Source organism: Pseudarthrobacter cremeus (assembly GCF_051857465.1).
In the GTDB taxonomy this organism is placed as follows: Bacteria; Actinomycetota; Actinomycetes; order Actinomycetales; family Micrococcaceae; genus Arthrobacter.
Window position 1 is genome coordinate 57672 of sequence record NZ_JBPZHC010000001.1, and the last position, 766727, is coordinate 824398.

At 65.2% G+C, this 766727-nt stretch carries 685 protein-coding genes, 12 tRNA genes, 1 other RNA gene, 1 pseudogene and 3 riboswitches (1 of these 702 only partly in view); of the genes and pseudogenes, 283 read left to right on the forward strand and 416 right to left on the reverse strand.

Annotated elements, in window-relative coordinates; genetic code table 11:
• The 9 genes from ACS5PJ_RS00225 to ACS5PJ_RS00265 all read left to right on the forward strand — a co-directional run.
• Positions 1 to 1080: the end of an alpha-L-rhamnosidase gene (locus tag ACS5PJ_RS00225; RefSeq protein ID WP_439432938.1), read on the forward strand. 1608 nt of this gene lie to the left of the window's left edge; the window shows 1080 of its 2688 coding nt (coding positions 1609-2688); the start codon falls outside the window, past its left edge; it ends in the stop codon at positions 1078 to 1080.
• The gene (locus tag ACS5PJ_RS00230) at positions 1077 to 2066 is read left to right on the forward strand and encodes an alpha/beta hydrolase fold domain-containing protein (protein ID WP_439432939.1); all 990 of its coding nucleotides are present in this window, start codon (positions 1077 to 1079) and stop codon (positions 2064 to 2066) included. The genes ACS5PJ_RS00225 and ACS5PJ_RS00230 overlap by 4 nt, the downstream gene beginning before the upstream one ends.
• Before the next feature lie 83 nt (positions 2067 to 2149).
• Positions 2150 to 3943, forward strand: a complete 1794-nt coding sequence (locus ACS5PJ_RS00235; RefSeq protein WP_439432940.1) for a glycoside hydrolase family 3 protein — start codon at positions 2150 to 2152, stop codon at positions 3941 to 3943.
• On the forward strand, positions 3940 to 6606 hold the full coding sequence (locus tag ACS5PJ_RS00240) for a glycoside hydrolase family 78 protein (RefSeq protein WP_439432941.1): 2667 nt from the start codon (positions 3940 to 3942) through the stop codon (positions 6604 to 6606). The genes ACS5PJ_RS00235 and ACS5PJ_RS00240 overlap by 4 nt, the downstream gene beginning before the upstream one ends.
• A complete protein-coding gene (locus ACS5PJ_RS00245) occupies positions 6603 to 7580 on the forward strand; it encodes an alpha/beta hydrolase (protein WP_439432942.1) in 978 nt (325 codons plus the stop codon). Before ACS5PJ_RS00240 ends, ACS5PJ_RS00245 begins: the two co-directional genes overlap by 4 nt.
• A 103-nt stretch (positions 7581 to 7683) precedes the next feature.
• Entirely contained in the window at positions 7684 to 8523 is an 840-nt protein-coding gene (locus tag ACS5PJ_RS00250) for an alpha/beta hydrolase fold domain-containing protein (protein WP_439432943.1), read from the forward strand.
• 111 nt (positions 8524 to 8634) lie between these two features.
• A complete protein-coding gene (locus ACS5PJ_RS00255; RefSeq protein ID WP_439432944.1) occupies positions 8635 to 9492 on the forward strand; it encodes a fumarylacetoacetate hydrolase family protein in 858 nt (285 codons plus the stop codon).
• On the forward strand, positions 9492 to 11279 hold the full coding sequence (locus tag ACS5PJ_RS00260) for an FAD-dependent monooxygenase (RefSeq protein WP_439432945.1): 1788 nt from the start codon (positions 9492 to 9494) through the stop codon (positions 11277 to 11279). Before ACS5PJ_RS00255 ends, ACS5PJ_RS00260 begins: the two co-directional genes overlap by 1 nt.
• Positions 11257 to 12495 carry a DUF3500 domain-containing protein gene (locus ACS5PJ_RS00265; RefSeq protein WP_439432946.1) on the forward strand — a complete coding sequence of 413 codons (1239 nt, stop codon included), beginning with the start codon at positions 11257 to 11259 and terminating at the stop codon, positions 12493 to 12495. The genes ACS5PJ_RS00260 and ACS5PJ_RS00265 overlap by 23 nt, the downstream gene beginning before the upstream one ends.
• Positions 12496 to 12626: 131 nt before the next feature.
• Here the strand turns inward: ACS5PJ_RS00265 and ACS5PJ_RS00270 are convergent, their stop codons facing one another.
• Positions 12627 to 13697 (reverse strand): quercetin 2,3-dioxygenase, encoded by a 1071-nt coding sequence (locus ACS5PJ_RS00270; protein ID WP_439432947.1) that lies wholly within the window; start codon positions 13695 to 13697, stop codon positions 12627 to 12629.
• Positions 13698 to 13911: 214 nt separating this feature from the next.
• Between ACS5PJ_RS00270 and ACS5PJ_RS00275 the strand changes: the two genes are divergently transcribed.
• From ACS5PJ_RS00275 to ACS5PJ_RS00290, 4 genes are read left to right on the forward strand one after another with little or no spacing between them, the layout of a single operon-like run.
• Positions 13912 to 14853 carry an ABC transporter ATP-binding protein gene (locus ACS5PJ_RS00275; RefSeq protein ID WP_439432948.1) on the forward strand — a complete coding sequence of 314 codons (942 nt, stop codon included), beginning with the start codon at positions 13912 to 13914 and terminating at the stop codon, positions 14851 to 14853.
• Positions 14843 to 15643 carry a DUF2705 family protein gene (locus ACS5PJ_RS00280; protein ID WP_439432949.1) on the forward strand — a complete coding sequence of 267 codons (801 nt, stop codon included), beginning with the start codon at positions 14843 to 14845 and terminating at the stop codon, positions 15641 to 15643. The genes ACS5PJ_RS00275 and ACS5PJ_RS00280 overlap by 11 nt, the downstream gene beginning before the upstream one ends.
• Before the next feature lie 56 nt (positions 15644 to 15699).
• Positions 15700 to 16206, forward strand: a complete 507-nt coding sequence (locus ACS5PJ_RS00285; RefSeq protein WP_439432950.1) for a hemerythrin domain-containing protein — start codon at positions 15700 to 15702, stop codon at positions 16204 to 16206.
• Positions 16203 to 16667: a DUF3237 domain-containing protein gene (locus ACS5PJ_RS00290; RefSeq protein WP_439432951.1), complete on the forward strand. Its 465-nt coding sequence runs from the start codon at positions 16203 to 16205 to the stop codon at positions 16665 to 16667. The genes ACS5PJ_RS00285 and ACS5PJ_RS00290 overlap by 4 nt, the downstream gene beginning before the upstream one ends.
• Here the strand turns inward: ACS5PJ_RS00290 and ACS5PJ_RS00295 are convergent.
• The 7 genes from ACS5PJ_RS00295 to ACS5PJ_RS00325 form a co-directional block, all read right to left on the reverse strand.
• A complete protein-coding gene (locus ACS5PJ_RS00295; protein ID WP_439432952.1) occupies positions 16654 to 18330 on the reverse strand; it encodes a sulfatase family protein in 1677 nt (558 codons plus the stop codon). The genes ACS5PJ_RS00290 and ACS5PJ_RS00295 overlap by 14 nt on opposite strands.
• 24 nt (positions 18331 to 18354) lie before the next feature.
• Complete coding sequence (locus tag ACS5PJ_RS00300) at positions 18355 to 18984, reverse strand: TetR/AcrR family transcriptional regulator (protein ID WP_439432953.1); 630 nt, start codon at positions 18982 to 18984, stop codon at positions 18355 to 18357.
• A complete protein-coding gene (locus tag ACS5PJ_RS00305) occupies positions 18985 to 20844 on the reverse strand; it encodes a glycoside hydrolase family 3 protein (protein ID WP_439432954.1) in 1860 nt (619 codons plus the stop codon).
• A complete protein-coding gene (locus ACS5PJ_RS00310; RefSeq protein ID WP_439432955.1) occupies positions 20841 to 21689 on the reverse strand; it encodes an ATP-binding cassette domain-containing protein in 849 nt (282 codons plus the stop codon). The genes ACS5PJ_RS00305 and ACS5PJ_RS00310 overlap by 4 nt, the downstream gene beginning before the upstream one ends.
• 3 nt (positions 21690 to 21692) lie before the next feature.
• Positions 21693 to 23504, reverse strand: coding sequence for an ATP-binding cassette domain-containing protein (locus ACS5PJ_RS00315; RefSeq protein WP_439432956.1), 1812 nt, complete (start codon positions 23502 to 23504; stop codon positions 21693 to 21695).
• Positions 23501 to 24442 (reverse strand): ABC transporter permease, encoded by a 942-nt coding sequence (locus tag ACS5PJ_RS00320; RefSeq protein WP_439432957.1) that lies wholly within the window; start codon positions 24440 to 24442, stop codon positions 23501 to 23503. Before ACS5PJ_RS00320 ends, ACS5PJ_RS00315 begins: the two co-directional genes overlap by 4 nt.
• 64 nt (positions 24443 to 24506) lie before the next feature.
• Complete coding sequence (locus ACS5PJ_RS00325) at positions 24507 to 26057, reverse strand: ABC transporter substrate-binding protein (RefSeq protein ID WP_439432958.1); 1551 nt, start codon at positions 26055 to 26057, stop codon at positions 24507 to 24509.
• 217 nt (positions 26058 to 26274) lie between these two features.
• Between ACS5PJ_RS00325 and ACS5PJ_RS00330 the strand changes: the two genes are divergently transcribed.
• Positions 26275 to 27837, forward strand: coding sequence for a sulfatase family protein (locus tag ACS5PJ_RS00330; protein ID WP_439432959.1), 1563 nt, complete (start codon positions 26275 to 26277; stop codon positions 27835 to 27837).
• Positions 27838 to 27846: 9 nt separating this feature from the next.
• Here the strand turns inward: ACS5PJ_RS00330 and ACS5PJ_RS00335 are convergent, their stop codons facing one another.
• Both ACS5PJ_RS00335 and ACS5PJ_RS00340 read right to left on the reverse strand, forming a co-directional pair.
• Positions 27847 to 29622 (reverse strand): sulfatase, encoded by a 1776-nt coding sequence (locus ACS5PJ_RS00335; protein ID WP_439432960.1) that lies wholly within the window; start codon positions 29620 to 29622, stop codon positions 27847 to 27849.
• Positions 29622 to 30197, reverse strand: a complete 576-nt coding sequence (locus ACS5PJ_RS00340; protein ID WP_439432961.1) for a PadR family transcriptional regulator — start codon at positions 30195 to 30197, stop codon at positions 29622 to 29624. The genes ACS5PJ_RS00335 and ACS5PJ_RS00340 overlap by 1 nt, the downstream gene beginning before the upstream one ends.
• Before the next feature lie 85 nt (positions 30198 to 30282).
• On the opposite strand from ACS5PJ_RS00340, the gene ACS5PJ_RS00345 reads away from it, so the two are divergent.
• Positions 30283 to 31326 (forward strand): formylglycine-generating enzyme family protein, encoded by a 1044-nt coding sequence (locus ACS5PJ_RS00345; protein ID WP_500690888.1) that lies wholly within the window; start codon positions 30283 to 30285, stop codon positions 31324 to 31326.
• Here the strand turns inward: ACS5PJ_RS00345 and ACS5PJ_RS00350 are convergent.
• The 7 genes from ACS5PJ_RS00350 to ACS5PJ_RS00380 all read right to left on the reverse strand — a co-directional run bounded on the left by ACS5PJ_RS00350 (position 31323) and on the right by ACS5PJ_RS00380 (position 39356).
• A complete protein-coding gene (locus ACS5PJ_RS00350) occupies positions 31323 to 33074 on the reverse strand; it encodes a DUF5605 domain-containing protein (protein ID WP_439432963.1) in 1752 nt (583 codons plus the stop codon). The genes ACS5PJ_RS00345 and ACS5PJ_RS00350 overlap by 4 nt on opposite strands.
• 100 nt (positions 33075 to 33174) lie before the next feature.
• Positions 33175 to 34035 (reverse strand): phosphogluconate dehydrogenase C-terminal domain-containing protein, encoded by an 861-nt coding sequence (locus ACS5PJ_RS00355; protein WP_439432964.1) that lies wholly within the window; start codon positions 34033 to 34035, stop codon positions 33175 to 33177.
• A gap of 1 nt (position 34036) precedes the next feature.
• Positions 34037 to 34849: a sugar phosphate isomerase/epimerase family protein gene (locus ACS5PJ_RS00360; RefSeq protein ID WP_439432965.1), complete on the reverse strand. Its 813-nt coding sequence runs from the start codon at positions 34847 to 34849 to the stop codon at positions 34037 to 34039.
• Positions 34846 to 35709 carry a triose-phosphate isomerase family protein gene (locus ACS5PJ_RS00365; protein ID WP_439432966.1) on the reverse strand — a complete coding sequence of 288 codons (864 nt, stop codon included), beginning with the start codon at positions 35707 to 35709 and terminating at the stop codon, positions 34846 to 34848. The genes ACS5PJ_RS00360 and ACS5PJ_RS00365 overlap by 4 nt, the downstream gene beginning before the upstream one ends.
• Positions 35693 to 36163: a ribose-5-phosphate isomerase gene (locus tag ACS5PJ_RS00370; protein ID WP_439432967.1), complete on the reverse strand. Its 471-nt coding sequence runs from the start codon at positions 36161 to 36163 to the stop codon at positions 35693 to 35695. Before ACS5PJ_RS00370 ends, ACS5PJ_RS00365 begins: the two co-directional genes overlap by 17 nt.
• Positions 36160 to 37902 (reverse strand): dihydroxyacetone kinase family protein, encoded by a 1743-nt coding sequence (locus tag ACS5PJ_RS00375; RefSeq protein ID WP_439432968.1) that lies wholly within the window; start codon positions 37900 to 37902, stop codon positions 36160 to 36162. The genes ACS5PJ_RS00370 and ACS5PJ_RS00375 overlap by 4 nt, the downstream gene beginning before the upstream one ends.
• 89 nt (positions 37903 to 37991) lie before the next feature.
• On the reverse strand, positions 37992 to 39356 hold the full coding sequence (locus ACS5PJ_RS00380; RefSeq protein WP_439432969.1) for an MFS transporter: 1365 nt from the start codon (positions 39354 to 39356) through the stop codon (positions 37992 to 37994).
• 211 nt (positions 39357 to 39567) lie between these two features.
• Between ACS5PJ_RS00380 and ACS5PJ_RS00385 the strand changes: the two genes are divergently transcribed.
• The 3 genes from ACS5PJ_RS00385 to ACS5PJ_RS00395 all read left to right on the forward strand — a co-directional run bounded on the left by ACS5PJ_RS00385 (position 39568) and on the right by ACS5PJ_RS00395 (position 43298).
• Positions 39568 to 40311 (forward strand): FadR/GntR family transcriptional regulator, encoded by a 744-nt coding sequence (locus ACS5PJ_RS00385; RefSeq protein WP_439432970.1) that lies wholly within the window; start codon positions 39568 to 39570, stop codon positions 40309 to 40311.
• 227 nt (positions 40312 to 40538) lie between these two features.
• Positions 40539 to 42446 (forward strand): D-apionate lactonase family protein, encoded by a 1908-nt coding sequence (locus ACS5PJ_RS00390; RefSeq protein ID WP_439432971.1) that lies wholly within the window; start codon positions 40539 to 40541, stop codon positions 42444 to 42446.
• Positions 42447 to 42542: 96 nt separating this feature from the next.
• Positions 42543 to 43298, forward strand: a complete 756-nt coding sequence (locus tag ACS5PJ_RS00395) for an SDR family NAD(P)-dependent oxidoreductase (RefSeq protein WP_439432972.1) — start codon at positions 42543 to 42545, stop codon at positions 43296 to 43298.
• Positions 43299 to 43414: 116 nt separating this feature from the next.
• On the opposite strand, the gene ACS5PJ_RS00400 is transcribed toward ACS5PJ_RS00395, so the two are convergent.
• Complete coding sequence (locus ACS5PJ_RS00400) at positions 43415 to 44944, reverse strand: HNH endonuclease signature motif containing protein (protein WP_439432973.1); 1530 nt, start codon at positions 44942 to 44944, stop codon at positions 43415 to 43417.
• A gap of 139 nt (positions 44945 to 45083) precedes the next feature.
• Positions 45084 to 45722, reverse strand: a complete 639-nt coding sequence (locus ACS5PJ_RS00405; RefSeq protein WP_439432974.1) for a TetR/AcrR family transcriptional regulator — start codon at positions 45720 to 45722, stop codon at positions 45084 to 45086.
• Positions 45723 to 45926: 204 nt separating this feature from the next.
• Here ACS5PJ_RS00405 and ACS5PJ_RS00410 point away from each other — a divergent pair, with 204 nt between their 5' ends.
• From ACS5PJ_RS00410 to ACS5PJ_RS00445, 8 genes are all read left to right on the forward strand, one after another.
• On the forward strand, positions 45927 to 47429 hold the full coding sequence (locus ACS5PJ_RS00410; protein ID WP_439432975.1) for an ABC transporter substrate-binding protein: 1503 nt from the start codon (positions 45927 to 45929) through the stop codon (positions 47427 to 47429).
• 74 nt (positions 47430 to 47503) lie between these two features.
• Positions 47504 to 48445: an ABC transporter permease gene (locus ACS5PJ_RS00415; RefSeq protein WP_439432976.1), complete on the forward strand. Its 942-nt coding sequence runs from the start codon at positions 47504 to 47506 to the stop codon at positions 48443 to 48445.
• Positions 48442 to 50268: a dipeptide/oligopeptide/nickel ABC transporter permease/ATP-binding protein gene (locus ACS5PJ_RS00420; RefSeq protein ID WP_439432977.1), complete on the forward strand. Its 1827-nt coding sequence runs from the start codon at positions 48442 to 48444 to the stop codon at positions 50266 to 50268. The genes ACS5PJ_RS00415 and ACS5PJ_RS00420 overlap by 4 nt, the downstream gene beginning before the upstream one ends.
• A complete protein-coding gene (locus ACS5PJ_RS00425) occupies positions 50265 to 51125 on the forward strand; it encodes an ATP-binding cassette domain-containing protein (protein ID WP_439432978.1) in 861 nt (286 codons plus the stop codon). Before ACS5PJ_RS00420 ends, ACS5PJ_RS00425 begins: the two co-directional genes overlap by 4 nt.
• 55 nt (positions 51126 to 51180) lie before the next feature.
• Positions 51181 to 53688 (forward strand): beta-glucosidase family protein, encoded by a 2508-nt coding sequence (locus tag ACS5PJ_RS00430; RefSeq protein WP_439433536.1) that lies wholly within the window; start codon positions 51181 to 51183, stop codon positions 53686 to 53688.
• Positions 53685 to 55214 (forward strand): glycoside hydrolase family 43 protein, encoded by a 1530-nt coding sequence (locus ACS5PJ_RS00435; protein ID WP_439432979.1) that lies wholly within the window; start codon positions 53685 to 53687, stop codon positions 55212 to 55214. Before ACS5PJ_RS00430 ends, ACS5PJ_RS00435 begins: the two co-directional genes overlap by 4 nt.
• A 70-nt stretch (positions 55215 to 55284) precedes the next feature.
• Positions 55285 to 58179: an alpha-L-rhamnosidase gene (locus ACS5PJ_RS00440; RefSeq protein ID WP_439432980.1), complete on the forward strand. Its 2895-nt coding sequence runs from the start codon at positions 55285 to 55287 to the stop codon at positions 58177 to 58179.
• 15 nt (positions 58180 to 58194) lie between these two features.
• Entirely contained in the window at positions 58195 to 59967 is a 1773-nt protein-coding gene (locus tag ACS5PJ_RS00445; protein WP_439432981.1) for a DUF5605 domain-containing protein, read from the forward strand.
• Positions 59968 to 59970: 3 nt separating this feature from the next.
• On the opposite strand, the gene ACS5PJ_RS00450 is transcribed toward ACS5PJ_RS00445, so the two are convergent.
• Entirely contained in the window at positions 59971 to 60555 is a 585-nt protein-coding gene (locus tag ACS5PJ_RS00450) for a histidine phosphatase family protein (protein WP_439432982.1), read from the reverse strand.
• A gap of 133 nt (positions 60556 to 60688) precedes the next feature.
• On the opposite strand from ACS5PJ_RS00450, the gene ACS5PJ_RS00455 reads away from it, so the two are divergent.
• A complete protein-coding gene (locus ACS5PJ_RS00455) occupies positions 60689 to 62464 on the forward strand; it encodes a multicopper oxidase family protein (protein ID WP_439432983.1) in 1776 nt (591 codons plus the stop codon).
• Between the two features lie 188 nt (positions 62465 to 62652).
• Complete coding sequence (locus ACS5PJ_RS00460) at positions 62653 to 63243, forward strand: adenylate kinase (RefSeq protein ID WP_439433537.1); 591 nt, start codon at positions 62653 to 62655, stop codon at positions 63241 to 63243.
• A 30-nt stretch (positions 63244 to 63273) separates the two neighbouring features.
• Here ACS5PJ_RS00460 and ACS5PJ_RS00465 read toward each other — a convergent pair whose 3' ends face one another.
• The 9 genes and pseudogenes from ACS5PJ_RS00465 to ACS5PJ_RS00505 all read right to left on the reverse strand — a co-directional run bounded on the left by ACS5PJ_RS00465 (position 63274) and on the right by ACS5PJ_RS00505 (position 72699).
• Positions 63274 to 64170 carry an aldose 1-epimerase family protein gene (locus ACS5PJ_RS00465; protein WP_439432984.1) on the reverse strand — a complete coding sequence of 299 codons (897 nt, stop codon included), beginning with the start codon at positions 64168 to 64170 and terminating at the stop codon, positions 63274 to 63276.
• Positions 64167 to 65687: an L-arabinose isomerase gene (araA, locus tag ACS5PJ_RS00470; RefSeq protein WP_439432985.1), complete on the reverse strand. Its 1521-nt coding sequence runs from the start codon at positions 65685 to 65687 to the stop codon at positions 64167 to 64169. Before araA ends, ACS5PJ_RS00465 begins: the two co-directional genes overlap by 4 nt.
• An 82-nt stretch (positions 65688 to 65769) precedes the next feature.
• The gene (locus tag ACS5PJ_RS00475; RefSeq protein WP_439432986.1) at positions 65770 to 66471 is read right to left on the reverse strand and encodes an L-ribulose-5-phosphate 4-epimerase; all 702 of its coding nucleotides are present in this window, start codon (positions 66469 to 66471) and stop codon (positions 65770 to 65772) included.
• Entirely contained in the window at positions 66468 to 68216 is a 1749-nt protein-coding gene (gene araB / locus ACS5PJ_RS00480) for a ribulokinase (RefSeq protein WP_439432987.1), read from the reverse strand. The genes ACS5PJ_RS00475 and araB overlap by 4 nt, the downstream gene beginning before the upstream one ends.
• A 136-nt stretch (positions 68217 to 68352) precedes the next feature.
• The gene (locus ACS5PJ_RS00485; RefSeq protein ID WP_439432988.1) at positions 68353 to 69180 is read right to left on the reverse strand and encodes an anti-sigma factor; all 828 of its coding nucleotides are present in this window, start codon (positions 69178 to 69180) and stop codon (positions 68353 to 68355) included.
• Entirely contained in the window at positions 69167 to 69745 is a 579-nt protein-coding gene (locus ACS5PJ_RS00490; RefSeq protein WP_439432989.1) for an RNA polymerase sigma factor, read from the reverse strand. The genes ACS5PJ_RS00485 and ACS5PJ_RS00490 overlap by 14 nt, the downstream gene beginning before the upstream one ends.
• 50 nt (positions 69746 to 69795) lie before the next feature.
• Positions 69796 to 70542 (reverse strand): class F sortase, encoded by a 747-nt coding sequence (locus ACS5PJ_RS00495; RefSeq protein ID WP_439432990.1) that lies wholly within the window; start codon positions 70540 to 70542, stop codon positions 69796 to 69798.
• A gap of 133 nt (positions 70543 to 70675) precedes the next feature.
• Positions 70676 to 71542, reverse strand: a pseudogene (locus ACS5PJ_RS00500) (DUF4397 domain-containing protein).
• A gap of 134 nt (positions 71543 to 71676) precedes the next feature.
• Positions 71677 to 72699, reverse strand: coding sequence for a LacI family DNA-binding transcriptional regulator (locus ACS5PJ_RS00505; protein ID WP_439432991.1), 1023 nt, complete (start codon positions 72697 to 72699; stop codon positions 71677 to 71679).
• Positions 72700 to 72771: 72 nt separating this feature from the next.
• Here ACS5PJ_RS00505 and ACS5PJ_RS00510 point away from each other — a divergent pair, with 72 nt between their 5' ends.
• Both ACS5PJ_RS00510 and ACS5PJ_RS00515 read left to right on the forward strand, forming a co-directional pair.
• Complete coding sequence (locus ACS5PJ_RS00510; protein WP_439432992.1) at positions 72772 to 73008, forward strand: hypothetical protein; 237 nt, start codon at positions 72772 to 72774, stop codon at positions 73006 to 73008.
• A 57-nt stretch (positions 73009 to 73065) separates the two neighbouring features.
• Complete coding sequence (locus ACS5PJ_RS00515) at positions 73066 to 73281, forward strand: death domain-containing protein (protein WP_439432993.1); 216 nt, start codon at positions 73066 to 73068, stop codon at positions 73279 to 73281.
• Positions 73282 to 73284: 3 nt separating this feature from the next.
• On the opposite strand, the gene ACS5PJ_RS00520 is transcribed toward ACS5PJ_RS00515, so the two are convergent.
• From ACS5PJ_RS00520 to ACS5PJ_RS00535, 4 genes are all read right to left on the reverse strand, one after another.
• Entirely contained in the window at positions 73285 to 73680 is a 396-nt protein-coding gene (locus ACS5PJ_RS00520) for a VOC family protein (protein ID WP_439432994.1), read from the reverse strand.
• A 52-nt stretch (positions 73681 to 73732) separates the two neighbouring features.
• The gene (locus tag ACS5PJ_RS00525) at positions 73733 to 75421 is read right to left on the reverse strand and encodes a DUF5671 domain-containing protein (protein ID WP_439432995.1); all 1689 of its coding nucleotides are present in this window, start codon (positions 75419 to 75421) and stop codon (positions 73733 to 73735) included.
• Positions 75418 to 75885, reverse strand: coding sequence for an LpqB family beta-propeller domain-containing protein (locus ACS5PJ_RS00530; protein ID WP_439432996.1), 468 nt, complete (start codon positions 75883 to 75885; stop codon positions 75418 to 75420). The genes ACS5PJ_RS00525 and ACS5PJ_RS00530 overlap by 4 nt, the downstream gene beginning before the upstream one ends.
• A gap of 86 nt (positions 75886 to 75971) precedes the next feature.
• Positions 75972 to 76811, reverse strand: a complete 840-nt coding sequence (locus ACS5PJ_RS00535; protein ID WP_439432997.1) for a hypothetical protein — start codon at positions 76809 to 76811, stop codon at positions 75972 to 75974.
• 48 nt (positions 76812 to 76859) lie between these two features.
• On the opposite strand from ACS5PJ_RS00535, the gene ACS5PJ_RS00540 reads away from it, so the two are divergent.
• Positions 76860 to 77798 (forward strand): 5'-3' exonuclease, encoded by a 939-nt coding sequence (locus ACS5PJ_RS00540; protein WP_439432998.1) that lies wholly within the window; start codon positions 76860 to 76862, stop codon positions 77796 to 77798.
• A 44-nt stretch (positions 77799 to 77842) separates the two neighbouring features.
• Here the strand turns inward: ACS5PJ_RS00540 and ACS5PJ_RS00545 are convergent, their stop codons facing one another.
• The gene (locus tag ACS5PJ_RS00545) at positions 77843 to 78424 is read right to left on the reverse strand and encodes a hypothetical protein (RefSeq protein WP_439432999.1); all 582 of its coding nucleotides are present in this window, start codon (positions 78422 to 78424) and stop codon (positions 77843 to 77845) included.
• Between the two features lie 163 nt (positions 78425 to 78587).
• Between ACS5PJ_RS00545 and ACS5PJ_RS00550 the strand changes: the two genes are divergently transcribed.
• From ACS5PJ_RS00550 to ACS5PJ_RS00560, 3 genes are all read left to right on the forward strand, one after another.
• Positions 78588 to 80747: an elongation factor G-like protein EF-G2 gene (locus ACS5PJ_RS00550; RefSeq protein WP_439433000.1), complete on the forward strand. Its 2160-nt coding sequence runs from the start codon at positions 78588 to 78590 to the stop codon at positions 80745 to 80747.
• Complete coding sequence (locus ACS5PJ_RS00555) at positions 80744 to 82000, forward strand: MFS transporter (RefSeq protein ID WP_439433001.1); 1257 nt, start codon at positions 80744 to 80746, stop codon at positions 81998 to 82000. The genes ACS5PJ_RS00550 and ACS5PJ_RS00555 overlap by 4 nt, the downstream gene beginning before the upstream one ends.
• Before the next feature lie 134 nt (positions 82001 to 82134).
• Positions 82135 to 83967: a gamma-glutamyltransferase family protein gene (locus ACS5PJ_RS00560; RefSeq protein ID WP_439433002.1), complete on the forward strand. Its 1833-nt coding sequence runs from the start codon at positions 82135 to 82137 to the stop codon at positions 83965 to 83967.
• A gap of 41 nt (positions 83968 to 84008) precedes the next feature.
• Here the strand turns inward: ACS5PJ_RS00560 and ACS5PJ_RS00565 are convergent, their stop codons facing one another.
• On the reverse strand, positions 84009 to 84272 hold the full coding sequence (locus tag ACS5PJ_RS00565) for a hypothetical protein (RefSeq protein WP_439433003.1): 264 nt from the start codon (positions 84270 to 84272) through the stop codon (positions 84009 to 84011).
• Between the two features lie 45 nt (positions 84273 to 84317).
• Between ACS5PJ_RS00565 and ACS5PJ_RS00570 the strand changes: the two genes are divergently transcribed.
• Positions 84318 to 87128 (forward strand): ATP-dependent RNA helicase, encoded by a 2811-nt coding sequence (locus ACS5PJ_RS00570; RefSeq protein ID WP_439433004.1) that lies wholly within the window; start codon positions 84318 to 84320, stop codon positions 87126 to 87128.
• 163 nt (positions 87129 to 87291) lie between these two features.
• Positions 87292 to 87444 (forward strand): hypothetical protein, encoded by a 153-nt coding sequence (locus tag ACS5PJ_RS00575; protein WP_439433005.1) that lies wholly within the window; start codon positions 87292 to 87294, stop codon positions 87442 to 87444.
• A gap of 12 nt (positions 87445 to 87456) precedes the next feature.
• Here ACS5PJ_RS00575 and ACS5PJ_RS00580 read toward each other — a convergent pair whose 3' ends face one another.
• Positions 87457 to 87684: a hypothetical protein gene (locus ACS5PJ_RS00580; RefSeq protein ID WP_439433006.1), complete on the reverse strand. Its 228-nt coding sequence runs from the start codon at positions 87682 to 87684 to the stop codon at positions 87457 to 87459.
• Positions 87685 to 87830: 146 nt separating this feature from the next.
• Between ACS5PJ_RS00580 and ACS5PJ_RS00585 the strand changes: the two genes are divergently transcribed.
• On the forward strand, positions 87831 to 89924 hold the full coding sequence (locus ACS5PJ_RS00585) for an ATP-binding protein (protein ID WP_439433007.1): 2094 nt from the start codon (positions 87831 to 87833) through the stop codon (positions 89922 to 89924).
• A gap of 218 nt (positions 89925 to 90142) precedes the next feature.
• Positions 90143 to 90790: a helix-turn-helix transcriptional regulator gene (locus ACS5PJ_RS00590; RefSeq protein WP_439433538.1), complete on the forward strand. Its 648-nt coding sequence runs from the start codon at positions 90143 to 90145 to the stop codon at positions 90788 to 90790.
• Here ACS5PJ_RS00590 and ACS5PJ_RS00595 read toward each other — a convergent pair.
• Entirely contained in the window at positions 90746 to 91423 is a 678-nt protein-coding gene (locus tag ACS5PJ_RS00595) for an alpha/beta hydrolase family protein (RefSeq protein ID WP_439433008.1), read from the reverse strand. The genes ACS5PJ_RS00590 and ACS5PJ_RS00595 overlap by 45 nt on opposite strands.
• A gap of 79 nt (positions 91424 to 91502) precedes the next feature.
• On the opposite strand from ACS5PJ_RS00595, the gene ligD reads away from it, so the two are divergent.
• Positions 91503 to 92525 (forward strand): non-homologous end-joining DNA ligase, encoded by a 1023-nt coding sequence (gene ligD, locus ACS5PJ_RS00600; RefSeq protein WP_439433009.1) that lies wholly within the window; start codon positions 91503 to 91505, stop codon positions 92523 to 92525.
• Between the two features lie 6 nt (positions 92526 to 92531).
• Here ligD and ACS5PJ_RS00605 read toward each other — a convergent pair whose 3' ends face one another.
• A complete protein-coding gene (locus ACS5PJ_RS00605) occupies positions 92532 to 93152 on the reverse strand; it encodes an L-threonylcarbamoyladenylate synthase (RefSeq protein WP_354148542.1) in 621 nt (206 codons plus the stop codon).
• Between the two features lie 101 nt (positions 93153 to 93253).
• On the opposite strand from ACS5PJ_RS00605, the gene ACS5PJ_RS00610 reads away from it, so the two are divergent.
• Positions 93254 to 93688, forward strand: coding sequence for a VOC family protein (locus ACS5PJ_RS00610; protein WP_439433010.1), 435 nt, complete (start codon positions 93254 to 93256; stop codon positions 93686 to 93688).
• Between the two features lie 432 nt (positions 93689 to 94120).
• Here ACS5PJ_RS00610 and ACS5PJ_RS00615 read toward each other — a convergent pair whose 3' ends face one another.
• The 4 genes from ACS5PJ_RS00615 to ACS5PJ_RS00630 all read right to left on the reverse strand — a co-directional run bounded on the left by ACS5PJ_RS00615 (position 94121) and on the right by ACS5PJ_RS00630 (position 97739).
• Positions 94121 to 94876, reverse strand: coding sequence for a maleylpyruvate isomerase family mycothiol-dependent enzyme (locus tag ACS5PJ_RS00615; RefSeq protein ID WP_439433011.1), 756 nt, complete (start codon positions 94874 to 94876; stop codon positions 94121 to 94123).
• Complete coding sequence (locus ACS5PJ_RS00620; RefSeq protein ID WP_439433012.1) at positions 94876 to 95709, reverse strand: fumarylacetoacetate hydrolase family protein; 834 nt, start codon at positions 95707 to 95709, stop codon at positions 94876 to 94878. Before ACS5PJ_RS00620 ends, ACS5PJ_RS00615 begins: the two co-directional genes overlap by 1 nt.
• The gene (locus tag ACS5PJ_RS00625) at positions 95706 to 96839 is read right to left on the reverse strand and encodes a cupin domain-containing protein (protein WP_439433013.1); all 1134 of its coding nucleotides are present in this window, start codon (positions 96837 to 96839) and stop codon (positions 95706 to 95708) included. The genes ACS5PJ_RS00620 and ACS5PJ_RS00625 overlap by 4 nt, the downstream gene beginning before the upstream one ends.
• A 117-nt stretch (positions 96840 to 96956) precedes the next feature.
• Positions 96957 to 97739 (reverse strand): IclR family transcriptional regulator, encoded by a 783-nt coding sequence (locus tag ACS5PJ_RS00630; protein ID WP_439433539.1) that lies wholly within the window; start codon positions 97737 to 97739, stop codon positions 96957 to 96959.
• 123 nt (positions 97740 to 97862) lie between these two features.
• On the opposite strand from ACS5PJ_RS00630, the gene ACS5PJ_RS00635 reads away from it, so the two are divergent.
• From ACS5PJ_RS00635 to ACS5PJ_RS00660, 6 genes are all read left to right on the forward strand, one after another.
• Positions 97863 to 99251, forward strand: coding sequence for an MFS transporter (locus ACS5PJ_RS00635; protein ID WP_439433014.1), 1389 nt, complete (start codon positions 97863 to 97865; stop codon positions 99249 to 99251).
• The gene (locus tag ACS5PJ_RS00640) at positions 99244 to 100491 is read left to right on the forward strand and encodes an FAD-dependent oxidoreductase (protein ID WP_439433015.1); all 1248 of its coding nucleotides are present in this window, start codon (positions 99244 to 99246) and stop codon (positions 100489 to 100491) included. Before ACS5PJ_RS00635 ends, ACS5PJ_RS00640 begins: the two co-directional genes overlap by 8 nt.
• 118 nt (positions 100492 to 100609) lie before the next feature.
• Positions 100610 to 101119, forward strand: coding sequence for an HAD domain-containing protein (locus ACS5PJ_RS00645; RefSeq protein ID WP_439433016.1), 510 nt, complete (start codon positions 100610 to 100612; stop codon positions 101117 to 101119).
• 150 nt (positions 101120 to 101269) lie between these two features.
• A complete protein-coding gene (locus tag ACS5PJ_RS00650) occupies positions 101270 to 102487 on the forward strand; it encodes an inorganic phosphate transporter (protein WP_439433017.1) in 1218 nt (405 codons plus the stop codon).
• Entirely contained in the window at positions 102484 to 102705 is a 222-nt protein-coding gene (locus ACS5PJ_RS00655; RefSeq protein WP_439433018.1) for a hypothetical protein, read from the forward strand. The genes ACS5PJ_RS00650 and ACS5PJ_RS00655 overlap by 4 nt, the downstream gene beginning before the upstream one ends.
• Positions 102706 to 102728: 23 nt before the next feature.
• Positions 102729 to 103286 (forward strand): dihydrofolate reductase family protein, encoded by a 558-nt coding sequence (locus ACS5PJ_RS00660; RefSeq protein WP_439433019.1) that lies wholly within the window; start codon positions 102729 to 102731, stop codon positions 103284 to 103286.
• A gap of 6 nt (positions 103287 to 103292) precedes the next feature.
• Here the strand turns inward: ACS5PJ_RS00660 and ACS5PJ_RS00665 are convergent, their stop codons facing one another.
• Positions 103293 to 103772, reverse strand: a complete 480-nt coding sequence (locus ACS5PJ_RS00665) for a hotdog fold thioesterase (RefSeq protein ID WP_439433020.1) — start codon at positions 103770 to 103772, stop codon at positions 103293 to 103295.
• Between the two features lie 214 nt (positions 103773 to 103986).
• Between ACS5PJ_RS00665 and polA the strand changes: the two genes are divergently transcribed.
• The 5 genes from polA to rpsA all read left to right on the forward strand — a co-directional run bounded on the left by polA (position 103987) and on the right by rpsA (position 111299).
• Positions 103987 to 106629 carry a DNA polymerase I gene (gene polA / locus ACS5PJ_RS00670; RefSeq protein WP_439433540.1) on the forward strand — a complete coding sequence of 881 codons (2643 nt, stop codon included), beginning with the start codon at positions 103987 to 103989 and terminating at the stop codon, positions 106627 to 106629.
• A 46-nt stretch (positions 106630 to 106675) separates the two neighbouring features.
• On the forward strand, positions 106676 to 107287 hold the full coding sequence (locus ACS5PJ_RS00675; protein ID WP_439433021.1) for a GyrI-like domain-containing protein: 612 nt from the start codon (positions 106676 to 106678) through the stop codon (positions 107285 to 107287).
• Between the two features lie 88 nt (positions 107288 to 107375).
• Complete coding sequence (locus ACS5PJ_RS00680; protein WP_439433541.1) at positions 107376 to 108665, forward strand: GNAT family N-acetyltransferase; 1290 nt, start codon at positions 107376 to 107378, stop codon at positions 108663 to 108665.
• Between the two features lie 28 nt (positions 108666 to 108693).
• Positions 108694 to 109623, forward strand: coding sequence for a polysaccharide deacetylase family protein (locus ACS5PJ_RS00685; protein ID WP_439433022.1), 930 nt, complete (start codon positions 108694 to 108696; stop codon positions 109621 to 109623).
• Between the two features lie 197 nt (positions 109624 to 109820).
• Entirely contained in the window at positions 109821 to 111299 is a 1479-nt protein-coding gene (gene rpsA, locus ACS5PJ_RS00690; protein WP_439433023.1) for a 30S ribosomal protein S1, read from the forward strand.
• 80 nt (positions 111300 to 111379) lie between these two features.
• On the opposite strand, the gene ACS5PJ_RS00695 is transcribed toward rpsA, so the two are convergent.
• Together ACS5PJ_RS00695 and ACS5PJ_RS00700 are read right to left on the reverse strand one after the other, a co-directional pair.
• A complete protein-coding gene (locus tag ACS5PJ_RS00695; RefSeq protein WP_439433024.1) occupies positions 111380 to 111895 on the reverse strand; it encodes a GNAT family N-acetyltransferase in 516 nt (171 codons plus the stop codon).
• Entirely contained in the window at positions 111879 to 112568 is a 690-nt protein-coding gene (locus ACS5PJ_RS00700) for an IMPACT family protein (protein ID WP_439433025.1), read from the reverse strand. The genes ACS5PJ_RS00695 and ACS5PJ_RS00700 overlap by 17 nt, the downstream gene beginning before the upstream one ends.
• 74 nt (positions 112569 to 112642) lie before the next feature.
• Here ACS5PJ_RS00700 and coaE point away from each other — a divergent pair, with 74 nt between their 5' ends.
• The 4 genes from coaE to ACS5PJ_RS00720 all read left to right on the forward strand — a co-directional run bounded on the left by coaE (position 112643) and on the right by ACS5PJ_RS00720 (position 118739).
• The gene (gene coaE / locus ACS5PJ_RS00705) at positions 112643 to 113866 is read left to right on the forward strand and encodes a dephospho-CoA kinase (RefSeq protein ID WP_439433026.1); all 1224 of its coding nucleotides are present in this window, start codon (positions 112643 to 112645) and stop codon (positions 113864 to 113866) included.
• Positions 113867 to 113955: 89 nt separating this feature from the next.
• Complete coding sequence (uvrB, locus tag ACS5PJ_RS00710) at positions 113956 to 116055, forward strand: excinuclease ABC subunit UvrB (protein WP_439433027.1); 2100 nt, start codon at positions 113956 to 113958, stop codon at positions 116053 to 116055.
• 168 nt (positions 116056 to 116223) lie between these two features.
• On the forward strand, positions 116224 to 117252 hold the full coding sequence (locus ACS5PJ_RS00715) for a TerC family protein (protein WP_439433028.1): 1029 nt from the start codon (positions 116224 to 116226) through the stop codon (positions 117250 to 117252).
• Between the two features lie 128 nt (positions 117253 to 117380).
• Positions 117381 to 118739, forward strand: coding sequence for an MFS transporter (locus tag ACS5PJ_RS00720; protein WP_439433029.1), 1359 nt, complete (start codon positions 117381 to 117383; stop codon positions 118737 to 118739).
• Here the strand turns inward: ACS5PJ_RS00720 and ACS5PJ_RS00725 are convergent.
• The 4 genes from ACS5PJ_RS00725 to ACS5PJ_RS00740 form a co-directional block, all read right to left on the reverse strand.
• Positions 118725 to 120008, reverse strand: coding sequence for an alpha/beta fold hydrolase (locus ACS5PJ_RS00725; protein ID WP_439433542.1), 1284 nt, complete (start codon positions 120006 to 120008; stop codon positions 118725 to 118727). The two genes, ACS5PJ_RS00720 and ACS5PJ_RS00725, sit on opposite strands and share 15 nt — an antisense overlap.
• Before the next feature lie 73 nt (positions 120009 to 120081).
• Positions 120082 to 120582 carry a GNAT family N-acetyltransferase gene (locus tag ACS5PJ_RS00730; RefSeq protein ID WP_439433030.1) on the reverse strand — a complete coding sequence of 167 codons (501 nt, stop codon included), beginning with the start codon at positions 120580 to 120582 and terminating at the stop codon, positions 120082 to 120084.
• Positions 120583 to 120627: 45 nt separating this feature from the next.
• The gene (locus ACS5PJ_RS00735) at positions 120628 to 122013 is read right to left on the reverse strand and encodes a CoA transferase (RefSeq protein ID WP_439433031.1); all 1386 of its coding nucleotides are present in this window, start codon (positions 122011 to 122013) and stop codon (positions 120628 to 120630) included.
• 11 nt (positions 122014 to 122024) lie between these two features.
• Positions 122025 to 124571: a DEAD/DEAH box helicase gene (locus tag ACS5PJ_RS00740; protein ID WP_439433032.1), complete on the reverse strand. Its 2547-nt coding sequence runs from the start codon at positions 124569 to 124571 to the stop codon at positions 122025 to 122027.
• A gap of 97 nt (positions 124572 to 124668) precedes the next feature.
• Between ACS5PJ_RS00740 and ACS5PJ_RS00745 the strand changes: the two genes are divergently transcribed.
• From ACS5PJ_RS00745 to ACS5PJ_RS00815, 15 genes are all read left to right on the forward strand, one after another.
• Positions 124669 to 125451 carry a trans-aconitate 2-methyltransferase gene (locus ACS5PJ_RS00745; RefSeq protein WP_439433543.1) on the forward strand — a complete coding sequence of 261 codons (783 nt, stop codon included), beginning with the start codon at positions 124669 to 124671 and terminating at the stop codon, positions 125449 to 125451.
• Entirely contained in the window at positions 125448 to 125828 is a 381-nt protein-coding gene (locus ACS5PJ_RS00750; protein WP_439433033.1) for a GntR family transcriptional regulator, read from the forward strand. Before ACS5PJ_RS00745 ends, ACS5PJ_RS00750 begins: the two co-directional genes overlap by 4 nt.
• Before the next feature lie 58 nt (positions 125829 to 125886).
• Positions 125887 to 128814, forward strand: coding sequence for an excinuclease ABC subunit UvrA (gene uvrA, locus ACS5PJ_RS00755; protein ID WP_439433034.1), 2928 nt, complete (start codon positions 125887 to 125889; stop codon positions 128812 to 128814).
• Between the two features lie 114 nt (positions 128815 to 128928).
• Positions 128929 to 129642, forward strand: a complete 714-nt coding sequence (locus ACS5PJ_RS00760; protein ID WP_439433035.1) for an HAD hydrolase-like protein — start codon at positions 128929 to 128931, stop codon at positions 129640 to 129642.
• On the forward strand, positions 129629 to 130297 hold the full coding sequence (locus ACS5PJ_RS00765) for a lysophospholipid acyltransferase family protein (RefSeq protein WP_439433036.1): 669 nt from the start codon (positions 129629 to 129631) through the stop codon (positions 130295 to 130297). Before ACS5PJ_RS00760 ends, ACS5PJ_RS00765 begins: the two co-directional genes overlap by 14 nt.
• A 56-nt stretch (positions 130298 to 130353) precedes the next feature.
• Positions 130354 to 132360: an excinuclease ABC subunit UvrC gene (uvrC, locus tag ACS5PJ_RS00770; RefSeq protein ID WP_439433037.1), complete on the forward strand. Its 2007-nt coding sequence runs from the start codon at positions 130354 to 130356 to the stop codon at positions 132358 to 132360.
• Between the two features lie 72 nt (positions 132361 to 132432).
• Complete coding sequence (gene rapZ / locus ACS5PJ_RS00775) at positions 132433 to 133356, forward strand: RNase adapter RapZ (RefSeq protein WP_439433038.1); 924 nt, start codon at positions 132433 to 132435, stop codon at positions 133354 to 133356.
• The gene (locus tag ACS5PJ_RS00780; protein ID WP_439433039.1) at positions 133356 to 134375 is read left to right on the forward strand and encodes a gluconeogenesis factor YvcK family protein; all 1020 of its coding nucleotides are present in this window, start codon (positions 133356 to 133358) and stop codon (positions 134373 to 134375) included. Before rapZ ends, ACS5PJ_RS00780 begins: the two co-directional genes overlap by 1 nt.
• Before the next feature lie 9 nt (positions 134376 to 134384).
• Positions 134385 to 135365, forward strand: a complete 981-nt coding sequence (gene whiA / locus ACS5PJ_RS00785; RefSeq protein ID WP_354148507.1) for a DNA-binding protein WhiA — start codon at positions 134385 to 134387, stop codon at positions 135363 to 135365.
• Between the two features lie 111 nt (positions 135366 to 135476).
• Complete coding sequence (locus tag ACS5PJ_RS00790; RefSeq protein ID WP_439433040.1) at positions 135477 to 136103, forward strand: superoxide dismutase; 627 nt, start codon at positions 135477 to 135479, stop codon at positions 136101 to 136103.
• Positions 136104 to 136366: 263 nt separating this feature from the next.
• Positions 136367 to 137377, forward strand: coding sequence for a type I glyceraldehyde-3-phosphate dehydrogenase (gene gap, locus ACS5PJ_RS00795; RefSeq protein WP_439433041.1), 1011 nt, complete (start codon positions 136367 to 136369; stop codon positions 137375 to 137377).
• A 10-nt stretch (positions 137378 to 137387) separates the two neighbouring features.
• On the forward strand, positions 137388 to 138614 hold the full coding sequence (locus ACS5PJ_RS00800) for a phosphoglycerate kinase (protein WP_439433042.1): 1227 nt from the start codon (positions 137388 to 137390) through the stop codon (positions 138612 to 138614).
• A 118-nt stretch (positions 138615 to 138732) separates the two neighbouring features.
• Positions 138733 to 139548, forward strand: coding sequence for a triose-phosphate isomerase (gene tpiA, locus ACS5PJ_RS00805; RefSeq protein WP_439433043.1), 816 nt, complete (start codon positions 138733 to 138735; stop codon positions 139546 to 139548).
• Positions 139549 to 139599: 51 nt separating this feature from the next.
• Positions 139600 to 139857, forward strand: a complete 258-nt coding sequence (gene secG, locus ACS5PJ_RS00810) for a preprotein translocase subunit SecG (protein ID WP_354148502.1) — start codon at positions 139600 to 139602, stop codon at positions 139855 to 139857.
• Positions 139858 to 139997: 140 nt separating this feature from the next.
• On the forward strand, positions 139998 to 140393 hold the full coding sequence (locus ACS5PJ_RS00815) for an RNA polymerase-binding protein RbpA (protein ID WP_439433044.1): 396 nt from the start codon (positions 139998 to 140000) through the stop codon (positions 140391 to 140393).
• Here ACS5PJ_RS00815 and pgl read toward each other — a convergent pair.
• From pgl to tkt, 6 genes are read right to left on the reverse strand one after another with little or no spacing between them, the layout of a single operon-like run.
• Positions 140346 to 141164 (reverse strand): 6-phosphogluconolactonase, encoded by an 819-nt coding sequence (gene pgl, locus ACS5PJ_RS00820; RefSeq protein ID WP_439433045.1) that lies wholly within the window; start codon positions 141162 to 141164, stop codon positions 140346 to 140348. The genes ACS5PJ_RS00815 and pgl overlap by 48 nt on opposite strands.
• Entirely contained in the window at positions 141154 to 142095 is a 942-nt protein-coding gene (locus tag ACS5PJ_RS00825) for a glucose-6-phosphate dehydrogenase assembly protein OpcA (protein ID WP_439433046.1), read from the reverse strand. The genes pgl and ACS5PJ_RS00825 overlap by 11 nt, the downstream gene beginning before the upstream one ends.
• The gene (gene zwf, locus ACS5PJ_RS00830) at positions 142092 to 143657 is read right to left on the reverse strand and encodes a glucose-6-phosphate dehydrogenase (protein ID WP_439433047.1); all 1566 of its coding nucleotides are present in this window, start codon (positions 143655 to 143657) and stop codon (positions 142092 to 142094) included. The genes ACS5PJ_RS00825 and zwf overlap by 4 nt, the downstream gene beginning before the upstream one ends.
• Positions 143658 to 143672: 15 nt before the next feature.
• Entirely contained in the window at positions 143673 to 145307 is a 1635-nt protein-coding gene (locus ACS5PJ_RS00835) for a glucose-6-phosphate isomerase (protein WP_439433048.1), read from the reverse strand.
• 6 nt (positions 145308 to 145313) lie between these two features.
• Positions 145314 to 146429, reverse strand: coding sequence for a transaldolase (gene tal, locus ACS5PJ_RS00840; RefSeq protein WP_439433049.1), 1116 nt, complete (start codon positions 146427 to 146429; stop codon positions 145314 to 145316).
• 23 nt (positions 146430 to 146452) lie between these two features.
• Positions 146453 to 148570: a transketolase gene (gene tkt, locus ACS5PJ_RS00845; RefSeq protein WP_439433544.1), complete on the reverse strand. Its 2118-nt coding sequence runs from the start codon at positions 148568 to 148570 to the stop codon at positions 146453 to 146455.
• 517 nt (positions 148571 to 149087) lie between these two features.
• Between tkt and ACS5PJ_RS00850 the strand changes: the two genes are divergently transcribed.
• Positions 149088 to 150047 (forward strand): heme o synthase, encoded by a 960-nt coding sequence (locus tag ACS5PJ_RS00850; protein WP_439433050.1) that lies wholly within the window; start codon positions 149088 to 149090, stop codon positions 150045 to 150047.
• A gap of 431 nt (positions 150048 to 150478) precedes the next feature.
• Here the strand turns inward: ACS5PJ_RS00850 and ACS5PJ_RS00855 are convergent, their stop codons facing one another.
• The 3 genes from ACS5PJ_RS00855 to ACS5PJ_RS00865 are packed head-to-tail and all read right to left on the reverse strand — an operon-like array spanning position 150479 to position 153196.
• Complete coding sequence (locus ACS5PJ_RS00855) at positions 150479 to 151423, reverse strand: COX15/CtaA family protein (RefSeq protein ID WP_439433051.1); 945 nt, start codon at positions 151421 to 151423, stop codon at positions 150479 to 150481.
• A gap of 7 nt (positions 151424 to 151430) precedes the next feature.
• Positions 151431 to 152183: an ABC transporter permease gene (locus ACS5PJ_RS00860; RefSeq protein ID WP_439433545.1), complete on the reverse strand. Its 753-nt coding sequence runs from the start codon at positions 152181 to 152183 to the stop codon at positions 151431 to 151433.
• A gap of 44 nt (positions 152184 to 152227) precedes the next feature.
• The gene (locus ACS5PJ_RS00865) at positions 152228 to 153196 is read right to left on the reverse strand and encodes an ABC transporter ATP-binding protein (RefSeq protein WP_439433052.1); all 969 of its coding nucleotides are present in this window, start codon (positions 153194 to 153196) and stop codon (positions 152228 to 152230) included.
• Between the two features lie 104 nt (positions 153197 to 153300).
• On the opposite strand from ACS5PJ_RS00865, the gene ACS5PJ_RS00870 reads away from it, so the two are divergent.
• The 6 genes from ACS5PJ_RS00870 to ACS5PJ_RS00895 all read left to right on the forward strand — a co-directional run bounded on the left by ACS5PJ_RS00870 (position 153301) and on the right by ACS5PJ_RS00895 (position 158520).
• Positions 153301 to 154143 carry a helix-turn-helix transcriptional regulator gene (locus ACS5PJ_RS00870; protein ID WP_439433053.1) on the forward strand — a complete coding sequence of 281 codons (843 nt, stop codon included), beginning with the start codon at positions 153301 to 153303 and terminating at the stop codon, positions 154141 to 154143.
• Positions 154143 to 155606: a Fe-S cluster assembly protein SufB gene (gene sufB / locus ACS5PJ_RS00875; protein ID WP_108599660.1), complete on the forward strand. Its 1464-nt coding sequence runs from the start codon at positions 154143 to 154145 to the stop codon at positions 155604 to 155606. Before ACS5PJ_RS00870 ends, sufB begins: the two co-directional genes overlap by 1 nt.
• Positions 155607 to 155608: 2 nt before the next feature.
• The gene (gene sufD, locus ACS5PJ_RS00880) at positions 155609 to 156895 is read left to right on the forward strand and encodes a Fe-S cluster assembly protein SufD (RefSeq protein WP_439433054.1); all 1287 of its coding nucleotides are present in this window, start codon (positions 155609 to 155611) and stop codon (positions 156893 to 156895) included.
• A gap of 16 nt (positions 156896 to 156911) precedes the next feature.
• Complete coding sequence (locus ACS5PJ_RS00885; RefSeq protein ID WP_439433055.1) at positions 156912 to 157271, forward strand: non-heme iron oxygenase ferredoxin subunit; 360 nt, start codon at positions 156912 to 156914, stop codon at positions 157269 to 157271.
• 115 nt (positions 157272 to 157386) lie between these two features.
• Positions 157387 to 158175 (forward strand): Fe-S cluster assembly ATPase SufC, encoded by a 789-nt coding sequence (gene sufC, locus ACS5PJ_RS00890; protein ID WP_439433056.1) that lies wholly within the window; start codon positions 157387 to 157389, stop codon positions 158173 to 158175.
• Between the two features lie 12 nt (positions 158176 to 158187).
• Positions 158188 to 158520, forward strand: a complete 333-nt coding sequence (locus ACS5PJ_RS00895; RefSeq protein ID WP_439433057.1) for a metal-sulfur cluster assembly factor — start codon at positions 158188 to 158190, stop codon at positions 158518 to 158520.
• 95 nt (positions 158521 to 158615) lie between these two features.
• Here ACS5PJ_RS00895 and ypfJ read toward each other — a convergent pair whose 3' ends face one another.
• The gene (ypfJ, locus tag ACS5PJ_RS00900) at positions 158616 to 159500 is read right to left on the reverse strand and encodes a KPN_02809 family neutral zinc metallopeptidase (RefSeq protein WP_439433058.1); all 885 of its coding nucleotides are present in this window, start codon (positions 159498 to 159500) and stop codon (positions 158616 to 158618) included.
• 60 nt (positions 159501 to 159560) lie between these two features.
• On the opposite strand from ypfJ, the gene ACS5PJ_RS00905 reads away from it, so the two are divergent.
• Together ACS5PJ_RS00905 and ACS5PJ_RS00910 are read left to right on the forward strand one after the other, a co-directional pair.
• Positions 159561 to 160967, forward strand: a complete 1407-nt coding sequence (locus ACS5PJ_RS00905; protein ID WP_439433059.1) for a class I adenylate-forming enzyme family protein — start codon at positions 159561 to 159563, stop codon at positions 160965 to 160967.
• The gene (locus tag ACS5PJ_RS00910) at positions 160936 to 162156 is read left to right on the forward strand and encodes a thiolase family protein (RefSeq protein ID WP_439433060.1); all 1221 of its coding nucleotides are present in this window, start codon (positions 160936 to 160938) and stop codon (positions 162154 to 162156) included. The genes ACS5PJ_RS00905 and ACS5PJ_RS00910 overlap by 32 nt, the downstream gene beginning before the upstream one ends.
• A 44-nt stretch (positions 162157 to 162200) precedes the next feature.
• Here ACS5PJ_RS00910 and ACS5PJ_RS00915 read toward each other — a convergent pair whose 3' ends face one another.
• The 3 genes from ACS5PJ_RS00915 to ACS5PJ_RS00925 are packed head-to-tail and all read right to left on the reverse strand — an operon-like array spanning position 162201 to position 164173.
• A complete protein-coding gene (locus tag ACS5PJ_RS00915) occupies positions 162201 to 162824 on the reverse strand; it encodes an energy-coupling factor transporter transmembrane component T family protein (protein ID WP_439433061.1) in 624 nt (207 codons plus the stop codon).
• Complete coding sequence (locus ACS5PJ_RS00920; RefSeq protein ID WP_439433062.1) at positions 162821 to 163537, reverse strand: energy-coupling factor ABC transporter ATP-binding protein; 717 nt, start codon at positions 163535 to 163537, stop codon at positions 162821 to 162823. Before ACS5PJ_RS00920 ends, ACS5PJ_RS00915 begins: the two co-directional genes overlap by 4 nt.
• 6 nt (positions 163538 to 163543) lie before the next feature.
• On the reverse strand, positions 163544 to 164173 hold the full coding sequence (locus ACS5PJ_RS00925; RefSeq protein ID WP_439433063.1) for a biotin transporter BioY: 630 nt from the start codon (positions 164171 to 164173) through the stop codon (positions 163544 to 163546).
• 270 nt (positions 164174 to 164443) lie between these two features.
• On the opposite strand from ACS5PJ_RS00925, the gene ACS5PJ_RS00930 reads away from it, so the two are divergent.
• On the forward strand, positions 164444 to 166042 hold the full coding sequence (locus tag ACS5PJ_RS00930; RefSeq protein WP_439433064.1) for an ABC-F family ATP-binding cassette domain-containing protein: 1599 nt from the start codon (positions 164444 to 164446) through the stop codon (positions 166040 to 166042).
• Positions 166043 to 166076: 34 nt separating this feature from the next.
• Here ACS5PJ_RS00930 and ACS5PJ_RS00935 read toward each other — a convergent pair whose 3' ends face one another.
• The 4 genes from ACS5PJ_RS00935 to ACS5PJ_RS00950 are packed head-to-tail and all read right to left on the reverse strand — an operon-like array spanning position 166077 to position 168153.
• Complete coding sequence (locus tag ACS5PJ_RS00935) at positions 166077 to 166529, reverse strand: YbaK/EbsC family protein (protein WP_439433065.1); 453 nt, start codon at positions 166527 to 166529, stop codon at positions 166077 to 166079.
• A gap of 29 nt (positions 166530 to 166558) precedes the next feature.
• Complete coding sequence (locus tag ACS5PJ_RS00940) at positions 166559 to 167443, reverse strand: SURF1 family cytochrome oxidase biogenesis protein (RefSeq protein WP_439433066.1); 885 nt, start codon at positions 167441 to 167443, stop codon at positions 166559 to 166561.
• Entirely contained in the window at positions 167444 to 167719 is a 276-nt protein-coding gene (locus ACS5PJ_RS00945; RefSeq protein ID WP_439433067.1) for a hypothetical protein, read from the reverse strand.
• Complete coding sequence (locus tag ACS5PJ_RS00950; RefSeq protein ID WP_439433068.1) at positions 167716 to 168153, reverse strand: DUF3099 domain-containing protein; 438 nt, start codon at positions 168151 to 168153, stop codon at positions 167716 to 167718. The genes ACS5PJ_RS00945 and ACS5PJ_RS00950 overlap by 4 nt, the downstream gene beginning before the upstream one ends.
• A 143-nt stretch (positions 168154 to 168296) precedes the next feature.
• Here ACS5PJ_RS00950 and fabG point away from each other — a divergent pair, with 143 nt between their 5' ends.
• On the forward strand, positions 168297 to 169022 hold the full coding sequence (gene fabG / locus ACS5PJ_RS00955) for a 3-oxoacyl-ACP reductase FabG (RefSeq protein WP_439433069.1): 726 nt from the start codon (positions 168297 to 168299) through the stop codon (positions 169020 to 169022).
• Between the two features lie 11 nt (positions 169023 to 169033).
• On the opposite strand, the gene ACS5PJ_RS00960 is transcribed toward fabG, so the two are convergent.
• Positions 169034 to 169411, reverse strand: coding sequence for a DUF5655 domain-containing protein (locus ACS5PJ_RS00960; protein ID WP_439433070.1), 378 nt, complete (start codon positions 169409 to 169411; stop codon positions 169034 to 169036).
• A 167-nt stretch (positions 169412 to 169578) separates the two neighbouring features.
• On the opposite strand from ACS5PJ_RS00960, the gene ACS5PJ_RS00965 reads away from it, so the two are divergent.
• On the forward strand, positions 169579 to 170331 hold the full coding sequence (locus ACS5PJ_RS00965) for an SDR family oxidoreductase (protein WP_439433071.1): 753 nt from the start codon (positions 169579 to 169581) through the stop codon (positions 170329 to 170331).
• 76 nt (positions 170332 to 170407) lie between these two features.
• Here ACS5PJ_RS00965 and serB read toward each other — a convergent pair whose 3' ends face one another.
• Entirely contained in the window at positions 170408 to 171301 is an 894-nt protein-coding gene (gene serB / locus ACS5PJ_RS00970; RefSeq protein ID WP_439433072.1) for a phosphoserine phosphatase SerB, read from the reverse strand.
• A 132-nt stretch (positions 171302 to 171433) separates the two neighbouring features.
• Here serB and ACS5PJ_RS00975 point away from each other — a divergent pair, with 132 nt between their 5' ends.
• The 5 genes from ACS5PJ_RS00975 to lplAB all read left to right on the forward strand — a co-directional run bounded on the left by ACS5PJ_RS00975 (position 171434) and on the right by lplAB (position 175409).
• Positions 171434 to 172219, forward strand: a complete 786-nt coding sequence (locus ACS5PJ_RS00975; protein WP_354148474.1) for an ABC transporter ATP-binding protein — start codon at positions 171434 to 171436, stop codon at positions 172217 to 172219.
• 20 nt (positions 172220 to 172239) lie between these two features.
• The gene (locus tag ACS5PJ_RS00980; protein WP_439433073.1) at positions 172240 to 173025 is read left to right on the forward strand and encodes a sulfite exporter TauE/SafE family protein; all 786 of its coding nucleotides are present in this window, start codon (positions 172240 to 172242) and stop codon (positions 173023 to 173025) included.
• 7 nt (positions 173026 to 173032) lie between these two features.
• The gene (locus ACS5PJ_RS00985; RefSeq protein WP_439433074.1) at positions 173033 to 173842 is read left to right on the forward strand and encodes a TrmH family RNA methyltransferase; all 810 of its coding nucleotides are present in this window, start codon (positions 173033 to 173035) and stop codon (positions 173840 to 173842) included.
• Between the two features lie 117 nt (positions 173843 to 173959).
• Positions 173960 to 174217: a type B 50S ribosomal protein L31 gene (locus ACS5PJ_RS00990; RefSeq protein ID WP_024365679.1), complete on the forward strand. Its 258-nt coding sequence runs from the start codon at positions 173960 to 173962 to the stop codon at positions 174215 to 174217.
• Positions 174218 to 174314: 97 nt separating this feature from the next.
• Positions 174315 to 175409 carry a lipoate-protein ligase LplAB gene (gene lplAB / locus ACS5PJ_RS00995; RefSeq protein ID WP_439433075.1) on the forward strand — a complete coding sequence of 365 codons (1095 nt, stop codon included), beginning with the start codon at positions 174315 to 174317 and terminating at the stop codon, positions 175407 to 175409.
• 30 nt (positions 175410 to 175439) lie between these two features.
• Here the strand turns inward: lplAB and pepN (ACS5PJ_RS01000) are convergent, their stop codons facing one another.
• Both pepN (ACS5PJ_RS01000) and ACS5PJ_RS01005 read right to left on the reverse strand, forming a co-directional pair.
• Positions 175440 to 178052 carry an aminopeptidase N gene (pepN, locus tag ACS5PJ_RS01000; RefSeq protein WP_439433076.1) on the reverse strand — a complete coding sequence of 871 codons (2613 nt, stop codon included), beginning with the start codon at positions 178050 to 178052 and terminating at the stop codon, positions 175440 to 175442.
• 67 nt (positions 178053 to 178119) lie between these two features.
• Positions 178120 to 179109 (reverse strand): YeiH family protein, encoded by a 990-nt coding sequence (locus ACS5PJ_RS01005; protein WP_439433546.1) that lies wholly within the window; start codon positions 179107 to 179109, stop codon positions 178120 to 178122.
• Positions 179110 to 179247: 138 nt separating this feature from the next.
• On the opposite strand from ACS5PJ_RS01005, the gene ACS5PJ_RS01010 reads away from it, so the two are divergent.
• The 3 genes from ACS5PJ_RS01010 to ACS5PJ_RS01020 all read left to right on the forward strand — a co-directional run bounded on the left by ACS5PJ_RS01010 (position 179248) and on the right by ACS5PJ_RS01020 (position 182654).
• Complete coding sequence (locus tag ACS5PJ_RS01010; protein ID WP_439433077.1) at positions 179248 to 180804, forward strand: circularly permuted type 2 ATP-grasp protein; 1557 nt, start codon at positions 179248 to 179250, stop codon at positions 180802 to 180804.
• A gap of 75 nt (positions 180805 to 180879) precedes the next feature.
• Entirely contained in the window at positions 180880 to 181806 is a 927-nt protein-coding gene (locus ACS5PJ_RS01015) for an alpha-E domain-containing protein (protein WP_111909491.1), read from the forward strand.
• Positions 181803 to 182654 carry a transglutaminase family protein gene (locus tag ACS5PJ_RS01020; RefSeq protein ID WP_439433078.1) on the forward strand — a complete coding sequence of 284 codons (852 nt, stop codon included), beginning with the start codon at positions 181803 to 181805 and terminating at the stop codon, positions 182652 to 182654. Before ACS5PJ_RS01015 ends, ACS5PJ_RS01020 begins: the two co-directional genes overlap by 4 nt.
• 24 nt (positions 182655 to 182678) lie before the next feature.
• Here the strand turns inward: ACS5PJ_RS01020 and ACS5PJ_RS01025 are convergent, their stop codons facing one another.
• The 3 genes from ACS5PJ_RS01025 to glgC form a co-directional block, all read right to left on the reverse strand.
• A complete protein-coding gene (locus tag ACS5PJ_RS01025) occupies positions 182679 to 183143 on the reverse strand; it encodes a pyridoxamine 5'-phosphate oxidase family protein (protein ID WP_439433079.1) in 465 nt (154 codons plus the stop codon).
• A gap of 43 nt (positions 183144 to 183186) precedes the next feature.
• Positions 183187 to 184638: an SDR family NAD(P)-dependent oxidoreductase gene (locus tag ACS5PJ_RS01030; protein WP_439433080.1), complete on the reverse strand. Its 1452-nt coding sequence runs from the start codon at positions 184636 to 184638 to the stop codon at positions 183187 to 183189.
• Between the two features lie 72 nt (positions 184639 to 184710).
• On the reverse strand, positions 184711 to 186120 hold the full coding sequence (gene glgC / locus ACS5PJ_RS01035) for a glucose-1-phosphate adenylyltransferase (RefSeq protein WP_439433081.1): 1410 nt from the start codon (positions 186118 to 186120) through the stop codon (positions 184711 to 184713).
• A 101-nt stretch (positions 186121 to 186221) separates the two neighbouring features.
• Here glgC and glgA point away from each other — a divergent pair, with 101 nt between their 5' ends.
• Positions 186222 to 187415 carry a glycogen synthase gene (gene glgA / locus ACS5PJ_RS01040; RefSeq protein WP_439433082.1) on the forward strand — a complete coding sequence of 398 codons (1194 nt, stop codon included), beginning with the start codon at positions 186222 to 186224 and terminating at the stop codon, positions 187413 to 187415.
• A gap of 120 nt (positions 187416 to 187535) precedes the next feature.
• Here the strand turns inward: glgA and ACS5PJ_RS01045 are convergent, their stop codons facing one another.
• Positions 187536 to 189680, reverse strand: a complete 2145-nt coding sequence (locus tag ACS5PJ_RS01045; protein ID WP_439433083.1) for an acyl-CoA dehydrogenase family protein — start codon at positions 189678 to 189680, stop codon at positions 187536 to 187538.
• A gap of 1 nt (position 189681) precedes the next feature.
• Positions 189682 to 190389: a TetR family transcriptional regulator gene (locus ACS5PJ_RS01050; RefSeq protein WP_439433084.1), complete on the reverse strand. Its 708-nt coding sequence runs from the start codon at positions 190387 to 190389 to the stop codon at positions 189682 to 189684.
• A 61-nt stretch (positions 190390 to 190450) separates the two neighbouring features.
• Here ACS5PJ_RS01050 and ACS5PJ_RS01055 point away from each other — a divergent pair, with 61 nt between their 5' ends.
• From ACS5PJ_RS01055 to ACS5PJ_RS01065, 3 genes are read left to right on the forward strand one after another with little or no spacing between them, the layout of a single operon-like run.
• Entirely contained in the window at positions 190451 to 191818 is a 1368-nt protein-coding gene (locus tag ACS5PJ_RS01055) for an acetyl-CoA C-acetyltransferase (RefSeq protein ID WP_439433085.1), read from the forward strand.
• A gap of 9 nt (positions 191819 to 191827) precedes the next feature.
• Positions 191828 to 193168 carry a 3-oxoacyl-ACP reductase gene (locus tag ACS5PJ_RS01060; protein ID WP_439433086.1) on the forward strand — a complete coding sequence of 447 codons (1341 nt, stop codon included), beginning with the start codon at positions 191828 to 191830 and terminating at the stop codon, positions 193166 to 193168.
• Positions 193165 to 194076, forward strand: coding sequence for a MaoC family dehydratase (locus tag ACS5PJ_RS01065; RefSeq protein WP_439433087.1), 912 nt, complete (start codon positions 193165 to 193167; stop codon positions 194074 to 194076). The genes ACS5PJ_RS01060 and ACS5PJ_RS01065 overlap by 4 nt, the downstream gene beginning before the upstream one ends.
• A gap of 21 nt (positions 194077 to 194097) precedes the next feature.
• Here the strand turns inward: ACS5PJ_RS01065 and ACS5PJ_RS01070 are convergent, their stop codons facing one another.
• The 4 genes from ACS5PJ_RS01070 to ACS5PJ_RS01085 all read right to left on the reverse strand — a co-directional run bounded on the left by ACS5PJ_RS01070 (position 194098) and on the right by ACS5PJ_RS01085 (position 198246).
• A complete protein-coding gene (locus tag ACS5PJ_RS01070; protein ID WP_439433547.1) occupies positions 194098 to 195153 on the reverse strand; it encodes an FUSC family protein in 1056 nt (351 codons plus the stop codon).
• Between the two features lie 109 nt (positions 195154 to 195262).
• Positions 195263 to 196372 carry a serine hydrolase domain-containing protein gene (locus ACS5PJ_RS01075; RefSeq protein WP_439433088.1) on the reverse strand — a complete coding sequence of 370 codons (1110 nt, stop codon included), beginning with the start codon at positions 196370 to 196372 and terminating at the stop codon, positions 195263 to 195265.
• 17 nt (positions 196373 to 196389) lie between these two features.
• Positions 196390 to 197493 carry a glutathione S-transferase family protein gene (locus ACS5PJ_RS01080; RefSeq protein ID WP_439433089.1) on the reverse strand — a complete coding sequence of 368 codons (1104 nt, stop codon included), beginning with the start codon at positions 197491 to 197493 and terminating at the stop codon, positions 196390 to 196392.
• A gap of 9 nt (positions 197494 to 197502) precedes the next feature.
• Entirely contained in the window at positions 197503 to 198246 is a 744-nt protein-coding gene (locus ACS5PJ_RS01085) for a M50 family metallopeptidase (RefSeq protein WP_439433090.1), read from the reverse strand.
• Positions 198247 to 198351: 105 nt separating this feature from the next.
• Between ACS5PJ_RS01085 and ACS5PJ_RS01090 the strand changes: the two genes are divergently transcribed.
• Complete coding sequence (locus tag ACS5PJ_RS01090) at positions 198352 to 198816, forward strand: GatB/YqeY domain-containing protein (RefSeq protein ID WP_439433091.1); 465 nt, start codon at positions 198352 to 198354, stop codon at positions 198814 to 198816.
• Between the two features lie 123 nt (positions 198817 to 198939).
• Here ACS5PJ_RS01090 and ACS5PJ_RS01095 read toward each other — a convergent pair whose 3' ends face one another.
• Together ACS5PJ_RS01095 and ACS5PJ_RS01100 are read right to left on the reverse strand one after the other, a co-directional pair.
• The gene (locus tag ACS5PJ_RS01095) at positions 198940 to 199242 is read right to left on the reverse strand and encodes a DUF4193 domain-containing protein (RefSeq protein ID WP_108598821.1); all 303 of its coding nucleotides are present in this window, start codon (positions 199240 to 199242) and stop codon (positions 198940 to 198942) included.
• Between the two features lie 625 nt (positions 199243 to 199867).
• Positions 199868 to 199950, reverse strand: a tRNA-Leu gene (locus ACS5PJ_RS01100).
• 173 nt (positions 199951 to 200123) lie between these two features.
• On the opposite strand from ACS5PJ_RS01100, the gene ACS5PJ_RS01105 reads away from it, so the two are divergent.
• Positions 200124 to 201428, forward strand: a complete 1305-nt coding sequence (locus ACS5PJ_RS01105; RefSeq protein ID WP_439433092.1) for a M20/M25/M40 family metallo-hydrolase — start codon at positions 200124 to 200126, stop codon at positions 201426 to 201428.
• Between the two features lie 11 nt (positions 201429 to 201439).
• Positions 201440 to 202600, forward strand: coding sequence for an acyl-CoA dehydrogenase family protein (locus ACS5PJ_RS01110; protein ID WP_439433093.1), 1161 nt, complete (start codon positions 201440 to 201442; stop codon positions 202598 to 202600).
• On the opposite strand, the gene ACS5PJ_RS01115 is transcribed toward ACS5PJ_RS01110, so the two are convergent.
• Complete coding sequence (locus ACS5PJ_RS01115) at positions 202597 to 202830, reverse strand: DUF5703 family protein (protein WP_439433094.1); 234 nt, start codon at positions 202828 to 202830, stop codon at positions 202597 to 202599. The two genes, ACS5PJ_RS01110 and ACS5PJ_RS01115, sit on opposite strands and share 4 nt — an antisense overlap.
• Before the next feature lie 39 nt (positions 202831 to 202869).
• Here ACS5PJ_RS01115 and ACS5PJ_RS01120 point away from each other — a divergent pair, with 39 nt between their 5' ends.
• Positions 202870 to 203142, forward strand: a complete 273-nt coding sequence (locus ACS5PJ_RS01120; protein WP_354148449.1) for a hypothetical protein — start codon at positions 202870 to 202872, stop codon at positions 203140 to 203142.
• Positions 203143 to 203162: 20 nt separating this feature from the next.
• Here ACS5PJ_RS01120 and ACS5PJ_RS01125 read toward each other — a convergent pair whose 3' ends face one another.
• On the reverse strand, positions 203163 to 204098 hold the full coding sequence (locus ACS5PJ_RS01125) for an aldo/keto reductase (protein ID WP_439433095.1): 936 nt from the start codon (positions 204096 to 204098) through the stop codon (positions 203163 to 203165).
• Between the two features lie 51 nt (positions 204099 to 204149).
• On the opposite strand from ACS5PJ_RS01125, the gene ACS5PJ_RS01130 reads away from it, so the two are divergent.
• Positions 204150 to 204983 (forward strand): undecaprenyl-diphosphate phosphatase, encoded by an 834-nt coding sequence (locus tag ACS5PJ_RS01130; RefSeq protein WP_439433096.1) that lies wholly within the window; start codon positions 204150 to 204152, stop codon positions 204981 to 204983.
• Positions 204984 to 204998: 15 nt separating this feature from the next.
• Positions 204999 to 206276, forward strand: a complete 1278-nt coding sequence (gene mshC / locus ACS5PJ_RS01135; protein WP_439433097.1) for a cysteine--1-D-myo-inosityl 2-amino-2-deoxy-alpha-D-glucopyranoside ligase — start codon at positions 204999 to 205001, stop codon at positions 206274 to 206276.
• Positions 206277 to 206291: 15 nt separating this feature from the next.
• On the opposite strand, the gene ACS5PJ_RS01140 is transcribed toward mshC, so the two are convergent.
• A complete protein-coding gene (locus ACS5PJ_RS01140; protein WP_131681387.1) occupies positions 206292 to 207197 on the reverse strand; it encodes a PAC2 family protein in 906 nt (301 codons plus the stop codon).
• Positions 207198 to 207349: 152 nt separating this feature from the next.
• On the opposite strand from ACS5PJ_RS01140, the gene ACS5PJ_RS01145 reads away from it, so the two are divergent.
• The 18 genes from ACS5PJ_RS01145 to ACS5PJ_RS01230 all read left to right on the forward strand — a co-directional run bounded on the left by ACS5PJ_RS01145 (position 207350) and on the right by ACS5PJ_RS01230 (position 227814).
• Positions 207350 to 208084: an HAD family hydrolase gene (locus ACS5PJ_RS01145; protein ID WP_439433098.1), complete on the forward strand. Its 735-nt coding sequence runs from the start codon at positions 207350 to 207352 to the stop codon at positions 208082 to 208084.
• Positions 208081 to 209247, forward strand: a complete 1167-nt coding sequence (locus tag ACS5PJ_RS01150) for a site-2 protease family protein (protein ID WP_439433099.1) — start codon at positions 208081 to 208083, stop codon at positions 209245 to 209247. The genes ACS5PJ_RS01145 and ACS5PJ_RS01150 overlap by 4 nt, the downstream gene beginning before the upstream one ends.
• 113 nt (positions 209248 to 209360) lie before the next feature.
• A complete protein-coding gene (locus ACS5PJ_RS01155) occupies positions 209361 to 210428 on the forward strand; it encodes a tRNA (adenine-N1)-methyltransferase (protein ID WP_439433100.1) in 1068 nt (355 codons plus the stop codon).
• Positions 210429 to 210511: 83 nt separating this feature from the next.
• Positions 210512 to 212263: a proteasome ATPase gene (gene arc / locus ACS5PJ_RS01160; protein ID WP_439433101.1), complete on the forward strand. Its 1752-nt coding sequence runs from the start codon at positions 210512 to 210514 to the stop codon at positions 212261 to 212263.
• Between the two features lie 50 nt (positions 212264 to 212313).
• A complete protein-coding gene (gene dop / locus ACS5PJ_RS01165; protein WP_439433548.1) occupies positions 212314 to 213933 on the forward strand; it encodes a depupylase/deamidase Dop in 1620 nt (539 codons plus the stop codon).
• A gap of 85 nt (positions 213934 to 214018) precedes the next feature.
• A complete protein-coding gene (locus ACS5PJ_RS01170; RefSeq protein ID WP_439433102.1) occupies positions 214019 to 214222 on the forward strand; it encodes a ubiquitin-like protein Pup in 204 nt (67 codons plus the stop codon).
• Positions 214223 to 214303: 81 nt separating this feature from the next.
• A complete protein-coding gene (prcB, locus tag ACS5PJ_RS01175; RefSeq protein ID WP_439433103.1) occupies positions 214304 to 215125 on the forward strand; it encodes a proteasome subunit beta in 822 nt (273 codons plus the stop codon).
• Position 215126: 1 nt separating this feature from the next.
• Positions 215127 to 215846, forward strand: a complete 720-nt coding sequence (prcA, locus tag ACS5PJ_RS01180; protein ID WP_439433104.1) for a proteasome subunit alpha — start codon at positions 215127 to 215129, stop codon at positions 215844 to 215846.
• Between the two features lies 1 nt (position 215847).
• Complete coding sequence (gene pafA, locus ACS5PJ_RS01185; protein WP_439433105.1) at positions 215848 to 217212, forward strand: Pup--protein ligase; 1365 nt, start codon at positions 215848 to 215850, stop codon at positions 217210 to 217212.
• 112 nt (positions 217213 to 217324) lie between these two features.
• Positions 217325 to 218254 (forward strand): FKBP-type peptidyl-prolyl cis-trans isomerase, encoded by a 930-nt coding sequence (locus ACS5PJ_RS01190; RefSeq protein ID WP_439433106.1) that lies wholly within the window; start codon positions 217325 to 217327, stop codon positions 218252 to 218254.
• A gap of 50 nt (positions 218255 to 218304) precedes the next feature.
• Positions 218305 to 218700: an FKBP-type peptidyl-prolyl cis-trans isomerase gene (locus ACS5PJ_RS01195; RefSeq protein ID WP_354148436.1), complete on the forward strand. Its 396-nt coding sequence runs from the start codon at positions 218305 to 218307 to the stop codon at positions 218698 to 218700.
• Between the two features lie 113 nt (positions 218701 to 218813).
• Complete coding sequence (locus tag ACS5PJ_RS01200; protein WP_439433107.1) at positions 218814 to 220796, forward strand: helix-turn-helix transcriptional regulator; 1983 nt, start codon at positions 218814 to 218816, stop codon at positions 220794 to 220796.
• Positions 220797 to 220806: 10 nt separating this feature from the next.
• On the forward strand, positions 220807 to 221157 hold the full coding sequence (locus ACS5PJ_RS01205) for a hypothetical protein (protein ID WP_439433108.1): 351 nt from the start codon (positions 220807 to 220809) through the stop codon (positions 221155 to 221157).
• 32 nt (positions 221158 to 221189) lie between these two features.
• Positions 221190 to 221480, forward strand: coding sequence for a Sec-independent protein translocase subunit TatA (tatA, locus tag ACS5PJ_RS01210; protein ID WP_108599376.1), 291 nt, complete (start codon positions 221190 to 221192; stop codon positions 221478 to 221480).
• 48 nt (positions 221481 to 221528) lie between these two features.
• Entirely contained in the window at positions 221529 to 222323 is a 795-nt protein-coding gene (tatC, locus tag ACS5PJ_RS01215; protein WP_439433109.1) for a twin-arginine translocase subunit TatC, read from the forward strand.
• 24 nt (positions 222324 to 222347) lie between these two features.
• Positions 222348 to 225254: a DEAD/DEAH box helicase gene (locus ACS5PJ_RS01220; RefSeq protein WP_439433110.1), complete on the forward strand. Its 2907-nt coding sequence runs from the start codon at positions 222348 to 222350 to the stop codon at positions 225252 to 225254.
• Positions 225255 to 225299: 45 nt separating this feature from the next.
• The gene (locus tag ACS5PJ_RS01225) at positions 225300 to 226955 is read left to right on the forward strand and encodes an amidohydrolase (protein ID WP_439433111.1); all 1656 of its coding nucleotides are present in this window, start codon (positions 225300 to 225302) and stop codon (positions 226953 to 226955) included.
• 115 nt (positions 226956 to 227070) lie between these two features.
• On the forward strand, positions 227071 to 227814 hold the full coding sequence (locus ACS5PJ_RS01230; protein WP_439433112.1) for a polyprenol monophosphomannose synthase: 744 nt from the start codon (positions 227071 to 227073) through the stop codon (positions 227812 to 227814).
• Positions 227815 to 227957: 143 nt separating this feature from the next.
• On the opposite strand, the gene ACS5PJ_RS01235 is transcribed toward ACS5PJ_RS01230, so the two are convergent.
• The 4 genes from ACS5PJ_RS01235 to ACS5PJ_RS01250 form a co-directional block, all read right to left on the reverse strand.
• Positions 227958 to 228305, reverse strand: coding sequence for an RNA polymerase-binding protein RbpA (locus ACS5PJ_RS01235; RefSeq protein WP_003802221.1), 348 nt, complete (start codon positions 228303 to 228305; stop codon positions 227958 to 227960).
• A gap of 242 nt (positions 228306 to 228547) precedes the next feature.
• On the reverse strand, positions 228548 to 229495 hold the full coding sequence (locus tag ACS5PJ_RS01240) for an SPFH domain-containing protein (RefSeq protein ID WP_439433113.1): 948 nt from the start codon (positions 229493 to 229495) through the stop codon (positions 228548 to 228550).
• A gap of 35 nt (positions 229496 to 229530) precedes the next feature.
• Complete coding sequence (locus ACS5PJ_RS01245; RefSeq protein ID WP_439433114.1) at positions 229531 to 229995, reverse strand: NfeD family protein; 465 nt, start codon at positions 229993 to 229995, stop codon at positions 229531 to 229533.
• 112 nt (positions 229996 to 230107) lie between these two features.
• A complete protein-coding gene (locus ACS5PJ_RS01250) occupies positions 230108 to 230992 on the reverse strand; it encodes a methyltransferase domain-containing protein (protein ID WP_439433115.1) in 885 nt (294 codons plus the stop codon).
• A gap of 41 nt (positions 230993 to 231033) precedes the next feature.
• Here ACS5PJ_RS01250 and ACS5PJ_RS01255 point away from each other — a divergent pair, with 41 nt between their 5' ends.
• On the forward strand, positions 231034 to 233064 hold the full coding sequence (locus ACS5PJ_RS01255) for a S9 family peptidase (RefSeq protein ID WP_439433116.1): 2031 nt from the start codon (positions 231034 to 231036) through the stop codon (positions 233062 to 233064).
• Between the two features lie 13 nt (positions 233065 to 233077).
• Here the strand turns inward: ACS5PJ_RS01255 and ACS5PJ_RS01260 are convergent, their stop codons facing one another.
• Positions 233078 to 233734, reverse strand: a complete 657-nt coding sequence (locus ACS5PJ_RS01260; protein WP_439433117.1) for a peptide deformylase — start codon at positions 233732 to 233734, stop codon at positions 233078 to 233080.
• Between the two features lie 59 nt (positions 233735 to 233793).
• Here ACS5PJ_RS01260 and ACS5PJ_RS01265 point away from each other — a divergent pair, with 59 nt between their 5' ends.
• Positions 233794 to 234213 carry a nuclear transport factor 2 family protein gene (locus tag ACS5PJ_RS01265; RefSeq protein ID WP_439433118.1) on the forward strand — a complete coding sequence of 140 codons (420 nt, stop codon included), beginning with the start codon at positions 233794 to 233796 and terminating at the stop codon, positions 234211 to 234213.
• Positions 234214 to 234232: 19 nt separating this feature from the next.
• On the opposite strand, the gene ACS5PJ_RS01270 is transcribed toward ACS5PJ_RS01265, so the two are convergent.
• From ACS5PJ_RS01270 to ACS5PJ_RS01280, 3 genes are read right to left on the reverse strand one after another with little or no spacing between them, the layout of a single operon-like run.
• Positions 234233 to 235390 (reverse strand): FAD-dependent oxidoreductase, encoded by a 1158-nt coding sequence (locus tag ACS5PJ_RS01270; protein WP_439433119.1) that lies wholly within the window; start codon positions 235388 to 235390, stop codon positions 234233 to 234235.
• Positions 235383 to 236090, reverse strand: a complete 708-nt coding sequence (locus ACS5PJ_RS01275; protein ID WP_439433120.1) for a class I SAM-dependent methyltransferase — start codon at positions 236088 to 236090, stop codon at positions 235383 to 235385. The genes ACS5PJ_RS01270 and ACS5PJ_RS01275 overlap by 8 nt, the downstream gene beginning before the upstream one ends.
• Before the next feature lie 13 nt (positions 236091 to 236103).
• Positions 236104 to 237285 carry a type III polyketide synthase gene (locus ACS5PJ_RS01280; RefSeq protein WP_439433121.1) on the reverse strand — a complete coding sequence of 394 codons (1182 nt, stop codon included), beginning with the start codon at positions 237283 to 237285 and terminating at the stop codon, positions 236104 to 236106.
• A 408-nt stretch (positions 237286 to 237693) separates the two neighbouring features.
• On the opposite strand from ACS5PJ_RS01280, the gene ACS5PJ_RS01285 reads away from it, so the two are divergent.
• The 4 genes from ACS5PJ_RS01285 to ACS5PJ_RS01300 all read left to right on the forward strand — a co-directional run bounded on the left by ACS5PJ_RS01285 (position 237694) and on the right by ACS5PJ_RS01300 (position 242294).
• Complete coding sequence (locus ACS5PJ_RS01285) at positions 237694 to 239010, forward strand: hypothetical protein (protein WP_439433122.1); 1317 nt, start codon at positions 237694 to 237696, stop codon at positions 239008 to 239010.
• A gap of 338 nt (positions 239011 to 239348) precedes the next feature.
• On the forward strand, positions 239349 to 240455 hold the full coding sequence (locus ACS5PJ_RS01290) for a tyrosine-type recombinase/integrase (RefSeq protein WP_439433123.1): 1107 nt from the start codon (positions 239349 to 239351) through the stop codon (positions 240453 to 240455).
• Positions 240449 to 240787: a helix-turn-helix domain-containing protein gene (locus tag ACS5PJ_RS01295; RefSeq protein WP_439433124.1), complete on the forward strand. Its 339-nt coding sequence runs from the start codon at positions 240449 to 240451 to the stop codon at positions 240785 to 240787. The genes ACS5PJ_RS01290 and ACS5PJ_RS01295 overlap by 7 nt, the downstream gene beginning before the upstream one ends.
• Before the next feature lie 499 nt (positions 240788 to 241286).
• Positions 241287 to 242294 (forward strand): site-specific integrase, encoded by a 1008-nt coding sequence (locus ACS5PJ_RS01300; protein WP_439433125.1) that lies wholly within the window; start codon positions 241287 to 241289, stop codon positions 242292 to 242294.
• 22 nt (positions 242295 to 242316) lie between these two features.
• Here the strand turns inward: ACS5PJ_RS01300 and ACS5PJ_RS01305 are convergent, their stop codons facing one another.
• Positions 242317 to 242667, reverse strand: coding sequence for a hypothetical protein (locus ACS5PJ_RS01305; RefSeq protein ID WP_439433126.1), 351 nt, complete (start codon positions 242665 to 242667; stop codon positions 242317 to 242319).
• Between the two features lie 375 nt (positions 242668 to 243042).
• Entirely contained in the window at positions 243043 to 243900 is an 858-nt protein-coding gene (locus ACS5PJ_RS01310) for a S1 family peptidase (protein WP_439433127.1), read from the reverse strand.
• A gap of 263 nt (positions 243901 to 244163) precedes the next feature.
• Between ACS5PJ_RS01310 and ACS5PJ_RS01315 the strand changes: the two genes are divergently transcribed.
• The 4 genes from ACS5PJ_RS01315 (at position 244164) to ACS5PJ_RS01330 (ending at position 247503) form a co-directional block, all read left to right on the forward strand.
• A complete protein-coding gene (locus tag ACS5PJ_RS01315; RefSeq protein WP_439433128.1) occupies positions 244164 to 244634 on the forward strand; it encodes a GyrI-like domain-containing protein in 471 nt (156 codons plus the stop codon).
• Positions 244635 to 244651: 17 nt separating this feature from the next.
• Entirely contained in the window at positions 244652 to 246079 is a 1428-nt protein-coding gene (locus ACS5PJ_RS01320; protein WP_439433549.1) for a DUF5129 domain-containing protein, read from the forward strand.
• A gap of 71 nt (positions 246080 to 246150) precedes the next feature.
• Positions 246151 to 247017, forward strand: a complete 867-nt coding sequence (locus ACS5PJ_RS01325) for a universal stress protein (protein ID WP_439433129.1) — start codon at positions 246151 to 246153, stop codon at positions 247015 to 247017.
• Between the two features lie 12 nt (positions 247018 to 247029).
• A complete protein-coding gene (locus ACS5PJ_RS01330; RefSeq protein WP_439433130.1) occupies positions 247030 to 247503 on the forward strand; it encodes a pyridoxamine 5'-phosphate oxidase family protein in 474 nt (157 codons plus the stop codon).
• A gap of 17 nt (positions 247504 to 247520) precedes the next feature.
• On the opposite strand, the gene ACS5PJ_RS01335 is transcribed toward ACS5PJ_RS01330, so the two are convergent.
• On the reverse strand, positions 247521 to 249422 hold the full coding sequence (locus tag ACS5PJ_RS01335) for a heavy metal translocating P-type ATPase (protein ID WP_439433131.1): 1902 nt from the start codon (positions 249420 to 249422) through the stop codon (positions 247521 to 247523).
• A gap of 69 nt (positions 249423 to 249491) precedes the next feature.
• Between ACS5PJ_RS01335 and ACS5PJ_RS01340 the strand changes: the two genes are divergently transcribed.
• From ACS5PJ_RS01340 to ACS5PJ_RS01350, 3 genes are read left to right on the forward strand one after another with little or no spacing between them, the layout of a single operon-like run.
• Positions 249492 to 250430: an ABC transporter ATP-binding protein gene (locus ACS5PJ_RS01340; RefSeq protein WP_439433132.1), complete on the forward strand. Its 939-nt coding sequence runs from the start codon at positions 249492 to 249494 to the stop codon at positions 250428 to 250430.
• A gap of 1 nt (position 250431) precedes the next feature.
• Positions 250432 to 251604, forward strand: a complete 1173-nt coding sequence (locus ACS5PJ_RS01345) for an ABC transporter permease (RefSeq protein ID WP_439433133.1) — start codon at positions 250432 to 250434, stop codon at positions 251602 to 251604.
• A complete protein-coding gene (locus ACS5PJ_RS01350; RefSeq protein WP_439433134.1) occupies positions 251601 to 252767 on the forward strand; it encodes an ABC transporter permease in 1167 nt (388 codons plus the stop codon). The genes ACS5PJ_RS01345 and ACS5PJ_RS01350 overlap by 4 nt, the downstream gene beginning before the upstream one ends.
• Here the strand turns inward: ACS5PJ_RS01350 and ACS5PJ_RS01355 are convergent.
• Positions 252751 to 254385, reverse strand: a complete 1635-nt coding sequence (locus ACS5PJ_RS01355) for a DUF4389 domain-containing protein (protein WP_439433135.1) — start codon at positions 254383 to 254385, stop codon at positions 252751 to 252753. The genes ACS5PJ_RS01350 and ACS5PJ_RS01355 overlap by 17 nt on opposite strands.
• A gap of 215 nt (positions 254386 to 254600) precedes the next feature.
• Here ACS5PJ_RS01355 and ACS5PJ_RS01360 point away from each other — a divergent pair, with 215 nt between their 5' ends.
• A complete protein-coding gene (locus ACS5PJ_RS01360; RefSeq protein WP_439433136.1) occupies positions 254601 to 255284 on the forward strand; it encodes a response regulator in 684 nt (227 codons plus the stop codon).
• Between the two features lie 44 nt (positions 255285 to 255328).
• On the opposite strand, the gene ACS5PJ_RS01365 is transcribed toward ACS5PJ_RS01360, so the two are convergent.
• Positions 255329 to 257098, reverse strand: a complete 1770-nt coding sequence (locus tag ACS5PJ_RS01365; RefSeq protein ID WP_439433550.1) for a GAF domain-containing sensor histidine kinase — start codon at positions 257096 to 257098, stop codon at positions 255329 to 255331.
• A gap of 162 nt (positions 257099 to 257260) precedes the next feature.
• On the opposite strand from ACS5PJ_RS01365, the gene ACS5PJ_RS01370 reads away from it, so the two are divergent.
• The 8 genes from ACS5PJ_RS01370 to ACS5PJ_RS01405 all read left to right on the forward strand — a co-directional run bounded on the left by ACS5PJ_RS01370 (position 257261) and on the right by ACS5PJ_RS01405 (position 264877).
• Positions 257261 to 257728 (forward strand): pyridoxamine 5'-phosphate oxidase family protein, encoded by a 468-nt coding sequence (locus tag ACS5PJ_RS01370; RefSeq protein WP_439433137.1) that lies wholly within the window; start codon positions 257261 to 257263, stop codon positions 257726 to 257728.
• 7 nt (positions 257729 to 257735) lie between these two features.
• Positions 257736 to 258740, forward strand: coding sequence for a zinc-dependent alcohol dehydrogenase family protein (locus ACS5PJ_RS01375; RefSeq protein WP_439433138.1), 1005 nt, complete (start codon positions 257736 to 257738; stop codon positions 258738 to 258740).
• Positions 258741 to 258828: 88 nt separating this feature from the next.
• Entirely contained in the window at positions 258829 to 259401 is a 573-nt protein-coding gene (locus ACS5PJ_RS01380; protein WP_439433139.1) for a universal stress protein, read from the forward strand.
• Positions 259388 to 260251: a universal stress protein gene (locus ACS5PJ_RS01385; protein WP_439433140.1), complete on the forward strand. Its 864-nt coding sequence runs from the start codon at positions 259388 to 259390 to the stop codon at positions 260249 to 260251. The genes ACS5PJ_RS01380 and ACS5PJ_RS01385 overlap by 14 nt, the downstream gene beginning before the upstream one ends.
• A gap of 125 nt (positions 260252 to 260376) precedes the next feature.
• Positions 260377 to 261432: a zinc-dependent alcohol dehydrogenase family protein gene (locus ACS5PJ_RS01390; RefSeq protein ID WP_439433141.1), complete on the forward strand. Its 1056-nt coding sequence runs from the start codon at positions 260377 to 260379 to the stop codon at positions 261430 to 261432.
• The gene (locus tag ACS5PJ_RS01395) at positions 261429 to 261887 is read left to right on the forward strand and encodes a flavodoxin family protein (RefSeq protein ID WP_439433142.1); all 459 of its coding nucleotides are present in this window, start codon (positions 261429 to 261431) and stop codon (positions 261885 to 261887) included. The genes ACS5PJ_RS01390 and ACS5PJ_RS01395 overlap by 4 nt, the downstream gene beginning before the upstream one ends.
• A complete protein-coding gene (locus tag ACS5PJ_RS01400) occupies positions 261884 to 262417 on the forward strand; it encodes a flavodoxin family protein (protein ID WP_439433143.1) in 534 nt (177 codons plus the stop codon). Before ACS5PJ_RS01395 ends, ACS5PJ_RS01400 begins: the two co-directional genes overlap by 4 nt.
• A 9-nt stretch (positions 262418 to 262426) precedes the next feature.
• Positions 262427 to 264877, forward strand: coding sequence for an HAD-IC family P-type ATPase (locus tag ACS5PJ_RS01405; RefSeq protein ID WP_439433144.1), 2451 nt, complete (start codon positions 262427 to 262429; stop codon positions 264875 to 264877).
• A gap of 22 nt (positions 264878 to 264899) precedes the next feature.
• On the opposite strand, the gene ACS5PJ_RS01410 is transcribed toward ACS5PJ_RS01405, so the two are convergent.
• A complete protein-coding gene (locus ACS5PJ_RS01410) occupies positions 264900 to 265364 on the reverse strand; it encodes a pyridoxamine 5'-phosphate oxidase family protein (protein WP_439433145.1) in 465 nt (154 codons plus the stop codon).
• Positions 265365 to 265537: 173 nt separating this feature from the next.
• On the opposite strand from ACS5PJ_RS01410, the gene ACS5PJ_RS01415 reads away from it, so the two are divergent.
• Positions 265538 to 265960, forward strand: a complete 423-nt coding sequence (locus ACS5PJ_RS01415) for an Hsp20/alpha crystallin family protein (protein WP_439433146.1) — start codon at positions 265538 to 265540, stop codon at positions 265958 to 265960.
• Between the two features lie 50 nt (positions 265961 to 266010).
• Here ACS5PJ_RS01415 and ACS5PJ_RS01420 read toward each other — a convergent pair whose 3' ends face one another.
• The 3 genes from ACS5PJ_RS01420 to ACS5PJ_RS01430 are packed head-to-tail and all read right to left on the reverse strand — an operon-like array spanning position 266011 to position 272101.
• A complete protein-coding gene (locus ACS5PJ_RS01420) occupies positions 266011 to 267036 on the reverse strand; it encodes an ATP-dependent 6-phosphofructokinase (RefSeq protein WP_439433147.1) in 1026 nt (341 codons plus the stop codon).
• Positions 267033 to 269417, reverse strand: a complete 2385-nt coding sequence (gene ppsA, locus ACS5PJ_RS01425; RefSeq protein ID WP_439433148.1) for a phosphoenolpyruvate synthase — start codon at positions 269415 to 269417, stop codon at positions 267033 to 267035. Before ppsA ends, ACS5PJ_RS01420 begins: the two co-directional genes overlap by 4 nt.
• A gap of 59 nt (positions 269418 to 269476) precedes the next feature.
• The gene (locus ACS5PJ_RS01430; RefSeq protein ID WP_439433149.1) at positions 269477 to 272101 is read right to left on the reverse strand and encodes a cation-translocating P-type ATPase; all 2625 of its coding nucleotides are present in this window, start codon (positions 272099 to 272101) and stop codon (positions 269477 to 269479) included.
• A 200-nt stretch (positions 272102 to 272301) separates the two neighbouring features.
• On the opposite strand from ACS5PJ_RS01430, the gene ACS5PJ_RS01435 reads away from it, so the two are divergent.
• Genes ACS5PJ_RS01435 through ACS5PJ_RS01445 form a run of 3 tightly spaced genes read left to right on the forward strand, consistent with a single transcriptional unit; the run spans position 272302 to position 274306 of the window.
• Positions 272302 to 272619 (forward strand): PLD nuclease N-terminal domain-containing protein, encoded by a 318-nt coding sequence (locus ACS5PJ_RS01435; RefSeq protein WP_439433150.1) that lies wholly within the window; start codon positions 272302 to 272304, stop codon positions 272617 to 272619.
• Complete coding sequence (locus ACS5PJ_RS01440) at positions 272616 to 273545, forward strand: ABC transporter ATP-binding protein (protein ID WP_439433151.1); 930 nt, start codon at positions 272616 to 272618, stop codon at positions 273543 to 273545. The genes ACS5PJ_RS01435 and ACS5PJ_RS01440 overlap by 4 nt, the downstream gene beginning before the upstream one ends.
• Positions 273546 to 273556: 11 nt before the next feature.
• On the forward strand, positions 273557 to 274306 hold the full coding sequence (locus ACS5PJ_RS01445) for an ABC transporter permease (protein ID WP_439433152.1): 750 nt from the start codon (positions 273557 to 273559) through the stop codon (positions 274304 to 274306).
• Here ACS5PJ_RS01445 and ACS5PJ_RS01450 read toward each other — a convergent pair.
• Both ACS5PJ_RS01450 and ACS5PJ_RS01455 read right to left on the reverse strand, forming a co-directional pair.
• Positions 274301 to 277495 carry a beta-phosphoglucomutase family hydrolase gene (locus tag ACS5PJ_RS01450; RefSeq protein ID WP_439433153.1) on the reverse strand — a complete coding sequence of 1065 codons (3195 nt, stop codon included), beginning with the start codon at positions 277493 to 277495 and terminating at the stop codon, positions 274301 to 274303. The genes ACS5PJ_RS01445 and ACS5PJ_RS01450 overlap by 6 nt on opposite strands.
• A gap of 227 nt (positions 277496 to 277722) precedes the next feature.
• The gene (locus ACS5PJ_RS01455) at positions 277723 to 277872 is read right to left on the reverse strand and encodes a hypothetical protein (protein ID WP_439433154.1); all 150 of its coding nucleotides are present in this window, start codon (positions 277870 to 277872) and stop codon (positions 277723 to 277725) included.
• Between the two features lie 165 nt (positions 277873 to 278037).
• On the opposite strand from ACS5PJ_RS01455, the gene ACS5PJ_RS01460 reads away from it, so the two are divergent.
• Both ACS5PJ_RS01460 and ACS5PJ_RS01465 read left to right on the forward strand, forming a co-directional pair.
• Positions 278038 to 278463, forward strand: a complete 426-nt coding sequence (locus tag ACS5PJ_RS01460) for a DUF3054 domain-containing protein (protein ID WP_439433155.1) — start codon at positions 278038 to 278040, stop codon at positions 278461 to 278463.
• Between the two features lie 83 nt (positions 278464 to 278546).
• Entirely contained in the window at positions 278547 to 278828 is a 282-nt protein-coding gene (locus ACS5PJ_RS01465; RefSeq protein WP_439433156.1) for an Lrp/AsnC family transcriptional regulator, read from the forward strand.
• Between the two features lie 69 nt (positions 278829 to 278897).
• On the opposite strand, the gene trpD is transcribed toward ACS5PJ_RS01465, so the two are convergent.
• A complete protein-coding gene (gene trpD, locus ACS5PJ_RS01470; protein WP_439433157.1) occupies positions 278898 to 279956 on the reverse strand; it encodes an anthranilate phosphoribosyltransferase in 1059 nt (352 codons plus the stop codon).
• 147 nt (positions 279957 to 280103) lie between these two features.
• Between trpD and ctaE the strand changes: the two genes are divergently transcribed.
• From ctaE to qcrB, 4 genes are all read left to right on the forward strand, one after another.
• Positions 280104 to 280742 carry an aa3-type cytochrome oxidase subunit III gene (gene ctaE, locus ACS5PJ_RS01475; RefSeq protein WP_439433158.1) on the forward strand — a complete coding sequence of 213 codons (639 nt, stop codon included), beginning with the start codon at positions 280104 to 280106 and terminating at the stop codon, positions 280740 to 280742.
• 86 nt (positions 280743 to 280828) lie between these two features.
• Positions 280829 to 281617 (forward strand): cytochrome bc1 complex diheme cytochrome c subunit, encoded by a 789-nt coding sequence (gene qcrC, locus ACS5PJ_RS01480; RefSeq protein ID WP_439433159.1) that lies wholly within the window; start codon positions 280829 to 280831, stop codon positions 281615 to 281617.
• A 101-nt stretch (positions 281618 to 281718) separates the two neighbouring features.
• Positions 281719 to 282786, forward strand: a complete 1068-nt coding sequence (qcrA, locus tag ACS5PJ_RS01485; RefSeq protein WP_439433160.1) for a cytochrome bc1 complex Rieske iron-sulfur subunit — start codon at positions 281719 to 281721, stop codon at positions 282784 to 282786.
• Positions 282764 to 284437 (forward strand): cytochrome bc1 complex cytochrome b subunit, encoded by a 1674-nt coding sequence (gene qcrB / locus ACS5PJ_RS01490; RefSeq protein ID WP_439433161.1) that lies wholly within the window; start codon positions 282764 to 282766, stop codon positions 284435 to 284437. The genes qcrA and qcrB overlap by 23 nt, the downstream gene beginning before the upstream one ends.
• Positions 284438 to 284524: 87 nt before the next feature.
• On the opposite strand, the gene ACS5PJ_RS01495 is transcribed toward qcrB, so the two are convergent.
• Positions 284525 to 285316, reverse strand: coding sequence for a GntR family transcriptional regulator (locus ACS5PJ_RS01495; RefSeq protein WP_439433162.1), 792 nt, complete (start codon positions 285314 to 285316; stop codon positions 284525 to 284527).
• Between the two features lie 179 nt (positions 285317 to 285495).
• Between ACS5PJ_RS01495 and ACS5PJ_RS01500 the strand changes: the two genes are divergently transcribed.
• Positions 285496 to 285789: an HPr family phosphocarrier protein gene (locus tag ACS5PJ_RS01500; RefSeq protein ID WP_439433551.1), complete on the forward strand. Its 294-nt coding sequence runs from the start codon at positions 285496 to 285498 to the stop codon at positions 285787 to 285789.
• Between the two features lie 277 nt (positions 285790 to 286066).
• Here ACS5PJ_RS01500 and ACS5PJ_RS01505 read toward each other — a convergent pair whose 3' ends face one another.
• From ACS5PJ_RS01505 to ACS5PJ_RS01525, 5 genes are all read right to left on the reverse strand, one after another.
• Positions 286067 to 286468 carry a cytochrome c oxidase subunit 4 gene (locus tag ACS5PJ_RS01505; RefSeq protein ID WP_354148382.1) on the reverse strand — a complete coding sequence of 134 codons (402 nt, stop codon included), beginning with the start codon at positions 286466 to 286468 and terminating at the stop codon, positions 286067 to 286069.
• On the reverse strand, positions 286465 to 288195 hold the full coding sequence (gene ctaD / locus ACS5PJ_RS01510) for an aa3-type cytochrome oxidase subunit I (RefSeq protein WP_439433163.1): 1731 nt from the start codon (positions 288193 to 288195) through the stop codon (positions 286465 to 286467). Before ctaD ends, ACS5PJ_RS01505 begins: the two co-directional genes overlap by 4 nt.
• A gap of 10 nt (positions 288196 to 288205) precedes the next feature.
• Positions 288206 to 289078 carry an aa3-type cytochrome oxidase subunit II gene (ctaC, locus tag ACS5PJ_RS01515; protein WP_439433164.1) on the reverse strand — a complete coding sequence of 291 codons (873 nt, stop codon included), beginning with the start codon at positions 289076 to 289078 and terminating at the stop codon, positions 288206 to 288208.
• 186 nt (positions 289079 to 289264) lie between these two features.
• Complete coding sequence (locus ACS5PJ_RS01520) at positions 289265 to 289654, reverse strand: HesB/IscA family protein (RefSeq protein ID WP_439433165.1); 390 nt, start codon at positions 289652 to 289654, stop codon at positions 289265 to 289267.
• A 183-nt stretch (positions 289655 to 289837) separates the two neighbouring features.
• On the reverse strand, positions 289838 to 291295 hold the full coding sequence (locus ACS5PJ_RS01525; protein WP_439433166.1) for a dipeptidase: 1458 nt from the start codon (positions 291293 to 291295) through the stop codon (positions 289838 to 289840).
• A 54-nt stretch (positions 291296 to 291349) separates the two neighbouring features.
• On the opposite strand from ACS5PJ_RS01525, the gene ACS5PJ_RS01530 reads away from it, so the two are divergent.
• Positions 291350 to 291952 carry a DUF3043 domain-containing protein gene (locus ACS5PJ_RS01530; RefSeq protein WP_354148378.1) on the forward strand — a complete coding sequence of 201 codons (603 nt, stop codon included), beginning with the start codon at positions 291350 to 291352 and terminating at the stop codon, positions 291950 to 291952.
• Between the two features lie 141 nt (positions 291953 to 292093).
• On the opposite strand, the gene ACS5PJ_RS01535 is transcribed toward ACS5PJ_RS01530, so the two are convergent.
• Complete coding sequence (locus tag ACS5PJ_RS01535; protein ID WP_439433167.1) at positions 292094 to 293176, reverse strand: quinone-dependent dihydroorotate dehydrogenase; 1083 nt, start codon at positions 293174 to 293176, stop codon at positions 292094 to 292096.
• 73 nt (positions 293177 to 293249) lie between these two features.
• Here ACS5PJ_RS01535 and ACS5PJ_RS01540 point away from each other — a divergent pair, with 73 nt between their 5' ends.
• The gene (locus ACS5PJ_RS01540; protein WP_439433168.1) at positions 293250 to 294308 is read left to right on the forward strand and encodes an alpha/beta hydrolase; all 1059 of its coding nucleotides are present in this window, start codon (positions 293250 to 293252) and stop codon (positions 294306 to 294308) included.
• A 38-nt stretch (positions 294309 to 294346) separates the two neighbouring features.
• Complete coding sequence (locus ACS5PJ_RS01545) at positions 294347 to 295402, forward strand: alpha/beta hydrolase (RefSeq protein ID WP_439433552.1); 1056 nt, start codon at positions 294347 to 294349, stop codon at positions 295400 to 295402.
• Here the strand turns inward: ACS5PJ_RS01545 and ACS5PJ_RS01550 are convergent.
• From ACS5PJ_RS01550 to leuA, 3 genes are all read right to left on the reverse strand, one after another.
• Positions 295333 to 296187 (reverse strand): isoprenyl transferase, encoded by an 855-nt coding sequence (locus ACS5PJ_RS01550; protein WP_439433169.1) that lies wholly within the window; start codon positions 296185 to 296187, stop codon positions 295333 to 295335. The genes ACS5PJ_RS01545 and ACS5PJ_RS01550 overlap by 70 nt on opposite strands.
• A 2-nt stretch (positions 296188 to 296189) precedes the next feature.
• Positions 296190 to 296942 (reverse strand): DNA repair protein RecO, encoded by a 753-nt coding sequence (recO, locus tag ACS5PJ_RS01555; RefSeq protein WP_439433170.1) that lies wholly within the window; start codon positions 296940 to 296942, stop codon positions 296190 to 296192.
• Between the two features lie 84 nt (positions 296943 to 297026).
• On the reverse strand, positions 297027 to 298766 hold the full coding sequence (gene leuA / locus ACS5PJ_RS01560) for a 2-isopropylmalate synthase (protein ID WP_439433171.1): 1740 nt from the start codon (positions 298764 to 298766) through the stop codon (positions 297027 to 297029).
• A 251-nt stretch (positions 298767 to 299017) separates the two neighbouring features.
• Between leuA and ACS5PJ_RS01565 the strand changes: the two genes are divergently transcribed.
• Positions 299018 to 300970, forward strand: a complete 1953-nt coding sequence (locus ACS5PJ_RS01565) for a M13 family metallopeptidase (RefSeq protein ID WP_439433172.1) — start codon at positions 299018 to 299020, stop codon at positions 300968 to 300970.
• A gap of 99 nt (positions 300971 to 301069) precedes the next feature.
• Here ACS5PJ_RS01565 and ACS5PJ_RS01570 read toward each other — a convergent pair whose 3' ends face one another.
• From ACS5PJ_RS01570 to ACS5PJ_RS01590, 5 genes are all read right to left on the reverse strand, one after another.
• Positions 301070 to 302650, reverse strand: coding sequence for an LCP family protein (locus ACS5PJ_RS01570; protein WP_439433173.1), 1581 nt, complete (start codon positions 302648 to 302650; stop codon positions 301070 to 301072).
• A gap of 98 nt (positions 302651 to 302748) precedes the next feature.
• Positions 302749 to 303723, reverse strand: a complete 975-nt coding sequence (era, locus tag ACS5PJ_RS01575; protein ID WP_439433174.1) for a GTPase Era — start codon at positions 303721 to 303723, stop codon at positions 302749 to 302751.
• The gene (locus tag ACS5PJ_RS01580) at positions 303707 to 305038 is read right to left on the reverse strand and encodes a hemolysin family protein (RefSeq protein ID WP_439433175.1); all 1332 of its coding nucleotides are present in this window, start codon (positions 305036 to 305038) and stop codon (positions 303707 to 303709) included. Before ACS5PJ_RS01580 ends, era begins: the two co-directional genes overlap by 17 nt.
• On the reverse strand, positions 305035 to 305508 hold the full coding sequence (gene ybeY, locus ACS5PJ_RS01585) for an rRNA maturation RNase YbeY (RefSeq protein ID WP_439433176.1): 474 nt from the start codon (positions 305506 to 305508) through the stop codon (positions 305035 to 305037). The genes ACS5PJ_RS01580 and ybeY overlap by 4 nt, the downstream gene beginning before the upstream one ends.
• Positions 305505 to 306596: a PhoH family protein gene (locus tag ACS5PJ_RS01590; RefSeq protein WP_354148366.1), complete on the reverse strand. Its 1092-nt coding sequence runs from the start codon at positions 306594 to 306596 to the stop codon at positions 305505 to 305507. The genes ybeY and ACS5PJ_RS01590 overlap by 4 nt, the downstream gene beginning before the upstream one ends.
• A gap of 374 nt (positions 306597 to 306970) precedes the next feature.
• Here ACS5PJ_RS01590 and ACS5PJ_RS01595 point away from each other — a divergent pair, with 374 nt between their 5' ends.
• Complete coding sequence (locus tag ACS5PJ_RS01595; RefSeq protein ID WP_439433177.1) at positions 306971 to 307924, forward strand: GerMN domain-containing protein; 954 nt, start codon at positions 306971 to 306973, stop codon at positions 307922 to 307924.
• Here ACS5PJ_RS01595 and ACS5PJ_RS01600 read toward each other — a convergent pair.
• The 3 genes from ACS5PJ_RS01600 to hrcA all read right to left on the reverse strand — a co-directional run bounded on the left by ACS5PJ_RS01600 (position 307911) and on the right by hrcA (position 310919).
• A complete protein-coding gene (locus ACS5PJ_RS01600) occupies positions 307911 to 308699 on the reverse strand; it encodes a 16S rRNA (uracil(1498)-N(3))-methyltransferase (RefSeq protein WP_439433178.1) in 789 nt (262 codons plus the stop codon). The two genes, ACS5PJ_RS01595 and ACS5PJ_RS01600, sit on opposite strands and share 14 nt — an antisense overlap.
• A gap of 2 nt (positions 308700 to 308701) precedes the next feature.
• Positions 308702 to 309829, reverse strand: coding sequence for a molecular chaperone DnaJ (gene dnaJ / locus ACS5PJ_RS01605; protein WP_439433179.1), 1128 nt, complete (start codon positions 309827 to 309829; stop codon positions 308702 to 308704).
• 76 nt (positions 309830 to 309905) lie between these two features.
• The gene (hrcA, locus tag ACS5PJ_RS01610; protein WP_439433180.1) at positions 309906 to 310919 is read right to left on the reverse strand and encodes a heat-inducible transcriptional repressor HrcA; all 1014 of its coding nucleotides are present in this window, start codon (positions 310917 to 310919) and stop codon (positions 309906 to 309908) included.
• A gap of 213 nt (positions 310920 to 311132) precedes the next feature.
• On the opposite strand from hrcA, the gene ACS5PJ_RS01615 reads away from it, so the two are divergent.
• The gene (locus ACS5PJ_RS01615; protein ID WP_439433181.1) at positions 311133 to 311990 is read left to right on the forward strand and encodes a DUF3097 domain-containing protein; all 858 of its coding nucleotides are present in this window, start codon (positions 311133 to 311135) and stop codon (positions 311988 to 311990) included.
• Positions 311991 to 312116: 126 nt separating this feature from the next.
• Positions 312117 to 312536, forward strand: a complete 420-nt coding sequence (locus ACS5PJ_RS01620) for a DUF4870 domain-containing protein (RefSeq protein ID WP_439433182.1) — start codon at positions 312117 to 312119, stop codon at positions 312534 to 312536.
• A gap of 93 nt (positions 312537 to 312629) precedes the next feature.
• On the opposite strand, the gene hemW is transcribed toward ACS5PJ_RS01620, so the two are convergent.
• Entirely contained in the window at positions 312630 to 313859 is a 1230-nt protein-coding gene (gene hemW, locus ACS5PJ_RS01625) for a radical SAM family heme chaperone HemW (RefSeq protein WP_439433183.1), read from the reverse strand.
• Between the two features lie 36 nt (positions 313860 to 313895).
• On the reverse strand, positions 313896 to 315749 hold the full coding sequence (gene lepA, locus ACS5PJ_RS01630; RefSeq protein WP_439433184.1) for a translation elongation factor 4: 1854 nt from the start codon (positions 315747 to 315749) through the stop codon (positions 313896 to 313898).
• A gap of 177 nt (positions 315750 to 315926) precedes the next feature.
• Between lepA and ACS5PJ_RS01635 the strand changes: the two genes are divergently transcribed.
• Entirely contained in the window at positions 315927 to 316475 is a 549-nt protein-coding gene (locus tag ACS5PJ_RS01635; protein WP_439433185.1) for a type II toxin-antitoxin system PemK/MazF family toxin, read from the forward strand.
• 170 nt (positions 316476 to 316645) lie between these two features.
• Entirely contained in the window at positions 316646 to 316906 is a 261-nt protein-coding gene (gene rpsT / locus ACS5PJ_RS01640; protein ID WP_090581023.1) for a 30S ribosomal protein S20, read from the forward strand.
• A gap of 144 nt (positions 316907 to 317050) precedes the next feature.
• On the opposite strand, the gene holA is transcribed toward rpsT, so the two are convergent.
• The 6 genes from holA to leuS all read right to left on the reverse strand — a co-directional run bounded on the left by holA (position 317051) and on the right by leuS (position 327512).
• Positions 317051 to 318067, reverse strand: coding sequence for a DNA polymerase III subunit delta (gene holA / locus ACS5PJ_RS01645; protein WP_439433186.1), 1017 nt, complete (start codon positions 318065 to 318067; stop codon positions 317051 to 317053).
• Positions 318068 to 318268: 201 nt separating this feature from the next.
• Positions 318269 to 320584, reverse strand: coding sequence for a UvrD-helicase domain-containing protein (locus tag ACS5PJ_RS01650; RefSeq protein ID WP_439433187.1), 2316 nt, complete (start codon positions 320582 to 320584; stop codon positions 318269 to 318271).
• 514 nt (positions 320585 to 321098) lie between these two features.
• Positions 321099 to 322778 (reverse strand): ComEC/Rec2 family competence protein, encoded by a 1680-nt coding sequence (locus tag ACS5PJ_RS01655; RefSeq protein ID WP_439433188.1) that lies wholly within the window; start codon positions 322776 to 322778, stop codon positions 321099 to 321101.
• A gap of 172 nt (positions 322779 to 322950) precedes the next feature.
• Positions 322951 to 323835 carry a ComEA family DNA-binding protein gene (locus ACS5PJ_RS01660; RefSeq protein ID WP_439433189.1) on the reverse strand — a complete coding sequence of 295 codons (885 nt, stop codon included), beginning with the start codon at positions 323833 to 323835 and terminating at the stop codon, positions 322951 to 322953.
• A gap of 75 nt (positions 323836 to 323910) precedes the next feature.
• Positions 323911 to 324918 carry a DegV family protein gene (locus ACS5PJ_RS01665; protein ID WP_439433190.1) on the reverse strand — a complete coding sequence of 336 codons (1008 nt, stop codon included), beginning with the start codon at positions 324916 to 324918 and terminating at the stop codon, positions 323911 to 323913.
• A gap of 68 nt (positions 324919 to 324986) precedes the next feature.
• Positions 324987 to 327512, reverse strand: a complete 2526-nt coding sequence (gene leuS, locus ACS5PJ_RS01670; protein WP_439433553.1) for a leucine--tRNA ligase — start codon at positions 327510 to 327512, stop codon at positions 324987 to 324989.
• Between the two features lie 544 nt (positions 327513 to 328056).
• On the opposite strand from leuS, the gene ACS5PJ_RS01675 reads away from it, so the two are divergent.
• Genes ACS5PJ_RS01675 through ACS5PJ_RS01690 form a run of 4 tightly spaced genes read left to right on the forward strand, consistent with a single transcriptional unit; the run spans position 328057 to position 335733 of the window.
• Positions 328057 to 331206, forward strand: a complete 3150-nt coding sequence (locus ACS5PJ_RS01675; RefSeq protein WP_439433191.1) for an efflux RND transporter permease subunit — start codon at positions 328057 to 328059, stop codon at positions 331204 to 331206.
• Positions 331203 to 331658 carry a hypothetical protein gene (locus ACS5PJ_RS01680; protein ID WP_439433192.1) on the forward strand — a complete coding sequence of 152 codons (456 nt, stop codon included), beginning with the start codon at positions 331203 to 331205 and terminating at the stop codon, positions 331656 to 331658. The genes ACS5PJ_RS01675 and ACS5PJ_RS01680 overlap by 4 nt, the downstream gene beginning before the upstream one ends.
• A 1-nt stretch (position 331659) precedes the next feature.
• Positions 331660 to 334803 carry an efflux RND transporter permease subunit gene (locus ACS5PJ_RS01685; protein ID WP_439433193.1) on the forward strand — a complete coding sequence of 1048 codons (3144 nt, stop codon included), beginning with the start codon at positions 331660 to 331662 and terminating at the stop codon, positions 334801 to 334803.
• 33 nt (positions 334804 to 334836) lie between these two features.
• Complete coding sequence (locus tag ACS5PJ_RS01690) at positions 334837 to 335733, forward strand: hypothetical protein (RefSeq protein WP_439433194.1); 897 nt, start codon at positions 334837 to 334839, stop codon at positions 335731 to 335733.
• A 7-nt stretch (positions 335734 to 335740) separates the two neighbouring features.
• On the opposite strand, the gene glpK is transcribed toward ACS5PJ_RS01690, so the two are convergent.
• Positions 335741 to 337255 (reverse strand): glycerol kinase GlpK, encoded by a 1515-nt coding sequence (gene glpK / locus ACS5PJ_RS01695; RefSeq protein WP_439433195.1) that lies wholly within the window; start codon positions 337253 to 337255, stop codon positions 335741 to 335743.
• A gap of 123 nt (positions 337256 to 337378) precedes the next feature.
• On the opposite strand from glpK, the gene ACS5PJ_RS01700 reads away from it, so the two are divergent.
• The 3 genes from ACS5PJ_RS01700 to ACS5PJ_RS01710 are packed head-to-tail and all read left to right on the forward strand — an operon-like array spanning position 337379 to position 340263.
• Positions 337379 to 338248 carry an aldo/keto reductase gene (locus tag ACS5PJ_RS01700; protein ID WP_439433196.1) on the forward strand — a complete coding sequence of 290 codons (870 nt, stop codon included), beginning with the start codon at positions 337379 to 337381 and terminating at the stop codon, positions 338246 to 338248.
• Positions 338249 to 338260: 12 nt separating this feature from the next.
• The gene (locus tag ACS5PJ_RS01705; protein WP_439433197.1) at positions 338261 to 339190 is read left to right on the forward strand and encodes an alpha/beta fold hydrolase; all 930 of its coding nucleotides are present in this window, start codon (positions 338261 to 338263) and stop codon (positions 339188 to 339190) included.
• Entirely contained in the window at positions 339187 to 340263 is a 1077-nt protein-coding gene (locus tag ACS5PJ_RS01710) for a glycosyltransferase family 4 protein (RefSeq protein ID WP_439433198.1), read from the forward strand. The genes ACS5PJ_RS01705 and ACS5PJ_RS01710 overlap by 4 nt, the downstream gene beginning before the upstream one ends.
• A gap of 48 nt (positions 340264 to 340311) precedes the next feature.
• Here the strand turns inward: ACS5PJ_RS01710 and ACS5PJ_RS01715 are convergent, their stop codons facing one another.
• The 13 genes from ACS5PJ_RS01715 to pyrR all read right to left on the reverse strand — a co-directional run bounded on the left by ACS5PJ_RS01715 (position 340312) and on the right by pyrR (position 355541).
• Positions 340312 to 342456 carry a primosomal protein N' gene (locus tag ACS5PJ_RS01715; RefSeq protein WP_439433199.1) on the reverse strand — a complete coding sequence of 715 codons (2145 nt, stop codon included), beginning with the start codon at positions 342454 to 342456 and terminating at the stop codon, positions 340312 to 340314.
• 112 nt (positions 342457 to 342568) lie between these two features.
• Positions 342569 to 343804, reverse strand: a complete 1236-nt coding sequence (gene metK / locus ACS5PJ_RS01720) for a methionine adenosyltransferase (RefSeq protein ID WP_354148341.1) — start codon at positions 343802 to 343804, stop codon at positions 342569 to 342571.
• A 78-nt stretch (positions 343805 to 343882) separates the two neighbouring features.
• The gene (gene coaBC, locus ACS5PJ_RS01725; protein WP_439433200.1) at positions 343883 to 345133 is read right to left on the reverse strand and encodes a bifunctional phosphopantothenoylcysteine decarboxylase/phosphopantothenate--cysteine ligase CoaBC; all 1251 of its coding nucleotides are present in this window, start codon (positions 345131 to 345133) and stop codon (positions 343883 to 343885) included.
• 52 nt (positions 345134 to 345185) lie between these two features.
• Positions 345186 to 345446, reverse strand: coding sequence for a DNA-directed RNA polymerase subunit omega (gene rpoZ / locus ACS5PJ_RS01730; RefSeq protein ID WP_354148339.1), 261 nt, complete (start codon positions 345444 to 345446; stop codon positions 345186 to 345188).
• A 39-nt stretch (positions 345447 to 345485) separates the two neighbouring features.
• Positions 345486 to 346058 (reverse strand): guanylate kinase, encoded by a 573-nt coding sequence (gmk, locus tag ACS5PJ_RS01735; protein ID WP_439433201.1) that lies wholly within the window; start codon positions 346056 to 346058, stop codon positions 345486 to 345488.
• Positions 346059 to 346104: 46 nt separating this feature from the next.
• Positions 346105 to 346422: an integration host factor, actinobacterial type gene (gene mihF / locus ACS5PJ_RS01740; protein WP_354148337.1), complete on the reverse strand. Its 318-nt coding sequence runs from the start codon at positions 346420 to 346422 to the stop codon at positions 346105 to 346107.
• A 151-nt stretch (positions 346423 to 346573) separates the two neighbouring features.
• The gene (gene pyrF / locus ACS5PJ_RS01745) at positions 346574 to 347443 is read right to left on the reverse strand and encodes an orotidine-5'-phosphate decarboxylase (RefSeq protein WP_439433202.1); all 870 of its coding nucleotides are present in this window, start codon (positions 347441 to 347443) and stop codon (positions 346574 to 346576) included.
• On the reverse strand, positions 347436 to 350795 hold the full coding sequence (gene carB, locus ACS5PJ_RS01750; protein WP_439433203.1) for a carbamoyl-phosphate synthase large subunit: 3360 nt from the start codon (positions 350793 to 350795) through the stop codon (positions 347436 to 347438). The genes pyrF and carB overlap by 8 nt, the downstream gene beginning before the upstream one ends.
• Positions 350795 to 352054 (reverse strand): glutamine-hydrolyzing carbamoyl-phosphate synthase small subunit, encoded by a 1260-nt coding sequence (carA, locus tag ACS5PJ_RS01755; RefSeq protein ID WP_439433554.1) that lies wholly within the window; start codon positions 352052 to 352054, stop codon positions 350795 to 350797. Before carA ends, carB begins: the two co-directional genes overlap by 1 nt.
• Positions 352035 to 352565: a PH-like domain-containing protein gene (locus tag ACS5PJ_RS01760; protein WP_439433204.1), complete on the reverse strand. Its 531-nt coding sequence runs from the start codon at positions 352563 to 352565 to the stop codon at positions 352035 to 352037. The genes carA and ACS5PJ_RS01760 overlap by 20 nt, the downstream gene beginning before the upstream one ends.
• Positions 352565 to 353917, reverse strand: coding sequence for a dihydroorotase (locus ACS5PJ_RS01765; protein ID WP_439433205.1), 1353 nt, complete (start codon positions 353915 to 353917; stop codon positions 352565 to 352567). The genes ACS5PJ_RS01760 and ACS5PJ_RS01765 overlap by 1 nt, the downstream gene beginning before the upstream one ends.
• Positions 353917 to 354957: an aspartate carbamoyltransferase catalytic subunit gene (locus ACS5PJ_RS01770; protein ID WP_439433206.1), complete on the reverse strand. Its 1041-nt coding sequence runs from the start codon at positions 354955 to 354957 to the stop codon at positions 353917 to 353919. Before ACS5PJ_RS01770 ends, ACS5PJ_RS01765 begins: the two co-directional genes overlap by 1 nt.
• Entirely contained in the window at positions 354954 to 355541 is a 588-nt protein-coding gene (gene pyrR / locus ACS5PJ_RS01775) for a bifunctional pyr operon transcriptional regulator/uracil phosphoribosyltransferase PyrR (RefSeq protein ID WP_439433207.1), read from the reverse strand. The genes ACS5PJ_RS01770 and pyrR overlap by 4 nt, the downstream gene beginning before the upstream one ends.
• Before the next feature lie 100 nt (positions 355542 to 355641).
• On the opposite strand from pyrR, the gene ACS5PJ_RS01780 reads away from it, so the two are divergent.
• Positions 355642 to 356946 (forward strand): PrsW family intramembrane metalloprotease, encoded by a 1305-nt coding sequence (locus ACS5PJ_RS01780; protein WP_439433208.1) that lies wholly within the window; start codon positions 355642 to 355644, stop codon positions 356944 to 356946.
• A gap of 62 nt (positions 356947 to 357008) precedes the next feature.
• On the opposite strand, the gene nusB is transcribed toward ACS5PJ_RS01780, so the two are convergent.
• From nusB to ACS5PJ_RS01850, 14 genes are all read right to left on the reverse strand, one after another.
• Positions 357009 to 357419 (reverse strand): transcription antitermination factor NusB, encoded by a 411-nt coding sequence (nusB, locus tag ACS5PJ_RS01785; RefSeq protein ID WP_354145592.1) that lies wholly within the window; start codon positions 357417 to 357419, stop codon positions 357009 to 357011.
• Positions 357419 to 357982, reverse strand: coding sequence for an elongation factor P (gene efp / locus ACS5PJ_RS01790; RefSeq protein WP_108600500.1), 564 nt, complete (start codon positions 357980 to 357982; stop codon positions 357419 to 357421). The genes nusB and efp overlap by 1 nt, the downstream gene beginning before the upstream one ends.
• A 177-nt stretch (positions 357983 to 358159) precedes the next feature.
• The gene (locus tag ACS5PJ_RS01795; RefSeq protein WP_439433209.1) at positions 358160 to 358678 is read right to left on the reverse strand and encodes a tetratricopeptide repeat protein; all 519 of its coding nucleotides are present in this window, start codon (positions 358676 to 358678) and stop codon (positions 358160 to 358162) included.
• Entirely contained in the window at positions 358678 to 359769 is a 1092-nt protein-coding gene (gene aroB, locus ACS5PJ_RS01800; protein ID WP_439433210.1) for a 3-dehydroquinate synthase, read from the reverse strand. The genes ACS5PJ_RS01795 and aroB overlap by 1 nt, the downstream gene beginning before the upstream one ends.
• On the reverse strand, positions 359766 to 360335 hold the full coding sequence (locus tag ACS5PJ_RS01805; RefSeq protein ID WP_439433211.1) for a shikimate kinase: 570 nt from the start codon (positions 360333 to 360335) through the stop codon (positions 359766 to 359768). The genes aroB and ACS5PJ_RS01805 overlap by 4 nt, the downstream gene beginning before the upstream one ends.
• Positions 360335 to 361534 (reverse strand): chorismate synthase, encoded by a 1200-nt coding sequence (gene aroC / locus ACS5PJ_RS01810; protein WP_439433212.1) that lies wholly within the window; start codon positions 361532 to 361534, stop codon positions 360335 to 360337. Before aroC ends, ACS5PJ_RS01805 begins: the two co-directional genes overlap by 1 nt.
• A 26-nt stretch (positions 361535 to 361560) precedes the next feature.
• On the reverse strand, positions 361561 to 362421 hold the full coding sequence (locus tag ACS5PJ_RS01815) for a shikimate dehydrogenase (protein ID WP_439433213.1): 861 nt from the start codon (positions 362419 to 362421) through the stop codon (positions 361561 to 361563).
• Positions 362418 to 364142: an endolytic transglycosylase MltG gene (gene mltG / locus ACS5PJ_RS01820; protein ID WP_439433214.1), complete on the reverse strand. Its 1725-nt coding sequence runs from the start codon at positions 364140 to 364142 to the stop codon at positions 362418 to 362420. Before mltG ends, ACS5PJ_RS01815 begins: the two co-directional genes overlap by 4 nt.
• Positions 364126 to 364737, reverse strand: coding sequence for a Holliday junction resolvase RuvX (gene ruvX, locus ACS5PJ_RS01825; RefSeq protein WP_439433215.1), 612 nt, complete (start codon positions 364735 to 364737; stop codon positions 364126 to 364128). Before ruvX ends, mltG begins: the two co-directional genes overlap by 17 nt.
• Positions 364738 to 364744: 7 nt before the next feature.
• Positions 364745 to 367423: an alanine--tRNA ligase gene (gene alaS / locus ACS5PJ_RS01830; RefSeq protein ID WP_439433216.1), complete on the reverse strand. Its 2679-nt coding sequence runs from the start codon at positions 367421 to 367423 to the stop codon at positions 364745 to 364747.
• A 164-nt stretch (positions 367424 to 367587) separates the two neighbouring features.
• A complete protein-coding gene (locus ACS5PJ_RS01835) occupies positions 367588 to 367833 on the reverse strand; it encodes a DUF6167 family protein (RefSeq protein ID WP_439433217.1) in 246 nt (81 codons plus the stop codon).
• Positions 367834 to 367852: 19 nt separating this feature from the next.
• On the reverse strand, positions 367853 to 368230 hold the full coding sequence (locus ACS5PJ_RS01840; protein WP_108598960.1) for a DUF948 domain-containing protein: 378 nt from the start codon (positions 368228 to 368230) through the stop codon (positions 367853 to 367855).
• Between the two features lie 145 nt (positions 368231 to 368375).
• A complete protein-coding gene (rpsD, locus tag ACS5PJ_RS01845; RefSeq protein ID WP_056340296.1) occupies positions 368376 to 369002 on the reverse strand; it encodes a 30S ribosomal protein S4 in 627 nt (208 codons plus the stop codon).
• Between the two features lie 239 nt (positions 369003 to 369241).
• Entirely contained in the window at positions 369242 to 370663 is a 1422-nt protein-coding gene (locus ACS5PJ_RS01850) for a replication-associated recombination protein A (RefSeq protein WP_439433218.1), read from the reverse strand.
• Positions 370664 to 370745: 82 nt separating this feature from the next.
• Between ACS5PJ_RS01850 and ACS5PJ_RS01855 the strand changes: the two genes are divergently transcribed.
• Positions 370746 to 371414: an acVLRF1 family peptidyl-tRNA hydrolase gene (locus ACS5PJ_RS01855; RefSeq protein ID WP_439433219.1), complete on the forward strand. Its 669-nt coding sequence runs from the start codon at positions 370746 to 370748 to the stop codon at positions 371412 to 371414.
• 12 nt (positions 371415 to 371426) lie between these two features.
• On the opposite strand, the gene ACS5PJ_RS01860 is transcribed toward ACS5PJ_RS01855, so the two are convergent.
• From ACS5PJ_RS01860 to aspS, 4 genes are all read right to left on the reverse strand, one after another.
• Positions 371427 to 372224, reverse strand: a complete 798-nt coding sequence (locus ACS5PJ_RS01860; protein WP_439433220.1) for a dioxygenase family protein — start codon at positions 372222 to 372224, stop codon at positions 371427 to 371429.
• Between the two features lie 31 nt (positions 372225 to 372255).
• Positions 372256 to 372822, reverse strand: a complete 567-nt coding sequence (locus ACS5PJ_RS01865; RefSeq protein WP_439433221.1) for a hypothetical protein — start codon at positions 372820 to 372822, stop codon at positions 372256 to 372258.
• Positions 372823 to 372866: 44 nt separating this feature from the next.
• Complete coding sequence (locus ACS5PJ_RS01870) at positions 372867 to 373658, reverse strand: GNAT family N-acetyltransferase (protein WP_439433222.1); 792 nt, start codon at positions 373656 to 373658, stop codon at positions 372867 to 372869.
• 62 nt (positions 373659 to 373720) lie between these two features.
• Complete coding sequence (gene aspS, locus ACS5PJ_RS01875) at positions 373721 to 375496, reverse strand: aspartate--tRNA ligase (protein ID WP_439433223.1); 1776 nt, start codon at positions 375494 to 375496, stop codon at positions 373721 to 373723.
• Positions 375497 to 375606: 110 nt separating this feature from the next.
• On the opposite strand from aspS, the gene ACS5PJ_RS01880 reads away from it, so the two are divergent.
• Entirely contained in the window at positions 375607 to 376851 is a 1245-nt protein-coding gene (locus ACS5PJ_RS01880; RefSeq protein WP_439433224.1) for an APC family permease, read from the forward strand.
• Between the two features lie 22 nt (positions 376852 to 376873).
• Here the strand turns inward: ACS5PJ_RS01880 and hisS are convergent, their stop codons facing one another.
• Positions 376874 to 378259 (reverse strand): histidine--tRNA ligase, encoded by a 1386-nt coding sequence (hisS, locus tag ACS5PJ_RS01885; RefSeq protein WP_439433225.1) that lies wholly within the window; start codon positions 378257 to 378259, stop codon positions 376874 to 376876.
• A 234-nt stretch (positions 378260 to 378493) separates the two neighbouring features.
• On the opposite strand from hisS, the gene ACS5PJ_RS01890 reads away from it, so the two are divergent.
• The 3 genes from ACS5PJ_RS01890 (at position 378494) to ACS5PJ_RS01900 (ending at position 381828) form a co-directional block, all read left to right on the forward strand.
• Positions 378494 to 379306, forward strand: a complete 813-nt coding sequence (locus ACS5PJ_RS01890; protein ID WP_439433226.1) for a peptidylprolyl isomerase — start codon at positions 378494 to 378496, stop codon at positions 379304 to 379306.
• Positions 379307 to 379372: 66 nt separating this feature from the next.
• Positions 379373 to 381010, forward strand: a complete 1638-nt coding sequence (locus tag ACS5PJ_RS01895; RefSeq protein WP_439433227.1) for a DUF349 domain-containing protein — start codon at positions 379373 to 379375, stop codon at positions 381008 to 381010.
• Between the two features lie 131 nt (positions 381011 to 381141).
• On the forward strand, positions 381142 to 381828 hold the full coding sequence (locus ACS5PJ_RS01900) for a type IV toxin-antitoxin system AbiEi family antitoxin (RefSeq protein ID WP_439433228.1): 687 nt from the start codon (positions 381142 to 381144) through the stop codon (positions 381826 to 381828).
• Here ACS5PJ_RS01900 and ACS5PJ_RS01905 read toward each other — a convergent pair.
• The 9 genes from ACS5PJ_RS01905 to pdxT form a co-directional block, all read right to left on the reverse strand.
• On the reverse strand, positions 381709 to 384102 hold the full coding sequence (locus ACS5PJ_RS01905) for a RelA/SpoT family protein (protein WP_439433229.1): 2394 nt from the start codon (positions 384100 to 384102) through the stop codon (positions 381709 to 381711). The two genes, ACS5PJ_RS01900 and ACS5PJ_RS01905, sit on opposite strands and share 120 nt — an antisense overlap.
• Before the next feature lie 158 nt (positions 384103 to 384260).
• Positions 384261 to 385283 (reverse strand): protein translocase subunit SecF, encoded by a 1023-nt coding sequence (gene secF / locus ACS5PJ_RS01910; RefSeq protein ID WP_439433230.1) that lies wholly within the window; start codon positions 385281 to 385283, stop codon positions 384261 to 384263.
• The gene (secD, locus tag ACS5PJ_RS01915) at positions 385283 to 387040 is read right to left on the reverse strand and encodes a protein translocase subunit SecD (RefSeq protein WP_439433231.1); all 1758 of its coding nucleotides are present in this window, start codon (positions 387038 to 387040) and stop codon (positions 385283 to 385285) included. Before secD ends, secF begins: the two co-directional genes overlap by 1 nt.
• 110 nt (positions 387041 to 387150) lie before the next feature.
• Entirely contained in the window at positions 387151 to 387546 is a 396-nt protein-coding gene (gene yajC, locus ACS5PJ_RS01920; protein WP_439433232.1) for a preprotein translocase subunit YajC, read from the reverse strand.
• 184 nt (positions 387547 to 387730) lie between these two features.
• On the reverse strand, positions 387731 to 388819 hold the full coding sequence (gene ruvB / locus ACS5PJ_RS01925) for a Holliday junction branch migration DNA helicase RuvB (RefSeq protein ID WP_439433233.1): 1089 nt from the start codon (positions 388817 to 388819) through the stop codon (positions 387731 to 387733).
• Positions 388812 to 389456, reverse strand: coding sequence for a Holliday junction branch migration protein RuvA (gene ruvA / locus ACS5PJ_RS01930; RefSeq protein ID WP_439433234.1), 645 nt, complete (start codon positions 389454 to 389456; stop codon positions 388812 to 388814). Before ruvA ends, ruvB begins: the two co-directional genes overlap by 8 nt.
• A gap of 92 nt (positions 389457 to 389548) precedes the next feature.
• Positions 389549 to 390127 (reverse strand): crossover junction endodeoxyribonuclease RuvC, encoded by a 579-nt coding sequence (gene ruvC, locus ACS5PJ_RS01935; protein ID WP_439433235.1) that lies wholly within the window; start codon positions 390125 to 390127, stop codon positions 389549 to 389551.
• 35 nt (positions 390128 to 390162) lie between these two features.
• Positions 390163 to 390921 (reverse strand): YebC/PmpR family DNA-binding transcriptional regulator, encoded by a 759-nt coding sequence (locus tag ACS5PJ_RS01940; protein WP_131684036.1) that lies wholly within the window; start codon positions 390919 to 390921, stop codon positions 390163 to 390165.
• Between the two features lie 3 nt (positions 390922 to 390924).
• Positions 390925 to 391635 (reverse strand): pyridoxal 5'-phosphate synthase glutaminase subunit PdxT, encoded by a 711-nt coding sequence (pdxT, locus tag ACS5PJ_RS01945; RefSeq protein WP_439433236.1) that lies wholly within the window; start codon positions 391633 to 391635, stop codon positions 390925 to 390927.
• A 91-nt stretch (positions 391636 to 391726) separates the two neighbouring features.
• Here pdxT and ACS5PJ_RS01950 point away from each other — a divergent pair, with 91 nt between their 5' ends.
• Positions 391727 to 393019 (forward strand): Mur ligase family protein, encoded by a 1293-nt coding sequence (locus ACS5PJ_RS01950; RefSeq protein WP_439433237.1) that lies wholly within the window; start codon positions 391727 to 391729, stop codon positions 393017 to 393019.
• Positions 393016 to 393801 carry a type 1 glutamine amidotransferase gene (locus ACS5PJ_RS01955; RefSeq protein ID WP_439433238.1) on the forward strand — a complete coding sequence of 262 codons (786 nt, stop codon included), beginning with the start codon at positions 393016 to 393018 and terminating at the stop codon, positions 393799 to 393801. The genes ACS5PJ_RS01950 and ACS5PJ_RS01955 overlap by 4 nt, the downstream gene beginning before the upstream one ends.
• A gap of 14 nt (positions 393802 to 393815) precedes the next feature.
• Here ACS5PJ_RS01955 and ACS5PJ_RS01960 read toward each other — a convergent pair whose 3' ends face one another.
• Positions 393816 to 395186, reverse strand: coding sequence for a ferredoxin reductase family protein (locus tag ACS5PJ_RS01960; RefSeq protein WP_439433239.1), 1371 nt, complete (start codon positions 395184 to 395186; stop codon positions 393816 to 393818).
• 3 nt (positions 395187 to 395189) lie between these two features.
• Positions 395190 to 396464: a CapA family protein gene (locus tag ACS5PJ_RS01965; protein WP_439433240.1), complete on the reverse strand. Its 1275-nt coding sequence runs from the start codon at positions 396462 to 396464 to the stop codon at positions 395190 to 395192.
• Positions 396465 to 396548: 84 nt separating this feature from the next.
• Between ACS5PJ_RS01965 and ACS5PJ_RS01970 the strand changes: the two genes are divergently transcribed.
• Positions 396549 to 398561 (forward strand): M3 family metallopeptidase, encoded by a 2013-nt coding sequence (locus ACS5PJ_RS01970; protein WP_439433241.1) that lies wholly within the window; start codon positions 396549 to 396551, stop codon positions 398559 to 398561.
• An 82-nt stretch (positions 398562 to 398643) separates the two neighbouring features.
• Here ACS5PJ_RS01970 and pdxS read toward each other — a convergent pair whose 3' ends face one another.
• The 6 genes from pdxS to ACS5PJ_RS02000 all read right to left on the reverse strand — a co-directional run bounded on the left by pdxS (position 398644) and on the right by ACS5PJ_RS02000 (position 406894).
• Complete coding sequence (gene pdxS, locus ACS5PJ_RS01975) at positions 398644 to 399570, reverse strand: pyridoxal 5'-phosphate synthase lyase subunit PdxS (RefSeq protein WP_439433242.1); 927 nt, start codon at positions 399568 to 399570, stop codon at positions 398644 to 398646.
• 143 nt (positions 399571 to 399713) lie between these two features.
• A complete protein-coding gene (pgsA, locus tag ACS5PJ_RS01980; RefSeq protein ID WP_439433243.1) occupies positions 399714 to 400337 on the reverse strand; it encodes a phosphatidylinositol phosphate synthase in 624 nt (207 codons plus the stop codon).
• The gene (locus tag ACS5PJ_RS01985; protein WP_439433244.1) at positions 400327 to 400914 is read right to left on the reverse strand and encodes an HIT family protein; all 588 of its coding nucleotides are present in this window, start codon (positions 400912 to 400914) and stop codon (positions 400327 to 400329) included. Before ACS5PJ_RS01985 ends, pgsA begins: the two co-directional genes overlap by 11 nt.
• Positions 400915 to 400933: 19 nt before the next feature.
• Positions 400934 to 402943: a threonine--tRNA ligase gene (thrS, locus tag ACS5PJ_RS01990; protein WP_439433245.1), complete on the reverse strand. Its 2010-nt coding sequence runs from the start codon at positions 402941 to 402943 to the stop codon at positions 400934 to 400936.
• Positions 402944 to 403058: 115 nt separating this feature from the next.
• Complete coding sequence (locus ACS5PJ_RS01995; protein WP_439433246.1) at positions 403059 to 406547, reverse strand: DNA polymerase III subunit alpha; 3489 nt, start codon at positions 406545 to 406547, stop codon at positions 403059 to 403061.
• Positions 406544 to 406894, reverse strand: a complete 351-nt coding sequence (locus ACS5PJ_RS02000; protein ID WP_439433247.1) for a DUF6504 family protein — start codon at positions 406892 to 406894, stop codon at positions 406544 to 406546. Before ACS5PJ_RS02000 ends, ACS5PJ_RS01995 begins: the two co-directional genes overlap by 4 nt.
• Before the next feature lie 141 nt (positions 406895 to 407035).
• Between ACS5PJ_RS02000 and ACS5PJ_RS02005 the strand changes: the two genes are divergently transcribed.
• The gene (locus ACS5PJ_RS02005; RefSeq protein WP_439433248.1) at positions 407036 to 407425 is read left to right on the forward strand and encodes a hypothetical protein; all 390 of its coding nucleotides are present in this window, start codon (positions 407036 to 407038) and stop codon (positions 407423 to 407425) included.
• A 12-nt stretch (positions 407426 to 407437) separates the two neighbouring features.
• Here ACS5PJ_RS02005 and ACS5PJ_RS02010 read toward each other — a convergent pair whose 3' ends face one another.
• A complete protein-coding gene (locus ACS5PJ_RS02010; RefSeq protein WP_439433249.1) occupies positions 407438 to 407761 on the reverse strand; it encodes a chorismate mutase in 324 nt (107 codons plus the stop codon).
• 16 nt (positions 407762 to 407777) lie between these two features.
• Here ACS5PJ_RS02010 and ACS5PJ_RS02015 point away from each other — a divergent pair, with 16 nt between their 5' ends.
• Entirely contained in the window at positions 407778 to 408200 is a 423-nt protein-coding gene (locus ACS5PJ_RS02015) for a VOC family protein (RefSeq protein WP_439433250.1), read from the forward strand.
• Between the two features lie 12 nt (positions 408201 to 408212).
• Here the strand turns inward: ACS5PJ_RS02015 and ACS5PJ_RS02020 are convergent, their stop codons facing one another.
• Positions 408213 to 408962 (reverse strand): SOS response-associated peptidase, encoded by a 750-nt coding sequence (locus ACS5PJ_RS02020; RefSeq protein WP_439433251.1) that lies wholly within the window; start codon positions 408960 to 408962, stop codon positions 408213 to 408215.
• 119 nt (positions 408963 to 409081) lie between these two features.
• Between ACS5PJ_RS02020 and ACS5PJ_RS02025 the strand changes: the two genes are divergently transcribed.
• The 3 genes from ACS5PJ_RS02025 to ACS5PJ_RS02035 all read left to right on the forward strand — a co-directional run bounded on the left by ACS5PJ_RS02025 (position 409082) and on the right by ACS5PJ_RS02035 (position 411147).
• Entirely contained in the window at positions 409082 to 409339 is a 258-nt protein-coding gene (locus ACS5PJ_RS02025; protein ID WP_108599279.1) for a mycoredoxin, read from the forward strand.
• A gap of 84 nt (positions 409340 to 409423) precedes the next feature.
• Complete coding sequence (locus tag ACS5PJ_RS02030) at positions 409424 to 410509, forward strand: S-(hydroxymethyl)mycothiol dehydrogenase (protein WP_439433252.1); 1086 nt, start codon at positions 409424 to 409426, stop codon at positions 410507 to 410509.
• Entirely contained in the window at positions 410506 to 411147 is a 642-nt protein-coding gene (locus ACS5PJ_RS02035; RefSeq protein WP_439433253.1) for an MBL fold metallo-hydrolase, read from the forward strand. The genes ACS5PJ_RS02030 and ACS5PJ_RS02035 overlap by 4 nt, the downstream gene beginning before the upstream one ends.
• Positions 411148 to 411171: 24 nt before the next feature.
• Here ACS5PJ_RS02035 and ACS5PJ_RS02040 read toward each other — a convergent pair whose 3' ends face one another.
• A complete protein-coding gene (locus ACS5PJ_RS02040) occupies positions 411172 to 411939 on the reverse strand; it encodes a lipoate--protein ligase family protein (RefSeq protein ID WP_439433555.1) in 768 nt (255 codons plus the stop codon).
• Positions 411940 to 411955: 16 nt separating this feature from the next.
• Here ACS5PJ_RS02040 and ACS5PJ_RS02045 point away from each other — a divergent pair, with 16 nt between their 5' ends.
• The 3 genes from ACS5PJ_RS02045 (at position 411956) to ACS5PJ_RS02055 (ending at position 414862) form a co-directional block, all read left to right on the forward strand.
• Positions 411956 to 412345: a DUF2177 family protein gene (locus tag ACS5PJ_RS02045; protein WP_439433254.1), complete on the forward strand. Its 390-nt coding sequence runs from the start codon at positions 411956 to 411958 to the stop codon at positions 412343 to 412345.
• A gap of 93 nt (positions 412346 to 412438) precedes the next feature.
• The gene (locus tag ACS5PJ_RS02050) at positions 412439 to 413143 is read left to right on the forward strand and encodes an endonuclease/exonuclease/phosphatase family protein (RefSeq protein ID WP_439433556.1); all 705 of its coding nucleotides are present in this window, start codon (positions 412439 to 412441) and stop codon (positions 413141 to 413143) included.
• A 24-nt stretch (positions 413144 to 413167) separates the two neighbouring features.
• A complete protein-coding gene (locus tag ACS5PJ_RS02055; protein WP_439433255.1) occupies positions 413168 to 414862 on the forward strand; it encodes a SulP family inorganic anion transporter in 1695 nt (564 codons plus the stop codon).
• A 62-nt stretch (positions 414863 to 414924) separates the two neighbouring features.
• On the opposite strand, the gene ACS5PJ_RS02060 is transcribed toward ACS5PJ_RS02055, so the two are convergent.
• Complete coding sequence (locus tag ACS5PJ_RS02060; RefSeq protein WP_439433256.1) at positions 414925 to 415728, reverse strand: thioesterase family protein; 804 nt, start codon at positions 415726 to 415728, stop codon at positions 414925 to 414927.
• Between the two features lie 156 nt (positions 415729 to 415884).
• On the opposite strand from ACS5PJ_RS02060, the gene ACS5PJ_RS02065 reads away from it, so the two are divergent.
• Positions 415885 to 416562, forward strand: coding sequence for an endonuclease/exonuclease/phosphatase family protein (locus tag ACS5PJ_RS02065; RefSeq protein ID WP_439433257.1), 678 nt, complete (start codon positions 415885 to 415887; stop codon positions 416560 to 416562).
• On the opposite strand, the gene ACS5PJ_RS02070 is transcribed toward ACS5PJ_RS02065, so the two are convergent.
• The gene (locus ACS5PJ_RS02070; RefSeq protein ID WP_439433258.1) at positions 416556 to 417092 is read right to left on the reverse strand and encodes an NUDIX domain-containing protein; all 537 of its coding nucleotides are present in this window, start codon (positions 417090 to 417092) and stop codon (positions 416556 to 416558) included. The two genes, ACS5PJ_RS02065 and ACS5PJ_RS02070, sit on opposite strands and share 7 nt — an antisense overlap.
• A 57-nt stretch (positions 417093 to 417149) precedes the next feature.
• Positions 417150 to 417341 carry a DUF1918 domain-containing protein gene (locus ACS5PJ_RS02075; protein WP_439433259.1) on the reverse strand — a complete coding sequence of 64 codons (192 nt, stop codon included), beginning with the start codon at positions 417339 to 417341 and terminating at the stop codon, positions 417150 to 417152.
• 188 nt (positions 417342 to 417529) lie between these two features.
• On the opposite strand from ACS5PJ_RS02075, the gene ACS5PJ_RS02080 reads away from it, so the two are divergent.
• Positions 417530 to 418423, forward strand: a complete 894-nt coding sequence (locus ACS5PJ_RS02080; protein WP_439433260.1) for a glucose 1-dehydrogenase — start codon at positions 417530 to 417532, stop codon at positions 418421 to 418423.
• An 82-nt stretch (positions 418424 to 418505) separates the two neighbouring features.
• Here the strand turns inward: ACS5PJ_RS02080 and ACS5PJ_RS02085 are convergent, their stop codons facing one another.
• The 4 genes from ACS5PJ_RS02085 to ACS5PJ_RS02100 form a co-directional block, all read right to left on the reverse strand.
• Positions 418506 to 418946 (reverse strand): DUF1810 domain-containing protein, encoded by a 441-nt coding sequence (locus tag ACS5PJ_RS02085; protein ID WP_439433261.1) that lies wholly within the window; start codon positions 418944 to 418946, stop codon positions 418506 to 418508.
• A 55-nt stretch (positions 418947 to 419001) separates the two neighbouring features.
• Positions 419002 to 419529 (reverse strand): DNA alkylation repair protein, encoded by a 528-nt coding sequence (locus ACS5PJ_RS02090; RefSeq protein ID WP_439433262.1) that lies wholly within the window; start codon positions 419527 to 419529, stop codon positions 419002 to 419004.
• Positions 419530 to 419532: 3 nt separating this feature from the next.
• Entirely contained in the window at positions 419533 to 419895 is a 363-nt protein-coding gene (locus ACS5PJ_RS02095) for a TraR/DksA family transcriptional regulator (protein WP_439433263.1), read from the reverse strand.
• A 90-nt stretch (positions 419896 to 419985) separates the two neighbouring features.
• Positions 419986 to 421311, reverse strand: a complete 1326-nt coding sequence (locus ACS5PJ_RS02100; protein ID WP_439433264.1) for an aggregation-promoting factor C-terminal-like domain-containing protein — start codon at positions 421309 to 421311, stop codon at positions 419986 to 419988.
• A gap of 213 nt (positions 421312 to 421524) precedes the next feature.
• Positions 421525 to 421697, forward strand: a riboswitch (cyclic di-AMP (ydaO/yuaA leader).
• Positions 421698 to 421700: 3 nt separating this feature from the next.
• Here ACS5PJ_RS02100 and ACS5PJ_RS02105 point away from each other — a divergent pair.
• Entirely contained in the window at positions 421701 to 422543 is an 843-nt protein-coding gene (locus ACS5PJ_RS02105) for a LysM peptidoglycan-binding domain-containing protein (protein ID WP_439433265.1), read from the forward strand.
• A 68-nt stretch (positions 422544 to 422611) separates the two neighbouring features.
• Here ACS5PJ_RS02105 and ACS5PJ_RS02110 read toward each other — a convergent pair whose 3' ends face one another.
• The 3 genes from ACS5PJ_RS02110 to ribA all read right to left on the reverse strand — a co-directional run bounded on the left by ACS5PJ_RS02110 (position 422612) and on the right by ribA (position 427137).
• The gene (locus ACS5PJ_RS02110) at positions 422612 to 424075 is read right to left on the reverse strand and encodes a protein adenylyltransferase SelO (protein ID WP_439433266.1); all 1464 of its coding nucleotides are present in this window, start codon (positions 424073 to 424075) and stop codon (positions 422612 to 422614) included.
• Between the two features lie 97 nt (positions 424076 to 424172).
• On the reverse strand, positions 424173 to 425150 hold the full coding sequence (locus ACS5PJ_RS02115) for a dienelactone hydrolase family protein (RefSeq protein ID WP_439433267.1): 978 nt from the start codon (positions 425148 to 425150) through the stop codon (positions 424173 to 424175).
• A gap of 112 nt (positions 425151 to 425262) precedes the next feature.
• Positions 425263 to 427137, reverse strand: a complete 1875-nt coding sequence (gene ribA / locus ACS5PJ_RS02120; RefSeq protein WP_439433268.1) for a GTP cyclohydrolase II RibA — start codon at positions 427135 to 427137, stop codon at positions 425263 to 425265.
• 190 nt (positions 427138 to 427327) lie between these two features.
• Here ribA and ACS5PJ_RS02125 point away from each other — a divergent pair, with 190 nt between their 5' ends.
• Positions 427328 to 427858, forward strand: a complete 531-nt coding sequence (locus tag ACS5PJ_RS02125; RefSeq protein WP_439433269.1) for a MarR family winged helix-turn-helix transcriptional regulator — start codon at positions 427328 to 427330, stop codon at positions 427856 to 427858.
• Here ACS5PJ_RS02125 and ACS5PJ_RS02130 read toward each other — a convergent pair.
• Genes ACS5PJ_RS02130 through ACS5PJ_RS02140 form a run of 3 tightly spaced genes read right to left on the reverse strand, consistent with a single transcriptional unit; the run spans position 427770 to position 430814 of the window.
• Entirely contained in the window at positions 427770 to 429359 is a 1590-nt protein-coding gene (locus ACS5PJ_RS02130; protein ID WP_439433270.1) for a serine hydrolase domain-containing protein, read from the reverse strand. The genes ACS5PJ_RS02125 and ACS5PJ_RS02130 overlap by 89 nt on opposite strands.
• A 43-nt stretch (positions 429360 to 429402) precedes the next feature.
• Positions 429403 to 429675, reverse strand: coding sequence for an amidase family protein (locus ACS5PJ_RS02135; protein ID WP_439433557.1), 273 nt, complete (start codon positions 429673 to 429675; stop codon positions 429403 to 429405).
• Positions 429582 to 430814, reverse strand: a complete 1233-nt coding sequence (locus ACS5PJ_RS02140; protein ID WP_439433271.1) for an amidase family protein — start codon at positions 430812 to 430814, stop codon at positions 429582 to 429584. Before ACS5PJ_RS02140 ends, ACS5PJ_RS02135 begins: the two co-directional genes overlap by 94 nt.
• A gap of 198 nt (positions 430815 to 431012) precedes the next feature.
• On the opposite strand from ACS5PJ_RS02140, the gene ACS5PJ_RS02145 reads away from it, so the two are divergent.
• The 3 genes from ACS5PJ_RS02145 to ACS5PJ_RS02155 are packed head-to-tail and all read left to right on the forward strand — an operon-like array spanning position 431013 to position 433199.
• Positions 431013 to 432371: a wax ester/triacylglycerol synthase domain-containing protein gene (locus tag ACS5PJ_RS02145; protein WP_439433272.1), complete on the forward strand. Its 1359-nt coding sequence runs from the start codon at positions 431013 to 431015 to the stop codon at positions 432369 to 432371.
• Positions 432372 to 432390: 19 nt separating this feature from the next.
• Entirely contained in the window at positions 432391 to 433011 is a 621-nt protein-coding gene (locus ACS5PJ_RS02150) for a hypothetical protein (RefSeq protein ID WP_439433273.1), read from the forward strand.
• Positions 433008 to 433199: a hypothetical protein gene (locus tag ACS5PJ_RS02155; protein WP_439433274.1), complete on the forward strand. Its 192-nt coding sequence runs from the start codon at positions 433008 to 433010 to the stop codon at positions 433197 to 433199. The genes ACS5PJ_RS02150 and ACS5PJ_RS02155 overlap by 4 nt, the downstream gene beginning before the upstream one ends.
• A gap of 46 nt (positions 433200 to 433245) precedes the next feature.
• Here the strand turns inward: ACS5PJ_RS02155 and ACS5PJ_RS02160 are convergent, their stop codons facing one another.
• The 4 genes from ACS5PJ_RS02160 to ACS5PJ_RS02175 all read right to left on the reverse strand — a co-directional run bounded on the left by ACS5PJ_RS02160 (position 433246) and on the right by ACS5PJ_RS02175 (position 435421).
• Entirely contained in the window at positions 433246 to 433596 is a 351-nt protein-coding gene (locus ACS5PJ_RS02160) for a hypothetical protein (protein ID WP_439433275.1), read from the reverse strand.
• 19 nt (positions 433597 to 433615) lie between these two features.
• Positions 433616 to 433831, reverse strand: a complete 216-nt coding sequence (locus ACS5PJ_RS02165) for a hypothetical protein (RefSeq protein ID WP_439433276.1) — start codon at positions 433829 to 433831, stop codon at positions 433616 to 433618.
• An 18-nt stretch (positions 433832 to 433849) separates the two neighbouring features.
• A complete protein-coding gene (locus ACS5PJ_RS02170) occupies positions 433850 to 434599 on the reverse strand; it encodes an ANTAR domain-containing protein (protein ID WP_439433277.1) in 750 nt (249 codons plus the stop codon).
• A gap of 198 nt (positions 434600 to 434797) precedes the next feature.
• Positions 434798 to 435421 carry an MBL fold metallo-hydrolase gene (locus ACS5PJ_RS02175; protein ID WP_439433278.1) on the reverse strand — a complete coding sequence of 208 codons (624 nt, stop codon included), beginning with the start codon at positions 435419 to 435421 and terminating at the stop codon, positions 434798 to 434800.
• Positions 435422 to 435565: 144 nt separating this feature from the next.
• Between ACS5PJ_RS02175 and ACS5PJ_RS02180 the strand changes: the two genes are divergently transcribed.
• On the forward strand, positions 435566 to 436774 hold the full coding sequence (locus ACS5PJ_RS02180; RefSeq protein ID WP_439433279.1) for a globin domain-containing protein: 1209 nt from the start codon (positions 435566 to 435568) through the stop codon (positions 436772 to 436774).
• Positions 436775 to 436782: 8 nt separating this feature from the next.
• Here the strand turns inward: ACS5PJ_RS02180 and ACS5PJ_RS02185 are convergent, their stop codons facing one another.
• The 9 genes from ACS5PJ_RS02185 to ACS5PJ_RS02225 form a co-directional block, all read right to left on the reverse strand.
• Positions 436783 to 438570, reverse strand: a complete 1788-nt coding sequence (locus ACS5PJ_RS02185) for an FAD-dependent oxidoreductase (protein ID WP_439433280.1) — start codon at positions 438568 to 438570, stop codon at positions 436783 to 436785.
• A gap of 13 nt (positions 438571 to 438583) precedes the next feature.
• Positions 438584 to 439420 (reverse strand): aldo/keto reductase, encoded by an 837-nt coding sequence (locus tag ACS5PJ_RS02190; RefSeq protein ID WP_439433281.1) that lies wholly within the window; start codon positions 439418 to 439420, stop codon positions 438584 to 438586.
• A complete protein-coding gene (locus tag ACS5PJ_RS02195; RefSeq protein ID WP_439433282.1) occupies positions 439417 to 440283 on the reverse strand; it encodes a TIM barrel protein in 867 nt (288 codons plus the stop codon). The genes ACS5PJ_RS02190 and ACS5PJ_RS02195 overlap by 4 nt, the downstream gene beginning before the upstream one ends.
• Positions 440280 to 442349: an FAD-dependent oxidoreductase gene (locus ACS5PJ_RS02200; RefSeq protein WP_439433283.1), complete on the reverse strand. Its 2070-nt coding sequence runs from the start codon at positions 442347 to 442349 to the stop codon at positions 440280 to 440282. Before ACS5PJ_RS02200 ends, ACS5PJ_RS02195 begins: the two co-directional genes overlap by 4 nt.
• A 9-nt stretch (positions 442350 to 442358) precedes the next feature.
• The gene (locus ACS5PJ_RS02205; RefSeq protein WP_439433284.1) at positions 442359 to 443483 is read right to left on the reverse strand and encodes a Gfo/Idh/MocA family protein; all 1125 of its coding nucleotides are present in this window, start codon (positions 443481 to 443483) and stop codon (positions 442359 to 442361) included.
• A gap of 82 nt (positions 443484 to 443565) precedes the next feature.
• Positions 443566 to 444324, reverse strand: coding sequence for an SDR family NAD(P)-dependent oxidoreductase (locus ACS5PJ_RS02210; RefSeq protein ID WP_439433285.1), 759 nt, complete (start codon positions 444322 to 444324; stop codon positions 443566 to 443568).
• Positions 444321 to 445229 carry a shikimate dehydrogenase gene (locus ACS5PJ_RS02215; RefSeq protein WP_439433558.1) on the reverse strand — a complete coding sequence of 303 codons (909 nt, stop codon included), beginning with the start codon at positions 445227 to 445229 and terminating at the stop codon, positions 444321 to 444323. Before ACS5PJ_RS02215 ends, ACS5PJ_RS02210 begins: the two co-directional genes overlap by 4 nt.
• Positions 445230 to 445231: 2 nt before the next feature.
• Entirely contained in the window at positions 445232 to 446626 is a 1395-nt protein-coding gene (locus tag ACS5PJ_RS02220; RefSeq protein ID WP_439433286.1) for an MFS transporter, read from the reverse strand.
• A gap of 157 nt (positions 446627 to 446783) precedes the next feature.
• Complete coding sequence (locus ACS5PJ_RS02225) at positions 446784 to 447698, reverse strand: LysR family transcriptional regulator (RefSeq protein WP_439433287.1); 915 nt, start codon at positions 447696 to 447698, stop codon at positions 446784 to 446786.
• Positions 447699 to 447805: 107 nt separating this feature from the next.
• Between ACS5PJ_RS02225 and ACS5PJ_RS02230 the strand changes: the two genes are divergently transcribed.
• Complete coding sequence (locus ACS5PJ_RS02230; protein WP_439433288.1) at positions 447806 to 448678, forward strand: HNH endonuclease; 873 nt, start codon at positions 447806 to 447808, stop codon at positions 448676 to 448678.
• Positions 448679 to 448693: 15 nt separating this feature from the next.
• Here ACS5PJ_RS02230 and ACS5PJ_RS02235 read toward each other — a convergent pair whose 3' ends face one another.
• Positions 448694 to 448966 carry a hypothetical protein gene (locus tag ACS5PJ_RS02235; protein ID WP_439433289.1) on the reverse strand — a complete coding sequence of 91 codons (273 nt, stop codon included), beginning with the start codon at positions 448964 to 448966 and terminating at the stop codon, positions 448694 to 448696.
• Between the two features lie 229 nt (positions 448967 to 449195).
• Between ACS5PJ_RS02235 and ACS5PJ_RS02240 the strand changes: the two genes are divergently transcribed.
• The 4 genes from ACS5PJ_RS02240 (at position 449196) to ACS5PJ_RS02255 (ending at position 453983) form a co-directional block, all read left to right on the forward strand.
• On the forward strand, positions 449196 to 451841 hold the full coding sequence (locus ACS5PJ_RS02240; RefSeq protein ID WP_439433290.1) for an ATP-binding protein: 2646 nt from the start codon (positions 449196 to 449198) through the stop codon (positions 451839 to 451841).
• Between the two features lie 136 nt (positions 451842 to 451977).
• Entirely contained in the window at positions 451978 to 452412 is a 435-nt protein-coding gene (locus ACS5PJ_RS02245; RefSeq protein ID WP_439433291.1) for an ester cyclase, read from the forward strand.
• 25 nt (positions 452413 to 452437) lie between these two features.
• Positions 452438 to 453046, forward strand: coding sequence for a hypothetical protein (locus ACS5PJ_RS02250; RefSeq protein ID WP_439433292.1), 609 nt, complete (start codon positions 452438 to 452440; stop codon positions 453044 to 453046).
• A 94-nt stretch (positions 453047 to 453140) separates the two neighbouring features.
• On the forward strand, positions 453141 to 453983 hold the full coding sequence (locus ACS5PJ_RS02255) for an SDR family NAD(P)-dependent oxidoreductase (protein ID WP_439433293.1): 843 nt from the start codon (positions 453141 to 453143) through the stop codon (positions 453981 to 453983).
• A gap of 31 nt (positions 453984 to 454014) precedes the next feature.
• On the opposite strand, the gene ACS5PJ_RS02260 is transcribed toward ACS5PJ_RS02255, so the two are convergent.
• Positions 454015 to 454785 carry a CPBP family glutamic-type intramembrane protease gene (locus tag ACS5PJ_RS02260; protein WP_439433559.1) on the reverse strand — a complete coding sequence of 257 codons (771 nt, stop codon included), beginning with the start codon at positions 454783 to 454785 and terminating at the stop codon, positions 454015 to 454017.
• A gap of 212 nt (positions 454786 to 454997) precedes the next feature.
• Here ACS5PJ_RS02260 and ACS5PJ_RS02265 point away from each other — a divergent pair, with 212 nt between their 5' ends.
• On the forward strand, positions 454998 to 455759 hold the full coding sequence (locus ACS5PJ_RS02265) for a DUF4386 family protein (protein ID WP_439433294.1): 762 nt from the start codon (positions 454998 to 455000) through the stop codon (positions 455757 to 455759).
• A 44-nt stretch (positions 455760 to 455803) separates the two neighbouring features.
• Entirely contained in the window at positions 455804 to 456634 is an 831-nt protein-coding gene (locus ACS5PJ_RS02270) for a phosphatase PAP2 family protein (RefSeq protein ID WP_439433295.1), read from the forward strand.
• A gap of 49 nt (positions 456635 to 456683) precedes the next feature.
• Here ACS5PJ_RS02270 and ACS5PJ_RS02275 read toward each other — a convergent pair whose 3' ends face one another.
• The 3 genes from ACS5PJ_RS02275 to ACS5PJ_RS02285 all read right to left on the reverse strand — a co-directional run bounded on the left by ACS5PJ_RS02275 (position 456684) and on the right by ACS5PJ_RS02285 (position 459621).
• Positions 456684 to 457535: a phosphatidylinositol-specific phospholipase C/glycerophosphodiester phosphodiesterase family protein gene (locus tag ACS5PJ_RS02275; protein ID WP_439433296.1), complete on the reverse strand. Its 852-nt coding sequence runs from the start codon at positions 457533 to 457535 to the stop codon at positions 456684 to 456686.
• A 451-nt stretch (positions 457536 to 457986) separates the two neighbouring features.
• The gene (locus ACS5PJ_RS02280) at positions 457987 to 458958 is read right to left on the reverse strand and encodes a metallophosphoesterase (RefSeq protein WP_439433297.1); all 972 of its coding nucleotides are present in this window, start codon (positions 458956 to 458958) and stop codon (positions 457987 to 457989) included.
• Between the two features lie 357 nt (positions 458959 to 459315).
• On the reverse strand, positions 459316 to 459621 hold the full coding sequence (locus tag ACS5PJ_RS02285; RefSeq protein ID WP_439433298.1) for a hypothetical protein: 306 nt from the start codon (positions 459619 to 459621) through the stop codon (positions 459316 to 459318).
• A 172-nt stretch (positions 459622 to 459793) separates the two neighbouring features.
• Between ACS5PJ_RS02285 and ACS5PJ_RS02290 the strand changes: the two genes are divergently transcribed.
• Positions 459794 to 460243: a hypothetical protein gene (locus ACS5PJ_RS02290; RefSeq protein WP_439433299.1), complete on the forward strand. Its 450-nt coding sequence runs from the start codon at positions 459794 to 459796 to the stop codon at positions 460241 to 460243.
• 142 nt (positions 460244 to 460385) lie between these two features.
• Positions 460386 to 462764, forward strand: coding sequence for a PxKF domain-containing protein (locus ACS5PJ_RS02295; protein ID WP_439433300.1), 2379 nt, complete (start codon positions 460386 to 460388; stop codon positions 462762 to 462764).
• A gap of 592 nt (positions 462765 to 463356) precedes the next feature.
• Here the strand turns inward: ACS5PJ_RS02295 and istB are convergent.
• From istB to ACS5PJ_RS02315, 4 genes are all read right to left on the reverse strand, one after another.
• Positions 463357 to 464145: an IS21-like element helper ATPase IstB gene (gene istB / locus ACS5PJ_RS02300; RefSeq protein ID WP_439433301.1), complete on the reverse strand. Its 789-nt coding sequence runs from the start codon at positions 464143 to 464145 to the stop codon at positions 463357 to 463359.
• Positions 464142 to 465686: an IS21 family transposase gene (gene istA / locus ACS5PJ_RS02305; RefSeq protein WP_439433302.1), complete on the reverse strand. Its 1545-nt coding sequence runs from the start codon at positions 465684 to 465686 to the stop codon at positions 464142 to 464144. Before istA ends, istB begins: the two co-directional genes overlap by 4 nt.
• 190 nt (positions 465687 to 465876) lie before the next feature.
• Positions 465877 to 466167 (reverse strand): hypothetical protein, encoded by a 291-nt coding sequence (locus ACS5PJ_RS02310; protein ID WP_439433303.1) that lies wholly within the window; start codon positions 466165 to 466167, stop codon positions 465877 to 465879.
• Positions 466160 to 469753: a hypothetical protein gene (locus tag ACS5PJ_RS02315; protein WP_439433304.1), complete on the reverse strand. Its 3594-nt coding sequence runs from the start codon at positions 469751 to 469753 to the stop codon at positions 466160 to 466162. The genes ACS5PJ_RS02310 and ACS5PJ_RS02315 overlap by 8 nt, the downstream gene beginning before the upstream one ends.
• Before the next feature lie 60 nt (positions 469754 to 469813).
• Between ACS5PJ_RS02315 and ACS5PJ_RS02320 the strand changes: the two genes are divergently transcribed.
• Positions 469814 to 469954 (forward strand): hypothetical protein, encoded by a 141-nt coding sequence (locus ACS5PJ_RS02320; RefSeq protein WP_439433305.1) that lies wholly within the window; start codon positions 469814 to 469816, stop codon positions 469952 to 469954.
• A gap of 33 nt (positions 469955 to 469987) precedes the next feature.
• On the opposite strand, the gene ACS5PJ_RS02325 is transcribed toward ACS5PJ_RS02320, so the two are convergent.
• The 9 genes from ACS5PJ_RS02325 to ACS5PJ_RS02365 all read right to left on the reverse strand — a co-directional run bounded on the left by ACS5PJ_RS02325 (position 469988) and on the right by ACS5PJ_RS02365 (position 479756).
• The gene (locus ACS5PJ_RS02325; RefSeq protein WP_439433306.1) at positions 469988 to 470680 is read right to left on the reverse strand and encodes a sacsin N-terminal ATP-binding-like domain-containing protein; all 693 of its coding nucleotides are present in this window, start codon (positions 470678 to 470680) and stop codon (positions 469988 to 469990) included.
• A gap of 86 nt (positions 470681 to 470766) precedes the next feature.
• Entirely contained in the window at positions 470767 to 471081 is a 315-nt protein-coding gene (locus tag ACS5PJ_RS02330; protein ID WP_439433307.1) for a hypothetical protein, read from the reverse strand.
• Entirely contained in the window at positions 471078 to 472352 is a 1275-nt protein-coding gene (locus ACS5PJ_RS02335) for a hypothetical protein (protein WP_439433308.1), read from the reverse strand. Before ACS5PJ_RS02335 ends, ACS5PJ_RS02330 begins: the two co-directional genes overlap by 4 nt.
• 206 nt (positions 472353 to 472558) lie before the next feature.
• Entirely contained in the window at positions 472559 to 473902 is a 1344-nt protein-coding gene (locus tag ACS5PJ_RS02340) for a hypothetical protein (RefSeq protein ID WP_439433309.1), read from the reverse strand.
• A 1-nt stretch (position 473903) separates the two neighbouring features.
• On the reverse strand, positions 473904 to 475670 hold the full coding sequence (locus tag ACS5PJ_RS02345) for an Hsp70 family protein (RefSeq protein WP_439433310.1): 1767 nt from the start codon (positions 475668 to 475670) through the stop codon (positions 473904 to 473906).
• Complete coding sequence (locus ACS5PJ_RS02350) at positions 475667 to 476812, reverse strand: hypothetical protein (RefSeq protein ID WP_439433311.1); 1146 nt, start codon at positions 476810 to 476812, stop codon at positions 475667 to 475669. Before ACS5PJ_RS02350 ends, ACS5PJ_RS02345 begins: the two co-directional genes overlap by 4 nt.
• Positions 476809 to 477675, reverse strand: coding sequence for a hypothetical protein (locus ACS5PJ_RS02355; RefSeq protein WP_439433312.1), 867 nt, complete (start codon positions 477673 to 477675; stop codon positions 476809 to 476811). The genes ACS5PJ_RS02350 and ACS5PJ_RS02355 overlap by 4 nt, the downstream gene beginning before the upstream one ends.
• 717 nt (positions 477676 to 478392) lie before the next feature.
• Positions 478393 to 479055: a DUF4352 domain-containing protein gene (locus ACS5PJ_RS02360; protein WP_439433313.1), complete on the reverse strand. Its 663-nt coding sequence runs from the start codon at positions 479053 to 479055 to the stop codon at positions 478393 to 478395.
• A gap of 41 nt (positions 479056 to 479096) precedes the next feature.
• A complete protein-coding gene (locus ACS5PJ_RS02365; RefSeq protein WP_439433314.1) occupies positions 479097 to 479756 on the reverse strand; it encodes an Rv1352/Rv1906c domain-containing protein in 660 nt (219 codons plus the stop codon).
• 240 nt (positions 479757 to 479996) lie between these two features.
• Between ACS5PJ_RS02365 and ACS5PJ_RS02370 the strand changes: the two genes are divergently transcribed.
• The 6 genes from ACS5PJ_RS02370 to ACS5PJ_RS02395 all read left to right on the forward strand — a co-directional run bounded on the left by ACS5PJ_RS02370 (position 479997) and on the right by ACS5PJ_RS02395 (position 490717).
• Positions 479997 to 482060: a hypothetical protein gene (locus tag ACS5PJ_RS02370; protein ID WP_439433315.1), complete on the forward strand. Its 2064-nt coding sequence runs from the start codon at positions 479997 to 479999 to the stop codon at positions 482058 to 482060.
• Complete coding sequence (locus ACS5PJ_RS02375) at positions 482060 to 483688, forward strand: class I SAM-dependent DNA methyltransferase (RefSeq protein ID WP_439433316.1); 1629 nt, start codon at positions 482060 to 482062, stop codon at positions 483686 to 483688. The genes ACS5PJ_RS02370 and ACS5PJ_RS02375 overlap by 1 nt, the downstream gene beginning before the upstream one ends.
• Complete coding sequence (locus ACS5PJ_RS02380; RefSeq protein WP_439433317.1) at positions 483685 to 484860, forward strand: restriction endonuclease subunit S; 1176 nt, start codon at positions 483685 to 483687, stop codon at positions 484858 to 484860. Before ACS5PJ_RS02375 ends, ACS5PJ_RS02380 begins: the two co-directional genes overlap by 4 nt.
• Positions 484861 to 485064: 204 nt before the next feature.
• Complete coding sequence (locus ACS5PJ_RS02385; RefSeq protein WP_439433318.1) at positions 485065 to 486228, forward strand: PDDEXK nuclease domain-containing protein; 1164 nt, start codon at positions 485065 to 485067, stop codon at positions 486226 to 486228.
• Positions 486225 to 489413, forward strand: a complete 3189-nt coding sequence (locus ACS5PJ_RS02390) for a type I restriction endonuclease subunit R (protein ID WP_439433319.1) — start codon at positions 486225 to 486227, stop codon at positions 489411 to 489413. The genes ACS5PJ_RS02385 and ACS5PJ_RS02390 overlap by 4 nt, the downstream gene beginning before the upstream one ends.
• A 167-nt stretch (positions 489414 to 489580) precedes the next feature.
• Positions 489581 to 490717: a hypothetical protein gene (locus ACS5PJ_RS02395; RefSeq protein WP_439433320.1), complete on the forward strand. Its 1137-nt coding sequence runs from the start codon at positions 489581 to 489583 to the stop codon at positions 490715 to 490717.
• A 470-nt stretch (positions 490718 to 491187) separates the two neighbouring features.
• Here the strand turns inward: ACS5PJ_RS02395 and nrdF are convergent, their stop codons facing one another.
• The 8 genes from nrdF to ACS5PJ_RS02435 form a co-directional block, all read right to left on the reverse strand.
• On the reverse strand, positions 491188 to 492162 hold the full coding sequence (gene nrdF / locus ACS5PJ_RS02400) for a class 1b ribonucleoside-diphosphate reductase subunit beta (protein WP_108600538.1): 975 nt from the start codon (positions 492160 to 492162) through the stop codon (positions 491188 to 491190).
• Between the two features lie 403 nt (positions 492163 to 492565).
• Entirely contained in the window at positions 492566 to 494686 is a 2121-nt protein-coding gene (gene nrdE / locus ACS5PJ_RS02405; RefSeq protein WP_439433560.1) for a class 1b ribonucleoside-diphosphate reductase subunit alpha, read from the reverse strand.
• 65 nt (positions 494687 to 494751) lie between these two features.
• The gene (gene nrdI, locus ACS5PJ_RS02410) at positions 494752 to 495225 is read right to left on the reverse strand and encodes a class Ib ribonucleoside-diphosphate reductase assembly flavoprotein NrdI (RefSeq protein ID WP_439433321.1); all 474 of its coding nucleotides are present in this window, start codon (positions 495223 to 495225) and stop codon (positions 494752 to 494754) included.
• Between the two features lie 52 nt (positions 495226 to 495277).
• Positions 495278 to 495523: a glutaredoxin-like protein NrdH gene (nrdH, locus tag ACS5PJ_RS02415; RefSeq protein ID WP_131683980.1), complete on the reverse strand. Its 246-nt coding sequence runs from the start codon at positions 495521 to 495523 to the stop codon at positions 495278 to 495280.
• A 347-nt stretch (positions 495524 to 495870) separates the two neighbouring features.
• Positions 495871 to 497658 carry a long-chain-fatty-acid--CoA ligase gene (locus tag ACS5PJ_RS02420; protein ID WP_439433322.1) on the reverse strand — a complete coding sequence of 596 codons (1788 nt, stop codon included), beginning with the start codon at positions 497656 to 497658 and terminating at the stop codon, positions 495871 to 495873.
• An 80-nt stretch (positions 497659 to 497738) separates the two neighbouring features.
• Complete coding sequence (locus ACS5PJ_RS02425) at positions 497739 to 499112, reverse strand: class I SAM-dependent methyltransferase (RefSeq protein WP_439433323.1); 1374 nt, start codon at positions 499110 to 499112, stop codon at positions 497739 to 497741.
• A complete protein-coding gene (locus tag ACS5PJ_RS02430) occupies positions 499109 to 499840 on the reverse strand; it encodes a DUF1365 domain-containing protein (RefSeq protein ID WP_439433324.1) in 732 nt (243 codons plus the stop codon). The genes ACS5PJ_RS02425 and ACS5PJ_RS02430 overlap by 4 nt, the downstream gene beginning before the upstream one ends.
• Positions 499837 to 501213 carry an NAD(P)/FAD-dependent oxidoreductase gene (locus tag ACS5PJ_RS02435; RefSeq protein ID WP_439433325.1) on the reverse strand — a complete coding sequence of 459 codons (1377 nt, stop codon included), beginning with the start codon at positions 501211 to 501213 and terminating at the stop codon, positions 499837 to 499839. The genes ACS5PJ_RS02430 and ACS5PJ_RS02435 overlap by 4 nt, the downstream gene beginning before the upstream one ends.
• Before the next feature lie 125 nt (positions 501214 to 501338).
• On the opposite strand from ACS5PJ_RS02435, the gene ACS5PJ_RS02440 reads away from it, so the two are divergent.
• From ACS5PJ_RS02440 to ACS5PJ_RS02450, 3 genes are all read left to right on the forward strand, one after another.
• Positions 501339 to 502256, forward strand: a complete 918-nt coding sequence (locus ACS5PJ_RS02440) for a LysR family transcriptional regulator (protein WP_439433326.1) — start codon at positions 501339 to 501341, stop codon at positions 502254 to 502256.
• 45 nt (positions 502257 to 502301) lie between these two features.
• Positions 502302 to 502808 carry a DUF2004 domain-containing protein gene (locus tag ACS5PJ_RS02445; RefSeq protein ID WP_439433327.1) on the forward strand — a complete coding sequence of 169 codons (507 nt, stop codon included), beginning with the start codon at positions 502302 to 502304 and terminating at the stop codon, positions 502806 to 502808.
• A 90-nt stretch (positions 502809 to 502898) separates the two neighbouring features.
• Positions 502899 to 503669 carry a DUF4386 family protein gene (locus ACS5PJ_RS02450; RefSeq protein WP_439433328.1) on the forward strand — a complete coding sequence of 257 codons (771 nt, stop codon included), beginning with the start codon at positions 502899 to 502901 and terminating at the stop codon, positions 503667 to 503669.
• Positions 503670 to 503744: 75 nt separating this feature from the next.
• On the opposite strand, the gene metE is transcribed toward ACS5PJ_RS02450, so the two are convergent.
• The 8 genes from metE to ACS5PJ_RS02490 all read right to left on the reverse strand — a co-directional run bounded on the left by metE (position 503745) and on the right by ACS5PJ_RS02490 (position 512598).
• Positions 503745 to 506084 (reverse strand): 5-methyltetrahydropteroyltriglutamate--homocysteine S-methyltransferase, encoded by a 2340-nt coding sequence (metE, locus tag ACS5PJ_RS02455; protein ID WP_439433329.1) that lies wholly within the window; start codon positions 506082 to 506084, stop codon positions 503745 to 503747.
• Between the two features lie 56 nt (positions 506085 to 506140).
• Positions 506141 to 507109, reverse strand: coding sequence for a methylenetetrahydrofolate reductase (locus ACS5PJ_RS02460; RefSeq protein ID WP_439433330.1), 969 nt, complete (start codon positions 507107 to 507109; stop codon positions 506141 to 506143).
• 328 nt (positions 507110 to 507437) lie between these two features.
• The gene (locus ACS5PJ_RS02465) at positions 507438 to 508181 is read right to left on the reverse strand and encodes a hypothetical protein (RefSeq protein WP_439433331.1); all 744 of its coding nucleotides are present in this window, start codon (positions 508179 to 508181) and stop codon (positions 507438 to 507440) included.
• The gene (locus tag ACS5PJ_RS02470; protein ID WP_439433332.1) at positions 508178 to 509218 is read right to left on the reverse strand and encodes a VWA domain-containing protein; all 1041 of its coding nucleotides are present in this window, start codon (positions 509216 to 509218) and stop codon (positions 508178 to 508180) included. The genes ACS5PJ_RS02465 and ACS5PJ_RS02470 overlap by 4 nt, the downstream gene beginning before the upstream one ends.
• Positions 509215 to 510249 carry a vWA domain-containing protein gene (locus ACS5PJ_RS02475; protein WP_439433333.1) on the reverse strand — a complete coding sequence of 345 codons (1035 nt, stop codon included), beginning with the start codon at positions 510247 to 510249 and terminating at the stop codon, positions 509215 to 509217. Before ACS5PJ_RS02475 ends, ACS5PJ_RS02470 begins: the two co-directional genes overlap by 4 nt.
• Complete coding sequence (locus tag ACS5PJ_RS02480; protein ID WP_439433334.1) at positions 510240 to 510710, reverse strand: hypothetical protein; 471 nt, start codon at positions 510708 to 510710, stop codon at positions 510240 to 510242. Before ACS5PJ_RS02480 ends, ACS5PJ_RS02475 begins: the two co-directional genes overlap by 10 nt.
• Complete coding sequence (locus tag ACS5PJ_RS02485; protein WP_439433335.1) at positions 510700 to 511584, reverse strand: DUF58 domain-containing protein; 885 nt, start codon at positions 511582 to 511584, stop codon at positions 510700 to 510702. The genes ACS5PJ_RS02480 and ACS5PJ_RS02485 overlap by 11 nt, the downstream gene beginning before the upstream one ends.
• 6 nt (positions 511585 to 511590) lie before the next feature.
• Complete coding sequence (locus ACS5PJ_RS02490) at positions 511591 to 512598, reverse strand: AAA family ATPase (RefSeq protein WP_439433336.1); 1008 nt, start codon at positions 512596 to 512598, stop codon at positions 511591 to 511593.
• Between the two features lie 153 nt (positions 512599 to 512751).
• Here ACS5PJ_RS02490 and ACS5PJ_RS02495 point away from each other — a divergent pair, with 153 nt between their 5' ends.
• Complete coding sequence (locus ACS5PJ_RS02495; protein WP_354145709.1) at positions 512752 to 512955, forward strand: hypothetical protein; 204 nt, start codon at positions 512752 to 512754, stop codon at positions 512953 to 512955.
• A gap of 74 nt (positions 512956 to 513029) precedes the next feature.
• Here the strand turns inward: ACS5PJ_RS02495 and ACS5PJ_RS02500 are convergent, their stop codons facing one another.
• The 7 genes from ACS5PJ_RS02500 to ACS5PJ_RS02530 all read right to left on the reverse strand — a co-directional run bounded on the left by ACS5PJ_RS02500 (position 513030) and on the right by ACS5PJ_RS02530 (position 520259).
• The gene (locus tag ACS5PJ_RS02500) at positions 513030 to 513911 is read right to left on the reverse strand and encodes a carbohydrate ABC transporter permease (protein ID WP_439433337.1); all 882 of its coding nucleotides are present in this window, start codon (positions 513909 to 513911) and stop codon (positions 513030 to 513032) included.
• Positions 513908 to 514804 carry a carbohydrate ABC transporter permease gene (locus tag ACS5PJ_RS02505; RefSeq protein WP_439433338.1) on the reverse strand — a complete coding sequence of 299 codons (897 nt, stop codon included), beginning with the start codon at positions 514802 to 514804 and terminating at the stop codon, positions 513908 to 513910. The genes ACS5PJ_RS02500 and ACS5PJ_RS02505 overlap by 4 nt, the downstream gene beginning before the upstream one ends.
• A gap of 3 nt (positions 514805 to 514807) precedes the next feature.
• Entirely contained in the window at positions 514808 to 516160 is a 1353-nt protein-coding gene (locus ACS5PJ_RS02510) for an extracellular solute-binding protein (protein WP_439433339.1), read from the reverse strand.
• Positions 516161 to 516267: 107 nt separating this feature from the next.
• The gene (locus tag ACS5PJ_RS02515) at positions 516268 to 517470 is read right to left on the reverse strand and encodes an ROK family transcriptional regulator (RefSeq protein WP_439433561.1); all 1203 of its coding nucleotides are present in this window, start codon (positions 517468 to 517470) and stop codon (positions 516268 to 516270) included.
• A 166-nt stretch (positions 517471 to 517636) separates the two neighbouring features.
• On the reverse strand, positions 517637 to 518791 hold the full coding sequence (locus ACS5PJ_RS02520) for a class I SAM-dependent methyltransferase (RefSeq protein ID WP_439433340.1): 1155 nt from the start codon (positions 518789 to 518791) through the stop codon (positions 517637 to 517639).
• A 17-nt stretch (positions 518792 to 518808) separates the two neighbouring features.
• Complete coding sequence (locus ACS5PJ_RS02525; protein WP_439433341.1) at positions 518809 to 519891, reverse strand: FAD-dependent oxidoreductase; 1083 nt, start codon at positions 519889 to 519891, stop codon at positions 518809 to 518811.
• Between the two features lie 14 nt (positions 519892 to 519905).
• A complete protein-coding gene (locus ACS5PJ_RS02530; protein WP_439433342.1) occupies positions 519906 to 520259 on the reverse strand; it encodes a zinc ribbon domain-containing protein YjdM in 354 nt (117 codons plus the stop codon).
• Between the two features lie 102 nt (positions 520260 to 520361).
• Between ACS5PJ_RS02530 and ACS5PJ_RS02535 the strand changes: the two genes are divergently transcribed.
• A complete protein-coding gene (locus tag ACS5PJ_RS02535) occupies positions 520362 to 521693 on the forward strand; it encodes a class I SAM-dependent methyltransferase (protein WP_439433343.1) in 1332 nt (443 codons plus the stop codon).
• A 58-nt stretch (positions 521694 to 521751) separates the two neighbouring features.
• Here the strand turns inward: ACS5PJ_RS02535 and ACS5PJ_RS02540 are convergent.
• The 13 genes from ACS5PJ_RS02540 to ACS5PJ_RS02600 all read right to left on the reverse strand — a co-directional run bounded on the left by ACS5PJ_RS02540 (position 521752) and on the right by ACS5PJ_RS02600 (position 535238).
• Positions 521752 to 521824: transfer RNA gene (locus ACS5PJ_RS02540), tRNA-Ala, on the reverse strand.
• Between the two features lie 166 nt (positions 521825 to 521990).
• Positions 521991 to 522063: transfer RNA gene (locus ACS5PJ_RS02545), tRNA-Ala, on the reverse strand.
• A gap of 101 nt (positions 522064 to 522164) precedes the next feature.
• Positions 522165 to 522566, reverse strand: a complete 402-nt coding sequence (gene rsfS / locus ACS5PJ_RS02550; protein ID WP_439433344.1) for a ribosome silencing factor — start codon at positions 522564 to 522566, stop codon at positions 522165 to 522167.
• 57 nt (positions 522567 to 522623) lie between these two features.
• A complete protein-coding gene (locus ACS5PJ_RS02555; protein WP_439433345.1) occupies positions 522624 to 523835 on the reverse strand; it encodes a hypothetical protein in 1212 nt (403 codons plus the stop codon).
• 7 nt (positions 523836 to 523842) lie between these two features.
• Entirely contained in the window at positions 523843 to 524568 is a 726-nt protein-coding gene (gene nadD / locus ACS5PJ_RS02560) for a nicotinate-nucleotide adenylyltransferase (protein WP_439433346.1), read from the reverse strand.
• A complete protein-coding gene (locus ACS5PJ_RS02565; RefSeq protein WP_439433347.1) occupies positions 524513 to 524743 on the reverse strand; it encodes a hypothetical protein in 231 nt (76 codons plus the stop codon). The genes nadD and ACS5PJ_RS02565 overlap by 56 nt, the downstream gene beginning before the upstream one ends.
• A 76-nt stretch (positions 524744 to 524819) precedes the next feature.
• A complete protein-coding gene (locus tag ACS5PJ_RS02570; RefSeq protein ID WP_439433348.1) occupies positions 524820 to 526184 on the reverse strand; it encodes a glutamate-5-semialdehyde dehydrogenase in 1365 nt (454 codons plus the stop codon).
• Positions 526185 to 526210: 26 nt separating this feature from the next.
• Positions 526211 to 527362: a glutamate 5-kinase gene (gene proB, locus ACS5PJ_RS02575; protein ID WP_439433349.1), complete on the reverse strand. Its 1152-nt coding sequence runs from the start codon at positions 527360 to 527362 to the stop codon at positions 526211 to 526213.
• Positions 527352 to 528941, reverse strand: coding sequence for a GTPase ObgE (gene obgE, locus ACS5PJ_RS02580; protein WP_439433350.1), 1590 nt, complete (start codon positions 528939 to 528941; stop codon positions 527352 to 527354). Before obgE ends, proB begins: the two co-directional genes overlap by 11 nt.
• Before the next feature lie 116 nt (positions 528942 to 529057).
• Positions 529058 to 529321 carry a 50S ribosomal protein L27 gene (gene rpmA, locus ACS5PJ_RS02585; protein WP_009372867.1) on the reverse strand — a complete coding sequence of 88 codons (264 nt, stop codon included), beginning with the start codon at positions 529319 to 529321 and terminating at the stop codon, positions 529058 to 529060.
• A 59-nt stretch (positions 529322 to 529380) separates the two neighbouring features.
• Entirely contained in the window at positions 529381 to 529689 is a 309-nt protein-coding gene (rplU, locus tag ACS5PJ_RS02590) for a 50S ribosomal protein L21 (protein ID WP_108600109.1), read from the reverse strand.
• Positions 529690 to 529962: 273 nt separating this feature from the next.
• Positions 529963 to 531447, reverse strand: coding sequence for a bifunctional hydroxymethylpyrimidine kinase/phosphomethylpyrimidine kinase (gene thiD / locus ACS5PJ_RS02595; RefSeq protein WP_439433562.1), 1485 nt, complete (start codon positions 531445 to 531447; stop codon positions 529963 to 529965).
• A gap of 41 nt (positions 531448 to 531488) precedes the next feature.
• Positions 531489 to 531586, reverse strand: a riboswitch (TPP riboswitch).
• A 163-nt stretch (positions 531587 to 531749) separates the two neighbouring features.
• Positions 531750 to 535238, reverse strand: coding sequence for an Rne/Rng family ribonuclease (locus tag ACS5PJ_RS02600; RefSeq protein ID WP_439433351.1), 3489 nt, complete (start codon positions 535236 to 535238; stop codon positions 531750 to 531752).
• 452 nt (positions 535239 to 535690) lie between these two features.
• Between ACS5PJ_RS02600 and ACS5PJ_RS02605 the strand changes: the two genes are divergently transcribed.
• The gene (locus tag ACS5PJ_RS02605; RefSeq protein ID WP_439433352.1) at positions 535691 to 536368 is read left to right on the forward strand and encodes a vitamin K epoxide reductase family protein; all 678 of its coding nucleotides are present in this window, start codon (positions 535691 to 535693) and stop codon (positions 536366 to 536368) included.
• A gap of 136 nt (positions 536369 to 536504) precedes the next feature.
• Here ACS5PJ_RS02605 and ndk read toward each other — a convergent pair whose 3' ends face one another.
• The 4 genes from ndk to ileS are packed head-to-tail and all read right to left on the reverse strand — an operon-like array spanning position 536505 to position 542093.
• Entirely contained in the window at positions 536505 to 536924 is a 420-nt protein-coding gene (gene ndk, locus ACS5PJ_RS02610) for a nucleoside-diphosphate kinase (RefSeq protein ID WP_439433353.1), read from the reverse strand.
• Positions 536925 to 536961: 37 nt separating this feature from the next.
• Complete coding sequence (locus ACS5PJ_RS02615) at positions 536962 to 537408, reverse strand: DUF4233 domain-containing protein (protein WP_439433354.1); 447 nt, start codon at positions 537406 to 537408, stop codon at positions 536962 to 536964.
• A 2-nt stretch (positions 537409 to 537410) separates the two neighbouring features.
• A complete protein-coding gene (locus tag ACS5PJ_RS02620; protein WP_439433355.1) occupies positions 537411 to 538769 on the reverse strand; it encodes a bifunctional folylpolyglutamate synthase/dihydrofolate synthase in 1359 nt (452 codons plus the stop codon).
• A 3-nt stretch (positions 538770 to 538772) separates the two neighbouring features.
• Positions 538773 to 542093, reverse strand: a complete 3321-nt coding sequence (gene ileS / locus ACS5PJ_RS02625; protein ID WP_439433356.1) for an isoleucine--tRNA ligase — start codon at positions 542091 to 542093, stop codon at positions 538773 to 538775.
• Positions 542094 to 542490: 397 nt separating this feature from the next.
• Between ileS and ACS5PJ_RS02630 the strand changes: the two genes are divergently transcribed.
• Complete coding sequence (locus tag ACS5PJ_RS02630) at positions 542491 to 543528, forward strand: endonuclease/exonuclease/phosphatase family protein (protein ID WP_439433357.1); 1038 nt, start codon at positions 542491 to 542493, stop codon at positions 543526 to 543528.
• Between the two features lie 53 nt (positions 543529 to 543581).
• Here ACS5PJ_RS02630 and ACS5PJ_RS02635 read toward each other — a convergent pair whose 3' ends face one another.
• Positions 543582 to 544658 (reverse strand): glycerophosphodiester phosphodiesterase, encoded by a 1077-nt coding sequence (locus ACS5PJ_RS02635; RefSeq protein ID WP_439433358.1) that lies wholly within the window; start codon positions 544656 to 544658, stop codon positions 543582 to 543584.
• 117 nt (positions 544659 to 544775) lie between these two features.
• Positions 544776 to 545549, reverse strand: coding sequence for an SDR family oxidoreductase (locus ACS5PJ_RS02640; protein WP_439433359.1), 774 nt, complete (start codon positions 545547 to 545549; stop codon positions 544776 to 544778).
• A gap of 82 nt (positions 545550 to 545631) precedes the next feature.
• Between ACS5PJ_RS02640 and valS the strand changes: the two genes are divergently transcribed.
• Positions 545632 to 548250, forward strand: a complete 2619-nt coding sequence (valS, locus tag ACS5PJ_RS02645) for a valine--tRNA ligase (protein ID WP_439433360.1) — start codon at positions 545632 to 545634, stop codon at positions 548248 to 548250.
• Positions 548251 to 548589: 339 nt separating this feature from the next.
• Here the strand turns inward: valS and ACS5PJ_RS02650 are convergent, their stop codons facing one another.
• From ACS5PJ_RS02650 to ACS5PJ_RS02675, 6 genes are all read right to left on the reverse strand, one after another.
• The gene (locus ACS5PJ_RS02650; protein ID WP_439433361.1) at positions 548590 to 549204 is read right to left on the reverse strand and encodes a mycothiol-dependent nitroreductase Rv2466c family protein; all 615 of its coding nucleotides are present in this window, start codon (positions 549202 to 549204) and stop codon (positions 548590 to 548592) included.
• A gap of 52 nt (positions 549205 to 549256) precedes the next feature.
• On the reverse strand, positions 549257 to 550537 hold the full coding sequence (gene clpX / locus ACS5PJ_RS02655; RefSeq protein ID WP_439433362.1) for an ATP-dependent Clp protease ATP-binding subunit ClpX: 1281 nt from the start codon (positions 550535 to 550537) through the stop codon (positions 549257 to 549259).
• 179 nt (positions 550538 to 550716) lie between these two features.
• Positions 550717 to 551376 carry an ATP-dependent Clp protease proteolytic subunit gene (locus tag ACS5PJ_RS02660; protein WP_190988153.1) on the reverse strand — a complete coding sequence of 220 codons (660 nt, stop codon included), beginning with the start codon at positions 551374 to 551376 and terminating at the stop codon, positions 550717 to 550719.
• 38 nt (positions 551377 to 551414) lie between these two features.
• Positions 551415 to 552038, reverse strand: a complete 624-nt coding sequence (locus tag ACS5PJ_RS02665) for an ATP-dependent Clp protease proteolytic subunit (RefSeq protein WP_354146560.1) — start codon at positions 552036 to 552038, stop codon at positions 551415 to 551417.
• A 229-nt stretch (positions 552039 to 552267) separates the two neighbouring features.
• A complete protein-coding gene (gene tig / locus ACS5PJ_RS02670) occupies positions 552268 to 553653 on the reverse strand; it encodes a trigger factor (protein WP_439433363.1) in 1386 nt (461 codons plus the stop codon).
• An 80-nt stretch (positions 553654 to 553733) separates the two neighbouring features.
• Positions 553734 to 553808 (reverse strand) — tRNA-Pro (locus ACS5PJ_RS02675).
• Between the two features lie 146 nt (positions 553809 to 553954).
• On the opposite strand from ACS5PJ_RS02675, the gene ACS5PJ_RS02680 reads away from it, so the two are divergent.
• Positions 553955 to 554028, forward strand: a tRNA-Gly gene (locus tag ACS5PJ_RS02680).
• 61 nt (positions 554029 to 554089) lie between these two features.
• Here the strand turns inward: ACS5PJ_RS02680 and ACS5PJ_RS02685 are convergent.
• The 3 genes from ACS5PJ_RS02685 to ACS5PJ_RS02695 all read right to left on the reverse strand — a co-directional run bounded on the left by ACS5PJ_RS02685 (position 554090) and on the right by ACS5PJ_RS02695 (position 556582).
• Entirely contained in the window at positions 554090 to 555001 is a 912-nt protein-coding gene (locus ACS5PJ_RS02685; protein ID WP_439433364.1) for an Fpg/Nei family DNA glycosylase, read from the reverse strand.
• Positions 555001 to 555495, reverse strand: a complete 495-nt coding sequence (locus ACS5PJ_RS02690) for a ribose-5-phosphate isomerase (protein ID WP_439433365.1) — start codon at positions 555493 to 555495, stop codon at positions 555001 to 555003. The genes ACS5PJ_RS02685 and ACS5PJ_RS02690 overlap by 1 nt, the downstream gene beginning before the upstream one ends.
• A 67-nt stretch (positions 555496 to 555562) precedes the next feature.
• A complete protein-coding gene (locus tag ACS5PJ_RS02695; RefSeq protein WP_439433366.1) occupies positions 555563 to 556582 on the reverse strand; it encodes a hypothetical protein in 1020 nt (339 codons plus the stop codon).
• Positions 556583 to 556693: 111 nt separating this feature from the next.
• Here ACS5PJ_RS02695 and pepN (ACS5PJ_RS02700) point away from each other — a divergent pair, with 111 nt between their 5' ends.
• Both pepN (ACS5PJ_RS02700) and ACS5PJ_RS02705 read left to right on the forward strand, forming a co-directional pair.
• The gene (gene pepN / locus ACS5PJ_RS02700) at positions 556694 to 559246 is read left to right on the forward strand and encodes an aminopeptidase N (RefSeq protein WP_439433367.1); all 2553 of its coding nucleotides are present in this window, start codon (positions 556694 to 556696) and stop codon (positions 559244 to 559246) included.
• Positions 559247 to 559255: 9 nt separating this feature from the next.
• The gene (locus ACS5PJ_RS02705; protein WP_439433368.1) at positions 559256 to 559729 is read left to right on the forward strand and encodes an OsmC family protein; all 474 of its coding nucleotides are present in this window, start codon (positions 559256 to 559258) and stop codon (positions 559727 to 559729) included.
• Here the strand turns inward: ACS5PJ_RS02705 and ACS5PJ_RS02710 are convergent.
• Positions 559718 to 560719, reverse strand: coding sequence for an NAD-dependent epimerase/dehydratase family protein (locus ACS5PJ_RS02710; RefSeq protein ID WP_439433369.1), 1002 nt, complete (start codon positions 560717 to 560719; stop codon positions 559718 to 559720). The genes ACS5PJ_RS02705 and ACS5PJ_RS02710 overlap by 12 nt on opposite strands.
• A gap of 122 nt (positions 560720 to 560841) precedes the next feature.
• Between ACS5PJ_RS02710 and ACS5PJ_RS02715 the strand changes: the two genes are divergently transcribed.
• Together ACS5PJ_RS02715 and ACS5PJ_RS02720 are read left to right on the forward strand one after the other, a co-directional pair.
• A complete protein-coding gene (locus tag ACS5PJ_RS02715) occupies positions 560842 to 561531 on the forward strand; it encodes a mechanosensitive ion channel family protein (RefSeq protein ID WP_439433370.1) in 690 nt (229 codons plus the stop codon).
• Between the two features lie 4 nt (positions 561532 to 561535).
• Entirely contained in the window at positions 561536 to 561988 is a 453-nt protein-coding gene (locus tag ACS5PJ_RS02720; RefSeq protein WP_439433371.1) for a globin, read from the forward strand.
• 43 nt (positions 561989 to 562031) lie between these two features.
• Here ACS5PJ_RS02720 and ACS5PJ_RS02725 read toward each other — a convergent pair whose 3' ends face one another.
• On the reverse strand, positions 562032 to 562697 hold the full coding sequence (locus tag ACS5PJ_RS02725; RefSeq protein WP_439433372.1) for a DUF8185 domain-containing protein: 666 nt from the start codon (positions 562695 to 562697) through the stop codon (positions 562032 to 562034).
• A 63-nt stretch (positions 562698 to 562760) separates the two neighbouring features.
• Here ACS5PJ_RS02725 and ACS5PJ_RS02730 point away from each other — a divergent pair, with 63 nt between their 5' ends.
• Positions 562761 to 563741, forward strand: coding sequence for an acyl-CoA thioesterase (locus ACS5PJ_RS02730; RefSeq protein WP_439433373.1), 981 nt, complete (start codon positions 562761 to 562763; stop codon positions 563739 to 563741).
• A gap of 107 nt (positions 563742 to 563848) precedes the next feature.
• On the opposite strand, the gene ettA is transcribed toward ACS5PJ_RS02730, so the two are convergent.
• Genes ettA through ACS5PJ_RS02745 form a run of 3 tightly spaced genes read right to left on the reverse strand, consistent with a single transcriptional unit; the run spans position 563849 to position 566808 of the window.
• Positions 563849 to 565531 carry an energy-dependent translational throttle protein EttA gene (gene ettA, locus ACS5PJ_RS02735; protein WP_439433374.1) on the reverse strand — a complete coding sequence of 561 codons (1683 nt, stop codon included), beginning with the start codon at positions 565529 to 565531 and terminating at the stop codon, positions 563849 to 563851.
• A gap of 46 nt (positions 565532 to 565577) precedes the next feature.
• Positions 565578 to 566177 (reverse strand): DUF6993 domain-containing protein, encoded by a 600-nt coding sequence (locus ACS5PJ_RS02740; RefSeq protein ID WP_439433375.1) that lies wholly within the window; start codon positions 566175 to 566177, stop codon positions 565578 to 565580.
• A gap of 55 nt (positions 566178 to 566232) precedes the next feature.
• Complete coding sequence (locus ACS5PJ_RS02745; RefSeq protein ID WP_439433563.1) at positions 566233 to 566808, reverse strand: single-stranded DNA-binding protein; 576 nt, start codon at positions 566806 to 566808, stop codon at positions 566233 to 566235.
• 230 nt (positions 566809 to 567038) lie between these two features.
• On the opposite strand from ACS5PJ_RS02745, the gene ACS5PJ_RS02750 reads away from it, so the two are divergent.
• A tRNA-Arg gene (locus tag ACS5PJ_RS02750) sits at positions 567039 to 567111 on the forward strand.
• A gap of 348 nt (positions 567112 to 567459) precedes the next feature.
• On the opposite strand, the gene ACS5PJ_RS02755 is transcribed toward ACS5PJ_RS02750, so the two are convergent.
• Complete coding sequence (locus ACS5PJ_RS02755) at positions 567460 to 568716, reverse strand: ROK family protein (protein ID WP_439433376.1); 1257 nt, start codon at positions 568714 to 568716, stop codon at positions 567460 to 567462.
• Between the two features lie 128 nt (positions 568717 to 568844).
• Between ACS5PJ_RS02755 and xylA the strand changes: the two genes are divergently transcribed.
• Entirely contained in the window at positions 568845 to 570032 is a 1188-nt protein-coding gene (xylA, locus tag ACS5PJ_RS02760; protein WP_439433377.1) for a xylose isomerase, read from the forward strand.
• A gap of 2 nt (positions 570033 to 570034) precedes the next feature.
• Positions 570035 to 571456, forward strand: coding sequence for an FGGY family carbohydrate kinase (locus tag ACS5PJ_RS02765; protein WP_439433378.1), 1422 nt, complete (start codon positions 570035 to 570037; stop codon positions 571454 to 571456).
• Between the two features lie 109 nt (positions 571457 to 571565).
• On the opposite strand, the gene ACS5PJ_RS02770 is transcribed toward ACS5PJ_RS02765, so the two are convergent.
• From ACS5PJ_RS02770 to ACS5PJ_RS02780, 3 genes are read right to left on the reverse strand one after another with little or no spacing between them, the layout of a single operon-like run.
• A complete protein-coding gene (locus tag ACS5PJ_RS02770) occupies positions 571566 to 572405 on the reverse strand; it encodes a sugar phosphate isomerase/epimerase family protein (RefSeq protein WP_439433379.1) in 840 nt (279 codons plus the stop codon).
• On the reverse strand, positions 572402 to 573616 hold the full coding sequence (locus ACS5PJ_RS02775; protein WP_439433380.1) for a dihydrodipicolinate synthase family protein: 1215 nt from the start codon (positions 573614 to 573616) through the stop codon (positions 572402 to 572404). The genes ACS5PJ_RS02770 and ACS5PJ_RS02775 overlap by 4 nt, the downstream gene beginning before the upstream one ends.
• Complete coding sequence (locus tag ACS5PJ_RS02780) at positions 573616 to 574785, reverse strand: Gfo/Idh/MocA family protein (RefSeq protein ID WP_439433381.1); 1170 nt, start codon at positions 574783 to 574785, stop codon at positions 573616 to 573618. The genes ACS5PJ_RS02775 and ACS5PJ_RS02780 overlap by 1 nt, the downstream gene beginning before the upstream one ends.
• Positions 574786 to 574962: 177 nt before the next feature.
• Here ACS5PJ_RS02780 and ACS5PJ_RS02785 point away from each other — a divergent pair, with 177 nt between their 5' ends.
• From ACS5PJ_RS02785 to ACS5PJ_RS02795, 3 genes are read left to right on the forward strand one after another with little or no spacing between them, the layout of a single operon-like run.
• A complete protein-coding gene (locus ACS5PJ_RS02785; protein ID WP_439433382.1) occupies positions 574963 to 576093 on the forward strand; it encodes a LacI family DNA-binding transcriptional regulator in 1131 nt (376 codons plus the stop codon).
• Positions 576094 to 576095: 2 nt separating this feature from the next.
• Complete coding sequence (locus ACS5PJ_RS02790) at positions 576096 to 576860, forward strand: alpha/beta hydrolase (RefSeq protein WP_439433383.1); 765 nt, start codon at positions 576096 to 576098, stop codon at positions 576858 to 576860.
• A gap of 10 nt (positions 576861 to 576870) precedes the next feature.
• Positions 576871 to 577602 (forward strand): DNA alkylation repair protein, encoded by a 732-nt coding sequence (locus ACS5PJ_RS02795; RefSeq protein WP_439433384.1) that lies wholly within the window; start codon positions 576871 to 576873, stop codon positions 577600 to 577602.
• A 97-nt stretch (positions 577603 to 577699) separates the two neighbouring features.
• On the opposite strand, the gene mptB is transcribed toward ACS5PJ_RS02795, so the two are convergent.
• Entirely contained in the window at positions 577700 to 579256 is a 1557-nt protein-coding gene (gene mptB, locus ACS5PJ_RS02800) for a polyprenol phosphomannose-dependent alpha 1,6 mannosyltransferase MptB (RefSeq protein ID WP_439433564.1), read from the reverse strand.
• Between the two features lie 162 nt (positions 579257 to 579418).
• On the opposite strand from mptB, the gene orn reads away from it, so the two are divergent.
• From orn to def, 3 genes are all read left to right on the forward strand, one after another.
• Positions 579419 to 580042 (forward strand): oligoribonuclease, encoded by a 624-nt coding sequence (gene orn, locus ACS5PJ_RS02805; RefSeq protein ID WP_439433385.1) that lies wholly within the window; start codon positions 579419 to 579421, stop codon positions 580040 to 580042.
• A 129-nt stretch (positions 580043 to 580171) separates the two neighbouring features.
• Positions 580172 to 580244 (forward strand) — tRNA-His (locus ACS5PJ_RS02810).
• Positions 580245 to 580359: 115 nt separating this feature from the next.
• Complete coding sequence (gene def, locus ACS5PJ_RS02815) at positions 580360 to 580932, forward strand: peptide deformylase (RefSeq protein WP_439433386.1); 573 nt, start codon at positions 580360 to 580362, stop codon at positions 580930 to 580932.
• Here the strand turns inward: def and ACS5PJ_RS02820 are convergent.
• From ACS5PJ_RS02820 to rnpB, 4 genes are all read right to left on the reverse strand, one after another.
• The gene (locus tag ACS5PJ_RS02820) at positions 580929 to 581726 is read right to left on the reverse strand and encodes an HNH endonuclease family protein (RefSeq protein WP_439433387.1); all 798 of its coding nucleotides are present in this window, start codon (positions 581724 to 581726) and stop codon (positions 580929 to 580931) included. The two genes, def and ACS5PJ_RS02820, sit on opposite strands and share 4 nt — an antisense overlap.
• Positions 581727 to 581835: 109 nt before the next feature.
• On the reverse strand, positions 581836 to 582045 hold the full coding sequence (locus tag ACS5PJ_RS02825) for a hypothetical protein (RefSeq protein WP_439433388.1): 210 nt from the start codon (positions 582043 to 582045) through the stop codon (positions 581836 to 581838).
• A gap of 81 nt (positions 582046 to 582126) precedes the next feature.
• Complete coding sequence (locus ACS5PJ_RS02830; RefSeq protein ID WP_439433389.1) at positions 582127 to 583605, reverse strand: glyceraldehyde-3-phosphate dehydrogenase; 1479 nt, start codon at positions 583603 to 583605, stop codon at positions 582127 to 582129.
• A 265-nt stretch (positions 583606 to 583870) separates the two neighbouring features.
• Positions 583871 to 584262, reverse strand: an RNA gene (gene rnpB / locus ACS5PJ_RS02835) — RNase P RNA component class A.
• Between the two features lie 57 nt (positions 584263 to 584319).
• On the opposite strand from rnpB, the gene ACS5PJ_RS02840 reads away from it, so the two are divergent.
• Positions 584320 to 585084, forward strand: coding sequence for a YaaA family protein (locus ACS5PJ_RS02840; protein WP_439433390.1), 765 nt, complete (start codon positions 584320 to 584322; stop codon positions 585082 to 585084).
• 12 nt (positions 585085 to 585096) lie between these two features.
• On the opposite strand, the gene ACS5PJ_RS02845 is transcribed toward ACS5PJ_RS02840, so the two are convergent.
• The 3 genes from ACS5PJ_RS02845 to ACS5PJ_RS02855 form a co-directional block, all read right to left on the reverse strand.
• Positions 585097 to 585621, reverse strand: a complete 525-nt coding sequence (locus ACS5PJ_RS02845; protein ID WP_439433391.1) for a DinB family protein — start codon at positions 585619 to 585621, stop codon at positions 585097 to 585099.
• On the reverse strand, positions 585612 to 586349 hold the full coding sequence (locus ACS5PJ_RS02850; protein ID WP_439433392.1) for a zinc ribbon domain-containing protein: 738 nt from the start codon (positions 586347 to 586349) through the stop codon (positions 585612 to 585614). The genes ACS5PJ_RS02845 and ACS5PJ_RS02850 overlap by 10 nt, the downstream gene beginning before the upstream one ends.
• A gap of 123 nt (positions 586350 to 586472) precedes the next feature.
• Positions 586473 to 587396: a Nif3-like dinuclear metal center hexameric protein gene (locus ACS5PJ_RS02855; RefSeq protein ID WP_439433393.1), complete on the reverse strand. Its 924-nt coding sequence runs from the start codon at positions 587394 to 587396 to the stop codon at positions 586473 to 586475.
• 122 nt (positions 587397 to 587518) lie between these two features.
• Between ACS5PJ_RS02855 and msrA the strand changes: the two genes are divergently transcribed.
• From msrA to epsC, 3 genes are all read left to right on the forward strand, one after another.
• Positions 587519 to 588043 carry a peptide-methionine (S)-S-oxide reductase MsrA gene (msrA, locus tag ACS5PJ_RS02860; protein WP_439433394.1) on the forward strand — a complete coding sequence of 175 codons (525 nt, stop codon included), beginning with the start codon at positions 587519 to 587521 and terminating at the stop codon, positions 588041 to 588043.
• Between the two features lie 65 nt (positions 588044 to 588108).
• Complete coding sequence (gene cysK / locus ACS5PJ_RS02865; RefSeq protein ID WP_439433395.1) at positions 588109 to 589044, forward strand: cysteine synthase A; 936 nt, start codon at positions 588109 to 588111, stop codon at positions 589042 to 589044.
• Positions 589045 to 589083: 39 nt separating this feature from the next.
• A complete protein-coding gene (gene epsC / locus ACS5PJ_RS02870; protein WP_439433396.1) occupies positions 589084 to 589668 on the forward strand; it encodes a serine O-acetyltransferase EpsC in 585 nt (194 codons plus the stop codon).
• Positions 589669 to 589684: 16 nt separating this feature from the next.
• Here epsC and ACS5PJ_RS02875 read toward each other — a convergent pair whose 3' ends face one another.
• On the reverse strand, positions 589685 to 590518 hold the full coding sequence (locus tag ACS5PJ_RS02875) for an oxidoreductase (protein ID WP_439433397.1): 834 nt from the start codon (positions 590516 to 590518) through the stop codon (positions 589685 to 589687).
• A gap of 128 nt (positions 590519 to 590646) precedes the next feature.
• Positions 590647 to 592083, reverse strand: coding sequence for an NADP-dependent phosphogluconate dehydrogenase (gnd, locus tag ACS5PJ_RS02880; protein ID WP_439433398.1), 1437 nt, complete (start codon positions 592081 to 592083; stop codon positions 590647 to 590649).
• 175 nt (positions 592084 to 592258) lie between these two features.
• Here gnd and ACS5PJ_RS02885 point away from each other — a divergent pair, with 175 nt between their 5' ends.
• Positions 592259 to 592987, forward strand: coding sequence for a FadR/GntR family transcriptional regulator (locus ACS5PJ_RS02885; RefSeq protein ID WP_439433399.1), 729 nt, complete (start codon positions 592259 to 592261; stop codon positions 592985 to 592987).
• A 28-nt stretch (positions 592988 to 593015) separates the two neighbouring features.
• Here the strand turns inward: ACS5PJ_RS02885 and ACS5PJ_RS02890 are convergent, their stop codons facing one another.
• Genes ACS5PJ_RS02890 through ACS5PJ_RS02900 form a run of 3 tightly spaced genes read right to left on the reverse strand, consistent with a single transcriptional unit; the run spans position 593016 to position 595797 of the window.
• A complete protein-coding gene (locus ACS5PJ_RS02890) occupies positions 593016 to 594101 on the reverse strand; it encodes an L-idonate 5-dehydrogenase (protein ID WP_439433400.1) in 1086 nt (361 codons plus the stop codon).
• Positions 594101 to 594871, reverse strand: a complete 771-nt coding sequence (locus ACS5PJ_RS02895) for an SDR family oxidoreductase (RefSeq protein WP_439433401.1) — start codon at positions 594869 to 594871, stop codon at positions 594101 to 594103. The genes ACS5PJ_RS02890 and ACS5PJ_RS02895 overlap by 1 nt, the downstream gene beginning before the upstream one ends.
• Positions 594868 to 595797, reverse strand: a complete 930-nt coding sequence (locus tag ACS5PJ_RS02900) for an NAD(P)-dependent oxidoreductase (RefSeq protein WP_439433402.1) — start codon at positions 595795 to 595797, stop codon at positions 594868 to 594870. The genes ACS5PJ_RS02895 and ACS5PJ_RS02900 overlap by 4 nt, the downstream gene beginning before the upstream one ends.
• Positions 595798 to 595868: 71 nt before the next feature.
• On the opposite strand from ACS5PJ_RS02900, the gene ACS5PJ_RS02905 reads away from it, so the two are divergent.
• A complete protein-coding gene (locus tag ACS5PJ_RS02905) occupies positions 595869 to 596933 on the forward strand; it encodes a D-2-hydroxyacid dehydrogenase (protein ID WP_439433403.1) in 1065 nt (354 codons plus the stop codon).
• Positions 596934 to 596998: 65 nt separating this feature from the next.
• Here ACS5PJ_RS02905 and ACS5PJ_RS02910 read toward each other — a convergent pair whose 3' ends face one another.
• Together ACS5PJ_RS02910 and ACS5PJ_RS02915 are read right to left on the reverse strand one after the other, a co-directional pair.
• On the reverse strand, positions 596999 to 598348 hold the full coding sequence (locus tag ACS5PJ_RS02910; RefSeq protein WP_439433404.1) for an MFS transporter: 1350 nt from the start codon (positions 598346 to 598348) through the stop codon (positions 596999 to 597001).
• 199 nt (positions 598349 to 598547) lie between these two features.
• Positions 598548 to 599345 carry an IclR family transcriptional regulator gene (locus tag ACS5PJ_RS02915; RefSeq protein ID WP_439433405.1) on the reverse strand — a complete coding sequence of 266 codons (798 nt, stop codon included), beginning with the start codon at positions 599343 to 599345 and terminating at the stop codon, positions 598548 to 598550.
• Positions 599346 to 599595: 250 nt separating this feature from the next.
• On the opposite strand from ACS5PJ_RS02915, the gene ACS5PJ_RS02920 reads away from it, so the two are divergent.
• On the forward strand, positions 599596 to 600366 hold the full coding sequence (locus ACS5PJ_RS02920; RefSeq protein ID WP_439433406.1) for a MerR family transcriptional regulator: 771 nt from the start codon (positions 599596 to 599598) through the stop codon (positions 600364 to 600366).
• A gap of 209 nt (positions 600367 to 600575) precedes the next feature.
• Here the strand turns inward: ACS5PJ_RS02920 and ACS5PJ_RS02925 are convergent, their stop codons facing one another.
• From ACS5PJ_RS02925 to ACS5PJ_RS02945, 5 genes are all read right to left on the reverse strand, one after another.
• The gene (locus ACS5PJ_RS02925; RefSeq protein WP_439433407.1) at positions 600576 to 600866 is read right to left on the reverse strand and encodes a hypothetical protein; all 291 of its coding nucleotides are present in this window, start codon (positions 600864 to 600866) and stop codon (positions 600576 to 600578) included.
• A gap of 131 nt (positions 600867 to 600997) precedes the next feature.
• Positions 600998 to 601073: transfer RNA gene (locus tag ACS5PJ_RS02930), tRNA-Val, on the reverse strand.
• A gap of 100 nt (positions 601074 to 601173) precedes the next feature.
• Positions 601174 to 602094 (reverse strand): NAD-dependent protein deacetylase, encoded by a 921-nt coding sequence (locus ACS5PJ_RS02935; protein ID WP_439433408.1) that lies wholly within the window; start codon positions 602092 to 602094, stop codon positions 601174 to 601176.
• Between the two features lie 6 nt (positions 602095 to 602100).
• On the reverse strand, positions 602101 to 602595 hold the full coding sequence (locus ACS5PJ_RS02940) for a peroxiredoxin (protein ID WP_439433409.1): 495 nt from the start codon (positions 602593 to 602595) through the stop codon (positions 602101 to 602103).
• A complete protein-coding gene (locus ACS5PJ_RS02945; RefSeq protein ID WP_439433410.1) occupies positions 602592 to 603011 on the reverse strand; it encodes a DUF3052 domain-containing protein in 420 nt (139 codons plus the stop codon). The genes ACS5PJ_RS02940 and ACS5PJ_RS02945 overlap by 4 nt, the downstream gene beginning before the upstream one ends.
• A gap of 397 nt (positions 603012 to 603408) precedes the next feature.
• On the opposite strand from ACS5PJ_RS02945, the gene aceE reads away from it, so the two are divergent.
• From aceE to ACS5PJ_RS02975, 6 genes are all read left to right on the forward strand, one after another.
• Entirely contained in the window at positions 603409 to 606177 is a 2769-nt protein-coding gene (aceE, locus tag ACS5PJ_RS02950; RefSeq protein WP_439433411.1) for a pyruvate dehydrogenase (acetyl-transferring), homodimeric type, read from the forward strand.
• A gap of 218 nt (positions 606178 to 606395) precedes the next feature.
• On the forward strand, positions 606396 to 607640 hold the full coding sequence (locus tag ACS5PJ_RS02955) for a PucR family transcriptional regulator (protein WP_439433412.1): 1245 nt from the start codon (positions 606396 to 606398) through the stop codon (positions 607638 to 607640).
• Between the two features lie 88 nt (positions 607641 to 607728).
• Positions 607729 to 608658, forward strand: coding sequence for an ACP S-malonyltransferase (locus tag ACS5PJ_RS02960; protein WP_439433413.1), 930 nt, complete (start codon positions 607729 to 607731; stop codon positions 608656 to 608658).
• Positions 608655 to 609716, forward strand: coding sequence for a beta-ketoacyl-ACP synthase III (locus ACS5PJ_RS02965; RefSeq protein ID WP_439433414.1), 1062 nt, complete (start codon positions 608655 to 608657; stop codon positions 609714 to 609716). Before ACS5PJ_RS02960 ends, ACS5PJ_RS02965 begins: the two co-directional genes overlap by 4 nt.
• An 81-nt stretch (positions 609717 to 609797) precedes the next feature.
• Entirely contained in the window at positions 609798 to 610043 is a 246-nt protein-coding gene (locus ACS5PJ_RS02970; RefSeq protein ID WP_009359314.1) for an acyl carrier protein, read from the forward strand.
• 160 nt (positions 610044 to 610203) lie between these two features.
• Positions 610204 to 611439, forward strand: coding sequence for a beta-ketoacyl-[acyl-carrier-protein] synthase family protein (locus ACS5PJ_RS02975; protein WP_439433415.1), 1236 nt, complete (start codon positions 610204 to 610206; stop codon positions 611437 to 611439).
• A gap of 178 nt (positions 611440 to 611617) precedes the next feature.
• Here ACS5PJ_RS02975 and ACS5PJ_RS02980 read toward each other — a convergent pair whose 3' ends face one another.
• The 18 genes from ACS5PJ_RS02980 to ACS5PJ_RS03065 form a co-directional block, all read right to left on the reverse strand.
• On the reverse strand, positions 611618 to 612121 hold the full coding sequence (locus ACS5PJ_RS02980; RefSeq protein WP_056349065.1) for a DUF3145 domain-containing protein: 504 nt from the start codon (positions 612119 to 612121) through the stop codon (positions 611618 to 611620).
• 275 nt (positions 612122 to 612396) lie between these two features.
• Complete coding sequence (locus ACS5PJ_RS02985) at positions 612397 to 613323, reverse strand: tyrosine recombinase XerC (protein WP_439433416.1); 927 nt, start codon at positions 613321 to 613323, stop codon at positions 612397 to 612399.
• Positions 613324 to 613373: 50 nt separating this feature from the next.
• Positions 613374 to 614558: a DNA-processing protein DprA gene (gene dprA, locus ACS5PJ_RS02990; RefSeq protein WP_439433417.1), complete on the reverse strand. Its 1185-nt coding sequence runs from the start codon at positions 614556 to 614558 to the stop codon at positions 613374 to 613376.
• 12 nt (positions 614559 to 614570) lie between these two features.
• The gene (locus ACS5PJ_RS02995) at positions 614571 to 616115 is read right to left on the reverse strand and encodes a YifB family Mg chelatase-like AAA ATPase (protein ID WP_439433418.1); all 1545 of its coding nucleotides are present in this window, start codon (positions 616113 to 616115) and stop codon (positions 614571 to 614573) included.
• Positions 616116 to 616472, reverse strand: a complete 357-nt coding sequence (locus ACS5PJ_RS03000; RefSeq protein WP_439433419.1) for a YraN family protein — start codon at positions 616470 to 616472, stop codon at positions 616116 to 616118. It lies immediately after the preceding gene.
• A 123-nt stretch (positions 616473 to 616595) separates the two neighbouring features.
• Positions 616596 to 616922, reverse strand: coding sequence for a DUF2469 domain-containing protein (locus ACS5PJ_RS03005; protein ID WP_108599785.1), 327 nt, complete (start codon positions 616920 to 616922; stop codon positions 616596 to 616598).
• Between the two features lie 57 nt (positions 616923 to 616979).
• Positions 616980 to 617726 (reverse strand): ribonuclease HII, encoded by a 747-nt coding sequence (gene rnhB, locus ACS5PJ_RS03010; RefSeq protein WP_439433565.1) that lies wholly within the window; start codon positions 617724 to 617726, stop codon positions 616980 to 616982.
• An 11-nt stretch (positions 617727 to 617737) separates the two neighbouring features.
• Complete coding sequence (gene lepB / locus ACS5PJ_RS03015) at positions 617738 to 618556, reverse strand: signal peptidase I (RefSeq protein ID WP_439433420.1); 819 nt, start codon at positions 618554 to 618556, stop codon at positions 617738 to 617740.
• Complete coding sequence (gene lepB / locus ACS5PJ_RS03020; RefSeq protein ID WP_439433421.1) at positions 618557 to 619234, reverse strand: signal peptidase I; 678 nt, start codon at positions 619232 to 619234, stop codon at positions 618557 to 618559.
• Between the two features lie 76 nt (positions 619235 to 619310).
• Complete coding sequence (gene rplS, locus ACS5PJ_RS03025; RefSeq protein ID WP_439433422.1) at positions 619311 to 619670, reverse strand: 50S ribosomal protein L19; 360 nt, start codon at positions 619668 to 619670, stop codon at positions 619311 to 619313.
• Between the two features lie 258 nt (positions 619671 to 619928).
• Positions 619929 to 620759 carry a tRNA (guanosine(37)-N1)-methyltransferase TrmD gene (gene trmD, locus ACS5PJ_RS03030; RefSeq protein ID WP_439433423.1) on the reverse strand — a complete coding sequence of 277 codons (831 nt, stop codon included), beginning with the start codon at positions 620757 to 620759 and terminating at the stop codon, positions 619929 to 619931.
• On the reverse strand, positions 620760 to 621305 hold the full coding sequence (rimM, locus tag ACS5PJ_RS03035; protein ID WP_439433424.1) for a ribosome maturation factor RimM: 546 nt from the start codon (positions 621303 to 621305) through the stop codon (positions 620760 to 620762). It lies immediately after the preceding gene.
• A 113-nt stretch (positions 621306 to 621418) separates the two neighbouring features.
• Positions 621419 to 621661, reverse strand: coding sequence for an RNA-binding protein (locus ACS5PJ_RS03040; RefSeq protein ID WP_056349097.1), 243 nt, complete (start codon positions 621659 to 621661; stop codon positions 621419 to 621421).
• A 1-nt stretch (position 621662) separates the two neighbouring features.
• Positions 621663 to 622079, reverse strand: coding sequence for a 30S ribosomal protein S16 (gene rpsP / locus ACS5PJ_RS03045; protein WP_131682516.1), 417 nt, complete (start codon positions 622077 to 622079; stop codon positions 621663 to 621665).
• A 194-nt stretch (positions 622080 to 622273) separates the two neighbouring features.
• Positions 622274 to 622711 carry a hypothetical protein gene (locus ACS5PJ_RS03050; RefSeq protein ID WP_439433566.1) on the reverse strand — a complete coding sequence of 146 codons (438 nt, stop codon included), beginning with the start codon at positions 622709 to 622711 and terminating at the stop codon, positions 622274 to 622276.
• Between the two features lie 168 nt (positions 622712 to 622879).
• The gene (locus ACS5PJ_RS03055) at positions 622880 to 623755 is read right to left on the reverse strand and encodes a VOC family protein (RefSeq protein WP_439433425.1); all 876 of its coding nucleotides are present in this window, start codon (positions 623753 to 623755) and stop codon (positions 622880 to 622882) included.
• Between the two features lie 76 nt (positions 623756 to 623831).
• Positions 623832 to 624533: a response regulator transcription factor gene (locus ACS5PJ_RS03060; protein ID WP_439433426.1), complete on the reverse strand. Its 702-nt coding sequence runs from the start codon at positions 624531 to 624533 to the stop codon at positions 623832 to 623834.
• A complete protein-coding gene (locus ACS5PJ_RS03065; protein ID WP_439433427.1) occupies positions 624524 to 626509 on the reverse strand; it encodes a sensor histidine kinase in 1986 nt (661 codons plus the stop codon). The genes ACS5PJ_RS03060 and ACS5PJ_RS03065 overlap by 10 nt, the downstream gene beginning before the upstream one ends.
• Positions 626510 to 626665: 156 nt before the next feature.
• Between ACS5PJ_RS03065 and ACS5PJ_RS03070 the strand changes: the two genes are divergently transcribed.
• Complete coding sequence (locus tag ACS5PJ_RS03070; protein WP_439433428.1) at positions 626666 to 627394, forward strand: hypothetical protein; 729 nt, start codon at positions 626666 to 626668, stop codon at positions 627392 to 627394.
• A gap of 19 nt (positions 627395 to 627413) precedes the next feature.
• Positions 627414 to 627520, forward strand: a riboswitch (TPP riboswitch).
• Entirely contained in the window at positions 627515 to 629341 is a 1827-nt protein-coding gene (gene thiC, locus ACS5PJ_RS03075) for a phosphomethylpyrimidine synthase ThiC (protein ID WP_439433429.1), read from the forward strand. It overlaps the preceding riboswitch by 6 nt.
• Here thiC and ACS5PJ_RS03080 read toward each other — a convergent pair.
• Both ACS5PJ_RS03080 and ffh read right to left on the reverse strand, forming a co-directional pair.
• The gene (locus tag ACS5PJ_RS03080; RefSeq protein WP_439433430.1) at positions 629324 to 630058 is read right to left on the reverse strand and encodes an alpha/beta fold hydrolase; all 735 of its coding nucleotides are present in this window, start codon (positions 630056 to 630058) and stop codon (positions 629324 to 629326) included. The genes thiC and ACS5PJ_RS03080 overlap by 18 nt on opposite strands.
• A gap of 103 nt (positions 630059 to 630161) precedes the next feature.
• A complete protein-coding gene (ffh, locus tag ACS5PJ_RS03085) occupies positions 630162 to 631742 on the reverse strand; it encodes a signal recognition particle protein (RefSeq protein ID WP_439433431.1) in 1581 nt (526 codons plus the stop codon).
• Positions 631743 to 631831: 89 nt separating this feature from the next.
• On the opposite strand from ffh, the gene ACS5PJ_RS03090 reads away from it, so the two are divergent.
• The gene (locus ACS5PJ_RS03090; RefSeq protein ID WP_439433432.1) at positions 631832 to 633280 is read left to right on the forward strand and encodes a glucose-6-phosphate dehydrogenase; all 1449 of its coding nucleotides are present in this window, start codon (positions 631832 to 631834) and stop codon (positions 633278 to 633280) included.
• A gap of 98 nt (positions 633281 to 633378) precedes the next feature.
• Here the strand turns inward: ACS5PJ_RS03090 and ACS5PJ_RS03095 are convergent, their stop codons facing one another.
• Both ACS5PJ_RS03095 and ACS5PJ_RS03100 read right to left on the reverse strand, forming a co-directional pair.
• On the reverse strand, positions 633379 to 633717 hold the full coding sequence (locus tag ACS5PJ_RS03095; protein WP_439433433.1) for a P-II family nitrogen regulator: 339 nt from the start codon (positions 633715 to 633717) through the stop codon (positions 633379 to 633381).
• On the reverse strand, positions 633714 to 635048 hold the full coding sequence (locus ACS5PJ_RS03100; RefSeq protein WP_439433434.1) for an ammonium transporter: 1335 nt from the start codon (positions 635046 to 635048) through the stop codon (positions 633714 to 633716). The genes ACS5PJ_RS03095 and ACS5PJ_RS03100 overlap by 4 nt, the downstream gene beginning before the upstream one ends.
• Before the next feature lie 224 nt (positions 635049 to 635272).
• On the opposite strand from ACS5PJ_RS03100, the gene ACS5PJ_RS03105 reads away from it, so the two are divergent.
• A complete protein-coding gene (locus tag ACS5PJ_RS03105; RefSeq protein ID WP_439433435.1) occupies positions 635273 to 636514 on the forward strand; it encodes an MFS transporter in 1242 nt (413 codons plus the stop codon).
• Positions 636515 to 636580: 66 nt separating this feature from the next.
• Here ACS5PJ_RS03105 and ftsY read toward each other — a convergent pair whose 3' ends face one another.
• From ftsY to coaD, 7 genes are all read right to left on the reverse strand, one after another.
• Positions 636581 to 637789 carry a signal recognition particle-docking protein FtsY gene (ftsY, locus tag ACS5PJ_RS03110; RefSeq protein ID WP_439433436.1) on the reverse strand — a complete coding sequence of 403 codons (1209 nt, stop codon included), beginning with the start codon at positions 637787 to 637789 and terminating at the stop codon, positions 636581 to 636583.
• Positions 637790 to 637844: 55 nt separating this feature from the next.
• Positions 637845 to 641453, reverse strand: a complete 3609-nt coding sequence (smc, locus tag ACS5PJ_RS03115; RefSeq protein ID WP_439433437.1) for a chromosome segregation protein SMC — start codon at positions 641451 to 641453, stop codon at positions 637845 to 637847.
• 140 nt (positions 641454 to 641593) lie between these two features.
• Positions 641594 to 642580, reverse strand: a complete 987-nt coding sequence (gene mutM / locus ACS5PJ_RS03120; protein ID WP_439433438.1) for a bifunctional DNA-formamidopyrimidine glycosylase/DNA-(apurinic or apyrimidinic site) lyase — start codon at positions 642578 to 642580, stop codon at positions 641594 to 641596.
• 8 nt (positions 642581 to 642588) lie between these two features.
• A complete protein-coding gene (gene rnc, locus ACS5PJ_RS03125; protein ID WP_439433439.1) occupies positions 642589 to 643308 on the reverse strand; it encodes a ribonuclease III in 720 nt (239 codons plus the stop codon).
• A 21-nt stretch (positions 643309 to 643329) separates the two neighbouring features.
• On the reverse strand, positions 643330 to 643533 hold the full coding sequence (gene rpmF, locus ACS5PJ_RS03130) for a 50S ribosomal protein L32 (protein WP_009356569.1): 204 nt from the start codon (positions 643531 to 643533) through the stop codon (positions 643330 to 643332).
• Between the two features lie 36 nt (positions 643534 to 643569).
• Entirely contained in the window at positions 643570 to 644094 is a 525-nt protein-coding gene (locus ACS5PJ_RS03135; RefSeq protein WP_439433440.1) for a YceD family protein, read from the reverse strand.
• 127 nt (positions 644095 to 644221) lie between these two features.
• Entirely contained in the window at positions 644222 to 644722 is a 501-nt protein-coding gene (gene coaD, locus ACS5PJ_RS03140; RefSeq protein WP_439433441.1) for a pantetheine-phosphate adenylyltransferase, read from the reverse strand.
• Positions 644723 to 644765: 43 nt separating this feature from the next.
• On the opposite strand from coaD, the gene ACS5PJ_RS03145 reads away from it, so the two are divergent.
• Both ACS5PJ_RS03145 and ACS5PJ_RS03150 read left to right on the forward strand, forming a co-directional pair.
• Positions 644766 to 645995 carry an aminotransferase class I/II-fold pyridoxal phosphate-dependent enzyme gene (locus ACS5PJ_RS03145; protein ID WP_439433442.1) on the forward strand — a complete coding sequence of 410 codons (1230 nt, stop codon included), beginning with the start codon at positions 644766 to 644768 and terminating at the stop codon, positions 645993 to 645995.
• Complete coding sequence (locus tag ACS5PJ_RS03150; RefSeq protein WP_439433443.1) at positions 645995 to 646783, forward strand: spermidine synthase; 789 nt, start codon at positions 645995 to 645997, stop codon at positions 646781 to 646783. The genes ACS5PJ_RS03145 and ACS5PJ_RS03150 overlap by 1 nt, the downstream gene beginning before the upstream one ends.
• 5 nt (positions 646784 to 646788) lie before the next feature.
• Here the strand turns inward: ACS5PJ_RS03150 and rsmD are convergent, their stop codons facing one another.
• From rsmD to thiL, 4 genes are read right to left on the reverse strand one after another with little or no spacing between them, the layout of a single operon-like run.
• Complete coding sequence (gene rsmD, locus ACS5PJ_RS03155) at positions 646789 to 647412, reverse strand: 16S rRNA (guanine(966)-N(2))-methyltransferase RsmD (RefSeq protein WP_439433444.1); 624 nt, start codon at positions 647410 to 647412, stop codon at positions 646789 to 646791.
• 9 nt (positions 647413 to 647421) lie between these two features.
• Positions 647422 to 649704, reverse strand: coding sequence for an ATP-dependent DNA helicase RecG (locus ACS5PJ_RS03160; protein WP_439433445.1), 2283 nt, complete (start codon positions 649702 to 649704; stop codon positions 647422 to 647424).
• The gene (locus ACS5PJ_RS03165; protein ID WP_439433446.1) at positions 649694 to 650689 is read right to left on the reverse strand and encodes a DAK2 domain-containing protein; all 996 of its coding nucleotides are present in this window, start codon (positions 650687 to 650689) and stop codon (positions 649694 to 649696) included. The genes ACS5PJ_RS03160 and ACS5PJ_RS03165 overlap by 11 nt, the downstream gene beginning before the upstream one ends.
• Positions 650690 to 650711: 22 nt before the next feature.
• Positions 650712 to 651662 carry a thiamine-phosphate kinase gene (thiL, locus tag ACS5PJ_RS03170; RefSeq protein WP_439433567.1) on the reverse strand — a complete coding sequence of 317 codons (951 nt, stop codon included), beginning with the start codon at positions 651660 to 651662 and terminating at the stop codon, positions 650712 to 650714.
• A gap of 190 nt (positions 651663 to 651852) precedes the next feature.
• On the opposite strand from thiL, the gene ACS5PJ_RS03175 reads away from it, so the two are divergent.
• A complete protein-coding gene (locus ACS5PJ_RS03175; protein WP_439433447.1) occupies positions 651853 to 652362 on the forward strand; it encodes a DUF3515 family protein in 510 nt (169 codons plus the stop codon).
• A gap of 36 nt (positions 652363 to 652398) precedes the next feature.
• On the opposite strand, the gene ACS5PJ_RS03180 is transcribed toward ACS5PJ_RS03175, so the two are convergent.
• The 6 genes from ACS5PJ_RS03180 to leuC form a co-directional block, all read right to left on the reverse strand.
• A complete protein-coding gene (locus tag ACS5PJ_RS03180) occupies positions 652399 to 653547 on the reverse strand; it encodes a D-alanine--D-alanine ligase family protein (RefSeq protein WP_439433448.1) in 1149 nt (382 codons plus the stop codon).
• A 2-nt stretch (positions 653548 to 653549) separates the two neighbouring features.
• On the reverse strand, positions 653550 to 654602 hold the full coding sequence (locus tag ACS5PJ_RS03185; protein WP_439433449.1) for an NAD(P)H-dependent glycerol-3-phosphate dehydrogenase: 1053 nt from the start codon (positions 654600 to 654602) through the stop codon (positions 653550 to 653552).
• Positions 654599 to 655366, reverse strand: coding sequence for a lysophospholipid acyltransferase family protein (locus ACS5PJ_RS03190; protein ID WP_439433450.1), 768 nt, complete (start codon positions 655364 to 655366; stop codon positions 654599 to 654601). The genes ACS5PJ_RS03185 and ACS5PJ_RS03190 overlap by 4 nt, the downstream gene beginning before the upstream one ends.
• 10 nt (positions 655367 to 655376) lie before the next feature.
• A complete protein-coding gene (murA, locus tag ACS5PJ_RS03195; protein WP_439433451.1) occupies positions 655377 to 656702 on the reverse strand; it encodes a UDP-N-acetylglucosamine 1-carboxyvinyltransferase in 1326 nt (441 codons plus the stop codon).
• A gap of 213 nt (positions 656703 to 656915) precedes the next feature.
• On the reverse strand, positions 656916 to 657518 hold the full coding sequence (gene leuD / locus ACS5PJ_RS03200) for a 3-isopropylmalate dehydratase small subunit (RefSeq protein WP_439433452.1): 603 nt from the start codon (positions 657516 to 657518) through the stop codon (positions 656916 to 656918).
• Positions 657519 to 657527: 9 nt separating this feature from the next.
• Positions 657528 to 658982, reverse strand: coding sequence for a 3-isopropylmalate dehydratase large subunit (gene leuC, locus ACS5PJ_RS03205; protein WP_439433453.1), 1455 nt, complete (start codon positions 658980 to 658982; stop codon positions 657528 to 657530).
• A gap of 113 nt (positions 658983 to 659095) precedes the next feature.
• Between leuC and ACS5PJ_RS03210 the strand changes: the two genes are divergently transcribed.
• Complete coding sequence (locus ACS5PJ_RS03210) at positions 659096 to 659815, forward strand: IclR family transcriptional regulator (RefSeq protein ID WP_108600545.1); 720 nt, start codon at positions 659096 to 659098, stop codon at positions 659813 to 659815.
• A gap of 48 nt (positions 659816 to 659863) precedes the next feature.
• Entirely contained in the window at positions 659864 to 660400 is a 537-nt protein-coding gene (locus ACS5PJ_RS03215) for a DUF1697 domain-containing protein (protein ID WP_439433454.1), read from the forward strand.
• A 13-nt stretch (positions 660401 to 660413) separates the two neighbouring features.
• Here the strand turns inward: ACS5PJ_RS03215 and ACS5PJ_RS03220 are convergent, their stop codons facing one another.
• The 4 genes from ACS5PJ_RS03220 to ACS5PJ_RS03235 form a co-directional block, all read right to left on the reverse strand.
• Positions 660414 to 662030, reverse strand: a complete 1617-nt coding sequence (locus tag ACS5PJ_RS03220; RefSeq protein WP_439433455.1) for a GTPase — start codon at positions 662028 to 662030, stop codon at positions 660414 to 660416.
• Positions 662027 to 663844, reverse strand: coding sequence for a dynamin family protein (locus ACS5PJ_RS03225; RefSeq protein WP_439433456.1), 1818 nt, complete (start codon positions 663842 to 663844; stop codon positions 662027 to 662029). Before ACS5PJ_RS03225 ends, ACS5PJ_RS03220 begins: the two co-directional genes overlap by 4 nt.
• Positions 663845 to 663945: 101 nt before the next feature.
• A tRNA-Glu gene (locus ACS5PJ_RS03230) sits at positions 663946 to 664021 on the reverse strand.
• 127 nt (positions 664022 to 664148) lie between these two features.
• Positions 664149 to 664220: transfer RNA gene (locus tag ACS5PJ_RS03235), tRNA-Gln, on the reverse strand.
• Between the two features lie 334 nt (positions 664221 to 664554).
• Between ACS5PJ_RS03235 and ACS5PJ_RS03240 the strand changes: the two genes are divergently transcribed.
• Positions 664555 to 666027 carry a hypothetical protein gene (locus ACS5PJ_RS03240; RefSeq protein WP_439433457.1) on the forward strand — a complete coding sequence of 491 codons (1473 nt, stop codon included), beginning with the start codon at positions 664555 to 664557 and terminating at the stop codon, positions 666025 to 666027.
• 78 nt (positions 666028 to 666105) lie between these two features.
• On the opposite strand, the gene ACS5PJ_RS03245 is transcribed toward ACS5PJ_RS03240, so the two are convergent.
• The 4 genes from ACS5PJ_RS03245 to ACS5PJ_RS03260 are packed head-to-tail and all read right to left on the reverse strand — an operon-like array spanning position 666106 to position 669987.
• Positions 666106 to 666843, reverse strand: coding sequence for an HAD family hydrolase (locus tag ACS5PJ_RS03245; protein WP_439433458.1), 738 nt, complete (start codon positions 666841 to 666843; stop codon positions 666106 to 666108).
• On the reverse strand, positions 666843 to 668354 hold the full coding sequence (gltX, locus tag ACS5PJ_RS03250) for a glutamate--tRNA ligase (protein WP_439433459.1): 1512 nt from the start codon (positions 668352 to 668354) through the stop codon (positions 666843 to 666845). The genes ACS5PJ_RS03245 and gltX overlap by 1 nt, the downstream gene beginning before the upstream one ends.
• A 48-nt stretch (positions 668355 to 668402) precedes the next feature.
• A complete protein-coding gene (locus tag ACS5PJ_RS03255; protein ID WP_439433460.1) occupies positions 668403 to 669179 on the reverse strand; it encodes a fumarylacetoacetate hydrolase family protein in 777 nt (258 codons plus the stop codon).
• Positions 669180 to 669189: 10 nt separating this feature from the next.
• Complete coding sequence (locus tag ACS5PJ_RS03260; RefSeq protein ID WP_439433461.1) at positions 669190 to 669987, reverse strand: MBL fold metallo-hydrolase; 798 nt, start codon at positions 669985 to 669987, stop codon at positions 669190 to 669192.
• 94 nt (positions 669988 to 670081) lie between these two features.
• Here ACS5PJ_RS03260 and ACS5PJ_RS03265 point away from each other — a divergent pair, with 94 nt between their 5' ends.
• Positions 670082 to 670684: a hypothetical protein gene (locus ACS5PJ_RS03265; RefSeq protein ID WP_439433462.1), complete on the forward strand. Its 603-nt coding sequence runs from the start codon at positions 670082 to 670084 to the stop codon at positions 670682 to 670684.
• Positions 670685 to 670827: 143 nt separating this feature from the next.
• Here the strand turns inward: ACS5PJ_RS03265 and ACS5PJ_RS03270 are convergent, their stop codons facing one another.
• From ACS5PJ_RS03270 to ilvD, 10 genes are all read right to left on the reverse strand, one after another.
• Positions 670828 to 671940, reverse strand: coding sequence for a branched-chain amino acid aminotransferase (locus tag ACS5PJ_RS03270; RefSeq protein WP_439433463.1), 1113 nt, complete (start codon positions 671938 to 671940; stop codon positions 670828 to 670830).
• A gap of 109 nt (positions 671941 to 672049) precedes the next feature.
• Positions 672050 to 673102 carry a 3-isopropylmalate dehydrogenase gene (locus tag ACS5PJ_RS03275; RefSeq protein WP_439433464.1) on the reverse strand — a complete coding sequence of 351 codons (1053 nt, stop codon included), beginning with the start codon at positions 673100 to 673102 and terminating at the stop codon, positions 672050 to 672052.
• A gap of 177 nt (positions 673103 to 673279) precedes the next feature.
• On the reverse strand, positions 673280 to 674839 hold the full coding sequence (gene metG, locus ACS5PJ_RS03280) for a methionine--tRNA ligase (RefSeq protein ID WP_439433465.1): 1560 nt from the start codon (positions 674837 to 674839) through the stop codon (positions 673280 to 673282).
• Positions 674840 to 674873: 34 nt separating this feature from the next.
• A complete protein-coding gene (locus ACS5PJ_RS03285) occupies positions 674874 to 675629 on the reverse strand; it encodes an ABC transporter ATP-binding protein (RefSeq protein WP_108600103.1) in 756 nt (251 codons plus the stop codon).
• Positions 675626 to 678421, reverse strand: coding sequence for an ABC transporter permease (locus ACS5PJ_RS03290; RefSeq protein ID WP_439433466.1), 2796 nt, complete (start codon positions 678419 to 678421; stop codon positions 675626 to 675628). Before ACS5PJ_RS03290 ends, ACS5PJ_RS03285 begins: the two co-directional genes overlap by 4 nt.
• Positions 678422 to 678626: 205 nt before the next feature.
• A complete protein-coding gene (serA, locus tag ACS5PJ_RS03295; RefSeq protein WP_439433467.1) occupies positions 678627 to 680216 on the reverse strand; it encodes a phosphoglycerate dehydrogenase in 1590 nt (529 codons plus the stop codon).
• 139 nt (positions 680217 to 680355) lie between these two features.
• Positions 680356 to 681381 carry a ketol-acid reductoisomerase gene (ilvC, locus tag ACS5PJ_RS03300; RefSeq protein WP_354145843.1) on the reverse strand — a complete coding sequence of 342 codons (1026 nt, stop codon included), beginning with the start codon at positions 681379 to 681381 and terminating at the stop codon, positions 680356 to 680358.
• Positions 681382 to 681461: 80 nt separating this feature from the next.
• Positions 681462 to 681974, reverse strand: coding sequence for an acetolactate synthase small subunit (gene ilvN / locus ACS5PJ_RS03305; protein WP_439433468.1), 513 nt, complete (start codon positions 681972 to 681974; stop codon positions 681462 to 681464).
• A 2-nt stretch (positions 681975 to 681976) separates the two neighbouring features.
• A complete protein-coding gene (locus ACS5PJ_RS03310) occupies positions 681977 to 683875 on the reverse strand; it encodes an acetolactate synthase large subunit (RefSeq protein WP_439433469.1) in 1899 nt (632 codons plus the stop codon).
• 308 nt (positions 683876 to 684183) lie between these two features.
• Positions 684184 to 685905, reverse strand: coding sequence for a dihydroxy-acid dehydratase (gene ilvD / locus ACS5PJ_RS03315; RefSeq protein WP_439433470.1), 1722 nt, complete (start codon positions 685903 to 685905; stop codon positions 684184 to 684186).
• Between the two features lie 273 nt (positions 685906 to 686178).
• Between ilvD and ACS5PJ_RS03320 the strand changes: the two genes are divergently transcribed.
• The 3 genes from ACS5PJ_RS03320 to ACS5PJ_RS03330 all read left to right on the forward strand — a co-directional run bounded on the left by ACS5PJ_RS03320 (position 686179) and on the right by ACS5PJ_RS03330 (position 688626).
• Positions 686179 to 687306 (forward strand): sunset domain-containing protein, encoded by a 1128-nt coding sequence (locus tag ACS5PJ_RS03320; RefSeq protein ID WP_439433471.1) that lies wholly within the window; start codon positions 686179 to 686181, stop codon positions 687304 to 687306.
• Positions 687307 to 687391: 85 nt separating this feature from the next.
• Positions 687392 to 688435: a PQQ-dependent sugar dehydrogenase gene (locus tag ACS5PJ_RS03325; protein ID WP_439433472.1), complete on the forward strand. Its 1044-nt coding sequence runs from the start codon at positions 687392 to 687394 to the stop codon at positions 688433 to 688435.
• Positions 688436 to 688550: 115 nt separating this feature from the next.
• Positions 688551 to 688626, forward strand: a tRNA-Lys gene (locus ACS5PJ_RS03330).
• A gap of 169 nt (positions 688627 to 688795) precedes the next feature.
• On the opposite strand, the gene ACS5PJ_RS03335 is transcribed toward ACS5PJ_RS03330, so the two are convergent.
• Positions 688796 to 689290, reverse strand: a complete 495-nt coding sequence (locus ACS5PJ_RS03335; RefSeq protein ID WP_439433473.1) for a hypothetical protein — start codon at positions 689288 to 689290, stop codon at positions 688796 to 688798.
• 92 nt (positions 689291 to 689382) lie between these two features.
• Here ACS5PJ_RS03335 and ACS5PJ_RS03340 point away from each other — a divergent pair, with 92 nt between their 5' ends.
• Entirely contained in the window at positions 689383 to 690051 is a 669-nt protein-coding gene (locus ACS5PJ_RS03340; protein WP_439433474.1) for an ArsR/SmtB family transcription factor, read from the forward strand.
• A gap of 80 nt (positions 690052 to 690131) precedes the next feature.
• On the opposite strand, the gene ACS5PJ_RS03345 is transcribed toward ACS5PJ_RS03340, so the two are convergent.
• Positions 690132 to 690587, reverse strand: coding sequence for a MarR family winged helix-turn-helix transcriptional regulator (locus ACS5PJ_RS03345; protein ID WP_439433568.1), 456 nt, complete (start codon positions 690585 to 690587; stop codon positions 690132 to 690134).
• 95 nt (positions 690588 to 690682) lie between these two features.
• Between ACS5PJ_RS03345 and bcp the strand changes: the two genes are divergently transcribed.
• The 8 genes from bcp (at position 690683) to ACS5PJ_RS03385 (ending at position 700756) form a co-directional block, all read left to right on the forward strand.
• On the forward strand, positions 690683 to 691156 hold the full coding sequence (gene bcp, locus ACS5PJ_RS03350) for a thioredoxin-dependent thiol peroxidase (RefSeq protein WP_439433475.1): 474 nt from the start codon (positions 690683 to 690685) through the stop codon (positions 691154 to 691156).
• A 139-nt stretch (positions 691157 to 691295) separates the two neighbouring features.
• Positions 691296 to 691377: transfer RNA gene (locus tag ACS5PJ_RS03355), tRNA-Leu, on the forward strand.
• Between the two features lie 212 nt (positions 691378 to 691589).
• Positions 691590 to 692264, forward strand: a complete 675-nt coding sequence (locus tag ACS5PJ_RS03360) for a fasciclin domain-containing protein (protein ID WP_439433476.1) — start codon at positions 691590 to 691592, stop codon at positions 692262 to 692264.
• Between the two features lie 177 nt (positions 692265 to 692441).
• Complete coding sequence (locus tag ACS5PJ_RS03365; protein WP_439433477.1) at positions 692442 to 694115, forward strand: ABC transporter substrate-binding protein; 1674 nt, start codon at positions 692442 to 692444, stop codon at positions 694113 to 694115.
• 79 nt (positions 694116 to 694194) lie between these two features.
• The gene (locus ACS5PJ_RS03370; RefSeq protein ID WP_439433478.1) at positions 694195 to 695697 is read left to right on the forward strand and encodes a malate:quinone oxidoreductase; all 1503 of its coding nucleotides are present in this window, start codon (positions 694195 to 694197) and stop codon (positions 695695 to 695697) included.
• Positions 695698 to 695766: 69 nt separating this feature from the next.
• On the forward strand, positions 695767 to 698988 hold the full coding sequence (locus tag ACS5PJ_RS03375) for an efflux RND transporter permease subunit (protein ID WP_439433479.1): 3222 nt from the start codon (positions 695767 to 695769) through the stop codon (positions 698986 to 698988).
• Between the two features lie 158 nt (positions 698989 to 699146).
• Complete coding sequence (locus ACS5PJ_RS03380) at positions 699147 to 700256, forward strand: LLM class flavin-dependent oxidoreductase (RefSeq protein WP_439433569.1); 1110 nt, start codon at positions 699147 to 699149, stop codon at positions 700254 to 700256.
• Complete coding sequence (locus ACS5PJ_RS03385; protein WP_439433480.1) at positions 700256 to 700756, forward strand: MarR family winged helix-turn-helix transcriptional regulator; 501 nt, start codon at positions 700256 to 700258, stop codon at positions 700754 to 700756. Before ACS5PJ_RS03380 ends, ACS5PJ_RS03385 begins: the two co-directional genes overlap by 1 nt.
• Here the strand turns inward: ACS5PJ_RS03385 and ACS5PJ_RS03390 are convergent.
• A complete protein-coding gene (locus tag ACS5PJ_RS03390; protein WP_439433481.1) occupies positions 700749 to 701555 on the reverse strand; it encodes a transglutaminase-like domain-containing protein in 807 nt (268 codons plus the stop codon). The two genes, ACS5PJ_RS03385 and ACS5PJ_RS03390, sit on opposite strands and share 8 nt — an antisense overlap.
• Positions 701556 to 701626: 71 nt before the next feature.
• Entirely contained in the window at positions 701627 to 702103 is a 477-nt protein-coding gene (locus ACS5PJ_RS03395) for a hypothetical protein (RefSeq protein ID WP_439433482.1), read from the reverse strand.
• Between ACS5PJ_RS03395 and ACS5PJ_RS03400 the strand changes: the two genes are divergently transcribed.
• The 4 genes from ACS5PJ_RS03400 to ACS5PJ_RS03415 all read left to right on the forward strand — a co-directional run bounded on the left by ACS5PJ_RS03400 (position 702102) and on the right by ACS5PJ_RS03415 (position 704598).
• Positions 702102 to 702449, forward strand: coding sequence for a hypothetical protein (locus tag ACS5PJ_RS03400; RefSeq protein WP_439433483.1), 348 nt, complete (start codon positions 702102 to 702104; stop codon positions 702447 to 702449). The genes ACS5PJ_RS03395 and ACS5PJ_RS03400 overlap by 2 nt on opposite strands.
• A gap of 88 nt (positions 702450 to 702537) precedes the next feature.
• Positions 702538 to 703200, forward strand: a complete 663-nt coding sequence (locus ACS5PJ_RS03405; protein ID WP_439433484.1) for a DUF1684 domain-containing protein — start codon at positions 702538 to 702540, stop codon at positions 703198 to 703200.
• 25 nt (positions 703201 to 703225) lie between these two features.
• On the forward strand, positions 703226 to 704089 hold the full coding sequence (locus ACS5PJ_RS03410; protein WP_439433485.1) for a fumarylacetoacetate hydrolase family protein: 864 nt from the start codon (positions 703226 to 703228) through the stop codon (positions 704087 to 704089).
• A gap of 17 nt (positions 704090 to 704106) precedes the next feature.
• Entirely contained in the window at positions 704107 to 704598 is a 492-nt protein-coding gene (locus ACS5PJ_RS03415) for a GtrA family protein (RefSeq protein ID WP_439433486.1), read from the forward strand.
• Between the two features lie 23 nt (positions 704599 to 704621).
• On the opposite strand, the gene ACS5PJ_RS03420 is transcribed toward ACS5PJ_RS03415, so the two are convergent.
• From ACS5PJ_RS03420 to ACS5PJ_RS03440, 5 genes are read right to left on the reverse strand one after another with little or no spacing between them, the layout of a single operon-like run.
• The gene (locus tag ACS5PJ_RS03420) at positions 704622 to 705779 is read right to left on the reverse strand and encodes a cysteine desulfurase family protein (protein ID WP_439433487.1); all 1158 of its coding nucleotides are present in this window, start codon (positions 705777 to 705779) and stop codon (positions 704622 to 704624) included.
• Between the two features lie 7 nt (positions 705780 to 705786).
• Complete coding sequence (gene nadC, locus ACS5PJ_RS03425) at positions 705787 to 706674, reverse strand: carboxylating nicotinate-nucleotide diphosphorylase (protein WP_439433488.1); 888 nt, start codon at positions 706672 to 706674, stop codon at positions 705787 to 705789.
• Positions 706652 to 708415, reverse strand: a complete 1764-nt coding sequence (nadB, locus tag ACS5PJ_RS03430) for an L-aspartate oxidase (protein WP_439433489.1) — start codon at positions 708413 to 708415, stop codon at positions 706652 to 706654. Before nadB ends, nadC begins: the two co-directional genes overlap by 23 nt.
• Positions 708415 to 709731 (reverse strand): quinolinate synthase NadA, encoded by a 1317-nt coding sequence (gene nadA, locus ACS5PJ_RS03435; protein WP_439433490.1) that lies wholly within the window; start codon positions 709729 to 709731, stop codon positions 708415 to 708417. Before nadA ends, nadB begins: the two co-directional genes overlap by 1 nt.
• On the reverse strand, positions 709728 to 710438 hold the full coding sequence (locus ACS5PJ_RS03440) for an NUDIX hydrolase (protein WP_439433570.1): 711 nt from the start codon (positions 710436 to 710438) through the stop codon (positions 709728 to 709730). The genes nadA and ACS5PJ_RS03440 overlap by 4 nt, the downstream gene beginning before the upstream one ends.
• Positions 710439 to 710732: 294 nt before the next feature.
• On the opposite strand from ACS5PJ_RS03440, the gene ACS5PJ_RS03445 reads away from it, so the two are divergent.
• The 3 genes from ACS5PJ_RS03445 (at position 710733) to ACS5PJ_RS03455 (ending at position 713231) form a co-directional block, all read left to right on the forward strand.
• Complete coding sequence (locus ACS5PJ_RS03445; RefSeq protein WP_439433491.1) at positions 710733 to 712124, forward strand: amino acid permease; 1392 nt, start codon at positions 710733 to 710735, stop codon at positions 712122 to 712124.
• A 113-nt stretch (positions 712125 to 712237) separates the two neighbouring features.
• Positions 712238 to 712399, forward strand: coding sequence for a hypothetical protein (locus tag ACS5PJ_RS03450; protein WP_439433492.1), 162 nt, complete (start codon positions 712238 to 712240; stop codon positions 712397 to 712399).
• A 4-nt stretch (positions 712400 to 712403) separates the two neighbouring features.
• Positions 712404 to 713231 (forward strand): alpha/beta fold hydrolase, encoded by an 828-nt coding sequence (locus ACS5PJ_RS03455; protein ID WP_439433493.1) that lies wholly within the window; start codon positions 712404 to 712406, stop codon positions 713229 to 713231.
• A 17-nt stretch (positions 713232 to 713248) separates the two neighbouring features.
• Here the strand turns inward: ACS5PJ_RS03455 and ACS5PJ_RS03460 are convergent, their stop codons facing one another.
• Positions 713249 to 714262, reverse strand: coding sequence for a pirin family protein (locus tag ACS5PJ_RS03460; protein WP_439433494.1), 1014 nt, complete (start codon positions 714260 to 714262; stop codon positions 713249 to 713251).
• A 105-nt stretch (positions 714263 to 714367) separates the two neighbouring features.
• On the opposite strand from ACS5PJ_RS03460, the gene ACS5PJ_RS03465 reads away from it, so the two are divergent.
• Positions 714368 to 715015 carry a phosphoribosyltransferase gene (locus ACS5PJ_RS03465; protein ID WP_439433495.1) on the forward strand — a complete coding sequence of 216 codons (648 nt, stop codon included), beginning with the start codon at positions 714368 to 714370 and terminating at the stop codon, positions 715013 to 715015.
• A gap of 100 nt (positions 715016 to 715115) precedes the next feature.
• On the opposite strand, the gene ACS5PJ_RS03470 is transcribed toward ACS5PJ_RS03465, so the two are convergent.
• Complete coding sequence (locus tag ACS5PJ_RS03470) at positions 715116 to 716450, reverse strand: MFS transporter (protein WP_439433496.1); 1335 nt, start codon at positions 716448 to 716450, stop codon at positions 715116 to 715118.
• Between the two features lie 247 nt (positions 716451 to 716697).
• Between ACS5PJ_RS03470 and ACS5PJ_RS03475 the strand changes: the two genes are divergently transcribed.
• Positions 716698 to 717426 carry an IclR family transcriptional regulator gene (locus ACS5PJ_RS03475; RefSeq protein WP_439433497.1) on the forward strand — a complete coding sequence of 243 codons (729 nt, stop codon included), beginning with the start codon at positions 716698 to 716700 and terminating at the stop codon, positions 717424 to 717426.
• Positions 717427 to 717513: 87 nt separating this feature from the next.
• Here ACS5PJ_RS03475 and ACS5PJ_RS03480 read toward each other — a convergent pair whose 3' ends face one another.
• From ACS5PJ_RS03480 to ACS5PJ_RS03490, 3 genes are read right to left on the reverse strand one after another with little or no spacing between them, the layout of a single operon-like run.
• Positions 717514 to 720618, reverse strand: a complete 3105-nt coding sequence (locus ACS5PJ_RS03480; RefSeq protein ID WP_439433498.1) for an AAA family ATPase — start codon at positions 720616 to 720618, stop codon at positions 717514 to 717516.
• Positions 720615 to 721799, reverse strand: a complete 1185-nt coding sequence (locus ACS5PJ_RS03485) for an exonuclease SbcCD subunit D (RefSeq protein WP_439433499.1) — start codon at positions 721797 to 721799, stop codon at positions 720615 to 720617. The genes ACS5PJ_RS03480 and ACS5PJ_RS03485 overlap by 4 nt, the downstream gene beginning before the upstream one ends.
• A gap of 56 nt (positions 721800 to 721855) precedes the next feature.
• The gene (locus tag ACS5PJ_RS03490) at positions 721856 to 722791 is read right to left on the reverse strand and encodes an aquaporin (RefSeq protein WP_439433500.1); all 936 of its coding nucleotides are present in this window, start codon (positions 722789 to 722791) and stop codon (positions 721856 to 721858) included.
• Between the two features lie 170 nt (positions 722792 to 722961).
• On the opposite strand from ACS5PJ_RS03490, the gene ACS5PJ_RS03495 reads away from it, so the two are divergent.
• Positions 722962 to 724044, forward strand: coding sequence for an ADP-ribosylglycohydrolase family protein (locus ACS5PJ_RS03495; protein ID WP_439433501.1), 1083 nt, complete (start codon positions 722962 to 722964; stop codon positions 724042 to 724044).
• Here ACS5PJ_RS03495 and ACS5PJ_RS03500 read toward each other — a convergent pair.
• Both ACS5PJ_RS03500 and ACS5PJ_RS03505 read right to left on the reverse strand, forming a co-directional pair.
• Entirely contained in the window at positions 724031 to 724549 is a 519-nt protein-coding gene (locus tag ACS5PJ_RS03500; protein WP_439433502.1) for a DUF4395 domain-containing protein, read from the reverse strand. The two genes, ACS5PJ_RS03495 and ACS5PJ_RS03500, sit on opposite strands and share 14 nt — an antisense overlap.
• A 93-nt stretch (positions 724550 to 724642) precedes the next feature.
• Positions 724643 to 725653, reverse strand: a complete 1011-nt coding sequence (locus ACS5PJ_RS03505; protein ID WP_439433503.1) for a 3'-5' exonuclease — start codon at positions 725651 to 725653, stop codon at positions 724643 to 724645.
• A gap of 68 nt (positions 725654 to 725721) precedes the next feature.
• On the opposite strand from ACS5PJ_RS03505, the gene ACS5PJ_RS03510 reads away from it, so the two are divergent.
• Positions 725722 to 726495, forward strand: a complete 774-nt coding sequence (locus tag ACS5PJ_RS03510; protein WP_439433571.1) for a VTT domain-containing protein — start codon at positions 725722 to 725724, stop codon at positions 726493 to 726495.
• Positions 726496 to 726557: 62 nt separating this feature from the next.
• Here ACS5PJ_RS03510 and rdgB read toward each other — a convergent pair whose 3' ends face one another.
• From rdgB to clpS, 6 genes are all read right to left on the reverse strand, one after another.
• Positions 726558 to 727220, reverse strand: coding sequence for an RdgB/HAM1 family non-canonical purine NTP pyrophosphatase (gene rdgB, locus ACS5PJ_RS03515; RefSeq protein ID WP_439433504.1), 663 nt, complete (start codon positions 727218 to 727220; stop codon positions 726558 to 726560).
• Positions 727217 to 727975: a ribonuclease PH gene (rph, locus tag ACS5PJ_RS03520; RefSeq protein WP_439433505.1), complete on the reverse strand. Its 759-nt coding sequence runs from the start codon at positions 727973 to 727975 to the stop codon at positions 727217 to 727219. The genes rdgB and rph overlap by 4 nt, the downstream gene beginning before the upstream one ends.
• A 29-nt stretch (positions 727976 to 728004) precedes the next feature.
• Entirely contained in the window at positions 728005 to 728802 is a 798-nt protein-coding gene (locus ACS5PJ_RS03525) for an MBL fold metallo-hydrolase (RefSeq protein ID WP_439433506.1), read from the reverse strand.
• Positions 728799 to 729803, reverse strand: a complete 1005-nt coding sequence (murI, locus tag ACS5PJ_RS03530; protein WP_439433572.1) for a glutamate racemase — start codon at positions 729801 to 729803, stop codon at positions 728799 to 728801. The genes ACS5PJ_RS03525 and murI overlap by 4 nt, the downstream gene beginning before the upstream one ends.
• 125 nt (positions 729804 to 729928) lie before the next feature.
• Entirely contained in the window at positions 729929 to 730495 is a 567-nt protein-coding gene (locus tag ACS5PJ_RS03535) for a DUF2017 domain-containing protein (protein ID WP_439433507.1), read from the reverse strand.
• Positions 730488 to 730871 (reverse strand): ATP-dependent Clp protease adapter ClpS, encoded by a 384-nt coding sequence (gene clpS / locus ACS5PJ_RS03540; protein ID WP_439433508.1) that lies wholly within the window; start codon positions 730869 to 730871, stop codon positions 730488 to 730490. Before clpS ends, ACS5PJ_RS03535 begins: the two co-directional genes overlap by 8 nt.
• A 182-nt stretch (positions 730872 to 731053) precedes the next feature.
• On the opposite strand from clpS, the gene ACS5PJ_RS03545 reads away from it, so the two are divergent.
• Complete coding sequence (locus ACS5PJ_RS03545; RefSeq protein WP_439433509.1) at positions 731054 to 732382, forward strand: nicotinate phosphoribosyltransferase; 1329 nt, start codon at positions 731054 to 731056, stop codon at positions 732380 to 732382.
• Positions 732382 to 733020 carry an isochorismatase family protein gene (locus ACS5PJ_RS03550; RefSeq protein ID WP_439433510.1) on the forward strand — a complete coding sequence of 213 codons (639 nt, stop codon included), beginning with the start codon at positions 732382 to 732384 and terminating at the stop codon, positions 733018 to 733020. The genes ACS5PJ_RS03545 and ACS5PJ_RS03550 overlap by 1 nt, the downstream gene beginning before the upstream one ends.
• Positions 733021 to 733048: 28 nt before the next feature.
• Here the strand turns inward: ACS5PJ_RS03550 and ACS5PJ_RS03555 are convergent, their stop codons facing one another.
• The 8 genes from ACS5PJ_RS03555 to ACS5PJ_RS03590 all read right to left on the reverse strand — a co-directional run bounded on the left by ACS5PJ_RS03555 (position 733049) and on the right by ACS5PJ_RS03590 (position 742326).
• Complete coding sequence (locus tag ACS5PJ_RS03555; RefSeq protein ID WP_439433511.1) at positions 733049 to 734830, reverse strand: DEAD/DEAH box helicase; 1782 nt, start codon at positions 734828 to 734830, stop codon at positions 733049 to 733051.
• Positions 734830 to 735171, reverse strand: a complete 342-nt coding sequence (locus ACS5PJ_RS03560) for a DUF3039 domain-containing protein (protein ID WP_439433512.1) — start codon at positions 735169 to 735171, stop codon at positions 734830 to 734832. Before ACS5PJ_RS03560 ends, ACS5PJ_RS03555 begins: the two co-directional genes overlap by 1 nt.
• A gap of 51 nt (positions 735172 to 735222) precedes the next feature.
• Positions 735223 to 736005, reverse strand: a complete 783-nt coding sequence (gene nagB / locus ACS5PJ_RS03565) for a glucosamine-6-phosphate deaminase (protein ID WP_439433513.1) — start codon at positions 736003 to 736005, stop codon at positions 735223 to 735225.
• A 28-nt stretch (positions 736006 to 736033) separates the two neighbouring features.
• Positions 736034 to 737605, reverse strand: coding sequence for a transporter (locus ACS5PJ_RS03570; protein WP_439433514.1), 1572 nt, complete (start codon positions 737603 to 737605; stop codon positions 736034 to 736036).
• A complete protein-coding gene (locus ACS5PJ_RS03575; RefSeq protein WP_439433515.1) occupies positions 737587 to 738381 on the reverse strand; it encodes an ABC transporter ATP-binding protein in 795 nt (264 codons plus the stop codon). The genes ACS5PJ_RS03570 and ACS5PJ_RS03575 overlap by 19 nt, the downstream gene beginning before the upstream one ends.
• A gap of 61 nt (positions 738382 to 738442) precedes the next feature.
• The gene (locus ACS5PJ_RS03580; protein ID WP_439433516.1) at positions 738443 to 739540 is read right to left on the reverse strand and encodes an NADH:flavin oxidoreductase/NADH oxidase; all 1098 of its coding nucleotides are present in this window, start codon (positions 739538 to 739540) and stop codon (positions 738443 to 738445) included.
• Positions 739540 to 740541, reverse strand: coding sequence for a tetratricopeptide repeat protein (locus ACS5PJ_RS03585; protein ID WP_439433517.1), 1002 nt, complete (start codon positions 740539 to 740541; stop codon positions 739540 to 739542). Before ACS5PJ_RS03585 ends, ACS5PJ_RS03580 begins: the two co-directional genes overlap by 1 nt.
• Positions 740542 to 740607: 66 nt before the next feature.
• Positions 740608 to 742326 (reverse strand): DUF8094 domain-containing protein, encoded by a 1719-nt coding sequence (locus ACS5PJ_RS03590; protein ID WP_439433518.1) that lies wholly within the window; start codon positions 742324 to 742326, stop codon positions 740608 to 740610.
• A 201-nt stretch (positions 742327 to 742527) separates the two neighbouring features.
• Between ACS5PJ_RS03590 and ACS5PJ_RS03595 the strand changes: the two genes are divergently transcribed.
• Positions 742528 to 743892, forward strand: a complete 1365-nt coding sequence (locus ACS5PJ_RS03595) for an AI-2E family transporter (RefSeq protein WP_439433519.1) — start codon at positions 742528 to 742530, stop codon at positions 743890 to 743892.
• Here ACS5PJ_RS03595 and ACS5PJ_RS03600 read toward each other — a convergent pair.
• Both ACS5PJ_RS03600 and ACS5PJ_RS03605 read right to left on the reverse strand, forming a co-directional pair.
• Positions 743889 to 744689: an alpha/beta hydrolase gene (locus ACS5PJ_RS03600; protein WP_439433520.1), complete on the reverse strand. Its 801-nt coding sequence runs from the start codon at positions 744687 to 744689 to the stop codon at positions 743889 to 743891. The genes ACS5PJ_RS03595 and ACS5PJ_RS03600 overlap by 4 nt on opposite strands.
• A 74-nt stretch (positions 744690 to 744763) precedes the next feature.
• The gene (locus ACS5PJ_RS03605) at positions 744764 to 745120 is read right to left on the reverse strand and encodes an Rv1322 family protein (RefSeq protein WP_354145894.1); all 357 of its coding nucleotides are present in this window, start codon (positions 745118 to 745120) and stop codon (positions 744764 to 744766) included.
• 37 nt (positions 745121 to 745157) lie between these two features.
• On the opposite strand from ACS5PJ_RS03605, the gene nucS reads away from it, so the two are divergent.
• Positions 745158 to 745853 carry an endonuclease NucS gene (gene nucS, locus ACS5PJ_RS03610; RefSeq protein WP_354145895.1) on the forward strand — a complete coding sequence of 232 codons (696 nt, stop codon included), beginning with the start codon at positions 745158 to 745160 and terminating at the stop codon, positions 745851 to 745853.
• Positions 745854 to 746130: 277 nt separating this feature from the next.
• A complete protein-coding gene (locus ACS5PJ_RS03615) occupies positions 746131 to 746334 on the forward strand; it encodes a cold-shock protein (protein WP_011692441.1) in 204 nt (67 codons plus the stop codon).
• A gap of 145 nt (positions 746335 to 746479) precedes the next feature.
• On the opposite strand, the gene ACS5PJ_RS03620 is transcribed toward ACS5PJ_RS03615, so the two are convergent.
• The 20 genes from ACS5PJ_RS03620 to prfA form a co-directional block, all read right to left on the reverse strand.
• Positions 746480 to 748969, reverse strand: a complete 2490-nt coding sequence (locus ACS5PJ_RS03620) for a bifunctional lysylphosphatidylglycerol flippase/synthetase MprF (RefSeq protein ID WP_439433521.1) — start codon at positions 748967 to 748969, stop codon at positions 746480 to 746482.
• A gap of 50 nt (positions 748970 to 749019) precedes the next feature.
• Positions 749020 to 750327: an alpha/beta hydrolase gene (locus ACS5PJ_RS03625; protein WP_439433522.1), complete on the reverse strand. Its 1308-nt coding sequence runs from the start codon at positions 750325 to 750327 to the stop codon at positions 749020 to 749022.
• 4 nt (positions 750328 to 750331) lie between these two features.
• Positions 750332 to 750763 carry a DUF2550 domain-containing protein gene (locus tag ACS5PJ_RS03630; protein WP_439433523.1) on the reverse strand — a complete coding sequence of 144 codons (432 nt, stop codon included), beginning with the start codon at positions 750761 to 750763 and terminating at the stop codon, positions 750332 to 750334.
• A 10-nt stretch (positions 750764 to 750773) separates the two neighbouring features.
• Complete coding sequence (locus ACS5PJ_RS03635; RefSeq protein ID WP_439433524.1) at positions 750774 to 751058, reverse strand: F0F1 ATP synthase subunit epsilon; 285 nt, start codon at positions 751056 to 751058, stop codon at positions 750774 to 750776.
• 1 nt (position 751059) lies between these two features.
• On the reverse strand, positions 751060 to 752514 hold the full coding sequence (atpD, locus tag ACS5PJ_RS03640; RefSeq protein WP_131682607.1) for a F0F1 ATP synthase subunit beta: 1455 nt from the start codon (positions 752512 to 752514) through the stop codon (positions 751060 to 751062).
• An 80-nt stretch (positions 752515 to 752594) separates the two neighbouring features.
• Positions 752595 to 753488, reverse strand: coding sequence for a F0F1 ATP synthase subunit gamma (locus ACS5PJ_RS03645; protein ID WP_354145899.1), 894 nt, complete (start codon positions 753486 to 753488; stop codon positions 752595 to 752597).
• Positions 753489 to 753565: 77 nt separating this feature from the next.
• Positions 753566 to 755203 carry a F0F1 ATP synthase subunit alpha gene (atpA, locus tag ACS5PJ_RS03650; protein ID WP_439433573.1) on the reverse strand — a complete coding sequence of 546 codons (1638 nt, stop codon included), beginning with the start codon at positions 755201 to 755203 and terminating at the stop codon, positions 753566 to 753568.
• A gap of 83 nt (positions 755204 to 755286) precedes the next feature.
• Positions 755287 to 756114: a F0F1 ATP synthase subunit delta gene (locus ACS5PJ_RS03655; protein ID WP_439433525.1), complete on the reverse strand. Its 828-nt coding sequence runs from the start codon at positions 756112 to 756114 to the stop codon at positions 755287 to 755289.
• The gene (locus ACS5PJ_RS03660; protein ID WP_354145901.1) at positions 756114 to 756659 is read right to left on the reverse strand and encodes a F0F1 ATP synthase subunit B; all 546 of its coding nucleotides are present in this window, start codon (positions 756657 to 756659) and stop codon (positions 756114 to 756116) included. Before ACS5PJ_RS03660 ends, ACS5PJ_RS03655 begins: the two co-directional genes overlap by 1 nt.
• Positions 756660 to 756716: 57 nt before the next feature.
• On the reverse strand, positions 756717 to 756920 hold the full coding sequence (gene atpE / locus ACS5PJ_RS03665; RefSeq protein WP_009356484.1) for an ATP synthase F0 subunit C: 204 nt from the start codon (positions 756918 to 756920) through the stop codon (positions 756717 to 756719).
• Between the two features lie 78 nt (positions 756921 to 756998).
• The gene (gene atpB, locus ACS5PJ_RS03670; RefSeq protein ID WP_354145902.1) at positions 756999 to 757799 is read right to left on the reverse strand and encodes a F0F1 ATP synthase subunit A; all 801 of its coding nucleotides are present in this window, start codon (positions 757797 to 757799) and stop codon (positions 756999 to 757001) included.
• An 81-nt stretch (positions 757800 to 757880) separates the two neighbouring features.
• Positions 757881 to 758219, reverse strand: a complete 339-nt coding sequence (locus ACS5PJ_RS03675; RefSeq protein WP_439433526.1) for an AtpZ/AtpI family protein — start codon at positions 758217 to 758219, stop codon at positions 757881 to 757883.
• Positions 758212 to 758694 (reverse strand): hypothetical protein, encoded by a 483-nt coding sequence (locus ACS5PJ_RS03680; protein ID WP_439433527.1) that lies wholly within the window; start codon positions 758692 to 758694, stop codon positions 758212 to 758214. Before ACS5PJ_RS03680 ends, ACS5PJ_RS03675 begins: the two co-directional genes overlap by 8 nt.
• A gap of 118 nt (positions 758695 to 758812) precedes the next feature.
• On the reverse strand, positions 758813 to 759838 hold the full coding sequence (locus ACS5PJ_RS03685; RefSeq protein WP_439433528.1) for an MraY family glycosyltransferase: 1026 nt from the start codon (positions 759836 to 759838) through the stop codon (positions 758813 to 758815).
• Positions 759835 to 761709, reverse strand: coding sequence for a polysaccharide biosynthesis protein (locus ACS5PJ_RS03690; protein WP_439433529.1), 1875 nt, complete (start codon positions 761707 to 761709; stop codon positions 759835 to 759837). Before ACS5PJ_RS03690 ends, ACS5PJ_RS03685 begins: the two co-directional genes overlap by 4 nt.
• A 172-nt stretch (positions 761710 to 761881) precedes the next feature.
• On the reverse strand, positions 761882 to 762838 hold the full coding sequence (locus ACS5PJ_RS03695) for a glycosyltransferase (RefSeq protein WP_439433530.1): 957 nt from the start codon (positions 762836 to 762838) through the stop codon (positions 761882 to 761884).
• Between the two features lie 6 nt (positions 762839 to 762844).
• Positions 762845 to 763753 carry a glycosyltransferase gene (locus ACS5PJ_RS03700; RefSeq protein WP_439433531.1) on the reverse strand — a complete coding sequence of 303 codons (909 nt, stop codon included), beginning with the start codon at positions 763751 to 763753 and terminating at the stop codon, positions 762845 to 762847.
• 1 nt (position 763754) lies between these two features.
• Positions 763755 to 764531: an L-threonylcarbamoyladenylate synthase gene (locus ACS5PJ_RS03705; protein ID WP_439433532.1), complete on the reverse strand. Its 777-nt coding sequence runs from the start codon at positions 764529 to 764531 to the stop codon at positions 763755 to 763757.
• Between the two features lie 15 nt (positions 764532 to 764546).
• A complete protein-coding gene (prmC, locus tag ACS5PJ_RS03710; RefSeq protein ID WP_439433533.1) occupies positions 764547 to 765431 on the reverse strand; it encodes a peptide chain release factor N(5)-glutamine methyltransferase in 885 nt (294 codons plus the stop codon).
• A 26-nt stretch (positions 765432 to 765457) separates the two neighbouring features.
• The gene (gene prfA / locus ACS5PJ_RS03715) at positions 765458 to 766531 is read right to left on the reverse strand and encodes a peptide chain release factor 1 (RefSeq protein WP_439433534.1); all 1074 of its coding nucleotides are present in this window, start codon (positions 766529 to 766531) and stop codon (positions 765458 to 765460) included.
• Positions 766532 to 766727: the final 196 nt, after the last annotated feature.

Genomic DNA, 766727 nt, shown 5'->3' on the forward strand with positions numbered 1-766727 from the left:
ATGGTGCCCTGGGAGATCCACCTTGCCACCGGGGACCCCGGCATCCTGGAAGAGAACTGGGAAGCGATGAACCGGTGGCTCGGGTTCGTCCGGGGCACTGCGGAGGGGAACCGGCACCCGGCCAGGGCTGCCGCGCGCGCAACGCCTGCCCCGCATGAGCAATACCTCTGGGACACCGGCTTCCACTTCGGGGAATGGATGGAGCCGGGCGGACCTGCGCCGGACCTCTTCGCTTCAAAATCAGCAGATAACGGGATCGTGGCCACCGCGTATTACCGGCACTCCGCCGCCATCCTCGCCAAGATTGCCGACATCCTGGGCAAGGATGCAGCAGCTCTTGAGCTGGCGGAGCTCTCGGAGAACGTCCGCCATGCGTGGGAGCAGGAATACCTGATGGCAGACGGAACGGTCGAATGCGGCACACAGGCCAACTTCGTCCGCGCCCTGGCCTTCGACCTCCTGCCGGACACCGCAAAGGCCGCGGTCACCCGCCAACTGGTCGAGCTGATCAGGGACGCGGGTACCCACCTCGGCACCGGCTTCCTCTCCACGCCGTACCTTCTGCCTGTTCTGGCTGACAACGGTTATGTGGACCTCGCCTACGAACTGCTGATGCAGGACTCCGAACCGTCCTGGCTGGTGATGGTGGACCGCGGTGCCACCACCATGTGGGAAGCCTGGGACGGCATTGCCGCCGATGGATCTGCGCGCCAATCGCTCAACCATTACAGCAAGGGCGCCGTTGTCTCCTTCCTGCACCGGTACACCGCCGGACTGCGCCAGGCCGCCGGCAGTGCAGGCTGGGGGGACGTCATCATCGAACCCCGCCCCGGTGCCGGTCTGACGTCCGCCAGCACCTCTCACCGGGGTCCGCAGGGCCTCCTCGAGGTGGACTGGATAACCGACGACGGCGTGCTGACGCTCACCGCCACCGTACCGTCCGGCACCACCGCGGAAGTCAGGTTGCCCGGCGAGCGGGCCACCGCCGTCGGGCCCGGCACCCACACCTTCATCGCCCCCGCCCCCGCCCCGGCAACGGGCGCACTGACATTTACTGACCTCGCAAGGAGTGCACTATGACGCCGGAGACCACTGCCACCACGGAGAGCCCACGAAGGAGGCCGGCGCCGCCGCCGTTTCCCGCTTTCGGACCGCTGGGCGATCCCGAGGAAGTGTCCGGGCACTCCCTGGTGCACCGCGAAGTCAGCTACGCGATCGCCGTCGGCTTCCGCCGGCTGGCCATGGACATCTGGCTTCCGCGGGAGGCAAACGGGCCGGTTCCCTTGGTGGTGTGGATCCACGGCGGGGCATTCCAGCTGGGTGACCGCCGCGAACTTCCACCCACCTTCGCCCCGGACTCCGTGTTCCGGCTCCTGAACGAGGCCGGCATAGCCTGCGCCACCGTGGACTACCGGCATGCCCTGGAAGCGCCCTTCCCTGCCCAGCTGCACGACATCAAAGCCGCCGTCCGCTACCTTCGCGGCCACGCAGGCGCCCTGGGCATCGACCCGGGACGGATCGGCGCCTGGGGCGAATCGGCCGGCGGGCATCTGGCAGCCTTGCTCGGACTCACCGGCGACCGCGCTGACCTCGAGGGCGGCCTCGGTGTACAGGGGCAGTCCAGCGCCGTCAGTGCCGTTGTCGACTTTTACGGAGTGTCCTCGCTGCCGGACATGCCGCCCATGAACACGCCGCCCGGGCTGATGTCCGGCCCCCTGATGGCCGCCGTTCCGCCGGGCATGTCCACCGAACCGGGACCCATGCTGGTGGGCGGCATCGCCGATCCGGCCTTGCTCGCCGCCGCCAGCCCGCTGGGCTACATCACGGCCGGGGCACCGCCGTACCTGCTGATCCACGGGGACAGCGATGGTCTGGTCCCGTTGTCACAGAGCGAACTCCTGTCCGACGCACTCACAAACGCCGGCGTGCGAAACGACCTCATCACAGTCGAAGGTGGAGACCACTGCTTCTTCTTCGCAGAGGACCAGCTGGACGGGATCCTCCGCACCGCCGTCGACTATTTCACCCGCGAACTCTCGCCGCGGACACACACTTCCAGCCAATGAAAGTCCGCTAGCTGCCCCTTCGCCATCCCCGGCACGCTGGGGTAAGCCCCGAATCTTCTCCTTCTTGACGAATTGAGCCGACGTTGACTCCCAACACCCCTCGTTTCCCGTTCCAGGACGCGGCCCTGCCGGTAGCCCGGCGTGTGGCGGACCTGCTGTCCCGGTTGTCCCTGGAAGACAAGGCAGGCCTGATGTTCCATGACATCCTGCCCTACGCTGCCGGCACCGGTCCTGCCCACGAGCTGATTGGAAAGCGCCGCCTCAACCACTTCAACATTCTCGGCGCAGCCCTCAACGCCCGGGACCTGGCGGAATGGCACAACAGCCTCCAGGAGATCGCGTTGGCCACCGGGCCCGGCATTCCCGTAACGCTGTCCACCGATCCACGCCACGCCTACACGGACAATCCCGGCGCAGCGGCGTTTGCCGGCCCGTTTTCGCAATGGCCCGAAGCCCTGGGTTTCGCAGCTGTCGGCGATCCTGGCGCCGTCGAGGAGTTCGCGGACATCGCCCGGCAGGAGTACCTCGCCGTCGGAATCCGCTCCGCGCTGCACCCGCAGGTGGATGTCTTCACCGAACCGCGCTGGTCCCGCGGCGGCATGACCTTTGGCGAGTCCGCCGAGATGGCGGCCACACTGGTGGGCGCATACGTCCGCGGCTTCCAAACGGAAGCGTTCGGGCCGGCTTCGGTCTCCACCATGACCAAGCACTTCCCGGGTGGCGGACCCCAGCTCAACGGCGAGGACCCGCACTTCAGCTACGGCCGGGAACAGGTCTACCCGGGCGGCAACTTTGACTACCACCTGCTGCCCTTCCGTGCCGCCATCGCCGCGGGCAGCCGCCAGATGATGCCCTACTACGGTATGCCTGTGGGCACCGCGCACGAGGAAGTCGGCTTCGCCTTCAACAAGGGCATCCTCACCGACCTGCTCCGAACGGAGCTCGGCTTCCAGGGCGTGGTCTGCACCGACTGGGGGATACTTACGGATGGTGAAATCCTTGGCCGCGTCTTCCCCGCCCGGGCCTGGGGCGTGGAGCACCTCACCCCCGAGCAGAGGATGCTCAAGGCACTCGATGCCGGCGTGGACCAGTTCGGCGGCGAGCACTGCGTGGAGGTCATGGTCGCAGCTGTCCGGGCAGGACGGCTCAGCGAAGAACGCCTGGATACCTCCGTCCGCAAGATCCTGGCCGAAAAGTTCCTCCTGGGCCTCTTCGAGAACCCGTTTGTGGACGCCGCTGCGGCAGACTCCGCGGTGGGCACACCCGAGTTCAAGGCCGCAGGCAGGGCAATGCAGCGCCGCTCCTACACGCTGCTGACGAACCAGGAGTTCGACGGCGTTCCGATCCTGCCGCTGAGCACTGCGGAGCCAATCAATGTGTACGCGGAAGGGATCTCAGCTGAGGACCTCGGCCCGGCGTTCTGCGTGGTGGCTACGGCCGAACAGGCGGACCTCGCGATTCTTCGGCTCCAAACCCCCTTCGAAATCCGCGGAACAGGATTTTTGGAGTCCTTCTTCCACTGCGGCAATCTTGCGTTCGCCCCGCAGGAAGTGGAACGGCTCACCGCCATCTGCCGCACCGTCCCCACCATCATCGACATCAACCTGGAACGGCCGGCTGTCATCCCCGAACTGGCGGAGCATGCCGCCGCGCTGCTGGCCAACTTCGGCTCTGACGCAGATGCCCTCATGGATGTCCTCACGGGCCAGGCAATGCCGGAAGGCAAACTGCCGTTCGATCTGCCCCGCTCCATGGCCGCCGTCGAGGCATCCCGGGAAGATGTTCCGTTCGACACCGAAAACCCTGTCTTCCGCTACGGTCATGGCCTGTCGCTGACCACCGCCGCCCCCACCGCAACTTCTGGAGCCACCCGATGACCACCACACCCTCAGCCGTCCGCTTTGAACACCACGAGGAGCCCTTCGGCATCGGCGAGGACCGGCCGCGGTTGTCCTGGCAGGTCAGCACAGACACTTCCGGGTGGGTCCAGACTGCCTACGAGCTCGAACTCGGCGCTGACGAAGGCACTCTGGTCAGCTACGGCCGGACAGCCTCCGCCGAGCAGTTCCTGCAGGAGTGGCCGGCGCCGCCACTGACCAGCCGGCAGCGCGTCGCCGCCCGCGTGCGGGTCTGGGGAACGGACGACGACGGGCCCTCCGCCTGGAGCCCTGTCGCCTACGTCGAGGCCGGACTCCTGAACCCCGAGGACTGGCAGGCTGCCATGATCCGGCCGGCCTGGGACGAGGCCAGCGAATCGATCGAACCGGCGGCACGCCTGAGCCGGACGTTCGAGGTAAGCGGCCCCGTGGCCTCGGCCCGCCTCTACGCCAGCGCCCATGGCGTTTATGTCGCCTCGATCAACGGCCGGCGTGTGGGCCGAGACATCCTGGCCCCGGGCTGGACCAGCTACCACCACCGCCTGCGATACCAGACCTACGACGTCACCGATTACCTGCAGCCAGGCACAAACGTCATCGGCCTGGAAGTCGCTGACGGCTGGTGGCGCGGCTATCTGGGCTTTCAGGGCAAGCGCAATACGTACCACGACCGCACCGCCGTGCTCGCACAGCTTGAAATGACCGACGGCGGCGGCAATGTCACCGTCCTCGGAACGGACAGCGACTGGTTGGCCGGCCGCAGCCCGATTGTGGCCGCAGACCTCTATGTCGGCGAGACCTACGATGCACGGCTTGAGGACGGCGGCTGGGCCGGTGCCGGCACGGACGGTTCTGCCGGGTTGCATCCTGTTGAAACCGAGGCTTTCGACGCCGCCGTCCTGGTGGCCCCCGACGGTCCACCCGTCCGCGCCACAGAGGAACGGGCCGTCGCTGCGGTGCTGGCCTCGCCGTCCGGCAAGACCATCCTGGACTTCGGCCAGAACCTGGTGGGCAGGGTCCGGATCACGGTCAAGGGACCCGCCGGCACGGAGGTCACGCTTCGGCACGCCGAGGTCCTCGAACACGGGGAACTGGGCGTCCGGCCGCTCCGCGAAGCCAAGCAGACGGACGTCTACGTCCTCAACGGCGCCGCGGATGGCGAGACCTGGGAGCCCGAGTTCACCATCCACGGTTTCCGTTATGTCGAGGTGAGCGGCTGGCCCGGCGACGTTGACCCGGAAGCCTTCACCGCCGTCGTGATTCACTCAGACCTGGTCCGCACCGGCACGTTCGAATGCTCGGATCCCATGCTGAACCAGCTGCACTCCAACGTGGTCTGGGGCATGCGCGGGAACTTTGTGGACGTGCCCACCGACTGCCCGCAGCGCAACGAACGCCTCGGCTGGACCGGGGACTTTCAGATTTTCGCGGCCACAGCCTCCTTCCTGTACCGGATTCCGGGGTTCACCACGTCATGGCTCAAGGACATGGCCGCGGAACAGGGTACCGACGGTCCGCCGCCGCTGGTGGTCCCGGAAGTGACGTTCGACAAGCCGCCGTTCCCCGTCCGCCCGGTCATGGCCGCGTGGGGCGACGCCGCCGTCCTGGTGCCGTGGGTGATGTACCAGCGCAGCGGTGACCTGGAGTTCCTGCGCCGCCAGTTGCCGGGAATGACCGCTTGGCTGGAGGCGGCCGCAGGTGCGGCCGGGCCGGAGCTCCGCTTTGAACATGGCTTCCAGTTCGGTGACTGGCTCGACCCGGCGGCGCCGCCGGACAAGCCGGGTGATGCGCTGACGCCGTGGCAGCTGGTCGCGCAGGCGTACCTTGCCTACTCGGCCCGCATTGCCGCCGAGTCCGCGGAGCTGCTGGGCGAGGATTCCGCCGGCCTGCGCGAGCTCTCGCAGCGGGCCTCCGCGGTGTTCCGCGAGCGCTACATTGGCGACGGCGGCCGGCTCAACCCGCCCACCCAGACGGCCTACGCCGTGGCTCTGACTTTCGGCCTGCTGGAGCGCGGGGAGGAAGCATTGGCTGCGGCCGGGCTGGCCGCGGCTGTCGAGGCCGACGGCTACCGGATCGCCACCGGCTTCGTGGGAACCCCCCTGGTGTGCGACGCGCTCACCGACCACGGCTATGTGACCGCGGCCTACCGCCTGCTGCTCCAGACAGAATGCCCGTCCTGGCTCTACCCGGTGACCATGGGGGCCACCACCATCTGGGAACGCTGGGACTCCATGCTTCCGGACGGCAGCATCAACGAGGGCGAAATGACGTCCTTCAACCACTACGCCCTGGGAGCCGTTGCCGACTGGATGCACCGCAGCCTCGCCGGCCTGGCACCGGCTGAACCGGGATACCGGAAACTGCTGGTCAGGCCGCGGCCAGGCGGCGGACTGGACTGGGCCGAAGCCCGGCACGAGACCCCGTACGGTGCGGCCTCCGTGCGCTGGGAGCTGAACGGCCAGGACTTCACCCTGGACGTGGCTGTGCCGGCCGGCTGCACGGCGTCGATCTTTCTGCCGGACGGTTCCGGTGCTGTGTCGGTTGGATCCGGAACGCATTCCTTCGCCTGTGCCTTCCGTCCAGCTGAGGACGGCGGCGCCCCCGGTGCTGACGGCCACGTGGGCGCTGTCCGCGGGGACCCTGAGCCGGTGCTGCAGCCATGAGCCTGGATCCGGAGCTGGCCGCGGTCATGGAGCATGTGGCGGGAGCGGGGTCGTTCGCAGAACTGGTGGCTGATCCGTCCGGGCCGGCACGGCTTGAAGCTTTCAGCGGTGGCGGGCTGCCGTATTCGCGGCCTGACGTGCCCGTCCTCACGGCGAACGCCTCCGGACCCAACGGACCCGTGCCGGTAAGGGTTTACGGCTCCGGCACCCCGGTGCAGCCGGGGGCGATCGACGGCGGCGTTCCCGGTTTAGTGTGGCTGCACGGCGGCGGCTTTGCCGGCGGCGACCTGGACATGCGCGAGGCCGACCAGCTGGCACGCGAACTGGCTGAGCGGACCGGCGGCGTCGTATTTTCCGTGGACTACCGGCTGGCGCGGGACGGGGTGCACTTTCCGGTGCCGCATGAAGATGTCCTCGCTGTCTGGCTCTGGGCGGCAGCGAACGCCCGGGATTTTGGTGTCCTGCCGGCGAAGCTGTGCATCGGCGGGGCGAGCGCCGGCGCGAACCTGGCGGTCGGAGCGGTCATGTACCTCAACGACGTCGGCAAACCGCTGCCGGCGAAGATGCTACTGGCCTACCCGCTCCTGCACGCAGTACTGCCTCCTCTGGAGGACCCGTCCGGGGTTCTCTCGGATCTTCCCCGGCTCCTGCGTTTCACGGCCGATGACTGCCGCGCCATGCTGGAAAACTACATCGGAGGTCCGGTGGCCATGGCGTCCTCCTACGCGGTGCCCGGCAACGCCGACCCGTCAGGGCTGCCGCCCGCTGCCATCCTGGCCGCGGAGTACGACGATCTGCGCCCCTCCGCAGAGCTCTACGCGGACAGCCTGCGTCAGGCCGGCATCCCCGTGGAATACCGGTTTGAGAGCGGAGCCACCCACGGCTACCTCAATCATTCCGCGGCCATGGCCGTGGTCCGGTGTGGCCTGTCCTTCCTGGCGGCGGAGCTGGCAGCGGCGAAGCCATTTCAATGATTGGAATAGGCTGTTCAGGTCCGGCCGCGGATCCGCCAGTCTTGAGGAACAAACCGGGACATCGAGGATCCGGCAGCGCAATGAGGAACCAAGGGAGTCAACGATGACGGAAGGTCACGTGCTGAAGGGCGTGGAGTTCGCCCGGGTGGGGGACCGCTCCGGCCGCCCGCTCCTGCTGGACCTGTACCTGCCGGCAGCACAGAAGACGCTGCGGCCCGCCGTCGTCCATTTTCATGGCGGTGGCTGGCGGATGGGGGAGCGGTCCTCCCTGGGGCCGGTGTGTGACGGCTTTGGACTGAACCCTTTTGAAGCCCTGGCGGAGGCTGGCTTTGTGGTTGTTTCCGCGGACTACCGGCTGAGTTCGGAAGCGCATTTCCCCGCCCAGCTGAACGACGCGCTTGCCGCTGTGGAATGGCTGCGGATCCATGCTGCCGAGTACCGGGTCGATCCGGCGCGGATCTACGCGTGGGGCGACTCCGCGGGCGGACACCTGGCCAGCCTGGTGGGTCTCACCGGCAAGCACCACAGCAGCGTCGCCGGAGTCGCCGCCTGGTACCCGCCCACCGACCTGGCCTCCATGGCGGAGCAGGCGCTGCCCACCGCCGTCTCGAGGCCCAGCGATCCCGGCTCCCGCGAGGAGCTTCTGATCGGTGCGGTCCTGGCTGAGGAACCCGGGAAGGCCGCCGCAGCCAGCCCCAGCAACTACGTCCTTCCCGGCGCACCCCCCTTCCTCCTGGTTCACGGCACGGCCGACCGCTTCGTCCCGGCGGCCCAGTCAGAGACCCTTGCGGCCAAGCTGAAGGACTCAGGCGCCGACGTCGAACTCCTCCTGATCGAGGACGCGGACCACATGTGGACCCTCCCGGACGGGAGCGCAGCCGCAGCCGAAAAGGCATTCGCTGCCACGGTCTCGTTCTTCCGGCGGCAGTCCGGCATCCCCTAGATTTTTCCGCACCACCCCGTCACGGCACAGCCCGCTTCGCACCACGTTCCGGGCTCCCCTTGCCGTGCCCTCCTACCCACAACCGCCCGCGGGCGAACCTGAAAGGCCCCCATGCAGTACATAGGCATTAACCACGACGGCGACACCTGGGCCGCGGCCCTGGACGGCACGCGGGTCTTCCCGCTGGCGTCCGTGACGGATTTCTGGTCCGACGCCGACGGCTGGCAGGAGAAAGCCCTGTCCATCAGGGCGGACACTGCCGGAGGCCGGGAGCGGGCGGACGTCACCGAAGTGCCGCTGGTACCGGCGTCCGCCCGCGTGATCTGCGTTGGCCTCAACTACAAGGCACATGCGGCCGAGGGCAGCTACAAGGACCAGGACCTTCCGCCCTATCCCACCCTGTTCGGCCGCTGGACGGCGTCGCTCTCCGTCGGCCGGGTTCCGGTCCCCGTTCCGGGCGGCGAAGCCGGCCTGGACTGGGAAGGCGAAGTTGCCGCCTACATCGGCAGGCGCGTGGAGTCCGCAGACGAAGCCACCGCGGCCGACGCCGTCTTCGGCTACTCCACCTTCAACGACCTGACGGCCCGGCGGGCCCAGAAGCTGACATCCCAGTGGACGCTGGGCAAGAACGGCGACTTCACCGGGCCGCTCGGCCCCCTGGTCAGCCGCGACGAGGCAGGCGATCTCCGCGATGGCCTCCAGGTGCGGACACGCGTCAACGGCACCGAGGTCCAGAACGGCAACACCCGGGACATGATCTTCTCCGTGCCGGCCATCATTTCCCTCATCAGCGAAACCTTCACGCTCCACCCGGGCGACGTCATCGCCACCGGCACTCCCGAGGGCGTGGGCTATGCCCGCACCCCGCAGTGGCTTCTGCAGGCAGGGGACACAGTTGAGGTCGAGATTGAGCGGCTGGGCACGCTGGTGACCCCCATCGGTGAACCTTCCCTCCGGGCGAGGGCCTGATGACTGCCCTCCATGATGCCCGTTTGACGGACCTGCCGGCGGAGATCCCGGTCCTCATCTCCGGGGGCGGGCCCAGCGGACTGTTCCTGGCCCTGGACCTCGCCCACCGCGGGATCCGCAGCATCGTCATCGAGCCCCGCACCGCCATCGATCCGGACCGGCCCCGTGCCAAGACCACCAATGCCCGCACGATGACGCACCTGCGCCGCCTGGGCCTGGCAACAGCGCTGCGTGACGCGGCCCCGCTGCCGGTGGGGTTCGCGCAGGACATCATTTTCTGCACGTCCCTGACCGGCCATGAAGTGCGCCGTTTCGAGAACGCCTTCCAGCTCGAAACCGGCAGGTATGAACCACAGCCCGAATGCGGGCAGCAGGTGCCGCAGCCCGTGCTGGAGGCCGTGCTTCGCGACGCCGTCGCGGCGTCTGGGCACGCCACGATGCTGACGGGTCTGCGCGTGGAGGGCTACGTCGCTGCTGGTCCCGGGGCCGCTCCTGGCGCCGGCCATCACGTAACCGTGGCCGATGCCGCGGGTGCCCGCCGCACCGTGGACTGCACGTTCCTGGCAGGGGCTGACGGCATCTCGTCCACCGTCCGGCGCGGCCTGGGGCTGCGGCTTGAGGGCGGCTCCGCGGCACTGTCCAACATCAGCATTCTCTTCCGGTCGCGCGATCTCGCCGGCACCATCAGCCTGGACCCGGCCGTCCAGTACTGGGTCCTCGGACCGGGTGCTGCGGGCATGGTCGGCTGTATGGACCTGGACCAGACGTGGTGGGCCATCATCCAGGGCGTCGATGCCCAAAGCGCTGGTACGCAGGACGTTGATGCCCTGGGCGACGGCGGCGCCCCGGACCACGATCCGGTGGCCCTTGTCCGCACCTTGGTGGGGGCCGACGTCGAGGTTGACGTCATTGCCACCGACCCGTGGACAGCGCGGATGCTGCTCGCCCCCTCCTACGGGCACGACGGCGTGTTCCTGGTGGGCGACGCGGCCCACCAGAATCCTCCGTGGGGCGGCCACGGCTTCAACACCTGCATCGGTGACGCCGCCAACCTCGCCTGGAAAATCGCAGCAGCCATTGACGGGTGGGCCGGCCCGGAGCTGCTTGACAGCTACGAAGCCGAACGCCGCCCCGTGGCCGAGCGGACCATCAACGACGCCGCCACCAACGGCAAGGCGCTGGCCTATCACTTCGCCGATCCGGCCCTGGAGCTGGAAGGTGCAGACGGGGTTGCCGCCCGCGAGCGCGCCTACGAGGCGCTTGCGGTGAAACGGAGCGAGTTCGATTCCCTCGGGCTGGTCCTTGGCTACAGCTACGCGGCGTCGCCGGTGGTGGTCCCGGACGGTTCGCCCGTTCCGGCCGAGGACCCCATCCGCTACACGCCCTCCGCCAGCCCGGGTGCCGTGCTGCCGCACGCGTGGCTGGACGATTCGACGTCCGTCTACGACGTTCTGGGCGACGGCTTCACACTGCTGGTGGACGCCGGCGCCCAGGCGGCTGCCGCCGTCGACCCGTATGCCCAGGTTCGGGCAGCGGCGGATGACCGGCAGATTCCACTGACGGTCGCGGTGGTGGGGCCTGACCGTCATGGCACCCCGATGTCCGAGTGGTGGGCCGCCGAAGCCGTGCTGGTCCGCCCGGACCAGCACGTGGCGTGGCGGGGGAGCGCCGCCGATGCAGCGGCCCGTGCCCTGCTCGTTGCAGCCGGCCTCGTCCCCGCTGTCCGGACCGGTACCGAAGCATTCGAGATACAGGAGAACGTCCATGTCAACGCCGTCATTTCGTGATTACCTCTACCCGCCGGACCATCCGCGCGTAGCGTCGGTCCGCGGACTGGACGTGCGCTCCTACGCCGAGGCTGCCAAGGACGACCCCTTCGCCGGACCCATGATCGAAGGCTGGAAAAAGCTCTATCCCCGGCCTTTCACCGGGGTGACCAGCGACGGCGTCGTCCGCGAAGGCCTGTTCCCGCTTTCTGAAGCCCGCCCCGGCGAGGAGGCCCCGACATCGGAAATGGTCACCGCGGCCGAAAAGCTGCTGGCTCTGGCTTCGCCGGAGCAAGTCAGCCGGCTGAGCTACGCGGTGACCGCACAAGAGTGGCAAAGCTGGGCCAATCCGGAATTCATGCAGCACGATACCGGGCTGCGCCTGGACGAACTGGATCCCTCTCTCCGCGACACCGCACTGGCCGTGGTGGAAGCGAGCCTGAGCCCAGACGGTTACGCGCTGGCCCGGAACCTGATGCGGATCAACGGCTTCCTGGGTGACCTGGTGGACTTGCCGCTGCTCATGAACGAGTACAGCTACAACTTCGCCCTCTACGGCGAACCCTCCGAAACTGAGCCCTGGGGCTGGCAGCTCTTTGGCCACCATGTTGCCCTCAATTGCCTCGTGGCCGGAACCCAACTGGTCCTCACACCGGTGTTTTTGGGCGCCGAGCCGGATATGATCGACGCCGGACCCCACCAGGGTGTGAAGGTGTTCAAGGAGCGCATCCAGTGGGCGCGGGGGCTGATGGCGGCGCTGCCGGACTCATTGCGCCGGGAGGCTGTGGTGCTCGAAGACATGCAGGACCCGGCCATGCCCGAGGGGCGGATGCATCCAGGGGACGAGCGGCACCTCGCCGGCTGCTTCCAGGACAACCGCGTCATTCCCTACGAAGGCATCCGCGTCAGTTCGATGCCTGCAGATGCAGTGGCGTTCCTGGACAAGGTGGTGGAGGACTCCGTCGCCTACCTGCCCGCCGGTCCACGCGCAGCGCGCCGGCGCGAAATCCAGGAGCACCACGCCGAGACCTGGTTCTCGTGGATCGGCGGCTGGCAGGGTGAGGAACCCTTCTACTTCCGCATCCAGAGTCCCGTGGTCATCCTGGAACTCGACCACCACACCGGCGTCTTCCTCGACAACGACACCCCGGCGCCGTTCCACATGCACACCGTGGTCCGGACGCCCAACGGCAACGACTACGGCCGCGCCCTGGTCCAGCAATTCCAATCCCCTTAAAGCAACGCGGGGTCACTCCCGGCCCAATAAATCGACTTTATCGGGCAGGGAGTGACCCCGCGTTGGGACTCACAGCGAAAGGCCCGGACTTCCTTTTCGGAAGTCCGGGCCAATCTGTTTCCTGGGGAACGCTAGGAGATTTCCAGCGCTGTCCGCCGCTGCGGGGGAGGGCCGACGACGGTGAGGTCCATCTCCGCCTGTGCCCGGCCGAAGCCTTCCATGTCCATGAACGGCGTGCCGCCTTCGGTGTACATGTAGTCCTCGGTGGGCTTGTTGAAGTACTCAAAGAACCCGTTGAAGACCGACGGCGTCAGGAAGCCCACCATCTGGGTGTTGTGCGAGTCCAGGGCGAACGAGTGGATGGTGCCGGCCGGGGCGTGGACAAAGTCGCCCTTGGTCAGTAGCATCTCCCGGCCGTTCGCGTACAGCCACATCCGGCCCTCGGTGCAGAGGAAGTTTTCGGTGTGCTCGGAGTGGAAGTGCAGCGGGATGTACGGCGATTTGGCGCCCTTGGTGTGCACCGCGAAATAGTTCGATCCCGTGTTCGCCGGCCTTGAGAGGTACGTAAACATGGTCTGGTAGCTGGCCAGGCGTTCGCCTTCACCGGCGCTGAGGAAGTACGGGCTCTGCGTCGCGGGCAGTCCGGCGTTCTGCTGCAGGGTTGGCTGGACGCGCTCGACATCCGGGAACGTGATCCCGAACTCGGCGCCGACTTCCGCCTGCTGCTGGAAACTGGCTTTGTGGCCAGCGCGGACGGGCGGGACATGGGAGTCAATGGGGGTGCCCACGCGTTCGTAGTAAGCCTCAGCGCCGCCCGGGGTCATCCAGTTCAGGAAACGTGTGTAATGGCTGGCCATCCGGTAGGCGTGGGGCGTTCCCGGCGGAATGACCACCGAATCCCCTGGCGTGAGGATGCGGCTCTCGCCCGGCAGCCAGACGTGGAGGATGCCGTCGAAGACATAAAGGGTCTTGTGCTCGATTTTGTGGGTGACGAACGGTGACTCTGCGCCCATGCCGCCGGATATGTAGGCGGCACTGAAGATCCCGCCGGTGTCGGCTGCCCGGGCAATGACGGTTACCAGCTGGCCGTTGACCTCGTAGCGGGCGCCCTCCCCTGAAGCCATGTAGTAGGGGACGGCCTCGCCCGGCAGGGTGTTGGCCACGGGGAGTTGCCCGTTCATTTCCTCAACGCTGAGGGTCATTGCTTCCTTCTTTCCTGTGCTTCGCCCGGATCGGGTCCTGGGAAGAGCATGGCTTATCCGTCGGCCGAAAGTGAGCCGTTATTCCATTGGTTGAAAGCCTTCATCCGGCACCGGCCGTCTCGGCGGCAGCATGTGGGTGGCCGATGCTGCCGGTCCCAGCGCAGCGGGTCGAAAGCCTCTGCACGCTGCCCCCGCCGGACACGATACTGAACTTATGTGCGCGGACGCCATGGTGCGGCTTACCGACCTGAGGAAACGCTTCGGGAAAACCACCGCGCTCGACGGCGTCAGCCTCACCATCGTCCCGGGGGAGGTCTTCGGCTACCTCGGGCCCAACGGGGCCGGCAAGACCACAACGATCCGCCTCCTGATGGGAATGCTGCGGCCCACCTCCGGCAAGTCTGAAGTCCTGGGCCTGGACTGTTGGCACCGGCCGGTTGAGGTTCACAGGGTGGTGGGCTATGTCCCCGGCGAGCCAGCACTCTATGACCGCCTTACCGGGCACCAGCATGTGACTTTCTGTTCCTCACTCCGCCGACGCAAGGACGGGAAGAGCAAGGAAAAACACCGGGCCGAAGAACTGGCCGATCGGCTCGACCTGGACCTTGACCATCCGGCCAGGACGCTGTCGCGGGGAAACAGGCAGAAGCTTGCTGTGGTTCTGGCAATGATGTCAGGCCCCCCTCTCCTGGTACTCGACGAACCCACGGCAGGCATGGATCCCCTCGTGCAGCAGACGTTCCATTCCCTCCTGCGGGAACACACTGCCGGAGGCGGAGCCGTCCTGCTCTCATCCCACGTACTGGGCGAGGTGGAACGTGTAGCGGACAGGATCGGGGTGGTACGTGGGGGCCGCCTGGTGGCGGTGGAGCGGCTGCAGGAGCTTGCCGCCAGGTCGCTGCACCGGGTGCGCGCCACTTTCGCCGAGGACATCTCCGCCGCCGATTATGCGGGCCTCACCGGACTCCGGGACCTGGCCGTGACCGCCCGGTCCCTCTCGTGCAGCGCCCCTCAGTCGTCACTGGATGCGCTGCTGAAAACCGTCAGCAGGCATCAGGTGGTGGACTTCGAGTGCGCGGAAGCTCCGCTGGAAGAGACTTTCCTGGGCTACTACGGCTCCGACTACGACAGGAAGAACGACGCCGATGCTCACTAGTGTCCTGTCCAAGACACTGCGCGACCAGACACGAAGCCTGATCGGGTGGTGCGTGTCCCTGGCGTTGCTTGTCGCCATGTACGTCGCGTTCTGGCCCACTGTTCGGGATCAGCCTTCCATGGGCGATTTCCTTGACCAGCTGCCTGAGGCATTCCGCTCGCTGTTCGCCTCCTCGGGTGCGGACATGTCCACTCCCACCGGCTACGTCCAGGTGGAGCTGCTCTCCTTCATGGGACCCATCGCCGTCCTGCTGTATGCGGTTGGCACAGGCGCCGGGGCTATCGGCGGGGAGGAGGACAAGCACACACTGGACCTGTTGCTTTCGAACCCGGTCAGCAGGACAAGGGTGGTCCTGGACAAATTTGTGGCGATGGCTGCCGGAACCTTCCTGCTGGCGGCTGTCACCGGCCTGGCACTGGTCTTCGAGGGGAGATTCGCTGACCTTGAGCTTGATGTGGGCATGGTGGCCGCCACCATGTTGCACCTTGCGCTGCTCGGCGTAGTGTTCGGCGCCCTGGCGCTGGCCTTATCCGCCTCCACGGGACGGACCGGGACCAGCCGCGGGTTACCTGCCGTGTTGGCCGTTGTCGCCTACGTGGTCAATGGCCTCGCGCCCCTGGTTGACTGGCTTGAAGGCATCCAGAAGTTTTCCCCCTTTTACCAGTACATCGGCCATGATCCCTTGCGTCACGGAGTCGATGGCGTGAGCCTTGCCGTTTCCGTCGGAACTGCCCTGGTTCTGCTGGTCCTGGCGGTGATGGGATTCCGCCGCCGGGACGTTGAGGCCTGACCGGCGGCAGTCATTCAGAAACAATCCACTGAGGATCAAGAGACAGGAGAGAAGCCATGCATCAGATACGGAAGAAGGACCCGGGAGCCGAGAAAAGTGCCCTCGAAGCGGTGGAGCATCATCATGCCCGCATGTTGGCCGAGCTCCGGCAACTCGTGGCCTCGCTGGTCCAGGCTGTGGAGGACCGCTCCGGCGACGAAGACTCTTCCCGGACCGCGCTGGTCACGTGGTGCGAACGCGAGCTTGTTCCCCATGCCCTCGCAGAAGAGGGCCCGCTCTACACGGGCCCCGGGAAGACTGAACAAGGCCGCCTTCTGGTTGCCGGCATGCTGGCCGAGCATCAGGTGATCGTGGGGCTTGTTGAACGTCTCCGTCACTCGGAGGGGGTGAAAGCTGCAGTGGCGGGTGGGGCCATTGAGGAGCTTTTCGCCGTGCACCTGGATAAGGAAAACCGGCTCCTGATGCCCTTCGTTGCCGAATCGCCGGAGCTTTCCCTGGCCGACGCCGTAGAAGGCCTTCACCAACTGGTGGGAGAAGCCCACCCGGACCTGAGGACACGATGACCCATCCGGCTCCGCCTTCCTGCACTTTTCTCACCTCGATCAGGGTGCGGGTGGGTCCGGCCATCGAGGTGGGGGAGACCTCGGAGGGTGTCCGCCGGGTCATTCCTATAGTCTGGGGAGAATTTTCCGGCCCGGAGCTGACGGGCACAGTGCTTCCGGCCGGAGCTGATTTCCAGCTCCTACGGACGCCCAGCACCACTGAGCTGGAAGCCAAGTACGTCCTGGCGACGGACCAGGGTGACCGGATCTACGTGAGCAACGTCGGCATCCGCACCGGGTCACCCGAGGACATAGCCGCGCTGGTTGCAGGTGTTCATGTGGATCCGGAACGGATCTATTTCCGCTCCACGCCCCGGTTCTCCGCCGGCGGGCAGTGGTCCTGGCTGGGCACGCGCATCTTCATTGCCTCGGGGATCCGGCTCCCCGACGAAGTGCGGCTCGACGTCTTCATGGTCGAGTGAAGATGGTGCCGGCCTCGGGGCTCGGTTCGAATCCCAGCCGCCAGGCACGGACCCAGACCTCGGTTCCTTCCGGCGCGTGAAACGGCCCGGTATACAGGTTCCAGCGGCGTCCGTCGTTCTCCGGAGCGCCCGTCATTTCGTCCAACGGGCTTCGCCTTGGCACGTCGCTGCTGGGGGGATCGAGGGTCCAGCCGATGGATGCGCCGTCGGTGGTGCAGCGGGCCACCAGCCATCCCTCTGCGTTCAATGAAACCTCGGGTTCTTCCGTCAGGCGACCCCTGCCGCCTGGCCTCCACTGTTCGATCAGGTCAGCTTCGGGTTGCAGTCCCAGGTCACCGTATTCTTCCTGCCAGTCCCGGAGCGCCAGGCGCAGCCGCTGTAGATCGGACTCGTGCTCCGGGCGGCCGGCCAGGTTAACCGTCTCGTGTGGATCGGCCGCGACGTCGTACAGTTCTTCCGCCGGCCGCCGGGCAGCCACAACCGAGCGCTGCAGATCGGTGAGCAGGTCCGGTTCCAGTCCGAGCTCCAGCTGGCCTGCCTCACGGCACGCCAGGTCCCGGAACTCGATCCACGTAGGGAGCGGGTCTGTGTACCGCAGGTGCTCCATTCCGGAACGGTCCGGGTGGTAATGCCGGATGTAGCGGTACCGGGAGTCCCGAACGGTCCGGGAAGTGTCCTCGGATTCGTCCATGCGGTCCCGTCCGGCGAAGACGAACCGGTTGGGTTCTTCGCCGAACTGCCCGTCGCCGTCGAAAAGCGCGTTGCCGTGCATGTGTTCCGGGACAGGCAGTCCGCTGGCTGTCAGCATGGTGGGGGCCAGATCCATGGTGTGGACGAGCTCCGTCCGGACTGTCCCGGGCCGGATCACCCCGGGCCAGCGGACGATCAGCGGTTCGCGGAGCCCCGCCTCATTCGGCCAGCGCTTGGCCCGCGGCATGCCGCGGCCGTGGTCGCTCCAGAACACCACCATGGTGGATTCGCTCAGCCCGTCCTCCTCCAGCTGATCCAGGAGTCCGCCAACCCAGTGGTCCATCTCGGTGATGAGATCGCTGTACCGCGCCCATGCCCGTCGGAAGACGGGAGTGTCCGGATAATACGGCGGAAGGGGTGCATCATCCGGATGGTGCCTGGCTTCCGGCGGGACGTTCCGGGTGGCTTCCGCGAAGGCGTCGTCGGCATGGTAGATGCGCGACTCGTGGGTGGTCATGCCGTGGAACGCGGCGAAGAAAGGAGTCTCGCGGTCAGGTCGGTTGCGCCAGTGCGCGGTGCTGCTGCACTCATCAAATACGGTGGGCGGGGTGGCCACCTGGAAATCCGTGAACCAGTTGTTGGTGCAGTAGTAGCCTGCCTGCCTGAAGTATTCGGGCAGAAGCCGGATGTACGGCGGCGGCACCGCCTTGGTCCGCATGTGCATCGTTCCGATCGCCGTGGGAAAACAACCGGTCATGATCGCTGAGCGGGCCGGGGCGCACACCGGCGCGGAGGCGAACGCGTTGTCATAACGGGCACCCTCGGCGGCAAGCCGGTCCAGGTTCGGCGTCACCGCGTACTCGGCGCCCGGCCAAACGCCCTGGTAGCAGCCAAGATCGGGGTTGATATCGTGCGTCGAGATCCACACGATGTTCGGCGGTTTCGACGGCAAATTGCTGACTGCGCGGTCCACGGTTCACTCCAAAATATGGAAGCCTCAGGCTTCGGCAACAGGCGGTGCAGCCGGTCCGGTGCGGGCGTAGCTGTTCCAGAAAGCATCCAGAGCACCTGCCAGATCGAGCTCCGGGTTGATGAGCCATTCGGCCTGCAGTCCATCGGAGAGCGCCAACAGCCACCGGGCAACGAGCCGCGGGTCGGCGTCCGGATCAAAAGTGCCCGCCTTTTGGCGCCGCTCTATGTCCCGGGTGATCCGTCCATGGACCACGACGTCGCGGTCGCGGAAGTAGTCGTGGCAGGGGTGCTCGGGGCTGACGGCCGCGGCCTGGAGGCTCACGTACAACTGGACCAGGCCCGGGACCTCCATGTTGTGGTGGGCCAACTGGATAATGAGCGGCAGCTCGTTGACGTCGGCCGGGCTGAAGTGCTGCCGGTCCACTTCATCACGTTTTCGGAGCACCTCCGCCAGCAGGTTCTCCTTGGTGTCGAAGTGGTGGAGGAGGCCGGCCTGGGTCATGCCCGCCTCATCGGCGATGTCCCGAAGTGACGTGGCCGTGTACCCCTTCCGCCCGATCACCTCCAAGGCGGTTTGGAGAATGAGCTCCCGTGCAGCCCTGCCCTTGGCATAGGTTCCCCGCCGCCGGGCCGGTACTTCCGCTCCTGCCACCATTTAGAGCTCCAATCCATGCCCGCACTCGTAGAGCGCGTCCTTTGTGTCACCTGGGACGTCCGGACGGGACGCTACCACAGCTGCTTCGGACCGGGGGAGCTGGAACGGCAGGCGCCCCTCGGGAGGCACGGTTCCGGTGAGGGCCTGGAGGACTGCCGTATCGGAGGCGCCGTAGACGGCCGCAATGGCAGCACAGTGCGGCTCAAGCGGCGTCAGCACCGCCGGGCGGTCCAGATGCGGAACCAGGACAACGGGAACCAGGGCGGCGAGCTGCCGGACCTTTTCGACAGTTTCGGCATCGAATTCGAGGCTGCCGGCGTGGAAGCTGGACTCCAGCATGTAGTGGTCGCGGAACTCAAACGGCGCCGCGATCCGGACAATTGCCACGTCAGCTTCTGCGGGCTCGGTGACCTGGAGGAGGCCGGCGTCGGCCAGAGCCTCCGGGCTTACCTCGTCCGAATACACGCGGACACCTGCGGCCAGGGGCAGCACCGCTGCACCGCTTCCGGAGATGTTCTTGAGAACCGTTACAGAGCGTGCCTGGGCGAGCTGGCCCGCCGCCACATATTCAGGGAGCCCCGTCCGTTCCTCCGCCGCGTCCTCATCGACATAGGGGTTGTCGAACAGGCCCAGTTCGAATTTCACCTTGAGCAGCCGGCGGACAGAAACGTCGATCCGCTCTTCAGTCAGCTGTCCCTCCCGGACGAGCTCGACCACCAGCTCGGGGCACTCCTCGCCGCCGAACTGGTCGCAGCCCGCTTCGATGACCTTCAACACCCGCTCCTTTTCCGTGAGGTGTTCCACGCCCCAGGCGCGCGGCGGCAGCTGGCGGCCGTGCAGGCGGGATTCGGTGACGAGGCTCCAGTCAGTGCATACGACGCCGTCGTACCCCAGTTTTTCGCGCAGGAGCCCCGTGATGATCTGGCGGTTGAAGCCGAACCCGACCTCTTCCACCGGCTCGCCGTCCAGTTCCAGGCCGACAGGCATGCCGTAGTACGGCATGATGGCCGTGACCCCGGCGGCGATGACCCGCTTAAAGGGCTCCAGGTGATGTTCGAACATGTCGCCCGGGTAGACCTGCTCGCGGCCGTAAGGGAAGTGCGGATCTTCACCGTCCTGCTGAGGTCCGCCACCGGGGAAGTGCTTGGCCATGCAGGCGACGCTGTCAGCTCCCAGCGGCTGGTCCTTGAACCCGTCGAGGTAGGCAAGGGCCAGGCGGGCCACAAGGTCATTGTCCTGGCCGAACGTGCTGTACTGGCGTGCCCAGCGCGGCTCGGTGGCCAGGTCAATGGTGGGGTGCAGCGCTGCGCGGATGCCGATCGCGGTGTATTCCGCCCTTGCGATCGCTGCAAACTCACGGACCAGTTGTTCGTCGCGGACGGCTGCGAGGCCCAGCGGTTCGGGCCAGGCGGAGAAGTAGTCCGCAGTGAATGAAGCGCCCCAGTTCTCGATGAAGGAGTGCCGCGGATCGGTGGACAGGGTAACGGGGATCCCGTGCGGGCTCGAGCTCATGGCCAGCCGCTGGAGTTCGTTAACCCACCGGGCGGCGAGTTTCGGCTCCGGGACGAAGTGGAAGTTGAGGTGGTTTACGAACTTGTCCGCCACGACCTGCTGAAGGCCTGCCCGGCCGGCGCGCGGTGTCTCGTCGCCGAGCTTTCCGCTCTCGGCCGCGCTGATCATGGTGTGGAACATGAGGCCGGCCTTTTCCTCGAGGGAGAGCCTCCCCAGGAGGTCCTCAACCCGCTCCGAAACAGGAAGTGCCGGGTTCTCGTAGGGGTCCATGATGCCGTTGCCGTTAAGGTCGCGGAAAACGGTTCCGTCCGGTGTGCGCTGGAATTCGGGCGCGAGTTCGACGCTCATGCTGCCTGCTCGGTGGTTGCTGTGGCCAGCTGGCGGCGTGCTTCACGCCGTTCTCGCTGCTGGGCGGGATTGGGCACGGGAGCGGACATGAAAAGCCTTTGGGTATAGGGGTGGACTGGCTCGGAGGTGACCTGGGCGGCGCGGCCCTGTTCGACGATGTGTCCCTTGTACAGCACGATGACGTTGTGGCTGATGTGGCGGATCACGCTGAGGTCGTGGGAGACGAAGAGGTAGGCGACTTTGGTGGCCTCCTGGATTTCGACCAGGAGGTCCAGGACCGTCGCCTGGGTGGTGAGGTCCAGTGCGGAGACCGGTTCATCGCAGACGATGAGGCGGGGTTTGACGGCGATGGCGCGGGCGATGGCAATGCGTTGCCGCTGTCCGCCCGAAAACTCGCGGGGGAGCCGGCCGCCCGAGTTGGCCGGAAGATGGACCCGCTCCAAAAGCCCGCGGACCCGGGCTACGGCGTCAGTCCTGCTCGAACCCTGGATGGTGAGTGGTTCGGAAAGAATGTCTTCCACCGTCATGGAGGGGTTAAGGGAGGTGTAGGGGTCCTGGAAAACCACCTGGATATCACGGCTGAGGGCCCGCCGGTCACGGCGGCCGGCGTGGGTGATGTCCTTGCCGTCAAAGTGGATCCGGCCGGCCGAGGGTTTGGCCAGCCCGAGGATGGCCCTGCCGATGGTGGTCTTGCCGGAGCCGGATTCACCCACGAGTCCCAGGGTTTCCCCCTGGCGGATGGAGAAGGAAATGTCTTCCAACGCGCGGAAAGCCCGCTTCCGGCCGTGGCCGGGGTATTCCACGGCGAGGTTCTCGACTTCGAGGAGCCGGTTGGGGTTCGTCATGGTTTACTCCTTGGCTTTCAGAGGAGACGGAAGTTCGTCGTCATCGAACGGATAGGGACGGACCGGGCCGTCTTCAAGCATGGAGTCGAGCAGTTTCCGGGTGTAGGCCTGGGACGGTGAGGTAAGGATCTTCTCCACCGTGTCCACTTCGACGAGGCGCCCGGACTGCATCACGGCCACGCGGTCGCAGATGTCCGCCACCACCCCGAAGTTGTGCGTCACCATGACCACTGCCATGCCTGTTTCACGCTGCAGGTCCCGGAGCAGGTCAAGCACCTCCGCCTGTACGGTGACGTCCAGGGCGGTGGTGGGTTCGTCGGCGATGAGCAGGCGCGGGTTGCAGGAGACGGCTCCGGCGATCAGGACGCGCTGGGCCATGCCGCCGGAGACTTCGTGGGGGTAGGACTTGAAGGTCTTCTCCGGATCGGCAATCCCTACCTTGGCCAGCAGTGCCAGGGCACGGCTGGTGGCCTCCTGCTTGGACAACCCGAGTTTTGTCCGCATGGGGACGGTAAGCTGCTGCCCGATCCGGAATGACGGGTCCAGGTTGCTCATCGGCTCCTGCGGGATGTAGGCGATGTCGGTTCCGCGCAACGCTGTCCGGTCCTTGTTGCCCAATGCAGTGAGTTCTTTGCCGTCGAACATGATGGACCCGGCAGCGATGCGTCCGCCCTCGGGCAGGAGGCCCAGAATGGAGAATGCGGTCTGGGTCTTGCCCGAGCCGGATTCGCCAACCAGGCCCAGGACTTCGCCGGGCTCCACGTGCAGGGTCACGCCATGGACCACTTCCTTCTGGCCACCGCCGGCGCCGTAGGCGACCTTCAGGTTCTGAACGGACAGGAGCGCATTTTCCGGGTGGACGGATGCCGGCGCGGCAGCGGTTGCTGTTCCGACGGCGGGCGCTGCGGCAGCCTTCGCAGTAAGACGGACCGCCCGGGTGGTGCTTGGGCCGCTTTCTTCCAAGGCGTCACGGAGGGCGTTGCCGAAGAGGATAAGGGCCATGCAGACCACACCGATCGCAAGGCTGGGCCAGAGGATGAGAGAGGGGTTGAGGGCTATTTTGCGGAATCCCTCGTTGAGCATGTTGCCCCAGGAGGGGACGGTGGCGTCCGTCACGCCGAGGAATTCGAGTCCGGCCTGGATGGCAATGGCGATGCTTGCCACCCGGGCAGCCTGGATAATGACCGGTGCGCGGACAACTGTCAGGATGTGACGGGAAATAATCCGTGCGTCGCTGAGGCCGGAGACGCGGGCAGCGTCAACATAGAGTTCGTTCCGCACCGCCTGCACTGCTCCACGGACCACCCGGAAAAAGGCCGGGGTCAGGAGGACGCCGAACACAGCCATGGCCACGTAGACGGACGGTCCCACGACGGCGCGGACGGCAAGAAGGACGACGATGCCCGGCAGCGCCATATTGAGGTTGTTTACCCAGGACGCGGCGCTGTCGAACCACCCGCCGTAGTAGCCCGCCACCAGCCCGGCGACCACACCGGTAACCAGGGCAACCGCAAGGGCAATACCTGCGCCGATCAGGCTGACCTGGCTGCCCCACATAAGCCGGCTGAAAATGTCACGGCCCGAACTGTCGGTGCCCAGCAGGTGCGCCGGACCAGGCGGGCGCAGGGCCTCTCGCAGGTTGACGCCATTGGGGTCCGGCATTCCCAGGAAGGGCGCCGCGATGGCTATCACGACGACGGCGAGGAGGACCAGGGTGGAGATCAGCCCCAGTGGATTGCGGAGGAAACGCCGGACCATGCCGGAGCGGGGTACTACCGGTTCGACGTCGGTGGGTACTTCGGTCGCAAGTGTCATGACAGTCGGACTTTCGGGTTGAGCCAGGCGACGAGGAGGTCGACGACAAGGTTGACGATGACGACTATGAGTACAACGGCCAGGATCACGCCAACGATGAGGGGCAGGTCCGTCCGGCTTGTTGCCTCGACGGCCAGTGAACCCAGCCCGGGGAGGGCGAACACAAACTCGATGACTACGGCGCCGCCGAGGATACCCACTACCTGAACGGCGAGGCTGGTCAGGCCGTTCGTGGACGCGTTGCGCAGCACGGACGTCAGGATGATCCGCCGCTCGGACAGTCCGCGGCTCCGGACGGTCCGGATGTAGTCATTGCGGAGGACTCCGATAGTGGCGGAGCGCACCTGCTGGGCTACGCCCGAGACTCCGTGGATGGTCAGCGCGATGACAGGCAAAGTGATGGTCCTGGCCCAGCCGGCAGGTGATTCCGTCAAGGGGATGAATCCGGTCGCCGGGAACATCTTCAACTGGATGGCGAAGTACGTCACCAGGAAGAGCGCCACGACGAAGGAGGGAAGCGCGTCCCCCAGAGTGGCAACGATCTGAAGGGTACGGTCCACCCAACCCCTTCGCACCGCGGCGTAGATGCCCGCCGCGAAGGCAAGGATGCCGGTCAAGAGGGTCACGACGATGACCAGGCTCAGGGTTACCGGGAGACGGATCAGCAGAGTGTTCCATACTGACTGGCTGCTGAAATAGGAAACCCCGAGGTTTCCTGAAACTGCCTTGGCGAACCAGGCGAAATACTGGACCATCAGCGGCTGATCCAGGCCAAGCTCCTTGTTTTTCAGTGCGACCTGGGCCTCGGTGGCATTCTCGCCGAGGATGTTCCGGGCGATGTCGCCTGCGCTGGGATAGAGCAGCACGTAGGCCAGGAAGGACACGGCCACGAGCAGGACTACGGCCGAAAGTAAACGCCGCAGCAGAAAATTAGTCACTTGGGACTCCTATGTCCGGTAGTCACGCGGTGCCGGGACCCTGGCCCCGGCACCGCGAAGACTGCTACTTACCGGTCGGCTTGTAGTTATAGATGGACGGCACGGCCTGCTCCGTCTGCGGCTCTACTTCGACCTTGTCGCTGAAGTAGAAGTGGTTTTCCAGACGGTAGAGCGGGCTGAACCAGTAGTTGTCGACGATGTAGTTGTTGATCGCCTTGTCAGCGTCCTTCTGCTCAGTTTCGGTTCCGCTCTGGGCCTTCGTGATCAGGGCGTTAAGCTCCGGGGTCTGGGCCTTGAAGGGGTTCCACGGGGCGGTGGGTGCGATCTGGAAGAGAATGTGGCGCCAGTCGTCACGTTGGCTCAGGGCCATGTAGGAAATGGGGTATTCGCCGCGCTGCATCGACGGAATCGCCTGGCCGGGTCCCCACTGGAAGCGGTTCACGGTCACCCCGATGTCCTTCCAGTTCTGGAGAATGGAATCGTAGATTGCAGGATCAAACACCGTGGTGATCGGGAAGGTGAAGGTGAGGTTTTCCGCCCCTGCCTCTTTCAGGAGCTGGCGGGCCCGGTCGGGATCGTACGTGTACTTGCCGTCCAGGGCCTCGTCGTAGCCTGCGGTGCCGGGCCGGAAGGTCTGGCTGGTCAGCGTTCCCTTGCCAAGGTGCACGGCCTGCAAGAGCGCCTCGCGGTCGATGGCCAGCGTCAGGGCCTCCCGGACCCGCACATCCTTAAGCTGGGGAAGCTTGGTGCCGTCACGGTCGAAGAAGAAAATGCCTTCCCAGTTCACCTCGAAGGGCTTGTGCAGCAGTCCCGCTCCCTCAGCCTCGGCAGCGGTGGCAGCGCGGTTGAGGACAGCCGCGTCGATCTGGCCGGACTTGAGAGCGTTAAGGCGAGCCGTTTCATCAGTCAGGACCTGGAACTCGACCTTGTCGTAGGGGAGCTTGTCACCCCAGTAGCTGGCATTGCGGACGTATGTGATTTTGGAGCCAGCCACGGTATTGGCGGCATCAAGGGTGTACGGGCCGGATCCAACAGGCATGGTTTTGATGGAGTCAGTGCCCAAAGCCTTCGGGCTGGCCATGTAGCCGGCCGCGTTGGCGAGGGAGTAGGGCAGCCCCGGATCGGGTTCCGAGAGACGGATCACGGCAGTGGCGGCGTCAGGGGTTTCCACCGTCTGTACGCTCCGCGCGGTGCCGGCCAGGGGGCCGTTGGCCTTCGTGAAGTGTTCCAGGTTGGCCTTCACTGAAGCGGAGTCAAAGGCCGTACCGTCGGTGAATTTAACGTCGGAGCGCAGCTTCAGGGTGTAGGTCTTGTTGCCGTCGCTGGCTTCCCAGGATGTGGCCAGCATGGGGCTGAGGCCGCCGTCGGGGTCCCGCTTGATAAGAGTGTCGTACACGGCCTGGTATACGGGGGCAAGGTGCCCTTCATTGGACTGAGCGGGGTCGTAGCTGACCGGTTCCTGAAGTGAACCGACTCGCAGCAGGGGCGCCGTCGCCGGCCCCTGCTGCGTGGTGGTTGAAGCCTGAGGTGTGCTGCCACTGCAGGCGGTAAACGCCAGGGATGCGACGACGGCGGTCACCACCGTTGAGAGAACTCGCCTTTTGGTGCTCATCATGTCTGTTCCTAAAACTCCGTTGTGGTTAGGTACGCGCTGAGAGGGCTTGTGCGCTGTGTCACATACTAAACGCTATTAAGTTTTCAGCGCAATGATTTCTTTCGGACTTGCCTAAAGCCTCTAAATCACGGGGTTTGTGCTGTCTTTAAACACCAAACAAGTTGTGGTTTCGACGTCACTGGTGTTAGATCGAGCCAAAAGCAACAGGAAGCGGTCAATGAAGATCATCTACGTGGACGTCGATTCGCTCAGGCCGGACCACACAGGTCCCTACGGCTACGAGCGGTCCATTACGCCGAACCTTGACGAAATGGCCCGCAGCAGCGTGACGTTTGACCGGTACTACTGCTCGGATTCCCCTTGCCTTCCCTCGCGTACCGCCCTGACCAGCGGGCAGCACGGAATCACCAACGGAGTGATCGGCCATTTCGGGGACGATGCCCGTTTCCGCCTGGATGCCGGCCACGGCCCGCAGCCCGGCCGCCCCCTGCTGGGGCAGGCCCTCAACGCGGCCGGGTACACGTGCGCAGCTGTCTCATCCTTCGCCGAACGGCACCGCGCTTACTACTTCATGGGCAACTTCCGGGAAAACGTCCAGGTGACACCGGATATCGGTGATGAGCCGGCGGACATGATCACTGACGCCGCGCTGGACTGGATTGAACGCCACCGCAACGAGGAGAACTGGTATCTGCACGTCACATACTGGGACCCGCATACGGACTACCTGCAGGATGAATCCTGGACCGCCAAAGCCGCCGCCGCAGGACCCGCACCTGCATGGCCGGATCAGGCGGCAATTGACGGGCACGCCGAGGTGTACGGTGCCCGCAGCGCCCTTGACCTTCACTATTCCGGCGGCCCACGGAAGTCCGGCGTTCCGCACAACATGCCCGATGAGATCCGGACCAGGGCTGATTTTGAACACCTCATCAACGGATATGACGGCGCGATCCACTTTTGGGACTCTGAATTCGGACGGTTGCGGCGGTCCCTTGAGGCCATGGGACTGGCGGACGAAGTGGCCATTGTGGTCTCGTCCGATCACGGCGAATCCTTCGGCGAAATGGGACTGTACGCCGAGCATGGCCTGGCCTCGGAGCCGGTGCACCGGCTCCCGATGATCGTTCACTGGCCCGGCATCACGGACCGTGATGGCGTGGCCGCCACCCGGTGTGAGGCTTTGCTCTACAACATCGACTACGCGCCGACCATCCTGGACCTGCTGGGCGTTGAGCGGCCGGAAAAGTGGCAGGGCACCTCTTATGCGGATGCAGTGCGAGGCCGGTCCATCGAAAGCCGGCCCTATCTGGTGTGGGGCCATGGGGCCCACACGTATCAGCGGGCGGTCCGGACAAAAGACCACCTCTACATCCGCACCTACCATCCAGGATGCTTCCGCGCGGAGTGGGAGTCGCTGTTCAACGTTTCCGAAGATCCTTACCTGACCCACAACCTCATCACCGACCACCCGGAACTCGCGGTTAAGATGCGGTCCAACCTTCTCGAGTGGCTCGGCTTCTATGCTGGAACTCCCGGCGCCTTACCGGACCCCATGCAGGGTTCGCTCCAGGCTGGCCCGACCCTGTATAACCAGCCAGCCGTGTACATGGAACACCTTCGGAACACGGGGCGCGGACACCTGGCGGACGACCTCGCAGGCCGGCTTCAGCCAGCGAATGGCGCTACCCAGGTTTCGTGGCATGCCCAGGTCCCCGTATCCGATCAGGACCGGGCGGCCATGCGCCGCCGTCGGGAGGCCGCCCTGAACCGGAAGTGACCGTACCAATCAGTTCGGCGGCAGGAGCGCCGTAAGGTCCTCCGCCAGGAGCGCGAGAACAGAACCGGCGATTGGAGTCACCCTGGCCATCTGGTGCAGGGTGAGCTGGGCACGGATGTTGATCAGCTCGGTGGAGACCAGCTGCGGCAGGTGTTTGATGAGGATGGCCTCGCAACGGGGATCCTGCCGGAGCTTCAGGATAGGGATATCCAGGCCCGTGCCGCCCGCCGGGAAGTCCGACAACGGCGCGAGCGGCTCCAGTGCTTCTGCCGCGCGGGCCGACTGTTTGCGGACAAGCAAATGCTCCGTGTCCGGAATGGAGTCACGGGGAATGCCCAGCCGCATGAACTGGCTGGCGGGGGCATCGGATTCATGCAGCAAAACGGCAAGCAAACGAAGCATCCGCAGTTCCACCCCGTCGTCGCACAGCGGCATGTTCTGGCCCGGGTCCGATTCGAGGTCGAACAGCAGCGTTCCGTGGGTCCAGGGGTTCATGAGGGACTTTGCCTGGACTGCCATGGACCTCAGACCCTTGGTGAAGGAGAAGGGTTCCGCGGGCTGCCAGTCAGCGAGTTCGCTAACGGAAAAGCGGGAGCGCATGTGGGTGGGCATCAGGGTGAAGTCCTCCAGCGGCTCATTGGAAGATTCGGGGGAGGCGCGCATGTAGACGTACCGCCCGTCCGTGACGTTGACGTGGCCGCCATGGATGCCAAACAGTGCGCCGGAGTGGACGCTGTGTTCTCCGTTTCCGTCCTGCAGTACGGGGGCGAAGTCCCTGCCCTGCATGTCCGGCGTCGGTTCGAGCCCAAAGAACCCCAGCAGGCTGGGGGCGATATCGATGGTCTGGGCCAAGGCACCGCACCGGCTGTTCCTGCCTTCCGTACGGGGGTCCCACACGAACATCGGCAAATGTACCAGTTCGTTGAACCAGGGCATGACTGACTTGGCCCACCATCCGTGCTCGCCCAGCAGGAAGCCATGGTCTGTATTGACCACCAGCATGGTGTCTTTCCACAGGTCGTGCCGGTCCATGGCATCCAGCACCCGTCCCAGGGACTTGTCACACATGGACACCAGCGCCGCGTACTCATAGCGGGCGTGGTCCACCTGCTCCTGGGGTTCAGCGACCTTCTGGTAGCTCGGCCAGTCGAACTCCGGCCCCGCATACTGGTGCGGATACTTCGCCTTGTAACCGTCATGGGTGAAAAAGGGCTCGTGCGGATCGAAAAGCTCGAGCTGGAGCATCCACCGGTCCGCGTCCCGGTTCGTCTCGATGAATTCGATGCCGGCGTCCACCGTCCTGGTCTGGGGGTGCTCCGCCTCGGTGGGCATGTACCCGCGGTTGATCCCATCCTGGCGTCGCATCCGGGTCATCACGTTTCCCACGCTGCCCGCAGGAGTGACAACGCCCTTCCAGGGGTCTCCTTCCTGGCCGCGGAAGAACTCCCACGTTGTGTAGCGCGTGTGGTAGGTCGCGCCGCCGTCCTCCCAGTAATGCGGGTGGTCTGAGACCAGGTGGGTGTGTATGCCGGCCTGGCCCAGCATCTCGGGCATGGAGTCATCGAACGGTTCCAGCGGACCCCAACTGCGGTGCAGAAAGTTGTAGCGGCCCGTATGCATCTCCCGTCTGGCAGGCATGCAGGGCATCGAACCGGCGTAAAAGTTGTCGAACGTTACGGACTTTTCGGCCAGGCGGGCGAAATTTGGGGCATCCACGAAGGTGTCGGCGTAGGGCGGGAGCATGTGCCGGTTAAGGCTGTCGAACATCATTACTATGGCCTTCATCAGCGTCCTTTCGTGGAAAGCGGGGCGTTCTCGAGTTCTGCGCGGAGTCCGGTCAGGGCAGCCACATGCGTGTCCATGGCTGCAGACCCCTGCTGGTGGAGCCACTCTCTGACCGATTCGGCCAAGTCCTGGTCAAAGGGGAGGGCCGGATCCCAGTCCTCCCGTCGGTCGCGATTCCGGTAGCGCTCAATTTCCTTGACCCGGGTCTGGATTTCGACGTCGAGCAATTCGGCGAGCTCCTCGCGTGCCATGAATCCCGCAAAGCTGAGGCGCACGTTGAGTTCGGGATCCTGGAAGCGGGTGGGTGGTGTGTAAGGGCCGGTCAGCCAGCCAAGGAACGAGGCCGCACCATTCTCGGTGACGCGGTACGTCTTGGCGTCCTGCGCCCCGGGGCGGCGGTCCACAGTGTGCGTCACCAGCCCCTCGGACTCCATCAGGCCCAATGACCGGTACACCTGGCTCATCTGGGTATTGGACCGCATGAACCGCCCATGGTTGTCCAGGAACTTCTTCAGGTCATAGCCTGTGCTCGGGTGTTCCAGCAGTACGCCAAGCAGGATGTGCTCCAGCTTCATCGCCCAGACTCCTTTGACGGCGGGGAGCAGTGGCCGGTGCCGCTGCGAACTCCTCGACCATGCCACAAGAGGAATCCTCAGGTCAATGGCACAAGTGGAATGGTTTCTTGATAGAGTCGGCGGCACAGTCCTACGCCCGGGAGACCTTGTGGATCAGTCTGATCAGCCCCAGCAGCACAGCTGCTGCACGCCGTCGCGGGCAGTCACGGTAGCAGAACAGCCCCAGGTGACTGCCGCCGTCGTCACTTCCCCGGAAGCCGAAACCCTGCACGACGACGTACGCCTGAGCGGGGGCGCGTTCCAGATGGGCGATGCGTTCGGCGAGGGATATCCGTCCGACGGCGAAGCTCCGGTACATGAGGTCCGGTTGCCGCCGTTCCGCATCGACAGAACATCGGTGACGAACAGAATGTTCGCAGCCTTTGCAGCCGCAACCGGATACCGGACAGAGGCGGAGCAGTATGGAACGTCGGCCGTGTTCCACCTCCTGTTGCAGGCCCCGAGGTCGGACGTGCTGGGCGCCGCCGAGCGGGCTCCCTGGTGGCTGAACGTGCGGGGAGCGGACTGGGCGCATCCAGGAGGCCTGGACTCCCACTGGACCGACGTGGCGGACCACCCTGTGGTCCAGGTCTCCCACAACGATGCACTGGCATATTGTTCGTGGGCCGGCCGCAGGCTGCCAACCGAGGCGGAATGGGAGTCTGCCGCCCGGGGTGGCCTGTCCGGGAAACGCTACGCTTGGGGCGACGAGCTGACGCCCGGCGGCGAGCATCGGGCCAACATCTGGCAGGGCACGTTCCCAGGCACAAACACCCTGGCAGACGGCTTCCTCGGGACGGCTGCCGTGAAGTCGTTCGCGCCCAACGGTTACGGCCTCTATGAGACGGCCGGGAATGTCTGGGAGTGGTGCAGTGACTGGTTCCTCCCCAAGTACTACCGCAACTCGCCGGTGGAGAACCCGCAGGGTCCCACCATTGGAGCCGGCAGGGTCATGCGGGGCGGCTCTTACCTTTGCCACGATTCCTATTGCAACAGGTACCGGGTGGCCGCGCGCACCTCGAACACCCCGGAGTCATCCAGTGGGAACTGCGGGTTCCGCACGGTCAGCCTTGTCGCCGCGGGTGACTAAAGCATGTTCAGCCGGATGGCCATGAACTGCCGGGCCGGAAGTGCAACGCGGAAGATTCCGCTGCGCTGCCCGTCCAGTGTCTCGATGGTCATGTTCCAGGTGTCGATGACGTCAACCGTGCAGGCCGTGTCGGGTGGCAGCATGATGGTCCGGTAGCTGGGGCGGTTGAACCCGAAGTAGATCAGTTCGAGGACGCCTGGAACTCCGCCGCGGGGAGCGTCCCAGTCACCCGGCAGCGGGTCCAGCACGCCGTCAGGGGCCTGCGCGAGGATTTCGGCCAAGAACCCGATCCGTGCCGGACTGCTGCCCACCAGGTTTCCGCCCTTGGACCACCACAGCTCCTCGGATTCATTCAGGTACGTCTCACCGTGGCCCACGTAGCCGCCGCGGACCGCCCCTTCCCAGAACCGGCGCACCATTTCTTCGCCGGTGATGTTGCCCCAGCCCTGGTCGATGTCGCCCTCGTAGGCGCACTCATCGATCACCACGGGTTTGCCCCAGTCTTCGCGCCACTGGTCAGTGTTCTCGGCGGTGCGGTAGACGTCGATCCGCTGGGTGCTGGCGTGGGTTATCCAGGATTTCGTGTAGTCATAAAAGCCGAAGCAGTTGTGGATGGAGAGCAGGTGCCCGGCCGGATCGTTGGTGGTGACGACCTCGGCCATCCGCTCCCAGTCCTCCGTGGTCTTGGTGCGGAGCAGGTCGTATTCATTGGCGAGGGACCACCACACGTTGCGGTAGGCGGCCAGCCGGCGGACCACATACCGGACGAAGAGATCGTCGGCGTGGGCGCCCATGTCCGAGAAACCCCAGCGGTCATAGGCGTGGAACAGGATGAGGTCCGCTTCGATGCCCAGCCCGGCCAGTTGTTGGATTTGGCCTTCGAGGTGCCGGAAGAACCCGGGGTTGAACCGGGTGAAATCCCAGCCGTCCGCAGCTCGTTCATAGGGAAACAGGTCAGGTTCGTTGGTGTTGAACAGGTATGACTTGGGGAATACACACATTCTGATCTTGTTGAAAGGGGACCCCGCCAGCGTCTGGAGTGTGCGTTCCTGGACCTCGGCCGGCTGGTGCGTCCAGGCGTAGGCGGTGGTCCCGATAGGGCTGTAGCGGAGACCGTCAGCGTGGGCGAAATGGAACTGGTCAGCCACCCTGACCGGGCCGTGGTTGCCCGGTGCGGGCGCGGAGCATTTAAAGCTGCCTTCAAGCCCGTCCAGGGAACGGGCGTTTGAGCTGGTCCGGAAGCTCCAGGTCCCGGGTTTGCCGGGCATGAACCGGACTTTGTAGGTTCCCTCACCGTCATAAAACCCGCCAACCCGCTGCTCACCGGAATCCGGGTGGGCAAAGACGGCAGTGAGCTCCACCTCCGTGAAGGGGTTGCCGTGTCCCGGGCCGTCGATGACCACCTCGAACACGTCCCAGCAGGCGGCCTGTCCGGCGTGGTGGAACGATGCGGACCCGCGGGCCACGGACCCGGGTTCATAGTCTGCCGCCGGCTCTGCCGCGCCGCTGGGCTGAGCCTGCCCCGGAGTTTCTTCCGGTACCGCGGCCATCCGCTCCCAGAGCTTCTCCAGCTCACCTGCCCGGCTGCTGAGTTCGGCATTCATGCCGATGACCTGCCGCACCGGAAGACCCTTCAGCTGATGCAGCATGGGGGAGTTGACGATGCCGGGCAGGTAGTTCTGGATCATTGCCCGTGCGGCCCGGTTTGCGAGGACATCGCTGAGGGGACTCTCAGGAGATAGCTTCATTGGTAGTTCCTCATAGCGGTAGGACCGGGTTGGAAGTCAGACTACAAGCCCCGATAGCCCGGGGCGCGGCCCTTGCCGCGCACCGGGCCATACCGGGGATTCAGCGCTTGACGGCGTCGAGCTTGAGCATCTTGGCGATGACGCTGTCGAGTTCGGAGTCGTCGAAGATCTTCTTCCAGTCGTCCTTGATGATGGTGTCCTTGCCGTACTGGATGGCGATTTCGCAGGCTTCGGAGAACGGGTTGGAGCCGCGGAGGGCGTTGGTGAGGGCGATCTGGACGTGGCCGAACAGCATGGCCTTGGCCGCTTCCTCCGGGACGCCGGCGGTGTGGACAGTCTCGTGCAGGGCTTCGTTGAGCAGGGTGCCGATCATGCAGGCAACGGTTTCCACGAGGGTGGGTTCGAGGATGGCGAGCTGCTTGACGGTGACCCAGTGGACGTCGATGACGGGCGCGTAGATGATGCGGATGGTGGCCTCGGCTGCTGCCTTGGTCTCTTCCGGGGCGTCCTCGTCGATCGCGGCCACCACGTTCTGCGGGGCGCCTTCGCCGCCGAAGGTGTCGGCCCATTCTTCTTTGGTGGTGCGCTCCAGGAACACGGACGGGTGGCACGGGTGGGCAACTGCCTGGACGACGTCGTCGCGCTTGGCCAGCAGCCCGGCGTAGGCGGCGGCGGGGTCCAGGGTGAGCAGGATCGCACCGGCCTTCATCTGGGGGACAACGCCTTCGGAGACAACGCCCAGGACGGTGTCGGGGACGGCGAGGATGACCACGTCGGCACCCTTGACGGCGTCTTCAGTGGAGGTGATCCCGCGGCCCTCGGCCTGGATGCGCTCCTGGCCGGCGGGGGAGTTCTCGCTGTAGAACACGGTGTGGGCGCTCTTTTGCAGGTTGCGGGAAACGCGCATTCCCATTTTGCCACCGGCTCCGATAACGGCGACGGTCAAATTTTCTGCTGACATTTCACTTGCTCCTTAGGAATTCGATGCTTTGTTGGGTCCACTGGTTTTCGAGGCGGATGGTTTCCGCCTCGGAGTCCTGCCACGGCAGCCAGTGTTCGACGATCTGGTTGATGTTTCTTTGGTGGGGCTGGAATTTGCTGACCATGTAGTCGTAGTCGAGGAGGCCTTCGCCCAGCGGTGCGCCGGAATACGTGAATCCGACCCACCCGTCCTTGCGGCTGAAGGCGAAGTCCTTGACGTGCATGTTCAGGACGTAAGGCGCGACGGCGTCAATCACCCCGCGGGGCATCTCCAGCGCCGCGACGGTGTTGGCGGGGTCGCTGCAAATACCTAGGTACGGGCTGTCCACTCCCCGGATCACGTCAAGGATCCGCGAGGTGGGCACCTGCTCGTAGGTTTCCACTGCGATCTTCACCCCGGCTGCCTCGAACTCCGGCAGCACGTCCTTGAAGATCGCCACGGCTTCCTCCGCCGTCGGGGTGTGGCCCGGGACGTTGAACATGGTCCGCAGCAGGGGTGAGCCCAGGATGCCCGCGACGTGCACGAACTTGCGCAGGTGAAAGGGACGGATGCCCTTGGTGCCGAGCTCCAGGGAGATGCCCAGCCGGTCCGCGGTGGCCCGGACGGCTTCCAGTTCGTAGTCCGTCATGGCTTCGAGCGGGGCGTAATCGCAGATCTGGAACAGGTCCACGCCCAGTTCCGCGGTCCGCTCCAGGGCCTGGTGGATGCTGAGGGGTTGGGAGACCTTGTCCGAAAGCTGCCAGAAGAACGCGTAGCTGCTCAGGCCGATCCGTGAGCCGTTGGTGGCGCTCATGCTCCGGCCCCCGCTCCCGCTCCCGCGAGCAGGCCGATCCGCGCTGCGGCTTCGTCCAGGATGGTCTTCAGCGCCTTCGGATCGTGCGCGAAGCGGCCGAGGAACAGGCCGGCGACGGCGGAATCCAGTTTGGTGATCAGGCCGGGTCCGGCGCTGCCGCCGTAGATCACCCGGCTGTCGGCCTGGCCGGGCAGGGTGCGCAGGTGCGCGTCGAGTCCGGTGATGACGGAGCTGATGTATTCCGGGGTTGCCGGTTCCGGTGCGCCGATGGCCCACTGCGGCTCATACGCCACGATGGTCCGGCCCGCCGGGGCAAGGGACTGTGCGCGGTTCAGGGCGGCGTCGATCTCCGCGGTGCACCGGGCGATGGCCTCTTCAACTGAGCCCTGCTGCAGCTCGCCGACGCACAGGACCGGGGTGAGGCCGTTGCGGTAGGCCGCGGCAGTCTTCAGCCCGATGATCCTGTCATCCTCGCCGAAGGTCCGGCGGCGCTCGGCATGCCCAACCTCGGCGTAGCGGCCGCCAAGCTCGGCCACGGTCCTGCCGCCCACCTCACCGGTGAACGCGCCTTCGTCTTCCCAGAAGATGTCCTGCGCTCCGGCCGATGCTCCTGCGGCGCCCAGGATGCGGGCGGCTTCGGGAAGTACCGGGAGGGTGGGCAGGACGAACAGTTCGATGTCGCCGCTCTGGACCGCCGGGTGCGCAAGGGCAATGGCGGCGACGTCGCGGCAGTAATCCACCGAGCGCTGGTAGCCGAAGTACATCTTCAGGCTGACACCGATGATCGCCTTCGGGGCCGCGGCTCCAGTGGTGGTTCCCGTCGCGCGGTTGGAGCCCGGGTTGTTAGCAGGACGTGACACCCTCATAGTCCTTAATCAGGGTGACTTTCTCGGCCGAGGCTGAGGTTTCGTCAAAGGTGTAGGTGAGCCATTCCTTGGCGAGGCGGCGGGCCAGTTCGAGGCCGACGACGCGCTGGCCGAAGGTCAGGACCTGGACGTTGTTGGACAGGATGGAGCGTTCCACCGAGTAGCTGTCGTGAGCGGTGACGGCGCGGATGCCGGGGACCTTGTTCGCGGCGATGGCCACCCCCAGGCCGGTGCCGCAGACCAGCAGGGCGCGGTCGGCTTTGCCGGCGGCGATGAGTTCAGCGGCGGCGATGGCAATGGACGGGTACGGGGTGTGGCTGGTGGCGTCCACCCCGACATCGGTCACGGATTCGACCAGGTCGGAGGCCTCCAGGTCAGCCTTGAGGGCTTCCTTGTAGTCGAATCCGGCGTCGTCGCAACCGACGACCAGGCGCAGTTTGGCGCTCATGCTTTCTCCTTGATGGTTGTCCGCTCGATGAGCGTGTTGTGGATGGCCCGGATGATCAGTGCCATGGATACCGCGCCCGCGTCCGGGGTGCCGAGGCTCTTCTGGGCATGCACGCGGGCGCGGCCCATGAGGGGCATCAGCTGGGCGGTGTTTTCGGCGGCCTGCTCGGCGGTCAGGGCGGCGGCACCCCATGCCTCGGTCAGGGATTTCCCGGCCCCGACGTCGGTGGCCAGGGCATCGCGGAACGGGACCAGGACGTCCACCAGGGTCTTGTCGCCCGGTTTGGCCTTCCCGAAGTCCATGATCGCGGCCGCGGCCCCGGCCACCCCGGCGGCAACAGCACCGGCGTCGGGCGCGTTGGCGTTATCCACGGCGTCACCTACGGCCCGCAGGGCCATGCCCCACAGGGCGCCGGAGGTGCCGCCGGCCTTATCCGCCCACGCATCAGCGGCAAAGTACAGGGTGGTTGCGGCACCTGCACCGCGGGCGACGGCGTCCGTTGCGGCGTCGACGGCGGCGCGGACACCGCGTTCCATGCCGATGCCATGGTCGCCGTCGCCGGCGATCGCATCGATCCGGCCCAGTTCCTCGGCGTTGGCATCCACTACAGCTTTGGCCGCAACGAGCGCGGCGAGGATGCGGACGGCACCGGCGCGGGACTCCGCCGTTGCTTCGGGGATGGAAACTACGGCTTCGGTGAGGTCGGCAACACCTGCTTCGAGGGCCTCGGCCGTGACGGCGCCGCGGCGGAAAGCCGGAGCGTCAGCCGGGGCGTTCCACAGGGTCTCGAGTTCCGCGTCGAGCCAGAACAGGGTCAGGGAAGTGCCGGCCATGTCGAAGCTGGTCACAAGTTCGCCCACCTGCGGATCCACCGCCTCGAGTCCCGCCTCGGCCAGGAGCTGGGCGACGCGTCGGTAGAGAACAAAGAGTTCTTCGTATTTGACGCTGCCCAGCCCGTTGAGGATGGGAACCACCCGGGCGCCGGCCGCTGTGAGGCCGTCGGGAACCTCGGTGAGAAGCTTGGCCACCAGCAGCTCCGCGAGCTCATCCGCCGTCGGGATGTCCGTCTCATCAATGCCGGGTTCGCCGTGGATGCCCATCCCCACGGCCATCCGGCCCTCGGGGACGGAGAACAGCGGGTGGTCCGCGCCCGGCAGGGTACAGCCACTGAACGCGACACCGAAAGAGCGGGTGCGGTCGTTGGCGCGTTCGGCGATTTCCACGACTGCGTCCAGGGAGCAGCCGGCTTCGGCGGCGGCGGCAGCGACCTTGAAGACGGTCAGGTCCCCGGCGATCCCGCGGCGCTTGGCGCGTTCGGCGAGCGGGGCGGAGGAGACGTCGTCGGTGACGGCGATGCTGCGGCAGTCGATGCCTTCCGCCCGGAGACGGTCCTGGGCCTGGGTGAAGTGCAGGACGTCACCGGCGTAGTTGCCGTAGCCCAGCAGCACGCCTCCGCCGTTGTTTGCCGCCTTGGCCACGTTGTAAATCTGCTGGGCCGACGGCGACGCGAACAGGTTGCCCATCGCGGCGCCATGGGCCAGGCCCTGGCCTACGAGACCGGCGAAGGCCGGGTAGTGGCCGGAACCACCCCCGATGACCAGTGCCACCGAGTCCGGTGTGCTCCTGGTGTTGCGGACCACGCCGCCGGAAACACGCTTGATCCAGCGTCCGTGGGAGGCGACAAAGCCTTCGATCATCTCGTCAGCAAAAGCTGCGGGCTCATTGAACAGGCGGGTCATGGGAAAGCTCCTGGGCCTAACTAAGGAAAGTCGTCATCGGGGAGGTGGTGCGGAGGCGTCCCCGGGTGAGGGGGACGCCTCCGGGTCTGTTACGGCTCGGCGTGGTGCCCGGCGCCGGCCGGGTCCAGCGCTTCAGCGGGCACACCGTCGGTGACCTTGCCGGAGCGGCTCAGGACCACCATGAGGATGGCGGACATCAGCATGAAGCCGCCGACGACGAACATCGGAACGGTGTAGCTGCCGGTCCAATCCTTGAGCCAGCCGGTGACGTAGCCCGCGCTGAAGCCGGCCAGGTTGCCGACCGTGTTGATCAGGGCGATGCCTGCTGCTGCGGCTGCACCGGTGAGGAACTGCGTGGGCACCGTCCAGAAGTTGGGCAGCGCCGCGAAGATCGACATGGCCGTGATGGTGATGACGGCGATGGTTGCTGCCGGCGAACCGGCGAACAGTGCCAGCGGGATGCTGAGGGCGCCGGTGAGCGCCGGGAGGGCGATGTGCCAGGTTTTCACGCCGCGCTTGGTGGCGTCCTTGGACCAGAAGTACAGGGCAAACGCTGCCGGCAGGTACGGGATGGCCGTGATCAGGCCCTTCTGGAACACGTCGAACTTCGTGCCGTAGATGCCTTCAAAGCCCGCGATGATGGTGGGCAGGAAGAATCCGAGGGCGTATAGGCCGTAGATGAACCCGAAATAGATCGCCGAGAGCATCCAGACGCGGCCGTTACCGAAGACGGTGCGGACGCTGACGTGCTTGTTGCTGGCAGCGGTTTCCTTCTTTTCCTTCTCCAGTGCGCCGGTCAGCCAGGTCCTCTCTTCCTGCGTCAGCCACTTGGCCTTGGCGGGGGAGTCGGCGAGGTAGAACCAGGCGATGACGCCGATAATGATGGCGGGGATTGCGACGCCGAAGAACATGACGCGCCAGCCGGCGAGGCCGAAGAGGCCGTGCTGCTGGATGAGGAGGCCGGCCAGCGGGGCACCGATCACGGTGGTCAGCGGCTGGGCCAGGTAGAAGAGGGCGAGGATCTTGCTGCGGTGCCGGGACGGGACCCAGAGGCTCAGGAAGAGGATGGCACCGGGGAAGAATCCTGCTTCGGCCACGCCAAGAATGAAGCGCAGGACGTAGAGCTGCTCCACGTTGCCCACCCAGGTGAACAGCAGGGACACGATGCCCCAGCTGACCATGATGCGGGCGAGCCAGCGGCGGGCACCGAACTTGTGCAGGGCCAGGTTGCTGGGGACCTCAAGCAGGATGTACCCGATGAAGAAGACGCCTGACGCAAAGCCGAACTGGGCGGCGGACAGGGCAAGGTCTGTGTTCATGCCGTTCGGACCGGCAAAGGAGATAGCCGTGCGGTCCAGGTAGTTGATGAAGAACATCAGGGCGACGAACGGCACAAGCCGGATCGCCACTTTCCTGATGGCAGATTTTTCGACCACCGATTGTGTGGTGTCCACGTTGACTCCTAGAAATTGATCTTCCCCGCGCTTCAGTCACTGGAGCTGGGGGTCTGTGGGTGCCGGAATGAGGGTCCGTGGACCAACCGGCGGCTGAAGCATGTGAGTTCCACCATACGAGTCAAACTCAAATTGGTCAACCGGTTGACGTGTGACTTATTCACATTGCGTCTTGCAGGGCGGGAAAGGAGCCGGTTGCTACGCTTGGGCTGTGTCAACAAACTCCGCCGCGTCGACGGCCAAGATCAGCGCAGCCCTGGGTTCAGTGGGCCAGGGATCGGTTGTGTCGGAGGTCGCCGAGCGCCTGCTGGCCTACTTCACCAGCGGGGACATCGCCGTCGGTACAAGGCTGCCGGCCGAGCGCCAGCTCGCTGCGTCGCTGGGCGTGGGACGGTCCGCCGTGCGTGAGGCGCTGGCAGCACTGGAGATCCTGGGCATCGTGATAGTCCGTCCCGGATCCGGTACCTACCTCCGCGACGGCATCTCTGAGCTCCTGCCCCGCACGCTCAGCTGGGGTTTGATGCTTGGCGCGCCGCGCACCCGGGAGCTGGTGGAGCTGCGAAGCGGCCTGGAGGTCCAGGCGGCGCAGCTTGCTGCCGACCGGATCACCGACGAGGCCCTGGAGCGGATGAAGGGCAACCTCACTACCATGGCAGAGTCCCTTGATGACCTCGCCGCCTTCGTGGAGGCGGATGCTTTGTTTCACCGTGAAATCGCGGAAAGCTCGGGAAACCAGGTCCTGCGGGAGCTGCTGCAAAGCATCCGGTCACTGCTGCGGATCTGGGTGGACCGCGCCCTGACCGACGAGGGGCATGCCGCCGCGGCCCTCAAGGAACACCGGGAGATCTTTGCCGCCCTGGAGGCGCGCGACCCGGAGGCCGTCACCCGGACCATGCACTCCCACATGGAGACCGCCTCACGCCGGCTGCTCGCAGGGTTCGACGCCTCACAGTAGAGCTGCTGGCCCTGGCGGTCAGGCGCCTCGACCGGCATGTCCGCTTATTGGTCAACCGGTTGACTTGTGGAAACCCATGATTCAATAATCGGGTACGGGCTCACACCGCCCTTTACCCGCGCCACCCTCCACACTGCCGCCCCTACTTCCCACCAGCCACTAGTTCCCACCAGCCACGCCGGGCACCCGGGCCACAGCAGCCCCGGGCAAGGCAGAGAGCAGTCCACGTGTCTTTCCAGCCCCCCACCGACCAGCCGGAACATTCCTCTTTCCTGCAGGCGCGTTTGGCACCCCCAGTCCGGGCACTTTCCGCGGGACCCTGGTCAGCCCAACTGGTGGGCGACGAACTGGCCCACCTGAGCTATGCCGGCAGGCCCGTGCTGCGGGCCATAAAAGCCGTGGTCCGGGACCAGGACTGGCAGACGCCCCAGCCGTCCGTCTCCCAGTGTGAAATTACCCAGGGCAACGACGGGCTGCACGCGCGCTGGACCGTCACGTATGCCGGTTACGGCGTGGACTACGACGGCGTGCTCACGGCCCGCTTTACTCCGGCAGCGGTTGAGATTGCCTTCGAAGGCACCGCCGCCCACGCCTTCCGCAGCAACCGGATCGGCCTGGTGGTGCTCCACCTGCCGGCAGACGCGGGGCGGGAGGTCACTGTGGAGCACTCCGACGGAAGCATCACGGCATCGCAGTTCCCCCGCGAGATCAGCCCGCACCAGCCCTTCATGGACATTGCGGCTTTGGAATGGGCCGACGCCGGCACCGCCTTCCGGATGGAGTTCACAGGAGACGTCTTCGAGACCGAGGATCAGCGGAACTGGACGGACGCGTCCTTCAAGACCTACAGCACGCCGCTCGAGCGGCCGTTTCCAGTCGACGTGGCGGCCGGGGACACCGTCCGGCAGTCCGTGTTCCTCGAGGCCGCCACGCTGGAACCGCAGGAGGCGGTGGAAGCGGCCGCTGCAATGCTTGCCATTGGCGAATCCGGCACATCGAAGCGCCGTGCGAGCCTGGGCGGTAGAACCGGACACGTTCCCGCCCTTGCCGTCGGAGCAGGCCAGCACCCGGAAGCCTTGCCTGGAATCCCGGGGCTGGACGCACTGCTGGTCGAACTGGTCGAAGCGCAAGGCGAGGCTTCCCGGTCCGCCTGGGCCGCCCAACTGCGGGCAGCCGGGGCCGCGGCCGCCGTCCATGGATCCGGTCTGGACATTCGTGTAACCACTAATGACCCGCTAAGCACTGTTGCGGATCTGGGTCCGTACTTGCCCCAGGCCAAGCGGCTGGCGGTATTCAACCCCGTCAGCAATGTGACCGAGCCGGACACCTGGCTCGAATTCAAGGCAGCCGTGCGGGCCGTAGGGTTCCCGGGACAGCTCCTGGCCGGTGCCCGGTCCCACTTTACGGAACTGAACCGTAACAGCGGCCGCACGCCGTCGGACTCTGACGCCCTGACCTTCAGCATCACGCCACAGATGCACAGCACCGAGATCGCACACGTCGTTGACAACGTGCCGATGCAGCGCGTTGTAGCCGAAAATGCGTTGCGGCTGGGCGGTGGACGGCCGGTGCACGTGGGCCCGGTGACCCTGCTGCCCAGGTTCAACGCCGTGGCGACGTCGGACGGGGACGCGGAACTGGAAGCGGACGAACTCCAGGCGTGGCCGTTCACTGCGGCGTGGCTGCTGGCAAGCATAAGTTCGCTGACGGTTGACGGGGTGGCATCGGTCACTTACTTCGAGGCGTCGGGCCCTAGGGGGATCTCCGATTCGAAGGGAGTGTTGAATCCTGCCGGCGAACTCCTGAAGGAACTCGCTGCCCTGCGGGGCAACGCCGTCTTGTCAGTCGACCCGGATGCTGCCTGGCCAGGGCGAAATTCCCCTGTAACGCTGTATCCCGTGGAATCATCGGCCGGTCTCATCGTTTTCGCGGCCAACCTGTCGGGGGCTTCCGCTGAGGTTGACCTGCGGCTGCCGGAAGGTGCCAGCGCGGCCGGAGGCCACCCCACCGCCTTCGGGCCAGGTTCGGGTTCCCTGGTTGACTTTGTAGCTGCCGACGGCGAGCACCCCTCGCACGGGCGGCTGACGCTCGGAGCCTGGTCCGCCGGCGTCGTACGTTTTCCGGCATCCCGCTGATCCACCTACTGGGTTGGTAGCCACACATTCTGCAGTACCCACACATTCTTGCTGCCGGCATCGCACGGTGGCGTCATCCCAGTGAAAGGAGACCCCATGGGTCTGCGTCTTGAAGGAAAAACTGCCCTGGTCACAGGGGCGGGTTCGGGGATCGGCCTCGCCGTTGCGCAACGGTTCGTCGCCGAAGGGGCCACTGTCTACTTTGCTGACATCAACGTAGAGGCTGCCGAAAAAGCCGCTGCCGCTACTGGTGCCGCCGGAGCCCACGCCCTCCGGATGGACATCTCGGACGAAGAGAGCGTGGCTGCCGCATACGGCGCAGTGGCCGATGCCGGGAAGCTCGATGTGGTGGTGGCCAACGCCGGTGTGCAACTATTCGGCCAGGACGCAAAGGTTGGCGACCTCGACCTGGCGGTGTGGGAGAAGACCGTCAGCATCAACCAACGCGGTGCCTTCCTCACCCTCAAGCATGCTGTCCGGGCCATGGAAGACGGCGGAGGCTCGATCATTTGCACCGGCAGCCCTACCGCCGTAGTGGCCTGTGGCCAGACGTTCACGGCGTACACGAGCTCCAAGGCCGGGGTGCATGGCCTGGCCCGCGTCGTCGCGGCCGACTACGCGCATGCCGGAATCCGCGTCAACATTGTGGTGCCGGGCTACACCGAGACCCCCTTGGTCCAGACGATCGCGAACGACCCTGTGAGCCGCGCCGGCCTGGTGGACTCCACCATGCTGGGGCGTCCCGGAACGGCTGCCGATGTGGAGGGAATCATGGTGTTCCTGGCCAGCGACGACTCTGCTTACGCCACCGGCGGGATCTTCACTGTGGACGGCGGCCTGACGGCACTGTAGCAACAAGCAACCCAATGCTTATTTCCAACACTTACCGCTGGGCTGACCGGGTAGGCCCACGCTAACAGCGCGATGAATGGAGGCGCAGCGGTGTGCCATAACCAGGACAGCCATAACTAGGACAACTGCCAAACGTCCCACTCCAGCCATGGCTCTTCGAGCGGTGCAATTGGCCAGTCTGCGTCTGCAGGCAAGGCTGCATCCGGCAGGTGACCTGGTGGTATTTGATCTGTTGAGAGTCGTGACCATTCTTCCGGCAGTTGTGGTGGTTCCCAGTCGGGGTATTCACTGGCGTAATGTCTGCCGGTTGGTGAGATCCAGCCCGGCGGATGGTCTTTGGTGGCCGGGCCGGGTTCCCAGCCGCCGGTATGCCGCAGTTTGTGGTGTTTGGGGCAGGGCTGGGCCAGGTTGCTGATGCCGGTGGTGCCGCCCTTTGCCCAGGCGAGGAGGTGGTCCGCTTCGTTGTCCAGGGACTGGTTGTGGCAGCCGGGGAACGGGCACTTCCCGTCCCGCAGCCGCAGCCATTGGCGTTGGGCTTTGGTGACCGGGTAGCTGGTCCGGCCGATCTCCAGCGGTGCACCGTCCCGGGGATCTATCAGGACCCGGTGGAAGGACGTGGCGCCGTCCGCGATGAGCCTGCGTGCCATGGTGACCGGGATCGGACCGTACCCGTCCAGCATCGCCGGCTCATCGGTGGCACCAAGCAACGCCATGATGGGCGCGGTGAGCAGGACCTGCGCCCGCGGCGAGGGAGGGACACCTTCGGTGAGGTTGTCAGCGTCGCCGCCGAGGAGCAGGTTGGCGGCGATGTCGGCCCGCATCTGGGTCATGGTCCGGTCCTCGTCCGGGCCCTGCAGCGCCCGGGCGGCGGCGGTGGTCCGGTTCCAGATCCCTGCCGCCTGGTCAGCGGGCAGGTACGCCGAAAGCCAGGCCATCCCGTCCCGGTCCGGCCGGTATTCCAGCCGCCGGTCCGCCACGGATCTGGCGTGGCGTTTTTCGATGCTGACCGGGTGGTGCCGTTCCCGCCAGATCCGGGCCTTATACCGGAACCTGGAGACGACCAGTTCCCCGGCAGGGCAGCCCCGGTGGGGGTTCTCCACCGTGGGGTCCAGAAAGTGCGCCTCCAGAGCCTTCGCGGCGCCGGGTTCCAGGTTCGTGGTCTCATCCACCATCACCCGGGCATGCTGCCACGACAACGACCCGGCCGTCAGCGCGGACAGGGTCAACGGCAAACCAGTGGTCAGCGCCTGGGACTCGGACAGCAGGGTGGAGGCGGTCCGTTCGCCGACCGTCAAGGCACACGCGACCTCCGCGACCAACGCCATCTCCTGCGCGGTGGCCTCCTGCGGCGACTGCGCCGGTGCGGCCAACGCCGAGGACACCTCGACTAATTCCGCGATAACGCAGACCTTCTCCGCCGCGGTCCGCGCCTCGCCCCGTGCAATCTCCGCCAGCCGGTCCAGGCACTGATCCTTCCGCCGGCGCAAAGGATCCGACGGGAAAAGCGCCTCGTCCTGAAACTCGTCGCCGCCCTCGAGACTCCCAAAACGTGGGGCCGGGGCAACGGCACGGCCAGCGGCTACGACGGGGGCAACGGCGGACGCCATGATGCGCTCCAACACCTCATCCGCCGTCGTGCTTTCCATACCCCCATCATCCTGCGAGGCACCGACATTTAAACCGCCTAGGATGCTTCCCTCCATTCCCGGGAAAAACTTCGGGAAAAGTTCCGCCCCAAACCAGCACGGCCGTAGCTAATCCAACAGCGAGCGCCCGTGTAAGAGCCTAGAACTTCTCGGTCGTGACAGCCTCGAGGAACGCACCCACTTCGGCGGGCATGTCCACAGAGTCGGTGTCCAGAAGCCATTGAACCTGCAGGCCATCCATCAGTGCGATCAACTGGCGTGTGGCTGCGGCGGGGACCACGCCGGGACGCAGCCGTCCCTCCCTGCCCACTTCCGTGAATGCTTCGGTAATGATGCCCCGGACCCAGTCATAACGGCGCAGGAAATACCCGTGGGCCGGGTGTTCGGGGTCGGTTGCCTCTGCCGAGAGGACACAGTAGAGCGACACCAGCCCCGGGATGGTGGTGTTGTACCGCGTGAGCTCCACCAAGGCGTGCAGCAGTTCCGATCCCTTGGCCTCCAAGGCGCCGAGGCGCTCCACGGACTCCTCGTCGCGAAGGGTCAGCAGCGACTCCAGCAGGGCCTCCTTGCTGGGGAAGTGGTGGAGCAGCCCGGCCTGGGTGAAGCCCACCTTGTCGGCTATGTCCTTCAAGGATCCGGCCCGGTAGCCGGACGTTGAAAACACCTCAAAGGCGGCGCTCAGGATCTCCTTGCGGCGCGCCTCGGTCTTCGCGTAGGCACCCCGCGTCCGACCCCTTCGAGGGGCTTCAGCTACTGTGCCGGCCGCCGTGTCTGTCATTTCATCACCCTAACAAGGTAGATCCCACGCGGCCGACGCCGATTGGTCAACCGCTGTGCGCAGCGTCACATTTGAGAACGTTTCAAGATCCGCAAACAAAAACCTAGCACCCGCTAGGTTTTCATGTTACGGTCTTTCCCAATGGCAGTCCATGGTGGACGCCACTGACCGCGAAAGGGACCAAAGATGTTCCGATCCAAGCGAATGGCCGCAGTTGTTGCCGCCGTTGCCCTGGGCCTCACCGGCTGCTCTGCCGGCGGAGACTCCTCCGGAGGACAGACCTCCGAAACCCTCACCCTTGGCGCACTTCTGGCGCCGAAAACCTTTGCAGCCGATCAGTCCGAATTCGCCAACCTGTCGCCTTTCTACCAGGCCGTGTATGACACCCTGATCCGGATGCAGCCTGATGGCACGTTGGTCCCGATGCTCGCCACGGAGTGGAAGTACAACGACGCGAAGACCGTCCTGACCCTGAAGCTGCGGGACGATGTGAAGTTCACTGACGGCACCGCCTTCAACGCCGATGCCGCCAAAGCAAACCTCGAGCGGTTCAAAGCCGGCACCTCCCCGGACGCGCAGTTCCTGGCCGCCCTGCAGAGCGCCAAGGCAGTTGATGCCACCACACTGGAACTCACCCTGTCAGCGCCGGATCCGGCGTTCCTGGGCTACCTGTCCAAGGACGCGTCCTTCATGCAGAGCCCGAAGTCGTTCGCTAACCCGGACATCGCCACCAACCCCGTCGGCTCCGGACCGTACGTCCTGGACACCGCCGCGACGGTGACCGGCACCTCATACACGTACAAGAGCAACCCCGACTACTGGGCAAAGGACCTCCGTCACTACGACAACCTGGTCCTGAACGTCTACGGCGACCCCACCTCGCTGCTCAATGCGATCAAGTCCGGCACGCTGAATGCCGCGAACACGATTGACAACAACACCCTGACGGAAATTGAAGCCGCCGGGTACAAGGTCAACCCGCTCCAGCTGAACTGGTCCGGCCTGCTGATCTTTGACCGCGCCGGCACCACCAACCCGGCCCTGAAGGACGTCCGCGTCCGCCAGGCACTGAACTATGCCTTCGACAGCAAGGCGATGCTCGAATCCATCGGCCAGGGCTACGGTGAGCTGACCACCCAGGTGTTCCCGCCGTCGTCGGACGCCTATGACAAGTCCCTGGACTCCCGGTACACCTACGATCCCGCCAAGGCGAAGGCCCTCCTGGCCGAGGCCGGCTACGCCAGCGGGCTGACCCTGGTCCTGCCCTCCGCCACACTCCTGGGCCCCACCATCCCTGCGCTGATCACCCAGCAGCTCAAGGATGTGGGCATCACAGCGCAGTTCACCGACGTCGGCAACAACTTCATTGCCGATCTGCTGGCTCCCAAGTTCGGCGTGAGCTACATGATCCTGGAACAGCAGTCTGACTGGCAGCTGATCAACATGAAGATCGCCCCCAAGGCTCCGTGGAACCCGTATAAGTACGAGGACCCCAAGGTCGATGAACTGATCAACAAGATCCACCTTGGTACTGAGGCCGAGCAGAAGACCGCGGCGAAGGAACTGAACAAGTACATCGTGGAGCAGGCCTGGTTTGCCCCGTGGTACCGCCCGCAGTCCAGCTTCGTGACCGACGCCAAGACCAACGTCGAGGTCCAGACGGGTAACGCCTACCCGTTCCTCTGGTCCTTCACCCCCGCCTCCTAGCGGACAGCTGCCTGGCCGGGCCGCGCCAGCGGTCCGGCCAGGCAGCCTCAGGAACCCTCCCAAAGGATTTTCGAATGTACCGATTCGTGCTGCGGCGCCTGTTGTCCGGTGTCCTCTTGCTGTTCGTCATCACCACGGTCGCCTACCTGATGCTGTATGCAGGCGGCGGCGACATCGCCCGCCGCATCGTGGGGCCCACCGCCAGTGATGCCCAGGTTGCCCTGAAGGCCCATCAGCTTGGCCTGGACCGCCCGCTCGTGGTCCAGTACTGGGACTGGCTGACCCATGCCCTGACCGGTGATCTTGGCCGGTCGTGGTTCAACGGCCAGCTGGTCAGCGCCGGCGTCAGCAGCCGGCTTTCCGTCACTCTGTCCCTGGTCCTGGGCGCCACCATCATCGCTGCGGTGATCTCGATCGTGGTAGCCGTGTGGGCTGCGGTCCGCCGCGGCTGGGTTGACCGTGTGGTCCAGTTCGTGGGCGTCCTTGGCTTCGCCATCCCGGGCTTCCTGATCGCCCTGGGCCTGGTATCCCTGTTCGCGCTGAACCTCAAATGGTTCAAGGCCACCGGGTATGTCCCGATTACGACGTCGTTCGGCGGCTGGGCCGCGACCGTCACCTTGCCGGTCATCGCCCTGTCCATCGGCTGCATCGCAGCGGTGGTCCAGCAGGTGCGCGGCTCGCTGATTGACGCGCTCCGCCAGGACTACGTCCGGACCCTGCGGGCCCGGGGACTGTCCTTCAACCGGGTGGTGTACAAGCACGTGCTGAGGAACGCCGGCGGACCGGCACTGGCTGTCCTGGCTGTGCAGTTCATCGGCCTGCTCGGCGGCGCCGTCATTGTCGAGCAGATCTTCGCCCTGCCCGGGCTCGGGCAGATCACCGTGGCCGCCACCGGCCAGGGTGACATCCCGGTGGTGATGGGAGTGGTTGTCGCAACGGCCGCCATCGTCGTCGCCGTCAACCTCATCATCGACCTTGCCCAGGGCTGGCTCAATCCGAAAGTTCGGTTGTCATGACCACTACACCCCCCGCACTGCCCGTCACGGCAGCCAAGGTTTCCCTCTTCCGCAGGCTCCTGACCCACCCCACCGGTGCGGCATCCCTGCTGGTCCTGTTCCTCGTGGCGCTGGCCTCGATCCTCGCCCCGCTGCTGGCCACCCATGACCCCAGCGCCGCCAACCTCAAGGACGTGCTCGCCAAGGCAGGCTCCCAGCACCTTCTGGGCGCCGACAGCGCCGGCCGGGACGTGTTCAGCCGGCTGCTCTTCGCCGGCCAGTTCAGCCTCGCCGGGGCACTGGTGGCACTGGCCGTCGCACTGGTCCTGGGCGTCACCGCCGGGCTGATCGCCGGTTATTACGGCGGCTGGTTCGACTCCGTATCCTCCTGGCTGACCGGGCTGATGATGGCACTTCCGGGCATGGTGGTGCTCCTCGCAGCCCGTGCCGTGGTGGGCCCGTCCATGTGGCTGTCCATGATGATTTTCGGCATCCTGCTCTCGCCCGCGTTCTTCCGGCTGGTCTATGCCTCCGTGACCGCGGTCCGCAATGAACTGTATGTGGACGCCGCGCGGGTCTCCGGACTCAGCGACGTCCGCATCATCGGCCGGCACATCCTCACGGTGGTCCGCGCCCCTGTCATCATCCAGTCCGCCATGGTCCTGGGGATCGCGATCGCCATCCAGGCCGGCCTGGAGTTCCTGGGCCTGGGCGATCTGAACATCCCCACCTGGGGCAGCATGCTCAACGACGGATTCAGCAACCTCTACAAGTCACCGACCCTGGTCCTGTGGCCTGCCCTCATCATTGGCCTGGTCTGCATCGCCCTGACCCTGCTCGCAAACGCCATGCGCGATGAACTCGAACGCAGCCGCGGCCCGGTGAAGAAGAGCCGCAAAGCCGCGGCAGCCGCCGACGCCGAAGGTGCCGCGGAGAAGCGCGGTGCCGCCGCCGTCGTCCATCCCGAAGAACCGAATGAAAATGCCGGCGAGCTGCTGCTGGAAGTCACCGACCTCGGTGTCGGCTACGACCAGCAGGACGGTTCCACCACCCACGTGGTCAACCACGTGAACCTGACTGTCCGCCGCGGTGAAGTCCACGGCCTGGTGGGGGAGTCCGGGTCCGGGAAGACCCAGACCGCGTTCTCCATCCTCCGGCTCCTGCCCCAGGGCGGCCGTATCACCGGCGGGTCCATCGTCTTCGAAGGCAAGGACCTGGCCAACCTCTCCGAAAAGGAAATGACCAAGGTCCGCGGAAAACGCATCGCCTACATTCCGCAGGAGCCTATGTCCAACCTCGACGGCGCGTTCACCATCGGCAGCCAGCTGATGGAACCGATGCAGGTCTGCCTGGGCATTTCCAGGGCCGAGGCCCGCAAACGGGCCCTGGCGCTGCTGGCCAAGGTGGGCATTCCCAACCCGGAGCGCACCTTCAATGCCTACCCGCACCAGATCTCCGGCGGCATGGCCCAGCGCGTCCTCATTGCTGGCGCAGTGTCCTGCGAACCTGACCTGCTGATCGCCGACGAACCCACCACGGCGCTGGATGTCACGGTGCAGGCCGAAGTCCTCAACCTGCTCCGCGAGCTGCAGGGCGAACTGAACATGGGTGTCATCCTGGTGACCCACAACTTCGGTGTGGTGGCCGACCTCTGCGACCGCGTCTCCGTCATGCAGACCGGCCGCGTGGTGGAAACCGGCCCCGTCCGGGCCATCTTCAACAACGCCCGGCACCCCTACACCCGCCAGCTGCTGGACGCGATCCTCGAAGACACCGCCCCGCGGGGGCAGTACACCGCCGGGAACGCTGCTGAGCCCCAAGAACTGAAAGGAGTGACGTCATGACCGAGACGCTGCTCGACGTCAAGGATGTCGTCGTCGAATACCCGCTCAAGGGCTTCCGCCGCGAACCGTTCAAGGCCCTCAAGGGCGTCTCCCTGGACATCCGCCCGGGCGAGACGGTGGGTCTCGTGGGTGAATCCGGCTCCGGCAAGACCACCCTGGGCCGCGCCGTCCTGGGCCTGGCACCGGTGACCGGCGGCAGCATCAGGTACCGTGGCCAGGAAATCTCCAAAGCCAGCCGCGCCCAGCGCAAGGAACTCAGCCACGAGATCCAGGTGGTCTTCCAGGACCCCTACACGTCGTTGAACCCTTCCATGACCATTGAGCAGATCCTCACCGAACCGCTCACCGTCCGCAAAGTCGAACGCGAGGCGGCCAACAAGAGGGTGGCCGACCTCCTGGACCAGGTCCGGCTGCCCCAAGGCGCCGCGCACCGGCTGCCGCGCGAATTCTCCGGCGGTCAGCGCCAGCGCGTCGCCATCGCACGTGCCCTGGCCCTGGACCCGAAGCTGATTGTCTGCGACGAGCCGGTCTCAGCCCTGGACCTCTCCACCCAGGCCCGCGTGATGGAACTCTTCATCGAGATCCAGGAACGCACCGGCGTCGCCTACCTCTTCGTCTCCCACGACCTCGCCGTGGTCCGGCACCTCAGCCACCGTGTGGCCGTGATGTACCACGGCGAAATCGTCGAATGGGGCGACGGCGAACAGGTCACCGGAGCACCCGAACACCCTTACACCCAGCGGCTTTTCATGGCCGCGCCCATCCCGGACCCCGACCGGCAGGCCAAGCACCGCGCCGACAGGCTACGTCTCCTGGAACTCCAGAACCAGCAGGACCTCCAGGCCGGCGTCGCGTGACGGGCACAGCATGAGCATCGAAACTTCCTCCGCAGGACCAGCCCAGAGAGACATCATGGAAACCCTCACCACAGAAATACGCTCCACTGACGAGCGCGCCACCGACGCACGGCTGCAGACACTCCTGGCTGAACTGACGCTGGAAGAGAAAGTCCGGCTCCTGACCGGCCGCGATTTCTGGACCACCTGGCCGCTGGAGAAGATCGGCCTGCGCCGCATGCTCTTCTCGGACGGCCCCACCGGTGTCCGCGGCGAGGTCTGGGACGAACGCCAGCCCTCCATGAACTTCCCGTCCGCCGCAGCCATCAGCTCTTCATGGGACCCGGCCATTGCTGACCGGCTCGGCGCCGCCTCCGCCGTCGAGGCCCGCCGCAAGGGCGTCGACGTCGTCCTCGGCCCCACCATCAACCTGCACCGCTCGCCTCTCGGCGGCCGGCACTTCGAAGCGTTCAGCGAGGACCCGGTCCTCACCGCCGGGCTCGCCGCCGCCTACGTCTCCGGCGTGCAGCGCAACGGCGTGGGCGCCACCCCCAAGCACTACATCGCCAACGACTCCGAAACGGACCGCTTCACCGTGGACGTGAAGGTGGGCGACCGGCCCCTGCGCGAGCTCTACCTCCTCGCCTTCGAGAAGGCCATCGTCGAATCCAAAGCCTGGCTCGTGATGAGCGCCTACAACTCCATCAACGGCGCCACCGCCACCGAAAACGACCTGCTCGAAACGCCGCTGAACAGCGAATGGGGCTTCGACGGCGTCGTCATCAGCGACTGGACCGCCGTCCGCAGCATCAACTCCGCAAACTCGTCCCAGGACCTTGCCATGCCGGGCCCGGACGGCCCGTGGGGTGAGTCGCTGGTGGTGGCCGTGAAGTCCGGCCAGGTCGCCGAGGCCGCCATTGACCGCAAAGTGCTCCGTATTCTGCAGCTCGCCGCCCGCGTCGGTGCGCTGGAGGGCTTCGACGCTGTACAGGCCGAGCCTGCCGACCGGGAAGACCCCATCGCGTTCGCCCGTGAAGCGTCGGCGGCGGGCACTGTGCTGGTGAAGAACGACGGCGTGCTGCCGCTGACGGCAGGAGCCGTCTCGAGCATCGCCGTGATCGGCCACAACGCCCGTTACGCCCGGACCCAGGGCGGTGGTTCCGCCACCGTGGTGCCGGAAAAGATCGTCACCCCCCTTGACGGAATCCGCGCTGCTTTCGGCGCGGACAACGTGACCTACAGCGTGGGCGCGGTGGTGCAGGAAGGCATCGCCGAGTTGCCCCTTGAACAGATCACCAACCCGGTTACCGGGACCCCCGGTGTGCGGGTCAGATTCCTGGACTCCAACGGAAAAGAACTCTTCGCCGAGGACCGCCGCTCCACCGCACTGGTCTGGTTCGGCGGGGACGCCCCCATCTCAGCGTCCTCCATGGTCCAGTTCCACACCATCTACACCCCTGAAGAGACCGGCCCTGTCCTGCTGGGCTTCTCCACGGTGGGCCACGGCCGGATCTTTGTTGACGGCGTCCTGGCCCGCGAAGCCACCATCGAGGCCACCGGAACCGACCTGGGCGCCGCGTTCCTGGCACCGCCGTCAGCTTCCGTCGCGGTCCAGGCCACCGCAGGTGTCCCTTTGGAAGTCCGGATCGAACTGGACACCGGTGACCGAACCGGTGCACTGTCCAACGCCCTGGCCGTCACCATCGGCGTGGAATCCGACGACGCCGACCCCGACAAACTGATCCGCGACGCCGTCGAGGCTGCCCGCGCGGCCGAGGTCGCCGTCGTCGTGGTGGGCACCAACTCCCGCGTCGAATCCGAAGGCTACGACCGGACCTCCCTGGACCTGCCCGGCCTGCAGGACCGCCTGGTCCACGCCGTCGCCGCAGCCAACCCCCGCACCATCGTGATCGTGAACTCCGGTTCCCCGGTCCTGCTGCCGTGGCGCAACGAGGTCGCGGCCACCCTGATCGGTTACTTCGGCGGGCAGGAGTTCGGCCATGCCCTCACCGACATCCTGACCGGCGCCACCGAACCCGGCGGCAGGCTGCCCACCACGTGGCCCGCCACCCAGGAGGACGTCCCTGTCATCAACGTCACCCCCGACGCGGACGGGACCCTGACCTACGACGAAGGCATCCACATCGGCTACCGGGCCTGGCTCCAGGCCGGCACCGCACCGGCCTACGAATTCGGCTACGGCCTCGGTTACACCGACTGGACGCTGGACACCGTGGACGCCCCCGCGACCGCAGCCCCCGGCACCGCCGTCCCCCTGACCGTGACCCTCACCAACACCGGCACCCGCGCCGGCAAGAACGTGGTCCAGGTCTACGCCGAAAAGCGTGGCTCCGCCGTAGACCGCCCCGTCCGCTGGCTCGTCGCATCGACGCCCGTGTGGGCCGAACCCGGCGGAACGGTCACCGCCGTCCTGGACGTCCCCACCCGGTTGTTGGCCTACTGGGACAACGGCTGGACCTACGAACCCGGTGACTACACGCTTCGTATCGGTACCTCCGTCACCGACCTGCCGCTCGAAACCACGCTGACGCTGTCCGCAGCAGACCAGGAAGGCGCCGCATGAGCCAGCACAACACCGGCAACCTGCCCAACCCGCTGATCCCCGGCTTCAACCCGGACCCCAGCATCGTCAAGGTGGGAAGCGACTACTACCTCGCCACCTCAACGTTCGAATACCTGCCGGGGATCCCCGTCTACCACAGCACCGACCTGGTCTCCTGGACCCGGATCGGCCACGTGGTGGACCGGGAAGGGCAGCTGGACTCGCGGGACGTTCCCACCCTCGGCGGCGCCTGGGCACCCACCATCCGCTTCCACGATGGCCTGTTCTACGTGGCGGTCACGGACGCCATGGCACGCGGAACCCTGGTGTTCACGGCCAAGGACCCTGCAGGCCCGTGGAGTGATGGGCTCTCGATCGAGGGCGCCATCGGCATCGACCAGGACCTCGCCTGGGACGAGGACGGCACCGCCTACATGACCTACTCCGGCCTGGACACCGTCACCGGCAACATCCAAGAGCACGCCGGCATCCTGCAGGTCCGCGTGGACCTCGAGGCCGGCAAGGCCCTGGAGGAACCGCGCAGCATCTGGTCGGGCACCGGCCTGATGTTCCCGGAAGCGCCGCACCTCTACAAGCGCGGCGACTACTGGTACCTCATGATTGCCGAGGGCGGGACCGAGCGCGGCCACAGCGTCAGCATCGCCCGCGGAACCTCCCCGGCCGGACCGTTCGAGAGCAACCCCGCGAACCCCATCCTGAGCGCCCGCAGCACTGACCGTCCCATCCAGAACACCGGCCACGGCGACCTGGTGGAGACCCCGGACGGCGGCTGGGCCATGGTGCTCCTGGGCATGCGCCCCAAGGGCATGACCCGTGCGTTCTCGGCCCTGGGCCGGGAAACCTTCATCACTCCGGTGACCTGGGAGGATGGCTGGCCCGTCGCGGAACCCGTCATCCTGAACCCCCGGGAGGGCGGGGCCTTTGAGGATGACTTCTCACAGGCGGAGCTCGACGGCGGCTGGATCGCCGTCCGGCGCTTCCCGGGCGCGTTTGCCTCCACTGAGAAGGTCCCGGGGCACCTCACCCTCACCAGCGACGGCACCGGCCTCGATGACCCGCGGCCGGCGTTCCTTGGCCGCCGCCAGCAATACCAGGTGGAGACCATCGCGGCGCGTGTGGATGCAGGCGGCAGCAGCACAGGAGAGAACGGCGCAGGCGGCCTGGCCGTCCGCTACGACGAGGCCCACCACTACTCCATTGAAACAGACGGCACCACCATCACGGCGCGGGCCAGGATCTCCTCAATCGAGCAGACGTGGACGCAACCCGCGCCCGGTGGCCCGGTGGAACTGCGGATCGAGACCCGCGAATCGAACCCTGAGAACGCCATCGGCAGCCTGAGCTCTGACACCATCGCGTTGCAGGCAGTTATCGGCGGCGATCGGGTCACCCTGGCCGAACTCGACGGCCGGTACCTCTCGGCCGAGACCGCCGCCTCCTTCACCGGACGGGTTGCCGGCGTCTTCGCCAGCAGCGGTACCGTCACCTTCGACTGGTTCCGCAGCGAGGGCCGCGAACCCCGCTGACACCCGCGGCCACCCGTTTCCAACCAAAAGCCACCCCGAGCCACCCAACGCCACCTTCGAAAGGTCTTCCGTGACATCCACGTCCCTGACACCGCAGTCAGCCATCCGCCAGCAGACGGCAGTCAGCCGCTTCAGCGCGGAGTACCGGACCGACACCCCGTTCGTGGCCGAGCCGCGTCCCCGGCTCAGCTGGGTTGCTGCAGCGGAGAGCACCGACTGGCTGCAGACCGGGGCTGAGCTTCGGCTGACACGGGGCCGGACGGTGGAGTCTGCGGGGCACGCGGGCCCGGAGTCGGCGCTTGTCGAGTGGCCCTTCGAGGCCATCGCGGCAGGCGAGCAGGTGGCAGTGGAGGTTCGGGTTTCCGGGAACGACGGCGGCACCACGGACTGGAGCGCGCCCCTGACTTTGGTGGGCGGTTTCGTCGACGGGCCCTGGCAGGCCGAGGCCATCGGCCTGCCAGCCCGGGCCGGGGAGGAGACACCGCTTGGCCAGCCAGGCCAGCTGCGGCACGAATTCACGGTAGGGGAGGGGCTGGCCAAAGCCACCCTGTTCGCCACAGCCCACGGCGTCTACCAGGCCGAAATCAACGGCACGGAGGTGGACGACCAGATCCTGAAGCCGGGCTGGACGGCTTACGGGGACCGGCTGAACCATGAGACCACGGACGTCACGGCGCTCCTTGCTCCGGGCGCCAACGCCATCGGCATCTGGCTCGCCGGCGGCTGGTTCACCGAGAAGTACGGCTTCCACGGCTTTGCCAAGCCGTTCTACGGCGAACAGCCGGCGCTCAAGGCGGAGCTGCATCTGGAATACTCCGACGGCACGCGGGAAACCGTGGCCAGCGGCCCGGCGTGGAGGGCTTCCACCGGCGGCCCGCTGGTCTCGAGCGGCATCTACGCCGGCGAAGCCTTCGACGCCCGCAGGGCCGAGGCCGGCTGGTCCGAACCCGCTTTCGACGACGCCCATTGGCTCCCTGCCGCCGTCGAGGTCAAGGACACCTGGGCTGAGGCCACGCCGGCCATCGCCCCGCCCGTGCGCCGCATCGAGGAGGTGCCCGTCAAGGAAGTCCTGACCACTCCAGCCGGAGCCACGGTGCTGGACTTCGGCCAGAACCTGGTGGGCAGGCTGCGGATCCGGGTTACCGGGGAGGCAGGCCACACGGTCACGCTCCGCCATGCCGAGGTCCTCGAGGACGGCGAACTGTCCATCCGCCCGCTGCGCCAGGCCGCCGCCACGGACAGCTACACCCTCGCAGGAAACGCCGCCGGTACCGGCGGGGAGGAGTGGGAGCCCCGTTTCACCTTCCACGGCTTCCGCTACGCCCAGGTGGACAACTGGCCCGGCGCGCTGGACCCGGCGGCGATCACCGCCGTCGTGATCCATAACGACATGCGCCGCACGGGCTGGTTCGAGTGCTCTGACCCGCTGCTGAACCGCCTGCACGAGAACGCCCTCTGGGGGATGCGCGGCAACTTCCTGGCGCTGCCGACCGACTGCCCGCAGCGCGATGAACGGCTGGGCTGGACCGGCGACATCCAGGTCTTCAGCCCCACCGCCAGCTACCTCTACGACTCGCTGGGCTTCCTTGGCTCCTGGCTGCGGGACCTCGCCCTCGAACAAGGCCGCCGCGACGGCGTGGTGCCCATCATTGTGCCGTCCGTCCTGGGCATGCTCACTTCCCCGGTGGCCGCCTGGGGCGACGCCGCCACGGTGGTCCCGTGGGTCCTGTTTGAGCGCTTCGGCGACACCGGCCTGCTCCGCCGCCAATACAGCAGCATGCGGGACTGGGCAGATGCGCTCCTGAAGGTCCGGGACAGTTCAGGGCTGTGGCAGGGCCAGATGCAGCTGGGCGACTGGCTTGACCCGGCGGCACCGCCGGACAAGCCCGGCGCCGCCCGCACCCACGGCGACATCGTGGCCAGCGCCTACCTGTTCAAGTCCCTGGACCTGGTGGCTCAGGCGGCCGCGGTGCTGGGCCACGGCGCCGACCAGGGAAAGTACGCGGCGCTGGCCGAGGAGACCCGGCTCGCCTTCCTGGCCGAGTACGTCACCCCCGCCGGCCGCATGGTCTCCGACGCCCAGACCGCCTATTCGCTCGCCCTGATGTTCGGCATCAGCACCGACCCGTCGCAGCGCCAGGCCCTGGGGGACCGGCTGGCCGAGCTCGCCCGGCTGGGCGGCTACCGGATCGCCACCGGCTTTGTGGGCACACCCCTGATCGCCGATGCCCTGACGGCTACCGGCCACCTTGATGCGGCCGAGCGGCTGCTCACCCAGACCGAATGCCCGTCCTGGCTGTACCCGGTCACGCAGGGCGCCACCACCATCTGGGAACGCTGGGATTCGATCCTGGAGGACGGCAGCGTCAACCCCGGCGAAATGACCTCCTTCAACCACTACGCGCTCGGTGCCATTGCCGACTGGATGCACCGCACAGTTGCCGGGCTGGCTCCGGCCGCCCCCGGCTACCGGAAACTCAGCATCGCGCCGCGCCCGCTGGCCAGCCTGGAATACGCCGCCACTTCGCACGAAACGCCGTACGGCCTGGCCCGCGTTGCCTGGAAACGTGTGGGAGACAGGATCCTGGTGGACGCCACCGTGCCGCCGGGCACCACCGCTGTGGTCTCCCTCCCGGACGGCGCACCGGCGTTTGACGTGGGGTCCGGCCAGCACGGCTGGGACGTTCCTGCCGCGGCGCCCGCCGCCGGCCGCGGAACCCCATCCCTGGACACCCCGCTCGCGGACATCATGGATGATCCCGACGCCTATGCCGCTGCCTGGCAGGCCATTGACGCCCAGGACCCCGCCGCCGCGGCAGCTTTCCGAAAAGACACCGTGTGGTACCGGCAAACCACCCTGGATGAGAGCCTGCTCTTCACGCCGCCCGCGGTCAAGGAGGACATTGCCTCCGCCCTGGCTGCCCTGGGGGACCGCCGCTCCGCATCAACTCCTGAAAATTCCTGAACCGAGAAGGCTTCGATGACAACTTTCACCGCCGAGAGCCCGCTCTACTTTGTGATGGGCCATGCCGAAGGCAACCGCATCCTCAATGAGCGGGTCCCCACCCTGACCAACAATCCCCTCCTGCACACGCTGTACTTCCACGAGGTGGGCATGATCCTTGGGACCGAGGACGCCCTCAAGGACAAGCCCGCGGAGGTCGCCGAAATCCTGCGCCTGATCGGCGGGCTCGAACCCGAGGACACCGTGGCGCAGCGGGCCGCCGCGGCCGCCGTCGACGTCCCCGCCCCGTCCGCCGGCTACGAGCCGGAGACGATGGAGCGCGGCAGCGCCGCACTTTCGCTGCCGGCGACGGCGGCAGTGCACGAACGCTTCGAAGCCACCATCGCCGGGCCCTCGCACGGCAACCCGTTCACCGACGTCGACCTTCAGGCCGTATTCACCGCCCCCTCGGGCAAAACACTCACCGTCCCCGGTTTCTACGACGGCGACGGCTCCTACAAGGTCAGGCTCCTGGTCCCCGAAGAGGGAGACTGGACCTTCACCACCGCCAGCAACGCCCGCTCCCTGGACGGGATCACCGGCACTTTCACGGCCGGCGGGGCCGCACCGGGTGCCAAGGGCCTGGTACGGGTGGCAAACACCTTCCACTTCGCGTACGACGGCGGAACCCCCTACCTGCCCATCGGCACCACTGCCTACGCCTGGACGCACCAGGGTGACGCCCTGGAGAAACAGACCCTGGACACGCTGGCGGCCGGACCGTTCAACAAGATGCGCATGTGTGTTTTTCCCAAGTCGTACCTGTTCAATGAAAACGAACCGGACCTGTACCCGTTCGAGGGCTCGCTGGCCGGCGGCTTCGACTACGAACGTCCCAACCCGGCCTTCTACCGCCACCTCGAACTGCGCATCGGCCAGCTGGACGAACTCGGCATCGAGGCTGACCTGATCCTGTTCCACGCCTACGACCGCTGGGGCTTCTCCACCATGTCCCCGGGCCAGGACAGCCGCTACCTGAAGTACGTGGTGGCCCGGCTGGCGTCACACCGGAACATCTGGTGGTCGCTGGCCAACGAGTACGACCTGCTGTTCCGCAAGACCACCGAGGACTGGGAACGCTTCGCCGGCATCGTCCAGGCCAACGACCCCAGCGGACACCTGCTGTCCATCCACAACTGCCAGGCCTTCTATGACTACAGCCGCCCGTGGATCACGCACAGCAGCATCCAGCGCCAGGATGTCCACAAAACCGCCGAGTTCACGGGGGAGTGGCGGGACCGCTGGCAGAAACCGGTGGTCATCGACGAGTGCGCCTACGAGGGCAACATCGACCAGGGCTGGGGCAACATCACCGGCGAGGAAATGACCCGGCGGTTCTGGGAAGGCGCCGTGCGAGGCGGCTATGTTGGCCACGGCGAAACGTACATGCACGCCGAGGACATCCTGTGGTGGTCCAAGGGCGGCGGCTTCCACGGCAGCAGCCCTGAACGCATCGGTTTCCTGCGCCGCATCCAGGAGGAGACCCCCGGCGGCTACCTCGATCCGCTGCCCAGCGCCTGGGACATTCCCACAGCCGGCGTCCGGTACGAGTACGAATTGAGCTACTTCGGCTTCAACCAGCCCACGTACCGGAACTTCGTGATGCCGGCGGGGCGGCAGTACCAGGTGGACATCATCGACACCTGGAACATGACCGTGGACACCCTGCCCGGCACGGTGGAGGGACGCTTCCGGGTGGAGCTTCCGGGCCGGCAGTATATTGCCGTCAGGATCCGCGCCGTTCCCTAAGGGTCAGCCCTGCGCCGCGATGGCCACCCGCTCGCCGTTGAAGTATTCGAGCTGCCAGCCTTCGTCGGCATGGTGGTGGGCCAGGTTGAGTGCGGCGTTGTCGACACTCTGCAGGGTGCGGCCGATCGCGCGGCTGAGGCTGACACGCAGGAGCGTGCCATGGGCGACCACCAGGACCCTGCCGCCACGGAACTCATCGGCGAGCCCTTCCAACGCGGCGAGTCCGCGGCTTGCGGCCTCGTCCTCGCTTTCGGCATCCCGGAACCCACCGGGAACGCGCAGTGCCTCCAGCTCAGGGCCGGCCTGCATGCCCTCCGCGGGGCCGAAACTCCGCTCGGTCAGTTCAGGGATGTGCCGGGCGACGCGCATGCCCAGTCCGTGGGCAATGAGGCCGGCGGTCTCCGCGGCACGGCTCAGCGGCGAGGACACGATTGCGTCCCACCCGTAACCGGACAGGGCAGCCACCGCCTCCCGCGCCTGGCCACGTCCGACGTCGTTCAGCGGGATGTCAGTGGAACCCTGCAACCGGCGCTGCGCGTTCCAGTCTGTCTGTCCATGGCGGACCAGGGCGAAGGTCGTGAGGGTCATGCTTCCATTGTGCCCTGCGCGGCGCCAGGTACCGGAATCTGCTGTTCCGTAGGTCCAATGGCCCTGCCGGCTGTGGCAGAAGGCTCCTAGCCTGAGCAGGGGGTCATCCAGCTTCGCGGGAAAAGAGAGTGAGATGCCCTTAACACGACGTCAGCTGTTGCAGGCCGGTGCCGTTGCCGGTGCGGGCCTGCTGGTCCAGCCGCAGCCGGCTTCCGCGGCCAGGACGGTCCCGGGACCGGCTGCGGCACTAATGTTCTCCGAGCCGCTGCCAACGTTGTCAGAGCTCGGAGTTCTGGACATGAGGGCAGGTGGCGCGGCTGAACTCTGGATGCGCAATGCCCGCCACAGCTTCCACTCCCGGATGGAACTGACGGACACCTTCGCCTACCAGGATGCCAGCGCATCGCAGACGTACCTTGGGCCTGTCATCCTTGCCCGGAGGGGAACGCCTTTCACCCTCACCGTGCACAACGACCTGCGTTGGCACCCGCTGGCCTCTGCCATCGATCCCGGACTTGTCCCGCCCGGCAGCAACGACGCCGAGTACCCGCGGACCTCCACACACCTGCACGGCGGGAACACCCGTCCGGGCTCCGATGGCCACCCGGAACTGGTCTTCTACCCTGGCCGCTCGTTCACCTACAGCTACGACAACAACCAGGATGCGGCCGGGCTCTGGTATCACGACCACGCTCTGGGCATCACGCGCCTGAACGTCTACGCAGGGCTGGCCGGCGGCTACGTTCTGCGGGACACCCTTGGCAGTGGGATAGATACCGGTGACGGAACATACCTCCCCTCGCCGCCCTATGAGGTGCCGCTGGTTGTCCAGGACCGGATGTTCAATCCCGACGGTACCTTTGCCTATCCGCCGAATGCGGAACTGACGCTCAGCGACGGCACTCCCCGGCCCTGGGCACCGGAATTCTTCGGGGATGTTGCCACAGTCAACGGAAAATGCTGGCCGAACCTGGACGTCGCGCGGGGCAAGTACCGCTTCCGTGTCTACAACGGATCGGACGCCAGGTTCTACAATTTCAAGTTTGTGGTGGCGGGAAATGCGCTCGAATTCGCGCAGATAGGGACCGACGGCGGGCTGCTCGATGCCCCCGTCCGGCTCAACAAGCTCGTCCTGGGGCCCGGCGAGCGGGCGGATATAGTGGTTGACTTCGCTGGACTCCCGGCCGGCTCCCGCGTGGCGCTGACAAACAACGCGCGCACGCCCTTCCCGGACGGCCCGGTCGCCGTTCAGCAGGACGGCATGCCACTTCCGGAGATTATGCAGTTCACTGTGCAAAGCCATTCCGGGTACACCGCGCCGTTGCCGGCCCGGCTCCGGGCGGAGCCGCTCACGCGCCTTGCCGCCCTGCCCACTGCGGCCACCCGGCCGATGACCATGGTGGAAGTCCTCAACCCGGCCGGCGTCCCGGTCATGGCGCTCCTGAACAACCGCAGTTACTCCAGCCCGGAGGTCACCGTGGTGCAGGGGGACACCCTCGAACAGTGGGAGCTCATCAACACCACGGAGGACGCCCACCCGATCCACCTGCATTTCACCCAGTTCCAGGTCCTTAACCGCCAGCGTTTCCGGGTTGAGGACTACCTCGAGGAAACCGGCTACATTGATCCTGCCAGCGGGTTAGTGACGCCTGGCCGGGGGGCCGCTGTGCCGGTGGCACCGTTCCTGATGGGCCGCCCGACACCGCCTCCGGCCCACGAGCGGGGCTGGAAGGACACCGTTGTTGCCATGCCCGGTGAGGTGACCAGGATCCGCGTCCCGTTCGGGGCGGGCGCCGCCGGTGGTGCGCCAGTGGCCATTGGATCCTCTTTCAAGGGCGAATACGTGTGGCACTGCCACATCCTCGAACATGAGGACAACGACATGATGCAGCGTTATGTCATCGCGTAGCATCTGCCGTTTACTGCACCGGAACTACCGGTAACAGCACAAAACGAAAGAGTACGACGGCGGGGCCCTCCCGCCGTCGTACTCTGCTGTCTGGCGCCGATGCAGCGCACCCGCAACCTTTGGGTGCGTAGCATCGGCGCCAGGACGAAGACGTCTTCTCAGCCAGCAAAGGGATACTAATGACGAGAATGCTGATTATTGGCCCGCCCGGTTCGGGCAAAGGAACACAGGCGGAGCGGATCTCCGAACGCCTCGGCGTGGTGGCGATTTCCACCGGGGATATCTTCCGCGCCAATGTGAAGGGCGGCACGCCCCTTGGCGTCGAGGCCAGGAAGTATATGGATAACGGAGACTTCGTGCCGGACAGCGTCACGAACGAGATGGTGCGGAACCGGCTCAGCCAGGACGACGCCAGGAACGGCTTCCTCCTGGACGGCTACCCGCGCACCATCGCACAGGTGGATTACCTCGACGGGATCCTCGCCGCCGCGGACCAGGAACTCGGCGTGGTCCTCCAGCTGACGGCCGATGACGAGGAACTCGTGTCACGCCTGCTGGGCCGTGCCCGGGAAACCGGACGGAGTGACGACAACGAAAGCGTCATCCGCCACCGGCTCGACCTCTACCACCAGCAGACGGAGGCCGTGGTGGCCCGGTACGCCCGGCGGGGGATCCTTGCGCAGGTGGACGGCCTCGGCGGGATCGACGAGGTCACGGACAGGGTCCTGGGCAGCATCAGCGAACAGGCCGGCGTTTACCGGCCACCGGCCGGCTTATAGCAGGCCGCGTCGGCCCTTCACATCCGGCCCTTATAGGGCAAAAATGCGCCAGGATGCCTGATGCGTGGAGCCAGCTTCGAGCCTGACGAGGTCCTGGCCGCTGTTGAAGGCGTCGGGCGGGCAAGTCATGGGTTCAACGGCGAGTCCGAGCCTGCTGGGGTGGGGTGCGGGCTTGTCGGCCGTGTGGATCTGCAGCCAGGGACACGGCTGGCCCCATGACATGCCCACGCCTGTGCCGCCGGGATCCCTGACATGGAGTTTGGCGCGCCCGGCGGCGTCGAAGGCGAGGCCGGTGAACGCGTGGTCAATTTCGGTGGGTCCGATCCTGCGGGGTTCGCGGAAATCGAAGACATGATTGTCTACCGGGCGAAGCCCCACCGGCAGCAGCCTGTCCGGGGTCACGTCCAGGTAATGGCTGGCCGAAAAATCGAGGGTCCACTCGTCAAGCGGGGCCGGTCCTGCGATCAGGTAGGGATGGGGGCAGACACCGTACGGCGCAGCCTTCGTCCCGGTGTTGGTCGCCATGACCTTTGTGTGCAGCCCGTCACCATCGAGGTGGTATTCAGCGGAAAGCCGCAACGTGAAGGGGTACCCGGTTGCCGGCCCCAGCGAGCAGGCGAGGACCACGGATGACCGGTCATGCTCTTCGACAGACCAGTCCTCGGCAAAAGCGAGTCCATGGAGGGCGCAGCCGCGCTCGGGCTCGTTGACGGTGAGTTGGTGTTCCACACCGTCGAAGGAGTACTTACCGTCCTCTATGCGGTTGGGCCACGGCATTGCGAGGATGCCTCGGTAGTCGGGTATGGGGCCGCCTGCGGGGAACGGCACGATCAGGTCCCGGCCCCCGTGACGGAACTGCCGGAGGGCGGCTCCTCGTTCCGTCACAACGGCTGAGTACGGGCCTTCCCGGAGCGTGTACTCGTTCACAGCCCGCCAGCAAGTTTGTAGTAGGCGGCGTTCCAGTTCAGGTCCTTCTTGAACTGGCGGATGGTGGTGTCTTCGTCGATGGCAAGCAGCTCCGTCTTCGCGATCTCGGCGAAGTCCTCAAAGACGTCCATGCCGACGGCGGTGCTCAGCACGGTGTGGTGCGCAGCGCCGGCGGTGAGCCACGCGGCGGCCGAGGTCGCGAAGTCGGGTTTCGGCTGCCACAGCGCGCGGGCCACCGGGAGGTTGGGCAGCGGCTGGTCCAGCGGCACCACCTCCACCGCGTTGGCCACGAGCCGGAAGCGGTCCCGCATGTCCGACAGTGCCACCACCACGCCGGGGGAGGCGTCGGCGTCGAACACCAGGCGGACGGGATCTTCGCGGCCGCCGATGCCCAGCGGGTGGATTTCCAGGCTAGGCTTTCCGGCCGTCAGGGACGGGCAGACCTCCAGCATGTGCGCGCCCAGGATCTTTTCTGCACCCGGGGCAAGGTGGTAGGTGTAGTCCTCCATCAGGGACGCGCCACCGGGCAGGCCTGCGCCCATCACCTTGGCGGCCCGGACCAGGATGGCCGTTTTCCAGTCGCCCTCGGCGCCGAAGCCGTAACCGTCGGCCATGAGCCGCTGGACGGCGAGGCCGGGAAGCTGGCGGAGCGCGCCCAGGTCCTCGAAGGAGGTGGTGAAGGCGGCGGAGCCGTTGGCTTCCAGGAAGCTGCGCAGCCCGAGTTCGATGCGGGCACCGTAACGGAGGGAGTCGTGGCGTGCGGCGCCGGCGCGGAGCTCCGGAACCACATCGTAAAGTTCCTCGTACTCCGCAACCAGGGTGTCGACGTCGGCCTCTGCGGCGCCGTGCACGGCGTCGGCGAGCTCGTTGACGGACCAGGTGTTGACGGAGACGCCGAAGCGGAGCTCGGCCTCGGTCTTGTCACCTTCGGTGACGGCAACGTTGCGCATGTTGTCGCCGAAGCGGGTCAGCTTGAGGGTGCGGACGGCGGCCCAGCCGGCGGCGGCGCGCTGCCAGACGCCCACCTGGCGGGCCACCTCCGGGTTGGAGACGTGCCCCACCACGGTCTTGCGGGCGATGCCCAGGCGGGACTGGATGTAGCCGAACTCGCGGTCGCCGTGCGCGGCCTGGTTCAGGTTCATGAAGTCGAAGTCGATGTCTGCCCAGGGGAGCTCCACGTTGGCCTGGGTGTGCAGGTGCAGCAGCGGCTTGCGCAGCAGGTCCAGGCCCTGGATCCACATCTTGGCAGGGGAGAACGTGTGCATCCAGGCCGTGACGCCGATGACGGAATCGTCCGAGTTGGCTTCCAGTGCGGTGTGGCGGATGGCGTCCGAGTCGGTCAGGACGGGTTTCCAGACGATCCTGACCGGCACGGAGGAGGAGGCATTGAGCTGGTTGGCGATCTCCTGGGACTGCGCGGCCACCTGCTTGAGGACGTCCTCGCCGTAGAGGTGCTGGCTGCCGGTGAGGAACCAGACCTCGTAGCCGCCAAGGGAAGTGTTTGCTGCGATGCTCATGGGTTCTCCTGCGAAAGTAAGTTCGGGTGGGCTGCCGGCGCGGGGTGCCGGCGGGATGGCTGGCCGGATGGCTGGCCGGATGTTATTGGCCGTAGACGTTCTGGTAGCGGGCGTAGAGGGAATCGACGTGGCCCTGGTCGATGGCCACCGGCTCGCCCAGCTGGCGCGAGATATGGACGGTCCGGGCCACTTCCTCGCACATCACGGCGGCCTTCACCGCGGACCTGGCGTCCTTGCCGATGGTGAACGGGCCGTGGTTCTGCATCAGCACCGCGGGGGAGTTGGAGTTTTTCAGTGTCTCCACGATGCCTTGGCCGATCGAGTCGTCACCGATCAGCGCGAAGGGTCCCACCGGAATGGAGCCGCCGAACTCGTCGCCCATCATGGTCAGCACGCACGGGATGGACTCGCCCCGGGCAGCCCACGCGGTGGCGTAGGTGGAGTGCGTGTGCACCACGCCGCCGACGTCGGGCATGTTCCGGTACACGTAGGCGTGGGCGGCGGTGTCCGACGACGGCGACAACGGCGGGTTGCCCCACTCGCCGTCCTCATCGCCATCCACCGGGACCCCGTAGAGGTCCGTGACCACCATCTGTTCCGGGGTCAGGTCATCGTAGGAAACGCCCGAGGGCTTGATGACCAGAAGGTCGCGGCCGGGGACGCGGGCGGAGACGTTGCCGGCGGTCCACACCACCAGTCCGTAGCGTGTGAGCTCGGCGTGCAGCGAGCAGACTTCCTGCCGGATCCGGGCGATGGTTTCCATGGTCAGTGGTGCGGCGCTCATGCCGGGGCTCCAACGGTTGCGGGTGCGGCGGATTGGGGTGCAGTGGCGGCGGGGGAGGCTGCGGCGGTCCTGCGCTGGATGGCCTTGAGCCGGTGCATCACGTCGTTCGCGCCGCGGCCGAAGTAGTCATGCAGGGTGCGGTATTCCTGGAACAGTTCCTCATAAGCGGCAACGTTTTCCGCGATGGGCGTGTAGACGTCGCCGGGCTCGGAGCCCATGGCGGCCGCGGCCTCGCGGATGTCCGCGTACTTTCCCGCCGCGACGGCGGCGTGGATGGCGGAGCCCAGCGCGGGACCCTGGGTTGAGCCGATGGTGAAGAGCTGCAGCCCCGTGATGTCGGCGTAGATCTGCATCAGGAGCTTGTTCTTCAGGAGCCCGCCGGCCACGATGAATTCCTTCACGGGCACGCCGGAATCGCGGAAGGCGTCCACGATGGTGCGGGTGCCGAACGCGGTGGCCTCGAGCAGGGCGCGGTAGGTATCCTCAGGCCTCGTGGCGAGGGTCTGGCCTACCACTATGCCGGAGAGTTCGTGGTCCACCAGCACCGAGCGGTTCCCGGAGTGCCAGTCCAGGGCGATCAGGCCGTGCGCGCCGATCGCCTGCCCGGAGGCAAGTTCGGTGAGGTGCTCGTGGATGCCCAGGCCCTTTTCGGCGGCAGCCTGGTGGTATTCCGGGGGAACGCAGTTGTTGGTGAACCAGCCGAAGATGTCGCCCACACCGGACTGGCCAGCCTCGTAGCCCCACAGCCCGTCAACGATTCCGCCGTCAACCACCCCGCACATGCCGGGGACTTCGCGCAGTTCGGCGCCGTTCATGACGTGGCAGGTGGAGGTGCCCATGATGGCCACCAGCTGCCCGGGCTCGACGGCGCGGGCGGCAGGGGCGGTAACGTGCGCGTCCACGTTGCCGACGGCGACGGCGATGCCCGCAGGCAGGCCGGTCCAGCCCGCGGCCTCTGCCGTCAGGCGGCCGGCGGCGTCACCGAGCCGGCCGATGGTGTGCGCGACCTTGGTGCTGACGAAATCCTTGAACTCCGGGTTCAGCGCGGCCAGGAACTCCTCGGACGGGTACTGGCCGTCCTGGTAGATGCCCTTGTAGCCGGCGGTGCAGGCGTTGCGGACGTACTGCCCGCAGAGCTGCCAGATAATCCAGTCGGCGGCCTCCACCCAGTGGTCCATGGCGGCGTAGGCTTCCGGATCCTCTTCCAGCAGCTGCAGGCCCTTGGCGAATTCCCATTCGGAGGAGATAAGCCCGCCGTAGCGCGGCAGCCAGGACGCGCCGCGCTCCGCGGCCAGCCCGTTGATCCGGTCCGCCTGCGGCTGGGCAGCATGGTGGCGCCACAGCTTCACGTAGGCATGCGGACGGTTGGCGAAACCGGCCACCTCGTTCAGCGGCGTCCCGTCCGCTGTGGTGGGCACCATCGTGCAGGCCGTGAAATCGGTGGCGATGCCGACGACGGCGGCCGGGTCGATGCCGGCGTCGGCGATGGCGGCGGGGACGGCGTTGCGCAGGACGTCCCGGTAGTCGTTGGGAACCTGAAGCGCCCATTCGCCGGGGAGGGGGACGGCGCCGTCGTCCGTTACATCCGCCGGCAGGGAGCCGGTCACTACCGCATGCGGATAATCGAAAACCCCGCTGCCAAGTTCCTTGCCGTCCCGTACCCGTACCACCACGGCGCGGCCGGACAACGTGCCGTAGTCCACGCCGATGACGTACTGTTCGCTGCCGTCCACTGTGACGTCCATAACAAGCTTCCTCCAATTGGCTGCCGCCACTTCGCGGCCTGCTGCTAATTGTGAGCGCTAACAACAGAGATGTCAACGACAGGTACGCCAGGCGCACCGAATGCGCCTGTGTGTCCAGGGAAAATCCGGGCCCCCGTCAGGAACTCAGTGTGCCCCTGACAATGCTGACGCTTGAGTGCGCGGGATTACCGTCGACGGGCTCGTCGGAGACGTCCACAATGGGGAATTCCCTGAGCTCCAGGCCCGCAGGAACTTCAAAGGTTCCCGTGTCCGAATTCATGACGCCCAGGCTGACCAGCCGTGAAAGGTCCGGGGCGATCAGCCAGACTTCCTGGTATCCCCGGGCCTCGTCCTTGCTGAGCTTCACTTCCAGCGTCCGTGAGCCGTCGGCCGCCCTGACAACCTTGGCGGAGCCGGTGGCAGAGAACTGGGCCAGCGGGCTGAGCTCGGCGCGGGCTACGGCATCCGGGGTCCGGTTCAGCGACCAGACTGACCCCCCTGCGACCAGCAGTATTGCCGCTGCAGCAGCCAGCCAGGCGCCGGGGCGCTGCCACCAGGCGCCGGTCCGGAACGGATGCCGGCGGGCCTGGGGTTCTGCGGGACGAGGTGTTTCCTGCGTAGGCCGGCCCTCGCCCCGGGCCCGGCTCTGTTCGGGACGCGGCCCGGACTCGAGCGGCCGAGCCCGTGCCGGGGCGGCGCCAACGTCCCGGGAAGCAGCCAGGGGGTCTTCGCGCAGATCCGGAGACAAACCCAGCTCGCGGTGGATTCCCGCCCACACCTGCGGGCCCGGGGCCTCCAGGCTGCTGGCATCAGGGGCGGCCTTTACCGCGTGCACGGTCCGGCGCAGTGCGGCGTAGTCCGCCGCGCACTCACTGCAGGTGCGCAGGTGCTCCATGGTGGACTCGTCCTGCCAGTCGTCGTAGAGAGCGAGGAGGCTCAACTGTTCCGGATCAAGATGCGGCATGGTCTACCTCCAATCTGTTTCTCAGGTGGGACAGGCTGCGGCGGATGTGGCTCTTGACCGTACCAAGCGGAAGGTCAAGTTTCCGTGAGATCTGCTCATGGGTCAGGTCGTCGTAAAACGCGAGCTTCATGATGGAGCCCTGGGGTTCGCCGAGCCTGTCCAGCTCGCCGTCCAGCAGAAGCCTGTCGGCCAGGACCTCGGCCGCTTCCGGCTCCGGCGCTGCTTCGCCTGGCCCGCGGACGCCTGCGGCGGCGATGACCTTTTTCGTTTCCCGGGAGAGTGCGGCGAGGGTGTCATTAATGACGTTGCGGGTAATGCCCACGATCCAGGCCGGGAGCCTGGCAACCAGGGGGTTGAAAGTGTTCCGGGAGCGCCACACCCGGATGAAGACTTCCTGGGTGACGTCGTCGGCCGCCGAACGGTCAGGCAGCGAGCGCAGCGCCAACGTGTGCACCAGCGGCGCGAACTCGCGGTAAGCCGCTGCCAGGGCACGCTCGTCGCCGGCCACAAACGCTGAAGTCAGCCCGTCTTCCCACCCGGGAGCTGCCTGGTCAGGAGGTGCCAAACTGGGCTCCTTCCCGGCGTCGGTGACGAGATCCACGGCTGCACCACCGCTCACTCAAGGACCGCGGTGACAATGACATTGTCGCTGTAGTCCCGGGCTTCGTCCAGCCACCTGCCGCCGCAGGTGACCACTTTCAGCTCGTGCGGACCGGACCTTCGAAACAGCGAGTCCCCATCGAACCTGTCCTTGGCCATCAGTCCCACCGAGACCACCCGGTATACCAGGGGCGGGGCATCCAGGCGTCCCACCTGGATCGCGGTACCGGCGGTCAGCGTCTTGAGTTGAGAGAACGGTGCCTGCTCAGAGGTGGTGTCGATGTGCCCTGCAATCACCGCGGTGCCGGCGTCCGCTCCGGGCGCAGGGCCGAACCGGTACCACCCGGCCTGGTCGAACGGCTCGGGAATTTCCATTGCCCCGCCCGGGGACACTCCCACAGGCAGCACGGTCATGTTGATGGTGGTACCGGCCACTGTCAGTGAGGTGGGGGCGGGAAGCGCCGCTGCGGCCGCCGACGGCGCGGCGGGACGCAGCGGTATGTTGGCCGGGCTGGCGGCGGTTGTTGTGGCCGGCAAAGAAGTACCCGAGGAGGCAGGCCCCTCCGGCTGTGCACTTTCAGCCGCGGCCGCCGTCGGTGGTGCCGCCGTCGGTGATCCTGCCATCGGGGGTGCGGGCGGCAGGTCGGAGCCGGTGGCGGCACAGGCTGGAAGCAGGAGCGCAGCCACGGCCCACGCTGCAGTCTTCAGCTTGGGCGGAGGCCGGCGCCGGGCATTCGCCGCCGTCGTGATGTTGGTGTTCATGACCGCTCTTCCCCGTGGCAGGCACGGACCGGGCGTGCTGTGTTTTTTGGTAATGGGAGGTGGCCCGGCCGCCGGTCTCAACCGGTGGCCAGGCCTGTTCCTGCTGAGCCAGGCTTGCTTACTTTGGCCGCCGTTACTGCTGCACCCGCCGTGCGGAAATACCGCGGGCTACGTTCACACCGCCCAGGAGCAGTGCCAGGGCCAAAGCGCTGAAGCCGACCGTAGCCACGGCCGTACCTGCGGATACACCGCCGGACGAATCGCTGCCGGTTGTCATCGCGCCCGACGAGCCGTCACGGGCTCCCGGCACCGATGCCGGTCAGGAATGCAGGCCCCCAATGGTTTGGACGGCCAGCTGCAGGTTCTTGTCAGCGAGGCTGCCCCACGCGTAAACAACGGTGTGCGTACCTTCCGCGACCGTGACATCGGCCGGGCCGATCACGGGTGCGGTGGTGCCCGTTGCGGCCACTGCTGCCGGGATGGTTCCCGGATCCAGGCTAAGGGTCTGCCCGCCGGGGTTGGCAAGATTGGTGATGACCGCTGCGCCGCCGGCCAGGACATCAACAGCGGGGGCTGCTGCGGTGTGCCGGACGGTCAGCTTGCCCTTGCCTGCCGCGATTTGTGAAACATCGTTCGTGAAGAAGTTCGCTGTCGGCTTGCCGCCCGCATCGAGGTTTGCGACGGCAGTGTAGTTGCCGTTTGCGGCCAACGTCACCGTGACGGGGCCGATGACGGGAGCCGACGCGTCCGCGGCATTCGAGGCAGTGATGGCAAGTTCATAGGCGCCGGCGGGCAGGGCCAGCGGCCCGGCGAGCGTGCCGGGGGTGAAGTCGTCCAGGGTACGGTCACCGTTGACCCAGACATCCACGGTGAGCCCGGGGACGCCGTGCAGAACCGATAGCTGGGCGTCCCCCTCGGCAGCGTGGGCCGGGCCGGCGAGAGCGATTGCTGCGGCAATTGCTGCTGCGCCGGCGCCTGCTGTGAAAATGCTTGTGCGCATGTCCTTCTCCTTGATCGGCCCGCCAAGCGGGCATTTTTGCTTACACCCCTACTACCGGTGCAGCATCGGATCTGGATGCACTTGCATGGAATAATTCTGAAAAACCCTGGCCGGCCGGCTGGCTGGCGGGCCGGCTAACCCGAAGTGGCCGCAGGCGGAGCCGTGCTCGCCCGGCGCACCAGCTCAGGGGTAACCACCGTGGAGCTAACCCCGGCCCCGGCTTCAATCTCCTTCAGCATGATGTCCAGGCAGCGCCGGCCGAGTTCCTCGAAGTCCTGGCGCACTGTGGTGAGCGGCGGGGTGAAGTACCCCGATTCCGGCTGGTCGTCGAAGCCCACCACGGAGACGTCGTCGGGAACCCGGACTCCCGCCTCGTTAAAGGCGCGCAGGATGCCGAGCGCCATCTGGTCATTGCCCACGAACAGTGCGGTGGCCTTGCGTTCTACTGCCAGTTGGCGGCCGAGGCCGTAACCGCTGCCCGCGCTCCAGTCGCCTTCCAGCAACAGGTCGTGGGGGAGGCCGGCGTTACGGAGCGCACTGCGCCAGCCCTCGGCGCGGAGGGCCCCGTCAGTCCAGCCGGAGGGTCCGGCCACGTGGCCGATCCGCCGGTGGCCCTGGTCGATCAGATGTCCGACGGCGATCTCGGCGCCGCGCTTCTGGTCCACCATGGCGCCGCTGATGGCTGCGTTTCCCAGTGACCCGACGGCAATAACGGGGACTCCCGCGTTGTATTCCTCAAGGATCTTCAGGGTCTCGGAGTGCGGGACCAGGACCGCAATGCCGTCCACCGACTGGTCGGTGAAGTGCTGGAGGGCACCAAAGATGGCGTCCCGGCTGACGGAGCGGAGGGCGGCGATGCTGACAAAATAGCCGGCGTCCCGTGCCGCCTGTTCCACGCCCAGCAAAGTATTGGCCGGGCCATACTGGGACAGTTCGCTGGCCAGGACACCGATGGTCTGCGAGCGCCGGGTAACCAGGCTGCGCGCCGCCGTGTTCCGGCGGTACCCCAGCTCGGCGATGGCGGCTTCCACCTTTTCCCGGGTGGCTTTGCTGACGTTTGGATGGTTGTTGATGACGCGGGACACCGTTTGGTGGGAGACCCCCGCGTGCCCGGCAACATCTTCGAGCCGCGGCAGGCGGGCGTCACTCTTTTTCATGGGCCCATTGTGCTTGACCGGATGGGAGAATCGCGAATAGGCCGGGCCCGGGCCGAGTGGCAGACTGGGGCCATGAGTATCGAGCAATGGTGGCCGAAACTGAAGCCTGCTACACAGGAGTGGCTGATACAGAATAACGGTGACGCGGTTCCGGCCCGCATCGTTTCGGAGATCACGGATGCCGGCGGGGATGTTGACGGGGATGCGTGGTGGGTTGGCCAAAGTGACGAGTCTGGTTTTTACTTCTCCGACCAGGCGATCGACTGGATCGAAGCGGTGGCGAACAACGAATCGCCTGACGCCCCCTGATCTTCGGCGCGTCAACAAGTGTTGACGAAGCCTCCCTGCGTCAACTAATGTTGACGCATGGAGGTGGAACGTATGCAAACACTTGTAGCTTCGATGGACGGAAAAGGTCCCGCCGAAGCGCTGTATGCCGTCGCAGAGCTGCAGAAGGAAGTAGAACGGACCGAGGCATCGCTGGTCCGCCAGGCGCGGCAGGCCGGCCTGTCCTGGGAGGCCATTGCCCTGTGCCTGGGCGTCAGCAAACAAGCCGTGCACCGCAAATACGGGAAACGGTAAGGGTCATGTTGCGGCGGAAGTATTCGCGTTCTGCCACAGTCCCATCACGTTTCCTTCGGTGTCGCGGAAGGAGGCGTTCCAGCCCGACCCCGGAACTTCCATCCTGCCCCGCACCGTTTCGCCGCCCAGCCGCCCGATCTGCTCCAGCGCAGCGTCGATGTCCTCGACGTCGATGGTGAGCACAGGCGCCTTGAGGGCGTCCCCGCGGCGGAAGATCCCGCCGTTGATGGATCCAGGTTCCAGGGGAACACCCTGTTCGTTCATCGGCGTGGTCATGGCAAGGCTGTATTCCATCTCCGGCGGCAGGACCTGGAAGTCCCAGCCGAACACCCCTGAGTAGAAGTCCCTGGCCCGTCCTTCGTCGTCAGCGGGGACCTCGAAATGTACTACTTTACCCATGGCAATCTCCTGCGTTTAGAAGGGGTACAGCGCCGGGAACCGGCGCTATTGTTCAGCGTTTGGAGCCGGCAGCGAGGGGAATCACTTCAAACCGCGCTCCCTGGCCGATCACCAGCAGAACACTCGCGGCCGTGACGCCGTCCAGCGCAGAGACCACGTCCCGGACCAGTTCAGCGCTTCCTGCCTGGCTGCCGCCCGCCGGCTGGAGTCCGGGCCCGGCGTCGGTGCGTTTCCATACAGTGACTTTGGCGCCGGTGGCGTCGGTGATGGCCTTGGCCAGCGGTACGGCATCAGAGGAGGTCACCAGGGTCACGTGCCCGATGCTGCGTGCTTTGGGCAACGAGGATGCCAGGAGGACCCGCTCCCGACGCCACAGGGCAAAGTGGTAGGCAGCCACGAAGCCGGCCGCCACGAGCAGACCCAGCGGCGCGCGGACGCGGTCCAGGAGGCTGCCTGGGGTAACGTCACCGAGGAGGAACTCGAACAGCCGGTAGCCAATCACCAGCAGCGCAATGAGGGCCACCACCGCGCTGATGCCGAAGAAAACGATGAGGTAGATGCGCCTGCCAGGCGGAATGGCATCCGCTGTGCGCGGTTGCCGTGCCGGCTGCCATGCCCGCCACCACACCGGGCCTCCCACTACGAGGGAACTGATGCCACCGAGCAGAAGCGTGCGCGTACCGCCTCCCGCCAAGGGAGAGACGGCCATGGCAAGCGCAGCATTGATGACCACGCCGACGCCGGAGGCCGCTGCGGCGAGGGCAATCCCTGAGGTGACCAGCAGGCTCGCCCGCCGGGTGGCAACGGAACGCACGGACCCGTTGACGCGGTGATACCGCCAAACCAGGGTTCCGACGGCCAACGCGGCGATGGCTGGGCCAAGGGGAGCGAGCAGTTCGTTGACAGGCCCGGTCCCGTCGAACGCCATCCTCAGGAGCACAAAGAGCGCGACGCCGGCCCCGGCCAGCGCCGTGATGCCGGCAGCGAAGATCCCGGCCCCCACCAAAGCAATATCCACCAGGGCCGTCTGCAGGCTCCGGCCGCCGCCCTGGAACCAGTGCCACCACCAGACAATTCCGCCGCCGACAGCCCACACCAGAGCCCGGAGCAGCGGCTCCCACCACGAGGACGCCGCCGGAGTCAGAGCGTTGAAGCCCCTGATGGCGACATCGAGCAAACCGCCCAGGGCTATGATGGCGGCTATCGCGCCGACCAGCAGCCCGAAGACCCACCCGATGACGGCAGGGACGTCGTCGAGGTTGACCGGATGTTTGATGGGGTGCCACCACATCCAGCGGTGCCAGACCCAGATGGCAGCCCATACCAGCCCCGTGGATAAAAGGCCGGCCCACTGCGGTTCCTGCCGGCCAATGAAGTTCGCTGCCAGTCCGAGCAGTGACGTCGTGGAGACGATCAGGGAGACAGCATAAATGGCGGTGAGGTAAAGGCCCCACGCCGAGGAGGCGCGTTCCGCGATGTCGTCGAGCCGCTTCCAGACAAACCACCACAGGAGCGCGGCGAGCGGACCGCCTATCAGCGTAAAGGCAAGGGAGCGGGAGAGTCCGGCCACGTCAACAGATGCGAGCACCGCTCCGGTGCTGAACAGGCGCTCCAGGAGGCCGCTGAGTCCGATCGCTGCGATCACCACCAGGGCGAACAACAGGACATAGAGAATCAGGCGGCGGAGAGTCAGTTGCGCGGCGCCGGCCGGTGCAACCGTTGCCTCGAGCCGGGGGGTCATGGCTTCACCGTCGGCCCTTTGCAGGACAGGAGTTGGTACGGTGCCTGGTCCACCAACCACCTGCCATTGTCCTTAACCAGGGAGAACCGGTCCTCCATCTCGTACTCGGAGGGTCCAAAGGGACCACCGGAGCCTGAGCTGACAACAACGGAGACCCTCACGAGCGCTGAGTTGTCCCGCTCGGTGGTGGAGATCAGGACAATCCGGGCGGGCAGCGGTCCGCTTTCGGAATAACCACGGCAGGACGAGCGTGCCGACTCCGTGAGATAGGAATCGGCGGTTGATGTGTCGCCGTCGATGACCGCTGTGCTGTAGCGCTGGACCACCCCTGCGGGTGTCGATTCGTCCAGCTTCTGTGGCTCCCCCCGGGTGAAGACAACTGCTAATGCGACCACCACCAGACACGCAATGGCTGCAACGATCACGAGGAGGATCCGGTCAGGTTTTCGCGCCGCAGCGTTCATGCCGTAAGTATGGCGTGTTGGCGGTCCGTGCGGATGTGCCTTAGGACCCTGACTGATCTGACGTCTGCAAGTCAGGCGTCTGCAAGTCAGGCGCCTGCAAGCGGCAGGACCAGCAGGTAGCCGGCCGGCAGTTCGCTGCTCCAGCGCCGCGGCTCGCGGACCACGAACTGCGTCGCCAGCTGCTCCGGGCTGATCAGGCTGTTGGGCGCGGGCGAGGGACCCCATTGCCCGCTGCCGTGCGGGTAGAGCGGATCCAGGACGCGGATGCCGGTGACCCGGAACTCCGCGAACTGGTGAGGATCGCCAACCGACTCGAACCCGCTCATCACCCAGGCGTGGCGGCCGCTCCACATGACCAGACCGACCGGCCGTCCTGTGTCGGCGATGGCGCGGGCCGCGGTTTGCAGGGCATCCTCGTAGCCGGCGATGCTGACGACGGCGTACGGGCCCATCCCGGCCTCGGTCAGCACCTGCGCCCAACCGAGTGGATTGGCGCCGTTAAACGAGTTGGATGACCGAGCCCGGGCCTTCTCCCACAATTCGCCCTGTTGAGCGCTGTCAGCCCATGTGCGGCCTGCAGTGTCATCGATGAGGTTGTGTGCCATCTGGATGCTCGCGGCAACACACCAGTCGAAGGTGTACTGCGGTACGAAGTCCCCCTCCTGGTAGAGGTTGAGGGCGAACGCCTGCGGCACCGGGGCAGGAACCGGAGCCGGGGCAGGAACCGGAGCCCGACTGGAAACCTGCGTTGGTGTCGCTGACTGCCGGGGGTCAAGCGCGACGCCCGCCGCAGCGGGCAGGGCAGGGGAGGCCGGGACCGGTGACTGGGTGGGGGCCCCGTCGAGGCGGACCGCCGGTACGCACGCCGTGAGAAGGATCGCCAGGGCGGCGAGCCAGGCCAGAAGACGGGAGAGGGCGCCGGTCATGATCGACCCAGTCTAACGCCGCCCGGTGAATCCGTGTCAGGATCAGGTATGCCAGCCCGACTCATGCTGCTCGACACCGCATCCCTGTACTTCCGCGCCTTCTACGGCCTGCCCGACACCATCGTCCGTCCTGACGGCACTCCGGTGAACGCCGTCCGGGGCCTCCTGGACATGATTGCCAGGCTCACCACCGACTACGGCGCCACCCAGCTGATCGCATGCTGGGACGACGCCTGGCGTCCGCAATGGCGTGTGGACCTCCTGCCCACGTACAAGTCCCACCGGGTCGCGGCGGAGGTCGCAGGCGCCACCGACATCGAGGTTGTCCCGGACGCCCTCGAGGTGCAGATCCCGCTGATCAGGCACGTGCTTGACCTGGCCGGCGTCGCGGTGGTGGGAGCCGCCGAGCACGAGGCCGACGACGTCGTCGGTACCTACGCCAGCCATGCCGAGGTCCCGGTGGACGTTGTCACCGGTGACCGTGATCTTTTTCAGGTGGTTGACGATGCCCGCCAGGTGCGTGTCATCTACACAGCACGGGGGATGCGCAACCTTGAGGTCGTGACTGACGGGGTGGTCGTCGGCAAGTACAGGGTGCTGCCCGAACAGTATGCCGACTACGCCACCCTGCGCGGTGACGCTTCCGACGGGCTGCCGGGCGTCCCCGGAATCGGCGAGAAGACCGCCGCGTCCCTCCTGCTGCAGTATGGGACCCTCGAGAGCCTGCTCGCGGCAGCCACCGACGCAGCGAGCGGCCTGTCCCCATCGGTACGCTCGAAGCTCGCCGCCGCCTCGGACTACCTCTCGGTGGCGCCCGCTGTGGTGAAGATTGTTCGCGACCTTGACCTGCCCACCCCTGAGGAAGCGGGAGCGCAGCTGCGGCCCGTCGCAGGTGATCCGCGTGCCGAACTGGAGCGCCTGGGCCTCGAGTGGAACCTGGGCGGATCCGTCACGAGGTTGCTGGCAGCGCTGGACCGGCGCGGGTGACGACGGCGGCGTGGAAAGGCGGCGCCCGCGGGATGCGGCCGGATTCACGTGGCTGCCGGCAGGAACCTCCCGTTCCTGATCCGTGACGGCCCAAAGACAACGGGCAAGGGGGCAATCTCCGTCGGCTGGCCGTCCCGGGATTTCGGGCGGCCCACTGCCACATGGGGAACCCAATGGGGGTACCTGTAGCCCAAGGCCCGCGAGCCGAGGATGAAGTCGTCCACATTGTCCACGAGCAGCGAGTCCAGCAGTTCGTGCAGGCCCTGGACCAAAGAAACCTGGTAATCGTGCACCTGCCGGGGCACATCCACTTCGAGCCCGGCGACGCCCCCGCCTCCCAGCACAAGCAGCCGCGCCGCTGTGCCCACAAAGCCGTCCAGAACCGGCAGCGCCCGCAACCAGGCCGCCGTCTGGCGGATTGCCTCGTCCCCGCCGGTGATTCCCTTGGTCCAGTCCGCCACGTCCCGGCCAAAATCCTCAAGGATGCCGATATGGAGCAGTGTCAGGTGAAGCCCCTGCGGCCTGCGCAGCGCGTGCACGTAGTTGCCGAGGGCCTCGAAGTCGGACGGGCCGGCCCCAATCCCGAGAACGGGCACCTCCACCGTGATGCGCGGCAGCGCTTGCATGCGGATCTCCTCAAGCCGGACCTGACCGTGGCGCTCTGGCAGCCATTATCCTCGCGTGCGGGAGCCTCGTAAGCGGTAGTGCTCTTGCCGTTCGGCCCGCCAGGGTGTCGAATCGAAGGACACGGTTCGGCACGGTTCATGGCAAAGATGCCAGGAGGTTCCCATGTCAGTCAAAGGCACAAAGGACGCAACGCGGACGCCCGGGCGGGGTGGCCCCGACGTCCGCCGGGCTGATGCTCAGTCGGGCATCGCGGCGCAGGCCCCGGCCCAGGTAAGGAACGTGGCGCTCGTCGGGCACTCGGGTGCCGGGAAAACGATGCTCGTGGAGGCCCTCCTCGCTGCCCACGGCATGATTTCACGCAAGGGCTCCATCGCGGACGGGACAACTGTCAGCGACTCCGATCCTTCCGCGGTCCATCAACAGCGGTCGGTGACGCTGTCGGTGGTTCCGCTGCTGATCGACGGCACCAAGGTCAACCTCTTGGATACGCCGGGGTATCCGGACTTTATCGGCGAACTCCGGGCGGGGCTGCGGGCTGCGGACGCGGCCCTGTTTGTTGTCTCGGCAGTGGACGGCATCGATGCCACCACCACTGCCCTGTGGGGTGAATGCGAAAACGCGGGGACCCCGCGGGCCGTGGTGATCACCCGGCTTGACCACCCCCGCGCGGATTACGACGGCGTCCTGGCCGCCTGCCAGCGGGCATTCGGCGAGTCGGTGCTGCCGCTCTACGTCCCGGTCCGGACCGGCGGGGAGGCCACCGGGCTCCTCGGACTGCTTTCCGGGACCGTCTCTGACTATTCCTCCCCAGAGCCGTCCCCTTCAACCTCGAAGGGTGGCACGGAAGAAAACGCCGGATCTGAAGCCGCGCGTGGCCAGCTCATCGAGGGGATCATTGCCGAAAGCGAAGACGAAACCCTGATGGACCGTTACCTGGGCGGCGAGGACATCGACATTGATGTCCTGATAGCGGACCTGGAAACCGCCGTCGAACGCGGTTCCTTCTTCCCTGTCATTCCCACGTCAGCAACGACGGGACTGGGCACGGCGGAGCTGCTGGAGATCCTGACCAGGGCGTTCCCGTCGCCCCTGGAGCGCGGTCTCCCGGAAGCAACCGAGCTGGCCGGGGGCCGGACAGCGGCGTTGGCATGCGATCCTGCCGGCCCGCTGGCAGCGGAGGTGGTCCGCACCACTGTGGACCCCTTCCTGGGCCGGGTCTGCCTGGTCCGGGTCTTCTCGGGCACCCTGAGTGAGGACACCGCCGTGCACGTGGCAGGCCACGGACTGGCGGAGCGCGGCCACCAGGACCATGACGCCGACGAACGCCTGACCCACCTCTATTCTCCGCTGGGAGCAAACCTGCGGCCGGTGCAGTTCTGCGTGGCAGGGGACATCTGCGCCGTGGCGAAACTGGGGAGCGCCGAAACCGGGGACACCATCTCAGGCAAGGACCAGCCGCTGCTGCTGGCCACCTGGGAAATGCCTGAACCGCTGATGCCGGTGGCAATTGAGGCGGATTCCCGGAGTGACGAGGATGCGCTGGCCCGGAGCCTGGCAAAGGTGGCAGCCGGCGATCCCACGCTCCGGGTGGAACGGAATTCCGAGACCCACCAGCTGATCCTCTGGTGCATGGGGGAGGCGCACGCCGAGGTGGTGCTGGACAGGCTGCGCGACCAGGGCGTGAAGCTGCACACCCTGGAGGTGGTGACACCACTGCGTGAAACCTTCGCGGCACCGGCCTCCGGCCACGGCAGGCATGTCAAGCAGTCCGGTGGACACGGACAGTACGCCGTCTGCGACATCGACGTCGAACCGCTGGCAAGGGGAGCCGGCTTCGAATTCGTGGACAAGACAGTGGGCGGGGTGATCCCCGGAACGTTCATCTCGTCAGTGGAAAAGGGGGTCCGGGCTCAGATGCAGAAAGGACTGACGGCAGGCTTCCCCGTGGTTGACCTGCGCGTGACCCTGGTGGGAGGGAAGGCCCACAGCGTTGACTCATCTGATGCTGCCTTCCAGGCCGCGGGGGCACTGGCCCTGCGGGAGGCGGCCGCTGCCGGGCGCATCCAGCTCCTGGAACCTGTGTCTTCGGTCAGCATCACCGTCTCGGACGAGCATGTGGGTGCAGTCATGAGTGATCTGTCCTCCCGCCGCGGCCGGCTCACCGGCACCGACTCCTCCGGCGGGGAGCTGACTGAAATCAGTGCTGAGGTTCCCGACCAGGAACTTCTCAAGTATTCCGTTGAGCTTAGGGCGCTCACGGCCGGGACCGGGCGCTTCAGGCGCAGCTACCTCCGCCATGAGCCGGTGCCCGGCAACCCATGAATCCCGCAGCCCGGAAAATCCAACGCATCTACCTGACCCTCATGCTGGGCAATACGTTTGCAGCCTCCTTCATCTGGGGAATCAACACACTCTTTCTCTTGGACGCCGGTCTCAGCAACCTCGAAGCGTTCGCCGCCAACGCCTTCTTCACGGCCGGCATGGTCCTGTTCGAAATACCCACCGGGGTCGTCGCGGACGGATGGGGGCGCCGGACTTCCTACCTGCTGGGGACTGCGACCCTTGCCGGTACCACCTACCTCTACTACCTGTTGTGGCAGTGGAAGGCGCCGTTCTGGTCCTGGGCGGTGGTCTCTGTCCTGCTGGGTCTGGGCTTCACCTTCTTTTCCGGGGCGGTGGAGGCCTGGCTGGTGGATGCGTTGTTTGTCGCCGGATATCACACCGGCATGGAAGCGGTATTCGGGCGTGGTCAGATGGTTGCGGGCTTCGCCATGCTGGTGGGATCCACGGCCGGTGGGGCGATTGCCCAGGCGACCAGCCTGGGCGTGCCGTTCCTTGTGCGGGTGGGAGTCCTTGTTGCCATGTTTGCGGTGGCATTCCTGCTGATGCACGATGTCGGGTTCACACCGGACCGGTCCTCGCGTCCGCTTCAGGCCATCCGGGCTGTGTTGAGCGCGTCCATCGATGATGGCCTGAAGAACCCACCTGTGCGGTACATCATGCTTGCCGCGCCTTTCAGCGCCGGCGTGGGGTTTTATGTGTTCTACGCGCTGCAGCCGTACCTGCTTGAGCTGGTCGGTGATCCACACGCGTATTCAGTTGCCGGCCTCGCGGCGGCGTTTGTGGCCGGCTCTCAAATGGTGGGAGGCTGGGTGGCGCCATCCGTACGCCGGATGGTCCGCAAACGTACCAGTGTGCTCATCATAAGCAGTAGCCTGGGCGCACTGATCCTTGTGGGGCTTGGGTTTACGCGGGTTTTCTGGGTGGCCCTCAGTCTCCTGGCTCTCTGGGCCCTTGTGTCCGCAACAGGCACTCCGATTCGGCAGGCCTACTTGAACGACATGATCGCTTCGAAGCAAAGGGCAACGGTGCTCAGCTTCGATTCCCTGATGGGATCCAGCGGCGGCATTGTTGTGCAGCCACTGGCGGGCCGGGCAGCGGACATATATGGTTACGCCTTCTCCCTGGCATTCAGCGGTGTGATCGAACTGTTCGCCGTGCCTTTCCTGCTGGCCAGCCGGCGGCGGCGCTCGCAGGCCGATAGGGCGACTGCCACGACCGACACCCCCGTCTGAGATGCCCCCTTACCCAAGGCTGCACGTCCTCCAGAAGGGGTAGCCGCAGGGGGCATTTCAGCCTTGAGACTCCCCACTCGGGGGAGTATCGTGGCGCAAACCACCTTGCGCTGGACCCTGACTTGGGAGCGATCATGCCTAGTGTGCGACGTCAACTGGCTACTGCCACGGCTGTCCTGGCCTTGAGCATCACGGGCGGTGCGGTGAGCACTCCCGCGCTTGCCGATGCCCAGGAGATCCAGAAACAGCCGACGGCGACCGGGTACGGCGGGGCGGTCAGCACCGTGGACCCGGACGCGTCCGCCGCGGCGATCGGTGTCTTGAAAAAGGGCGGCAACGCCGTGGATGCCGCTGTCGCAGCTGCTGCGACCCTGGGTGTGACCGAGCCGTACAGCGCCGGGATAGGCGGCGGCGGGTATTTCGTCTACTACGACGCTAAATCGGGCAAAGTCCGGACAATCGACGGCCGCGAGACAGCGCCGGCCGGCATGCCGACCACCGCGTTTACCAATCCCGCGGACGGGAAGCTGTATACATTCAACGAACTGGTCTCCAGTGGCGTGTCGGTAGGCACCCCCGGTACGCCGGCCACGTGGGAACGCGCTTTGGAACGCTGGGGCACCCTGGACCTCGGCGAGGCCCTTGAGCCTGCAATAGATGTTGCCACCCGCGGCTTTGTTGTCGACGCAACATTCAGGCAGCAGACCCTCGACAACAAGGTCCGTTTCTCCGCTTTCCCCTCGACAAGGGATCTTTACCTTCCCGGCGGCGATGCACCGGCCGTTGGCAGCGTGTTCCGGAACCCTGATCTTGCCGACACCTACGGGCTTCTCTCGAAGAAGGGCGTGCGCGCGTTCTACCGCGGCCCGCTCGCGAAGGACATCGCCGAAACAGTGCAGGCCCCACCGAAGGATCCGGCGTGGGTGCCTCCGGTGACGGACCCCAAGACCAGCATCCCGGCACTTCCCGGCTATCTGACGACAAAGGATCTCGCCAACTACGAGACCCTGGACCAGGATCCCACCCATGTGGAATACCGGGACTATGACGTTTACGGCATGGCCCCCTCGAGCAGCGGCGGAACCACGGTGGGCGAGGCGTTGAACATCCTGGAGCCGTTCAACCTTCGCGGGATGACCAATGCGGACGCCTTGCACCACTACCTGGAGGCCAGCGCACTGGCCTTCGCCGACCGCGGAAAGTACGTTGGCGATCCCGCATTCGTTGATGTCCCCACCAAAGCCCTGACGGACCCGCTGTTCGGCAAGGAGCGGGCGTGCCAGATCAATCCAGAGAGCGCGGCAAAAAAGCCGGTCCCGGCCGGGGACGTGACCTTGTACGACGGCGTATGCCCGGTTCAGCCCGCTGCTGCAGCCGACGATCGGGACACCGAAAACATCTCGACCACCAACCTGACCGTGGCTGACAAGTGGGGCAATGTGGTGGAGTACACGCTCACCATAGAACAGACCGGCGGGTCAGGGATCGTGGTGCCGGGCCGCGGGTTCATCCTCAACAACGAGCTGACCGACTTCTCCTACGACTCGACCAACCCGGAGGACCCCAACCGTATCGAACCAGGCAAGCGCCCCCGCTCGTCAATGTCGCCCACCATCATCCTGCAGGATGAAAAGCCGTTCCTGGCACTGGGTTCACCCGGCGGCTCGATGATCATCACCACGGTCCTGCAGACGATCCTTAACCGCGTGGACCTTGGCCTGGCAATCCCGGAGGCGATCGCGGCACCCCGGGCCTCCCAACGGAACACGCTCAACGTGGCTGCCGAGCCTGCCTTCCGGACCGCCTACGAGGCGGAGCTGACTCCATACGGCCACACGTTCTCGACCACCGCGGAGATCGGCGCGGCCACGGCAATCGAGTTCCTTGGCGACGGCAGGATGGTGGCCGCCGCTGAGCCGACGCGGCGCGGAGGAGGGTCGGCGATGGTGGTCACACCATCTCCTTGAGCCCGGCCCGCAGCCGGGAGCCCGGGGGACCAGCGCGGCGGTTACTCCTGTGCCATGCCAGGAGTGACAGGAACGAACTCAATTCCGGCCTGCACCTTTTTCTGCGGGCCCCTGGAGAATCCCTTGGCGTCCAGGTGGTTCCGCGCCCGGTAGGCCGCCAGTGCGTCATCGTAGATGCCGTTGAGGCGGCGGCCGGAGAACTCAGCCCGCGAACCGTCGGTGAAGGTGATGGTCACGGCGGCGCTGGCTGGAAAGTGCCGCCTCATGCGGATGAAGCCTTCGGAGTCCTGCTGGAGGTTTATCACGGGAAGTCCTGCTTTCACGATGGTTGACCTCCAGTCTGACCCATCATGCAGGGCGGCCGCGCACTGCAGGACAGTGATTGCCGCGACAATGGACTGGTGACAACTCCAACCGACTCCGGCGCCGGTCATGCAGGAGCCAGCGCCCCGGGCATCTTCGATCTGGCTGCCATCGGCACCGGCCTCGCCTTCGCGGAATCGCTCGGGGACCTGTCAGCTGCCCTGCACGCGGGCGGCGCTGCGGGGACAGCGGTGGTGCAGGCACCTCCTGGCACCGGCAAAACCACGCTTGTTCCGCCCCTGCTCGCCAACCTGGCCTCGCCACGCCGGGGCCACGGCCGGGTCGTGGTCACCCAGCCCAGGCGGGTTGCCGCCCGCGCGGCGGCCCGGCGGCTGGCCGCACTGGACGGCAGCGAGGTGGGGGACCGCGTGGGGTACACCGTGCGCGGCGAACGCCAGGCAGGGCCCGCCACCCTGGTGGAGTTCGTGACGCCCGGAATCATGCTGCGGCGCCTGCTCGATGACCCCGGGCTGGAAACCACCGGTGCGGTCATCCTCGACGAGGTCCACGAGCGGGGCCTGGAAACCGACCTCCTGCTGGGAATGCTGGCCGAGGTACGGCAGCTCCGCGGGGACCTCATCCTGGTGGCGATGTCCGCCACGCTGGACGCGCCACGCTTCGCCGCCCTGATCGGGGACGCCGCAACGCCGGATGAAGCAGCGCCGCCGGACGCAGCAACGACGACGGACGCAACAACAGGGAACGACGGCGGCCGCCCGGCACCCGTCGTCGACTGCCCGTCGGCACTGTATCCCCTGGAGGTTCAGTGGGTGCCGGCCGCCGTCGCACGACTGGATGACCGTGGCGTAACACGCGCGTTCCTTGACCACGTGGCAGATGCAGCCGCGCGGGCCCACACCGCCGCCCTGTCGAACGACGCGCAGGCTGATGCCCTCGTGTTTGTGCCCGGCGCCTGGGAGGTGTCCTACGTCGCCTCCCGTATTCGCGGACGGGCGCCGGCCGGTACCGAGGTGCTGGAACTCCATGGCCAGGTCAGCCCCGCCGAACAGGACCTCGCCGTCTCCGGACGCCGTCCCGGCGGGCCCGCCCGTATCATCGTGTCCACCGACCTCGCCGAATCCTCCCTCACGGTGCCGGGAGTTCGGCTCGTGATTGACTCCGGGCTGACCCGCGAACCCCGACGGGACGCCAGCCGCGGCATGTCCGGCCTGGTCACGGTTTCCTGTTCGCGGGCGTCGGCGGAACAACGGGCCGGGCGCGCAGCACGGCAGGGGCCGGGGCAGGTGGTCCGCTGCTATGACCAGAAGACCTACGGTGCGGCTCCGGCCCACGTGACTCCGGAGATCGCCGTCGCGGACCTTACCGGCGCCGCTCTGCTCCTGGCCTGTTGGGGGTCACCCGGCGGCAAGGGGCTGGCTCTCCCGGACGCACCCCCTCCTGCCGCAATGGGCGAAGCTGTCGAGGTCCTCAGGGAACTCGGCGCTGTGGCTGAGGACGGGCACGCTACCGCCCTGGGCAGGACGCTGGCCCGGGTCCCGGCGGATCCCCGGCTGGCACGGGCGTTGCTCGACGGGGCAGCGGCCGTGGGCCAGCACCTGGCCGCTGCAGCTGTCGCCCTTGTATCGGGAGACCAACGGGCCCCGGGCGCGGACCTGACCCTCCTGCTGGCCGTCCTCCGCGGCGGCAAGGAGCCGGCCTCCCGCCGCTGGGCGGAGGACGTCCGCCGGCTGGAGACGATCGCGCGCAAGGAGGCGGGCGCCGTCGGCAGTTCCCTCTTCACCGGAAGCGTGCCCGCGGCAGAGACTGTGGGCGTCGTTGTGGCGCTGGCTTTCCCGGACCGGGTGGCGCGGCGCGTCCCGGGGGAGGGCGCTGCACAGTATCTGTTGTCGTCCGGCACCCGCGCAGGCCTGCCGTCAGGAAGCTCCCTGTCCGGGCATGACTGGCTGGCGGTGGCCGAGGTATCGCGCGCCGGTGGCCGGGATGCGGCCGGCACCGGGGCCGTGATCCGTTCCGCTGCGCCGGTATCGGCCGAAACCGCCGCTGCGGCAGCGCAGCAACTCCTGACAGACACCGTGGTGGCGAAGTTCAACCAGGGCCGGGTCACCGCCCGGCGCGAACGAAGGCTCGGGGCAATCGTCCTTTCCTCCACACCGGTCAAGCCCTCTGCCGCCGAAGGCCGTGCGGCGGTTGCCCGGGCCCTGGCAGCCGAGGGCCTGGACACCATCGGGTTCTCCACTGCGGCGGACGGATTGCGCCGCCGCCTTGCCCTGCTCCACCGCGAACTGGGGGAGCCCTGGCCTGACGTTTCCGGGCCCGCACTGCTTGCCCGGCTCGACCTGTGGCTGGGCCCCGAGCTTGAGGCCCTTGCCGGCGGAGCAGCCACCAACGGCATCGATCTCACTGACCCGCTGCGCCGGCTGCTGCCTTGGCCGGAGGCAGCCCGGCTGGCCGAGCTGGTGCCCGAAGCGCTTGAAGTGCCCAGCGGGTCCAGGGTGAAGATTGAATACCCTGCCCTGTCCGAATACCCAGCCGCGCCGTCCGCGGCGGCAGAGGACGCGCGCGCCAACGCCGCCGGCCGGCCGGTTGTCGCGGTCAAGCTGCAGGAGTGCTTTGGCTGGGCCGAGACGCCGCGGCTGGTTGAGGGGCGTGTGCCGGTACTGTTCCACCTCCTCTCGCCCGCCGGACGCCCGCTGGCCGTGACCGACGACCTGGCGTCCTTCTGGTCCGGGCCGTATGCGCAGGTGCGGGCAGAGATGCGGGGCCGCTACCCCAGGCACCCGTGGCCGGAGGACCCCTGGACCGCCAAGCCGACCTCACGGACCAAAGCCCGGATGTAAGACAAACGCGATGTCGGGTCGGGAGCGTCATCACGCGCCGTTGGGCTGGGTGAGATCTCCGATACCTGGCCGAAACGTTACGTCGACGCATTGAAACATGCCGCGGATAGGCTCATGACTACGTGGACGACGTGGTCCATACCCGACACGAAAGGACGCAACGATGTTGCTTTTGAGTAGCCTGAACCTCCTGCTGGACGCCCGCCGGAGCGATGACAGCCATGCGCACACCGGCGGGAACGGCAAGACCGGATTCCCCAACGGACAGCTGACCTCCACCGCTTGGGAAGGCTGGTGGCACGACGACGCCGCGTAGCCGGCCGGGTGCTTACTGCTCAGGAATCCAGTACGGCGCCGACACTCCTGCGCCGGTGAGGTTGTCGCAGCGGACCAGTTGCGTTTCGAGCCTGGTCAGCAGGCAGTCCTCGAAACGTGGACCCTCGTAGGGGATCAGGGTGTCAGTTCCGGCGCCCGCGCTGGCCGCGGGTGCGAGAGCGAGAACGAGAAGCGTCAGTACCAGTCCTGACTGGTGCGACGGATTGAATGGCCTGGACATGGCGGGTTCCTTAGGAAGTATTTTTTCTCTGGCAACTCCACTTTCGGTCCGCAGCACCTGCCGGCACATCCGGGGTCCCCCCTTAAGAACGTCCAGGCCACCCTCAGATCTGTACCTCGGCGACCCGGCGGTGGCAAGCTGGATTCGTGGCGAAACCGTGGGATGCCGCTGGACCTGAACTGGTCGGACGGGAAGCTGAGCTGGCTCAACTGAACGAGGCCATAAAGACCGTCTGCGCCGGCACCCCGCAGACGCTGATCATCTCCGGGGACGCCGGCGTCGGCAAAACAGCACTCGTCACCGCAGCCATTGCCGCTTCTCCGCCGGAGGCCCTCATCCTCAGCGGAAGGGCCCTGCCCTTGGCCACTGTGGACGTTCCGTTCCTCGCCCTGGGTTCCGCGTTCCGAGGTGTGGCGGCCGCCGGTTCGGCCCTGACCCTTCCGGTACCTCAACTTTCCGGTGACGCCCGGCCGGACGTGGTGGTGCGGATTGATGAATGGCTCACCGCGCAGTGCCGGCTCAGGCCAGTGATCCTGTTGATTGACGATCTGCACTGGGCGGACCAAAGCACGCTCGACGCACTGATGTACGTCGTGGCTGGTCCCGGCGAAAGGCCTCTGGGGATCATCGGGACCTCGCGCACGGACGAAGTCCGCCCTGGAGGTGCCCTGCACCAGTGGCTGGCTGACATCCGGCGGTTGCCCCGGGTGGCCCTGCACCGGCTGGGGCCGTTGGACAGGCCGGACACGGAAGCCCAGCTCCACGGGCTCCTGGGAGCTCCACCGCATCAGTCACTGGTCAACGAAGTCTTCACCCGCTCGGCCGGAAATCCTTACCTCAACCTGCTGCTGGTCGAGGGGCTGAGCGCAGGCGTCCGGCACCTGCCTGCAGGCTTCCCGCCCGACCTGAAGTCTGCCGTCCTGCGGTCCTGGCGCGGATTGTCGCCCGGAGCCCGACAGCTCACACAGATCATGGCACTGGGCGGGAGAGCGGCCACTGCCGGAGAACTGCGCGCCGTTGCCGGATCGGTCAACCGGGGTGGTTTCCTGAAGATGCTGAACTCAGCAATGGAAGCAGGCCTGGTGGACCTGGCTCCTGACGGAAAATACTGGTTTCACCACCCCCTCATCGCCGAGGCGTTGGCGCAGCACCTGGATGGAAGCGAAAGACGACGGTGGCATGCGGCTTTTGCGGCGGTTTACGAACGGAAGTTCGACGGCGGTGCCCGGCCGGGCGCCGCTGACGCCGTAGCCCTCGCCGATCACCACTATGAGGCGGACCATCCAGCCGTCGCGTACCGGTGGGCGCTCACAGCCGCAGAAATGGCCGCTGCGGAGGGCGCCCTTAGCGAGGTCCTGAGGCTCCTGCGCCGTGCCGTCCACCTACGGGGCGCACTTCCAGGCGTTCCGGAACGGCCGCGTGACCTGTGGGACAGGATCCGCGCGGCCGCCAGGGAGGCCGGGGCCCTGACTACCGAGCTGGACGCCATCGAGGCCTTGCTGGCGGCCACCGACGTGGCGGCGGAACCACTCGAAGTGTCTCATCTGATGGTTCGCCGCATGCACCTGCAGCTCTCCACCGGACGGGCCTTCTTTCCGATGGCGGACATCCGGGAGGCGGTCCGCCTGTCCTCAGCAGTGCCGGACAGCTGGCAGCACGCAATGGCCCTGGCCGAGCTGGCGCACGCGGGTATGTGGCACGGCGAAAGGGACGCTGAAGATGCAGCCCAGGAAGCACTAGCGCGGGCCCGGGAGTGCGGGGACCACCGGGCCCTGTCGTACGCACTGACCGCCGCGGCCATCACCGAACTTGAGGCCGGGCGCTCCCCGGCTGCACTGTCCCTGGCAGCGGAGGGCGCTGCGGAGGCAATGCGGGCACGTGATTTCTGGGGATACCTGCATGCCACGTACTGGACAGGCAACGCCCGCGACCCCTGGACCAGTGCAGGGTACGCGGACCTCCTGCGCCGTGGAAGGGAGGAAATGATGGCGAAGGGAGCACCCCACTCCTATATCTCGAAGGTGGCGGCGGACGAAGCTGCCAGCTATCTGGCCATCGGTGAACCACTGCGGTGCCGCGCTGCGCTGAGGATCGCACTAAGCTTTGATCCGGCCCGATGGGGGACGTCAGTGCCCGGCTCACGGCCGCCCGGCTGGCACAACTGCAGGGCCGGAACGATGAGGCCGCGGTCCACCTTGACCGGGCCGGCGAACTGTACCAGGAGAGCTCCGCCTACCTGAATCTGGATTTTGATGCCATCCGTGCCGAGGCTTACGTTGGCGCGGGGCGCCTTGAAGAAGCCCTTGACGCTGCGATGAGCGGGGCCACCAGCCCGGGGCCGCCGCCCACCATGTGTGAGTGGCTGCTGCCCCTGGCAGCCCGCGCCCTCGCAGACCAGGTGCAGCGCGCAAAAGACCGTGGCGATCCGAGTGCGGACCTGCTTGTCCGCGCAAAGGAAATGGAGCAGCGTTTCCCGGGAATTCTTCACGAATCCCATAACCAGTCGGAGCTCTACGATCGGCAGATCGCTGCCTTCGAATTGCTTTACGCCGCAGAGTTGGGGCGGGTCCGGAACGAGGCAGCCAATGCCGCCCAGTGGGTCAGGACAGCGGACGCCTTCCGGACGGCGCTGCTGCCGTGGGAGGAAGCCTACGCCTGCAGGCGGGCTGTGGAGGCGCTGCTTTTTCACGGCCACCACCCAGGTCCGGAGGCAGCTGAACTGCTCCGCCGCGGGCTTGCTCTCGCCGCGGAGCTGGATGCCGCTCCGCTACGGAACGCGCTCGAGCCACTGGCCCTCCAGGCAAGGATTCCGGTCTCTCCTGTGGCCGCAGCCGATGGTGGTCCGGGGCTCCAGCTGCCCGGCCTCACGCCTCGGGAGCTCGAAATTCTGGAGTACGTCATGGCTGGCAGGACATACGGTGAAATTGCCCGTCACCTCACCATCAGCGAGAAGACCGTCAGCTCCCATATTTCCAACCTGCTGCGGAAGACCGGCGCCGCCAACAGAACGGATCTGGCGCGATTGGCATCAGCGTCGCGTTCAGTTCCGGAGAGGCACCGGTCAGGCGTGGCTGCGGATGAACTCCACCACCGCTGGAGCCAGTGAAGCTCCGATCTCCGCGGCGGCGCGCTTGCTCCCCGCCACGGCAAAGGAGTGGTCACCGCCGTCGATCCACTCGAGGACACTGGTCGGGCCGATCCGGGCGACCACACCCTCGAGGAGTTCCCGGGTGGCGAAGGTGTCCCGCGTCCCCTGGAGGAACAGCATAGGCAGTTCCAGTCCGTACAGGTGCTCATCCCGGATCTTCTCGGGCTTTCCCGGCGGGTGCAGAGGGTAGCCGAGATAAATCAGGCCTGCAGCTTCCATCCCCTCCGCTACGGCCATGGACGCCATCCGGCCGCCGAACGACTTGCCTGCCGCCCACACCGGTCCGCCGTCGCCGTGCGCTGATTCCTGGCGCAAGGCCGTCTCCATGGCCGCACGCCACGTGGCGATCGCCAGGGGTGGACGGTCCGGAAACTTCCGTCCGGCTTCGCGGTAGGGGAAGTTGAAGCGCAAGGTGGCAACGCCGTCGTCGTTGAGCGCGCGGGTGAACCCGGCCATGAACGGGTGGTCCATGCCGGCGCCGGCACCGTGGGCCAGAACGAGCGTGGCAACGGGGCTCTCCGGGCGGGCGTATATGCCCGAGACCTCGAGATCGCCGACGGTGATGGTGACAGGCGTTTCAGCTACGGGCATACGTCCATGATGCCCGATCGGCGCCGGCCACTGCGGCATGCCTGCTGACTCGGCGTCCCCGGCGGGGTAGGTTGTCCCCATGGCGAGCGAACAGACAACCCTCACTGTCCCAGGACCCCACGGCGAACGTGAAATGCGCATCTCCAGCCCCAGCAGAGTCATGTGGCCGGATCTCGGCCTGACCAAACTGGACCTTGCCAGGTACATGGTGGATGTTGGTGCGGCATTTATCGCCGCGAACGGTGACAGGCCGGTTGCCCTCCAGCGGTACTCGGACACCATCGAGGGCGAGCAGTTCTTCTCCAAGAACCCGCCCAAGGGAACCCCGGAGTTCGTCCGCTCCGTGAAAGTGACCTTTCCGAGTGCGCGCTCGCACCCCATGCTGGTCCTCGACGAACCCGCAGCGGCCGTCTGGGCCGTGCAGATGAACACCGTGGTCTTCCATCCGTGGCCCTCCAGGGCCGGGAACACCGACAACCCGGACCAGCTCAGGATCGACCTGGACCCCCAGCCGGGCACCGACTTCGACGACGCCGTCCCGGCCGCGCTGGCCTTGAAGGAAGTGCTGGCCGAGGCAGGGCTGGAGTGCTTCATCAAGACCTCGGGCAACCGCGGGCTGCATGTGTATGCGCCCGTAGAGCCGGCCCGCGAGTTCCTGGATGTCCGCCACGCCGTGATCGCTGCCGCCCGCGAGCTGGAGCGGCGGATGCCGGACAAGGTCACCACCGCCTGGTGGAAGGAGGAACGGGGCGAGCGGGTGTTCCTGGACTTCAACCAGGCCAACCGCGACAGGACCATCGCCGGCGCCTACAGCCCGCGGGCGCTTGCCCATGCCCCTGTGTCCTGCCCCATCAGCTGGGACGAACTGGGCAGCGCGGACCCGAAAAACTTCACCATCCTGACGGTCCCGGAGCGGCTGAAAACCGTCGGCGACCCCTGGGCGGACATGGGTGCCCGCCCAGGAACCATTGACGTGCTTTTGGCCTGGTGGGAACGCGACCTCAAAGCCGGGCTGGGGGAGCTGCCCTTCCCGCCGGACTATCCCAAAATGCCCGGCGAGCCATCCCGGGTACAGCCCAGCCGGGCCCGGAAGCCGGACTGAGTCGGTCTATTCGAAGCGGGAGGGATCCCCGGTGCCGCGCCGGACCACCTCGGCAACTCCGGAAGAAAAGTCGATGACGGTGGTGGGCTCTGCCCCGCAGTCGCCCGAATCGATGACCGCGTCAACCTCGTGGTCCAGCCGTTCCTTGATTTCCCAGCCCTGGGTCAGCGGGTCTTCCTCGTCGGGGAGCAGCAGGGTGCTGGAGAGCAGGGGCTCGCCCAGCTCGGCCAACAGTGCCTGGACCACGCGGTTGTCCGGTATGCGAACGCCCACTGTCTTCTTTTTCGGGTGCAGCAGCCTGCGCGGAACTTCCTTGGTGGCCGGCAGGATGAACGTGTAGCTTCCCGGGGTGACGGCCTTGATGCTGCGGAAGACATCGTTGCCGATGTTTACGAACTGGCCCAGCTGGGCGAAATCCTTGCACACCAGCGTGAAGTGGTGTTTGTTGTCCAGCTTGCGGATGCTCCGGATCCGGTCCAGGGCGTCCTTGTTTCCCATCTGCGCCCCCAGCGCGTAACAGGAGTCTGTGGGGTAGGCGATCAGCCCGCCGTCGAGCACGATGCGCACTGCCTGCGAGATGGCGCGCGGCTGGGGATCCTCGGGATGAACGTCAAAGTATCTGGCCATTCCCTGAGCCTACGGCCAAACCCCTATCAACGGCGGCCGGTTTCGGGCAGGATGTTGACTGTTCCTTTACGATTCCATTCAGAACATCAAGGAGACAGGCCATGCCAACGACGCTCAACCCCTACCTTGGCTTCCGCGACAACGCCCGGGAGGCGCTGACTTTCTACCAGTCCGTATTCGGCGGCGACCTGGCGCTGAGCACGTTCGGAGAGTTCCAGGCCAGCGAAGACCCGGCCGAAGCGGACAAGATCATGCACGGCATGCTGACATCCCCCAACGGCCTGGTCCTGATGGGGGCGGACACACCCAATTCCATGGAAGCTTCGACCGGAAGTTCGATCTCCATCTCGCTGAGCGGTGACGACGAAGCAGAACTGCGCGGCTACTGGGACAAGCTCTCGGGCGACGGCGGCACGGTCACGGTACCGTTGGAGCCGGCGCCGTGGGGCGACATCTTCGGCATGTGCACCGACCGGTTCGGGACCGCCTGGCTGGTCAACATCAACGGCGCTGCCCAGGCGGCTCCTGCCACGTAGAATCCCCGGGCAGCCCCAGTGCCAATGCAGCGTACCCGGCCGGAACAGCCGCCTGATCACCCGGTGGCGCCGGCCGGCAATGGTGACGTCAGCCTGGCTGGCCGCCGTCGGAGGGCGCCACCATGCGCCCTCGGCCGGCCACCCGCCGTCGGGCAACATCTTTTTAACCCAGAGCGGGTCGATAGGCCGGCCCGTGGAATTGGACTTGAAAAGCCGGTGCTGCAGGAACAGTTCGGCTGACCGCCCTGCGGCGATCCGAGCCGGCTGCACACGTAGAGGGCGTTGCCTTCCTGCGACGCACCGCGGCATACAAACAAGGAAGACCACCTCGGCTGAGGTGGTCTTCCTTGTCAGTCTCCAGGCTTGTTCCCGTTCAGGCCATGGCCGGCCGTGTCCGGATCAGGCGCTGCAGACCAGGTCCATTGCTGCAGTTCAGATCCATTTCGGGGCTGCCGGGACGGTGTCCAGGGCTGCTCCGTTTTGGCTGGCAGTGACGCCGCCGGTGCCCCGTCCGGTCGCCCAGCGGGCCACGCCGGCAAGGGGGCCCGAAATCACCACCGGCGCTTCCGCGCCGGCGTCGCCGAATTCCTGCAGCTGCTGGCCCGTGACCCTGACCAGCAGCCCGGTGTCTGTTCCGCGGGTTGCCCAGGCGGACGTGATGTCCTGGAGCAGGCGGGACAGGACCGGGACCGGGATATCGGCGAACGAGGCTCCGTTGTCCAGGTCAACTGCGTGGGTCCAGACTTCCCGGGTGCGCATCCAGACGGTTTCCTCGGCCGGGACGGTGCGGCCCTGGGCGGTTTTGACTTTGTGGTGCCAGGCGTCGGCCGGCAGGTCGCGCCATTCGACGTTCAGGTGCACCGCGGAGTGGTCAAAAAGGTGCCGCAACGCAATCGGCGGCAGCGAGGCCCCGAAATTGATCTCGTGGTCCCTGATCTCCGTGGAGGCATACATGGGTGTTTCCACGCCGGTGGCCGCCCACTCGATGAGCCGCGCGATGGCCCGCGCGTTGTAGCCGATATGGGCGGTCACGTGGCGGCGGGTCCAGCCCGGCAGCAGCGAGGGCCCGTCCAGGGCCGCGTCGGAGAGCTCGTTGAGCTTGCGGGCGAAGAACGCGGTACCACGCCGGGCCTGCAGCAGCGATTCGAGCAGCTGCGGGTCCGTCGTCTGGTCCTGGCGTGCGACCATCAGGATTCCTTGACCACGCGGTTGTTCAGCTGGCCGAGGCCTTCGATGGTGGTGACCAGGATCTGGCCTTCCTGGAGGTAACGCTTGGGATCCTGGGCGTGGCCCACGCCGCCGGGCGTTCCGGTGGCAATCACATCGCCCGGGTTCAGCGTGATGATCGTGGAGATGTAGGACACCAGGAACTCCGGGGTGAAGACCACGTCGTTGGTGGGGGTGGACTGCTGGACCTCACCGTCGACGGCGGTGGTCATGAGGCCGCCGCTGAACTCGTCCTTGGTGACCAGGGCCGGGCCGAACGGGGTGGACTTTTCCCAGGTCTTGCCCTGCAGCCACTGGATGGTGCGGAACTGGTAGTCGCGCATGGACACGTCGTTCAGCACGGCGTACCCGGCGATGTGGTCCGCGGCGTCGGCTTCGGAAATCCGGCGGCCCTTCTTGCCGATGACGACGGCGAGTTCGGACTCCCAGTCCACGGTGTCGGATTCCTGGGGCAGGGCCAGGTCATCGTTGGGCCCGATCAGGGATTCTGCATACTTGGCGAACAGGGTGGGGTATTCGGGGACTTCCCGGCCCATTTCCTTGATGTGGTTGCGGTAGTTGTGGCCCACGCAGATGATCTTGCCCGGCGCCGGAACAACGGCGTCCAGGTCAGCGCCCTCGAGCGGGTGCGTGGTGCCGTTCGCGGCTGCTGCGATGGACTCCCAGGCGGAATCCTTCAGGAGGGCCCCGACGTCGGAGAACCCTTCGATTTCGGTGAGGGTGTCGCCGTCCTGGCGGACAGCCTTGGTTACAGTTTTGTCCCCCTGGGAGAGACGGAGTGTCAGGAGTTTCATGCGTTCTTGCGTCCTTCGGTGTAGGTGCGGTTAAAGTTCAGCCGTTCAAATATGGGGGCGTCGCTGAAGCGGAAGAGGTCAAAGCCGGTCTCAGCCTGCACGGACCATTCGGCCCAGGACGGGACCACAAACAGGTCGCCCTTTTCCAGGGTCCGGGTTTCACCGTTCAGCACCACACTGCCTCGGCCTTCGAAGACCTGCCAGACGCTGGAACCGACCTCGCGGAGCGGCTCGGTGGAGGCCCCGGCCCGTAAACGGTGGAACTCGGCACGGATGGTGGGCATCACGTCCCCACCGGTGGTGGGGTTGGTGAAGCGCACGGCTGCGTGGCCCTGGGACACGGTGGCCGGGTGACCCTCGTCCTCAAGGAGCAGCTGCTCGGTCAGGGCGCGGTCGGTGTATTCCCAGCGGTAGGCCGCGATGGGGGAGCTGGTGGTGTCATCCAGGCCCGACAGCGGACGCAGGCCGGGGTGGGCCCAGAGCCGCTCGGAGCGGGAGATGTCCGGGGTGGCTTCATCGGTGACGCGTTCGGTGCCGAACTCGAAGAACCCGGCGTCGGCGTAGTGCACGAACGGGATGTCCAGCCCGTCGATCCAGGCCATTGGCTCATCGGTGTCATTGTGGTGTCCGTGGAAGTTCCAGCCCGGGGTCAGAAGGAAATCACCGCGGGACATCCGGACGGGGTCACCGTTCACCACGGTCCAGACGCCTTCGCCCTCGACGACGAAGCGGAACGCGTTCTGGGAGTGGCGGTGCTCCGGGGCCGTTTCACGGGCACCGAGGTACTGGATCGCAGCCCACAGGGTGGGCGTGGCGTACGGGGTGTTCCCCAGGCCGGGGTTCGCCAGCGCAATGGCGCGGCGTTCCCCGCCACGGCCCACCGGCACCAGATCGCCTGCGCGCGCCGCGAGCGGGTACAGATCACTCCAGCGCCACACATGCGGCACCGCCTTCGGCGACGGCACCATCGGCATCAGGTCTGCGATTTCAGTCCACAAAGGGATCAGGTTCTCGCGGTCAAAGTCCTGGTACAGCTTTTTGAGCTGTGCAGCCTCTTCAGGCGTTGGCTCAGGAAGAGCCTGCCCCGCGGCCACGGATTCATGGGTCGTGTTCTCGGCGCTGATGGACACGTCGGCCTCCTTCTATAAGTGGAACAATTTTTGGCGTAGTGCGACTCTACGGACGCACCCCGTGTGACGCCCAACATATTCTGCTCAACAGAATTCCCCTCCGCGATCCAGCCCTGCTCAGTCGGGGTCGGCCGGATTTGCCGCGATATCGATCTCCAGCTGGCGGCAGGTTTCCCGCAGGGCGCCGACGAGGCCGGCGTCGAAGACCTTGCGGAAACGGGTAGCGGGAGTGGCCACGCTGAGGGCCCCCACGACGTGCCCGTGCCGGTTGTGCAGGGCAATCCCCAACGCGCTCACGCCATCCTCCGTACCCTCGAAATTCGCCGCGAAGCCGTTGTACCGGATCGTTTCCAGTTCACGCGGGAAAGCCTGGTAATCGGCGTCCGGAATAGTATCCCCGCCTATTTCGGCATTATTGCTGCGGAAGAGCTGCTCAATCATGTGGGCATCAAGTTCGGCAAGCATTGCCTTGCCCCCTGAGGTCTTGTTGGCCGGCATGACGGTCCCTTGCCGGTCGCCTACGCGCAGCACATTGTTTCCTTCCACGGTGGCCAGGAAGCGCACTTTCGTACCCACCCGGACCATGAGGTTGACTGTTTCGTTAAGTCTCGCGGAGAGGAGTTCCATGTGCGGCTGCGCCAGCGACCGGAGCAGCCTGGACCACGCCAGCCCTGCCGGTCCCACACCCATCGCGGGCCCGGGCACGTAGCGGCGGGTCTCGTCCTGCACGGCGAATCCCCGGTAGACCAGCATGGCCAGGAGGCGGTGAGCGGTTGACGGGGCCACCCCCAGCTCCTCGGCTGCGTCCTTGAGGCGAAGTGTCCCGCCGTCGCGCAGCAGCTGCAGGAGCTGCAGCGCGTTATCTACGGCCTCGATGGAATAGGTCGGCCGCTTCTGCAGGGGCTTTCGGACCGGTTTCGACGTAGGCCTGGAAGATCTGCCGGAGGCAGGCTGAGAGCCGGGATTGTTCTGCACATCAGAATTCTATTGTGGTTCATCTTCGAGGGCCATGACAGTAGTGGGATGAATCACACACTTCCCGCTGCAGTGCCGCAACGGTCCTCGCCGGGGGTCCACACCCCCATTGCCGCTGACGGGCCTGCGTCACGGTTCACCAAAGGTTCGGCTGCGGCCGTCCTTGTCTGCTGGCTCCTGGTGGTCTTCGATGGGTATGACCTCATCGTCTACGGCACGGTCCAGTCCTCCCTGATCTCCGAAACCGGTTGGGGCCTGACCAAGGCCACCGCCGGAACCATTGGTTCGATGGCCTTCGTCGGCATGATGATCGGAGCGATTTTCGCCGGCCGCATGGCTGATTCGTGGGGCCGCCGCCGCACGATCCTCGGCTGCGCGATCGTCTTCTCGGTTTTCACCGTGCTCTGTGCGTTCGCCCCCAACGCCGCCATCTTCGGCGTCCTGCGGCTCCTTGCCGGCGTCGGGCTTGGCGGCCTGGTGCCCTCCGCAAATGCCCTGGTTGCAGAACTGGTTCCCGCCAAATGGCGGTCCCTCATAGCCACCCTCATGATGTCCGGTGTTCCGATCGGCGGATCCATCGCCGCCCTTGTCGGCATCGGGCTGATCCCCGCCTTCGGCTGGGAGGCCATGTTCCTCGTGGCAGTGCTGGCCCTGGTGGTCGTGGTGCCGCTCGGGCTGAAGTACCTCCCCGAAACACTGGCCCCGGTAAGCCCCGCCGGCGAAGCAACGGACAGGGCAGCCGGCAAGGCAGCCCGCAGGGTGGCCAAGAAATCAGCCGCCAAGCCCACTGCAGGGACTGAACCGATCGGATTCTCCTCCTTGCTCCGGGCCCCTTACCTCGGCGTCAGCGTGCTGTTCGCGCTTGCCACGATCGCCACCCTCTTCGCCTGGTACGGATTGGGTACCTGGCTGCCAAACCTCATGCAACTTGCCGGCTACAACCTGGGCTCTGCCCTGACCTTCGCGCTGGCATTGAACCTCGGGGCGGTGGCCGGTTCGGTCATCACTGCCTGGGCCGGAACCCGTTTCGGACCGATGCCTACCGCAATTGCCGCAGCCGCCGTCGCGGCAGGCGCACTGGTGGTCCTCGTCACGGGGCCCTCCGTCACCGTCGTCTACCTGATGCTGGTCCTCGCCGGCGTCGGAACGCACGGCACGCAGTGCCTCATCATCGCCGCCGTCGCGAGCCACTATCCCGGACACCTCCGGGGGACCGCGCTTGGCTGGGCGCTCGGGACGGGCCGCATCGGCGCCGTCGCAGCACCCCAGGTAGGTGGCCTCCTGCTGGCCGCCGGACTGGGTGTCAATTCGAATTTCCTCGCCTTCGCCGGTGCAGCCGCCATTGCCGCGGTCCTGCTGGCCGCCGTGGGCCTCAAACTCAAGTCCAAATCGTCAACCACCCCCTCACCCTCAACATCAGGAGCAAGCAATGTCTGAGTACGCCACGTCCACCGACGTCCTCGTTATCGGAGGAGGAATGGCCGGACTGGCCGGAGCCCTCGCGCTGCGTGAAAACGGTGCCAATGTCACCCTCGTGGAGCGGGCCCCCGAATTCGGCGAGGTCGGCGCGGGCCTGCAGATGGCCCCCAACGCCTCCCGCGTGCTTCAACGCTGGGGCCTGCTGGAGAAGGCACTGGAAATCGGTGTGCAGCCCAAGCACCTGGTCTTCCGCGACGCCGTCACCGGCGAGGAACTGACGCGCCAAACGCTCGGCGGGGAATTCGAGGAGCGCTACGGCGCCCCCTACGTGGTGATCCACCGCAGCGACCTGCACCGGGTCCTGCTCGAGGGCTGTGAGGCGGCCGGCGTCACGCTCGTCAACGATGTCATGGTCCAAAGCGTGGAGACCATCAACGGCCGCGGTGTGGCCCACACGGCTGCCGGCGTGGACTACGAGGCGGACGTCGTGATCGGCGCCGACGGACTCAAGTCCACCCTCCGCCCGCTGGTGGCCAGCGACGAACCTGTCCCTTCCGCGTATGTTGCTTACCGCGGAACGGTACCCATCACCGAAAACACCCCCAAGGCTGACCTCGAGGACGTCATTGTCTACCTCGGCCCCGACTGCCACCTGGTGCAGTACCCGCTGCGGAAGGGCGAGCTGCTGAACACGGTGGCTGTCTTCAAGTCCGCTTCCTTCGAACGCGGCGAGGAGCAGTACGGCGGAGTCGACGAACTCGAGGCAGCGTATAAGGACTGCGTCCCGGCTGTTCAGGAAGCCCTCAAGAACCTGGCCACCGGAATCCGCTGGCCCATGTACGATCGCGATCCGATCGAAAACTGGGTCGCCGGCCGGATGGTGCTGATGGGCGACGCCGCGCACCCGATGCTGCAGTACCTGGCCCAGGGCGCCTGCCAGGCCCTCGAGGACGCGGCCGTCCTTCAGGACGTCAGCAACGGAACCGTCTTCACCGCCGAGGGCGTCAACCCGGAAGCGTGGGACGAAGCCATCGCGGAATTCAACAGCATCCGCGCCGGGCGTACCGCCCGTGTCCAGCGCACCGCCCGCGTCTGGGGCGAGTCATGGCACGTCTCTGGCCTGGCCCGCACACTGCGCAACCTGCTGTTCAAGAGCCGTAAGGACAACGACTTCCAGTACAACGACTGGATCTACGGCAAGGACCAGCCGGGAAGCCCGGCCCTTGCGGGCGCGGCTGCGTCGAAGGCCTCCGTCTAAGGGCTTCAGTCCTTGAGGAGTGGCTGCACGCAATGCAACGATTGATTGCGTGCAGCCACTCCTTTGTTTAACAGCCGGCTACTCCCGCCAGTACCTTCTGACCTGAGGTGAAGCGGCGATGCGGAACGTCACCCTCTATCTGGACGTGGACGGAGTGGTGTGCCCGTTCGGGGCAACCGGAAGGACGCCGTGGGGTTCCCCCTGGCGCCTCGGCAACGCCGGCCTGCTTGAAGTGGCGTATGCCAGGGAGCTTGTTGAGGGGCTGAACGAACTGGCCCGGCTTCCCGGCATCCGCTGCGTTTGGCTGACCAGCTGGGAGGACATGGCGCCTCAGTATCTGTGTCCCGCCATCGGCCTCAATGCCGGGACCTGGCCCTACCTGGCTGCTGAGGCCGGCGGTACCGGCGAAAGCTGGTGGAAACTGCGTGCCATCCAGGCGGACCTTGGCAGGTTCGGAACCGATGCCCTGGTGTGGATCGATGACCAGCTCAATTTTGAGCGGGAGGCGCAGGCATGGGCGCGGATCCTGGGCCGGCGCATCATGATGGTCTCGCCGGATCCCCGGCGTGGCATCTCCCCGGACGAACTGGCAGCAGTGAAATCGTTCCTGGAAGGGCCGGTGTTTTGACCTGCAGCGGCTGGCGCGTACGATCGTTGAGGTTTCGGGCCAATCCGGTAAACATCACCAGTCTCTTCGCGTGAACAACTGATGAACTATGCTGACCGGTGTGGCCGGGCAAGGAACTGCCGAACGTCGACTCTGCAGATTGGGCAACAGTTGGATATCACCTTTATGGTGGCGCTGGTCATTGCACTGGCCCTATTTTTCGACTTTACAAACGGCTTCCATGACACGGCCAACGCGATGGCCACGCCCATCGCCACCGGTGCCATCAAACCCAAGACGGCAGTCACCCTGGCGGCTGTCTTGAACCTGGTCGGCGCCTTCTTGTCCACCGAAGTGGCCAAGACGGTTTCCGGCGGCATCATCAGGGAAGGGTCGGACGGCGTCCAGATCACACCCGAGATCATCTTCGCGGGGTTGATGGGTGCCATCCTCTGGAACATGATCACCTGGCTCAAGGGCCTGCCCTCCAGTTCGTCCCACGCCCTTTTTGGCGGACTCATCGGCGCTGCGATTGCCGGTATCGGGTTCAGCTCGGTGAATCTGGAGACCCTGCTCCAGAAAGTCATCCTCCCCGCCATTTTCGCCCCGCTTATTGCCGGGATAGCCGCCTACATCTGCACCAGGCTCGCCTACGCGCTGACGGCCCGCCACGATCCGGAAACCGGCAGCAAGCTGACCCAGAAGCGAGGCGGGTTCCGGACCGGCCAGATCTTCACCTCCAGCCTCGTGGCACTCGCCCACGGCACCAACGACGCACAGAAGACCATGGGCATCATTACCCTGGTCCTGATTGCCGCCGGCACCCAGGCTCCGGGTTCCGGTCCGCAGCTCTGGGTCATCGCAGCGTGCGCCCTGGCCATTGCCGTCGGCACTTACTCGGGCGGCTGGCGCATCATCCGCACCATGGGATCCGGCCTCACCGAGGTCAAGCCCGCGCAGGGTTTTGCGGCTGAGACCAGCACCGCCTCGGCCATCCTGGCTTCGTCCCACCTCGGCTTCGCCCTCTCCACCACGCAGGTGGCTTCCGGTTCGGTCATCGGGTCAGGCATGGGCCGCAAAGGCACTACCGTTCGCTGGAACATGGTGGGCAGGATCGCCATCGGCTGGCTCTTTACGCTGCCGGCGGCCGGGATCGTCGGGGCACTGACCGCGTTGCTCGTCAAGACCGGCGTCGTCGGCGTGGCGATTGCCGCAGTCGCCGGTACAGCAGCTGTGCTGCTGATGTTCTTCTATTCCAGGAAGTCCCACGTTGGCCACCACAACGCCGTTGAGGTCGAAGAAGCCGGCCAGGCGATCCGTTTCGCCAGGAAGAAAGCACTCGCCCGGGCCCGCGCCAGGGCCGACCAGGAAAAGGATGCCCAGCGATGAAGTGGTTGGAACTCTTGACCGTAGGCGGCGCCACCCTGGTGGCTGCCGTGACTGTTGTGGTCCTGTACTCGCTCGGAGTCCGGCTGACCGCCATCGCCGGTGACGCCCGGCAGTCATCACCGGGGCTCAAGCGTTCGCTGGCATATGTCTGCTTCGGCTTCTGCGGACTAGCCGTACTGTTCGGGCTCTATTTGATCATCCCGTACTTCTCCAAGTAGCCGCCCATGGCTAGGCTGGGTCCATGTCCAGGTTCCAGTACTTTGTCGCCGCATCCCTGGACGGCTTTATTGCCACGTCCGGGGACGATCTTGGCTGGCTGCTGCAGTTCGACGGCTTCGAAGGCGGCAAGGAAAGCTATGACACGTTCATGGCCGACGTCGGCTGCATAGTGATGGGCGGGGAAACCTACGCGTGGCTCATGGAGCACGAGCCCGGCAACTGGCCCTATCCCGACACTCCCTGCTACGTGTTCACCCGGCATGAGCACACCGCTCCCGCCGGCTCGGATATTACCTTCGTGCGCGGAGACGTCCGTGAATTCATCCAGGACTTCAAGGAAAACGCCGCCGGCAGGAACATCTGGGTGGTGGGCGGCGGCAACCTGGCCGCCCAGTTCGCTGACGCCGGCCTCCTGGACGAACTCATCCTCTCCGTCATCCCCGTGGTGCTGGGAGACGGCAAGCGGCTGCTGCCATTGGAAGGTCCGACGCCGCCACTTGAGCTGACAGCGTCCCGCACCATGGGACGGGGCATAGTGGAACTGCGCTACCGACTCAGTGCGGGCGGCAACGCCGCCTGACGGCGCTCAGGCGCCGGCGTCCGGCTCCCGGTTGTCGCGGATCATGTTAGTGATCCGTGCCGTGGACAGCTTGCGGCCGGCCTCATCGGTCATCACCACTTCGTGGGTTGCCAGGGTGCGGCCCAGATGAATGGCGGTACAGGTTCCTGTCACGGTGCCCGAAGCGATTGACCGGTGATGCGTGGCATTGACCTCGATACCCACCGCGTGCCGTCCTTCCCCCGCGTGCATTCCGGCAGAGAACGAGCCCAGAGTCTCGGCCAGCACCACATGCGCTCCTCCATGCAGGATCCCCGCCACCTGGGTGTTGCCCTGGACCGGCATGGTGGCGACCGTGCGCTCAGGGCTCATCTCCAGGAAATGGATGCCCATTTTGACCACCAGGGCGCCAATACCCATCTGGCCCAGCCACTCGTGGAGGTGTTCCGGAATGCCGGCTGTGACCAACTCCTCAGCAAAGGGGCCGGGCGTGAAATTGTCCATCATGCCAACTAGGCTGGCACCTGTGAGTGAAACTACCAAACCGGCCCCTTTTCCGTCCGAATCCGCTGTGCTTGACCGCAGCGACGCCCCGCACGCCGATGCCGCCCTGCAGGACATCACCGTGCCCGCACATTCAGGACGGTCGGTTTCGGCAACGGAGGCTCCCGTCATTCCCTTGACCGACCAGCCCCGGCTGCTCGTGCTGGACGGGCACTCCATGGCGTTCCGCGCCTTCTTCGCCCTCCCGGCGGACAAGTTTTCCACGGCCAACGGTCAACACACCAACGCGATCCACGGCTTCACGTCGATGCTGATCAACCTCATCAAGGAACAGAAGCCCACCCATATCGCCGTCGCCTTCGACGTCTCGGATGAAACCACGCACCGAAAGACCGAGTACAGCGACTACAAGGGTGGCCGCAACGAAACTCCACGGGAGATGAGCGGCCAGATCGACCTGATCGACAAGGTCATGAATGCCTGGGGCATCAAGACCATCAAGATGCCCGGCTATGAGGCCGATGACGTCCTGGCCACCCTCGCCGCCATGGGGGAGAAGGCCGGTTTCGAGGTCCTGCTGGTCACCGGCGACCGCGATGCCTTCCAGCTCATCACGGACAACGTTTTTGTGCTCTACCCCCGGAAGGGTGTCAGCGACATTCCCCGGCTGGATGCTGCTGCCATCCAGGAGAAATACTTTGTCACGCCGGCGCAGTACTCGGACCTCGCAGCTCTCGTGGGGGAGACCTCCGACAACCTTCCAGGTGTCCCGGGCGTCGGCCCCAAGACCGCCGCGAAGTGGATCAACCTCTACGGCGGGCTCGAGGGAGTCCTGGAACACCTGGATAAGATCGGCGGCAAGGTGGGGGACGCCCTCCGCGAAAACGTCGAGGATGTCAAGCGCAACCGGCGGCTGAACCGGCTCCACACCGATCTTGATCTCCCGCTGACGCTGGAGGACCTGGCGGACCCGCGGCCGGACGAGGCCGCGCTGGAGCAGCTGTTCGACGAACTTGAGTTCAAGACCATCAGGGCGCGCCTCTTCGCTCTCTACGGCAGCGAGGACCTGGAACCCGCTGAGCGGGAGAGCGTGGATGTTCCTGACTACCTCACGCCCGCCGACGCCGCGGAGCTGGCTGCCTTTTTCGCAGCCGGCGGCGGGAAACGTTCGGCCGTGGCCGTTGACCTGGTGCCCGGCCGGATCGGCGAAGACGCTGCCGCCCTTGCCATCGTGCGCGGCGATGCAGCGGTGTACATCGACCTCGCAGCCCAGGACGCCGCAGCCGAAAACGTTCTGGCGGACTGGCTGCGGGACAAGGAGATCCCGAAGGTCATGCACGGCTACAAAGCAGCGCTGAAGGCCTTGTCGAGCCGTGGCCTGGGCCTGGAAGGCGTGGTCGATGACACGTCAATTTCCGGATACCTTATTCAGCCGGACCGGCGCACTTATGAACTGGCAGAGCTGGCCCAGCACCACCTGAACGTCAGCATTCCGTCCGAGACCGCCAAGGCGGGCCAGCTTGAGCTGTCGTTCGACGGCGACGACGCCGCCGCCGCCGGCGCGCTGGTCCAGGTGGCTGCCGTCGTGCAGGCCCTGAGCCGATACTTCGATTCCGAACTGGCCGAGCGCCAGGCCGCCGAGCTGCTGGCCACCCTTGAACTCCCTGTCAGCAGAGTCCTGGCTGACATGGAGCTCGCCGGCATCGCCATCGACATGGCCCGGATGGATGAACAGCTCGCCGATCTCGCCAAGGTCATCGACAATGCGCAGGAGCTCGCCTTCGCCGCCATCGGCCATGAGGTCAATCTCGGATCTCCCAAGCAGCTCCAGACCGTCCTCTTCGAGGAACTCCAGCTGCCGAAGACCAAGAAAATCAAGTCCGGCTACACCACCGACGCCGCGTCGCTGAAGAACCTGCTGGAAAAAACCGGCCACGAATTCCTGGTCCAGCTCATGGCCCACCGCGAATCCTCCAAGCTGCGCCAGATGCTCGAATCACTCAAGAAGTCAGTCACCGAAGACGGCCGGATCCACACCACCTATGCGCAGAACGTGGCGGCCACCGGCCGGATCTCCTCCAACAACCCCAACCTGCAGAACATCCCCATCCGCAGCGAGGAAGGACGGCGCGTCCGCGGCATCTTCGTGGTCAGCGAAGGCTATGAGTGCCTGCTGTCAGCGGACTACTCGCAGATCGAAATGCGCATCATGGCCCACCTCTCCGGGGACGCCGGGCTGATCCAGGCGTACAAGGACGGCGAGGACCTCCACCGTTTTGTGGGCTCCAACATCTTCCACGTCCCCACCGACCAGGTGACCAGTGCCATGCGTTCCAAGGTCAAGGCAATGTCCTACGGCCTGGCCTACGGACTGACCTCGTTCGGCCTCTCCAAGCAGCTGGAGATCTCCGTTGACGAGGCACGGACCCTGATGAAGGAATACTTCGACCGTTTCGGTGCCGTCCGCGACTACCTCCGCGGAGTGGTGGACCAAGCCCGGATCGACGGCTACACCGCCACCATCGAAGGGCGCCGCCGGTACCTTCCGGACCTGACCAGCACTGACAGGCAGTTGCGCGAGAACGCCGAGCGGATAGCACTGAACTCGCCCATCCAGGGATCGGCGGCCGACATCATCAAGCGCGCCATGCTCGGTGTGCACTCGGAACTCTCGGCCCAGGGCCTCAAATCGCGCATGCTCCTGCAGGTCCATGACGAACTGGTGCTCGAGGTGGCCGCAGGCGAGCGGGAAGCGGTGGAGACGCTCGTGACCGAGCAGATGGCCGGTGCCGCAGACCTGAGCGTCCCTCTGGAGGTCCAGATCGGTGTGGGCCCGAGCTGGTACGACGCCGGGCACTAGGAACGGGACGCCAGGACCAGGACACCAGGAACGGGGGCGGGGCGCGATGGACAAGTACGACGTCCGGAAACAGTTCAAAGAACTGTATGCGCCCCGTGCCCGCGATTTCGAGGTGGTCACGGTTCCTCCCATGAACTACCTGATGCTGGACGGAGAAGGCAACCCGGGGACGGCGCCTGCCTACGCCGCCGCCCTGGAGGCGCTGTACTCGGTGTCCTACGCAGTCAAGTTCGCCAGCAAGCACGCGGGACGGGACTACGTCGTCGGGCCTTTGGAGGGTCTGTGGACAGCGGACAACCCTGATGCCTTCACCCGCGGCGAGAAGGACAGCTGGAAATGGACCATGATGATCCCCCAGCCGGACTGGATCGGTCCGGCCGGGATCCGGGACGGAATCGCGAAGGCTGCGGCGAAGAACGCTCCGGGCCTGGACAGACTCCGTCTGGAGACCCTTGAGGAAGGCCTCGCGGTGCAGATCCTGCACATCGGCAGCTACGACGACGAGGGTCCCACGCTTCACCGCCTGCATCATGAATTCATGCCGGCCAGCGGATTCGGGTTCGCCGGCCCGCACCACGAGATCTACCTCAGCGACCCCCGCAGGGTGGTTCCGGAGAAGCTCAGAACAATCCTGCGCCAGCCCGTGCGGCCGCTCTGACCACCCCTGGCTCCATGCGTACGCTTCCGGGCGTGTTGTTGCTGGCCAGGCGCCGGATGGGTTAGCTAGGCTCGGCACTGTGGCTGAACTGAGCGGGACCTACGAAATCCGGCGCTTCGACGCGGTGTCCAAGGGCGATCCGGGGTTCGCTGAGGCGGAAAATTGGGTTAGGGCAGTGGCGTTCGGTTTCCACGAGTCCACCCGCACGCCGGAGCATGTGGCGAAGTCCCTGGACACTTACAAGGCTGATCGCCGCGTTCTGACCGGCGCCTACCAGGCCGGCGAGGTGGCCCCGGGATCCCTTCCGGCGGATGTCCCGGTGGCTACCTTCGGCACGCTCCGCAAAACCCTCAACATCGGGTTTGGCCGGACGTTGGACACGCAGCTCGTCACCGCTGTGACGGTGCGGACCTCCCACCGGCGCCGCGGCCTGCTGCGCCGGATGATGTCCGAGGACCTGGATATGGCCCGGCGGGACGGGATCCCGATGGCGGCCCTGACCGCATCCGAAGGATCCATTTACGGACGCTTCGGGTACGGCGTGGCCAGCTTCGAACGCACCGTGAAAGTGGATACCACCGCCCGCTTCGTGCTCAACCACCAGTCAACCGGCATTGTCGAGGTGGCCGACTCCAAGGTGCTGCTGGATGTCGCGCCGGTGGTTTTCGAGCGGGTACACCGCGTCACGCCGGGATCGATCGGCCGCCAGGAATGGTACCGCCAACTCGCTTCCGGATCACTTGGCCGCGACGGCAAGGAAGACCCCGCTGTCAAGGTGGCCCTGCACTACGGCGCCGGCAACACGGTGGACGGCTATGTGTCCTACAGGTTCCTGGGCTGGGACACCGAGCCCCACACCGTGCAGGTGGTGGACCTCGTGGCCGCCACCAGCGATGCGTATCTTGAACTGTGGCAGTTCCTCGCCGCCATCGACCTCGTGGAGCGGGTCACGTGGGAGGAAGCGCCACTGGATGATCCCCTGACGTGGGCGCTTTCCGATCCCCGCTGCATCGACTCATCGGACAGCAGGGACATGCTGTGGCTCCGGATCCTTGACGTGGTCAAGGCGCTGGAGGCGCGGCACTACCAGGTGGACGGCCGGCTGGTGTTGGCGGTCCTGGATCCGTTGGGGCTGAGCGCAGGAACCTTCGCGCTGACAGTCAGTGGCGGTGAGGCCGCCGTCGAGCGTGTTGACACGGGGGAGGAACCGGACCTGACCTTGGATGTCTCGGCGCTGTCATCGATTTACCTCGGCGCCGTCTGCCCCGTTACCCTTGAGGCGGCAGGGCGGATCCGCGAGCACAGGCAGGGCGCGGCGCTCCAGGCCCGTGGGTTGTTCGCCGTCGAGCGGGCCACCCACTGCCTGACCCATTTCTAGGGGCCCCTGCATCATCGAAGGATTGTCCATGGGGGATATCCCCGCGCCGGGAAGGCCCGGCCGCCGGACCTTGCTGCTCGCAATGGCCGGTGCGGCATCCGTGGCCCTCTCAGGGTGCATGGCCACCGCCGACGCGTCTCAACCGGAGGGGCGCCCGACGCCGGAGGCACTCATTCCGGTGGATCCGGCTTCTCCTGCTCCCTCACGTACGGCGTCGGCGGAAACCCCTTCGGATGAGCCCTACCGGCCGACGCCACCCACGAAGCAACAGATTATTGCCGAGTTCGGGTCGCGCAAACCCCACGAGTGGGGGTTGCAGGTCACAGGCATCGTGGCCACGTCCGCGGCCCGGGACATTGCGCTGACGCTGGATGCCTGCGGAGGTCCGGGCGGCACCGGATGCGACCAGCAACTGCTGACGACGTTGCGGAAACTCAAGGTGCCGGCCACCCTCTTCCTCAACGAACGGTGGATCCAGGCAAACCCGGCACTGACGGCTGAGTTGGCCCACGACCCCCTTTTTGAACTGGCAAACCATGGGTACCTGCACCGCCCGCTGTCCGTCAGCGGGAGGTCTGCCTATGGGATCGCCGGAACAAGGGACATCGGTGAGGTCTATGACGAGGTGATGGGGAACCAGGCCGTCCTCCAGGACATCATTGGCCATGTTCCGGCGTTCTTCCGGCCTGGAACCGCTTATTACGACGACGTCGCGGCCGCCATTACCCGCCGGCTGGGCCCCTTGCCGGTGAATTTCAGTATCAATGGTGACGGCGGTGCCACGTTTCCACCGTCCACCGTGGCGGCCGAGGTCGGCAAGGCGCGGAACGGGGATATTGTCATTGCCCACTTCAACAAGCCCGGCAGCGGTACCGCGGCCGGGCTTGCCCAGGCCCTGCCCCGGCTTTTGGGACAGGGCGCAACGTTTGCAAAACTGGGGGCAGTACTGCCCACCTGACCAGCCCCGACTTTGACCGGTGTTGGCCGCTGCGACTAGAATAAGTGGGCGCGCACTACGTGCACGTTTCTATAATCCACAAAATCAGGATGACCCGGCGGATCCTTGCGGTGAGCCGAGACCTGCGCCTGCGTTCCATAACGCGGGCGCGGCGGTTTTCCTGACCGACTAACTATCCACAACGGAGCCCCTACTACATGACCATCACCTCCACCGAGAAGCCCGGTACCCCCGTAGTCGCGATTAACGACATCGGTACCGCTGAGGACTTCCTCGCAGCAGTCGACGCCACCATCAAGTACTTCAACGACGGAGATCTCGTCGAAGGTACCGTTGTCAAGGTCGACCGCGATGAAGTTCTGCTCGACATCGGTTACAAGACCGAAGGTGTCATCCCCTCCCGCGAGCTGTCCATCAAGCACGACGTTGATCCCGGAGACGTTGTCTCCGTTGGCGATCTCGTCGAAGCCCTGGTGCTCACCAAGGAAGACAAAGAAGGCCGCCTGATCCTCTCCAAGAAGCGTGCTCAGTACGAGCGCGCCTGGGGCGACATCGAGAAGGTCAAGGAAGAAGACGGTGTTGTCACCGGTACCGTCATCGAGGTTGTCAAGGGTGGTCTTATCCTCGACATCGGTCTGCGCGGCTTCCTGCCCGCATCCCTCGTCGAGATGCGCCGTGTGCGCGACCTTGCTCCGTACATCGGTCAGAAGATCGAAGCCAAAATCATCGAGCTGGACAAGAACCGCAACAACGTTGTGCTTTCCCGCCGTGCATGGCTCGAGCAGACCCAGTCCGAGGTCCGCTCCACGTTCCTCAACAAGCTGGAAAAGGGCCAGGTCCGTCCCGGCGTCGTTTCCTCCATCGTCAACTTCGGTGCCTTCGTGGACCTGGGCGGCGTAGACGGCCTCGTTCACGTTTCCGAGCTGTCCTGGAAGCACATCGACCACCCGTCCGAGGTTGTCGAAGTTGGCCAGGAAGTCACTGTCGAGGTTCTCGAGGTCGACCTGGACCGCGAGCGCGTCTCCCTGTCGCTCAAGGCTACGCAGGAAGATCCGTGGCAGACCTTCGCCCGCACCCACGCCCTCGGGCAGGTTGTTCCGGGTAAGGTCACCAAGCTCGTTCCGTTCGGTGCGTTCGTTCGCGTCGAAGACGGCATCGAAGGCCTCGTTCACATCTCCGAGCTGGCCGTGCGCCACGTGGAGCTGGCTGAGCAGGTTGTCTCCGTTGGTGACGAGCTGTTCGTCAAGGTCATCGACATCGACCTCGAGCGCCGCCGCATCTCCCTCTCCCTCAAGCAGGCTAACGAGGGCGTTGACGCCGAGTCCACCGAGTTCGATCCGGCTCTCTACGGCATGGCCGCTGAGTACGACGAAGAGGGCAACTACAAGTACCCGGAGGGCTTCGACCCGGAGTCCAACGAGTGGCTTGAAGGCTACGAGAACCAGCGCGCCGCCTGGGAGCAGCAGTACGCTGACGCCCAGACCCGCTGGGAAGCCCACAAGAAGCAGGTTGCCCAGCACGCTGCCGATGACGCTGCAGCTGCAACGTCCGGTGAGAGCGATTCCGGCACCACCAGCTACTCCTCCGAGCCTGCTGCCGAGACCAACGTTGGAGCCGGTACCCTGGCTTCCGACGAGGCTCTTGCAGCTCTGCGTGAGAAGCTGACCGGCAACTAATTTGCCACCGGCCCGGTAAGACCCGGGCTGATGCAGCTGGCCCGTCAGCCCGGCAATCCGGGCCCGGGTGCCTGGTCTTGTCAGGGGGAAAGTACGACGACGGCACTCACCGAGCCGTCGTCGTCGCGGTTCAGGACGGCGCTGGCCGAGGTGAGGAGGCGCGGGGCGCCGATGTTCCCGGCCGTCGTATGGGCAACTACCTGCCGCAGTCCGGCGAGGCGTGCCTGCGCCAGGACCAGGTCCAGTGCCGCTCCTCCGACGCCACGGCCTCGGAAACCCCGTCCCAGCCAGATGCCCGTTTCTGCAGAGCCATCGCCGGTGCGCTTAAGCCGGATGCACCCCGCCGGGCTGCCGTCGGACAGCACGGCCCAGCTCTTTTCCTGTGCGGGCCCGTCGAGGCCGGCGGCTGCCGCCCGGTGGTAGCCGCGGAACCAGTCCACCCGTTCGGTGTTCCAGTTCGTGCCGCTGCCACGCGGCGGCGTCACGTCGTCCGGTGCGGCGTCGCTCAGGGCGAGCTCCAGGAGCCGCTCCAGCATGGTTTCGTCGACGTCGGCCAGGCGGACGTGGGCCGGCGCAGTCTCAGCAGAGCGGGACATCAATCCACTCCGTTCCGCCAGGTGCCAGCGCGACTTTTCCGCCGGTGAGGGACAACAGTCGTTCACTGGCGGCGGCAATGTCTGCCGGGGTATCAGGTATTGCCAGCCTAAGGACGGTCTCCTGGGCTCCGTAGCTGGTTTCTGCCATGGCAAAGCCGGCGGCCCGCAGGTCATTTTCCAACCGGCCGGCTGCCGCGTGCGGAACCGAAGCCCCGCAGATGCGCCAGCGGCGCCGTTGGACAAGCGGGGCGAGTTCCACTGCGGAGGAAACGGACTCTGAATAGGCGCGTACCAGTCCGCCGGCACCCAGCAGGATGCCGCCGAAGTATCGTACGACGACGGCGCTGACGTCGCTGAGGTCTGCCACGCCAGGCGCTGTCTCCCGTTTGAGGAGCGCTTCCAGCATGGGGATGCCCGCGGTGCCGGACGGTTCGCCGTCGTCATGTGACCGCTGGATGCTGCGGTCCGGGCCCAGGATGAATGCCGAGCAGTGATGGCGGGCATCATGGAACTCCCGCCGCAATCCGGCCACGAGATCCCTTGCGGATTCCTCGCTGTCCGAACGCCGCAGCACGGTGATGAACCTCGACCTCTTGATCTCCAGTTCATGCCGGACATCCGGTCCCGCGGCAAGGGTGGTGTAGGACGTGGCCTGGCTCTCTTGGTCGTGCACCGGCCAAGTCTAAGTCCACAGCGCCCCCGGCTGCGCTCCACAGGGGAGCCCGGCGGCGTGAGTAAGCTGGTGGGGTGCTGAAAATCGGATTGACGGGCGGCATCGCCTCAGGAAAGTCAGTTGTTGCTGCCCGTCTCGCGGAGCACGGAGCGCTCCTGGTGGACGCTGACGCGCTGGCGCGTGAGGTGGTTGCACCGGGAACGCCTGGACTGGCCCGCGTGGTGGACGCCTTCGGCACGGACATGCTCGCCGCCGACGGCTCGCTGGAGCGGGCCAAACTGGGCGCCCTGGTCTTCGGCAACGCGGCCCAGCTGGCCGTACTGAACGGCATTGTCCACCCAATGGTCCGGGAAGCGGCGGCCGGCATTATTGCCGCGGCCGATGAAGGCTCTGTCGTTGTCCAGGACATTCCCCTGCTGGTGGAGACCGGGCAGGCCAGCGCCTTCCATCTGGTGCTCGTGGTGGACGCGCCGGATGACGTCCGGATCGCCCGGATGGTGGAGCGCCGGGGCATGACGGCGGAAGAGGCGCTGTCCCGCATGGCTTCACAGGCCACTCGTGAAGAACGGCTTGCCGCCGCCGACGTCGTCCTGGACAACTCCGGCACCCTCGAGGACCTGGCTGCGCAGGTGGACAAGCTCTGGAGCGGGCGCCTGGTGCCGTATGCGCAGAACATCAAGAACAGCTCCAAGGCCCCCCGTCCTGGCGGTCCCGTTCTGCATGCCCCCCGTCCTGAGTGGACCCGGAACGCGGAGCGGGTGGTGGCGCGGCTCCGTATGGCGCTGCAGGAGGATTACGGCGATACTGTCCTGGCCATTGACCACATTGGTTCAACCTCGGTGCCCGGCCTCGCCGCCAAGGATGTCCTTGATCTCCAGCTGGCTGTTCCGGACCTGGCGGCAGCGGATACCCTGGCGCCGGCCTTGGCGGCTGCCGGATACCCGCGGGTACCAGGCATCAACTCAGACCAACCCAAGGCCTCCAGGCCCGATCCGGCCGATTGGGCCAAGCGGTTCCATGCCAATGCGGATCCCGGGCTGGCCGTAAACCTCCATGTCCGGACCGCCGGTTCACCCGCGTGGCGGTTCGCACTCTGTTTCCGGGACTGGCTCCGGACGGACGCCGGCGTTGCGGGGGAGTACCTTGCCTTGAAGCACCGGCTCGCGGAACTGCACGCCGGCGATCCCGGAACCGATGGTTACGCCGCAGCCAAGGACTCGTGGTTCGCTGCAGCAGAGCCCCGGATGGAAAGGTGGGCCGCGCGCACAGGGTGGACTTCGCCGTCGTACGGAAATTGAATCTTATGGGGCCCGCCGGCTGTGGTGGGCGCTGTTCGCCTGTAACTGATCCGGCTGTGAGTGTCGGCCCCCGGTTGTAGATTAGAGGCATGAGCCTTGCCCAGGAGATCAACCGTGTTGTAGCGCCGTTTGAAGTCATCAGCGAGTTCCAGCCCGCCGGTGACCAGCCCGCGGCCATCGCGGAACTGACGGAGCGCATCAGGAACGGCGAGAAGGACGTGGTCCTCCTGGGTGCCACCGGTACCGGCAAGAGCGCCACCACGGCCTGGCTCATCGAACAGATCCAACGGCCCACCCTGGTCATGGTGCAGAACAAGACCCTCGCCGCCCAGCTGGCCAACGAATTCCGGGAACTGCTGCCGAACAACGCGGTGGAGTACTTCGTCTCCTACTACGATTACTACCAGCCCGAGGCGTACGTGGCGCAGACGGACACCTTCATCGAGAAGGACTCCTCCATCAACGAGGAAGTGGAACGGCTCCGCCACTCCGCCACCAACGCCCTCCTGACCCGCCGCGATGTCATCGTGGTGGCCACAGTGTCCTGTATCTACGGCCTGGGTACCCCGGAGGAATACATCGCGGGTATGGTCACGCTCCGCAAGGGGGCGGAAATGAACCGGGACGATCTCCTCCGGAAGTTCGTCTCCATGCAGTACGCCCGGAACGACATGGACTTCCACCGCGGCACCTTCCGGGTCCGCGGCGACACCGTGGAAATCATCCCGATGTACGAGGAACTGGCCATCCGGATCGAGTTCTTCGGCGACGAAATCGAGAATATCCACACGCTGCATCCGCTGACCGGCGAGGTGATCCGGGACGAAGAGGAAATGTACGTCTTCCCGGCCTCGCACTACGTCGCCGGCCCCGAACGGATGGCCAGGGCCATCAAGCGGATCGAGGACGAACTCGCTGACCGGCTGCAGGTACTGGAAAGCCAGAACAAGCTTGTGGAAGCCCAGCGCCTGCGGATGCGGACCACCTATGACCTGGAGATGATGCAGCAGATGGGCTTCTGCAACGGCATCGAAAACTACTCCTCGCACATCGACGGCCGTGCCGCGGGAACCGCCCCGCACTGCCTCATCGACTACTTCCCGGACGACTTCCTGCTGGTCATCGACGAATCCCACGTCACGGTTCCACAGATCGGCGCCATGTACGAAGGCGACATGTCCCGCAAGCGGAACCTGGTGGACTTCGGCTTCCGCCTCCCCTCCGCCATGGACAACCGGCCGCTCAAATGGGACGAATTCCTCCAGCGCGTCGGCCAGACCGTCTACCTTTCCGCCACTCCCGGCAAATACGAACTGGGCAAAGCTGACGGCTTCGTCCAGCAGATTATCCGTCCCACCGGGCTGATCGACCCCGAAGTGGTGGTCAAGCCCACCAAGGGCCAGATCGATGACCTGCTGGGCGAGATCAAGACCCGTACAGCGAAGAATGAGCGCATCCTGGTCACCACGCTGACCAAGCGGATGGCGGAGGACCTCACCGACTACCTGCTGGGCCATGGCATCAGGGTGGAGTACCTGCACTCGGATGTGGACACCCTGCGCCGCGTTGAGCTGCTGCGCGAACTCCGGATGGGCAAGTTTGATGTCCTGGTGGGCATTAACCTGCTCCGGGAAGGCCTGGATCTTCCCGAGGTCTCGCTGGTGAGCATCCTGGACGCGGACAAGGAAGGTTTCCTTCGATCCTCCACGTCGCTGATCCAGACCATCGGCCGCGCAGCCCGTAACGTCTCGGGGCAGGTGCACATGTACGCGGACCGCATCACCGACTCCATGGCACACGCCATCGACGAGACAAACCGGCGCCGCGCCATCCAGGTGGCCTACAACACAGAGCACGGCGTGGACCCGCAGCCCCTCCGGAAGAAGATCGCGGACATCACCGACCAACTGGCCAAGGAAGACGCTGACACCCAGGAGCTGCTGAACAACAACCGCCTGGCCAAGGGTGCCAAGCGCGGGAAGTCCGCGGCGAAGGGCGCAGCCAAGGTGCGGGCTGATGGCCTGGCGGCAGCACCGGCCGAGGACCTCGTGGGGCTGATCGAACAACTCACCGAGCAGATGCACGGTGCTGCAGCGGAGCTCCAGTTCGAAGTTGCCGCCCGGATCCGCGACGAAGTCAGCGAGCTTAAGAAGGAGCTCCGCCAAATGCAGGCGGCCGGTCACGCCTAGCTGCTGTAGAGTTAACGTCACGTAGGGGAGTATCCCAAGCGCTACGATCGTCAACACGCCAGGCACAGCTGCCTGACCGGGCGTAGCGGGCCACCACATCAGCACCAAGTGCACAGGTTGGCCGGAGAGACTTACACCGCTTCTCTGTACCCTGCGAAAGGCTACCCTGTGCTCGATTTGCCTGTGTGGTTCGAGGTCGGCTCGCTAGTCGTCCTCGGCCTGATCCTCCTGATTGACCTGTTGCTTGTGGTCAAGCGTCCCCACGAACCTTCCATGAAGGAAGCCGGCCTCTGGGTCGCGTTTTACGTGTCGCTTGCCCTGGTGTTCGCCGGCGCCATGTTCGCTTTCACGAACGCGGAGTTCGGCGGCCAGTTCGTCGCCGGCTGGGTTACCGAATACAGCCTCAGCATCGACAACCTCTTTGTCTTCATCATCATCATGGCCCGCTTCTCCGTGCCCCGGAAATACCAGCAGGAAGTCCTGATGGTGGGCATCATCATCGCGCTGATCCTGCGCGGAATCTTCATCCTGCTTGGCGCCATCGTCATCGAGCAGTTCAGCTGGGTCTTCTACATCTTCGGCGCTTTCCTCCTCTGGACCGCCTGGAAGCAGGCCCAGGACGAAGGCGAGGACGAAGAGGACAAGGAAAACCCGCTCATCGCCCGGATCCGCAAGGTCATCCCCATGTCGGAGAAGTTCGATGAAGGCAAGCTCCGCACCACGGTGGACGGCAAGAAGGTCTTCACCCCCATGCTGATCGTGTTCATCACCATCGGTTTGACCGACCTCCTCTTCGCCGTTGATTCGATTCCCGCCATCTTCGGCCTTACCCAGAGCCCGTTCATTGTCTTCACCGCCAACCTGTTCGCCCTGATGGGTCTGCGCCAGCTGTACTTCCTGCTCGGTGGCCTGATGAACCGCCTGATCTACCTCAAGCACGCCCTGTCGTTCATCCTGGCGTTCATCGGCGTCAAGCTTGTGCTGCACGCCATGCATGTGAACGAACTGCCGTTCATCAACGGCGGCAAGCACATTGAATGGGCGCCGGAGATCCCCACGTTCGTCTCCCTGGCCGTCATCGTCGGCACCATCATCGTCGCCGTGATCGCCAGCCTGATCAGCTCCAAGGCCCAGTCAGCCCATCTGGATCCCCGCCTCGAGGAAGACTCCAAGAAGAGCCTCACCGACGCCGAATAGGCGTACGCAGCTCACCGCCTGACCGGCAGTCCCGGCCGCACCTGCGGCCGGGACTGCCGTTGAAGCCCGCCCTGCAGGCATGAGAACCGCCTCTGTGGGACCGGCCTGCCGAGGACTATGCTCGGATCATGGTCCGCACCCTGATGTCGGAAAGTGGAGTGCGCCAGGTGCAGCGCCGCACCGTGGTGCTGTTGAGCGTTGCGCAGGTTTTTGCCGGACTCGGCACCGGGGCCACCGTATCCATCGGTTCCATACTGGCCGTTGAGCTGTCCGGTTCCGCGGCCTGGGCTGGTGCAGTGGCCACGGTGATGACTCTGGGCGCCGCGTTGGCAGCCTTACCCCTTGCCTCGCTGGCAGACCGCCGGGGACGCCGCATCGGTCAGGTCCTGGGGCTCGCGGCCGCCCTCCTGGGGGCAGTCCTGATCATGCTGTCAGTGGTGACGGGCCAGTTCGTCCTTCTGGTCCTGGGGGCGGCAGGGATCGGCGTAGGCACCGCCGCCAGCCTGCAGGCCCGTTTTGCCGCCGTGGACCTCGCCGATCCGGAACACCGCGGCAGGTCCTTGTCCGCCGTGGTGTGGGCGGTGACGGTCGGGGCTGTGGCCGGACCGAACCTGATCCAGCCGGGGGCGGCAGTGGGCCTTGCCTTGGGTCTGCCGCCCATTGCGGGCCCGTTCGTGATCTCCGCGGCCGGGCTCGTGCTGGCTACGGCCCTCCTTTTTGTCGGTCTCAGGCCTGACCCCCTCCTGCTGGCAAGGGAACTCGCCGCCCGGCACAACGGTGTCCAGCCCGAAGCAACCCCCGTCACGCAGACCCCGGCCGGGCCAGCCCCGACGAGGCCGCGCGGTTCACTGTTCCGCGGCGTGCGGGCCATCCGCGGGTCCGGAGCCGCGGTGCTGGCGTTGGCAGCCATCGTCGGAGCCCACGCGATCATGGTGGGCGTGATGTCCATGACACCGCTGCACCTGCAGGAGCTCGTGGCAGGGCCGGTTGCATCCCATGCCGGTCACGCGGCGTCAGGGGACGTGCTGGTGATCATCGGGTTTACCATCTCCCTGCATATTGCGGGCATGTTTGCGCTGTCCCCCGTCATGGGCTGGCTGACCGACAAGGTGGGCAGGATGGAAACCATCATGATCGGCTTCGTCACGCTCATCACTGCTGTCTTCGTCGCAGGGCTGGGCCAGACTTCCACCGTGGCCGTTGCCGTGGGGCTGGTCCTGCTCGGAATGGGCTGGTCGGCAGCCACGATATCCGGCTCCACGCTCCTGGCCGAGAGCGTGGGCCAGGAATCCCGTGTTGTGGTCCAGGGCGTCTCGGACATGTTCATGGGCGTTGCCGGTGCCGTGGGCGGGGCTACTTCCGGACTGGTCCTCAGCTGGGCGGGCTACCTGGGGCTGAACATGCTTGGCGGCGTGGTGGGGATTGCGGTCCTTGTTGCCGCGTTCCTGACCCGCATGGCGCGGCGGCGCAAGTCAGTCGCGGGCTGAGCGCACCATCCCCAGCAGCCGGCCGAAGATGGCCTCGCCGTCGTCGGAGATGCCGTCATGGTGGAACTCGCCGGTTTCCCAGACCTGGAGCCCCCGGACCGCAGCCGCCGTCTCCAAGGACAGGGTGCGGTCGACATAGATGTCGTCCCGGTAGACCGCAGCGGCTGCCGGCACCCTGTTCGCGGCCAGCTGAGGCTGGTCATACAAGGGCTTCCAGTCTTCTTTGGCGGCCACCAGTTCGGCCACCTGCTGCAGCGGCCGCAGCGCCGCGTCCTGCTCGAAGTACCAGGGGTAGACCATCTCGCCGGTCAGCAGCAGAGGCTCGGCATCGGGGCGGAATTCGGGGTGCTCCTCCAGAATCCGCCACGCTGACCAACCGCTTGCCTGCCCTTGTCCGTAGATCGACTCGTGCATCAGGGCATAGAGGGGGTTGGCCAGGCGCGACACTATTCCCTGCACCTGCTCGAGGAAGCCATCGGAGAGCCGGGCGCCACGGGCCGTCTCGATGAACGCATCCTCCAAAAGGTAATGCAGCCCGTCCACCCGGGTATTGCCGCCCAGGAATGACCCCACCATCTGGAACCGTTCCACGGTCAGGCGGCCGCCGTCGGGCAGGAACTCCGCGGTCTGCCGAAGATGGGCCGCGATGCGCTCCACTGTCAGGCGGTCTTCGGGATACCAGCTGAAGTATTCGGCGTTCCGGGCCGCGACGCGCTGGAAGGTGGCCCGGTAGACGTCGTCTGCGGGACCGGCGAGCGGCGCGAGACCGCCGGTGATCAGGGCTTCGCGCAGACCCTCCGGGGCGAAGGACAGATAGCTGAGGGCGCAGAACCCGCCGTAGCTCTGACCGTAGATGCTCCACGGGCCGGAGCCGAGTGCAGTGCGGATGAGCTCGGCGTCGGCAACGATCGAATCCGCACGGAAGTGCTCCAGATACGCAGCCTGCGCCTCAGCTGTCCCGCGCTGCGGCAGGGTGTTCCGGTCGATGGGCGATGACAGTCCGGTTCCGCGCTGGTCCAGCATCAGGATGCGGAAATCCCGGGCTGCGGCCTTGCTCCAGCCGTTGAGGGAAGCGAGCCTGTTGCCCCGCCCGCCCGGGCCGCCTTGAAGGAACAACAGCCAGGGAAGCTTTTCGGCCTCCGCCTCGGTGTGCGCTGTCGAAACATACTCGCGCGCAAAAACGGTGATGGTCTCCGGAGCTGCCGGGCGGCTTTCGGTGGAGGCGAAGTGGTCCAGCGGCACAGTGAAACAGTGCTCCGCGGTACGCATGCCACGGAATTCATGGCGTGCCCTGACCGTGTGGGGGACCGTTTCGGCTTGCGGGGCAGCGGCGGCGGGCTGCTCAGGCACGGGCTGCCGTCGTCGCGCTGCTGCCGAACTCTGCCAGCGCCCTGCCGGTCAGCCGGAAGGTCGACCAGCCGTCCAGAGGGCCTGCGCCGAGGCTGCGGTAGAACTGAATGGACGGTTCATTCCAGTCCAGGACGCTCCATTCGACCCGGGCGTAGCCGTTTTCGACGGCGGTGGCGGCCAGATGCCGCAGGAGCGCCTTGCCGAGGCCTTCGCCCCGGGCATGGGGACTGACGTAGAGGTCTTCGAGGTAGATGCCGTGGACGCCCTCCCAGGTGGAGTAATTCAGGAACCAGAGCGCGAAACCCTGGACCTCGCCTGCGGCGTTCTCTGCCATGGTGGCAAAGACGCGGGGGTTCTCGCCGAACAGCACCTCGGTGAGTTTTTCCGGAGTGTTGCGGACGGCGTCCGGTTCCTTTTCGTAGATGGCCAGTTCGTGGATCATCTGCAGGATTGCGGGGACGTCGTGCCGGGTTGCGGGTCGGATTACACTCATGCGTCGAGTTTACTAGGGGCTGCCGTGAACAACCGGCCGGGCCTCCTAGTGCCAGCGAAGCGGAGAGGTTCCGTAGCGGACCGGTGCCGTGGTGTATTCAAGGGGCACGCCGTCCGCCACGATGGGCGGCCCGACATACCGCAGTAGGCCATAGGGGCTTTCCGCAACACGGAAGTCCGGTTCCGGCAGGGGACCGCCGCGGGTGGTGACGGCCGGGAGCCTTAGCAGTTCTTCAGCGGTGCGGGCCAGGGAAAGCCGGGCCGTTCCGCCTGTGCCGGTGCTGAGCCGTTCGGCCAGCAACGCGATCACTGCCGCAGCCATACCATAGCCTGTGGCATGATCCAGTGCCTGGACGGGCAGCGCCCCGGGTTTCCACCCGCCGTCGGTGGTGCCGCCATACTGTTGGGCAATGCCGCACGCGGCCTGCACGAGGCTGTCGAACCCGCGCCGTCCGTTCCACGGACCGGCGCTGCCCCAGGCGCTGAGCGTGACCACCACCAGGCCTGGCCGGGCCAGCGACAACCCGGCAGGTCCCAGCCCGAAACGGTCAAGGCTCCCTTCGCGGTAGCCCGTGACCACGACGTCGGCCGAATCAACCAGGCCCCTGACCGCCTCCAACGCAGCGGCATTCCCGAAGTCCGCCTCCGCGCTGCGCTTGCCAAACCCCGAGTCAACGAATGCATCAACCAGCTCCGGAAGCTGCGGCGGGTCGATGCGCAGCACATCCGCCCCCAGGGCGCCGAGCAGACGCGTGGCCGTCGGGCCGGCAATGACGCGGGTCAGGTCCAGCACCTTGAGCCCGGCCAGCGGGCGGAGCGGCTCAGCGGAGGGAACCCACGACGCCGGCCGCACGCTTCCGTGGGACGCCGCCGGCGGGCCCGGGAAGGTGATCCACTGCCCGGCACCGGCGACGGCATGCATCGGCGTCAGTACCCACTCGTCCCTGCTTCGGACAGCTGCGGCGGCGCCGTTGTTGCCGGTGATGGCATCTTCGGCTTCCAGGGCCGTCATCCGCAGCAGGGTGTGTTCCACGGCCTGCGGGGTGCCGGCGGAGAGCGCCTCCATCAGCCGGGCGGCGTGGTGCGGGTAGTTGGCATGCAGGCGTATCCAGCCGTCCGACGTCGGCCGGAAGCCGGACAGCGGAGCAAAGTCGGCCGGCTTGCGGCCCGCGATCCGCAGGTGTCCCAGCGAATCGAAGGCTGCCGCCGTCGGGCCCGCGGCGCACGAATACCTCCCTGGAGCGGCAACCAGGACGTTGAGCGCCGTGGCCGCCGCCTGGACCGCCCCCAGGGCGAGCCCCTCAACATCCAGCGGGCCATCCCACCACCGCCTCGGACCGGAGGTGGGTGCCGCCGGCTGGGACTTCATGGCTTCCAGCACCCGCAGGCTGCCGGTCAGGTCGGGGACTGATTCCGCGGTGTCATCTTCCACTGTGTCATCGCCTAGAGCCTGTTGACGTCGGTGACGCTGACCACCGCTGTGCCGCTCTCATCGGAGGCTGCCAGGTCCACCACTGCGGAGATTCCCCAGTCGTGGTTGCCTGCAGGATCGTCGAAGATCTGCCGTACCTTCCAGAGTCCCGGCTCTTCGGTGATGATCAGGAGGCCGGGTCCGCGGGCGTCGGGACCTGTCCCGATGTCGTTGTGCTCGTCGAAATAGTCGTCCAGGACGTCCTCCCAGCGGTCCGCGCCCCAGCCGGCAGCGGCGTCGAGCTCGCCGAGCGCCGCCGCGTCCTCGTCCGCGAACAGTTCCACCCGGCGGAACATCTCGTTGCGGACCATGACACGGAATGCCCTGATGTTGGACGTCAGCGACGGCGGCGGGGGAGGAGGCGCGTCGTGGGGAGTCGGTGCCGCTCCGGAGGTCAGTTCCTCCCACTCGTCCAGCAGGCTGGAATCGACCTGCCGCACCAGTTCTCCGAGCCAGGCGATGAGGTCCTCAAGGTCCTCCCGCAGAAGGTCCTGCGGCACCGTTTGGCGCAGGGCCTTGAAGCAGTCCGCGAGGTATCGCAGCACGATTCCCTCGGAGCGGGCCAGCCCGTAGAACTGGACGAATTCACCGAAGTTCATGGCGCGCTCGTACATGTCCCGGACCACGGATTTTGGTGCCAGCTCGAAGTCGCCCACCCACGGCGCGGCTTTGCGGTAGACCTCGAAGGCTTCACCCAGCAGTTCGGCCAGCGGCTGGGGGTAGGTCACGTCTTCCAGCATCGCCATGCGCTGGTCGTACTCGATGCCGTCCGCCTTCATGGCTGCGATGGCTTCGCCGCGTGCCTTTTTCTGTTGGGCGGAGAGGATCTGCCGCGGCTTTTCGAGGGTCGCCTCGATCACGGACACGACGTCAAGGGCGTAAGACGGCGATTCCGGGTCGAGCAGCTCAAGCGCCGCGAGGGCGAAGGGCGAGAGGGGCTGGTTGAGGGCGAAGTTCGCCTGCAGGTGCACCGTGAGCCTGACGGTCCGGCCGTCCGGTCCCTGTTCTTCGGGCGGGATCCGCTCCACCACTTCGGCGGCGAGGAGCTCGCGGTAGATCCCGAGTGCCCTTTTCATCAGCTTGAGCTGCGAGGACCGTGACTCGTGGTTCTCGGTCAGAAGCCGGCGGGCGGCCTGGAACGGGTCACCGGGCCGTTCCAGCAGGTTCATCAGCATGGAGTGGGTCACGCTGAAACTCGAGGTCAAGGGGTCCGGCACGGATTCCACGAGGCGCTTGAAGGTGGGCTCACCCCAGGAGACAAAGCCCTCGGGCGGCTTCTTCTTGACCACCTGGCGGAGCTTCTTCTGGTCATCACCGAATTTAGCGGTGGCCTTGGCCATGGCCTTGACGTTCTCGATCACGTGCTCGGGCGCCTGGACCACTACAGTCCCCGCGGTGTCATACCCGGCACGGCCGGCCCTTCCGGCGATCTGGTGGAACTCCCGTGAGTTGAGCGGACGGGTGCGTACGCCGTCGTACTTGCTCAAGGCGGTGAGCAGGACGGTCCGGATGGGCACATTGATGCCTACGCCCAGCGTGTCCGTTCCGCAGATCACCTTGAGCAGGCCCGCCTGGGCGAGCTGTTCCACCAGCCGCCGGTACTTGGGAAGCATGCCGGCGTGATGGACTCCGATGCCGTGCCTGACCAGCCTGTTCAGGGTTTTGCCGAAGCCCGCGGCGAACCGGAAATTGGCGATCAGCTCCGCGATTTTGTCCTTTTCCTCACGCGAGCACACGTTGATGCTCATCAGGGTCTGGGCACGGTCGATTGCCTCGATCTGGCTGAAGTGCACCACATAGACGGGTACCTGGCGCGTGGCCAGCAGTTCCTCAAGCGTCTCGTGGACGGGCGTCTGGTGGTAGTAGTAGTGCAGCGGGATGGGCCGCTCGGCTGAGCTGACGGTGGTGGTGGGGCGGCCGGTCAGTTCAGTGATGCCGTTCTCGAAGCGGCTCACATCCCCCAGGGTGGCGGACATCAGCAGGAACTGGGCTTGGGGGAGCTCCAGCAGCGGGACCTGCCAGGCCCAGCCGCGCTGGGGATCGGAGTAGAAGTGGAATTCGTCCATGATGACCGAGCCCAGCTCGGCGGCGGCCCCTTCGCGCAGTGCGATGTTGGCGAGGATTTCCGCGGTGCAGCAGATGATCGGGGCGCTCTGGTTGACGCCGGAGTCGCCGGTGATCATGCCAACGTTCTCGGCCCCGAAGATATCGCACAGCGCAAAAAACTTCTCCGAGACAAGGGCCTTGATGGGGGCTGTGTAGTAGCTGCGTTCTCCGCGCGCCATGGCCTGGAAGTGGGCCGCAATGGCGACGAGGGATTTTCCGGACCCTGTCGGGGTGGCGAGGATGACGTTGGCACCTGCGGCGAGCTCCATGATGGCCTCGTCCTGGGCGGCGTACAGCTCCAGCCCACGGCTTTCGGTCCACTCAAGAAATTGTGTGTAGAGGGCGTCCGGGTCGATGCCTGCGCCGGAGGTGTTTTGGGCGGGCAGGACGGGCAGCTGGTCAACGAGTTTCATTGTTTTCCAGCTTAGTGCCCAGCGGGTTCCGGGGATCAGGGCGGGGGCGGGTTAGGCTCGCCGTATGGCCACAGACGCAACCGACCATGGAGAAACCATGATGTGGGACCCAGTGAAATACGTTCAGTTCGGTGACTACCGGGACAGGCCGTTCTTCGACCTCACCGGAAGGATCCGGACCGGGCGCCCGTCGAATGTGGTGGACCTGGGCTGCGGACCCGGCAACCTGACCGCAACCCTTGCGCAGCGCTGGCCGGAAGCGCGCGTCACGGGCCTCGACTCTTCCGCCGAGATGCTGGCCAAGGCAGGCGCCCGGGCGGAGGCCAACCATGGACTCAGCTTCCGGCAAGCAGATATCGCGGAGTGGACGCCCGACGCCGACACCGACGTGGTTGTCACCAATGCCGCATTGCAGTGGGTGCCCGGCCATCAGGAGATGCTGGCGCGCTGGCTGGAGGCGCTTAGCTCCGGGGCGTGGTTCGCCATGCAGGTCCCGGGGAACTTCAACGCCCCGTCGCATGCGCTGATGCGGGACCTGGCAGGCTCGGCAAAATGGGCGGCCCGGCTGGACGGAGTCCTCCGCGGCGGCGAATCGGTGGGGGAACCTGCTGAATACCTCCGCATCATGCTGGACGCGGGCTGCACCGCGGACGCCTGGGAGACGACGTACCTCCAGGTCCTTCCCGGCACGGATCCAGTGCTCGAGTGGGTCCGCGGCACAGCCCTGCGGCCGGTCCTGGCCGCCCTCACCGATGACGATGGCCGGGCTTTCGAGGCGGAGTATGCCACCCTTCTGCGGGCAGCCTATCCGTCAACGGACCATGGAACGGTCTTCCCGTTCCGGCGGATCTTCGCCGTGGCACAGAAGGGCCAGCGATGACCGCGGGCGCTTCCTTCCCTGGAAACTGGAAGCCCAACCAGGCCAGCACGGTTGCCCTCTACGAGCAGCTGCGCCTGCATGTCATCCGTCTCGCGGACAACGGTGACCTCCCGCCCGGGACCAGGCTGCCGGCCGTCCGGACGCTGGCGGGCCTCCTTGAGGTGGCGCCGCATACCGTGGCCAGGGCCTACAAGGAGCTCGAAGCGGCCGGCGTGGTCGCAACCAAAGGCAGGAACGGCACGGTCGTTTGCGCCCGTGACGAACGCTTGGACGCGCTGTCCCTTGCCGCCAATGCCTATGCATCGGTGGCGAAGGCCCAGGGGGCGGGCTTTGCCGAAGCAGTCAAGCTCCTCGCGGCCGCCTACGACGCCGACTGAGGCGCCCACCGCGGCGCCCGCATGGATATTCGAAGAAGTTTTCGATTAGCATTAGTGGGTGCCTAAAGCCGTAGCTGAAGAAACAGCAGTCGAATCCGTCCCCGTCACCGTTGCCCAGGCCCCCGTCAAGCCTGCCCGTCCAGACCTTTCCCGCCTTGTGGTCAAGGGGGCGAGGGAGCATAACCTTCGCAACGTGGACCTGGACCTGCCCCGCGACGCCATGATCGTGTTCACGGGCCTGTCCGGATCGGGGAAGTCTTCCCTCGCGTTCGACACTATCTTTGCCGAGGGCCAGCGCCGGTACGTGGAGTCCCTGTCGGCGTACGCCCGCCAGTTCCTCGGCCAGGTGGACAAGCCGGATGTCGATTTCATCGAAGGACTCTCACCGGCCGTCTCCATCGACCAGAAGTCCACCAGCAAGAACCCCCGCTCAACCGTGGGCACCATCACGGAGATCTACGACTACATGCGCCTGCTCTGGGCACGCGTGGGACGGCCGCACTGCCCGGTCTGCGGCGAAGTTGTTGCCCGCCAGACTCCGCAGCAGATCGTGGACCAGCTCCTTGAACTCGAGGAAGGGACCCGTTTCCAGGTCCTGGCTCCCGTGGTCAGGGGCCGCAAAGGCGAATTCGTCGACCTCTTCAAGGAGCTGACCGCCAAGGGCTACTCCCGCGCCCGGGTGGACGGCGAGCTGATCCAGCTCAGCGATCCGCCCAAGCTGGGCAAACAGTTCAAGCACTCCATTGAGGTGGTGGTTGACCGTCTGGTGGTCAAGGAGGGCATCAGCCAGCGCCTGACCGATTCCGTCGAGACCGCCCTGGGCCTCGCGGAGGGCCGCGTCCTGGCCGAGTTCGTGGACCTCGACGCCGACGCCCCGGAACGTCTCCGCGCATTCTCCGAGAACCTCGCGTGCCCCAATGAGCATCCGCTGGCGATCGACGAGATCGAACCCCGCTCCTTCTCCTTCAACAATCCTTTCGGCGCCTGTGCCGCCTGCAGCGGCATCGGAACCCGTCTCGAGGTTGACGAAGAACTGATTGTCCCCAACCCGGAACTGTCGCTGTCGGAGGGTGCCATCGCGCCCTGGTCGCTCGGCACCGCCACCACGGAGTACTGGAACCGCCTGCTTGCCGGGCTCGCGAAGGAACTCGGGTTCTCCATGGACACTCCGTGGGAGAAGCTGGGCAGCGATGTGCGCCAGACGGTCCTTCACGGAAAGGATCACAAGGTTGTGGTCCAGTACAAGAACCGCTTCGGCCGGGAGCGGAAGTACAGCACAGGCTTTGAAGGCGCCATCCAGTACGTCCACCGCAAACACGGCGAAACGGACTCTGAATGGGCGCGTGACCGCTACGAAGAGTACATGCGGCAGATTCCATGCCCCGCCTGCAACGGCGCACGGTTGAACCCGGCCTCGCTGTCCGTCCTGATCAACGGCAAGTCCATTGCCGACGTCGCCGCGATGCCTATGCGCGCGTGCGCTGACTTCCTGAACAACCTGGTGCTCACGGGCCGCGAAGCCCAGATCGCGCACCAGGTGCTGAAGGAGATCCAGGCGAGGCTGACTTTCCTTCTCGATGTCGGCCTCGAATACCTGAACCTCGAACGCCCCTCGGCAACCCTGTCGGGCGGCGAAGCGCAGCGCATCCGGCTGGCCACGCAGATCGGCTCCGGCCTTGTGGGCGTCCTGTATGTCCTCGACGAGCCATCCATCGGCCTGCACCAGCGTGACAACCGCAGGCTTATCGACACCCTGACCCGGCTCCGGGACATGGGGAACACCCTCATTGTCGTAGAACACGATGAGGACACCATCCAGGTGGCGGACTGGATCGTGGACATCGGACCCGGCGCGGGCGAGCACGGCGGGCAGGTGGTGCACTCCGGTTCCTACAAGGAGCTCCTGGCGAACACCGAATCCCTGACCGGGGACTACCTGTCAGGCCGCAAGAAGATCGAAATCCCCAAAAAGCGGCGCAAATACGACAAAAAACGCGAGCTGAAGGTTGTTGGGGCGCGGGAGAACAACCTGGTCAACGTTGACGCGACCTTCCCGCTCGGTCTGTTCACTGCCGTGACGGGCGTCAGCGGCTCCGGAAAGTCCACCCTCGTCAACGAAATTCTCTACAAGGTGCTGGCCAACAAGCTCAACGGGGCCAAGCAGGTCGCCGGCCGCCACAAGAGCATCCTGGGCCTGGACCAGCTCGACAAGGTGGTCCATGTGGACCAGAGCCCGATCGGGCGGACCCCCCGGTCCAACCCGGCCACCTACACAGGTGTCTTCGACAACATCCGGAAACTCTTCGCCGAGACCACCGAGGCGAAAGTCCGCGGCTACCTGCCGGGCCGGTTCTCCTTCAACGTCAAGGGCGGGCGCTGCGAGTCCTGTTCAGGCGACGGCACGCTGAAGATCGAAATGAACTTCCTGCCCGATGTCTATGTTCCCTGCGAGGTGTGCCACGGCGCCCGGTACAACCGGGAGACACTCGAGGTGCACTACAAGGGCAAGACCATCGCCGATGTCCTGAACATGCCCATCGAGGAAGGTGCGGAATTCTTCGCCGCCTTCTCGCCGATCGCCCGGCACCTGAACACCCTGGTGGATGTGGGCCTTGGCTACGTCCGCCTGGGACAGCCGGCAACCACACTGTCCGGCGGCGAGGCCCAGCGCGTCAAGCTGGCTGCGGAACTGCAGAAGCGCTCCAACGGCCGCAGCGTCTATGTGCTGGACGAGCCGACCACCGGCCTCCACTTCGAGGACATCCGCAAGCTCCTGATGGTGCTCCAGGGGCTGGTGGACAAGGGCAACACCGTTATTACCATCGAACACAACCTTGATGTCATCAAGAGTGCCGACTGGATCGTGGACCTTGGTCCGGACGGCGGCTCAGGTGGCGGGCAGATCGTGGCCACGGGAACTCCGGAGCAGGTGGCCAAATCCACTCAAAGCCACACAGCCGCTTTCCTCGCGGAGATTCTGGGTTAGTTCCCCGCAATGCCATGCCGGTTTTGCCGGGGTCAGGCACGGGACCCGACCGGAAGTATGCCTTCGCGGGCATGCGAGTTTCAGGCATGCGCGGTGTCGTGAGAAACTAGGCCGGTGACTCAAACAACAGTGCCCGTGATCTTCGACCTGGACGGCACTCTTGTCGATCCTGCCGGCGGCATAACCGACGGAATCGCAGCGGCCCTCGCGGCCGAAGGACTCCCGGTTCCCGCCCGGGACCTGCTGGACGCAATGATCGGACCCAAACTCAGTGACTCGCTCCTGAGCGTGGCGATGGTCCCGGCGGCGAAGCTGGAGAACGTCATCCGGCGCTACCGTCAGTACTATCTGGCCACCGGAATCGGCCAAAGCCGGCTGTATCCGGGAATCAAGGATGTCCTGGAGGGCTTCGCCGCGGCGGGGCGGCCGGCTGCCGTCGCCACGCAGAAGCCGGAAGGTCTGGCCCAGATCGTGCTGAGGCATCACGGTATCGACGGCCTGTTCCAGTCCATCCGGGGCTCCTCGGACAACGAATCCTCAACCGAAGGGCCCGTGGGTAAGGCGAGCATCATTGCCGAAGCCCTGGCTGATCTTTCCACCCACCACGCCGTGATGGTGGGCGACCGTGCCCAGGACGTCGCCGGTGCCATCGCGAACGGACTGGACTGCATCGGGGTGGGCTGGGGCTTTGCGCCCGACGGCGAACTCGACGACGCCGGGGCGTTCACCGTGGTGGAAACTACGACAGGCCTCGTGGCCGCCATCGGGCGGCTTGAGTCCATCCACGCAGCCGCCATGGGTGAGGTGCGCAACGATGGCTCTGTTTGAAGCGGTCCGCTGGACCACCCGGGGACTTATTGCCGGCTCCTGCCGGCCCACCGTCATCGGTCTCGAAAACGTCCCCCAGGACGGCCCCTTCATTGTGGCGCCGAACCACCTCTCCTTCTTTGACAGCGTCATCGTCCAGGCGTTGATGCCCCGGCCGGTGGCCTTCTTCGCCAAAGCCGAGTACTTCAACACCGGTGGCGTCAAAGGCAAGGTCATGAAGTCATTCTTTGAGTCCGTGGGCTCCATCCCGGTGGAGCGCGGCGAGCAGGCGGCCAGTGTCCAGGCACTCAAAACCCTCCTGGACATCCTCGAGGCGGGCAAGGGCATAGGGATCTATCCCGAAGGTACCCGTTCACGGGACGGGATCCTTTACCGCGGCCGGACAGGCGTGGGCTGGCTCGCGTTGACCACCGGCGCGCCGGTGGTTCCTGTCGGCCTGATCGGTACGGAGAACCTCCAGCCGGCCGGCGAGAAGGGATTCAGGCCCCACCACTTCACCATGAAAGTGGGGGAGCCGCTGTACTTCGACAAGACCGGCCCGGATCATTCGCTGCCCGCGCGCCGGCAGGTAACGGACGCCATCATGGAAGCCATCGCAGCCCTCAGCGGCCAGGAACGTGCCACCACCTACAACCAGAGCAAGATCACGGATTAGGTTACGGATCAGCCCGCGTGGCAAGGAGGCCGGGCTGTCCTCAGTAGACTGGAGTCGTGGCAGATCCAGCAACTTACAGGCCCCAAACGGGTGAAATTCCCACCAACCCCGGGGTGTACCGCTTCCGCGATCCCCACGGCCGGGTCATTTACGTCGGCAAAGCAAAAAGCCTCCGGTCGCGCCTGAACTCCTACTTCGCCAACCCGCTGGGCCTGCTCCCCAAGACGTACGCCATGGTCCACGCGGCGAGCAGTGTGGAGTGGACGGTGGTCAGCAGCGAACTGGAGTCACTTCAGCTCGAATACACCTGGATCAAGGAATTTAAACCGCGTTACAACGTGGTTTTCCGGGACGACAAAACCTATCCGTACCTGGCCCTGACCATGAGCGAGAAACTGCCCCGGGTCCAGGTCATGCGCGGGGACCGGCGAAAAGGCACCCGCTACTTCGGCCCGTACACAGCCGGTGCAATCAGGGAAACCATGGACACGCTCCTGCGGGTGTTCCCGGTCCGCAGCTGCAGTGCCGGGGTGCTCAAAAGGGCGCAGGCCAGCGGCCGGCCGTGCCTTCTGGGGTATATCGATAAATGCTCGGCGCCCTGCGTAGGCCGGATTTCCCCCGAGGACCACCGGGCTTTGGCGGAGGACTTCTGTGCATTTATGGGCGGCGAAGCCAAACGCTTCATCTCAAAGCTCGAGAAGCAGATGGCCGAAGCGGTAGCGGAGCTGGACTACGAGCGGGCGGCACGGCTCCGTGATGACATCTCGGCCCTCCGGAAGGTCTTCGAGCGCAACGCAGTGGTGCTCGCCGAGGATACCGACGCCGATGTATTTGCGCTGTTCGAGGACGAGCTTGAAGCCGCAGTCCAGGTGTTCCACGTCCGCGGCGGACGGGTCCGCGGCCAGCGCGGCTGGGTTGTGGAAAAGGTGGAGGATGCCACCACCCCTGACCTGGTGGAACACCTCCTGCAGCAGGTTTACGGCGAGGACGGCGACAGCCATGGCAGGCTGCCCCGCGAGGTGCTGGTTCCCGTGGAGCCCAGCAACGCCGCGGAACTGACGCAATGGCTTGGCGGGCTGCGGGGGGCCAAGGTGGACATCCGGGTCCCGCAGCGCGGCGACAAAGCGGCCCTGATGTCCACGGTCCGGGAGAACGCCGAGCATGCGCTGAAACTGCACAAGACCCGGCGGGCCGGTGACCTGACGGTCCGCTCACAGGCCCTCCAGGAGCTCCAGGAGGCCCTGGATATCCCTGTTGCCCTGATGCGCATTGAATGCTATGACGTGTCGCACGTCCAGGGCACCAATGTCGTGGCGTCCATGGTGGTGGTGGAGGACGGACTGCCCAAGAAATCCGACTACCGGAAGTTCTCCGTCACGGGTGAGGCCGCCACGGATGACACCGCGGCCATGCATGATGTCCTGACCCGGCGCTTTCGGCATTACCTCCAGGACCGGACAGCACAGGTGGAGGCGTCCGCCCTGCCCGGCCACCAGGCGGCCCTGAAGGCCACGGCCGACGCCGCGGTCCTGGACTCCACCACGCCGGCACCGCGGGCCAGGTTCGCCTACCCGCCCAACCTCGTGGTGGTTGACGGCGGCAAACCCCAGGTCAACGCCGCCGCCCGGGCGCTGGCGGACCTGGGTATCGAGGACGTGTACGTGGTGGGCCTGGCCAAGCGCCTCGAGGAAGTGTGGCTGCCGGACAGTGACTTCCCGGTGATTCTGCCGCGGACCTCCCAGGGTCTTTACCTGCTGCAGCGCATCCGGGATGAAGCGCACCGCTTCGCCATCACCTTCCACCGCCAGAAGCGCGGGAAAGCCATGACGGTCTCCGCGCTCGACGACGTACCAGGGCTGGGCGAATCCAAGCGAAAGGCGCTGCTGGACCAATTTGGCTCCGTCAAAGGCGTGAAGTCGGCCACTGCGGCCGAGCTCACAGCCGCCAAGGGCATCGGACCCTCCCTTGCCACCGCCATCATTGCCCACTTCAGCTCGGTCGATGAAGCAGGAGATACAGTCCCCGCCGTGAATATGACCACCGGCGAAATCATTGAAACCTAGGTAGGGTAAGGAGCGCAGGTTTCCGCCGATGCGGTTCCCTGCCTACATCAGAGCAGAAACGGGGCGGAACGAATGGCAGACTCGACGGCGGAATCCGGGACGGGGCAGGACGGCTTCACGCCGGTCAAGCCCCTCGAAGCGGAACTGCTGGTGGTCACCGGAATGTCCGGGGCCGGACGGAGCACCGCCGCGGACGCCCTGGAGGACCACGGCTGGTACGTCGTGGAAAACCTTCCGCCGCAGATGCTCGGGACACTTGCTGAACTTGTGTCCCACGCGCCGCAGTCCATTCCGCGCCTCGCTGTGGTGATGGACGTCCGCAGCAAGGGCCTCTTTGCCGACGTCCGCGCCGCCCTCGGCGCCCTGGAGGCCAGCGGCGTGACTTTCCGGGTGCTCTTCCTTGACGCCAACGACGACGTCCTGGTGCGCCGCTTCGAGCAGGGCCGCAGGCCCCATCCCCTCCAGGAAGGCGGCAGGATCCTCGACGGCATAGCAGCCGAGCGCGAGGTCCTGAAGGAACTGCGGGACAGCGCCGACGTCGTCCTGGACACATCCGCCTACAACGTCCACGGCCTGGCCACGGCCATTACCGAGCTCTTCAGTGAAACCGGTCCGGTGGCCCTGCGGATCAACGTCATGAGCTTCGGCTTCAAATACGGCTTGCCCGTTGACTCCAACTACGTCGCCGACGTCCGGTTCATTCCCAATCCGCACTGGGTGCCTCAGCTGCGCCCGCACACCGGGCTGGACAAGGACGTCAGCGACTACGTCCTCGAGGCCGAGGGCGTCAAAAACTTCGTTGACCGCTACGTCCTGGCGCTTGAGCCCGTCCTGGATGGGTACCGGCGCGAGAACAAGCACTACGCCACCATCGCCGTCGGCTGTACCGGCGGCAAGCACCGCTCGGTGGCGGTCGCCGTCGAGCTTTCCAAGAAACTGGCACAGTATCCCCGCGTGACCGTGACCACCACCCACCGGGACCTGGGCCGCGAATAATGGGGATGCTTACGGGGCCGCTGCCGCTGATACCGGTGTCCGGCGGAACGGCAGGCGGCCAGCAGGACAAAGGGCCGAATGTCGTGGCATTGGGCGGCGGGCACGGCCTGTCCGCTTCGCTGTCGGCGCTGCGGCTGCTCACCTCGGAGCTGACCGCCGTCGTCACGGTGGCGGACGACGGCGGGTCATCCGGGCGTCTGCGTGAAGAGTACGGTGTCCTCCCGCCCGGAGACCTGCGGATGGCGCTGTCGGCGCTGTGCGATGACACCGACTGGGGGCGCACCTGGCGTGACGTGATGCAGCACCGGTTCCAGCCGGGCAAAGGGCGCGGCGGGTCCCTGGACGACCATGCGATGGGAAACCTGCTCATCGTCACCCTTTGGGAGCTGCTCGGCGACACCGTGGCCGGACTGAAATGGGCAGGTGCCCTGCTCGGCGCCCGGGGGCAGGTCCTGCCGATGTCCACCGTCCCGCTCACCATCGAAGGGGACATCCGCATCACCGCCCCGGACGGCGCGACGGCATTGCAGACCATCCGCGGCCAGGCCCAGTGCGCCGTTGCCGGCTCCCTGGAACGCGTCCGGCTGGTGCCCGAGCAGGCGCCTGCCTGCGTCGAGGCCCTGACCGCCATCGAACTGGCCGACTGGATCATCCTGGGGCCGGGCTCCTGGTACACCTCGGTCCTGCCGCACCTGCTGCTCCCGGAAATGCGCGATGCCCTCTGCGGCACCGCCGCCAAACGCTGCATCACCATGAATCTGGCGACGGACACGAAAGAGACCACCGGCATGTCCGCCGCCGACCACCTGCATGCACTGCGCCGGTATGCACCGGACTTCGGGGTCGACGTCGTCCTGGCGGACCCTGCGTCGGTGCCGGACCGGCAGGAGTTCGAGAAAGCTGCGGGGATGATCGGTGCCGAGGTTGTCTTGGGTAAAGTGGGGGCGTCGGGCCGCCGGCCCGTCCATGACCCTTTGCGTCTGGCAGCGGCGTACCACGACATTTTTGGGAACAGTTAGGAAGGTGCCATGGCACTGACATCATCGGTCAAGGAAGAACTGTCCCGGCTGGACATCAAGAAATCGTCTGTCCGCAAGGCTGAGGTTTCCGCGATGCTCCGGTTCGCAGGCGGCCTTCACATCATCTCGGGCCGGATCGTGATCGAGGCAGAGGTTGACCTCGCGTCCACGGCCCGCCGCCTGCGCGCCGCCATCGCCGAGGTCTACGGCCACCAAAGCGAAATCATCGTGGTCTCCGGCGGGGGACTGCGCCGCGGCAGCCGCTACGTGGTGCGTGTGGTGCGCGATGGCGAATCCCTGGCGCGCCAGACCGGGCTCCTGGACGGCCGCGGCCGGCCGGTCCGGGGGCTTCCTTCGGCGGTCGTGAACGGTTCGGCCGCTGATGCCGAGGCCGTCTGGCGGGGCGCTTTCCTCGTCCACGGCTCGCTCACCGAGCCTGGCCGGTCTTCCTCGATGGAGGTCACCTGCCCCGGCCCCGAGTCCGCCCTTGCCCTGGTGGGCGCTGCCCGCCGCCTCGGCATCCAGGCAAAGGCCCGCGAAGTCAGGGGAGTGGACCGGGTGGTCATCCGCGACGGCGACACCATCGCGGCCCTCCTGACCCGGATGGGCGCCCACGATGCCCTGATGGTCTGGGAAGAACGCAGGATGCGCAAAGAAGTCAGGGCCACGGCCAACCGGCTCGCCAACTTCGACGACGCCAACCTGCGGCGGTCCGCCCAGGCGGCTGTGGCCGCCGGTGCGAGGGTAGATCGCGCCCTGGAGATCCTGGGTGACGACGTCCCGGACCATCTCAAATACGCCGGTGAACTCCGGGTCGCCCACAAACAGGCGAGCCTGGACGAACTGGGCCGGCTTGCCGATCCGGTGATGACCAAGGACGCCATCGCCGGGCGCATCCGGCGGCTTCTTGCCATGGCCGACAAACGTGCCATTGACCTGGGCATCCCCGGTACGGATGCGAATGTGACGCCTGAAATGCTGGACGAGTAACCGCGCCCTAGAATCAGAGCGTTCACCACTGATCTTCCGGATGCCCGTCATCCGGATGCATAATCCGAGAGTTACAACCCGGACAGACCGTCCACGACATTGGAGGATTTTGTGACCGAGTACGTACTGCCAGAGCTCGACTACGACTACGCAGCGCTTGAGCCGCACATTTCGGCGCGCATCATGGAGCTGCACCACAGCAAGCACCATGCGGCCTACGTCACTGGCGCCAACAACGCACTGGCCCAGCTGGCCGACGCCCGCGACAAGGGCGACTTCGCCAACATCAACCGCCTGTCCAAGGACCTCGCGTTCCACACCGGCGGCCACGTCAACCACTCGGTGTTCTGGAAGAACCTGTCCCCGGACGGCGGCGACAAGCCCGAGGGCGAGCTGGCCGCGGCCATCGACGACGCCTTCGGGTCCTTCGATGCCTTCCGTGCCCAGTTCTCCGCGGCCGCCCTTGGCCTCCAGGGCTCCGGCTGGGGCTTCCTGGCCTACGAGCCGATCGGTGGCAACCTGGTCATCGAGCAGCTCTATGACCAGCAGGGCAACGTGGCACTGGGCACCACCCCGCTGCTGATGCTGGACATGTGGGAGCACGCCTTCTACCTGGACTACGTCAACGTCAAGGCTGACTACGTGAAGGCATTCTGGAACATCGTCAACTGGGCCGACGTCGCCAAGCGCTTCGACGCTGCACGCACCAACGCGACGGGCCTCATCACCCTCCCGTAGGTGACCGGCGGTACATAAGCCTGTAACAAAGTTCACATTCCGGTGGCATTTGGGCCGGAATGTGGACCGTCTGCCCCCGCACTTGCGGGGGCAGACCCTGTTAAACGTAAGATAGGTCACGGAAGGCGGTCAGCCTTCAGCAATGTGGCTGGTCGCCCTCCGATCTGTAAATCATCTCTGCCCAACGGCGTGCGGGATCTGTTAGTTGGCTTCAACGCCCGCTCAACTAGTTGTGCTTAACAAGCACCAAGGAGACTGAAAAAGTGACGACCCGTATTGGTATCAACGGCTTTGGCCGTATCGGCCGCAACTACTTCCGCGCAGCACTGGCACAGGGCGCTGACCTCGAGATCGTTGCCGTCAACGATCTCACCAGCCCCGAGGCCCTGGCCCACCTCTTCAAGTACGACTCCGTCGGCGGCCGCCTGAAGGAAACCATTGAGGTCAAGGACGGCAACATCGTCGTCAACGGCAACGTCGTCAAGGTCCTCGCCGAGCGCGACCCCGCCAACCTGCCGTGGGGGGAGCTGGGCGTTGACATCGTCATCGAGTCCACCGGTTTCTTCACCAAGGCCGCAGCTGCGAAGAAGCACGTCGATGCAGGCGCCAAGAAGGTCCTGATCTCGGCGCCGGCCTCGGATGAGGACATCACCATCGTGATGGGTGTGAACCACGAGCTCTATGACAACGCGACGCACCACATCATCTCCAACGCTTCCTGCACCACCAACTGCCTCGGCCCGCTGGCCAAGGTCATCAACGACGAGTTCGGCATCGAGCGTGGCCTGATGACCACCATCCACGCCTACACTGCCGACCAGAACCTCCAGGACGGCCCCCACAACGACCTCCGTCGTGCCCGTGCCGCCGCCATCAACATGGTCCCCACCTCCACGGGTGCGGCCAAGGCGATCGGCCTGGTCCTGCCGGAGCTCAAGGGCAAGCTGGACGGCTACGCCATCCGCGTTCCCGTCCCCACCGGCTCCGCCACCGACCTCACGGTCACCGTGTCCCGCGAGACCACGGTTGAGGAAGTCAACGCTGCACTGAAGAAGGCCTCAGAGTCCGATTCGCTTCAGGGCTTCCTGACCTACACGGATGAGCCCATCGTCTCCTCCGACATCGTGGGCGACCCCGCGTCATCGATCTTCGACTCCGGTCTGACCAAGGTCATCGGAAACCAGGTCAAGGTTGTTTCCTGGTATGACAACGAATGGGGCTACTCCAACCGCCTCGTTGACCTAACGGAGCTCGTCGCAGCCAAGCTGGGCTAGGGTTAGTCACATGACATTTCACACCCTCAACGAACTGATCGCTGAAGGTGTCCGCGGGCGGTACATTCTGGTTAGAAGTGACCTGAATGTGCCGCTCGACGGCTCTACAGTCACTGACGACGGCCGCATCAAGGCCTCACTGCCAGTGCTGGGAAAGCTCACGGACGCCGGTGCCCGCGTGCTGGTAACAGCCCACCTCGGACGCCCCAAGGGCGCTCCGGAAGAGAAGTATTCGCTCAAGCCCGCAGTCACGCGGCTCGCAGAACTCGCAGGGTTCAAGGTTTCCCTGGCAGGGGACACTGTGGGCCCGTCCGCCAAGGAACAGGCGGCGGCACTGCAGGACGGCGAAGCGCTTGTCCTGGAGAACGTCCGGTTTGACGCCCGCGAAACCTCCAAGGACGACGCCGAACGCGGCGCCTTCGCTGACGAGCTGGTGGCACTGACCGGAGATAACGGCGCATACGTGGATGACGCCTTCGGTGCCGTCCACCGGAAGCACGCAAGCGTCTACGACGTCGCCACCCGGCTGCCTTCGTACCAGGGCGACCTCGTGCACACAGAGGTGGAAGTGCTGCGGAAGCTGACAGCCGACACTCAGCGCCCTTACGTGGTGGTGCTCGGCGGCTCCAAGGTCTCTGACAAGCTTGCCGTCATCGACAACCTCATCGGCAAGGCGGACGCCATTTTGGTCGGCGGCGGCATGCTCTTCACTTTCCTCGCGGCGGAGGGCCACAAAGTGGCCGGCAGCCTCCTGGAAGAGGACCAGATCCCCGTTGTCCAGGACTACCTGAAGCGGGCAGCCGACGCCGGTACGGAGTTCATTGTGCCCACCGACGTTGTGGTGGCCAGCAAGTTCGCCGCCGACGCGGACCACGAGACCGTCCCGGCGGACGGCATCGAGGGCAGCAGTTTCGGTGCGCAGGGAATCGGCCTGGATATCGGACCGGACTCTGCCGCAGCCTTTGCGGAACGGATCAAGGGCGCCAGGACGGTGTTCTGGAACGGACCGATGGGTGTCTTCGAGTTCGAGGCCTTCTCCGGCGGCACGCGTGCCATCGCCCAGGCATTGACCGAAGCGGAAGCCCTGACAGTGGTAGGCGGCGGCGATTCAGCTGCGGCCGTCCGGACCCTCGGCTTCGCTGATGAACAGTTCGGCCACATTTCCACCGGCGGCGGCGCCAGCCTGGAATATCTTGAAGGCAAGGAACTCCCGGGCCTGAGCGTCCTGGACCGCTAAGGAACCAGGCCCTCAAAAACCGTCCCTCGAATTACCTGGACTGCCAAGTCCTCCGGCCGGCAGGGTGCCCCCGGGCACCCTGCCGGCCGCACATTTATCACGAACTTATGGAGAACATGTGACTACGTCAACGAACGGTGCCTTCGACCGCACCCCCCTCATCGCAGGCAACTGGAAGATGAACATGGACCATGTCCAGGGGATCACGCTCCTGCAGAAACTTGCCTGGACCCTGTCCGACGCCAAGCATGACTACAACCGGGTCGAGGTTGCTGTCTTTCCTCCCTTCACCGATCTCCGTGGTGTGCAGACCCTGGTCCAGGGCGATGAACTGGACGTTGCCTACGGCGGCCAGGACCTCTCCGAATTCGACTCGGGTGCCTACACCGGGGACATTTCGGGCCAGTTCCTGAACAAGCTCGGCTGCAGGTACGTCCTGGTGGGACACAGCGAACGCCGGACCATCCATCAGGAGTCCGATGAGGTCCTGAACGCCAAGGTCAAGGCTGCCTACAAGCACGGTGTGACGCCGATACTGTGTGTGGGAGAGGGCCTGGAAATCCGGCAGGCGGGTACCCACGTCGGGCACACCCTGGAGCAGCTGCGCGCTGATGTCGCAGGGCTGACCCCGGAGCAGGCGGCCACCCTGGTGGTGGCCTACGAGCCCGTCTGGGCCATCGGCACCGGCGAAGTGGCCGGCCCTGAGGACGCCCAGGAGATGTGTGCGGCAATCCGCGCCGAACTCGCCACCATCTTCGGCGACGACGTCGCCGCGAAGATCCGGCTCCTTTACGGCGGCTCGGTCAAGGCCAACAACGTTGCCGCCATCCTCAACGAGCGTGACGTTGACGGCGTGTTGGTGGGCGGCGCCAGCCTCGACCCCGCGGAGTTTGCTAATATTGTCAGGTTCGAGAGTCACCTGTTGACGGACTAGTCCGTACACTGCCTCCGGCTCCCGCACTTCCAAACTTTCTGAAAGGCCGTCGTGGACGTTCTTCAAGTCATTCTGCAGATCCTCCTGGGAATCACCAGCCTTCTGCTGACACTCCTCATCCTGCTTCACAAGGGACGGGGCGGCGGGCTGTCGGATATGTTCGGCGGCGGCATGAGTTCCGGACTGAGTTCTTCAGGCGTAGCCGAGCGGAACCTGAACAGGTTCACCATTGTTTTGGGCGTCACCTGGGGCGTCGTCATCATTGGTCTGGGCCTGATCATGCGCTTCAGCGGCGCCGGGGACTCCTGACCCCTGTAACTTATCGCGCTCCGGCACTGCCGGTGCCGGGATCTCCGAACTAAACTGTGGCTGTTGGCTCCCAACAGCCACAGTGTCGTTTAACCACAATGTCGTGTAAGCAGCAATGTGCCAAGCAGTCAGGAGTCCCGATGGTTCATAGTGCGTCAGCGTTCCGTGGCACCCGGGTGGGTGTCACCGAAGGATCAGGTCCCAAGAACCAGTCCGAAGCGGCAGCCGGCGAAAGACTGCCGCGGATCCGGGTTTCTTTTTGGTGCGCGAAAGGGCATGAGACCCAGCTGGTATTTCTCCGCCTGCCGGACGAACAGATTCCGGCCGTGTGGGATTGCCGGCGATGCGGCTGCCAGGCATCCAGGGAAGGCAAGGACGCCGCCGGGCTTGAGCCACTGGAGGAAGGTTTCAAAAGCCATCTGGAATACGTTAAAGAACGGCGCTCCGACCAGGACGCCGAAGCGGTCCTGGCCGGAGCGCTGGAAAAACTACGCGCCGGCCGCGTCCTTCCGGACGAGCTGCCGGGGGACCCGTGAGGCAGCGTTTTCGTCGATAAGCCACAACGTGCGCGACGTACCCCGCGGACCGGCAGCCGGCACCTGCACAGGGTTGGCTCCGGCCAGGGCAAGGCCCACGGCCCCGGCCTTGTCTTCGCCGGCCACCACCATCCAGACCTCGGCGGCGGTGTTGATGGCCGGCAGTGTCAGGGAGACGCGCTGCGGCGGCGGCTTGGGGGAGTTGCGCACGCCCACCACCATTTTGGCCTTCTCCCGGATCCCGGCCTGTTCGGGAAAGAGCGACGCAACATGGGCATCCGGGCCAACGCCGAGCAGGACAACATCCAGCCGCGGCAGAACCCCCGGGTCATCCGGCCGGTCATCTGACATGTCGGATGCGTGTTCGGCCCGTGCTGCCTCCTGGAGCCTGCGGGCATAGTCCTCTGCGGCCTCTTCCGGGCTGCCGAAGTCGTCCGAGGAACCGGGCTGGTTGATCCTTGCAGGGTCAACGGGAATGTGGGACAGCAGTGCATCAAATGCCTGCCTGGTGTTGCGGTCGGGATCCTCTGCGGCGACGAACCGCTCGTCACCCCACCAGAAGTTCACTTTGGACCAGTCCACGGCGCCTGCGGCCGGGGAGTCCGCGACCGCCTTCAGCGTGCCAATTCCTACCGTGCCGCCAGTCAGCACCACCGTGGCCTCACCGTACTTGTCCTGCACATCCACCAGCTTGGTGATCAGGCGGGCCGCGATGGCGGCCATCAGAACGGACGAATCGGGATGGATGCTTACTCTTGGCTCAACGCTCACTGGGTCGGACGCTCCTTAGATTGGTACGTGGCAGTCCAATAGTAATCACTTCCCCGAAGACTTCGTCGGGGTCGAGGCGGCGGAGTTCTTCGGCGAGGCAGTCTTTGAGGCTGCGGCGGGGGAGGGAGATGCGTTGGGCGGGCTGGCCGGGCTGGGTGAGTTCGGCGACGGAGAGTCCGGGGCGGAAGAGTTGGACGTCGCCGCCGGGGCGGGAGAGCCTGACGCGGCGGATACCGGTCCCGGCGGGGTCCGCGACGATGGTCACGGGCGCGTCCAGGGCCAGGGTCAGCCAGGCCGCGAGCAGGATCGTCGAGGGTGAGTCGGAGGCGCCTTCGACGGCGACCGCGGTCACCGGTGAAGGGTCCACCTGGTCCAGGACGGCTGCGAGCTGGATCCGCCAGTTGGTCAGCCGGGTCCAGGCGAGGTCGGTGTCGCCGGCCTTATAGGTGGACCGGATGTTTTCCAGCGCTTTTTGCGGGTCGGGTTCGTTCGCGGAATCGGTGATCCGGCGGTGCGCGATCCGGCCGACGGAGGTTTCGCAGGCGTTCTCCGGTGCCCCGTGGGGCCACCAGGCCACGATCGGGGCGTCCGGGAGCAGCAGCGCCGCGACCAGGGATTCGCTTTCGTGGGCGAGTTCGCCGTAGCCGCGCAGCACGATGACCTCGGACGCGCCGGCGTCCCCACCGACCCTGATCTGGGCGTCGAGCCGGTCCGGCGCCTTGGCACCGGCGTCAGCGAGGACGATGATCCGGCAGGGGTGCTCGCGGCTGGCCTCGTTTGCGGCCTCGATGGCTTCTTCCTCGAGCCCGGAGCGGGTGACCACGACCAGGGTCAGGACCCGGCCCAGGGCGATCACGCCGCCCTGGTCGCGCAGGGCCATGATCTTTTTGGAGATCTTGGATGTGGTGGTGTCCGGCAGGTCAACAATCATGGCCTTCTCCAGGTTCGTCCGTCGCGGGCCAGCAGCTCGTCCGCCGAGGCGGGGCCCCAGCTGCCCGGAGCGTAGGGTTCGGGCTGAACGTTCTGTTCAGCCCAGAAGTCTTCAAACGGGTCAAGGATCTTCCAGGACAGCTCCACCTCGGCGTGGCGCGGGAACAGCGGCGGCTCACCGAGCAGGACGTCCAGGATCAGACGCTCGTAGGCTTCGGGGCTGGACTCGGTGAACGAGTGCCCGTAGCCGAAGTCCATGGTCACGTCCCGGACTTCCATCTGCGTGCCCGGGACCTTGGACCCGAACCGGATGGTGGCTCCCTCGTCGGGCTGGACCCGGATGACCACGGCGTTCTGGCCGAAGTCGTCCTCGCCATGGTCACGGAACAGCAGGTTCGGTGCGCGCTTGAACACCACGGCGATCTCGGTCACCCGGCGGCCCAGGCGCTTGCCGGCGCGCAGGTAGAACGGCACACCGTGCCAGCGGCGGGTGTTGATGTCCACCCGGATCGCGGCGAACGTCTCCGTGGTGGAATCGGCGGGAATGCCTTCTTCCTCGAGATAGCCCTGGACCTGTTCCCCGCCCTGCCAGCCGCCGGCGAACTGCCCGCGCGCCGAGTGGGTGGAGAGGTCCTCCGGGAGCTTGACCGCTGCCAGGACCTTTTCCTTTTCCGCACGCAGGTCATCCGCGTTGAAGGAAATGGGCTCCTCCATCGCGGTCAGGGCCAGCAGCTGCAAGAGGTGGTTCTGGATCACATCGCGGGCCGCGCCCACGCCGTCGTAATACCCTGCCCGGCCACCCGTGCCGATGTCCTCGGCCATGGTGATCTGGACATGGTCCACATAGTTCGCGTTCCACAACGGCTCAAACAGCTGGTTCGCGAACCGCAGCGCCAGGATGTTCTGCACGGTCTCTTTGCCGAGGTAATGGTCGATCCGGAACACCGCGTCCGCCGGGAACACCGACTCGACAATGTCATTCAGCTGCCGGGCCGATTCCAGGTCATGCCCGAACGGCTTCTCAATCACCACCCGCCGCCACTTGTCCCCGTCAGCCTGCGCCAGGCCGTGCTTGGACAGCTGCCGGCAGACCTGCTCAAAAGCCTTCGGCGGGATCGAGAGGTAGAACGCGTGGTTCCCGCGGGTACCGCGGGTCTCATCGAGTTCCTCGGTCACCTCGCCCAGACGCTCGAACGCGTCGTCGTCATCGAACCCGCCCTTCACAAACCGGATACCCTCGGCGAGCTGGTTCCAGACCGCCTCATCAAACGCGGTCCGCGAGTAAGCCTTCACCGACGTCTTGACCTCTGCGGCGAAATCAGCGTCGCTCCAGTCCCGCCGGCCAAAACCCACCAACGCGAAACTCGGCGGCAGCAAACCCCGGTTCGCCAAGTCATACACCGCCGGCAAAAGCTTCTTGCGGGCAAGATCACCCGTTACTCCAAAGAGCACCAACGAGGACGGACCGGCAATCCGGTTCAAACGGCGGTCACGCGGATCCCGGAGCGGATTGCGCCCTGATTTGGAACGCGCGGACCTGTTGCCGTATTCGGTTTCTGGCATGGTTGCTGTTGTGCCTTAGCTTTCAGTGACGGAGGCAGGCCTGCTGGCAAGCGCTGCAATGATGTCCTGCAGCTGTGCTACGCCGGCGGCGCGGTCAGTGAGGTGCAGGCGCAGGACGGGGCGGCCGTGACCGGCCAGGACCTGGGCGTCGCCCGCGGCCTGCGCGGAGATCAGTTCCCCGAAGGTGAACGGACGGTCCGGGATGGCCAGGTCTTCGGCCGGAGCCGCGGTGACCTGGAGGAAGACACCGATGGCGGGGCCGCCCTTGTGGAACTGTCCGGTGGAGTGCAGGAACCGCGGACCCCAGCCGAAGGTGACCGGGCGGCCGCTGACGGCGGCGAGTTCGTCGCGGATGCCTTCCAGCTGCGCGAACGCCAGCCGGTCGAAGTAGGCCTGGACGCTGAGGTAGCTGTCGTCGTCGAGCGTTCCGAGGAGGGCGCCAACGGCTTCCTCCGCAGTGGCCGCACCGCGGAGCCAGCCCCCGCCCCGGACCTCGATGGCGCCGTCAACGAAGGCGGCGGGCGTGGGTTCGGGCTGTGCGTCCAGGAGGCCGCGGGCAGCGACCTTGGCAGCCTCCACGTCCGGCTGGTCGAACGGGTTGATGCCCAGCAGGCGCCCCGCGACGGCGGTGGCGAATTCCCACACCATCATCTGCGTGGCCAGGCCACCGGCGATCGCCACTTCGTTCTCACCGAGTTCGACGTCGGCATCCGCGGCTACCAGCCGCACCACCAGGACGTCGGCTGCACCGGAGGTGACCTCCGGCGAGTTGGGCCCGGCCACCACCGGCAGGACGCCGGTGCCGAGCTTGCCGGTGGATTCGGCGATGAGCTGTTCTGCCCAGTCCGCGAAGCCCACGATGCCGGAGCCGTCCTCGGCGATGACGATCTTGTTCCGCAGCGGAGTGGTGCCACCCAGCGCGGTACCAAGGGCCAGGCCGATGTTCTCGGCGGCGTCCTCGTTCAGGATCTCGGCAGCTTCCTCGGCCTCATCCAGGAAAGCCTGGATGTCCACGCCGGCCAGGCCCGAGGGGACCAGCCCGAACGCGGTGAGCGCCGAGTAGCGGCCGCCCACGTTGGGGTCCGCGTTGAAGACGGCCCTGTAGCCGGCCTCGCGGGAGGCTTTATCCAACGGCGAGCCCGGATCGGTCACAATGATGATCCGGCTCTTGGCATCGAGACCAGCCTCGTTGAAGGCGTGCTCGAAGATCCTGCGCTGGGAGTCGGTTTCCAGGGTGGAACCGGACTTGGAGGAGACCACAATGGCGGTCTCACCCAGCCGGTCCGCAAGGGCAACACGGACCTGGTCGGGGTCCGTGCTGTCCAGAACAGTCAGCTCGACGCCAGCGGTACCGGCGATGACCTCGGGAGCGAGGGACGATCCGCCCATGCCGCAGAGCACGATCCGGGTGACCCCTTCAGCCTGCAGGGCATCGCGCAGTTCGAGGATGTCCGCCACCAGGGGCTGGGAGACGGTGGCCGCCTCAACCCAGCCGAGGCGCACTGCGGACTCGGCTTCGGCGTCGGGACCCCACAGTGTGTGGTCCTTGGCGAAGATCCGGGTGGCAACGCGGTCCTCTACCAAGGCGGGGAGGTGCTGCTCGAGTGCCTGCTGTGCGGCACCGGTGGCGTCGTAGCTGAGTGTGCTCATGAGGGGTTAGGAAGCCTTTCGTGCGGCGGCGAGGGCACCTTCGACGTCTGCCAGCAGTTCCTTCCAGCTGGCCACGAACTTGTCGAGGCCTTCGGATTCGAGGAGCGCAACAACCTCGTTGTAGGAAATGCCCAGCTTCTCGAGGGCGTCGAGCGTGGCGTTCGCATCAGCATACGTGCCGGTGACGGTGTCGCCGGTGACCACGCCGTGATCGAAGGTGGCGTCCAGGGTCTTCTCCGGCATGGTGTTGACCACCCCGGGGGCTACGAGCTCCGTGACGTACAAGGTGTCCGGGTAGGCCGGATCCTTGACGCCGGTCGATGCCCACAGCGGGCGCTGGGGGAGTGCGCCGGCCTCGGCCAGCAGTGCCCAGCGCTCGGTGGAAAAGAGTTCTTCGTAGACCTGGTAGGCCAGGCGGGCGTTTGCGACGCCGGCCTTGCCCTTGAGTGCCTTGGCCTCGTCAGTGCCGAGGGCGTCGAGGCGCTTGTCGATTTCGGAGTCGACGCGGGAGACGAAGAACGAGGCTACCGAGTGGATCCTGGAGAGGTCGTGGCCGTTCTCCTTGGCCTGCTCCAGGCCGGACTGGAACGCGTTGATGACGGCGCGGTAGCGCTCCAGCGAGAAGATCAGGGTCACGTTGACGCTGATGCCCTCGGCCAGGGTGGCGGTGATCGCTTCCAGGCCTTCAAGGGTTGCCGGGATCTTGATGTGGACGTTGTCCTTGTTGACCTTTTTGTAGAGGTGCTTCGCTTCGGCGATGGTGCCGGCGGTGTCCCAGGCAAGGCGCGGGTCAACTTCAATGGACACACGGCCGTCAACGCCCTTGGTGGCGGCGGCGACCGGTGCGAAGAGGTCGCAGGCGTCGGCCACGTCGGTGGTGGTGATTTCGAAGATGGTGTCTTCGACGCTGGCGCCGGCAGCGGCCTGCGCGGCGATGGTGGCGTCGTAGTCCGTGCCTGCCGTGATGGCGGCGTGGAAGATGGACGGGTTGGTGGTGACACCAACAACGTTCTTCTCTTCGATGAGCTTGCGCAGGGTCCCGGTCTCGAGGCGGCTGCGGGAAAGGTCATCCAGCCAGATGGAAACTCCGGCGTCGGAAAGCTGCTGAGTAGGCGTAGTCATTTTTGTATCTCCTAAAATTTGTTTCAGGCCTGCAGGCCAGCGAGGGAGTCCTTGGCAGCGGCGGCAACGGCCTCCGCGGTGATGCCGAACTCCTGAAAAAGGCGCTTGTAGTCGGCGGAAGCGCCGTAGTGCTCGAGGCTGATGGAACGGCCGGCATCGCCGACGAACTCGCGCCAGCCGAGGGCCAGCCCGGCTTCGACCGATACCCGGGCCTTGACGGCAGCCGGGAGGACGGATTCGCGGTAGGCGGCGTCCTGCTTGTTGAACCACTCAACACAGGGCATCGAAACAACGCGGGCGGCGATGCCTTCAGCCTGGAGGGCTTCGCGGGCCTTGACGGCCAGCTGGACCTCCGAACCGGTGCCGATCAGGATGACATCGGCCGGTACCGTGGCACCGTCCTTGGCGGCTTCGGCCAGGACGTAGCCGCCCTTGGCAACACCGGCAACTGAACCGAACGTATCGCCGTCGGCCGTTCCCTCACCACGGGCATAAGTGGGGATGTTCTGGCGGGTGAGCACAATGCCTGCCGGGTTCCCGTGGTTCTCCAGCATGGTCTTCCATGCTGCAGCAACCTCGTTTGCATCGCCGGGCCGGACAACGTCCAGGCCCACGATGGCGCGCAGGGATGCGAGCTGTTCCACCGGCTGGTGGGTGGGGCCGTCTTCACCGAGGCCGATGGAGTCGTGCGTCCACACGTAGAGCGACGGGACACCCATGAGCGCGCCGAGGCGGATGGCAGGCCGCTGGTAGTCACTGAAGATCAGGAACGTGCCGGAGAACGCGCGGGTGCGTCCGTGCAGGGAGATGCCGTTCACGATCGACGCCGCAGCGTGCTCGCGGATGCCGAAGTGCAGGACGCGGCCGTAGGGGTTGCCGGACCATGCGTCGGTCTGCTTGGAGGCAGGAACGAACGACGGCGAGCCCTCAATGGTGGTGTTGTTGGACTCGGCGAGGTCCGCTGAACCGCCCCAGAGTTCGGGCATGACCGGGCCGAGGGCGTTCAGGACCTTGCCGGAGGCGGCGCGGGTGGAGACGTCCTTGCCGGCCGGGAAGACCGGAAGGGCGGCGTCCACTCCCTCGGGCAGTTCCTTGGACTCGACGCGCTCCAGGAGGGAGGCGCCTTCCGGGTTGGCTGCCTGCCAGGCGTTGAAGGACTCTTCCCATTCCTTGTGGGCGGCGGCGCCGCGGTCCACGACCGAGCGAGCGTGGGCCAGGACTTCCTGGTCGACGTCGAAGGACTTGGCCGGATCGAAACCGAGGACCTCCTTGAGCGCTGCAACCTCTTCAGCGCCCAGGGCGGAGCCGTGGATCTTGCCGGTGTTCTGCTTCTTCGGAGCCGGGTAGCCGATGATGGTGCGCAGCGACACGATGGAGGGCTTCGAGGTCTCGGCCTTGGCCGCGACCAGGGCGGAGTACAGCTCCTGGACGTCTTCCTTGTATTCGCCGGTCTTGGTCCAGTCCACGCGCTGGGTGTGCCAGCCGTAGGCCTCGTAGCGCTTGAGGACATCTTCGGTGAAGGAGATGTCGGTGTCGTCCTCGATGGAAATGTGGTTCTCGTCGTAGATCACCACGAGGTTGCCCAGTTCCTGGTGGCCGGCCAGCGACGAAGCCTCGGCCGTGACACCCTCCTGGAGGTCGCCGTCGGAGGCAATAACCCAGATGGTGTGGTCGAACGGGCTCTCACCGGCGGCAGCATCGGCGTCGAACAGGCCGCGCATGCGGCGCTGGGAGTACGCGAAACCGACCGAGGACGCCAGGCCCTGGCCCAGCGGGCCGGTGGTGATCTCCACGCCGGCGGTGTGCTTGTATTCCGGGTGGCCCGGAGTCAGGGAATTCCAGGTGCGGAGCGCCTCAAGGTCCTTCAGTTCCAGGCCGTAGCCGGAGAGGAACAGCTGGATGTAAAGGGTCAGCGATGTGTGGCCCGGAGACAGGACGAAACGGTCGCGGCCCAGCCAGTCCGGGTTACGCGGATCGTGCCGCATGAGCTTCTGGAAGAGAAGGTATGCAGCCGGGGCCAGACTCATGGCCGTTCCGGGGTGGCCGTTACCGACCTTCTCCACGGCGTCTGCGGCCAGAACGCGGATGGTGTCCACCGCGCGCTGGTCCAAGCTGGTCCATGACAGTTCTTGCTCTTCCAAATGTGGCACGAAAACCGGGCCCCTCTCTGTGCTGACGGTGGGCTGTACACGGGATCCGGTCCCGGGGCACGCTGTGGTGCCCGCTGCGGTGTGTACCAGCCGTTCACCATCGAAACGTTTGATCTATCACTCAGGCACCGGCGTCGGGAATGCGTTTTCCTATGCATTCCCCGCTGTGTGCTGATCTGGTGACAGCTTAGCTCGATTCCACTCTCCGGTCAGCGCAAATCTCACGTAGTGGACGCAATTTCCCCTTATGTGAATAAGCATTCCGTGAGGTTGAGTTAATCTGCTCGAATCAGCGTTCGAGCAATCATCTGGGCCTATCAGGCGCCCGTGGCGGTGAACCCGGCACGGTATGATATTCGAAGGCTTGGGCCGGAAACCGAACGTCCGCGAGGACTTTCGGAGACATCCGGCCGCTGCGCGAACCCGGCCATGGTGAATCCGTGAAATGCCTGGCATAGCGCCTGCACCAGACAGCTGTAGCCAGACAGAGAATTACCAACCAGAACGGGTGACTGCCACCGTGAGCACAACTGATACGCCGCTTAACGCTTCCCGCACCGGCGGGGGAGCCGGGATTGCCCGCAAGGCAAAGGCGTATCTCGCCCTCACCAAGCCCCGGGTCATCGAGCTGCTGCTGGTCAGTACCCTGCCCACCATGATCTATGCGGAGCGGGGATTCCCCTCCATCGGGCTGATCCTTGCCACGCTGGTGGGCGGCGCATTCGCGGCGGGCAGCGCCGGCGCCTTCAACTGCTACATAGACCGCGACATCGACAAACTGATGCACCGCACCGAGAAGCGTCCCCTCGTCACCGGCGAGGTGACACCGCGTGAGGCCCTGATCTTCTCGTGGCTGCTGGGCGCGGCCGCCATCGTCATCCTCTGGTTCGGCGCCAATCCGCTGTCCGCGTGGCTCGGATTCGGTGCCATCTTCTTCTACGTGGTCATCTACTCGATCATCCTCAAGCGCCGCACGGCGCAGAACATTGTGTGGGGCGGGGCCGCGGGCTGCTTCCCGGTGCTGATTGCGTGGGCCGCGGTCACCAACACCGTTGAATGGCCTGCGGTCATCCTGTTCATGGTCATCTTCCTGTGGACGCCCCCGCACTACTGGCCCCTGTCCATGCGCTACGGCGAGGACTACCGCAAGGCCAACGTCCCCATGCTCGGCGCCATAGCCGGGGCCAAGGTGGTTTCGGTCCAGGTTGTCCTCTACGCGTGGGCCATGGTGGCCTGCTCGCTGCTGATGATCCCTGCCGGCGGTGCGGGCTGGGTGTATACGGTCACAGCGGTCCTCGCCGGAGCATGGTTCCTGTACGAATCGCATGGCCTGCACAACAGGGCACAGCGCGAGGACATCCAGGACAAGGGAGCCATGAAGGTCTTCCACGGCTCCATCAGCTACCTGACCCTGCTGTTCATCGCCCTCGCGGTGGACCCGTTCGTCGGCTCAGCCATCATCGGCTAGGTCGCTCTGGCACTTCCTGCAGGTTTTTCCCCAACGCTCTTGCACCACCTGTCGGAAATCCGGAAACCCTCTTGCACTTCCTGTCGGTAATCCGGAAACCCTCTTGCACTTCCTGTCGGGAATCCGGAAACCCTCTTGCACTTCCTGTCGGGAATCCGGAAACCCTCTTGCACTTCCTGTCGGGAATCCGGAAACCCTCCTGCACTTTGAGTGCAGGCGGGCTTTCTGTTTGCAGGTGTAGGTGCCGGCTGTTCCCGGCAGCCGGTCCGCCAGGTGCAAGAGCGTCGCCCAATAGGCGGCAGGATCTGCCAGAGCGTCGCAAGAAGCGTTGCAGGATGTGCCAGAGCGTCGGCAAAGAAGGCGCCCCGGTTCGTCGTGAACCGGGGCGCCTGGGCATACGGCACGTCAGCGCCGGTTGCTTAGGGGCGGGACTACTTCTGCGGGCTGGAACGCGCGACGTCGGCGGCGTTTGTCGCTGCGCTCATCAGCAGTGCCGCGCCAAGCATGTGCGCGCCCACCAACAACGCGGGGATGCCGTTGTAGTACTGCGTGAAGCCGATAACGCCTTGCAGCAACGTAACCGCCATGAGGAGCAGGGCAGCTGTCCGGAACGGTCCGGAGATCCTGCCGCTGAAAACAACGACCAGCGCGAACAGCGTTCCGGCCGTGATCAGGTAGGCAGGCACGGCATGGATGTGCGAGAACAGGTCCCAGTCAAGGTCATTGCGGGGCGCATCAGCATCACCGGCGTGCGGGCCAGCGCCGGTGACCACCACTCCGAGCATTACAGCCACTGTGGAGAACAGCGCGACGGCGGCCGCCACCGGTCGCAGGACGGACGGCAGTGCCGGGAGGCGGAGGGTTGCGAAGCGGCCGGTCCTGCCGAAAGCCCGGTTGACCAGGAGGGTGGCAATGACCACCAGCGCCATGGATACCAGGAAGTGCAGTCCAACCACCCAGGGATTGAGGTTGGTGAGGACGGTGATCCCGCCGATGACGGCCTGGGCCGGGATGCTGGCCAGCAGCCCCAGTGCCAGCAGGAAGAGGTCCCTGCGTTCCTTCCTCAGGTTCCACAGGTAGGCGAGCATCAGCACGGCGACGGCGGCCAGCGCGAAGGTCAGAAGTCGGTTACCGAATTCGATGAACCCGTGGATCCCCATTTCAGGCGTGTTCACCAGAGAGCCGTCGGTACAGCGCGGCCAGGTGGGGCAACCAAGGCCGGACGATGTCAGCCGGACAGCGCCACCGGTAACGACCAGCAGCGTCTGGCCAATGAGGGACGCCACCGCAAGGCGGCGGACCCGGGCGTCAACAGTGCGGGGAAGCCTCGCGATGAGGCTGCCTGGGATCTGGGGAAGGCGTGAAGCCGTGCTCACGGATATCTCAATTCCACTTGAACCAACGGATGGCTGCTGCACCGGCAAGAACTGTCCAGGCCAGCAGGATAAAGGCGGCACCCACATCTACGGTGCCGAACAGGAAGGCCCCGCGCAAGGACGCGCCGAGTGCGCCGGAAGGCAGATAGTGCACGATTCCCTGCGCGAGGCCCGGCAGGCGTTCTGCCGGGATGACGATGCCGCCCAACGCGCCGAGCAGGATCCACAGCAGGTTGGTGATGGCGAGGGTTGCTTCGGGTCGGACCGTGCCGGCCACCAGCAATCCCAAGGCTGTGAAGGCGGCAGCGCCAAGGACCAGCAGGGACAATCCCGGGAGCCAGCCGGCGGCGGGCGGCTGCCAACCCAGGGGCAGCGCCACCAGGGTCACCACCACCACCTGCAGGCAGAGGACAACCAGAACCGCCAATACCTTGCCGGCTATGAGGCCCGCGCGGCCCAGGGGAGTGGTGGACAGGAAGCGGAGAACGCCGTAGCGCCGGTCAAAGCCCGTGGCGATCCCTTGCCCGGTGAACGCAGTGGACATCGCGCACAAGGCCAGGATGCCAGGCACAGCCACATTGATGCGGCTTGCCCCGAGGCCGTCCAGGAAGGGAGTGACCGTCAGGCCAACGAGGGCGAGGAGCGGGAGGATGACGGCGAGAATCAGCTGCTCGCCGTTCCGGAGCATCGCCAGGGACTCGTATCGTCCCTGCAGCAGTATGCGCCGTGCAAGGGAAGCCGGCGCCTGGGCCGTGGGCATCCCGGACGCGGAAGTGCCGGCCGACGCCGGGTGCGGTGCCTTGGTCATCGGTTGTCCTTTCCCGAAACGTCGAGGAAGACGTCCTCCAGGCTGCGGGCCTGCAGGCTCAGCGAGCCGGGCATGATGTCATGGGCGGCCCACCAGGCAGCCAATGCGGACAGGTCCAGCGGCGTCAGGGGACCGGAGGCAACATAACTGCCTGCCCGTGTCTCGGTAATTGTGATGTTTGCCGGGAGTACTCCGGCGAGTTCCAGCCCCGCGGGAGCCTCGAAGACAAGGGTGCGGACATGCTCCATCCCGTCTTCAACCACCGGGTCCCGCTGGAGCAACTGGGGAACGGTGCCCTCCGCGACGTTCCTGCCGGAGTCGATGATGTAAACGTAGTCTGCCAGCCGCTGGGCGTCGTCCATGAGATGGGTTGTCAGGATGATTCCCATCCCGGCGTTGCGCAGTTCGCCAATCAGGTCAAAGACAAGTTGGCGGGACTGGGGGTCCAGGCCTGCGCTCGGCTCATCGAGGAAGAGCACCTCCGGATTCCCGATCAAAGCCGCCGCCAGAGCCAGCCGCTGCTTCTGCCCGCCCGAAAGCCGGCGCACGGAGGTCCTGCTGAATTCTTCAATGCCGAGCCGCTGGACAAGATCATCCACGGAACGCGGCTTCGCGTACATCCCGGCGACGTGCCGCAGCAGCGGAATGGGACGGGCCGACGGCGGGAGGCCGCCATCCTGGAGCATCACACCGACGCGCGCCCGTAGTCCGGCGCCCGCCTGGCCGGGATCCTGGCCCAGAAGGGAGATGCTTCCTCCCGTACGCTTCTGGAGGCCCTGGGCACATTCAATGGTGGTGGTTTTTCCGGCACCGTTGGCCCCAAGGAGGGCTGTGACCTGCCCGCGTTCGGCAACAAGGGAAACGCCGCTCACCACCCGGAGCATCTTGCCGTCCAGGCTGGCCAGCGGACCAACATCCTTAATTAACCCGCTGATGGTCAGAACCGGGGATTCGGGGGATCGCACCCCAGCATTCTACGGGATGTAGTAGCGGCGGTCGCCGGGCGCCCCTGGCCAAGGTCAGCCTCGCCTTACTGGAAGGGGGGAGTAAATTACGACATGATTGTGTTGTGTATTCCATGAGCAACGCTACTGCTGTGCCTTTTGCCGGGCACGGGGCGCCACGCGCCGCCGCTGAGCGCGGTCACATGGCCGTCGTGCCGGCGGCCGATGCAGACGAGCGCACCCGGGACCGCGTCCTCGGTGCCGTCCTGGAGCACGGCCCGGTCAGCGCAGCCGAACTCGGCGACCTGCTTGGCTTTACGCCCGCCGCCGTCCGCCGCCACCTTGACCACCTCTCACGCAGCGGTGTCATCGAAGTCAAACGGGTGGCAAAGGCGGGAGCCGGAGCAGGCCGCCCTGCGCGCCGTTATGTCCTGAGCTCCCAGGGGCAATCATCCCTCGGTAACGACTACCTCGATATCGCCGGCCTGGCGCTCAAGCAGCTCCAGGCCGTGGCGGGGGACGAAGCGGTCCGCCAGTTCGCCGTCGACCGTTTCTCCGAGATGGAAACCCGCTACGCACCGGAGATCGACCAGGCCGGCACCGACATCACCGCCAGGGCCCGTGCCCTCTCCGAGGCACTGACCCGGGACGGCTTTGTTGCCTCAGCCGCAGAGATCCAGGCCAAGGCCCCGCTGCCGGCAGCCCTCTCCAGCGTCCAGCTCTGCCAGGGGCACTGCCCCATCCAGCAGCTCGCCGCCCAGTTCCCCGTCTTCTGCGACGTCGAGACCGAAGTGTTCTCGAGGCTCGTGGGCGTTGATGTGCGCCGCCTGTCCACACTGGCACGCGGCGGACACGTCTGCACCACCCATATACCCACAGGCCGGCTGGCCGCCGGAGGATCAAACCTCCCCCGGACCGCCACCGCCAGCCTGGTTGAAGTAAACAACCATCAGCAAGAAAGGCCGTGATGACGGACCAACTATCAGAGAAAGCGGTAGCCGAAGACACTGTGATCTCCGAGATTCTGGAAAAGAATCCTGAGCTCCATGGCATCGGCACGTACGAGTACGGCTGGTCCGACAAGAACGACGTCGGCGCGAACGCCCGCCGCGGCATCAACGACGAAGTGGTCCGGGACATCTCGGACAAAAAGAGCGAGCCCGAATGGATGCTCGACCTTCGCCTGAAGGGGCTGAAGTACTTCGACCGCAAGCCCATGCCCACCTGGGGCGCAGACCTCTCGGGCATTGACTTCGACAACATCAAGTACTTTGTGCGCTCCACGGAGAAGCAGGCCGCCACGTGGGAAGACCTGCCCGAGGACATCCGGAACACCTACGAGAAACTGGGCATTCCGGAAGCTGAGCGCAGCCGCCTGGTATCCGGTGTGGCAGCACAGTACGAGTCCGAGGTGGTGTACCACCAGATCCGCGAGGACCTCGAACAGCAGGGCGTCATCTTCCTGGACACCGACACCGCGCTGCGCGAGCACCCGGAGATCTTCCAGGAATACTTCGGCACCGTCATTCCCGTGGGCGACAACAAGTTCGCCTCGCTGAATACTGCCGTGTGGTCCGGCGGATCCTTCGTTTACGTCCCCAAGGGCGTCCACGTGGACATCCCGCTGCAGGCATACTTCCGCATCAACACCGAAAACATGGGCCAGTTCGAGCGGACCCTGATCATTGCCGATGAGGACTCCTACGTCCACTACATCGAGGGCTGCACCGCTCCGATCTACACCTCTGACTCGCTGCACTCCGCCGTGGTGGAGATCATCGTCAAAAAGGGCGCCCGCGTCCGCTACACCACCATCCAGAACTGGTCCACCAACGTGTACAACCTGGTGACCAAGCGTGCCATCTGCGAAGAGGGCGCCACCATGGAGTGGGTTGACGGCAACATCGGCTCCAAGGTCACCATGAAGTACCCGGCTGTGTACCTGGTGGGCGAGCACGCCAAGGGCGAGACCCTGTCCATCGCCTTCGCCGGCGCCGGCCAGCACCAGGACACCGGTTCGAAGATGGTCCACATCGCTCCGAACACCAAGAGCTCCATCATTTCGAAGTCAGTTGCCCGCGGCGGCGGACGTGCGGCCTACCGCGGCCTGGTCCAGGTCCGCGAAGGCGCCAAGCACTCGGCCAACACCGTCCGCTGTGACGCGCTCCTGGTGGACACCATCAGCCGTTCGGACACCTACCCGTACATCGACATCCGCGAGGATGACGTGGTCATGGGTCACGAAGCAACCGTTTCACGGGTCAGCGAAGAGCAGCTCTTCTACCTGATGTCCCGCGGCATGCGCGAAGACGAGGCCATGGCGATGATCGTCCGCGGCTTCATCGAGCCGATCGCCCGCGAACTCCCCATGGAGTACGCACTTGAGCTGAACCGCCTGATTGAACTGCAGATGGAAGGGTCCGTCGGATAACGATGACTGAAATCACTACTGAAAAGGCCCGCATCGGCGCCCCCTCAGCCCAGCCGTTCATTAACGGCTTCACCGAAGAAGGCGAAAGCCTGTCTCCGATCAACGCGGCAGCTTCCAAGGCGCCCCTGGCCGGCGAAGCGGTCAAGCGCCATTCGCACGGGGGCGGCGTCGGCGTTCCGGACAGCTCACGCGCAGGCCGCCTGACCTCTTACAAGCTGGCGGACTTCAAGCCCCTGACCGGGCTCGAGGAGGACTGGCGGTTTACCCCGCTCAAGCGCCTCCGGGGCCTGCACACCGAGGTCCTGAACGGTGCGGCCCCGTCCGTCACCGTCAGCGGCCCCGAGCAGGTCACCGTGGAGACCGTGTCCCGCGACGACAAGCGCATCGGCTCTGCAGGCATCCCGGAGGACCGCGTGTCCGCCAATGCCTGGGAAAACTTCAGCGAAGCCACCATCCTCACCATCCCGGCCGAGTTTGAAGCCGGGACCGAGATCACGGTGCTCATCACCGGCCAGGACACTGTGGCAGCTGCCCAGCACCTGGTGATTGTGGCGCAGAAGTTCTCCAGGTCCGTGGTGGTTCTTGACCACCAGGGCTCGGCTGTTGTTTCGGAAAACATTGAAATCGTTGTCGAAGACGGTGCCGACCTGACGGTCGTCTCCCTCCAGGAATGGAACGACGACGCCGTTCATGCCTCTTCCCAGCAGGCAAAGATCGGCCGCGACGCCAAGCTCAAGCACGTGGTGGTCAGCCTTGGCGGGGACCTCGTCCGCGTCACGCCGTCGGCACGTTTCACGGCCCCGGGCGGCGAAGCGGAAATGTTCGGCCTGTACTTCGCCGACGCCGGCCAGCACCTGGAACAGCGCCTGTTCGTTGACCACGCTGTCGCCAACTGCACCTCCAACGTCCTGTACAAGGGCGCACTGCAGGGCCGCAATGCCCACGCCGTGTGGGTGGGTGACGTCCTGATCCGCAAGGAAGCCGAAGGCACTGACAGCTACGAGGCCAACCGCAACCTGCTGCTCACCGACGGCGCCCGCGCGGACTCCGTGCCGAACCTGGAGATCGAAACCGGCCTCATCAAGGGTGCCGGCCACGCCAGCGCCACCGGCCGCCTGGACGACCAGCACCTGTTCTACCTGATGGCCCGCGGTATTCCGGAGGACGTTGCCCGCCGTCTGGTGGTCCGCGGCTTCCTGCACGAGATCATCCAGCAGATCAAGGTTCCCGCCCTCGAAGAGCGGTTGACCGACGCTGTTGAGCGCGAACTCGCTGTGACGAACAACTAGACGGCACGGGAAACAGATGACTGACCAGCCAAAGGGCGAATTTGTCTGCAAGACGGATGAAATCCAGCTCAAGCAGGCGCTGCGGATCCTGATCGATGACTACCCCGTAGCCATCGTCAAGGATTCCATGGGAGAAATCCACGCCATCGGGGACACCTGCTCGCACGCGGACATCTCACTCTCCGAGGGCGAAGTTGAAGGATGCATGATCGAATGCTGGGGCCATGGCTCCCAGTTCGACCTGCGCAGCGGTGAGCCGCTCCAGCTTCCGGCCTATGATCCCGTTCCGGTGTTCGCCGTCGAAATCCTCGGTGACGAGGTCTACGTGGATTTCACGAACGTGCTCAACGGAGCCGAAGCCCCGAACTTCAGCTAGCAGCATCAGCCCGGCGCCAGCCGGAGAACAACGCGGCACAAAGCAACAGAACCAAAACTTCCAGATACAGACCGCACCGCAGCCGGAGGGCACGGTGCAGAGGAGAACAAGACCTATGTCTACTCTTGAGATCAAGGACCTGCACGTCAGCATTGACACGGAGCAGGGCACCAAGGAGATCCTGAAGGGCGTCAGCCTGACCATCAAAACCGGTCAGACCCACGCCATCATGGGCCCCAACGGTTCGGGCAAGTCCACCCTGGCATCCACGATCGCCGGCCACCCGCGCTACAAGGTCACCAACGGAACCATCACCCTTGACGGCGAGGATGTCCTCGCAATGAGCGTGGACGAGCGCGCCCGGGCCGGAGTCTTCCTGGCCATGCAGTACCCCGTGGAGGTTCCGGGCGTTTCCATGACCAACTTCCTGCGGACCGCCAAGACCGCCATCGACGGCGAAGCACCCAAGCTGCGCACCTGGACCAAGGAAGTCAAGGACGCCATGGCCCAGCTGCGCATCGACGCCGACTTCGCCCAGCGCAACGTCAACGAAGGCTTCTCCGGCGGCGAGAAGAAGCGGGTGGAAATCCTCCAGCTGGAACTCTTCAAGCCGAAGTTCGCCATCCTGGACGAGACCGATTCAGGCCTGGACGTTGACGCACTGAAGGTTGTCTCCGAAGGCGTGAACCGCGCCCACGAGACCGGCAAGATGGGCACGCTGCTCATCACGCACTACACCCGCATCCTGCGCTACATCAAGCCTGACTTCGTCCACGTCTTCGTTGACGGCCAGGTTGTTGAAGAAGGCGGCCCGGAGCTCGCGGACCGCCTCGAAGAAGAAGGCTACGACCGTTACGCCTCCGGCGCCGGCGCAGCCACCATCGCCGCCGCCGCACAGGCCTAGTAAGGACTTGCCATGACCGAAATCAAAGCGGCCCGCACGGGCCTCGAGGATGTCGAAGAGGCACTGAAGGACGTCATCGACCCCGAACTCGGCGTGAACATCGTCGACCTGGGGCTCCTGTACGGCCTGAAGTACTCGGACGACGACGGCGCCCTGCTGATCGACATGACGCTCACCACGGCCGCCTGCCCGCTCACCGATGTCATCGAGGAGCAGGTAGGCAAGGCCCTGGATGGCGTTGTGGATGACTGGCGCCTGAACTGGGTATGGATGCCGCCGTGGGGTCCGGAGCGGATCACCGACGACGGCAAGGACCAGATGCGGGCCCTCGGCTTCAACATCTGATTCCCGGCCTCCGGAAATCCAGGACGTACGACGACGGCCGGTTACCTTCTCAGCGAAGGTAACCGGCCGTCGTCGTTCCCACCAACAGGCGGCAATCAGAGTGTGGGTGCCGCGAAGGTGTCGCACTGGTTGATGTCGCCGGATGTATAGCCCTGGTAGAACCATTTCTGGCGCTGTTCACTGGAGCCGTGCGTCCAGGCCTCGGGGGAAACCCGTCCTGTGGCGGCTTCCTGGATCCGGTCGTCACCGACCGCCGAGGCCGCAGACAGGGCATCCTTGAGGTCCTGCTCAGTCAACGGTTCCAGGTAGGGCTGGCCACCTCCGGGACCTGCCTGGGTGGTGGCATAGCGCGCCCAGAGGCCGGCGTAGCAGTCGGCCTGGAGCTCCACCCTGACAGCACCGGACTGAGGACCCTGCGGATCCTGCTGGCCACGGTCCAGGTATCCCAGCACATTTTGGATGTGGTGACCGAACTCGTGTGCCACTACATATTCCTGTGCCAGCGGGCCGCCTGAGGAACCGAAACGGTCCACAAGTTCCTGGAAAAAGCCCGGATCGAAGTACGCCGTGGTGTCAGTGGGGCAGTAGAAGGGGCCGACCGCGCTCGTGGCCGCACCGCAGCCGGTGTTTGTCCCGCCCGTGAAGATGACGGTCTCCGGCTGCGGGTACTGGACGTTGTAGTCCTTGAGGTAGGCCGGCCAGAAGGCGTTCAGGCTGTTGACCGTTCCGGTAATCCGGCAATCCAGCCGCGCGTCGGCGTCCGCACCCGTAGCGCAGGCAGGGGCAGTTCCCTGGCTCTGTTCGGCCGTGCCCGCTCCTCCTGTCAGGCCGTCGAGTAAAGCAGGGTTGATGCCCAGCAGGGCAGCGATCAGGAGGATAAGGCCGCCGCCGATGCCGCCGCCGACTTTGGCGCCGCGGCCCATGCCGCGCCGGTCCTGCACCTGTGAGGGGTCCAGCTGGACGTTGTCATTGAAGCTCATAAAGTCACAATAGCCTGCACCGGCAGTCCGAAACGGAGGCCGGACGGTAAAGTTGGGACGATGCCTTTTCTCGACAAAATCCAGCGTTGGGCCAACGAACGCCCCGATGACACCGCCGTTGTGGTGGCGGGCCGGTGGCTTAGCTGGGCTGACCTTCGGGACTCTGCGGCGGCAGTTGTCCCCGCTTCGGCAGGCGTCACGGTACTCGCGGAAGAGAACTCGATCGACTTTCCGGTCCGGTTCGCCGCTGCGGTGGCCGGCGGGCGTCAGTGTGCAGTCCTGGACCCCGCCTGGCCCACGGCGCTGCACGAGGAAATTCTTCAGCGGCTGGCCGAATCGGCCCACCCGTTCCCGGTGTCCGTGGATGATCCGCTGGCGGACGGGCCGCCGGACTCGACTTTCCTCATCGGCCTGACGTCCGGGACCACGTCGGTGCCCAAGGCGTTTACCCGCTCCCGGGCCTCCTGGCAGCATTCCTTTGACGCTTCCATCGAGTTCTTCGGCCTGGGCCGGGACGACGTCACCCTTGCCCCAGGGCCGCTGGTATCCAGCCTGAACCTCTACGCCCTGGCCGAATGCCTGTATGCAGGCTCCCGGTTCCAGGCCCTGGAGAGCTTCGACGTCGGTGATGTCCACGCCGCCATCACGCACGACGGCGTCACCCGGCTGGTCCTGGTGCCCACCATGCTGCGGCTGCTCAGCGAACGGGGACTGACCGGCTGCGTTGACGCCTCCGGTGTGACAACCATCATCTGCGCCGGTTCCAAGCTGGATGCACGCACCCTCGAGGCGGCGCGGCGCTGGGCTCCGAACGCCACGATCTTTGAGTACTACGGCGCCTCCGAACTCAGTTTTGTCTCCGGGGCAGGGCTGGCGGCGGGGGAGCAGCTGGACGCCGGCGGTACGGGCATCGGCCACGCTTTTCCGGGCGTTGAAGTCAGGATCCTTGACGACGACGGCTGCGAACCGGCTGCCGGGGAGGCCGGCAATATCTGCGTCCGCAGTGCCATGGTCAGCAACGGCTACCTCTGGGGTGACGATGGCCAGGCGCTTCGCTCCTTCGACGGCTGGTTCACCGTGGGGGACCAGGGTTACCTCTCAGACGGCGAACTTCACATCCTGGGCCGGCGCTCGGACATGATCCTGACCTCCGGAAAGAACGTCTACCCGCATGAGGTGGAGCTGGCCCTTGCCTCGGTTCCGGGTGTGGCTGCCGCAGTGGCTGCCGGCATGCCGGACGATTTACGCGGGCAACGGGTGGTGGCAGGGGTGGTCCCGTCGCATGGCGGAGTCACAGCGACCCAGCTCAAGGCCGGCCTCGAAAGCGTCCTGCCCCGCGACAAGCGCCCACACCAGTACTTTGCACTGTCCGAGCTCCCCACCACTGACCGTGGCAAGATCAGCCGCAAGATGCTGCTCGAATGGATTGGATCCCGTGACCAGCGGGTCCGGCAGCTTGAACGCTGACCTCCTGCCCGCCGACCGGCAGCCCGTGATCATCGCGGCCCGGCGGACGGCGGTCTGCCGGGCGAACGGTGCGTTGAAGGACCTGCGGGCCCATCAGCTGCTGGCGCCGGTCCTGGTGCAGTTGCTGGCAGAGAGCAATGTGCAGGCCGAAGACATCATGGACGTGGTGATCGGCAACGCCGTGGGCGGTGGTGGCAATGTAGCCCGTCTGGCCCTGCTGGAGGCCGGGCTTCCGGTCAGCGTGCCCGGCCTGACCGTGGACCGGCAGTGCGGTTCAGGACTTGACGCCATCGTCCTGGCCTCCCGGCTGGTGGCCGCCGGCGGAAACCCCGTGTATCTCGCCGGGGGAGTGGAGAGCATTAGTACAGCCCCCTTGCGGGCCCACCGGAACGACGACGGCGAACCGGACTTTTTCAGCCGGGCCCAGTTTGTGCCGCCCGGCTTTGGTGACCCCGATATGGGTGTAGCCGCCGAAAACGTGGCTGCCCGTTTCGGGATCAGCAGGGAGCGGCAGGATGCGTTTGCCCTCGCCAGCCACCAGCGTGCCGTGGCGGCGGGCCGCTCTGGAACGTTTGAGGGTGAGATATCTCCGCTGGAAACACCGGCCGGCGTCGTCAGCGCAGACGACGGTCCGCGCCGCGGGCTCAACGCGGCGGTCCTTGCACGGTTCCCGGCGGCGTTCGTCTCCCGGGGAACTGTCACCGCCGGGAACTCGTGCTTTGACGCGGACGCCGCGTCCGCCGTCGTGATTACCTCCCTGCAGCGGGCCCGGGAGCTGGGTGCGCCGGACGGGCTCCTTATCCTGGCCACTGACACCGCCGGCGTTGAGCCCAGGCTCTTGGGCATCGGTGCCGCGGTAGCCGCTCAGCGCATGCTGGCGGCCTCGGGCCTGTCCGCTGCCGGTATCGGCCTGGTGGAATTCAATGAGGCCTTCGCGTCGCAGGTTCTCGCATGCCTGGACCATCTTGCGGTCGATCCGGGGAGGGTCAACCTCGACGGCGGTGCGCTGGCTTTGGGCCACGCCTACGGTGCGTCAGGGGCCGTGCTGGTGACCCGGCTGCTGGCCCAGGCTCGAAGGGGCGGGGAGAACGGCGTCCTGGCGCTGGCCATGATCAGCATCGCCGGAGGGATGGGCACGGCCGCGCTGCTGCGTTACGAACGGATCGAGCGGCGAGGTCCCGGCGCCTAGGAACCGTCTTAGCAGCGGGAAGTCGCCTCTCGATGCGGCAACCGTCAGTCCTCGGCCTCGCCGAGTCCCCGGGCGGCCAGCGCTTCACCTGTTTGGCGCGCGAACGCCACAGTGGTGATGAAGACCGGCAGCACCAGTGCGCGCGGGTTCCGTTCAAGTCCCCGCGCCCGGGCGGAGTCGCGGACATCCGCGAAGGCGCCGGCGATGTAGGGGATGCTTCGGAGCATGATCGCGATGGTCAGGGCAAAACGTTCCGGGTCGGCGCCGAAGCGGCGGAACGGCCTGGCCAGTGACACCACACCGTCCAGCAGCCGCTGCATGGGCGTGGTTGCCGTCAGCAGGGACGCCGCGACAATGCAGACCAGGATGTTCAGGACGATCCGGGCTGCGGTGGGCCCGCCCAGCTGCCACCACTGGAAAAGGCCGATGACCGGCAGGACATACAGCAGCGGCCGGACGGCCCCGAACAGCCTGCGCGGACCGGCGCCGGTGAGCAGGTACAGTCCGCACAGGGCCGACAGGACCGCCGCCGATGCCAGCCAGTCAACAACCAGGAACGATGCCAGGCCGCATCCCACCACCAGCAGGAACTTCAGGCCAAGGGGCGTCCGGTGGATGACCGAATTGCCCGGTACATAGTTGGCCAGCAGGAAACCGTGTCCCCTCACGGCGCCGCCAGTCCTTGGGTTGCCAGTGCCCGGTAGGCGTCGACGGCGGCTGCCGGGCCGCCGTCGAACATTACCCGGCCCGCTTCAATGACCAGCACGCGGTCCATGTCCAGCGCCATGTCCAGGTCATGGGTGGACATGATGATCTGCTGGTCCAGTCCCGCGAGGGTGCATCGCAGGAGCTCCCGGTTGCGCAGATCCAGGAGGGTGGACGGCTCGTCCAGGACCAGCACGGACGGATTCACGGCGAGGACGGCAGCGAGGGCCATCAGCTGGCGCTCCCCGCCGGAAAGCTCGTAGATGCTCTGGTCTGCGAGGGGGAGCAGCCCGAACCGGTCCAGTGAAGCCTCTGCAAGCCGGCGGCGTTCCTGGCCGTTGCGGACGGAGCGCCGGAGCGAGAGTTCAACGTCCTCGCGGCCTGTCGGCATGACGAGCTGCGAAAGGGGATCGGTGAAGACGAAGCCCACTTGGCGGCGCACCGCCCGGACGGCGCTGACAGTATCGGCGCCATCCACCAGCACCGTGCCGGACGTGGGCTGGACCAGGCCGTTGATCATCCGCAGCAGGGTGGATTTGCCTGACCCGTTCGCGCCGATCACGCCGATCCGCTGTTCGGTCAGCTCGAGACTGACGTCCCGGAGCAGGGTCTTGGGTTCAGGGTGGTTGTCGAGGGCGACGGCCACCGACGTGCCCCGGAAGGAGATGGTTGCCATGGCTGCTTAGGGCTTGATCCGCTTCACGCGGCGGACCAGAACGTCCGGAAATGCACGGTGCAGGGCAACGGCGATCACCGCGGCGAGGATGTTCTTGATCACGTCGCCGGGGTAGAAAACGAGGTCCGCGATGAAGGCCTGGGCGAGCTCTGTCTTGGTGTTGACGGCAATCCCGATGATGCCGAGGGTGTGCACCACCGCGATGCTGGTCACCATGGCAGCGGCGAAGAACCACAGGGCCCGGGCACGGGTGGTGCGCCGGATGACAACGACGGCGAGCCAGCCCACCAGGGCCGCGGCGATCGGGAAAGCGATGATGTATCCGGCAGACGGCCCGGCCAGGATGCCCAGTCCGCTGCGCCCCTGGCTGAAGATGGGCAGGCCGGCAAGCCCGAGCAGGGTGTAGAGGCCGACGGCCGCGAAACCACGGGCCGGGCCCAGCATCAGGCCGGTGAGCATCACCGCGAGGGTCTGGAAAGTGATGGGTATGCCGAACACGTTGGCTGCAATGCCGGGCACCAGCGCAGAGCCCGCAACGAGGGCGGCGAAGACGGCGATGAGGCCGAGGTCGGTGGCGTTCCACCGGGAACGGTCGCGTGAGGTGGTGCCGTTGACGGCGGTGTCGGTCTGGCTCATGGAGTGTTCCTGTCGTGGATATACAAACTAAGCATGGGGTGACCCTGACGTTACCGGCCGCCGTCGGGACCCATTTTGTAGGGGGTCTACTAAACGGGCGGCCGGGCGTTGATTGCTGGATACAAAGGACCGCAGCCGCCGCGGCGGTTAGCGGGTGGGGATACGGCCGGTAGACTTGGGTAGGCCGTTCTGTGCGGCCATTCTGCCTGCTTCTTCCAGACGTCATCCGTTGAGCTGCGGCATTCCCTGTTGTGAAAGGCCTTACCTGCTGTGATTACTGTCCAGGATCTTGAACTGCGCGCCGGTGCCCGGCTCCTTATGGACCAGGTGAGCTTCCGCATCGACAAGGGAGACAAGATCGGCCTGGTGGGGCGCAATGGTGCCGGCAAAACCACACTGACCCGTGTGCTCGCCGGCGAGGGCCTTCCCGCTGCCGGCAAGGTCACCCGTACGGGTGAGATCGGCTACCTTCCGCAGGATCCGCGCACCCCGGACATGGAACAACTCGCCCGCGACCGTATCCTCGCGGCACGCGGCCTGGATGTCGCCGTCGGCAAGCTCCGGCTGGCGCACGAGGAGATGGCCAGCGACGACGCAGATGTCCAGCGCAAGGCGATGAACCGCTATGACCGGCTGGAATCGGAATTCCTGGCTGCCGGCGGTTACTCGGCCGAGGCCGAGGCAGCCGCGATCTGCTCCAACCTTGCGCTGCCGGACCGCATCCTGAACCAACCCCTCAAGACCCTTTCCGGTGGGCAGCGACGCCGCGTTGAACTGGCCCGGATCCTTTACTCGGATGCCGAGACCATGCTGCTCGATGAGCCCACCAACCACCTTGACGCCGATTCCATCGCGTGGCTGCGGGACTTCCTCAAGAACCACCAGGGCGGGCTGATTGTGATCAGCCACGACACCGAGCTCCTTGAAGCCACCGTGAACAAGGTCTTCCTGCTGGACGCCAACCGCGCGCAGATCGACTTCTACAACATGGACTGGAAGCGTTACCTGCTCCAGCGCGAAACCGACGAGCGTGCCCGCAAGCGCGAACGCGCCAACGCCGAGAAGAAGGCCCAGGTCCTCTTCGACCAGGCCAACAAAATGCGGGCCAAGGCCACCAAGGCTGTCGCAGCGCAGAACATGGCCAAGCGTGCAGAGCGCCTGCTCAGCGGCCTCGAAGCAGTCCGCGAGAACGACCGCGTGGCAGCGCTCCGCTTCCCGGACCCGTCGCCCTGCGGCAAAACGCCGCTTACCGCCGAGGGCCTCAGCAAGTCTTACGGCTCGCTGGAGATCTTCACCGACGTCGACCTTGCCATTGACCGCGGCTCGAAGGTGGTCATCCTCGGCCTGAACGGTGCCGGCAAGACCACCCTCCTGCGGATGCTCGCCGGCGTGGACAAGCCGGACACCGGGGACGTCATTCCCGGCCACGGCCTCAAAGTCGGCTACTACGCCCAGGAGCACGACACCCTGGACGTGGACCGCACTGTCCTTGAAAACATGCGCTCCTCTGCCCCGGACATGCAGGACGCGGAAGTCCGCGGTATCCTCGGCTCGTTCCTGTTCTCCGGCGACGACGTGGACAAGCCTGCCGGCGTCCTCTCCGGCGGTGAGAAGACCCGCCTGGCGCTGGCCACCATTGTGGCCTCCAGCGCCAACGTGCTCCTCCTCGACGAGCCCACCAACAACCTGGACCCGGCCAGCCGCGCCGAAATCCTGGGTGCCCTCAGGAACTACAGCGGCGCCGTCGTCCTGGTAAGCCACGATGAAGGGGCCGTCGAAGCCCTCAACCCCGAGCGCGTTGTCCTGCTGCCGGACGGCGTCGAGGACCTGTGGAACGAAGACTACCTGGACCTGATCACCCTGGCTTAGGCCACGACGCGCGGTGGTTACGTTCGCATCAGCGCTAGCGGACGGTCAGTTCCTCCGCGTCCGTGATCCGCAGCAGGTCTTTGTAGGTAATGCTGAACATCGAGTTGTGGTCTCCTGCTCCTGCCCAGAGGATTTCGTGAGCAGACAGGGACTTGTCCAGGAGCGTTCTGATCCTGTGGGGGTGGCCGACGGGGGCTACGCCGCCTACTTCCTGGCCGGTGTGGTGCAGCACGAAACTGTGGGTGGCCCGACGGATCTGTCCTGTCCCCAGGTGCGTGGCCACGAGTTGCGTGTCCACCTTTGCTGCGCCGCTGGCGAGGATCAGCAGCGGGGTCCCGTCAAGTTCGAACACCAGGCTGTTGGTGATGGCCGCCAGCTCACAACCCAGGGCTTCCGCTGCGGCGGCCGCCGTCGGGACCATTGTGGTGAACACCTTCACGGTGTCCTGGACTCCGGAAGCTGTCAGGGCGCGCTTCACGGTGGCCACCGGCGCGGATATATCCCGACTGCCCAACGTCAGTAGCCCTGGGCGTCGAGGAGGGCGTCTTCCTCTTCCTCTGACGTTGCCTTTTTGCCCTTGCGGGCGGCCGGCGGACGACGGCGGGCTGCCGCGGCGGCGGAGTGGACCGGGCTGCCGGAACTGACCTCTTCACCATCCTCGTCTTCGGCGTCGATCGCGGCGTTTCTGGCCTGCTGCCGTGCGGCGTAGCCGAACCCGACAAACATCAGCACGCCGAACGCGAACCACTGCAGCGAGTAGGACAGGTGCGTTCCTTCTTCGGTGGCCGGCTTCGGGAACGGGAACGGCATCTGGGCCGCGGCCGGCGACTCTGAAGCAAGCTGCCCATAGGCGCCGGTGAGGACGGGATAGCCCAGTTCGGCCGCGTAGGTGGGCAGGTCGATGGACGCGAGCTGGCCCGCCGGGGCGCCGCGGTCCAGTTTCGGCTCCCCGTGCTTGAGCCGGACGACGGCCGTCACTGAGCCCGAAGGGGGTGCCGGAACTGAGTCGGGGCTGCCCGGGATTTTGTTGCCGATGGGCAGCCAGCCCCTGTCGATCACGACGGTCTCGCCGGTCTCAAGTTTGAACGGGACGACCACTTCATAGCCGGGCTGCCCGTTCAGCGGACGGTTGCGGACGATCCGTTGGCCGGCGACGTCGTAGGTTCCCTTGAGTTCCACCTGGGTCCACTCCTTGGCGGGGTCCAGTCCAGTGAACTCGTCACGGGCCTGCCCGAAGGGGATGGGTGCCGCGGAATAGTTGGTCACCACCCGGTTGATTTCTGCGAGGGTCTCGGCGCGGCGGTCCATCTGCCAGCGGCCAAGGAAGACACAGGCAGCAGCAAAAATGGCGGCCAACAGCAGGTAGGCAAGCCATTTGCTGGAAAAGAGAAACCGGTACATTCAGCTGTCCTGCCCTACGCCGGACCCGCCGGGCCCGTGGGCCTGGTCCATCACGACGGTGTCCTTCCAGAGGCCGCGGGTCTGCAGGTAATCCTCCAGCCAATCCCGGTGGTCGTCACAGGCGAGCCAGATCTTCCGGCGCTCCGGAGTATGGATCTTGGGATTGTTCCACAGCAGCTGCCAGGATGCTTCGGTACGGCAGGCTTTACGGGAGCAGGTGGCACCCATGGCCGGCGCGGCACTGTCTGTCCCGCCTGCCAGGTCGAAAATGTTCATGAAGCGCGCCGTTCCTGTCCGTAAGTTGGTTCGTCGCCGTCATCAATTATCAGCTCACCCTGAAGGACAGTGGAGGCTGTGCTCTCTGGCGCCGGAGCCGCCACGGGGCTTTCCAGCTCGGCAAGCGGGGCGGAATCCAGCAGCGAATCGCTGTGGACCTCCGCCTTATCGTTCCCGTTGGCGAGGACCACAGCGATCCAGGGGAGGAAGACGGCACCTGCAACCATCAGAAGCTTGAACCAGCCGTCAACCACAAAAATCAGGATGAGGCAGACCATGCGGATTCCCATCGCCAGGGAGTACTGCATCATCCGGTGGCGCATGTCTTCGGAGTGGGCTGCGGCTGCGTCCGTGATGCTGTGCACCGCGGAATCGCCGGAGAACCGTTCGGGTTCTCCGGGCACGTACTGTCCCGCATGGTTTTCAAGGGTCACGGCTGGTTGATCACGCTCCAAGGCTTGCCTCAATTCTCTCACCATCCGGCAGGCGCGCCCAAACGGAGGCTAAGATCGGAGGCAGTAAAAATCCCATGCGTTTCTACCGCGGTGACACCTGCCGCAGAATCCCGGAGCCCCAGATGCCTGAAGCAGCCCTGACCCCCCGAAGCGTCCTGATCACCGGAGGGAACCGTGGCATCGGGCTGGCCATTGCCGAAGCTTTCCTGGCCAACGGCGACAAAGTTGCCGTGACCTACCGCAGCGAGTCGCAGTTGCCTGCCGGAATCCTTGGCGTCAAAGCTGATGTGACTGACGAAGCCTCGGTCGATGCGGCATTCACCGAGGTGGAGGCCGCCCACGGTCCGGTGGAGGTCCTGGTTGCCAACGCCGGGATCACCAAGGACATGCTCCTGCTTCGCATGCGCGAGGAAGACTTTACGTCCGTCATCGACACCAACCTCACGGGCGCTTTCCGGGTCATCAAGCGCGCATCCAAGGGCATGATCAAGATGCGGAAGGGGCGGGTGGTGCTGATCTCTTCCGTCTCAGGACAGTACGGCGCGCCGGGCCAGATCAACTACTCCGCCTCCAAGGCCGGCCTGGTGGGCATCGCCCGGTCGCTGACCAGGGAACTGGGATCCCGCGGCATTACAGCGAACGTGGTGGCACCCGGTTTTATCAATACGGACATGACTGCCGAACTTCCCGAATCCACCCAGAAGGACTACCTGTCCAGCATTCCTGCCAACCGGTTCGCTGAGGCCTCGGAAGTGGCCAACGTGGTCCGCTGGATCGCCAGCGACGAGGCAGCCTACATCTCCGGCGCCATCATCCCGGTCGACGGCGGCCTGGGCATGGGTCACTGACAGGAAGTTCCCTAGGAGGCGGCTTCGAACGCTTCCCTAAGCCACTCGGTCACCTCGGTGTCGACGTCATCGGCGGTGGCAAGTTCCAGGTGGTGCATCCACACGCCGGGGGACGGCTGGACCACTTCCTTGAACCGGGCCGACTCGATCCGCCGGGGCAGCGCGATGGACAGGACAGCCGGCACCTCGGTTTTCAGGTGCTGGCGGGGGTTCCAGACGTAGGCGAAGCCGCGCCTGTTCCGGAACGCCACCTGGCTGGTGGTGGTGCGTTCAACCGCCGGGCAGGCACTGAGAACGGCGCTCCGGACAACCTGGCAGAGCTGAAGTCCCTCGGGCGAATTGCTGAACAGCTCTTCCGGGGTGGACGGGGTTCCGGCGCTGCCTGTCATGGGGCGAGCCTACGCCGCGGGAGGTCCACGGGATACCCGGAATCGGGCAGGACACTAGCCGGACCGGGCTTCTTTGTGGGGGTCACACAAGCAAATTCGGATACTGCGCTGGCATGATGGACTGCAGACCTAGAGGCTTTTAGACGTTTCGAACAAAAGGAGTACACATGGGACTGCTGGATAACAAGACCGCCATCGTCACCGGATCCTCACGGGGGATCGGCGCGGAAGTGGCCAAGAACCTCGCTGCCGAGGGTGCCGCCGTCGTGGTTAACTACCGCCAGAAGGCACCGCGCGCCAACAAAGTGGTGGCAGGAATCGAAGCCGCGGGCGGCCGCGCCGTCGCTGTCGGTGCGGACCTCACCACCCAGGAGGGCGTCCAGGCCCTGGCCAGCGCCGCCATGGAGAACTTCGGTTCGCTGGACGTCCTGGTCCTCAACGCCTCCGGCGGCATGGAATCAGGCATGGCGGACGATTATGCGCTCAAGCTGAACCGTGACGCGCAGGTCAACATGCTCAACGCAGCAGTGCCGCTGATGAAGGAGGGCTCACGCGTGGTCTTCGTGACCAGCCACCAGGCCCACTTCATCAACTCCGTGCCCACCATGGAGGCCTACGAGGCTGTGGCCCGCAGCAAGCGTGCCGGCGAGGACGCCCTGCGTGAGCTCATCCCCAACCTGGCCGAGAAGGGCATCTCGCTGGTGGTCGTCTCCGGCGACATGATCGAAGGAACCGTGACCGCAACTCTGCTGGACCGTTCCACACCTGGCGCCATCGAGGCCCGCCGCGCCGAGGCCGGCAAGCTCTACTCCGTGGAGGAATTCGGTGAGTTGGTGGCCAGTATGGCCACCGCCGATGTCGAGTCCGGCCACACCGAGTACGCCGGCGGCTCGGACTACTTCGGCAAGAGCGCCCAGTAACTCCTGCTTAAACGGGGAAGGCACTCCACGGTGCATATCACCGTGGAGTGCCTTTCTTGCGTCCAGGGGGTGCGGATCAGACGCCGGCGATGTGCCGCACTGCGTCAAGGTATGGCATGTTGATGGCCGAATCCGCGACCGCCCGGACCGCGGGCTTGGCATTGAAGGCCACCCCGATACCGGCAGCACTGAGCATGTCCAGATCGTTGGCGCCGTCGCCCACGGCGATGGTGTGCTCCAGGGGGATTCCCTCGGCGGCGGCCCACTCGCGGAGGTACTTTTCCTTGGCGGCGCGGTCGACCACTGCGCCCAGCACCTTCCCCGTCAGGGCGCCATCCACAATTTCCAGCTCATTCGCGATCCAGTAGTGCAGGCCCAGGCTCTCGGCGATGGGCTTCAGGATCTGGTTGAACCCGCCCGAAACCACGGCAACAACATGGCCTGCAGCCTTGAACGCGGCCACCAGTTCGGCGGCGCCTTCGCTCAGCCTGACTTCAGCGCGCACGGAATCGACGACGTCGGCGGGCAGCCCGGCGAGGACCGCCACCCGGGCGTGCAGGCTCTGCGCAAAGTCGAGTTCCCCGCGCATGGCGGCTTCAGTGACTGCGGCAACTTCTTCGCGCTTGCCGGCGTAGGCGGCGAGGAGTTCGATGACTTCCTGCTGGATCAGCGTTGAGTCGACATCCATGATCAGGAACTTGCGGGCAGCGCTCCGGAGCCCGGCCGGAACAATCGCCGTGTCAACGCCGTCCTGGGGATGCTGTGCCACTGCGTGCCGGAGGGCAGTGAGGCCTGCTCCTGACGCGTCGGGCAGGGCGAGATCCGCGGTGTGGACGTCAAAGCGGCCATCACTGGACCGGGTTTCGGACTGGACGGCAGCGCCGTGTCCGGAGAGGAAGGAACGCAGCTGGTCCAGCTCCGCGGGGATCAGTTTGAGGCCATAGCTGACCGCAGTCACGTTCGAAGTCATGGCTGCAATCTTAGCCAGTGGGGGAGGGCCGCCGGAATTTGGTGGCCATTAAAGGAGACTGCCGGGCCTTCGGTGGTGCGCCCGACGTATCAGTTATCAGTCAGCCTCCGTTTTGTCCTAGTGTCTACTGCTATGAGTGATGTTCTTGAATTGGCCGCCGTCAGCGTTGTCCGTGGGGCTAAAACGCTCCTGAACAAGGTGGATTGGCAGGTCAAGGAAGGCGAGCGTTGGGTCATCCTCGGTCCCAACGGCGCGGGCAAGACCACTCTCCTGCAGATTGCAGCTGCCCGGCTGCATCCCACCAGCGGCATGGCCGGCATCCTGGAGGAAATCCTTGGCGCGGTGGATGTATTCGAACTCCGTCCCCGCATCGGCCTGTCCTCTGCAGCCCTTGCAAACCAGATCCCGGAGCACGAGAAGGTCCTGAACGTCGTGGTCACTGCCGCCTATGGCGTGACGGGCCGCTGGCGCGAGGGGTACGAGAAGGCAGACGAACGCCGGGCCTTCACCCTGCTCAACGAATGGGGCATGGGGCCACTGCTCAACCGGCCTTTCGCGTCGCTGTCCGAAGGGGAGCGCAAACGGGTGCAGATCGCCCGCGCCCTGATGACCGATCCGGAGCTCCTGCTGCTGGACGAGCCCGGTGCCGGCCTGGATCTTGGTGGCCGCGAGGACCTGGTGCACCGCCTCAGCGAGCTCGCCCGGGACGAGGACGCTCCGGCCATCGTGCTGGTCACCCACCACCTTGAGGAAGTGCCCCCGGGCTTCACCCATGCCATGCTGCTGCGCGAAGCCAACGTCGTTGCAGCAGGTCCCATCGAAGAGGTCCTCACCGCCGCGAACCTGAGTGAAACGTTCGGCCTTGATCTTGATGTGACGGTCAACGCGGGCAGGTACACCGCCGCCGCCCGCCGCTAGACGGCGCACCTACCAGTACCTTGGATCTTCTCGGCAGTATCTTTGTGCTCTTCGCCGGCCTGTGGGCCGGAACCATCAACGCCGTGGTCGGCTCCGGCACGCTTGTTACCTTTCCTGTCCTTCTCGCGCTCGGCCTCACGCCCGTCGTCGCGACCATGAGCAACGCCATGGGCCTGATAGCCGGCGGCGCCTCGGGCGCCTGGGGCTACCGCAGGGAACTCAAGGGCAGGGCCAAGCAACTGCTCAGGCTCCTGCCGGCGTCGCTGCTGGGCGGCATCACCGGAGCCTTCCTGCTGCTGAATCTGCCCGAGAAGGTGTTCCACTTCGTCGCCCCGGTCCTCCTGGTCCTGGCTCTCCTGATGGTGGTCTTCCAGCCGCGCCTGCAGGCATGGGTACGCACACGCGAGGAGAACCCCGAGCACGCGGTGCGGGATAAAAGGCATGGCATCCTGCTGCTCGTGCTGGTCTACCTGGCCGGCGTCTACGGAGGCTACTTCGTTGCAGCCCAGGGGATCCTGCTGGTGGGAATCCTGGGGATCTTCCTGACGGGCACCATCCAGAACGCCAACGCCATGAAGAACATCCTGGTGCTGGGCGTCAATCTCATTGCCGCAGTCTCGTATCTTCTCTTCGCCTTTGACCGGATCAACTGGCTGGTGGTGCTGCTGATCGCGGTGAGCTCCACGGTAGGCGGGCTCCTGGGCGCGAAGGTCGGGCGGCGGCTGTCGCCGCCGGTTCTGCGGACTGTCATCTTTATCCTCGGCCTGGTGGCGCTGGGCTTCATGATCGCCAACCTGCTGAAATAATCGGCAAGTGACAATCCACCACCTCGAATCCGCCGCGGACCCTCGCGTCTCCGACTACACCCAACTGACCGATGTGCACCTGCGCAAGCTGCGGGAACCGGCGGAGGGCATGTATATCGCCGAGTCCTCCCGTGTGCTGCGTCGGGCTCTGGCGGCGGGACACCAGCCGAGGTCGTTCTTCCTCGCGGAAAAATGGCTGGCGGACCTGCAGGATGTCCTCGACGCCTATCCGGATGTCCCGGCGTTCATCGGAACAGCCTCCCTGCTGGAGGAGATCACCGGGTTCCACCTCCACCGCGGTGCAATGGCAGCCATGCAGCGGCCGGCGCCGGTGCCCCTGAACGAGCTTCTGGCCGGCGCCCGCAGGGTCGCCGTTCTGGAAGACATTGTGGACCACACCAATGTGGGTGCGATCTTCCGCTCGGCCGCTGCGCTGGACGTTGACGCCGTGCTGATCTCGCCGCGCTGCGGCGATCCGCTGTACCGGCGCAGCGTCCGCGTCAGCATGGGCACCGTGTTCCAGGTGCCGTGGGCGAGGCTGGAGAGCTGGCCGCAGGATCTGGCATTGCTCCAGCGCCAGGGCTTCACTGTGGCGGCGCTCGAACTCACCGGGGATGCCGTCGACGTCGACGAACTCGCCGCAGGCAATCCGGACAGACTCGCCCTGGTGCTTGGCACCGAAGGTGCCGGAATGAGCGCCGCGACGCTCGCCGCCGTCGACCTGGCCGTCAAGATCCCCATGCGCCCCGGCGTCGATTCCCTCAACGTGGCTGCCGCCTCGGCAGTCGCCTTCTGGGAGCTCCGCCCGCGTGGTTAGCGGGGTCCACGTTGATCGGCTATTATTAACAGCTGGCTGTACTGCGTCTTCTGCAGCGGCCATCCCATTCATACCTGGCAGCTGGCAAAATCCAGTTGTGCGAACAAAGGTCCAATTATGAAGTCTGATACACACCCGAAGTACGAAGCTGTTGTTTTCAACGACCTGGCTTCCGGCGTCAAGTTCCTGACCAAGTCCACCGTGTCTTCGAAGAAGACCATCGAGTGGGAAGACGGAAACACCTACCCGGTCATCGACGTCGAAATCTCCTCCGAGTCCCACCCGTTCTACACGGGCAAGCAGCGCATCATGGACTCTGCAGGCCGCGTCGAGCGCTTCAACGCCCGCTTCAAGGGCTTCGGCGGCAAGAAGTAATTCACTTCACCCCCTGGTTCTTTGGAAAGCCCGCACCGGTGACGGTGCGGGCTTTTTGCGTTTCGAGCCGTCCTCCATGTGCGGCAGGATGGAAGGCATGACTGACATGCCCGTTCCAGCTGACGACAGTTCTGCCCGCCGCCTGCACGGCGAGTACAAGGTCCCCGGCGGAAAGCTCGTCGTGGTTGATCTCGTTGTCGAGGACGGTGTACTCGCTGATGTGTCGGTCAGCGGCGACTTCTTCCTGGAACCGGACGAGGCACTCCTGGACATCAACCGTGCACTCACCGGACTACCGGAAACCACGACGGCGGCGGACCTTTCGGCGGTCGTGACCGCCTCGCTGCCTTCCGGCGCTGCCCTGTTCGGCTTTTCGGCCGACGCCATCGCCGTGACGGTCCGGCGTGCCCTCGCCAAGGCGACAACCTGGGCGGACCATCACTGGAACATCATCGCCCCTGCGGTGTTGCCCACAGCCGTCAACGTGGCACTGGATGAAGTGCTCACCGAGGAGGTGGGAGCAGGCCGCCGAAACCCCACCCTGCGGTTCTGGGACTGGGAGGAGCCCTCCGTGGTGATCGGCAGCTTCCAGTCGGTCCGCAATGAGGTCGATCCCGACGGCGTTGCCCGGCACGGCATCACCGTGGTCCGCCGGATCAGCGGCGGGGGAGCGATGTTCATGGAGGCCGGCAACTGCATCACCTACTCCCTCTATCTGCCGCAGACGCTGGTGGACGGAATCAGCTTCGCGGACTCCTATGCCTTCCTGGACGCCTGGGTGATGGCCGCGCTGGAGAAGATCGGGGTCACGGCGTTCTACGTGCCCCTGAACGACATCGCCACTGACCAGGGCAAGATCGGCGGCGCCGCCCAGAAGCGCCTCGCCAACGGCGGGATGCTGCACCACGTCACCATGAGCTACGACATCGACGCCGGCAAGATGGTCGAAGTGCTGCGCATCGGCAAGGAAAAACTCTCGGACAAGGGGACCCGCAGCGCCAAGAAGCGCGTGGACCCCCTCCGCCGGCAAACGGGGCTCGCCCGCACGGAGATCATCGCGGCCATGATGGAGGTCTTCACTGAACGGTACGCCGCCACATCCTCGGAACTGACCAGCGAAGAGCTTGGCGAAGCCCGTCACCGCGTTGCCGCCAAGTTCGGCACCCGGGAGTGGCTCAACCGGATCCCGTAAACCCCGTCGATTGCTCGGGAGCGGCAGGGTTCAGTGCCGGGTCTGGGCGGTCAGTTCCCGCAGCAGGTGGCTGCGCTGCTCCACGACAATCCGCCGCAGGGCGGCCGGCGCGTCCGCATTGGCGGCGAGCCACTCGTCGGTTCGGAGCACCACCGGCTGCTGCTCAGGCCGCATACCGGCTGACAGGTCCTGGGCGTGCGGATACAGCCCCTGGACAATCCGGCTGGAGATTTCGATGCTCCGGTTGTCCCAGACGTCGCGGAGGCAGGCGAAGTACGGCTCCACGTAAGGCTCGAGCAGCGCGGCGGGTGCGGTGGCGAAGCCGGCGATCGTGGCGCTGAGGATCTGGTTGGACAGCCCCGTCCCCTGGACGGCTGCTTCCCATACGGCAGCCTTCACGTCGGCATCCGGGCGGGCGGCAGCAGCGGTGGCGTGGCCGGCCTTGCCTGAGGCTGTCTTGTCGCGTTCCAGTTCACCGTCCAGTTCCTGAAGCGTGGCCTGGCCGTTGGCTGCCAGCGCGTGCCAGAGGGTCCAGCGCAGCTCCGCATCCACCGCCAGGCCCTCGACCTTCTCCGTGCCGTCCAGGAGGCCTCTGAGCCGGGTGAGGAGTGCGGGATCATGACGGCTGACAGACGCCAGCGTCCGCGCCCACGCCAGCTGGTGGTCTGAGCCCGGCGCCGCCGAGTCCAGCTGATTGTCCACCGCTGCCAGGAAGCCACTGCGAACAGTGTCCCGCTGGACCGTGGCGGTGAAGCGTTCGACGGCGGTCTCGGCGTTGTCGAGGATGTTCAGCAGGACCCCGATCCCTGTTTCGGCGGCTCCGAAGGCCTTAACCGCATCCACGTAGCGTGCTGCCGGGCTTTCCGCGTCCCGGGCCGAGTTCCACAGCGCTGTCCAGACGAGGGCCCGCGCCATGGGATCGGTGATCCGGTCCAATGACCCCAGCACTGTGGCCTCGGACGCCGGGTCCAGCCGGGCTTTGGCATAGGTAAGGTCGTCGTCGTTCAACAGCAGAAGGGCAGGCCGCGCCTGGCCGGTTAGTTCGGGAAGGGGAGTCCTCGCGCCGGTGATGTCGGTTTCGACGCTCCCGGTCCGGACCAGGGCACCGTATGGATCGAAGTTGTACAGGCCCACGCGCAGCCGGTGCGGGCGCAGCTCTTCGCGTCCCGTGACGGGGTCCACAGCCTCCTGGACGATTGCCACGGAGCCCAGGACGCCGTCGTGCGTGTCCGCCTCCACCGACAGCGTGGAGATGCCGGAGGTCTGGAGCCACGGAGCTGCCCAGGCCGCGAGGTCGCGGCCGGAAGCAGCGCTGAGGGCCTTCAGGAGGTCCGCCAACGTGGTGTTGCCGTAGGCGTGGTCCCGGAAATACTGACGGGAGCCGGCGATGAACGCGTCAAACCCCACATAGGCCACCAGCTGTTTGAGCACCGATGCACCCTTGGCATAGGTGATGCCGTCGAAGTTCTGCTTGGCGGCCTCGAGGTCAGGGATGTCGGCGACGATGGGGTGCGTGGTGGGAAGCTGGTCCTGGACATACGCCCAGGCCTTGCGCTTGTTCGCAAAGTTCACCCACGCCGTATCCCAGTCCGTGGCGCGGTCCACGCCGAGGGTGCCCATATAGTCGGCAAACGATTCCTTGAGCCACAGATCGTCCCACCACTGCATGGTGACGAGGTCGCCGAACCACATGTGGGCCATCTCGTGCATGAGGGTGTTGGCGCGTCCCTGGTACTGCGCGCCGGTGGCACGGGACGTGAACACGTAGCTTTCGGTGAAAGTGACCAGCCCCGGGTTTTCCATCGCGCCGAGGTTGTATTCGGGTACGAACGCCTGATCGTATTTGCCCCAGGGGTAGGGGAAGTCGAAGAGGCGGTTGAAGAAGTCCAGCCCGCTCTTGGTGAGCCGGAACAGCTCCGCGGGGTCGAAGGACTCCGCCATGGAGGCCCGGCAGTAGAGAGCCAACGGCACCTCCAGCGGCGTACCGTCCTCGAGAATTGTGCTCCAGTGCTCCTGGGCTTTGAAGTAGGGACCGGCCAGCACCGTGGTGATGTACGTGGACATCGGCCGCGTGGCGGCGAAGTCCCAGCGGCTGGTGGCAGGGTCACTGGTCAGCTGGGTCCGTGCGGCCTCGACCCCGTTGGACGCCACCTGCCAGTCCGACGGCGCCATCACGTGGAAAGTGAACTCGGCTTTGAGGTCCGGCTGCTCGAAGTTCGCGAACACCCGCCGCGCATCCGCCGGCTCGTACTGTGTGTACAGGTAGCATTGGCCGTCGGCCGGGTCCACGAAGCGGTGCATGCCCTCCCCGGAACGGCTGTAGAGCGCGGTCCCTGTGACGGTGACCTGGTTCTCTGTCTGCAGGTTGTCCAGCCGGATCCGGGAACCGTCCACAACCTCAGCCACCGGCAGGTCCTTGCCGTTCAGGAACACACTGTGCACCTCGCCGGCAATGAAGTCCAGGAACGTAGACGTTCCCCGTACAGGCCCGGCGGCGGAGAAGTTGATGACGCTGCGGCTGGTGTAGCCCGCCACATCCGGATCAGCGGCAGCGCGCACGTCCAGGGACACATCGTAGCTGTGGGTGGTGATCAGGGCTGAACGTTGGGCGGCTTCGCTGCGCAGCAGATTCTCATGTGACACTCCGCTATCTAATCACGCGCCGCCGCGGGCGGTTCACGGCCCGCGATCCGCCGCGTGGCCGCCTGCCCTAGGCGGTCATGAGCAGGGCCGCTGCCAGGCCGAGCAGCGCGATCAGCAGCCATGCTGCCAGTGCAGCGGACAGTGCCCGGGCGCCGGTGTGCAGGAGGGTGCGGATCCGGACCGCGGACCCCAGTCCGAACAGCGCCGCTCCCAGGAGTATGTCCTGCAGCCCCGCACCGGCGTCGAGCCACGCTTCAGGGAGCCAGCCGGTGGACCTCAGCGCCACCATCGCCACAAACCCGACGACGAACAGGGGCACCAGCGGAGGCATGGACTTCTCCCCGGAGCTGTTGGCACGGTGATGCAGGCCCGCAACGGCAACCACGGGCGCCAACAACAGGACGCGGGTGAGCTTGACGACGACGGCGAGGCCCAGCGCCGCGGTGCCGGCAGTCTGTGCGGTGGCCACCACCTGGCCAACGTCGTGGACGGACGCACCGGTCCAGGCGCCGAACGTGAGCGGGTCCAGGTGCAGCGGCTGCATGAGCAACGGCAGCAGCCCGATCGCCAGCGTGCCGCACAGCGTCACCAGCGCCACCGGCAGCACGGTGTCGGCATGCTTGATCCGGCGCACCGCGGCCATGGCACCGATGGCGGACGCCCCGCAGATCGAAAAGCCCGTGGCCACCAGCAGCGCGGTTTCCTGAGGGAGCCGGAACAGCCGCACCAGGAGGTACGTGCCGCCGAAGCTCAACAGAACCACACCGCCGATGATGAGCATGGCGGGCCAGCCCAGGCCCACAATGTCCTGGATGCTCACCTTGAGGCCCAGCAGGACAATTCCGGCGCGCATGAAGTGCTTTCCCGCGAAGTCGAGGCCGGGCCGTGCCCGCCCGGCAATCCACACCGCTGTGCCGGGGACGTTTGCCGCGAGCAGGCCAAGGGCAACCGCAACGGTCATCGCGGGCAGTGCAGGCACCAGGGCGTGCACTGCGAAGGCCACAGCCAGGGCGGGTGCGGCTGTGACCAGGCCCGGCAGCAGCCTGCTGCGGCTCATCCTGGGCACTGATCCACCTTGGGCACTCACCTACTTTGCCGGATGGGTCCGGGATTCGACGAACCGGCGCCGCCGCTCCAACACGCCACAATGGATGACGGTAATGATTTCGAAACAAAAAGATGGTTGGCTAAAGGGATGTCAGACCTATTCCAGGATTACTCGGTAGCCGCCGTGCGAACCGGCGCCTATGACGAGATGTTCACTCCCGGCCAGGAAGCCCGCGACTCCTACGCGGAGGTGGCCGACGCCCTCGGCAAGCTCTCCCTTGCCGACGTCAGCGCACGGGCGGACTCGATGGCACGGACCTTCCTGGACCGTGGTGTGACCTTCGACTTCGCGGGGGAGGAGCGGCCGTTCCCGCTCGACATCGTTCCCCGTGTCATCCCTGCAGATGAGTGGACCGTGCTGGAAAAAGGCGTGGCGCAGCGGGTCCGAGCCCTCGAGGCCTTCCTGAACGATGTCTACGACAAGATGGCAGTGGTGACGGACGGCGTCATTCCGCGCCAGCTGGTCACCACCAGCGCCCATTTCCACCGCCAGGTTCACGGCTTCGAGCCGGCCGGCGGGGTCCGGGTCCACATCTCGGGCATCGACGTTGTCCGCGACGCCGCCGGAACCTTCCGCGTGCTGGAGGACAACGTCCGGGTACCCTCCGGCGTCAGCTACGTCCTGGAGAACCGCAGGGCAATGGCCAAGGGCCTGCCCGAAGCGTTCGGCCAGCAGCTGATCCGGCCGGTTGAGGAATACCCCCGCCGGCTGCTGTCAGCCCTGCGCAAGACGGCGCCCGCCGGCGTCGACGATCCCACCGTGGTGGTCCTGACCCCCGGAGTCTTCAACAGCGCCTACTTCGAACACACCCTGCTGGCCGGCCTGATGGGCGTAGAGCTGGTGGAAGGCCGCGACCTCATTTGCCGCGGCAACCGCGTCTACATGCGCACCACGGCCGGCGAACAGCGCGTGGACGTGATCTACAAACGGATCGACGACGAATTCCTGGATCCCCTGCAGTTCCGTTCCGACTCGATGCTCGGCTGCCCGGGCCTGGTCAACGCCGCGAGGGCCGGCGGCGTGACCATCGCCAACGCCGTGGGCAACGGCGTCGCCGACGACAAACTCGTCTACAGCTACGTACCGGACCTGATCCGCTATTACCTCAACGAGGAACCCGTCATTGCGAACGTGGATACTTACCGGCTGGAAGAGAAGGAAGCCCGGGAGTACGTCCTGGACAACCTCGCCGAACTGGTGGTGAAGCCCGTGGACGGCTCCGGCGGCAAGGGCCTGGTCATCGGTCCGGACGCCTCCAAGGACGAACTGGAAGCGTTGCGCCAGCGGGTCGTCGCGGACCCCCGCGGCTGGATAGCCCAGCCTGTGCTGCAGCTGTCCACCGTGCCTACCCTGGGCGGGGACAAGTTCGGCCCGCGTCACGTGGACCTCCGCCCCTTTGCCGTGAACGACGGCGACGACGTCTGGGTCCTGCCCGGCGGACTGACCCGGGTGGCTCTGAAGGAGGGTTCCCTGATCGTGAACTCCAGCCAGGGTGGCGGTTCGAAGGATACGTGGGTGCTGGCCGACTCCCCGCAGGTGCCGGTGGAAACCGTGCCGCGGCCGGCTATTTCCATCCGTGAGCGGGTTTCCGTGTGGCCCGTGGAGAGCAACTGGCGAGACCGCCAGTCGGAGCAGCAGCAATGAGCCCGGCACTGGAACCGGCACAATCAGTCACGGGTTCAACCCCACAGTTTTTGGACGCCCAGGAGGTAGCCGCGAATGCTTAGCCGTATTGCTGAGTCCCTTTTTTGGATCGGACGGTATGTTGAGCGCGCCGACGGTACGGCGCGCATCCTGGACGTGCACCTCGAACGCCTCAACCACCTTCCCATGGACGAACGCCGCAGGGTGGCGCAGGAATTGCTCGCCGTCATGGGCGCCCGGCCGCAGAGCGAGGACTTCGGCCTGCCCGAACTGCTCCACGCCCTTGCCTATGACAAGACCAGCGCGACCTCCATCGCAGGGTCTTTGGGTGCTGCCCGCGAGAACGCCCGCCGTGCGCGCGAGACCGTGTCCTCAGGACTGTGGGAAAGCCTCAACACGACCTACTATGGGCTCAGCCAGCACCGCAAGGACGTTGTGGGGACCTACCGTTTCTGCAACTGGACGCTGGAACGGACCGCCATGGTGAGCGGCCTTGCCGACACCACCGTGAGCCACGACGAAAGCTGGCTGTTCCTGGTCCTTGGCCGTTCCCTGGAGCGCGCGGACATGACAGCGCGCATGCTCTCCACCCGGGATGTCCTCTCTGCGGGCATGTCCTGGGTCAACATGCTGCGCTGCGCAGGGGCCTATGAGTCCTTCCTGCGGACCCGGCGGGCGGCCTTCGGGGACCAGCACGCGGCGGAGTTCCTCCTGCTGGACCGCTTGTTTCCCCGTTCCATCGTCTACGCCCTGCGTGACGCCGATGAATGCCTCGCCAAGCTGGACCCGTCGGCGCAGCGCGTTGGTTTCATCAATGACGCCCGCCGGATCGTCGGGCAGGCCCGGACCTTCCTTGAGTTCCACCGGACCGATGACCTGATGTCCGAACTGCCCGAGCACATGGAACGCGTGCAGAAGGCCGTGGCCCAGGCCTCGGACGCCATTTCCCGTAAGTACTTCAATCAGGCCGACGAACTCGCCTGGGTGGGAGAAGTTTCATGACCCGGCTGAGCATCGTCCATACGACGGCCTACAAATACAACAAACGCGTCACGCTCTCTTACAACGAAGCCCGCATGACGCCCCTGACGGATCCCCAGCAGGTGGTCCTCGAATCGGTGCTCAAGGTATCTCCGACGCAGGCAGCCGTCAGCAGCTACCGGGACTACTGGGGCACCAGGGTCACGGCCTTCGATATGCAGATGCCGCATGACCACCTGGAAGTCATTTCCAACATCACGGTTGAGGTACACCGTGCAGAGAAAATCCCATCGGAATCCGAGATTGCCGGCTGGGACGTCCTGGCCTCGGCCGAGACCCTGAACAAGTACAGCGACTGGTTGCCGCAGTCCCAGCTCAGCCGCCCGGGGGACGAGGTCCTCGGAATTATCCCCGGCGTGGTGGAGGGCAAGAATCCATACGAAGCGGCACAGGCCATCTTCGGGTGGATGCGCGGTGAGATGACCTACATGACGGGTTCCACGGCTGTCACCACCAATGCCGAGGAAGCCTGGGGCCAGCGGCAGGGCGTCTGCCAGGACCTGGCTCATCTGGCCATCGGCGCCCTCCGCAGCTGCGGCATCCCCGCCCGCTACGTTTCCGGTTACCTGCACCCGCGGTCGACGGCGGGGATCGGCGAGACAGTGGCCGGGCAGTCCCATGCGTGGCTGGAGTGGTGGGACGGAGACTGGCGCAGCTGGGACCCGACCAACCACAAGCCCGCCGGTGACTACCACGTCACCGTGGCCAAGGGCCGCGACTACCGTGACGTGCCGCCGCTGAAGGGCATCCTTTCCGGCGGCGGCGGCTCGGCGCTGAGCGTAAGCGTGGAAATCACCCGTCTCGCCTGAGCAACTGCCCGGGAGCGCCGGGACCTACTCCGGGGATGCCTTTGTTGCACCGCTGAGCTGGGTCCACCATGTCACGGGAGCGGTGACCTTGAACCGCCTGCCCGTGAGCGTGTCAGGGCTGATCCTCACAAAAACGTCCTTTTTCCCTGCTTGCCAGGGGAACAGGTAGAGGGCCGCCGTGTCCAGGATCCGCTCCGTTCCCTTCACCACAGCTGCCGGTCCCTTGAGCACCACGCTCCAGGCGAGGCCGCTGACGGCATCCACGCCGTCAGCCTCCACAGCCACCGGTGAGCCTCCTGTGGCGCTGGCCAGCTTGGTGCCCTCGGCGGTGCGGAAAACCAGCGTGCCGCCGTCCACAGTGAAGTTAATGGGGAAGATGTCCGGGTGACCGTCAACCACCACGGCCAGCCTGCCCACGGACACCGTCCGGAGCAGTTCCCAGCACTCGTGGTGTTCAAGGTTATGCACTTCGGAAATTGATTCGCTCATGCCGCTGAGCCTACGCTGTGGCGGGCGGAGACAACAGTTCCTGTTACCAGGGGCTGGGTTTGTAATCCTTGAGGAAGACGCCGTACTGGTCCTCGCCCGTTTCGCCCATCACGATCGGATCGTAAACGCGGGCGGCGCCGTCAACCAGGTCCAGGGGAGCGTGGAAGCCCTCTTCCATCAGCCGGACCTTGGTGAAGTGCGGGCGTTCGTCAGTGATCCAGCCCGTGTCCACGGCGGTCATCAAAATGCCGTCGGTGTCCAGCATTTCCTGCGCGCTGGTCCTGGTCATCATGTTGAGGGCCGCTTTTGCCATGTTCGTATGAGGATGGCCCGGTCCCTTGTAGGCCCGGGAGAACTGGCCTTCCATGGCTGAGACGTTCACGATGTACTTCCGGTGTGCGGTGGACCGTTTCATGGCATCCCGCAGCCTGCTCACCAGCAGGAACGGGGCGGTGACGTTGCAGAGCTGGACCTCCAGCATCTCCAGGGGGTCCACCTCGTCCACCACTTGGGTCCAGCTGTTGATGCCGGCCAGGTCCGGGACCAGGCCACCGGCGTCGATTGCGGTGCCTGAGGCAATGCGTTCCAGTGAGGCTGAACCCGTGGAGAGTGCCAATGACGTGATGGCATCCCCGGCCAGCACAGGGTGCTCGGTGACGCTGCCCGCCAGGGCAAGGGGGTGCTTGTCATGGGCATGGCCGAATGTGACAAGCTCGGGCCCTCCGTTGGCCGGTTCCAACGCGGCCGGCAAGGGTTCGTCTTCAGCGTCCACCAACGGTTTGTAGGCGTTGCCGGAACGGCGCACGGTCTGGGCGGCGTTGTTGATGATGATGTCCAGGGGACCGGCCGCGTTCAGCGAATCGGTCAGGGCCATCACCTGCGAAGGGTCACGGAGGTCTATGCCCACGATCCGGAGCCGGTGGAGCCAGTCACCGCTGTCCTCCATGGCCGCGAAACGGCGGGCCGCATCTTTGGGAAACCTTGTGGTGATGGTGGTGTGGGCGCCGTCCCGCAGAAGGCGGAGGGCGATGTACATGCCGATCTTGGCGCGCCCGCCGGTCAGCAGCGCCGCTTTGCCGGACAGATCCGTGCGGGCATCACGTTTGCTGTGGCTGAAGGCTGCGCACTCGGGGCAGAGCTGGTGGTAGAAGGCGTCCACCTGGGTGTAGTGCTTTTTGCAGATATAGCAGGGCCGCGAGCGGATCAGATTTCCCGCCACCTTGCCGGTGGCTGAGGTCTCCAGCTTGTTGCCGCGCGTCTCGTCATCGATCCGGTCCGGTGCTGCCGTTGCCGTCCGGGCGATCACCGCACGGTCCGCTTCAGAGATCAGGTCCCGCTTGGTCACCCGGCGGTGACGTTTGACGGCCTTGAACATTTTCCCGGTGGCGCGGCGTACCGAGACGTAATCAGGGTGTTCCTCGTCGTAGACGTGGATGGTGTTCAAAACCTTGAGGCAGGCCTGGATTTCCTCAGGCGTCAGATCGGGGGAGCTCATTGTACCGATTTTACAGCCTGCAAAAGATCCGGCCGGCCCCCGTGTTAGGGACCGGCCGGGACAAACGACGGTTCAGGAGCGACTGGCCCCCGATGCGGCGCCCGCCGAGGTGCCGGCGTGCTCTCCCGTGGCCCGGTTGATCGAGTCCCGGAATTCCGGAGACTGGGCGGTAGCAGCCTTGACTGCATTCGGAAGGAGGTGCATGTTCCTGGCGGCAAGCTCCCGCTCGGCGTCTCCGGGTTCCGGGACCTCCTGGCCTTTGGACAGGACCGTGATGCCGGATTCGGTGACCTTGAAACCGCGGGCCCGGTCCAGGTCGTGGTCCAGGCCGATCGCTGCACCGGCGGGGACCCTGACGTTTTTGTCAATGATGGCGTGGTTAACCACGGCCCCCTCACCGATGTACACCTTGTCCATCAGGACGGAGTCCACCACCCTGCTGCCGGTCCCCACGAACACGTCCTGGGACAGGACCGAGCCCTCGACGATGCCGCCGGAGACGACTACGCCGCTGGACACAATCGAATCAAGGGCGGTACCCACGGCGTCATTGACGCCCCTTACAAATTTGGCCGGCGGTGAAATGCTCTGCCGGGTGTAGATGGGCCACTCGGAGTTGTAGAGGTTGAAGACCGGCAGCGGTGAGATGAGGTCAATGTGGGCGTCGTAGAACGAATCGATGGTGCCGACATCACGCCAGTAGGTCCGGTCGCGGTCAGTCGAACCCGGAATGTCATTGAGCGTGAAGTCATAGACTCCGGCCTCACCCTGGTTGACGAAATAGGGGATGATGTCCCCGCCCATGTCGTGTTTGGTGTCCAGCCGCTCGGCATCGACGTGCAGCGCTTCCACCAGGGCGTCGGCGTTGAAGACGTAGTTTCCCATTGAGGCGAGGAACTGGGTTGGGTCCGCCGCGAGGCCGGGGGTGGTGGCAGGCTTCTCCACGAAGGCGCCTATCTTCTGGGGATCGTTCTGGTCCACCTCGATCACGCCAAACTGGTTTGCCATGCTCAGCGGCTGGCGTACGGCGGCAACGGTGGCCTTGGCGCCGCTGAGGACGTGCTGCTCCACCATCTGGGCGAAGTCCATGCGGTAGACGTGGTCCGCACCGACCACGACGACGATGTCGGGGTTGGCGTCGTGAATCAGGTTCAGTGACTGGTAGATGGCGTTCGCGCTGCCCAGGAACCAGCTCTTGCCAACGCGCTGCTGTGCAGGGACGGAGGCGACGTAATTGCCAAGCTGCGTGGACATCCGCCAGGTTTCGGAGATGTGCCGGTCAAGGCTGTGGGACTTGTACTGCGTCAGCACCACGATCTGCAGATAGCGGGAGTTCACCAAATTCGAGAGGGCGAAGTCGATGAGGCGGTAGCTGCCCGCAAAGGGTACGGCTGGTTTGGCACGGTCTGCCGTCAGTGGCATTAGCCGGTTTCCCTCGCCGCCTGCGAGGACAATGGCCAGGACTTTTTTGTTCAACGGCATGGTGGTCGCTCCTGTACGCCTTCGTAACTCCCCAAACAGTCCGGCATGCCCGGACTCCTTCACACTAGAACAGTTAAGCCCGAAGGACTACCTTGGGTAGCGTGCGAATAGACATTGTGACTAAAGAGTTCCCGCCGGAGATCTATGGTGGCGCCGGAGTACACGTAGCCGAATTGAGCAGGGTGCTTAGTAAGCATGTTGACCTGCAGGTTCGTGCTTTCGGGGCTCCCCGCGACGCCGACTACCACGGCGCCGGGGTGACCTCCTACTCCGTGCCCGAAGACCTCGGTCCGGCAAATGCCGCCATCCAGACCCTCGGGGTGGACCTCCGGATCGTGCCTGACGTGGCGGGAGCGGACCTGGTCCATTCGCATACCTGGTACGCGAATATGGCCGGTCATCTGGCGTCACTGCTGCACGGAATTCCCCATGTCCTGAGCGCCCACAGCCTTGAGCCGCTGCGTCCGTGGAAAGCAGAACAGCTCGGCGGCGGCTACGCGGTCTCCTCATGGGTCGAGAAGACCGCCTACGAGGCCGCGGCAGCCATCATCGCGGTCTCCGAGGGCATGCGCCAGGACATCCTGCGCAGCTACCCCGACGTTGACCCGGCCAAGGTCCGGGTGGTGCATAACGGCATCGACGTCGACATGTGGCACCGCGACGAAAACGACGACGCCATCAGGGCGCTTGGCATTGATCCCGGCAAGCCCAGCGTGGTGTTCGTAGGCCGCAACACGCGCCAGAAGGGTGTCCCGTACCTCCTGCGCGCCGCAGCAAAGCTGCCGGCAGATGTGCAGCTGGTCCTGTGCCTCGGCGCGGCCGACACGCCGGAGCTGGCGGCGGAAACCGCCCGCCTGATCGAGGAACTCCAGACCCAGCGGACCGGCGTCGTCCTCATTGAACGGATGCTGCCGCGGAACGAACTCATCCAGGTGCTCAGCCACGCCACTGCATTTGCCTGCCCCTCCATCTACGAGCCGCTGGGCATCGTGAACCTGGAAGCCATGGCCTGTGGCGCTGCCGTGGTGGCGAGTGCCACCGGCGGCATCCCGGAGGTTGTTGAGCACGGCAAGACCGGCCTTCTGGTGGACATCGAGCAGGTCACCGACGGCACAGGTACGCCCTTGGATCCGGAGAAGTTCGTCACCGAATTTGCCGCCGCCTTGACTGAGGTGGTGTCTGACCCGGAGCGGGCACGTGCCATGGGGCAGGCAGGCCGGCGCCGGGCGGAAGAGCACTTCTCCTGGGAGTCCATCACGGAAACCACGCTCGAGGTGTACCGGTCAGTTCTCTGATGCCTCGGCACTGAACCGTTCAGCAGGCAATGGACGACGACGGCGCCGCCCCCGCACTGGGGGAGCGGCGCCGTCGTCGTCTGTACCGTGGGGAACGGGGCTGCTAAGCCGCTGAAGCCACTACTTGCCGCGGGGAGAGCGGGAGTCCGCGGCCGCCTTCGCGGCTGCCCCGGCAGTTGCACGGGCGATCAGCACCTTCTCCTCCACAGGAGTGTTGCCGCTTGCCCGCTGCGCCCTGAAGTAGGCGCGCGCCTCGTCCTGCCGCGCTTTCTCGGCCCCGGTGGCGACGGCGGCACGGACGTGGTCGTCGCCGTATCCGAAGGCTTCGACGAGGTCCAGGGCGTGCGGCCGGATCTTCACCAGCAGCCGGTTGATGTAGCCGCCCACGGTGCGTGCGCGCTGCATGGAGAGGCGGCCGTTCATGAGGTACCACGCGAGGTTCTTTTCGATCAGGGAGAGGCCGAAGAGGTCGCGCAGCCAGGTCAGGACCATCTTCGTGCCGGGGTCCTCGATGTCGTTCAGTGCATCCGTGAATGCCTCCCACTGCAGGAGTTCAGCGTGTGCCTGTGCAGCATCGATCAGTTCATGCTGGTGCTCGTTGAAGAGGGCCGCCCCCTTTTCAACCGGCAGCTTGTTGGCGCCCTTAAGGGCCGACCCGACGTCGGCCACCATGGTTTGGACCCGGTCGGTGAGCAGCGCCCGTTGGCCGTCCTCGTCCCGCAGGGCCAGGGCCGCCTTCTGGACTGAGCCTGTGTCGGCAACGAACTGGGCCACCTGGCGAAGGCCGGTCCGGTGGATGGCGGCACCCGTCGCCTGGCCGACAACATAACGGGCCAGGACGCCGAAATCGACGGTCCGGAATTCCTTGGCGTAGTCGGCCAGGAGACGCTTGGCCACCAGCTGGAGGAGAACCGTGTTGTCGCCTTCAAAGGTGACGTACACGTCCAGGTCGGCGCGGAGGGAAGCAAAGCGGTTTTCGATCAGGAAGCCGGCTCCGCCGCAGGCCTCGCGGCACTCCTGCAGGGTGTCGAGGGCATGCCAGGTGCTGAGCGGTTTGAGGGCTGCAGCCAGGGTCTCCAGGTCCTGCCTGTCAGCGTCGGTGTCGTGGGCGCCGGAAAAGACCTCGTCATACTTCCGGAGCAGCTGCTCGTGTGCGAAGCCTGCGGCGTAGGTGGTGGCCAGGCGGGTGAACAGGCGGCGCTGGTGGCGCTGGTAGTCCAGGAGCACTTCCTCGTCGGTGTGGGACGAAGCGTTGAACTGGCGGCGCTCGGTGGCGTAGCGGATCGCAGCCGTCAGCGCGATCTTCGAAGCGGCCACCGCTGCGCCGTCCAGCGATACCCTGCCCTGGACGAGGGTTCCGAGCATGGTGAAGAACCGCCGGCCGGGGCTGGCGATGGTGGATGTGTAGGTGCCGTCGGATGCCACATCGCCGTAGCGGTTGAGCAGGTTCGTCCTGGGAATGCGGACGCTGTCGAAGTGCAGCCGGCCGTTGTCGATGCCGTTGAGGCCGCCCTTGACGCCGTCGTCTTCACCCCCGACGCCTGGCAGGAACTCTTTGGTCACCGGATCCCGCAGCTCAACGTAAAAGGCGTGGACGCCGTGGTTGACGTCCTTGGTCACGAGCTGGGCGAAGACAACGGCGCTCAGGCCGTCCACGGCTGCGTTTCCGATGTAGTCCTTCCACGCGGCGCGGAACGGAGTGTGGACCACGAACTCCTGCGTGTCCGGGTCGAAGGTTGCCGTGGTGGCAATGCTGGCGACATCGGAGCCGTGGCCGGTCTCCGTCATGGCGAAGCAGCCGGGGATGTCCAGGCTCATGATGCCCGGCAGCCACTTGGCGTGGTGCCCGGCGGTGCCCAAATGCATGACGGCTGAGCCGAACAGGCCCCACTGGACGCCGGCCTTGATCTGCAGTGACGGGTCGGCGGTGACAAGTTCCTCGAAGCCGGCCACATTGCCGCCGTGGTCATCTGCACCGCCCAGCTCCGACGGAAAGGCCCGGTGCACGCCGTTGTTGTCGACGAGGTATTTCAACTGGCCGAAGGTCCGGGCCCGGTGGTCCGTGTGGGTGAGGCCTTCAATTTTGTGAAGCGCGGGCTGACTGGCCAGACTCCGCGCCTGCCGGCGGGCAGCCGACCACTTTCCGAGCAGTTGCTCGCCGAGGGCTGCCACGTCGACGGCGGGCTGCACCGCCTCTCGCTGGCCGGCAACTGAAATACCCGTGGCGGGCCCCTTGCCGGTGGGACGGTCAACTACTTCGGTCATGTCAATGTCCTTCGTTGGTTCTGACAGATGTTTCGATAAGTTCGGGGGCGATACCCACGCACAGCCATGCCGTGATCTGGCGGGCCATGGCTTCCTGGTCCGGTTTCGTACTTGACTCAGGTGTACTGAGCCACTGCTCGCCCGCGTTCCGGACCAGGCCGATCGCTGCCGTGGGCCAAAATCCGATCACCGCTTCCTTGCCGCCGCCCAGGTGGGTCCGCATCGGCGCGGCGATCATCTCGGCAATGGATTCGAAGAAGTGGCCAAGGGCACCGGAAATCGCCGTCGAGGCTGCGGGGCTGTCCACTTCAACCGGGGAAGAGCGGGTGACGAAGCTGTAGACGTTGGGGCTGGTTTCCGCCATCTGCAGGTAGGCGGAAATCATGGCGTGCAGCCCTTCGCGCGGCGTCTGGGCGCTCTGGGCTGCTTCGCCGATCTTGCGCTGCATCTGGCTGAGGACAACTTCACCCACCGCCTGCTGCAGCCCTGCCTTGTCGCCGAAATAGCGGTAGAAGACAGATTTGGACGTGCCCGCGGCCGCTGCGATGTCCTCCATGGAGGCGTCGCTGCCCAGAGCGTGCACAGCCCGCCGTGCAGACTTGATGAGCTCCCGGCGCCGCTCCTCCCTGTGCGTCTGCCAGCGTGACGAGCGGCCGTCGGCACTCGAGCCGGAGGCCGGCGTCGGAAGGTCTGGGTGGAGGTTGTTCACGATACCCAGCGTATCAGGTACGCTGGGTATCGGTAACCGCCGCAGATCAGAGGAGACAGCCATGTCCGTCAACGGACAGTCCACACCCGGACCCCAGGAATTCAGCAGCGCAGCAGCTACCGGTGGAGGGCGGCCTCTCCGCCGGGCAGTGGTGGTGGGCGGCAACAGGATCCCCTTTGCCCGTACAGGCGGCGCCTACACAAAGTCTTCGAACCAGGACATGCTCACGGCCGCCCTGGACGGCCTCATCGCGAGGTTCGGCCTGCAGGACGAACGCATCGGCGAGGTTGCAGCCGGTGCAGTGCTCAAGCACTCCCGGGACTTCAACCTCACCCGGGAGGCTGTGCTGGGTTCAGCGCTGTCCGCCGAGACTCCCGCCTACGACGTACAGCAGGCATGTGCCACCGGCCTGGAAACAGTCCTGGGCCTGGCCAACAAGATCAAACTGGGCCAGATCGAGTCCGCGATCGCCGGCGGTGTGGACTCGGCCTCTGACGCTCCGATCGCGGTCAGCGAAGGCCTGCGGGAGGTTCTCCTGGACCTCAACCGGGCCAAGACCCTTCCCGAACGCCTGAAGGTGCTCAGCAGGCTGCGGCCCAAGGATCTTGCGCCTGACGCGCCCAACACGGGGGAGCCGCGCACGGGGCTCTCCATGGGTGAACACCAGGCCCTGACCACCGCCCAGTGGAACATCACCCGTGAATCCCAGGACGAGCTGGCCTTCAACAGCCACCGGAACCTTGCGGCTGCCTACGACTCCGGCTTTTTCGATGACCTGCTCACGCCGTACCGCGGCCTGTCCCGGGACTCGAACCTCCGGGCGGACACCACCCTGGAGAAACTGGCCACCCTCAAGCCCGTCTTCGGCAAGAGCCTGGGCGCTGAAGCCACTATGACGGCAGGCAACTCAACCCCGCTGACCGACGGGGCATCGACCGTGCTGCTGGCCTCGGAGGAATGGGCCGACTCCCACGACCTGCCCAAGCTCGCAGCCGTGGTGGACGGTGAAGCTGCTGCCGTGGATTTTGTCCACGGCAAGGACGGCCTCCTGATGGCTCCCGCGTTCGCCGTGCCGCGGTTGCTGGCCCGCAACGGGCTGACCCTGGCCGACTTCGACTTCTTCGAAATCCACGAAGCCTTCGCCGGGACGGTCCTGAGCACCCTGGCAGCTTGGGAGGACGAGGAATTCGGCCGCGCCCGGCTTGGGCTGGAAGGCGCCTTCGGCAGCGTCGACCGCACCAAACTGAACGTCAACGGCTCCTCCCTCGCCGCGGGGCACCCGTTCGCAGCAACCGGCGGCCGGATTGTCGCCTCGCTCGCCAAGATGCTCGAGGCCAAGGGCACCGTTGACGGGCGGCCGGCACGCGGACTCATTTCCATCTGCGCGGCCGGCGGCCAGGGCGTCGTCGCAATTCTCGAAGCACTTTAGGGGGACCGGATGACGGACAAATACACGCAATTGGTGAACCAGGGGCTCGGCAGGAAAGTCGCACGGCAGCTCGGTCTTCCGCAGCCGGCAATCCTCCGCCGGTACCGGCCGGGACAGCCGCTGGTGGCCGGCCCGGTGCTGGTCCAGGGAAGCACGGCATCCGCCGATGCCCTCGCGGCCACACTGCTCGCCTGGGATCTCGATGTGCGCAGGCATGCCGTCCCGCGCGAACGCCTGGGTGCGATCATCCTGGTGCTGGACGACGTCGCGCATCCGGACGATCTGGAGCGTCCCGTACTGTCGGTGGCATCTTCGGTGCGGGATCTCGGCCCGAGCGGCCGGGTCATCACGGTCTCCCGGCCGGCCACCGCCGGCGTGAGCCCTGCCCAGGCAGCGGCGCGGCAGGGCGTGGACGGATTCCTGCGGTCCCTGGCGATGGAGCTCAGGTCGGGCGCGACCGGTAATGGAATCCTGCTCGAAGAGGGTGCCGAAACGACAAGCCCCAGCGTCCTGGCGGCCGTGCGGTTCCTCCTGTCCGGGCGTTCGGCGTACGTGGACGGCCAGTTCCTGACTGTCACCTCCGCCGACGGCCAGCTGCCGGCGGACCCCGACAGGCCCCTTGCCGGCAAGGTCGCCGTGGTCACCGGCGCAGCCCGTGGAATCGGCGCGGCCATTGCCCGCACCCTCCACCGGGACGGGGCCACCCTGGTGCTGGTGGACATCCCCGCCGCCGGTGACCACCTCGCCCAGGTTGCCAACGAGATCCACGGCACCGCCCTGCAGCTGGACATCAGCCGCGAAGACGCCGGCCAGCGGATCATCGATCATGCTGTCCAGCGCCACGGCCATCTGGATATCGTCATACACAACGCAGGCATCACCAGGGACAAGCTGCTGGCAAATATGGACCACACCCGCTGGAGCTCCGTCATTAACGTCAATGTTGCCGCGCAGCTCAGGATCAACGAAGCCCTCCTCGCCTCGGAGCATTTCCGCAATTCGCCGCGGATTGTCTCAGTTGCCTCTACCAGCGGTATCGCCGGCAACCGCGGGCAGACCAACTATGCGGCATCCAAAGCGGGCGTCATGGGCATGGTCCGGGCTGCTGCACCGCTGATGTCGGAGCGCGGCGGGACCATCAACGCCGTGGCCCCCGGCTTCATCGAGACGGAAATGACCGCCCGGGTCCCGTTGGTGCTCAGGGAAGCCGGCCGCCGGCTGAACTCGCTCCGCCAGGGCGGCCAGCCCGATGACGTGGCCGAGGCCATTGCCTTCCTGGCAAGCGACGGCGCCGGGGGCATCAACGGCGGGGTATTGCGTGTCTGCGGACAGTACATGGTGGGGGCATGAGCCTGCTCCAGCCCGTGATCCTTGGGGAGATGCCGTCCCTCTCCAAGCTGTATGTCAATGCCGCTGCGCAGGCCGCCCGCCGGCGGGTCCTGGGGACCCATGGCGGTTCACGCCTGCCGGAAAGTGGCCATGAAGTGCGGGGGATAACGGCCGACGTCGGCAACCTCACCGCATACCAGCACCTCATCGGACTGACGGCGCGGGACACCCTGCCGGCCGGCTACCTTCACGCATTGACCTTCCCGCTGGCCATCAGCGTGATGAACCGTGACGACTTTCCGCTGCCCATGCTGGGGATGATCCACCTCAGCAACCGCGTCGAGCAACGCTCGCCGGTCCTTTTCACGCAGCCGTTGGACATAGTGGCGTGGGCGGAAAACCTTAGGGGCCACCGGGCGGGCACGCAGCTGGACATTGTGGCCGAAATCCGCGCTTCGGGTTCCCCGGACATCCGGTGGACGGGCCGGTCAACTTATCTGGCCAAGGGGGTATTCCTGCCAGGGATAGATAAGCCCACACCGCCCAACGGCGTCACTGACTTCACCCCGGGGGACCCCACCGCGATGTGGCACCTGGGGGTTGACACCGGCCGGGCCTATGCCGCCGTGTCCGGGGACTTCAACCCGATCCACCTGAGCGTGCTGTCGGCCAAAGCCCTGGGGATGCGGCGTTCGATTGCCCACGGCATGTACCTTGCCTCGCGCGCCCTTGCGGACGTGGGCCCGGCCAAGGGCGAATCCTTCAGCTGGGACGTCACCTTCGAGGCGCCGGTGTTCCTTCCCGCGCGCGTTGCCCTGGATATCAGGACGGCGCAGGGGCACGGCGGCGCGTGGGAGCGTTCTGATTACGTCGCGTGGAACCCCCGTTCGGGCCGGAAGCACTTCAGCGGCTCCGTAGCGACGCTTTAAAGGTGGACTCCTCAGGCCGGGCTAATCAGGTTCAGGCCGCGCCGACCGAAGGATCCGGTGCAGGCTCAGGAGAATGGACTCGGAAGCCGGCACGGTGCCCTCAGTGGGCGTCCGCGCCGCCGCGGCAGCCACGCAATCCTCTACCGCAGATTCGGCCGCGCCGAGCAGCTTCCGTTGCTCTTCCACGTCCTCGTGCTGGAATGAGCCCAGCAACCGGCCGGTCGCGGTCATGGCATCCGCGAGAGGGGCGCTGTCCTCAAAGGGAACTTCGTAGGGGATGTCCTCCTTCCAGATGACGTCGGCGAGGACCTCAGTCATATCCTGGATATGAAAGGTCACCCGCTCAAGTTCGCGAAGGTTACGGTAGTCCAGATCCACATCGCGGGGATGCAGCTTGCGCCGGGGGTTGGCCCGGCGGCTGAGGTCGGCCTCCTTGACCAGGTGGCGGACAGTTCGTGCAGCTTCGGCGAGTTCGTCCGAGCGCCTGGACCAGTCCTCGTGCTCGGGTGGCCATTTCTCCTTCAGTGCAGCCCCCATGTCTGTCAGTTGCCGGCCCAACGCGCCCCGGAGTTCGTCCAGGCTTTCCGCCGCCGCAGCGAAATGCAGGGGCGGGAAAATCAGGAAGTTCACGGCAATGCCCACAGCCACTCCGGCGCCCATTTGGATCAGGTAGCCGAACGAGTAGTCCTCTGGATCACTGCCTCCCACCAGCAGCACCAGCAGGGCCGCCGTCGGGATCCAGTCACTTCCTGAGCCGAGCCTGGGCAGTCCTCCAAGCAGGACACCAACGCCCATGAAGAAGGCCACACTGAGGGGCGAGGGATCGGTGACATTGATTAGCAGGAACGCCAGGCCAATGCCCATGGCAAGTCCAATCAGGGTCTGCGCACCCTGCTTCATCGAACCAGCCACGTTGTGATACATCACAACCAAGGCACCCAACGGTGCGTAGTAGGGGTAATTCGCCGCCGAACCCGGCATGTAGGGGGCGATAAGAAAGGCCAGGCCTGCCGCGATCGCCGCCTTCGCGGCGAGCTGGAGCCGTTGCACGGTGAACGCTACCGCAAGTCCGGCCACCGCATTTTTCAGAAGGCGGGACCCCTTGTTTTGCTGGGTGTCCTTCTGGCTTTTAGAGTTTCGCACTGCCCAACATTAGGGCGCCGCATCAATCAGGACAAGCGCCCGCCTAGGACGCGGCTGCTGCCGAGCACCGCACCGCCGAGGCCAGGCGATGCGCCCTTCCTGGCGTACGGCCGTCCTCGGCCCGCCGCGGAACATATCCAAATCCCAGACCGTAGGAGGGATCGGCGAATGCGAGGGCGGCATTGGCGCCCTCGTGGCCAAAAGCGCGGTGGCTGCCGAAATTCCGTGACGGGTGCGGCTTCATGAACACCACGGCAAAGGCGTTGTCCAGTCCGGAACTCCGGTCCAGTCCCCACACCTGCTCCTGCGACATGAGGCTGATCGTTTCAGGAGTCAGCAACGGCGCACCGCCGTCGACGCCGGTGGTCACCGCAGCGTACAGCCGTGCCAGTCCCTGGGCGGTGCCAACCCCGCCGGCAGCACTCATGCCGGCTGCGCGCACTTCCTGGCGATTAGGAAGTTCCATGATGGAACTGACTGGGGCGTTGCTGTTCAGCCCGTCCAGGCTCAGCGGGTCCAGCCATGGCTGCCGGGGATCGGTGTCATAAAGAACGTTCCGGTAGCGCGGCTCCAATTCTTCGGGCAGCCCCAGGAAGAAGTCGACTCCGTAGACGCTCCGGATCCGCAGATCATAGATGCTCTGGAGGCTGGTGCCGCTCACCCGACGGCAAAGTTCCTCCATGAGGATGCCGATGGTGATCGCATGGTAGCCAAAGCAACTTCCAGGACGCCAGGCCGGCCTGGCGTCCGCGAGCCTTGCCGCTGCCTGCGGGGTGTGGAATTCGTCCAGTGCGAAACCGCCCTCCACCCCCAGCAGCCCGGCCTGGTGGGACAGTGCCTCACGCACCAGCAGCCCGTCCTTGCCGTGGACACCAAACTCGGGCCAGTAATGCGCTACGGTCCGGTCAAGGTCCAGCAGCCCCTCCTGGACAAGCAGTGAGATAACCAGGGCGGCGACGCCTTTGGAGACCGAGTACACGCCGGTGATGGTCCCGGCCGTGATGTGGGGTCCGCCGGTCAGGTCAACAACCTTCTGGCCATTCCGGTAGGCGGATACTTGAGCGCTGTATTCCGGATCCTCGGCGAGGAAGGATTCGAACAGATCCAGGACCCCCTCATATCCGGGCGCTGCAAAGCCGTGGGATTTGTGCATGGTCATAGCTTAGCGGGTTAGAAAGCGCTTTCCCGGCTGGCGGCCGCGCCGTGGCCCGCTGCGACTTCCTCACCGGGCCGCACCGGTCCCGGGGGAGTGCCCTCGCCAAATGGCCGTCCCCCGAGCGCCTCCCTGCCATGAGGCTCCAGCCAGCCGGCAAGGTCAGGTCCTTGCGGAACTATGCCGGTGGGGTTGATGTCCTCATGAACGATGTAGTAGTGCTGCTTGATCTGGACGAAGTCGATCGTGTCGCCGAATCCGGGCGTCTGGAACAGGTCCCGGGCATAGCCCCACAACGCCGGCAGTTCGGTCAGCTTTTGCCTGTTGCACTTGAAATGCCCGTGGTACACGGGATCGAAGCGGGCAAGGGTGGTGAACAGGCGCACGTCTGCCTCAGTGATGGTGTCGCCCACGAGGAATCTTTGGCTGGTGAGGCGTTCCTCGAGCCAGTCCAATGCCGTCCACAGACGGTCATATGCCGCGTTGTAGGCGTCCTGGGAGCCGGCGAAGCCGCAACGGTAAACGCCGTTGTTGACCTCGGTGAAGACCCTCTTGTTGACCGCGTCGATTTCTTCCCGGAGTTCCTCGGGGTAAAGGTCCGGGGCGCCGTCGCGGTGGAATTCGGTCCATTCAGTGGAGAAGTCCAGGGTGATCTGCGGGAAGTTGTTCGTGACCACCCCGCCGCTGGGCACATCGACGATGGCCGGTACTGTGATGCCGCGCGGATAATCCGGAAAGCGGCGGAAATAGGCCTCCTGGATCCGTTCAATACCGAGCACAGGATCAACGCCGCCCGGATCCAGGTCAAAGGTCCACGACCGTGCATCGTGGGTGGGGCCCGGCTGGCCCAGGGAGATGGCGTCCTCCAGCCCAAGAAGCCTGCGGACGATCACGGTCCGGTTCGCCCAGGGGCATGCCCGTGCCGCGATCAGCCGGTAGCGGCCGGCCTCTGCGGGCCAACCCGGCTCGCCGTGGTCTCCGGTACGTCCGTCACGGGTGATCCGGTCCTCGATGTAGTTCGTGTCCCGGGTGAATTCCGCTCCGCCGGTGACGTAGGCGCCCCGGGTGCTGTGGTCCGTGGTTCCCGTTGTCGGCTGGGTCGCTTGCGATTCCTGGCTCATGGGACCAGCCTATGCGCCGGCGGCCAGGATCGTGGAGATGGGGAGCCAGGCGACCAGCCAGCAGCCCGCCACGACGGCGCTGAACAGGACTATCCAGATAAAGGCGGGCACAGACGTGGCGCGGTACAGCAGGTACGCGTCGGAGCTGGCCAGCCTGTCGCGCCGCCGGAGGTGCACGTTGGTCAATTTGATGAGGTCCCGGACAGCGGCCACGAGAAGGGCCAGGCCCAGGATGATCGCCATGTGGCCGCTGAATCCGGCCGGCACCCACAGGACCAGCGCAGCGCTGCCGAGGACACAAGCCGCCGTGATCAGCAGTCCTGCAAGGTTACGGATGAAGACGAGCGAGACAAGCAGTATGAGGGTTCCGACCACAAGTGCCGCGGGTCCCCAGCCACTGAACCCGCACCACACAAATGCCGCGCCTACCAGGGCCGGTACGGGGTACCCCCAGAAACCGGACCAGACGGCGGCAATTGACCTGTGGCTGTAGCTGGTGGTTGTCCCCGAGTGGTCGAGCCTGAGGCGGATACCGCCCAGGCGCTGTCCGCTCAGTACAGCGGCGAAGGCATGGCCGAGTTCATGGGTAGCTGTCGCCAGCAGGCCGAAGTACCGCCAGGTCTGCCGGGGGATGGACAGCGCGACCGCGGCAGCCAGGACCAGGAACAGCTCGGTCAGCGTTACAGCGGGAGGTTCTGTGCGGTTGAAGGCTTCGATCAGGCGTTGCCACAGTTGCCCGGCGAGGGGGATCATGGCGGTCAGGAGGGGGAGTGGTCATTGTCAGCCATAGACCTCTACGGTACTAGAGGACCCTGAAAGACCACCCACCGGGCCAGGCCTTGATGAACAGAGGAAATCGTGAGCACTTTGAAGGAACGGCTGCATGCCGACGTCGTAGTCCATATGAAGGAACGCAACAAGACAGCGCTGACGACCGTGCGCAATGTCCTGGGCGAGATCGAAACCCGCGAAAAGTCCGGAAAAGCGCCCATCGAGCTTGACGACATCCAGGTGACGGCGCTCCTGCAGAAGGAAGCAGCCAAGCGGCGCGATACTGCCCGTATTTACACCGAGGCCGGCGAGCCTGATCGCGCTGCCGCCGAGATTGCCGAAGCACAGGTTATCGAGGCCTACCTGCCCCAGGCACTCACGCAGGCGGAAGTGGAGGCCATTGTGGATGAAGCCATCGCCGGCCTCCGGGAGGAAGGCAGGGAGCTCACTGCCCGCCAGATGGGTGAGGTCATGAAACCCGTGACAGCGAAAGTTGCCGGCCGCTTCGACGGCAAGGCCGTGAGCCAGATCGTCCGCAGCCGTCTTGCCTGAGCGGCCATTGCAGCCAGGAACCGGGCTTTAAACACGTAAGGCACGTCCACTTTGCAGTGGGCGTGCCTTTTCGTATGGTGCCGGCGCAGCGAGGGCCGGTACCGGAAGTCCTATGTTGCCGGATCAGCCTTCGCAGTCCGTGCAGTAGGTGTGTCCGTCTTTCTGCTTGGCAATCTGTGAGCGGTGCCGGACCAGGAAGCAGGAGTAGCAGGTGAACTCGTCGTCGGCCTGGGGAATGACCTGGACCACCAGTTCCTCGGCTACGAATTCGCCTCCGGGAACACCGGCACCGTCAAGTCCGTCGGCTTCATCGAGCTCGAGGACAACGCTGCGGGCGTCCGGCGCATTGGCTGACTGAAGCTGCTCCAGCGAGTTGTCTTGGGATTCCTTGACGTCGGAACGGAGCTCGTCGTAATCGGTTGCCACTTAGGTGTTTCTCTTTTCTTTGGTTCGTCTGTCGCGTATGAAACGTACAGCATCACACTGGTATTCCCCAATAGGTTCAGGGAATTAAACCCCATATCCGCCGGAAAGTGCGCCGGATGTGACCAACGGCACCCCTTCGGCCGGCTGGTCAGAGTGCGAACCCTGGACGGGAGCCGGCGGCTTTGGCAGCACCATGAAACGGCAGGCCCGTGACGCCAGGAGAAGGCCGAAAATTTTCGTTGTCTTCCGTAGTGGAGTGGCGTACTTTGGGGGCTCGGGGACCTCTCATATTCCTCGCTCAATACCATGTTGCACACCGTGAGAACCAGTACCCATTCGGAAGGCAGCATCGATCACGATGAACATCAAAGACAATTGGGGCCGCCTTGACCCGGCTACGCAGAAGTGGCTTATCGATAACCCGGGATGTCAGATACTTCCGCGGACAATCACGTCCATCATCTCCAAGGAAACCGGAGCGGATCCTGCCACCGGGCAACATGGGGAGATGGCACTGTCCCAGGAAGACCACGACTTCATCCGCTCTAGGGCGTCCCGGATCCACAGTTCGTAGGGTCGCAGAAAAGCCCCTGGAATCCATGGACTCCAGGGGCTTTTCCCATTGTGCGCGGAGGGGGACTTGAACCCCCACCCCCTTTCGAGGACTAGCACCTCAAGCTAGCGCGTCTGCCATTCCGCCACCCGCGCAGGTGGTATTTCGGACCACGATTCCGCCTTTCAGCGTTTCGCTCCTGTCCGAAGCAGCGAGAAAAACTCTAACACGAACTTTCCGGAAAGATGGAATCGGGACAACTGGGTAGGCTGAGGGCACATGAGAACGCGCTGGTTCCCAGCGCCCTCCCACTGCCCAAGGAGCCTGTATGTCTGATACCCGTGCCGAGGATGAAGTTGTCCGGATCTGCCAGGAACTCATCCGCATTGACTCTTCAAACTACGGGGACGGCTCCGGCCCGGGGGAGCGCGCCGCGGCCGAATATACGGCAGGACTGATCGAGGAGGTCGGCCTCTCGGCCGAGATCTTCGAATCCGCCCCCGGCCGGGCCAGCGTGGTGACCCGGATGGAGGGCGAGGACCCGTCGGCCAGTGCGTTGGTGGTGCATGGCCACCTGGACGTTGTTCCAGCGCTTCGCGAGCAGTGGTCAGTGGACCCCTTTGGCGCAGAACTGAAGGACGGGCTGATCTGGGGCCGCGGGGCCGTGGACATGAAGGACATGGACGCCATGATCCTTTCAGTGATGCGGGATTTCGCGAGGTCGGGACGCAAGCCCAAACGCGACATCATCTTTGCTTTCTTCGCCGATGAGGAAGCAGGCGGCGAGTACGGCGCCCGCTATGCGGTGGACAAGCGGCCCGAGCTTTTCGACGGGGCCACGGAAGCCATCTCGGAGGTTGGCGGATTCTCGGCGACCATCGGCGGGCAGCGTACCTACCTCCTGCAGACAGCCGAGAAAGGCATCTCCTGGCTTCGCCTCGTGGCCCACGGCCGGGCCGGCCACGGCTCGCAGATCAACACCGACAACGCGGTCACGCGCCTGTCCGCGGCGGTGACCCGGATCGGCGAATACAGGTGGCCCATCGAGCTGACCCCCACCACCCGTCAATTCCTGGACGGTGTGACGGAACTCACCGGCGTCGAATTCGATCCGGATAACCCTGACCGCCTGCTGGACCAGCTCGGCACTGTGGCCCGGTTCGTGGGGGCCACCCTGCAGAACACCACCAACCCCACATTGCTCAAGGGCGGCTACAAGCACAACGTCATCCCCGAATCCGCCGAAGCCCTGGTGGACTGCCGGACCCTGCCCGGCCAGCAGGACCACGTGCTGGAGATCGTACGGGAGCTCGCTGGCTCCGGCGTCGAAGTCAGCTACGTCCACAACGACGTCTCACTTGAAGTCCCGTTCGCCGGAAACCTGGTGGACTCCATGATCGACGCACTCCACTCCGAGGACCCCGGCGCCAAGGTTCTGCCCTACACACTCTCCGGGGGAACGGACAACAAGTCGCTCAGCCGGTTGGGCATCACAGGCTACGGCTTCGCTCCGCTCCAGCTGCCGGCCGACCTGGATTTCACCGGCATGTTCCATGGCGTGGATGAAAGGGTCCCGGCCGACTCCCTGAAGTTCGGTGCCCGGGTCCTGAATACTCTTCTCACCAACTACTGAGGAAGCCGGCCATGACTCCCGAAGAAGTGCTCCCCGAACCGCTGATCGAAGCCATCCGCGGGCGCGCTGCAGGCTACGACCGGGACAACGCATTCTTCACCGAGGACCTTGAGGAGTTGACGGCGGCCGGCTATCTCAAAATGTTTGTTCCCGTGTCCGACGGCGGTCTGGGCCTGGGGCTTGAGGCGGTGGCCCAGTGCCAACGGAGGCTGGCGATGGCGGCCCCGGCCACCGCACTGGCCATCAACATGCATCTGGTGTGGACCGGCGTCGCGCAGGTACTGGCAGCCCGCGGCGACCATTCACTGGACTTTGTTTTGCGCGAGGCAGGCCAAGGGGAGGTCTTTGCTTTCGGTAACTCCGAGGCAGGCAACGATTCGGTCCTCTTTGATTCAAGGACCACGGCCGTCGCACTTCCGGGCGGAGGCTACAGCTTCACCGGGACGAAAATCTTCACGAGCCTTTCGCCGGCGTGGACCCGGCTGGGGATCTTCGGCAAGGACGGCCAGGGGCGGGATGGCCAGGGCGAGCTGGTCCACGGGTTCATCACCCGGGCCACCCCCGGGTACCGGATCCTGGACGACTGGGACACCCTCGGCATGCGTGCCAGCCAGTCCCAAACCACGGTCCTGGACGGCGCGGAGGTGGGTCCGGAACGGATCTTCCGCAGGTTGCCCGTGGGGCCGGCCCCGGACCCGCTGATTTTTGCCATCTTCGCCTGCTTCGAGTCGCTCCTCGCTGCCGTATATACAGGGATCGGCGAGAGGGCCCTGGTTTTGGCCGTCGAGGCCGTGAAGCGCCGGACATCGTTCAAGAACGACGGCAGGAGCTACTCCCAGGACCCGGACATCCGGTGGAAAGTGGCTGAGGCTGCCATGGCGATGGACAATCTTTACCCTCAGTTGCATTCCGTAACCAGTGACGTCGACTCCCTCGCCGAGCACGGGTCCCAGTGGTTTCCGAAACTCGTTGGCCTGAAGGTCAATGCGACGGAGACCGCGCGCCGCGTCGTGGACCTGGCGATCCGCGTCAGTGGCGGGTCCAGTTACTTCCGCGGCTCGGAACTTGAACGCCTGTACCGTGACGTGCTGGCCGGCATGTTCCACCCCTCGGACGATGAATCCGCCCACAATACCGTGGCGAACGCGTGGCTGGGGCCGCTTGAGGCCTAGACGGTCCGCCGGACCTGCATGACCCGCCGGCGGAGCCAAAAGCGCCTCGCGCCGCCGAGATACAGCTTGCTGCGTTCCAGTTCCCACTTGCCGTATTCGGAGTGCTCCACGAGCCTGCGCCTTGCTTCAGGCAGTGAATCGACGGGACTGACCGTCAATACGAGGTACTCGTATTGACTGAGAAAATCCCGTTCCCGCTGGACCGAGCTGGTCAGAAAATGTTCCTTCATTGCTCTCCATTTTCGTCCTTTTCCGGCTAACGTGAAGTCATGAGCATCGATCCGCGTGTCGCGCTTCAATCCTTGACCACCGCCTTGGAAGAACACCTTATAGCAGCATCGAACCGACGCGGAGATGGGGATCCTGCCGTTGAAGCCGCGTTCTTCGCGGTGGCCGATGCTTTCGAGGTTTATGAAGACGCGATCTACGAGGCTTATAGCGAAGTCACACCCCTCCAGGTCTTTGACGATGAGGAAGACGAGGACGAGGACGAGGAATCAGGTGTCGACGACGACGAGGATATCGAGATCCTCGAAGACTGAATTTCCGATACCCCGGGCTGCTAGCCCGGCTGGGATACGTCCTCAAGCGCACGGGCAATCTCCGGTGGAAGACGCGTTAATTGGGCAGCCAGGATTTCTTTGGCCTGGACAGGGGTCCGCGGTCCGATGATGGCCGTTGCCACCCCGTGCTGGGCCAGCAGCCAGCTCAGTGACACGTCCAGCGCGGTCCGGCCCAACCCCTTGGCCGCCATCGCAACTGCTTCCACAACGCTGGAGGGTTGGGGCGCCAAATAGGGTTCAACGTAAGGTGCAAACTCATTGCGCGATGCCCGGGAATCAGCGGGAATGCTGTTGCGGTACTTTCCAGTGAGGACGCCACGGCCCAGCGGCGCCCAGGCCATCAGGCCGAGCCCGGCATCTTCGACGGCGGGTATCAGTTCCGCTTCAGGCTTTCGTTGCAGCAGCGAGTACTCAGCCTGTGCGGCAACCAGCGGAAACCCGGCCACGGCGGCTGCTTTGGCGCTCTGCCAGCTGTTGAAATTCGAGATTCCCACGTAGCGGGCGCGGCCACTGCGGAGGGCGAATTCAAGAGCGGACAGCGTCTCGTCCAAGGGAACGTTTCCGTCCCACGCCTCGGCGAACCACAGGTCCACATAGTCGGTCCCGAGCCTGGCAAGGCTGGCGTCCAGGCCGGTCAGCATCGCGTTCCTGGAGGTGTCGACGGTCCGGCGCCCGTCCGACGTCGACGTCCCCGCTTTCGTGGAGATGCACACCTCGGTGCGGGAGACGACGTCACCCAGCAGCGCGCCGATCATGGCCTCTGCACGCCCGTCAGCGTACGACGCAGCAGTATCGATGAGTTTTCCGCCGCCATCGACGAAGGTCCGCAATATCTCAGTGGCGTCCTGTTCGTCGGTTTCACCAGCCCAGGACATGGTGCCGAGGGAGAGGGCGGAGACTCGCAATCCACTGTTGCCGACGTAACGCTGCTGCATAGCTGCAAGCTTACGGGGATTGAACTCAGGTCCATGACGTAGGGTCTTAGCGTGAACTGGTTTGAGGCGGCCCTGCTGGGCCTTGTGCAGGGACTGACCGAATTTCTTCCGATTTCATCAAGCGCGCATCTGCGGATCGTAGGCCAATTTCTGCCAAACGCCGCCGACCCGGGGGCTGCCTTTACGGCAATAACCCAACTCGGGACCGAAACGGCGGTGGTGGTCTACTTCTGGCGCGACATCGTCCGGATTGTCAAGGCATGGGCGGGCTCCCTGACGGGAAAAGTCTCCCGGCAGGACCCCGATGCCCGCATGGGATGGCTGGTCATCCTGGGCAGCCTCCCCATCATTGTGCTCGGACTGCTGTTCCAGGACCAGATCGAGTCAGTACTGCGCAGCCTGTGGCTCGTGGCGACAATGCTTATCGTGTTCGGCCTCTTCCTGGCAGTCGCTGACGCGATAGGGAAGCAGGAACGCGAACTTTCGCAGCTGACCTACAAGCACGGCATCCTTTACGGCCTTGCCCAGGCACTTGCCCTCATTCCAGGGGTATCGCGGTCCGGGGGCACCATCACGGCCGGTCTCCTGATGGGCTATACCCGGGAGGCCGCAGCACGCTATTCCTTCCTCCTGGCGATCCCTGCAGTCTTCGGCAGCGGCCTCTACCAGCTGTACAAGGTGGTTTCCAAGGACGGCATCACCGGCCCATACGGACTTCCCGAGACGGCGCTTGCCACGGTCATCGCGTTTGCGGTGGGCTATGTCATCATCGGCTGGTTCCTCAAATTCATCTCCACCCGAAGCTACCGGCTGTTCGTCTGGTACCGGATCATCCTGGGTATGGCCCTTTACCTCCTGCTCGGTTTCAATGTCATCAGCGCCTAGCACTAGGCTTGGTCTGTGAAATCCTGGACCTCCCGCCCTGTCCCCGTGCTGCCCGGCACCATGCCCGCCCTCCGGCTCTTCGACACCGCCCAAGGCAGTGAAGTGGCGCTCCCGGCCGGCGGGGAGCAGTCCATGTACGTCTGCGGAATCACCCCCTACGACGCCACCCACATGGGCCACGCCGCCAGCTACGTTGCGTTCGACCTCCTGAACCGGGCGTGGCGCGACGCCGGCCAACGCGTCTCCTACGTGCAGAACGTGACCGATGTCGATGATCCCCTGCTGGAGCGCGCCACGGCCACCGGCGTCGACTGGCGGGAACTGGCGGCGAGCCAGATCCAGCTCTTCCAGACCGACATGGAAGCCTTGAACGTCCTGGCGCCGGACCACTACGTGGGCGCTGTTGAATCCGTGCCCGTGATTGTCCCCGCCATCGAGCGGCTGTTGCGCGATGGCCTCGCCTACCGCGTTCCGGGTACCGCGGGGGAGCCCGACGGCGACGTCTACTATGACGTCGAAGCTGCCGGGAAGCACACGGTCGCCCCGGACGCATGGACCCTTGGTTCGGTCTCCCACCTCGGCGAGTCGGAAATGCTCGAATTGTTCGCCGAACGGGGCGGGGATCCGGGACGTGCGGGAAAGCGGCAGGCCCTGGACCCGCTGCTCTGGCGCGTGGCCCGCGAGGGCGAGCCCAGCTGGCCCGGCGGCGAACTGGGTGAGGGCAGGCCCGGCTGGCACATCGAGTGCACCGTCATCGCCCAGCAGTACCTGCCCGCGCCCTTTACCGTCCAGGGCGGCGGCTCCGACCTGATCTTCCCCCATCATGAGATGGGGGCAGGCCACGCCTATTCATTGTCCGGCGTCCCCTTGGCGCACCACTATGCCCATGCCGGCATGGTGGGCCTGGACGGGGAAAAGATGAGCAAGTCCAAGGGCAACCTGGTTCTCGTCTCGAAGCTGCGGGCTGAAGGCGAAGAGCCCGCAGCCATCCGCCTGGCGATCCTGGCCCACCATTACCGTTCCGACTGGTCCTGGACGGCTGAGGGATTTGCCGGCGCGAAAGACAGGCTGGCCACCTGGCGGCGGGCCCTCGCCGTTGCACCGGAGGGCTCGGCTGCCGGCGTGATCGCTGAGATGCGGTCCGCCCTCGCCGCCGACCTGAATGCGCCGGGCGCACTGGCAGCTATGGACCGCTGGGCAGCAGCGGCAAACTCCGCCGCGTCAGCGGGCTGCCGGCACGACCAGGCACTGGTGAGCGACGCGGCAGACGCCCTGCTCGGCGTCGTACTCTAGGGCTGATCCCGGCCTCTAGGGCTTGTCCCGGCCACGACGCTTGAGGTAACGCTCAAACTCGCGGGCGATGGATTCGCCGGTGGCTTCCGGAAGGTCGGCAGTGTCCTTTGCTTCCTCGAGCTGCCTCACGTAGGCGGCGATTTCGGGATCCTCGGTGGCCAACTCATCCACGCCCCGCTCCCAGGCAGCCGACTCTTCAGCGAGCTCGTGGGTATCAAGCGGGACCTGGAGCAGCTCCTCCACCCGGTTCAGGAGAGCCAGCTGGGCCTTCGGCGACGGGGCCTGGGCCACATAGTGCGGAACCGCCGCCCAGAGGGAAACGGTAGGAATGCCGGCCAGTAACGCCACCTCGGCCAGGACGCCGACAATGCCAACGGGACCCTCATACTGGGATGCCTCAAGGTTCAGGCGCTCCCGCAGCGGGGCGTCGTCCGAAGACGTGCTCACCGGGATCGGCCTGCTGTGGGGGACATCGGCCAGCAGGGCTCCGACGAGGATGACGTAATCGACCTTGAGCGCTTCGGCATGGACCAGCAGTTCCGCGGTGTAAGCGCGCCATTTGTAGGAGGGCTCAGTACCTTGGACAAAAATGACGTCCACATTTGAATCCGGCACACTCGCCTTGTAGATCCGTGTGGACGGCCACTTGATTTTGCGTTCCCCCGTTGCGGTCCGCCGAACGGTGGGGCGGGTGAACTGGAAGTCGTAGTACTCGTCGGCATCGATGGACGCAACCTTCTTGCCGCCCCAGAGCCTGTTCAGGTAGCGCAAGGAGTCACTGGCAGCTTCTCCGGCATCATTCCAGCCCTCGAAAGCGGCAAGCATCACAGTGATGCGCTCCCCATCGGCCACTGGCAGCAGGAACTGCTCCGGTTCAGGCGTGGCACCGGGTTCCGTGGTGTCTCCGTCGAAGCTATTCATTTCTTCACCCTACGTCCAAGAACCGGCGTGATGCATTGAATGAACTGCTAAAAAGTACGAAGCTGCACCCGGGGGAGCGGGAACGCGATGCTGATATTCGCCGAGGGCGTATCCCCCGGCTGGCGTTCAGGCTCGCACCGTAGACTGAAAACATGCGATCCTCACCCTCCGTGTCCCCGCTCAGAGCCGTACTTTGGGATATGGACGGCACCATCGTTGACACTGAGCCCTACTGGATTGCCGCTGAGCATGCCCTGGTGGAAGCCCACGGTGGAACCTGGTCGCACCCCCAGGCCATGCAGCTCGTGGGGCAGTCATTGACGTACTCAGCCGGGATCCTCCAGGCGGCCGGCGTCCAGCTGGAGATCCGGGAAATCATTGACTCACTGACCGCGGAAGTCATCAGCAGCGTACAGCGGTCGGTTCCCTGGCGCCCTGGTGCAAGGGAGCTTCTGGAAGACCTGCACCAGGCCGGCGTGAGGTGTGCACTGGTCACCATGTCAGAATCACCCCTGGCGCGCGAAATTGTTGCGAGCCTTCCGAAACCGTACTTCGAATTCCTGGTCACGGGAGACACCGTAAGCCAGGGCAAGCCGCACCCGGAGGCTTACCTGACTGCGGTTGAACTGCTCCAGGACGCAGACCCCGGCCTGACCATCGGGCACTGCGTCGCGTTGGAGGACTCCGCGCCGGGGGTGGCAGCCGCAGTGGCCTCCGGAGTTGCCACAGTGGCCATCCCGCACATTGTCCCGCTGCCCGAGGACCCGAGGCACACCATCTGGGAGTCACTGGCCGGCCGGACAGTCTCTGATCTGGAAGCCATAGCCGCCATCAGCCTGGCCGGGGCCGCCGACATCATGGCACCGCTGTCCGGGAGCAAGCCATGAGTAACGCACCCGCACCGGGGCGCCGCGAAGGCATCAGCCTGGGACGGATTGCCGGCATTCCGGTAATTCTTGCCTATTCCTGGTTCGTGATTGCCGCGTTCACGGTCATTGTCTACGGACCGTTGCTGTCGGAGCAGAACCCTGCGCTTGGCGTCGCCTCCTACTATGTGGCGTTCGCGTACGCCCTGCTTCTCCTCATTTCGGTCCTGGTCCACGAACTCGCCCATGCCCTTACGGCCAAGATCTTCGGCTGGCCGACGCAGAAAATCGTCCTCAACCTGTGGGGCGGGCACACCCAGTTTGAGAACTTCACGGCATCTCCCGGGCGCTCCGTCATCGTGGCCCTGGCCGGACCGGCAGCGAACCTGGTGCTCGCCGGCGGTGCCTGGCTCGTCCTGTCCAGCGTGGGCATGGGCAGCGTGGCGGAGATCCTCGTCAATATCTTTATGTGGGCAAACTTCGTCATCGGTATCTTCAACGTCCTGCCCGGGCTCCCGCTGGATGGCGGAAGGATCGTCGAGTCGGCTGTCTGGAAAGCCACCGGAAGCCAGGCCAAGGGCACAGTCGCCGCCGGTTGGGCCGGCCGCGTCATCGTGGTTGGACTGGTTTTCTGGTTCATCGGAAGGCCCCTGCTCGGAGGCGGCGGGACGGACTTCAGCATCCTGATGGTCACAGTCCTTGTCTGCGGCTTCCTGTGGATGGGGGCGAGCGCCTCGATCCAGCAGGGCACACTGCGCGGCAGGCTGCATCTGGTCAGCGCCGCCGCCCTGGCGGTGCCCGCCGTCGGAATTCCAGCCACCGCCACCGTGGCGGACCTCCAGAACCTCTCGCCGGACGCTTCGCAGGCCGTTGTGGTCTGTGGGCCCGACGGACGCCCGCAGGGTGTAGTGGACAGGGCCGCCGTCGCTGCGGTTCCAGCCTCCGCCACGGGTTCCACTCCCGTGACAGCGGTGTCCTACGCACTGACTCCCGGAGCGTACGTGCCCGAGTGGTCCCAGGGGCAGGAACTGATCCAGTACCTTTCCCAGTTCGAAGGCCACGAATATGCCGTGGTGGACCACAACGGGATCGTGACCGGGCTCCTGGTGCAGAACGCCGTGGTGGGCGCCATCACCGGCAAGGCCGTCCGTTCAAATAGATATCCGCAGGGTCAAAACCGGTAGAGTTACGTGCCGGTCGTGTATTGCTGCCGTGTGGCCGCCCCGAAGGCCGCACCGCACCGGGTGGACCTTATCAATGCGCGGCCCCCACAGTTTTACAGGAGCGAGGAAAATTCATGAGCAGCGAAACTGCCGCCACCGAAGCCGCAGAGGCAGCCCCAGCAGCGGGCGTTGCCGCCACCGGTGCCCAGCCAGTAGGGGCTGCCCGCCGCCGCGGACCCTTCCGTGAAGGCGAACGCGTCCAGCTGACCGACGAGCGCGGGCGCATGAATACCATCACCCTTGAGGGCGGCGGCGCATTCCATACCCACCGGGGTTTCCTGAACCACGATGAGATCATCGGCAAAGCGGACGGCTCGGTCGTCGTGAACAACGTGGGCCAGCAGTACCAGACGCTGCGTCCGCTCCTTTCTGACTTTGTCCTCTCCATGCCCCGCGGTGCTGCCGTGGTCTATCCGAAGGACGCCGGCCAGATCGTCACCATGGCCGATATCTTCCCTGGCGCCCGGGTTGTTGAAGCCGGCGTGGGTTCCGGAGCGCTGTCCATCTCACTGCTCCGGGCCGTGGGCGACAACGGCTACCTCCATTCATTTGAGCGCCGCGAGGAATTCGCGGACATTGCCCGCGGAAACGTCGAAACCATCTTTGGCGGCCCGCACCCGGCCTGGAAGATTTCGCTCGGCGATTTCCAGGATGAGGTGGTCCGCGCCGAAGCGCCCGGTTCGGTGGACCGCGTGGTGCTGGACATGCTGGCGCCGTGGGAGTGCCTCGACGCCGTTGCCACCGTTCTGGCACCCGGCGGTGTCTGGATCAACTACGTCGCCACCGTCACGCAGCTTTCCCGTACTGCGGAGGCCATCAGGGCCGACGGCCGCTTTACCGAGCCTGACGCGTGGGAGTCAATGGTGCGCGGCTGGCACCTTGAAGGACTCGCTGTCCGCCCGGACCACCGCATGGTGGCCCACACCGGTTTCCTGCTGGTCACCCGGCGCCTGGCCGACGGCGTCACCGGCATCTCAGTCAAGCGCCGCCCCTCAAAAACCGATTTCCACGAGGACGACGTCAACGCCTGGACCCCCGGCGCTGTGGGTGAACGCCTCGTCTCGGACAAGAAGCTGCGCCGCGCAGCACGCGATGCCATCGCCGGAACCAACGTCAAGGATGACCCCGAGGTCACGAACTAGTCCATATTTCGGGAGTCTCCAGCAGTACCTGCCAACTTGGGGCTAAGGTCTTAAGAGGAAGAGCAGGAAGGGGCTGATGCATCATGGAGACGCCGAACCAGGACTCCGGACGTACACCGGCGGAGCAGTCGGCCGCCAATGAACTGACTGTCGCGGACCGGCAGGTGAACATCCTCCGGGACAAGCTCAGGCACATCGACCGCCAGCTTGCAGCCGCTACGCAGAACAACACCAAGCTCGTCAGCATGCTGGAAGCGGCGAAAACCGAGATCCTGCGGCTCAAGAACGCGCTGGAGCAGGAAGGCCAGCCGCCGTACAGCTTCGGCACCATCCTGCAGCTGAACCCCAAGCGCCCGCCATCCACCGGCGGCAGCAGCCAGGCCGCCACGGAGGAATCCGTGGATATCTTCAACGCCGGCCGGAAGATGCGGGTAGGGATCAGCCCGCTGGTCAACATCAACCAGCTCGCCGTCGGCCAGGAGGTCCTGCTCAACGAGGCACTGCTGGTTGTTGCCGGACTCGGCTATGAGCGGGCCGGAGAGCTGGCAACCCTCAAGGAGATGCTGGGTGCTGACCGCGCCCTGGTGGTGGGGCGGGCCGATGAAGAACGGGTAGTCAGGCTGTCCGGTGCACTGCTCACCGAAAAACTCCGGGTCGGGGACGCTCTGTCCATCGACTCACGCACCGGATACGCCCTCGAAAAAGTGCCGCGCTCAGAGGTGGAGAACCTTGTTCTCGAGGAAGTCCCGGACATCACGTACGAGGACATCGGCGGCCTCGGCCCGCAGATCGAGCAGATCCGGGACGCAGTTGAACTGCCCTTCCTGCACCCGGACCTCTACCGCGAACACGGCCTCAAAGCACCCAAAGGCATCCTCCTCTACGGCCCGCCTGGCTGCGGCAAAACCCTGATCGCCAAAGCTGTTGCGAACTCGCTGGCCGCGCGGGCTGCTGAGCGGTCCGGCAACGTGGACCTGAAGAGCTACTTCCTCAACATCAAGGGGCCCGAGCTCCTGGACAAGTACGTGGGTGAGACGGAGCGGCATATCCGCCTGATCTTCTCCCGGGCCCGCGAGAAGGCGTCCGACGGCAGCCCCGTGGTGGTTTTCTTCGACGAAATGGACTCCCTGTTCCGGACCCGCGGAACCGGCATCTCTTCCGATGTCGAGACCACCATAGTCCCGCAGCTGCTCAGTGAGATCGACGGAGTCGAGAGGCTCGATAACGTCATTGTCATTGGTGCTTCCAACCGCGAGGACATGATCGACCCCGCCATCCTCCGGCCGGGCCGTCTTGACGTGAAGGTGAAGATCCAGCGCCCCGATGCGGAAGCGGCGGCCGACATCTTCAACAAGTACATCACCACGGACCTGCCTTTCCATGAATCGGATCTTGCAGAGCACGACGGCGACGTCCAGGCCACCGTGGACGCCATGGTCCAGCGCACTGTCGAAGCCATGTACTCGACGGAGAAATCCAATGAGTACCTGGAAGTGACCTACGCCAACGGTGACACGGAGATGCTGTACTTCAAGGATTTCAACTCCGGGGCCGTGGTCCAGAACGTCGTGGACCGCGCCAAGAAGTACGCCATCAAGGACCTGTTGACCCTGCATCAGAAGGGTCTCCGGATCGAGCACCTGCTTCGTGCCGTCGTGGATGAATTCCGCGAACACGAGGACATGCCCAACACCACCAACCCGGACGACTGGGCCCGGATCTCCGGCAAGAAGGGCGAACGGATCACTTACATCCGCACCATCGTGCAAGGCAAGGCCGGGCAGGAGCCGGGCAAATCCATTGAGACAATGCCCAACACAGGACAGTACCTGTGACAGCAGTCCCGGAACGTTCCGGCGGGGGATCGCTCCCGGCCGGAGGAGCCATGCGTGTCATGGGGGCGGAAACGGAGTACGGCATCCACGCGCCGTCGGCGCCGGGAGCCAACGCCACCATGATGTCAGCCCGCGTTGTGCAGGCTTATGCGCAGGTGACGCGGCAGCGGGCGGCCGGCGGCGCCGAAACCCGGTGGGACTACACGGACGAAGAGCCTTTGCACGACGCCCGTGGCTGGACCCTGGAACGGGGCTCGGCCCATCCGAGCCAGCTGACCGACCAGCCGCCGGTGCTCGATGCGGAAGCCGTGGCACTGGCCTACGGCCGCGAGGAACTGGAACTGGACGGCGAAGACGAGTCCGGCAGCCTGCTGATGAACATGGTCCTGGGGAACGGCGCCCGCCTGTATGTCGATCACGCCCACCCGGAGTACTCAAGCCCTGAAGTGACCAATCCCCGTGATGCCGTGGTCTGGGACGCCGCCGGGGACCTCGTTGCCCTGGCTGCGGTGCGGCGCCTTGCCGCCGACCCGGAACTGCCTCCGGTCAACCTGTACAAGAACAACACTGACAACAAGTCCGTCTCCTACGGTTCCCACGAGAACTACCTCATGCCGCGCTCCGTTCCCTTCGGAGACATCGTGCGGGGACTGACTCCGTTCTTCGTGACGCGCCAGATCATGTGCGGCGCCGGGAGGGTAGGCCTGGGCCAGGACAGCTCCACCCCCGGGTACCAGATCAGCCAGCGCGCGGACTTCTTCGAGGCTGAGGTAGGGCTGGAAACCACTATCCGGCGGCCCATCATCAACACCCGCGATGAACCGCATGCCACTGCAGACAAATACCGGCGCCTGCACGTCATCATCGGGGACGCCAACCTGAGCCAGACCTCGAACTACCTCAAGTTCGGTACCACGGCCATGGTCCTCAGCCTCATCGAGGCCGGGCTGGCGCCCAAAGTGGAGGTCCATGAGCCGGTATCGGCATTGCAGGCGGTCAGCCACGACACCACACTGACGGCCAGGCTCAGGCTGCTGGACGGCAGGCGGGTGACCGCATTGGACCTGCAGTGGATGTACCACGAGGCAGCAGCGAAGCTGGCACAGGACACCGGGGTCGGCGATGCCGTGGACGGGGATGGCCACACCCACGATGTACTGGACCGCTGGGCAGCCACCCTCACCCAGCTCGATACCGACCGGAGCGCAGCAGCCACATCCGTGGAATGGTTGGCAAAACTCTCCCTGCTTGAGGGCTACCGCCAACGCGACAACCTGGCCTGGGATGACGCGCGGCTCGGTCTTGTGGACCTGCAATGGGCCGACATCCGGCCGGAAAAGGGCCTCTACTACAGGTTCCTGGCCAGGAACCGGATGCAGCGGGTCGTCGAGGACGCCTACATCAATGCGGCGGTCACCGAACCGCCGTCGGACACCCGGGCCTTCTTCCGCGGGCGTTGCATCAGCAGCTTCGGCAAAGACGTGGTGGGGGCCAGCTGGGACTCAGTCATCTTCGATGTCCCGGGTTACGGGCGGCTCCAGCGCGTTCCCACCCGGGAACCCCTGCGGGGCACCAGGGCGCTGACCGGAGGGCTCTTTGCCCGCCACCGGACGGCAGGACCGTTCCTCGCCGAATTGCTGGGGCAAAATACCGCTCCGCCTCGGGCGTAAACGGCGCCAGCCGGCGCACAGCGTGGCAATATGGGCGTATCAGCAGATCCGCCCGGATCCGATGATTCCAGAGGGAGAGATCACCATGGCAGGCCAGGAGCAACAGAAGCCACAATCACACGACAGCCAGGTCGAAGAGGAGATCGCGGACGCCCCTCCGGCGGCCCCCGAAGCCCGGGCCTCCGCTGCGACGGAGGGCGTTGATGACCTCCTTGACGAGATAGACGGCGTCCTGGAATCCAACGCCGAGGAGTTCGTCCGGGCCTTCGTCCAAAAAGGCGGTCAGTAAGCCGGTACGGGTGCCCTGGTACGCGGGGCACCTGCCGGAATCTGTACCGACGTTGAAGGACCACGTTCAAGGAGTGCATCAGTGCAGGAATCAACCGCCAACCAGGTAGCCGGCAACGCGACATCGTCCTTTACCGAGCACCTGCAACGGGACCGGCCGGACCTGCTTCCGTACAGCCGCGCACTGCCGTTCACGCCCTCCGCAGCAGCGCCGCTGCAGGTGCCGCATGCGACCACTATTGTGGCCATGAGCTACGCCGGCGGTGTGCTGATGGCCGGCGACCGGCGGGCCACGATGGGCAATGTCATTGCCAGCCGCCACATCGAAAAGGTATTTCCCGCGGACCGGTATTCCGTGCTGGGGATCGCCGGCACGGCGGGCATAGCGATCGATCTCACGCGGCTGTTCCAGGTTGAACTGGAGCACTACGAGAAAATCGAAGGGACCCTGCTGAGCCTGGACGGCAAAGCCAACCGGCTGGGCGCCATGATTCGCGGGAATCTGCCCATGGCCCTGCAGGGGCTCGCAGTGGTCCCGCTTTTTGCCGGTTTTGACACCACTGCCGGGGTCGGCCGCCTCTTCTCGTACGACGTCACCGGCGGCCGCTACGAGGAACGCGAGCATCACACCGTTGGCTCCGGCTCCGTTTTTGCGCGGGGTGCGCTGAAGAAACTGTGGCGGCCCAACCTGACCGAGGCCGAAGCTGTCTCCGTCGCGGTGGAATCGCTCTACGATGCGGCCGATGACGATTCCGCAACAGGCGGTCCGGACCCGGTCCGTCAGTTGTGGCCCGTGGTGTACGCGGTCAACCGGAGCGGCGCACGGCGGGTCCCGGAGGCAGAACTCGCGGCGGTTGCCGGCCGCATCATCGAAGTCCGGTCTGCCGAGCGGCGGGAGGCCTGAGATGACGCAGCAGTTTTATGTATCCCCTGAACAGCTGATGAAGGACCGTGCGGACTTCGCACGGAAAGGCATCGCCCGCGGCAGGTCCGTGGTGGTGATCAGCTGCGAGGACGGCATTGCACTGGTGGCTGAGAACCCGTCGCCTTCACTGCATAAGATCGGCGAGATCTACGACAAAATAGCGTTTGCCGCCGTCGGCAAGTACAACGAATTCGAGAGCCTCCGCCAGGCGGGCGTCCGGTACGCGGATGTCCGGGGCTACTCCTACGACCGCGAGGACGTCACGGCGCGGGGACTCGCCAGTGTCTACGCCCAGAGCCTCGGTGCGGTATTCACCGCTGAACAGAAGCCGTTTGAGGTCGAGCTTGCGGTGGCTGAAGTGGGCCCGACGCCGGACCTCGACCACCTCTACCGGTTGACCTTCGATGGCTCAATCGCTGACGAACACGGCTTTATTGTCATGGGTGGCCAGGCGGAACGGGTATCGGCTTCCATCGCGGGCGGCTGGCGGTCATCCCTGCGGTTCGCCGGGGCAGTCCGGCTGGCCATTGGCGCACTGACCACCGATGCTGACCGGAATGACGCCGCAGGCACCCCGCCCGCCAAAGCCGTCGAGGTTGCGGTCCTGGACCGGCAGTCGGAGACGTCCCGGGGATCCCGGCGCGCCTTCCGACGACTTAACGACGCCGACATCACGGCGCTGCTCGCTGAGGAGGACTGAGATGGACAAACGCATCTTTGGCATTGAAACCGAATTCGGGATCTCGTACTCGAGCCCGGATTCGCGCCCGCTGGCGCCTGAGGAAGTGGCCCGCTACCTGTTCCGCAAGGTGGTTAGCTGGGGCCGGTCCTCCAACGTCTTCCTGACCAACGGCTCACGCCTCTACCTCGACGTCGGCTCCCACCCGGAGTACGCCACGGCGGAATGCGATGACCTTGCCCAGCTCATCGCGCATGACCGCGCGGGCGAACTCATCCTCGACGACCTCGTGGACGAGGCACAATCTAGGCTGGCCGCGGAAGGCTTCAACGGCACTGTCTACCTGTTCAAGAACAATACTGATTCGGCCGGGAACTCTTACGGCAGCCATGAGAACTACCTGATCCCGCGGCGGGGTGAATTTTCCCGGCTTGCTGAGATCCTGATTCCATTCCTGGTGACTCGTCAGCTCATAGCCGGCGCGGGGAAGATCCTGAAAACGCCGTACGGGGCCACTTACGCTTTTTCGCAGCGGGCAGACCACATCTGGGAGGGCGTTTCATCGGCCACTACACGCTCCCGCCCCATTATCAACACCCGGGACGAGCCGCACGCTGATGCCGAATTCTTCCGCCGGCTCCACGTCATTGTGGGCGACTCCAACATGTCAGAGACCACCGCCCTGCTCAAGGTCGGAACGGTTGACCTCATCCTGCGGATGATCGAGGCGGGAGTGATCATGCGTGACATGCGGATGGAGAATCCGATCCGCAGCATCCGTGAAATCTCCCACGACCTCAGTGGACGGGCACTGGTGCGGCTGGCCAACGGCCGCCAGCTCACGGCGCTTGAGATCCAGCAGGAGTACCTGACCAAGGTCACCGCTTTCGTCCAAGAGCACGGCGCCCACAACCCGCATGTTCCGCTCATCCTTGATCTGTGGGAGCGGACGCTGAGGGCCATTGAAAGCGGCGACACCAGCACCATCGACACCGAAGTCGACTGGGCCATCAAGAAAAAGCTGATGGACAGGTACCGGGAGCGGCACGGCCTGGGCCTGGATGCACCCAGGATTGCACAGCTCGACCTGACCTATCATGACATTTCACGGTCCCGCGGCCTCTACTACCTGCTGCAGTCCCGCGGTGCAGTCCGCCGTGTTGTCGATGACACCGTGGTCAAGGACGCCGTGGATGCACCGCCGCAGACCACCCGGGCAAAGTTGAGGGGCGACTTCGTCCGGCGCGCCCAGGAACTGGGCCGGGACTACACCGTCGATTGGGTGCATCTGAAGCTCAATGACCGCGCGCACCAGACCATCCTCTGCAAGGATCCGTTCCGAAGCGTGGACGACCGGGTCGATGCCCTGCTGGACTCTATGGGCTGACGTTCAGGTTGAGGGGCTATCCTTGACAGGGCCGTTCTTTGGCCCTGAAGCGGCGCCGAGGCACCTGTGCCCCGGCACCGCGTCCACCCTGCCCCGACGAAAGTTCTCTTACGTGCGCCGAATCCTAGCAATCCTTATCCCCGGTCTGCTGCTGCTTACCGCCTGTGGCGGTTCGCCCGCAGCACCGGAACCCACCAGCCAGACTGCAGGTGATACTGCCAAGTTCGACTCCCTGAAACTGACGGACAACGGGGACAAGAAGGCTCCCGGCGTTGAGTTCTCCAAGCCGCTCGAAGTTACGGAGCCCACCGTCAAGGTGGTTACCGAGGGCGATGGCGAGAGGGTTAAGGCCAACCAGGTCGCAAACATTTCCATCGTCGCCCTCAGCGGCGCCGACGGTTCTACGCTGGAAGATACTTTCGCCGGCGAGCCCGAACCGCTTGAGCTCAACGAAGAACTGAAGACCGGCAGCCCGGTAATCTACAACGCGTTTGTGGGTTCCAAAGTCGGTTCCAACCTCGCCCTCGCCATTCCGGGCCAGGCAGCCGCCGAAGGAGCTGCAGCCCAGCCCACGCAGCTGCTGGTCATCAAAGTGGTCTCTGCCAAGGATGTAACTCCTGCCCTCGAGAAGCCCGAAGGCGACGCCGTAACGCCGCCTGCCGGTCTGCCGACAGTCACCGAGAATGGCGAGGGTGTTCCCGAGATCAAGGTCGAGGGAGCAGCCGCTCCCACGGCACTCGTGTCCCAGGACCTCATCAAGGGCAAGGGCGCCGAGGTCAAGGAAACTGACACCCTGACCGTGAACTATGTCGGTGTCACCCTGGTGGGCGGCACCAAGTTCGACTCAAGCTTTGACCGCGGTGAAACGGCCAGCTTCCCGCTGACCGGAGTCATCAAGGGCTGGACCCAGGGCCTGGCCGGCAAGACCGTGGGCTCACGGGTCCTGCTGGTCATCCCCAAGGACCTCGCCTACGGCGACGCGGGCCAGGGCGAAGCCAAGGGTGACCTTGTCTTCGTTGTGGACATCCTCGGCACCAAGTAACCTTTCCAACGGTTAACCTGCGTCAGCAACCTCACATCAAAGGAGCAACAATGTCATTTGGTCAGCGCAACTTCGACCGCCAGAAGCCGGAAATTGACTTCCCCGAAGGCGACGTCCCCTCAGAACTGGTCATCACCGATCTCATTGAAGGTGACGGCGCAGAGGCCAAGAAGGGCGACACCGTTTCCACCCACTACGTCGGCGTGGCCTGGTCCACCGGCGAAGAATTCGACGCCTCCTGGGGCCGCGGTGCTCCGCTGGACTTCCGCGTAGGCGTGGGCCAGGTCATCCAGGGCTGGGACCAGGGACTTCTCGGCATGAAGGTGGGCGGCCGCCGTCGCCTGGAGATCCCCTCTGAGCTCGCCTATGGCTCCCGTGGGGCCGGCGGAGCCATCGGCCCCAACGAAGCACTGATCTTCGTGGTGGACCTCGTCGGCGTACGCTGACCTGGAATTTTGCCTGAGCAAGGCAATTGAAGGCGCGGTAACAATCAGGATCTCTTTTCCTGCAGTTGCCGCGCTTTCTGCTTTCCGGCGGAGATTTTAGTAACGTAGCCAGAGTGTCCGCATCCCGTACAGAACGTCTGCTCAACCTGCTGATTGCCCTCCTGAACACCAAATACGGCCTGCGCCGCACGGAACTGCGGGAGAAGGTTTACCACGATACTTCCGGCAACGACACCGCTTTCGGCAGGATGTTCGAGCGGGACAAGAACGACCTCCGCCAGTTCGGCTTCGACGTCGAAGCCGTCACGGACACGGGGTGGGAGGATGACCCCGCCACCACGCGCTACCGGATCGGCAAAGAGTCCAACCGGCTGCCTGATGTCCAGCTCAGCCCGGGGGAGTGGACGGTCCTTCTGCTGGCATCCCAGCTGTGGGAACGTGCCGCTCTGGGAACCGCGGCCGCAAACGCCCTCCGGAAGCTCCAGGCTTCCGGGACCCTGGCCGACGTCGAACTTCCTGTTGGCGTCCAGCCCCGCATCCGGCCTGCAGGCCAGGCTTTTGACGACCTCGTCGCGGCCATGCACTCCCAACATCCCGTCCGATTCCCATACCTGGCCGGCAGCACGGGCAAGGAAGAGCAGCGGACGGTCGAGCCATGGGGCCTGGGTAGCCGGTTTGGGCACTGGTACCTGGCCGGCTACGACCGCTCGCGTCAGGCGGTGCGCCACTTCCGGCTCTCCCGGTTCACCGGCGCCGTCACAGTGCTGGACAAGGAAACGTACTCGCCGCCGCCGAACTTCAACGTGCGCGAGGCCCTGGAGAAGCTTCCCGAACTTCCACTCCAAACCGCCGTCGTAGACGTCCGGGCGGGGCGCCTTCTTGCCCTGCGCCGGCGGGCCACCCAGGGCCCGGGCGGCAACGCGGGTATACCCGGCGCCGGCAACGAACGGCTGAGCCTCAGCTTCAGGGACATCGACGCCCTGGCCGAGGAGCTGGCCTCCTACGGTCCTGACGCCTTGGCTGTCGAGCCGGAAGAGCTCGTGACGGCTGTTCGGACCCGGCTACAGAGCGCAGCAGCGTTCTGCAGCGCTCCTGTACCGGCCTACCGGTTTGCCGACCCGGCGCGGACCCGCAGCGTCCGTAAACGCACCTCGGAGGACCAGCTCAAGCGCATGTTGCAGCTTGTGCCGTTCCTGGTCCACAACCAGGGCCTGCACATTCGGGAAGTCGCCGCGCAGTTCGGCGTCACGCCCGAAGAGCTCGAGGGTGACCTGCGGATCCTCATCTGCTCCGGACTGCCCGAGGGATACCCCGACGACCTGCTGGACATCCATTGGGAGGAAGGCCACGTCTACATCACCGAGGACCTGGACCTCAAGAGGCCTGTCCGGTTCACAGTTGACGAGGCGTGTGCGCTTCTGACCGGCCTGGAGACCCTTAATGGGCTTCCGGGCCTCGCCGAAGGGGGCGCCCTGGAGTCGGTGACGCTCAAGCTGATGGCGGCCGCGGGGGAGCAGGGCCTGCGGGCCGGATCGCTCGCCGGCCCGCAGGTGGGACCCGCTGATTCGGCTGTTCTTGACATTGTCCGGAGTGCGATCGAGGCCCACGCCCAGCTGCGGCTCGTTTACCTGTCGGCCCAGCGAGATCAGGTGTCCGAACGGGATGTCGACCCGCTGCGCCTTTATTCGCTGGACAACACCTGGTATTTCGAGGCCTACTGCCATTCAGCCCAAGGACTCAGGAACTTCCGGCTGGACCGGGTCCAGGAAGTCCGTCCCAACGGACAGCCGGCCTCCACCCAGGTGCGTCCAGCGGAAGGGTTCCCGGCGAAGCTTTTCACACCGAACGACGACGACACCACCGTTGTGGTGCAGCTCACCAGAGCGGGGGCCGGCCTGGCTGACGACTACTACGCCGAGCGGGTGGCGCCCTTGCCGGACGGGGGGCTCGTGGCTGAGATCCGGTTCGGCAGCACAGCCTGGCTGCCGATGCTTGTAGCCCAGCACGGCGGTGCTGTGCGGATCCTTGAGCCTACGGACCTCGCGCAAACAGCGCGGAAATGGATCGAGGCAGCTCTGGCAAGGTACGGCGGCTAGACTCTTCAGCATGCCTTGGTGGTCCTGGATCCTGATCTGGATAGCGCTCGTTGCGCTCTCCCTGCTTTTTTATGTCCTGCTGGGCATCCGGCTCTACCGCCAGTTCATGGCCACCATCAAGGACTTGGGTGCCGCCGGAGAGAAAATCGGCCATCTGGCAACGCTCCCGGCCACCTACGACGAGCCCCGGCCGTTGACATCCGTTCCGCCCGGAGCGGCCATTTTTGCTACCCGGGCCCGGATGCGACATGATTACGACGCATCCAAGTCGTCCCGCCGGGAGGACCGCCGCCAGAGGCGGGTACAACGCAAGACCGACCGTGGGCAACCGCAGTCGCTTCGCGATCTGGATTTCAGTTAGACGTAGGATGTTGTTAGAGGAAAGGATTTCCCGTGGGAAGACTCTTTGATGGCCCGTGGCCAATTGTTATTATCATCGTCGTTGCGCTGCTGCTGTTTGCCGCGCCCAAACTCCCTGCCATGGCCCGCAGCCTTGGCCAGTCCATGCGGATCATCAAATCCGAGGTCAAGGAGATGAAGAACGACGGCAAGACTGAATCCACCCCCGACGCCTCGGGTCCGGTGGAAGGCAAGGTTGTGAACCACCCGCAGGCGAAGCCTGCACCTACCCAGCCCGGCGAGCCGACTGACGGCACTGACGTACCGCCGTCGAACCGCGCTTAACGCACAGTGGCACTGACGCGGGGCCGTAAGTCCAACCCTGAGGGGCGGATGGCTCTTTGGGACCACCTCAAGGAGCTCAAGAACCGGCTGATCAAATCGGCGATCGCTGTGCTGCTTGCTGCCGTGGGCGGCTGGTTCCTCTACGATCCGGTCGTGACTTCCCTGTCCGAACCGCTGGTCTCCATTGCGCATGAGACCGGACGAACCGCAGTGCTGAACTTTGCCACCATCGCGGATCCTTTCGCTTTCAAGATCCAGATAGCCATCCAGATCGGCCTGGTGATTTCCAGCCCGGTCTGGATTTACCAGGTATGGGCGTTCATCACGCCCGGGCTGACCCGTAAGGAGCGCGGCTACACCCTCGGTTTCATGGCCGCAGCAGTACCCCTGTTCCTTGCCGGGGTCTTCGTTGCCTGGCTGGTTTTCCCGACCGTGGTGCGGGCGCTTCTTCAATTCACGCCTTCCACCGGCGCCAACAACATATCGGCGACGGATTACCTCACGTTCACCTCACAGATGCTGCTCATCCTGGGAATCTCATTCCTGGTGCCTGTGATTCTGGTAGGCATCAACATGGCCGGTGTGGTGCGGGGCAAGACCATCCTCAAAGCCTGGCGGATCATCGTTTTTCTGGTGTTTGTCCTCGCGGCCCTGGCGGCACCGGGAACTGACGCCCTCTCCATGTTCCTGCTGGCTGCGCCGCTCCTTGTCCTGTTTTTCGCGGCGATCGGCCTGTGTATTGTCAACGACAAGCGGCGTGATGCACGCGTGGCGAAACGCGCCGCCGAGACAGACGCGACAGCTGACACCCCGACGCCGGGCAGCGAACTGAAAAACCTGTAGCGCGCGGCGCACTAGGCTTGAGGTATGTCTATTTCCGAGCCGCTCCCGCCCTCTGAAAGTTACCGGGCCAGCGCGGAACGCACAGCCGAGGCAGGCACCTATCTGGGCGGGTTTGTCCGCACCCTGGATTTCGAACTCGACGATTTCCAGCGTCTGGCCTGCAGGTCCCTGCAGGAGGGGAGGGGGGTGCTGGTGGCGGCCCCCACCGGCGCTGGCAAGACAATCGTCGGTGAGTTCGCCATCTACCTCGCGCTCGAACGCCACCTCAAGGCGTTTTACACCACGCCCATCAAGGCACTGAGCAACCAGAAGTTCACCGAACTGGCCGAGAAATACGGCGCGGAAAACGTGGGGCTGCTGACAGGCGACACCAGCATCAACGGCGACGCACCGGTGGTGGTCATGACCACTGAGGTCCTCCGGAATATGCTGTACGCCGATTCGGACACCCTGGATGACCTCGGCTTTGTGGTCATGGACGAAGTCCACTACCTCGCTGACCGGTTTCGGGGCGCCGTCTGGGAGGAAGTCATCATCCACCTTCCCAGCGAGGTCCAGGTGGCATCGCTCAGCGCTACCGTGTCCAATGCGGAGGAGTTCGGTGCCTGGCTGGATACCGTGCGGGGCGACACGGACATCATTGTCTCCGAGCACCGGCCGGTGCCCCTGTGGCAGCACGTGATGGTGGGCCGGCAGATTGTGGATCTGTTTGCCGGGGAAACCACTTTCGATGAAATCGCGCCGCCCGCGGACGCCGAGACCGGCGTTCCGGTGACAGTTCCCGTGCCGCCGGACCAGGCAAGGAATGACGCGTCACGGCCCGGATTCGAGGTCAACCCGGACCTGCTGGCCATGGCCCGCAGCGAAAGCCAGCAGAGCTTCAGCGGACGCTTCGGGCACGGCGGGCGCAGCCAACGCCGCCAGCACCGTCAGCGGGGAGATGAACGCCAGGCGCAGGCAGCCCCGCAGGGCGCTGTCCGGAAGGCCAGCCGCCCCCAGGTGATCGCCAGCCTTGACCGCCAGGACCTGCTGCCTGCCATCACGTTCATCTTCTCCCGGGCCGGCTGCGACGCAGCGGTGGCCCAGTGTGTCTCCTCCGGACTGTGGCTGACCACGGAGAAGGAACAGCGGATCATCGCCCAGCGCGTGGATGAGGCCGGACAGGACATCCCGTCCGATGACCTGGATGTCCTGGGCTTCTGGACCTGGCGGGACGGCCTGCTGCGGGGCTTTGCGGCGCATCACGCCGGGATGCTCCCGACGTTCAAGGAAGTGGTTGAGAAACTCTTCGTCGAAGGGCTCGTCAAAGCTGTCTTCGCCACCGAGACCCTCGCCCTGGGTGTCAATATGCCCGCCCGCTCAGTGGTGCTCGAAAAGCTGGATAAGTTCAATGGCGAAGCCCATGTGGACATCACCGCCGGCGAATACACCCAGCTGACGGGCCGCGCCGGCCGCCGGGGTATCGACATCGAGGGCCACGCCGTTGTCCTGTGGCAGCCGGGGACCGATCCGGCCGCCGTCGCCGGCCTTGCCTCCAGGCGGACCTATCCGCTGAATTCGAGTTTCCGGCCGACGTACAACATGAGCATCAACCTCCTGGCGCAGTTCGGCCGCTCCCGGGCGCGCGAGATCCTTGAATCGTCCTTTGCACAGTTCCAGGCCGACCGCTCGGTGGTGGGGCTGGCCAAGCAGGTGCGCAGCAGGGAGGAGTCCTTGGCTGGCTACGCGAAGTCCATGACCTGCCACCTGGGCGATTTCACCGAGTATGCAAGGCTGCGCCGCGAGTTGTCCGACGCCGAGAACATCACCACGCGGAGCACCTCCCGCGCACGAAAGTCACTGAACGAAGATTCACTGGCCCGGCTCATGCCGGGCGATGTGGTGGACGTTCCGGGCGGCCGCGCACCCGGGCCGGCCATTGTGCTGAGCTCGGACCATGGCGGCCGGGAGCCCCGCCCCGCTGTCCTGACGCTGGACAACCAGCTCCGGAGAATCGGCACAGAGGACCTGGAGGGCCCCATTGCGCCGCTGACCCGGATCCGGATCCCGAAGTCGTTCAACGCAAAGGTGCCCAAGTCCCGGCGGGACCTGGCGTCCTCAGCGCGCAACGCGCTGCGCGAGAACCGTCCGCCGGCTCCGGGCCGCAGCACCGATTTCGGCCTGGGAGCTGTCCTGCCAAATCAGGAAAAGCGCATTACGGAGCTTCGCCGGGCCCTGCGCGCCCACCCCTGCCACGGCTGCAGCGAACGCGAAGACCATGCGCGCTGGTCAGAGCGCTGGTGGAAGCTAAGGCGTGAGACAGACGCCCTGGTACGCCAGATCCAGGGCCGCACCAACACCATTGCCAAAACCTTCGACCGGGTCTGCGACGTCCTTTCGGCTTACGGCTACCTGGAAACCGGCAGTGACGGGCGGCTGGCGATCAGCGCCGACGGCCAGCGGCTGCGAAGGATCTATGGTGAGAAGGACCTGCTGATTTCCCAGTCATTGCGCCTGGGCGCCTTCGACGACCTCGACGCCGTCGAAGTTGCAACGCTGGCAACAGTCCTGGTCTACCAGGCCAAACGCGAGGACAGGGGCCTCCGACCCCGGATGCCCAGCGTCTCGCTCGAAACCTCGGTGGATGTGGTGATCCGCGAGTGGTCAGCGTTGGAGGACGTGGAAGAACAGAACAAGCTTCCCTTGACCGGCGAACCGGAACTGGGGCTGATCTGGCCGATGTACAAATGGGCCAAGGGACGGCACCTCCAGGATGTGCTCAGCGGCACGGACCTGGCGGCCGGCGACTTTGTCCGCTGGGTCAAACAGGTCATCGACCTCCTTGATCAGCTCGCCAAGATCCCGGGCCTTGACCCACGCCTGGCCCGGCTGTGCGCCGAAGCCATTTCCCTCATCCGCCGCGGCGTCGTGGCGTACTCTTCAGTCCTCTGATCCACCGGCAGCCCGCTGCCCACCCCATCCCAGGAGCTTGCCTGCATGAACAACGAACCTTCGCCCGTGCCCGCCCCTCAGGAACGGAAGGTTGTCCTGTACCGCAACGGTTCGGTCTACACCGCAGCGGACCCGTTTGCCACCGCCATGCTGGTCGACGGCGACACCGTTGCCTGGGTCGGCTCCGAGCAGGCGGCGTCCTCCATTGCCGACAGTTCCATGGAGGTCATCGACCTCAAGGGCGCCCTCGTTGCGCCGGGGTTCGTGGATTCCCACGTCCACCTTACGGAATCCGGTATTGCGCTGGGAGCCTTGCAGCTGGGCGGGGTCCGCTCGGCGCGGCAGCTGCTCGACGCCGTCGCTTCCTTCCAGGGTGACGGACCGGTGTTGGGGCACGGGTGGGATGAGTCCACCTGGGCGGACCCGTCACTGCCTGCAGCCGATGAGCTGGAGCGCGCTGCCGGTGGCAGGCGCGTTTTCCTGTCCAGGGTCGATTCACACTCGGCCCTGGTGTCTTCTTCGCTGGCCGCGGCCGCCGGCCTCCCGGGCATCGACGGCTTCACCTCCGAAGCGCAGGTCAAAAGGGCTGCCCATACAGCGGCCCGCCAGGAGGCGCGGCGGCTCCCGGCGGCCACCCTCCACGGTTATCAGCAGCGCGCCCTCGCTGAGGCGGCAGAAAATGGCTACGTCGCAGTGGTGGAGATGGCAGCGCCCCATATCGGCGGAATATCGGACCTCCGCGTCGCCGCCGCCTGGAACACCGCCGACGGGCCGGCCGTGCCGGAGATCCTGCCGTATTGGGGGGAGCTTGCCGCCTCCGAGGAGCACGCCAGGACACTGCTGGACGGGCTGGGCGTCCAGGTGCGCGGACTCGCCGGCGACCTGAACATTGACGGGTCCCTCGGCTCCCGGACCGCAGCCGTTCGTACCGATTACAGCGACGCGGCAGGTGAGCGGGGAAGCCTGTTCCTCTCTGCCGAGCAGGCTGGGGCGCACTTGGCGGCCTGCTCGCTGCTGGGCATTCAGGGTGGCTTCCACGTGATCGGCGATGCCGGCCTCGATGCCGCACTGAAGGCATTGGAACTCGCAGCGGCGGAAGTGGGGGAGCAGCGGATCCGGGCGGCAGGCCACCGCTTTGAGCACGTGGAAATTGCCGACGCCGACGCCGTGCAGCAGCTGGCACGGTACTCGGTCACCGTCAGCGCACAGCCCGGGTTCGATGCGGCATGGGGGCACGACGGCGGGATGTACGAACAGCGCCTCGGCAGCCGGAGCCGCTCCATGAACGCGTTTGCCTCGTTCTACGCTGCCGGCGTGCCTATCTGCTTCGGCAGCGACAGCCCGGTGACACCTCTGCGCCCGTGGTCAAGTGTCCGGGCGTGCCTGGAGCACCACAACCACGACGAACGGATCTCCGCCCGGGCAGCTTTCCTGGGCCACACCCGGGCAGGCTGGCGCGCCGCCAAATATCACAACCCGATGGCAGGCCAGCTGGTTCCGGGCGCGCCGGCCAGCTTTGCGGTCTGGGACGTTGAGGAGCTGATGGTCCAGGTTGCAGACGGCCGCGTGCAGTCCTGGAGCACGGATCCCCGAGCCCGCACACCGCTGTTGCCCGCGCTCGACACAGGCGCCGATCCCGTCTGTCTTCAGACCGTGAAGGACGGCACCGAGCTGTTTTCGAGTCCTGCCCTGCGATCCTGACCAGCACGTCAGCCCCTTTCAAACCGATCGGCCTATAATAGGTAGTTGCGCCTGCCGTCCAGCTGCCCAGCTGCTGATCAGTCGCTCCGACCGCTCCCGTCCAGGAAGGCCCTTTGTGCGCGTCCTCACCATCATTCCGACCTACAACGAGTTGGAATCGCTGCCGAAAACCCTGCAACGCCTCAGGGCGGCCGTCCCTGCCTCGGACGTGCTGGTGGTGGACGACAACAGCCCAGATGGCACCGGACAGCTGGCTGACAGCTTCGCCGCAACGGACCAGCAGGTCCACGTTCTTCACCGCAAGGGCAAGGAAGGCCTGGGAGCCGCATACATCGCCGGCTTCAAGTGGGGACTGGATGCCGGCTATGACGTGCTGGTCGAAATGGACGCCGACGGCTCACACCAGCCGGAGCAGCTTCCCCAACTGCTCGAAGCCGTGGAGCAGGGCGCAGACCTTGCCATGGGCTCACGCTGGGTTCCTGGAGGCAGTGTGGTCAACTGGCCGCTGTACCGGCAGGCAATTTCTCGGGTTGGAAGCACCTACGCGCGGCTCATGCTGGGCTTGAAGATCAAAGACGTCACCGGCGGCTACCGCGCCTTCCGGCGGACCACCCTGGAGAAGCTCAACCTGGATCAGGTCGATTCTGTCGGCTATGGATTCCAGGTGGACCTGGCGTGGCGGGTTGCCAAGATGGGGCTCCGGATAGAGGAGCGCCCCATCACGTTCGTCGAGCGTGAGCTGGGGGCATCGAAGATGAGCGGGAACATCGTAGTAGAAGCAATGATCAACGTGACCAAGTGGGGCCTGCTGGCACGTTGGAACAAACTTACGGGGAAGCGGGCTCCCGGCCAGGGTTAACCCCCGGACGGACCGAGGCCCTGCCTAACGGCGCCGGTCCACTTAGGAAAAAGGCCGGCCCGGCAACGTGATCACGTTGCCGGGCCGGCCTTTGCCGTTCGTTCAGGCCGCCTCAATCAGCGAGGCTGCGCCAGCGGGTCCGGTCAGGCACTGCGCCGTTCGCCGCGACGTTCGCGCAGGATGGTCAGCCGGTCTTCAAGGATCTGTTCCAGCTCCGGGAGGGAACGCCGCTCCAGGAGCATGTCCCAGTGGGTGCGTACAGCCTTTTCGTTGCTGGTGTCGGGGCGTTCCCCGTCCACAAGCAGGGCTTCCTTGCCGGTCTTGGAAACCCATACAGGAGGAATCTCTGCCTCTGAGGAGAAGGTGACAAAAACCTGCTCGCCGTCCTCGCACCGGTATTCGACACGCTGACGCGGGGCCGGCTCAACGCCGGACTCGGTCTCCATGCTCTGCGCGCCAAGGCGCATACCCCGCAGGCTGCGATCGCTCATGTTTTCTCCCTCTGGTCGGTTCGCGGAGCAAGGCTCCACGCAAGCCGGCGCGGCAAGACCGCTCCGGACTTCGGTGTTAACTGTCCTGCATCATAAGTTTCAACGCATTGCGCAGCATTCTTGTTCCAGTGGATCTGGTCCGACCGGACAAATATCCAATTATACACCGCCCGTTGCGGCACAATGCCGCCCTCTCTCAGGAACAAAGCGGTTCCAGGAGCCAAGCGGAATCACGAACGGTATCAGGAGCGTGGTTCCTTCGCAGGTTCCTCATCGAAAAGGCCCCCGCCGGCTCGCGGATCAGGGTTGGTGCCGCCCAGAGCATTGCCAATGCCTTTAAGGGCTTCGCCGACTTCGCTGGGGATGATCCACAACTTGTTCGAGGAGCCTTCAGCCAGCTTGGGCAGGGTCTGCAGGTACTGGTAGGCCAACAGCTTCTGGTCCGGATTGCCCTTGTGGATCGCGTCAAAGACCTTTTGGATGGCCTGGGCCTCACCGTCTGCACGGAGGATGGCCGCCTTGGCGTCACCCTCTGCCGCCAGGATCGAGGCCTGCCGCTGGCCTTCAGCCGTCAGAATGGCGGACTGCTTGGTGCCCTCCGCGGTGAGGATCGCGGCGCGGCGGTCGCGTTCAGCCCGCATCTGCTTCTCCATCGAGTCCTGGATGGAGTGGGGCGGATCGATGGCTTTGAGCTCGACGCGCGAAACCCGGATACCCCAGCGGCCGGTGGCCTCGTCCAGAACGCCGCGCAGCTGACCGTTTATCTGGTCACGGGAGGTCAGCGCTTCCTCCAGGTTCAGGCCGCCGACGACGTTGCGCAGCGTAGTGGTGGTGAGCTGTTCCACTGCCTGGATGTAGTTGGCGATTTCGTAGGTGGCCGCCCGCGGATCGGTGACCTGGAAGTAAACCACTGTGTCGATGGACACCACGAGGTTGTCTTCGGTGATGACCGGCTGCGGCGGGAAGGAAACAACCTGTTCCCTGAGGTCAAGAAGCGGCAGGAGCCTGTCCACGAACGGGATCAGGATGGTGAGCCCAGGGTTGAGCGTCCGCTGGTACTTGCCGAGCCTTTCAACGACGCCGGCCCTGGCCTGCGGGATGATCCGCACCGAGCGGACCAACACTATGATTACGAACACGATCAGGACCACCAGCACAATGGCGAGGGCGGCTCCTCCTGCGTTATCCATACATCTCCTTTTCCCCAGTTGTCAGTGAAGCTGTATCAGGACGGGTTTGCCGGCTCCGGCGGGGCGGCCACCACAGCGGTGGCGCCGTCGATGGCGGACACCACTGCCTTCTGGCCAGCAGGCAGGACGGCCCCTGCGGACCGGGCGCTCCACACGTCTCCGCCGATCTTGACGAGGCCGCCGGTGGAGCTGACTGCTTCCATCACCAGGGCCTGCTCGCCAATGAGGCGGTCCACGTTGGTGCGCTGCTCGGTGGGTCCCTTTTTCAGGTGGCTGAGGGCTACCGGGCGGACGAAAGCGATCATCAGCAGGGACACCACGCAGAAGATGACAATCTGCAGCCACAGGTCAGCGCCGGCAAAATCAGCGACGATTGCGGCGAGCGTGCCGCCGCCGAGCATGATGAAGAAAAGGTCCAGGGTGATCATCTCGATCACAGCGAAAGCGAGGAAAGCGGTGAGCCACAGGGCCCACCAGTTTTCGCCTAGCCATTCAAACATTCCGTCCCCTTCGACCGCGGCCGACCCTTTCGGTAACTGTCTCTTTATCCTAGCCCGCGGACAGCGGGGCCGCAGGGGCACGGGAGGAGCACAAGGGAACGTCGCCAAGTCGTTACGTTGCCGCCGTCGCGGGCCGGAAGACGGTGATCCTGAACCTTGCGTCCACCGCTGTCACCTCGTCTCCCGTACCGAGGCTGGAAACCAGGGCCGCTCGGTCAAGGTGGTGCCCGGCAGGACCCATGAAAGCCAGATCGGCCACCTCCCCGGGCGTCAGCATCATCCCTATATCAAGGTCCCGGGCCGACTCAGCGACGAAGTGGCCGGACAGGGACTCAGCCAGCCTGGCGTCCTTGTCTTCCTCGATGCCCAGCATCCCGGTCCGCTCGGCCACCGCCGCCAGGTGCCCGGCACGCGGCGTCACCACGACCAGCCTGCCGCCGGGGCGGAGGACACGGGCGAATTCCGCCCCGTTGCGGGGCGCAAAGATGACCGTAACGACGTCGACGGCGGCGTCCGCTATGGGTAATGGCTGCCACACATCGCAGGCGAGGCAGATGGCCTCCGGGTTGAGCCGGGAGGCGCGTCTCAAGGCGAACTTGGAGATGTCAAGCGCGACGGCAGTGCAGCTGGCTCCCCGCCGGCTGACCTCATCGAGCAATACCCGGAGGTACTGGCCCGTCCCTGTCCCGGAGTCGAGAATGGTAAATTCGCCCCGCTGAGGTACCAAAGGTGCGACGGCGGCCGCGACGGCCTCCGCCAGGGGACGGTAATGCCCGGACTCGAGAAAATTGAAACGGGCGGCCACCATCGGGGCGCTGTCAGCCTCAAAAACCGTCCCCTTGCCGACCAACAGGTTGTAATACCCCTGCTTGGCAGCATCGAAGCTGTGCCCCGACCCGCACACCAGGGCCGAGAGCGGCGCGCCTGGGTTGTCCACAGCCTGCAGCGGCACCCGGCAGACGGGACAGCGCAGCGGCATGGGACGGGACGAAGGCATGGGCACCATCTTAGGGGGCGGGGCACGTTAGGCTCACGTGGGTGAAGCCAGAACACCTCCCGCTGCTGAATTCAGTCTCCGCCCCGGCGGTTCATCCCGACGGCACCCGGGCCGTCGTGTCAGTAACCAGGCCGGATTTCGATGCTGACGCGTATGTGGGCCAGTTGTGGAACGTGCCGCTGGACCAGGAGCAGCTGCCCCGCCGGATCACGAGGGGCTTCCGGGATACTGACCCGGCATTCTCTCCAGACGGGCTGGTCCTCGCGTTTCTTCGCACCGAAGGCCCGTCGTCGAAGGCGCAGCTCTGGGTCGTGGAGGCGGCCGGCGGCGAACCCCAGGTCATCACCGACAGGCTCTTGGGTGTGGAGGACTTCGCCTGGTCACCTGATTCCCACCGGATAGTCTTCAGTTCACGTGAGCCGGAAGCGGGACGGTACGGCAGCAGTGAGGGAGTCACACCGGAGGCGGAGGAGCCGCGGTTCATTTCCACCTACCAGTACCGGCTCAATGGTGTGGGGTACACCCGTGACCGGCCGCGAAGGCTGTTCGTGGCGGACGTCCCCGAACTGGGAGGGGAGCCGCAGATCCCGCCCCGGAGCAGCCAGGGAACGCAGGACACCGAGCATCGGGGCGCGGCGGTGCCAGCCGCACGGTTCTTGACCCCGTTTGCTGCCGATCAAAGCGGCGGCGTTTTCAGTGCTGACGGGGCCTGGGTCTACTTCGTCGAAGAACAGCCCGGGAACGACGGTGACCTTGCCACCCGCCTCTGCAGGGTCCCGGCCACGGGTGGCGAGCCCCTGGCTGTGGAGCCACCGGGCAGTCCGGCCCGAGCAGTTCTCTCGGTACGGCCGTCGCGGGACGGCAAATGGCTGTTCTACATTGCCCGGGACCTTGGCGGATCCGGGCGGGATTTCGTGGCCCGCAACGCCGTGCTGTACTGCCTCCCGGCCGCCGGAGGCCAGGCCGAAGCACTGAGCGACCCTGAAGTCATGGACGTCTCAGCCCCGGGTGGGCGGATAGAACTCAGGGGCCCTGACCGCGCTCTGGTGCTCAACAATGCGCAGGGAACAGTGGAACTCCTCGAACTCGGAGCCACCGGCGGGAATGCCCTCCTGGTGCATGGGGACCAGGTGGTGACCGGCGCCGCCTGGGCCGGCGGCTCGCTGTTCGCCGCGTTCAGCGGCCCCTCCACGAACGGGGATCTTGCCGTACTCGACGACGGGCAGTTGCGGCTTTTGACCGACTTTTCCGCTGCGCTGCGGAACCAGGCTGACCTCGCGGTGCCGCAGGAACTCACCATCCATGGACCGGATGGCTATCCGGTCCATGGATGGCTGGTCCGGCCTCCCGGCAAGGGTCCCCATCCGGTGCTACTGAACATCCATGGTGGTCCGTTTGCACAGTTCACCGTTGCGCTGTTCGACGAAGCCCAGGTCTACGCGGCCGCCGGGTACGCCGTGCTCATGTGCAATCCCCGCGGCTCGGCAGGTTACGGCCGGGAACATGGCCTGGCCATCAAGGGCCGGTTCGGCACCGTCGACATGCAGGACGCCATCGCGTTCCTGGACGGCGTCCTCGCGAAATTCCCGGCGCTTGACTCTGGCCGGGCAGGAATCATGGGCGGCTCCTACGGCGGGTATCTCACGGCGTGGACGACTGCCCATCATCACCGGTTCGCCGCCGCCATCGTCGAACGTGCATTCCTGGATCCGGTCAGTTTCGAAGGCTCCGCCGATATTGGCTGGTACTTCGGCCGGGAATACCTCGGCGGAACAGCGGCGGATGTGGCAGCCCAAAGCCCGTTCCACCACGTGGAGCAAGTGCAGACCCCAACCCTGGTGATTCACAGTGAAAACGATCTTCGGTGCCCGTTGGAACAGGGCCAGCGCTACTACACGGCCCTGAAACGTCAAGGCGTGGAAACCGCACTGCTGGTCTTTCCCGGTGAGGACCACGAGCTCTCCCGTTCGGGGAGACCGCAGCACCGCCGCCAGCGCTTTGAACACATCCTGCGCTGGTGGGCAAAGTTCCTCCCGACGGCTCAGAATCCGGCAGGAGAAGGAGGGGGCTGACCGCCACCGGGCTTCAGGGAAGAAAACCCAGGGCTGCGCGGGCCTTTCCGATCCCTGGCTCGGCCCAGTTGGCAGCGTACTCGGCGTTCCCGCTCAACGAACGGAGTTCGGCGAGGTCCACGTAGAGTACCCCGTGCAGGTGGTCAGTCTCATGCTGGACGATCCGGGCCTGCCAGCCTTCGAATTCGCGCTCCGCGCCCGGCCCCTCGGGTGTTTGGTACTGCAGCAGCACACGTTCATGGCGGACCACCACCGCCTGCAGGCCCCGGAGTGAGAGGCATCCTTCAAAGAAGGCGGCGGTCTCCCCTCCGACGGGGCTGTACCGCGGGTTGATGATGGCCAGAAAGTCCAGCGGGGTGCGGTGGCGTACTGCGGCCGCCTCCGGGTCGACGTCGAACCGGTCCTCCAGGACCGCCAGTTGAAGCGGGATCCCGAGCTGCGGTGCGGCAAGGCCCACGCCGGGGGCTTCGTGCATGACGCGGCGCATCAGGGTGATCAGCTGCTCGAGCTCCCCGGGGCTGATCTGGCCATCGAAGGGTGCAGCCTCCTGGCGGAGCACAGGGTGCCCGGCCTGGACGATGGCCGGCAATGACTCTGCTGAAAGCAACTCCTGCACGCATTCCCGGAGCTGCGCAGGGCTGAACGGCGTGGGCGGTGATGCGGGGGTCATGGTGAAATCCTAACCGGGAAGCGCAGCGGCGGAGCTGCCGGTCCGATAGTGTCGGAGCCATGGCTGAACTGATGGCGGCAGACCCCACACCACGGGAACACGTCCTGGAATTTGTCCGCACGCTCGAAGCCGGAGGGGGAGGCGCGGCGATCCGGCGCTTCCTGGCCGAAGACTTCGTCCTGCTTGAGGCGCCGCATCTGCTCGCTCCGGAAGGTTCCACCCGGAACCTTGACCAAGTGCTTGCCGGGGCGGATCAAAGCGGCCAGGTGGTGGCCGCCCAGAAGTTCGAGATCCGGCGGATCACGTGCGAAGGCGGGCGGGTGGTTGTCGAGGCGGACTGGTCCGCCACGGTTCTGATGGACCTGCGGTATTGGGATGCCGGGGAGAGAATCCGCGCCAGGACGTCATCGGTCTTCGAAGTCCGTGAGGGCCTGATCATCAGCCAGGACAGTTACGACTGTTACTTCAGGGATTCCTGACCTGGCACGGTGCCCGGACTCACTGCATCGTGAACCGCCGGGCAACCAGCCTGTTGGCCGCGGGAAAGCCGGCAATTGCCCCGAGGACGCGGTTCCGGACTGACAGGAAGGGCTGTGGCAAGGGGCGTCCGAGCGTCATGTTCAGCTCTGACTGCCACCGTGCAAGACTGGCGGCTTTGCTGCGGGAAGCGGCATAGTCCTCGAGCCGGCGCCCCACAGGCTTCCCTGCCAGCGCCATGCAAATTACCGGCGCCAGCGCGGCTGCATCGAGCCAGCCGAGATTCATTCCCTGGCCCCCGATGGGGCTGATTTCATGGGCCGCATCACCGATCAGAACCGCCCGTCCCGCCACGGGCCTGCAGGCCAGAGTAGAGTGCGGGCTGAAGGCGCTGAGCATCGTGTTGGTGGCCGGATCAGGCCCGGTTCCGGTGCGGCGGTGCACTAACCGGGCCAGCTCCCCGGCGTCCACGTCCAGGGAAGGACTGTCCACTCTGGCCACCCAGCGCCGGACGCCGCCCGGAAGTGGAAACGATTCGACGATTCCGCCGGCCTCGAGATACAGCACGGCCTCGTGGTGGTGGTCGCCGTCAGCTGCGAAATCACCCATGACGTAGTGGTCGGGGTAACTTCGGGAGCTGGCTTCGATTCCCAGCAGCCGTCGCATCAGGGACCGGGAGCCGTCAGCGGCGACCAAGAGCGCCGCAGACAGTTGACCGGCGGGACGTTCACTGCCCGCGCCGCTCGACGTGCTGCTGCCAAGCGCCACGGTGACCTGGCCGCCGTCGTCCGCTATGTCCGTGACCCGGGTGCCCCTGACCAGCGCCGAGCTGTCCAAGCCGTTCACCCGCTGTTCCAGCAGGCTTTCTGTGGCGAACTGGGGGAGCGAGAGGACAAACGGGAAGCGGTCCGAAACGTGGGCGAAGGACATCGACCCGACCGTCTTTCCGCCGCTCTTGGCGACGCCGCCGCGGATCTGCACGCCGGAATCCACCATGGCCTCTGCCACGCCCACCTTCTCAAGCGCGGCGAGGGCGGGCGGGTGGATGCCGATGGCCCGCGAATGCCGGTCGCGTCCGCTTCGTTGCTCCAGGATCCTCACGCCCACTCCTTCCTGAAGGAGCAGTGCACCCAGGTACAGACCCACCGGACCGCCGCCGACGATCAGCACGTCAATCATCGGCAGCGGTCCGCGACCGATGTTCCGGGTGATGCTTGAGCACCTGGTGGAAAGGCGGGTGGAGCCCGACGCGCCAGCCCGGGGGAGCGGCAGCGCGGAGTTCTGCCGGCGTGTAGCTGCGACGGATGGAGAGCAGGCCGTCCGCCCGGATGAAGGAGCCGCGGAATGGCAGGGCTGCGAGGGCGAACAGGCCGTAGGCTGCCCCGCTGCGGCGAAGGTCGTTGTGCAGGGAAAGCCGTTGTGCCAGTTTTTGCGAGTCTGCCAGGACCTGCGCCAGTTCGGCCGGCTGCAGGTGGTGAAGGACGTGGTTCGAGATCACGACGTCGTACCGGCCACCTTCGCGCACGAGGTCGGCGCTGGCGGCCTGCCGGAACCGCACTGACGGCTTGGCCGCCGCGCGGGACGCATGCGCGCAGGCCCTCGCATCAGGATCGACCCCCGTGATCTGCACCTTCAGGTTGTCCCGCGCGGACCAGTTGGCGAGCAGCCGGGCGACGTCCCCTCCGCCGCACCCGATGTCCAGGATAGTGGTGACGTGGTCCGGCGACATGAGCGGGCGCAGTTCCCGGACATAGAGCAGGCGCCAGCCGGAAAAGAGCCGGTTCACCATGCCGAACTGACGGTACGTCCGTTCGAGCTTCACGGGATCGCAGTCTGGCCGGTCCATCATTTCGACGGCGTCCGCCGCGCGTTGCCGCATCAGAAGCAAGGGATCAGGCCAGGGACGCTGCGGCTGCCGTTCCCAGGACCTGGGGAGCGCCGCTCGCCTGCCGGAGCTTGGTAAAGAGGCCGGTCTCCACCGTGAGTCCGGGGCCGAAAGCCATGGAGCAGATTCTTTCGTCGCCGTCCCCGGCGGGCTGTTCCAGGATGTGACGGAGGACAAACAGCACGGTGGCGCTGCTCATGTTGCCGTAGTCCCGCAGCGTATCCCGCGCCGGAACGAGCTGTTGGTCCGTCAGCTCGAGGCGGGACTGGACCTTATCCAGGATGCTCCGGCCACCTGGATGAATGGCCCAGTGGCGGATGTCGCGGTAGGGGAGACCGCGCAGCGACGGGTCCCGGTCCAGAAGCGGTTGGAGTGCGCCGATGATGTGGTCGTCGATGATGTGCGGGACATAATTGCCCAGCACCATTTCGAAGCCGTGGTCCCCGATGTTCCAGGCCATGGATTCCTCGCCCACCGGCGTCAGGACCGTTTCGAAATGATCCAGCCGCATGAGGGCGGGTGCTTCGGGGACGTCCCGGGCGGTCACGATGGCGGCCGCTGCACCATCTGCGAACAGCGCAGATCCCATGATGGTGTCCGGGTCGTTCGAGGTCCGCACGTGGAGGGAACACAGCTCGGCGCACACCACCAGGACAACGGCCTGCGGATCGGCCTCGCAGAACGACTTGGCGGCCCGCAGCGCCGGGAACGCGGCATAACAGCCCATGAATCCGAGGTGATACCGCTGGACGGCCGGGTCCAGTCCCAACGCGCGGACGATCTTATAGTCAGGACCGGGGTTGAAGAAACCCGTGCACGAAACCGTGACCACGTGAGTTATGTCAAGTGGCGTCAGCTCCGGGCAGGCGTCCAAGGCAGCCTGGGCGGCCTCGATGAAGAGCTTGGTCGCTTCTTCGGCGAAGATTTTGTTGCGCACCTGGGTGGTGGGGTTCAGCAGGAGGCCTGTGGCCGGATCAAAGAACCGGGGATCGTCCGAGCGGAACGCCATGGTCATTTCCTCAACCGCCGTGTGGCGGGTGTCAATGGCAGCCGAGTCAAAGCAAGTGCTGACCAGCCTTGAGCCAAGCCGGGACAGGCCGGGCTGGAGCGCGAACACATCCCGGGCCTCGGTCTGGACAAGTACAGTCGGCGGAACAGCGGTTTCGAGGGAACGCAGATAGACCGTCATTGGTTCATTCTTGGCGAGCACCGCGGAATAGACAATGGCCGCAGCCCAATCCTGCTTTGACAACCACCCGGCCAGTCCCGGGCGCGCTGCTTCCACTCAACTTGGCAACTGGCAGCGAGACGTGTTGATGCGGGAGGGGTTGCCACTGGTTGGTGACTCTGGAATTTCCTTGCTTCCGAAAACAGGGGGTCACTAACGGTATGGATCAGGACGAAGCCGGCAGAAGAGCGGACCGCAGACCTGACAGGCCCCCAACGGGAATATGCGAGCCCCTAACCCCTAAGCCTTGCCCCCTCATGGAGCAGAATACCTTGCCGCAGTTGTTGCTGAAGCCTAGGCTCGTCCTACGCGCACATTGGCAGCATGGTCTCAGCCGCCGGTTACTTCTCAGCGTTATGGAGAGCCGTCATGAAAGCACAGACCACGCGATTCCTGGGCCCGATCCTCGCCTTCTGCCTTGCGGTTACGGGCCTGGCGGTTGCCGCGGCTCCGGCCGCTCAGGCGGCCACCACATACGGCTACCAGAGCATCGCCTATTCAGGTGTAGCCAACCCGCCAACCTCGGATAAACCCCAGAGCAAGCTTTGGTTCAACAACGGTTCCTGGTGGGCGGACATGTGGACCACAGGAAGTGGATGGCACATCTTTCGCTTGGACCGCAGCACGCACAAATGGGTCGACACGGGCGTGCTGAACGACAGCCGGGCCAACACGCTCGCCGATACGCTCTGGGATGGCTCCCACCTTTACATCGCTTCCCACGTGGTGACCATAAGCAGCGACGGAACGACCAGAGCCTCGATTTCCGGCCAGCCGGCCAAACTGTACCGCTACAGCTACGCCGCCGGCAAATACAGTCTCGACCCCGGCTTCCCGAGCACCATCACCAATAACAGCAGCGAATCGATGACCATCGACAGGGACTCGACCGGTGCCATCTGGGCCACCTGGACGCAGGTTTCCGGAAACTCAACGTCCGGATTCACGAATACGGTGTACGTGAATGCGTCCCAACCCGGCGGCGCGAAGTGGCTGGCACCCTTTGTCCTGCCGGTGTCCAACCCCCGGCCTGCGCCCGACGACATTTCTGCTGTAGTTTCCTACGCAAAGAACAAGATCGGCGTGATGTGGAGCGACCAACGTACGGGAAGCATGTGGTGGGCAACCCGAACCGACGGCACACCGCCAACGGCTACTTCGTCGTGGACCGTGCAGCCGGCCATTCAGGGCAAAGGGCAGGCTGATGACCACCTGAACCTCAAGGCGCTTCTCGCGGACCCGTCCGGGAGGGTGTACGCAGCAGCCAAGACCAGCCTGGACACCACGTCCTCGGATAAGTCGCTGCCGCAGCTGTTGTTGCTCGTTTTCAAGCCCGGTACCGGCTCATTCACCAAATCCACCATTGCTACCGTCGGCGACTGCGTCACGCGCCCCCAGATTCTTCTGGACACGCAGAATAACAAGGTCCATGCATTCTTCACGGCCCCGTCCGCGAGCGGCTGCGCCTACATCGGTGCAACGGGCAGCATCTACGAGAAAACAGCTTCAATGGACAGCCCGGTGTTCGGCGCTGGCCGCGGAACACCGGTGATCCAGGACGGCGCCTCGGACCACGTTAATGACGTCACCACTACAAAGCAGGCCGTCAACCGCTCGACCGGGATCGTGGTGATGGCAACGAACACGGTCACCAAGCGCTACTGGTACTCCGACCGGCCGCTCTGAACCGCCCCGACTGGCTGGACGGCCCCTTCTACCGCCCCCCGCAATAACGCCGATAATCTACATTATGTAAAGTAGTACTCTGCGTATTGCATCAGATGAATCAATCCACCCCGATCCCCTATGGTTGCTTGGCTCGGCTCCTGGGCCTCGGATTCCGCGGATTTGTAGGCGGTGCTCGGCTGATGTGCAGTCACGCAAGCCGCTCCATGCGGACCAAAGCGTCGGCGCTTGAGCGTCCCTGAAGGGCGTTTGACCTGCGGTTTTGCGCTGATGATGCATTTAATGAATCATTGATTCAGTTATTGAATGTGGTTTGAGGGCGACTTTGGGAGCGAACTGTGGCAGTTGACGGGTCCGGGCGCGTGCTGCAGTTGAATGCCGTTTCGTTGCTGCATCCCGAGGAGCAGACGCTCGAGGACATGTTCACCGGCTGGCGCAACCAGCAGCTCTCCCGGAATCTGCAGTTCGACACGATCGACAAGGGAATCGCCAGTGTCCGCAGGTTCGTGAACCATGTGAACGAGTTTCCGTGGAACTGGGCGCCGGAGCATGTAGAGGAGTACTTCGGTGACCTCCGCTCGATCCGTCAGCTAAAGCACTCCACCGTCCGCGGCTACCAGTCAATGCTCCGCCGTTTCTCGTCCTACGTCTCGAACCCCGATTACGGCTGGGACAGGGTCTGTGAGCAGCGTTTCGGCACGCACCCGTCCCAGGTCTTCTTCGACTGGAACACGGCAACCCACACCCAGGAGTACGAAGGACAGTCGTCGAAGAGGCCCTTTGCCAAGGCCGAGTTGCAGATGCTGTTCGATCATGCGGACGACCAGGTCGAGCTCATCGCGGCGTCAGGCAAGAAGGGCTGGAAGGCAGCCTACCGGGATGCCGTCATGCTGAAAATCACCTACTCGTACGGGCTGAGGTTCAACGAGCTGCGTCACCTGCAAACCGTCGATTTCGCAACCAACCCTCAGGCGCGCAGGTTCGGAAAAGCAGGTGTTTGCAAGGTCCGGTTCGGCAAGTCACGCAAGGGTTCCCCCTACAAACCTCGCAGCGTCCTGACCGTATTCGACTGGAGCGCCGGCATCATCGAGGACTGGCTCGCCAACGGCCGGGGAACTCTCGATACCCTGGATCTTTTCCCCAGTGAACGCGGCGGCCTGATCTGTGAATCGACCCTGCTGCGTCGGCTCCGGCGCTACCTGAACGAGCTGGACCTGCCGCTGGAGGGTCTCGATCTGCACTCGCTGCGCCGCAGTTATGCGACGCACCTGTTGGAGGACGGATGGGATCCTAGATTCGTGCAACATCAGATGGGCCACGAACATGCCTCCACCACCGGGATCTACCAGTTTGTCAGCGATGACTTTCGCAACGCCACGCTCCGCGCGGCCCTGGACCGCACCATGGACGAAGTCCTGGGCGTGCAGCTGCGGGGGCAATGGTGAGGCGCGAAGTCGAATACAAATGGCGGCTTTCGGAGCTCATGGCAGCCCGGGGACTTCACAACACCACCGACCTCATCCCTCTTCTGGCTGAGCGCGGCATCACCCTCTCACGGCCACAGGTCTACCGGCTCGTCAACCAGAAACCGGAACGCGTCGCATTGCAGGTCATCGCCGCGATCTGCGACATCTTTTCCTGCGGCCCCGAGGACCTCATCACCGTCACAGCCGCCGACGCTCGAGCCCGGAAAACCGGCACCAGCGCTCCCAACGTCGTCGACCTGAACCGCACCGTCAGACCACGACGGGCGCGCATCATCGACGATGACGACTGAGCAACCCCAAGGCCTGACTCCGCGGAACACCAGCCGCGGCCGGCCCCGCACCACCGGGACCGCGACGTGCGCACGCTGCGGCCGGGCCGCCGGCAGGACACGAGCCACCTGGCCTGAAGGAAGAATCTGCGGACCCTGTTTCACTACAGCCACCCGCACTCACGGGACCTGCCCCGACTGCGGCCAGCACCGGTTGCTGCCCGGACCGCCCTCGGCCGCCGGGGGTCCCCGCTGCGCACCCTGCGCCGACATCCTCCATGACTTCCACTGCAGCCGCTGCAACACGGAAGGCGAGTTCTACCGGCGTGGCATCTGCTCCCGCTGCGCTCTCCGGGATGACCTCAATGAACTGCTGCTCACACACGGGGCCGCCCAAGAGACAGTGAGCAAGATCGTTGATGTCCTCTGTAAGGCGGACCGGCCTGAGAGCATCATCACTTGGAAACGCTCCCCCAAGGTCCAAGCCCTTCTTGTTTCTCTGTCATGCGGAGAGACTCCCTTGACGCACGAAGGCTTCGACGCGGCAGCTGAGTCGGTGGAACGACCAGCCAATCACCTGCGGGCCCTGTTCATCCATCACGGGCTACTCCCCTACCAGGACCCGCATCTGGCCCGGTTCGAGACCTGGATTGACGACAAACTCCGCGACCTGGCTGAAGAAATTGCTAAGCCCGTCCTGCAGTTCGCCACCTGGCATCACCTCCGTCGCATCCGGTCCATGACAACACCGGAGAAGAGCGCCCAAGCCCCGGTGCACTCCGCCAAACAAGAGATCACCGAAACTATCAAATTCCTGGCCTGGCTCCGGGATACCCACCAGCGGACTGCCGCGAACTGCAACCAGCAAGACGTCGAAACCTGGCTCGCCACCGGACCGACAACCAGGAAAGCCATCCGCACGTTCATTGTCTTCATCAAGAACACCGGCACCAACCACCGGGTGGAGATGGGCCACTACACCGCCAAAACCCGCCCCGCGATCACTCAGGACCAACGCGTGGCCTGGCTCAGGGAACTGCTCACCGGCACGAGCGAGTCCCTGCCCTACAGAGTCGCCGGCATCCTGCTGCTTCTATACGCCCAACCGCTCGTTCGGGTCGCCAAACTCCGCACCGACGCTATCGAAACCAATGAAAGCACCGGCAACATGCGGATCACCTTCGGCGCGCACCCAGTGCCCATTCCCGAACCCTTCGCCGACTTGCTTCGAGAGCACCTTAAAAGCCGTCCGAATCTCAGAACAGGCTCAGACGCGCAAAGCCCGTGGCTCTTCCCGGGGATCCGCGCTGGCCAGCCACTTCACCCAAACGGCATTATGGACAGGCTCCGCAGCCTGGGCATCGACCTGCGCGGCGCACGAAATACTGCCTTGGACGAACACCTCTTAGCCTCACCACCGCCACTAGTCGCCGACGCCCTTGGCTATAGCCACCAGATCGCATTCCTCCACGCCGACAACGCCGGCGACGCCTGGTCCCGCTACGTCAACCTCCGAACCAGACCCTGACTGACAAGGGATCGGGCCTCAGTTATCTAAGCTTGGCCTGCCACACGCTCGAGATCTGATCAATAGAACCGAATAACTCTGGGGAGGACAACTCGAAGAGCGCCTGCGCAAGTAAATCCCGGTCTTCGTCGTTTAGCGCGATGTCATCGCGGCCCTGAACAGTTTCCGCCCACAAGACCAACTCGCTCCCAGTGAGTATTCCGGCGAGGTACTGGCTGACTCCATGGAGCAAATGTCCACGGTTGAGTTCAACATAAGCAACAACCGAGTCCCAAGGATATGTGGCAAGTTCCTTTAGGGCCGCGGGAAGGGGCGTGCGCAGCTCCACCAGGTTCAACACTGCCGCGCGTCTTTGAGGCTTCAAATCAGACATAATGGCTGGCTGCCTTCTGCTTGTTCTCTACTGGCCGACCGTGGTTGCGCGAAAACTGCAACCAGACGTCCCACGACCTTACAGACAGTCAGGGCGTTGTGATGCCAGAGCATGACCAGCAGAATACGACAATCTCTAATCCGCAGGGATGCCAGTAACGCTGAAATACTGCCGATGGCGGCCCAGACGACCGGCTGGATACGACGCAAAGGACCAAAGTCTGGGGCCCTGAGCAAGGGACGGTCCGGCCCGGCCTCAACATACAGCTGGGTTTCGTCAACAGCGTCTACGCACTTCCCGGAGCTCTTCGAGCACTCGAGCAAGGCGTGGCCGGACGCTGACGAATCCCAGCTGTGCCAGTATCGAGCCTGGCGGTTAGAGGTACGGAATCAGCCAGTCCTGCACAACGGGGATGTCCACGCGCTGGTATCCGCCAAGGTAACGGCAGTTCGACGTATAGCCGTAGCTGGTCACGGCCACGAGGTAGCCGTTGAGGAAGACCGGGCCGCCCGAGTCTCCGAAGCACGTTCCGCCGCCTCCCCGGTTGTCGTTGGGGTTGCCCTGCAGTTGCAGGATCTGGGGTGTGAGCTTCTGGCCCGGCGATGTGGTGTAGCGGCGGATCAGCGGGTAGGACATCGGCTGTGGCTTCTGCGGTCCTGCCTCGGGCTTGCGCACCTCCGTACCGTAACCGACGAGCTCAAAGATGGTGCCGTTGAGAACGGGCGACTCATACTGGTCAAGGTATCCGAGCGGCGCGGGCGTCGCGGGGGTAATGCCAGTGACCGGCTCGCCGAGCCTGACGATTCCCACATCATTCCAGTTGGCCAGGTCAGTAAATCCTGAGTACTCCGGATGCGTGATGGGCGTTCCCCACAGATATCCGGCCGCCTCCAGTTCTTCCGCGGTGTATCCGCTGCCGGGATCCGCGGCAACGGGCAGCGGCGACGGCGGCTCCTCCGCAATAACCGATTCGAAGGTCACAAGGGTGACTCCGGCCGTTCCCTCGGTGCAGTGCGCCGCCGTAATCAGGACGGTGGGCGAGATCAGGGTGGCGGAACAGCGGTACCGCAAGTGATCGGCCGCATCGTAAAAGGCGATCATGCCAACGTTGGGGTGACGGTTGCCGTCCGGCTCGCCGCCGGTGATCGCCGTCGCCGGCAACGCGCCGGTAACGGTAAGAGTCAGCGCCGCAGTGACGACAAGCGCCAACCTCCTGAGTGTGCGAAACATCATCCTGGCCTTTCCATTGTGGTGGGACACGCCAACTCGCTGCGCTAGGTGGCTGGTCCATGCCTGGCACCACGTTGGCCGGGGTGTTCATCATCCGCCCGCCTTCCGGGGCACGTCAAGGGTGGCGTTCGCGGAGATTTTCCGAGGTCAGGAGCCCAAGGCCGCTCCCCCGCACTTCGCCGCCGCCCGGTTGGTCAAGTGCCGCGCCGGCGATGCAATGACCTTTGGCCCTGTCAAAACCCGCTTCCACAGCCGATGCTGTCTCTATGAATGCCAGGAGCCCGGAACCCAGGATGATCCAGTGCACCGAGCAGCCAACCGCCGTTGTCCGCGAGAAAGTCGCCATGGCTGCCCTGCCTGACTTTTTCGGCCGCGCGTACGCAGCGGTAGCAGCGGAGGCCCAGAAGCAAAGCGTCCAAATGGCCGGTCCGCCCTTCGCCCTCTACCGCGGGACACCCACGGAAACGGTCGACGTCGAAGCCGGCTTTCCGGTCATCGGCACCATCGCGGAGAGCGGGACAGTGGTGGGCAGCAGCCTCCCCGCAACCGAGGCATACGAGACGGTGCACACCGGCCCCTATGACACACTCGAGGACTCTTACACGGCCCTCCAGGAGCACATGAAAGCGGCCGGTAAGACCCCTTCGGAAACAATGTGGGAATACTATCTGAACGGTCCCCCGGACGAGCCGGATCCGCAGAAATGGCAGACCCGGGTCGTGTGGCCGGTGGCCTGATGCTCAAGACCGTCAGGATGCTGCTCCTGATGTTCGCCATGCTTGCCGGCGGCGCCTCTGCAGCCTTTGCAGTCACCCCGGTGGACGTCGTTGTGGAGGACCGCGCGGGAGTCCTTGACCGCAATACGCTGGTCCCTTCCATCAGCGCGATCGAGTTCTACTCCCCCACCAAAGTGGCCGTGTATACCTACAACGGCAGCGCCGCCGACAACCTCAATGAAGAGGTCCTCAGGTTCGCCCGGGCCGAGCATCCCGAATGGATCAGCGCGGACGGTCAAAAGTGGGCCGATGGACTCTACATCTTCGCCCTTGACCCCGTGGGCCGGCACGTGGGCACCTACATGGGCGAAGACCGCAAAGTTTCACTGGGCCAACGCGATGATATTCAGAACGCCACCAAAGACCTCCTGCGGGATGCCCAGTGGACTGATGGAACCATCGCCGGGGTCCGGCGGGGTGCCGAACTGATCAACCAGCCCTGGTACCGGTCGGCCGCCTTCACGATCACAGCGTGGGTGACGGGCGCGGCAGCCGCGCTGGGCGCGGGTGCGTGGCTCATTGTCCGGGCTGTGACACGGGCCGGCACCCGAAAAGAGATCCAACGGGGTGACAGGAGCTACGCCAGCGTCAGCATGGACCTGGACGTCACGGAACTGAACGCAAGCACGATTCCGGACGATTCCCGCTATGGCAGCAGCGTCCTGGAGAAACACCGTACATTCCTCAACCGGTACAACGCCGCCACGGAGCTCTCCAACCGGGTACATGCGCTCACGCCGCGAACCATGAGCAGAAGGTCCAGCCTCAAAACTGCGCGTGAGTATGCCGATGCGGCAGCTGAACTCGATGCGCTGGACGACGTCATTGCCGACAGCAACGCCCTCCTTAACCGGGGCAGCACCTGGCCGATGGCATGGGACCGGCAACTGGCACCCTTCCGCAGCGACCTCTCGGGGCTTGAACAGCTGCTCAGCAAACGCAACGGGCAAGGAGACTCAGCCACCGCCGCTGCGCTGCGGTCCTTCCGGGACCAGAGCGTTCGCGACACAGAGCATTTGACAGCCCAGCTCGCCGACGGAACGATCACCCCCGAGACGGCCCTGGACCGCCTGCGCGACGCCCGTACCCATCTGTCCACACTCCTGAAGAACCACGCCGAGACGGTCATCGAGGGCTTTGCCAAAACCGAGCGGGAAGCCAAACTCATGCGCAGGGACATGGAGAGTGCGCAGGAGGGCCTGGACCACGGCCGGCGGCGGAACTACGAGCCCAGCATCCTCGGAACGGTCTACCCGTCCTACTACTTCTTCTCCGTGCCCGTCTTCAATTCAGGGTTCAACACCGGCGTCGGAAGCGTCAACACTGCCCGCGGCGGGGGTGGCACCACTGGCTACGGCAGCAGCGGCGGGAGCTTCTCCGGTTCCGGCAGCTCCTCCAGTTTCTAGGTGACCTTTGGCCCTACAGGTCCCCACCGTTGCACCGCAGGCTGGAAGTCCAGGCAACAGAAAGGCCAGCCGTGTTAATGTCCAAACCGATCGCCGTCGCCACTAATGATTCCGAGCAAAGCCAGGCGGCGGTGATGTGGGCGGCACAGCGCGCTGCCCGCGCCGGCCTCCCCCTTGTCATCCTTCACGTCGTTGACGTCCGCTGGGTGGCGGAGCCGATCCCCTGGACCGGAGTTCTGATGGAGAAGGGCGAAGAGCTGCTTGAAACCGCCGCGGGTCGCGTCAGGGGCACCGTGCCGATCGACATCACCACCAAGGTTCTCGAAGGCAGCGTGGCCGGAACGCTCGGGAAGTATTCAACCAAAGTCTCAATGCTGGTGGTGGGGTCCGGGGGCACCCATCTGGGCGGCTCGCTGACGGACCGTGCGCTTCAGGTGGCGGCCGCTGCCAAGTGTCCGGTCGCCGTCGTCGGAATGCACAGCCTGGAGGGGCGCAGTGGAGTGCTGGTAGGTGTTGACGGCTCTGAGGAATCCACACAGGCTGTCGCGTTCGCGGCCGCTGAAGCAGACCGGGAGGGCCAGGAGCTGACCGTGCTGTATGCCTTCAGCGGCCCCAACCGCTGGGTCAGGTCCGGCCTGCCGACCAGCAGCCTGGCCGAACTGATCGTCGAAGAGGAACAGATAGTGCTCTCCGAAACAATCTCCGGGCTCGGCGAGGATTACCCGGACCTTGTGGTGCACAGAGTCCTGGAAACCGAGAAGGAGCCGGCCCAGGCCCTCGTGGACGCCGCTGCCAATGCACAGCTGCTGGTGGTGGGAAGCCGCGGACGGGGCGGCTTCAAACGGCTGCTGCTCGGCTCCACCGCACATGCCGTTCTGACCCACCTGCCATGCCCCACGGTCATCACCCCGGTCCGGCGCATGAAACACGAAGAGTAGGTGCCCGCCAGGATGGACAGCAACGCATCAGGACCGGAGACCGAGGTCCTGGACATCCATGACTGCTGGAAATACCTCCGCTCGGTATCGGTTGGCCGGATTGCGGTGACCACCGATGCAGGGCCGGAAATTTTCCCGGTGAACTACGTCCCCGACTATGGCACCGTTGTCTTCCGGACCGGCCCGGGCACCAAACTGGACGCGGCGCTCGCCGGCAGCCCACTCGCACTGGAAGCCGATGGCCTTAATACCTACGGCACCATTGCCTGGAGTGTCATCATCAAAGGAACTGCCGAAGTTGTGGATACCGACGAAGACTTCCGGGAAGCGGCAGAGGCCGGGCTGTCTCCGTGGGAGCCGGGCAGTAAGGAGCATCTGGTCCGGATATCGCCGTCCGACGTCAGCGGCCGGCGTTTCGTCATCGCTCCCCCGCCGCACTGGTGGCCCCCGCTGGACAGCAAGGGACACTTTCCTCCGGAAAGGTGAGCGTACGACGCCGGCGCTCACCTCGCCGCGCCGACGCTGACACGGTTGCCTCCCACCGTCGTCGGACGTCCCGTGCCGCCGCCGCGCAACGCACGGAGGGCGTTCAGGATGGTGGCGAGGTCGACCAGTTCCTGGAGGAGTGCGCCGGCCACCGCCGGGATGTAGCCGAAGACCGCCGCGATCATCAGGCCTATGCTCAGCAGGATGCCTGTCCAGATGCTCGCGAGCGCTATGCGGATGGTGCGCTGGCCGATGTCGACGGCCAGCGCGGCTTTGGACAGGTCATCAAGCATGATGACGACGTCGGCCGACTCGCTTGCCGCCGTGGAGCCCTTGGCACCCATGGCGACCCCAACGTCAGCGGCCGCCAAAACCGGGGCGTCATTGACCCCGTCGCCGACCATCATCACCGGCCGTTCCCGCAGACCTGCGACGACGGTGACTTTGTCGCCCGGGAGGCAACTTGCCTGGAACCGGGAGATCCCCGCCTGCGCAGCGATTTTTGCGGCCGTGGCAGGAGCGTCGCCGGTCAGCAGCAGGGTGTCCCGAAGGCCCAGCTGGCGGAGGTACGCGAGGGTGTCCACGGCATTGGCCCGCAGGGGGTCGCTCATGATCAGGGCTCCGGCGAACCGGCCGTCGACGCCGACATACACCGCCAGTTGTCCCCCGGCAAGGTCCTCCTCCTCGAACCCCGAGGTGACGGACTGCACAAAGTCAGGTTTGCCCACCACGACCGTGTGGCCGTCACAGCTGGCGGTGACACCCTGGGTGGCGTGTTCGGTCGCGTTGCTTCCCGGCAGCAGGTCAAGGCCGCTGTGCCGGGCAGCATCAATGACGGACGACGCCAGGACGTGCGAGGAGTACTGCTCCGCCGACGCGGCAAGCTGGAGCAGGCGGTCCTCGGAGATCAACCCCCCGGCTGCCAGCGGGACGTTGACCCGGTGCAGCGCCGGCCGGCCGTGCGTGAGGGTCCCGGTCTTGTCGAAGACGGCCGTCCGCACCCGGGCCAACTGTTCGAGGGTTCCGCCGTTCTTGATGATGATCCCCGCGTGGGCAGCCCGGCTGGTGCCCGCAAGGAACGCCACAGGCGCGGCGATGAGCAGCGGGCAGGGGGTTGCGACAACGAGTACTTCGGCGAAGCGCACCGGGTCCCCGCTGAAGTACCAGCCCACTCCCGCGAGGGCGAACGCGAGGAAAGTGAAGGGAACGGCGTACCGGTCAGCGAGCCGGACCACAGGCGGCCGGCTCGCTGCGGCCTCCTGGACCAGCGCCACGATCTGGCTGTACTGCGAGTCTTTGGCCGTGGACGTGGCTTTCATGTGCACGGCGTTCTCACCGTTGACGGACCCGCTGAGAAGGGCATCGCCCCTCACATGCTCGGCTGGAAGACTCTCGCCTGTCAGCGTGGATTCGTCGAAAGTTCCTGTCGCCGTAAGAAGTACGCCGTCCACGGGTACTACTTCGGAGGGTTTGACCAGGAGAATGTCACCGGAGCGGACCTCGCCGGCCGGGATGTCCTCGGGGGGAAGGCCCGGCAGTTCCCGGTGGGCTGTCTGCGGGACGCGCTCCAGCAGGGACCTTAGTTCGTGGGTGGCCCGGCCCTGTGCGATTTCCTCCAGTGCTTCGCCCCCTGAAAGCATCAGCACGATGATCAGGGCCGCCACGTATTCCCCCACTGCCACCGTGGAGGCGATGGCAGTGAGGGCCAAAAGGTCAATTCCCCACCGGCCCCTGAGCAGTGATTTGACCATGGAGCCGGACCTGTAGACGGCGACGAGAAGGGCGTAGCCGCTCGCAAACCACTGCGCCGCCGATTCCTGCGACGCTGCCAGGAACACTGCAACGACCAGTCCTGCCGCCACGGTGGCAGCCACCAGCGGGAATCGCCCAATCGACGTTCTCAGGGTGCCGAAGGTCATTCCTTGACACTAATGCGGTCACCCGGACGCTGCCAGAGGTCTTCGGACCTTAGCCGGTACGCTCAGTGCATGGCAGATGTTCTGGCAGTCGAGGGCTTGGTCAAGCGTTACGGCGAACGGACCGTGGTGGATGGCGTTTCCTTTCACATACGGGCCGGGGAAACCTACGGGCTGCTCGGACCTAACGGTGCTGGAAAGACCACGATTATTTCCATGGTCGCCGGGCTGATCCCGGCCGACGCCGGGTCGGTGAAGGTGCTGGGCGAAGCCATGAACCCCTCCACCACGGCACCCAAGGGACACATTGGCCTGGTCCCCCAGGAACTCGCGATCTACCCGGACCTGACGGCGCGGGAAAACCTGCGCTTCTTCGGCAGCCTCCAAGGGCTCCCCCGCACAGAACTCCGGACCAGGATGGATGAGGTGCTCGAACTCATCGGCCTGGCGGACCGCGCCGGCGAACAGGTCAAGAAGTTCTCTGGAGGGATGAAGCGCCGGCTGAACATCGGGATCGGCCTCCTTCACCGGCCCACCCTGCTCATCCTGGATGAACCGACCGTCGGGGTGGACCCGCAGTCCCGCAACTCCATCCTTGAGTCTGTGGAGGGGCTCGCCACCGAGGGTATGGCAGTCCTGTACACCACCCACTACATGGAGGAAGCCGAACGGCTGTGTGACCGCATCGCCATCATCGACGAAGGCCGGGTCCAGGCGGAAGGCACCAGGGACCAGTTGGTCACGCTGACCGGCGGCCTTGACCGGATCAATCTCCGCGGAAGCGGCAACACCCGCGCGGCAGCGGCCGCCCTGAGGGCCGCGCCGGGTGTGCACAAGGTCGACGGCGACGGGGCGGGCCTGATTCTTACCGTCCGGGACGGTCCAAGGAACCTTCCTGCACTCGTTACCGGCGCCGGCGACGCGGGAATGGCTCTGACGGCGGTCGAGATTGCCCGGCCGGACCTGGAATCCGTCTTTCTGCACTTGACCGGCAAAGCTCTCAGGGACTGACATGCGCCACATCTGGACCATGGTCGTCAATGACCTCAGGCAACGCGTCCGGGACAAGTCCGTCTTCATCTACTCCCTCCTCGTTCCCCTGTCGCTCATGGGCGTCCTGAACCTTGCCTTCGGCGGCCTCGGCAACGAGAGCGCGGATCTCAAACCGGCCACGGTGGTAGCCAGCGCTGAAGACGCAGGGCAGCTGGGCACGGCACTGCTCGATGCGGTGGAGTCACTGCAGATCATGGACGTCACCGTCAGGCGCGTCCCCGGCTCGGATGTCCGCCAGGAGACGCAGGACAGCGGAGCCACCCTGGGGCTGGTCATTCCGACGGAATTCACCGCCGCTGTCACCTCTGGCCGGGCTGTCACTGTGCAGGTGGTCGAAGGCGATCAGGAAGGGCTAGAAAAGGACGTCCTGATCTCAGTGCTGGACGGCCTCCTTGACCAGTTCGGCGCCGGAGCGGTCACGGCGTCAGCCGGCGGGCTTGCCGGTCTCCCGCCAAGCTCCCTCGCGGGACTTGGCCGGCAGACCGCTGCGGGGCCCTCCACACTGACCCTGTCGGAGGGCAAGGCGTCCGCGGAACAGCTCTCGTTGCGCGGCACCCTCGTCGCGGGCCAGACAGGGCTCTTCCTGCTGTTCACGGTGGTCTTCGGGGTGCTGGGGCTGTTGGCGGAACGCGAGCAAGGAACCCTGGCCCGCCTGAAGTCCACCCCGGTGCCGGCCGGGTCAATCATTACCGCCAAGGCTCTGGTGGGCTTTATTCTCGGCATTGCCGCAACAACAGTCCTGCTGGTGGTCGGAACGCTGCTGTTCCGGGTCTCCTTCGGATCTCCGCTCGTCATCGGGCTCCTCGTCGTGAGCGTGGCGGCGGCGGCCACCAGCATGACGTTCATCGTCGCCCGCCTCGTCCGGACCGCGGAACAGGCAAACGTTGCCCAGTCCATCCTGGCCATGGTGCTGGGCATTGCCGGTGGCGCCTTTTTCCCGATTGAGGCGTCGGGCTTCATCGCCACCGTGATGGACCTGAACCCTGTGGGCGCCTTCATTCGGGGGCTGGGGATTTGGGCAGGAGGCGGCGGACCCGCCGACGTGGCCGTTCCACTGGCCGTCATGCTGGGCTTTGCGGCTGTCTGCACGCTGGCCTCCCGGTTCATACCGGACAGGGGGACGCGCACATGAGCAGCATCCTGAGCGTCGCGGGCGTCGAAATCCGCCGCTTTCTCCGGGACAAGTCGAACATCTTCTTCGTGTTCATTTTCCCCCTGCTCCTGATAATGCTGCTGGGTTCCCAGTTCGGTGCGGGCAGCGGGCAGGCCCACGTTTCGCTGGCAGGCGGGTCAGGTACGGCCTTGGAGGCGAAGATTGCCGGCCAGTTGGCGGCGGACGGACTCCGGGTTACTTCGGGCCGCCCGGATGCGGTCCGGGCAGAACTGAGCCGTGGGCGGACCGATGTCGGGGTATTCATCAGCGACGCCGCCGCGTCCGCTTTTGAGGCCGGCCAACCGGCCGATATCGAAGTTGTGGTGTCCTCACAATCGGGCGCGCAGGCAGCACTTGCGTGGGTCCGCGCATCGGTGCAGGCAGTCGCCACCGAACAGCGGCAACGTGCGGTACTGGAGAATGCCGGCGTCGGCGGTGACAAGGCGGCCGAGGCCTTGAAGCAGGCACGGGAATCCGTGCAGCTTCCCCGCATCGAGATCATCGACACCGGCAACGTATCGCAGCAATTCACGGGCCTGGGCCAGTTTGACCTGGGCGCTGCCCAGCAGTTGCTGCTGTTCGTCTTTCTCAGTTCCCTTACCGGTTCAGCAACCCTGATCCAGGCCCGGCGCCTGGGGGTCATCGCACGCGTTATGGCGGCCCCGGTCAGCAGTGGCCGCGTCATTGCCGGACAGGCATTGGGACGCTTCGGCATCGCAGTAGTTCAAGGCGGATACATCATGCTCGGCACGGCCCTGCTGTTCGGCGTCGACTGGGGGAACCCCTTGCTGGCTGGCCTGATCCTTGCGGTCTTCTCTGCGGTGGCCGCTGCTGCGGCAATGGTCATCGGCTCAATCCTGGACAACGATGCCGCTGCGTCCGGGATCGGTGTGGGCATCGGCCTGGTGCTCGCCGGGCTGGGAGGTTCCATGGTGCCGCCGGAGTTTTTCTCAGCGACTCTCCAGGCTGTCTCCCGCGCCACCCCGCACCGCTGGGCCTACGACGCCTTCGCCGAAATACAGCGGCACGACGGCGGGTTGGTGGACATCCTTCCCCAGCTCGGCGTCCTCGCTGCCATGGCTGCCGGGCTTCTGGTGCTGGGGGCGCTTTTGCTGCGGCGCAGCCTCAGCCGGGCCCTGTAGGGTTTGGCGGCCAAGGAGCGGGCGGTGTGGGACCCTGAGGCGGGCCGGGCGGCGTGCCCGGCGGCGGAACAATGGTGCTGCCGCCTGCCTGAGGCTGCCAGTCCGGGTCGCGGGTCGTGTCGTGGATTTCCCTGCCGCCCTGGTCCAGGCGGAATGGCGGGTACTCATCGCGCATCAGCCCGACGTAGGTCACCACACGGTAGATCCAGCGGTTGAAGCCCAGCAGCAGATCGAAGAGTGGGCGCTGGTAGCGGCCGCTGAAGAGCAGGATGACGGCGGAGACGAAGACCAGGAAACTGAACAGCGAAAACCCGTTTCCGGTCTCGTACCGGATACCGGGGGTCCGCGGGTCTGTCCAGCGCACCGTGCTCGCACCCGTCAGCGCCGCGATGATCACCAGATGCGGCAGTGCCAGGAGCCACCACTTGACCAGTACCAGCCCGCGGGAGAGCCGCTCGGGGTAGTCAACCTCAAAATCAGCAGGATAGTCGGTCTTGGCCAGGGTGAACGGTGGGTACCTGTCCGTTCCCAGGGCCGCATAGGCATAGAACGCCACCCGCCAACTCCAGCGCACCACTCCTACGCTGAAATTGAAAAGGGATCGCGGATAACGGGCCGTGAACAAAATCGCGAAGCCTGCTATGACCGTCACAATGACGAAGGCAAACCAAAGAAAGAACAGGACGATGAAATGCGGTATTGCCAGGAACCATTTCACCAGCCACATCCACCGGGACAGCACCGGATCAAGCTCGCCACGGAGCCTGGCCGGATAGGGCGCCCGCTCAGCTGCCTCGGCTGCGTCGGCCACCGCCGGAGCCTGCCCGGACGCGCCCTGGTACGCCAGCGGCGAACCCGGAGCGGGACCGGATGGAACCGGGGAGCCGGAGTAAGGCGGCAGCGTTGAACCCGGGTAGGGCGCTTGCCCCGGCGGCGGCGGGGTTGTGTGACGGCCCAGTCCTTGAGCACCGAAAATAAGGAGGGGAACACCAAGAACCAGGAGAACGGCCCCTCCAGTCAGCAGGCCTGCTGCTATCGGGCCGAACAGATCGGACCGGAACCCGGCTTTCACATCCGCCGCAACTCCCGGGCTGGCGTCCGCGTTCATGACCACCAAAGACCAGTCCCCGGCGGCAATGTTCCAGTCGAAGTCCCTTTCGCCGCTTCCGGACGACGAGGCGACCCAGAAGTCCTGATCCGTGGGGACGGGCGGCTGCGCTGTCCCCTGGACCTCCCGGTAGACCACGTTAAAGGGACGGAAGCTGACGTCCCGCAGCTCAGAAAAATTGGAACCGGAAAGGTAGCGGTCCACGTCGGCCCTGGGCCCGATGCCAATGAATATCTCCTTGCCGGGGTTCGCGGATTCCGCGCCGATCCGAAGACTGCCCACATCGAACGGCAATGGCCCCGGGTAGGCGTCATCCCGCATGCCGTCCGCGCGGGCGGAGACAATGGCAGTGGAATCAACGGCGAACCGTTCCCTCGGGGAGGTGAGATACCCGCCGTCGTTTTGGCGTGAGTTGACCCACGAGGCTCCGATGCCGCCAAAAAGGAGGCCCACGCCGAGCATGGACAGTAATATGCCGAGAACGAGCATAGTAATTGAACGGGCTTTCATGTCGACCTCCCGACATTGACGAAGCATTCCAGCCCGGCCCCAGGCGTACTGGTCCCCTCCAGCGTCATGCCGGGGGACGCCGGTCAACAGGGCCTAAAGTCACCCCATCGCAATCATTCGAGGCCCGCCGGGGACCTTCGTCCCTTGTGGCGGACCGCCCGCTCATAAAGAATGAGTCAACGCGTTAGGAACCGGGGGTGCGAAAAGGGATGAAGATGAACGCTACAGCATCACAGGCGCAGGCGGCTTCGTCATCCAACGCCGGCATCCGGGTTTTCGTCCTGGATGACCATGAACTGGTGCGGCGCGGCCTCAAGGACCTTCTGGAAAGCGAAGGTTTCGTCGTGGTGGGCATGTCCGGCTCTGCCGCTGAAGCCGCCCGGAGGATTCCGGCGCTGCGTCCTGACGTGGCCATCCTGGACGCCCGGCTGCCTGACGGGACCGGGATTGAGGTCTGCCGGGACGTGCATTCAGTTGACGAGACGATCAACTGCCTGATTCTTACAAGTTACGACGACGAGCAGGCCCTTCGCGGGGCCGTGCTGGCGGGGGCATCCGGCTACGTTCTCAAGGAGATCGGCGGCTCGGACCTGATCGGTGCCCTGCGCAGGGCGGCCCGTGGCGAATCCCTGTTCGACGCCGACCTGAAGGCAAGGATTGTCCAGGGTCTGGCCGAACCGGAAAGGGTGGATCCGCGGTTGGCCTCCCTGACGCCGCAGGAACGGCGCGTACTGGAACTTGTCGGTGAAGGCCTGACCAACCGCCAGATCGGGGAACGCATGCTTCTGGCGGAGAAGACGGTGAAGAACTACGTCTCATCACTGCTGGCGAAGCTTGGTTTCGAACGGCGGACCCAGGCCGCCGTTCATGTTGCACAGCATTCCCCGCCAGACCAGTAGAGGTTAAGGCAAGGCTGCTGGCGGCGCTCCGGGCTGCTGGCGATTCAAAAGACCGGGGCGGTCCACGTCAGCGACGTCCCGGATTCCGGGTTGCCTGATATGTCAAAGGTTCCGCCCATCGACCGCGCCCGGTGTTCCATGTTCGAGAGGCCGTGGCCTGGCTCCGGCGCTGAGAACCCTATGCCGTTGTCCTGGATGTGGACTGAAACGTATCCGTCAATGACTGACACCGTTACCCTGATGAAATCCGCCCCTGAGTGGCGGACCGCATTGCTCAGGCCCTCGGTGATGACTGCGAGCACGTTCGCGGCGGTCTCCTCGTCCCGGACAGCGTCAACGGCGCCCGTCAGCGTCAGGAGCGGAACAAACGCCAGGGACTGCGTACTGCTGCGGACGGTTTGGAGGATGCGGCTGCTGAGGAGTTCCTTGCCTGTCTCGGAGTCACTCAGCGAATAAATGGTGTTGCGGAGCTCCCTGATGGTCTCGTCCAGTTCGTCGGTCACGGTCTGGATGGTGCTGGCCGCCGAACTGTCTGTCATGTAGCGCCGGAGGCTCTGGATACTCAGGCCTGCCGCGAACAGCCGTTGGATCACCAGGTCATGGAGGTCCCTGGCAATCCTGTCCCTGTCACTGAAAACGGCAATTTGTTCCCGCATCCGGTGCGCCCGCGCCAATTCGAGCGCCAGGGCAACGTGTGAGCCGAACACAGGGGCCATCTCAATGTCGGTGGTACTGAATGTCCCCGAAGGACATTCACGCAGCAGAACCAGCAGGCCGTGGTGGGTTCCGTGGGCGCTCAGGTCAACGGCGAGCAGCCTGCTGGGAACAGGTACGTCGCGGGCACCCAGGACCGAGGCAGCGTCCGGGACAAGGGTGGCCTTCCCCGTGGCGATCACGCTGTCTATCTCGCCGGATTCAAGCGAGAGCAGACGCCCCAGCCACCGCGAAGGGCTGCTGCCGGCGGCACCTGCCACACGGAAGTAATTTGACGCCTGGTCCTCCGGGTTGTTTTGTGCCGTGTTCTCCCGGCTTGTGTTCTGCCGGGGCGTGTTCTCCTGTACCAGGATCAGGGCCACGGACGAATCTGATTCACGGAGCGCCCTGGCTGCAATCATGTCCAGTCCCCCGTCCTGGCCCGGCGGGGTGTCCTCAGAGCCCATCATCCGTCCGGTCACGTCCATGCAGGCCTGGAGCCAGGCGGCCCTGCGGCGTGCATCCTCGAAGAGCCTGGCATTCTCGATTGCCACGCCGGCTGCAGCGGCGAGTGCCTCAGCCAGCTGTTCGTCTTCGTCGGTGAAGTCCCCGCCACCCGTTTTTTGTGTCAGGTAAAGGTTGCCGAATACGGCATCCCGGACCCGGATGGGGACGCCCAGGAAGGTCTTCATCGGCGGATGGTTCGCTGGAAACCCGTAGGCATCCGGATGCCGGCTCAGATCATGCAGCCGCAATGGCTTGGGATCACGGATCAGCAGGCCCAGGACGCCATGGCCCGTGGGAAGGGGGCCGATCCGCGTGGCGAGTTCCTCGTCGATGCCGACGGTGATGAAATGGCTCAGGGCGCGATCGGCCCCGATAACACCCAGGGCCCCGTACTCGGCCCGCAGCAGCTGGCAGGCTGAGCTGACAACTCTGTGCAGGACAGCTTCAAGGCTGAGGTCTTCGGCCAGGGCCACCACCGCGTTCAGCAGCCCCTGCATCCGCTGGTGGCCGTTCGTGGGTTCACCGGAAGAGTCAACAAAATCCGTCAGGAGCTCAGCCAGCCGGGGACCGGCGCCCGGTGGCCTGTTCTCGCCGTTTGGCTGCATTAAATCCATCACGGAACCGCCTTCCGCGGAAAGTACCGCATGCGAAGGTCTACCGGCTGCTGCAGTTGCTCACACACTATCGCGCCCCGCCCCATTCAGCCATGCCTCATGGTCGATTAGGGGGTCTTTATGCCCTAGATGGGGGTGCAACTGCTCCGTAGGATCTTGGCCATGACTGCAGATGCATCAATCCCTGAAACCGCGGAGCTTACTCCTAAGGACTGCTGGCACCTTTTGCGCGGTGATTCCGTGGGCCGTCTGGCAGTATGGGTCAACGATCATCCCGAGATCTTTCCCATCAATTACAAAGTCGACCACGAGTCCCTGGTGTTCCGGACCGGCGCCGGAACGAAGCTGGCGTCTGCACTCGGCAAGCAGGTGGCTCTCGAGGCCGACGGCGCAGACACGGACAAGGGCGTTGCATGGAGTGTGGTCGTGAAAGGGCAGGCCACTGCGCTCAATCGCACTCCTGAGGTCATGGACACCCTCGGCCAGCTGCTTTTTCCGTGGGAGACCGGCCGGAAGGACCACTTCATCCGGATTGTTCCGGAGAGTATCAGTGGCAGGCGCTTCAAGATCGCCGCACCCCTGACCTGGGGCGGCCCGCTGGATGAGGCCACCCGGGCAGGCCTGGAGTAACCCTTTCATGCGGGCATGGTGGGTCCAGTCCCCCGGTCCCGTTGCAACGGGGCCGTTGCGGCTTGGTGAGCGGCCTGAGCCGTCCCCTGCGCCTGGAGAAGTCCTCCTCTCGGTACGGGCGTGCGGTGTGTGCCGGACCGATCTCCACCTCGCCGAAGGAGACCTCGTGCCCCGGGCCATCGGCAGGATTCCCGGCCACGAAGTGGTCGGTGAGGTCGTCGGTCTTGGATCAGGCAGCTCCCGGTTCGGCCTCGGAGAACGGGTGGGGGCAGCCTGGCTTGCCCGCACTTGCGGCACTTGCCGTTTCTGCCTCCGGGGGGCCGAGAACCTTTGCCTCGAGCCCACGTTCACGGGCTGGGACACCGACGGCGGGTATGCGGAGATGATGACCGTCCACGAGGACTATGCGTACCGGATACCCGACGTCTTCACCGATGAGAAGGCAGCGCCACTGCTGTGCGCCGGAATCATTGGCTACCGTGCGCTGAGATGCTCCGGCAGCGCGCCGGGGGGCAAACTGGGCATCTACGGCTTCGGCGGATCGGCGCACCTGACGGCGCAAATGGCCATTTTCGAAGGTGCGGACGTTTATGTCATGACCCGGTCAGCCGCCGCGCAGGAGCTCGCCCTGGAACTCGGAGCGGTGTTCGCGGGCGGGGCGGACGAGACGCCGCCGGAATTGCTGGATGCAGCCATTCTCTTCGCCCCGGCGGGCGGACTGGTACCGATAGCGCTCCGGGCCCTGGACCGCGGAGGCACCCTTGCCATCGCAGGGATCCACCTCAGCAACATCCCCGAAATGGACTATCAGAAGGATCTTTTCAACGAGCGGCACCTCCGCAGTGTGACCGCAAATACACGGGCGGACGGCCAGGAATTCCTGGCCCTTGCTGCGAAAATACCCCTGGACCCCACCACTGTTGCCTACCCCTGGACTGAGGCCGACCAGGCATTGCGGGATCTCGCCAACGACCGCTTCACTGGCGCCGCAGTCCTGATCATGAACTCCTGAGCAACCGGAAAGCCGCTGGAATCAGCCACCTGGCTTTGGTGACCTTCGGCCCTAGGCGCAGCGCCCATGACAAGGGCAAGGTACTGCCATGAGCGACAGCGGACAAACCGTGGATCCAGGCACTGAAACCCGTCCCGGAACCGGGATGCATCAACGGAGCGAAATGCCCACCATCGTGGTGGGCGTCGACGGAAGCGCCCCCTCCATACTCGCCCTGCGCTGGGCAATGGCGTTGGCGCCACTGTTCAAAGCCAGCATCCGCGCCGTGACGTGCTGGCAGTACCAGATCGCCATTGGCACCTTCACACCGGTTATCTGGAATCCAGAAGAGGAAGCGCAAAAAATCTGCGCCGAAGCAGTGGCCCAGGCCTTCAACGGGAATCTACCCCCGGGACTTGAAATGACCGTGTCCCAGGGTCCCGCGGCGAAGGTGCTGGTCGAAGCAAGCAAAACGGCGCAGCTCGTTGTGGTGGGCAGCCGCGGGCACGGAGGATTTGAAGGGCTGCTCCTGGGTTCGGTCAGCACGACGGTGGCCGAGCACGCGAAGTGCCCGGTCCTGATCGCCCATGGCACCGACCTGCCGGCAGAGCTCGTGACTGCTCCCGGACATGCATCCTTCGAAGGGGGCAGCCGGGCCGGGTCCAGCCATGCCCTCCCCTGAACGCGTCGTCGCAGGCTACGACGGTTCGGAGGCGGCAGCCCTGGCAGTGCGCTGGGCTGCACGGCACGCACTGCTGGTGGGTGCTGAACTGGAGTTGGTTCACTGTTCCTTGTGGCCGATGCTGACCCACGACCTCGGACCCGTGCCCGGCGTAGCCGACAGCGGCCTCCGGCATCAGGCCCAGGCAATTCTGGACCAAGGCAAAGCGGAGGCACTGACCGCAGCCCCTGAGGTCAGGATCCGGCCCAGCCTCCTGTATGGACTCCCCGCCGGCCATCTGCGGCGCATCTCGGACGGGGCCGCGATGTTGGTCCTGGGCAGCCGTGGAATCGGCGGATTCATGGGACTTTTGGTGGGATCAGTCAGCCTGGAGCTCACTGCGACAGCGGCCTGCCCCGTTGTTGTGGTCCGTTTCGATCAGCACCCGGATGGGCGCGTTGTGGTGGGAATAGACGCTGCCGGATCGGCTGGCGCCCTGGGCAAAGCGTGTGCTTTTGCGGCAGCGACGGGCGCCGACCTGCTGATCATCCATGTTATCCGGTCCCATGACGGCCACGCCGGCGGTACGCGGAGCGCCCCGGCCGGCGGTCCCGGGCCTGCCCGCGGCCTACTGGGAACTGCGGTAAGCACGGCCCGCGCCCTTGCGCCGGAGGTGACGATCAGCCAGGAACTGGCCGAGGATTCTTCCGTCCCGCGGGCCCTCCTCAATGCCGCCCGGGGGGCCGCCCTCCTGGTGGTGGGGAGCAAAGGCGAGGGGCTCATCAAGGGAACATTCGGGTCAAACGCCCATGCGGTCCTGCACCATGCAACCGGGCCTGTCATGATCTGCCGGCAACAGACCGGAGACTAGCCGGCCGGGCGTAAACCGTCTGAGGGACTTTCGTCCCTTACGGCTCCCTCAACCGGACGTCATCGTTGAAAGGAACGTCATTCCGCGTGCGCAGTGGATCCCATCATCGACAGCGAGGAACAGAAATGAAAGCCATCGTCTACGGCGGACCCGGACAGAAATCCTGGACAGACGTGCCGGACCCTGCAATAAAGAGTCCCGGCGACGCCATCGTCAAAGTGGACACCACCACCATCTGCGGGACGGATCTTCACATTCTCAAGGGTGACGTACCGGCCGTGCAGGAGGGAAGAATCCTTGGCCACGAAGGCGTGGGAACCATCACGGAGGTCGGTTCATCGGTCACCAGCCTGAAACCCGGCGACCGCGTTATCATCTCCTGCATCAAATCCTGCGGCCACTGCGCCAACTGTAAGACCGGGCTCTATTCCCATTGCATGGGTGAGGAAGGTGCCGCTGGAATCGGTTGGGTCTTCGGGCATCTGATCGACGGCACCCAGGCGGAATACGTCCGCGTCCCCTACGCCGAAAACTCCCTGCACCTGCTGCCCGCCGGAGTCACGGACGAACAGGCGGTGATGTTGTCGGACATCCTCCCGACCGGCTTCGAAATCGGTGTCCAGTATGGGCGGGTCAAGCCCGGCGACACCGTGGCGGTCATCGGGGCGGGCCCCGTGGGGCTTGCAGCAATAGCCACCGCCGGACTCTACGGGGCGGCGACCATCATCGCTGTGGACCTTGACCGGAACCGGCTGGAGAAATCCCGCGAATTCGGCGCAACCGACGTGGTGCTCTCAGGGGACGCCGACTGGAAGGAACAGGTGCTGGCGCTGACGGACGGCCAGGGCGTCGATGTGGCCATCGAAGCCGTAGGCATACCGGCAACCTTCAGCATGTGCACGGAGATTGTCCGGCCAGGCGGGAACGTGGCCAACGTCGGCGTCCACGGTAAGTCCGTGGAACTGCACGTGGAGAACCTGTGGATCCAGAACATCAACATCAGCATGGGGCTCGTGAACGCCAACACCACCCCCATGCTGCTGAAACTCGTCGCGCAGAAGAAACTGCCGGCAGAGAAATTTGCGACCCACCATTTCACTTTCGACCAGTTCCTGGATGCCTACGACACCTTCGCCAGGGCATCGGAGACGAACGCACTTAAGGTGGTCATCACGGCATGAAAGCGCACATCGTTTACGACTCTGCCTACGGGAACACCAAGGCGGTTGCCGAGGCCGTAGCGCGGGCCCTCAAGCCCCTGCGCGCGGGAGCGGTATCGGTGACAGACTTCGACCCCGGCAATCTCGCAGCCGAGGACCTGCTGGTCGTCGGCTCCCCCATCAACGGCTGGCGCCCCACTCCAAAGATCACGCAACTGCTGGCACAACTGGGCGAAGGCAGGCTGAAAGGCGTCAACGCGGCGGCGTTCGACACCCGTGTCCGCTTCTTCATCCACGGCGACGCTGCCAGGAAAATGACCAAATTGCTCAAGGAAGGCGGCGCCAACATCATCGCCGACCCGGCCCCGTTTTACGTCCGGGGTACCGAGGGGCCACTTCGGAACGGGGAACTTGAAAAAGCCGCCAGCTGGGCGAAAAGCCTCGCAACGGCACTGGAGCGGAAAGCAACGCCATGAAAGCGGCCGTAGTGTACGAATCCCTTTACGGCAATACACACGCCGTCGCGAATGCGATCGCGGAGGGGCTGAAGGACGCCGTTGAACCCCTGGTGATGTCGGTCGCAGAAGCGGAACGGACAGACCCCACCAGCACCGATCTGCTGGTGGTGGGGGGACCGACGCACGTCCACGGCATGAGCAGGAAGCCCATGTGGGAAGCGGCGGTCAAGGATGCCCTCCAGCACCCGGAGAAAGGGCTGGTCCCCGACGCTTCCTCCGAAGGGCCCGGATTGCGGGCGTGGTTCGCTTCCCTGGACAAGGCACGAGGGAAGGCCGCAGCATTCGATACGCGGCTGCAGGGCAATGAACTTCTCACCGGCCATGCCTCGAAGGGCATCGCGAAACGGCTCCGGCAGCATGGCCTTGAGTTGGTGGCTGAACCTGCCAGCTTCCTCGTTGACGATACAAACCAGCTGCTGCCCGGGGAACTCGACAGGGCACGGGAGTGGGGGAAGATGCTCGCCTCTGCGGTCTCGTCGCGAACCTGAGGTCAACCTGTGAGCACCTCAACGGCGCCTGATGAGTCCGGGGCGGATGCGCCCGCCGGGACCGGACTCTCCGCCGAGGACGTGCGGCAGCGGACGCTGGCAGGTTTGGCCAACGGAGAACCTGAGGACTCCAGCAGGAGTCTGTGGCAGATTTTCCGGGCTAATGTGCTGACACTGTTCAATGCCATAGTCGGCGCCTGCTTCCTGCTGCTGCTCCTGCTCGGACAGTGGAAGGACGCGCTTTTCGGCTTTGCGGCAGTGAGCAACGCCGTCATCGGTGTGGTTCAGGAGTACCGTGCCAAGAAGCTGCTTGACCGCCTGGCCGTTCTTGATGCTCCCCGGGCCCGGGTTCTCAGGGACGGTTCTGTCCAGGAAGTCGCCGTGGCGGACGTGGTCCTGGGCGACATCGCCGTGTTGCAGGCGGGCGACCAGGTCGTGGCGGACGCACTGATCCTCGACGAAAATGGCCTGGAAATGGACGAATCGCTCCTCACGGGTGAATCCGAACCCGTGGACAAGGACAGGGGCTCCATAATCCTGTCAGGGTCCACGGTTACGGCGGGCCAGGGCATGGCACGGGTGGTTGCAGTGGGCGCCGGCTCATATGCCAGCCGGCTCACCGCTGAGGCCAAACGATTCTCACTGGTCAATTCCGAGATCCGCAACGGGATCAGCCGCGTCCTTCGCTGGATCAGCTGGGCCCTGTTCCCCGTCATGGTGATCATCACCAACGGCCAGATGCAGGCGAAGGGCGGCTGGGACGCGGCCTTTCGGTCCGGGGCCTGGGTGGACGCATTCGTTGGTGCGGTGGCCGGTGCCATCGCGATGATTCCGTTGGGCCTGGTGCTCATGACCAGTGTCGCGTTCGCGGTCGGCGGGGTACGGCTGGCACGCCAAAAAGTGCTGGTGCAGGAGCTGGCAGCGGTGGAAGGCCTTGCCCGCGTGGACGTTCTCTGCATCGACAAGACCGGTACCCTCACCGAGGGCAGGGTGATACTGGACGGCGTGCACCATGCCGGCATGCCCGCTCCCCCAGGATGGCAGGAGGCCCTGGGCTGGTTCGGTGCGGACCCCCACGCGAACGCAACTGCCCGCTGCCTCGCGGCCACTTTCGAGTTCGACGGCGGCCCGCCCCCCGACGTCGTGGTTCCATTCTCCTCCGCGAGAAAATGGAGCGCGGCAAGCTTTCCTGCGCTTCATTCCGCGGCGGGCACGTGGGTCCTGGGGGCACCCGAGATGGTGTTTACAGCGGACACCACACCGGGGAGCGGCACTCCGGTGGGGGCGGTTCTGGAGCACGCCGGCCGGCTTGCGACCGCTGGCCTGCGAACACTGGTCCTGGCTCACAGCCGGGAAATCATCCCCGACGGCGGGTCTGAAGATGTGGAACTTCCGTCAGGACTTGCCGCGGCCACCCTCCTGACCTTCCGGGAAAAGATCCGCCCTGATGCCGCGCAGACCCTGGCTTACTTCCGCCAGCAGGGTGTTGCCGTGAAAATCCTTTCCGGTGATGACTACCGGACAGTGACAGCCGTGGCACGCGAGGTGGGGCTCGACGTCGGACGCGGCTTTGACGCACGGCACTTGCCGACTGACCTGAAGCTGCTGGAGGAGACGCTGGCGGCTCATTCAGTGTTCGGCAGGGTCACGCCCGCCCAGAAGAAGGACATGGTCCTGGCCCTTCAGGGGATGGGGCACACCGTGGCCATGACCGGAGATGGCGTCAATGACGCCCTCGCGATCAAGGAAGCGGAGATCGGCATCGCCATGGATACCGCCGCCCCTGCAACCAAGGCTGTGGCCCGCCTGGTGCTCCTGGACGGACGCTTCGACAGGCTGCCGGCAGTCCTGGCGGAAGGCCGCCAGGTCATCGCCAACATTGAACGGGTCTCGGTCTTGTTCCTGAGCAAGACCACGTACGCCGTGGCACTGTCGGTGGTGTTCGGAGCCCTGATGTGGATTTTTCCGTTCCTTCCGCGGCAGCTCTCCGCCACGGATGGACTCACGATCGGGATCCCCGCATTCTTCCTCGCCCTGATGAGCAACGCCCGCCGCTACAGCCCCGGGTTCCTGAAGCGGTCGCTGGCCATGGCCGTCCCGGCCGGGGCAATCATTGCGGCCGCAGTGCTGGCAGTGAACGCGTATTCCGCCATAGCGGGCGGCTTCAGCGAGGGGGCAAGCCGCACGGCGTCCGTGGTCACGTTGTCGCTCGTTGCCCTGAGCGTCCTGGCGGCCATCAGCCGCCCTGTCACCCGACTCCGGCTCGCCATCATCGCGGCAATGTGTGCGGGGCTTGTTCTGCTGCTGACCGTCCCGCTCCTCCAGGACTTCTTCATGCTTGAATGGCCGCCGGACGGGCTGGCAGCGGTGTCACTGGCGGCCGCCGGCGTTGGCATCATGGGGATCCTGGTCCTCAGCCATGTCCATGAGCGGCGATACGCGCCGGAGGGCTCCCGCTGAACCCGATGGACCCTGCGCCGCGCTAAGTCCAGTCCGCCGACAAATCCTGCGGCGGCCACCAGCGCGAGCGCGGTGACACGGCAAACCTGCGTCCTGTTATCTCGGCGGGCGTGACCTGCACCAGATGCTCCTTAAGGCCGGGCTGCCAGGGTTCGCGGTCAGGATCGGCTTCCTTGAGGACGGCCGGATCCCCATCAAACGGCCCAGGCGTTCCCTTGACCACGACGCTCCACACCTCGGTCGAATAGGCGTTCAGGCCGTCGGCCTCAAAGGCCACGGCGGCGCCGCCGAGCAGGGCACGAAGTTTGGTACCGGGGGCCGTGCGGAAGACCAGCGTTTCACCGACGACCACAAAGTTCACCGGAAAGATTTCCGGGGCCGCGCCATTGATCACCGCCAGCCTGCCGATGTAGGAGGCCTGCAGATACTTCCAGCATTCTTCCGGGGCCAGGATTTCGGTTTGCGAATCTGAAGGGGAGCTGCTCATGCTAGCGATCCTAGCCCCCACCCTTACCCTGCGCCGCGCGCGGGCCGGTGCGTGCCGGTATTGCCGTTCGCCGGTACTGAAAGGACCAAAGCCTCTGGGTTCCTCCGGGCGGTGGCCCGAACCTTAAAGAGTGGGGCAAAGAGTCCCGGCGGTCACGATTGCAGGAGGCAGACGTGGCTGATTTGATGAAGTGGTTCGACACCCGGCGTTCCCCCGTCGAGCTCATTGAAAGGCTTTTCGAAGGCGACACCGCGGCTTCGGGGATCCGGGTCGAAGAATCGGTTGAGGGCAACACCTTGGTAGTCCGTGCCGAATTGCCGGGAATCGATCCGGAGAAGGACGTCAGCGTCGCCGTCGTCGATGGCGCCCTCGAGATCAAGGCTGAGCGCAGGGAAAAGACCGAGCAGAAGGACAAGAACAGCTACCGCTCGGAGTTCCGCTACGGCTCATTTGTCCGCAGGCTCGCGTTGCCCGACGGCGTTGACCAGGATGATATTACCGCGTCCTACAAGGACGGCGTGCTCGAGGTCCGGACCCCGGTGCCCGAAACAGCCCCAAAGCCCGCTGCAAGGAAAATCGAGATACAGCGCAGCTGAACTTCAACGGGCCGGCTAACGGGCCGGCCAGATCACACGAACAGGACCGATCAGCCGAACAGGACCGCTGCCTCCCGGTAACGTTCCTCGGGCACCGTCTTGAGCCGGCCCAGCGCCGCTGCAAAGCCAACATTGACGATTGTGGTTCCACGCAGGGAAACCATGGTCCCCCACCGCCCCCCGGCAGCAGAATCCACCGCCGCCATCCCCAGCCGCGTGGCAAGGACCCTGTCGAAGGCGGTGGGCGCACCGCCCCGTTGGATGTGACCGAGGACGGTGGCCCTGGTTTCAATCCCCGTCATCCTTTGCAGTTCCTGCTCGAGGAGCATGCCGATGCCGCCCAGCCGTGGCCTGCCAAAGGCGTCCAGGCCGCGGGGTGAATACGGGGCATCCTGGCCCTCGGGCGCAAAGGCCTCGGCCACCACAACCAAGGGTGCGCGTCCCCGGTCACGTGCGGACTGCACCCACTCTGCAACCTGCTCCAACGCGACCCTGTGCTCGGGAATGAGGATGGCGTGGGCGCCTGAGGCCATCCCCGAGTGAAGGGCGATCCAGCCGGCGTTCCGCCCCATGACCTCTGCGATCATGCAGCGGTGATGCGACTCCCCCGTGGTCCGGAGCCTGTCGATGGCCTCTGTCGCGGTCTGGACAGCGGTGTCGAATCCGAAAGTGAAATCGGTGGCATCGAGGTCATTGTCGATCGTCTTGGGAACGCCCACGACGTTGATCCCCTGGTTTGACAGTTCCTGGGCGGCCGCCAGGGTGCCCTCTCCCCCGACGGCGATGATCCCGTCGATGCCCAGAACCTGAAGGCTTTCCCGGACGGCCGGGATGCCGCCCTCCTTGAGCGGATTGGTGCGGGATGTGCCAAGGATGGTGCCGCCCAGACGCGCCAGCCCGCGGACCGCCTGCCGCGGCAAGGGGACCAGGTCCCTTTCGAGGACGCCACGCCAGCCGTCCCGGAATCCCACGAAGTCATAGCCATGGGAAATAACGCCCCCCAGCACCGCACCGCGGATGACGGCATTCAGGCCTGGGCAGTCCCCTCCGCTGGTGAGTATGCCCAGCCGGGTCACGATACGGACTTCTCAGCGGCGGCGATGACCGGAACCGTTTTGAGGTAGGTGTCCGGGTTGAGCGAAATCGAATCGATGCCCTGCGACACAAGGAACTGCGCGAAGTCCGGGTGGTTGCTCGGACCCTGGCCGCAGATGCCGATCCTGATGCCGGCAGCATGCGCCTTGCCGATGACCTGGGCGATCATGGCCGTGACGGCCTCGTCCCTTTCGTCGAAAAGTTCCGCGAGCTGTTCGGAGTCGCGGTCTACGCCCAGGACAAGTTGCGTCAGGTCGTTGGAGCCGATCGAGAATCCGTCGAAACGCCGGGCGAACTCTGTCGCCAGGATGACGTTTGAGGGAATCTCACACATCATGAAGAGCTGGAGTCCCTCCTCACCGCGCACCAGGCCGTTTTCGGCCATCACCCTGATGACCATGTCCGCCTCCTGGAGCGTGCGGCAGAACGGAACCATCACCACCACGTTGGCGAATCCGAGCTGCTCGCGGACCCGCTTCAACGCCCGGCATTCCAAGGCGAACCCTTCGCGGTAGCGCTCGTGGTAGTAGCGTGATGCGCCACGGAAGCCGAGCATGGGATTCTCCTCCGCAACTTCGAAGGAGCCGCCCCCGATCAGGTGGGCGTATTCGTTGCTCTTGAAGTCACTGAGCCTGACGATCACGGGGTGCGGGTGGTAGGGCGCCGCAATTTTTCCGATGCCGGTGGCGAGGACGTCGACGAAGTATTCCTTCAGATCGTTGTAGCCGTAGGTGAGTTCCCTGATGCGGTCAGCCTCGCCGGGGTCCTTGACGCGTTCGGGATGGACCAGCGCCATGGGGTGGATCCGGATGAGGTTGCTGATGATGAACTCCATCCTTGCCAGACCGACTCCTGCGGCCGGCAGGCGCCACCACTGGAAAGCCGCGGACGGGCTTGCGATGTTGACCATGACGGCGGTCCGGGTCTCAGGAAGCGCCCCGAGATCCACGTCCTCGACGTCGAACGCCAGGGTACCTTCGTAGACCTCCCCGTCCTCACCCCCGGCACAGGACAGCGTGATGGGTTTTCCGTCCTCAAGGACAGACGTGCCGTTGCCGGTACCCACGACGGCAGGTACGCCCAGTTCCCTGCTGACGATGGCGGCATGGCTTGTCGGGCCGCCATGGTCAGTGACGATGCCGGCGGCGCGTTGCATGATCGGCACCCAGTCAGGATCGGTCATCCTGGTGACGAGGATGTCGCCATCCCGGAAGTTATCGATGTCCCGGGCGTCCCGGATCACGCAGGCAACTCCGTGCGCGATCGCTTCCCCTACAGCGGCACCGGCGGCCAGCAGCCGTCCCGTTTCGCGGAGGTGGTAGACGCTGAACACCGACCCGCTGCGCCGCGCCTGGACCGTCTCCGGCCGCGCCTGGACCATAAAGAGCTCTCCCGTGGAACCGTCTTTCGCCCATTCCATGTCCATCGGCCGCCTGTAGTGGTCCTCCACCGCGGCGGCCCAGCGGGCAAGGGTCACAATCTCGGCATCCGTGAGCACAAAGGAACGCCGCTCCTGGCCCGAGGTGTCGACCGTCCTGGTCCGCGCATGCCCGCCACGGCTGTAGACCATCTTCCGTTCCTTGGCGCCAAGGGTCTTCTCGATGATGGGTATGAACCGTGGGTTGGACAGCAGCGGTTTGAACACCTGGTACTTGTCGGGATTGATGCTCCCCTGAACCACGGTTTCCCCCAGTCCCCACGCGGCGCTGATCAGCACACTGCGAGGAAAACCGGACTCGGTATCGATCGAAAACATCACCCCGGATGCCCCCAGGTCCGAGCGCACCATCCTCTGCACCCCAATGGACAGGGCAACCTCCAGATGGTCAAAACCCTTGATTTCCCGGTAGCTGATGGCACGGTCGGTGAACAGTGAGGCGTAACACCGCCGGCAGGCCTCCATGAGCGCCCGCTCGCCTGCGATGTTAAGGAAGGTTTCCTGCTGACCCGCGAAGCTGGCGTCGGGAAGGTCTTCAGCGGTGGCGCTGCTGCGGACAGCCACTGACGCGGTGCCGTGTCCAGTGCGTTTGGACAGCGCCCGGTAATGCTCCCTGATATCCGCTGCGATGTCCGGCGGAAACTGGCCACCGAGAATGAGCTCACGGACAGCTTCGCCGATCTCCCGCAGGGTTTTGCGGCCTGCGCGGTATTCATCAATGGCGGCGCGTATTCCCGGTTCAAGGCCATTGGCTGCGATGAAGGCGCGGTAGGCCGCGGCAGTGGTGGCAAAGCCCTCCGGCACGCGGACACCCGAAGCCAGCAGTGAACGGGTCAGTTCGCCAAGGGATGCGTTCTTGCCGCCGACTGAGGGCACGTCTCCCATGCCGACGTCTTCGAGCCACACCACGTGAACATCAGTCATGGTCGTCCTTGCATTCATGGCTCGATCCTGCCGTTCCCACCGGGGGCACGAGCAGAGGCTTAGGTCCTGCGGATTGCGGGGACCCCAGGCGCCTGAGTGACATTTTTTCCGGGCCGCCTCGTCCACTTGTACAACCAGTCCGCCGCGAGTACCGCCGGCACAGCCAGGGCCGCGACGGCGAACCCCGCAGGCGGTGGCGGGAGCTGTCGCAGCACTGCGGAGACAGGAACGACGTACAGGCACAGCGCCAGGACACCGATCTCCGCGATCACGGCCCCAAGCAGTAACCGGTTGGAGAACCATCCCAGCTGCCAGGGCGGCCGGGACGCGCTGCGGCACGCGAAAGCATTTGCCAGCTGGCCAAGCACGACGGCGGTGAAGGCTGCTCCGGAGGCCGCCAGCAGAAGGCCGCCATCGTGAGGATCTCCGCGTGTCCACCCACCGCCGAACAGCACCGTCGAGAATGCCGCCATCTCCACTGCGGCTTCGACGGGACCCAGGATGCAGAAGACACGGAACATCAGCGCGCGGTCCATCAGGTGCCGCCGTTCCGGGGGCTTGCCAAGCACTCCTTTACCCGGCGCTTCGCCCCCGAGGGCGAGCGCAGGAAGAAGGTCTGTCCCGATGTCCAGGGCGAGGATCTGAAGCACGCCGAGCGCCAGGGGAAACTGGCCACCGGACAGGGCCCAGATCACGAACGGCGTCAATTCCGCGACGTTGTCTGTCAGGTGGTAGGTCAGGAAGCGGCGGATGTTTGAGTAGGTGGCACGGCCCTGTTCAATGGCTGCGACGATCGTGGCGAAATGGTCGTCCAGGAGTACCAGGTCCGCGGCTTCACGCGCAACGTCCGTTCCGCTGCGTCCCATGGCTACCCCGATGTCCGCTTCCTGAAGCGCGGGACCGTCATTGACGCCGTCGCCCGTCATGGCCACAACGTGGCCACGGGCCTGCAATGCCCTGGCCACCCGCAGCTTCTGCTCCGGTGACACCCGGCTCACCACGATGCCGTCCCGGTCGAGAAGTGCGCCGAGGATCTGCTCGTCCTCTGGAAGCTGGAAACCTTCCACGACCGTTTCCGGCGATCCCATCAAGCCGATTTCCCGGGCAATGGCGGCGGCGGTGGCCGGATGGTCACCGGTGATCATGCCGATCCGGATCCCGGCGCCGCGGGCCGTTCTGATCACCTCTGCCACGTCCGGCCTGGGCGGGTCGTGAAGGGCGATCAGCCCCAGCAGCTCAAGGCCTTCCTCGACGTCCGCCGCCGGACCGTCCAGCCAGCGCTGTGCCGGACCGGGAAGCTCACGGGCAGCTACCGCGATGACGCGTAAACCCCGCGAAGCCATTGCATCAACTTCCCCCAGGGCACCGGCTCCTGAGTCTCCGCAGAGCGGCAGGACCGATTCGGGCGCTCCCTTAACAAAGACCGTTGTGCCCACGATGACCGATTCACGGCGCCGCCGGGGATCAAAGGCGAACCTGCGCAGAGGTGTCACATCCTCCGGGGCTGACCCTGAAAGCCTGCGGGCCAGGACATCAATGGCAGCCTCCATCGGGTCTCCTTCTGCCCTCCACTGACCACCATGGAGAACAGCCCTGCCCACGGAAGCGGACCGTGCGGCGAGCGCAACGCGGATGGCCAAAGGAGTCCCGGTTCCCTCGACGTCGGCGTGGGGCTGGTACCCCTCTCCGGTGATCCTCATATAGCCGTCTGCCGTAAAGACTTCGACGGCGTTCATCCTGTTCTGCGTCAGGGTTCCCGTCTTGTCTGTGCAGATGAAAGTGGTGGATCCCAGGGTTTCCACGGCCTCCAGATTGCGGACGAGCGCGTTCCTCGCAGCCATCCGTTGGGCCCCCATCGCCAGCGACAGGGTCACAGTCGGAAGCAGTCCTTCAGGGATAAGTGCTACGGCGACGCCGATGGCGAAGAGGAAAGCGTCCCGCCAGGGAATGCCCACCAGCAAGGAGACGAGGAAGAAGAAACCGGCGACGGCCAGGGCGACCACAGCGACGAGGCGGACGATCCGGCGCAGCTCAAGTGCCAGCGGGGTAGGCGGCGACTCCGTTCCGCTCGTCAGTGCGGCGATGCCGGCCAACCGGGTGTTGCCACCGGTGCTGGTTACCACTGCCTCGGCCTCTCCGTTGACAAGGAACGTCCCGCCCCAGGCGCTGTCTCCGCTTGTCTTCGCGACGGCTTCACTTTCGCCGGTCAGCATGGACTCGTCCACTGCGCAGCCCGACGCTCCGGCCAGGACGACGTCGGCAGGCACCCGGTCGCCCGCCGTCAGTACCACGGCGTCGCCGGGGACCACCGCACTGGTGTGCACCCGCAGAAGGCGCCCGTCCCGGCGGACGGAGACGTCGGCCGGGAGCAGGCCGCGAAGTTTCGCGGCTGCATTCTGGGCACGTTCCTGCTGGACGTGGGCGAAAATGCCGTTGACGATAACCACCACAATGATGGCGACGCCAAGTTCGGGCATCCCTGCGATGAAGGCCAGGGCCGCGGCGCCCCACAGCATCAGGGCAAAGAAGTGGGTTAGTTCGCCCAGGAGTTTCCGCCATTGCGGGACCGCTTTCGCAGCGGGCAGGACATTCGGCCCGGCCTCCTTCAACAAGGCCGCGGCGCGTTCGGAACTCAGCCCGGCAGCAACCGGCTCCTGTTTCGGCGCACTGCCTGAATATGCCACTGCTGCTCCAAGTGCGGAAGGTCTGGTTCGTTGACAGGCAAACACCGGGCAGACCGCACCGTATAGGGCCTAAGGTCACGGCGAAACGTCAAGGCCAGGATTCCAGTGCCTCAGTGACCTAAGCCTCTGGCTGTTTTACCAGGTGGCCCCCAGTCTTGAAACTGATACGCCGTTGAAGTATTCGCGGAAGGGCGGACGCCATGACGTTTCAAGCTCCCCTGCCCCCCGGAATTATCGTGGTGCTTGCGCTCGTGGCTGCACTCGCCGTCACCCTGGACGTTGTTGCATTGGTGGATCTGTACCGCCGGAAGCCTGAGGAAGTCACTTTTGGCAATAAGTGGCTTTGGGTAGCAGTTATCGTGCTCCTGAGCCTTATCGGCGCGATCCTCTACCTGGTTCAAGGCCGGGTACATTCCGCGCCGCCAGAATCCCTCCCCCTGGAACGGGACACCAACCACGGCAGTTCCGGCATTGCCGAGAAGCTGTACGGCCCCAGGAACGACAAGGGGCAACGGTGACGCCCGCCATCAGGACCACCGGACTGACCAAAGCCTTTGGCCGGAAGCTTGCACTCGACGCCGTTGACCTGACGGTGGAGTCCGGGGCCATCTTCGGGTTCCTCGGGCCAAATGGTGCCGGCAAGACCACAATGATCCGCATTCTGGCAGGACTGGCACAGGCAAGCTCCGGATCCGTCGAGGTGCTGGGCCATGACGTTGCGGGAGGGGACCCGTTGATGCGCTCCACAATCGGGTTCCTTCCCGACGTTCCCGCCTTCTACAGCTGGATGAACGCCCACGAGACCCTTCGTTTTGCAGGGCAGCTGTGCGGACTTAACGGAGTTCAACTGGATGAAAGAGCCGCGCTGCTCCTCGGTCTTGCCGGGCTTGAGCGGGTCACCGCGAAGGTTGGCGACTATTCACGCGGGATGCGGCAAAGGCTTGGACTCGCACAGGCCCTGATCAATGCACCCAGCCTCCTGCTGCTCGATGAACCTACCAGCGCCCTTGATCCTATGGGCCGCAAGGACATCCTGGAGTTCGTTGAATCGCTGCGGGGCCGGACGACCGTCTTCTTCTCAACCCATATCCTCGCGGACGTGGAGCGCGTATGTGATTCGGTAGCCATTCTGGACCAGGGACGGGTGGTCGCACAGGGCCCCATGGAAGAACTCAAGAACCGTTACGGCAGGCAGCGGATCGTGCTGGAAGTTACCGACGGGGCTGATGAGCTGGCGGCGGCTATTTCCCGCTGCAGCTGGGCCATGTCCGTGGCCCCCGGCCCCCAGGGCGAGATCAGCGTAACGGTCAGCGACCTTGCTGCGGCGCGGCACCAGATCCCCGTGCTGGTCAGCGCACAAGGGACCGGCCTCGCGCGGCTGGAGGCAGGCGAGCTCGGGCTCGAAGAAGTGTTCGTCGAGCTTATTAAGGGTGACCGGCCGTGAACAGTTCATGGGTGTTTGCACGCAAGGAAGTCCTTGAAATCCGCCGCACCTGGCGCATCTGGGTGCTACCCGCCGTCGTCCTCTTCTTTGCCGCCACGGGTCCGCCCCTGGCCCGTTTTACGCCCGAGCTGATCAATAGCATTGCCGGTGACCAGCTCGGGCAACTCAGACTTCCCACCCCCACCTACCGCGACTCCTACGCGCAATGGACGAAGAACCTTTCTCAAATCATCATGTTCGTGCTCATCATCATCTACGGGAGCCTGGTCTCCTCGGAGGTTAAGAGCGGGACGGCGGTTTTTGCGTTGAGCAAACCGCTGTCGCGAACCGCGTTCGTCACCGTCAAGGCTGTTGTCCACTGCTGCTATGTGGCCGGAGTCCTGGCAGCGGGCACGCTCATGACGTGGGCTGGGACCGCTGCCGTCTTCGGGGAGGCGCCAGGCAGGCCGCTATGGACAGCTGCCGGCCTCCTGCTGGTGCTCAGTGTCCTGTTCGTCACACTCATGACGTTGTTGTCGGTAGCCATACCTTCCACAGCGGGGGCAGCCGGTGCAGGGGTGGGGATCTACGCGGTCCTGAGCATCGGGGCCATCTGGAAGCCGCTCAGCAGTTACTCCCCGGCGGGGTTGGCGGGTTACTCCGCTTCCATTGCCGCCGGCACAGGGGAACCCTCGGTGCTCTGGCCTGTGACAACGTCGGTGGTGATCTCCGCAGCAGCGGTTGCACTGGCCGCAGCGCTGTTCCGGCGCAAAGAGCTATAGGGAATCCAGAGTGAAGTGACGGGTCTCCCCCGCGCCGAGGAGGACCTGTTCGGGACCAACCTGCACGCGGATGGCGGCGGCATCCCCGGGAGCTGTGGCAACGGTCAAGGTTCCGTGCTCGAGGTTGACCGTCAGAAGATGGCCCCTGTATCGGACCCGGAACATCACGGTTCTGATGCCTTTGGGCATTCGCGGTGCAAAAAGGAGTGCATCCCTGGTGATCCTGAGGCCGGCAAAGCTTCGCTGTACGACGTCGATCGTTCCCGCCATCGCGCCAAGGTGGATGCCTGTGTGCGTGGTGCCGCCCTGCGTGTCGTCAAGGTCGGCGCTCAGGGCTTCGCGGAACGTGGTCCAGGCCCGGTCCGGATCCCTTGCCGCCAGGACCGAGGCGTGGGCGACCCGGCTCAGGGTGGAGCCGTGCGCCGTCCGGGCAAGGTAATAGTCCACCGTGCCGGCGAGCTGGGCTGCTGACACGTCATAACCCAGCCGGGCCAGGGAAGCAGTCAGCTCCTTCTCCCCCAGGACATACAGCAGCATCAGCACGTCGGCCTGTTTTGCCAGCCTGTACCGGTTGGTGCTGTCCTCCTCGGCTTCGAGGATCAGGTCCAGGCGTTCGATGTTGCCGTAGGCGTTCCGGTAGTGCTCCCAGTCCAGTTCCAAAAGGTCCTCGTAGCCGGCGAACTGGCTGATGATCCCGTCATGGAAGGGCACCGACATCCTCTTGCTGACGCGCATCCAGCCCTTTATTTCGGCGGGTTGGATGGCCAAGCGTGCCTGCAGGTCTTCGAGATCGTGGCCGTGGAGAAGCGTCATGATCTCGCAGGCCTGTGCACATACCCAGGCGGCCATGACGTTGGTGTACGCGTTGTCGTCCAGCCCCGCCTCGGCTTTTCCCGGATATCCTGTGTGGTACTCATCGGGCCCCATGAGGCCCCGCAGGTGAAACCGTTCCGAGTCCTGGTCATAGTCGGCCATGGAAGCAACCAGCCGGGCCACCTCCACGATCAGTTCGGCCCCATGGCGCAGGAGCCACTCCTTGTCCTGCGTGGCCAGGAAATACTGCCAGGCGTTGTAGGCCACAGTCAGGCCTGCATGCCGTTGGAGATGGGAGTGGTCCAGTACCCACCGTCCCGAGCGCCGGTTGTAAAGCCACCTGGGCGTCTCTTCCCTCCCGTCACTGCCGCTTTGCCAGGGAAAAAGAGCCCCCCGGAACCCCGACGCGACGGCGGCCTCCCGTGCTGCCGGAAGCCGCCGCCACCGGTAGTTGATGAGGGAACGCGCCACCATGGGCAACCGGGATGTCAGGAGCGGCAGGACGAAAAGTTCATCCCAAAAGATGTGTCCGCGGTAGCCTTCCCCGTGGAGGCCGCGAGCGGGCACGCCGGCATCGAGTTCAGCCGTATGCGGGCTCAATGTCTGGAGCAGGTGGAAGACATGGAGATTCAGGATCAGCTGGACCTGGGGGCTTCCGTCCAGTTCGATGGCAAACAGGCCAAGCAGCCTGCTCCAGGCGTCCTCATGGTCCGCGAGCATCGCGTCAAAGCCCTCGTTTGCCCTGAGAACGGACAATGCAGCCAGCGACGGGGAAGAAATGGCCCGGTCCCGGGAACACACTATGGCTGCCGTTTTAGTCACCACGGCCGGGACAGCGTCGGCCAACTGAACCACCCAGGAGCGGTAAGACACTCCGGCGTCCTCCCCCGGAACCCCGTTGCCCGCCTGTCCGGCGGGCGCCGCCCCGCCGCCGGCCGGCGCCCCACTGGCTGCGGTTCCTGCGACGTCCGTGCGCAAGGCGGTTGCGATCCTGATGTGGCTTTGGCTCGTTTCCACCTCGACCACCGGAACCGGCCCCGCAGGGTCCGTCGCTCCCAGCCTGACCAGATGGTGGTGGGACAGGAGAGCGTCCTCCGGAACATTTTCGTTGGTAACGCCGGTGTCCACTCCGCTGCGTATCGTCACCGGACCGCTCCAGCCCAGGGCGGTGAGGGTGGTTTCAAGAGCCATCAGGTGCGGCTGGGCCATCGAGACAATCCGGCGCTGCACCACTGCCAGCCGTCGACCCTCCGGTGCCGCCAGGAGGATGTGGCGTTCGAGGATGGCCCGGCGCATGTCGAGCACCCGGCGCTCGCGGAGGATCTTCAGGCCGCCGCCGGACCACCACCCGGAACCGTCCAGCCGGATATCGAGCACCAGCCAGTTGGGCTGGTTCACCATGTGCTCGTCCTCGGTATCCTGGCCCTGGACGCGGCTTACCAATCTGTTGTAAACGCCCGCCAAATAGGTCCCCGGATAATGGACCTCGCTCATCCGGGCCTCGGGAGCCGCGCCGCGAACAGCCATGTACCCGTTGCCGAGGGTGGTCAGGGCCTCCCGGTGTCCTTCATGGGCCGGGTCGTAGCCCTCATAGATCAAGCGCCACGGGTCGGTGAGGACGCGGCCCAGATCGAGTTGGCTGACGTCTGTCAGCACAACGTCAGTGCCGGCTGCCTCCAGTTCGGCCCGTCTTTCGGCCCTGTCTATCCCCACCACCAAACCAAAACCGCCGCGGCGTGCGGCCTCGACACCGGCGACTGCATCCTCGATCACCACCGCGCGTGCCGGAGGAATCCCCAGCCGGTGGACTACTTCCAAAAACAGCGCAGGGTCAGGTTTACCCGGCAGCCCCAGCTCACCGGCAATGACGCCGCCCACCACCAGATCGAACGCGTCGGTGAGGCCGGCTGCGGCCAGGACAGCGGCTGCGTTGCGGCTTGACGTTGCCAGGACCACGGGAACCCGTGCAGAGCGCAGTCGTTCGAGCAGGGCAACAGTTCCCGGAAAGGGCCTGACCCCATCGCGTCCCAGGCGCGCCCTGAAGAGTTGGTCCTTGCGCTTGGCCAGGCCGTGGACCGACCAGTCCCCGGCTGCGTCGGCGGCCGTTCCTTCGGCCAGGGTGACACCGCGCGAGGTGAGGAATGCCTCAACCCCGTCGGTCCGGGGCCGGCCATCCACATAGTTCAGGTAATCGGCGCTGCTGAAGGGGTGCGTTGCAGCCCCGGCCGGGATGCGCGGGTCTTTCAACACCTCGTCAAAAAGTTCCCTCCAGGCGTCCTCATGGACAGCGGCAGTGTCGGTCACAACGCCGTCCAGGTCGAAGATGACAGCGTCAAATGGTGAGAGGGCTGCTGACACTGTGGGCGAATGGTCCATGGGTGTCCTCCCTCAGCGCCCGGGGGTGCAACCAGCAGGTCTTTGGTGCGCTGCGTCCGTCACTGCTGCCCCGAGCGGGAGCCGACCGGTAACCGGCCAGAGGACCCTGTGAAGCCGGAGGTTATTGAGCACGACTGTTGTGGCCTTCCTTTCACAGCCAACTCAAACACTGGTCTTTTTGCCCCGGGCAGAGGCTTTGGTCCTGCCATCCACCCCGCAGGGCCGGGTCAGCGCCTCGGACCGAAGCCGGCCCCGATCAATGCTCCCAGCCCGGCCCCCGCTGCCACGCCAATAAACGGGCTGTCAAAAACAGTCAGGCCAAGCGCGATGCCCACAGCGGCTCCGAGCAGCACGCCGATCCACAGTGCACTATTCATTGGCACATTATGGAACGATCCGGCCGCCAGTGTCAGCCTTCATGGATAACCTGGTCCCTTCCGGCATCTCCCGGATGGTCCGGGGCCTGGTCCCGGCCTGCTGGCCACACCACGTTCAGGGACCGGTGCCGGCGGACAGGAGCGGCCACGTTAGGCTGGTAAACGATGACTTCCGAGACACAGCCGCGACCCGCCTCCGGCCGCCGGCGCACTGCCGGGCGCGCCGTGGCCGGCGCAGCTCTTGCCGATGCCCTCCTGATCATGTTGTTCGCCGCGATAGGCAGGGACGCGCACCAGCGGGGAGAGATCCTCACCGGTGTGCTCCTGACTGCCTGGCCGTTTCTCGCCGGCGCAGCACTTGGCTGGCTCGCCGCCAGGGTGTGGCGGCGTCCGCTGTCCGTGCGCCCGTCGGGGCTGGCGGTGTGGATCGGCGCCGTTGCCGGCGGCATGGTCCTCCGGGCCCTCACAGGGCAAACCGTCGTGATCGCATTTGTGGTTGTGGCATCCCTTAGCCTGGGAATTTTCCTCGTTGGTTACCGGCTTCTCCTGGCCGGCGCACGCAGGCTTGGCTGGACGCGAAGCCAGCGTTGATCAGCGCCGGCGTGTAATAGGCTGGCAACACCAACAGACTTGCCGGGCAAAGGCACGGCCAACAGATCCGGAAGGATTGACAAGTGATCACCGCATTCGTTCTGATCAAGACCGACGCCGCCCGCATTCCGGAAACCGCTGAACAGATTTCGGCCATCCCTGGCATCAGCGAGGTCTATTCGGTCACCGGAGAATGGGACCTCATCGCCGTCGCCCGTGTTGCACGGCACGAAGACCTGGCTGACGTCATTGCCGACAAACTCTCCAAGGTGCCCGCCGTCGTCCACACCACCACCCATATCGCTTTCCGCGCCTACTCGCAGCACGATCTCGACGCGGCTTTCGCCCTCGGCTTCGAACAGTAGGCAGTCGCTCCGGATGCCAGAAGCGGGGGCCCGGCTTGGTGCCGGGCCCCCGATTTTCCTGGAAATTATTCAGGGCTGCGTGAGCGACACCCATTTATCGAGGACGGCCGCGGCGGCGCCTGAGTCTATTGACTGTGCCGCCCGTGCCAGTGCTGAGCGCATGCGCTCAAGGAACGGACCCTCCGCCGTCAGATCGAACGCGACCAGGCCGGCCGCAGCGTTGACCAGGACCGCATCCCTGGCTGCCCCTCCCTTGCCCGCCAGCACATCACGGACGACGGCGGCGTTCGCCTTGGCGTCCCCGCCACGGAGTTCCTCTACCGTTACGGGACGAATCCCCAGATCGGCGGGTGAGAAAGTCAGCTGGGACACCCCTCCGTTGCGGATTTCCCACACGGTGGAAGGCCCGGTCGTGGTGAGCTCGTCCAACCCGTCATTGCCACGGAATACCAGTCCGCGGCTGCCCCGCTTCGCCAGGACCCCGGCAACCAGCGGTGCCATGCGGGCGTTGGCAACACCCACGGCAGAAGCCTGAACCAGCGCAGGGTTGGTCAGAGGGCCAAGAAAATTGAAGGCAGTGGGAATCGCGAGTTCGCGCCGAGGCACCGCCGTGTGGCGGAAGGAGGGGTGGAACACCTGAGCGAAGCAGAAAGTAATGCCCGCCTCCACCGCGTTCCGCGCCACCTGCTGAACGGCCAGGTCAAGCCGGACGCCAAGCGCTTCAAGCACGTCGGCCGAACCGGATGACGACGACGCTGCGCGGTTCCCGTGCTTCACCACCTTTGCACCTGCACCGGCGGCCACGAGGGCGGCCATGGTGGAGATGTTGACGGTGTTCAGCTGGTCACCACCTGTGCCCACGATGTCCAGCTTTTCACCCGGGATGGTGATGGGCCTCGCGTGCCCCAGCATTGCATCGACGAGCCCCGAGATTTCGTCAACGGTCTCGCCTTTGGCACTGAGCGCAACAAGGAATCCGGCTATCTGGGAAGGCGTCGCCTCCCCGGACATGATGGTGTCCATGGCCCATGCAGTGGTGTCCGCAGTCAGGTCGGTGCCATTGATGAGAGCGGAGATGAGCCGCGGCCAGGTGTAGCTGGCCGCTGATGCCGTTGCCTGAGAAGTCACCTCCTGATGCTATCCAGCGACCCCGGCCGTGACCAATGCGAACGGCAGCGGGAACTTTTCGCAGTGATTTCGCGTCTTTGTAGAAAAAGTCCCCGGAAAAGGCGGTTTGCGTTGGGAAGTCCGGACTTTTATAGACATAATGTCTATGTGACATCTGCGACCCATGCCCCCAGTACCCCGGCGCACCCCACGCTGAACCGCCCCAATATGGTTTCTGTCGGAACCGTAGTCTGGCTCTCCAGCGAGTTGATGTTCTTCGCCGGTCTCTTCGCCATGTACTTCACGCTGCGCTCCACGAGCGGGCAGATGTGGGCGGAAGAGACAGCGAAGCTCAACTTCCCCTTTGCGCTCGTCAACACCATCGTCCTCGTGGCCAGTTCGTTTACCTGCCAGATGGGCGTGTTCGCCGCCGAACGGCTGCAGCCGCGCAAGACCGGCGGCCTGTTCCAGTTTGTCCGCTGGGGAATGAATGAATGGTTTACGCTGACGTTCATCATGGGGGCGTTCTTCGTCGCCGGTCAGACCACGGAATACGCCATGCTGGTTTCAGAGCACGTCTCGCTCTCATCCAACGCCTACGGCTCCGCGTTCTACATCACCACCGGCTTCCACGGCCTCCACGTCATCGGCGGCCTCATCGCCTTCCTCTTCATCATCGGCCGCTCATTCGCGGCGAAGAAGTTCGGCCACTTCGAAGCAACCTCGGCGATTGTCACGTCTTACTACTGGCACTTTGTCGACGTTGTCTGGATCGGCCTCTTCCTGGTCATCTACGTACTGAAGTAGTCAGCTTTGATTCCTTTTCTACAAGAGGCAGAATTTCAAGAAGCGGCTCACGGAGCCGGCGCAGGATCGAATAAAGGAACCACCACGTGAAGGCTCTCTCGCAAAAGCGGCGTCACCCACTTGCAGTAATAGCGCTGCTCCTGATGGGACTCCTCGTCACTGGTGGGCTTTATGCCGTAGCCACCACCGTCAACCAGGCCAAGGCCTCCACCACCAGCTTCAGTGCCACTGACACTGCTGAAGGCGGAAAGCTTTTTGCCGCAAACTGCGCAACCTGCCATGGCATGGGTGCCAGCGGTACCAAGGACGGCCCCTCCCTCGTGGGTGTCGGTGCAGCCGCGGTTGACTTCCAGGTCGGCACCGGCCGCATGCCGATGCAGATGAACGGCCCCCAGGCCTACAAGAAGCCTGCCCAGTTCAACGATGAGCAGACCCACCAGCTTTCAGCCTATGTGGCTTCCCTGGGAGCAGGCCCGGCAATTCCTGAAGAGGGCCTGTTGGACGAAAAGGGCGATGCAGCAGCCGGTGGCGAGCTCTTCCGCGTGAACTGTGCCATGTGCCACAACGCAGCCGCAGCCGGCGGTGCCCTGACCCGTGGCAAGTTCGCGCCAGCCCTCGCTGACGTCTCAGGAAAGCACATCTACGAGGCAATGGTCACCGGCCCGCAGAACATGCCCGTCTTCAGTGACGCAAACGTTTCCCCTGAGGGTAAGCGCGACATCATCACGTTCCTGAAGCAGATCGAAGCCAACGGCTCCCCCGGCGGCGCTGACCTCGGTGCGCTCGGCCCCGTCGCTGAAGGTCTCTTCGTCTGGGTTGCAGGTCTCGGCGTCATCATCGCCTTTACGATCTGGCTGACCTCCCGCACGTCCTAGGACGCTGCACCTACACAAAAAAACTTCTGCTGCCCAGTCAGCAGTTTGACATTGAAAACTAACTCGGCAGACGCCGGGACGAGAGAAGGATGAGGCGAATTATGGGCAACCATAGTGACGGCAGTCCGAACCACTCGGGCACCGTAGCTACGGCTGGTCAGAATGAGGTGGAGAAGTTCCAGGATCCTGGAATTCCCCCGCACCGTTTGCGCCTGGCCGACACGGACCCGAGGGCCGCAAAGCGTGCAGAACGGCAGGTTGCCCTGCTCTTCGGCGCCTCCGTGGTGGGCACCCTGTTGTTCCTGGTGGCGTACTTCGCCATCGATCTGGGCGACGCGAGCATCGCCACCATCCGGCTGCAGAATGCCCTGCTGGGCCTTGGCACGGCGTTTGCCATGCTGGGCATCGGAACCGGCATCGTGCACTGGGCCAAGGCCCTGATGCCGGACCACGAAGTCTCCGAGGAGCGCCACGCGATCCGCCACGAAGAGGACCGCCAGGCTGCAGTCCGGATCGTGGACGACATCGTGGAAGAGACCGGCATCAAGCGCCGCCCCCTCATCCGTAACACCCTCCTTGGCGCCGTTGCCCTGGCACCGCTGCCCGCCCTGGCGATTTTCGGTGACCTTGGCCCCCGCCCGGATAACAAACTGGCCCACACCATGTGGGCACCGCAGGAAGGCAAGCTCAAGCGCCTCACCCGCGACCCCGACGGCACGCCGATCAAGGCCTCTGACGTGACCATCGGCTCCGCCTTCCACGTCATTCCGGAAGGCCTGAACGAACTGCACGAAGGCAAACTCAACGAGAAGGCAAAAGCCGTTGTTCTCCTGATGCGCCTTGACCCTGCCTCGCTGAACCCGTCAAAAGGCCGTGAGGACTGGAGCTACAACGGCATCGTTGCCTACTCCAAGATCTGCACCCACGTCGGTTGCCCCGTTGCCCTTTACGAGCAGCAAACGCACCATCTGCTGTGCCCGTGCCACCAGTCCACTTTTGACCTCACCAATGAGTGCAAAGTGATCTTTGGCCCGGCCAGCCGGCCCCTCCCCCAGCTGCCCATCGCAGTTGACGACGAAGGCTACCTGGTCGCCACCAGCGACTTCAATGAACCCGTAGGACCAAGTTACTGGGAGCGTGATGAGCATGAGCGCAGCATCAAGAGCTGAAGCCCCCGCCTTCGTCGCCAAGACCAAAGCCGGACGTATCACTGATTTTGTCGACTCACGCGTCGGCGGATCGGGCATCCTGCGCGAATTCGGACGAAAAGTATTTCCCGACCACTGGTCGTTTATGTTCGGTGAAGTCGCGCTGTATTCCTTCGTCATCCTCTTGCTGTCGGGCACGTTCCTGACCTTCTTCTTTGACCCCTCCATGGCGGAAACGCACTATGACGGGTCCTACGTTCCCCTGAAGAACGTTGAAATGTCGGTGGCCTACAGCTCGTCGCTGAATATCTCCTTCGACGTCCGCGGCGGCCTCTTCATGCGCCAGGTACACCACTGGTCGGCATTGCTGTTCGTAGCCTCGATTGCCGTGCACATGCTCCGGGTGTTCTTCACCGGCGCATTCCGCAAGCCGCGCGAAATGAACTGGGTAGTGGGCGGCGTCCTGCTTATCCTGGCCATGGCCGCTGGCTTTACCGGATACTCCCTCCCCGATGACCTGCTCTCCGGCAACGGCCTGCGGATCATCGACGGCGTCATGAAAGCCATCCCCGTTATCGGAACGTACGCTTCGTTCTTCTTCTTCGGCGGAGAGTTCCCCGGCTCCATGGTCATCGGCCGCCTGTACATGCTGCACATCCTGCTTGTGCCTGCGCTCATCCTGCTGATGATCGTCCTGCACCTCTTCATGGTGGTTGTCCACAAGCACACCCAGTACCCCGGCCCGGGCCGCAACGACGGCAACGTGGTGGGTTACCCGCTCGGACCGGTATACGCAGCCAAGGCCGGCGGGTTCTTCTTCATCGTCTTTGGCGTTGTGGCCCTGATGGCAGCCTTCTTCACCATCAACCCGATCTGGAACTACGGGCCGTACGACCCCTCACCGGTGTCCGCCGGTACGCAGCCTGACTGGTACATCGGCTTCGTTGACGGTGCCTTGAGGCTCATGCCGGGTGTACTCGGCGATTTCCACTTCGAGTACGTGGTCTTCGGTTACGTGCTGACCCTGAACGTCCTGCTTCCGGCCCTGGTGCCGGCAGGCATCCTGTTCACGGTGATGTTCATGTACCCGTGGATCGAAAGCTGGGTCACCAAGGACAATCGTGAACACCACGTCCTGGACCGCCCGCGCAACGCCCCCACCCGTACGGCCATTGGTGTTGCAGGCTTCGTCTGGTACTGCGTGATGTGGGCAGCCGCAGGTTCAGACCTCATCGCCACCCACTTCCACGTGTCGCTGAACGACGTCACCTACTGGTTGCGGACGCTGTTCTTCATCGGCCCGATCATTGCCTTCGTTGTGACCAAGCGTGTGGCTCTGGCGCTTCAGCGCAAGGACCGCGAGATCGCATTGCACGGCCGCGAAACCGGTCGCATCGTGCGCCTGCCGCATGGCGAATTCATCGAAGTGCACGCGCCCTTGGACGAGTACAAGCGTTACAAGCTGGTCGGTTTTGAGTCCCCGCTCCCGTTGCCTGCAGTCCCCAACGACCACGGCGTCGTAACGCGCAAGGAAAAGCGGCGTGCGTTCCTGTCGCGGTGGTTCTTCGAGGACCGCGTTGCTCCGGCCACTCCGGCCGAGCTGGAGGCCGCACATGGCCACCACGCCCCCGCAGTGGAGGCGGCAGAGGAAAGCAAGAGCCTCAGCCACTGATCCACAGCCGGTTTTGAGTCAAGACGAAAGGCCCGTTCCATTGGAACGGGCCTTTCGTCTTGACTGTGGGTTGGGCTTGATAGGCCTCTAGTGGCTGCGGTATCCCGAGGAATGGCCGCGGGCAGGCCTGGCGCCGGGCCGCTGCAGGGGCACCCAGAGTTTGTACCTGTCCGCCCGGTAGTACGAAACGGAGTAGTCCACCATTGCCCTGGCAACAAAGGCGTGGCGCTGGATTTTGAGCAGCGGTGTGCCCACATCCACGTTGAGCAGCCGGGCGGTGGACGGTGAGGCCGCCGTCGCCTCAATCATGTCCTCTCCCCACTCCATGACAAGGCCGAACTGCTCACTGAGCACGTTGTAGAGCGACGTTGGCGGATCGCCGTCCAGCAGCCCAGGCACACGGTGGGCCGGGATGAAGTTCTCATCCACGCTCATGGGTTCGCCGTCCGCCAGCAGGAGCCGCCGGAAACGGACCAGGGGTGTCCCCTCCTCGACCTGGAGCTCGCGGGCCAGAAACGCGCTGGCGCCAATCTGCTCGAAGCTAAGGACCTTCGCCGCCGGGACCATTCCTCGGCGCTGCATCTCCTCACTGTAGGAGGTGAGCTTAACCTGAAGGTCCAGTTTTGGCTTTCGGACGAAAGTGCCGAGACCGACTACGCGCTCGATAACCTCCTCGCCCACGAGGGCATCGATGGCCTGGCGGACCGTCATCCGGGCCAGGCCGAAGCGTGTCGCCAGATCGCGTTCGGACGGCAGCGCGGACCCCGGCGGGCACGAATCGCTGATGTAAGCCCTGAGAATCTCCCTCAGTTGGACATAAATGGCAATCCCGTTGCTGCGGTCAATCTCACCGGCAACTCCGCGGGCATCAGCAGCCACGGAGGGACACTTCTGCTTCTGTGTTCACCCTCCAATCTTAAAGCAATTTCAAGCAGGTCTAGACCAGCTGCGGCCTAAGGACCGTGGACCGTATTTGGATGAGCAGACCGCCGGCCGGATAATTGGACAGGAAATTTCAGCAGAAGACGGTGGGGGCCGTCAGGGAAAAGGGAGCCCAGTTGCCGGTGCACAAGGCCGTTGTATCAGCGTCGATCGGCCTTCACGCCCGCCCTGCCGCGGTGTTCGTCAGGGCCGTGACTGAAACAGGGCTTCCCGTCCGAATCAGTAAGGCCGGCATTGAAGCTGTCGACGCAAGGTCGCTTCTCGAAGTTATGACGGCCGACTTCGAGTTTGGCTGCGAAGTTGAACTTTCGGTTCCTGACACCGCCGTGGATGGCCCCTCCGGCCTGCAGACAGCACAAGCGGCCCTCCAGTCCCTCGCCCAACTCCTGGAGTCCCAGGGGGCACGCTGACGCCCGTGGAGGCGGAGACTGAACCCCGCCGTCGTCCCCGGGACGCTCTGGCACTTCCTGCAGTGTTCTCCCCAACGCACTTTCATCTTCCGCGGCATTAAAGCCAACGCTCTTTCACCTTCTGCTGGCCATGACCCGCTGAACCGGGTACCGGTAGCCCGCAGCAAGTGCCTGAGCGTTTCCGGTGGACTGGATGCGGAATGGCAGACAACGACGTCGGGCCCCACCAACGGTGGGGCCCGACGTCGTTGCGTGAAACTTCAGTACTTCAGAGGTACTAGTGTGCGTGGTCTCCGCGGCTGTATTCGAAGACCCAGCCAACAAGGGCGACAACAGCGAGTCCGCCGGCAATGAACACAATCCAGAAGCCGACTGCCAGGCCAAGGAATCCGCCTGCACAGGCAAGACCCAGGACCAGCGGCCACCAGCTCCAAGGGCTGAAGTGACCCTGCTCGCCGGCGCCCTCATGGACCTCGGCGTCGCTGCGGTCCTCCGGACGGGGACCGACGCGCTTGCCGGTGAAGCCGAGGTAGGCGCCGATCATGCCGGCAAGGCCGGCCAACAGCAGGACACCCAGCAGGCCCACGGGCTCATTCCAGTTGGTCAGGAAACCATAAACCAAGGCGACCGGAATGAAGAAGAAAACGCCGCCTCCAAAAATCCATGATTCGATCTTCACTTGGCTGTGTCCTTCTGGTCGGCGTTACCGAGAACCGCTGCGGCCGGAGCCGGTGATTCCACTGTGTGTACCTGGGAGAGCTCGGGGTGGTGCAGGTCCAATGCCGGGCGTTCCGAACGGATGCGCGGCAGGGAGGTGAAGTTGTGGCGGGGAGGCGGGCAGGAGGTTGCCCACTCAAGGGACGCACCGAAGCCCCAGGGATCGTCCACTTCCACACGCTCGGCACTGCGCCAGGTGATGTACACGTTCCAGAAGAACGGAATCAGCGAAGCACCCAGCACGAAGGACGCAACCGTGGAGAACTGGTTCATCCAGGTGAAGTTGTCCTCCACCAGGTAGTCGGCGTAGCGGCGGGGCATGCCCTCGACACCGAGCCAGTGCTGGATGAGGAACGTGCCGTGGAAGCCCAGGAACAGGAGCCAGAAGTGGATCTTGCCCAGACGCTCGTTCAGCATCTTGCCCGTGAACTTGGGCCACCAGAAGTAGAAGCCTGCGAACATCGCAAACACCACGGTGCCGAACACCACGTAGTGGAAGTGCGCAACCACGAAGTAGGAGTCAGAGACGTGGAAGTCCAGCGGCGGTGAGGCCAGGATGATGCCGGTCAGGCCACCGAAGAGGAAGGTGATGAGGAAGCCGATGCTCCACAGCATCGGGGTCTCAAAGGTCAGGGACCCCCGCCACATGGTGCCGATCCAGTTGAAGAACTTCACGCCGGTGGGTACTGCGATCAGCATGGTCATGAACGCGAAGAACGGCAGCAGGACCGAGCCGGTCACGTACATGTGGTGCGCCCACACCGTCACGGACAGGGCGGCGATGGAGATGGTCGCGTAGATCAGGCCCTTGTAGCCGAAGATGGGCTTCCGGCTGAAGACCGGGAAGATCTCCGAGACGATGCCGAAGAACGGCAGCGCGATGATGTACACCTCGGGGTGGCCGAAGAACCAGAACAGGTGCTGCCAGAGGACGGCACCTCCGTTTTCCGGATCAAATATATGGGCACCGAAGCGGCGGTCCGCACCGAGTGCGAACAGTGCAGCCGCCAGCGGCGGGAAGGCCATCAGGACCAGGATGGACGTGATCAGGGCGTTCCAGGTGAAAATCGGCATCCGCCACATGGTCATGCCCGGGGCACGCATGCACACGATGGTGGTGATGAAGTTGACCGCACCGAGGATGGTTCCGAAGCCGGACAGGGCCAGGCCGAAGACCCACAGGTCACCGCCGACGCCCGGGCTGAAGGTGGTGTTAGACAGCGGCGCGTAAGCGAACCAACCGAACGAAGCGGCACCCTGCGGGGTAATGAAACCGGAGACCGCAATGGTTGAGCCGAAGAGGAAGAACCAGAAGGCCAGCGCGTTCAGACGGGGGAAGGCCACGTCCGGGGCGCCGATCTGCAGCGGCATGATCACGTTGGTGAAGCCGGCAAACAAGGGTGTAGCGAACATCAGCAGCATCACCGTGCCGTGCATGGTGAACAGCTGGTTGTACTGTTCCTTGGTCTGCAGGATCTGCATACCGGGTTCGAACAGCTCGGCGCGGATCAGCAGGGCCATCACGCCGCCGAAGCAGAAGAACACGAAGGACGCGATCAGGTACATGTACCCGATGGTCTTGTGGTCGGTGGAGGTGATCCAGTTGACGACGATGCGTCCCTTGGATTTGGGAACCACGGGGGCCGTGAGGACGCCGGTGGTGGGTGCGGATTGAGTGTACGTAGCCACGTCGCTCCCCTTACTTAATTTCGTTCAGGTTGGGGTTGCGGTCGTACTCTTCGCCGAGGAGGCCAACGTTTCCGGCTGACCGGAGCTCGTCCATGTGGGTCTGGAATTCAGATTCCGACACCACCTTGACCCGGAACAGCATCTCGGAGTGGTACTCGCCACAGAGTTCGGCACACTTGCCGTCGTACGTCCCCTCTTTGGTGGGGGTAAACCTGATGTAGTTGGTCTTGCCGGGGATCATGTCGCGCTTCTGCAGGAAGGCGGGGACCCAGAAGGAGTGGATCACATCGCGTGCATTGAGCTCGAGGTCAACTGACTTGTTGACCGGCAGGTAGAGCGTAGGAAGCTTTTCCTTGTCAATCGTGTTGCCGGTCAGGTGCGCCTGTTCACCGGCTTCGTAGACGTCTTCTTCGATGACGTCGCCGGCTTTGTAGTTGAAGTCCCAGGCCCACTGCTTGCCACGGACGTCAACGACGACGTCGGCAGGCTTGGAACGGTCATCAATGGCCTGCTGGTCGCGGTCAGTGAAGTAGAAGAAGACCAGGACCATGAAAATCGGGATGGTCAGGTAGAAGACTTCCAGCGGCAGGTTGAAGCTGGTCTGCCGGGGAAAACCTACTGTCCCCTTGCGGCGGCGGTAGGCCACGATGCACCAGATGATCAGGCCCCAGGTAATGGTGCCCACAACCAAGGCAGCAATCCATGAGTTGACCCAGAGGTCCATGATCCGGTCGGTGTTACTGGTGGTCCCACGTTCAGTGGGCAGCCACCCTCTCTCTACCTCTGGCGAACATCCAGTCAAAACCAACGCGCCGGCGATTGCCAAGGCTGAGATCGTAGTGATCGTTGTGCGTCGGCTGCCGGTTCGGTTCTGCGAACTCACAGACGGCCCTTCCTACTTGTTGCTGGAGCCCGGCAAGCAAAAAGCAGTCCCGGGCACACTAAAAGTTTTACTACTCGGTGTAGAGCTTACCGCTCCGCCGGGCGTTTCGCCCACATGTCGGCGCCGTGGCTCCGTCCCGTTTATCAGGGACGGAAAACAGGCGCCGGCATCGGGCGAAAAGACCGGTTAGTGGAACGAATCACCGCAGGCGCAGGAGCCGCCGGCGTTGGGATTGTCGATGGTGAAACCCTGCTTAGAGATGGTGTCCTCGAAGTCGATGCTGGCGCCGCTGAGGTAGGGCACGCTCATCTTGTCAACGACGACTTCGACGCCGTCGTAGTCACGGACGGCGTCGCCGTCGAGCAGCCGCTCATCAAAGTAAAGCTGGTAGATCAGTCCCGAACATCCGCCGGGCTGGACAGCAACCCGGAGGCGAAGGTCGGTGCGGCCTTCCTGTTCGAGAAGACTGCGTACCTTGCCTGCGGCGACGTCGGTCAGCTTGACCTCATGGGCGGCCAGTTCGTCACTGCCGGCACTGGTGGTTTCGGTGCTGTTCTCATTGGTTGCGGTGCTCATTGGCCTACCTTCTTAGGACGGGTCCTGGCGGCGCCGCCTGGGCGGCACCTGCCCCTACGGATACGGTACGGGCTATAGCTACATGCTACTTCGGTCAGGCGTGTAGCTCTAACTGCTGGCGTAACCATGAGTGCCGGCGGATTGTTCCCTGCAGCAGGGGGGAGCGCCGTCGAGGCTGTGGAATCAGGCGAGGCCTTCGGCGTTCAGCCGGGCCAGGAGCAGGGCCTCGGCCACCACAGCATTCTTGAAATCGCCGATATGGAGGGACTCGTTGGCACTGTGGGCGCGCGAATCCGGGTCTTCGACGCCGGTAACCAGGATCTGGACGTCAGGGTAGAGCTCTGTCAGGTCCGAAATGAACGGGATCGATCCGCCGATTCCCATCTCCACGGCAGGAACACCCCAGGACTCCCCGAGGGCCCACATGGCCAATTCCGCAGCCTTGGATGCGGTGTCGGTCAGGAACGAATTACCGCTCTCACCCGGAGTGAAAACCACTTTCGCACCAAAGGGTGCGTTGGCTTCAACGTGGCGCCGGACAGCGTCCATCGCGTCTGCGGGCACCTGGCCAGGTGCCAGGCGGAGGCTGAACTTGGCGCGTGCCCGTGGCAGGAGCGTATTCGACGCCACATCCACCGCGGGGGCATCAAAGCCAATGATGGACAGTGCGGGCTTGGTCCACAGACGCGAAGCAATGCTGCCTGTGCCGGCAAGCCGCACGCCGTCAAGAACCGAGGAGTCGGCCCGGTACTCCGCTTCGGTGAGGTCAACGGCCACGTTGTCGGTGGAAACCAGACCCTCGATCGCCACGTTGCCGTCCTCATCATGGAGGGTAGCGATGAGCCTGGAAAGCAGGGTGGGGGCATCGAGCACGGGGCCGCCAAACATGCCTGAATGGACAGCGTGCTCGAGCACCTGCACCTCGATGGTTCCATCCACGAGGCCCCGCAGGCTGGTGGTCAAGGCGGGAATGCCCACCTTCCAGTTGCTTGAATCGGCGACGACGATGACGTCCGCCTGAAGCAAATCCCGATGGGTTTCCAGGAAGGGGCGGAAGGTGGGCGAGCCGGCCTCCTCCTCGCCTTCGATAAAGAACGTCACCCCGAGGCCGAATTCGCGCCCCAGCACCTCAACAGCGGCAGTGTAGGCAGCCACATGGGTCATGATGCCGGCCTTGTCGTCGGCAGCGCCACGGCCGTAGAGCCGGCCGTCACGCTCGACGGCGGTGAACGGCTCTGATTCCCATAGTGCCGGATCGCCCGGCGGCTGGACGTCGTGGTGGGCGTATAAAAGGATGGTCGGCTTCCCGGCCGCCGCCTGGCGGCGTGCGACGACGGCGGGTCCGCCGGCGGTTCCGTCCGCCTTTGCGCTGCGCAGGACCTGGACTTCCTCAAGTCCCGCCGCGCGGAGCAACTCCGCTACGGACTGGGCGCTGGCTTCCAGCGGGGCGGGATCGAAACTGGGCCAGGCAATGCCCGGGATTGCCACGAGCTCCTTGAGCCGGGCCATGGTTGCCTCGAAGGACCTGCTGACGGACAGCCGGAGCGCAGCCGTATCAATCGTTACAGCACTGGACACAGCAGAGTGGGGGTTGTCGGGGCTGCCGGCATCGCGCGGAGTGCCCGCTGGAGAGGAAGTCATGGCGATCACAATACCCGCGCGGAATCTCTGCAGGCCGCAAGGTATTCTGTTGAGGTGTTCGGACGTAAAAAAGAAGCGCCAACGGCGCAGCAATCAATAGACCAGCAGGCCGCTGAAGCGGCCGCCCGGCAGGATGCCGCGTTTGGCAAGGGTGCACCCACGCCAACCCGTAGGGCCCAGGAAGCTGCGAGGAAGCGGCCCCTGGTGCCGGAGGACCGCAAGGCATCCAAAGCTGCCGAGCGCCAGGCCATCCAGGACCAGCGGACCAAAATGCGTCAGGCACTTGATACCGGTGACGAGAAGTTCCTGCCCCTGCGTGACAAGGGACCACAGAAGCGTTTCGCCCGCGACTATGTGGATGCGCGGTTCAGCCTGGGTGAATACCTGATGTTCGGGGCCCTGGTGTTTGTCATCATTTCCTTGATCGTCCCGGCCTCCAGCGAGCAGATGATTTACGTCCTGGGCGGCTTCTGGGTAATGTTCCTGGCCGTCTTTGTGGACGTGTTCATCCTGTCCCGGCAGCTCCGCAAGAAGCTGGCCGCCAAATTCGGCGAGGTGGAGCGCGGCACCGTCTGGTACGGCTCAATGCGCTCATTGCAGTTCCGCAAGCTGCGGCTGCCCAAGCCGCTCGTGAAGCGCGGACAATACCCGTCCTGATATGCCTGCCCGGGTGGGCCCGGCGGCTCACTCCATTGTTCGAGGCTCACTCCGTTGTTCAACCAGCAAACCCCGGCGGTCTTACCGCCGGGGTTTGCTCGTCTTTGCCGGTTGTCGGATTGCCGGCCTTGGTCTTCCCCGTCAGGTGCGCTTCCTGCCGGCCCGCGCCCTGGCCAGTTCGCGGTTGATCCGCGCGGCCCAGAAGGGCCCCTCGTAGAGGAAGGCCGTGTAACCCTGGACCAGGGTTGCTCCGGCGTCCAGCCGCTCCTGCACATCCCGGGCCGTCTCCACGCCGCCAACCGAGACGAGGGTAAGCGCGTCCCCGGTGGCCTCCTTGAGCCGGCGGAGGACTTCCAGCGACCGCTGCTTCAATGGCGCACCGGAAAGCCCCCCGGCGCCGCAGTCCGCGACCTTCGCGGCCGGTGTCGTCAGACCGCTGCGGCCGATGGTCGTATTGGTGGCGATGATTCCGTCCAGCTTCAGGTCCAGCGCCAGCCGGGCGACGTCGTCGATGTCTTCATCGCTGAGGTCCGGGGCAATCTTTACCAGCAATGGCACGTGGCGCCCGGCGGCCCGGTCGGCCTCCTCCCCCACGGCCGTCAGCAGCGGCCGAAGTGTCTGGACATCCTGCAGGAGGCGGAGCCCTGGCGTGTTGGGCGAACTCACGTTGACCACCAGGTAGTCGGCGGCCGGGGCAAGGCTCCGGGCACTGATGAGGTAGTCAGCCACGGCCTCGTCGAGCTCCACTACTTTGCTTTTGCCGATGTTTACCCCGATCACCGGGCGGACGTTCGGGTGCCTGCGCTGCAGGGCAGCCCGGGCCGCCTTGAGCCGGGGTTCGACGGCGGCCGCGCCGTCGTTGTTGAACCCCATCCGGTTGATCACTGCGCGGTCCTCGATGAGCCGGAACAGGCGTGGTTTCCCGTTGCCTGGCTGTGCCTGGCCGGTGATGGTCCCCACTTCCACATGGCCGAAGCCAAGCTCAGCGAGGGCCTCGATGCCCAGGCCCTCCTTGTCGAATCCTGCGGCCAGGCCAAACGGGGACGGGAAGGTGACACCGAACGCCGTGGTCTGCAGGGACGGTTCGGGGGCCGTGAACCTCGCCAGGACACGGCCTGCCCCTGAAGCATGGACGAGCCTGATCCCCTTGAATCCGATCTTGTGGGCGCGTTCGGCGTCCATCCATGAAAAGGCCAGCCTGAAGAATGTGGGATATACGCGCATGGCTCTAGTTTTCCGTCTTGGCCGGTCAGGACCAAACCGGGCAGCTGCGGTTTCGCCCGGCTAGCATAAAACCATGACCTGGCAGCCAGACATCCTCGGCGAAGGCTTCGAAGCCTGGACCTTCCAGGCTTCCGGCGCCGACCGTGTTCAGCGGACCGCCACGCTGGTGCGCTTCCGGGCCGGGGAACGGTCCGTCGAACAGCCCGGGGCCGGGGTTGACGTGGCACGCGCGCCACGAAGGACAGTGTTGTTCCTGCACGGCTGGAGCGACTATTTCTTCAATGTTGACCTGGCTGAATTCTGGACCCGTAACGGGTTCGAGTTCTATGCGCTGGACATGCACAACCACGGGCGCAGCCTGCGCCCGGACAGCCCCGGCGGTTACGTGGCCAACCTTGCCGATTACGACGCCGAGATCGAGCACGCCATCGAGCTCATCCGCGCCGACGCGCATCACATCGAACCTGCCGGCCAGTCCGTGCCCGCTTCCGATGAGCCAATGTCACTGACGCTGATGGGACATTCCACCGGCGGTTTGGTGGCGGCCTTGTGGGTCAGCCGACACCCAGACACCGTTTCCCAGCTCGTGCTAAACAGCCCTTGGCTGGAAATGCACGGCAGCTCGCTGGTCCGCCGCGCAGCGTCCACCATGGTGGGGCCGGTGGCGCGTTTCCGTCCCGAGGCAGTCCTTCGGCTGCCCGAGCGCGGATTCTATTGGCGGACCATCAGCAGTTCGGCCGAGGGCGAGTGGGCGCTGGATGACAGGTTTCGGCCGCCGATGGCTTTCCCGCTGAGGGCCGGCTGGCTAAGTGCCGTCCTGTCCGGTCATGCCAAGGTGGCCCGTGGGCTGGCCATCAATATCCCCATACTGGTCCTGCTCTCGCGGGGAAGTGCAAACGGGCCATTCTGGACCGAGGAAATGCGGCGGACCGACGCTGTCCTGGACGTCAACATCATCGCCCTCCGGGCACTGACGCTGGGGCGTACCGTCACGGTAGAGCGGATTGAAGGGGCCCTCCATGACGTCTTCCTCTCCCCTGCCCGGATACGGGCGGACGCTTATTCGAGGCTTTCCCGGTGGCTGCGTGCCTACGGCCCCCCTGGAAGCGGCGGACCCGGAGCCGGCATATGACCCGGGCGGCGAATGGCGCCCAACCAGGTGCGGCCTTGGTGCCGGCAACGGGCAGGCCATCGGACCTCTGGGCCGAAGACTTCCTGGGACCGGCCTTTCAGGTCCGCGAATTGCCGCTTGCCCCCGACGACGAGGGCGAGGTGGTGGCCAGCCTCGTCCGGTGTTCTGTCAGACCGCCAAGGCCGCACAGTCAAGGCACCGGCAACAATGACCGTGCCCCCGTCAGAGTGGTGCTCTACCTGCATGGATGGGCGGACTACTTTCTGCAGGCGGAACTTGCCCGGTACGTGGCGAGCCAGGGGATCCATTTCTATGCTGTGGACCTCAGGAAGTTTGGGCGCAGCCTGCGGGACTGGCAAACCCCCGGGTACGCCACGGACCTGGACGTCTACGACGAGGACCTGGCAGCCGCACTGGCGGCCATCAGGGCCGACGTCGCGCATCTCACGGGACCGGATGCACCGCCGGATGTCCACCTCCTGGCCCATTCCTTCGGCGGGCTAATTGCGGCCAGATGGGCTGACCGTCATCCAGGCGCACTGTCTACCCTGATCCTCAATGCCCCCTGGCTGGAGCTCCAGGGCAGCAGCCTGGTCAGGAATATCGCCATGCACCTGGTGGAACCTGTGGCCCGCTCCGATCCCCGGCGTCCCTTCCACTTTCCCGACATGCCCGGCTACTGGCAGAGCATGAGCAGCGAAGCGCACGGCGAGTGGCAGCTTAATCCGGTGTGGCGGCCGGCGTCGTCGTTCCCCATCCGGGCGGGTTGGGCAAAGGCGGTCCTCGCCGGCCACTCGGAGATCGCCAGGGGCCTGGACATCACAGCCCCCGTGCTGGTGTTGCTTTCAGACCGGACGAGGATCCAGGCCGAATGGACCGCCGAACTGATGCATGTCGACGCCGTGATCGACGTCGAGGAGACCGCCACGCGGGCACTTCGACTCGGTCGGAGGGTTTCGGTGTTCCGCTATCCAGGCGCGATGCACGACGTGTTTCTCTCCTCGCAGCGGATCCGCGAGGAGGCTTACCGGGACGTGGTCCGGTGGGTGCGGTCCGGCTCTTCGGAGACCGCCGCGTCGACGGCGCCGCCGTAACGCCGGTCCCGCTGGGCGTAGATCTCCACGGCCTTCCAGAGGGTCCGGCGGTCAACATCAGGCCACAGGGTATCCATAAAGACGAACTCCGCGTAAGCCGACTGCCAGAGCAGGAAGTTCGACAGCCGCTGTTCCCCCGAGCTCCGCAGGAACAGGTCAACATCGGGCAGGTCCGGTTCGTCCAGGTACTTCTGGATGGTTTTCTCGCTGATTGCTCCGGGCTTGAGCCGTCCGGCCGCCACCTCGGCGGCGATTGCCGTCACGGCATCGGTGATTTCGGCCCGACCGCCGTAATTAACACACATGTTCAACGTGACGGTGCTGTTGCCCGCGGTGAACTCCTCAGCCTCTTCGAGTTCCCGGATGACCGAGCCCCACAACCGTGGCCGGCGGCCGGACCAGCGTACGCGGACGCCCCATTCGTCCAGTTGGTTCCGCTGCCTGCGTAGCACGTCCTTGTTAAAACCCATCAGGAAGCGCACCTCTTCGGGTGAGCGCCGCCAGTTTTCGGTGGAGAAGGCATAAACGCTGACGTATTCGATGCCCAGTTCAATGGCGCCGGCCATCACGTCCAGGAGGGCCGGCTCACCGGCCTTATGACCTTCGATCCTCGGCAGGCCCCGCTGGTTGGCCCACCGGCCGTTACCGTCCATGACGATGGCGACATGCCGTGGAATGAATTCCGCGGGGATCGCCGGGGCGACTGCACCGGAAGGGTGAGGATACGGCGCGATCACAGGGGTGGTCCGCTTCCGCGAAGGGTTGTGCTTTTTTCCCAGTGCCACTGTCAGCTACGCTCCACATGTTTGAGGGATTTGAGGACCCGTTCGAGATGCCATTGCAGGTAGGCTGCCACCAGGCCGGCTGCCTCCCTGCGGTGCGGCTCCTGCGAGCCGTCCGCCGCCGTCCAGTTCCCCGTCAGCAACGCCGCCAGCAGGCTGACGGTCTCAGCTGCAGGGGCGGGCGAGCCCGGGGGCCGGCAGTCAGCACAGACCATGCCGCCGATGGGAGCGGAAAACGCTGTATGCGGCCCCGGCCGCCCGCAGCGCGCACAGTCCGTGAAGCTGGGCGCCCAGCCTCCGGTGGAGAGGGCACGGAGCAAATAAGAATCGAGGATCAGCCCGGGCGCATGTTCAGCGCGGCTCAGGGACGCCAGGGCGCCCACGAGGAGGTTGTACTGGGCGGTTCCGGCCTCGCCGTCGACGTCGGTCAGCTTCTCCGCTGTTTCAGTCATCGCTGCCGCCACGGTGTAGCTGGCGTAATCGGCGGCGATACTGCCGCCATAGGCACCCTTGGCCACGGCCTGGGTGACAATATCCAGTGTGCGGCCGGACACGAGCTGAAGGTCGGCCACCATAAACGGCTCCAGCCGGGCGCCGAATTTGCTGCTGGTCCGGCGCACGCCCTTCGCGACGGCGCGGATCTGGCCGTGATGCTTGGTCAATAGCGTGATGATGCGGTCCGCCTCGCCCAGCTTATGCGTCCGGAGCACGACGGCGTCATCGCGGTAGGACCGCGAGGCAAAGGATTGTTGGACCACGGTTAATCTTCGCACTGACTGCCGGAAAGCCGGCAATCCCGGCGCGTTGCGTGCCGGGATACCGGCACGCAACGCACAACGGGATCAGGCGCGGGCGTCCCGGACGGCGCGGTTGACAGCGGAAATGACTGCCTTCAGCGAGGACATGCTGGTGTTGGCATCAATGCCGACACCCCACAGGACCCGCTCCCCCACGGCACATTCGACATAGGCGGCTGCCAGGGCGTTCCCGCCTTCGGACAGCGCATGTTCGCTGTAGTCCAGGACACGGACGTCCATGCCGTCTTCGCGCAGGATGCTCAGCAGTGCGGCGATCGGCCCGTTTCCGGTCCCGGTCCGGCGGACCTGTGCACCGTCCACGGTCAGGTTGGCGTGCAGCGTCATGCCGCCGTCTTCAGCGGTTTCGGTGCTGACTGCGCCCAGGGCGTAGCGCCCCCACTGTCCGTCCGCCTGACTGGAGGGCAGATACTCGTCCTGGAACGCCTGCCACAGCTGCGCGCCGCTGACTTCGCCGCCCACGGTATCGGTACGCTTCTGGATGACGCCGGAGAATTCCATCTGGGCACGGCGCGGCAGGTCCAGGCTGTGCTCGTTCTTGAGCAGGTAGGCCACACCGCCCTTGCCGGACTGTGAATTGACACGGATGACGGCCTCGTAGGTGCGGCCGAGGTCCTTGGGGTCAATAGGCAGGTACGGTACCTCCCAGTTGTAGTCCGCAACGTCCACTCCTGCTGCAGCGGCGTCCTTCTCCAGCGCCTCGAACCCCTTCTTGATGGCGTCCTGGTGTGAACCGGAAAAAGCGGTGAAGACAAGGTCACCGCCGTACGGTGAACGTTCGGCGACCGGCAGCTGGTTGCAGTACTCGACGGTGCGGCGGATCTCATCGATGTTGGAGAAATCGATCATAGGGTCGATGCCCTGGACAAACATGTTCAGTCCCAGAGTGACGAGGTCAACGTTGCCGGTCCGCTCGCCGTTGCCGAACAGGCAGCCTTCGATCCGGTCCGCGCCGGCCAGGTAGCCCAGCTCGGCGGCCGCCACCCCGGTGCCCCTGTCGTTGTGCGGGTGCAGGGACAGGATGATGCCCTCGCGCGGGTGGAGGTGCCGGCTCATCCACTCGATGGAATCGGCGTAGACGTTGGGAGTGGCCATCTCAACGGTGGCGGGCAGGTTGATGATGACCTGGTTGTCGGCCGAGGCTTCGAAAACATCGGCGATGGCGTTGCAGACCCGGACGGCGTAATCCAGCTCTGTGCCGGTGAAGGACTCCGGGGAGTATTCGTAGGTCACGTGGGTGTCGACGAGGGTTTCCTCGTACTTCTTGCATAGCCGCGCGCCCTGCAGGGCAATGTCCAGGATTCCGTCCTGGTCCTGGTTGAACACGACGCGTCGCTGCAGGACCGACGTGGAATTGTACAGGTGGACGATGGCCTGCTTGGCCCCCACCAGGGACTCATAGGTCCGCTCGATCAGGTGTTCGCGGGCCTGGGTCAGCACCTGGATGGTGACGTCGTCCGGGATGCGGTTGCCCTCTATGAGCTGGCGGACAAAATCGAAGTCTGTCTGGGATGCGGACGGGAAGCCGACTTCGATTTCCTTGTAGCCCATGCCCACCAGCAGTTCGAACATCTTCATCTTGCGTGCCGGGCTCATGGGGTCGATCAGTGCCTGGTTTCCGTCACGCAGGTCCACGGCGCACCAGCGGGGGGCTTTCGTGATGACCTTGTCCGGCCAGGTCCGGTCCGGCATCTCCACCGTGATCAGGTCCTGGAACGGGCGGTAACGGTGGGCAGGCATTCCTGAGGGCTTCTGTGCGTTTCGCATTACAATCGGGCCTTTTCTATGGTTCTTGTGAAAGGGAGGCCGGGCAACACAAACTCCGCGACGAGGATGGGCCTGCGCTAGATCGCGTCTGAGGCCTCGCCGCGGCAGCTAAGAAGGAGGAGCTCTGCGCGCACCATTTGAGAGTAACACGCGTGCGTAAGATGGAGGAGCTACACCTCCTGTAACGTCCACCATGCAGACGCCGCACCGGTGCCAGCGCCGGCGGCGGCACGTCACACGAAGGAGCTTTCGTGCCCATCTCCGGGATCGACCTGTCCAACATCGACCACACCGTCCGGCCGCAGGATGACCTTTACCAGCACGTCAACGGCGCATGGCTCAAAGCCACGGAGATTCCTGATGACCGGCCGCTGGAGGGGACCTTCACTGCCCTGCGGGACGGGGCGGAAATTGCGGTCCGCGAGATCATCGAAGAGGCAGCGGGCAAGGGCGAAGCGGCCAGCGGCATAGAACGCAAGGTCGGCGAGCTCTACAACAGCTTCATGGACGAGGCCACCGTGGAGTCCAAGGGAATGGAACCCATCCGCGGGCGGCTGGCCGAGGTTTTTGCCACCGCCTCGATATCCGAGCTAGTGGCCTTGGCCGGCAGGCTGTTCCGGTCGGACGTCTCAGGGCTCTTCTACATCTACCCGGCGCCGGATGCAGGCAACCCGGACCGTATCCTGCTCTATACGGGCCAGGGTGGTCTGGGACTGCCGGACGAGTCCTATTACCGGGAAGAGAAGTTCGCCCCGATGGTCAGTTCTTACACAGACCATGTGCGGACCATGCTGACGCTGGCGGGGGTTGATGATGCCCCTTCCGCGGCCGCCCGCGTGGTTGCCCTCGAAACCAGCCTCGCGTCCCACCACTGGGACAACGTGACCCTGCGGGATCCGCAGAAGACCTACAACCTCAAGTCCGCCGACGAAGCAAGTGCTCTCTTCCCCCTCCTCGGCACCTGGTTCGAGGCCGCGGGAGTTGACGCCGACAAACGGCAGGAAATCGTGGTCAGCACACCAGACTTCTTCAGCGGAGCCGCCGGGCTGCTGGATTCCGAGCCATTGTCCGTGTGGCAGGAATGGCTGGCCCTGCGGGTCATCAACGCCGCTGCGCCTTATCTCTCCGCGGAGTTTGTGGACGCCAACTTTGCCTTCTACGGAACCACCATCAGCGGCACTCCCCGCAACAAGGACCGCTGGAAGCGTGGAGTCGCCGTGGTCGAAGCCGGACTGGGCGAAGCAGTCGGCCAGATCTACGTCTCAAAACATTTCCCCGAATCCCACAAGGCCCGCATGCAGACCTTGGTGGCAAACCTGATCGAGGCCTACCGGCAGAGCATCACGGCTTTGGAATGGATGGGCGAGGAAACGAAGGCCGAAGCCCTAAGGAAACTTGAGGCGTTCCGTGCGAAGATCGGCTACCCGGACGAGTGGATCGACTATTCCGCCGTGGAAATCGACCCCACCGACCTCCTGGGTAACGTGGAGCGCGCCCATAACGCCGACGTCGACCGTCACCTGGACGAGGTGGGCAAGCCGGTGGACCGCAACAAGTGGCTCATGACACCGCAGACGGTGAATGCCTATTACCACCCGATGCTCAACGAGATCGTCTTTCCGGCCGCCATCCTGCAGCCGCCGTTCTTCACGGCGGAGGCCGATGACGCCGTCAACTACGGCGGTATCGGTGCCGTGATCGGGCATGAGATCGGCCATGGTTTTGATGACCAGGGTTCACAGTTTGACGGCGGGGGCGCCCTGCGGAACTGGTGGACGGAAGGGGACCGCAAGGCCTTCGAGGAGCTGACTGCCAAGCTGGTAGCCCAGTTTGAGGTGTTGTCCCCTTACGCCGCTCCTGGCCACACCGTGAACGGCAAACTGACGCTGGGGGAAAACATCGGCGATCTTGGCGGCCTGACGATTGCGTACAAGGCCTACCTGCTCAGCCTTGACGGCCAGGAGCCTGAGGTGCTGGACGGGCTTACCGGGCAGCAGCGGTTCTTCGCCTCCTGGGCGGCGGGCTGGCGCCAGGTGATCCGCCCGGAGGAAGCAATCCGGCGGCTCGCCACCGATCCCCACTCCCCCAATGAGTTCAGGACCAACGCCATCGCGAAGAACCTGGACGCGTTCCAGGAGGCCTTTGGCGTGACCGAACAGGACGGCATGTGGATGGCGCCGGAGGCACGCGTCAGCATCTGGTAGGAGTCACCGGCAGCCAAAGCAGAAGAGGCGGGGCCGCGCTGGCCCCGCCTCTTCTGCCTTCAGTGGATAGTTACTGGTCCGGTCTGGACGAACTGTCCGTCAGTCCCGCACGATGAGCACCGGGTTGGCCTGCTGGCAAACGGTGTCCCCTGCCGTCTGGTTGACGATGTTCTCCGGCAGGGCGGCGGCAGCTCCATACGAGGTGCCGGAAGCAAAGTCCGTCCCCAGGTAGACCTGGACGCCCGGAATGGCAGGGGCAGGCTGTACCTGCGCGGCCGGGATCCCCAGCAAAGCGGCGACGTCAGAGGCCACATCCGCAAAGTCCGGTCCGTAGTAGATCACCGACTGCGCCACCGGGTTGGCCGCGAACTGTCCTGCCTGCGTGAAGCCGCCCGCAACCAGGGCCTGCACGATTTCCTGCGACCGTCCGGTGACGCCGGTGCCGTTGGCCACGGTCACGGGCTGCAGGGCCTTGTTGTACGGGGCCACCGGCGGGGCTGTTTCGGTGGGAACAGCCGAAGGGCCCGTGGTTTCTGTCGGCTTCGGGGACGGTGTGGCAGGGGCTGTGGGATCGGTAAGGTCAACGTCCCCGCGGAGTGCCGCGAAAAGCTGGGAACCTGCCGGCTCCGCGATCTGCAGCCGGTTGAGGTCCGTGACTGCCGGAGTGGTGGGCACTGCCACAAACGCCACCTTGCTGATATCGATGTTTTTGAGCCGGTTCCCGATGGTGACCAGTGAGGGAACCGAAGCCAGTCCGTTGTCCACTGTCAGGTTCTGGGTGACCACATCCGCGATCTTGAGCATTTTGGCGGGGTCCGAAAGGGTTCCGTCGTCTTTGATCTTGCGGGTGAGGGAGGACAGGAAGCCCTGCTGGGCCTTGATGCGGCCGAGATCGCCGCCGTCGGCGAATGCGTGCCGGGTCCGCAGGAAGGCGAGTGCCATCTCGCCCTGGACCGCTGATGTGCCGGCCGGCAGCCGGAGCTGTGAGTCAGGATCGTAGACGGCGTCGCTGATGCAGACGTCCACTCCGCCCACCGTATTGGAGAGCTCTTTGACGGCATTGAAGTCGGCCATCATGAAGTGGTCGATTTCCAGGCCGGTCAGCTTATTGACTGTGTCGACGGCGCAACCGATGCCTGCCTCTCCCATGGCTTCATTGATCATGACGCCGCTGCGGGCCGGGTAGACGCGTTTGGTCTGAGGGTCCGTGCACTGCGGGATGTCAACCAAAAGGTCCCGCGGGAAGCTGATAACGCTGACACGCTTGTTATCCGCCGATATGTCCATCAGCATCATCACATCGGACTTCCCGTAGCCCGTCGACTCGTCCGCGCCGCCGTACTCGGAGTTTTTTCCGTCCCTCGTGTCTGATCCCAGGATCAGGATCTGCATTCTGTCAGAGGAATCGTTGACATCGCTTGCCGTGCCGTCACCGGCGGTCAGGGGCGCGGTAGTGATGTTCGACTGCAGCCGGAAGTACCAATACCCGGCGAACCCCAGGCCGCCGACCACCAGGACGGTGAGCAGCGCGGCAGTCACTTTCAGCCAGCCCGGCATCCGGCGATGGGATCCGAGGTGCCGGGCGACGCCCACGGCAGTGTCATCCGCGTGCCGGGAAACCGGCCCGTTTCCGGCGGCGGAGTCGGCTCCGTACTCGCGATTGTCGCGGGTTCGCCCCATGTGGTGTACCTTCCTCTGAAATCTGAATCCGGCCCATTTTAGTTGCCCATGCTGGGAACTTCCCGGTGGCCGGCCCGGGCAGGAGGATTATGACCGGGTCAGAACCCCAGCTTGACCAGCTGTTTGGGGTCCCGTTGCCAGTCCTTTGCCACCTTCACGTGGAGATCCAGGTAGATCCGGGCGCCGAGCAACGCCTCGATTGCCTTGCGTGCATTGGTGCCGACTTCGCGGAGCCGGGCACCGCCCTTGCCGATGATGATGGCTTTCTGGGACGGACGTTCCACATAGAGGTTGACCCGGACATCGAGGAACGGCCGGTCTTCAGGCCTGCCCTCACGCGGGACGATTTCATCGACGACGACGGCCAGGGAGTGCGGCAGTTCGTCGCGGACGCCTTCGAGGGCGGCTTCCCTGATGAGTTCGGCGATCATCACCGCTTCCGGTTCGTCCGTCAGGTGGCCGTCGGGATAAAGCGGGGGCGACGGCGGCATGTGGCCGATCAGCACATCGGCGACAGTGCTTACCTGGAAGCCGTCAGCGGCGGAGACGGGCACGATGTCCTTCCAGCCGTCCTCCCCCACGACCTCCCGGCCGAGCGCAGCGACGGCGAGCAGCTGCTCGGTCAGTCCTTGACGGTCAACCGTGTCCGCTTTGGTCACGATGGCGATAACGGGTTTTCCGCCGAGGGCTGCAAGCTGCGCGGCGATGTACTTGTCACCCGGGCCGATTTTTTCGTTGGCGGGCAGGCAGAAGCCGATCGCGTCGACCTCGGCAAGGGTGTCTGCCACGAGGTCGTTGAGGCGCTTGCCCAGCAGCGTGCGGGGGCGGTGCAGGCCCGGGGTGTCAACCAGGACCAGCTGGGCGTCGTCGCGGTGGACGATCCCGCGGATGGTGTGCCGGGTGGTCTGCGGTTTGGCGGAGGTGATGGCAACCTTCTGGCCCACCAGGGCGTTGGTGAGGGTTGATTTTCCCGCGTTCGGTCGCCCCACCAGGACGGCGAAGCCGGCCCGGTAGCCGCCGAAGTCTTCACCGGCGGAATTCTGGTTGGCCGGGGGCCTATTTTTCTTGTTCACGTGAAACTCCCTGCTGGGTTGCTTCCGCCTCGTCGAGGAGGTCTTCAAGGTCAGTGTCTACTGGTGGTGCTGCTGCGGCAATGATGTGGCTGACCCGGTTGCGCCGGCCTTCGAGCCTTTCGGCGCGCAATGAGATCCCGCCGACTTCCACGGTGCTTCCCACGATCGGTACGCGGCCCAACGCCTTGGCCAACAGGCCGCCTACGGTGTCCACCTCGTCGTCGTCGAGCTCAATATCGAAAAGTTCGCCGAGATCGTCGATGCTCATCCGTGCGCTGACGCGGTAGGAGCCGTCTCCGAGGGCAACGGCCTCGGCGCTCTCGGTATCGTACTCGTCCACGATCTCGCCGACGATTTCCTCGATGAGGTCCTCGAGGGTGACGAGGCCGGCTGTGCCGCCGTACTCGTCGATGACGATGGCCACGTGGGTGGATTCCTTCTGCAGTTCCCGCAGCAGGTCGCTTACCGGCTTGGACTCGGGGACGTAGCGGACTTCGCGGGCCAGGGCCTCGACCGGGGGCTGTTCGTCGTCGGGCCCCAGTTCGTGCAGCGTCGCGGCGACATCCTTGAGATAGACAATCCCCAGGATCTGGTCCGCGTTGTCGCGGATCACGGGCATCCGCGAATAGCCGGAACGCAGGAACAGCGACATGGCCCGCCTGAGGCTTGAGCCGGCGTCGATGGTGAGAATGTCCGTCCGGGGCACCATGACGGCGCGTACCAGGGTGTCCCCGAAGTCAAAGACGGACTGGATCATTTCCGCCTCAGTGTCCTCGATCATGTCCGATTCGGAGGCCCGGTCCACAAGTTCCCGGAATTCCTGTTCGCTGAAGAAGGCTTCATCGCCGGCCGGTGCGCCCGGCGCGGCGGCACTTCCCAGGGCCACGAGCCACCCGGGGATGGGCCCAAGGACCCATGTCAGGAACCGGATGAGGCCGGCGGTGTGGCGGACAACGGCTGCCGAGTGGAGCCTGCCGATCTGGCGCGGCGAAACTCCGACGATGACGAACCCCAGCAGGGCCATGATTCCGGTCGCGGCAAGACCGGCGAGCCAGATGTTGTCGAGCAGGCTGTGCAGCAGGACCGCTACGGCCACCGCAGAAGCCATCTCGAACCACACACGCCAGAACCTCAGGGCCCGGATGTGCGCCACCGGCTGGGCAAGGATGCGCTTCATGGCATTGCCGCGGCTCTTCAGGAGCGCCTCTTCGGCGTCGTGCCGGGGAAGGTAGGTGAAAGCGGCCTCCGCCGCGGTCAGGAGTGCAGCAGTACTGAGGAACGCCAGGGCCATGCCAACAAGGAGCAGGGGCGTCACTGCGTGGTCTCGGCGGGTGCGTCTTTGCCGGTGAATCCCGAGAGCAGCTGGCGCTGGAGGCCGAACATTTCTTCCTTCTCCTCCGGCTCGGCATGGTCGTAGCCGAGCAGGTGGAGGATCCCGTGTGTGGTCAGGAGAAGCATTTCATCCTGCAGTGAGTGGCCCGCGTTTTTGGCCTGGGCCTGTGCCACCTGAGGGCACACCGCGATGTCCCCCAACATCCCCTGGGGCGTGGGCCGGTCCGGGGTTCCGGGAGTCAGTTCATCCATGGGGACTGAGAGCACATCGGTCGAGCCCGGCTCGTCCATCAGCTCGATGTGAAGCTTCTCCATGGCAGGTTCGTCCACCAGGAGGATCGAGAGTTCGGCCTGCGGGTGGATGTACAGCTGCTCGAAGATGAACCGCGACAGGGCCACGAGCTCCGCTTCGTCCACCTGGACGCCGGATTCGTTGTTCACCTCGATGCTCATGCGTGCTCCCCCCGCTTTTCGCGGCTGACCGAGTGCTTGACCTTGCTGCGCTGGACATCGTCCCACAGGCTGTAGGCGCGGACGATGTCACCCACCAGGCGGTGCCGTACCACATCGGTGGAGTCCAGGACCGTGAAGTTGACGTCCTCGATTCCCTGCAGGATTTCTTCCACAATCCGCAACCCGGAGCGGGTGCCAAAGGGCAGGTCCACCTGTGTGACATCGCCGGTGACAACCATTTTGGAGCCGAAGCCCAGCCGGGTCAGGAACATCTTCATCTGCTCGGGCGTGGTGTTCTGTGCCTCGTCCAGGATGATGAAGGCGTCGTTCAGGGTGCGTCCGCGCATGTAAGCGAGCGGCGCCACTTCGATGGTCCCGGCGGCCATGAGGCGCGGGATGGACTCGGGGTCCATCATGTCGTGGAGTGCATCGTAAAGCGGCCGCAGGTAGGGGTCGATCTTGTCGCTCAGGGTGCCGGGCAGGAAGCCGAGCCGCTCGCCCGCTTCAACCGCGGGCCTGGTCAGGATGATCCGGCTGACTTCCTTCTGCTGCAGCGCCTGGACCGCTTTGGCCATTGCCAGGTAGGTCTTGCCCGTGCCTGCGGGACCTATTCCGAAGATGACGGTGTTCGCGTCAATCGCGTCAACGTAATTCTTTTGGTTGAGGGTTTTGGGCCTGATGGTTTTTCCGCGGCTGGAGAGGATGTCGTGCGTCAGGATGTCCACGGGGTTCTGCAGGGACTGGGACTGGCTCCGGAGCAGCGCCACGAGCTGTTGCAGCACCGCCGGGCTGATGACCGTGCCGCGGGCCACGAGTCCGCGGACCTCATGCAGCAGCCGCATGATGCGGGGCACTTCGGTGGCCGGACCGCTGATGGACAGCTCGTTTCCACGGACATGGAAGTTCACGGAGGGGAACTGCTCTTCGATGAAACGCAGGGCCTCGTCATGGCTGCCGAGCGATTGGACCATCTGATCGGAGTTGTCAAAGAGAACCACCTCCGTCCGGACACCGGGAAGTGAGTGGGGGAATTCTCCGGCGGCGCGGTCGGTATTGAGCCGGCGCTTTCCGTTCGCTGATTCAGTCATGGTGCTGGCCCGCAGGCCCGTGGTCCCCTCCAGTTCGAATTTACCTGCCGACAGCTCCTGTGTGCGTGGCCTGTTTGCCAGGTACGCAGGAGCCAGCGGACTCCCTCTATCTTACGCCAGCAGCCACTGACCGGTGGCGCCGGGGATGTGTCCTGGCGGGAGTGCCCCACCAGCGATTCGGACGTGCCGGCCCGTCATTAGGTATCAACTTCATATCGGGCTCATATCGTTCCCGTTGCAGTTGGGCATCGGGGACGTAATTGGGCTCTTTTGGGATGGTCCGCCATGCAATGCTGGGAATCCAAGCCGTCCGGGGACCGGCTCGGGAAGCGCATGCCTCATTGTTCGGAACCAGGAAGGACAGGGTCACCAGAGTGCCGGAAAAAACGACGCCCCTCCGTGCGGCACCTGCCCTTCGGCGGTTCCGTCTGCGGGTAATCCTGGGCCTGTTTCCCGCTGTCCTGCTGCTCACCGGCTGCATTGCGGAGCCTGGCCCGGAAGCCACCCTGCCGGGAAATTCCACTGCCGCGGCAACGGGCTCGCCTGGCGTCCCGTCCACCAGCGCACCGCTGGAGACCACTCAGTCCTCGAACAAGGCGCCCGTCTACTGGATTGGCCGCAGCAACGGCAGCGTCTTCCTTTACCGCGAGTTCCGCGACGTGCCGGACCAGGATAATCCTGTGACGCGCGCCCTGCGGGCCATGATGTCTGAGAAGCCGCTGGACCCGGATTACTTCACGCCGTGGCAAAACCCGGAAAAGCTGGCATCGTCAATTTCGGGCAAGAATGTGATCACGGTTGACCTCTCCGAGGATGCGTTCAACAGCAATCTCGACGCCGACATGGCTGTCCGCGCCGTACAGCAGCTGGTCTACACAGCTACGGCAGCAGCGGCCAGCTCCGGCCTGATCGACTCCGGCCAGCAGATCCAGGTCCGGGTACTTGTGGACGGTCATACGGACTACGTGGCGTTTGACCACGTCCAGCTGGGCGACCCGATGTCGCGTGCCGCCGGGCTGGTGGCTCCCGTGTGGATCATCGACCCGCAGGAAGGGACGGATATGGCGGGTGGCAGTGTTAAGATCACCGGCCGAAGCACCCTTGCGGGAGGCAAGCTTGCCTGGCAGATCCTGCGGGTGGAAGGAAACGGGGACAAAACGCCTTACCTGACCGGGGAGACCACGGCCGGAACCGAAGCGGCCCACTCCGGACTCTTCACCCTCGCCCTGAGTCTGTCCACCGGCAAGTATGAGCTCCGTGTCGCGCAGGTGGACGCCGGAACCGGCCAGCAGCTGAACGTGGATACCCGGACCTTCAGAGTCGGGTAGCGCTCCAGCGCCCCAGGACATCGCTCGCCAGGACCACGGCGGCAGGACCGGCCGTGGAGGACCTCAGGACGTGATGCCCCAGCAAAGCCGTCACGGCGCCGGCGTCGCAGAGCCTGGTGACTTCGCGCGGGCTGATGCCGCCCTCCGGGCCCACAATCAGCAGGATTTCCAGCGCACCGGCCCCGGGCTCCGGCTGCCGCGTCTGCCACGTTTCCAGGACTGAGCGGAACGGCCGCACCGCGTCTTCGTGGAGGATCACTGCCAGGTCCGCGGCAGCAACGGCGGCAGCAAGGCCGGGCGTCTCGACGGCGGCACGCACCTCAGGGATCCAGGCACGCCGGGCCTGTTTGGCCGCGGCGGTAACCACCGACTGCCATTTGCCATGGGCCTTGGCAGCACGCTCACCTTTCCAGCGCACAATGGAACGTTCCGACTGCCAGGGGATCACGGCGTCTATCCCCAGTTCCGTGGCCGTTTCAATGGCCAGTTCATCGCGGTCCCCCTTGGCCAGCGCCTGGACCAGCACCAGCCTGGTACCGGGCTGCTCCTCCACGGCCAGCGCGCCGCATTCGACGGTGAGTTCAGCAGGAGACGCCGAAACGACTCTTCCGGTCAGCCGTTTCCCGGCGCCGTCGGCGATGTCCACCGGCTCCCCCGGCGAAAGCCGCTTCACGGCCACGGCATGGCGCGCTTCAGGACCGTCAAGGACAAACAGGGCGCCGGGCGTCATATGGTCCAGCGCCCCGGGACCGCTGAAGAAGACGGGGTTGCTCACCGCTACAGGTTACCGAACCGGTCCCGCAGCTTGGCGAACACACCGCCGCTGACGGCGAGCTTGCCCTCGGTGAACTGTTCTCCGCGCAGCTTCGCCAGCTGACGAAGGAGGTCCTCCTGCGCGGCATCCAGCTTCGCCGGCGTCTCCACCTGGAGGTGGACCATGAGGTCGCCGCGGCCGTACCCGCGCAGGTGGGTCACTCCCAGGCCGCGGAGCGTGATGATCTCGCCGGACTGCGTCCCCGCCTTCACGTCGATCTCCTGAAGCCCGTCGAAGGTTTCCAGTGACAGCTCAGTGCCCAGGGCAGCGGCCGTCATCGGGATATTCAGCGTGGCGTGGAGGTCGTCGCCGTCGCGGGCGTAGGTGGCATCGTTGTTGACGCGGATTTCGACGTACAGGTCTCCGGCGGGTCCGCCGGCCGGGCCTGCTTCGCCCTGGCCCGAGAGCTGGATGCGGGTGCCCGTGGCCACACCGGCGGGCACCTTGATGGTGAGTGACCGGCGGCTGCGGATGCGGCCCTGGCCGTTGCACTCATTGCAGGGATCCTTGATGACGGTTCCGAAGCCTTCGCAGCTGCCACACGGAGCCGCCGTCATGACCTGGCCGAGGATGGAGCGGACGGCGCGCTGGACCTGGCCGCTGCCGCCGCAGATATCGCAGCGTTCAGGGTGGCTGCCCTCACGGCAGCACGAGCCGTTGCAGGTGGGGCACGTGACGGCTGTGTCAACTTCGAGTTTCTTGTTGACCCCGAACACGGCATCCCGGAGTTCGATCCGGACGCTGATGAGCGCATCCTGGCCGCGGCGGACCCGGGAAGCGGGGCCCGCGGACCCTCCGGCGCCAAAGAAGGTATCGAAGATGTCCTGGAACGCGAAGCCCTGTCCGGCGTATCCGCCGCCGCCGAATCCGTTGTCCGTTCCGTTTTCGTTGCCGGTGGTGTCATAGATCCGGCGCTTCTGGGGATCCGAAAGCACCTCGTAGGCGTGGGTCACGGCCTTGAAGCGGTCCGACGCATCGTCCCCGGGATTGACATCCGGGTGAAGTGTGCGGGCCAGCTTGCGGTAGGCCTTCTTGATCTCTTCTCCGGTGGCTTCCGGCGAGACCCCGAGGACGTCGTAGTGGCTGCTCAAAGTTCGTATCTCTTCCTTGTTGTACTCCAGGCAGCCGGGCTGCCTGCACTGCTTCTGGTGCTGGACCGAACGGCTTTTACGGACCCAGAATTCTTGAAAGGTAACGGGCTACTGCCCTGACGGCGGCCATGGTGGTGGGATAGTCCATCCGGGTGGGACCCAGTACACCGATCTTCGCGGTACTGTCCGGCCCGTAGCCCGTGGCCACCACGGATGCTTCGGCAAGGCCAACGTAGGGGTTCTCGCGTCCGATGCTCACGGTTACGCCACGGGGATCCTGTGCCATTTCGCTCAGAAGCCTGAGCATCACCACTTGTTCTTCCAGGGCCTCAAGCACAGGGCCGATACTCAACGGGAAGTCCACGTTGGACCTGGCGAGGTTCGCGGTACCCGCCATGACCATCCGGTCTTCCCGGCTGCTGTGGGCGAGTGTTTCCAGCCCCTGCGCCAGCGCCTGCGCGGCTGCCCGCTGGCCGGGGCTTACCGACGAAACCACTGCCGCCAGGGACTGCGTCAGGAGGCTCAGCGGCGTGCCCGACAGCGACCCGAGGAAGTGCGTCCGCAGGTTGGCGATGGCGTCCTCGCCCAGGTCCTGGCCGACGTCGGTCACCCGTTGCTCCACTTTGCCGGTGTTGGCAATCAGGACCACGAGGACCCGTCGTGGCGCAAGGAGGACGAACTCGATGTGGCGGATAGTGGCGCGGCTCAGGTGCGGGTACTGGACCACGGCCACCTGGTTGGTCAGCTGGGACAGCAGCCTGACCGTCCGCTCCAGGACGTCATCCAGGTCATCTGAGCCTTCCAGCAACGACTGGATAGCGCGGCGCTCTGCCGCGGAAAGCGGTTTGACCGCGGAAATCTGGTCGACGAACAGCCGGTAGCCCTTGTCGGTGGGAATCCGGCCCGCGCTGGTATGCGGCGCTGTGATCAGGCCTTCGTCTTCCAGCGCCGCCATGTCGTTGCGGATTGTGGCGCTGGAGACGCCAAGGTGATGGCGTTCCACCAGGGCTTTGGACCCCACCGGCTCACGGGAGTGAACGTAGTCCTCCACGATGGCACGCAGTACTTCAAGTTTGCGCGGCTCGCTCACACTCCACCTCCATCTACGGGTCACAGCCTGCCTGGCCGGGCCACCGGCATCCCCGTGGTCCAGACGGACGGGGCGGTCAGGACGGACCAGCCAGCGTTAGCACTCGACATGCCTAAGTGCTAACAGTCTAATATGACTCTCCCCGTTGTTAGCATTGGTACCGCTCCGGGCGAAACTCCGGGCGGGTCATCTAGCGCAAGGCGGAGTGAATCGATGCAGTACCAGAGTTGGGGTCCGCAGGAAATCAAAGCGCCCGTCAGGAGTGAACTCCCCGAGGTTCCTGCAGAACGGGGAATGGTCCTCGAGGACGCACAGTCGGGCTGGGTAGGCGCTGTGACCAGGGTGGAGAAATCCGGCGGCATGCACCTGGTGGCCCTTGAAGACCGGCGTGGCAAGTCCCGGTCCTTCAAGCTTGGCTTTGGTTTCCTCCTGGAGGGGCAGCCCATCCGGCTGATGCCCCCCGCTCCCCGGCAGGCCGCCACCGCCTCCACTGCTGCGGCCGGACGGACGGCCTCCGGTTCAGTCCGCGTGGCCGGACAGCGTGCCCAGGTGGCAAAGGCGAGCAGGATCTGGGTGGAGGGAAAGCACGACGCCGAACTCATCGAAAAGGTCTGGGGCGATGACTTGCGCGTGGAAGGCATCGTCGTCGAACCGTTGCATGGGATCGATGACCTCGCGGGTGCGGTGGCCGCGTTCCAGCCCGGTCCCGGCAGGCGGCTGGGGGTCCTGGTGGACCACCTGGTGGCTGACTCAAAAGAGTCGCGGATCGCGGCGGGGGTCATGGCTTCACCGGGAGCCTCGGGCAACGTCCTGATCGTCGGGCATCCCTACGTTGACGTGTGGCAGGCGATCCGGCCCTCCGTGCTGGGTATTGCCCAGTGGCCTGTGGTGCCCCGGGGGCAGGACTGGAAGACGGGCATTCTGGCGGCGTTCGGCTGGCCCCACTCCACCAAGGAGGACATCGGGCTCGGCTGGCAGAAGCTGCTGGGCGCGGTCCACAGCTACGCGGACCTGGAAGCATCGCTCCTGGGCCGGGTGGAGGAAGTCATCGACTTCCTGACGGTGCCTTAGGTTCGGTCTGCGGGCGGCAGCGGGGCTTTTGTCCAACAAGCCAGTATTCTTGGTACTGCGGAGGCTGTTGTTTCTTCATGCCGGCATTCTCCACCAAGCACTATTGCACTCTCGAAGGAAGAAACAGTGGCACAAAACGCACGCGGGCACCGGGACGACCAAAGCCACCAAGGCCGTTCCGAGTACCAGGGCGTTCCCGCAAATGCATTGCCCCTTACGGCCAGCGAGGACCGTCAGTGGGCTACGCTGGCCCACTTCGGCGGAATCCTCGGCTGCGTTCCGTCGCTCCTGATATTCCTGATCTTCCGTGAGCGCGGCCCGTTCACGGCTCAGGAGTCCAAAGAGGCCTTGAATTTCAGCCTTCCGCCCACCATTGCGGCACTCGTGGCAAACCTCCTGGTCTTCATACCGGTGGTAGGAAACATTTTTGCGGTCATCGCCACCCTGATCTGGATCGCCCTGACCTGCTACTCGGTCGCCGCCGGCATCCACGTCAACAAGGGCCAGCCCCACCGCTACCAGTACAACCTGCGCTGGATCAAGTAGTACCCAGCCACACTCAACCAACGCGGGGTCACTCCCGGCCCAATCCAGCGAGGATATCGGGCCGGAAGTGACCCCGCGTTGCTGTGGCGGGGTTCAGTCCGGCAGGATCCGCCGCACCACGGCGTCGGCCAGCAGGCGGCCCTTGAGGGTCAGCACCAGCTTTCCGCGGAAGGCCGCCGGCGCCTCCACCAGGCCATCGGCGATGAGCCCGGCCATCGCGTGACGGCCCGGCTCCCCCAGTGTTGAGACAGCCAACCCGGACACGAGCCGGGCCTCGAGCATGACCCGCTCCACCTCACGGGTTTCTGCGTCCAGGGTTTCCCGTCCGGCGGCCGGTGAGAGCCCTTGGGCCAGCCTTCCGGCGTAGGCAGTGGGGTGCTTGACGTTCCACCACCGCACGCCGCCCACGTGGGAGTGGGCGCCGGGCCCGATTCCCCACCAGTCATCCCCGCGCCAGTACGCCAGGTTGTGCCTGCACGCCTGTTCCGGAGTACGCGCCCAGTTGCTGACCTCGTACCAGCCCAGCCCGGCCGCCGTGATGAGCTCGTCGGCGAGTTCGTACTTGTCGGCGTGGTCGTCGTCGTCGATTCCGGGGACTTCGCCCCGGCGGATCTGGGCGGCAAGCTTCGTACCGTCTTCCACTATCAGCGCGTAGGCGCTGATGTGGTCCGGTTCGTAGGACAGCGCAGTCTCCAGGGAGTAGCGCCAATCGGCCAGGGACTCCCCCGGCGTTCCGTAGATAAGGTCCAGGCTGACGGCCAGGCCGGCGTCGCGCGCCCACTGCACCACTTGGGGAACACGGCTGGGCGTGTGCGTGCGGTCCAGGACTTTCAGGACGTGGGGAACGGCGGACTGCATGCCGAAGGAGACCCTGGTGAAACCGGCTTCCTTAAGGACAGCCAAAGATTCGGGGGTGACTGAGTCCGGGTTCGCTTCAGTGGTGACCTCGGCGCCCGGTTCCAGGCCCCAATGCCCGACGGCGGCACTCAGGATCTGCGCAAGGTCCTCAGCAGGGAGGAGTGTGGGGGTCCCGCCGCCGAAGAAAACGGTGCTCAACGGCCTGTCCGGCAGCTTCGACTCCCGCAGGACGGTCGCCGCGAAGTCCACCTCCGACACGGCGGTGGAAGCGTAGGCATCCTGGGAAGCCCCGCCGCCGAGTTCGGTGGCCGTATAGGTGTTGAAGTCGCAGTACCCGCAGCGCACAGCACAAAACGGAATGTGCACGTACAGCCCGAAGGCCCGCTCCGCCGCACCGTCCGTTGCCTGGCCGGGCAACAGACCGTCCGACGGCGCCGGGTCACCGAGGGGAAGAGTGCTAGGCATTGCGGCGGCCTCCGGTGGTTCGGGCCACTCTGATCATTACTTCTTGGCCTTGTCCTTGGACTCGTCCGTGGTCAGCGCAGCGATGAAGGCTTCCTGGGGAACCTCTACGCGGCCCACCATCTTCATGCGCTTCTTGCCTTCTTTTTGCTTTTCCAGCAGCTTGCGCTTACGGGAGATGTCACCGCCGTAGCACTTGGCCAGGACGTCCTTGCGGATGGCCCTGATGCTTTCCCGGGCAATGATCCTGGAGCCAATGGCGGCCTGGATGGGCACCTCGAACTGCTGGCGCGGAATGAGTTCGCGGAGCTTGGTGGTCATCATGACGCCATAGGCGTAGGCCTTGTCCCGGTGGGTGATGGCGGAGAAAGCGTCAACCTGCTCGCCCTGGAGCATGATGTCCACCTTGACGAGATCGGCCACCTGGTCGCCGTCGGCCTTCCAGTCCAGCGAGCCATAGCCGCGGGTCTTGGACTTGAGGATGTCGAAGAAGTCAAAAACGATTTCCGCGAGCGGAAGGCGGTACCGGATTTCCACCCGGTCTTCAGAAAGGTAGTCCATGCCGCCGATTACGCCGCGGCGGCTCTGGCACAGTTCCATGATGGCACCGACAAATTCGTTGGGCGCCAGGATGGTCGCCGAAACCATCGGTTCGCGGACTTCGGCGACTTTTCCGGTGGGGTATTCGCTGGGGTTGGTCACATGGACCACCTTCTTGTCCTCCAGCGTCACCTCGTACTCGACGTTAGGGGCCGTGGAGATCAGGTCCAGGTTGTACTCGCGTTCGAGCCGCTCCCGGGTGATCTCCAGGTGCAGCAGGCCCAGGAAGCCCACGCGGAAGCCGAATCCCAGCGCCGCTGAGGTCTCGGGTTCGTAGACGAGCGCGGCGTCATTGAGCATGAGCTTTTCCAGCGCGTCACGCAGGACCGGGTAGTCGGTGCCGTCCAGGGGATACAGGCCGGAGAAGACCATCGGCTTCGCATCCGCGTAGCCGGGAAGGGATTCGGCGGCCGGCTTGGCAAGGTTGGTGACGGTGTCGCCCACTTTGGAGAGCCGGACGTCCTTCACACCCGTGATCAGGTAGCCGACCTCGCCCACGCCAAGGCCCTTTGAGGGGGTTGGTTCCGGTGAGCTTACGCCGATTTCGAGGAGTTCGTGCGTGGCCCGGGTGGACATCATCTGGATACGTTCACGGGGGTGGAGCATGCCGTCCACCACGCGGACATAGGTCACCACGCCGCGGTAGGTGTCGTACACGGAGTCGAAGATCATGGCGCGGGCAGGGGCGTTCGGATCACCCTTGGGCGCGGGCAGGTCGCGCACGATCTTGTCCAGCAGGGCCTCAACACCCATGCCGGTCTTGCCGGAGACCCGGAGGACATCGTCCGGGTCTCCGCCGATCAGGCTGGCCAGCTCCGCCGCGTACTTCTCGGGCTGCGCGGCCGGGAGGTCGATCTTGTTCAGGACCGGGATGATGGTGAGGTTGTTTTCCATCGCCAGGTAAAGGTTGGCGAGCGTCTGGGCCTCGATGCCCTGCGCTGCGTCAACGAGCAGCACTGCACCTTCGCAGGCTGCCAGCGACCGGGAGACCTCATAGGTGAAGTCAACGTGGCCGGGCGTGTCGATCATGTTCAAGGCGTAGCTGTTGCCGTCGAGTTCCCACGGCATGCGTACCGCCTGGGACTTGATGGTGATGCCGCGCTCGCGTTCGATGTCCATGCGGTCCAGGTACTGGGCCTTCATGTCGCGGGACTTGACGACCCCGGTGAACTGCAGCATGCGGTCGGCCAGGGTGGACTTACCGTGGTCAATGTGCGCGATGATGCAGAAATTCCGAATGATGGCCGGATCTGTCGCGGCGGGCACCGGGGCGGTGCGGGCCATGGGAGACACGCAGGGTCCTTACTGTTGGCATTCACGCGGCCGCCTGCAGGACGCAACGAAAGCACCCTGCGGCCGGGCCGCACATTTTGAACCTCCAGTGTCCCACGCCGGAGCCCATCGCACTGCATTCCGCGGGCGAAGCCGGACATTCCGCGGACAACACCGGGCCGGCGATATTGTTGCCCCATGCCTATTAACCTCCGCTCCTTGGCCAGTGCCTTCCGGACGACAGTCAGGGCCCTGGAGAGATTCCGATTCGGTGCAACCCAATCTCCCGGACCTTCCGCAGCCAAGACGGTTGGCCGGTCCGCCACGGTCCCGCCTGCACAGGCCGCCTCGTACGCCGGCGATTTCCGGGGCGTCTCCGCCGTCCGCTACGCACCACAGCCCGACGGTAGCCCCGATCCCGGCGAGGTCGTATGGACGTGGGTGCCGTACGAGGAGGACCACTCCCGAGGAAAAGACCGGCCTGTCCTGCTGGTCGGCCATCACGGCCCGCACCTGCTGGCCCTGATGCTGACCAGCAAGGACCACGACCAGGACGGCAACAGGTCCGAAGACTACGTGGACATCGGAACCGGCAACTGGGACCGTCAGCAGCGCCCCAGCGAAGCGAATCTGGGACGCGTCCTGCAGATCAGCCCGGACAGCATCCGGCGGGAGGGCGCTGTGTTGGACCGGAAGCGCTTTGAAGCGGTTGCGGCCGGGCTGCGTCACCGACACGGCTGGAAGTAGCCTGCTCAAATGGCCACTCCGGTGCGGGGTCTGCTATTCTTTATAGCTGTGTGTCCGTGCAGGTCGACGGCCACTGATGGTTGGCCGCCATAGGTATCCCCACGCCGCTCAGTCAATGGCCAATCTGAAAGCCCTCTAGACCATTTCCGCATTAAAAAGAGAGTTCACACGTGGCTAATATCAAGTCCCAGAAGAAGCGCATCCTCACCAACGAGAAGGCACGCCTGCGCAACAACGCAGTCAAGTCTGAGCTGAAGACGGCCATCCGCGCCGTCAACACCGCCGTTGAGTCCACCGACAAGGATGCAGCTGCTGCTGCCCTGGTTGCTGCCGGCCGCAAGCTGGACAAGGCTGTCAGCAAGGGTGTTCTGCACAAGAACAACGCAGCGAACCGCAAGTCGGCGATCTCCAAGAAGGTCAACGCACTGTAAGGTTTCCAGTTCTGTTGAACTGATGATTGAGGCCGGCACCCGATTTGGGTGCCGGCCTCAACTCTTTAAGCGTGTGCCGGTTCTTTGGGCGTGCCCCAACGCGCCGGCCGGTTCGTTGGCCGCTATCGTCCCGGCGGGACTGCGTCAGTGACGCTGCGCCGACGTTGCGATAACAGTGACAGCGTGCTCGACGGCGTAGACCGGATCGCGCGACAGGCCCTTGACCTGCGCATCGGCCTCGGCTGTCGCCTGGATGGAGCGGACCAGGCCTTCGGGCGTCCAGCGGCGCACATCGCGCTGGGCCTGCTCCACCAGCCAGGGCTGCATGCCCAACTCGCGTGCGATCTGTGCCGGGGATCCGTGCGCGCCGGCGACTTTTGCCACGGTCCGCAGCTTGGCTGCCAGCGCCGCCACGATCGGTACCGGGTCCGCCCCGGTGGCCAGGGCATGGCGAAGGGTCGAAAGCGCCACCGGACCGTTCCCCACCATGGCGGCATCTGCGACTTTGAACGCCGTTGCCTCAATGCGGCCGCCGTAGTACCGGTCCACCACTTCCGGTGTCACCGCTCCGGGGGCATCCGCGATCAGCTGGCTGCAGGCGGCCGCCAACTCCGAAAGGTTGGCTCCGACCGCTTTCACCAGCGCGTGGACAGCCTCAGAGCTGACCTTCCGCCCGGCTGTCCTGAACTCAGCAGTGACGAATGCCGCTTTGTCCGCATCCTTCTTCAGCGGTTGGCAGTCCACCACCGGCCAGCCGCCGCTCTTGACCGCGTCAAGGAGCTTCTTGCCGCGGACTCCCCCTGCGTGCCGCAGGACCAGGACGGCCTCCGGCTCCGGATGGGCAAGATACGCGAGTGCGTCAGCCAGGAAGGCGTCGTTCATCGCTTCAACGCCTTCGACTTCAATCAGCTTTCGCTCGCCAAAGAGTGAGGGACTGACGTTCATGGCAAGGGCACCCGGTTCGTAGATACCGGCAGTCAGGTGACTGACTTCAACGTCGGGGAACGCAGCCCGCACTTGTGACCGGATGTGGTCCATAGCGCGTATTCCCAGATATTCCTCGGGACCGCCCACCAGTACGACTCCTGCGGGCGTCACGTCCCGCCAGGATGCGACGTTTGTCGCCTGTGCTTTGCTCCGTGTGGTTTGGGCAGCGGCCATTGTGGATTCCTCCCGGAAATTCTGGTGCAGTCTCTAAGACTGCCATGGCCGGCGGTCCCCTCCAAGCCGCGGACGCCCCTCGCCGTGCCGCGCTGCCCGCTGCCCCTTGTGCAGTTCGAACCAGGCTCTCCAGCATTTCCAGCGGGGCCTCCGTCCAAGCCGGCCCCTAAGCTCTGGCGTCGCATGTCCCCGCTGCGGCGCCTATGCACCTTCCGCGAGCTTCATCGTCCCGGCGCATACCGGGTAGCCCGTGCAGCCAAAGAACTGACCGTATCGCCCTTTGCGTTCCTTCATGGTGCGCTTCAAGCATTTCGGGCAGACCACCGGGGTGATGTCATCTCCAGTGGCAGACCGGATCTTGACCACGCGGTCTCTGACCAGCTCGAGGAGGAATGCCGATTCTCCACCGCTGCGGGTGACCAGGAGCGCGGAACGCCGTGCACGTGTCAGCGCGACATAGAACAGGCGCCGTTCCTCGGCATACGGGTAATGATCGGGTACCGCCATGGCCAGCTGCAGGATCGGATCGTCTTCAATAGTGCTGGGAAATCCCCTCCTCTCAAGGCCGAGTACGACGACGTAGTCCGCTTCCTTCCCCTTTGAGGCGTGCACCGTGTTGAACTCAACGGTAAGTCTGGCGTATCTGTCGTCCAGGGCTGAGGTTACATCGTCCTTGGAACGGGCATACCGGCCAAGGAGCAGGGCGGTCGCCGGTGCCGTGAGAGCTGCGTCAAGGCCCATGAGGTATTGCCGAACGGCGGGTCCGTATTGACTCCGATCCCGCACGCTGACCGCGAGTACTGATTCCTCAGTATCCGGCGCCGAAGATTGGACGTTCTTAGGGATCTGAGCCGGGTTCTTCATCACGAACCCGCTTGCAACATCACACAGGGACTGCGGGGACCGGAAGGTGCGGTCCAGCCGGATCGTCGATGCCGCGCCGAACCAGTCATCGAAACTCGTCATCACGCTGAGGTCTGAGCCAGCGAACCGGTTGATGGACTGCCAGTCGTCGCCCACCGCATAGAGGTAGGTGTCAGAGGTCTTTAGCAGTGCCCGCACGAGCGCCGCGCGCGCAGCACTCGTGTCCTGCATCTCGTCGACCATGACGAGCCGGTAGGGACTCGTCCACCGGCCCGACTCGACGTGATCTGTCGCGAGATTCAGCATGTCCTCGAAATCAATCTGGCCAGCTGCCTGGAGCCGCCGGTCCCATTCAGCAGAGACCGCCGAGAACAGGCGGACAAAGAGCCTGTTGCGCAAGACGTGGCCGGCCCGCTGCCCCAGCACGTCGGGAGCGAGGTGGTTGCCCTTCGCATGGACCATGAACGCGCGCATCAGTTTCACCATGGCCGCATCGCTGATCGGAGGCTCCCCCGCGGCCTCCCGGTAGGGGTCCTCGTTGAGCTGGATTCCATGCCTGCGGAGTTCCTGCTCGAGATGATCGAATCCGGAACCTCCCCTTATTGTTGCTGACGTCGTCTCGATCAACCGGGTACTGAAACGCGCGTGTGTCTGACGCCGCCACTTCAAGCTCTCCGCGTACCCGTCGAAGTGGGGCGGAGGGTTGCCGTCGGGCCCGAGCGCCCAGTGCTCATGCCAAACGTCAATGTCAGGGTAGTAGAAGTCCGGCTGGTACTGCCGGTGGTGGGCGTCGGCGACGTCGTGCGCATACGGCCGCTCATACTCGTACCGGACGCCGTTCAGGAAAAGCCAGTTGGCGACCATCACCTCTTCCTGGCTCTTCACGACCTCCCCGGCGAGGGTCTCGAATCCGACCGTGCCCGTGCGCCGGTCAACCTTGTCGGACTCGGCTTCATCCCCGAAGTCGGGCAGCTGCCTGCCGAAGACGAGCCGGAAAAGGTCCCACTCCCGACGGAAGGCCGCGTCCTGGTCGCGGAGGACGTCCACGATCCTGGCAAGCCGCCCGATCCCGTTGTCGGTGACCACGTCGTCGGGAAGGGAAGGCTTGCGGCCCGTCGCTTCACCGATAATTCGCAGCCCGAAGGCATGGAATGTGCTTGACGCCACCCCGGCACCATCATCTCCCAGGCGGGAGACGAGCCGGTCCGTAAGTTCACCGGCTGCCTTCTTGTTGAACGCGAGAGCGAGGATCCCGGCCGGCTGTGCGATGCCGCGCCGCACCGCGTAGCCGGCGCGTGCCACCATTGTGGAGGTCTTACCGGAGCCCGCGGCCGCGATCACGCGCACCCGGTTATCGAAACAGACTGTCGCCCTCGCCTGCTCCTCCGTCAAAGGCGATTTCTCAACCGTCCGGAAGAAGTCCGCCAGTTCGTTTTTCTCCCATTCGAAGAAAGCCGCGTTCCGTTGGGCAGCCCACCCCGGCAAGTCAATGGTGCGGGAAGCCTCGACTGCGGCACGTTGGTCCTCACGGTTGCCCACAGGAAATCCGGAGAGCCTCGGATCGCTGGCGGCAGCCATCCAAAGGGCGACGTCTGGACGGACGCGCCCGAGCGAGGCGATGGTGTCCTGGTCCGCCCACCTGGGTCGGTCCATAACCTCCTGCACCCGGGACCACCACAGGCGGGCCTCCTCACCCTGCTTCTCCGCAGCCAAGATCAGAGCAGCGAGATGCCGCCGTTCGTCAACCTGCAAGCGGTACGCGGCTTCGACCTCCCGCACCGCACGGCGGGAGAGCCCATCGAGCACAGCTCCGCGCCCTGAGCCATCACGATGACGATCCGCTTGGAATCCTGGTGAGCGTGGAGACCGGGGATGTCCAGTACATCGGCGTCCACGTCTGGTCGGATCCCGCGGACCTGCAGTCTGCCTTCACTAAGCGACAGGACCCATGCCCCCGTTCCCCTGAGAGCGCGCGCCCACCAGCCAGGCTTCCATTCCGTCATGCTCCCCCGCCTCAGAAAATGCTCAAACCACACCCGTCTGACCGCTTGCCACGCTATCAGTTGGCAAATACCCGGCGTCGTGGAGTGCGCCGGCGTTTCCTGGTCCGTGGAGTTGCCTTCGTCATTGACCGGGCTGGCTGGCTGGTGGTCCTACGCCGCCGGCACTATGGCCGTCGTCGGTGCATCCGCCGTTCGACAAAATCCAGCAAAGCCACCGTCCGAGCGTGGAGGGCCCGGACCATGCGGAGCACTTGGCGCGGCCGGACTGCAACCCAGACCCCGGCGAGAGTCACCGCCGAGAAGAACACCATGGTGGCCAGTCCAAAGATGCCCTCAGGCCACGGCAGGGAGGCACCAGGCAGACCGGCCGCCATTCGGGCCGTCCCCGCCACACCGGCACAGAGGGTTCCGGCCACCGCAATCATGGCAGTGGCCGCCCAGGGCGCCACGACCAGCAACGGTACGGCGGCAGTGCCCAAAAGCGTTACCGGTGCCACCAGGGGTGCGGCCACAATGTTCGCCAGCAGCGAGTACGTCGAAAACTGCGGCTGCAGCAGCACAATGACTGGGCCGCACAGCAGCTGGGCCGACAACGGAACGGCCCAGGCCGCAGCCGCCCAGCGCGGAATCACAGCCGGGGTCCAATCGACCATCCTTCGGCCCAGGACGATGATCCCCAGTGTCGCCAGGACGGAGAGCAGGAAGCCGAAGCTGGTTCCCAGGCCAGGGTCAGTCAGCAGCAGGCCGATCACAGCGAGGCAGAGAAAACTGAGCCCACGCCCGGTGCGGCCTCCGGCCAACGATGCCAGCCCGATCGAGCCCATTAACGCAGCCCTCAGCACACTGGCGTCCGGGCCCACCAGCACCACAAACATCCCCAGGCCTGCCAACGCCAGCGCGGCGGCCGGAATGCGCGGCAGCCGCAAGCCGCGTGCCAGCACCAGCAGGGCACCGAGGACGAGGCTGCAGTTGGCCCCGCTGACCGCTGTCAGGTGTGTCATGCCAACCGCTTTCATGGCCGCGGTGAGGCCCTCGTCCAAGGCACTGGTGTCCCCCGTGACCATGCCGGGAAGGAGGCCGGCCGGATCGGCGGCAAGGAATGCCGCCGATGACACGTACCGGCCGCGCAGTTCACTGGCTGTTACTTCCCAGCCCCTTCCAACGGCACCGGCACCGCCCCGGGCGACAGGGGGCAGCGATGCCGCCAGAACCGCCGCTTCCTCCTGGCCGGGGTCCGGGGACTTCAGTTTGCCGGCGGTGCGGACCACCTGGCCGGGCACCAGGTTTTCCCAGCCGCGGCCGCCCGTCACCACGAACATTGCGCGGGTCCGCACGATTTGGCCGCCGACTGTGACTTCCTCTGTCCGCACGGGAACGGACCATCGCCCCGGCCGCCCTGCGGCTCCCGACAGGGCACGAGGGGATCCTGTGACCTCCACGATGGCCACCACCGACTTTCCGGAGTTGACGGCGTCTGCGAGGGGGCCGTCATTGCGCTGGGACGAGGAAACCGCAGAGTGCGATGCTGCCGCAGCGGCCAACACCAAGGCTATGGCTGTGGTCATCAGGAAGCTGCGCCGGCCGGCCGCCAGTCCCGCGCCGCGGGCAGTCCTGCCCAGCAGCACAGCGGCCAGGAGCACGCACCCGCCGCATACCACCAGCAGCGCCGCAGGGGCAAGCCAAGCGCCAGCCACGGCAGCGCCCCAGACAAGCACGGCAGGCAGGGCAAGCCGAACGTCGGTCCGGCGCCGGGGCGTTTCGGCAGGTGGAACTGCTTCTTGACCACGCAGCTTCTTGCTGACGTGTTCGCCGAACCGGGCTGCATCCAGCCGGGCAGCACGCATCCGGCCGGCCCCCGCCGGACCGTTACCTGCCGGACCGGTGCCTGCCGGGCCAGAGCGAGGCGCCGCTGACGTGCCCGTCGCCTGGCGCCTTGGCTGTACGTTGTCTGCGCCGACCTCCTGGCCCCGCACTGCCGAATCGACGAAGCGGCTCCAACGGCTACGGGCAGCCACGTCAGATTCCCACCAGCGGCAGGAGCGATTCGAGCATCTTCGGTCCCACACCGTCTACAGCGTCGAGCTCCTCGACAGATTTGAACGGCCCATGTTCCTTGCGCCAGTCCACAATGCGCTGAGCCAGGACCGGACCGACCTTGGGGAGGGTGTCCAGTTCTTCGACGCCGGCGGTGTTCAGGTTGACCTTTCCGCCGGCCCCGGGGACGCCGCCTCCGGGGCCTCCGTCGGATGGCTGGCCGCCCGAACCGGACTCGCCGGACGGGATTTGTTCACCGGCCTGGGGAACATACAGCTTCCCGCCGTCAGCGAGCACCGCTGCAAGGTTCAGGCGGTTGAGGTCCGCGGCCGGCGTTGCGCCGCCAGCTGCGGCGATGGCCTGGTGCACCCTGCTGCCTGCAGCCAGCTGCACCACTCCCGGCGAGGCGACGGCACCGGCAACGTGGACGACGACCACCCCTGGCAGAGCACTTCCACCGGGAGGGTCCGGCGGGTCCGGGCCCTCCGCATCCTGACCCGGGAGGGTCCCCGGGTCCGCGGGGGGACTCTCTTGGGGTGAGACGTCGCTCAGCGGCACCACTTGCGGCTGCCCGGCCCCCACCTGCCACCAAAACCAGGCGCCGCCCAGAACCGCAAACGCCCCGATGAGGAGGGCAACCCTGAATCCGACGCGCCATCTCAGGGCTGGTCCGGTTTTGCCTGTCCCGGCCCCGGCCTCGCCGGCAACGCCGGCGTCCGGGCCTTCGACGGCGGGATGGGCTCCGCCGTCGTACTCGAAGGGCTCGCCGCCGGTCAGGAGCAGGCCGCCCCCGCCCAGCGTGGACTTCAGCCGGTCGCGGGCATGACGGGCTTCCTGACGTGCTGCTCCAGGGTCCCGGCGTGACATGGTCCCAACGCTAGGGAATACCCCGGTCCGGTGACAGCCTCGGACCGGCCTATGTGGAAACCGGCAGGGGTGCAGCTAGGTGGAAACCGCGGGAGGCCCCGCTTCGGCGGCGGCGGCGCCGGTCTCCCCCACGATGACGGCGAGCACGCCCAGGCCTGCGTGGGCAGCCAGAACCGCAGGCAGGGAGCTGATCTGCGCCCGCGGGCACTCCGGTAGAGCGGCAGCGAGCCGGCCGGCAAGGGCCTCGGCTTCTTCCGGGTTCCCAAAGTGGTGGACGGCCAAACGGGCCTGGCCGGCCGGGCGCGAGGCGGCATCCGCCGCGGCGATCTCCTCGAGCCGGGCGACAGCACGGGCTGCCGACCTCACCTTTTCGAGCGGCACGATCTTTCCGTCCTCGACGGCAAGGATGGGCTTGATGGCGAACATCGTCCCCAGGAGCGACGCGGCAGCTCCAATCCGTCCCCCCCGGCGCAGTTGCTCGAGACTGGGAACGTAAAAGTAGACCTTGGTCCGGGCCAGCTGCTCCGCCGCCCTGGAGCGCACCTCATGAAGGTCCTGTCCGGCTGCGGCCGCGAGGACCGCGCTCTGCACGCCCATGCCCAGCGCCATGCCGACAGTGCCCGAGTCAAGGATTTCCACCGGAATGCCAACGCGACCAGCAGCCAGCCGGGCGGCATCCGCCGTACCGGACAGCCCGCCTGAAATATGGATGGACACAATTCCTTCGTAGCCTCTGCGTTCCGCGGCAAGGAAGGCCTGCTCAAACTGGCCGGGTGAGGGACGGGAAGTCTTGACCGACTTTCCGGCCGCCATCGCCAGCGCGATGGTGTCGGTGATGTCGTCTTCGCCCTCGCCATATATTTCGTCACCCACCATGACGGGCATGGGGATGACCGTCAGCCGGCCGTCACTGGCACACGCCCCTACCCAGTCGGCAGGCAGGGCGGCGGCGGAGTCCGTCACCACAGCTGTACGGACGACGGCGGCGGCCTCCGCTGCCGTCGCGCCGGGACGGGGCGCGGGCCGCAGGGCAGACAGACGCTCCCGGAGCCAGAGCCAGGCAGCGGCGTCGCGGTCGGGCAAGGTGGCCTCCTGGGTCCGGGACGGCCACCGGACGGATCCGGTGGCCGGTGCACAGCCCTTCCTTCGTATTAGGCCGGGACGATGTTGACCAGTTTAGGCGCCCGGACGATTACCGTGCGGATGCCGCGGCCATCAAGGGCCCGCTGCACGTTTTCGCTGGCCAGGGCCAGCTCCCTCAGCTCGTCCTCGCCGATCTCCGGGGAGACCTCGAGGCGGTCGCGGACCTTCCCCTGGACCTGCACGACGGCGGTGACGGTGGCCTGGACCAGCAGCGCTTCGTCGTGGGCGGGCCAGCCCGCGTTCGCCACGGAGGCCGGGTGGCCCAGGACACTCCACATGTCCTCAGCCGTGTAGGGCGCGAAAAGGCTCAGGATGATGGAGACCGCTTCGGCGGCTTCCCGGACAGCGGGATCAGACCCGCCGGCGCCGGAATCGATGGTCTTCCGTGTGGCGTTGACCAACTCCATGAGCTTGGCCACCACGACGTTGAACTTGTTGGTGTCCAGCAACGCGGCGGCGTCAGCGATGGTGCGGTGCGTGACCGAGCGCAGCGCGCGGTCTCCGGACTCAGGGCCGGTGCCAGGGTCACTGGTGACGTCCTGGGCAAGCCGCCAGGCACGGGCCAGGAACTTCGCCGAGCCCGACGGCGAAACATCCGCCCAGTCCACGTCGTCTTCCGGCGGGGAGGCGAAGATCATGGTCAGGCGGACGGCGTCCACACCGTATTTATCCAACTGCTCCCCCAGGTCAACGCCGTTGCCCAGGGACTTGGACATGGCTTTGCCGCCGTTGAGGACCTGGCCCTGGTTGAGCAGGGCGCTGAAGGGCTCGTCGGCTTCGATCATGCCCAGGTCGTGGATGACTTTGGTGAAGAACCGCGCGTACAGCAGGTGCAGGATGGCGTGCTCCACCCCGCCCACGTACTGCCCCACCGGCATCCAGTCGTTGATCTTCGCGGGGTCGAAAGGACCTTCGGTGTACTGCGGGGAGACAAACCGCAGGAAGTACCACGACGAGTCCACGAAGGTGTCCATGGTGTCGGTGTCTCGCTTGGCCGGTCCGTGGCAGTTGGGGCATTCGACATTGACCCAGGCCTCAGCCGCGGCCAGCGGCGACGTTCCCTTCGGGGACAGGTCCTCGCCGCGCAGGTCGGCCGGGAGGGTGACGGGCAGCTGCTCGTCCGGGACCGGCACCTCGCCGCAGGAGGGGCAGTGGATGATGGGGATGGGGGTTCCCCAGAAGCGCTGGCGGCTCAGCAGCCAGTCACGCAGGCGGAAGTTGACGAATTTCTCGCCCGTTCCCTGCTTTTCGAGCATCTCGATGGCGGCGGGGATCGCCTCGGCCTTCGGCAGCCCGTCGAGGACACCCGAGTTGATCAGGGTCCCTTCGCCGGAGGTCGCCTTGCCTGAAACCGCAGGGTCCTCCCCGCCGGTGTCCAGTACGGCCCGGACAGGCAGGTCGAACGTCCTGGCGAAATCGAGGTCACGCTGGTCGTGTGCCGGGACGGCCATGATGGCACCGGTGCCGTAGTCAGCCAGAACGTAGTCGGCTGCCCATACCGGCAGACTCTCCCCGTTCAGCGGGTTAATAGCGTAGCGGCCGGTGAAAACGCCGGTCTTTTCGCGTTCAGTGGACTGGCGTTCAATTTCCGTGAGCGCCTTGACCTGCTCGCGGTAGGCGTCCAGCGCGGCAGCATGCTCCCCGGTCACCAGTTCGACGGCGAGCGGGGCGTCGGCTGCTACGACGAAGAACGTGGCGCCGTAGAGAGTGTCCGGCCGGGTGGTGAACACGGTGACGTCCTTGGCGGGCTTGCCGCCGTCGGCCTCAATCACGAAGTTGACGTGGGCGCCTTCTGAACGTCCGATCCAGTTCTTCTGCATGGCCAGGACACGCTCGGGCCAGTGGCCTCGGAGCTCGTCCATGTCATCGAGCAGCCGGTCAGCGTACTCGGTGATTTTGAAATACCACTGGTTCAGGGACTTCTTGGTGACGGGGGTGCCGCAGCGTTCGCAGGCACCGTTGACAACCTGCTCGTTGGCCAGCACCGTCTGGTCTTTGGGGCACCAGTTGACCGGGGAGTCCTTGCGGTAGGCGAGGCCGCGCTCGTAGAAGCGTTTGAACAGCCACTGCGTCCACCTGTAGTACCCGGGGTCGGAGGTGTGCAGCCGGCGCGACCAGTCGGCCGAAATCGCATAGCGTTTGAACGATGCCGCCTGGGTGTCGATATTGGCGTAGGTCCACTCGCTGGGGTGGGCGTTGCGCTTAATGGCGGCGTTCTCCGCGGGCAGGCCAAAGGAATCCCAACCGATCGGGTGCAGGACGTCAAAGCCCTTCTGGCGCAGGTAACGCGCCACCACATCGCCCATGGCAAAAGCTTCAGCGTGCCCCATGTGGAGGTCGCCGGACGGGTACGGGAACATGTCCAGCACGTAGCGGCGCTCGCGGGATCCGTCGTCGACGGGGGTGAAGACCTTGAGGTCTTCCCATACCTGGGGCCACCTTGCCTCCATCGCCGCGAAGCTGTACGCCCCCTCCTCGGGGGTTTCCGCTGTCGCTGCTGCTGTTCCGGTGTCTGTCTCCGGCTGAACGCCCACTGCTGCCCTCTTCTGTTCAGTGGTGGCATCGGTGCTGCCACCACGGTCTGATCCTCCCGCTGTCCGCACCCAAACCGGTCCGGACACACAAAAGCCCCTCGCCATGGAGGGGCTGCCGCACGGCCATCCGATTGGTTTTCGGATTCCGGGCGGCTAGCTAAGCAGAAGGATCGCACGCATAGGACTACTTTAGCGCACTGTCCGACGGCGGGAGCGAACCCCCGTAAGCGGAACCGGAGAGTTCCGGGAACCTGGAGGGGAAACAGCTGCCGGGCCCGTTAGGTAGTTAGGGGGGAATTGACGGGGAATATGCCGCTGATTCCCAGCCAAATAGGGTATCCTATCCCCTTGCTAAAACGGGTGCGCCTGGCCCACAGTTATCCCAAGTCTGTGGGGAAACTAGACGGTCTCAGGTCAGGAGCCTCAAATGTATTCTTGGCGTTATCGTCCCTCACTTGGCTGCGACGGACCGAATTATTCCCACTCCACCGCTGCGATGAGCTAGTGAGGACTGGCCGTGTTTGGCTGGATTACCCGGTTCAGTATGCAGTTCCGGATTCTGGTTCTCGCGGTTGCGGCGGGCCTCATTGGTTTCGGCGTCGTCAACGTCCCACACATCGCTGTGGACACCATGCCGGAGTTCGCCCCCGCACAGGTTGAGATCCAGACAGAAGCCCTGGGGCTCTCCGCTGTTGAAGTTGAACAGCTCATCACGGCACCGATGGAAGCCGACCTCCTCAATGGTGTTGCCTGGCTCGACGAGATCCGCTCGAAATCCGTGCCGGGCCTGTCCTCGATCCAGCTCGTGTTCGAACCGGGCACTGACCTGCTGAGGGCACGCCAGCTTGTTGCCGAGCGGATGACGCAGGCCCACGCGCTGCCAAACGTGTCCTCGCCGCCCCTCATCATGCAGCCCTTGTCATCCACCAGCCGGGTGCTGATGGTCAAAATGAATTCCAAGGAACTCTCCGGCATCGACATGTCCGTCCTTGCACGGTGGAAAATCAAACCACGGCTGATCGGTATCCCCGGGGTGGCCAACGTTTCCATCTGGGGCCAACGCGAACAACAGCTTCAGGTCGAGGTCACCCCGACGCAACTGCGTGACAAGGGCGTCACCCTGGAGCAGCTCGTCAAGACCACCGGAAACGCCGTCTGGGTCTCGCCCCTGAGCTTCCTCGAAGCGTCGACCCCCGGCACTGGCGGATTCGTCGAGTCCCCCAGCCAGCGCCTCGGTATCCAGCACGTCCTGCCTATCCGCACACCGGCCGATCTGGCCAAGGTCAGCGTCGAGGAGACAAACCCCGCACTGGTCCTCGGCGACATTGCCCAGGTCAGGGAAGACCACCAGCCCCTGATCGGCGACGCCATTGTCGGACAGGATGCCGGCCTGTTGCTGGTAATCGAGAAATTCCCCGGAACCAGCACCGTACAGGTCACACAGGACGTCGAAGCCGCCCTGCAGGACATGCTTCCCGGCCTGAAGGGGATTGAGATCGACACGTCGGTTTTCCGGCCTGCCACCGGTGTGCAGGAATCCGTCGACGGTCTTGGCCTTGCGCTCCTGATCAGCCTCCTGGTTGCTGTTGCGCTGTTCTGGCTGCTCTTCCGGTCCTGGCGCGCTGCACTGATCGCGTTGGTGGCAATCGCCACCACCGTGATGACGGCGGCGGTGATTCTTTTCGCCCAGAATGCGACCCTCAACATCACAGTCCTGTTGGGCATCCTGCTCGGCATGTCCGTGATTGTGGGCGACATCGTTGAAGACATCCAGGCCCACCGCCGGCGCCCCAACGCTTTGGAGGCAGCCGGGGCCGGAACCGCGCCAAAGTCGCGGATCAGCAACCTCGCCAGAGGGGTCCGCACTCCGCTGTTCCTTGCGTCGCTGATCATGATCGCCGTTTTGATCCCCACGCTCTTTGTTCCGGGGGTCGGCGGCCCGTTCTTCTCGTCCCTTTTCTGGTCACTGGCCCTGGCTATGGCCGCGGCTATGCTGGTGGGCCTCTCCGTCACCCCTGTCCTGGCCCATTTCCTGCTACCGGCCACCTCGGAACCGCGCAGGGAGGTTCCTGCCGTCCGGCGGGGCAAGGACTACTACGTCCGTTCCCTCGGCGCAGCGGGTTCGCGCCGGCTTCCCGCCCTCGGGGCGGTGGCAGTAATCGGAATCCTCGGCATCACTGCAGGCTGGCAATTCGCCGGCAACAGGCCGCTCATTCCCACCATGCCGGACCGGACCCTGCTCGTTCAGTGGGACACCATGGCCGGTACATCCAACGACGAGGTCCGCCGCGTCGCCGCACTCGCTTCGAATGAACTGAGGACGCTGCCGGGTGTTTCCGGTGTCGGCGGACATATTGGACGCGCCATCTCCGCGGACCAGGTCGTCGGAAACAGCTCAGCGGAGCTGTGGGTGACTGTCGCACCGGGTGCCAACTTCGGCGAGACGGAGAGAGCAGTCCGTGACGTCGTGCAGGGCTACCCTGGCATCGCCAACAATGTACTGAACTACTCGCAGCAGACCATCGGCGACACCCGCACCAGCATGGAGCCAGGTTTTGCGGTCCGCGTCTACGGGACAGAAATGTCCGTGCTTCGAGAAAAGGCCGAAGAGGTCCGGCAGGCCATCCAGAAGATTGACGGTGTGAATAATCCGGCGATCAACGCCACGGCCATGACACCCATCGTGGAGGTGGAGGTCAACCTGGAGGCCGCGCAAAAGTTTGGCATCAAACCGGGCGACGCACGCCGGGCAGCAGCCACTCTGATGCAGGGGATCGTCGTGGGAAATCTGTTCGAACAGCAGAAGGTGTTCGAAGTCGTGGTCCGTGGGGCGGTTGGCGTCCGGGACGACCTCACCAGCATTCGTGAGCTGCTCCTGGACACACCCAACGGCGGCCATGTCCAGCTGGGCCAGGTCGCGGACGTCCGGATGGTCCCCAACGAAGTCGTCATCCAGCATGACGATACGTCCCGGCGCATCGATGTGGTCGCAGACATCAGCGGACGGCCGCTTGCCGACGTCCAGCGCGATATCGAGGCGGCGATCCGCCAAATCCAGTTCCCGCTTGAGTACCATGCCGAGGTTCCGGCCAAATACAGCCAGATCCAGGCAGCGGACACCTTGATGCAGGGCCTCGGGGCTGCTGCGGTACTGGCAGTGCTGCTCCTGCTCCAGACCGCTGTACGAAGCTGGAAGCTTTCGCTCGCCGTCTTCCTGTCCATGCCTGCTGCGTTGGCAGGCGCGGCGATCGCCGCCTGGATCGGGGCACCGTCCCTGTCGTGGCTGTCGATGACCGCATTTGCGGCCGTCCTGGCCATCGCCGCACGGAACGCAGCCCTCCTCTCTGCACGCGTCGACGAACTCCTGCGGGACTCCGCAGAAGTTTCCCGCACTGACGTGGTGATGACCGCGGCCAGGGACCGGGTATCCCCGATCCTGAAGTCGGCCCTCATCACGTTCCTCGTGCTGATTCCGCCGGCTTTCCTTGGCGGCGCCGTCGGCGAGGCCCTGCTGAGGCCGATGCTGCTGGTCGTTGCCGGAGGGCTTGTGACCACCACGCTCGTGGGGATCTTTGTCCTTCCGCTGCTCATGCTTTGGTTCGGTCCCCGCACCGCGCCCGAAGAGTGGTCGGAAGTCTACCAATCGGAAACACCAGTCTCTCCCGTCACGCAGGAAAAGGTGGAAGTATCATGACCCTCCAGAGTTCGGTGCGGCGCCTGCCTATGGCGTCCGCCGCGTGTGCAGCCATACTGTTTCTGCTGCCCGCCTGCGCACAACCATCAGCAATTGCTGAGTCGGCGCACGAGGCACCGGCCACTGTGGAGAAGAACGCCACCACCGGCATAGCCCGCATTACGCTCAGCCAGCGGGCCATTGACCGGCTGGAGCTCCGCACCGACGCCGCAGCCCCGGCGCCCGGGGGAGCCGGCGTTGTGATCCCCTACGCTGCGCTTCTTTACGACGCCCAGGGGAAAACCTGGGTGTATGTCAATTCCTCGCCGCGCGTTTACGAAAGGCAGGCCGTCACGGTTGCCAAAGTGGAAGCCGGCTCGGTCACAGCCAGTGCAGGTCCCGCCCCGGGCACTGCATTGGTGACGGTCGGGGCTGCTGAGCTTTTCGGCGCAGAATTCAACACAGGTAAATGACATGCGTCGCATAGTCGCGGCCAGCCTAAGGTTCAGATCGATCGTCATCGCTATGGCGGCTGCACTGATGATCGTGGGCGGCACGCAATTGAGCAGTGCTTCGGTGGATGTGTTCCCCGAATTCGCCCCACCCAAGGTCGAAGTCCAGACGGCCTGTTTGGGACTCACCGCCGCCGAAGTGGAGGAGCTCGTATCGGTTCCGATGGAGGAAGCCTTCAACGGCATCGACGGGCTCGACCACATGCGGTCCAAGTCGGTACCCCAGCTGTCCTCCATTGTGATGGAATTTGAGAACGGCACGGATCTGCTGACCGCGCGGCAGCTGGTATCGGAGCGGATGGCAACGGTGATTCCGACGCTGCCGACGTGGGCAGCGCCGCCGCTGATGCTGCAGCCGCTGTCTTCCACCAGCAGGGTCATGAAGATCGGGCTGTCTTCGGACACCCGCTCCCTCATCGAGATGTCCATGATCTCCTACTGGAACATCAGGGCGCACCTGCTGCGGGTGCCTGGGGTGGCGAACGTCGCGATCTGGGGTGAACGCCTCCAGATGCTGCAGGTCCAGGCCGATCCCGCCAAGCTCGCGGCTCATAACGTCACCCTGGAAACGGTGATGAGCTCGACGGCAAACGCGCTCGACGCCGGGCTGCTCAAATATTCCTCCGGTGCCCTGATCGGCACGGGAGGTTCCCTGGACACTCCGAGCCAGTCTTTCGGGGTCAGGCACGTCCAGGCGATCACCTCCCCGGAGGACCTCGCCAAGGTCGCCTTGGAGGACCGCGAGGAGGGAAAGCCCCCGCTCCGGCTCAGTGACGTGGCCAACGTGGTCGAAGACCACCAGCAACTCATCGGTGATGCCGTCATCAACGGCGGTCCCGGCCTGATGCTGATCGTGGAAAAGCTGCCCTGGGGCAACACCCTCGAAGTGACCCGCGGAGTGGAAGAAGCCTTGAAGCAGCTGGAGCCGGGCCTGAGCGGAATAAACGTGGACACCACCATCTTCCGGCCGGCCACCTTCATTGAAGAGTCCTTGGGCAACCTGGGCATCGCGCTGTTGCTCGGCTGCCTCCTGGTCATCCTGGTGTTGAGCGTGTTCCTCTTCCAATGGCGGACCGCCCTGGTCAGCGTGTTGGCCATCCCGCTTTCGCTGGTGGCGGCCGCCCTCGTCCTGTATTGGACCGGCGGCACCGTCAATACCATGGTGCTGGCGGGATTGGTGATCGCCGTCGGGGTGGTGGTGGACGATGCCATCATCGACGTCGAAAATATCGTCAGGCGGCTACGGCACCACAGGGCCACGGGCGGCGGCGGAAGCACCGCGAGAGTGGTGGTCAATGCTTCGCTTGAGGTCCGGGGACCGATCGTCTACGCGACGTTGATCATCGTCGTTGCCACCCTTCCGATCTTCTTCCTCGATGGGCTCACCGGCGCGTTTTTCCGGCCACTGGCGACGTCCTACACCCTGGCGGTCGTTGCCTCGATGGTGGTGGCACTGACGGTCACGCCGGCCATGGCCTACATCGTTCTCCGCAACGCCAAGCTGGAGGACCGCGACCCGCCACTGGTGCGGGTCCTGAAGCGCTGGTACGCCAAAGGGCTCCGCCCCATCGTCCGCCGTCCGGTCCCCGGATACCTGGCCCTTGCCGCATTTGGTGTTGTGGGCATCGTGGCGGCGCCCCTGCTGGGCCAGTCACTGTTGCCCTCTTTCAAGGAGCGGGACTTCCTGATGCACTGGGTCACACAGCCCGGTACCTCAAATGCCGAGGAAGTCAGGGTCAGCCAGCTCGCCTGCAACGAGCTGATGACAATTCCCGGGGTGAACAACTGCGGGTCGCATATTGGCCAGGCGTTCGCCGCCGATGAGGTGGTGGGCGTCAACTTCGGCGAAAACTGGATCAGCGTTGACCCTGGCGTTGACTACGACGACACCCTGGCATCCATACAATCTGTGGTTGAGGGCTACCCGGGAATCCAGCGCGACGTCCAGACGTATCTTAAGGAACGCATCCGTGAGGTGCTGACAGGCACAGGCTACGCCGTCGTCGTGCGTGTCTATGGCGATGACCTTGCGACGCTTCGTCAGGAGGCGGACAAGATCAAGGGGATCCTGGGCGGCATTGACGGAGCCATCGGCGCCAAGGTGGCGCTTCAGGCGAACATTCCCCAGATCGATGTGGAAGTGAACCTTGAAGCGGCAAACCGGTTCGGCCTGAAGCCGGGCGATGTCCGGCGTGCTGCGGCCACGATGGTTGCGGGTGAGGAGGTGGGCGATGTCTACCGGGACGGGAAGGCGTACGACGTCCAGGTATGGAGCCCGCCGGAGACCCGGACGAGCGTGACCAGCATTGAAAACCTCGTCCTGGACACCCCTGCGGGGCAAAAGATCCGGATGGCGGATGTGGCCACGGTTTCGATCAAACCCACACCGAACGTGATTGAGCGCTCGGAGGGATCCAGGCGCATCGACGTCAGTGCCAACGTCAAGGAAGGCGACCTGGCCAAGGTCGTGGAAAAGCTCAAGTCCGGCATGACCGCCATTGAGTTCCCGGTCGGGTACAGTGCCGTGGTGCTCGGCGAATACGTCGAACGGCAGGCCGCAGCGCAGCGCCTGTCGCTGTTCTCGATAGCCGCGGTGATCATGGTTTACCTGCTGCTCCAGGCCGCCTTCAAGAGTTGGCGGCTGGCAACCCTGGCCATCCTGACGTTGCCCGTGGCGCTCGTGGGCGGGGTGATCGCCGCCCATCTCAGCGGTGGAATCCTCTCCCTGGGTTCGCTGGTCGGCTTCCTGACCCTGATGGGGATAGCCGCCCGTAACGGCATCCTGCTCATCAACCACTGCCAGCACCTGGAACAGTTCGAGGGCGTGCCCTTTGGACCGGCCCTCGTGCTTCGCGGGGCCGCCGAACGCCTGTCACCAATCCTGATGACGACACTGGCGACCGCCCTCGCGTTGGTGCCGCTGGTGGTCATGGGCAACATCCCGGGCCATGAAATCGAGCACCCCATGGCGGTGGTGATCCTCGGCGGCCTGGTGACATCGACGTTGGTCAACCTGTTCATCGTCCCGTCGCTTTACCTGCGCTTCGCCAAGGCCGGCGGACGCCGCCGCGGATCGCGTAATCCGCAGCCGGCCCCGGCCGTATAGTCGCAACATTCCTCCCAACGAAAGGCACGTCCGATGGCTTCTCCGGTAAGGCAATTCGCGGCCCACGGGGCCGCATTACTCCTCGCCTTTGGGTCGCTGACCGCGGTGTCGGCTGCACCAGCGGCCGCGGGTCCTCCCCCCGCGGAACTGTGCGGGCCGGGATCGGAAATCAACTTTGACCGGTCGGCCTTCCAGTCCTCACCGCAGATCGACAACAAGTGGTTCCCCCTCCAGCCAGGCATGCAGTTCACCACCACCGGCACCGTGACGTCCGCTGATGGGGTCAGCGAGCATTCAGTGGTTCACACGGTCACCGGGCTCACCAAGTTGATCGATGGCGTTCAGACTCGCGTCATGTGGGACCGTGACTACGACAACGGGGATCTGGTGGAGTCGGAGCTTGCCTTCTTCGCGCAGACCCGGAAGGGCGCTGTCTGGCTGTTCGGGGAATACCCGGAGGAATACGAAAATGGTGAATTTACCGGCGCGCCCAGCACGTTCATCAGTGGCATAGCCAAGGCGCAGGCAGGTATCGCCATGCAGGCGCTCCCCCGCACAGAAACACCAGCCTACGTCCAGGCCTACGCCCCCAAAGTCGATTTCCTGGACTGCGGTCAAGTGATCCAAAAGCACCAGCACGTCAGCGTTCCCGCAGGGTGCTACAACAATGTCCTGGTCATAGATGAATACAACCCGCTGGAGCCGCCCGAGGCCGGGCACCAACGAAAGTACTACGCAGCCGGGACGGGTCTGGTAAAGGTCACGGCCGTTGGCGGCCCTGACCAGGAATTCATGGACCTCGTGAAAGTGAAGAAGCTCAGCGCCGCAGAGTTCGCAGATGCCAATGCGCAGGCACTCGAGCAGGACGCGAGGGGGTACCAGGTCAGCCGTAGCGTCTACGCCAAGACACCGCCGGCACAGCTGGACTGAGAGTGCCTCAGCGAACGTCCCCGTCCACCCAGTCCATGGACTTGGTGACGGCTTTCCTCCACAGGCGGAGCTGCCGGTCCTGCTCCGCCTGGTCCATCCTGGGTTCCCAGCGCTTGTCTTCGGACCAGTTGGCTGACAGCTCGCCGAGGTCCTTCCAGAAGCCGACGGCGAGGCCGGCAGCGTAAGCGGCGCCGAGGGCGGTCGTTTCCACCACCCTGGGCCGGATGACCGGAACGCCGAGGATGTCGGCCTGGAACTGCATCAACGCCTCGTTGGCCACCATGCCGCCGTCGACCTTCAGTTCGGTAAGCGGCACGCCGGTGTCCGCGTTGACGGCATCGAGCACCTCCCGGGTCTGGAAAGCCGTGGCCTCCAGGGCGGCCCGGGCGATGTGGTTCTTGGTGGCGAAACGGGTCAGGCCCACGATGGCGCCGCGGGCGTCGGCGCGCCAATAGGGCGCAAAGAGCCCGGAGAACGCCGGCACGAAGTACACCCCGCCGTTGTCCTTCACCGCCGCGGCGAGCGTTTCCACGTCGGCGGCGTTCCTGATCATGCCCAGGTTGTCCCGCAGCCACTGGATCAGCGATCCGGTGACGGCAATGGAGCCTTCCAGCGCGTAGTGCGGCGCAGCCTCACCGAGCTTGTACCCGACCGTGGTCAGCAGTCCGTTACTGGAGTGGACGATCTCCTCGCCCGTGTTGAAGATCAGGAAGCAGCCCGTGCCGTAAGTGTTCTTGGCCTCCCCCGCCTTGAACGCCGCCTGGCCGAAGGTGGCTGCCTGCTGGTCACCCAGGATCCCCGCGACCGGAACTTCCCGCAGCAGCTGGGACGTGTGGACGGTGCCGTAGACCTCGGAGGAGGACCTGATCTCAGGCAACATACTCCGGGGAACGCCGAAGATGTCCAGGATCTCTGAGTCCCATTCGAGTGTTTCCAGGTCCATGAACAAGGTCCGCGAGGCGTTGGTGACATCCGTGACGTGCACCCCGCCGTCCACTCCGCCGGTCAGATTCCACAGGACCCAGGAATCAGTGGTGCCGAACAGCAGATCGCCGGCCTCGGCCCTGTCCCGGGCGCCGTCCACGTTATCCAGGATCCACTTGATCTTGGTGCCGGAGAAATACGTGGCCAGCGGCAGCCCCACCTTCTTCTTGAACCGGTCCAGCCCACCGTCGCTGGCCAACCCGTCCACGATGTCCTGAGTCCTGGTGTCCTGCCAGACAATCGCGTTGTAAACAGGCTCACCCGTGGTCCTGTCCCACACCACGGCGGTCTCACGCTGGTTGGTGATTCCGATGGCGGCGATATCGTGCCGCGTCACGTTCGCCTTCGACAGGGCGGAGGCGATGACCTCACGGGTATTGGTCCAGATCTCGGCAGGATTGTGCTCCACCCACCCCGCCCGCGGGAAGATCTGCTCGTGTTCCATCTGCCCGGAGGAAACGATGATTCCGGAGTGGTCAAAGATGATGGCGCGGGTGCTGGTGGTTCCCTGGTCGAGGGCGATTACGTACTGGTTCATGGTGACGTCCTTGTCCGGGGCAGAGGTGGCCAGGTCCCGTTCGAAGAATATCCAATGAAGCCACCGCGCGCCGCCCGGCAGGCTTTCGCGGCGTCGCCTGACCCAGTGGGTAAAGTCAATGCTATGAAACCCTCTCCCCGTCTCAGCCTGAACAACGGTGTCCTGATCGACCAACTGGGATTAGGGCTATATAAGGTTCCGGCGGCGGCCGCACCCGGTCTGGTGTCCATGGCGCTGGGTGCAGGCTACCGCCGTTTCGATACGGCTGCCATGTACGGCAACGAGACCGGCGTGGCCAGGGGACTCAGTTCTGCCTTCGGAACCGAGGGCGGAAGCGGAGGCTCAGGGGAAGCTGCCCCCGGCCTGAGGCGTGAGGATGTCTTCATCACCACCAAAGTCTGGAACGACGACCAGGGATACGACAGGACGCTCCGCGCCTTCGACACCTCCATGGTCAACCTGGGTCTGGACTATGTGGACCTGTACCTCATCCACTGGCCCTGCGCCCGCCGGGGCCTTTTCACCGAAACCTACCGCGCCCTGGAAACGCTGTACCGCGAAGGAAAGGTACGGGCCGTCGGTGTCTGCAACTTCCAGCCGAAGCACCTGGACCTCTTGCTCCAAAAGGCGGAAGTAGTACCGGCCGTGAACCAGATCGAACTGCATCCCTGGCTCCAGCAGCACGAGCTCAGCAAGAAGCACAAGGACCTGGGAATCCTGACCGAGGCATGGAGCCCGCTGGCGCGGGGACACGTCCTGGCCGATCCCGTTGTCCTGGCTCTTGCGGCCGAGCATGGACGGACGCCGGCCCAGATCGTCCTCCGGTGGCAAATCCAGCTCGGGAACCTCACTGTCCCGAAGGCAAGCTCCGAGGCCCGGCTCCGGGAGAACCTGGACGTCTTCGGCTTTGAACTTTCCCCGCGGGACATGGCTGCCCTGGCTGAGCTCGACCGCGGCCAGCGCACCGGCTCCCACCCCGATAACGTCAATTAGGACACAGGGCCAATGAAAACAGCCGCTCCCCAGCCGACTTCCGCGCCGTCCTACTTCAGCGACGGTCTCACCGCACGCACCCATGCCGCCACCGTCACGCTGAACGGAAGCACCGTGGCGTACTGGACCTATGAACCCGTCCAGGCAACATCCGATACCCGCACCATCCTGGTCATCCATGGCTTCCGGGGTGACCATCACGGCCTGCTCCGGGTGGCGGACCAGCTCCCGGAGATGCGTGTCATCATGCCGGACCTGCCCGGCTTCGGCAGTTCTGAAGCGTTCGCGGCCGCGGATCACTCTGTGGCCAACTACGGCACCTTCATCACGGACTTCATGGCCGCGCTGGGACTCGGCCCGGACACTGTTCTCCTGGGGCACTCCTTCGGCTCGATCGTGGCGTCCCATTTCGTGGCAGCCCATCCCGGGACTGTCACACCGCTGATCCTCATCAACCCCATCGCCGCGCCCGCGCTGGAAGGCCCGAAGGGGATCATGACGAAACTGGCGGTGCTCTACTACCGCCTCGCGGCAAGGCTCCCCCGCCCGCTGGGACTGGCCCTGCTGCGCAGCCCCCTGATTGTCCGCGTCATGAGCGAGGCCATGGCCAAGACCGGCAACAAGGACCTTCGCCGGTTTATCCACGGGCAGCACCATGCTTACTTCAGCGCCTTCGCTGACCGGGAAAGCCTCCTCGAATCGTTTACGGCCTCAGTGTCCAGCCATGTGGCCGAGATAGCGGACAAGCTGAACCTGCCGGTTCTGCTTATCGCCGGCGAAAAGGACGAAATTGCCATGCTCCCGGACCAGCAACGCCTCGCCGCCCTCCTCCCGGACGGGGTCCTGAAGGTGATTCCCGGCGTCGGCCACCTGATCCATTACGAAACGCCCGAACCGGCCGCCGGTTTCATCCGCAGCTTCCTTAAGGACCACCCCGCGTGAAGATTGTCATAGATGCCCGCTTCACCAGGACCGACCACCATGACGGCATCAGCCGGTACGGGGCCAGCCTCATCGCGGCGACGTCGAAAATCGCCGATGTCTCCATGCTCATCAGCGACCCCCGGCAGCTGGCGTTGCTTCCGGATGTCCCGTACACGCTGATCAACAGTCCACTGTCGCCGCGGGAGCTGTTCGTTGCCCGAAAGATCAACCCCCTCGGGGCCGACGTTGTGGTGTGTCCCATGCAGACCATGGGCAGCTGGGGACGCAAGTACGGCCTGGTGCTGACCCTGCACGACCTCATCTACTACGAGCACCCGGCACCTCCGGGCTTCCTGCCGGCGCCCGTCAGGATCCTGTGGCGGCTCTATCACAAGGCCTTCTGGCCCCAGCGGCTGCTGCTCAACCGGGCGGACATTGTGGCCACCATCAGCAGGACCACGGAGGCACTGATGGCCAAGTACCGGCTCACCAAACGGCCCGTGCGGATCATCAGCAACGCGCCCCAGCCTGCACAGGACCCGCGGGACCCGTCCGCCGGGGCGGACCACTCGCTGATCTACATGGGTTCGTTCATGCCGTACAAAAACGTCGGAACGATGGTGGCCGGGATGGCGGAGCTGCCTGATTTCACCCTTCACCTGTTGAGCCGGATCACCCCGCAGCGCCGGGCCGAACTGGAGCTCATGATCCCCGCCGGGGCAAATGTGGTCTTCCATAACGGCGTCACCGATGACGAATACTGGACACTCCTGAAGCGCGCCACGGCACTGGTGAGCCTCTCCCACGCCGAGGGCTACGGTCTGCCGCTGGTGGAGGCCATGGCACTGGGCACGCCCGTGATCGCCAGCGACATCCCTATTTTCCGTGAGGTCGGCGGCGATGCAGCATCGTATGTGGATCCGGCCTCCCCTGCGGAGTTCGCTGCGGCAGTGCAGAGACTGCGCGATGACGCACACTGGCAGGATGTGTCCCGCCGCTCCGTGGCGCGTGCCGGGGAGTTCAGCTGGGATGAATCCGCGCGCCAGCTGGTGGACGTGGCCCACGACATCGTGGCGCGGCGCAGCCGGTAACGGACACTGTTGGCGGACACTGCCAGCGGGCACGGCCAGAGGGCACTGCTAGAGGACGTCAACGCCGTCGAGCCTGACCTGCACCGGTTCGTCGCTCCTTTTGGCGGCTGCGGCCGCCTTCGTTGCGCGCAGGACACGGGTGACGGTGCCGGCCTGGCCATAGGGGAAGAACAGCAGGGTCCGGACGTCTTCTCCGACCCGCTGCGGTGTGGGGAGACCGACGAGCAGCACCGGCGCCGGTCCAGCGGTCCGCAGCGTCAGGCCCGAGGCGGCCAGCTGGTGTTCCACAGCAGCGGTGAAATGCACGACGGCGGCCCGGGGACCGGTGACGGATGCGATGCGGACAGCGGGGGGCAACTGGAGTTCCATCCGGAGTTCCAGCTCCCGCCGGGCATAGCCGGCCGGGTCCCACCGCAGCAGCGCGCCGACGGCGACACTCTCCGTCGCGGTGATGACCACCAGTCCGCCGTCGGACGCGGGGCGTACCAGGGCCGCGGCATTGAACCAGCGGCGGACCGTGTCCTCGCCGGCGCGGAGATTTTCACGCCGCAGCAGCGAGTCGCCGTCGAGAAGCAGGGCCGCGGCGTATCCGCCGTCAGCCACGGGTTCCGCGCCGACCGTCGCCACCACCAGGGCGTTGGTGCTGCCCACCCGTGCTTTGACGTGGTCTCCCGACGAGGTGACGACGGCCTTCCCGGGAAAAGCCCGGCCCAGCTCTTCGGCCGTCCGCATGACTCCCGTGGCTCCCTTTCGGAGCCTGCGCCCTGAGCAGTGGACGCAGTGCCAGTCAGGAGAGGGTGTGGAACACCACCGGCATTGCGGAATCGAGGCCGAACCGCTGGCGCCTGCGAGGGCCAGCGGGCCCTGGCAGGACTGGCACCGGGCAGGCTCGCGGCAGGTCTCGCATACCAGGGACGGGGCGTAGCCGGCGCGGGCCACCTGCACCAGGACCGGGCCGCGTTCCAGTCCTTCCTTGGCGGCCCGCCACGCGGCCCCGGGGAGCCTGGCGATCCGCGCCAGGGGGTCGCGTTCCTGTTCAAAGCTGTCAGCCGTGTTGAGCACGCGCGGAACGGTCCGGCGCAGGTAGGGCCGCTCGGCGTCGATGGGCATGGCCCAGCCGGCCTCCACCAGCCGTTGCAGTTCAGTGCTCCTGGAATGGGCCGCCATCAGGCAGGCAGCGCCTTCCTGGTCGGCCCGAAGCAACAGGACCTCGCGGGCGTGGGCGTACGGAGCGCGCTGTTCGATGTGGAGGTCGTCGCCGTCGTCCCAGCAGGCCACCAGGCCCACGTCATGCACAGGGGCGTAGGCCGCCGAACGTGTCCCGATGGCGACCCGCGCCGTTCCGGCCAGGAGGCGGAGGAAATTCCGGTAGCGCGGCGTGGGCCCGTCATCTGCGGTGAGGCGGGCGATGTCGCTGGCCGGCAGTACGTCGAGCAGCGCCGCTTCGAGCTGGTCGAGGTCACGGTGGTCAGGTACGACTACCAATGCACCACGGCCGGAGGCCCGTACGGCCGCCACCGCGGCCGCCACCAGCCGCGGCCAGGCGGCCTGGCCGAATCCCTGCAGCGGGCTGAAGACTGCCCGCGGGGATCCGCCTTCCCTGAGGTGCCGGACAAAGGCGGGTCCGTTCGTGTACCCGTCCCAGTCAGCTTCCTGGTCCTGCAGGGCGCCTGACCCGCCGGCCTGTGCATCGCGTTCCGGCCCGGAGCCGGCAGCGGCTTCACCGGTGGATCCAGGGAGTAATCCTGCGGAAAACTCCTTGTCCAGCTTGGCTACGCGCGGCGGCACGGCCACCCGAAGGACGTCGCTGACGGTGCCCGCGTACCGCGCTGCAACGGCGGAAACAAGGTCCCGGACCGGGGGCGTCAGAACGGCGACCGGGGAGATGACTTTATGCAGCGGCACCAGGGCATGGCCGGCGTCGGACTCCGCAGCGCGTTCCATGATGAAACCGGACAGGTCCTGGCCATTGAACTTGACCTTGACCCGGACGCCGGGCTGCGCCGCCTCGTCCAATTCGTCCGGGACGCTGTAATCGAACGGACGGTCCAGATGCGGCAGCGGAGTCTCTACGAGGACCCTGGCAACGGGGAGGTGGCCGGCCAGCCGCGGGCCCGCCGGCCTGGCTTTTGAGGGGAAGCCCTGCAGAAGCGATGGCTGGACAGCAGTCTCCTTAGCGGCCACGGCCCTCACCCCCGTTCAACATTCTGCGCCGGACCTGGCAGGTCCGGTTTGTCCGGACACGTCAAGCCAACCATGGGCCTCTGACATTCCGTCTGCCGCGTCCGCCGCGGGCGGTCCGGCCTTAGGCGTTGAAGAAGGCCTTGAGGTCGTCAACGCGGTCGAGGCGTTCCCACGTGAAATCGGGATCGTCGCGGCCGAAGTGTCCGTGCGCGGCAGTCTTGGCGTAGATGGGACGCTTCAGGTCCAGGGCATCGATGATGGCCCGCGGACGGAGGTCGAAGATTTCGGCGATCGCGGCACTGATCTTCGCGGGGTCCACGGTTTCGGTGCCGAAAGTCTCCACGTAGGTCCCGACGGGCCGGGCCTGGCCGATCGCGTAGGCAATCTGGATTTCGGCGCGCTTGGCGAGGCCGGCGGCCACCACGTTCTTGGCAACCCAGCGCATGGCATACGCAGCGGACCGGTCCACCTTGGACGGGTCCTTGCCCGAGAATGCGCCGCCGCCGTGACGGGCCATGCCGCCGTAGGTGTCCACGATGATCTTCCGCCCGGTCAGGCCGGCGTCGCCCACGGGTCCGCCGATGACGAACTCGCCGGCGGGGTTAAGAATGTTCGCAGCCCGTGAAATGTCCAGGTTGGCGGCGGCAAGCACGGGATCAATCACCATGGCCGCGAGGTCGGCCCGGAGCCGGTCCAGGCTGGTGCCTTCGGCGTGCTGGCTGGAGATGACCACGGTTTCCACTGATACCGGAACGTCTTTGTCGTACCCCACCGTGACCTGGGTCTTGCCGTCGGGGCGCAGGTAGGCCAGCAGGCCGGACTTGCGCACCTCGGTAAGGCGTTCGGAGAGGCGGTGCGCCAGCCAGATGGGGGTGGGCATGTACGACGGCGTTTCGTCGCTCGCGTAGCCGAACATCAGGCCCTGGTCGCCGGCGCCCTGGAGGTCGTAGTCGTCCTCCTGGCGGCCCTCACGGGCTTCGAGGGAGTTGAAGACGCCCCCGGCGATGTCGTTGGACTGCTGGCCGATGGATACCGACACGCCACAACGGGCGCCGTCGAACCCGTTGGCAGAGGAGTCGTAGCCAATGCCCAGGATGGTCTCGCGGACGATTTGCGGGATTTCAACGTAGGCGTCGGTGGTGACTTCGCCGGCAACATGGACCAGGCCGGTGGTGGCCATGGTCTCGACGGCCACGCGGGACTCCGGGTCTGCCGCGAGGAGCGCGTCCAGGATGGCGTCGCTGATCTGGTCACAGATCTTGTCCGGGTGGCCTTCAGTGACCGATTCGGACGTGAAGAGCCGGAGTGCGGGGGGCGTGGTCCCGTGGGTCTGGGGAATGTGCAGCGGTAAAGTCACTCAACTACCTTACTGGTTAGGAATCGGACGTCCGGCGGCGTGTGTCCCCGTGCTAAGGAAACCCTGCCGTGCCTGGCGTCAGGCGCGGGGCGAAACGCGGTTCAGCTCGAAGCCGATCCGGTTAATAATGGCGGCCGAAACCTCGGTCTTGGTGCCGGCGGCCAATTGTGGTTCGGCGCCGGAGCGGGCCAGGATGACTACGGAATTGGTGTCCTGGCCGAAGACCTTGTCCGTGCCCACGTGGTTGAGGACCAGGAGGTCACAGCCCTTGCGCTTGAGCTTGGCCTCCGCGTAGGCCAGGACGTCGCCCTGCCCGTCACCGGTTTCGGCGGCGAACCCGATGATCAGTTGGTTGCGGCGGACTGAGTCATGTTCCAGGGCCTGGCCGCGCAGTTCCACGAGCTCCTGCAGGATATCGGGGTTGCGGACCAGCGTAATCACCGGATCCGCGGTGTCCTCACGCTTCTTGATCTTGGTGCCGGAGATCTCCGCAGGACGGAAGTCTGCAACGGCTGCGGCCATGATGACGACGTCGGAATCCGCTGCCGCGGCCAGCGCGGCCTCCCGCAGCTGCAGGGCAGTCTCCACTGCCACAACCTCGACGCCGGCTGGGGGCGGGACCTCCATATGCGCGGCGAGCAGCCGCACAGTGGCGCCGGCGTTGCGCGCGGCAACGGCCAACGCGACGCCCTGCTTGCCGGAGGACCTGTTGCCCAGGAAGCGCACGGGGTCCAAGGGTTCACGTGTGCCGCCGGCACTGATGGTGACCGTCTTACCGGCGAGGGGAAGCTGGTAGTCCGGCTTGCCCTGGGCAAGGGCCATGGCGGCATCGAAGATGGCTTCAGGCTCCGGCAGGCGGCCGGGACCGGAGTCGGAGCCGGTCAGGCGTCCGCTGGCGGGTTCCAGCACCGCCACTCCCCTGCCCCGCAGGGTCTCCACGTTCGCCCGGGTGGCGGCATGCTGCCACATCTCGGTGTGCATGGCGGGGGCAAACAGCACGGGTCCCCGTGCCATCAGCAGCGTGTTGGTGAGGAGGTCGTTGGCCTGGCCGGTGGCCGCGCGCGCCAGCAGATCAGCTGTTGCGGGCGCCACCACGATCAGGTCGGCCTCGTGCCCGAGCTTGACGTGGTTGACCTGATGAACCTCGTCAAAGACGCTGTTGGTCACCGGGTTGCCGGACAGGGCTTCCCAGGTGGCAACACCGACAAAACGGGTGGCGGCGTCGGTTGGGATCACGGTGACGTCATGCCCGGCTTCAGTAAAAAGCCGGAGGAGCGACGCCACCTTGTAGGCGGCAATCCCTCCCCCGACTCCGAGGACTATGCGCACGTGATCTCCGTCAACGGGTAAGTCTGCGTGATCTTGTTGCCCGACCGCTGCGTTACTCTGCGTGTTCGATCGGCGTGGAAACGAGCTTGCCTTCGTTGATCTCGCGCAGGGCGATGGACAGCGACTTCTCGTTCAGCTTGGTGTCGACCAGCGGGCCCACGTACTCGAACAGGCCCTCGTGCAGCTGGGCGTAGTAAGCGTTGATCTGGCGTGCACGCTTGGCGCCGAAGATCACCAGGCCGTACTTGGAATCAGCTGCCTCAAGCAGTGAGTCGATCGGCGGGTTGATGATGCCTTCAAGGTTCGTGGACACGAATTCTCCAAATTCTAACGGGCTGAACGGTACCGGCAGCTAGTGCGGGTGCGGTGTCAGCCCCATGAGTGAAACAAGCTCGTCCGCTGCCCGGCGAACGTCATCATTGATGACGGTGTGGTCAAACTCCGGTTCAGCGGCAAGTTCTAGTTTAGCGGTTTCCAGCCGTTGCCGCTGTTCGTCCGCGGTTTCAGTGCCACGGCCTACCAGCCGGCGCACCATTTCGTCCCAGCTGGGCGGGGCGAGGAAGATGAATTGTGCATCGGGGACAGCAGCTTTGACCTGCCGGGCGCCCTGCAGGTCAATCTCCAGCAGGACGGACTTGCCACCCGCGATGGCCTCCTTGACGGTGCTTTTCAGCGTGCCGTAGGTGTTCTGGCCGTGAACTACGGCCCACTCCAGCAAGTCGCCGGCCGCCACCAGTGATTCGAATTCTTCCTTTGACTTGAAGAAGTAGTGAACGCCGTCCTGCTCCCCCGGCCGGGGTGCACGGGTGGTGGCCGATACGGAAAGCCAGACTTCGGGGTAGTTATCCCTGATGTAGGTGGATACGGTGCCTTTGCCAACAGCCGTCGGACCTGCGAGGACTGTCAGTCCCGGTTTCTTGCTCACGTATTCCTTTGTGCCGGAGTTCGGATGGGGCGGACCGTGGCACGCCCTACTTCTCGTCTATAAAATCTACCAGCGCCTGGCGCTGGTGGATGCCCAGTCCCCGGACACGCCGGGAGGCCGCGATTCCCAGCTGTTCCATGATGGCCGCTGCCCGGACCTTGCCGATGCCGGGCAGGGCTTCAAGCAGCTCCGCCACCCGCATCCTGGCCAGGGCATCGTCAGCGGCGGCCGAGCTGATGATGTCCGCAGCCGACGTCTGGCCGTTCTTGAGCCTTTCCTTCACCGCAGCCCTGGCTGCACGGGCAGCCGCGGCCTTTTGCAGGGCAGCTGTGCGTTCCGACGCGGATAAGGGTCGCAGACTCATTGTGGACACCCCCGGTGGGACGGATGCATCCAAGGCGGCCGCCATTGGACTTGTCCAGAAACCTACCCCTTGGGGGGCAGCGAATCAATGCATCCCGCCTGCATACACCTTCAGCGCACCTGAAGCGCACCCGCGGCGCAACCAGGTGCGGCTATTCGCCCCGGAGCCCGTCAAGCGTGCGGAGGGCGGCTTCCCGGAGTGCGTGGGCAGCGGGACCGGCTGCCAGAATATCGCGGCTGGAGGTTCCCAGGACCTGTGGGTAGGCTGCGCCGAATGTCCTCCGCAGGTCAGCCGCCGTTGCACCCTGTGCGCCCAGTCCAGGAGCGAGGATGGGACCGCGGACGGCCCCAAGGTCCAGCTGCAGGTCGGACAGCGCCGAGCCCACGGTGGCCCCGACAACCAGGCCCACCGAGCCGAGGGCGCCGGGATAACGCCGGTTCTCGGCCGCTGCAGCCTCGACGATCCGCCGCGCCACGGAATCGGCTCCGCCAACGTGCTGCACGGATGCCCCTTCCGGGTTGGAGGTCAGCGCCAGGACGAAGACACCGCGGCCGGTCTCGGCTGCAAGGTCCAGCGCCGGCCGGAGCGACTCGAAGCCCAGGTACGGGCTAAGGGTTACCGAGTCGGCCGCGAGCGGTGAGCTGTCCCGGAGCCAGGCGTCCGCGTAGGCGGCCATGGTGGAGCCGATGTCGCCGCGCTTGGCGTCGGCGATGGTGAGGACCGACTCGTCCCGGGCCTCGGCAAGGAGTTCCTCAAGGACGGCCATCCCCGCCGATCCGTGGCGTTCGTAGAGCGCCACCTGCGGCTTCACCGCGGCAGCGAGCGAACCCACGGCTTCCAGGACTGTCAGCGAAAAGCGCCTCAGCCCGGCGGCGTCGTCGTCCAGTCCCCACGCCTTGAGCAGCGCCGGGTGGGGGTCAATGCCCACGCAGAGCGGCCCGCGGGCGGACATGGCGGCGCCGAGCCGGGAGCCGAAGGACTCCCGGCCCGCAGCGGCTGATGACGGGCCGGCCTCAGGCATTCTGCGAAACCGCTGAATCGAGAGCCGCATCCTGCGGTGCAGCGTTCTGTGCGGCCGCATGCTGCGAGGCGGTCAGCGCTGCTGCATGCTCCTGCAGGCTGGTCACCGACCACTCGTAGGTGCGCATGGCCTCGATCGCCTGGACGGCGGCGTTGAACTCGGCCACAGTGGTGATGCAGGGAATGCCGATGGACGTGGCAGCTGCGCGGAGTTCGTAGCCGTCGCTGCGGGCTTCGCCGCCGGACGGGGTGTTGAACACCATGTCGATCTCGCCGGCAATGACCAGGTCCGCGATGGTGCCTTCGCCTTCGGCGCTGCTGCCCTCGGCGACCTTGCGGACCGGGGTGGCCTGGATGCCGTTGCGGCGCAGGACGTCCGCGGTTCCGCCGGTGGAGACGATCTCGAAGCCGAGATCGGAGAGCCGCTTGACGCCCATGATGACCGAGCGCTTGTCGCGGTTTGCCACGGACACGAAGATCTTGCCTTCCGTGGGCAGCGCGTTGTTGGCGGCTGCCTGGCTCTTGGCAAACGCGGTGTCGAAGTGCTTGTCGATGCCCATCACCTCGCCGGTGGAGCGCATTTCGGGGCCGAGCAGCGAGTCCACCACCTTGCCCTCCAGTGTGCGGAACCGGCTGAACGGCAGGACAGCTTCCTTGACCGAGACCGGCGCGTCCAGCGGCAGCGTGGAGCCGTCGCCGGTTTCCGGCAGCATCTTATAAGCGGTCCGGAGCTGGTGGATGGTGACACCGGTGCCGATCAGGGCGGCCGCCTTGGCCATCTGGACGCCGGTGGCCTTGGAGACGAACGGGACGGTGCGGGAGGCACGCGGGTTCGCTTCCAGGACGTACAGGACATCGGAGGCAAGCGCGAACTGGATGTTGATCAGGCCCCGCACGCCCACGCCCTCGGCGATGGCCCGGGTGGCGGTGCGGACACGTTCGAGGACGTTGTTGCCCAGCGTGATGGGCGGCAGGACGCAGGCGGAATCACCGGAGTGGATACCGGCTTCCTCGATGTGCTCCATGATGCCGCCCAGGTACATGTCCGTGCCGTCGAAGAGCGCGTCGACGTCGATTTCGACGGCGTCTTCGAGGAACCGGTCGATCAGGACCGGGTGGTCCGGAGTGATTTCGGTGGCGTTGGCGATGTAGCGGGAGAGGTTCGGCTCGTCGTAGACGATCTCCATGCCGCGGCCGCCGAGGACGTAGGACGGACGGACCAGGACGGGGTAGCCGATCTCGTCAGCGATCTTCTTGGCGTCCTCGAAGGACACGGCTGTGCCGTTCTTCGGGGAGATCAGGCCGGCCCTGTCCAGGACGCGGGAGAAGGCGCCGCGGTGCTCGGCGAGGTCGATCGCTTCCGGGGACGTGCCCAGGATGGGCACACCGGCGTCGGCCAGCTGCTGGGCAAGCTTCAGCGGGGTCTGGCCGCCGAGCTGGACGAAGACGCCCATCACGCCGCCGGTCCGTTCCTCGGCCGCGATGACCTCCAGGACGTCCTCAAGCGTCAGCGGCTCGAAGTACAGGCGGGTGGAGACGTCGTAGTCGGTGGAGACGGTTTCCGGGTTGCAGTTGACCATCACTGTCTCGTAGCCGGCCTTGCGCAGTGCCATTGACGCGTGGACGCAGGAGTAGTCGAACTCGATGCCCTGGCCGATGCGGTTGGGACCGGAGCCGAGGATCAGGATGGACGGCTTGGCGTGCAGCGCAACCTCGTCCTCCTCGTCGTAGGAGGAGTAGTGGTACGGCGTGTAGGCAGCGAACTCGGCAGCGCAGGTGTCCACAGTCTTGTAGACCGGACGGATTCCCAGGGCCTGGCGGACGCCGCGGACCACGGCCTCCGAGTTGTGCGTCAGGGCACCGATCTGCTCGTCCGAGAAGCCGTGGCGCTTGGCCCGCTTAAGCATCTCCACGGTCAGGGAACCGGCCTGGCGGATCTCGTGGGAGATCTCGTTCAGGAGCTGGAGCTGGTCAAGGTACCAGGGGTCGATCTTGGTGGCTTCGAAAAGCTCCTCCACGCTGGCGCCGCCCAGGAGCGCACGCTGGACCTGGTGCAGGCGCTCCGTGGTGGGACGTTTGGACTTCTCGATGAGCTCCGCGACTTCCCACTCCGGGACGGAGCTGAAATCCAGCTGGGAGCCCTTCTGCTCCAGGGAACGGAGGGCCTTCTGCAGCGCCTCGGTGAAGTTGCGTCCCATCGCCATCGCTTCACCCACCGACTTCATGGTGGTGGTGAGGGTGTCGTCGGCGGCCGGGAATTTCTCGAAGGCGAACCTCGGAACCTTGACCACCACGTAGTCCAGGGTGGGCTCGAAGGACGCGGGCGTCTTCTGCGTGATGTCGTTCGGGATTTCGTCCAGGGTGTAGCCGAGGGAAAGCTTCGTGGCAATCTTGGCGATGGCAAATCCTGTGGCCTTGGAAGCCAGGGCGGAGGAACGGGACACGCGCGGGTTCATCTCGATGACCACCACGCGGCCGGTGTCCGGCTCGACGGCGAACTGGATGTTGCAGCCGCCGGTGTCCACGCCCACTTCGCGGATCACGGCGATGGAGATGTCGCGCAGCCGCTGGTATTCGCGGTCCGTGAGGGTCAGTGCCGGTGCCACGGTGATGGAGTCGCCGGTGTGGACGCCTACGGGGTCGAAGTTTTCGATGGAACAGACCACAACCACGTTGTCGTTCTTGTCCCGCATCATCTCGAGCTCGTATTCCTTCCACCCGAGGATGCTCTCTTCGAGCAGGACCTCGGATGTTGGGCTGTACTGCAGGCCCTGTCCGACGATGCGGCGGAGGTCGCCTTCGTCATAGGCGAGGCCGGAGCCGAGGCCGCCCATGGTGAATGAGGGCCGGACCACCATGGGGTAGCCGAGGTCCTCGGCGGCTTTGAGGGCCTCGTCGATGGTGTGGATGATGTGGCTGCGGGCTGATTCGGCGCCACAGCGTTCCACCACGCCCTTGAACTTTTCGCGGTCCTCGCCGAGCTCGATCGCGGCGATGTTCGCGCCGATGAGTTCGACGTTGTACTTCGCCAGCACACCGTTCTTGTCCAGGGCGATGGCGGTGTTCAGGGCCGTCTGCCCGCCCAGGGTGGGCAGGATGGCGTCCGGCCGCTCCTTGGCGATGATCTTCTCCACCACCTCGGGGGTGATGGGCTCGATGTAGGTGGCATCGGCGAACTCGGGGTCCGTCATGATGGTGGCGGGGTTGGAGTTCACCAGGATGACCCGGAGGCCCTCCTCCTTGAGGACACGCAGTGCCTGGGTACCGGAGTAGTCGAATTCGGCGGCCTGGCCGATGACGATCGGGCCGGAGCCGATGACCAGGACGCTCTTAAGGTCAGTTCTCTTGGGCATTACTTCTTGTCCTCAGTCTTGGAGTCGGTGGTGTTCTGCGCGCCGGCAACAGCTTCTTTGGTCTCTGCCATGAGGTCGATGAAACGGTCGAACAGGTACGCGGCGTCGTGCGGGCCGGCGGCCGCTTCCGGGTGGTACTGGACCGAGAAGGCGGGGATGTCCAGGCAGGCGAGGCCTTCCACGACGTCGTCGTTCAGGCTGATGTGGCTGACCTCCACCCGGCCGTAGCGCTCCTCCGGTGCCTGCGTGGCGCCGTCGAGCGGTGCGTCCACGGCGAAACCGTGGTTCTGCGAGGTGATCTCCACCTTGCCGGTGCGCCGGTCCAGCACGGGCTGGTTGATGCCGCGGTGGCCGTAGCGGAGCTTGTAGGTACCGAAGCCCAGCGCCCGTCCGAGGATCTGGTTGCCGAAGCAGATGCCGAAGTACGGAAGCTTCTCGTCCAGGACCGAACGGAGCAGCTTGACCTGCGCGTCAGCGGTAGCGGGGTCGCCGGGACCGTTTGACATAAAGAAGCCATCCGGGTTGACGGCCTTCACATCCTCCAGCGTGGCGGTGGCGGGCAGGACATGCACGCGGACGCCGCGCTCGGCGAAGCGGACGGGGGTCATGGCCTTGATGCCGAGGTCGATCGCGGCAATGCTGAAACGCGCCTCTCCGTCCCAGCCGTGGTCCCGGGGTTCCACCACGTATGCCTCGTCTACGCTGACTTCTTCAGCCAGGCGGGCGCCTTCCATCGGGGCACTGGCCAGGACAGCGTCCAGGAGTTCCTTGTCGGTTGCCTGGGCCGCCTCGCCGGAGAAGATGCCGGCGCGCATGGTCTTGTGCTCGCGCAGGTGCCGGGTGATGGCGCGGGTGTCCACGCCTTGGATTCCCACAATCCCCTGCTCCACCAGTTCCTCGTCCAGGGAACGCTCGGAGCGCCAGTTGGACGGCCGCCTCGCGGCGTCCCGGACGATGTAGCCGGCCACCCAGATGCGGCGGGACTCGGCGTCGTCGTTGTTCACGCCGGTGTTGCCGATGTGCGGAGCGGTCTGCACTACCAGCTGGCGGGCGTAGGAGGGATCGGTGATGGTTTCCTGGTAGCCGGTCATGCCGGTGGCGAAGACCGCTTCCCCCAGGGCCTTGCCCTGCGCGCCGTAGCTGGTGCCGCGGAAGATCCGGCCGTCCTCCAGCACGAAGGCCGCCGGGGTGGACGGAGCCGAAGCCGCTGGGTTTGCTGTCACTGTTTCTGTCACTGTCTTACTTTCCACTCTGGGGATCCTGGGAATGTTCTTGGCGGGCGGCGGCGATCAATTGCTGAAGCGAGTCATCGAGGACGGTTTTGTCGGCAGCCCTGCGGGTGCGGAAGCCGGTATCCAGTTCGTGGCTCCCGAGGTGCCAGGTGAGGACCAGCAGCCCTTCCTTCTCCACGAACTTGCCGGCCATTCCGCTTTCCTGCCGGACCCCGGTCAGGCTGGCCGCCGGGATGTAGAGCGCGGGTGCGCCGGAGCGGTCGAAGAGGACGCCGTGGGAGAACACGCTGAGGACAGCGTTGGTCCGCAGGCCGAGGCCGTGCACGGCGATCCGGTCGAGCCAGTCACCGGCCGTGGTGGAGGCAACGTACTGGCCCTCCGCGCGGGCCACCGGCACTCCGGCGGCTTCCGGCACGGCAGGCAAAGGTGCGACGTCGGCCTGCCGCCTGAGGCGGTTGCGCCAGCCGATGCCGATCAGGACCAGCGCGGCGGCGACCAGCGCCAGCGTGATGACGAGCGTGAGGGTCTGGTTTTCCATCAGGCCGCGCCCGCCGTTGAGTCGGCCAGGTGCCTGTACGGGGTGTTGAGCTTGCCGTCCAGGACCGTGGGATGGCCCTTATAGAAGGTGGCCACCACCTTGCCCGGCAGTTCCAGTCCGGCGAACGGCGAATTACGGCCCATGGTGGCCATCTTGGCGGGGTCCACGGTCCAGCGGGCGGCGGGGTCGACCAGAATGAGGTTGGCGGGTTCGCCTGCTTCGAGGGGGCGGCCCTGGTCCGCCAGCCGGCCGATCCGGGCCGCGGCAGTGGAGGTCACGCGGGCAAAATCCGCCCAGGTCATCAGGCCCGTTTCGATCATGGCGTGCTGGACCACCGACAAGGCGGTTTCCAGTCCGGTCATGCCCATGGCTGCCTGGGCCCACTCGCATTCCTTGTGTTCGCTGGGGTGCGGTGCGTGGTCGGTTCCCACAACGTCGATGGTGCCGTCGGCGAGGCCTGCGCGGAGTGCCTGCACGTCGGCGTCAGTCCGGAGCGGCGGGTTGACCTTGTAGACGGGGTTGTAGCTGCGGACGAGGCTGTCCGTGAGCAGCAGGTGGTGCGGGGTGACCTCGGCTGTGACGTTGATGCCGCGTTGCTTGGCCCAGCGGATGATCTCCACGGAACCGGCGGTTGACACGTGGCAGACGTGCAGGCGGGAGTTCACGTGCTGTGCCAGCAGGACGTCCCGGGCGATGATGCTTTCCTCGGCAACGGCCGGCCAGCCGGTGAGTCCCAGGACGGCGGACACTTCGCCCTCGTTCATCTGGGCCCCGGCGGTGAGCCGCGGTTCCTGCGCGTGCTGGGCCACGACGCCGTCGAACGCTTTGACGTACTCGAGCGCCCGGCGCATCAGCACCGGATCGTGGACGCAGATGCCGTCGTCGGAGAACATCCGGACCCGGGCGCGGGAGTCGGCCATGGCGCCGAGCTCTGCGAGCTGTTCCCCCGCAAGGCCCACTGTCACTGCGCCGACGGGGCGGACGTCCACCCAACCGGCGGCGCGGCCCAGGCTGTAGACCTGTTCCACCACGCCGGCGGTGTCCGCCACCGGTGTGCTGTTGGCCATGGCGTGGACTGCGGTGTAGCCGCCCAGCGCAGCAGCCCGGGTACCGGTTTCAACCGTTTCGGCGTCTTCGCGTCCGGGCTCGCGCAGGTGGGTGTGCACGTCCACCATGCCGGGCAGGGCCACCAGGCCTGCGGCTTCGATCACTGTTGCGCCGTCTGCGTAGGGGCTGGTTGCTGCGGCGGTCCCCCGGGCGGCGATGACGCCGTCGCGGATGAGCAGGTCCTCGGCCGCGGAGCCCAGGACCGCTGCACCGCGGATCAGGTAGGTTCCGTTGTTCTCTGCCATCAGTTGCTCTCCTTGGTGGAATGTGCGGCGTACGCCGGGGCGTCGTTGGTGCGGGCGATACCCGCGGCGGCTGGTTCGCGGGTATCACCGGAGAGCAGCAAGTACAGGGTGGCCATCCGGACCGAGACGCCGTTCCGCACCTGGGCGAGCACGGTGGAGCGGGGCGAGTCGGCGGCGGCGGCGGAAATTTCCAGTCCCCGGTTCATGGGTCCGGGGTGCATGATGATGGTGTCTTTGAGCCCCAGGGTGTCCAGGGTCCGGAGCCGGTTGTCATCGAAACCCCAGCGACGGGAGTATTCGCGGGTGGACGGGAAGAATGAGGCGTTCATCCGCTCGCCCTGGACCCGCAGCATCATGACCGCGTCCACACCCTTTTCAAGGGTTTCGTCCAGGTTGTAGCTGACCTTGCACGGCCACTGCTCGACGCCGATGGGCAGCAGGGTGGGAGGCGCCACGAGGGTTACCTCCGCGCCAAGGGTCCGGAGCAGCCACACGTTGGAGCGGGCAACGCGGGAGTGCAGGACGTCGCCGGCGATGGCCACGCGCATGCCCGTCAGGTCTGCGCCGGTGGACCCGGTACCGGCCAGTCTGGACCAGTGCCGGCGCATGGTGAACGCGTCCAGCAATGCCTGCGTGGGGTGTTCGTGGGTGCCGTCGCCGGCGTTGATGACTGCGGCATCGATCCAGTCCGTGGCCGCCAGCCGGTGCGGGGCCCCCGATGCCCAGTGACGGATCACGACGGCGTCCGCCCCCATTGCTGCCAGTGTCTGTGCCGTGTCCTTGAGGGACTCACCCTTGGAGACCGAGGAGCCCTTCGCGGCGAAGTTGATGACGTCGGCGGACAGGCGCTTGGCGGCAGCCTCGAAGGAGATCCGCGTGCGGGTTGAGTCCTCGAAGAACAGGTTCACCACGGTGCGCCCGCGCAGTGCGGGGAGTTTCTTGACTTCGCGGTCCCCTACGGCGGCCATTTCTTCGGCGGTGTCGAGGATGCGGACGGCGTTGGCCAGGCTGAGGTCTTCGGTGGAGAGGAGGTGTTTCACGCGCCGCCCTCGATAACCACTTCGTTGATGGCCGCGCCGCTGGCATCCCTGTCCGTTTCCGCCAGCCGGACCCGGACCTTTTCAGCGGACGAGGTGGGCAGGTTCTTGCCTACGTGGTCGGCCCGGATGGGGAGCTCGCGGTGCCCGCGGTCGATCAGGACAGCCAGCCTCACGATGCGGGGACGGCCGAGGTCGATCAGGGCGTCGAGGGCTGCGCGGATGGTGCGGCCGGAGTAGAGGACATCATCGATCAGCACCACAACTTTGTTGTCGATCCCCGTCCGGGGCAGCTGGGTGGGCAGCGGCGGCCTGGTGGGCTGATGGGAAAGGTCATCGCGGAACATGGTGACATCGAGCTGGCCGACGATGGCGGCGGCGTCAACGGTGGGATCAGCGGCGGCGATCTTCTGTGCCAGCCGGACTGCCAGCGGGTAGCCGCGGCGCGGGATACCCAGCAGGACCAGGTCTTTGGACCCCTTGTTGGCCTCAAGGATCTCATGGGCGATTCGAGTGAGTGCACGGTCAATGTCCGCCTGGTTGAGGACAACCCTGGCTGGAACCGGTGCGCTGGTGACAGCAGTCAACTCTTGTCTCCCCTTTCCCCGCCTCACGGGACGGAATTAAAAAAGGATCATTTGCGTTTCAAAATTACCACACCGGCGGCGGCGCAATAGGCTTTCCAGTATGTCCATGCACCCTCAGCAGCCCCCTTCCGGCGAGTCCGGCCATGCCGGTGAAGGGGGCGGCCCGCCCGGCCTGTCAGCAGGATCACAGCCGGTCCTGGCCCGTCAGGCCAACCCCAGCTGGATGGGCCGGGTGGAGCCCGGTTACTACCGCCCGGCTCCCGGGAACACGGGCGCTCCACTTCCGTCCGTGGGGCCTCCCCTCCCAGGCGGGGTGGACTCGAACGGCCGCATGCGGTCGGCCGGCCTCCTCGCACTGATGCTTGGCGGGGCCGCCCTGGTGTTCCTGAGCCTGTTCCTGGTGGTGCCGTTCCTGCTGGCGAGCACCGGAGTGGGCGGGTTCGCCGTGGGGTTCGTGGTGTCGCTGATTCCGCTGTCCGTTGTGCTCCTGACCGTCCATGCGATCGACCGCTGGGAACCGGAACCCAAACGGCTCCTGTTTCTTGCCTTTACCTGGGGTGCGGCGGTCTCGGTTGCGGTCACGCTTCTCATCCAGCCGGTCTTTGCGCTGACCTTCCAGTTCAGTGACCAAGCCGATTTCCAGACGTATATGGCCACGGTCCAGGCCCCGGTGGTGGAGGAGTTCGCCAAGTCTTTGGGCTTGCTGCTGTTGCTCCTGCTGGCGCGGAAGCACTTCGATGGTCCCGTGGACGGTGTGGTGTTTGCCTTCACCATCGCCGGCGGCTTCGCCTTCACCGAGAACATCCTCTACTTCGGGCGGGCCATCGCAGAGTCCGCCAGCCCGGCAACGGACCTGGCCCAGATCTTCCTGCTGCGCGGTGTGATGTCACCTTTTGCGCATGCCATCTTCACCGGTACCACCGGCCTGATCATGGGTTTCGCCGCCCGCCGGTGGCACTCGGGCGCCTCTGTCGCGGCTTTCTTCGTGGGGCTGCTGCCGGCGATGCTCCTGCACAACAGATGGAACAGCATGGGCGAGGCTTTCCTGGGCGAGTACATCCTCATCCAGGTGCCGACCTTTGTCCTCGCCGTCATCGGGGTCATCCTGCTCCGGGTCGCGGAAAACCGGCTCACCCGCCAAAGGCTTCTTGAATATTCCGCAGCCGGCTGGTTCAGCCCGGCCGAGGTGGAACTGCTGGCCACACCGCGCGGCAGGCGGACTGCTTTGCGTTGGGCGGCTGGCTACAACCGCCGGCCGCAGATGAAATCGTTCCTGCAGGCTGCCACCCGGCTGGCCTTTATCCGGCAGCGGATCCTCAGCGGCCGCGACATCGGGCTGCACCAGGCCGAGGAACAGCAGCAGCTGCACCGGATCATTGCGCTGCGCGCCGCCGTTGCCCGCTAACGTGAAAAAGGGACCGGCCTCCACCTTAAGTGGACGCCGGTCCCTTTGCCGGGGTTCTGCGTTTAGGCGAGCAGCGAGGGCTTCAGCTGCTGCAGGCGCCCCAGGAGGCCGTTAATGAACGACGGCGACTCATCGGTTGAGAGCGTCTTGGCCAGGGCCACTGCCTCACTGACCGCGACGCCGTCGGGGACGTCGTCGTTGTACAGGAGTTCCCAGGTGCCGATGCGCAGGATGATGCGGTCCACCGAGGGCATGCGCTCCAGGGTCCAGCCCTGCGAATAGGTCTCCAGGAATTCGTCGATGGCGGGCTGCTGGGAAACCACACCCTCCACGATTTCAAGGGTGTACGGGTTTACGATCTGATCTGTCAGTTCACGCCGGCCCCGCAGAACGTCAAACGCGGAAACCGAGCGCTGCTCAGCTTCGAAAAGTACGTCCAGTGCCCGGTTGCGGGCCTTACCGCGTGCGCTCACTACTCGCTGACCCGGCCGAGGTAGCTGCCGTCGCGGGTGTCAACCTTGACCTTGGTGTTGTTTTCGACGAACAGCGGAACCTGGATCTCGTAGCCGGTTTCCAGCGTCGCCGGCTTGGTGCCGGCCGAGGAGCGGTCGCCCTGGAGGCCAGGCTCAGTGTAGGTGATCTCCAGGACAACGCTGGGCGGGAGTTCGATGTACAGCGGGTTGCCCTCGTGGATGGCAATGTTGACCATCTGGTTCTCAAGCATGAAATTGGTGGCGTCGCCCACTGTCGCGCCCGAGACGGTGATCTGGTCGTAGTCCACAGTGTCCATGAAAACGTAATCCGCGCCGTCCTGGTACAGGTACTGGTAATCGCGGCGATCGACCGTTGCGGTCTCGATCTTGAGTCCGGCGTTGAACGTCTTGTCCACAACCTTGCCGGACATCACATTGCGCATTTTGGTACGCACGAAGGCGCCGCCCTTGCCGGGCTTGACGTGCTGGAATTCGATGATGTTCCAGAGCTGGCCCTCGAGCTTAAGGACCGTGCCGTTCTTGATGTCGTTAGTGGTTGCCACTGGTTTCCTCTGGTTTCTAATGTCTGGTCAGTTGTCAGACGTTCTATGCCGGCCGGTCACGCCCCTAGGGCGCCGAGCGCGTGTTTATCAAAAATCCAAGAACCATTCTACCGGCAAATCCGGGGTGGCCTTGTTCACGGGCTTTCCCTCGGCACTGGGCTGCTCCGGACGGGAGGGTCAGCAGGCCAGGTCCAGAACGTCGCGTGCGCGCTGGAGGGCCACGGTGGAGGAGTAGATCAGCGCCGCGTCGGCAGACTGTGCAACGTGAAGGTCCAATGCCCTGGCAAAGGCCTCCACGGCGGCCGAGTTGTGCCCGGCGGAGTAATGCGCCCTGCCCAGGTACTGCTGGATGAGGGCCTCGCGGTCGGTTCCGTGAAACTCTGCCAGCAGCTGCCGGAACAGGTCTATGGCCCGGTCGGTGCGCTGCGTGATCCGGAGCAGCTCGGCCTCGCAGGCGCGCAGGTGGAAAGACTCCGGGTCCTTGAAGCGGGCCTCAGCCAGCAGCTCGGCCGCTTCGGACGGGTGTCCCCCGGCGATCAGGACGAAAACGCGGTCTGCGGGGTCGGTGGACGCCGTCAAGGCAGCCTGGCAGGCGTCCCCGTTGACAATCTCCGGCAGCAGCGACAACGGGTTGATCCTGATGCCCGGGAAGCCTGCCTCGGGCCAGTCCCCCGTGCCCGCAAGGTCGCCCTGCATCAGGAGGCGATTTCCTGGTAGGCCGCGAAAAGCAGTGAGGTGTCGGGCACGTCGAGGATGCCTGGTTTGGCGATGCCGTCCAGGACCACGAAGCGCAGCAGGTCACCGCGGGATTTCTTGTCCCGGCGCATGCCATCGAGGAGCCCCTGCCACCGGTCCCGACGGTAAGTGACCGGAAGCCCCAGGGTCTCCAGGATGCTCCGGTGACGGTCCGCGTCCGCGTCGCTGAGCCGGCCGACGCTGCGGGCGAGCTCCGCTGCGAACATCATGCCCACGGACACCGCCGCGCCATGTCGCCAGGAATAGCGCTCCACAAGTTCGATGGCGTGGCCCAGCGTATGGCCGTAGTTCAGGATTTCGCGGAGGCCTGATTCCTTGAGGTCCTCCGAAACCACTTTGGCCTTAACCGCAATAGCGCGTTCAATCAGTTCACGCAGTGCGTCCGATCCGGGGTCTGTGGCCGCTGCCGGGTCACGTTCGATGAGCTCCAGGATGGCCCGATCGGAGATGAAGCCGCACTTGATGACTTCGGCCATTCCGGAGACGATCTCATTCCGGGGCAGCGTTTTGAGTGTGTCCAGATCGACCAGGACTCCGGCGGGCGGGTGGAAGGCACCCACGAGGTTTTTGCCTTCGGCCGTGTTGATGCCGGTCTTGCCACCTACGGAAGCGTCCACCATGCCCAGCAGGCTGGTGGGCATGTGGATGACCTTGACTCCCCTGAGCCAGGTGGCCGCCACAAACCCCGCAAGGTCTGTCACGGCTCCCCCGCCAACAGCCACGATGGCGTCCGAGCGGGTGAAGTCGTTCTGGCCCAGGACCTGCCAGCAGAACGCGGCAACCTGGATGTGCTTGCCTTCTTCGGCGTCCGGGATTTCCGCGGTCAGGGCTGTAAACCCTGCAGCGGCAAGCTCATCGCGCACAGTGTCACCGGTGAGGCGCAAGGCCCGTGGGTGGATGACCAGGACGCGGCGGACCCGTTCCCCCAGCAGTTCCGGAAGGCTTCCCAGCAGTCCCCGGCCCACTACGACGTCGTAGTTCTGCCCTGCGGACTCACCGGTGACCTTGATGATTGTTGAATCGACGCTCACTTTTCAACTTCCTGTTTGGCGGCTGAGTAGTCGCTCAGCGCGACCTGCAGCCGGTGTCCCAGCTCGGTGACCGAGCCGTGGCGGACGTCTAGAACCACGTCGGCCAGCCGTTCGTAAACGGGCTTCCTGGTGGCAAATAACGTGGACCAGCGCGCCATTCCGTCGCCGGCCAGAAGCGGCCTGCCGGAATTCCGGGCAATCCGGCTGGCCACGGTTTCCTCATCGCATTCGAGGTAGACAACAGTGCAGCGGGCCAGGAGCTGTTGGGTTCCCGAGTCCAGCACAGCCCCGCCGCCCAGTGAAACCACGGTGCCGGTTCCCTCTGCGTGCTCCAAGGCAGCGGCTACGGTCCGGGCCTCGATCTCCCGGAACGCGTGCTCGCCGCGGCCGGCGAAAATACCGGCGATGCTGCCATGTGACTCAACGATAAGGACGTCCGTGTCCACGAAAGGTACGCGCAGTTGCTGGGCAAGTTCCTGGCCTATGGTTGACTTGCCCACCGCCATCGGCCCAATCAGCACGATGGGCCTGTTAGCCGGGACAACGGCTTTGCTGCTCCGGGGCACTAGTGGCCGATCGAGTCCAGGGATGCCGGAATGTTGTCCAGGTAACCCTTGATGTTGCGTGCGGTCTCTGCCACGGAGTCGCCGCCGAACTTTTCCATAACGGCTTCTGCCAGGACCAGTGCCACCATCGCTTCCGCGACGACGCCCGCCGCCGGCACGGCACAGACGTCCGAACGCTGGTGGTGCGCTTTGGCCGCCTCCCCCGTGCTGACGTCAACCGTCCGCAGGGCGCGGGGCACAGTGGCGATGGGCTTCATGGCGGCCCGGACACGCAGCACGTCCCCGATGCTCATGCCGCCTTCAATGCCACCGGCGCGGTTGGACGTGCGGATGATTTTGCCGTTGGCGTCCTTGACGATTTCGTCGTGGGCTGCCGAACCGCGGCGGGCGGCGGTGAGGAAGCCGTCGCCTACTTCCACGCCCTTGATGGCCTGTATGCCCATCAGGGCTGCAGCCAGGCGCGAGTCGAGGCGGCGGTCCCAGTGGACGTAACTGCCCAGCCCGGGCGGCAGGCCGTACGCGAGGACCTCGACGACACCTCCGAGGGTTTCGCCTTCTTTGTGCGCGGCGTCCACTTCGGCCACCATGGCGTCGGACGTCTCACGGTCGAAGCAGCGCAGAGGATCGGCGTCGAGTGCGATGACGTTGGCAGGGACCGGCAACGGGCGCCCTTCAGGCACTGTCACGCTCGCGATGGAGACGGTATGGCTGACGAGTTCGATGCCGAGGTGCTGGAGGAACTGGGACGCCACGGTACCCATGGCAACGCGGGTGGCGGTTTCGCGGGCGCTGGCGCGTTCGAGGACCGGACGTGCTTCGTCAAAGCCGTACTTCTGCATCCCGGTGAAATCGGCATGACCGGGGCGCGGGCGCGTGAGCGGTGCATTGCGTGCCTGATCGGCCAGGATGTCAGGATCCACGGGGTCCGCAGACATGATCTGCTCCCATTTGGGCCACTCGGTGTTGCCGACCTGGATGGCCACCGGGCCGCCCTGGGTCAGGCCGTGCCGGACGCCGCCAAGGATCGTGACGACGTCCTGCTCAAACTTCATGCGCGCACCACGGCCGTAACCGAGGCGGCGGCGGGCCAGCGAATCGGCGATCTGCCCGCTGGTGATTTCCACACCGGCAGGTACGCCTTCAATAATTCCCATCAGAGCCGGACCATGGGATTCACCGGCAGTCAACCAACGCAACATAATTTCCATCCTGCCACGTATGGCGTTCAGATCGCCCGTCGGGGAAGGTCGACTGCGTCACACATCACATCTATGACAGCTGCATTAACTTCCTCACCGAGGCCGGTGAAAAGACGCACTTGCTCCACTGCCTGGTACAGCAGCATCTCAAGTCCCGGGACCACTGCACCGCCGCCGTCCTGCCACACCGCAGCGATCCGGCTGGGCCAGGGATCGTAGGCCACATCGAGCAGCACACCCGGTGTTCCGGTGCCAAGTGCGCCGATCTGCACCGCAAGGCCGTCCGCCCCGCGGGGCGGGAGCGTGGAAATGACGACGTCGGCGTGCGCCGTGGGAGCGGCGGCCTCCGCCAACGGCCTCACGCTGATGGAGAGTCCGACGCCGGCGGCGGCGGCACGCGCCTCCGCGGCCCTTGAGATGTCCCGGACAAATATGTCCGCGTGCTCCGTGCCCAGCTCTTTGAGTGCAGCGACGGCGGAGGCTGCCGTACCGCCGCCACCCAGGACCACAGCGGCAGGGCTGGAGACCACGCCGGCGTTACGTACGGCATTCACTATTCCGGCGACGTCGGTGTTGTATCCGGCGAGCCTGACAACGCCGCCCTGATCTTCGAAAGCGACCGTATTGACCACTCCCAGCGTGCGGGCCACACCGCGGACTTCGTCCACTTCGGCCACCATGCCGGTCTTCAGGGGCATGGTCACGGACAGGCCCCGCCAGCCGTCCTCGGTCCTGATCCGGGCCATCAGGGCGGGCAGCCCCGCCTCGGTCACGTCAATGGCCGTGTAGCCGATGTCGACGCCCAGCTTGGCGTAAGCCGCCAGATGAAGGGCAGGTGACTTGGAGTGGCTGATCGGGTGACCAAGAACGGCGGCCCGAAGGCTCATGTGCACCGGCCCACGTTGGCCTTGCACCACGCGTTGTACTGCTCCACAAAGACATTGTGCTCCGCCAGCGTCTTGGAGAACTTAGTCTCCTTGGTGTCCAGGTTAATGGTCACCCAGTAGAGGTAGTCATTGGTTTTGGGCTTGGCGGCTGCGTCGATTGCCGTCTTGCCGGGCGAGCCGATCGGGCCCGGGGGCAGCCCTGGATTCGCGTAGGTGTTGTACGGGTTGGACTTGTCCTGGCGCTGTTCGTCCGTGAAGTTGAAGCTCTTCGTGCCGAGACCGTACGTCACCGCCGAGTCCACCTGAAGGTAACCGTTGGTCTGGTCATTGGGCTTGAGCCGGTTGTAGATGGCCCCGGCGACGTCGCCGTACTCAGCCTGGCCGCCTTCGGCCTGCACGATGCTGGCCACGATCACGGCCTGGTACTGCTTGGCAGGGTCGGTGATGCCCTGGGCCACGAGTTCATCGAGAGTCACCTTGACGAGGCTCTGCAGAATCTCCTTGGCCGGGGTTCCCAGCGGGAAGCGGTACTCCCCCGGCGCCAGGAATCCTTCGAGGTTCTTGGCATTGGCCGGCAGCCCGAACTGTGCGGGAGCGTTGCTGAGTTCCTTCAACTGCTGAAGGGAAACACCAGAGCCTTCCGCGATCGCCTGCAGCGATTCGCCGACCCTCAGCCCCGCGCTCAAAGCGAAATAGATGACCTTGCTCTTGTCCGCCCCGAGCAGGACGTTGACGGCGTCGGCGTTCTTCATCTCCATCTTGAACGTGTAATCCCCCGGCGAGAGGATACCGCCTGATGAAGCGAAGGCCTTCAGGAAGGTATCTGCGTTGGCAACCACTTTCTGGCTTTCCAGTTTCGCAGCCATGGACCCGGTGCCTTCGCCGGGCGCCACGGAGACCTTGACTTCGCCCGTACCGGGGCCAGGGTAATCCGCAGGCTTGTCATTACCCAGCAACGGCTTGAGGAACTGTGCACCGACAGCCACCGCAGTAACAAAAACGGCCAGGGTCAGGAAGAGTGCGAGGAAGCGACGGCGGCGACGCACTTTCTTGGATGGCCCCCGGACTACGGTTGCCGCTGCAGCGCCGCCAAGGATGCCGTCATCATGGTGGACGTCCGGATGGTATTCGTCATGATGGGGGTCCGGATGGTATTCGCCATGGGCGTCGTCGTAGTAATGGCCGTCCGGCTCATACGCTGCATGGACGTCGTGGGCTGAAAGTGCCTCGTGGGCTTCAGGGTCCTCACGGACTCCATGCCCGGCGTGGACCATATGGTCCTCATGAACTGCGTGAACATCATGGGCTTCGAGGTCTTCAGGCAAGGCCGGGGGCTCGTACTGGACAGGCTCGTGCAGGAGATTTTCCTCCCCGACAGGCTCGTGCTGGAGGGGTTCCTCCTGGACAGGCTCCTGCTGCGCAGGCTCCGCATGCTGAATGGAGGGCGCAGATTCGGGCACAGCCGGGATGACGGGGCCGGCTTCGGGTGCGGGAGCCGGTTCGGGGCTGGCTGCAGGCCGGTGATGGCTGGCGGCCGGGGCAACATGGGGATCTGCTGCTTCCGGGTCGTCGTGCCCCGTTTCGTAGGCCTGCTCGGGGACGGCGTCGTTGCTTTCGCTTCGCAACGCCTTTTCCTGTTCGCGGAGTTCCTTGCGGGTCAGCGGCCTGCCACCATGGTTACCCATGGTGCCTGAGGCGTCGCCGTTATAGGACGGGCTCACTGTAGCCTTCCGTGTTCTGGGATCGAGACTGGTCTTCCGCGCGGGATTCGGTGCTCTCAGCTGCCGGAACGGCTACGGAAGGCCGGTGTTCAGGCGGTGCGCCCACGCGGGTGCCAACGTCCGCTCCCCTGGCTTTTTGCATGTCGATGGCGTGCTGGAGAATCCCGGCGGCCGCAACCTGATCCACCACTTTACGGTGGTTCCGGCTGCTCATGCCAGCTTCGTGGAGGTTCCGGTGGGCGGTGACGCTGCTGAGGCGCTCGTCAACAAGGTTCACCGGTACCTCCATGCCGCGGCGGGCAAGCTCGGCCACCAGCAGCTCCGCGTAGTCTGTGGCCATGCGGGCGGAGGCGTGTTCCTCCCCCTTCATGGTGCGCGGCAGCCCCACAATGACCTGAACGGCACCGAGTTCCTCCGCCAGTGAGGCAATGACCCGCACGTCGGAATTCTTCTTCGGGTTGCGGTCCAGTGTCTTATACGGGGTGGCCAGGATGGCATCACGGTCGCAGACCGCCACACCTACCCTGACGGTGCCCACGTCTACCCCCAGTTTGATTCCCTGGGGGTAGCCGCCGGCTGCAAGTGCTTGTGTCACTGGATCCTTATCGCCCGGAGATAGCGTCCACAACGGCGGCAAGCGCCGGTGCGACCTTACTGGGGTCGGTGCCGCCGCCCTGGGCCACGTCATCCTTGCCGCCGCCACCGCCGCCAAGAATTCCCGCGGCGAGCCGCACCAGGGCGCCGGCCTTGACTCCGGCCTCCCGTGCTGCCTCGTTGGTGGCAACCAGGATCATGGGACGGTCGTTGCTGACACCTGCAACGGCGACGGTGGAGGCCTGTGAGCCGAGCCGGCTGCGCAGGTCCAGGGCGAGGTTGCGGACGTCGTCGGCGCCGCCGATCTGGCCGGCGTCGTGCGCGATGACACGGACCCCGGCAGCGTCCTTGGCGGTGCCCACGAGATTGGCTGCCGCCGCGGAGAGCTGTTCCTTCCGCAGCCGGTCGAGTTCCTTCTCCGTTGCCTTGAGCTTGTTCAGGGTGCTGGCAATCCGGTCGGCAAGCTGACCTGACGGAACCTTGAGCAGTTCAGTCAGTTCGGTCACCAGAGCGCGTTCGGCGGCGAGGTGGCGGAACGCGTCCATGCCGACAAAGGCTTCGACGCGGCGGTTGCCTGAACCGACAGACTGCTCCCCCAGCAGCGAAAGGCTGCCGATGAGGGAGGTGTTGGCCACGTGCGTGCCGCCGCAGAGCTCACGGGACCAGGCGCCGTCGATCTCCACAACGCGGACCTCGCTGCCGTAGTTCTCGCCGAACAGCGCCATGGCGCCAAGGGCTTTGGCTTCGGCGAGCCCCATGACCTTGGTGTCCACCCGGTAGTTGTTTCGGATGGCGAGGTTGGAAACTTCCTCGATCTCGGAGCGCGTGGCTGCGCTGAGTCCCTCGCCCCAGGCGAAGTCGAAGCGCAGGTAGCCTGCCTTGTTGAAGGATCCGCGCTGGGTGGCTTCCGGCCCGAGGATCTGGTGCAGGGCAGCATGCACAATGTGCGTGCCGGTGTGCGCCTGTTCGGCGGCGTGGCGGCGTTCCCGGTCCACGGCAGCCCGTACCAGCGAATCGGAGCCGATCTCGCCTTCGCGGACAATGGCCTTGTGGACGCTCAGTCCCTTCAGCGGGCGCTGGACGTCGAGGACCTCAACGACGAATCCGTCACCGGTGATGAGGCCGGTATCGGCCGCCTGGCCACCGGCCTCGGCGTAGAAGGGCGTCTCGGCGAGGACGAGTTCAATCTCGTCCCCCGTCGAGGCCTGTGCCACCGGCCGTCCGCCGCTCAGGATCCCGCGGACCCGCGATTCACCGTCAAGATCCGTGTAGCCGGTGAACACCGTCTCGCCCTGGCCCAGGAGTTCCTGGAAAGCGCTGAGATCGGCGTGGCCGCCCTTTTTGCCCTTGGCGTCCGCCTGGGCGCGCCGGCGCTGTTCAAGCATCAGCCTGCGGAATTCCGGTTCGTCCACCTTGAGCCCGGCTTCCTCCGCCATTTCAAGCGTGAGGTCGATCGGGAATCCGTAGGTGTCGTGCAGGGCAAAGGCGTCAGCGCCGGAGAGGGGCTGGCCGGCAGCCTTGGACTCCGTGACAGCGTCCTCAAGGCGGGCGGTCCCCGAGGCAATGGTGCGCAGGAACGCGCGCTCTTCGGCGTAGGCGATCCGGCTGATGCGGTCGAAGTCGGTCTCCACCACCGGGTAGACACCCTTCATGGCGTCGCGTGAGGCCGGCAGCAGGTCCGGAAGGCAGGCTTTCTCGACGCCGAGCAGGCGCATCGAGCGGACTGCCCGCCGGATGAGGCGGCGCAGGACGTAGCCGCGGCCTTCGTTCGAGGGGGTCACGCCGTCGGCGATCAGCATCAGGGCCGACCGGATGTGGTCACCCACCACACGCATCCGGACGTCGTCGGTGTGGTGCGGATCATCAGGTGTTTCGGCCGACGTGTATTCCTTGCCGGACAGCTCGGCTGCCTTGTCGATCACAGGCCGGACCTGGTCGGTCTCGTACATGTTCTCGACGCCCTGCAGGATCATGGCAAGGCGTTCCATGCCGAGGCCGGTGTCGATGTTTTTCTTGGGCAGTTCGCCCACGATGTCGAAGTCGTCCTTCGAGCGGACGTTGTCGATCTGGTACTGCATGAAAACCAGGTTCCAGATCTCTACATAACGGTTCTCGTCGGCGATCGGACCGCCTTCGACGCCGTACGCGGGTCCGCGGTCGTAGTAGATTTCCGAGCAGGGTCCGGCCGGTCCCGGCTGGCCCGTGTGCCAGTAGTTGTCGGCCTTGCCCATGCGCTGGATGCGTTCTTCAGGGACACCGGTGTTCTTCAGCCACAGTTCCTTGGCTTCGTCATCCTCTTCGTAGACGGTCACCCACAGGCGTTCGGGCGGCAGTCCGTAGCCGCCGTCGTCCACGCTCGTGGTGAGCAGTTCCCACGCGAACCTGATGGCGTCTTCCTTGAAGTAGTCACCGAAGGAGAAGTTGCCGCACATCTGGAAAAAGGTGCCGTGGCGGGCCGTCTTGCCGACTTCCTCGATGTCGCCGGTGCGGATGCACTTCTGGATGCTGGTGGCGCGGGCGAAGGGGGCTTCTTCACGTGCAGTCAGGTAGGGGATGAACGGGACCATGCCGGCCACCGTGAACAGCAGTGAGGGGTCGCTGGAGACCAGCGAGGCGGAGGGAACGGCGGTGTGGCCTTTGCTGACAAAAAAGTCCACCCAGCGCTTTGTGATCTCCTGCGACTTCATGAGCTGATTACATACCCTTCTTGGTTCACGCACCTGGGGCGCGTGAGAGTTCTATTCAGACGGCAGTGCCCGCACGCAGGAACTGCTGGTTTAATTCTCGCGCGATTTTGGCTGCGCGTTTTCCGGCCGTGTTTTTTCCGGCCGCGCGTTTTCCGGCCGCGCGTTCAGCGTGCGACTGCAGCCCGCTGCTGGACTGCCGGGGACTCGACGCCGAGAGCGGCCCGGAGGTCTGTCTCACGCTCCTGCATTCCTGCCCGGACGGCGTCTGCGAAGTCGTAGACGCCGTCGGCAAGCCGGCCAACGGCACGGTTGAGGCCTTCGGGTCCCAGGTTCGATTGGGCCTCGCTGATCTTTCGGAAGGCGATGACTCCGATCGCCACGCCGATTCCCATCCAGACAAGTCGTTTCATATCAATTTCTCCGGGTGGTCTAGCGGCTGCGCCGGCCGGCGGCGGCTGGCTTCTTGCGGGAGGCGAGGGCAGTGCGCACGCCGTAGCTGAAGGCGGCAACCTTGATCAGCGGTGAACCGACCGTGGCGGCCACGAGCGAGGAAAGCGCTGAAAGGTTCGCTGAAGCATCGGAAACGTTGGAGGCGATGCCGTCCACCTTCTTCAGCTGCTGGTTGGTGGTGGACACCGTGGCGGTGACCTCGTCCATGAGGGGCGTGGCGCCGTCGCTGATGGAGCGGATGGAAGTCCTGATTTCATCAAATACGCTGCCAAGCTTCAGGATGGGCACAGCGAGCAGCAGCACCAGGAGCGCAAACACTCCGGCTGCGATCAGGCCGGCAATATCGCCACCAGACATAGACGTTCATCTCCTTGAAACTGACGTGGATCCGTAACCTCCGCGCACGCTGCCTTAATGCGTTCCGCAGATGTCCCCCAAGTACCTTACATACAAAGAAGCCCGTGGCGCTTGCCACGGGCTTCTTTGGATACGCTGCTGGGATTTAGCGTGCGTAGAATTCGACGACGAGCTGCTCTTCGCAGGTTACGGGAACCTCGGAGCGCTTCGGGCGTCGGACCAGGCGTGCCTGCAGGGCGTCAAGCTTGACGTCCAGGTAGGCCGGAACCTGGGGAAGGACGTCGCGGTGCGCGCCGGCTGCGGCGACCTGGAGCGGAACCATGGTCTCGCTGCGGGTGTGGACGTGGACCAGCTGGCCCTCGCCGACGCGGAAGGACGGGCGGTCAACGCGGATGCCGTCGACCATGATGTGGCGGTGCACAACGAGCTGGCGGGCCTGGGCGATGGTGCGGGCGAAGCCTGCACGCAGCACGAGGGCGTCGAGACGCATTTCGAGCAGTTCGATCAGGTTCTCACCGGTCAGGCCCTTGGTGCGGCGCGCTTCTTCGAAGGCACGGGTCATCTGGGCTTCGCGGATGCCGTACTGGGCGCGCAGACGCTGCTTTTCGCGCAGACGTACGGCGTAGTCGGAGTCCTGCTTCTTGCGGGCACGGCCATGCTCACCGGGGCCGTACGGGCGGCGCTCCATGTACTTGGCGGCCTTGGGGGTCAGAGCAATGCCGAGTGCACGCGAGAGGCGTGCTGTACGGCGAGCACGAGTGTTGTTAGCCACTTGTGTCCTTCCAATATCTGCGGTGTGTCAGTGTTACTGGCCTCCACGATGGAGAGCATCGGCCAACCGCTGCCTTTTGCTACTGGGCACAGGGCTACCCCGACAAACAGCAGAAAAAACTGAAGGATGTTGGGGATTGCGTCCGTGCCTTGCCAGACAACGAACCATCTTAGCAGGATTCCCGCCTGCGCTGCACTTCACGGCGGGTTCGCGCCGGTTCGGCAGCGGCCGTTCCCGGGTCAACTGCCGCGGATGATCTTTCGCAGCCGTTCCAGGCGCACTGCAATGTCGCGCTCCGCACCGTTGGCGGTGGGTTCATAGTAGTCGCGGCCGACGAGATCATCCGGCGGGTACTGCTGGCTGGCCACCGAATGCGGGGCGTCGTGGGCGTATTTGTAGCCTTTGCCGTGGCCCAGCTGCTTGGAACCGGGGTAGTGCGCATCACGCAGGTGTGCCGGGATCCCGTTTCCCAGTCCGGCGCGGACGTCTGCGATGGCCTTGTTGATGCCCATGTACGCGGCATTGGACTTCGGGGCGGTGGCCAGATGCACCACTGCTTCGGCAAGCACGATCCGAGCCTCCGGCATGCCTATCAGCTGGACCGCCTGGGCCGCTGCAACCGCCGTCTGCAGGGCACTGGGGTCTGCCATGCCCACATCCTCTGCGGCGGAAATCACAATGCGCCGGGCAATGAAGCGCGGGTCCTCCCCCGCCTCCAGCATCCGTGCCAGGTAATGCAGCGAGGCATCGACGTCGGAGCCGCGGACCGACTTGATGAAGGCACTGGCAACGTCATAGTGCTGGTCCCCGGCGCGGTCGTAGCGGACTGCTGCCACATCGAGGGCCCGTTCCGTGTGCTTCAGCTCCACGGTGACAGACGCGTCTTCGTCAACAGCGTCATCCGCGTCGCCGAACGCCACCCCCGCGGCCGCTTCCAGGGCCGTCAGCGCCCGCCGGGCATCACCGCCTGACAAGCGGACCAGGTGGGCCAGCGCTTCCGTGCTGAGTTCGACTTTGCCGTTCAGGCCACGTTCGTCGGACACTGCCCGCTGCAGCAGCCCTTCAATGTCCGCTTCGGTCAGGGGTTTCAGTGTCAGCAGGAGGGACCTGGAGAGCAACGGCGAGACTACGGAGAAAGAGGGGTTCTCGGTGGTGGCGGCCACCAGCACCACCCACCGGTTCTCCACCCCGGGCAACAGCGCGTCCTGTTGGGCCTTGTTGAACCGGTGGATCTCGTCAAGGAAAAGAACCGTGGTGGTCTTGTAGAGGTCCCGGGCCGTCAGGGCGTCGTCCATGACCCGGCGGACATCCTTGACCCCGGCGGTGATCGCGGACAGTTCCACGAACTTCCGCCCCGTCCCTTTGGCGATCACATGCGCCAGGGTCGTTTTTCCCGTGCCGGGCGGCCCCCAAAGAATCAGCGAGCTCGGACCCGCAGGCCCCACGGCATCGGTCCCTGCAGCGAGCTGCCGGAGAGGCGATCCCTGGCCCAGCAAATGCTGCTGGCCCACCACGTCGTCCAGGGTGCGGGGCCGCATCCGGACAGCCAACGGGCTGCGGGGCGAAGCATTCCGGCGATCCCCGCTGCCGCCGGCCGCCGACGGGCCGTTCCCACCGTCGTCGTCGTCATTGCCTGGCTCCTGGCCGAAGAGATCATCCACATAGATAGGCTACTTCTAGTTCGCCCATCGGCTTCCGCCGCCAACCCCGGACAAGCGTCCAACCATTGCAAGGGATTAGCCCATGACCCCAGCCACTCCAGCCGGCGGCCGTCCGGCGTCCGTCCGGACAGCCTACGTTCCGGGAGCGCGGCTGGAGGGCTGGGCAGCGAGGTTCGGTGCCGCTCATGGCGGCTTCGAGGCCAAGGAGGACGACACCGGCCTGCGGCTCCTGGCGGCCGACGGCTCCGAAGCGCTCCTGCAGGCTCCGTGGCCACCGGACGGCCGTCCGGGACGGGGAGCGGACGGGCTGGAACGGCTGGCGTCGCTTGCGTCCCAACCGCGCCGGCTCGGCCTGGTGCTGGTACGCCGCGGCGGTTATGGCCTTGCGGTGGCCAGCGAGGGCGTCATCATCGCGTCCAAAGTGGGCTCCAAGTATGTTCAGTCAAAGACGGCCGCCGGAGGCCAGTCGCAGCAGCGGTTTGCCCGCCGCCGCTCCAACCAGGCGGATTCGCTGCTGCAGGCTGTCGCCAGGCAGGCCCGGCTGGTGTTCAGCGGCCGGTCCTTTGAATACATTGTTCCCGGCGGGGACCGCACGCTGGCTGATCTGGTGCTGGACGATCCGCTCCTGAAGGATTACGCACGCCTCCCGCGACTCGCCTACCTGGATGTACCGGACCCCAGGTCGGAGGTGCTCCGGAAGGCGGCCGTGGATGCCTGCGCCGTGCGGATCCATGTAACTGACCCGGGCTGAGGGCCCGTACCTTTAGGTGAGCGTCCAGGAGCGCTTTGACAGCCCGAACCAGAAACCGTCGATTGCCGTCTTGGCTTCCAGGGTTCCGGAACCGTAGGCGGCACCGAGCGCCACGTACAGCGGAGCCCAGTGCTCGCTGCGCGGGTGCGCCTCCCGTGCTGCCGGGGCCTTGTGCAGGAAGTCCAGGATGGAGTCGATATCGCCGCGGGCCATGGCTTCTTCGGCCCACTGGTCGAATTCGCTGGAGGCTGCCGGCGGGGTGCTGTCCGGGCCTCCGGCGGGGTTGAACCAGCGCAGGTTATGCGTGGTGAACCCTGAACCGACGATCATGGTGCCGCGGTCGCGCAGCGGTGCCAGGGACATGCCGAGATTGAACAGGCCCTGCGGATCGAGCGTGGGCATCGACATCTGGACAACCGGCACGTCCGCCTCCGGATACATCTCCTTCAGTGGCACATAAGCGCCGTGGTCCAGTCCCCGGCTCTCATCGCGGGCAACATGGTGGCCGTGGCCGCCCACCAGCCGCTCCACCTCCTCGGCAAGCCCGGGGGCCTGTGGTGCGTCGTAGGTGACCTCGTAGTACTTCTGCGCAAAGCCGCCGAAGTCATACACCAGGCCCGGGTCCCGCCGGGTGGCGCTGAGCGTGACAGGCGCGTTTTCCCAGTGCGCGGACACCATGAGGATGTCCTTGGGCTTGCCGAAAGTGCCCGACCAGTCACGGAGTTGCCGCGTCCAGGTGGCGTCGTCGGCAAGCGGCGGCGCTCCATGGCTGAGGAAGAGTACGGGAGGAAGGCCTGGTATCTGCGTCATACGAACATCATAGCTCATTTTAGTTGAAGCTTCAACTATAAAACGTGTCGGTTCCTCCGGGAGCGGTAAAGCCCGGCTCCCCGGGAAAGGGACGGTTACTGTACGGGAAATTCTCCCTGGTGATTTCAAGGGTTCCGGGATGCTGCTCGAACCAGGCGCGTGCCTGATCGTCGGTGACGGCGTACATGGGCTTTGGCAGTCCCTTGGGCTTGCGGAGCTTGCGTGCACGGAGTTCTCCGCGAAGGGAACCGATGCTCAGGAGCCAGCCCCCGGTGAAAAGGAGCGTGCACATCAGGGAGCCAAATATCAATACCAGGCCCATGCTCATATCCCCCGGATCCGGGATCGACCTGAGCGTAACCACTATCCCGAGGAGCACTCCGATCGGGGCCAGGACAGCGGGGACGGTCATCAGCAGCGCGACGATGCTCTGGCCAATAAAGCTGTTGGCCATGTTGGCGGATTCGGTGGCACTGTGGCCTCCCAGACCCCACTCCTCACGCGAATAGGCATGGACGACGCCCTCGTTGTTCCACCCTCCGGTCCCAAACCGGTATTTGGGCAGGTCTGGACGCCGCCTGGGCTGTGCACTGGACATTTGGCCGTTTCCTTTGTGGGTGCGGAACTGCAACGGCCACGCTATCAGCAGCCGGTCAGGTGCCGCTTGGGCCGCTCCTGCCGGTAGAGATAGCGGCCGGCCTCCGTGAATCCGGCACCAATGTAAAGCTCCAGGGCACCGGCATTGGAAGCCATCACGAGGAGCCAATAGCTGCTGAGGCCGCGGGCCTCTCCGTCACGCAGCAGCCCCTGCAGGATCCGGGTAGCGTGGCCGCGCCGCCGGGCATCCGGGCTCGTTGCCATACAGTAGATGCCCCCGGAACCGCCCTCACCATCAGGAACGGCGAGCCGGCCGACGGCGGCGGGAACGCCGTCGTCGTCCCTCACCAACGCATACAGCGCCGGGCAGCCCACCAGGATGTCGCGGGCAGTCTCCCGCCCGGCCGGCCCGCCGCGGCCATCAACGCTCCACCAGAGCTGCAGCCAGTCCTCTGACGGCGTCCCTGATATTTCGACGCCGGCCGGCCCGCCTTCCAGATGGCCCGCGCCGGCAGAGTCCAGGGTCATGATCAGGGTTTCGGACTGCCGTGTGAAGCCCTCATTGTCCAGCATGGCATTCAAGGCCACAGAACGGTGATCGGTGAACACCTGGAAGATCAGGGGAAGCTGCAGCGCCCTGTACCAGAGCCGGGCCTCCCGCAGGGCCGTCCGCTGATGGTGGGGGTCGCCGTCAGGAACCCGGACCCAAACGGAATTGGCGCGCTGGGTGACGCCGGACGCCGCCCGAAGCACCCATCCTGCGGATTCCGCCCGGTCCGGGGCGGGCCATGCAGCATCCATCAGGACCTCCAGCCCGGGCAGGGTTGGACCTGTCATGGCGTTCCACCTTCCGAAGGCAAAAGGCTCCCCGGTTGCCCGGGGAGCCTTTTGTTCATGCCTTACGCTTCGGGCTTTTTGGCCTCCGGCTTGAAGTCAACGCCGGCTTCCTTGCGCTGCTGGGCCGTGATCGGGGCCGGGGCCTGGGTCAGCGGGTCGTAGCCGTTGCCGGTCTTCGGGAAGGCAATGACGTCCCGGATGGACTCGACGCCTGCCAGCAGCGCCACTACGCGGTCCCAGCCGAACGCGATGCCGCCATGCGGAGGGGCGCCGAACTTGAAGCCCTCCAGCAGGAAGCCGAATTTGGTCTGGGCATCCGCCCGGTCCAGCCCCATCAGTTCAAAGACGCGCTCCTGGACATCGCGCTCATGGATACGGATGGAACCGCCGCCGATTTCGTTGCCGTTGCAGACGATGTCGTAGGCGTAGGAAAGGGCTGATTCGGGGTCCTGGTCAAACGTGTCCATGAACTCGGGCTTGGGCGAGGTGAAAGCGTGGTGGACGGCGGTCCACGTGCCGGCACCGACTGCCACATCGCCGGAAGCCACCGCAGCGGCGGCCGGTTCGAACATGGGCGCGTCAACCACCCAGCAGAAGGCCCAGGCGCTGGGATCGATCAGGCCGGTGCGGTGGCCGATCTCCACGCGGGCAGCACCAAGCAGGGCGCGGGCGGCGGACTTCTCGCCGGCGGCGAAGAAGATGCAGTCACCGGGCTTGGCACCCACTGCGCCGGCCAGGCCGGAACGCTCCGTTTCGGTCAGGTTCTTGGCAACCGGACCGGCCAGTTCGCCGTCTTCCTTGAAGAGGACGTATGCCAGGCCCTTGTGGCCGCGCTGTTTGGCAAATTCCTGCCAGCCGTCCAGGGTCCGGCGCGGCTGCGAGGCGCCACCGGGCATCACCACGGCACCGACATACGGGGCCTTGAAGACGCCGAAGCCGGTGTCCTTGAAGAACTCTGTCAGCTCCGTCAGCTCAACGCCGAAACGGAGGTCCGGCTTGTCGGAGCCGTACCGCGCCACCGCGTCTGCGTAGGTGATGCGCTGGATGGGCGTGGGGATCTCCACGTCGATCAGTTTCCACAGTGCTTTGACGATGTTTTCGCCCAGGGCGATGATGTCGTCCTGGTCCACGAAGCTGGCTTCGATGTCCAGCTGGGTGAATTCCGGCTGGCGGTCGGCGCGGAAATCCTCATCGCGGTAGCAGCGCGCGATCTGGTAGTACTTCTCAAAGCCGCCAACCTGCAGAAGCTGCTTGAAGAGCTGCGGGGACTGCGGAAGTGCGTACCACGAGCCCGGCGCCAGGCGTGCGGGGACAACGAAGTCGCGGGCGCCTTCCGGCGTCGAACGGGTCAGCGTGGGCGTCTCGATCTCGACATACCCGTCCTGGTGGAGCAGTTCGCGGGCAATCCGGTTTGCCTCGGAGCGCAACCGGAGGTTGCGGGAAGGGCCCGGGCGGCGCAGGTCCAGGTATCGGTGCTTCAGGCGGGCTTCCTCGCCCACTTCAACGTGCTCGTCAATCTGGAACGGCAGCGGATCCGAGGTGTTAAGGATGACCACCTTGTCCGCCATGACCTCGATCTCGCCGGTCGCCAGGGCCGGGTTTTCGTTGCCCTCGGGCCGTTTGGAAACGGTGCCGGTGATCTGGAGGACGTACTCGTTGCGCAGGCCGTGGAAGACTTCCTCCTCACGGACCACCACCTGGGCCACACCGGAGGCATCGCGCAGGTCCACGAATGCGACACCACCGTGATCTCGGCGGCGGCCTACCCAGCCGGCCAGGGTTACGGTTTGTCCAATGTGCTCGGAGCGAAGGGATCCGAGGTCATGTGTGCGCAGCACAGCACGCCTTTCTGAAAGAGACAGCAGGAAAACAGAGACTAAAAATGCATAGGATCGTTCCGGGAACAATCCCGTCTGAGTTTACCCGTTGGAAAGGCGCCCCTCCCCCAATGTCACCGCACCGGCAGCTTCAGCGGAGGCTGGGCGCAGTTGACGCCACCGCCATCGGACTCGGATCCATGCTGGGGGCGGGCGTCTTTGTGGTCTTTGCCCCCGCGGCAGGGCTGGCCGGGAACTACCTCGTCCTCGCTGTTGTGCTGGCCGGTGCCGTGGCGTACTGCAACGCGGTGGCTTCCGCGGAACTGGCCGCACGCTACCCGGCAAGCGGCGGAACGTACATCTACGGCCGCAAACAGCTGGGCGAATGGCCCGGTTTCCTGGCCGGCTGGGGGTTCGTTACGGGAAAGACGGCCTCCTGCGCGGCGGTGGCCCTGACCTTCGGACACTACGTGGCACCGTCCTATACCGTGCCCATTGCCATCGCAGCTGTGGTCGCGTTGACGGCAGTCAACCTGTTCGGCATCACCCGCACAGCTTTCCTGACCAAGATCCTGCTCGGGATTGTGGTGGCCACCCTCGCGTTCGTTGCCGCTGCCGCCGTCCTTGGGCCGCATCCGTCCGGCGCCGGAGCATCCCCGGCCGCTGACGGAGGCGTGGGCGGTGTGCTGCCGGCCGCCGGCCTGATGTTCTTTGCCTTCGCCGGCTACGCGCGGATCGCCACGCTGGGCGAAGAGGTTAAGGATCCCGCCAGGACAATCCCCCGCGCCATCCTTGCCGCCCTGGCCGGAGCATTCGCCATCTACCTCGCCATGGCAGTGCTCCTGCTCAACCATTTACCTGGCGGCCAGCTCGCGGCATCCACGGCTCCCCTGCTGGATGCCGTGGCCAATTCGCGGCTGGGGGCCGGAGCGCCGCTGGTCCAGGCCGGTGCGGCGGCGGCGTGCCTGGGTGCGCTCCTGGCACTCATCACCGGGATCGGACGGACTGCCCTGGCGATGGCCAGGGAACGTGACCTGCCCGGCGCACTGGCCCGGGTCGGCGGCAGGCACACCGTGCCGTACGTCGCGGAACTGAGCGTGGCCGCCGCCGTCGTACTCCTGCTGCTCACAACGGATGTGATGACCGTGGTGGGGTTCTCCAGCTTTGGCGTCCTCATCTATTACGCGGTTGCCAATGCCGCGGCCTACACGCTGGACGCGCACCCGGCCCACGCGCCCAAATGGCTCAATGTGGCGGGCTTCTTCAGCTGCCTGCTCCTGGCCTTCACCCTGCCGGCTGCTTCAGTTTTGGGGATGGCCGCTGTCCTGGCGGTCGGAGCAGCAGGGAGGTTCGTGGTGCTCCGGTTCCGCCGCTAGGCTGCGTCTGAAGGGCGCCGCGTCAGGCCGGCTGGGCGGCTGCCGTCTCCTTCTCAACGGTGGTGACCTGAACGGTGAGATCTTCCGACGGCGGTGTCCAGATTTCCGGGAAGGCCACCACCTGCTCTCCTGACCGGATGTCCTTGACCTGGTGGTTGCCGTCGTCGTCCGTAAACCAGACAAACGGAATCCCGCGGCGGTCAGCGAACTTGATCTGCTTGCCGAACTTTTCTGCCTTGGCGGCAACTTCAGTGGCAATGCCACGGCTGCGGAGCTGGGCGGCCACGTCCTGCGCTGCACCCCAACTGCCATCGTGGGTAAGGGCGACCAGAACGGCGGTGGGCACCGAACGTGAGGCCTTGGCCAGGTCCTGGCTGAGGATGCGTGACACCAGCCGGGTGACCCCGATCGACAGGCCGACGCCGGGAAACTTGCGGTTGCCCTTGGAAGCGAGTGCGTCATAGCGCCCGCCGGAGCAAATGGAACCGAGCTGTTCGTGGCCCACCAGCACGGTCTCCACCACGGTGCCCGTGTAATAGTCCAGGCCGCGGGCAATGCTGAGATCGGCAACCACCTTGCCAGGGGCGCGCTGCACGGCCGCGTCAATCACCTGTTCCAGTTCGTTCAGGCCTTCCTCGAGCAGGTCATTGCTGACGCCGAGCGCGCGGACCTCGGCAACGAACGAGGTGTCTTCGGTGCGGATCCCGGCCAGCTTCAGCGCCAGCTCAGCCTGCTGGTCGGATGCGCCCAGCTCCGTCTTCAGCAGATCCGCCACCTTGGCGGGTCCGATCTTTTCCAGCTTGTCGATGCTGCGGAGGACGCCCGCAGTGTCCTCCAGGCCGATCCCCCGGTAGAAGCCCTCGGCCAGCTTCCGGTTGTTGATGCGCAGGCGGAAGTCAGGGATGGGCAGCGCGCTGAGGGCCTCGGCGATGACCAGTGCAATCTCCACGTCGTAGCGGAAGGGCAGTTCGCCGTCGCCCACGACGTCGATGTCCGCCTGGGTGAATTCGCGGGCACGGCCTTCCTGCGGGCGTTCGCCGCGCCAGACTTTCTGGATCTGGTAGCGCCGGAACGGGAAAGCAAGGTAGCCGGCGTTTTCCACCACGTAGCGGGCAAAAGGCACGGTCAGGTCGAAGTGAAGCGCCAGGGCGTGCGGATCGGACTTTCCGGCTTTGGCACCATCCGAGGCGTCATCCTCATCATCCTGGAGCCGGCTCAGTCCGTAGACTTCTTTGTCGATCTCGCCTTTGCGGAGCAGTTGGCTCACGGTCTCCACGGCCCGGGTCTCGATGGAACCAAAACCGTGAAGTTCAAAGACCCTGCGGAGCGTGTCCAGCACATGCAGCTCCACCAGCCGTTCCTCGGGAAGCCACTCGGGGAATCCGGACAGGGAGGCTGTGCGTGCCATGGTGGAAATTCTCCTCTGGATGAAAGGCGGCTGGGACTTTGCACGGCATTCCCCCGAAACGGGCCCGGAACGGCGGCAGTCCAGTCAGTCGTGCATAAACTATGTGCGGCAGTCAGTTTATGCGCCATCCGCCTTCATCTCTAATAAGGCGGCCGGCGCCGGGGAAGGCTGCCACCCAGCAGCCGCGTCATCCCTTCAAGTAACCAGACGCGGCCCGACACCACAGGAGGATCCTTGGCGGCCAGTTCACGCAGTGCCCGTGAAGCCAAACGGCGCATCCAGCAGATGGAGGCAAAGCGCGAGTTGCGGCGGGACCAGGAGTCACGGCGGAAGCGGGACAACCTCATCGCCGCCGGCGCTGGAGCCGCCGCCGTGGTGCTCGCCGTCGTTCTTCAGCTCACCGCCTTCTCCAACAACCCGACCGAAGACGAGTTTGCCGCGGCAGAGGCCGGCCTGACCAGTCCTTCCGCTTCCGCCACCCCCAATCCGTCAGCGTCGCCGTCGAACGCCGCCAACATCCCTGCACCGGATACTGCTGCCGGGAAGGTCTTCACCGGCGAACTCGTCCTGAACAAAGGTGCACTCGGCGTGGAACTCGACGGCACAAAAGCCCCCCAGGCTGCCGCGGTGTTCAGGTCCCTTAGCGAAGAGGGCTACTTCGCCGGCAAGTCCTGCCATCGGCTGACCACCGGTGAAACCTTCGGCGTGCTGCAGTGCGGGTCCGCGGACGGCAACGGCAGCGGGAATCCCGACTACACGTGGGGTCCCCTGGAAAACGTCCCGGCAGACAACACCTATCCTGCGGGCACCATCGCCGTGGCGCGGACGGGCAACAACGCCTACGGAAACGGAACACAGTTCTTCATCGTCTATAAGGACACAGTGATTCCGGCGGACTCGGCCGGTGGCTATACCGTGGTGGGCAAGGTGACGTCGGGACTGGACGTGGTATCCGCCGTGGCTGCCGGGGGAATCACCCCGGTCAACAGCGACACGGACGGCGCGCCCGTGGAACCAGTCACGATAGACTCGTTTTCTCTGAAGTAGGAAGCCCGGCCTTCATGGCTGCGGTGCGTATGCGAGTATTTCCCTCCAAGCGAAAGACTTTTAGCGGTGACAGACAGTCAGAAATCCGACGAAACAGCAGCAGACATGACCGAGGCAACGGCCCCCGTCGTTGACCAGGAAGCAGCTGACCAGGCCACGGTTGAAAAGACCGTGGAACAAGACAGCACGGCCACGGCTACGCCGGTCGAAGAGCCTGCAGTTGAAGACAGCGCGGCCACGCCGGCCCCGGTCGAAGAGCCTGCAGCCGCCGAGGCCCCGGCTGAAGAGAGCCCCGCTGAGGAGCCCGCGGCCACCCAGGCTCCGGTGGTTCCTGCGCCTGCTCCCTCGCCGGCGGCACGTCCTGCACCCTCACCGGCAGCATTCGCCGCCCGGCCCAAGCCTGCAGCAGCTGCGCCGGCGGCCGCGCCCGCACCGGTCGCGTCAGCGACGTCACTGGCCGAGGCTGCCCGTTGGGGCCGCGTTGAAGGAGACGGCCACGTCTTCCTGACCATCGACGGCGAAGAACACCCGGTGGGCCAATACCCCGGTGTCAGCAATGACGAGGCGCTCGGGTATTTCGCCCGGAAGTATGACGACATCGTGTCGCAGATAGTGCTCCTGGAGCAGCGTGTCAGCTCGAAGGCGCCCAGCACCGACATGCAGAAAACCGTCACCCACCTCCGCGAGCAGCTCGCGGAGCGGAACATGGTGGGCGATCTCCGCGCCGCCGAAGCGCGCCTGGATGCCCTTTCGGCGCAGATTTCGGAACTTGAGAAGTCAGAGAAGGCAGAGCACGACGCCGTTCGTGCTGCCGAGCTCTCTGCCCGCGAAGCCATTGTGGCAGAGGCCGAAGAAATCTCCGGCCAGGATCCCGCCCAGATCCAGTGGAAGACCTCCAGCGCCCGGATGAACGAGCTGTTTGAAAGCTGGAAGACTGCCCAGAAGAGCGGCGTCCGGCTGGGACGCAGCAACGAGGACGCCTTGTGGAAGCGGTTCCGCGCTGCCCGCACCGTCTTTGACCGCCACCGCCGTGCGTACTTCTCCCAGCTGGACAGCACCAATTCGGCCGCCAAGACTGCCAAGGAGAAGCTCATCGTTGAGGCGGAGGCGCTTTCCTCCTCCACGGACTGGGGATTCGCGGCCGGAGAATACCGCCGCCTGATGGATGAATGGAAGGCCTCCCCGCGGGCAAGCCGCAAGGACGACGACGCTCTGTGGGCGCGTTTCCGCGCAGCTCAGGACGTGTTCTTCACCTCCCGCCAGGCAGCCAACGAAGAGATTGACCAGGAATACGCGGCCAACCTCACGGTGAAGGAAGCCCTCCTGGTTGAAGCGAACGCCATCCTCCCGGTCAAGGACCTGAATGCTGCCAAAAAGGCGCTCCAGTCCGTCCGGGACCGCTGGGAAGAAGCCGGCAAGGTCCCCCGTGCCGACATGGGCCGGATCGAAGCCGGTCTCCGGAAGGTCGAGGACGCTGTCCGCCACGCGGAAGAGGAAAACTGGCAGCGCTCCAACCCGGAAACGAAGGCCCGCACCAACAGCGCCCTTTCGCAGCTGGAAGCCGCCATTTCCGGTTTGCAGGACGACCTGGCCAAGGCTGAGAAGCTCGGTGACCAGCGGAAGATCAAGGCCGCCAAGGAAGCCCTCGAGGCGCGGCAGGCATGGCTGGACCAGATCCAGCGGTCCGCCAGCGAACTGTCCTAGGACACCGCACCAGAGACTCACCGGCCGTTACCCACGGCGAACAGTGAGGCTGTCCAGGCCCGGCTCCGGTTTATCCACATAACCGGCGCCGGGCCTGTGCGTTTAATGAGCGGGCGCGGCAGGATGGATGGATGGCCTCACCATCATCAACGCAGCACCCCGAGCTGTACTCACCGGGGCGGCCATTCGCGTGGCCGGAACTCCAGTCGCTCGCCGCAGACGGTGTCCTGGCGCAGTTCCACCAGCACGGCTTTACGCTCCCTGAAGCACCGGCGTCACCCCAGCTGCGGGCCAGGGCAGCCGCCAATGCCATTTCCGCAGCGGTGAGGCAGCGCGTGGTGGCCGGACGCATGACTGCGGCCTGGATCTACGGCTGCGCGGCCGAGCCGGACAAGCTGGCGTTGCTGGTGGATGCCAAACGTCGGATTTCCGGCCTGCGGAACACCCGGGGCTGCACGCTCCACGAGGTCAGGCTTGGGCCGTTCGACGTCGTCAGCATGGGAGGGCTGATGGTGTCCAGTCCGCTCCGTACTGCTGTGGACATTGCCCTGCACGTGGAGGCACCCCGCGCGTTGCCGGCGTTGCAGGGATTGCTGGCGCGGCCGGAAAAGGATGTACGCCTCCGCCTGCTGGTCCTGGCCATCGAAGCCACTCCCAGGGTCCCGCACAAGAGGGCTGCCCTGGAAAAGCTAGCCCTGCTAGCTCCGGCGCTTGTTTCCCGTGGTCCGGTAGACGTCGAAGACGCCGTCTATCCGCCGGACGGCGCTGAGGACGTGGCTGAGGTACTTGGGATCCCCCATCTCAAAGGCGAACCTTGAGATGGCCACCCTGTCGCTGGAGGTATTCACGCTGGCGGCCAGGATATTGACGTGGTTCTCGGACAACACGCGGGTGACGTCCGAGAGCAGGGACTTCCGGTCCAAGGCCTCCACCTGGATCTCCACCAGGAAGACACTGGATTGGGTGGGAGCCCAGTCGACGTCGACAATCCTGTCGGGCTGGTCCTTGAGGTCCGAAATATTGGTGCAGTCTGTGCGGTGCACAGACACGCCGGAGCCGCGCGTGACGAACCCCAGGATCGGGTCCGGCGGAACAGGAGTACAGCAACGGGCCAGCTTTACCCAGACATCGCCAACGCCGCGGACCACCACCCCGGAATCCGAGAACTTGGTCTTGGCCACATGTGTGGGAATACTGACTTCGCTGACGTCTTCATCGGTGCTCTCGTTGCCGCCGAGGCTTTCGACGAGCTTCTCCATCACCGACTGCGCTGACGTATGCCCGTCTCCAACACCGGCGTAGAGCCCGGAGATGTCCACGTACTTGAATTCGGCGGCCACGGCAGCCAGGGCCTCGTGTGTCATCAGCCGCTGCAGGGGCAGGTTCTGCTTCCGCATGGCCCTGGTCAGCAGTTCCTTGCCGCGGTCGATCGCTTCTTCGCGGCGTTCCTTGCTGAACCACTGACGGATCTTGTTCCGCGCGCGGGCACTCTTGACGAAGTGCTGCCAGTCCTGGCTGGGACCGGCACCCTCGGCCTTGGACGTGAAGATCTCCACCCAGTCGCCGTGGTTCAGCTCGCTGTTCAAGGGAACCAGCTTGCCATTGACCCGCGCGCCGATGGTCCGGTGCCCTACTTCGGTGTGCACGGCGTAGGCGAAGTCAACCGGGGTTGATCCGGCCGGGAGGGCCATGACTTCGCCCTTGGGAGTGAACACGAAGACTTCGCGGGCGTTGATCTCGAACCGCAGGGAATCAAGGAACTCCCCCGGATCGGAGGTTTCCTGCTGCCAGTCAACGAGGGACCTCAGCCAGCCCATGTCGCCGTCGCGCGGACTCCCGGGGCCAACAGCCGTGCGGTTGGGCTGGTCCTTGTACTTCCAGTGCGCGGCCACACCGTACTCGGCGCGGCGGTGCATTTCGTGGGTCCTGATCTGGATCTCCACCGGTTTGCCGCCCGGACCGATCACTGTGGTGTGCAGTGACTGGTACATGTTGAACTTGGGCATGGCGATGTAGTCTTTGAACCGCCCCGGCAGGGGGTTCCACCGGGAATGCATGGTGCCCAAAGCGGCGTAGCAGTCCCGGACGGAATCGACCAGGACCCGCACGCCCATGAGGTCGTTGATGTCGTCAAAGTCTTTGTCCCGGACCACCATTTTCTGGTAGATCGAGTAGTAGTGCTTGGGCCTGCCAGTGATGGTGGCTTTGATCTTGGCGGCGCGGAGGTCTTCGGTGATCTGGTCCCGGATGACGCTGAGGCTCTTCTCCCGTTCCGGGGTGCGGTCCCCCACCATCCGGACGATTTCCTCGTAGACCTTCGGGTAGAGGGCGGCGAAGGACAGGTCCTCCAGCTCCCATTTGATGGTGTTCATGCCCAGCCGGTGGGCCAGCGGTGCAAAGATCTCCAGAGTCTCCCGGGCTTTTCTGGCAGATGATTCCGCGGAGACAAAGCGCCACGTCCGGGCGTTGTGGAGCCTGTCCGCGAGTTTGATCATGAGGACACGGATGTCCTTGGCCATGGCCACAACCATCTTGCGGACCGTCTCGGACTGCGCAGCCTCACCGAAGCTGACTTTGTCCAGCTTGGTCACACCGTCCACCAGCATGGCCACCTCAGGGCCGAAGTCCCGTTTCAGGTCCGCCAGGGTGTAGGAGGTGTCTTCCACGGTGTCATGGAGCAGTGCTGCGGCGAGGGTGGTGCCGCTGAGGCCGAGTTCGGCGAGGATGGTGGCGACGGCCACCGGATGGGTGATGTAGGGATCGCCGCTCTTGCGCTTCTGCCCCCGGTGGCAGCGCTCCGCCACTTCGAACGCACGCTGGATCAGGTCAAAGTCTTCTTTGGGGTTGTTCGCCCGGACGGTGCGGAGCAATGGCTCAAGAATGGGGGAATAGCTGGCCGCACTGAAGCCTGTCAGCCGGGCCAGGCGCGAGCGGGTCCGTTCGCGGCGGCCGGGGAACGTGGGACGCGCGCCGGAGTTGTCCACCGGGACCACCGGCCCGGGGCGTGCTGAAGCGGCGAGCCCGGTCTGTGGTCCGTGGCCCGGATTCTCATCCCCGCCTGCCGCTGGCACCGACGCCGAACGCTCTTCCAATGAAGCACCCCTCACACCTGTTTAATTACCCCAGTCTATTCCCCAGTGAGTTCAGTTCTCTAACTGAAGGCTTAAACGCCAAAGGGCCGGGCGGCGTCGGTATTCCGATGCCGCCCGGCCCTTCAAACGGCGGGGTCAGGCCGCCTGGTGTTGCGTGGTCACGCCTTTGCGGCGGCGGTGGAAGCGTCCGTTCGGGCTGAACTCTCGGCTCTCCGCTGCTCCACCCTCTTGGCCTGCTTCATCAGGTCCGGCTCGCTCTGCCGAAGCCACGCATACATCGGCGCAGCAATGAAAATCGTGGCAGCGGTTCCGATCAGGATTCCCACAAACAGTGCAAGGGAGAGGTCGCGGAGGGTTCCGGCGCCCAGCAGTCCTGCACCGATGAACAGGATGGCACCCACCGGGAGAATGGCAACCATCATGGTGTTGATGGAGCGGACCAGGGTCTGGTTCACGGCGAGGTTCACCTCTTCGGCGAAGGTGCGCCGCGTCGATGCCGAAAGGTCAACCGTGTTTTCCCTGATCTTGTCGAACACCACCACTGTGTCGTACAGCGAATAGCTGAGGACGGTGAGGAAGCCGATAATGGCTGACGGGGTGACCTCAAAGTCGCTGAGCGCATAGACTCCGGCGGTTATGAACATGGTGACGAGCATGCCCGCAATGGCAGAAAGCGACATCTTCCACGTCCGGAAGTAAAGCGCCATGAGGACCGCCGCGAGGAGGACAAACACCACCAGGCCGATCAAGGCCTGCTTGGTGACGTCGGCTCCCCACGTTGGCCCCACGAACGTGGACGTCACTTCATTGTCCGTAACGCCGTAGGCGGACGTCAGCCCGGACTTGATTTTGAGGGTCTCATCCTCTGTGAGTTTGTCGGTCTGGATCCGCATGGTGCTGCCTGCCACGTTGGCAACGCGGGGAATAGCGCCAGACACGACGTCCTGGACCGCTTTCTCCCCGATGTCGGCATCGGTGGTCTTGACGTTGGACACCGTGAATTCGGAACCGCCCCGGAATTCAATGCCAAGGTTGAACCCGCCCTTGGCCACCGGGATGAGGATGGACAGGGCCACCGCCACCGCCGCGATAAGGAACCAGAGTTTCTTGGCGCCCACAAAGTTGTAGGAGCGCTTGCCGGTGTAGAGCTCGTTGCCGAAAGTGGCGAAGCTGCTGGACATTACTTGTTCTCCTTGGCTGCGCCCTTGGAGGAGCCTGTGAGCTGCTCCTGCTTTTCCGCGAGGCGGCGTTCGGCGATGGTCATCCGGCGTTCGGCCTCTGCTGCCGCGCCGGTGTTTTTGGCCCGGACCACAGCAGGCTTTGCCTCCGGAGTGCGAAGGCGCCCTGCACCGCGGTAAAGCGGCACAACGCCGAGGCGCTTGGGGTCAAGGCCGGAGAAGGCGTGGCCTTCGCCGAAGAACCTGGTGCGCGCAATCAACTGCAGGGTGGGGTGGGTGAACATAAAAACGACGATGAGGTCGGCAATGGCCGTCAGGCCGAGGGTGAAAGCGAAGCCGCGGACGTTACCGACGGCCACAAAGTAGAGCACCAGTGCGGCCAGCAGGTTGACAGCCTTGGAGGCAAGCACCGTTCGTTTGGCGCGCTTCCAGCCGTTCTCGACGGCGGAGACCAGGCCACGGCCCTCCCGCAGCTCGTCGCGGATACGTTCGAAGTAGACAATGAACGAGTCCGCGGTCTGGCCGATTGCCACGATGAGGCCCGCCACACCGGCAAGGGAAAGACGATAGTTCTCGGTCCATCCCAGGATGGCGATGGCGAGATAGGTCAGCGCTCCTGCCACCACCAGGGACGCGATGGTCACAAACCCGAGGGCGCGGTACTGGAAGAGCGAATACACCACCACCAGCAACAGGCCAATAACGCCGGCCAGCAGGCCCATGCGCAACTGCTCGCCGCCGAGGGTGGCGGAAATCTGCTGCTCGCTCTGGATCTCGAAGCTGATGGGGAGTGCGCCGAACCGGAGCTGGTCGGACAGGGCCTTGGCGGTCTGCTCAGTGAAGTTTCCGGTGATCTGCGGCCGGCCGTCGGTGATGACTGCCAGGGAGCGCGGCGCGGAAATCACCTGGTCGTCCAGGACAATGGCAAACTGCGCCTTCGGATCATTCCCCGCTTCGCCGCCAGCGGCTGCGTAAAACTGGTTCAGGCGCTGGGTGACCTCTTTGAACTTGGCCGTGCCCTCCTCGTCGAACTGGATGTTGACTGCCCACTGGTTCGTGACGGCGCCCTGGGATCCCCGCTGCAGCTGGAAGGAGGACGTGACGATGTTGCTGCCCTTGACCTCAACGGGGCCCAGGATGTACTTCAGTGCAGGCGTCGTCGCCGTGGCGGGCTCGCAGGTGACCAGCGGCTTGGCGGGGTCCGAACGTTCCTGCTTGTCCTGGGACGGGTTGTCGCAGTCAAGGGTCTCGAACTGGCGGTAGATCTCGGGCGTAATCCAGTTGGTGTCACTGCTGTTGGCAGGTTCCGCGGTGGGTTTCGGCAGTTGATCCTCGGGCGTGAGGGACTCAGCCGGCACAGCGGCTCCGGCCCCGTTCAGGATGACCGGGCGGAAGTTCATGTCGGCGGAGGCCTGGATCAGGGCCCGGGTGGCGGTGGAAGGCGTACCCGGAAGGCTGACCACAACATTGCGTCCGGACTGAGTGCTGATTTCCGCTTCTGCTACACCTGAGCCATCCACCCGCTGGCGGATGATGGCCACGGCCTGGTTGAGCTGCTCTTCGTTAATGTCCGAACCGCCCTCGACCTTGGGCGCCAGGATCATCTGGGTGCCACCCTCGAGGTCAAGCGCCAGTTTGGGTGCCCAGCTTGCCTGTCCGGCAACGGTGCCGCCGGCCAGGACGGCGGTCAGCACGGCAAGGATTACGCCGAGCCACACCAGTACCCTGAGGCCTGGTTTCTTGGGGCCAGTTCGTGCCATTGAAAGATCTTTCTCTTATTTACGGAAGAACCACCGAAAGGGAGCTGTTGCTCCCCCGGCGGCAATCCCCAAGCCGTAGAGGTGTTGTAAGCGCGTGCAGTGCGGCGGGACTAGTTGTCCTTCTTGCCCTCGTCGTTGAGGCGCTTAAGGGTTTCGTCCGGTGTCTCGGCCGTGGGCGCGGGGGTTCCGGCGTCACTTGCCGTCAGCGAGGAAGCATCGTTGGGGACAACTGCAGGCTCATCCCCGGCCACTACGGGAGGCTCCACGATCTTGGTCACTGCCTGGCGGTGCACCGTGGCCAGGTTGCCGGGAGAAAGTTCGAGGACAACCTTGTTTTCGGCTTCGTCCATGGAGACGATCCGGCCGAAGAGTCCGAAGGTGGTCATGACCTCAACACCGGGAGCGAACTGGGACTGCAGCTGTGCCTGCTGCTCTTTCGTCTTCTTGTTCCGGCGGAACATCATGAAGATGAAGATTCCGAGCATTGCGAACAAGACGATGTTCATTGGATCCACAGGAAAGATTCCGTTCTGTACTGGCGTATCGAGGGTTTGGCTGCGTCCGCTTCGTTCCACGTTGCAGAAAAATCGTGCCTGGCAGGCATCGGCTGGTCAGAGCCGCCGGCGGGAACAAAGACCCGAACGTGCCGGGTGTCATACCAGTCTAAAGGGAAAAGCTGAAAGGACAGTCTTATGGGCTGTTCGGCGCCCGGTCGGCCGCGGGCTCAACGCTGTCCGGGCCGGTTTCGAACAGATCAAGCGGCTCCTGCGCAAAAACTCCGGCCGGTACGGCATAACCCAAATGGGTCCAGGCCGGTGCCATCGCGATGCGGCCGCGGGGTGTCCTGCCCAGGAGGCCTTCGCGCACCAGGAATGGTTCCGCCACCGTTTCCACTGTTTCGGTCTCCTCCCCCACGGCAATGGCCAGGGTTGAGAGACCCACCGGTCCGCCGCCGAACTTGGTGATCAGCGCTTCGAGGACTGCCCGGTCCAGGCGGTCCAGGCCACGCTTGTCCACTTCATACATATCCAGGGCGGCAGAGGCGGTGCGGGCATCAATCTGCTCGATCCCGTGCACCAGCGCCCAGTCGCGTACCCGCCGCAGGAGGCGGTTGGCGATACGGGGCGTACCGCGCGAGCGTCCCGCGATTTCGCTGAAGCCCGCGGAATTGACCTTGAGGTCCAGCAGGCCGGCGGACCGCCGGAGTACCAGTTCGAGCTCGGCCACGCTGTAGAACTCCAGATGCCCCGTGAACCCGAATCTGTCCCGCAATGGCCCGGGCAGCAGCCCGGCACGGGTGGTGGCACCCACCAGCGTGAACGGCGGGAGCTCGAGGGGAATGGCGGTGGCACCGGCGCCCTTGCCCACCACGATGTCCACCCGGAAATCTTCCATGGCCATGTAGAGCATTTCCTCGGCAGGGCGTGACATCCGGTGGATTTCATCCAGGAACAGGACCTCGCCCTCCGACAGTGAGGACAGGATGGCGGCGAGGTCACCGGCGTGCTGGATGGCCGGGCCGCTGCTGATCCGCAGGGGTGCGTTCATTTCGGAGGCGACAATCATGGCGAGCGTTGTCTTGCCGAGGCCAGGCGGGCCTGAAAAGAGCACGTGGTCGGCGCTGCGGCCGCGCATGCGGGAAGCCTGCAGGACCAGGGAGAGCTGCTTCCGGACGCGGTGCTGGCCCACGAAGTCGTCCAGGTTTTTGGGCCGGAGGGCAGCCTCTATGGCACGGTCTTCCGGTTCCTCCACCGCCGCTACCACGGACGGTTCAGCCACGGCTGCCTACGCGGTTTCCGGCCCGCGCGCCATCCTGGCCCAGCCAGCGGAGCGTGGTCCGCAGGATTTCGGCCACATTGCCGCGGAAGGAGACCTCTGGGTCATCGGCCAGGGCTTTGTCGATGCTGGCCGTGGCGTCCTTCTCGGACCAGCCCAGGCTGGTCATGGCGGCCACCACCTGCGGCTTCCAGGCAGCCTCCGCCGGTGTAGCCACGGCGGGAGAACCAGGGGTTCCGTGCGGCACCAGCTTGCCGGCAAGTTCGAGCACGATCCGGGCACCCACTTTGGGTCCAATGCCGGGAACCTTGGTGAAGGTCTTGCTGTCACCGGTGTGCGCGGCCACCCGGATGGACTCCGGCTCGTGGACGGCCAGCACGGCAAGCGCGAGGCGGGGCCCCACGCCGCTGACACTGAGGAGGACGTCGAAAACTTCACGTTCGTCGTCGGAGGCGAATCCGAACAGGGTGAGGGAATCCTCGCGGACGATCAGCGAGGTGAAGAGTTTGCCTTCCTCACCGGTGCGGAGTTTGCTCAGGGTCTGGGGCGTGGCGTTGACGCTCATGCCGGCGCCGTTGAGGTCGATGACCGCGCTGGAAAGACCTACGTGGGCTACGGTTCCGCGAAGGAAACTGATCAAGGCCGGGCTCCTGTGTAAACTGCCGGCACAGCCGACTATCCGAACATATCTACGAATACCCTAGCAAGTCCTGTGTCGGCACAGCGGGACATTCACCGTGCGCGGCGCGCTTGGGCCTCGGCGTCGGCCCATGCGCGCTGGGCGGCTGTCAGCGAGAGGCTGCCGGGACCCGTCGTGGCCACTGCCGCCCCGCTGCCCGCGCGCCAGGCGTGGGTGATGGCCAGGGCGAGGGCGTCCGCCGCGTCAGCCGGACGGGGTGGAGCGTCGAGCCGGAGGATCTTGGTGACGAGCTTGGTCACGGCGTCCTTGTTCGAGGTGCCGCTGCCGGTGACGGCGGCCTTGACCTCCGACGGCGTGTGCAGCGCCACCGGGATCCCGCGCCGGGCAGCTGCGGCAATCACCACGCCGGAAGCCTGCGCCACCCCCATCACAGTGCTGACATTCAGTTGTGAGAAAACGCGCTCGACGGCGAGGACGTGGGGCTCATGGCGGTCCAGCCACTCGTCGATGGCCAGGGCGATCACCAGCAGCCGCTGATCCAGGGAGTCCTCCGGAGAGGTTCCCACCACGCCGAAGGCCACCATTGTGGCCCGCCGGTTCCGTTCGACGTCGACCACTCCGATGCCGCAGCGGGTGAGGCCCGGGTCAACCCCGAGTACGCGCAGCGTCACCGGCGCCCAACCGTCCTACGCCGCAAAGCCGAAGGTCACTCGGCTTCTTCGAGGGCGGCCTGGACTTCGTCGCTGAGGTCGGCGTTGCTGTAGACGTTCTGGACGTCGTCGAGCTCTTCGAGGGCGTCCACGAGCTTCATGAACTTCTTGGCGGCTTCCAGGTCAAGCGGAACCTGCATCGACGGAACGAATTCGGCTTCGTCAGTGTCGTACTCGATTCCGGCTTCTTTGAGTGCATCGCGGACGGCCTGGAGGTCCGTGGGCTCCGAGTGGATTTCGAAGGTGTCGCCGTTGTCCTTGACTTCTTCGGCGCCGGCATCCAGGACTGCCATCAGGACATCGTCCTCGGTCAGGTCCTTCTTGGGCAGGGACACCACACCCTTGCGGCTGAACAGATAGCTCACGGAACCGGGATCGGCGATGGTGCCGCCGTTGCGGGAGATGGCGAGGCGGACTTCGGAGGCCGCCCGGTTCTTGTTGTCCGTCAGGCACTCGATCAACAGAGCGGAGCCCTGCGGGCCACGGCATTCGTACATGATCTCGGTGTAGTCAACCACTTCACCGGTCAGGCCGGCACCGCGCTTGATGGCGCGGTCGATGTTGTCGGCCGGGACGGAAGTCTTCTTGGCCTTGGTGACGGCAAGTTCCAGGCCCGGGTTGCCCTGGAGGTCCGGGCCGCCCATGCGTGCAGCGACTTCGATGTTCTTGATCAGCTTGGCGAACGACTTGGCGCGGCGGCTATCGAGGATGGCCTTCTTGTGCTTGGTCGTTGCCCATTTGGAGTGGCCTGACATGCTTTACGCTTCTCCTCTGATCATGCGGATAAAAAGTTCATGTACGCGTTTCTCCCCAGTCACTTCCGGATGGAAGGAGGTGGCCAGCAGGTGGCCCGAACGCACTGCAACAATTCTAGCCGTCCCCGGCAGGCTCGCCGCGTGGGACGCGTGGACGGGATCGGCCGGCTCAACCTGGGCCAGGATCTCGACGCCGGGACCGACCCGCTCCACCCAGGGGCCGCGGATGAACACGGCATGGACGGGAGCCACGCCGGAGGCAGTGGCGCTGAACTCGAGGCCTTTGAAGTCGAGGTCCGTTTCGAACGATTCCCGTTGCCGCCCGAACGCGTTGCGCCGCACGGTGATGTCCAGGCCGCCGAAGGTCTGCTGCGGTTTTCCGGAGAGGTCCGTTGCCGGGTCGGCGATGTTATCGGCAAGGAGGATCATGCCGGCACAGGAACCGTAGGTGGGGAGGCCGCCGCGGATGCTCTCGGTCAGCGGCCCGGCAAGGTCAAAGGCGCGGGCCAGCTTGTCGATGGCAGTGGACTCGCCACCGGGAATAATCAGGCCGTCCAGGCCATCCAGTTCCACGGGCCTGCGGATTCCGACGCCGGCGGCACCGGCTGCTTCCACGGCCCGGAGGTGCTCGCGGAAGTCGCCCTGAAGCGCCAGGACGCCGATCCGCAGGCCTGAGCCCACGCGTGCGGAAGCGGCGGAGAGGGGGTTTGTCATCCATTCAGCATAATGGCCGGAGCGCCCGGCCTGGCCGTGGACGGCCATCCCCGTCAGGGTTCCATGCCGTAGCTGGGATATATTACAGAGCATGCTTTACATCAGTGTTCCGCTCGGCAAGCTGGTCCGCCGGGTGTCCCGGCTCAGGGGTGGCGGGTCCGCCCTGCCCGGTCTGGTGGTCGAAAAAATCGATCCCGGCTTTATGCAGCGGACACTCTCCACCCTCCCCCATGGTGTTGCCGTGGTCAGCGGAACCAACGGAAAAACCACCACCACCAAGATGGTGGTTGAGCTCCTGGAGAGCCAGGGCCTGAAGGTCTTCACCAACCGCACAGGCAGCAATTTCACCCGCGGGGTGGCCGCGGCCCTGCTGGGCGAGGTGGACTGGCGCGGCCGCCTGCAGGCAGATGTGGCCGTCCTGGAGCTCGACGAGGCCCACGCCGTGCACTTCGTGAACCGCGTCCCGCCCCGGTACTGCCTCCTGCTCAACGTCCTGCGGGACCAGCTGGACCGTTTCGGCGAGATCGACAAAACCGCCCAGCTCCTCCAGCACGTTGCGGACAAAACCACCGGAACGGTGGTGCTGAACCGGGAGGACCCCCGGGTGGCACGCATTGCGGAGACCCTGACCGGGCAGCAGGTCCAGTATTTCGGCCTGGACGATTCGCTGCTGAGCACGTTTCCCAACGACGACGACATGCGTGCGGCGCCGGGGAGTCCCCTTCCCGCAGCCCTGCCGGAAAAGCCGCACGCCGACGTCGTACTCCGCAAGGTGGGACCGGACACCGCTGATTTTGAGTACGACGGCGTCACGGTCAGCACCGCGATGAAGCTCCGCGGGGTCTACAACATCTTCAATGCCGCCGCCGCGCTTGCCCTTGCCCGCAGCATCTGCGGTTCCGGTGCCGCGACTGCCGACCACAGCACCCTGCTCACTGCACTGTCGAAGGTTGAACCCGCGTTCGGCCGGGGCGAGAGCCTGACCGTGGACGGCCAGCCCCTTGACCTGGTGCTGGTCAAGAACCCCAGCGGATTCCGCCTCGGCCTCAAGTCCTTTTCCGCCGGCGGCTATGCCACCATGATCGCCATCAATGACAACTACGCCGACGGCCGGGACATGTCCTGGCTGTGGGATGTGGAATTTGATTCGCTCCGCAACGGCGGCGTGGACCAGCTGACGGGGTCCCGCGCGTACGACATGGCCCTGCGGCTGCAGTATGACAACGTGGCGATCGGCGCCGTCGAGCCGGACATCGCCCCTGCCCTGGCCGCCTTTATCCGCGAGGCCAAAGGCAAACCGAAGCGGGTTTTCTGCACATACACAGCCATGCTGGCCATCCGCCGCGAGCTGTCCAAAATCACCACAGTCGAGGTGGTCTCATGACCGGGGAATCACAGGCCGCCCGGGCCGGCGCGGGCGCCGGTGCGGGCCCCGGCAAGGACGAAGGCAAGGGCACCATCCGGATCCTTCAGCTGTATCCGCGGGACATGAACATCTACGGCGACTGGGGCAACGCGCTGGTGCTGCAGCGTCGCGTCCAGTGGCACGGCTACACCCCTGAACTGCTGGAGTACAACCCGGGCGACGACTTCCCGGCGGACGTGGACATCATCGTCGGCGGCGGCGGCCAGGACAGCGGCCAACTGATCATCCAGGACGACCTTCAGCTGCGCGCGGGCACCCTTACGGAACTGGCTGAGGATGGTGCCCCGATGCTGGTCATCTGTGGCCTCTACCAGCTGTTCGGACGCTTCTTCAAGACCCGCCTGGGGACCGTCATTCCGGGAATCGGCATCCTCGACGTCGAGACCCACGGCACTGACGAACGCCTGATCGGCAACGTCAAAGTGTCGACGCCGGAATTCGGTGAGGTGCTCGGGTATGAGAACCACAGCGGGCAGACGACTCTCGGAAGCGGCGTACGCCCGCTGGGTACGGTGGCCAGGGGAACAGGCAACAACAGCAAGGACGGCAACGAAGGGGCGCGCTATAAAAATGTGGTGGCCAGCTACCTGCACGGGTCATTGCTGCCCAAGAACCCGGCCATCGCGGACTTCCTCATCCGGACCGCCGCGGAACGAAAGTTCGGAACCTTTGACCCGGGCGCACCGGACGACCACTACGCCGTCCTGGCGCGCGAACACGCCGCCCGCCGTCCACGCTGACGCCCGGCCCTGCGTCAGCGCCAGTGGAAGTATTCCCGGTGGATGTTGGCAGGGCGGACGCCGGCGGCCCGGAACGCCCGCCGGAACTCTTTAAGCATGGGGTCCGGACCGCCCATGAAGACCGAGAGCTCACGGGGATCTGCCTGAACAGCCGCCAGTACGTGCTGCGGCGTCAGGCGGCCGCCGGTTGTGGTGTCGATCAGGTGGACTGCAAGGCGAGGGTGGGCCTTGGCAATGGCCTGGACCTCGTCGGCGAACGGTGAACGGCCGGAAGAGGTGACAAAGAGGTCCACGGCTTCGTTCAGTTCCCCGTCGAGGGACCTAAGCCAGCTCAGGAACGGCGTGATGCCGACACCACCGGCGATCCAGACCTGGCGGGCTGTGCCAGTTAATCGGTCAAACCTGCCGTAAGGCCCGCTGACAACCGCAGGCATGCCTGGCTGGACCACCTCCGGAAGTTTCGTTGTATGGTCTCCCAGCGCCTTGACCGTGATGCGGATGCCCTTGTCCGCAGGCGCCCCGGAAATTGAGAACGGATGCCGCTGCCAGCCATCCTGCGTCTCCAGGTAGATCATGGCGAACTGGCCTGGCCTGAAGTTAAGGGGCCTCCCCAGAGGCTTCAGGTGCACATCGACGAGTCCGGGCGCCACGGTGCGTACCTCGTCCACCTGGTAGTCGTGATGCGGGAGGAAATGGCGGGCCACCAGTTCACGGTAGGCGTAGAACCCCAGTCCGACCCCGCCTATCACCACGTAGCTCCAGCGCAGCACCGGCGTCGATTCAAAAGCCGTGGCGTCCAGGAGCCCGTGGAAGAAGCCAGCCGCCACGAACAGGCCCGTCAAACGGTGAAAGCCGCGCCATCGTTCATAGCCGCCCAGGACACGCGTGACAAGTTTCACCGGCCACGTTTCGCGGGTTCGGAGCACTGCGCCGTGGACGGCCGGCGGCAACATGGTGCGCCAGCGCGGCAGGATGGCCCAGACGATCAGTGCGGCCAGACCCACAGCTGCCGGAACTGCCAGCGCCTTGCCCAGGGCAGTGGCCTGCGGGTTGGACGCCAGTTCCACATGGGGCAGCAAGAGCAATGCCCCGGCGATGGCGAGGCGACGGTGCCAGATGGCTGCGTAGTCGATGCCGCCAAAACCGAGCTCGACGTGCGGCAGGGTGCTGATCAGGACGAGCGCGATGGACATCAGCAGGACCGATTCCCCGCCGAACAGCTGACCGAGGTGTCGCGTAAGGGGTTCGCCTTCAGGGCGTGCCACCAGCCACAGCACCAGGTAAGCGGCAGCCAGGAATCCGATGGCCAGCGGACCTGTCAGCCGGACCGGCACGCCGAGGATTGCGGCACGCCTCTGGCGGGTCGCCGAATGTGTGCCGGACACGGGTCAGGGCTCCTTCGTGATAAGCAGTTCATGGGCTCCGGCAGCAGCGCCCATGGACTCCACCACAGTGGATGTCCTCAGGCGCGTGGCGGCGTCCGCCTCGGGGGTGGCGCAGACACCTTGCGGTGCGTCCGACGCCACGGAGCACCAGCGGTACGGATCGCGGACGATGACCGAGGGTGCCCACGCAAGGTCCGACGCCGACCATTTGCCTGCTGCATTTTGGCTGAACTGTGCGCGCACCAGAAGTCCTTCGTTGTTCACCACGTACCACGGGGACAGTTCGGTGACGCCGTTGCCCAGCCCGTAGACGATCCAGGTGCCCTTGTAGTTTTCGATCGGCAGCACAGAGTGCGTGTGATGGCCGTAGATCATGGTGAACTGCCCGCTGTCCACCAGGGCGTGGGCTGCTTCCTGTTGCTGGGCGTTCGCTTCGCTGGCATACTCATCCCCTGCGTGCATGGCGCCCAGGACTATGTCCGCGCCCAGCGCCCGGGCTTTAATGGCCTTGGCGATCATGGCCGGCGCGTCCAGCATGTCCACCTGCCAGCCGTATTCGGGGTACTGGCCGTTGAGGCCATAGGTCCCTTCGATGATGGCGATCTTCGCGGCCTTCGTGGGAAGGATCAGGATGCCCTGGGACTCGGTTTGGGTGCGGTAGGAACCGGTGTGCTTCAGCCCTGCGGCGTCCAGGGCATCCAGGGTGCGCAGCAGGCCGTCAGTGTTGCGGTCGATCGTGTGGTTGCTTGCGGTGGTGCACGCCTGGTACCCAACGGCCTTGGACGCCGCGATGATCTGCGGGGGAACATTGAATGACGGGTAGGCCGCGAACGGCCCCTCAGGCCCCGCAACCGGTGTTTCCTGGTGGCAGATGGCGAGATCGCTGTGCTGGATATACCGGCGCTGACCCTCGAGCAGCGGCCCGAAGTCCAGCCCGGCCTTCCCGGCAGCGGCGGCGTCATCGCGCGCCTGCTGCCAGAGCTGGGTGTGGACCAGCATGTCGCCGGTGACCAGTACCGATGTGCAGCGCAGCGTGGGGCAAGCCGGCCCGGCGCCCGGCGTCGGGGTGGGCACGGGTGTAGGGGTGGTCGTGGGTGTAGGGGTGGTCGTCGGCGTGGCGACAGGCCGTCCTGCGGCGGACTCCTTGCCGGCAGCTCCGGAGGTGGCAGTCCCCTGCTGTTCGGCCACGAGGCCGCAGCCAGCGAGCGTCGCCGCAAGGAAGAATGCCGAAAGCACCGCCCCTGGTCGAACGGCAGCACCACCACGTGTGTTCGCCATAAGCGCCATTGTAGGTTCGGCCGGCGCGGATGAAGCGGATATCCATGCATTGAGAAGCCGGCGCCGGTATGAAAGGTTTGCGGGATGACGAATCCGCTCCTCAGCACCAGCCCCCTGCCCTACCGGCTTCCCCCATTTGCCCGGCTCAGCCCCGCGGATTACGCCGAAGCTGTGGACGCAGGCTTGGCCGAACACCTGGCTGAAATCCAGGCGATCGTAGACATCGCGGCACCGGCAACCTTCGAAAACACTGCCGTGGCCATGGAACGGGCAGGCCAACTGCTCCAAAGGGCCGCCGCGTCCTTCTTTACCCTGGTCTCGGCCGACGCGTCCGAGGAGATCAACCACCTGGAAACCGAGCTCTCGCCACGGTTCGCCGCCCACCAGGACGATATCTTCCTCAACCGCGCCCTGTTCGAGCGGTTCGCGGCGATTGACACCTCCGGCCTCGGCCCTGAATCCGTCCGGCTGGTGGAGGAGTACCTGAAGGAATTCCGCCAGTCCGGCATCCAGCTCGATCCGGCAGGCCAGGAACACCTTAAGGAAATCAACGCCGAACTGTCCAGGCTCGGCACGGAGTTTGGCCAGCGGGTGAAGGAGGGCATGAAGTCGGCGGCCCTGCTGCTGGACAGTGCGGAGGAGTTAGCGGGGCTGCCTGCAGACGATGTCGCCAGCGCCGCCGAGGCCGCCCACGCTGCCGGCCACGACGGTAAATACCTGCTGACACTGATCCAACCCAGCAACCAGCCCGCCATGGCTGCCCTCGACAACCGGGACATCCGCCGTCGGCTGTTTGAGGCCTCCATAAGCCGCGGCAGCGACGGCGGGAGCCTGGACGTCCTGGAGCACGCCAGGTCGATGGCACGCCTTCGGGCGGAAAAAGCTGCCCTGCTCGGGTTCGCGAACTATGCCGAACTGGTGGTGGACCGGCAGACTGCCCCCGATTTCGACGCTGTGCAGTCCATGCTGAACAGGCTGGCCCCCGCTGCAGTCCGCAATGCCGACGCCGAGGCTGCTGCCTTGGCCGGGACGGCCGGGCATCCGCTGGAAGCGTGGGACTGGGCTTACTACTCAGCCAAAGTGCGGCGTGAAAAATATGCGGTGGACGAGCATGCGCTCCGTCCGTATTTCGAGCTGGACCGCGTCCTGCGGGACGGCGTCTTCTTCGCCGCCACGTCCCTCTACGGCATCACCTTCCACGAACGCCCTGACCTGGCCGGCTACCATCCCGATGTCCGTGTCTGGGAGGTCCGGGACCAGGACGGGAGTGGACTGGGGCTGTTCCTCGGCGATTACTACACGCGGCCGTCCAAGCGGGGCGGTGCCTGGATGAACTCGCTGGTTGAACAGTCGGACCTTCTCGGCACGCGTCCAGTGGTGATCAACAACCTCAACATCTCCAGGCCTCCCGCGGGCGAGCCCACGCTTCTGACACTGGACGAGCTTCGGACCACGTTCCACGAGTTCGGGCACGCACTCCACGGCCTGTTCTCCCACGTGACGTACCCGCGTTTTTCCGGGACCGCGGTCCCGCGTGACTTCGTGGAGTACCCCTCGCAGGTCAACGAGATGTGGATTCTTTGGCCGGAGGTGCTGGCCAACTACGCGCGGCACCACGTCACCGGCGAACCGCTTCCGCAGGAAGTTGTGGCCAGGCTGGACGCCGCACGGCTCTGGGGCGAGGGCTTCGGGACCACCGAGTACCTCGGAGCAGCACTGCTGGACCTGGCGTGGCACACGCTTGACGCCACCGCTGTCCCGGACGATGCCCTCGCCTTCGAGGACAAGGCGCTGGCAGCCGCCGGAGTGGCGCACGCCCTCATCCCGCCGCGATACCGCACCGGCTATTTCCAGCACATCTTCGCCGGCGACGGTTACGCAGCCGGGTACTACTCCTATATCTGGAGCGAGGTGCTGGATGCTGAGACAGTGGACTGGTTCACCGAAAACGGCGGTATGACCCGGACCAACGGGGAAACGTTCCGCAACGAACTGCTCGCTCGTGGCAACAGCCGGGACCCGCTGGAATCCTTCCGGGCGCTCCGGGGACGCGAGGCGCGGCTGGAGCCGCTGCTGAAGCGCCGCGACCTGGACTAACCCCAACCCCCCTAAACAAATAACGACGCCGGTCCCCCACCAGAAAAGGTGAGGGACCGGCGTCGTACTTCTTGTGTCTCTGTTACCAGCCGCGCTCGGCGAGGCGGTGGGGCTGCGGGATTTCGTCCACGTTGATGCCCACCATGGCTTCGCCCAGGCCGCGGGAGGCCTTGGCGATGACGTCGGGGTCATCGAAGTACGTGGTGGCCTTCACGACGGCGGCGGCACGCTGGGCCGGGTTGCCGGACTTGAAGATGCCGGAACCGACGAACACGCCGTCGGCGCCGAGCTGCATCATCATCGCGGCGTCGGCCGGGGTGGCGATGCCGCCGGCGGTGAACAGCACCACGGGAAGCTTTCCGGTGGAGGCGATTTCCTTGACCAGTTCGTACGGGGCCTGCAGTTCCTTGGCCGCGACGTAGAGCTCGTCCTCGGGCAGGGACGCGAGCTTGAGGATCTCGGCGCGGATCTGGCGCATGTGGGTGGTGGCGTTGGAGACATCGCCGGTACCGGCCTCGCCCTTGGACCGGATCATCGCCGCGCCCTCGTTGATGCGGCGCAGGGCCTCACCGAGGTTGGTGGCGCCACAGACGAAGGGAACGGTGAATTTCCACTTGTCGATGTGGTTGGTGTAGTCGGCGGGTGTCAGGACCTCGGACTCGTCAATGTAGTCCACGCCGAGTGACTGCAGGATCTGCGCCTCGACGAAGTGGCCGATCCTGGCCTTGGCCATCACGGGCACGGACACGGCGTCGATGATCTTGTCGATCATGTCCGGGTCAGACATGCGGGACACGCCGCCCTGGGCGCGGATATCGGCCGGAACGCGTTCCAGCGCCATGACTGCCACGGCACCGGCATCTTCGGCGATGCGGGCCTGTTCGACGTTGACGACGTCCATGATGACGCCGCCCTTGAGCATCTCAGCCATACCGCGCTTGACGCGGTTGCTGCCCGTGACGCTGTTCGCGGACGAACCGGCTTCGCTGCTTACATCAGGTGTAGACACAAAAACCCCTATGGGTAGATAGATGACCTTCGCCGGGCGTGAGGTGGCACGGAGGTGCCGAAATTTACACACACGGATTGCCGGATCCAATGACCGGGCAGTCCTAATAGTAGTCCCACCGCGGCCAGCGGACTTAATCAGGGTTAATCGGCCGCGGTGGTCTCGCTGAGGGCCTGGCGCCGGACAGAAGCGATGCGCTGGATTACCGTGACGAGGCTGGCCAGGGCCAGCAGCCCGAGCGTCACCAGCAGGACCACCGGCGGCAGTCCAAGGCCGGTGAATCCTGTAACCACCAGGACCGAAACCAGCCGTTCGGCGCGCTCCGCGATGCCCACATTGGCGGTGAATCCGAGGGACTCGGCTTTGGCCCTCGCGTAGGAGACAACCATCCCCAGAATAAGGCAGAGCATCGCAGCGACGGCGATGGCGTAGTCCGCGCCCCCGGTGAAGAACCAGATGGCGACGCCGGCGAACAGTGCGCCATCAGCGATCCTGTCAAGGGTGGAGTCCAGGAAGTTGCCCCACCGCCCCTCGGTGTCCCGCATCCTGGCCATGATTCCGTCCAGGACGTCAGAGAAGATGAATGCCGTGATGAACAGCGTCCCCCACCACAGCTGGCCGAGGGGGTAGAAGACCAGGGCGCCCGCCACAACGCCGCCGGTTCCAATGACCGTCACCGCATCAGGGGAAACACCTATTTTCAGAAGCCAGCGGGCCAGCGGGGTGAACAGCGCGGTGAAAAACCCGCGAGCGTGCTTATTCAGCATCCGTCTCCCCGGGCCACGCCTCAGCGACCTGCTGGCGGACCTCGTCAAGGGTCTGCGTGATGGCCTTGGTCTGGGCGATGATGGGGAAGAAGTTGCCGTCGCCGCCCCAGCGCGGAACGATGTGCTGATGTAGATGAGCGGCGATCCCCGCCCCGCCAACCACTCCCTGGTTCATGCCCAGGTTGAAGCCGCCAGGGTTTGCCACCTTGCGCAGGACCTTCATGGCCGTCTGGGTGATCTCCGCGAACTCTGCGGTCTCCTCCAGTGTCAGGTCCGTGTAGTCAGGCACGTGCCGGTAGGGGCAGACCAGCAGGTGGCCGGGGTTGTACGGAAAGAGGTTGAGGACCACGTAGCAGGTCTTCCCCCGGTACACGATGAGGGATTCTTCATCGCTCCGCCCGGGTCCCACGCAGAACGGGCAGTCGTGCTCGTTTTTGAACTGGTGCTGGCCGCCCTTGATGTAGGCCATCCGGTGGGGAGTCCACAGGCGCTGGAAAGCATCCGGCACGCCCGCGAGATCAAAATCGTCGGTTACGCCGGCATCGCCTGGATACCCAGCGCCTGTGTTCTCTTGCACCGTGGTCTGTCCGTTTCCGCTAGCTGGTCCGGTTACGGACGGCTTCTGTGATCCGTTTGACTGCCTCGGCCACCTGCACGCCGTTGTCCTGGCTTCCGTCACGGAACCGGAATGACACCGCTCCGGCCTCGGCGTCGTCGCCTCCCGCGATCAGGACAAAGGGGACCTTGTCCTTGCTGGCGGTGCGGATCTTCTTGGGGAACCTGTCCGAGGACGTGTCGACCTCGGCGCGGATTCCCGCCGCCTTGAGCTGATCAACGACGTCGAACATGTAGTCATTGAAGGCTTCGGCCACGGGGATGCCCACCACCTGGACCGGTGACAGCCACGCCGGGAATGCTCCGGCGTAATGCTCCGTGAGGACACCCATGAAGCGCTCGATGGAACCGAAGAGCGCACGGTGGATCATCACGGGACGCTGGCGCGTGCCATCGGCGGCCTGGAATTCCAGTTCGAAGCGTTCGGGGAGGTTGAAGTCCAGCTGGATGGTGGACATCTGCCAGGTCCGGCCCAGGGCGTCCTTTGCCTGCACGGAAATCTTGGGGCCGTAGAAAGCAGCGCCGCCCGGGTCCGCAACCAGTTCCAGGCCGGATTCCTCTGCCACTTCGGCGAGGGTCCGGGTGGCTTCTTCCCACGCGGCGTCTTCGCCGACGTACTTCTCCGGGTCCTTGGTGGAAAGTTCCAGGTAGAAGTCGTTCAGGCCGTAGTCCTTGAGCAGGTCCAGGACGAAGTTCAGGGTCTTGGTGAGTTCGTCCTTCATCTGCTCGCGCGTGCAGTAGATGTGGGCGTCGTCCTGGGTCATGCCCCGGACCCGGGTCAGGCCGTGGACCACGCCGGACTTCTCGTAGCGGTAGACCGCTCCGAATTCGAAGAGCCGCAGGGGCAGCTCGCGGTACGAGCGGCCGCGGGAACGGAAGATCAGGTTGTGCATGGGGCAGTTCATCGGCTTCAGGTAGTAATCCTGGCCGGGCTTGCGTACGGTGCCGTCCTCATTGAGTTCGGCGTCCACGTGCATGGCCGGGAACATTCCCTCTTTGTACCAGTCAAGGTGGCCCGAGACCTCGTACAGGTGGCCCTTGGTGATGTGCGGGGTGTAGACGAACTCGTAGCCGGCGTCGACGTGGCGCTGCCTCGAGTAGTCCTCCATCTCCTTGCGGATGATGCCGCCCCTGGGGTGGAAGACGGGCAGCCCGGAGCCAAGCTCGTCCGGAAACGAGAACAGGTCCAGCTCCACGCCTAGCTTGCGGTGGTCGCGCCGTTCAGCCTCGGCGATCCGTTCCTGATACGCCTTCAGTTCGTCCTTGGTGGGCCACGCCGTGCCGTAAATCCGCTGCAGCTGCTGGTTCTTCTGGTTCCCCAGCCAGTAGGCCGAGGAAGAGCGGGTCAGCGCGAAGGCGTTGGAGATGAGCTTGGTGTTGGGCAGGTGGGGGCCGCGGCAGAGGTCGCACCAGACGCTGTCACCGCTCTTCCGGTCAACGTTGTCGTAGATGGTGATGTCGCCGGCGCCGACCTCCACGTTGACGCCTTCGCCGGCATCGGCGGCCTCGTCCTTCTTGCCCAGCAGCTCCAGTTTGTAGGGCTCGTCCTTCATGGCCTCACGGGCCTCGTCCTCATTGACGACGCGCCGGACGAATTTCTGGTTCTGGTTGACGATCTTGAGCATCATCTTTTCGAGGGTTTTGAGGTCCTCGGGGGTGAAGGGTTCGGCGACATCGAAGTCGAAGTAGAAGCCGTCCGTGATGTACGGGCCGATGCCCAGCTTGGCGTCCGGCCGAAGCTGCTGCACGGCCTGGGCCATGACGTGGGCTGTGGAGTGCCGGAGGACGTTGAGGCCATCGGGAGAACCAATGGTTACGGCCTGGATTTCGGCACCTTCGGGCAGTTCCTGGTCCAGGTCCTTCAGCTCGCCGTTGACACGGGCCACAACGACGTCGCGGCGCTCAAAGAAGAGTTCCGCACCGGTTGTCCCGGTAGTCACCTTGGTCTCTTCGCCATCGACGATGAGGGTGATCTGCTGGGCATCTGACACGGGTGTCTCCTATTCAAAGTTTAGGCTTCATAGCTTGTGGCGTACGGGGACCACAGCCAGCCATCGTCAATGCTATCGGTTTCCCGGGAGGCCGACCAACGGGACCCGCGGACTCTCAGCCGCCCATCCCGGTAATTGCCAGGCTCCGGCTGATCCCGTCCAGAGGGTGCGGAATGTCGGCGGTCCGGGGCTGGGATGCCGGAAACGGCAATGTTTCCACGTGGCTCAGGTCCCATGCCATGTTGGCGCTCAGGCTGATTCCCCGGGGACCTGTGCGCCTGGTGGTGCCGCGGATCAGCAGCAGCCTGGTCCCGAACAACAGGAGCCCCGCCTGTTCCTGGGCTTCGTGGAAGAACACCGAGTCAATGCAGCCGGTGCCGTCATCGATACTGATGAACACCACCCGGCGACCGCCACGCATGGGCGGGGTCTGGGTGGCGATCCGTACCCCTGCCACCAGCACCTCGGTGCCGTTGCGCAGGCCAAGCAGTTTGTCCGCGGTGGTGACCCCGAGCCGGTCCAGCATGGGCCGGTGGCTGTCCATCAGGTGTCCGCTGACGTCAATGGCCATCAAATCCAGCTCCGCCCGGACGTTTTCCACCAGGGTAGGCGCCGGCAGTCCTGGCTTGACGTTTCGGAGTTCCACATCCCCCAGCGGGAAGGACAACTGGCCCTCCATGACCTCGGGGACTTTCCGGGTTCCGCCTGCGGAATGAAGTTTTTGCAGATGCTGGACGAGGTCTGCGCGGTTGGCCACGCCGCCGGAATCCCGGTGCAGCGAATCAAAGGCACCGAGCTGGGCGAGCCTTTTGATGCTCGGCTTGCTTAGCCTGGACCGGGCCCTCAGGTCAGCCAAAGAGTCGTAGGGCTGTCCGGCGACAATACGTTTGAGTTCGGCCCCCGAGAGCCCATAGATGCCGTTGAGGCTTAGCCTGATCCCCAGCTTGCCGGTATCCGGCCCGGCCATGACCCGCTCAACCCTGTACTCGGAGTTGCTGCGGTTGATGTCCAGCGGAAGGATGGGAATTCCCAGCCTTCGGGCTTCCGCCACCAGCAGCCGTTTGGGGTACATGCCGGGATCGTGTTCCCACAATCCGGCCAGGAAAGCCTCGGGATGGTGGGTTTTGAGCCAGGCCGACTGGTAGGTGGGCACGGCAAAAGCGGCTCCGTGGGCTTTGCAGAAGCCGAAGCTGCCAAACGCCTTGAGGGTGCCCCAGACCTTATCCACCACTTCGGGGGTATAGCCCTTTGCCTTGGCTTCCTTCCGGAAGAATTCTTCAACTTTCAGTTCGAGGACTTCATTGCCCAGCGCCCGGCGGAACTCATCCGCCTGTGCCAGCCCGCATCCTGTCATGACATCGAATGTTTTGAGGATCTGTTCATGGAAGACAGTGACCCCATGGGTTTCCTGCAGCACCGGTTTCAGGTCAGGGTGCGGATAGACCTCCGGAGCGAAGCCGTGCCGGTGCTCCAGGAAGGGCCGCACCATGTCAGATTTCATCGGTCCCGGCCGGAACAGGGAGATGTCGATGATGAGGTCATTGAACTCCCGCGGTGCCATCTTGCCGATCAGTTCGCGCTGGCCGGGTGACTCGATCTGGAAACAGCCAAGCGTGTGGGTGCTGCGGATCAGTTCGTAGGTCGGTTCATCATCAAGCGGCACAGCATTGAGATTGATCAGGCCATTCCCGGCGATGTAATCCGGCCCGGTCCCGTCTGGGCCGGTGGGATGGCTGCCTGCTGCAACAACTTCGGCTTTGGAGGGATGGATCCTGATCACTTCCCGGACGGCAAAGGCCATGGCACTTTGCATCCTGACCCCCAGGACATCGAGCTTGAGCATGCCCATGGGATCCATGTCGTGTTTGTCGAACTGGCTCATGGGCAGCCCCAGTCCGCTGGGCTGGACGGGGGTGCGGTCAAGGAGCGTGGCATCCCCCAGGATCACTCCGCAGGGGTGCATGGAAATATGGCGGGGAAGCCGGTCCAGCCGCTCCGTCAGGTCCACCAGAAGATCAAGCTGCTGGTTTTCGGCAAAGTCCCTTTGCTCCACCCTGCCGGCGAACTCCCGGAGTTCAGGCTTCTCCACCAGGGCCTCACGGAACTTCCGGGCCGAGAACCGCCACAGCTGCTTGGCGATCTCCCCAACATCGCCCTCGTCCATGCCCAATGCCATTCCGGCATCCCGGACCGCACCGCGGGCACGGTACCCGTTCTGCATACTCATCAGGGTGACCCGTTCAGCACCGAACCGGTCAAAAATCCTTCGGTAGACGTTGTGCCGTTCTGCGCTTTCAACATCGATATCAATGTCCGGCAGGGTGGCACGGTCCCGGGACAGGAACCGCTCAAAGATCAGGTCATGCTGCAGGGGGTTAACGTGACTGACCTCGATCAGGTAATTGACCAGGCTGGAGGCTCCGGAACCACGGGCGGCCGCCCTGACTCCCATGTCCTGGATCATCCGGGACACTTCAGCCACGGTGAGGAAGTAGGAGGAGAATCCAAGGTTCCGGATAATGCCAAGCTCGTGGTCAAGCCGGTGTCGCATCTCTTCCCTGGCTGAGCCTGATATGCCGGGGAAGCGGTGGCCGATGCCGGCCTCGCAGCGCTGCACCAGTTCAAGATGCGGGTCCTGGCTGATGCCGATCACTGAAGCCTCAGGGACCACCGGCTGTTTCCACCCCATGTCCGTCACCGGATCGATCCGGCAGAAATCGGCGAGCGCCTCGGTTTGAGCCATCAGCTGTTTCAGGTCAGCAGATCCATACCCGGCGGCATGGATGATTTCCTTGCCCAGCTGAAGCATCTGCCCTGCCGATTTCAGCCAGCCCTGTCCATTGGGCTGGAGCAGGGGTTCGGCTGCAAGTTCCGGCAGGGACTTGAGCGTCCGGGCGGAATCGAGCACGTCCGCTGTGGCAGCACCGTCCTCGGCACAGTAACGGACAGCATTGGTCAGCACCGCAGGAACGCCGTGTTCTTCCGCCAGTTTCAGCATGCGCACCGCATGGGAGGTACTCAGGGGCGCTCCGGGAGCACTGAGCTGGGAGACGACTTCGGCAATCAGCGTTCCAGCAGGCATGGCCTCGACCCAGCGCTTGAAAAGTGTGCGCGGCAGCAGGTAACGCCTGCCGCCCATGGCCCGGCCGACGTCGGAATCCGGGCCTATCAGGACGGTCAGTACCGGCTTGAGGGTTTTCGGGTCAAGCGTACGTGAGGCAAGTTCGACACGGGTGACGGCCACCGGCACAGCTCCCCCGGCTTTGCCGGACGTGCGGGCGTGGGCATCGGACACCAACCTGCACAAGGCGCGGTAGCCTGCCCCGTTGTTCTGGCCACGGGCGAGCACCACCACCCTGCCGGCGAGCTGGGTGCGGTGGTCGCCGTCGTCGTCGAAGACCGCAAGATCCACGCCCACAACAGGATCAATGCCGGCAGCCATACAGGCCTTGAGGTGTTTTATGGTGCCGTAAAGGCCGTCCCGGTCTGTGCAGGCGAGCGCAGTTGCCCCATCAGCGGCGGCCGCCTGAGCCAGTTCGTCAGGCCAGGAAACCCCATAGTGGGCGCTGAAGGCGGTGGATACGTGGAGGTGCGTGAAGGTCATGCTGTTTTGGGCTGGAGGGCGTCGTGGATCCGCAGGAGCCTCCAGCGGCCGCTGCCGATATGACGTGTCAGGTCCAGGGTGAGCGGTTGCCCGCCATCCCCCGGTCCGCCGTCCCCGGTAACGCCGGTCCGGGTATCATCCCGGACCTGGACACGCCAGATCTCGTGATCAACCAGCCCTGGCCCGCTGCCGAGGGGTGCGCGGCTTTCTTCAGCCCACCACTGACGGCGTTCATACCACCGCGAAGGCTCGGCGCACACCATGTAGTGCCGCCCTGCCCACCGGAGTTCCAGCGGCTGGCCGGCAGGCGTGCAGAGGACATCCACGGACTCGCTGAACATACCCATGGGTGCCTCCCGAAACCGAAAATACAGACCTTCACACTGAATTGTTCGAATACATATTCGAATAAATCCAGTCTACGCCGGTGCCATGACAAAACCTAGACGGGGGTGGACGGACGGCCAGCAGGGGGGCAGGATTGTGCCATGAGCTCCCATGACGCACTCCTCAAGCACGTAAGCATCAAAGCCCAGGACAACACGCTCGTGGCCAACTTTGATATCGACGGCAACATACCGGGGGCAGGTGCGTACGTTGTGGGACTGGTGGCATCGAGCCCTGACCATTCATCACAAAGACGGCTGGGTATCGAATTCCTGAACGGGGAGGCCATCGCCTTCTACTCGTTCTGCCACGACCAGACCACCGAGGAAAATTACGAGCTTTCCGGAGTGACCCATTCGGGCAACACCATCACGGGAAACTTTCCCATGGCAGCCATTCAAGGCCTGGGCAAAGGGCACTACATGACGGCGTTCAGCGAGGCCGACGGCCGCGATTTCCAGGGGGGCTTCCCGGTCGAGGAAGCACTGTAAAGAGACCGGCTTTTAGCTGGTCTCTTTGTGTACCTTCATTTCCAGTTCGATAAAGCCCGAAATCATGGCCCTGTAGGTGGATTCCACGATGTCCGGATCGATGTCCTTCTTTTCGGCAGCGTTCCGTACGTGCTCGATCACCCGTTCCACCCGGCCGGGGGCACGGACTTCCGCGTCGTCGCCCTTCAGGGTGCCGGCGATCCGGATCAGCCGTTCACGCCGCGCTATCAGGGTGACGATCTGGTCGTCCACTTCATCCACCGCAATACGCACGGCAGCAAGCTGCTCCTTGTCGGCCAGAGCGTCCCGATCGTTTCCTTGTATTGTCGCCATCATCTGACAGTATCGAAGCATGCAGCCCAGAGTCGACTTCATCTCACTAGGTGTCCGCAGCGTTGAGGCCTCCCGCAGGTTCTATGCGGAAGGCCTCGGCTGGCCCATCCACCGCGAAATTCCCGGGGACGTGGTGTTCATCCAGGTCAACCACGGCCTGATACTTTCCCTGTGGGATGCCAGGCAGATGCAGGCCGAGGCCGGGGTGGACGCCCCCGGCGCTGTCCCGTGCATCACCCTCAGCCACAATCTGGCCAGCCACGAGGAAGTGGACCAGGTCCTGGCCGACGCCGCAGCTGCCGGCGCCGCCATTATCGCGGAGCCCGTCACGCAGCCCTGGGGAGGCTACAGCGGCTATTTCGCCGATCCGGACGGCTTCCGGTGGGAGATTGCGTACAACCCCACCTGGGCAGTGGACGACGACGGCGAAGTCACCGTTTAGGGGCATCCCGCGTTAGAAGAGTGCTTCCACCGGCCGGATGAGTTCCGGGGAATTGTTGCGGACGTTTCCCACCTCCCGGCCTACGGAATCCACGTGCCAGTCCGCGGCAACGTCCTTCACATGGGCCCGGACCAGGTCCACGAGAAACGCGGCGTCGTCGATCTGCGGGTCGATCCAGGACTCCATCGTGGCCCGGTCCATAGGCAGCGGCACACGGTCATGCAGGGCTGTGAGCTTGCCGAAGACGGTCGATTCAGCGCCCGGCGGCGGAGTGTCTGCGGTCAGGATGGACGTGGAGAGGAGCCACCGTCCGGGATCGTCCTCTGACCTGGACGGGTCCTTCCACCATTCGTACAGGCCGGCGAAAACCAGGCCGCTCCCCTTGCCGGGGTGGACATAGTAGGGCTGCTTGGCTTTGCCCGTGCCTTGCTTCCACTCGTAATAGCCGTCCGCCGGAACGGCGCAGCGGCGGGACTGGATGGCCTTGCGGAACGCCGGCTTGTCCAGCACCGTCTCGCTCCGGGCGTTGATCATCCTGGCGCCAATGCCGGGATCCTTGGCCCAGGACGGGACCAGGCCCCACCGGGCCACATGCAGCTGCCGCACAGTCGTATCGTCCATCAGGCGCTCCAGCACAATGGGTACATCGTCCGTGGGTGCCACATTCCAGGACGGCGGCAGCTCCACATCCTCTTCCAGCTGCGCGTCGAACTCCGCCAGCAGATCCCCCACGGCGCGTGCCATCACATAGCGTCCACACATGGCTTCAGCATGCCATTAGTGCAGTGCACTGTCATCCGGAGCCACCCGGACCGGGGAATACCCCGCTGCGGGTTACCGTTGACAGGAACGAACCCCCTCAACGAATCCAGGAGAGCTCCGTGGACTTTACCCCCGAGAACGGCACCATCACCATGTTTTCCACCACCTGGTGCGGCTACTGCAACCGGCTGAAGAAGCAGCTGGACGCACAGGGCATCGGCTACACGGAGATCAACATCGAAGAGGTGGAGGGCACGGCCGAGCTCGTGGAGCAGCTTAACGGCGGCAACCAGACCGTCCCCACCGTGCTCTTCCCGGACGGCACAGCCGCCACCAACCCTTCCCTGGCAGAGGTCAAGAGCCGCCTCGCGGCCTAGCTCTCCCCAGCACATGTGGTAGACAGAACGGGACCAACATCCGTGTTGGTCCCGTTCTGTCTATCTGCATTAAGGGAGCCTTCCGTGGTCCATAAAGTCAAAGGTGTTGTAGCCCGTTCCAAGGGCGCCCCGGTCACTCTGGAGACCATCCTGGTCCCGGATCCCGGCCCGGGTGAGGCGCTGGTGGACATCCTCACGTCCGGCGTCTGCCACACCGACCTGCACTACAAACTCGGCGGCATCAGTGATGATTTCCCGTTCCTGCTCGGCCATGAGGCCACCGGAGTGGTCAACGCCGTCGGCCCCGACGTCACGAACGTCGTCCCGGGTGACCGCGTGGTGCTGAACTGGCGGGCCGTTTGCGGCAACTGCCGTGCGTGCAACCGCGGCGAGGCCCAGTACTGCTTCAACACGCACAATGCCACCCAGAAAATGACGCTTGAGGACGGCACTGAGCTGTCCGCGGCCCTGGGAATCGGCGCCTTCACCGAAAAGACGCTCGTGGCCGCCGGCCAGTGCACCAAAGTGGATCCCGACGCCGATGCTGCCGCGATCGGGCTGCTCGGCTGCGGCGTGATGGCCGGCCTGGGTGCCGCCATCAACACCGGCGGGGTCAAGCGTGGCGACACGGTGGCCGTCATCGGCTGCGGCGGCGTGGGCGTGGCTGCCATCGCCGGCGCTGCGCTCGCGGGCGCAACCACCATCATCGCGGTGGACATCGACGCGAAAAAGCTGGAACGGGCCGGGGAACTTGGCGCCACCCATACGGTGGACTCCTCTGAGCACGACCCCGTGGAGAAAATCCGCGAACTCACCGGCGGCTTCGGCGCAGACGTGGTGATTGACGCCGTCGGCCGTCCCGAAACGTACAAGCAGGCGTTCTACGCCCGCGACCTCGCCGGCACCGTCGTGCTGGTGGGCGTCCCCACGCCGGAGATGACCCTCGAACTCCCCCTGCTTGACGTGTTCGGCCGCGGCGGATCGCTGAAGTCCTCCTGGTACGGCGACTGCCTGCCGTCGAGGGATTTCCCCATGCTCATCAGCCTCTACAAGCAAGGCAAGCTGGACCTGGACGCGTTCGTCACTGAACGGATCAGCATCGACCAGGTGGAGGAAGCCTTCGAGAAGATGCACTCCGGTTCCGTCCTGCGTTCGGTGGTGGAACTGTGAGCCTCCGGATCGACCGCCTGGTCACCTCCGGGACATTCTCGCTCGACGGCGGCACGTGGGACGTGGACAACAACGTCTGGATCGTGGGCAACGACGAGGAATGCGTGGTCATCGATCCCGCACATGATGCCAAGGCCGTTGCCGCCGCAGTGGGTGGCCGGACCCTGAAGGCCATCCTGCTGACGCACGGCCACGACGACCACATCCGGTCAGTGGGTGCCTTCCGGAACCTCGTCCAGGCTCCGATCCACCTTCACCAGGCTGACTGGATGCTCTGGCACAGTGTGTATCCCGAGGTGGATCCCGACGTCGAAATCAGCCACGGCGACGTGTTCGAAGTTGCCGGCGCCAAGCTCAAGGCCCTGCACACCCCCGGGCACTCGCCGGGTTCGGTGTCCTTCCACCTGGCGGACGGGCCCGACGGCGGAGGCACCGTTTTCAGCGGGGACACGCTGTTCAAGGGCGGTCCCGGAGCCACGGGCAGGTCCTACAGCGACTTCCCCACGATCATCGATTCAATCCGGACCTGGCTGCTGCCCCTTCCGGCCGAAACCGTGGTCCGCACGGGCCACGGCGACACCACCACCATCGGCGCGGAAGCTCCGCACCTGGAGGAATGGATCGCCCGGGGCCACTGACAGCCCGCCCGCCAGCGGCGCGGGCTACGCCTCCCCGCCGGCCAGACCGGCGTAGCTGCTGAACTCAGCGTTCCGGAGGGAGGTGTGGCCCGCGTAAGCGGCGATAACCGCGTCCTCGAGGTCGTGGACTGTCAGCCCGGGCACGAGGTCGTTCGCCGCACCGGCGGTGGCCGGATCCCACTCCAGGCCCAGGGCCGCGTAGCTTTCGGTGAGGACCCTGCGGATGGGTGCTGAATTTTCAACCACAATGACGGAGCTGAAGAGCCAGCCGCCGCTCACCACCCGCTGCGCCGTTCCCACGAGTTTGACCGGGTGGGAGGGATCACCGGGGTTGCTGCCGTGGACGCTGTACTCCCCCGGGCAGTACTCCCCCGGGATTTCGCCGACCGCGGCCTGCACGCCAACACCCCGCAGCGCCCCGGCCAGAAGCTCGCCGAAAAAACCGAACCTGAGTTTCGACCCGGCGATCGCATCCGTGTCGGGCTCCACGTGATCCACCACCAGAGTGCCCTGATGGTAGGCGGCAGCACGCCCGCCGGCCTTCCGCACCAGTGGTTCAAAACCGAGGTCCCGGCACGCCTGGGCGGCTGCCGCGAAGCCGGGGAGGCGGGTGTCCCGCTGGCCAAAGGCGACGGTGGGAACGGGACGGTACAGCCTTAAGGTGGGACCGATCTTGCCGGTCTTCGCCTGGCTCAGCAGCTCAAGCCCGAATTCCAGGTCACGTGCCGCTCCCAGCGAACGGTCCTGCCGCACGACGGTGAGCGCGCGGGGTCCCGCCTGGCCCTGCTGCATCTTGCTAAGCTCCCTCATGGTCATATTGCAATTCCTCGTTGTCGCCGCTGCGTTCGCGGCCATTGACGCCGTCTGGCTCAAGGTCATGAACCCGTTCTACCGGAGCCACATCGGTGACCTGCTGGCAGACAAGCCCCATTTAGGGTACGCCGTGGCCTTCTATGTCATATACATTGCGGGGATTGTCTTCTTTGCGCTGCGGCCGGCGCTCGACGGCGGCAGCTGGCTGACCGCCGTCGGCTATGGGGCGGCGCTGGGCGCCTTCGCCTACGCGACCTATGACCTGACGAACGCCGCCACGCTCAAGACCTGGCCGCTGCAGCTCATCGTCGTGGACATGCTGTGGGGCGCGGCCCTGACTGGACTGTCAACCCTTGCCGGGTGGCTGGTCTTCCGCAGCACCTGACACACAGCGGCAGATTAGCCCGGCACGGCAGTCCAGGTGGATAGACTCAGGAACTGGTTCCACCCGCCAATCCTCAGGAGAGGTCATCCACTGATACGAGTCATTAGCTACAATCTCCGGAATCACCAGGCCAGCGGGGAACTGGTCGATCTGGCCCAGGATTTCCAGGCAGACGCACTCTGCCTGCAGGAATGCGATACAACCCGGCTGCCGGACACGGTGGGGCCGCTGCATCTTGCGGACGCCACCAAGGGCAACCGCCTGGGCCTGGCCATCTACTACCGGCGCGACCGGTTCACGGCCTACGAAACCAAGACCTTCGCGCTGAAGAAGTCCCTGCACGACATGGTGCTGGCGCCCGCGCACGAGCGTCTGATCGGCACGCGGGTGCGGGACAACGAGACCGACCACGAACTTGTGATCTCCTCCTTCCATGCTTCCCCGCTGACGGCCACCAACTCGCTGCGGCGCAACCAGATCCATGCTGCCCACGCCGAACTGCTGGGCATGGGAACGGGCCTGATGACGCTGATGGTCGGGGACTTCAACTACCCGCTCTTCACCAAAAACCTCACCGAACACCTCAAGAATTCCGGCTATGAGCTCTCCCTCAGCAACCGCAGGACCTACACGCGGTACAAGGTCTTCAAGGGCCACTTTGATTTCGCCACGTCGCTGGGACTGGACATCGAGAACGTCGAAACCCTGCCCCGCGGCGCTTCGGACCACCTCCCTATCCTGGTAACCGCCGAATACGGCCAGGAGTCCACGCCGGCCAATGGCCGGCCGGCACCCTGACCACACCTACTCCGGAGGCCCGGATTGCGCAGCGACTGGATCGATAAGGCTGTCCCGGCGATAGGCGTGGCGCGCACGTACCGGCGCTCCTGGCTGAAGTCCGATCTCGCTGCTGGCGCCGCACTGAGCGCGGCGCTGATTCCCGCCGGGATGGCCTACGCGGAAGCGTCCGGGCTCCCTGCCGTGACGGGCCTCTACGCCTCGGTGGTCCCCATGTTCTTCTACGCCCTGTTCGGTCCGGCCCGGGTGGTCATTGTGGGCCCGGACTCGTCGCTGGCGCCGATGATTGCCGCGGCAATACTTCCCCTGGCCGGCCGGGACCCCGAACACGCAGTGGCGTTGGCCGGGCTGCTGGCCATCCTGATCGGGGTGTTCCTGCTTGCCGGGCGGATCCTGAAGCTGGGATTCGTCACGGGACTGCTGTCCAGTCCGATCCGGGTGGGGTACCTGAACGGCATTGCCCTGACCGTGATGGTGAGCCAGCTTCCCCGGCTGCTGGGAATTTCCGTCGACGCCGATTCTTTGGTTGGGCGTTTCACAGCCACCGTCGATGCGGTCGCACGCGGCGGGATCAACCCCGTGGCCCTGGCCTTCGGGGCCGGCACCCTGGGGGCAATAATCGCCATGCGTTTTCTGCCATGGAAGATCCCGGGCGTGCTGGTGGCCGTGGCGGCATCCATCGCGGCTGCGGCCGCATTCAACCTGTCCGGCGAACTTCCGGTGGTGGGCGCCCTGCCCGCCGGTCTGCCATCGCCTGCCCTGGGCGGAATAAGCTTCCAGGACGTCCTGTCGCTTGCGGCCCCGGCAGCGGGCATTGCCCTCATCGCCTTTGCCGACACCTCGACGCTTTCCAAGAGCCTCGCCGCGCGCCGCGGGATCAAGGTCAACGGGAACCACGAAATGGGGGCCCTGGGGATTGCCAACGCCGCCAGCGGACTGCTGGGTGGATTTCCCGTCTGCGGCAGCTCCTCCCGTACCCCCATCGTTCTCGATGCCGGGGCCCGGACCCAGTTCAGCGGCATCGTGGCCGCGGCCATCGTGGTGGTTTTCATGGTGGCGGCGCCCGGCGTGACAGCCTTCCTGCCCACTGCCACCCTTGCCGCGGTGGTGATGGCGGCTGCGTCGTCGCTGGTGGACGTCAAAGCGCTCTTCCGGTTGATCAGGATGAGCAAGACCGAGACCCTCCTGCTGATCGCCGCCTTCCTCGGTGTGGCATTTGTCGGGGTCCTGGAGGGCATCGTCGTGGCAATCGGCCTGTCACTGATGGCCTTTGTCCGCCGGGCCTGGGATCCCTACCGGACCGAGCTGGCGAGCCTGGACGATGTCCCGGGTTTCCACGACCTTGGCAGGCATCCGGAGGGCCAACGGGTTGAAGGCCTTGTCATCGCCCGCTTTGATGCGCCGCTGTTTTTTGCCAACGGCGAGGTCTTCACCGAACACATCCGCGCCCTGGTGGCCGCCGCCCCGACGCCGGTGCGGTGGGTCATTGTCGCCGCCGAACCGATTACGGATCTGGACACCACGGCGCTGGACGAGCTCGTCCAGCTCGACGACGAACTGGCGAAGCAGGGCATCAGCCTGGTCTTCGCTGAAATGAAGGGGCCCGTCAAGGACAGGCTGACCCGTTTTGGGGCCGCCGCACGGTTCACGGCCGACCACTTCTACCCGACCATCCACAACGCGGTCCGCAGCTACAAAAAGGAAGCGGGCCTCGACTAGGAGCCGCCAGCATCACGACCTGCCCAGTGTCAGGAGCCGCCAGCATCAGGACCTGCCCAGTGTCAGGATCTCCGGAGTGTCAGGATCTGTTCGGCACGCCCGAAGGGGCCCTGCAGGTCGTGCAGGACGGTGGAGGTCAACCCGATGCCGTCAGCACCGAACGACACCGCATTGTCCAGGCCCAGCCATTCGCCCGCCGGCCGGCGGTACATGTGGATCTGCAGGTCCAGGTTGGGAAACGCGTAGCTGTCTTTTCCGGGTGGGACCCGGGCCGCGATGCCGTTGGCGGTGTCCACCAGGCCAATGAGCCGGGCAAGGTCACCGCTGTCCGCCTTGTCCGTCAGGGGGTGACCGGTGCGCAGCCATACCTTGCCGGCCCCGGGCCTGTGGCCGTCGGCCGCGCGCATCTCGAGGGACCGGATGTAGCCGCCCGGCCACACGCTTGGGCCGTCGTAGGGCTGGCATTCTTCGGGCGCGGGTATGGCTGCGTCCTCGATGGCGGCCACTGCCGAGGTATCACTGGTGACCATTCGCCATGCGGTGGCCCGGATGGCGACCCTGGTGCCGGCAATAAGTTCTGCCTGCAGGAGCTCGATGGTCCTGCCCGGGCGGAGGGTGGTGGTCTCGATATGAAACTCTCCGCCGGGGATCAGCCCCAGGATTTCGTAGCTCAGCCGAGCCATCCGCATGCCGGTGCGGGGTTCATGGCGTTCGAGGCTGTCGGCAAGCAATCCTGACGCGGGTGCCATGTGCTGCTCGTGGACGTTCCAGGCGCCCTGAGCGTGGACAGTGGACCGGAAGCGGCCTCCCCCCAGGGTTTCGTAGTAGAAGTTACCGTCGGCCAGTTCCGGCAGATCCTTGGTCAAAATGGGCCCTTCCTGTGGTACCGGGTGAATGAGGATTAACTGTACCGGTGCGGCCGGGGCTTAGGCGGAAGCCGCGAAATGCGGGCGCAGGGGAACTCGGCCTAGGTAGACTCAATCCTGGTCCTGTCAGCAACCCTCTGAAGAGGTGTTCCACGAATGCGCGTCATCAGCTACAACCTTCGCAAGCACAAGGCGAGCGGCGAGCTTCTCGCGCTTGCCCGGAATTTCGACATTGACGCACTCTGCCTGCAGGAGGTGGATTCGAGCGACCTGCCGGCAACCCTTGGCCCGCTGCACCTTGCGGACACCACCAAGGGCAACCGGCTGGGACTCGCCATTTACTACCGGACCAGCCGGTTTACCGCCTTGGACACCCAGTCCTTCGCCCTGAAGAAATCAATGCACGACAGGGTGCTGGCGCCGGCCCACGAACGGCTGATCGGCACCCGGGTGGTAGACAACGAAACCCAGCACGAACTGGTGATCGGCTCCTTCCACGCCGCGCCGCTCACCGCTTCGAACTCGCTGCGGCGCAAGCAGATCCACGCCGCCCACGCCGAACTGCTCAGCATGGGAAGTGGCCTGATGACGCTGATGGTGGGCGACTTCAATTATCCGTTCTTCACCAAGAACCTTCACACCCAGATGAAGGAAACGGGATACGCGCTGTCCCTCAGTGACCGCCGCACCTACACCCGTTACAAACTCTTCAAGGGCCACTTCGACTTCGCCACGTCCCTGGGCCTGGACATCGAGAGCGTGGAAACCCTGCCGCGCGGCAAGTCCGACCACCTGCCGATTCTGGTCAGCGCCGAATACGGCCAGGACTACTGACGGAGCGCTGCGGCACGTTCCAGCATCCGCGGCCGGAGCCCGGGCCAGGACTTCGCGAAACCGGGATGGAGTTCCTTGCGCTGCACCTCTGTCACCGGAACCCAGCTGAGTTCAAGGCTTTCGGGGTCGCTGATCACGGGGTCAAACGGCCTGGCCACGTGCACCACAACAGTGGTGTAGGACCAGTAGCCGACGTCCAGAACGGCGCTGAACAGGACGTTGACATCCGCGGCTGGAACCGCGGCTTCCTCATAGGCTTCACGGAGGGCGCCCGTGACGGCGTCCTCGCCCTGGTGCAGGGCTCCGCCCGGAAGCCCCCAGGTCCCCCCGTTGTGGCTCCAGAGAGCCCGGTGCTGAAGGAGGACGCCCTTGGCCGGGTCATAGGCCAGGACTCCGGCGGCGCCGAACCTCCCCCAAAACCTGCCGTGGGCACCTTCCACCCACGCGTCACCGGGATCACGCGGACCGGTCAGCGGGGGCCTTGAGCGGGCGTTCGCACCCGTAAACGTGGCAGCCAGGGAATGATCCATGACTCCAGTCTGACAGGTACCCTCCCCTGACGCAGCGGACTGCCGCGCGCCGGCCGCCTAGCTCCCGTGCCCGCGCTCGACGGCGAAGTCGCCGCCGGGGTACATCACGGTTTCGTGGCCGTCGTCAAAGCGGACCAAGTACGGCGGGTGGCCTCCCTGTCCCCTGACTTCCATAATCACCCCGTGCCGGTCCGAGGCCCCTACGGTCCGCCCATGGACGATGATCCTGTCACCCTGCGCTGCCTCCATGGCAATCACCTCCCAGCCCTAGGTTACGACTGACAGCACAGCTGGAACAGAGGTGACCGGCATCGATTGGTGCCGGGGTTGGCAGGTGCCCTCCTCATTGCCTAGGGTGGGACCCTAAGCATGCTTAGCTTTCTTGGTTCGGGCGAACCGCCTGCCCGTTTCAGCTCGCAGTCAACAGGAGGAACACCATGACGGATCAGTACACCTTCCGGAACCCCGTGACGGCCTATGAGAAGATATCGCCTCCGGAGCAGCACCAGCCAGAGCCTGGCCTGGATGCGGAGCTTGGGCCCAAAGCTGACCTGGGCGAGGAAACCTACCGCGGAACCGGCCGCCTTGAGGGCCGAAAGGCCATCGTGACCGGTGCGGACTCCGGGATCGGGGCTGCGACGGCAATCGCGTTCGCCCGGGAGGGATCCGACGTCGTACTCTCCTACCTGCCGGAGGAGGAAGAGGATGCAGCGCGCATTGCAGCGCTGATCGAGGCGGCGGGCCGGAAAGCCGTCAAAGTTCCCGGCGACCTGAAGGATGAAGTGGCGTGCCAGGAACTGGTGGACACCGCCGTCGCCGTTCTGGGCGCCGTGGACATCCTGGTCAACAACGCCGGCAAGCAGGTGGCGCAGGAGACCATTGCGGACATCACCGATGAACAGTTCGACCACACACTGAAGACCAATGTTTACGCGATGTTCTGGCTCACCAAGGCCGCACTTCCGCATCTGCCGCCGGGGTCAGCCATCATCAACACCACGTCCATCCAGGCCTATAACCATTCTCCCGCACTGGTGGACTATGCCACCACCAAGGCGGCCATCAACAACTTCACCAAAGGCCTGGCCCAGCAGCTTGCGCCCCAGGGCATCCGGGTGAATGCTGTGGCTCCCGGACCCGTTTGGACGCCGCTTCAGGTAAGCAGTGGCCAGCCGAAGGAAGACCTGCCCGGGTTCGGGCAGTCCACTCCCCTGGGCCGCGCCGGCCAGCCTGCCGAGCTCGCCCCGGCCTACGTGTTCCTCGCCTCCGCCGAGTCCAGTTACGTGGTGGGCGAGACGCTGAACGTGAACGGCGGCACACCCTCGCCCTAGGTTCGGCAGGGCAACAAAAGACCGACGGCGGCGGCATGCTCCAGCAGCGGGGCGCACCGCTGCCGTTGTTTAGCGGCCCGCGTCAGTCACGGTCCCCAGCGAGCAGCGCATCGGTGGCCGGATCAGGCTCGCCGTCGAAAAACTGCGCCAGCACAGTCTTGAAGACAGTCTCACCGGGCGCGGCGCGAAGGAACAATGTCATCGAGGAGTGCAGCTTCCTGGCATCGATGCCGCCCAGGATATCCGTAGCGGAACGGCCGGCGTGGGTGGCGATCGCTGCCGCGCACTCCAGGAGCCGCGGCCCAAGGACCTCGTGCTTGAGGTAGGCCTGCGCTTCCGGCAGCGAGGCAATGGCGTACCTGACCGACGTCGGGCTGCTGCCCAGCCCGGCGTACTGGGGAAAGATGAACCACATCCAGTGGCCCGTCTTCTTTCCGAGCTGCAGCTCTGCCAGCGCCTGGCCGTAGGTCCCCGAGTTGTCCTGGGCTTCAACAAAGCGTTCCAGGTCGTAGGTATCACTCATGTATGTCTCCTGCTTTAAAGCGGTTCGGGCTGTATTTTGTTCGGTTCGGGCTGACCTAGGCGGTCCCCGCGGTGATCCCGGTTGTCAATGACGCGGCGTGGCTGACCCGCCCGTCCGGGTCCTGGCTCCACCGGCCGATGACCGTCTCCGCGCGCTGCCGGTCCCTTCCCTTCAGTGCGGCCAACAGCGGGAGGACAACGTCCGCAATGAGCGGGGCCACCAGATCATCCGCGTGGGCGGTGCGGATGAAACCCTCGACCCGCGTCAGATCAGTATGCCGCAGCAGGACAGCCCGCGACTGCAAGAGCACCACTGCCGCCAGGCGGCGTTCAAAAACCGGCCGTCGGCCGGGGCCTGGCTGGCCCCAAAGGACCGAAGCCAGGGCCGTCACTTCGTCGTGGTCCAGGTCCCTGAACTTCCGGCCTGCATCCCGGACTGTCCCGCGGATGGCTCCCACCGAAGCCCCGTAGGACGACAGCGCCGCGCCGACCCTTGATTCGACGTTGTCGGCCCGGTACCACGAACCCTCGTTCTGCAGCGTGGCGTCGATGAAAGCGGCGGCATCCTGCACCCTCTGGTTCATGGCTTACCGTCCGTGACGCCCGGTGGCGGCATGGTTGATGCAGAACGGCGTCCAGGGCCGGGCCTCAAGGCGCCCCTCGGCGATGGGCCGGCCGCAGACCGCGCACGTGCCGTACGTTCCTTCCAGGATCCGCTGGAGGGCGGCCTCCACGTCGGCGAGCCCGGAGGTGCTTTGGTTCAGCAGTGCCGATGCCTGGGACAGTTCGAAAGCGATCGTGGCGCCCTCGGGGTCGTGCTCGTCGTCCACATTGGAATCCTGCCGGGCGGCATTGGCTGAGGAAATGTCTGCGCGCAGCGCCGGCAGCAGGGCAAGCTTCCGGGCACGTTCTTCCTCCAGGAGAACCCGGAACTTTTCGAAGTCAGCCATGGGGAAAGCCTAGCCGGGCCATGCACAACCGGCTCGGCAGTCGCGCCTGAACGGCAGACACCAACTGCCGGGACTGTGGGTCCGGACAGGTCAGTACCAGTTGTTGGCAACGGAGTGGTTCCAGGCACCGCACGGTGACCCGTACCTGTCCGCGATATAGGCGAGGCCCCACTCCACCTGCGTCCTGTAGCTGGTGAGCCAGTCGCTCCCTGCAGAGCTGTATTTTCCCGGTGGCAAAGCCTGGGCTATGCCGTAAGCGCCCGAATAGGGATTGGTGGCCGTGGTCAGCCAATTGGATTCCTTGGTCCACAGCTGGGCCAGGCACTGGAACTGGTCCTGACCCCACCCGAACGCCGAAAGCCGCCCGGACGCATAGCTCTTCGCCCCCGCCGGGTCGTTGACCGCGCCGCCGGGGACAGAAGGTACGACGACGACCGGTGGCGGGGCCGGCGTCGGGCCCGGGACTGGTGCCGGTGCGGCCGCCGGTGGTGCGGCGGGTGCGGCGGCCGGCGGCGCGGCAGGTGCCGCGGGTGGCGGGTTCACCGGTTTCTGCGCGGCAGCAAGGGCCGCTGCCTTGGCAGCCGCCTCTTCCTGCCGGCGTGCCTGCTCTGCAGCCGCCGCGCGCTTGGCGGCCTGGGCCGTTTCGTAGGCGGCCTGGGCGGCCTGACCCTGCCTGAATTCCCCTTCCACCGCGGCGGTGGTGCCCTTGAGGGATGCAAGCTGTGCAGTGAGCTCCCCGCCATGCTCCTGTTGCTCGGTAATCTGGCGGGACATGGCCTGCTGAGCCGCCTGGGCGGTTTCCAGCTTGCCCTTCGCTTCGGCCGACAGCCGCTCACGCTCCGCCCTTGCCACCTTCTCCTGGTCGGTCAGCGAATGGGACACCCGTTCGGCCGCCGCGGCCTTGCTCACCAGTGCGGCTGTTTTGTCACTGACGATCTGGACGATGTTGAGGCCTTGGATGCTGTTGGTCTGCACGGCATCCAGGGCTACGAAGAAGCCCATATTGGTGCCGCCGGTCTTGTACGACTGGGCAGCCAATGCTCCGATCTCCCTCTTGTGCTGTTCCAGGTCAGCGGTTGCGCGCGCCGTCCGGGCGGCGAGGGTATCCAGCCTGGCGGTAGCGTCCCGAAGGGCCGCATCGGCAACCGCGTACTCGGCGGCAGAGGTAACCGCGGCGCTTCCCAGCTCTTCAGCCCGCGCCTGGAGTCCGCCCAAAAGGTCGTTGATCCTGGTGACCTCTGCGGCTTTGCCGGCCTCACTTTGCCTGGCATCCTGAACGTCCTGCCATGACGGGTAGCCGCCCGGGGGCGCGTCGTCACCGGCGTGTGCGGGGAGCATCGATAACGAGGCGGCAAAGGCCATCGCCAGAGCAGCGGCAGAGACAGACGGCCCCACTTTTTGAAAAAAACGCGACATAGTTTGTGAGCCTACCGGGCATATACGCCATTGCGCCCCTGACCTGCAACATCGTTACCGTCAGGTGTTCACGCAGGAGCAAAAGCGAGGCACCGCTACCGCTTACATTCCGTTACCGGAATGTGACATTGCCGCAGAACAGAAGTTATGGTCGTCCGGTGCCCCGGTTTAAGCCGGGACATTCCCGTCAGTATGCCGAGCCCTGCCGCTGACCCGGGACCCCAGCCGCATTCAACTGGCAGGGACGGGGGAACCACATTTCCACGGCTTCGCAGGAAGTCTTGGGGTTAAGTCGTCAACACTCCGTCCCGTGCGGAGGCGTTGCCGGCCGGGTGACTCCGACCCGAACCCGACAGCTCACCCCGCAGGCATGGGAGAGGCGATCAACCATGTCAAAGAACACAGCTTCCGCACGCCACCGCGCCGTTCCAGCCCGCTCCATTGTGCTTACTGGCCTGTCCTCAGCAGCCAAGGCGCACGCCCGCACCATCGGCAGGCCGGCCCTTGTGGCCGTGGCCGCCTCAGGCATGCTTTTCAGTGCCGGCACTGCTGCCCAGGCCGGTGTCCATGGCCCGGAAAACTCCGGAACCGCCAACATCCAGGGACAGGCCAGCGCGCCGGCGGCTGCCCCGGTAGCCGCCCCGGTTGCCGCTGCTGCCCCCGCTGCAGCGGGCAACGTCCACACCGTCGTTTCGGGTGACACGCTCGGTGCCATTTCGGCCGCCTACGGCGTTGCCCTCGGAGACGTCCTGGCCGCCAACGGCCTGTCGATGGACTCGATCATCTACCCCGGCAACCAGATCAGCATCCCGGGCGCCGGCTACGCTGCTCCGGCTCCCAGGGCTGCTGCGGCCCCTGCAGCGCCGACCAACACCGGGGTCCGGTTGGCTTCCACAACGGCCCAGGCGGCGCCGGCTCCTTCCGGCGCCGCCGGCCCGGCGATCCTGGCATCCGCCTACTCCCAGCTGGGAATCCAGCAGGACTGCACCGCAATGGTGGAGAAGGCTTTGCGCTCGGTCGGCAAGAGTGTGGGGGACCTGGCGCCCGTCCAGTTCTTCCAGTACGGCAGCGTGGTGGGTACCCCGGCCGCCGGTGACCTCGTTATCACTGCCGGCCACGTGGGCGTCTATGCCGGCAACGGCCAGGTTGTCAGCGGCGGCGTGGACGGTTACAAGACCGAAGTCCACTCCATCAGCTGGCTTACGGGAGCATCTTTCGTCCGCGTAGGGTGATCCCGGCTGGAACGGACGGCGGCGGGCCGCCTCAAGCAACCCGCCGCCGTCGTCCGTCCATTCAATGCTCAGGTCCCGCAGAAGGTCCGGTAGCTCCCGAAGTCATCCGGGGCGGGGGCCGCATAGCGTTCCTGGCCCGGCCGCTCCGTGTAAGGATCGGCCAGCACATCCACCAGACGGTTGAACGGGCCCAGGTCGCCGGCTGTAGCCGCGGCAAGGGCCTCCTCAACAAGATGGTTCCGCGGGATGTACACGGGGTTGACCCGGTCCATGGCCTCCGCATCAGGCATCAGGGCCCGCCAGCGTTCAGCCCATGCTTCGAACGCCTCCGGATCCACGAAGAGGGCCCGGACCGTTGCCGTGGCTCCGCCGGCTGCTGAGCCGAGGCCGCGGAAAAACGAGGTGTAGTCCACTTCCCCTTGCTGCAGCAGAGCCAGCAGGTCGTCCGCCAGCGGCGCCGCGATATCCTCGGTTGCTCCCGCCCCCAGCCCGAGCTTGGCCTTCATCCCGGACAACCACGCGGCGCTGTACTGCGTGCGGAAGGCACCGAGGGACTCCACGGCGAGCGCAACAGCCTGCTCCTGGTCCTCATGGAGCAGGGGCAGCAACGCCTCGGCGAGCCTGGTGAGATTCCATTCGGCGATGAGAGGCTGGTTGGCGTAGGCATAGCGTCCGCCCTCATCGATCGAACTGTAGACGGCGCCCGGGTTGAACGCGTCCATGAACGCGCAGGGGCCGTAGTCGATGGTTTCGCCTGAGATTGCCATGTTGTCCGTATTCATCACGCCGTGAACGAACCCCACCAGCATCCACCGGGCAACCAGCGACGCCTGGGCCGCTATCACCGCATCGAAAAACGCCACATATGGTTGCGGGGCCGCCGCCGCGGCAGGGTAATGGCGGCTGATCGCATGGTCCGCCAGGCGGCGGAGGAGCTCAGTGTCTCCGTTGACCCTGGCAAACTGAAAACTCCCCACCCGCAGGTGGCTGTCCGCGACCCGGGTGAGCACAGCGCCGGGCAGCATTGTTTCGCGGCGGACCGGCTGTCCGGTCCCTACGACCGCGAGGGACCGTGTGGTGGGGATGCCCATCGCGTGCATGGATTCACTGACGAGGTACTCCCGCAGCATCGGACCGACGACGGCGAAGCCATCCCCGGCACGGGCAAACGGTGTGCGGCCGGAGCCTTTGAGATGGACATCGCGGAGCCGCCCGTTGACGTCCGTGACCTCCCCGAGGAGCAGGGCCCGTCCGTCACCCAGAATCGGCGAATAGCCGCCGAACTGGTGGCCGGCGTAGGCCTGGGCAACCGGCGTGGCACCTTTAGGGATCAGGTTGCCGATCAGCAGGCGTATCCCTTCGGGCGTCCGCAGATCAGCCGGATTCAGGCCCAGTTCCAAGGCCATTCCCTCATTCAGGGCCAGCAGTTGCGGGTCCGGGGCCTCCGCCGCCTTCCAGGGAACCGCCAGCTCCTCGAACTCACTGGCGAAGCGGCCCTCGAAGGTGAGCGTGGTTTCGGCTACGGCTCTCATGGTTCAAGACTACCCGCGGGACATTCACCCACTGAGGCGAATCAGGCAGGCAACCCCGGTTGCCGTTCTTCCCGCGACAGCGATGTGCAGCCAACGCTCAGACGTGCTGCTTGAACCAGGACAGCGTGTCGTTCCAGGCTGCGGTGGCCTGCGCCTGGTTGTATCGCTCGCTGGTGTCGTTGTGGAAGGCGTGGTCGACGCCGGGATACACGGTGACCTGATGGGTGATGTTGCTGGCTGCCAGAGCATCGCGGAGGGCGGGCATTGCCCCGGTGATCCGCTGGTCGAGTTCAGCGTAGATGCCGAACACCGCGGCCTTGATCGAGGGAACCTTGTTCAGGTCCGGGGCAGGCCCATAGAACGCAGCAGTGGCTTTCAGGCCGGACAACTCGGTTGCCGCCTGCCAGGTGATGCCGCCGCCGAAGCAGTATCCGTTCATGCAAATGCGGTCCGGGTCCACAAAGTCCTGGGCCTGAAGGTACTCAAAGGCGGCCGCGAAGTCAGCGACGTGGCGTTGGGCTCCGGCGCGGGTGAGGGCTCCTGATACTGCGTCGGCATCAAGGCTTGCGGTGCCTCCCTCCCTGCTCAACAGGTCCAGGGCCAAAGCGGTGTAGCCGGCCTTGGCGAAACGCCGTGCAACGTCCTGGATATGGGGTGTGAGCCCCCGGTTCTCGTGACAGACCAGCACCGCGGGACCTGCCTGGTCCGATTCCGGCCGGGCGAGGTAACCACTGATGTCGGTGCCGGCGGACGGGAACCTGACGGTCGCCGTCGTGAGCCCCGCAGCACCCTCCGGGACGGAGAGGGGGCTTTTAGCCCCGGGCACGGCACCCCCGCCGGGCGTGCTGCCCGCCGCGGAGGAGGACGGGCGGTCGGGGCCCGGCATCGGGTCGCCGCTGGAGGGAACTTCTTCCGGCGTGCAGCCCACAAGCGACATCGCTGTGGACGCGGCGCCCATGCTTCCCATGATGAACGCGACCCGCCGGGTGAACGTGCGGTGGGACATCGCCCCGGCCCGGTAATCGTCGAAGAATTCCTCGATCAGGTACCGTTCAAACTTTCCAAGCTCGATCATCACTGGCCTCCTCGGCTGAGGCGAACATCCTCCTCCAAGGCCGGCAGTCGTGCAAGGGCCGGTGGCCGTTAGTGTGCCGCAGAGCCCGGCGTTGCCGGGGAACTGCTGCGTCCTAGAACTGTTCAGCCGGGATGGTGAAGCCAAGGTCCAGGAGTCCGCGGCCGGCCTGTTCCAGGATCGGATCCATGGTCAGCGATGCGTGGTTAAGCAGGACGTTGACATCGCGCTGTATCCGCTGGAGGGGGTGCGAGAGCCGGTGAACGCTGCCGCCTGACCCGGTAAGGACGAGACGGACGGCCTCAGCCGACGCCGCACCGCTCAGACCGAGCGAGAGCCGGTACCGGGCCCGCTCCCCGTCCGTGAAAGTGACTGGCCTGCGCCCATAGGAGCCGGACACCACCCGGACGGCTTCGTCCCAGTGCAACCGCGCAGTGGCAACCTGGCCGTACGCCTGCGTGAAGCGGGCCTGGGCGAGGGGCGAATCCGCCTGCCGCTTCTGCACTGTCTGCTTGACTTTGCGCACCATCATCAGCTCGCGGAACACCTCGATGGCGTGCTCGGCGGCGCCAAGGGCAGCTGCGGGGGCAACCATGTTCAGGAAGGTGGCCATGGGGATGTGGATGTTCGGATCCGGGTGAATGCTGCTGCCGGGGTTGTCCGCTGCAGCCAGGCGCTCCCAGGCAAGCGCCCGGTGCGCGGGGACAAAGAGCCCTTCGGCCCTGAGATCGTTGCTTCCTGTCCCCCGCAGGCCGGCAGTGTGCCAAACGTCCAGCAGTTCAAGGTCAGCCACCGGAACCAGGAATTGCATCCGGGCATCGCCATGCTGTGCGGCCAGGAGAGCCCATTCGGAGTGCATGACGCCTGAAGCAAAGCTCCAGCGGCCCGAGATGGCGTAGCCGCCGGGAACTTCCGCGGCCTGACCCGGAGGCGCCCCGGTAGCCGCCGCCAACGGAGCGGGCCCGTCGGCGAAGACTTCGTCCTGGGCCTCCTGGGGCCAACGTGCCAGCATCCAGACGTGCTCCACGAGGTGCCCCACGCTCCATGCGGTGGAGACACAACCCTGGGCCAGCCGGCGCACCACCTGGACGTAGGTTTCCAGGCCCATGCCGAATCCGCCCACAGCCTGAGGCGCGAGCATCTGGAACACACCCGCTTCCTTCAGCTCCGCCATGGTGGCATCCGGAACCTGCCGGATCCGTTCGGTCTCCTCAGCGCGCTCCCTGAGCCGGGGAATGAGGGCATCCACGCGGGCCAGCAGCTCGTCGTGGGTGGGAATGGCAGCATGGGCACGGGCGGCTGCATTGGCCGGGGAGCCCGCGGCCGGGAGCTCGATGGTGTGGGCGGTGTGGTTCCGCTTGGCGGCCAGGTAGCGGTGGTTGGCCTCGGAGAGGTGGACCCCGGTGGGAACCTGTTCCGCGACATCGATGCCCAGGGCCGCGAGCTGCCCCGCCTTGTCCGGGTTGTTGGTCAGGAGGCTGATGCGGCCCGCGCCGAGTGCGCCAAGCATCTGGGCTGCGGCGCTGTAATCCCGTTCGTCCTCGCCGCGGCCCAGCGCTACATTCGCTTCGTAAGTATCCAGGCCCTGGTCCTGCAAGGCATAAGCGTCAAGCTTGGAATACAGCCCGATCCCGCGCCCTTCCTGCCGGAGGTACAGAAGGAAGCCCCCGACGGCGGAAATTTCCTCGACTGCCTCGCGCAGCTGTGGCCCGCAGTCGCAGCGCTCGCTGCCAAAGACATCGCCGGTGAGGCACTCGCTGTGGAGCCTGACCAGTGGCGCCTTGCCTGCCGGTCCCTGGTTGAGGAGGGTCTGCTCCCACTCACCGAGCGCAAGCAGCAGGTGCTCCTGACCGTCGGACAGTCCGTGGAACGTCATCACCTCGGCAGTGGAAGTGAAGCCGTCGGGGAAGCGCAGCGGGACTGTGACCTGGCTGCGAACGGTGGCCGGTTGTTCATAGGGACGCACCATGGTCTCGGACAAAACGGTCATCTCAGCTCCTCGGGAAGCAGGTTCAAAGGTGGCAGGTACCAAAGTCACAGGCCGGCCGTTCGGGAGAAAGGCACCAACCTTCGGTGTTACTTGAATATTAAAGTAAACCGTACAGGGCATTAGTTCATGACGCAAGTGATTTCGTGCCCAGAAAAGTTCATGCCTGAAGTAAATGCCCTATACTTGTCCAATGGATCATGCTGATGAGACGCGCTGGCTGAGCAACGATGAACGCGATGTCTGGCTGACGCTGGTGGGCGTTATGATAAAGCTCCCCGCCGCATTGGACGCACAGCTGCAGCGTGATGCCGGGCTGAGCCACTTCGAATACATGGTTCTTGCCGGACTGTCCGAAGCGCCGTCGGGCACACGCAGGATGAGCGACCTTGCCGGATTCACCGAGTCCGGCCTGCCCCGCCTGTCCCAGGTGGTGGGCCGTCTGGAGAAGCGTGGCTGGGTTAGCCGTTCCACCGACCCTTCCGATGGTCGGATCACGCTGGCCACCCTCACCGACGAGGGCCGGCAGAAAATCGTCCGGACAGCTCCGGGGCACGTGGAGGCCGTCCGCAACCTCGTGTTCGATCCCCTCACCAAGGCGCAGTCCCGCCAGCTGGGCAGCATCGGAAAACGGATCATGGGCGCCATCGACCCCGCGGACCGCTGCCTTCGGAGCGGGGGCCCCACATCCTGGGCCAGGGACGCAGACCCCGCCGGATCGTGAGAGCAGCTGCCCCTGCGGCCAGGGCTCCTGTTGCCAACCGCCTCGGGTTCTGCGCGTCGGGGCGCTTCTGAAACGCGATCGTGTCCAGCAGGAGCTGGCTGTTCCCTGCGTCGGGACGGGTGAACACGACTGGAACTGTTCCCAGACCGAGCCCGGACATGTCGATGCGGAAGGCGTACGGATCGTCGGCGTTGTCAGGATGCAGGCGCATCCCTTTGCGTGTGGCCGGAATGGGTGTGAGCGGTTTCATCATCAGCTGGTTGCGGTGGACGATGACTTCGATGCCGGCACCCATGAGCAACCGATTGAACAGGTTGGTGACAGGCCCGGGGGCAGGCGCATACCAGCCGCACAGCGCGGCCCACACCTCTGCGTGCGGCGGCACGTCGGTCCGCAGCGCTTCGTGGGGAAGTCGGAGCAGGTGCCGAAGCAGTGCAGTGCCGAGGGGCGCCGCGGCTCCTTGACCGCTTAGTGCGCCGGTGTTCGTCAGGACCACCACGCCGACGCCCTCGCCCCGGGCCATGGCCAGATGTGCCAGGAAGCCTGACAAGATGCCGTCCTTGCCCACTGTTCGGTGCTTCCCTTCCGCACCGATGTTGAATCCCAGCGCCGCTCCCGGCACGCGGGGGTCAGGCTGGAAGTGTGGCTGGAACATCATCTCCGCCGTCGCAGGCTTCAGGATTGGCCCGCTCTCCGCGGCTCCTCCCTGAAGCAACGACGCCACATAGCGGGCCATGTCTGCTGCCGTCGAGTACACGCCTCCTCCCCCGGGTGTCGGCACCTCAAAGTCGGCCACCGGGACGAGCCCCCGGCGGCGAATGACGTAACCGGTTGCCAGCCCGGGCCGTACCCGGTCGGAGCGGACAAGGTCCGTGTGGTTCATTCCCAACGGGTCGAAGATCTGTCCGCGAAAGTAGTCTCCCAGCGACTGGCCCGTGACGTCCTCGACAATCTGGCCCAGCGCTGCGAAGCCGTGGTTGCTGTAGGCCCATTTGGTCCCGGGCTGGATCTCCTGCGGCAGTCCCCTGCGGTAGTAGTCGGCCAGCGGCACCAGCCGGGTGGCGCTGATGCCGGCGCCGAAGGCGGGCCGGAGCAGGTCCGGGACCCGGCGCCAGTAGCCGACGCCCGACGTGTGCGTGAGCAGGTGCCGGACTGTTGCCGGCTGGAGGTCCGGGCGAACGGGCGTCAGCCGGAAGGTGGTGAGGTAGTGGTTAGCCGGCGCGTCCAGGTCGATCAGCCCGCGCTCCCAAAGCTGCATGACCGCGACAGCGGTGAACGTTTTGGTCAGCGAGCCGATCCGGAACACGGTCTCTTCGGTCACCGGTTTCCCCGTGGCCACGTCTGCGACGCCGTATGCGTGGAACCATGGCGGCGTTCCGTTCCGGACAATCGCCACCGCCACCCCCGCAGAGGGCCAGCGGCCCAGCACCTCGGCGACCTTCACCCGCACGGCAACCTCATCGATCTGCCCGGCATCCCCGGTGACGTGGGCGGTGGTCACGGTAACTCAACTCCTCCAGGTGTGTCCTCTTCCGGGTGGCCGGTCAGCCATGCGGGTCGATCGGAGTGAGGATCCCGAGCCGTTCCTCGATCGCCGCAGCGGCGTCCAGGCACAGGTCTTCACGGAATCGCGGCCCGATCAGCTGAACCGCCTGCGGCAGGCCGTCTTCCAGGCCCGCGGGCAGCGCCACGGCAGGCAGGCCCAGGGCGTTGACCGCGGTTGTCAGCCGCATTCCCCTGATGGTCTGTGCCACTTTTCCCTCGTCAAGATCGGTTCCGGCCTCGAAGGGAACGTCGGTATAGACGGGTCCGGCGATGAGTGGGTAAGTGGTTTGGAACTCCCCCAGGCGCGCAGCAACGACTGCCGCGTCATGAAGCTCTTCATCGTGGCGACCGGGTCGGAGGGCCCTGCAACCTCGTAGAATGCGGCAAAGAAGCGCTGGGTGTCCATCGGGAGCAGCGGGCCCATGGTGTCCCACATCGCCCGGACCTCGGCCGTGTTCAGCATGTCGAGCAGAGTTTTCGCGGCCTCGTCGATTGATGGCGGCTCCACTTCCTCGACCAGGTAGCCCGCATCGCTGAGCGCCTGTGCTGCTTTGGAAAGACCGTCCTGCACCTGGCTTGCGGTTCCGTGGCCGCCGGGGTCCAGCACGAGTGCCACGTGGATGGGTTTGGCGGGTTCGGGCCCCCGGAGCGGCGCCGGGACGGACCACGGGTCGCGCCAGTCGGGCCCTGCCATGATCTCGAAGGCCATCCGGAGGTCCGCGATCCGCCGCGCCATGGGCCCTTCCACATCCGTCAGCTGGACGCCGATCGGCGTCACTGCCGGGTCAACCGTGGCATGGGGGATTCGGCCAAGGGACGGCTTCAGGGCGGCGACGCCGCAGCACTGTGCCGGCCACCTGAGCGAGCCAAGGCCGTCATTTCCGAGGCCAAGCGGCGTCATGCCGGTGGCGAGCGCCGCCGCCTCGCCGCCGCTGGAGGCGCCGGGCGTTCGAGAACGGTCCCAGGGGTTGACAGTGGCTCCCCAGAGCTCACTTTCGGTGTGCCACCGCGCCGCGAGGTTGGGACAGTTGGTCCGGCCGATCGGGATTGCCCCTGCCCTTCGCAGTCGCTGGACCTGGGGCGCGTCCCGGGCCGGGTACGCCCCCGTGAACGCCTTAAGTCCCGCGGTGGTCGGTGTGCCAAGCAGGTCGATGTTGGCCTTGACCGTAAAGGGGACTCCGTGCAGCGGGGGCAGCCCCGCCCCGCGCGCGGTAGCCTGGTCGGCTGCCGCCGCAGCCGCCAATGCCTCATCCGCCAGTACAACCGTCACTGCATTGATGACGGGATTAACCTGCGAAATCCGCCCCAGGTGCGACTCCACCACTTCCCGGCTGGATGCCTGCTTTGACCGGATGGCCCCGGCCAGCTCACCGGCGCCCATCCGCCACAGCTCGGAGTCCGTGACAGCCATATCCATCACCTGCCTCGAGAGCAACGTTGCGTTTCGTTCCCGGCGCGGGAATCGGGGTGGGACCTTCAGTATCGCTGTCCGCCCGGAGCTTGTACATGCCGGCTCCCGGGGCGGCGGGCAGGCGCAACGGCGGGCGGGTCCAAGGACTCTGGACCGCCATGCACAAGGCCGCCAACCATGGATGGGAGGTGATAAGCCGTGGAGAGAATCACCGCCGAAGACCGGCTCATGCTCTGGCCCGATGAGCGGTGGCCCCAGGACGTCGGCGCGCTGGCAGTCATCGACGGCCGCGCGTTCCTTGAGGCCGACGGGCGCTTCCGCCTTGCCGCTGCCCAGAAGGCGGTGGAGCGCCGCCTCCACCTGCTCCCCCGGTTCCGCCAGGTTCTCTTTCCGCCCAAAAGGGGCCTCGGTGGGCCGCTCTGGGTGGACGATCCCGGGTTCAGCATCGGCCATCACGTCAACGTTGCACAGGTTCCCGTTCCGGGAGATGACACCGGGCTCCTCCGGACCGTCGAACGCCTGCGCCGTTGCCGGCTGGAGCCCACTCGTCCGTTATGGGAGATGTGGTTCCTGCCCGGTCTCCCCGAAGCCCGCGTCGGTCTGTTCATCAGGCTGCACCACGTCGTGGCCGACGGCATCGCAGGAGTCGCGGACCTCGCAGCTTTCCTCGACGTCACCCCTGATTCTCAAGCACCTGATCCACCGCCGTGGGACCCCACACCAAGGCCCACGACGAGGGACCTCATCACCGACAACCTCCGGCAAAGCGGCACCGGCTTCAGGCATGCGCTCGCCGCCATCGCCGACCCCGTGGGTGCCCTGCGCAACGCCCGTGCAGCCTGGCCCTCCCTGCGCGAGCTGATCGCCGAAGAGCCTGGACCCCGCACAAGCCTCAACCGGGTGGTCGGCGCCGATCGCACGCTCGGACTGCTCCGCGCAGATCTCGCTCCGGTCCGGCGCATCGCTCAAATCAACGGGGCCAAAGTCAACGACGTACTCCTCGCGGCCGCCGCCGGCGGATTGCGGGGGCTGCTCCAAAGCCGTGGCGAGCAAGTCCAGGGCGTCAGCCTCCCGGTCTACGTGCCGGTGTCCTTGCGAACCAGGGGAACACCGAATGTGAGAGGAAATCTCATTACCCAGATGGTGATCCGGCTCCCGATCAGCCCCGCCGATCCTGTGCAGACACTCAAGGTGATCGCGGCTGAGACTGCCAGGGCGAAAGCCATGGTGCGCCCCTCGCTCGGAACCACCTTCCGGAACAAACTGGTGAGTGCAGTCCTGCTGCGGCTCATCGTCCGCCAACGGATCAACCTCGAAACGGCGGACCTGCCAGGGCCGCAACAGCAGCTCTATTTCGCCGGGGCCCGGCTGCTCGAGGTCTTCCCCTTGCTAAATCTGACCGGCAACGTGTCCCTCGGCATTGGAGCATTGTCCTACGCCGGCCAGTTCAACGCCATGGTGGTTGCCGACGGCGACGGCTACCCGGACCTCAACGTGCTCACCTCCGCAGCCCACACTGAGCTGCGGACACTCCTGGCCAACAGTTCCATGGGGTAGTTCGGCCTAAGCTGGTCCCGTGACTCCGACGCCCTCCCCGAACCCCCTTGACGTCATCATCCACTCAGGGCCGGCCGACTGGTGGGTGATCCTTGCCGGGCTGGGGCCCCTGGCTGTCCTGATCGCGGCTCTCCTCGCCTTCTATATCAACTGGCGGACCCTGAAGCAGCGAACCGCCGCCGACAAGACCACCCTGGAACAGAAGCGCGAAGCGGACGCCCGGGCCCTGCAACAGAAGACCGAAGCGGACAGCCGCGCAGAATGGTGGCGGCGCACCCAGTGGGCTTTGGACCGGGCGCTGGACGGTGATGAAGGAACCAAGGCCCTGGGGCTGGCGACACTGGACGTCCTGGCCCGCAGTGAGCTGGCGCGCAAGGAGGAACTCGAGCTTTTCGACATTGCCTGGAAGAACGTCTCCGGCGACGACAACGGGGAAGGCAACGGCGACGCCGTCGAAGCGGACGGCGGGGAACCCTACGCGGCGAACGAACCCGACGCTGCGAAGGAACCCGACGCTGCGAAGGAACCCGACGGGGCGATGACCGCTGGCGGGCCCCCCGCCGATGCCGTGGACTCCGGCGGGTTCATGGGCGAGAATGGAACAACACAAGAGGACGAGGCCAAGGAGGTCGGACCGTGAGTGCAGGCACATCTGAACACCGCTTCGTCCAAACGCCCCGTAGCGCCTCCCCGGCGCCGGCCAAGAAGGCCTCCCCGGCCGAGCACCGCGTTCAAGTCGCGGCTGCGAGGCTGCGGGTCACCCTTGATGAGCGTCTCGGGCGCGAAACGCCCGCCAAGACCAAGGCCTTAGCCAAGGAACCCATTTAAACAGCCCGGTACCTGGCGGGCAGGTCATTGGCCGCGCTCCGCCGCTTCACTGCAGCGCCACGGCGATGATGACGGCGTTGATCAGGAGATTCAACATCAGCCACCGGTGGAAGTAGAGTGCGGTGAGCACCAGTGATATGACCGCACCTGTGATTGCGGCTGCGGGCGCCCAGGACGCACCGGCCATCACCGCTATGCCGGCGGCAACAAATGCAACGGCGGCACCCACCGCGAAGGCCACCCTGAAGCCCCGGGCCAATTCTTCCCGGCCCAGCCGGACAGCGATCCATGAACGGTGTGGATCGAAGGGAGCCTTCGCCGGGTCAAAGGGTGTACACCACATCCCCAGGTGAACCAGCCCATGGGCCACGAGGAAAAGCACCACTATCCACGTCATGCCACTCCCCTTCCCGTGATCAGTGCAGGAGCCAGGATCCGTCCGACGGGGGCTCTGGACGATGCCGGTGAAGCTTGCGGAACAGAATGAGGAACGGCCAGGCCAGCAGTTGCACCACGCCTGCCGTGATCAGCAAACCAACGAAGAGAAGCAGGACCGGAGAGTACAGGAAAAACACAGTAACAACGGCGGCAAAGTACCCGCCGACCAGCGCGCTGACCGTTCCGGTGTCCATCTGAAATCCCCAGTCCCGTCAGTCGTCGGAATGAACCTTGGTCGGATGGGCATTGCCGGCCGTGGCAACGATCTCCGCAGCAAGATCGCGGATGCTGACATTGCGGGTCCGCGAGGCACGGAAGAGCCACTCAAGGGCTACGTCCTCGCTGCAGTGTTCCTGGCCGATGATCACGCCGACCGCTATGTCAATCGGGGGTCGGGCGGCCATCACCGTCCGGAGATTCTGCTCGGTCTCGCGCAGGGAAGCGATCCGGATGACGAGGCGCAGGCCCTTCGAAGCGTCAGCTGCCAGAGCGTGTGCACTGGCGATGGCATCACGGCCGAAGCCGTGGGGCCGGAGGCTGTAGAAGCTCAAGGAGGCACTGGCCGCGCCTTCCAGCCCAACCGGCAACGCGAGGACTGAGAGCACTTTCCCGCCCCTCGCAGCGTCGATGAAGCTCGGCCAGCGCTCTTCGGATCTCAGATCCGTGACAAGGACCATTGCCTCATCCAGGGCAGCCGACAACCCCGGCCCTTCGCGGTACTGGGTCTGGACGTCCTCCAGGCTTCGTGTGGCCTCTTCGGAGCCGCCTGTGTGGGCCAAGCCGGAGGCCCTCAACACAGTGACTCCGCAGGTCACATCCCCGGAAACAAAAGCCTGCTGCTCTGCGCAGAAAACTGCGAGGTCTTCGAGGAAGCCGGAGAGGTCCGGACAGTTCAGTACGAGGTCCTCGACGTGGCGGGTGATGTCGGCGGCTGGATAGGAAAGGGGAGCTCGGGCAGCCATGGGGAACCTTCCGGATGCTGGGATCCACGCCCAGACTTGGCTGGCGTCCGCGTTCTGCCTAACGGTCATCCCAGCCTACTCTCTTCTGCCCACCCGCGAGGGGGAACGTCCCCCCTTTGCTGCCGGGCCGGATTCAGGACGGGCGTCGCCGTTTGGGAAAGGGGATCCGGTCCAGATCGTTTGCCGCCACCACGCCCGCTACGCCGGCCCGGGCACGGGCCTGGTCGGCGAGCGCTGTGACATCATCGCCATAGCGTGAGGGGAAGTGGGTGAGAACAAGCAGGCCGACGGCGGCGCTGGCCGCCAACTCCCCCGCATGCCCGGCGGTGAGGTGCCGGTACCCGGCCGCGAGACCGGCGTCGTCATCGCTGAAGGTGGACTCGGCAACCAGGAGGTCGACGCCGTCGGCCAGTTCAGCCGGACCCCGGCAAGGCTGCCGTCGCGTTGGAGGCGCCCGACGTCGGGTCCCGAGATCCCGGCGGCGGCCAGCCGTTCAGGAACGAGACTCCGGCCGTCGGGTTCGGTCAGCCGGTAGCCGTATGTCTCGATGCGGTGGTTCAGGGCGCGGACCTCGAGCCCGGGAGCGACCGTTCCGGCTCCGCCATGAGGGTGCAGCCTCAGGTCGACCCCGGGCGTGGCGATGGCAACGAGCGCGCGGACCATCTCCTTTCCTGACGCGGGGTAGTGCAGGTGGACGGGGCGGGCCACGCCGTCCAGGGCCATCCGTGACAGCACGCCCGGCAGCCCGTAGCAGTGGTCGCCGTGCACGTGGGTGAGGCAGATGCGCGTGATCTGCGTGGCCGAAACGCCGGCGTGGATCATCTGGCGCTGGGCGCGCCTACACCTTTCTTGATGCCGGGACAAGGGACCATCGCCCGGTCTTGGGGCATACCCTGACTGCTAGATTGGCACAGCCAAGGCAACGCACGGCTTGGCAGCAGCCGGTCCATTCCGGAAGGACACACCATGCTCTCTGACGCTTCCCGGCCCATCATCGAGGCAACGCTGCCTGTGGTGGGCGCCAACATCGAAGAGATCGCCAAAAGGTTCTACAAGCACATGTTCGACGCAAGGCCGGACCTGCTCGACGGCCTCTTCAACCGTGGAAACCAGGCGGACGGCCGCCAACAGCAGGCACTCGCCGGATCAATCGCCGCGTTCGCCACCCTCCTGCTGGAAAAACCGGATCAACTCCCTGACCATCTGTTGTCGCGGATAGCCCATAAACACGTCTCGCTCGGCCTGGCCCCGGACCAGTACCACATAGTCCACGAGCACCTGTTCTGGGCGATCGTGGATGTGCTGGGGGACGCCGTCACACCGGAGGTGGCGGCGGCCTGGGACGAGGTCTACTGGCTGATGGGCAACCTGCTGATCAACCAGGAACGCGGACTCTATAACGCGGTCCATCTCTCACCGGAAACCATTTGGCGGACCTGGCGCGTGGCCGAGCGCATTCAGGAGACGGACGACGTCGTCACTTTCGTGGTGGAGAGGACCGACGAACGGGAGGTGAAGCCGTCCCTGCCCGGACAGTATGTGACCATCAAGATGCTCATGAAGGACGGCGTGCACCAGCCCCGGCAATACAGCCTCACCCGCGCCGACGACGGCAAGCACCGGCATTTCGCCGTCAAAAGGGTCCACGGTCTCAGCACTCCCGACGGCGAGATGTCCAACCTGCTGCACAAGGACGTCAGGGTGGGCGATGAGGTGGTGCTTTCTGCCCCGTTCGGCGATGTGGTGCTTGAGTACACGGACCGGCCGGTGGTTCTGGCCAGCGCCGGGATCGGCATCACCCCCATGGCCGGGATGCTCTCCCACCTCGTGAAGTCCAGGTCCCAGCGCCAGGTGATGCTGCTCCATGCCGATGACAGTGAGGACTCGTTTCCGCTTCGCAGGCAGGTCAGTGAAGACCTCGCACTGCTGAACGAGGGATCCATGCACACCTGGTTCCTGAATCCGGGCGCTGACGAGGGTACTGCCGGCTCGGGGTTCACCGGGTTCATGGACGTCAACGCAGTGGAGTTGCCCATCGACGCCGAGTACTACCTCTGCGGTCCGCTGCCGTTCCTGCAGGCGGTGCGGAGCGACCTGATCGCCAAGGGAGTCCGGCCCCGGGACATCCAGTACGAAGTGTTCGGGCCTGATCTCTGGCTGGCCGACTACCAGTAAACCTGCGTTCAGGCCGCAGCGTCGCTTGTCACCGTTCCCGGTGCCGTGCTTCCATCGTCTTCATACCGGGTGGCGTTGGCCAGGTCGCGGCCGGCTATGTATCCGAAGGTCAGGGCCGGGCCGAGGTTGATTCCCCCGGCCGGGTAGTGGCCGCCCATGACGGAGGCCTGATCGTTGCCCGCAACGTACAGGCCTCCGATCGGCTGTCCCTGGTTGTCCAGGACGCGTGCCCGTGAATCCGCGGCGAGGCCGGCGAATGTCCCGAAGGAGCCGGGAACGATTTTGACGGCATAGAACGGGCCCTTTTCCAGCGGCCGCAGGGAGGGGTTCGGCGTGTTCGTCGGGTCCCCGCCATAGCGGTTGAATTCGCTGGCGCCGCGGTGGAAGTCGGGGTCGATGCCCTTGCGGGCGTTTTCGTTGAACCCTGCGACCGTGGCGGCGAGGGCCTGCGGCTCAATGCCGCAGGCCGCGGCGAGTTCCTCGAGGGTCTTTCCCTTCTTCAGGTAACCCGAGCGCAGGTACGGGAAGAGCGGTACCGGCAATGGCTTGGCCATGCCCAGCGGGAATTTCCGAACGAACGCGGCATCAGCAATTTGCCAGGCCTCCACGGGTTCGCCTTCAGGGGTGGCCTGGAGCAGACCCTCGACGTAGTCGTAGTAGCCGTTGGCCTCGTTGACGAACCGTTTGCCGTCCCTGCGGACTCCGATGCTGCCGGGTTTGGCCCGGTCCATGATGTGCGGGAACGTTCCCGTACGCCCGTTCCGGTACGGAACCAGGGACACCGGGCACCACGCAGCCGGCGACGCCACATCCGTCTCGAACCGGGCCCCCACGGCCTGGGCCATGGTGATGCCGTCGCCGGTGGTTTCCTTCGGCGCGAGTGTCCAGTGCTCCGTGCCCGTGGGCGTCTTGGGGAACAGCTGCCTCCGCCGCGAAACGTCCTGGGGGAACCCGCCCGCGGCAAGCACGACGCCGCGGGAGGCGTTGATCCGCAGCTCGCCGTCCGGAGAACGTACGACGGCGCCCGTCACCTTCCCGGACCCGTCGGTCAGCAGCTGCTTCGCGGGAGTAGAGACGCGGATCTCCACTCCGAGGTCATCGGCAGACTTCAGCAGCCTCCCCGTCAGCGCCGTCCCGTTGACCAGCTGCATGTTGCGCCGGTGCGTCAGGAGGTCCAGCACGTGGAATGCCACCCGCCAGCCCGCATGGAAGATGCCCCGGATGTTTCCCTGGGAGGCGGACAGGAATTTGGACAGGTCAGGCCCTGCCATGATCCCCATGCCCAGGAACGAGGTTTCGTAGAGCTGGTGGCGCATCTTGGCCCTGAGCTCCGGCTTGATCCGGCGGGCGTTGAACGGTTTCGGCCCCACGGACCGGTGGCCGGTTCCAGCGCCGGGCGTGCTGCCGTAGATGTCCTTGATCCTTGCACCGGGCACGAACTGGAGGCTGGTCTTGTCCTGGAAGAAGCCCACCATGTGCGGAACGGCCTCAAGGAAGGCATCCACCCGCTCCTCCTGGTAGTTCCTGCCAAGGCGGTGGCGCAGGTAGGTGCGGAAAAGGTCGCGGTCCTCGTTCACGCCGTCGGCCTTCGCGAGCGGGTTTCCGGGGGTCCACGCCCAGCCGCCGGACCACGACGTGGCCCCGCCGCACACGTCGGCTTTTTCCACGACGACAACTTTGAGCCCGTGGTACGCGGCCGTGACAGCCGCGGAAAGACCGCCTGCGCCGGAACCGATGACCAGGACGTCGCAATCCGCGCTCGGGCCTGTGGGTGAAGGGGTGGAGGGTGCAGTCATTGTCAGTGCTTTCTCAGTGGAAGTAGGTGGCGGAATCAAGGCGCGGCGGTGCCCCTGTTTCGAGAGCGTCAATCGCATCAAGTTGTGCCTGTGACAGGTCGAAACCGAAGACGTCCAGGTTGTCGCGCTGGCGTTGGGGGTCCGCCGATTTGGGCACGGCCACACGGCCGTTTTGGACATGCCAGCGCAGCACGATCTGGGCGGGTGTCCTGCCGAAGTCTTCGGCGGGTCCCGTGACGGCGGGATGGGTCAGGAAGCTGCCGTTCCGGCCCAGCGGGCTGTAGGCGGCGGTGAGGATTCCGTGCTCACGTTGGTAGGCCAGCTGCGCGGGTTGGCTATGCCCGGGATCAACCTGGACCTGGTTCACCGGCACGCGAAGGCCCGCGTCCTGGACGGCCTGAAGGTGGTCCGGCTTGAAGTTGGACACGCCCCAGGCCCGGATGGAACCATCACTGACCAGATCCTGCAGTCCTTCGCAGGCTTCGACAAATCGTCCCTGGGCGGGGTTGGGCCAGTGGACCAGGAACAGGTCCAGATAGTCCGTTCCGAGCCGGTTGACGGCTTGGCCGAAAGCGTCGCGTACCCCGGCCCGGCTATGCCATGCCGTGTTGAATTTTGTGGTGAGGAACAGCTGACGGCGGTCGATGCCGCTGCGGCGGATGCCCTCCCCCACGGCAGCTTCATTGGCGTAGTTCTCTGCGGTGTCGATGTGCCGGTAGCCGCTGTCGATGGCCCGGAACACCGCTTCCGTGGCAGCATCGCCCGTCATGGGCCACGTTCCCAGGCCGATAAGCGGGATGGACACACCCGGAGTAACGTCCGTCGTCGTGATCATGCCGGTGGCGCTCATTTCGTGGCCGCCAGATGGAGGGTTGTTGCCCGGCGTTCGGCGGCGTCAGCCAGGACGGCATCCACACCGGATCTGAGCCGTCTCGCCCACCCGAGCCCGCCGAGTTCAGCCACGCGCCGGTCCGAGGGCGTCTCCGCACTCACGGGGAGTCCGTCAGGAAGGGCGGCCACCACGGCCGCCAGCCCGAACCCGCCCTCGCCGGGCACCTCCCGTTCGGAACGGGATTCCATGACGAGCCCGTCCCGGCCGGCGGGGCGCTCCGCTGGTCCGTCACACAACTGGAGCAGCGGTACGAGGTCTGTGTTGGCGCTCAGGTCCTCCCACTGGCGGCTCGCTCCGGAACCGATGAAGCGGTTGAAGTGAAGGGTGTCAATGACGATCCGGCAGCCGGCCCGCCGGGCTGCGTCCGCCGCCTGGGCAACCGACGCAACGGGCTGGTAGGAAATCGCTTCGAGGGTGGGGGTGATGCCGAAACCCCGGCCGTCCTCGGTCATCCGGGCCAGGGTTTCCACCAGTCGGCTGCTGTCCGGATCGGCGCCCGCCACTGTCAGGGAGCTCGCCCCCAGGGCCTGGCCCGCTTCCATCATCCGCAGCCACGCGTCCCGCTGGTCGGTGCCGTCCAGCAGCAGGAATTCGATGTCGCGGACGGTCACGCCGGTGTCCTGCATCAGGACCAGGGTCTCGCGAAGCAGGGGTGAACCGGGCTGCAGATCGTAAGGCCGTTCCGTGGGTGTGACAGGCCGGACCCTGACGCCAATAAAGTCAAAGCCGGCTTCTGCTGCGATGCCGACGAGTTCCGGAGGTGCCGTGTTCAGCAGCGACAGCTGGGCCAGGCCCACGGGCCGGGGCAGGTTGGGCGTCATGATCGTGCTCCGTTCAGGCTCAGTTCGTTGTGGTCCGTGGCGCCGGTTGCCAGCTGGGCGGCGATCCGCTGTGCCGCGTCGTAGCCGCTCTTGACGGCGTTGGAGGCGATGGCGGGCGTCTGGTCCACCACGGTTCCGGCGAGTGTCACCGGTACGCCGGCGGCGCTGCTCAGGGCAGCGTCCCGGGCCTGAACTGCGATCGTGCCATCCAACGGAACCACGGACCGTGAGACAAGTAGCGGCCCCGGCGCGTCCAGCCATTCGCCGCCGGCAGGGAGGCCCGGGCCGCTGATCCGGACGCGGGCGCCGTCATACTCCTCGATGGTCGAACCGAGCCGGATCCGGACCAGCGGGTTTGCCTCCAGGCGGGGCACGGCCAGGATCTTTGCCCGCCGGCCGGATTCCGGGGCGATGACCTCCTGCGGGCCCACCAGCAGGACCGCGGCTCCCCGGCTGGCCAGGGTGTCGGCAACGCTCATGGCAATGGAGTCGGCTCCCCAGATGGTGACGGCGGCGGGCAGGTCCGCGCCATGACGGGCATCGGCGTCGAGCACTTCCGGGTGGGTGGCAAGCCACTCGCGCACGTCCCGGACGTTCGCCGAATCTCCCCCGGCGAAGGCGGCGGCAGGCCGGAGCCCGCCGGTGGCCAGTACGACGGCGTCTGCCGCGCGTTCCCGTGCCAGGCCGGCCAGGTTCTGCGTATCCACGTGCGAGCCGAGACGGACATCGATGCCGAGCCGTGCGTTCTCCGCCGCAGACCACTCGGTGAAGCGGTGGAAATCCGGGGTGGACTTCATCCGCTCGGCGAGGGCGAACTGGCCGCCGGGGCGCGCGCCGTCGTCGAGCACTGTCACTTTCGCTCCCGCTTCGGCCAGCTCGCGGGCGGCGGTGAGGCCGGCGGGCCCCGCGCCCACCACCACGACGCGGGCACCTTCACGGACGGCCGGGGTTGGAACCGGGACACGCGAGCGGCCCACAGCGGGGTTGACCGTGCAGGTGACCTGGCCGAGTCCCAGGTTGTCGATGCAGACGTTGCAGGCGATGCAGGGCCGGTAGCGTTCGTCACGCAGGACGCCGCCGACGAAGGCGGGATCCGCATGGATGGCGCGTGCCAGGCTCACGAAGTCGCAGGTCCCTTCCCCGAGTACCTCTTCGATGATGGCCGGTGAGTTCAATCGGCCGGCCATGCCCAGGGGAAGGCCGAACCGGCGGTAGGCCTTGGCGTAGTCACCAAGGATTCCCGGCTTCCACTCACCGGACTGCACGATCCATTCGCCGGCCTCGTAGTTGCCGGCGGAGATGTCCAGGAAGTCCAGGTGTTCCAGGTGCGCCCTGGCGATGATGGCCACCTGCTGTTCGGCGGATATGCCCGCTGGGGGCCCTTCCACCACGGAAACCCGCATGCCCACGATGGTGTCCGGAGCCGCTGCCCGGACTGCATCGATGACAAGGTTCATGAAGTGTTCGGGGGCGGCGAACTCATCCGTGCGGTGGTTGGAGAGGGGTGACATGAACTGGTGGATCAGGTAGCCGTGGGCGCCGTGGATGTTGATGACGTCGAAGCCGGCTTTTACCGCGCGGCGGGCAGCCTCGGCGTAGGCGTCCACCAGCCCGTGGCATTCGTCGATGGTCAGTTCCCGGGGCACTTCGCCGCCGGCAACCTCGCACGGAACCGGTGACGGGGCCACGTTCTTGTACCCGGTAAGGGCGGCCTGGGCGGTGCGTCCGCCGTGGTTGAGTTCGACGGCGGCCAGCGCGCCTTCGGCGTGCAGGGCGTCCGTGAGCTTCCGGAGGCCGGGAATCATCGCATCGTTGTGCAGTCCCAGCTGGTGGGTACGGCCCTTGCCGTCGGCACGGACATAGGTGGCCTCGGTGGTCACCATGCCGAGTCCTGCCCTGGCCCGGGTCGCCAGGTAGTCGATGTACTGCTCCGTGATGTGGCCGTCCGTGGTGCCGTAGTTGCGTTCCATGGGGGCGGAGGCGAGGCGGTTGCGGAGGGTTCTTGTGGTCCGGCCGTTGCGGCCCAGTGTGAGGGGGCGGGCGGCGTGGCGTGTGTTCTGTTCCATGACTTTTCCTTAGCCCGCAACCTGTGCGAGGGGCCGCGTTTCTCCAGGGAGCCGGTCGAAGCGGACCGGCAGGCCTGTCCGGGATGATTCGTAGACAGCCAGCAGGATGCGCAAGGCCTTTGTGGCGTCTTTGCCGGTGACCGCCGGTTCCGTGCCGTCCCGGAGGCTCCGGACAAAGTCGCGGACCTGGGAGGTGTGGTGCGGGATGAGCTGGCCGTTGATCGTGGCCAGGCTGACGTTCGGGTCAACTCCCCCGGGGTGGGCCGGTTCGGTGCTGATGGAACCGGCCACGGCCCACAGGTCCACGCGTGCGTCGCTGCCCTCGGGGAATTCGGTCAGGGAGGCGGAGGCGCCGGTCTCCCCCGTGATGCGGATCTGCACGCCAAGGCTTGGGGACACCGCCGTCGACGCTTCCAGGGTGGCCAAGGCGCCGGAGGTGAACGTGATGACGGCCGTCGCCGAGTCTTCCACTTCGATGTGCTCGCTGTGCTTGTAAGTGTTGATCTTGCCGTAGACCTCGGCCACGTCGCCCATGAACCACTGCAGCAGGTCGATGTAGTGGATGGCCTGGGTCATCAGGACCCCGCCGCCGTCGTTGGCCCACGTCCCCCGCCACGCATCCCGGGAGTAGTACTCGGGGTCGCGGTGCAGCATCACGGAGCACTGGCCCATGATGGGCCGGCCCAGGGTCCCGTCATCGATCGCCGCACGGATGCGCTGTGCTGCAGGCCAGAACCTTCGCTGGAAAAGAACGCCCAGCTTCACCGCGGCATCCTCGCAGGCGTTCACCATGCGCTCGGCCGAGGCAAGGTCGATGGCGATCGGTTTCTCACAAAGGACGTGGACGCCCGCCGCAGCCGCCTGCAGCACCACATCTTCGTGGGTAGGGTGCGGAGTGCAGACAGAGACGATGTCCGGTTCCAGCGCCAGCAGCCCGTGAACCGAATCCACTGCTGCCGGAATCCCCCAGGCCGCAGCGGTGTCCCGGGCCCGGGCCAGGTCGATATCGCAGACGCCCACGATCTCCACGTCCTTGAGGGCGCGGAAGGCCTCCAGGTGGTTGCGGGAGATCGCGCCGCACCCTGCTATTCCGACGCGGAGGGGCCGGGTTGTTCCGGGTGATGAGGTGTTCATCGAAAAATGCCGTCTTTCTGGTGCTGGTGGGTGGCCGGTGCGTAACTGCAGGTGTTGCGTATCTGCAGGAGGCGGTTGCGGGCTAGTACGTGGCCCGGCCGCCGGAAAGGTCAAAAACGAAACCGGTGGTGTAGGAATTTGCCGGAGAAATGATGAATTCGATCAGTGATGCCGCCTCGGCAGGCTGCCCGAACCTGCCCATCGGGATCTTGGCGGCCTGTGCTGCCTGCTGTTCTGCCGGTACTTCCGCAAGGAGCGGGGTCAGCACGTTCCCGGGAGCCAGCGCGTTGACCGTAACGCCCGCGAGCGCGAACTCCTTGGCGAGGGATTTGACCAGGCCCAGGATGCCGGCCTTGCTGGCCGAGTACGCGGGCATGTTGACCACTCCCTCTTTGCCCGCCGTAGAGGAGATGTGCAGGAGGCGCCCGTAACCCGCTTCGGCCATCCTCGGCAGGACGGCCTGGGAGACAATGAACGCCCCGGTCAGGTTGATCCGCAGGATGCGTTCGAAATCCTCCAGGGAGACCGTAAGCGCCGAGGCCACCGGCCCGAGGATGCCCGCGCAGTTCACCACAGCGTCGAGGCCGCCCATCTCCTCCGCTGCCGCGGAGACGGCGGCGGCAACTGACGCCGGATCCGTGACGTCGATGGCCAGCGATGAGGTGCCGGGGTCCCGCGTGCCTGGTCCATCAGCCCATCCGGCGTTAGGCAGGTCAGCACCTACGACGGCGGCGCCGGACGCCCGTAGTCGGGCCGCCGTCGCCCGCCCGATGCCGCTGGCCGCACCGATGACGAGGCACCGTGACTCGGCGACCGTGCCGGGCAATGCTTTTACAGTCATGCTCTCCTGGCCGCCTCTCGGAACGTGGCCAGCATGTGCTCCGCATCGGCGGGGATGCCGGTGAAGAGTTCGAAGGCCGCCGCTGCCTGCCCCACCACCATCCGGCCGCCGTCGAGCACGGCGCAGCCGCGCTCCCGGGCCGCGGCAATGAGCTGCGTTTCGAGGGGGCGGTAGATCACGTCCGCCACCCAGAGCCCTTGGTGGAGCATGCTGAGGTCCACCGGCACACCGGGGTGGCCCACCATGCCGAGGGGTGTTGAGTTCACCAGACCGTCGGCGTCGCGGATACTCCTGGCCACCGAGTCCGTCCGGGTGGCTGAGACGTTGCTGTCCGGAAAGTGCGGGGCCAGCCTGGCCGCGAGGCTTTCCGCCCGGGCCGCTTCGATGTCCGCAATGACCAGGTTCCCGGTTCCTGCGCTGAGGAGCCCGAAGGCCACCGCCGCACCTGCTCCACCGGCGCCGATCAGCACCACCGAGTTGGTTGCCGCGGCCGGAAGGCCTGCCCGGAAGCCGCCGATGAAGCCGGTGTGGTCGGTGTTGTGGCCTACTGCCCTGCCGTCGTGGAAGGTGATGGTGTTCACGGCGCCGAGGATGGCTGCATCCGGGGAGAGCTGGTCCAGGCCGTCCTGCACCAGCTGCTTGCACGGGTGGGTCACGTTGAGTCCGTCGTAGCCGAGGCCGGCTGCGGTCCTGACCAAGGCTGCTGGGCTCTCAGGCTGCCGGCCCAGGGCGTCGAGGTCGATGATGCGGTAGGTGTAGGCCAGGCCCAGCCTGTCCGCCTCTGCCTCATGAAGGCCGGGAGTCAGCGAGCCGCTGATGCCGGCCCCCAGCAAGCCCACCACGAACCGGTGTTTGGTGTCGGCTTGGCGCGGTTGGAATGGCCCGCTCCGCGCCAGGGTTTGCAGGCTCACGCCTCCACCTTGGCGGGGGAATCGGCGGTGGCTGCTGTATCTGCGGAGGGCGTGACGGACGACGGCGTCTGGAGACGCGGGTCGGACTTCTTCAGTCCCAGCAGGGCGGTCGGAGTCTTGAACGTCTCGGGTGCGGTCAGTGCTGCGATCGCGGAGATGGCGCAGGCCAGGGCGGCAAATGTTGCCACGGGAACCCAGTTGGCCTTGTTCCCGCCGATGAGGAGTTCGGAGATCACCGGGGCGAAACCGGCGAGAAGGAGGCCGAACATGAGGCTGATCGCCATGCCGGAGTAGCGGACTTTGACCGGGAACTGCTCCGGGAAGTAGGCGGGGTAGATCGAGTTGGTGGCTGTGTAGGCGACACCGATCAGCAGGATGCCGGTGAGGAAGATCAGGGGAACGTTCGCGGCTGACAGCGCCGAGAAGAACACGTAGATCATGCCGATCTGCAGTATCAGCCCGGTGACGAAGACCGGCTTGCGGCCGATGCGGTCCGACAGGATGCCGGCTACCGGGCCCATGGCCACGGCGGCAAGGTTGGCCACTGCGATCACGGTCAGCATCAGTCCCTTTTCGACGCCGACGACCGACGTGGCGTAGGACAGGGCGAAGACGTTGATGATGGTGTTGATGATGGTGAACAGCGACATAGCGGTGACGCGGATGACGGTGACCCAGTGGTGCCGGAACAGCGTGAGGATCGGTACCTTAACCACTTCGTCGTGTGCTTTGACTTCGGCGAACACCGGGGGCTCTTCGAGGAGGCGGCGGAGCACAAAGGCGATGACGGTGACCACTGCGCTGGCGAGGAACGGGATCCGCCAACCCCAGGCAAGCAGCTGTTCTTCGGGCATGGACGCCACCGGGATGAACACCAGGGTGGAGAGCACGATGCCGAACATGATGCCGCTCATCGTCCAGCTGGTGTAGAAGGCGCGCTTCCTGTCGGGGGCGTGCTCGAGGGTGAGGGAGCTTGAGCCCGGGGATTCGCCGCCGGCAGAGAGTCCCTGCAGGAGCCTCAGCAGGACAATGAGGATCGGCGCTGACATGCCAATGTCGTTGTAGGTGGGCAGGCAGCCGATGAGGAAGGTTGACGCGCCCATCAGCAGGAGAGTCAGCAGCAGGACTTTCTTGCGACCGAATTTGTCGCCGAGGTGGCCGCAGATCACTGCCCCGAGCGGGCGGGCGATGTAGGCGACGCCGACAGTTGCGAAGGACAGCAGCATGGCGGATGGGCCGGGGGCGAAGAACAGCTTGCCGAAGATCAGGGCGGCGGCTGAGCCGAAGATGAAGAAGTCGTAGTACTCAAGCGCGCTGCCCACGAACCCCGAAACGGCTGCGATCTTCGCATTGTTTTTCGGGCGTCTTGGCGCCAATGTCGACATTGACATGGTGTTCCCTTCATATGACCGGGACTGTCCGCAAGGGCGCCGCAGGCGGGCCGCTTTGCGGGACAGCTGCCGCAATGCGCGGCTTCTCCATCCAGTGTGCGGCCGATCACTTTGTTAGTCCACGACTAAAATGATCTAGCACTATGCTGCTTTTGAACTATATTTCCTGGTTCTTGGGGATCTGCGGGAAGGTCTCCTCGACGACGCCCAGCACAGCTGCCAGTACGGCGGAATCGTTCTCGGCGGACCAGGCGATGGCATGGTTCATATAGTGCTGCGGGTCATCCAGGGCCACGTACGTGGCACCGGAGGGAATGATGCCTGCTATGCCGCTGCTCATCAACGTGACGCCGACACCGGCGGCTACGAAGGTCAGGACCATGTACGGGTCTGACAGTTCCTGGACGATGCGCGGACGGAATCCTGCTGCCATGCAGGAAGCGAGCATTACCTCAGTCATCGAGGATGAGCCGTCCGTGGGTGGTGAGATGAAGTCATCCCCTGCCATTGCCCGCAGTGGAATCGACTTTTCCTTCGCGAGCGGATGATCCAGCGGGAGCACCGCCCCGATTGCCTCACTGGCCACTAGCCGGGTCGTCACCGAGGGCACCGGGGATTCGGGCAGCCCCACAAAGGCAAGGTCAAGGGTTCCGTTTGCGACACTTGCCAGGCCGTCTGCCGTGCGCACCCTGCTCGTGAGGTCCATTTTGATGTCGGGATACCGCCGTCGTACCGCCCGCGTGAGCGGCGGGAGGGTCAGGTGGTTCACCGCCCCGGAGAAACCGATCCTGATGTTGCCGCGGACACCTTCCACCTCTGTCTGGGCAGCCTCCCGCGCCAGCCGCATTTCCCGGAGTACCCGGTAAGCCCGGGGCAGGAGGGCGTACCCGGCGGGCGTGAGCGCCACACTGCGGGTATTGCGCTCGAAGAGCCGCGTCCCCAGGTCAGTTTCGAGTTTCCGGATGGTCTGGCTCAGCGGGGACTGTGAGGTGTGCAGGCGCTGAGCCGCACGGCCAAAATGCAGCTCTTCAGCAACAGCAACAAACGCCTCAAGCCATCTGATCTCAGTCATGTCTTCAGAATGTACCCTCTTGCGGCCTCGTGGCAGGCCGTGCGCCGCGTGTGTATATGGCCTTGAGCCCGGAAGGGGCTAGTCTCGGAACGCACGGGAGGTGGATTGTGGCTGCAGTGATTCTGGGATGGAACCCCAACCGGTATTCCGGCTGGGACTACCGCGCCGTCGTCGAGCAGGTCGCGGAGTCAGGCCGGTTCCTGGCCCGCTGGAGCGTTGGCCGCCGACGGAACATCCCCGCGGGAACAGAGGCCTGGCTCCTCCTTCAGGGCGCCAGCGACGCCGCCAGCGGCCTGATCGGCCACGGCGTGGTGGTGTCCGAACCATACGAGGCAGGGCAGCCCGGGGACCCGGAGGTCCCTGAGCGGTACGTCAGCGTGTCTTTTGATGCGCTGCTCCCCCTGGGCGAGCAGATACGATCCGATTCCTTGGACAAGGCCGTCCCGGAAATCCGCTGGGCCGGTGCAGGCCGCCGCCCGGTGAGGTCTGTCCCCCCATCAGCGGAACAGGAACTTCGCCGGCTGTGGCGGGACCTTGGGCCGGCAACCATCGATCCTGCCGAACTCGTTCCGGGCACCTACCCGGAACCCGCTGTGGCCACTATTAACGTGAACCGCTACGAGCGGGACCGTGACGCCCGACGGGTGTGCCTGGCGTTCCACGGGACGTCCTGCGCGGTCTGCGGCTTCTCCTTCGAGGCCGCATTCGGCGGGATTGGACAGGGATTCATCCAGGTTCACCACGTCGTGCCGGCATCCCAGCTGGGAGGTGCATACCAACTGGACCCCGTTGCCGACCTCGTGCCGCTGTGCGCAAACTGCCACGCGATGGCCCACCGTGGCGTCAGTACGCCCCGCACCGTTTCGGAACTCCGCGCCGTCATCGCCGCCTCGGGCCACGTGCGGGGAGAAGTTGTCAGTGAGCGGGCCCTTCAAGCGCAGGATGATGCACGGCGCATCCTCGAAGGGCACCACGAATAACGGCCCCGCGTTCCGCTATTGCCCGGCGGGGGTGGTCCCGAACATCAGGGTCCGTCGCCGCACGTCGTAGAACACGGTGGCAGAACGCTTAAGGAGTCCCTTGAGAACCTCGGCATCCTCCGCGTCGAGGGTCAGGAACTCTTCCCACGCCCCCTGGTCAAGGACCAGCTGGAGGGTCCAGGTGCCGGGTTTGCCGGGATCACCTGCGACCCAGCTGAACTGGTAATGGTTAACCTGGCGGACCTGGATGCTGTCATCGGTCAATGGTTGTTTTGGTGTGGGGCTCACGGTCCCCTCCTCAATTGATAATGAGTCGGCCCGCGGCATGAGCCTCTAACCAATGTAGACCCGGCGCCCAGCCTGATCCAGACCTCCGCTGTACCTCCTGTCCCGTCCGGATTCAGGCGCCGGCAGCGGGACAGCCGGGTCGGCCGGGAGGAGAATGGACACAGACGGGGACCAGGCTCCGGGGGTTGAGCCATGGCCGCTCTTACTACTTCGCCGGAACGGTACAGGAATGTCCCAGGAGCAAGCCCAACATACGGAGCCGGGTGAGCAGCTGACACCCCGGGAGAACGAGGTGGCTGTTCTTCTGGCCGAGGGCCTGGGCAGCAGCGAAATCGCCGCCAGGCTTAGCCTCGCACCGAGTTCGGTCAAGTGGTACCGGCGCCGGATCTTCCACAAGCTCGGCGTGCACACCCGCTACGATGCAGCACTCCGGCTCCGCCAGATGGCTCTCCAGGCCTCCCCGATCGCTTCAACCGACGGCAGCCCGGACCACTCCGGTAACGCACCCCGGCCGCTGACCAGCTTTGTGGGCCGGAGACGGGAGATGGATGAACTTCTCACGTGGCTGGATTCCGGCCGGTCCCGCCTACTCACCATCACCGGTACGGCAGGTTCCGGCAAATCGCGCCTGGCCCTCGCTTTCGCGGCCCAGGCCGGACCCCTGCTGGATCATGGCGGTCCATATTGGGTTGACCTTGCCGCCACATCCGACGCCCGCCTCGTCTCACCGACCATCGCATCGGCCCTCGCTCTCTTTATCAAGCCGGTCCAGTCAGCGGTCTCGGCAATTGTGGACCACCTGGGCAGCATGCGGGCGCTGCTGGTACTCGACAACTGCGAGCAGATCGCCACGGAATGCGCGAAAATCTCCCTGGAACTTCTGGGACTCTGTCCAGGTCTGCGCATCGTCGCCACCAGCAGGATTCCGTTGCCGGCCAAGGCACGGAATTTCCAGCTGGATCCTCTGCCGGTGCCCGCAGCAGAGGACCTCGCGCTGGATGAAATTGCGGCGTGCGAATCCGTGAGGCTGTTTACGGAGCGTGCGGCCCTGGTGATTCCAGGTTTCACCGCGACCCGGGAAAACGCAGCAGCCCTGGTCCGGGTCTGCCGTCGGTTGGATGGCCTTCCGCTGGCCATTGAGCTGGCGGCCAGCCGCGTCAAGGTCCTGACGACTTGGCAGCTCGACGAACGTCTGGAGCGCGCTTTGGGGCTGCTCACCGGAGGCGGAGCTGCTGCCGAGCGACGTCATGCCACCTTGCGGGCGGCCCTTGATTGGAGCCATGGGCTCCTTACCGTGGCCGAGCAGACCCTGCTGCGGCGGTTGTCGGTCTTTGCCGGCGGGTGGTCGGTGGAGGATGCCGAGTCAGTATGCGCCGGTGGAGACCTGCAGCGTGATGATGTCCTCGGCACGCTCGCGGACCTGGTGGACCAGTCCCTGGTGGTGGTGGAACGACCTGTTGATGGCGCCAGACGTTTCCGGCTGCTGGAGGTCATACGGCAGTATTCGGACGATAAGTTGCGCTCATCCGGGGAGCGGTCAGTGGTGCGGGCATACCATGCGGATCGTTTCGCGGCCTTGGCCAGAGAAGCGCAGACAGAACTCACCGGTCCCCGGCAACCCGAGTGGACGGTCAGGCTGGAGCAGGATCGCGGGAATCTCAGGGCGGCCCTTGATTGGTGCCTCAGCGTGCCGGAGAGGCTCGAGAGCGGAGCCCAAATGGCTTGTTCCCTTGCGCAGATGTGGCAATTGCGCGGCGAATTCGCGGAAGGGCTGATGTGGCTTCGCAAGTACCTGGCGGCGGGCCACGTCATGCCTGGCCGGGCACGGGCCGAACTCTCGGATGCAACTGGGTTCCTCGCGCTTCACGCGGGCCTGGCTGACGAGGCGCGGCAGCACTGGGAACGTGCCGCCGAAATCTTCGGTGCAATGGGAGACAGCGCAGCGGTGGGGCGGCAACTGCATTACCTGGCCCACGTCACGATGGAGACGGATCCCCAAAGAGCTGCGTTGCTGGCCGCACAAGGCCTGACCCTGGAACGGCAGGCCGAAGACCGGTGGTGGACCTCCGCCTGCCTTTTTGCCCTCGGGGATGCGTCGTTCCTGCTTGGGGATGTTGAAAAAGCGGCGGAGTGCTACGCCGAAAGCCAGGTCCTTGCCCGCCAGCTGGGTCATCTCTTCGCCATCGCCCGCCGCTGTGTCCGGTTGGGTCAGGTCGCGAGGGTGCGGGGCGATCTGGTTTTGGCCGGCAGGCATCTTACCGAGGCAGTGAAGCTGGCCAGGGACGGGAACGACGACTGGGGAATCACCATGGCACTGGCCGCCTGGGCGTCACTGGCGGCGTCGCTGGGCATGCCGCAAACTTCAGCAAAGCTCCTGGGCTCCTCCCAAACCCGGCTTGATCGCTTTGGAGCGGTGCTTTGGGCACTGGACAGGATCCAGTCCGCCATCACCGAAGCAACAGCCAAAGCTCTCCTCGGTGAGGAAGGCTTCCTGGAGAGCGTGGAAGCCGGGCGGTCCATGACGCAGCAGGCGGCCGAGACGTTGATCAGTGAACTTCAGCAGCCCCTCCAGCCAGCAGCCGCCGGGAAGGCCAAGGTGTTTACGGCAACCCCGCTTACCCCTCGCGAAGCCCAGGTCCTCCATCTCCTTGCCGGCGGCGAGAGCAATCGGGATATTGCCCTGGATCTTGGCCTCAGTGTCCGCACAGTCGAAAGGCACACCGCCAATCTGTACGCAAAGATCGGAGTGGAAGGTTCGGCTGCCCGTGCGGCAGCCGCCAACTACGCCTTCCGCCACGGCCTGGGCCCGGAACAGGACGCGTTGGCAACCGGCCACGAAAGCCTTCCCCCAAAAAGCCCTCCCCCAAACCACTGATTCCCTCCCCCGGCTACGCATGGGCACGGTGCCGGGCATTTCGGCAGGATCCTAATCTGTTGGTGTCCGGAACATTCCGGACACCAACAGATCCGGACACGAACAGATCCGGACACGAACAGGAAGGAACACTCCAATGACTGCCGACCAGAACAAAGCCGTGGTGCGCAGTTTCTACAAAGCCTTCGAGGATCAGGACGAGGCCGCTCTGACCCGGATCCTGTCGCCGCATCTCCAGGCCTACGTGCATGGGAGCCGGGAGCCGGCGGACAGGACCGCGCTGCTGCAGACCATCGCAGGGTGGAACGCAATGTTCAGTGACACGCGCTTCACCCTTGAGGAACAGGTCGCGGAGGGAGACCTGGTGGCCTGCAGGGTCATCATGCATGCGGTCCACAGCGGCGGAGAGTTTGAGGGGATCGCGCCGGCGGGCATTCCGATCACCACCGAGGCCCTGACCCTGGAGCGCGTCATAGATGGGCAGATTGTGGAGCGCCGGGTGGTCATGAACTGGGAGGATATGAAACAGCAGTTGACGGCGGTGACCTCTCAAGCGCAGACTGCCGGCTGACGGCCCTACTTCAGGAGATGAGCGCATGACTTTCTTCCAGGACCTCCCCGAACCGCCGGAACGTCCGCGTCCTCCACGTCATGTCATGCCGGAATGGCTCGGGCCGCCGTCGAACGAACTTCCCGGCGTGATCCACATCGGAAAGTTCCTCCACCGCGCCCCGGGGTTCGTTATGGCCGTTAAGTCCGCAGAGGTTTATTCGAACGGTTGCTCCGTCGACGTCGTCTGGTGCGTCCGGCGGACCAGCGAAAGCGACAGGGAATGGGCTGCCGGGAACGCGCGTTTCTTCCGGCAGCCGCCGCCCGGTCCGGGCTATGCCGAAGATCCGGAATCTGCGCTGCTCTTTGGGGCGGAATTTCCCGACGGCCGTAAGACCACTTCCACGCACATCCGGCCCGGCATGTTTGACGGCAGCGAGACCGTCACCGGACCGGTCCTGGTGGCCAACGGCCAAGGGGGAAGCGGCAACGACGATGAACTGACCGGAGCGGCCCGGCTTTGGCTGTGGCCGCTTCCGGCCGGCGGCGGTCTGCGCCTCGTGGTCCAGTGGAAGGAAGCCGGGATGGATGAACAATCCATCATGCTCGACGGCGGCCAGATCGCCGCCGCTGCCCTGCTGGCCCAGCAGTACTGAGCACTGTTGCCGGGTGCGCATCGGGTTTCGGGCCGGATGACCCTAGCTGGAAGTCCGTCACCGCGTGATGCTGGAGCCGAAGGAGATGGCTGCGATGGATGGCACTATAGCCCTGGTGACGGGTGCAACAGGCGGACTGGGGCAGGCCGTCGCAGCCGGCCTTGCCCGCGAAGGGGCCTTGGTTGTGGTGGTGGGGCGCTCCGTCGCCCGGGCGGACGACGCAGTTAAAGCCATCCGCTCCCTGGTTCCTGCCGCCCGGCTGGAGCCATTGGCCTGTGACCTTTCGGTCCAGTCCTCCGTCCGGGCCGCGGGAGCCGAATTCCTGTCCCGCCATGACAGGCTGGACGTCCTGGTCAACGCCGCGGGTGTTTTCCGCAAAGAGCGCCATGTGACCCCGGATGGGCTCGAGCTTACTTTCGCCACCAACGTGATGGCCTACTTCCTCATGACCAGCCTGATGCTGGACGCGCTGAAGCGCGCCGGGGCGGGGCGCACTTCACGCATCGTGAATATTGCCTCCAAGTACGGCAACACCAAGATAAATTTCGACGACCTCCAGACCGCCCGGGGCAGGTACAGCTATCTTCGCGCCACTCCCCAGACCATGCTCGCCAGGGTGCTCATCACCCAGGAGTTCGCCGAACGCCTGCGGGGTTCTGGCGTGGTGGCCAATGCCGTTCATCCGGGGCTCGTCAAGAACACCTCGCTCTTGGAGGATGTCCGCGGCCCGTTCCGCTGGATCACTAACACCTTCGGAGCACCGGCGGAAAAAGCTGTGGACACAGCGCTCTGGCTGGCCACGTCAGACGAAACGGCAGGGGTTTCCGGCAAGCTCTGGGCGAAACGCAAGGAGCTCCCCACGCCCGGGATGGGATCAGATCCTGAGGCCCGCCGTCGGCTGTGGGACGCGTGCTCGAAACTGGCCGGACCTGGATGAAGTCTTTCAGCCGCTGCTGCTTGCCCAGGCCTTAGTAGAGGAAGATCGGCAGCCAGTCGCGGTTGTGAGCGTGCACCAGGGCCAGGAACAGCACGAAGTCAAAGAGCAGGTGCACGGCTACGACGTAGGTGAACGACTTGGTCAGCTTGAACGTGTAACCCTGGAGCAGCGCGAACGGGAACGTCAGCAGCGGCCCCCAGGCCTGGTAGCCGATCTCCCACAGGAAGGAAGAGAAGACCACGGCCTGGAGTATGTTTGCCAGCCAGTCCGGGAAGTGCCGCCGGAGCAGGGTGAAGGTGGTGCAGATGAAGAACAGCTCGTCCCAGATGCCTACGCTGTTGACGCCGAGAAAGAGCCGCCCAAAGACAGTGGGGTCTGTGGCGTCCGGCCAGTTTTGGTAGACCCCGCTCCGGATCAGGTACGCGGGCAAAATGAAGTAGGCGAGCGCAACCACTGCCACTAGGTAGAGTTTCGCGGTCAACGGCCACTTATGGCCGGTGTTCACCGGGAATCTGATGATGTTCTCGCCGTAGACATACCTCGACACGAGCCACGGCACCAGCACGGCCAGCGCGAGGACACCGCCCATCAGGGTCATGTGCGGAACGCTCAAATCCGCGTTCAGGGGAACCAGGCTGATGAGGACCATCCCACCCGCGACCAGGGCGAGGTGCCGTGCCAGCTCACGGTCGATAAGTCCTGCCGTGACAAGGCTCAGGGCGAGTACACCGTAGCCCAACGCGTCATACTCGAAGCCGAAAAGCAGGACTCCGGACAGCGAGAGAAGAACTGCCGGCACCAGCTTCCATGTGAGGGCGGTGCGAGGCGGCCGGGTCGAGATGGATCTCACCCCTCCAGCATGTCAGCGCTTGCTGTTGGGCGATACCGTACGTGCGCCAGTTCAGGCAGTCATGGTGGTCCGGAAGTCACTTCCATGGGACGCCGGGACAGGAATATGATCGGGCCTCCGGAAGCCGGCACGGAGAACGTCACGGAACAAGTACGGGAGGCGTCATGGTGACCAATGTGAATGGTGCGGGAGGTGCGGAGATGCCCCTTGGTGCCGCCACGAAGGTATCGGTCGGACCTGAATGGCGGGGGTTGGTCAGGCTCGGCGCCGCGGCGGCGGTGTTCGTGGTGGTCATGATCCCGCTCCAAGCGGCCATCTTCATCCTCAGCCCGCCTCCAAGCACCGTCGAGGACTTCTTCGCATTGTTCCAGGAGAACCCGGTGCTCGGCCTTCTGGACCTCGACCTTCTCCTCACCCTCGACTATCTCGTCATGATCCCCTTCTACATGGCCCTCTACGTCGTGGTCCGCCGGGTAGAGCCTGCATGGGGCCTGCTGGCACTGGTCATCGGCCTGTTCAGCCTGGTACTTTTCGTCGTCTCCCGCGAAGCGACGTTCTCCATGTGGATGCTAAGCGGCCAGTACGCTGGAGCGGCCTCACCAACCGAGAAGGCCGCACTCCTGGCCACGGGCACAACCCTGCTCACCCAATACAACGGCGGAACGTTCGCGACCAGCTACATCCTCGGCGCGATCAGCACCCTGATGTTCTCCACCGTGATGGTCAAACGCCGCATCTTTGGCCGGCTACCCGGCGGTGTCGGCCTCCTGACAGGGCTCACCATGCTCGTCCCCGCGAACGCCGGCCCGGTCGGGCTGGCCATGGCGATGGTGTCCCTTGTTCCCACCGCTGCGTGGCTGATACTGCTCTGCCCGCACCTGCTCCGCGTCGCACGGACAACACCCCTTCTCCCCCCGGCAAGGTAAGGTTGCTTACTACTTTGGGTGTTACGTGGCGAAAGGGCCAACAAGTGTCGCTTACAGATAGAAATCCGCCGGATGGCGGAGTAACCGGCGAAGTTCAGCGGGACCGCTTCGTCGGCGGCCAGGACCTTACCCGCTGGGACACCAGGGTCGGCCAGGTCCTTGCCTTCATCGTCCAGCGCATCAGCAGCCTGCTCGGTTCCCACGCTGCCCTCATCATCACCTTGGTCATCGGTGCCGTGCTGGCAATTTCCCTGACCGCAGTTTTCGCCCAGGTGTATGAATCCGTGGTGGAAGCCGATGGGGTTGCCGGGCTCGATCACCCGGTGCTGGACGGTGCTAAGACGTTACGGTCGCCGGCTCTGGACATCCTGACGACGGCGTACACAGACATCGGCGGAACCATCGGCATGCCGGTGCTGGCGTTGGCCGTCATGGCCGGGCTCGCTGTGCGGCGCCGGTCCTGGACACCGGTGATTCTGATCGTCGTCGCCGGCGTCGGATCCCTTCTGATGACCATTGCGGGCAAAAGACTGATCGGCAGGACCCGGCCACCGCTGATGGACGCCGTGCCTCCCTACGAATACTCGGCATCTTTTCCCAGCGGCCATTCACTGAACTCGGTGGTGATCGCCGGGATCGTTGCGTACTTGATAGTCCTTCGGCTTCGATCCCACCGGGCACGCGTTCTGATCATCGTCGCGGCAGCCGTCTTCGCCGCCACGATGGGGCTGAGCCGTGTCTACCTGGGGCACCACTGGCTCACTGACGTCCTGGCGGCCTGGGCTCTGGGGGCGGCCTGGCTGGCGCTGGTCATCACGGCGCACCGGCTGTACCTCACCACCCGGGTGCATCCGCCGGCAGGGAGCCGAAGCTGAGTGCTCCCTCTCCCTGCCAGCGTAAACTTCAGGATCGAAGCTCTGGAGCCTATCCCTGTTGGCTGCTGAGGAACTGTTCCAGCGCCTGAAGGTCGTCCGTGTTGATGTGGTCAACGCCCGCCTGGTAGAGCTCAGTCCACATTGCTTCGCGCGCCTCGCCCGGCATGTCCGGGGTAGCCCAGAAACGCACCCGGTAGCCCTTGTCATGGGCGGCCGCGACATAGGCGTGCAGCTTGGCGCGCTCAATTTCCGGCATGGGACCTACACCCTGCCAGGTGAACAACTTGGTCCAGTTGTCACTGACCAGTGGCATGAGCGTTGACGGCATCCCGGAGGCGAGGTCCGCGGAGCGTCCGTCGAAGAAGCCGTAGCGCTTATCGTCGGCCGCCATCGTGGCCAGGGGCCTGTTGCCGCTGATGACCGCGGTCACGGGCCCCTCACTGACCTTGCCGTTGGCGTAACGGGTCATGAGGGCCGGGTGCTCACTCAGTTCCTGTTCGACGGCAGCGTAGGTGCTCTCGCCGTCGCTCTTGATGTCGATCAGCAGCTGCAGGCTCCCGTCCCAGCCCGGGTAAACGCTGTGGCCTTCCTGCATGACGAGCTCGTCCAGCGGATCCAGGTAGAGGCTCTCCAGCGTCTTGCCCGCCTGCGCGTCCGCCAGGTCGTGGGCGACCCGCAGTTCGCCGTCAACGAGCCACACGTCCGCCTCGACACTGGTGAACCCGTGGGCCAGGGCGTCAAACAGAGGCTTCCCGTGCTCGTAGTCATTATGCGCGTGGGCTGCGGCCAACGGCTGGCCCAGAACAACATCCTGGGCAGTGGGAGCGGCGTAAGAGGGGCCGGTGATGCCGGTCAGGGACGTCAGGGCCACGAGGGCGGCGGCAGCACTTTTAACAAGCACGGGGGTTCTCCTTGAGCAATTAGGGGCTGGGTTCAGCTCGGCGGATCAGGCACGCCGGCACCTGCTTCAGCCTTCACGCTCGACACCAACGAAAAGGGAAGGCCCGGTGTCAGGAGCGTGAACGGTTCTGAACTTCACCTGCGGGCAGGACTAGGATCTCCAGCAGGGTATTCAGCAGGTGGAGCAGACGCAGGGTAGGACCACCGGCGGAGCCGGGCGATAGCCGCCCTGCTGGAGTCCGGTCTCATCGAATGGAATGCTGCAGACAAACTGGTGGCACCTGAAACCATCTTCCGTGATCTCCTTACGCAGCTCCCCCCGGCGCAAGGCCCAGACCGCCGGTCCGCTTGGCCAGGTCAGGGCGCTGCCATAACGCAGCGGCAAGCGGCTCCAGGATGACGACGGCCGCGGAGCCGTTACGGGCTGGGGGGCACGACACCGCGACCGTGAATCAGACCTCGTAGGCTGGTGCGCCGACCGGGACGATCCGATTCGGCTCGCGACCGAATCCTTCCACCACAAGGCGGTCGTCGAACGCCTGGACAGTGGCGTAGGAATTCACCGTCGTGTCCAGCATCCCCTTGAAAGTGATGAAGTGGGTGCCACCGGCGAAGCCGTAGTTGCCCGCGTGGTTGTGGCCGTTGAACCAGGCGACGACATTGTCGTAGGAGGTCACCAGGTCCACCAGTGTGGTGTCGTTGTACGCGTTGTGCTGGTTGAGGGGAAAGACAGGGTGGTGCGCATTGAGTACTACCTTCTCCCCGTTGTGACGAGCGAGCTCAAGGGTCTGCTCGATCCAGGCGAGCTGTTCGGCGCCAACTCCGCCGTTCCATGTCTGGCCGTTTGGCTTGCCCGCAGCCTGCAGGCCGGCCCGCATCTCCTCGGCCAGTGCGTAGTTGGCGGAGCCTTCAGGGTTCCCGTAGGTGCTGATGTCATTCGTGTCCACAACGATGAATCGCCAGCCGTTGCGGCGGAACTGGTGGTAAGAGGCCGGCATGTTCAAGGTGCGCAGCACGTCCTCGCGGGGCAGCTGGAAGTCATGGTTGCCCAGAACGTGGTACTTCGCCATCCTCAGCTGCTCCCATATCGGCATCACGGCATCAAAGCTCTCCGGGAACTCATCAACGAAGTCGCCGAGGTGCAGCGCGAACCGGAGGTCCTCCTCGTTGAGTGTGGCCACTGCCTCCTGCAGCTTGCTAATTGACTGCCGGTAGAGCCGGACCCCGCGGTCGGGCTTGTCGGCGTACTGGCAGTCGGCAATGACGCCGAATCGCAGCGGCGGCTCGGCGCCGCGGGAGGTTGCCGCTGCTGCGGCTGGCGCGCCGGCGACGGCGAAAGCGGCGGCCGCGCCCGCGCTCATGCCCAGGAAGCTGCGGCGGCTGTGGCCATGGTTGGTGAGGGGCGTGGGGAACTGGATCGGCATCGTGAGCTCCTGAGTGAGAGGACAAGCAACAACTTGAGCGAAACAGGGCAAGGTGACGCCGTGGCAACGAAGCGAGGGCTGGCCAGTAAACTCCGGCCTAAGTCGCAGCCGATGGCAACGGCGGTGCGCACCTCACTCCCCCGCTGAACACTGAGGAGAATGAGAAGGTGGCAGGGGAGCAGGGCCTGACTTACCCGCGTCGTGACGATCGACGCAGTTGCTGTCTGTTTCTGTCTAGGAGGAGATCTGTCGGTACGGCTCGCTTGCTACACACTTTTGGCGTCGTGTGAGCGCGTCGCACTCCGCGAGTGGCTAGAGCCAGTCAACATTAGACCGTGGCAGGGAGTGGTTCCTGGCTTACCCGCTGCGTGACGAACCGCAGCAATGCTGTCCGGTCACGACGCTGCACAGGGCTGCGAAGCCGAGGAGGAACCCTAGCCAAGTGAAGCGCGGGCCCGCCATGGCGCTCATCGAATTCAGCGCCAGGGCGGCGCTGCCGCCCCAGAAACCGACAGCGATGGATGCAACGCCCGAGCAAATCCGCAGCGCCGACTTCGCCGTTGAAGTCTGCGCCGGGAGCTTGGAGGCGGCCGCGGTCAGGACGGCCGGGACGGGGAGGGCCCGCGGCGGAAACGTTGCCTCAGGATGGCCGTACTCACTCATGTCGTACCCTTTCCGCCGCCGGCGACTGGCGGAGTTCCAGTCGAAGCGAATGGTACGGCCGGGGTCCGACAATTCCAGAGACAAAGCAGCCGCATGCAGATACGATGCACTCAGCACCAGTCGATCATGCCGGTGATGGTGCTTTTTGCGCTGATGGTTTTGGGGGAACACAGTGAAGAGAAAAACAGTAATCATCGTCGGGGCTGTGCTGTTGCTCGTGGCCGCGGGGTTATTCCTCGTACGCGCCAGCGAAGACAGGGTCACAGTGGACCTGGTCTCCCGGGCCGATCGGTTTTCCATCCCCCCAACCTGGACCAAGCGGGACGATATTGTGCGCCCCGAACGGTTCCTGTGCATGAGCACCAATCCGTGCCCCAGCATCGCCCGGCGCTGGAGCGCAGGCGAAGACCTCACCTTAGACAAGTTCAAGGCGGTAGTCGCCGGGACCGGCTTCCAGATGAAGACTGAAGGGACCTGCCAGCGGCGTCCAGAAGCCATCGGCCCGACGACAGTCTGTGAATCCTCGGGAACGGACGGGGACTACGACTACATTCTGAACGTCACCAGCCCCGGCGCAAACGAGCCTGATGCCGTGGCACTCAGCGTCCGACCGCATGTCTAAAACCTTGGAAAACCTTGAGCTTGTTTTATCTAGTCAATGGATAAAGCTCCGGGTACTCTGAGAGCACTCAGGCCGAATCCGCGGCCCTAGCGCCGCCATCTGCGGCAATTTCAGTTCAGTAAACCACATTGGGGTAATTGCTGTGCGCCGGAAAACTCCGTACCACCTTACTGCTGCAGCCCTTGCTGCCGCCTTGGCTGCGTTGGCTCTGACAGGCCCGCCGGCCGCCGCGGCGGATCCAGTGGCTTTGGCATGCGCCAACGTCGAGACGATCTGGGCCAGGGGATCCGGTCAGCCGACCGGCGAACCTGAGGCGACGACCTTCAGGGACGAAATCGACGCCCGAATAGACGCCCCGCTGACCGTGAGCCAATACGAACTCGGCACGTCGACTATTGACGGGAAGAGCTACCCCGCCGTTCCAGTCGGATCAGACAAAGGCATGGAGTCGATATGGAACACCGTAGGAGCAGGAATCAGCGGTGGTGGAGGGTTTGCCTACGGTGAAAGCGTCAACACAGGCGTGGACGAGCTCACGGCGTATCTGACGAAACGGGCTGCCGTCTGCCCAGGCGCGTACTTCGTGCTGGGCGGCTACTCGCAGGGCGCCCAGGTAGTCGGGGAAGCCTACAACGAGAAGCTCACCGACTCGCTGCGGCAGCGGGTTGTGTACCAGGCGCTGTTCGGGGACCCGAAGCTCTGGCTCCCCGAAGGCGAAGGCGTTCTTCCCGGCCTGCCCCCAAAGGCATGCCTGAACTGGGCCGATGACTCCGAGTACCGGTTCGATGTTCCCGACTGCGGCGTAAGTGTCGGGTCATTGGGGCCCCGGATCCCTTACCTTCCGGCAGGTTTCACTTCAACCACCGGACTCTCCTGTGCCACACATGACTTTGTCTGCGGCTCCAGCCGGGTTTTTTGGGATAACGACGGCCACATGACCTATGCCCACGACGGCCTCAGCATCGACCGCGCAGCGGTGGAAATCGCCACCCGGCTCAAGCCTCTGCTTCCCAGTGGAGAGGTCAGTGACACCGTCACACTCCCTGGGGCCGGGACCGCAGGCCTGGACATCGTATTTCTGATCGATTCGACCGGATCCATGGGCGGTCAGATCGAGGCAACCAAGGCTTTCGCGGCCGAGATGGCCGACATCATCAAAGCGAACCGCGGCAGGGTCGCCCTGGTCGAATACAAAGACGCGGGAGACGCTTTCACGGCCAGGATCCTCAGCGGCTTTCAGGAAGACACCACCGAATTCAACACCCAGCTGGCCACCATTTATGCTGACGGTGGTGGGGACTGGCCGGAAGCAGCGCTGCACGCCCTCATGACCGCCTTCAATGGCCTGGACTGGCGCGACGGGGCCACCAAGGGCGCCGTCCTCCTGACGGACGCGGACTACCACGACCCTGATCTTGTCGACGGAAGCACGCTCGCCTCCGTGGCCAAGCGGGCGCTGGAGATCGACCCCGTAAACGTCTACCCCGTCACCTCCGCCTACACCAGCCAGTTCTACACTGCCCTGGCAGAGGCGACGACGGGCCAGGTCATCGTCAACACAGGAGACACCAAAGCGGCACTGACAACAGCCCTGACCCGCCTGCAGGCTCGGCCGGTGGCCATCCTGAACCACCCTGAGTACTACGCAATGCCTGGCCAGGAGATCGCCTTCAACGCCTCCAAGTCCTACTCCCCCGCCTCCACCATCGTGAAATACGACTGGGACTACAACGGCGACGGGACCTACGAAGAAACCAGCACTGCTCCCATCGCACGCCACACGTACACAGCAGTGTCCGAGGGTGTCATGCAGGTCAGATTGACGGACGCCAACGGACTGGTGGCCAACGCTTCATCCCTGATACACATCGGCAAGGGCCCACTGGACGACTACCCCAAAACTCCCTTGAACGTAAGCGCTGCCCCGACCCCTGCATCCGGAGGAGTGAGCGCGGTCCAGGTGACCTGGGAGTCTTCTGATCCGCTGGTTTACCGCTGGGCCCTGACCGTCGATGGCATTCCCGCCGGCGTCGTGGACGCTGCGGCCCGGACAGCGACAATCACGGATGTCCACCGTGGAAGGGACGTCGAGATCGGAGTTGTCGGCTTCACCGAAGGTGGAGGCATGGGCGTGCCCACGACAGTGACCATCCCGGCGGCCAGCACAGGCTACAACTTCGGCGGGTTCATGGCACCGGTGGACGCAGCACCGGCTGTGAATGTCATGACCGCCGGCCGGGCTGTTCCCATGCAGTTCAGCCTGGGAGGTGATGCCGGGATGGACATCCTGGCAGCAGGATCGCCGACGTCAATACCTGTCACCTGCGAGACCGGGGCGGCTCTTGCCGAGGTTGAGACAACATCGACAGCTGGTTCCAGCAGCCTGTCCTACGACGCGGTGTCGGGCACGTACACCTACGTCTGGAAGACAGAGAAGGCGTGGGCCGGTTCCTGCCGGATGTTCAAGCTGACGCTCAACGACGGCACGTCCCACACGGCGCTGTTCAAGTACCGCAGCTGACGCACTGTTCCAAAGGAGGCGCCCCGCATCGCTGCGGGGCGCCTCTTTGCGTTCTGGGGTCTATGAGCTGGCGATCCGTCCGCCGCTGGGGTTGTGAGAATTCCCGCAAATAGATTCAGCAGCAGGTCAACGGCCGCACAAAAAGCGTGCGGCGTCCCTTGCTGTCAGATCCTGGAATTAGTGCCTGGTGGTCTGTGAGTTGCAGGTCTATGTGGAAGAGACTTTCAACAGGGAACGGCCTGTTCCTGCCTAAACACGTACTTGTGAACACGCAAATGTGGTCAGTTGATTTGGAAGTTTGCGGTGCAGGCACAGCCTGAAGTTCAAGAGAAATCGGGCACGCAAACTCGAGCGAGGCCCTCCGTGAACGGAGTTCGCTGCGGGAGTTCGGGGTGAGGCAACGGTGCTGACTTTGCCATCATGCTCACCTGCTGTCCTGGTTTGGCTCGTCTTTCTCATGTGTCAATGGCCATTAGGTTTTGCCCACGGGCGGCCAGTTGTTGTGCCCGCTGGTGGCCAGTAAAACTGCCCGGTGATGGCCAACAGATCTGCCCACTGATTGGTTCGGCGGGGTTGGCCATCCTTGGGTTGGTCAGTTCAGTCGGGTGACTCCTTTTCCGGCGAGGGCCTGGGTGAGACGGACGGAATCGCCGCTGGTCTGGCAGACATGTGCGTGGTGCAGCAACCGGTCAACGGTCGCGGTCGCGAGGGTCTTGGGCATGAGCTCGTCGAAGCCTGCGGGGTGGAGGTTGGAGCTGATCGCGACGGACCGTTTTTCGTAGGCTGCGTCCACGACCCGGTAGAGACCTTCGGCAGCGTCGGTGGCCACCGGCAACAGGCCGATGTCATCAATCACCACCAGCTCCGCGCGGAGGATCCGGGTCACGGCGCGGGTGACGCTGTCATCGGTGCGGTGCGCCCGGATCAAAACGCCGAGGTCTTCGAGCCGGAACCAGGCCACGCGCATCCCGGCTTCGACGGCCTGCTGGCCGAGGGCTTCGAGGAAGAAGGTTTTCCCGGTTCCGGAGGGTCCGCAGACGACCAGATTTTCCCTGCGGTTAATCCATTCCAGTGTCCGGAGGGCCTGCTGGGTCGGGGCCGGGATGGAGGACGCGTCCGGGTCCCAGGCATCGAAGGTTTTCCCCGTCGGGAAGCCTGCTGCTTTGCGGCGGGAGGCGAGCATGGACCGGGCCCGGCCGGCGGCTTCCTCGGTGAAGAGGGCCTTGATGACCTCGACCGGTTCCCAGCGCTGGGCGCGGGCGGTCGCGATCAGGTCTGGGGCCAGCGCCCGCGCGTGGGGCATCTTCAGGGACCGCATCAGGGCCTCCAGGTCCGCCGGCAGCGGCGGAGCCGCGGTGTTGGTCGTGGTGACGGGACTCATCGGGCCTCCTCCGTGGCGCTGGTGTTTGCTGGGGTGTTCAGTGCGGGGTTGCCGATCGCGGCCCACGCGCTGGTGCCTTGGGTCAGGGAGGTCGCTTCGTTGGCAGCGTGCGTGGTGGTGCGGCGGATGTTGGCGTTCAGGATCGAGGCGAGGTCCGGGTGCGCGAAGCGGCCATGGACTGCGGCGTCGCCCAGGGCCCGGTCGACGTGGTCGGTGCCGGCGATTTTGGCCAGGGTGACGGCTTCGGCCATTTTCACGTTCATCCGTGCCGTCCCAGCCGCGGCAGCTTCCAGCAGCCAGGTCCGGGCGCCGTCGCCGATAGCCAGGAACGCTGCCTCGTCCGTGCTGCGGGCCCTGACCTCATAATCGCCGGGGACCTTTGCCCGGGTTCCGGGGAAGTGGTCATCGTTGACGGCCGGGCTGCCCGGCCGTGCCCGCCCGTGGCGGGCGACCTCGACGGGACCGGCGGTGCCGTGGTGGACGATGATGACCTGCTCGTCCGGTCCGGTGCCGTGGGTGCGCACGAACACCCGTGCCCCAAGCAGATAACCCGGGACCGAGTACTGGCCGTTTTCGAAAGTGACCATCGGGGTGTTCTCCGGAACGGTCCGGGCCAGGCCGAACGCGACCGTGTGGGCGGTGTCCGGGATCCGGTGCAACCTGGGGGCTTCCTCGGCGAGCACCGCCGCGGGTTTGCGCCGCGTCACCCGGTGCTCACGATCATTCACCTCATCCATGAACGCCTGACAGGCGGCCTCGAGTTCGGCGAAGGTGCGGTAGTCGCCGCGGAGGTTGGTGTCCTTCGGCACGAGGTCGGCTTTAGCGAGTTTCACGGACGCTTCAACCCCGCCCTTGGTGGCAGGGTCTGCGGGCTGGCAGGTCAGCACCGTGATCCCGTAGTGCCGGGCGAAGTCCAGGGTCTGCTGGTTCCTCACCGGGACCCCAGCAACATGGGCCGTGGTGACGGTCTTCTCGTTATCCGTCAGCACATAGGTCGGCGCTCCGCCCAGGATCCGGAAGCACCGGTCCAGGGCCGCGAACACGCTCGGCGCCGTCCGGTCCCGCAACGGGATCACGATCCGGAACCGGGAAAACGCCAGCCAGGCAACGAACAGGATAGTCTTCACCCCGCCGATCCTCGGCCCGTCGCCGAAGTCGTACTGCAGCCACATCCCCGGCTCGGTGATCCAGGGCCGGTGAACGCGGGTATGGCCCAACCGCCACGCTGCTTTGACCTGGGCGATCGCCCGGCGGGTGGAGCGCTCCGAACCCGTGTAGCCCAGGGCGAGCAGCTTTTCGTGGGCCTTGTCGGCACGGATCCGGCCCTTGGAGGATTCGATCCATTCCTCGATCTTGGGCAGGAACGCGTCGGTGACCCGGCCGCGGGCCGCGGGTTCCCCGATCGGCCGGCCGGCGTCCCGGGCCTGAACGTGTTTGGCAACAGTGTGGTGCGAGCAGCCCGTAAGCTCCGCGGTGGCGCGCAACGACCCGGTCAGATCGTAGGCAGCAAGAATTTCCATGATTTCTCCGTCAGACTTCATACAGGGCCTCTTCCTGGTTCGCTTTTGGTGCGCTTAGACACCGTCATCAAACCCCAGGGAGAGGCCCCCACCGCTTAAGACGCGGTCGGTTCAGTAAGGAAGTGGGCAGATCTCATGGCCACCGGCGGGCAGTTCTGCTGGCCGCCAGCGGGCATTTTCGTGGCCGCCTATGGGCAGTTTTTCATGGCCGCTAACACTCATGTCGCATCTCCAGGGTGAGTTGATCTGCAGCGGCGAACTCGCGTACTCGGAGTTGAACGGTCCGCTTGCGTATGACGTCTTCCGACTTTGATGAGGCGAGTGTCCCGAATGGGTCCTGAACGGCCCTCACGAAGGGTGGGGCATTTTCGAGATCGGCGCGAAGATTGCCGACGAGGTAGAGCCAAAAATGACTTCTTAGTTCGCCCCCTGCTGTCTTCCACTCGTTCCAACTCATTGCTTGAACTTGTGCGTCGACTCCGGAGGACTTCAGTTCAATCATTCGATCGATTGACCCCCCCCTTGATGGTCAGGACGTCGAAGCCGGGGTAGAGCTCGCTGATGCCTTGCTCAGCGAGCTGGTCGAACACTTGCTCGACCACGATGGACTGTTCAATAACCGCTGCGATCTTCTCCGGTGAGCTGACGTCGACGATGAGCACGTCCGCATTTTCAGAGGGCGTCTCTCCTGGTAGTACGACTGTCTTCTGCCCGACGAATCGTCGCTTTTCAAATGCGAAGGTTATGCGCATGCCAAGTCCGTCAAGTTCGTTGAGGTCGGTGCCGGCGGCTGCCCTGGGCGCGCCTGAAGAGCCATCACCTGGGGCGCCGTGTCCGTCACCTGCGGCTTCGGCTTGACTGCTGCTTCCTGCGGTCTCGCGTCCGGCACCGGATCCCTCGATACGGATGACTTCTCCGTCTATCAGGAGGTCCTCATAGCGGTGAAGCGGGATACGCGGGGCGGCACGGGTCGCAGCGGGAGGTGTTCGGTCTGCGTGCCCGGGGTCCGCTTCCGTTGACTCGCCGTCTGTCGTGTCGAGCTTGTTGCCTTCTGGGCGGTCTGCCAGCTGATCGGCCGGATACGCGTCATCTCCGGAATCGGCAAGATCTCGCTGTACCTCCTCCAGCCTCTCCGCGGCACCGGCCAGATCGAGCAGTTGCTGCCGCTGCGCGGGGTTGGCGTTGATGAACGACAAGAACGTCTCGACAGTGTTGACTTCCAAGGTTTCTGCAAGCGCCATTGCCAAGGTGTGAGCGTCCTCGGCCACCGGAGGCCACGCACGGCCGGACCATACGGCGAAACCTTGGAATCCTACGTCCCAGGAGCGCCGCACGTAGTACGTCCGCTGCGGAATCTGGCCGAGTTTCTGCCCTCGGAAGGAACAGCTCAGCTTGAGCGACTCCACGGGTTCCAAGCTCTCAGCGAATTCAGTCAAGGCCTGTTGGTCGGCCTTACTTCGGTCAGGCCGATCGGCACTGAGGCGAGCGAGTAGCGGTGGGACCAGCTCCCGGAGTCCCTGGCGGAAAGTGGCGACGCCGGATGCTTCAAGAGCAGTCTCGCCCGGCATTACCGACCAGTCCAACGCGCTCTCAAGGAGTGGGGTTCCGAAGAGCTCACGGAGCGGACGAAGCGCTCCCGGCTCGGCCTCAAGAACAAATAACGGCACCTTGTCCTGCACACCGCTCCGTTCTCGGCTACCGGATACCGACGCGTACACAACCTGTTGGGCTGCGAGGAATTCGTACCCGGCCGCAGTGCGCGCAGCAAGCGGGGTTTTAGCCAGGGGCGCCTCACCGTTTCCCGTGCTGCCGACTAGGAGTTCGAACATCTGGCGGTATATTGGGCGCAGTTCCAAGCGCAGCGCCTGGTCGGTAATGCCCGACGAATAGATGTCGGAGATGCGTAGGCAGAGACCCTGTGCATCTTCAGCATTGAACGCAGCCGGAGTCAGCTCGCCACGGACTTGCAGTTCGTCGAGGCAAGCGCGGAGTGTCGAGGCGGGCACCCCTGTCGGCTGTTTGAGGACAGGAAGGTACTCCTCGGCATCCCGCCGACTGCGGCCCAAACGACGAATGAGCTCCTCGGATCGACGCCACGTTTGGTTTGGGCGACGGGGACCGTGGCTTGTGGGGCATATCGCATGCTGACGAAGTCGGTAGAGCCACAGATCAGGGCCCGCAGCGACGAGTTCGTCCGTCGTGGCTCGCGGAGGAGCGGTCCTTGACGAGGGTTGTTTGCCGGCTCGGATGAATGCCAGCTCGGCCCGGGTGTGGCGAGCGTAGGTGTTCCAGTTGCGAACGAGGTGCTCGAGCAACTTCTCTGCCACGTTGGTGTCCCTGCGGAGGGCGACTTCGGCGATCTCGTCGAGCCGATCAAGGTTGTGAACGTTGTAAAGATAATGATCTGTCGACTCCCACCGTGGATCAGAGGAAAGGTCGCCGATGAGGTCTGATTTGTATCCGGACCATATATCGTCCAGACCGGAGAATGCCCAGCCACCGGGGAGGCCGAGACCCTTCGTGGTTGTCCACCCGGTCCCGCTGTCATCGACGTCGTGAAAGTGGATCAGTCTCAAACCTCGGCTGACGCCGAGCCAGGCGAAAAAGTTGCGCCACCGATCGTCGACGGTTGTCTCAAGTGCTTCGTCCGTGTCGTCATCGAGGTCGACTTCTCCCTCGTCGGGATCTGCTGTCGCGTCATTCGCGTCGCCTTCCACCTTGACGCCGATGCTGGACGAAAACTCAGCCAATACGTCGGGCGACGCAAGGAATCTTAATTGCATGACCTCGCCCGCAGCGGCCATTGCTTCGACGATCTTCTCGACCGAATCCTCTCCAACCCAATCGCTCCCGAAGTACACCTGATAGGCCGGAGCCCATGTCAACTCCCCGCTGGCATCGGCTCGACACGGAACATCTAGGCGGCTGAGATTGAAAAACGCTCGATCCGAACCAAGCCGGCCCATCGGGAGAGGGTGATCGGGTTTGGTGGTTTTTCCGGCCAAACGACAGATCGTGGCGAGTGCTTCGATCGTGCGGTTTGACTCACGCAACTCGGCATCGGCTGAGGCCGTGCGCGTCAGTCCTGGAAGGACTGCGGCGCGCATGACTTCCTCAAAGCGGAACTCCTTGATGTCGAAGAGTGCGTCCCAGGCCCTCATCTGGCGCTCAAGAACGGACCTCTGTTCGGTCCTGCCGAGAATGCCCCAACAGACCCCGTGTGCGAGGAACTGCAACTTACGAAGGGGAAGTTCTTCTGCGGAAGAGCGCGGCGGATAAAAAGCGCTCTCAGCTCCCAGGGCTATCCGTCTAACGGTGCCATCGTCGTTCTCACCGACGGGGAAGACTGGTTCCAGCCGGGACCCCTCCTCCAAGGCCTGGCGGTCCGCTGCGTCACATCGTTCCCAAAGGAGCGCGCAGAGATCAAGCACGGGGTCAACCCGATAACGAGAGTCGGGACCCGATCTGAAGGCTGCCTTCCCCGTATCAAGGTTGTGCGCTAGAGCACGTAGGGAGTTAATTGGGCTCAGTTCCACTGACCCATAGGCCGCACACACTTTGGCAAGCGAACCTTCACAGAACTCGGAATCCGGGAATTGTCTGCCGCTCACAACGCAGTCCGCCTTGAGCAGGTCAACGAAGTCAGGCCCCGCCGCGCCGAGAACGCTCGAAGGAAAAACCGCCTCATTGAGGGCGAGTTCATTCGGTCCTGATGGCAGGAAGCGGGCACCCGCCAGCGCCTTAGCAATCGCATCGGTGAGAAATCCGCCGGCCGACCCGGCGGCACTTTCGTCTCGATCCAGAACTCGCAGGACGTAACGTGGGCCACCTTCGACAAGGAGGTGAGGAATAAGCGTCTGCACGAATGTCTCGGCAGCGCGGCGCACGAGATACCCGTTGTAGTTCGACGGGGTTTGGGTAACTTGAACGTGCTGGCGGGAAAGGTCCGTCGTAAAGGCGCCGTTTACCAGCAGCGAGCAGGATGAGGGCTCCTGTGTGGGCAGGAAGACGTGAAACCGGCGGTCTTCGCTCTCGATCTTGGGGTCCTCGGCATCCCGGACTGCGACTGACACTTCGGTGACGTCCACGCCTTCCCATGCGGGCCCGGTCAAGCCATCTCGGTGGTCGCCGATTCGCACGTTGCCGTCATGAGCAACCCAGTAGCGGTCACCCTCACCTTCCCGGTTGACCAAGTCGACTCTGAAGAGGCCCGACTCGGTCAGGCCGACACACCGCTCGACGCCAGCGGAGGTTACTCGGTGCCTTTCCAAGAGCCACTGACGGTCTGACTTCTCGCTGGAAGTCGCAACCTCAATGACCACCTATTCAAGGTGCTTGAGAAAGAGCACGCTGGTCATCGGAAGGTTCAATAATTGCTGCGCGAGTGCTGCCTTCTGTTCGGCGCTGACGCGTTCGTGGAACGGGAATCGAAAGGCGCTGCGATAGCCAGCTGCACCGAGTTCGTCCCAAGTTTTGTTCACCTCGGCCATCGCCCAGGGAAACCGCATCGCGGGCACCCCGCGGACCTTGCCTCGGTCAAACTCCTTCCATAGCAGAGACACCTGCGCTTCCGCTTGCTCCCGTCCCAGTCGGAAACTCACAGTCTCTGAGTAGGCCTCGGGGCCGTCAGTGATTTCGAGGACCGACTTGAAGCCCAACCCCTTGTGGCCGATGCTGGCACGCTTTGGGCCGTCCGACTGGGCCTTGGAACTGGCTCCCAAGCCGCACAATCCCCGAATATCGGCCTCCGTGAAGGGGCGCCCCGTGTTGGCAACCCACAGCTCCTTATCGGTGAGTCGAAACAAGGCCCTGTCTTCGGTCCTCGTAACGCCAGTCAGGGCGTCATCCGCATTCTGGAGGAGCTCGTACACAAGACGCCCACGATAGTCATGCGCGACTTGCGCCTCTTGGCTGACGTCCTCCTGGAGCCGCCCCTGCGATTCTCGGTACACAGCGAGGTTCTCACGACAAATGCGCTCCAGGATGTCATCGGGTATAGGCGTCGTCGCAGTCACGTACGTATTCCACCACATGGTTCCAACAAAGCGTGGGTGGACCGGCCAGGACCGTGCAATTCCGCGCCTACGTCATCACCGGCGGCTCAATAAAGGAAATCGTTCTGGCCGACCTCGCCGCGCCGCTGGGCGACTTTCATGGCCACGCGAACGGCTTTAACCCGAATGTAGTTGAACGTCATAACGACTTCTCCCCGCGACACGTCTCTCTTCTCCAGGGACCACGCGACCAGGCGGTCGTACTCCTCGCGCTCCTCTACGTCCTCAGGTAGGGAACTCTCGGCCAGAGAAGCCATATACGCGTCCGCAAGGCTGTGACAGTGCTCGCCCGTATTGCGGTTCCTTATAAAGCCAGCCTCCATGGCAGCAGCCAGTTCTGCACTGTAGGCCTCTGAGTTCATTCCTCAGGCGCCTTCTCCGGCGCGTCAGCTATGTCCCGCTTACGGGACTTGAACAAACCAGCGACCTTTCCACTCGCTGCGCCGGTGGCTCCAGCAAGGGCACCGCCAAGGCCCTTTACCGCTGCGAGTGCCTGCGGCTCATCGGGGATACCGTCGCCGTCAACGTCCACAGCGCGGAAGGGGCGAGACACGGCAGCGGCGGCGCTTGCGACCCCTGACCCCACAGCGGAGGCACCGGTTGCGACTCCTTCTCCAACCGTGCTGGCCGTCCCCGTGATCCAGCTTCCTGTGGACTTCGCAGCATCCTCGAGGGCTGCAAGCGCCCGATTGGGCTCCGACTCCCGGTCGTCGGCGTCGGAGGACTTGTCCTGCAGAGCCAGGTGTGCAGGGAACTCCTCCGGAGCCTCAGGGAATGCAGCCCGTGCCGCTTCCACCACGTCCCGGCCGAAAACGAACCGGCTGACTCCTCCCGTCAGCGCGCCAACCCCGTATTCGATCGCGGACTGCTGCTTTCCGCTCAGGGCGTCCCGCACGGTATCCAACTGGCCCGTCTGCATGGTCCTGACGAGACTTTGCGCGGCTCCGCTCGGCAGCGTGTCTGCCAGCGTCGTTGCCCAGTGTGACCAGTCACCGCTGGCGGCGGCGAATTTGTGACCAACGCCCACCACTCCATCGGGAGACGTTTCCGCGACGTCCTTGGCCATAGTCGCGATCTGGTGCTGGCTAACGGAGTCATTGGTGAGCCCGTAAACCAGAGCATGAGCCTGGTCTTGGTCGAGGTCCATCCCATGTACGTCGGCGAGGGCTAGCCCAAAAATTGCCGTAATCTCGAATTGAAGCTGCTGATCACCGGCAGGAAGAAGCGCGGCCACCCGCTGGGCCCCGTTTTTCGCAGCACCCATGGCCATGTTCTTCGCGGCCACCTTGGCCGCCTCCTTCGCCGTTACCTGAACAGTCTTCTTCGCGGCCTGCTTGCCGGCAGTCTTAAGACCGGCGGCCGCGACTCCGCCACCCGGAATCAACGAAATTCCCACCTCAGCCGCGATAGACCCAGCAGCGATAGCAGCCCCTGCAGCGGTGATCGATGTGCTGTAGTGACGCTCAAGCAGCTTGATAACTTCCGCTGGGCTCGCCTCCGGACGCCGGCGCCGAATCCTCATGACGTACTTCCGGGCGATCGAATGACGGGCACTGACCGCCTTCGCAATGTCTGCGTTGGCCTCCTCGTCATCGAGCTGCGTCTCCAGTGTCACGTCTTCAATATCGGCCATTGTGCTCTCCCCCCTTAACCACAGGCTCAACCCTGAGCCTTTTCAACAAACGCAGCAATTCTGTTCGCCGCAGAGGAGCCTAGCGCTCCTCTGCCGCACCATCATCAGTGTCCCGCACGATCCGGCCGCTCTTAGCGCGCCACGCGGCACCACTCCGGCCACGCCTATTTTCCACTGCAAGTCCGCCGGATAGTTAATACCTGTCCTCATATGGAGCGAAGCCTCTCGATGTGACGGCGCTGTTCCTTGTCGTCTTGCTTCACGTGCACGCTGACGAGGACGCGGTCGCCATCCGGCTTGTAGTAAATGCGACCCATCTCTTCACTACCAGCGACACCGGTGGCCCGTTTCGAAACCTCACGCCAGCCGCGCATGCCTTCCAAATCCTTGCCCACAACCTCGCCCATATCAATCTGCACCAGCGATCGCATCATAGACGCTGATGAATCGAGATTGGCCAATATTTCAACGCTGTCGAGAACAAAGGTCAGCCGCGAGAAGGCCACATCCAGAAATCCAGGAACACCACGACGAGGTGCGCGGGCCGTCGCGTTACCTCTACGCCGCACTCGCTCCTGTTCCCCGAATTCTTGGAGGCGTTCTTGTAGGCCGACCGCAGTTGCCTCGAGTGTCAAAATCCGTACGTCGCCTTGCTCCGCCTGATCACGGAAGCTCGCCAGGCTGCTACGAAGCTCGGAGTTCTCCGCGAACGCCAGCTCGAGAAGTTCTTCGGTCTCGGCCTGGCGTTTCAGGATTAGTTTCGTTTCAGCAGATTGCCGGGGATCACGGCTCAGCTCTCCAAGCTGATCTTGTAATGCCTTTTGATGATTTAGGGCCCGATCTAAATCGTCGGAGAGTTTCGACTCCCGACATGAGGCCGCAGTGAACCGCTCTCTTAGGAGCGAAGCTTCAGACTCAGAGGTGCTGAGACGCTCCCTGAGTTCGGCCGTCAGATCGACCAATTGCTCGACCTGTGCTGCGAGATCCTCTAGCGGCGAGACTGTAGGTGCCGGAGCGGGCGCAGTTGTTGGCTCGGCTGAGGCAGGCGAAAAGAGGGCGGAGATCTGAGCCACGACCTCTTCGTGGCTGCCTTTGAACCTTAGCCGGGCAAACCAGTCGTAGAACTTCCCCTCATGTGTGGGACGATGGCTGACGTCCCACCTCTGGACCGAAAGACCTGCGGCTTCGAGTGCGTCGACGACATCCGTTGCAAGTCGCTCAGGGGCGTTAAAGCCAAGGTAATGACCAAAGCGGTTGGTCTCGACCTCCCACTCACCGTGGAAACCCGCTAAGTTCTGCTGCTCACCGACGTCGTTAAGTTGCGGCGCGTATGGGATAGAAGCTCCTGCGAAAAGGAACCTGCCGCAGTCATCGACTTCCCACGATGCTCCGGAAATGTCGACCACGTCGTTGGCAAACAACGGGTACACGGCGCCGTTGTAGACAATGCCGGCATATCCGTCCGGAGTTAACCGGACCGGTCGACGAACAAATTCGGCGACTACGGCCGCACCCTCTTGGACACATACAACGACTTGCTGAGAAGCCATTTCAGACTATCGAAGCGCATCTACAAGCGGGATCGCCCCACTTACGCTTACAGACGGCACAGGGCTTGTAGTAGAGGTGCTCGATGAGCTGCTCATCAGTCGCTTGGTCCGGACCAGGGAGTCTCGAAAACGCATGAGGCCGATGCTGATAAAGCACGTCTCCAGGAACGAGCCTCGTATCCTGTTGATCGGCTACGTTGGCACGTGCGATAAGGCCGTCATTGGGTACGTAGGCCTCGGTGTCAGCAATATCAATTGGTCCCAGGTCATTGCTGCCGGGGAGTCCGATGCCAAACTCAAGATCAAAGTAGGACGCATGTGCTTCGTCGCCGCGCTGCTTGGACATAGCGCTAACTGACAAGATGAGGTTGTCGTCGACCTTTACGTCTAGTTCCAGCCGCTCGGTGAGAGGTGGTGCTGTCTTGTCCACAGCTATGGCTACCATGCCGAGCGATGTTCTCGGATCGCTGGCTTGGGGTTGATCAGCAAGCTCAGTTGGCGCCACTATGGAAAACTTTGCCCGACCGTCGGTGGGGTCGGTGCAGTACAAGTGGAAGCTGTCTTGACATACCTCGCCATTATTCGGCATGGCCGTTCCGGCCCTCAACAGTGGAAGGCGTGAACCACGTGCCATTTCCAGCTCAATGGGCTTTGCCAGCACCAGCCGCTGTGAGTCATGAGCAATGCGTGCCGCTCCCTGCGAAACAAGCGTTGCACTATTCTCCGGGACGAGCACGCGTTCAGGCCCGAACAGTTCGTGTAGTCGGCTCCGTATGCTTGGCATCGCGGCCATACCACCGGCAACCAGGCAAAGTGAGACCTGAGCGGGGGCCATACCGACGCTGTCAAGGAGCGCTTCAATCTCCCTGATGCCTGATGTCACAAGAGGTCGTGTAATCGCTGCCAGCTCTTGCCGCGTCAGTGGGTACTCAAGCGTAGTTTCGGAGTCGGGGAAATACCCGGGACGATAGAAAGTGATGCTCGGTCGCTCCGAGAGCGCAATCTTGTTCCGTTCGGCATCCTGCAACAGTCTCAGGCGTGCCTCCTTCGTGGGGTGATCCGATTTGGAGATCCCGTTCTTCGTAGAGAATCGCGCCACGACCTCGTCACGTATCACTTCATCGAATTTGTCACCTCCGACTGTGTCAGTACCCCCGTTGCGGAGTTGCAGGATCCGCCCCGGCTCAATTCGGCAAAGTGTGAGGTCGAGGGTGCCTCCACCCCAGTCAACAACCAGTACGTTGCGTCGCATCAGGCCGCGGATTTCGCTGTCGGTGTCCGCTGCACCGCGGAGGTAACCGTAGAGGGCTGCAAGTGGTTCGTGAACAAACTGGGCTACAGAGATTCCTGCATGGGCGAACGCTTCTCGAAGAGCCGCGCGTCTCGGGCCGTTCATGTTCACTGGAATTGTGACGACTGCACGGTCCAACTCGCCCAGCACTTGTCGCTGACGCCCTCGCAGTGATTCTGAACGGACGTGTCGGATGACATCTGCAACAATCTCGACGGGGCTGCGGTCGACCCCTCCGACAGTCACTGATTCCTCGCCCAGGAGAAACTTTGGTGAGCGCACTGTGTTGCCATAGACGCCGAGGCCGACTTCCTCAAGCGCGTGGCGCGCCTCGCGTCCAACGACGACTTCCTCGCCCTCGTATCGAACGACCGATGGGTGCGGCAGGCCTTCATCGTCCAAGACGTCAATCACACGGTCGCCAACGACCACAGACACGAGGCTGTTAGTCGTTCCGAAATCAAAACCTGCAATCATTGCACTCCCCCATCCAGTTCCTTCAGACGCGTGACCTCACGACTAATTGCAGTAAGTGCCCTGTCAACGAACTCCTCCGCTACACCTGTGCTTCCATGGCGAAGGGCATGAAGCCCGTCCCCCAAAAGCTCAGACTGAGTAGAGAGCCGTCGAATGACCTGCGTTCTGAGCGCCTCATAGTCATCAACGTGGTGGCTCTTATCGACCACGCGGTTGCTCCGCTCTACCGAAAGCCGCAGCTCAAGTTCATTGGCTTTGGACGCCAGCTCCGCGGCCTCTGCTCTTGCCTTCTCTATATCTGCTGCCAGTCTCTTTCCCAAAGCCTCGGCCGTTATGGCACGAAGCTCCTGCTCCCGTGCTTGTGAAATGGCCTTCTCCGTTTCCCTCTTCGAGTTACGGAGAACATGCTCGAAGTGCCGTGAGACTTGGCTCAGTGCTTCCGTGTTCCTTGCTGTCGCCAGAAGAGCAGCCGTCTTATATGCACTTGGCAGGGCCGGAGCGTCCCAGACAGTGGCACTCATGTCCTCGATGAACTGCCGCGAAGTCCACCGATCGCGAAGGACGCGGAAGAGCTCCAGAGCGGATACCGCGTTGGAGCGAAGCCGCGCCCGGCTTGCGTCGCTGAATTCGGATTCCTCTTTCAGCCCCAAAGCGCTGAATGTTATGCGCTGGGCCTCACGATTGACTTCTTCAGCCGTAAGCATTTCCAGGGGCCGCTGTTCCGTCAGGCGCTCAATCCGCCCCTCGAAGAGTTTGTGGCTTGCAAAAGCCACGACAACCAGATCGAGAATCCGGCCACGCACAAGCGTTTCTGATCCCAGCTCAGCCAGTGATGACAATAAACTCGGCGGAACGGCAAATAGCGTATCTCTCCCAGCTAATTGCCGAACAGTATCGATTTCTGCTTGCTCATCCTCTGGCCGTACCGACAGCTCGAATATATCCTTTCGGGACAAACTGAGCTTTCGTCCAGCTTCGCTATAGGCATATTCCATCAATGCGAGGATCGTTTTGGGCCGCTCGCGCTTGTTGCTGTTATCCCGGTTGGGCGTTTGCGGGTCCTTGGCCGCAGGCTCCCTAGGCAGGGGCGCGCCCGAGCCATCAGCCGGATCAACTCCAGTGGGTCCGTCGTCTGTTGTCACTTTCTCAGAACTCCTTGACGTTGAACTCGGGGTCGAAAACTTGTGTACCACTTCTCGCTCAGACGGCTGTGTCGAAGGCTTTCGGCATGTCGCAGCGCTGCAGGGAGGTCCCCTACAGCCAGCGCATGCTCAGCCGCCACCAGGTGGAGCTTAAGCGCGTCGTAGGGTCGCTGTGAACCAATATTGGCAGCCAGCTCAGCCATGTCATCGGCTGCTGTGCCATCGAGTGGTAATGCAGACCACCTGAGCACTTGTTCGATTACCGAGTCGCTGAGCGCGACATCCAGGCTCGGGTGTGGCGACTGCGACAGCGCATCGGGCAACCAGCTTTCCCCTTTGAGGAGCGCCTGAAATCGTATGGACACTTCCGCAACGCGCTGGCTCTTGGTCTTCGTCATGGCGCGTTCGAACTGGTTGTAGTGGAAGGCAACGATGCCACATATAGCCTCTGCTGGAGGGCGATCGAAACTTCTCAAAATTCCGACAGCCTGATCGTATTTGCCCTCATAGCCGCTGCCCTCACCTGATCGCTCGGAACCCTCTGCCCCCGCAGCATCCTCGCGTGCCAGAACTCCGTAAAGGTAGTTTGCGAGACCGGATTGATACCGGGCTGCAGTGCGGTGTTGTTTGCAGCGCATGATGAAGTCGTCAATAGACCGGCGACTCAGCTCGCCCCCGTCGACCAAGCGCGCCAAGGCAGCATCAACCCCGTCAAGATCATCCATATCAGCGAGCGCGAACTCGAACTGGAAAGTCTCCACAACACCCAGATTCGAAAGTGTCACGTCCACAACACCGCTCCGCTGAGATGACAGAAATTCTGCAGCGTCTCCGACAGAAACTGTCTTGCCGTTGATACTCACAGCGTCAGCTGTGCGTATCACCCAATCATTTGCGGTGGTTTCGCTGGTGATGGTTAGGCGACTCCTGCCGCATTCCCGCCCGTTGAACACGAGAACAGGGCGTCGCACGGGGTGGCCCTCAAAAGTGTGTACGCGCAGATCACGGGCCGTTGAAAACTCCACCCCGCAGGTCGTGCACGGAAAGGTCACCTCTTTGGGATCCGCAAATGGACTTGAACCTTCACCTGTGGGCTCATGAAATTCCATGTAGCCGGTGTGCCAAAAACCCACTATCTTTCGACCTGCCCAGTAAACAGTTGAGAAACAGTGGGCACAGGGCGGCGAAGGCCATGCACCCAATGCTTTTTCTCCGTATGGCGCCCGCGCAGATCCCCGGACCTACTCATGCTTTTCCTTTCGACGAACCCCCAACGCCGATCAGCCATAGCTGAGCAAGCCGTTTTCATTAGTTCGAGATCATATCCCTGCTGGGAGTGGCGCCGCATACGCAACGCTCCCATTACGCTTTTAGGACTCAAATCTTTCCCCCTGTCCGAGTCGTAGTCCTGCTGCACTATTCGTCTTCCCCAATTCCTGTTCTTCTCCATGAGTGGTTGCTCACCCGCCGCGTCACCCCTCCTGCGATTAAAGAACCTTCCAAATCGGACTCTTTGTGTGAGTGTCCTGCCTCAAAGAGAGCCGACCAGTTGCGCATCAGAGGTTCCAAGAACTGGTCAATTACGGGATCTGGATCCGCGCAGCCTCCTGCAGCAGCGGATCAGAAATCATGACGGTGGCAGCGCCCGGCGCAATATCGAAGGCGATGTTTCCCCGCGCTTTGTCCCCGGGAAGAATCTCACCGGAGCCCAGCTGATTGTCGGCGAACAGGCTCATGTCTGCCTTACGCCCGTTTGCATCCTTTGCCGAGAAGTAGAGCGGGTTGGAGCTCGTCTTGCCGGATTCCGTTTCCCACAGGACCTCAAGGAGCAGGTAGGTGCCGTTCTTCGACGGGGTGGCGAAGGCGCCGATGGTGACAGAGTCGGTGCGGACAGCGGACACGATGGTGATCCTGGCGACGTTGCCGTTGCGCATCTTCACGGAGAACGGAACGCCGACCGTAGGTGCCGCGGGAGCAGCAGGAGCGGACGCCGGCGGTGCTGCCGCTGGCGGGGCGGCAGGAGGAGCGGCGGCCGGCGCGGCTACTTCCGCAGACGCTGCGGTGGAGGCAATCGGGCTGGAGTCCGCAGCCGGCTTGGTCCCGCTTGAGCAGGAGCCCATAACGACGCCGAGCAACAGCACGCCTGCCGGGATTACGAAGCGCTTCTTCTTGAAAAACGGGCGTTTGGCCGGGGCTGCAGGAACGGGGACGGTCGGGAATGAATCAAAGTTCTGGTGTGTCATGGTGATGCCTTTCGAGAGTGGGTTTGATGGTGCTGCGGGTGCTATTGCTTTTCCCATTTGCCGCAGCGGCTGGATTTGAAATCCTGGCCGGCGGACAGCGCTACCGAGGGTCGCCCGCCGCCGGGCAGGTCGTTGTCGATGATGTTGCTTCCGTTGCTGCCGCTGGCGTAAATTCCCCAGTAGCAAGAGGAGCCGACGTCGGCCGCGGCCCGGTAGGTCCCGGGCTCGATGTCGGATCCCACAGTCCAGGTGCCGTCACTGACGGTGTTGGCTGCCTTAGCTTTCTCGGCTCCGGTGACTGCGTCTTCCCTGGTCTTGACTGCGGCCTCGGCAGTCTTGATCGCCGCGTCGGCCTTGCCCACTTCGGTCTCCCGCGTGGAAACTTTCGATTCACGTGCCGTGATGCCGCCCAGGAGGGTGTCGTACTTACCTTTGGTTGTCGCGTAACTCGACAGGGCGGCGTCGCGCTCGATCTCGACGGTGGCTTTCTCGCTGGCCAGCGCCGTGTAGGCATCGCTGGTCTTCGGGTCAGGGAGTACGGTTCCGAAGGCAATGCCTCCTCCAAGAAGGACGACGGCGGCCGTCGCCTGGAGGATTCGCTTCTTTCGGCTGCGCTTCGGGCCAGCCGCCGGCTGGGCCCCGGCATTAAGGCTGTCCGCGCCGCCAGCAGCCGGAGTTCCGGCGTCGTTTGTATTCAACATGTCCTCTTCCTCTGTTCGTGGAGTACCGCTAAGCGGCGACGGGATACTGATCCCCCAATACGCGGTTTCCCGCCGCCGCAGCAGCACCGGAAGATCCCTTCTTGGCTGCAAAACGAACCTATGACCGTTACCGCAGCTGGACATGCGTTAGTACTGATAACCCCGGTTATCAGTTGCAAAGTATGAATGTCGCCGGACGCCGCTAGGCTGGGGGCACAATCACGACTGAAGGGGGCAGCCATGGAGACACTCACGGGGACATTGCGGATGACGCTGTCCGATATCGCCGCCCTGGCCCGCGTGCAGCGGCCGGTCGTTTCTATGTGGCGCAAACGCAGCAGTGACGGCCCGCAGCCATTCCCGGCAGCCGTGGCCAACAAAAACGGCGTCGAGATGTTCGATGCAGACCACATCACTGACTGGCTCGTGGCGACTGGCCGTGGCAACAACCCCGAAGTGCGGAATGACGCAGCGGTTTTTGCGAGTCTGGCACAACCTGCAGACGAGGCACCACGCGACAGCCGGCAGACGTTCGACGGCCTCACTGGACTTCTGGCACTGAAGGTCATCACCGGACGGGCCCTCGGCCGGACCACCGCCGCAGACTTGCTGGATGCCGCAGATGAGGCTGACCCTGACGATGTGTTCCTCTACAGCGAACTTGAGGCCCTCGGCTCCGCACTGACAGGCCTGGCCGGTTTCGCCGACAGATTGGCGGACAGTGCCTTCAGCGCGCCGGCTGCCTTCGAGAAACTGTTGACCCACCGCTTCAAGGAAGGCCTGCGCGAGCAATCGGACACGGCGCTGACGGATGCGGCCGTTGAACTCGTAGGCGCCGCCGCCATCGAACTCGCCTCCACCCTGGACAGTAGGCCTGTGTTCGTCGATGCGACTCCCGGCGGGAGCGATGTGATGCTGAGCATCGGCGAGAGACTCCGCGAAGCAGAGCCTGCCAGCTTTCTGGCAGCGGATCACGACGGCGGCGCCTCACGTTTGGCCCGCCGGCGGCTGGCCGTGCATGGGGCGGACAGCGGGCCCGTAAAGGTCGACTCCAATGGAGCGTTCGCAGTCAATGGACCCGCCGTGCACGTGGCACAGTACCCGGCGCCCGGCAAGCCTGGCGAAGACACCGTGGGTATCCTGTCCGGCATCGAGAACATCGTCCTTCAAATGGATGACAGACAGCGGGCTGTGGTCCTTGCCCCGGCCAGAGTGCTGACTGACATGCTGTCCGGCCAAGCCGGCAACCTCCGCTCGGATCTCCTCCGGTCCGGCCGCGTACGTGCCATCGCGCGGCTGCAGCCGGGCCTCCTTCGCGCCAAGCCGCGCGAACCGCAGGCCCTGTGGATACTGGGACCGTCGTTCGCGGAAGTGCCCATCGCCGACCGATGGACCATGGTGGCTGACCTCAGCACCAAACCCCTCACCCTTGATGTAAGCCAGGATCTGATCAGCGACGTCGCCGCCTCCATGGGCGACCGCGCCACCATCCGCGCCCACTCCTTCAGGTTCGCGCGGCTGGTCCAGACCCGCATCCTGCTCGCCAGCCACGGCGCGCTGGTCAGCGTCCCGGCAGCCAAGAGTACGACGCCGGGGCGAGGCGCCGAGGCAGCGCTCCGGATCGAGGAACTCATCCGGGTCCTGTCCGCCGGGGCGGCCGAGCCGCCATCCCTGCCGGCAGTGCTGCCCGCCGCGGAGGGCGTCTCACAGCGGCCCGCCACTGTCCAGGCACTCATCAACTCCGGAAATCTCAAATACCTCAAAGGAATTCGGCTGGACGAGGCTGACCTGAACCGCCGCGACGGAAGCCGCATCCTCGGCCGCGAGGAGTTGATGGACGGGCACAGCGCCCAACCGCGCTTCATCACCCTTCTCGACTTCGCCGCAAGATACCCCGCCGGGCGGCTCACCGAACCTGGAGACGTTGTCTTCTGTACCAGCCCGCGCCCCGCCGCGACGGTCGACGCGGAGGGTGGCGCCGTCGTCGTCTTTCCTGCCCGGATCCTGAGGATTGATCAAGGCGACCCTGGCGGACTGCTGCCCGCCGTCGTCGCCGCTGACATCAACAGACTCAACGCGGCGGACAAGTCCTGGCGGAACTGGCTGCTGCGGCGCGCACCGGAAGTCCAGCGCCAGCCGCTCACCAACGCCCTGCAGCGCCTGCAACACGAGCAGGCCCAAGCCCGTCAACGTCTCGAACGCCTGGAAGAACTCGCTACCCTGATTACGGACGGCGTAGCGGGCGGAAGCCTCACCCTGACAGACCCCATTTCCCACGCCGGACCAGTAGAAGGAACTGCATAATGCCCCCGAAGTTGAAGGTGGACCTCGCCCCGTCCACTATGAAGGAACTGAAGGACACCCTCTGGAAGGCGGCGGATAAGCTCCGCGGTTCGATGGATGCCTCGCAGTACAAGGACGTGATCCTGGGGCTGGTGTTCCTGAAGTACGTGTCCGACGCGTTCGAGGAGCGCCGCGGGCAGATCCAGGCCGAGCTGGAGGCGGACGGGCTCAACGACGAGCAGATCGCCCAGCTGATCGACGACGTGGACGAGTACACCGGCCGGGGCGTGTTTTGGGTGTCGCCCCTCGCCCGCTGGACCTACCTCGCGGAACACGCCAAGGGCCTGGACGCGGTGGCCGGCGCGGCGCCGAAGTCCATCGGGCTGCTCATCGACGAGGCCATGGAGCTCATCATGGCGGACAACAAGTCCCTGGCAGCTACCCTCCCCCGTATTTACAACCGTGACAACGTGGACCAGCGCCGCCTGGGCGAACTGCTGGACCTGTTCAACTCCGCCCGGTTCACCGGCCAGGGCGCCAGCAAGGCGCGCGACCTGCTCGGTGAGGTGTACGAGTACTTCCTGGAGAAGTTCGCCAAGGCCGAGGGCAAACGCGGCGGCGAGTTCTATACGCCGGCCGGCGTGGTCCGCGTCCTGGTGGAGGTTCTTGAACCGCACCGTGGACGGGTTTACGACCCGTGCTGTGGTTCGGGCGGCATGTTCGTCCAGGCCGAGAAGTTCCTGGCCGCGCACCACCTGGAGGGTTCGGACATTTCCGTCTACGGCCAGGAGCTCAATGAGCGCACCTGGCGGATGGCGAAGATGAACCTGGCCATCCACGGCCTGAACGCCAACCTGGCCTCCCGCTGGGGCGACACGTTCGCCCGCGACCAGCATCCGGAGCTGACCGGGACCAACGGCGCGGACTTCATCATGGCCAACCCGCCGTTCAACATCAAGGACTGGGCCCGCTCCGAGTCCGATCCGCGCTGGAAGTACGGCGTGCCGCCCGCAGGCAACGCCAACTACGCGTGGATCCAGCACATCATTTCCAAGCTGGCGCCCGGCGGCAGTGCCGGCGTGGTCATGGCCAACGGCTCCATGTCCTCCAACTCCGGCGGCGAGGGCGAGATCCGCGCCCAGCTGGTGGAGGCCGACCTCGTCTCCTGCATGGTGGCGCTGCCCACCCAGCTGTTCCGCAGCACAGGAATTCCGGTCTCCACCTGGTTCTTCGCGAAAGACAAGACAGCCGGCCCGCGCGGCTCCGTGGACCGGACGGGGCAGGTGCTCTTCATCGACGCCCGGAACCTTGGCTACATGGTGGACCGCGCCGAGCGTGCCCTGTCCGACGAGGACATCGCCAAGATCGCCAACACCTTCCACGCGTGGCGCGGCTCGGCTTCCGCCGGCGAGGCGGGTCTGACGTACGACGACGAGGCCGGCTTCTGCTATTCGGCCACCCTCGCGGAAATCAAGGCCGCCGACTACGCACTGACTCCCGGACGCTATGTCGGGGCCGCCGATGTGGAGGACGACGGCGAGCCGGTCGAAGAGAAGATCGCCCGGCTATCGAAGGAACTGTTTGAGCAGTTCGAGGAGTCCGAGCGATTGGCTCAGGTTGTGCGCGAGCAGTTGGGGAGGGTTTCGTGACGTTGGCCCTTGAGGAATTTTGCTCCCACGTAGTCGACTGCAAGAACAGGACGGCGCCTGAAGACCCGACAGGTGAGTACTTCGCTGTGGGCACGCCTGCAATGCGCGGCAACGTGATCAACTACTCGGAAGCCCGTCGGATCAATGAAGCCACGTTCGCCGAATGGACCGCCCGGTTGCTTCCAAGAGAAGGCGACATTCTCTTTGCCCGTGAAGCGCCAGTAGGTCCGGTCGTTTCCATACCTGCTGGCGGTAAAGTGGCTGCCGGTCAACGGACAATGCTGCTGAGGACAGACCCGGAGAAAGCGGATTCGGACTTCTTGCGCTTATATCTCAGTGCACCCATAACACAGGCACGTATTCTCGCTCTAGCGCATGGTTCGACCACGCCGCACCTGCGGGTCGCTGACGTACGATCTTTCCCTGTCGATCTGCCGTCTTTGAATGAGCAAAAGGCGGTTGCCGAGGTCCTGGGCGCCCTCGACGACAAGATCGCCGCCAACACCAAACTCGCCACCACGGCAGACGACTTCCTATCTTCGACGTTCACGTCGTTGCTAACCAATGACTTGAAGGAAGTCCCGCTCAGTGAAATTGCCTACGTCAACGTTGACACTGTAAAGCCGACCATGGGAGGTCAACTCCGTTACATCGACATAGCTTCAGTGGGGGTTGGAACCTACGAATTCCCGACTCCGATCGATTGGGAATCCGCACCCTCCAGGGCACGGCGTCGAGTGCGAAAAGGCGACACGATCTGGTCAACCGTCAGGCCAAACCGGCGATCCCATGCCCTGAACCTTTCTGATGATCCACTCCTTGTTGGCTCTACGGGCTTGGCTGTCTTGTCGCCGCGAACAGTTGGTTTTGCATACCTCTACGAAGTCACGAAACGGACTGAGTTCACCTCATACCTAGAGACCGTTGCAGAAGGTAGTGCTTATCCGGCCGTTCGTGCAGACCGGTTCCAAGCGGCCCCGGTCCCACTTCTGTCGGAAAATGACCGCCGATCGTTCGAAGCGCTGGCGGAACCCTTGCGAGAGTCGCTCCATTCTCTTTCCGAAGAGAACATTGCCCTCGCCGCAACCCGCGACGCACTCCTCCCCCAGCTCATGTCCGGCAAGCTCCGGGTCAAGGATGCGGAAGCAGTCCTGGAGACGGCCGGGGTGTGAACGTACAACGCGTTGCAACAACTGAGGCGGCAGTCAATTGTGCAGCAGCCCGCCGCCCAATTGACACTCGGCCACCCTGCAATGTTGCAACGCGTTGCACAGGTCGGAATAGACGCTGCCCGAACGGCCCCGTACGTCCCCTCACAATGTCTGCCCCCTTCGGTAGCTTCAAGGCAAGCAAACCAATCACACGAGGGGCTACTCATGTCGACACCAAGTAAGCAGAACCCGGCAGAACCTATCAAGATAGGCATCGGCCCCGGAACACGCAAGCATGCCGCTGGTGCGTCATTTCCCGAGACCCCCGCGAAAAGCACCATGCCGGCGTGGTATCCGGACTTGCTCGACGCCGTCTCCCAGCAGGTTGTGCTGGGCCGAGCCCGCGCCGTGGCCGCTGCCAATCAAGAACTGGTCGCCACGTATTGGGCCATTGGTCGCGACATCCTGATCCGCCAGGGAGAGGAAGGCTGGGGCACGAAAGTCACCACTCGTCTTGCTGCGGATCTTAAGGAGCGCTTTCCTCAATCCAAAGGGTTCTCGCCCCGGAATCTCATGTTCATGCGTGCGCTTGCAGCCACATGGGACGAGCAAGCAATTGTGAAAGCGCCGCTTTCACAATTGCCCTGGTATCACCATATTGCCCTCATTCAGAAGCTCAACGAGCCCGAAGCCCGCCTCTGGTACGCATCCGCCGCCGTCGAACATGGTTGGTCCCGCAACGTTCTGGTCCACCAAATCGAAAGCCAGCTCCACGCACGCGCCGGTAAGTCCATCAACAATTTCAAGGCGACGCTGCCGCCGTCGGACTCTGACCTCGCCGATCAACTCACCAAAGACCCCTATATCTTCGACATCGTTTCCATGACGGACAAACGCCACGAACGTGAGCTGGAAGGCCAGCTCATCAAGCATGTTGAGAAGTTCCTTCTGGAGCTCGGCCAGGGCTTCGCGTTCGTCGGCGAGCAGGTTCGCCTGGTGGTCGGCGGCGACGAATTCTTCGCCGACCTCCTCTTCTACCACCTGAAACTGCGCGCCTACATAGTCATCGAGTTGAAGGCCACGAAGTTCGATCCGGGCTACCTCGGTCAAATCGGGTTGTACATGGCTGCCGTTGACGACCTCCTGGCCCACCCGGAGGACAAGCCGACTATCGGCCTACTGCTCTGCAAATCCAAAAACAACGTGGTGGCCGAGTACGCGCTCCGGACCACCCAGATGCCCATCGGCGTCTCCGAGTGGAAGACAGAAATCGTGGAATCGCTGCCCGCGGAATTCGCCTCCACGCTGCCCAGCATCGAAGAGCTCGAGGCCGAACTTTCGCAGGAACTATCATCAGAAGATCCGGTCAACCAGGGGGAATCACCGTGACAGCACCAGCAATAGCTTTTTCCGAGGCCGACTGGGAAGGGGCCGCGAAGGAGCGGCTCGGGGAACTGGACTGGAAACCCGTCGAGGGCCAGTCAATCGCACCGGGCTCCGGAGAACGCGATTCCTGGGCTGAGCTGCTCATCCGGCCGCGGCTGCTCGAAGCCCTGCGGCGGCTCAACCCAACCGTCCCGGCGCCGTACCTGCAGCAGGCGCTGGCGGAAATCACGTCACCCGCATCGAACGATGCTCTGGCGGAGAACCACCGGATCCACGACTGCCTGGTAGACGGCTACCGGCTGTCCTACATCGATTCCGACGGCTACGAAGCCAACCCGACCATCAGGATCATGAGCCAGGAACCCGACCAGAACGACTGGCTCGCCGTTAACCAGGTAACTCTCGTGGAGGGCGACTACAAGCGCCGCTTCGACATCGTCCTCTACTGCAACGGCATGCCCGTCAGCGTCATCGAACTCAAAAAGGCCGGCAACGCCCACGCCGACCTTCCCGGCGCGCACGCCCAGCTTCAGACCTACCTCCGCGAATTCCCCATGGCCTTCCGCTTCTGCGTGTTCACGCTCGCCTCGGACGGCATCCAGGCCAAGTACGGAACGCCGTTCACCCCCTTCAATCACTTCTCACCGTGGAACGTGGACGACGACGGCGTGCCGGTTCCGCAGGGCCTGATGCTCGACGGCGACGCCGTTACCGCCCTGGATACCGCACTGGACGGTCTCTACAACCAGGAACGTTTCCTGCAGCTGACCCGAAACTTTACGGCGTTCGATCAGGGCTCGGGCGGGCTGGCCAAGCGCATCGCCAAGCCGCACCAGTACTATGCGGTCACCAAGGCGGTGGCGAGCACCATCCAGGCGGTGGAGAGCAACGGCAAGGCCGGCGTGGTCTGGCATACCCAGGGTTCGGGCAAGTCCATGGAGATGGAACTGTATGCCAACATGGTGGCCCGTGCGCCCAAACTGAAGAACCCGACCGTCGTCGTCATCACGGACCGGAACGAGCTGGATGGCCAGCTGTTCGAGGGCTTCGACCGCAGCCTGCTGCTGGCGGAGTCGCCCAAGCAGATCAAGAGGCGCTCCGAGCTGCGGGACGAGTTGAGCAACCGGACGACAGGCGGAATCTATTTCACCACGCTGCAAAAGTTCGGCCGCAGCAAGTCGGAGAAGGACGCCGGCGCGGACCACCCGCTGTTGTCCGACCGGCGGAACATCATCGTGGTGGTGGATGAGGCGCACCGCTCGCACTACGACGATCTGGACGGCTACGCCCGCCACCTGCGTGATGCCCTGCCGCACGCGACCCTGATCGCGTTCACGGGGACCCCGATCTCTTTTGACGACCGCAACACCCAGGCCGTCTTCGGTGACTACATCGATATCTACGACCTCTCGCGGGCGGTGGAAGACGGAGCCACAGTGCCTGTCTACTTCGAACCGCGGCTCATCAAAGTGGGCCTGGCTTCGGATGTCACCGAGGAGATCCTGGACCAGGCCGCCGACGAGGCAACTCTCGGCCTGGACGACACCGAGCGGGCGCGCCTCGAGGCGAGTGTCGCCGTCGTCAATGCCGTTTATGGTGCCCCGCAGCGAATCGCTGCGTTGGCTGAAGACCTGGTGGCGCACTGGGAGAACCGGCGCGAGCGGATGGGCAAGTTCATCGAGGCGCCCGGCAAGGCGATGATCGTGGGCGGAACGCGGGAGATCTGCGCAAAGCTGTACTCAGCGATTGTGGAACTGCGGCCGGGCTGGCATTCGGACGACCTATCGAAGGGCAAAATCAAGGTGGTGTACTCCGGCGACGCGACCGATGCACCTCCAGTGTCGTTGCACGTACGCCGGGATTCGTTGAATGCCCAGGTGAAGGAGCGGCTCAAGAACATTGACGACGAGCTGGAGCTGGTGATCGTCAAGGACATGATGCTCACGGGCTACGACTCCCCTCCCCTGCACACGCTGTATCTGGACCGGCCGCTCAAAGGTGCGCTGCTGATGCAAACGCTGGCACGCGTGAACCGCACGTTCCGCGGCAAGGAAGACGGGCTGCTGGTGGCATACGCGCCGCTGGCGGAGAACCTGGCCAAGGCGCTAGGCGAGTACACGCAGTCGGACCGGGCCAACAAGCCGGTGGGCAAGAACATCGATGAGGCTGTTGGGCTGACTGTTTCCCTCGTGGAGTCCCTGCGGTCCCTGCTGGCTGGCCATGACTGGAAAGCTGTGCTGATGAAGGGTGGGCCGAAGTCTTTCCTGAACGCAGTGACTGGAGCGGTCAGCTACCTGCGCAACCCTGCGACGCCCGGTAACCAACCTGCAGACGGCGAAGAGTCGGTTGCCGCGAAGTACCGCAAGTTCTCCAGCCAACTCTCGCGCGCGTGGGCACTATGCTCCGGGTCTGAGACATTGGCCGAGCTGCGTCCGGAAATTCAGGTGTATGAGGAGATCCGCGTCTGGATGGCCAAGTACGACGCCGCGGACCGGCAGGCCAGCGGTGAGCCGGTTCCGGAGGAGATCCAACGCTTGCTGGGCCAGCTGATCGCCAATGCCACGTCGTCCGGCGAGGTGCTGGATATCTATGATGCTGCCGGCATGCCGAAGCCGTCCCTGGATGACCTGACGCCGGAGTTCATCGCGAAGACGCAGAAGGCCCGCAACCCGCAGCTGGCTATCGAGGCGCTGCGGAAGCTCATCGCCGACGAGTCCGCCGCGTCCACTCGCAACAACGTGATCCGGCAGAGGGCGTTCTCCGAACGGATCACCGAGCTGATGAAGAAGTACACCAACCAGCAGCTCACCTCGGCTGAGGTCATCGCTGAGCTGGTGGAGCTGGCTCGCGAGGTTGCCGCTGAAGGCAACCGCGGTGCGAACTTCACTCCCCCGCTGAACTCAGACGAACTCGCGTTCTACGATGCCGTAGCTTCGAACGAATCCGCGGTGGCGGTGCAGGGCGAAGGGAAGCTGGCCGAGATCGCCCGGCAGCTCGTGAATGTGATGCGGCGAGACGTACGGACCGACTGGACCGTGCGCGACGACGTCCGCGCCAAGCTTCGTTCATCCATCAAGCGTTTGCTTGTGCTCAACGGCTATCCGCCCGACAAGCAGCCGGAGGCAATCAAGCTGGTCATGGAACAGATGGAATCCATGGCACCAAGGTTTGCTGAGGCGCGGACGTGACGCCGAGGTGGCATCCCGTGGCAAACCGGAGACCACTGGCTCGAAAACCAGAAGACACCGACGGGGCCCGCATGAAAAAACTCATGTTGGGGTCACAGGCTTGGGTGCACCGCCGCGTCGACACTCTGAAGCTCGGCGAAGAGGGCTCCACGCGAAGGTGCGTCTCCTTGGACGTAACCGTCCCCAGCGACTTGGAAATCGTCGGGTCAAAGGGAAAAGTTCTGGTGCCGCTTGCGCTGATAGCAAAGGCTCGGCTCCGCGATGTCGATACGGCCGACCGTGATGGAAAAACGATACCCATTTTGGGAACACTGGATAACAGCCAGCTGGCGCTGGACCTGTTGGTCGACCTGGCACCGGCTTGGATAGTCCGAGATCCCGAACTCTGGGCAACGTGTGAAACACACATCAATGAGTTGGTTGCCGCCGATGTGCCAAACGGTCCCGAACGGGCTTCCTTCGATCGCTGGATCGCCACACTAACGACGGGGGAAGGATCTGAGGTGGACCCTGATCTCGCGGTGTTCGCCGGTCTTGCGAGGCAGCTCTCCGAGAATTTCCTCTTCATCGTCGAAGTCGACCGGAACATTCTTGATGTCAGAACGGTCCTGAAGTTCTCCCACGATTTGGACTCACCAGCCGTGACCGGTGGAGCCGAAACCGCGGGTTTTGGTATGCAGATCGCCGATTTTGGCTTCGCTGCCAGTCAGCACATCGAAGTCCAGGTCCCCGCCGGACTAGCCGTTGAATCAATGTACGTGGTCGAGCTTGACCCCTCAGGTGAACCCGTGGACTACGACTTCGACATTGCTGAGGTGGAGCGAACGACCAGCCACGTGGCCTTGTCACCGGGATCAAGGTTCAGCACGGGAGAACTCCGTGTAGATGTCATCCCGGCGCGTCGGGGCATCTACTGGTTTGCACTCCTCACCGTACCCGTTGTACTTCTCCTGACTGTGCTTGCATGGCTGGATAAAACAGACGTTTTGGAGATCGTCTCTGCAGACTTCAAGGTGCCCTCGCCGTCTGCATCTCTGTTCCTGGTGGGACCAGCGATCTTTTTGTCATGGCAGGCACGCGCCCCTGAACACGCCCTGACTGGAACCCTTTTGAGCCCACTGCGCCATATGTTCATGCTCTCGGCGACGTCGCTGGTCCTGATGGCAGCTGCCGCTGCCATCCCCTTACAGCATGCGTCATGGGAGGTTCTCTGGATCGCTGTAGGCGGAACACAAGTCGTGGCGACGATCTGGTTGTTGGCATTTCGGCTAAACTTTCCCATTATGGGGGGACGTCCAGGATGAAATGTCACACCTCGTTGAGACTATGATTGAACCAACAGGAGAAGGTAGTGATGGCAGGCATTAAGCGCGTGCGGAAGCTCCGGAGCATACAACGAGGGGATCTTCAGGAAACACTGAAGCTTGTCCGTGAAGCCGAGTTCACCATAGATACAGGCGCCGGATCATTAGGGCGGCCCGGTACGTTGAAGAGCACGGAAACCGCAAAGGGTGTCGTGGAGAGGGTGCTGGCATCCAGGACTAGCCGTTCACATCACCCTGTCTGAATGTTTTGCGGACGCGTCCGGCAACTGCAGGCGGAGCCCTTGGAGTTTCACTAGAAAGACCCTGCACATTTTATGTGCAGGGTCCTTCTCGTAGGCAGTCGCCACATTGGAGTACTTTCAACTCAACGATGTGTTTCTTCCACCGCACGACCTACTCTTCAGGGCTTAGGTGACAGTCATCTCATAAAGACAACAAGGCAGTCAGTCCTAGAAGTCCCAGTCGTCGTCTTCCGTATTGACAGCCTTGCCAATGACGTAGGACGAACCTGACCCGGAGAAGAAGTCGTGGTTTTCGTCAGCGTTCGGTGACAGTGCCGAGAGGATGGCCGGGTTCACGTCGGTGACGGAAGCCGGGAACATGGCCTCGTAGCCCAGGTTCATCAGCGCCTTGTTGGCGTTGTAGTGCAGGAACTTCTTGACGTCCTCGGCCAAGCCCACGGAGTCGTAAAGATCATGGGTGTACTGGACTTCGTTTTCGTACAGCTCGAAGAGCAGTTCGAACGTGTAGTCCTTGATCTCCTGCTTGCGTTCCTCGGACAGGCCTTCGAGGCCCTTCTGGAACTTGTAGCCGATGTAGTAGCCGTGCACTGCCTCATCGCGGATGATCAGGCGGATCAGGTCAGCGGTGTTCGTCAGCTTGGCCCGTGAGGACCAGTACATCGGCAGGTAGAAGCCCGAGTAGAACAGGAAGCTCTCCAGCAGGGTGGAGGCCACCTTGCGCTTCAGGGGGTCGTCGCCCTGGTAGTAGTCCATGACGATCTGCGCCTTCTTCTGAAGGTTCGCGTTCTCGGTGGACCAGCGGAAGGCCTCGTCGATCTCCTTGGTGGAGGCCAGCGTGGAGAAGATGGAGGAGTAGCTCTTGGCGTGCACGGACTCCATAAACGCGATGTTCGTGTATACGGCTTCTTCGTGCGGGGTCAGCGCATCCGGGATCAAAGAGACGGCGCCGACCGTGCCCTGGATGGTGTCCAGCAGGGTGAGGCCGGTGAACACGCGCATGGTGAGCTGCTGCTCATCCGGGGTCAGCGTGGCCCACGACTGGACGTCGTTGGAGAGCGGGATCTTCTCCGGCAGCCAGAAGTTATTGACCAGACGGTTCCAGACGTCCACGTCCTTTTCGTCCTGGATGCGGTTCCAGTTGATGGCCTCGACGTGGCTCAGCAGCTTGACTTTCTCAGTCATGTCTATTCTCTCTCCTTGACCTTACGGGTCTCCCCGAAGGCTAGCTGAGGCTGGACCTGCGCCGATCTTTTGATCGACGCCGGTCCAGCCAGGCCATCCGTTACTTCGATTCCTTCACCGTTGTTTTCGGATGCTTATCTGCATACTTGGGTGTTACATACTGCCCAGTTCCCGCGTCGCGGAACTTGGGCGGATTCTTCTTACCAGCCACTGTATTCACCTCCTTCCGGGATCTACATCCCGGAAGGAGGATCGTCGACAGACGACCGACAACTCCTGTAAACTCAACAGTCCAAGGCAATCACTTTGGAACCGTCTCGTTACCGGGACGAATTGAGGAGTCATGTTAGAGCATGGCTCCTCAAGCTTTTAAGCGTCCTACACGACTTGGTTGAAACTTCAACTAAAGCATGCACGAAACACAGTTGTCCACCTCAGTCCCTTCCAGCGCGAGCTGGCGGAGACGGATGTAGTAGATGGTCTTGATGCCCTTTTTCCAGGCGTAGATCTGGGCTTTGTTGATGTCACGCGTGGTGGCGGTGTCCTTGAAGAACAGCGTCAGGGACAGGCCCTGGTCAACGTGCTGGGTAGCAGCGGCGTAGGTGTCGATGACTTTCTCGTAGCCGAGCTCGTACGCGTCCTGGTAGTACTCCAGGTTGTCGTTGGTGAGGTACGGCGCCGGGTAGTACACGCGGCCCAGCTTGCCTTCCTTGCGGATCTCGATCTTGGACGCCACCGGGTGGATCGAGGAGGTGGAGTTGTTGATGTAGGAGATCGAGCCCGTGGGCGGGACTGCCTGCAGGTTCTGGTTGTAGATGCCGTGCTCCATGACGGAAGCCTTGAGCTCGCGCCAGTCTTCCTGGGTGGGGATGTGGATGTTCTTGAACAGCTCCGCGACCTTAGCGGTCTGCGGCACCCACTCGCGGTCGGTGTACTTGTCGAAGAACTCGCCCGAGGCGTACTTGGACTTCTCGAAGCCGCCGAACGTCTGACCGGTCTGAATGGCCAGCTTATTGGAGGCGCGGACCGCGTGGTACACCACCGAGTAGAAGTAGATGTTGGTGAAGTCCAGGCCCTCTTCGGAGCCGTAGTGGACCCGCTCGCGGGCCAGGTAGCCGTGCAGGTTCATCTGGCCCAGGCCAATGGCGTGGCTCTGGTCGTTGCCGCGGGCAATGGAAGGCACCGAGGTGATGTTGGACATGTCCGAGACAGCCGAGAGAGACCGGATGGCCGTCTCGATGGTCAGGCCGAAGTCCGGGCTGTCCATGGTCTTGGCGATGTTCAGCGAGCCCAGGTTGCAGGAGATGTCCTTGCCGGTCTCAGCGTAGGACAGGTCATCGTTGTACGTGGTGGGCTGGGAGACCTGGAGGATCTCCGAGCACAGGTTGGACATGATGATCTTGCCGTCAATCGGGTTCTCCCGGTTCACGGTGTCCTCGAACATGATGTACGGGTAGCCGGATTCGAACTGGATCTCAGCGAGCGTCTGGAAGAACTCACGCGCCTTGATCTTGGTCTTCTTGATCCGGGAGTCGTCCACCATCTCGTAGTACTTCTCGGTGACCGAGACGTCGGAGAACGGCATGCCGTAGACGCGCTCGACGTCGTACGGGGAGAAGAGGTACATGTCCTCGTCCTTTTTGGCCAGCTCGAACGTGATGTCCGGGATGACGACGCCCAGCGAGAGGGTCTTGATGCGGATTTTCTCGTCCGCATTCTCGCGCTTGGTGTCCAGGAAGCGGTAGATGTCCGGGTGGTGCGCGTGCAGGTACACCGCGCCGGCACCCTGGCGGGCACCGAGCTGGTTGGCGTAGGAGAAGCTGTCCTCGAGGAGCTTCATCACGGGGATGACGCCGGAGGACTGGTTCTCGATCTGCTTGATCGGGGCGCCCACTTCGCGGATGTTGGTCAGTGCGAACGCCACACCGCCGCCGCGCTTGGACAGCTGCAGGGCGGAGTTGATGGACCGGCCGATCGACTCCATGTTGTCTTCGATGCGGAGCAGGAAGCAGGAGACCAGCTCGCCGCGCTGGCGCTTGCCGGCGTTCAGGAACGTGGGCGTGGCCGGCTGGAAGCGGCCTTCGATGATCTCGTCCACCATCTGCAGGGCGAGCTGCTCGTCGCCGCGGGCCAGGTGCAGGGCAACCATGCACACCCGGTCCTCGTAGCGCTCCAGGAAGCGCTTGCCGTCGAACGTCTTCAGTGTGTAGGACGTGTAGAACTTGAACGCGCCCAGGAAAGTCTCGAAGCGGAACTTCTTCTTGTACGCGCGGTTGTAGAGCTCGCGGATGAAGTTCATCGTGTACTGGTCGAGGGTTTCGCGCTCGTAGTACTGGTTCTTCACCAGGTAATCGAGCTTCTCCTCCAGGTCATGGAAGAACACCGTGTTGTTGTTCACGTGCTGCAGGAAGTACTGGTGCGCAGCCTCGCGGTCAGCCTCGAACTGGATCTCGCCGTTGGGGCCATAGAGGTTCAGCATGGCGTTCAGCTCGTGGTAGCCCAGGCCCTTGTAGGCGGCCGGCATCTCGGGCTTCTCCAGGTCGACGCCGTGCTTTTCAGCAACACGGGTTCCCTGGCCTTCGGCCCTGGTTACTTCTGTGTCTGAGACAGTCGTGTCCAAAACGTATCCAATCCTTGGTTGACCCGGGCCACGTCTTCTGGCGTGCCCATGAGTTCGAAACGGTAGAGCCGGGGTACCTGGCATTTGGCGGCGATGATGTCCGCAGCCATGCAGTAGTTGTCCCCGAAGTTTGTGTTGCCGGCACCGATGACCCCGCGGATCAGTTTCCTGTTCTGCGGGTTGTTCAGAAAGCGGATGACCTGCTTGGGCACTGATCCCTCTCCCCCGGTACCGCCATAGGTCGGCAGCACCAGCACGAACGGCCGGGTGGCGAGAAGGGGTGCATCCTTTGAATGAAGCGGGATCCGGGCGTTCTCCCGGCCGAGCTTTGAGACGAAGCGGCTGGTGTTCTCGGAGGTGGAGGAAAAGTAGATGAGCTGGCTCTGCGTGGTGACAGGCGGCAATCCGGCCACTTGGGCCTCGGCCACTGCCAGTGCTGCCACGGGAGTTACCTCAGGAGTGTTGATGGGTTGCCGGATGGCGGAAAGTGCGGCCTTAGGCCACGGAGGAAACGGAAGCCAGGGCCAGTTCCTCGATCTTGTCCGGGCGGAAGCCTGACCAGTGGTCCTGGTCGGTGACCACTACGGGAGCCTGCATGTAACCCAGGGCCTTCAGGCGCTCGAGGGCCTCGGCGTCCTGGGAGATGTCAACGCTCTGATAAGTGATGCCCTTTTTGTCCAGCGCACGGTAGGTTGCGTTGCACTGAACACAAGCCGGCTTTGTGTAAACCGTAACGGTCATGGTCCCTGTCCCCTTTTATCGAAATCTTCGCTCGTCTTTGTCCCGCCCAAGCTGTACGTCGATACTACATGTAGTGCAGACGGCTCTCCGGAACCCCAAGATGATGTATTACAAGTATGTCATTTAATGCACTTTTAATCCACAGGCAAGGGCCCTCAAAATGTCCGGATTTCAGGCATTTTCGCGGACGAAATCCACACCCTGTGGAGTACTTAGCCACATTTAACGCCCCGCGTGTCGTTTTCCGGACGGCGTGTCGCGCCTTGTGGCTGCGCGTATGAAACGAGTGGCAGACCACTACATGTAGTGGTCAGGGGCACACGAGGACGACGCCGGGCGGACCCGCTTCAGCCCTGTGCCACCAGTTTGTCCCGGATCTCCCTGCGCAGGACTTTGCCAATGAGCGAGCGCGGAAGGGAGTCGAGCACCACCACCCGGCGCGGCACCTTGTAGGCGGTGAGATTTTCGCGGGCGAAGGCCAGGAGCGCCACAGAATCAAGGGTGGTTCCGGGGATGGGCACCACGGCGGCCACCACGTCTTCGCCGCCTCCAGGGCGGGGCAGCCCGACGACGGAGACTTCCGAAACGCCCGGGAAGGCGGCGATGACGTCCTCCACCTCGCTGGGCGAGACGTTGAAGCCGCCCGTGATGATCAGTTCCTTGATCCTGTCCCGGATGGTGACGAAGTAGTCATCGTCCACGGAGACGATGTCGCCGGTGCGGAACCAGCCGCCGTCGAGCAGTGAGTCCTCCGTCTCCTCCGGCCGGTTCCAGTAGCCGGCAAACACCTGGGGTCCACGGATCAGGAGTTCCCCCTCCTCGCCCGGGGCACGGTCCAGCGCGGTGTTCCTGGGATCAACCACCCTGATGTCGGTCAGCGGAAACGGAACCCCCACAGTGCCCGGCTTGCGGGTGGGACCGAACGGGTTCCCGATCGCAATCGGGGAGGTTTCGGTCAGCCCGTAGCCCTCAATAAGATAGCCGCCGGTCGCTTTCTCCCACGTCTCCACGGTCGCGGTGGGCAGGTTCATGGCGCCGGAGATCGAGAAACGGATGCTTTCCAGTCCGATCCCGCGTTCGGCTGCGGCGGCAGCGATCCGGTCGTAGATCGGCGGCACGGCAGGCAGGAACGTCGCCGGTGATTTCCTGAACGCCTTCAGCACCAGGTCGACGTCGAACCTGGGAAACAGGACCAGCTTCGCGCCGATGCTCAACGCGAAGGTCATGCACAGCGTCAGGCCGTAGGCATGGAACAGCGGCAGGACCGCATACACGGTTTCCCGGCCCTCCTTGAGCCCCGGAACCCAGGCGCGGCCCTGCGCGGCGTTCGCCTGCAGATTGGCATGGGTGAGCATGGCAGCCTTGGGCGTGCCTGTGGTGCCGGAGGTGTACTGGAGGACTGCTAGGTCCCCGGCGGCAGGCCGGGGGTGTTTCTTCTTGAGGTCTCCGGCGTCGAGCAGTTCCCGCCACGGCAGTACGGGCCGCACGGCCGGCGCCGGTCTGCTCTTCGCCTCCTGCCTGCCCACGGTAAGCGCGGCCCGGGCCTTGCGGGCCGCGGGAACCGGAAGCCGCAATGCCAGCCGCTGCAACAGCGGCATGGCAGGGATGAGCTCCACCGAGACGATGCTGCCGAGCACGACGTCGGGCGGCAGTTGGCGGACCCGCTCCACCGCCTTGTCCCAGACAATTGCGACGGTGGCCCCGTGGTCCTCGAAGAGGTGCCGCAGTTCGCGGTCCGTGTAAAGGGGATTGTGTTCCACCACTACCGCCCCCAGGCGCAGCACGGCGTGGAACGCGACAATGTGCTGCGGGCAGTTCGGCATGACGAGGGCAACCCTGTCCCCGGCCTTCACACCGAGCTTCTTCAGGCCCGCCGCTGCCCTGCTGATCTGTGTTCCAAGCTCGCGGTAACTGGTCCGGGCACCGAAGAACTCCAGTGCGGTCCTGGTGCCGTAACGGCGCACCGATTGGTCCAGGAGGTCCACCAGCGAACCGTCCGGAAGCACCAGGCCTGCCGGGACCCCGGGACCGTAGGACCGGGTCCATGGACGCTCACTCCACGGCTGCCCCGGCTGGGGAGCTGCACTGTTTCCAGCATGGCTGCCGGTCACTTTCCGGGTGGGTTTCCACTTCATGATCAGTCCTTGCCGCCGGAGTCTGCCCGGGGCTGCGAACACCCCGTCTGCGAACCAAGGGGCACGCCCGAATCACCCTACTAGAGCTGCGCCTCCCGGCGGTCCAGCACGATCTGCTGTACATCGAGGTAGCCGGACTGGAACCCTGCACGCGAGTAGGCCAGGTAGAAAATCCACATCCGCTGGAACACCGCATCGAAGCCCAGCTCCCCCACCTCCTGCGAGCGCGCAATGAACCTTTCCTCCCACAGGCGCAGAGTTGCGGCGTAGTGGTCGCCCATCCCCATCCGCTCCCGGACGCGGAGCGTGGTGTGCTGCTGTGTCACGCTCTCGATGGCCCGCACCGACGGCAGGAAGCCGCCGGGGAAGATGTACTTGTGGACCCAGGTGTAGGCGTTGCGGGTCGCCAGCATGCGCCCGTGCGGCATGGTGATGGCCTGGATGGCCACCTTCCCGCCCGGGGCCAGCACCCTGTCGATGGTCTGGAAGTAGATGGGCCAGTACTCATACCCCACGGCCTCAACCATCTCCACGGACACCACGGCGTCGAACTCGCCCTCCACCGCCCTGTAGTCCTGCAGGGCCACGGTGACCTGGTCCGCGTAGCCCGCGGCGGCGATGCGTTCCTGGGCCAGGGCCTGCTGTTCGCTCGAGAGCGTGACGCTGTAGACCGTGGCACCCCGGGCTGCCGCGCGCAACGCCAGCTCGCCCCACCCGGTGCCGATCTCCAGCAGCCGGGTGCCGCTTCGGACTCCGGCCTTGTCCAGGAGCCTGTCGATCTTGGCCTGCTGCGCCTCGGCCAGGGCTTCCCAGGGCACCGAGTCCAGCGCCCCGTCGGCCAGCGGGAACAGCGCGGACGAGTAGCTCATGGTCCCGTCCAGGAAGTTGGAAAAAAGCTCGTTGGAGAGGTCGTAGTGGCGCGAGATGTTGCTGCGGGTGTTCTGTTCCGCGTTCTGCTCGTGCCGCGGAGTCCGGGGCAGGTAGAGCGTGCGCAGTCTCTGCAGCGGTTTGGGGATCAGCGTGTCCACGGAGGCAGCGAAGACCTCGAGCACGGCAGCGAGATCAGATGCTTCCCAGTCGCCGGCCATAAAGGACTCACCCAGCCCGATCAGGCCGTTGTCCCCGATCCTGGCTTCGAACGCCTCGGGCCGCACCATGGTCATGACCGGGGCATCGTGGCCGCCGGCGCCCACCACGGAGCCGTCCGGGTAGGCCACGATGACGGGCAGCCGGCGGAGGGCGGCCTTGAAAAGAAGACCTGCGGCTTTGCCCGCCACGAGGGCTTTAGTGCCCGACGGCGCCTGGGCAACACCGGGCCACACTTCCGGATCGATGGTGGCCGGCGACGCCGGTACCCCGGAAGCGTTGTGCCCCGTCACCGGGTGCCGGTTTGCTGACTTCCCGGCCGCAACCTCCACAGCTGCAGCCGTTCCGTTCTCATCGGTCATAGTCATTGAACTGCCTCCTGTGAGGGGTGATGTGGTCTTTTGACGACGGGCAGGCGTCTTGCCCAGAGTTTAATGCCCTGGATCCGGATCAAAGCGGATACCAGCAGCGGCGCGGCCGGAACAGCCACGGCCGCCGCCAGGATGTTAGGGACAGTGGCGGGCCGCCGGTCCCCGTCCATGGTGGCGACGAAGGGCCGGTGCCCTTCGCGCTCCAGGACGATGGAAACAGAGAGCCGTTCGTGGGGCGCGGGCACCTTCATGCGGTATTGCCCGTCAACATCATTGAACGGCGAAACGTAGAAGGCCTTGGGCACACTGGCGCGGCCGGAGGAATCCGTGTCCAGGAGGTAGCAGTGACGTTCCCCGTAGGTGTTGTGGACTTCTGCGATGACGCACTGCAGGTCCCCGGACTGCCGGTAGCACCAGAAGAGGGTGAGCGGATTGAAGACGTGCCCGAACACCCGGGCACTGGTCAGCATCCGGATGGCACCGCCGTCGGGCTCTATCCCCCGGGTCCGCAGGAACCGTTCCACATTGCTGCGGATGCTGGCACCGGGGTCCCCAAGGTGGTCGGCTGCCCTGAAGTCCGCAAGCGGCCGCAGGATCCGCGGGAGGACCGGGAGCCGGTCCACATCGACAAACCAGCTGTAGCTCCGGTAGGTGAAGGCGTTCTTCAGCGGGGTCTTGCGCACATGGGAGATGGAGGTGCGGTAGATGGCTGCAGTGGAGCTCATGTGCCCTCCGAGGCTGTCTGCAGTTCGGGTTCCGGTGACTGCAGTCCCGTCGCGTCCCAGCTGCGGCCCAGCTGCCCGGCAGCCCGCACCCCGGACAGCGCTCCATCTTCGTGGAAGCCCCAGCCAAGGTAGGCGCCGGCGTAGGCGATGCGTCGATCGCTCAGGGCCGCGATCCGCTGCTGAGCGCGAAGGGACTCGGGGGTGTACTGCGGGTGCTCGTAGACCATGCGCTCCAGGACCTGGTTCTCGCCGATCAGTTCGGATTCGCCCAGGCTCACCAGGTACGGCCTGCCGTCGGCGGGCTGCAGGCGCTGAAGCCGGGTGAGATCGTAGCTGACCAGCACCTTGTCGGGGCGGGCGTCGCAGCCGGGAAGCCGGTAGTTCCAGGAGGCCTGGGCGTTCTCCGCGGCAGGCAGGACCGCCGGGTCCCGGTGGAAAACGGTGTGGTTGACGGAGTAGGGCATGCCGCCAAGGGCTTCCTTCTCCTCCGGGGAGGCATCGGCAAGGAAGCTGAGCGCCTGTGACGGGTGGGTGGCGATGACTACGGCGTCGAAATCCTCAATCCCCCCGGCAGTGACAAGCTCAACACCAAGGGCATGGCGGCGGATGGCGGTCACGGGGCTGCTCAGCCTGATATCCGGCAACGCTGCCGCAAGCTTTTCCACATACCTCTCCGACCCGCCCGTGACGGTCCGCCACTGCGGCGAACCCTTGACCCCCAGCATGCCGTGGTGGCCCAGGAAGGTGAAGAGGTAACGCGCCGGATAGGACAAAGCTGTGGTGGGGTCGCAGGACCAAACAGCACTGACAACGGGGGTCATGAAATGGGAGATGAAGTACGGACTGAACCGCTCCCGGGCCAGGAATTCACCGAGGGTCAGCTCCGCGCCGGCCGTGCCGGTGCCGGCGTCGGACTCTGGAGCCTGGATCAGGGCGCGCGCCTTGCGGTAGAAGCGCATGACCTCCAGCAGCATCAGCAGGTAGCGGCCGCGCAGCAGGCTGGAGGGGCGGGCGATGATCCCCCGGGCCCCGTCGCGGGCGCCGGCGTATTCCAGGCCGCAGCCGTCACAGCGGACGGACATGCTCATCTCGGAGTCCTGGGTTTGAACACCCAGCTCGGAAAAAAGCCGCAGAAGGGTGGGGTACGTCCGCTCGTTATGGACGATGAAGCCGGTGTCGATCCCCAGGACACTGCCGTCCTGCTGTGGGACGGCGTGGGTGTGTGCGTGGCCGCCGAGCCTGCTGTCCGCCTCGAACAGGGTGACATCGTCCTCCCGGTTCAGGACGTACGCGGCGGTAAGGCCGGCCACACCGCTTCCGATGACGGCAATGCGGCGGCTCGCGCCCCCACTCCAGGCTGGGTTAAGTGACAATTGTGCTCCTCTGCTGAACATCTGCCGTTGGTAAGTCAACGGCAATTCGGAACCGTCGGCCCGTTGGATGGGTGCGGATGTGAAGGAGCTTTTTTGCCGGCGATCCGGCGGAGTACTGTGGGCGGGTGGTAAATCCCGTGCATCTGAAGACCCTCCTTGAGGTTACCCGGCTGGGTTCGTTCGCTGCGGCCGCGGCACGCCTGGGGTATACGGCCTCGGCAGTATCCCAACAGATGTCCACGCTGGAACGGGAAACCGGCGTCGTCCTGTTCCAGCGGTCGGCCAAAAGCGTGGTTCCCACCGAGGCCGCCGTCGTCATGACCCGGCACGCCGCAAAGGTGCTGACCGACATCGAGGCCCTGATGGCCGCGGCGTCCAAAACCCACGACGCCACGAGCCAGGAACTCAGGCTGGGAATCTTCCCCAGCCTGGCCACCTACGTCCTCCCGCGCATCCTGAAGAATCCGGCATGGAAAGACCTCGGCATAGACCTCAGGGTGTCCGTTGCGGAACCGGCCCTGACCATCCAGGGCCTGCGGACCGGCGGGGACCTTGATGTGGCCCTGGTCTTCCAGGTGGGCCAGTCCGGCCTGGCCTGGCCGCACACCATCAACCGGCAGTGGATCGGCGACGACAACTTCCGGGTGGTGCTTCCCGCGGGCTGGGGTTTCCGCAGTGACGCCAAGGTGGCCGCGGACCACCTCTCCGAACTGCCGTGGATCATGCACCACCCCGGGAGCCCCGACGCCGTGGTGATCGAGCGCCTTTTCGCCAGCTGCAACCTGCATCCCCGCGTGGTGGCCCGCAGCGACGATTTCCACGCCAGCCTCGAAATGGCCGCCGCCGGCCTCGGCGCGGCGCTGGTGCCGGAGCTGGCACTGCGGAACCGGCCGGCCGGCGTCGTGGTCCTGGACGTCCCGGAGATCCGGCTCGCCCGGAACGTCTTTGCCCTGCTCATCAACGAGAAGAAGACCGCCCGGGTGCAGCTGTTTGTGGACCTGCTTGCCGAAACACTGGCGGGTCCGGGGGCTGGAGGCAAATAGTCCCGAATGCTGGAATGCACCGCTTTTGGGGTCTATGTTGAAGGTATGAACAGGGTAGCGAGCCAGCACTTTGGAGAGATCGAGCTCAACCACGGCAGGGATCACAATATCGCCGCGAGACACGAGCTGGGTGGCCAGACGCTGGAGCTCGACCTGAACATCAACGCACACGACCACTTTGATGAAGCGGCCATGCACAAGGTGGACTACCGCTTGCGTTTCCTGCCCGAACTCGTCGATGAGGTGCGGCAGATGATCGCCGATGAGCTGGAGCAGGAGGGCACCAGCCCGCAGGAATACCTTCAGTTCCACTGCAACGCTGTTAAAGACGAGCACCTGCGGAAGGTTTTCGGCGTCGAGGACCGGAGCCAGCTCACCAACGACGTCTTCCTCAAGGCACTCAAGCTCGGCCACGTGGGCATCTACCCCGGTCAGCCCGAACGCTACTTCGTCCTTGATTTCACGCTCGGGTCCCATTTCACCGATGAGGTGCTGGTGGCCTCCGCCGACGAAGACGGCGTCGTGGACGACGAAATCCTTTGGGAGTCCTAAGGGTCCTTCTGCCCTAGCGCGGGCTGCCCCGCCGGCATCACCATGGAACTGCCATTTTTCCTTGCCTCCATGTAAAGGACGGTAGGCACCATGGACGATATCCACGCAGATAACACCCGCACCGGCCGTTCGGCGGTTATGCCCGGAACCGGGCAGCAGACGACGGACAGACGATCCTTGCGCCTGGCTGCGACGCTGCTCGTGGCAGGCGTCGTGGTTTCGGTGGCGGCCGGCTTGCTCCATGCCGAGTCGCATGACGCGAATGACCATGTGGCTTCATTTACCGCTTATGCCGGAAGCGATATCTGGACCGGCGCGCACCTTGGCCAGTTCGTCGGCATGGCACTGTTGACCGTTGGGCTGATTGCACTGTGGGCGGCCCTGAACACCGGGCAGGGTGCCGCAGCCTGGTCAGCCCGTTTCGGCGCTCTTTCAGCGGCGCTGGCCCTGGCGCTTTACGGCGCGCTCCAGGCCGTTGACGGGGTGGCCCTCAAGCACGCCGTGGATGCCTGGGCATCAGCTGCCGAGCCGGAGAAAGCGATGCGGTTCGCCACCGCGGAAGGCATCCGCTGGCTCGAGTGGGGCATGCGGAGTTACCAGAGCTTCATGCTGGGCACCGCACTGGTCCTCTTGGGCGTCGCCATCGCAGCCACCCGGCGGGTCTCCCGGTTCATCGGGTACCTGATGGCGTTGGCCGGGGCGGCCTACTGGGTCCAGGGCTGGATCATCGGAACCGAAGGTTTCGCTGCAGCAAACGCCTTGCCGACGCTGGCCGGGATCATCCTGACCGTCGCCTGGACGGTCTGGCTGCTCATCAGCGCCTGGCAGAGCAACGAAAAAGCGGCCGGTCACGGAAGGTGACCGCGTTCGCTCGCTTCTCAAGGTCCGGTGCGCTGAGCGCACCGGACCTTGAGCCTCTCGAGTCTCTTATGAGTACTACTCTGCTGCCTGCAGCAGGCCGGCGCGAACCGTCCTGGTGGCCTTGACCAGGTTGCGCAGGGATTCTTCGGTCTCGGCGTAGCCGCGGGTCTTCAGGCCGCAGTCCGGGTTGACCCAGAGCTGGCGGGACGGGACGTGCTTCACGGCAGTGGCCAGGAGCTCAGTGACTTCCTGCTCGCCCGGAACACGCGGCGAGTGGATGTCGTAGACGCCCGGGCCCACGCCGCGGCCGAAGCCGTGGGATTCAAGGTCGTGGACAACCTCCATGCGGGAGCGTGCGGCTTCGATGGACGTGACGTCGGCGTCAAGGCCGTCGATCGCGTCGATGATCACGCCGAACTCCGAGTAGCAGAGGTGGGTGTGGATCTGCGTGGCGTCAGCGACACCGGCGGTGGCCAGGCGGAACGAATCCACCGACCACTTCAGGTACGCGGAGTGGTCCGCCTTGCGCAGCGGAAGGAGCTCACGAAGGGCGGGCTCGTCCACCTGGATGATCTTGATGCCGGCTGCTTCGAGGTCGGCGATCTCGTCGCGCAGCGCCAGGCCCACCTGGTTGGCGGTCTCGCCCAGCGGCTGGTCATCGCGGACGAAGGACCACGCGAGGATGGTGACCGGACCGGTGAGCATGCCCTTCATCGGCTTGCCCGTCAGGGACTGGGCGTACTCGGCCCACTTCACCGTGATGGGGGCGCTGCGGGTGACGTCGCCCCACAGGATGGACGGACGCGTGCAGCGGGAGCCGTAGGACTGGACCCAGCCGTGGACGGTGACGTCGAAGCCTTCGAGGTTCTCGGCGAAGTACTGGACCATGTCATTGCGCTCGGGCTCGCCGTGCACCAGGACGTCGTAGCCGAGCTCTTCCTGCAGCTCCACGACGCGCTTGATCTCGTCCTTCATGAGCTGCTCGTACTGCCCGCTGGTGAGATCGCCCTTGTTGTTGCGGGCACGGGCGGAGCGGATTTCCTGGGTCTGCGGGAAGGATCCGATGGTAGTGGTGGGAAGCGGCGGCAGGTGGAGCGCCTCTTCCTGGGCGGCTTCGCGGACTTCGTAGGCTGAGCGGCTGAAGTCAGCCGCGGTCAGGGCCGCGGTGCGGGCCCGGACGTCGTCGCGGTGCACGCCGGCGGCTGTGGCGCGGGCGGCAATCACGGCAGAAGCCTCGTCGATGGCAGCCTTGGCGGAGGCCGGATCCGCCACGTAGTCGGCGAGGATCCTGACTTCCACGGCCTTCTGGTCAGCGAAGGCAAGCCAGCTGCGCAGTTCCTCGGAGAGCTGGGTCTCTTCCGTGACGTCGTGGGGGACATGCTGGGCAGAGGTGGACGTGCTCACGGTGACGCGGCCGGCGGCGGCCTTCAGTTCGTCCAGCTTGGCGGCCGAGACGGCCAGATCGTTGCGCCAGATGTTGTGGCCGTCAACGACGCCGGCAACCAGGGTCTTGTTGCCGAGGCCGGCGAGTGCCGCGGCGGAGGGCACTGCGCCCTTGAAGGCGTCGATGTGCAGCGCATCGATGTTGGTGGCGGCGAGGGTGCCCAGCTGGCCGTCGAGCGCGCCGTACGGGGTGGAGACCAGGATCTGCGGGCGCTTGGGGGCCCCGGAGAGGACTTCGTAGGCGCGGGCCACGGCAGCTTCGATTTCTGCGGCCGGGGTGTCCTGGTCAACAACCAGTGCGGGCTCGTCGAGCTGGATCCAGCTGGCTCCTGCAGCCGCGAGCTTCTCGAGCAGCTGCACGTAGACCGGGAGGATGTCCTCGAGGCGTGACAGCGGGGCGAAGCCTGCGGGGGCGGCGTCGGAAGCCTTGGAGAGCAGGAGGTACGTGACCGGGCCAACGATGTACGGGCGGGTCTCAATACCGTTGGCCAGGGCGAACGCGAATTCCTCAACGATGCGGTTGGAGGCGAGGCTGAACTTCGTTTCGGGGCCTATTTCCGGGACGAGGTAGTGGTAGTTGGTGTCGAACCACTTGGTCATTTCCAGCGGCTGCTGGTCCTTGGTGCCGCGGGACAGGGTGAAGTAGCCATCGATGTCCAGCTGTCCCTCAGCGTTGAGGAGGTCTCCGAAACGGGCCGGGACGGCGCCGAGGTGGGCGGTGGCGTCCAGTACCTGGTCGTAGTAGGAGAAGGTGCCAGGAACGGCGGCCGCTTCGGTGAGGCCAAGCTCCTGCAGGCGCCGGGCGATGGTGAGCTGGATGTCCTTGGCGGCGGCGTCCAGTGCTGCGGCGTCGATCTTCCCGGCCCAGTAGGCTTCGATGGCCTTCTTGAGCTCGCGGCGACGGCCGATGCGGGGGTAGCCAAGCAGCGAGGCTGCCGGGAACGGAGTAACGGAGGTGTTGTTTTCGGGCATGACAAAGTCCTTTGAGGTTGAGGAAAGCTTGGAAGGGTCTGGCGACTAAGGGGCGGTCAGCTGGCGAGCTGGCGCTGGAGGATTGCGGTGCGTCGGCCTGCGGACCGGGAGTGGCGTGGCAGTGCCAGCTTGTCCAGCACCTCCAGCGCGCTCTGATGCTCGTTGAACGTGTAGAGGTGGATGCCCTGGGCCCCTGCGTCGAGCGCTGCCTTGGCCAGGTCCACTGTGGCCCGGACACCGATCCTGTGGCGTTCGGCGTCCGTGTCCGCGGCGGCCAGGCGGGCCAGCAGCTGCGGGTCCGGCTCGACGCCGCTGAGTTCGCCCAGCCGCTTCACCCGGCGCGGGCTGGTGAACGGCATGATGCCGGGAATGATGGGTATGGTGACCCCGGCCCGGCGTGCCCTGCTGAGCAGGTCCGCGTACTGGTCCGTGTGGAAAAAGACCTGCGTGATGGCAAAGTCAGCGCCGGAGCGCTGCTTGGCCAGCAGCACTTCAACGTCGTGCTCTTCGCTGGGCGACTCCGGGTGCCGTGTGGGGTAGGCAGCCACGCCGACGGCGATTTTTCCGGCGCAGAGCAGCGCTGAACGCCGCTGCTCAACACGGCGGATGAGCTCGATCAGGTCCTGTGCATAGCGCAGCGACCCGGGAACCGGCGGAGTCCCGTCCTGGGGCCGGTCGCCGCGAAGCGCCAGGATGCCGCGGACACCGGTATCCAGCAGGTCCCCGATGATCTCCGCCAGTTCCTGCGGAGTGTTGCCGACGCAGGTCAGGTGGGCCAGGGGCCGGAGCGTGGTTTCAAGCAGGAGCCGGTTGATGAGTTCGACGGCGGTGTCCCGGTTGGAGCCGCTGGCACCATAGGTGACCGAGACGTAGTCCGGGTCGGTGGTTTCGAGTTCCCTGATGGTGTTCCACAGCGACTCGGCTGCCGCCGGCGAACGGGGCGGGAAGAGCTCATAGGAGAGGGCCACCGGGGCTGTGCTCTCGGAGAGGTTTGGATGCGGTTCGATAAGGCTTGGCGGTGACATTTGCGTCCTTGGCTTTGGGCCATTGAGGCCTGACGTCAGCAGATGTGACGGCAGTGCCGGCAATGAATTTGAGTTTGGGGAACACGGAAGAACTCCACAAGGACGCAGCCGCGACTGTTACGCCTGAAATGAAGTCGTCCGTGAGCAAATGTCAGGCCCACATGGGGGCACCCACACCCTCCAGAACGGAGGATCGCTGACACGTTACCTCGGTAACTTGTATAGAACTCTAGGAGGCGGCGGCGCGGTGTTCAAGTTCGCGGCCGAATTAAGACGCAGCTTTACGCTCTGTTTCGTGGCCGGACAGAATAATCTTCGTTGCTGGCAGCTACCAGGGACGGTCCGGTCCGGTTCCGTAGTCACCGTCCCGGAGGTATTCGTCCCGCTCCTGCCCCGTATTGCGCTCCCGCTGGACGTCGCGTGAACTGTCCTGCAGCTGGTCCAGCCGGCTCTCCAGTCCGGGATCGGCGGGCGCGGGCTGCGCTTCTGCCTGCTGCGGAGCGTCTCCACCGGCGGCGTCCTCGGCTTTCTGCCTCAGGCGCTCTGCGGCCTGCTCCAACTGCCCGCCGGTAGGAATCTCTGAGGCGCCGGACCCTCCGGCGGAGAAGCAGCCCTCCGGGGCGGACTCCACCACGGCAAGGCCTTCGGCAAAGAGCCGGGCGGCCGCCGTCGTGTCTTCCGCCGCTGCCCTCGCGTCGCCGAGGTGTTCGATGCTGAGCACCAGGTTGACCCGGATGAGGCACCCGTCCGTGGAGCCCGCCAGCGGCAGTGCCTCCTCGAACCGCTCGCGGGCACCCGCGAAGTCCCCGGCGAGGACCAGGCTGTCTCCGTCGGCGAACGGAGCCTTGTGCGGCTCGATGAAGTTGGCAATGTCCAGTCCGGCCGCGGCGTCCGCCACCGCGCCCGCAGCCCCGGCAGCGAAGCCCCTGTCAGCGGCCCCGGCCAGGATGCCCAGGCTGAGCAGCTTTGCGGACAGGCACAGGACGACGGCGGCAGGCAGGGCAGACCAGAGGAGCAGCCGGCGCTGGCGGCGCTTCCGGTCCCCCGGTTCGGGGTTTGCGTGCCGCGTCATGTCCGCCCCCTTGATGGGGGCCTGAGCAGGCGCCCATGGCGTACCAGCAGGAAGGTCTCTCGAAGTCCAAGCAGGAACGACGCAGCGGCGAAGATCCAATACAGTTCCGTCCTGCCGCCCAGGCTGGGGTCATCCGGGGTGCGCTGCAATTCCCCGGCGCGGGCCTGCTGCATCATGGGCGCCACCGGATCCCCGGCGGAGCGGTGTACGTAGGGAACGCCCAGGTCGGCGGCTATCCCGCGCAGCCTGCCTTCATCGATGACTGACAGGGCGTCCCGGCCGCCTCCCGAAGTACGGTCCTGAATGTAACTGCCGCTCCCTGCATCCTCTCCCGAATCCGGTCCTGGACCCCGCCCGGTCGATTCTTTCATCCGGCCGCCTCCAGGGGTGCCGTAGCCCAGGACAGCACCGCCGTCGATCAGGGCGGCGTCGACCTTCAGCGGCTCCGGTGCCTTGCCGCTGGTCTGCTCACCGTCGCCCAGGTAGTAGACCAGCCGGGGCCGTTCCGGATGGCCTGTCCGTGCTGCAGCCAGGCGTTCGGCCAGCAGTTTTCCGGCGATGGTGACGCTGCTTCCCTTGGAGTAGGCGGTGACCTGCGGCTCCAGGACCGAAACCATGGTGTCCAGGGCAGTGGTGTCAGTGGTCAGGGGCATGCGCACCACCGCGTCGCTGTCAAAGGTCAGGACAGAAAAGCGGGCACCGGGCAGTTCCTGAGCGATTGCCCTGATGTCCTGGCGGACCCCCTTCAGCCGGGGCGAACCATTGCCGTAGTCTTCGGCGACGATGCTGCTGGTGGTGTCTACGACGAAGAAGACGTTAAGGTCCGCCGAGGCCCTCTGGGCGGACCCGCCAGCGATTCCGGGACGGAGAGCCGCGGCAACCAGCAGCAGGACCAGGGCGCTCCGGAACAGCCACCCGCGCAAATGACCGGAGGAAGGGTTGCGGGCAGAACGGACCACCCGCCAGCCCAGGAAGAGGACCGCGAGAGCGAGGATCGGGGCAAGTAGCCACCACGGCATGATGGGTTGCAGTGTCATGGCCTCAGCCTCCAGGACACCCCTACCAGCACCAGCCCGGACAGAAGCGCCAGGGCGAGGGGCAGGTCGGGCCGGTCAGAGACCACGGAGCGGGGTGCGCCCTGCAGCGCCGCTGCTTCCGTTTCCTGTACCGTCCGCACGATGCCCGCGACGGCGTCAGGGCTGTCCAGTGCGTAGTAGGCGCCCCCGCCGGCTTCGGCCACCGCCCGGAGCCTGGCCCCGGGCTGGCCGGGCCCTGTTCCATAGTCCAGGTCCCCGGGATTGAGCGCGTACACCCGGACGCCGCGTTCGGTGGCCAGGGCACCCGCCTGCTCCAGGGTGAAGATGGGGTCGCCGGAGAGGTAGTTGTCCGTCGCCAGGACTACGGACCGTGAGCGTTGCCGGCCCGGGTCAGTGCTGTCCGTGCTGGGCTCCGGGCCGGACGGCGTGCCGGGCCTGGTGGGCGGGAAGGAGTTGACGCAGGAGGCCAGGCCGTCGCCGATCAGCGAGGATCCGCGTCCGCCCCAGGTGCCGTCCAGGAAGCCGGTGCTGCCGGGTTTTCCGTCAAAGGCGTCGCGGGCGAGAGTGAGCTGTTCCTCCACGTATTCGTAGTCGTCGGTCAGCGGGAAGACTTGCACGGCAGTGCTGTCGAAGACGGTGAGGCCGATCCGTTCGCCGTCGAATTCCTTGGCCAGCCGGGCAAACACCTCCACGACGGCGGAGTCGGCGCTGCTCATGGAGCCCGAGGCGTCCAGGCACAGCATGATGTCGCGGTTGCGCTGTTCCGGCCGGCTGGTGGTCAGTTCCACGGGACGCGCCGCTGCGGCCACGGCGGAAATCATCAGGGTCACTCCTGCGAGCGCGGCGACTGCCAGCCAGCGGCGGTGCCGGCGGAGGGCAGCCTGGTATTCGGGCAGGCCGGTGAGGCGGTCCGCGTTGGCGACCGGCCGCCGTCGGGCATTCCCTGGGGAATCGCGCCGGAAAGCAAACCAGCCGGCGACGGCGACGGCGGCCAGCGCAAGCGGGACGAGCCACCAGAACATCAGTTCCATTGCCGCACCGCCCGGCGCGCGGTTTCGGCTGAATCGGCGACGGCCGGCAGCGGTTCCAGGCCGAACTCGCCCGGGTAGATCCTGCTGACGGCCTCAGCGGTGGAGGACAGCGGGTGCGCGTGCAGCTCGGCGAGGGTCATCCGTGGGGCGTCCACGCCGGTGACGTCGCGGGCGAACTTGCGGACCAGCAGGCTCAGTTCCCGGTGCGATTCGCGGGTGGTCAGCTGCCCGGCGGCGGCGTCGGCGCTGACGGCGTCAATGCGTTGGAGGTAGGCCTGCTTGAGCGCGGCAAGGTCCGACGGCGGCGTGAACCGGGGCCGGGCCGCCGGATTCCGGCGCCGGCGGGTGCTGAAGAACACGAAGCCGTACCAGCCCAGGACCAGGGCCAGGAGGGCGAGGCCGGCCCACAGCCATCCTTGGCTGTACTGCAGGGGTCCGTAGAAGCCCTGGTCATCCTGCACGCCGGTGCCTTTCCAGGAGGGCGAACAGTTCTGTCATGACCCCGGCGCTGCCGGTCACGTGGCCTTCGGTGATGCCGGCCCGGCGGAACATGGCGTGCCGGCCGGCGTCGCGCTCCACGGCAGCCCTGGCATACGCCGCCGCCACGTCCGGGGAGGCTGCAAGGTGCCCGGGCAGCAGCGCGGAGTCGGCGACGCTGACGGCGTCATGACTCGAATGGCGTTCCCCCACCAGATCGGCGTCCCGGATGGTCAGCCAGAGGATTTCATGCTGGGCGCGGAGACGGCGCAGCAGCTGTTCGGTGCCCGCATCGGCGGCACGCTCATCGGCCACCACGAACAGCAGGTGCCGGCCTTTGACGGTGCGGGCCACGTGTTCCAGTTGCCCATCGATGTTGCTGGGGCCCGAGTCCAGCGCGGTGGCGGAGTCAACCTCGCGGAGGAGCCGTTCCAGGTGGGACTCCCCTGCTTTTGCCGGGATGGCGCGGCTGCCGTTCGCGTCGCCGCAGACCAGTCCCACCACGTCGCCGTGCCTGTGGGCAAGGTAGCCCACAACACCCAGGGCCATCACGGCAATGTCCTTCTTGGTTTCTCCGTCACGGGCTTCAGCAGCCATGTTCCGGCCCGTGTCGGCAATGAGCAGGACCGTCTGCCGGCGCACGGCCACATAGCGTTTGATCAGGGGTGAGCCGTGGCGGGCGGAGGCCTTCCAGTCGATGTCGCGGACCTCGTCCCCGGGAACGTAGGCCCGGAGGTCGTCAAAATCGAGGCTGCGGCAGCGGAAGACTGAACCGTACTCGCCGTCGAGCATTCCGCGGGCTTTCCGGTGGGCGAAGATGGCCATCTTCGACTTGACGCGCTGGAGCAGGCTGGGCACGCCGGCTCAGGGAGTCTGCACGGATGCCACGATGGCATCGATGATGGTTTCCACCGGCACCTGTTCGGCCACTGCCTCGAAGCCCAGGATAAGCCGGTGCCGCAGCACCCGGTGTGCCAGGGATTTCACGTCCTCAGGGATCACGTGGCCGCGGCCGTTGATGAGTGCCACGGCCCGGGCAGCCTGGCTGAAGGCAATGCTGGCGCGGGGGCTGGCGCCGAATTCGATGAACCCGGCCAGGCGCTGGTCGATGTACTGCCCGGCGTTGCGGGTGACGAACACCAGTCCCACGATGTAGTTGATGATGGCCGGATCGATGTAGATCCGTTTCACGAGCTCCTGGACCCCTGACACCGCATCCAGCGACGCGGCCGCCGCCGGAATCTGCTCCGCGGTGAAGATCCCGGCGTCGATGCGACGGATGATCTCCGCTTCTTCCGCCGGTGACGGGTAGTCCAGGACGTCCTTGAGCATAAAGCGGTCCATCTGCGCTTCGGGCAGCTGGTAGGTGCCTTCCTGCTCGATCGGGTTCTGCGTGGCGAGTACCAGGAAGGGTGAAGGGAGTTTGTACTCCTGTCCCCCGATGGTGGTCTGCCGCTCCTGCATGGCCTCGAGCATGGCGCTCTGGGTTTTTGCGCTGGAGCGGTTGATCTCATCCAGGAGGACGATGTTGGCGTGAACCGGGCCGAGCTGGGTGATGAAGGTGCCTTTGGCGGCGTCGTAGATCTGCGTGCCCACGATGTCGCTGGGCAGCAGGTCCGGGGTGCACTGGATCCGGCGGAACTCTGCACTGACAGCTTCTGCCACTGTCTGGGCGGCAGTGGTCTTGGCCAGTCCCGGCACGCTTTCCAGCAGGATGTGCCCGCCTGTCATCAGGCCAACCAGCAGCGATTCGCGCAGGCGTGCCTGGCCCACTACTTTGGCATCGAAGCTGCGGGAAATGTTCGCCACCACCTGCTGTGCACGTGCCAGGTCCGCCGGTTCGATACGTGCGGGCGCACTGGTCTGAAGCACTGGATTTCCCCCTGATGGCTGCTGGACGGCGGCGGGTGCGCGGACGGTGTTGCCCGGCGGCACCCCGTCCGCCATCCTATCCAAGCCAGTTGCTTCGCCGCCCGCAATGGGGACCCCTCCCCATCAGGGGTCAGGTAGGTTTATCCTTTTGCCATGAGCGAGCTTCCAGCCAGTTACAAGCAGTTTCTCGCCGACAAAAGCGAGAGCTTCGTCCTTGCCGTTAAGCCTGTGCTGCAGCAGTCCGCTGCCGACCAGAGCCACGGTGTCCGGGTCACCTACAACGTGGGTCCCACCGGCCATCAGGCCCACCTCGACGACACGCTTCCGTATGGAGTGGTGGTGGAGGACATCGACTGATGGTGGCCGTGTCGGCGGCGGCGCTGATGGCGCTCCACCCCGGGGGTCCGGGTCCTGGTCAACCGTTGACCGTGTCAGCCCTTGACCGCGCCTGAGAGCGCGAAGGAGCTGCCGGCGCCCTTGGCCACAATCACGTAGAGGGCCAGCACCGGGACTGAATACAGGATGGAAAAGGCGGCCAGCTGGCCGTAGGCGACTGCCCCGTGCTGTCCGAAGAAGCTGTAGATCGAAACGGCTGCGGGTTGCCGCGCTTCGGACAGGAGCAGGACAAAGGGAACGAAGAAGTTTCCCCAGGCCTGGATGAAAACAAAGATGAACACCACTCCCAGTCCCTGCCGCATCAGTGGCAGGACGATGGTGCGCAGCGCGGTCAGACCGGAGGCGCCGTCCACCCAGGCGGCTTCCTCCAGCGATACCGGGACGGCGTCCATGAAGTTCTTCGTCATCCAGATGGCCATGGGCAGGGTGGTGGTGGCCATGAAGAAGATGGTGGCGGGCATGGAGTCCAGGAGCTGCAGCTGCACGAACAGCCCGTAGACGGGAACCATGATGGCAGTGATCGGCAGGCACGTCCCGAACAGGATGGTGTACATGAAGGGTTTGTTGAACCGGGACTGGTAACGGGACAGCGGGTAGGCGGCCAGCACTGCCGCCACCAGGTTGACGGCGCCTGTTCCGGCAGAGAGCAGCAGGCTGTTCCATAGCGGCCCGAACAGCAGCCCCCGTGTCATGATCGCGGCAAAGTTGGCAAGTGAGACCTTCCCCGGAAGCCTTGTTTCGTGTCCGGCCGAGGGGTCAAGGGCGGCAAACACCAGCCAAAGCAGCGGCAGGACAAAGCAGGCGCCGATCACGATCAGGGCCATATCTGCAGGGAACCGTGCGCGCTGCCGGGCACGGGAGACTGCCCCGGCCCCCTCCCGCCGCGTCCCGGCGGACGTTCGGGCCGCCGTCGTCATGGCTTGGCCTCCCGGAGGAGCCGGACGTAGGCCGCGCCGAACACCACTCCAATGAGGATCAGGACTGACGCCACAGCGGTGCCGTACCCGATGTCGCCGAATTTGAAGGCTTCCTGGTATGCCAGCACCGGTAGCGTGGTGCTGGCATTCGCGGGCCCGCCGGCGGTCATCACCCAGATGAGGGTGAAAACCGCCAGAGTCTGCAGGGTAATGAGCATCAGGTTAGTGGCAATACTGCCCCGGATCATGGGGATGGTGATGAACGCCAGCCGTTGCCAGCCGGTGGCCCCGTCCATCAGGGCTGCCTCCGTCACCTCGCCCGGCACCTCGTCCAGCGCGGCACGGTAGACGAGCATGGAGAACGCGGTCCCGCGCCAGATGTTGGCAAGCATGATGGCGGCCATCGGAAACGAATACAGCCAATCGGGCTGGCCGAGACCCAGTCCGCCCAGGATCTGGTTGAGGGTCCCGTCCCGGCTGAAGTAGGCGTAGGCGGCGAAGGCCGCAACGATCTCGGGCAGCACCCATGCGGCAACAACGGCCGTTCCGACGACGGCGGCCACCGGGCGGCGGGCCCTCCTCATCAGGACGGCGATGGTGAGCCCCAGAACGTTCTGGCCGAGGATGGCAGAGCCGCCAACGAACAGGACCGTCAGGGCCAGCGAAAGCGGCAGCATGGGGTCGCCGAGCAGCCTGGCGTAGTTCTCGAACCCTATCCAGCCGGGACTGCGTGCGTTCCGGCCGGTCAGGGCGGCATTGGTGAAGGAGGCGTGGAAAGCCCACAGCACGGGGCCGGCCAGGAAAACCAACAGGAGGACCACAGCCGGAAGGACAGGAAGCAGCCGCGCTTTGCGGCCGCGCACAGGGCGGCGGTGTGGATCAGTGATGGGCACCGGCTATTTCGCGACGGTCTTGGCGTCACCGACGATGCCCTTGACCGCGGCGTCGTAGCCGGCGGCGGCCTCTGCCGGGGATTTTGCCCCCGTGATCACTGCTTCCGTGGCCTCCTGTACCGCTGCCGAGATGCGGGGGTAGTCCGCCGTCGCGGGCCGGTAGTGCGTAACCGCCACGAGTTCGGACACATCCTTCACAAACGGGTTCCCGGCCTGATAGCCGGAATCCGAGGCGACGTCCTTCCGGACGGCGATCTGGGAGCTGGCTATGTTGAATGCCAGCGAATTCTTCTGGTTCAGGGCCGTTGCCAGGAAGTTGAATGCCAGCTGCGCATCCTTGGTGCCGGCCCCCACAGCCAGGGTCCAGCCGCCGGACATGCTTACTCCGCCGGGAGCCTGGCCGTTCTGGGTGGGGAAGGCCGTCACGCCCATCTCCTCTCCGTAGGCGGGCCATTCGTAACTGCCGCCCTTCTGCCAGAATGACGGCGCGTACGAGCCCTCCACGGTGGCGCCCATCTTGCCTTGCGGCAGCCATTCCCCGAAGACCTTCTTCCAGACATTGGCGTCGAGCGCCTCCGCCGGCGATACCGCAAGCTGTTCCTCGTACAGGGTGTCCAGGAACGCCAGCGAGTCGGTGAACCCCTTCGAGCCGACCACCCACTTTTTCGCATCGGTGTCGTAGAGTCCTGCTCCCGTTCCATAGAGGAGTTCATAGAAGCTTTGCATCACGGTGCCTTCGCCAGTGCCCTTGCTGGCGTACATGTTGAAGGGCACCGCTGCGGGATTGTTTGCCTTGATTTTCCGGGCCGTGTCCAGGATGTCCTGCCAGCTGCGCGGCTCCCAGGGGAGACTGACGCCCGCGGCGGCGAGGACCTTTTTGTTGTACCAGATCCCGCGCGTGTCGGTGCCCAGCGGAACAGCGTATGTGCCGCCGTCGTCCCCGCGGCCCGCAGCCTTGGCGGCGTCATCAAAAGTATCCCAGTCCTTCCAGCCGTCCAGGTGGCTGTCCAGTTTCAGGAGATAGCCGGCGTCGACGTCGGAGCGGACCTTGAAGGTGTCCTCGTAGAAGACATCAGGAGCTGTGGAGGATGAACGCAGGGCGAGGGCGAGCTTGGTGCCGTAGTCGTCGTCGTTCGCCTGGATGGGCTCCAGGTTGACCGTGACGCCCTGGTTGGCGGCCTCAAATTCCTTCTTGGCCGCCTGGAACAGGGTATCCAGGGCGGTGAAGGAATCGGTCTTCTGGTAGACCACCTTCAGGGCCTTCGCCGATTCCGCGGGAGCGGCCGGCGAACAGGCCGCCAGCGTCAAGGCCGCGGCGGAGATGAATGCAGAGAAAACGAGGGCCCGGGGACTCATGGTGCTCCATTCAGTAAATGGCTGCAGTCCTCTTTGTCTGCGGGCCCCAGCCGCGGCGATATCCACATGCTAGAGGGGGCGACCGGCGCAAGCAAGGACCTGCCGGTTCATGCTTCCAGTAGAAGCCGCTGCGCCCGCGGCGCGAGAGTATGTTCCAGGACCAGGCAAGCGGCGCCAATGGCGCCGACATCCTCACCTACTCCAGTGCCGACAACTTCGACCGTGTGGATCAGGCGGGCGGCGCTGTTGGCGTCGACGAGCGCCGGGATCCGGTCCAGGTAGCGTTCCGCCATCCGGCTCCAGAAGGGCCCGCCGAAGACAACACGTTCCACATCCAGGGTGTTGGTGACCACTGAAACCGCGCGGGCCACGAGCACCGCGGATTTGTCAATGATGGCCAGGGCCTTGGCGTCGCCGGCGTCGGCGAGGTCGCAGAGCTTCGTAAAGCTTTGCTGGACGTCGGCCGCGGTATGCCTGGACCCCGCGTCGTCGAGGATCCCGGCGGCCACCGCTTCGGCGACCAGGACCTGCGGGATGGCCGAGGATTTCACGCAGCCATGCAGTCCGCAATCGCAGAGGGGGCCGTCCGGTTCCACCACGATGTGGCCGATCTCGCCGGCGTTTCCCGACGTTCCGCGCACCACCTCGTCGTTGAGCACGATTCCGCAGCCGATGCCCGTACCCATGTACATGAAGATGAAGCTGCCGGCGCCGCTGGGGCCACCGGCCCACGTTTCCGCGACGGCGGCGCTGGTGACGTCCTTGTCAACGAGGACGGAGTAGCCGGTTGCTTTGGCCAGGGCGTTCCGGAGTTCCACGCGGTCCCAGCCCGGGAGCAGCGGGGGGTCCACCACGGTGCCGTTGTCCAGGTCGATGGGGCCCGGTGCCGCGACGCCAAGTCCGGCGATCTTTGCGACGTCCACCCCCGAGTCTGCAACCAGTTGCCCGATCTGGGTGGCAATGGTGGCGATGACCGCGGCGGGGTCGTTGCCGCCCGGCGTCTTAATCCGGGAATGCTGCACCACCGCGCCGACCAGATCCAGCACCACAAAGGTGGTCACGGCGGGGTCCAGGTGGACTCCGATCGCGTACATGCCGCCCGGGTTGAGGCGGAGCATGGTCCGAGGCTTGCCGGGCCCGCTGCCTTCTTTTCCTGCCTCGACGATGAGGTGCTGGTCCAGCAGGCGGCGGGAAATGTTGGAGATGGTCTGGGGCGAGAGGCCGACAATCTGGGCGAGCTCCACACGGCTGAGACCGCCGGATGACCTGCGGATGGCGTCGAGAATGACCGTGAGGTTGAAGTCCCCCATGCGGGGAAGGTTGGTTCCGCGCCGTGGGGGCGAGGACTGGCGGATTTCTGGCACGGTCTCCCCTAGAGTTTTGGCCGCGTACTCATGTTGTCTGAATGGTACGTTACCCCTTGTCCCACGCCCAGAGCCGGAGGCAGGAGCGCGGCGCGGCACGGCGCCCGGCGTCCTAGGCCCGGCGGGTGCTGACGGCCACCGTGAACTTCGGGTTGGCGCCCCTGACCCTGGTCGGGCCCACCAGCCGTTCCAGCGCCGGGAGGTACTGCAGGTGCCGGTTGAAGACCGTCCACAGCTCACCGCCCGGGGCCAGTACCCTGGCGGCTGCCTCGAACAGCTTGATGCCCGCTCCGGCGTGGACGCTGGCACCCAGGTGGAACGGCGGATTAAGCAGGATCAGGTCCACGCTGCCGGCGGGCAAGGTGCTCATGGCGTCGTCCTGGAGAAAGCTGATCCGGTCTCCAAGGCCGTTGGCCTGTGCAGTGTCCTGGGCGGAGGCGACGGCGGCTGCGGACCGGTCGGTGGCCGTGATGCGCGATTCCGGATGGGCACGGGCGTACATGGCGGCGAGGATTCCGGTGCCGCAGCCCAGGTCCACGGCATGCTGCGCTGATCGCATCTCGGGCAGGAAGTCCAGGAGGAACCTGGTGCCGATGTCCAGTTTCGTCCCGGCGAAGACGGCCCCGCGGGCTGCAACGTCCAGGTCAAGCCCTGCAAGGTGCCCGACGGCGGGACCTGCCTCCGGGGACACCCCTTCCCGGGCACCGCCGGCCAGGATGATCCTGGACTTCTGCCGCGCCAACTGCGGCTGGACCGACTCGAAGTGCCGTTCCAGGACCGCATTCATGCCCAAGGACATGTGCTTGACACGTCCGCCGGCGAGCAGTTTAACGTGCGGGGCCGCATACCGGGCCACCGCTGCGGAGACTTCCTCCAGCTCTGCCAACGTCCGGGGCAGCTGCAGAAGCACAAATTCCGCGTCGGAAAGAAGCTCCTCCCCCAGTGGCAGTTGCTCGTACCCCGTGCCTCCGGCCAATGATGCCGGCTCTATGCCCAGCGCTGCCGCATTGTTCCGCAGCGCACGCTCCCCCGTGATGAGATCCTCGTGCACTCTCACACGCCGGACTCCGAGGCCGTTCAGTGCGCCGAGCGTGAGGGCGCCGTAGCGGTCGCCGATCACCGTCAGGGCGGTGCCGGGGGGCAGCCTGTCCGCGGCCGCTTCCAGCAACAGCTTGTCAGTGGCGTCCCAGGCCTGGAGATTGGGGGCCTCGACGTCGGGGTACCGCCGCAGGGTCCCCAGGATGGCCTCAAGACTTTTTTCTGCCACGGTTTCCTGCCTTCTGGTCATGCGCCGAACCGGGTCAGCGGCTGAGCCGCAAGCCCGGGTAGTTTGAGGATTGCCGCCACGGCCGCGCGGCCTGCCCGGTTGGCGCCGATGGTGGACGACGACGGCCCGTAGCCCACGAGGTGCACGCGCGGCTCCGCTGCCACCTGGGTGCCGTCCATGGCAATCCCGCCGCCGGGTCCCCTCAGGTGCAGCGGCGCGAGGTGTTCGAGCTCTGCCCGGAACCCGGTGGCCCACAGGATGACGTCCGCCCGGTGCAGGCTGCCGTCGGTGAGCCGGACGCCGTCGGGCTCGATCGAGATGAACATGGGGCGCCGGTCCAGCGCCCCACGCAGTGCTGCGGCGCGCAGCGCAGGAGTCCGGATGAGGCCGGTCACGGACACCACGCTTTGCGGGGGCAGTCCCTGCCGGACGCGCTCCTCCACAAGGGCGACGGCGTCGTGGCCGGCCCGGGCGTCGAACGTGGCGTCCCGCCATTCGGGTTCCCGCCTGGTGAACCAGCTGGTGGAGGTCACCTGTGAGATCTCATCCAGCAGCCCGACCGCGGAGATGCCGCCGCCCACCACAATGACGTGCAGGCCGCGGAACTCTTCCGCGGAAACATAGTCGGCGACGTGCAGCTGCCGGCCCCGGAACGTGGACCTTCCGGGGTAGATGGGCCAGAACGGCCGTGTCCAGGTACCGGTGGCGTTGATGAGGGCTTTCGCCGACCAGTCACCTCGATGGGTGCTGACCCGCAGCCTTCCGGCCGGATCCGCATCTTCGCGGGCCACGGCGGTGACTTTGACCGGGCGCAGGACCTCAAGCCCGAGTTCCCGTTCGTAGCCGGCGAAGTACCTGGTCAGGAACTCCGAACTTGGCTCGGCCGGGTCCACATCGGGTTTGGCGATCCCGGGGAGGTCGCTGATGCCGTTGACCGTGGCCATCCGCAGGCTCTTCCAACGGTGGCGCCACGCCCCGCCGGGCCCCTCCTCGGCGTCGAGGACCCTATAGGACAGGGCCCTGCGCTGCAGGTGGAACGCGGCGGAAAGACCGGCCTGGCCTGCCCCGATGACCACCACATCCACTTTCGCGGCTGACATTGCGCGGATACCGGTCAGACCTTCTTCACCACGGAGGATTTGAGCTGCATAGGTCCCACGCCGTCCACTTTGCAGTCGATATCGTGATCCCCCACGCCGTCCATGAGCCTGATTCCACGGACCTTGGTGCCCACCTTGATGACGCTGGAACTGCCCTTGATCTTCAGGTCCTTGACGACCGTTACCGTATCGCCGTCGGCCAGGACATTGCCCACCGCGTCCCTGATGACCCGCTGCCCAGGACCGTCCGGGCCGCCCGCTGCCTCGGCGGACCATTCGTGTCCGCATTCCGGGCAGACCAGCAGCGCACCCATCTCATAGGTGTACGGGCTGGAGCATTCGGGGCACGGCGGAAGGGTTTCGTTCACTCCCCCATGATAATCGTGGCAACAGCGCTGACAGGCGCCCGGCCGCCGTCGTACTGTTGGGCCATGGCGGAAGACGCGCACGGCGGAAGAGAGGCAAGGACCATGACGAGGGAAAAAGGGGCCGCGGCACAGCTGGCCAAAGCGCTGGCCATTGTCCTGGGCACCGATGAGGTGCCGCTGCGGCTGCGGGCCTGGGACGGCTCCGAGGCGGGTCCGCCCGGCGCCCCGGTCCTCGAGTTCAGGTCGCGCAGGGCGCTGCGCCGGATCCTGTGGTCGCCGGGGCAGTTGGGACTGAGCCGCGCCTATGTGTCCGGCGACGTCGATGCTCCGGGTGACATCTTCGCGGGCTTTACCGCACTGAGCTCCGTGGGAAAGTTTTCGGAGCCCGGCCCCTTCACTCCGCTGACTCCACGCGAACTGGTCACACTGGTCACTACAGCCGTGCGGCTCGGGGCCCTGGGGCCCAATCCCTCGCCTCCCCCGGAGGAGGCACGGGTTGCCCGGAAGGGCCGGCTGCACACGCGCCGGCGCGATGCTGCGGCAATCTCACACCATTACGACGTCGGCAACGACTTTTACGCCCTCGTGCTGGGACCATCAATGGTTTACTCGTGCGCCGTGTGGGAAAACGGAACCCCAGACGGCCACGGAAACCTGTCCGGCGTTGAAGACCGGGGACTTCCGGCCGGGCTTGAGGAGGCGCAGGCAGCGAAGCTGGATCTGGTGTGCCGCAAACTCGGGCTGAAACCCGGGATGCGGGTGCTGGACGTCGGCTGCGGCTGGGGCAGCTTTGCCTTGCACGCCGCCCAGCACTACGGCGTCTCGGTGGTGGGGGTGACCCTGTCCTCGGAACAGGCCGTCCTGGCCCGCAAGCGGGCAGCCGATGCAGGCCTGACGGAAAAGATCGATATCCGCGTCCAGGATTACCGGGATGTCTCCGACGGACCCTTTGATGCCATCAGCTCGATCGGCATGTCCGAACACGTTGGCCGGGAACAGACACCCCACTACGTCCAGGTGCTGCACGGCCTGCTCCGCCCGGGCGGCCGGTTGCTCAATCACGCCATTTCGTGGAACTCCGGCCCCACCAAACCGGACCCCGATTCCTTCATTCCCCGCTATGTCTTCCCGGACGGCGAGATGATCAGCCTCGGCGAGATGGTCAGTGCGCTGGAGGGCGGTGGTTTCGAGGTACTTGATGTGGAGGCTTTGCGCCTTCACTACGCCCTGACCCTGCGGGCGTGGGTGCGCAGGCTGGAGGAGAACTGGGATGAGGCCGTACGGCTGACCAGCCTGGGCCGTGCGCGGGTCTGGCGGCTGTACATGGCTTCGAGCGCCTTGGGCTTCGAGGCCGGCCTCACCGGCGTCAATCAGGTGCTCGTGCAGAGGGCCGGCGGGGCCGAGCCGCCGTTGCGCCGGACTGACTGGGTTTAAAGCAGAAGAGCCACCGTGCGGGTGGCTCTTCTGCTGTTGTGTTGTTTTCCGAATTTCGTGGAGCTGAGGGGACTCGAACCCCTGACCCCCTGCATGCCATGCAGGTGCGCTACCAGCTGCGCCACAGCCCCAAAACCCGTGCTGACCGGCGGTTCACACCGCCCGAAGCAACCTGTTCAGCTTAATGCAAATCCGCGGTTGGCGCCAATCGGGGCTTGTCCTTCGGGTGCAACAACCTGTCCTTCGCATGAAACAAAAAGGTCCGCCGGAATCATTCGATTCCGGCGGACCATCCGGTGGAGCTGAGGGGACTCGAACCCCTGACCCCCTGCATGCCATGCAGGTGCGCTACCAGCTGCGCCACAGCCCCGGACCTTCGTTAATCCGTGGTTTCCCCGGAGCAACTCAAATATCTTAGACCAGCGTTTCGGAAAATTCCAAATCGGGCATATTGGGCCCGGACAAGGTCCTTTATTCGGCCTCGGAGCCGGCAGGCGTCTTGGCTGACGTGTCGTCACCCAACTGCAGGTCCACCACGGGGCAGTCCTTCCAGAGGCGCTCCAAAGCGTAGAAGACGCGGTCTTCCTCATGCTGGACATGGATGACAATGTCCGAGTAGTCCAGCAGCACCCAGCGTCCGCCGGAGCGGCCTTCGCGGCGGGTCGGCCGCAGGTCCTGTTTGGCCAGTTCCTCTTCAATGCCGTCCACAATGGCGTTGACCTGGCGTTCGCTCGGTGCGGAGGCGATGAGGAAGACGTCGGCCAGTGCCAGGCGCTCACTGACGTCAAGTGCCACGATGTCGTGGGCAATTTTGTCCGCGGCGGCCTTGGCGGCTTGGCGGGCTACGGCGATGGATGAATCTGATGCAGTCACGGGACTCCTTGTTGTTTTCTAAAGCTTTATGAGGGGGCGCTCCGGGAGGGCGCCCGGTCAGCGGGAGATGCCGCTGATGATGAGGATGACGCCGGAGATGAGGGCCACGATCCCAAAGACCAGGACGAGGACCTGCATCAGCCTGAGCCGCTTGGCGCGGGCCAGGCCTGCCGTTGCCGCATCCAGCGGCTCAAGCCCATGCGCTGAACTGGCCGGGATCCGGGGCAGGTCCTCGAACAGATCATCGGACTCCACCACCTGTTGGTGTTGCACGGACGGTGCCACACGCTTCGGCTCAGCCGCTGCCCGGGCGGCCGCTTCCGCGCGGGCGATGACCCGGGAACGGCCCGAGGGCGCGGCCGGCGCGGAACCGGCTGAGGGTTGCTTGGATGTGGCGGACGGCCGGCGGCCTTTGCCGCCGGTCCGGAGCTTTTGTCCGGGCTGCGTCACCACGGGAACATGGGAAGTCGGCGATGGTTTCATCACGGGACGGTCGATGCCGGGCACCTGCACGAATTCCAGCGGCGTCACCATGGCAAGATTGGCGGCGGTCGCCGGGCCCGGCCGCTGCACGGCCGGCGGTGAAATTCCCTGGGAAGGTCCCGGAGGTTCCGCCTGCTCTGCCAATTTCTGCTTCGCCATGGCCCGGCGGTTGAGGACTGCGGCGCGCTCGGCAAGGGCGATCTGTTCGGCGAGGATGTCCGGATCCACTGCCTCCGGATCCAGCGATGCGATGTGCTCCATTTTGGCCAACTGGTTCTTGGCCTGCTCGGCAATCAGTGAACGTGCCGCGAGGGCCTGTTCCACGCTCATGCCGGCCGGGACGCCGGAGCCAGGGGCGGGCGGCGCGGAACTGCTCTTGCCGGCGGCACCGGCGCCGGGCTTGCCGGGAGAGGCGACACCGGACTTGCCGGGACCGGCCTGCTGGCCGGCGGGGGAAATGATGGGGTTGGCCGAGGTGACGGCCTGTTCCTTGAGCTGCTGCAGCCGCAACTGCCTGCGGGTGGGAGGGCCGCCGGCGGACAGCTGCCCCTCCTTTTCCTCAAGTTCCTTGATGGTACGCAGGGCCGCCCGGTCACGGGCGCGGATCTGCGAGGACCGCTCAGCAGGTGTCTGCTCGGGGACTGAATCCACCGGGGTGTCGGACGCACGGCGTTGTTTGGAGGCAGGCGAAAGCTGGCCCGGGGCGGGAGGCCCGGCAACCATGTTCTCGTCTCTGGACTGCCGCAGTTCGCGGCGGCTACGGACGGGGGGCTGTTCCTGACTCATAGAGAACTCATTCAGTACTGGCTGACTCGTCTGTTTCGGTAGTGCGGACGTCCTGGGGAAATTGTCCCTCGGCATACAGTCCGTATTTGGCGATGTACTGCACCACACCGTCCGGCACGAGGTACCAGACGGGATTGTGCGCGGCTACCCTGATCCGGCAATCGGTGGAGGAAATGGCCATGGCGGGCACTTCCAGGAGACTGACGTCTTTGCGGCCCATGCCGTCAAGCACATGCCCGGGCCGGGTGACGCCGACAAAGTGCGCCAACGACCACAACTCATCGATGTCCTTCCAGGACAGGATCTGCGCCAGCGCATCGGCTCCGGTGATGAAGAAAAGATCCGCGTCCGGGCGCTGGGTACGCAGGTCCCGCAAGGTATCAATGGTATATGTGGGACCCGGCCGGTCAACATCGACCCTGCTGACGGTGAAGCGCGGGTTCGACGCCGTGGCAATGACCGTCATCAGGTAGCGGTGTTCGGCCTCACTGACCTGCTTGTGTGATTTTTGCCATGGCTGCCCGGTAGGGACAAAAACCACCTCGTCCAAACCGAACTTGGCCGCCACTTCACTGGCTGCCACGAGGTGGCCGTGGTGGATGGGATCAAACGTCCCGCCCATCACGCCCAGCCGCAGCCGGCCTTCAGCACCTTTCCGGTGCAGAACACTGGAAATGTCAGTGGCCTTGGCCGTGATCGTGCTTGTTCGGGTGCTGGCGGTGCGGATCGGCATGCTCTTCGGTTATTGTGTGCCGGTTGCCCAGGTTGGAGTAGGACCAGGTGATGAACATCAGCACCAGCAGGAGGGCGAACATAACCACGCCGAAAACCCAGGGCTCAGCCCACAGCGGAGCGGGTTCGTGTTCTCCGCCTTCGGCAACGGTCATGGCAATCTGCTGGAGCAGCATTATCTCCCCTAGGGTTCAAGGATGTGGCAGCGGATTTTCCCGCCATTGTAGGACTTTCGTCTATGTTACCGCGTTGCTACCCGCGGACTTGGCCCTCGCCCTGCACGATCCACTTCGTGGTGGTGAGCTCGGTCAGACCCATCGGGCCGCGGGCGTGCAGCTTCTGCGTGGAAATGCCCACCTCGGCGCCCAGCCCCAGCTCTCCGCCGTCGGTAAAACGCGTGGACGCGTTCACGATCACCGCTGCCGAGTCGATCTCGGCGATGAACCGCTCTGCATTGGCAAGGTTGTTGGTGAGGATCGCCTCGGTGTGACCGGTTGACCAGGTGCGGATGTGCTTGACGGCGTCATCGAGGCTGTCCACCATGGCCACCGCCAGGTCCAGGTCCATGTATTCAGTCGCCCAGTCAATATCCGACGCCGGCTCGGACTCAATGGATGCGGGCAGGGCTGCGCGGACCCGCTCGTCGACATGGAGTGTCACTCCCGCGGCCCGCAACGCGGCAGCCACGGCAGGCAGGGCGGTGGAGCGTGAATGGACCAGGAGGGTCTCCACGGTGTTGCAGACGCTGGGCCGCTGGGTTTTGGCGTTCAGCAGGATGTCCACGGCCATCCCTTCGCTGGCAGATTCGTCGATGAAGATGTGCACGTTGCCTTCACCGGTTTCAATGACGGGCACGGCAGCATTGGTAACGACCGACTGGATCAGTTCGCGCCCGCCCCGCGGGATCAGGACATCAACGCGTCCGCGGGCGCGCATCAGGGCGTTCGCGCCTTCACGGCCGTACTGGTCCACGGTCTGCACGGCGTCGGCGGGCAGGCCCACACTCTCGAGCGCTTCGCGGAGCACGTGGACGAGGGCTTCGTTGGTGGCCCCAGCTGCGGTGCCGCCGCGGAGGATGACGGCGTTGCCGCTCTTGAGCGCCAGCCCGGCGATATCCACCGTGACGTTGGGCCGGGCCTCGTAAATGGCGGCCACCACACCCATGGGCACGTTGACCTGGCGAAGGCGGAGGCCGTTGGGCAGGGTCTGGCCGCGGACCACGTTGCCCACGGGGTCCGGGAGGTTGGCAAGAATATCCAGCGCGTCCACGAGTCCGGTGATGCGCGCTTCAGTCAACGTCAGGCGGTCCAGCATTGCTGCGGAGGTACCGTTTGCCTTGCCGGCAGCCACGTCCTTGGCATTCGCGGCGAGGATAAGGCCTTTGCGCTCCTGGAGGGCAGCTCCGATGGCACGCAGGCCGCGGTCCTTCCACGCCCGGTTGGCCCGCGCCATCCGGCGTGCTGCATGCCTTGAGCGGTCGGCTATGGCGTGGACAGCAGCTTCGACGTCCGCCGTAGACAGCGGGACGGCAGCTGAAACAGATGCATCCGGGGAAGCGGGAACGGCCGCATTGTCCCCGGAAGTCGCAGCAGTGGTGTGGGTCAGCGCCTCAGTCATGGTTCAAGTTTAGGCGAGGTGCGTGCTCAGACCAGCACCAGGTCATCAACGTGAACAACTTCACGGTCATAGCCGCGGCCCAGCGACTTGCCAAGTTCCCTGGTGGACCTTCCCAGCATCTGGGGCAGTTCCGCTGCGGAGTAGTTAACGAGGCCGCGGGCAATGACGGTGCCGTCGGCGCTGACCATCTCAACGGCGTCGCCCGCCTCAAAATCCCCATCGACGGCGGAAATGCCTGCCGGCAACAGCGAGGTGTGGCGGTCGCGGACAGCCTTGACGGCGCCGTCGTCGAGAATCAGCCGGCCGTGCACCGTGGCCAGGTGTTCCAGCCACAGCATCCGGACCGGCTTGCGGGCGCCGTTGACGGTGAACCAGGTCCCGACGTCGTCCCCGGCCAATGCGGCCGCAGCGTTGGCGGTGGAGGTGACCAGGGCGTGGATTCCGGAGCCGGCCGCAATGGTTGCCGCCTCGACTTTGGTCATCATGCCCCCGGTCCCCACGCCGGCCTTGCCTGCCTTGCCGATGGACACCCCGTCCAGATCATGCGGGCCTTCCACGAGCGGAATCCGCTTGGCACCGTGCGACGGCGGGCCGTCGTACAGGGAGTCGACGTCGGAGAGCAGCACCAGCGCGTCAGCGCGGACCAGGTGGGCCACCAGGGCAGCGAGGCGGTCGTTGTCCCCGAAGCGGATTTCGTGGGTGGCCACAGTGTCGTTTTCGTTGACCACCGGCACCACGCCGAGGTTCAGGAGCCGGTCAAGGGCGCGGAAGGCATTGGTGTGCTGGCTGCGGCGCATCAGGTCATCCGCGGTGAGCAGCACCTGGCTGACGGTCACGCCGTGGGCACCGAAGGCCTGGGTGTACCGGGCCATCAGCAGGCCCTGGCCCACGCTGGCCGCGGCCTGCTGGGTGGCAAGATCACGCGGCCGTTTGGCCAGGCCAAGGGGTGCCAGGCCCGCCGCGATGGCCCCGGAGGAGACCAGGATGATCTCCGTGCCGGAGTTCCGCTTGGCGGCCAGCGCGTCCGCCAGTGCGGTGAGGGACTCCTCGGAGATGCCGCCCTTGATGCTGGTCAGAGAGGACGAACCCACCTTGACCACAATCCTGCGGGCACCGGAGAGCACGGTGCGGTCCGCGGTCCGCTGCTGCGGAACCGCGGCTGCAGTGCTACTGGTCATCGTCTGCGCCCAGTCCACTCTCCTTGAGCGGCTTGGCGACCCTGCGGCTGCTGACCGACTCGGTCCAGATCCCGGCTTTGCGTTCGGCCTCGAGCTCGGCGCGGGCGGCTGCCTTGGCATCCTTGCGTTCCTGCTGCTCGTCCCGCTTCTGGCCGCGGGTGGGGCGGTCGCCGATGTCTGCAAAGCGGACGTCGGTGCCACGCGGAGCGGCAAGCAGCTCGGCTCCTGCCATCATGGTGGGCTCCCAGTCGAAGACGACGCCGTCGTCCTCACCGATCACCACGGTGTCGCCCGGCTTGGCACCCTGCTTGAAGAGTTCATTTTCCACGCCGAGCTTGGCCAGGCGGTCTGCGAGATAGCCGATGGCTTCCTCATTGGTGAAGTCGGTCTGCTTGACCCAGCGCACGGGCTTGTCGCCGAGGACGCGGAACAGCGGCTCCAGGTTCTTTTCCTCGCGGCGGATCTTGAAGCCGGCCTCGTTCACAGCGCGCGGGCGCAGCACGGGCGGCTGGACCTTCGGCGGTGCCGCGGCAAGGGTGTCGCGGGCAGCCTGGACGATTTCCGCCATGGCAAAGCCAAGCTGACGGAGGCCTTCGTGGCTGGTGGCTGAGATTTCAAAGACACGGTAGCCGCGGGATTCCAGTTCCGGGCGAACGAACTCGGCCATGTCCTTGCCGTCCGGGAGGTCAACCTTGTTCAGGGCCACGAGGCGCGGGCGGTGGTTCAGCGGGACAACTTCGCCGTCGGTCCCGGCGTAGCTCATGTCCACCGCGTACTTTTCCAGTTCGGCCTCGATGATGGCCAGGTCGGAGAGCGGATCGCGGTCGGCTTCGAGCGTGCCGCAGTCCAGCACGTGCACCAGTGCAGCGCAGCGTTCCACGTGGCGCAGGAAGTGGTGGCCCAGGCCCTTGCCTTCGCTGGCGCCTTCGATCAGGCCAGGGACGTCAGCGATGGTGAAGCGGATATCGCCGGCCTGGACCACGCCGAGGTTGGGGATGAGGGTGGTGAAGGGGTAGTCGGCGATCTTGGGCCGCGCGGCTGACATGGCCGCGATCAGGCTGGACTTCCCGGCAGAGGGGAAGCCCACCAGGGCGATGTCCGCGATGGACTTCAGCTCCAGCACGATGTCGCTGGAATCACCTTCGATGCCGAGGAGTGCGAAGCCCGGGGCACGGCGTTTCTGGGAGGACAGCGAGGCATTGCCGAGGCCGCCCTGTCCGCCGGCCGCGGCAATGTATTCGGCGCCTTCGCCGACCAGGTCAGCCAGGACGGTTCCGTCCTTGGACTTGACCACGGTGCCGTCGGGGACCGGGAGGATCAGGGTTTCGCCGCTTTTTCCGCCACGCCAATCGCCCATTCCGGGGCCGCCGTTGGTGGCATGGCGGTGCGGGGCGTGGTGGTAGTCAAGCAGCGTGGTGGTCTGGTGATCGACGCGCAGGATGACATCGCCGCCGTCGCCGCCGTTGCCGCCGTCGGGTCCGCCGAGAGGCTTGAACTTCTCCCGGTGGACGGAGACACAGCCGTGGCCGCCGGTACCGCCGGATACGTGCAGTACTACCCGGTCTACAAAGCTCGCCACGTGGATCTCCTCAGTGCTGTTTCCTGGACGCCCGCAGGCACCAAGACGATTGTAATGCGGTTAAAAGAACAGTGGAGCGGACCAACAGGTCCGCTCCACCGCTTCAGAACTATTTGTTACTCTGCAGCTGCAGCAGCAACGATGTTGACTACGCGGCGACCGCGGCGGGTGCCGAATTCGACAGCTCCCGGGGTCAGTGCGAACAGGGTGTCGTCGCCGCCGCGGCCTACGCCGGCACCCGGGTGGAAGTGGGTGCCGCGCTGGCGGACGATGATCTCGCCTGCGGAAACTACCTGGCCGCCGAAGCGCTTGACGCCGAGGTACTGGGCGTTGGAGTCACGACCGTTGCGAGTGGAGCTCGCGCCTTTTTTATGTGCCATTTGAAATGCCTGCCTCTAAATTCTGGGGAATCTGCTGAAAACCTGAACAGTAACGAAGGTTACTTGATACCAGTGATCTTGACCTTGGTCAGTTCCTGACGGTGACCCTGGCGCTTCTTGTAACCGGTCTTGTTCTTGAACTTCTGGATGACGATCTTCGGACCGCGGAGGTCATTGAGGATCTCAGCCGTGACAGTTACCTTGGCCAGGTCCGCAGCTGCGGCAGTGACCTTCTCACCGTCAACCAGGAGCAGGACGGGCAGCTCAATGGTGCTGCCAGCTCCACCGGCGACGCGGTTGAGGGTAACGAAGTCTCCAACGGAGACCTTCTCTTGCCGGCCGCCTGCGCGGACAATCGCGTACACCACTTGGGAACTCACTTCTCTCGACGTTTATTACTAGATTTGCGTGCGGAACCTGGGTCCATAATTGGCTGGGCTCTCGCTGTGCCTCAACGCCGTGGGGTCGTAACCCAAGTGTTGGCGTAAGCACCGAAGATCTAGAATACGCTAATTTTGCCTTCGGCCGCAAATGAGGCTGGTTACGGCCGGTTGTCTGTGATAGGACCCACAAGCAGATCCAACACCCACAACCAGGAAACCGTGCCCGACTATCGTACCGGCTGAAGCGGCCGTTTACGCTCAGGAGTGCAGGCGCGGCGCGTCGAAGAATTCCACTTCGAAGCGGCAGGACTGGCTGAACGCGGCAATCATGGCTGCCCGCTCGTCCCCGGAAGCCCTGCGCCCGGCGTCGTCGGCCAGGGCGATGGCCTCACGGGTGGCCTGGGCGAAACCCTCGTCAGCGTAGGTCCGCAGCCAATCGGCGTAGGGATGCGCCGCCGGTGCGCCTGCGGCGACGAACTCCGCGTGCAGCGTCCTGCCCACCTCCGCGTAGAGCCAGAAGCAGGGCAGGACGGCCGCCACCAGCGCTCCGTAACTTCCGGACACGGATGCGGCCAGCAGGTGGTCCACATACGACTTCGTGACCGGCCCCAGGCCCGCCCCCGCCGGGCGGGAACTGAGCCAGGTCCTGTGCAGCTCGGATTCAACCTCCAGGCACTGCTGCGCGGAGCGTGCCCAGAAAAGCTGGGCGGCTTCCGTAGGCGCCAGCGCGCTGGCCCGGGCCAGCACCCGCGAGTAGCCGTTGAGGTAAATGGCATCCTGGGCGAGGTAATACGCGAACTGCCCCTCGGACAGTGCGCCGGTTCCCAGGTCCCGGATGAACTCCAGCCTGTAGATCGCTTCCAGCTCCGGCGCAGCCGCCTGCCGGAGCAGCTCAGCGAATTCCCCCTCTGCCGGGGCCGGCTGCGTGTGATGGAAGTGGTGGATCGGGCCGTTGCCACCACCCACCTCCAGCTGGCCGGAGGCCTGCAGCGCTCCGGCCAGCCACGGCTTCACCTGGCGAAGAGCGGCTTCCCAGTCCCCCAGCCGGGCCTGCGCAGCCGCCATTGCGGAAGACAGCGAGCAGCCGGTGCCGTGGCTGTTGCGGGTACGTACCCGCTCCCCCGCCAGCTCCACCACTTCTTTGGAGAGCAGTCCCGAGGAGTTGACCAGGGCATCGGGGCAGTCACCGCCGTCGAGGTGGCCGCCCTTGACCAGGATGGTGGCGCCGGTAGCGGCAGACAGCCGGAGTCCTTGCTGCAGTGCCTCCGGCCAGCCAGGCGCCTGCGGCTCGCCGAGGAGGAGGGCGAGTTCCACCAGGTTGGGGGTGATCAGGTCCGCCAGGTGAAGCAGTTCCCTGAGGGCCCCTTCCGCGGACTCCTCCAGGAGCCGGTCCCCGCTGGTTGCCACCATCACCGGATCAAGAACGACGACGGCGGGACGGACTTTTTCGAGCCAGTCGCGCACCACCTTAATCACCTCAGCGTCACCGAGCATGCCGATCTTGACGGCGTCGATGGTGATGTCCTCGCTGATGGCATCCAGCTGCTGGGCGAGGAAGGAAGCGGGCGGAACATGCACGGCCCGGACGCCCCTGGTGTTCTGGGCGGTCAGGGCGGTGATGGCCGCCATGCCGTAGCCGCCGAGGGCAGCAATGCTTTTGAGATCGGCCTGTATTCCGGCGCCACCTGACGGGTCGGAGCCCGCGATCGAGAGAACGCGTGGAATACCGCGCCGTTCGAGCACCGTTGCGGGCTGGCGTGGTGCGGCCTGGGGAAGGACAAATGCAGGAGCCAAGGAGACATCCCTTCGCCGGTGCTAACCGGACAGGTTCAACGGGTCTGGATCTCAGCCGGCACTCTGCGCGGCACCCCGTGTCAGTGGTCCAGCCTAGCGTTTCGCACAGGCTCCGGCCTTCCATGACGTCATGGGCCACGCCGCCGCATCCCGTGAACCGCATGAAGCGGTTAAAGCGCGATGCCCGGCCGGCCCTGTGCAATTCAGGACTGGCCGGGCAACCCGGTGGACTCGTCAGAGTTCCGGCGGGGTTAAAGCTCCGAGGCCGGAACCCCTACGCCGAGGATGATGGGAGCCTCGGCCGCGGCCTTGGGGGCCGCAGGGGCCTGGGTGTGCTCCGGCGCTTTGGCGGCGTGGGAGTGCCCGGTGGAAGCTGTTGGAACAGCCTCGTGGTGCTCCACCGACGTGGCATTGGCTGCGCCCTGGGCACGGCTGGCACTGCGGTTACGCCGCGGGCGTCGGGTGCGGGACTGGTCCGCGGTGTGGTCCGAGTAGTCCTTCTCCTCCGCGGCCGGCAGCCGGCGTGCCTGGTTCCCGGCCTCGGGGCGCCCGGCAGCCTGGCCTGGTGCGGCCGTGTCCGCTGCCGAAGTGGTTTCGGCCGGCTGGGCCGTTGGCGTTGCTTCAGCGGGAACCGGCGCACCCAGGTTGGCGAAAGCCTCGGCAAGACGGTCCAGGGTCAGTGCAGGCGACTGCGGGTGATCGGCGTGGTGCTCCACGAACGGCAGCACGACCTGCTCTCCGCCGAACGTAAGCACAGTGGCCGGGCGGCCCGTGGCGTCAGTCTCAGAGCGTTCTGCCGCGGCCGGGGACGGGGCTGATGCCTGTGAAGATGCCTGCGTTGGTGCTTTTGCCGGTTCCACAGCAGCAGCCTGACCTGCCGCGCTTATTGCCTGCGCAACCTCTTCTTCGTGCAGGTGCGCAGCGTGGGCAGCAGCGGCAATGTTTGCCAGTGCAGCCCTTGTGGCCTCTGCCTTGGCGTGGCGCTCCGCGTCGCTGGGGTCGGGGTGGACGGTGTGGATCTGTACCGGGGCTGCCGGCGCCACCTCCAGTGGCTGGCCTCCACGGCCGCGGCGGCGCTTGCGGTCAGTGCGTCCGCCGGGCTGGCTGTCTCCGCGCTGGTTGTCCATGCGCTGGTCAGGACGCTGATCGGTGCGCGGCCCGTCCACCCGGTGGCTGTCTGCACGCTGCACGTGGTGCTCGGCAGCGACAGTGTTGGCCCGGCGGTGTTCCACAGGATCGTCGTGGGTGACGATGCCGCGGCCGGCGCAGGTCTCGCACTGCTCCCCGAAGACCTCGAGGAGCCCGGTGCCCATCCGCTTGCGGGTCATCTGCACCAGGCCCAGCGACGTTACTTCGGCGACCTGGTGCTTGGTGCGGTCGCGGCCCAGGCATTCCACCATGCGGCGCAGGACAAGGTCGCGGTTGGACTCGAGCACCATGTCGATGAAGTCGATGACAATAATGCCGCCGATGTCGCGGAGCCGGAGCTGCCGGACCACTTCTTCGGCTGCTTCAAGGTTGTTCTTGGTGACGGTTTCCTCGAGGTTGCCGCCGCTGCCGGTGAACTTTCCGGTGTTGACGTCCACCACCGTCATGGCTTCGGTACGGTCGATCACCAGGGAGCCGCCGGAAGGCAGGAAGACCTTGCGTTCGAGCGCCTTGTGGATCTGCTCGTCGATCCGCCAGGCAGCGAAGATGTCCTGATCCGTGGTCCACTTTTCCAGGCGGCCCACCAGGTCCGGTGCAACGTACGTGACGTAGGCCTCGATGGTGTCCCAGGCCTCTTCACCGGAGACGATCAGCTTGGAGAAGTCCTCGTTGAAGACGTCGCGGACCACCTTGATGGTGAGGTCCGGTTCGCCGTAAAGCAGTTCCGGGGCGAGGATCTTGGTGGAGGTGGACTGGCTTTCGATGCCTTCCCACTGGGCCCGCAGCCGGTTGATGTCATGCGTGAGTTCCTCTTCGGAGGCACCCTCGGCAGCGGTGCGGACAATCACGCCGGCGTGCTCGGGGAGGCGGTCCTTGAGGATGCGCTTGAGGCGGTTGCGTTCGACGTCGGGCAGCTTGCGGGAGATGCCGGTCATCGAGCCGCCGGGCACGTACACGAGGTAGCGGCCGGGCAGGGAGATCTGGCTGGTCAGTCGTGCGCCCTTGTGGCCAACGGGATCCTTGGTGACCTGGACCAGCACGGTATCGCCTGATTTCAGGGCGTTCTCGATCCGGCGCTGCTTGCCTTCGAGGTTGACGGCTTCCCAGTTCACCTCGCCGGCGTAGAGGACCGCGTTCCGGCCGCGCCCGATATCAACGAACGCCGCTTCCATGGACGGCAGGACGTTCTGCACCTTGCCGAGGTAGACGTTGCCGATCAGGGAGTCCTGCTGGGTCTTGGAGACAAAGTGCTCAGCCAGGACGCCGTCCTCGAGGACGGCGATCTGGATTCTGTCGTCGCGCTGGCGGACGATCATCTGCCGGTCAACGGATTCACGGCGGGCCAGGAACTCGGCCTCGGTGATGACGGTGCGGCGGCGGCCGGTATCGCGGGATTCACGGCGGCGCTGCTTTTTGGCTTCGAGCCTGGTGGAGCCCTTGACGGACGTCACGCGGTTGTTCACCGGCGCTTCGGTGGCGGCACGCGGTGCGCGGACGCGGGTCACCGTGTTGGGCGGATCGTCGCCTTCCCCTCCGGCCAACTCAAGGTCCTGGTCGCCACGGCGGCGGCGGCGACGGCGGCGGGACGTCACGCCTTCGTCGGTCTGGCCTGCAGATTCCTCGTCGTCTTCAGCGGCGCCGTCCTGCCCTCCGTCGGCAGCATCAGCATCGCTTTCAATGTCGTCGGTGCGGCTGCGCCCCCGGCGTCCACGGCTGCGGCGCCTGCGGCGGCCATTTGCGTCGTCCGCTTCGCCGTCCTCGGCGTCGTCCTCTTCAGGCTCCGCCGCAGCGGTGACCGCCGCGGGTGCGGGGCGGACCACTGTGCTCAGGTCAGGTGCCTGGAAAAGCACAGAGGCGGCCGAGGCCGGCTCGAGGAAAAGCGAACCGAACGGGCTGGCCGTCCCGGCGGGGGCCGGTGCTGCTGCGGGAGCAGCGGCTTGCCGGTCCGTGGCTTCCTCCCGGGCGGGCTCCCGGGCGGCCGGAGCTTCCGGGGCCGGCGGAGCTGACGCGGCCTCAGGGGCTGCTTCGGCTCCGGCCGCAGCAGCTTCAGGGGCTGCGGCAGTTTCAGGGGCTGCGGCAGTTTCAGGGGCAGCAGCGGCTTCAGGGGTCGCGGCAGTATCAGGGGCAGATTCAGGAGCAGAGGTCTTGCGGGTGGCAACGCGGCGGCGGCGGACAGGTTTGGTGTCAACTGCGGTCCCGTCGCCCGGAACCTCGGCAGCAACCCCGGCGGCAGCCTCGGTGGCGTGCTCCACAGCGGCGGCCTCCGCAGCCGCGGGTGCCGCCATGGCTTCGTCGGCGAAGGCAGGCAGTGGTTCTGCCGGTTCGGCGGTCTTGCGCGCACGTGTCCGGCGGACGGGGGCTTTGGTTGCCGGTGCAGCGGCCACCACGCCGGTGTCAGGCGCCTCGGTGTCAGGCGCTTCGGCCGGGGACGTGCCAGGCGCTGCTGCCTCTGGCCCGGTTACGGCGTCTGAGTCCGGTGCTGCGGCTTTAGGCGCTGCTTTCCGCCGGGCCCGGGTGGCCTTCTTCGGCGCTTCCACGGCTTCGGCCGCTTCTGCTTCGATATTAATTGCTGGTACTTGGTCGTTTTCCATATGTGGCAACACTCCTGCCCCTGACGTACCGCCACATCCGGCACCCATTGGGGCACATATTGTCAAAACCCGCAGGCGTTGACAGAAGTCAAGTGGATACTCCCAGGTTCGCACCGGCAGTGGGGTGCGGCAGCCCGTGGGAGCCGTCGGCTGTGTCCTGAAACCCGTTGTTCTACATGCCACAACCAGGTGCCGACCAATGGGACGCGGAAAAACCGGATCAGAGAATCCGAAGCTTACCCAGCTCGTCATTGGCGGTCTTGGGAACAAGCCACCGGACCGGAGTCCGAATGTGGGTCGGCCTCCAGCCACGTTCATTCTCTCACACCCAAGCTCAAAGACGGCGGAAGGCCGGACGCGGATCGTCAGGGGCCCTTCAGGCTGAATGCTGTCCCCAGCCGCCGGCGTTACAATCAGGCAAGGAGCACCCGACGCAAAGGACGCCACGAATAATGCCCAGCATCTCCCCCGCCACAGGCACCGGCAGCCCGGCAGCCGGACGCCTGGCCGGCCCGGATCCTGTGACCGCCGCTACCATACCGCCCATGGCGCGTAACCGGCCTCTTGGCTGGCTGATGGTCATCACCAGCCTCGTGGGCTGGCTTGCATCCGGGACCCTGGTCCTGGAGAAGCTCGAGGTCCTCAAAGATCCCAACCACACCACCGTGTGCGATGTAAACCCCTGGATTTCCTGTGGCCAGGTGATGCAGACCTGGCAGAGTTCGGTGTTCGGCTTCCCCAACATGTTCATCGGCATCGTGGCCTTCGCAGTCACCCTTGCCGTCGGCATGGCCCTGCTCTCAGGAGCCACCTTCGCCCGCTGGTACTGGCTCGGGCTCCAGGCGGGTGTCACGCTGGGCTTCGCGTTCGTGGTCTGGCTCTGGTCCCAGGCCCTGTACTCGATCCATATCCTGTGCCCGTTCTGCATGATCGTCTGGGCCGCAATGATCCCGCTGTTTGTTTGGGTAACCATCAGGAACGTCACCCACGGCGTCATCCCGGTACCCGCCGGCGCAGCACGCGTGCTGGGCGACTCCGGATGGGTCATCACAGCGTTGCTTTACGTAGCCGTCATCGCCACGATCTTCTTCGCCTTCATCCAGGTGTTCGCGGGAACGTCAGGCTTCTAGCAGACGCACAAAGAGCCCCCGTTTCCGAAGAAGCGGGGGCTCTTTGTGCGCAGGGCGGGGTCCTTTTGTCTCCAGGGCGGGGTCACTTAACGCCCGATAAACAGCCTGGAACGGGCTAAAAATGACCCCGCGTTGCCTAGCCCTGGAACCAGATCTTGATTTCGCGCTCGGCCGAGTCCGCAGAGTCCGAGCCGTGGACCAGGTTCTGCTGGACCTTCAGGCCCCAGTCGCGGCCGAAGTCTCCGCGGATGGTCCCCGGGGCTGCCGTGGTGGGGTCGGTGGTTCCGGCCAGGGACCGGAACCCTTCAATGACGCGGTGGCCTTCGAAGATGGCCGCAACTACCGGCCCGCTGAGCATGAACTCCACGAGGGGCTCGTAGAACGGCTTGCCGGCGTGCTCTTCGTAGTGCTGCTCCAGGAGCTCGCGGCTTGCATCAACCTTCTTCAGCTCGGCCAGGGTGTAGCCCTTGGCCTCGATGCGGCTCAGGATGGCGCCGCTGAGGTTGCGGGCCACGCCGTCGGGCTTGATCAAAACTAGGGTGCGCTCAATGCTCACAACTGCTCCAATGCGTTGGTGGGGTTTCGGGACAATTCTACGAGCCTTCCGGGGAATCCCCGTGCGCCGCGTTCCATTCGGCCTGCTCGCGTTCGCGCTGCGCGGACTCGGTGTCGATCCGGATGCCGGTCCTGATTCCGTACCACCAGGCAAGGGCGAACAGGGCGCCCACCAGGAACATCATCGGTTCAACGAGGCCTGTCAGGATCAGCACGATCTGCAGGATCCAGCCCAGCCCCACACCCCACGGCCTGGACAGCACGGCACACGCGAAGATCATGACCAGGCTGAGCGCGATTCCGGTGCCCAGGATCAGGGCAGGCGGAAACTCACCGCGCTTGAGTCCGAAAACGGCAAGGGTGGCGAAGAAGACGACGAACGCCTCGAGCAGCAGGACTGTGGAGGCGAACATCACCTTCGTGGACCGGCGCTTCTTCGGCATCCCGGGTCGCCATTCCCGCTGGGCCTTGGTCAGTCTGGCCATCCCTAGGCCTCGGTCTTTCCGAGCAGGATCCGCGCCTCGGCCACTAAGGTGATGGAGCCCGTCACCAGGACGCCGCCGGACAGGTCATCGTTGGCTTCCGCGCGTTCCACGGCCCATTCCAGGGCGTCGTCCAGCTTTTCGGCGATGTGGATGTTGTCCTCACCGAAGCCCATCTCCACGGCGAGCTCAGCCAGCTCGGCTGCCGGGACTGCCCGTGGCGAATTCGACTGCGTGAAGCAGTATTCCTCCGCAAGGTCGCCCAGCGATTCCTTGAGCTGGCGAAGAATCTCCTCCGCATCCTTCTCCTTGAGGACACCCACCACCGGAACAAGCCGGGTGAAGCTGAACGCCTCCTGGATGGCCTCGGCCGAGACCCGGATCCCGTCGGGGTTGTGGGCCGCATCCACGATGATGGTCGGCGCCGTCCGGACCACTTCCAACCTGCCCGGCGAAGTAACTGACGCGAATGCTTCCTGCAGCACCTCGGCGTCGAGCTCCTTGTCGCCGCCGAAGAATGCCTCCAGCGCGGCCACGGCAACGGCCGCATTCTGGGCCTGGTGCGCGCCGTGCAGCGGTATCAGCAGTTCCGGGTACCGGCCGGCGATGCCCTGGATGCTCACGACCTGTCCGCCCACGGCAACCGTCCGGGATTCGACGCCGAACTCCACGCCTTCAAAGCGGAACGGGACCGAGACTTCCTTCGCCTTTTCCAGTAGCACCTGGGCGGCATCAACGGGCTGCGCCGCACTGACCAGGAAGCCACCGGGCTTGATGATCCCGGCCTTCTCGTAGGCGATGTCCTCGGTGGTGTCGCCCAGCAGGTCCGTGTGGTCCAGGGAAATGGGAGTAACCACCGAAACCTGTCCGTCGCCCACGTTGGTGGCATCGGTGATGCCGCCAAGGCCCACCTCGATGACGGCCACGTTGACCGGCTGGTCGGCGAAAACCGCAAATCCCAGGATGGTCAGGCATTCGAAGTACGTGAGCCGGGGCTCTCCAGCTGCTGTGAGTTCGTCGTCGACGATCTGCAGGTAGGGGCGGATTTCATCCCAGATGCGGACGAATGTCTCATCCGACACAGGGTGGCCGTCGATGCTGATCCGTTCGGTGACCTTGGACAGGTGCGGGCTGGTGTAGCGGCCCGTGCTCAGTCCGTGGGCACGCAGCCCGGCTTCGATCATCCGGGCAGTGGAGGTCTTGCCGTTGGTGCCGGTCACGTGGATGATCGGGAAGGCCTTGTTGGGCTCCCCCAGCACGTCCATGGCACGGAACAGCGGCGCAAGGCGTGGCTCCATCTTGTTTTCCGGGGCGCGGCCCAGCAGCTCGGCGTAGACACTTTCCACGGAGAATTCGTCGGTCATATCCTAGGCCTCTGTCTTTTCGACGGTGATGCGCGGTTCGCCTGATTCGGCCGGCAAGGTGTCCAGCTCCAGGGTCAGGGTTTCGGTTTTGACCAGCTCGGCGTTGGCCAGCAGGGCATCAAGGACCTGCTGCCCGGCCGTGACGGTGGTGCGGATCCGGTCGCTGACGTTCAGTCCGGCATCCTTGCGGGCCTGCTGGATGGCGCGGACCATGTCGCGCGCTGTCCCTTCGGCCTCAAGCTCCGGCGTGACTTCGGTGTTGAGGACCACGAAGCCGCCGCCGGGCAGCACTGCGGCGGCCCGTGAGCCGGCACCCTCAGCGGCTTCCGCCACTACGGTCTCCAGCGTGTACTCCTGGGGTTCCAGCTCCAGTCCCCCGGCGGTGACCACGCCGGCGTCGGAGACTGACCAGTCGCCGGATTTGGATCCCTTGATGGCCTGCTGGACGTTCTTGCCCAGGCGCGGGCCCGCAGCGCGGGCGTTGACCACCAGCTTCTGCTCGATCCCAAACTCCTCCGGGGAGGCGCTCCCGGCGTCGAGCAGGCGGACCGAACGGATGTTCAGTTCATCGGCGACGACGGCGGCGAAGCCTCCCAGCGCATCTGCGCCGGGAGCCACAACGGTCAGTTCCTGCAGCGGGAGGCGGACGCGCAGGTTGGCGGCCTTGCGCAGTGAGGAGCCGGTGGAGCAGATCTGCTGCACGCGGTCCATTGCCTCGACCAAGGCTGGATCGGAGGGGAACAGGTCTGCTTCCGGCCAGTCGGCCAAGTGCACGGACCGGCCGCCGGTGAGGCCGCGCCAGATCTCCTCGGAAACCAGCGGCAGCAGCGAGGCAGCCACGCGTGAGACGGTCTCCAGCGCCGTGTAGAGCGCGTCGAAGGCGTCGGTGCTCTCGTCGAAGAAGCGCTGGCGGCTGCGGCGGACGTACCAGTTGGTGAGCATGTCCAGGTAGCTGCGGAGCTCATCGCAGGCGCCGGAGATGTCGTAGCTGTCCAACTGTGCAGTCATGTTGCGGACCAGGTCACCGGTGTTGGCCAGCAGGTACTGGTCCAGCGTGTCTGCGTAGCCGTCGTACCGGAGCTTCGCGTCATATCCGGCGCCGCTGTTGGCGGCGTTGGTGTAGAGCGTGAAGAAGCTGTAGACGTTCCAGAGCGGCAGGATGACCTGGCGGACGCCGTCGCGGATCCCTTGTTCGGTCACCACCAGGTTGCCGCCGCGCAGGATGGGGCTGGACATCAGGAACCAGCGCATGGCGTCGGATCCGTCGCGGTCCAGGACCTCCGAGACGTCCGGGTAGTTACGCAGGCTCTTGGACATTTTCTGCCCGTCCGAGCCCAGCACAATTCCATGGCTGATGACGTTGCGGAACGCAGGCCTGTCAAACAGCGCCGTGGAGAGGATATGCAGCATGTAGAACCAGCCGCGGGTCTGGCCGATGTACTCCACGATGAAGTCCGCCGGATTGTGGGTATCGAACCAGGCTTCGTTTTCGAACGGGTAGTGGACCTGGCCGTACGGCATGGAGCCGGAGTCGAACCACACATCCAGGACGTCCTCGACGCGGCGCATCACGGACTGTCCCTCTTCGGGGGTGCGTGGATCATCCGGGTTGGGGCGGGTCAGTTCGTCGATGAACGGGCGGTGCAGGTCAACCTGGCCGTCGTTGTTCAGCGGCAGGCGGCCGAAGTCAGCCTCGATCTCGGCGAGGGAGCCGTACACGTCCGTCCGCGGGAATTCCGGATCGCTGGACTGCCACACCGGGATGGGGCTGCCCCAGTAGCGGTTGCGGCTGATGGACCAGTCGCGGGCGTTCGCCAGCCACTTGCCGAACTGGCCGTCCTTGACGTTGCCGGGGATCCAGTTGATCTCCTGGTTCAGCTCGGACATCCGGTCCTTGAACTTGGTGACCTCCACGTACCAGGAAGAGACCGCGCGGTAGATCAGCGGGTTGCGGCAGCGCCAGCAGTGCGGGTAGCTGTGCTCGTAGCTTGCCTGGCGCACCAGACGGCCCTGGGCGCGGAGCACCTGCGTGATGGGCTTGTTGGCCTCGAAGACCTGAAGCCCGGCGATGTCGTGCAGGTCCCCGTGCTTGAACAGCGGCAGGAATTTGGCGCCTTCATCCACGGAAAGCACCACGGGGATGCCGGCTTCTTCACAGACCTTCTGGTCGTCCTCGCCGTAAGCGGGAGCCTGGTGGACCAGGCCGGTACCGTCCGTGGTGGTGACGTAATCGGCCACCAGGATGCGCCAGGCGTTCTGGGTGCCGTACTTCTCGGTGTCGCTGAAGTCGCTCCACAGCGGCTGGTACTGCAGCCCTTCCAGATCGGCACCGACGTGCGTGGAGACGACGGCTGCCTCTGCGGACCCGGGGTCCTCGTAGCCAAGGTCCTTGGCGTAGGCGGCCAGCAGGTCCGCGGCGAGGAGGAAGGTTCCCGTAACGGGCGCGTCCGCTGCGGCTGCCTTGATGCCGTTGGGGCCTGCGGGCACCACGGCGTACGTTATGGAAGGCCCGACGGCGAGTGCGAGGTTGGTGGGCAGGGTCCAGGGTGTGGTGGTCCAGGCGAGCGCCTGGACGCCGGCCAGTTGCTTCGACAGCTCCGACTCCCCGGCCGTGATGGGGAACGTGACCGTGACGGTCTGGTCCTGGCGGTTTTTGTAGACGTCGTCGTCCATGCGCAGCTCATGGTTGGACAGCGGCGTTTCATCTTTCCAGCAGTACGGCAGCACCCGGTAGCCGTTGTAGGTCAGTCCTTTTTCATGCAACTGCTTGAACGCCCAGAGGACCGATTCCATGTACTCGACATTGAGGGTCTTGTAGTCGTTCTCGAAGTCCACCCAGCGGGCCTGGCGGGTGACGTAGTTCTTCCACTCATCGGCATACTTCATCACCGAAGCGCGGCAGGCGTCGTTGAACTTGTCGATGCCCATGGCCTCGATCTGGGTCTTGTCCGTCATGCCCAGCTGCTTCATGGCTTCCAGCTCGGCAGGAAGGCCGTGCGTGTCCCAGCCGAAACGCCGTTCCACCCGCTTGCCGCGCTGCGTCTGGTAACGGCCCACCAGGTCCTTGGCGTATCCGGTCAGGAGGTGCCCGTAATGCGGCAGGCCGTTGGCGAAGGGAGGGCCGTCGTAGAAGACGAACTCGTTGCTGCCGGGTGCACCCCCGGGGGCGTCGGCGCTTCGCTGGTCAATGCTGGCCTGGAAGGTGCCGTCCTGGTCCCAGTACTTCAGGATGCGTTCCTCGACCTCCGGGAACTTCACAGAGGCAGAGACACCGGAGCCGGCCGTTGCCGCCGGTGAAGCAGTGGCTTTGGGGTAATTCGTCATTCTCGACATCCTGGGTTGAGCTGGTGAACCGGACAGCTGCTGCTGCCCGGTTCCGTTCAGGATGCGAGGACGGCTCCTGCCCAGTCCGGGGACTGCACGCTCACCGCGGTACCACCTCACTTACCTGCATCTGCCCTCCCTGGGGAAGGAAGGCTGCATGCAGGCCGCTCATTACTGCTGTGACGGGCTTACCCGTCCGGTTCTACTGACGCCCCGCCATGTTCAGGCGGTCAGCGCGTTCTTCCGGAAGCTCACCGGTGATAGCCGGGTCAACGCCGTCTTTGAGTCTACTATTGCAAGGCCACCCACCGCCATTCTTCGACCGCGGCCACATGGGAAGGACAAGGGGGAAAGGACAAGGGCTCCAAAACAGCCTGCAGTGAATAGACTCAAGGTCATGACAGTTTCCGGCCGCGGGTCCGCCAGAACGCGGGGTGCCACGTTGTTCAGGTGGCTGTGGCTCCTCGCCAGCGTACCGGTGGTGGCTGTGTCGGTCTTCCGGGCAGTTCCGGCACAGTGGCCCGTGCTGGCGGTGCAACTGGTGTCCTTCACGCCGTGGCTGGCCGTCCCCGCCGCTGCAGCGCTCCTTCTGGCCTTTCTGGGACGAAGCCGGTGGCGGCAGGGAGTGGCGGTTGCCATTCTGGTGTGCCAGGCGTTCTGGCTTTTCCCCCTCGACGCCGGCCATCCTGCAGCAGCGGCCACCGGCACTCCGGTGCCGCTGACCGTCATGAACCTCAACACAGAGTTGGGCCAGGCCGACGCCGGGCGGATCGTGGCCCTGGTCCGGGACAACGACGTCTCCCTGCTTGCGATGCAGGAGTTCACGCAGGGGCTCCAGGACAGGCTTTCGGCTGCAGGCCTGGACGGGTTATTGCCCCAGCGCATCAGCCAGCCATCCAACGGCGCAGCAGGCACCGCCCTGTATTCGCGTTATCCCATGGAGCTGGTTGGCAGTGTTCCGGACACGCCGTTCAGAAATCCAACGGTCCGGCTGACGGCGGCAGCGAACGGGGCTGTCGCCGTGCTGGAGGTAACAAGCGTCCACGTTTTTCCGCCCGTGGACGAGCATCTGGCCCAGTGGCGGAGCGATCTGGCAGCCGTGGGCAGGGTCGCGGACCGGCCCGGCCCGAGGCTCCTCACCGGCGATTTCAACGCAACCTACGACCACGCCGAATTCAGGGCACTGCTGGCCCGGGCCCACGAACGCGACGGAGACACGGGGGCCCTGGTGGATATTGGAGCGGCCTCGGGATCGCGGCTGGTGCCCACCTGGCCCATGGAAGGGCCCCCGCTCCCCGGCGTCACCATCGACCATCTGGTCACAAGCCGCGGGCTGGACAGCACAGACTACAAAGTCCAGCGGGTTTCCGGCACGGACCACGCCGCAGTGATGGCCACGCTCAGCCTTCCGGCGGCAGGCCCGGTCCGGCAATGAGTGAAGGGCGGGGCGCCCAAGGCGCCCCGCCCTTCATTCAATCCGTTGTGGGATCAGTGTCCGGGAACTGCCTGGAAGCTCTGCGGGAGCTTCAGGCCGGACTCATCCATAACGTCGCGGAGGCGGTCCGGGTAGTCGGTGATAAGACCGTCGATGCCGGTGGCGATCAAGGCGCGCATGGTCGGTTTGTCGTCAACCGTCCACGGAATGACTTTCATGCCCGCGGCATGGGCCCGCTCCACCATGTTGGAGGTGACGTACGGAACGTAATTGGCGTCCAGCACCGTGCCGTTCTGGGGGGTGCCGTGCACCGGAGAGATGGCATTGAAGCCGAGCGAGGCTGCCGCGTCGACCAGATCGCCGCCGAAGTCGTCAGAGTCGATCCCGCCGAGCCAGGGAGAGCTCCCCGGCTGCCCGGCCTGGAGGAAGTCCTTGTTGGTCAGGGCGACGGTGGGGATCTGCGGGGCGCGCTGCTGGACGAGGCGCAGCGATCCCCAGTCGAAGCTCTGGATGGAAACGCGGCTCTGCATGTGAGCCGCGTAGATTTCACGGAGCGCGACGTCGACGAACTGCTCACGCGGAGCAGTCTGCTCGGGTGCGCCCGCCTCGACTTTGGTTTCGATGTTGAATTTCACCTGGCTGGCACGGTAAGAGTCGGCCAGCGCGAAGACCTCGGCAAGCGTGGGCATCTTGGCGCCGGGTGAGGCCTTCTGCCCTGGAAACTGCGGCTGCGTAAGCGAGCCGCAGTCCAGACTGCGGACCTGCTCGAAGGTCAGGTCTTTGATGTACTTGCCCACATAGGGGAAATCCGGGTCGTTGGGCGTCACGGGGGCGGTGTCGAGGCACTTCTTACCGCTGATCTTGCGATCGTGCGTGATGACCTCACGGCCGTCCTTGGTGATCTGGAGATCGAGCTCGAGGGTTGAGACGCCGGTTTCGATGCCCTTGGCGAAGGACGCGAGGGTGGATTCGACAGTCAGCCCGAGCCCGCCCCGGTGGGCTTCGAGGTCGAAATGGTTGTCCGTGGCCGCGCCGGCGGGGGGTGCGTCGGCAGCCATGGCGTGGGAGGGGACGGCGAGCAGCAGGGCTGCGCTCAGTACGGCAGCGCCTAGCTTCGTCGGGGTGTGCATGTGGTGTTCTCCACTCTGGTGGTGTGCAGGTGCATGTGCCACCGTGGTGGGCGCCGGCCAACAACCGGCCACCGCCGCCCGACATCCGCCTTAATCCCGGTTGAACGTCCGGTGCCGTCAGGCCTGCTTGCGGATCAGCTTATGGTTGGCGGCCTGCGCCACCGGCCGCATCACGATCTGGTCCAGGTTGACGTGGTGCGGGACAGTCACGGCGTACCGCACGACGTCGGCGACATCCTGGGCCGTCAGGGGCTTCTCCACACCCTGGTAGACCTTTGCGGCCGCCTGCTGGTCGCCGAGCCGGTTCAGGGCGAACTCCTCGGTGTGGACCAGCCCGGGCGCCACCTCAATGACGCGGATGTTGTTCTCAGCTTCCTCAAGCCGGAGCGCCCCGGTCATGGCGTGCTGGGCGAACTTGGCCGCGTTGTAGCCTGCGCCGCCTTCGTAGGCTGCCAGTCCGGCGGTGGACGTCAGGTTCAGCACTGTGCCCTCACCGGTGGCGCGGAGCATGGGCAGGAAGGCACGGGTGATTTTCATGGTACCGAGAACGTTGACCCGGTACATCCATTCCCAGTCCCCGGTATTGGCATCGCCCAATTGGTCAGCGCCCCGGGCCCCGCCGGCGATGTTAATGAGCGTGTCCACACCGCCGGCCGCGGTGACGCTGGCCAGAAGCCGGGCGACGTCGTCGTCCTCTGTAATGTCGGCGGGAATTGCGACGGCGCCCGTTTCCGCTTCGAGCACCTCAAGCCGTTCAGCGCGCCGGGCGACGGCGAAGACCGTCCAGCCTTCGGCCGCCAGCGCGCGGACGGTTGCCTCGCCGATGCCGGTGCTTGCCCCGGTAACCACTGCTGCCTTTTGTGCCGTTGCCTTGCGTGAATCTTCAGTCATGGAACCACCCTAACGGGACCGGCCGGCCCGCTGTCAGGCCCGATGTCGCCGGATGAAGTGCGGACCATGAAACAATTGGCAAATGGCTGAAGACACTCAGGGTACAGACACGCCCTCCACCGCCCCTATCAACGTTCCGGACAAGCCCGCTCTTGAAGGGCTCGAAGCAGCCCTCACGCAGCGCTGGCTGGCCGAAGGGACCTACAAGTTCAACCCGGACACCACCCGGGAGCAGGTCTACTCGATCGACACTCCCCCGCCCACCGCATCAGGCTCCCTGCATGTAGGCCACATGTTCTCCTTCACGCACACGGACGTGCTTGCCCGCTACCAGCGCATGATCGGCAAGAACGTCTTTTATCCGATGGGCTGGGACGACAACGGCCTGCCCACGGAGCGCCGCGTGCAGAACTACTACGGCGTGCGCTGCGACCCGGCCATCCCTTACAACGCCGGATATCTTCCCCCAGCCGAGCCTGCCAGGAACCAACGCGATTTCGACGTCGTCTCGCGCCGCAACTTCATCGAGCTGTGTGAAGAGCTGGCGGTCGAGGACGAGAAGGTCTTCGAAAGCCTGTTCCAGCAGCTCGGCCTTTCGGTGGACTGGCAGCTGACCTACCGGACCATCGATGACTCATCGCGGGAAGTCTCCCAGCGGGCCTTCCTGGCCAACCTGGCAGCCGGTGACGCCTACATGGCCGAGGCCCCCACCCTGTGGGATGTCACCTTCCGCACTGCCGTGGCCCAGGCTGAACTCGAAGACCGCGAGGTAGCCGGCGCGTACTACCGCTACCCGTTCTTCACCGAAGACGGCGAAAAGGTCTACATCGAGACCACCCGCCCGGAACTTCTCGCAGCCTGCGCCGCCCTGGTGGCCAACCCCGACGACGAGCGGTACCAGCCGCTCTTCGGCAAGAAGGTCACCTCCCCGGTTTTCGGCGTTGAGGTTGAGGTCAAGGCCCACCCGCTGGCCAAGGCCGACAAGGGCTCCGGCATCGCCATGGTCTGCACTTTCGGTGACCTGACCGACGTCACCTGGTGGCGCGAACTCCAGCTGCCCACCCGCGCGATCGTAGGCCGCGACGGACGGATCATTGGCGAGACCCCCGACTGGATCACGACCGAAGCCGGCCGCGCCGCCTTCGAAGCAATCGCCGGCAAGACGGTCTTCAGCGCCAAGGAAGCCGTGGTGGAGCTCCTGGCCGCCGAGGACCTGATCGAGGGCGAGCCGAAGAAGATCATGCACCCAGTGAACTTCTACGAGAAGGGCGACAAGCCCCTCGAAGTTGTCACCTCCCGCCAGTGGTACTACCGCAACGGCGGACGCGACGAAGAACGCCGCGAACGCCTGATCGCCCGGGGCCACGAGATCGACTTCCACCCCGCCTTCATGCGGTCCCGCTACGAGAACTGGATCTCCGGCCTGAACGGCGACTGGCTGGTTTCCCGCCAGCGCTTCTTCGGTGTTCCCATCCCCGTGTGGTACCCGCTGGACGCCGACGGCAACCCCCAGTACGACGCCCCGATCGTGCCGCTGGACGAGCAGCTGCCGGTCGACCCCGCTGCGGATGCCGCGCCGGGTTACGACGAGGTGCAGCGCGATGTCCCCGGCGGGTTTGCCGGCGACGCCGACATCCTGGACACGTGGGCCACGTCCTCCCTGACCCCCCAGATCGTGGGCGGCTGGAGCCGGGACGAGGACCTCTTCGCCAAGGTGTTCCCGTTTGACCTGCGGCCCCAGGGTCACGACATCATCCGCACCTGGCTGTTCTCCTCAGTGGTCCAGGCCGATGCCTTGCAGGACAAGGCGCCGTGGAAGCACGCGGCCATCTCGGGCTGGATCCTGGACCCGGACCGGAAGAAGATGTCCAAGTCCAAGGGCAACGTGGTGGTTCCCACCGATGTGCTCGATGAATTCGGCTCGGATGCCGTCCGCTACTGGGCCACCTCGGCCAAGCTCGGCGCGGACACAGCGTATGAGATTGCCCAGATGAAGATCGGCCGCCGCCTGGCCATCAAGCTGCTGAACGCCTCCAAGTTCGTCCTGAACCTGGGCGCTACAGAGAACTCAGTGGTGTCCAGCGACCTCTCCGTCCTGGCCAATCCCCTGGACCGCGCTGTGCTTGCGCAGCTGGCAGATGTGGTGCGCCAGTCCACCAAGGCGTTCGACAACTACGACTACGCCAGGGCACTGCAGATCACCGAGAGCTTCTTCTGGCAGTTCACGGACGATTACGTGGAGCTCATCAAGGACCGTGCCTACGGTGCTGCCGGCGAAGCTGAGCAGGCATCCGTGCTGGCCGCCCTCGCGACCAGCCTTGACACCCTGCTGCGGCTTTTCGCTCCGTTCCTTCCCTTCGCCACCGAAGAGGTGTGGGGCTGGTGGCGCAACGGGTCCGTTCACCGTGCCCAATGGCCGGCGGCTTTGGAGGTCGACGGCGACACCACGCTCCTCGCGACCGTTGGTTCTGCCCTGAGCGGGGTCCGGAAAGCGAAGTCCGAGGCCAAGGTCAAGCAGCGCACTGAGGTCCTGTCCGCCACGATCACTGCCTCGGAGTCTTTGACCACGCAGCTGAAGGCCGGGCTCGGTGACCTCAAGGCGGCGTCGAACGCCCGCGAACTGACCCTGGTTGCCGGCGAGGGCGAACTGACCGTCAGCGACGTCGTCCTGGCAGCTCCGGAGGAGCCTGCTCAGGCCTGATCGGATCTGCGCGTGTCTCACGCGCAGCCTGTTTTTGGGCAAAGGGGAAGCCCCATCAGCGTTTTGCCGTTGGTGGGGCTTCGACTTTTCGGCCATCCGGTGACGTCTTTGATGGTCTGGCAGGATCCTAAGAATTTCAGGTCTTCCTACCTCGTCACTGGTAGCTTGTATCCGGCTTTGCCGATGGCTGCGTCGGATACATATCACTGAATCTTCGGTTCTTGCGTCCCGCTTCTTTCGAAGTGGGTAAGAACTATTTTGGTACCGCGGGCAGGCAAGCGCAAGAGCCCCGGAAGAACTACATCAGAGTAGTTCTTCCGGGGCTCTTTCAGCGCGTTATCAGTTGAATTCGGGACTCTCCGTGCGGCTGCGCTTGATCTCGAAGAAATGCGGGTAGGAAGCCAGTGCCACCGTGGCGTCCCACAGCTGCCCGGCCTGCTCGCCCCGCGGGATGCGGGTCAGTACGGGCCCGAAGAAAGCGGTGCCGTTAAAGGCAACCACCGGGGTGCCGACGTCCTGGCCAACCAGGGAGATGCCTTCCTCATGGCTGGCCTTCAACAGGCCGTCCCAGTCGTCCGTGGTGGCGGCCTCGGCGAGTCCGGCAGGAAGACCGCACTCCGCAAGGGCCTTGCTGATGACAATGCCGAAGTCCTTCTCACCGCCGATGTGGATCTGTGTACCCATGGCGTCATACAGCGGCTTGATAACCTCGTCACCGTGCTGTTCCCTGGCCGCAATGATGACCCGTACCGGCCCCCAGGCTTTGTCCATGGCTTCCCGGTAACCGGGTTCCAGGTCCCGGCCTTCGTTCAGGACGGCAAGGCTCATCACGTGCCAGACGGTCCTGATGTCGCGGACGCCCTCCACCTCGCCGATCCAGCGTGAAGTAATCCAGGCGAACGGGCACAGCGGATCGAACCAGAAGTCAGCTTGGTTGGTGGTGGTTTCAGGCATGCGTGATTTCCTCTGGGTTTCTTTCGGTGTCGAAAATGCGGCTGCTGTGGCGTCAGGCGGACTTGCGGCGCTTGGTCACGTGCGGAACAAGGGTGGGCTCGGCCTTGCTCAGGACGACGTCTTCGGTGATGACAACGCTGGCCACATCTTCACGGCTGGGAAGATCGAACATGACCGGAAGCAGCACTTCCTCCATGATGGCGCGCAGGCCCCGGGCGCCTGTCCCACGTTCCAGGGCCTGGTCGGCAATGGCGTCGAGGGCTCCGTCGTCGAAAACGAGTTCCACCCCGTCGATCTGGAACATCTTCTGGTACTGCTTGACCAGGGCATTCTTCGGGGTGGACAGGATCTGGATGAGGGCGTCGCGGTCCAGGCTGGAGACCGTGGTGATCACGGGGAGCCGGCCGATGAACTCCGGGATCAAGCCGAACTTCAGGAGGTCCTCCGGCATGACTTCTCCGTAGGAGTCCACTTTGTTGCTCGCATCGTTCAGCGGTGCACCGAAACCGATGCCTTTGCGCCCCGACCGTGACCCGATGATCTCTTCCAGGCCGGCAAAGGCGCCGGCCACGATGAACAGCACGTTGGTGGTGTCTATCTGGATGAATTCCTGGTGCGGGTGCTTGCGTCCGCCCTGCGGCGGCACGGAGGCCACAGTTCCTTCAAGGATTTTCAGGAGCGCCTGCTGCACGCCTTCACCGGAAACGTCGCGGGTAATGGAGGGGTTCTCGCTCTTGCGCGAAATCTTGTCGATTTCGTCGATGTAGATGATTCCCTGCTCGGCCTTCTTGACGTCGTAGTCTGCGGCCTGGATGAGCTTGAGGAGGATGTTCTCTACGTCCTCGCCCACGTAGCCGGCCTCCGTGAGGGCGGTGGCATCGGCGACAGCGAAGGGGACGTTCAGCCGGCGCGCCAAGGTCTGGGCGAGGTAGGTCTTGCCGCAGCCTGTGGGCCCGATCAGGAGGATGTTCGACTTGGCAATCTCGACGTCGTCATGGTGGCCGCCCTCAGCGAGGCTGCCGCTCTTCGGCGCGTGGCCTGCCTGGATCCGCTTGTAGTGGTTATAGACGGCGACGGCGAGCGAACGCTTTGCCGGTTCCTGCCCGATGACGTATTCCTGCAGGAAGTCAAAGATTTCGCGGGGCTTGGGAAGTTCGAAACTGCCAAGGTCGGCGACTTCGGCGAGTTCTTCTTCAATGATCTCGTTGCAGAGCTCAATGCATTCATCGCAGATGTAGACACCGGGCCCGGCAATGAGCTTGCGCACCTGCTTCTGGCTCTTTCCGCAGAAAGAACACTTCAGCAGATCCGTGCTCTCGCCAATCCGAGCCATATGTGAACCCCTTTAGTATCTTGCTGCCAGGCAGCTGTGCACCGTTGCTGGAAACCCGGCGGCCCTGGGAGGGCTGGCCGTGACACCTTCCACTCTAGGTCACATTCGGCCCCAAGGGTGGAAAGCGAAGGCCGGTGCCGTCCAAATAAACTGGACCGCACCGGCCTGGAGAAACGTTACTACCGGGTAATGGCCTGCGGCTTCATCTTGCGCGAATCAAGGACCTGGTCGATCAGGCCGTAATCCAGGGCCTCGGCGGCGGTCAGGATCTTGTCACGCTCAATGTCGTTGTTGACCTGTTCCGGGGTGCGGCCCGAGTGGTGGGCCAGCGTGTCTTCAAGCCAGGAACGCATCCGCATGACTTCCGCAGCCTGGATCTCAAGGTCGGAGGCCTGCCCGCCCTGGCCTCCGGAGAGGGCCGGCTGGTGGATCAGGACACGGGCGTTGGGCAGGGCCAGCCGCTTGCCGGGGGTGCCGGCTGCGAGGATGACCGCGGCGGCACTGGCGGCCTGGCCGAGGCAGACGGTCTGGATCTCCGGGCGGATGTACGTCATGGTGTCGTAGATCGCGGTCATGGCGGTGAAGGAGCCGCCCGGGGAGTTGATGTACAGCGTGATGTCGCGGTCCGGGTCGGTGGACTCAAGCACCAGCAACTGGGCCATCACGTCGTCGGCGGAGGCGTCGTCGATCTGGACACCGAGGAAGATGATACGGTCCTCGAACAGTTTGGTGTAGGGGTCCTGGCGCTTGAAGCCGTACGGCGTGCGCTCTTCGAACTGGGGCAGGACGTAGCGGCTGGTCGGAAGGTTACCGGCAGTCGATCCGAAGTTGTAGGTCATTGTGTTGCTCCTGATCTGAGTGTTCGAAAGTGCCGGGGTTACTTCTCGGATGCCGGCTCGCCGGAGGTGCCGTTGGCGGTTCCGCCGCCGCCGGAAACGGAACCGGCGTGGGCCGCGATCTTGTCGAAGAAGCCGTAGTCGAGGGCCTCCTTGGCAGTGAACCACTTGTCGCGGTCATTGTCCTTGAGGATGGTCTCCACGCTCTGGCCGGTCTGGTCTGCAGTCAGTTCAGCCATGACCTTCTTCATGTGGAGGATCAGCTCGGCCTGGATCTTGATGTCCGAAGCCGTGCCGCCGATCCCGCCGGAGGGCTGGTGCATCAGGACGCGGGCGTTCGGGGTGGCGTAGCGCTTGCCCTTGGTGCCGGAGGACAGCAGGAACTGCCCCATTGATGCCGCCAGCCCGGTGGCGACGGTGACGACGTCGTTCGGGATGAACTGCATGGTGTCGTAGATGGCCATGCCGGCCGTCACGGAACCGCCCGGGGAGTTGATGTAAAGGTAGATGTCCTTTTCCGGGTTCTCGGCGGACAGGAGCAGCAGCTGGGAGCAGATGGCGTTGGCGTTGTCGTCACGCACCTCGGAGCCGAGCCAGATGATGCGCTCCTTCAGGAGGCGGTTGTAGATGTAGTTGTCCTGGGCTGCGGGATCGACCGTCGCCATCCGGGGAGCCTCTGCGTGCTGTGACATGTGTACTTACCTCTCGCTGGTGACGGTGACGTTACTGAACGACATCACTGAACTTCACTACTTGGACACTAACCGTTTTGATGGCCTAATTGTTCGCCGGAATCGCGCTGTTCGCTGACGGCGCACGATCGCTTAGGAGCGTCGGTTAAAGCAGGCAGCCCCCGGACCGGCTGGTCCAGGGGCTGCGCTCACACGGGGCGTGCTAGAACTTTACGGCTGCCGGATCGTCGTTCGGGGCCGCATCAGTCCCGGCGCCTTCAGAAGCCTCGGCCTCGGGCGCCGCAGCTTCTTCTTCGCCGCCGGGGCGGACGAAGTCGCTGAGGTCAACGGCCTTGCCGTCGGTGTCGGTCACAGTAGCCTGGCCGAGGACAACGGCCAGTGCCTTGCGGCGGCGTACCTCGGAAACCATCATGGGGACCTGGCCGCTCTGATCAATGATCTGGGCGAACTGGTTCGGGTCCATGCCGTACTGGCTGGCGGTGGTGACGATGTAGTCAATCAGCTCGTTCTGGCTGACGTTGACTTCTTCCTTTTCGGCGATGGCGTCGAGGATGATTTCGTTCTGGAAGGCGCGGGCGGTGTTGGCCTTGACCTCTTCGCGGTGTTCCTCGGTGTCGTGCTCACCTTCACCGTGGCCGCTGCCCTCTTTGAAGTGGGCTTCGAGCTGCTCTTCAACCACGGAGTCCGGGACCGGAACCTCAACGAGCTCAACGAGCCTGTCCAGCACCTTGTCGCGGGCTTCTACGCCCTGCTCGACAACCTTGGAGTCGGCAGCCTGCTTGGCCAGGTCCTCGCGGAGTTCGGCAAGGGTGTCGAACTCCGAGGCCAGCTGGGCGAAGTCGTCGTTGGCCTCCGGAAGCTCGCGCTCCTTGACGGCCTTGACAACCACCTTCACCTGCGCTGATTCGCCGGCGTGGTCGCCGCCAACCAGGGTGGTCTCGAAAATGGCGTCTTCGTCAACGCTCAGGCCGGTCACGGCCTCGTCCAGGCCCTCAAGCATGGTTCCGGCGCCTACCTGGTACGACAGGCCCGAAGCGGAGTCAACGTCAGCGCCGTCAATGGTGGCGTTGATGTCGATGGTCAGGAAGTCGCCATCGGCAGCCGGGCGGTCCACGGACTTCAGCGTGCCGAAGCGGCCGCGGAGTTCGTCCAGGGCCTTGTCGACGTCTTCGTCGGAGGACTCTGCGGCGGCAACCTCAACCTTGATGCCGGCGTAATCAGGCAGTTCGATCTCAGGGCGGACGTCAACCTCGGCGTGGAACTTCAGTTCACCGTCGGTTGAGGTGGGGTCCGGAACCTCGGTGATCTCAACCTCGGGGCGGCTCAAGGGACGGATGCCTGATTCCTGCACCGCGGCCTGGTACCAGCCGTTGAGGCCTTCGTTGATGGCAGTCTCGAGCACGTAGCCACGGCCAACGCGCTGGTCGATCAGCTTGGAAGGGACCTTGCCCTTGCGGAAGCCAGGGACCTGGATCTGCGAAGCAACAGTCTTGTATGCCTCATCGATGCTGGGCTTCAATTCCTCAAAGGGGACCTCAACATTGAGCTTGACCCGCGTGGGGGTGAGGTTCTCGACAGCGCTCTTCACGGTCTAAGTACTCCTGGGTTTGTGGGATGGGTTTCTGCAAAAGCAACGTTCTGTCCAGGCCGTCGGCCCGGGCCGCAGAGTCGGGGTGACAGGATTTGAACCTGCGACTTCCTGCTCCCAAAGCAGGTGCTCTAGCCAAGCTGAGCTACACCCCGTAAGTGCACAGGCAAGTCTACGGTGATTTGGGCCGTGATTGCACATTTGACACGTGGGGCATGAATTAGGTTTAGTTGTATCCGGCTTGAAGAGCCAGCCCGCAAGTCCGGCCGCTAAACTGAATTATTGGCAAAGCTGTACTTACGGGGACGTAGCTTAATGGTAAAGCCTCAGTCTTCCAAACTGATTACGCGGGTTCGATTCCCGTCGTCCCCTCCAAATATGAAGCAGGGCCCGTCACCCACAACGTGACGGGCCCTGCTTTTTTGCGTTCCGGGTACTAGCGCGCGGTCGGCTGGCAGCCGGGGCACCAGTACAGCTTGCGGCCGACGAGTTCAGTGACAGCCACCGGCCCGGCGCACACCCGGCACGGCAGCCCCTCCCGTTTGTAGACATAGTGGGCGTCTTCGGCTGCGGGCAGCGGGGCGCCGGGGTCCCGGTAAACCGCCGGCGTGGTGATGATCCGCCCGTCGCGCACGCCGTCGGCCATCACTGCCGCCGTGTCATCCCACAGCAGTCCGGCAGCACCGCGGGAGAGTGCGTTTCCCGGCAGCCAAGGATCCAGCCGCTGACGGAACAGCACTTCGGCCCGGTAGACATTCCCGACGCCGGCAATCACCTTCTGGTCCATCAGCAGCGCCGCGACCGGTGTTTTCCGGGCCCGCAACCCGGCGGCGAACCGTGACCTGTCCTCAGGCAGGTTCCGCAGCGGATCCGGACCGAGCCGGGCAAGGACGGCCAGCGACTCGGCCTCGGTGATCACTGCGCAGGTGGTGGCACCGCGCAGATCCGCCCACCCGTGCGGGCTGACCAACCGGACGCGGACCGCGCCGCGCGGCTCGGGCGGACCCAGGTAGGCGAGGTCGCCGGCAGCCCTGTCGCCTCCGTCGTCGAACAGCTCCTGCTCCCCCACCTTCCGGGGCGCGCCGATGCTGGAGGCGCCACGGAAGGTGGCGTCGCCGCCGAAATCCCAGGCACCGTAAAGGCCCAGGTGGACATGGAGCACCATCGCATGGTCGAAGTGCAGGAAGAGGTGCTTGCCGTGGGCGCGGGAATCGGTGAGCCGGCGACCGTCAAGCAGGGCAGCCCCCGCGGCGAACCTGCCCTGCGGACTGCTCACGGACAGCGCCTCGCCGGTAAAGACGTCGCCGAACTGATGCGCCAGGCGGCGGACTGAATGCCCTTCGGGCACTACTCGACGACCTCGCCGGTGGCCTCGTAGGCCGCAATTTTGCTGATCCTGCGGACGTGGCGCTCATCGTTGCTGAAAGGCTCGGCGAGGAAGGCCTCGATGATCTCGGTCGCTTCACCCACAGTGTGCTGGCGGCCGCCCACGGCCACCACGTTGGCGTCGTTGTGCTCGCGGGCCAGGGTGGCGGTCGAAAGGTTCCAGGCGAGGGCGGCACGGACACCTTTGACCTTGTTTGCGGCGATCTGCTCGCCGTTACCGGAGCCGCCGAGCACAATCCCGAGGGCGTTGATCCCGGCCTGCTGGTCCGCCACCACTGCGAGCGCTGCGTTGATGCAGAAGGAGGGGTAGTCGTCCTGGGCGTCGTATGCCTTGGGGCCGTGATCCACCACCTCGTAGCCTTTGGCCGTGAGGTGGCTGACCAGATGGGCGCTGAGTTCCATGCCGGCGTGGTCGGTGGCGATGTGGACCCGCGGGAAGGCAGGGGAAGAAGTCACAGCAGTATCCGTTCATTAGGCCAAGGGGTCGGATCGACACGGACAAGGATACTAGGACTGGCGGATGCTAGGACTCCGGGGCCCCGCCGGCCGGACTGGCAGCGCCGCCCCGGTGCGCCCTTGCCGCGACGCGGGTGAGTACCTCGGCAAGCCGCGCCGCCGTCGCCGGGCTTCCGCCGCTTACCGCCACACTGTGACCGTCCGTTTTGCGCACGACGACGGCGGGACCGCTGCTGACCAGCATCGCGGCGGTGCCGCTGTGGTTCCGGTAGCCCCACCCGCCGTAGTCGGCTGCGCGGACGTCCGCGGCGCTGGCTGCGGAAATCGCAGCCGCCGGCACGTCCATGACGGGCAGCACGCCCGCCACCAGGACGCGCAGGCCCCGGCGGTCGGCCTTGACCCGGGCGCAGAGGAAGGCAGCTGCCACGACAGCCAGGACCGCCACCAGGGCGCCAAGCCATGGCAGCGCCACCGTAATAAGCGCTGCGGGGAACAGGGTCCCCACGGCGATCATGACGAAGACGGAGCTGCGTGCGTGCACCCAAAGCCGGATGGTGTCACCGGCCAGTTCCGGATCGAGCTCGCGGGCGAGGGCCAGTTCAAGGGCCCGGTCATCCTCGGGTGACCATTGCCTGTCGGCCTTGAAGACGAACCCCATGATGACCCCGAGCGACACGGCTGCTCCGCTTCCGAGCGCCAGCACCGTCAGGTCAACGTGGGAGTCCCGCGCATCGGCGAGGCCGGTCTGGCCCACGAGACCTGCGGCCAGGACAGAGGTGACAAACAGGCTCAGGAACAGGCCTGTCCCCATCATGATCCGCCGCATCACCGCGGGCCGCGACAACGGCACCGCCTGGGACAGGACCAGCCAGCCGGCGGCAACGATGATCAGCGCGCCGCCACCGGCGTAGGCGCCAAAGGGGGCAAAGGAGGAGCCGCCGTCGGGCGTCCAGCTGATCGCCATGGGCTCCGGAAGATCGGGCCGGAGCAAAAAGGCGCAAAACACAAAAGCGGCCGCCAGCATCACGGGAAAGCCCACCGCGAAGCGCAGGGCACTGGCATCCACAGAATCCCGGAACTTTCCCATGCATTAACGCTACTCCCGGCGGGCGCCGTGACAGAATGACTTCACTGTGCCGGTGCAGGCCACCGCCCGCCGGCAACCGCGACCCCTTTCTGGAGGCACAACTTGCCAGGCATGAACCTGACGCGCGCTGAAGCCCGCGAGCGCGCTGAACTGATCAACGTCGAGTCCTACGAGGTCAGCCTGGACCTGACCAGGGGCGAGAAGGTTTTCGGCAGCACCACGACAGTGAAATTCACGGCGGTCCCCGGATCCTCCACGTTCATCGATGCGCTCACCCATGCTGTTCACAGCGTCACGCTCAATGGGCGCTCCCTGGATCCCGCGGCCGTGGCAGACGGCATCCGGATCCAGCTGCCCGACCTGGCGGGTTCCAATGAGCTGACCGTGGTGGCTGACGCGCCCTACATGAACACGGGCGAAGGCCTGCACCGCTTTGTGGACCCTGTGGACAATGAGGTTTACCTGTACACCCAGTTCGAGGTGCCCGATGCGCGCCGGATGTTCGCTGTCTTTGAACAGCCCGACCTCAAGGCCACCTTCGCTTTTACCGTTACGGCACCCTCGCACTGGGACCTCATCTCCAACTCCCCCACCCCGACGCCGGAAACAACCTCACCAGCGGAGGACGGCGGCGCCCGGTCGGTGTGGTCCTTCGCACCGACGCCGCGGCTGTCCTCATATGTCACCGCGCTGATCGCCGGACCGTACCAGTCGGTCCGGAGCGAAGTACGCAGCTCCGACGGCCGGGTCATCCCGCTGGGTGTCTTTGCCCGGAAGTCCCTGATGCAGTACCTGGACGCGGACAACATTTTCGAACTGACCCGCCAGGGGTTCGAGTTCTTCGAGGCCCAATTCGGCTGTCCTTACCCGTTCGGGAAGTACGACCAGCTGTTTGTTCCAGAGTTCAACGCAGGAGCCATGGAGAACGCGGGCGCCGTGACCATCCTGGAAGGCTACGTTTTCCGCAGCAAGGTCACGGACGCGCAGATCGAACGCCGCGCCATCACCGTCCTGCACGAATTGGCCCACATGTGGTTCGGCGACCTCGTGACCATGCGCTGGTGGAACGACCTCTGGCTCAACGAATCCTTCGCCGAATACATGTCCCACCTCGCGGCAGTGGAAAACACGTCCTTCACCAGCGCCTGGACCACCTTCGCTTCGGTGGAGAAGTCCTGGGCCTACCGCCAGGACCAGCTGCCCACCACGCATCCGATCTTCGCCGAGATCAACGACCTCCAGGACGTGGAGGTCAACTTCGACGGCATCACCTACGCCAAGGGCGCGTCGGTGCTGCGCCAGCTGGTGGCGTGGGTGGGTCCGGAGCAGTTCATGGCAGGCGTCCGCGAATACTTCGCCAAGCACGCCTGGCAGAACACCGAGCTCAGCGACCTCATGGTGGAGCTGGAAAAAGCCAGCGGCCGCGACCTTGACCACTGGGGCCGGCTCTGGCTGGAAACCGCCGGCGTGAACACCCTCCAGCCCGAGCTGGAACTGGATGAGGAAGGGAACCTTGCTTCCTTCAGCATCATCCAGTCAGCGGTGAACGAGTGGCCCACCATCCGTCCGCACCGCCTGGCCGTCGGGTTCTACAACCTCAACGGGGCAGGAAAGCTGGAGCGCGTCCACCGGGAGGAACTCGACGTCGACGGCGAACGCACCGAAGTGCCCGCGCTGGCCGGGCTGGCGCAGCCGGACCTGATCCTCATCAACGACGACGACCTCGCCTATGCCAAAGTCCGGCTGGACGGAAAATCCCTGGCGACGGCGACGGCCCACCTCAAGGACTTCTCCCAGAGCCTCCCCCGGACGCTGGTGTGGAACTCCGCCTGGGACGGTGCCCGGGACGGTGAGACACCTGCGCGCCGGTACGTGGAGCTGATCCTGGCCAACATCGGCTCGGAATCGGACTCCTCGGTGATCCAGACCCAACTCCGCCAGCTGGCAACCACACTGAATTTCTACGTCGCCGAAGATCACCGGGAGGCCACCACCGTTGCCGCCGGAGACGTTCTCCGCGACCTGGCTTCCACTGTCGCTGGCGGATCCGATGCGCAGCTGCAGTTCGTGAAGGCCTTCAGCCAGCTGGCCCGCAGCGGGGCCCAGCTGGACACGGTGTCAGGACTTCTGGACGGGTCAATGACGCTGGAAGGCTTGACCGTGGACCAGGACCTGCGCTGGGAACTGCTGGCCTCGCTGGTTGCCGGCGGCCGGCTCGGCCAGGAAGGGATCGACGCCGAACTGGAGCGCGACCGCACAGCCAGCGGACAGAACGCAGCTGCCCTGGCCACGGCCGCGATCCCCACCGCCGAGGCCAAGGCCAAGGCTTGGGACGCGATTGTGGTCAAGGGCGAACTGTCCAACGCACTGCAGGGTTCGGCCGTGAACGGCTTCATGCGCGTCCTTGACCGCACCCTCCTTGAGCCCTACGCCGCGAAGTACTTCGAGGCTGTCCCGGGGATCGTTGAAAACCGGACCCACGCCCTGGCCCAGCAGATCGTCGTCGGACTTTATCCTGCGCTGCTGACAACGCAGGCAACGGTGGACCGGACGGACCGTTTCCTGGCCGGCCTCCCGGCGGACAGCACCGCACTGCGGCGGATGATGCTGGAGAACCGCGACGGCGTCGCCCGGGCGCTGCGCGCACGCGCGGCGGACGTCTAGGCCTGCATCATGGGCCTCAGTGAACACCACTACGCCCTGACTGTCCTGTGGACCGGCAACCTGGGAGAAGGGACGTCGTCGTACCGTGGCTACTCACGGGACCACGACGTCCTGATCCCGGGCCTGCCCGTCCTGCCGGGCTCAGCGGACCCGACCTTCCACGGGGACCGTGAACGGTACAACCCGGAGCAGCTGCTCCTGGCCGCTTTGGCGCAGTGCCACATGCTGTCCTTCCTCCATGTGGCCGTACGGCACGGTGTGGTGGTCACCGACTACCGGGACGAGGCCACCGGAACCCTGCGCCTGAACCGGGACGGCAGCGGGGAATTTGAATCCGTGACGCTGCACCCGCATGTGATCCTGGCGGACCCGGCCCACGTTGCCCTGGCTGAACAGCTGCACCGCGAAGCCAACCAGGTCTGCTTCATAGCCCGCAGCGTCAACTTTCCGGTGCGGCACGAACCCGTGACGCTAACCGCCTGAGCGGACGGCCAGCAACTCACCCGCCAGCCGGGCCTCCGTTGCCGGCGAAAGGCCGGCCTTACGGTGACGGCCCAGGCCCCTGGTCCGCTCGTCCAGCAGCGTGTCCGCCACAGTGTCCTGCCAGGGCCGGGTGGCCAGTCCGGCGGCACGGGCTGCCAGGTTGCTGCGGCTGCAAAAGCCCTCGTGGCCAGGCGGCAGCCACAGCGGGAGGGAATCGGGTCCTGCCCAGTAATCGATCCCCTGCTCCACCAGCCAGGCCTCTGGCGCCGTCAGGACGTCGCCCTGGTACCCGGAGGCAGTTCCGGCCACTGCGATGTAGTCGCCGAAGGGCACCTGATCGCCCACTGCATTCAGGGCACCGGTGACACCCTGCTCCGCGGCTTCCAGGATCCACCGGGCGAGGTCGCGGACGTCGATGACCTGGGTGGGATGACCGGCGATGTCCGGCACCACGGCGGGCCCGTTGTCCCGCGCGAACCTCGCCGGCCAGTAGCCGTAACGGTCCGTCGCGTCACCGGGACCGCCGATGAGGCCGGCCCTGCAGAGGTGCGCTTTGTCCCCGGCCGCCGCCAGGGTGGCCTGCTCGATGGCCGACTTCGATTCCCCGTAGTTCTCCGGGGTGGATGCCGTCCCGGCAGGCAGCGGCGGCAGGAGGTCAGCGTCCTCCGCTGCACCCGGCGTTGAATGGCCGGCGTAAACGGAACAGCTCGACACAAACGTCCAGTGGCCGGTCCGCGGTGCGAGGGCGGCCAGTGCATCCGCGGCCTGCACCGTGTCGCGGGCCACCTCAACAACCTCGTCCCAAACGCCGCCGGCACCGTCATATGCGTTCGCGCCCAGTGAACGGTCCGTCTGTATCCACTCGGCGCCCTCCGGCGGTTCAGCCGCCGAACCGCGGGCCAGGCAGGTGACCTGGTGCCCGTCGGCCACCGCCTGCCGGGCGATTTCCGAGGAGAGAAAGGCCGTTCCACCGAGGATCAGGATGCGCATGGGTCCACGGTACGGCGCTAGGGTTGAAAGAGAACAGAGCCCAGCGTGCCGGGGCTAACCCGCGCACCGGCTGATGCCTTCCACCGGCCGCCGCCGGAGACCCTCAAGGAGTTTCACCCCCTATGTTCAGCACGTTGTCCATTCTTCCATCCGCCGCCAGTGAGCCGGACGGCATCAGCATCACCGGAATCGTCATCAGTCTGGGTGTCGGCATCGCCATCTGGCTGGTGGCAACCTTCGTGATTTCCCGGATCAGCAAGCGGGTGGCCTCAGGGAGCAACTTTTTCAAGAAAGCGCACTTCAAGTGGGTGGCCCCCGCCATCCGGGCACTGGACCATGAACGCCGTGTCCAGCGCGCGGAGACCATCGGATCGCTGCTCAACAGCATCGTGGGTGTGCTCGTAGCCGTCATCACCAGCATGTATGTCCTGCAGAACCTTGACATCAACATCGCCCCGCTGCTGACCAGCGTGGGAATCCTCGGTGTGGCCATCGGTTTCGGCGCACAGCAGCTGATCCGCGACTTCCTGGCCGGGATCTTCATTACCATTGAAGACCAGTACGGAATCGGCGACGTCATCGAAACCAGCGAGGTGGTTGGTGTCGTGGAGTCCATGGGCCTGCGCATCACCCGTGTCCGCTCCGACGACGGCGCCATCTGGTACCTGCGTAACGGTGAGATCCTGCGGGTCGGCAACCGCTCCCAGGGAAATTACGTTCCAGCGGCGGAGCCCCTCGACGCGGAAACGAAGACCGCGTTGCATGAGCCGCCCACCGAGGCGAAAAAGACTGACCAGAAGGCCGGAGAATAGAGTCATGACCACACCCGCCGAGCCCACGCCGCCGCGCCAGCTGATGCAGAACGATCCCTTCAGCCAGCCTGGCTACACCGACAACTTCTACGATGCCGTGGGCGGCCACGAGACGTTCGTCAAGCTGATCGACGTGTTCTACGACGGCGTGGCAACGGATCCGCTGTTGCGCCCGATGTATCCCGAGGAGGACCTGGCCCCCGCCAAACGGCGGTTCCGGATGTTTCTGGAACAGTACTGGGGCGGGCCCACCACCTACGGCGAGGAGCGCGGCCACCCCCGGCTTCGGATGCGCCACATGCCGTTCCGGGTCACCCCTGAAGCCAAGGACCGCTGGCTGTTCCACATGCGGGCAGCCGTGGACTCCCTGGAGCTGCCCCCGCTTTACGAGGGGACCCTGTGGGACTACATGGAGCGCGCCGCCCTGTCCATGGTTAACAGCCCTTCGGAGCCCTGAGGCCCGGCCGTGCCATGACGGTCCGGCTTTGCCGTGACCGGGCTCAGGGCTGCTGCAGCCCGCTGCCGGTCCGGGCCAGGACGTGGCCGCGCGGACCGCTGAGGCGGAACCAGCGCCCCGTCCGGTAAAGCGTCTGGTCTCCGTCGGCGAGGAATCCGAGGGTCAGTGCGGCGAAGGCGGCGCCGAGCGGGATCCCCGATGCGTCCAGTTCCCTGCCCCATACCGCAGCACGGGCGTTGTTGACGATCAGCGCGCCGGGGTTGGTCGGCACGATGGCAGCGACTTCGGAAATGCCGGTTTCGGCCGCCTGCCGCAGCCCGGAGTCAGGCAGCGTGCCCACCAGCTCCCAGCCGGTGCGCGGCGCCCCGACCCCCGTCCACGATTCGCTGACGGTGGACGGCGGAACGGGCAGTTCGACGTCGTCCTCCCCCGCCCTGGCAAGCCGGTCCAGGACGGCTGAAAGCGGAACCGTGACATCGGTCGCGGAAGGCTCAGCGAGGGCCATGGTGCGCAGGCCGAGGATGGTGGGAGTGGATTCGCCCAGCAGCCGCGGCCTCAGGACGCAGACGTACGCCGCGAGAACGGAGCCTGCGGCCTGAAGCCGGATGGCGCCGTCGTCGACTGCTTTTGCACGCGTGGCGAAGGTGCGCAGATCGGCGAGATCACGCGGATCGGCGAACCGGAAGGACTGGGTAAGAAGGTCTGACACACAAAGAACACTACCGGTTGGACCCCGGTTGAGCAGCGGCGGGGCGCCGTCTAGAGTCAAACCATGACTGAAGCCGAAACCGGACTGCTGGCACCTCCCAGCGGTGACCCCACCGCATCGCTGATCCAGCTACTTGATCTGGGTGAGCTGGAAGGCGCCCGGACCGATGAGGATATCTTCCTCGGACCTTCGCAGCAGCAGCCCCGTCAGCGGGTGTTCGGCGGCCAGGTCCTGGCCCAGTCACTTATTGCGGCGATGCGCACGGTGGACCCGGAACGGGTTGTGCACTCGATGCACGGCTATTTCCTGCGGCCCGGGGACGCCAACAAGTCGATCACCTTCGGCGTCCAGAGGCTGCGCGACGGCCGGTCGTTTTCGGCACGGCGGGTCCATGCCTATCAGGAGGGTGTGCCGATCCTCTCGATGATCGCCTCCTTCCAGGACCCGGATGAAGGCATCGACCACGAGTCCACGATGCCCACCGGCATTCCCGACCCCGAGTCGCTGCCCAGCACCGCGGAACTGCTTGGCAAGTTTGACCACCCTGTGGCACGTCACTGGGCTTACGAGCGGCCCTTCGACATCAGGCACGTGGACCCGCCACTGTACGTTTCGGCCAAGGGGAAGAAGGAGGCCAGGAACGCCGTGTGGATGAAGACCTTCGGGCCTATGCCCGACGATTCGAACCTTCACCGCGCCGCCCTGGCATACGCCAGCGACTACACCCTGCTCGAATCCATCCTGCGGCGCCACGGGCTCAGCTGGATCACGCCCGGCATGAGCGTGGCCAGCCTTGACCATGCCATGTGGTGGCACCGGCCGGCCCGCGTGGATGAGTGGCTGCTCTATGTCCAGGAATCTCCCAGCGCCCAGGGAGCCCGCGGGCTCGCGACAGGCAAGATCTTCAACCGGGCCGGGCAGCACGTCGCCTCCGTGGCACAGGAGGGGATGGTCCGCGTTCCCACAGACCTGAAGAACAAGGTGGTGGGCGCTTTCCAGAGCAAGGTCCTGGAGCACCAGATCCGCAAGGCCGGGCGGGACTGACCAGGCCTGGCTACCCCGGCATTTTACCGGGCGGGCAAGCAGAAAGGCCGGCACCCCTGGGGGTGCCGGCCTTTTCTGCTCAGTCGCGTTATAGCCGCGGTTAGGGACTAGTCACGCGTAAGGCGGCGGTGGGTGACGCGGTGCGGTTTGGCCGCATCGGGTCCGAGCCGCTCAACCTTGTTCTCCTCGTAGGATTCGAAGTTGCCCTCGAACCAGTACCACTTGGAGGGGTTCTCCTCGTCGCCTTCATAGGCGAGGATGTGGGTGGCAACCCGGTCCAGGAACCAGCGGTCGTGCGATACCACCACGGCGCAGCCGGGGAATTCAAGCAGCGCGTTTTCGAGGCTGCTGAGGGTCTCGACGTCGAGGTCGTTGGTGGGTTCGTCAAGGAGCAGCAGGTTTCCGCCCTGCTTGAGGGTCAGCGCGAGGTTCAGGCGGTTGCGCTCACCACCGGAGAGCACCCCGGCCTTCTTCTGCTGGTCCGGGCCCTTGAAACCGAAGGCGGCCACGTAGGCACGCGAAGGCATTTCAACGTGGCCCACCTGGATGTAGTCCAGGCCGTCCGAGACAACTTCCCACAGGGTCTTGTTGGGATCGATGCCGCCGCGGCTCTGGTCCGCGTAGGAGATCTTGACCGAATCACCGATCTTCAGGACGCCGCCGTCGAGCGGTTCCAGGCCCACGATGGTCTTGAACAGCGTGGTCTTGCCAACACCGTTGGGGCCGATGACGCCGACGATGCCGTTGCGGGGAAGGGTAAAGGACAGTCCGTCGATGAGGGTCCGGTCCTCGAAGCCCTTCTGCAGGTCCTTGGCTTCGAGCACCAGTCCGCCGAGGCGTGGTCCCGGCGGGATCTGGATTTCCTCGAAGTCGAGCTTGCGGGTGCGGTCCGCTTCCGCGGCCATTTCCTCGTAGCGTGCCAGGCGCGCCTTGGACTTGGTCTGGCGGCCCTTGGCGTTGGAGCGGACCCACTCGAGTTCTTCGGTGAGGCGCTTGGCCTGCTTGGCGTCTTTCTTGCCCTGGACTTCGAGGCGGGCACGCTTCTTCTCCAGGTACGTGGAGTAGTTGCCTTCGTAGGGGTACAGGTGGCCGCGGTCGACTTCGGCGATCCATTCCGCGACGTGGTCAAGGAAATAGCGGTCGTGGGTTACGGCCAGGACAGCTCCGGCGTAGCTGGAGAGGTGCTGTTCCAGCCACAGGACGCTCTCTGCGTCAAGGTGGTTGGTGGGCTCGTCCAGAAGCAGGAGGTCCGGCTTCTGGAGCAGCAGTTTGCAGAGGGCCACACGGCGGCGCTCACCACCGGAGAGGAGGGTCACATCAGCATCAGCGGGCGGGCAGCGGAGTGCGTCCATGGCCTGTTCCAGCTGGGAATCGAGGTCCCAGGCGTCGGCGGCGTCAATGGCCTCCTGGAGGTGGCCCATTTCTTCGAGCAATGTGTCGTAGTCAGCGTCAGGGCTGGCCATTTCCTCGGAGATCTCGTTGAAGCGCTGGATCTTGCCGTAGATCTCGCCGACACCTTCCTGGACGTTGCCCAGGACGGTCTTTTCCTCGTTCAGCGGCGGTTCCTGCAGCAGGATTCCCACCGAGTAGCCGGGACTGAGCCGGGCCTCACCGTTCGAAGGGGTGTCCAGGCCGGCCATGATTTTCAGGATGGTGGACTTACCGGCGCCGTTCGGGCCAACAACACCAATTTTGGCGCCCGGGAAGAAGGACATGCTTACGTCGTCAAGAATGAGTTTTTCGCCAACGGCCTTACGGGCCTTGGTCATTGTGTAGATAAATTCCGCCATGGTTCCAAATCTAGTGGGTTGGCGGGCATATCTCACATTCGAAGGGTCAGGCGGCCGCGCCCACGAAGCACTTTCCGCTGGCCAGCACGGGAAGAACCGTGACTGTGACGCTGCCGTCCCGGATCTGGCCGATCACACAGTCCGTGCCCTGCAATACCCCGGCTTCAATGGCATCGGCCTCCAGCCCGGTGGGCGTGCGGCTCGCCGACACTTCCAGGGCTGCAGGTGCCACGCCCGCACCGGTCAGGGCATCGGTCACCTGTGCGGTGGCCGGCTTGGGTGTACCGGCCGCGAGCCGGCTCAGCGCATCAGAGACTTTTTGCTTCATCAGCGCAGCAGCAGCGTCCTGCGCCGACTCGGCGGCATCAGGACCCGCCGCACCGGTGGCGGTGGTGCCGGGGGAGGTGGCGCCAGGGTCGGTGGTGCCGGGGGCGGTGGTGCCTGTGGCAGCCGGCTCCGGGGCGGTGGCGCCTGCAGTCGTCTTCCCGCCTGATGGGCCGCCGGTGCATGCCGCGAGTGAGAGTGCCAACATGAGGCACCCTGCATAGACCACCGCCGGCCGTCCCGCGGAGGCCCCGCCTGCCCGGAAATGAGCGTCCCTGCCGGTGACCTGGACTGCCTGTGGGTCTACGGTCGCGCGCTTCATGCCGTCATTCTGCCACGCGGCCCACCTCCGGGCGGAACTGCGGGCCGGCCGCGGGTCAGACGGCAGAGCCGGCCAGTTCCCCCGTTTCGGCGTCTACAGGGGTCCGGTTGCCCTCTGAATCCACCAGGAAGACCCCGGCGGCTTCATCCTCGTCAGAGTGGTCCTCTTCACCCGGATCGCCGTCGTCCTCCGGATCGGTCAGGCCGATGTCATGTGCCGGCTCCGCCGGCCCCTGCCCCGACGCGTTGTTCTCCGATACCGGATGAAGTCCGTTGTTCGCGTTGCGGGTGTAGTTGGCCGAACCCCACATGAGGTCGTGGCCTACCGATTCGGCGTCGATCTCAGTGGAATGGTAGGTCCGGCCGTCCTTCTCCCAGCTGCGCAGCTTGAGCCGGCCGACCACAATCACCCGCTGGCCTTTCTTGATGCTGCAGGCCATGTTCCCGGCCAGCTGGCGGTACCCCTGGACATTGAACCAGTTGGTTGGAAGGTCCACCCAGGTATTCGAGGCGCGGTCATAGCGCCGGCCGGTCGAGCCGAAGCGGAAGTAAGCTGTGCCAACTCCGCCTGGCGTGGTGGAGGTCTTGATCTCGGTGGCCACGAAGCCACGGATCGTGATGGTGTCGTTCATCGTCATGTCCTGTCTCTGAAGGTGGTGCCTTAGCGGCAGAACCAGCTTCGCGCGGGACCGGGCGGGGCGGGCAGGGGCCAACCTCCGTATGTGCACAACCCTGTCTTGGCGTGCCCTGTGGAGGACAGGAGGCGGCAACGGACACGGACGCGAACGGGGCACGGTGACGCAGCCGCACCCGGGGCAATGTAAACTTTTCATGCGCCGGATTTCTGGTCGTGGCGCCACGTGCCCCAGTAGCTCAGGGGATAGAGCAGCGGCCTTCTAATCCGCCGGTCGGGGGTTCGATTCCCTCCTGGGGCACAATTTTTTGCGACGAAGCGAGGCATCCTCCACGGATGGGTCGAGTCACCGTTTACACCCCGGTCCCTGGACCGGGGTGTTTTCGTTGGCTCGAGCCTGTCTTTCCTCCCCCGCAGTTTCCGTGGGTTCCGGGCCGGCCGCGGGCACCCGGCGCCATGAATCAGAAAGCCGGCGGCCCCGACAGCGTGGTCATCGTTCCTGCGTTGTCCCGCACAGGCAACACCTCCTTGGGACACCTTCACCTGCCCGGTGATGCTGAGCCGAGGCCAGCTGACGAAAATCCGCGGACACATCGCGGCTGTTTCCATGCGCCGAGAGTTTCAGGCCTTGGACATTGCAGCTGGCCCGTTAGGAATCCAGCCTGTGCGGCGCTTCCACGAGCGATGTGACCACGCTGCCGGCCGCGCCAAGAAGCGCCCCGGCCTGTCCCACGGCTGAGAGGCTGATGTCGCCCGGCAGGACCCTCCCCGGCGCGTATATTGCCAGGCTCGCTGACAGCGCGGGCATGATCCACTCCCCCAGGATGGCAAAGTGGCCGCCCAGCACCACTGAAGAGATATTGAGAAGCCGGACGGACGAAGCGACCGCCACACCGAGGAAATGACCGGCACGAACGACGGCGGTGAGCGCGTCCGCATCCCCGCCCTCGATTGCTGACAGCAGCAGCTCCAGGCTTTCGGACCGCGAGGGACCGGCGGGCGGCTGCCGGTTCACTTGCCTCCGGGGGGAAATTCCTGCGGCCGCGATAATCGCGTCCTGGCCGGCCACGGTCTCCAGGCATCCCCGGCCGCCGCAGGAACAGGCTTCCCCGTCCGGCTCGACCACTACGTGGCCCAGCTCGCCCGCGTGCCCGTGCGGACCCGTAAACAGTTCAGAGCCGATGACCACCCCGCCGCCAACGCCCACTTCGCCGGAGACAAACAGAAAGTCGGCACGGCCGGCCGGGCGGTACCGCAACTCGGCCAATGCTGCGGCGTTGGCCTCGTTGAAGATTGTGGTGCCCAGCCGCACGTCGGGAAGCAGCGAGCGCAGGTCCAGGGTCTCGTTGTTCCACCCGAGGTTGGGTGCTGTAATGACTGTCGCGGTTTTGTCCTCCACCAGGCCAGGAACGGCCAGCCCGCCGCCGAGCACCCGGACTCCCTGGGCTTCGGCCGATGCCCGGAGTTCGGCTGCCAGTCCGGCCAGCGCCGCCATCACGGCGCCGGGTGAAGCGTTGCGGTTGTCCTGCTCCCGTGATTCCTGCAGAAGCAGGTTGCCGGCCAGGTCAGTCACCCCCGCTGAGATGTAGTCGACGTTGACTTCCATTCCCATCATGCCGTTCGCGGGATCCAGTTCCAGGCCCACACCGGGGCGTCCCCGCTCCCCCTGCGGATTCAGCCCTACTTCGCGAACAATGCCTGCATTGAGGAGGTCCAGCACCAGGCTCGAAACGGATGCCTTGGTGAGCCCTGTGGCAGCTGCGATCTGGGCACGGGTCAAGTGGGTTCCTGCTGGGGAATGCGCGATCCGTCCCATGACCAGGGCCAGGTTTCCCCGGCGGACGTCCCCCATGCTGCCCGGCATCCCGTGTTCGGGCGTACCTGCAGCCGGCGCAGAGCTGGCCATCCGGCCCTCCTTCTCGTTCAGGGACGATTATGCCCGTTTCCTCTTGACCTTAGCTCATCCAGCCTCATATAGTTCAAGCAATAAACTAACTCCCGGGATCTTCGGCTCCCCGAATGCAAGGACGCATCATGACTCTTACGCCCGCTCCCGCTGACAAGTTCACCTTCGGCCTCTGGACCGTTGGCTGGACCGGGGCCGATCCTTTCGGCGTGGCAACACGGAAGCCGCTGGACCCGGTAGAAGCGGTCCACAAGCTCAGCGAACTCGGCGCTTACGGCCTCACGTTCCACGACAACGATCTGATCCCTTTCGACGCCACTGTCTCGGAGCGCGAACTGATCCTGAAGAACTTCCGCACCGCCCTGGCTGAAACCGGCCTCAAGGTCCCGATGGTGACCACCAACCTGTTCAGCCACCCCGTGTTCAAGGACGGCGGCTTCACCTCCAACGACCGCTCGGTCCGGCGCTTCGCCCTGAGCAAGGTACTGCGGAACATCGACTCCGCCGCTGAATTCGGCGCCGAAACGTTCGTGATGTGGGGCGGCCGCGAAGGCAGCGAGTACGACGGTTCCAAGGACCTGTCCGCTGCCCTGGACCGCATGAAGGAAGGCGTGGACACCGCCGCCGCCTACATCAAGGACAAGGGCTACAACCTCCGCATCGCCCTGGAACCCAAGCCCAACGAACCCCGCGGCGACATCTTCCTGCCTACCGTCGGCCACGGCCTGGCCTTCATCGCGGAGCTGGAACACGGTGACATCGTGGGGCTGAATCCGGAGACGGGACACGAGCAGATGGCCGGCCTGAACTTCACCCACGGCATCGCGCAGGCCCTCTGGGCCGGAAAGCTCTTCCATATCGACCTGAACGGCCAGCGCGGCATCAAGTACGACCAGGACCTCGTGTTCGGCCACGGCGACCTCACCAGCGCCTTCTTCACCGTGGACCTGCTCGAAAACGGCTTCCCGAACGGCGGGCCAAAGTACGACGGCCCGCGCCACTTCGACTACAAGCCCTCCCGCACCGACGGCTATGACGGCGTCTGGGACTCCGCCAGGTCCAACATGTCCATGTACCTCCTGCTCAAGGAACGCGCCCTGGCGTTCCGCGCCGACCCGCAGGTCCAGGAAGCCTTGGCTGCCTCGGGCGTGTTCGAACTGGGCGAACCGACGCTCGCCGCCGGTGAATCCGCCGCAGACCTCCTGGCCGACGCTGCCGCGTTCGAAGATTTCGACGCCGATGCCGCCGCCGAGCGCTCGTTCGCCTTTGTGCGGCTCAACCAGCTGGCCATCGAACACCTGCTCAACGCACGCTGACCATGGGCCTCGTTGCCGGCATCGACAGCTCCACCCAGTCCTGCAAGGTGGTGATCCGCGACGCGGCCACCGGCACGCTCCTCCGCCAGGGCCGCGCCGGCCATCCCGAGGGCACCGAAGTTCACCCCGAGCACTGGTGGACCGCCCTGCAGGAAGCCATCGACCAGGCAGGCGGCCTCGGCGACGTCAGCGCGGTCTCCGTCGGCGGGCAACAGCACGGCATGGTCTGCCTGGACGCTGACGGGGAGGTGATCCGACCGGCCCTGCTCTGGAACGACACCCGGAGTGCCCCGGCCGCGCTGGACCTGATCCGGGAGGCCGGTGGCGGCGATCCCGGCCAGGGGGCGCGCTACTGGGCCGGCGCCACGGGAACAGTTCCGGTGGCTTCCCTGACCATCACCAAGCTGCGCTGGCTCGCCGAAAACGAACCGGACAACGCAGCCCGCGTTGCAGCAGTCTGCCTTCCCCACGACTGGCTGTCCTGGCGGCTGGCAGGCTTCGGCCCCGGCAGCGGCGCGGAAGGCCTGGCCGCCCTCCGCACCGACCGTTCCGACGCATCGGGCACCGGCTACTTTTCTGCATCCAGCGGCCGGTACCTTCATGATGCACTGGAAAAGTCACTGGGCCACGTCCCCCGGCTGCCCGCCGTCGTCGGCCCCTTGGAGGCTTCGGGGAAGACTCCGGAAGGGGCGCTCATTGGCCCGGGCGCCGGGGACAACGCCGCCGCTGCCCTTGGCGTCGGCGCGGGGGTGGGCGACGTGGTGATGTCGCTGGGCACGTCCGGCACCGTTTTTGCGGTCTCGGCCACGCCGGCAGCCGACGAGTCCGGGCTGGTGGCGGGATTTGCCGACGCCACGGGCAACTTCCTGCCCCTCGCCTGCACCCTGAACGCAACGCGGGTCTTTGACGCCACCGCAGCGCTGCTGGACGTCAGCCTGGCGGAATTCAATGAACTGGCACTGGCAGCCGCTCCGGGAGCCGGCGGACTGACGCTTGTCCCCTATTTCGACGGCGAACGTACCCCGAACCTTCCCGGGGCCGCCGGCTCACTGCACGGCATCACCCGTTCCAACTACACCCCCGCAAACCTGGCTCGCGCCGCCGTCGAGGGAGTGGTCTGTTCCCTCGCTGACGGCCTGGCCGCCCTGCAGGCACAGGGTGTGGATGCCCGGCGGGTCATCCTGGTGGGCGGCGGCGCGCAGTCGGCTGCGGTCCAGCAGGCCGCCAGCCAGTTGCTGGGCCTGCCGGCGGTTATTCCGACGCCCGGCGAATACGTGGCCGACGGCGCGGCCCGCCAGGCCGCCGCGGTGCTGGCCGGCGCGTTCCCGGACTGGCCCCTCAGCGGCGTTGGGCTGCCGGCGGAAACGTCCGACGGCGGCACGCTGGCCAGGTACCGCAGGCACGCTGCCGCCTATCTCGCCTAGTTCCTTCCGGGAACACAAAAGGACCTGCACCGGGAACGGTGCAGGTCCTTTTGCTGGTGGGGCGCAGGCTCCTGCCGTGACGTAGCAGGAGCCCGCGGTCTGAATCAGGTCAGGCGTAAGGAAGCACAAGCTCCTCATACCGCTCCTTGACCGTGGCCAGGACGGTGTTGCCGTCCGTGTCCCAGATCTCCTGATTGAAGATTTCAACCTCGATGTCGCCGGTGTAGCCCGCCTCGCGCACCCAGGTGCCGATGGTGGCGAAGTCTATGACGCCGTCGCCCATGTAACCGCGGGACAGCAGCGGATCGGCGGCGATGGGCATGTTGAAGTCGCAGACCTGGTAGGAGGCGATCCGGCCCTCCCGGCCGGCCCGCGCGATCTGGGCCTTGAGCTCCGGGTCCCACCAGACGTGGAAGGTATCGACGGCGACCCCCACCGTGGAGGCGTCGAAGGGTGCCGCAAGGTCCAGTGCCTGCCCCAACGTCGAGATGAGCGCACGGTCTGCGGCGTACATCGGGTGCAGCGGTTCCAATACCAGGCGGACACCGTTCTCGTGGGCAAACGGGGCAAGATCGGCGAGGCGGTCGGCGACGCGCCGGCGCGCGGCCACCACGTCCTTCTCCCCCGGCGCCAGGCCGCCGACCACCAGGAACAGCTCCTTGGTGTCCAGGGCCACGGCCTCCAGGATGGCCGCCCGGTTGTCGGCCAGCGCGGCGGCCTGCCCCTCAGCATCGGCAGCGGTCAGGAAGCCGCCGCGGCACAGGGACGAGACCCGAAGACCCGCGTCCTTGATCAGGCGTGCCGCTTTGTCCAGGCCGGCTTCTTCGACACGGTCACGCCATGGTCCAATCGACGGAATGCCGGCGTTGACGCAACCGTCAACAACCTGGGCGAGGGTCCACTTCTTCGTGGTGGCGCTGTTGATGGCGAGGCGGGAAAAATCGCTCATACTCCCACTCCGTTGATGCGCAGGTAATCGGACATCCGGAATGCGGCCAGGGCCGGGTCCTTCAGCAGCCCCGCCTGGTCGGCGAGTTCGAACGTTTTGGCGAGGTGGCACACGGAGCGGCCGGAGTGCAGGCCGCCCACCATCTGGAAGCCGGGCTGCTTGCCGTTGAGCCAGGACATAAAGGCGATCCCGGTCTTGTAGTAGAAGGTGGGTGCGCTGAAGATATGTTTGCCCAGTTCCCGGGTGGAGTCCAGGATTTCGCGTGCCTTGGCGCCGTTGCCGGCGTCGTAGTGCTGCAGCGCGACGGATGCCGCCGGGTAGATGGCCGCGAAGATGCCCAGCAGGGCATCCGAGTGGTGGCTGCCGTCGCCGTCGATCAGTTCGGGGTAGTTGAAATCGTCCCCGGTGTAGAGGCGGACGCCTTCGGGCAGGACTGCCCGGAGGGCCACCTCGTGGCTGGCGTCGAGCAGGGAAACCTTCACGCCGTCAACCTTGGCCGCGTTGTCCCGGATCAGGGAGAGGAACGTCTCGGTCGCCTGGGCCACATCAGCTGAACCCCAGTAGCCGGCCAGGGCGGGATCGAACATGGTGCCGAGCCAGTGCAGGATGACCGGCTGGTCCACTTCCTGGAGCAGGGTGGAGTACACCTTGACGTAGTCGTCCGGGCCGCTGGCAACCTTCGCCAGGGCGCGGGAGGCCATCAGGATGACCTTCGGTCCGGCTTCAGACACAACAGCGATCTGCTCGCGGTAGGCAGCCAGGACGGCCGCAAGGCCGGCCTCTCCGGTGGGCAGGGCAGCCATGTCGAGCTGGTCTGTGCCGGCTCCACATGCGACGAGGTCCCGCACCGACTTGCCGGCGGTTCCGGCGTTGCCGGAGGAGGCCACCGAGGCGGCCTCCACACCGGTGCGCTTGATGAGCTGCTGGGTGGCAGCCCAGTCAAGTCCCATGCCGCGCTGGGCGGTGTCCATCGCATCGGCCACGCCGAGGCCATAGGACCAGAGTTCGTGGCGGTATGCCATGGTGGCGTCCCAGTCGAGGCTGGCGGGAGCGCCGGGCGTGTTGTCGCCCAGGACCTCGGGGATCACGTGCGCAGCGGCGTAGGCGCGGCGGGCAGTGAGCGGGGCAGTGGGACGTGCCCAGGACACACCGCCCTTGAGGCGGTACTCGCGCGTGCCGCCGTCGCTGGAGGGAAGGATCAGGGAAGTCATCAGAGCGTGATCTCCGGGATATCGATGGTGCGCCGTTCGTCGTTGGATTGCAGGCCCAGCTCGGCAAGCTGGACGCCGCGGGCAGCGGAGAGCAGGCCAAAGCGGTGTTCGCGGCCGGCGACGACGTCGCGGAGGAACTCCTCCCACTGCAGTTTGAAGCCGTTGTCCAGCTCTGCGTTGGCCGGGACTTCCTGCCACTGGCTGCGGAAGGATTCGGTGACGGGCAGGTCCGGGTTCCAGACAGGCTTGGGAGTGTGTGCGCGCTGCTGGGCAACGCACTTGTTCAGTCCTGCCACGGCGGAACCGTGGGTTCCGTCGATCTGGAATTCCACGAGTTCGTCGCGGTAGACGCGGACGGCCCAGGAGGAGTTGATCTGGCCGATGACAGGCTCGCCGGCCGGGGTTTCGAGTTCGAAGATGCCGTAGGAGGCGTCGTCGGCCGTTGCCTTGTATTCCTTGCCGGCCTCGTCCCAGCGCGCGGGGATGTGGGTGGCGGTCTTGGCGTTGACGCTCTTGACCTTGCCGATGATGCCTTCGAGGACGTAGTTCCAGTGGCAGAACATGTCCGTGGTCATCCCGCCGCCGTCTTCCTTGCGGTAGTTCCAGGACGGGCGCTGGGCTGCCTGCACGTCGCCTTCGAAGACCCAGTAGCCGAATTCGCCGCGGATGGAGAGGATGCGGCCGAAGAAGCCTTCATCCACCAGGCGGCGCAGCTTGACCAGGCCGGGCAGGTACAGCTTGTCGTGCACAACGCCTGCGGTGACGCCGGCTTCCTTGCCGATGCGTGCCAGTTCGATCGCCTCTTCGAGGGTCTCAGCCGTCGGCTTCTCGGTGAAAATGTGCTTGCCGGCAAGCATCGCCTTCTTCAGGGTTGCGGCGCGGAGGCTGGTCATCGAGGCATCAAAGATGATGTCCACTGTGGGGTCGCTGATCACGGAGTCGAGGTCCGTGGTCCACTCGGAAACCTTGTGCAGTTCGGCGAGTTCGCGGATCTTGGCTTCGTTGCGGCCAACCAGGATCGGTTCGACCTGGACGCGGGTGCCGTCCTCCAGGGTGAAGCCGCCGGCATCACGGATGGGGAGGATGGAACGCAGCAGGTGCTGGCGGTAACCCATCCGGCCGGTGATGCCGTTCATGGCGATGCGGATCGTCTTAGTTTCGAAGCCCATGTGTCCTCCACGGTGAGTGAGCAGTGTTACTCAAGCTATTTGGGAAAGCGCATTCCCACTGCATCCATGATGCATCACGGGATCCTGACTTGGCAAGCGCTTTCCCCGAGCAGTTTCAAACTGCCATAATGAATCCAGCGCGACAGCGCCCCACGACAACAGAAGGCAGGAGAGGCCGTGGCTGCAAGCACCCTTACCGAGGTGGCCCGGCTCGCCGGTGTTTCGCCGGCCACAGCTTCGCGCGTCCTGAACGGGTCCGCCCGGATACCGGGCAAGGACATCGCGGACCGCGTGCGCCAGGCCGCGGAATCCCTCGGCTACATTCCCAACGCCCAGGCCCAGGGACTGGCCAAATCCAGTTCCGGCCTGATCGGCCTGATCGTGCATGACATCGCCGATCCCTACTTTTCCGCGATTGCCCGCGGCGTGCAGGAAGCAGCCCGTGAACAGCACAAGATGGTGCTGTTGGCGAGCACTGAGGGCGCCCCGGAAAGTGAAAGGGAGGCAGTGGCAGCCTTCGCCGCCCGACGCGCGGACTCCATCGTGATTGCCGGGTCCCGCATGTCCCGCCCTGAAGACCAGGCAGGAAACGCCGAACTGGCCGCGGAACTGGACCGCTACTGCCGCAACGGCGGCCAGGTTGCAGTGGTGGGCCACGCCGTGGTGGGTGCAACTGCCGCTGAGGGTTACCACGTGGTGCGGGTTCCCAATGAAGAGCTGGCCGCGCAGCTCGCCTCGGAACTGGCTGCCACCCGCGACGGCGACTTTGTCATCATCGGCGGTCCTGAGGGGCTGCTTACCTCCGATGACCGGATCCGCGGGTTCCAGCAGGGACTGAAGGCCGCCGGCCGGCCGGCAGCGGAGGTCCTCAGGACGGCCTTTAACAGGTCCGGCGGCTTCGACGCCGGGCTCGCCCTTGCTGAGCGGATCAAAGCGGCCAGATCGGAGGGCATCACCGCACCGGAAGTCGCCACCGCATCGGAGGGGCACTCGCCCCCGGGAGCGCAATCGGCTGGCGCCCGGACACAGCTGTGTATTTTCGCTGTCAACGACGTGATGGCGATCGGGGCAGCCGCAGCATTGCGCTCCCAGGGACTGCGGATCCCGCGCGACGCCACCGTCGCAGGTTTTGACGACATCGAGACCCTGCGGGATTTCCGCCCGGCCCTGTCCACAGTCCGTCTTCCCCTTGAGGAAATCGGCCGGCAGGCAGCCCGCAGTGCCGCCGGCAATGACGGCAACGGCGCCACACCCTCCCCCGTCACCGGCCAGGTCACGCTCCGGCGAAGCACCGAAACAGTGGCCTGAGGATGCGCCCGGGCTCATTCACAGCCGTCCCGGCCCGCGGACCCCATTCCGGGCCGCGGCCGGCCGTATTGGTCCTCCCCGGAGGAGGGTATGCACGCCAGGCCGACCACGAGGCCGAACCTGTGGCCGGCTGGCTCGCCGGTCTGGGAATCCATGCGTACGTTCTGCGTTACCGGGTTGCTCCGCACAGGCACCCGGCGCCCCTGGAGGATGCCAAAGAGGCCATGCTGCGCATCCGTGGAGGCGCCCTTGGCCTCGCCGTGGACGGCTCACGGGTGGGTGTTCTGGGCTTTTCCGCGGGAGGCCACCTGGCAGCAACGCTGTCGACGGCGGCTGCCACCGGCAGTGCCACCCTGGACGTCCCGGGAGCGGTCCCGGATCTTACCGTTCTCTGCTATCCGGTGGTGTCCTGCCTGGACGAACCCCATCAGGGGTCAGTCGAGAACCTGCTGGGCGGGTCGCCGTCGGACGCCCTGCTCCGCGAGATGTCCGCAGAGCTCCATGTCACGGCCGCCACCCCGCCCGCCTTTGTATGGCACACCGCCGACGATGAGGCGGTGCCTGTCCAGCACAGCCTCGCCTACGCCGGGTCACTGGCCCGGGCCGGCGTGCCGGGCGAGCTCCACGTCTTTCCGCACGGGCGCCATGGCCTCGGCCTTGCCGGCGACGCACCGGGGCCGGACCAGTGGACAGTTCTGTGCGCCGCCTGGCTGGACCGGATGGGTTGGGCCCAGGAGCCCGGTGCGGGCCTGCGCGTCGGCCCTTAGAGTTGGCCCCATGCTTGAGAACGAAGGTCCGGACGGGGAAGCGCCGAACGTTGAAGTACTGGCCGCGGTCCGGGCGGAGCTCTTGGAACGTGCGGACCCGGTGCGCGGGGCCGGCGCGCAAACATACATGAAGTCCACCCTGCCTTCCCTGGGCATCAGGGTGCCGGAGGTCAGGCGGCTGGCCCTCGCAGCCGCCGCTGCCCACCCGTTCACGTCCGCAGGCCAGCTCCGCGCCACGGTGCTGGAACTTTGGCGCATGGCTGCGGCCAGGGAGGAACGGTACGCGGCGATTGACCTAACGGGCCTTCCGATGGTGGCCGGGGACCGGCTGATGCTTCCCGTCTATGAGGAAATCATCCGAACCGGAGCCTGGTGGGATTTTGTGGACGGGGTGGCGCACCGCCTGTACGGCCTGCTGGAGTCCCACCGTGCCATGATGACCGATGTGCTGCTCGGCTGGAGCCGGGACGGCGATTTCTGGATCCGGCGTGCCTCGATCACGTCCCAGCTGAAGGCGAAAGCCGCGACCGACCAGGACCTGTTGCGGGCGGTCATTGAAGCGAACCTGTCCGACCCGGAGTTCTTCATCCGCAAGGCCATTGGCTGGGCATTGCGTGAATATGCCAGGACGGACCCCGAGTGGGTCCGTGGCTTCGTGGCGGAACACGGGTCCGCCCTCAGTCCGCTTTCCCGGCGGGAAGCCCTCCGGAACCTCCCGGGCCCTTCTGCCCTCCCGCCGTGAGAGTGTTGGGCAGCCCCGCCACCTTCTCGGCCCACGAACGAATCACCATGCCATCAGGTGCGTCCGGGACTTCTGACCTGCGGACTCCCTCCGGGTGCTATATCACGGGGCGTTCGACGACGGGATCGTGGGTCTTGCGGAACAGGCGGCGGGTGCGTGGATCCCAGAAAATCAGATACAGGCCAAAGAGCAGGCCGGTCACCGCGGAAGCCACCCGTGCCAGCACCAGCGCGAGGCCCAGGTCTTCGGTCTGCAGGTACGGAAAGACCTCCAGTTGGTCGGAAATGGCGTAGATCATGAAGAACGAGACGATGAAGTACAGCGCCTTGACCTGCCAGTCATTGCGGATGCCCGTGACGGCAAACAGCGGGATCAGCCAGACCACGTACCAGGACTGGATCATCGGCGCCAGGACAACCACGGCCGCGAACGCCAGCGTCAGGCGGCGCATCAGGCGGTCATGGTCACCCTTGAAGATCTGCAAGGCGACGATGCCCACGGCGAGCAGTTTGCCGGCGTCGAAGACCCAACCCGCCAGCGTCCAGCCGTCAAGGCCGAAGGCGTTCGAGATGGTGGCCACCACCAGGCCAACCAGGCCCACCGGTGCGTACCAGATGAAGATGCTTCCGGGCGCCGACAGCCCGTTGATCCAGCCAAAGCCGAATCCGTTGACCATGCTCAGGCCGTAGAGGATGGCGAAGCTCAGCCCTGCCGTGAGGGCCCAGAAGAGGAACTTCCTGGACCAGCCGGCCTTTTTCCCTGCCCAGAGGAGTCCGATGAACGGCAGGAAGACGATCGTGATGGGCTTCACCGCGACGGACAGCGTCACCAGGACGATGCCCAACACGGCGCGGCGGGTGGCCGAGTAGTACAGCCCGGCCAGTGCCAGCCCGATCATCAGGGCATCGTTATGGACGCTGGCAATGAAGTTGGTGAGAAACAACGGGTTCGCCGCTGTAAGCCAGAGGGCGCGGTGGGGATTGACGCCGTGCAGTTCCGCCAGCTTTGGAACGTAGACAATGCAGAGCACCACCCCGAAAATGGCCACCATGCGGAACAGCATCACGCTGGCCTCGGGCTGGACGTTGGTGGACCAGACCACGAACTGCTCAATCCAGAGGAACAGCTGTCCGTAGGGCACCGGGGCTTCGGTCCACATCTTGTCGGCCCCGAGCTGGAAGTAGTTCGACAGCGCCGAAATGCCGTTCTCGTAGGGATTGAACCCCTCCACCATGAGCCTGCCCTGGCCGATGTAGGCGTAGACGTCGCGGCTGAACAAGGGGACGGTGAACGTCATGGGCAGGCCCCAGGCGGCCACGGCCTGCAGGGTTGCCTTGCGTGCCTGGGGCCCCCAGACACGGACCCGTTGGCCCAGCCGCAGCCAGGACCGGACCAGAAGCATTCCGCCTATCGCCAGCAGCACGATGGCAAGGGCAACCCCCACCGCTTCGGTGCGCATCCAGATGAAAACCGGCATCCGGCGGAGTTCGGACACAGGCGCCAGCCAGCCGACGCCCAGGGACCCGATCATCATGAAGACCGAGCCCACAAACCCGGCCAGGATCGGGGACCGGGCGTTGTCCACTTCCGCGGCAACGGACCCGGGGATCAAAGTGGCGGCCATCTCCCCCGTTGCAGGCACAGGCGCCGTCATCTCAGGATCGTCCATTCTCTTTGCATTCAGCGCTTCGGCCCCGGCGGGCCGCATTGGCCTCCCGGCCGCGAGGGCACGGCACAGCGGCCACGTCCACGCCCCTCTGTACCGGAAATCCTAACATCGGACGGCTGCGCCGGGTCCAAACGGTAGGCTGGTCCGGTGCCTATATCTAACGAACGCATCGTCTGGATCGACTGCGAAATGACCGGCCTGGACATCAAGAACGACGCTTTGATCGAGGTGGCGGCCCTGGTAACGGACTCGGAGCTGAACGTCCTGGGTGACGGTGTTGACGTGGTGATCAAGCCCGAGGACGCCGCCCTTGCCCAGATGAATGACTTCGTCCGGGACATGCACACCCGGTCCGGACTGCTCAAGGAACTCCCGCACGGAAAAACCATGGCCGAGGCCGAAGCCGCTGTGATGGAGTACATCGGGAAGTGGGTACCGGACCCGCGCAAGGCACCGCTGGGCGGCAACTCCGTAGGGACCGACCGCGTCTTTCTCTCCCGTGACATGCCGGCGGTGGTTGAACACCTGCACTACCGCGTGATCGATGTAAGCACCATCAAGGAGCTCTCCCGCCGCTGGTTTGCGCGGGCTTACTTCCAGTCCCCCGCGAAGAAGGGCGGCCACCGCGCCCTGGGGGACATCCAGGACTCGATTGACGAGCTACGGTACTACCGCGAGGCCGTTTTTGTCCCCGCCCCGGGACCTGACAGCGTCACAGCCCGCGGGATCGCCAAACGCATCACCGACAACCCGGCCACGCCGGTACAGTAATCTGCGCCACGTTTCGAGGAAATTTTGGCAAAAACCCCGAAAGTGGCACGAGCATCCCCGAACAGCAGGTAAGCTATTTGAGTTGCCTTTCCAGAGGACCGGATACCCGGATAATCTGTGCGGCACATGGTGGGCTTAGCTCAGTTGGCAGAGCGCCTGGTTGTGGTCCAGGAGGTCGCGGGTTCAACCCCCGTAGCTCACCCTTGTAGGACGGCTCAGAAGCCGTCGTTTGGAGGCCGCACCGGATATTCCGGTGCGGCCTCCATTTTTTTGTATGGAAGCCGGCATCTTGCCGCACGCACGAAGGGCCGCCTGACATGACTGTTCTGCCGATCACTATCTGGGGGGAACCGGTACTCCACCGCCGCGCCGCAGAGGTGGAGGTGTTCGACGACGAACTGCGCACCCTGATCGCGGACATGTTTGAAACCAACGACGCCGCGAACGGAGTGGGCCTGGCCGCGCCACAGGTTGGCGTGGGCAAACGGCTGTTCGTTTACAAGTTCGCCAACGACGACGGCGCTCCCCCGGCCGGGGCAGTCGTCAACCCGGTCCTGACCCTCTCCAAAGTCTCCGGCGCACTGCCCGACCCCGATGAAGAGGAAGAAGGCTGCCTCTCCTTCCCGGGCGGCCAGTACCCGCTCAAACGCGCCGAGTGGGCCCGTGTGCAGGGCTTTGATGGCAACGGGCAACCGGTTGAATTTGAAGCGACCGGCTGGTTTGCCCGCGTGATCCAGCACGAGTACGACCATCTGGACGGCAAGCTCTACGTCAACCGGCTGCTGGACCGTTACGCCAGGAAGGCCATGAAGCAGGCCAAGAAGAGCGGCTGGGGTGTGCCAGGACTGACCTGGATGCCCGGCGTTGACCCGGACCCCTTCGGCCATTAGCCCGCCGTGATGGTGGCCTGGTCCGGACAGGAGTCCAGGACCCGCTTCATTGCATCCTTTTCGGACTGGGTGACCCACAGCGAATAGGAGGTCTTGACCGAGATCTGCCGGGCAACATAGTGGCAGCGGAAGTTCTTGTTCTTGGGCAGCCAGGTGGCGGCGTCTCCGGCGCTCTTCTCCTGGTTGGCGGGCCCGTCCGCGGCTATCAGGTTCAGGGGGTCGTTGGCAAGGCTTTGGCGTTGCTTGGCCGTCAGGCCCTGGGCGCCCTTCTGCCACGCGTCGCCGAGGGCCACCACGTGGTCGATCTGTATTTCCTTGCTGCTCTCCGCCCCGCGGCGGAATTCCACTGCCAGCCCGATGTAGGGCTCATGTATGGCACCGGAGGCTACCCGGCATGTGGAGCCCTCGGTGAACACCACTGCGGTGAGGTCACGGCGCAGGATGTCGTTCCGCGTGTCGCAGCCGTTCCGGTCCACGTCCAGCCAGGCCTGCCCGAAGGCCTCCCGCTGGTAGTTGTCTTTCGGAGCACGCCCCTTGACGGGCAAACCGTCCAGGGCGGCCAGCGCGGTCCCCTGCGGCACGGGGCGCACCGGAATCACGGGCTTCATGAAGGATCCGTCAAACACCGGCGCCTCCGCGGGCCCTGCCGTGGCGGGTTCCGCAGCCGCGAACTGGCCGGCGGTAAAGAACCAGACTCCCGACGCCACCAAGGCCACTGCCAGCAGCGCCAGCACAGCCCACGCCTGCCTGGAGCGCCTGCGCGCACGCCGATAGGCCGCCCAACTGACGGTCATGGGCAACCGGCCCTTCCGGAAAGATAGTTCACCAGAAGAGCCTAGGCCACCCCACTGACAGTGCGACGGATATCCACAGTGGGGAGGAGGAGTGGGCCCGCGCGGTTACTTACTGCTCCCGGGTCACCCTCCGGAGATCTTCCTCGGCCAGTTTAAGGAGTGCTTCGAGTTGTCGCACCCGGTCCTCGCCGATATCCCCGGCACTCCTGGATGCACGCGCCTGGTCCAGGAGCCGGATGGCTTCCTTGTGGTTGGCCTTGGCTACGTCGAGGGCGTGTTCGAGAGTGGTCTCGTGCTGGAGGGTTGAGTCATTTTCCATGCCACCAGTGTGGGCCCGTTTCCCGGCTGATTCCAGCGAATCAGCCGGGAATATCCGGGGAATCCCGGCAGCCGCTGCGGACTAGACGGCGATGGCGGCCAAAGCGGCGGCGGATTCCTTGGCCGGGAATGACGGCGGGTTGACGCCTGCCATCTCTTCCATGACGCGGACCACCTGGCAGCTGTAGCCGAATTCGTTGTCGTACCAGACGTAGAGGATGACGTTCTTGTCGTTGGAAATCGTGGCGAGGCCATCCACGATGCCGGCACGGCGTGAGCCGACGAAGTCCGTTGAAACAACCTCGGGCGAATCGATGTAGTCAATCTGCTTGCGCAGGTCCGAATGCAGGGACATCTGGCGCAGGTAGTCGTTCACCTCATCCTTGGTGGTGCCGTTTTCCAGGCTGAGGTTCAGGATGGCCAGCGAGACGTCCGGGGTGGGGACGCGGATTGAGCTGCCTGAAAGCTTGCCCTGGAGTTCGGGCAGCGCCTTCGCGACGGCTGTGGCGGCTCCTGTTTCCGTGATGACCATGTTCAGGGCGGCGGAGCGGCCGCGGCGGTCACCCTTGTGGAAATTGTCGATCAGGTTCTGGTCGTTGGTGAAGGAGTGGACCGTCTCGACATGGCCGTGGATCACGCCGAACTTGTCGTTGATGGCCTTCAGGACCGGGGTGATGGCATTGGTGGTGCACGAGGCCGCGGACACGATCTGGTCGGTGTCCTCGATGCTGCCGTGGTTGATGCCGTGCACGATGTTCTTCAGCGCACCCTTGCCCGGAGCGGTGAGGAGAACCCGGGCAACACCCTTGCTCTGCAGGTGCTGGGACAGCCCCTCGGCGTCGCGCCAGCGGCCGGTGTTGTCCACGACGAGTGCTTTGTGGATGCCGTAGGCGGTGTAGTCGATCGTGGCAGGGTTGTCCGAGTAGATGACCTGGACCTGGACGCCGTTGGCGGTGATGGTGTTCGCTTCTTCGTCCACCCGGATGGTGCCTTCGAAGGAGCCGTGGACCGAGTCGCGGCGCAGCAGGCTGGCCCGCTTGGCAAGGTCCTTGTCCGAACCCCGGCGCACCACGATGGCGCGCAGGCGCAGGCCGTGGCCGCCGCCGGCCTTTTCGATGAGGAGGCGTGCCAGCAGCCGCCCGATCCGGCCGAAACCGTAGAGGACAACGTCGGTGCTGGTGCGGTCGTCGGCACCGTACCGGCCGACGACGTCGGCGAGTTCGGACCGGAGGAATTCCTCCAGTGTGGCGCCGTTGCCTTCCGCCTTGAACTTCTGGTTCAGGCGGGCGATGTCGATGGCCGCGGCACCCAGCTGCAGCGTGGCGAGCGTGTTCAGCAGCGGCGCGGTTTCCTCCAGGAGCAGTTCATCCTTGCTCATGCGGCGGGCGAAACGGTGCGCCTTGAGGATGTTCATGGTGGACTTGTTGATCAGGCTGCGGCCGTGGATGGACGTCACCACGTTGTTCTCGCGGTACAGCCGGCCGATCACCGGAATCATGGCCTCGGCGAGAGCCTCCCGGCCCATCCACGTATCAAGACAAGAATCTGATGTCTGGCTCACAGAACTACCTTCCTCGGGTCAGCCGCATACGTCCTCGTATGCGGATGTCGGCCGCCGGAGGTGCTCCGGGGCGCAGGCGTCGCCGGGGATTCGGTCCACCCCGGACGCCGTGGAGAAGCGCAAAGAAAAACCACCGGCTGCGAACGCAGATCCGGTGGCAGAACTTCTACGTTCAGTCTCCATTCTAGGCTGGAGGCGGCCCGTGGAATGCCCCCGGCGGCGTGAAGTCACTCACACACGGGGCGAACCGGTGGCTGAGGGTGAATGGATGGGTTGACCGATACGCCGGGTTCTGTGCTCCCGTGCCGTTGCCAGCGCGGGAGTAGCGGCCATCCATCTACGGACGCCGTTGCCGACGCCCTCCAGCGGCCTACCCGGACACTCGGGCGGGCAGCCCTCAAACGTGTCCTGTCTGGCCTTGCTCCGGGTGGGGTTTACCTAGCCTTCCCGGTCACCCGGGAAGCTGGTGGTCTCTTACACCACCGTTTCACCCTTACCTGTTTCGTGCCGCTTTCAAACCGACGCGAAACAGGCGGTCTGTTCTCTGTGGCACTGGCCTGCGGGTTACCCCGAGTGGGCGTTACCCACCACCCTGCCCTATGGAGCCCGGACGTTCCTCGAGCCACTTGCGTGACGCGCGGCCGCCTGGTCAACCCATCCGTTGTCCAGTCTACCGGCGGCTGCTGCGGTTCCTGTCGCCGGTAGGATCGTACGGTGCTGATTCTGCTTCCACCCTCCGAAGGCAAGACCCCCGCAACCCGCGGATCCGCCGTCGACTGGCCGTCGCTGAGCTTTCCGGTACTCAACACGTACCGGGCCAAGGTCCTCGATTCGCTGGGAACGGTGAGCGCCCACGAGGATGCCCTCGCGCTGCTGGGCGTCGGCGCATCGCTGAAGGACGACGTCGAGCGCAACACCCGGCTGCACGCGGAACCGGCAGCCCCTGCGCACCGGATCTATTCGGGCGTTTTGTACGACGCCCTCGGTTACAAAACGTTGACGCCGGCGCAGCGCCGGAAGGCCAATGAGGCAGTTGTGGTGATCTCGGCGCTGTGGGGTGCCATCCGCTTCGGTGACAGTGTCCCGGCCTACCGGCTGTCGATGGGAACGGCACTGCCCGACGTCGGCCGCCTCGCCTCTTACTGGAAGCCGCAGCTTTCGGAGGCCCTCGCCGGGGCATCGTCCGGACACCTGCTGGTGGACTGCCGCTCCAGCACCTATTCGGCAGCCTGGGCGCCGCCGCCGGAGCAGACGGTGGCAGTCAGCGTTTTCACCGAGACGGACGGCGTGCGCAAGGTGGTCAGCCACTTTGCCAAACACACCCGCGGAGAACTGGCGCGGCACCTGCTGGTCCGCCGCGGAAAAGCCCCGCAGACGCCGTCGCAACTGCTGAAGGCAGCACGCGAAAAGTGGGACGCTGAACTGGTGGCCGGTTCGGCGCGGAAACCGCACGCCCTGGACATCATCCTGCCTGGCTAGGACCTGCCGGCATCAACGCTCAAGGCTCAACTGCCCGGCATGGAAGTCGAAGTGGAGCGTCGGGTAGGCATAAACGTCATTGACCGTCATCGTGGCGAAAAAGGGGTCCCACCGGTCCGGGAATGGCATGGACCGGGACAGGGTGGCCGGCGTCTCGCGTTCGAGCCGCCGGGACAGCGCTGCGAGGGTTTTGTCCAGCTTCCGGCCCATCCGCCGGCGGTTGTAAAACGTCGAGGCGGCCCGGGAGCCCCAGTAATTGACGACGTTGAACGGCCCCGTTCCGGCGTTAAGGGCCGCTGCGAACCCTCTACCCACCGGCCCGGGCAGCCTGCTGACGGTGTGGACCATGGGCAGGAGGGCGCGGACCACCATGTAGCCGAACACCATATGGAACAGCAGTTCCTCATTGGTCCACTTCGTGCCGTTGCTCTTGCGGCGAAGGTCCTCTGCGGTGGCGTTTGCCAGCCACGCCTGCAGTTCCCGGCGGGTACGGCCGTACTCCGCCAGGATCTGTTCCTTCGTGGGATTCAGTTCCACTCCGCGGAGCGCACCAGGATTGCGCCGGAATCCGGGCAGAACACAATGTCGTCCTCCGCGGCACCCTTGATCTCGGCAAGGTCGCCCGGGCTGAGCTTCATGCCGGAGGCCTCTGATGTTCCATGGAACAGCCGGGCGGCGCCCACTCCGCGCTTGGCCAGGGTTTTCTCATAAACAGCGAGCATCCCGGCGTCGAGCCCTGAGGCGAATTCGGCGCGCTTGCCCCGGACCACCGTGGCTTCCGCTTCAACCTCGGCCAGGGCCTCGTCGAGCTCGGCGCGGATTCCGGCGAAGGAGCCCTGGATCTCGTCCACAATCTGCTGCTGGGAGGCCTGCCTGGCGCGGAGCGCATCGAGACGTTCCAGGACTTCGAGCTCGATGTCCTCCAGGGCGGAGCGCCGGTTGTTCAGGGAGGCAATATCCTTCTGCAGGGCCACGAGGTCCTTGGAGAGGCCGGTTCCGCTGTTGAGCCGCGCTTCGTCGCGTTCGATCCTGGAGGCGACCTGTTCGACGTCGGCCTCTGACCGCTTAAGTTCAGTTTCGGCGTCGTGGACAGCCATTTTGGCTGCACCCAGTTCGCCGTTCGCCACAGACAGTGCGGACTGAAGGTCCTCGATCCGCGGATCGGTTTCAAGGGCCCGGCGGCGGTTTGACAGGGACTTGAGCTTCGCGTCCAGCCCCTGCAGTTCGAGCAACTTCAACTGTTCCGCCGGTGCTGCCTTAGCCAACTGATACCTCCGCTTGATCCCTGCCGGCCGGAGCCGGGCACCGTGCAGGCGCTCTATAGACTCTAGCGCCTGGCCTGCTCCCCTGCCTCGCTTCGCTCACCCGGGGCCCCTCGCATGCCAGGCTTAGCCCGGAGTCAGAATGAAGTCCCAGGGATCACTGTTGGTGCTGCTCACCTGGATCTCCACATCGTGCCCCTGGTCGGCGAGCACATTGCCCAGAGCCGACGCCGCCGCCGGCAGCCACAGCCATTCGCTGGCGAAGTGCGAGACATCAATAAGGTAAGGCCGGCCGTTCACCGCCTCCTCGCGGGCTTCGGAGGCCGGGTGGTGCCGGAGATCGGCGGTGACGTAGACATCCGCGTTGCTTGCCCGGACCTCGTTGAACAGGGAATCGCCGGCTCCGCCACAGACGGCAACGCGGCGTATCAGCCCGTCCTTGTCGCCCGAAACGCGGACTCCCCCGGCCACCGACGGCAGGATGCCGAACACCCGCGCGGCGAAATCACCCAGGCTCATCACCTCAGGCAGGTCACCTACCCGGCCGATGCCTTCTTCGGGAAGACCGTTGGCGGCAACGGTCAGCGGGGCAACGTCCTCCAGGCCCAGGGCGTCCGCAAGGACATCGGAAACGCCTCCGACGGCGGAATCACCGTTGGTGTGCACGGTCAGCAACGCGGTTCCCGACTCAATGAGCCGGTGGATGGCCTGTCCCTTCGCGGTGGTGGCGGCCACCGAGGTGACGCCCTTGAGCAGCAACGGGTGGTGGGTGATCAGCAGCTCGGCACCCCATTCCACGGCTTCGTCAATCACCTCGAGGGTCGGATCAACGGCGAACATCACCCGGGTAACCGGCGCCGATGGACGTCCCGCCACGAGGCCCACTTCGTCCCAGTTTTCGGCCAGGGACTCCGGCCAGAGTTCTTCCACGGCCAGCAGCAGCTGGCGCAGTGTTGGCGGTGCAGGCTGCTGCGCCGGCGCATCGTCCCCGGACGCGGTGTCGTCGTCGAGCGTGTCCGCATCTTTGAGGCCGGTGTCTACAGGTTCCATAGACTCAGTTTTACCCCATTCGGCGTTCCCGCCCGCATGTGGGAACCGTCCCATCAGTATCCGGAACACTCACGTAAGGTGGGCCCGGGAATCATCCGGGGCGCTCAACCATTGAAGAGGTCATGAAAACTTTTGTTCTTGGCGGAGGCTGCTTCTGGTGCCTCGACGCCGTCTACCAGAAAACCAAAGGTGTGAGCTCCGTGATTTCGGGCTACACCGGCGGCCACGATCCCAACCCCGATTACTACTCGGTCTGCAGCGGAACCACCGGCCACGCCGAGGTTGTAGCTGTCACGTTCGATGAGGATGTCATTCCGGCCGAAGTCATCCTGGACATGTTCTTCGCCCTGCACGATCCCACGACACTGAACCGTCAGGGCTACGACGTCGGCACCCAGTACCGGTCTTCCATGTTCTATGAGACCACCGAGGAAAAGATTCTCTTCGAGGAAGCCATCGAGCGGAACCAGGCCTTGTGGGCACATCCGATCGTGACGGAGGTCAGCCGGCTGCCGCGGTTCCACGTCGCGGAGGATTTCCATCAGGATTATTACGCCAAGTATCCCGAGCAGGGCTACTGCCAGGTGATCATCAATCCGAAACTCGCCAAGGCCAGGAAATATTACTCTGCATGGCTTAATGCTTAGCAGGCGCCGCACCCCCCTCGTTAGGCTGACCTCAGTATTCACACTTGAGAGATAGGCATATCTACATGGCACGGATCTATGACGATGTTACGCAGCTGGTCGGCGGCACCCCGCTGGTCCGTCTGAACCGGCTGACCGAAGGCCTGGACGCCACGGTGGCCGTCAAGCTCGAGTTCTACAACCCGGCCAACAGCGTTAAGGACCGCATCGGTGTGGCCATCGTTGACGCCGCGGAAAAATCCGGCGCCCTCAAGCCCGGCGGCACCATTGTTGAAGGCACCTCCGGCAACACAGGCATCGCCCTGGCCATGGTGGGCGCTGCCCGCGGCTACAAGGTCATCCTGACCATGCCCGAAACCATGTCAACCGAACGCCGCGTCATGCTCCGGGCTTTCGGTGCCGAGATCGTCCTGACACCGGGCTCCGAGGGAATGCGCGGCGCCGTCGAGAAGGCCCAGGAAATCGTGGCCAACACGGAGAACTCCATCTGGGCCCAGCAGTTCGCCAACGAGGCCAACCCCGAGATCCACCGCACCACCACGGCCGAGGAAATCTGGACCGACACCGATGGCAAGGTAGACATTTTTGTCGCCGGCATTGGAACCGGCGGTACCGTCACCGGCGTCGGCCAGGTCCTGAAGGAACGCAAGCCCGATGTCCAGATCGTCGCGATCGAACCGAAGGACTCCGCCATCCTGAACGGTGGCGCTCCCGGCCCGCACAAGATCCAGGGCATCGGCGCCAACTTCATCCCCGAGATCCTGGACACCAACGTCTACGACGAAGTGCTGGATGCCACGCTTGAGGATTCCGTCCGCGTAGCCCGTGAGCTTGGCGTCAAGGAAGGCATCCTGGGCGGCATCTCCTCCGGAGCCATCGTCTGGGGCGCGCTGGAGCTGGCCAAGCGGCCCGAGAACGCGGGTAAGCTGATCGTCGCCGTCGTCTGTGACTTTGGAGAGCGTTACATCTCCACCGTGCTCTATGACGATATCCGCGGCTGATCCAACAGCTGTCGGCCCATTTCCTGTAGAAAGAACTTTGTGGGCTTTTTCGCAAGACTAAAAGAAGACCTCGACGCCGCCCGGTCGCATGACCCGGCGGCCCGAGGTTCCTTTGAGAACTTTTTCGCGTATTCAGGGCTTCACGCCATCTGGATCCACCGCCTGACGCACAAAATGTGGCGGCATCCCGGACTCCGGTTCCCGGCAAGGCTGGTGTCCCAACTGGGCCGCTTCCTGACCGGAATCGAAATACATCCCGGAGCCACGATCGGGCGTCGCTTCTTCATCGACCACGGCATGGGTGTGGTCATCGGTGAGACCGCCGAGATCGGCGAGGACGTCATGATCTATCACGGTGTCACCCTCGGCGGCCGCTCGCTGGCCAAGGTCAAGCGCCACCCCACCATCGAGGACCGGGTGACTATCGGCGCCGGCGCCAAGATCCTGGGGCCCATCACCATCGGACGTGACAGTGCCGTGGGTGCCAACGCCGTAGTGGTCAAGGATGCTCCGCCGGAGTCGATCGTTACCGGTGTGCCCGCCAAGTGGCGCCACCGGGATGCACAGCGCGAAACAAAGCCGGCAGTGGATCCCGCCGAATACGACATCGAATACCGGATCTGATCATCCGCCGCAGGATCTAGCCTGCGATGCGCTTCAGGACCAGGGTGACCGCCGCATCATAAAGGCGGTCCGGCAGCAGCCTTCTGAGGGTCAGGATGGCTGCCGCTCCCCTGCCCACCGGGTATCGGGTCCTGGGGCGCACCGCCGTCGCTGCGTGCAGCACTGCTTCCGCGATCACCTCCGGCCGCGTTGACGATCCGGGCTTGTCGGTGGACGCCAGCACAGCCGCCAAATCCCTGGCCTGGTCTGCGTACGGACCTGTGCCGCTGCTGGCAAGCAGCCCGTCCGCGGAAATGCGGCCCCATTCACTGAGCGTACTGGCCGGTTCAATGATGCAGACCTCGATTCCATGCGGCTTGAGCTCCAGCCGGAGCGAGTCGCTCATGCCCTCGACGGCGAACTTGGTGGCGTGGTACCACGCGCCCAGGGGCTCATAGAACTTCCCGCCGATGGAGGATACATTGATGATCCTTCCCCGCCCGGCTGCCCGCATGCCCGGCAGCACCAACTGTGTCATTCTGGCAAGCCCGAAGACGTTGACGTCGAATTGCCGCCTGCCCTCTGCCAGGTCCACCTGTTCCAGGGCCCCGTAGGACCCGTAGCCGGCGTTGTTGACCAGGACATCGATCCGCCCGCGCTCCTCCAGTACCCGTCCGACGGCGGCACGCATCGATTCGTCGTCCGTCACGTCAAGCGCCAGGACGTGGATGCCCAGGGCCTTGAGGGGCTCCATTAATTCCACCCGGCGGGCACCTGCATACACCGTCAAGCCATGGCTTGCCAGCTTCCTGGCCGCCTCGAAGCCGATGCCGGTGGATGCTCCCGTGATCAACGCTACATGCTGTGGCACTTGGACTCCCTTGGTGGACGGACACCTCTTGTCTCGCCGAACGCCAACGGCCGGCGCCTCCCAGAATATCCGGGAAGCTCCGGCCGCAGGTTCGTGCAGCGTTGCGCGGCTTTTGTGGTGCGTGGGGCCTAGTGGGTGTCCACAGCTTCGATTTCGGACTTGTCCTCGCCCCAGAGCGTGTGGAACGTGCCCTCGGCATCGACGCGGCCGTAGGTGTGGGCACCGAAGAGGTCACGCTGGCCCTGGATCACTGCGGCCGGCAGGCGCTTGCGGCGCAGGCCGTCGTAGTAGGCCAGCGAGGAGGAGAACACCGGCACGGGGATGCCGAGCTGCACGGCGGTGGAGACCACGCGGCGCCATGCAGGCAGGACCTCGGCGATGGCTTTGGTGAAGGCGGGGGCGAACAGCAGGTTGGCCGGCTTCTCCTCCGCCGCATAGGCCTTGGTGATTTCCTTGAGGAGCTCTGCACGGATGATGCAGCCGCCCCGCCAAAGGGAGGCGATCTCGTCCAGCTTCAGGTCCCAGCCATATTCCGTGGCTGCGGAGGTCAGCATGTCCAGTCCCTGCGCGTAGGACACCAGTTTGGAGGCGTACAGCGCCTGGCGGACGTCCTCAACGAACGTTTCCGGAACCTCAACGGCGATTTCCTCGCCGGCAAGCAGTTCCTGGCCGAGCTTGCGCTGCGCTGCCTGCGAGGACAAGGCACGGGCGAAGACCGATTCGGCGATGCCGGAGACCGGCGAGCCCAGTTCCAGCGCGGAGATGACCGTCCAGCGGCCGGTACCCTTCTGGCCTGCCGCGTCCACGACGACGTCGACGAACGGCTTGCCCGTCTTGGCGTCCACGTGACCCAGGACCTGGGCGGAGATTTCGATCAGGAAGGAGGCGAGGTCGCCCTTGTTCCACTCTTCGAAGATCTTTGCCTGGTCAGCCGGCTCAATGCCCGCGCCGGAGCGCAGGAGGTCGAACGCTTCGCCGATGACCTGCATGTCGGCGTATTCGATGCCGTTGTGGACCATCTTGACGAAGTGGCCGGCGCCGTCGGTGCCGATCCAGGCGCAGCAGGGCTTGCCGTCCACGTGTGCTGCGATTTTCTCCAGCAGGGGGCCGAGGGCTTCGTAGGATTCCTTGGAACCGCCGGGCATGATGGACGGGCCGTTCAGGGCGCCTTCCTCACCGCCGGAGACTCCGATGCCGACGAAGTGCAGGTCCTTCTTGGCCAGGGCTGCTTCGCGGCGGCGGGTGTCCTCGTAGTGCGAGTTTCCGGCGTCGATGATGATGTCGCCGGCTTCGAGCAGCGGTTCCAGCTGCTCGATGACCGAGTCAACCGGCTTGCCGGCCTTGACCATGATCAGGACACGGCGGGGCTTTTCCAGCGAGTCGACCAGTTCCTGCAGGGTCTCGGTGCGGATGAAGTCGCCGTCCGTGCCGTGCTTTTCGAGCAGTGCGTCGGTCTTTTCCACCGACCTGTTGTGCAGGGCAACCGTGAAGCCGTTGCGGGCGAGGTTGCGGGCCAGGTTGGCGCCCATTACGGCGAGGCCGGTGACACCGATGTGTGCAGACATCAAAAACTCCAATTCATTGTGTGCAATGGATGTGCAGGGGGCTCCGCGTACGTTGCGAAGCAGGCTGGCACGAACCATGGGGTCCGAATAAAGCATATATATTCAATCGGCTTCGGGAAAGCGGGGACCACTTTATGGAACACGGCCGGCCGTTTCCCAGTCTAGGCTTGTCTGCATGTCGACCAGCCTGCACCATCGTGCCATTGAAAATCTTGGCACCCGGATCATCACGGGCGACCTGCCCACCGGACATGTCATGCTGGCAGAGCACCTCGAGGAAGAGCTCCGCGTTTCCCGCTCAGTGGTCCGTGAAGCCGTCCGGGTCCTCCAGTCACTGGGCCTGGTGGAAACCATCAAGCGCGTCGGCATCCGTGTCCTGCCGCCCAGCCGCTGGAATCCTTTTGATCCGCAGGTCATCCGCTGGCGGCTGTCCGGCGAGGGCCGCGGCGCACAGTTGCGGTCGCTGGCAGAGCTGCGGTCCGCCGTCGAGCCCGCAGCGGCGGAACTGGCCGCCCTGAACGCCCCCGCGCCGCTGCGCCGGGAGCTGGTGGACATCGCCCACGCCCTGCGCGACGCAGGCCACGACGGCGACGTTCCGCGGTTCCTGGACCTGGACATAGCGTTCCACTCGGTCCTGCTGTCAGGCTCCGGCAACGAGATGTTTGCAAACCTGATGGGACAGGTAGCGGAAACCCTGACCGGACGAACGGTCCATGGCCTGATGCCGGACCACCCGCACGAGGGCGCGCTGCAGTGGCACGTTGACCTCGCCGAAGCGGTGGCCGCGGGCGATGCTCCGGCTGCGAGGGAGGCCTCCGAGCGGATCATGCGCCGCACCATGACGCGGATGTCCGATACCTGGACGGATCAGCCTCGGGTGTTCATCCCCGTCCGCAGGAACTAGGCACCGCAGGAATCAGGCACCGCAGGAATCAGGCACCGGGACTGACCGGCCGGAAATCCAGCAGGACCTTCCCGGATTCTGCGGAATTCCTGGCGACGGCGAAGGCCTCGAGTGCTTCCTCCACGGGGTATTCGTGGGTGATGACCGGGCTGATGTGCAATGAGCCGTCCGTGAGCGCGGCGATGACCTCGTCGATTTCATCGTTGAAGCGGAACGAGCCCTTCAGCTCCAGTTCGCGGGTGATGGCCAGCGAGATCAGGACAGGCTGCGGGCCGGCGGGCAGCAGCCCCACCATGACCACGGTGCCGCCGCGGGTTGCGCCCTGGATGGCCGAGGCCAGGCCGTGGTGGCTGCCGGAGGATTCAATGACGACGTCGGCCTGCACGGCCGCGATCGCCGCCTCATCCCCGGCGGGAATCACCGCATCAGCCCCGACGGCCACGGCGATCTCCAACGGTTTGGGGTGCATGTCGACGGCGGTGATCCGGGCTGCGCCGGCACGCCTGAGGACCGCGACAACCAGCGCGCCGATGGGACCGGAGCCGATCACCAGGGCCGTTTTGCCTTTCACGTTCCCGGCGCGTGCCACAGCGTGCCAGGCCACTGCGGTGGGTTCGATCAGCGCCGCCATGCGCAGGTCCAGGGTCTCCGGCAGCGCCCGGAGCATCCGGGCAGGCAGGTTGACGTAACGGCTGAACGCCCCGTCCGTATGCGGGAACCGGGCCGCGCTGCCCAGATACGTGCACCCCGGGGAAAGGTTGGGCCGGTCCGCCGGATACCGCACGCCCGCGGCTGCGCCCGTGCCAGGGCCGGGGGTGGCAGGATGGACCGCTACAGGCGTCCCCGCCGACGGGCCGGTCCCGTCCACGGCAGCCTGGACAACGGTCCCGGAAATCTCGTGCCCGAGCACCAGCGGGGCCTTCAGGACAGATTCCCCCGCCGCGCCGTGCAGCCAGTAGTGCAGGTCCGAGCCGCAGATCCCGCCGTACCGGACCTCAACCACCGCCTCATCCGGACCGGGCGCCGCGACCGGCACGTCCTGGACCCGCAGATCACCCGCGGCGTGGGCCACGACGGCCAACCCCGTAACCGGCAGTGCTGTATCCACTGACATCAGACCACCACCGTCATTCCGCCGTCGATAAAGATGGTCTGCCCGTTGACGAAATTCGAACCGTCCGAGGCCAGCCACACCGCCGGTCCCGCCAGGTCCTGCACGGTCCCCCACCGGTGCGCCGGGGTCCGGCCAAGGATCCAGGAGTTGAACTGCTCATCGTCAACCAGGTTCTGCGTCATCTCTGTGTGGATGTACCCGGGTGCGATCCCGTTGATCTGCAGGCCGGAGGCGGCCCATTCTGCCGTCATGGCGCGGGTCAGGTTACGCAGCCCGCCCTTGGCCGCAACATACGGGGCGATGGTGGGCCGGGCCAGGTCCGTCTGGACCGAGCAGATGTTGATGATCTTGCCGTGCCCGCGCGGGATCATGTGCCGGGCAGCCTCCCGGCCCACCAGGAATGCACTGGTAAGGTCCGTCGCAATCACCCGCTCCCAGTCGGCCACGTCCAGGTCCAGCATCGGCACCCGGTGCTGGATCCCTGCATTGTTAATCAGGATCTCCAGGGGACCCACATGCTCTTCCACCCAGGAAATGCCACGGGCCGCTTCGGCATCAGAAGTGACATCAAACGCGACGCTGTGGATACGGCCGGGCGCAAAATCAGCCGCCAACACCACTTCCGCAGCCTTCAACCGCTCCGCATTGATGCCGTTCAGCACCACAGTTGCACCGGCGTCGGCCAGCGCCCTCGCCAGCGCATTACCGATCCCCCGGCTCGAACCGGTTACCAGTGCAACGCGCCCGGTCAGATCAAACAGTGAAGTCATAATGTAACTGCTCCTCTCGTGGCGGTGTCCGCCGTGTTGTCGCTCAGGTTTGAGATGGCCTGCCGGACCACGGCGAGGTCGCGGTCGCCGAGTCCTTGGCGCTTCAGTTCTGCGTACAGGTCCGCTGCGGCCGTCGCCATCGGCACGGCCGCACCGGCTTCCTTGGCGGACTCCAGGACGAAGGAAAGGTCTTTATGCATGAATTTCGCCGGACCTGTGGGGTTATAGTCCTTCCGGGCCAGCCGCGAACCCACGATCTCCAGGACCCGGCTGCCGGCCAGGCCGCCGGCCAAAACGTCGAAAAGCGCTCCGGGATCCATGCCGGAGCGCTCGGCGAGCTCGGCCGCCTCGGCGAGCGCCGCCGTCGTGGTTCCCACAATCAGCTGGTTGCACGCCTTCGCGAGAGACCCTGTACCGAGCGGGCCCATGTGCCTCACGGTGGTTCCCATTGCCCCGAAGAACGCTTCGAGCCGCTCAAAGTCCCCGACTGCGCCGCCGGCCATAATGGCAAGGGTCCCCTCGGAAGCACCCGATGTCCCGCCGCTGACCGGTGCATCCACCACCGAGGCCAGGCCGTGGCTCGCCTCATGGACCCGTTGTCCGAAGTCCTTGACCTGCGCAGGCGAGACGGAGCTCATGACCACCACGGCCGTGCCGGCCTCCGGTGGCGTCTCAGCCCAGCTGGCCAGCAGGCCTGACGCAGCTTCCTCAATGAACGGCAGATCCGGGAGCATGAATGCGATGACCGGCAGGTCCCGCAGCGAGGCAACGTCTGGTGCTGTGCGCCCGCCCTGCCCTGCAAACTCCTGGACGGGCCCGGCCGAACGGTTCCAGGCGGTGACCTCCCAGCCGGCGAGGAGAAGGCTCTTCGCCATGGGCAGGCCCATCAGGCCCAGGCCCACAAAGCCGGCTCTTTTTTCTTCCATGATGGCCTCGACTCACGTCGTTGTGTGGTTAATGAAGGGAAATCTGTCCAATATCCTAGCCTCTATTCAGTATGATGAACACTATGACGACCGAAACCCTTGTCGCGATCGCCGTCCCGCTCGAAGCAGAGCTGGTGGACCGCATCCGCGCCATAGACCCCTCCGTGACCGTGCTCTATGAGCCAGAGCTTCTCCCGCCGGAACGTTTTCCGGCCGACCACTCCGGGGACCCGGATTTCAAGCGCACCCCCGGGCAGGAGGAGCGGTACTGGGCCATGCTGAATCAGGCACAGGTGCTGTACGGCCTGCCTAACGAAAGCCCCGCAGGCCTGGCCCGCATAGCCCGTGAGAATCCGCGCCTCCAGTGGGTGCACGCCATGGCTGCCGGAGCCGGCGGTGCCGTGAAGGCATCCGGCCTGGACCCGGAGACCCTCAGCAAATTCCGGGTCACCACGTCGGCCGGCGTCCACGCGCTGCCGCTCGCGGAGTTCGCCGCGCTGGGGATCCTCAACGGCTTCAAGCGGAGCGCCGAGCTGGCCCGGGACCAGGCAGCCAGGGTGTGGCCCGAACTGCGGACACCCACCAGGCTGGTCAACGGCTCCACCCTGGTAGTGGCCGGCCTCGGAGAAATCGGCCTGGAGACGGCCCGCATCGCCCGAGCCCTCGGCATGAAGGTCAGCGGCACCAAGCGGACGGTGGAGCCGATCGAGGGAATCGAAAAAGTTTCGGACAATGACGGCCTCGCCGCGCTCCTTTCCACAGCTGATGCCGTGGTGAACACCCTGCCCGGCACCCCCTATACGGAGAAGCTGTTCAGCCGCGACGTCTTTGCGGCGATGAAGCCGGGAACCGTGTTTGTCAACGTGGGCCGCGGCACTGTTGTGGATGAAGACGCCCTGGTCGAGGCGCTCGATAACGGAAAGGTGTCCTACGCCTGCCTCGATGTGTTTGCCGTGGAGCCGCTCCCCCAGGACAGTCCGCTGTGGAGTCACCCCAATGTTCTGGTCTCACCGCACACCTCGGCCCTCAGCGCGGCGGAGAACCGGCTGATCGCAGAGCGCTTCTGCAGCAACCTCCGCACTTTCCTCGACGGCGGCGACCTGCCCCACCTGGTGGATCCGGTCCACTTCTACTGACCTGCCAAACCCCAGAAGGCGGCCTTCCCATCCCGGGAAGGCCGCCTTCTTTGCGTGCAGGGCCTTTAGCTTGCATCCTCCACGAGAACCAGATCGCGGCCCACCGTTTCGGGGGTGAAGAAGGTGGTGCCGAACGAGATCAATGCCAGGACCAGGGAATAGATGGCGGGGACCAGCCAGGAATGGCCGGTGGCGGCCAGCAGCGCCACACCGATCATCGGAGCGAACCCGCCGGCCATCACCGCAGAGAGCTCGCGGCTCAGTGCCACGCCGGTGAAGCGGTGCTGTGCACCGAAGAGTTCGGGCAGGAGGGCACACTGGGGACCAAGCATTGACTGCACACCCAGTGAGATGCCCACCACCATGACCACCCAGACCAGGGTGACGTTGCCCAGGGTGACCAGGTAGAAAGCCGGCAGTGCGATGACGGCCTGGAAGAGAGCCCCGTAGCGGTACACCGGAACGCGGCCGAAGCGGTCTGACAGGGCACCGAACGTGACCACCATGACCGCAGCAAACCCGGCAGCGATCAGGAGACCCGTCGGGCCGATGAACTTGTCGCCGGCGAAGACACCAGCGGGCAGGCTGATGAAGGACACCAGGAGTGCCGAGTAGATGGACGAGTTTCCGTTTTCACCCATGCGGAGGCCGATGCCGATGAGCACGTTCTTCTTGGAGTGCTTCCAGATCTGGCCCACCGGATTCTTGGCCACGGCCTTGTGCTTTTCCAGTTCCTGGAAGACCGGGGTTTCCTTGAGCCGGAGCCGGATAAAGATGGCGATGACAATCAGGATGACGCTCGCCAGGAAAGGAACGCGCCACAGCCAGCCCTGCAGAACAGCCTTGTCTGCCAGCGCCATTAGGGCAAAGGTTCCCGCGCCCAGCAGGGTGCCCAGCTGAATGCCAACGAAGGGCAAAGAGGCGAAGAAACCACGACGGCGGCGCGGAGCAACTTCTGAAATCAGGGTGGTGGCGCCTGCCTGCTCGGCACCGGCACCCAGGCCCTGGAGGATGCGCAACGCCACCAGCAGCACGGCGCCCAGCATGCCGGCCTGCTCAAACGTGGGCAGGAGTCCGATGGCGAAGCTGGCCATGCCCATCAAGCCGATGGTGAGGATCAGCACCATCTTCCGGCCGAACCGGTCCCCGATGTGGCCGAAGACCACACCGCCGAACGGCCGGGCAGCGAAGCCCACTCCGTAGGTGGCAAAGGAGGCGATGACTGCACCGCTCTCGCCCAGGGGAGAGAAGAAGAGCGGTCCGAAGATGAGGGCTGAGGCCAGCCCATAGATATAGAAGTCGTAGTACTCCAGGGCGGAACCTACAGAGCTGGCAAGTGTTGCCCTTCGCAGCTGGTCAGGATCGACGACGGCGCCGTCCAGGTCTGGCTGCGGTGATTTAGTACGAGTTGTCACAAGAACTCCCTCAAAAACACTCCAGGCCCCCGTTGGCCTGGTGGGATAGCGAGGACACCTCGTGGCGCCGATCACTATATTGAACAGAGTACAGCAAGTTGAACAGTGCGCAAGGGGTTTTCGGGGTCTTTGAGGTTTTCGGGGTCTTTGAGGTTCTCAGGGCCCATAGACGCAGGCGCGGGAGGACCCGGGGTCCCCGTCAGCCCATGGGGTTGCCTAAGGACCGTGCCAGTTCGTTCAGTTCCTTGACCATCTGGGAGCCCTGCTCAGCGGAGTACGTGGCCTTGAGTGCGGTGACTGACAGGCCAAGGCTGGGGCCGTGGGCGCCGCGGGTGGGTACGCTGACGGCCAGGCACACCACCCCGGTGGTTGACTCTTCGTCCTCGAATGCATAACCCTGCTCCCGGATGGTCTTGAGCTGGGCTTTAAGCTCAGCGCCGGTGCGCAGTGACTTCGGCGTCAGCACGGGTAGCTGGACGTCGTCAGGAAACATGCTCTCGATGTCATGGTCGTGGAGCCGGGCAATTAAAGCCTTGCCCACGGCGCACAGCGAGACCGGCATTTTGTCGCCGATGTTCGAGGTCAGGCGGACGGCCGGGTGACCTTCGTAACGGGCGAGGTAGATCACGTTCGTGCCATCGAGCATGGCAATGCGGACGGTTTCCCCGGAAAGAGTGGGTGCCTGCTCGCAAAAGCGGTAGAACTCCTGAACCTCGTCGAGCCGGCTCAGGTAGGCAGCACCGAGTTCCACCAGCTTGCGGCCAAGCGTGAACTCTGCCCCCTGGCGGCTGATCAGCCTTGCTTCTTCGAGAGCGAGCAGAAGGTTGGACGTGGACGACTTGGGGATCCCCAACTCGCGGGCCAGGTCACTGAGCGTCAGCCTCCCGGTGGCGGAAGCTGCCAGTGCGTCCATGACTGCGGCGGCGCGCGTAACGGCGGGTGCCGGAGAGGTGCTCCCTAACCCATCGGAGGAACGGGAGGTGCGGGAATCGGCCATGATTCTCCTTTGATCGGCACGCGGCGGCGCTCAAGTTGCTTGTTCATTCCGCTGAACACTAACCATCATAATGGCTCCCCGTCGAAGTCGAAGCGGTTCATATCCGGAGGCAGCGATCAGCCGCTACGCGTGACATTGGGTGCGCACCGGCTGGTTGACAGCCACGCCTCTTGGCAGCGCACGCAGTGCCCCCAAGTGCTACCAGTTGATGCTTGATCCTCACGCAGCGTCAGGTCTTAAGGTGAGAGACATGTTGGAGACCAGTGGGCAATTATGGAGCATTGGCGAGCTGGCCACCCTGTGCGGGGTCACTGTGCGGACCTTACACCACTACGACCAGATCGGATTGTTTCCTGCGACAGGCCGGACGCACTCCGGGCACCGGCGGTATTCGGAAGAGGACGTCCGTCACCTTTACCGGATCAGGGCACTGCGGGCGCTGGGCCTGTCTCTGGATCAGGTCCGCGAGGTCCTTGCGGCGTCGCCGGACGACGTCTTCGCAGTGCGGCGGCTGCTCACCAGCCAGTTGTCGGCACTGCGTGACCAGGCAGAGCAGGCGCTGCGCCTTCAGCGGCAGATCCAGGCGCTGCTGGACAACATGGGCGGGGACATGCCGGCCGTCGATCAATTCATATCCATCTTGGAAGCGATGACGATGTACGAGAAGTATTTCACTGAGGAACAGCGCTCCGAACTGGCGCAACGCCGGGCCGAGCTTGGCCCGGCCGCCGTTGACGATGCCAGGAACATGTTTGCCCGTCTCGTCGAAGAAGGCCTGGGCTACGTGTCGGCAAATACGCCTGTGGACGACCCCGCAGTCCGGGAGTTTGCCACGCGGTGGGATGCGCTTGGTTCCCAGTTCCACAGCGATGACGCGACCAAGGTTGCAGCGCGGAGTTTGTGGCAGGAAAAGAGTCAGGAACTGAGCGCCAGGCTGCCCTGGGCCGCGGACCGGCTCCAGGAACTGGTCACGTACCTCCAGCGGGTGCGGGACGGGTATGAGCGCGGGCTGGATCAGTGATCCGTGGCGAGCAGGCGGACAGATAGCCGGTAGGACACTGCCGCCAGGCGCGTCAGTTTGTTGCCGGGTCACGCCGCTCAAGGACTTTTCCGGTATCACCATTTTTTGTTTCCGGAAGTTCACGGTATATTCATTTCAGGCCCTCCACCGCGGCATCCCCCAATAGTCGCGGTGGAGGGTTTTCCAATGCCCAAAATTGCCGCCCGAATTCAGGCGGCGCTGGCGAGGGACTCCCTCCTCCGCCAGCCCCCGCCCTGCCCGTCGCGCTCCAGAACCATGGTGGTCAGCGCGGAATGCGGGTTGGGTCCCAGCCTCACCTGGACCTGCACAACCTCGACATCCACCCGGCCCAGCCCCTTGGGCATGCGGCGCTGCGCCTCCCACCAACTGACCCGTTCGAACCACCGGACGCTTTCGGCGCCGACGGACCACTCCCTGCCTTCGCTCAGGACCGCCGTCGGGGTCCCTTCCCTGGACATCCTGACTTCTACATGCTCCATTCCAGGAACTGTAGGGACTGGCACCGACAATAAGGCGGAAGAGCTTGTTCGTCACCTGGATCAAGGGTGCCGACATACGGAAAAACCCCCGCCGCTCCTGGCCTCACGGGCCTGGGACGACGGGGGTTCTGTGGTGGGTCCTACCGGGATCGAACCGATGACATCCACGGTGTAAACGTGGCGCTCTACCAGCTGAGCTAAAGACCCGAACAGCCGGTTTCCGCGCCGCAGCGCGTCAACCAACGAACATAAACTGTACCTGACCTGCGGGAGCAAAAGCCAATCGACGCACTCCACCGAAGGCTGGTCACAGATCGGGGAGTTCGGCTGCGAGCCAGGTCAGGGCCTCGCTGACGCCTGCATGGAGCTTGATGGTTGCATGCTGGTCGCCACGGGTCTCACCGCGGTTGATGATCACCACCGGCTTGCCGTCCTTTGCAGCGTGCCGCACGAACCTCAGACCGCTCATAACTGTCAGTGACGAGCCGGCAACCAGGAGCGCTCCGGCGGCGTCCACGGTGGCGTAGGAGGCTTCCACCCGGTCCTTGGGCACGTTTTCCCCGAAGTAGACAAAGTCCGGCTTCAACTTGCCGCCGCAGGCAGGGCAGACTGCCACCACGAAACTGCCGATCAGGGCCGCATCCTCAACAATGGCGTCGGCATCGGGTGCCATTTCCACCAGGCCTGACCCGGTGGCCTGTTCCAGGAAACCGGGATTCAGCTCTTCCAGCATTCCCGCCACCAGGCGCCGGCTGTAGGTCCGGCCGCAGTCCAGGCAAACTACCTGGTCGTAGCGGCCGTGTAGGTCAATGACATTCCGGCTGCCCGCGTCCTCGTGAAGCCGGTCCACGTTCTGAGTGATCAGGCCCGTCAGCAGCCCGCGCCGCTCCAGCTCTGCGGCCGCCAGGTGCCCCGGATTGGGATCCGCGCGCCGCAGATGGGACCAGCCGATGTGGTTCCGGGCCCAATAGCGCTGGCGGTTGGCGGAGTCGCGAACGAACTCCTGGTAGGTCATGGGCGACCGCGGTACCGAGTCCGGGCCCCGGTAGTCCGGAATACCGGAATCGGTGCTGAGCCCCGCACCGGTCAACAGGGCCAGGCGTTTGCCGGCCACCAGCCCCCGGATCCGCTCAAGCCCTTCGAGATGCTCACCGGACAGCGGGGCCGGATCAGCAGCAGGCAGGCTGGCAAAGCCCGTCAGGCCGATGCCGCGCCGCTGCTGCTCCATGTCAGGTCAGGCCTGTTCCAGGCCCGCCAGCACATTGCGGTATTCGGTGAGTTCGCGGGCCTGGCCTCGCGGATTCACCACCACATACCGGATGGTTCCGGCGGCGTCGATGATGAAGGTCCCCCGGCGGGCCATGCCGCTCGCCTGGTCGAAGACGCCGTAGGCCTCAGCGACGGCACCATGGGGCCAGAAGTCGGCGAGGAGGTCAAAGCCGTACCCCTCCTTCTCGGCATACGCCCGCAGACTGAACTTACTGTCTACTGACACCGCCAGGACAGTTGCCCGGGCGTCCTCGAACACGGACAGGTTGTCCCTGATCTCGCACAGTTCACCGGTGCAGATGCCGGAGAAAGCGAACGGGTAGAAGACCAGCACCACATTCTGCCCGCGGAAGGAAGACAGCCTGACAGGTTCCCCGAACTGGTTGGCCAGTTCGAAATCGGGCGCGGGCTCCCCCACCGCCGGTACAGCCACACCGGCAGCCGAAAGCGCTGCCGTCACTTGTTCTTCCTGCTCACCAACCGGGTTGCACTCCAGTCCTTGGAGACACCCGCCGAGGTGGTGAGGTGAAGCCCTGCCGTGGGTGCCGCTTCCTGGATTTCCGCAGGAGAAACGTAGCCCGGCCTGCCCGACTTCGGGGTCAGCACCCAGACAACGCCGTTCTCACTCAGAGTGGTCAGTGAATCCATGAGCGTATCGACCAGGTCCCCGTCGCCGTCGCGCCACCAAAAGATGACGGCGTCAACGACGTCGTGGTCATCCTCGTCCAGGAGTTCGGACCCTGTCAGGTCCTCGATATCATCACGTAAGTCGAAATCGACGTCGTCGTCGTAACCGAACTCCTGAATCAGATCCCCACTTTTGAAACCCAATTTTTCCGCCACATTTACCGAAGTGGCGGCGTCGGCCTCGCTCACGTGTTCCTCCAATGCCTAATACATGCAATACGCATAGTGATTTCCATTACTCCAAGCCAACACCCTTTGAGCCTGTGCTTCAAGCTGACGCCACCGCGATCCGCCATATTCTGCGTCACATCCGGTGCTGTCACCCTGCATGCCCAAGGGTTTCGTCACACAACCAGTATGACCGCGAAATACAACGGCGGTGCCACGGACGCGGCTACCGATCGCGCTGAAGTCACAGCTAGAGTGGCTGTGACAACTATGCCTGCGGGGCGACCGCCCTGGAATTCAGTGCAGGCATAGGCGTGCTAGGACCCTGCCCGGCGCACATGACCGGGCTGTTGTAACCGATACGTCGCACACGTCGCGTTTACGCCGGGCAGCTACCCTGCCCGGCCTGAGTGCGCCGATGCATGCGCGCAAAGAGAGGTTGGACGTGGCTGCAGGAGAAGATACCTCCCATATCCTCAGCGGGTTGACTAACCAGCTGCCTGATCGTGATCCGGAAGAGACCGCTGAATGGGTTGAGTCCCTGGATGCACTGATCAGGGAACAGGGCACGGAACGTGCCCAATACATCATGCGGAGCCTTCTGCAGCGCGCCGGTGCGCAAAGCGTGGGCGTACCGATGGTGACCACCACTGACTACGTGAACACGATTCCCGTGGACCAGGAAGCACCGTTCCCCGGCAACGAGGAATACGAGCGCCGGTACCGGGCATATATGCGCTGGAACGCCGCGATCATGGTGCACCGGGCGCAGAAGGCGAACATCGGGGTGGGCGGGCACATCTCCACCTATGCCGGCGCCGCCACCCTGTATGAAGTGGGCTTCAACCACTTCTTCCGCGGCAAGGACCACCCCGGCGGCGGTGACCAGGTCTTCTTCCAGGGCCACGCATCCCCCGGCATGTACGCACGTGCATTCATGGAAGGCCGGCTTTCCGAGGAGGACCTGGACGGATTCCGCCAGGAGAAGTCCAAGGAAGGCCACGCGCTGTCCTCCTACCCGCACCCGCGGCTGATGCCCGAGTTCTGGGAATTCCCGACCGTTTCGATGGGCATCGGTCCCATGAATGCGATCTACCAGGCCCAGTCCAACCGGTACCTGCACAACCGCGGCCTCAAGGACACCTCTGACCAGCAGGTCTGGGCGTTCCTGGGCGACGGCGAGATGGACGAGCCCGAGTCCCGCGGCCTGCTCCAGCTCGCAGCGAACGAGAACCTGGACAACCTGAACTTTGTCATCAACTGCAACCTCCAGCGCCTGGACGGACCGGTTCGCGGCAACGGCAAGATCATGCAGGAACTCGAAGCGTTCTTCCGCGGCGCCGGCTGGAACGTCATCAAGGTTGTCTGGGGCCGGGAGTGGGATGACCTGCTCACCAAGGACTCCGACGGTTCGCTCGTGAAGATCATGAACGAAACCCCTGACGGCGACTACCAGACCTACAAGGCTGAGTCCGGCGGGTTCGTCCGCGAGCACTTCTTCGGCAAGGACCCCCAGACCAAGGACCTCGTCGCGGACCTCACCGATGACCAGATCTGGAACCTCAAGCGCGGTGGCCACGACTACCGCAAGGTCTACGCCGCATACAAGGCAGCCACCGAATTCAAGGGCAAGCCCACCGTGATCCTGGCCAAGACGGTCAAGGGATACGGACTCGGGCCGCACTTCGAGGGCCGCAACGCGACGCACCAGATGAAGAAGCTCACCCTCGATGACCTGAAGAAGTTCCGCGACCACCTGCGGATTCCGGTCACCGACGAAGAGCTCGAGAAGGACCTGTACCAGCCCCCGTACTACCACCCCGGCACAGATGCGCCGGAGATCAAGTACATGATGGAACGCCGTGCCGAGCTCGGCGGCGCCGTCCCGGAGCGCCGGTCCAAGCACCAGGACATCGCCCTGCCGGACGCCAAAACCTATGAGGTCGCAAAGCGCGGCTCGGGCAAGCAGCAGGCCGCCACCACCATGGCGTTCGTCCGGCTCCTCAAGGACCTCATGCGGGACAAGAACTTCGGCAAGCACATCGCGCCGATCATCCCGGATGAAGCCCGCACCTTTGGCATGGACGCGTTCTTCCCCACGGCAAAGATCTACAACCCCAAGGGCCAGAACTACCTGTCCGTGGACCGTGACCTGGTGCTCGCGTACAAGGAATCGGCGCAGGGCCAGCTGATCCACCCAGGCATCAACGAAGCAGGCGCAGTTGCGGCTTTCACCGCCGCCGGCACCGCTTACGCCACCCATGGCGTGCCGCTGATCCCGGTCTACGTGTTCTACTCCATGTTCGGCTTCCAGCGCACCGGCGACGCCTTCTGGGCCGCCGGGGACCAGATGGCCCGCGGCTTCATCATCGGTGCCACCGCAGGCCGGACCACCCTGACCGGCGAAGGGCTCCAGCACGCTGACGGCCACTCGCCGCTCCTGGCGTCCACCAACCCGGCCGTGGTCACCTACGACCCCGCATACGGGTACGAGATGGGCCACATCATCCGGGACGGCATCGAGCGCATGTACGGGCCGGACTCCACGGACCGGAACCTGATGTACTACCTGACGGTCTACAACGAGCCGATCAGCCAGCCTGCCGAACCGGAAGAGCTGGATGTTGAAGGCGTACTCAAGGGCATCTACCTGGTGGCCCCGGCGAAGATCGACGGTCCCAGGACCCAGATCCTGGCCTCGGGCGTCTCGGTGCCCTGGGCCATCAGTGCGCAGCAGCTTCTCGCGGATGACTGGGGTGTCTCGGCCGATGTCTGGTCAGTCACCTCCTGGAACGAGCTGCGCCGCGACGGCATGGCCGCCGAGGAAGAGGCCTTCCTCAACCCCGGCCAGCCCGCCCGTGTGCCGTTTGTGACCCAGCAACTGGCCGGCGCTACCGGCCCGGTTGTTGCCGTCTCGGACTACATGAAGGCCGTTCCGGACCAGATCCGGCAGTTCGTGCCCAACGAGTTCGCTTCCCTGGGTGCCGACGGCTTCGGCTTCTCCGACACCCGCGCAGCGGCCCGGCGTTTCTTCAAGAACGACATCCACTCCATCGTGGTGCGGTCCCTGGAGATGCTGGCCCGGCGCGGCGAGGTGGATGCCCAGGCCCCGGCCAAGGCAATCGAGAAGTACCGCCTGCACAACGTCAACGCCGGTTCCACCGGCAACGCAGGCGGCGAATCCTGACCAGCTGCCCCTGACCACCCGTCGGCGGAAACGCACGCCGGCGGCAGTCGCCACGCGAAACGACGGTCCCCACCCACGGTGGGGGCCGTCGTCGTCGTTTACCGCTGTTGCCCGGCACCGGGCGGTTCCGCCACCATGCACGGCTGTGACGCAGGTCCAAGGCGGTTGTAGCCTTTGCACAAATGGAGCTTGTGTTGCGGGCACCGTATGCTCAGAAGATGCCAGAGCCAACCACCGCGCCCGCGAAGCGCAAGCCGCCCTCGCGGAGTATGACGCCGGAGAAAACCGAAACGCTCAAGAAACTCCGCGCGAGTGTAGGCCAGCTGTCAACTACCACTCTTCGCCAGCTTGAGAAATCGCTGCCGTGGTACTCGCGCCTCAGTTCCGACGAACGCTCCGCTCTCGGGATGGTGGCGCAGAACGGAATAGCCGCGTTTGTCACCTGGTACGAACGTCCCAGCTCGCCTTCGTGGATCCTTTCCGACGTCTTCGGGACAGCCCCGACGGAACTGACCCGCTCCATCAGCCTGCAAAAGGCGCTCCAGCTCATCAGGATCGTGGTCGAAGTGGTGGAGGACCAGGTGCCGGTCATCGCCCCCGAAGCGGACCAGCCCTCGCTCCGGGAAGCCGTCCTCCGGTACTCGCGGGAAGTCGCCTTCGCTGCGGCTGATGTCTACGCCCGCGCCGCAGAGTCCCGCGGATCCTGGGACACGCGGCTTGAGGCGCTGATAGTGGATGCCATCCTGCGCGGTGAAAACACCGACGCCCTGCGTTCCAGGATCGCTGCGCTGGGCTGGAAAGCCCAGGAGAAATTCACGGTCATGGTGGGGAACTCGCCGTCGGAACCCAGCGCCAGCTACGTCAGCGAACTGCGGCGCCTGGCCAGCCGCTACGCCGAGGACGCACTGGTAGGCATTCAGGGCGACCGGCTCATATTGATCCTGGGCGGCGTCAAAGACCGGGAGACCGCCTACCTGAAGCTCAGCGAAATGTTCGCACCGGGTCCCGTTGTCTACGGCGCGGAGGCGGGTTCATTGCTGGAGGCCAGCGGATCGGCCCAGTCAGCTTTCGCGGGTCTTACGGCCGCCCGGGCCTGGCCCTCGGCCCCCCGGCCTGTGGCGGCCGACGACCTGCTGCCCGAACGCGTCATCTCCGGCGACGAAGCGGCGCGCCGGTCGCTGGTCAAGAACATTTACCGGCCTCTCGTGGCTGCCTCAAACGGGCTGGTGGAGACGCTGGGCACCTACCTTGAGCTGGGCCATTCCCTCGAGGCGACAGCCCGGGAACTGTTTGTGCACGCCAACACGGTGAGGTACCGGCTCAAGAGAGTCTGCGATGTCACCGGCTGGGATCCGCTCCTCCCCCGGGAGGCTTTTGTGCTGCAGGCGGCGCTGGTGGTCGGCCGGCTTTCGGTACCGCCAAAAGCGCCCGCCGAACGTCATCCTGCGCGGAACCAGCCCTGAGTCGTTGTAGACTTCCTACAATCTGACCTCTTGAGCTTGGTGCAGACAAACACCGCTTGATGACACAGTAATTTGGAAAGCTGGATACGTGCTTGCAATAGTCTGCCCTGGACAGGGCTCACAGACCCCCGGTTTTCTGGCCCCTTGGCTGGAATTGCCCTCGGTAGCAGGCCAACTGGCCTCCCTCAGCGAGATCGCAGGCATTGACCTGACAGCTCACGGGACCACCTCGGACGAAGAAACCATCAAGGACACCGCCGTTGCGCAGCCCCTGATTGTGGCTGCCGGCCTGGTTGCCGCAAAATCCCTGTTCGACGTCGAACTCGCCACGCTCCCTGTGATCCTCGCCGGACACTCCGTTGGTGAGATCACCGCATCGGCACTTGCCGGGGTACTCACCGAGCAGGAAGCCATGACGTTCGTCCGTGAACGCGCCAACAGCATGGCAGCTGCCGCTGCCGTGACGCCCACCGGGATGAGCGCAGTGGTGGGTGGAGACCCGGCCGAGGTCCTGGCAGCCATTGAAGCCGCCGGCGCTACTCCGGCCAACGTCAATGGCGCCGGCCAGACCGTAGCGGCGGGAACCTTCGAGCAGCTCAAGGCACTCGCGGACAACCCGCCGGCGAAGGCCAGGGTCATTCCGCTCAAGGTGGCCGGAGCCTTCCACACCTCACATATGTCCCCTGCTGTGAGTGCCCTCGAAGCGCTGAAACCGCAACTCAAGCCGCAGAAGCCGCTGGTCCCGTTGCTGTCGAACTTTGACGGCCGGGAAGTCATCGACGGCGCTGCCGCCGTCGACAGCCTCATTGCGCAGGTCTCCCGGCCGGTCCGCTGGGACCTTTGCATGGAAACACTGGTCCAGCGCGGCGTCACGGGCGTCATCGAACTGGCCCCGGCCGGAACGCTGGCCGGACTCGCCAAGCGCGGCATGCCCGGTGTTAAAACTGTTGCAGTCAAAACCCCGGACGACCTCACAGCCGCCCTGGCACTCTTTGCAGAATTGGAGGGAAACGCATGAGCGTTCCCACGCTGAACCAGCTTCCCGTCCATGCGAACAGCCGCATCCTTGGCCTGGGCGCATTCCGGCCCGATGTCATAGTCACCAACGAAGATGTCTGCCAGTGGATCGATTCCTCAGACGAATGGATCCGCCAGCGGACCGGCATCATCACCCGCCACCGCGCCCCCGCCGACGTCAGCGTCGTCGACATGGCCGAAGGCGCGGCCCGGGAGGCCCTGCAGAAGGCAGGCATCGAAGCCTCACAGTTGGGAGCGGTTATCGTTTCCACCGTCACCCACCCTTACGCCACGCCGTCGGCCGCCGCAGCACTGGCTGACCGCATTGGCGCCACTCCGGCACCCGCCTTTGACATTTCGGCTGCCTGTGCCGGCTACTGCTACGGGATCGCCCAGGCCGACGCCCTGGTCCGTTCCGGAACCGCCGACTACGTGCTGGTCGTCGGGGCGGAAAAGCTCTCCGACGTCATCGACAACAGGGAACGCACCATTTCTTTCCTGCTGGGTGACGGCGCCGGGGCAGTGGTCATCGGCCCGTCGGACACGCCCGGCATCGGACCTTCCGTATGGGGTTCGGATGGCAGCAAATGGGATGCGATCGGCATGACGCGCTCCCTGCTGGACGTCCGTGACCTGAGCCTCGCAGCCCGCCAGTCCGACGAGTCCGGCGACTTTGCCCTGCTCGAAGAGGCACAGGAGCTCTACCCCACCCTTCGCCAGGACGGGCAGACCGTCTTCCGCTGGGCAGTCTGGGAGATGGCGAAGATGGCACAGCAGGCCCTCGAGGCCGCCGGGGTCAAGGCTGAAGACCTCGCCGCCTTCATTCCGCACCAGGCCAACATGCGGATCATCGACGAGATGGCCAAGAAGCTCAAACTCCCCGAGTCCGTCATTGTGGCCCGCGACATCGCGGAGGCCGGCAACACCTCGGCCGCTTCAATCCCCCTGGCCACCCACCGCCTGCTCAAGGAACACCCTGAGCTCAGCGGCGGCCTCGCACTCCAGATCGGCTTCGGCGCCGGACTGGTCTTCGGCGCCCAGGTAATCGTCCTTCCTTAGGAAAGTCCCACACAGGCCGCACCCGCGGGCTGCACCGTTTCCGGCACCATCCGCCGGCAATAACAAGAAAAGGAGCCATCAATGGCTAGCAACGAAGAGATCCTGGCCGGCTTGGCTGAAATCGTCAACGAGGAAACCGGCCTTGCCCCCGAGGCCGTGGAGTTGGACAAGTCCTTCACCGAGGACCTGGACATCGACTCCATCTCCATGATGACCATCGTGGTCAACGCCGAAGAGAAGTTCGGCGTGCGCATCCCGGACGAAGAGGTCAAGAACCTCAAGACCGTCGGCGACGCCGTCAGCTTTATCGCAGGCGCTCAGGCCTAGCCAAGGCTCCAGCCACTTACGGCTGACTGGACTGCCGGCCCGTGCCCAGGCCGGGCCGGCAGTCCCCCTCATATTTCCTGGCAGCCAACCGAACTGCCCACACGCGGGACCCCGCCGGCGATTACCGGATATGGCCTGCCCACCGACAGAGAGTAATCCCATGACACGCAAAGTAGTCATTACCGGTCTGGGGGCCACCACGCCCATCGGCGGCGACGTGCCCACGATGTGGAGCAACGCCCTGAAGGGGGTTTCCGGTGCCCGCACGCTGGAAGACGACTGGGTAGCCAAGTACGAGCTTCCCGTCCACTTTGCGGCGCGCTGCAGCACCCCTGCGCTGTCAGTCCTGAGCCGGGTTGAGGCCAAGCGCATGGATCCGTCCACGCAGTTCGGCGTGATCGCCTCCCGCGAAGCCTGGGCCGACTCCGGTATCACCGAGATTGACCCCGACCGCCTGGCCGTAGCCTTCGCCACGGGCATCGGCGGCGTGTGGACGCTGCTGGATGCGTGGGACACCCTGAAGGAAAAAGGCCCACGCCGGGTCCTTCCGATGACCGTGCCGATGCTGATGCCCAACGGCGTCGCTGCCGCCGTCAGCCTTGACCTTGGTGCCCGTGCGGGCGCCCACACCCCTGTTTCTGCCTGCGCTTCCGGAACCGAGGCCCTGCACCTGGGCCTGGACCTGATCCGCTCCGGCAAGGCCGACGTTGTCATGTGCGGCGGCGCCGAAGCCGCCATCCACCCGATGCCTTTGGCCGCCTTTGCCTCCATGCAGGCGCTGTCGCGGCGGAACGATGACCCCCAGGCAGCCTCACGGCCCTACGACCTTGGCCGTGACGGCTTCGTCATGGGCGAAGGCGCTGGTGCCCTGGTCCTCGAAGCCGAGGAGCACGCCCTGGCCCGCGGCGCCCGCATCTACGGCGAACTGGCAGGCACCTCCGTGACAGCGGACGCTTACCACATCACCGCCCCGGACCCGCAGGGACTTGGCGCCACCCGCGCGCTGAAGGCAGCCATGTTCGATGGCCGAATCCAGGCCGAGGACGTGGTCCACGTCAACGCGCACGCCACGTCCACACCTGTGGGTGACAAGCCCGAGTACACGGCGCTCCGGGCAGCCCTGGGCAAGCACCTCGACAGCGTTGCGGTGTCCGCTACGAAGTCGCAGATGGGCCACCTGCTGGGCGCGTCCGGCGCGGTGGAGGCGGTCCTCACGGTCCTGGCAGTGTACGAACGCAAGGCCCCGGTGACAATCAACCTCGAAAACCAGGACCCCGAGATCCCCCTCGACGTTGTTACCTCTGCCCGGGACCTGCCGGCTGGCGACATCGTGGCGCTCAGCAACTCCTTCGGCTTCGGCGGCCACAATGCCGTGATCGCTGTCCGCAGCGTCTAGCAAGACCCCGAAACACCAAGAGGAGCGGGGCCCCCCGTTTGGGGGGCCCGCTCCTCTTTGCATTAGAGCGCCTGGCGATGGCTTTCAGGCGCCTTGCCAGGGCTTTTCCGCGCGTAGCTATGGGAGGTGGCTACTGCTGGGGTGGCCGCCATCAGCAATGGCGGGCCACCGACGGCGGTCATCCCACCTGGTGGAGCCAGCGCACCGGCGCGCCTTCCGCAGCGTGGCGGAAGGGTTCGAGTTCCTCGTCCCACGCCTCACCGAGGGCCAGCGAGAGTTCGTGGTAAACGGCGGAGGGATCGCCGGCGCCGGATTCGTATGCGTAGCGGATCCGGTCTTCGGAGACCATGATGTTGCCGTGCACATCCGTGGTGGCATGGAAGATGCCAAGTTCCGGGGTGTGTGACCAGCGGCCACCGTCGACGCCCTGGCTCGGTTCTTCGGTGACCTCGTAGCGCAGGTGCGCCCAGCCGCGAAGAGACGACGCCAGCAGCGATCCGGTGCCGGGTGTGCCCGTCCAGGACAGCTCGGCCCGGAACATTCCGGGCGCGGCAGGCTGAGGGGTCCACTCCAGATCCGTCCGCTTGTCCACGACGGATCCAATGGCCCACTCTACGTGCGGGCACAGTGCTGTAGGGGCTGAGTGAACAAACAGCACACCACGGGTCATTGCAACAGACATTCCATCCTCCATAGCTGTAGGTACGTCTTCCCCAACGACCTCTGCCTGAATGAAACTGCCGTGCGCTGCACCCAGCAGCCGCGGTTTTTCCTGCCTGATTATTAAACTGTGTCCGGCACCTGCCGTCGCACCTGAAGCCAAAGAGCTTCAAGCGAAACTTGAAAGTTGCCGGACCTGACTCTTATTGTGCCGTACTCCGCGTAATTACGCCAGTGCGATTCGTCACGGGCGACGGGGGTTGTCCCTGGCGCATGGCCCGGGCGCCGGTCCGGCCATCAGGCCCTGGGATGGGCCTGCTGATAGCTCTGCCGCAGCCTCTCCACTGACACGTGGGTATAGATCTGCGTCGTGGCCAGGCTGCTGTGGCCAAGGATTTCCTGGACCGCGCGAAGATCCGCCCCGCCGTCGAGCAGGTGTGTGGCTGCGGAATGCCTGAGCGCGTGGGGGCCCGTTGCGGACGTGTCCCCCAAAGCTTCGAACAGGTCTTTGACCACGGCTCTGACCTGGCGCTGGTCCACGCGGCTGCCTCTGGAGCCAAGGAAAAGCGCAGGGCCTGAGCGGTCATTGGCCAGGACAGGGCGGCCCCGCCGGAGCCAGTCGTCGACGGCGAGAGCCGCCGGCACACCATAGGGCACGGTCCGCTCCTTGTTGCCCTTGCCGGTCACCCGAAGGGTACGGCGGTCCGGGTTGAGATCGTCAACGTCCAGTCCGGCCAACTCCCCCACCCGCACCCCGGTGGCGTACAGAAGTTCGACCATGGCCCGGTTGCGCACCGGAAGCGGCGCTCCGCCGGAAGCAGAGTCCTCCAGGCTGTTGAGCAGCCTGAGCAGTTGTCCGGACTGGAGTACCCCCGGTAGGGATTTCTCAGCTTTGGGGGCCCTCAGGCGCAGGGCGGGGTCGGCCGCAATAAGTTCCTCCCGCATGGCCCACGTGGTGAAGGACCTCGCTGTCGCCGATCGACGGGCCAGCGTGGACCTGGAGACCCCGGCCTGGCTCTGCACGCCCAGCCAGCGCCGGAACGTCCCCAGCTCCAGTCCCGGCAGGTCCGTGAGGCCCTCAGAGGCGGCGTAACCGAGCAGGCTGCGGACGTCGGAGAGGTAGGCGCGAAGCGTATGCACGGACCGGGCACGCTCCGCCGTAAGGTACCTGCCAAAACCGGCGAGTGCCTGCTCGAACGCCGGGGGCAGTTCCTGATTCTCCACTGTTCCACTGTCTCAGAATTCGACCCTGCACAATGCCTGGACACAGCACACTAGGCGGAATCCTTGGCCCGTTTCCACCCGCCCCGTTCCGAGACCGCCAGTCCCAGCAGGCCCAGCCTGCCCAACCCCGCCCGGACTGAGTCGGCGCTGAGGCCGGCAACTGCGCAAAGTTTCTCCACGGACGTCGTGGACCTCAGAGGCAGCGCATCCAGCAGGATCAGATCTTCCAGGGTCAGGCCGTCGTGGTCTGCCACACGCCCGGTTTTCGGCTCCCCCAGCCCCTGTCCGCTCGGCGAAGCGAGCTCGGCGATGTCGGAAGCGTCTGTCACGCAGACCGCGCCCCCGTCGCGGAGCAGGCGATGGCACCCCGCGGAGTTGGCGCTGTGCACGGAACCCGGAACTGCACCGACTGCCCGGCCAAGGCTTTCCGCGTGATGCGCCGTGTTCAGCGCCCCGGAACGCCACCGGGCCTCCACTACCACCGTGACGGCCGCCAGGGCTGCGATGAGCCGGTTCCGCTGGAGGAAGCGGTAGCGGGTGGGCGCAGAGCCCGGCGGTACTTCAGCGATCACGGCCCCCTGGTTGCAGACAGCCCTCAGGAGATCCTCGTTGCCGGAAGGGTAAAACCTGTCCACACCGCCGGCCATGACCGCTATGGTGGGTACCGCCCCTGATCCTCCGGCCAATGCTGCCCGATGCGCGTGCGCGTCGATACCGTAGGCGCCGCCGGAGACCACCGTGAAGCCGCGCTGCGCCAGCGAATACGCGAGGTCGCCCGTGACGGAGGCACCGTAGCTGGTGCTGTCACGTGACCCCACAAGGGCCACGCATTTGTCCAGGCCGGGCAGCTCCTGTTCGACGCCCCGCCACCAAAGACAGATGGGCTCGTGGATGCCCAGATCACCAAGTTGGGTAGGCCAGAGATCGTCCGAGGGCACAATCATCCTGCCGCCCAGCCGGGCCAGGGTGGCCAGGTCCCGTTCGGGGGCCAGGTCAGGGATCCGCGGCGCCCACCGTTTCAGTGCGGCTGCCAGCCCGCTCCATCCTGTGCCCGCGCCGTTGTCCGTCAGCAGGCCTGTGATTTCCTTCTCGAGAGCATGGCCGGCGGGCACTTGGCCCGTGGCAATCCTCAGCGCGTCCCGGGCACCGGCCGCCTGGACGAGGGCAAGTCCGGCGGCGTCCTGCGGTTCCATCAGCCGCGAGAGTGCGGCCCGGGCAATGTGTTCGTTGTCCATCTGCTTCTTTCTTCACGCCGCTGCCGAGGCAGCCTGCCGCAGGCCCAGGGCCTGGCCAATGTCGTTTGTATCGGGCATATCGCGGTGGGACAGATCGGCCAAGGTCCAGGCCAGGCGCAGAACCCGGTCATAACCCCTGGCCGTCAGTACGCCGCGTTCCAGTGAGTGGTCCAGGATCCGGGTTGCCGAGGCAGGAAGCCGGAGCCCGCCCCGCAGAACCCGGCCGGGGACCTGGGAGTTCGTCTCGAGGCCCAAAGGGCGCAGCCGTTCAGTCTGTCGGCTTCTGGCGGCGGCCACACGCCGGGCCACGGTGGCGGTGTCCTCCTCCTCTCCTGCCTGGCCGAAGTCGGCCAGCGAAACGCGCTCCACCTGCAACTGGATGTCCACGCGGTCCAGCAGGGGCCCTGACATCCTGGCCACGTAGCGGCGCCGCATAATGGGCGTGCACGTGCAGTCGAGGCCTTTACCGGAGGCTTTGCCGCAGGGGCACGGGTTGGCGGCAAGCACCAGTTGGAACCGTGCAGGATAGGCTGCCGTTCCCGCCGAACGGTGGATGACGAGCTCTCCGCTTTCCAGCGGCTGACGGAGGGCATCCAGGACACGCCGCTCATACTCCGGTGCCTCGTCAAGGAACAGGACGCCGCGGTGGGCCCGTGACGCCGCACCCGGGCGGGGAAGCCCCGAACCTCCGCCGATGATGGCAGCGGCGGTTGCCGAGTGGTGCGGATTTTCAAAGGGCGGACGGCGCAGGAGCTGAACGGCAGAGGAAGGAAGGCCGCAGAGTGAATGGATCGCGGTGACTTCCATGGCTTCGTTGTCGGCAAGGTCCGGAAGGATCCCGGGCAAGCGCTCCGCCAGCATGGTCTTTCCTGCACCGGGCGGCCCCGTGAGCAGAAGATGGTGGGCGCCGGCGGCGGCTACTTCCAGGGCCCGCCGTGCTTCGCCCTGGCCGGAAACGTCGGCCATATCCGGCACGGCCAGGAAAGCGTTCGAAGCGTCACCCGGGCCGGCCTCGTCTTCGGGTTCGAAGTCCAGTGCGAGCTCCTGCGGGTCAGCACCGAAATCGAGTGCCAGCCTGGCCAGGGTCCGGTAGCCCCTGACATTGGCTCCCGGGACCAGTGAGGCTTCGGCCAGGTTGGCGTGGGCCACCACCACTTCCGGGTAGCCGGCCTGGACGGCAGCCATGACGGCCGGAAGGATGCCACGCACAGGCCTCAGCCGGCCGTCCAGCCCCAGCTCAGCGATGAAGACGGCCCGCTCAGTTGCCTTGATGTCATTCGCCGCCCGCAGGACCGCCATGGTGACGGCCAGGTCAAAGCCCGAACCGCGTTTGGGCAGTGATGCCGGAATAAGGTTGGCGGTGATCTTCCGCCGGCTCAACGGAATTCCTGAATTCTTGGCGGCGGAACGTATCCGCTCCTTGGCCTCGTTCAGGGCTGCATCAGGCAAACCCAGAATCACGAAGTTTGGCAGAGTCTGCCCGATGTCGGCCTCTACTTCGACGATGTACCCGTTCAGGCCCACGAGGGCCACGGAGTAGGTCCGCCCGAGAGCCAACTACCCCACCCCCTTGAGGTGTTCGACCAGGGGTTCGCCGCCGCCGTCGTCCACCACGGCAATGACGTCCACGCGCTGCAGCGGCATCCGAAGTTCCCGGTCCCGGCACCAGGCCGAACCGAGCCGGTGCAGCCGCGCCAGCTTGTCTGCTCCCACGGCCTCGAACGGGTGCCCGTAGTCCAGCGACCGCCGGGTTTTCACCTCGGCGATGACCAGGGCGTCCCCGTCCAGGGCCACAATGTCTATTTCGCCTTCAGTGCAGCGCCAGTTGCGTTCCACCACCAGCATGCCCAGCGATTCAAGATAGCCGGCGGCCAGGTCCTCGCCGCGACGGCCCAACAGGTCTTTGGATTTCATTTTCTACCTCCGCAACCAGCCTGCGGGGGCAGGACGGGAGCGGAAGGAAAGCTGCCTGCCTATGTGGGTAACCTCAGGAAAATGGCCCGCTTGTGGAGGAGCAGTGGCTGGGTCAGGCAGGAACTAATTGCCGAGGTCAACATCCTTCGGCAGGGCGAGTTCCTCATTCCGCGGCAGTTCTTCGACATTGACATCCTTGAACGTCAGTACCCGTACTGTCTTGACGAACCGCGCCGAACGGTAGACATCCCAAACCCAGGCATCGTGCAGGGTCAGGTCGAAGTAGACCTCGCCGTCGGCGCTGCGGGCCTGGAGGTCAACGTGGTTCGCGAGGTAGAAGCGGCGCTCGGTCTCGACAACGTAACTGAAGAGCCCGACGACATCCCGATATTCACGGTAGAGCTGCAGCTCCATGTCGGTTTCGTAGTTTTCAAGATCCTCTGCACTCATGCTTCCATCTTGCACCATTCAGGCCGCCACGGGCGCCGCGTCGGCCGCGGGAGGGCACTAGGTTCCGGCGTCAGGGAAGAGTTCGCCGCCCAGCAGGTTCCAGCTGACGCGGTGGTATGGCGTAGGCCCGGCTGCGCGGAGCGCGTCGCGGTGGACTGGGGTGGCGTAACCCTTGTTGAGGTCCCAGCCAAAATCGGGGTATTCGAGGTGCAGTCCACGCATTTGCTCGTCGCGCTCGACCTTGGCGATAACACTGGCAGCCGCAACACTCAGGCACTGCATGTCCGCCTTGATTTTGGTGTGGACCGGGGCATCGCAGGCCGGACCCGGGGCCGCCTCGTCGAACAGGGAAAGCTGTTCCGGCGGCGAGAGCCAGTTATGGCTGCCATCAAGCAGCACCACGTCGGGGCTGACGCCTGTTGCGAGGATGTCCAGCCATGCACGGGTGCCGGCCAGCCGAAGAGCGGCGATGAGGCCCAGGGCGTCGATCTCCCGGGAGGAGGCATGTCCTACAGCAGAAGCCACACTCCAGCTCCTGACCAGCGGTTCCAGGCGTTCCCGCTCTGCCGGGCTGAGCAGTTTGCTGTCCCTTACACCGGACAGGGTCTTCTGCTTCTGGAGGTCCACGACGGCGATCCCCACACTGACCGGTCCCGCAAGGGCCCCGCGGCCCACCTCATCAACCCCGGCCAGGTAGCGGGCGCCCTGCGCCTTGAAGGTCCGCTCGTGCCGGAGCGTCGGAGGCTTTGAACGGACTGCTGTTGCCTGGCGGCCTGGAGCCGGGGCAACTGCCTCCGGAGTAATTGCGGACAAAGCTATCCCCCCGCAGGCACGTTCCGGAACACAGCAGGATAGTTGTCCAGGACGGTGATCCGGTTCAGCGGCCAGGCGATGACGGCCGCCTTGCCCTCCACATCCTTCAGGTCAACAAATCCACCGTTCGAATCCAGATGGGAGCGGGAATCGGCGGAATGGTTGCGGTTATCGCCCATGACCCATATCTTCCCTTGGGGAACGACAACGTCGAAGGCACGCATCTGCGGTACTTCAGCAACGTTGACGTAGCTCTCATCGATCGGAGAGCCGTTGATTGACAGTTTACCGTCGGCGTCGCAGCAGATCACGTGGTCACCGGGAAGCCCTATGGCGCGCTTGACGAGGTGCTGTTCGGAGTTATCCGGCAGCAGCCCCACGAAAGTTAGGCCGTCCTGCACCCAGGTGAACGGTCCGTTTTCCTTTTCCGGCGCTGTGGTCAGCCAGCCCTGGGTGTCCCGGAAGACCACCACGTCACCGCGCGAGAGAGCAAACGGCTCGGGCACGAGGAGGTTGACGAAGATGCGGTCGTTGACGTCCAGGGTGTTGACCATGGACTCCGAGGGAATGTAGAAGGCACGGAAGAGGAAAGTCTTGATCAGGAAGGAGAGGACAACGGCAATCACCACGACTGTGGCGATTTCCTTCAGCCAGACGAAGAGCTGGCTTGGTGCAGCGGGCCCGGCCTTGGGCGCCGCCGAGCGCCTTCCCGGTGCGGGCGCGGCCGGACCGGCGTCAGCCTCGGTGGAAGTACCTTCCGCGGAGGTACCGGGAGCACCCTCACGGGGCTGCTCTGGTATCCGGGCTTGATTCTCGGGCATCTACTGTACGTCCTCTATCATTGGTCCTGCCGCTGCCGGCCGTGGTATCCCAGCAAATCTATCAAGTGGCCAGATGATTTGGACCGGCCTGCCGATCACCCTGTCCAACGGGACCATGCCCCCGCCCGGCGCACCAAGCAGGCTCCGGGAATCAGCCGATTCTGAGCGGTGGTCGCCCAGGAGCCAAAGCCGGCCCGCGGGCACCACCGCAGTGAAGATCTGGGTGCTGGGCTTCTCGCCTTCGAAGAGGTACGGCTCGTCAAGCGCTTTTCCATTCACTGTGACCTTACCGTCAGCGTCGCAGCAGACCACCGTATCCCCCGGAAGGCCAATGACCCGCTTAACGTAAGTAGTGTCGCTGCCGGCCAGTCCGAGCCATTGACCCGTTTCGGCAAGGGCATCGAGCAGGGGGCCGCGGCCGCTGTTGAGGGGCGCGAACGAACCCCTGCCGTCAAAGACCACGATGTCGCCACGTCGGATGGGGTCGGCCTGAAAATCGGTTCTGGAAACGAGGATACGGTCGCCGCGTTCAAGGGCCGGCTCCATGGACCCGGACGGAATGAAGTAAACATCCAGCCACAGCGAACGCACCAGTCCGCTGACCGTCACTGCCAGCAGAAGCAGGAGCAACGCAAAACGCCAGCCCATTTTTCGGGGCTGGCGTTTTGTCTGGTCCATGATCCATTCCTGGGGCGCTGTGACGAATGGCGCTGGCCTGGTACGGCTGGGGCCTGCTTGATAAGTCCTGAGGGACCTACTTGGCGGTGTGGAAGTCGCGCTTTTCCTTGATCTTGGCAGCCTTGCCGCGCAGTTCGCGCATGTAGTAAAGCTTGGCGCGGCGCACGTCACCCTTGGAGACGACCTCGATCTTGTCGATGATCGGGGAGTGAACCGGGAAGGTACGCTCCACACCGACACCGAAGGAGACCTTGCGGACGGTGAAGGTTTCGCGAAGGCCATCGCCGTGGCGGCCCAGGACGAAGCCCTGGAACACCTGGACACGGGAGTTCTTGCCTTCGATGATGTTCACGTGAACCTTGAGGGTGTCACCCGCGCGGAACTCGGGAACATCGGTGCGCAGCGAAGCTGCATCTACTGAATCGAGAATATGCATAATTGCACTCCTGGTGAACGCCACAGGTCATTCACTTTGGGTCACGGCGGGCAAGCCCGGGGTACCGGAAATTACCGCCGAAAGTTAAGTGGGTCCGGTTCCTTCACTGGTTGAAAGTACCGGGTTGTCCAGCTGTTGGTTGCGCTCCCCCTGTAGCAGGTGCGGACCCAGCAGACACAAGGACTAATTTTGCCACACTCGCGCGCCGACAGCCAATCGCCGCCGACCCACCCCGCCGGTTGAGGCAGGGGCAGTGCTTCAGGCCGAGGCGCCGGTTCCGGCGTCCTCGTCAGTCCCGGAGCCTGGGCGGGCACGGAGATGACCGTCCACGACGTCGTACCCCAGATCCGCCAAAGCGGTGCGGTCGGCACGCGGCAGTTTCCCGGCGTCGAACGTTTCCAGGAGGTCGGGACGGCGCTCCGCCGTCCGCCGGTACTGCTCGTGGCGGCGCCACTGCGCGATCTTGCCGTGGTTGCCGCTCAGCAGCACGGCGGGCACATCGCGCTCACGCCAGGTGGAGGGCTTGGTGTAGACCGGGTATTCCAGCAGTCCGTCCGAATGCGATTCCTCCACCAGGGATTCCGGGTTTCCGACGACACCGGGCAGCAGCCTGCCGATGGCTTCCACCATGGCAAGGACCGCCACCTCGCCGCCATTGAGCACATAGTCACCCAGGCTCATGGGGCGGACGGTGAAGTGCTCTTCGGCCCATTCGATGACACGCTCGTCGATTCCCTCGTAGCGTCCGCAGGCGAACACCAGCTGGTCCTCTTCGGCCAGCTCATGTGCCAGCGCCTGGGTGAAGCGCTCCCCCGCGGGCGACGGGACGATCAGCACCGGCTTTGCTGCGTTGCCCGCATTGGCTTCTGCCACCGCCGTCAGCGCCTGGGCCCATGGCTCAGCCTTCATGACCATGCCGGCCCCGCCACCGTAGGGCGTGTCGTCCACCGTGCGGTGTTTGTCGGTGGTGAAGTGGCGGAGATCATGGACGTGCAGGTCCAGCAGTCCATCCTGGCGGGCCTTGCCGATGAGGGACAGCTCCAAGGGCGCCAGGTATTCGGGGAAAATACTGACGACGTCGATTCTCATCTACGCGTTGCCCTCCGGTTCGCCGGACCCGGCGTCGTCGGAGTTGATCTCAAACAGGCCATCCGGGGGCGTCAGCAGGACAAACCCGCCGGCTACGTTGACTTCCGGAACGATCTGTTCCACGAACGGGACGAGGATTTCCTTGCCGTCTGCGCCTTCAATGACCAGGAGGTCCTGGACCGGCATGGTGTGCAGGGCGGCAACCTTGCCAACCACCTGGGAGCCAACCCGCGCCTCGAGTCCCACGAGCTCGTGCTCGTACCAGCCCTCGTCGTCGTCCTCTTCCAGCTCTTCAGTCTCGATGAACAGCTTGGCCCCGCGCAGCGTCTCCGCCTGGTTGCGGGTTTCAATACCGGCGAACCCGAGCAGGAGGATGTCTTTGTTCCAGCGGGCACTGTCAACGGTCAGCGGGCCGGCCGATGCCGGCTCCACCACGAACTCGGTGCCCGGAACAAACCGGTCCTCCGGGGCGTCCGTCAGCACCTGGACTGTTACTTCCCCGCGGATTCCGTGCGGTTTTCCGATTCGTGCCACCTGAAGCTGCATCTGTTCCCCTGTCCGGTTGTGGGACTACCCACCGTATTTGTTGTCAAAGCACTCCGGCCCCTCCACCGTTGCTGGTGGAAGGGCCGGAGCAAAAAACTGATACTGCCGGGCGCTTAGCGGCGGCGGTCGGTATCGACGACGTCGACCCTTACCGGTTCGCCGTCTGCCAGTGCCGCCACAACGGTGCGCAATGCACGTGCGGTGCGGCCCTGGCGGCCGATCACCCGTCCCAGGTCATCCTGATGAACACGGACCTCGAGGGTGTCCCCGCGGCGGTTGTTCTTCGAGCTGACCTTGACGTCTTCCGGGGAATCAACGATTCCCCGGACCAGGTGTTCGAGCGCCTCTGCCAGCAATTTACTCAGCCTCGGTGGTCTCTGCTTCGGCGGGGGCCTCGGCTGCGTCAGACTGCTTTGCCTTCTTGGTGATGGCTTCCGGGATGATCACGGAACCCTTTTCCGGGGCAACGAAGGCAGCCTTCGGAGCTTTGGTCTTCAGGGTGCCTTCCTGGCCCGGGAGGCCCTTGAACTTCTGCCAGTCACCGGTGATCTTGAGGATCGCGGCAACCTGCTCGGACGGCTGTGCGCCGACGCCGAGCCAGTACTGGGCACGGTCCGTGTCGACCTCGATGTATGAGGGCTCTTCGGTGGGGTGGTACTTGCCGATTTCTTCGATGGCACGGCCGTCACGCTTGGAGCGTGCGTCCATGACGACGATGCGGTAGTACGGGGCGCGCATCTTGCCAAAGCGCTTAAGGCGAATCTTTACGGCCACTTTTGTGGTCACTCCTGTTTCAGAAAGGGGGTGAACCGACGTTCTGCACCCGTGGGGCGGGCCATACTTGAGGGTTCGAAGGACAGGATCCGGACGCGGAGAGAGGGGCCACGCAGATCGAGTACCTGTTTATTGTGCCAGATCAGCGTCCGGATTTCGACTTGACACGTGCTGATCGGGCATCCGCCGGCACTCTAGGAGGACCAGACATACACTCCGTTGCGCTCCGCGTCATCGATCGAGCCCGCAAGCTCCGCGAGCTGATGTACATATTTGCGGGCATCCGCCGCGCCAAAGGGCATGTCGTCCTGGGCAGCCCACTCGTCGGCGACGTCCTCAAGGACATTGCCTTCGCCCTCGGTTTCGTAAGTGAGCAGGTCCGCGAGAGCCCGCACCATGGCCGGCGGGACACCGAGAAGTGAGTCGCTGGAAACATCAACCATGGCGAGTTCGTAGCCTTCACCGCCGGCGTGGACTGCGGCGCCGGCGAGGTCACCCAGCTGCTCGATCTCGAAGTCACTGACTCCCGGAATTCGCAGGGCCGGACTTTCCGGCGAACCTCCGGCGTCAAGGATCCCGGCGCGCTTCAGCGCGGCGTCGTGGGTAGCTACAAATATTTCCGTGAAGCCCATGGGAACAGCCCTCATTCCGTCGACGGTGCGGCACTGTCGGGAAGCGTTGGTGCCACCCCGGCCGTTCGGAATCAGCCTAGTACATGCTCCGCCACGCGCCAGGAGGCATATCCGGGATGCATATCCCCGGGACGCATGTCCTGCGACCCACCTCCTGAAAGGCCGGGTTCAGCGCACGGCGACGCGGATCCTGTTGCGCCACGGGTCTTCAAAACGCAGTTCCGCGCCGGTGTGGTGGGAGGACACGCCGGATGCCTTGAGACGGTCGGCGAGCGCCCCGACGTCGTCACCCGAAGGGACTTCGATGAGGACCTCGCCGAGGCCAAGGGTGTCCTTGCGGGGGCCGGCTCCACGACTGTTCCAGACATTCATGGCCATATGGTGGTGGTACCGGCCGGCAGAGACAAACAATGCCTGCCCGTGCCAGCCCGCGGTCTTTTCGAAGCCCAGGGTTTCCACATAGAACTTGTGGGCCGAGTGGACATCGCCAACCTGGAGGTGGACGTGACCGACGCCGGCGCCGGCCCCGCGCTGACCTTCCAGGGATTCCTCGGTCAGGTGCTGCTCAAGATAGCGCTGCGGCGGCAGGGCGAGGCTGTCCATCACCACATCCGTGCCCTCCCAGGACCAGTTTTCCCGGGGCCGGTCCCAGTAGAGTTCAATGCCGTTGCCCTCAGGGTCATTGAAATAGAAGGCCTCACTGACCAGGTGGTCGGCGCTGCCGGTGAAGGACCGGGGTTCATACCGGGCGGCAGTGGCCACTGTTGCGGCCAGCGCGGCGCGGTTTTCGAAGAGAAGTGCGGTGTGGAAGAGGCCGGCCTCGCCCCTGCCGGGCAGATGCAGCGCCGGAGCGGCGGCAAGGTGGACCAGGGGGCGCTGGAGCCGGCCAAGGTAGACGCCGCCATCCTGCTCGGCAACGACCTCCAGGCCAAGTGCGCGCTGGTAGTAGTCGGTCATCAGCTTCATGTCGCCCACCTTGAGCATCACAGTACCCATGGTGAGGTCGGCAGGAAGGAGATCCTGGCTGGTCGCTTCTGCAGTCATGAAAAACTCCCCTATCCCGTGGTCTTCGGGGTCGAAGGCCTCTATGTTCCTAATTTACTTGAAGCTTCAATTTAATTCAAGTGATTCCGCGCGTGTCTACCGGCCGCTCTGACCCGGATCCCCGCTGCAGCGGCACCGTCCGGTGTTCAAGGAAAGCGATGACGGCGAGGACCCTGCGATGGTCATGGCCGGTGGCGCCCAGTTCCAGTTTGGCCAGGATGCTGCTCACATGGGTCTCCACTGTCCGTTCCGTCAGCCAGAGCCGGTCCGCTATGCCGGCGTTTGTCCGCCCTTCGGCCATGAGGGCCAGGACGTCGGCTTCCCGCGGAGTGAGCCGTTCCAGCCTGGAATCCAACCGCTTCGCACCCAGGAGCCGTGCGACGACCTCTGAATCCAGCGCTGATCCGCCGGCACGGATGCGCTCGAGCGTGTCCAGGAAATCGTTGATGTCCAGGACCCTGTCCTTGAGCAGGTAACCGAACCTGCCCCGGGAGACCAGGTTCAGCGAATGCCTGGTCTCTACATGCTGGGAAAGCATGAGGATTCCCATCAGTGGAAACTCGTCCCTCAGGGCTGAAGCTGCACGCGCCCCGTCGTCAGTGAGATCCGGAGGCATGCGCAGATCCAGGATGGTGAGGTCCGGCAGCGTGTCGCGGACTGCAGTGATGGCTTGCGGGGCTGTCGAGGCGGTGCGCACAATGTCGTGGCCGGCATCTGCCAAAAGCCGCGCAAGGCCTTCGCGGAACAGGACGGAATCTTCCCCGATCACTATCCGCACGGGAGCACCGCCTCCACCAGGGTGCCCTGACCGGCCGGGCTGACCACGGTGAGTGCGCCGCCGACGGCGCTGACCCGGTCCGCAAGTCCGGCAAGCCCGCCGCCATGATGGGCTATGGCGCCTCCTCCTCCATCGTCGCTGATCCGGATACTGACGCAGTCGCTGGTCCTCGCCAGGCGCAGGGCGATGCTGGCGCCGTCTGCGTGCTTGACGGCGTTTGCGAGCGCCTCGCTTGCGACAAAGTAGGCCGTGGAGGTGACGGCATCTGAAAGCTCGGGAAGACCATGGCCCGTCGCCGCGCCCGGCGGCAGCTCGAGGACGATCGGAACCGGAAGGAGGCTTGTGAGATGGGTCAGCGCTGCCTCCAGTCCGTCGTCCAGGCTCCCTGGCCTGATGCCGTGGGCCAGCTGCCGTAATTCCGCAACGGCAGTGCCAAGTTCGCTGACCGCCTCTTCCAGGGCAGTCATCACGCCGGCATCTCCTGGCCCCAGATGCCGCTGAAGAAGCCGCAGCGACATACCGATTGCCACCAGCCTCTGCTGGGCGCCGTCGTGAAGGTCCCGCTCAAGCCGGCGCCGCTCTACATAATTGGACCTCACAAGGCGTTCCCGGCTGGCCTCAACCTCGCGCAGCGCGGATGCCAACTGGAGCCTGAGCCGGGCCAGCTCCGCCGGATGCGCGATGACAGCGAGCACGTCTGCTCCCGGTGCACGTTGGCCTGCTCCCGGCGCCACCATGCCAATAGCCTCGCCGCCCAGTTCAATCCGCGCGTGTCCGGCTGAAGATTGCAGGGCCATCCCCTCTGCGTCGAGATACAAAGCTTCACCTGGCAGCCTGTATCCAATGCGCAGGCCGGGATCCCGGACGGCGCGGCGCAGCACAGACTCAAGGTCTTCAGGTTGCGAGGTACCGTCGTGGATCCTCTGGAGGAGTCCGTTGATGGCTTCAAGAGCACGCTCCCTTGCGGGAAAAAGCCATTGGCCGAGCCTGCGTTCGACGACGCCACGCACGGGCAGAAGCAGCAGCACTGCGCCGGCGGTGGCCACCGCCACGACCAGGGTCCTGGCGTTCCCTTCGCTGTTCCCCGCAAGGGAAGCCGCCGCGAGGACCACGGCCGCCACGGCAACCGCCATGAAGACGTGGCTCGTGGACCGGATCAGGGCGCGGTTGGCGTCATAAAGGGTGCGCCGCAGGATTGGCGCTGCGATGGCGGCGGGCAGCGCTGCGTAGAGGAAGGCAATCCCGGTGATGACGATTGCTTCGTTACCCAGCAGGAGATAGCCGAACCAGCCGAGGAGGAGGGTTGCCGGCACCGCTGCTGAAGCAAGGGTCAGAAAACGCAACTGCTCGCGTTCGGGATCGTTCGCTTTTCTGTACCGGCGCAGCGGGGAGATGGCGCTGGCAATGAGTGCAGCCAGGAAAAGGGGAAGCAGGGCAGCGGCAGCCATTCCGGCGGCTTCGGACTGCGGAAAAGCGGGCTCCGTTAGCGGATATGCCCGCTCCGGAGGGTCCGGAGCGTACGCCGCCAGCACATTAAACGCCACAACTATAGCCGGTAGAACCCACGCCAGCACCCTGTCGAACCGGTCCTGAAGCCTGCCGTCCGGGAACACCAGCAGGATCCACGCCCAGGGCAAAAAGAACATCATCCACGCCCCCTCCGTCAGCGCCACGAGGTGGCCACTGACCGGCAAAGTGCTGCCGCTCCGGGCCGCCGCCGCGAGGTACGCGTCCATGCTTCCGACGGCAATGGCGCTGGCGCCGGCCAGGCAAAGGAATGCAGACACAGGGTTTGCCGGGCGTCGGCCCGCCACCAGGAGCCCAAGCAGCAGCGCAGGCACGCCAGCGCTCATGCGGATGAGGATTGCCGTCAGCTGTTGCGGGTCCGTGATGCGGGACAGTCCGGCGAGTCCCGCGACCAAGGCTGCGACGGTGACTGCCGCAATGGCAAACGAAGCGAGCCGGGGCCACAACACAGGCTCAGTGTATGCCCGTCCCATGACCACGGGCATCAGTGGTGGCACGGAGGAAAAGTCCCGCGCCAGCCGCGATCCGCACATGCCGGACGACGTTCACTCTGGGATGAAGCCGGGATGCCGATCGGGTGTCCCGGAACAACGAAAGGCAGGAATATGTCCACTGCAGCAGCCCGAATTGAGAGCAAAACAACTGGAAGGAAGGCCCGCGATCTGCGCCGCTTCTGGCGTCTCCTGATAGCCGTGCTCATTCCCCTTGGCCCCCTGGGCATCACCGTGGGACGGGCAGTGATGCCCTTCTGGACGGATATGGACGGCCGCCAGATCATCGAAAGCACCATCGCGCATCCGGAAACCTCGGCCGGCATCGCCTGGCTGGGGCTGGCGACCTATCCTGCGATGCTCGCCGGGGTCCTGGCCTTGGGATTTGTCGCGAGGCGCCATTCCCCCGTACTGGCAACCCTGGGAGCGGCCTTGAGCTTCCTGGCATTTGCCAACTGGAACGCCGCAGGAAACTCGGAAGCATCGATCCATGCCATGGCTGCAGTCGGTATCGGAACCGAGCAGATCGTGGGGGTCACGGACGTCCTGCTCGGGGCGCCCATAGCGGCGGTGACAGGTTTCGGCTGGCTGGTCGGGCACATCGCCGGCATGATCCTCGCGGGGATCGCCCTTGGCCGATCAGGACTGGTCCGCTGGTGGGTGGCCATCGCCCTCATCGTGTCGCAGCCATTTCATTTCATCGCCGCGGTAGTCATCCCGAACCGCTGGCTGGATGTCACCCTTGGCTGGGGACTGACGACGTTCGCATGCCTCATGGTGTCGCTGGCCATCCTACGCGTAGCAGACGATGACTGGGACCTGCCGCCGGTCTCCAGGGCCTAGCTGGCTGTGGTAGCTTCGTCTACGACCACACGGGGGCCCTGCATGGGCTGAGATCAGGCTGACGCTGCCTGCGACCGTTGAACCTGTCCGGGTAATGCCGGCGAAGGAAGTGAGTATCCCTTGAGCACCACCGAAACACAGCACAGCCCTGTCCACGCCGGGGCAATCAACAACACCGCGTCACTGAAATCCCATTCCTTGGCGTACCTTGAGGATCCGGACAATGGCATCCGGGTCCCCGTCACCGAGATTGCCTTGGACCCCTCGCCCAACGGCGAAGCCAACACCCCTTTGCAGGTGTACCGCACGGCGGGCCCCGGCAGTGATCCCGTCGTCGGCCTGGAGCCCTTCAGATCCTCCTGGATTGAGGGGCGGCATGACACGGAGCCCTATTCAGGCCGCAAGCGGAACCTGCTCGACGACGGCCGCTCGGCCGTCCGCCGGGGGGCCGCGTCCTCGGAGTGGAAAGGCACGCGGCCGGTTCCCCGCCGCGCCGTCGAAGGCAGGACGGTGACCCAGATGCACTATGCCAGGGCGGGCATCATCACTCCGGAGATGAGGTTTGTTGCACTGCGGGAGAACTGCGACGCGGAGCTTGTCCGGAGCGAGGTGGCAGCCGGACGTGCCATCATCCCCAGCAATATCAATCACCCGGAATCCGAGCCGATGATCATTGGCAAAGCTTTCCTGGTGAAAATCAATGCGAACATCGGCAACTCAGCGGTCACCAGTTCCATCGCCACCGAGGTGGACAAGCTGCAGTGGGCCACCCGGTGGGGCGCGGACACGGTGATGGATCTCTCCACCGGCGAGGACATCCACACAACCCGCGAGTGGATCATCCGCAACGCACCCGTGCCGATCGGTACCGTGCCCATCTACCAGGCCCTGGAGAAGGTCAACGGCGAAGCCAACGCACTGACCTGGGAAATCTTCCGGGACACGGTGATAGAGCAATGCGAACAGGGCGTGGACTATATGACCATCCATGCCGGCGTGCTGCTGCGCTATGTTCCCCTGACGGCCAACCGCGTCACCGGCATCGTGTCCCGCGGCGGCTCCATCATGGCCGGCTGGTGCCTGGCGCACCATCAGGAGAACTTCCTGTACACCCACTTCGACGAACTCTGCGAAATCTTTGCCAAGTACGACGTCGCATTCTCGTTGGGCGACGGCCTGCGTCCGGGAGCGACGGCGGACGCCAACGATGCCGCGCAGTTCGCCGAGCTGGATACCCTGGCCGAGCTCACCCAGCGGGCCTGGGAGTTCGATGTCCAGGTCATGGTGGAAGGTCCCGGGCACGTGCCCTTCCACCTGGTGCGGGAGAACGTGGAGCGGCAGCAGAAACTCTGCAAGGGCGCCCCGTTCTACACCCTCGGCCCCCTGGTCACCGATATCGCCCCGGGCTATGACCACATCACCTCCGCCATCGGCGCCACCGAGATCGCCCGCTACGGCACGGCCATGCTCTGCTATGTCACGCCGAAGGAACACCTGGGCCTGCCCAACAAGGACGATGTCAAGACCGGCGTGATCACCTACAAGATCGCCGCGCACGCCGCGGATCTTGCCAAGGGCCACCCCGGCGCCCATGAACGGGACGATGCCCTGTCCAAAGCCCGGTTCGAATTCCGTTGGCGCGACCAGTTCGCACTCTCCCTGGACCCGGTCACGGCGGAGGCGTTCCACGACGAAACCCTGCCCGCAGAGGCCGCAAAAACCGCGCATTTCTGCTCCATGTGCGGGCCGAAGTTCTGTTCGATGCGGATCAGCCAGGACATCCGGGACGAATACGGTTCAGCCGATTCCCAGGAAGCGATCGCGGCGGCCTACAGCGGCATGCGGGAAAAGAGTGCGGAGTTCATGGCCTCCGGCGGCAAGGTCTATCTGCCGGAACTGCAGGTACCGGCAACCGACGGTGAGGCCGCCTCAGGACGCCTGAACTGACGCTGACCTGCTGACATCGGCGATAAAGGACCGGATGGCGCGGTCCCCTTCCGCCGAATCCTGGGGCCGGTGCCCGCCCGCGGCGACGCGGTGCACGGCACCGGTTTCCCGGAGGTAGCCGGCGATTTCCTCGTAGAGCGGTTCCCAGCCGCCTGTCAGCACCATGGTGGGGACCCCTGGAACTATGTGCAATGGAGCTTCCCAGGCAGGTACCTGCAGCCGGAGCCGGCGGGCGGACCGTTTTTCCTCCACGGAGGAAGGCTCCTGCAGGTCCGCCGCAAACATCCTGCGTAGGAACTCACGCTGGAAGTCTTCATCGCCCAACTGGTGCCGGACGTCAAAAAGCGGCTGCATCAGGGCAACATGGGCTGAGGTGGCAGGCAGTTCAGCGGTCAGCGAGAGGCAGGCCGGCTCCACCAGCGTCAGGGAAAAGACGAGGTCCGGGCGTTGGACGGCCGCCATCATGGCGGCGATGGCGCCCTGGGCATGGGCGACAACGTGGCCGCCGGCCCCTCCGCGGCCGTCATCGGCCAGCGAACGCAGGATGATGGCGGTGTCCTCCGTGAAGGAAGACTCCATGGGCCCGGCGACGGGGTCGAAGCCGTGGCGCCGCAGGAACAGGGCATCGTAGGCCAGCGCCATTCCGTGCTGGCGCGGCCACGCGGCCGCCCCGAAAGGCCCGGCGCCGTGCACGAACACTACCCTCTGCTTGAACATGACCCAACCCTATTTGACGGTGCCGACATCCATCAGGAGGCGGCACCGAATCCCGTGCTGAGCCCCCACCAAAGGGACAGGATGCCGGGCTTTGGAGACCTGGCTACTTGCCGAGGAATTTGTCGAAACCCTTGGGCAGGTTCAGCTGCGAGGGGTCGAAGTCGCCGCCCTGCTGGCCGAACGCTGCGCCGGTGGGCAGGGCCTTGGCCGCCCCCGCCCGCCGCGCCTCTGCGTCCTTGAGTTCCTGGGCCGCCTTGGCCGGGTTGCCGGAACGGGCCTTCTTCTTGGGCGCGTTCTTGCCCCCCTTGCGGGCACCGCCGGGACCGGCCATGCCGGGCATTCCCGGCATCCCGGGCATGCCGCCGCCCTGCGCCATCTTCTTCATCATCTTCTGCGCCTGCGCGAAACGCTCCAGCAATCCGTTGACCTCGGACACGTGGACGCCGGAACCGCGGGCAATGCGCGCCCGGCGGGAGCCATTGATGATCTTCGGCGCGACCCGTTCGTGCGGCGTCATGGAACGGACGATGGCTTCGACACGGTCGATCTCGCGCTCATCAAACTGTTCCAGCTGCTGGCGGATGTTCTGCGCACCCGGCATCATCATGAGCATCTTCTTCATGGAGCCCATGTTGCGGATCTGCTGCATCTGGGAGAGGAAGTCGTCCAGGGTGAAGTCTTCCTGGTCGGCGAACTTCTTCGCCATCCGGGCAGCTTCATCCTTGTCCCAGTTCTTCTCCGCCTGCTCGATCAGGGTCAGGACGTCGCCCATGTCCAGGATGCGTGAAGCCATCCGGTCCGGGTGGAAGAGTTCGAAATCGTCAACACCTTCGCCGGTGGACGCGAACATGACGGGCTTCCCGGTGACCGACGCGACTGAGAGCGCGGCACCGCCGCGGGCGTCGCCGTCGAGCTTTGAAAGGACGACGCCGGTGAAGTTGACGCCCTCATCAAAGGCCATGGCCGTGTTGACGGCGTCCTGGCCGATCATGGCATCGATGACGAAGAGCACTTCGTTGGGAACGATGGCGCGGCGGATCTGGCGCGCCTGCTCCATCATCTCGGTATCGACACCGAGCCGGCCGGCGGTATCCACGATCACGAAGTCGTGCAGCTTCTGCCGCGCCTCCTCGACGCCGGAGCGTGCGACGGCGACAGGGTCACCCGCCGGGTGCTCCAGTTCCGAGGTAGCACCCGGGTGCGGGGCAAAGACGGGAACGCCGGCACGCTTGCCGACCACCTGCAGCTGGGTGACGGCGTTGGGGCGCTGGAGGTCGCATGCCACCAGGATGGGGCTGTGGCCCTGGGACTTCAGCCACTTGGCGAGCTTTCCCGCGAGCGTGGTTTTACCGGCACCCTGAAGGCCGGCGAGCATGATGATGGTAGGTCCGGTCTTGGCCATCCGGATGCGACGGGTCTCGCCGCCGAGAATCTCAACCAGTTCCTCGTTGACGATCTTCACGATCTGCTGGCTGGGGTTCAGCGCCCCCGACACCTCGGCCCCGAGGGCGCGCTCACGCACGCGTGCCGTGAACTCGCGCACCACGGGAACGGCAACATCGGCATCCAGGAGGGCGCGGCGGATCTCCCGTACGGTGGCATCGACATCGGCCTCGGTGAGGCGGCCCTTGCCACGGAGATTCTTGAAGGTTGCTGTCAACCGGTCAGAGAGTGAATTGAACACGCGCCGCGCACTTCTTTCAGTGGAGTTACAGGTGGGACTCGACTATCTAGGGTACCAAGACGGGCCTGCATGATGGCATGCTGTCGTAGGTGACGAGCCAAACGAGTGTAAAAACCCTGCTCATCCTGGGTGCCTCCGGGGATCTGACCGGACGGCTGCTGCTGCCCGGCCTTGCCCGGCTGGTGGCCAAAGGCCGCGCCGAAGGGCTCAGGCTGGTGGGCGCAGGCTCGGATGACTGGCCCCCGGAAAAGTGGCGCGCCCGGGTCCACGATGCCTTCGCCGATGCCGCGGAGACAGCGGGTGCTACGGGGAAAAAGGCGCTGACAGCCTTGGCGAAGGCGACGGAATACCATCAGCTGGATGTGACGGCGGACGGGGCCCTGGCCTCGTTGCTGGCAGCGCTGGACGGCCCCATAGCGGTCTACTTTGCCCTCCCGCCCCATGTCAGCCAGCTCGCCTGTGAAACGCTGAAGCCGGGGCAGGTTCCGGCCGGGACGCGTCTGGTGATGGAGAAGCCCTTCGGTTCCAGCGAGGCGTCGGCAGGTTCGCTGAACCGGACGCTTGCGGCACTGGTTCCCGAGGACCACATCCACCGCGTGGACCACTTCCTGGGCAAGGCCACCGTGCTGAACATCCTGGGCCTGCGCTTCGCCAACAACTTCCTGGAGCCGGTCTGGAACCGTGAGCACGTTGAAAAGGTGGAGATCATCTTCGACGAGGACCTGGCACTGGAAGGGCGTGCGAGGTATTACGACAATGCCGGCGCCCTGCGCGACATGATCCAGAGCCACTTGCTGGAGATCATGGCCCTGGTAGCCATCGAGCCGCCGGCCACCATCGGGGAACGGGACCTCCGGGACGCCATCGCCACTGTGCTGCGTGCCAGCAGCATCAGTGCGCCGTATGCGAAATCGACCCGGCGGGCCGTCTACACTGCGGGGTCGATCGCGGGGCGGAAAGTCCCGGACTACGTGAAGGAAACGGGGGTGGATGCGGACCGGGGCACGGAGACCCTAGCCGAGGTCCAGGTGGAAATCGACAACTGGCGGTGGAAGGGGGTTCCCTTCATTCTGCGCTCCGGCAAAGCCCTGGGCGTAAAGCGCAAGGAGGCCGTGATCACGTTCCGTCCGGTCCCCCACCTTCCGGCCGGCTTTACCGGAGTGGATTCCCCCAACCAGCTGCGGATCGGATTTGGACCGGACACGCTCCAGTTCGACCTCGATGTCAACGGACCCGGCAGCATCTTCAGCCTCAGCCGCGTCACGTTGAACACCGAACTGAGCGCTTCGGAGTTGCTGCCTTACGGCGAAGTGCTTGAAGGCGTCCTGAACGGCGATCCCCTGCTGTCGGTGCGCGGCGACACGGCGGAGGACTGCTGGCGGATCATTGAGCCCGTACTGAAGGCGTGGCAGCGGGGCACCGTGCCGTTGGAAGAGTACGACGCCGGCTCCGCAGGTCCCGACGGCTGGTCAAGTGCCGGGCGGTCAAGTGCCGGGCAGGCAGACGCAGCGCAGGCAGACGCAGGGCAGGCAGACTAACCCCCTCCAACGGAAAGGGCGGGCAGGGAACCCTTCAAGGTTCCCTGCCCGCCCTTCCGGCGGCATGGATTTTGCGCCTGGATGAATCCCGTCCGGGGCTAGATGGCGGCGACGCCGCGTTCTCCGGTGCGGACCCTGACTGCCTCGTGGACATCCACGGTCCAGACCTTGCCGTCGCCGGCCCGGCCGGTGTTGGAGCTGGCGATGATGACGTCCAGGATGTCATCGGCCTGCTCGTCGGTGGCGAGCACCTCCACCCGGATCTTGGGCAGGAGGTCCACGTTGTATTCGGCTCCCCGGTAGACCTCTGTGTATCCGCGCTGGCGGCCATAGCCGCTGGCTGCGCTGACCGTCAGCCCCTGGACGCCGTACGACTCCAGGCCTTCCCGGATGGATTCAAGTTTCTCCGGCCGGACGATTGCTGTGATCAGTTTCATGCCTCTACGCTTTCCTTGCCTGTTGCCGACTCTGACTTCCTGGCAGCTTCGGAAGTTCCCTTGCCGGTGATCAGTTCATGCAGCGGCTGGAAGCTTCCGCCGTGGCCGCCCACTCCGAACTCGTATGCCGTCTCGGCGTGGAGGCTGAGGTCGACTCCAACCACTTCCTGCTCCTGGGAGACCCGGAAGCCCATCGTCTTGTGGATGGCGAAGGCGATGATCGCGGTGAGGATCGCCGAGTAGGCGATGGCAATGCCGGCTGCCGCCAGCTGGGCCCACAGCTGGGCCGGGCCGCCGCCGTAGAACAGGCCGCCGCCCACTCCATCAGTGGGCAGTGCGATGAAGCCCAGGGCAACGGTTCCGATGATGCCGGAGACGAGGTGCACGCCGACAACATCCAGGGAGTCATCGAAGCCCCAGCGGAACTTGAGGCCCACGGCCAGGGCCGAGGCGACACCGGCAACAACGCCGAGTCCAAGGGCACCCACCGGGCTGACGTTGGCGCAGGCGGGGGTGATGGCCACGAGGCCGGCGACGACGCCGGATGCGGCGCCCAGGGAGGTGGGGTGGCCGTCGCGGATGCGTTCGGTGATGAGCCAGCCCAGCATGGCAGCTGCCGGGGCGGCGAGGGTGTTGATCCAGATCAGGCCGCCCTGCTCAGCGGTGGTTGCTGCGCCGCCGTTGAAGCCGAACCAGCCGAACCACAGGATGGCAGCGCCAAGCATCACGAAGGGGATGTTGTGCGGGCGGTGGTTCGGGTCCTTGCCGAAGCCGCGCCGGTTGCCGATGATCAGTACCAGAACCAGGGCCGCAACACCGGCGTTGATGTGGACTACGGTGCCGCCGGCGAAGTCGATGGCCGGGCCGAGGGCCTGTCCAATGGCTCCTTCGGGGCCGAAGAGTCCGCCGCCCCACACCATGTAGGCCAGGGGGCAGTAGACCAGGGTGACCCAGACCGGCACGAACACGGTCCAGGCGCCGAACTTGGCGCGGTCAGCGATCGCGCCGCTGATCAGTGCCACGGTGATGATGGCGAAGGTGGCGGCGTAACCGACCTTGATCAGGCCGTCCGGCGTCGTGATGCCCTCCAGGCCAAAGGTTGCGAAGGGGTTCCCGACGATCTGCAGGAAGCCATCACCGGAGCTCATGGAAGCGCCCCAGAGAACCCATACGACGCCGACCATTCCGATGGAGATGAAGCTCATCATCATCATGTTCAGCGCAGCCTTGGCGCGCGTCATGCCGCCGTAGAAAAATGCCAGGCCCGGTGTCATGAACAGCACGAGTGCTGCCGCCACCATAAGCCATACGTGACCTGCGGTAAGTTCCATGGTGCACGTCCTCCCTATATCGATTCTGCGGACCAGCCGCCTGCCAACGCCTTTTGCGTCCTGCTTCGAGTTTGTCGCTGCCGTGTTTCGCCCGCGGAGGATTTAGATTGCGGGTTTGTTACAACAACCTCTAGGAAGTAAATGGTGCATCTCCGGCTTGTTACGGTTATGTTTCATCATTGCCGCCGACGCCCGGCCGCTGATTTTGCAAGGAACCCACTCCTATGACGGCACCATCCCGCGTGAGCCGCGTCACAACAAGGATCCTGGCGGTTATTCGTCCCGAGCGGGCGCGGCTTCCCCGGGACATCAAGGTGATGTTGGCCGCAGCGTTCCTGATTGCCTTGGGATTCGGGCTCGTTGCGCCCGTGTTGCCGCAATTCGCAACAACCTTCGACGTCGGAGCTACCGCCGCTGCCGTGATTGTGAGCATCTTCGCCTTCATGCGCCTGGTGTTCGCTCCGGCGGGCGGGGCGATGATCGGCAGGCTGGGCGAGCGGCCCGTCTATGTCGCAGGGCTCCTCATCGTGGCCGCGTCCACCGCGGCATGCGCTTTCGCCCAGGACTACTGGCAACTCCTGGTCTTCAGGGGATTGGGCGGAGTGGGTTCGGTGATGTTCACCGTGGCTTCGATGGCGCTGGTGATCAGGCTGGCACCGCCGGAAAGCCGGGGCCGGGTGTCCGGGGCGTACGCATCCGCCTTCCTGATAGGAAACGTGTGTGGACCGATTGTGGGCGGCATGCTGGCCGGCTTCGGGCTGAGGGTGCCGTTCCTTGGCTACGCGGCCGCGCTTGTCCTGGCCGCTGTGGTGGTGCAGACCCAGCTCAGCCATGTGCCTTCCGCCGTTCGCTCCGCCGGCAGCCACGGCCCGGCCATGCGGTTCGCGGACGCCCTGGGAGTCGGGGCCTACCGTTCGGCCTTGCTGTCCAGCTTTGCCAACGGATGGGCCACGTTCGGTGTCCGGATGGCCACCGTGCCCCTGTTCGCGGTGGCCGCGCTGGGCTCAGGCCCGGAAGCCGCGGGCCTTGCGCTGGCCGTGTTCGCCGCCGGGAACGCGGCTGCCCTGACGGTCTCGGGCCGCCTGGCGGACAGCCTGGGGAGGCGCCCGATGATGGTGGCCGGTCTGCTGGTTGCCGGTTTCGCTACGGCAGCCATCGGTTCCACGAGTCATTTGGGCTGGTTCCTGGCCGCCTCGGCCGCTGCCGGCGTCGGGTCAGGCCTGCTTGGCCCCGCCCAGCAGGCCGCGGTCGCGGACGTCATCGGCAGCAAGCGGTCCGGCGGGCGGGTCCTGGCGGCTTACCAGATGACGTCTGACGTTGGGGCGATCGCCGGACCGGTGCTGGCCGGCGTCCTGGCCGACCGGCTCGGGTACGGCTGGGCTTTCGGCATCACGGGCGGTGTGCTGGTGCTGGCGGCGGCGGTCTGGGCCGTCACCGCAGAGCCGCTCAAACGCAACGAGGGGTGAGATCCCGCCGCAAGGCCTGGGCTTAGCGGCGGGATCCCACCCCTCGTTTGAGTGGAAACGGGACCCTTAGTTCAGCAGCGCGTCAACGAAGCCTTCGGCGTCAAAGGGAGCGAGGTCATCGGCGCCCTCGCCGAGGCCGATGAGCTTGACGGGCACACCGAGCGACTTCTGGATGGCCACCACAATCCCGCCCTTGGCAGTCCCATCGAGCTTGGTCAGGACGATGCCGGTGATGTTCACCACCTCGGCGAAGACGCGGGCCTGGTTCAGGCCGTTCTGGCCGGTGGTGGCGTCCAGCACCAGCAGTACCTCGTCGACTTCGGCCAGCTTCTCGATGACACGTTTGACCTTGCCCAGTTCATCCATCAGGCCTGTCTTGTTCTGCAGGCGGCCGGCGGTGTCAATCATGACGACGTCGACCTCCTGGTCAATCCCCGCCTTCACCGCCTCATAGGCGACCGAGGCCGGGTCGGCGCCGTCGGCGTCGGACTTCACCGTGGGAACGCCCACCCGCTGGCCCCACGTGGCCAGCTGTTCCGCGGCGGCGGCGCGGAACGTGTCCGCCGCGCCAAGCAGCACGTCTTTGTCCTCGGCAACGAGGACGCGCGCGAGCTTGCCTACCGTGGTGGTCTTGCCCACCCCGTTAACGCCAACCACCATCATGACCGCCGGCTTGTCGGCATGGCGGGTGACATTCAGGCTGCGGTCCATGGTCGGATCCACAAGTTTGATGAGTTCTTCACGCAGCAGCGCCTTGACCTGCTCGGGGGTCCTGGTGCCGAGTACCTTGACGCGCTCCCGGAGGGCATCCACCAGCTGCATGGTGGGTTCTGTTCCGAGGTCGGCCAGGAGGAGGGTCTCCTCCACCTCGTCCCAGACATCTTCGTCAATCCTGTCGCTCGAGAGCAGCGCGAGCAGGCCCTTGCCCAGAATGTTGTTGGAACGTACCAGCCGCTCGCGCAGCCGGGTGAGGCGGCCGGCCACCGGCAGGGGCGTCTCCACCGGGATGGTTTCGAGGCCGGCGGCGTCGTCGGGAACCTCCGTCACCTCAAGGTCCTCGAGGTCGACGCCGGCGGGGGCCTTCCGCTCGGCAGGCGCCACGGGTGCGTCCTCGAGCAGTGTTCCGCCACCCCGCGGTGCGACGGGATCATTGGCGTCACGCGTACCCGGGTACTGGGTGATGTTCTTCCGCGTCTTCAACAGGACCGGGATCAGCCCGCCAATAACCGCCAGGGCAGCAACAATGGACAGAATAATGGGGAGGATGTCATTCACTCCCCTAGCTTCTCACAAACGCGTCAGGCGTACGGGGCGGTGGCCCGCGCGGATGCTAGACCTCAGCCCCAAGCCGCTGGCTGATGACGGTGGACACGCCGTCTCCGCGCATGGTCACCCCGTAGAGCGCGTCCGCCACTTCCATGGTCCGCTTTTGGTGGGTGATCACAATGAGCTGGCTGGATTCCCGGAGCTCTTCGAAGATGGTGATGAGCCGGCTGAGATTGGTGTCATCCAGGGCAGCTTCGACTTCGTCCATCACGTAAAACGGTGACGGCCGGGCCTTGAAGATCGCCACCAGCAGGGCGACGGCGGTCAGGGAACGTTCGCCGCCGGACAGCAGGGAGAGCCGCTTGATTCTCTTCCCGGCCGGGCGCGCCTCAACCTCAATCCCGGTGGTCAGCATGTCAGAGGGATCGGTCAGGATGAGACGCCCCTCCCCACCGGGAAAGAGGCGGGCAAAAACACGGACAAACTGCGCCTGGGTGTCTTCGTAGGCTTCGGCGAAGACGCGCTGGACCCGGTCATCCACTTCTTTGATGATGTCCAGCAGATCCTTGCGGCTGGCTTTGAGGTCCTCCAGCTGGGTGCTCAGGAACTGGTGCCGTTCCTCCAGCGCGGCGAACTCCTCCAGGGCAAGGGGGTTCACCCGGCCCAGGCTGGACAGGTCCCGCTCGGCCTTGCGAAGCCGTTTCTCCTGCTCCTCCCGCACGAACGGCCTGCCTTCAAGGACGGGGGCGCCGTTGTCATCCACCGGTGCCCGCAGCGCGGCCCATTTGTCGTTGCCTTCCTCAGCCGGGACCGGAACAGGGACGTCCGGGCCGTAGTCTGCCACCAGCACGTCAGGAGTGATGCCGAGTTCGTCGATGGAACGGGTCTCCAGGGCTTCGATCCGTGCCCGCTGCTGGGTGCGGGCCAGTTCGTCGCGGTGCACTGTATCTGTCAGGCGGGCCAGCTCTGCTGCCAGGGCCGTGGTTTCTGTCCTGGCGTCGAGGAGTCCGCGGTCCCGTAACTCCCGGTTCTCTTCGGCGAGGTCGCGTTCATGGGCGGCCAGCTCCACGGAGATGTCGATAAACCCTGTTGCGAGCGCTATTGCCGCCGACACGGCGCCCGCACGCCTGGCCTGGCTGCGGCGGCGACGCGCGCGTTCCGCGGCTTCTTCCCTGGCACGGCGTTCGGTGGCCGCGGCGCGTTCCAAAGACAAGGCACGGTTGCGGTGGGCAGTCAGCTGTTCCTCGGCACTGCGGAGGGTGAGCCTGGCCTCCATCTCGGCCGAACGCGCCTGGGAGGCAGCCAGCGCCAGGGCATCGCGGTGGGCAGTGGAAGGTTCTTCTTCGGCGGGTGCCTCCTGCGCCGCAGCCAACCGGGCTGCGACGGCGGCGAGCGCTTCCTGTTCTGTGTCCACGTTGGCCTCGGCCTTCGCCAGCGACGCGGCGAGCCTGTCGCTCTCCCCGACGGCGCTGCGGAGGACCGAATTCAGGTGGCCCAACCGCTCTGCGACTGCCGCCAGCCGGGCATCGGATTCGTGCAGCCGGTCCAGCGCGGCATCAGCCAGGCTCTGCGCCGCTGTCCGTCTGACCCTGGCCGCAGCCAGGGCGAACCTGTTGCGCTCCAAATCGGCGGTGACGTCCCGGAGCCGGGACTCGGCGTCGTCGACGGCGGCCTGTACCTCCAGCAGTGATGGCGCCTTCGCGGAACCCCCGGCGACCGTCATGGCTGTAAAGACATCCCCGGCCCGGGTGACTGCGGTCAGTCCAGGATTCGCCGCCACAAGACGGGCTGCAGCGTCCGGATCCCCGACGACGGCGACCCCGTCGAGGAGCGCGGTGACGGCACGCCCGGTGGCCCCTGACGCCGAGACCAGTTCCGTGGCGTACCGGGCTCCGTCGGGCAGTTGTCCCGGCGCGTGGGCGGAATGCGTGCGTGGCCGGCCCGTATCCGGGGTTGGCGTGGCCGATTGGAGGAGCAGCGAAGCACGCCCGGCGTCGTCGTCCTTCAGCAGTTGCACTACGGCCCCGGCTGTCTCCGCGTTCTGGACCAGGATGGCTTCTGAGGCCTCGCCCAACGCCGCAGCAACCGCTGTTTCGTAGCCCGCTTCAACGCGCAGCTCTGAGGCCAAGGTGCCGATGACCCCTGCCAGTCCCGCCTTCAGTGCATGGCCGGCACCGTCTTTGCGGTTCAGGCCCAGCTGCAGGGCGTCCCGGCGGGCGGCCAGCGCATCGCGTTCACGCATCGCGCCGGCCTCCGCTGCGGTGAGGCCGGCAATATCCTGGGCTGCCGCGTCCAGCTCCGCGCTGGCGTCCTCGTACTCGGCGTCGAGGCGTTCTTCCCCTTCCTCGACGCCCGCCACCTGTGTCTCCAGCGCCGTAAATTCCGATTGTGCCTGGCGCTTCCGTTCAGAGCCTGCGGCGAGGGACTCCCGCAGCCTGCCGAGTTCGGCCTGGGCGGATTCCACGCGTGATCGTGCAGCGCCCACCTGGCCCGCAAGACGGGCGAGGCCTTCACGCCGGTCGGCTGCGGCACGCAGGACCGCGGTCAGCCGCTTCTCCTCTGCGAGGGACGCCTGCTCGGCATCCGTCCTGGCCGCGGTTGCTGCATCAAGGGCGCTGGCCTTGTCAAGGATGTGGCGTTCGAGCTCCGCCAGCTCTTCGCGGACACGCGCAGCCTGCCGCTCCAGCTGGTCCGGATCACGTCCGGATGGTGGCTCGGCGTCCACTGAGCCCAGGAGCCTGCTGCGCTCCTGCGCCAGGGAACCGAGGGAGCGGAGCCGCTCGCGGGACGCGGAGAGCCGGTACCAGGCATCCCGCGCCGCATTGAGCCGCGGCGTTGCCTCGGCCGCAAGCTGCTCAAGTGCAGCGAGCCGTCTCCGTCCGTCCTCCAGTTCCTGCTCCACGGCAAGCCGCCGCGCTTTGAGCGCTTTCTCGTCCGCCACGTCGCGTTCAAGCGAGCTCTGAAGGCTGACGAGGTCATCGGCCAGGAGCCGGGCGCGGGCATCCCGGACGTCGAATTGGACGCGTTGGGCGCGGCGGGCCACCTCAGCCTGTTTGCCCAGCGGGGTGAGCTGGCGCCTTATTTCCCCGGTCAGGTCGGTGAGCCGCTGGAGGTTGGCCTGCATCGCTTCGAGTTTGCGGACCGTTTTTTCCTTCCGGCGGCGGTGCTTCAGGATTCCTGCCGCTTCCTCGATGAACCCGCGGCGGTCCTCGGGGGTCGCATGCAGAACCTTGTCCAACTGCCCCTGGCCCACAATGACGTGCATCTCCCGGCCAAGCCCGGAATCAGAGAGCAGTTCCTGGATGTCCAGCAGCCTGCACCCGGCTCCGTTGATCGCATATTCGGAGCCGCCCGTACGGAACAGGGTCCGCGAGATGGTGACCTCGCTGTATTCGATGGGGAGGGCGCCGTCGGTGTTGTCGATGGTCAGCGAGACGTGGGCCCGGCCCAGGGGCGGCCGCCCTGAGGTTCCCGCGAAAATGACGTCTTCCATCTTGCCGCCGCGGAGTGTCTTGGCTCCCTGTTCACCCATCACCCAGGCGAGCGCGTCCACCACGTTGGACTTCCCGGAGCCGTTCGGACCCACCACGGCTGTGACGCCTGGCTCAAAGTCGAAGGTCGTTGCGGACGCGAACGACTTGAACCCCCGGACGGTCAGGCTCTTGAGGTGCAAGGTGGTTCTGATCTCCTGAGTGGCTGAGGCTGTTTCTGCTGCCCCAAATCTACTGTGCGGCGGCGGTTTTCCGCGGATTTGCGGATGCCTGTCCATCCACGGCCATAGGGGGCGATCACCGGGAAGGGACCTTCAAGCGCCTAGAAGCGCCCGTTCCGCGGACGGGGCTGGCAGACCGGGCACGTATGCGAGGAACGGTTCATGAACTGCTCACGGCGGATAGTGGAGTGGATTCCCGCCGCTGCGCACCGCTCACAGGGTTGCCCCTCCCTGCCGTACGCGTTCAGGGAGCGATCAAAATATCCTGAGGCGCCGTTGACGTTCACATAGAGGGAATCGAAGCTTGTTCCGCCCGCAGCCAATGCGTCCAGCATGACTGCCCTGGCGCATTCCAGCACGCGTTCGGCTTCTCCCCGCCGCAGGGTGTCTGTGGGCCGGGCATAATGCAGCTGCGCACGCCAGAGGGCCTCATCCGCATAGATATTGCCGATTCCCGAGACCAGGCCCTGGTCCAGGAGGGCGCGTTTGAGTCCCGTTTTTCGTTTCCGAAGGCGCCGGTAGAAGAGGTCGAAGGAGAAGGCCGGATCCAAGGGATCGCGGGCGATATGCGCGGCTTCGCCGGCAATCAGCGGCAGGGGGGTCTCAGCAAGTCCGCCGGGGCCGCCGTCGTCCGTGGGGACCATCGCGGTCACAAACAGTCCCCCGAAGATCCGCTGGTCCACAAACCGCAACTGCTCCGGCATGCCCTCACGCGGACTGAGCTGGAGCCGGACTTTGAGGTGCTTTTCGTCGGGGGCTGCTGCGTCCTGCATCAGTAGCTGCCCGCTCATCCCCAGGTGTGCCATCAGGGCGACGGCGGGGCTGCTGTCGGGGCCGACCCTGCCGCCGGCCGGGTCACCAAGGGGCTGAGCGGCCGGGGAGTCCACCAACGGCAGCCACAGGAATTTGCCGCGCCGGACCACGTCCATGACTGTGGCGCCCAGAAGGTTTCCGATGAAATCCTCAAGACCCAGTGCGTGGCGCCGGATGGACCTGGGGTCCAGGACCTCGACGCCGGTGATGGTCCGGCCGCGCACCCAACTCACCAGCCCGCGGCGGACCACTTCCACTTCCGGAAGTTCAGGCATGGCGCGGCTTAGGCGCCGGCGGCGGACCCGCCGGCTTCCATTGATCCAACGGTTCCGGAGAGTGCCCGCCAGGCGTCAGCGGCGGCTTCCTGCTCCGCTTCCTTCTTGGAGTGGCCGGATCCGTTGCCGTACGCCGTGCCGCCGATGTTCAGGACAGCCGTGAAGGTCCGGGCGTGGTCTGGCCCGGCTCCTTCCACTGCGTAGTGGATGGTTCCGAGCTGCCGGCTGGCCGCGAGTTCCTGGATGCTGGTCTTCCAGTCGGTGCCGGCCCCAAGAGCGGCGGCATCCTTCAAGAGCGGCCCGATCAGGCGCATGACCAGCTGGCGTGCGGTCTCGATGTCGTTCGAGACGTAGGTGGCGCCGATCAGCGCCTCCATGGTGTCGGCCAGGATGGAGGCCTTGTTCTTGCCTTCGGTCAGCTTTTCGCCTTGGCCGAGGTAGATAAACTCCCCGATGCCCAGGCTCCGGCCGATGCCTGCGAGGGCGCGCGTGCTGACCACAGCGGAACGTCGCTTGGCCAAATCACCCTCAGGGAGCGTGGGGTTGTCCTTGTACAGGGCATCCGTAACCGAGAAGCCCAGGATGGAATCACCCAGGAACTCGAGACGCTCGTTCGTGGGGATACCGCCGTTTTCGTAGGCGTAGGACCGGTGTGTGAGCGCAAGACGAAGCGTCCCGGCGTCAATAGAGACACCGAGACGCTTCAGAAGCTCTTCAGTTGAAGACATCATCTCAGCCGTAGGGGCCGATTAGACGTCTGCGACCTTGCGTCCCTTGTACTCAAGGAACAGCGCAGTGCCAGCCGAGTCGGTAACGACCTTTGCCTGGTGCGGCAGGCTGTAAGTAACCTGGCCGTTCTCTACGGTCTTCACCAGGTGGGGGGCAGTTGCCTTCCACTGGGAGCGGCGGGCGCGGGTATTCGAGCGAGACATTTTCCGCTTCGGGACAGCCACGGCTAACTCATTTCTCTCTAGACAAACACGTACAAATCAGTTTTGCCGGTCAGGCTTAGCCATGTCGGCTAGGGCAGCCCAGCGAGGATCCAGGACCTCGTGGTGATGCCCCGGCTCGTCTTCCAGGCGAATTCCGCATTCGGAACAAAGGCCCTGGCAGTCTTCCCGGCACACCGGCTGGAACGGCAGCATGGTTACAACTGCGTCCCGCAACACCGGTTCAAGATCGATAAGATCGTGCTCGACTCGACGTTGCTCTTCATCGTCTTCTTCATCCGAAAGCAGTACGCCTTCATAGAAGAAAAGTTCCTGCACATTGACCTCGAGGTCATACGCAAGGGGATCCAGGCATCGGCCGCACTCGCCGGTTACCCGGGCGTTTGCGGTTCCTGATACCAGGATTCCTTCGTGTACGGCCTCAAGCCTCAGATCCAGCCCGATGTCCGAGCCTTCCTGCACGCCAATGAGCGCCACACCAAGATCGCTTGGTGCGGGTACATGTTCCGTCAGTGTCCGCATACTTCCCGGGCTGCGCCCGAGGTCCTTGACGTCGAACGCCAAGGGCGAACTAGCATCTCGTTTAATGAGAACTCCTGTTGAACATATGACCGACGTACCATCTTAGCCTGAAGAACCGTAGGGACTCAAACCAGGCGACGGACGGCCCGTCGAAAGTACCGCCACAAGCCTACCCTCTGTGCGGCTGTTCCGGCGCAGACCCGCCAGCGAGCATCCGCTTTTGCACAGAGCGCGGCACATAATCGGAGACGCTGCCGCCCAGCCCCGCCACTTCCTTGATCAGGGTGGACGACAAATGGAGGTAGTGCGCCTCTGCGGGCAGGAAGACTGTTTCCACGCCGCTGAGCTGGCGGTTCATGGTGGCCATGGGGAGTTCGTAGTCGAAGTCCGACGAGGAACGGAGGCCCTTCACTATTGCCGAGACTCCACGCTGGCGGCAATACTCGGCCAGCAGACCGTCCCCAACGGGCTCCACCACGATGCCCTTGAGCGAGGCAAGCGTTTCCCGTGCCATCTCGATGCGGTCCCCCAGGCTGAACATGTACTTCTTCGCATAATTGGTGGACACCGCCACGATCACTTCATCGAAGAGGCCCGCCGCGCGGGCGATAACCTCGAGATGACCGTTGTGAATGGGGTCAAAGGATCCGGGGCAGACAGCGCGTCTCATGCACCGAACCTACCGCATCCGACGGCCGCGATACCATGACGGGATGCATCCACCGCGGGAACCTTTCCAACCTGCCGGACCGGCTCCATGGCAGCGCGCGGCCGCCGGCGCCAACCTCCTGGGATCCGCCGGACAGCTGGGCGTCACCATCTTCGAGGAGATGACCACACTGGCGGCTAAGACCGGCGCCATCAACCTGGGACAAGGCTTTCCGGACGAAGACGGACCGGCGGTCATCAAGGCGGCGGCGATGGCCGCCATCGACGCCGGTGCCAACCAGTATGCTCCGGGCAAAGGCATCCTCGAACTGCGTGAGGCTGTAGCTGTCCACCAGGAGCGGTTCTATGGGCTGGCCCCTGACCCGCAGACAGAGGTCATCATCACCACCGGCGCCACGGAGGGCCTCGCGGCGGCTCTGCTGGCTTTCGCGGCTCCCGGCGATGAGGTGCTGACCTTCGAGCCCTTCTATGACTCCTACGGCGCTGTCATCGGGCTATCGGGAGCCACGCATGTCACTGCTCCCCTGCTGGCTCCCGACTTCTTCCCGGACCTGGCCGCCCTCGAGGCAGCCTTCACGGACCGCACCCGGGTGGTGCTGCTGAACAATCCGCACAATCCCACCGGCGCTGTCTTTCCCCGGGAGATTCTTCAGCGCGTCGTCGAACTCGCCCGGCGGCACGACTGCCTCATCATCACCGACGAGGTGTACGAGCACCTCACCTTCGGTGCGGACCACATTCCGGTGGCCACCCTGCCCGGTGCCGCCGAACGGACCATCACCATCTCGTCGGCTGGTAAGACCTTTTCCTTCACCGGCTGGAAGATCGGCTGGCTGACAGGCCCGGAACACCTCGTCGCCGCGGTCCGCACCGTCAAGCAGTTCCTGACCTACAGTTCGGGCACGCCCTTCCAGGCAGCCATCGCCACAGGCCTGGGCCTCCCGGACGCGTTTTACCACGGTATTGCGGCAACGCTTCGGGAGAAGCGCGACATCCTCAGCGAAGGGCTCCGGGCCGCCGGTTTCGATGTTTTTACGCCGCAGGGCACCTATTTCGTCAACGTGGACACGGCGCCCCTGGGTATCCGCGATTCGGTGGACCTGGCCCGGAGGCTGCCCGCGCTGGTCGGGGTGGCCGCGATTCCCGTCCCGGTGTTTTGCCACCCGGCCGGCGCGGAACGCACCCGCAGCCTGCTCAGGTTCGCCTTCTGCAAGAAGGTCGAAGTCCTCGAAGAGGCGGCAGCACGCCTGGCGACCCTCAGCGGAAAACTCTGATGGCCGATGCCGGCAACCCGCGTGCCACCAGGTTCCTGCGGACCACGGGACAGCACGCAGCCATTGATCCCGACTCCTTCACCTCCGGCGCCTATGTCCTGAGCATCGGCGGGGCGGAGCAGTCGCACGTCAACCTCGCGCACCCGGAAGAGATCTTCTACGAATACCTCCGGCGGATCGGCCACCTCGTGGACCTCGCCGCCCCCGCAGGCCGGCCGATCACAGCCCTGCACCTGGGCGCTGGAGCGCTGACCCTGGCCCGCTACATCCAGGCGACGAGGCCCGGGTCGGTGCAGTACGCGGTGGAACTGGAACGGGAGTTGCTCGACTTCGTCCTCCAGCAACTGCCACTGCCCGACGGGACGGACCTGCACACCGTCATAGGCGACGCCCGGAACACCCTGGCCGACGTCGGCGCAGGACTCCGGTTCGACGTCGTCATCCTGGACATCTTCTCGGGACCGGAGGCTCCGGCGCACATCGCCTGCACGGAGTTCTACCAGGAGGCGCGGGCGCGCCTGGCGCCGGAGGGGGTGCTCATCGTCAATGTGGGCGACGAGCCGGCCCTGACACTGGTGCGAAGCCAGGCCGCTGCCATGCGCTCTGCGATGACGGACGTGGCCGCCTTCGCCGAAACCGGCATGTTCGAGGGCCGCTACCCCGGCAACATCATCCTTGCCGGAACGCAGGCAAGGTGGCCTGAGGCATGGACAGCCGAGTTGACGGCGCGGGGGCCCCACCCGGCAAAGGTTCTTGCCGGCGTCGACCTGGACGTGTTGTCAGGCTGAGCCCGCTACGGCCGGCCTGGCTCCTGCCCGTCAAGGACTGTGTCCGGCCCGATGGCATCCGGCACGGCAGGCTCGGCGAACCACAACCGGGTTTCGCCGTATTTCTTCTCGGCAAAACGCTCCACGCCCGCGGGCCAGCCAGGCTCCGGCGAACGGGAGGACCGTTCCACCACCACCAATGCCGCCGGCGCGAGGTGGTCCGCGAGTTTGCCCAGCACCGCTGACAACGCGGGCTCGTCCAGCGGATACGGAGGGTCCAGGAAGACAAGGTCCCAGCTGGCGGCGTCCTCCGCACGCTCAAGGAATGACTCCACCTTCGACCGGTGGACCGTCACGACTTTACGCCCCAGCAGGCCGTTCACGAGGTCGGCGTTTCGTTGGCACACGGCACTGGCTTTGGCATCGAATTCCACAAGGTCCACGGTGCCGGCTCCCCTGCTGCCGCTCTCGGCTCCCAACGCGCCGGAGCCTGCGTAGAGGTCCAGGACGCGGGCCCCGGCGATCACACCGAAGGCGTCGAGGCGGGAAAACAGTGCCTCCTTGACCCGGTCCGTGGTGGGCCTGGTGAGGGACCCGGGAACATTCGCCAGCGGGGTTCCGCCGGCGGCGCCCGCGATGATCCGGCTCATGGCCTCCTGCTATCCGCGTTCAAGGAACGCCTCCTTCTCGGGGTTGAGGTACTCGTCAATGGCCGCAGCGAGCAGCGGATGCTGCGCCAACGAAGGGTCCTTGCCGACGATTGCCTGCGCGTCCGCCCTGGCGCGGGCAATAATATCCTCGTGTTCAAGGACGCGCAGCAATTTCAGCGTGGAGCGGCCGCCTGACTGGGACGCCCCCAGGATGTCGCCCTCGCGCCTGAGCTTGAGGTCTTCCTGGGAGAGTTCGAAGCCGTCGGTGGTGGCTGCCACGGCGTCCAGCCTGCGCCGGCTGGGGTGCCCGGGTTCGAGGCTGGTTACCAGCAGGCACGTTCCGTTCAGCCCGCCGCGGCCTACCCGGCCACGCAGCTGGTGCAACTGGGAAATGCCGAAACGGTCGGCGTCGAGAATGACCATGAGGGTGGCGTTGGGGACGTCCACTCCCACTTCAATGACGGTGGTGGAGACCAGGAGCTTGATCCTGTTGGCCGTGAAGTCGGCCATCGCCGCCGATTTCACGGCCGTCTCCTGACGGCCGTGCAGCGGCGCCAGCGGGACGCCGGCCAGCGCCGGCTCCTGCTGGAGATGTTCGACGACGGCTGTTACCGATGCGAGTTCGCGCTCGTTGCCGCCGCTTTCCAGGTCAGCCGCGGACGGTTCCGCCTCACCGGGACTGAAGTCGCCGTCGTCGTCCGTTCCGATCCTGGGGCACACCACAAACACCTGGTGCCCGGAGTCGATCTCCTCCCGGGACCGCGACCAGATGCGGTCAGCCCAGCCCGGGTTCTCGGCCAGCCCCACCACGTGGGTGGAGATCGGCGCCCGGCCGGCAGGAAGCTCGTCCAGCACTGAGGTTTCCAGGTCCCCAAAGACGGTCATGGCCACAGTCCGGGGAATCGGGGTGGCCGTCATGACCAGCAGGTGCGGCGGTTTGCTGGCCTTGGATCTCAGGAGATCACGCTGTTCCACGCCGAAGCGGTGCTGCTCGTCCACCACGATCAGGCCGAGGTCGTAGAAGGAGACGTTGTCGCTGAGCAGCGCGTGCGTCCCGATCACGATCCCGGTCTCGCCGGAAGCGGCGTCCAGCAGGGCACGTTTGCGGGCCGCAGCGGGCATGGAGCCCGTGAGCAGGCTGACCTGGACGGCGTCCCCGGCCAGGCCGCCCAGCAAACCGTCCCGGGCCAGCATGGGGTCCCGCGACAAGACCCCCAGGGTCCGGCGGATGGAGTCGAAGTGCTGGGCCGCCAGAACTTCGGTGGGCGCCAGCAAAGCTGCTTGTCCGCCCGCATCCACCACCTGCAGCATGGCCCGCAGCGCGACGATCGTCTTGCCCGAGCCGACTTCTCCCTGCAGCAGCCGGTTCATGGGGCTGTCCTGCGCCAGTTCGGCGGCCAGGGTCTTTCCCACAGCTGACTGCCCGGCCGTGAGCGTAAAGGGAAGCTGCTGATCGAACGCTGCCAGCAGCCCGCCGGCGGATGGACGCCGGGCAGTGGCTTCCTCCGCGGCGAGCTGGGCGCGGCGCCGGGCCAGTGCCGCCTGCAGGACCAGGGCTTCCTGATAGCGGAGGCGGTCCTGGGCCCGCTGCCAGTCAGCCTGCGTCCCGGGCTTGTGGATGAGCCGGTACGCGTCGGCGACGGGCAGGAACTTCTCCCGGCGGACCACCGATTCCGGCAGCGGGTCCGCCAGGGACTCCAGGTCCACGGTTTCCAGGAGCGTGGCGATGACTTTTTGGATGGACCAGCTGCTGAGCTTGTTGGTTGCGGGATACACCGGAATGGGGATGGCCGCCAGCGTGGCTGGATCCATGTCCGGCATATCCGGGTCCTCATCCAGGAGGTCGAAATCCGGGTTGGTCAGGCCCAGTGAGGAGCCGTACCTGGTCACTTTTCCGGAGAACATCACCCGCCGGCCGGGCAGAAGCTGGGCCTTGGCCCGGTGGCTGCTGAAGAAGGTAATTTTCAGGGTCCCGTGCCCGGTGCCGGGCCCGACCGCCGACAGCCGCGGGCGCCCGTGCGATTCGGGATCGTCCGTGATAACGACGTCGGTAATGGAACCCCGGCGTGTGTGCATTGTGCGGGTGCTGTTGGAGAGGACCCGCGCGAAAAGCGTGACCTCCTCGTCCAGGGGCAATTCGCTGATGGGGGTCAGTTCCCCGCGGTTCAGGTAACGCCGGGGAAAGTAGTTCAGCAGCCCCCCGACTGTGGTCAGCCCAAGGTTCTTCTCTATGACTGCCGCGGAACGCTTTCCGATCCGGCGTTCAAGGGCAACGTCCAGGTCAGCGTTCATGCCCGCTGGAGTTCGCCGGAGCCGGTTCGGGGTCACGGGCCAGGGCGAGCTGGCTCACGGAAATGTCGCTGGGCTCGCCCAGGGAACGGATCAGCGCGACGGCGGGATCCGCATCGGGGACGTGGACGTGAACGCGCCAACGGTAGGCACCGTCGGTGCCGGCCGAGCTGTCCACCTGGCTCATGATGACCGAATCGCCGATCTCGTCCAGCCGCTGCCTGAGCGTGGCCGCGCTGAGCGGGGAAAGGCTGATGGTGCACATGACCTCAACACCGTCGTCGTCGGGCAGGTCAGTGTGGATGTGGGGATCCTGGACGTCGTAGCCGTGCAGACCGTCCAGGAGTTCGCCCTGGAGTTCGCCGCCCATCACGGCTGAACGGAGGCAATCCAGAATGAGGAGCATGCCGACGCCCCCGGCATCGACAACGTGGGCTGCCTCAAGGGCAGGCAATTGGCCTTCCGTGTTCACCACCGCTGCCAGGGCGCCGTTCACCGCGGCATCCAGGGCAAGGCCCAGGGCGTGGTTGCTGTGGTCGCCGTTATTTCCGCTGTCCACCTCGGCAGCGGCACGGGCGGCAGCTTCCATCACCGAGAGCATGGTGCCGGGTACCGGGTCGCTCAATGCAGACCAGGCGCGGATCTGGGCGCGGTTCAGGGCAGCGGCCAGGAGGGTAGAGGTCAGCCGCGGGTGACCTGCCAACGGCTCGGCCGCGGCGCAGAGAAAGACCGAGAAAAGCGTTCCGGAGTTACCCCGGGCCTGCTCCATGGCAGCCCGGCCGGCGCGGGCCAGGACCATCCCGACATCCCCTTGGCCGGCGTCGGGCTGGCCCGCCGCGTCGGTGTGCAGGGCACGGGCGGCTGCCCGGACCGTGAGGTAAAGGTTGGTTCCCGTGTCACCGTCGGCCACGGGAAAGATGTTGATGGCGTTAAGGCGGTCGCTATGGTTGCCAATGGCCGTTTCGGCTTTGTCCAACCATCGCTTCATCGCTTGCGCGTTGGCGGCAACCTTATTCTGCAAAGTGATCCCATCCCCGGGTACCAGCGGCGTGGCCCGCAATCGTAACGCCCGGGCCGGAGTTGATTCCCGGGGCTTGTACTGAGCCTATCGCAGTGAATCCGGGAGGCAGCTGAACGTCAGGGGGGAATGTGGCCAGCAGTCCGTGGTCTTCTCCCCCGCCCAGGACCCAGGCCATAGGGTCCACCAGCAAAAGGTCCGACGCCGGCCTGAGGCTTTCCGCCAGCCGGTCCAGGTCCGCCTGGTTCAGGTCAAGGACGGCATTGCTGGCCACGGCCAGCCGGGTTCCGTCCCGGACCAGTCCGTCAGAAATGTCCATCATGGCCGTAGCCCCGGTGGCCCTCGCCAGGGGACCGGCTGCCAGCGGTGGCCGCGGCCGGCACTGCACGTCCAGCAGTTCGCGCTGCTCCACGGCAAGTGCACCGGCGTCCCATTCCGATTCCAGGAGGGCAAGTCCGGCGGCGGCCCTGCCCACCGTCCCGGCCAGCGCCAGCACATCCCCCGCGCGGGCACCGGAGCGGAGCACGGCGTTTCCGCCTGCGAGGGTGCCGAGCACGGCCACCGTCACGGAGATCTCCCGGCCGCGGCCAAGGTCCCCACCTGCCACCGAACAGTTGATGGCCCCCAGGTCCCGGATCGCCGCGGCCAGGCCGCTGGCAAGGTCCTCCACCCAACTGACCGGCGTCTCCGGCGGCAGAGTGAGGCTCACCACCATGGAGGTGGCTGTGGCACCCATGGCGTTGATGTCACTGAGGTTTTGGGCGGCAGCCTTCCACCCGACGTCGAAGCCCGTTGTGCGGTACCCGTTGGTCCACCTGAGCCGGAAGTCCTGATCCTGCACCTGCGTATCGATGCTGATCAGCGTCCTGCCGTCCGGAGTGGAGACGATTGCGGCGTCGTCCCCCGGACCCAGCAGCGTTGAGGCACCGTGGTCCCCGCCCATTTCCAGCCTTGGAAAGATGCGGGTGAGCAACTCGGATTCGGAGAGCCCCGCAACGGTCAGGGGCTGTTCTGTCAAGGGATTTTCACGCACGCCCCTACGCTACAACGGCTGGCCGACATTGCTGTTCCGCGGCCCCGGCCCGGCGGCGGCCGGGTTCGGCGGCACACGGCAGCGGCACTAGGCTTGTTGGATGCACCGTCCCCGTTTGCCTTTGCCTGTCCGCGTGTCCGGGATCCTGCTGACCACCGCTCTGACCGGAGCCTGCCTGGCCGCCTGTTCCCCCGTGGTGGATGTGGCACCGGCGGCCGACGCAGCCAACCCTGCCTGCGCGCCCATGATGGTGGCCCTGCCTGATGCCATCGGCGACGCGGCGCTGCGCAAGACCAACAGCCAGGCGACCGCCGCGTGGGGCGATCCGTCCCGGGTGATCCTGCGCTGCGGCGTCAACGTTCCGGGCCCGACGACGGACCGCTGCGTCAGCGTGAACGGCGTGGACTGGGTCATCAAGGAAGGGGACGCAGCCTGGACCCTGACAACTTTTGGCCGCGAACCCGCCACCGAGATCCTCCTCACGAAGGACCAGGAGGCGATCAGTTCCGCTACGGTCCTGGCTGACCTCTCGGCCGCGGCCTCCAAGGTTCCGGCCACCCGCGACTGCGTGGGCCAGGAGGAACTGCAGAACCTGCCCACGAGCAAATAGGTCCCCTCAGGCAGGCCGGCGGTCCCCTGAAGTGCGTTAGCGCAGGCCCGTCTTCCGGTGCAGTGCGAGGTAGATCAGCTCATCGATAAGGTCCGCGTAGTCCAGCCCGGACGCTGCCCACATCTGCGGATACATGCTTTTGGGCGTAAACCCCGGCATGGTGTTGATCTCGTTGATGATCAGCTCGCCCTCAGCGGTATAGAAGAAGTCCACGCGGCTGAGGCCTTCGGCTCCGACAGCATCGAACGCCGCCGCAGCAAGCTCCCGCACACGGGCGATGGCTTCCTCCGGGAGATCGGCGGGGCAGCTCAGCGCGGCGGCGTCGTCTTCAACGTACTTCGCGTTGAAGTCGTAGAATTCATGGCTGCCGGCGGCAACGGAAATTTCGCCCGGCATCGACGTCCGGGGAGAATCGGTCCCGCGGCCCTCCAGAACGGCGCACTCAATTTCGCGTCCCACGATCCCTGCCTCGATGACCAGCTTGAGGTCGTGGCGGCGGGCTTCCCAGATGGCCGCATCCAGCTCTTCGAGCGAATCGACTTTGGAGATTCCCATTGAGGAGCCGGCCCGCGCCGGCTTGACGAATACCGGGAAGCCGAGTCGGTCCACCTGCTTGCGCACCGATTCCGCGTCCTTGACCCACTGGCGGTCCGTGACGGCGATGTAAGGCCCCACGTGCAGACCGGCTGCCTCAAAAACAACCTTCATATAGTGCTTGTCCATACCAACGGCAGATGCAAGGACTCCGGCGCCAACGTAGCGGGTGTCGGACAGTTCCAGGAGCCCCTGGATGGTGCCGTCTTCGCCAAATGGCCCGTGGAGCAGCGGGAACACCACGTCAACGGTGCCCAGTTCCTGCGGTACCGCGTTCGGGGAGGCAACAATGAGCTGGTGCTCTCCGCCGATCTCCGCCAGGGTGACCGTTTCGGACGACGGCTGGACCTCGGGCAGTGCGGAAGCGGACAAGGACCACTGGGCAGTGTCCCCCGCAGCCAGCACCCATTGCCCGGACTTGGCGATGCCGATGGGGATGACTTCGTACTTGTCTCTGTTGATCGCGCCCAGCACACCGGCGGCGGTCACGCAGCTCACAGAATGCTCGCTGGACCGTCCGCCGAAGAGCACGGCCACCCGGGGTTTGGCCCGGGGGGCAGAGTCCGTTGCAGTCAGGTTTTCATCGGACATCGTCAGTAATCGCCTTCGGGTTTCAGGTCCCGGGCCAGCAGCAGCGGCCCCAGTTGGTCTACGGAAAGTTTGCCGGCCAGTACGGCAACGACGGCAGCGGTGATGGGCATGTCGACGCCCAGCTTGCCGGCGAGTTCATGGACAGCCGGCCCGGATTTTATCCCTTCGGCCGTCTGGGTCATCTTCAGGGCCAGCTCATCGAGCGTGAGTCCCTCACCCAGCAGCCGTCCGGCCGTGTGGTTCCGGGACAGCGGTGAGGAACAGGTTGCCACGAGGTCCCCCAGACCGGCCAATCCGGCCATGGTCCGGGCGTCCCCGCCCAGGGCAAGAGCGAGCCTGGAGGTTTCAGCCAGCCCCCTGGTGATCACGGAGGCCTTGGTGTTGTCCCCCATCTGTTTCCCCTCACAGATGCCGACCGCCAGGGCAATGACGTTCTTGACGATGCCGCCGATCTCTACGCCCACGACGTCCGCCGTTGTGTACGGGCGGAAGTAAGGCGCCGTGCAGCTCCGGGCAATCCAGCCCGCGGCTGCGGCATCGGAACAGGCCACAACAGAAGCAGTGGGCTCTTCGCGGGCAATCTCCATGGCGAGGTTGGGACCGGACACCACCGCGATGCGGTCCGCCGGAATCCCCAGTTCCTCGCTGATGACTTCGCTCATCCGGGAGTCCGTGCCGAGCTCCAGTCCCTTCATCAGCGAAACAACCACGGCATGTGGGGAGATCAGCGGCTTCCATTCGCGCAGCTGCAGCCTGAGGGACTGGGCGGGCACGGCCAGGACCACCAGGTCCGCACCGGCGAGCACTTCAGCTACGTCGGTGGACGCGGTGATGCTGGACGGCAGCGGGATGTCTTTGAGGTACTGGACGTTCCGGTGGGAGGTGTTGATCTGCTCCACCACTTCGCTGCGCCGGCCCCACAGCCGGATGCTCCGTTGGTCCCCGGCGGCAGCGGCTGCATCGGCAAGGATCTTGGCGAACGTGGTTCCCCAGGAACCGGCTCCCAGGACAGCGACGGACCGGGCTGAACCCTGGCTGGCTCCGTCAGTGGTCATGTGGCATCAGCAGCGCCGTCAGGCTTCCCACGGCCCCGGATGCGGCCGCGTGCGTCCTGGTTTTGCTGCGAAGGGTCCCAGCGCTGTGCAGGCGGCTCCTCATTGCGCAGGCCGGCCAGCAACCCGGTTACGGCATCCATGATCGCATCGGTTGCCCCGGTCAGTGTGGCTTTGTCCAGGGGCCGCCCGGCAAACGCACTCAGGTCAACGGGCTTTCCCACCACTACCCGGGAGGTCTTGCGCGGGAACAGGTAGAACCGCTTCGCATAGCGCGGGAAGACCTCATGGGCACCCCAATGGGCGATCGGAACCACGGGGATCCCCCCTTCAAGGGCCAGCCGGGCTGCACCTGTATGGCCCTTCATCGGCCACATGTCGGGATCGCGGGTGAGGGTGCCCTCCGGATAGATGATGATGGCACCGCCGTCGGCCACAATCTCCTGGGCGAGCTGCAGCGAGCGGTTCGCCCCCGCCGTCGAACGTTCCACCGGGATCTGGCGGGTGGCCCTCAGGACCCAGCCCAGGACGGGAACCTTGAACAACCCGGACTTGGCCAGGAAGTGCGGCGGGCGCTGATTGTTATAGAGCACGTGACCCACGATCAGCGGATCGATCTCGGTGCAGTGGTTCGGTGCGGCGATGAAACCGCCAGCGGGCAGATTCTCCAGGCCCTCCCACTTCTTGTTCATCATGGCATTGAGCAGCGGGCGCACAATGGCAGCAACCATAAAGAGGGTGGCCTGGCTTTTGGCCGTTTCCTTCACGTGCCCACCGCTACTTTGTCGAGGTGATGTCGAAATCGGCGCCGAGGCCGGCCAGCTTTTCGGTGAACCGCTCATAGCCACGGTTGATGATGTCGATTCCCGTTACCCGGGAGACGCCGGTCGCCGCGAGGGCGGCGATCAGGTGGCTGAAACCGCCGCGCAGGTCAGGGACGTCGATGTCGGTTCCCCTGAGCGGAGTAGGCCCGGAGATGACGGCCGAGTGGAGGAAGTTACGCTGGCCGAACCGGCAGGGCACGCTGCCCAGGCACTCCCGGTGCACCTGGATGTTGGCGCCCATCCGGATCAGGGCGTCGGTGAAACCGAACCTGTTCTCGTAGACGGTCTCGTGGACAATCGACACACCCTCGGCCTGGGTCAGCGCCACCACGAGGGGCTGCTGCCAGTCGGTCATGAATCCGGGGTGGACGTCCGTTTCCAGGACCAGCGGGTTGAGCTTGCCGCCCTTGTGGTAGAAGCGGATTCCGTCCTCGCCGATGTCCATGCCGCCGCCCACCTTCCGGTAGGTGTTCAGGAATGTCATCATGTCCCGCTGTGAAGCACCCTCAACGAAGATGTCGCCGCGGGTCACGAGCGCAGCTGAGGCCCACGACGCCGATTCGTTGCGGTCCGAGAGGGCGCGGTGGTTGTAGCCGCCGAGGTCGCGGACCCCTTCGATGCGGATGGTGCGGTCAGTCTGGACGCTGATGATGGCGCCCATTTTCTGCAGCACGGCGATGAGGTCGATGATCTCCGGCTCAGTCGCAGCGCCGGACAGCTCTGTGATGCCCTCGGCACGGGTGGCGCTCAGCAGTACCTGTTCGGTTGCGCCGACGGAAGGATACGGCAGGGAGATTTTGGCGCCCTGCAGCCCTTTGGGGGCGGAGATGTGGATGCCGCCGGGGCGCTTCTCCACAACCGCACCGAACTGGCGAAGCACGTTCAGGTGGTAGTCGATGGGCCGGTCGCCGATCTTGCAGCCGCCGAGGTCCGGGATGAAGGCTTCGCCGATGGCGTGGATCAGTGGTCCGCACAGCAGGATGGGGATCCGGGAATCTCCGGCGTGCGCGTCGATCGCCGTGCTCGGGGCGGTCTTGGCCCCCTTCGGATCCAGGGTCAGGTCACCGCTGACGGCATCCTTGACCACCGTCACTCCGTGGAGCTGCAGGAGCGAGGTAACAACCTCTACGTCCTTGATCTCCGGGACGTTCCGCAACACCGACGGTTCATTGCCCAGCAGTGCCGCCACCATCGCCTTCGGGACAAGGTTCTTGGCCCCCCGGACGGTGACGCGGCCTGTCAGCGGGACTCCGCCACGGATTGTCAGAACACTACTCATATACCGGTTTCCTTACGATTACTCGCCCCAAAATCCTTGCAAAGGCTCCAGCTAAGCATAGGAGGTCGTGTTACCGAACCGAAATACGGCGTGCCCGGCGCGGTCGTTTCTCCTCCGGCGTACCGGACGGTAACAGAAGCAACGCGGGGTCACTCCAGGCCCGATAAGTCGACTTCATTGGGTGAGGAGTGACCCCGCGTTGGTTGGTTCTGCTCAGGAAAGGCGGGCGGGGAGCGTGGCGGGCATGAAGGACGGGCGGGTGGCCTCGTAGGCGGTGATGTCCTCTTCGTGCTGCAGTGTGAGGCCGATGTCGTCCAGGCCTTCGAGCAGGCGCCAGCGGGTGTAATCGTCGATCTCGAAGGGCGCCACAATGTTCCCGCAGATCACGGTCTTGGACACCAGATCAACGGTGACTTCTGTGCCGGGCGCGTTCTCGAGTTCCTTCCAGATCAGCTCGATGTCGTCCTGGGCGAGTTCAGCGGCCAACAGACCCTGCTTGCCGGAGTTGCCGCGGAAAATATCCGCGAAACGGGATGACAGGACGGTCTTGAAGCCGTAGTCCTTCAGCGCCCAGACGGCATGCTCACGGGAAGACCCGGTGCCGAAATCCGGTCCGGCCACCAAAACGGAGCCGGCGTTGAACGGCGCCTGGTTCAGGATGAAGGCGGGATCCTTGCGCCAGGCGGAGAACAGCGCATCCTCGAAGCCGGTGCGGGTGATCCGCTTGAGGTAGACGGCCGGGATGATCTGGTCCGTATCGACGTTGCTCTGGCGCAGCGGAACGCCGATACCGGTGTGGGTGGTGAACTTTTCCATGGCGGTCTCCTAGGCTGCGTCGGTGCGGATGGCGGCGGATTCGGGCGCCGGATCAAGGTCCGACGGCGAGCTAAGCGTTCCGCGGATGGCGGTGGCAGCTGCCACCACCGGCGAGACGAGGTGGGTGCGCCCGCCCTTGCCCTGCCGGCCTTCGAAGTTGCGGTTGGAGGTTGACGCGCAGCGCTCCCCTACCTCCAGCTGGTCCGGGTTCATGCCCAGGCACATGGAGCAGCCGGCGAAGCGCCACTCTGCGCCGAAGTCCTTGAAGACCTTGTCCAGGCCTTCAGCCTCGGCCTCCAGCCGGACGCGGGCCGACCCAGGGACCACCAGCATCCGGATGTTGGGGTCCTTCTGCCGGCCGCGGATGATGTCGGCGGCGGCGCGGAGGTCCTCCATCCGCGAATTGGTGCACGAGCCCAGGAAAACGGTGTCGACCCGGATGTCCTTCATGGGCGTGCCCGCCTCGAGCCCCATGTATGTCAGGGCGCGTTCAGCGGCGGCCTTGGCGTTTTCGTCGCCGAAGTCGTCCGGGGACGGGACCGAGGAAGAAAGCGAAACGCCTTGGCCGGGGTTCGTGCCCCAGGTGACAAACGGCTCCAGCGTGTCGGCATCCAGGTCCACTTCGACGTCGAAGGTGGCGTCGTCGTCGGTCCTCAGGGTGTTCCAGTACTCGACGGCGGCGTCCCAGTCCGCTCCCTGGGGAGCGTGCGGGCGGCCGGACATGTAGTCGTAGGTGGTCTGGTCCGGGGCCACCAGGCCGGCACGGGCGCCGGCCTCGATGGACATGTTGCAGATGGTCATCCGGGCTTCCATGGACAGCGCGCGAATCGCAGAGCCACGGTACTCCAGGACGTAGCCCTGGCCACCGCCGGTGCCGATCTTGGCGATCACGGCGAGGATGATGTCCTTGGCGGTGACGCCGGGCCGGAGAGTGCCTTCGACGTTGATGGCCATGGTCTTGAACGGCTTCAATGACAGCGTCTGGGTGGCCATGACGTGTTCCACCTCGGAGGTCCCGATGCCCATGGCCAGCGCACCGAACGCGCCGTGCGTGGACGTGTGGGAGTCACCGCAAACCACTGTCATGCCGGGCTGGGTCAGGCCAAGCTGGGGGCCCACAACGTGCACGATCCCCTGCTCGGCATCGCCGAGTGAATGCAGGCGGACGCCGAACTCCGCGCAGTTGTTTCGAAGCGTCTGGATCTGGGTCCGGCTGGTGAGGTCGGCAATGGGTTTGTCGATGTCCAGCGTGGGAGTGTTGTGGTCCTCCGTGGCGATGGTGAGGTCCGGCCGGCGCAGCGGGCGGCCGGCAAGCCGCAGTCCCTCGAACGCCTGGGGGGAGGTCACCTCGTGGACCAGGTGGAGGTCGATGAAGAGGAGGTCGGGCTGGGCATTGGCTCCTTCGCCGTCGCCTTTGCGCACCACATGTGCGTCCCAGACCTTCTCGGCCAGTGTCTTTGCCACGGCCATCTCCCTTCACTGCTGTTTGGCTGTTGAGGTCCACTGAATCAGCCCGGCACTGCAATCCGCCAGCCGAAACATTTGCATCTCAGATAATGAGACGGCAATATCATTACATGGACAATTCTAGTGGAGTCGGTGTCATTGATAAAGCAGCCCATGTGCTTGACGCATTGGAGGCCGGGCCCACCACACTCGCACAGCTTGTGGCAGCAACCGGCCTCGCCCGGCCCACCGTCCACCGGCTTGCCCTGGCACTGGTCCACCACCGCCTGGTAAGCCGGGATATCCAGGGCCGGTTCGTCCTCGGCAGCCGGCTCGTGGAGCTTGCCTCTGCAGCGGGCGAGGACCGGCTGATCGCCTCCGCCGGACCTGTCCTGATGCAGTTGCGCGACGCCACCGGCGAAAGCGCGCAGATCTTCCGGCGGCAGGGAGAATGGCGTGTCTGCGTTGCTTCCGCTGAACGCCCCATCGGCCTGCGCGACACCATCCCCGTGGGCACCCAGCTTTCGATGAAGGCCGGCTCCGCCGCCCAGGTGCTGCTTGCCTGGGAGGACCACGACCGGCTCCTGGAGGGGCTGCAGTCGGCCCGCTTCACCCCTACGGTTTTGGCAGGCGTACGACGGCGGGGCTGGGGCCAGAGCCTCGGCGAACGCGAGCCGGGGGTCGCCTCAGTCTCGGCGCCGGTCCGTGGACCGTCCGGACGCGTCATCGCCGCCGTCTCGATCTCAGGCCCCATTGAGCGGCTCACCCGCCAGCCGGGCCGCCTCCACGCCGAAGTGGTGTGTAATGCCGGCCGGATCCTGACGGACGCCCTGCGTAAGAACAACGACTGAGCTGCGTCCCTCCCCCGGCGTCGGCCCTGCCACCATTAGGCTGTCGGCATGACCAGCTACGCAGTCTTCCTCCGCGGCATCAACGTCGGCGGGATCAACATCAAGATGGCTGACCTCAAAGTTGCTTTGGAGGCCGCGGGCTTCGCCGGGGTGAAGACCCTGCTGGCCAGTGGCAATGTGGTGCTGGCCAGCGACCTGGATGTGGCCGGGGTCAAGGCGAAATGTGAGAAGTGCCTGCGTGACTCATTCGGCTACGACGCCTGGGTGGTTGTCCTGACGGCAGCGCGGGTTGCCGATCTGGTGGCCGCCTGCCCGTACCCGGAAGACGACAAAAGCACGCATACCTACATCACGCTGGGTTCGGACAAGGCCGTGCTGGATGAGCTGGATGCCGCCGGCGCAGCCCTCGAAAATTCAGAACAGCAGCGCCTCGGCCCGGAAGCATTGGCGTGGCTGGCTCCCGTCGGCGGGACCCTGGACAGTCCCTTCAGCAAGATCTCCGCCAAGCCCAGGTACAAGGCATCCACCACCACCCGGAACCTCCGGACCATGATCAAGGTCCGGGATGCTGCGGCAGCCCTGTAAACAGCAGAGGCTCCTAACTTGCCGCTGCAGACTTCAGGGCGGAATTGAATGATCTGAGCCGGGTCACTTCCACCTCAACAGGTTCCACCACCCTCCCCTGGGCAACTTCGGCCACGGCAACCCGTAGCCGTTTCCTTGCCCGGGCCGCACGCGCATTGGCCACCCCCGCGCCGATGAACTTCCCGGTTAAGGCAAGGAAGATCCCCAAAACCACGCCGCCGGCGATCATCAGCGTCGGTACCGGCCACCCCTCCACCCGGGGGACCTCAGGGACCGGCATCTGGAAGTAGGCAAGTCCGGCCAAGACGCCGAGCCAGCCCAGCCCACCGAGGGCTGTCAGCAGGGCGAGCCACTGAATCACGTTGAAAACGCCCCACCACCAAGACTTCCGGGAAGCCATCAGGTCGGTCCCGGCGATGGCCTGGTCCAGTGCGTCCGGCAGGGCCTCACGCCCTTCGCGGGCGGCCCCGCGGATCGCCGCGCGCCACGGCCCGGGGGCGCCCTCGCTGGCGGCATCGGCAAATTCGCGGACGGCGGCATCGGTCCGGGCCCGCTCCGGAGCACCCGCGGGCGGCAGCGATGTCCGGTTGAGTCGGGACGGGGATGAACTGCGCAGGTTAAGGCGCCGGAGCGGATCCATCCTGAACCGCACCAGCCACCGTGTTGCCGGCCATCCTGTGCGGCGCGTCGATTCGAGCCGGTAGGACCGGGCAACAGCACTCACCACCACCGGTACGTTCGCGGCTACGGCCAACTCGTCCGTAAGCCGTGCTTTCGAGGAAGAAGTGACGCCGGCGGCCTCCCCCTCGCCTGAGACCTGCCTCAGCTGCATCGAGGCTCGCGAAACGTCGGCGGCCAGCCGCTGGGAGAGCGCCTGGCGCTGCACAACGACACTTCGGATGGCGCTTCTGACGCGGTCGACGCCGGTGCCTCGTAGGGCGGACGCGCCAAGGACCTGCACCTTGCCGAGTCCGTCGCGGGCCAGGATCCCCTTAAGGGACTCCAGTACGGGCTCCACGTCGCGTTCCGGGAGCCTGTCCACCTGGTTGAGTACCACCAGGGTCACGGCGCCGTGAGCGGCCAGGGGTTTGAGGAAGTCATTGTGTACTGCGGCGTCCGCATACTTCTGCGGATCAAGCACCCAGACGAGCACATCCACCAGGCCCACCATGCGTTCGACGATTTCGCGGTTCGCGGCCCTGGTGGAGTCGAAGTCCGGGAGGTCCAGCAGGATCAGCCCGGTGCCCTCATCCGCGAACCCGTCCACCGGTACGGCATGGTGCCGGTTGCGGACGTCGAGCCAGTCCAGCAACGGTTCGCTGCCCTCTGCTCCCCAGATACCTGCCAACGGTTCGGAGGTTGTGGGCCGGCGAGCGGCCGCCGTCGCGATTTCAGCGCCGCTGACAGCGTTGAACAGTGAGGATTTGCCGCTTCCGGTGGCCCCGAAGAAGCCCACCACCGTATGGTCGGCGGACAGTGACCGGCGGGAGCTGGCGCGTTCGAGGAGCCGGAACACGTCCTCCAAGGCGGTCTCGGGCAAAACCCCTTCCGCGAGTTCGCGGGCTTCGTTCAGCGCCTCCAGCCTGCGGTCCAGCCGTGATGCCTCGCGGGCTACACTGTGGCGGCTCATGCCTGGTCTGCCAGGCGGGTGAGGGCCGCCGCGTGGCCTGCCAGGACCTGTGCGGTATCGGGAGCGCCGTCGGGGAAGCGGTCGAGGAACTTCTGTTGCTCCGCCTGAAGCAGGCGCTGACAGCGGGCATGGAGGTCTTCGCGCGCTGTCTGTGCCAGCCGGCGGACGGCGTCCTCACCGAACACGGCCTCCAGGAGTCTCTGCCCTACGACGGCGGTGCCTCCTGCCACGCCGATCTCCAGCCCGGTCAGTCCCGCAGTCATGGAGAACACGACGATCATGAGCGCTGCGCCGAGGCCGTTGATGCCGAACGAGAGCCATCTGGCCTGGGTGCGTTTGCCCTGGCCCTCCGTGCGGATGAGTTCCATCAGGGCCGCCTGCCAGGCCCGTATTTCCGCTGCCGCCTTGTCTGCAAAGCCCTGACTGGTGCCGGAGAGGTCCTCGGTGCCCAGCAACTGGCGCCCGGCGGGGTCAGAACGCCACCGCTGGTCGGTCTCTTCGGCGGCGTTGGCGGCCTCGTCGAGGATGACCGCCTGCAACCCTGTCTCGATGGCCACTTCGACCCGCACGGCCGGCATGGGTTCGCCCCGGAAAAAGGCTCCCATGCGGTCACGCAGCCGGCCGACGTTCTGCTCAAGGGTCCGGAAGAACTCCCCGGTTCCCACGAAATCCTGCCACCGCGCGAGCACCTCACCGCGGAGCAGGGCGCCGTCTTTGGTGGCGTCCAGAATCCTGGTGACGGCATCGCGGTAGGAGTCCCTGGCGTCGGAGCGAAGCGTCGCAGCGGCCCGCTCCTGCTCCTGGACGGCCTGCGCCACAGCGCCTACCCGCCCGGCGAGTGCCCTGACTGTCCCGTTCAGCGTGCGCCGGGCAATCTCGGACCGCCCTGCCGAATCGGCCGCCAGTTCCCGGAGCCAGCTGCGCAGCGGCTCTACGGACTCCGGCGGCAGCATGCCCAGGTCATCGAGGTATGTCTCCCGCACGATGAAGAGGCCGGCACCTCCGAGGCCTTCCTGCTTCAGCAGCGCGCGCAGGTCGGCGCTCACTTCAGCTTCTGCCTCCTGCGGCACGCGGTCCAGCACCACGGCCACCATGATGTCCCGGGACGCAGCGTTCAGGAGCAGCTTCCACGGGACGGCGTCTGCGTAGCGGTTTGCCGTCGTGACGAAGACCCAGAGGTCTGCGGCAGCGAGCAGCTGCCCCGCCAGACGCCGGTTGTCATCGGAAATGGAGTCGACGTCCGGAGCGTCCAGCAGTGCGATCCCTTGCGGAACCGCGGCATCCGCAACCAGCACGAGCGAGGAGATGGCTTCCGCGTCGGGAGTTGCTCCCGCCCGGCTGGCAGGGAGAGGTTCCGTTGAAATGGTTCCCCGGATCCGGCTGAGGGTCGGCAGGACCCTGTGGCCCTCGAACCAGCCAGCGTCGTCGGGATGATGGAGCAGGATTGGCTGCCTCGTGGTGGGTCTGATAGCCCCCGACCGGGTGACCGGGTGGCCCACGAGGGCGTTGACCAGGGTTGATTTTCCGGCACCGGTGGAACCGCCGACGACGGCAAGCAGGGGTGCGTCCAGGCTGCGGTAGCGGGGCAGGATGTAATCGTCCAGCTGGGCGACGGCGTTACGGGCGTCCTGGCGTGCTTTGTCGACCCCGGGCAGGGCCAAAGGCAGCGAAACAGCGGAGAGATCCTCCCGCACCGATTCCAGCAAGCCCACAGCAGCTTCGGCTGCCTGGCTTGGCGGGCGGGCCGGGAAGGCCTTGGGTGCGCGGCCCGGCGGCGGAGGAAGATGCGGGCCGGGCTCATCGGTGGAGGTCACAGCAACATCATGCCAGTTGGTGTGACATTCCCAACGGGCCACGGCGGTTCGTTCCACAACTAAAAAACGGCCCCGGGCTGATGCCCGGGACCGTTTTCCAATGGTGACCCCAGCGGGATTCGAACCCGCGTTACCGCCGTGAGAGGGCAGCGTACTAGGCCGCTATACGATGGGGCCGCGTACTTCCAACCGGCTCTTAGCCGGTTTGCTAAGCGAGTATTTCACACACTCAGCAGGTGTTTCAAATCAGCAAGCCGATTCAAAACCCCTGATCCGCTGCGCAATTCATGCGACCGAACCAGAGCTGGGATACCAGGACTCGAACCTAGAATGACGGTACCAGAAACCGTAGTGTTGCCAATTACACCATATCCCAATGATACTTTCGCCCCGGTTTTGCAGGTCCAAACCCGCGCTCCCGGCGCCTCAGCACGAGTAATTACTCTACCCGACACCTTTGTTGGGCACAAATCGAACCGCCGCCTCTCCCCTGGGAGCACTCCCCGGCTCCGCGCCTCGGCGGACTGTCGCCAAAACCCTTGCAATTCCGGTGCTGACAAGTTTAGGCTCGGTAAGTTACCAGCGAGTAACAACTCCTCCCCCAACCCACATGAGGGCAGAGCAACGGCCATTTTCAAGTGTTAGCTGCATCACAATGGCCGGGTCGGCAGCAGAGCCGCTGCCGGTGAGATCGTCGAGAGGAACACCCTGTGCCGCATAGCCGTGTCGCCACCACCCCGCCCCGAACCAGGGCCCAAAAGATTGCCATCGCCGTCCTGGCGTTGCTGCTGATTTCGCTGCTGGCCTTCTACACCCTGGTCACAGGACGGATCACTGACGGATCCGCCAAGCTCAATGTCGGAGCCGGGCAGGCTGCGGCCGGCGCCCAGCAGCTCAAGGATGGCGCAGGCAAGCTCGCCGCGGGTGCCGGCCTGGCCGACACCGGCGCCGGCAAACTCTCCGAGGGGGCGGAAAAAATCCACGCCGGAATCGCCGGCAAGCTCGCCCCCGGCGCGGGCCGGCTGCAGGAAGGCGCCAGCCACCTAGCCGAGGGCGCTGTCAAGATCGAGACCGACGTCAACAACAAGCTCGCCCCCGGCGTCTACCAGGTTGACGATGGTGCCCGGAAGCTCGCCGCCGGCGCCATCCAGCTCTCCGCCGCTTTGACGCCTACTGCCGCCGGCAACACCGAAAACAACCTTGCCGACGGCGCCACCCAGCTTGATGCCGGAACCGCCCAACTGGCGGACGGAACAGGCCGGCTCTTGGCGGGCACCGACCAACTCGCCGCCGGCACCGGCCAGCTGGAAGCCGGCACCAACCAGCTCAAGGGCTACCGCGGCGCTAACAACAGCCCGGAGGCCGGGACCGGAACGGCCGCGCTAGCCCAGGCGCTCGAACTGCTGAACGCAGCTGCCAACGATCCAGCCCAGGGGCTGGTCCCCCTCGCCCTGGTCAAGGACAAGATCGCCAAAATCCTCGCCGGCGCCCAGAAGCTGGACGCCGGTGCCTCACAGCTTCAGACCGGCGCTGCAAAGTTACAAACCGGCGCCGCCCAGCTGCAGACCGGAGCCGCCCAGCTCAACGCCGGAGCAGGCCAGCTGCATGCCGGTACCGGCAAGCTCACCGCGGGGTTTGCCACCCTGGCGGGCAAACTGAACAGCCGCGATCCCAACAGCCCCGGCGTCGTGATGGGCACCCAGCTCCTTGCCGACGGCACCGGGAAGATCCGCGTCGGCATGGACGGCGTTCCCGGGGACCCGGAGCATCCGGGCTTGCTCATGGCAACGGCCAGGATGACCGATGGCAGCTCGCGGCTGGCCGACGGTACGGTGGCCCTGAACACCGGCATCAAGGGCGATCCCGCAGACCCGGCCAACCCCGGCCTGCTCCAAGGTTCGACGGCCTTGGCATCCGGGGCTTCCCAGCTCTCCGACGGCAACACCCAGCTCGCAGCCGGCTCCAGCCAACTGTCAACCGGTGCCGACAAACTGGCCGACGGCAACGCCCAGATCTCGGCCGGGACCGGCACGCTGTACTCCAGTGCCGCCGCCGTTTCGCCGTCGCAGATGATGAAGAACGACATCACCGTGGCCCTTGCGCTCGTGACGTTCCTGGTACTGGGTGCCATGATGGCCTACCTTGGGCTCCGGAGGCGGAGGCAGGTGCGGGAAGCCGACTGATCCCTCCACACAAACGGCCCGGCCGGAGGATTGATTCCTCCGGCCGGGCCGTTTGTCATCTCCGGCCGGGATGACAGGTCAGGCCAGCAGAGCCAGCAGCGATGTGACTTCGTTCCCGGCAAAGCCGGGCGCATGTTCTCCTCCGCGGTTCAGCCATACGCCCTGCAAGCCAGCCGCCGTCGAACCTTCCGCATCGAGGAGCCGGTTGTCACCGACGTACAGCGTCTCCCCGGCACCGGTTCCGAGCCGGCGCACTCCTTCAAGGTAGATCGCGGGATCCGGCTTGGGCACCCCTACGGTGTCGGTGCCGACCAGAATCCCGATGCGCTCCAGTCCGGCCGCGTCCAACTTAACCCTCTGGTAGTCGTGGACGTTGTTGCTGACCGCGCCATAGGGAACCCCGGCCGCGTCCAGCGCGTCCAGCAACGGCACCACGTCGTCGAAGGCGCGGATGTAACTGTGCTGGAGGCTGGCGTAGGAGCTAACCCAGTGATGCGCCGCATCGCCGTCGTCGAGCTCGACGCCAAAGTGTCCCAGTGCAGCCCGTCCCCGCAGCAGCCGCTGCTCGTTGAAGCTCAGTTCACCGGCAAGATAGCGGTCGTAGTAGTGCGTGGTTTCGCGGGTAAATATCCGGCCGAACTTCTCCCAATCGTCCTCGGCGAGGTTCGGCAGCAGGTGTTGGCTCACGTCACGCAGCGCCGTCGTCATCGCAAACTCGAGATCCACCAGGGTGTCGTCGATATCAAAGAGAACCCCCCGGATGGTCCCAAAGCGCGTCGCCAGGACTCCTTCAGCGGCGGTACCGGTCATGCTCATCAGCCGCGGAAGGTGCGGAGTCGGCCCAAGGATGAGTCTTTGCCCAGGATCACCATGGATTCGAACAGCGGCGGGGAGATGCGGCGGCCGGAAATGGCAGTGCGTACCGGTCCGAAGGCCAGCCGTGGCTTCAGGCCAAGGTCCTCCACCAGCGCCTGCTTCAGGGCGGTCTGGATGTTTTCCGTATTCCAGTTCTGAAGAGGCTCCAGTGCTGCCAAAGCGGCATCCAGGACTTCGGTGAGGTTTGCCGGCAGCCCCTTGCGTGCGTCATCGGCCACGTCAATGGCGTCATCGGCCTTGAAGAGGAACGCCAGCATCTCGGGAGCTTCACCCAGCAGGGCGATGCGCTCCTGCACCAGAGGGGCAGCCTCGGTCAGGATCTCCTCCTGGCGCTCCGTGAGCGTCTCCCCTACATAACCGGCGGCGCGCAGGTACGGGACCAGGCGGGCGCGGAAATCCTCGGGATCGAGCATGCGGATGTGAGTGCCGTTGATGGCTTCTGCCTTCTTGATGTCGAACCGAGCGGGGTTGGCCAGCACATCGTGAACGTCGAAATTCTCAATCAGCTGGTCCACTGTAAAGATGTCTTCGTCCGCGGAGAGGCTCCAACCCAGCAGCGAGAGGTAGTTCAGCAGACCCTCCGGAATGAAGCCGCGGTCCCGGAGCAGGAAGAGGTTGGACTGCGGGTCACGCTTGGAGAGCTTCTTGTTGCCTTCCCCCATCACGTACGGGAGGTGGCCGAAGACCGGCATGTACGTGGCGACGCCGATTTCGATGAGCGCGCGGATCAGCACCACCTGCCGCGGCGTGGAGGAGAGCAGGTCCTCGCCGCGGAGGACGTGCGTGATGCCCATCAGCGCGTCGTCCACCGGGTTGACCAGGGTATAGAGCGGCGAGCCGTCGGCGCGGACAATGACGTAGTCCGGGATGCTTCCTGCCTTGAACGTGATCTCTCCGCGGACCACGTCGGTGAAGGTGACATCCTCGTCCGGCATCCGGACCCGCAGGACGGGCTTGCGGCCATCGGCCTTGAAAGCGGCAACCTGTTCGTCACTGAGCTCGCGGTCGAAGTTGTCGTACCCGAGTTTGGGGTCGCGGCCGGCAGCGCGGTGGCGTGCTTCCACTTCCTCCGGTGAGGAGTAGCACTCGTAGGCGTACCCGGCCTCAAGGAGCTTCGCCACAACGTCCTTGTAGAGGTCCAGGCGCTGTGACTGCCGGTAAGGTTCGTGCGGGCCGCCGACCTCCACGCCCTCTTCCCAGGTGATGCCGAGCCACTTCAGCGCTTCGAGCAGCTGCTGGTAGCTTTCCTCCGAGTCACGGGCCGCGTCAGTGTCTTCAATCCGGAAAACGAACGTGCCCTTGGTGTGCTTGGCGTGGGCCCAGTTGAACAGGGCGGTACGGATCAGCCCGACGTGGGGGGTGCCGGTTGGTGACGGGCAGAACCGGACACGGACAGGCGTTTCAGCAGTGACGGAGGGGAAGGAGGTATTGGACGCGGAGGCAGTAGTCATAGTGGGTCCAACTTTACCGCGTGGCGCCTTCCCGGAAGTCAGGTGGCGTCAGCGGCGGACCACGGGGTTGGACAGCCGTCCGATGCCCTCGATTTCCACCTCGTACCGGTCACCGGCAGTGACAAGGCCGACGCCGGCCGGGGTGCCGGTCATGATGACATCGCCGGGGAGAAGCGTGAAGGCATGCGAGACGATGGAGACGAGTTCACGGACGCCGCGGATCATCTGGCTGGTGCTGCCATCCTGCCGGAGCTCGCCGTTCAGCCGGCCCTGGATCCGGAGGTCTTCAGTATCGAGTTCGGTTTCGATCCACGGGCCAAGAGGTGCCGACGTGTCGAAGCCCTTCGCGCGGGCCCACTGCAGGTCTGTTTTCTGGACGTCGCGGGCTGTGAGGTCATTGCCGCAGGTGTAGCCGAAAATGACGTCGTCCACCCGGTCCTCGGGGACGTCCTTGCAGATCCTGCCGATAATCACGCACAGCTCGGCCTCGAAAGATACCTCGTCCGAGAATTCCGGGAGCACGATCGGATCGTTGGGGCCGATCACGGAGGTGTTGGGTTTCAGGAACAGCAGCGGGTGCTGCGGGACTTCATTACCCAGTTCAGCGGCGTGTTCGGCGAAGTTACGGCCGACGCCGATCACCTTGCTGCGCGGAATGATCGGGGCAAGGAGCCGGACGTCTTCAAGCTTGTGCCTGACGTGGGTACGCTCCACGCCGTTGAAGAACGGGTCACCGTTGATGACAGTGACTTCCTCACTGCCGGACTCGCCTTCAACAACGCCGTACAGGGGATCAGAATCGACTACAAACCGGGCAATACGCATGGTTCTTACCCTACAGTCTTGGGCCGCGCAGGTAGTGGAGCTGTGCCGCAACCGACATTTCCACGGCCCGCCTGAGGTGGGGCTCGACGTCGGCATACACGGCATCCGCGACGGCGGTCACCTCTGCATCCAGGCCAAGGCGGTCAAGGGCAGCGCGGATCTGCTCCAGCCGTTCCAGGCGGTGCTCACGGTAGGCGCGCGAGACGGCCGCCAATGAGGGAAGCATGGGCCCGTGGGCCGGCAGGACGGTTGCAGCGCCAAGCGCTTCGAGCCGGTCCAATGACTGGAGGTAGTCCCCCAGTGTGCCGTCGGGGTAGTCCAGCACCGTGGTGCCCCGGCCCAGGATCGTGTCGCCGGTCAGCACAGAGCCGTCGGGGCCGTCCTCTGCAAGGTGGAAACACACCGAATCGGACGTATGTCCGGGCGTGGCCACCACCCCGATCACCACCCCGGCGGCCAGGATAGTTTCGCCGGCCTGCAGTGGCTGCCCGCCGTGGCAATGCCGGGGATCCGCCGCCCGGACGGGAGCGCCGGTCAGCTCCTGGAGCCGCAGCGAGCCGGCCGTATGGTCAGCATGCCGGTGCGTCACCAGAATCAGCTCAACCGGACCGCGGCCGGCCAGAGCCTGGAGGTGACGTTCGTCTGCGGGGCCGGGGTCCACCACTACGACGGATCCGGACCCGGACCCGGTTGCGGTTATCAGATAGGAATTGGTGCCCTCCAGGCTCATGGGCCCGGGATTAGGAGCCAGGAGGGACGTTGCCAGGGTGCTGCCGGGCTGTGGACCGCTGCTCGAGGTGGAGTTCACCGCACCATCTTCGCACCGGGAGAGGAATAACCGGGACACCAATGCGGGTTATGGCTCCTGAACCCCACCGTCTACAGAGAGCGTCCAGACACCCATGAGCACCACACCCAAGATTTCCCTGGCCGAACTCCTGGCAGGCGCCGACGCCGCCGGCCATGACCATGCTGCAACGGAGAAGAACACTGGGCTCCAGCACATTCACAACCATGCCACCGGAAGCATCGTATGGTTCCCCACGTGGAAGAAATTCCGCGAGACCACTGACTGGAGCGAGGCGGTGGAGGGTGTCGCCGAGGATTTCCGTTCCGGTTCGGCTCCTGCGGAAGAATCGGCCAGGGCTTTCCTGGCAGAGGACCTGCTCATACTCCTGAACCGGGCAGCTGCCTCCAGCGACGCAAACATCTTCGTCCAGGAGAACCTCACGCACCACCTGACCCGGACCTGGGCAGCGGGCGACGCCGTCGCGACTGCGATGGGGACCGATCTGCCCAGCGGGTCCACCACGCCTGCTATCTTTGTCGGCTACCCCTACGACGTCTACGCGCAGGACGGCGGCGCATTCGCGACGGCACTCTGGAACGACGTCATCGATGCCCGCCGCAACCGTGCACTTGCGGAAGAAGCGGACCGCAAGGCCCTGAAACCGGTCTCCCGCAAGGCACTCAAGAACGCTGCCCGGAAGGCAGCCCGCCGCTAGGCCGCGCCGCGGCCCGTGCTCAGCCCCACACCCTGAAAACAGCAACGCGGGGTCACTAGATGCCCAATCCGACGGCGGGAAGGCGCATCAAGTGACCCCGCGTTGCTTGGGATCAGGGGTTGTGGGATCAGGGGTGGTGGGGATCAGGCCAGGCGGGTCAGCCAGCCGTGCCTGTCCGGCACGGTACCGGTCTGGATGCCGAGCAACTGCCCGCGGATGGCCATGGTGGTCTCTCCGGCCATCGCGTCCTCGCTGCCGATGAATTCGGTGTTGTCCTTCAGCACGCCAATGGGCGTGATGACAGCGGCAGTACCGCACGCAAACACCTCGGCGATCTCGCCTGAGGCAACGCCTTCACGCCACTCATCGAGGGTGATCTTGCGTTCTGTGACCGTGCGGCCCATGTCCTTGGCCACCTGCATCACGGAGGAGCGGGTGACGCCCTCCAGGATGGTGCCGGTGAGCGCCGGAGTCACAAGAGAGCCGTCCTTCATCACGAAGAACACGTTCATGCCGCCGAGTTCTTCGACAGCATTGTCATTGAACTGGTCAAGGAACAGCACTTGCTTGCAGCCATGCGCCTCCGCCTCCTGCTGGGCGATCAGTGAGGCCGCGTAGTTGCCGCCGCACTTGGCAGCCCCGGTGCCCCCGCGGCCTGCGCGGGCGTATTCGCGGGAGATCCAGATGGACACCGGCTTCAGTTCCCCGCCGAAGTAGTTGCCGGCCGGGGAGGCGATCACGCGGAACGACACTTCCCGCGCGGCGCGGACACCGAGGAACGCTTCCGTGGCAATCATGAACGGGCGCAGATACAGGGCCTCTCCGTCACCGGAAGGCACCCATTCCCTGTCCACCGAAACGAGTTCGCGGATGGCGCTGAGGAAGTATTCAACCGGAAGCTCCGGCAGGGCGAGCCTGCGCGCGGACTTGTTGAGCCGTGCGGCGTTGGCCTCAGGGCGGAACGTCCAAATGGATCCGTCAGCGTGGCGGTAGGCCTTGAGCCCTTCGAAAATCTCCTGGCCGTAGTGCAGCACCGCTGCCGACGGGTCCAGGGAGATGGGTCCGTATGCTTCAATGCGCGGGTTGTGCCAGCCGCCCTCGCCATGTTCATCGACGCTGTAGTCCACCACCGCGGTGTGATCGGTGAAGTAGTTGCCGAACCCCGGGTTGGCCAGGATTGCTGCGCGCTCTTCAACTGACTTCGGGGTTGCCGAGAGCTGCTGGTTGAATTCGACGCCATGGGCAGTCTGAGTCATGGTTCCTCCACGATCGGCTGCCCTGGGAGCCCGTTCAGCGTTGAACAGCAGGGCAGCATTTGGTGATTCGAAACAAGCTTACGCCCGTTGGCAGCGCCTGCAGGCCGGGCTACAGCGCCGCGGTGATGGCGTCGCCGACCGCACTGGTGGTGCGTGCGCCGCCGTCGCGCATTTCGACGTCGGCGATCACTGCCGCTTCTATTTTCCGGGCCGCTTCGGTGTAGCCGAGGTGGTCCAGGAGCAGGGCTGCGGAGAGGATGGCTGCGGTGGGATCCGCTTTCTGCTGGCCGGCTATGTCCGGGGCGGAACCATGGACCGGTTCGAACATGGAAGGCGCGGTGCGGTCCATGTTGATGTTGCCCGAGGCGGCCAGCCCGATGCCCCCGGTGATGGCAGCGGCCAGGTCCGTCAGGATGTCGCCGAAAAGGTTGTCCGTGACAATGACGTCGAAGCGTGACGGGTCGGTGACCATAAAGATCGTCGCGGCGTCCACGTGCAGGTAGTCGTGGGTGACCTCAGGGAATTCCTTGGCCACAGCCTCGACCGTGCGCTTCCACAGGTGGCCGGCGTAAACCAGGACATTGTGCTTGTGCACCAGTGTCAGGTGCTTGCGGTCCCGGGCGCTGGCGCGGCGGAAGGCGTCGCGCACCACACGCTCCACGCCATGGGCGGTGTTCAGCGAAACCTCGGTGGCCACCTCGTGCGGCGTGCCGGCACGCAGGCTTCCGCCGTTGCCAACGTAGGGGCCTTCGGTGCCTTCACGGACCACAACGAAATCAATGGTGCCCGGGTTGGCCAGCGGACTTCCAACTGTGCCGTAGAGCTTTGAGGGCCGCAGGTTGACGTAGTGGTCCAGGCTGAAGCGGAGCTTGAGGAGCAACTCCCGCTCGATGATGCCCGAGGGGATCCGGGTGTCGCCGGGGGCGGCACCCACAGCGCCGAACAGGATGGCATCCCTGCTGCGCAGGTCTGCCAGTACCTCGTCCGGAAGGGTCTCGCCGGTTTCCAGCCAGTGCTCGGCGCCGAGCTTGTAGTGCGTCTGCTTGAGGACGGCGCCTTCGGCCGCGACTGCCTTTTCGAGGACCTTCAATGCCTCGGCTATGACTTCGGGGCCAATACCGTCACCGGGAATGACAGCCAGATTTATCGTCGATGCGCTCATGCTTTTCAGCGTAACGAAGTCATCCACATACTGGTCAAGTCGTCTCACAATCCGAACACGCTTCGCGACGCTGTCTCACTTGCTGCACGAAAACAGAAGACGCTCCCTCCATCTCTTGGCGAAAGTGAAAGAGCGTCCTCCAGCAACCCGCAGGTAGTGATGGAGCGTCGTTGGGGATCAGGCGTCAGCCGGTTCCTCGTACTTCGGGAAGACGGGGGCAGGTGCCGGCAGTACGGTTCCCGGAACGATCGTCGTGCTCAGTGCCGAGAACTGGCGTGCTTCGCCCGCAGGCTGGCCGAGTGTATCCAGGAGCGCTGAAGTGGCGGTGGGCGTCACCGGCTGCGCCAGGATCGATACCATCCGCAGTACCTCCAGCGTCACGTACAGCACGGTATTCATGCGTTCGACGTCGGTCTTCCGCAGGACCCAGGGTGCCTGCTCGGCGAAGTAGGCGTTGGTATCCCCCAGTACACCCCAGATGGCCTCGAGAGCGCGGCTGAATTCCTGCTTTTCGAAGGCGGCCCTGGCAGTCTCCAACAAGCCCCCGGCCTGCTCCAGGATTGCGGTGTCCTCTGCCGTGAACCCGCCCGGCGCGGGGACCAGGCCGCCACAGTTCTTGGCCACCATGGACAGCGAACGCTGCGCGAGGTTTCCGAAGTTATTGGCCAGGTCCGAGTTCATGCGACTCACGATTGCCTCATGGTTGTAGCTGCCGTCCGCACCGAACGGTACCTCGCGGAGGAAGAAGAACCGCACCTGGTCAAGGCCGTACTGCTCCACGAAATCGGCAGGAGCCACCACGTTGCCCAGGGACTTGGACATTTTCACACCGTTGTTGTTGAGGAAGCCGTGAATCATGACCCGCTTGGGCAGCTCAATGCCGGCACTCATCAGGAAAGCCGGCCAGTAAATAGCGTGGAAGCGTGAGATGTCCTTGCCGATGATGTGGACGTCGGCGGGCCAGTACTTTTTGAACTGGTCGGATTCCACATCGGGGTAGCCCACACCGGTGAGGTAGTTGGTCAGCGCGTCCACCCACACATACATGACGTGTTTGTCGTTACCGGGGACAGGAACGCCCCAGTCGAAGGTGGTCCGGCTGATGGACAGGTCCTCCAGGCCGCGCTTGACGAAGCTGATGACCTCGTTGAACCGGTACTGCGGTGCACCGAATTCGGGCTGGGCCTCATAGAGCGCCAGGAGCCGGTCCTGGTAGGAGGACAGCCGGAAGAAGTAGCTCTCCTCGGCGGTCCAGGTCACCTCGGTGTCCGTCTCCTTGGAGTAGCGCACGCCGTCGTCCTTGACCACGGTGTCGTCCTCGACATAAAAAGCTTCGTCCCTGACGGAGTACCAGCCCTCGTATTTGGACAGGTAGATATCGCCGTTGGCTTCCATCTTTTTCCAGATGGCCTGGGAGGCGGCGTAGTGGTCAGCGTCCGTGGTGCGGATGAACCTGCTGTAGGTGATGCCCAGGGCGGCGTGCGCCGCCTTGTAGACCTCAGCGTTGCGGTCCACAAGTTCCTTGGGCGTCATGCCCTCCTTGTCCGCCGCCTGGGCGATCTTCATGCCGTGCTCGTCCGTGCCCGTCAGGAACATCACGTCGTAGCCGTCAAGCCGCTTGAAGCGCGCCATCGCGTCCGCGGCGATGTACTCATAGGCGTGCCCGATGTGCGGCACACCGTTGGGGTAGGTGATGGCCGTGGTGATGTAGAAGGGGGTTTTCTCTGGAGCGCTCACGTGCGGACAGTACCTTTGGGTGCGGAGGGACAGGCTAGATAAGTTCAGTCAGCGTATCGCTCAGGCGGACCAGTTCGTGGTCATGTGAAGCGACCAGCACTGCGATTCCGTCCGAGGTGGTGTCCTTGAGGATGCTGATGATGCGGTTGGCGGATGCACGGTCCAGGCTGGCGGTGGGCTCATCCACCACCAGGACGCGTGTGCCCAGGATCAGCGCGCGGGCGATGGCCACGCGCTGGCGTTCGCCACCGGAGAGCTGGGCCGGGCGGTGCCGCATGCGGCGGCCCAGGCCGACGAGGTCCAGGAGGTCCTTGGCCATGTCGCGGCGCTGGTCCACTTCACCGTCGGGGACGGCAGGCAGCAGCACGTTCTCGAGGGCGCTCATGCCGTCGATCAGGGCGCCGCCCTGGTCCACGTACCCGATCAGGGCACGACGGCGGTCGGCGATTTCGTCGTCGCCCATGCTCTCGAGGGAATCCCCTTCCCAGAAGACCCGGCCCGACGTCGGAAGCGTCAGTCCCGCACCGACGGTCAGGATGCTGGTCTTGCCGGAGCCGCTTCGGCCGGCCACGCAGTGCATCTCGCCGGCGTGGAGCGTCAGGTCAAAGCCCTCGACGACGCTGACGGCTTCGGCTCCGCCCTTGCCGCCGCCGTAGCGGATGGTGATATCGCTCAGCTCCAGCGGCGTGCCGTGGTCCGCTGATTTGACGATGGTGTTGGCGCGGGTCTGCAGCGGCGCCTCAACCGAGCCGGACCTCCGGCTCCGGTGAACATTCGTCTCGTTTGTCATTGGACCACTTTCGTTGCAATCGGTATCCAGCAAAGTACAGCCACCAGGCCGGCGACTCCGGCCCAGAGCGCGGCATAGGGTGCCAGGAGCAGCCCGATGCCGAGCGCCCCAATGACGCCCAGCGGCAGGGCCACGGTGCCCACCAGCGCGTTTTCGAACAGGCGGACCTGGCGGAGCATGTCCGGGTTCCAGCCCATGGCCTCGAGAATGCCCAGGTACTGGCGTTTCGCGTTGAGCTCAAACCTGCCGGTGACCAGCGTCAGGATCAGTCCCACCAGTACGCCGGCCAGTGCCAGGAGCATGCTCGGCAGCGCGATGCTGGCTGCGGCCAGTCCGCTGAGCGCACTCGCGCCGGCCGCACGGGGAATGTCGATGAGCAGAGCCACGAGCCCGCCCACGGCGGCGCCGAATACGCCAACCGCAACGGCAAGGGACAGGCTGTTGAACTTGTTGGTGCTCAGCTGGCGGTTCGCGAAAGTCAGGGGTGAGTCCACCGGGATCAGCCGTTCGTCATGCTGGGGTTCCTGGTCCACAACGTCCCTGTGGCGCAGCTGCTGGGCGGCGAAGAAGGCGGCCGCGGCGTACAGCACCAGCACGGAGGCGGACACGATGGCGGTTACCAGGCTCCAGCTCACGAGGCTCAGGATGATTCCTGCGACGGCGAGCAAGGCCGCACCGACACCGAATTCCTCAAGTACCCAGTTCCGGATCCGCCGCTGGGTCCAGCCCATGGCCCGCAGGGTGCCGGCTTCACGTTTACGCTTCCTGATGTAGCTGACGGTGGAGGCACCGGTCAGGAGGGCTGCGCCACAAAGCGTCAGGAAGAGCAGGGTGACGTTCGTGCCGGTCAGTGAACCGGAGACGGCATCCGCGGCGTTCTGCCTGACCCACGACTGCTGGACCGTGCCAAGCGCCGATTCCTTGCCGGCGCCGTCCTTTGAATATCCGGGCACGAAAATGCTGGCGTCTTCCCGCGCGGAGCCGGCCACAACAGTGGCTTCCAGCCCCATCGCGCGGATCTCGCCGGCCAGCTTTTCAACGTCCGGCTGGGCTTCCTTCCAGCTGCCGGGCGCCTTGGCCCGAACGCGGACGGCATCGATCACGGCGGCGTTGTTTTTGTAGCCACGGGCTGCGGCGAGGCCGTAGTAGTCAGTAATGGCGCCCGCAGACTGGCTCGCCAGACCGGTGGCACTGAGCGAGGGCTTGAGTTCTGTGGCGGTGACCGTCTTGCCCTCGGCATCTTTGGTGAGGGTCAACGGTGTGGGGTCGTAGCCGCCCAGGGGAAGCCGGTTGACGTCGCCTGCGGCCTGCTCCACGGCGGAAGGGTCAAAGGTTCCGTAGACCATGGCCAGCGGCGCGGCCAGCTTCTCCCCCGTTGCCAGGTCTTCCCGGTAGGACCTTTCATCCACGGGTGCGCGCTGGGTCTGGTCCACCGGTGCGCCGTTGGCACCCTTTTCGGGCAGGCGGTTGACGGTGACCCAGTCGCCCGGGACGGCGGTCTTCGCCACTGCCCCGTTCGCGGCTGCTTCGCCTTCCGTGTATCGCGGGGCCGCCGCAAAGTCCGTGCTCCAGGTCGCAGGGGTGTAAAGGCCCTGGTTGAAGTTACCGCCGCTGCCGAGGAGGCCGGAGTGATCGGTGGATCCGGGCCAGGACAGTGCGAAGGGATCCTTGGACACGAAGGGCAGGTAGTCCTTGCCCAACGAGCGGGAGGCCGTGCCGACTTCCTTCACCACCTTGCCCGCGGAGTCGATTTCCTCGATTTTGACGTTGTACTTGAGGTCCGTGGACGTGCCGGAGCGGACGATCAGGGGAATGGCCTGCGAGTCGGCAGTGAGTTGTCCGCTGCGCTTCGCCTGCTGGTACTGCGTCATCAGCGGCGCCCAGTATTTGAGCTTCACACCGAGGAAGTCAGGGCCTTCCTTCAATTCGGCCATGCTGATGCCGTTGGTAAAGAGGCTTTCGAAGTGGCGGCCGATAGCACCGGCGTTGCGGGCATCGGCCGGCGGGGCCTTCTCCAGGGGTGCCAGGAAGTCCCCTGCCGTGCCGAGCAGTGCCCGCTCGGAAACGGGGTCGACGGCGACGACGGACTCCGTCACCTCAGGCGAGAGGGGCAGGGAGACCGAGAGGTTGAAAAGGTTGTGTTCGGAGCCTCCGGCCGGTGCGGGGAACTTGATGCCCGTCTCGCCGGCGGGAGGGGCTATGCGGATGCTGGTGCCGCCGACGGACTGCTCCTGGACGAGGCGGGCTTTGCCCAGCTTGCCCTCGGCGGAGGACTTGAACAGGGTCTGCTCTGAGACACCGTCCGAGCTCACGGCGCTGGCGGTCAGGCGGTAGCTCTTGGCGGTGTCGCTCAGAACCGACTCTGCGGCCGGCCACTTGCTGGGGTCCGTGGCCCCAGCTGCCTGATCAGTGGTGGCGGTTCCGGCCAGCCCCGAGTTGTAGCCGAGGTAGTCCATGGCGTCGAGCCGGGGAGCCTCCAGGTTCTGGGTCACGCGCGAGACCAGGCTGATCGGGGCCGCGACGGAGGTCCCGGTGAGCTTCCGGATCTCCGCAAGCTGGTCGAAGCTGATCCCGCCGCCACCGTTGGCGATCTCCGGCTGCATCAGCGCGCCGGAGCCCGCCTTGGCCTGAACGAGGACGTCATAGAGACCCCGGGAGTTCTCATCCACCGTCCTGTTTAGCGCGGCCTGAGACTGGCCTTGGACGAGGACCGACAAGCACATGGCTGCGATCAAGATGGCCGCGGTCAGCAGCAGCACTTTGCTTCTGATGAACCTCTGGACGGCGTTCATTGGGCTCCCTGAAACCTGGATTGCGTGCGCACACCACGGTCCGCGGGCGGCGGACATGAAGGCATTTCCTGCCTGGTGTGCAAAAGTATTGGCCGGTCTGCCGGCGCTGTCCTGAAACAGGACCTAGCCATTGTAAGCAGACCGGCCAATCATACGTGGCCGGCGTTAAGGATCGGCTCACGCGTAGTTCATGGCAGTGCCGTTCTTAGTCTTCGAGGTCCACTTCGCGGACCATCTCGGCCCCGATGCCTGCCTTGATTGCATCCAGGACCTGCTGGGGAACTGAACTGTCGATCGTGAGCAGGGCAAGGACCTGGCCGCCTTCGGCCTGCCGCGCCACCTGCATGCCGGCGATGTTGATGTTGTTCATGCCCAGGATGTGGCCGATGGTACCGATCACACCCGGCCGGTCGGCATAGGAAACCACCACGAGGTGCTCGCTGATGGGGATCTCAACGTCGTAGCCGTTGACTCCCACCAGCTTCTCCACCTGCTTGGGTCCGGTCAGGGTGCCCGCCACGGAGATCTGCGAGCCGTCACTGAGGGCACCACGGAGCGTCAGGACGTTCCGGTAGTCCTCGGCGTCCGGGGTGGTGATCAGGCGGACGTTGATGCCGCGCTGCTCAGCGATGACCGGAGCGTTGACGTAGGACACCTGCTCGGTGACGACGTCGGCGAAGATGCCCTTGAGGGCGGCAAGCTCCAGGACCTTGACGTCCAGGGCAGCGATCTCACCGGCCACTTCGACGTCGATCTGGGTCACGGACGCATGGGTCAGAGCGGTGAAGATCCGGCCCAGCTTTTCGATCAGCGGAATGCCGGGGCGGACGTCGGGAGCAATCACGCCGCCGGCAACGTTTACAGCGTCCGGAACGAGCTCTCCTGCCAGCGCCAGCCGCACGGACCTGGCCACGGAGACACCGGCCTTTTCCTGGGCTTCGTCGGTGGAGGCACCCAGGTGCGGGGTGACCACAACGTTGTCCAAGGCGAAAAACGGCAGGTCCGTGCTGGGCTCTTTCACGAAGACATCCACTGCTGCCCCTGCGATCTGGCGGTCCTCCAGTGCTGCGTAGAGCGCCTCTTCATCCACGAGGCCACCGCGGGCAACGTTGATGACATATGCGGTGGACTTCATTTTGGTGAAGGCGTCGGCGCCGAGCATGCCGACCGTTTCCGGCGTCTTGGGCATGTGGATGGTGACGAAGTCGGACTGGCTGAGCAGTTCGTCCAGGGTGACGAGCCTGACGCCCAGCTGGGCGGCGCGGGCCGAGGTGATGTAAGGATCGTAGGCGAGGATCTCGGTGTCGAAACCCTGAAGGCGGGCGGCAACCAGGGCACCGATGCGGCCCAGGCCAATGATGCCGACCTTCTTCTCGAAGAGTTCGATGCCGGTGTACTTGGAACGCTTCCATTCGCCGTTCTTCAGCGCCGCGCTGGCCTGCGGAATGTGACGCGCCAGGCTCAGGATGTGTCCGACCGTGAGTTCGGCGGCCGAGATGATGTTCGACGTCGGGGCGTTGACCACCATGACGCCGGCCTGGGTGGCGGCTTTGATGTCAACGTTGTCCAGGCCGACGCCGGCACGGGCGATGACCTTGAGGTTCTTCGCGGCGGCGATGGCTTCGGCGTCCACCTGGGTGGCGGAGCGGACCAGGATGGCGTCCACGTCGGCGATGGCGGAGAGCAGCTGGGAGCGGTCGGCGCCGTCGGTCTGGCGGATTTCGAAGTCCGGGCCCAGTGCCTCGATGGTGGCGGGCGAAAGTTCTTCGGCGAGCAGTACTACGGGTTTTGACACGGCTGATCCTCTGCGTTGCAGTCCTTGGGATGGAACAAGTCTAGGCCGACGGAAAGGCCGGGCTCACATTGTTAAGTGTGAACCCGGCCTCTCTGTCGTTATGTGCAGGGCTTCCCTGAGGTCCACCCTGGCGTTTGTCCTAGCGGGCTACGGAGCCTTCGGTGTAGTCATCGCTGGTCTTGATCCAGGAGAAAAGCTTGCGCAGTTCGCGGCCGGTGGCCTCGATCGGGTGGTCTTCACCCTTCTTGCGCAGTTCGGCGAACTCGGGTCCACCGGCATCCTGGTCATCGATGAAGCGCTTGGCGAAGGTGCCGTCCTGGATGTCCTTCAGGACAGCCTTCATGTTTTCCTTCACCTCGGGAGTGATGACGCGGGGACCGGAGACGTAGTCGCCGTATTCCGCCGTGTCAGAGACGCTCCAGCGCTGCTTGGCAATGCCGCCTTCAACCATGAGGTCAACAATGAGCTTGAGCTCGTGCAGGACCTCGAAGTACGCAACCTCCGGCTTGTAGCCGGCCTCGGTGAGGACCTCGAAGCCGTACTGGACCAGCTGTGAGGTACCGCCGCAGAGGACGGCCTGCTCGCCGAAGAGGTCGGTTTCGGTCTCTTCGGTGAAGGTGGTCTCGATGACGCCTGCACGGGTGCCGCCGATGGCCTTCGCGTAGGACAGTGCCAGTTCCCGGGCCTTGCCGGAAGCGTTCTGCTCCACGGCGATCAGGTCGGGCACGCCGCGGCCGGCTTCGAATTCGCGGCGGACGATGTGGCCCGGGCCCTTGGGGGCTACCAGGGCCACGTCGACGTCTGCCGGCGGCTGGATGTAGCCGTAGCGGATGTTGAATCCGTGGCCGAAGAACAGGGCGTCGCCTGCCTGCAGGTTGGGAGCAATGTCCTCGGCGTAGACGTGGCGCTGGACCTGGTCCGGGGTGAGGACCATGATGAGGTCGGCTTCGGCAACGGCGTCGGCAACGTTGAGGACCCGCAGGCCCTCGGCTTCCGCCTTGGCACGGGACTTGGAGCCTTCCTTGAGGCCGACGCGGACGTCGACGCCGGAGTCGCGCAGGCTCAGGGCGTGGGCGTGGCCCTGGGATCCGTAACCGATGACGGCAACGGTGCGGCCCTGGATGATCGACAGGTCGGCGTCGTCGTCGTAGAACATTTCAGTCACTTTGGGTGTCTCCTTTTGAGTGGATTCTCTGGTGTAAACAGTCTGTTGTGTTGCGGTACTGCACGGGCTGGGTGCTGCGCCTAGGCGCTGCGCAAAGCCCTGTCACTCATGGAGCGGGATCCCCGTCCAACGGCCAGCGTGCCGGACTGCACAATTTCGCGGATGCCGAAAGGCTCGAGCACTGAGAGCAGCGCGGTGAGCTTTTCGGGGTGGCCAGTTGCTTCAATGACCACGGAGTCTGTGGAGACGTCAACCACTGAAGCGCGGAACAGGTCTGCAGCCTGGGTCACCTGCAGGCGTGTTGCGGCATCCGCACGTACCTTGACCAGGATGTGGTCTCGCTGCACGGAAGATTCGGGGGTCAGCTCAACGATCTTAATCACGTTGATCAGTTTGTTGAGCTGCTTGGTGACCTGTTCAATGAGGTCACCGTCTGCGTCGACGACGACGGTCATCCGGGACATGCCCGGAACTTCCGTCGGGCCGACAGCCAGGGAGTTGATGTTAAAGGCACGGCGGGCGAACAGGCTCGCGACGCGGGTCAGTACGCCGGGCTTGTCTTCGACCAGAACGGACAGTGTGTGGCGGGTCATGATCAGTCCTCCTCTTCCCATTCCGGGGTCATGTTGCGGGCAACCTGGATCTGGTCATTGCTGACGCCGGCGGGCACCATCGGCCACACCATGGAGTCGGGGCTCACCACAAAATCGATGACCACGGGGCGGTCGTTGATTTCGAGGGCTTTCTGGATGGTGGCATCAATGTCCTCGTCCCGCTCACAGCGGAATGAGGCACAGCCGTAGGCTTCACCGAGCTTGACGAAGTCCGGGATCCGGACAGTTTCATGGCCGGTGTTGAGGTCGGTGTTGGAGTAGCGGCCTTCGTAGAACAGGGTCTGCCACTGCCGGACCATGCCGAGTGAGGAGTTGTTGATGATGGCAACCTTGATGGGGATCTTGTTAATGGCGCAGGTGGCCAGTTCCTGGTTGGTCATCTGGAAGCAGCCGTCGCCGTCGATGGCCCAGACCACGCGGTCCGGCTCCCCCACCTTGGCGCCCATGGCCGCGGGAACCGCGTACCCCATGGTGCCGGCGCCGCCCGAGTTGAGCCAGGCGTGCGGGCGCTCGTATTTGATGAACTGCGCGGCCCACATCTGGTGCTGGCCCACACCAGCAACGTAAATGCCCTCCGGTCCGGTGAGCGCCCCGATGCGTTCGATGACGCGCTGCGGGGCGGTGAGTCCGTCCTCCGGCTCGGTCCAGCCCAGCGGGTAGGTTTCCTTCAGGTTATTAAGGAACGCCCACCACGTGGTGAGATCCGGAGTGCCGGCTGCCTCGAACTGCGAGCGGACGGCCTCGGTGAGTTCAGGAATGATCTCCTTGACCGACCCCACGATCGGCACGTCCGCCGTGCGGTTCTTGGAGATTTCGGCAGGATCGATATCCGCGTGGATCACCTTGGCGTTCGGTGCAAAGGACTTCAGGATGCCGGTGACGCGGTCATCGAAGCGCGCTCCCAAAGTAATGAGGAGATCGGACTGCTGCAGCGCCGTCACCGCCGAAACGGTCCCGTGCATGCCCGGCATGCCCACGTGCTGCGGGTGGGAGTCCGGGAACACGCCGCGGGCCATCAGGGTGGTGACCACGGGTGCGCCGGTGAGTTCCGCCAGTTCACGCAGCTCAACGGATGCGTGGGCCTTAACGACGCCGCCGCCCACGTAGAGAACCGGCTTACTGGAAGCCGCGATCAGCTTGGCTGCCTCGCGGACCTGCTTGTTGTGCCCACGGGTGACCGGCCGGTATCCGGGAAGGTCGATCTTGGGCGGCCAGGAGAAGGTCATCTGCCCCTGCTGGGCGTCCTTCGCCACATCCACCAGCACGGGGCCCGGGCGCCCGGTCGAAGCCAGGTGGAAGGCCTCCGCCATGACGTGCGGGATGTCGTTGGGGTCGGTCACCAGGAACGAATGCTTGGTGATGGGCATGGTGATGCCCACGATGTCTGCTTCCTGGAACGCGTCGGTGCCGATCACCCCGCTGGACACCTGGCCGGTGATGGCCACCAGCGGCACGGAGTCCATGTGGGCATCCATGATGGCGGTAACGAGGTTGGTGGCACCGGGGCCGGAGGTGGCGATGCAGACGCCCACCCGGCCGGTAACCATGGCGTAGCCTTGCGCGGCGTGGCCGGCTCCCTGTTCGTGACGGACCAAAACGTGGTTCATGTTGGAGGCCATCAAGGGGTCATAGGTAGGCAGGATCGCGCCACCGGGCAAACCAAAAATATCGTCGACGCCGAGTTCTTCGAGCGAGCGGACAATAGCTTCTGAACCGGTCATCACCGTTGGGGGTACAACGTTGTTCGGTCCAAGGACAGGAGAGACTGCGGCAAGCTCGACGACGGCGTCAGCCGATCGGTCGGCACGGTCCGGAGCTTTAGGGGCTCCAGCGGACTTTGTAGCCATCAGCGAGGGGCTGATAGGCGATCCTTTGCTCATCGGACTCTTCCTTGTGGATCATCTGTGGTTCTGTCGAAACTGCGGAAATAAAAAAACCCCTCAGCCTGGCGGCTTTTCGAGGGGTTGCGCGTGACTGTTCGTTACCAGTGGAGGCTATGGAGCCACGCGCTTGGTAAGGACGACGACTGCTTCTGCAGCGGCGCAGCTTGTAACGAATGCGATCATGCGTTCAGTTTTCCCTCTGGTGGGAAGCGTGTCAACGAAGCGAAACGCGATCTCACCATGTGGACGTCGTTGTCCACGGGCCGGGCGCTGCTTTCCGCGCCCGGCCGTCAATTCATACGGCGTTACCCGCAGTATGCGCCGGTGGAGGCGCTGTGCACCAGCTTGGCGTACTTGGCCAGGACGCCCTTGGTGAACTTGGCCGGCAGCGGTTCCCAGCCGATCCTGCGGGACTCGAGTTCGGCCTCGTCCACCAGCAGGTCGAAGGTGCGCGCCCCGATGTCCACCCGGATACGGTCGCCGTCCTGGACGAAGGCGATGGGGCCGCCGTCGACCGCTTCCGGAGCGACGTGGCCGATGCACAGGCCGGTGGTGCCACCGGAGAAACGGCCGTCCGTCAGGAGCAGGACGTCCTTGCCCAGACCGGCACCCTTGATGGCTCCGGTAATGGCCAGCATTTCGCGCATGCCGGGGCCGCCCTTGGGGCCTTCGTAGCGGATGACGACGACGTCCCCGGCCTTGATCTTGCCGTTGTCCAGCGCGTCCAGGGCACCCTGCTCGCGCTCGAACACGCGGGCAGTGCCTTCGAAGACGTCGGCGTCGAAGCCGGCACTCTTGACCACAGCGCCTTCCGGGGCCATGGAACCGTGCAGGATGGTGATGCCGCCGGTCTTGTGGATCGGATTGTCCAGGGCCCGAAGGATCTTGCCGTCCAGGTCCGGCGGGTTGATCGCTTCGAGGTTTTCGGCAACGGTCTTGCCGGTGACGGTGAGGCAGTCGCCGTGCAGCAGCCCGGCGTCGAGCAGTGCGCGCATGATGACCGGCACGCCGCCGATCTTGTCGACGTCGGTCATCACGTAGCGGCCGAAGGGCTTCAGGTCACCCAGGTGCGGGATTTTGTCGCCGATGCGGTTGAAGTCCTCGAGGTTGAGCTCAACTTCGGCTTCGCGGGCGATGGCGAGCAGGTGCAGCACGGCGTTGGTGGAACCGCCGAAGGCCATGGTGACCGCGATGGCGTTCTCAAACGCCTTCTTGGTCATGATGTCCCGGGCGGTGATGCCGAGGCGGAGCAGGTTGACCACGGCTTCGCCTGACTTGCGGGCGAACTCGTCACGACGGCGGTCTGCCGAGGGCGGGGCGGCTGAGCCCGGCAAGGACATGCCCAGCGCCTCGCCGATGCATGCCATGGTGTTGGCCGTGTACATGCCGCCGCAGGCGCCTTCACCCGGGCAGATCGCCTTTTCGATGCGCTCCAGGTCTCCCAGGCTCATCTTGCCCGCGGCGCAGGCACCGACTGCCTCGAAGGCGTCAATGAGGGTGACTTCCTTCTCCGAGCCGTCTTCGAGCTTGACCCAGCCCGGCATGATGGAGCCGGCGTAAAGGAAGACGCTGGCCAGGTCCAGGCGGGCCGCTGCCATGAGCATGCCCGGCAGGGACTTGTCGCACCCGGCGAGCAGGACCGAGCCGTCGATCCGCTCAGCCTGCATGACGGTTTCCACGGAGTCGGCAATGACCTCGCGGGAGACCAGGGAGAAGTGCATGCCCTCATGCCCCATGGAGATGCCGTCAGAGACGGAGATGGTGCCGAACTGCATCGGGAAACCGCCGCCCGCGTGCACGCCTTCCTTGGCGCCCTGGGCCAGTCGGTTCAGGGAAAGGTTGCAGGGAGTGATTTCGTTCCAGGAACTCGCGACGCCGATCTGGGGTTTCGCGAAGTCGTCGTCCCCCATTCCGACCGCCCGGAACATGCCGCGCGCAGGGGCTGCATGGATCCCGTCGGTGACAACCCGGCTACGGGGTTTGATGTCGATCTTGCTCTCAGTTGCGATCTGGGTGTCCTCACTCATGGGTGAAAGTCTATTGCTCCAGACAGGACCCCAAAGACCGTAATGGCCCTGTTAAGCAGAAAAAGGCACATATTTCGATCAAATGCTGGACTTGCGTCTCAAATATTGAGACAGGGGGGATGCTCGGGACAAGTATCGGCAGCGAAAGACCCGTGGGGAGCACGGGTTTACCTGGCATCAGTGCGCAGCGACACCAAACCTAGACAGTCACGTTCGCGCCGACGTACCGTCAGGGAAACGGCAACCCTGCCATTCGTACTGAAGGGCCCCGCTATGGATTTTGTCTTCTGGATTATCGTCATTGTGCTCATCATCGGCGTCGTGTGGTGGCTGTTGAACCGCAGCAAATCCTCAAAGGGGGGAAGCCCTGTGCCGGGCCGGGCGGAAGGCGGGCTCTCACGCGGCGGCGCGGCCGCATCAGCAGAAGCCGCCGGTACAACAGGGATACCCGGTGCGGCCGGTTTCGGCAGTCCAGCCGAACCGGCACCCCCGACGACGGCGGACGAGGCCCCTGAACCGTCCAGCCCGGTTGCGCCCCGGGAAACTGCGCCACTGCCTGAGACCGCCGGTGAACGGGCACATGCAGAACCTGACGTCCCCGGACCGGCCCACGGTGTTGAACCACGGGATGCCGGACCCACCAGTGGTAGCGTGCCTGACAACGTTGATGTGGCTGGCAAAGGTGCTGCAACCGACCGCGGTCCTGAGACAGACCGGGGCGCCATAACTGAAGAGGGCGAGTGGGACACCCAGTGGTCAGAAGCCGACGGCTCTGCACACGCGGCCACCCACAAGCCCGTCTCCCGCGATTCATCGGGCGCCGGCGCCACGCAGTTGCCTCAAGCACCTCCGGCGGCCGAAACCTCCTACGTTCATCACCCGGAATATACAGAAGCCCATTCGCCCACGTTGCCCGGCGCCGAAACGGCCGCGGCCGAAGCAGCCGATGAAGCCGGGAAGACCGAACCGGCCGCGCCTGGGACCCGCGTGGCTCCCGGCGAGGCCCGTGCCGCCACCGAGGCCCCACCTGCCCCCGCCGGGACGGGACTTCCGGACAGCGCCCCTGAAACGGAAACCTCTGACAGTGCCAGGTCATCCGCGGCGGTGGAAACAGCCGCCAGCCACGTGGCCGAGCCTCCAATGGCAGCTGTGGAGCACGAAGGCGCCGCAGAACCGGCCGGCCATTTGGCTGCGGACCAGCCCTACGGCGCGGGCTCAGCCTCACCGGGCCCGGACGGCAGCGGGCCGGCGGACTTCGACGTCAAGGGCGATGCCGGGGCGATGGTCTACTACGAAGAGGGGCACGCTGACTATGAGCAGATCAGGGCCGACGTCTGGTTTGAGTCCCCGGCACATGCAGAGGCGGCCGGGTTCCGCGCACCCCGGCGGATGCGTCTCTAAGGCCGCCCACCTTCCGTTCAGAGGCTCCCTGGCGGCCCCTCCGCCAGGGATGCCCCGGCGCCTGGCCCTCAGCATTGCGCTCGGCATGGCCGTCTTACTGGCAGGGTGCACAGGTGATGGCGATAAGGCCCCGACCGGCAGCAGCACCGAAGCCGGAACGGCAACCGCAGCGCCCCTGTCAGTAACAGGAAAGCTTGACCTCCATCTCGAGATTCCGTGGGCGGCGGTTTTCCTGCCGAATGGAACGGCTGTCATCTCCGAGCGTGACACCGCGCTGCTGAAGGCAGTCCGGGACGGCCGTGCGACGACGATTGGCAAGGTCCCCGGCGTAGCACCTGCGGGCGAAGGAGGCCTGCTGGGACTGGCCCTCTCCCCCGGGTTCACCACCGACCGCTATCTCTACCTGTATTTCACGTCCCCACAGGACAACCGCATTGCCCGGGTGGAACTGGCGGAGCGGCCTGACGGGTCGTTGGCCTTCGGCAACCCTGACGTGATCTTCACCGGCATCCCCAAAGCGTCCACGCACAACGGCGGCAGGATCCGGTTTGGACCGGACGGCTTCCTTTATGTGGGCACGGGGGACTCGCAGCGGCGGGAACAGCCACAGGACCCCACTGCCCTGGGCGGGAAAATCCTGCGGCTGACTCCCGAGGGGGAACCTGCACCCGGCAACCCGTTCGGCAACGCCGTCTACAGCCTGGGCCACAGAAACGTCCAGGGACTGGCCTGGGACGGCGAGGGCAGGCTCTGGGCCAGTGAATTCGGCCCGGACGTCAACGACGAGCTCAACCTCATCGAACCGGGAGCCAACTACGGGTGGCCGGCTGTCACGGGAGCGCCGCACCGGGAAGGGTTCCGCGACGCCAAGGTGGTGTGGCCTGCGACGGCGGATTCCTCGCCCAGCGGGCTGGAAATAGTCGGGTCCACCGCCTTTCTGGGCGCCCTGCGCGGTCAGCGCCTGTGGACCGTCAGCCTGGCCGGCGAAGACGCGAGTGCGCCTGTGGCTTATTTCACACGCGAGTACGGCAGGATCCGGGACGTTGTCGGCACGCCCGACGGCGGTTTCTGGCTGCTCACAAACAACCAAAACCCCGATTTTGTGCTGGTTCTGACACCCGGGGATTGACCGTGGAGAGCAGTAACGCGTCGATTTCACATGGGCCGGAAGTTCGTGTAGAGTTTCATGTCGTTGCGGAGATCAACGGGGAAAGAAAAAGCCCGGGAGATCACCACAAAGAGATGCACCTCTAGCTCAATTGGCAGAGCAATTGACTCTTAATCAATGGGTTCCGGGTTCAAGTCCCGGGGGGTGCACCAAAGAAACCCCGTCTTCATCGGCCAAGGCCGTGAGGGCGGGGTTTCGTTTTGCCCGGAGATTACTGCGGGGGAATTTATGGCTTCTCTCTTCGCACTGACGAACGTATGACGAAGAGCACCCGTCGGTTACCCACGGATGGGCGGCTGCGCGGGTCGGTCGTGTGGGGCGTCAGTGCTGTGTCATCGCCGGGCTCCGGATTCCCCTGTAGGCTGCCACGACGCCCACCAGGAAAATGACCACCGCGAGGTAGATCAGGCCGAGGTGCCCCAGCGTGGCCAAACCCCAAGGGTAGTGCGCGGGGAGGGCCACGGCGAGCCCGACGACCGGAACGATAACCGCTGTGGTGAACGCCCACAGTTCTCCGCGCCTCACCCCATACCATGACAGGCCTGCGACGGCCAGCCCGGTCGCAGCGATGAAGCCGCTCACCGCGATGTGCAGATGGCTGATGTAGTGATACAGCTGCGGGCTGAACGCCTCGATCTCCGCCTTTCCCTTGTCCACCTGATCAGGTCCAATGCCCAGTTCGAGGAAGGCGTCCGTGAAATTGAGTACCAGGAAGATGACGGCGTATCCCACGAAGGCGAGACCGGCAAGGGCCATGAGCGCGGCTCCTGTCCGGAGGCTGGACTGTTTCCGCTGGGGAGCTTGGATGGTGGACACGGCCACCACCCCCTTTCTTATTCAAGGAGATACTTGAATAAAAGTCCCCTGACGGTATGCTTGTCAAGAGAATTCTTGAACAGGAGGCGCGAGTGGGCGGCCAGCAGGAAAAGGATGAGCTGTTCGACGCCCTCGTCGAAGCTGCCAAAGTGTTGGGGAACGGCAGGAGAGCGCAACTGGTCGACGTCCTGGCCCAGGGCGAGCGGTCGGTTGAGGAGCTGGCCGGAGAGATCCACCAGAGTACAGCCAACACATCCCAGCACCTGCAGCGCCTGCTGCGGGCCGGCCTCGCGTGCACCCGACGCTCAGGGACTCGGATCTACTACTCTCTCGCCAGCCCGGCTGTGGAGCGGCTGTGGCGGTCACTCCGGGAGACAGCCGAAGCGCACGCCGGCGAGCTGGACGACCTCGTTCGTGCATACGTCGGCGACCGCGCCGACCTGAGTACGATCACGCGGGACGAACTGCTGCTGCGGCTTCGGCAGGGCGACGTCGTTGTGCTGGACGTGCGTCCGCAACCGGAGTACGCGGCCGGGCACATCCCGGGTGCGCTATCCGTGCCCCTCTCCGACGTCAAGACCCGGCTGCGCGAGGTTCCCCGGGGCAGCGAAATTGTCGCCTACTGCCGCGGGCCATATTGCGTATACGCGGATGAGGCCGTGCGCTTGCTCACCGGCGACGGACTCCAAGCGGTAAGGCTTGAAGACGGCTTCCCCGAGTGGAAGGCGGCAGGGCTCCCGATCGAACATTCGGATAGGTGAGCGGGCCTCTTATCCGGGGGTAAGGCGTGTCGCAGTCCGACTGCGCGGGTCCGGGCGGGCACTGGCCAGCCCTGGCCCGATTAGCCCAGCGGAGCGCCGTCAACCAGGGCGCGGGCAGCGGGCGAGGCGAACTGGCTGGCCAGTTCGCGGACGACCGCCTGGAGTTCCTGCCGCAGGAGCTCGGGGTCAATGGATGCCGCTGCAAGCACGGAGCGCTCCATCTCTACCGCCGCCAGGGCAGCTTCACGTCCGCTGTCGGTGAGGGACACCACCTGGCTGCGGCGGTCCGAGGTGCTGCGCACCCGCACAATGTGGCCGTGGGACTCCAACCGGCTGAGGGTTTTTCCCATGGTCTGCGCCTGGACGCGCACATATTGGGCCAGTTGGGCCTGAGTCATGGATCCTTGAGCGGAGAGTACTTCGATGGCGATCACGCCTGCGTGTGTCAGTCCAATGGCGCTCAGTTTTTCGTTCCAGGAGTGTTCAACGAGGCGCGCCGCAGTGGACAAGAGGCGCCCAGTGGGCCAGTGATCCATGTCAGGCATGAAACCCAGTATAGCCAGTGCCCATTGGCCCTTGCTGCGCATGCTTACTAAGCTGGTGTGTCCCGCCTGCAACTAGGAGATTAAGAATGGCCGACAGACTGATGACCGGTGCCGATGCTCCCGCGTTTACTTTGAAGGATTCCGCAGGAAATGACGTCAGCCTTGCCTCCGGCGACGGCGCCGGCACGATTGTGTATTTCTACCCTGCAGCGTCAACCCCCGGCTGCACGAAGGAAGCCTGCGATTTCCGCGACAACCTGGCGTCCTTCGCATCAGCCGGCTACCGGGTTCTGGGTGTCTCCCCCGACCCCGTGAAGAAGCTTGCCGCCTTTGCGGCAAAGGAGGCACTCAGCTTTCCTCTGCTCTCGGACGAGGACCACGCCGTCGCGGAGGCTTATGGTGCCTGGGGGGAAAAGAAGAACTACGGGAAGACCTATCAGGGTCTCATCCGTTCCACCATCGTCGTTGACCCCGACGGAAAAGTGGCCTTGGCCCAGTACAACGTCCGGGCCACAGGCCATGTGGCGAAACTGCGGCGCGATCTCAAGCTGGACGCCTAGCTCAATACGGACAGGGAACGGGCTGACGGTCACCGTGCCGGCCCGAGGCTACAATGGAAGCTGGCAGCCGCCGTCGCACGTTTTCAATCCCTGACCGGGTACCCGGGCAGTCCCGAAAATCGGTGGCCGCAACTGCCAGGCGCGAGTGGTGAAATTGGCAGACACGCAGGATTTAGGTTCCTGTGCCTTCGGGCGTGGGGGTTCAAGTCCCCCCTTGCGCACAATTCCACAGTAAAGAGATCCAGGCCCACCGGCCTGGGTCTCTTTTTGTTTAAGAAAAGAAAACTCCTTTCGTTTACCCATCCGCTTCCGGGTAACAGCCGAATACCCATTGAGACACCAGCCAAGGGCAGGTGCCCAACAGTCGCAAAGGGCCACAGCAGACACTCCGTCTGCAGCAGGCAATAAACCGGCACAAACAAGGAGAAATTCAATGCAGTCATTCAAGCGCACAACCTTCACCGTCGCAGGCGTTGCAGCTGCAGCCTTGCTCAGCCTCACGGCTTGCGGTGGAGCCTCAACTGCTACCAACTCAGCAGCTCCTTCCGCTGCACCGTCGGCGTCCAGCATGGCTCCGTCACCGAAAGCCTCTGCCACTGCCGCCGCCATGGATCCGGCAGCCAACCTGGTCGGCACCGGATGCGCCGGCTACGCCGAGAAGGTCCCCACAGGGGCAGGCTCGGTGGCCGGGATGGCACTTGACCCGGTAGCGGTCGCGGCGTCCAACAATCCCATCCTCACCACCCTGACCGCAGCCGTTTCCGGAAAGCTGAACCCCAAGGTCAACCTGGTGGACACGCTCAACGGCAGCGAGTTCACTGTCTTCGCCCCGGTGGACGACGCCTTCGCGAAGATCGATGCGGCCACCATCGAGACGCTCAAGACGGACGACGCCCTCCTGAGCAAGATCCTGACCTACCACGTTGTCCCCGGCCAGATCACTCCTGACAAGATCGCCGGAACCCACGCCACGGTCCAGGGCGGTTCCGTCACCGTTACCGGCAGCAAGGATGCACTCATGGTTGACGGGGCCAAGGTGATCTGCGGCGGCGTCAAGACGGCCAACGCAACTGTCTACCTGGTCGACTCGGTGCTGATGCCCAAGTAATTCGAGGGTCCATCCCCTTGCACGGCCCGAAGGCCCGTTCCCCTGGAACGGGCCTTCGGCGTGTGGCGGGGGTGGGGTTTGCAGGGCTGTCAGGAAGAACTGATGCGGGTCAACTAGACTGTGTCCTTTGGCCCGCGGCCCGCGGCGCCCGCCGGACAGCCCAGAGGTGATACACGAGTGCCCAGCAGTACATCGCGGCGAACGGTTATCAAGACCGGTGCCCTTTTCATGGCCTTGGGCCTGACGTCATGTACGGGCAGCCCGTCACCATCACCAACACCGGCGTTACCTTCAACAGCGGCTCCCGGGACGGAGCCAGCCCAAACGTTTACGTTCGGCACAGCGTCCCGGCCGCTGGGCCTCGATCCGGCTCTTTCCAGCGATGTGGAAAGCTACCGGATCACACGTCAGATCCTCGAAGGCCTCGTGGGCGTGGACCAGACCACCGGCAAACCCACCCCGCTGCTGGCCACGGAATGGAACGAATCGGACGAAGGCCGGGCCTACACGTTCAAGCTGCGCAGCGGCGTCACTTTCCAGGACGGCACCCCTTTTAATGCCGACGCCGTGTGTGCCAACTTCAACCGCTGGTTTGCCTTCTCAGCGGATTTGCGGCGGCAGGCACCGGGGAGTTCGTTCAAGGGCGTCTTCAAGGCGCACGCCGATGAAGCCGCCCTGTCCATTTTCAAGAGCTGCACGGCGGTGTCCGCTGACACTGTACGGATTGATCTCACCCAGCGCTTTACGGCTTTCCTCCAGGCATTGACCCTTCCGGCCTGCGCCATCGCCTCCCCGGCTGCCCTGGCCGCGGGCACAGCGGATGTCCTGGACCAGGTCCGCAGCGGCAATCCCGTGTCCCGGTTCGCCACCAAGCCAGTGGGAACCGGGCCGTTCAGCCTTGCTGCCTGGGACGAAGCGAGTGTCCGGCTGGTGACGCATCCGGATTATTGGGGCGACCGCGGGCAGATCGCCACCATCAATTTCGTCACCTATGACCATCCCCAGACGCGCCTCCAGGCCCTCCTGGACGGCAAGATCGACGGCTTCGACGCCGTGACGGTGGGGAACTTCGACCAGTTGGTCAAGCGCGGAATGCAGATTGTGCAGCGTGATCCCTTTTCCGTGATGTACCTGGGCATCAACCAGGAAGTGCCTGTCCTGCAGAACGAGAAGGTCCGGCAGGCGATCGAGCTGGCCATCGACAAGGAAACCCTGATCCGCAAGTTCTTCATCGACAACACGGCCAAGGCCTCCCAGTTCGTCCCGCCCAAGATCAGCGGTTTCAACAATGAAGCGCCCTCCCTGGGCCACGATCCGGTCAAGGCGAAGGCCTACCTTGCCCAAGGCGGGTACAAGGGCGAAGAACTCAAGTTCTACTACCCGCTCAATGCCACCCGCCCGTACCTTCCCACGCCCGAAAAAATCTATGCTGAGATCAGCCGGCAGCTGACCGCCGTCGGACTGAACATCAAGCCTGTCCCGGTTGACTGGTCCGATGGCTACCTCCAGAAGGTCCGGTCGCCCGGGGACCACGCCCTCCACCTGCTGGGCTGGAACGGTGCCTACGCCGACGCGGACAACTTTGTGGGGCCGCTGTTCGGCGAAAAGAACGGCGAATTCGGTTACCAGGACCCGCAGGTCTTTTCCAAAATCAACCGGGCCAGGGGCCTCCCGGCAGGCGATGAGCGCAACGAGCTGTATCACAGCATCAACGCCCAGATCGCGGCGACAGTCCCTGCCGTTCCCATCGCCTTCCCGATTTCGGCCCTCGCGCTGTCCGACCGCGTCAGCAACTACCCCGCGTCCCCGGTCCTGAATGAAGTTTTCACAAAGGTACAGCTAAAGTCTTGACGGCCCCGGCCAATTTCAGTATGCAGGCCGTGCGGGGATATTCTGTGACAGCCAGAGCCGCTGCTATCGGAGACTGATTGTGACCTTCATTTCCAAGACCCAACATGCCGACGTCGTACTGATTGGCGGCGGCATCATGAGCGCCACACTGGGCGCCTTCATCAAGCAGCTTGAACCCAACTGGACCATCTCCCTGTTCGAACGGCTGGACCAGCCCGGGCTGGAAAGCTCAGACCCGTGGAACAACGCCGGCACGGGCCACGCCGCCCTGTGCGAGCTCAACTACTCCCCCGCAGCCAAAGACGGCTCCGTGGACCCCTCCAAGGCACTGCTGATCAACGAACAGTTCCAGCTGTCCCGCCAGTTCTGGTCCCATCTGGTGGAAGAGTCGCTGATCGGCTCGCCGAAGGGCTTCATCAACACCGTCCCGCACATGAGTTTTGTGATCGGCGAAAACAACGCCAAATTCCTCAAGACCCGCTTTGAGGCGCTTAAGCCCCACACCCTGTTCCGCAGCATGGAGTACTCCGAGGACCACGCGCAGATTGCCAAGTGGGCCCCGCTCATCGTCAAAGGCCGCGATCCGAAGCAGCGCATCGCCGCCACGCGGGCAGCGGAGGGCACCGACGTCGACTTCGGCGCACTGACCCGGGAACTGACCACCTACCTGGGGAACAACGGCGTCGAACTCAACTACGGCCATGACGTCACCGGGATCACCAAATCGTCCGACGGCGGCTGGGACCTTTCGCTCAAATACCCGGCTTCCGGGGAACACGGGAAAATCCACGCGAAGTTTGTGTTTGTCGGCGCGGGCGGAGGCGCGCTGCACCTCCTGCAGGCCTCGGGTATTCCCGAGAGCAAGGGCTACGGCGGTTTCCCCGTCTCCGGCCAGTTCTTCCGCTGCACCGACGAAAAACTCGCCGCCCAGCACAGTGCCAAGGTCTACGGCCAGGCCTCCGTCGGCGCGCCGCCAATGTCCGTTCCCCACCTGGATACGCGTTACGTCAACGGGAAGCGTTCGCTGCTTTTCGGACCCTACGCCGGATTCTCCACCAACTTCCTGAAGAACGGCTCCTACCTCGACCTGCCCTTGTCCATCCGCCCGAGCAACATCATTCCGATGCTTGCCGTGGCGAAGGACAACATGGACCTCACGGCCTACCTGGTGAAGGAGGTCGCCAAGAAGCACGCTGACAAGGTGGAGGCGCTGCGCGAGTACTACCCAGAGGCCAAAGACGGCGACTGGGAACTGATTACCGCCGGCCAGCGTGTACAGATCATTAAGAAAGACCCCAAGAAGGGCGGCGTGCTGCAGTTCGGCACCGAAGTCATCGCCGGCCGCGATGGCTCCATCGGTGCCCTGCTCGGCGCCTCGCCCGGAGCTTCCACCGCAGTACCCATCATGATCGAACTCCTCCAAAAGGCCTTCCCCAAGAACTTCAAGGGCTGGCAGGGGAAACTTAAGGACATGATGCCGGGCTACGGCGAAAAGCTGGACGAAAAGCCGGAACTGGCCGCCGAACTCGAAACGGCAACCGCCAAGGCCCTCCAGCTGGACAGCGTTTCAACCAACGCCTGACCCTGCGGGGGCAACCGCGCAGGACGGCCCGGTCCGCACCGGTCCACCAACCCCACAGGAGAGAACGCGATGTTCCGGCTGGCACAACTTTCACTTGCGAACCGGGCGCTGATCGCGCTGATCACCGTCTTCGCGTCGGTGTTCGGCGTGATCACCATGTCATCGCTGAAGCAGGAACTCATTCCCTCCATCGAGTTCCCGCAGATCACGGTTCTCTCGGCGATGCCCGGCGCATCCCCGGAAGTGGTGGACAAGCAAATCAGCGCACCGCTGGAGACTGCGCTTAACGGCGTCGAGGGGCTCGAATCAACATCGTCTACATCACGCAACGGCGTCTCACAGATCACCATGGTGTTCACCTACGGGACCAACCTTGACCGTGCCCGGAATCAGATCGACCGGGCCATTTCCAATGCCAAGCGCTCGCTGCCCGAGGACGTGCAGCCGCAGGCCATCGCCGGGAGCATCAGCGACTTCCCCATCGTGTTCCTGGCTGTCTCCTCGGACAGGCCGCTCAGCGAACTGAACGCTGACCTGCAGCGGCTCACCGTTCCCCGGCTCCAGAAGATCGACGGCGTCAGGGGAGCCGACGTCACCGGAGGGGCGACCCAGCACATCGAGATCCTGCCCCGGCCGGACGCCATGGCAGCCAAGGGCGCCACCATTGCCTCCATCAGGGACGCCCTCAGCAAAAACGGCGCCCTGATTCCGGCCGGAACGATCCAGGAGAAGGGTAAGACCCTATCCCTCCAGATCGGCAGTCCTGTTGATTCACTCGAGGCAATCAAGGCGCTGCCCGTCGGCGGGGCCAAGGACGCCGCGACCATCGCCACGGTGGCGGACGTCAGCCTGCGCGACGACGAACGGACCTCCATCACCCGGACCAACGGCCAGGAAACGCTGGCTGTTTCCGTCACCAAGAAGCCCGAGGGCGACACCGTGGGGATCTCCCACGCCGTGAAGGATTCCCTGGCGGCGCTGGAAGCGGAACTCGGTTCGAACGCAAAATTTACCGCCGTGTTCGATCAGGCCCCCTTCATTGAAAAGTCCATCAAGGACCTCACCACCGAAGGCCTTCTGGGGCTCGGGTTCGCGGTGGCCGTCATCCTCGTCTTCCTGATGTCCGCCCGCTCCACCCTCGTCACCGCGGTCTCCATCCCGTTGTCGCTGCTGATCACCTTCATCGGACTGTCCGGCACCGGCTATTCGCTGAACATCCTGACACTGGGCGCCCTCACCATTGCCATCGGCCGCGTGGTGGACGACTCGATCGTGGTCATAGAAAACATCAAGCGCCACCTCAGCTACGGGGAGGAGAAGGTAGCCGCGATCCTCACCGCCATCCGTGAGGTGGCCGGTGCCATCACCGCCTCCACGCTGACCACCGTGGCGGTCTTCCTGCCGATCGCCTTCGTCGGTGAGCTGGCCGGCGAGCTTTTCCGCCCCTTCGCCCTCACTGTCACCATGGCGCTGCTGGCGTCCCTGCTGGTGTCGCTGACCATCGTCCCGGTCCTTGCGTACTGGTTCCTCAAGAGCCCGGCCGCCTTCGCCCCCGGGTCCCCCGCCGCCCTTGAGGCTGCCGCCGCTGCCAGGGCCAGGGCACAGGAGACAGAAGCGAAAAGTCCGCTCCAGCGGGGCTATCTGCCCATCCTCAACAAGACCCAGAAACACCCGGTGGTTACCCTGATCGCCGCGGCCCTGGTGCTCGGCGGCACGGCTGCCATGACACCGTTGCTGGCCACCAACCTGCTCGGCGACTCGGGGCAGAACAGCATGACCGTCCGCCATGTCATGCCCGCGGGGACGAGCCTCGCGGACACCAGTGCTGCCGCCGTCAGGCTCGAGGAGGTTCTCCTGGGCATCGAGGGCGTCAAGAACGTCCAGGTCACCTCGGGCAATGCGCAGGCGGGCTTTGCCGCGCTGACATCCTCCGGTTCCTCGAACTCCACGTTCACGGTTGTCACCGACGAGAAGGTGAACCAGGCAAGGCTTCAGGGGACGGTCCGCGATGAGCTGGGCAAGGTGGCGGACTCCGGAAAGATCACGGTCGGCTCCCAGCAGGGAGGTTTCGGGACCTCCTCCACAGTGGATATCACCATTAAGGCCGCAACATCCGAGGACCTTCGAACGGCCAGCGACGCCATGGTCCAGGCGATGACCGGAGTCCCGGGAACCAGCGAGGTCACCACCAACCTCGCGGCCAGCCAGCCCGTAGTCCAGGTCAAGGTGGACCGGGCCAGGACCACCGCCGCCGGACTGAACGAGGAACAGGTGGCCGGCGTCCTGGCTTCCACGATCAGCCCCATCCCCGCCGGCACGGTCCGGATCGACACCGACGACTTTCCGGTGCAGATCGGTAAAGGCACACGGTTCACCAGCATCGATGCCGTGCGGAACATCGTCCTCCCTGCCGCCGGCGCGCCGGTGACCCTCGGCAGCATCGCCTCCGTGGAGCAGGTGGACGTGCCGGTATCCATCACGGCCAGCAACGGACAGCGGACCGCCAAAGTGTCCGTCACGCCGTCGGGCTCCAACCTCGGTGCCGTGAACACCGAAGTCCAGAAGCGCCTTGAAACGCTCAGCCTGCCGCCGGGGGTCACTGCGGCAATCGGCGGCGCCACGACCCAGCAGGCGGAGTCCTTCCAGCAGCTGGGGCTGGCACTGCTGGCGGCGATCGCGATTGTGTATGTGATCATGGTTGCAACGTTCAAGTCGCTGGTCCAGCCCCTGATCCTGCTGGTCTCGGTTCCCTTTGCCGCGACCGGTGCAGTTGCCCTGCTGCTCCTGACCGGAGTCCCCCTGGGCCTTCCGTCACTGATCGGCATGCTGATGCTGGTGGGGATCGTGGTGACCAACGCCATTGTGCTGATTGACCTCATCAACCAGTACCGGCGGCCGCGGAACGGTGTGCCGGGGATGAGCGTGGCGGATGCCATCACCCATGGGGCGAGGCAGCGCCTCCGCCCCATCCTGATGACAGCCCTCGCCACCGTTTTTGCCCTGACCCCGATGGCGCTGGGCCTGACGGGCGGCGGCGGGTTCATCTCCCAGCCCCTGGCGGTTGTGGTGATCGGCGGCCTGGTCTCCTCCACCGCCCTGACCCTCGTGCTGGTTCCAGTGCTGTACCGGCTGGTTGAGGGACGGCGGGAAAAGAAGGCGCTGCTGCGCGACCTGCATAACCGCCCGGAGTTCGCGGCGGCGGCCGACGTCGATGCCGAGTTCCGCGACTGGACCACCGGCAGCGTGCCGAAGGTGAGCGGCCGCCGCGCCGCCGCAGGCGACACCCAGTAACGCCCTGCACGTCCGGCACGTCCGGCATCAGGCACGTCCGAAACGTTTGGGAATATTCGCGCCGTCCTGGCGTTGTATCCGTCGATACATGCAAACGCATGGAAATCTGGTATAGTGAAACCAAGCCCAGGGAACACCAGGAAACGGAAGGCCACACCATGCAGATCGGCGTATTCAGCGTCAGTGACATCACCACTGACCCCACCACCGGCCGGACACCGACGGAGAATGAGCGCATCAAGGCCTCCGTGGCGATCGCCAAAAAGGTCGAGGAAATCGGCATGGATGTCTACGCCATCGGCGAGCACCACAACCGCCCGTTCTTCTCCTCCTCTCCCACCACCACGCTCGCCTACATCGCCGCCCAGACCGAGCGGATCACCCTTTCCACGGCCACCACGCTGATCACCACCAACGATCCCGTCAAGATCGCCGAAGACTTTGCCATGCTGCAGCACCTCTCTGATGGCCGCGTGGACCTGGTCCTGGGCCGTGGCAACACAGCACCCGTATACCCCTGGTTCGGCAAGAACATCCAGGACGGCGTCGAGCTGGCCATCGAGAACTACGCACTGCTGCGCCGCCTGTGGGACGAGGACACGGTGAACTGGTCCGGGAAGTTCCGTACGCCCCTGCAGAACTTCACCTCCACTCCCCGGCCGCTCGACGGCGTCGCCCCCTTCGTGTGGCACGGCTCCATCCGCACGCCGCAGATCGCCGAAGTGGCTGCCTACTATGGCGACGGCTTCTTCGCGAACAACATCTTCTGGCCCAAGGAGCACTACCAGCAGCTGATCGGCCTGTACCGCGAACGCTATGAGCACTACGGCCACGGCAAGGCCGACCAGGCGATCGTGGGCCTCGGCGGACAGTTCTTCATGAGGAAGAACTCCCAGGACGCGGTCAAGGAGTTCCGCCCCTACTTCGACAACGCGCCTGTTTACGGCCACGGTCCGTCCCTGGAGGACTTCACCTCGCAGACACCGTTGACCGTGGGCAGCCCGCAGGAGGTCATCGAGAAGACCCTGACGTTCCGTGAGTACTTCGGTGACTACCAGCGCCAGCTGTTCCTGATCGACCACGCCGGCCTGCCCCTGAAGACGGTGCTGGAGCAGCTGGACCTGTTCGGCGAGGAAGTGCTCCCTGTGCTCCGCAAGGAGTACGCGGCCCTCAAGCCGGCGCACGTGCCGGATCCGCCCACCCACGCCGGCCGCGTTGCCACGCTGATGGCTGCCCAGACCAGCGAAACAGCTTCGTCGGAGGCGTGATGGCAACCGAGCGGAATGAATCATCGGTCCGCCTGGCCGCGGAAACCTGGGAGTCCCTGTTCCGGGCCCAGGTTGCGGTCATGCGGAAACTCCAGGCCGGTCCCGCCTTCCGGGAGGTTGCCGTGAACGAGTACGACGTGCTGTTCACGCTCTCCCGGTGTCCGTCCGGCTGGCTCCGGCTCAACGAACTCAATGACCATGTGCTGCTGAGCCAGTCAAGCCTCAGCAGGCTGGTTGAGCGGCTGGAGAAGCGCGGGCTCGTTGACCGGATGCCGGCCCCTGACGACCGCCGCGGAGTGCTGCTGAAGCTGACGGAGGAGGGGGCCGCCCTGCAGAAGGAGATCGGCCGCGCCCATGTGCGGGACATCTCCAGCCTGGTGGGGCCCGCCCTCACCGCCGCCGAGCAGAGGGAACTTCAGCGCCTCACAGAGAAACTCCGGCACTCGGCGGGAGCCCGCCCGGCGAAGCAGGACAACCAGCCAGGCAGTACTGCTAGCTGAGCACAACCAGCCCTGCAGGATCCTCCACGGGCAGCACGCCATTGACCACAGCGGTGACGCGCAGCTCGTTCAGGGTCAGGCTGCCGCCCACCGTGGACAGGAACGCGGTGTCGGACGAATCGCGGCCTGCAGTGATCCGCAGCATCGACTCCCGCGGGGCGAGCCCCGTGGGGTCGATGACATGCCACGCCCCGTTGACATGGGCTTCGGCCACAGCATGGAAGTCCATCGGGCTCAGCCCGGGCGCGTAGACCGCGGCAAGCCGTGCCGGGATGTCCTTGGAGCGCAGCAGTGCGATGGCAAGGTGCGCGAAGTCCCGGCATACTCCCCTGCGGTGCAGAAGCGTCTCGACGGCGCCGTCGGTACCCCTGGAGGAACCGCTGATGTAGCGCAGCTCGCCATACACCCAGCTCCGGACTGCGTGGAGCAGTTCCTCGCCGTGCAGGCCGCCGAATTCGGCATAGGCTGTGGGCAGCAGCCGGTCGGACTCGGCATAACGGCTGGGCCGGACGTACCGGATGAGTTCGGCCAGGGTGGCATCCTCGGGGACGGCCCGGCCTGCCACGGTGGCTGAGTAGTCCACCACCACCTCGGAGGGTTCGGCGAACTCCATGTAGTGGATCCGCCCGCCATGATGGTCCGTGAGTTCACGGACCGGGACGGGGCGACCGCCGGCCGTGACCGTCAGGGATTCTGAAAATGAGGTGTAGCCGGAATTCCTGGCTACAGCGACGGCCAGGGCTGCTTTGGTGTCGGCCACGGTCTTGAAGACCATCCGTGCGGCAACGGTGCGTTCCATGTATCTCCGGGGTGTGGGGTAGTGGCAGAACTTCCCGCACTGGCCCGGCGCTCATGGAGCCGGCGGCAGGACTAGTTTTTGATCTCCAGAGACATTAGCATCCGCTGGACGTTGGCAAATTCAACGCTCTCGCTGACGTACTTGGCTGCCTGGTCAAGAGTGTCATACGCCTTGGCCGGAGCCACCTTCTCATCCGGGGCGAAGGCCTTGAGCACCGCCACGTCGCCGAACGAGTAGTCGCCCTTTCCGGCCGGCCCGCGGACAATATTCCGGAGCTCACATGCACGCCCGTCCGCACCGCCCACGATATTGGTGATGCCGTAGGAACCGAAGTACCGGTAGCCCTGGATGACGCGGAACACGACGTGCGGGGCGATGGTTCCATCTCCCGTGAGTCCGGGGAGCTCCACCGGCACGCTGCTGACCACTACGTAAGGCTTCCGCACAGCCTCGGGGCACTCAGATGACGACGCCGGCAACCCGGTCCGCAGCGCGGCCACGAACGTGCCGTCCTGCTTCTTCACGTCGATTCTCAAGGCGCCGGGCATGGTCCCGTCCTCCGGCGTGACGGACTGGGCGATCCATTCCTCCGGCAGGTCAAAACTTATGGTCTTGGCAGGATCGGTAAATGTCTTCCAGGAAGCGGCTGTTGCGGCCGGACCGGGCGTCGGGGAAACCGACGCATTTGGCTCCGAAGCCGTTGGACCGGACGTCGCCGGGCCGCTTGTGCCGCCCGGACCCGCGCCCGCGCTGGAGGATGTGTCCGGCTGGGCTGTCCACGCCGGGGCGCTGCCGCCAGGGGCGGTGCACCCGGCCACCAGCGTCCCCGCAGCAAGCAGTACTGCCGCCCGCAATGCCCATGATGTCGCCCTGCATCTCATGCCGCCAGCTTAACGGTGAAGGCAGCATGCCCGTGGCGGGGCCGGGGTGCGTGTCGCTGCCCGGACATTTCCCCCTGCCCAACAGGGCTAGGCTGGTGGCTATGGCGGAAGAGCAGTACGGCGCGGACCACGGGAGCCTGGCGGATATCTCCGCCCTCGACATTGCAGACTGGCGGCTACGGACGTTTGCCCTCTACGACACTGTGCGGAGAATTGCCGCTGACAGCCCTGCTGAGGCTCATTCCCACTGGCGGCATGAACGCGACAGGATGTTCGCAACGCATCCGGCGTCCGCGCTCAGCGCCCGGGACAAGCAGCAGTTCTCGGGCCTGAAGACGGCCGACTACGACCCCATCTACCGCTTTCACGTACCCCTCACACTGCAGGGCGCGGGCCGGGAGATGAGCGTGGACACGGGCACCGACGGCGTGGTCAATTTTGTCCGGCTGGGCACCTTCGACCTTCCCGAGATGGGCCAGCTCGCCGTCTGGAAGCTGCACGGGTACGGCGGCGGGATCTTCGTTCCGTTCCGCGACGCCACTGCCGGCCAGCCCGGTGGGAGCTACGGCGCGGGCCGGTATCTCCTGGACACCATCAAGGGCGCCTTCCACGGCGTCCGCGGTTCCGGTCCGGATGCCGAGTTCGTCCTGGACTTCAACTTTGCCTATAACCCGTCCTGCGCCTACAACGAGGCCTGGGCCTGCCCCCTGGCCGGGCCGTCCAACCGCCTGGCTGTCGAGATCCCGGTGGGCGAACTGTACTGACCCGGGCAGGACGTAGGATGTCTTGATGACTCCCAGCGCTCCACGCCGCCTCGCCCGTGTCCGTCCCGCCCGTGTCCGTCCCGCCTCCTTTGCTGCTCCTGACGAGCAGTTTTTCGTGGCCAATGACGCACCGGACTTTGACTCCGCCGCCGGCCGGTCATGGACATTGGTCGATTCGCCCTTCAGCGCATCCCGGGCGAATGCCGCCAGCCCCGCGCGGCCCGGGTGGGAGACCGGCACCGTGGTGGACCAGGATTCGTTCACCTTCCTGGCGCCCTCGGTCCCGGTCAACGTCCTGGGCATGGCGCACAACACGGGCAAGCCGGGCCGTGACCTCCCGCCACAGGCATTCCACAAGGCCGCTTCCAGCGTGATCGGACCCGGGGATGCCATCGAGTTGAGCTCCACGGTCGGCTACGTCGATCCCGAAGCGGAACTGACCATCGTCATCGGCCGGACAGCCCGCGGCCTGACCCTGGACACCGCCCGCAGCGCTGTCCTGGGATTCACCATCGGCAATGACGTCTCGGCACGCGACCTGCAGAAATCGGACGAGCTCTGGATCAGCGCCAAAAGCCAGGACACCTTCACCCCGGCGGGCCCGTGGATCGTCACGGACCTTGATGATTCCGACCTGTCCATAGGCATCATCCACAACGGCGCGGAACTGAAGCACGCGTCCAGCTCCGACCTCGGCTGGAAGGTGGACGAGATCCTGGTCTACCTGAGCTCCTTCATGACCCTGCAGCCCGGTGACCTGGTGCTGACCGGCTTCCCGGCTGAGTGTGCCCGCATCCAGCCGGGCGACACGGTGGTGTGCCGGGTCGAGGGCATCGGGGAACTCGCCAACCCGGTCCGGACGGCCTCCTGGGAGAAAACGCCTGCTTGATATGTCAGGCTGGACCCATGGAAACCCCTGCTGCGCCCGCCACCCAGCTGGCGCAGCAGCCCACCCGCCACGCGCCGGCCACCAAGCACTACCGCGGAATCTACAGGTTCCCCGTGGTCCGGCAGCTCGTCCGGTTCACCGGTGTGGGCATCCTCTGCACCGCCACCTCGCTCGCACTTTATGCCCTGCTGCGCCCCTTGCTCGGCCCTCAACTGGCGAATGCGGCCGCATTGATCCTGACGTCACTGATGAATACAGCCCTGAACCGCCGGCTGACCTTCAGGATCGCCGGGCAGCACAGGATGGCCCGGGACCATCTGCACGGCGTGATCGTGATTGCCGTGGCACTGGTCATCACCGGCGGCAGCCTCGGCGTACTCCACTGGCTCCACCCCGAGGCCACCGTGACGGATGAGCTGTGGACCACCACGCTCTCAGGATTCCTGGCCACGGCGGTGCGCTTCACCATGCTCCGGCACTGGATTTTCCGCCGCGCCCGCCACATCTAGGGGCGCACCACATCCAGCCGGCATCACCCGCGGCCCAGGGTACGGACACTCCCGACGGCGGTTCCCACGGCCTGCGCCGCAGCCGCAAGGTCCTCGCCGCTGACGGTCGAATCGAAGCTGAAACGCACCGCTGTCTGCGCCACCTCCGCTTCCAGGCCCATGGCTGTGAGGACCGGCGACGGTGCATCCGAGCCCGCAGCGCATGCCGACCCGCTGGAGCACACCACGCCCTGGCGCTCCAGCTCCAGCAGCACCGATTCGCCGCTCGTGCCCGGGAAGCAGAATGACGCCACCGAGGGCAGCCGATCGGTGGGGTGGCCGGTCAGGACAGCCCCTGGAACGGCCCGGAGGACCTGCCGGATGAACCCGTCCCGCAGCGAGGAGACGTGGGCTGCCAGCCGCTGCGGACCGGACTGCGCCAGGGTCAGTGCCGTGGCCAGTCCTACCGCACCCGCAACGTTTTCAGTTCCGGACCGCCGCCCGCGTTCCTGGCCGCCGCCGTGCACCAGCGGCTCGATGCGGGTGCGGCCACGGACGTAGAGTACGCCGCAGCCTTTAGGTGCCCCGAGTTTGTGGCCAGAGATGCTCAACGCATCCACGCCCAGGGTTTTGACGTCCAGCGGCAGCCAGCCCGCAGCCTGGACGGCGTCGGTATGAAACGGAATTCCCCGCGCATGGGCCAATTCCGCCAGCCGCGCGACCGGCTGGACGGTCCCTACTTCATTGTTGGCATACATCACGCTGACCAGCGCGGTCTCCGGCCGGAGAGCGGCGGCGAGCGCCTCCGGCGTCACACGGCCGGTGCCGTCAACCGGAACCATGTCCACGGCGAACCCATGGAACCGCTCCAGATATCGTGCCGACTCCTCTACGGCCGGGTGCTCGACGGCGCTGATCACCACCCGGTTGTGCTCGGGGTCCGCAGCCTGCCGGGCCAGCGCAATCCCCTTGATGGCCAGGTTGTCGGCCTCGGTCCCGCCCGAGGTGAACGTCACCTCGCCGGAGCGGCAGCCCAGGACACCGGCCACTGACGCCCGGGCGTCCGCGAGCGCTGCGGCAGCCGCTTCCCCGAGGGAGTGATGGCTGGAAGGATTGCCGAACTCCCCCGTCAGATAAGGCCACATGGCGTCAAGCACTTCCCGGCGGACGGGGGTGGTGGCCGCTGCATCGAGGAAAATCACGGCCTGTTCACTTCACGCTCAGCTCGACGTCCAGGCCCAGGTCCAGCGCGGCCACGCTGTGGGTGAGGCCGCCGATAGAGATGACGTCGACTCCAGTGGCGGCAATGCCGGCCACCGTCTGCAGGTTCACGTTGCCGCTGGCCTCCACCCTGGCGCGGCCGCCCACCTGCGCCACTCCCGCCTTCAGCCCGTCGAGGGTGAAGTTGTCGAGCATGATGGTGTCCACACCGGCCGCCAGCACCGGCTCGATCTGCTCCATGCTGTCCACCTCCACTTCGAAGTGGGTGGTGTGGCCAAGCTGGGCTTTTGCCGCCGCCAGCAGCTCCGTCAGCCTGGCCGGGTCACCGCCGGTCATCACTGCCAGGTGGTTGTCTTTGGCCAGGACGGCGTCGGAGAGGCTGTACCGGTGGTTGGCCCCGCCCCCGCAGCGGACTGCGAACCGTTCCAGGATGCGCAGGCCGGGTGTGGTCTTCCTCGTGTCGGTGATCCGGGCAGCGGTGCCGTCGGTCAGCTTCACGAATTCCGCGGTTTTGGTGGCGATGGCGGACATCCGCTGGACCAGGTTCAAGGCCACCCGTTCAGCCAGCAGGACCGAACGGGCCCTGCCGCTGACCCGCGCGAGGTGCGTGCCGGCGTCGAACGTTTCCCCATCGGTGAGCAGCAGCTCCACTTCGGTGTCCGGATCGACGAGCAGCATGGCGTCCCGGAACACAGTGGCGCCGCTGAACACCCCCGGAACCCTCGCGTTCAGGACCGCACTGGCCCGGGCCTCTGCCGGTATCAGCAGCTGGGACGTGATGTCCCCGGCGGGTGCGTCCTCAGCTAAGGCCCGTTCCAGGATTTCCCGCACCGGTGCGGAAGGAAGCGTCAGTTCAAACACGGCTGTTTTGCTCATTGACAAGGCTCGCTTTCGGGCGCATTCGGTAGCTCTCTTCAAGTTCTTCGATCAAGGCCGCATCGCCCGGGCTGTCACTTCGGTAGTGGGCGCCCAAGGACACCCGCCGCGCCAACGCAGCGCGAACCAGCAGCTGCGCAGCAAGCAGAAGGTTGGCATCCTCCAGCTCCTGAGGGTCACCGTCAGCGGGAACCACCTCAGGGCGTACGACGCCGGCCCAGGCCCCCAGCGCAGCCTCCGCTTCGAGCAGCAACACTCCATTGCGGAGCACCCCGGCCTTGGCAGTCATCAGCCGCCGAAGGGCATCCCGCGAAAACGGCGCAGGATCAAGGGCCGGTCTGAAGCCGGTGGCAGCTTGGGCTTCGTCGAACGGTAATCCTCCGCGTGCTCCCCACGATCCCCCTCGCCTCGCAAGCTCGGCCAGGGAACCCTGATCGCGTGGGCCCACGGCCGCAAGCAGCCTCTCCTTGACGCACGCTTCCGGATCACCGCCCGACGAATCAGACTCGCCCCGCAGGAAACTTTCAACCGCGCGCCGCCCGAAGACCAACCCTTCGAGGAGCGAGTTGCTGGCCAGGCGGTTTGCGCCGTGGACCCCGGTGCAGGCGACTTCGCCGGCGGCGTAGAGCCCAGGAACCGATGTCCGGGCGTGGAGATCGGTGGCGACGCCGCCCATCCAGTAGTGGGCTGCCGGAGCGACCGGTACCAGTTCGCGGGTCCAGTCGATGCCGGCCTCGCGGGTTCGGGCGGTCAGCGTAGGGAAGCGCTTTGTGAGGAAGCCGCGTCCCTTGGTCAGTTCGATACCCCGGGCATCAAGGTACACGTGGCCGTTGGGGTCGCCGAGCTTGGCCAGGTGCAGGGCGATGCTGCGGGAGACGACGTCGCGCGGTGCCAGTTCGGCGTCTGGGTGATATTCGGGCATAAACCGCTTGCCGGTGGAATCCACCAGGACGGCGCCTTCGCCGCGGACCGCTTCGGAGATGAGCATCGGCTCCGGCTGGGCGCCGGCAGGATTCACCAGGCACGTGGGGTGGAACTGGAAGAATTCGAGGTCTGCAACGGTGGCGCCGGCGCGCCAGGCGAGGGCAAGGCCGTCCGCGGTGGCAACGGCGGGGTTGGTGGTCTGGGCAAAGAGCCGGCCGGCACCTCCGGTGGCCAGCAGCACGGCGTCCGCTGCGATGGTGACCGTCCCGCCGTCGTGCCTGAAGCGGACCCCGTTCACCCTGCCACGGGTCTGACGCAGCGTGCTGGCGTGGGCGTGGGAGAACAGTTCGATGGTTCCGCTGGCCTGCCGCGCCAGGACGGCGCTGATCAGGGCGTCGGCCACGCCGGCGCCGGTGGCATCGCCGCCGGCGTGCAGGATCCGCGGCGCGGAATGGGCGGCTTCGAGCCCCAAGGAGGGATCGCCGTCGTCGTCCACGTCAAAACGCACGCCGAACCGCTGCAGGCCTGCAATGTCCTGGCGCGCCTGGGTGCACAGCAGGCGCACTGCCTCTTCGTTGCAGTGCCCGGCCCCCGCCTTCAGCGTGTCAGCGATGTGCGCCGCCACGGTGTCCCCCGCCGCGGGCTCGTCCAGCACTGCCGAGATGCCGCCCTGGGCGTACCAGGTGTTGCTTTCCTGAAGGGCTCCCTTGGTCAGCAGCACCACCTCGGCGCCGGCGTCCGCCGCCAGGAGCGCGGCGTACAGGCCGGCGATGCCGCTTCCCACGACGACCAGCCGCCGTGGGTCGGTCACAGTCATTACGGCCTCGCGGCGAGCATGCGCTCGAGCGCGGTCTTGGCGTTGTCCTGCACGGAATCGGCGACCGTGATGCGGTTGACGATGCGGCCCTCCACGAGTTCCTCCAGGACCCAGGCGAGGTAGCCGGGGTGGATCCGGTACATAGTTGAGCAGGGGCAGATGACCGGGTCCAGGCAGAAAATGGTGTGCTGGGGGTATTCCGCGGCCAGCCGGTTGACCATGTTGATTTCGGTGCCAATGGCGAACGTAGTGGGTTCGGTGGCAGCGGCGATGGCCTTCTTGATGAAGTCGGTGGATCCGGCGGAATCCGCGGCGTCCACCACCTCCATGGGGCACTCCGGGTGCACGATCACGTTGACTCCGGGGAAGTCGGCGCGGGCCTTCTCGATCTGCCCCACGTTGAAGCGCTTGTGGACCGAGCAGAAGCCGTGCCAGAGGATGACGCGGGAATCCAGCAGTGCCTGTTCGTCGTTGCCGCCTAGTTCTTTACGCGGATTCCACATGGGCATCTGCTCCAGCGGCACCCCCAGGGCCTTGGCGGTGTTGCGGCCCAGGTGCTGGTCGGGGAAGAACAGGACCCGCTGGCCGCGTTCGAAAGCCCATTCCAGGACAACCCTGGCATTGGAGGAGGTGCACACGATGCCGCCGTTGCGGCCGCAGAAAGCCTTCAGGGCTGCCGAGGAGTTCATGTACGTGACCGGGATGACCGGGACGCGGCCGGCGTCGTCCTTTTCTGTTCCGAAGATCTCCTCGAGCTGTTCCCAGCACTCCTCAACCGAGTCGGTATCGGCCATATCGGCCATCGAGCAACCTGCCGCGAGGTTGGGCAGTATCACGGCCTGCTGCGGGGTGGACAGGATGTCCGCGGTCTCGGCCATGAAGTGCACGCCGCAGAAGATGATGGCCTCGGCGTCCGGCCTGGTCAGGGCCGCGTTCGCGAGCTGGAAGGAGTCACCCACGAAGTCGGCGTACTGGATGACTTCGTCGCGCTGGTAGAAGTGGCCAAGGATTACCGCACGGTCACCCAGCTTTTCCTTGGCGGCACGGATGCGCACGTCAAGTTCGGCGTCGCTGGCAAGCTTGTATTCTTCCGGCAGTTGGCCTTGGCGCTGGGTGGCGGCAGGGGCAATGTCTGCGCTGGATGCACCGGGGCCGTAGGCGGGCGCGCCGGCGAGCGCCTCGGCAAGGTCGTACTCCCACGGGCCCTTGGCCAGCGCAGGACTGCAGGTGGCGGTTGCCTTGCCGGCGGCCTTATTGGCTGCGGCCTTCCCGGCCTGTTCCCGCGTGATCAGCTGGATTGCCGTGTTGACGCTCATGGTGTGCTCCTGTTGTCGGGGTCGAGGCCGGGGCGGCCGGTGAAGCGGTAGAGACGTGGCGGGCGGTGTTTGCCGCCCTGGAGGTATTCGCCGGTTTCTTCGATCTCCGGCGTGGACTTGAGCTGGCGGCGGAAGTTGGCCGGGTCAAGGCGGGTGTCCAGGACGGCTTCGTAGACCTCCCGGACCTGGGCGAGCGTGAAGTACTCCCCCAGGAAGTGGTAGGCCACAGAACCGTAGGCCAGCTTGTTCCTCAGGCGGAAGAGCGCGTAGTCCACAATGGCGTTGTGGTCAAAGGCCAGGTCCCCCACTTTGTCGGCCCGGACCCACTTCACGTTTTCCGACTCATCGGCGAGGGCGGCCTCCGTGGGCTGCACCAGCGCCCAGTAGACAATCGACACAACACGCTGGGAGGGCGAGCGGTGCAGCCCGCCGAATGCATAGAGCTGCTCCAGGTAGCTCGGAGCCAGTCCCGTGGTCTCCTGAAGGTTCCGCGATGCCGCGTCCTGAAGCGATTCAGTGTGCGTCAGCGGCCCGCCCGGCAGCGCCCAAAGGTCCTTGTACGGCTCACGTATCCTGCGTACCAGGGGAAGCCAGAGGGTGGGGCGGCCGGAGGACTCACTTGGCCTGAGCGCGAAGATCACAGTGGAGATGGCGAGCGAGGGCGCTGCTTTCGCCCGCTCGGACACGTTGGCTGAAGTGCCGTACATCGATTCCACCCGCTTTCCGTTCATCCACGCCGGCGCCTGGCCGCGGCTCGAGTTAAAGTCAAAATGACTAGAACTGATTCTACGTCCACTCCCGTCCGAATCAAAATGTTTCGCTGCCGCCACTGCGCGTACATGAAGGCGGGCCCCCACCCTTGAAGGCGGCCGGTCAAACCCCGACCCGATGACCCATGCGGCAGGCGGCGCCATTGCCGGTGTCCGGGAGCCATTGCTAAAAGCGGTAATGTCAGTTGGTCCCGTCGCGGACACCCCTACCCTCCAAGAAGGTTCCCAGGCATGACACTGCAGTCCACCCGGGTGCGGCCCGAAACGGCGCATCCCGCCCACACCATGAAGACCCGCCAGCTCACCATGATGGGGTTGGGAAGTGCCATCGGAGCCGGCCTCTTCCTGGGCTCCGGAGCCGGGATCCAGGCCGCTGGACCGGCCGTGCTGATCTCTTACTTCGTTGCCGGCACGCTCATCATCCTGGTGATGTGGGCCCTTGGCGAGATGGCAGCCGCACACCCCGCAAGCGGCGCGTTCTCCGTCTACGCGGAGATGGCACTGGGGAAAACGGCGGGCGCCACCGTGGGCTGGCTGTGGTGGCTTCAACTGGTAGTGGTCATCGCCGCGGAAGCGCTCGGAGCCGCCGGGCTGCTGGCCACGGTCTGGCCGGCCCTCCCTGTCTGGGCGCTGGCGCTGGTCTTTATGTTCGTATTCACTGCCATCAACCTGGTGGGCGTCAGGCATTTCGGTGAGTTCGAGTTCTGGTTCGCCATCCTGAAGGTGGCTGCCATTGTCCTGTTCCTGGCCGTGGGCGCCGCCCTGCTCCTGGGGCTCCTCCCCGAGGTGGCATCCCCCGGGCTGGCGAACATCACCACAGATTTCGCTCCCGCGGGACTGGGCGGAATCGCAACGGCATTGTTTGTCGTCATCTTCGCCTTTGGTGGAACCGAGATCGTTGCCGTGGCCGCTGCGGAAACCGAGGACCCACAGCACAGCGTAGGCAAGGCCGTCCGGACAGTGCTGTGGCGGATCGTTGTCTTCTATTTCGGTTCCGTTTTTGTTATCGCAGCCGTTCTTCCCGCCACTGCCGAAGGTCTTGCCTCGCCGTTTGCGGGTGTTCTCGATGCCGCCCGGATCCCCGGGGCAGGAACGGCAATCACCCTCGTGGCCGTCGTCGCACTTCTCTCCGCTTTGAACGCCAACCTTTACGGCGCTTCCCGCATGGTGCACTCGCTCGCCCAGCGTGGCGTGGCGCCGCGCTTTCTCGCCACACTGGGCAAGGCCGGCGTGCCGATGCCCGCCGTCGGCGTCTCAGTGGCTTTTGGGTTCGCTGCCACGGTTCTGGAACTGCTGTTTCCAGACAAAATCCTGCCCGCGCTGTTCCAGTTGGTCGGCTCAACGTGCCTCGTGGTGTGGGGCACGGCCCTGGTCTCGCAACTGATTCTCCGGCGGCGTGCGGACCGCAGCGGCACCCACCTGCCCCTTCGGATGCGATGGTTCCCGGGACTGACCTTTGTTGGCCTGGCGCTGCTGGGACTGATCTTTGCCGTGGGCTTCAGCGCCGAGAGCACCCGGTCCCAGCTCTTCAGCACCATCGCTTTGATCGCCGCCCTCGCCGCTGCGTGCTGGTTTTGCGGCCGGGCAGCGGCCTCCCGGCAGGAATCGGCGGGCCGCAACTGACCCGCATCCGGCGTACCGCCCCGAGCGGCCAGCCGGAGCGGAGACATTCACCGGCAGGGCTGAAAACGGCGAAATCCGCTGTTGAACTGCCCGGTCCGCGGGCAGGTAAAGTGGTGCCTACCTTCGGTGGACAGCGCGACAGCATCAATGTCGGCGGGCCGCTGACCGTGTTTGAGGTACCGGGCAATGCCGCCGGCATCGCGGACACGGTACCCAAGGATGACGCACCGAAGCGCCGGGTCCGCCTGAGCGCCGTACTTGATGATGAGGACTGACACCATGAGCGGCAGGCACACCGGCGAGATGCATTCCCACACAGTGGAAGGCACAGATCCCCAGCTGTATGTGCAGGTGCATGAACCCGCCTCCGACGCCGGGCTCCGGCCCGTCCTGCTGCTGCACGGGTTTTCGTCCTCCAGCAAGCTGAACTGGGAGGACACCGGCTGGGTTTCGGCTCTTCTGGAGGCGGGCCGGCGTGTCATTACCGTGGACCTGCCCGGGCACGGCCGCAGCGGCGCCCCTGAGGACCGCGACTCCTACTCCCCCAGCCGCATCCGCGCGGATCTGCTCCAGATAGTTTTCGACGCCGGCGTGCGGCCCCTGCACCACGGCGACCCTTCCAGCGGCGTGGACGTGGTGGGATACTCGCTGGGTGCACGCCTCGGCTGGGAGTTCGGCGCCACGCAGCCCGAAATTGTCCATCGCCTGGTCCTGGGTGGACCGAACATCAGTGATCCGCTGGCCGCCTTCGATCTCGTGGCGGCACAGCGTTACCTCGCCGACGGAACCCCCATTGCCGACGAATCCACTGCAGGGCTGCTGAAGATGGCCATGCTCATGCCGAGCAACAACATCTTCGCGCTGCTTTCGCTGGTCGAGGCCATCAAGGACGAGCCCTTTGACCCGGCCGAGGCTGTGCCCCATATGCCGATGCTCCTGGTGGCGGGCGATAAGGATGAGCGCGCAGCCACCATGCCGCAACTTGCCGAACTTGGGAATAAGGTTGGCTCCATGGCCGAACAACTGGTCCTGGCCGGGCGGAACCACACCAATGCCATCACCAGCCGGGCTTTCAAACAGGGTGCCATCGCCTTCCTCGCTGTCTGACCCCGGCCGCGGCCTGTTCAGCCCCGGGGCCGCAGCTGCACGTTGGGAAGTACCGGGGCGGGCAAGGGTGCGGGCATGTTCTCGGGATAGGGGCCAAAGCGGGGGTAGGGCGCCCCGTCCGGGTAGGTGCCATCTTCGAGTGGCGTGCCCGCTTCGGCGCCGATCTCGGCCTGCCAGGCGGCCCGGTAGGCAACCACCTCTTCATGGGTCCTCCCGATGAAGTTCCACCACATGACAATCTGTTCGCCCAGGGGCTCGCCGCCGATGATGAGGACCCGCACCGGGTTTACGCCGGCCTCCAGCACCAGGGATGACCGTCCAGCTGGCAAGTACACGAGGTGGTCCACCGGCACCTGCCCGCCGTCGAGCCGCAAGTCGCCGGTGTCCAGCAGGATCCCGTGCTCGAAGGTCCGGTCCAGCTCCAGCTCGAGCCGGGCGCCAGGCTTCAACACCGCCTCAGCGCCCAGCAACGGCGGAGTGTAGGTCTCCACCGGCGACGTCGAGCCGGCCAGCGAGCCGAGGAAGACGCGCACCTCGGTTCCGTCGCCCAGGACCGCTTCCGGTGCGTAGTGCTCAAAGGTCGGGGGCATATGCCGGGTTGCCTCCGGCAGGGCGAACCACAGCTGCGCACCGTGCAGGATGGAGGTGTCCGGGGTAGAAAACTCCTGGTGCGAGATTCCCCTGCCCGCGACCATCAGGTTCACCTCGCCGGGACGGACCACAGCGGTGAATCCTGCCGAGTCACGGTGTGAGATCTTGCCCGAAAACAACCAGCTGACCGTCGCCAGGCCCGTGTGCGGGTGCCGGGGTACGTTCATCCCGCCGGATGCCGGCACAAGGTCGGGTCCGTAATGGTCCACAAAGCACCAGGCACCGATCAGGCTGCGGCGCTTCTGCGGCAGCGTACGCCTGACGTCCATGGCGCGGACCCCACCCAGCGGAACCTCCCTCGGCGGGAGGACCTCGGCGTCGCCGAAGGTTTTCTCAAAGGCACAGACAACTTCTTCGGGAACGGTTTCGAGGTTGCTCATGGGTCAAGTCTAGGTCGGGCAGGGTGTGGGGCACCGGGCTTCCCGCCGCTGCCGGCACGGAAGGTAGGCTGGAAGCGGGGTGGCGACAGAGCCTGAGAGGGAGCAATGAGCACGCGTTATGAGGACCGCACCGATGCCGGCGAAAAGCTGGCAGCAGTGCTGACGCAGTTCCGCGAACGTTCCGACGCCATCGTCCTGGGCCTTGCCCGCGGCGGCATACCCGTGGCGGCTGCGGCCGCCAAAGCGCTCTACCTGCCCCTGGGGGCCGTCCTCGTCCGGAAGCTCGGCATTCCCGGACATGACGAGACCGCGTACGGCGCCCTGGCCTGGGCCGGCGGACGGGTTGTGCGTGTCCTTAACCGCCCCCTGATTGCCCGGGTTTTGGACCACGGTGTCCGGCAGGAGTGGCTGGACGAGGTGGAACAACGCGAACGGGCCGAACTGCTCCGGCGGGCGGAGACCTATCCCGGGATCCGCCACGATCTGAGCGGCAAGACCGTCCTCCTGGTCGACGACGGCCTTGCTACCGGAGCCACCATGCGCGCAGCCGTGGAGGCGGTACGCGCCGCCGGCGCAGCCAAAGTGGTGGCGGCTGCACCGGTGGGTTCTGTAGAAGCCGAAGAGGCTGTCTCGCGGGTCTGCGATGCCGTACTGTGCCTGCACCTTCCCGGCAAGTTCCGTGCCGTCGGCAGCTTCTACCGGCACTTTGAGCAATTGACTGACGAGGATGCCGTCAGCTTCCTGAGCCAGTAAGCAGGCTGCCGGTCCGGCGAAACTCCCTTCCGCCGGTTGCAGGAACGGCGGGACCCGGCCAGATGGCCAGGCCCCGCCGTTCGATGACGCAGGGAAGTTTCTAGTGGTGGCTGCTGACGCCGAGCGGGCGGCCCTTGGTTTCCCCGGCCAGGAGTACGCCGATTGCCGAAATAACGCACAGGATCATGATGTAGATACCGATGGATCCGGTCCACTTGGTTGCCTGCATCAGCGTCTCCGCAATGGTGGCTGCGAAGGCGCCGCCCAGGATCGCACCGAACGCGTAGCCGATGGAGATGCCTGAGTAGCGGACGTTGGCCGGGAACATCTCGGCATACATGGCGGACATCGGGCCGTAGGACAGTCCAAGGCCGATGGTCAGGACAAAAAGCGCCACGCCGTAGAGCATGATGTTCTTGGTATCGATCAGGGCAAACATCGGGATCATCCATGCGAACACAATGCCGTACCCGATCAGGAACGTCTTGACCCTGCCGATCTTGTCGGAGAGCCAGCCCCCCACGAGTGTGAAAATCAACCAGCCGAAGGATGCAAGGGTGGTGGCCAGCAGGATCTCGGCGACGGGCATCTTCAGCGTCCTGGTGGCGTACGAGATGAAGAACGCGATCAGCAGGTAGCCGGCGGCGTTGTTGCCGATGAAGATCATGGTGGAGTAGAGCACGGACTTCTTGTGGAACTTGAGCAGCTGTCCGAGCGGGGCCTTGGCCTTCTCCTTGCGCTCGATCATTTCCTTGAAGACCGGGCTCTCGGCTACAGCGCGGCGGATGAGGTAGCCCACCACAATCAGGACGATGGAGAGCAGGAACGGCACCCGCCAGCCCCAGGCGCCGAAGTCCGCCTTGGACATGCCGGTGTTGAGGAAGTAGAGCAGGCCCGTGGCCAGGATCATGCCAACCGGAACGCCGATCTGCGGGTAGGCGCCGAAGAGGCCCCGCTTGCTCCGGGGAGCGTGCTCAACGGCCATCAGGGCTGCGCCGCCCCATTCACCCCCGGCTGAGAAGCCCTGGATGATGCGCAGCAGGATCAGCAGGACCGGGGCCCAGACTCCGATCTGGGCATACGTCGGAAGCATGCCGATCAGGGCCGTCGCGGCGCCCATCATGATGAGGGTGAAGACCAGCATGGCCTTGCGTCCGAGCCGGTCGCCCAAATGGCCGGCGATAACGGCACCGAGCGGACGGAACAGGAAGCTGATGCCGATGAGCGCGAAGGAGAGGATCCGTGCCAGGCCCGGATTTGATTCTTCAAGGGGCGTAAGGAACAGCGGGGACAGCAACGTTGCGGTCAGCTGGGCGAAGATGAAGAAGTCGTACCACTCGATGGTGGTGCCGACCAGCGTGCCGGCGAGGACCTTGCGTTCCTCATGCTTGCTGCTGGGGCCGGTCTCTGAGTCGACGTGTGAAGTTGCGGTCATTGGAACTCCGTGGCTGGGGGCAGCGCCGGTTGGGTACGCGGCTGCCAAAGGTGATTTCAGGCCAAGCGATTTACTGATCGAACGGTCAGTTAGTACGAGACTACCCGAGCATGTGACTAATCGCACTAATTTTTTGATTACAGCTGCAATGAATTCTATATTTGAACTTATTATTCGCAATCAGGACACGTTCCGCGACCGGCTGACCATGGCCCGGGCCCCCGTGCCGCCCCCTAGGATGGAAACCATGACTCCCACCGCCGCGGCCTCAGCAGGACAGGCACCGGCTTCCCCGTCCCAAACCCTTTCGCGTGGCATCCGCGCACTGGAGATTCTGGCTGCCGCTCAAAGTCCGTTGACCATTGCCGAACTTGCCGATGCCATGGGGGTTCACCGGTCCGTGGCCTACCGGATCCTGCGGACCCTGGAAGACCATTCCCTGCTGGTGCGCGATGATGCCGGCAAAGTCCAGCCCGGCCCCGGGCTGGCTGTTCTGGCCAGGGGCGTTTCGCGCAATCTGCAGACAGCTGCCCTCCCGGAGCTGACCCAACTCGCAAATGCCCTGAGCATGAGCGCTTTCGTGGCGGTGTGGGACCGCGATGACTGCGTGACGTTGGTGACTGTGGACCCGCGGCATACCGGAGCCGGCATCGTCCAGCACCCCGGCTCCCGGCACCCGGTCAGCGCCGGTGCCCCCGGGATTGCCATCCAGTCAGCGTACACAGAGGCGGATTGGCAGGCGGCTGCCCCGGGCACACCGTACCGGCCGGAGGCGGCGGAAGCGCGGAGCCGGGGCTATGCCGCCAGCCACGATGAGGTCATTGCGGGGGTCTCCTCCGTGGCCGTTCCTGTCCGGGTTCCCGGCGGCAGGCCCGCTGCCCTCGCCGTCGTGTACATCCGGGCCGGCCAGGATCCCGACGAGGTAGCCGCTTCGCTGGTGGCCAGTGCCGGGCGGATCGAAGCACAGCTGGGCTGAAGGCTCCCCGGCCCCTTGCGGTGCCACCTGCAGTACGCTAACCGCCGACGGCGTTGGTATGTCTGACAGGCGGCACGGGACCGGCTGTCAGACCAGTACCTCCGCGGCGTCGGAAATCCGGAGGGTGGAACCGTTGCGTCCCTTAAGGACCTGGAGCTGTGTCCCAATCCGCTGCTTCATTTCGCCGACGTGGCTGACGAGGCCCACCACGCGCCCGCCGTCGCGGAGTCCCTCCAGTGCGTCCATGACCTGTTCCAGGGACTGTTCATCCAGGCTGCCGAAGCCTTCGTCCACGAAGAGCGTCTCGATCTGGATTCCGCCGGCTTCCTGCTGGACAACATCTGCCAGTCCCAGCGCCAGCGAGAGGGATGCCATGAACGATTCGCCGCCGGAGAGGGTCGAAGTGTCACGTCGGTGCCCCGTCCATTGGTCGACAACTTCCAGGCCCAACCCGGACTTTGCGCCGCGAGCGGCCTTGGCGTCCGAATGCTGCAGCAGGTAGCGGCCATCGCTCATGGCGACGAGGCGTTCCGACGCCGCCAGCGCCACCTGTTCAAGCCGGGCCGCCAGGACATAGCTGTTCAGGCTCATGCGGTAGGTGTTCTCGCCGCGGCCTGCGGCGGTGTCGGCCAGCGCCGCCAGCAGCTGCGCGTGTTCCCGCGGCCCCCGTCCGGTCCCTGCCAGCCGCCCGTACTCCTTGAGGATGGCGGCCAGGGATTCCACGCTGCGTGAGGCGATGGCTGCGGCCAGGTCAGCGTCCCGCGCCTCCCGCGCGGCCTGGTCAGCGGCTGCCTTCAGCTGCGCCTCCCTGGCCACTTCCAGGGCCTCGTCCACGGCCGGATCGGCCTGCGCTTCCTGCTGCGCCAGCAGCAGCTCTTCGGACGCGAACAGCTCGGCGATCCGGGCCTGCTCATCCTGTCCGGCCCGAACATCGGCAAGCAGGGCAGCAGCCTCGGTTTCCGGCAGCAGCTGTGCAAGTGCGTCCTCAGCCGAGCTGAAGCCCGCCTCCGGCAGTGCGTCCTCCAGCTGGACCCGGGCGTCGCGGGCGCGGGCCTCAGCCCTGTCCAGCTGCGCCTGGGCCGTCAGTGTTTTCTCCAGGGTGTCAGCGGCATCCTGCAGGGAGCGCAGCCTGTGAGTGAGGCTGCGGTGCCCGCCACGCAGGCTCGATAGCGCTTCATCAAGCGAGGCCAGCTGGTCCGAGACCTCCGCTATGGCAGCAGCCACCCGGGCAAGTTCGGACGCCGCGCTGTTCGTCTCGGACTCCACGGCGGCAATGCGGCCCTCTTTTGCCTCGAGCTGTTTGCGGACCTCAGCCAGATCCGTCATGGCAGTCTGTGAAGCCCGGGCGGCGCTGCGGGCTGACTCAACAGCCCGCAGAGCCTCCTCTTCGGGGGTGTCTCCGCCCTGGCCGGCCAGCACGGCCACCAACTGGTTGGCCTCACCCAGCGCTTTGTCCAGCGTGGAGAGCGTGACCTCCGCGGCCTCATGGGCCTGCTGGGCCGCTTCCTCCGCCTGACCCAGACCGAGCGCTGAGGCTGCCGCCTCTGCGGGAGCCGGGTGCGCCTCGCTGCCACAGACAGGGCAGGACTCCCCCTCCACCAGGTGGGCGGCGAGTTCCGCCGCGGCGTTGGCGAGTCTTTCTTCCCGCAGATCGAGCCAGCGGAGTTTCTTTTCCAGCTGGATCTCCCGGGCCGCGGAATGCCGGCCTGCTGCCAGCTCCCTGGACGCCACGGCAGACCTGTAACGGCGGACAACATCGAGAAGTTCTTCCGCGGCGTTTGCTTCCTTGGCGTGCAGCGTTGCAGCCGAGGCCAGCTCCTCGAGGGGCTGCAACCCGGCGGCCATGCCTGTGAGCTCCGAGCGCAGGCTTTCCAGCAGATCCCCGCGTTCGCGTTCCGATTGGGAGAGTTCCTGTTGCTTCGTGACCAGGGAACGGCGGCGTGCGGTCAGCTCCGCGAGGCGTTCCTGGTCCGGCAGCCTGGCTTCCACAACGGCAAGCAGGGACCGGAGCCGGCTGAGCTCGCCGGCGATGTCCAGAGACCCGGTAACGCCTGGACCGGCATCAGCCGTGGTTGCACCGGGCCGGTCAGCGTCCAGGGCGCCCAGGTCCAGCTGTTCCAGCTCGGGTTCTTCCTCCACAGCCATCCGCAGCAGGGTGAGCGCCGATTCCATGGCCCCCGCCGCATGCAGCACCTGGTTCCCGCTCGCCTCTACGGCCTGCAACTGTCCACGGAGCACCTCAGCGCGGCGGTGCTGTTCAAGCCGCGCCGTATGAAGCTCAAGTGTCGGAACAGCCATCTCAGCAGCTGCCTTGCGGGCCTCGGCAGCGGCCAGCCTGCGCCGTCTTTCCCGCCGCGCAACTTCGGTCTCGAGCCGGTCTGATGCAAGCCTGCCTGCCGCTGCCGCTGCCGCCGCGGCCGATGAGAGTTCGGCAGCGTTGCGTGCTGCCTCCGCCTGCAGCCATGCGATCCGCCCGGCAGGGTCCTCATCGGCGTCCACACCACAATGATCGAGGCCCAATGGTGAGGCATCCGCTTCGGCGCGCGCCGACAGCAGCTCAAGCTCCGCGTTCAGCCGTGCCACATTGTTCCGTGCGTTCTGGGACTCAGCCGACAGCTCCTGTTCCAGCGCCTCAAACCGCTGGGTGCCGAAGAGTTTTTGCAGCAGTTCCAGGCGGTCAGAGGCCTTGGACCTCAGGAACGCCGCAAAATCGCCCTGGGGAAGCATCACGACGCGGGTGAACTGCTCCCGGTCCATGCCCAGCAGTGCGGTGATCTCGGCGCCGGCTTCATCGTTGCGGCCCGACTTCTCCGTCCAGGCTCCGGCGATCCGTTCGCGGAGGAGGGTCTTGGCCTGCTGCGTGGTGAAGCCGTTTTTGCCCCGGGCACTCGGCTTCTCCCACGATGGGGACCTGCTGACTTCAAAATGGCGCCCCTGGGCGGAAAACTCACAAGTGACCGCCGGTTCCAGCGCGGGCTCTGCGTGATCACTACGGAGCCGCTTGCCCTCCTGGCGGGCGCCCGGCACCGATCCGTACAAAGCGAAGCAGATCGCATCGAGCACACTTGTTTTGCCGGCTCCGGTGGGTCCGTTCAGGAGGAAGAGACCGTGGGCGCTCAGCCTGTCGAAGTCGATTTCCTCCGTGCCGGCAAAGGGCCCGAAAGCGGAGATTCTGAGGCGGTGGATTCTCACAGCGACGCCTCCCGGAGGCGCACGTTGTCCAAGGCAGCGGCCAGCGCCGCCCGTTCGGGCTCATCGGCATCCCGTCCCCGGACGTGATCCAGGAATCCGCAGCAGACGGACAAATCGTCCTGGGCTTCGGCGAGCCTGCTGCTGTAGCTTGCGGCCGCCTTGACTTCGCCCCCCTGGGGATCGAAACCGAGGACAAGGGTATCGGGGAAACGTGCCCGCAGCCGTTCCATGGCCTGCTGCGGCCTGTGGGCATCTGTCAGGGTTATCTGGCAATATGCTTCCTCAGCCCACGCATGCCCGCCGGACTCCAGCAATTCGGCAATATCGCCACGCAGCACGGCCAGCTTCCGGGGCGGCTCCCACGTCAGTTCCGAGACACGGCTGACGCCGCCCGGGCCGACGTCGATCAGCCAGCTTCCTTTGGTGTGTTTGGCTTCCGAGAAGGAGTAAGCCAGCGGTGAACCCGAGTACCTGACGGTGGGCGAGAGGGTCTGCCGCCCATGCAGGTGCCCCAGTGCGGCATAGCTGAAGCCGTCGAAGAGGTCCAGGGGTACCGCCCCCACTCCGCCGATGCTGAGATCCCGCTCGCTGTCGGAGCTGATTCCGCCGCTGGCAAAGGTGTGTGCCAGCACCACTGAGTGGACCGCTCCGGCCTTGGTGCGCTCTGCGAGGTCCGTGCGGATGCGGCTGGTGGCGGCGCGCGTAACCTCGAAATGGCTGGCGGGCTCAACCCCCAGCGGCTCGGCCACCAGACGCGGCTCGAGCCAGGGAATCCCGTAGATGGCCAGGACCGCGCCGTTTCCCTGTCCGCCGGCGCCGGGTTCGAGGGGCAGGATGATGGGTTTGTCCAGGTCCGCCAGCCTGGTCCGCAGATGGACGCCGCCCCGCTCCAGCAGCCGGGAGGCGAATCCCAGCCTGATGGCGGAGTCGTGGTTGCCGCTGGTCAGGACGACCTGGGCGCCGGCAGCAGTCAGCCTGACCAGGGCATCGTCCAGCAACCCCACGACGTCGACGCCTGGCAGGGCGCGGTCATAGACATCACCGGCAATCAGGACGACATCGACCTGATGATCGGAGACGGCGCTGACGAGCTGGTCGACGAAGGCCCGCTGGGCGTCCAGCATCCCGACGCCGTGGAACGACCGGCCCAAATGCCAGTCCGATGTGTGCAATAACCGCATATTCCTACGCTATCGGCTGCCACTGACAGTTTCGGCAACCGCCGCAGCGGTCCGTCCTAGCCGCGCTTCCCGTCGAAGAATTCACGTGCTTCGTCGCGGTTGTCCGACTCCTCCGGAGTGACCGCAGCAGCGGCGGACTTGTGGTCTTCCTGGGACTCCGCGTCCCCGCCGTCGTGGGCCGCTTCTTCAGCGTCCGGCCCGCCGTCCGCAGGCGCGGGGCCTGTAGCCGTAGCCCGTTCAGCGAAGCCGCGGAAGACCAGCCCGGCGATGGCTGCACCCACCAACGGAGCCACCCAGAAGACCCACAGCTGCTCAAGGGACCAGCTGGAGCTGAACAGTGCAGAAGCGGTGGCGCGGGCCGGGTTGAAGGGGGCGTTGCCCACTGAGAGGCCCAGCTGGAGCAGGACGGCGAAGGCAAGGCCCACGGCAACGGCAGCAGAGGCCTTGTTGTCCTTGTTGTTGGCGGTACCGAGGAATACGGCGACCACAATGGCGGCGCCCAGGACTTCCAGCAGGAGAACTGCCGCGAGGGGGGCCTGGATGATCGAATGCTCGCCGAAACCGGCGGTGACGGTGTCGAAGGCGGTCCTGCTGTCCTGGATGCCCGGCAGGGTCCGGAGGATGCCGAAGAGGGCCAGAGCGCCCAGCAGGCCGCCCACCAGCTGTGCGCCGATGTAGGCTGCTGCGTCGGCAAGGCGGATCCGCCCGGCAACCGCATGGCCCACTGTCACGGCGGGGTTGAAGTGTCCCCCGGAGATATAACCCACGGCGAGCATGGCCGCAGTCACCGCCAGGCCGGCTGCAAGCGCCGCAGGAAGCGGGCTGGACTGCGGAATGGAGAACAGCGGCACGCCAAGGCCGGCCACCACGAGGAACAGGCTGCCGAAAGCCTCCGCGGAAAGCCTGGCTGCCAGGCCGTGGCGGACTGCGGCAGTGGTTTCTGCTGCCGGCGCTGGGGCGGGATCACGGTGGACGGGCACGGGCGTGGTCATGGTGGGGCGGTCCTTATCAATGGGGTCTCGCTGCGGCGGGGAATAAACGCGCCGGCCGCCGGGGAATTCGTGGGGGCCATTGCATTCTGCCAAGGAATTCTGGGCATTTGCTGAGTCCGAGCTTAGCGCCCGGCGACCCGGGGCCCGGCCGTCGCGGTAAATTTACTGTCATGAGCATCGATCAAGGCGCATCCGCGGCGCCCTCGCTGAAGTCCCGCATCCACGGCTGCCTCCTGGGCGGCGCCCTGGGAGACTCGTTGGGTTATGCCGTGGAGTTCGACTCGATCGAGGCCATCCGCCACCGGTTCGGCCCCGGCGGTCTGACGGACTTCACAGCGCTCGACGGCGGCAGCCACTTTTCGGACGACACCCAGATGACGCTGTACACCGTGGATGGCCTGGTGGAGGCACTGGAATGGGCCAATGACGGGGTGGGAGCGGACGTGAACGCCTGCCTCTGGCTGGCATACCTCCGGTGGCTGGATACCCAGGGTGAGCCGGCACACCCTGCCGCCCCGGCGCCCCCGCCGCGGTGGATCGACGGCAACGAAGTCCTCAGGCACCGCCGGGCTCCGGGAAATGCATGCATCTCAGGCCTCGCCGGCGGGGAGATGGGGACGATCTACCGGCCCGTGAATCCGGATTCGAAGGGCTGCGGAACGGTGATGCGCTCGGCGCCGTTCGGCCTGATTCCCCACATAGCGGCCGACGCCGTCTATAAGTTCAGTGCCGATGCCGCCTCGCTGACGCATGGCCATCCGTCCGCGCGGCAGAGTGCCGGAAGCTTCAGCCTGCTCATCCACCGTCTCGTGTCCGGTGACAGCCTGCACGCTGCAGCGGCGGCTGTCCTGGAGGACGTGCGCGGGCTGAAGGACGTTGCAGCGGAATTGCCGGAACGGCTGGAAGCCGCAGTCAGCCTGGCTGGAGGAGCGGTCCTGCAGCCGGAGGAACTGGTGCGGCAATTGGGTGAGGGCTGGGTTGCGGAGGAAGCGTTCGCCGTCGGGCTCTATGCCGTCCTGGCCACCGCTCCGGAAGCCGGCTCCGGGGCGACACCGGAAGAGCACTTCAGGTCCGCCGTCGCGCTTGCAGTGAACCACAGCGGGGACAGCGATTCCACGGGATCAATTGCCGGAAATATCCTGGGCGCTTTCTACGGCGAGGACTGCCTGCCCGCGGACTGGCTGGAGGCCCTCGAGGCGCCGGAGGTCATCCGGGGCATGGCCGATCAACTGGTGGGCGTTACGACCGCCTGAGGGACACGTTGTTGCAGGCCTCGCAGACGTCCTCGGGGATCAGTCCCCGGCGCTGCAGCAGCCCGAAAATGACGCAGCCCAGGCAGAACCCGGCAAAGGCCTCCAGTGACGCCGCGGTGATCAGGACCGCCAGCACTATCCAGGCGGCCGGGGCCGCGCCGGCGGCGAAAAGGATCAGCGCAACGGTGGAGACCACCGTACCCATGCCCTGGGCGAAACGCTTGGGGGGTCCGGGAACCAGCCGCGCCCGGCCCAGCCTGGGCGCCAGGACCTTGACCGAGAGCAAAGCGAACGGCGAAATGCGTGGCCCGAAGAGCACCCGCAACCAGAATCCCGCAGCAAGCAGTACCAGGCCCCACCCCCAACCGGTCAACAGCGTCGCGCCGGCAAGGAGCACCACCAGGCCGGCGGTGATCCGGGCCGCGTACTCGTTGACAGGGTTCGGGAAGGCGAACACGGCGGACCAGTTGATTCCGGCCGTCCTGGTGCCGGTAGGGCTACTCATCCTGCAAGGCTAGGAGCCCGCTGTCCCGCGCGAAAGATTTGTTGCGCCGCATGAACGCGGACGGCCCTGTTGCCTTGGACCACAGGCCGGCACCTAGGTTCCCGCCACCGGGGCGTAGCCGGCCACCATCTGCAGAAACTCACCTTCGGAGAGAACCTCTATGGCCTGGCCGCGATCATGCAGTTCCAGGACACGGCGCGCCTTGCCGGTCAGCCGTCCGGAGCGCAGGTCCGCGGCCACAAACCCGTCGCCCACCACCAGTACGGTGGTGCGGGCAGTCACCCGGCTCTCCGGCCGGGCACCCAGCTCCGCCGAGCGCACTTTGGCTTCCGGCCGGGCCATGGCGAGCTCGCCGGTGAAGACGACCGTCTGGCCATACAGCGGATGGGACGGCTCAGCGTCGGCATTGGGCACGGGGTTGGCACCCTCCTCCGGCCAGCCTGCCAGGAACGGCCGGACCAGCGCCGCTCCATTACCGCCGCCGCCCGAAACGGCGGCCAGGCTCGCCTTGGAGAGGGCATCACGTGCCGGATCAAATGCGTGCTGACGCGGCAGTTCAAGGCCCAGTGACAGGTACAGCTCGGCGATGCTGTTGGCGTTGTTCCGGGCGGCGATGTCGATCAGGATGCCGGCGCACGCCCGGGCATCCTCCGCGGCGTCGTGGTGGTTGACGAGCGGCACGCCGGCCTCCTCCGCGGCGAACGGCAGCGAGTTGGAGACCAGCGAGTAGCAGCGCCTCGAAAGCATCACGGTGCAGACGTAGTCGTAGGCGGGGCCGGGGAGGCCGGATACCTCAAGCCCGGACCGAATCACGCCGAGGTCAAAAGCGGCGTTGTGCGCGGCCAGGATGTCCTCGCCGATGAAGGCTCCGATCTCAGGAAAGAGCTCACCGAACCGCGGACTGCCCGCCACGTCCTCGGACCTGATGCCATGGATCCGGACGTTGTGGTAGTCGAAGTGGTCGTGGCCCGACGGCGGCCGCATCAGCCAGGATGCCTCGTCCACGACACGTCCGCCACGGACCTTCGTCAGGCCCACCGCGCACGGTGAACCGCGGAAGCCGTTGGCCGTCTCGAAGTCGATCGCCGTAAAGTCCAAACCCACGGCCCATACATTACCGTCGAACCCGGCCCGGACCGGTCAAGTACCCTTGAGTGGTGAACTTCCTTGCGATCAGTGACTTTGCCGTGCCCATGCTGGGCGGTGCAGGACCGGTCCAGCCGCAGCTGGCATCCTTCCTCCCCGACTGGCTGAACCCCCAGGTCTTCCTGGCCGATCCTGCACTGGCGCCCTGGGTGGTGCTGCTGGTGTGCGGGATCGTCTTTGCCGAGACCGGCCTGCTGGTGGGGTTCTTCCTGCCTGGCGATTCGATGCTGTTCACGGCCGGACTGCTGGTCGCCACAGACACCATTAAGTTCAATATCTGGCTGCTGGCGCTGCTGATCGTCATTGCGGCCATCATCGGCAACCAGACCGGCTACCTGATCGGGTCCAAGGCCGGACCGGCAATCTTCAACAAGCCGAACTCCCGGCTGTTCAAGCGTGAGAACGTCGAGAGCGCGCATGCCTTCTTCGAAAAGCACGGCGGCAAGGCCCTGATCCTGGCCCGCTTCGTCCCGATCATCCGGACCTTCGTGCCCGTGATTGTGGGTGTGGCCCAGATGAGCAAACGAAAGTTCTTCCTCTATAACGTCATTGGCGCGGTGCTCTGGGGCGGTGGCGTGACGCTCCTCGGGTACCTCCTGGGCGACCGCGTACCGTGGGTGCGCGAAAACCTGGACATCATCTTCATCGCCATTGTCCTGGTCTCTGTGATTCCCATCGGCATCGAGGTCCTCCGCGCACTGTCTGCCAAGCGCCAGGCTGCAGTCTTCGGTACCGACACTGTCGACGAATTCATTGAGGAACACGCTCCCGTCGAGGAGCGCAAGACCAACCTGGACTAGGCAGCCCGCGGATTGGCTTAAGTACGTGAGGGGCCCTGCGTCGCAGGGCCCCTCACGTACTTCTACTGCCGGGCGAGGGCCTCCACGATCGCGGGTACCAGAGCACGGAATGCTTTCCCCCGGTGGCTGATGGCATTCTTCTCCGCGGACGACAGCTCGGCACAGCTGCGGCTCTCCCCCAGCGGCTGCAGGATGGGGTCGTAGCCGAAGCCGCCCCCGCCGCGCGGTTCCCTCAGGAGGATTCCCTCCAGCTGGCCGTACTCCACCACTTCACTGCCACCGTCATCAGACCCCGGCACGGCCAGGGCAGCGGCGCACACAAAAGCCGCCCCGCGGTGGCTGTCCGGCACGTCGGAAAGCTGGTCCAGCAGGAGCCTCAGGTTTGCGGCATCGTCACCGTGCCGGCCCGCCCATCGCGCTGAAAATATCCCCGGTGCTCCGCCCAGGACATCAACTGCCAGCCCCGAGTCGTCGGCAATCGCCACCAGGCCTGTGGCCTCGGCAACGGCCCGGGCCTTCAACAGGGAGTTCTCGGCAAACGTCACCCCGGTTTCGACGACGTCCGGCGCACCCGCCGCGGCGGCATCCACCACCTGCGTGTCGACGTCGAGCCCTGCGATCTGTCCGCGCAGGAGGTCCCGAAGCTCCCTCAGCTTGCCCTGGTTGTGCGTGGCCAGGACCAGGCGCGGAGCCGCAGCGGCCGCTGCCTCGTGGGTTGCAGTCACAGTACGTCGGCGAGGGTTTCCCGCTGGATGGCAGCCAGCTGGGTGGTGCCCAGCAGTGCCAGGTCCAGCAGCTGGTTAAGCTCGTCCCGGTCGAAGGGGGCGCCCTCAGCGGTGCCCTGCACCTCAACGAACTTTCCGGAGCCGGTGACCACAACGTTCATGTCGGTCTCAGCGCGGACATCCTCGACGTACGGCAGATCCAGCATGGGGACGCCGTCGATGATGCCCACAGAGACGGCGGCGATGGTGTCGATCAGGGGCTGCGCGTTCCGGGCGATGAGCTTGTTGTCCCGGGCGAAGCGGATGGCGTCGGCGAGCGCCACGTAGGCCCCGGTAATGGCCGCGGTGCGGGTTCCGCCGTCGGCCTGCAGGACGTCGCAGTCCAGCACGATCGTGTTCTCGCCCAGTGCTTTGGTGTCGATGATGGACCGGAGCGACCGTCCGATCAGCCGGGAGATTTCGTGCGTGCGTCCGCCGATCTTTCCCCTCACGGATTCCCGGTCGGAGCGCGTGTTGGTGGCCCGGGGAAGCATGGCGTACTCGGCAGTCACCCAGCCGCGGCCCTCGCCTTTGAGCCAGCGCGGTACCCCTGCCGTGAGTGAAGCGGTGCACAGGACCCTGGTGTTGCCGAATTCGATCAGGGCCGATCCCTCCGCCTGCTTGGACCATCCCCGGGTAATGCTGATGGGGCGGAGCTGATCGGGGGCGCGGCCGTCGGCGCGTACTACGGGCACTGCAGTTGCTTCAGAAGTCATGCCCTTAGCTTATCGACTTCACCGGCCCCCTAAATCGTGTAGTGCACCCCGGCCACGGCGACGGCAACGTCGCCGCCGAAGACCGGCCTGGCTTCAGCCATGACGGTGGTCTGTGAAGTCCAGACGGGAATGTGGGTGAGAAGGAGCCGGCGCGCCCCTGCCGCAGCCGCGGCCTCGCCTGCCCGCTTGCCGGTCAGGTGGACATCCTTGATGGCATCGTCCCTGCCTTCTTCAAAGGCGGCCTCGCAGAGGAACAGGTCAGCGTCCTTGGCCGCCTCCTCCAGCCCCGCGCACGAATCGGTGTCGCCGGAATAGGTCAGGACCCGGGTGACCTGACGGCCGTCCTTGTCCGGCTCGGTCACCTCGACCCGGAGTGCGTAGGCCTCCTCCACGGGATGGTTCACCGCGAACGGCGTCACGGTGAACGGACCCAGCGTCACGGATTCCCGTTCAGTCCAGTTGGTGAAGTCGAACTCCTCGTGCATGCCGGGATCCAGCTCCAGCCCGTAGGCGGTGGCCATCCGGTCCGCGGTTGCCGCCGGCCCCCACACCGGGATCCTGCCGCGTCCCCAGCCGCCCGGCTTCCACCGGACCGCCACGTGCAGGCCGCACAGGTCCATGCAGTGGTCCGGGTGCAGGTGGGTGAGGAAGATGGCGTCGATGTCTTCCAGGTCCGTATAGCGCTGGATGGCGCCCAGTGCCCCGCTTCCGAGGTCCAGCACGATCTTCCACGTCCGCTCGCCGTCGCTGGCTGTCAGGAGGTAGCACGACGCCGGCGAGCCGGGGCCGGGAAAGGAGCCTGTGCAGCCCACGATGGTGAGCTTCACAGGGCAGGACCTCCGGCCCTGTGGACGCTGACGAAGTTCGAAATCCTGGGTCCGGCGGTGCCCCTGGAAGTGGCTCGCTGGGCAGCGGCCACCATCTCGGGAGTGATGCGCGCCAGGCTTCCTGTGGGGTATTGGGCGGCGACATGGTCCACATGCTGGACTGAGAGGACCTCGGGCCCGAGGAAACGGCGGGCCAGCGCCTCGAACTGGGCGGCGTCACCTGTGGCGATGAAGTGGTGTTCGGGCGCGTTGCCGGCGGTGCGCTGGAGGTCATGGGTGACCAGTGCGCGGTAGACGTCCTTCGCTGTTTCCTCGGCGCTGGACACCAGCGTCACGTCATCGCCCATCACGAAGGAAATCACCCCGGTCAGCAACGGGTAGTGGGTGCAGCCGAGCACCACGGTGTCCACCCCGGCGGCTTTCAGGGGTGCCAGGTATTCCTCCGCGAGGGCCAGCAGCGCCGGTCCGGTGGTGATCCCGGCCTCGACGTAGTTGACGAACTCCGGGCAGGCGACGGAGGTGATGGCCAGGTCCGGTGCCGCGGCGAATGTGTCATCGTAGGCCCGGGAACCAACGGTGGCGGACGTTCCGATGACGCCGATGCGGCCGCTGCGTGTGGCGGCAACGGCACGACGCACGGCCGGCTGGATCACCTCGATCACGGGAATTCCGTAACGGGCCGTGTACCTCTCGCGGGCGTCCCGGAGGACAGCGGCCGACGCCGAATTGCAGGCGATGGTGAGGAGCTTGACGCCGGAGTCCACCAGTTCGTCCATCACCCCCAGGGCGTTGGCCCGCACTTCTGCGATGGGAAGCGGCCCGTAGGGACCGTGGGCGGTGTCCCCCACGTACAGGATCGATTCATTGGGCAGCTGGTCAATTATGGACCGCGCCACGGTCAGTCCGCCGACTCCCGAGTCGAAGACCCCGATGGGGCGGGACCCCACCGCACCGGCGTTGCCGCTGGCGGCGGACTCCGACGCTTCTGCCACTGAATCCATGCTCGAGGCTGTTGTCATGATTATTCGAGGATAGGTCTTCCCTGAGTCCGCAGCCATCACATTGTGGCGGCCGACTCATGTCGAATGTGTCACAGTTCGCTCCCTGCCGGGACCGCCTGCGCGGTTCAGGAGCGTGAATCGAGCGACTGGAGCATCGCCTGGACCAGCGACTCCTGCAGCCACGTGGTGAAGTTGTACACGAGCGCGAGGTAGCTCTCGACGTCCTCCGCCTGGGACCAGTCCTGCATCAGGTGGACGTGCTCCGCATCCTCCTCGTCCCGGATGTCCAGGCGCTCCGCGAGCACGAGGCGGACATCGTTCAGGGCCATCGACCAGTGCCGTGCGCCTTCGGCGGTCAGGACCACCTCATCCTTGTCCAGGTCGAGCGCCGCGGCGCGCAGCGCGCCGATCTTCGTTTCCCGCAGCGAGCGTTCAGTGAGCTGTCGGAACTCAAGGGACGCGCCGTCGTCGTCCTTCGCGACGTTGGGCAGAAGGCGCTTAACGGCCCGGTCGGTAGGTTCGCGGACATCCATGTCCAGCCCGATCAGCGCGGCAAGCGGATCCTGGTTTTCGCGCTCTTCCGGCTGGAGCATGGAAATGACGTCATCGATCAGGCTGCGGAGCAGTTCCCGTTCAGCCGGTTCCAGGAATCCGGTGATGCCCTTGAGCCCGTTCTTGAATGCTTTAGCCACGTTTTCCCTTGCCCTGACCGGATCCGCCGGATTTCTTCGAGTTTCCGCCGTTTCCGCCGCTGGCCTTTTCCACTGTGGCCCACAACCCGAAGCCGTGCATGGCGACGGCGTGCCGCTCAACCTGCTCCTTGCTGCCGTGGGCGACGATGGACCGGCCCTTCTTGTGGACTTCCATCATCAGCTTGTTCGCTTTGGACTCGGAATAGCCGAAGTAGCTCTGGAACACGTAGCTGACATAGCTCATCAGATTTACCGGGTCATTCCAAATCACCAGGTTCCACGGGATGTCCGGGGCGGTCAGGGAATCCGTGGTGGCATCGGTGCCGGTCCGGGTCCCCTCCCGTGTACCGGGGCCGGGCGCAACGCTTAAGGTCATCTGTCCATTCTATGGGGAGGATGGGCCCACGCCGGCGAGGGCCCCGCGTGACCACGGAGCGGCGAGGGCCCCGCGGCGAAGCGAAGCGAGACGTGGGAGCCGGTGGGTGGGCCCACGCCGGCGAGGGCCCCGCGGCGAAGCGAAGCGAGACGTGGGAGCCGGTGGGGACTAGAGTGAATTTTGTGAGTACCCCTGCCGGCTGGGACCATCCCCGCACGTCCCTGTACACCGACCACTACGAGCTGACCATGCTGCAGGCGTCGCTGCATTCCGGCGCCGCCCACCGCAAGTCGGTGTTCGAGGCCTTTGCCAGGCGCCTGCCCGACGGCCGGCGGTACGGGATCGTGGCCGGCACCGGCCGGCTGCTCGAAGGACTTGCCGACTTCCGGTTCGGCGAAGCCGAGCTGGACTTCCTGGGCCGGACCGGGGTGGTCAATCAGGACACGCTGGACTATCTGGCGAACTACCGGTTCTCCGGCGACATCTGGGGTTACCCGGAAGGCGAGGCTTACTTCCCCAACTCCCCCATCCTGATTGTCGAATCAACCTTTGCTGAAGCCTGCATGCTGGAGACCTACGTCCTCTCGGTCCTGAACCATGACAGCGCCATCGCCTCTGCTGCGTCCCGCATGATCAGCGCGGCGGGCGACCGGCCCTGCATCGAGATGGGGTCCCGGCGCACCCACGAGGAAGCGGCAACCGCCTCCGCCCGGGCCGCCGTCATCGCCGGTTTCCACAGCACCTCCAACCTTGAGGCAGGCATGCGGTACGGCATCAAGACCGTCGGCACCGCCGCGCACTCCTTCACACTCCTGCATGACACTGAACGCGAAGCGTTCGAGGCCCAGCTCGCTTCCCTGGGGGAAGGCACCTCGCTTCTCGTGGACACGTACGACGTCGAAACGGCGGTCCGTGCGGCCGTTGAGTTGGGCGGGCCAAAGCTCGGGGGCGTCCGCCTCGACTCCGGCGACCTCGTTGCCCAGGCCCAGTGGGTCCGCCAGCTCCTGGACCAGCTCGGCAATGAAAATACCCGGATCATGGTCACGTCCGACCTTGACGAATTCGCCATCGCGGGCCTCCAGTCCGCCCCGGTCGACTCCTACGGGGTGGGCACCTCGCTGGTGACGGGCTCGGGAGCGCCCACGGCCAGCATGGTCTACAAGCTGGTCAGCCGCACCGACGACGCCGGCAGTTTCGTCTCCGTTGCGAAGGCGGCCAAGAACAAAACCAGCATGGGCGGACGCAAGTACGCCTTGCGCAAGCTCAACGAGCGCGGCATTGCCACCCAGGAAATTGTGGGAATCGGCCACCGTCCCGACGACGACGGCAACGACCGGCCCCTCCTGCAGCAGTTCATGAAGAACGGCGAGCTCCTCCCTGGCTGGACCGGGCACGAGGGCGTGATGCGCGCGCGCCAGCGGCATGCCGACACCATGGCCGAACTTCCTGCCGTGGTCAACCGCCTGCAGCGCGGCGAGCCTGCCATCCCCACCATTTACGAGGAGAACTGATGTCACGCGCCCTGATCATCGTCGACGTCCAGAACGACTTCTGCGAGGGCGGGTCGCTCGCCGTGGCAGGCGGAGCCCACGTGGCTTCGGCCATCAGTGACTACGTTGACGCCCACCACACCGAATTCGACCACATTGTTGCCACGCAGGACTGGCACATCGATCCCGGAGCGCATTTTTCCGACACCCCGGACTTCAAGGACAGCTGGCCGCGCCACTGCGTCGCGGGAACCCGGGGCGCCGAACTCCACCCGGACCTGGATACGGAATACATCCAGGCGTACTTCCAGAAAGGCCAGTTCGCCGCGGCGTATTCAGGGTTCGAGGGCCTCCTGGCGCCTGAGGATGCCGTTCCCACCGGCGAAAGGCTGGCCGGTTCCCTTCCCGCAGACGCGGACGCCGGGGACTACTCGCCCTCGGACGACGCCATCGGGCTGGACGACTGGCTGCAAAGCCATGACGTTGAGGATGTCGTGGTGGTGGGGATCGCCACCGACTACTGCGTCATGGCCACTGCGCTGGATGCGGTCCAGGCGGGATACTCCGTCACGGTCATCCGCTCGCTCACTGCCGGCATCGCCGAGGACCTCGAAGATGCCGTTGCCGAAATGGAGCTCGGCGGCGTCGAAATCAGCTGATCACTTCCGGCTGATCATTTGCGGCCGGTCACTTCCGGCCGATGAACCAGTCCTGCAGTTTCCGCAGCCTCGACTGAAGCTGCTCCTCGTTGGCCTGCGCCACCGGCGGGCCGCCACAGACAGTCCTGAGCTTGGTGTGGACCACGCCGTGCGGGGTTCCGGTCCGGGCCGACCAGGCAGCCACGTTCTTGGCCAGCTCGTTCCGCAGGTCCATCAGCATCCGGTGGTCAGGCATTGCAGGAGCGGCTGCCGGCTCGGCCACCGGTGAGCGCCGGTTCTTCCGGTTGAGCTGCTCGTGCTGGCGCTGCCGCAGGAGGGTGCCTACCTGCTCGGCGTCCAGGAGGCCGGGGATGCCCAGGAAATCCAGTTCATCCTCGGAGCCCACCTCTCCCCCGGTGCCGAACTCGCCGCCGTCGAACAGGACACGGTCAAAGGAAGCCTGTGAATCGAGGGCCTCAAACTTGCCCTTGGTCAGGCTGTCAGAGGCTTTGTCCTCCCGGTTGGCCTCGGCCATGAGGGAATCCTCGGGAGTGAAAAGGCCGTCGCCGTCCTCTTTTTCGGGGCGGTCCAAAGCGTGGTCCCGCTCCAGTTCCATGGAGTTGGCCAGTCCCATCAACGCCGGCACCGACGGAAGGAACACCGAGGCGGTTTCACCCCGCTTGCGGGCACGGACAAAGCGTCCCACTGCCTGGGCGAAGAACAGCGGGGTGGACGTGGAGGTGGCATAGACGCCCACGGAAAGGCGCGGCACGTCCACGCCTTCGGAAACCATGCGGACCGCCACCATCCAACGTTTTCCGCTGGTGGTGAAGTCCTCGATCTTGCTGGAGGCCTTGGCGTCGTCGGAGAGGATCACAGTCGGCGACTCCCCGGTAATCTTCTTCAGCTGCCCGGCATAAGCCCTGGCATCCTCGTGGTCAGTGGCGATGACGAGGCCGCCGGCATCAGGGACGGTGCGGCGGACCTCGCTGAGGCGTTTGTCCGCTCCGGCCAGGACAGCCGGAATCCATTCGCCGGCCGGGTTCAGCGCCGTCCGCCAGGCGTGCGCGGTGATGTCCTTCGTCACAGCGGCTTCGCCGAGTGAGGCAGCCATCTCTTCCCCGGCGCTGGTCCGCCACCGCATCTGGCCTGAGTAGGCCATGAACATGACAGGGCGCACCACGTGGTCGCGCAGGGCATTGCCGTAGCCGTAGGTGTAGTCCGCTTTGGACCGCCGGATGCCGTCACGGTCCTCGGAGTATTCCACGAACGGGATGGGTGAGGTGTCCGAACGGAACGGCGTACCCGTGAGGGACAGCCGCCGGGCCGCGGGATCGAATGCCTCCTTCAGGCCATCACCCCAGGACAGAGCCTCACCGCCGTGGTGGATCTCGTCCAGGATCACCAGCGTGCGCGCGGCCTCGGTCTTGGCGCGGTGCAGCATTGGCTTGCTGGCAACCTGCGCGTACGTGACGGCCACACCGACGAAGCCGCGGCCGTGCTGGCCGTCGGCGTTCTTGAAGTTCGGATCGATGGCGATGCCCACCTTGGCGGCGGCATCGGCCCACTGCCGTTTCAGGTGGTCCGTTGGCGCCACGATGGTCACGCGGTTAACCGCTCCGGCTTCGATGAGCATGGAGGCGACCCGCAGGGCAAAGGTGGTCTTGCCGGCGCCTGGAGTCGCTACCGCTAGGAAGTCCCGGGGACCGGTCCTGAAGTAGAGGTCAAGGGCTTCCTGCTGCCAGGCACGGAGTTTTTGGGCGGTTCCCCAGGCTGCACGTTCCGGATAGGCCGGAGGCAGGGTGGGGCCGCCAAAGAGCGTCTCCGTCACTACTTGTTGTTGCCTGAGTCCCCTCCGGGACCCTTGCCGCCGTCGTCGCCCGGGCGGAGGCCGTCATAGACCTCTTTGCACATGGGGCACACCGGGAATTTCTTCGGATCCCGGCCGGGTGTCCACACCTTGCCGCACAGGGCAATGACGGGCTCGCCGGTCAGCGCGGATTCCATGATCTTTTCCTTGCGCACATAGTGCGAGAAGCGTTCCCGGTCACCGGGTTCAACTTCCTGGCGCAGCTCTTCGCGCTCAATGGTGGCCGTGGACGTTCCAGCCCCGGAAAGCTCGCGCATCGGGTCGTTTTCGAGAGGGTCCGTCATGCTAGTCATGGCATCCATCTTAGCCTCCCCCGGCTGTAGGCGTTTGACGGCGGGCGGACCGTTTCGCCCTTACAGTCCCTGCCAGGCGGGTTTGTGGTCGTACGTGTGCCGGTAGAAATCCGCCAGCTTCAGCGAGGATGCGGCAGCTTCATCCACCAGGATGGTGGCGTGCGGGTGGAATTGCAGGATTGACGCCGGGCAGAAGGCCGAGACCGGCCCCTCCACAAAGTCGCGGACTGCCGGCGCCTTTCGCGCTCCGGTGGCCACCAGGACGATGTGCCGGGCTTCCATGATGGTTCCGAGGCCCTGGGTGACCACGTGGTGCGGCACGTCCGCCAGGCTGGGGAAGAACCGGGCATTGTCCCGCCGCGTCTGCTCGATCAGGCTTTTGATACGGGTCCGGGACGCGAGGGATGAGCCCGGTTCATTGAAAGCGATGTGTCCATCGGTGCCCACGCCCAGCAGCTGCAGGTCCACACCCCCCGCTGCCCGCATTGCAGCCTCATAGGCCCGGCAGGCGGCGGGAAGATCTTCGGCGGCGCCGTCGGGCGTGTGGACATTGCCCTCGGGAATGTTCACCCGGGCGGTGAACTCACGCCGGATCACTTCCCGGTAGGATTCCGGATGCCCGGCTGCCAGACCCACATACTCGTCCAGTGCAAAGGCGCGTGCCTGACTGAAATCCAGGCTGCCGCTGGCGTGCCGCTCGGCCAGCTGATCGTAGACGGGCAAGGGCGATGAGCCGGTGGCCAGACCCAGCACAGCCTCCGGCTTTTTCTTCAGCAGTTCCTCAACGGTGTCGGCCGCGAGTTTTCCGATCTGCCTGCTGCCGGGGAGGATGACGATTTCCATGGACCACGACCTTTCGTTGGGGCCGGACTCAGCGGTTCACGGTCAGTTGGGCCAGCAGTTCAGGACCGCGGGCATCGAGCCACTTGCCGCCGAGCCGGATGCCGGCCGAAAACAGCGCCGGTCCCAGCAACAGGCCGACGGCCAGGTTGGCCCACCCCAGGCCGGGATTGCCGGTGAGCGCCTGCGCGATGAACAGACCCACCTCGGGAAGGACCAGGAGACCGAGTATGCCCATGCCGGCGAACTGCACGGCCAGGGTCTGGCCCACATTGCCCGGGGGCTTTTTGAACGGGCTGTCGCCGGGCAATGGAACAGCAACCGTATAGCGCGCCGACACCACGGAGGACAATCCAAGGCCCGTGAAGAGCACCCCCAGGCTGAGGCCAAGCTGGCCCGGCAACCCCGCCCAGCCGCTGGTGAAAAACGCCTGGCCCACCGCAAGGATGAGCACCACCGGAAGGGCGAAGGCGAGGCAGGCCAGGGCCCGTCCGAGCCGGTCATCCACGCCGCGCACGCCGGTGGCCACATGCAGGGCAAATGCTGTGTTGTCGTAGGAGACGTCCGCCGAGATGGACCAGGCCATGAGGAATGCCGACAGTGGTGCCGCGAACGCCAGGGACCCGTAATTGCCGGACTGGCTGCCCTGGAAGACCAGCAGAACGGGCAGCAGAGGTACCACCACCAGGGAACCTGAATAGCGGGGATCGCGTACCCAGTACGTCAGGGACCTCGCCGTCACGGCACCGGCAGGCGTGGCCGGCAGCAGCCCGAACAGCCCCAGCTTTCCGCCCTTACGGCTCCCGCTCCCGGCATATGGCGGATTGACCAGGGCCCGTTCCAGGAGCAGCTTCCAGCACCAGGCGAGGCCCGCCAGAGTGGCCGCAGCGATCAGGAATTTGACGGCTGCTTCCAGCGGCCGTCCGGCGGCCACATCGCCGCCGAGCGACCACGGCGCGCCCAAGGGAGTCCAGGACAGTGTGGCCGTCAACTCCGCGAGGAACCCGGCTGAGGCGGCTATCCCCCTGCTGACCCCCGCGACAATGGGGCCCATCATGACCAGCGGGATCATGAAGGCGATGGCGCTGACGTCTTTGAACCGGCGCGATGACGCCAGGCTGGCCGTTGCGGTGGTCACCACCCTGGACAGGACGATACAACTCATAACGCCCAGCGCAGCGCCCACCAGTGCGGCACCTGCAGGGAGGGGCCCCCGGGCCCAGGTCCAGACCGTGGCCAGGGCCACCAGCGCGGTGGCCAGGCCGGGGATGCCGATCAGCCCACCCAGTGCCAGGCCGGTCAGGAGCTGCGGCATGGGGATGGCAGAAGTGGTGAACCGTGCAGGATCCAGGGTCATGTCCACCGCCGAGGCCGCGATGGGAACAATGCCCCACCCCAGCAGGGCCGCCGAACCGCCAAGGACCACTGCCATGTGCGCCAGCTCAGGATCCGCACGGCGCAGCAGCACCAGGGCCACCACCAGCGCACCCACCAGGCCCAGCGCATACAGTCCGCCAAAGGCCATGCCCACCAGTTGCCACGGGCTGCGGCGCAGGCCGTTGCGGAGCAGAGTCAGTTTCAGCCTTAGAAGGTGCGCAACCATTCCAGGCCTTCCGTGTGGTTGCGCCCGCCCACCAGCTGGACAAACCTGTCCTCCAGCGACTCCCCGGCGCGGACCTCATCAACCGTTCCCACCGCCAGCAGTCTGCCAACGGCAACAACGGCCACATGGTCACACATCCGCTGGACCAGATCCATGACGTGGCTGGACACGATCACTGTTCCGCCGGACGCCACGTAGCGGTCCAGGATGGCACGGATGTTCGATGCGGAGACGGGATCCACGGATTCGAAGGGCTCGTCCAGCACCAGGAGCCGCGGAGCGTGGATCAGCGCGGAGGCGAGTGCGATCTTTTTTGTCATGCCTGCCGAGTAGTCCACCACCAGCGTCCCGGCGTCGTCGCCCAGGTCCAGGGCCGACAACAGCTCACCCACCCGGGAGGCCACCACTTCCTTGTCCATTCCCCGCAGCAGTCCGGCGTAAGTGACGAGCTGCTCGCCGGTCAGCCGGTCAAAGAGGCGAACACCGTCCGGCAGGATGCCCATGAGCTTTTTCGCCTCCAGCGGCCTGGCCCAGACGTCGACACCGTGCACCACCGCCGTGCCGAAGTCCGGCCGCATCAGTCCGGTGGCCATGGACAAGGTGGTGGTCTTACCGGCACCGTTGGGGCCCACGATGCCAAAGAACGACCCTGCCGGGACATCCAGGCTGATCCCGTCTACGGCGATTTTCCCGCCAAAACGCTTGGCGAGCCCGCGGATCGACAGGGCAGGTACCGTGCCGGCGGGCGGCACCCGATCAGGATGCGGAGCAGTCATAGAGCCAGCGTAACGCCCTCGGCTCCGCGCCGGGTGAAGGGCCCGGTCCCTGGCCGCGCGCCTAGAACGAATGCCGGGGGATGGCGCGTTCATACTGCGGCGGCCACGCCAGCTCGTGTCCCAGTTCGAACGCCGCGCGCAGCCACCAGTGCGGATCGCGGAGCGCCGCCCTGGCTATGAACACGCCGTCCGCCTGTCCGGTGGCCACGGCATGTTCGGCCTGGTCAGCGGAGGTCAGCAGGCCCACAGTGCCGGTGGGGACGTTGGCCTCCCGGCGGATCCGCTCGGCGAAGCCTGTCTGGTAACCCGGGCCGGGCTTGATGTCCTGGTGGGCCACGGCGCCGCCGCTTGAAACGTCGACGAGGTCAACGCCGCGTTCGGCCGCCTGGGCGGCCAGGCGGACGGAGGCCTCGATGTCGACGCCGCCCCGCGCCCAGTCGGTGGCCGAAATCCGCAGCAGCAGGGGCATGGACTCTGGAATGACGTTGCGGACGGCATCAATGACAGCGAGCATCAGCCGGTTGCGGCCTTCCTCGGTGCCGCCCCAGGAGTCAGTCCGCGTGTTGATCAGCGGGCTCTGGAACTGGTGCAGGAGGTAGCCATGGGCTCCGTGGATTTCAACGGTGTCGAATCCGGCGTCCACAGCACGCGTTGCGGCGGCGGCGAAATCGTCGATGACCCCGCGGATCTGTTCCCCGGTCATCCCGGCCGGTTCGGCATAGCCGTCGAACGCTGACGGTGACGGGCCCACCGTGGACCAGCCGCCGTCGGACTCCGGCACGCTCCCCCGTTGACCGGAGAACGGCCAGTAGGTGGAAGCCTTCCGCCCGGCGTGGGCGAGCTGCACCCCGATTCTGGTGTCAGCCGCGCCGTGGCGGTGCACAAAACCGGTGATCCGCTGCCACGCTTCGGCCTGTTCGTCGTTGTACAGCCCGGCGTCCCGGGGACTGATCCGGCCCTGGGCGTTGACGGCTGCCGCCTCGGTGAGGATGAGTGCGGCCCCGCCGGCGGCGAAGGAGCCCAGATGCATCAGGTGCCAGTCGTTCGGGACCCCGGGGGCGCCGTCGGGACCGCAGCTGTACTGGCACATGGGCGAGACCCAGCCGCGGTGCTTCAACTCCAGGGAGCGGAGCTTCAGCGGCTCGAAGAGGGCCGGCACTAGAACAGCACCCTGGCCAGTCCCTGCCGCGCCTTGCCAACACGGGGGTCGGCGGTGCCTACGACGTCGAAGAGCTCCAGGAGCCTTACCCGTGCCGTTTCCCGTTCCGGCCCGAAGTTCCGGCCAATGAAGCTGACCACGCGGTTGAAGGCATCTTCCACATGGCCCCCTGCCACGTCCACGTCCGCCACGCCCAGCTGCGCCTCCAGATTGTCCGGCTCGTTGGCGGCGAGGGTCCGGAGCGCTTCGGTGTCCTCTGCCGAGAGATCCTGGAGCCTGGCCATCAGTTCCACCTGGGCGAGGCCGGCCTTGGCTTCGGCGTCGGCGGGCATTTCCAGCAAGGCCTGGCGGTAGGCCACCGCGGCTGCCTCGTAGTCGCCTGCCTCGATGGCGTCGAAGGCGGCCTGGTGCAGTGGCGGCAGCGGGGCAGGTCCGGCCTCCTGCGGCGCTCCCCCGCCAAGGCTGCCTGTGACGCCGTTGGCTGCCGCGACTTTCAGCAGTTCATCCAGGATGGCCCTGATCTGGGGTTCCTCGGCGCCGCCCTGGAAGAGGGGCACCGGCTGGCCCTTGAGGACTGCAACTGCCGTGGGGACGGCCTGGACCTGGAACGCCTGGGCCAGCTGCGGGAACGCGTCAATGTCAGCGGTGCCCAGGACAAGGCGGCCGGCAAAACTGTTAACGACGCGTTCAAGCGTATCCAGCATCCCGGCGGATTCCGGTGAATATGCGGCCCACAGCGCTATGACAACCGGAACCTGGGCAGAAAGCTCCACCAGCTCCTGGAAGTTGCTTTCGGTGACGTCGACCCGCAGCGGAGCGGGCCCGGCGTCGGGGTTCCCGGTACCCGCTGGATCAAGGGGGGCCTGCGGACCGGCGGACGGGTTGCCTGGGCCAGCGGGCGGCGCCTGACGCTGTTTCAGTGAGGAAAGGTCGACGGCGCCACGCAGGTTAAGCAGGCTGGCAGCGGCTGGAGGGACGGGGCGGGAAGCTGGCGAACTCATGCTTTCCACTCTAGCCACTCCGGCCGCTGCCGGGTGTACTGCGTGAAGGGGTTTACCCCTTTGGCCCTACTTGAAGCTTGCGCCTACCAGTCCGCGGGTGGCTGCCACCAGCTTCATGGGATCGGCGGAGCCGGCGGGCGGGACATAAACCGCCATTGACTCGGCGAAGTTCAGGACCATGCCGGTGGTGGTTTCCTTGCCGCCGGCGAGCGCCGCGGCGTCGTCACCGATGGTGAGTTTGTCGCCGGAGGCCTTGGGGGTGCCGTCAAAGCCGAAGTTGATCCGGCCCAGCACCAGCGCCCCGCCATCGGCTGTGCGGAATACCACGGTGCTCTCCGGCACCACCTTGTGGGTGAAGGAGAAGGTGCCGTTCTCGCCCGACTTGACCACCTCTGCCTGGTAGGAGAGCGTGTCGGCAATGTACGGCGAGGATGCGCCCTCCAGGAGCTTGTCCTTGAAGCTCGACTCGGCGTTGGACAGACGGTCGGCGAGTCCGGCAAGGGCTTCCTCACCGCTGTACAGCAGGCCTGACTTGTCAGCGGGGGCCAGGGTCTGCGTGCCGCTCCGGTTGATGGCCGGGAACGTTGTTCCGGGCTGCAGCGGGGTGGTCTCGGTGAGCTTGTAGTTCTCACGCGGGGCCGGCTGGACCAGGGTCAGGAGCTGCGGGACAACGTTGCCGTCGCCCTGGGTGACAGCAAGGACGGAGCGGGGCCAGGTGCGCTCACTGGTGACCACGGTGGTGAGCAGTTTCGTGGAACGGACCGGCATGCGTGCTTCGTACGTGCCCACCTGGGATCGGATTTTGTAGTTCTGGGTGCGGACTTCAAGTTCCGTGCCACCGACCCGCTCAGCGAGCTTGGCTGCGTCCTTTGCGCCGTCCCCGGCGTCCGCGGCGCTGGAGACCTGCTCCAGGATCCGACGGAACTGGGCGTCCAGGAGGACCGGCGAGGCCGGCTGTGCATTTGCGGCAGGGGATTCCGTTGCCGGGGCCGGAGCGGGGGTGGTGGCCGCACTGGCGGCGCCACCGGTCACCGCCACAACGACGGCGGTCACGGCGGCAGCGGCCGCTCCACCGGAAACCATCGTCAGCTTTGAATTTGAAGAGGACCGGGCCTCAGACTTCGCCCGGGCACGCTGGGCAAAACCGCTCCCCTGGCCGTCGCCTTCGCCGTCCTTCTTCCGTGCGGAGAGGACCGCCAGGGCGATGCCGGCGAGGATCAGGAGCCCGCCGAGGACCATCAGCGGGACGGCCCACGGGGTGGCGGTGTCATTGGGGAACGTCATGGAGATTGAGGCCGGCGCAGGCTTGGTGCCGTCAGAGGCCAGCAGCAGGGACCACTCGCCGTCCGCGGGCGGGGTCCAGGAGTAATCGAGCTCGCCGCTGGCGTTTTCGGTTGACACCCAGAGGTCCGATCCTGAGGGGTTCGGGACTGTGGCGTCGCCGTCGGCATGCTCCACCTGGAGTGACTTCTCGTCCTCGGAGACCCCCGTCACGGTGTTGTGGGCACTCTTGCCAACCCAGGCGTCAACGTCGTCGGGCCGGCCGGCCGCGAGCATGAAGTTGCCGTCCCCTTCGATCTTGATCTTCACCGTTCCACCGTGCAGCGTGCGCAGTTTCTGGTCGATTACGGTCAGGGGGGCCGCGGCGGCATCTGACGGGGCCGAAGCCGTGAAGGTCGCGGAGGGAGCCCAAATGGTTTTCTGGCCGATACCGGCCAGAAGTGTCAGGAGGCCGAGCAGCACGAGTGCGACTGCAGTCTTGAAACGCAAGGAAACACCTATCATCAGCGGGGGTTTACCTTCAATAGTAACCGTTTTGTTACCGGAACCCCTTTTTGGGGGCCGCAGGAGGGGCCGCACGGCGAGGTTGAAGGCCTGCTGACCGGGCGTCCCCGCGTCTGTTAGCAAGGCTGCTGATAGTGTTTGCGATGATCATCACACCGGCACCCACATGCGGCGCCACGCACGGAACGGGCCCCAAATCCAGTGACTGACAAGACGGATGAGTCCTCCGCGGCACACGAAAACAAACCGGCAGCCGGCGCACCGCAGTCCCAGCCTGAAAAGTCCCTGCCGGAAAAGTCCTTCCCGGAAAAGTCCCCGCCGGAAAAACGTGCCAGGAGCAGGCGGACCGCCGCCGCGGCCGCCGCTTTGGGCTTCATCGCCCGCCGCCTCCGTCAGCCGCTGCCGGGGGCCCAGCCCCGGCTTCGCTTTGAGATGCCGCCGGAATTGCCGGCTGAGTACCAGGCCGCTGAAGAGGAAACCGCCAAGGACGGCGAGGGCTCTCCCCAGTTCGGCAAGCCGGGCCCGCGCATCTCGCCCCAGCATCCGCTGTACATGGGTTTCATGGGCACCGTGGGTGTTGGCCTTGCACTGCTGGTCTACTGGATCGGTTCGAACACCACGCAACTGCTGCTGTGGATTGTGGCTGCGCTGTTCATCGCCCTTGGGCTGGAGCCGGTGGTCGGATGGCTGGAGAACCGGAAGATTCCCCGCCCGGCCGGCATCCTGCTTTCGGTCGCCGTGCTGGTGGGCGCGGTGGCAGGATTTTTCGCCACCCTGATTCCCACCATTGTTGAACAGGTCACCGAAATTGTGGAGCAGGCACCCACCTGGGTGCGGGACTTCATCGATTCTGAATTTTTCCGCACCGTTGACAGCCAGTTCGGCATCCGCGACCGCGTTACCGAGGAACTCGATAAGTTCGTCAATGATCCGGCTGCCATGGGAGGGATCTTCGGCGGGGTGGTGGGCTTCGGCTCCACCCTCGCCAACGGCCTCTTCGGCACCCTGATTGTCCTGGTCCTGAGCCTTTACTTCCTGGCGGCACTTCCGGCCATGAAGAAGTGGGGCTACCGGCTGGCCCCCCGCTCCCGCCGGCCGCGGGTGGCGGCCCTGTCCGAGGAGATCACCCGCTCAGTAGGCAACTACGTGATCGGCCAGGCCTGCGTCGCGCTGCTCAATGCCCTGTTCGCCTTCATCGTCATGTCCATCGTGGGCGTACCGTTCGCACTGCTGCTCGCCTTCGTGGTGGCGCTGCTGGCGTTCATCCCCCTGGTCGGCGGGCTGATTGCGGGCGTGATCGTCGTACTGATATCCCTCACTGTTGGCTGGCAGACGGCAGCCGTTTACGCGGTCTGCTACTTCGCCTACCTGCAGTTCGAGGCTTACTTCATCTCCCCGCGCATCATGCAGAAAGCCGTGGCCGTGCCCGGCGCGGTGGCCGTTATCTCGGTCATTGCCGGCGGCAGCCTCCTGGGCGTCCTGGGCGCCCTGATCGCCATCCCGACTGCCGCCGCCATCCTGCTGCTCCTGAAGGAGATCTACATCGTCCGCCAGGACAAGCACTAGGCGAGGGCTGTGGCCACCGGCCCGTTCCACTCCTGCGGCAGGCCGTCGGGGCCGGAACCGGTTTCGGTCACATCATCAACGATCTCGTTGAGCGCACGGGACGCGTATTTCTCCCCCACCCAAAGGTGCTTGGCGCCGTCGACCCCTACCACCCGGGCCTGGGGCACCACACTGAAGCGTTCTGCGGCAGCCGCGGGCTGCAGATAGTCATCATGCTCGGGCACCAGCACGGTCAGCGGTTTGGCCGCCTCCGCCCACAGCCGGAGGTGGGCGTCGGTGGCGCGGTGCAGCGGCGGCGACAACAGGATGGCGCCCTCAATCCGGCTGGCCACCGGCTCCACGGCGCCGTACATCAGCGCCAGCTCGGTGCCGAAGGACCAACCCACCAGCCAGCGGTTGGGGAGCTCACGTTCGACGGCGAAGCGCACCGCCGCCTCGACGTCGAGCCGCTCGCCGATCCCCTCTTCAAAGGAACCGGCGCTGGTGCCGCGCGGCGATGAGGTTCCGCGCGTGTTGAAGCGGAGGACAGCCACACCTGCCAGCGCGGGAAGCCGGTAGGAGGCCTTGCGGAAGACATGGGAGTCCATGAACCCGCCGTGGGTCGGCAGCGGGTGCAGGGTAATCAGCGTTGCGGTGACCGGACCGGATTCCGGCAGGGCCAGCTCCCCCACCAGTTCATGGCCGTCCTCCGTGTGGAGGTGGATGTTCTCGCGCCGCGCCGGCAGGACCGTGGAAGCGCGGATGGGGGACGGGCCGGAAGGCTGGACGAATTCGTACGACGCCGGATCAAAAGTCATGCCTGCCAGCTTAGCGACTCAGGGGCGGCGGCAAACTTACCAGGCCGGCCCCGTGTCCCCGCGGCACGGGAGCCTCAGCGGTAGCGGTAGGACCGGGACAGCCAGCAGTTCGTGTGCCAGTGGCGGCGTTCGGCAAGACCGGCCGCCGCCCCGAACAGGTGGTCGTCCTTCCACACCACCAGATGGGCAATCCCGGGAACCACCGCAGTGGAGCAGCCGGGGCAGATGTAGGTCTTTTCCGCGTTTTTTGCTGTCATGGTCCGGACCATCCACTCGCCGTCAGGGGCGCTCTCCCTGCGGGCAATTCCTGCCCTGGCACGCTCAAGATCCAGCTCGGGGACTTCCCCGCTGCCCTTCTTTCCTGCGGCCCTGCCGGGAGGTCCTCCCGGTTTTCCGGAGGCCGGGCGGCGGGGGCGGTTGGAACGGGGCATGCCTCCATTCTGCCCCAGCCCCGGTAGTGTGTACGGCGTGCGACTTGTCATAGCCCAATGCTCCGTTGATTACGTAGGCCGGCTTAAAGCCCATCTCCCCCTTGCCACCAGGCTCCTGCTGGTCAAGGCCGACGGCTCGGTGCTGGTCCACTCCGACGGCGGTTCCTATAAGCCGCTGAACTGGATGAGCCCGCCGGCCACCCTCCGTGTGTCGACGCCGGACGACGTTGACCTTGAACTCGGCGTCACGGAGCAGTGGACGGTGCAGTCGGCCAAGACCGACGACAGGCTCATCATCAACATCCATGAGCAGCTCCACGAGTCCTCCCATGACCTGGGCGTGGACCCGGGCCTGATCAAGGACGGCGTCGAGGCGGACCTGCAGCGGCTGCTCGCGGACCAGATCGAGACTCTCGGCGAGGGCTTCTCACTGATCCGTCGCGAATACTTCACGGCGATCGGACCGGTGGACATCCTGGCCAGGGACGCCGCCGGTGCCACCGTAGCCATCGAACTCAAACGCCGTGGCGATATTGACGGCGTGGAGCAGCTGACCCGCTATCTTGAACTGCTGAACCGGGATCCGCGGCTGGCGCCGGTGCGCGGAATCTTCGCGGCCCAGCAGATCAAGCCGCAGGCGAAGGTGCTGGCCAACGACCGCGGGATCGACTGCATCACGCTGGACTACGATGCCATGCGGGGCGTGGACGACAGCGAATCCAGGCTGTTCTAAGCCGCGCCCGCCCCTGACGAGGGCATTCATCCACTTTTTACCCTGGATTTGCAGGATTGGCCGGTCAGAGGCGTTGACCTGACAGAAACGGCATGAAATTCTTAGAACAGTCTTTGTGTAGGTGTTTTTCATGCTCGCAAGACAAGTTGCGAGCGCGAAGCTCCTGCAGGGCCGGTTTCCCAAGGAACGGGCAGTGAAGGATTCTTCTCGCGGAGTGACCGAGTCCAGCACGAGGTGTGCTGGTCTTAGACAAGTTCCACAATGAGGAGAAATAAAAATGGCACAGGGAACCGTCAAGTGGTTCAACGCTGAAAAGGGCTTCGGCTTCATCACCCCGGATGACTCCGATGGCGATGTCTTCGTTCACTACTCCGAGATCCAGACCGGTGGCTTCAAGACCCTCGATGAGAATCAGCGTGTTCAGTTCGAAATCGGTCAGGGCGCCAAGGGCCCCCAGGCAACCGGCGTAACGCTGGTCTGATCCCCCGGTTCGAAGGCCGCTGCGTGCGGCCTTGAACTCATTGAAGATCCCCGGCATGCGTGCCGGGGATCTTCTTGTTTTATGACAACTTGGCACACATGTTTTCGTGGCCGCGCAGAGTTAGCTCCGCGGCCAATCGCCGGCCTCAGCTCACCAGACTCCGGACCAGCCGCGCCCCCTGGCGCAGCGAAAGTCCCGGCAAATAGGCGCGGGTCAGAGCGCGTCCGATTGCCGGCAACTGCAGAGAGTCCTGGTAATACAGGTAGAGTGCGCGGTATTCGGGCTTGAAACGCGATTTGAAGGCCGCCAGCGAGCGGAAGCCGTAGACAGGTTCAAGCGCGTGGCCCACCACATCAAGTATCCGGACCAGGTTCTCCGCCGGATCCGGAGCGTCCTGCTCTTCCCCGTCCCGGGGATGCTGCGCAAGCGGCGAGCCGGAGAGCGATATGACTTTCACGGAGTCCCGCAACTCCAGCACTGCGGAGGCAATCAGGAACTCCATCACCCCTGGAAATCCTTCATCAGCCCGACGCATCACATCCAGCGTCCGGCTGACCACCTTCCCGTCGTCGTAAACGGGCAGCCAACTGGTGACCCCGTGAACGGTGCCTTCGCCGTCAACGGCCAGGCAGCACAGCACCTCGTCATCCATCAGTTCATCAATGCCGCCGAGCGTGAAACCCATTTCGGGAATGGTTTTTGCAGCCGCCCACTCCTCCGACACTTCGCTCAGCCGGGCGCGCAGGTCCGCCGGGAGTCCGTGGTAGGTCCCCCAAACGGCTTTGACGCCTATTTTGGCTGCCCGGTTCAGCGCTGTCCGGACGTTCTGCCATTCCTTGCCCTTGAATTCGAGCTCCTGGATGGCAAGCCTTGTTTCCTGTGCCACGGCTACCCGCTGGAAGCCGCGCCGCTGAAGCAGCGGCCACAATGTGTTGTCGCAGGAATAGAAGGCCGGAATGAGGGCGCCGCTGGCACAGTAGTCAAGGAATTCTTCGGCAGTCCGCAACCGGGCGTCTGCGGCACCGAAGGGACCTGCAAGGGTCAGGGCAACGTTGCCGTGCTGCTGGTAGGCTACAGCGCCACGTCCGTCCGGGCTGAACCAATAGCGGTTAGGCTCCCAGAGAGCCATCCACGACAAGGAATCGCCGCCCTGGTGGAGGAGCTTCCGGGCCTTGGCCCTGTCATCATGCCCGGAATCGCTGCCATGGTGCCGGCCCAGGAGCACGGACCATACCCCGGCCAGCGCCACGAGCCAGAAGACCGGTCCGGCATAGCCGAAGATCAGGGACTCCAGGCTGTTGCGGTCGGCAAACACACGACGGTACAGGTTGGGAAGCGGCACGGGGAGGTACTGCCGGGACAACTCCGCCAGCAGGCCCAGCAGTCCGCCGTCACGTGTCATTCCACCGGCCCCGAACCATGCCACGGTGTAGCTCCCGGCAAGGAAAAGCCAGACACCGCCGACGACGGCGACGAGTTTGCGGCGGGCGCTCGGCACTGTCTCCACCCGGAATTGCCTTCGGTTGGTCCACAGCAGCACGGCGAGCAGGAGGGGCACGATCACCAGCGGCAGGATGTGGGCAAACCCGGAACCCATCGAGGAGGTATGCGGACGGGACGCGTAATGCGGTATCAGGGCAAAAAGGGCCAGATAGACAGCAGCCAGGGCGGTGACGGCCAGCTGGATTGCCAGGGTGATCCGCAGCGCCATCCTGCGGCCGCGGCGCATGCCGTCGGCACAGATCAGCAGCAGGACAACGGGCACCACAGCCACAGCCAGTCCGAACGGTCCGGTGAACCCCGTCCGTCCCACCTCCAGGCACGACGCCTCAACTGTCGGCCCGCAGTTGGCTTCGAGCTGGCCAAGCGTGGGCACAGGATTCAGCACCACGTCCCGGAGCAGAGCCAGCGGACCTGTCGGGGTGCGGGCCACTGCCGTCAGGATGGGCCCCACCGCAAAAACAGCCACCGTCAGGGCCAGGAGGTTCCTGGTCTCACGGCCTGTGGAGCGCGGCGCATGCAGATGGCCGAGGTCCCCCTGGTGCCACCAGCTGGCGGCGAGGCCAAGAACGGCTCCGATCAGGCCAATGACCGTTTCCGGATGCCCCACGTACAGGACCAGCAGGAGGGCAACGGAGAGCACGGCTGTCCGCAGCCGGCGGCGCCAGAGGAGCGGGAGATGGCCACTGGCCGCCAGCGAAACAGTCAGGACAGCGGCGTAGGGCCCGATCAGGCTGTAGTCCGCCATGAGCCCCAGCCAGCCGTCTCCCGCATAACGGGCCAGCTGCGTCACGAGCAGGAACACCGAGACGGCGGCGAACTGGCCGCACAGGAATATGGCACCCGTGCGAAGCGGTCCCAGGCTCCGCTCGGCCAGGCCCATCAGCAGCAGGATCATCAAGGACGCCACCAGATAGGCCAGGGGATTGGTGGCAAAGAAGAGGGAGGTGAACAGCGCCCACCAGGCGCCGCTCCGCAGCCCTGGGGCGCTGACGCCGGCGAGGGGCAGAAGCTCCACCGGCGGACCGCTGAGGTAACTCCCGGTGCCGGCCCCGACGGCCAGGAAGATTCCCAGGGTACAGAGCGTCAGCGGCACTGAACGCAGGTAGGCCCAGAACTTCCGGGCAGTCGGCAACCCGACAGTTGACCAAAGCAGAGCAGGTGCACGGACCTCATTCAGAGCCCTCACTTCTGCCACCCCCACTGCGCGGCCAGGAGTTCGAGCCCCTTGGTCAGGCCCGGACTGAGCATGTCCCATGAATGACCGACGCGCGGGACCTCGTCAGCCCCCACCGTGAAGCCGGCCTCCCGGGCAGCCGCACTGAGCGTCCGAAGGTTGGCCACGAACTCCGGATCGGTGGCGCCTGCCGCGAAGTAGGCCACACTGCCGGGGTACTGCCGCTCACTCATCAACGTCAGCGGCACCTGGGCGTCAAATGCACCGGTGTCGCCATTGAACGCTGCATCAACAGTCTTCTGGCGTTCCTTTGCCAGTGACGGCTCCCTCTCGCTGGCGAAAGCAAGGACGCCTGCATACAGTTCCGGGTGGCGGGTGCCCATCTGGATGGCGCACGTGGCACCGAAACTGAACCCGCCAACCGCCCAATGCCGGTGGTCGGCATCAATGTCAAGATTGCCAGCAATCCATGCCGGCACATCAACGGACATGTAGGTGTCAGCCTTGGCCAGGGCGCTGTCCATGCATAAGTAGTTCGCGGACTGGCTGCCGTTGGGGTCCACCACCACCACCACGGGTGCCACTCCCCCATGCTCCGCCGCGAAACTGTCCATGCGACGCTGCAGCGACCCCCCGGTCAGCCAGTCGGCGGGGCCGCCGGGCTGGCCCGGAACCAGCACCAGGACGGGGAGGCTCGGACGGTTTGACGCGAAGTAGGCAGGCGGCAGGTAAATGTAGGAGTCGCGCGTCTGCAGGCCGGAGGCCGTTGCCGGAATGGAGGCGGTCCGCAGCGCGCCGTCGGGGGGAAGGTCACCGGCAGGCTTCCAGCCGGACAGGGGCTGGGCGGTGCCGCCGGACTGGCGTGTCAGCTCCTGCTCGAGCGGTGGAATGCGGGAAAGGGCCGTCCCGGTAAGGTCCGCCACCGTCCTGTTGAGGCCAAAATAGGCGTTGATCTGCACGGCCCCGAGCAGTATCACAGCCAGCAGGGCAACCCCGTCCAGCGTACGGCGGCGCCATGATCCCGCGGGGAGCCTCAGCAGCAGCAGCAACAGTGCCACTACGGCGGTATACACCCAGGCCAGGACGTCAAACGGAAGTTCATCAGGGAAAGCGGAAGTCAGGTAGATGAGGATCCAGTGGACCAGGAGGACCATGCCGGCTGCTACGGCCAGGGCGGCGGCAACGCTGAGGAACCAGCGACGGCGGGTCAGGGGGCGCGGGCGGAGGATCAAGTACCCGCCGGCAGCCACGCCAAGGACCCAGGCCGCCCAGTACACCGGGCCGTCCGTCAACCTGATATCGGCAATCCAGTCCACGTGCCTAGCGCCAGGTACCTACGCCGACGACCGGCCCGGCTTCGAGCCACGAGGACAGTCCTGTGTAAGCATCGAATTTCATGGCCAGCCGAAGGTCCTGGCCTTCATACCGCAATTCAACGATCACGACGTCGGGCTGGACCTTCACTGCCTCAGCTTCAGTGGGCTTACGGCGGCCGAGCAGTTCCAGGGAACTGCGCTTGAATTTGTGTTTGGGGCGGACGCTCAACGAGAGCAGCCGGAACCACTCAAGATCGTTGTCCTGGTAACGACAAACCCCCATCTGCCAGCTGTTTCCAGCTACGCAAATGGAGGCGTCCGCCGTCCCGAGGGCGCGCCGCAGGTTGAAGCGGCGCACCCCGGAAAGGCACAGTGCAATAATCAGCAATCCGAAGGCGATTGCCAGTGCGATGAACGTAAGCGTCGGAGCGTCCATCAGGGTCGTGCTAGCGGATCCCAGCAGTAGCCGCGTCACCCAGTTGGGCGTTGTCAGCAACAATCACCACGCGGTTGTTGTCGACGGAGAAGAATCCGCCGTCAACAGTTACGGCAATGCGGTCCCCTGAAACCGGCTCGATGGCCAGTTCACCTTCGGCCAGGATCGCCAGCAGGGGCGAGTGGCCGGGCAGGATTCCGATTTCACCATCGCTGGTGCGGGCCTTGACCATCTTGGCCGCTCCGGACCACACGAAGTGATCCGCTGCGACAATCTCAACCTCAAGCTCAGCCATATTACTTGGTCTGTTCCTGGATCTTGGCCCACTGGCGCTCAACGTCATCCAGGCCGCCGACGTTGAAGAACGCCTGCTCTGCAATGTGGTCGAGGTCGCCGTCGCAGATGGCAGTGAAGCCTTCAATAGTGTCCTTGATGGCAACCGTAGAGCCTTCGACGCCGGTGAACTGCTTGGCGGTGTAGGTGTTCTGGGAGAGGAACTGCTGGATACGGCGTGCACGCGACACGACGATCTTGTCCTCTTCCGAGAGCTCATCGACACCGAGGATGGCGATGATGTCCTGGAGTTCCTTGTTCTTCTGCAGGATCTGCTTCACACGGACAGCCGTGTTGTAGTGATCCTTGCCGATGTACTGGGGATCCAGGATTCGGGAAGTCGACGTCAGCGGGTCAACGGCCGGGTACAGACCACGGGAGGCAATTTCACGGGAAAGTTCCGTGGTTGCATCGAGGTGTGCGAAGGTCGTGGCCGGGGCCGGGTCGGTGTAGTCATCTGCGGGAACGTAGATGGCCTGCATCGAGGTGATGGAGTGGCCCTTGGTGGACGTGATGCGCTCCTGGAGGAGTCCCATCTCGTCTGCCAGGTTGGGCTGGTAGCCCACAGCCGAAGGCATGCGGCCGAGGAGGGTGGAAACCTCGGAACCTGCCTGCGTGAAGCGGAAGATGTTGTCGATGAAGAGCAACACGTCCTGGTTCTGGACATCGCGGAAGTATTCCGCCATGGTCAGGGCAGAAAGGGCCACGCGAAGACGCGTTCCCGGCGGCTCATCCATCTGGCCGAATACAAGGGCGGTGTCCTTGAGGACGCCCGCCTCTTCCATTTCAACCCAGAGGTCGTTGCCCTCACGGGTACGCTCGCCGACACCGGCGAATACGGAAGTACCACCGAAGTTGCGGGCAACACGGGTGATCATTTCCTGGATCAGGACGGTCTTGCCAACACCGGCGCCGCCGAAGAGGCCGATCTTTCCACCCTTGATGTACGGGGTGAGGAGGTCGATGACCTTGATGCCGGTTTCCAGCATCTCGGTGGAGCCTTCAAGGGTTGCGAAGGCAGGTGCCTTGCGGTGGATCGGCCAGTAGTCCGAAGCCTGGATCTCGGACTCGTCAACGTCGAGGGGCTTGCCCAGCACGTTGAAGATGTGACCCTTGACGCCGTCGCCAACGGGCACGGTGATGGGCGAACCGGTGTCCACAACGCTGGTACCGCGGACGAGTCCGTCGGTGGCCTGCAGGGAGATGGCGCGAATGAGGTTGTCACCGAGGTGCAGGGCAACCTCGAACGTGACGGTCTTGGTTTCACCGTTGAGAGTAATCTCCGTGGTGAGGGCGTTGTAAATCGAGGGGATTGCGTCAGCCGGGAATTCGACGTCGACAACCGGGCCAATAACACGGGCAATACGGCCGGTAGCACCGGACGTTGCTGCTACGTGTTCGGTAGCGGTGGCAGTCATCTCTCTCACTTCACTCAGTAGATGGCGTGGGGTTTAAGTTTGTTCTTTGGTGCAGGTACTGCTGGACCGGACCGTGCTGGCTAGGACGCACTCAAGGCGTCGGCACCTGCAACGATTTCGGAAAGCTCCTGCGTAATTTCAGCCTGGCGGGCAGTGTTGCGCAGACGCGTGTACTTCTTGATGAGGTCCGTGGCGTTGTCACCCGCGGACTTCATCGCCCGCTGACGGGCTGCGAGCTCGGAAGCTGCTGCCTGCAACATGGCGGCGAAAATACGTGACTCGATGTAGCGCGGAAGCAGAGCATCAAGAACCTGCTCAGTTTCCGGCTCGAATTCATAGAGCGGCAGGAGGTCCGACTCGGACGCAGCCTTCTCTTCGACAACCTCGAGGGGAAGCAGACGGATGACAGTAGGTTCCTGCGTCACCATGGACTTGAAGCGGGTATAGACAACATGGATCTCGTCAACGCCACCCTCTTCGTATGCGGTGGCGAAGTCCTCCAGCAGTGCAGCACCAACCTCGCGTGCAACTTCGAACACCGGGGCGTCCGTGTTGCCGGTCCAGCCGCGCTCGAAGGCACGGTTCCGGAAATCGAAGTACGCCTGCGCCTTGCGGCCCATCACGTAGGTCTTGACTTCCTTGCCCTCCTCGTGGAGCAGCTCAATCAGGCCTTCAGCCTGCTTGAGTACCGTCGCGGAGTAGGATCCTGCAAGGCCTCGGTCAGCGGTGATGATCAGGACGGCGGCGCGGCGGATCTGTGCCGGCTCGGTGACCAGCGGGTGGTCGATCTCGCTCTGGCTTGCCACAGCAGAAACGGCACGCGTGATCGCGTTTGCGTAAGGCAGTGAAGCCGCTACGCGTGCGCGGGCCTTGCCGATGCGCGAGGTAGCGATCAGTTCCATCGCCTTGAAGATCTTGCGCATCGACGTGGTCGAGCTGATCTTCTGGCGGTAGACCCGAATCTGGGCTCCCATACTTTTCCTTTCCTAAGATCCCGATGGCCGGGACTGCCGGAAACCCGAAGGGCCTCCGGCAGTCCCTGCCAGCGAAACTAGCGCTTCTGCTTGACGATTTTTTCCTGGTCGACCTGAGCCTCGTCGATGGCTTCGTGCTCCTCGTGGCCGGCACCTACCAGGAGGTTGTCACCCTGGCCGAAGAAGCCCTTCTTGAAGGACACGATCGCGGTCTTCAGTGCTTCAGCGGTGTCATCGTCCATGACGTTGGTCTGCGCCAGCGTGGTCAGGATGGAGGACTTGTGCTTGAGGTGCTCCAGGAACTCGGTCTCGAAGCGGTTGATGTCCTCAACCGGGACCTCATCAAGGTGGCCGTTGGTACCGGCCCAGATGGACACGACCTGGTTCTCAACCGGGAACGGTGAGTACTGGCCCTGCTTGAGCAGTTCCATGAGGCGCGCACCGCGGGTCAGCTGCTGGCGCGATGCGGCGTCGAGGTCCGACGCGAACATTGCGAAAGCCTGCATGTCACGGTACTGGGCCAGTTCCAGCTTCAACGTGCCGGAAACCTTCTTCATGGACTTCACCTGTGCAGCGCCACCCACGCGGGAGACGGAGACACCGACGTCCACGGCGGGACGCTGGTTGGCGTTGAAGAGGTCCGACTGCAGGAAGATCTGGCCATCGGTAATGGAGATCACGTTGGTCGGGATGTACGCCGAGACGTCGTTGGCCTTGGTTTCGATGAGCGGCAGGCCGGTCATCGAACCCGCACCGAGCTCATCGGAGAGCTTGGCACAACGCTCCAGCAGACGGGAGTGCAAGTAGAAGACGTCACCCGGGTAGGCTTCGCGTCCCGGCGGACGGCGCAGCAGCAGCGACACAGCGCGGTAGGCCTCAGCCTGCTTGGAGAGGTCATCGAACACGATCAGGACGTGCTTGCCGCCGTACATCCAGTGCTGGCCGATAGCCGAGCCGGCGTACGGTGCCAGGTACTTGAATCCTGCGGGGTCAGACGCGGGGGAAGCCACAATGGTGGTGTATTCCAGTGCGCCGTTGTCCTCGAGTGTCTGGCGGACAGCAGCGATCGTGGATGCCTTCTGGCCGATTGCCACGTAGATGCAGCGCACCTGCTTGTTGACATCCCCTGAAGCCCAGTTGGCCTTCTGGTTGATGATGGTGTCGATGGCGATAGCCGACTTGCCGGTCTGGCGGTCACCGATGATCAGCTGACGCTGTCCGCGGCCGATCGGGATCATGGCGTCGATAGCCTTCAGACCGGTCTGCATCGGCTCGTGAACCGACTTGCGTGCGGTCACGCCGGGCGCCTGGAGTTCCAGGGCACGGGTGGTTTCGGCCTTGATCTCGCCAAGGTCATCGATGGGCTGGCCCAGCGGGTCAACCACGCGGCCGAGGAAGGCGTCGCCTACCGGTACGGACAGGACCTGTCCGGTGCGGTGGACTTCCTGGCCTTCTTCGATTCCCGTGAAGTCACCGAGGATGATGACACCGATTTCGCGGACGTCGAGGTTCTGGGCCAGGCCCAGGGTGCCGTCTTCGAAGCGAAGCAGCTCGTTCGCCATGACCGAGGGAAGGCCCTCAACACGGGCGATGCCGTCACCTGCGGTCGTTACACGGCCGACCTCTACGCGCTCAGCGTTTCCGGGTTCGTAGGACGCCGCGAACTCGTTCAACGCAATACGGACGTCGTCGGCGTTGATGGTCAATTCGGCCATCTGCAGTCCCTGCTCTCCTGTTTTCGTGATCATCGTTGCTCACGATGACCGGGGTTTCGTTTCGTTAAGTTGTGCTTGTCCGGCTAACCGGCCAGTTGACGCTGAAGCTGGCCCAGCCGGGTGATAAGCGAAGCGTCGAGCACTTCGTCACCCACCTGGACACGGATTCCGCCGATCAGTTCAGGATCAACACTGATGTTGATCTTGAGCTCGCGCCCGTACAGGGCATTGAGCCCTGACTGGAGGCGTGCATACTGCGTCTCCGTGAGGGGACGCGTCACCTTGACCGTTGCAATCCAGCGCTGCTGCCGCTTGGCTGCGAGCTCGGCAAACCGGGCCACCAGCTTCGTCGGCTTGATGCCGCGTGGCTGTGAAACTGCCTGGCCAATGAGGACCTTTGCTTCCTCACTTGAGCCGGGCACCAGCTTCTCCGCCAAGCTGATCTTCGCTGCAGCACTGGCCTGCGGCTCCGACAGAGCACGTTGTACCTCGTGGTTGGAGGCAACGGCGTGGTTGAAGGAGAACAGATCGTTCTCCAGTTCTTCCAGCCCAGAGAGTCCGGAGGCAGAAACGGCCGACTTGTTTTCAGCAACGGCTATGACCACCGTTGCGGCAAGCGTCTCGAGTGCATCGCCGATATCCCGGGCCGATGCCCAGCGTGAGCTGGCCAGTCCGGCCGCGATATCCGCAGCATCAGCGGAGACTTTTCCGCCAACAAGCTGCTTGACCAGCGCCGACTTTTCGTCACCATTGCGGGACGGGTCAGTCAGGGCGCGGCGCAAGCCAGCCGAGCTGTCCACCGTTCCCAGGATTCCGAAGAGTTCCTTTGCCAACTGCAGCGAGGCAAACGGAAGCTGGGCTTCCAGTTTGGTCAGCGCCGTGGTCAGCGATTCGCTCGATACACCTGACATTACTTAGCTGCACCTGCGTTCTGGTTCTCCAGATCTGCAAGGAAGCGGTCAACAACGCGGGCGGAACGCTCGTCATCGTTGAGCGCCTCGCCAACGATGCGGCCTGCCAGCGTAGTGGCCAGCGTGCCTACCTCGGAGCGCAGCGACACAACTGCGGCCTGGCGCTCCGATTCGATCTGCACGTGTGCCTGGGCTGTGATGCGTGCAGACTCTGCAGCTGCCTTCTCCTTCAGGTCCGCAAGGATCTGGGCGCCTTCGGCACGGGCTTCCTCGCGGATGCGGTTGGCTTCCGCGCGGGCATCATTGAGCTGCTGCTTGTACTCTTCGAGGGCAGCGGATGCTTCCGCCTGGGCCTTTTCAGCCTTGGCGATACCGCCTTCGATTGCCTCAGCGCGCTCTGCAAACGTCTTCTCGAACATCGGGACAATGAACTTGACCACGATGAACATGAGGACAGCAAAGCCGACGAGGACAACGCCCATTTCCCAGACGTTGGGTACCAGTGGGTTAGCCTCAGTGGCAGCTGAGATGATCACCTGGTTCATAATTCACCCGTCCTTATCTACTCGGTCTTGGATGTTCGCTTGGTTCTGAAGTCAGACTTAGAGAACGAAAGCGAAGACCAGGCCGAGGATGGCGAGGGCTTCAGTCAGCGCGAGGCCGAGGAATGCGATCGGCTGCAGGACGCGCTGGGCTTCCGGCTGACGTGCGACGCCGTTGATGTAAGCGGCGAACACGAGACCAACACCGATACCACCGCCGATTGCGGACAGACCGTAACCTACGAGGTTGAGATTGCCTTCCATTTTATTCCTTTCAAGATGCCATCTATGTGGCAGGTTGTTTGGTTTGCTTCATCCCCGCAAGGGGAAGTTTGTGGATGCCTAGTGGCTGTCCGCGTGCAGAGCGCCTTCGATGTAGATGGCGGTAAGCAGCGTGAAGACGTAGGCCTGGAGCGCCATGATCAGCGCCTCCAGCATGTACATGGCGATAGCGCCGCCAAGGACGAGGAGCGAAGTGCCCTTGAGCAGGATGTTCTCCTGCATGATGAGGTACTCGATGCCGGAGCCTGCAATCATGACGATCAGGTGTCCGGCCAGCATGGTGGCAAACAGACGGAGGCTGTGCGTGACCGGCCGGACGAGGAAGTTGGAGATGATCTCGATCGGGATGATCAGCGGAAGGATGTAGACCGGTACGCCGGAGGGTACGGTGGCCAGCTTGAAGTACTTCAGGCCGTTCTTCCGGATGCCGATGGCAATCCAGGTGACGTAAACAATGCCCGCAAGGACATAGGCGCCGCCGACGTGCGAGAAGCTCGGGAGCTGGAGCACGGGAATGGCGCCGTAGATGTTGTTTACGAGGATAAAGAAGAAGAGGCTGAACAACAGCGGCACATACTTCATGAAATCTTTGCCGCCGATAATGTCCTTGGCGATGCTGTTACGCACAAAGCCGTAGGCCATTTCACCAGCGAACTGGAGCTTGCCGGGGACAAGCTGCTGCTTACGGGCAGCTAGCAGAAAGAATGTAGCGATAATGACGACCGACAGGATAACCAGCAGCATCTGCTTGGAGAATCCGTCCGCCACCCCCCACGGCAGGATTGCCGGCAGGTGCATTTCTTCAATTCCTGGAGGAGTAAACTCTCCAGAATCTTGGGCCGGGAGCGCAAGCGCGATCAACGCGTTTCCTCTCTGCAGTGTCCATCATTGGGCGTATGTCGGGGACCGGCGGGTTTTCGCTCCGCAGTTCCCCCTGTGAAATTATTTGGCATTAGTGTTTCCGTCTGCGGACGGGCCGCTCCCTGCGTCGCTCTTACCGGAAGTGTTTCTTGAACTGGTAAGGCCATGCATGTGGGAAAGATAGAAACCTCCGACAGCTCCAAGCAGAGCGCCTGCGAGCACGATCCAGCGGGTTCCCCACAGATAATCCAGACCCCACCCTATCAAACTCCAGACGATGATTCCGCCAATTATGTAGCTGAAGACGGCCATCCCGGCGTTGTATCCGCCGTCACTGTTTTCCGCAGATACCCCGGGTGTGGAGGCGGTGGTTTTGGAGCTGCCGGCACCTTTTCCGGGCGTGTGCTTCGACTCAGGCATTGCGGGTATCCTCGGCTTCCGGGTCGTTGTAGATCTGCAGCCGGGCCCTGCTGAACGCATATAGCTCGGCCGCCTGCCACACGACCACCGTGGCAACTGCCCCAATGACGAACCACCGGCTGTTCAGCCAGGCGGGCGCCCCCAGCACCAGAAGCACGACGGCGAAGCCCACAACTTTGATGAAGTAGGTCGCCACGAACATGCCGATTGCGCCTGAAGGATTGCTGCGGCCCACGAAGTGGCCAACCAGGAGGCTGACGGCGAAGAAGAGCATCACCAGCAGGCCGCCAAAGATGGACGACAGCGCAGCCGCTGCCCCGTCCAGAAGGAGGGCAGCAAGGCTGGTGAGCAGCAGGGCGCCTCCCCCGGCCACCGAACTGACGGCCAGAAGGCGCAACCACAAGGATTTTGTGGGACCTGAGACACCAACGGGTCCGGAGCCGGACGTTGGTCCGGGTTCGGCGTTGGAGGTCATGAGATCCCAATCGTCGAGGGTGTTTGCTGGATTAAAGGTCGCGGCGAAGTGCCGCACCTGAATTCTACACGAGATAGAACATGGCGGCGCCCCGGTAGGCGTCGCGCGGCCCCGCAGCCTAGGACACCGGCGCCCGGGTGACCTTCCGGCGCCGACGGAAGCGCCGTATCAGGTCCGGCGAAACGAGATAAAGCGCCAGGACGGCGAGACTTACGGCGACACACAGCACCACGGTGGGCAGCGCTGCAGTGGCGGCAATGAAGCTGAGCACGATGAGAACGGCTGTGCAGGCAGCGACCGTGCCGGCCGACTGCAGGTGTGAAAAGCCGACGTCGGTCAGCCGCTGGTAAACGTGCTCGCGGTGGGACGCGTACCACCGTTCCCCCGCGCTGATCCTGCGCAGCAGCGTATAGCCGGTGTCGGCCACGTAAACCAGGATCGGGGCCAGTACGTACTCCACATAGACGCCGCTGAAGAAACCGGCTACCGCCAGGGCCGCAACCGAGGCGCCGAGCAGGTAACTGCCGACGTCGCCCAGGAAGACGGAGCCCCGGGAGAGGTTCCACGGCAGGAAACCCAGGAAGGCCATGGCCAGCACGGCGCCGCCGGCGGTCAGCCACGGCAGCCCGGTCAGCTGCCCGGCCACCGCATAGGCCGAGCCGGCGAGGATTCCATGGAAGCTGGAAATGCCGTTGACTCCGTCCATGAAGTTGGCGATGTTGATGTAGGCCGCAATGGCCAGCGCCGCCAGCGGTAGCCACCAGAAGGACTGGCCGGTGAGATAGATCAGGGCGGCAGAACCCAGGGCGCCGATCCCCAGCTGCGCGGCCGCCCGGCCACGGATGGAAAGCCCTCGGAGGTCTTCGATCCAGCCAACCACTGCGCTTGCCATAATGATCACCAGGACAACCAGGAAGACCGAGCGGTCCACCGTCACCGCCCCCAGCACGACGGCGGCCGCGTATCCGATGCCGGTGGCCAGGGAAACGGCCACCCCCATGCCCCGGATCGTGGTCCGGCCGTGCGAAGACCGGGCCGACGGAACATCCACGACGCCCATCCTGACCAGCCACGGCTTGACCGCGAACGGCAGCAGGACGCTGGCCAGCAGGGTGATGCCGGCGGCGAGCCAGACCGGCATCATGACGCCGCCCTGACGTTCTGGCCGGGTTCATCGGCTTCTTCGTCGGGGATCGATGCGATGTCGATTCCCTGCTCGGCCTCGCAGCGGGCCAGCCAGACATCAATGTCCAGCGCGGCGGGATCCTGTTCCTGGGCCCTGGTGTGCGAAATCTTCGGATGCAGGGGGCGTTGGTCCAGCTCGCCGATGCCAACGAGTTCCTCGTGAAGCTTCTCGCCAGGCCGAAGCCCGGTGTAGACGATGTCCACCTTCTTGCCGGACATGGCGATCATCCGCTGGGCAACGTCCAGGATCTTGACCGGCTCCCCCATGTCCAGGATCATTACTTCGCCGCCCCGTCCGATCGCGCCGGCCTGGATCACCAGCTGGCAGGCTTCCGGGATGGTCATGAAGAACCGGGTGACTTCGGGATCTGTGACGGTCACGGGCCCGCCGACGCGGATCTGTTCGGTGAAAAGCGGGAGCATGGAGCCGCGGCTGCCCATCACATTGCCGAACCGGACGGAGACGAATTTCCGGCCGGTCTGGCCGGCCATCCAGGCAGCCAGCTTCTCGGCGACGCGCTTTGAATGACCCAGCGCCGTCGTCGGGTTGGCTGCCTTGTCGGTGGAGATGTTCACAAAGTGCGAAACGCCGGCGTGCTCGGCCGCCCGGAGCACGTTCAGGGTGCCAAGGACGTTTGTTTTCCAGGCCTCGACCGGATACTGCTGCAACAGCGGCGCGTGTTTGAGGGCGGCGGCGTGGAAGACCACCTCGGGGCAGCGGTCCTGGAAGATCTCCCGGAGGGCGGCCCCGTCGCGGATGCTGGCCAGGACCGTGTCGCGGCCGGCGAGCAGCCCGCGGCCTGTGATGGAGATCTGGGTGTGCTGCAGTCCTGTTTCGTCGTGGTCAAGCATGATCAGTTCCGCCGGCGAAAACTGGACGATCTGGCGGCACAGCTCGGAGCCGATCGAACCGCCCGCGCCCGTGACCAGGACGCGCTTGCCCTTGATGTAGCCGGCGATCTCGTCCACTTTGATGTCCACCGGGCGTCGTCCGATCAGGTCCTCGACCGCCACATCGCGGAAATCGGAGAAACCCTCCGGGGCCCCCCGGCCCAGCATGTCCCGGAGCGGAGGCAGGACCAGCACCCTGACGTTCATGCCGGCGACGGCGTCGGAAATCCGCCGGACCACGGAAGCCTCGACATTGGCAAACGCCAGCACCAGGACGGTGGCGCGGGTGCGCCGGATGATGGCCGGCAGGTCGTCGCCGCGGCCCTGGACCTGGACCCCGGAGAGCCGCAGATGCTTCTTGCCGGGATCGTCGTCGATCAGCCCCACCGGGAAGTAGGGCGAATCGGCGTCCTGCAGCATGCGGGTCAGCAGCGAGTTGCCGAGGAAGCCCGCACCGTAGATCAGGGTGTTTTGGGCGCTGTCGCCGGGACGGTTCTTGCTCTCCGCATAGAGCCGCTTGGCGTAGCGGGCCGCCCCCATGAAGAGGCAGGCGAACGGGAACGCTATGAGCCCCACGCTGCGCCCGATCCCGATGTCTTCATAGAGTACGAGCAGGCTCAGGGTGATGGAGGCGGCCACAATCACGGTGACGAAGACCAGGGCCTTGGCTTCCTGGAAGCTGCCGAACGGATACCTGCCGCGGTACAGCGCCAGCCCGTAGCCGGCGAGTGCCTGGACCACGATGGCCAGCGCCATAATGACCATGGCACTGACAAGCTGTTCTTCGCGTACGCCCATTTCGTAGCGCAGCAGCAGCGCCAGGACGATCGCTACGACCCACGACATCGAATCGAGGAAGAGCTGGATCCAGATCCACAGCGGAGGCTTCTTCTCTTCAGGTGTTGCGGCAGGTCCGCGCGCTTCAGATTTCGTAGTCAACAGAGATTGCAACCGACTTCCACTACCACGGCGGCATGCGCCTGTTTCAAAAATTACCCGGCCGTGCACTTGCCGGAATGCAGCCGGGTCTTCCTCGATACTAATCGCTGACAGGCCGTAAACCCGGTTACGTGTCGGCGGGAGGGGCCCGGACCCCCGTTCAGATCCGGAGTCAGTCCGGTCTCCGGCCTGCCGCGGGGACCACCGGCGGCATCGGCTGCCAACTGCTGTCGGCGAGGATGGTGCGCGATTCGCGCCACCCCTGCCACAACGCACCGGCCCCCTTCAGACTGCGTTCGACCAGCACCAGCCGCACAATTTCCTTCGCATAGGTCAGGGCTGTGCCGGCGCCGAATCCGAGCCGGTTGTACTTGCCGTAAGCACGCAGGTACTGCGCCACGTGTCCCCGGTTCCGCATCACGTAGCGCCGGCTGAGGTCGGAGGAATCGTTGAGGTGGCGAAGCCCAAGATCCACTTGCCGCTGGGCCCGGACTTTCTTGATGACAAAGGCGTTCACATAGACCACCGGGGTCTGCTGTGCAGCGAGCCAGCCGTAGATGAGGTCGTCCCAGGTGATGAAGAACCGGGGGTCCGGCAGCCCTATGTTCCGGGCCAGCGTCGCCTTGATCAGCATTCCCTCGAAATTTCCGACGTTGGTGCGGAAAACCTCGGATTTGCGGAAGACATCCCCCGAAACCGGCAGGAAGACGCCGAGCGCCTCAACGAAGTGGTGCTGCCAGAAGAAAGGCTTGCCCGCCGCGTCATAGCGGCGGCCGATCATGCAGGAGTAATCGGCGGTGAACCTGTCCAGCGCCTCCACCGCCCCGGGGAGCACCTCGACGTCGTCGTCCATCAGCCACAGCCACTCGGCGCCGGCCGCAAGCGCAAGCTCGACACCGCGGGAGAACCCGCCCGAGCCGCCCACGTTCGCGGGCAGCCGCTCATACTGGATGGGCAGCCCACCGGCCGCAATGGCACGGGATACGACCTCCTCCGTGTGATCGCTGCTGGCGTTGTCCACCACCAGGATCCGGTCCGGCCGGGTGCCGAGGCGGCTGAAGGAGTCCAGCAGGTTCTGCAGGAAATCGGCACGGTTGTAGGTGACGACGACGGCGTAAAGGTTCTTCACGCCGGCCTAGCTGTTGCTGGACATCAGTTGGGCGGGCGAGCCGAAGCCCTTTCCGCGGAAGCCTGTGGAGTAGGCACCGAACCAGTGTGCCAGACCCTTGAAGTCGCCGGTCTTCAGGAAGTAATACGGGAAGCCCACAATGTCCGCGCTGAACCACCGCAGGTTCCGGTACTTGCGGGTGAGGTAGCCGCGGTTGCGGAAGTAGCAGTACCGCTTGAATTCGCCCTCGGGAATGACGGGGGTGATGAAGCCGCCGAAGAGCGGCTTCATTTCGGTCCAGGTGGCCGGGTGCTGGACGGCGACGGTGGCGAGGGTTCCGTACTTGAGGCCGGCCTTCTTGACCCGTGAGAGGAAATCGACCTCATCGCCGCGGATGAAGAACTTCACGTCGGGGATGCCGATCCTGTAGAACACTTCCGTGCGGATCAGGGCGCCGTTGAAGAAGTGCACCATGTCCGGCAGGTAGCCCATCGGGGCCAGCCGGGAGCGGTCGTTGGTCAGCAGGCCGTTGATCCGGAAGTTGAACGAGAGCCGGTTGGGATCCGCCGTGGCGGCAACGAGCGGGCTGATGATATCGAGCTGGTGTTCCTCCGCGGATTTGAGCAGCTCGGCGAGGCAGGTCGCATCCTCAGGGTGGCCGTCGTCGTCCATCATCCAGATCCACTCCGCGCCGCTGGCCATGGCGGCCAGGATTGCGTAGGCGAATCCCCCGGCCCCGCCGAGGTTTGCCTCGGAGCGAAGGTAATTGATGTTGTCCCCGCCGGCTTTGACGACGTCGGTGGCCGGGACGGTGCCCGAGTCCACCAGCGCGATGGAGTGGATGGGGGCGGTCTGCTCGGCCAGCCCCTTCAGGAGGAGCGTAAGTTCCTCGTGCCGGTCAAAGGTTACTGCCGCGACGGCGACTTTGGGCTGCATGTCAGTTCCTCGGTGAATCGTCGACGGCGGTCGTGGCACTGTTTTCGACGGCCGGCGTTTCTGTGGTGCTGTCCTCAGCGGCCGGAACTTCTTCCGCCGGTTCCTCGGCCATCGGGATCTCGCCGAGTCCGAGGACGCCGGGGACGTGTTCGCGGAGCTGATCCAGGGACACTGCGCCGTTGCGCACCACCCGCAGGAGGGGTCCGGTGGCGTCCACGATGGTGGACGGCACGGCTTCAGTTCCTTCCACCGGCCGGAAGCCGCCTTCGAGGTAGACCTCCACGGATTCGGCGAGCTGCTCGCGTGCCTCCGCGGCTGTCTGTGCCGGGGCGTGGCCGGTCCGGTTGGCAGAGGACACAGCCAGCGGACCGGTCAGCGTCAGGAGTTCCTGTGCGACCTCATCGGCGGGCATCCGGAGGGCAACTGTCCCGCGGGTCTCGCCGAGGTCCCAGTCCAGGGACGGCTGGGCGTGCAGGATCAGGGTCAGGCCGCCGGGCCAGAAGGCCTCAGCGAGTTTGCGGGCATCGGCCGAAATATCCGTGGCGAGTCCGTCCAGTGCGTTGATCCTGGGGATGAGCACCGGCGGAGGCATGGTGCGGCTGCGCCCCTTGGAGACCAGCAGCATGGTCACGGCCTGCGGCGAAAAGGCGTCAGCAGCAATCCCGTAGACGGTGTCAGTGGGAAACACCACGCACTTCTTTTCGTTGATGGCGCGCTGGGCATGTTCCAGCCCCAGGGCACGCTGATCCTCTGAGGTGCAGTTGTAGGTTGTGGTCACTGGCCTATTCTTTCATCACTCGTTGTGCGGTCCGGCAAGCACTGCGCTGGTGGCGCGTTCCTTGCCGTTGAGGTCCAGGTGCGTGGTGATCTCCGTCCAGACACCGGTCCGCTTCATCATTCCGGCGATCCAGGCGGACTGGATTTCCGCGTGTTCCATCACGAAGTACCCACCCGGAACCAGCAGCCGGGCAGCCGAGGCGGCCGCCGCCGTCGGAAGTTCCATGCCGTCCGCTCCCCCGCCGTACAGTGCTTCAGGGGGATCGTGGAGTGCCACTTCGGGTTCGTTGGGGATTGCCTCGGAGGGGATGTACGGCGGATTGGAAACCACGACGTCGAAGGTCCCGTTGAGTTCGGGCAGCGCGTTCCGCATGTCCCCCAGGACGAGCTTCACGCCCAAGGGAGCGAGGTTCTTTGCTGCCCAGGCGTGGGCGAAGGGGCTGAACTCCACGGCATGCACTTCCGCGCCCGGAACCTCGTGCGCGAGGGAGCCGGCAATCGCACCGGACCCCGTACCCAGGTCCACGATCCGGGGGTGGGCCACGCCTTTGACATGGTCAATGACCAGCTGGACCACTGATTCTGTTTCCGGCCGCGGGATGAACACGCCAGGCCCGACGGCCAGTTCGAGGTAACGGAAATGCGCGACGCCGGTGATGTGCTGCAGCGGGATCCGCCGGGCGCGCTCGGCAATCAGTTCCGCGTACCCAGCAGGTGCCGGCGAGTCCCCCAGCATCATCGCCCGCAGGCGGCCAAGCCCCACACCGAGGAGGTGGTCGGCCAGCAGTTCCGCGTCGACGCGGGGGCTGGGAACCCCGGCGTCGCGCAGGATGGCTGTGGCCTCGCTGACCGCAGCCGCGAGGGACTGTCCGGACCCCGGTGCCGTGGGCTCGCTTGTCACAGTAACTCAGTTGTCACAGGGTCCGGCTATTCGCCGATGGCGTCCAGGCGTGCCTGTTCGTCCATCTCGATGGCGGACTGGATAACCGGCTCCAGGTCGCCGTTCATCACCTGGTCCAGGTTGTACGCCTTGTAGCCGGTGCGGTGGTCCGCGATCCGGTTTTCCGGGTAGTTGTAGGTGCGGATGCGCTCGGAACGGTCCATGGTGCGGATCTGCGACTTGCGCTGGGCCGAGTTCTCGGCGTCGATGATCTCCTGCTGGTGCGCCAGGATGCGGGCGCGGAGCACGCGCATGCCGGCTTCGCGGTTCTGCAGCTGGGATTTCTCGTTCTGCATGGCCACCACGATCCCGGTGGGAAGGTGCGTGATGCGCACCGCGGAGTCCGTGGTGTTCACGGACTGGCCGCCGGGACCGGAGGACCGGTATACGTCGATTTTGAGGTCGTTGGGGCTGATGTCCAGCTCTTCGGGCTCGTCGACCTCAGGCAGCACCAGGACGCCCGCAGCGGAGGTGTGAATGCGTCCTTGCGATTCGGTGACAGGGACCCGCTGCACCCGGTGCACGCCGCCCTCGAACTTGAGCCGCGCGTAGACACCCTCAGCAGGATCGTTCGAGCTGCCCTTGACGGCCATCTGGACGTCTTTGTAGCCGCCCAGATCTGATTCCGTGGCGGAAATAAGTTCAGTCTTCCAGCCGCGTGATTCCGCGTACCGGGTGTACATCCGCAGGAGGTCGCCGGCGAACAGCGCAGCTTCGTCGCCGCCCTCGCCGCCCTTGACCTCAAGGATCACGTTGCGGGCGTCGTCGGGGTCCCGCGGAATGAGCAGGCGCCGCAGCTTGGCAGAAGCAGCCTCCATGGCCGCCTCAAGCTCGGGAACCTCGGCAGCGAACTCGGGGTCCTCCCCCGCCATCTCCTGAGCAGCCGCGAGGTCATCGCGGATGGCCTCCCACTTGTGATAGGCCTCAACAATGCCGTTGAGCTGGGCGGACCGCCGCCCGAGCTTCCGAGCCAGCCGCTGGTCAGCGTAAACAGCAGGATCCCCCAGCTGCGCCTGGATAGCATCATGCTCATCAAGCAGGCCCTGTACGGACTCAAACATTTTCAAAACCTCTTTCGACTCTTTACAAGTCTAGTTACTGCAACGCGGGGTCACTTACCGCCCAATCTAAGGCGGCAGAATCATACGGTCGTTGCAACATCTGATTTCTGGAGGTTGCCATGCCGAGTGGTTTTCGGGCGCCCGATGCGCTGAAGGATGAGTTCTTTTCGCTTCTGCGGCAGGGGGTGTCGGTGAA

What these genes read in the sequence shown, in the direction of transcription:
- ACS5PJ_RS00300 (WP_439432953.1), bottom strand. Translation starts at nt 18,984, where the DNA reads ATGGTGGCAGGAGCGGAAGTACCGGCCCGGCGGCGGGGAACCTATGCC.
- ACS5PJ_RS01010 (WP_439433077.1), top strand. Translation starts at nt 179,248, where the DNA reads ATGTCAGACCTATTCCAGGATTACTCGGTAGCCGCCGTGCGAACCGGC.
- ACS5PJ_RS01685 (WP_439433193.1), top strand. Translation starts at nt 331,660, where the DNA reads ATGCGTCGCATAGTCGCGGCCAGCCTAAGGTTCAGATCGATCGTCATC.
- ACS5PJ_RS01295 (WP_439433124.1), top strand. Translation starts at nt 240,449, where the DNA reads ATGGTGAGGCGCGAAGTCGAATACAAATGGCGGCTTTCGGAGCTCATG.
- ACS5PJ_RS00665 (WP_439433020.1), bottom strand. Translation starts at nt 103,772, where the DNA reads ATGATGGACAATTTCACGCCCGGCCCCTTTGCTGAGGAGTTGGTCACA.
- rph (WP_439433505.1), bottom strand. Translation starts at nt 727,975, where the DNA reads ATGACTTCTGAAGCAACTGCAGTGCCCGTAGTACGCGCCGACGGCCGC.
- ACS5PJ_RS02565 (WP_439433347.1), bottom strand. Translation starts at nt 524,743, where the DNA reads ATGCTGCTCCAGCAGATTGCCATGACCGTTGCCGAAGGCGGAGAACAC.
- atpA (WP_439433573.1), bottom strand. Translation starts at nt 755,203, where the DNA reads ATGGCCGAATTGACCATCAACGCCGACGACGTCCGTATTGCGTTGAAC.
- ACS5PJ_RS01085 (WP_439433090.1), bottom strand. Translation starts at nt 198,246, where the DNA reads ATGATCCCCCTCGCCGGGCAACTGTGGCAACGCCTGATCGAAGCCTTC.
- ACS5PJ_RS02465 (WP_439433331.1), bottom strand. Translation starts at nt 508,181, where the DNA reads ATGACGCGGCACGCAAACCCCGAACCGGGGGACCGGAAGCGCCGCCAG.
- ACS5PJ_RS00725 (WP_439433542.1), bottom strand. Translation starts at nt 120,008, where the DNA reads ATGCGTACCGCGGAGCACTGTTTCACTGTGCCGCTGGACCACTTCGCC.
- ACS5PJ_RS03700 (WP_439433531.1), bottom strand. Translation starts at nt 763,753, where the DNA reads ATGCAGCCCAAAGTCGCCGTCGCGGCAGTAACCTTTGACCGGCACGAG.
- ACS5PJ_RS01065 (WP_439433087.1), top strand. Translation starts at nt 193,165, where the DNA reads ATGAGCCTGCTCCAGCCCGTGATCCTTGGGGAGATGCCGTCCCTCTCC.
- ACS5PJ_RS00730 (WP_439433030.1), bottom strand. Translation starts at nt 120,582, where the DNA reads ATGAGTGTAATCCGACCCGCAACCCGGCACGACGTCCCCGCAATCCTG.
- ACS5PJ_RS03645 (WP_354145899.1), bottom strand. Translation starts at nt 753,488, where the DNA reads ATGGGAGCCCAGATTCGGGTCTACCGCCAGAAGATCAGCTCGACCACG.
- ACS5PJ_RS02265 (WP_439433294.1), top strand. Translation starts at nt 454,998, where the DNA reads ATGGTGACCAATGTGAATGGTGCGGGAGGTGCGGAGATGCCCCTTGGT.
- ACS5PJ_RS00595 (WP_439433008.1), bottom strand. Translation starts at nt 91,423, where the DNA reads ATGCCCGTAGCTGAAACGCCTGTCACCATCACCGTCGGCGATCTCGAG.
- trmD (WP_439433423.1), bottom strand. Translation starts at nt 620,759, where the DNA reads ATGAGAATCGACGTCGTCAGTATTTTCCCCGAATACCTGGCGCCCTTG.
- ACS5PJ_RS02340 (WP_439433309.1), bottom strand. Translation starts at nt 473,902, where the DNA reads ATGGCTTCTCAGCAAGTCGTTGTATGTGTCCAAGAGGGTGCGGCCGTA.
- ACS5PJ_RS01855 (WP_439433219.1), top strand. Translation starts at nt 370,746, where the DNA reads ATGACCCCAGCCACTCCAGCCGGCGGCCGTCCGGCGTCCGTCCGGACA.
- ACS5PJ_RS02965 (WP_439433414.1), top strand. Translation starts at nt 608,655, where the DNA reads ATGAGCGTTCCCACGCTGAACCAGCTTCCCGTCCATGCGAACAGCCGC.
- ACS5PJ_RS03605 (WP_354145894.1), bottom strand. Translation starts at nt 745,120, where the DNA reads ATGCCCCGTTCCAACCGCCCCCGCCGCCCGGCCTCCGGAAAACCGGGA.
- ACS5PJ_RS03490 (WP_439433500.1), bottom strand. Translation starts at nt 722,791, where the DNA reads ATGACCACGCCCGTGCCCGTCCACCGTGATCCCGCCCCAGCGCCGGCA.
- ACS5PJ_RS01340 (WP_439433132.1), top strand. Translation starts at nt 249,492, where the DNA reads ATGGCAGATGTTCTGGCAGTCGAGGGCTTGGTCAAGCGTTACGGCGAA.
- ACS5PJ_RS02710 (WP_439433369.1), bottom strand. Translation starts at nt 560,719, where the DNA reads ATGCGCATCCTGATCCTCGGTGGAACGGCCTTTCTCTCCTCGGAAATC.
- ACS5PJ_RS02175 (WP_439433278.1), bottom strand. Translation starts at nt 435,421, where the DNA reads ATGATCCACGCCGGCGTTTCGGCCACGCAGATCACGCGCATCTGCCTC.
- ACS5PJ_RS01410 (WP_439433145.1), bottom strand. Translation starts at nt 265,364, where the DNA reads ATGAGCAGCTCCCCTTCAGATTCGCAAACCGAAATCCTGGCCCCGGAA.
- nadC (WP_439433488.1), bottom strand. Translation starts at nt 706,674, where the DNA reads ATGAGCAAAACAGCCGTGTTTGAACTGACGCTTCCTTCCGCACCGGTG.
- ACS5PJ_RS02535 (WP_439433343.1), top strand. Translation starts at nt 520,362, where the DNA reads ATGACGAGGGAAAAAGGGGCCGCGGCACAGCTGGCCAAAGCGCTGGCC.
- ACS5PJ_RS02720 (WP_439433371.1), top strand. Translation starts at nt 561,536, where the DNA reads ATGACCACACCCGCCGAGCCCACGCCGCCGCGCCAGCTGATGCAGAAC.
- ACS5PJ_RS02855 (WP_439433393.1), bottom strand. Translation starts at nt 587,396, where the DNA reads ATGGAACCTGTAGACACCGGCCTCAAAGATGCGGACACGCTCGACGAC.
- ACS5PJ_RS01350 (WP_439433134.1), top strand. Translation starts at nt 251,601, where the DNA reads ATGAGCAGCATCCTGAGCGTCGCGGGCGTCGAAATCCGCCGCTTTCTC.
- ACS5PJ_RS00835 (WP_439433048.1), bottom strand. Translation starts at nt 145,307, where the DNA reads ATGAGCACACTCAGCTACGACGCCACCGGTGCCGCACAGCAGGCACTC.
- ACS5PJ_RS03145 (WP_439433442.1), top strand. Translation starts at nt 644,766, where the DNA reads ATGCATCCACCGCGGGAACCTTTCCAACCTGCCGGACCGGCTCCATGG.
- ACS5PJ_RS00400 (WP_439432973.1), bottom strand. Translation starts at nt 44,944, where the DNA reads ATGGAAAGCACGACGGCGGATGAGGTGTTGGAGCGCATCATGGCGTCC.
- ACS5PJ_RS00520 (WP_439432994.1), bottom strand. Translation starts at nt 73,680, where the DNA reads ATGGGTAAAGTAGTACATTTCGAGGTCCCCGCTGACGACGAAGGACGG.
- ACS5PJ_RS01265 (WP_439433118.1), top strand. Translation starts at nt 233,794, where the DNA reads ATGGCTGAACTGATGGCGGCAGACCCCACACCACGGGAACACGTCCTG.
- tatC (WP_439433109.1), top strand. Translation starts at nt 221,529, where the DNA reads ATGGCTCTTTGGGACCACCTCAAGGAGCTCAAGAACCGGCTGATCAAA.
- ACS5PJ_RS02445 (WP_439433327.1), top strand. Translation starts at nt 502,302, where the DNA reads ATGAACAGGGTAGCGAGCCAGCACTTTGGAGAGATCGAGCTCAACCAC.
- rapZ (WP_439433038.1), top strand. Translation starts at nt 132,433, where the DNA reads ATGGCAGACTCGACGGCGGAATCCGGGACGGGGCAGGACGGCTTCACG.
- ACS5PJ_RS03655 (WP_439433525.1), bottom strand. Translation starts at nt 756,114, where the DNA reads ATGTCAGGTGTATCGAGCGAATCGCTGACCACGGCGCTGACCAAACTG.
- ACS5PJ_RS02190 (WP_439433281.1), bottom strand. Translation starts at nt 439,420, where the DNA reads ATGAGCGCCACCGGCATGATCACGACGACGGACGTTACTCCGGGTGTG.
- ACS5PJ_RS01950 (WP_439433237.1), top strand. Translation starts at nt 391,727, where the DNA reads ATGCTTTACATCAGTGTTCCGCTCGGCAAGCTGGTCCGCCGGGTGTCC.
- ACS5PJ_RS02450 (WP_439433328.1), top strand. Translation starts at nt 502,899, where the DNA reads ATGGACGATATCCACGCAGATAACACCCGCACCGGCCGTTCGGCGGTT.
- ACS5PJ_RS00720 (WP_439433029.1), top strand. Translation starts at nt 117,381, where the DNA reads ATGGTCCGCACCCTGATGTCGGAAAGTGGAGTGCGCCAGGTGCAGCGC.
- ACS5PJ_RS03310 (WP_439433469.1), bottom strand. Translation starts at nt 683,875, where the DNA reads ATGAGCAAAGGATCGCCTATCAGCCCCTCGCTGATGGCTACAAAGTCC.
- ACS5PJ_RS01225 (WP_439433111.1), top strand. Translation starts at nt 225,300, where the DNA reads ATGAACAACGAACCTTCGCCCGTGCCCGCCCCTCAGGAACGGAAGGTT.
- ACS5PJ_RS02600 (WP_439433351.1), bottom strand. Translation starts at nt 535,238, where the DNA reads ATGGAAAACGACCAAGTACCAGCAATTAATATCGAAGCAGAAGCGGCC.
- dprA (WP_439433417.1), bottom strand. Translation starts at nt 614,558, where the DNA reads ATGGACAACGAACACATTGCCCGGGCCGCACTCTCGCGGCTGATGGAA.
- rpsA (WP_439433023.1), top strand. Translation starts at nt 109,821, where the DNA reads ATGACCATCACCTCCACCGAGAAGCCCGGTACCCCCGTAGTCGCGATT.
- ACS5PJ_RS01170 (WP_439433102.1), top strand. Translation starts at nt 214,019, where the DNA reads ATGGCAGGCCAGGAGCAACAGAAGCCACAATCACACGACAGCCAGGTC.
- ACS5PJ_RS01080 (WP_439433089.1), bottom strand. Translation starts at nt 197,493, where the DNA reads ATGAGCCAGGAATCGCAAGCGACCCAGCCGACAACGGGAACCACGGAC.
- ACS5PJ_RS02320 (WP_439433305.1), top strand. Translation starts at nt 469,814, where the DNA reads ATGAGCAACCCAGTAGCGGTCACCCTCACCTTCCCGGTTGACCAAGTC.
- ACS5PJ_RS00945 (WP_439433067.1), bottom strand. Translation starts at nt 167,719, where the DNA reads ATGAACATTTTCGACCTGGCAGGCGGGACAGACAGTGCCGCGCCGGCC.
- ACS5PJ_RS01120 (WP_354148449.1), top strand. Translation starts at nt 202,870, where the DNA reads ATGAGCATCGATCCGCGTGTCGCGCTTCAATCCTTGACCACCGCCTTG.
- ACS5PJ_RS01700 (WP_439433196.1), top strand. Translation starts at nt 337,379, where the DNA reads ATGAAACCCTCTCCCCGTCTCAGCCTGAACAACGGTGTCCTGATCGAC.
- ACS5PJ_RS01525 (WP_439433166.1), bottom strand. Translation starts at nt 291,295, where the DNA reads ATGACTTCCTCTCCAGCGGGCACTCCGCGCGATGCCGGCAGCCCCGAC.
- mutM (WP_439433438.1), bottom strand. Translation starts at nt 642,580, where the DNA reads ATGCCTGAACTTCCGGAAGTGGAAGTGGTCCGCCGCGGGCTGGTGAGT.
- atpE (WP_009356484.1), bottom strand. Translation starts at nt 756,920, where the DNA reads ATGGAAGGCAATCTCAACCTCGTAGGTTACGGTCTGTCCGCAATCGGC.
- ACS5PJ_RS00435 (WP_439432979.1), top strand. Translation starts at nt 53,685, where the DNA reads ATGAGCCAGCACAACACCGGCAACCTGCCCAACCCGCTGATCCCCGGC.
- ACS5PJ_RS02095 (WP_439433263.1), bottom strand. Translation starts at nt 419,895, where the DNA reads ATGGCTGACTTCGAAAAGTTCCGGGTTCTCCTGGAGGAAGAACGTGCC.
- pyrF (WP_439433202.1), bottom strand. Translation starts at nt 347,443, where the DNA reads ATGCCTGAGGCCGGCCCGTCATCAGCCGCTGCGGGCCGGGAGTCCTTC.
- ACS5PJ_RS03560 (WP_439433512.1), bottom strand. Translation starts at nt 735,171, where the DNA reads ATGGATGCCATGACTAGCATGACGGACCCTCTCGAAAACGACCCGATG.
- ACS5PJ_RS03080 (WP_439433430.1), bottom strand. Translation starts at nt 630,058, where the DNA reads ATGTTCAAGCAGAGGGTAGTGTTCGTGCACGGCGCCGGGCCTTTCGGG.
- ACS5PJ_RS03290 (WP_439433466.1), bottom strand. Translation starts at nt 678,421, where the DNA reads ATGAACGCCGTCCAGAGGTTCATCAGAAGCAAAGTGCTGCTGCTGACC.
- ACS5PJ_RS00510 (WP_439432992.1), top strand. Translation starts at nt 72,772, where the DNA reads ATGAGTATCGAGCAATGGTGGCCGAAACTGAAGCCTGCTACACAGGAG.
- ACS5PJ_RS00350 (WP_439432963.1), bottom strand. Translation starts at nt 33,074, where the DNA reads ATGAAGCTATCTCCTGAGAGTCCCCTCAGCGATGTCCTCGCAAACCGG.
- ACS5PJ_RS00530 (WP_439432996.1), bottom strand. Translation starts at nt 75,885, where the DNA reads ATGAACGCTGCGGCGCGAAAACCTGACCGGATCCTCCTCGTGATCGTT.
- rsmD (WP_439433444.1), bottom strand. Translation starts at nt 647,412, where the DNA reads ATGAGCCGGATCATCGCGGGCGCCGCCGGCGGAACCCCGCTGGCGAAT.
- ACS5PJ_RS03210 (WP_108600545.1), top strand. Translation starts at nt 659,096, where the DNA reads ATGGACAATTCTAGTGGAGTCGGTGTCATTGATAAAGCAGCCCATGTG.
- ACS5PJ_RS00765 (WP_439433036.1), top strand. Translation starts at nt 129,629, where the DNA reads ATGGCTCTGTTTGAAGCGGTCCGCTGGACCACCCGGGGACTTATTGCC.
- ACS5PJ_RS03245 (WP_439433458.1), bottom strand. Translation starts at nt 666,843, where the DNA reads ATGAGCATGACCGGTACCGCCGCTGAAGGAGTCCTGGCGACGCGCTTT.
- ACS5PJ_RS02125 (WP_439433269.1), top strand. Translation starts at nt 427,328, where the DNA reads ATGGATCATGCTGATGAGACGCGCTGGCTGAGCAACGATGAACGCGAT.
- ACS5PJ_RS01115 (WP_439433094.1), bottom strand. Translation starts at nt 202,830, where the DNA reads ATGAAGGAACATTTTCTGACCAGCTCGGTCCAGCGGGAACGGGATTTT.
- ACS5PJ_RS00325 (WP_439432958.1), bottom strand. Translation starts at nt 26,057, where the DNA reads ATGATGAGCACCAAAAGGCGAGTTCTCTCAACGGTGGTGACCGCCGTC.
- ACS5PJ_RS00960 (WP_439433070.1), bottom strand. Translation starts at nt 169,411, where the DNA reads ATGACAGGCAGCGCCGGAACCCCGTCCACCCCGGAAGAGCTGTTCAGC.
- ACS5PJ_RS03055 (WP_439433425.1), bottom strand. Translation starts at nt 623,755, where the DNA reads ATGACTGCAGAAGCGACCAGCCAGGATCTCCTTCCTGCCGACCTCACC.
- ACS5PJ_RS01840 (WP_108598960.1), bottom strand. Translation starts at nt 368,230, where the DNA reads ATGTCTGGTGGCGATATTGCCGGCCTGATCGCAGCCGGAGTGTTTGCG.
- uvrB (WP_439433027.1), top strand. Translation starts at nt 113,956, where the DNA reads ATGAGCCTTGCCCAGGAGATCAACCGTGTTGTAGCGCCGTTTGAAGTC.
- secF (WP_439433230.1), bottom strand. Translation starts at nt 385,283, where the DNA reads ATGTCCAGCAGCTTCGCCACTTTCGGCAACGAGCTCTACACCGGCAAG.
- cysK (WP_439433395.1), top strand. Translation starts at nt 588,109, where the DNA reads ATGGCACGGATCTATGACGATGTTACGCAGCTGGTCGGCGGCACCCCG.
- ACS5PJ_RS02695 (WP_439433366.1), bottom strand. Translation starts at nt 556,582, where the DNA reads ATGGGAAAGTTCCGGGATTCTGTGGATGCCAGTGCCCTGCGCTTCGCG.
- ACS5PJ_RS01390 (WP_439433141.1), top strand. Translation starts at nt 260,377, where the DNA reads ATGAAAGCCATCGTCTACGGCGGACCCGGACAGAAATCCTGGACAGAC.
- ACS5PJ_RS03570 (WP_439433514.1), bottom strand. Translation starts at nt 737,605, where the DNA reads ATGGTTGCGCACCTTCTAAGGCTGAAACTGACTCTGCTCCGCAACGGC.
- ACS5PJ_RS02975 (WP_439433415.1), top strand. Translation starts at nt 610,204, where the DNA reads ATGACACGCAAAGTAGTCATTACCGGTCTGGGGGCCACCACGCCCATC.
- ACS5PJ_RS00535 (WP_439432997.1), bottom strand. Translation starts at nt 76,811, where the DNA reads ATGACCGGCGCCCTCTCCCGTCTTCTGGCCTGGCTCGCCGCCCTGGCG.
- ACS5PJ_RS01075 (WP_439433088.1), bottom strand. Translation starts at nt 196,372, where the DNA reads ATGCACAAATCCCACGGCTTTGCAGCGCCCGGATATGAGGGGGTCCTG.
- nrdE (WP_439433560.1), bottom strand. Translation starts at nt 494,686, where the DNA reads ATGCCGGCCGCCTACAAGGGCCTGGGCTACCACGAGCTGAACGCCATG.
- mihF (WP_354148337.1), bottom strand. Translation starts at nt 346,422, where the DNA reads ATGAGTCTGCGACCCTTATCCGCGTCGGAACGCACAGCTGCCCTGCAA.
- ACS5PJ_RS00885 (WP_439433055.1), top strand. Translation starts at nt 156,912, where the DNA reads ATGACTGACCAGCCAAAGGGCGAATTTGTCTGCAAGACGGATGAAATC.
- ACS5PJ_RS02470 (WP_439433332.1), bottom strand. Translation starts at nt 509,218, where the DNA reads ATGACACTGCAACCCATCATGCCGTGGTGGCTACTTGCCCCGATCCTC.
- ACS5PJ_RS03585 (WP_439433517.1), bottom strand. Translation starts at nt 740,541, where the DNA reads ATGAGTTCGCCAGCTTCCCGCCCCGTCCCTCCAGCCGCTGCCAGCCTG.
- ACS5PJ_RS01025 (WP_439433079.1), bottom strand. Translation starts at nt 183,143, where the DNA reads ATGAGCGAATCAATTTCCGAAGTGCATAACCTTGAACACCACGAGTGC.
- ACS5PJ_RS01260 (WP_439433117.1), bottom strand. Translation starts at nt 233,734, where the DNA reads ATGACCCCCGCATCACCGCCCACGCCGTTCAGCCCTGCGCAGCTCCGG.
- ACS5PJ_RS01280 (WP_439433121.1), bottom strand. Translation starts at nt 237,285, where the DNA reads ATGACGGTCTATCTGCGTTCCCTCGAAACCGCTGTTCCGCCGACTGTA.
- ACS5PJ_RS03005 (WP_108599785.1), bottom strand. Translation starts at nt 616,922, where the DNA reads ATGAGTGCAGAGGATCTTGAAAACTACGAAACCGACATGGAGCTGCAG.
- ACS5PJ_RS03320 (WP_439433471.1), top strand. Translation starts at nt 686,179, where the DNA reads ATGGATTTTGTCTTCTGGATTATCGTCATTGTGCTCATCATCGGCGTC.
- ACS5PJ_RS03095 (WP_439433433.1), bottom strand. Translation starts at nt 633,717, where the DNA reads ATGAAACTGATCACAGCAATCGTCCGGCCGGAGAAACTTGAATCCATC.
- ACS5PJ_RS03100 (WP_439433434.1), bottom strand. Translation starts at nt 635,048, where the DNA reads ATGGAACTTACCGCAGGTCACGTATGGCTTATGGTGGCGGCAGCACTC.
- ACS5PJ_RS00825 (WP_439433046.1), bottom strand. Translation starts at nt 142,095, where the DNA reads ATGATTGTTGACCTGCCGGACACCACCACATCCAAGATCTCCAAAAAG.
- ACS5PJ_RS01955 (WP_439433238.1), top strand. Translation starts at nt 393,016, where the DNA reads ATGACCGGGGAATCACAGGCCGCCCGGGCCGGCGCGGGCGCCGGTGCG.
- gnd (WP_439433398.1), bottom strand. Translation starts at nt 592,083, where the DNA reads ATGTCTGCACACATCGGTGTCACCGGCCTCGCCGTAATGGGCGCCAAC.
- nagB (WP_439433513.1), bottom strand. Translation starts at nt 736,005, where the DNA reads ATGGAAATCGTCATCCTCCCCGGCAGCAGGCAGATCGGAAAACTCGCG.
- ACS5PJ_RS02110 (WP_439433266.1), bottom strand. Translation starts at nt 424,075, where the DNA reads ATGAGAGCCGTAGCCGAAACCACGCTCACCTTCGAGGGCCGCTTCGCC.
- ACS5PJ_RS01870 (WP_439433222.1), bottom strand. Translation starts at nt 373,658, where the DNA reads ATGACAGGTCCAACCCTGCCCGGGCTGGAGGTCCTGATGGATGCTGCA.
- ACS5PJ_RS02745 (WP_439433563.1), bottom strand. Translation starts at nt 566,808, where the DNA reads ATGAACGACACCATCACGATCCGTGGCTTCGTGGCCACCGAGATCAAG.
- ACS5PJ_RS02755 (WP_439433376.1), bottom strand. Translation starts at nt 568,716, where the DNA reads ATGGCCAGCTCTGCGCCGGCTGCAGGTACGCCCGAACACGGGATGCCG.
- ACS5PJ_RS01615 (WP_439433181.1), top strand. Translation starts at nt 311,133, where the DNA reads ATGCAGTACCAGAGTTGGGGTCCGCAGGAAATCAAAGCGCCCGTCAGG.
- leuD (WP_439433452.1), bottom strand. Translation starts at nt 657,518, where the DNA reads ATGGAAAAGTTCACCACCCACACCGGTATCGGCGTTCCGCTGCGCCAG.
- ACS5PJ_RS00655 (WP_439433018.1), top strand. Translation starts at nt 102,484, where the DNA reads ATGAAGTGGTTGGAACTCTTGACCGTAGGCGGCGCCACCCTGGTGGCT.
- clpX (WP_439433362.1), bottom strand. Translation starts at nt 550,537, where the DNA reads ATGGCTCGGATTGGCGAGAGCACGGATCTGCTGAAGTGTTCTTTCTGC.
- nrdH (WP_131683980.1), bottom strand. Translation starts at nt 495,523, where the DNA reads ATGACCGTTACGGTTTACACAAAGCCGGCTTGTGTTCAGTGCAACGCA.
- ACS5PJ_RS02205 (WP_439433284.1), bottom strand. Translation starts at nt 443,483, where the DNA reads ATGAACACCTCATCACCCGGAACAACCCGGCCCCTCCGCGTCGGAATA.
- ACS5PJ_RS00780 (WP_439433039.1), top strand. Translation starts at nt 133,356, where the DNA reads ATGGGGATGCTTACGGGGCCGCTGCCGCTGATACCGGTGTCCGGCGGA.
- ACS5PJ_RS02935 (WP_439433408.1), bottom strand. Translation starts at nt 602,094, where the DNA reads ATGGAGCAGCAGCGGCGCGGCATCGGCCTGACGGGCTTTGCCAGCCTG.
- ACS5PJ_RS01520 (WP_439433165.1), bottom strand. Translation starts at nt 289,654, where the DNA reads ATGAGCACCGCAACCAATGAGAACAGCACCGAAACCACCAGTGCCGGC.
- ACS5PJ_RS03255 (WP_439433460.1), bottom strand. Translation starts at nt 669,179, where the DNA reads ATGCGTATTGCCCGGTTTGTAGTCGATTCTGATCCCCTGTACGGCGTT.
- istA (WP_439433302.1), bottom strand. Translation starts at nt 465,686, where the DNA reads ATGAAGTCTGACGGAGAAATCATGGAAATTCTTGCTGCCTACGATCTG.
- ACS5PJ_RS02170 (WP_439433277.1), bottom strand. Translation starts at nt 434,599, where the DNA reads ATGGCTGCCCGAGCTCCCCTTTCCTATCCAGCCGCCGACATCACCCGC.
- ACS5PJ_RS02980 (WP_056349065.1), bottom strand. Translation starts at nt 612,121, where the DNA reads ATGTCTGTTGCAATGACCCGTGGTGTGCTGTTTGTTCACTCAGCCCCT.
- ACS5PJ_RS01060 (WP_439433086.1), top strand. Translation starts at nt 191,828, where the DNA reads ATGACGGACAAATACACGCAATTGGTGAACCAGGGGCTCGGCAGGAAA.
- lplAB (WP_439433075.1), top strand. Translation starts at nt 174,315, where the DNA reads ATGACTGACATGCCCGTTCCAGCTGACGACAGTTCTGCCCGCCGCCTG.
- bcp (WP_439433475.1), top strand. Translation starts at nt 690,683, where the DNA reads ATGGCCGACAGACTGATGACCGGTGCCGATGCTCCCGCGTTTACTTTG.
- ACS5PJ_RS02360 (WP_439433313.1), bottom strand. Translation starts at nt 479,055, where the DNA reads ATGACACACCAGAACTTTGATTCATTCCCGACCGTCCCCGTTCCTGCA.
- ACS5PJ_RS00925 (WP_439433063.1), bottom strand. Translation starts at nt 164,173, where the DNA reads ATGAGCCAGACCGACACCGCCGTCAACGGCACCACCTCACGCGACCGT.
- ACS5PJ_RS00965 (WP_439433071.1), top strand. Translation starts at nt 169,579, where the DNA reads ATGGGACTGCTGGATAACAAGACCGCCATCGTCACCGGATCCTCACGG.
- sufD (WP_439433054.1), top strand. Translation starts at nt 155,609, where the DNA reads ATGACTGAAATCACTACTGAAAAGGCCCGCATCGGCGCCCCCTCAGCC.
- ACS5PJ_RS00815 (WP_439433044.1), top strand. Translation starts at nt 139,998, where the DNA reads ATGGTTCATAGTGCGTCAGCGTTCCGTGGCACCCGGGTGGGTGTCACC.
- prfA (WP_439433534.1), bottom strand. Translation starts at nt 766,531, where the DNA reads ATGTTTGAGTCCGTACAGGGCCTGCTTGATGAGCATGATGCTATCCAG.
- ACS5PJ_RS01140 (WP_131681387.1), bottom strand. Translation starts at nt 207,197, where the DNA reads ATGAATAGCTTCGACGGAGACACCACGGAACCCGGTGCCACGCCTGAA.
- ACS5PJ_RS01680 (WP_439433192.1), top strand. Translation starts at nt 331,203, where the DNA reads ATGACCCTCCAGAGTTCGGTGCGGCGCCTGCCTATGGCGTCCGCCGCG.
- ACS5PJ_RS01535 (WP_439433167.1), bottom strand. Translation starts at nt 293,176, where the DNA reads ATGCGCGTATATCCCACATTCTTCAGGCTGGCCTTTTCATGGATGGAC.
- ACS5PJ_RS02615 (WP_439433354.1), bottom strand. Translation starts at nt 537,408, where the DNA reads ATGGCCAGACTGACCAAGGCCCAGCGGGAATGGCGACCCGGGATGCCG.
- ACS5PJ_RS01385 (WP_439433140.1), top strand. Translation starts at nt 259,388, where the DNA reads ATGCCCTCCCCTGAACGCGTCGTCGCAGGCTACGACGGTTCGGAGGCG.
- ACS5PJ_RS01285 (WP_439433122.1), top strand. Translation starts at nt 237,694, where the DNA reads ATGAAAGCACAGACCACGCGATTCCTGGGCCCGATCCTCGCCTTCTGC.
- ACS5PJ_RS02185 (WP_439433280.1), bottom strand. Translation starts at nt 438,570, where the DNA reads ATGACTGCACCCTCCACCCCTTCACCCACAGGCCCGAGCGCGGATTGC.
- ACS5PJ_RS01435 (WP_439433150.1), top strand. Translation starts at nt 272,302, where the DNA reads ATGACGTTTCAAGCTCCCCTGCCCCCCGGAATTATCGTGGTGCTTGCG.
- ACS5PJ_RS00285 (WP_439432950.1), top strand. Translation starts at nt 15,700, where the DNA reads ATGCATCAGATACGGAAGAAGGACCCGGGAGCCGAGAAAAGTGCCCTC.
- ACS5PJ_RS03050 (WP_439433566.1), bottom strand. Translation starts at nt 622,711, where the DNA reads ATGGGCTTCACGGAAATATTTGTAGCTACCCACGACGCCGCGCTGAAG.
- ACS5PJ_RS00375 (WP_439432968.1), bottom strand. Translation starts at nt 37,902, where the DNA reads ATGACCCGCCTGTTCAATGAGCCCGCAGCTTTTGCTGACGAGATGATC.
- murI (WP_439433572.1), bottom strand. Translation starts at nt 729,803, where the DNA reads ATGGATTCAGTGGCAGAAGCGTCGGAGTCCGCCGCCAGCGGCAACGCC.
- ACS5PJ_RS01380 (WP_439433139.1), top strand. Translation starts at nt 258,829, where the DNA reads ATGAGCGACAGCGGACAAACCGTGGATCCAGGCACTGAAACCCGTCCC.
- ACS5PJ_RS00570 (WP_439433004.1), top strand. Translation starts at nt 84,318, where the DNA reads ATGCAGGGCGGCCGCGCACTGCAGGACAGTGATTGCCGCGACAATGGA.
- ACS5PJ_RS01455 (WP_439433154.1), bottom strand. Translation starts at nt 277,872, where the DNA reads ATGAATAGTGCACTGTGGATCGGCGTGCTGCTCGGAGCCGCTGTGGGC.
- lepB (WP_439433421.1), bottom strand. Translation starts at nt 619,234, where the DNA reads ATGGACCAGACAAAACGCCAGCCCCGAAAAATGGGCTGGCGTTTTGCG.
- ACS5PJ_RS01690 (WP_439433194.1), top strand. Translation starts at nt 334,837, where the DNA reads ATGGCTTCTCCGGTAAGGCAATTCGCGGCCCACGGGGCCGCATTACTC.
- ACS5PJ_RS00550 (WP_439433000.1), top strand. Translation starts at nt 78,588, where the DNA reads ATGTCAGTCAAAGGCACAAAGGACGCAACGCGGACGCCCGGGCGGGGT.
- ACS5PJ_RS02620 (WP_439433355.1), bottom strand. Translation starts at nt 538,769, where the DNA reads ATGACCGACGAATTCTCCGTGGAAAGTGTCTACGCCGAGCTGCTGGGC.
- ACS5PJ_RS01240 (WP_439433113.1), bottom strand. Translation starts at nt 229,495, where the DNA reads ATGGATAACGCAGGAGGAGCCGCCCTCGCCATTGTGCTGGTGGTCCTG.
- ACS5PJ_RS02775 (WP_439433380.1), bottom strand. Translation starts at nt 573,616, where the DNA reads ATGACTTCCCTGATCCTTCCCTCCAGCGACGGCGGCACGCGCGAGTAC.
- ACS5PJ_RS02160 (WP_439433275.1), bottom strand. Translation starts at nt 433,596, where the DNA reads ATGACGTGGATAGTGGTGCTTTTCCTCGTGGCCCATGGGCTGGTTCAC.
- ACS5PJ_RS02650 (WP_439433361.1), bottom strand. Translation starts at nt 549,204, where the DNA reads ATGCCTGAAACCACCACCAACCAAGCTGACTTCTGGTTCGATCCGCTG.
- ACS5PJ_RS02250 (WP_439433292.1), top strand. Translation starts at nt 452,438, where the DNA reads ATGACTTTCTTCCAGGACCTCCCCGAACCGCCGGAACGTCCGCGTCCT.
- ACS5PJ_RS01570 (WP_439433173.1), bottom strand. Translation starts at nt 302,650, where the DNA reads ATGGGGCGAACCCGCGACAATCGCGAGTACGGAGCCGACTCCGCCGCC.
- araA (WP_439432985.1), bottom strand. Translation starts at nt 65,687, where the DNA reads ATGAGCATCGCAGCAAACACTTCCCTTGGCGGCTACGAGGTCTGGTTC.
- ACS5PJ_RS00615 (WP_439433011.1), bottom strand. Translation starts at nt 94,876, where the DNA reads ATGGTCGCACGCCAGGACCAGACGACGGACCCGCAGCTGCTCGAATCG.
- ACS5PJ_RS01305 (WP_439433126.1), bottom strand. Translation starts at nt 242,667, where the DNA reads ATGTCTGATTTGAAGCCTCAAAGACGCGCGGCAGTGTTGAACCTGGTG.
- arc (WP_439433101.1), top strand. Translation starts at nt 210,512, where the DNA reads ATGGAGACGCCGAACCAGGACTCCGGACGTACACCGGCGGAGCAGTCG.
- alaS (WP_439433216.1), bottom strand. Translation starts at nt 367,423, where the DNA reads ATGAAGTCGCAGGAGATCACAAAGCGCTGGGTGGACTTTTTTGTCAGC.
- clpS (WP_439433508.1), bottom strand. Translation starts at nt 730,871, where the DNA reads ATGACCTTAAGCGTTGCGCCCGGCCCCGGTACACGGGAGGGGACCCGG.
- ACS5PJ_RS00560 (WP_439433002.1), top strand. Translation starts at nt 82,135, where the DNA reads ATGCCTAGTGTGCGACGTCAACTGGCTACTGCCACGGCTGTCCTGGCC.
- ACS5PJ_RS02905 (WP_439433403.1), top strand. Translation starts at nt 595,869, where the DNA reads ATGATGAACACTATGACGACCGAAACCCTTGTCGCGATCGCCGTCCCG.
- ACS5PJ_RS00310 (WP_439432955.1), bottom strand. Translation starts at nt 21,689, where the DNA reads ATGACGAACCCCAACCGGCTCCTCGAAGTCGAGAACCTCGCCGTGGAA.
- ACS5PJ_RS00640 (WP_439433015.1), top strand. Translation starts at nt 99,244, where the DNA reads ATGTCTGAGTACGCCACGTCCACCGACGTCCTCGTTATCGGAGGAGGA.
- pepN (WP_439433367.1), top strand. Translation starts at nt 556,694, where the DNA reads ATGAACCTGACGCGCGCTGAAGCCCGCGAGCGCGCTGAACTGATCAAC.
- ACS5PJ_RS01270 (WP_439433119.1), bottom strand. Translation starts at nt 235,390, where the DNA reads ATGATTGACGTGCTGATCGTCGGCGGCGGTCCGGTGGGTCTGTACCTG.
- ACS5PJ_RS02040 (WP_439433555.1), bottom strand. Translation starts at nt 411,939, where the DNA reads ATGCAGCAGGGCCAGGCGGGACCCCGCGCGCTCACCGTCGTGCGGCAG.
- ACS5PJ_RS00395 (WP_439432972.1), top strand. Translation starts at nt 42,543, where the DNA reads ATGGGTCTGCGTCTTGAAGGAAAAACTGCCCTGGTCACAGGGGCGGGT.
- ACS5PJ_RS01705 (WP_439433197.1), top strand. Translation starts at nt 338,261, where the DNA reads ATGAAAACAGCCGCTCCCCAGCCGACTTCCGCGCCGTCCTACTTCAGC.
- ACS5PJ_RS02510 (WP_439433339.1), bottom strand. Translation starts at nt 516,160, where the DNA reads ATGAGTCCCCGGGCCCTCGTTTTCTCTGCATTCATCTCCGCCGCGGCC.
- ACS5PJ_RS01355 (WP_439433135.1), bottom strand. Translation starts at nt 254,385, where the DNA reads ATGAAAGCCCGTTCAATTACTATGCTCGTTCTCGGCATATTACTGTCC.
- ACS5PJ_RS01250 (WP_439433115.1), bottom strand. Translation starts at nt 230,992, where the DNA reads ATGCCTTCGTCCCGTCCCATGCCGCTGCGCTGTCCCGTCTGCCGGGTG.
- ACS5PJ_RS02915 (WP_439433405.1), bottom strand. Translation starts at nt 599,345, where the DNA reads ATGGCCGATTCCCGCACCTCCCGTTCCTCCGATGGGTTAGGGAGCACC.
- ACS5PJ_RS01965 (WP_439433240.1), bottom strand. Translation starts at nt 396,464, where the DNA reads ATGGCGAACACACGTGGTGGTGCTGCCGTTCGACCAGGGGCGGTGCTT.
- ACS5PJ_RS00695 (WP_439433024.1), bottom strand. Translation starts at nt 111,895, where the DNA reads ATGTCCCGCTCTGCTGAGACTGCGCCGGCCCACGTCCGCCTGGCCGAC.
- ACS5PJ_RS00290 (WP_439432951.1), top strand. Translation starts at nt 16,203, where the DNA reads ATGACCCATCCGGCTCCGCCTTCCTGCACTTTTCTCACCTCGATCAGG.
- whiA (WP_354148507.1), top strand. Translation starts at nt 134,385, where the DNA reads ATGGCACTGACATCATCGGTCAAGGAAGAACTGTCCCGGCTGGACATC.
- sufB (WP_108599660.1), top strand. Translation starts at nt 154,143, where the DNA reads ATGACGGACCAACTATCAGAGAAAGCGGTAGCCGAAGACACTGTGATC.
- ACS5PJ_RS00335 (WP_439432960.1), bottom strand. Translation starts at nt 29,622, where the DNA reads ATGAAGGCCATAGTAATGATGTTCGACAGCCTTAACCGGCACATGCTC.
- ACS5PJ_RS00245 (WP_439432942.1), top strand. Translation starts at nt 6,603, where the DNA reads ATGAGCCTGGATCCGGAGCTGGCCGCGGTCATGGAGCATGTGGCGGGA.
- ACS5PJ_RS02045 (WP_439433254.1), top strand. Translation starts at nt 411,956, where the DNA reads ATGGTCATATTGCAATTCCTCGTTGTCGCCGCTGCGTTCGCGGCCATT.
- ACS5PJ_RS00555 (WP_439433001.1), top strand. Translation starts at nt 80,744, where the DNA reads ATGAATCCCGCAGCCCGGAAAATCCAACGCATCTACCTGACCCTCATG.
- ACS5PJ_RS00420 (WP_439432977.1), top strand. Translation starts at nt 48,442, where the DNA reads ATGACCACTACACCCCCCGCACTGCCCGTCACGGCAGCCAAGGTTTCC.
- ACS5PJ_RS01540 (WP_439433168.1), top strand. Translation starts at nt 293,250, where the DNA reads ATGACCTGGCAGCCAGACATCCTCGGCGAAGGCTTCGAAGCCTGGACC.
- ACS5PJ_RS01995 (WP_439433246.1), bottom strand. Translation starts at nt 406,547, where the DNA reads ATGACCTTCACGCACCTCCACGTATCCACCGCCTTCAGCGCCCACTAT.
- ACS5PJ_RS00230 (WP_439432939.1), top strand. Translation starts at nt 1,077, where the DNA reads ATGACGCCGGAGACCACTGCCACCACGGAGAGCCCACGAAGGAGGCCG.
- glgC (WP_439433081.1), bottom strand. Translation starts at nt 186,120, where the DNA reads ATGCCGTTGAACAAAAAAGTCCTGGCCATTGTCCTCGCAGGCGGCGAG.
- ACS5PJ_RS03440 (WP_439433570.1), bottom strand. Translation starts at nt 710,438, where the DNA reads ATGTACGGCACTTCAGCCAACGTGTCCGAGCGGGCGAAAGCAGCGCCC.
- rpmA (WP_009372867.1), bottom strand. Translation starts at nt 529,321, where the DNA reads ATGGCACATAAAAAAGGCGCGAGCTCCACTCGCAACGGTCGTGACTCC.
- ACS5PJ_RS03375 (WP_439433479.1), top strand. Translation starts at nt 695,767, where the DNA reads ATGTTCCGGCTGGCACAACTTTCACTTGCGAACCGGGCGCTGATCGCG.
- ACS5PJ_RS03465 (WP_439433495.1), top strand. Translation starts at nt 714,368, where the DNA reads ATGAGCACGCGTTATGAGGACCGCACCGATGCCGGCGAAAAGCTGGCA.
- ilvN (WP_439433468.1), bottom strand. Translation starts at nt 681,974, where the DNA reads ATGACCCGCCACACACTGTCCGTTCTGGTCGAAGACAAGCCCGGCGTA.
- fabG (WP_439433069.1), top strand. Translation starts at nt 168,297, where the DNA reads ATGCCTGAAGCAGCCCTGACCCCCCGAAGCGTCCTGATCACCGGAGGG.
- ACS5PJ_RS01005 (WP_439433546.1), bottom strand. Translation starts at nt 179,109, where the DNA reads ATGAGCCGCAGCAGGCTGCTGCCGGGCCTGGTCACAGCCGCACCCGCC.
- ACS5PJ_RS03160 (WP_439433445.1), bottom strand. Translation starts at nt 649,704, where the DNA reads ATGAACGCTGACCTGGACGTTGCCCTTGAACGCCGGATCGGAAAGCGT.
- ACS5PJ_RS03575 (WP_439433515.1), bottom strand. Translation starts at nt 738,381, where the DNA reads ATGACTGCTCCGCATCCTGATCGGGTGCCGCCCGCCGGCACGGTACCT.
- ACS5PJ_RS02420 (WP_439433322.1), bottom strand. Translation starts at nt 497,658, where the DNA reads ATGAAGTGGAAACCCACCCGGAAAGTGACCGGCAGCCATGCTGGAAAC.
- ACS5PJ_RS00340 (WP_439432961.1), bottom strand. Translation starts at nt 30,197, where the DNA reads ATGAAGCTGGAGCACATCCTGCTTGGCGTACTGCTGGAACACCCGAGC.
- ACS5PJ_RS00740 (WP_439433032.1), bottom strand. Translation starts at nt 124,571, where the DNA reads ATGAAACTCGTTGACCAGCTGCCCGTCCTGCCCGCCCAAAACACCTCC.
- ACS5PJ_RS02705 (WP_439433368.1), top strand. Translation starts at nt 559,256, where the DNA reads ATGGGCCTCAGTGAACACCACTACGCCCTGACTGTCCTGTGGACCGGC.
- ACS5PJ_RS02885 (WP_439433399.1), top strand. Translation starts at nt 592,259, where the DNA reads ATGTCGACCAGCCTGCACCATCGTGCCATTGAAAATCTTGGCACCCGG.
- ACS5PJ_RS01205 (WP_439433108.1), top strand. Translation starts at nt 220,807, where the DNA reads ATGCCTTGGTGGTCCTGGATCCTGATCTGGATAGCGCTCGTTGCGCTC.
- ACS5PJ_RS00635 (WP_439433014.1), top strand. Translation starts at nt 97,863, where the DNA reads ATGAATCACACACTTCCCGCTGCAGTGCCGCAACGGTCCTCGCCGGGG.
- ACS5PJ_RS01760 (WP_439433204.1), bottom strand. Translation starts at nt 352,565, where the DNA reads ATGGAAAACCAGACCCTCACGCTCGTCATCACGCTGGCGCTGGTCGCC.
- ACS5PJ_RS01590 (WP_354148366.1), bottom strand. Translation starts at nt 306,596, where the DNA reads ATGACTGAATCAGCGAACGGAAAGCGCCGGCTCAATACCGACCGCGCC.
- ACS5PJ_RS03345 (WP_439433568.1), bottom strand. Translation starts at nt 690,587, where the DNA reads ATGGATCACTGGCCCACTGGGCGCCTCTTGTCCACTGCGGCGCGCCTC.
- ACS5PJ_RS03460 (WP_439433494.1), bottom strand. Translation starts at nt 714,262, where the DNA reads ATGAGCAACCTCGAAACCGTTCCCGAAGAAGTTGTCTGTGCCTTTGAG.
- ACS5PJ_RS01020 (WP_439433078.1), top strand. Translation starts at nt 181,803, where the DNA reads ATGACCCGGCTGAGCATCGTCCATACGACGGCCTACAAATACAACAAA.
- ACS5PJ_RS02090 (WP_439433262.1), bottom strand. Translation starts at nt 419,529, where the DNA reads ATGAACCAGAGGGTGCAGGATGCCGCCGCTTTCATCGACGCCACGCTG.
- ACS5PJ_RS02665 (WP_354146560.1), bottom strand. Translation starts at nt 552,038, where the DNA reads ATGGCGACGGTCGATCCCGCAGCCCAGGACAACTACATCTACAACCGC.
- ACS5PJ_RS03675 (WP_439433526.1), bottom strand. Translation starts at nt 758,219, where the DNA reads ATGCCTGAGTCGAAGCACACGCCCGGAAAAGGTGCCGGCAGCTCCAAA.
- ACS5PJ_RS02555 (WP_439433345.1), bottom strand. Translation starts at nt 523,835, where the DNA reads ATGAGTCAGGAACAGCCCCCCGTCCGTAGCCGCCGCGAACTGCGGCAG.
- ACS5PJ_RS02080 (WP_439433260.1), top strand. Translation starts at nt 417,530, where the DNA reads ATGACGGATCAGTACACCTTCCGGAACCCCGTGACGGCCTATGAGAAG.
- ACS5PJ_RS02105 (WP_439433265.1), top strand. Translation starts at nt 421,701, where the DNA reads ATGTCAAAGAACACAGCTTCCGCACGCCACCGCGCCGTTCCAGCCCGC.
- murA (WP_439433451.1), bottom strand. Translation starts at nt 656,702, where the DNA reads ATGAGTAGTGTTCTGACAATCCGTGGCGGAGTCCCGCTGACAGGCCGC.
- ACS5PJ_RS03415 (WP_439433486.1), top strand. Translation starts at nt 704,107, where the DNA reads ATGGAAACCCCTGCTGCGCCCGCCACCCAGCTGGCGCAGCAGCCCACC.
- ACS5PJ_RS01635 (WP_439433185.1), top strand. Translation starts at nt 315,927, where the DNA reads ATGCCTATTAACCTCCGCTCCTTGGCCAGTGCCTTCCGGACGACAGTC.
- ACS5PJ_RS02005 (WP_439433248.1), top strand. Translation starts at nt 407,036, where the DNA reads ATGAGCTCCCATGACGCACTCCTCAAGCACGTAAGCATCAAAGCCCAG.
- ACS5PJ_RS02635 (WP_439433358.1), bottom strand. Translation starts at nt 544,658, where the DNA reads ATGCACACCCCGACGAAGCTAGGCGCTGCCGTACTGAGCGCAGCCCTG.
- nrdF (WP_108600538.1), bottom strand. Translation starts at nt 492,162, where the DNA reads ATGACTGAGAAAGTCAAGCTGCTGAGCCACGTCGAGGCCATCAACTGG.
- ACS5PJ_RS01675 (WP_439433191.1), top strand. Translation starts at nt 328,057, where the DNA reads ATGCAGTTCCGGATTCTGGTTCTCGCGGTTGCGGCGGGCCTCATTGGT.
- ACS5PJ_RS01330 (WP_439433130.1), top strand. Translation starts at nt 247,030, where the DNA reads ATGGACAGCAACGCATCAGGACCGGAGACCGAGGTCCTGGACATCCAT.
- ACS5PJ_RS02370 (WP_439433315.1), top strand. Translation starts at nt 479,997, where the DNA reads ATGGAGACACTCACGGGGACATTGCGGATGACGCTGTCCGATATCGCC.
- ACS5PJ_RS02245 (WP_439433291.1), top strand. Translation starts at nt 451,978, where the DNA reads ATGACTGCCGACCAGAACAAAGCCGTGGTGCGCAGTTTCTACAAAGCC.
- ACS5PJ_RS00485 (WP_439432988.1), bottom strand. Translation starts at nt 69,180, where the DNA reads ATGCCGCATCTTGATCCGGAACAGTTGAGCCTCCTCGCTCTCTACGAC.
- ACS5PJ_RS00990 (WP_024365679.1), top strand. Translation starts at nt 173,960, where the DNA reads ATGAAGTCTGATACACACCCGAAGTACGAAGCTGTTGTTTTCAACGAC.
- ACS5PJ_RS00675 (WP_439433021.1), top strand. Translation starts at nt 106,676, where the DNA reads ATGGACAAGTACGACGTCCGGAAACAGTTCAAAGAACTGTATGCGCCC.
- ACS5PJ_RS03685 (WP_439433528.1), bottom strand. Translation starts at nt 759,838, where the DNA reads ATGATGCCGGTCTGGCTCGCCGCCGGCATCACCCTGCTGGCCAGCGTC.
- ACS5PJ_RS01310 (WP_439433127.1), bottom strand. Translation starts at nt 243,900, where the DNA reads ATGATGTTTCGCACACTCAGGAGGTTGGCGCTTGTCGTCACTGCGGCG.
- ACS5PJ_RS01275 (WP_439433120.1), bottom strand. Translation starts at nt 236,090, where the DNA reads ATGCGGCAACGCGCGGCGGACGCCGTCGAAATGATGGACCGGCCAGAC.
- ACS5PJ_RS00455 (WP_439432983.1), top strand. Translation starts at nt 60,689, where the DNA reads ATGCCCTTAACACGACGTCAGCTGTTGCAGGCCGGTGCCGTTGCCGGT.
- ACS5PJ_RS02280 (WP_439433297.1), bottom strand. Translation starts at nt 458,958, where the DNA reads ATGCCGATCCAGTTCCCCACGCCCCTCACCAACCATGGCCACAGCCGC.
- atpD (WP_131682607.1), bottom strand. Translation starts at nt 752,514, where the DNA reads ATGACTGCCACCGCTACCGAACACGTAGCAGCAACGTCCGGTGCTACC.
- ACS5PJ_RS02795 (WP_439433384.1), top strand. Translation starts at nt 576,871, where the DNA reads ATGCTTGAGAACGAAGGTCCGGACGGGGAAGCGCCGAACGTTGAAGTA.
- ACS5PJ_RS00745 (WP_439433543.1), top strand. Translation starts at nt 124,669, where the DNA reads ATGATGTGGGACCCAGTGAAATACGTTCAGTTCGGTGACTACCGGGAC.
- pafA (WP_439433105.1), top strand. Translation starts at nt 215,848, where the DNA reads ATGGACAAACGCATCTTTGGCATTGAAACCGAATTCGGGATCTCGTAC.
- ACS5PJ_RS03455 (WP_439433493.1), top strand. Translation starts at nt 712,404, where the DNA reads ATGAGCGGCAGGCACACCGGCGAGATGCATTCCCACACAGTGGAAGGC.
- ACS5PJ_RS01320 (WP_439433549.1), top strand. Translation starts at nt 244,652, where the DNA reads ATGCTGCTCCTGATGTTCGCCATGCTTGCCGGCGGCGCCTCTGCAGCC.
- ACS5PJ_RS01375 (WP_439433138.1), top strand. Translation starts at nt 257,736, where the DNA reads ATGCGGGCATGGTGGGTCCAGTCCCCCGGTCCCGTTGCAACGGGGCCG.
- metE (WP_439433329.1), bottom strand. Translation starts at nt 506,084, where the DNA reads ATGCCCGAAAACAACACCTCCGTTACTCCGTTCCCGGCAGCCTCGCTG.
- ligD (WP_439433009.1), top strand. Translation starts at nt 91,503, where the DNA reads ATGGCGAGCGAACAGACAACCCTCACTGTCCCAGGACCCCACGGCGAA.
- thiL (WP_439433567.1), bottom strand. Translation starts at nt 651,662, where the DNA reads ATGGGCGGGGACCACGGTGCCTCAACGCTGCTGGGTCCGGGGGACGAC.
- ACS5PJ_RS01030 (WP_439433080.1), bottom strand. Translation starts at nt 184,638, where the DNA reads ATGAGCTCCCCCGATCTGACGCCTGAGGAAATCCAGGCCTGCCTCAAG.
- ACS5PJ_RS02890 (WP_439433400.1), bottom strand. Translation starts at nt 594,101, where the DNA reads ATGTCAGTGGATACAGCACTGCCGGTTACGGGGTTGGCCGTCGTGGCC.
- xylA (WP_439433377.1), top strand. Translation starts at nt 568,845, where the DNA reads ATGACTCTTACGCCCGCTCCCGCTGACAAGTTCACCTTCGGCCTCTGG.
- ACS5PJ_RS00505 (WP_439432991.1), bottom strand. Translation starts at nt 72,699, where the DNA reads ATGAAAAAGAGTGACGCCCGCCTGCCGCGGCTCGAAGATGTTGCCGGG.
- ACS5PJ_RS02605 (WP_439433352.1), top strand. Translation starts at nt 535,691, where the DNA reads ATGCCCAGCATCTCCCCCGCCACAGGCACCGGCAGCCCGGCAGCCGGA.
- ACS5PJ_RS01650 (WP_439433187.1), bottom strand. Translation starts at nt 320,584, where the DNA reads ATGGACCGACCCAGGTGGGCGGACCAGGACACCATCGCCTCGCTCGGG.
- ACS5PJ_RS01970 (WP_439433241.1), top strand. Translation starts at nt 396,549, where the DNA reads ATGACGAATCCGCTCCTCAGCACCAGCCCCCTGCCCTACCGGCTTCCC.
- ACS5PJ_RS03485 (WP_439433499.1), bottom strand. Translation starts at nt 721,799, where the DNA reads ATGCGGTTATTGCACACATCGGACTGGCATTTGGGCCGGTCGTTCCAC.
- ACS5PJ_RS00370 (WP_439432967.1), bottom strand. Translation starts at nt 36,163, where the DNA reads ATGAGCGCCAAACTGCGCCTGGTCGTCGGTTGCGACGACGCCGGATTC.
- ACS5PJ_RS02570 (WP_439433348.1), bottom strand. Translation starts at nt 526,184, where the DNA reads ATGACTGAGGCGCTGACCCACACCACTGCTGCGACTTCCGGGGACAAT.
- ettA (WP_439433374.1), bottom strand. Translation starts at nt 565,531, where the DNA reads ATGGCGGAATTTATCTACACAATGACCAAGGCCCGTAAGGCCGTTGGC.
- ACS5PJ_RS00270 (WP_439432947.1), bottom strand. Translation starts at nt 13,697, where the DNA reads ATGACCCTCAGCGTTGAGGAAATGAACGGGCAACTCCCCGTGGCCAAC.
- ACS5PJ_RS00800 (WP_439433042.1), top strand. Translation starts at nt 137,388, where the DNA reads ATGACATTTCACACCCTCAACGAACTGATCGCTGAAGGTGTCCGCGGG.
- ACS5PJ_RS00460 (WP_439433537.1), top strand. Translation starts at nt 62,653, where the DNA reads ATGCTGATTATTGGCCCGCCCGGTTCGGGCAAAGGAACACAGGCGGAG.
- ACS5PJ_RS00255 (WP_439432944.1), top strand. Translation starts at nt 8,635, where the DNA reads ATGCAGTACATAGGCATTAACCACGACGGCGACACCTGGGCCGCGGCC.
- ACS5PJ_RS01365 (WP_439433550.1), bottom strand. Translation starts at nt 257,098, where the DNA reads ATGGATTTAATGCAGCCAAACGGCGAGAACAGGCCACCGGGCGCCGGT.
- ACS5PJ_RS01150 (WP_439433099.1), top strand. Translation starts at nt 208,081, where the DNA reads ATGAGTAACGCACCCGCACCGGGGCGCCGCGAAGGCATCAGCCTGGGA.
- ACS5PJ_RS01765 (WP_439433205.1), bottom strand. Translation starts at nt 353,917, where the DNA reads ATGGCAGAGAACAACGGAACCTACCTGATCCGCGGTGCAGCGGTCCTG.
- ACS5PJ_RS02100 (WP_439433264.1), bottom strand. Translation starts at nt 421,311, where the DNA reads ATGTCGCGTTTTTTTCAAAAAGTGGGGCCGTCTGTCTCTGCCGCTGCT.
- ACS5PJ_RS03265 (WP_439433462.1), top strand. Translation starts at nt 670,082, where the DNA reads ATGAGCACCACACCCAAGATTTCCCTGGCCGAACTCCTGGCAGGCGCC.
- ACS5PJ_RS01815 (WP_439433213.1), bottom strand. Translation starts at nt 362,421, where the DNA reads ATGAGCCTTCGGGCCGCCGTTCTTGGTCACCCGATCAGCCACTCCAAG.
- ACS5PJ_RS00590 (WP_439433538.1), top strand. Translation starts at nt 90,143, where the DNA reads ATGGAGCAGCGTTTCCCGGGAATTCTTCACGAATCCCATAACCAGTCG.
- ACS5PJ_RS03395 (WP_439433482.1), bottom strand. Translation starts at nt 702,103, where the DNA reads ATGCCCGGCGCCTTGAGAATCGACGTGAAGAAGCAGGACGGCACGTTC.
- ACS5PJ_RS02070 (WP_439433258.1), bottom strand. Translation starts at nt 417,092, where the DNA reads ATGGATCATTCCCTGGCTGCCACGTTTACGGGTGCGAACGCCCGCTCA.
- ACS5PJ_RS03680 (WP_439433527.1), bottom strand. Translation starts at nt 758,694, where the DNA reads ATGACCTCCAACGCCGAACCCGGACCAACGTCCGGCTCCGGACCCGTT.
- ACS5PJ_RS02255 (WP_439433293.1), top strand. Translation starts at nt 453,141, where the DNA reads ATGGATGGCACTATAGCCCTGGTGACGGGTGCAACAGGCGGACTGGGG.
- ACS5PJ_RS02210 (WP_439433285.1), bottom strand. Translation starts at nt 444,324, where the DNA reads ATGACTGTAAAAGCATTGCCCGGCACGGTCGCCGAGTCACGGTGCCTC.
- polA (WP_439433540.1), top strand. Translation starts at nt 103,987, where the DNA reads ATGGCGTTCCGCGCCTTCTTCGCCCTCCCGGCGGACAAGTTTTCCACG.
- ACS5PJ_RS01395 (WP_439433142.1), top strand. Translation starts at nt 261,429, where the DNA reads ATGAAAGCGCACATCGTTTACGACTCTGCCTACGGGAACACCAAGGCG.
- ACS5PJ_RS02780 (WP_439433381.1), bottom strand. Translation starts at nt 574,785, where the DNA reads ATGGGCTTCGAAACTAAGACGATCCGCATCGCCATGAACGGCATCACC.
- coaD (WP_439433441.1), bottom strand. Translation starts at nt 644,722, where the DNA reads ATGAGACGCGCTGTCTGCCCCGGATCCTTTGACCCCATTCACAACGGT.
- ACS5PJ_RS01780 (WP_439433208.1), top strand. Translation starts at nt 355,642, where the DNA reads ATGTCCATGCACCCTCAGCAGCCCCCTTCCGGCGAGTCCGGCCATGCC.
- ACS5PJ_RS03660 (WP_354145901.1), bottom strand. Translation starts at nt 756,659, where the DNA reads ATGAACCAGGTGATCATCTCAGCTGCCACTGAGGCTAACCCACTGGTA.
- ACS5PJ_RS03220 (WP_439433455.1), bottom strand. Translation starts at nt 662,030, where the DNA reads ATGAGCCGCCACAGTGTAGCCCGCGAGGCATCACGGCTGGACCGCAGG.
- ACS5PJ_RS02225 (WP_439433287.1), bottom strand. Translation starts at nt 447,698, where the DNA reads ATGACTGAGATCAGATGGCTTGAGGCGTTTGTTGCTGTTGCTGAAGAG.
- proB (WP_439433349.1), bottom strand. Translation starts at nt 527,362, where the DNA reads ATGACCAGTAGCACTGCAGCCGCGGTTCCGCAGCAGCGGACCGCGGAC.
- ACS5PJ_RS02900 (WP_439433402.1), bottom strand. Translation starts at nt 595,797, where the DNA reads ATGGAAGAAAAAAGAGCCGGCTTTGTGGGCCTGGGCCTGATGGGCCTG.
- ACS5PJ_RS03590 (WP_439433518.1), bottom strand. Translation starts at nt 742,326, where the DNA reads ATGATAGGTGTTTCCTTGCGTTTCAAGACTGCAGTCGCACTCGTGCTG.
- ACS5PJ_RS00415 (WP_439432976.1), top strand. Translation starts at nt 47,504, where the DNA reads ATGTACCGATTCGTGCTGCGGCGCCTGTTGTCCGGTGTCCTCTTGCTG.
- ACS5PJ_RS01315 (WP_439433128.1), top strand. Translation starts at nt 244,164, where the DNA reads ATGAATGCCAGGAGCCCGGAACCCAGGATGATCCAGTGCACCGAGCAG.
- ACS5PJ_RS03180 (WP_439433448.1), bottom strand. Translation starts at nt 653,547, where the DNA reads ATGTCCGATGAAAACCTGACTGCAACGGACTCTGCCCCCCGGGCCAAA.
- nadD (WP_439433346.1), bottom strand. Translation starts at nt 524,568, where the DNA reads ATGCCGATCCGCACCGCCAGCACCCGAACAAGCACGATCACGGCCAAG.
- ACS5PJ_RS00430 (WP_439433536.1), top strand. Translation starts at nt 51,181, where the DNA reads ATGGAAACCCTCACCACAGAAATACGCTCCACTGACGAGCGCGCCACC.
- ACS5PJ_RS01835 (WP_439433217.1), bottom strand. Translation starts at nt 367,833, where the DNA reads ATGAAACGACTTGTCTGGATGGGAATCGGCGTGGCGATCGGAGTCATC.
- ACS5PJ_RS00660 (WP_439433019.1), top strand. Translation starts at nt 102,729, where the DNA reads ATGTCCAGGTTCCAGTACTTTGTCGCCGCATCCCTGGACGGCTTTATT.
- ACS5PJ_RS03600 (WP_439433520.1), bottom strand. Translation starts at nt 744,689, where the DNA reads ATGACTTTTGATCCGGCGTCGTACGAATTCGTCCAGCCTTCCGGCCCG.
- ACS5PJ_RS02770 (WP_439433379.1), bottom strand. Translation starts at nt 572,405, where the DNA reads ATGAGCGATTTTTCCCGCCTCGCCATCAACAGCGCCACCACGAAGAAG.
- ACS5PJ_RS00895 (WP_439433057.1), top strand. Translation starts at nt 158,188, where the DNA reads ATGACCGAAATCAAAGCGGCCCGCACGGGCCTCGAGGATGTCGAAGAG.
- ACS5PJ_RS00275 (WP_439432948.1), top strand. Translation starts at nt 13,912, where the DNA reads ATGTGCGCGGACGCCATGGTGCGGCTTACCGACCTGAGGAAACGCTTC.
- ACS5PJ_RS02715 (WP_439433370.1), top strand. Translation starts at nt 560,842, where the DNA reads ATGTTCAGCACGTTGTCCATTCTTCCATCCGCCGCCAGTGAGCCGGAC.
- ACS5PJ_RS03275 (WP_439433464.1), bottom strand. Translation starts at nt 673,102, where the DNA reads ATGAGCGCATCGACGATAAATCTGGCTGTCATTCCCGGTGACGGTATT.
- ACS5PJ_RS02015 (WP_439433250.1), top strand. Translation starts at nt 407,778, where the DNA reads ATGCAGCCCAGAGTCGACTTCATCTCACTAGGTGTCCGCAGCGTTGAG.
- ACS5PJ_RS02895 (WP_439433401.1), bottom strand. Translation starts at nt 594,871, where the DNA reads ATGACTTCACTGTTTGATCTGACCGGGCGCGTTGCACTGGTAACCGGT.
- ACS5PJ_RS03550 (WP_439433510.1), top strand. Translation starts at nt 732,382, where the DNA reads ATGTCACGCGCCCTGATCATCGTCGACGTCCAGAACGACTTCTGCGAG.
- ACS5PJ_RS03405 (WP_439433484.1), top strand. Translation starts at nt 702,538, where the DNA reads ATGGCGGAAGAGCAGTACGGCGCGGACCACGGGAGCCTGGCGGATATC.
- ACS5PJ_RS00515 (WP_439432993.1), top strand. Translation starts at nt 73,066, where the DNA reads ATGGAGGTGGAACGTATGCAAACACTTGTAGCTTCGATGGACGGAAAA.
- hemW (WP_439433183.1), bottom strand. Translation starts at nt 313,859, where the DNA reads ATGCCTAGCACTCTTCCCCTCGGTGACCCGGCGCCGTCGGACGGTCTG.
- ACS5PJ_RS02285 (WP_439433298.1), bottom strand. Translation starts at nt 459,621, where the DNA reads ATGAGTGAGTACGGCCATCCTGAGGCAACGTTTCCGCCGCGGGCCCTC.
- ACS5PJ_RS00240 (WP_439432941.1), top strand. Translation starts at nt 3,940, where the DNA reads ATGACCACCACACCCTCAGCCGTCCGCTTTGAACACCACGAGGAGCCC.
- glpK (WP_439433195.1), bottom strand. Translation starts at nt 337,255, where the DNA reads ATGAACCAGTACGTAATCGCCCTCGACCAGGGAACCACCAGCACCCGC.
- ACS5PJ_RS01370 (WP_439433137.1), top strand. Translation starts at nt 257,261, where the DNA reads ATGACTGCAGATGCATCAATCCCTGAAACCGCGGAGCTTACTCCTAAG.
- ACS5PJ_RS02075 (WP_439433259.1), bottom strand. Translation starts at nt 417,341, where the DNA reads ATGGAGGCAGCGCAGGGTGACAGGATCATCGTCCATGGGCGGACCGTA.
- ACS5PJ_RS00940 (WP_439433066.1), bottom strand. Translation starts at nt 167,443, where the DNA reads ATGTACCGGTTTCTCTTTTCCAGCAAATGGCTTGCCTACCTGCTGTTG.
- ACS5PJ_RS02345 (WP_439433310.1), bottom strand. Translation starts at nt 475,670, where the DNA reads ATGATTGCAGGTTTTGATTTCGGAACGACTAACAGCCTCGTGTCTGTG.
- ACS5PJ_RS00645 (WP_439433016.1), top strand. Translation starts at nt 100,610, where the DNA reads ATGCGGAACGTCACCCTCTATCTGGACGTGGACGGAGTGGTGTGCCCG.
- ACS5PJ_RS02920 (WP_439433406.1), top strand. Translation starts at nt 599,596, where the DNA reads ATGTTGGAGACCAGTGGGCAATTATGGAGCATTGGCGAGCTGGCCACC.
- ACS5PJ_RS02790 (WP_439433383.1), top strand. Translation starts at nt 576,096, where the DNA reads ATGCGCCCGGGCTCATTCACAGCCGTCCCGGCCCGCGGACCCCATTCC.
- ACS5PJ_RS00605 (WP_354148542.1), bottom strand. Translation starts at nt 93,152, where the DNA reads ATGGCCAGATACTTTGACGTTCATCCCGAGGATCCCCAGCCGCGCGCC.
- rnc (WP_439433439.1), bottom strand. Translation starts at nt 643,308, where the DNA reads ATGTCTTCAACTGAAGAGCTTCTGAAGCGTCTCGGTGTCTCTATTGAC.
- rimM (WP_439433424.1), bottom strand. Translation starts at nt 621,305, where the DNA reads ATGCAGCTTCAGGTGGCACGAATCGGAAAACCGCACGGAATCCGCGGG.
- ACS5PJ_RS03215 (WP_439433454.1), top strand. Translation starts at nt 659,864, where the DNA reads ATGACCAGCTACGCAGTCTTCCTCCGCGGCATCAACGTCGGCGGGATC.
- rplS (WP_439433422.1), bottom strand. Translation starts at nt 619,670, where the DNA reads ATGCATATTCTCGATTCAGTAGATGCAGCTTCGCTGCGCACCGATGTT.
- pgsA (WP_439433243.1), bottom strand. Translation starts at nt 400,337, where the DNA reads ATGCTGAATAAGCACGCTCGCGGGTTTTTCACCGCGCTGTTCACCCCG.
- ACS5PJ_RS00355 (WP_439432964.1), bottom strand. Translation starts at nt 34,035, where the DNA reads ATGTCAGCAGAAAATTTGACCGTCGCCGTTATCGGAGCCGGTGGCAAA.
- ACS5PJ_RS02740 (WP_439433375.1), bottom strand. Translation starts at nt 566,177, where the DNA reads ATGAAGCGCGCGACCGTAGACCCACAGGCAGTCCAGGTCACCGGCAGG.
- ACS5PJ_RS00575 (WP_439433005.1), top strand. Translation starts at nt 87,292, where the DNA reads ATGTTGCTTTTGAGTAGCCTGAACCTCCTGCTGGACGCCCGCCGGAGC.
- ACS5PJ_RS00685 (WP_439433022.1), top strand. Translation starts at nt 108,694, where the DNA reads ATGGGGGATATCCCCGCGCCGGGAAGGCCCGGCCGCCGGACCTTGCTG.
- ACS5PJ_RS02200 (WP_439433283.1), bottom strand. Translation starts at nt 442,349, where the DNA reads ATGGAACAGAACACACGCCACGCCGCCCGCCCCCTCACACTGGGCCGC.
- sufC (WP_439433056.1), top strand. Translation starts at nt 157,387, where the DNA reads ATGTCTACTCTTGAGATCAAGGACCTGCACGTCAGCATTGACACGGAG.
- ACS5PJ_RS03270 (WP_439433463.1), bottom strand. Translation starts at nt 671,940, where the DNA reads ATGACTCAGACTGCCCATGGCGTCGAATTCAACCAGCAGCTCTCGGCA.
- nadB (WP_439433489.1), bottom strand. Translation starts at nt 708,415, where the DNA reads ATGACTGTGACCGACCCACGGCGGCTGGTCGTCGTGGGAAGCGGCATC.
- ACS5PJ_RS02500 (WP_439433337.1), bottom strand. Translation starts at nt 513,911, where the DNA reads ATGACGACGGCGGCCCGAACGTCCGCCGGGACGCGGCGGGAGGGGGCC.
- ACS5PJ_RS02065 (WP_439433257.1), top strand. Translation starts at nt 415,885, where the DNA reads ATGCGCGTCATCAGCTACAACCTTCGCAAGCACAAGGCGAGCGGCGAG.
- ACS5PJ_RS01940 (WP_131684036.1), bottom strand. Translation starts at nt 390,921, where the DNA reads ATGTCAGGCCACTCCAAATGGGCAACGACCAAGCACAAGAAGGCCATC.
- ACS5PJ_RS03325 (WP_439433472.1), top strand. Translation starts at nt 687,392, where the DNA reads ATGGCCGTCTTACTGGCAGGGTGCACAGGTGATGGCGATAAGGCCCCG.
- ACS5PJ_RS02385 (WP_439433318.1), top strand. Translation starts at nt 485,065, where the DNA reads ATGTCGACACCAAGTAAGCAGAACCCGGCAGAACCTATCAAGATAGGC.
- tal (WP_439433049.1), bottom strand. Translation starts at nt 146,429, where the DNA reads ATGACTACGCCTACTCAGCAGCTTTCCGACGCCGGAGTTTCCATCTGG.
- ACS5PJ_RS02180 (WP_439433279.1), top strand. Translation starts at nt 435,566, where the DNA reads ATGCTCTCTGACGCTTCCCGGCCCATCATCGAGGCAACGCTGCCTGTG.
- ACS5PJ_RS02140 (WP_439433271.1), bottom strand. Translation starts at nt 430,814, where the DNA reads ATGGCTGTCACGGACTCCGAGCTGTGGCGGATGGGCGCCGGTGAGCTG.
- ACS5PJ_RS00345 (WP_500690888.1), top strand. Translation starts at nt 30,283, where the DNA reads ATGGCACAAGTGGAATGGTTTCTTGATAGAGTCGGCGGCACAGTCCTA.
- def (WP_439433386.1), top strand. Translation starts at nt 580,360, where the DNA reads ATGACTGTTCTGCCGATCACTATCTGGGGGGAACCGGTACTCCACCGC.
- ACS5PJ_RS00445 (WP_439432981.1), top strand. Translation starts at nt 58,195, where the DNA reads ATGACAACTTTCACCGCCGAGAGCCCGCTCTACTTTGTGATGGGCCAT.
- ACS5PJ_RS01360 (WP_439433136.1), top strand. Translation starts at nt 254,601, where the DNA reads ATGAACGCTACAGCATCACAGGCGCAGGCGGCTTCGTCATCCAACGCC.
- nadA (WP_439433490.1), bottom strand. Translation starts at nt 709,731, where the DNA reads ATGAGCGTCAACACGGCAATCCAGCTGATCACGCGGGAACAGGCCGGG.
- ybeY (WP_439433176.1), bottom strand. Translation starts at nt 305,508, where the DNA reads ATGAGCATCGAGGTGAACAACGAATCCGGCGTCCAGGTGGACGAAGCG.
- ACS5PJ_RS00425 (WP_439432978.1), top strand. Translation starts at nt 50,265, where the DNA reads ATGACCGAGACGCTGCTCGACGTCAAGGATGTCGTCGTCGAATACCCG.
- ACS5PJ_RS01460 (WP_439433155.1), top strand. Translation starts at nt 278,038, where the DNA reads ATGACTTCCGAGACACAGCCGCGACCCGCCTCCGGCCGCCGGCGCACT.
- leuA (WP_439433171.1), bottom strand. Translation starts at nt 298,766, where the DNA reads ATGCGAAACGCACAGAAGCCCTCAGGAATGCCTGCCCACCGTTACCGC.
- ACS5PJ_RS02365 (WP_439433314.1), bottom strand. Translation starts at nt 479,756, where the DNA reads ATGTTGAATACAAACGACGCCGGAACTCCGGCTGCTGGCGGCGCGGAC.
- ACS5PJ_RS02010 (WP_439433249.1), bottom strand. Translation starts at nt 407,761, where the DNA reads ATGATGGCGACAATACAAGGAAACGATCGGGACGCTCTGGCCGACAAG.
- ACS5PJ_RS03495 (WP_439433501.1), top strand. Translation starts at nt 722,962, where the DNA reads ATGAGCATCGATCAAGGCGCATCCGCGGCGCCCTCGCTGAAGTCCCGC.
- ACS5PJ_RS00305 (WP_439432954.1), bottom strand. Translation starts at nt 20,844, where the DNA reads ATGAGCGTCGAACTCGCGCCCGAATTCCAGCGCACACCGGACGGAACC.
- ACS5PJ_RS00495 (WP_439432990.1), bottom strand. Translation starts at nt 70,542, where the DNA reads ATGAACACCAACATCACGACGGCGGCGAATGCCCGGCGCCGGCCTCCG.
- ACS5PJ_RS02430 (WP_439433324.1), bottom strand. Translation starts at nt 499,840, where the DNA reads ATGAGCTCCACTGCAGCCATCTACCGCACCTCCATCTCCCATGTGCGC.
- ACS5PJ_RS01125 (WP_439433095.1), bottom strand. Translation starts at nt 204,098, where the DNA reads ATGCAGCAGCGTTACGTCGGCAACAGTGGATTGCGAGTCTCCGCCCTC.
- gltX (WP_439433459.1), bottom strand. Translation starts at nt 668,354, where the DNA reads ATGACTACTGCCTCCGCGTCCAATACCTCCTTCCCCTCCGTCACTGCT.
- ACS5PJ_RS02240 (WP_439433290.1), top strand. Translation starts at nt 449,196, where the DNA reads ATGTCCCAGGAGCAAGCCCAACATACGGAGCCGGGTGAGCAGCTGACA.
- ACS5PJ_RS00315 (WP_439432956.1), bottom strand. Translation starts at nt 23,504, where the DNA reads ATGACACTTGCGACCGAAGTACCCACCGACGTCGAACCGGTAGTACCC.
- ACS5PJ_RS01345 (WP_439433133.1), top strand. Translation starts at nt 250,432, where the DNA reads ATGCGCCACATCTGGACCATGGTCGTCAATGACCTCAGGCAACGCGTC.
- ACS5PJ_RS03615 (WP_011692441.1), top strand. Translation starts at nt 746,131, where the DNA reads ATGGCACAGGGAACCGTCAAGTGGTTCAACGCTGAAAAGGGCTTCGGC.
- valS (WP_439433360.1), top strand. Translation starts at nt 545,632, where the DNA reads ATGGCTGAAGACACTCAGGGTACAGACACGCCCTCCACCGCCCCTATC.
- ACS5PJ_RS02375 (WP_439433316.1), top strand. Translation starts at nt 482,060, where the DNA reads ATGCCCCCGAAGTTGAAGGTGGACCTCGCCCCGTCCACTATGAAGGAA.
- ACS5PJ_RS01195 (WP_354148436.1), top strand. Translation starts at nt 218,305, where the DNA reads ATGTCATTTGGTCAGCGCAACTTCGACCGCCAGAAGCCGGAAATTGAC.
- hisS (WP_439433225.1), bottom strand. Translation starts at nt 378,259, where the DNA reads ATGGCACGCACAGCCTCCCTGTCCGGATTCCCCGAGTGGCTTCCCGAG.
- ACS5PJ_RS00905 (WP_439433059.1), top strand. Translation starts at nt 159,561, where the DNA reads ATGCCTTTTCTCGACAAAATCCAGCGTTGGGCCAACGAACGCCCCGAT.
- pdxT (WP_439433236.1), bottom strand. Translation starts at nt 391,635, where the DNA reads ATGACAAACCCCCTCTCCGCCGCTTCCGCACGCGTGGGCTCAGGCCTG.
- ACS5PJ_RS03475 (WP_439433497.1), top strand. Translation starts at nt 716,698, where the DNA reads ATGACTCCCACCGCCGCGGCCTCAGCAGGACAGGCACCGGCTTCCCCG.
- ACS5PJ_RS03070 (WP_439433428.1), top strand. Translation starts at nt 626,666, where the DNA reads ATGTCCACTGCAGCAGCCCGAATTGAGAGCAAAACAACTGGAAGGAAG.
- ACS5PJ_RS01795 (WP_439433209.1), bottom strand. Translation starts at nt 358,678, where the DNA reads ATGCAGGGCGACCTTGCGGGCACGGGGGACTGGCCCGAGGCAGGCTTC.
- ACS5PJ_RS00920 (WP_439433062.1), bottom strand. Translation starts at nt 163,537, where the DNA reads ATGGCAACCATCTCCTTCCGGGGCACGTCGGTGGCCGTCGCCCTCGAC.
- dop (WP_439433548.1), top strand. Translation starts at nt 212,314, where the DNA reads ATGCGTGTCATGGGGGCGGAAACGGAGTACGGCATCCACGCGCCGTCG.
- ACS5PJ_RS03175 (WP_439433447.1), top strand. Translation starts at nt 651,853, where the DNA reads ATGCACCGTCCCCGTTTGCCTTTGCCTGTCCGCGTGTCCGGGATCCTG.
- ACS5PJ_RS03360 (WP_439433476.1), top strand. Translation starts at nt 691,590, where the DNA reads ATGCAGTCATTCAAGCGCACAACCTTCACCGTCGCAGGCGTTGCAGCT.
- ACS5PJ_RS00250 (WP_439432943.1), top strand. Translation starts at nt 7,684, where the DNA reads ATGACGGAAGGTCACGTGCTGAAGGGCGTGGAGTTCGCCCGGGTGGGG.
- istB (WP_439433301.1), bottom strand. Translation starts at nt 464,145, where the DNA reads ATGAGTCCCGTCACCACGACCAACACCGCGGCTCCGCCGCTGCCGGCG.
- carB (WP_439433203.1), bottom strand. Translation starts at nt 350,795, where the DNA reads ATGCCCAAGAGAACTGACCTTAAGAGCGTCCTGGTCATCGGCTCCGGC.
- ACS5PJ_RS03630 (WP_439433523.1), bottom strand. Translation starts at nt 750,763, where the DNA reads ATGGACGCTCCGACGCTTACGTTCATCGCACTGGCAATCGCCTTCGGA.
- ACS5PJ_RS00750 (WP_439433033.1), top strand. Translation starts at nt 125,448, where the DNA reads ATGACCGCGGGCGCTTCCTTCCCTGGAAACTGGAAGCCCAACCAGGCC.
- ACS5PJ_RS00330 (WP_439432959.1), top strand. Translation starts at nt 26,275, where the DNA reads ATGAAGATCATCTACGTGGACGTCGATTCGCTCAGGCCGGACCACACA.
- ACS5PJ_RS01880 (WP_439433224.1), top strand. Translation starts at nt 375,607, where the DNA reads ATGTCACCGCACCGGCAGCTTCAGCGGAGGCTGGGCGCAGTTGACGCC.
- aceE (WP_439433411.1), top strand. Translation starts at nt 603,409, where the DNA reads ATGCATGCGCGCAAAGAGAGGTTGGACGTGGCTGCAGGAGAAGATACC.
- ACS5PJ_RS01235 (WP_003802221.1), bottom strand. Translation starts at nt 228,305, where the DNA reads ATGAGCGATCGCAGCCTGCGGGGTATGCGCCTTGGCGCGCAGAGCATG.
- yajC (WP_439433232.1), bottom strand. Translation starts at nt 387,546, where the DNA reads ATGAACATCGTCTTGTTCGCAATGCTCGGAATCTTCATCTTCATGATG.
- ACS5PJ_RS02085 (WP_439433261.1), bottom strand. Translation starts at nt 418,946, where the DNA reads ATGAGTGATACCTACGACCTGGAACGCTTTGTTGAAGCCCAGGACAAC.
- prcA (WP_439433104.1), top strand. Translation starts at nt 215,127, where the DNA reads ATGACGCAGCAGTTTTATGTATCCCCTGAACAGCTGATGAAGGACCGT.
- ACS5PJ_RS03380 (WP_439433569.1), top strand. Translation starts at nt 699,147, where the DNA reads ATGCAGATCGGCGTATTCAGCGTCAGTGACATCACCACTGACCCCACC.
- ACS5PJ_RS02335 (WP_439433308.1), bottom strand. Translation starts at nt 472,352, where the DNA reads ATGGCCGATATTGAAGACGTGACACTGGAGACGCAGCTCGATGACGAG.
- ACS5PJ_RS01865 (WP_439433221.1), bottom strand. Translation starts at nt 372,822, where the DNA reads ATGTCCAGTGCACAGCCCAGGCGGCGTCCAGACCTGCCCAAATACCGG.
- ACS5PJ_RS02425 (WP_439433323.1), bottom strand. Translation starts at nt 499,112, where the DNA reads ATGACTATGACCGATGAGAACGGAACGGCTGCAGCTGTGGAGGTTGCG.
- ACS5PJ_RS03410 (WP_439433485.1), top strand. Translation starts at nt 703,226, where the DNA reads ATGACTCCCAGCGCTCCACGCCGCCTCGCCCGTGTCCGTCCCGCCCGT.
- ACS5PJ_RS03400 (WP_439433483.1), top strand. Translation starts at nt 702,102, where the DNA reads ATGGTCCCGTCCTCCGGCGTGACGGACTGGGCGATCCATTCCTCCGGC.
- ACS5PJ_RS01105 (WP_439433092.1), top strand. Translation starts at nt 200,124, where the DNA reads ATGTCTGATACCCGTGCCGAGGATGAAGTTGTCCGGATCTGCCAGGAA.
- ACS5PJ_RS02825 (WP_439433388.1), bottom strand. Translation starts at nt 582,045, where the DNA reads ATGGAAAATGACTCAACCCTCCAGCACGAGACCACTCTCGAACACGCC.
- ACS5PJ_RS01015 (WP_111909491.1), top strand. Translation starts at nt 180,880, where the DNA reads ATGCTTAGCCGTATTGCTGAGTCCCTTTTTTGGATCGGACGGTATGTT.
- ACS5PJ_RS03000 (WP_439433419.1), bottom strand. Translation starts at nt 616,472, where the DNA reads ATGAAATCCAAAGACCTGTTGGGCCGTCGCGGCGAGGACCTGGCCGCC.
- ilvD (WP_439433470.1), bottom strand. Translation starts at nt 685,905, where the DNA reads ATGAGTGAGGACACCCAGATCGCAACTGAGAGCAAGATCGACATCAAA.
- ACS5PJ_RS00280 (WP_439432949.1), top strand. Translation starts at nt 14,843, where the DNA reads ATGCTCACTAGTGTCCTGTCCAAGACACTGCGCGACCAGACACGAAGC.
- araB (WP_439432987.1), bottom strand. Translation starts at nt 68,216, where the DNA reads ATGGACGTCACAGTGGACGGCAGCGAACAGTACGTCATCGGCGTGGAC.
- ACS5PJ_RS01145 (WP_439433098.1), top strand. Translation starts at nt 207,350, where the DNA reads ATGCGATCCTCACCCTCCGTGTCCCCGCTCAGAGCCGTACTTTGGGAT.
- ACS5PJ_RS01900 (WP_439433228.1), top strand. Translation starts at nt 381,142, where the DNA reads ATGGCCTCACCATCATCAACGCAGCACCCCGAGCTGTACTCACCGGGG.
- ACS5PJ_RS03105 (WP_439433435.1), top strand. Translation starts at nt 635,273, where the DNA reads ATGACGGCACCATCCCGCGTGAGCCGCGTCACAACAAGGATCCTGGCG.
- ACS5PJ_RS00540 (WP_439432998.1), top strand. Translation starts at nt 76,860, where the DNA reads ATGCCAGCCCGACTCATGCTGCTCGACACCGCATCCCTGTACTTCCGC.
- ACS5PJ_RS01155 (WP_439433100.1), top strand. Translation starts at nt 209,361, where the DNA reads ATGAGCAGCGAAACTGCCGCCACCGAAGCCGCAGAGGCAGCCCCAGCA.
- ACS5PJ_RS03150 (WP_439433443.1), top strand. Translation starts at nt 645,995, where the DNA reads ATGGCCGATGCCGGCAACCCGCGTGCCACCAGGTTCCTGCGGACCACG.
- ACS5PJ_RS02515 (WP_439433561.1), bottom strand. Translation starts at nt 517,470, where the DNA reads ATGGGGGACTTCAACCTCACGGTCATTCTCGACGCCATCCGCAGGTCA.
- ACS5PJ_RS00405 (WP_439432974.1), bottom strand. Translation starts at nt 45,722, where the DNA reads ATGACAGACACGGCGGCCGGCACAGTAGCTGAAGCCCCTCGAAGGGGT.
- qcrA (WP_439433160.1), top strand. Translation starts at nt 281,719, where the DNA reads ATGGGCAACCATAGTGACGGCAGTCCGAACCACTCGGGCACCGTAGCT.
- ACS5PJ_RS02970 (WP_009359314.1), top strand. Translation starts at nt 609,798, where the DNA reads ATGGCTAGCAACGAAGAGATCCTGGCCGGCTTGGCTGAAATCGTCAAC.
- ACS5PJ_RS03165 (WP_439433446.1), bottom strand. Translation starts at nt 650,689, where the DNA reads ATGAAGCGATGGTTGGACAAAGCCGAAACGGCCATTGGCAACCATAGC.
- ACS5PJ_RS03470 (WP_439433496.1), bottom strand. Translation starts at nt 716,450, where the DNA reads ATGACCGCAACTTCACACGTCGACTCAGAGACCGGCCCCAGCAGCAAG.
- ACS5PJ_RS02195 (WP_439433282.1), bottom strand. Translation starts at nt 440,283, where the DNA reads ATGACGCCCAACCTGCCCCGGCCCGTGGGCCTGGCCCAGCTGTCGCTG.
- qcrB (WP_439433161.1), top strand. Translation starts at nt 282,764, where the DNA reads ATGAGCGCAGCATCAAGAGCTGAAGCCCCCGCCTTCGTCGCCAAGACC.
- ACS5PJ_RS03390 (WP_439433481.1), bottom strand. Translation starts at nt 701,555, where the DNA reads ATGGAACGCACCGTTGCCGCACGGATGGTCTTCAAGACCGTGGCCGAC.
- ACS5PJ_RS01860 (WP_439433220.1), bottom strand. Translation starts at nt 372,224, where the DNA reads ATGACGCAGATACCAGGCCTTCCTCCCGTACTCTTCCTCAGCCATGGA.
- ACS5PJ_RS00450 (WP_439432982.1), bottom strand. Translation starts at nt 60,555, where the DNA reads ATGACCCTCACGACCTTCGCCCTGGTCCGCCATGGACAGACAGACTGG.
- mptB (WP_439433564.1), bottom strand. Translation starts at nt 579,256, where the DNA reads ATGACGGCGCCTGTGCCTGCAACGGGGGAGATGGCCGCCACTTTGATC.
- ACS5PJ_RS01655 (WP_439433188.1), bottom strand. Translation starts at nt 322,778, where the DNA reads ATGCGTGCTGCCCGGCTGGATGCAGCCCGGTTCGGCGAACACGTCAGC.
- ACS5PJ_RS02765 (WP_439433378.1), top strand. Translation starts at nt 570,035, where the DNA reads ATGGGCCTCGTTGCCGGCATCGACAGCTCCACCCAGTCCTGCAAGGTG.
- ACS5PJ_RS01220 (WP_439433110.1), top strand. Translation starts at nt 222,348, where the DNA reads ATGTCTATTTCCGAGCCGCTCCCGCCCTCTGAAAGTTACCGGGCCAGC.
- ACS5PJ_RS02220 (WP_439433286.1), bottom strand. Translation starts at nt 446,626, where the DNA reads ATGTCAATGTCGACATTGGCGCCAAGACGCCCGAAAAACAATGCGAAG.
- ACS5PJ_RS02630 (WP_439433357.1), top strand. Translation starts at nt 542,491, where the DNA reads ATGACAGTTTCCGGCCGCGGGTCCGCCAGAACGCGGGGTGCCACGTTG.
- ACS5PJ_RS00525 (WP_439432995.1), bottom strand. Translation starts at nt 75,421, where the DNA reads ATGACCCCCCGGCTCGAGGCAACGGTTGCACCGGCCGGCGCCGCGCAA.
- ACS5PJ_RS02165 (WP_439433276.1), bottom strand. Translation starts at nt 433,831, where the DNA reads ATGGACACCGGAACGGTCAGCGCGCTGGTCGGCGGGTACTTTGCCGCC.
- ACS5PJ_RS02640 (WP_439433359.1), bottom strand. Translation starts at nt 545,549, where the DNA reads ATGACTGAAGATTCACGCAAGGCAACGGCACAAAAGGCAGCAGTGGTT.
- ACS5PJ_RS02925 (WP_439433407.1), bottom strand. Translation starts at nt 600,866, where the DNA reads ATGGAGCATGTAGAAGTCAGGATGTCCAGGGAAGGGACCCCGACGGCG.
- ACS5PJ_RS00360 (WP_439432965.1), bottom strand. Translation starts at nt 34,849, where the DNA reads ATGAGCGCCACCAACGGCTCACGGATCGGCCTGAGCAGCTACGCGTTC.
- ACS5PJ_RS02820 (WP_439433387.1), bottom strand. Translation starts at nt 581,726, where the DNA reads ATGACCGTCAGTTGGGCGGCCTATCGGCGTGCGCGCAGGCGCTCCAGG.
- ACS5PJ_RS03635 (WP_439433524.1), bottom strand. Translation starts at nt 751,058, where the DNA reads ATGGCTGAGCTTGAGGTTGAGATTGTCGCAGCGGATCACTTCGTGTGG.
- ACS5PJ_RS01045 (WP_439433083.1), bottom strand. Translation starts at nt 189,680, where the DNA reads ATGACCGAAGTAGTTGACCGTCCCACCGGCAAGGGGCCCGCCACGGGT.
- ACS5PJ_RS03445 (WP_439433491.1), top strand. Translation starts at nt 710,733, where the DNA reads ATGACACTGCAGTCCACCCGGGTGCGGCCCGAAACGGCGCATCCCGCC.
- ACS5PJ_RS01110 (WP_439433093.1), top strand. Translation starts at nt 201,440, where the DNA reads ATGACTCCCGAAGAAGTGCTCCCCGAACCGCTGATCGAAGCCATCCGC.
- ACS5PJ_RS00975 (WP_354148474.1), top strand. Translation starts at nt 171,434, where the DNA reads ATGAGTGATGTTCTTGAATTGGCCGCCGTCAGCGTTGTCCGTGGGGCT.
- ACS5PJ_RS03385 (WP_439433480.1), top strand. Translation starts at nt 700,256, where the DNA reads ATGGCAACCGAGCGGAATGAATCATCGGTCCGCCTGGCCGCGGAAACC.
- secD (WP_439433231.1), bottom strand. Translation starts at nt 387,040, where the DNA reads ATGGCACGAACTGGCCCCAAGAAACCAGGCCTCAGGGTACTGGTGTGG.
- ACS5PJ_RS00475 (WP_439432986.1), bottom strand. Translation starts at nt 66,471, where the DNA reads ATGAGCGCCGCACCACTGACCATGGAAACCATCGCCCGGATCCGGCAG.
- ACS5PJ_RS02955 (WP_439433412.1), top strand. Translation starts at nt 606,396, where the DNA reads ATGCCAGAGCCAACCACCGCGCCCGCGAAGCGCAAGCCGCCCTCGCGG.
- ACS5PJ_RS01660 (WP_439433189.1), bottom strand. Translation starts at nt 323,835, where the DNA reads ATGTCACGCCGGGACCCTGGAGCAGCACGTCAGGAAGCCCGTCATGCC.
- ACS5PJ_RS00260 (WP_439432945.1), top strand. Translation starts at nt 9,492, where the DNA reads ATGACTGCCCTCCATGATGCCCGTTTGACGGACCTGCCGGCGGAGATC.
- ACS5PJ_RS01450 (WP_439433153.1), bottom strand. Translation starts at nt 277,495, where the DNA reads ATGGACCATTCGCCCACAGTGTCAGCAGCCCTCTCACCATTTGACGCT.
- ACS5PJ_RS01335 (WP_439433131.1), bottom strand. Translation starts at nt 249,422, where the DNA reads ATGACCTTCGGCACCCTGAGAACGTCGATTGGGCGATTCCCGCTGGTG.
- ACS5PJ_RS01400 (WP_439433143.1), top strand. Translation starts at nt 261,884, where the DNA reads ATGAAAGCGGCCGTAGTGTACGAATCCCTTTACGGCAATACACACGCC.
- ACS5PJ_RS00860 (WP_439433545.1), bottom strand. Translation starts at nt 152,183, where the DNA reads ATGCCCACGGCCCAGGCGCCGGCTTCCCTTGCACGGCGCATACTGCTG.
- ACS5PJ_RS02310 (WP_439433303.1), bottom strand. Translation starts at nt 466,167, where the DNA reads ATGATTGAACTGAAGTCCTCCGGAGTCGACGCACAAGTTCAAGCAATG.
- ppsA (WP_439433148.1), bottom strand. Translation starts at nt 269,417, where the DNA reads ATGACTGATGTTCACGTGGTGTGGCTCGAAGACGTCGGCATGGGAGAC.
- ACS5PJ_RS00410 (WP_439432975.1), top strand. Translation starts at nt 45,927, where the DNA reads ATGGCCGCAGTTGTTGCCGCCGTTGCCCTGGGCCTCACCGGCTGCTCT.
- lepB (WP_439433420.1), bottom strand. Translation starts at nt 618,556, where the DNA reads ATGCCCGAGAATCAAGCCCGGATACCAGAGCAGCCCCGTGAGGGTGCT.
- ACS5PJ_RS00620 (WP_439433012.1), bottom strand. Translation starts at nt 95,709, where the DNA reads ATGAAACTCCTGACACTCCGTCTCTCCCAGGGGGACAAAACTGTAACC.
- ACS5PJ_RS01245 (WP_439433114.1), bottom strand. Translation starts at nt 229,995, where the DNA reads ATGTTTGAATGGCTAGGCGAAAACTGGTGGGCCCTGTGGCTCACCGCT.
- ribA (WP_439433268.1), bottom strand. Translation starts at nt 427,137, where the DNA reads ATGACCGTTTTGTCCGAGACCATGGTGCGTCCCTATGAACAACCGGCC.
- ACS5PJ_RS02460 (WP_439433330.1), bottom strand. Translation starts at nt 507,109, where the DNA reads ATGTCACCGCCAAGCCTTATCGAACCGCATCCAAACCTCTCCGAGAGC.
- aroC (WP_439433212.1), bottom strand. Translation starts at nt 361,534, where the DNA reads ATGTTGCGTTGGTTGACTGCCGGTGAATCCCATGGTCCGGCTCTGATG.
- holA (WP_439433186.1), bottom strand. Translation starts at nt 318,067, where the DNA reads ATGGCCGCTGCCCAAACCACACGGAGCAAAGCACAGGCGACAAACGTC.
- ACS5PJ_RS00610 (WP_439433010.1), top strand. Translation starts at nt 93,254, where the DNA reads ATGCCAACGACGCTCAACCCCTACCTTGGCTTCCGCGACAACGCCCGG.
- ACS5PJ_RS02660 (WP_190988153.1), bottom strand. Translation starts at nt 551,376, where the DNA reads ATGACCTACAACTTCGGATCGACTGCCGGTAACCTTCCGACCAGCCGC.
- ACS5PJ_RS02020 (WP_439433251.1), bottom strand. Translation starts at nt 408,962, where the DNA reads ATGTGTGGACGCTATGTGATGGCACGCGCCGTGGGGGATCTGCTGGCG.
- ypfJ (WP_439433058.1), bottom strand. Translation starts at nt 159,500, where the DNA reads ATGAGCTTCAATGACAACGTCCAGCTGGACCCCTCACAGGTGCAGGAC.
- ACS5PJ_RS03500 (WP_439433502.1), bottom strand. Translation starts at nt 724,549, where the DNA reads ATGAGTAGCCCTACCGGCACCAGGACGGCCGGAATCAACTGGTCCGCC.
- ACS5PJ_RS02000 (WP_439433247.1), bottom strand. Translation starts at nt 406,894, where the DNA reads ATGGGTATGTTCAGCGAGTCCGTGGATGTCCTCTGCACGCCTGCCGGC.
- ACS5PJ_RS03285 (WP_108600103.1), bottom strand. Translation starts at nt 675,629, where the DNA reads ATGACAAACGAGACGAATGTTCACCGGAGCCGGAGGTCCGGCTCGGTT.
- ACS5PJ_RS00545 (WP_439432999.1), bottom strand. Translation starts at nt 78,424, where the DNA reads ATGCAAGCGCTGCCGCGCATCACGGTGGAGGTGCCCGTTCTCGGGATT.
- ACS5PJ_RS01055 (WP_439433085.1), top strand. Translation starts at nt 190,451, where the DNA reads ATGTCCGTCAACGGACAGTCCACACCCGGACCCCAGGAATTCAGCAGC.
- ACS5PJ_RS02730 (WP_439433373.1), top strand. Translation starts at nt 562,761, where the DNA reads ATGACTGAAGCCGAAACCGGACTGCTGGCACCTCCCAGCGGTGACCCC.
- serB (WP_439433072.1), bottom strand. Translation starts at nt 171,301, where the DNA reads ATGACTTCGAACGTGACTGCGGTCAGCTATGGCCTCAAACTGATCCCC.
- ACS5PJ_RS02525 (WP_439433341.1), bottom strand. Translation starts at nt 519,891, where the DNA reads ATGTCAGCCGCGAAAGTGGATGTGGTGGTCATCGGGGCAGGCCAGGCC.
- msrA (WP_439433394.1), top strand. Translation starts at nt 587,519, where the DNA reads ATGAAAACTTTTGTTCTTGGCGGAGGCTGCTTCTGGTGCCTCGACGCC.
- ACS5PJ_RS00580 (WP_439433006.1), bottom strand. Translation starts at nt 87,684, where the DNA reads ATGTCCAGGCCATTCAATCCGTCGCACCAGTCAGGACTGGTACTGACG.
- ileS (WP_439433356.1), bottom strand. Translation starts at nt 542,093, where the DNA reads ATGACGAATTACCCCAAAGCCACTGCTTCACCGGCGGCAACGGCCGGC.
- ACS5PJ_RS03185 (WP_439433449.1), bottom strand. Translation starts at nt 654,602, where the DNA reads ATGACCACTGACGGAGCCAGCCAGGGTTCAGCCCGGTCCGTCGCTGTC.
- ACS5PJ_RS02475 (WP_439433333.1), bottom strand. Translation starts at nt 510,249, where the DNA reads ATGGAACTGATGTTCTGGTGGCTCGTCCCGCTTGCGCTGGCCGCCGTC.
- zwf (WP_439433047.1), bottom strand. Translation starts at nt 143,657, where the DNA reads ATGCCAGAAACCGAATACGGCAACAGGTCCGCGCGTTCCAAATCAGGG.
- ACS5PJ_RS02115 (WP_439433267.1), bottom strand. Translation starts at nt 425,150, where the DNA reads ATGATCGAGCTTGGAAAGTTTGAACGGTACCTGATCGAGGAATTCTTC.
- ACS5PJ_RS02495 (WP_354145709.1), top strand. Translation starts at nt 512,752, where the DNA reads ATGAGCGAGCTTCCAGCCAGTTACAAGCAGTTTCTCGCCGACAAAAGC.
- ACS5PJ_RS02330 (WP_439433307.1), bottom strand. Translation starts at nt 471,081, where the DNA reads ATGAACTCAGAGGCCTACAGTGCAGAACTGGCTGCTGCCATGGAGGCT.
- ACS5PJ_RS00265 (WP_439432946.1), top strand. Translation starts at nt 11,257, where the DNA reads ATGTCAACGCCGTCATTTCGTGATTACCTCTACCCGCCGGACCATCCG.